This window comes from Enterobacter cloacae complex sp. 372C4, assembly GCF_050030615.1.
In the GTDB taxonomy this organism is placed as follows: Bacteria; Pseudomonadota; Gammaproteobacteria; order Enterobacterales; family Enterobacteriaceae; genus Enterobacter; species Enterobacter intestinihominis.
This window is the reverse complement of the sequence record NZ_JBLGUQ010000001.1, coordinates 2294666-3215356: the sequence shown is the minus strand read 5'-3', so window position 1 is coordinate 3215356 and position 920691 is coordinate 2294666. Positions and strand designations below refer to the sequence as shown.

General features: G+C 54.5%; 902 protein-coding genes, 19 tRNA genes, 6 rRNA genes, 1 other RNA gene, 5 pseudogenes, 1 riboswitch and 2 other annotated features (2 of these 936 only partly in view). Of the genes and pseudogenes, 401 read left to right on the top strand and 532 right to left on the bottom strand.

The features are described from left to right. The 40 genes from ACQG11_RS15690 to ACQG11_RS15495 form a co-directional block, all read right to left on the bottom strand. Positions 1-1353 carry the 5' portion of a tape measure protein gene (locus tag ACQG11_RS15690; protein WP_426728546.1) on the bottom strand. Its footprint begins 219 nt before the window's first position, so the window shows 1353 of its 1572 coding nt (coding positions 1-1353); its start codon is at positions 1351-1353; its stop codon lies beyond the left edge, outside the window. Between the two features lie 161 nt (positions 1354-1514). Further along, positions 1515-1952, bottom strand: coding sequence for a phage tail assembly chaperone (locus ACQG11_RS15685; RefSeq protein WP_426728545.1), 438 nt, complete (start codon positions 1950-1952; stop codon positions 1515-1517). 36 nt (positions 1953-1988) lie between these two features. Further along, a complete protein-coding gene (locus ACQG11_RS15680; protein WP_253541067.1) occupies positions 1989-2435 on the bottom strand; it encodes a phage structural protein in 447 nt (148 codons plus the stop codon). A gap of 2 nt (positions 2436-2437) precedes the next feature. Next, positions 2438-3778 carry a DUF3383 family protein gene (locus ACQG11_RS15675; protein WP_426728544.1) on the bottom strand — a complete coding sequence of 447 codons (1341 nt, stop codon included), beginning with the start codon at positions 3776-3778 and terminating at the stop codon, positions 2438-2440. 19 nt (positions 3779-3797) lie between these two features. Then, a complete protein-coding gene (locus ACQG11_RS15670) occupies positions 3798-4337 on the bottom strand; it encodes a phage neck terminator protein (protein WP_426728543.1) in 540 nt (179 codons plus the stop codon). Then, entirely contained in the window at positions 4330-4677 is a 348-nt protein-coding gene (locus ACQG11_RS15665) for a hypothetical protein (RefSeq protein WP_426728542.1), read from the bottom strand. The genes ACQG11_RS15670 and ACQG11_RS15665 overlap by 8 nt, the downstream gene beginning before the upstream one ends. After that, complete coding sequence (locus tag ACQG11_RS15660; RefSeq protein ID WP_426728541.1) at positions 4674-5141, bottom strand: hypothetical protein; 468 nt, start codon at positions 5139-5141, stop codon at positions 4674-4676. The genes ACQG11_RS15665 and ACQG11_RS15660 overlap by 4 nt, the downstream gene beginning before the upstream one ends. Further along, positions 5126-5533, bottom strand: coding sequence for a DUF4054 domain-containing protein (locus tag ACQG11_RS15655; RefSeq protein WP_058670786.1), 408 nt, complete (start codon positions 5531-5533; stop codon positions 5126-5128). The genes ACQG11_RS15660 and ACQG11_RS15655 overlap by 16 nt, the downstream gene beginning before the upstream one ends. After that, entirely contained in the window at positions 5533-5736 is a 204-nt protein-coding gene (locus ACQG11_RS15650; protein WP_006809758.1) for a hypothetical protein, read from the bottom strand. The genes ACQG11_RS15655 and ACQG11_RS15650 overlap by 1 nt, the downstream gene beginning before the upstream one ends. A gap of 32 nt (positions 5737-5768) precedes the next feature. Continuing rightward, complete coding sequence (locus ACQG11_RS15645) at positions 5769-6707, bottom strand: DUF2184 domain-containing protein (protein ID WP_426728540.1); 939 nt, start codon at positions 6705-6707, stop codon at positions 5769-5771. 9 nt (positions 6708-6716) lie between these two features. Further along, positions 6717-7226: a structural cement protein Gp24 gene (locus ACQG11_RS15640; RefSeq protein ID WP_058670784.1), complete on the bottom strand. Its 510-nt coding sequence runs from the start codon at positions 7224-7226 to the stop codon at positions 6717-6719. After that, on the bottom strand, positions 7226-8326 hold the full coding sequence (locus tag ACQG11_RS15635; protein ID WP_426728539.1) for a DUF2213 domain-containing protein: 1101 nt from the start codon (positions 8324-8326) through the stop codon (positions 7226-7228). The genes ACQG11_RS15640 and ACQG11_RS15635 overlap by 1 nt, the downstream gene beginning before the upstream one ends. A 12-nt stretch (positions 8327-8338) precedes the next feature. Next, positions 8339-9145: a minor capsid protein gene (locus tag ACQG11_RS15630; RefSeq protein WP_426728538.1), complete on the bottom strand. Its 807-nt coding sequence runs from the start codon at positions 9143-9145 to the stop codon at positions 8339-8341. Beyond that, the gene (locus ACQG11_RS15625) at positions 9138-10394 is read right to left on the bottom strand and encodes a DUF1073 domain-containing protein (protein ID WP_426728537.1); all 1257 of its coding nucleotides are present in this window, start codon (positions 10392-10394) and stop codon (positions 9138-9140) included. The genes ACQG11_RS15630 and ACQG11_RS15625 overlap by 8 nt, the downstream gene beginning before the upstream one ends. Before the next feature lie 8 nt (positions 10395-10402). Then, the gene (terL, locus tag ACQG11_RS15620) at positions 10403-11962 is read right to left on the bottom strand and encodes a phage terminase large subunit (protein ID WP_426728536.1); all 1560 of its coding nucleotides are present in this window, start codon (positions 11960-11962) and stop codon (positions 10403-10405) included. Further along, positions 11959-12288 (bottom strand): hypothetical protein, encoded by a 330-nt coding sequence (locus tag ACQG11_RS15615; RefSeq protein ID WP_045259831.1) that lies wholly within the window; start codon positions 12286-12288, stop codon positions 11959-11961. Before ACQG11_RS15615 ends, terL begins: the two co-directional genes overlap by 4 nt. Positions 12289-12352: 64 nt before the next feature. Next, positions 12353-12562, bottom strand: coding sequence for a hypothetical protein (locus ACQG11_RS15610; RefSeq protein ID WP_426728535.1), 210 nt, complete (start codon positions 12560-12562; stop codon positions 12353-12355). Between the two features lie 77 nt (positions 12563-12639). Further along, positions 12640-12816 carry an Rz1-like lysis system protein LysC gene (gene lysC, locus ACQG11_RS15605; RefSeq protein WP_194500527.1) on the bottom strand — a complete coding sequence of 59 codons (177 nt, stop codon included), beginning with the start codon at positions 12814-12816 and terminating at the stop codon, positions 12640-12642. After that, positions 12797-13141, bottom strand: coding sequence for a DUF2570 domain-containing protein (locus tag ACQG11_RS15600; protein WP_426728534.1), 345 nt, complete (start codon positions 13139-13141; stop codon positions 12797-12799). Before ACQG11_RS15600 ends, lysC begins: the two co-directional genes overlap by 20 nt. 38 nt (positions 13142-13179) lie before the next feature. After that, positions 13180-13620, bottom strand: coding sequence for a lysozyme (locus ACQG11_RS15595; RefSeq protein WP_426728533.1), 441 nt, complete (start codon positions 13618-13620; stop codon positions 13180-13182). Continuing rightward, the gene (locus ACQG11_RS15590) at positions 13607-13912 is read right to left on the bottom strand and encodes a phage holin family protein (RefSeq protein WP_122008274.1); all 306 of its coding nucleotides are present in this window, start codon (positions 13910-13912) and stop codon (positions 13607-13609) included. The genes ACQG11_RS15595 and ACQG11_RS15590 overlap by 14 nt, the downstream gene beginning before the upstream one ends. A 193-nt stretch (positions 13913-14105) precedes the next feature. Continuing rightward, positions 14106-14178 (bottom strand) — tRNA-Arg (locus ACQG11_RS15585). 89 nt (positions 14179-14267) lie between these two features. Then, positions 14268-14768: an antiterminator Q family protein gene (locus ACQG11_RS15580; RefSeq protein WP_426728532.1), complete on the bottom strand. Its 501-nt coding sequence runs from the start codon at positions 14766-14768 to the stop codon at positions 14268-14270. Further along, positions 14768-14884, bottom strand: a complete 117-nt coding sequence (locus tag ACQG11_RS15575) for a hypothetical protein (RefSeq protein ID WP_094166857.1) — start codon at positions 14882-14884, stop codon at positions 14768-14770. The genes ACQG11_RS15580 and ACQG11_RS15575 overlap by 1 nt, the downstream gene beginning before the upstream one ends. Further along, positions 14881-15243 carry a crossover junction endodeoxyribonuclease RusA gene (gene rusA / locus ACQG11_RS15570; RefSeq protein WP_058683371.1) on the bottom strand — a complete coding sequence of 121 codons (363 nt, stop codon included), beginning with the start codon at positions 15241-15243 and terminating at the stop codon, positions 14881-14883. The genes ACQG11_RS15575 and rusA overlap by 4 nt, the downstream gene beginning before the upstream one ends. Next, a complete protein-coding gene (locus ACQG11_RS15565) occupies positions 15240-15530 on the bottom strand; it encodes a DUF1364 domain-containing protein (RefSeq protein WP_112793087.1) in 291 nt (96 codons plus the stop codon). The genes rusA and ACQG11_RS15565 overlap by 4 nt, the downstream gene beginning before the upstream one ends. Next, on the bottom strand, positions 15523-15693 hold the full coding sequence (locus tag ACQG11_RS15560; RefSeq protein ID WP_426728531.1) for a NinE family protein: 171 nt from the start codon (positions 15691-15693) through the stop codon (positions 15523-15525). The genes ACQG11_RS15565 and ACQG11_RS15560 overlap by 8 nt, the downstream gene beginning before the upstream one ends. After that, positions 15693-16148: a YbcN family protein gene (locus ACQG11_RS15555; protein ID WP_426728530.1), complete on the bottom strand. Its 456-nt coding sequence runs from the start codon at positions 16146-16148 to the stop codon at positions 15693-15695. Before ACQG11_RS15555 ends, ACQG11_RS15560 begins: the two co-directional genes overlap by 1 nt. 218 nt (positions 16149-16366) lie before the next feature. Continuing rightward, a complete protein-coding gene (locus ACQG11_RS15550) occupies positions 16367-16660 on the bottom strand; it encodes a DUF4752 family protein (protein ID WP_426728529.1) in 294 nt (97 codons plus the stop codon). After that, complete coding sequence (locus ACQG11_RS15545) at positions 16660-16860, bottom strand: hypothetical protein (protein ID WP_199023950.1); 201 nt, start codon at positions 16858-16860, stop codon at positions 16660-16662. Before ACQG11_RS15545 ends, ACQG11_RS15550 begins: the two co-directional genes overlap by 1 nt. After that, on the bottom strand, positions 16853-17335 hold the full coding sequence (locus ACQG11_RS15540; RefSeq protein WP_426728528.1) for a hypothetical protein: 483 nt from the start codon (positions 17333-17335) through the stop codon (positions 16853-16855). The genes ACQG11_RS15545 and ACQG11_RS15540 overlap by 8 nt, the downstream gene beginning before the upstream one ends. Continuing rightward, complete coding sequence (locus ACQG11_RS15535; protein ID WP_426728527.1) at positions 17332-18006, bottom strand: ead/Ea22-like family protein; 675 nt, start codon at positions 18004-18006, stop codon at positions 17332-17334. The genes ACQG11_RS15540 and ACQG11_RS15535 overlap by 4 nt, the downstream gene beginning before the upstream one ends. After that, positions 18003-18188 (bottom strand): hypothetical protein, encoded by a 186-nt coding sequence (locus ACQG11_RS15530; protein ID WP_060460437.1) that lies wholly within the window; start codon positions 18186-18188, stop codon positions 18003-18005. Before ACQG11_RS15530 ends, ACQG11_RS15535 begins: the two co-directional genes overlap by 4 nt. Then, positions 18185-18727, bottom strand: a complete 543-nt coding sequence (locus ACQG11_RS15525; protein WP_063152992.1) for a hypothetical protein — start codon at positions 18725-18727, stop codon at positions 18185-18187. Before ACQG11_RS15525 ends, ACQG11_RS15530 begins: the two co-directional genes overlap by 4 nt. Further along, entirely contained in the window at positions 18724-19023 is a 300-nt protein-coding gene (locus tag ACQG11_RS15520; RefSeq protein WP_058660810.1) for a hypothetical protein, read from the bottom strand. The genes ACQG11_RS15525 and ACQG11_RS15520 overlap by 4 nt, the downstream gene beginning before the upstream one ends. Next, positions 19023-20456 (bottom strand): DnaB-like helicase C-terminal domain-containing protein, encoded by a 1434-nt coding sequence (locus ACQG11_RS15515; protein WP_426728526.1) that lies wholly within the window; start codon positions 20454-20456, stop codon positions 19023-19025. Before ACQG11_RS15515 ends, ACQG11_RS15520 begins: the two co-directional genes overlap by 1 nt. Then, on the bottom strand, positions 20446-21345 hold the full coding sequence (locus tag ACQG11_RS15510; protein WP_045325430.1) for a hypothetical protein: 900 nt from the start codon (positions 21343-21345) through the stop codon (positions 20446-20448). The genes ACQG11_RS15515 and ACQG11_RS15510 overlap by 11 nt, the downstream gene beginning before the upstream one ends. After that, positions 21338-21484 carry a hypothetical protein gene (locus tag ACQG11_RS15505; RefSeq protein ID WP_426728525.1) on the bottom strand — a complete coding sequence of 49 codons (147 nt, stop codon included), beginning with the start codon at positions 21482-21484 and terminating at the stop codon, positions 21338-21340. The genes ACQG11_RS15510 and ACQG11_RS15505 overlap by 8 nt, the downstream gene beginning before the upstream one ends. Positions 21485-21573: 89 nt before the next feature. Then, positions 21574-22116, bottom strand: a complete 543-nt coding sequence (locus ACQG11_RS15500; RefSeq protein ID WP_180239219.1) for a toxin YdaT domain-containing protein — start codon at positions 22114-22116, stop codon at positions 21574-21576. A gap of 29 nt (positions 22117-22145) precedes the next feature. Continuing rightward, positions 22146-22397, bottom strand: coding sequence for a transcriptional regulator (locus tag ACQG11_RS15495; protein WP_001514164.1), 252 nt, complete (start codon positions 22395-22397; stop codon positions 22146-22148). Positions 22398-22524: 127 nt separating this feature from the next. Here ACQG11_RS15495 and ACQG11_RS15490 point away from each other — a divergent pair, with 127 nt between their 5' ends. The 6 genes from ACQG11_RS15490 to ACQG11_RS15465 all read left to right on the top strand — a co-directional run bounded on the left by ACQG11_RS15490 (position 22525) and on the right by ACQG11_RS15465 (position 25485). Then, complete coding sequence (locus ACQG11_RS15490; RefSeq protein ID WP_126680762.1) at positions 22525-23217, top strand: XRE family transcriptional regulator; 693 nt, start codon at positions 22525-22527, stop codon at positions 23215-23217. A 35-nt stretch (positions 23218-23252) separates the two neighbouring features. Beyond that, complete coding sequence (locus ACQG11_RS15485) at positions 23253-23729, top strand: hypothetical protein (protein WP_063407876.1); 477 nt, start codon at positions 23253-23255, stop codon at positions 23727-23729. An 843-nt stretch (positions 23730-24572) separates the two neighbouring features. Then, on the top strand, positions 24573-24803 hold the full coding sequence (locus ACQG11_RS15480; RefSeq protein WP_023330696.1) for a hypothetical protein: 231 nt from the start codon (positions 24573-24575) through the stop codon (positions 24801-24803). Between the two features lie 144 nt (positions 24804-24947). Then, positions 24948-25178 carry a hypothetical protein gene (locus ACQG11_RS15475; RefSeq protein ID WP_042889510.1) on the top strand — a complete coding sequence of 77 codons (231 nt, stop codon included), beginning with the start codon at positions 24948-24950 and terminating at the stop codon, positions 25176-25178. Next, positions 25175-25333, top strand: a complete 159-nt coding sequence (locus ACQG11_RS15470; RefSeq protein WP_042889509.1) for a hypothetical protein — start codon at positions 25175-25177, stop codon at positions 25331-25333. The genes ACQG11_RS15475 and ACQG11_RS15470 overlap by 4 nt, the downstream gene beginning before the upstream one ends. After that, positions 25330-25485, top strand: a complete 156-nt coding sequence (locus ACQG11_RS15465; RefSeq protein WP_063216521.1) for a host cell division inhibitory peptide Kil — start codon at positions 25330-25332, stop codon at positions 25483-25485. Before ACQG11_RS15470 ends, ACQG11_RS15465 begins: the two co-directional genes overlap by 4 nt. Here the strand turns inward: ACQG11_RS15465 and ACQG11_RS15460 are convergent, their stop codons facing one another. Then, a complete protein-coding gene (locus ACQG11_RS15460) occupies positions 25486-25683 on the bottom strand; it encodes a hypothetical protein (protein ID WP_063216523.1) in 198 nt (65 codons plus the stop codon). 123 nt (positions 25684-25806) lie between these two features. On the opposite strand from ACQG11_RS15460, the gene gamL reads away from it, so the two are divergent. From gamL to ACQG11_RS15385, 15 genes are all read left to right on the top strand, one after another. Beyond that, entirely contained in the window at positions 25807-26091 is a 285-nt protein-coding gene (gamL, locus tag ACQG11_RS15455) for a host nuclease inhibitor GamL (protein ID WP_426728524.1), read from the top strand. Positions 26092-26100: 9 nt separating this feature from the next. Further along, positions 26101-27018 carry a recombinase RecT gene (locus tag ACQG11_RS15450; RefSeq protein WP_063845056.1) on the top strand — a complete coding sequence of 306 codons (918 nt, stop codon included), beginning with the start codon at positions 26101-26103 and terminating at the stop codon, positions 27016-27018. Further along, positions 27015-27695: a lambda exonuclease family protein gene (locus ACQG11_RS15445; protein ID WP_426728523.1), complete on the top strand. Its 681-nt coding sequence runs from the start codon at positions 27015-27017 to the stop codon at positions 27693-27695. The genes ACQG11_RS15450 and ACQG11_RS15445 overlap by 4 nt, the downstream gene beginning before the upstream one ends. Beyond that, positions 27692-28120, top strand: coding sequence for a regulator (locus ACQG11_RS15440; RefSeq protein ID WP_148744802.1), 429 nt, complete (start codon positions 27692-27694; stop codon positions 28118-28120). The genes ACQG11_RS15445 and ACQG11_RS15440 overlap by 4 nt, the downstream gene beginning before the upstream one ends. Then, the gene (locus tag ACQG11_RS15435; protein WP_163382735.1) at positions 28117-28284 is read left to right on the top strand and encodes a hypothetical protein; all 168 of its coding nucleotides are present in this window, start codon (positions 28117-28119) and stop codon (positions 28282-28284) included. The genes ACQG11_RS15440 and ACQG11_RS15435 overlap by 4 nt, the downstream gene beginning before the upstream one ends. Continuing rightward, entirely contained in the window at positions 28281-28940 is a 660-nt protein-coding gene (locus tag ACQG11_RS15430; RefSeq protein ID WP_180252285.1) for an MT-A70 family methyltransferase, read from the top strand. The genes ACQG11_RS15435 and ACQG11_RS15430 overlap by 4 nt, the downstream gene beginning before the upstream one ends. Beyond that, positions 28937-29155, top strand: coding sequence for a hypothetical protein (locus ACQG11_RS15425; RefSeq protein ID WP_332964038.1), 219 nt, complete (start codon positions 28937-28939; stop codon positions 29153-29155). Before ACQG11_RS15430 ends, ACQG11_RS15425 begins: the two co-directional genes overlap by 4 nt. Beyond that, a complete protein-coding gene (locus tag ACQG11_RS15420) occupies positions 29152-29448 on the top strand; it encodes a DUF4406 domain-containing protein (protein ID WP_042889503.1) in 297 nt (98 codons plus the stop codon). Before ACQG11_RS15425 ends, ACQG11_RS15420 begins: the two co-directional genes overlap by 4 nt. Beyond that, on the top strand, positions 29445-29636 hold the full coding sequence (locus ACQG11_RS15415; RefSeq protein WP_221696721.1) for a DUF1382 family protein: 192 nt from the start codon (positions 29445-29447) through the stop codon (positions 29634-29636). Before ACQG11_RS15420 ends, ACQG11_RS15415 begins: the two co-directional genes overlap by 4 nt. A gap of 91 nt (positions 29637-29727) precedes the next feature. After that, positions 29728-29922: a hypothetical protein gene (locus ACQG11_RS15410; protein WP_016042163.1), complete on the top strand. Its 195-nt coding sequence runs from the start codon at positions 29728-29730 to the stop codon at positions 29920-29922. A 107-nt stretch (positions 29923-30029) separates the two neighbouring features. Next, positions 30030-30284 carry a hypothetical protein gene (locus tag ACQG11_RS15405; RefSeq protein ID WP_426728522.1) on the top strand — a complete coding sequence of 85 codons (255 nt, stop codon included), beginning with the start codon at positions 30030-30032 and terminating at the stop codon, positions 30282-30284. Beyond that, positions 30247-30486: a DUF4222 domain-containing protein gene (locus ACQG11_RS15400; RefSeq protein WP_045338795.1), complete on the top strand. Its 240-nt coding sequence runs from the start codon at positions 30247-30249 to the stop codon at positions 30484-30486. Before ACQG11_RS15405 ends, ACQG11_RS15400 begins: the two co-directional genes overlap by 38 nt. A 9-nt stretch (positions 30487-30495) precedes the next feature. Beyond that, complete coding sequence (locus ACQG11_RS15395; protein ID WP_103142882.1) at positions 30496-31113, top strand: Eac protein; 618 nt, start codon at positions 30496-30498, stop codon at positions 31111-31113. A gap of 18 nt (positions 31114-31131) precedes the next feature. Then, entirely contained in the window at positions 31132-31554 is a 423-nt protein-coding gene (locus ACQG11_RS15390) for a helix-turn-helix domain-containing protein (protein WP_426728521.1), read from the top strand. Next, complete coding sequence (locus ACQG11_RS15385; RefSeq protein WP_234783191.1) at positions 31437-32594, top strand: tyrosine-type recombinase/integrase; 1158 nt, start codon at positions 31437-31439, stop codon at positions 32592-32594. Before ACQG11_RS15390 ends, ACQG11_RS15385 begins: the two co-directional genes overlap by 118 nt. Before the next feature lie 15 nt (positions 32595-32609). On the opposite strand, the gene ACQG11_RS15380 is transcribed toward ACQG11_RS15385, so the two are convergent. Next, a tRNA-Arg gene (locus tag ACQG11_RS15380) sits at positions 32610-32686 on the bottom strand. Positions 32687-32989: 303 nt separating this feature from the next. Between ACQG11_RS15380 and ACQG11_RS15375 the strand changes: the two genes are divergently transcribed. The 3 genes from ACQG11_RS15375 to fimZ all read left to right on the top strand — a co-directional run bounded on the left by ACQG11_RS15375 (position 32990) and on the right by fimZ (position 35832). Further along, a complete protein-coding gene (locus ACQG11_RS15375; RefSeq protein WP_032670951.1) occupies positions 32990-33652 on the top strand; it encodes an EAL domain-containing protein in 663 nt (220 codons plus the stop codon). A gap of 24 nt (positions 33653-33676) precedes the next feature. Then, a complete protein-coding gene (locus tag ACQG11_RS15370; RefSeq protein ID WP_022647312.1) occupies positions 33677-34393 on the top strand; it encodes a response regulator transcription factor in 717 nt (238 codons plus the stop codon). Between the two features lie 806 nt (positions 34394-35199). Continuing rightward, entirely contained in the window at positions 35200-35832 is a 633-nt protein-coding gene (gene fimZ / locus ACQG11_RS15365; protein ID WP_022647311.1) for a fimbria biosynthesis transcriptional regulator FimZ, read from the top strand. Positions 35833-35882: 50 nt separating this feature from the next. Here fimZ and sfmF read toward each other — a convergent pair whose 3' ends face one another. The 6 genes from sfmF to fimA form a co-directional block, all read right to left on the bottom strand. Further along, positions 35883-36404, bottom strand: coding sequence for a fimbria assembly protein (sfmF, locus tag ACQG11_RS15360; RefSeq protein ID WP_022647310.1), 522 nt, complete (start codon positions 36402-36404; stop codon positions 35883-35885). A gap of 9 nt (positions 36405-36413) precedes the next feature. Next, positions 36414-37421, bottom strand: coding sequence for a type 1 fimbria D-mannose specific adhesin FimH (gene fimH / locus ACQG11_RS15355; protein WP_022647309.1), 1008 nt, complete (start codon positions 37419-37421; stop codon positions 36414-36416). After that, positions 37414-39972 carry a fimbrial biogenesis usher protein gene (locus ACQG11_RS15350; protein ID WP_048965831.1) on the bottom strand — a complete coding sequence of 853 codons (2559 nt, stop codon included), beginning with the start codon at positions 39970-39972 and terminating at the stop codon, positions 37414-37416. Before ACQG11_RS15350 ends, fimH begins: the two co-directional genes overlap by 8 nt. A 14-nt stretch (positions 39973-39986) precedes the next feature. Further along, positions 39987-40679, bottom strand: coding sequence for a type 1 fimbria chaperone FimC (gene fimC / locus ACQG11_RS15345; RefSeq protein ID WP_022647307.1), 693 nt, complete (start codon positions 40677-40679; stop codon positions 39987-39989). Between the two features lie 34 nt (positions 40680-40713). Further along, positions 40714-41256 carry a type 1 fimbrial protein subunit FimI gene (gene fimI / locus ACQG11_RS15340; protein ID WP_023305613.1) on the bottom strand — a complete coding sequence of 181 codons (543 nt, stop codon included), beginning with the start codon at positions 41254-41256 and terminating at the stop codon, positions 40714-40716. A 69-nt stretch (positions 41257-41325) separates the two neighbouring features. Next, entirely contained in the window at positions 41326-41889 is a 564-nt protein-coding gene (gene fimA, locus ACQG11_RS15335; protein WP_022647305.1) for a type 1 fimbrial major subunit FimA, read from the bottom strand. Positions 41890-42199: 310 nt separating this feature from the next. Between fimA and folD the strand changes: the two genes are divergently transcribed. The 5 genes from folD to ACQG11_RS15310 all read left to right on the top strand — a co-directional run bounded on the left by folD (position 42200) and on the right by ACQG11_RS15310 (position 46763). After that, positions 42200-43066, top strand: coding sequence for a bifunctional methylenetetrahydrofolate dehydrogenase/methenyltetrahydrofolate cyclohydrolase FolD (gene folD / locus ACQG11_RS15330; protein ID WP_426728520.1), 867 nt, complete (start codon positions 42200-42202; stop codon positions 43064-43066). A 2-nt stretch (positions 43067-43068) separates the two neighbouring features. Next, positions 43069-43281 (top strand): ribosome-associated protein YbcJ, encoded by a 213-nt coding sequence (gene ybcJ / locus ACQG11_RS15325; RefSeq protein WP_022647303.1) that lies wholly within the window; start codon positions 43069-43071, stop codon positions 43279-43281. A 284-nt stretch (positions 43282-43565) separates the two neighbouring features. Beyond that, a complete protein-coding gene (locus ACQG11_RS15320) occupies positions 43566-45065 on the top strand; it encodes a PTS transporter subunit EIIC (RefSeq protein ID WP_003858916.1) in 1500 nt (499 codons plus the stop codon). Between the two features lie 83 nt (positions 45066-45148). Further along, complete coding sequence (gene malI / locus ACQG11_RS15315; RefSeq protein WP_023299483.1) at positions 45149-46165, top strand: Mal regulon transcriptional regulator MalI; 1017 nt, start codon at positions 45149-45151, stop codon at positions 46163-46165. A gap of 73 nt (positions 46166-46238) precedes the next feature. Beyond that, positions 46239-46763, top strand: coding sequence for a metal-dependent hydrolase (locus ACQG11_RS15310; protein WP_426728519.1), 525 nt, complete (start codon positions 46239-46241; stop codon positions 46761-46763). Between the two features lie 85 nt (positions 46764-46848). On the opposite strand, the gene cysS is transcribed toward ACQG11_RS15310, so the two are convergent. After that, complete coding sequence (gene cysS, locus ACQG11_RS15305) at positions 46849-48234, bottom strand: cysteine--tRNA ligase (RefSeq protein ID WP_058676938.1); 1386 nt, start codon at positions 48232-48234, stop codon at positions 46849-46851. A gap of 175 nt (positions 48235-48409) precedes the next feature. Between cysS and ppiB the strand changes: the two genes are divergently transcribed. The 6 genes from ppiB to ACQG11_RS15275 all read left to right on the top strand — a co-directional run bounded on the left by ppiB (position 48410) and on the right by ACQG11_RS15275 (position 52619). Beyond that, positions 48410-48904 (top strand): peptidylprolyl isomerase B, encoded by a 495-nt coding sequence (gene ppiB, locus ACQG11_RS15300; RefSeq protein ID WP_000256009.1) that lies wholly within the window; start codon positions 48410-48412, stop codon positions 48902-48904. A 3-nt stretch (positions 48905-48907) separates the two neighbouring features. Continuing rightward, complete coding sequence (gene lpxH, locus ACQG11_RS15295; protein ID WP_022647299.1) at positions 48908-49630, top strand: UDP-2,3-diacylglucosamine diphosphatase; 723 nt, start codon at positions 48908-48910, stop codon at positions 49628-49630. Between the two features lie 118 nt (positions 49631-49748). After that, entirely contained in the window at positions 49749-50258 is a 510-nt protein-coding gene (gene purE / locus ACQG11_RS15290) for a 5-(carboxyamino)imidazole ribonucleotide mutase (protein ID WP_023299481.1), read from the top strand. Then, complete coding sequence (gene purK, locus ACQG11_RS15285; RefSeq protein ID WP_023299480.1) at positions 50255-51322, top strand: 5-(carboxyamino)imidazole ribonucleotide synthase; 1068 nt, start codon at positions 50255-50257, stop codon at positions 51320-51322. The genes purE and purK overlap by 4 nt, the downstream gene beginning before the upstream one ends. 84 nt (positions 51323-51406) lie before the next feature. Then, positions 51407-52477, top strand: coding sequence for a tRNA 2-selenouridine(34) synthase MnmH (mnmH, locus tag ACQG11_RS15280; RefSeq protein WP_038415556.1), 1071 nt, complete (start codon positions 51407-51409; stop codon positions 52475-52477). Further along, on the top strand, positions 52467-52619 hold the full coding sequence (locus ACQG11_RS15275; protein WP_154816810.1) for a hypothetical protein: 153 nt from the start codon (positions 52467-52469) through the stop codon (positions 52617-52619). The genes mnmH and ACQG11_RS15275 overlap by 11 nt, the downstream gene beginning before the upstream one ends. A gap of 87 nt (positions 52620-52706) precedes the next feature. Here ACQG11_RS15275 and ACQG11_RS15270 read toward each other — a convergent pair whose 3' ends face one another. The 3 genes from ACQG11_RS15270 to ybbA all read right to left on the bottom strand — a co-directional run bounded on the left by ACQG11_RS15270 (position 52707) and on the right by ybbA (position 57132). Further along, positions 52707-53852, bottom strand: coding sequence for a porin (locus ACQG11_RS15270; RefSeq protein WP_105322513.1), 1146 nt, complete (start codon positions 53850-53852; stop codon positions 52707-52709). Between the two features lie 182 nt (positions 53853-54034). After that, positions 54035-56449 carry a putative ABC transporter permease subunit YbbP gene (gene ybbP, locus ACQG11_RS15265; protein WP_063853714.1) on the bottom strand — a complete coding sequence of 805 codons (2415 nt, stop codon included), beginning with the start codon at positions 56447-56449 and terminating at the stop codon, positions 54035-54037. Continuing rightward, the gene (ybbA, locus tag ACQG11_RS15260) at positions 56446-57132 is read right to left on the bottom strand and encodes a putative ABC transporter ATP-binding protein YbbA (RefSeq protein ID WP_063849500.1); all 687 of its coding nucleotides are present in this window, start codon (positions 57130-57132) and stop codon (positions 56446-56448) included. Before ybbA ends, ybbP begins: the two co-directional genes overlap by 4 nt. On the opposite strand from ybbA, the gene tesA reads away from it, so the two are divergent. Genes tesA through ACQG11_RS15245 form a run of 3 tightly spaced genes read left to right on the top strand, consistent with a single transcriptional unit; the run spans position 57103 to position 59438 of the window. Further along, positions 57103-57735 carry a multifunctional acyl-CoA thioesterase I/protease I/lysophospholipase L1 gene (gene tesA / locus ACQG11_RS15255; RefSeq protein WP_003858933.1) on the top strand — a complete coding sequence of 211 codons (633 nt, stop codon included), beginning with the start codon at positions 57103-57105 and terminating at the stop codon, positions 57733-57735. The genes ybbA and tesA overlap by 30 nt on opposite strands. Continuing rightward, positions 57716-58525, top strand: a complete 810-nt coding sequence (locus ACQG11_RS15250) for an SDR family oxidoreductase (protein ID WP_096216772.1) — start codon at positions 57716-57718, stop codon at positions 58523-58525. The genes tesA and ACQG11_RS15250 overlap by 20 nt, the downstream gene beginning before the upstream one ends. 58 nt (positions 58526-58583) lie before the next feature. Next, the gene (locus tag ACQG11_RS15245) at positions 58584-59438 is read left to right on the top strand and encodes a co-chaperone YbbN (RefSeq protein ID WP_022647291.1); all 855 of its coding nucleotides are present in this window, start codon (positions 58584-58586) and stop codon (positions 59436-59438) included. Between the two features lie 49 nt (positions 59439-59487). Here the strand turns inward: ACQG11_RS15245 and fetB are convergent, their stop codons facing one another. Both fetB and fetA read right to left on the bottom strand, forming a co-directional pair. Next, positions 59488-60270, bottom strand: coding sequence for an iron efflux ABC transporter permease subunit FetB (fetB, locus tag ACQG11_RS15240; protein WP_022647290.1), 783 nt, complete (start codon positions 60268-60270; stop codon positions 59488-59490). Further along, positions 60263-60934 (bottom strand): iron efflux ABC transporter ATP-binding subunit FetA, encoded by a 672-nt coding sequence (fetA, locus tag ACQG11_RS15235; protein ID WP_426728518.1) that lies wholly within the window; start codon positions 60932-60934, stop codon positions 60263-60265. Before fetA ends, fetB begins: the two co-directional genes overlap by 8 nt. Before the next feature lie 142 nt (positions 60935-61076). Here fetA and ACQG11_RS15230 point away from each other — a divergent pair, with 142 nt between their 5' ends. The 3 genes from ACQG11_RS15230 to ACQG11_RS15220 all read left to right on the top strand — a co-directional run bounded on the left by ACQG11_RS15230 (position 61077) and on the right by ACQG11_RS15220 (position 63449). Further along, positions 61077-61931, top strand: a complete 855-nt coding sequence (locus ACQG11_RS15230) for a hypothetical protein (RefSeq protein ID WP_058646023.1) — start codon at positions 61077-61079, stop codon at positions 61929-61931. 154 nt (positions 61932-62085) lie between these two features. Then, the gene (locus ACQG11_RS15225) at positions 62086-63000 is read left to right on the top strand and encodes an SPFH domain-containing protein (RefSeq protein WP_008499312.1); all 915 of its coding nucleotides are present in this window, start codon (positions 62086-62088) and stop codon (positions 62998-63000) included. Beyond that, positions 62997-63449, top strand: coding sequence for an NfeD family protein (locus ACQG11_RS15220; RefSeq protein ID WP_023305604.1), 453 nt, complete (start codon positions 62997-62999; stop codon positions 63447-63449). The genes ACQG11_RS15225 and ACQG11_RS15220 overlap by 4 nt, the downstream gene beginning before the upstream one ends. Here ACQG11_RS15220 and cueR read toward each other — a convergent pair. Continuing rightward, positions 63446-63856 carry a Cu(I)-responsive transcriptional regulator gene (gene cueR, locus ACQG11_RS15215; protein WP_017383222.1) on the bottom strand — a complete coding sequence of 137 codons (411 nt, stop codon included), beginning with the start codon at positions 63854-63856 and terminating at the stop codon, positions 63446-63448. The two genes, ACQG11_RS15220 and cueR, sit on opposite strands and share 4 nt — an antisense overlap. A gap of 108 nt (positions 63857-63964) precedes the next feature. On the opposite strand from cueR, the gene copA reads away from it, so the two are divergent. The 3 genes from copA to ybaK all read left to right on the top strand — a co-directional run bounded on the left by copA (position 63965) and on the right by ybaK (position 68039). After that, a complete protein-coding gene (gene copA / locus ACQG11_RS15210; protein WP_163347389.1) occupies positions 63965-66463 on the top strand; it encodes a copper-exporting P-type ATPase CopA in 2499 nt (832 codons plus the stop codon). A 103-nt stretch (positions 66464-66566) separates the two neighbouring features. Next, positions 66567-67361 (top strand): TraB/GumN family protein, encoded by a 795-nt coding sequence (locus tag ACQG11_RS15205; RefSeq protein ID WP_023299471.1) that lies wholly within the window; start codon positions 66567-66569, stop codon positions 67359-67361. Positions 67362-67559: 198 nt separating this feature from the next. Beyond that, entirely contained in the window at positions 67560-68039 is a 480-nt protein-coding gene (ybaK, locus tag ACQG11_RS15200; RefSeq protein WP_010428207.1) for a Cys-tRNA(Pro)/Cys-tRNA(Cys) deacylase YbaK, read from the top strand. Between the two features lie 92 nt (positions 68040-68131). On the opposite strand, the gene ushA is transcribed toward ybaK, so the two are convergent. Beyond that, a complete protein-coding gene (gene ushA / locus ACQG11_RS15195) occupies positions 68132-69784 on the bottom strand; it encodes a bifunctional UDP-sugar hydrolase/5'-nucleotidase UshA (protein WP_023305601.1) in 1653 nt (550 codons plus the stop codon). A 164-nt stretch (positions 69785-69948) separates the two neighbouring features. Here ushA and ACQG11_RS15190 point away from each other — a divergent pair, with 164 nt between their 5' ends. After that, the gene (locus ACQG11_RS15190; protein ID WP_022647282.1) at positions 69949-71169 is read left to right on the top strand and encodes an MFS transporter; all 1221 of its coding nucleotides are present in this window, start codon (positions 69949-69951) and stop codon (positions 71167-71169) included. A gap of 232 nt (positions 71170-71401) precedes the next feature. Beyond that, complete coding sequence (gene ybaL / locus ACQG11_RS15185) at positions 71402-73078, top strand: YbaL family putative K(+) efflux transporter (RefSeq protein ID WP_022647281.1); 1677 nt, start codon at positions 71402-71404, stop codon at positions 73076-73078. Between the two features lie 106 nt (positions 73079-73184). Here ybaL and ACQG11_RS15180 read toward each other — a convergent pair whose 3' ends face one another. From ACQG11_RS15180 to ACQG11_RS15140, 9 genes are all read right to left on the bottom strand, one after another. Continuing rightward, on the bottom strand, positions 73185-74489 hold the full coding sequence (locus tag ACQG11_RS15180; protein WP_022647280.1) for an inosine/guanosine kinase: 1305 nt from the start codon (positions 74487-74489) through the stop codon (positions 73185-73187). 62 nt (positions 74490-74551) lie between these two features. Continuing rightward, the gene (hemH, locus tag ACQG11_RS15175) at positions 74552-75514 is read right to left on the bottom strand and encodes a ferrochelatase (RefSeq protein ID WP_017383216.1); all 963 of its coding nucleotides are present in this window, start codon (positions 75512-75514) and stop codon (positions 74552-74554) included. A gap of 124 nt (positions 75515-75638) precedes the next feature. After that, positions 75639-76283: an adenylate kinase gene (gene adk / locus ACQG11_RS15170; RefSeq protein WP_022647279.1), complete on the bottom strand. Its 645-nt coding sequence runs from the start codon at positions 76281-76283 to the stop codon at positions 75639-75641. Positions 76284-76512: 229 nt separating this feature from the next. Beyond that, a complete protein-coding gene (htpG, locus tag ACQG11_RS15165) occupies positions 76513-78387 on the bottom strand; it encodes a molecular chaperone HtpG (RefSeq protein WP_015571245.1) in 1875 nt (624 codons plus the stop codon). Between the two features lie 110 nt (positions 78388-78497). After that, on the bottom strand, positions 78498-79103 hold the full coding sequence (recR, locus tag ACQG11_RS15160) for a recombination mediator RecR (protein WP_006809843.1): 606 nt from the start codon (positions 79101-79103) through the stop codon (positions 78498-78500). Then, complete coding sequence (locus tag ACQG11_RS15155; RefSeq protein ID WP_003858972.1) at positions 79103-79435, bottom strand: YbaB/EbfC family nucleoid-associated protein; 333 nt, start codon at positions 79433-79435, stop codon at positions 79103-79105. The genes recR and ACQG11_RS15155 overlap by 1 nt, the downstream gene beginning before the upstream one ends. Before the next feature lie 53 nt (positions 79436-79488). Beyond that, positions 79489-81417 (bottom strand): DNA polymerase III subunit gamma/tau, encoded by a 1929-nt coding sequence (gene dnaX, locus ACQG11_RS15150; RefSeq protein WP_023299467.1) that lies wholly within the window; start codon positions 81415-81417, stop codon positions 79489-79491. Further along, positions 80095-80159 (bottom strand) — a sequence feature (DnaX frameshifting element). Its footprint overlaps the gene before it by 65 nt. Before the next feature lie 88 nt (positions 81418-81505). Further along, a complete protein-coding gene (gene apt / locus ACQG11_RS15145) occupies positions 81506-82057 on the bottom strand; it encodes an adenine phosphoribosyltransferase (RefSeq protein WP_000127359.1) in 552 nt (183 codons plus the stop codon). A 151-nt stretch (positions 82058-82208) separates the two neighbouring features. Beyond that, entirely contained in the window at positions 82209-82586 is a 378-nt protein-coding gene (locus ACQG11_RS15140; protein WP_001189855.1) for a DUF454 family protein, read from the bottom strand. Positions 82587-82636: 50 nt separating this feature from the next. Here ACQG11_RS15140 and priC point away from each other — a divergent pair, with 50 nt between their 5' ends. Both priC and rsmS read left to right on the top strand, forming a co-directional pair. Continuing rightward, positions 82637-83164, top strand: a complete 528-nt coding sequence (priC, locus tag ACQG11_RS15135) for a primosomal replication protein N'' (protein WP_058646028.1) — start codon at positions 82637-82639, stop codon at positions 83162-83164. A 12-nt stretch (positions 83165-83176) separates the two neighbouring features. Next, positions 83177-83371, top strand: coding sequence for a pleiotropic regulatory protein RsmS (gene rsmS, locus ACQG11_RS15130; protein WP_022647275.1), 195 nt, complete (start codon positions 83177-83179; stop codon positions 83369-83371). 33 nt (positions 83372-83404) lie between these two features. Here rsmS and mscK read toward each other — a convergent pair whose 3' ends face one another. Together mscK and acrR are read right to left on the bottom strand one after the other, a co-directional pair. Then, entirely contained in the window at positions 83405-86782 is a 3378-nt protein-coding gene (gene mscK / locus ACQG11_RS15125; RefSeq protein WP_426728517.1) for a mechanosensitive channel MscK, read from the bottom strand. Between the two features lie 113 nt (positions 86783-86895). Further along, a complete protein-coding gene (gene acrR, locus ACQG11_RS15120) occupies positions 86896-87549 on the bottom strand; it encodes a multidrug efflux transporter transcriptional repressor AcrR (protein ID WP_032624732.1) in 654 nt (217 codons plus the stop codon). A 141-nt stretch (positions 87550-87690) separates the two neighbouring features. On the opposite strand from acrR, the gene acrA reads away from it, so the two are divergent. The 6 genes from acrA (at position 87691) to ACQG11_RS15090 (ending at position 94527) form a co-directional block, all read left to right on the top strand. Further along, positions 87691-88884, top strand: a complete 1194-nt coding sequence (gene acrA / locus ACQG11_RS15115; RefSeq protein WP_022647272.1) for a multidrug efflux RND transporter periplasmic adaptor subunit AcrA — start codon at positions 87691-87693, stop codon at positions 88882-88884. Positions 88885-88906: 22 nt separating this feature from the next. Continuing rightward, positions 88907-92053, top strand: a complete 3147-nt coding sequence (gene acrB / locus ACQG11_RS15110) for a multidrug efflux RND transporter permease subunit AcrB (protein WP_023299464.1) — start codon at positions 88907-88909, stop codon at positions 92051-92053. 509 nt (positions 92054-92562) lie between these two features. Beyond that, a complete protein-coding gene (gene tomB / locus ACQG11_RS15105; protein WP_006809850.1) occupies positions 92563-92937 on the top strand; it encodes an Hha toxicity modulator TomB in 375 nt (124 codons plus the stop codon). A 28-nt stretch (positions 92938-92965) separates the two neighbouring features. Beyond that, a complete protein-coding gene (locus tag ACQG11_RS15100; RefSeq protein ID WP_015571250.1) occupies positions 92966-93184 on the top strand; it encodes an HHA domain-containing protein in 219 nt (72 codons plus the stop codon). A gap of 207 nt (positions 93185-93391) precedes the next feature. Further along, complete coding sequence (maa, locus tag ACQG11_RS15095; RefSeq protein ID WP_022647270.1) at positions 93392-93943, top strand: maltose O-acetyltransferase; 552 nt, start codon at positions 93392-93394, stop codon at positions 93941-93943. A gap of 116 nt (positions 93944-94059) precedes the next feature. Next, entirely contained in the window at positions 94060-94527 is a 468-nt protein-coding gene (locus ACQG11_RS15090) for a YlaC family protein (RefSeq protein WP_022647269.1), read from the top strand. Here ACQG11_RS15090 and ACQG11_RS15085 read toward each other — a convergent pair. Continuing rightward, positions 94499-95959 carry a PLP-dependent aminotransferase family protein gene (locus ACQG11_RS15085; protein ID WP_426728516.1) on the bottom strand — a complete coding sequence of 487 codons (1461 nt, stop codon included), beginning with the start codon at positions 95957-95959 and terminating at the stop codon, positions 94499-94501. The genes ACQG11_RS15090 and ACQG11_RS15085 overlap by 29 nt on opposite strands. 102 nt (positions 95960-96061) lie before the next feature. On the opposite strand from ACQG11_RS15085, the gene ACQG11_RS15080 reads away from it, so the two are divergent. After that, on the top strand, positions 96062-96772 hold the full coding sequence (locus tag ACQG11_RS15080) for a GNAT family N-acetyltransferase (protein WP_045307888.1): 711 nt from the start codon (positions 96062-96064) through the stop codon (positions 96770-96772). Here ACQG11_RS15080 and ykgO read toward each other — a convergent pair. Beyond that, a complete protein-coding gene (gene ykgO, locus ACQG11_RS15075; RefSeq protein WP_003859006.1) occupies positions 96769-96909 on the bottom strand; it encodes a type B 50S ribosomal protein L36 in 141 nt (46 codons plus the stop codon). The two genes, ACQG11_RS15080 and ykgO, sit on opposite strands and share 4 nt — an antisense overlap. A 2-nt stretch (positions 96910-96911) precedes the next feature. Further along, on the bottom strand, positions 96912-97172 hold the full coding sequence (locus tag ACQG11_RS15070) for a type B 50S ribosomal protein L31 (RefSeq protein WP_015571255.1): 261 nt from the start codon (positions 97170-97172) through the stop codon (positions 96912-96914). Between the two features lie 213 nt (positions 97173-97385). On the opposite strand from ACQG11_RS15070, the gene ACQG11_RS15065 reads away from it, so the two are divergent. Then, positions 97386-98945 (top strand): EAL domain-containing protein, encoded by a 1560-nt coding sequence (locus tag ACQG11_RS15065; protein WP_426728515.1) that lies wholly within the window; start codon positions 97386-97388, stop codon positions 98943-98945. Between the two features lie 51 nt (positions 98946-98996). On the opposite strand, the gene ACQG11_RS15060 is transcribed toward ACQG11_RS15065, so the two are convergent. The 3 genes from ACQG11_RS15060 to ACQG11_RS15050 all read right to left on the bottom strand — a co-directional run bounded on the left by ACQG11_RS15060 (position 98997) and on the right by ACQG11_RS15050 (position 103947). Continuing rightward, positions 98997-102086, bottom strand: a complete 3090-nt coding sequence (locus ACQG11_RS15060) for a beta-galactosidase (RefSeq protein WP_426728514.1) — start codon at positions 102084-102086, stop codon at positions 98997-98999. 103 nt (positions 102087-102189) lie between these two features. Continuing rightward, the gene (locus ACQG11_RS15055) at positions 102190-103260 is read right to left on the bottom strand and encodes a LacI family DNA-binding transcriptional regulator (protein ID WP_426728513.1); all 1071 of its coding nucleotides are present in this window, start codon (positions 103258-103260) and stop codon (positions 102190-102192) included. A gap of 75 nt (positions 103261-103335) precedes the next feature. Beyond that, a complete protein-coding gene (locus tag ACQG11_RS15050; protein ID WP_022647263.1) occupies positions 103336-103947 on the bottom strand; it encodes a YczE/YyaS/YitT family protein in 612 nt (203 codons plus the stop codon). An 84-nt stretch (positions 103948-104031) separates the two neighbouring features. On the opposite strand from ACQG11_RS15050, the gene ACQG11_RS15045 reads away from it, so the two are divergent. Beyond that, positions 104032-105453 carry a PLP-dependent aminotransferase family protein gene (locus ACQG11_RS15045; protein ID WP_303756487.1) on the top strand — a complete coding sequence of 474 codons (1422 nt, stop codon included), beginning with the start codon at positions 104032-104034 and terminating at the stop codon, positions 105451-105453. Positions 105454-105523: 70 nt separating this feature from the next. Here the strand turns inward: ACQG11_RS15045 and ACQG11_RS15040 are convergent, their stop codons facing one another. The 3 genes from ACQG11_RS15040 to ffs form a co-directional block, all read right to left on the bottom strand. Beyond that, positions 105524-105739, bottom strand: coding sequence for a hypothetical protein (locus tag ACQG11_RS15040; RefSeq protein ID WP_006809861.1), 216 nt, complete (start codon positions 105737-105739; stop codon positions 105524-105526). Further along, positions 105736-105987: a hypothetical protein gene (locus ACQG11_RS15035; protein ID WP_022647261.1), complete on the bottom strand. Its 252-nt coding sequence runs from the start codon at positions 105985-105987 to the stop codon at positions 105736-105738. The genes ACQG11_RS15040 and ACQG11_RS15035 overlap by 4 nt, the downstream gene beginning before the upstream one ends. Before the next feature lie 247 nt (positions 105988-106234). Then, positions 106235-106331, bottom strand: an RNA gene (gene ffs / locus ACQG11_RS15030) — signal recognition particle sRNA small type. Between the two features lie 170 nt (positions 106332-106501). Here ffs and ACQG11_RS15025 point away from each other — a divergent pair. After that, positions 106502-106813, top strand: a complete 312-nt coding sequence (locus tag ACQG11_RS15025) for an MGMT family protein (RefSeq protein ID WP_426728512.1) — start codon at positions 106502-106504, stop codon at positions 106811-106813. Between the two features lie 37 nt (positions 106814-106850). Here ACQG11_RS15025 and ACQG11_RS15020 read toward each other — a convergent pair whose 3' ends face one another. After that, complete coding sequence (locus tag ACQG11_RS15020; protein WP_022647259.1) at positions 106851-107378, bottom strand: YbaY family lipoprotein; 528 nt, start codon at positions 107376-107378, stop codon at positions 106851-106853. A gap of 203 nt (positions 107379-107581) precedes the next feature. On the opposite strand from ACQG11_RS15020, the gene tesB reads away from it, so the two are divergent. Beyond that, positions 107582-108442, top strand: a complete 861-nt coding sequence (tesB, locus tag ACQG11_RS15015; protein WP_045307883.1) for an acyl-CoA thioesterase II — start codon at positions 107582-107584, stop codon at positions 108440-108442. Positions 108443-108535: 93 nt separating this feature from the next. Here the strand turns inward: tesB and amtB are convergent, their stop codons facing one another. The 5 genes from amtB to ACQG11_RS14990 form a co-directional block, all read right to left on the bottom strand. Further along, complete coding sequence (gene amtB, locus ACQG11_RS15010) at positions 108536-109822, bottom strand: ammonium transporter AmtB (protein WP_022647257.1); 1287 nt, start codon at positions 109820-109822, stop codon at positions 108536-108538. A gap of 35 nt (positions 109823-109857) precedes the next feature. Further along, positions 109858-110196, bottom strand: a complete 339-nt coding sequence (gene glnK, locus ACQG11_RS15005) for a P-II family nitrogen regulator (protein ID WP_006809867.1) — start codon at positions 110194-110196, stop codon at positions 109858-109860. Positions 110197-110407: 211 nt separating this feature from the next. Further along, on the bottom strand, positions 110408-112189 hold the full coding sequence (locus ACQG11_RS15000) for a SmdB family multidrug efflux ABC transporter permease/ATP-binding protein (RefSeq protein WP_426728511.1): 1782 nt from the start codon (positions 112187-112189) through the stop codon (positions 110408-110410). Next, complete coding sequence (locus ACQG11_RS14995; RefSeq protein ID WP_426728510.1) at positions 112182-113936, bottom strand: SmdA family multidrug ABC transporter permease/ATP-binding protein; 1755 nt, start codon at positions 113934-113936, stop codon at positions 112182-112184. Before ACQG11_RS14995 ends, ACQG11_RS15000 begins: the two co-directional genes overlap by 8 nt. A gap of 30 nt (positions 113937-113966) precedes the next feature. Further along, the gene (locus ACQG11_RS14990; RefSeq protein WP_022647254.1) at positions 113967-114425 is read right to left on the bottom strand and encodes an Lrp/AsnC family transcriptional regulator; all 459 of its coding nucleotides are present in this window, start codon (positions 114423-114425) and stop codon (positions 113967-113969) included. A gap of 115 nt (positions 114426-114540) precedes the next feature. Here ACQG11_RS14990 and ACQG11_RS14985 point away from each other — a divergent pair, with 115 nt between their 5' ends. Then, the gene (locus tag ACQG11_RS14985; RefSeq protein ID WP_022647253.1) at positions 114541-115587 is read left to right on the top strand and encodes a PLP-dependent cysteine synthase family protein; all 1047 of its coding nucleotides are present in this window, start codon (positions 114541-114543) and stop codon (positions 115585-115587) included. A gap of 41 nt (positions 115588-115628) precedes the next feature. Here the strand turns inward: ACQG11_RS14985 and cof are convergent, their stop codons facing one another. Then, the gene (gene cof / locus ACQG11_RS14980) at positions 115629-116447 is read right to left on the bottom strand and encodes an HMP-PP phosphatase (protein WP_426728509.1); all 819 of its coding nucleotides are present in this window, start codon (positions 116445-116447) and stop codon (positions 115629-115631) included. Between the two features lie 101 nt (positions 116448-116548). On the opposite strand from cof, the gene ACQG11_RS14975 reads away from it, so the two are divergent. Both ACQG11_RS14975 and queC read left to right on the top strand, forming a co-directional pair. Further along, positions 116549-118249 (top strand): SgrR family transcriptional regulator, encoded by a 1701-nt coding sequence (locus ACQG11_RS14975; RefSeq protein ID WP_426728508.1) that lies wholly within the window; start codon positions 116549-116551, stop codon positions 118247-118249. A 66-nt stretch (positions 118250-118315) separates the two neighbouring features. Continuing rightward, the gene (gene queC, locus ACQG11_RS14970; protein WP_022647250.1) at positions 118316-119011 is read left to right on the top strand and encodes a 7-cyano-7-deazaguanine synthase QueC; all 696 of its coding nucleotides are present in this window, start codon (positions 118316-118318) and stop codon (positions 119009-119011) included. A 62-nt stretch (positions 119012-119073) separates the two neighbouring features. Here queC and ACQG11_RS14965 read toward each other — a convergent pair whose 3' ends face one another. The 9 genes from ACQG11_RS14965 to bolA all read right to left on the bottom strand — a co-directional run bounded on the left by ACQG11_RS14965 (position 119074) and on the right by bolA (position 129438). Beyond that, the gene (locus ACQG11_RS14965; protein WP_017694410.1) at positions 119074-119472 is read right to left on the bottom strand and encodes a YbgC/FadM family acyl-CoA thioesterase; all 399 of its coding nucleotides are present in this window, start codon (positions 119470-119472) and stop codon (positions 119074-119076) included. 97 nt (positions 119473-119569) lie between these two features. Further along, on the bottom strand, positions 119570-119950 hold the full coding sequence (locus ACQG11_RS14960; RefSeq protein ID WP_199009008.1) for a helix-hairpin-helix domain-containing protein: 381 nt from the start codon (positions 119948-119950) through the stop codon (positions 119570-119572). Between the two features lie 148 nt (positions 119951-120098). Continuing rightward, positions 120099-121970 (bottom strand): peptidylprolyl isomerase, encoded by a 1872-nt coding sequence (gene ppiD / locus ACQG11_RS14955; RefSeq protein ID WP_426728507.1) that lies wholly within the window; start codon positions 121968-121970, stop codon positions 120099-120101. Positions 121971-122182: 212 nt separating this feature from the next. Continuing rightward, positions 122183-122455, bottom strand: coding sequence for a nucleoid-associated protein HU-beta (gene hupB, locus ACQG11_RS14950; protein ID WP_002444653.1), 273 nt, complete (start codon positions 122453-122455; stop codon positions 122183-122185). A gap of 210 nt (positions 122456-122665) precedes the next feature. Then, positions 122666-125020 (bottom strand): endopeptidase La, encoded by a 2355-nt coding sequence (lon, locus tag ACQG11_RS14945; RefSeq protein ID WP_006809878.1) that lies wholly within the window; start codon positions 125018-125020, stop codon positions 122666-122668. 184 nt (positions 125021-125204) lie between these two features. Further along, a complete protein-coding gene (clpX, locus tag ACQG11_RS14940; protein WP_006809879.1) occupies positions 125205-126479 on the bottom strand; it encodes an ATP-dependent protease ATP-binding subunit ClpX in 1275 nt (424 codons plus the stop codon). Between the two features lie 127 nt (positions 126480-126606). After that, positions 126607-127230, bottom strand: a complete 624-nt coding sequence (gene clpP, locus ACQG11_RS14935; RefSeq protein WP_006809880.1) for an ATP-dependent Clp endopeptidase proteolytic subunit ClpP — start codon at positions 127228-127230, stop codon at positions 126607-126609. 260 nt (positions 127231-127490) lie between these two features. Beyond that, complete coding sequence (gene tig / locus ACQG11_RS14930) at positions 127491-128789, bottom strand: trigger factor (protein WP_006809881.1); 1299 nt, start codon at positions 128787-128789, stop codon at positions 127491-127493. A gap of 331 nt (positions 128790-129120) precedes the next feature. After that, the gene (gene bolA / locus ACQG11_RS14925) at positions 129121-129438 is read right to left on the bottom strand and encodes a transcriptional regulator BolA (RefSeq protein WP_003859051.1); all 318 of its coding nucleotides are present in this window, start codon (positions 129436-129438) and stop codon (positions 129121-129123) included. A gap of 303 nt (positions 129439-129741) precedes the next feature. Between bolA and ACQG11_RS14920 the strand changes: the two genes are divergently transcribed. The 7 genes from ACQG11_RS14920 (at position 129742) to cyoE (ending at position 137104) form a co-directional block, all read left to right on the top strand. After that, entirely contained in the window at positions 129742-130320 is a 579-nt protein-coding gene (locus ACQG11_RS14920) for a lipoprotein (RefSeq protein WP_426728506.1), read from the top strand. Positions 130321-130365: 45 nt separating this feature from the next. Continuing rightward, on the top strand, positions 130366-131841 hold the full coding sequence (ampG, locus tag ACQG11_RS14915; RefSeq protein WP_022647245.1) for a muropeptide MFS transporter AmpG: 1476 nt from the start codon (positions 130366-130368) through the stop codon (positions 131839-131841). 478 nt (positions 131842-132319) lie between these two features. Continuing rightward, the gene (gene cyoA / locus ACQG11_RS14910) at positions 132320-133267 is read left to right on the top strand and encodes a cytochrome o ubiquinol oxidase subunit II (RefSeq protein WP_006809886.1); all 948 of its coding nucleotides are present in this window, start codon (positions 132320-132322) and stop codon (positions 133265-133267) included. 16 nt (positions 133268-133283) lie between these two features. After that, complete coding sequence (gene cyoB, locus ACQG11_RS14905; protein WP_023305582.1) at positions 133284-135275, top strand: cytochrome o ubiquinol oxidase subunit I; 1992 nt, start codon at positions 133284-133286, stop codon at positions 135273-135275. After that, positions 135265-135879 (top strand): cytochrome o ubiquinol oxidase subunit III, encoded by a 615-nt coding sequence (locus ACQG11_RS14900; RefSeq protein WP_022647243.1) that lies wholly within the window; start codon positions 135265-135267, stop codon positions 135877-135879. Before cyoB ends, ACQG11_RS14900 begins: the two co-directional genes overlap by 11 nt. Then, positions 135879-136205, top strand: a complete 327-nt coding sequence (locus tag ACQG11_RS14895) for a cytochrome o ubiquinol oxidase subunit IV (protein WP_006809888.1) — start codon at positions 135879-135881, stop codon at positions 136203-136205. The genes ACQG11_RS14900 and ACQG11_RS14895 overlap by 1 nt, the downstream gene beginning before the upstream one ends. An 11-nt stretch (positions 136206-136216) precedes the next feature. Continuing rightward, a complete protein-coding gene (gene cyoE / locus ACQG11_RS14890) occupies positions 136217-137104 on the top strand; it encodes a heme o synthase (RefSeq protein WP_022647242.1) in 888 nt (295 codons plus the stop codon). 40 nt (positions 137105-137144) lie between these two features. On the opposite strand, the gene fucU is transcribed toward cyoE, so the two are convergent. The 3 genes from fucU to fucI are packed head-to-tail and all read right to left on the bottom strand — an operon-like array spanning position 137145 to position 140797. Then, the gene (gene fucU / locus ACQG11_RS14885) at positions 137145-137573 is read right to left on the bottom strand and encodes an L-fucose mutarotase (protein WP_023299449.1); all 429 of its coding nucleotides are present in this window, start codon (positions 137571-137573) and stop codon (positions 137145-137147) included. After that, positions 137566-138969, bottom strand: a complete 1404-nt coding sequence (gene fucK, locus ACQG11_RS14880; RefSeq protein ID WP_211356605.1) for an L-fuculokinase — start codon at positions 138967-138969, stop codon at positions 137566-137568. Before fucK ends, fucU begins: the two co-directional genes overlap by 8 nt. Positions 138970-139018: 49 nt before the next feature. Beyond that, entirely contained in the window at positions 139019-140797 is a 1779-nt protein-coding gene (gene fucI / locus ACQG11_RS14875; protein WP_426728505.1) for an L-fucose isomerase, read from the bottom strand. Between the two features lie 407 nt (positions 140798-141204). Between fucI and ACQG11_RS14870 the strand changes: the two genes are divergently transcribed. The 7 genes from ACQG11_RS14870 to ACQG11_RS14840 all read left to right on the top strand — a co-directional run bounded on the left by ACQG11_RS14870 (position 141205) and on the right by ACQG11_RS14840 (position 149496). Then, positions 141205-142704: a sugar ABC transporter ATP-binding protein gene (locus ACQG11_RS14870; RefSeq protein ID WP_163346904.1), complete on the top strand. Its 1500-nt coding sequence runs from the start codon at positions 141205-141207 to the stop codon at positions 142702-142704. 2 nt (positions 142705-142706) lie between these two features. Continuing rightward, positions 142707-143690 (top strand): ABC transporter permease, encoded by a 984-nt coding sequence (locus tag ACQG11_RS14865; protein ID WP_022647237.1) that lies wholly within the window; start codon positions 142707-142709, stop codon positions 143688-143690. Between the two features lie 46 nt (positions 143691-143736). Next, positions 143737-144687: an ABC transporter substrate-binding protein gene (locus ACQG11_RS14860; RefSeq protein ID WP_426728504.1), complete on the top strand. Its 951-nt coding sequence runs from the start codon at positions 143737-143739 to the stop codon at positions 144685-144687. 11 nt (positions 144688-144698) lie between these two features. Further along, positions 144699-146288, top strand: a complete 1590-nt coding sequence (locus ACQG11_RS14855) for an FGGY-family carbohydrate kinase (RefSeq protein WP_426728901.1) — start codon at positions 144699-144701, stop codon at positions 146286-146288. Between the two features lie 60 nt (positions 146289-146348). Beyond that, positions 146349-147344, top strand: a complete 996-nt coding sequence (locus ACQG11_RS14850; protein ID WP_426728503.1) for a LacI family DNA-binding transcriptional regulator — start codon at positions 146349-146351, stop codon at positions 147342-147344. Positions 147345-147372: 28 nt separating this feature from the next. After that, the gene (gene fucA, locus ACQG11_RS14845; RefSeq protein WP_017383181.1) at positions 147373-148020 is read left to right on the top strand and encodes an L-fuculose-phosphate aldolase; all 648 of its coding nucleotides are present in this window, start codon (positions 147373-147375) and stop codon (positions 148018-148020) included. A gap of 114 nt (positions 148021-148134) precedes the next feature. Next, positions 148135-149496 carry an MFS transporter gene (locus ACQG11_RS14840; protein ID WP_022647234.1) on the top strand — a complete coding sequence of 454 codons (1362 nt, stop codon included), beginning with the start codon at positions 148135-148137 and terminating at the stop codon, positions 149494-149496. Between the two features lie 32 nt (positions 149497-149528). On the opposite strand, the gene ACQG11_RS14835 is transcribed toward ACQG11_RS14840, so the two are convergent. Continuing rightward, positions 149529-150020: a YajQ family cyclic di-GMP-binding protein gene (locus ACQG11_RS14835; protein ID WP_022647233.1), complete on the bottom strand. Its 492-nt coding sequence runs from the start codon at positions 150018-150020 to the stop codon at positions 149529-149531. Positions 150021-150145: 125 nt separating this feature from the next. Here ACQG11_RS14835 and panE point away from each other — a divergent pair, with 125 nt between their 5' ends. After that, positions 150146-151057 carry a 2-dehydropantoate 2-reductase gene (panE, locus tag ACQG11_RS14830; protein ID WP_426728502.1) on the top strand — a complete coding sequence of 304 codons (912 nt, stop codon included), beginning with the start codon at positions 150146-150148 and terminating at the stop codon, positions 151055-151057. Beyond that, entirely contained in the window at positions 151020-151610 is a 591-nt protein-coding gene (gene yajL, locus ACQG11_RS14825) for a protein deglycase YajL (RefSeq protein WP_022647231.1), read from the top strand. Before panE ends, yajL begins: the two co-directional genes overlap by 38 nt. 87 nt (positions 151611-151697) lie before the next feature. On the opposite strand, the gene thiI is transcribed toward yajL, so the two are convergent. After that, positions 151698-153146: a tRNA uracil 4-sulfurtransferase ThiI gene (gene thiI, locus ACQG11_RS14820; RefSeq protein WP_022647230.1), complete on the bottom strand. Its 1449-nt coding sequence runs from the start codon at positions 153144-153146 to the stop codon at positions 151698-151700. A 178-nt stretch (positions 153147-153324) separates the two neighbouring features. On the opposite strand from thiI, the gene xseB reads away from it, so the two are divergent. The 4 genes from xseB (at position 153325) to ACQG11_RS14800 (ending at position 157391) form a co-directional block, all read left to right on the top strand. Continuing rightward, entirely contained in the window at positions 153325-153567 is a 243-nt protein-coding gene (gene xseB / locus ACQG11_RS14815) for an exodeoxyribonuclease VII small subunit (RefSeq protein WP_003859094.1), read from the top strand. Then, on the top strand, positions 153568-154467 hold the full coding sequence (gene ispA / locus ACQG11_RS14810) for a (2E,6E)-farnesyl diphosphate synthase (protein WP_038415485.1): 900 nt from the start codon (positions 153568-153570) through the stop codon (positions 154465-154467). Positions 154468-154491: 24 nt separating this feature from the next. Next, complete coding sequence (gene dxs, locus ACQG11_RS14805) at positions 154492-156354, top strand: 1-deoxy-D-xylulose-5-phosphate synthase (RefSeq protein WP_063149153.1); 1863 nt, start codon at positions 154492-154494, stop codon at positions 156352-156354. 62 nt (positions 156355-156416) lie between these two features. After that, complete coding sequence (locus ACQG11_RS14800; RefSeq protein ID WP_180243477.1) at positions 156417-157391, top strand: aldo/keto reductase; 975 nt, start codon at positions 156417-156419, stop codon at positions 157389-157391. Positions 157392-157460: 69 nt separating this feature from the next. Here the strand turns inward: ACQG11_RS14800 and thiL are convergent, their stop codons facing one another. The 5 genes from thiL to nrdR form a co-directional block, all read right to left on the bottom strand. Continuing rightward, positions 157461-158432 (bottom strand): thiamine-phosphate kinase, encoded by a 972-nt coding sequence (thiL, locus tag ACQG11_RS14795; protein WP_048966732.1) that lies wholly within the window; start codon positions 158430-158432, stop codon positions 157461-157463. Between the two features lie 77 nt (positions 158433-158509). Further along, entirely contained in the window at positions 158510-158929 is a 420-nt protein-coding gene (nusB, locus tag ACQG11_RS14790; protein WP_006809908.1) for a transcription antitermination factor NusB, read from the bottom strand. Between the two features lie 21 nt (positions 158930-158950). Beyond that, entirely contained in the window at positions 158951-159421 is a 471-nt protein-coding gene (gene ribH / locus ACQG11_RS14785; protein ID WP_003859098.1) for a 6,7-dimethyl-8-ribityllumazine synthase, read from the bottom strand. Positions 159422-159508: 87 nt separating this feature from the next. After that, a complete protein-coding gene (gene ribD / locus ACQG11_RS14780) occupies positions 159509-160612 on the bottom strand; it encodes a bifunctional diaminohydroxyphosphoribosylaminopyrimidine deaminase/5-amino-6-(5-phosphoribosylamino)uracil reductase RibD (protein ID WP_022647225.1) in 1104 nt (367 codons plus the stop codon). Between the two features lie 4 nt (positions 160613-160616). Further along, positions 160617-161066 (bottom strand): transcriptional regulator NrdR, encoded by a 450-nt coding sequence (gene nrdR / locus ACQG11_RS14775; protein ID WP_003859099.1) that lies wholly within the window; start codon positions 161064-161066, stop codon positions 160617-160619. Positions 161067-161218: 152 nt separating this feature from the next. Between nrdR and ACQG11_RS14770 the strand changes: the two genes are divergently transcribed. Together ACQG11_RS14770 and ACQG11_RS14765 are read left to right on the top strand one after the other, a co-directional pair. Continuing rightward, positions 161219-161758, top strand: a complete 540-nt coding sequence (locus ACQG11_RS14770) for a DUF3251 domain-containing protein (protein ID WP_003859100.1) — start codon at positions 161219-161221, stop codon at positions 161756-161758. 268 nt (positions 161759-162026) lie between these two features. Next, positions 162027-162911, top strand: coding sequence for a nucleoside-specific channel-forming protein Tsx (locus ACQG11_RS14765; protein ID WP_032621817.1), 885 nt, complete (start codon positions 162027-162029; stop codon positions 162909-162911). Positions 162912-162999: 88 nt separating this feature from the next. Here ACQG11_RS14765 and ACQG11_RS14760 read toward each other — a convergent pair. The 6 genes and pseudogenes from ACQG11_RS14760 to queA form a co-directional block, all read right to left on the bottom strand. After that, positions 163000-163110 (bottom strand): annotated as a pseudogene (locus tag ACQG11_RS14760) (DNA-binding transcriptional regulator); the annotation flags it as partial. Between the two features lie 70 nt (positions 163111-163180). Beyond that, positions 163181-164152, bottom strand: a complete 972-nt coding sequence (gene secF, locus ACQG11_RS14755) for a protein translocase subunit SecF (RefSeq protein WP_003859105.1) — start codon at positions 164150-164152, stop codon at positions 163181-163183. 10 nt (positions 164153-164162) lie between these two features. Then, positions 164163-166010, bottom strand: coding sequence for a protein translocase subunit SecD (gene secD / locus ACQG11_RS14750; protein WP_032621613.1), 1848 nt, complete (start codon positions 166008-166010; stop codon positions 164163-164165). A gap of 27 nt (positions 166011-166037) precedes the next feature. Then, entirely contained in the window at positions 166038-166370 is a 333-nt protein-coding gene (yajC, locus tag ACQG11_RS14745) for a preprotein translocase subunit YajC (protein ID WP_003859109.1), read from the bottom strand. Positions 166371-166392: 22 nt separating this feature from the next. Continuing rightward, entirely contained in the window at positions 166393-167520 is a 1128-nt protein-coding gene (tgt, locus tag ACQG11_RS14740) for a tRNA guanosine(34) transglycosylase Tgt (protein ID WP_003859110.1), read from the bottom strand. A 53-nt stretch (positions 167521-167573) separates the two neighbouring features. Continuing rightward, a complete protein-coding gene (gene queA / locus ACQG11_RS14735; RefSeq protein WP_022647221.1) occupies positions 167574-168644 on the bottom strand; it encodes a tRNA preQ1(34) S-adenosylmethionine ribosyltransferase-isomerase QueA in 1071 nt (356 codons plus the stop codon). A 92-nt stretch (positions 168645-168736) separates the two neighbouring features. On the opposite strand from queA, the gene acpH reads away from it, so the two are divergent. Together acpH and ACQG11_RS14725 are read left to right on the top strand one after the other, a co-directional pair. Then, positions 168737-169318 carry an ACP phosphodiesterase gene (acpH, locus tag ACQG11_RS14730; protein WP_038415474.1) on the top strand — a complete coding sequence of 194 codons (582 nt, stop codon included), beginning with the start codon at positions 168737-168739 and terminating at the stop codon, positions 169316-169318. Between the two features lie 127 nt (positions 169319-169445). After that, positions 169446-170048: a peroxiredoxin C gene (locus ACQG11_RS14725; RefSeq protein ID WP_003859113.1), complete on the top strand. Its 603-nt coding sequence runs from the start codon at positions 169446-169448 to the stop codon at positions 170046-170048. 48 nt (positions 170049-170096) lie between these two features. Here the strand turns inward: ACQG11_RS14725 and ACQG11_RS14720 are convergent, their stop codons facing one another. The 7 genes from ACQG11_RS14720 to phoB form a co-directional block, all read right to left on the bottom strand. Then, positions 170097-171476 (bottom strand): DUF3999 domain-containing protein, encoded by a 1380-nt coding sequence (locus tag ACQG11_RS14720; protein WP_336196448.1) that lies wholly within the window; start codon positions 171474-171476, stop codon positions 170097-170099. Beyond that, positions 171473-174082, bottom strand: a complete 2610-nt coding sequence (locus ACQG11_RS14715) for a DUF2339 domain-containing protein (protein ID WP_426728501.1) — start codon at positions 174080-174082, stop codon at positions 171473-171475. Before ACQG11_RS14715 ends, ACQG11_RS14720 begins: the two co-directional genes overlap by 4 nt. Positions 174083-174172: 90 nt before the next feature. Beyond that, a complete protein-coding gene (malZ, locus tag ACQG11_RS14710; RefSeq protein ID WP_063137854.1) occupies positions 174173-175990 on the bottom strand; it encodes a maltodextrin glucosidase in 1818 nt (605 codons plus the stop codon). 600 nt (positions 175991-176590) lie between these two features. After that, complete coding sequence (gene proY, locus ACQG11_RS14705) at positions 176591-177964, bottom strand: proline-specific permease ProY (protein ID WP_017383160.1); 1374 nt, start codon at positions 177962-177964, stop codon at positions 176591-176593. 81 nt (positions 177965-178045) lie between these two features. Continuing rightward, complete coding sequence (brnQ, locus tag ACQG11_RS14700; protein ID WP_003859118.1) at positions 178046-179365, bottom strand: branched-chain amino acid transporter carrier protein BrnQ; 1320 nt, start codon at positions 179363-179365, stop codon at positions 178046-178048. Positions 179366-179774: 409 nt separating this feature from the next. After that, positions 179775-181070 carry a phosphate regulon sensor histidine kinase PhoR gene (gene phoR, locus ACQG11_RS14695; RefSeq protein WP_426728500.1) on the bottom strand — a complete coding sequence of 432 codons (1296 nt, stop codon included), beginning with the start codon at positions 181068-181070 and terminating at the stop codon, positions 179775-179777. Between the two features lie 21 nt (positions 181071-181091). Continuing rightward, a complete protein-coding gene (gene phoB, locus ACQG11_RS14690) occupies positions 181092-181781 on the bottom strand; it encodes a phosphate response regulator transcription factor PhoB (protein WP_003859122.1) in 690 nt (229 codons plus the stop codon). A 187-nt stretch (positions 181782-181968) separates the two neighbouring features. Between phoB and sbcD the strand changes: the two genes are divergently transcribed. Further along, a complete protein-coding gene (sbcD, locus tag ACQG11_RS14685; protein ID WP_022647215.1) occupies positions 181969-183174 on the top strand; it encodes an exonuclease subunit SbcD in 1206 nt (401 codons plus the stop codon). Next, positions 183171-186302 carry an exonuclease subunit SbcC gene (sbcC, locus tag ACQG11_RS14680; protein WP_426728499.1) on the top strand — a complete coding sequence of 1044 codons (3132 nt, stop codon included), beginning with the start codon at positions 183171-183173 and terminating at the stop codon, positions 186300-186302. Before sbcD ends, sbcC begins: the two co-directional genes overlap by 4 nt. Before the next feature lie 87 nt (positions 186303-186389). Here the strand turns inward: sbcC and mak are convergent, their stop codons facing one another. After that, a complete protein-coding gene (gene mak / locus ACQG11_RS14675; RefSeq protein WP_426728498.1) occupies positions 186390-187295 on the bottom strand; it encodes a fructokinase in 906 nt (301 codons plus the stop codon). Between the two features lie 123 nt (positions 187296-187418). Between mak and rdgC the strand changes: the two genes are divergently transcribed. Continuing rightward, positions 187419-188333 carry a recombination-associated protein RdgC gene (gene rdgC, locus ACQG11_RS14670; protein WP_006809928.1) on the top strand — a complete coding sequence of 305 codons (915 nt, stop codon included), beginning with the start codon at positions 187419-187421 and terminating at the stop codon, positions 188331-188333. 47 nt (positions 188334-188380) lie between these two features. On the opposite strand, the gene ppnP is transcribed toward rdgC, so the two are convergent. From ppnP to ACQG11_RS14645, 5 genes are all read right to left on the bottom strand, one after another. Then, a complete protein-coding gene (gene ppnP / locus ACQG11_RS14665; RefSeq protein ID WP_003859131.1) occupies positions 188381-188668 on the bottom strand; it encodes a pyrimidine/purine nucleoside phosphorylase in 288 nt (95 codons plus the stop codon). A 71-nt stretch (positions 188669-188739) separates the two neighbouring features. Further along, positions 188740-189417, bottom strand: a complete 678-nt coding sequence (locus tag ACQG11_RS14660) for an AroM family protein (protein WP_003859133.1) — start codon at positions 189415-189417, stop codon at positions 188740-188742. 236 nt (positions 189418-189653) lie between these two features. Continuing rightward, complete coding sequence (gene yaiA, locus ACQG11_RS14655; RefSeq protein ID WP_023305565.1) at positions 189654-189845, bottom strand: protein YaiA; 192 nt, start codon at positions 189843-189845, stop codon at positions 189654-189656. 44 nt (positions 189846-189889) lie between these two features. Beyond that, complete coding sequence (gene aroL / locus ACQG11_RS14650; protein WP_022647212.1) at positions 189890-190414, bottom strand: shikimate kinase AroL; 525 nt, start codon at positions 190412-190414, stop codon at positions 189890-189892. A gap of 144 nt (positions 190415-190558) precedes the next feature. After that, positions 190559-191017 (bottom strand): YaiI/YqxD family protein, encoded by a 459-nt coding sequence (locus ACQG11_RS14645; protein ID WP_192970627.1) that lies wholly within the window; start codon positions 191015-191017, stop codon positions 190559-190561. 97 nt (positions 191018-191114) lie between these two features. On the opposite strand from ACQG11_RS14645, the gene proC reads away from it, so the two are divergent. Continuing rightward, positions 191115-191924, top strand: a complete 810-nt coding sequence (gene proC / locus ACQG11_RS14640) for a pyrroline-5-carboxylate reductase (protein ID WP_023305563.1) — start codon at positions 191115-191117, stop codon at positions 191922-191924. 16 nt (positions 191925-191940) lie between these two features. Here proC and adrA read toward each other — a convergent pair whose 3' ends face one another. The 5 genes from adrA to ACQG11_RS14615 all read right to left on the bottom strand — a co-directional run bounded on the left by adrA (position 191941) and on the right by ACQG11_RS14615 (position 196297). Then, the gene (gene adrA / locus ACQG11_RS14635) at positions 191941-193044 is read right to left on the bottom strand and encodes a diguanylate cyclase AdrA (RefSeq protein WP_192970628.1); all 1104 of its coding nucleotides are present in this window, start codon (positions 193042-193044) and stop codon (positions 191941-191943) included. 102 nt (positions 193045-193146) lie between these two features. Further along, positions 193147-193467 (bottom strand): phosphate starvation-inducible protein PsiF, encoded by a 321-nt coding sequence (gene psiF / locus ACQG11_RS14630; RefSeq protein ID WP_022647208.1) that lies wholly within the window; start codon positions 193465-193467, stop codon positions 193147-193149. 293 nt (positions 193468-193760) lie between these two features. After that, entirely contained in the window at positions 193761-194021 is a 261-nt protein-coding gene (gene iraP / locus ACQG11_RS14625; RefSeq protein WP_003859148.1) for an anti-adapter protein IraP, read from the bottom strand. A gap of 199 nt (positions 194022-194220) precedes the next feature. Continuing rightward, on the bottom strand, positions 194221-195444 hold the full coding sequence (locus ACQG11_RS14620) for a multidrug efflux MFS transporter (protein ID WP_023299423.1): 1224 nt from the start codon (positions 195442-195444) through the stop codon (positions 194221-194223). Positions 195445-195613: 169 nt separating this feature from the next. Beyond that, positions 195614-196297 carry an extensin family protein gene (locus ACQG11_RS14615; RefSeq protein ID WP_192970629.1) on the bottom strand — a complete coding sequence of 228 codons (684 nt, stop codon included), beginning with the start codon at positions 196295-196297 and terminating at the stop codon, positions 195614-195616. A 104-nt stretch (positions 196298-196401) separates the two neighbouring features. Here ACQG11_RS14615 and ddlA point away from each other — a divergent pair, with 104 nt between their 5' ends. Next, positions 196402-197499: a D-alanine--D-alanine ligase gene (ddlA, locus tag ACQG11_RS14610; protein WP_022647205.1), complete on the top strand. Its 1098-nt coding sequence runs from the start codon at positions 196402-196404 to the stop codon at positions 197497-197499. Between the two features lie 3 nt (positions 197500-197502). Here ddlA and ACQG11_RS14605 read toward each other — a convergent pair whose 3' ends face one another. Further along, on the bottom strand, positions 197503-197721 hold the full coding sequence (locus tag ACQG11_RS14605) for a DUF2754 domain-containing protein (protein WP_022647204.1): 219 nt from the start codon (positions 197719-197721) through the stop codon (positions 197503-197505). Positions 197722-197970: 249 nt separating this feature from the next. Here ACQG11_RS14605 and ACQG11_RS14600 point away from each other — a divergent pair, with 249 nt between their 5' ends. Continuing rightward, positions 197971-198273, top strand: coding sequence for a DUF2755 family protein (locus tag ACQG11_RS14600; protein ID WP_003859159.1), 303 nt, complete (start codon positions 197971-197973; stop codon positions 198271-198273). Here ACQG11_RS14600 and ACQG11_RS14595 read toward each other — a convergent pair whose 3' ends face one another. From ACQG11_RS14595 to ACQG11_RS14585, 3 genes are all read right to left on the bottom strand, one after another. Continuing rightward, positions 198274-199371: a DUF1615 domain-containing protein gene (locus ACQG11_RS14595; RefSeq protein ID WP_045308919.1), complete on the bottom strand. Its 1098-nt coding sequence runs from the start codon at positions 199369-199371 to the stop codon at positions 198274-198276. Positions 199372-199383: 12 nt separating this feature from the next. Further along, a complete protein-coding gene (gene sbmA, locus ACQG11_RS14590; RefSeq protein WP_022647202.1) occupies positions 199384-200604 on the bottom strand; it encodes a peptide antibiotic transporter SbmA in 1221 nt (406 codons plus the stop codon). 114 nt (positions 200605-200718) lie between these two features. Next, complete coding sequence (locus ACQG11_RS14585) at positions 200719-201252, bottom strand: isochorismatase family protein (RefSeq protein WP_022647201.1); 534 nt, start codon at positions 201250-201252, stop codon at positions 200719-200721. Between the two features lie 204 nt (positions 201253-201456). Here ACQG11_RS14585 and ampH point away from each other — a divergent pair, with 204 nt between their 5' ends. Continuing rightward, positions 201457-202617 (top strand): D-alanyl-D-alanine-carboxypeptidase/endopeptidase AmpH, encoded by a 1161-nt coding sequence (gene ampH, locus ACQG11_RS14580; protein ID WP_022647200.1) that lies wholly within the window; start codon positions 201457-201459, stop codon positions 202615-202617. 2 nt (positions 202618-202619) lie between these two features. Here the strand turns inward: ampH and ACQG11_RS14575 are convergent, their stop codons facing one another. Together ACQG11_RS14575 and ACQG11_RS14570 are read right to left on the bottom strand one after the other, a co-directional pair. Further along, a complete protein-coding gene (locus ACQG11_RS14575) occupies positions 202620-203246 on the bottom strand; it encodes a helix-turn-helix domain-containing protein (RefSeq protein WP_022647199.1) in 627 nt (208 codons plus the stop codon). An 88-nt stretch (positions 203247-203334) separates the two neighbouring features. Further along, complete coding sequence (locus ACQG11_RS14570) at positions 203335-206109, bottom strand: autotransporter outer membrane beta-barrel domain-containing protein (protein WP_426728497.1); 2775 nt, start codon at positions 206107-206109, stop codon at positions 203335-203337. A gap of 452 nt (positions 206110-206561) precedes the next feature. On the opposite strand from ACQG11_RS14570, the gene hemB reads away from it, so the two are divergent. Together hemB and ACQG11_RS14560 are read left to right on the top strand one after the other, a co-directional pair. Continuing rightward, positions 206562-207536 carry a porphobilinogen synthase gene (gene hemB / locus ACQG11_RS14565; RefSeq protein WP_003859169.1) on the top strand — a complete coding sequence of 325 codons (975 nt, stop codon included), beginning with the start codon at positions 206562-206564 and terminating at the stop codon, positions 207534-207536. A gap of 125 nt (positions 207537-207661) precedes the next feature. Then, a complete protein-coding gene (locus tag ACQG11_RS14560) occupies positions 207662-209386 on the top strand; it encodes a lysophospholipid acyltransferase family protein (RefSeq protein WP_032624780.1) in 1725 nt (574 codons plus the stop codon). Positions 209387-209455: 69 nt separating this feature from the next. Here the strand turns inward: ACQG11_RS14560 and tauD are convergent, their stop codons facing one another. The 6 genes from tauD to mmuP form a co-directional block, all read right to left on the bottom strand. Then, entirely contained in the window at positions 209456-210307 is an 852-nt protein-coding gene (gene tauD, locus ACQG11_RS14555) for a taurine dioxygenase (RefSeq protein WP_023305554.1), read from the bottom strand. Then, positions 210304-211131: a taurine ABC transporter permease TauC gene (gene tauC / locus ACQG11_RS14550; protein WP_046620593.1), complete on the bottom strand. Its 828-nt coding sequence runs from the start codon at positions 211129-211131 to the stop codon at positions 210304-210306. Before tauC ends, tauD begins: the two co-directional genes overlap by 4 nt. Continuing rightward, positions 211128-211895: a taurine ABC transporter ATP-binding subunit gene (gene tauB / locus ACQG11_RS14545; RefSeq protein ID WP_022647194.1), complete on the bottom strand. Its 768-nt coding sequence runs from the start codon at positions 211893-211895 to the stop codon at positions 211128-211130. Before tauB ends, tauC begins: the two co-directional genes overlap by 4 nt. Positions 211896-211904: 9 nt before the next feature. Continuing rightward, positions 211905-212867 (bottom strand): taurine ABC transporter substrate-binding protein, encoded by a 963-nt coding sequence (gene tauA, locus ACQG11_RS14540; RefSeq protein WP_045621056.1) that lies wholly within the window; start codon positions 212865-212867, stop codon positions 211905-211907. 222 nt (positions 212868-213089) lie between these two features. Continuing rightward, positions 213090-214022 (bottom strand): homocysteine S-methyltransferase, encoded by a 933-nt coding sequence (mmuM, locus tag ACQG11_RS14535; protein ID WP_426728496.1) that lies wholly within the window; start codon positions 214020-214022, stop codon positions 213090-213092. After that, positions 214009-215409: an S-methylmethionine permease gene (mmuP, locus tag ACQG11_RS14530; RefSeq protein ID WP_023305550.1), complete on the bottom strand. Its 1401-nt coding sequence runs from the start codon at positions 215407-215409 to the stop codon at positions 214009-214011. Before mmuP ends, mmuM begins: the two co-directional genes overlap by 14 nt. A 158-nt stretch (positions 215410-215567) precedes the next feature. On the opposite strand from mmuP, the gene ACQG11_RS14525 reads away from it, so the two are divergent. Beyond that, entirely contained in the window at positions 215568-216677 is a 1110-nt protein-coding gene (locus ACQG11_RS14525) for an AI-2E family transporter (RefSeq protein ID WP_022647190.1), read from the top strand. A gap of 114 nt (positions 216678-216791) precedes the next feature. Continuing rightward, positions 216792-218576 carry a diguanylate cyclase gene (locus ACQG11_RS14520; RefSeq protein WP_426728495.1) on the top strand — a complete coding sequence of 595 codons (1785 nt, stop codon included), beginning with the start codon at positions 216792-216794 and terminating at the stop codon, positions 218574-218576. A 22-nt stretch (positions 218577-218598) separates the two neighbouring features. Here ACQG11_RS14520 and ACQG11_RS14515 read toward each other — a convergent pair whose 3' ends face one another. Next, positions 218599-219108 carry a hypothetical protein gene (locus ACQG11_RS14515; protein WP_063146701.1) on the bottom strand — a complete coding sequence of 170 codons (510 nt, stop codon included), beginning with the start codon at positions 219106-219108 and terminating at the stop codon, positions 218599-218601. Between the two features lie 182 nt (positions 219109-219290). On the opposite strand from ACQG11_RS14515, the gene ACQG11_RS14510 reads away from it, so the two are divergent. The 4 genes from ACQG11_RS14510 (at position 219291) to ACQG11_RS14495 (ending at position 223014) form a co-directional block, all read left to right on the top strand. Beyond that, positions 219291-219785 carry a molybdopterin-dependent oxidoreductase gene (locus tag ACQG11_RS14510; RefSeq protein WP_426728494.1) on the top strand — a complete coding sequence of 165 codons (495 nt, stop codon included), beginning with the start codon at positions 219291-219293 and terminating at the stop codon, positions 219783-219785. A 17-nt stretch (positions 219786-219802) separates the two neighbouring features. Then, positions 219803-221740, top strand: a complete 1938-nt coding sequence (locus tag ACQG11_RS14505) for a putative bifunctional diguanylate cyclase/phosphodiesterase (protein ID WP_063850154.1) — start codon at positions 219803-219805, stop codon at positions 221738-221740. 259 nt (positions 221741-221999) lie between these two features. Beyond that, positions 222000-222257 carry a YjhX family toxin gene (locus tag ACQG11_RS14500; protein WP_022647185.1) on the top strand — a complete coding sequence of 86 codons (258 nt, stop codon included), beginning with the start codon at positions 222000-222002 and terminating at the stop codon, positions 222255-222257. A gap of 10 nt (positions 222258-222267) precedes the next feature. Then, a complete protein-coding gene (locus ACQG11_RS14495) occupies positions 222268-223014 on the top strand; it encodes an SAM-dependent methyltransferase (RefSeq protein ID WP_022647184.1) in 747 nt (248 codons plus the stop codon). A 340-nt stretch (positions 223015-223354) separates the two neighbouring features. On the opposite strand, the gene ACQG11_RS14490 is transcribed toward ACQG11_RS14495, so the two are convergent. Beyond that, positions 223355-223738, bottom strand: coding sequence for a S24 family peptidase (locus tag ACQG11_RS14490; protein WP_426728493.1), 384 nt, complete (start codon positions 223736-223738; stop codon positions 223355-223357). 113 nt (positions 223739-223851) lie between these two features. Here ACQG11_RS14490 and ACQG11_RS14485 point away from each other — a divergent pair, with 113 nt between their 5' ends. Genes ACQG11_RS14485 through ACQG11_RS14475 form a run of 3 tightly spaced genes read left to right on the top strand, consistent with a single transcriptional unit; the run spans position 223852 to position 226522 of the window. Next, positions 223852-224214 carry a GtrA family protein gene (locus ACQG11_RS14485; RefSeq protein WP_426728492.1) on the top strand — a complete coding sequence of 121 codons (363 nt, stop codon included), beginning with the start codon at positions 223852-223854 and terminating at the stop codon, positions 224212-224214. After that, positions 224211-225128, top strand: coding sequence for a glycosyltransferase family 2 protein (locus tag ACQG11_RS14480; protein WP_426728491.1), 918 nt, complete (start codon positions 224211-224213; stop codon positions 225126-225128). The genes ACQG11_RS14485 and ACQG11_RS14480 overlap by 4 nt, the downstream gene beginning before the upstream one ends. Next, positions 225128-226522 carry a glucosyltransferase domain-containing protein gene (locus tag ACQG11_RS14475; RefSeq protein ID WP_426728900.1) on the top strand — a complete coding sequence of 465 codons (1395 nt, stop codon included), beginning with the start codon at positions 225128-225130 and terminating at the stop codon, positions 226520-226522. Before ACQG11_RS14480 ends, ACQG11_RS14475 begins: the two co-directional genes overlap by 1 nt. 27 nt (positions 226523-226549) lie before the next feature. On the opposite strand, the gene ACQG11_RS14470 is transcribed toward ACQG11_RS14475, so the two are convergent. Both ACQG11_RS14470 and ACQG11_RS14465 read right to left on the bottom strand, forming a co-directional pair. Then, entirely contained in the window at positions 226550-228463 is a 1914-nt protein-coding gene (locus ACQG11_RS14470; RefSeq protein WP_426728490.1) for a phage head-binding domain-containing protein, read from the bottom strand. A gap of 156 nt (positions 228464-228619) precedes the next feature. Next, positions 228620-230209: pseudogene (locus ACQG11_RS14465) on the bottom strand (lytic transglycosylase domain-containing protein); the annotation flags it as partial. A gap of 440 nt (positions 230210-230649) precedes the next feature. Here ACQG11_RS14465 and ACQG11_RS14460 point away from each other — a divergent pair. The 4 genes from ACQG11_RS14460 (at position 230650) to ACQG11_RS14445 (ending at position 233074) form a co-directional block, all read left to right on the top strand. Beyond that, positions 230650-230850, top strand: coding sequence for a hypothetical protein (locus ACQG11_RS14460; protein WP_426728489.1), 201 nt, complete (start codon positions 230650-230652; stop codon positions 230848-230850). A 10-nt stretch (positions 230851-230860) separates the two neighbouring features. Beyond that, a complete protein-coding gene (locus ACQG11_RS14455; protein WP_426728488.1) occupies positions 230861-231421 on the top strand; it encodes a hypothetical protein in 561 nt (186 codons plus the stop codon). Between the two features lie 268 nt (positions 231422-231689). After that, on the top strand, positions 231690-232037 hold the full coding sequence (locus tag ACQG11_RS14450; RefSeq protein WP_260472324.1) for a helix-turn-helix domain-containing protein: 348 nt from the start codon (positions 231690-231692) through the stop codon (positions 232035-232037). After that, a complete protein-coding gene (locus ACQG11_RS14445) occupies positions 231920-233074 on the top strand; it encodes a site-specific integrase (protein ID WP_426728899.1) in 1155 nt (384 codons plus the stop codon). Before ACQG11_RS14450 ends, ACQG11_RS14445 begins: the two co-directional genes overlap by 118 nt. Before the next feature lie 182 nt (positions 233075-233256). Here the strand turns inward: ACQG11_RS14445 and ACQG11_RS14440 are convergent, their stop codons facing one another. Then, positions 233257-233640, bottom strand: coding sequence for a S24 family peptidase (locus tag ACQG11_RS14440; protein ID WP_426728487.1), 384 nt, complete (start codon positions 233638-233640; stop codon positions 233257-233259). Between the two features lie 113 nt (positions 233641-233753). Here ACQG11_RS14440 and ACQG11_RS14435 point away from each other — a divergent pair, with 113 nt between their 5' ends. Genes ACQG11_RS14435 through ACQG11_RS14425 form a run of 3 tightly spaced genes read left to right on the top strand, consistent with a single transcriptional unit; the run spans position 233754 to position 236442 of the window. Then, the gene (locus tag ACQG11_RS14435) at positions 233754-234116 is read left to right on the top strand and encodes a GtrA family protein (RefSeq protein WP_032667364.1); all 363 of its coding nucleotides are present in this window, start codon (positions 233754-233756) and stop codon (positions 234114-234116) included. Continuing rightward, positions 234113-235030, top strand: a complete 918-nt coding sequence (locus ACQG11_RS14430; RefSeq protein ID WP_426728486.1) for a glycosyltransferase family 2 protein — start codon at positions 234113-234115, stop codon at positions 235028-235030. Before ACQG11_RS14435 ends, ACQG11_RS14430 begins: the two co-directional genes overlap by 4 nt. Then, complete coding sequence (locus tag ACQG11_RS14425) at positions 235030-236442, top strand: glucosyltransferase domain-containing protein (protein WP_426728485.1); 1413 nt, start codon at positions 235030-235032, stop codon at positions 236440-236442. The genes ACQG11_RS14430 and ACQG11_RS14425 overlap by 1 nt, the downstream gene beginning before the upstream one ends. A gap of 13 nt (positions 236443-236455) precedes the next feature. Here the strand turns inward: ACQG11_RS14425 and ACQG11_RS14420 are convergent, their stop codons facing one another. The 42 genes from ACQG11_RS14420 to ACQG11_RS14215 all read right to left on the bottom strand — a co-directional run bounded on the left by ACQG11_RS14420 (position 236456) and on the right by ACQG11_RS14215 (position 263353). Further along, positions 236456-238345: a phage head-binding domain-containing protein gene (locus ACQG11_RS14420; RefSeq protein ID WP_426728484.1), complete on the bottom strand. Its 1890-nt coding sequence runs from the start codon at positions 238343-238345 to the stop codon at positions 236456-236458. Between the two features lie 156 nt (positions 238346-238501). Further along, positions 238502-240427, bottom strand: a complete 1926-nt coding sequence (locus ACQG11_RS14415; protein ID WP_426728898.1) for a lytic transglycosylase domain-containing protein — start codon at positions 240425-240427, stop codon at positions 238502-238504. After that, the gene (locus ACQG11_RS14410) at positions 240427-241842 is read right to left on the bottom strand and encodes a phage DNA ejection protein (RefSeq protein WP_426728483.1); all 1416 of its coding nucleotides are present in this window, start codon (positions 241840-241842) and stop codon (positions 240427-240429) included. Before ACQG11_RS14410 ends, ACQG11_RS14415 begins: the two co-directional genes overlap by 1 nt. A 9-nt stretch (positions 241843-241851) precedes the next feature. Further along, positions 241852-242502, bottom strand: a complete 651-nt coding sequence (locus ACQG11_RS14405; RefSeq protein ID WP_426728482.1) for a DNA transfer protein — start codon at positions 242500-242502, stop codon at positions 241852-241854. Continuing rightward, on the bottom strand, positions 242477-242956 hold the full coding sequence (locus ACQG11_RS14400) for a DUF2824 family protein (protein WP_070134167.1): 480 nt from the start codon (positions 242954-242956) through the stop codon (positions 242477-242479). Before ACQG11_RS14400 ends, ACQG11_RS14405 begins: the two co-directional genes overlap by 26 nt. Continuing rightward, a complete protein-coding gene (locus tag ACQG11_RS14395; protein ID WP_426728481.1) occupies positions 242956-243681 on the bottom strand; it encodes a phage tail protein in 726 nt (241 codons plus the stop codon). Before ACQG11_RS14395 ends, ACQG11_RS14400 begins: the two co-directional genes overlap by 1 nt. Next, positions 243681-245102 (bottom strand): packaged DNA stabilization protein, encoded by a 1422-nt coding sequence (locus ACQG11_RS14390; protein ID WP_426728480.1) that lies wholly within the window; start codon positions 245100-245102, stop codon positions 243681-243683. Before ACQG11_RS14390 ends, ACQG11_RS14395 begins: the two co-directional genes overlap by 1 nt. Further along, positions 245102-245605 carry a packaged DNA stabilization gp4 family protein gene (locus ACQG11_RS14385; protein ID WP_426728479.1) on the bottom strand — a complete coding sequence of 168 codons (504 nt, stop codon included), beginning with the start codon at positions 245603-245605 and terminating at the stop codon, positions 245102-245104. Before ACQG11_RS14385 ends, ACQG11_RS14390 begins: the two co-directional genes overlap by 1 nt. Next, positions 245589-245807, bottom strand: coding sequence for a hypothetical protein (locus ACQG11_RS14380; RefSeq protein WP_426728478.1), 219 nt, complete (start codon positions 245805-245807; stop codon positions 245589-245591). Before ACQG11_RS14380 ends, ACQG11_RS14385 begins: the two co-directional genes overlap by 17 nt. A 41-nt stretch (positions 245808-245848) precedes the next feature. Then, positions 245849-247138 (bottom strand): P22 phage major capsid protein family protein, encoded by a 1290-nt coding sequence (locus ACQG11_RS14375; RefSeq protein WP_426728477.1) that lies wholly within the window; start codon positions 247136-247138, stop codon positions 245849-245851. Beyond that, positions 247138-248052, bottom strand: coding sequence for a scaffolding protein (locus ACQG11_RS14370; protein ID WP_426728476.1), 915 nt, complete (start codon positions 248050-248052; stop codon positions 247138-247140). Before ACQG11_RS14370 ends, ACQG11_RS14375 begins: the two co-directional genes overlap by 1 nt. Positions 248053-248063: 11 nt before the next feature. Continuing rightward, complete coding sequence (locus tag ACQG11_RS14365; protein ID WP_426728475.1) at positions 248064-250235, bottom strand: portal protein; 2172 nt, start codon at positions 250233-250235, stop codon at positions 248064-248066. Further along, entirely contained in the window at positions 250235-251683 is a 1449-nt protein-coding gene (locus ACQG11_RS14360) for a terminase large subunit domain-containing protein (protein ID WP_426728474.1), read from the bottom strand. Before ACQG11_RS14360 ends, ACQG11_RS14365 begins: the two co-directional genes overlap by 1 nt. Beyond that, on the bottom strand, positions 251652-252104 hold the full coding sequence (locus ACQG11_RS14355; protein WP_063855107.1) for a hypothetical protein: 453 nt from the start codon (positions 252102-252104) through the stop codon (positions 251652-251654). The genes ACQG11_RS14360 and ACQG11_RS14355 overlap by 32 nt, the downstream gene beginning before the upstream one ends. Positions 252105-252159: 55 nt before the next feature. Beyond that, complete coding sequence (locus tag ACQG11_RS14350; RefSeq protein WP_426728473.1) at positions 252160-252771, bottom strand: hypothetical protein; 612 nt, start codon at positions 252769-252771, stop codon at positions 252160-252162. Then, on the bottom strand, positions 252768-252911 hold the full coding sequence (locus tag ACQG11_RS14345) for a hypothetical protein (protein ID WP_426728472.1): 144 nt from the start codon (positions 252909-252911) through the stop codon (positions 252768-252770). The genes ACQG11_RS14350 and ACQG11_RS14345 overlap by 4 nt, the downstream gene beginning before the upstream one ends. Before the next feature lies 1 nt (position 252912). Further along, positions 252913-253155: a DUF2560 family protein gene (locus tag ACQG11_RS14340; RefSeq protein ID WP_151413762.1), complete on the bottom strand. Its 243-nt coding sequence runs from the start codon at positions 253153-253155 to the stop codon at positions 252913-252915. A 348-nt stretch (positions 253156-253503) separates the two neighbouring features. Further along, positions 253504-253791, bottom strand: a complete 288-nt coding sequence (locus ACQG11_RS14335; protein WP_426728471.1) for a hypothetical protein — start codon at positions 253789-253791, stop codon at positions 253504-253506. After that, a complete protein-coding gene (locus ACQG11_RS14330) occupies positions 253788-254018 on the bottom strand; it encodes a hypothetical protein (protein WP_047741102.1) in 231 nt (76 codons plus the stop codon). The genes ACQG11_RS14335 and ACQG11_RS14330 overlap by 4 nt, the downstream gene beginning before the upstream one ends. Then, complete coding sequence (locus ACQG11_RS14325; protein ID WP_426728470.1) at positions 254015-254482, bottom strand: glycoside hydrolase family protein; 468 nt, start codon at positions 254480-254482, stop codon at positions 254015-254017. Before ACQG11_RS14325 ends, ACQG11_RS14330 begins: the two co-directional genes overlap by 4 nt. After that, a complete protein-coding gene (locus ACQG11_RS14320) occupies positions 254457-254693 on the bottom strand; it encodes a holin (RefSeq protein ID WP_047741100.1) in 237 nt (78 codons plus the stop codon). Before ACQG11_RS14320 ends, ACQG11_RS14325 begins: the two co-directional genes overlap by 26 nt. 284 nt (positions 254694-254977) lie before the next feature. Continuing rightward, a tRNA-Thr gene (locus tag ACQG11_RS14315) sits at positions 254978-255052 on the bottom strand. 5 nt (positions 255053-255057) lie between these two features. Next, a tRNA-Gly gene (locus tag ACQG11_RS14310) sits at positions 255058-255132 on the bottom strand. 5 nt (positions 255133-255137) lie between these two features. Next, positions 255138-255212 (bottom strand) — tRNA-Asn (locus ACQG11_RS14305). A 136-nt stretch (positions 255213-255348) separates the two neighbouring features. Continuing rightward, on the bottom strand, positions 255349-255960 hold the full coding sequence (locus ACQG11_RS14300) for a hypothetical protein (protein ID WP_426728469.1): 612 nt from the start codon (positions 255958-255960) through the stop codon (positions 255349-255351). Next, positions 255957-256148 carry a hypothetical protein gene (locus ACQG11_RS14295; RefSeq protein WP_371357031.1) on the bottom strand — a complete coding sequence of 64 codons (192 nt, stop codon included), beginning with the start codon at positions 256146-256148 and terminating at the stop codon, positions 255957-255959. Before ACQG11_RS14295 ends, ACQG11_RS14300 begins: the two co-directional genes overlap by 4 nt. A 173-nt stretch (positions 256149-256321) precedes the next feature. After that, positions 256322-256588, bottom strand: coding sequence for a hypothetical protein (locus tag ACQG11_RS14290; RefSeq protein WP_426728468.1), 267 nt, complete (start codon positions 256586-256588; stop codon positions 256322-256324). Then, entirely contained in the window at positions 256585-256950 is a 366-nt protein-coding gene (locus tag ACQG11_RS14285; protein ID WP_044158002.1) for a RusA family crossover junction endodeoxyribonuclease, read from the bottom strand. Before ACQG11_RS14285 ends, ACQG11_RS14290 begins: the two co-directional genes overlap by 4 nt. Then, the gene (locus ACQG11_RS14280; RefSeq protein ID WP_227171044.1) at positions 256947-257237 is read right to left on the bottom strand and encodes a DUF1364 domain-containing protein; all 291 of its coding nucleotides are present in this window, start codon (positions 257235-257237) and stop codon (positions 256947-256949) included. The genes ACQG11_RS14285 and ACQG11_RS14280 overlap by 4 nt, the downstream gene beginning before the upstream one ends. After that, positions 257221-257406, bottom strand: coding sequence for a protein NinF (locus ACQG11_RS14275; RefSeq protein WP_426728467.1), 186 nt, complete (start codon positions 257404-257406; stop codon positions 257221-257223). Before ACQG11_RS14275 ends, ACQG11_RS14280 begins: the two co-directional genes overlap by 17 nt. Then, entirely contained in the window at positions 257406-257633 is a 228-nt protein-coding gene (locus ACQG11_RS14270) for a hypothetical protein (RefSeq protein ID WP_426728466.1), read from the bottom strand. The genes ACQG11_RS14275 and ACQG11_RS14270 overlap by 1 nt, the downstream gene beginning before the upstream one ends. 2 nt (positions 257634-257635) lie before the next feature. Beyond that, a complete protein-coding gene (locus tag ACQG11_RS14265) occupies positions 257636-257812 on the bottom strand; it encodes a NinE family protein (protein WP_426728465.1) in 177 nt (58 codons plus the stop codon). Then, positions 257809-258246, bottom strand: coding sequence for a recombination protein NinB (locus ACQG11_RS14260; protein WP_426728464.1), 438 nt, complete (start codon positions 258244-258246; stop codon positions 257809-257811). The genes ACQG11_RS14265 and ACQG11_RS14260 overlap by 4 nt, the downstream gene beginning before the upstream one ends. Then, positions 258227-258466, bottom strand: coding sequence for a hypothetical protein (locus tag ACQG11_RS14255; RefSeq protein ID WP_426728463.1), 240 nt, complete (start codon positions 258464-258466; stop codon positions 258227-258229). The genes ACQG11_RS14260 and ACQG11_RS14255 overlap by 20 nt, the downstream gene beginning before the upstream one ends. Positions 258467-258468: 2 nt before the next feature. Further along, positions 258469-258705: a hypothetical protein gene (locus tag ACQG11_RS14250; RefSeq protein ID WP_426728462.1), complete on the bottom strand. Its 237-nt coding sequence runs from the start codon at positions 258703-258705 to the stop codon at positions 258469-258471. An 11-nt stretch (positions 258706-258716) separates the two neighbouring features. Then, a complete protein-coding gene (locus ACQG11_RS14245; RefSeq protein WP_234115222.1) occupies positions 258717-258914 on the bottom strand; it encodes a hypothetical protein in 198 nt (65 codons plus the stop codon). A 365-nt stretch (positions 258915-259279) separates the two neighbouring features. Beyond that, complete coding sequence (locus tag ACQG11_RS14240) at positions 259280-259744, bottom strand: helix-turn-helix domain-containing protein (RefSeq protein ID WP_426728461.1); 465 nt, start codon at positions 259742-259744, stop codon at positions 259280-259282. Next, on the bottom strand, positions 259745-261625 hold the full coding sequence (locus ACQG11_RS14235; protein ID WP_426728460.1) for a toprim domain-containing protein: 1881 nt from the start codon (positions 261623-261625) through the stop codon (positions 259745-259747). It lies immediately after the preceding gene. 107 nt (positions 261626-261732) lie between these two features. After that, positions 261733-262581, bottom strand: a complete 849-nt coding sequence (locus ACQG11_RS14230) for a replication protein (protein ID WP_426728459.1) — start codon at positions 262579-262581, stop codon at positions 261733-261735. Beyond that, positions 262578-262721 carry a hypothetical protein gene (locus tag ACQG11_RS14225; protein ID WP_021241252.1) on the bottom strand — a complete coding sequence of 48 codons (144 nt, stop codon included), beginning with the start codon at positions 262719-262721 and terminating at the stop codon, positions 262578-262580. Before ACQG11_RS14225 ends, ACQG11_RS14230 begins: the two co-directional genes overlap by 4 nt. A gap of 37 nt (positions 262722-262758) precedes the next feature. Continuing rightward, positions 262759-263049, bottom strand: a complete 291-nt coding sequence (locus ACQG11_RS14220; RefSeq protein ID WP_426728458.1) for a CII family transcriptional regulator — start codon at positions 263047-263049, stop codon at positions 262759-262761. Positions 263050-263152: 103 nt separating this feature from the next. Further along, positions 263153-263353: a Cro/CI family transcriptional regulator gene (locus ACQG11_RS14215; protein ID WP_212480048.1), complete on the bottom strand. Its 201-nt coding sequence runs from the start codon at positions 263351-263353 to the stop codon at positions 263153-263155. A 100-nt stretch (positions 263354-263453) separates the two neighbouring features. Here ACQG11_RS14215 and ACQG11_RS14210 point away from each other — a divergent pair, with 100 nt between their 5' ends. Then, positions 263454-264167 carry a LexA family protein gene (locus ACQG11_RS14210; protein ID WP_426728457.1) on the top strand — a complete coding sequence of 238 codons (714 nt, stop codon included), beginning with the start codon at positions 263454-263456 and terminating at the stop codon, positions 264165-264167. 112 nt (positions 264168-264279) lie between these two features. Further along, positions 264280-264657 (top strand): hypothetical protein, encoded by a 378-nt coding sequence (locus tag ACQG11_RS14205; RefSeq protein ID WP_426728456.1) that lies wholly within the window; start codon positions 264280-264282, stop codon positions 264655-264657. 29 nt (positions 264658-264686) lie between these two features. Here ACQG11_RS14205 and fumD read toward each other — a convergent pair whose 3' ends face one another. Beyond that, complete coding sequence (gene fumD, locus ACQG11_RS14200) at positions 264687-264896, bottom strand: fumarate hydratase FumD (RefSeq protein ID WP_063858599.1); 210 nt, start codon at positions 264894-264896, stop codon at positions 264687-264689. A 365-nt stretch (positions 264897-265261) separates the two neighbouring features. Between fumD and ACQG11_RS14195 the strand changes: the two genes are divergently transcribed. The 10 genes from ACQG11_RS14195 (at position 265262) to ACQG11_RS14150 (ending at position 268849) form a co-directional block, all read left to right on the top strand. Beyond that, positions 265262-265522, top strand: a complete 261-nt coding sequence (locus tag ACQG11_RS14195; protein WP_426728455.1) for a transcriptional regulator — start codon at positions 265262-265264, stop codon at positions 265520-265522. Beyond that, positions 265519-266007 carry an HNH endonuclease gene (locus tag ACQG11_RS14190; RefSeq protein WP_426728454.1) on the top strand — a complete coding sequence of 163 codons (489 nt, stop codon included), beginning with the start codon at positions 265519-265521 and terminating at the stop codon, positions 266005-266007. Before ACQG11_RS14195 ends, ACQG11_RS14190 begins: the two co-directional genes overlap by 4 nt. Positions 266008-266128: 121 nt before the next feature. Beyond that, positions 266129-266473 carry a hypothetical protein gene (locus ACQG11_RS14185; protein WP_426728453.1) on the top strand — a complete coding sequence of 115 codons (345 nt, stop codon included), beginning with the start codon at positions 266129-266131 and terminating at the stop codon, positions 266471-266473. Beyond that, positions 266473-266697 (top strand): DUF551 domain-containing protein, encoded by a 225-nt coding sequence (locus tag ACQG11_RS14180; RefSeq protein ID WP_116484368.1) that lies wholly within the window; start codon positions 266473-266475, stop codon positions 266695-266697. The genes ACQG11_RS14185 and ACQG11_RS14180 overlap by 1 nt, the downstream gene beginning before the upstream one ends. A 206-nt stretch (positions 266698-266903) precedes the next feature. Beyond that, positions 266904-267074 carry a hypothetical protein gene (locus tag ACQG11_RS14175; protein WP_176691851.1) on the top strand — a complete coding sequence of 57 codons (171 nt, stop codon included), beginning with the start codon at positions 266904-266906 and terminating at the stop codon, positions 267072-267074. Next, positions 267071-267232: a hypothetical protein gene (locus ACQG11_RS14170; RefSeq protein ID WP_426728452.1), complete on the top strand. Its 162-nt coding sequence runs from the start codon at positions 267071-267073 to the stop codon at positions 267230-267232. Before ACQG11_RS14175 ends, ACQG11_RS14170 begins: the two co-directional genes overlap by 4 nt. Positions 267233-267324: 92 nt before the next feature. Then, positions 267325-267957, top strand: a complete 633-nt coding sequence (locus tag ACQG11_RS14165; RefSeq protein WP_045347004.1) for an ERF family protein — start codon at positions 267325-267327, stop codon at positions 267955-267957. Then, on the top strand, positions 267957-268334 hold the full coding sequence (locus tag ACQG11_RS14160) for a single-stranded DNA-binding protein (RefSeq protein ID WP_045347002.1): 378 nt from the start codon (positions 267957-267959) through the stop codon (positions 268332-268334). Before ACQG11_RS14165 ends, ACQG11_RS14160 begins: the two co-directional genes overlap by 1 nt. 66 nt (positions 268335-268400) lie before the next feature. After that, complete coding sequence (locus ACQG11_RS14155; protein WP_426728451.1) at positions 268401-268703, top strand: hypothetical protein; 303 nt, start codon at positions 268401-268403, stop codon at positions 268701-268703. Then, positions 268700-268849 carry a DUF2737 family protein gene (locus ACQG11_RS14150; RefSeq protein ID WP_426728450.1) on the top strand — a complete coding sequence of 50 codons (150 nt, stop codon included), beginning with the start codon at positions 268700-268702 and terminating at the stop codon, positions 268847-268849. Before ACQG11_RS14155 ends, ACQG11_RS14150 begins: the two co-directional genes overlap by 4 nt. 96 nt (positions 268850-268945) lie before the next feature. Here the strand turns inward: ACQG11_RS14150 and ACQG11_RS14145 are convergent, their stop codons facing one another. Genes ACQG11_RS14145 through tnpA (ACQG11_RS14135) form a run of 3 tightly spaced genes read right to left on the bottom strand, consistent with a single transcriptional unit; the run spans position 268946 to position 271281 of the window. After that, the gene (locus ACQG11_RS14145; RefSeq protein ID WP_048213845.1) at positions 268946-270484 is read right to left on the bottom strand and encodes an IS66-like element ISKpn24 family transposase; all 1539 of its coding nucleotides are present in this window, start codon (positions 270482-270484) and stop codon (positions 268946-268948) included. Between the two features lie 48 nt (positions 270485-270532). Next, positions 270533-270880, bottom strand: a complete 348-nt coding sequence (gene tnpB, locus ACQG11_RS14140) for an IS66 family insertion sequence element accessory protein TnpB (RefSeq protein WP_001774233.1) — start codon at positions 270878-270880, stop codon at positions 270533-270535. Next, positions 270877-271281: an IS66-like element accessory protein TnpA gene (gene tnpA, locus ACQG11_RS14135; protein ID WP_003031976.1), complete on the bottom strand. Its 405-nt coding sequence runs from the start codon at positions 271279-271281 to the stop codon at positions 270877-270879. The genes tnpB (ACQG11_RS14140) and tnpA (ACQG11_RS14135) overlap by 4 nt, the downstream gene beginning before the upstream one ends. Before the next feature lie 103 nt (positions 271282-271384). Here tnpA (ACQG11_RS14135) and ACQG11_RS14130 point away from each other — a divergent pair, with 103 nt between their 5' ends. The 10 genes from ACQG11_RS14130 (at position 271385) to ACQG11_RS14085 (ending at position 276085) form a co-directional block, all read left to right on the top strand. Continuing rightward, positions 271385-271786, top strand: a complete 402-nt coding sequence (locus ACQG11_RS14130) for a hypothetical protein (RefSeq protein ID WP_426728897.1) — start codon at positions 271385-271387, stop codon at positions 271784-271786. 56 nt (positions 271787-271842) lie between these two features. Further along, positions 271843-272202, top strand: coding sequence for an ead/Ea22-like family protein (locus ACQG11_RS14125; protein WP_426728896.1), 360 nt, complete (start codon positions 271843-271845; stop codon positions 272200-272202). A gap of 2 nt (positions 272203-272204) precedes the next feature. After that, positions 272205-272492 (top strand): hypothetical protein, encoded by a 288-nt coding sequence (locus tag ACQG11_RS14120; RefSeq protein WP_426728449.1) that lies wholly within the window; start codon positions 272205-272207, stop codon positions 272490-272492. A gap of 3 nt (positions 272493-272495) precedes the next feature. Beyond that, positions 272496-273275: a hypothetical protein gene (locus ACQG11_RS14115; RefSeq protein ID WP_426728448.1), complete on the top strand. Its 780-nt coding sequence runs from the start codon at positions 272496-272498 to the stop codon at positions 273273-273275. A gap of 211 nt (positions 273276-273486) precedes the next feature. Further along, positions 273487-273717, top strand: a complete 231-nt coding sequence (locus ACQG11_RS14110; RefSeq protein ID WP_426728447.1) for a hypothetical protein — start codon at positions 273487-273489, stop codon at positions 273715-273717. A gap of 146 nt (positions 273718-273863) precedes the next feature. Further along, positions 273864-273995, top strand: coding sequence for a hypothetical protein (locus ACQG11_RS14105; RefSeq protein WP_426728446.1), 132 nt, complete (start codon positions 273864-273866; stop codon positions 273993-273995). 82 nt (positions 273996-274077) lie between these two features. Continuing rightward, positions 274078-274482, top strand: a complete 405-nt coding sequence (locus tag ACQG11_RS14100; RefSeq protein WP_426728445.1) for a hypothetical protein — start codon at positions 274078-274080, stop codon at positions 274480-274482. A 36-nt stretch (positions 274483-274518) separates the two neighbouring features. Continuing rightward, positions 274519-274692, top strand: a complete 174-nt coding sequence (locus tag ACQG11_RS14095) for a hypothetical protein (protein WP_426728444.1) — start codon at positions 274519-274521, stop codon at positions 274690-274692. A gap of 2 nt (positions 274693-274694) precedes the next feature. Further along, a complete protein-coding gene (locus ACQG11_RS14090; protein ID WP_426728443.1) occupies positions 274695-275045 on the top strand; it encodes a helix-turn-helix domain-containing protein in 351 nt (116 codons plus the stop codon). After that, positions 274967-276085 (top strand): tyrosine-type recombinase/integrase, encoded by a 1119-nt coding sequence (locus ACQG11_RS14085; protein WP_426728895.1) that lies wholly within the window; start codon positions 274967-274969, stop codon positions 276083-276085. Before ACQG11_RS14090 ends, ACQG11_RS14085 begins: the two co-directional genes overlap by 79 nt. Positions 276086-276099: 14 nt before the next feature. Here ACQG11_RS14085 and ACQG11_RS14080 read toward each other — a convergent pair. The 3 genes from ACQG11_RS14080 to proB all read right to left on the bottom strand — a co-directional run bounded on the left by ACQG11_RS14080 (position 276100) and on the right by proB (position 278655). Next, positions 276100-276175 (bottom strand) — tRNA-Thr (locus ACQG11_RS14080). Positions 276176-276286: 111 nt separating this feature from the next. Next, positions 276287-277540: a glutamate-5-semialdehyde dehydrogenase gene (proA, locus tag ACQG11_RS14075; RefSeq protein ID WP_058645997.1), complete on the bottom strand. Its 1254-nt coding sequence runs from the start codon at positions 277538-277540 to the stop codon at positions 276287-276289. Between the two features lie 11 nt (positions 277541-277551). Beyond that, positions 277552-278655, bottom strand: a complete 1104-nt coding sequence (gene proB / locus ACQG11_RS14070) for a glutamate 5-kinase (protein ID WP_015571369.1) — start codon at positions 278653-278655, stop codon at positions 277552-277554. Positions 278656-278960: 305 nt separating this feature from the next. On the opposite strand from proB, the gene phoE reads away from it, so the two are divergent. Continuing rightward, positions 278961-280013 carry a phosphoporin PhoE gene (phoE, locus tag ACQG11_RS14065; protein ID WP_022647150.1) on the top strand — a complete coding sequence of 351 codons (1053 nt, stop codon included), beginning with the start codon at positions 278961-278963 and terminating at the stop codon, positions 280011-280013. Positions 280014-280144: 131 nt separating this feature from the next. On the opposite strand, the gene crl is transcribed toward phoE, so the two are convergent. From crl to gpt, 3 genes are all read right to left on the bottom strand, one after another. After that, on the bottom strand, positions 280145-280546 hold the full coding sequence (gene crl, locus ACQG11_RS14060; protein ID WP_022647149.1) for a sigma factor-binding protein Crl: 402 nt from the start codon (positions 280544-280546) through the stop codon (positions 280145-280147). 56 nt (positions 280547-280602) lie between these two features. Beyond that, positions 280603-281847, bottom strand: coding sequence for an esterase FrsA (frsA, locus tag ACQG11_RS14055; RefSeq protein WP_426728442.1), 1245 nt, complete (start codon positions 281845-281847; stop codon positions 280603-280605). Between the two features lie 104 nt (positions 281848-281951). After that, positions 281952-282410: a xanthine phosphoribosyltransferase gene (gpt, locus tag ACQG11_RS14050; RefSeq protein WP_003863205.1), complete on the bottom strand. Its 459-nt coding sequence runs from the start codon at positions 282408-282410 to the stop codon at positions 281952-281954. A gap of 258 nt (positions 282411-282668) precedes the next feature. Here gpt and pepD point away from each other — a divergent pair, with 258 nt between their 5' ends. After that, a complete protein-coding gene (gene pepD, locus ACQG11_RS14045; RefSeq protein ID WP_426728441.1) occupies positions 282669-284126 on the top strand; it encodes a cytosol nonspecific dipeptidase in 1458 nt (485 codons plus the stop codon). Positions 284127-284181: 55 nt separating this feature from the next. Here pepD and dinB read toward each other — a convergent pair whose 3' ends face one another. From dinB to ACQG11_RS14005, 8 genes are all read right to left on the bottom strand, one after another. Continuing rightward, complete coding sequence (dinB, locus tag ACQG11_RS14040; RefSeq protein ID WP_023299391.1) at positions 284182-285240, bottom strand: DNA polymerase IV; 1059 nt, start codon at positions 285238-285240, stop codon at positions 284182-284184. 107 nt (positions 285241-285347) lie between these two features. Further along, positions 285348-285548 (bottom strand): (Na+)-NQR maturation NqrM, encoded by a 201-nt coding sequence (gene nqrM, locus ACQG11_RS14035; RefSeq protein WP_003863212.1) that lies wholly within the window; start codon positions 285546-285548, stop codon positions 285348-285350. A gap of 2 nt (positions 285549-285550) precedes the next feature. After that, positions 285551-286774: an NADH:ubiquinone reductase (Na(+)-transporting) subunit F gene (gene nqrF, locus ACQG11_RS14030; protein ID WP_006810003.1), complete on the bottom strand. Its 1224-nt coding sequence runs from the start codon at positions 286772-286774 to the stop codon at positions 285551-285553. Positions 286775-286784: 10 nt separating this feature from the next. Then, positions 286785-287381 carry an NADH:ubiquinone reductase (Na(+)-transporting) subunit E gene (gene nqrE / locus ACQG11_RS14025; protein ID WP_003863217.1) on the bottom strand — a complete coding sequence of 199 codons (597 nt, stop codon included), beginning with the start codon at positions 287379-287381 and terminating at the stop codon, positions 286785-286787. 6 nt (positions 287382-287387) lie between these two features. Further along, entirely contained in the window at positions 287388-288026 is a 639-nt protein-coding gene (locus ACQG11_RS14020) for an NADH:ubiquinone reductase (Na(+)-transporting) subunit D (RefSeq protein WP_426728440.1), read from the bottom strand. After that, positions 288019-288813, bottom strand: a complete 795-nt coding sequence (locus ACQG11_RS14015) for a Na(+)-translocating NADH-quinone reductase subunit C (RefSeq protein WP_058645999.1) — start codon at positions 288811-288813, stop codon at positions 288019-288021. Before ACQG11_RS14015 ends, ACQG11_RS14020 begins: the two co-directional genes overlap by 8 nt. Continuing rightward, a complete protein-coding gene (locus tag ACQG11_RS14010; protein ID WP_022647143.1) occupies positions 288806-290041 on the bottom strand; it encodes an NADH:ubiquinone reductase (Na(+)-transporting) subunit B in 1236 nt (411 codons plus the stop codon). Before ACQG11_RS14010 ends, ACQG11_RS14015 begins: the two co-directional genes overlap by 8 nt. A 2-nt stretch (positions 290042-290043) precedes the next feature. Then, positions 290044-291387: a Na(+)-translocating NADH-quinone reductase subunit A gene (locus ACQG11_RS14005; RefSeq protein WP_023295963.1), complete on the bottom strand. Its 1344-nt coding sequence runs from the start codon at positions 291385-291387 to the stop codon at positions 290044-290046. Positions 291388-291687: 300 nt separating this feature from the next. Here ACQG11_RS14005 and dpaA point away from each other — a divergent pair, with 300 nt between their 5' ends. After that, positions 291688-292428: a peptidoglycan meso-diaminopimelic acid protein amidase gene (gene dpaA, locus ACQG11_RS14000; RefSeq protein WP_006810008.1), complete on the top strand. Its 741-nt coding sequence runs from the start codon at positions 291688-291690 to the stop codon at positions 292426-292428. Here dpaA and ACQG11_RS13995 read toward each other — a convergent pair. Together ACQG11_RS13995 and lpcA are read right to left on the bottom strand one after the other, a co-directional pair. Then, positions 292399-293166, bottom strand: a complete 768-nt coding sequence (locus ACQG11_RS13995) for a class II glutamine amidotransferase (RefSeq protein WP_017383120.1) — start codon at positions 293164-293166, stop codon at positions 292399-292401. The two genes, dpaA and ACQG11_RS13995, sit on opposite strands and share 30 nt — an antisense overlap. Before the next feature lie 48 nt (positions 293167-293214). Further along, positions 293215-293793: a D-sedoheptulose 7-phosphate isomerase gene (gene lpcA / locus ACQG11_RS13990; RefSeq protein ID WP_003863232.1), complete on the bottom strand. Its 579-nt coding sequence runs from the start codon at positions 293791-293793 to the stop codon at positions 293215-293217. Between the two features lie 239 nt (positions 293794-294032). Between lpcA and fadE the strand changes: the two genes are divergently transcribed. Together fadE and ACQG11_RS13980 are read left to right on the top strand one after the other, a co-directional pair. Continuing rightward, a complete protein-coding gene (gene fadE, locus ACQG11_RS13985) occupies positions 294033-296477 on the top strand; it encodes an acyl-CoA dehydrogenase FadE (protein ID WP_023299388.1) in 2445 nt (814 codons plus the stop codon). Between the two features lie 107 nt (positions 296478-296584). Next, the gene (locus ACQG11_RS13980; protein ID WP_022647139.1) at positions 296585-297355 is read left to right on the top strand and encodes an amidohydrolase; all 771 of its coding nucleotides are present in this window, start codon (positions 296585-296587) and stop codon (positions 297353-297355) included. 41 nt (positions 297356-297396) lie between these two features. Here ACQG11_RS13980 and ACQG11_RS13975 read toward each other — a convergent pair whose 3' ends face one another. From ACQG11_RS13975 to dnaQ, 9 genes are all read right to left on the bottom strand, one after another. Next, positions 297397-298998, bottom strand: a complete 1602-nt coding sequence (locus ACQG11_RS13975) for a gamma-glutamyltransferase family protein (protein ID WP_032624798.1) — start codon at positions 298996-298998, stop codon at positions 297397-297399. A gap of 9 nt (positions 298999-299007) precedes the next feature. Next, the gene (locus tag ACQG11_RS13970; protein WP_022647137.1) at positions 299008-299883 is read right to left on the bottom strand and encodes an ABC transporter permease; all 876 of its coding nucleotides are present in this window, start codon (positions 299881-299883) and stop codon (positions 299008-299010) included. A gap of 2 nt (positions 299884-299885) precedes the next feature. After that, complete coding sequence (locus ACQG11_RS13965; protein WP_022647136.1) at positions 299886-300827, bottom strand: ABC transporter permease; 942 nt, start codon at positions 300825-300827, stop codon at positions 299886-299888. An 18-nt stretch (positions 300828-300845) separates the two neighbouring features. Then, positions 300846-302360 (bottom strand): ABC transporter substrate-binding protein, encoded by a 1515-nt coding sequence (locus tag ACQG11_RS13960; RefSeq protein WP_022647135.1) that lies wholly within the window; start codon positions 302358-302360, stop codon positions 300846-300848. Between the two features lie 2 nt (positions 302361-302362). Beyond that, positions 302363-303445 (bottom strand): ABC transporter ATP-binding protein, encoded by a 1083-nt coding sequence (locus ACQG11_RS13955; RefSeq protein WP_022647134.1) that lies wholly within the window; start codon positions 303443-303445, stop codon positions 302363-302365. Then, positions 303442-304455 (bottom strand): ABC transporter ATP-binding protein, encoded by a 1014-nt coding sequence (locus ACQG11_RS13950; RefSeq protein ID WP_333028493.1) that lies wholly within the window; start codon positions 304453-304455, stop codon positions 303442-303444. Before ACQG11_RS13950 ends, ACQG11_RS13955 begins: the two co-directional genes overlap by 4 nt. Beyond that, on the bottom strand, positions 304452-305171 hold the full coding sequence (locus ACQG11_RS13945) for a FadR/GntR family transcriptional regulator (RefSeq protein ID WP_022647132.1): 720 nt from the start codon (positions 305169-305171) through the stop codon (positions 304452-304454). Before ACQG11_RS13945 ends, ACQG11_RS13950 begins: the two co-directional genes overlap by 4 nt. A gap of 387 nt (positions 305172-305558) precedes the next feature. Next, a tRNA-Asp gene (locus ACQG11_RS13940) sits at positions 305559-305635 on the bottom strand. Between the two features lie 132 nt (positions 305636-305767). Continuing rightward, a complete protein-coding gene (dnaQ, locus tag ACQG11_RS13935; RefSeq protein WP_072201000.1) occupies positions 305768-306499 on the bottom strand; it encodes a DNA polymerase III subunit epsilon in 732 nt (243 codons plus the stop codon). Between dnaQ and rnhA the strand changes: the two genes are divergently transcribed. Continuing rightward, entirely contained in the window at positions 306453-307031 is a 579-nt protein-coding gene (gene rnhA / locus ACQG11_RS13930) for a ribonuclease HI (RefSeq protein WP_160840538.1), read from the top strand. The genes dnaQ and rnhA overlap by 47 nt on opposite strands. Here rnhA and ACQG11_RS13925 read toward each other — a convergent pair whose 3' ends face one another. Next, positions 307032-307748 (bottom strand): class I SAM-dependent methyltransferase, encoded by a 717-nt coding sequence (locus ACQG11_RS13925; protein WP_023305478.1) that lies wholly within the window; start codon positions 307746-307748, stop codon positions 307032-307034. It lies immediately after the preceding gene. 32 nt (positions 307749-307780) lie between these two features. Between ACQG11_RS13925 and gloB the strand changes: the two genes are divergently transcribed. Both gloB and mltD read left to right on the top strand, forming a co-directional pair. After that, on the top strand, positions 307781-308539 hold the full coding sequence (gene gloB, locus ACQG11_RS13920) for a hydroxyacylglutathione hydrolase (protein ID WP_022647129.1): 759 nt from the start codon (positions 307781-307783) through the stop codon (positions 308537-308539). Positions 308540-308607: 68 nt separating this feature from the next. Continuing rightward, the gene (gene mltD, locus ACQG11_RS13915) at positions 308608-309972 is read left to right on the top strand and encodes a murein transglycosylase D (RefSeq protein WP_022647128.1); all 1365 of its coding nucleotides are present in this window, start codon (positions 308608-308610) and stop codon (positions 309970-309972) included. 52 nt (positions 309973-310024) lie between these two features. Here the strand turns inward: mltD and ACQG11_RS13910 are convergent, their stop codons facing one another. The 3 genes from ACQG11_RS13910 to ACQG11_RS13900 all read right to left on the bottom strand — a co-directional run bounded on the left by ACQG11_RS13910 (position 310025) and on the right by ACQG11_RS13900 (position 312989). Further along, complete coding sequence (locus ACQG11_RS13910; protein ID WP_045308944.1) at positions 310025-310798, bottom strand: class I SAM-dependent methyltransferase; 774 nt, start codon at positions 310796-310798, stop codon at positions 310025-310027. Between the two features lie 77 nt (positions 310799-310875). Beyond that, complete coding sequence (locus ACQG11_RS13905) at positions 310876-311676, bottom strand: endonuclease/exonuclease/phosphatase family protein (protein ID WP_032621812.1); 801 nt, start codon at positions 311674-311676, stop codon at positions 310876-310878. 137 nt (positions 311677-311813) lie between these two features. After that, complete coding sequence (locus tag ACQG11_RS13900) at positions 311814-312989, bottom strand: MFS transporter (protein WP_022647125.1); 1176 nt, start codon at positions 312987-312989, stop codon at positions 311814-311816. 104 nt (positions 312990-313093) lie between these two features. Between ACQG11_RS13900 and yafC the strand changes: the two genes are divergently transcribed. Then, entirely contained in the window at positions 313094-313999 is a 906-nt protein-coding gene (gene yafC / locus ACQG11_RS13895; RefSeq protein ID WP_022647124.1) for a DNA-binding transcriptional regulator YafC, read from the top strand. 30 nt (positions 314000-314029) lie between these two features. Here yafC and dkgB read toward each other — a convergent pair whose 3' ends face one another. The 8 genes from dkgB to gmhB all read right to left on the bottom strand — a co-directional run bounded on the left by dkgB (position 314030) and on the right by gmhB (position 321125). Next, a complete protein-coding gene (gene dkgB, locus ACQG11_RS13890; RefSeq protein ID WP_048966286.1) occupies positions 314030-314833 on the bottom strand; it encodes a 2,5-didehydrogluconate reductase DkgB in 804 nt (267 codons plus the stop codon). A 160-nt stretch (positions 314834-314993) separates the two neighbouring features. Continuing rightward, positions 314994-315070, bottom strand: a tRNA-Asp gene (locus ACQG11_RS13885). 55 nt (positions 315071-315125) lie between these two features. Next, positions 315126-315241, bottom strand: a 5S ribosomal RNA gene (gene rrf, locus ACQG11_RS13880). A 69-nt stretch (positions 315242-315310) separates the two neighbouring features. Next, positions 315311-318215: ribosomal RNA gene (locus ACQG11_RS13875) — 23S ribosomal RNA — on the bottom strand. A 170-nt stretch (positions 318216-318385) separates the two neighbouring features. Next, positions 318386-318461, bottom strand: a tRNA-Ala gene (locus ACQG11_RS13870). 42 nt (positions 318462-318503) lie between these two features. Continuing rightward, positions 318504-318580 (bottom strand) — tRNA-Ile (locus ACQG11_RS13865). 70 nt (positions 318581-318650) lie between these two features. Next, positions 318651-320192: ribosomal RNA gene (locus tag ACQG11_RS13860) — 16S ribosomal RNA — on the bottom strand. Together the 16S, 23S and 5S rRNA genes with 3 tRNA genes alongside form the textbook arrangement of a ribosomal RNA operon. Positions 320193-320558: 366 nt before the next feature. Next, entirely contained in the window at positions 320559-321125 is a 567-nt protein-coding gene (gmhB, locus tag ACQG11_RS13855) for a D-glycero-beta-D-manno-heptose 1,7-bisphosphate 7-phosphatase (protein ID WP_048965728.1), read from the bottom strand. A gap of 188 nt (positions 321126-321313) precedes the next feature. Here gmhB and metN point away from each other — a divergent pair, with 188 nt between their 5' ends. The 6 genes from metN (at position 321314) to proS (ending at position 326893) form a co-directional block, all read left to right on the top strand. Next, a complete protein-coding gene (gene metN / locus ACQG11_RS13850; protein ID WP_006810022.1) occupies positions 321314-322345 on the top strand; it encodes a methionine ABC transporter ATP-binding protein MetN in 1032 nt (343 codons plus the stop codon). Continuing rightward, positions 322338-322991, top strand: coding sequence for a methionine ABC transporter permease MetI (locus tag ACQG11_RS13845; protein ID WP_003856130.1), 654 nt, complete (start codon positions 322338-322340; stop codon positions 322989-322991). Before metN ends, ACQG11_RS13845 begins: the two co-directional genes overlap by 8 nt. A 40-nt stretch (positions 322992-323031) precedes the next feature. Continuing rightward, entirely contained in the window at positions 323032-323847 is an 816-nt protein-coding gene (metQ, locus tag ACQG11_RS13840; protein ID WP_275062409.1) for a methionine ABC transporter substrate-binding lipoprotein MetQ, read from the top strand. A gap of 106 nt (positions 323848-323953) precedes the next feature. Then, complete coding sequence (gene rcsF, locus ACQG11_RS13835) at positions 323954-324358, top strand: Rcs stress response system protein RcsF (protein WP_003856133.1); 405 nt, start codon at positions 323954-323956, stop codon at positions 324356-324358. Next, the gene (gene tsaA, locus ACQG11_RS13830; RefSeq protein WP_023299375.1) at positions 324355-325062 is read left to right on the top strand and encodes a tRNA (N6-threonylcarbamoyladenosine(37)-N6)-methyltransferase TrmO; all 708 of its coding nucleotides are present in this window, start codon (positions 324355-324357) and stop codon (positions 325060-325062) included. Before rcsF ends, tsaA begins: the two co-directional genes overlap by 4 nt. Before the next feature lie 112 nt (positions 325063-325174). Next, entirely contained in the window at positions 325175-326893 is a 1719-nt protein-coding gene (gene proS / locus ACQG11_RS13825; RefSeq protein ID WP_023299374.1) for a proline--tRNA ligase, read from the top strand. 46 nt (positions 326894-326939) lie between these two features. Here proS and nlpE read toward each other — a convergent pair whose 3' ends face one another. The 3 genes from nlpE to ACQG11_RS13810 are packed head-to-tail and all read right to left on the bottom strand — an operon-like array spanning position 326940 to position 328636. Beyond that, complete coding sequence (gene nlpE, locus ACQG11_RS13820) at positions 326940-327638, bottom strand: envelope stress response activation lipoprotein NlpE (protein WP_426728439.1); 699 nt, start codon at positions 327636-327638, stop codon at positions 326940-326942. 39 nt (positions 327639-327677) lie between these two features. Continuing rightward, positions 327678-328094, bottom strand: coding sequence for an alternative ribosome rescue aminoacyl-tRNA hydrolase ArfB (gene arfB, locus ACQG11_RS13815; RefSeq protein ID WP_022647119.1), 417 nt, complete (start codon positions 328092-328094; stop codon positions 327678-327680). Then, the gene (locus tag ACQG11_RS13810; protein ID WP_426728438.1) at positions 328091-328636 is read right to left on the bottom strand and encodes a YaeQ family protein; all 546 of its coding nucleotides are present in this window, start codon (positions 328634-328636) and stop codon (positions 328091-328093) included. Before ACQG11_RS13810 ends, arfB begins: the two co-directional genes overlap by 4 nt. 195 nt (positions 328637-328831) lie before the next feature. Between ACQG11_RS13810 and ACQG11_RS13805 the strand changes: the two genes are divergently transcribed. Both ACQG11_RS13805 and rof read left to right on the top strand, forming a co-directional pair. After that, the gene (locus tag ACQG11_RS13805) at positions 328832-329032 is read left to right on the top strand and encodes a YaeP family protein (RefSeq protein WP_003856146.1); all 201 of its coding nucleotides are present in this window, start codon (positions 328832-328834) and stop codon (positions 329030-329032) included. Beyond that, positions 329019-329279, top strand: a complete 261-nt coding sequence (rof, locus tag ACQG11_RS13800; RefSeq protein ID WP_003856148.1) for a Rho-binding antiterminator — start codon at positions 329019-329021, stop codon at positions 329277-329279. Before ACQG11_RS13805 ends, rof begins: the two co-directional genes overlap by 14 nt. A gap of 26 nt (positions 329280-329305) precedes the next feature. Here the strand turns inward: rof and tilS are convergent, their stop codons facing one another. The 20 genes from tilS to rpsB all read right to left on the bottom strand — a co-directional run bounded on the left by tilS (position 329306) and on the right by rpsB (position 352786). After that, on the bottom strand, positions 329306-330592 hold the full coding sequence (tilS, locus tag ACQG11_RS13795; protein WP_063150265.1) for a tRNA lysidine(34) synthetase TilS: 1287 nt from the start codon (positions 330590-330592) through the stop codon (positions 329306-329308). 58 nt (positions 330593-330650) lie between these two features. Continuing rightward, positions 330651-331040 (bottom strand): VOC family protein, encoded by a 390-nt coding sequence (locus ACQG11_RS13790; protein ID WP_426728437.1) that lies wholly within the window; start codon positions 331038-331040, stop codon positions 330651-330653. A gap of 66 nt (positions 331041-331106) precedes the next feature. After that, positions 331107-333239, bottom strand: coding sequence for a lysine decarboxylase LdcC (locus ACQG11_RS13785; protein WP_058677790.1), 2133 nt, complete (start codon positions 333237-333239; stop codon positions 331107-331109). A gap of 100 nt (positions 333240-333339) precedes the next feature. Beyond that, entirely contained in the window at positions 333340-334299 is a 960-nt protein-coding gene (accA, locus tag ACQG11_RS13780; protein ID WP_003856154.1) for an acetyl-CoA carboxylase carboxyl transferase subunit alpha, read from the bottom strand. 12 nt (positions 334300-334311) lie between these two features. Beyond that, positions 334312-337794, bottom strand: a complete 3483-nt coding sequence (gene dnaE, locus ACQG11_RS13775) for a DNA polymerase III subunit alpha (protein WP_023305469.1) — start codon at positions 337792-337794, stop codon at positions 334312-334314. Between the two features lie 38 nt (positions 337795-337832). Next, on the bottom strand, positions 337833-338429 hold the full coding sequence (rnhB, locus tag ACQG11_RS13770; RefSeq protein ID WP_180243829.1) for a ribonuclease HII: 597 nt from the start codon (positions 338427-338429) through the stop codon (positions 337833-337835). Continuing rightward, positions 338426-339574 carry a lipid-A-disaccharide synthase gene (gene lpxB, locus ACQG11_RS13765; RefSeq protein ID WP_023305467.1) on the bottom strand — a complete coding sequence of 383 codons (1149 nt, stop codon included), beginning with the start codon at positions 339572-339574 and terminating at the stop codon, positions 338426-338428. The genes rnhB and lpxB overlap by 4 nt, the downstream gene beginning before the upstream one ends. Further along, the gene (gene lpxA, locus ACQG11_RS13760) at positions 339574-340362 is read right to left on the bottom strand and encodes an acyl-ACP--UDP-N-acetylglucosamine O-acyltransferase (RefSeq protein WP_003856164.1); all 789 of its coding nucleotides are present in this window, start codon (positions 340360-340362) and stop codon (positions 339574-339576) included. The genes lpxB and lpxA overlap by 1 nt, the downstream gene beginning before the upstream one ends. A gap of 3 nt (positions 340363-340365) precedes the next feature. Continuing rightward, complete coding sequence (fabZ, locus tag ACQG11_RS13755) at positions 340366-340821, bottom strand: 3-hydroxyacyl-ACP dehydratase FabZ (RefSeq protein ID WP_003856165.1); 456 nt, start codon at positions 340819-340821, stop codon at positions 340366-340368. Between the two features lie 104 nt (positions 340822-340925). Continuing rightward, a complete protein-coding gene (gene lpxD, locus ACQG11_RS13750; protein WP_426728436.1) occupies positions 340926-341951 on the bottom strand; it encodes a UDP-3-O-(3-hydroxymyristoyl)glucosamine N-acyltransferase in 1026 nt (341 codons plus the stop codon). A 3-nt stretch (positions 341952-341954) separates the two neighbouring features. After that, a complete protein-coding gene (gene skp / locus ACQG11_RS13745; protein WP_006810039.1) occupies positions 341955-342449 on the bottom strand; it encodes a molecular chaperone Skp in 495 nt (164 codons plus the stop codon). Between the two features lie 123 nt (positions 342450-342572). Further along, positions 342573-344990 (bottom strand): outer membrane protein assembly factor BamA, encoded by a 2418-nt coding sequence (gene bamA / locus ACQG11_RS13740; protein WP_022647109.1) that lies wholly within the window; start codon positions 344988-344990, stop codon positions 342573-342575. A 31-nt stretch (positions 344991-345021) separates the two neighbouring features. Next, on the bottom strand, positions 345022-346374 hold the full coding sequence (gene rseP / locus ACQG11_RS13735; RefSeq protein WP_022647108.1) for a sigma E protease regulator RseP: 1353 nt from the start codon (positions 346372-346374) through the stop codon (positions 345022-345024). Positions 346375-346385: 11 nt separating this feature from the next. Beyond that, on the bottom strand, positions 346386-347243 hold the full coding sequence (cdsA, locus tag ACQG11_RS13730) for a phosphatidate cytidylyltransferase (RefSeq protein WP_003856175.1): 858 nt from the start codon (positions 347241-347243) through the stop codon (positions 346386-346388). 12 nt (positions 347244-347255) lie between these two features. Then, complete coding sequence (ispU, locus tag ACQG11_RS13725; protein ID WP_003856176.1) at positions 347256-348014, bottom strand: (2E,6E)-farnesyl-diphosphate-specific ditrans,polycis-undecaprenyl-diphosphate synthase; 759 nt, start codon at positions 348012-348014, stop codon at positions 347256-347258. 185 nt (positions 348015-348199) lie between these two features. Continuing rightward, positions 348200-349399, bottom strand: a complete 1200-nt coding sequence (gene ispC / locus ACQG11_RS13720) for a 1-deoxy-D-xylulose-5-phosphate reductoisomerase (RefSeq protein ID WP_023299367.1) — start codon at positions 349397-349399, stop codon at positions 348200-348202. Positions 349400-349491: 92 nt separating this feature from the next. After that, positions 349492-350049: a ribosome recycling factor gene (gene frr, locus ACQG11_RS13715; protein WP_003856180.1), complete on the bottom strand. Its 558-nt coding sequence runs from the start codon at positions 350047-350049 to the stop codon at positions 349492-349494. Positions 350050-350216: 167 nt separating this feature from the next. Beyond that, on the bottom strand, positions 350217-350942 hold the full coding sequence (gene pyrH / locus ACQG11_RS13710; RefSeq protein WP_008501910.1) for a UMP kinase: 726 nt from the start codon (positions 350940-350942) through the stop codon (positions 350217-350219). A 149-nt stretch (positions 350943-351091) separates the two neighbouring features. Next, the gene (gene tsf, locus ACQG11_RS13705) at positions 351092-351943 is read right to left on the bottom strand and encodes a translation elongation factor Ts (protein ID WP_015572722.1); all 852 of its coding nucleotides are present in this window, start codon (positions 351941-351943) and stop codon (positions 351092-351094) included. Positions 351944-352060: 117 nt separating this feature from the next. Beyond that, positions 352061-352786: a 30S ribosomal protein S2 gene (gene rpsB, locus ACQG11_RS13700; protein WP_022647105.1), complete on the bottom strand. Its 726-nt coding sequence runs from the start codon at positions 352784-352786 to the stop codon at positions 352061-352063. 321 nt (positions 352787-353107) lie between these two features. Here rpsB and map point away from each other — a divergent pair, with 321 nt between their 5' ends. From map to ACQG11_RS13680, 4 genes are all read left to right on the top strand, one after another. Then, the gene (gene map, locus ACQG11_RS13695; RefSeq protein WP_426728435.1) at positions 353108-353902 is read left to right on the top strand and encodes a type I methionyl aminopeptidase; all 795 of its coding nucleotides are present in this window, start codon (positions 353108-353110) and stop codon (positions 353900-353902) included. Between the two features lie 62 nt (positions 353903-353964). Next, entirely contained in the window at positions 353965-356640 is a 2676-nt protein-coding gene (gene glnD, locus ACQG11_RS13690) for a bifunctional uridylyltransferase/uridylyl-removing protein GlnD (protein WP_032676702.1), read from the top strand. A gap of 32 nt (positions 356641-356672) precedes the next feature. Next, complete coding sequence (gene dapD, locus ACQG11_RS13685; RefSeq protein WP_003856214.1) at positions 356673-357497, top strand: 2,3,4,5-tetrahydropyridine-2,6-dicarboxylate N-succinyltransferase; 825 nt, start codon at positions 356673-356675, stop codon at positions 357495-357497. Positions 357498-357608: 111 nt separating this feature from the next. Next, positions 357609-357998 carry a DUF3461 family protein gene (locus ACQG11_RS13680; protein ID WP_022647102.1) on the top strand — a complete coding sequence of 130 codons (390 nt, stop codon included), beginning with the start codon at positions 357609-357611 and terminating at the stop codon, positions 357996-357998. A gap of 89 nt (positions 357999-358087) precedes the next feature. On the opposite strand, the gene ACQG11_RS13675 is transcribed toward ACQG11_RS13680, so the two are convergent. The 3 genes from ACQG11_RS13675 to dgt form a co-directional block, all read right to left on the bottom strand. Continuing rightward, the gene (locus tag ACQG11_RS13675) at positions 358088-359245 is read right to left on the bottom strand and encodes a CdaR family transcriptional regulator (protein ID WP_003856217.1); all 1158 of its coding nucleotides are present in this window, start codon (positions 359243-359245) and stop codon (positions 358088-358090) included. Between the two features lie 146 nt (positions 359246-359391). Next, positions 359392-360825 (bottom strand): serine endoprotease DegP, encoded by a 1434-nt coding sequence (gene degP / locus ACQG11_RS13670; RefSeq protein WP_022647101.1) that lies wholly within the window; start codon positions 360823-360825, stop codon positions 359392-359394. A gap of 132 nt (positions 360826-360957) precedes the next feature. Next, positions 360958-362472, bottom strand: coding sequence for a dGTPase (gene dgt, locus ACQG11_RS13665; RefSeq protein ID WP_046619965.1), 1515 nt, complete (start codon positions 362470-362472; stop codon positions 360958-360960). 82 nt (positions 362473-362554) lie between these two features. Here dgt and mtnN point away from each other — a divergent pair, with 82 nt between their 5' ends. From mtnN to ACQG11_RS13650, 3 genes are read left to right on the top strand one after another with little or no spacing between them, the layout of a single operon-like run. Beyond that, a complete protein-coding gene (gene mtnN, locus ACQG11_RS13660; protein ID WP_003856223.1) occupies positions 362555-363253 on the top strand; it encodes a 5'-methylthioadenosine/S-adenosylhomocysteine nucleosidase in 699 nt (232 codons plus the stop codon). Next, on the top strand, positions 363246-364055 hold the full coding sequence (btuF, locus tag ACQG11_RS13655) for a vitamin B12 ABC transporter substrate-binding protein BtuF (RefSeq protein ID WP_022647099.1): 810 nt from the start codon (positions 363246-363248) through the stop codon (positions 364053-364055). Before mtnN ends, btuF begins: the two co-directional genes overlap by 8 nt. Positions 364056-364078: 23 nt before the next feature. Beyond that, on the top strand, positions 364079-364702 hold the full coding sequence (locus ACQG11_RS13650) for a TRIC cation channel family protein (RefSeq protein ID WP_003856227.1): 624 nt from the start codon (positions 364079-364081) through the stop codon (positions 364700-364702). A gap of 57 nt (positions 364703-364759) precedes the next feature. Here ACQG11_RS13650 and erpA read toward each other — a convergent pair whose 3' ends face one another. Continuing rightward, positions 364760-365104, bottom strand: a complete 345-nt coding sequence (gene erpA / locus ACQG11_RS13645) for an iron-sulfur cluster insertion protein ErpA (protein ID WP_003856230.1) — start codon at positions 365102-365104, stop codon at positions 364760-364762. 85 nt (positions 365105-365189) lie between these two features. Then, positions 365190-366590 carry a H(+)/Cl(-) exchange transporter ClcA gene (gene clcA / locus ACQG11_RS13640; protein WP_022647097.1) on the bottom strand — a complete coding sequence of 467 codons (1401 nt, stop codon included), beginning with the start codon at positions 366588-366590 and terminating at the stop codon, positions 365190-365192. A 177-nt stretch (positions 366591-366767) separates the two neighbouring features. Between clcA and hemL the strand changes: the two genes are divergently transcribed. Then, positions 366768-368048 carry a glutamate-1-semialdehyde 2,1-aminomutase gene (gene hemL / locus ACQG11_RS13635; protein ID WP_426728434.1) on the top strand — a complete coding sequence of 427 codons (1281 nt, stop codon included), beginning with the start codon at positions 366768-366770 and terminating at the stop codon, positions 368046-368048. 93 nt (positions 368049-368141) lie between these two features. On the opposite strand, the gene fhuB is transcribed toward hemL, so the two are convergent. From fhuB to hrpB, 6 genes are all read right to left on the bottom strand, one after another. Continuing rightward, complete coding sequence (gene fhuB / locus ACQG11_RS13630) at positions 368142-370124, bottom strand: Fe(3+)-hydroxamate ABC transporter permease FhuB (RefSeq protein WP_032625558.1); 1983 nt, start codon at positions 370122-370124, stop codon at positions 368142-368144. After that, positions 370121-371011, bottom strand: a complete 891-nt coding sequence (gene fhuD / locus ACQG11_RS13625) for a Fe(3+)-hydroxamate ABC transporter substrate-binding protein FhuD (RefSeq protein WP_023299359.1) — start codon at positions 371009-371011, stop codon at positions 370121-370123. Before fhuD ends, fhuB begins: the two co-directional genes overlap by 4 nt. Beyond that, positions 371011-371808 carry a Fe3+-hydroxamate ABC transporter ATP-binding protein FhuC gene (gene fhuC, locus ACQG11_RS13620; protein WP_022647093.1) on the bottom strand — a complete coding sequence of 266 codons (798 nt, stop codon included), beginning with the start codon at positions 371806-371808 and terminating at the stop codon, positions 371011-371013. Before fhuC ends, fhuD begins: the two co-directional genes overlap by 1 nt. Positions 371809-371858: 50 nt before the next feature. Beyond that, positions 371859-374069, bottom strand: coding sequence for a ferrichrome porin FhuA (gene fhuA / locus ACQG11_RS13615; protein WP_426728433.1), 2211 nt, complete (start codon positions 374067-374069; stop codon positions 371859-371861). Between the two features lie 237 nt (positions 374070-374306). Beyond that, positions 374307-376832, bottom strand: coding sequence for a bifunctional glycosyl transferase/transpeptidase (gene mrcB / locus ACQG11_RS13610; protein WP_022647091.1), 2526 nt, complete (start codon positions 376830-376832; stop codon positions 374307-374309). 197 nt (positions 376833-377029) lie between these two features. Beyond that, positions 377030-379459 carry an ATP-dependent helicase HrpB gene (gene hrpB / locus ACQG11_RS13605; RefSeq protein ID WP_426728432.1) on the bottom strand — a complete coding sequence of 810 codons (2430 nt, stop codon included), beginning with the start codon at positions 379457-379459 and terminating at the stop codon, positions 377030-377032. Between the two features lie 73 nt (positions 379460-379532). Here hrpB and thpR point away from each other — a divergent pair, with 73 nt between their 5' ends. The 16 genes from thpR to ACQG11_RS13525 all read left to right on the top strand — a co-directional run bounded on the left by thpR (position 379533) and on the right by ACQG11_RS13525 (position 393831). Next, entirely contained in the window at positions 379533-380087 is a 555-nt protein-coding gene (thpR, locus tag ACQG11_RS13600; protein WP_003856249.1) for an RNA 2',3'-cyclic phosphodiesterase, read from the top strand. Then, positions 380077-380781 (top strand): DNA/RNA nuclease SfsA, encoded by a 705-nt coding sequence (gene sfsA / locus ACQG11_RS13595; RefSeq protein WP_032625548.1) that lies wholly within the window; start codon positions 380077-380079, stop codon positions 380779-380781. Before thpR ends, sfsA begins: the two co-directional genes overlap by 11 nt. A gap of 176 nt (positions 380782-380957) precedes the next feature. Then, a complete protein-coding gene (gene dksA / locus ACQG11_RS13590; protein ID WP_001155232.1) occupies positions 380958-381413 on the top strand; it encodes an RNA polymerase-binding protein DksA in 456 nt (151 codons plus the stop codon). A gap of 59 nt (positions 381414-381472) precedes the next feature. Beyond that, entirely contained in the window at positions 381473-382363 is an 891-nt protein-coding gene (gene gluQRS, locus ACQG11_RS13585; protein ID WP_022647088.1) for a tRNA glutamyl-Q(34) synthetase GluQRS, read from the top strand. A gap of 42 nt (positions 382364-382405) precedes the next feature. After that, complete coding sequence (pcnB, locus tag ACQG11_RS13580; RefSeq protein WP_071785222.1) at positions 382406-383803, top strand: polynucleotide adenylyltransferase PcnB; 1398 nt, start codon at positions 382406-382408, stop codon at positions 383801-383803. Beyond that, the gene (gene folK / locus ACQG11_RS13575; protein WP_023305457.1) at positions 383800-384279 is read left to right on the top strand and encodes a 2-amino-4-hydroxy-6-hydroxymethyldihydropteridine diphosphokinase; all 480 of its coding nucleotides are present in this window, start codon (positions 383800-383802) and stop codon (positions 384277-384279) included. Before pcnB ends, folK begins: the two co-directional genes overlap by 4 nt. A 123-nt stretch (positions 384280-384402) precedes the next feature. After that, positions 384403-385194 carry a 3-methyl-2-oxobutanoate hydroxymethyltransferase gene (panB, locus tag ACQG11_RS13570; RefSeq protein WP_022647086.1) on the top strand — a complete coding sequence of 264 codons (792 nt, stop codon included), beginning with the start codon at positions 384403-384405 and terminating at the stop codon, positions 385192-385194. Positions 385195-385205: 11 nt separating this feature from the next. After that, on the top strand, positions 385206-386057 hold the full coding sequence (gene panC / locus ACQG11_RS13565) for a pantoate--beta-alanine ligase (protein WP_022647085.1): 852 nt from the start codon (positions 385206-385208) through the stop codon (positions 386055-386057). A gap of 31 nt (positions 386058-386088) precedes the next feature. Continuing rightward, positions 386089-386469 carry an aspartate 1-decarboxylase gene (panD, locus tag ACQG11_RS13560; protein ID WP_022647084.1) on the top strand — a complete coding sequence of 127 codons (381 nt, stop codon included), beginning with the start codon at positions 386089-386091 and terminating at the stop codon, positions 386467-386469. A gap of 324 nt (positions 386470-386793) precedes the next feature. After that, positions 386794-387405, top strand: a complete 612-nt coding sequence (locus ACQG11_RS13555) for a fimbrial protein (RefSeq protein ID WP_023299349.1) — start codon at positions 386794-386796, stop codon at positions 387403-387405. Between the two features lie 85 nt (positions 387406-387490). Then, complete coding sequence (locus ACQG11_RS13550) at positions 387491-388234, top strand: fimbrial chaperone (protein ID WP_022647082.1); 744 nt, start codon at positions 387491-387493, stop codon at positions 388232-388234. A gap of 81 nt (positions 388235-388315) precedes the next feature. Further along, positions 388316-390910 carry an outer membrane usher protein gene (locus ACQG11_RS13545; RefSeq protein ID WP_192970814.1) on the top strand — a complete coding sequence of 865 codons (2595 nt, stop codon included), beginning with the start codon at positions 388316-388318 and terminating at the stop codon, positions 390908-390910. Between the two features lie 38 nt (positions 390911-390948). Beyond that, positions 390949-391518 carry a fimbrial protein gene (locus ACQG11_RS13540; protein WP_032625598.1) on the top strand — a complete coding sequence of 190 codons (570 nt, stop codon included), beginning with the start codon at positions 390949-390951 and terminating at the stop codon, positions 391516-391518. Between the two features lie 26 nt (positions 391519-391544). Continuing rightward, a complete protein-coding gene (locus ACQG11_RS13535; protein WP_023299346.1) occupies positions 391545-392108 on the top strand; it encodes a hypothetical protein in 564 nt (187 codons plus the stop codon). Positions 392109-392122: 14 nt separating this feature from the next. Continuing rightward, positions 392123-392725, top strand: a complete 603-nt coding sequence (locus ACQG11_RS13530) for a fimbrial-like protein (RefSeq protein ID WP_426728431.1) — start codon at positions 392123-392125, stop codon at positions 392723-392725. 20 nt (positions 392726-392745) lie between these two features. Beyond that, on the top strand, positions 392746-393831 hold the full coding sequence (locus ACQG11_RS13525) for a fimbrial protein (RefSeq protein WP_426728430.1): 1086 nt from the start codon (positions 392746-392748) through the stop codon (positions 393829-393831). Positions 393832-393834: 3 nt separating this feature from the next. On the opposite strand, the gene ACQG11_RS13520 is transcribed toward ACQG11_RS13525, so the two are convergent. The 4 genes from ACQG11_RS13520 to ACQG11_RS13505 form a co-directional block, all read right to left on the bottom strand. After that, positions 393835-395082, bottom strand: a complete 1248-nt coding sequence (locus ACQG11_RS13520) for a polysaccharide deacetylase family protein (protein ID WP_032670914.1) — start codon at positions 395080-395082, stop codon at positions 393835-393837. Positions 395083-395145: 63 nt separating this feature from the next. Further along, complete coding sequence (locus tag ACQG11_RS13515) at positions 395146-395586, bottom strand: PTS sugar transporter subunit IIA (RefSeq protein WP_319854705.1); 441 nt, start codon at positions 395584-395586, stop codon at positions 395146-395148. Between the two features lie 105 nt (positions 395587-395691). Next, entirely contained in the window at positions 395692-396462 is a 771-nt protein-coding gene (locus ACQG11_RS13510; protein WP_022647074.1) for an ABC transporter permease, read from the bottom strand. Continuing rightward, positions 396459-397385 carry an ABC transporter ATP-binding protein gene (locus ACQG11_RS13505; protein ID WP_003856300.1) on the bottom strand — a complete coding sequence of 309 codons (927 nt, stop codon included), beginning with the start codon at positions 397383-397385 and terminating at the stop codon, positions 396459-396461. Before ACQG11_RS13505 ends, ACQG11_RS13510 begins: the two co-directional genes overlap by 4 nt. Before the next feature lie 107 nt (positions 397386-397492). Here ACQG11_RS13505 and can point away from each other — a divergent pair, with 107 nt between their 5' ends. Next, complete coding sequence (gene can / locus ACQG11_RS13500) at positions 397493-398155, top strand: carbonate dehydratase (RefSeq protein WP_003856301.1); 663 nt, start codon at positions 397493-397495, stop codon at positions 398153-398155. Between the two features lie 64 nt (positions 398156-398219). Here can and hpt read toward each other — a convergent pair whose 3' ends face one another. After that, on the bottom strand, positions 398220-398756 hold the full coding sequence (hpt, locus tag ACQG11_RS13495; protein ID WP_003856303.1) for a hypoxanthine phosphoribosyltransferase: 537 nt from the start codon (positions 398754-398756) through the stop codon (positions 398220-398222). A 206-nt stretch (positions 398757-398962) separates the two neighbouring features. On the opposite strand from hpt, the gene ACQG11_RS13490 reads away from it, so the two are divergent. After that, entirely contained in the window at positions 398963-401353 is a 2391-nt protein-coding gene (locus ACQG11_RS13490) for a glucose/quinate/shikimate family membrane-bound PQQ-dependent dehydrogenase (RefSeq protein ID WP_023299340.1), read from the top strand. Positions 401354-401439: 86 nt separating this feature from the next. On the opposite strand, the gene cueO is transcribed toward ACQG11_RS13490, so the two are convergent. Beyond that, positions 401440-402999, bottom strand: a complete 1560-nt coding sequence (cueO, locus tag ACQG11_RS13485) for a multicopper oxidase CueO (RefSeq protein ID WP_032677186.1) — start codon at positions 402997-402999, stop codon at positions 401440-401442. Positions 403000-403144: 145 nt separating this feature from the next. On the opposite strand from cueO, the gene ACQG11_RS13480 reads away from it, so the two are divergent. From ACQG11_RS13480 to speD, 3 genes are all read left to right on the top strand, one after another. Then, positions 403145-403492: a YacC family pilotin-like protein gene (locus ACQG11_RS13480; protein WP_003856306.1), complete on the top strand. Its 348-nt coding sequence runs from the start codon at positions 403145-403147 to the stop codon at positions 403490-403492. Between the two features lie 101 nt (positions 403493-403593). Next, positions 403594-404463: a polyamine aminopropyltransferase gene (gene speE, locus ACQG11_RS13475; protein WP_022647071.1), complete on the top strand. Its 870-nt coding sequence runs from the start codon at positions 403594-403596 to the stop codon at positions 404461-404463. Further along, positions 404464-405258, top strand: coding sequence for an adenosylmethionine decarboxylase (gene speD / locus ACQG11_RS13470; protein ID WP_022647070.1), 795 nt, complete (start codon positions 404464-404466; stop codon positions 405256-405258). It begins immediately after the preceding gene. A 31-nt stretch (positions 405259-405289) separates the two neighbouring features. On the opposite strand, the gene yacL is transcribed toward speD, so the two are convergent. Next, complete coding sequence (gene yacL, locus ACQG11_RS13465) at positions 405290-405652, bottom strand: protein YacL (RefSeq protein WP_022647069.1); 363 nt, start codon at positions 405650-405652, stop codon at positions 405290-405292. 150 nt (positions 405653-405802) lie between these two features. After that, positions 405803-408400: a bifunctional aconitate hydratase 2/2-methylisocitrate dehydratase gene (acnB, locus tag ACQG11_RS13460; RefSeq protein ID WP_063849763.1), complete on the bottom strand. Its 2598-nt coding sequence runs from the start codon at positions 408398-408400 to the stop codon at positions 405803-405805. A 387-nt stretch (positions 408401-408787) separates the two neighbouring features. On the opposite strand from acnB, the gene ACQG11_RS13455 reads away from it, so the two are divergent. Next, complete coding sequence (locus ACQG11_RS13455) at positions 408788-410305, top strand: DUF3300 domain-containing protein (protein WP_058645833.1); 1518 nt, start codon at positions 408788-408790, stop codon at positions 410303-410305. A gap of 10 nt (positions 410306-410315) precedes the next feature. Further along, positions 410316-411107 (top strand): DUF2950 family protein, encoded by a 792-nt coding sequence (locus ACQG11_RS13450; RefSeq protein WP_180256641.1) that lies wholly within the window; start codon positions 410316-410318, stop codon positions 411105-411107. Positions 411108-411159: 52 nt separating this feature from the next. On the opposite strand, the gene lpdA is transcribed toward ACQG11_RS13450, so the two are convergent. The 4 genes from lpdA to pdhR form a co-directional block, all read right to left on the bottom strand. Next, positions 411160-412584: a dihydrolipoyl dehydrogenase gene (gene lpdA, locus ACQG11_RS13445; protein ID WP_003856313.1), complete on the bottom strand. Its 1425-nt coding sequence runs from the start codon at positions 412582-412584 to the stop codon at positions 411160-411162. Between the two features lie 175 nt (positions 412585-412759). Beyond that, positions 412760-414655: a pyruvate dehydrogenase complex dihydrolipoyllysine-residue acetyltransferase gene (gene aceF / locus ACQG11_RS13440; RefSeq protein ID WP_022647065.1), complete on the bottom strand. Its 1896-nt coding sequence runs from the start codon at positions 414653-414655 to the stop codon at positions 412760-412762. Positions 414656-414669: 14 nt separating this feature from the next. Continuing rightward, positions 414670-417333, bottom strand: coding sequence for a pyruvate dehydrogenase (acetyl-transferring), homodimeric type (aceE, locus tag ACQG11_RS13435; RefSeq protein ID WP_022647064.1), 2664 nt, complete (start codon positions 417331-417333; stop codon positions 414670-414672). Between the two features lie 123 nt (positions 417334-417456). Further along, on the bottom strand, positions 417457-418221 hold the full coding sequence (pdhR, locus tag ACQG11_RS13430; RefSeq protein ID WP_006173806.1) for a pyruvate dehydrogenase complex transcriptional repressor PdhR: 765 nt from the start codon (positions 418219-418221) through the stop codon (positions 417457-417459). A gap of 537 nt (positions 418222-418758) precedes the next feature. Between pdhR and aroP the strand changes: the two genes are divergently transcribed. The 3 genes from aroP (at position 418759) to ACQG11_RS13415 (ending at position 422652) form a co-directional block, all read left to right on the top strand. Then, positions 418759-420129: an aromatic amino acid transporter AroP gene (aroP, locus tag ACQG11_RS13425; protein ID WP_022647063.1), complete on the top strand. Its 1371-nt coding sequence runs from the start codon at positions 418759-418761 to the stop codon at positions 420127-420129. Positions 420130-420293: 164 nt separating this feature from the next. After that, positions 420294-421691: a glycoside-pentoside-hexuronide (GPH):cation symporter gene (locus ACQG11_RS13420; protein ID WP_022647062.1), complete on the top strand. Its 1398-nt coding sequence runs from the start codon at positions 420294-420296 to the stop codon at positions 421689-421691. 10 nt (positions 421692-421701) lie between these two features. Continuing rightward, positions 421702-422652: a glycoside hydrolase family 43 protein gene (locus ACQG11_RS13415; protein WP_058677779.1), complete on the top strand. Its 951-nt coding sequence runs from the start codon at positions 421702-421704 to the stop codon at positions 422650-422652. An 18-nt stretch (positions 422653-422670) separates the two neighbouring features. Here the strand turns inward: ACQG11_RS13415 and ampE are convergent, their stop codons facing one another. Continuing rightward, a complete protein-coding gene (gene ampE, locus ACQG11_RS13410) occupies positions 422671-423525 on the bottom strand; it encodes a beta-lactamase regulator AmpE (RefSeq protein WP_023299333.1) in 855 nt (284 codons plus the stop codon). Next, positions 423522-424085, bottom strand: a complete 564-nt coding sequence (ampD, locus tag ACQG11_RS13405; protein ID WP_022647059.1) for a 1,6-anhydro-N-acetylmuramyl-L-alanine amidase AmpD — start codon at positions 424083-424085, stop codon at positions 423522-423524. The genes ampE and ampD overlap by 4 nt, the downstream gene beginning before the upstream one ends. Before the next feature lie 87 nt (positions 424086-424172). On the opposite strand from ampD, the gene nadC reads away from it, so the two are divergent. The 4 genes from nadC (at position 424173) to hofC (ending at position 428244) form a co-directional block, all read left to right on the top strand. Further along, on the top strand, positions 424173-425066 hold the full coding sequence (gene nadC, locus ACQG11_RS13400; protein ID WP_022647058.1) for a carboxylating nicotinate-nucleotide diphosphorylase: 894 nt from the start codon (positions 424173-424175) through the stop codon (positions 425064-425066). A gap of 174 nt (positions 425067-425240) precedes the next feature. After that, the gene (gene ppdD / locus ACQG11_RS13395; protein WP_023299332.1) at positions 425241-425678 is read left to right on the top strand and encodes a prepilin peptidase-dependent pilin; all 438 of its coding nucleotides are present in this window, start codon (positions 425241-425243) and stop codon (positions 425676-425678) included. 12 nt (positions 425679-425690) lie between these two features. After that, positions 425691-427070 carry a type II secretion system protein GspE gene (gene gspE, locus ACQG11_RS13390; RefSeq protein ID WP_022647056.1) on the top strand — a complete coding sequence of 460 codons (1380 nt, stop codon included), beginning with the start codon at positions 425691-425693 and terminating at the stop codon, positions 427068-427070. Then, positions 427060-428244: a protein transport protein HofC gene (gene hofC / locus ACQG11_RS13385; protein WP_126291389.1), complete on the top strand. Its 1185-nt coding sequence runs from the start codon at positions 427060-427062 to the stop codon at positions 428242-428244. The genes gspE and hofC overlap by 11 nt, the downstream gene beginning before the upstream one ends. 33 nt (positions 428245-428277) lie before the next feature. On the opposite strand, the gene ACQG11_RS13380 is transcribed toward hofC, so the two are convergent. Continuing rightward, the gene (locus ACQG11_RS13380; RefSeq protein ID WP_022647054.1) at positions 428278-429321 is read right to left on the bottom strand and encodes a GMP reductase; all 1044 of its coding nucleotides are present in this window, start codon (positions 429319-429321) and stop codon (positions 428278-428280) included. A gap of 228 nt (positions 429322-429549) precedes the next feature. Here ACQG11_RS13380 and coaE point away from each other — a divergent pair, with 228 nt between their 5' ends. Genes coaE through yacG form a run of 3 tightly spaced genes read left to right on the top strand, consistent with a single transcriptional unit; the run spans position 429550 to position 431117 of the window. Then, positions 429550-430170 carry a dephospho-CoA kinase gene (gene coaE, locus ACQG11_RS13375; protein ID WP_023299329.1) on the top strand — a complete coding sequence of 207 codons (621 nt, stop codon included), beginning with the start codon at positions 429550-429552 and terminating at the stop codon, positions 430168-430170. Next, the gene (gene zapD, locus ACQG11_RS13370; RefSeq protein ID WP_022647052.1) at positions 430170-430913 is read left to right on the top strand and encodes a cell division protein ZapD; all 744 of its coding nucleotides are present in this window, start codon (positions 430170-430172) and stop codon (positions 430911-430913) included. Before coaE ends, zapD begins: the two co-directional genes overlap by 1 nt. Positions 430914-430922: 9 nt before the next feature. Then, a complete protein-coding gene (yacG, locus tag ACQG11_RS13365) occupies positions 430923-431117 on the top strand; it encodes a DNA gyrase inhibitor YacG (protein WP_003856332.1) in 195 nt (64 codons plus the stop codon). 34 nt (positions 431118-431151) lie between these two features. Here yacG and mutT read toward each other — a convergent pair whose 3' ends face one another. The 23 genes from mutT to leuO form a co-directional block, all read right to left on the bottom strand. Further along, on the bottom strand, positions 431152-431544 hold the full coding sequence (gene mutT, locus ACQG11_RS13360) for an 8-oxo-dGTP diphosphatase MutT (RefSeq protein ID WP_032625594.1): 393 nt from the start codon (positions 431542-431544) through the stop codon (positions 431152-431154). A 57-nt stretch (positions 431545-431601) separates the two neighbouring features. Beyond that, positions 431602-434307, bottom strand: coding sequence for a preprotein translocase subunit SecA (gene secA / locus ACQG11_RS13355; RefSeq protein WP_022647050.1), 2706 nt, complete (start codon positions 434305-434307; stop codon positions 431602-431604). Positions 434308-434366: 59 nt separating this feature from the next. Then, complete coding sequence (secM, locus tag ACQG11_RS13350; RefSeq protein WP_032677334.1) at positions 434367-434870, bottom strand: secA translation cis-regulator SecM; 504 nt, start codon at positions 434868-434870, stop codon at positions 434367-434369. 281 nt (positions 434871-435151) lie between these two features. Then, positions 435152-436069, bottom strand: coding sequence for a UDP-3-O-acyl-N-acetylglucosamine deacetylase (gene lpxC, locus ACQG11_RS13345; protein ID WP_003856337.1), 918 nt, complete (start codon positions 436067-436069; stop codon positions 435152-435154). 101 nt (positions 436070-436170) lie between these two features. Further along, on the bottom strand, positions 436171-437322 hold the full coding sequence (ftsZ, locus tag ACQG11_RS13340) for a cell division protein FtsZ (RefSeq protein ID WP_022647048.1): 1152 nt from the start codon (positions 437320-437322) through the stop codon (positions 436171-436173). Positions 437323-437384: 62 nt separating this feature from the next. Further along, entirely contained in the window at positions 437385-438641 is a 1257-nt protein-coding gene (ftsA, locus tag ACQG11_RS13335; RefSeq protein ID WP_003856340.1) for a cell division protein FtsA, read from the bottom strand. Next, a complete protein-coding gene (ftsQ, locus tag ACQG11_RS13330; RefSeq protein WP_003856342.1) occupies positions 438638-439480 on the bottom strand; it encodes a cell division protein FtsQ in 843 nt (280 codons plus the stop codon). The genes ftsA and ftsQ overlap by 4 nt, the downstream gene beginning before the upstream one ends. Position 439481: 1 nt before the next feature. Beyond that, the gene (locus ACQG11_RS13325; RefSeq protein ID WP_426728429.1) at positions 439482-440402 is read right to left on the bottom strand and encodes a D-alanine--D-alanine ligase; all 921 of its coding nucleotides are present in this window, start codon (positions 440400-440402) and stop codon (positions 439482-439484) included. Then, positions 440395-441870: a UDP-N-acetylmuramate--L-alanine ligase gene (murC, locus tag ACQG11_RS13320; RefSeq protein ID WP_022647046.1), complete on the bottom strand. Its 1476-nt coding sequence runs from the start codon at positions 441868-441870 to the stop codon at positions 440395-440397. Before murC ends, ACQG11_RS13325 begins: the two co-directional genes overlap by 8 nt. A gap of 59 nt (positions 441871-441929) precedes the next feature. Then, a complete protein-coding gene (gene murG, locus ACQG11_RS13315) occupies positions 441930-442994 on the bottom strand; it encodes an undecaprenyldiphospho-muramoylpentapeptide beta-N-acetylglucosaminyltransferase (RefSeq protein WP_038415340.1) in 1065 nt (354 codons plus the stop codon). Continuing rightward, complete coding sequence (gene ftsW, locus ACQG11_RS13310; protein ID WP_022647044.1) at positions 442991-444235, bottom strand: cell division protein FtsW; 1245 nt, start codon at positions 444233-444235, stop codon at positions 442991-442993. Before ftsW ends, murG begins: the two co-directional genes overlap by 4 nt. Beyond that, complete coding sequence (gene murD / locus ACQG11_RS13305) at positions 444235-445551, bottom strand: UDP-N-acetylmuramoyl-L-alanine--D-glutamate ligase (RefSeq protein ID WP_023299321.1); 1317 nt, start codon at positions 445549-445551, stop codon at positions 444235-444237. Before murD ends, ftsW begins: the two co-directional genes overlap by 1 nt. Before the next feature lie 2 nt (positions 445552-445553). Further along, positions 445554-446636, bottom strand: coding sequence for a phospho-N-acetylmuramoyl-pentapeptide-transferase (mraY, locus tag ACQG11_RS13300; protein WP_003856353.1), 1083 nt, complete (start codon positions 446634-446636; stop codon positions 445554-445556). After that, complete coding sequence (gene murF, locus ACQG11_RS13295) at positions 446630-447988, bottom strand: UDP-N-acetylmuramoyl-tripeptide--D-alanyl-D-alanine ligase (RefSeq protein WP_426728428.1); 1359 nt, start codon at positions 447986-447988, stop codon at positions 446630-446632. Before murF ends, mraY begins: the two co-directional genes overlap by 7 nt. Beyond that, on the bottom strand, positions 447985-449472 hold the full coding sequence (murE, locus tag ACQG11_RS13290) for a UDP-N-acetylmuramoyl-L-alanyl-D-glutamate--2,6-diaminopimelate ligase (protein WP_032625481.1): 1488 nt from the start codon (positions 449470-449472) through the stop codon (positions 447985-447987). Before murE ends, murF begins: the two co-directional genes overlap by 4 nt. Continuing rightward, positions 449459-451225 carry a peptidoglycan glycosyltransferase FtsI gene (gene ftsI, locus ACQG11_RS13285; RefSeq protein WP_426728427.1) on the bottom strand — a complete coding sequence of 589 codons (1767 nt, stop codon included), beginning with the start codon at positions 451223-451225 and terminating at the stop codon, positions 449459-449461. The genes murE and ftsI overlap by 14 nt, the downstream gene beginning before the upstream one ends. 15 nt (positions 451226-451240) lie before the next feature. Beyond that, positions 451241-451606, bottom strand: coding sequence for a cell division protein FtsL (gene ftsL / locus ACQG11_RS13280; RefSeq protein ID WP_003856363.1), 366 nt, complete (start codon positions 451604-451606; stop codon positions 451241-451243). Continuing rightward, the gene (gene rsmH, locus ACQG11_RS13275; RefSeq protein ID WP_003856366.1) at positions 451603-452544 is read right to left on the bottom strand and encodes a 16S rRNA (cytosine(1402)-N(4))-methyltransferase RsmH; all 942 of its coding nucleotides are present in this window, start codon (positions 452542-452544) and stop codon (positions 451603-451605) included. Before rsmH ends, ftsL begins: the two co-directional genes overlap by 4 nt. Positions 452545-452546: 2 nt before the next feature. Then, a complete protein-coding gene (gene mraZ, locus ACQG11_RS13270; RefSeq protein WP_014830641.1) occupies positions 452547-453005 on the bottom strand; it encodes a division/cell wall cluster transcriptional repressor MraZ in 459 nt (152 codons plus the stop codon). A gap of 591 nt (positions 453006-453596) precedes the next feature. Then, positions 453597-454601 carry a catabolite repressor/activator gene (cra, locus tag ACQG11_RS13265; protein ID WP_003856369.1) on the bottom strand — a complete coding sequence of 335 codons (1005 nt, stop codon included), beginning with the start codon at positions 454599-454601 and terminating at the stop codon, positions 453597-453599. Between the two features lie 176 nt (positions 454602-454777). Beyond that, the gene (ilvN, locus tag ACQG11_RS13260) at positions 454778-455272 is read right to left on the bottom strand and encodes an acetolactate synthase small subunit (RefSeq protein WP_001252742.1); all 495 of its coding nucleotides are present in this window, start codon (positions 455270-455272) and stop codon (positions 454778-454780) included. A gap of 1 nt (position 455273) precedes the next feature. Next, on the bottom strand, positions 455274-456998 hold the full coding sequence (gene ilvI, locus ACQG11_RS13255; protein ID WP_023299318.1) for an acetolactate synthase 3 large subunit: 1725 nt from the start codon (positions 456996-456998) through the stop codon (positions 455274-455276). 376 nt (positions 456999-457374) lie between these two features. Next, positions 457375-458319, bottom strand: coding sequence for a transcriptional regulator LeuO (leuO, locus tag ACQG11_RS13250; protein WP_038415328.1), 945 nt, complete (start codon positions 458317-458319; stop codon positions 457375-457377). 627 nt (positions 458320-458946) lie between these two features. On the opposite strand from leuO, the gene leuL reads away from it, so the two are divergent. The 5 genes from leuL to leuD all read left to right on the top strand — a co-directional run bounded on the left by leuL (position 458947) and on the right by leuD (position 463806). Continuing rightward, positions 458947-459033 carry a leu operon leader peptide gene (leuL, locus tag ACQG11_RS13245; RefSeq protein ID WP_057979999.1) on the top strand — a complete coding sequence of 29 codons (87 nt, stop codon included), beginning with the start codon at positions 458947-458949 and terminating at the stop codon, positions 459031-459033. Positions 459034-459124: 91 nt separating this feature from the next. Beyond that, positions 459125-460696 (top strand): 2-isopropylmalate synthase, encoded by a 1572-nt coding sequence (gene leuA, locus ACQG11_RS13240; protein WP_022647035.1) that lies wholly within the window; start codon positions 459125-459127, stop codon positions 460694-460696. Beyond that, positions 460696-461787 (top strand): 3-isopropylmalate dehydrogenase, encoded by a 1092-nt coding sequence (gene leuB, locus ACQG11_RS13235; protein ID WP_022647034.1) that lies wholly within the window; start codon positions 460696-460698, stop codon positions 461785-461787. The genes leuA and leuB overlap by 1 nt, the downstream gene beginning before the upstream one ends. Before the next feature lie 2 nt (positions 461788-461789). Further along, complete coding sequence (gene leuC, locus ACQG11_RS13230) at positions 461790-463190, top strand: 3-isopropylmalate dehydratase large subunit (protein ID WP_426728426.1); 1401 nt, start codon at positions 461790-461792, stop codon at positions 463188-463190. Between the two features lie 10 nt (positions 463191-463200). After that, positions 463201-463806, top strand: a complete 606-nt coding sequence (leuD, locus tag ACQG11_RS13225) for a 3-isopropylmalate dehydratase small subunit (RefSeq protein WP_023299315.1) — start codon at positions 463201-463203, stop codon at positions 463804-463806. Between the two features lie 90 nt (positions 463807-463896). Here leuD and ACQG11_RS13220 read toward each other — a convergent pair whose 3' ends face one another. From ACQG11_RS13220 to sgrT, 3 genes are all read right to left on the bottom strand, one after another. Next, positions 463897-464049, bottom strand: coding sequence for a Hok/Gef family protein (locus ACQG11_RS13220; protein WP_010427008.1), 153 nt, complete (start codon positions 464047-464049; stop codon positions 463897-463899). A 217-nt stretch (positions 464050-464266) separates the two neighbouring features. Next, positions 464267-465445, bottom strand: a complete 1179-nt coding sequence (locus ACQG11_RS13215) for a sugar efflux transporter (RefSeq protein ID WP_022647031.1) — start codon at positions 465443-465445, stop codon at positions 464267-464269. A 120-nt stretch (positions 465446-465565) separates the two neighbouring features. Then, positions 465566-465718, bottom strand: coding sequence for a glucose uptake inhibitor SgrT (gene sgrT / locus ACQG11_RS13210; protein WP_003856388.1), 153 nt, complete (start codon positions 465716-465718; stop codon positions 465566-465568). Positions 465719-465806: 88 nt separating this feature from the next. Here sgrT and sgrR point away from each other — a divergent pair, with 88 nt between their 5' ends. From sgrR to thiQ, 4 genes are all read left to right on the top strand, one after another. Beyond that, positions 465807-467462: an HTH-type transcriptional regulator SgrR gene (gene sgrR, locus ACQG11_RS13205; protein WP_022647030.1), complete on the top strand. Its 1656-nt coding sequence runs from the start codon at positions 465807-465809 to the stop codon at positions 467460-467462. 36 nt (positions 467463-467498) lie between these two features. Continuing rightward, positions 467499-467599: riboswitch (TPP riboswitch) on the top strand. A gap of 31 nt (positions 467600-467630) precedes the next feature. Continuing rightward, the gene (gene thiB, locus ACQG11_RS13200) at positions 467631-468614 is read left to right on the top strand and encodes a thiamine ABC transporter substrate binding subunit (protein ID WP_045308059.1); all 984 of its coding nucleotides are present in this window, start codon (positions 467631-467633) and stop codon (positions 468612-468614) included. Next, positions 468590-470200 carry a thiamine/thiamine pyrophosphate ABC transporter permease ThiP gene (gene thiP / locus ACQG11_RS13195; protein WP_022647028.1) on the top strand — a complete coding sequence of 537 codons (1611 nt, stop codon included), beginning with the start codon at positions 468590-468592 and terminating at the stop codon, positions 470198-470200. The genes thiB and thiP overlap by 25 nt, the downstream gene beginning before the upstream one ends. Then, the gene (thiQ, locus tag ACQG11_RS13190) at positions 470184-470885 is read left to right on the top strand and encodes a thiamine ABC transporter ATP-binding protein ThiQ (RefSeq protein ID WP_045308058.1); all 702 of its coding nucleotides are present in this window, start codon (positions 470184-470186) and stop codon (positions 470883-470885) included. The genes thiP and thiQ overlap by 17 nt, the downstream gene beginning before the upstream one ends. Before the next feature lie 43 nt (positions 470886-470928). Here thiQ and ACQG11_RS13185 read toward each other — a convergent pair whose 3' ends face one another. Both ACQG11_RS13185 and araC read right to left on the bottom strand, forming a co-directional pair. Continuing rightward, entirely contained in the window at positions 470929-471696 is a 768-nt protein-coding gene (locus ACQG11_RS13185) for a DedA family protein (RefSeq protein ID WP_017383796.1), read from the bottom strand. A gap of 118 nt (positions 471697-471814) precedes the next feature. Then, on the bottom strand, positions 471815-472660 hold the full coding sequence (gene araC / locus ACQG11_RS13180; protein WP_022647026.1) for an arabinose operon transcriptional regulator AraC: 846 nt from the start codon (positions 472658-472660) through the stop codon (positions 471815-471817). 335 nt (positions 472661-472995) lie between these two features. Here araC and araB point away from each other — a divergent pair, with 335 nt between their 5' ends. The 6 genes from araB (at position 472996) to rluA (ending at position 483219) form a co-directional block, all read left to right on the top strand. Next, the gene (gene araB, locus ACQG11_RS13175) at positions 472996-474705 is read left to right on the top strand and encodes a ribulokinase (protein WP_426728425.1); all 1710 of its coding nucleotides are present in this window, start codon (positions 472996-472998) and stop codon (positions 474703-474705) included. A gap of 10 nt (positions 474706-474715) precedes the next feature. Next, positions 474716-476218, top strand: a complete 1503-nt coding sequence (gene araA, locus ACQG11_RS13170; protein WP_015572656.1) for an L-arabinose isomerase — start codon at positions 474716-474718, stop codon at positions 476216-476218. A gap of 86 nt (positions 476219-476304) precedes the next feature. After that, positions 476305-477000 carry an L-ribulose-5-phosphate 4-epimerase gene (gene araD, locus ACQG11_RS13165; protein ID WP_022647024.1) on the top strand — a complete coding sequence of 232 codons (696 nt, stop codon included), beginning with the start codon at positions 476305-476307 and terminating at the stop codon, positions 476998-477000. A gap of 155 nt (positions 477001-477155) precedes the next feature. After that, on the top strand, positions 477156-479513 hold the full coding sequence (gene polB, locus ACQG11_RS13160; RefSeq protein ID WP_154051948.1) for a DNA polymerase II: 2358 nt from the start codon (positions 477156-477158) through the stop codon (positions 479511-479513). A 127-nt stretch (positions 479514-479640) separates the two neighbouring features. After that, positions 479641-482547, top strand: a complete 2907-nt coding sequence (gene rapA, locus ACQG11_RS13155; RefSeq protein WP_426728424.1) for an RNA polymerase-associated protein RapA — start codon at positions 479641-479643, stop codon at positions 482545-482547. Between the two features lie 12 nt (positions 482548-482559). Beyond that, complete coding sequence (gene rluA / locus ACQG11_RS13150) at positions 482560-483219, top strand: bifunctional tRNA pseudouridine(32) synthase/23S rRNA pseudouridine(746) synthase RluA (RefSeq protein WP_003856412.1); 660 nt, start codon at positions 482560-482562, stop codon at positions 483217-483219. Positions 483220-483250: 31 nt separating this feature from the next. On the opposite strand, the gene djlA is transcribed toward rluA, so the two are convergent. After that, positions 483251-484066 carry a co-chaperone DjlA gene (gene djlA / locus ACQG11_RS13145; protein WP_023299305.1) on the bottom strand — a complete coding sequence of 272 codons (816 nt, stop codon included), beginning with the start codon at positions 484064-484066 and terminating at the stop codon, positions 483251-483253. 239 nt (positions 484067-484305) lie between these two features. Here djlA and lptD point away from each other — a divergent pair, with 239 nt between their 5' ends. From lptD to apaH, 6 genes are read left to right on the top strand one after another with little or no spacing between them, the layout of a single operon-like run. After that, positions 484306-486657: an LPS assembly protein LptD gene (gene lptD / locus ACQG11_RS13140; protein ID WP_045308053.1), complete on the top strand. Its 2352-nt coding sequence runs from the start codon at positions 484306-484308 to the stop codon at positions 486655-486657. Between the two features lie 53 nt (positions 486658-486710). Beyond that, positions 486711-487997, top strand: a complete 1287-nt coding sequence (surA, locus tag ACQG11_RS13135) for a peptidylprolyl isomerase SurA (protein WP_003856417.1) — start codon at positions 486711-486713, stop codon at positions 487995-487997. After that, entirely contained in the window at positions 487997-488983 is a 987-nt protein-coding gene (gene pdxA / locus ACQG11_RS13130) for a 4-hydroxythreonine-4-phosphate dehydrogenase PdxA (RefSeq protein ID WP_022647019.1), read from the top strand. The genes surA and pdxA overlap by 1 nt, the downstream gene beginning before the upstream one ends. After that, positions 488980-489801 (top strand): 16S rRNA (adenine(1518)-N(6)/adenine(1519)-N(6))-dimethyltransferase RsmA, encoded by an 822-nt coding sequence (gene rsmA, locus ACQG11_RS13125; protein WP_003856423.1) that lies wholly within the window; start codon positions 488980-488982, stop codon positions 489799-489801. Before pdxA ends, rsmA begins: the two co-directional genes overlap by 4 nt. Positions 489802-489804: 3 nt before the next feature. Continuing rightward, positions 489805-490182, top strand: a complete 378-nt coding sequence (apaG, locus tag ACQG11_RS13120; RefSeq protein ID WP_426728423.1) for a Co2+/Mg2+ efflux protein ApaG — start codon at positions 489805-489807, stop codon at positions 490180-490182. A 4-nt stretch (positions 490183-490186) separates the two neighbouring features. Then, the gene (apaH, locus tag ACQG11_RS13115) at positions 490187-491035 is read left to right on the top strand and encodes a bis(5'-nucleosyl)-tetraphosphatase (symmetrical) ApaH (RefSeq protein WP_022647017.1); all 849 of its coding nucleotides are present in this window, start codon (positions 490187-490189) and stop codon (positions 491033-491035) included. Between the two features lie 39 nt (positions 491036-491074). On the opposite strand, the gene folA is transcribed toward apaH, so the two are convergent. The 3 genes from folA to kefF all read right to left on the bottom strand — a co-directional run bounded on the left by folA (position 491075) and on the right by kefF (position 494057). Further along, a complete protein-coding gene (folA, locus tag ACQG11_RS13110; protein WP_003856431.1) occupies positions 491075-491554 on the bottom strand; it encodes a type 3 dihydrofolate reductase in 480 nt (159 codons plus the stop codon). 114 nt (positions 491555-491668) lie between these two features. Continuing rightward, positions 491669-493534 carry a glutathione-regulated potassium-efflux system protein KefC gene (gene kefC / locus ACQG11_RS13105; RefSeq protein WP_022647016.1) on the bottom strand — a complete coding sequence of 622 codons (1866 nt, stop codon included), beginning with the start codon at positions 493532-493534 and terminating at the stop codon, positions 491669-491671. Then, on the bottom strand, positions 493527-494057 hold the full coding sequence (gene kefF / locus ACQG11_RS13100) for a glutathione-regulated potassium-efflux system oxidoreductase KefF (RefSeq protein ID WP_023305423.1): 531 nt from the start codon (positions 494055-494057) through the stop codon (positions 493527-493529). Before kefF ends, kefC begins: the two co-directional genes overlap by 8 nt. Before the next feature lie 363 nt (positions 494058-494420). Here kefF and ACQG11_RS13095 point away from each other — a divergent pair, with 363 nt between their 5' ends. Continuing rightward, positions 494421-497426: an autotransporter outer membrane beta-barrel domain-containing protein gene (locus ACQG11_RS13095; protein WP_426728894.1), complete on the top strand. Its 3006-nt coding sequence runs from the start codon at positions 494421-494423 to the stop codon at positions 497424-497426. A gap of 49 nt (positions 497427-497475) precedes the next feature. Here ACQG11_RS13095 and ACQG11_RS13090 read toward each other — a convergent pair whose 3' ends face one another. The 10 genes and pseudogenes from ACQG11_RS13090 to ACQG11_RS13045 all read right to left on the bottom strand — a co-directional run bounded on the left by ACQG11_RS13090 (position 497476) and on the right by ACQG11_RS13045 (position 509796). Next, positions 497476-497709 (bottom strand): YgdI/YgdR family lipoprotein, encoded by a 234-nt coding sequence (locus ACQG11_RS13090; RefSeq protein ID WP_003856439.1) that lies wholly within the window; start codon positions 497707-497709, stop codon positions 497476-497478. Between the two features lie 182 nt (positions 497710-497891). Further along, complete coding sequence (gene carB, locus ACQG11_RS13085; RefSeq protein ID WP_032625437.1) at positions 497892-501116, bottom strand: carbamoyl-phosphate synthase large subunit; 3225 nt, start codon at positions 501114-501116, stop codon at positions 497892-497894. 18 nt (positions 501117-501134) lie between these two features. Further along, positions 501135-502283, bottom strand: a complete 1149-nt coding sequence (gene carA / locus ACQG11_RS13080; protein ID WP_426728422.1) for a glutamine-hydrolyzing carbamoyl-phosphate synthase small subunit — start codon at positions 502281-502283, stop codon at positions 501135-501137. A gap of 454 nt (positions 502284-502737) precedes the next feature. After that, on the bottom strand, positions 502738-503559 hold the full coding sequence (dapB, locus tag ACQG11_RS13075) for a 4-hydroxy-tetrahydrodipicolinate reductase (protein ID WP_048966493.1): 822 nt from the start codon (positions 503557-503559) through the stop codon (positions 502738-502740). Between the two features lie 205 nt (positions 503560-503764). After that, complete coding sequence (gene ispH / locus ACQG11_RS13070; protein ID WP_426728421.1) at positions 503765-504715, bottom strand: 4-hydroxy-3-methylbut-2-enyl diphosphate reductase; 951 nt, start codon at positions 504713-504715, stop codon at positions 503765-503767. A gap of 1 nt (position 504716) precedes the next feature. After that, on the bottom strand, positions 504717-505166 hold the full coding sequence (gene fkpB, locus ACQG11_RS13065) for an FKBP-type peptidyl-prolyl cis-trans isomerase (RefSeq protein ID WP_022647009.1): 450 nt from the start codon (positions 505164-505166) through the stop codon (positions 504717-504719). Positions 505167-505282: 116 nt separating this feature from the next. Next, entirely contained in the window at positions 505283-505783 is a 501-nt protein-coding gene (lspA, locus tag ACQG11_RS13060) for a signal peptidase II (protein WP_063148247.1), read from the bottom strand. Further along, entirely contained in the window at positions 505783-508599 is a 2817-nt protein-coding gene (ileS, locus tag ACQG11_RS13055; protein WP_038415308.1) for an isoleucine--tRNA ligase, read from the bottom strand. The genes lspA and ileS overlap by 1 nt, the downstream gene beginning before the upstream one ends. A gap of 45 nt (positions 508600-508644) precedes the next feature. Beyond that, the gene (ribF, locus tag ACQG11_RS13050) at positions 508645-509571 is read right to left on the bottom strand and encodes a bifunctional riboflavin kinase/FAD synthetase (protein ID WP_023299293.1); all 927 of its coding nucleotides are present in this window, start codon (positions 509569-509571) and stop codon (positions 508645-508647) included. Between the two features lie 7 nt (positions 509572-509578). Further along, a pseudogene (locus ACQG11_RS13045) lies at positions 509579-509796 on the bottom strand (DUF2575 domain-containing protein). A 101-nt stretch (positions 509797-509897) separates the two neighbouring features. Here ACQG11_RS13045 and rpsT point away from each other — a divergent pair. Next, positions 509898-510161 carry a 30S ribosomal protein S20 gene (rpsT, locus tag ACQG11_RS13040; RefSeq protein ID WP_003856458.1) on the top strand — a complete coding sequence of 88 codons (264 nt, stop codon included), beginning with the start codon at positions 509898-509900 and terminating at the stop codon, positions 510159-510161. Positions 510162-510219: 58 nt separating this feature from the next. On the opposite strand, the gene nhaR is transcribed toward rpsT, so the two are convergent. The 4 genes from nhaR to dnaK all read right to left on the bottom strand — a co-directional run bounded on the left by nhaR (position 510220) and on the right by dnaK (position 515673). Continuing rightward, entirely contained in the window at positions 510220-511119 is a 900-nt protein-coding gene (gene nhaR, locus ACQG11_RS13035) for a transcriptional activator NhaR (protein WP_003856462.1), read from the bottom strand. Positions 511120-511177: 58 nt separating this feature from the next. Beyond that, the gene (nhaA, locus tag ACQG11_RS13030; protein ID WP_032625424.1) at positions 511178-512353 is read right to left on the bottom strand and encodes a Na+/H+ antiporter NhaA; all 1176 of its coding nucleotides are present in this window, start codon (positions 512351-512353) and stop codon (positions 511178-511180) included. A 173-nt stretch (positions 512354-512526) separates the two neighbouring features. Then, positions 512527-513672 (bottom strand): molecular chaperone DnaJ, encoded by a 1146-nt coding sequence (gene dnaJ, locus ACQG11_RS13025; protein WP_008502040.1) that lies wholly within the window; start codon positions 513670-513672, stop codon positions 512527-512529. An 87-nt stretch (positions 513673-513759) separates the two neighbouring features. Beyond that, on the bottom strand, positions 513760-515673 hold the full coding sequence (dnaK, locus tag ACQG11_RS13020) for a molecular chaperone DnaK (RefSeq protein WP_006810169.1): 1914 nt from the start codon (positions 515671-515673) through the stop codon (positions 513760-513762). A 296-nt stretch (positions 515674-515969) separates the two neighbouring features. Between dnaK and satP the strand changes: the two genes are divergently transcribed. Then, on the top strand, positions 515970-516536 hold the full coding sequence (satP, locus tag ACQG11_RS13015; protein ID WP_022647004.1) for an acetate uptake transporter: 567 nt from the start codon (positions 515970-515972) through the stop codon (positions 516534-516536). Here satP and ACQG11_RS13010 read toward each other — a convergent pair. The 3 genes from ACQG11_RS13010 to tal all read right to left on the bottom strand — a co-directional run bounded on the left by ACQG11_RS13010 (position 516513) and on the right by tal (position 519609). Continuing rightward, positions 516513-517835 (bottom strand): MFS transporter, encoded by a 1323-nt coding sequence (locus ACQG11_RS13010; protein ID WP_023305417.1) that lies wholly within the window; start codon positions 517833-517835, stop codon positions 516513-516515. The two genes, satP and ACQG11_RS13010, sit on opposite strands and share 24 nt — an antisense overlap. A 122-nt stretch (positions 517836-517957) precedes the next feature. Then, positions 517958-518545, bottom strand: a complete 588-nt coding sequence (gene mog / locus ACQG11_RS13005) for a molybdopterin adenylyltransferase (protein WP_022647002.1) — start codon at positions 518543-518545, stop codon at positions 517958-517960. A 110-nt stretch (positions 518546-518655) separates the two neighbouring features. Next, positions 518656-519609, bottom strand: a complete 954-nt coding sequence (gene tal / locus ACQG11_RS13000) for a transaldolase (RefSeq protein WP_003856481.1) — start codon at positions 519607-519609, stop codon at positions 518656-518658. 262 nt (positions 519610-519871) lie between these two features. On the opposite strand from tal, the gene ACQG11_RS12995 reads away from it, so the two are divergent. After that, positions 519872-521305, top strand: coding sequence for an alanine/glycine:cation symporter family protein (locus tag ACQG11_RS12995; protein WP_023299289.1), 1434 nt, complete (start codon positions 519872-519874; stop codon positions 521303-521305). Between the two features lie 66 nt (positions 521306-521371). Next, complete coding sequence (gene yaaA, locus ACQG11_RS12990; protein ID WP_045621241.1) at positions 521372-522145, top strand: peroxide stress protein YaaA; 774 nt, start codon at positions 521372-521374, stop codon at positions 522143-522145. 31 nt (positions 522146-522176) lie between these two features. Here yaaA and ACQG11_RS12985 read toward each other — a convergent pair whose 3' ends face one another. The 7 genes from ACQG11_RS12985 to yjjY form a co-directional block, all read right to left on the bottom strand. Further along, positions 522177-522464, bottom strand: a complete 288-nt coding sequence (locus ACQG11_RS12985) for a DUF2502 domain-containing protein (protein ID WP_022646999.1) — start codon at positions 522462-522464, stop codon at positions 522177-522179. Positions 522465-522712: 248 nt separating this feature from the next. After that, on the bottom strand, positions 522713-523999 hold the full coding sequence (thrC, locus tag ACQG11_RS12980; protein WP_003856490.1) for a threonine synthase: 1287 nt from the start codon (positions 523997-523999) through the stop codon (positions 522713-522715). Between the two features lie 3 nt (positions 524000-524002). After that, positions 524003-524932 (bottom strand): homoserine kinase, encoded by a 930-nt coding sequence (thrB, locus tag ACQG11_RS12975; RefSeq protein WP_023299286.1) that lies wholly within the window; start codon positions 524930-524932, stop codon positions 524003-524005. A gap of 1 nt (position 524933) precedes the next feature. After that, the gene (gene thrA, locus ACQG11_RS12970) at positions 524934-527396 is read right to left on the bottom strand and encodes a bifunctional aspartate kinase/homoserine dehydrogenase I (RefSeq protein WP_023305415.1); all 2463 of its coding nucleotides are present in this window, start codon (positions 527394-527396) and stop codon (positions 524934-524936) included. A gap of 24 nt (positions 527397-527420) precedes the next feature. Next, positions 527421-527538, bottom strand: a sequence feature (Thr leader region). Further along, positions 527477-527545, bottom strand: coding sequence for a thr operon leader peptide (thrL, locus tag ACQG11_RS12965; protein ID WP_015572623.1), 69 nt, complete (start codon positions 527543-527545; stop codon positions 527477-527479). It overlaps the preceding feature by 62 nt. A gap of 211 nt (positions 527546-527756) precedes the next feature. Continuing rightward, complete coding sequence (locus ACQG11_RS12960; RefSeq protein WP_426728420.1) at positions 527757-528443, bottom strand: tRNA/rRNA methyltransferase; 687 nt, start codon at positions 528441-528443, stop codon at positions 527757-527759. 399 nt (positions 528444-528842) lie between these two features. Beyond that, complete coding sequence (gene yjjY, locus ACQG11_RS12955; RefSeq protein ID WP_001541509.1) at positions 528843-528983, bottom strand: protein YjjY; 141 nt, start codon at positions 528981-528983, stop codon at positions 528843-528845. A 95-nt stretch (positions 528984-529078) separates the two neighbouring features. On the opposite strand from yjjY, the gene arcA (ACQG11_RS12950) reads away from it, so the two are divergent. Continuing rightward, the gene (gene arcA, locus ACQG11_RS12950; RefSeq protein ID WP_003856501.1) at positions 529079-529795 is read left to right on the top strand and encodes a two-component system response regulator ArcA; all 717 of its coding nucleotides are present in this window, start codon (positions 529079-529081) and stop codon (positions 529793-529795) included. A gap of 48 nt (positions 529796-529843) precedes the next feature. Here the strand turns inward: arcA (ACQG11_RS12950) and creA are convergent, their stop codons facing one another. Next, positions 529844-530314 carry a protein CreA gene (creA, locus tag ACQG11_RS12945; protein WP_003856503.1) on the bottom strand — a complete coding sequence of 157 codons (471 nt, stop codon included), beginning with the start codon at positions 530312-530314 and terminating at the stop codon, positions 529844-529846. Between the two features lie 214 nt (positions 530315-530528). Between creA and robA the strand changes: the two genes are divergently transcribed. Next, positions 530529-531398: an MDR efflux pump AcrAB transcriptional activator RobA gene (gene robA / locus ACQG11_RS12940; RefSeq protein WP_022646995.1), complete on the top strand. Its 870-nt coding sequence runs from the start codon at positions 530529-530531 to the stop codon at positions 531396-531398. Here robA and gpmB read toward each other — a convergent pair. After that, a complete protein-coding gene (gene gpmB / locus ACQG11_RS12935; RefSeq protein WP_063163152.1) occupies positions 531395-532042 on the bottom strand; it encodes a 2,3-diphosphoglycerate-dependent phosphoglycerate mutase GpmB in 648 nt (215 codons plus the stop codon). The genes robA and gpmB overlap by 4 nt on opposite strands. Positions 532043-532090: 48 nt before the next feature. Between gpmB and yjjX the strand changes: the two genes are divergently transcribed. Then, the gene (gene yjjX / locus ACQG11_RS12930) at positions 532091-532606 is read left to right on the top strand and encodes an inosine/xanthosine triphosphatase (RefSeq protein WP_022646994.1); all 516 of its coding nucleotides are present in this window, start codon (positions 532091-532093) and stop codon (positions 532604-532606) included. A 27-nt stretch (positions 532607-532633) separates the two neighbouring features. Here yjjX and trpR read toward each other — a convergent pair whose 3' ends face one another. Next, positions 532634-532963, bottom strand: a complete 330-nt coding sequence (gene trpR / locus ACQG11_RS12925) for a trp operon repressor (RefSeq protein WP_003856511.1) — start codon at positions 532961-532963, stop codon at positions 532634-532636. Between the two features lie 55 nt (positions 532964-533018). Continuing rightward, a complete protein-coding gene (gene sltY / locus ACQG11_RS12920) occupies positions 533019-534956 on the bottom strand; it encodes a murein transglycosylase (RefSeq protein WP_063163153.1) in 1938 nt (645 codons plus the stop codon). 226 nt (positions 534957-535182) lie between these two features. Between sltY and ettA the strand changes: the two genes are divergently transcribed. Continuing rightward, a complete protein-coding gene (gene ettA / locus ACQG11_RS12915; RefSeq protein WP_063163154.1) occupies positions 535183-536850 on the top strand; it encodes an energy-dependent translational throttle protein EttA in 1668 nt (555 codons plus the stop codon). A 93-nt stretch (positions 536851-536943) separates the two neighbouring features. Here the strand turns inward: ettA and ACQG11_RS12910 are convergent, their stop codons facing one another. Further along, positions 536944-537843, bottom strand: coding sequence for a LysR family transcriptional regulator (locus tag ACQG11_RS12910; RefSeq protein ID WP_022646992.1), 900 nt, complete (start codon positions 537841-537843; stop codon positions 536944-536946). Positions 537844-537950: 107 nt separating this feature from the next. On the opposite strand from ACQG11_RS12910, the gene ACQG11_RS12905 reads away from it, so the two are divergent. Further along, entirely contained in the window at positions 537951-538952 is a 1002-nt protein-coding gene (locus tag ACQG11_RS12905; protein ID WP_045308048.1) for a zinc-binding alcohol dehydrogenase family protein, read from the top strand. Positions 538953-539063: 111 nt separating this feature from the next. Here ACQG11_RS12905 and nadR read toward each other — a convergent pair whose 3' ends face one another. From nadR to serB, 3 genes are all read right to left on the bottom strand, one after another. Further along, on the bottom strand, positions 539064-540296 hold the full coding sequence (gene nadR / locus ACQG11_RS12900; protein WP_003856522.1) for a multifunctional transcriptional regulator/nicotinamide-nucleotide adenylyltransferase/ribosylnicotinamide kinase NadR: 1233 nt from the start codon (positions 540294-540296) through the stop codon (positions 539064-539066). Positions 540297-540331: 35 nt separating this feature from the next. Continuing rightward, a complete protein-coding gene (gene radA / locus ACQG11_RS12895) occupies positions 540332-541717 on the bottom strand; it encodes a DNA repair protein RadA (protein WP_003856523.1) in 1386 nt (461 codons plus the stop codon). Positions 541718-541792: 75 nt separating this feature from the next. Further along, positions 541793-542761, bottom strand: a complete 969-nt coding sequence (gene serB, locus ACQG11_RS12890) for a phosphoserine phosphatase (protein WP_003856524.1) — start codon at positions 542759-542761, stop codon at positions 541793-541795. A 117-nt stretch (positions 542762-542878) separates the two neighbouring features. Between serB and ACQG11_RS12885 the strand changes: the two genes are divergently transcribed. Both ACQG11_RS12885 and lplA read left to right on the top strand, forming a co-directional pair. Continuing rightward, positions 542879-543523 carry a YtjB family periplasmic protein gene (locus ACQG11_RS12885; RefSeq protein ID WP_015572615.1) on the top strand — a complete coding sequence of 215 codons (645 nt, stop codon included), beginning with the start codon at positions 542879-542881 and terminating at the stop codon, positions 543521-543523. A gap of 39 nt (positions 543524-543562) precedes the next feature. Then, the gene (lplA, locus tag ACQG11_RS12880; RefSeq protein WP_023305408.1) at positions 543563-544579 is read left to right on the top strand and encodes a lipoate--protein ligase LplA; all 1017 of its coding nucleotides are present in this window, start codon (positions 543563-543565) and stop codon (positions 544577-544579) included. An 85-nt stretch (positions 544580-544664) separates the two neighbouring features. Here the strand turns inward: lplA and deoD are convergent, their stop codons facing one another. The 4 genes from deoD to deoC form a co-directional block, all read right to left on the bottom strand. After that, entirely contained in the window at positions 544665-545384 is a 720-nt protein-coding gene (deoD, locus tag ACQG11_RS12875) for a purine-nucleoside phosphorylase (protein WP_003856538.1), read from the bottom strand. A gap of 125 nt (positions 545385-545509) precedes the next feature. Further along, entirely contained in the window at positions 545510-546733 is a 1224-nt protein-coding gene (gene deoB, locus ACQG11_RS12870) for a phosphopentomutase (RefSeq protein WP_063146396.1), read from the bottom strand. Between the two features lie 53 nt (positions 546734-546786). Further along, entirely contained in the window at positions 546787-548109 is a 1323-nt protein-coding gene (gene deoA, locus ACQG11_RS12865; protein ID WP_426728419.1) for a thymidine phosphorylase, read from the bottom strand. A 100-nt stretch (positions 548110-548209) separates the two neighbouring features. Beyond that, positions 548210-548989, bottom strand: coding sequence for a deoxyribose-phosphate aldolase (gene deoC, locus ACQG11_RS12860; protein ID WP_038415274.1), 780 nt, complete (start codon positions 548987-548989; stop codon positions 548210-548212). A 263-nt stretch (positions 548990-549252) separates the two neighbouring features. On the opposite strand from deoC, the gene ACQG11_RS12855 reads away from it, so the two are divergent. Beyond that, on the top strand, positions 549253-550788 hold the full coding sequence (locus ACQG11_RS12855; RefSeq protein WP_063163157.1) for a YjjI family glycine radical enzyme: 1536 nt from the start codon (positions 549253-549255) through the stop codon (positions 550786-550788). Beyond that, the gene (locus tag ACQG11_RS12850) at positions 550763-551623 is read left to right on the top strand and encodes a YjjW family glycine radical enzyme activase (RefSeq protein WP_022646985.1); all 861 of its coding nucleotides are present in this window, start codon (positions 550763-550765) and stop codon (positions 551621-551623) included. Before ACQG11_RS12855 ends, ACQG11_RS12850 begins: the two co-directional genes overlap by 26 nt. On the opposite strand, the gene ACQG11_RS12845 is transcribed toward ACQG11_RS12850, so the two are convergent. The 8 genes from ACQG11_RS12845 to ACQG11_RS12810 form a co-directional block, all read right to left on the bottom strand. After that, the gene (locus tag ACQG11_RS12845) at positions 551618-552400 is read right to left on the bottom strand and encodes a TatD family hydrolase (protein WP_022646984.1); all 783 of its coding nucleotides are present in this window, start codon (positions 552398-552400) and stop codon (positions 551618-551620) included. The genes ACQG11_RS12850 and ACQG11_RS12845 overlap by 6 nt on opposite strands. Next, positions 552397-553449, bottom strand: a complete 1053-nt coding sequence (locus ACQG11_RS12840) for a patatin-like phospholipase family protein (protein WP_023299272.1) — start codon at positions 553447-553449, stop codon at positions 552397-552399. The genes ACQG11_RS12845 and ACQG11_RS12840 overlap by 4 nt, the downstream gene beginning before the upstream one ends. Before the next feature lie 122 nt (positions 553450-553571). Beyond that, positions 553572-553733 (bottom strand): DUF1328 domain-containing protein, encoded by a 162-nt coding sequence (locus tag ACQG11_RS12835; RefSeq protein ID WP_003856556.1) that lies wholly within the window; start codon positions 553731-553733, stop codon positions 553572-553574. A gap of 125 nt (positions 553734-553858) precedes the next feature. Continuing rightward, on the bottom strand, positions 553859-554476 hold the full coding sequence (gene osmY / locus ACQG11_RS12830) for a molecular chaperone OsmY (protein ID WP_022646982.1): 618 nt from the start codon (positions 554474-554476) through the stop codon (positions 553859-553861). Positions 554477-554780: 304 nt separating this feature from the next. Then, entirely contained in the window at positions 554781-556370 is a 1590-nt protein-coding gene (gene prfC / locus ACQG11_RS12825; RefSeq protein WP_022646981.1) for a peptide chain release factor 3, read from the bottom strand. Positions 556371-556462: 92 nt separating this feature from the next. Continuing rightward, entirely contained in the window at positions 556463-557140 is a 678-nt protein-coding gene (gene yjjG / locus ACQG11_RS12820; RefSeq protein WP_022646980.1) for a pyrimidine 5'-nucleotidase, read from the bottom strand. A gap of 19 nt (positions 557141-557159) precedes the next feature. Beyond that, positions 557160-557603, bottom strand: coding sequence for a ribosomal protein S18-alanine N-acetyltransferase (gene rimI / locus ACQG11_RS12815; protein ID WP_063163158.1), 444 nt, complete (start codon positions 557601-557603; stop codon positions 557160-557162). Then, complete coding sequence (locus tag ACQG11_RS12810; protein ID WP_022646978.1) at positions 557572-557985, bottom strand: DNA polymerase III subunit psi; 414 nt, start codon at positions 557983-557985, stop codon at positions 557572-557574. Before ACQG11_RS12810 ends, rimI begins: the two co-directional genes overlap by 32 nt. Before the next feature lie 102 nt (positions 557986-558087). Between ACQG11_RS12810 and rsmC the strand changes: the two genes are divergently transcribed. The 4 genes from rsmC to ACQG11_RS12790 all read left to right on the top strand — a co-directional run bounded on the left by rsmC (position 558088) and on the right by ACQG11_RS12790 (position 559580). After that, on the top strand, positions 558088-559116 hold the full coding sequence (gene rsmC / locus ACQG11_RS12805) for a 16S rRNA (guanine(1207)-N(2))-methyltransferase RsmC (protein ID WP_032625390.1): 1029 nt from the start codon (positions 558088-558090) through the stop codon (positions 559114-559116). 144 nt (positions 559117-559260) lie between these two features. Next, positions 559261-559347: transfer RNA gene (locus ACQG11_RS12800), tRNA-Leu, on the top strand. Positions 559348-559375: 28 nt separating this feature from the next. Continuing rightward, a tRNA-Leu gene (locus tag ACQG11_RS12795) sits at positions 559376-559461 on the top strand. A 32-nt stretch (positions 559462-559493) separates the two neighbouring features. Beyond that, a tRNA-Leu gene (locus tag ACQG11_RS12790) sits at positions 559494-559580 on the top strand. 42 nt (positions 559581-559622) lie between these two features. Here the strand turns inward: ACQG11_RS12790 and ACQG11_RS12785 are convergent. After that, entirely contained in the window at positions 559623-559892 is a 270-nt protein-coding gene (locus ACQG11_RS12785; RefSeq protein WP_026080652.1) for a DUF1435 domain-containing protein, read from the bottom strand. Between the two features lie 216 nt (positions 559893-560108). Here ACQG11_RS12785 and ACQG11_RS12780 point away from each other — a divergent pair, with 216 nt between their 5' ends. Both ACQG11_RS12780 and fhuF read left to right on the top strand, forming a co-directional pair. Beyond that, positions 560109-561173 carry a GGDEF domain-containing protein gene (locus ACQG11_RS12780; protein ID WP_023305406.1) on the top strand — a complete coding sequence of 355 codons (1065 nt, stop codon included), beginning with the start codon at positions 560109-560111 and terminating at the stop codon, positions 561171-561173. Between the two features lie 95 nt (positions 561174-561268). Continuing rightward, a complete protein-coding gene (gene fhuF / locus ACQG11_RS12775; RefSeq protein WP_022646974.1) occupies positions 561269-562057 on the top strand; it encodes a siderophore-iron reductase FhuF in 789 nt (262 codons plus the stop codon). A 77-nt stretch (positions 562058-562134) separates the two neighbouring features. On the opposite strand, the gene ACQG11_RS12770 is transcribed toward fhuF, so the two are convergent. Then, positions 562135-563481, bottom strand: coding sequence for a PTS sugar transporter subunit IIC (locus ACQG11_RS12770; protein WP_063163159.1), 1347 nt, complete (start codon positions 563479-563481; stop codon positions 562135-562137). 328 nt (positions 563482-563809) lie between these two features. Here ACQG11_RS12770 and ACQG11_RS12765 point away from each other — a divergent pair, with 328 nt between their 5' ends. After that, the gene (locus tag ACQG11_RS12765) at positions 563810-564268 is read left to right on the top strand and encodes a YbaK/EbsC family protein (protein WP_022646971.1); all 459 of its coding nucleotides are present in this window, start codon (positions 563810-563812) and stop codon (positions 564266-564268) included. Between the two features lie 37 nt (positions 564269-564305). On the opposite strand, the gene bglJ is transcribed toward ACQG11_RS12765, so the two are convergent. Together bglJ and ACQG11_RS12755 are read right to left on the bottom strand one after the other, a co-directional pair. Then, a complete protein-coding gene (gene bglJ / locus ACQG11_RS12760) occupies positions 564306-564941 on the bottom strand; it encodes a DNA-binding transcriptional activator BglJ (RefSeq protein WP_063163160.1) in 636 nt (211 codons plus the stop codon). Continuing rightward, complete coding sequence (locus ACQG11_RS12755) at positions 564938-565675, bottom strand: helix-turn-helix transcriptional regulator (RefSeq protein WP_022646969.1); 738 nt, start codon at positions 565673-565675, stop codon at positions 564938-564940. The genes bglJ and ACQG11_RS12755 overlap by 4 nt, the downstream gene beginning before the upstream one ends. Positions 565676-566064: 389 nt before the next feature. Between ACQG11_RS12755 and ACQG11_RS12750 the strand changes: the two genes are divergently transcribed. The 9 genes from ACQG11_RS12750 (at position 566065) to ACQG11_RS12710 (ending at position 573358) form a co-directional block, all read left to right on the top strand. Beyond that, complete coding sequence (locus ACQG11_RS12750) at positions 566065-566841, top strand: threonine/serine ThrE exporter family protein (protein WP_017383842.1); 777 nt, start codon at positions 566065-566067, stop codon at positions 566839-566841. Continuing rightward, complete coding sequence (locus tag ACQG11_RS12745; RefSeq protein ID WP_032621429.1) at positions 566832-567305, top strand: threonine/serine exporter; 474 nt, start codon at positions 566832-566834, stop codon at positions 567303-567305. The genes ACQG11_RS12750 and ACQG11_RS12745 overlap by 10 nt, the downstream gene beginning before the upstream one ends. Before the next feature lie 44 nt (positions 567306-567349). Then, complete coding sequence (locus tag ACQG11_RS12740) at positions 567350-567802, top strand: MarR family winged helix-turn-helix transcriptional regulator (protein ID WP_022646966.1); 453 nt, start codon at positions 567350-567352, stop codon at positions 567800-567802. 84 nt (positions 567803-567886) lie between these two features. Continuing rightward, entirely contained in the window at positions 567887-568315 is a 429-nt protein-coding gene (locus ACQG11_RS12735; RefSeq protein ID WP_003856578.1) for an organic hydroperoxide resistance protein, read from the top strand. A gap of 124 nt (positions 568316-568439) precedes the next feature. After that, positions 568440-568985, top strand: a complete 546-nt coding sequence (dnaT, locus tag ACQG11_RS12730; protein WP_023299265.1) for a primosomal protein DnaT — start codon at positions 568440-568442, stop codon at positions 568983-568985. Beyond that, the gene (gene dnaC, locus ACQG11_RS12725) at positions 568982-569719 is read left to right on the top strand and encodes a DNA replication protein DnaC (RefSeq protein WP_003856580.1); all 738 of its coding nucleotides are present in this window, start codon (positions 568982-568984) and stop codon (positions 569717-569719) included. Before dnaT ends, dnaC begins: the two co-directional genes overlap by 4 nt. A gap of 84 nt (positions 569720-569803) precedes the next feature. After that, complete coding sequence (locus ACQG11_RS12720; protein ID WP_022646964.1) at positions 569804-570286, top strand: DUF2501 domain-containing protein; 483 nt, start codon at positions 569804-569806, stop codon at positions 570284-570286. Between the two features lie 271 nt (positions 570287-570557). After that, positions 570558-572849 (top strand): phosphatidylglycerol--membrane-oligosaccharide glycerophosphotransferase, encoded by a 2292-nt coding sequence (gene opgB / locus ACQG11_RS12715; protein ID WP_426728418.1) that lies wholly within the window; start codon positions 570558-570560, stop codon positions 572847-572849. Further along, complete coding sequence (locus ACQG11_RS12710; RefSeq protein WP_038415255.1) at positions 572849-573358, top strand: GNAT family N-acetyltransferase; 510 nt, start codon at positions 572849-572851, stop codon at positions 573356-573358. Before opgB ends, ACQG11_RS12710 begins: the two co-directional genes overlap by 1 nt. 168 nt (positions 573359-573526) lie before the next feature. On the opposite strand, the gene tsr is transcribed toward ACQG11_RS12710, so the two are convergent. Continuing rightward, entirely contained in the window at positions 573527-575191 is a 1665-nt protein-coding gene (gene tsr, locus ACQG11_RS12705) for a methyl-accepting chemotaxis protein (RefSeq protein ID WP_023305399.1), read from the bottom strand. An 83-nt stretch (positions 575192-575274) separates the two neighbouring features. After that, a complete protein-coding gene (gene hpaR / locus ACQG11_RS12700; protein ID WP_006810239.1) occupies positions 575275-575715 on the bottom strand; it encodes a homoprotocatechuate degradation operon regulator HpaR in 441 nt (146 codons plus the stop codon). A 268-nt stretch (positions 575716-575983) separates the two neighbouring features. On the opposite strand from hpaR, the gene hpaG reads away from it, so the two are divergent. The 15 genes from hpaG to ACQG11_RS12625 all read left to right on the top strand — a co-directional run bounded on the left by hpaG (position 575984) and on the right by ACQG11_RS12625 (position 592249). Beyond that, the gene (gene hpaG, locus ACQG11_RS12695) at positions 575984-577261 is read left to right on the top strand and encodes a 4-hydroxyphenylacetate degradation bifunctional isomerase/decarboxylase (RefSeq protein WP_426728417.1); all 1278 of its coding nucleotides are present in this window, start codon (positions 575984-575986) and stop codon (positions 577259-577261) included. After that, positions 577258-578724, top strand: a complete 1467-nt coding sequence (gene hpaE / locus ACQG11_RS12690) for a 5-carboxymethyl-2-hydroxymuconate semialdehyde dehydrogenase (protein WP_022646959.1) — start codon at positions 577258-577260, stop codon at positions 578722-578724. The genes hpaG and hpaE overlap by 4 nt, the downstream gene beginning before the upstream one ends. Positions 578725-578726: 2 nt before the next feature. Next, entirely contained in the window at positions 578727-579578 is an 852-nt protein-coding gene (hpaD, locus tag ACQG11_RS12685) for a 3,4-dihydroxyphenylacetate 2,3-dioxygenase (protein WP_426728416.1), read from the top strand. Between the two features lie 9 nt (positions 579579-579587). Then, a complete protein-coding gene (locus ACQG11_RS12680; protein WP_045309044.1) occupies positions 579588-579968 on the top strand; it encodes a 5-carboxymethyl-2-hydroxymuconate Delta-isomerase in 381 nt (126 codons plus the stop codon). 106 nt (positions 579969-580074) lie between these two features. Continuing rightward, complete coding sequence (gene hpaH, locus ACQG11_RS12675; protein ID WP_015572593.1) at positions 580075-580878, top strand: 2-oxo-hept-4-ene-1,7-dioate hydratase; 804 nt, start codon at positions 580075-580077, stop codon at positions 580876-580878. Between the two features lie 9 nt (positions 580879-580887). Then, positions 580888-581685 carry a 4-hydroxy-2-oxoheptanedioate aldolase gene (hpaI, locus tag ACQG11_RS12670; RefSeq protein ID WP_426728415.1) on the top strand — a complete coding sequence of 266 codons (798 nt, stop codon included), beginning with the start codon at positions 580888-580890 and terminating at the stop codon, positions 581683-581685. Between the two features lie 21 nt (positions 581686-581706). Then, a complete protein-coding gene (gene hpaX, locus ACQG11_RS12665) occupies positions 581707-583053 on the top strand; it encodes a 4-hydroxyphenylacetate permease (RefSeq protein ID WP_032625355.1) in 1347 nt (448 codons plus the stop codon). Then, positions 583025-583915: a 4-hydroxyphenylacetate catabolism regulatory protein HpaA gene (gene hpaA, locus ACQG11_RS12660; RefSeq protein WP_022646953.1), complete on the top strand. Its 891-nt coding sequence runs from the start codon at positions 583025-583027 to the stop codon at positions 583913-583915. The genes hpaX and hpaA overlap by 29 nt, the downstream gene beginning before the upstream one ends. A gap of 195 nt (positions 583916-584110) precedes the next feature. Beyond that, entirely contained in the window at positions 584111-585673 is a 1563-nt protein-coding gene (gene hpaB, locus ACQG11_RS12655; protein ID WP_063146387.1) for a 4-hydroxyphenylacetate 3-monooxygenase, oxygenase component, read from the top strand. A gap of 17 nt (positions 585674-585690) precedes the next feature. Next, positions 585691-586200, top strand: coding sequence for a 4-hydroxyphenylacetate 3-monooxygenase reductase subunit (locus ACQG11_RS12650; protein ID WP_003856606.1), 510 nt, complete (start codon positions 585691-585693; stop codon positions 586198-586200). Positions 586201-586320: 120 nt separating this feature from the next. Next, positions 586321-586578, top strand: coding sequence for an HTH domain-containing protein (locus ACQG11_RS12645; protein WP_022646951.1), 258 nt, complete (start codon positions 586321-586323; stop codon positions 586576-586578). Positions 586579-586797: 219 nt separating this feature from the next. Continuing rightward, positions 586798-588951, top strand: coding sequence for a carbon starvation CstA family protein (locus tag ACQG11_RS12640; RefSeq protein WP_022646950.1), 2154 nt, complete (start codon positions 586798-586800; stop codon positions 588949-588951). A 96-nt stretch (positions 588952-589047) separates the two neighbouring features. Next, the gene (locus tag ACQG11_RS12635) at positions 589048-589251 is read left to right on the top strand and encodes a YbdD/YjiX family protein (RefSeq protein ID WP_003856610.1); all 204 of its coding nucleotides are present in this window, start codon (positions 589048-589050) and stop codon (positions 589249-589251) included. A 10-nt stretch (positions 589252-589261) separates the two neighbouring features. Further along, positions 589262-590215: a GTPase gene (yjiA, locus tag ACQG11_RS12630; protein ID WP_161177418.1), complete on the top strand. Its 954-nt coding sequence runs from the start codon at positions 589262-589264 to the stop codon at positions 590213-590215. A gap of 186 nt (positions 590216-590401) precedes the next feature. Beyond that, on the top strand, positions 590402-592249 hold the full coding sequence (locus ACQG11_RS12625) for a 3'-5' exonuclease (RefSeq protein ID WP_426728414.1): 1848 nt from the start codon (positions 590402-590404) through the stop codon (positions 592247-592249). Between the two features lie 84 nt (positions 592250-592333). On the opposite strand, the gene ACQG11_RS12620 is transcribed toward ACQG11_RS12625, so the two are convergent. After that, positions 592334-593692, bottom strand: a complete 1359-nt coding sequence (locus ACQG11_RS12620; RefSeq protein WP_426728413.1) for an esterase-like activity of phytase family protein — start codon at positions 593690-593692, stop codon at positions 592334-592336. Between the two features lie 409 nt (positions 593693-594101). On the opposite strand from ACQG11_RS12620, the gene ACQG11_RS12615 reads away from it, so the two are divergent. Then, positions 594102-594647, top strand: coding sequence for a YfaZ family outer membrane protein (locus tag ACQG11_RS12615; RefSeq protein ID WP_426728412.1), 546 nt, complete (start codon positions 594102-594104; stop codon positions 594645-594647). A gap of 178 nt (positions 594648-594825) precedes the next feature. Here ACQG11_RS12615 and ACQG11_RS12610 read toward each other — a convergent pair whose 3' ends face one another. Then, positions 594826-596196 (bottom strand): NAD-dependent succinate-semialdehyde dehydrogenase, encoded by a 1371-nt coding sequence (locus ACQG11_RS12610; protein WP_426728411.1) that lies wholly within the window; start codon positions 596194-596196, stop codon positions 594826-594828. Between the two features lie 150 nt (positions 596197-596346). Here ACQG11_RS12610 and ACQG11_RS12605 point away from each other — a divergent pair, with 150 nt between their 5' ends. The 3 genes from ACQG11_RS12605 to ACQG11_RS12595 are packed head-to-tail and all read left to right on the top strand — an operon-like array spanning position 596347 to position 599067. Then, positions 596347-597090 carry a helix-turn-helix domain-containing protein gene (locus ACQG11_RS12605; protein ID WP_126292154.1) on the top strand — a complete coding sequence of 248 codons (744 nt, stop codon included), beginning with the start codon at positions 596347-596349 and terminating at the stop codon, positions 597088-597090. Between the two features lie 48 nt (positions 597091-597138). Beyond that, positions 597139-597792, top strand: a complete 654-nt coding sequence (locus ACQG11_RS12600) for a LysE family translocator (RefSeq protein ID WP_022646942.1) — start codon at positions 597139-597141, stop codon at positions 597790-597792. Positions 597793-597795: 3 nt separating this feature from the next. Then, positions 597796-599067, top strand: a complete 1272-nt coding sequence (locus ACQG11_RS12595) for a DUF445 domain-containing protein (RefSeq protein ID WP_023299245.1) — start codon at positions 597796-597798, stop codon at positions 599065-599067. Here the strand turns inward: ACQG11_RS12595 and ACQG11_RS12590 are convergent. The 7 genes from ACQG11_RS12590 to ACQG11_RS12560 form a co-directional block, all read right to left on the bottom strand. After that, a complete protein-coding gene (locus tag ACQG11_RS12590; protein WP_022646940.1) occupies positions 599064-600140 on the bottom strand; it encodes a DUF2955 domain-containing protein in 1077 nt (358 codons plus the stop codon). The two genes, ACQG11_RS12595 and ACQG11_RS12590, sit on opposite strands and share 4 nt — an antisense overlap. Continuing rightward, positions 600130-601197, bottom strand: a complete 1068-nt coding sequence (locus ACQG11_RS12585) for an HlyD family secretion protein (protein WP_426728893.1) — start codon at positions 601195-601197, stop codon at positions 600130-600132. Before ACQG11_RS12585 ends, ACQG11_RS12590 begins: the two co-directional genes overlap by 11 nt. Then, positions 601194-601664 (bottom strand): MarR family winged helix-turn-helix transcriptional regulator, encoded by a 471-nt coding sequence (locus ACQG11_RS12580; RefSeq protein ID WP_022646938.1) that lies wholly within the window; start codon positions 601662-601664, stop codon positions 601194-601196. The genes ACQG11_RS12585 and ACQG11_RS12580 overlap by 4 nt, the downstream gene beginning before the upstream one ends. 586 nt (positions 601665-602250) lie before the next feature. Beyond that, a complete protein-coding gene (locus tag ACQG11_RS12575) occupies positions 602251-602946 on the bottom strand; it encodes an ArsR/SmtB family transcription factor (RefSeq protein ID WP_426728410.1) in 696 nt (231 codons plus the stop codon). Then, positions 602921-603316, bottom strand: a complete 396-nt coding sequence (locus ACQG11_RS12570) for an amino acid-binding ACT protein (RefSeq protein WP_022646936.1) — start codon at positions 603314-603316, stop codon at positions 602921-602923. The genes ACQG11_RS12575 and ACQG11_RS12570 overlap by 26 nt, the downstream gene beginning before the upstream one ends. Further along, entirely contained in the window at positions 603309-603632 is a 324-nt protein-coding gene (locus tag ACQG11_RS12565; RefSeq protein ID WP_038415232.1) for an antibiotic biosynthesis monooxygenase family protein, read from the bottom strand. Before ACQG11_RS12565 ends, ACQG11_RS12570 begins: the two co-directional genes overlap by 8 nt. 243 nt (positions 603633-603875) lie before the next feature. After that, positions 603876-604355 carry a carboxymuconolactone decarboxylase family protein gene (locus ACQG11_RS12560; protein WP_022646934.1) on the bottom strand — a complete coding sequence of 160 codons (480 nt, stop codon included), beginning with the start codon at positions 604353-604355 and terminating at the stop codon, positions 603876-603878. 101 nt (positions 604356-604456) lie between these two features. Between ACQG11_RS12560 and ACQG11_RS12555 the strand changes: the two genes are divergently transcribed. Further along, complete coding sequence (locus ACQG11_RS12555) at positions 604457-605845, top strand: PLP-dependent aminotransferase family protein (RefSeq protein WP_426728409.1); 1389 nt, start codon at positions 604457-604459, stop codon at positions 605843-605845. Positions 605846-605930: 85 nt separating this feature from the next. Here ACQG11_RS12555 and ACQG11_RS12550 read toward each other — a convergent pair whose 3' ends face one another. Continuing rightward, complete coding sequence (locus ACQG11_RS12550) at positions 605931-606092, bottom strand: DUF1127 domain-containing protein (protein ID WP_003863073.1); 162 nt, start codon at positions 606090-606092, stop codon at positions 605931-605933. Positions 606093-606268: 176 nt separating this feature from the next. On the opposite strand from ACQG11_RS12550, the gene ACQG11_RS12545 reads away from it, so the two are divergent. Beyond that, on the top strand, positions 606269-607684 hold the full coding sequence (locus ACQG11_RS12545; RefSeq protein ID WP_023305386.1) for a PLP-dependent aminotransferase family protein: 1416 nt from the start codon (positions 606269-606271) through the stop codon (positions 607682-607684). A 102-nt stretch (positions 607685-607786) separates the two neighbouring features. Here ACQG11_RS12545 and foxA read toward each other — a convergent pair whose 3' ends face one another. The 3 genes from foxA to ACQG11_RS12530 all read right to left on the bottom strand — a co-directional run bounded on the left by foxA (position 607787) and on the right by ACQG11_RS12530 (position 611342). After that, on the bottom strand, positions 607787-609895 hold the full coding sequence (gene foxA, locus ACQG11_RS12540) for a ferrioxamine B receptor FoxA (protein ID WP_426728892.1): 2109 nt from the start codon (positions 609893-609895) through the stop codon (positions 607787-607789). 121 nt (positions 609896-610016) lie between these two features. Continuing rightward, positions 610017-610970 (bottom strand): helix-turn-helix domain-containing protein, encoded by a 954-nt coding sequence (locus ACQG11_RS12535; protein ID WP_426728408.1) that lies wholly within the window; start codon positions 610968-610970, stop codon positions 610017-610019. A 138-nt stretch (positions 610971-611108) separates the two neighbouring features. After that, the gene (locus ACQG11_RS12530) at positions 611109-611342 is read right to left on the bottom strand and encodes a DUF2171 domain-containing protein (RefSeq protein WP_003863067.1); all 234 of its coding nucleotides are present in this window, start codon (positions 611340-611342) and stop codon (positions 611109-611111) included. 219 nt (positions 611343-611561) lie between these two features. On the opposite strand from ACQG11_RS12530, the gene ACQG11_RS12525 reads away from it, so the two are divergent. Then, positions 611562-611747 carry a hypothetical protein gene (locus tag ACQG11_RS12525; protein ID WP_010427252.1) on the top strand — a complete coding sequence of 62 codons (186 nt, stop codon included), beginning with the start codon at positions 611562-611564 and terminating at the stop codon, positions 611745-611747. 38 nt (positions 611748-611785) lie between these two features. On the opposite strand, the gene ACQG11_RS12520 is transcribed toward ACQG11_RS12525, so the two are convergent. Continuing rightward, complete coding sequence (locus ACQG11_RS12520) at positions 611786-612907, bottom strand: cupin domain-containing protein (protein ID WP_180243916.1); 1122 nt, start codon at positions 612905-612907, stop codon at positions 611786-611788. 134 nt (positions 612908-613041) lie between these two features. Continuing rightward, positions 613042-613647, bottom strand: a complete 606-nt coding sequence (locus ACQG11_RS12515) for an ATP-dependent Clp protease proteolytic subunit (protein WP_022646928.1) — start codon at positions 613645-613647, stop codon at positions 613042-613044. 318 nt (positions 613648-613965) lie between these two features. On the opposite strand from ACQG11_RS12515, the gene ACQG11_RS12510 reads away from it, so the two are divergent. Continuing rightward, complete coding sequence (locus tag ACQG11_RS12510) at positions 613966-614583, top strand: response regulator transcription factor (protein WP_022646926.1); 618 nt, start codon at positions 613966-613968, stop codon at positions 614581-614583. A 3-nt stretch (positions 614584-614586) separates the two neighbouring features. Here the strand turns inward: ACQG11_RS12510 and ACQG11_RS12505 are convergent, their stop codons facing one another. From ACQG11_RS12505 to ACQG11_RS12485, 5 genes are all read right to left on the bottom strand, one after another. After that, positions 614587-620172, bottom strand: a complete 5586-nt coding sequence (locus ACQG11_RS12505) for a trifunctional serine/threonine-protein kinase/ATP-binding protein/sensor histidine kinase (RefSeq protein ID WP_426728407.1) — start codon at positions 620170-620172, stop codon at positions 614587-614589. Positions 620173-620181: 9 nt separating this feature from the next. Further along, positions 620182-620562: a response regulator transcription factor gene (locus ACQG11_RS12500; protein ID WP_006810275.1), complete on the bottom strand. Its 381-nt coding sequence runs from the start codon at positions 620560-620562 to the stop codon at positions 620182-620184. A 23-nt stretch (positions 620563-620585) separates the two neighbouring features. Next, a complete protein-coding gene (locus ACQG11_RS12495; protein ID WP_045621749.1) occupies positions 620586-620846 on the bottom strand; it encodes a XapX domain-containing protein in 261 nt (86 codons plus the stop codon). Continuing rightward, the gene (locus tag ACQG11_RS12490; RefSeq protein WP_022646923.1) at positions 620843-621064 is read right to left on the bottom strand and encodes a DUF1427 family protein; all 222 of its coding nucleotides are present in this window, start codon (positions 621062-621064) and stop codon (positions 620843-620845) included. Before ACQG11_RS12490 ends, ACQG11_RS12495 begins: the two co-directional genes overlap by 4 nt. Positions 621065-621125: 61 nt before the next feature. After that, positions 621126-621812 carry a hydrolase gene (locus ACQG11_RS12485; RefSeq protein WP_022646922.1) on the bottom strand — a complete coding sequence of 229 codons (687 nt, stop codon included), beginning with the start codon at positions 621810-621812 and terminating at the stop codon, positions 621126-621128. A gap of 220 nt (positions 621813-622032) precedes the next feature. Here ACQG11_RS12485 and ACQG11_RS12480 point away from each other — a divergent pair, with 220 nt between their 5' ends. From ACQG11_RS12480 to ACQG11_RS12465, 4 genes are read left to right on the top strand one after another with little or no spacing between them, the layout of a single operon-like run. Next, entirely contained in the window at positions 622033-623904 is a 1872-nt protein-coding gene (locus ACQG11_RS12480) for an amidohydrolase (RefSeq protein WP_046621099.1), read from the top strand. After that, positions 623904-624311 (top strand): DoxX family protein, encoded by a 408-nt coding sequence (locus ACQG11_RS12475; protein ID WP_063163175.1) that lies wholly within the window; start codon positions 623904-623906, stop codon positions 624309-624311. The genes ACQG11_RS12480 and ACQG11_RS12475 overlap by 1 nt, the downstream gene beginning before the upstream one ends. Then, on the top strand, positions 624308-625927 hold the full coding sequence (locus ACQG11_RS12470; RefSeq protein ID WP_426728406.1) for an MFS transporter: 1620 nt from the start codon (positions 624308-624310) through the stop codon (positions 625925-625927). The genes ACQG11_RS12475 and ACQG11_RS12470 overlap by 4 nt, the downstream gene beginning before the upstream one ends. Before the next feature lie 30 nt (positions 625928-625957). Continuing rightward, positions 625958-626779, top strand: coding sequence for an alpha/beta fold hydrolase (locus ACQG11_RS12465; protein ID WP_023305378.1), 822 nt, complete (start codon positions 625958-625960; stop codon positions 626777-626779). A gap of 39 nt (positions 626780-626818) precedes the next feature. Here the strand turns inward: ACQG11_RS12465 and ACQG11_RS12460 are convergent, their stop codons facing one another. Then, a complete protein-coding gene (locus tag ACQG11_RS12460) occupies positions 626819-628213 on the bottom strand; it encodes an MFS transporter (protein WP_063146611.1) in 1395 nt (464 codons plus the stop codon). Positions 628214-628258: 45 nt separating this feature from the next. Next, the gene (locus ACQG11_RS12455) at positions 628259-629347 is read right to left on the bottom strand and encodes a cellulase family glycosylhydrolase (RefSeq protein ID WP_426728405.1); all 1089 of its coding nucleotides are present in this window, start codon (positions 629345-629347) and stop codon (positions 628259-628261) included. Positions 629348-629532: 185 nt separating this feature from the next. On the opposite strand from ACQG11_RS12455, the gene ACQG11_RS12450 reads away from it, so the two are divergent. Beyond that, entirely contained in the window at positions 629533-630540 is a 1008-nt protein-coding gene (locus tag ACQG11_RS12450) for a LacI family DNA-binding transcriptional regulator (protein WP_426728404.1), read from the top strand. On the opposite strand, the gene fosA is transcribed toward ACQG11_RS12450, so the two are convergent. Next, the gene (gene fosA, locus ACQG11_RS12445; RefSeq protein WP_032625316.1) at positions 630526-630951 is read right to left on the bottom strand and encodes a FosA/FosA2 family fosfomycin resistance glutathione transferase; all 426 of its coding nucleotides are present in this window, start codon (positions 630949-630951) and stop codon (positions 630526-630528) included. The genes ACQG11_RS12450 and fosA overlap by 15 nt on opposite strands. Before the next feature lie 198 nt (positions 630952-631149). Between fosA and trpS the strand changes: the two genes are divergently transcribed. The 5 genes from trpS to ACQG11_RS12420 all read left to right on the top strand — a co-directional run bounded on the left by trpS (position 631150) and on the right by ACQG11_RS12420 (position 635295). Next, positions 631150-632151 (top strand): tryptophan--tRNA ligase, encoded by a 1002-nt coding sequence (trpS, locus tag ACQG11_RS12440; protein ID WP_426728403.1) that lies wholly within the window; start codon positions 631150-631152, stop codon positions 632149-632151. A 250-nt stretch (positions 632152-632401) separates the two neighbouring features. Beyond that, positions 632402-632884, top strand: a complete 483-nt coding sequence (locus tag ACQG11_RS12435; protein ID WP_228339051.1) for a hypothetical protein — start codon at positions 632402-632404, stop codon at positions 632882-632884. 3 nt (positions 632885-632887) lie between these two features. Beyond that, entirely contained in the window at positions 632888-634546 is a 1659-nt protein-coding gene (locus ACQG11_RS12430) for an S-type pyocin domain-containing protein (RefSeq protein WP_426728402.1), read from the top strand. Position 634547: 1 nt separating this feature from the next. Beyond that, positions 634548-634796 (top strand): bacteriocin immunity protein, encoded by a 249-nt coding sequence (locus tag ACQG11_RS12425; protein WP_426728401.1) that lies wholly within the window; start codon positions 634548-634550, stop codon positions 634794-634796. A 127-nt stretch (positions 634797-634923) separates the two neighbouring features. After that, positions 634924-635295 (top strand): hypothetical protein, encoded by a 372-nt coding sequence (locus tag ACQG11_RS12420; RefSeq protein WP_155024512.1) that lies wholly within the window; start codon positions 634924-634926, stop codon positions 635293-635295. Positions 635296-635372: 77 nt separating this feature from the next. Here the strand turns inward: ACQG11_RS12420 and ACQG11_RS12415 are convergent, their stop codons facing one another. After that, positions 635373-635846, bottom strand: a complete 474-nt coding sequence (locus tag ACQG11_RS12415; protein ID WP_080338049.1) for a SymE family type I addiction module toxin — start codon at positions 635844-635846, stop codon at positions 635373-635375. 545 nt (positions 635847-636391) lie between these two features. After that, positions 636392-637333, bottom strand: coding sequence for a hypothetical protein (locus tag ACQG11_RS12410; protein WP_262786210.1), 942 nt, complete (start codon positions 637331-637333; stop codon positions 636392-636394). Positions 637334-637671: 338 nt separating this feature from the next. On the opposite strand from ACQG11_RS12410, the gene ACQG11_RS12405 reads away from it, so the two are divergent. Further along, positions 637672-638622 carry an HNH endonuclease gene (locus ACQG11_RS12405; RefSeq protein WP_426728400.1) on the top strand — a complete coding sequence of 317 codons (951 nt, stop codon included), beginning with the start codon at positions 637672-637674 and terminating at the stop codon, positions 638620-638622. 38 nt (positions 638623-638660) lie between these two features. Here ACQG11_RS12405 and ACQG11_RS12400 read toward each other — a convergent pair whose 3' ends face one another. The 4 genes and pseudogenes from ACQG11_RS12400 to ACQG11_RS12385 form a co-directional block, all read right to left on the bottom strand. Beyond that, on the bottom strand, positions 638661-639068 hold the full coding sequence (locus ACQG11_RS12400) for a DUF4917 family protein (RefSeq protein WP_426728891.1): 408 nt from the start codon (positions 639066-639068) through the stop codon (positions 638661-638663). Positions 639069-639141: 73 nt separating this feature from the next. Then, on the bottom strand, positions 639142-640110 hold the full coding sequence (locus tag ACQG11_RS12395; protein WP_077263733.1) for an IS5 family transposase: 969 nt from the start codon (positions 640108-640110) through the stop codon (positions 639142-639144). A 32-nt stretch (positions 640111-640142) separates the two neighbouring features. After that, positions 640143-640631: pseudogene (locus ACQG11_RS12390) on the bottom strand (type I restriction-modification system subunit M N-terminal domain-containing protein); the annotation flags it as partial. A gap of 5 nt (positions 640632-640636) precedes the next feature. After that, a complete protein-coding gene (locus ACQG11_RS12385; protein WP_426728399.1) occupies positions 640637-642136 on the bottom strand; it encodes a type I restriction-modification system subunit M in 1500 nt (499 codons plus the stop codon). Between the two features lie 761 nt (positions 642137-642897). On the opposite strand from ACQG11_RS12385, the gene ACQG11_RS12380 reads away from it, so the two are divergent. From ACQG11_RS12380 to ACQG11_RS12345, 8 genes are all read left to right on the top strand, one after another. Then, a complete protein-coding gene (locus ACQG11_RS12380) occupies positions 642898-644847 on the top strand; it encodes a site-specific DNA-methyltransferase (RefSeq protein WP_044068041.1) in 1950 nt (649 codons plus the stop codon). A 5-nt stretch (positions 644848-644852) separates the two neighbouring features. Next, the gene (locus ACQG11_RS12375) at positions 644853-647189 is read left to right on the top strand and encodes a DEAD/DEAH box helicase family protein (RefSeq protein WP_139153509.1); all 2337 of its coding nucleotides are present in this window, start codon (positions 644853-644855) and stop codon (positions 647187-647189) included. Between the two features lie 146 nt (positions 647190-647335). Continuing rightward, positions 647336-647935, top strand: a complete 600-nt coding sequence (locus ACQG11_RS12370) for a hypothetical protein (protein WP_049001625.1) — start codon at positions 647336-647338, stop codon at positions 647933-647935. A gap of 71 nt (positions 647936-648006) precedes the next feature. Continuing rightward, positions 648007-648711, top strand: a complete 705-nt coding sequence (locus ACQG11_RS12365) for a hypothetical protein (RefSeq protein WP_426728398.1) — start codon at positions 648007-648009, stop codon at positions 648709-648711. Between the two features lie 184 nt (positions 648712-648895). Further along, entirely contained in the window at positions 648896-649333 is a 438-nt protein-coding gene (locus ACQG11_RS12360; protein ID WP_049012890.1) for a hypothetical protein, read from the top strand. After that, positions 649302-650459, top strand: coding sequence for a relaxase/mobilization nuclease domain-containing protein (locus ACQG11_RS12355; RefSeq protein ID WP_426728397.1), 1158 nt, complete (start codon positions 649302-649304; stop codon positions 650457-650459). The genes ACQG11_RS12360 and ACQG11_RS12355 overlap by 32 nt, the downstream gene beginning before the upstream one ends. Before the next feature lie 530 nt (positions 650460-650989). After that, positions 650990-651376 carry a hypothetical protein gene (locus tag ACQG11_RS12350; protein ID WP_001549551.1) on the top strand — a complete coding sequence of 129 codons (387 nt, stop codon included), beginning with the start codon at positions 650990-650992 and terminating at the stop codon, positions 651374-651376. A gap of 19 nt (positions 651377-651395) precedes the next feature. Then, complete coding sequence (locus tag ACQG11_RS12345) at positions 651396-651713, top strand: hypothetical protein (protein ID WP_001549552.1); 318 nt, start codon at positions 651396-651398, stop codon at positions 651711-651713. Positions 651714-651767: 54 nt separating this feature from the next. Here ACQG11_RS12345 and ACQG11_RS12340 read toward each other — a convergent pair whose 3' ends face one another. From ACQG11_RS12340 to rraB, 15 genes are all read right to left on the bottom strand, one after another. Further along, positions 651768-651998 carry a hypothetical protein gene (locus tag ACQG11_RS12340; protein WP_001549553.1) on the bottom strand — a complete coding sequence of 77 codons (231 nt, stop codon included), beginning with the start codon at positions 651996-651998 and terminating at the stop codon, positions 651768-651770. A 74-nt stretch (positions 651999-652072) separates the two neighbouring features. Then, positions 652073-652774, bottom strand: a complete 702-nt coding sequence (locus ACQG11_RS12335; RefSeq protein ID WP_001549554.1) for an ankyrin repeat domain-containing protein — start codon at positions 652772-652774, stop codon at positions 652073-652075. Between the two features lie 90 nt (positions 652775-652864). Beyond that, the gene (locus ACQG11_RS12330) at positions 652865-653293 is read right to left on the bottom strand and encodes a hypothetical protein (RefSeq protein WP_001549555.1); all 429 of its coding nucleotides are present in this window, start codon (positions 653291-653293) and stop codon (positions 652865-652867) included. A gap of 95 nt (positions 653294-653388) precedes the next feature. Next, on the bottom strand, positions 653389-653775 hold the full coding sequence (locus tag ACQG11_RS12325; RefSeq protein WP_001062149.1) for a hypothetical protein: 387 nt from the start codon (positions 653773-653775) through the stop codon (positions 653389-653391). Between the two features lie 14 nt (positions 653776-653789). Continuing rightward, a complete protein-coding gene (locus ACQG11_RS12320) occupies positions 653790-655664 on the bottom strand; it encodes a DNA-binding protein (RefSeq protein WP_175086026.1) in 1875 nt (624 codons plus the stop codon). Beyond that, positions 655661-656965, bottom strand: coding sequence for a tyrosine-type recombinase/integrase (locus ACQG11_RS12315; protein WP_001549558.1), 1305 nt, complete (start codon positions 656963-656965; stop codon positions 655661-655663). The genes ACQG11_RS12320 and ACQG11_RS12315 overlap by 4 nt, the downstream gene beginning before the upstream one ends. Next, complete coding sequence (locus ACQG11_RS12310) at positions 656958-658160, bottom strand: tyrosine-type recombinase/integrase (RefSeq protein WP_426728396.1); 1203 nt, start codon at positions 658158-658160, stop codon at positions 656958-656960. Before ACQG11_RS12310 ends, ACQG11_RS12315 begins: the two co-directional genes overlap by 8 nt. Before the next feature lie 282 nt (positions 658161-658442). Then, positions 658443-658757 (bottom strand): hypothetical protein, encoded by a 315-nt coding sequence (locus tag ACQG11_RS12305; RefSeq protein WP_045307596.1) that lies wholly within the window; start codon positions 658755-658757, stop codon positions 658443-658445. A 20-nt stretch (positions 658758-658777) separates the two neighbouring features. Beyond that, the gene (locus ACQG11_RS12300; RefSeq protein ID WP_001098294.1) at positions 658778-658993 is read right to left on the bottom strand and encodes a helix-turn-helix transcriptional regulator; all 216 of its coding nucleotides are present in this window, start codon (positions 658991-658993) and stop codon (positions 658778-658780) included. 166 nt (positions 658994-659159) lie between these two features. Then, positions 659160-659969, bottom strand: coding sequence for a DUF6387 family protein (locus ACQG11_RS12295; protein ID WP_045307597.1), 810 nt, complete (start codon positions 659967-659969; stop codon positions 659160-659162). 111 nt (positions 659970-660080) lie between these two features. Beyond that, complete coding sequence (locus tag ACQG11_RS12290; RefSeq protein ID WP_045307598.1) at positions 660081-661331, bottom strand: tyrosine-type recombinase/integrase; 1251 nt, start codon at positions 661329-661331, stop codon at positions 660081-660083. A 189-nt stretch (positions 661332-661520) separates the two neighbouring features. Beyond that, positions 661521-661605: transfer RNA gene (locus tag ACQG11_RS12285), tRNA-Leu, on the bottom strand. A 106-nt stretch (positions 661606-661711) separates the two neighbouring features. Continuing rightward, entirely contained in the window at positions 661712-662434 is a 723-nt protein-coding gene (locus ACQG11_RS12280; protein ID WP_426728395.1) for a topoisomerase II, read from the bottom strand. A 30-nt stretch (positions 662435-662464) separates the two neighbouring features. After that, the gene (gene miaE / locus ACQG11_RS12275) at positions 662465-663223 is read right to left on the bottom strand and encodes a tRNA isopentenyl-2-thiomethyl-A-37 hydroxylase MiaE (RefSeq protein WP_023295833.1); all 759 of its coding nucleotides are present in this window, start codon (positions 663221-663223) and stop codon (positions 662465-662467) included. Between the two features lie 47 nt (positions 663224-663270). Further along, entirely contained in the window at positions 663271-663696 is a 426-nt protein-coding gene (gene rraB, locus ACQG11_RS12270; RefSeq protein WP_032625251.1) for a ribonuclease E inhibitor RraB, read from the bottom strand. A gap of 99 nt (positions 663697-663795) precedes the next feature. Between rraB and argL the strand changes: the two genes are divergently transcribed. From argL to xynR, 3 genes are all read left to right on the top strand, one after another. Continuing rightward, positions 663796-663891 (top strand): putative translational regulatory protein ArgL, encoded by a 96-nt coding sequence (argL, locus tag ACQG11_RS12265; protein WP_213083700.1) that lies wholly within the window; start codon positions 663796-663798, stop codon positions 663889-663891. Continuing rightward, complete coding sequence (gene argF / locus ACQG11_RS12260; RefSeq protein ID WP_032625248.1) at positions 663861-664865, top strand: ornithine carbamoyltransferase; 1005 nt, start codon at positions 663861-663863, stop codon at positions 664863-664865. The genes argL and argF (ACQG11_RS12260) overlap by 31 nt, the downstream gene beginning before the upstream one ends. 345 nt (positions 664866-665210) lie before the next feature. After that, positions 665211-665972, top strand: a complete 762-nt coding sequence (xynR, locus tag ACQG11_RS12255; protein ID WP_426728394.1) for a DNA-binding transcriptional repressor XynR — start codon at positions 665211-665213, stop codon at positions 665970-665972. Here the strand turns inward: xynR and ACQG11_RS12250 are convergent. The 5 genes from ACQG11_RS12250 to ACQG11_RS12230 all read right to left on the bottom strand — a co-directional run bounded on the left by ACQG11_RS12250 (position 665957) and on the right by ACQG11_RS12230 (position 672766). Beyond that, positions 665957-667567, bottom strand: a complete 1611-nt coding sequence (locus ACQG11_RS12250; RefSeq protein WP_426728393.1) for a glycoside hydrolase family 43 protein — start codon at positions 667565-667567, stop codon at positions 665957-665959. The two genes, xynR and ACQG11_RS12250, sit on opposite strands and share 16 nt — an antisense overlap. Before the next feature lie 11 nt (positions 667568-667578). After that, a complete protein-coding gene (locus tag ACQG11_RS12245; protein ID WP_426728392.1) occupies positions 667579-668961 on the bottom strand; it encodes an MFS transporter in 1383 nt (460 codons plus the stop codon). A 226-nt stretch (positions 668962-669187) separates the two neighbouring features. Further along, positions 669188-671155: a xylonate dehydratase YagF gene (yagF, locus tag ACQG11_RS12240; RefSeq protein WP_426728391.1), complete on the bottom strand. Its 1968-nt coding sequence runs from the start codon at positions 671153-671155 to the stop codon at positions 669188-669190. Between the two features lie 14 nt (positions 671156-671169). Continuing rightward, the gene (yagE, locus tag ACQG11_RS12235; RefSeq protein WP_280005318.1) at positions 671170-672078 is read right to left on the bottom strand and encodes a 2-keto-3-deoxygluconate aldolase; all 909 of its coding nucleotides are present in this window, start codon (positions 672076-672078) and stop codon (positions 671170-671172) included. 235 nt (positions 672079-672313) lie between these two features. Beyond that, complete coding sequence (locus ACQG11_RS12230) at positions 672314-672766, bottom strand: YhcH/YjgK/YiaL family protein (protein WP_275062562.1); 453 nt, start codon at positions 672764-672766, stop codon at positions 672314-672316. A 675-nt stretch (positions 672767-673441) separates the two neighbouring features. On the opposite strand from ACQG11_RS12230, the gene arcA (ACQG11_RS12225) reads away from it, so the two are divergent. The 5 genes from arcA (ACQG11_RS12225) to ACQG11_RS12205 all read left to right on the top strand — a co-directional run bounded on the left by arcA (ACQG11_RS12225) (position 673442) and on the right by ACQG11_RS12205 (position 678728). Beyond that, on the top strand, positions 673442-674662 hold the full coding sequence (gene arcA, locus ACQG11_RS12225) for an arginine deiminase (protein WP_275062561.1): 1221 nt from the start codon (positions 673442-673444) through the stop codon (positions 674660-674662). A gap of 10 nt (positions 674663-674672) precedes the next feature. Then, positions 674673-675584, top strand: a complete 912-nt coding sequence (gene arcC, locus ACQG11_RS12220; protein WP_022646884.1) for a carbamate kinase — start codon at positions 674673-674675, stop codon at positions 675582-675584. A 129-nt stretch (positions 675585-675713) separates the two neighbouring features. Then, positions 675714-676718 carry an ornithine carbamoyltransferase gene (argF, locus tag ACQG11_RS12215; protein WP_003863360.1) on the top strand — a complete coding sequence of 335 codons (1005 nt, stop codon included), beginning with the start codon at positions 675714-675716 and terminating at the stop codon, positions 676716-676718. 46 nt (positions 676719-676764) lie between these two features. Beyond that, positions 676765-678168 carry a YfcC family protein gene (locus ACQG11_RS12210; protein ID WP_003863365.1) on the top strand — a complete coding sequence of 468 codons (1404 nt, stop codon included), beginning with the start codon at positions 676765-676767 and terminating at the stop codon, positions 678166-678168. An 80-nt stretch (positions 678169-678248) separates the two neighbouring features. Next, a complete protein-coding gene (locus ACQG11_RS12205; protein ID WP_003863366.1) occupies positions 678249-678728 on the top strand; it encodes an arginine repressor in 480 nt (159 codons plus the stop codon). A gap of 3 nt (positions 678729-678731) precedes the next feature. On the opposite strand, the pseudogene ACQG11_RS12200 reads toward ACQG11_RS12205, so the two are convergent. Next, positions 678732-678849: pseudogene (locus ACQG11_RS12200) on the bottom strand (hypothetical protein). Here ACQG11_RS12200 and ACQG11_RS12195 point away from each other — a divergent pair. The 5 genes from ACQG11_RS12195 to gbpA all read left to right on the top strand — a co-directional run bounded on the left by ACQG11_RS12195 (position 678829) and on the right by gbpA (position 682422). Continuing rightward, the gene (locus tag ACQG11_RS12195; RefSeq protein ID WP_022646880.1) at positions 678829-678933 is read left to right on the top strand and encodes a pyrBI operon leader peptide; all 105 of its coding nucleotides are present in this window, start codon (positions 678829-678831) and stop codon (positions 678931-678933) included. The pseudogene ACQG11_RS12200 and the gene ACQG11_RS12195 overlap by 21 nt on opposite strands. Positions 678934-678967: 34 nt before the next feature. Further along, a complete protein-coding gene (gene pyrB / locus ACQG11_RS12190) occupies positions 678968-679900 on the top strand; it encodes an aspartate carbamoyltransferase (RefSeq protein ID WP_003863368.1) in 933 nt (310 codons plus the stop codon). Between the two features lie 12 nt (positions 679901-679912). Next, complete coding sequence (gene pyrI, locus ACQG11_RS12185) at positions 679913-680374, top strand: aspartate carbamoyltransferase regulatory subunit (RefSeq protein WP_003863370.1); 462 nt, start codon at positions 679913-679915, stop codon at positions 680372-680374. A gap of 73 nt (positions 680375-680447) precedes the next feature. Then, positions 680448-680834, top strand: a complete 387-nt coding sequence (gene ridA, locus ACQG11_RS12180) for a 2-iminobutanoate/2-iminopropanoate deaminase (RefSeq protein WP_003863373.1) — start codon at positions 680448-680450, stop codon at positions 680832-680834. A 136-nt stretch (positions 680835-680970) separates the two neighbouring features. Continuing rightward, positions 680971-682422: an N-acetylglucosamine-binding protein GbpA gene (gbpA, locus tag ACQG11_RS12175; RefSeq protein WP_063841904.1), complete on the top strand. Its 1452-nt coding sequence runs from the start codon at positions 680971-680973 to the stop codon at positions 682420-682422. 108 nt (positions 682423-682530) lie between these two features. On the opposite strand, the gene ACQG11_RS12170 is transcribed toward gbpA, so the two are convergent. Continuing rightward, entirely contained in the window at positions 682531-684915 is a 2385-nt protein-coding gene (locus tag ACQG11_RS12170) for a beta-N-acetylhexosaminidase (protein ID WP_426728390.1), read from the bottom strand. A gap of 200 nt (positions 684916-685115) precedes the next feature. Continuing rightward, positions 685116-687824 (bottom strand): magnesium-translocating P-type ATPase, encoded by a 2709-nt coding sequence (mgtA, locus tag ACQG11_RS12165; protein ID WP_400168926.1) that lies wholly within the window; start codon positions 687822-687824, stop codon positions 685116-685118. 386 nt (positions 687825-688210) lie between these two features. Here mgtA and treR point away from each other — a divergent pair, with 386 nt between their 5' ends. The 5 genes from treR (at position 688211) to nrdG (ending at position 695481) form a co-directional block, all read left to right on the top strand. Then, entirely contained in the window at positions 688211-689158 is a 948-nt protein-coding gene (treR, locus tag ACQG11_RS12160) for a trehalose operon repressor TreR (RefSeq protein WP_022646876.1), read from the top strand. Positions 689159-689285: 127 nt separating this feature from the next. After that, complete coding sequence (gene treB, locus ACQG11_RS12155) at positions 689286-690704, top strand: PTS trehalose transporter subunit IIBC (RefSeq protein WP_192935556.1); 1419 nt, start codon at positions 689286-689288, stop codon at positions 690702-690704. Between the two features lie 51 nt (positions 690705-690755). Then, positions 690756-692399: an alpha,alpha-phosphotrehalase gene (gene treC / locus ACQG11_RS12150; RefSeq protein ID WP_426728389.1), complete on the top strand. Its 1644-nt coding sequence runs from the start codon at positions 690756-690758 to the stop codon at positions 692397-692399. 373 nt (positions 692400-692772) lie between these two features. Further along, positions 692773-694911, top strand: coding sequence for an anaerobic ribonucleoside-triphosphate reductase (nrdD, locus tag ACQG11_RS12145; RefSeq protein WP_022646868.1), 2139 nt, complete (start codon positions 692773-692775; stop codon positions 694909-694911). Between the two features lie 105 nt (positions 694912-695016). Further along, complete coding sequence (gene nrdG / locus ACQG11_RS12140) at positions 695017-695481, top strand: anaerobic ribonucleoside-triphosphate reductase-activating protein (RefSeq protein ID WP_022646867.1); 465 nt, start codon at positions 695017-695019, stop codon at positions 695479-695481. A 32-nt stretch (positions 695482-695513) separates the two neighbouring features. Here the strand turns inward: nrdG and ACQG11_RS12135 are convergent, their stop codons facing one another. The 12 genes from ACQG11_RS12135 to pmbA form a co-directional block, all read right to left on the bottom strand. Beyond that, positions 695514-697424, bottom strand: a complete 1911-nt coding sequence (locus ACQG11_RS12135; RefSeq protein ID WP_023305322.1) for a BglG family transcription antiterminator — start codon at positions 697422-697424, stop codon at positions 695514-695516. A 19-nt stretch (positions 697425-697443) separates the two neighbouring features. Next, a complete protein-coding gene (locus ACQG11_RS12130) occupies positions 697444-698580 on the bottom strand; it encodes a lactonase family protein (RefSeq protein ID WP_426728388.1) in 1137 nt (378 codons plus the stop codon). 119 nt (positions 698581-698699) lie between these two features. Then, on the bottom strand, positions 698700-699440 hold the full coding sequence (gene dagF / locus ACQG11_RS12125; RefSeq protein WP_426728387.1) for a 2-dehydro-3-deoxy-phosphogluconate aldolase: 741 nt from the start codon (positions 699438-699440) through the stop codon (positions 698700-698702). Next, positions 699437-700555 (bottom strand): DgaE family pyridoxal phosphate-dependent ammonia lyase, encoded by a 1119-nt coding sequence (locus tag ACQG11_RS12120; protein WP_426728386.1) that lies wholly within the window; start codon positions 700553-700555, stop codon positions 699437-699439. The genes dagF and ACQG11_RS12120 overlap by 4 nt, the downstream gene beginning before the upstream one ends. Further along, positions 700539-701672, bottom strand: a complete 1134-nt coding sequence (locus tag ACQG11_RS12115; RefSeq protein ID WP_022646862.1) for an amidohydrolase/deacetylase family metallohydrolase — start codon at positions 701670-701672, stop codon at positions 700539-700541. The genes ACQG11_RS12120 and ACQG11_RS12115 overlap by 17 nt, the downstream gene beginning before the upstream one ends. Positions 701673-701714: 42 nt before the next feature. After that, positions 701715-702356, bottom strand: a complete 642-nt coding sequence (locus ACQG11_RS12110; protein ID WP_003856081.1) for a DUF4310 family protein — start codon at positions 702354-702356, stop codon at positions 701715-701717. Between the two features lie 13 nt (positions 702357-702369). Next, positions 702370-703146: a DUF4311 domain-containing protein gene (locus ACQG11_RS12105; protein ID WP_006810337.1), complete on the bottom strand. Its 777-nt coding sequence runs from the start codon at positions 703144-703146 to the stop codon at positions 702370-702372. 22 nt (positions 703147-703168) lie between these two features. Then, positions 703169-703468: a DUF4312 family protein gene (locus ACQG11_RS12100; protein ID WP_006810338.1), complete on the bottom strand. Its 300-nt coding sequence runs from the start codon at positions 703466-703468 to the stop codon at positions 703169-703171. A gap of 2 nt (positions 703469-703470) precedes the next feature. After that, positions 703471-703833, bottom strand: coding sequence for an SFCGS family glycine-rich protein (locus ACQG11_RS12095; RefSeq protein ID WP_006810339.1), 363 nt, complete (start codon positions 703831-703833; stop codon positions 703471-703473). 10 nt (positions 703834-703843) lie between these two features. Beyond that, positions 703844-704182 (bottom strand): PRD domain-containing protein, encoded by a 339-nt coding sequence (locus ACQG11_RS12090; protein ID WP_026080657.1) that lies wholly within the window; start codon positions 704180-704182, stop codon positions 703844-703846. A 310-nt stretch (positions 704183-704492) separates the two neighbouring features. Continuing rightward, complete coding sequence (gene cybC / locus ACQG11_RS12085; RefSeq protein WP_022646861.1) at positions 704493-704879, bottom strand: cytochrome b562; 387 nt, start codon at positions 704877-704879, stop codon at positions 704493-704495. Positions 704880-704921: 42 nt separating this feature from the next. Continuing rightward, complete coding sequence (pmbA, locus tag ACQG11_RS12080; protein ID WP_426728385.1) at positions 704922-706274, bottom strand: metalloprotease PmbA; 1353 nt, start codon at positions 706272-706274, stop codon at positions 704922-704924. Between the two features lie 95 nt (positions 706275-706369). Between pmbA and yjgA the strand changes: the two genes are divergently transcribed. Further along, positions 706370-706921, top strand: a complete 552-nt coding sequence (gene yjgA / locus ACQG11_RS12075; RefSeq protein WP_003856072.1) for a ribosome biogenesis factor YjgA — start codon at positions 706370-706372, stop codon at positions 706919-706921. A 105-nt stretch (positions 706922-707026) separates the two neighbouring features. On the opposite strand, the gene mpl is transcribed toward yjgA, so the two are convergent. Then, positions 707027-708400: a UDP-N-acetylmuramate:L-alanyl-gamma-D-glutamyl-meso-diaminopimelate ligase gene (gene mpl / locus ACQG11_RS12070; protein ID WP_017694649.1), complete on the bottom strand. Its 1374-nt coding sequence runs from the start codon at positions 708398-708400 to the stop codon at positions 707027-707029. A 179-nt stretch (positions 708401-708579) separates the two neighbouring features. On the opposite strand from mpl, the gene fbp reads away from it, so the two are divergent. Next, positions 708580-709578 carry a class 1 fructose-bisphosphatase gene (gene fbp / locus ACQG11_RS12065; protein WP_022646858.1) on the top strand — a complete coding sequence of 333 codons (999 nt, stop codon included), beginning with the start codon at positions 708580-708582 and terminating at the stop codon, positions 709576-709578. 39 nt (positions 709579-709617) lie between these two features. Here fbp and ACQG11_RS12060 read toward each other — a convergent pair whose 3' ends face one another. The 5 genes from ACQG11_RS12060 to ytfQ form a co-directional block, all read right to left on the bottom strand. After that, positions 709618-711186, bottom strand: coding sequence for a methyl-accepting chemotaxis protein (locus ACQG11_RS12060; RefSeq protein WP_063200737.1), 1569 nt, complete (start codon positions 711184-711186; stop codon positions 709618-709620). Positions 711187-711279: 93 nt separating this feature from the next. After that, positions 711280-712281, bottom strand: a complete 1002-nt coding sequence (gene yjfF, locus ACQG11_RS12055) for a galactofuranose ABC transporter, permease protein YjfF (RefSeq protein ID WP_022646856.1) — start codon at positions 712279-712281, stop codon at positions 711280-711282. Further along, entirely contained in the window at positions 712268-713293 is a 1026-nt protein-coding gene (gene ytfT, locus ACQG11_RS12050) for a galactofuranose ABC transporter, ATP-binding protein YtfT (RefSeq protein WP_161177600.1), read from the bottom strand. The genes yjfF and ytfT overlap by 14 nt, the downstream gene beginning before the upstream one ends. Before the next feature lie 10 nt (positions 713294-713303). Then, on the bottom strand, positions 713304-714806 hold the full coding sequence (gene ytfR / locus ACQG11_RS12045; protein WP_022646854.1) for a galactofuranose ABC transporter, ATP-binding protein YtfR: 1503 nt from the start codon (positions 714804-714806) through the stop codon (positions 713304-713306). 102 nt (positions 714807-714908) lie between these two features. After that, positions 714909-715865 carry a galactofuranose ABC transporter substrate-binding protein YtfQ gene (gene ytfQ / locus ACQG11_RS12040; RefSeq protein ID WP_022646853.1) on the bottom strand — a complete coding sequence of 319 codons (957 nt, stop codon included), beginning with the start codon at positions 715863-715865 and terminating at the stop codon, positions 714909-714911. 309 nt (positions 715866-716174) lie between these two features. Here ytfQ and ppa point away from each other — a divergent pair, with 309 nt between their 5' ends. Then, positions 716175-716705: an inorganic diphosphatase gene (gene ppa / locus ACQG11_RS12035; protein ID WP_006810347.1), complete on the top strand. Its 531-nt coding sequence runs from the start codon at positions 716175-716177 to the stop codon at positions 716703-716705. 141 nt (positions 716706-716846) lie between these two features. Here the strand turns inward: ppa and ACQG11_RS12030 are convergent, their stop codons facing one another. The 3 genes from ACQG11_RS12030 to tamA are packed head-to-tail and all read right to left on the bottom strand — an operon-like array spanning position 716847 to position 722700. Then, entirely contained in the window at positions 716847-717191 is a 345-nt protein-coding gene (locus ACQG11_RS12030; protein WP_045307822.1) for a gamma-glutamylcyclotransferase family protein, read from the bottom strand. Positions 717192-717193: 2 nt separating this feature from the next. Next, positions 717194-720970 carry an autotransporter assembly complex protein TamB gene (gene tamB, locus ACQG11_RS12025; RefSeq protein ID WP_045307821.1) on the bottom strand — a complete coding sequence of 1259 codons (3777 nt, stop codon included), beginning with the start codon at positions 720968-720970 and terminating at the stop codon, positions 717194-717196. After that, positions 720967-722700, bottom strand: coding sequence for an autotransporter assembly complex protein TamA (gene tamA / locus ACQG11_RS12020; protein WP_022646850.1), 1734 nt, complete (start codon positions 722698-722700; stop codon positions 720967-720969). The genes tamB and tamA overlap by 4 nt, the downstream gene beginning before the upstream one ends. Before the next feature lie 224 nt (positions 722701-722924). On the opposite strand from tamA, the gene msrA reads away from it, so the two are divergent. After that, a complete protein-coding gene (gene msrA, locus ACQG11_RS12015; protein WP_003856057.1) occupies positions 722925-723566 on the top strand; it encodes a peptide-methionine (S)-S-oxide reductase MsrA in 642 nt (213 codons plus the stop codon). A gap of 250 nt (positions 723567-723816) precedes the next feature. After that, complete coding sequence (locus tag ACQG11_RS12010) at positions 723817-725154, top strand: hemolysin family protein (RefSeq protein WP_022646849.1); 1338 nt, start codon at positions 723817-723819, stop codon at positions 725152-725154. Positions 725155-725213: 59 nt separating this feature from the next. On the opposite strand, the gene ACQG11_RS12005 is transcribed toward ACQG11_RS12010, so the two are convergent. From ACQG11_RS12005 to ACQG11_RS11990, 4 genes are all read right to left on the bottom strand, one after another. Then, a complete protein-coding gene (locus tag ACQG11_RS12005; protein WP_046621024.1) occupies positions 725214-725618 on the bottom strand; it encodes a hypothetical protein in 405 nt (134 codons plus the stop codon). Beyond that, complete coding sequence (locus ACQG11_RS12000) at positions 725596-726012, bottom strand: polymorphic toxin type 44 domain-containing protein (RefSeq protein ID WP_071892806.1); 417 nt, start codon at positions 726010-726012, stop codon at positions 725596-725598. The genes ACQG11_RS12005 and ACQG11_RS12000 overlap by 23 nt, the downstream gene beginning before the upstream one ends. Beyond that, entirely contained in the window at positions 726009-726500 is a 492-nt protein-coding gene (locus tag ACQG11_RS11995) for an Hcp family type VI secretion system effector (RefSeq protein WP_108367491.1), read from the bottom strand. Before ACQG11_RS11995 ends, ACQG11_RS12000 begins: the two co-directional genes overlap by 4 nt. 269 nt (positions 726501-726769) lie before the next feature. Next, on the bottom strand, positions 726770-726976 hold the full coding sequence (locus tag ACQG11_RS11990; protein ID WP_003856054.1) for a DUF1107 domain-containing protein: 207 nt from the start codon (positions 726974-726976) through the stop codon (positions 726770-726772). A gap of 324 nt (positions 726977-727300) precedes the next feature. On the opposite strand from ACQG11_RS11990, the gene ACQG11_RS11985 reads away from it, so the two are divergent. Continuing rightward, positions 727301-727858 (top strand): YtfJ family protein, encoded by a 558-nt coding sequence (locus ACQG11_RS11985; protein ID WP_017383934.1) that lies wholly within the window; start codon positions 727301-727303, stop codon positions 727856-727858. Here the strand turns inward: ACQG11_RS11985 and cysQ are convergent. After that, positions 727852-728592 (bottom strand): 3'(2'),5'-bisphosphate nucleotidase CysQ, encoded by a 741-nt coding sequence (gene cysQ / locus ACQG11_RS11980; RefSeq protein WP_022646848.1) that lies wholly within the window; start codon positions 728590-728592, stop codon positions 727852-727854. The genes ACQG11_RS11985 and cysQ overlap by 7 nt on opposite strands. A gap of 190 nt (positions 728593-728782) precedes the next feature. Here cysQ and ACQG11_RS11975 point away from each other — a divergent pair, with 190 nt between their 5' ends. Continuing rightward, positions 728783-730726, top strand: coding sequence for a bifunctional 2',3'-cyclic-nucleotide 2'-phosphodiesterase/3'-nucleotidase (locus tag ACQG11_RS11975; protein ID WP_426728384.1), 1944 nt, complete (start codon positions 728783-728785; stop codon positions 730724-730726). 93 nt (positions 730727-730819) lie between these two features. Here ACQG11_RS11975 and ACQG11_RS11970 read toward each other — a convergent pair whose 3' ends face one another. Beyond that, positions 730820-731206: a winged helix-turn-helix transcriptional regulator gene (locus tag ACQG11_RS11970; protein ID WP_022646846.1), complete on the bottom strand. Its 387-nt coding sequence runs from the start codon at positions 731204-731206 to the stop codon at positions 730820-730822. Between the two features lie 84 nt (positions 731207-731290). On the opposite strand from ACQG11_RS11970, the gene ACQG11_RS11965 reads away from it, so the two are divergent. From ACQG11_RS11965 to ACQG11_RS11955, 3 genes are all read left to right on the top strand, one after another. Then, positions 731291-732139, top strand: coding sequence for an SDR family oxidoreductase (locus tag ACQG11_RS11965; protein ID WP_426728383.1), 849 nt, complete (start codon positions 731291-731293; stop codon positions 732137-732139). 81 nt (positions 732140-732220) lie between these two features. Next, positions 732221-733045, top strand: coding sequence for an AraC family transcriptional regulator (locus ACQG11_RS11960; RefSeq protein WP_023299151.1), 825 nt, complete (start codon positions 732221-732223; stop codon positions 733043-733045). Between the two features lie 75 nt (positions 733046-733120). Beyond that, entirely contained in the window at positions 733121-734086 is a 966-nt protein-coding gene (locus ACQG11_RS11955) for a DMT family transporter (RefSeq protein WP_063150717.1), read from the top strand. Between the two features lie 80 nt (positions 734087-734166). Here ACQG11_RS11955 and ACQG11_RS11950 read toward each other — a convergent pair whose 3' ends face one another. Beyond that, positions 734167-735813, bottom strand: a complete 1647-nt coding sequence (locus tag ACQG11_RS11950) for a methyl-accepting chemotaxis protein (protein ID WP_023299149.1) — start codon at positions 735811-735813, stop codon at positions 734167-734169. 245 nt (positions 735814-736058) lie between these two features. Between ACQG11_RS11950 and ytfE the strand changes: the two genes are divergently transcribed. Further along, on the top strand, positions 736059-736721 hold the full coding sequence (gene ytfE, locus ACQG11_RS11945) for an iron-sulfur cluster repair protein YtfE (protein ID WP_023299148.1): 663 nt from the start codon (positions 736059-736061) through the stop codon (positions 736719-736721). A gap of 86 nt (positions 736722-736807) precedes the next feature. On the opposite strand, the gene cycA is transcribed toward ytfE, so the two are convergent. Further along, positions 736808-738217, bottom strand: a complete 1410-nt coding sequence (cycA, locus tag ACQG11_RS11940) for a D-serine/D-alanine/glycine transporter (protein WP_426728382.1) — start codon at positions 738215-738217, stop codon at positions 736808-736810. Positions 738218-738531: 314 nt separating this feature from the next. Continuing rightward, complete coding sequence (fklB, locus tag ACQG11_RS11935) at positions 738532-739152, bottom strand: FKBP-type peptidyl-prolyl cis-trans isomerase (RefSeq protein WP_022646839.1); 621 nt, start codon at positions 739150-739152, stop codon at positions 738532-738534. 231 nt (positions 739153-739383) lie between these two features. Here fklB and ACQG11_RS11930 point away from each other — a divergent pair, with 231 nt between their 5' ends. After that, on the top strand, positions 739384-740022 hold the full coding sequence (locus ACQG11_RS11930; protein ID WP_032625204.1) for an OapA family protein: 639 nt from the start codon (positions 739384-739386) through the stop codon (positions 740020-740022). Positions 740023-740068: 46 nt separating this feature from the next. On the opposite strand, the gene ACQG11_RS11925 is transcribed toward ACQG11_RS11930, so the two are convergent. The 5 genes from ACQG11_RS11925 to rpsF all read right to left on the bottom strand — a co-directional run bounded on the left by ACQG11_RS11925 (position 740069) and on the right by rpsF (position 742590). After that, positions 740069-740998, bottom strand: coding sequence for a DMT family transporter (locus tag ACQG11_RS11925; protein WP_426728381.1), 930 nt, complete (start codon positions 740996-740998; stop codon positions 740069-740071). 152 nt (positions 740999-741150) lie between these two features. After that, positions 741151-741600, bottom strand: a complete 450-nt coding sequence (gene rplI / locus ACQG11_RS11920; protein ID WP_006810372.1) for a 50S ribosomal protein L9 — start codon at positions 741598-741600, stop codon at positions 741151-741153. A gap of 41 nt (positions 741601-741641) precedes the next feature. Continuing rightward, positions 741642-741869, bottom strand: a complete 228-nt coding sequence (gene rpsR, locus ACQG11_RS11915; protein ID WP_000135199.1) for a 30S ribosomal protein S18 — start codon at positions 741867-741869, stop codon at positions 741642-741644. A 4-nt stretch (positions 741870-741873) separates the two neighbouring features. After that, positions 741874-742188, bottom strand: coding sequence for a primosomal replication protein N (gene priB / locus ACQG11_RS11910; protein ID WP_022646836.1), 315 nt, complete (start codon positions 742186-742188; stop codon positions 741874-741876). A gap of 6 nt (positions 742189-742194) precedes the next feature. After that, the gene (gene rpsF, locus ACQG11_RS11905; protein ID WP_003856034.1) at positions 742195-742590 is read right to left on the bottom strand and encodes a 30S ribosomal protein S6; all 396 of its coding nucleotides are present in this window, start codon (positions 742588-742590) and stop codon (positions 742195-742197) included. Between the two features lie 340 nt (positions 742591-742930). Between rpsF and yjfY the strand changes: the two genes are divergently transcribed. Next, a complete protein-coding gene (gene yjfY, locus ACQG11_RS11900; protein ID WP_023299144.1) occupies positions 742931-743206 on the top strand; it encodes a DUF1471 family protein YjfY in 276 nt (91 codons plus the stop codon). Between the two features lie 133 nt (positions 743207-743339). On the opposite strand, the gene ACQG11_RS11895 is transcribed toward yjfY, so the two are convergent. From ACQG11_RS11895 to ulaA, 6 genes are read right to left on the bottom strand one after another with little or no spacing between them, the layout of a single operon-like run. Beyond that, positions 743340-744026 (bottom strand): L-ribulose-5-phosphate 4-epimerase, encoded by a 687-nt coding sequence (locus tag ACQG11_RS11895; RefSeq protein WP_045621040.1) that lies wholly within the window; start codon positions 744024-744026, stop codon positions 743340-743342. Then, positions 744019-744879, bottom strand: coding sequence for an L-ribulose-5-phosphate 3-epimerase (locus ACQG11_RS11890; RefSeq protein WP_319854874.1), 861 nt, complete (start codon positions 744877-744879; stop codon positions 744019-744021). The genes ACQG11_RS11895 and ACQG11_RS11890 overlap by 8 nt, the downstream gene beginning before the upstream one ends. A 9-nt stretch (positions 744880-744888) precedes the next feature. Then, complete coding sequence (ulaD, locus tag ACQG11_RS11885) at positions 744889-745539, bottom strand: 3-keto-L-gulonate-6-phosphate decarboxylase UlaD (RefSeq protein WP_022646832.1); 651 nt, start codon at positions 745537-745539, stop codon at positions 744889-744891. A 12-nt stretch (positions 745540-745551) separates the two neighbouring features. Then, positions 745552-746019: a PTS ascorbate transporter subunit IIA gene (gene ulaC / locus ACQG11_RS11880; protein WP_003856024.1), complete on the bottom strand. Its 468-nt coding sequence runs from the start codon at positions 746017-746019 to the stop codon at positions 745552-745554. Positions 746020-746028: 9 nt separating this feature from the next. Beyond that, positions 746029-746334, bottom strand: coding sequence for a PTS ascorbate transporter subunit IIB (gene ulaB / locus ACQG11_RS11875; protein ID WP_003856022.1), 306 nt, complete (start codon positions 746332-746334; stop codon positions 746029-746031). Between the two features lie 12 nt (positions 746335-746346). Beyond that, on the bottom strand, positions 746347-747747 hold the full coding sequence (gene ulaA / locus ACQG11_RS11870; RefSeq protein WP_022646831.1) for a PTS ascorbate transporter subunit IIC: 1401 nt from the start codon (positions 747745-747747) through the stop codon (positions 746347-746349). A gap of 359 nt (positions 747748-748106) precedes the next feature. Here ulaA and ulaG point away from each other — a divergent pair, with 359 nt between their 5' ends. Together ulaG and ulaR are read left to right on the top strand one after the other, a co-directional pair. Further along, a complete protein-coding gene (gene ulaG / locus ACQG11_RS11865; RefSeq protein WP_023299142.1) occupies positions 748107-749171 on the top strand; it encodes an L-ascorbate 6-phosphate lactonase in 1065 nt (354 codons plus the stop codon). A 110-nt stretch (positions 749172-749281) separates the two neighbouring features. Then, positions 749282-750037 (top strand): HTH-type transcriptional regulator UlaR, encoded by a 756-nt coding sequence (gene ulaR, locus ACQG11_RS11860; RefSeq protein ID WP_003856014.1) that lies wholly within the window; start codon positions 749282-749284, stop codon positions 750035-750037. Here ulaR and yjfP read toward each other — a convergent pair. Continuing rightward, complete coding sequence (yjfP, locus tag ACQG11_RS11855; protein ID WP_038415143.1) at positions 750034-750756, bottom strand: esterase; 723 nt, start codon at positions 750754-750756, stop codon at positions 750034-750036. The two genes, ulaR and yjfP, sit on opposite strands and share 4 nt — an antisense overlap. A gap of 137 nt (positions 750757-750893) precedes the next feature. Here yjfP and bsmA point away from each other — a divergent pair, with 137 nt between their 5' ends. The 3 genes from bsmA to ACQG11_RS11840 all read left to right on the top strand — a co-directional run bounded on the left by bsmA (position 750894) and on the right by ACQG11_RS11840 (position 753749). Then, on the top strand, positions 750894-751223 hold the full coding sequence (gene bsmA / locus ACQG11_RS11850; protein ID WP_426728380.1) for a biofilm peroxide resistance protein BsmA: 330 nt from the start codon (positions 750894-750896) through the stop codon (positions 751221-751223). A gap of 148 nt (positions 751224-751371) precedes the next feature. Next, positions 751372-751647 (top strand): DUF1471 family protease activator YjfN, encoded by a 276-nt coding sequence (yjfN, locus tag ACQG11_RS11845; RefSeq protein ID WP_003856009.1) that lies wholly within the window; start codon positions 751372-751374, stop codon positions 751645-751647. Between the two features lie 170 nt (positions 751648-751817). Beyond that, entirely contained in the window at positions 751818-753749 is a 1932-nt protein-coding gene (locus ACQG11_RS11840; RefSeq protein WP_426728379.1) for a methyl-accepting chemotaxis protein, read from the top strand. Here ACQG11_RS11840 and ACQG11_RS11835 read toward each other — a convergent pair. Next, on the bottom strand, positions 753746-755368 hold the full coding sequence (locus ACQG11_RS11835) for an isovaleryl-CoA dehydrogenase (protein WP_426728378.1): 1623 nt from the start codon (positions 755366-755368) through the stop codon (positions 753746-753748). The two genes, ACQG11_RS11840 and ACQG11_RS11835, sit on opposite strands and share 4 nt — an antisense overlap. Before the next feature lie 195 nt (positions 755369-755563). Between ACQG11_RS11835 and ACQG11_RS11830 the strand changes: the two genes are divergently transcribed. After that, complete coding sequence (locus ACQG11_RS11830) at positions 755564-756838, top strand: MFS transporter (protein ID WP_126292051.1); 1275 nt, start codon at positions 755564-755566, stop codon at positions 756836-756838. A gap of 91 nt (positions 756839-756929) precedes the next feature. Here ACQG11_RS11830 and rlmB read toward each other — a convergent pair whose 3' ends face one another. The 14 genes from rlmB to nnr all read right to left on the bottom strand — a co-directional run bounded on the left by rlmB (position 756930) and on the right by nnr (position 772696). Beyond that, a complete protein-coding gene (rlmB, locus tag ACQG11_RS11825) occupies positions 756930-757661 on the bottom strand; it encodes a 23S rRNA (guanosine(2251)-2'-O)-methyltransferase RlmB (protein WP_003856001.1) in 732 nt (243 codons plus the stop codon). 64 nt (positions 757662-757725) lie between these two features. Beyond that, positions 757726-760167 carry a ribonuclease R gene (rnr, locus tag ACQG11_RS11820; RefSeq protein WP_023299135.1) on the bottom strand — a complete coding sequence of 814 codons (2442 nt, stop codon included), beginning with the start codon at positions 760165-760167 and terminating at the stop codon, positions 757726-757728. 38 nt (positions 760168-760205) lie between these two features. Next, positions 760206-760631, bottom strand: a complete 426-nt coding sequence (gene nsrR, locus ACQG11_RS11815) for a nitric oxide-sensing transcriptional repressor NsrR (protein WP_003855998.1) — start codon at positions 760629-760631, stop codon at positions 760206-760208. 192 nt (positions 760632-760823) lie between these two features. Next, positions 760824-762122: an adenylosuccinate synthase gene (locus ACQG11_RS11810; RefSeq protein ID WP_032621775.1), complete on the bottom strand. Its 1299-nt coding sequence runs from the start codon at positions 762120-762122 to the stop codon at positions 760824-760826. A gap of 104 nt (positions 762123-762226) precedes the next feature. Next, on the bottom strand, positions 762227-762424 hold the full coding sequence (locus ACQG11_RS11805) for a DUF2065 domain-containing protein (protein WP_003855996.1): 198 nt from the start codon (positions 762422-762424) through the stop codon (positions 762227-762229). Positions 762425-762495: 71 nt separating this feature from the next. Further along, complete coding sequence (hflC, locus tag ACQG11_RS11800; protein WP_022646821.1) at positions 762496-763500, bottom strand: protease modulator HflC; 1005 nt, start codon at positions 763498-763500, stop codon at positions 762496-762498. A 2-nt stretch (positions 763501-763502) separates the two neighbouring features. After that, positions 763503-764762, bottom strand: a complete 1260-nt coding sequence (hflK, locus tag ACQG11_RS11795; protein ID WP_022646820.1) for an FtsH protease activity modulator HflK — start codon at positions 764760-764762, stop codon at positions 763503-763505. Positions 764763-764818: 56 nt separating this feature from the next. Further along, positions 764819-766099, bottom strand: a complete 1281-nt coding sequence (hflX, locus tag ACQG11_RS11790) for a ribosome rescue GTPase HflX (protein ID WP_003855991.1) — start codon at positions 766097-766099, stop codon at positions 764819-764821. A gap of 74 nt (positions 766100-766173) precedes the next feature. Next, on the bottom strand, positions 766174-766485 hold the full coding sequence (gene hfq / locus ACQG11_RS11785) for an RNA chaperone Hfq (protein ID WP_006810391.1): 312 nt from the start codon (positions 766483-766485) through the stop codon (positions 766174-766176). Positions 766486-766570: 85 nt separating this feature from the next. Then, the gene (gene miaA / locus ACQG11_RS11780) at positions 766571-767521 is read right to left on the bottom strand and encodes a tRNA (adenosine(37)-N6)-dimethylallyltransferase MiaA (protein WP_023299133.1); all 951 of its coding nucleotides are present in this window, start codon (positions 767519-767521) and stop codon (positions 766571-766573) included. After that, positions 767514-769358 carry a DNA mismatch repair endonuclease MutL gene (mutL, locus tag ACQG11_RS11775; RefSeq protein WP_063150714.1) on the bottom strand — a complete coding sequence of 615 codons (1845 nt, stop codon included), beginning with the start codon at positions 769356-769358 and terminating at the stop codon, positions 767514-767516. Before mutL ends, miaA begins: the two co-directional genes overlap by 8 nt. A 9-nt stretch (positions 769359-769367) precedes the next feature. Next, positions 769368-770702, bottom strand: coding sequence for an N-acetylmuramoyl-L-alanine amidase AmiB (amiB, locus tag ACQG11_RS11770; RefSeq protein ID WP_163347289.1), 1335 nt, complete (start codon positions 770700-770702; stop codon positions 769368-769370). 16 nt (positions 770703-770718) lie between these two features. Continuing rightward, positions 770719-771180: a tRNA (adenosine(37)-N6)-threonylcarbamoyltransferase complex ATPase subunit type 1 TsaE gene (tsaE, locus tag ACQG11_RS11765; RefSeq protein ID WP_003855970.1), complete on the bottom strand. Its 462-nt coding sequence runs from the start codon at positions 771178-771180 to the stop codon at positions 770719-770721. Further along, positions 771173-772696, bottom strand: a complete 1524-nt coding sequence (nnr, locus tag ACQG11_RS11760; protein ID WP_320684405.1) for a bifunctional ADP-dependent NAD(P)H-hydrate dehydratase/NAD(P)H-hydrate epimerase — start codon at positions 772694-772696, stop codon at positions 771173-771175. Before nnr ends, tsaE begins: the two co-directional genes overlap by 8 nt. On the opposite strand from nnr, the gene queG reads away from it, so the two are divergent. Then, positions 772695-773834, top strand: coding sequence for a tRNA epoxyqueuosine(34) reductase QueG (gene queG / locus ACQG11_RS11755; RefSeq protein WP_015572463.1), 1140 nt, complete (start codon positions 772695-772697; stop codon positions 773832-773834). The two genes, nnr and queG, sit on opposite strands and share 2 nt — an antisense overlap. A 270-nt stretch (positions 773835-774104) precedes the next feature. Here queG and ACQG11_RS11750 read toward each other — a convergent pair. The 4 genes from ACQG11_RS11750 to orn form a co-directional block, all read right to left on the bottom strand. Next, a tRNA-Gly gene (locus tag ACQG11_RS11750) sits at positions 774105-774180 on the bottom strand. A gap of 45 nt (positions 774181-774225) precedes the next feature. Beyond that, a tRNA-Gly gene (locus ACQG11_RS11745) sits at positions 774226-774301 on the bottom strand. Positions 774302-774346: 45 nt separating this feature from the next. After that, positions 774347-774422 (bottom strand) — tRNA-Gly (locus tag ACQG11_RS11740). Positions 774423-774618: 196 nt separating this feature from the next. Further along, positions 774619-775164: an oligoribonuclease gene (orn, locus tag ACQG11_RS11735; protein ID WP_003855965.1), complete on the bottom strand. Its 546-nt coding sequence runs from the start codon at positions 775162-775164 to the stop codon at positions 774619-774621. 107 nt (positions 775165-775271) lie between these two features. Here orn and rsgA point away from each other — a divergent pair, with 107 nt between their 5' ends. The 3 genes from rsgA to mscM all read left to right on the top strand — a co-directional run bounded on the left by rsgA (position 775272) and on the right by mscM (position 780733). After that, positions 775272-776324 carry a small ribosomal subunit biogenesis GTPase RsgA gene (gene rsgA / locus ACQG11_RS11730; protein WP_072202591.1) on the top strand — a complete coding sequence of 351 codons (1053 nt, stop codon included), beginning with the start codon at positions 775272-775274 and terminating at the stop codon, positions 776322-776324. A 97-nt stretch (positions 776325-776421) separates the two neighbouring features. Continuing rightward, entirely contained in the window at positions 776422-777390 is a 969-nt protein-coding gene (gene asd / locus ACQG11_RS11725) for an archaetidylserine decarboxylase (protein ID WP_022646813.1), read from the top strand. Positions 777391-777409: 19 nt separating this feature from the next. After that, on the top strand, positions 777410-780733 hold the full coding sequence (gene mscM / locus ACQG11_RS11720; RefSeq protein WP_426728377.1) for a miniconductance mechanosensitive channel MscM: 3324 nt from the start codon (positions 777410-777412) through the stop codon (positions 780731-780733). A gap of 40 nt (positions 780734-780773) precedes the next feature. Here the strand turns inward: mscM and yjeM are convergent, their stop codons facing one another. Together yjeM and epmA are read right to left on the bottom strand one after the other, a co-directional pair. Continuing rightward, positions 780774-782273, bottom strand: coding sequence for a glutamate/gamma-aminobutyrate family transporter YjeM (yjeM, locus tag ACQG11_RS11715; protein ID WP_063200716.1), 1500 nt, complete (start codon positions 782271-782273; stop codon positions 780774-780776). Positions 782274-782451: 178 nt separating this feature from the next. Next, complete coding sequence (gene epmA / locus ACQG11_RS11710; RefSeq protein ID WP_003855960.1) at positions 782452-783429, bottom strand: elongation factor P--(R)-beta-lysine ligase; 978 nt, start codon at positions 783427-783429, stop codon at positions 782452-782454. A gap of 310 nt (positions 783430-783739) precedes the next feature. Between epmA and frdA the strand changes: the two genes are divergently transcribed. The 4 genes from frdA to frdD are packed head-to-tail and all read left to right on the top strand — an operon-like array spanning position 783740 to position 787033. Then, complete coding sequence (frdA, locus tag ACQG11_RS11705) at positions 783740-785530, top strand: fumarate reductase (quinol) flavoprotein subunit (RefSeq protein WP_426728376.1); 1791 nt, start codon at positions 783740-783742, stop codon at positions 785528-785530. Then, positions 785523-786257, top strand: coding sequence for a succinate dehydrogenase/fumarate reductase iron-sulfur subunit (locus ACQG11_RS11700; RefSeq protein WP_022646809.1), 735 nt, complete (start codon positions 785523-785525; stop codon positions 786255-786257). The genes frdA and ACQG11_RS11700 overlap by 8 nt, the downstream gene beginning before the upstream one ends. 10 nt (positions 786258-786267) lie before the next feature. Beyond that, positions 786268-786663: a fumarate reductase subunit FrdC gene (gene frdC, locus ACQG11_RS11695; protein WP_003855953.1), complete on the top strand. Its 396-nt coding sequence runs from the start codon at positions 786268-786270 to the stop codon at positions 786661-786663. A gap of 10 nt (positions 786664-786673) precedes the next feature. Then, positions 786674-787033, top strand: coding sequence for a fumarate reductase subunit FrdD (frdD, locus tag ACQG11_RS11690; RefSeq protein ID WP_000609653.1), 360 nt, complete (start codon positions 786674-786676; stop codon positions 787031-787033). Positions 787034-787062: 29 nt separating this feature from the next. On the opposite strand, the gene ampR is transcribed toward frdD, so the two are convergent. Continuing rightward, positions 787063-787938, bottom strand: coding sequence for a LysR family transcriptional regulator AmpR (gene ampR / locus ACQG11_RS11685; protein WP_038415122.1), 876 nt, complete (start codon positions 787936-787938; stop codon positions 787063-787065). A 132-nt stretch (positions 787939-788070) separates the two neighbouring features. Between ampR and blaACT the strand changes: the two genes are divergently transcribed. Both blaACT and ACQG11_RS11675 read left to right on the top strand, forming a co-directional pair. Further along, positions 788071-789216, top strand: coding sequence for an ACT family cephalosporin-hydrolyzing class C beta-lactamase (blaACT, locus tag ACQG11_RS11680; RefSeq protein ID WP_023299125.1), 1146 nt, complete (start codon positions 788071-788073; stop codon positions 789214-789216). Between the two features lie 157 nt (positions 789217-789373). Next, a complete protein-coding gene (locus ACQG11_RS11675; protein ID WP_023299124.1) occupies positions 789374-789904 on the top strand; it encodes a lipocalin family protein in 531 nt (176 codons plus the stop codon). Here the strand turns inward: ACQG11_RS11675 and sugE are convergent. Next, entirely contained in the window at positions 789901-790218 is a 318-nt protein-coding gene (sugE, locus tag ACQG11_RS11670) for a quaternary ammonium compound efflux SMR transporter SugE (RefSeq protein WP_022646805.1), read from the bottom strand. The two genes, ACQG11_RS11675 and sugE, sit on opposite strands and share 4 nt — an antisense overlap. 262 nt (positions 790219-790480) lie before the next feature. Between sugE and ACQG11_RS11665 the strand changes: the two genes are divergently transcribed. Then, complete coding sequence (locus tag ACQG11_RS11665) at positions 790481-791080, top strand: helix-turn-helix transcriptional regulator (RefSeq protein ID WP_023299123.1); 600 nt, start codon at positions 790481-790483, stop codon at positions 791078-791080. Positions 791081-791117: 37 nt separating this feature from the next. On the opposite strand, the gene ecnB is transcribed toward ACQG11_RS11665, so the two are convergent. The 3 genes from ecnB to efp all read right to left on the bottom strand — a co-directional run bounded on the left by ecnB (position 791118) and on the right by efp (position 792128). Continuing rightward, on the bottom strand, positions 791118-791264 hold the full coding sequence (gene ecnB / locus ACQG11_RS11660; protein WP_006178941.1) for a lipoprotein toxin entericidin B: 147 nt from the start codon (positions 791262-791264) through the stop codon (positions 791118-791120). A gap of 108 nt (positions 791265-791372) precedes the next feature. Beyond that, a complete protein-coding gene (locus ACQG11_RS11655) occupies positions 791373-791504 on the bottom strand; it encodes an entericidin A/B family lipoprotein (protein ID WP_006810410.1) in 132 nt (43 codons plus the stop codon). A gap of 57 nt (positions 791505-791561) precedes the next feature. Then, the gene (efp, locus tag ACQG11_RS11650) at positions 791562-792128 is read right to left on the bottom strand and encodes an elongation factor P (protein WP_003855940.1); all 567 of its coding nucleotides are present in this window, start codon (positions 792126-792128) and stop codon (positions 791562-791564) included. Between the two features lie 40 nt (positions 792129-792168). On the opposite strand from efp, the gene epmB reads away from it, so the two are divergent. Continuing rightward, positions 792169-793197 carry an EF-P beta-lysylation protein EpmB gene (epmB, locus tag ACQG11_RS11645; protein ID WP_022646803.1) on the top strand — a complete coding sequence of 343 codons (1029 nt, stop codon included), beginning with the start codon at positions 792169-792171 and terminating at the stop codon, positions 793195-793197. Positions 793198-793262: 65 nt separating this feature from the next. On the opposite strand, the gene ACQG11_RS11640 is transcribed toward epmB, so the two are convergent. Next, positions 793263-793616 carry a DUF4156 domain-containing protein gene (locus ACQG11_RS11640; protein WP_022646802.1) on the bottom strand — a complete coding sequence of 118 codons (354 nt, stop codon included), beginning with the start codon at positions 793614-793616 and terminating at the stop codon, positions 793263-793265. A 233-nt stretch (positions 793617-793849) separates the two neighbouring features. Between ACQG11_RS11640 and ACQG11_RS11635 the strand changes: the two genes are divergently transcribed. Both ACQG11_RS11635 and ACQG11_RS11630 read left to right on the top strand, forming a co-directional pair. Then, positions 793850-794497 carry a nucleoside recognition domain-containing protein gene (locus ACQG11_RS11635; protein ID WP_038415111.1) on the top strand — a complete coding sequence of 216 codons (648 nt, stop codon included), beginning with the start codon at positions 793850-793852 and terminating at the stop codon, positions 794495-794497. Beyond that, a complete protein-coding gene (locus ACQG11_RS11630; RefSeq protein WP_022646800.1) occupies positions 794494-794955 on the top strand; it encodes a YjiG family protein in 462 nt (153 codons plus the stop codon). The genes ACQG11_RS11635 and ACQG11_RS11630 overlap by 4 nt, the downstream gene beginning before the upstream one ends. A gap of 141 nt (positions 794956-795096) precedes the next feature. On the opposite strand, the gene groL is transcribed toward ACQG11_RS11630, so the two are convergent. Next, entirely contained in the window at positions 795097-796743 is a 1647-nt protein-coding gene (gene groL / locus ACQG11_RS11625) for a chaperonin GroEL (RefSeq protein WP_006810416.1), read from the bottom strand. A gap of 39 nt (positions 796744-796782) precedes the next feature. Then, positions 796783-797076: a co-chaperone GroES gene (locus ACQG11_RS11620; RefSeq protein WP_003855929.1), complete on the bottom strand. Its 294-nt coding sequence runs from the start codon at positions 797074-797076 to the stop codon at positions 796783-796785. A 178-nt stretch (positions 797077-797254) separates the two neighbouring features. Between ACQG11_RS11620 and yjeH the strand changes: the two genes are divergently transcribed. Beyond that, on the top strand, positions 797255-798502 hold the full coding sequence (gene yjeH / locus ACQG11_RS11615) for an L-methionine/branched-chain amino acid transporter (RefSeq protein WP_063853118.1): 1248 nt from the start codon (positions 797255-797257) through the stop codon (positions 798500-798502). Positions 798503-798525: 23 nt separating this feature from the next. Here yjeH and ACQG11_RS11610 read toward each other — a convergent pair whose 3' ends face one another. Further along, a complete protein-coding gene (locus ACQG11_RS11610; RefSeq protein ID WP_003855925.1) occupies positions 798526-798990 on the bottom strand; it encodes an FxsA family protein in 465 nt (154 codons plus the stop codon). 335 nt (positions 798991-799325) lie between these two features. Here ACQG11_RS11610 and aspA point away from each other — a divergent pair, with 335 nt between their 5' ends. The 5 genes from aspA to ACQG11_RS11585 all read left to right on the top strand — a co-directional run bounded on the left by aspA (position 799326) and on the right by ACQG11_RS11585 (position 804921). Further along, positions 799326-800762: an aspartate ammonia-lyase gene (gene aspA / locus ACQG11_RS11605; RefSeq protein WP_003855923.1), complete on the top strand. Its 1437-nt coding sequence runs from the start codon at positions 799326-799328 to the stop codon at positions 800760-800762. Between the two features lie 116 nt (positions 800763-800878). After that, a complete protein-coding gene (locus tag ACQG11_RS11600) occupies positions 800879-802180 on the top strand; it encodes an anaerobic C4-dicarboxylate transporter (RefSeq protein WP_008502949.1) in 1302 nt (433 codons plus the stop codon). A gap of 113 nt (positions 802181-802293) precedes the next feature. Then, positions 802294-802617, top strand: coding sequence for a divalent cation tolerance protein CutA (cutA, locus tag ACQG11_RS11595; protein ID WP_003855908.1), 324 nt, complete (start codon positions 802294-802296; stop codon positions 802615-802617). Continuing rightward, the gene (locus tag ACQG11_RS11590; protein ID WP_022646798.1) at positions 802593-804296 is read left to right on the top strand and encodes a protein-disulfide reductase DsbD; all 1704 of its coding nucleotides are present in this window, start codon (positions 802593-802595) and stop codon (positions 804294-804296) included. The genes cutA and ACQG11_RS11590 overlap by 25 nt, the downstream gene beginning before the upstream one ends. A gap of 49 nt (positions 804297-804345) precedes the next feature. Further along, positions 804346-804921 carry a transcriptional regulator gene (locus tag ACQG11_RS11585; RefSeq protein ID WP_017383972.1) on the top strand — a complete coding sequence of 192 codons (576 nt, stop codon included), beginning with the start codon at positions 804346-804348 and terminating at the stop codon, positions 804919-804921. Here ACQG11_RS11585 and ACQG11_RS11580 read toward each other — a convergent pair. Together ACQG11_RS11580 and ACQG11_RS11575 are read right to left on the bottom strand one after the other, a co-directional pair. After that, positions 804918-805508 carry a LysE family translocator gene (locus ACQG11_RS11580; RefSeq protein ID WP_023299118.1) on the bottom strand — a complete coding sequence of 197 codons (591 nt, stop codon included), beginning with the start codon at positions 805506-805508 and terminating at the stop codon, positions 804918-804920. The two genes, ACQG11_RS11585 and ACQG11_RS11580, sit on opposite strands and share 4 nt — an antisense overlap. 35 nt (positions 805509-805543) lie before the next feature. Continuing rightward, entirely contained in the window at positions 805544-806389 is an 846-nt protein-coding gene (locus tag ACQG11_RS11575) for an AraC family ligand binding domain-containing protein (protein WP_426728375.1), read from the bottom strand. Positions 806390-806558: 169 nt separating this feature from the next. Here ACQG11_RS11575 and ACQG11_RS11570 point away from each other — a divergent pair. From ACQG11_RS11570 to ACQG11_RS11540, 7 genes are all read left to right on the top strand, one after another. After that, a tRNA-Phe gene (locus tag ACQG11_RS11570) sits at positions 806559-806634 on the top strand. Between the two features lie 666 nt (positions 806635-807300). Then, positions 807301-807957 carry a hypothetical protein gene (locus tag ACQG11_RS11565; RefSeq protein WP_032165634.1) on the top strand — a complete coding sequence of 219 codons (657 nt, stop codon included), beginning with the start codon at positions 807301-807303 and terminating at the stop codon, positions 807955-807957. A gap of 370 nt (positions 807958-808327) precedes the next feature. Further along, positions 808328-809092: an integrase arm-type DNA-binding domain-containing protein gene (locus tag ACQG11_RS11560; RefSeq protein ID WP_426728374.1), complete on the top strand. Its 765-nt coding sequence runs from the start codon at positions 808328-808330 to the stop codon at positions 809090-809092. 28 nt (positions 809093-809120) lie between these two features. Then, positions 809121-809525 (top strand): IS66-like element accessory protein TnpA, encoded by a 405-nt coding sequence (tnpA, locus tag ACQG11_RS11555; protein ID WP_003031976.1) that lies wholly within the window; start codon positions 809121-809123, stop codon positions 809523-809525. Next, positions 809522-809869, top strand: a complete 348-nt coding sequence (gene tnpB / locus ACQG11_RS11550) for an IS66 family insertion sequence element accessory protein TnpB (protein ID WP_001774233.1) — start codon at positions 809522-809524, stop codon at positions 809867-809869. Before tnpA (ACQG11_RS11555) ends, tnpB (ACQG11_RS11550) begins: the two co-directional genes overlap by 4 nt. Positions 809870-809917: 48 nt before the next feature. Next, positions 809918-811456, top strand: a complete 1539-nt coding sequence (locus ACQG11_RS11545) for an IS66-like element ISKpn24 family transposase (protein ID WP_048213845.1) — start codon at positions 809918-809920, stop codon at positions 811454-811456. After that, entirely contained in the window at positions 811453-811974 is a 522-nt protein-coding gene (locus ACQG11_RS11540; protein WP_426728890.1) for a site-specific integrase, read from the top strand. The genes ACQG11_RS11545 and ACQG11_RS11540 overlap by 4 nt, the downstream gene beginning before the upstream one ends. A gap of 55 nt (positions 811975-812029) precedes the next feature. Here the strand turns inward: ACQG11_RS11540 and ACQG11_RS11535 are convergent, their stop codons facing one another. The 3 genes from ACQG11_RS11535 to ACQG11_RS11525 all read right to left on the bottom strand — a co-directional run bounded on the left by ACQG11_RS11535 (position 812030) and on the right by ACQG11_RS11525 (position 815742). Then, positions 812030-812386, bottom strand: coding sequence for an Arm DNA-binding domain-containing protein (locus tag ACQG11_RS11535; RefSeq protein WP_032165636.1), 357 nt, complete (start codon positions 812384-812386; stop codon positions 812030-812032). 49 nt (positions 812387-812435) lie between these two features. Beyond that, positions 812436-814349: a DUF927 domain-containing protein gene (locus ACQG11_RS11530; protein ID WP_426728373.1), complete on the bottom strand. Its 1914-nt coding sequence runs from the start codon at positions 814347-814349 to the stop codon at positions 812436-812438. An 85-nt stretch (positions 814350-814434) separates the two neighbouring features. Beyond that, on the bottom strand, positions 814435-815742 hold the full coding sequence (locus ACQG11_RS11525; RefSeq protein ID WP_032165638.1) for a tyrosine-type recombinase/integrase: 1308 nt from the start codon (positions 815740-815742) through the stop codon (positions 814435-814437). 599 nt (positions 815743-816341) lie between these two features. Here ACQG11_RS11525 and ACQG11_RS11520 point away from each other — a divergent pair. From ACQG11_RS11520 to ACQG11_RS11480, 9 genes are all read left to right on the top strand, one after another. Continuing rightward, positions 816342-816695 carry a hypothetical protein gene (locus tag ACQG11_RS11520; RefSeq protein ID WP_023337776.1) on the top strand — a complete coding sequence of 118 codons (354 nt, stop codon included), beginning with the start codon at positions 816342-816344 and terminating at the stop codon, positions 816693-816695. Next, positions 816688-817119, top strand: coding sequence for a hypothetical protein (locus tag ACQG11_RS11515; protein ID WP_426728372.1), 432 nt, complete (start codon positions 816688-816690; stop codon positions 817117-817119). The genes ACQG11_RS11520 and ACQG11_RS11515 overlap by 8 nt, the downstream gene beginning before the upstream one ends. Positions 817120-817166: 47 nt before the next feature. Next, positions 817167-817595 (top strand): DUF2787 family protein, encoded by a 429-nt coding sequence (locus ACQG11_RS11510; RefSeq protein WP_026080582.1) that lies wholly within the window; start codon positions 817167-817169, stop codon positions 817593-817595. A gap of 58 nt (positions 817596-817653) precedes the next feature. Continuing rightward, the gene (locus ACQG11_RS11505; RefSeq protein WP_023337779.1) at positions 817654-818118 is read left to right on the top strand and encodes a lecithin retinol acyltransferase family protein; all 465 of its coding nucleotides are present in this window, start codon (positions 817654-817656) and stop codon (positions 818116-818118) included. Next, complete coding sequence (locus ACQG11_RS11500; protein ID WP_165787409.1) at positions 818106-818336, top strand: DeoR family transcriptional regulator; 231 nt, start codon at positions 818106-818108, stop codon at positions 818334-818336. Before ACQG11_RS11505 ends, ACQG11_RS11500 begins: the two co-directional genes overlap by 13 nt. A 77-nt stretch (positions 818337-818413) precedes the next feature. After that, positions 818414-818797 (top strand): hypothetical protein, encoded by a 384-nt coding sequence (locus tag ACQG11_RS11495; RefSeq protein WP_155025207.1) that lies wholly within the window; start codon positions 818414-818416, stop codon positions 818795-818797. A 144-nt stretch (positions 818798-818941) separates the two neighbouring features. Next, the gene (locus ACQG11_RS11490) at positions 818942-819691 is read left to right on the top strand and encodes a DUF3944 domain-containing protein (protein WP_000257250.1); all 750 of its coding nucleotides are present in this window, start codon (positions 818942-818944) and stop codon (positions 819689-819691) included. A 102-nt stretch (positions 819692-819793) separates the two neighbouring features. Then, complete coding sequence (locus ACQG11_RS11485) at positions 819794-820507, top strand: helix-turn-helix transcriptional regulator (RefSeq protein ID WP_155025142.1); 714 nt, start codon at positions 819794-819796, stop codon at positions 820505-820507. Positions 820508-820565: 58 nt separating this feature from the next. Next, positions 820566-820883 carry a hypothetical protein gene (locus ACQG11_RS11480; protein ID WP_155025141.1) on the top strand — a complete coding sequence of 106 codons (318 nt, stop codon included), beginning with the start codon at positions 820566-820568 and terminating at the stop codon, positions 820881-820883. Positions 820884-820998: 115 nt separating this feature from the next. On the opposite strand, the gene ACQG11_RS11475 is transcribed toward ACQG11_RS11480, so the two are convergent. Continuing rightward, the gene (locus tag ACQG11_RS11475; RefSeq protein ID WP_017384199.1) at positions 820999-821319 is read right to left on the bottom strand and encodes a hypothetical protein; all 321 of its coding nucleotides are present in this window, start codon (positions 821317-821319) and stop codon (positions 820999-821001) included. A 588-nt stretch (positions 821320-821907) separates the two neighbouring features. Here ACQG11_RS11475 and ACQG11_RS11470 point away from each other — a divergent pair. The 4 genes from ACQG11_RS11470 (at position 821908) to ACQG11_RS11455 (ending at position 828477) form a co-directional block, all read left to right on the top strand. Then, on the top strand, positions 821908-823464 hold the full coding sequence (locus tag ACQG11_RS11470) for a type I restriction-modification system subunit M (protein WP_048994165.1): 1557 nt from the start codon (positions 821908-821910) through the stop codon (positions 823462-823464). Further along, complete coding sequence (locus ACQG11_RS11465) at positions 823461-824684, top strand: restriction endonuclease subunit S (protein WP_155025140.1); 1224 nt, start codon at positions 823461-823463, stop codon at positions 824682-824684. The genes ACQG11_RS11470 and ACQG11_RS11465 overlap by 4 nt, the downstream gene beginning before the upstream one ends. 116 nt (positions 824685-824800) lie before the next feature. Next, complete coding sequence (locus tag ACQG11_RS11460; protein ID WP_155025139.1) at positions 824801-827917, top strand: HsdR family type I site-specific deoxyribonuclease; 3117 nt, start codon at positions 824801-824803, stop codon at positions 827915-827917. Positions 827918-828138: 221 nt separating this feature from the next. Beyond that, positions 828139-828477, top strand: a complete 339-nt coding sequence (locus ACQG11_RS11455) for a 5-fold beta-flower protein (protein WP_046092746.1) — start codon at positions 828139-828141, stop codon at positions 828475-828477. 184 nt (positions 828478-828661) lie between these two features. Here the strand turns inward: ACQG11_RS11455 and ACQG11_RS11450 are convergent, their stop codons facing one another. From ACQG11_RS11450 to ACQG11_RS11425, 6 genes are all read right to left on the bottom strand, one after another. Next, positions 828662-829639, bottom strand: coding sequence for a 5'-nucleotidase (locus tag ACQG11_RS11450; protein ID WP_021544648.1), 978 nt, complete (start codon positions 829637-829639; stop codon positions 828662-828664). Positions 829640-829695: 56 nt separating this feature from the next. Further along, positions 829696-830673 (bottom strand): hypothetical protein, encoded by a 978-nt coding sequence (locus ACQG11_RS11445; RefSeq protein WP_023892861.1) that lies wholly within the window; start codon positions 830671-830673, stop codon positions 829696-829698. Positions 830674-831497: 824 nt separating this feature from the next. After that, positions 831498-831613: ribosomal RNA gene (gene rrf, locus ACQG11_RS11440) — 5S ribosomal RNA — on the bottom strand. A 69-nt stretch (positions 831614-831682) separates the two neighbouring features. After that, positions 831683-834587: ribosomal RNA gene (locus tag ACQG11_RS11435) — 23S ribosomal RNA — on the bottom strand. Between the two features lie 192 nt (positions 834588-834779). Then, a tRNA-Glu gene (locus ACQG11_RS11430) sits at positions 834780-834855 on the bottom strand. 84 nt (positions 834856-834939) lie between these two features. Then, positions 834940-836481: ribosomal RNA gene (locus tag ACQG11_RS11425) — 16S ribosomal RNA — on the bottom strand. A 482-nt stretch (positions 836482-836963) separates the two neighbouring features. Here ACQG11_RS11425 and ACQG11_RS11420 point away from each other — a divergent pair. Continuing rightward, positions 836964-837917: a nickel/cobalt transporter gene (locus tag ACQG11_RS11420; protein WP_320680351.1), complete on the top strand. Its 954-nt coding sequence runs from the start codon at positions 836964-836966 to the stop codon at positions 837915-837917. Positions 837918-837949: 32 nt separating this feature from the next. On the opposite strand, the gene proP is transcribed toward ACQG11_RS11420, so the two are convergent. Next, positions 837950-839452: a glycine betaine/L-proline transporter ProP gene (gene proP, locus ACQG11_RS11415; protein WP_022646793.1), complete on the bottom strand. Its 1503-nt coding sequence runs from the start codon at positions 839450-839452 to the stop codon at positions 837950-837952. A 646-nt stretch (positions 839453-840098) separates the two neighbouring features. Here proP and kdgT point away from each other — a divergent pair. After that, positions 840099-841091, top strand: coding sequence for a 2-keto-3-deoxygluconate transporter (gene kdgT / locus ACQG11_RS11410; RefSeq protein WP_022646792.1), 993 nt, complete (start codon positions 840099-840101; stop codon positions 841089-841091). A gap of 33 nt (positions 841092-841124) precedes the next feature. On the opposite strand, the gene ACQG11_RS11405 is transcribed toward kdgT, so the two are convergent. Together ACQG11_RS11405 and crfC are read right to left on the bottom strand one after the other, a co-directional pair. Next, positions 841125-842003 (bottom strand): diguanylate cyclase regulator RdcB family protein, encoded by an 879-nt coding sequence (locus ACQG11_RS11405; protein ID WP_022646791.1) that lies wholly within the window; start codon positions 842001-842003, stop codon positions 841125-841127. Next, entirely contained in the window at positions 842000-844354 is a 2355-nt protein-coding gene (gene crfC, locus ACQG11_RS11400) for a clamp-binding protein CrfC (protein ID WP_157506553.1), read from the bottom strand. The genes ACQG11_RS11405 and crfC overlap by 4 nt, the downstream gene beginning before the upstream one ends. 591 nt (positions 844355-844945) lie before the next feature. Here crfC and ACQG11_RS11395 point away from each other — a divergent pair. From ACQG11_RS11395 to phnP, 16 genes are all read left to right on the top strand, one after another. After that, the gene (locus ACQG11_RS11395) at positions 844946-845281 is read left to right on the top strand and encodes a zinc ribbon domain-containing protein YjdM (RefSeq protein ID WP_022646789.1); all 336 of its coding nucleotides are present in this window, start codon (positions 844946-844948) and stop codon (positions 845279-845281) included. 80 nt (positions 845282-845361) lie between these two features. Continuing rightward, positions 845362-845793: a VOC family metalloprotein YjdN gene (yjdN, locus tag ACQG11_RS11390; RefSeq protein ID WP_022646788.1), complete on the top strand. Its 432-nt coding sequence runs from the start codon at positions 845362-845364 to the stop codon at positions 845791-845793. A gap of 173 nt (positions 845794-845966) precedes the next feature. Next, positions 845967-846755 (top strand): phosphonate ABC transporter ATP-binding protein, encoded by a 789-nt coding sequence (gene phnC / locus ACQG11_RS11385; RefSeq protein WP_003860210.1) that lies wholly within the window; start codon positions 845967-845969, stop codon positions 846753-846755. Between the two features lie 23 nt (positions 846756-846778). Continuing rightward, positions 846779-847795, top strand: coding sequence for a phosphonate ABC transporter substrate-binding protein (phnD, locus tag ACQG11_RS11380; RefSeq protein WP_426728371.1), 1017 nt, complete (start codon positions 846779-846781; stop codon positions 847793-847795). 50 nt (positions 847796-847845) lie between these two features. Beyond that, positions 847846-848625 (top strand): phosphonate ABC transporter, permease protein PhnE, encoded by a 780-nt coding sequence (gene phnE / locus ACQG11_RS11375; protein WP_022646785.1) that lies wholly within the window; start codon positions 847846-847848, stop codon positions 848623-848625. A gap of 20 nt (positions 848626-848645) precedes the next feature. Then, on the top strand, positions 848646-849371 hold the full coding sequence (gene phnF, locus ACQG11_RS11370; RefSeq protein ID WP_022646784.1) for a phosphonate metabolism transcriptional regulator PhnF: 726 nt from the start codon (positions 848646-848648) through the stop codon (positions 849369-849371). Beyond that, positions 849372-849824 (top strand): phosphonate C-P lyase system protein PhnG, encoded by a 453-nt coding sequence (gene phnG, locus ACQG11_RS11365; protein ID WP_417648347.1) that lies wholly within the window; start codon positions 849372-849374, stop codon positions 849822-849824. Continuing rightward, complete coding sequence (gene phnH / locus ACQG11_RS11360; protein ID WP_023305278.1) at positions 849821-850405, top strand: phosphonate C-P lyase system protein PhnH; 585 nt, start codon at positions 849821-849823, stop codon at positions 850403-850405. Before phnG ends, phnH begins: the two co-directional genes overlap by 4 nt. Beyond that, positions 850405-851469 (top strand): carbon-phosphorus lyase complex subunit PhnI, encoded by a 1065-nt coding sequence (locus ACQG11_RS11355; RefSeq protein WP_048966818.1) that lies wholly within the window; start codon positions 850405-850407, stop codon positions 851467-851469. The genes phnH and ACQG11_RS11355 overlap by 1 nt, the downstream gene beginning before the upstream one ends. Further along, complete coding sequence (gene phnJ, locus ACQG11_RS11350) at positions 851462-852307, top strand: alpha-D-ribose 1-methylphosphonate 5-phosphate C-P-lyase PhnJ (RefSeq protein WP_023299113.1); 846 nt, start codon at positions 851462-851464, stop codon at positions 852305-852307. Before ACQG11_RS11355 ends, phnJ begins: the two co-directional genes overlap by 8 nt. After that, positions 852304-853059: a phosphonate C-P lyase system protein PhnK gene (gene phnK, locus ACQG11_RS11345; RefSeq protein ID WP_003860225.1), complete on the top strand. Its 756-nt coding sequence runs from the start codon at positions 852304-852306 to the stop codon at positions 853057-853059. Before phnJ ends, phnK begins: the two co-directional genes overlap by 4 nt. A 306-nt stretch (positions 853060-853365) precedes the next feature. Beyond that, positions 853366-854046 (top strand): phosphonate C-P lyase system protein PhnL, encoded by a 681-nt coding sequence (gene phnL / locus ACQG11_RS11340; RefSeq protein ID WP_022646780.1) that lies wholly within the window; start codon positions 853366-853368, stop codon positions 854044-854046. Beyond that, positions 854043-855179, top strand: coding sequence for an alpha-D-ribose 1-methylphosphonate 5-triphosphate diphosphatase (gene phnM, locus ACQG11_RS11335; protein WP_038415093.1), 1137 nt, complete (start codon positions 854043-854045; stop codon positions 855177-855179). The genes phnL and phnM overlap by 4 nt, the downstream gene beginning before the upstream one ends. Next, positions 855176-855727: a ribose 1,5-bisphosphokinase gene (gene phnN / locus ACQG11_RS11330; RefSeq protein ID WP_032621424.1), complete on the top strand. Its 552-nt coding sequence runs from the start codon at positions 855176-855178 to the stop codon at positions 855725-855727. Before phnM ends, phnN begins: the two co-directional genes overlap by 4 nt. After that, positions 855720-856154 (top strand): aminoalkylphosphonate N-acetyltransferase, encoded by a 435-nt coding sequence (gene phnO, locus ACQG11_RS11325; RefSeq protein WP_063147139.1) that lies wholly within the window; start codon positions 855720-855722, stop codon positions 856152-856154. Before phnN ends, phnO begins: the two co-directional genes overlap by 8 nt. A gap of 9 nt (positions 856155-856163) precedes the next feature. Beyond that, on the top strand, positions 856164-856922 hold the full coding sequence (gene phnP, locus ACQG11_RS11320; protein ID WP_023305273.1) for a phosphonate metabolism protein PhnP: 759 nt from the start codon (positions 856164-856166) through the stop codon (positions 856920-856922). A 55-nt stretch (positions 856923-856977) separates the two neighbouring features. On the opposite strand, the gene yjdP is transcribed toward phnP, so the two are convergent. The 7 genes from yjdP to ACQG11_RS11285 all read right to left on the bottom strand — a co-directional run bounded on the left by yjdP (position 856978) and on the right by ACQG11_RS11285 (position 865779). After that, positions 856978-857301 (bottom strand): DDRRRQL repeat protein YjdP, encoded by a 324-nt coding sequence (gene yjdP, locus ACQG11_RS11315; protein WP_017382647.1) that lies wholly within the window; start codon positions 857299-857301, stop codon positions 856978-856980. Positions 857302-857396: 95 nt separating this feature from the next. Further along, the gene (locus ACQG11_RS11310; protein WP_058677493.1) at positions 857397-859181 is read right to left on the bottom strand and encodes a DUF2235 domain-containing protein; all 1785 of its coding nucleotides are present in this window, start codon (positions 859179-859181) and stop codon (positions 857397-857399) included. A gap of 3 nt (positions 859182-859184) precedes the next feature. Beyond that, positions 859185-859703 carry a DUF3304 domain-containing protein gene (locus tag ACQG11_RS11305; RefSeq protein WP_058677492.1) on the bottom strand — a complete coding sequence of 173 codons (519 nt, stop codon included), beginning with the start codon at positions 859701-859703 and terminating at the stop codon, positions 859185-859187. Further along, entirely contained in the window at positions 859703-860215 is a 513-nt protein-coding gene (locus ACQG11_RS11300) for a DUF3304 domain-containing protein (protein WP_426728370.1), read from the bottom strand. Before ACQG11_RS11300 ends, ACQG11_RS11305 begins: the two co-directional genes overlap by 1 nt. A 9-nt stretch (positions 860216-860224) precedes the next feature. Next, complete coding sequence (locus tag ACQG11_RS11295) at positions 860225-861052, bottom strand: DUF4123 domain-containing protein (protein WP_058677490.1); 828 nt, start codon at positions 861050-861052, stop codon at positions 860225-860227. 3 nt (positions 861053-861055) lie between these two features. Beyond that, on the bottom strand, positions 861056-863395 hold the full coding sequence (locus ACQG11_RS11290) for a type VI secretion system tip protein VgrG (protein WP_337258446.1): 2340 nt from the start codon (positions 863393-863395) through the stop codon (positions 861056-861058). A 104-nt stretch (positions 863396-863499) separates the two neighbouring features. Next, positions 863500-865779, bottom strand: coding sequence for an ATP-binding protein (locus tag ACQG11_RS11285; protein ID WP_426728369.1), 2280 nt, complete (start codon positions 865777-865779; stop codon positions 863500-863502). A gap of 181 nt (positions 865780-865960) precedes the next feature. Here ACQG11_RS11285 and ACQG11_RS11280 point away from each other — a divergent pair, with 181 nt between their 5' ends. From ACQG11_RS11280 to ACQG11_RS11255, 6 genes are all read left to right on the top strand, one after another. After that, the gene (locus tag ACQG11_RS11280) at positions 865961-867475 is read left to right on the top strand and encodes a sugar ABC transporter ATP-binding protein (protein ID WP_023299107.1); all 1515 of its coding nucleotides are present in this window, start codon (positions 865961-865963) and stop codon (positions 867473-867475) included. 2 nt (positions 867476-867477) lie between these two features. Next, a complete protein-coding gene (locus ACQG11_RS11275; RefSeq protein WP_108368011.1) occupies positions 867478-868473 on the top strand; it encodes an ABC transporter permease subunit in 996 nt (331 codons plus the stop codon). 28 nt (positions 868474-868501) lie between these two features. Continuing rightward, positions 868502-869443, top strand: coding sequence for an ABC transporter substrate-binding protein (locus tag ACQG11_RS11270; RefSeq protein WP_003860240.1), 942 nt, complete (start codon positions 868502-868504; stop codon positions 869441-869443). A gap of 107 nt (positions 869444-869550) precedes the next feature. Beyond that, positions 869551-870237 carry a D-lyxose/D-mannose family sugar isomerase gene (locus ACQG11_RS11265; RefSeq protein WP_126490756.1) on the top strand — a complete coding sequence of 229 codons (687 nt, stop codon included), beginning with the start codon at positions 869551-869553 and terminating at the stop codon, positions 870235-870237. A gap of 10 nt (positions 870238-870247) precedes the next feature. After that, positions 870248-871108 (top strand): ketose 1,6-bisphosphate aldolase, encoded by an 861-nt coding sequence (locus tag ACQG11_RS11260; protein ID WP_426728889.1) that lies wholly within the window; start codon positions 870248-870250, stop codon positions 871106-871108. After that, positions 871108-872127, top strand: a complete 1020-nt coding sequence (locus ACQG11_RS11255; RefSeq protein ID WP_023299104.1) for a carbohydrate kinase family protein — start codon at positions 871108-871110, stop codon at positions 872125-872127. The genes ACQG11_RS11260 and ACQG11_RS11255 overlap by 1 nt, the downstream gene beginning before the upstream one ends. Here ACQG11_RS11255 and ACQG11_RS11250 read toward each other — a convergent pair. Beyond that, positions 872109-872840, bottom strand: a complete 732-nt coding sequence (locus tag ACQG11_RS11250) for a response regulator (RefSeq protein ID WP_022646769.1) — start codon at positions 872838-872840, stop codon at positions 872109-872111. The genes ACQG11_RS11255 and ACQG11_RS11250 overlap by 19 nt on opposite strands. Positions 872841-873096: 256 nt before the next feature. Here ACQG11_RS11250 and fdhF point away from each other — a divergent pair, with 256 nt between their 5' ends. The 4 genes from fdhF to ACQG11_RS11230 all read left to right on the top strand — a co-directional run bounded on the left by fdhF (position 873097) and on the right by ACQG11_RS11230 (position 877960). Further along, on the top strand, positions 873097-875244 hold the full coding sequence (gene fdhF / locus ACQG11_RS11245; RefSeq protein WP_080298763.1) for a formate dehydrogenase subunit alpha: 2148 nt from the start codon (positions 873097-873099) through the stop codon (positions 875242-875244). A 297-nt stretch (positions 875245-875541) separates the two neighbouring features. Next, positions 875542-876911 (top strand): IS3-like element ISKpn8 family transposase gene (locus ACQG11_RS11240; protein ID WP_085949440.1). Its coding sequence is split into 2 segments (ribosomal slippage): positions 875542-876022 and positions 876022-876911, totalling 1371 coding nucleotides; the frame shifts between segments, so codons are not numbered across the junction. Between the two features lie 100 nt (positions 876912-877011). Beyond that, positions 877012-877164 carry a Hok/Gef family protein gene (locus ACQG11_RS11235; RefSeq protein WP_023295770.1) on the top strand — a complete coding sequence of 51 codons (153 nt, stop codon included), beginning with the start codon at positions 877012-877014 and terminating at the stop codon, positions 877162-877164. Between the two features lie 121 nt (positions 877165-877285). Continuing rightward, positions 877286-877960: a tetratricopeptide repeat protein gene (locus ACQG11_RS11230; protein ID WP_032627046.1), complete on the top strand. Its 675-nt coding sequence runs from the start codon at positions 877286-877288 to the stop codon at positions 877958-877960. Positions 877961-878044: 84 nt separating this feature from the next. On the opposite strand, the gene gltP is transcribed toward ACQG11_RS11230, so the two are convergent. Beyond that, complete coding sequence (gene gltP / locus ACQG11_RS11225; protein WP_022646765.1) at positions 878045-879358, bottom strand: glutamate/aspartate:proton symporter GltP; 1314 nt, start codon at positions 879356-879358, stop codon at positions 878045-878047. Positions 879359-879781: 423 nt separating this feature from the next. Here gltP and acs point away from each other — a divergent pair, with 423 nt between their 5' ends. The 3 genes from acs to actP all read left to right on the top strand — a co-directional run bounded on the left by acs (position 879782) and on the right by actP (position 883834). After that, the gene (acs, locus tag ACQG11_RS11220) at positions 879782-881740 is read left to right on the top strand and encodes an acetate--CoA ligase (protein ID WP_023299100.1); all 1959 of its coding nucleotides are present in this window, start codon (positions 879782-879784) and stop codon (positions 881738-881740) included. Positions 881741-881873: 133 nt separating this feature from the next. Next, positions 881874-882188 carry a DUF485 domain-containing protein gene (locus tag ACQG11_RS11215; RefSeq protein ID WP_022646763.1) on the top strand — a complete coding sequence of 105 codons (315 nt, stop codon included), beginning with the start codon at positions 881874-881876 and terminating at the stop codon, positions 882186-882188. Next, complete coding sequence (gene actP, locus ACQG11_RS11210; RefSeq protein ID WP_023299099.1) at positions 882185-883834, top strand: cation/acetate symporter ActP; 1650 nt, start codon at positions 882185-882187, stop codon at positions 883832-883834. The genes ACQG11_RS11215 and actP overlap by 4 nt, the downstream gene beginning before the upstream one ends. 33 nt (positions 883835-883867) lie before the next feature. Here actP and ACQG11_RS11205 read toward each other — a convergent pair whose 3' ends face one another. Further along, positions 883868-884557, bottom strand: coding sequence for an LrgB family protein (locus tag ACQG11_RS11205; RefSeq protein ID WP_022646761.1), 690 nt, complete (start codon positions 884555-884557; stop codon positions 883868-883870). Beyond that, entirely contained in the window at positions 884550-884960 is a 411-nt protein-coding gene (locus ACQG11_RS11200) for a CidA/LrgA family protein (RefSeq protein WP_022646760.1), read from the bottom strand. The genes ACQG11_RS11205 and ACQG11_RS11200 overlap by 8 nt, the downstream gene beginning before the upstream one ends. Positions 884961-885062: 102 nt before the next feature. On the opposite strand from ACQG11_RS11200, the gene ACQG11_RS11195 reads away from it, so the two are divergent. Beyond that, positions 885063-885950, top strand: a complete 888-nt coding sequence (locus ACQG11_RS11195) for a LysR family transcriptional regulator (protein ID WP_022646759.1) — start codon at positions 885063-885065, stop codon at positions 885948-885950. A gap of 513 nt (positions 885951-886463) precedes the next feature. On the opposite strand, the gene ACQG11_RS11190 is transcribed toward ACQG11_RS11195, so the two are convergent. The 4 genes from ACQG11_RS11190 to soxR form a co-directional block, all read right to left on the bottom strand. Continuing rightward, the gene (locus tag ACQG11_RS11190) at positions 886464-888110 is read right to left on the bottom strand and encodes a Na+/H+ antiporter (RefSeq protein WP_022646758.1); all 1647 of its coding nucleotides are present in this window, start codon (positions 888108-888110) and stop codon (positions 886464-886466) included. 153 nt (positions 888111-888263) lie between these two features. Continuing rightward, a complete protein-coding gene (ghxP, locus tag ACQG11_RS11185; protein WP_022646757.1) occupies positions 888264-889613 on the bottom strand; it encodes a guanine/hypoxanthine transporter GhxP in 1350 nt (449 codons plus the stop codon). A gap of 297 nt (positions 889614-889910) precedes the next feature. After that, positions 889911-890582, bottom strand: a complete 672-nt coding sequence (locus tag ACQG11_RS11180) for a glutathione S-transferase family protein (protein WP_421767890.1) — start codon at positions 890580-890582, stop codon at positions 889911-889913. Between the two features lie 310 nt (positions 890583-890892). After that, complete coding sequence (gene soxR, locus ACQG11_RS11175; protein WP_003860275.1) at positions 890893-891351, bottom strand: redox-sensitive transcriptional activator SoxR; 459 nt, start codon at positions 891349-891351, stop codon at positions 890893-890895. A 98-nt stretch (positions 891352-891449) separates the two neighbouring features. Between soxR and soxS the strand changes: the two genes are divergently transcribed. After that, positions 891450-891776 (top strand): superoxide response transcriptional regulator SoxS, encoded by a 327-nt coding sequence (gene soxS / locus ACQG11_RS11170; protein WP_003860277.1) that lies wholly within the window; start codon positions 891450-891452, stop codon positions 891774-891776. A 6-nt stretch (positions 891777-891782) separates the two neighbouring features. Here soxS and ACQG11_RS11165 read toward each other — a convergent pair whose 3' ends face one another. Further along, positions 891783-893348: an EAL domain-containing protein gene (locus ACQG11_RS11165; protein WP_038415076.1), complete on the bottom strand. Its 1566-nt coding sequence runs from the start codon at positions 893346-893348 to the stop codon at positions 891783-891785. A 265-nt stretch (positions 893349-893613) separates the two neighbouring features. Beyond that, positions 893614-895014 carry a sensor domain-containing diguanylate cyclase gene (locus tag ACQG11_RS11160; protein WP_426728368.1) on the bottom strand — a complete coding sequence of 467 codons (1401 nt, stop codon included), beginning with the start codon at positions 895012-895014 and terminating at the stop codon, positions 893614-893616. A gap of 431 nt (positions 895015-895445) precedes the next feature. On the opposite strand from ACQG11_RS11160, the gene ACQG11_RS11155 reads away from it, so the two are divergent. After that, on the top strand, positions 895446-895727 hold the full coding sequence (locus ACQG11_RS11155) for a YjcB family protein (RefSeq protein ID WP_003860282.1): 282 nt from the start codon (positions 895446-895448) through the stop codon (positions 895725-895727). A gap of 61 nt (positions 895728-895788) precedes the next feature. Here the strand turns inward: ACQG11_RS11155 and ssb1 are convergent, their stop codons facing one another. Beyond that, a complete protein-coding gene (gene ssb1 / locus ACQG11_RS11150) occupies positions 895789-896313 on the bottom strand; it encodes a single-stranded DNA-binding protein SSB1 (protein WP_045620928.1) in 525 nt (174 codons plus the stop codon). Positions 896314-896564: 251 nt separating this feature from the next. On the opposite strand from ssb1, the gene uvrA reads away from it, so the two are divergent. Then, entirely contained in the window at positions 896565-899387 is a 2823-nt protein-coding gene (gene uvrA, locus ACQG11_RS11145; RefSeq protein WP_426728367.1) for an excinuclease ABC subunit UvrA, read from the top strand. Between the two features lie 3 nt (positions 899388-899390). Here the strand turns inward: uvrA and ACQG11_RS11140 are convergent, their stop codons facing one another. From ACQG11_RS11140 to dnaB, 8 genes are all read right to left on the bottom strand, one after another. After that, positions 899391-899744: an MmcQ/YjbR family DNA-binding protein gene (locus tag ACQG11_RS11140; protein WP_006810472.1), complete on the bottom strand. Its 354-nt coding sequence runs from the start codon at positions 899742-899744 to the stop codon at positions 899391-899393. 2 nt (positions 899745-899746) lie between these two features. Beyond that, positions 899747-900163 carry a secondary thiamine-phosphate synthase enzyme YjbQ gene (locus ACQG11_RS11135; RefSeq protein WP_023305263.1) on the bottom strand — a complete coding sequence of 139 codons (417 nt, stop codon included), beginning with the start codon at positions 900161-900163 and terminating at the stop codon, positions 899747-899749. A gap of 112 nt (positions 900164-900275) precedes the next feature. Then, on the bottom strand, positions 900276-900989 hold the full coding sequence (gene aphA / locus ACQG11_RS11130; RefSeq protein ID WP_323634519.1) for an acid phosphatase AphA: 714 nt from the start codon (positions 900987-900989) through the stop codon (positions 900276-900278). A 268-nt stretch (positions 900990-901257) separates the two neighbouring features. Further along, the gene (gene tyrB, locus ACQG11_RS11125; protein WP_023305262.1) at positions 901258-902451 is read right to left on the bottom strand and encodes an aromatic amino acid transaminase; all 1194 of its coding nucleotides are present in this window, start codon (positions 902449-902451) and stop codon (positions 901258-901260) included. 71 nt (positions 902452-902522) lie between these two features. Then, positions 902523-903536 carry an AAA family ATPase gene (locus tag ACQG11_RS11120; RefSeq protein WP_426728366.1) on the bottom strand — a complete coding sequence of 338 codons (1014 nt, stop codon included), beginning with the start codon at positions 903534-903536 and terminating at the stop codon, positions 902523-902525. After that, complete coding sequence (gene pnuC / locus ACQG11_RS11115; RefSeq protein ID WP_038415071.1) at positions 903533-904090, bottom strand: nicotinamide riboside transporter PnuC; 558 nt, start codon at positions 904088-904090, stop codon at positions 903533-903535. The genes ACQG11_RS11120 and pnuC overlap by 4 nt, the downstream gene beginning before the upstream one ends. A 21-nt stretch (positions 904091-904111) precedes the next feature. Beyond that, a complete protein-coding gene (gene alr / locus ACQG11_RS11110; protein ID WP_032627027.1) occupies positions 904112-905191 on the bottom strand; it encodes an alanine racemase in 1080 nt (359 codons plus the stop codon). A 16-nt stretch (positions 905192-905207) separates the two neighbouring features. Next, positions 905208-906620: a replicative DNA helicase gene (gene dnaB / locus ACQG11_RS11105; RefSeq protein ID WP_003860298.1), complete on the bottom strand. Its 1413-nt coding sequence runs from the start codon at positions 906618-906620 to the stop codon at positions 905208-905210. Between the two features lie 66 nt (positions 906621-906686). Here dnaB and ACQG11_RS11100 point away from each other — a divergent pair, with 66 nt between their 5' ends. Further along, positions 906687-907670: a quinone oxidoreductase gene (locus ACQG11_RS11100; protein WP_022646744.1), complete on the top strand. Its 984-nt coding sequence runs from the start codon at positions 906687-906689 to the stop codon at positions 907668-907670. A gap of 184 nt (positions 907671-907854) precedes the next feature. On the opposite strand, the gene pspG is transcribed toward ACQG11_RS11100, so the two are convergent. From pspG to ACQG11_RS11080, 4 genes are all read right to left on the bottom strand, one after another. After that, entirely contained in the window at positions 907855-908097 is a 243-nt protein-coding gene (gene pspG, locus ACQG11_RS11095) for an envelope stress response protein PspG (RefSeq protein ID WP_426728365.1), read from the bottom strand. 136 nt (positions 908098-908233) lie between these two features. Beyond that, positions 908234-909229, bottom strand: coding sequence for a tRNA dihydrouridine(20/20a) synthase DusA (gene dusA / locus ACQG11_RS11090; RefSeq protein ID WP_069596146.1), 996 nt, complete (start codon positions 909227-909229; stop codon positions 908234-908236). A gap of 82 nt (positions 909230-909311) precedes the next feature. Next, a complete protein-coding gene (gene traF / locus ACQG11_RS11085; RefSeq protein WP_421767894.1) occupies positions 909312-910598 on the bottom strand; it encodes a conjugal transfer protein TraF in 1287 nt (428 codons plus the stop codon). Positions 910599-910790: 192 nt separating this feature from the next. Then, positions 910791-911279 (bottom strand): cupin domain-containing protein, encoded by a 489-nt coding sequence (locus ACQG11_RS11080; RefSeq protein WP_003860307.1) that lies wholly within the window; start codon positions 911277-911279, stop codon positions 910791-910793. 117 nt (positions 911280-911396) lie between these two features. Here ACQG11_RS11080 and zur point away from each other — a divergent pair, with 117 nt between their 5' ends. Then, positions 911397-911909, top strand: coding sequence for a zinc uptake transcriptional repressor Zur (zur, locus tag ACQG11_RS11075; RefSeq protein ID WP_006810484.1), 513 nt, complete (start codon positions 911397-911399; stop codon positions 911907-911909). 47 nt (positions 911910-911956) lie between these two features. Here the strand turns inward: zur and ACQG11_RS11070 are convergent, their stop codons facing one another. The 4 genes from ACQG11_RS11070 to ACQG11_RS11055 all read right to left on the bottom strand — a co-directional run bounded on the left by ACQG11_RS11070 (position 911957) and on the right by ACQG11_RS11055 (position 914772). Beyond that, the gene (locus ACQG11_RS11070; RefSeq protein ID WP_003860314.1) at positions 911957-912166 is read right to left on the bottom strand and encodes a CsbD family protein; all 210 of its coding nucleotides are present in this window, start codon (positions 912164-912166) and stop codon (positions 911957-911959) included. 119 nt (positions 912167-912285) lie between these two features. Then, the gene (gene dinF, locus ACQG11_RS11065) at positions 912286-913623 is read right to left on the bottom strand and encodes an MATE family efflux transporter DinF (protein WP_022646740.1); all 1338 of its coding nucleotides are present in this window, start codon (positions 913621-913623) and stop codon (positions 912286-912288) included. A gap of 63 nt (positions 913624-913686) precedes the next feature. Continuing rightward, a complete protein-coding gene (gene lexA, locus ACQG11_RS11060) occupies positions 913687-914295 on the bottom strand; it encodes a transcriptional repressor LexA (protein WP_003860318.1) in 609 nt (202 codons plus the stop codon). 108 nt (positions 914296-914403) lie between these two features. Next, a complete protein-coding gene (locus ACQG11_RS11055) occupies positions 914404-914772 on the bottom strand; it encodes a diacylglycerol kinase (RefSeq protein WP_006810487.1) in 369 nt (122 codons plus the stop codon). 154 nt (positions 914773-914926) lie between these two features. On the opposite strand from ACQG11_RS11055, the gene plsB reads away from it, so the two are divergent. Then, complete coding sequence (plsB, locus tag ACQG11_RS11050) at positions 914927-917347, top strand: glycerol-3-phosphate 1-O-acyltransferase PlsB (protein ID WP_023299088.1); 2421 nt, start codon at positions 914927-914929, stop codon at positions 917345-917347. Positions 917348-917436: 89 nt separating this feature from the next. Here plsB and ubiA read toward each other — a convergent pair whose 3' ends face one another. Next, the gene (gene ubiA / locus ACQG11_RS11045) at positions 917437-918306 is read right to left on the bottom strand and encodes a 4-hydroxybenzoate octaprenyltransferase (protein ID WP_426728364.1); all 870 of its coding nucleotides are present in this window, start codon (positions 918304-918306) and stop codon (positions 917437-917439) included. 12 nt (positions 918307-918318) lie between these two features. After that, entirely contained in the window at positions 918319-918816 is a 498-nt protein-coding gene (ubiC, locus tag ACQG11_RS11040; RefSeq protein ID WP_022646736.1) for a chorismate lyase, read from the bottom strand. Between the two features lie 217 nt (positions 918817-919033). Between ubiC and ACQG11_RS11035 the strand changes: the two genes are divergently transcribed. Both ACQG11_RS11035 and ACQG11_RS11030 read left to right on the top strand, forming a co-directional pair. Further along, entirely contained in the window at positions 919034-920575 is a 1542-nt protein-coding gene (locus ACQG11_RS11035) for a lipase family alpha/beta hydrolase (protein ID WP_426728363.1), read from the top strand. Further along, positions 920572-920691, top strand: the 5' end (the start) of a protein-coding gene (locus ACQG11_RS11030) for a T6SS immunity protein Tli4 family protein (RefSeq protein WP_180250795.1). Its footprint extends 1014 nt past the window's final position; 120 of the gene's 1134 nt are visible here — the first part of the coding sequence; the start codon lies at positions 920572-920574; its stop codon lies beyond the right edge, outside the window. Before ACQG11_RS11035 ends, ACQG11_RS11030 begins: the two co-directional genes overlap by 4 nt.

The following is a 920691-nucleotide window of genomic DNA, read 5'->3' as shown; positions in this document are numbered from 1 at the left end:
TTTTGCGTCCTGGTTGAAGCCTCTCACCCCTGCAAGCGTATCTGACCACATCTTAGGGATATCAAATGCACCGTTGGTTTGTACATTGCCCCATGATGCCCATTTACCTAAGTCTTCAACAAGCCATCCGGCCTTTTCTTTCAACCATGGACCGAACTTAGTAGTCCCTAGCTTATCACCCCACTCCTGCGCCTTATCCTGGCTTGAGTTAAAGAAGTTGGTAAGGCTTTTGAGGACATTCAGCGCCCATACAGCCATATCCTTCATGTCGGTGAGTGCTACTTTCAAAGAGTTGATTGAATCGGTGTACTTAGAAACCGGCCCGATCATGTCTCCAAGAAGCGACTTATTGCCATTTAGCCAAGAATTAATGTCCTCACCAACAAGGAACAGAGCAGCAAGTGCAGCTATCACCAAAAATACAGGACTTGTCAGCGCGGTAAATGCTGCGGATAAGAGATAAACAGAACCTACAAGGCCTGCTGCGCCAAGAGCTACTCCAAGCAGTTTTACGGCATTCTCTGCGCCACCAAGAGCATCGATAACTGAGTCCAGTGCATACTCGATTTTATCAGCCATCCACAGGAACTTATTTGCTACCCATGTGACAGCTCCGCTGCTGCGGTTCATTCTTGCAATAAATTGGTCCCATTTATTACCAGCGATAGTCAACGCCTGCCCTATGGTTAGTGGCATTTGTTGAAATGCTTTATCAAATTCAGGGCCAATGGTTTTTAACGCTCCGATGACCGCTTTTGTCGTTAACTTCCCATCAGCGGCCATTTTCTTTAATTCTTCACGCGGTATCTTTAATGCTTCGCCAATTTTATCGAGGAGCATTGGCGCTGCTTCTGCTAATGACCTGAATTCATCCCCCTGCAAAACTCCAGACCCAAGCGCCTGTGCGAGCTGAAGCAAAGCCGATGATTGCTCTTCTGCTGTTGCTCCGCCAACAACCATAGCTTTTGAAACGGTATCAGTAATCGACAGAAGTTCTTCTTGTGAGGTGACGACGCTTTTTGCGGCATTTCCTACGCGAAGATAAAATGTTGCGTATGAGTCAATGGACTGACGTGAGTCTGCGGCGTGCTTTGCAACTTCATCGAATGCTGTTGCGGAATCTGTAACGGTCTGGCTTAGCATGCCAATACGCGCCTCAAAAGACTGCATGCTGTCGGCTGTTTTTGCGATATTTGATATAGTTACCGCACCAAATACTGTAGCCAGAACACCGCCAAGCGCACTGAATGACTGGATAGTTTTATCAACTTTCCCGTCAACCTTATCCATTCCTCTGCCTACCGTATCAGAACCGGTTAACCCCAAGCGGATCAGCAATTCTCGAATAACCATTTACTTCTCCATTGGCGAGTTCAGATAATCGGTCATCTCTATGAGGGCGTTAAGCTTGAGCAGGTCTTCGCATGTGATAAGGCCTGACTTCACCTCTGCAACCGTACACATATTTCTCATTATCGGACGCCACACCCATAGCTCTGTTTCAACATCTCCCCTTAACTTTCCAGGGTCGCGCTTTTCGCCAGTGACTGGACCCGATTTGCCAGCTCTTCTGGGCTTAACCCAAACAGGGTGAGAACTTTCGTAAAAAAAGGGGTGAAGTTGAGCTTCAGCACTTCCCAACACAGCTCGAAGAAGTCGAACAGAGTGTCTACGGAGAACACGAGGTTCATTGCGTTAGGGCTGTCAATTTTTTTCTCGTCAGTAACGCTGAATGTTGATGAGTCGCGCAGGATAGGAATGATGACATCCTCCAGCGTTTTCTCATCGATGCCGGCCAGTAACTGAATGGCGTTTGCATCACCGCCTGAAGCCAGGCCTTTATCAAGCAGCGTCTTCAGTTTTACTAAGTGCTTTGCCGCAGCGAAGGCGTTCATTTTGGCGGCTTTAAACTCTTTGTCACCGATATGGAAGGTAGCGAATTCCTGAGACATATGGACCTCAAAAAAAACCGCCCGAAGGCGGCATTGTTAAACGTTGTTACCACCGAGGGAGAATTTCAGGTCAGCGCATTCAAAGGTGTAAATGCGTTCACCGACCTCGTTAGTTGAGAAGGCCACGTCGCCAAGCTGATAAAGCCACGCCTGACCTGCTGCAATTACAGTGCGACCAGAAAAGTCAGTTACTGATACCGGATAAACAGCCTTGCCGTCCTGCGTTAATGAATCAAGGTTCATCAGTGCAGATAGTTCATCGTTTGCCGTGGATGTCTGCAAAAGATGCAGCTCGATCTGCCCACGCTTATCCGTTACTCGCGCACGACCTACTGAGCCATCGAGACCAGCACGTGATTCATAGAAGTTGGCGTTCTTACGAGCCGTAATGGAGTCTCCATCACTGAAGCCGGTTAATAGCAGTGGGCCGATAGTGACAAATACTTCTGAGCCGTCATAAGAGCCAGTTAATTCAGCAGCCATAATTAGCCCTCGTAGCTATAGGTAAGTGAGCCGGTGATTTCGACCACCTGGATTGCGCCAGCCAGAAGCGCCACAAACTCGATATAAAGAGTGCGGGTAGCTTTGATATCAGCAGATACGTCGGCTGCATTAGGGTAAGTGATACGGAAGCCAGGGATTGTGTTGCCTTCGCTGTCACGCTCGTCAGGAGCGATTCCACCTGCCTGCTGCCCCTGAATAAGTGAACCGTTCAGGTTGTTGACGATGAGGGCAATGCCGCCATTGGTGTAAGGCACCTTCTTCTGGCGGATCATCAGAGAAGCCATGTTCTTCTGAATGGTGTCTACAAGCCAGTCACGGAATCGCACAATATCAATCCATTCGCCAGATGCAACCTTGCCTTTGTTAATCAGGTAGGTGTTTTCTGCGTACTGTTCGTAGGCGTTGACGTTCTTCTGGAAGATGTAGCTCTGCTCTGTGTCGCTGAACTTGCTCGGCGTGATAGCTGCCAGTGTTTTGAGTGCCCACGTTTCGCCACCGGGCGCGATGGTGAAGCATCGACCCATCCACGCCATTTCAGGATACTCAGTCGCGGCTGCCTTGTGAGCAATTAGTGCTGTACGCAGATATTGCAGGCCCTGCAACTGCGATGCGATATCGTCATCAGCTGACGTCCAGATATCAGCAGTATCGCTGCATGCGAAGAACAGTTTCGTCTGCGTTTCAGCCCATGCCGCTGCATCCTGAATTAGTGCGTCACCACGTTCTACCAGAGCAAATCCGTACCAGCCAGGGTCTTCCTGCTGAATGGCGTTAAGGTCCGCTTCTAATCCGTCCGCTGAGCCTGCGGTTGCGATTGACAGGTTGGTTACTGGCTTAACGATGGTTGCTGTCTCAGGAACCTTCACTACCAGGTGCAGCCCTTCAGCATCAGCGGTGCTGGTAAACAATGCATCAACTACAGATTGTGCCGCCAGCGCTGTTTTCAGGCCGGTATATACGTCTGACACATCATCACCACTCGCTGCGGTATACGTTACGGTGGTGCCATTCACACTGAACGTGAAAATGTTGCCAGTTGTGATCGTCGCGTTGGTTACTGTCAGGTCTACAGAAACGGCGTTTCGTCGACCTACCCATGCCTGATTTGGGCGCGGCGTCTGACTGAATACTGCTGAGAGCGCTTTGAGCGTCTGCGGGTCAAGTCCGTCCTGCTGCGCCGCGCTGTAGCTTGAATATTTACGGATTCGCTCACTGAATGCCGTTGTCGGCGAAACTGCAAGTGGAATGCCGAATGACGCCTTCGCGATACTCGCTGTGTCCAGCGAAATATTCACGTTGGCAATCTGGCTTAGATTTGCCATTGATGAAACTCCGTGTTGATTAGTCGGATGTGACGGCGATAGTGAGGTGTGTTTCCATTCCGCCGATGTCGCCTGTCGCATCAACGGTTTCTATGAGCCCTACGTTATCCGTGTACTTGCCGGTGTAGCGGAATGTAAGGTCTACATTCGCCATCGCTTCGAAGTTTGCTTCATCTCGCAGACCTGTAAGGTCGTTAACCTGGGCGCTGTTTGCGATAACGAATTTTTCTCTGCGCATCAGGTAGCGTGATGTGGTTTTACGGATGTTATTAATCAGATCGTCGCAATGCTCTCGTGCGCTTCCGCCGTACACATTAACCATCACCGTTCCTTCTCTAACGCCGTGTGACGGCATTACACCCTCATCATCTACTTCGCCATGCTCATCCCTGCCTAAGGTCGTGCGCGTTGATACACGAAGCGTGGCATAAGGCAGAGGAAGACGGGAGTTATTCTGATTGGCGTAAGCGAGAGGTACGGATAATAGCTGGGATAAAACACGGTAAGCGGCAGACTCTACAGCATCAGGAACGAAATTTGATACTGAGGTTTCAGCCATCGCGTTTCCTTACCACATAATATTTATAGTGGAGTATGATTCCGTTTTGCCATGGCTCGCGATGCTTAACTTCGTAGTTGAAGCCATCAATAACGACAAGTGCAGGCTGAGCCATGGGGAAATCATCAGTAATCTGAAGCTTAGTGTCGCTGTACAGCCGGCGATAATCAGTTAACCTCCTCCCTTCCTCCAGGCTCTCAATCTCCTGCGTATCTTTTATGCTTTGCACGCTGAAGTAAGCGGTGGACTCTGTCATTAGCCCATCAACAATGACGCCGTTAACCAAAGTCGAAGGCGATGGAGTAAATACCTGATAAGGCCTGCGAAACGGATTGCTCATTGTGACCTTCCGTAATCATGAATGGCGAAGGTGACTGAATTAAGCATTACGCCAGTGTCTATAAGCGGCTTTGATGAACCCTTCAGCGCTATCGTCACTGGAGAGTTTGGAGTCCAGGTGCCACCAGAAATACCCTTCTTGACGCCATCCACCATAAATACGCCAGCCGCATTCAGAAACTGAGAAAAGGTAGCTCTACCGAGGAGAATTTGCGTTACTCCATTTGTAGCGAACTTTTCCAGCCGAGAGACCGATGTGTCGAAGTATGTGCGCATGAATGGGCGTGATGGAATTGTCCTCGTGCCGAATTCGTTCCATGCTGCGTATTCAGCGACAAGCACTCCATCATTAACCTCGCCCTTCTGGATGCCGACAACTACCTCTTTGTTTCCGGTTGCCTTGAGCTCTCGCCTTAAACTTTCCCATTGCCGCTTGTTGTCTGTGATTTTTACGGACACAAGCATCCCCCCACGACTCCGCGAGTCATAATCGAGAATCCTGCCCCCCTCTTCTTGCGGAGCAGTTGCAGCAGGTTTCCGTATGTAGTCCCGCTGAGGTAACTGGAATCACCTGATACGTTGCCGTAAGTAATTGCCAGATCACCTTCCTTGCGTGAGAGGATGCGACCAGATGATGTGGAGCCGTTATCAGAGTAACCGCCAGGCGATGCCATGATATGGGCCGCCATTAGAGCCAGAGCTACGTTATATGCGTCTCCGTACTCGTCTTCGCAGACAAACAGTGATGCAAGGTCGATGTAGCCCTGAACAACCTCATCAGGAACAGCCGCAAATTCAGGCGCTAGCTTGCGGAAGATTTCCAGAGGCGTAAGACCTTCAAATGCGGCAATGTTCATTACTTCTTGTCCTTCTCTTTTTTCTCTACCTGACTGGCGGTTACGGCTTCATCTTTGTCAGCGAGTCGCAACTCACCTTTAGTGATGGATGCCTGCACCGTTTTGTTGTCCTTCCAGGAATCGTCGACTTCGGCAGTCTGACCCGGCGCCAGTTTCTGGCCGGCGATGTAATACAGTCGTGCTGATGCGTTGGTAATCTTCATTGGTGTTCCTTAAGAAAAGAGGCCGAAGCCTCTTAAATGCCTTTGATGAGATGCAGAGTCAGCGGCAGGTAAACCTGTACGCCGGTAGCGCGGCTGTGACATGGAATCTTGAACGCCAGGTTGTTAGCCTGAGGTGGCAGCTGTTCGAACGGCTGCGGGATTTCCATGGATGCGTTATCAGCGTTACGCTCCATTACCAGAGCGGCCTTAGTGCCTGAGCCATCGATGTCTTCCAGCTCGTTAACACGAATCCACTGCATACCAGGATACTGCTGGTTGAAGAAGGTCATGTAAGACGTGTTGGTGTTTGGCATCGGCTTGGAAAGGATTTTAAAGGCGCTTGGCGGCAGTGCGATCACGTTCGCAGAGTGCAGGCCTTTAGTTACCGTTTCGATTGCTGATACTGCATCTTCCAGTTCACCAGAAGCGATATCGCCTGTAGTCCATCCAGCAGAGGTAGTTACTGGAATGTTCGGGTGATCCAGAACACCGACGATCTGATAATCATCATCGCCGTAGAACGCCAGGTCATTAACCTTCACGTCGTGCGCTCGACGGGCAGCGTTAGCCAGACGAGTTGGCAGATTCTTACCGGTTGCCTGAGATGCTCGGATTTCCATCAGGCTGTATTCGTAGAAGTTACCCAGGCTGAACACCTTGCCGGTTTCTTCACGATAGTTAACGCCGACATTTGGCAGGTCGTCAGAGTAGTCAGCGATGATACGCGCCATGCCTACTGCATCCCATACGCCGTAAGTGAACGTTTTGGCGTATGAAGGGATTTCTGATGTGACCGGGAAGAGAGTGGTCGCAGTCAGTGCAGGGTATTCGACTTCGTAAACCTTGGTTTTAACGTAGTCCAGCTCACTAGCCAGGAAGATTGACTCGCCTTCATCCAGTCGAATGCCGTTAGCCGCCGCGCCGTGTTCAATAGCGAACAGGTCCGCTTCGTCGTAATTCATCTGTTCCATTATTGTTCCTTATGCGGTTGGCTGTGTGGTCTGGTTGCGGATTTGAACTTCAGCCAGGTTAACTGTTGCGCCAGCGCTGTTTTTGAAAGTGGTAAACTTACCAGTAAACACCCAGCCCAGAGCCAGAGAGCCACCGGTTGCTGCAACCTTGCCAGCGTCTGCGCCAGAGGTCAGAACGTTAACGCCTGTACCCATGGTTGGTGCTGCTGATAAGGTAGTTACAGCCCAGATTCGGCCCCATGTCATCACGTTGACGGCATCGCCATCTTCATACTGACCGGTTACACAGCCGTAGTGACTGAATCGGCAGATACCCATCAGGTTTGCTGCATCGCCAGCCGCAGATACTTGTTTAACTACGCGCTTGTCGTTAGCTACTGATACTCGAGCTACCACATAGCCAGGCTTGATCGCACCCTGTGCTGCGTTGCAGCCGTCTGTGATTTGATGGGTTGAATCTGAACGCATGCCAGGCATTGCGATCTGCATGTCGTTATCGTAGGAAGTCTGAACAGGCATTATGCTGTCTCCTTTTTGCCGTGCAGGCGGTCGAGGTATTTTTGGCGAGCAGCGGCAGAGCCTTTAGGTTCAGCGGAGTCATCGCGGGTTTGGGCTTTGTCCTGATTGACGATTTTGCGCTGCTGCTCCATAGGTGCTGACTCAATCGCCATGTCGAACGCGACGTTGATATAGGTGTCGTCTTTGCCGTCGAGCTTGATGGATGGCTTCAGCTTGGCTACAACCGCTTTCTTGACGGCAATATCATCCAGTCCATCAAACTTGATGCCGTGCTTCTCTGCTTTTGCTTCGAGTTCGGTGCGAGCTTTAATGGTTTTCTCTGCATCTTCGCGAGCCTGCTTCAGCTTGTTTTCAAACTCTGCTGCGTCAGCTTTCAGAGTGTCGCGCTCTGCTGTGATGGTGGAGATGGTTGTTTGCGCTTCGGACAGCTTGGTATTAGCGTCCTCTGCATCCTGTTTAAGGGCGTTGAACGCCACGACGACTTCAGGAGAAGCATCGTACTCAAGCCCGTTGTCGAGTCGCAATTTCTGCATTGTTTTACCTTTTTGTTGGTTGTCGTCATCGTCTAAGGTGATTTCTTCATCACCGTCGAGATTCAGTGTTGCTACATCACCGGCCCGGGCTTTAGATACGAGCGCGAGATGATTGATGCGGATGTTTCGCTGAACGGCGTCATATGGCTGACCGTTCCATTCGCCTGGAGTCTCATCGAGGTCGAGTCGGTAGCCGAGGGATAGTTGCTTTGTCCTGCCGCTGGTTGCTGAGTTAATGGCGTTCTCGTCATAGACCATGATTGGCACTTTGACGTTTTCACCATCCTGTCTGCCTGGCTCAAGCATGGTTCCGACCATGTGCTTTTTGGCATTACGGGAATTAACCGCCCCCGGGTGACCGATAGTGATCGGCTTGCCCTTGAAGCTAGCCAGTGAGTCAGCGTTGAATACTTCTTCAGGTGGGCGTAGCTCACGCCTCACCGAGCCATCTGGATTTCGGTACAACTGGATGCCAACGCGGCCCACTACCGGCACGTCCTCCAGATAACCATCCTCGTTCACGGACGCACGAAGCTCTCCCACATCGAAGCGAGATACTGTTTTCATGTTTTGCCTTATTTATTCGCCGATATCGAAAACTGAACCAGACCAGTCTGGCTCTGCGTAACATCGACACCGAACAGGTTGCCCGGGATGTCCATCAGGCGGCGGTTTGCTCCACTTGTAGGAATTCCCCTCTCGCGCTCTGTGCTCTGGCCTCTCGCGTTCATCAAGTACGCCTCGCCATTTGTAGCCAGTTACCCCGGCATCGGCCTGACGCTGCTTTGTGAGCGCTGAATTAGCCTTGCCTATCTGGTCAACTGAGATCAGCTTTGCCCGCCTCTCAGTGACACCATAGCGCTCCTGAATCTGCTTCTTGATAGTGTCAGCACTTGAGCCGTTCATTACACCGCGCTGGATGATGCCTTCCATGTCCGACAGTTCGTCAGCAGGAATGGATTTAATCAGCCTGGTGTTCTCTGACACCCATAACTCCTGCATCTCTCTCAGCCATGGCTCTGCGCGATAAGCATCAACACCAAGCGCACCTGATGAGACTGGAGCAGTTGTCTGGCCGGCAATAACAGCCTGCGAAGGTGGAATGTCATAGCCAGTTCCACCCTTCACAACCAGCCGCCATTGCTTGTCGTTAAACTGACTCGTTAGCGCGAAGAAAGACGGAAGTCTGTCAATTACTGGCTGGAAGATGCGGTTGCCAGCATTGCGGAGATAAGCCAGTACAGCCGACATATCGTCTTTCCAGCCATCGAACCTGATATCACCATATGCTGAGTTGATTTCTTTGTTGAACTGCCTGGTAGCCTTTACAAGCGCGTTGGCGTAGTCACGTTCTATGCCGTAGGGATGGAGCCATACTTTAGCCATTGCTCATCTCCGGATAGACGTAGCCTCCACGTTTTTTCAGTGTGGCGATACCTTCATCGTTGCTAACCCATCCAAGCTGCGAATAGCGTTCATCAGCCTGTGACCACTGGTTAGCCGTCTCTGCCTGCTCTTTCTCTGTTGGTACTGAGAGAGGATTGAACTTAATCGTCCAGGTTTTATCGGTGGTGAGGAAGTTGACCACCTTTTCTATTGCGGGTCGCGCCTCATCCTTCTGCTTGCGTCCAATCAGCTGCTTCCATGATTCAGGAACGGTGGTTTTATCCGCGCTCTGACCAGATGGCGTTTTGGTGAACAGGATTTGCTCATCGATGCCGGTCAGCGCTGATATGCGTAACTGCTTGCGGTCCTGTACATCGACTACGCCCTCCAGAGAGCCATTAAGCAGCTCGTACTTCTCAGTGTTTGCGTCTACGCCGATGGTGTTGCCGTTGCTGCGCGTCATATCGACCATGTTGAGACGAGCCTGAACAGCGTCTCTACCCTCACCATCTTTGCACAGGTCAGCCAGGTCAGCAGCAGACCAGACACCCTGCTGTTTACGCTCAAGAAGGCTTGTAGCATGTGCGTGGCTCATGCCGTAATCAGTCAGCGCCTGATAAACACCCTGCAAGCATGAAGCGCCCCACCCCTGATTCTGATGACGAATCTGGTTAGGCAGTCGCTCTCCGTCGAAAACATGGCATCTGCTGGCGTGAACGTAATAAGGCGTTCCTGATATAGGGTTAATCTGGTACTGAGTAATTTCGCCGTATGTTGCGCTTTCAGGATTGGTATCGCGCAGGAAAGGCTGCACCTGATAGCGGTCGTACACACGGACAAACTCAAGTTCACCTTCGCCAATTGGTGACTGAAGGTCTCCGCCATCATTAACCCCGAATAGCATCAACGAGCCGCCATATAAGCGAGCCCATGCCACTGCGTCCGTAAACTGCTGCGTGAGGTTCAGCTCATCCCAGCGAGACATGATCTCCGGCTCATTGTTTGCGCCGTCTACGGTGAAGCCAGCACGAAACATTTCGTCGGCTACTACGTCGATGATGCGACGACCTAACCCGTCACCGAGATAGATGCTGTCAAGAGTCGCTTTGGTTAGCAGGTGCGCTGTACGGATACGGCTATAGGCTGACCTGTCACCGCCTGTTCCGATGTTCATGAACACGTTTTGATAGCTGTCCATGTTCAACTTCTTGTCGATTTTCTTTTGCTGCCTGTTGTTGCGTTTAGCCATGTGAGTTCTCAGCTTGCAAGCGCCTTGAGTCTGCGTAGGGCATCACTGCCAAGGAGTAATTCCTCAGTCACGGCGTCGATAAGGTTATCCACGATGTCGTCGTGGTCGTGAGTGTCGTCGTAGGTGAAAGCACTGTGCTCAGCGATAAACTCTGAGGAGAATGAAGCTTCAGCAGGAAGATAGACACGCTGTGCTTTGACTACCGGCAAAACGTCCATTGCCCGGGTAACTTTGTCTTTGTTTCGCTGAAGAGCGGTTATCTTGATTGGAAGCTTCTTCTCAAGGTTCTGAATAAGAGCTGTGCCACTGGATTTATCTTCAACGTAGATTTTTCTCAGCGTTCCTGCTTCCCGATTCTTACGCCACGCCTGAGAGATAAACGCTTTGAAGTTTGTTTCTAGCTCTGGCGCTTTCCACTTGCCGCGCTCCATGTGGATTAGATAGAGGTCGTCTTTGTAAACGCCCCACTCGCACAGTACCGACCAGTCGTTATGGTTAGCCGTCTTCTGCGCTGTATCTGCGGTAGTGAATCGGTATTCGAAGCGTTCAGGCTCCGGTTTATCTCCGTCAGGTCCGTATGTCTGCCACCATGAACCATCAAACACGTTGCCGCCTAGCTTGATAGGCTTCTGCATGCCCTGAGACATGAAGGTGTATTCGTCCGTGTCCCACTGGCGACAAAGGTCGCCTACATATTCGTTGGCAGGCCAGTATGACCAGTAGCCCCGCATCTTCTCGCTGTCTTTGACGTCATTCCAGCAATGCTCCTGAAGCCATTCTGGTAATGACTCGATATAGGCTTCATCAATAAGCGCAGGGATGATGACGTGCTCAAAGTCGATACCCATTGCACCAGACAGCATGAATGCACTGCTGTCGTCTGTGTGCAGCCGCTGCTGAATGGCGACAATTGGTGTCGGGTTCTCTTTTGACTTATTGGCACGACGAGAGCGGATGGTGTTGGTTAATGTCTGCTGTGCCTTTTTTCGCTTAACCTCTGAGAAAACATCAAGAGGCTTGTCGAAGTCATCAAGGTTTATCCAACCTGAAAAGCCGGGCATCTGATAACCGCCACGCGATCCGGTAATCTGACCACTTGCCGCACGGCTTACTACTTCGGCTTTAACCTTTCCGTCATCGTTCAACAATTGCCATTCGTCAGCCTGATTAACGCCTAGCGAGTGAGGCCATAGCGTCTGAAACTCAGCTGACGTGATGATTTCTCGGCTTCTGCGGCTGTTACGCTTTGTCAGGGTATCGCTGAAGGAAATATTGAGGTTTCTGACCTTCTGGCAGTTCAGCATTGTCCACACTGGCGCATGGATGCTTAACATCTCAGTTTTCCCGCTGCCTGGAGGAACGTTGAAGACAACATTGCGGCGTTTTCCGGCAACGATATCCTCAATCACCTGCGCAATGTATCGGTGATGCCAGTTAACTGACCACTTCTCACCCTGCAACAACTGAAAGAATATGCGGTTAAAGGCCAGAAATGAGCGCTCGGACAGGACTTTGATGGCTTGGCGTTCTGCTTCGCTCAAATCTTCCCATTCGAGTATTTGGCTCATAGTTTGCTCAATATGCTGTTAAGCGCCTTTTCGTCTACAGCTACGTTATGGTTGTGCTCAATTGGCCCGCCACCGCTACCTGAATGTTCCATAGGCTGAGTGGCTTTACCGTAGGCGCGATCCATTATTTCTTTTGCTGCTGACACCTTTGCTGCGGCAGGTGCTTCGTCGTCACGTAGTATCTTGACTAACGCCTTAACCGCTTCCTCGCCGTAGGTCTGGGCAATCAATTTGACGTCTGCGGTCACCTTGTTTGGTGTTCCTTTTTGGCGGCCACCAGTCTTTGGGGTTCCTGCTGGCCTACCTGGTTGCTTCTTAGTAGGCATTTCTATGTCCTTCTAAAATAGAAATTGTCATTATCGAAGCCCCTCGCAAGGAGCTTCTGTAATGTCATTCAGCCTTTACTGCTTCGATGCTGAAGCCGTGAATTCTGCTGAGGGGTACACCGTGGGTGTCCAGGCCATTTTTAATAATCAGCACCCCATCACGAATGTCTGGCTCATTGCTGCTCTGCCAGCCGACCTGCTCAGGTGGCTTTCCAGAATCGTGTCCTTCCTTGGTCAGGAGCATTACTTTCCAGCCCTTGATTAAAGTACCCATTGAGCTATTTCCCTTCGGTCTGCTTATCCCATTCCTCGCGGAACTTGGAAGGGTTATCAAAGCCCTGTGTGCATTGATTATTTTTCATGCTGCCTTTCCTCTTCGATTTTGCGGATTGCCGCCTTATCCAGATTGCACTGCCCCAGCGCCGTATAGAGCTGAGCGTTTAACTCCAGACTTGCCTGCCAGGTGAACGGAACCACCATTCCGGGGATCGGCGTGTCTGCGGTCAGGTCAGCGCTTATCGGTACCACTGGGGCCGGAACGTAAACTGTCTGCGTATTCCCGCAGGCTGTCAGCAGCGGCAGAAGGCACAAGCTGGTTAGCGCACGGATCGCCTTCAAGCACCTGTCTGATGTAGACAATGCGCGTCTCGCCATTTTGAGCCAGTTCGTTCTTTGCATTCTGGGTAGCCTGTGAGATATCACGGATGAGGTTCATCGTGGTGATCACGTTGTTGGTGATCGTCTCTGATGTGTTTGCCCTGACCGTCGCCTTATCGCGCTGGTCTTTGTAGGTGATGGCATTATCGCGGTAGTGGTTCACGAAGAACACCAGCACGCCGATTACCGCCAACACCAGCAACTGCAACCAGTAACGCCTTAGCAGCGCGCCAATCACGACAGGAACAGAGCGCGCTCCGCCTCACGCCGACGGGTCAGACCGTTCAGCACCTTCCCACCAGCTTTATTCCAGCGCAGGAACTCATCGGCAGCGCCAGCGTAATCACCGACGTTGAGTTTTCGCAGCAGGGTCGATGTCGACAGTGACCGGGCGCCGAGGTTATACGTGAACGACACCAGAGCATCGAATTGCCCTTGAGTCAGACCCACTTTAACCAGGCGGGACACGTCGCTTTCGTAGCTGACAAGCCCGGTCTTCAGCAGTCGTTCTGCTGTTTCCTGCTTAATCGTCATCCCGGCGCGAATTGGTTTCCCGTCGACAGGCTGAGTCCAGCCATAACCGATCGTCCAGACGCCAACGCTGTCCTGGTACGCGGTAAGCTTGCAGCCTTCGAACTCTTTGATCAGGGCAATGCCTTTATCACTGGTTTGCATTCTTCATCCCCGTCAGGCGTTCCCAGAAGTACGTTAGCGCCACGGAGCCCATCGCTCCGCTAATGCCAGACGTAACCAGGATCATGTAAAGGCTAAGCCCGCTTTCAACGCTGATCAGGCCACCAATGAGACCGGTAAATCCGGACACTGCGATCTGCGCCAGTGCGTTGATCCAGCTCCAGGTGGCTTTGTTCTGCTTAACGTCAATAAGGTATCGGACCAGACCGCCCCAGCATGACAGAGCAAGGACAATAAGCCATGACACTCCGGCAATGCTTTCTTTATCTTGCATACGTTTAGCCATATCACCTCCGAAAAACGGGGTGCTGTTTGTGTAGTGGGGAAAGGCCGTCAGACACGATAGCTACGTGGCATCTGGAATTGATTGTCTGCGGCCTGAATAAAAAACCCGGCGACAGGCCGGGAAGATGAGGGTAAGGCAATGTCGGCTCTCTGGCCGAAGGGTCCCAGGTAGCGGGATTTAGTTCGCCTGGCTGGATTCGAACCAGCGACCAACCGCTTAGAAGGCGGTTGCTCTTTCCTCTGAGCTACAGGCAAATAAAAAGCCCCGCACGATGGCGAGGCTTAATATTCATTCATGTCACACACAACAACGGCAACATATACGAATTATTCTGCTCATTTGTTCATTGGAAAGCAAGCACGTTATGAGACTTTTTTGCAATTTTCCTCACATTTTCGCGATCGTTAAACGCATTTTGCAGCGGTTGATACAAACAGAACAGCGCCGCATTGATGACATCCTTCACTTCCCGGCGAATGGTTGAGATGCTTGGGCGCTTGTACTGGTTACCGGCTCGCGTCTTCATCAGGCGTGGTTTGCTGACAGCATGCTGCCATGAAGCGATCCGTATCTCGCTGGAGTTGCAGACGTAGTAAGCGAAGATAACCCGCCAGGCATTTTCATCCACATTCTTCAGGTAGTGGCGAATGACAGCATCAATGAGCATTCCGTCATCATCACTACATACCGGCCGTGATGCTTGCTGGGGCTCGACGGTAGCCATGAATCTGGCAATCATGTTGATCATCGCTTTATCAATCTTGCCGGTCTGGCACCATGCGCCCCACAACTGGAGCCACTGGTCTACCCATTGATGCTGGTCGTTGGTTAATTCCAGTTTCATTATGCGGCTTCCTTCTGTGGCTGGTTTGTTTTGGTCTGGCTGTGCTTTGCTACTGGCGGCATGCTGGCGCGCTTAACGCTTTCTGCCTGGTACCGCAGGAAGTCTGTGTGATTCATTCGGCCTCCAGTTCGGTGATGGTCAGTTCAAGCCTGCCGCCTTTGACGATTGGCATCCTCTTCACGCTGTAGTAGTCGACCTGCTGGTCATCGAGCCAGAACCCGGATTTCGTCAGGGCGTCGAACGCGGCCTTTTGCAGATTGTCCAGGTCGCGGCGGCGGCGATCCGGCATATGGCACTCAATGCGTATTTTCACGGGTGTAGCCAGGCCGATATCCAGCATTGAGTCTTTGATGATTCTGGCGACGCTGTCGCGGTACGCCTGCCCTTCTGCGCTGATGTGCGTACGCCCGCGGTTATGCCGGTAGTAGCGGTTGTTGCTCGGCGGCCACGGGAGGCTGATACGGTATTCATTCATGCTTTTACGAGCCCCTCTTTAAGCCAGATGACCTGCGTGCGAGCCATGCCCTCCAGCGCGCACTCCTTTGCGTATTCGGAATCGACCAGGCGGGTGCGGCGATCAATCTCGTCGTGGCAGCTGCTGCATGCGATGGTGGCGATCAGATCAGGCGGCTTTATTCCTGTGCCGCACAGACCCGCCAGGCGGATATGTGCCAGCACTGAGGTTTCAGGATTGCCGTTGCAGACTCCCGGAATGCGTACCTGACATTCGCGGCCGCGTGCGGCCTTGCATAAATTAGCCATGCGCCCTCCGTGCTGCGAGGCGCAGCCATTTCTGATCAACCAGGCGGGCGGTGTAGCCCTTCAGTGTCGGGATGTCTGACGGCTTAACTGCGGGCTTACGCTTGCGGCGTACCGGAACGCGGAAGATTTCGTTTGTGATGACGCGGGAAAGTGGAGTAGACATCAGGCCTCCTGCTTATCGCGCAGATGCTGGTACTCGCAGCTCTGCGGGATGGTCAGGTGGCAGCCGATATTCATCGCCCAGGCTTCGACTTTGCACAGAAAAATGTACATCTCGTCGGTTTCCAGTTCTGAAGTATGGCGGAGTGACTGCACGGTAGTGACCTCTCCGGACACGACGTCTACCCGGTCCTTGCTTTCGTAGCCGAGATAGGTGTGCTTCATCGCGTCTTTGACCCACTCAGGCGTAGCGAAGGTCTTGCCGCGGGCGATGAGGTATTCGCTGATTTCGGTGTACCACATGTGGCTGAGCGCGTTCTGCGACAGACTGCGTTTCTCGCGCCACGGCTTAACCTGAAGGCGGAAGCATTGGCCTGCATCCAGCAATGGCTGAATTTGCTGGCCTATGGCCGCGAAGTTGCCGCGATGGAGTTTGATACCGTCTACTGGCAGAGTCATACGGCCTCCTTAAAGGAAACCGCAGAATGCAGAAAATCGCAGGTGCATTTCTGCATCTGTGACAAGGTGAGGAGTTCAGATTGTGGTCGCATTTAAGTCCCCTTAAATGCGCAGAAGTCACCAATGGGTGTTCAGTCCATCAGCAAAGAAAGTATGGACGGTTGATTCAACAAAATCAACTGAAGAGAAAGGCCCCCGAAGAGGCCTGAATTTTTGCGTCAAAGCGGTTTTACGTCGCACTTAGCCTCGGGCCGATGTATGCGGATCGTCATTCCACTGTGGGTGGTGATCACCATGCTATCCCCAGGATTGATATCAGCCAGATCAAAAGCCTCGTAAAACGAATCCATAGCTAGGGTTTTCTCGTCTTTCCGGTTCCACCAGCGCCAACAACGGCGAAACAGAATACCAATAAACCAGCCATACGCTTTGGCTACCAGGTAAAACCATGCAATCACCATAGTTGCGAAAAATAACCAGTCCGTTGCGCTGAAGTTTTTGAGCTCGTCCATCACTTCACCTCCTGCCGCTTGAATTTTGCTATCGGGTTATTCCATGCGTCGATATCTTCCTGAATGACCTTGCCAGAACCTTTGCATAGCCCACATTTAGCGATCCCGTGAAAGCATTCAGGGCATCTGACAAGCGGGCCAAACTGTCTTTTCCATGAAATCAATCTGGCTCTGGCCGCAATAACGTTGAGACTACTCATTGTCGGCCTCCTGCTGCGGCGCTGCTGCGAGCATGGCGCGGTAGGTTGGGTTGATAGCGTCATGTTCATTCATCGCGGTCCATCCAGCCTTGTTCATTTCCTCTGTCGGCTCAACCGGCACCACCACCCAACCATCCGGAATCACCGGAGAGTTGCCGCTCACAGCCTCCTGAAAGCGTTCAAGCTCCACGTACTCCTGACATGACCACCCGCCATCAATAAAATCGCGAGCTTCAACAGCGTCGAAAGTGAATGATGTTTCGCTGCCGGTTGGCGAGGTTAAGCCGTACAGGTCTGCTACCGGCTTAAACTGCGTGACCAGAATATTTTCCGTAATATTTTGTTGTGAGTTTTGTTGTCGATTGGCAGCTCGCTCAGCCTTCAACGACAGAGCAAGATACTGCTCCATCGACGTTTTGGCTCCGGCAATAATCTCGTCCAGCACATCATCAGTCAGGTCTTTATCTGTCATCATCGCAGTATATCCTCCACGCCAATCAACCCCTTCCTGCTCAAGTAGTCCATTGCATCGCTTTGTAACTTACTATCAGGATTGGCCTTTCTGAGTGAATGGGCTAAACGCTTAACCCACATGACCAACTCGCCCACGCTTTTGGTATCCTCATTAGTGAGGGCACCATCGGCACCCTGAAGAATGGCGGTGACAGCGTTGATAGCCTCAACTTGAGGCATCTCCATCATGCGATGATCGCTCGTTACTATGAATGGCTCAGAGTGCTTAAGCATGGCGGCGCGGCAGGCGTTCCAGCCGAGCGCGTAGTAATCATCAGAGGCTGACTTTTCGCCTTGAGAATGAATAGCATCAGGCACAGATACCGGCGCTGGCGGGGCGGCGCAATCACATGGAACGCTTATTGGCTCGCCCCAGGGTTGCGTACCGCCACTATCAGCCATGCCTGTGTCGTTGCATTTAGGGCATGGTCTGCCCTCAAGCGCATTCAGTAACGTACGGATCTCATGTTGTTGTGCTGCTATCATGGAATCTTTGGCTTCCAACTCATCTAGCAGTGCCAGCACGGTGGACGGGGTTAGAGCCTCATTGAATTCATCGCGATCATAACCCCAACTATCGGATTCTGCTCTCTCCGCCGCTTCACGCAGCCCCTGTTTGTTGATGTTGCTCATTGGAACCTCACATGATTCTTCCAGCGATTCTGTGCTGCGCTCTTTTTGAATTGATGCCCTTCACGGCTAACACCACCTAGCGTGAAGAGAACCATGCGGCGATTGCTTACGTTCAGCCACTGGCGCGGGTAGCAGTTTTTCAGGGCGCGAAGAATGATGATTTTTGCTTTACGGTTTTTCATGACTGCACTCCTTTGCGAAGCTGGGCGGCGAAGTCACCGCAAATAGTTGCCGCTGCATCAAGGCCGACCTGTTCGTCCTGATAGCAATTAACAATTGCATTGCTAATTTTCAGGCAAACTTCATCTACTGCGGCGGCCCGCACTTCAGCCAGGAAAGCGTCGGTCGCCGGGGTTTTGTTCATGATGTAGAAATCATCACCCTCCTCCATGACGCTTGGATCGCCCGACATTTCAGCGTGTTTTTCGGCGCTGTAAGACTCTACTCTCACCAGCCCAATTTCTTTAGCCACTTCCTGAATCTGATAGCCTGTGATGTCACAACCATCGAATGCTGCGTTGATGGCGAAGATGAAAAATCGTTTAAACCCGTGAGCTTCCGCAGCCAGCGCCGCGCATCTGGCTTCACCTTCAGCCACGCCAGCCTGGTACGCTTCGAACATGTGCTGCGTCATCTCGTACACAAAGCTTCTGTCGTCTTCCATCGCTGGCGAGCAGCCGTTGTTGTTCTTGGTAAACCACTCGATAAATTTCTGTTTCATACCCCTACCCTCCCACAAACCATCAATACCCTTCTCATCGCCGGACTGTTGCGGCACTCCTGAAATATTCCGTTGGTGCAACTGCGCGCAGTACCAGCCTGCTCTTCCGGCGTAGCCAGGCGATAAGTCACCGTTCGCCAGACCTTGCTCACCCGGATAATTTTTCGAGACTTTTCCAGATCGAGAGCGTTCTTCGTGATGCAGTTGATGGTCATGCCGCACTCTGTGGCCACATCCTTCGCGGTGAAGGTCCGGTGCGTTTCGAGATAACGCAGAATTGCCTGTTTGCCTTTCATCAGAAGCCCCCTTTCTTTTTCGGCTGCTGCTCGCGCCCGCGGCGTTCTGCGGCGGCGGCCTGCTGGTCTGTGTCGTAAATTGCCCCGTTGATCTGATTGCAATAAACCGTACCGGTACTGCCGTGGCGGTTGAGCCGCAGGATTAACTCGGTTTCTCTAGGCGGCACGCTGTCATCGAAAGCACCTTCCCGGTGGATGCCAACCCAGTAGTCGCAGTCCTGCTCAATCTGTCCTGTGTCGCGGGAATCGCTCGGTAACGGGCGTTTATTCACTCGCTTCTCCAGTTCACGGTTGAGCTGGGTCAGCAGCACGACGACGCAGCGAAGCTCTTTGGCGAGGTTCTTCAATCCTTTGGTGATCATCCCGTAGGCCAGGTCATTACGGTCTGCTTTTTCGGCAGTCATCAGTGTCAGGTAGTCAACCAGAATCATGCCTACGCAGCCTTTCTCGCGCTTAATTCGACGGCATTCGGTAACGATATGCGCCAGTGACAGACCAGGAGTGTCGTCGATGTACAGCATGTCGATTTCACTCAGTCGGCCGGCTGTAGCGATCGCCTTCTTAAAGTCGCCGTCGTAGTCGCCCTGGTACTGGTCATCGGCGTCATCCGTGGCTGGCATGTAAAAAATGCTCGGGTTAATGCCGGACTTCTGTCCAACCAGTTTTTCGAGGATCTGGTCGCCTGGCATTTCCAGGCTGAACATCAGCGCTGGCTTCTTCTCACGAACCGCGCAGTTGATCGCCATCTGCCCGTACAGGGTTGTCTTGCCCATCTTTGGCCTTGCGCCAATCACGAACAGAGAGCCTTTAACCAGACCTTTCGGCGCCAGCAGCCGATCGAGTGACGGGATACCGGTGCTCATGCCGCGCTGTTCGCCTGAAGGGTCAAATCGTTTCTCCAGATCTGCTACCCAGTCATCCATAACCTCGCCGAACGACCGCAATCCACGGCGACTGCCGGTTTTTGAATGGTCTGCGAGCTGGGTGAAAATACCCTGAATGGCCTCGTACTTCTGCGTGGCGCTCATGCCGTTGCGGGAATACAGCAGCTCAGTAGCTTCGGTTAGGCGGTTGATACCGTAGCGCTCCATTGCGGCTTCCCGGACTGATGCTGCGTAAGCAACGATGTTTGCAGCGCTGGGAGTGTTCTTGGCTATCTCCGCCAGGTAAGCAAAGCCACCTACCTGCTCCGCTAGCCCTTTGCCTTCGAGCGCGTCAAACAATGTCAGACCATCGACTGGCTTGTTGTCGCGAAACATCTGGCGCATCTCGGCAAATATCAGCTGGTGAGGTCGGCTGTAAAACGACTCAGGCTTGAGCATCGCCAGAACCTTCTGGACTCGCTCGCTGTTGTCATCGTCCAGCAGCAGGCCACCGATAACGCTCTGCTCTGCTTCGAGGTTTTGTGGTAAAGCCATGAATTCAGCGGTCATCACGATCCCCCTCGCGCACTTCGATGTAGAGCTTTTCGGTCAGGAACTTATCGAATTTCATGCGGCGCCATGTCTTCCCGGATTTCTGGTCTGGTCGGTCTTCAAGCATCCAGCGGCAGTTCTGAGCGATGTAGCGCAGATAGCTTCTGAAACCGTCCATATCCATCGGCTTGCCGTCCAGGTTGCGGGCAATCTTGTTAGCCTTACCCCAGAAGGTGCGGATCAGATTGCGTCGCTCATCAGTGAGGCATCTCCATCCCCTGGCTTCAGGCAGTTCGTCTTTCAGGCATTGCCACACTTCATCGCATGACAAACGAGACTTTTTCTCTTCAGCGGGTTTCTGGTCATTTGCGACATACTTACTACCGTTAGGTAGTAAGTTATTTAATATATTGTTATCTGTGGACACTGGCTGGACATCGGCTGGACACTCCACCTCAACAGGCATTGGTACGACTGCGTTTGCGCTGGACACTGGCTGGACATCGGCTGGACAAAAATTTGACTGATATTCGTCATATTTGACCACTTTTAGAACAGTAAAACGGTTGTTCGATTTGGTGGTGATCATGCCCAGGTTCTGGAATTTACGTAGCAGTGATTTAACGCGATCAGCGGTCAAACCTGTTTCCATTGCCAGCGTGTTTCGCCCGGTAATAAACTCTCCGCGTTCGCAGATCACATCGCCAACATCAGTCGAAACCATTGTCTGTTCGTGATTAGCGCGCAGGAGCAGGTGAACCCATAAATGAGCCGCCTCAGCGTCCTTGTAGAACGGCACATCCATAATTTTACGGTGCAGCAAGGCAAACCCCTTACCGTCATTCGTGCGCGGTTTCTGGAGCCTTCTGGCCTCTCTGGCTTCGGCTAAATTGGATACGTTACCCACGGCCACTCTCCTTACGTTTCAGTTCTTCCAGGATGGCGCGCATCTTCTCTGCCACAATCGGATTAACCGCGCGGATGAAGCGGTCGCGGGTTATGTTTTTATGTACAGCGGTATGGTAATAGCGTGGATTTTTTGCCATTATTCCTCCTGCAATGAGTGCACACGATTTGCATCTGAAGGCCAGTTCTGTTCGCGCAGACTGGCTTTCGCCATTTTTGAAACTTCCCATCACATAACCCCCAGCATCGACGTCACCATCGTCATCAGCGGCCCTACTTGCTCCGGCATGAGGCGGAACAGCGAGGCTATACCTTCGCTTACCTCTTTCAGCTTCTGATGCTCTGGAGCGTCCAGAAGTACTGCCTGCTTAGCTTCGGCACACTCTTTCATCGCAGAGGCGATCAGCGACATCGTGTCGTTCTGCGGCGCTAGGCGGTTGCGAAATTCCAGCGGCAGGACCGCCATGATTGCGGGTGTCAGCTGGCGCACGTTCTCGCGGTACTGATCGGAGTCGAAGCGGTTATCCAGGAAGCGAAACAGCTTCTGACGCGACCGGCTGATGTCGTCCGGGAAGTTGATGGCGGTCCCGCCCTGCTCCCGGTATTCGTTAATGATCAGCGCCGAGACAACGTCCTGATTGTCCAGCGCCGATGACCATGCACGGACCGCATCGCGGATCTTTTCGTGGTCTGGCGCCGCCTTAGGTTGAGCGCGGTTTATCATCGCTCCCGTGTGTATTCCGGTATTGTGTTGATACGCAAGTGAATGCATTGCTTTCCCTTTCGTGGTTAGGGCCGCCGTTAAGCGGCATGGTTGTCAGGGTGTGGAAAGATGGACGGCAGGTCCGGGCGGAATTCATGAGCCTGGATTTCACCACCAACCGCTTTCACCAGTTCAGGAACGTGAACCGGGGAGATGCGTTTCTTTCCGTTAAGCCAGTCGCAGATAGTGGACTGGGCTTTACCGCAACGTTTTGCCAGCTCTTTCTGGCTGCCAGCGATGGCGATCGCTTTCTCTACTGCGGAGTTCTTCTCTACTGTTGGGGTCTTCATAATCACCTCAGCTATCAGTTTAAAGCGATTATGGTTATCACTTTAGCGAATGTCAATCGCATAGGCGATTTTTTGCTAAATAATCGCTTGAGCGATAGAGTTAAAGGAGTCATTAACAGAGGTGAATATGGGATTCTCGGAGCGCCTGGCGCAGGCAATGAAACATGCTGGATATACACAGGGCCGATTAGCCAAGGATGTCGGCATGGCTCAGTCCAGCGTCAATAAGCTACTCAAGGAAGCTAACGGCTCTCGTAAGACTGTTGAGATCGCCTCTGTACTGGGTGTGCGGCCGGAGTGGCTGTCTACTGGTGAAGGGGAAATGGCTTCAAGTAGCGCAAGAGAACCGTCTGCGCTATACCAGGTTAAGCCGTCAATGAATGGGATTTACCGCGTGGATGTACTCGACGTTAAAGCCAGCGCTGGGCCGGGCAGCATTGTCACCAGCGATTTCATTGAAACTATCCGAGCCATTGAATACACGACTGAGCAGGCGCGAGCCTTGTTCGGCAATCGTCCAGCTGCGCATGTCAAAGTGATCACAGTTAATGGTGACAGCATGGACGGCACTATTTCACCTGGTGATCAGATCTTCGTTGATACCGGTGTTACGCACTTTGATGGTGACGGTGTATACGTCTTCGTATTTGGGAAGACACTGCACGTTAAGCGCCTGCAGATGCAGCGAGACAGGCTGGCAGTAATATCCGATAACCCGATTTACGAAAAATGGTACGTCGAGCCTGAAGATGAGGACGTGTTCTACGTCATGGCTAAAGTACTGCTGAGACAGTCAGTCGATTATAAAAGATTCGCATAACAAAATTTACACAGTAATTACTCTGGGATGGGAAGATGAAAAAATTAGCAGCTGTAGTTATCGCCTCTGCATTGCTCAGCGCGTGTGCGCAACCACCTTATGCCCGTATTGCTTCTGATTACGATCAGAAGATGGCTGAGGCTAAAAAACATGATGCCGAGTTTGCCGAGAAGGTGAGAAATATCAATCTTGAAACAGCCGATGTCGGTGAAAAGCCTAAGAACTATAAAGAGCTGGTTCAGGCAACAATCAAGGATGCCTTAAAGGATCCTGATTCCGCGAAATTCAGCGACTTCTCTCCACTCCGCAAAGAGGTTATGGTTGAGAACAGGAACTTTGTTTACGGTTACTCAACGTGTGTTTTCGTGAACGCAAAAAATTCTTATGGCGGATACACAGGTAAGCAACTCTACTGGGCCTTTATCCGTAATGGACAGGTTCTTAGGTTTAAGAATACCAATGACGAGTACGGAGACTTGATCTTCGTAGGCAGGAAAGTTAACTGCAACTGATTAACCAACCGGCGAAAGCCGGTTTTTTTATACCTCCATCTACTACCTTCAATTCACTCCCATCAAACCGCCTTCAACATCACTTTTTTCTACTTCGTTTAAAAAAATATCGCTTTAACATTCAATGAATTATCACTTTATCGATGATAAATATCGTTTTGGCGATTGACTGAAATAATCGCTTTAGCTATTGTTAGCCCATCGAAACGAAACACCGACAGCTGAGCGAAGTTAGCCAGCGGCGGACAGCAAGTCGCCTGCTTTTTAACAACATGCAGATTTACAGCGTCAATGACCTGTTAAGACCCCTACACGTAAACGTGCAGTATCACCGGGTGCGATCCGGTCGGTGAGAGAGTATCCCCGCGCGAGAGCGAGAACGGCGTGAGAACGGGCAACACTGGCAGGGAGTTGGCGCTGACCAATACAGGGAATGTTTTGGGATTGGATGAATGCGCAGGCTGATGCGCGGAAAGAAATGCCCCAGCGGCACACGAGGCTAGTTCACACACTGCAATGCAGTCAGTAGCCGGGGCCGCTATGCCGGAGATCAGCGCCGGCCATCCAATCACCAAAGCATTTCGATTCATCAACCCACGCAACAAAGGAGCTTCTATGCGACGGCAAAGCCACAACGCTCACAAATAATCGGTACCACAAATGCTTTCGGAAACCCCGTCGATGTCGGGGTTTTTGGTGAGTGCTTTGGGCTGGCAGACGGTTATCAGCTAGTTGGTGAGGTAATGGCTCACCAAGGCGACGACGGCCTTCCCTGCTTCATTGTGGGGAGCCAGCACCAAAGCATTTCTCCCGCATCAGCGGGTAACGACAGAGGGTAAGGCGATGGCAATAGATGCGACGTTAAAAGTTAAACAAATTAACTCTATTAACCCATACGGCGACGGATGGAATAGGCATATGGAAATCGATATCGACAGTATCGAATTAGTTGAATGTGTTAAGCCTGAAGAAATTATTTCTGAGTACACGGCGGCATCACTTCTTGATGCAATGGATGAATCGGATGTGGTTCGCTGGCTTGAAAACGAAGGTTACACAGTAACAAATGATTAACCCGCTCCGGCGGGTTTTTTATCAGTCATACATAGGCAGATTTTCGAGTCTGCCCATTTATGACAACCGGCGGCCATCCACCGCCCATTAGCGCAGAAGTCTTGTTTAACGTTCGGCGGCGCGGCCTTAAGCGTGGAGATGAATATGAGCAAAGAAAATCATGGCGGACCAGCTTTTCCTCACATAAGAAAGCCGGTAGCCCCAGGCGTGGAAGAGGTTATTACCAATGGTGGTATGTCGCTGCGAGACTATTTCGCAGCAAAGGCAATGCAGGGCAAATTGTCCAATCCTGAATGGATGGCAAGTGATGCATGCACTGCAACTGAGGCCTACGAAATGGCAGACGCAATGCTACGCGCCCGGGAGGCATCATGACAGTAACCCACAACGGAAAGCAGTACACCGCCAAAAAGCTCAACGATAACGAGTGGCAGCTGACGTCGTTATCGGCACCGCGTGACAAGCTGACGCTTAACCGCTGGCAGATGCATATCGCTGGCCTCCTGGAACAGGTTGAGGTGAAGGTATGACTATCAATCATCAGTTGCTGCGGCTTGCGCAGCAGAAAGCTCGTGACGCCAAAGCGCAGCGCAATGGCGCCAAATGGATGGAAGCCAACGAAGAGATGAAAAGAGCTGCTGGCATGCCGTGGTATCGCGGACGTCAGGTTTCGACGCAGTAATTATTCCTCATGCCTGATTACCCTGACTATCCTTCGCCGCATATCCTTGTAATTCTGAGCAATATAGTCACCAGTCCTCAGGTTATAGATAGTAACGTCAGTATCGGGAGAATCAGGATGGAATTGCTCCACAAGCCATTCATCATCATCACCTGATATAGCAACCACGTCCCCTTCACTGAAAGCAATAAATTCCATGATCGCAACCTCTTTAATGGTGGAGTCATGAATTTAGCCAATCAGCAATAAATCATCAAATTCACGCGCTTTGGTAGCCAATTTGTACCGGGCTTTGCACATCCAAATTTCAGGAGTTCAGCCATGAACGCATTCCTCACTTACGACCGTATCGAAGACCGGCGCTGGGTTGAGCAGCAGCTCACCGACGAGAAAGAGAAGTGGATCGACGACCGGGCGCAGCAAATCATCGACATGATGCCAAAAGAGCCGTCCGGCCTCTTCCACTTCTCCGTACCGATTGACGCCAGTCCATACGAAGGACTTCGCAGCGATAAAGCTGGCGAGGCCTACAACGATTTCATTTCGGCAGTTGCTTACGCCCAGGCGGAATACGACTGGGAACACCGTACCGGCTGCCCGTTCTAAGGAGGGATTATGAGCTTAACCCTTGTTGATTTCGTCAAACAACAGGAGCCGCTTTTCATTAAGGCGGCCACTGACGAGCGGATGGTGTGGGCGAAGGAAAGTCAGTTCGCCATCCAGCTATTTCAGAACAACGACTACCTCGCGAAAGTTGCATTCCAGAACCAGACCAGCACGCAGAACGCAATCATCAACGTTGCGGCTATCGGTATTTCGCTAAACCCAGCTCAGAAGCTGGCTTACCTGGTTCCGCGTAAAGGGGCTATTTGCCTAGACATCAGTTACATGGGCCTGATGCACATCGCGCAGCAGTCTGGCGCCATTAAGTGGTGCCAGTCGGCTATTGTTCGAAGAAACGACCAGTTCCGCCGCGAGGGGCTCGATAAGCCGCCAATCCACATCTACAACGACTTCGATACTGAAGAGCAGCGCGGGGACATCGTAGGCGCGTATGTAACGGTAAAAACTGACGATGGTGATTACCTCACCCATACGATGCGCATCGATGCCATCTACTCCATCCGTGACCGCTCAGAAGCGTGGAAGAAGTACAAATCCGACAATAGCAAGAAGTGTCCATGGGTCACCGATGAAGAGCAGATGATCCTCAAGACGGTCGTGAAGCAGGCAGCAAAATACTGGCCTCGCCGTGAGCGCCTGGACGCCGCCATAGACCACGTTAACACCGAGGGCGAAGAAGGTATCAACTTTACAGCAGAGCGTCAGCCTGAGCGCGATATAACGCCGCTTAGCGAAGCCACGCAGAAAGAGATAAACGACCTCCTTGTCTCTTTGGATAAGACATGGGATGCCGATCTTCTCCCTCTCTGTTCACGCATTTTCAAACGCCCTATCTCGCAGCCAGCCGACCTAACAGAAATGGAAGGTGTTAAGGCTCTCGGGTTCCTCAGGCAAAAGGCGGCAGCATGACACCAGAAATTATCCTGGCCCGGACCGGTATCGACGTAACTACTATCCAGCAAGGCGACGAGGCATGGCACCGGCTGCGCCTCGGCGTTATCACCGCCTCTGAAGTGCACAATGTCATCGCCAAGCCAAGATCGGGAAAGAAGTGGACAGACATGAAAATGTCCTACTTCCACACGCTGCTTGCCGAGGTATGCACAGGCGTCGCGCCAGAGGTTAACGCCAAGGCGCTGGCCTGGGGCAAGCAGTATGAAGAAGACGCCCGTGCTCTCTTCGAGTTCACAACGAACGTAAAAGTCACGGAGTCTCCGATCCTGTTCCGTGACGAGAGCATGCGCACTGCGTGCTCTCCTGACGGCCTTTGTAGTAACGATTTCGGCCTTGAACTGAAATGCCCATTCACCTCCCGAGACTTTATGAAATTCCGCCTTGGCGGTTTTGAAGCCATCAAGTCTGCGTACATGGCCCAGGTGCAGTACAGCATGTGGGTGACCGGAAAAGACGCCTGGTTCTTTGCCAACTACGACCCGCGCATGAAGCGCGAAGGAATTCACCACATCGTCGTTGAGCGGGATCCGCAATACATGTCCGACTTCAACGAAATGGTGCCGGAGTTCATTGAGAAGATGGACGAGGCGCTGGCGGAGATCGGATTCACGTTCGGGGAGCAGTGGAAATGAAACGCACACCCTTTTACCGCAGGCCCGGGAGAACCGGGCAATTCTCCGGCCTCCGTGAGCGCGTTATCTGGATGATCCAGACGCGCGGCCGCCCGGTAACCGGCAGCGAAATTGCCGAGAAGTTTGGCGTAACGCTCATTGAGTTTAACCGGGTGGCCAACGGCATTACCCGCGGCGCCGGACAAATAGCGCAGATTGTCGCGTCGGAAAAATGGCTCAACGAGGACGGCATCTGCGACCGGACTTTCGACTTGGTCACGAAGCCAAAGGTTGTAACGCCGCAGGGCAAATCACGACTATTCACCCGGCGCGCCATAGAGCAGTCGCAGGAAGGTAGACGGCAGGAGTGCATAGCGCGTGCCGCCCGCCGTAGCCGCCTGATTGCTCAGGGCCTCTACATCGACGAAATGGAGTCAGTGCTATGAAAGCGTGGTCACTCGAAGAGCTGGCGCTGCTGTGGCGATACTCAAACGCCGAAGTCGCAGAGATTACCGGCCGCAGCATTGAAGAGGTCGGAGATAAGCGCCTGCAAACGAATATTGAACGTAATGGCTGGGATGTTAACGATCCGGAGCGGGAGGATGTATGACCGAAAAATACTCTCTTATCTACGCTGATCCTCCCTGGTCTTACGGCAACACCATCAGCAACGGCGCTGCCGCCGATCACTACTCCACCATGAAGCTCATCGACATCAAGCGCCTGCCAGTGTGGGAACTTGCCGCCGAAAACTCGGTGCTGGCGATGTGGTACACCGGCACGCATAACCAGGAGGCTATCGAACTGGCCGAGGCCTGGGGATTTACAGTTCGCACGATGAAGGGCTTTACCTGGGTGAAGCTGAATCAGAACGCCGAGTTGCGCATCAACAAGGCGCTGGCCGAGGGTGGAGTCACCGACTTTTACGACTTCCTCTATCTGCTTAACGCCGAGACGCGCATGAACGGCGGCAATCACACCCGGGCCAATACAGAAGACCTGTTGATTGCCACCCGCGGCGCCGGGCTGGAACGAAAGCACGCAGGGATTAAGCAGGTGGTATACAGCCCGCTCGGCGCGCACAGCGAAAAGCCGTGGGAAGTTCGGCACCGGCTGGAGTTGCTTTACGGTGATGTGCCACGCATTGAATTATTCAGTCGCAGCGCAGCGCCAGGCTGGCATCACTGGGGAAATCAGTGCGCCACCGCCGCGGTGGAACTGCTGCCCGGCTGCGCCATCGACGTCGTGAAAACGGAGGCCGCATGACGCCAGCGAATGAAAACGCCGTCCGCGCCGCCTGCCGCCGCTGCACCGAAGAAATCCAGCAGGCCATGCGCAAGAAGCCAAAGCCTAACTGGAACGAAACTGTGCCTCCCATCATCAACAAGCATCACAAGAAAATTGAAGCTCTGGGAATTAGCCTCCTGGAGTTCGTCGTTTACACAGGCAGGCTTAATCGCCGCTTCGGAGTGGAATCGTGAAAGTTTATATTGCCGGGCCCATGAGCGGCCTACCTAATTTTAACCGCGCCGCTTTTAACCATGCGCATTTTCATCTCTGGTCGAAAGGCCATATTGTTCTGAATCCCGCCCGTCTACCAGATGGATTAACCCAGGCCGAGTACATGGACATCTGTCTGTCTATGCTTCGCTGTGCTGATGCTATCTACATGCTTGAAGGCTGGGAGCACTCCGCTGGTGCCCGAGCGGAGAATGCGCTGGCCGAGAAGCTTGAAATGGAAATTATCTTCCAGGAAGAGGAGCGTGCCGCATGAACAGAGCCTCGCCCGTTGATTTGAGGAAGAGCCTCGAAATCGCCAACAACCTGGCGCACATCGGGATTCGCTTTGTGCCGATTCCGGTGGCGACCGAGGAAGAATTCCACACGCTGGCCGCAGAGTTATCGCGACGGCTTGAGCAGATGGCTGTCGAAGCCGAGAAGAATGAAGGCGGTGCAGCATGAAGGCACTAATCACCCGGGAGCTTAAGGCTCCTTTTTTATTGCTGGCGTTCACCTTCAACAGAATTAACAGACAGTTCCGGGAGAACTGATTATGTCGAAAGTACTTAAAGGTGAGCGCTTCCAAGTTGGCGAGATCTGGCAGTCGCCGCGGGGCTTCCTCTACAAAGTTGTCGATGTTGCCGGGAAAGAGGCAGTACTTCGCATGGGGACGCATGGCCTTGGGCGCAAAACAAAGCGATGGGTTGACGCCATCAGTGGTTGGTCGCTGTATGTGGAGGAGGAGTGATGGATTACAGCAAGCTGAGTGATGGGGAAATCAGCGTCAGGCTGGCCTATTTCCTTTAGCCAAAATACAGCGCCACCATTCACCCGCATGAAAGTACCGGCGCCAATTTGTCGTGGAATTGGTTTAACACGGTGCAGAACACTGGTTATTTCCCGCTGCGTCGTGCCGAAGAGCTATTCCCGGCAATGAAGAAGCACCGGATCGGCCTCACACCATCAGGTAAGACCGTCTGGCAGGCATCCCACGAATCGGGCATCAGCGCCACTCACCGGAACCCACTTCGCGCCGCGGCAATCGTCTATCTCCTTTTGCAGGAGTCAGCCAATTTTCAAGCTAATTCAGCGCGGCCAGATATTCGCTGACCAGCATAACTGGCCCGTCATTATCCACAGCAGCACATCAGAAGTTGTCCGCTACTGGCGACAGGGCCGGATCAACACCGCGTCAATCGACAGATTTATTAACGATTTCGAACCGCTCGATCACCGGGAGGCGGAGCAGATCCGCGCCGAACTGGAGACGAGCGAGCACATTAAACGCCTGCGCGCTATGCGTGCGGCATGAGGAGAGAATATGTCAGACCAAAGCAAATTTTATGATTACTACATGGTTGAAGGCGATGAAGTGAAGTCGCTTATTGCAGGTTATGACGATATCAGAGAGCAGCGTAACTCTATTCTCCCTGAAGCGGCCGGCAAGGTCGGCGCTATTGCGTGGACAACGTCCAGTGGATGGGGTGGCGGAGGCGGTTTGCTAAATGGTTTTGTATGGGAGAAGGGATATCAATTCCCCTGCCCTATGACCATTAAGCGTGAAGAGATGTTTGATGGTAAGCGAGTGGTGCTGGGGAGAGGGAAAGGGAATACAAAAGAGGGCCGGGCTTACAACAAAGAGCTCGACTCGGTAATGGAGGAAGCCAACAAAAAGCTGAAATCTCTGCCTGAGTGGAAAGACTACATCGTTAACCACTACGGCATTATGCGAACCGGCATCGGCGGCCAGTCTGGACGTGGCTTCGGTTTCGCGATGCTCTCTACATATGGCGGTAAGCACCCGGGCCGTGATGACTGCCTGGTATTCGCTATCCCGAACAATAAAGAAGAGCGGCATGGCGAAGTAGAGATACCGGGAAACTTCCAGAAAATAACCTACGGGCAGTTTTACGACATCGCTAACCAGCCGAATGACTGACGCAACTGATAGCCAGTTATGAGCTGGCTATTGGGTGCGAAAGCACTGCCACGTTATCCCTTTTGCCCGGCCCCGCGCCGGGTTCTTTTTGCCTGGATGAAATGCATGGTTGAGGCAAAAACACTGACAGCCAGACAGGCGGCCGAGCTACTAATCACCTCACCGAGAACTGTTTACCGTCTTATCGATTCTGGGCAGCTGGCCGGGAAGAAGATCGGGAACAAATACCGCACGACCGACGTTGCCTGTATTGCGTATTTACATGACCCGCGCGATCCTGTTCCTGCGAGCGCGGGTGAACATAAAGGAGAAATTTTATGTCAATCACCCTCAGAGGCGGCGTCTGGCACTGTCATTTCGTTACGCCGTCAGGGAAAAGAATTAGACGATCTCTTGGTACGGGGGACAAGAAACAAGCGCAGGAGCTGCACGACAAGCTGAAGGCTGAAGCGTGGCGGGTGGATAAAATTGGGGAGCTTCCGACGAGGACATTCGAGGAATGTTGCATCAGGTGGATCCGCGAGAAGGAGCATAAGCGGTCACTTGATGACGATAAGACCAAAATCGAATACTTCCTGCGGCATTTCTCCGGCCGGGATATTTCAACCATCACGGCTGAACAGGTTCATGAAGCTGTTTCGAAGATGGTCAACCGTAAGCATATTCAGGTCTGGGAGTCGCGCAGGGACGCGGCTATACGCCGGGGGAAGGAACCGCCTCCTTATGTTGAGAAACCGGTAAGCCAGGCTACAAAGAGTCAGCACCTTTCTTTCATGCGATCTCTGTTCAAGGCTGCGGCTAATGACTGGGGCTGGATTAAAACGGCCCCGGTTATAAAAACCAAAAAGCCGATCAGCAAACGCATCCGATGGCTGACCAGGGACGAGGCAGAACGGTTAATTGCCTGCATGCCGGAGTCGATAAAGCCGGTGGTGATATTTGCACTGGCAACCGGCCTGCGCCGCTCCAACATCATTGATCTGGAGTGGCAGCAGGTCGATATGCAGAGAAAGGTTGCATGGGTAAATCCGGAGAACGCGAAGGCGGGCAAGGCTATCGGCGTGGCTCTGAATGATACCGCATGCAGGGTGTTAAGGGATCAGATCGGGAAAAGTTCCAGGTGGGTATTCGTTCACACGAAGCCATCAACGCGCCCGGATAAAACCGTCACTCCGGCTGTCCGAAAAATGCGAGTGGATGACAATGTCGCCTGGCGCATTGGACTGGAAAGAGCTGGTATAGAGGACTTCCGTTTTCACGACCTCCGGCATACCTGGGCGAGCTGGTTAATTCAGTCCGGCGTTCCGTTGTCTGTTCTGCAAGAAATGGGCGGCTGGGAGTCCATCGAAATGGTGCGTCGATACGCTCACCTGGCACCGAACCACTTAAGCGAACATGCACGGAAAATTGATGCCATTTTTGGCAACCATGACACAAATACGACACAAGGAGAAAATCAGGCTGGCTTGAAACTGGCGTAAGCGCCTGTTTTTAAATGGCACGCCCTGTAGGATTCGAACCTACGACCTACGGCTTAGAAGGCCGTTGCTCTATCCAACTGAGCTAAGGGCGCACGGAGAAGAGTGTACTTCGCGGTGGTGAAACGCCTGGAATTATACGGTCAATGCGTAGTGAGTCAATGCCTTTTCCACCTTCTCTGCCGTTAATGACTAGCTGATTGTAAATACGGCTGTTTTTTCAACATTTATCCCTCTTTTACGGGCTGCGAAAAGGCTTAGCCGCTTTTAAGTAACGCCTGCTGTTTTCCTGTTTACTTCCCCTTCACACTGTCCTGCGGTATCCCGGCCGCCTGGAGGCTGGAAATGAACAGGACGACGGAGTGACAGCGCCAGACCAGACAGGTTTCCCCTCGTGCGTGCAGCACATCTCACACGACATTACAGGCATCAAGCTTGAACCCATTGTCGCCCTCTCCTCTTCGCGCACGGTAGGGGCTGAAGTGCTCAGCGTGCTGTCACCGCATCAGCAAAGCGAAGGCTTTTTTCACGACTGGTCCGCTGCTCGGGCGCTTATGCTGCTGGAAGCACAGATCGCTGCGTTAAAAAAACCCTTTCCCTGCGACAACCTTTTCATAAATTTGCCGATAACCGTTCTGACCATACCGGAAATGTTCCAGCGTTTACTGCAACTTAACAGCCCACCGCTGAACATTGAACTCGTGGAGCCTGCTTCCTTCTTTTCTCTCTCAGACCCGGCACGTCTGAGGGTGAGTTGTGCGCTTCAGCAGTTGACGGCGCAAGGACATCGGATCTGGTTGGATGACATTGATGAAGCGTCAGGGCGCGCGTTTTTGTCCTGCCGCATGCCGTTAAGCGGAATAAAAATCGATAAGATCGCTTTCTGGCGTTTACGTGCAACGCCAGCGCTGGCAAACCTGGTCACGCTTTGTTCAAAAATTGCTGAAAATGTACTCATAGAAGGCATTGAAACAGAAACGGACCGTAAGTTTGCGCTTCAGGCTGGCGCGCGCTTCGGTCAGGGATATTATTGGCCATCCTGGAGATGGCAGGAGGACTGAACGGTCATCGCCAAGAGGGAAGCTATGCGAATGACAGTACGCCGTTACCGGCGTCGTCGGACAGGAAGTGATTCACCGGGTTCAACGCACTCGCCTTTTGCTCTCCCATTTTTTGATCGTCTCGAATATTTGAGCCAGTCAATCAACCAGACCCGCAAAACCGATGCTCCCTTTATCGTCCTGGTCACACAGGATAACTTTTTCCGTTCCGGTTTTCTGAGCGGGCACTCTCCCCTGAGCAATTGCTGTGACTATTCCACCCTGGAAGCCGCCCTCAGCGATCTGAATCAGTGGCCTTCATCACGTCTGGTGGTAGATGTAGAAAGCCGCGCCTCGCCGCTTATTGACCTGCTGGACCGATTACGACGCCACAGCCTGTTCGCCCCCTACCTGACACCCTACCTGCTCATTCGCGCCGATGATTACGATACACGCCTGTTTTGCAAAGCGGCTGGCCCTTTTCATGTGCTTGAACGGCAACTTACGCCGCGGGCTTTGCAACAAACCTTGCTGGAAGCGCCGTCACCCGCCGGCCACCGGAAAGAGTGGTTTTCACGTGATGAATGGCCGATCCTGCAGGCGCTGTCGCAGGGTAGCACCCTGCGACAGATTGCTCAGTTACAGAACCGCCCCTATAGCCGCATTATTTACCGTCTCAGCTGCATCCTGGCGAAACTTGGGCTGAATCATCGTCATGAGTTGCTACATCTTCTCAACAACCTTTCAGATTTCACGTATTAACGTATTCAGTAACCCCTTAATTCCTAAAGACCTTTAAGAAAATACTTAGGACATATGTTAATTTTTTGTGTTTTTTAACAAAACTTTCGATTTTATAACTATTCCTAATTCTTCATCTTAAACCATGCGAAATGCTGCCTGTACGCTAAACGAGAGTCATTTTATCCATGCGTTAAGTTTCTGACGCTTCCGTTAACAGGATGATAATGGTGTAAAAACAAGCGATTTATCTGTGAATAAAAGCGATGAGAGGTGAAGAAAACAGCAGATAGTGCTGTTTTGACGAAGGGATCATCCTCCTGGCCTGAGGCGTTAGAAATGAGGCGATGACGCGCTAAAGAGCGGACATCAGAGGTAGCGGACAGGCGGAAAACACTTTGTCACGACCTGCGTATTGTTAACATTTGATCAACATACAGTAAGATCGTTTATTTTTTGTTATTACATAAAGATGAAACTGTGTGGTAAATGCAATATCAGGACATTTTTGCTAATTTTAAAAAGTTAGCGATTCAGATACAGAAGATAATAATCATCAATATATGGACATTAATTTACAGGCTTTTCGGACAATACTTAAACGGTATAATAAGACGTGTTTGACACGCGAATAAGAAAAATCATTTTGCCATAACAGCCTTATGAGATAACTGCGCTCAGGCATTGATATCACCACTACGTAAACAAGGATGCTTTCGCTCTTCCCAGGGATCTACCGTACAAGGATCTGCGTAATTATCCTTCCGGCTTTTAGAGAGTTTTAACAAAACTCAGCATAACGCTTTTAACAATCTGAGGCATAAAAAATGAAACCGGCATCCGTTATCATTATGGACGAACACCCTATCGTCAGAATGTCGATAGAAGTCCTGCTACAGAAAAATAAAAACATCCAGGTCAAACTGAAGTCAGGCGACAGCCACGAAGTGCTTGACTGTATACGCAACCACCCCATCGACCTGGTCATTCTCGATATCGAAATGACAGGCACGGACGGCTTCGTATTATTGAAAAGAATCAGAAACTTAAATAAAGATATTAAGATTCTCTTCCTCTCTTCGAAATCTGAAGCCTTCTACGCAGGGCGCGCCATCCGCGCCGGGGCAAATGGTTTTGTCAGTAAGCGGAAAGATCTGGGGGAAATTTATAACGCGGTGGAAATGATACTGACGGGCTATTCTTTTTTCCCGTCAGAAACATTGAGTTTTATAAACCATATAGGCTCCCGGACAGGCGCCGCTGTGGATATGCCATTATCGAATCGTGAAGTGACGGTTCTGCGATATCTGGCGAACGGATTATCTAATAAGGAGATTGCGGATCAATTATTACTTAGCAACAAAACAATTAGCGCTCATAAGTCTAATATCTTTTCCAAGCTGGGCGTACAAAGTATCGTTGAATTAATTGATTACGCGAAAGCGCACGAATTACTGTAATCCTTCCCTCTCCCTGCAACATATAACCGTTACAGGGAGAGGGGATACGATTAATTATAATTAATCATGAAAGTTGCATCGGCATCAGCCCGGCCCGGCTGCGGGTTATCCGCCGTGGCGATATAATTGGCATAAAACGACAGTTCGGCATTTCCCTGCGCATCCACCGACACCGTCTGGCTGGCCTGCTGCAACGCGAGGCGCGTTTTATCCCGGTCGAGGATCTCCACGGCCACGTTACTGGCCGCGCTGGCATCATTCAGCGCCAGCAGGCTGTTATCATGCCCGTCCATCTTCCCCGTAAATGTGATCGAAGCCGCCCCCGGCGGGCATCCGGTCAGCTTCAGGGTGAACGGTACAGGCTGCGTCCGGCTTCCCGTTGTGCGGAGCTGTTTCGTGGGCCAGGTGCCGAGCGTGACGGTTTTATTGCTGTCGTCCCCCTCCGCCACGCAGGTAAAATCCACGATATTGCCATAGAGCTGAATGTTAATTTCCCCAAGCGCTGTCTCTGCGTGCGCAGGGGAGCAAAGCGCAAAGAGCGCGACGGCTATATACCGCATTCCGTTTCGCATACCTGCTCCTTAGTCATAGTCGACGCGTAAATAGCCGCGAGAGGTAAAACGCCCCTCGGCAGGTTTTTTACCGGTCACGCTGACGGGCCACGCACGGATCCCCACCTGTGCCTGTGCGCTATCGTCCAGACGGAACGGGATTTTGCTGGTCAGGTTGTTCGGCGTCAGCGGCACACCATTACTGTTGGCAATCACAAAACCCACATCCGCGTTATCAGAGACCAGCGTACTGCCTGAAACCTTCTCCGCTTCAACACGCATTGTGAGCATGGCGTTCGCCTCGACGTTGGTGCATTTTATGCCGATGGTTTTGCTTTGCGCTGAGATCCCTTCCGGCTTATTTCCGATGCCCGCTTTACTGAACAGAGAGGCGCCGATGTCTCCGAAATCGAACTCCACCACATTTCCGGCATTAATCTCACAGCTCTGAGGCACCTGAATGGTCCCGCTGTAACTGATGGTATAAACCGGCGTGGTGAGCGGATCCGTGGAGGTCGTGGTGACGTAAACCCGGAACATGATTGCCCGGGGGATCACCACCATATTGATAAAGCGTCGGGTCACCTTAAGCCGAAAGACGAGGCTGGAATCCTGTACTCCAAACGGTTTGTTTTTAGACACGTTCGGATGGCTCCCCATCTGAATGTACTTTCTGGGTGGATAGAACGTGCCAGCGTAGCTGTCGGTGATTTTCATCGCCCCGTCCAGATAGTCGTTTAGCTTCAGATACTGGTAGCCATCGCTGGTGCCTGTGACCGGGAATTCGGTCACATAGCTACGCTTGGTGGTGTTCCCGGACGTTCCCTTAGGGCAGACGGCGTTGACGCCCACCCACTGGGACTTCTCGCTGAGTGTAACAATCTGCCCCACCTGGTTATTGGAGCTGTTGAATTTATCCGTCAGGTCGTAATACACCTCCGTCGGCACGCCATTTTCATTGACGCAGACGGTGGCGAACGCCTCAGATAGCGGCAAAAATGCCAGAAGGGATAGCCCCAGATAATGGATTTTATTCACAGCGGATCCCCTTAAGTGTGATCGCCTGTTGCAGGCTCTGTTCTGGCAGGCTGTAGGGCGCACGACACTGGGACTGCTTCCCGTCTCCCCACTGAATCAGCAGTTCCCCGCTCAGCGGCAGCCCGCTCAGGTAAATCTGACCGTCATCTCCCACCATGCTGGTTACGCCGCTCTGCGTCTCACGCACCACCGCCCCAAACGGCACAGGCTGGTTATCACGCTTCACGGTGAGCAACGCACGCACGCCGATGCGGGTGTCAAAACTGGCGCGCACCAGCGCACCGTTCGTCGGCACGACGCTGGAAACGTTATTTTCAATGTCGGTGTTGTTGCTCATGGTGTTAGTGTCGAGCGCCACGCGGTTGTAACGGTACACCGTGGCGTACGGCATCACCGCATAGCCACGCCAGTCTGTTTTGACGCCGGTCTGGTTTTCGACGCTCACGCCTGACGCGCCCGGCGCTTTGATCAAGACGTTGGTATCGCCCAGCGGCTGACTGAATGTGATGCCGTCTGAATGCCCTACCACGCCGCCGGAGAGCTGCCAGTTGAGGTCGTGCTGATCCCGCGTGTAGTTGTAGCCCACACCCAGCGTACCGTACGTTGCCTGCCAGTTGGCGCTGGCGCTGCCGCTGGCACCGTTATTGCTGGTGTGACCCTGCGTGACGCTGTAGTTCAGGTTACGATCCTGGAGCAGCGTTCCGCTGATCCCGGTCTGCCAGCTGGTATCACCGTCGCTGTTGCGGCTGGCTGAGGCCGTGGCATAGGCCCGGTCGATCGCGTTATCGCGACGGTAGCCGTGACGGGTGAACAGGCTGAACGGGACGGAGACGTTAAACGAGGCGATCCGGTCAGTTCCTTCAATGCCGACGGCCTTGTTCCATGACCAGGATAAGGCGTAGCTGATCCCGTTCACCCCGCCGGCGTAGCCGAGCTGATACCAGACGTTGGACTCGCTGGTACCCCAGTAACTCTGCTGGCTGCCAGAGACGTACACCGAGCCGTAATCGCCAAGAGACTGGGAGATATTGAGCTGGAAACGTCCTTTTTTATTCAGCGTCAGGTTGTGATAGCTCTGCACGTCCGGCACGCCGTCATCGTCCTGATCGTCGCCATACTGGTAGCCTTCCATTGTGCGCCAGGCCACATCGTCGAGGGTGTAGAAGCCTTTGGTCGAGTAGCGATAGCCCAGCAGCTGGAAGTTGGTGCCGAATCCGTTAAGGGATTTTGCGTACAGGAACCGCAGGGACTGCCCTTCATGGCGGCTGTCATCGGCAAGCTGGCTGCGGGCATGGGTGAGGTCAAGTGACACCGCCCCCCAGTCACCGAGGTTTTTACCCGCGCCAATGGCGATGGCGGTATAGCGCGAGGCCAGCTGCGTTCCGCCGTACAGCGTGTAGCCGTCGGCAAGACCCGCAATCATCGTACCCTGAGTAAAGAACGGCGTGTCCTGCTCGCTGTTGCCGCTGCGATAGTCCCCTGCCACCAGATCGTATTTCCAGCGTCCTTCACGCTGAAGCAACGGAACGGTGGAATACGGGACGGTGTAGCGCTGCTGGCTGCCGTCCTTCTCTTCCACCGTCACCTCCAGGTCACCGCTTGAGGAGGTCGGGTTAAGGTCAGTTATCGCAAAAGCCCCCGGCTGCACATAGCTCTGGTAAATCACGTATCCGTTCTGGCGGATCACCACTTTGGCAGGGGTGCGGGCGATTCCGCGTACGGTAGGCGCGTAGCCTTGCAGGCTGTCCGGATACATGCTGTCGGACGAATAGAGCCGACCACCGCGAAAACCGACGCTGTCGAAGACATCGTTACCGGTGTTGCTGTCGCCGAGCACCAGCTCGCTTTTTAGCGGAATGACCGTACGCTGCGCCCAGGTGCCAATATTTTGCCAGCTGCTGTGCCGCTGGCCGTTGCTTTCGGTATAACGCCACGCGCCGTTATTGCGTAATCGCCAGGCGCCATAGTTCAACCCGCTTTGCAGGTTCAGATAGTAGCTGTCGTCGTCGCTGCCCCGGTTGCCGGTGAAGCTGTAGTTCAGCAGCGCGGCGGGGATGCCTTCATCCCACTGTTCAGGCGGAATATACCCGCGGGCGCTGTTTTGCATCGCCACCTGAGGCAGACTGACGTTAAGGCGCAACGAGGCGAAGTTGAACGCCGTTTCGCTGCCCGGAATAGCCGTGGTGAGCGGAACGCAGGTCTCGCCCTGCACGTTGCTCAGTTCCGGGAAGGCGGCGATATTGACGCCAAAGCGATCGAGCATCGCGCGCGTAATGCACGGCGACAAACCGCCCGCGACCGGCGGCGTGTTGTCGGCTTGCTCAAACCGCACGTCCTGGGTGCCGATAAACTCATCGTTACGCCAGATATCGACGCGATAGACGCCCGGTGCCTGCTGGTGGCCTTTCTCAAAACGCGACAAATCCGCCACGTTCGCCGCGTCATCGGAGAGAAACGCCGGGTTAAAGTAGCTTTCACCCCAGCCAGCGTGTGGCCAGAGCGTTGCCATCAGTGCCAGCGCAACCGGGCAGTAACGCCATTGAGTGTTCATCGCCCTGTCTCTGCTCACAGGCTGACGCTACGCGCCGGCGTAATGGCACCGTAGTCATTCACACTCTGCCAGGAGAGCGTGCCGCTCGCTGCGGCAGGCAGCACCTGCTGCGCCGAGCTTTTCGGAGCAACCATCAGGTTCTCCAGCGTCTGACCGCCGAGCTTCAGATTGACCAGCGTGACGTAATACGGCGAGGCATTGCTCACCTTAAGATGGTTGCCGACGCGCTCAAAACGCAGCTGTGAGAGCGCCTCTTCCGGCGGCATCGCCAGGTTAGCCGGGCGAACAAACAGCTTGATGCGTGACAGAATGGCCAGTTGCAGGACGTTGTTGCCGTCCTGATGTTTTTTGCTGACGGAGGGAATCGCTTTGACGTTCATGTAAAAGAGTGATTCGCGATCGGCAGGCAGCGCCGGGCCTGCGTAGATAATGCGCAGGGTGTTTTCGCTGGCCGGCTCGCTGACAAACAGCGGCGGCGTGACGGCAAAGGTTTTTTCCTTTTGCCCGTTGGCATTTTCTATCCACGCGTTAATTAAATAGCGCTCTTGTTTATTGCTGTTGGTGATCGCCAGCGACGTTTGTTTTGCATCGGCCGGATAAATAACGCGCGTCGCGCCTAGCGCAATTCCGCCGGATGCATTCGCGCTGGCAGAAACCATCATCAAAATAAAAGTTAAAAACAGTCCAGGTTTAATCAGGGTGTTCATCACAACCGTACCTTTAATAATTAGTTCGCAGGCGTCAGGGATAAATCAACGTAAACCAGACATTCGACTGAATAGTGCCTGGTACAAGGTGTTCGGAAATAGCCCGGTAGCGGGCGCTGAAATGAAATACCAGCTCGCGGGTGTTAATGGGTAACCAGCTCACTGCCGTCGCGTTCGGGATGATCTGACGTTGCTGTTCGTCAAAAAGCGCCAGTCCGACACCACTGCTGACCGCATTTTCCCCCGGCCGCGATGTCGCCAGGAAAACCTGCGGGTCTTCTGCCGGTGTCACTCCCTGGAACTGGATCCCCACGGTGCGGGAGACGTCCACGCTGCAATCCAGCAGACGTACGGTGAAAGGCACATTAACCGTGGAAAAGCTGCCGACGCCGGAAAAGGCGTTTGTGCGGTATTGCCCCATATCCACGCGCATATTCTGGCTGTCCGGGGCCACGGCGCAGCCGCCGTTAACCAGCTCTCCCCTGAGGTGTACTTTGCCGCCGTCTATGACAACGGTATGTGCGTTTACCGCTGAGGCAATCGCAAGGGCACACAGCAGTATCCCAGTCCTTGTCATCCTTCGCTCCCGGTATAGGCGATCAAAAGACCTCTTCCCTGAGGCCAGCCACATCCCTGTACTCAGGCATTACTCGTATTTCATTACGAATGTTGCGTCCGCGTTTGCCTGGCCTGGCGCGGTGGTCGCCGCCGTGGCTTTATAGCGCGCGGTGAAGTTCAGGGTGTTAGTCCCTTCAATCAGGTTCTGCGCCGCAGAGAAGGTTGCACCGTCCGGGGTCAGCGTGGAGGATTTGCTGTCGAGGATCTCAATGCCTACGCCCTTCGCGGAGTTGTCGTTGTTACCGGAGCTTACCGCCAGCAGCGTTTTGTCGGTGGCGTCGATCTGGCCGGTAAACGCGACAGCAGCGGTTTTCGCTACCGCAGGATCGCAGTCGTTCAGTTCGATGGTGAAGGGAATATTGGAGGTGGTGTCACCCACTTTAGTGAATTTCGCGGTACGGTACTGGCCGAGATTAACCGTCTGCTCTGAAGAGTCAGTATTCACTGAACACGCGGCATTCACTAATTCACCTTTAAAATGCACCGTACCACCGTTTACAGATACAGGTGCTACCGGATCTTCTGCGTGAGCGGCACCCGCGACCAGGGCCAGAGTTGCAATAACAGTAGAAGCAATGTTGCTGAGTTTCATGTCTATTCCTTTAAAATGTAAATAACCCTTCCCGCGCATATTCGGGAATAAGAAATACGTTCAATTAAAAAATTGAAGGCTTATTTCGGAGAGGACAAAGTAGCTCAGGAATCTATTTTGTAATATGTCAAAACGCTGCCATTTTGCCAGGTCACATCCTAATCGCCCCTAAGAAATTGACCACGCACTGAGAAGGGATTTTGCGGGCCATCGATGAAATCTCGTAAAGGGTGACTGACAGCGGCGCTCGCTTCTGACAAAATACAGGTAATCCCCCCTTTCTAACGTTACAGACGGAATCTTCTCTCTGATGGCAGCAAAGATTATTGACGGTAAAACGATTGCGCAGCAGGTGCGCTCTGAGGTTGCGGAAAAAGTGAAGGCGCGTAAAGCTGCCGGAAAACGCGCTCCAGGGCTGGCCGTAGTGCTGGTTGGCAGCAACCCGGCTTCGCAAATTTATGTCGGCAGCAAACGCAAAGCGTGTGAAGAGGTGGGGTTCGTCTCCCGCTCTTACGATCTGACGGAAACCACCAGCGAAGCGGAACTGCTGGAACTGATTGACACCCTGAATGCCGATAAAGAGATCGACGGCATTCTGGTTCAGCTGCCGCTGCCTGCGGGCATCGACAACGTGAAGGTGCTGGAGCGTATCGCGCCGGACAAAGACGTTGACGGTTTCCATCCGTATAACGTGGGCCGCCTGTGCCAGCGCGCGCCGCGCCTGCGTCCGTGCACCCCGCGCGGCATCGTGACGCTGCTGGAGCGTTATAACATTGACACCTATGGCCTGAACGCTGTGGTGATTGGCGCCTCCAACATCGTGGGCCGCCCGATGAGCATGGAGCTGCTGCTGGCGGGCTGCACCACCACCGTCACCCACCGCTTCACCAAAAACCTGCGTCATCACGTCGAAAACGCCGATCTGCTGATCGTTGCGGTCGGCAAGCCGGGCTTTATTCCGGGCGAGTGGATCAAAGAGGGCGCAATCGTCGTGGACGTGGGTATTAACCGTCTGGAAAACGGCAAAGTGGTCGGCGACGTGGTGTATGAAGATGCCGCAGCGCGCGCCTCCTATATTACTCCGGTCCCGGGCGGCGTAGGCCCGATGACGGTCGCAACACTGATTCAGAATACCTTGCAGGCGTGCGAGGAGTATCACGACGTAGAGGACGCGTAATCATGGCAACTTTTTCTTTAGGTAAACATCCGCACGTTGAGCTGTGCGATCTGCTGAAGCTGGAAGGCTGGAGCGAAAGCGGTGCGCAGGCGAAAATCGTCATCGCCGACGGGCAGGTAAAAGTAGACGGCACGGTGGAAACCCGCAAACGCTGCAAAATTGTCGCGGGCCAGACCGTGAGCTTTGCAGGTCAGAGCGTGACCGTGACGGCCTGAGCTGTCTGATGCCCGGTGGCGCTGCGCTTACCGGGCCTACGTACTGTCTCCGTTTGTAGGCCGGGTAAGGCGAAGCCGCCACCCGGCAATTTCTCTCACAATCCCCTCACACCCATCGCGGTTAATTATCGATCAACTTCAAATAATCACTATTCCCTCTGGCGAAACGTGAAAATTATGTTGCGCGATTTTCAGACTTTCCCCACGATAAGTAGAACGTTCTACTAAAACGTTCTACTTACAATAACAGCGCGAAAAAAGCGCTACTCGGGGGGGAAATCAGCATGAGTCTGATATCAGGGTTTGTTAAATCGCTGTCTAAGTTATCGATGATTGGTCGCGCCTTAATGCTGCCAATTTCACTGCTTCCCGCTGCGGGCCTGCTGCTGGCCTTCGGCGATAAGTTCCACCTGCCGCTGATGATGAACGCCGGCGGGGTTATCTTTGATAACCTGCCGATGCTGTTCGCCATCGGCTCTGCCGTCGGTCTGGCTTCGGAATCCGGCATTGCGGCACTCTCTGCGGCGGTCTCGGTGTTTGTCACCAACATCACCATCAGCACCGTGCTGAGCATTACGCCGGAAATGGCCTCCCAGGGCGGGAAATACGCCATGGTCGTCGGCATTCCGACGTTGCAGATGGGCGTCTTTGGCGGCCTGATCTGCGGTATTCTCGCGGCCTGGTGCTACAACCGCTTCCACACCATGCAGCTGCCGGAATTCCTCGGCTTCTTCTCCGGGAAGCGTTTTGTGGCGATTGCGACGGCATTTCTGTCGTTCCTGCTCGGCCTGCTGCTGCCGTACGTGTGGCAGCATATTCAGTCCGGGATCGACGCCCTGTCCGTGGTGGTGAACGGCGATAACCAGGCGGCCTCGACCTTTATCTTCGGGCTGGTGGAGCGCGCGTTGATCCCGCTCGGTCTGCACCACATCTGGTATCCCTCCTTCTGGTATTCGTTCGGGGATTACACTACCCAGGCGGGTCAGGTGATCCACGGCGACCAGACCATCTGGTTCAAGATGCTCGAAGAGGGGGTGAAATCCTTCAGCAGCGATACCTACCAGAACGCCGGGAAATTCATGCAGGGCGAGTTCCCGCTGATGCTGTTCGCGCTGCCTGCGGCGTGCCTTGCGATGTACCATGAAGCGCACACGAAGAATAAGAAAATTGCGGCCGGTATTCTCTTCTCCGCCGCCCTCACCTGCTTCCTGACGGGCATCACCGAGCCGGTAGAGTTCACCTTTATCTTCGTGGCGCCGATCCTTTACGTCTTCAACGCCATCATGGCGGGCCTGGCGTACATGACCATGTACCTGCTGCATGCGCACATCGCCAAGTCGTTCTCGGCGGGCTTTATCGACTACCTGTCGTTCGGGATCCTGCCGTCGTTTAACGGCTATCAGACCAACTTCCTGAGCGCCATTATCATCGGTATCCCAATGGCCCTGATTTACTATTTCACCTTCCGCTTCGTGATCCGCCGTTTCGACGTGAAAACGCCGGGCCGCACCGAAGTGACCGCCAGCGCGAATGACAAGTCCGATTCCGAACTTGCCACCGAAATCATCGGCCTGCTGGGCGGTGCGCAGAACATTGATTCTGTCGGCTCCTGCATCACGCGTCTGCGTCTGGAAGTGGCGAAGAGCGAAGCGGTGGACCGGGACGGGCTGAACGGGCTGGGCGCGCGCGGCGTGGTGTTTGTTGGCGACAACGGGATACAGGTGATTTTCGGGGCCAGAGCACAGTTTATCGCCCAGACCATGTCCACGATGATTGGCAAATAATAAGATGCCTGAAGGAGGCGTCTCCTGTACGCTGGGGTACGCCTCTTATCTGGCTGATAATCGGTAAATTTCAGGGAGCGGTTTTGAAGAAAGTCAGCATTATTGATGTTGCAAAGCATGCGGGCGTGTCGGTTTCTACCGTGTCGCTGGTGCTGCGCCAGAAAGGGAAAATCTCAGAGGCGACGATCGGGAAGGTCAATGCCGCCATCACAACGCTGGGCTATGTTCATAACGTCGCCGCTGCCAACCTTCGCGCCAACACCTCCAATTTAATCGGCCTGATCCTGCGGGACTTCAGCGACAGCTTTTCCATCAAAGTGATGGCGAGCATCGTTCAGGAGCTGGAGAAACAGGGTTATATGGTTTTTCTCGGTCAGCCGCTGAACGACGACGAACATCTTGAGCGTACCCTGCTCTCATTTAAGCAGCAGGGCGTGGCGGGCGTCATCTATCTGGCGTCGGACACCCGCGCCGCCTCTCTCCCGGAACACATTCGCCAATGCCCGCTGCCGCTTGTGGCGGTTTCGCAGTCGTTGCTGGAAGAGAAATGCAATCTGGTGATGCGCGATAACCGCCAGGCGGCGAACCTGGCCGCGCGTTATCTTATCGAGCGCGGGCACCGCACCATCGCCTACATTGGCGGGCGCGACGGGTGCCGTATTCGCGAGCAGCGCCTGCTCGGTTTTCGCAGCGCGATGACGCAGAACGGCCTGGTCTGGCGTGAGGAATATTCTCCCGCCTGCACCGATGATACGCAGGCGGCGGCCATGGCGACTCGCCAGCTGCTGGAGAAGAACAACACGATTACCGCCCTGCTCTGCCATTCGCCGGACGCGATGATCGGTTCGATCTCCGGCATTCACCAGGTGGGGCGCACGGTGGGCAAAGACGTGTTTTTAACCCAGCAGGTGGCGCTGATTGGTTTTGAAGATATGCTCCACGTTAATCTCACGTCGCCGTCACTGACTTACGTTTCGTCTGCCAGTGAAGAGACCGGCCGCCAGGCGGCAGGGCTGATGATCCGCAGGCTGAAGGAGCCGGATCTGCAAACGCAGCGTATTACCCTCTCCGGCCAGCTTATCGCGCGGGAATCGGCGTAAATTCAGAATTTAGCATGGGTCTTATAGCGCGAGATGACTGCTATATTTCCATGATTTGCCATGGATAAATGTAATGCCTACCGTTATCACCCACGCTGCCGTACCTCTGTGTCTGGGCTTAGGGCTCGGAACCAAAGTCATCCCACCCCGCCTGCTGTTTGCCGGGATCATCCTCGCCATGCTGCCTGACGCTGACGTACTGGCGTTTAAATTCGGTGTCGCCTACGGGAATATTTTCGGCCACCGCGGTTTCACTCATTCGCTGCTGTTTGCCTTTGTAGTGCCCATACTTTGCGTGCTGGCTGGGCGTCGATGGTTCCGGGCCAGCCTGTCGCGCTGCTGGCTGTTTTTAACCGTGTCGCTGCTGTCGCACAGCCTGCTGGATTCGATTACCACCGGCGGGAAAGGCGTCGGCTGGCTGTGGCCCTGGTCAGATGAGCGCTTCTTTGCACCGTGGCAGGTGATTAAGGTCGCGCCGTTTGCACTGTCGCGCTATACCACGCCGTACGGGCATCAGGTGATTATCTCGGAACTGCTGTGGGTGTGGCTGCCGGGAATCGTGCTGATGGGACTATTATGGTGGAAGAAGAGAAGGTAAAAAAAGCCGGGTGGCGGCTACGCCTTACCCGGCCTACTTTCACCTGTAGGCCCGGTAAGCGTAAGCGCCACCGGGCATTACAGACTTACTTACGACGCCAGGTGGTGCCCTGCGGGCCATCTTCCAGAATAATACCCATCTCGGTCAGACGGTTACGCGCCGCATCCGCCGCCGCCCAGTCTTTCGCCTGACGCGCTTCCAGACGCGCTTTAATCAGTGCTTCAATTTCCGCTACTTCACCGTCGTCCGCCTGCGCGCCGCTTTGCAGGAACATGTCCGGCTCCTGCTCCAGCAGGCCGAGCACGGAAGAGAGCTTACGCAGATGAGACGCCAGCGCATTCGCCGCCGCCATATCTTCTGACTTCAGGCGATTCACCTCACGCGCCATGTCGAACAGCACGGAGTAGGCTTCCGGGGTGTTGAAGTCGTCGTTCATGACCTCAACGAAGCGGGCTTCGAACGCCTCGCCGCCAGCGGCCGGAACAGACCTGTCGGTGCCGCGCAGTGCGGTATACAGACGCTCCAGCGCAGCGCGCGCCTGCTTCAGGTTCTCTTCGCTGTAGTTCAGCTGGCTGCGATAGTGGCCGGACATCAGGAAGTAGCGCACGGTTTCCGCGTCGTAATACTTCAGCACGTCGCGCACGGTGAAAAAGTTACCCAGCGATTTCGACATCTTCTCGCGGTCAACCATCACCATCCCGGAGTGCATCCAGTAGTTCACGTACTCGCCGCCGTGAGCACAGGTGGACTGCGCGATTTCGTTTTCGTGGTGCGGGAACATCAGATCCGAACCGCCGCCGTGAATGTCGAAATGGTTGCCCAGCTGTTTGCAGTTCATCGCGGAACATTCAATGTGCCAGCCCGGACGCCCTTCGCCCCACGGGGATGGCCAGCTCGGTTCGCCCGCCTTGGACATCTTCCACAGCACGAAGTCCATCGGATTACGCTTCACGTCAACCACGTCCACGCGTGCACCGGCCTGGAGCTGGTCCAGATCCTGGCGGGAAAGCGCACCGTAGGTTGGGTCCGTCGGCACCGAGAACATCACGTCGCCGTTGTCTGCCACATAGGCGTGACCGCGCTCGATCAGCTTTTGGGTGATCTCAATGATTTCATGAATATGGTGGGTCGCACGCGGCTCGCTATCCGGGCGCAGAATATTCAAGGCATCAAAATCCTTGTGCATTTCGGCGATCATGCGATCCACCAGCGCGACAAAGCTTTCGCCATTTTCATTAGCACGTTTAATGATTTTGTCGTCGATGTCGGTGATGTTGCGCACATACTTCAGGTTATAGCCCAGGAAGCGCAGGTAGCGGGACACCACGTCGAACGCGACAAAGGTACGGCCATGGCCGATATGACAGAGATCGTAAACCGTAATACCACACACGTACATGCCGACTTCCCCGGCATGGATAGGTTTAAATTCCTCTTTTTGGCGCGTCATTGTATTAAAGATTTTTAACATCGAAGATTCCATGTAAACACGTGTGTGGATTGTTTGTTCCTTATAATACCCATAATTCGGAGCACGGTCAGCACACAATGCAAGGTGATCGTGTCCTGTGGTTATGCTATAACAAGCCCCTATATGTGACCCGAGCACGGGTCGACGCACCACAATAACGGAACAGGATGCAAAAATGGTTACTTTCCACACTAATCATGGCGATATCGTAATCAAAACCTTTGATGACAAAGCGCCTGAAACAGTTAAAAACTTCCTGGACTACTGCCGCGAAGGTTTCTACAACAACACTATTTTCCACCGTGTGATCAACGGCTTTATGATCCAGGGCGGCGGTTTCGAGCCTGGCATGCGCCAGAAAGAGACGAAAGAAGCGATCAAAAACGAAGCGAACAACGGCCTGAAAAACACCCGCGGTACGCTGGCAATGGCCCGTACTCAGGCCCCGCACTCTGCTACCGCACAGTTCTTCATTAACGTGGCGGACAACGACTTCCTGAACTTCTCTGGCGAAAGCCTGCAAGGCTGGGGCTACTGCGTATTCGCAGAAGTGGTTGAAGGCATGGACGTGGTCGACAAGATCAAAGCCGTTTCTACTGGCCGCAGCGGTATGCACCAGGACGTTCCTAAAGAAGACGTTGTGATCACAAGCGTGACCGTCAGCGAGTAATTCGTGGCGACACTCTTTATTGCGGATCTGCATCTGCAAACAGAAGAACCGGCGATAACCGCCGGTTTTCTGCGTTTTTTACGCGGTGAAGCGAAAAGCGCCGATGCGCTGTACATTCTGGGTGACCTGTTTGAGGCCTGGATAGGCGACGACGATCCGAACCCGCTGCACCGTGAGATGGCAGCGGCCATTAAAGCGCTGGTGGATTCCGGCGTCCCCTGCTATTTCATTCACGGCAACCGTGATTTCCTGATCGGCCAGCGCTACGCCCGCGAGAGCGGCATGACGCTGCTGCCGGAAGAGCAGGTGCTTGACCTCTATGGCCGCAATATTCTGATCATGCACGGCGACACGCTCTGCACTGACGATACCGGCTACCTGGCGTTTCGCGCCAAAGTTCACACCCCGTGGATCCAGAAAGTGTTCCTCGCCCTGCCGCTGTTTATTCGCAACCGCATCGCCGCCAGAATGCGCGCGGGCAGCAAGGCCGCCAACAGCAGCAAATCGATGACCATCATGGACGTCAACCCGCAGGCGGTGGTGAACGTGATGGAGAAGCATCGCGTTCAGTGGCTGATCCACGGCCATACCCATCGTCCCGATGTGCATTCCCTTATCGCCAACGGCGAGCCCGCCCATCGCGTGGTTTTAGGCGCCTGGCACAGCGAAGGATCGATGGTCAAAGTCACGCCGGAAGGTGTGGAACTGATCGCCTTCCCGTTCTAACCCTCCTCGTTTTTTCGCCCATTTCACGACCACGCAACCGTTTTCCTTGCCGGTATTACATGCTATTCTCTGTGCCCTCGAAAGCAGTGTGTTCCGCACCACAGGAGTTTTAAGACGCATGTCTTCCCGCAATAATCCGGCGCGTGTCGCCATCGTGATGGGGTCCAAAAGCGACTGGGCTACCATGCAGTTCGCCGCCGAAATCTTTGAAATCCTGAATGTTCCGCACCACGTTGAAGTGGTTTCCGCGCACCGTACGCCGGATAAACTGTTCAGCTTCGCCGAAAGCGCCGAAGAGAACGGTTACGAGGTGATCATTGCCGGTGCGGGCGGCGCAGCACATCTGCCGGGCATGATTGCCGCCAAAACCCTGGTGCCGGTACTGGGTGTTCCCGTGCAAAGCGCCGCGTTAAGCGGGGTTGATAGCCTGTACTCTATCGTCCAGATGCCGCGCGGTATCCCTGTCGGTACGCTGGCGATTGGTAAGGCGGGTGCCGCAAATGCCGCCCTGCTGGCCGCGCAGATCCTCGCGACGCATGATAATGACTTACATCAACGCCTGGCGGAGTGGCGTAAAGCCCAGACCGACGAGGTGCTGGATAACCCGGATCCGCGGGGTGCAGCATGAAGCAGGTATGCGTTCTTGGTAATGGTCAGCTTGGCCGGATGCTGCGTCAGGCCGGTGAGCCGCTGGGTATTGCCGTCTGGCCCGTCGGGCTGGACGCCGAGCCGGAAGCCGTGCCGTTCCATCAGAGCGTGATCACCGCCGAAATTGAACGCTGGCCGGAAACCGCCCTGACCCGCGAGCTGGCGCGCCATAACGCCTTTGTGAACCGCGACGTCTTCCCGATCATCGCCGACCGTCTGACGCAAAAGCAGCTGTTCGACAAGCTCGGCCTTGCGACCGCGCCGTGGCAGCTGTTGTCCGACAAAAGCGAGTGGAATGACGTCTTCGCCATGCTGGGCGATCTGGCGATCGTGAAGCGTCGTGTCGGCGGCTACGACGGTCGCGGGCAGTGGCGCCTGCGCGCGAACGACACCGCCGAGCTGCCGGACGACTGCTACGGCGAGTGCATCGTTGAGCAGGGCATAAACTTCAGCGGTGAAGTGTCGCTGGTGGGCGCGCGCGGGCATGACGGGCACACCGTTTTTTACCCGCTAACGCATAACCTGCATCAGGACGGGATTCTGCGCACCAGCGTCGCCTTCCCGCAGGCCAATGCTGACCAGCAGGCGCAGGCGGAAGAGATGCTCTCTGCCATCATGCATGAGCTGGGCTATGTGGGCGTAATGGCGATGGAGTGTTTCGTCACGCCATCGGGTCTGCTGATCAACGAACTTGCGCCGCGCGTGCACAACAGCGGCCACTGGACGCAAAACGGTGCCTCCATCAGCCAGTTCGAGCTGCACCTGCGCGCCATCACTGACCTGCCGCTGCCGCAGCCGGTGGTGACCAGCCCGTCGGTGATGATCAACCTGATCGGCACCGATCTGAACTACGACTGGCTGAAGCTGCCGCTGGTGCACCTGCACTGGTACGACAAAGCGGTGCGCCCGGGTCGTAAGGTCGGCCACCTGAACCTGAACGATACCGACACGGACCGCCTGAGCGCCACGCTGGAAGCGATTGTTCCCCTGCTGCCGCCAGAATACGCGAGCGGGATTGTCTGGGCGCAGTCAAAACTGAAGTAAGTAACCCCCGCCGGGGAGTTGACCTTCCCCTTCCCCGGCGTACAATTCCCGCCCATTGCTGCTTAGCTTTCTTCTGGAACCACCATGAACGATGGAACGGACTATCGCGCGATCCTCGCGTCCGATACCCCTTTAATCGACGTTCGCGCGCCGATCGAATTTGTCCAGGGTGCGATGCCCGCCGCACTCAACCTGCCCTTAATGAACGACGACGAGCGTGCCGCCGTCGGCACCTGCTATAAACGCCAGGGTCCTGACGCCGCACTGACGCTCGGCCATAGCCTGGTCAACGGCGAGACGCGAGAGGCGCGCATCAACGCCTGGCGCGAAGCCAGCCTGGCCCATCCTGAGGGCTACCTTTGCTGCGCGCGCGGTGGCCAGCGCTCACATATCTCCCAGGCCTGGCTTAAAGAGGCGGGAATCGATTATCCGCTGATCCGCGGCGGCTATAAGGCCCTGCGCCAGACGGCAATTCAGGTGACGATTGAGCAGTCACAAAAACCGATGGTGCTTATCGGTGGCTGTACCGGAAACGGCAAAACGCTGCTGGTGAAGCAGCATGCGCAGGGCATCGATCTGGAAGGGCTGGCGCACCATCGCGGCTCGTCATTTGGCCGCACGCTCACCCCGCAACTTTCTCAGGCGAGCTTCGAGAATCACCTTGCCGTCGAGCTGCTAAAAAAAGATGCCGCGCGCTGGGTGCTGGAGGATGAGGGCCGGATGATTGGCTCTAACCACCTGCCGGAGTGCCTGCGCGACCGCATGGCGGAAGCGCCTGTCGTGGTGGTCGAAGATCCGTTTGAGATCCGTCTTGAGCGCCTGCGCGAAGAGTATTTCGACCACATGTGGGCCGACTTTTTTGCCGCCTACGGTGAAGAAGCGGGCTGGAAAGCCTACAGCGAATACCTGCATCACGGCCTGTTCGCCATCCGCCGTCGTCTGGGGCTGCAACGATTCGCGGAATTTACCGCGCTATTAGATTCCGCGCTGCTGGAACAACAGCGCTCTGGAAGCACTGACGCGCACTTCAGCTGGCTTGTGCCGCTGCTGAAGGACTATTACGACCCGATGTACGGCTATCAGCTGGAGAAGAAAGCGGAGAAGATTGTTTTTCGCGGGACGTACGAAGAAATTGCCGAGTGGCTTGATCGCTGAAAAAAGCCGGGTGGCGGCTACGCCTTACCCGGCCTACGCGTGCTATTACGATCCGATGTACGGCTATCAGCTGGAGAAAAAGGCGGAGAAAATTGTATATCGCGGGACGTTTGAAGACATTGCCGAATGGCTTGATCGCTGAAAAAAGCCGGGTGGCGGCTACGCCTTACCCGGCCTACGCGTGCTTTTGTAGCCCCGGTAAGCGCAGCGCCACCGGGGAACAAACCACTTAGAAGTCGTAACGCAGACGCACCAGGTTCATGTCGCCCAGGTTGTCGGTGCTGGAGGTGAACACGTGTTCGTAATCCACGCGGAAACCGTAGTCCAGCTGGAAGCTGATACCCACGCCGTTGTCGATGCGCTGGTAGTTACGGCCGTTCACGTACTCAATGCGGTCGCCCATGAAGTAAGGCTGAATGGATTTCACCGCATACTGACCGACCGGGAATTTGTATCCCGCAAAGTATTCAATACCCCATGCATCACCGGCGAAGTAGTCGTTAACGGACACTTTTTTGGTGGTCATGAAGTTCTGATACCAGCCGCCGCCTGCGGAGAAGGTCCAGTTATCCGGCGTCCAGCTCAGTGCGGTGCCGAGAATGTTCTGGTCGTAGGATTTGCTGTCGCCGTTGTCCGGATTACGCATGTCCGCGCGGGTGTAGTTCCACGCTGCGCCCCAGGTCAGATCGGTGGTCAGGTGGTAATCGATACCCAGTGAACCGCCGCCTTTGCGCTTGTAGCGCAGGCCGTTGCCCGGCAGGTATTCGCTGTCTTCAAACAGGTAAGAGGCGTAGATGTCAGCATCGCCCACGGTTTTCTTGTACTTCAGCATCTGGCGTGAACGGTAAGAGCCGTCGTAGTCGCCGTTGATCCCGTTACCCGACGCCTGACCAATCATGTCGTAGTCCCAGATATCGGTTTTCGCGCCCACCACGTCATAGTACACGCTGTTCTGCTGGCCGAAGGTCAGCGTACCCCAGGTGTCGCTCTTCAGACCGGTGTAGAGCATACGGCGTGAGGTGTCGTGCGCGCCGTCGGCGTAGTGGTTATCCCAGTTAAACTGCGCCGGAATGTTAACACCCAGCTCGTAGTAGGTGATCCAGCTGATGTCATCGAACAGGTAGTAGTCTGCCGCGAAACGGAAACGGGTACCGCCGTCAAAACCGTTACGCTTGTAGCCGTTTTTGCCGTCATCACCGGTCATGTTCTGGAACTGAGGACGGATGCTGCCGCCAACGGTGAAGTTCAGACGGCTCAGCGGGTTACCCGCCTGCGGATCCTGTTTCAGAAGGGTGATTTCCGCCTGAGATGCGAAAGAAGCCAATGCCACTGCTGCGCCGATCGTTGTCGCCAGCGCTGTTTTTCTTATAGTCATTATTTTTCCTTGATAGACACGCTGCTAAATATTTAGCTGGTGAATATTAACCGGAAAAATTCGGGCTGTGTGGGCGGGTTTTTAATGTTTTGTGCTACTAAATGCATGGGTATTAACGATTAGTGCTATTAATCGATGACACACCAGCAGAAATGCCGGTGCGTCATCATCACGCAAGTAAACTAGCTGACAAACTGGCGGAACAGCGCTTTACCTTTCAACAGCCGCGTCCCGAGCCAGCCGCCGCACAGAGACAGCAGCACCGCGCCGCAGACGGGCAGCGTTAGCCACAGCCGCCAGTCAGGCTCCCATGGAAAATCAAAGACTTTCGTCTGAAGCACCGCCAGTGCGGTTTCCGCCCCGATGGCCGCCACCAGGCCCGCCACCAGCCCGAGCAGGGCAAATTCGCTCCACAGCGTGGCGCGCAGCAGCCGTTTACTGGCCCCCAGCGTGCGGTAGACCACCAGCTCCTGATGACGCTGACGCATGCCGACCTGCACCTGCGCCAGCAGCAGCAATAGGCCGCAGACGGTCACCAGCACCACCATCACCTCCAGGGCGCGGCTCACCTGTTCCAGCACCTGCCCGACCTGTTTGAGGATCGCGCCGATATCCAGCAGGCTCACCGTCGGAAATTCCCGGTTCAGTTGCGTCAGCATGCCGTTGCCGTTTTCCCAGCGGAAGCTGGTCAGCCAGCTCTGGGGCTGTCCGTCCAGCGCGCCCGGCGGGAAGATGAAGAAGAAATTTGGCCGCAGGCTTTCCCAGTCCACTTTGCGCAGGCTGGTGACTTTGGCGGTGAAATCCTGGGTATCACCGGTAAAGGTCACGCTATCACCGAGCTTCACGTTCAGGCGTGTCGCCAGCCCCTCCTCCATCGACACTTCCCCCGCTTTCGGCGGCCAGGTGCCGGCCACGATCGGGTTATGGTCCGGACGTTTCGCCTGCCAGGTCAGGTTGAGCTCGCGGTTGAGCGATTCATCCTTATTTCCCTCCGTGGACTGGCCGTTGATCTGAGTCAGGCGGGCGCGCACGATCGGATAGAACGATTCCGGAATAATGTGATGCTCAGACAGGAACCCCTTCAGCGGCGTCACCTGTTCGGGAGCAATGTTGATCAGGAAATAGTTCGGGCTTTCCGGCGGAAGCTGCTGCTGCCAGCGATCCAGCAGATCCCCGCGCAGCACCAGCAGAAGCGCCAGCAGCATAAACGACAGCGAAAATGCCGAGAGCTGGCTGAGCGTGGACCACGGCTGATGCAGCAGTCGGTTAACCGCTAACCGTATGGGGAGTGATTTAACTGTCAGCTTACTCAGCACATTAAGCAGTACCCAGCCCACTACGCCGCACAGCAGCGCCAGCACCACCGCGCCCGCCAGCACCGCCCACAGCAGCGTACTGCCGCCCATCAGCCAGGCCAACAGCCCGACTGCCACCGCAATAATCACCGGCAGATAGAACTTCAGCGGCCAGACGCTGGCCACCACATCCCGGCGCAGCACGCGCAGCGGCTGGGTGGCGAGCAGCAGCCGGTAGGGGCGTAACCCCACCAGCAGGGAGATCGTCGTCATCGCGCCGATGGCCCACAGCCACGGCCAGAGGCTGGCAGGCGGCAGCGCAGCGGGCAGGACCGGTTTGAGCAGCACCATCAGCAGCTTTTCAAACAGCAGCCCTATCGCCCCGCCGGTCAGAGCCGACAGCGCCAGCACCATCAGCCACTGGCCGACAATCAGCTTGCGCAGCTGTGCCCGGCCCGCGCCGAGAGTTTTGAGGATCGCCACCAGATCGTAACGGCTGCGGCAGTAGTGCCCCATTGCCACGGCAACGGCCGCAATGGCCAGCAGCAGGGTTAACAGCGCCGACAGCAACAGAAACTGCTGAGAACGCTCGAGGGATTTGCCGAGCGCCCCGTCATCCTGCTCCAGCCCGTACCAGCGATGTTCCGGCTTGAGCTGAGGCAGGAGCCATTTTTCATACGCCTCCAGTTGAGCAGGCGTCCCGCCAAACTTATAGCGCCATGTGACGCGGCTACCCGGCTGGACGGCGTTGGTTTTCGCCACATCAGCGGTGTTCATCAGCAGGCGCGGCGCGAGCTGGAACGGATTAAATCCGGAGTCGGGTTCCTGCACCACTTCCCCGGCAATTTTGAGGGTCGCGTCGCCGACGTCGATACTGTCGCCGGGTTTCAGGTTCAGCAGCGCCATCAGACGCGATGCCAGCAGTACCGTACCGGCCGTCGGTTTTAGCCCCGGCGGACTGGTTTGTAAATCACCATACATCGGGTAGATGTCATCCACGGCTTTTACGCTGGCAAGCTGTGGCGTGTCGCCCGCAAAGGTCATGGTCTGGAAGGTGATTTGCTCTCCCACCTTCAGCCCCTCTTTGCGCGCTTCCTCAATCCAGCCCGGCGGCACGGGGCGAGAACTTTGCAGAGCCCGGTCCCCCGCCATAAATTCCCGACTCTGCTGGCTAAGCCCTTTCTCCATACGATCGCTGACGCTGCCGAGCGCCAGCACGCAGGCCACCGCCAGGCTCAACGCCAGCCAGACAATCAGCAGCGAGGGCGAGCGCCATTCGCGCCAGAACCAGCGGGCAATCATGCTTCCTCCTGAAGAACACCGTTCACCAGCCGCAGGCGGCGGTCGCAGCGGGCGGCCAGCTGCGGGTCGTGGGTAACCAGAATCAGCGTGGTGCCGTGTTCGTGGTTGAGTGAAAACAGCAGATCGGCAATTTTGTCCCCGGTTTTACGGTCGAGATTGCCCGTGGGCTCATCGGCAAACAGCACTTCCGGGCGCCCGTTAAACGCCCTGGCCAGCGCCACGCGCTGCTGCTCACCGCCGGAAAGCTGTGCCGGAAGGTGGTCGAGACGTTTTCCCAGCCCCAACTGTTCCAGCAACGCTTTGGCGTGATCGCGGCTTTCGCGGGTATTTTCACCGCGCAGCAGACCGGGCAGCTCAACGTTTTCCAGCGCGTTGAGGGTTGGGATCAGCATGAATGACTGAAAGACAAACCCGATATGCCGAGCACGCAGCGCGGCGCGCGCCTCTTCATCAAGCGCGTGGAGGGGCTGGCCGACCAGGTTCACTTCCCCGCTGCTGCCATCGTCCAGCCCGGCGAGAATGGCCAGCAGCGTGGACTTACCGGAACCGGATTCGCCAATCAGGGCGATGGTTTCGGCACGTTTGACAACGAGTTCAACTCCGGTGAGGATGGAAAGCTCGTGTTCTCCCTGACCGACGGACTTCTTAAGACGATGAACTTCAACAATGTTTTCCGCTGGCATTTGCCCTTCCTGTTTTTGATGCTGATGACCTTCCGCGCGGCGGCTGCGGACACGTTATTGATTCTGGGCGACAGCCTGAGCGCGGGCTATCGTATGGCGGCCAGTGCGGCCTGGCCCGCCCTGCTCAATGATAAATGGCAGTCCCGGGCGTCTGTCGTTAACGGCAGCATCAGCGGCGATACGTCGCAGCAAGGCTTATCGCGCCTGCCTGCCCTGCTTAAGCAGCATCAACCGCGTTGGGTGCTGGTCGAACTGGGCGGTAATGATGGTTTGCGCGGCTTCCAGCCACAGCAAACGGAGCAAACGCTGCGGACTATTTTGCAGACCATTAAGGCCGCTAACGCCCAGCCGCTGCTGATGCAAATTCGCCTGCCCGCTAACTACGGCCGTCGGTATAATGAGGCGTTTAGCGCGATCTATCCTAAGCTTGCCAAAGAGTTTGATATTCCGCTGCTGCCATTTTTCATGGAAGAGGTCTATCTGAAACCCCAGTGGATGCAGGATGATGGCATTCACCCCAATCGCGATGCCCAGCCGTTCATTGCCGACTGGATGGCAACCCGGCTGGCTCCTTTAGTAAAACATGACTCGTCAAACAGCTGAGAACCTGACAGGTAAAGTTATGCAAAAATCGGTCTTAATAACAGGATGTTCCAGCGGAATTGGCCTTGAGAGCGCCCTTGAACTGAAACGTCAGGGGTTTTGGGTGCTGGCGGCCTGCCGCAAACCCGAAGATGTCGAACGCATGCGAGGGCTGGGATTTACCGGCATTCTGCTGGATCTCGATTCGCCAGAGAGCGTGGAGCAGGCCGCCGATGAGGTTATCGCCCTGACCAGCAACCGGCTTTACGGCCTGTTCAACAATGCGGGCTATGGCGTATACGGCCCGCTACAGACCCTCTCACGGGAACAGCTGGAGCAGCAGTTCTCCGCAAACTTTTTTGGGGCGCATCAGCTCACCATGCGCCTTCTCCCCGCCATGCTGCCGCACGGCGAAGGGCGGATTGTCATGACCTCCTCGGTGATGGGCCTGATCTCCACGCCGGGACGCGGGGCTTACGCTGCCAGTAAATATGCGCTTGAAGCCTGGTCCGATGCGTTGCGCATGGAGCTGCGCCACAGCGGCATTAAGGTCAGCCTGATTGAACCGGGCCCCATCCGCACCCGCTTTACGGAAAACGTTAACCAGACGCAGGCGGACCAACCGGTCGAAAATCCCGGTATCGCGGCGCGTTTTACGCTTGGGCCAGAAGCCGTGGTTGCCAAAGTGCGCCACGCATTTGAGAGCGATACCCCTAAAATGCGCTATCCGGTCACGCTGGTGACCCATGCCGTCGGCTGGTTGAAACGCCTGCTGCCGGGGCGGATGATGGACAAAATTTTGCAGGGTTGAGTTGAAGCGACGACGCTTACCCCCATGTAAAGAGTAAACCGATAAAAGAGAATGCCGCATGTCCGTACAGAATATCGTCAACATAACTGAAGCTAACCTGCAACAGACACTCGAACAGTCAATGACTACACCGGTGCTGTTCTACTTCTGGTCTGAACGCAGCCAACACTGCCTGCAGCTGACGCCGGTCCTGGAAAGCCTTGCCGCGCAGTACAACGGTCAATTCATTCTGGCGAAGCTGGATTGTGACGCCGAACCGATGGTGGCTTCCCAGTTTGGCCTGCGTGCGATCCCAACCGTCTACCTGTTCCAGAACGGTCAGCCGGTGGATGGCTTCCAGGGGCCGCAGCCGGAAGAGGCGATCCGCGCCCTGCTGGATAAAGTCCTGCCGCGCGAAGAAGAGCTGAAAGCGCAGGAAGCCATGGCGCTGATGCAGGAAGGCAAGTACGACGAGGCGCTGCCGCTGTTAAAAGACGCGTGGCAGCTGTCGAACCAGAACAGCCAGATTGGTCTGCTGCTGGCAGAGACCCAGATTGCGCTGCACCGCCCCGAAGACGCGGAAGCCGTGCTGAAAACGGTGCCGATGCAGGATCAGGACACCCGCTATCAGGGCCTGGTGGCGCAGATTGACCTGCTGAAACAGGCGGCGGATACCCCTGAAATTCAGCAACTTCAGCAGCAGGTTGCGGACAACCCGGCGGATGCCGCGCTGGCAAGCCAGCTGGCGCTTCAGCTTCACCAGGTGGGGCGTAATGAAGAGGCGCTGGAGCTGCTGTTTAGTCACCTTCAGAAGGACCTGGGCGCCGCAGACGGTCAGGCGCGAAAGATGTTCCAGGAGATCCTGGCCGCGCTCGGCACCGGTGACGCGCTAGCGTCTAAGTATCGTCGTCAGCTGTACGCATTGCTTTACTAACAAAAATGCCCGGTGGCGCTAACGCTTGCCGGGCCTACAGAAGCCGATATTACCCCGTCTTTTTCAACTGCGTCACCACCAGCTGGTGGCGCGCGTTGTAAAACTTCCGATAGGTCAGATAGCAGGCAATAATCGTCGACAGGCTCGCCGTAGAGAGCAGCATAAACGTCACCATAATCTGGTATTTAATCGCTTTTACCGGATCGATACCGGCAAAAATTAGCCCCGACATCATGCCCGGCAGGCTCACCAGACCCACGGTTTTGGCGGAATCCACCGTTGGGATCAGCGAAGAACGAATGCTGTCGCGGATCAACCGCGCCGAGGCCACCTTTGGTGTCGCGCCCAGGCTTAGCTTCTCCTGAAGCTGTTGCTGTTCACTGCTGAAGCGTTGCCCCAGATTGTTGTAGCATAACCCGACCGCCACCATCGCATTGCCCGCAATCATCCCGGAAATGGGGATCACCTGCATTGGCGTAAACTCTATCGAGCCGGAGAGCACCAGTACCGCCAGCGTTAACGCGGTCCCGGTAGTGATGGCAATAAACGACGAGAGGAACGCTTTATCGATGTATTTACTGCGTTTCTGCGCGTTCCATGCCGCGTTAAAGCAGATAAACAGCACCATCAACAGGGTCAGCACGGCATGATTGACGTTGAAGATGTATTTCAGCACATAGCCGACGATGATGAGCTGAATGACCGCGCGAACGATACTCCACAGAATATCTTTTTCCAGCCCCAGCTTCTCCCGGTAGCTGACCACAATCGCCACCAGCACCAGGACCATCGACAGCGCCAGCGATTCGTTGGTTATGTTATGTTCACCCACGGTGAGCCTCCTCCATTTTCCCGCCCTGCGGCCTGAGCGTGATGACATCATCCGCATGGCTAATTTCGTTTGAATCGTGCGTCACCCACAGCACGGCAATATCCTGTTCACGGACGTAGCGATGAATAATCTCATTGACGTTGCGCTTGTTAGCGTCATCCAGCGCGCTGGTGATTTCATCCAGCAAAAGCACCTTCGGCAGGAATTGCAGGTTACGGATCAGCGAGACGCGCTGCTTTTCCCCGCCTGACAGTTCGGCAGTCGATTTGGTCAGCGTCTCCGGCGGAAGCCCAAAACGGGTCAGATCGTCCGCTAACTTTTTCGGATCGGGCGTTTGGTTGCGGATGTGCCAGGGGAAAACCAGATTGTCGTACACCGTGTCGCCAAACAGGGACGGCGTTTGCACGCAGTATGACACCTGCTGGCGATAGCTTTCCGGTGTAAGCGTGGCGATATCTTTCCCTTCAAACAGGATGGTTCCCTCCGTTGGACTCAGTAGCGAAGCCACGATTTTCAGGAGGGTGCTTTTGCCGCAGCCGGAGGGGCCGGTTATGAGTTTAAATTCGCCCGGAGAGAGACAAAAATCGACGTGCTGAAGGATGGTGTTATCACCCACACGAAAGCCAACATCCCTGATATCCAGAAGATTTTTTTTATTATTCATTCCGATTCCGTTAACCGCTGTGATAAGAACAGCCTTTAGCATATTCCTTTCCGCTACGCTGCGCGAATAGCCTTAACCTATCGCAAGTGTTAAACTTTTTGTTCGGTAATTGTCACCTCTATAACTACAGGAAGTCAGCAACATGACACATATCTTTTATGAGTTCTCTTCCCTGAAGCCTGGTGTTCCAGATGTGGAAACATTAATGGAAGTCATCAATTCTTCTGAACTCACGCGTTTTGTCATGGGTGCAGAGGTGGTCGATTTTGTTAAGAAGGCGCTCATCGTTAACACCACGATCGGAAGCTTTAAAAACTGCTATTTTGCTTTCGATGATGGGGCTTACTTTCTCGAGTTTGACGGCAAGGGTAAATCCAGACGCTTTACTGAGGTGCCGGACTGGTTCGTTTCCCCCGCGGAATTTGCCCGCTCGCAATGGCTGATTAACCATGACCTGGCCGATGTGAAGGCGACAGCGTTTATTGACGTGCTAATGTCCTACCCGCTTAAAGAGCGCCGGGCGCACTGCAATCTGCTGTTTGGTCTGGATCTGCATAAGGTCAATGTGGTTCCGGCGCCTACAGCCCCTGCCGGAAAAATGGGCAATAAAAACGGAAAAACCACCAAGCCTCGCGTCACGGATCTCGGCTCTTTTGAGCTTTTTACCGCGTTCTTTGCACGCATGAAAACCGCCGTCAATGCAAATGAGTTCCCCACCTTACAGGTGCTGACAGGCCAGAAGGATCTTGCAAAAGCGCCGCACAGCTTAAAGCAAGGGATCAGAACCTGGTTTAAGGGGATTACCGGCGATCTGCCGCCGAACAACAAACGTGTCGGAGCGGGCAATGCAGTACTGTTCTGCGCTCCCGTTCGCGAGCAGATCCAGCAGATAGAGGCCATCGGCCTGGAAAAATACTATCAGGGCTTATCGAAAGCCATCGCTGACGCCGGGGATGGGTTTATCACCGACTTCAGCTATTCCTGGTCTGAAGAGTAACGCTATGCGCCCCGCTCTCCTGGCGGGGCGTTTTAATTTTACCAGTCCGGTTCCCACCTCTTTACAGGGGCGAAATCCCGCCCGTTAACCGATATACTTACGTTCAACAAATACGCAATTTTTCTCGTTACGGCATGCAAAACAGGAGGTTTTTATGCTCATCGTTGTTCCTGTCCTTATTTTCGTTGCGCTGGTTATCGTGGGCGCAGGCGTCAAAATTGTCCCGCAGGGTTACCAGTGGACCGTCGAACGTTTCGGTCGCTACACCAATACCCTTCAGCCGGGTTTAAGCCTGATCGTCCCCTTCATGGACAGAATTGGGCGTAAAATCAACATGATGGAGCAGGTGCTGGATATTCCTTCCCAGGAAGTCATCTCTAAGGATAACGCCAACGTCACCATCGATGCGGTGTGCTTTATTCAGGTGATTGATGCGCCGAAAGCGGCCTATGAGGTGAGCAACCTGGAGCTGGCGATCGTCAACCTGACCATGACCAACATCCGTACTGTGCTTGGCTCGATGGAGCTGGACGAAATGCTCTCCCAGCGCGACAGCATTAATACCCGCCTGCTGCACATTGTTGATGAAGCCACCAATCCGTGGGGGATCAAAGTGACCCGCATTGAGATCCGCGACGTGCGCCCACCGGCAGAGCTGATTGCTTCCATGAATGCGCAGATGAAGGCCGAGCGTACCAAACGCGCCTATATTCTTGAAGCCGAAGGGGTGCGTCAGGCCGAGATCCTGAAAGCGGAAGGGGAAAAACAGTCGCAGATCCTGAAAGCCGAGGGCGACCGTCAGTCTGCCTTCCTCCAGGCAGAAGCGCGTGAACGTTCGGCAGAAGCGGAAGCCCGCGCGACGCAAATGGTTTCCGAGGCGATTGCCGCCGGGGATATCCAGGCTGTGAACTACTTCGTCGCGCAAAAATATACCGATGCGCTGAAGGAGATCGGCTCTGCGAACAACAGCAAAGTGGTGATGATGCCGCTGGATGCCAGCAGTCTGATGGGATCTATCGCCGGAATTGCCGAGTTGATCAAAGACAGCGGAAACGAGCGTAAAAAATGATTGAGCTCATCGTTGCACATCCTCATGCGTTCTGGCTAAGCCTTGGCGGCTTGCTGCTGGCCGCCGAGATGCTTGGCGGCAACGGTTATCTGCTGTGGAGCGGTGTTGCCGCTGTGATTACCGGGCTGGTCGTCTGGCTGCTGCCTGTCGGCTGGGAGTGGCAGGGCGCGCTGTTTGCCGTGCTGACGCTGCTGGCCGCCTGGCTGTGGTGGCGCTGGCTGAACAAACGGGTGAAGGCGCAGAAGCCGGTCGACGCGCATCTCAATCAGCGTGGGCAGCAGATCGTGGGTAAACGTTTTACGCTTGATAACGCGCTGATCAACGGACGCGGTCATATGCGCGTGGGGGACAGTTCATGGCCGGTGGTGGCCGATGATGACCTCAGCGCCGGCACGCGGGTTGAGGTCATTGCGGTAGAAGGCATTACCCTGCGGGTTAAAGCCTGTTAGGCGTGGGTTTTACGGTGGCAGCAGCCGGAAAGATTGTCGATAATCGGGCACTCGGCGCTGTCATCTCCCGGGCAGGATTCTGCCAGCTGTAGCAGTTGCTCACGCATCGCCTGTAATTCGATGATATGGCGTTCGATCTCCGCCACTTTTTCCAGCGTACGTTTTTTCACGTCGGCACTGTGGCGTTTCGGATCGTTAAACAGGTTAACCAGCTCGCCGCACTCTTCAAGGTTAAATCCTACCTGTCTTGCCTGGCGCAGTAACGTCAGTTCATCAAGATGCAGCTGCGTATAGCTGCGGTAGCCGTTCTCACTGCGCAACGGTGGCGTCACCAGCCCTTTTTCCTCATAAAAGCGAATCGCTTTGCTGGTTAAGCCGGTTTTTTTCGCAACATCGCTGATATTCACATTTCCCCCTTGACCTTCCCCTTGATGGAAGGTTTAACCTTCATAACAGTTAGCGAAAAGCAGAGTGAAGGTCAACAATTGACCAGAACATTATACGGGAGTTTTGTTATGTCTCACACTATTGACCTGACACTGGACGGCCTCTCCTGCGGCCACTGTGTCAAACGTGTTAAAGAAAGCCTGGAGCAGCGTCCTGATGTGGAAAGCGCTGAGGTGACTATCGATCATGCCGCCGTGACCGGCAGCGCCAGTGCCGACGCGCTGATTGATACCATTAAACAGGCCGGTTACGGGGCGGAGTTAAGCCACCCAAAGGCTAAACCGCTGGCAGAGTCATCATCCCCGTCGGAAGCACTGACAGCGGCCACTCCTGAGCTTCCGGTAGCTGATGATATTGATGACAGCCAACAGCTGCTGATCAACGGCATGAGCTGCGCCAGCTGTGTCTCCCGGGTACAAAACGCCTTACAGGCGGTACCGGGCGTCGCACAGGCACGGGTAAACCTGGCGGAGCGTACTGCGCTGGTGATGGGCAGTGCCTCCGCCGCAGATTTAGTGCAGGCCGTGGAGAAAGCGGGCTACGGGGCGGAGGCCATCGAAGATGATGCCGAGCGCCGCGAGCGCCAGCAGGAAACGGCTGTCGCCACCATGAAGCGCTTCCGCTGGCAGGCGATCGTCGCCCTGCTGGTCGGTATTCCGGTGATGGTGTGGGGCATGATGGGTGACAACATGATGGTCACCGCAGACAACCGCACCCTGTGGCTGGTGATTGGTCTGATTACCCTTGCGGTGATGGTGTTTGCAGGCGGACATTTCTACACCAGCGCCTGGAAGAGCCTGAAAAACCGCACCGCGACGATGGACACGCTGGTCGCGCTCGGGACGGGCGCGGCGTGGCTGTATTCGATGAGCGTTAACGTCTGGCCGCAGTGGTTCCCGATGGAGGCGCGCCATCTCTATTATGAAGCGAGCGCGATGATTATAGGTCTGATTAACTTAGGCCATATGCTCGAAGCCCGCGCGCGTCAGCGTTCGTCGAAAGCGCTGGAAAGATTGCTTGATTTAACCCCGCCGACGGCCCGCGTGGTCACGGACGACGGGGAAAAAAGCGTTCCGCTCTCAGAGGTACAGCCGGGAATGACGCTGCGCCTGACCACCGGCGACCGCGTGCCCGTCGACGGTGAAATCACCCAGGGCGATGCCTGGCTGGATGAAGCGATGCTGACCGGCGAGCCGATCCCTCAGCAGAAATCTCAGGGCGATGCGGTGCATGCGGGTACGGTGGTACAGGACGGCAGCGTGCTGTTCCGCGCCAGCGCGGTCGGGAGCCATACCACACTGTCACGCATCATTCGGATGGTCCGCCAGGCGCAGAGCAGTAAGCCGGAAATTGGTCAGCTTGCCGATAAAATCTCCGCCATTTTTGTGCCAGTGGTGGTCGGTATTGCCCTGCTGAGCGCGGCAATCTGGTATTTCTTCGGCCCGGCGCCGCAGATTGTCTACACCCTGGTGATCGCCACCACGGTACTGATCATCGCCTGCCCTTGTGCCCTTGGTCTGGCCACGCCGATGTCGATTATCTCTGGCGTCGGACGCGCCGCCGAATTTGGCGTACTGGTCCGTGATGCTGACGCCCTGCAACGGGCAAGCACGCTGGACACCCTCGTCTTTGACAAAACCGGCACGCTCACCGAGGGCAAACCGCAGGTAGTGGCCGTTAATACCATTGGCTGTACGGAGACGGATGCCCTGCGCCTGGCCGCCGCGCTGGAACAAGGCTCCAGTCACCCGCTGGCGCGCGCCATCCTTGAGAAAGCCGGTGATGCCCGCCTGCCGCAGGTAAGCAACTTCCGCACTCTGCGCGGTTTAGGGGTCAGCGGTGAAGCAGAAGGCCATACGCTGCTGCTGGGTAACCAGGCACTGCTAACTGAACACGGTGTTGATACGTCCGTGCTGGACGCTGAGCTGAACGCGCAGGCCTCTCAGGGCGCGACGCCGGTTCTGCTGGCGAGGGATGGTCAGGTGGCGGCGCTGCTGGCCGTACGCGATCCGTTACGCCAGGACAGCGTGGATGCCTTGCAACGCCTGCACCATGCGGGCTATCGCCTGGTGATGTTAACCGGTGATAACCCGACTACCGCTAACGCCATCGCCAGAGAAGCCGGGATTGATGAGGTGATAGCCGGCGTGCTGCCGGATGGCAAAGCGGACGCCATCAGGAAATTGCAACGTGATGGTCGTCAGGTGGCGATGGTCGGCGACGGCATCAACGACGCCCCGGCGCTGGCGCAGGCTGACGTAGGTATTGCGATGGGCGGCGGGAGCGATGTCGCCATTGAAACCGCGGCAATCACCCTGATGCGCCACAGCCTGATGGGCGTGGCGGATGCGCTGGCGATTTCGAAAGCCACGTTGCGCAACATGAAGCAGAACCTGCTGGGGGCCTTCGTCTATAACTCGCTCGGCATTCCGATTGCCGCCGGGATTTTGTGGCCGCTGACCGGCACCCTGCTGAACCCGGTTGTTGCGGGTGCGGCGATGGCGCTCTCGTCAATTACCGTGGTGAGCAACGCTAACCGTCTGCTGCGGTTTAAACCGAAAGCGTAGAATCCCGGAAGCAGGCCGGGTAAGCGCAGCGCCGCCCGGCTTTCGCCTATTGCGCCCCCCTTCCCCACGCGCTAGCATGAACCTTTCCGTTTATGGAGCGCGTATGGGTCTGTTTAATCGTATAAAAACATCGTTTCGCGCCCTTTTTCCCCGCCGTTATGCCTGGCCCGGTATGGATATTTCGCTTCCGGGTGGGCAGCAACTGCACCTGGTGGGAAGCATTCATATGGGCACGCAGGATATGTCCCCCCTGCCCTCCGGCCTGATTAAACTACTGAAGCGCGCCGACGCGCTGATCGTCGAAGCCGACATATCCGGCCATGAATCGCCGTTTGCCGGGCTGGAAAGCGACCGCCCCCTGGCTGAACGTCTTAACGAGACGCAGCTGGCTGAGCTTACCCGTCTTGCGGATGAGTCCGGCGTCTCGCTCTCAATGCTCGACACCCTGCCCCTGTGGCAAATTGCCATGGTGCTACAGGCAACCCAGGCGCAGCGCCTGGGGCTGCGCGGCGATTACGGTATCGATTATCAACTGCTGAATGCGGCACGGGCGTGCAACCTGTCCGTCATTGAACTGGAAGGCACGGACAGCCAGATTGCGCTTCTTCGCCAGCTTCCTGATGACGGTAAGATGCTACTGGATGATACCCTGACCCACTGGCACACCAACGCGCGTCTGCTGCAAACGATGATTGGCTGGTGGCTGGATGCGCCGCCCGCAGACGGTAAGCTGGCGTTACCGTCGACGTTCAGTGAATCGTTGTATGATGTGCTGATGAACGCGCGCAACCAGGCGTGGCGTGAGACGCTGTATGCCCTGCCTGCCGGTCGTTATGTTGTCGCGGTTGGCGCGTTGCATTTGTACGGAGAAGGGAATTTGCCGTCGCTGCTGAAATAAAAAAATGGCCAATATTTCTATTGGCCCGTCAAAGAGGAATTTCATCGTTTTTATTATACCGAAGTGACCTTCGGCTACGCCGATTGTCGCTCAAAGTAACCATCACTGCCAATACTATTGCGCAAGATGGTGCTATTTTTTAGACAAACGTCAGGCGTATGCTGCTGGCATGAACCGTCTGTCGTAAGAAGGATAGCCATGACTCCCGCCGTTAAATTACTCGAAAAAAACAAAATTTCTTTCCGGATCCACACCTACGATCACGATCCGAACGAAACCAACTTTGGTGATGAAGTGGTGCGCAAGCTGGGGCTGAACGCGGACCAGGTTTACAAAACGCTGCTGGTCGCGGTGAATGGCGATATGAAGCACCTCGCCGTGGCAGTGACGCCCGTCGCCGGACAGCTTGATCTGAAGAAAGTGGCCAAAGCGCTGGGAGCGAAAAAGGTCGATATGGCAGATCCGATGGTTGCGCAACGCACTACGGGTTATCTGGTCGGCGGGATCAGCCCGCTCGGCCAGAAAAAGCGTCTGCCGACCCTGATCGATGCGCCTTCGCAGGAATTTGAGACGATCTATATTTCTGGCGGCAAACGCGGGCTGGATATCGAACTGGCCGCAGGCGATCTGGCGAAAATGCTAGACGCGAAATTTGCGGATATTGCGCGCAGGGATTGAGAAAATTGCCCGGTGGCGCTGCGCTTACCGGGCCTACGATTCGAATGTAGGCCGGGTAAGGCGTAGCCGCCACCCGGCACAACACACCCGCTCTACTGCCAGCTCACCTCGCCCTTCGGCTCATACGCGTTCACGTCAATCGGTGAATTTTGCTGGATAAACTGCTTTAACACTTCCGCATCAATAAACCCGGTATTTACATAGCCCGGTTTGTTATCGATATGCGGATAGCCGTCGCCGCCGGTGGCGTTAAAGCTTAACGTTGCCAGGCGGTAGGTTTTCGCCGGATCAACAGGTTCGCCTTTGATTTTGAGATCGTTGAGCTTACCGTCCTTCGCGACGAAGCTGACGTTAGCAAACTGCGGATACGCTCCGGAGTCCGGCTTCATCTGCGCCACGGCGGTCAGGTAGTCAATTACCTCTTTCCCGCTCATGTCCGCATACACCACCACGTTGCCAAACGGCTGCACTTTGAGCACGTCTTTATAGGTGATGTTTCCGCCTTCGATGGAATCACGAATACCGCCGCCGCTCATCACGCCGAAATCCGCATTCGTGCGCGCCATCTGCGCGGCCAGCACCAGACGCCCCATGTTGGTTTGTACGAAGCGGACTTTGCTGCGGTCCCCTTCCAGTCGTCCGTTAAGCGTGCCAATCTTCACGTCCAGCTGCGCTTTCCCTTTGCTCTGGAACGGCGTCAGCAGGGAGAGCATCTGCTGGTTTTCAGCGATCTCTGGCGTGTAGAGTACCCGCTCGCTTTTGCCGTCCGGGTAGGTCACTTTCTTCTTCAGGTTGACCGGGATGAGCTGATAGTGCACCAGCTTCATCTCGCCGTTACGGAATTCGAAATCCGCACGGCCAACGTATTTACCCCACTCGTGGGCCTGTACAATCCAGATCCCGTTCTGACGATCCGGCGCGCACGGCGTGCCGGGCACATAATCTACCTGCTTTTTATTCTCAGAAGCCATGCAGACCGGATCCTGCGAATGACCGCCCACAATCATCGCCAGCGAGCCCGCAGGAAGGCTGCGCGCCATCTCCACGTCGCCCGGCGCGTTAGAGCCGTGCTGACCGTTGTCGTAATGCCCCATGTGGGTGGTAGCGATAATCACATCCGGTTTTTCATTCTGCTGCAACTCCTGGATCACCAGCTTCGCTTCGTCCGCCGGTTTACGGAATTCGATGTCGGTGAAAAATTCAGGGTTGCCAATTTTGGCCGTATCGTCGGTGGTTAAGCCGATGACCGCGATCTTCAGATCCTGACGCTTAAACAGCGCCCACGGTTTAAACAGGCGCTCGCCGGTGCTTTTCTGATAAATATTGGCGGAAAGGAACGGAAATTTGGACCACTTTTCCTGCTGGCGCAATACGCTCAGCGGGTTATCAAACTCGTGGTTTCCGACCGCCATCGCGTCGTAACCAATTAAATTCATGCCGCGGAAATCAGGCTCGGCATCCTGCAAATCAGATTCCGGTACGCCGGTATTAATATCCCCGCCCGACAGCAACAGCACGCTGCCGCCCTGAGCCGAGACCTCTTTACGAATGCCGTCCACCAGCGTTTTTTGCGCCGCCAGGCCATATTCACCGTATTCGCTGCGCCAGAAATGGCCGTGATGATCGTTAGTATGCAGAATGGTAATTTTATAGGTTTTATCTTTTTCATACGCCTGCGCGGGCAGGCTTGTCAGCCCCCATGCGGCGATGAGCGCCAGCGCGACGCCACGCTTTATTAACTTCATCTTCTCTCTCCCTGACCCATAGACAAACGCAAAAATTACAGTGACTCACAAGAATAGACAAATAAGTTTTCAGAATTGCGACTTTCTTCAAATGTCACGGACGAGTATGTTAGTCGGATAATAATTACTCCCTGCATCTCTAATTACAAATTGACGTGGTATTTATGGCAATCAGTGAATCAACCCAGCCTGTTCAGGGCGTTCCGGCGTCGCCGCCGAAATCGCGCACTTCCTTCAAAGTATTAGGCGCAATCAGTCTCTCTCATCTGCTCAACGACATGATCCAGTCGCTGATTCTGGCGATCTACCCGCTGTTGCAGTCTGAGTTCTCATTAACCTTCGTGCAGATCGGGATGATCACCCTGACTTTCCAGCTGGCCTCTTCGCTGCTACAGCCGGTGGTGGGCTACTGGACGGACAAATACCCGATGCCATGGTCGCTGCCCATTGGGATGTGCTTCACCCTGAGCGGGCTGGTGCTGCTGGCCATGGCGGGCAGCTTTGAGGCGGTACTGGTTGCCGCGGCGCTGGTAGGAACCGGTTCATCGGTGTTCCATCCGGAATCGTCCCGCGTGGCGCGTATGGCCTCCGGCGGACGCCACGGGCTGGCGCAGTCTCTGTTCCAGGTGGGGGGGAACTTTGGTAGCTCCCTCGGTCCTCTGCTGGCGGCGGTAATTATCGCGCCTTACGGCAAAGGCAACGTGGCGTGGTTTGTGCTGGCCGCGCTGCTGGCGATTGTCGTCCTGGCGCAAATCAGCCGCTGGTATGCCGCGCAGCATCGCGTAAATAAGGGAAAACCTGTCGCGAAGATAACCAATCCCCTTCCGCGCAATAAGGTGATCCTTGCCGTCAGCGTGCTGCTGGTGCTGATTTTCTCGAAATATTTCTATATGGCGAGCATTAGCAGCTATTACACCTTCTATCTGATGCAAAAATTCGGATTATCGGTACAAAACGCCCAGTTCCATCTCTTTGCCTTCCTGTTTGCGGTGGCGGCAGGCACGGTGATTGGCGGCCCTGTGGGAGATAAAATCGGACGTAAATATGTGATTTGGGGCTCTATCCTCGGCGTTGCGCCGTTTACGCTTGTTTTACCGTACGCAACGCTGGAATGGACCGGAATATTGACAGTGATAATTGGTTTTATTCTCGCGTCGGCGTTTTCAGCCATTCTGGTCTATGCGCAAGAGCTGCTGCCGGGACGTATCGGTATGGTTTCCGGTCTCTTTTTCGGTTTTGCCTTTGGCATGGGCGGCCTTGGCGCCGCCGTGTTAGGGATGGTTGCAGACCACACCAGCATCTTCCTGGTCTATAAAATCTGCGCTTTCCTGCCACTTCTGGGGATGTTGACCATATTCCTGCCTGACAACCGTCATAAAGCGTAACTTCACGGCTGCCAAAGTTAAACTTTGGCAGCCGGATAACCTGATACCATAAGGCTTTCCTCTCCCTCCCCTCAGCAAATTTATCAAAATCTGCCTTTTTTCGTGCTTATTGCCTTTTTATTGTGATTTCAACAATTATTCATAAACATAAGCGTAAAAATTGTCATAAACTATTAATCGGCTTTTTGGTATTTGCACCAAAAATGGATCACCCATCGCGAAAGGAGACGGAATGCACCACGCCACACCGCTTATCACCACCATTGTTGGTGGACTTGTGCTCGCTTTTATCCTCGGTATGATTGCCAACAAACTGCGTATTTCGCCCCTGGTAGGCTATTTGTTAGCGGGCGTGCTGGCAGGACCCTTTACGCCGGGTTTTGTCGCAGATACCAAACTTGCACCGGAGCTGGCGGAACTGGGCGTTATCCTGCTGATGTTTGGCGTCGGACTGCATTTTTCCCTAAAGGATCTGATGGCGGTAAAGTCGATCGCCATACCGGGAGCGATCGCCCAGATAGGGGTGGCGACGCTGCTGGGCATGGCGCTTTCGGCGGTGCTGGGCTGGTCAATCATGACCGGTATCGTATTTGGGCTGTGTCTTTCAACCGCCAGTACCGTGGTGCTGCTGCGCGCGCTTGAAGAGAGGCAGCTGATAGACAGCCAGCGCGGGCAAATCGCGATTGGCTGGCTGATAGTTGAAGATCTGGTGATGGTGTTGACGCTGGTACTGCTGCCCGCCGTCGCCGGGATGATGGAAAAAGAGAATATCGGCTTCGCTTCGCTGGCGCTGGATATGAGCATTACCATCGGTAAGGTTGTGGCGTTTATTGCCATCATGATGCTGGTGGGCCGCCGTCTGGTGCCGTGGATCATGTCCCGCAGCGCCGCCACCGGCTCGCGTGAACTGTTCACGCTTTCGGTCCTTGCGCTGGCGCTGGGCATTGCCTTTGGCGCTGTCGAGCTGTTTGACGTCTCCTTTGCGCTGGGCGCGTTCTTCGCCGGGATGGTGCTGAACGAGTCCGAGCTGAGCCACCGTGCCGCGCACGATACTCTGCCACTACGTGATGCGTTCGCGGTGCTGTTCTTTGTCTCCGTCGGGATGCTGTTCGACCCGATGATCCTCATCCAGCAGCCGCTGGCCGTGCTGGGTACGCTGGCAATCATCATCTTTGGTAAGTCCGTTGCCGCCTTCTTCCTGGTGCGGATGTTCGGTCACTCGCCGCGCACGGCGCTGACCATCGCCGCCAGCCTGGCGCAGATTGGCGAGTTCGCCTTTATTCTGGCTGGTCTGGGGATGGCCCTGAACCTGCTGCCACAGGCTGGGCAAAATCTGGTGCTGGCGGGGGCGATCCTCTCCATCATGTTGAACCCGGTATTGTTTGCCCTGCTGGAGAAATATCTCGAGAAGACCGAAACCCTCGAAGAGCTGACGCTGGAAGAGGCGACAGAAGAAGAGAAACAGATCCCGGTGGATATCTGCAACCACGCACTGCTGGTCGGTTTTGGCCGCGTCGGCAGCCTGCTGGGTGAAAAACTGATGGCTCAGGGCATTCCACTTGTAGTGATTGAAACGTCACGCACTCGCGTCGACGAGCTTCGCGAGCGCGGCATCCGCGCGGTGCTGGGCAACGCGGCTAACGAAGAGATTATGAATCTGGCGCATCTGGACTGCGCTCGCTGGCTGCTGCTCACTATCCCGAACGGTTACGAGGCTGGCGAGATTGTCGCCACAGCCCGTGAAAAATGCCCGCATATCGAAATCATAGCCCGCGCCCATTATGATGACGAAGTGGAGTACATTACCGAGCGCGGCGCGAATCAGGTGGTGATGGGTGAGCGTGAGATTGCGAATACGATGCTGACAATGCTGACGAAGCCGCCGGTTGAAGAGGCGGTGACGGGGTAAATTTTGTGCGGCCTGGTCCCCTCACCCCAGCCCTCTCCCCAAAGGGGAGAGGGTGTTCAAGTGCCCTCTCCCCTTTGGGGAGAGGGCCAGGGTGAGGGGTCTTCTTTTACCTGTCCCAATACGCCTCTTCGAGGCTGTCTTCCCGTTCCGGCAGCCCACGCGTTAAGCGCGGTGAATGCTGGTTCAGCACCTGATAACTCACGCGGTTCGCGTACTTGCACACCTGCGCCAGCGAGGAATAGGTCAGCCAGTTGAAGGTGTGTTTGCTGGAATTCGGCACATTGGTTTTGTGGTAGGCGTTAGCGGTGATGTCGTGCAGCAGCGCGGCCAGCGCGCCGTCGCCCGCGCCGTTGGTGTTCATGATCTTCTCGGGGCCACCCATATACGGTGCAATGTGGGAGAAGATACGCAGCGGGTTGATGCAGTCTTTATGACGCATGGCGCGGCTGAACTCGTACTGGTTAAATTCGGCGATAGCGCCCGGCAGCAGCGGGTGCTGGGTTTTCCGCTTGCTCTCTTCTTCCGTGAAGCCCGCCATGTACAGCCCGACCGGCCCGGCGGTGCAGAGCACCAAATCCACCCAGTCCAGCGCCTTATCAGACGCCAGCAGCGGATCGCTTTCGCCGGTCAGCGCTTCGGCTTCTTCTTCATTCATCGCCAGAATCGAGACGTGTTCTTTCAGGAAGGCCTGCCACCACTCCGGGTTGTCGGCAATGACGAATTTGGTGCCCAGCGTCAGAACCACAGGCACGTTGTATTTCTTCGCATACTCAATTGCCTTCATGGTTGCGTCCGGCATTGGTTCGCCCGGCTTGCAGCGCACCAGATAAGACGTCAACACCAGCGCAGACGCGCCCGCGATCACCTCTTCCGGAATACTTTCAGCGCGTAGCTTGTTCATATGGCCGGGGCTGATGGCAAAGGTACGCTCGCCGGAATCGCTTATCAGCGTAAAGCAACGACCAATCGGCCCGTCAACGCCCTGCAAATAGTTCAGATCGGTGCGGCTGGAGGTATTGCACAGGTAGCGGTAGGCGTAGCCACCGATTTCGATATTGCTGCACATCACGCCAAGCAGCACCGAGCGGTCGTCTGCCAGAACGGAGTAGTTGTGCATGGTGTTACCGATGGTGCCGCCAGCAAACTGGTGGGTGATAAGATTTTCGCGCATCAGTTCCTGATACAGCGCTTCGGCAACGTCATCCTCAATCACCAGCGAGTGCCCGGCGCTCAGACCGTAACGTGCGACAAACGCATCATCCACTTTGGCTTCAATGTCCACCAGCGTCTGATCGATACCGACCACCCAGGCAGCGCTGGTTTCGCTTTCCTGCTGAATTTGCTGTAACAGCGGATCGCGGGCATCGACGGGGAAATAGTGTTTGGACTTACGTTTACCGGGAAATTTCATGGTCTGAACTGTGCAAAGAATACGGGCCGGGAATGGTAGCACAAACCCGGCCCGTAACGCGATCAGCGGCGGGTGGTGACCAGTGACACCATCATATCGATGTGTTCAGGGGAGTCGTTAAGCGCAGGAATGTATTCGTATTTCGTTCCGCCGGCCTCCATGAAGAACTCTTTGTTCTGGACGGCAATCTCTTCCAGCGTTTCCAGACAATCCGCCGAGAAGCCCGGCGACATAACCTGAATGTGCTTCACGCCCTTCTCGCCCAGCATTTTTAGCGTTTCATCAGTATACGGGGTCAACCACGGTTCACGACCGAAGCGCGACTGGAAGGTCATCATCACCTTCTCAGGCGGCAGGCCGAGGGCGGAGACCAGCTCGCGGGTGGTATCGCGGCAACGCTGGGGGTAATCGTCCCCTTCGTTCGCGAAACGCTGCGGAATACCGTGATAGGAGAGCAGCAGCAGATCCGGCTCGCCGTGTTTTTCAAACGACGCGCGCGCGCTGCTGGCAAGCGCCTGAATGTACAGCTCGTTATCGGCGTAGTCGCGGATAAAGGTGATGCCCGGTATACGGCGGCGGGTCGCCAGAATGCGTGCCAGTTCGTCCCAGACGGCAGCCACCGTGGAGCACGAATACTGCGGATAAAGGGCCAGCACCACAATGTGTTCAACGCCCTGCGCCAGCAGAGAGTCGACGGCGCTTTCCAGGGATGGCTTACCGTAGCTCATACCGAGCGCAACGGGCATGTCCGGCAGACGGGCGGCCAGCGCCTTCTCCTGACGACGGCTGTAGACCATCAGCGGCGAGCCTTCTTCCATCCACACGGACTGATAGAGCTTTGCTACACGCGGAGAACGAATCGGCAGAATGACACCACGCAGCAGTGGCCACCACAGCAGTCTTGGGGTATCCACGACGCGCGTGTCGCTTAAAAATTGTCGCAGGTAGCGTTTTACCGCCGCTGGAGTAGGTGCTTCTGGGGTGCCCAGATTGGCAAGCAGGATGCCGGTTTTCGCCTGACTCATTCACGCCTCTTAACCATTTGATAGGCTGTCAATTGTAGCGGAAATGCGTTTAAACGAAACCCATTGCTGTAATAGGTAAGATGAGAATTTTTCTCACCCGGGGCTCCGGGTGAGAGAGGTGCGCTTAGCCGAGGATTTTTTCCAGCTCTGCACGTACGTCAGCCACGGCTTTGGTGCCGTCAACTTTCGCGTATTTGGTGTTACCCGCCTGCGCCTCTTTGGAGTAGTAGCCGATCAGCGGTGCGGTCATCTGATGGTATTCCACCAGGCGTTTACGCACGGTTTCTTCCTGATCGTCTTTACGGGTGGTCAGCTCTTCGCCGGTCACGTCGTCTTTGCCTTCAACCTTAGGCGGGTTGAATTTGATGTGGTAAACGCGGCCAGAGGCAGCGTGCACGCGACGGCCAACGATACGGTCAACGATCAGTTCGTCCGGTACATCGAACTCCAGCACGTAATCCACGTTGATGCCCGCTTCTTTCATGGCGTCAGCCTGAGGAATGGTGCGCGGGAAGCCGTCCAGCAGGAAACCATTGCGGCAGTCTTCCTGAGCAATGCGCTCTTTTACCAGCGCGATAACCAGTTCGTCGGTCACCAGCTTGCCTGCGTCCATGATGTCTTTAGCTTGTTTGCCCAGCTCGGAGCCAGATTTAACAGCGGCACGCAGCATGTCACCAGTAGAGATTTGCGGAATACCGTATTTCTCCATGATGAACTGAGCCTGAGTTCCCTTACCCGCGCCCGGAGCGCCAAGCAGAATAATACGCATTGCGAAAATCCCCTCAAATGTCGATTCAATTTTTCAAAAGCGCTAAACAATACCACCAGAACGGGTATCGCTCAAGGAAGGCGGGGAGGCTGAAACGGTTAACGGGGGGAGATTATTTGGGTTAGTGCGAGAATGCCCCCTCACCCTAACCCTCTCCCCAAAGGGGAGAGGGGACGATTATACCCTCTCCCCTTTGGGGAGAGGGCCAAGGTGAGGGGTAGGTTTTGTATTACGCCAGCAGCAGCGCATTCACACGTTTAATGAACAGGTTAGGATCTTCCAGGGTGCCGCGCTCGGCCAGCAGGGACTGATCCAGCAGCAGTTCAACCCACTCCGCAAAGCGGGCGTCGTCCTGGGTATCCGCCGCGCGTTTCACCAGCGGATGATCCGGATTAAGCTCAAAGATATATTTCACTTCCGGCACGGCCTGGCCCGCCGCAGCGAACAGTTTCGCCATCTGGGTGCTCATTTCGTCCGCATCGGTGGTGACAATGGCTGGCGTATCGGTCAGACGGTGCGTGAAGCGCACCTCTTTCACGCGGTCGCCCAGCAGGGTTTTCACGCGCTCAACGAACGGCTCCAGCGCCTTCTCGGCTTCCTTCGCGCTGTCGTCCACTTCATCCGCCAGCTTATCGATAGACTCGTCGGCTTTAGCAACGGACTGGAAGGATTTACCGTCGAACTCGGTCAGGTAGTTCATCATCCACTCGTCGATGCGGTCAGACAGCAGCAGCACTTCGATGCCTTTCTTACGCAGCAGCTCCAGATGCGGGCTGCTCTTCGCTGCCGCATAGCTGTCGGCGGTGATGTAGTAGATCTTCTCCTGCCCTTCTTTCATGCGGGAGACGTACTCTTCCAGCGATACGGTCTGGGCGGAGGAGTCGTTGTGCGTAGAGGCGAAGCGCAGCAGTTTAGCGATAGCTTCCACGTTCGCGGTGTCTTCCGCCGGGCCTTCTTTCAGCACCAGGCCGAACTGTTTCCAGAAGGTCTGGTATTTTTCCGCATCGTCTTTCGCCAGTTTTTCCAGCATCTGCAACGCTCGCTTGGTCAGGGCGTTACGCAGGTTACGGGTGACGGTGCTGTCCTGGAGAATTTCACGGGAGACGTTCAGCGGCAGATCGTTGGAATCTATCAGGCCACGCACAAAGCGCAGGTAGTTCGGCATGAACTGCTCGGCGTCGTCCATGATGAAGACGCGCTGCACGTACAGCTTCAGGCCGTGCTTGTGATCGCGGTTCCACATGTCCCACGGCGCCTGCGCCGGAATGTACAGCAGGCTGGTGTACTCCTGCTTCCCTTCCACACGGTTGTGGCTCCAGGTCAGCGGGTCGGTAAAGTCGTGGGCGATGTGCTTGTAAAACTCGTTGTACTCGTCGTCTTTAATTTCAGCTTTGTTGCGCGTCCACAGCGCCTGCGCCTTGTTGATTTTCTCCCAGGAAACCACGGTTTCGCCGTCTTTCTCTTCCTGTTTTTCAATCTCAACCGGCAGCGCGATGTGGTCAGAATATTTGCTGATGATGGAGCGTACGCGCCAGTCGTTCAGGAAATCGTCTTCGCCTTCGCGCAGGTGCAGAGTGATTTCGGTGCCGCGATCCGCTTTGGTGATATCATCAACGGTGTATTCGCCTTCCCCTTTGGATTCCCACAGCACGCCGTTTTCGGCGCTGTCGCCCGCGGCGCGGGTGCGCACGGTGACTTTATCCGCCACGATGAATGCCGAGTAGAAGCCTACGCCGAACTGACCGATCAGCTGGCTGTCTTTCGCCTGGTCAGAGCCCATGGACTCGAGGAACGCTTTGGTGCCGGATTTAGCGATGGTGCCGAGATGGTCGATCACCTCGTCGCGGTTCATCCCGATGCCATTATCGGCAATCGTCAGGGTGCGGTTCTCTTTATTAAAAGAGACGCGCACGCGCAGTTCGCCATCGCCTTCGTACAGATCCGGGTTGGACAGCGCGCGGAAGCGCAGCTTGTCCGCCGCATCGGAGGCGTTGGAAATCAGCTCACGCAGGAAGATTTCTTTGTTGGAATACAGGGAATGGATCATCAGGTGCAGAAGCTGTTTTACTTCTGACTGGAAACCACGGGTTTCTTGTCCTTTCATCTAAGTCGACCTCAACAATGCCATTTAATGGGGTTGTAAAACGTTGAGTGAGAGATGGGGATAAGGGGGGGAATTTTCAAGCGGAGGCCGCGCACGCAGCCTCCGTTTGGTCAGAAAATAATCTTGTGTCGTCCGGCCAGCGAGTGCGACAGCGTGGTGCCGTCGACCATCTCCAGCTCACCGCCGACCGGCACGCCGTGGGCGATGCGGCTGGCGTCAACGCCGTACTGCGCGCACAGCTCGGCGATGTAGTTGGCGGTTGCCTCCCCTTCCACCGTCGGGTTGGTGGCGAGGATCACCTCTTTGATCGTCTCGGACTCAAGACGCTGTTCAAGACGATCGAGACCGATATCATCCGGGCCGATGCCGTCCAGCGGGGAGAGATGCCCCATCAGCACGAAATAGCGGCCGGAAAACTGCCCGGTTTGTTCGATGGCGTAGATGTCCGCCGGACTCTCCACCACGCAAATCTGACCGTTTTCCTGACGACGCGGGTTCGTGCAGATGTTACAGACGTCCTGCTCGGTAAAGGTCCGGCAATCCGCACAGTGACCAATTTCTGACATGGCGCGGGTCAGAGCCTGCGCCAGGCGCATCCCGCCGCTGCGGTCGCGCTGCAATAGCGTAAACGCCATACGCTGCGCCGACTTCGGGCCAACGCCCGGCAGGCAGCGCAGTGCTTCCATTAACTGCGTGAGCAGCGGACTGGTTTGCATCAGAATGGCATCTTAAAGCCCGGCGGCAGTTGCATACCGCTGGAAACAGAGGCCATTTTCTCTTTCTGGGTTTCGTCGATACGGCGAGCGGCATCGTTAAACGCGGCTGCAACCAGATCTTCCAGCATCTCTTTGTCGTCTTCGAGCAGGCTCGGGTCGATTTCAACGCGACGGCAGTTGTGCGCACCGTTGATGGTCACCTTGACCAGACCGGCACCCGATTCACCCGTGACTTCCAGCTGAGCGATCTCTTCCTGCATCTTCTGCATTTTTTCCTGCATCTGCTGAGCCTGCTTCATCAGGCCACCCAGACCGCCTTTTCCACCAAACATAGGCTTCTCTCTTCTTTCACGTTAAGGATTACAACCGTAAGTCAGACTCACGATCAAAGGGGGCGAATACTCTCTTCATCCAGATCGGCGTCGAAGAACCGGCGCAGGGTCTGGATGTTGTTATCCGCGATAATCGACTCGCGCGCCTGCGCGAGCTTCTCTTCATAAATCGCCTGTCGCCACTCGAGCGGCGTTTTCACCGCCGGATTATCATCTTCAATGATAGTCAATTCAACCGGCACACCCTGTAAGGCGGTAAGCGCCTCGGCCAGCGCCTTTTGCGCACCAGGGGAATTCAGATGTCGCTGGCCCGGACGCAGATGCAGACGCACCTGATTGCCTTCCTGCTCTTTCCAGGCATTCAGCGCGACCTGCTCCACCAGCTTCGGCAGCTGAAGTTTGCTGACCTCAGCGGCCCAGGCGTCGCGCTCGATGGACTCTTCCGCGAGCTTCGCGGACAGCTCCGGCGTTTTTTCATGCTCAAGCGCCTTTTTCAGCGCTTTTGGCGTGGCGACCACTTCCTTGACCGTTTCAACAACGGTAGTCGCCTTCCAGCGGTATGCCTCTTCTTTCGCCGGGGCTTTTTGCTCGAGCGCGGACGGTGCCGGACGCGACTGCACGCGCTCCGTTACCGAGGCCAGTCGTTCAAGCGCGGCGTTGTTCACCGGCCGCGCTCTTGCAGGCGCTGCCGGTTCACTCTTTTTTGGTTTGGTTGCTCCCTGCGCACGTTGCAACTGGCTTCGTGCGGCAAGCACCGAACTGGTGGCATCCGACAGCGGCACGTTCTGCGGCGGCGGCGATGCCGGTTGCGGTGGCACCTGCTGCGGTGACATTACCGCGGTCGGCGCAACCGGCGCAAAGGACTGCCGGGGCGTTTCCGGCTCCGGCAATGGCTTGCGCGGATGGAAGGCCAGCGCGCGCAGCAGCGTCATTTCAACGCCCATCCGGCGATCCGGTGCAAACGGCAGCTCTTTGCGGCCAATCAGCAGCGTCTGATAATAAAGCTGAACATCAGCCGGCGGCACGGTGCGCGCAAGTTCACGCATCCGCTGTTCAATGGTCGCCATGTCCGCGCCAATGGCCGACGGAGACAATTGCAGCATCGCCACGCGATGCAGCAGGCTGAGCATCTCGACCAGCAGCGCTTCCCATTCAATGCCACGGGCGGCGGCATCGTTGACGAGGGTCATTACCCGCTCACCGTTGGCGGCAATCATCGCTTCGATAAGCGACAGCGCCTGATCGTCATCCAGCGTGCCGAGCATGGTGCTGACCGCGTCAGTGGAAAGCTTACCGTCACCGCTGGCAATTGCCTGGTCAGTCAGGCTCAGCGCATCACGCAGGCTACCGTCCGCCGCGCGGGCCAGCAGCTGCAGGGCGCGCGGCTCGTGAACGATCTTCTCTTCATCAAGAATGTGTTCAAGCTGTGCGCGGATCTGCTCAACGTCCAGCGCCTTCAGATGGAATTGCAGGCAGCGCGACAGGATCGTGACCGGCAGCTTTTGCGGATCGGTGGTCGCCAGCAGGAATTTGACATGCGCAGGCGGCTCTTCCAGCGTTTTCAGCAGGGCGTTGAAGCTGTGGCGCGACAGCATGTGCACTTCATCGATCAGATAGACCTTGAAGCGGCCGCGCGCCGGGGCGTACTGCACGTTGTCGAGCAAATCGCGAGTGTCTTCCACCTTGGTGCGCGAGGCGGCGTCGATCTCGATCAGATCGACAAAACGCCCCTGCTCGATCTCCCGGCAGTTGTCACATACGCCGCACGGGGTGGCGGTGATCCCGGTTTCGCAGTTCAGACCTTTTGCCAGCAGACGGGCAATAGAGGTTTTACCGACGCCGCGGGTGCCGGAGAAAAGATAGGCGTGATGGATGCGACCTAGCGACAAGCCGTTCGCCAGGGCCGTCAGCACATGTTCCTGACCGACAACGTCAGCAAAGGTTTGTGGTCGCCATTTACGGGCTAACACCTGATAACTCATGGGCAGGCTCTGCAACGCTGGAAGGTGAATTAATGGAGGGGAATGCTATCACAACCTCACCCATTGAGCGAGGTTGTGAGATACGGGATTAATGTCCCGGGAAAGGCACCAGGCTGTAGCTGGTAATACCCTGTTTTTCCAGGCGCTGCTCGCCGCCAAGATCGAACAGGTTGATGATGAATGCCGCGTCGGTCACTTCCCCGCCCAGACGGCGGATCAGCTTCACGGTCGCTTCGATGGTGCCGCCGGTTGCCAGCAGATCGTCCACCACCAGCACTTTGTCGCCTGGCTTGATGGCATCAACGTGAATTTCCAGCTGATCGGTGCCGTATTCCAGCTCATAGCTCTCAGCAATGGTTTCACGCGGCAGTTTGCGCGGCTTACGCACCGGCACAAAACCCACGCCCATCGCCAGCGCAACCGGTGCGCCGAACAGGAAGCCACGGGCTTCGGTACCTACTACTTTGGTGATCCCGGCGTTTTTATAACGCTCAACCAGCAGTTCAATGCTGAGGGCGTACGCTTTCGGGTCTTCCAGCAAGCTGGTGACATCACGGAAAAGAATGCCAGGCTTTGGATAATCCTGGATACTTTTGATGCTATTTTTCAGATATTCAAGCTGCTGTGCAGTTGCGGTCATCGGTTTGTGCCTAAATGAAACAGTGTTACTCACGGCGCGCGACGAGTCGGTCAAAGTAACAGTTGTTTAACCTTTGACCAGGCGCACCTGTGCTCGAAAACGGTCGAATTTACTGGCTGTGCGCCATAATTGCAACCGCCATGATGAGGCTTCAGTGCTTTTGTTGCTTTTCATCAACCACGGGGATCCGCCACATAAAGATCAGCAGGCAGGCCAGGATTGCCAGCAGCAGAATGCGCACCCACATCATTTTCACCAGCCATAACGAGACGGCGAAGGTGATCAGGATGAAGGCAATGGCGCGCGGCTTGGCCCCGGGCGGCATGGCCCGGTGTTTTTGCCAGTGCCGCAGGTAGCCGCCAAACCACGAACGGTACAGGAGCCAGTGGTGAAAACGCGGCGACGAGCGGGCGAAGCACCAGGCGGCCAACAGGATGAACGGGGTGGTCGGCAGCAAGGGCAATACGATGCCTAGCGTACCCAGCACTACCGCGAGCCAGCCAATGATGATTAAAATAGTACGCTGCATAATGCGAATCGTTATCAAACTGAACGGCTACTTTACCACTGGAGAGCGCATTGAAAACAGCACTGCTTCTTGAGAGGCTGCAAAATCAGCTGATCGCGCTGCGGGCGCAGGCCACACCGCTGATGGGACATGCTACGCTGAAACCGCGCTTTGATCGGCAGCTCTTCCGCACCCGCAGTACCGTCATTCAGGATTACCTTGCTGAGATGCAGACCAACCTCGACGAGCTTCGCCACGCGGTTGAGAGTGAACAGCAGGAACAGGTGGTGTGGCTTGCGGAGCATCTTACCGAGCAGATCACCGCCCTGCACCGCGAAATCGCCGCCTGGCCGCTACGGGCGTGGGACAGCGCCTCGCCTGGGCTCGGAAAATGGCAGCGCAAGCGGCTGGAGAACCAGGAGTTTGAGCGGCGTCTGTTTGAGATGAAGTGTGAGCGCGAAGCCCGCCTGACCACCAGCGAAACGCTGCAACAGCAGCAGTTATTAATGCGTGAAATCAGCGCGCTGGAAGGCCGCATCGTCCGCTGCCGTCAGGCGCTGGATGAGATTGAACGCGTCATTGAACGCCTGACCCGTTAACAGGAGCCACTAATGTCACTGGAAAATGCCCCCGACGAGGTCAAGCTGGCCGTCGATTTAATTATGCTGCTGGAGAATCACGAGATCCCGGCGGAGACGGTGCTGAAAGCGCTGGAGATTGTGCGGCGGGATTTTGAGGGAAAGGTGAAGGCCGGTTGCCCTCACCCTCACCCTAGCCCTCTCCCTGGAGGGAGAGGGGACCGTTAGGTGCGGTTTGAAAGATCTGCCCTGATTCGCTTTTTACCCTCTCCCCTCTGGGGAGAGGGCAGGGTGAGGGGCGGAGTTTTCGTCACCCTTAATCTCGCGCTTCACTTCCGTATGTTCGTCACCTTTCTCGTTACGCAGGTGAACCTCAAGCTGATTGAAGGCGATATTAATGTTGTTTTCACGGCACAGACGGTCAATGGTGCGGTTCAGCTCATCGACGGTGTAGCTGCGATCGCGTAGTTCGCGTACGTACAGGCGCAGCTCATGATCCAGCGTGCTTGGCCCGAAGGTGGTGAAGAACACGTCAGGCGCAGGATCGTGCATCACTTTAGGATGTGATTTCGCGGCTTCCAGCAGGACCTCTTTCACTTTATCCAGATCTGAACCATAGGCCACCCCGAGTCGGACCACCACGCGCGTCGTAGTATCCGAAAGCGACCAGTTGATCAGTCGCTCGGTCACGAAGGCTTTGTTCGGGATGATCACCTCTTTACGATCGAAGTCAGTGATGGTGGTCGCACGAATACGGATCTTGCTGACGGTCCCGGAGAAGGTGCCGATGGTGACGGTATCGCCGATACGCACCGGACGTTCGAACAGGATTATCAGGCCAGAAACAAAGTTACCGAAGATCTCCTGCAAGCCGAAGCCCAGACCTACCGACAGCGCCGCCGCCAGCCACTGGAGTTTATCCCACGAGACGCCCAGCGAGCCGAATACCGTCATCGCCCCGACAATAATAATGACGTAGTTCAGGATGGTGGTAATGGCATACGACGCCCCCTGACGCAGGTTCAGCCTTGAGAGCACCAGCACTTCCAGCAGACCAGGCAGGTTGCGGCTCAACGCCCAGGCCACCACCGACGACACCAGCGCAAAGAGCAGGCTGCCCATGGTGACGCTTTTCATTACCGCAGCGCCCGCTTCGGTACCGTTGTATTGCCAGAGGGTGATACTGTCGAGGTAGGCGAAGACGGTAATTAAATCAGACCAGATGGCCCAGAACATCACCGCAAACAGCGCAATCATCACCAGCATGGTAATACGCATCGTTTGCTGGTTGACCTGCTCCAGGGCAATGGTCGGCTCTTCCTGCGGCTCAGCCCCTTCAGCCCCCTCTTTAACCTGATGCTGTCGACGGGCAACAGCACGACGATACGCAATGCGGCGCGCCGCCACGCTCAAACCGCGCAGCACGGTCTGGAACAGCAGGTTCCACAGGATCACCAGATACACGGTTTCAATCCAGCGGCCTGACAGACGAAGCGTGGTATAGAAGTAACCCGTTGCCGTCAGCACCATCAGCGCCAGCGGAATGATCGCCAGCACCGTTACGGTAACCAGACGAAGATTGTGGGACTCTTTATCACGCCAGCTGTCGCGGCACATCGGCCACATCAGGACGGCTATCAGCAGCAGGTTCAGCATAATTACCAGCTGTCCCAGCACGTCATCCATCAGATGCAGCGGCGAAAGCTCGGCCACAACGGACCAGAAGTGCAGCGGCAACAGCGCGAGGCTGATACGTACAATCTGGCGACGCCAGTGGCTGGTGAGTTTCTCCGGCATGTTGAAGTGTCGGACCGCGACGCCGTCTTTTTCCAGCACTTTCCAGCACAGACCAAACACCAGCCAGAACAGCGCCAGCTTTTTGCTGAACGCCCACAGCAGGTCGCTGATATTGAGCTGCATGGTCAACAGGATCAGGCCGACGGCGAGGATCAGCAGGCAGACCGGCAGAGCACGGATCAGATCGATCAGGATCGCTTTCGGGGTGTGCAGCTGGCTGTCGTTACGCAGTTGCCCCACTTCCGAGGCCAGCTTCGCCTGGTACTGCTTCAGCCATTTCAAACGCCAGCGTATTACTCCGGCGATGAGCAGCAAAGGCAGACCCGCAAGGAAGGCAATCATCACCGCAGGCCAGGCTTTCTCCCAGTTCACGGTAATTTTCATGCTTTTGATCTGGGATTTCAGCGTTTCAGGGAAAGATTTAAACCAGTCCCAGTCCATGGGTTTGTTGCTGTTCACCCAGAAAATCTGCTGGGTCAGGATCTCCTGGAGGCTTTTAGACACGCTCACCAGCTGCTGCTGGTTGATTTGCAGGTTAATCGCCATCATCAGCTGGTTGCCCAGCTGCTTATTAAGCTGATCGAGCAGTTCGCGGCGCATATCCACAACCTGCAACAGCGCGTCGTGAACTTCACCGTTTACTTCACTTGAATGGCCTTCTTCCACTTTGGCAACAAACGTATCGCTCTGGAACAGGGCATCGCGCTGCTGGTTAACGTCAAACTGTTCAAGACGCAAATCCGCAATGCGGTTGGTCATGTCTTCCAGCTCGTCGGCGGACGGCAGCGTCTGCTGCTGCTGGTAAAGAATGCGCGACAGCAGCAGGCTTCCCTTCAGGACGGCAATCTGCTCTTTGACATTGCGCTCAGCCTGCAAAGCGCGATCCAGCCAGTTTTTGACTTTAATATTCTGCTGCACCAGCGCGCTGCCGTTTTCAGTCGCCTGAATCAGGCGCTCGCTCAGCTGATGGTTAATTTCCAGCTCCTGCTTCACCAGCGGATTGGCCTGGATACGCGCCGTTTCGTCTGGCGAGACCGCTTCCTGCGCCGTTTTTTCGGTCAGCGTCAGGCGCTTGCTGTTCACCGCCTCCTGCAACAGCTGAAGCTGATGCTCGAGCCGGTTGATATTCGCGTTCACGTAGTCACGCTGTTTTTGCAGCGCATCCTGCAACACCGTGTTGCCTTCCAGACTCTTACGCTGCTGTTCAATCTCCGCGTTCAGCAGCGTCTGCTGGATGTTCAGCAGCGTTTGCTGGGTCGGTCGAAGCGCCCCTTCCCCCACGGTAATGCCATTCAGACGGTTACGTATCTGCTGTAGCTGTTGCGATGCAGAATACATGGCGTTCTGCACGCGCTCAGGCTGGGTTTGCAGCGAAACCAGCTGGCTGTTATAGGTCGAGAGATCGGACTGCGCCGTTTGCAGATCGTCCAGCAGCTGCGCCACGCGCGACTCAAGCTGGCGCAACGAAAGCGTGGCAAGCGTTTTTCGGGTTTCATCGTCGTTATCAACGTCGCTAAGCGCGTTCAGGGCCTCCGTTGCTTTACGCATGTTCTCCGGCGCCTGAGCGACCTTCTGCCGCAGCTGGGTCGTTTCGGCTTTGATGCGATCGATCTTATCCAGCGTATCCAGGGTTTCCGTCAGGTCCTGCTGAACGAGCTTTTCCTGGGCGGAGAGATCTTTTTGTTTATTCAGGGTGTCGAGTTGCGACTGAACCTCGGCACGCGTCGGGACGTCACTGCCGTTGTCTGCACGGGCCCAGGAATGCGGTGCGGCTGCAAAGAAAAACAGCAGGATCAAAAAAACGGCCAGAACAGAATGTGTCGAGCGATAGGTGTGCAGCATAGTCGTGAATGTGATCTGAGAAATGACCGAAAATAGTCGGGCGTGAAGAATATCACGCCCGGCTAAAGCAGAATAGCGGGAAGGTAATCCTCTAAGACATTTCCTGGAAAGATTCAGGCAGTAAGCGGCGCTCCCTCGCTGCGGAGGGTCGGGCAAAGCTGGCACATCTCCAGGAAAATCGCGACGTAGCTGCGCGCCTCTGATTTCAGATCGAACGACTGCGGGGCGAAAAGCCAGTTTTCCATCAGGCCGGAAATATAGCTGCGCATCAGGATCGCCGCCCGGCGCGTTAACAGCGTAGCGGGAAGCATGTCGGCCTGCATACATTCCTTAAGAACTTGCTCGATGCGATCGTAGCTTTCCAGACACAGGTCGCGCTGCGCCTGCTGAACCACCGCCATTTCGCCAACAAACTCACATTTATGGAAGATGATTTCCATCATCAGACGTCGGCGTTCTTCCACAACAGTCGCTTCAAGGATATATACTAATATTTCTCTTAATACTGAGAGTGGATCGTGAGGGAATTTTGCCCGATACTCACTCTCAAGATCGCTGATGCTGGACTCTGAAAGCTCCCAGATTTCACCAAACAGATCTGACTTGTCTTTAAAATGCCAGTAAATCGCTCCCCGCGTGACGCCCGCGGCCTGAGCAATCTGCGCCAGCGAGGTTGCCGAAACACCCTGCTGTGAGAACAAACGCATTGCCACATCCAGAATGTGTTGTCGGGTTTCCAGCGCTTGTTGTTTGGTTTTTCGTGCCATACGTTGATGAATTTACAGGAGTCAGATTTACATACATTTATGAATGTATGTACCATAGCATGACGATAATATAAACGCAGCAATGGGTTTTTAGACTCAGGACCCTTGATCAATTTGAAATCGGACACTCGAGGTTTACATATGAACAAAAACAGAGGGTTAACGCCTCTGGCGGTCGTTCTGATGCTCTCAGGCAGCTTAGCGCTTACAGGATGTGACGACAAAGAGGCTCAACAAGGAGCTCAGCAGGTGCCAGAAGTTGGCGTCGTGACGCTCAAATCCGAACCTCTCCAGATGACAACAGAACTACCGGGCCGCACCAGCGCCTATCGCATTGCAGAAGTACGTCCGCAGGTGAGCGGTATCATCCTGAAACGTAACTTCACCGAAGGCGGTGATGTGAAAGCAGGTGAGTCTCTTTATCAGATTGATCCAGCAACCTATCAGGCGTCTTATGAGAGCGCTAAAGGCGATCTGGCGAAAGCAGAAGCGGCAGCCAAAATTTCGCAACTGACGTTGAATCGTTACAAGAAACTGCTCGGCACGCAGTACATCAGTCAACAGGATTACGATTCTGCCCTGGCCGATGCACAGCAAGCCAATGCAGCCGTTGTGGCGGCGAAAGCGGCGGTAGAAACCGCGCGTATTAACCTCGCCTACACCAAAGTGACCTCCCCTATCAGCGGTCGCATTGGTAAATCAGCCGTCACCGAAGGTGCGCTGGTGCAGAACGGTCAAACCAACGCGCTGGCCACCGTGCAGCAGCTTGACCCGATCTACGTTGACGTTACACAGTCCAGCAACGATTTCCTGCGTCTCAAACAGGAGCTTGCCAGCGGACAACTGAAACAGGAAAACGGTAAAGCCAAAGTTGAACTGGTTACCAACGACGGTATCAAGTTCTCACAGACAGGCACACTGGAATTTTCTGATGTGACCGTCGATCAGACCACCGGCTCTATCACCATCCGGGCTATTTTCCCGAATCCGGATAAAACCCTGCTGCCGGGTATGTTCGTACGCGCCCGTCTTGAAGAAGGGACTAACCCAAGCGCCATTCTGGTTCCGCAGCAAGGTGTGACCCGTACGCCACGCGGCGATGCGAGCGCGCTGGTTGTGGGTGCCGATAACAAAGTCGAAACACGCAATATCACTGCAACGCAGGCGATTGGCGACAAGTGGCTGGTAACGGAAGGTCTGAAAGATGGCGATCGCGTGATTATTACTGGTTTGCAAAAAGTTCGTCCTGGCGCGCAGGTCAAAGCTCAGGAAGTGAAATCTGACGACAAACAACAAGCGTCGGCCGCTGGCCAGTCAGAACAAACCAAGTCTTAACTTAAACAGGAGCCGTTAAGACATGCCTAATTTCTTTATCGATCGCCCCATATTTGCGTGGGTGATCGCCATTATCATCATGCTGGCCGGGGGACTTGCGATCCTGAAGCTGCCTGTTGCGCAATATCCAACGATTGCGCCGCCGGCAGTGACGATCTCCGCAACCTACCCGGGCGCTGATGCCAAAACGGTGCAGGACACCGTTACGCAGGTTATCGAACAGAACATGAACGGTATCGATAACCTGATGTACATGTCCTCAAACAGTGACTCAACCGGTACAGTTCAGATTACCCTGACCTTTGAATCCGGTACGGATGCGGACATTGCGCAGGTTCAGGTGCAGAACAAACTGCAGCTGGCGATGCCCCTGCTGCCGCAGGAAGTGCAACAACAGGGTGTGAGCGTCGAGAAATCGTCCAGTAGCTTCCTGATGGTTGTCGGCGTGATTAACACCGATGGCACCATGACGCAGGAAGATATTTCCGACTACGTGGGCGCCAACATGAAGGACGCCATCAGCCGTACGTCTGGTGTGGGTGACGTTCAGCTGTTCGGTTCACAGTACGCGATGCGTATCTGGATGGATCCGAATAAGCTGAACAACTTCCAGCTGACCCCGGTTGACGTGATCAGCGCAATTAAAGCGCAAAACGCCCAGGTTGCAGCCGGTCAGTTAGGCGGCACGCCGCCGGTGAAAGGCCAGCAGCTTAACGCGTCTATCATCGCGCAAACGCGTCTGACCTCGGCGGATGAGTTCAGTAAAATTCTGCTGAAGGTGAATCAGGACGGTTCGCAGGTTCGCCTACGTGACGTGGCGAAAGTGGAGCTGGGTGGCGAGAACTACGACGTTATTGCGAAGTTCAACGGTAAACCGGCTTCCGGTTTAGGTATCAAACTGGCGACTGGGGCGAACGCCCTGGACACCGCGACGGCTATCCGTGCAGAACTGAAGAAGATGGAACCTTTCTTCCCGTCAGGTCTGAAAATTGTTTACCCGTATGACACCACGCCGTTCGTTAAAATTTCGATTCACGAAGTGGTAAAAACCCTGGTTGAGGCGATCATCCTCGTCTTCCTGGTAATGTACCTGTTCCTGCAAAACTTCCGCGCAACGCTGATCCCAACCATCGCCGTGCCGGTTGTACTGCTCGGCACCTTCGCGGTTCTGGCGATATTTGGCTATTCGATAAACACCCTGACGATGTTCGGGATGGTGCTCGCCATCGGCCTGCTGGTGGATGACGCCATCGTAGTGGTCGAAAACGTTGAGCGTGTGATGGCGGAAGAAGGCCTGCCGCCGAAGGAAGCAACCCGTAAATCAATGGGCCAGATCCAGGGCGCGCTGGTCGGTATCGCGATGGTTCTGTCTGCGGTATTTATCCCGATGGCCTTCTTCGGGGGTTCAACCGGTGCGATTTACCGTCAGTTCTCTATTACCATCGTTTCCGCGATGGCGCTGTCGGTGCTGGTAGCCCTGATCCTGACGCCAGCCCTGTGTGCGACCATGCTGAAGCCGATTAAGAAAGGTGGCCACGGCGAGCACAAAGGGTTCTTCGGCTGGTTTAACCGCATGTTTGATAAGAGTACGCATCACTACACCGACAGCGTGGGGAACATCCTGCGCAGCACCGGTCGTTATCTGCTGCTCTATATCATCATCGTGGTGGGCATGGCTTTCCTGTTTGTTCGTCTGCCAAGCTCGTTCCTGCCAGATGAAGACCAGGGCGTGTTCCTGAGCATGGCTCAGCTTCCGGCGGGTGCGACGCAAGAACGTACGCAAAAAGTGCTGGATGAGATGACCGACTACTTCCTGACCAAAGAGAAAGACAACGTCGAATCCGTGTTTGCGGTTAACGGCTTTGGCTTCGCGGGTCGTGGTCAGAACACCGGTATTGCCTTCGTTTCTCTGAAAGACTGGTCCGAACGTCCGGGTGATGAGAACAAAGTTGAAGCCATTACCAACCGGGCCATGGGTACCTTCTCACAGATTAAAGATGCGATGGTCTTCGCCTTTAACCTGCCAGCGATTGTTGAACTGGGTACGGCGACCGGCTTCGACTTCCAGCTGATTGACCAGGGCGGTCTGGGCCACGAAAAACTGACTCAGGCGCGTAACCAGCTATTTGGCGAGGTGGCTAAACACCCTGACCTGCTGGTGGGCGTGCGTCCTAACGGTCTGGAAGATACGCCGCAGTACAAGATCGATATCGACCAGGAAAAAGCACAGGCGCTGGGTGTGTCCATCAGTGACATCAATACCACGCTGGGTGCAGCCTGGGGTGGCAGCTACGTCAACGACTTCATCGACCGTGGTCGCGTGAAGAAAGTGTACGTCATGTCCGAAGCGCAATACCGTATGCTGCCGAACGATATCAACAACTGGTACGTTCGCGGCAGTGATGGCCAGATGGTGCCGTTCTCCGCCTTCTCAACTTCGCGCTGGGAATACGGTTCGCCGCGTCTGGAGCGTTATAACGGCTTGCCATCGATGGAGATCCTCGGTCAGGCGGCGCCGGGCCGAAGCACCGGTGAAGCCATGAACCTGATGGAAGAGTTGGCCAGCAAACTGCCTGCGGGTATTGGCTACGACTGGACCGGTATGTCCTATCAGGAACGTCTGTCCGGTAACCAGGCCCCTGCCCTGTACGCCATTTCACTGATTGTGGTGTTCCTGTGTCTGGCAGCATTGTATGAGAGCTGGTCGATTCCGTTCTCCGTTATGCTCGTGGTTCCGCTGGGGGTTATCGGTGCGCTGCTTGCCGCAACCTTCCGAGGGCTGACTAACGACGTTTACTTCCAGGTGGGCCTGCTGACAACCATTGGCTTGTCGGCGAAGAACGCGATACTTATCGTCGAATTCGCCAAAGATCTGATGGAGAAAGAAGGTAAAGGCCTGATTGAAGCAACGCTTGAAGCCGTTCGTATGCGTCTGCGTCCAATCCTGATGACGTCCCTGGCGTTTATCCTCGGCGTTATGCCGCTGGTTATCAGCTCAGGCGCAGGCTCCGGCGCACAGAACGCGGTAGGTACCGGTGTAATGGGTGGTATGGTCACTGCGACCGTTCTCGCCATCTTCTTTGTACCGGTGTTCTTCGTGGTGGTACGTCGCCGCTTTAGCCGCAAAAATGAAGATGTGGAGCACAATCATTCGGTAGAACATCACTGATACCGGTTTCACATGATAAAAAGGCCGCATTTGCGGCCTTTTTCATTTTCAGAAAAATTCATAAAATAGTCTTATTGTCGTTTTATTTATTTTCACCCGTCCTGATAAGACTTATCATAATAATCCGATAAGCTAATCGTAGAATTCAGCATTCTTTTAATATCAATTCATCGCCTAAAATATTCGGACAAATCCTAAATCATCGTAAATGCCGAAGACATCTGAATCCGGACTTCAAATGAAACATTGCGCTAACTCAATGAATCTTAAGGAACGGATTAAAAAAAGGGTTTCTCTCGATAAAAGTGTTCGCGTCAGAGGTCACATTTGCGTAAGCGCTCGCAAGGAAACGTTTTAATTGTAATTTTTCGTAATAGCGCGGTGAAATCCTGATCAGAGTGGCTTATAGTTAGAGTTATCAGGAACACAGCTCCCGTGTGGCTAAGCAAATTGTATCCATCCCGACATGATGTTCGGTGAGTAAAAAATCACTCAGAAGGGGATGCGCTATGGACGAGTACTCGCCAAAAAGGCATGATATCGCGCAGTTGAAATTTCTCTGCGAATCCTTGTACCATGACTGCCTTGCCAATCTTGAAGAAAGTAACCATGGCTGGGTGAACGATCCAACGTCTGCTATCAATTTACAGCTTAATGAGCTGATCGAGCATATCGCAACCTTCGCACTTAATTATAAAATTAAGTACAATGAAGATAATAAGTTGATAGAGCAAATTGATGAATACCTGGACGACACCTTTATGTTGTTCAGCAGCTACGGCATTAACGCACAGGATTTGCAGAAATGGCGTAAATCAGGAAACCGTCTATTTCGCTGCTTCACGAATGTCAGCAGAGCTAATCCGGTTAGTCTTTCCTGTTAAAATTATTACAAATACTAAGGTGAATTTTATGTCTGATAAACCATTAACTAAAGTCGATTATTTGATGCGCCTGCGACGCTGTCAGTCAATTGACACGCTCGAACGTGTTATTGAGAAAAATAAATACGAGCTGTCTGATAATGAACTGGCGGTATTTTATTCAGCTGCCGACCATCGTCTTGCTGAACTGACTATGAATAAACTCTATGACAAGATCCCCTCTTCGGTATGGAAATTTGTTCGTTAGTCGTTGAAGAGAGACTTTAAGGCACTACGCCCGTTGTTAAGCTGAATTTACCTTTCGTATTACGCTTCAAGTGCAAACGCCAGGTCCCCGTATAAAACGTATTTATACGCAAGAATGTTGTGACTCCCGTCACAGCCACTTTTAGGGAACGTTCCCTTTCTGGCTAATCCTCTTTACGCTACGTAAAACGATTCCAGAGAGGTTCCCATGAGTGAAGAAAAACAGAAGATGATTGCCGGTGAATATTATCGCCCCGGCGATGACACGCTGAGGGCTGACCGTTTACGCGCTCGTCATATTGTTCACCGCTATAACCATACCGCACCCGATGAGAAGGCCGAACGTCGCGCCTTATTAGCTGACCTGCTGGGTCAAAGCGAAGGCGCTTATATTGAGCCGAGCTTCCGCTGCGACTACGGCTATAACATCTATCTGGGCAACAATTTTTACGCCAACTTCGACTGCGTCATGCTGGACGTCTGCCCTATCCGCATTGGCGATAACTGTATGCTCGCACCGGGGGTGCACATTTATACAGCCACGCATCCTCTGGACGCGACCGAACGTAACAGCGGGCTGGAGTACGGTAAATCGGTCACCATAGGCCATAACGTCTGGATCGGCGGACGCGCGGTGATTAATCCGGGCGTGACCATTGGCGATAATGCGGTTATCGCTTCCGGCGCGGTAGTGACCAAAGACGTGCCGGCCAATGCGGTAGTGGGCGGGAATCCGGCGAAAATCATTAAAATGATCTAAGCGCATCCTGAGTAACTGTTATGCTTTTTCCTGGCATAACTGTTACTTTCATCGCATAAACCCCTCTCATAAAATAGGCAGATCACCTGTATTTTTAACAATCATAAAGGCAAAAAATGACAGAGATACAGCGCCTGCTTACCGCCACCATCGACGAGCTCAATACCCGCGAAAAGCGCGACAATCGTCCGCGCTTTAGCATCAGCTTTATTCGCAAACATCCCGGATTGTTCGTCGCCATGTACGCCGCCTGGCTGGCAACGCTTATCGTCATGCTGAAGTCTGAAACGCTGGTCGATTCCGTCTGGCTGCTGGTTGTGCTGTTCGTGGTGTTTAACGCGTTTTTCTTTTTCGACGTCAATCCGCGTTACCGGTATGAAGATATCGACGTACTCGATTTCCGCGTCTGCTACAACGGGGAGTGGTACAACACGCGTTACGTGCCGAAGGAGCTGATCGACAGCATCCTGCACTCGCCGGCTGTCGAAGCCGGGCAAAAAGAGAAGTTGCAGAAAATGGTCATCACCAAGGGCCAGCTCTCTTTTTATGATGTCTTTACCCTTTCCCGCCCCGCTGCTGTGTAATGAGCGCCTGAAGACGTCGAATACCCGGCGCAAACTGCGAAGCAGAGGTATTGCCGTAACCTAAAACCAGACCGGTTTGCCCCTGCGTCGTCTCAAGGTAGTACCCGCTCAGTGCAGCGGGTGCCAGCTGAAACGCTCTTGCCTGCTCCACCAGCCGCTGGTCGTCGATACCGTCAATCGCCAGCGCCAGGTGCATCCCTCCTTCTCCGGCAAGAACACGGTGCGGCGTATGAAGCTCTGCACTTAGCACCTCCCGCAGCTGGCGGTATCGCTTACGATAAAGTCGGCGCATGGCGGCAAGATGTCGCGCATAGTTGCCTTCCTCAATAAATAGCGCCAGGGTGCGCTGTTCAGCGCGATGCCCGCCGCGCAGCAGCGAGCCGATGGCCGGACGCGCTGCCTTCGCCAGCGCTGGCGGTAATACCATGAACCCCATTCTGAGCGACGGAAACAGCGTTTTGCTGAACGTCCCCAGATACACAACGGGCGCATTGTTGACCATTCCCAGCATCGCCGGTACGGGCTCACCGGCATAACGGAATTCGCTGTCGTAATCGTCCTCAATGATCCACGCGCTGTGCTGCCGGGCCAGTTCCAGCAGCGCCAGACGCCGCCGCGCGCTGAGCACGCTTCCGTAAGGGAACTGATGCGATGGCGAGGTAAAAATCAGCGTGGGTGAAGGCGCACACAGCCCTTCCCAGCACATCCCCTCGTCATCAACCGGTATGCCGCTCATCGCCAGGCCGGTTTTGACGAAAGCGCTTTTAGCGCCGCTATAGCCGGGATTTTCAACCCAGGCGACATCCCCCGGCTCGCTTAACAGCATCGTGCACAGATTGACGCCCTCCAGTGCCCCTTCGGTTATCACAATCTGGCTGGCATCGCAGTCAATGCCGCGGGAGAGCGCAAGATGGCGGGCAATGGCGGCCCGTAGCGTCGGCTCGCCGGCCGGGTCACCATACCCTAACAGGGCGCTCCCCTCCTCGCGCAGGACGCGATCGTATAACCGCCGCCACAGCGGCAAGGGGAAATAGTTGATGGCAGGCGTTCCTGGCGTAAATGCCATCACCGGAGTGTCGCGCGGCACAGGCGCGGGCAGCAGGGCAACACGTTTTGTCAGTCTGACGTCCGGGTCCGGTAATGTCCGGGTAATCGTACGATGAGCGAATTGCCCCACCCGCGTACCCTGGCGGCTACGCTGCAAATAACCTTCGAGCGTGAGCTGGTCCAGCGCCGCATTAACGGTGTTTCGGGACACCGAGATCTGCTGCGCCAGCGTTCGCGAGCCGGGCAAATGACTGCCGGACCGAAGCCTTCCGCACAGTATGGCCTCCCGCAAAGCAAGGTAGAGCGCGCGCTGGAGCGTTTCTTCCCCACGTTTTTTCAGCGCAGCATGGAGCAGGGTGTATAGCTCATCACCCGGTATATTCATCTTTACCTCCTCGTGGTACCAGCAAAACATAGCCTGGTGGTTCTTTTTAAGGAACCAGTAATTCACTAATCTGGAGATCTTTTCAACATCGTGGAAATAAAGATGAGTGTATTCAATGAGTTTGGACAACCTGTAGGGGAAAGCCTTGCCGACTGGCAGCCTCGCCCGCCCCCGTCCCGGGTGGTACTTCAGGGTCGCTATTGTCGGCTTGAGCCGCTGCGCGTGGAGCATGCCCACGCGTTGTTCTCTGCGTATTCCCTGGCCGGAGATACTCGAAGCTGGACGTGGCTGCTGCGTGAACCCGATGCCACCGCAGAGGAGTTTGCCGAATGGGTGGCGAGCGTGAGCAAATTATCCGATCCCATCCACTTTAGCGTTATCGATAACCAGACCCAATCTCCTGTCGGGACGCTGTCCCTTATGCGGATCGATCCTAAAAACGGCGTTGTAGAAGTGGGACATGTTCACTTCTCGTCACTGTTAAGCCGCACGCCCATGTCGACAGAAGCGCAGTATCTGCTGATGCGGTACGTGTTCGATACCCTGGGCTACCGACGTTATGAATGGAAGTGCAACAGCCTGAACGAACCCTCCCGCAAAGCGGCCCTGCGTCTTGGGTTTCAGTTTGAAGGGCGTTTTCGCCAGGCGCTGGTCATTAAAGGCCGAAACCGGGACACCGACTGGTTTTCAATTCTCGACAAAGAGTGGTCAGCGCTGGCGAGCGCGTTTGAAAGCTGGCTTGCCACCGACAATTTTACCGTCGATGGCAAACAGAAAAGATCCCTGGAAAGCTGGCGAGAAACGCGCCTCTAGCGTCTTTTTTTACGCCCCTGCACCGCCTTAAAGCGCGGGTTAGATTTGCAAATCACGTATAAGCGTCCCTTGCGTTTGACTATCTGGCAATCCGGGTGACGCTGTTTTGCACTGCGCAATGAGTTAAGCACCTGCATGATTAGCCTCGCTTCGCATCAAGAAAGCCACCAAAACGCTTGCGGAAGCGTGCCGCGCTGCCATCCGTCGAGAAGGTCTTCTGCTTCCCGGTATAAAACGGATGTGATTTAGAGGAGACATCAAGAGTAACGTAGGGATACGTTTTCCCCTCAAGTTCAATTTCACGGTCTGTCTTAATCGTTGAGCCAACTTTAAAATATTCATTAGCCGTGGTGTCGTGAAACACAACGGTGCGATAGGTTGGATGGATATTCGGTTTCATTTCTGGCCTTCATGTGTTGTTATAACATAACAAAATACTATCTGAGCTTTGCTGCAAAAACAACCCCTGTGACGCACAGCCTGTTTTTGAAAGGTTTTCAAATACTGCCAGAGACTGTTACATGCTATAACTATATCATTTAGCGATAAAAAATTTTTCCTCTGGCGCGCAAACTCCATGCCCTGGTCGGGCATATGGAAAGGATACAGCAGCATGCGAACCCGACATCTGGTCAGCCTGGTGACAGGCGTACTGATCTTCTCTGTGCTGGTCCCTGTGTGCCTCAGTATCTGGCTGGCGCATCGTCAGGCAGAGGCGAAATTTGTGGATGCACTGGACAGATATGCCTCGCGCGTCCTGATCCGTACCGACAGAGTCGTTGCGCAGGCAAAACAGGCGCTCACGCACCTACAGTTGTTCAACGCCCCGCCCTGCACTCCTCCGCACTTACGCGAAATGCGTCGTGTCGCGTTCTCATGGCGCTATATTCAGGAAGTGATGTATATCGATAACCTGAAGCCGCTCTGCTCCTCTCTGGAACAATCCAGTAATACGGCGATCTTACCGCCCCCGATGCGGATCACCGCAGACGGGTATAGCGCGTGGCTCACCTCGCAAAACGACCTCGGCATTCACCGTTATATGGCCGTTCTGGGGAAAGGACATTATCTGGTAATGGTCGATCCGGCGTCGCTTGTGGATGTTGTCCCGTTCGGTGACATTTCGATGGATGCCGCCCTGGTGGGCAGCGAAACCCATCGGATATTTGCCAGAAGCAATATTCTCGACCCGTATATTCTTTCTGTCGTTAAGGAGCAGCAGGACGTTAAGCGCGTGCAATACAACGGCTCGATGTACGTGTTGAAACCGGTGCCAGAACTGGGGCTTACGGTTATTGCCTGGGCATCGTTAAAACCGCTCGCGGCATCCTGGCATCAGCAGCTGATCATCTGGCTACCGGCTGGCATATTGATAAGCCTGGTTGCAGCCCTTATTGTGCTTCGCATCCTCCGCCGTTTGCTTTCCCCGCGTAACCGGCTGATCGACGCGATCAACAACCGGGAGATCGAGGTTCACTATCAGCCCATTGTGGCGCTATGCAGTGGAAAACTGGTGGGTGCAGAAGCGCTGATGCGCTGGCCGCAGCCAGATGGCAGTGACCTGTCGCCTAATCTCTTTGTTCCCCTGGCGGAGCAGACGGGGCTTATTTCAACGCTGACACAGCTGGTGGTGAATAAGGTGTTTGAGGATTTAGGTGCCTGGCTGCATCATCACCCGGAACTGCACATTTCTGTCAACCTTGCACCATCCGATTTAACGTCCCCCGAGCTGCCTCGCCTGCTGAGTCAATTGCTCAACAAATGGGGCGTCCACCCGCGCCAGATCGCCCTTGAATTGACCGAGCGCGGCTTTGCCGATCCTGCCGTCAGCGCCCCTGCCATCGCTGCGTTTCGGCGCTCCGGGCATGCCATCTACATTGATGATTTTGGTACGGGTTACTCCAGCCTGAGCTATTTGCAGGATCTTGATGTCGATACCCTGAAGATTGATAAATCCTTTGTGGACGCGCTGGAGTATAAGAACGTGACTCCCCACATCATCGAAATGGCCAAATCGCTTAAGCTGGCGATGGTCGCAGAAGGCATTGAAACTGAAGGGCTGCTAGAATGGTTGCATCGCCACGGCGTGCAGTACGGACAGGGCTGGTATTTCAGCAAGGCGCTGCCTAAAGAAGATTTCATTCGCTGGGCCGAGCACAACCTCAGGAAATAAACCCATTGCGCGGTGTTACGTGCGGCCACGGCAGTGGCCGCACGTATCGGCTCAGCCGTTCTGCTGCCAGCAAAACGTGTAGCGCAGCCGACGGTTTTGCAGAATGAAGGCGGGAGCTACGCTCGGGCTCCATGAGTCGTCCCCCCCCACGCCCATGTGGAAGGCATCAAGATTCAACCAGCAGCCAGCCTCTTCCCGCAGCAAGTGCTGATGCGTTGTCGTATGCAGTTGCTGCTGGCTGTAACGGCTCAGGGAGAAATGGAACTGTCCCTGGAAGTGATGTGAGCCAAACGTCAGCTCACGGGTGTCGCAGCGTAAACCGTTCTCCGTCGGGAAGATATACGGCGTCTGCATGGCGTCCAGCGGTAACGCCCAGCGCCCCTGCTGCGCCGCCAGTTTTCTGTCCGGATAATTCTCCAGCGGGCCCAGCCCCAGCCAGCGCACCGTTTGCGGGATATCCGCCAGCATAACGCTCAGGCCCACGCGAGCGGGCTCAGGAATGTCAGACGCCACCGTCACCTGCACATCACCGTGCAGTAACCCGTGGTCATCAATCCGCCAGACCTTGTAGCTGATAAACAGCGCTTTACCCTGATGCTCCCAGACGTGCTGCGTGGTCACCACCGCCTCACGGGCATGCTGTTCCGCTTCACACTGGATAAGGCGCGAGGATATCTCATACATCCCTGCCGCTTTCCAGCGTTCCACCCACGCGTTCGGATCGATGCGGGTCGCCTCGCTGACGCCAATGTCATTATCCAGCGGCGCCCGGGTAAAGTTATCCGTTAGCGGGGAACGGAGCGTTTCAGCGCCCGCGTTCCACCACTGGGTCAGGTTGCCGGTGAGACGGCTAAACTGCCAGCGCTGCTGCTGATGAGTGATGTCCAGCACCTCTTCCTGCACCGTTAACTGTGGTGGGGTTCCGTCTGCTTTCGGTGGCGTAAGGTACAGCGGAGCCGGGAGCGGCCACTGATCCCAGGCACAACGGTGGCCGGACGGCGACCACGGCGTGGCCTGCGGCTGAACGATCTCCACGTTGAGCCAGACCTCGCCCGGTTCAGCGACAAGTTCAGTCTGCGGGATCTCAACGCGCTGTGTTCCCTGGGGCGCAACAGAAAGGGTTATTTCGCCGGAAGCCAACACCGCACCGTCACGCGCCACCGACCATCGCAGACTCTCGTTGTCAGTATGACGGAACAGATAATCGCTCTGGATATCGACGACCAGCGGAGCGGTGCTCACCAGCGTAAAGGTAAAGAACTGCTGGGCACGCTGTGCCTCGTAAAGGGCGGGATGCGGGGTGCGATCGGGAAACACCAGCCCGTTGAGGCAGAACTGACGATCGTTGGGCTTATCGCCAAAATCGCCGCCGTAGGCCCAGAATGCCGTGCCGTCTTCCGCTTTTTTCGTCAGTGCCTGATCGACCCAGTCCCAGACAAAGCCGCCCTGCAACCGGGGATGGCTGCGGAATGCCTGCCAGTAGCTGGCAAAGCCGCCAAAGCTGTTACCCATCGCGTGGGCATACTCGCACAGGATCAGCGGACGGGTTTCGTCCGGCATACCAATCCACTTTTTAATCGACCACTTTGGCACCGCCGGGAACGGCTGATCCTGATCGACGCGGGCATACATCGGGCAAATAATATCAGTTGCCGCCGTACTGGCCCCCCCGCCTTCGTACTGCACCGGCCGCGTGGAATCGGTGGTTTTCAGCCAGCGGTACAGCGCATCGTGATTCGCCCCATGCCCGGACTCATTCCCCAGGGACCAGATGATGATGGACGGATGATTCCGGTCCCGCTGCACCATACGCGTGACGCGTTCGCTCATGGCAGGCAGCCAGCGCGGATCGTCCGCCAGGCGGCTCATCGGCACCATGCCATGGGTTTCAATATTCGCCTCATCGACCACGTACAGGCCGTAGCGATCGCAAAGCGTGTACCACAGAGGGTGATTCGGATAATGCGAGCAGCGCACGGCATTGAAGTTATGCTGCTTCATCAGTTCGATGTCGCGGCGCATGGTCGCCTCATCCATCACCTGCCCCTTCTCAGGATGATGTTCATGACGGTTCACGCCGCGGATCAGCAGCGGTTTGCCGTTAAGCTTCAGCAGGCCGTTGCTGATTTCGACGCGTCTGAAACCGACATCGCAGGCTTCAGTCTCCAGCATGTTGCCCTGCACATCCCGAAGCGACATGGTCAAACGATAGCGTTCCGGTGTTTCAGCGCTCCACAGCGCGGGATTGTTCACGGGTATCGCCACCGTGAGCCGCTCCGCCCAACTGCCGCGTTCGTCCACGATGGCCGATCCGGGCTGTTGCGTGATTTGCGCGCAGGCTTCGCCGTTACGCCACAGGGTAAACGCCACCTCGCATTCGGCATAGCGTAAGCCTTCCAGCGCAACGTCAACCCGGAGCAGCGCCCGATCGCATTCGGCATTCAGATCGGTCACGATCTGATAATCGGCAATCCGCGTTTCCGGCTTGTGCAGCAGCGAGACGTCACGGAAAATGCCGCTCATCCGCCACATGTCCTGATCTTCCAGGTAGCTTCCGTCGCACCAGCGTAACACCATCACCGCCAGGCGGTTCTGCCCCGGTCGCAGCACCGCGCTGAGGTCGAACTCCGCAGGCAGACGGCTGTCCTGGGAATAGCCTATCCACTGGCCGTTACACCACAGATGAAAAGCTGAATTCACCCCATCAAAGATAATGCGGGTTTGCCCGCTGAGCAGCCAGGCATCATCCATCTCAAATGTGAGCGAGTAACAACCGGTTGGGTTTTCAGCCGGTACATAGGGCGGGTTCACATTTATCGGATAGGTGACGTTGGTGTAGATGGGGGTATCGAATCCCTCCATCTGCCAGTTCGACGGCACGGGCATCTCAACGGCATCAGACAGATCGTCCGTTACCCATGCCTCGGGCACCTGCTCTGGTGCCGGGAAAAAGCTGAATCGCCAGATGCCGTTAAGCAGACGCTTGCTCAGCGAAGGCTTATCCTCCCGGGCGAGGGTTTCATCGCGCCAGCTATGAAAAGGCGCGTGTGCGGCCAGACGATTCCACTGCGTCACGCCCGGGTTTTCCCAGTCACGACGAGCCAGAATTGCGCTGAGGGTCAGCGGCAATGTGGAAGACATATCAACCTCTTTACGAAGCGCTCACAATTTTAGTCAACATGCCCTGGTAAACGGTGGTGGTAAAGACTTTGATCGTCGCCAGGCGAGCACGATCACAAAAGTGCTAGCTGCGCGCCAGTTTCTCCGCCAGCAGCGCCAGCGTTCTTAGCTGTTGCGCCAGCTCTTCACGATCGGCCTGTTGTACGGCGCGCGGCGCGGTGGAATGACGAACGATCAACGTAACGGGAAGTTGTTGTTGCCAGGGTTCGGCGTGACGGGCAGTTGCCAGGAGCCACTCCACGCTGCGTTCACCGGCCTCGCGGAACGCCTGCCGAACGGTGGTCAGCGGAGGGGAAAACCACGCGCTGTCAGCCGTATCATCAAACCCGACAACCGAGATCTGCCCCGGTACCGCAACGCCTCTTTCCGCACAGGCGCGTAAAACGCCAAGCGCCATCTGATCGTTCGCCACAAGGATCGCCTCCGGCAGCTGTGCGCCCGCCAGGAGTTGATGCCCTTTCTCGTAGCCTGAAGCCGCGCTCCAGTCGCCCTGCGCCACCGCAAACGCCTCCACGCCAGCCTGAGCCAGCGTAGTTTTCCATCCCGCCAGGCGAGCCCGGGCAGAGACAGAACTTTCCGGCCCGGCGAGCAGCGCAATTCGCCGGTGCCCCAGCGAAAGCAGATGCTCCGCCCCCAGGCCAGCGCCCTGTTCAGCATTGAAAACGAGGCTGTTAACCCGAGCTGTGGGGGAAACATCAAGAAAAAGAACCGGGGTCGGCGAGGCCATTTCCTGAAGCATTTCTGCCTGAGCATCTTCCAGCGGAACGTTCACCAGCAGCGCCTCCACGCGCTGCGCCAGTAACTCCTGCAAAGCAGCCTGACACTGCGCGGGCTGCTCCACCATAGAGATGAGCACGCCAGCCCCCTGCTCCACTGCCCGGGATTTTACAGCTGAGGCGATTTGCGACGGCGCATGCAGCGCCAGATCGCTGGTCATCAGCCCCAGCGTGCGGGTGCGTTTTCCGGCCAGCTGCTGCGCGCCACGGTTAGGTACATAGTGTAGCGCCGCCATGGCCTGTCGGACCTTTTCCCGCGTACGGGCAGAAACGTGTTCCGCGTCGTTAATCACCCGGGAAACGGTCTGATAAGAAACGCCCGCTACGCGGGCAACGTCATAAAGAGTGATCGCTTTCATAGATTCTGGCGTCGTAAAAGGTAGTCACTATTCTGACACAGTTACGCCATTATAGCCTGTGAGCGCTTCGCAAAATTAAGCAATCCGCTCCGGCTGCGCGGCTTTCTGCATGCGCGGTCTCTGGCGAAACCACGGCAAACAAAGCTGGATCAGCGGGCCGATGGTTAACGCATACAGCACGGTTCCGACGCCAAACGCTCCCCCGAGGAGGTAGCCGACGATCAACACGGTCACCTCGATTGCGGTACGCACGCTGCGGATCGACCAGCCCAGCCGGGCGTGTATGCCGGTCATCAGGCCGTCGCGTGGGCCTGCGCCAAAACCCGCGCCGATATACATTCCGGTGGCAAGGGCGTTAACCACAATGCCGGAAACCAGCAGGGTGATGCGCACGGGCAGCGAGGTGAGTTCCGGGATCAATGCCATTGACGCATCTGCCGCCAGGCCAATACAAATCACGTTACTGACCGTACCCAGCCCCGGAAGCTGACGCAGCGGGATCCATAGCAGCAGCACCGCAGCCCCGGTTAAAATCATCACCGTGCCGATGCTCATTCCGGCCTGGATGGCGACGCCAAGGTGAAAAACATTCCAGGGATCAACACCCAGATCCGAACGAATAAACATCGCGGTTGAAAGTCCGTAAAGGGCTAAACCGACATAAAGTTGTACCAGACGACGCACCATTTTCTCTTCTCCGAAGAACCAGCTTCCATCTTCGCTGAAAATGGCACTATGATTAATGTCCAGTTTTCAAATAGTGGACTGCACATGTCATCACGTCGTTTTGGAAGCCAGTCTCTGGTTCGCCTGTTAGGGCACTGGCAACAAACCTCTTCCCGCACCCCGCGGTGGCGCCAGCTGGCTGACGCGTTACGCCTGTTAATTCTGGATGGCAGGCTGGCGCTAAACACGCGCCTGCCCGGAGAGCGGGAACTGGCCGCCGCACTGGACATCAGCCGCACCACCATCAGCAGCGCGCTGGCGCATCTGCGTGAAGAGGGTTTTCTGGAGAGCCGTCACGGCAGCGGTTCCCGGGCGATCCTGCCAGACAGCCGGGCCGTGCCCACGCTTTCCACTGCCAGCGCGGCGCTGGATCTCTCAACCGCCGCGCTCAACGCAGGGCCAGAGATCCATCAGGCCTACACCCACGCGCTGACGACCATTACGCCGAATCTGGCGCTGACCGGGTACGATCAGCTTGGGCTTCCAGCGCTGCGTGAAGCTATCGCCGCCCGCTACACCGCACGCGGTCTGCCCACCCGGGCAGACGAAGTGATGGTGGTGAACGGTGCCGTCAGCGGCTTCGCCCTGATCTTAAGAATGATGACCGGGCCCGGGGATCGCGTAGTGGTGGATCATCCCACCTACCCGCTGGCGATAGCCGCGATTCAGGGGGCGCAATGTCGGCCCGTGGGCGTCTCGCTGCCAGAAACGGGCTGGGATACCGATGGTTTTGCCGCAACGCTTGCCCAGACAGCCCCGCGTCTGGCCTATCTAATGCCGGATTTTCATAATCCGACCGGGCGCTGCATGGATGCCGCGACGCGTCAGACCATAACCGACATCGCCGCGCAAACCCGCACCACGCTGGTGGTGGATGAAACCATGGTCGATCTCTGGTTCGATGCTCCCCCGCCGCCGCCGCTGGCCGCCTTTAACCCGGAGGCCGCGGTGATTACGCTGGGTTCCGCAGGCAAAAGCTTCTGGGGTGGGCTTCGTCTCGGCTGGATCCGCGCCTCGTCCCGCACTATCGCCACGCTCGCACAGACGCGCGATACGCTGGATCTGGGCTCTCCGGTGCTGGAACAGCTGGCCACGCTGTGGCTTATCGAAAACAGTGAAACCTTCCTGCCTGCCCGGCGGGAAATGCTGGCAGAACGGCGTGACCGCTGTGGCCAGATGTTACGGGAGCATTTCCCCGAATGGCGGTTTCAGGAAGCGGAGGGAGGACTTTCATACTGGATTGAACTACCCGGCATGCTGGCGACTCAACTGGCGGCACGTGCGGAAACGACAGGCATCATTATGGGCACCGGCACGCGCTTTGGGCTTTCAGGCGCGTTTGACCGCTACCTGCGTATGCCCTTCTCACTCAATTCGCCAGAACTTGAAGAGGCATTACTGCGTATCAAACCGCTGTGGCTTGCCTTAAATAAAAGTACACCGCCAGTAAAACGGAGCCTGGTGTAAATTATTCGCCAGAAACAATAAAAACAGCTGACTGTAACGCATGCAGTCAGCTGTTTTCATGAAGAACAACTTAATGTTGAGGAGGAATCGGGAAGCCTTTCAGCGAAATAATGAAATTTTCACCTTCTTTCTTTATTTTCGCACCGGTATCACACCAGTCAGACGCAATTCGAAAGAACTCATCACTTCCTACATTCCAGCCAAGACGAACATGTTTCACATAGCCCGAACGTAACAGATTGCAGGCCTCGTTGTAATCGCTGGCAGTCGATAGTTGTTGTTTCATTTTCTCTTCTTCAGAAGTTTACGTAGTGCTTTGATTTCTTTAGGAGTAAATGGATTTACGCTCTCTTCTTCCGTATGCTGATTATCAACATCCTCTTCCGATACTCCCGCCTCTTCTACTGCTTCAAATGCCAGCAGCAGCAGTTTCTCTGTGGTCACGCTTAAATTCTCATTATTGTCTTCCGCATAGTGGCGGAGTCTTTCTTTTAGCGCTTCATCAATTTTAACGTTTAAAACCGCAGTTACCATGATTGTCACATCCTTTCGGAACACGTGTTTAATTTAATACACGAAGATAAGTTTGTTATCCAGATATATATTTTTTTGCTTATGACAACAAAAAGACGCCCGATAATAAAATGACAGTCTATTATTACAGGTTTATGACATTATTATTTCAGTTCAATGAAGGAGATATTGCACGAACAAAATAGGCACATAATTGAGAAGGTTTATATAGGGGGAAACTTCAGAGAAGAACACAAATGGGTGGGGGCCCTGCCAGCTACATCCCGGCACCCACGTCGTCTGCCCTGGCTGCTTCCTTCCGGACCTGACCTGGTGAACAGAGTAGCGTTGCGGGAGAACCAACAGAGCCCCCATTGAGAGCGTTGATAACCAACGCGCTGGCGCATTATCCCTGTGGAGCACCTCAATTGCAAGCCGCTGGCAACTGGATGCTGGATTATTGCGCAAACTGACCCGACAATCTTCTTTATCTTCGTATAACATTACCTTTCGCTGAATTCCCGCTGGAGAAACAATGGACGAACACGACTCTTTCCCACAGCGAGTGTGGCAAATCGTGGCCTCGATTCCGGAAGGCTGTATCACGACCTATGGGGAAGTCGCCCGACTGGCGGGCTCTCCGCGCGCAGCGCGTCAGGTTGGCGGCGTGCTAAGAAGGCTTCCGGAGGGAAGTACGTTACCATGGCACCGGGTCGTTAATCGCCATGGCGCCATTTCCCTCACCGGGCCAGACTTGCAGCGCCAGCGTCAGGCATTACTCTCAGAAGGGGTACAGGTGTCCGGGACGGGACAGATAGATATGCAGAAGTATCGCTGGGAATACTGACGCCCTCTCCCGTCAAAATGAAGAGGGCGAAAGAAAGTTACAACTGTGTTGGCGGTGTAGGCAAGGTCGGCTGATTGGTCTGCGTTGCCACAGGCACTTCAGTCTGCTGCACCGGGACCAGGGTCAGGTCGATTTTGGTGCCCCCTTTGTTGACCGCTTCCTGCACGGTATCGGTGATAAAGACCAGCTTATCGTTGATCGTTACCGCCGCGCTCAGGAGGATACGCGCGTTAGGCTGAACGTCAGACGGGTTGTACGGCAGCACGAAGCTGAACGGCGCCTGTTTACCCTCTGTACGAACTGCACGCTGTGCAAGGACTTTAGACGGTGCATCCGCCAGTGACGCATCGGATAACGTGACCGTTAAAACCGCGTCCGGCGGCAGAGCGACTTTCTGTTTGATCCAGATGGTACCGGACACGTTAGGCTGTCGAATAGCTTGCTGTGAAAGGGTGTTAATCCCGTTTGGGGTCGCCGTTGGTACCGCTACATCGGCACTCTTATCCGCACAGGCGGACAACGCCACCGCCATTGCAACACCGCTTAACATAGGCACGAGTTTCATTGAAGTCTCCTTATCATCAATGCACCGGCGGGATCGATCCCATCCGATGTCGTTTTATTCACATAACGTAAACAAGTGTGGCACAAATCACGGATTTATGCCTAATTTTGCCCAGGTATTAAGATAATTCTACCCATCGGACCACTATCGTTTCTGCGTTATACTCAGCGTATCTTTCGCCACGGCGTTTATTGAGGACCACTATGAGTCAGGCACTGAACAATCTGCTGACATTGCTGAACCTGGAAAAAATAGAAGAAGGGCTTTTTCGCGGACAAAGCGAAGATTTAGGCTTACGCCAGGTTTTTGGGGGCCAGGTCGTGGGGCAAGCGCTATATGCCGCTAAGGAGACCGTTCCGGCAGACCGTCTGGTGCACTCATTCCACAGCTACTTTTTACGCCCCGGTGACAGCGCTAAACCGATTGTGTACGACGTGGAAGTTCTGCGTGACGGCCAAAGCTTCAGCGCTCGCCGTGTGGCGGCCATCCAGCATGGGAAACCCATCTTCTACATGACCGCCTCCTTCCAGGCGCCAGAGCCGGGCTATGAGCATCAAAAACAGATGCCGTCTGCCCCATCGCCGGACGATCTGAAATCGGAAACCGAAATTGCCCGCACACTCGCACATCTGCTGCCGCCGCAGGTAAAAGAGAAGTTTCTGTGCGATAAACCGCTGGAGATCCGCCCGGTCGAATTTCATAACCCAATGAAGGGGCATACTGCTGAGCCCACCCGCCAGGTGTGGATCCGCGCCAACGGCAGCGTACCGGCAGACTTGCGCGTGCATCAGTATCTGCTGGGTTATGCGTCGGATTTCAACTTCCTGCCGGTTGCGCTACAGCCGCACGGCGTGGGATTCCTGGAAAAAGGGATGCAGGTCGCCACGATTGACCATTCCATGTGGTTCCATCGTCCTTTCGACATGAACGAGTGGCTGCTTTACAGCGTAGAAAGTACCTCTGCGTCCAGCGCACGCGGTTTTGTTCGCGGGGAGTTTTACACCCAGGATGGTGTGCTGGTGGCTTCTACCGTGCAGGAAGGTGTGATGCGTAATCGAGGGTGAGGTAAAAAGCCCGGTCGCTACGCTTACCGGGCCTGCAAATTTCACTTTTTCAGGCCGGGTAAGGCGAAGCCACCCCCCGGCAAGGCACTCAAATTATGCGTTGTACGCATTCTCGCCGTGGCTGTTGACGTCCAGACCTTCGCGCTCCTGCTCTTCCGGTACGCGCAGCCCCACGGTCATATCGGCCAGCTTGTAGCCGATAAAGGCTACAACGCCCGACCAGACAACCGTAATCGCGATACTTTCAAGCTGGACCAGCACCTGATGCATCATGGTCACGCCTTCAGCATAACCCACGCCGCCCAAAGATTGTGCAGCAAAGATACCGGTCATGATACAGCCGATAATGCCGCACACACCGTGTACGCCGAATACATCACACGGATCGTCAACGCGCAGAATACGTTTCAGTGCGGTAACGCCCCACAGCCCCGCCAGTCCTGCGACGATACCGATCAGCAGCGCACCGCCCACGCCCACGTAACCGCACGCTGGCGTAATACCTACCAGACCGGCAATCGCCCCGGAACAGGCACCCAGCAGGGATGGCTTGCCGCGAACGGCCCACTCGCCAAATACCCATGAGAGGATAGCGCCGGCGGTTGCCACAACGGTATTCACGAAGGCCAGCGCGGCGATTTCGTTAGCGGCGCTGGCTGAACCTGCGTTGAAGCCGAACCAGCCAAAATAGAGGATGGCGGTGCCGGTAAAGACCATCGGCAGATTGTGCGGCTTAAATGCTTCCTTCCCGAAGCCCACGCGCTTACCAATCAGGTATGCGCCTACCAGACCTGCTACCGCGGCGTTGATGTGCACAACGGTACCGCCCGCAAAGTCCAGCGCGCCATGGGAAGCCAACAGACCACCGCCCCAGACCATATGCGCAATCGGGACATAGGAGAGCGTCAGCCAGACCACCACGAAAATCAGTACCGCAGAGAAGCGGATACGCTCAGCCAGCGCGCCCACAATCAGCCCCACGGTGATGCACGCGAATGAGCCCTGGAACGCGACATGAATATACTGATAGAAGCTGCCCATTACCGCGGTCAGTTCGATATTTTTCAGCATCGCCCAGTTAACGTTGCCGAAGAAGGCGTTGCCCTCCCCGAAGGCCAGCGAGTAACCGTAAACCACCCACAGCACGCACACCAGCGCGAACGTGACGGCAACCTGCGTCAGCATGGAGAGTACGTTCTTGCCGCGGATCAGGCCGCCGTAAAACAGCGCGATCCCCGGAATCGTCATGAACAGCACCAGCGCGGTGCAAATCATCATAAAGGCATTATCGGCTTTGTCTGCCACAGCAGGTGCAGCCATTGCCAGGCCCGGCAGCAGTGCCAGCGAACCCAGACCTGTTTTCATTGTTGCTTTCATCATTTTCTCGATCCCTATCACTGTGTGCCAGGAGTTACTTACAACGCCGCTTCGTCAGATTCGCCGGTACGGATGCGAATGACGCGCTGTAGTTCGGCAACGAAAATTTTGCCGTCGCCAATTTTTCCGGTGTAGGCCGCTTTGCTGACGACATCAATCACCTCATCAAGCTGATCGTCGGCAATCGCCACATCAATCTTCACTTTTGGCAGGAAGTTAACGCTGTATTCCGCCCCGCGATAAAGCTCGGCATGACCTTTCTGACGCCCAAAGCCTTTCACTTCGGTGACAGTCAGTCCCTGAATACCCATGGAAGACAGCGCTTCACGCACGTCTTCGAGTTTGAATGGTTTGATTACCACCGTAACCAGCTTCATATATCCCCTCCAGTCAGAATTCGGTAATGGCCGCAGCTAACACGAGAGGGATATTGCAAAGGGTGTGCCAGAAGTGAAATGTGAGGAGGAAAGCGCCGCGGCGCGCATGCGCCGCGAAGGGGTGAAAAAAAACGCACCATGGCAGTGCAGGGTGCGTTTCAGTTTTGCACCAACGGTTAAGACTGTTAGCGCATTGCCTTGTTATGGTGCATCAGGCGCTGAGCGACTCCTCCTCGCGCACGCTGGCGGCCAGCTCGTCGCCTGCCAGCTGCAACTGATACATCTGCCAGTAGCGTCCTTTCGCCTCGAGCAGCGCTTTGTGCGTACCCCGTTCAACGGCCTGGCCACGGTGCAGCACCAGAATGGTATCGGCATCGACGATCGTTGAGAGGCGGTGAGCGATAACCACCAGCGTAGTGCGATCCCGCACGGCAGCCAGCGCCAGCTGGATCGCCTGTTCGGTACCGGAGTCGATGCTTGCGGTCGCTTCATCCAGAATCAACACCTGCGGCGTCTCAATCAGCACGCGCGCCAGCGCCAGGAGCTGCTTTTGCCCGACAGAGAGGTTATTGCCTTGCTCGCCCAGCCGGGTATTGATCCCCTCGCTTAACCCGCGCGCCAGATCTGCCAGCTGCACCGTTTCCAGCACCTCCCATACCTGCTCAGGCGTGAAAGGTCGTCCCAGCGTCACGTTGGCATAAAAGGTATCCGCCAGCACTACCGGATCCTGCTGCACCATCGCGACGCCTTTACGCAACGCGTTGTGGCTAAGCGCGGAAAGAGGCCGTCCATCCAGACGGATCTCCCCCTGCGTCAACGGATAGTAGCCCATCAGCAAACTGGCGAGCGTGCTTTTGCCGCTGCCGGTATGCCCAACCAGGGCGACAAAACCGCGCGACGGTACCTCGAGGTTGATATCCTGCAAGACAAGCTGATCGTCGCGGTAGGCAAACGAGACATGATCAAACGCTATGGATCCACTTTCCAGCGGACGTTCATCATCGCCATAGGTCTGACGCGGCCTGTCCATCAGCTCAAACACACGCTCACCCGCGACTACCGCCTGTTGCAGCATCGATTGCTGCGTAGTGAGTTCAATCAGCGGTTCGTTAAGACGGCCAAGGTAACTGATAAACGCGTACAGCACTCCCACCTCAATGGTTCCGCGCGTCGTCAGGCCAAACAGCATCAACAGCCCGCACAGCACCAGCGCAGAGAAGAGGCTCAGCAGCGGGCGTAACAGGAAGCCGTCCAGACGTAACGTCTGCATCCGCGCCATATAGTGCGAACGGCTGGCTTCTCCCATCCGCTCGCCAAAACGCGCCTGCTGGCGAAACTGCTGGATAACGCTCATGCCGTTGATCACTTCGTTGAAGCCATCATTGATGTCTGCAAGGTAAGCGCGCACGCGACGAACAATCGGCGTGCTGTAGCGCTGGTAAATTACCATCACAATCAGCACCGCCGGGAAAATAGCGATCGCCACCAGCGCCATCCGCCAGTCCAGACTGAACATCGCCACCAGCATCGCGCCAATCAATGCGGCACTGCGCAGAACCGTTGCGACAACGGTCACATAAAGGTCGCGGATCACCTCGGTGTCATTGGTGACGCGCGAAATAACCTGCCCGACCGGCTGGGTATCAAACTCGCTCAGCGGCTGGCGCAGCGCGGCATCCATCACATCCGTGCGTAGCTGCTGGACCACGCCCACGGCGGCCCGGTTAAACAGCAGCGACTGCGCATAGTGCAGCCCCGCCGCCGTCAGCTGTAGCCCGACATACGCCACACCCAGCCCCGCCACCAGCCCCAGCGGCAGATAGCTTTTCGCCACCATGTTATCGATAAAATAGCTGATAAGCAGCGGACCGGTCACCTCCGCAATCGCGGCGATCCACAGTAACAGCACGGCGATGGAAAGCGGTTTGCGCCACGGTGAGCCATAGGCGAGCAGCCGTTTTAACGTCGGCCACATCTGTCCAAACTTACGCATCGGTGACCTCCTCATCCAGCGCAGCATCAAGCTGTTGATAGCGGTACATATCCCGATACCAGCCGGCCTGCCCGGCGAGCTGTTCATGCTGACCACGTTGGGCAATATGCCCGTGCTGAAGCACCAGAATTTCACTGGCTTCGGTAAGGGCCGACAGACGGTGCGCGCTGATGATGACCGTGCGCCCCTCCCCCCACTGCCGAAGGTTATGCAGAATTTGATGCTCGGTACGCCCGTCAACCGCGGACAGCGCATCATCCAGAATCAGGATCTCAGCGTCCAGCAGCAGCGCGCGGGCAATAGAGATACGCTGTTTTTGTCCACCGGAGAGCATAACGCCCCGCTCACCCACTTCTGTGTCGTAGCCCTGCGGCAGGCGCAGAATATCCTCATGGACGCTGGCTAAGCGCGCCACATGCTCGATCTGGTCCTGTGTCGCCGTCGGGCACCCGAGCGCGATATTGTTGGCTATGGTGTCTGAAAACAAAAACGGCGTCTGGCTGACGACCGCCAGGCGGCTGCGCCAGTCATCCAGCAGCAGACGTGGCAGGGGGACGTCATGGAAACGGATATCGCCTTCGCTCACGTCAAAATGGCGCTGAATCAGTGACAGAATGGTGCTTTTACCGGAGCCCGTCGGGCCGCAGATGCCCAGCATCTGACCAGGACGCAGCGTGAAACTGACGTTTTCAAGCACCGGATGTTCCGTTTGCGGGTAGATAAAGACGCGGATATCAGCCTTCAGAACACCCGGACCTTCCGGTACCGGCTCGCTGCCATCGTTCACTACCGGCACTTCCGCCAGCATGGCGCGGATACGGCTGTAGGCGGCGCTCCCACGTTCAACGATGTTAAACATCCAGGCCAGCGCCAGCATCGGCCAAATCATCAGCCCGAGGTACATCGCAAAGCTGGTTAACTGCCCGAGGGTCATGGTGCCTCGCACCACCATCCAGCTTCCGCCGCCCACCGCCAGCAGGTTCGCCATGCCAATCGCAATATAAATTGTCGGATCAAAGCGGGCGTCTATACGCGCCACGCGCATGTTTTTCGCACCGGTATCGGCGGCGTCGGCCGCAAACAGCGCGGACTGCCTGTCTTCCAGACCAAACGCTTTGATCATGCGGATGCTGGTCATGCTCTCCTGGGTGCGATCGTTTAACGACGAGAACGCCGCCTGCGCCAGCTTAAAGCGTTCATGGAGCTGCTCGCCGTAGCGGTTAATCGCCAGCGCCATCAGCGGCATCGGCAGCAACGCCAGCAGCGTGAGCTCCCAGCTAATTTGCGTAGACATCACAATCAGTACCGCACAGCCCATCACCAGGGAATCCACCAGCGTTAACACCCCTTCACCGGCGGCAAACACCACACGGTCCACATCGTTAGTGGCGCGGGCGATGAGATCCCCGGTACGGTGACGCAGATAAAACTCAGGGTGCTGGCGGCTCAGCTGGCGGTAAAAGTCCTCGCGCAGCTCAACGGCAAGCTGATAGGACGCGCCGAACAGCAGCACGCGCCAGACATAACGCAGCAGGTAAACCACCACGGCCGTCAACACCAGCGTACCGACCCACATCATCACCCGTGCGGCGGTGTAATGTTGTTCCGTAACACCATCCACGACGTATCCCACCACTTTGGGCGGGATCAGTTGCAAAATGGCAATGATAATAAGCAGGGCCACCGCGCCGAGGTAGCGTTGCCACTCCCGACGAAAGTACCAGCTTAATTGGGCAAATAATCGCACGCGGTCTTTTCCTGAAGATATTTTATGAAGTTATTCAATGGGTAACGCTGTGGTGTATTTAATCTGTTCCATGGCGAAACTGGAGGTGACATCGGACAAGCCCGGTACGCTATTGACCAGCCGCTTGTAAAAATCATCGTAGCGCTTCATGTCTGCCACCTGAACGCGCATCAGATAGTCGTATTCCCCCGCCATGCGCCAGAAGCCGAGCACCTCGGGCATGTCGGAAACCTGGGTGACGAAGCGGCTGTACCATTCGCTGCTGTGATGCTGCGTTTTTATCAGGACGAAGGCGGTCAGTCCAAGCCCCAGTTTTTCGGGGTCCAGCAGCGCCACACGTCCCAGCAGAATGCCATCGTCTTCCAGCTTCTTGAGGCGCTTCCAGCACGGTGTGGTGGTCAGATTAACGGCATCTGCCAGCGCCTGCAAAGAGAGGGTGCAGTCGCTTTGCAGCAAAGAAAGCAGCTTGCGGTCAATTTTATCTAGCATATCCACCTCCCAGAGAAAATTATTCTCCTTACATTCTATTTTAAAGGCCAGATAGCAACAATTTTTTCTGTGCTTTTCGCTATGCTGGGCACAAAATGACAAACGGATAACTACGATGAATAGCACCTGGGTTAAACATGCCATCAGCGAAATAAATGCCGACTATCAGCGCTCGGCAGATACCCATTTGATCCGCCTGCCTTTGCCTGGATTTCCCGGCATTCAGCTTTACCTGAAGGATGAAAGTACCCATCCTACCGGCAGCCTGAAGCATCGCCTGGCGCGTTCACTCTTTTTATACGGTTTATGTAACGGCTGGATTAAAGAAGGCACCACGATTATTGAATCGTCGTCCGGATCAACTGCCGTCTCAGAGGCCTACTTTGCCCGCCTGCTGGGCCTGCCGTTTATCGCTGTGATGCCCTCCTGCACGGCGAAACGTAAAGTTGAACAGATCGAATTTTACGGCGGACGCTGCCACTTTGTGGAAAGCGCCTGCGAAATCTATGCTGCCTCCGAAATGCTGGCCCGCGAACTAAATGGTCACTATATGGACCAGTTCACCTTCGCCGAGCGCGCCACCGACTGGCGCGGCAATAATAACATTGCGGACAGCATTTTCCGCCAGATGACCCACGAGCCACATCCCGTCCCCTCTTACATTGTCATGAGCGCGGGCACGGGCGGAACCTCCGCCACCATCGGACGTTATATCCGCTGTCAGGGTTATGATACGCAGCTGATGGTGGTTGACCCTCAGAACTCGGTGTTCCTTGATTACTGGCAATCTCGCGATGCCAGCCTGCGCAGCCCTGTGGGGAGCAAGATCGAAGGAATTGGTCGCCCGCGCGTCGAACCTTCGTTCATTCCGGACGTTGTGGATGAGATGCTCCGCGTGCCGGACGCCGCCAGCGTCGCGACGGCGCACTGGCTGGAGACACAGCTTGGCCGTAAGGTCGGAGCCTCTACCGGCACCAATATGTGGGGGGCGCTACAACTGGCCGCGAGAATGCGTGAAGAAGGCCTTAGCGGCTCTGTCGTCACGCTGCTGTGCGACAGCGGGGAACGCTACCTGGACACCTATTACAACGCAGAATGGGTACAGGCCAATATTGGCGATGTTGAACCGTGGAAAGCGCAGATTTCGCATCTGGTGAAATAAAAAAAAGCCAGGCTTTAGCCTGGCTTGCTGGAAGGATCTCGTTATTCGGGGGAATATGGGAGGTTATTTTTGTCCAGCCAATGCGTCAAAAAATGGGACACCGCTTCGTTACGACAGTGTCCGATAATCGGTAAATGCGGGAGCGCGGCGATAAGTTGCGGCATCGCGTTCCCCATAATCAGCCCACGACCTACGCTGCTCAGCATCTCGTGGTCGTTCATGGCGTCACCAAAGGCCATACAGTCCTGCATCGTCAGCCCCAGACGATCGCTCAGCACCGCCAGCGCAGATCCTTTGTTACAGCCCACCGGCAGCACTTCAAGACAGTCCACCGCCGAGAAGGTCAGGTGCGCCCGGTCGCCCAGCGCCTCGTTAAGCTGAATACGCAGGCGGCAGAGATCGTCGTGATCGCCGCAGAAGCAGATCTTGGTTACCTTGTGTGCCGGAATGCGGCGCAAATCGATGAGCTGATATTTAAAGCCACTGTAAACGTGAGCGTGCAGCAAGGCCGGGATCTCACGCCCGGTAAACCAGCCTTCATCGTTAAAAACATGCACGCTGGCCTGCGTATCCCAGGTGCTGTGCAGGACGATGTCCGCCACTTCCGGATCCAGATCCTGACGGTGCAGCACATCGCCCTCGACGGAGTGAATGCGCGTCCCGTTGCCGGTGATCAGGAACGCATCGAGGGCAAATGTTCCCAGCAGATGGCGCATCTCCAGCACATGACGACCAGTGGCAAACGTCAGGGTGACTTCACGCTCGCGCAGGCGCTTAAGTGTGTTCAGGGTTTTCTCCCCTAAACGGTGATCCGGCATTAACAGCGTGCCGTCCATATCAAATGCAGCGAGCCGAGCCATAATTACTCCCGAAATGTGATGCGGTTAACTTGTGCATCAGTATTACGTGAGATATACGGAAGTAATAGTGAATAGATGATAATTATTGTTCCGGGTTTTTCATGCGCCAGCTTAACCGTCTTAACCAGTATCAGCGTCTGTGGCACCCCTCCGCCGGCGCAACGCAGCAGGTGACCATCAGTGAACTTGCCAGCCGCTGCTTTTGCAGCGAGCGACATGTACGCACCCTGCTGCGCCAGGCGCAGGAGGCGGGCTGGCTAAGCTGGCACGCCCGCTCCGGACGAGGAAAGCGTGGGGAATTACGCTTTCACGTCACCCCGGATTCGTTGCGTAATACGATGATGGAAGAGGCCCTTAAAAGTGGACAGCAGCACAACGCGCTGGAGCTGGCCCAGCTCGCGCCTGAAGATTTGCGATCGCTGCTGCATCCGTTTATGGGCGGGCAATGGCAGAACGATACGCCGACGCTGCGTATTCCCTACTATCGTTCGCTGGAGCCGCTTCAGCCGGGGTTTCTCCCTGGCCGGGCGGAGCAGCATCTGGCGGGACAGGTATTCTCTGGTTTGACGCGTTTTAATGGTACCAGCAGTGAACCCACGGGCGATCTGGCGCATCACTGGGAAATCTCCGCTGACGGCCTGCGCTGGCATTTCTACATTCGCTCCACCCTGCACTGGCATAACGGCGATAAAATAGAGACGGCACAGCTCAGGCAAAGCCTGACGGCGCTGCTATCGCAGCCCGGCATGGACACGCTTTTCCGCAGCGTCTTACGTATCGAAACCACGCATCCGCAAAGCCTGACGTTTATTCTGCATCAACCTGACTATTGGCTGGCGCACAGGCTGGCAACCTACTGTAGCCGTCTGGCGCATCCTGATTACCCCGTGGTGGGCAGCGGTCCCTTTCGGCTGAGCGTTTTTGAGCCTGAACTGGTGCGTCTGGAAAGCCACGAGCAGTATCACCTTGGTCATCCGTTACTTAAGGCTATCGAGTACTGGATCACGCCCCAGCTTTTTGACTACAGTCTGGGCACCAGCTGTCGCCACCCGGTGCAAATCGCCATTGGCGAGGCCGACGAGCTGGCCAGCCTGCGGCTGGTGAGTAACAGCACCAGTCTGGGCTTCTGCTACCTCACGCTGAAACAAAGTCCGCGTCTGAGCGAACTTCAGGCAAAGCGGCTGATTAATATCATTCATCTCTCAACGCTGCTGCACACGCTTCCCCTGAACGAAGGGCTCATCACTCCTACCGAGGAACTGCTTCCCGGCTGGGCGATCCCCCAGTGGACTGATTTAACCGACGTTGTGCTGCCAGAGGCATTGACGCTTGTCTACCACCTGCCGGTTGAGCTTCACACCATGGCCAGCCAGTTAAAAGCATACCTTGCGCGGCAGGGCTGTGAACTGACCGTCATCTTTCACGACGCCAAGACGTGGGACGGTTGCCAGCAGCTTGCCGATGCAGACATCATGATGGGAGACAGACTGATTGGCGAAGCGCCAGCGTACACCCTTGAGCAATGGCTCCGCTGCGATGCGCTCTGGCCGCATCTGCTGAGCGCACCGGCATACGCCCATTTGCAGGCCACACTGGATGCGGTGCAGACGCAGGCCGACGAACGTGACCGACACGCAGGACTTCAGGCTATCTTCAGCCGATTAATGGAGACAGCCGTCCTGACACCGCTCTTTAACTACCAGTATCAAATCAGCGCTCCTCCGGGCGTCAACGGAATACGCCTTAACACTCGCGGCTGGTTTGACTTCACCGAAGCCTGGCTTCCTCCACCAAACGCGTGAAGAAGCTGGTCGCCGCTTTAGCCAGGCGTTAACATGACGCTTTTACCGTAACTGTCGAGATGATCTATGAAACGTGCCGTCGTCGTGTTCAGCGGAGGACAAGATTCCACAACCTGCCTGATTCAGGCACTTCACCAGTATGATGAAGTGCACTGCGTCACTTTTGATTATGGTCAGCGTCATCGCGCTGAAATCGATGTCGCTCGTGAACTGGCCCTCAAACTGGGCGCCCGCGCTCATAAAGTGCTGGACGTGACGCTGTTAAATGAACTGGCCGTCAGCAGTCTCACTCGCGACAGCATTCCGGTGCCTGATTACGAACCGGATGCCAGCGGCATTCCGAATACCTTCGTACCTGGGCGTAATATTCTCTTCCTGACCCTGACGGCAATCTATGCCTACCAGGTGAAAGCCGAAGCGGTGATCACGGGCGTGTGTGAGACCGACTTCTCTGGCTACCCGGACTGCCGGGATGAATTCGTGAAAGCGCTCAATCACGCCGTGGATCTGGGAATGGCAAAAGAGACCCGCTTCGAAACGCCGCTGATGTGGCTGGATAAAGCCGAAACCTGGGCGCTGGCCGACTACTGGGGCAAGCTGGATATCGTTCGCAACGAGACCCTGACCTGCTACAACGGCATTAAAGGGGACGGCTGCGGGCAGTGTGCCGCCTGTAACCTGCGCGCGAACGGTCTGAATCATTATCTTGCGGATAAAGCGGGCGTGATGGCCGCGATGCAGAAAAAGACCGGTCTGAAATAAGGGCTAACTGTCCGCGCTGTCGTACAACAGGAGTCGACAGCGCGGGCATTCCTGAATATTACTTACGCGATCATCAGCTCCAGCTTTTCACGCAACTCCCCTTCCAGCGGCAACGCTTTCTGGGTTTTGAGATCGATACAGACAAAGGTGATCAGCGCATCGGCCACTACCTGCCCTTCTGGCTCAAGCGTGACGACCTGGCTCAATACACCACTTTTGCCATTCAGTTGTTGGACCTCACTGGTCACGGTGAGCACATCCCCCAGCACAGCCGGGCGGCGGTAGTTAATGTTGATGTTGACGACCACAAACGCGATGTTGTGTGCGGTCAGCCACTGGAAGCTTTCGCTGTTCTCCAGGCCATCCCAGCGCGCCTCTTCAAGAAATTCAAGGTAGCGGGCGTTATTGACGTGCTGGTAAACATCGAGGTGATAACCACGGACTTTGATTTGTGTCTGCATAGCGCAATAGCCTTTCGTTGTTATAGGTTCAGAGGTCATAACTGGTATGACCTCTTTATCCTGGCAAATTTTTGCCGCAGTGCAAGTGATTACGCGATTACAGCGTCAGGTGTGCGAGATTGCGCTCAACCAGCGCGCTGCCCATACCCGGCACCTGCTTGAGATCGTCAAGGGTTTTGAAAGGACCGTACTCCTCGCGGTAGCTAACAATGGCCTGGGCTTTTTTAAGTCCCACACCGTTCATCACGCGCGCGAGCTCTTCTGCCGATGCCGAATTGATGCTGACTCGCGTACCGTCATCCTCTGCACTTTTACCGGCATCAGTCGCTTTTGATTGCGTATAAGCCTGCGCAACTGAGTCTGTTTTGGTCTGTGCAGCCTGCGCTTTAGCCGAGGGCGACGCCGCCAGCGCGCCCGCACTCATCCCGGAAGTGGCAATAGCCAGTGTAATTAACAGTGCTTTGATTCCACATTTCATGCTGTTTTCTCCTTGTTTGTTGACAGCCACGCCACGATAGCCGTACGAGAAAACAGGGACAAACAGCAGATTGCAGAAATGGAAAAGGCCGCGAAAGCGGCCTTTAGTTTTTGCAGAGCGTTACGAAAATCTGCGAGCAGGTACGTAATTATTGCTCCTGGGTCACCACATCACCCAGCTTGATTTTGGCTTCTTTACGCAGGTTGCTCATCATCGCTTCGAAAGCAATCTGGGCATTATTCTGGGTAATTCCCTGAACCATGGCCTTCTTCTGCGCGTCTGGCAGCGTGCCGGCTTTGACTTCATCCAGCGCCAGAATCACCACGTTACCCTGCATATCGGTCGTGGTGCCAAAGACAGGTTTGTCTTTCGCCGGCAGGCTCAGACCAAACGCCGCCTGGCTGACAGGATCCTGACCGGTACGGCTCAGCGTTTTGGCTTCGCCAAAGTTCAGGCCAGCCGCTTTCAGTGCATCGTTCTTACCGGCTTTCAGATCGGCCAGAATTTTCTCTGCATCCAGTTTTGCCTGCTGTGCCGCTTTGTTGTGTTTGACCAGCGCCACCACCTGATCTTTCACTTCCGCCAGGGGCTTCACTGCCTCGGCTTTGTGCTCGCTGACGCGCAGTACGAACGCACGGTCACCGTCAACGGTAATGATGTCTGAGTTGCTGCCCGGCGTACCGTTCTCACCTACCAGACCACCATTGAAAATGGCATCTGAAACCGGTTTGAAGTTCAGTTCTTCCGGCAGATTTTCATGGCTGAACCAGCCCGTCTCAACCGCTTTCACGCCAGCAGCCTGCTCAGCGCCCGCCAGTGATTCGTTGTCGTTGCTTGCGGCATCGCTCACTTTCTGTTGCAGAGCATAGAAGGCGTCCAGCGCTTTCTCCTGCTTCACTTTCGCAGCGATATCATCACGAACGTCAGCCAGCGGCTTGGTTTTCGCCGCTACGACATCGTCCAGACGCGCCACCAGGAAGCCAACGGAGGATTTGATTACACCAGACAGTTGGCCTTTCTCTTTAAGACCCGCATTTTTCAGCTCGTCCGGGGTAGTGGAATCTTCCAGCCAGCCCATATCACCACCGTTTTTGGCAGAAATAATGTCGGTGGATTTTGCTTTCGCCACGGTCGCGAAATCAGCGCCTTTGTTCAGCTCGTCCAGCACGGCTTTTGCTTCTGCTTCCGTTTTGGTCTGGATCACGCTGTAACGGTTACGCTGCGGCTGAGTGAACTGATCCTGATGCTGGTCGTAATAAGACTGGATCTCGGCGTCAGTCGCGTTTTTCTGCATCGCGGCAGCATCCAGCCTGATATAGCTTACGCGGAACTGTTCAGGAGAGATGAAGTTGTTCTTGTTTTGCTCGTAGTAAGCATTAACTTCAGCGTCGCTAACCTGCTGTTTCGCCGCCAGTGCATTGACATCAATCGTCGCTTCACGCACCACGCGTTGCTGCGCTACCAGTGCCGCCAGCGCTTCAGTTTCGCCTTTCAGCATGAAATCGGTGCCCACCACCGCGTTGATCAGCTGTTGCGTGGTCAACTGGTTACGCAGCGCCTGTGCGTACTGGTCAGCCGTCATCCCCATCTGGTTAACAATGCTGTTGTAACGCGCGTTGTCGAACTTCCCATTAGACTGGAAAGCCTGCGTCGAGAAGATGGCTTTTTTAACCTGCTCATCGCTGATGCCCAGACCGAGGCTTTTCGCGTACTGGTCCAGCAGCGCTTCGTCGATAAGGCGGTTCAACGTCTGCTGACGCAGGTTTTTCATATAGCCTTCGTTGGCTGCAAGTTCAGAGTATTGGTCGCCCAGCTGTTGCTGCATGCGGTTACGTTCACCAGCAAAAGCGTTCTCGAACTGCCCACGGCTAATTTCCTGGCCATTCACTTTTGCGGCGTAGTTCGCGCCACCGCCGATGAGGTAACTACTCACACCGGTCAATATGAACGACACGATAATGATACCGAAAATAATCTTGAGCACGAGACTGTTAGCAGCCGTGCGTAAGCTGTCCATCATGGTGTAACAACACTCCGCTGTAGGTGACTGGTTACCTGACGCTGACGGAAAATCCTGACCGTCGCGCGTAAAGGCGTATTGTGACAAGAAAACAGGGCAATTGTCAGCCCACAACTCGCATAAACTCGCACAAATCAGGTCTGGACAAACAAAAAAGGCACATCAAACGATGCGCCCTTGTACTTTTCAGCTTCCCTGGAGCGGGAAAGCAATCAATTTACTGCGTCTTTCAGCGCCTTACCTGCACGGAAACCCGGCACTTTAGCGGCAGCAATGGTGATCTCTTTACCGGTCTGCGGGTTGCGGCCAGTACGGGCAGCACGCTCTTTAACCGCAAAAGTACCGAAGCCTACCAGTGCAACGTCGTCCCCAGCTTGCAGAGATTCAGTAACAGAAGCAATTAAAGCATCTAAAGCACGTCCAGCTGCAGCTTTAGAAATATCAGCACCCGCAGCAATTTTGTCAATCAGTTGAGATTTATTCACTGTTCTCTTCCTCTCTTTATAATTTATATCGCACCTGAATCCTTCACAGCGCGACCGCGCAGCAGTTATATCAGTCCTGCTATGACCTTACAACACCCGTTGTTGATGGCTAACCCAATCAGCAATCTAAATTAGCTATACAAAAAAAGGCTGGCAAGTACGAAATGACTTACCAGCCTTGTTTTTATTAGCGCTCTTTGCGCGAGGTCACTATTTTGCGGTTACAACCTGCATTCCGGACGGTTCATTTTGCAGTGCGAGAGTCAGAACTTCCTCAATGCGTTTCACCGGATGGATCTGCAAATCGGCAATAACGTTGTCCGGAATCTCTTCCAGATCGCGTTTATTCTCGTAAGGAATCAATACGGTTTTGATCCCACCACGGTGTGCCGCCAGCAGTTTTTCTTTTAACCCGCCGATGGGCAGTACCTGACCACGCAGCGTAATTTCACCAGTCATGGCCACATCAGCACGGACCGGGTTACCCGTCAGGCAGGAAACCAGCGCCGTACACATAGCAATACCCGCGCTTGGGCCATCTTTCGGCGTCGCCCCTTCCGGAACGTGAACGTGAATGTCGCGTTTTTCGTAGAAATCCGGGTTGATACCCAGTTTTTCCGCGCGCGCACGCACCACGGTCAACGCTGCCTGGATGGACTCCTGCATCACTTCACCGAGCGAGCCAGTGTAGGTCAGCTTGCCTTTACCCGGTACACAGGCGGTTTCAATGGTCAGCAGATCGCCACCCACTTCCGTCCACGCCAGTCCAGTCACCTGACCAACGCGGTTTTCGTTGTCCGCACGGCCATAGTCGAAGCGCTGAACGCCGAGGTAAGCATGCAGATTGTCGCCGTTAATCACGATGTGCTTCAGGCTCTTATCCAGCAGCAGCTGCTTAACCGCCTTGCGGCACAGTTTAGAGATCTCACGCTCAAGGCTACGCACGCCCGCTTCACGGGTGTAGTAACGAATAATGCCGACAATAGCGCTGTCCTCAACGGTCAGCTCGTTAGCTTTCAGCGCGTTACGTTCAATCTGCTTCGGCAGCAGGTGCTGCTTAGCAATGTTCAGCTTCTCGTCTTCGGTATAACCGGACAGACGGATCACTTCCATACGGTCCAGCAGCGGTGCCGGAATGTTCATGGAGTTGGAGGTCGCCACGAACATCACATCGCTCAGGTCGTAGTCGACTTCCAGGTAGTGATCGCTGAACGCCACGTTCTGCTCTGGATCAAGCACTTCCAGCAGCGCCGACGCCGGATCGCCACGCATGTCCGAAGACATTTTGTCGATCTCGTCGAGGAGGAACAGCGGGTTTTTGACGCCCACTTTCGCCATCTTCTGGATCAGCTTGCCCGGCATAGAACCGATATAGGTACGGCGGTGACCGCGGATTTCCGCTTCATCACGCACGCCGCCCAGCGCCATACGGATGTACTTACGTCCGGTCGCTTTGGCGATGGACTGGCCCAGAGAGGTTTTACCCACCCCTGGAGGCCCTACCAGGCACAAGATTGGACCTTTGATTTTGTTCACACGGCTCTGTACCGCGAGGTACTCAAGAATGCGGTCTTTCACACGTTCCAGGCCATAGTGGTCGGTATCGAGGATTTCCTGTGCCTGACGCAGGTCTTTTTTGACCTTGCTGCGGGCATTCCATGGAACCTGAACCATCCACTCAATGTAGCCGCGTACAACGGTCGCTTCCGCCGACATCGGAGACATCATTTTCAGCTTCTGCAACTCAGCTTCGGCTTTCTCTTTCGCCTCTTTCGGCATCTTCGCCGCGTCGATCTTACGCTTCAGCGCTTCGTTTTCATCCGGCGCATCGTCCATCTCGCCGAGCTCTTTCTGAATGGCTTTCATTTGCTCGTTCAGATAGTACTCACGCTGCGATTTTTCCATCTGCTTTTTGACGCGGTTGCGAATGCGCTTCTCAACCTGAAGCAGATCGATCTCAGACTCCATCATCGCCATCAGGTATTCCAGACGTTCGTTAACGTCGGACATTTCCAGCACGGACTGTTTGTCAGCCAGCTTCAGCGGCATGTGCGCAGCGATGGTATCCGCCAGACGTGCAGGATCGTCGATGCTGTTCAGCGACGTCAGCACTTCAGGTGGGATTTTCTTGTTCAGCTTGATGTAGCCTTCAAACTGGCTGATCGCGGTGCGTACCAGCACTTCCTGCTCGCGCTCATCAAGTTCCGGTGAATCAAGGTACTCTGCCTTCGCAGAGAAGTGCTCGCCATCGTCTGACAGAGTGGTAATACGCGCGCGCTGTAAGCCTTCCACCAGCACCTTCACGGTGCCATCTGGCAGCTTCAGCATCTGCAAAATAGAGGCCACGGTCCCGACGGTGAAAAGATCGTTTACACCCGGCTCATCCGTTGATGCTTCCTTCTGCGCAACCAACATGATTTTTTTATCATGATCCATGGCGGCTTCGAGGCAACGGATAGATTTTTCCCGCCCTACAAATAAGGGTATGACCATGTGCGGATAAACCACCACATCGCGCAACGGCAATACGGGGATTTCAATGCGTTCAGAACGCTCAGGATTCATAGAGCTCTCTCTTAGTTTAGTGTCCGCCAGGTAAACTGGTCATGTAACTGTGCTTCACACAACCATTAACATGTAATCCAGTATATGGGGATGTTTCCCATACATTCAACGCCATGAATACGGAAAAAGTAAAGGGGAGATAAAATCCCCCCTTTTTGATTAACTGATTGTATGAAATGGTGAATTATTCGCCAGATGCCTGCTGCGCTTCCGGTTTACCGTAAATCAGTAACGGCTTGGTCTGGCCACCAATGACGGACTCGTCGATCACGACTTTTTCGACATCTTCCATAGAAGGAAGATCGTACATCGTGTCGAGCAATGCTGCTTCCACGATAGAACGCAGGCCACGGGCACCGGTTTTACGCGCCATCGCTTTCTTGGCAATCGCGTCCAGTGCTTCGTCACGGAATTCCAGCTCAACGCCTTCCAGATTAAACAGCGCCTGATACTGCTTGGTCAGCGCGTTTTTCGGCTCTTTCAGGATCTGAATCAGCGCGTCTTCGCTCAGTTCGTTCAGGGTCGCCACAACCGGCAGACGGCCGATAAATTCCGGAATCAAACCAAATTTGATCAGATCTTCCGGTTCAACCTGCGCCAGCAGCTGGCCTTCGTTTGGTTTTTCAGACGTAGCTTTCACCGTTGCGCCAAAACCAATGCCGGAGCCGGTTTCCACACGGTGAGAGATCACTTTATCCAGGCCTGCAAACGCACCACCACAGATAAACAGGATCTTGGAGGTATCAACCTGCAAGAATTCCTGCTGCGGATGTTTACGCCCACCCTGCGGTGGAACAGCCGCAACCGTACCTTCAATCAGCTTCAGGAGCGCCTGCTGCACACCTTCGCCCGAGACGTCACGGGTGATGGATGGGTTGTCTGATTTACGGGAGATTTTGTCAATCTCATCGATATAGACGATCCCGCGCTGGGCTTTCTGTACGTCGTAATCGCACTTCTGGAGCAGCTTCTGGATAATATTTTCAACGTCTTCGCCCACATAACCGGCTTCGGTCAGGGTGGTGGCATCCGCCATGGTGAACGGAACATCCAGCAGGCGCGCCAGCGTTTCCGCCAGCAACGTTTTACCGGAACCCGTAGGCCCGATCAGCAGAATGTTACTTTTGCCCAGTTCCACGCCATTGCTGGTATCGCCGTTACGCAGACGCTTGTAGTGGTTGTATACCGCCACCGCCAGCACTTTTTTCGCCTGCTCCTGACCAATGACATAGTCGTCCAGGTGGTGGCGAATCTCGTGTGGCGTTGGTAACGCGCTGCGCTCACGGTGCGGCGCGACTTCTTTAATCTCTTCGCGAATGATGTCGTTACATAAATCGACGCATTCGTCGCAGATATACACGGACGGCCCGGCAATCAGTTTACGCACTTCATGCTGGCTTTTGCCGCAAAAAGAGCAGTACAGCAGTTTGCCCGAACCATCTTTGCGTTTATCTGTCATGAGTCCAAACCTCTTTTTAAGTTCTATGTGCCGCACATGACGACGCAAATGCCATACTCAGACGCAAGCTGCTTACAGGCAACGTGCCGCCCTAAATTAGTATAGCGGCACACTCGCGTCGCGGGCATCAATTACGATGGGTCAAAATGGAGTCGACTAAGCCGTACTCAACTGCCTCTGGTGCAGACAGGAAGCGATCGCGCTCGGTATCGCGCTCGATCTGCTCGAGTGGTTGACCCGTATGCTGCGCCATAAGTTCATTCATGCGCGCTTTTACTTTCAGAATTTCTCGGGCGTGGATTTCAATATCCGTCGCCTGGCCCTGGTAACCACCCAGCGGCTGGTGAATCATCACGCGGGAGTTAGGCAGGCAGAAACGCTTACCTTTCGCCCCTGCGGTTAACAGGAAAGCCCCCATGGACGCCGCCTGTCCCATACAGATGGTGCTGACATCCGGCTTGATGAATTGCATGGTGTCATAAATAGACATGCCCGCCGTAATCACACCGCCCGGCGAGTTGATGTACAGGTAAATGTCTTTTTCCGGGTTTTCCGCTTCCAGGAACAGCATCTGCGCCACGATCAGGTTAGCCATATGGTCTTCCACCTGGCCGGTCAGAAAGATAACGCGTTCCTTGAGCAGACGGGAATAGATATCGAAAGATCGCTCACCGCGTGAGGTCTGTTCAATAACCATTGGCACCAGCGCCATATGGGGTGCAAAGTTATCTCGTTCGCCACTGTATGACATTTCCGTCTCCTGGTTCAAAATTGAAAACACCTGCTGTACTGATTGTAACCTTATGGACGGATTATCAGCCAGTCTCAATCATCGTGATTACATACTAATGGGGGTCGCCATGCCCTATTTCAAGCATAACAACGTTTTGTTGTAACGCTAACACTGAAAGGGCGTTTTAGCACCCTTCCAGGACTAAAGCTGTGATAAAAAAAACCCGTCGCCGGAGGGCAACGGGTTTTTTGTTCAAACTTTAAACCGTTGGGGCGAAATTACGCCTGCTGGTTCATCAGTTCGGTGAAAGAGGTCTCTTTTTCGGTTACTTTCGCTTTCGCCAGTACCGCTTCAACAGCCTGCTCTTCCAGTGCAACGTTGCGCATGTTGTCCATCAGCTCTTTGTTCTTACCGTAGAACTCGATCACTTCTGATGGATCTTCGTATGCAGAAGCCATCTCTTCGATCAGGCCTTTCACACGCTCTTCGTCAGCTTTCAGCTCGTGGGTACGAATCACTTCGCCCAGCAGCAGGCCAACAACAACGCGACGTTTCGCTTGCTCTTCGAACAGCTCGCGTGGCAGTTCCATCGCTTGCTGCTGGTTGCCACCGAAGCGCTGTGCAGCCTGACGGCGCAGAACGTCGATTTCGCTGTCGATCAGGGCAGCAGGAACGTCGATGTCGTTCGCTTTCACCAGACCTTCAATCGCCTGAGACTTCACGCGGTTACGTACAGCGCCGTTCAGCTCGCGCTCCATGTTTTTACGCACTTCAGCACGCAGACCCGCAACAGAACCATCTTCCACGCCGAAACGCTTGATGAATTCTTCAGTCAGTTCTGGCAGTTCGCGCTCTTCAACTTTCTTCAGGTTGATGACGAACTTCGCTGCTTTACCTTTCAGGTTTTCAGCGTGGTATTCTTCAGGGAAGGTCACGTCGATGGTGAACTCTTCGCCTGCTTTGTGGCCTTTGATACCGTCTTCGAAGCCTGGGATCATACGACCCTGACCCATCGCCAGTACGAAATCAGACGCTTTACCGCCTTCGAACTCTTCGCCGTCTACTGAACCGGTGAAGTCGATGGTTACGCGGTCTTCCGCGTCAACAGCGCCTTCTTTCTCTTTCCAGTTCGCCTGCTGCTTACGCAGGGTATCCAGCATGCCGTCAACGTCTTCGTCAGTCACGGAAACGATCGGTTTTTCAACTTCGATTGATTCCAGACCTTTCAGCTCAACTTCCGGGTACACTTCGAACTCTACGGAATAGGTGAAGTCTTCGCCCTGCTTGTATTCACCTGGAACGTAGTTTGGCGCGCCGGCTGGATTGATTTTTTCTTTGATGATCGCGTCGATAAAGTTGCGGCTCATCAGTTCACCCAGCACATCCTGACGCACGGAAGCGCCATAACGCTGAGCAACAACATTCATTGGTACTTTGCCCTTGCGGAAGCCGTCAATACGTACTTTTTTTGCTACGTTGACCAGCTCGCTTTTCACAGCAGTTTCGATGCTGTCAGCAGCGATAGTAATCGTTACACGGCGGCCAAGGCCTTGAGTGGTTTCAACTGAAACTTGCATCTTGTTACCTCAAAAAAATCACAGTGCTCGGTCAACTCTGAATCTGTCTGTTATACCGGGATGCTCTCTTATGTGCAGATTCACATTCCCTGTCGCCAGAATCATCCCGAAGACATTCAATAAGACGCGGCATTATAGCGGCATCACTTAGGTGAGTCGAGAACGGTTGGAGCATGTTGCTGCGGCTTTTTTCACACTTTAAGGCTATTTTTAGCCTTAAAAACGCGCCATCCGCTCAAAACTCAGACAAAACAAAACGGCCCGAAGGCCGTTTTGACGAAATCTGTAAGCAACATACTGGAAAAACTCCGGCGGTTGCAAATCCGATTTATCAGGCGATGGTGCCTGCACCCCTACAAGGCGGTGATGCGAATACCGTATCCTGCAGCCCTTCCCATTCCTTAATGGTGTAGGTATGCAGCGCCAGCGCATGTACGGTTGTGGAGAGTTCTTCCGTCAAGGTGCTGTAGATCAAGCGGTGTCGGTTCAGGAAACGTTCTCCCGTGAAGCGATCGCTGACCAGAACCACTTTGAAGTGGCTTTCAGAACCTGCCGGCACGTTATGACGATAGCTTTCGTCGACAACTTCGAGAAACACAGGGTTGAACGCTGCCCTTAATTTTTCTTCTATCTGTTCACGTATCATCATGAAATCACTCCTCCGACAACGCTAAGATGTCACCCATCCCTTTAAATATTAGCCGCTTTTACCGGTTCCATTACACCGTGACAACAAATATTTAGCTTTCGTCTGATTTTCTCATCCAAACGGATGAAGTTCACTATGAGGTTCATACGTTTTGTCACTTACAGGCAGAGAAAAGCGGAAAGGTGGTCAGTTTTCGGACAAGGCGATGAATTTACATGCGTTGACCACTTCCCCTGGCCGTTGGCGATGTTATGATGGCGGCAATTTTTCTCTCTTTGCTTACGATTCGTTGAGAACCCGAAAATGTTAAAAAAAATCTTCTTTCCGTTGGTAGCACTCTTTATGCTCGCCGGTTGCGCAACCCCGCCGACGACCATTGACGTTTCACCAAAAATTACCCTGCCTCAGCAGGATCCAAGCCTGATGGGCGTGACGGTCAGCATTAATGGCGCCGATCAGCGTCAGGACCAGGCGCTGGCGAAAGTGACTCGCGACAACCAGCAGGTTACGCTGACCGCTTCCCGCGACCTGCGCTTCCTGTTGCAGGAAGTACTGGAAAAACAGATGACCTCCCGTGGCTACATGATTGGCCCAAGCGGCGTGGTTGATCTGCAAATCATCGTGAACAACCTGTACGCTGACGTCTCCCAGGGTAACGTTCGCTACAACATTGCGACCAAAGCCGATATCTCCATCATCGCTACCGCGAAGAACGGCAACAAGATGAACAAAAACTACCGTGCAAGCTATTCCGTTGAAGGCGCATTCCAGGCCTCCAACAAAAATATCGCTAACGCGGTTAACAGCGTGCTGACTGACACCATTGCCGACATGGCACAGGACACCAGCATTCACGACTTCATCAAGCAGAACGCACGTTAATCCTGCTGACTGACCCGGTGCTTCACCGGGTCAGTTCATAAGAACATGTCCAGTCACTACTTACGCATTTTCCAGCAACCGAAATCAGCTATTCTGCTGATCCTGGGTTTCGCCTCCGGTTTACCCCTTGCGCTCACCTCCGGCACGTTACAGGCGTGGATGACGGTTGAGAACATCGATCTTAAAACCATTGGTTTCTTCTCGCTCGTCGGCCAGGCTTACGTCTTTAAGTTCCTGTGGTCGCCAGTGATGGATCGCTATACCCCACCGTTCCTCGGGCGCCGTCGCGGCTGGTTAGTGATGACGCAGGTGCTGCTGTTGCTGGCCATTGCCGCAATGGGTTTCCTTGAACCGTCAACGCAGCTGCGCTGGATGGCCGCGCTTGCGGTGGTCATCGCCTTCTGCTCCGCCTCGCAGGACATTGTTTTTGACGCCTGGAAAACGGACGTCCTGCCAGCGGAAGAGCGTGGCGCCGGTGCGGCAATCAGCGTGCTCGGCTACCGCCTGGGTATGCTGGTTTCCGGCGGACTCGCACTGTGGCTTGCTGACCGCTATCTCGGCTGGCAGGGCATGTACTGGCTGATGGCCGCACTGCTGATCCCCTGCATTATTGCCACCCTGTTCGCGCCTGAACCGAGCGATGTGATCCCGGTTCCACGCTCGCTGGAGCAGGCCGTCGCCGCACCGCTGCGCGACTTCTTTGGTCGCAATAATGCCTGGCTGATCCTGCTGCTTATTGTCCTTTATAAGCTTGGCGACGCTTTCGCCATGAGTCTGACCACTACCTTCCTGATCCGCGGCGTCGGGTTTGATGCGGGCGAGGTCGGCGTGGTGAACAAAACCCTGGGGCTGTTTGCCACGATTGTCGGCGCGCTGTACGGCGGCGTATTGATGCAGCGCCTGACGCTGTTCCGCGCTCTGCTGATATTTGGCATACTTCAGGGCGCATCGAATGCCGGTTACTGGCTGCTGTCGATCACCGACAAGAATATGATCAGTATGGGGACGGCGGTATTCTTTGAGAACCTGTGCGGCGGTATGGGCACTGCGGCATTTGTCGCCCTGCTGATGACGCTGTGCAATAAGTCATTTTCCGCTACCCAGTTTGCGCTGCTCTCTGCCCTTTCCGCCGTCGGGCGCGTATACGTTGGCCCCGTCGCGGGCTGGTTTGTTGAAGCCTACGGTTGGCCGACCTTTTATCTCTTCTCGGTGGTGGCGGCCGTGCCGGGGATTTTATTGCTGCTGGTCTGTCGCCAGACGCTGGAATATACCCAGCGGACGGAACACTTCATGCCGCGCACGGAATATCACGCTGCCTATCGGTTTGCCCTGCGTCTGCTAATGGCAGGTTGTCTTGCCCTGGTAGGGTGGCTCACGGTGCTCATCATGAATGCGACTACCGACTTGTCACTTCCTTTTGAAACCCTTCTGCTTGATGCAGGTGTGTTTCTCGCTCTGGCGGGGATCCTGACGGGTGGGATGCTGGATTTCATGTCATTACGAAAAACGCAGATGACATGAAGTAAAAAGCGAAAGGTTATTTCCCGTTGTAATAACAGCCCGAAATTATAACGGTGAAATAACCGCCATCGACAAAAAAAATATTTGTTGTTTTGTGCGGGATAGCATTCGGAAATTATTGGAGCTTATTTCGCTACGCTATTTTTCATTAAACGATTCAGCATTCGAAACATTGAATTTTCGTTTTTTAGTTGTCTTTTTATTGATAATTAATTGTTAACTAATTGTGTGTTTTTCGCAATGGTTATACCAATTGTCCCTTTTGCGGTATGCTGGGGCACCCTTTCGTTATAACGCCCACTCCGTGCGGCTTCCGTCTGGAAACGCGACATAATTTGCAACACTTGTGACATGTGCGGCAGAACCCAGTAACACCTTCCTGACACAGGGCTAATGATGTTTACAGTAATGTAACCTTCCCGTAAAATGCCCCCACACTTTAAACGCCACCAGACTCCCGTGGAATTGAGGTCGTTAAATGAGACTCAGGAAATACAATAAAAGTTTGGGATGGTTGTCATTATTCGCAGGCACTGTATTACTCAGTGGCTGCGATTCTGCACTACTAGACCCCAAAGGACAGATTGGACTGGAACAACGTTCATTGATACTGACGGCTTTTGGCCTGATGTTGATTGTGGTTATTCCTGCCATCTTGATGGCTGTTGGTTTCGCCTGGAAGTATCGTGCGAGCAATAAAGATGCGAAGTATAGCCCTAACTGGTCACACTCCAATAAAGTGGAAGCTGTGGTCTGGACGGTACCTATTCTGATCATCCTGTTCCTTGCTGTACTGACCTGGAAAACCACTCACGCACTTGAGCCGAGCAAACCGCTGGTTCACGATGAAAAACCCATTACCATTGAAGTGGTCTCCATGGACTGGAAATGGTTCTTCATCTATCCAGAACAGGGCATTGCTACCGTGAATGAAATCGCCTTCCCGGCGAACACTCCGGTTCAGTTCAAAGTGACCTCCAACTCCGTAATGAACTCCTTCTTCATCCCACGTCTGGGCAGCCAGATTTACGCGATGGCCGGTATGCAGACTAACCTGCATCTGATTGCGAATGAAGCAGGCACCTACGACGGTATCTCCGCCAGCTATAGTGGCCCGGGCTTCTCGGGTATGAAGTTCAAAGCTATCGCTACGCCAGACCGCGCGACTTTCGACCAGTGGGTTGCAAAAGCGAAGCAGTCTCCAAACACCATGTCTGACATGGCGGCGTTCGAAAAAGTGGCTGCACCTAGCGAATACAACAAGGTGGAGTACTTCTCTAACGTGAAACCGAATCTGTTCAAAGATGTTATTGGCAAATTTATGGATCACGGCATGAGCATGGACATGACCCAGCCTGAAGGCGAGCACAACACGCACCAGGGTATGGAAGGCATGGACATGAGCCACGCGGAAACCGCTCACTAAGGGGCCGAGGAAGAAAATGTTCGGAAAATTGACATTGGATGCGGTGCCGTACCATGAACCCATTATCATGGTTACGATTGCTGCAATTATCATTGGTGGCGCGGCCTTAGTTGGCCTGATCACTTACTTCGGTAAGTGGAGCTACCTGTGGAACGAGTGGCTGACTTCGGTTGACCACAAAAAACTCGGCATCATGTACTGCATCGTCGGTATCGTCATGTTAATTCGTGGCTTTGCGGATGCAATCATGATGCGTAGCCAGCAGGCGCTTGCGTCTGCGGGCGAAGCCGGATTCCTGCCACCGCACCACTACGATCAGATCTTTACCGCTCACGGCGTTATCATGATCTTCTTCGTGGCGATGCCGCTGGTAATCGGTCTGATGAACGTTGTCGTTCCGCTGCAAATCGGCGCGCGCGACGTTGCGTTCCCGTTCCTGAACAACCTGAGCTTCTGGTTCACCGTTGTCGGCGTTATCCTGGTTAACCTGTCACTGGGTGTGGGCGAATTTGCTCAGACCGGCTGGCTGGCCTACCCGCCACTTTCGGGAATTGAGTACAGTCCGGGCGTGGGCGTTGACTACTGGATTTGGGCGCTTCAGCTCTCCGGTGTCGGTACCACCCTGACCGGTATTAACTTCTTCGTGACCATCCTGAAGATGCGTGCACCAGGTATGACGATGTTCAAGATGCCAGTATTTACCTGGGCATCTCTGTGCGCCAACGTCCTGATTATCGCGTCGTTCCCAATTCTGACCGTCACCATCGCGCTGCTGACCCTGGATCGCTATCTGGGTACCCATTTCTTCACGAATGATATGGGTGGCAACATGATGATGTACATCAACCTGATTTGGGCCTGGGGTCACCCGGAAGTGTACATCCTGGTTCTGCCGGTGTTCGGTGTGTTCTCCGAAATCGCGGCAACCTTCTCGCGTAAACGTCTGTTTGGTTACACCTCTCTGGTGTGGGCAACCGTGTGTATTACCGTCCTGTCGTTCATCGTCTGGCTGCACCACTTCTTCACCATGGGTGCGGGCGCCAACGTAAACGCCTTCTTCGGTATTACCACTATGATTATCGCGATCCCGACCGGGGTTAAGATCTTCAACTGGCTGTTCACCATGTACCAGGGCCGTATCCAGTTCCACTCAGCGATGCTGTGGACCATCGGCTTCATCGTGACCTTCTCCGTAGGTGGGATGACCGGCGTGCTGCTGGCGGTTCCGGGCGCTGACTTTGTCCTGCACAACAGTCTGTTCCTGATTGCGCACTTCCATAACGTTATCATCGGCGGCGTCGTCTTCGGCTGCTTCGCAGGTGTGACCTACTGGTGGCCAAAAGCGTTCGGTTTCACCCTGAACGAAAAATGGGGCAAACGCGCATTCTGGTTCTGGATCATCGGCTTCTTCGTGGCGTTTATGCCGCTGTACGTGCTGGGCTTCATGGGGATGACCCGTCGTCTGAGCCAGCAGATCGATCCGCAGTTCCATCCGATGCTGATGATTGCAGCGGGCGGCGCCGCGCTGATTGCCTGCGGTATCCTGTGCCAGCTGATTCAGTACTACGTGTCTATCCGTGACCGTAACCTGAACCGCGACCTGACCGGTGACCCGTGGGGTGGCCGTACGCTGGAGTGGTCTACCTCTTCTCCACCTCCGTTCTATAACTTTGCCGTAGTGCCGCACATTCATGAGCGTGACGCATTCTGGGAAATGAAAGAAAAAGGTGAAGCGTACAAGCAACCTGAACATTACGAAGAGATCCATATGCCGAAAAACAGCGGTGCGGGCATCGTGATTGCCGCCTTCGCAACGGTATTTGGTTTCGCAATGATCTGGCACATCTGGTGGCTGGCGATTGTTGGCTTCGCTGGCATCGTAATCAGCTGGATTGTGAAGAGCTTTGACGAGGACGTGGACTACTACGTACCAGTCCGTGAAGTTGAAAAGCTGGAAAACCAGCATTTTGACGAGATTTCTAAAGCGGGGCTGAAAAATGGCAACTGATACTCTGGCGCACTCGACTGCCCACGCGCATGAACATGCGCACCATGATACAGGACCGACGAAAGTCTTCGGTTTCTGGATCTACCTGATGAGCGACTGCATCTTGTTCTGCTGTCTGTTCGCAACCTATGCCGTTCTGGTGAACGGCACAGCGGGCGGCCCGACCGGTAAGGACATCTTTGAGCTGCCGTTCGTTCTGGTTGAAACCGCACTGCTGTTATTCAGCTCCATCACCTACGGCATGGCAGCTATCGCCATGTACAAAAACAACAAAAGCCAGGTTGTTTCCTGGCTGGCGTTGACCTGGTTGTTTGGTGCTGGCTTTATCGGGATGGAAATCTATGAATTCCATCACCTGATTGCGGAAGGCTTTGGTCCGGATCGCAGTGGCTTCCTGTCAGCGTTCTTCGCGCTGGTCGGCACCCACGGTCTGCACGTGACCTCGGGTCTGATCTGGATGGCAGTGCTGATGTTCCAGATCTCCCGTCGCGGCCTGACCAGTACTAACCGTACCCGTATCATGTGCCTGAGCCTGTTCTGGCACTTCCTGGACGTGGTATGGATCTGTGTGTTCTCTGTTGTCTATCTGATGGGGGCGATGTAATGAGTCATTCTAACGATCATGGCGCTTCCCACGGCAGCGTAAAAACCTACATGACAGGTTTCATCCTGTCGATCATCCTGACGGTGATCCCGTTCTGGATGGTGATGAACGGTTCTGCATCTAAGCCGGTTATCCTGGGCGCAATCCTGGTGACCGCGGTGATTCAGATTCTGGTGCATCTGGTTTGCTTCCTGCACATGAACACCAAGTCCGATGAAGGCTGGAACATGACGGCCTTTATCTTTACCGTGATTATCATCGCTATCCTGGTAGTCGGTTCCATCTGGATTATGTGGAACCTTAACTACAACATGATGGTTCACTAAGAGCGGCGAGTATGTTTAAGCAATACCTGCAAGTCACGAAACCAGGCATCATCTTTGGCAACCTGATCTCCGTAATCGGAGGGTTCCTGCTGGCCTCTAAAGGCAGCATTGATTACACCCTCTTTATTTACACGCTGGTCGGTGTGTCACTGGTGGTTGCGTCCGGTTGTGTATTTAACAACTACATCGACATGGATATCGACAAGAAGATGGAAAGGACCAAAAATCGGGTGCTGGTTAAAGGTCTGATTGCTCCTTCCGTCTCGCTGGTGTACGCCACCTTGCTGGGTATTGCTGGCTTTATGCTGCTGTGGTTTGGTGCTAACCCGCTGGCCTGCTGGCTGGGGGTGATGGGGTTCGTGGTGTATGTAGGCGTCTACAGCCTGTATATGAAACGCCACTCCGTCTACGGCACGCTGATTGGTTCTCTCTCCGGCGCTGCGCCGCCGGTGATTGGCTACTGCGCCGTCACGAACGAGTTCGACAGCGGTGCGCTGATCCTGCTGGCTATCTTTAGCCTGTGGCAGATGCCGCACTCCTACGCCATCGCGATTTTCCGCTTTAAGGATTATCAGGCAGCAAACATTCCGGTTCTGCCGGTCGTGAAAGGCATCTCAGTTGCCAAAAACCACATCACGCTGTACATCATCGCTTTTGCCGTGGCAACGCTGATGCTCTCTCTGGGCGGTTACGCCGGATATAAATATCTGGTGGTAGCAGCTGCGGTGAGCGTCTGGTGGCTCGGCATGGCTCTGCGCGGTTACAAAGTGGAAGATGACAAGGTCTGGGCACGCAAGCTGTTTGTGTTCTCGATTGTCGCCATCACCTCCCTGTCCGTGATGATGTCCGTAGACTTCATGGTGCCAGATTCACAAAGCCTGCTGACGTACGTCTGGTAAGAAGACTGAAGTGAAAACGCCGGGTTTAACCCGGCGTTTTTTATTGGTACGGCGTAACCCCTTTCTTTAACAGTATATTGCCGTATTTCGCTGTCTCGCCTGTCACCACAATGGCGTACGCTTTCTGTGCCCGCGCATAAAACGCATAACGGTCAATACGCATAATCCCCTCCCCTTCCGCCTCACCAAAAAGTGCGTTGCGATAGCGTGCTTCTACCTGTATATCGAGCGTATCCCCGTCGACAGGGGCCATCATCACCAGCGGTGGCGCATAGCTGTCGAGTTCAAACAGCGGTATCACCGCGGCCAGCAAATCGCTGATGAGCAGGCCATCTGCGCGGATCGTCTTTGGCCCCAGGCTGTGCGCGGGAAAGTGAGCGTCTGCAAAAATAATCTCGTCACCATGGCCCATCTCTGCCAGCGTTTTCAGCAGCTCGGGTGAAATCAGTGGGGATATCGTTTTAAGCACGGCTTTGCTCCTCAGGATAGAAATAACGGTAACGATAGTGGACCCGATCGCGAGCAGCCTCAGCGCTGGCCGTTTCTCCGACGCCCCACCATCCGTACAAAGACGCCCCCAGCACGGTCGTATCTGCATCTTCAAGAACCTTCACCGGGATCCCAAGCGCATTGGACTTGAGCTGATTCCACAGCATATTGCGGCTACCTCCCCCCACCAGCAGGAGTTCACGCGCCTTAAATTGCGCGATCGCCTCCAGCGCCTGGAGTTTTTCTTGCAGATGCACCGTGAGTCCTTCCAGGGCTGCGCGGTAAAAATGGGCTGGCGTGGTGGTGAGCGTAACGCCCTGCCAGCCGGCGAGCGGAGAATCGAGCAACTGGGTATTCATCGTGACGCCATCCGCCCCGTACGGAATTGCCGCCGCCTGAGCCAGAATAGTGTCCCAGTTGACATCAGGCGACCAGAACAGCGCGCGGATCCACTCCAGTACGCCAGACGCCAGATATTGCATTCCCGGATTATAGAGCCCCGTCCGGCTATCCAGTTCGCACGTCGCGCCCGGGTATCGCCCCAGTAAAGCGGTATCAACCTGCGAGGTGCGCGCCATTAAAATCTCCCAGGTTCCCGAAGAGAGAACCGGCTCATTAATTCCCGCACCGGCGCCAAAAAGGGCAAACTGCGTATCGTGCCCGGCGGAGATCACCGGCACACCGCAAGGCAATCCGAGTCTGGATGCAGCGTCGGGCTGCAGTTCACCCATCATCTCTCCGGGGGAAACCAGCGGCGGGAAAAGGGAATGAGGCACGCCGATCTTGCTTAAGATCGTTTCGCTGAAGCACCGCTGATGCAGATCGAACATCTGACTGGTACCGGCCATCGTGAGATCAGTCGTCATTTTTCCGGTCAGGCGATGGTTGATTAGCGAGGAGATAAAAAGCCAGGCGTGAGCACGCTGTAACAGATCGGGATGGTTGTCCTGAAGCCAGCCTAGCTTATACAACGTGTTGAAACTAAACTGCCCAACGCCGGTGATCTGCTGTAGTTCAGCCGGGGAGCATAAACGGGCAACCGCTTCCATCACCGGCACGGTCCGTGGACATTTCCAGCTGATGATCGGGTAAAGCAGTTCTCCGCGCTCATCTACCAGCGCGCCATCCACGCCAAAGGTCGTCACACTCATTCCGCACAGTTGATGCATGCTCAGCACTGCGCTGATTTTCTGACAACAGACGGCAAAACGTTGCATGATGGCGTCGAGCGACCACTGGTGCCAGGCCGGATTTTCAGCGGCACTTTCGCTTTCGTTCGCCACCGAGGCTCGCGCCAAAATATTCCCTTCAGGATCCAGCGCAATGGCGCGCACGTTCGTCGCGCCACAATCGAGAACCAGAAAACATTTTTTCATTGCGGTCCCCACAGGCTGCCAGTCCGCCGGAGCAGGCTGGCAAACCGGCTTATTGTTTGTATAACGGTCCGTAATTTTCACAGGCGCGGTAATCCTGCCCTTCCGGATCCATACCGTGAGCGCCCCAGGCCGTCGGCCGATAAATCAGCGCCTCCGGTACGTTATGCATGCACACGGGAATGCGCAGCATGGACGCCATGGTGATGAAATCAGCACCGACGTGCCCGACGGTTAATACTCCGTGGTTAGCCCCCCAGTTCGCCATCACTGAATAGACGTCGCTGAACGGGCCTTTACCGGTCAGACGTGGGGCAAACCAGGTGGTGGGCCAGGTTGAATCGGTGCGCTTATTCAGAATGTCATGTACTTGTTCCGGCAGCTCAACACTCCAGCCTTCCGCTATCTGTAATACCGGGCCCACCCCCTTGATGAGGTTTACGCGGGTCATGGTAAATGGCACGCCACCTCGGGTGAGGAAGTTTGATGAGAAACCGCCCCCGCGAAAGTATTCATGCACCGCCGGACACCAGTGGGTTGCGGCCAGGCACGCGTTGGCTTCCTGCTCAGTAATGTCCCAGTGTGGTTTCAGGGTCGGTTTCCCCTCGGCGTCTTTCTGCTCCGCTGTACCGTCCAGTGCCGCCGAGCCGGAGTTGATCAGATGAATAATGCCGTGCTCAGCCCGTCCAGTGAGTTTCTGACCGGTAACACGCTCAACCGACTCTGGCGACCAGTAGGTGCGCACGTCGGCAAAGATTTGCGCTGTACCGGTCATCAGATGTCCAAACAGCATTGCTACCCCGTTCAGGCTGTCATTTTCCGTCGCCACCACCAACGGCTGGCGAATACCGTTCCAGTCAAAGGAGCTGTTCAGCAGCGCCTCTGCGGTATCGCCATTTGGATACTGATCCGTCCAGTGGCGCTGTCCCTGGAACCCGGACGCGATGGCGTTATAGCCCAGAGATTCCTCCACGCGGCCCATCGAAGCGAGTTTTGGGTTACCCTGCATCATGTCGCGGATGCACATCGCCATCAGCAGACTCTCCCGCAGGATCGCGGCATTCTCCTGTTCATTGCGACGATACTGCTCCGCGTTTTTATCCTCGCCGAAACGGAAATGTGCTTGCGCCCAGTCCAGGGCCAGCTCAAGTTCTTGCTCGTCGTAAATCTTATGATCGATGCGGCGACGCAGTTCGGTCATATCCACCGCCTGCACCTTCATCCCCAGCCAGGATTCAAAGAAGTTGTGATCGACAATCGAGCCCGCAATCCCCATCGAGACGCCGCCCACCGACAAATAACTTTTCCCCTTCATGCTGGCGACCGCCAGGCCCGCCCGGGCGAAGCGCAACAATTTTTCTTCGACGTCTGCCGGGATGGTCTCGTCGCCCGCATCCTGTACATCGTGGCCATATATGGAAAACGCCGGGATCCCTTTCTGGTTATGCGCCGCCAGTGCCGCCGCGAGATATACTGCCCCCGGACGCTCGGTGCCGTTAAAGCCCCAGATCGCTTTCGGACGCAGAGGATCCATATCAATGGTTTCACTCCCGTAACACCAGCAGGGGGTGACGGTGATCGTCAGACCAACGTGGCACGTGCTGAACTTCTCTTCGCAAGCGGCGGCCTCCGCCATTCCGGCAATGCAGCTATCGGCAATTACGCACTCAACGGGCGTACCGCAGGGGTGGCGTAATTTTTCACTGACTAGCGCCGCCGTGGCTTTCGCCATGTTCATGGTCTGCTCTTCCAGAGACTCGCGTACGCCCATTCGGCGGCCATCAATAACAGGTCGAATGCCAATACGGGGTAACGCTTTTATCGTTTTCATAGCCCTTCCTCACGTTGGTTAACCTATCCGTCTCAGGGGCATAGCCGTGAAAAAGCGCCCAGGCAGCGCCGTGAACGGAAAGTGGTGAAATTTGCTAACTCGAATTAGCTTAGGATTCACACTAAAAATGAGACAAGATAAATGTGCAGGATCTGTGAGCAGTTTCACGATGAGAGGTCAAAATTCGATCAGTGTCAGGTATTACGATTCAGCAAAAACTAAACATATCGTTTAAATTCAATAAAATAACAAAATACCTTTGCACGACGTCACAATTTGAATACAAATGATTTGGCTAAATTATAACCCTAAAATAGCTTTTAAGGACGAAAGCTAAGTCGAGTTAGCTTATTAACTAAATCACTGTGGCTTGTGATTCATTGCCTTTCCAACACAGGAATTTTGCAATGTCAGAGACTCTTATTCAGATGACGTGCATTACCAAACGCTTTCCCGGCGTGCTGGCGCTGAATCAGGTTGATTTCGATTTACGCTGCGGCGAAGTTCATGCCCTCTTAGGTGAAAACGGTGCCGGCAAATCGACGCTGATGAAAATTTTATCCGGTGTTTACCAACCTGATGCCGGTGAAATTCGCTTTGAAGGGCAATCCGTATCATTCAGCGATCCGCTAAGTGCTCAGCATGCAGGTATTACGATTATCCATCAGGAATTTAATCTCTTCCCCGATTTAACCGTGGAAGAGAATATCTTTATTGGCCGTGAATTCTGCAAAAATAGTCGCTGGCAGTTAGATAAACGCGCCCAGCGACAGGCGGTTGAGAAAATACTGCACACGCTGAATTTAAAAATCGCCCCGGACGCCCGCGTCAGTGAATTAACCGTAGCCCAGCAGCAGATGGTGGAAATTGCCAAAGCGATTTCGGTCAATGCCAAAGTGCTAATCATGGATGAACCCACCGCCGCGCTGACCGAAAGTGAAATCGAGAGTTTGTTTGACGTCACGCGGATGCTCAAGGCTCAGGGCACGGGGATTGTCTACATCTCGCACCGTCTGGAAGAGCTGGCGCTGATCGCCGATCGCGCGACCGTCATGCGCGACGGACAATACATCGCCACCGTAGATTATGAAACGGTTCAGATCGGCGAGCTTATCGCCATGATGGTTGGCCGCAATCTCGATAACATCTACCCAAAACGCCCGCCGCATCAGCGCAGAGAAAAAGTGCTGGAGGTGAACGGCCTGACGCGTAATGGTGTACTGCATGACATCAACTTTACCCTCTGGCGCGGTGAGATCCTCGGTCTCGCTGGCTTAATGGGCGCAGGCCGAACTGAACTGGGCCGGGCCCTGTTTGGCGCCGATGCGATCGACGCTGGCACCCTGACGCTGAACGGCACCCCCACACGTATTAAAGACGTGGCTGACGCCATTGAGAAAGGCATCAGCTATTTAACAGAAGACCGCAAAAAAGAGGGACTCGCCCTCGGCCTTTCTGTTGAGATGAACATTATGCTCGGCAATTACCCGGACTACGCTGGCGTCGCGGGTAATGTTGATGAAAAACGCTGCCGGGAGTCCAGCCAGAAACTGGTAGATACGCTGCGAATAAAAACGCCACATCTGGAACAGGCGGCACTGAATTTAAGCGGCGGTAATCAACAGAAGATTATTATTGCCCGCTGGGTCTGCAAAGACACCGATATTTTAATTTTTGATGAGCCAACCCGGGGAATTGACGTTGGCGCCAAGCTGGAAATCTACGAATTAATGAATCGCCTTGTCGCTAAAGGTAAATCGATCATCATGATTTCATCCGAACTGCCGGAAGTATTAGGAATGTGCGACCGCATACTCGTGATGCGCAGCGGCCGCATTGCCGGCGAAATAGCGGCTGAGCACGCCACCCAGGAAAAAATCATGCAATACGCCACGCTGGAGGATTAATCATGTCCGTTACCGTTCCATCGCCGCAAAGCGGAAGTCATACGATGAAAATAAATAAAGCGCTCCTGATGCGTCTGGCGCCTCTTTTTAGCCTGGTATTGCTGGTTCTGTTTTTCAGCTTCAGCTCACCGTTCTTCTTTAATACTGAAAATATCATGACTATCGCCCTGCAAACGGCGGTGATTGGCATCATGGCCATTGGCGTGACCTTTGTGATTATTACCGCCGGGATCGACCTGTCGCTTGGATCGGTGGTGGCGTTCTCAGGGGTTGCGGTGGGCATCGCCGCCGGGTTTGGTATGCCGTTGCCGGTCTGTATTCTGGCAGGCGTGCTCGCAGGCGGACTTTGCGGCTATGTGAACGCGTTTCTGGTCACCAAAATGACCATACCACCGTTTATTGCCACCCTCGGCTTAATGATGTCGGTACGCGGCATCAATATGGTGATGACCGATGGCCGCGCGATTTATTTTTCTGACTACCCGCAGTTCAAGCTGCTAGCACAGGGTCGCCTGTTCGACGTTCTGCCTTATCCGGTGTTCTACCTGGTCATCGTGGCACTGATCGCCATGTGGATCCTGAAGAAAACGGTGATGGGCCGCTATATCTACGCTGTCGGCAGCAATGAAACGGCGGCACACCTTTCCGGGATCAAAGTCCAGCGAGTGAAAATTTTCGTTTACGCCTTCTGCGGCCTGTTAACCGGCGTGGCCGGGGTGATCCTCGCCTCTCGTCTCAACTCAGGCCAGCCAACCGTGGGCGTGGGTTATGAGCTGGAAGCCATTGCGGCGGTAGTGATCGGCGGTACCAGTCTGATGGGCGGCGTGGGCACGATTGGCGGCACCATCATAGGCGCGTTCATTATGAGCGTGCTGAAAAACGGCCTCAATCTCATGGGCGTGTCCCAGTTCTGGCAGATGGTGGCGATGGGCGTGGTCGTCGTTGCCGCCGTCTACCTGGACACGTTACGTAAAAGAATGCGTTAGGTTCTCGATACAACAAGCCCTGCCAACCCTACAACGGAGCAAAATAATGAAAACCAGCCATATCCTGAGCGCCCTGTCGCTCGTAGCCATCCTGTCCAGCAGCGCGCTGGCAAAAGATTTAAACCTGCCGGTGGTCAGTAAAGGTTACCAGCACGAATTCTGGCAGACGGTCAAAATGGGAACGGAAGCTGCCGCAAAAGAGTTGGGTGACAAAACCAGCTACGTTGGCCCTGCCGATGAAACGCAAATCGCCGAACAGATCCAGTTAGTCGAAAACACCATGGCACAAAAGCCAAACGGCCTGTTGCTGGCCGCACTTGATGCAAACGCCCTTGCCCCGCTGGTCGAAACCGCCAACAGCCGGGGGATCAAAGTGGTGACCTTCGACTCGGGCGTGAACTCGGATATCCCGGCCAGCTTTGTCGCCACCAATAACCGTAAGGCGGGCGCACAGGCTGCGGATGCGCTGGCGGAGCAGGTAGGCCAGAAGGGGAAAGTGGGTATTATCGCTCACGTAGCCGGGACGACGTCCGCCATTGAGCGCTCTGAAGGGTTCAGCGAGCGGATGAAAGAGAAGTACCCGAATATTCAGGTACTGCCGGTGCAATACAGCGATGGCGACCCGCAAAAAGCGATGGATAAAACCATTGATATGGTTCAGGCCAACCCGGATATCGCCGGTATTTATGCCACCAACGAAGGCTCAACCCTGGGCGTTGCGAACGCTATCGACAGCCAGAATCTGAAGGGCAAAGTAAAAGTCATCGGTTTTGACAGCACCGAAGCCATCATTAACTTCCTTAAAAACGGTGTGATTCAGGGCTTCGTGGTGCAGGACGCCTATCAGATTGGTTATCAGGGCATAAAAGCGCTGAACGCGATGATTTCCGGACAGACGGTGGCCAAAGAAATTGATATTCCAGTGAAATATGTCAATGCGCAGAATATCAACACGCCTGAAATTGATAAACTGCTGCATCCGTTTGGTAAAAAATAAGGAAGTTCATGATGAGTGACGGCTATTTCCTCGGGGTAGATGTAGGTTCAGCCAGCGTTCGTGCAGGGCTTTACTCTGCGCAAGGCGAGCGTTTGAGCTTCGCGACCCGTCCGATTTCGCAGTTTCACGCCAGCAATGCGCGCGTGGAACAATCCTCTGTGGAAATCTGGCAGCAGGTTTGTGCGGTGGTGCGGGAAGCCGTCGACTCCTCTGGGATTTCACCTGACGCCATTCGTTCGATTGGCTTCGACGCCACGTGCTCGCTGGTCGCGCTGGATGCTGACGGTAACGGCCTGAGCGTCTCCCCGGACAGTCCGGCATCGCAGGACATCATTATGTGGATGGATCATCGTGCTCACGAAGAAACCGTTCACATCAATGCCACACGCGATCCGGCCCTGTGCTACGTGGGCGGCGAGGTCAGCATCGAGATGGAGTTGCCAAAACTGCTGTGGTTGCAGCGGCATCATCCTGAAACCTGGAATCAGGCCTGGCGCTTTTACGACCTTGCCGATTTTCTGGTCTGGAAAGCGACGGGCCAGGACGTCGCCAGCCTGTGCACCCTCACCTGCAAATGGAACTACCTTGCGCATGAGGCGCAGTTCAGCGAATCGCTGCTCAGAGCGGTGGGGCTGGAAAACTTACTGACAAAAATTCCCGGCACTATTCTGGACGTCGCTGAATGCGTCGGGAAACTTAGCCCGCAGGCAGCGCAAGCTCTGGGTTTGTCCGAAGAAGTGGTTGTGGCAAGCGGCATGATCGATGCCCACGCGGGTGGCGTGGCGCTGACGGGCTCACACCCGGAAGGCACGCTGGCGCTCATCAGCGGAACCTCGAACTGCCATATGCTTGCCAGTCAGACGGAGATCCATACGCCCGGCGTCTGGGGACCTTACTGGAGCGCCATGCTGCCGGGCTACTGGCTGACGGAAGGCGGGCAAAGTGCTGCCGGGGCGCTGGTCGACTGGACGTTGCGCGAGCACGGAGTCAGCGCAGAGCTGTTTGCAAAAGCAGAAGCGGCGCAATGCCATCCGGTGGCATTACTCAACGACTGGGTAGCCGCGCTTGAACAGGAAGAAAAATATCCCACCCGCAACCTGCACATTCTGGCCGATCACCACGGCAACCGCTCGCCGCGTTCGCGTCCTGATGCCCGGGGCAGCGTTGTCGGTCTGACATTAGAGACCGGTGAGCGCGCGCTGGCGAGGCTCTATCTGGCCACGCTACAGGCCATTGCCTACGGCACACGACACATTATGGATACTCTGAAACATCATGGGCACACCTTGTCGCGCATTGTCATTTGTGGTGGAGCTACTCATAACCGGCTCTGGCTGCGGGAGTATGCCGATGCCACAGGCTGCAATATTCACCTTTTAGCCGAAGAAGATGCGGTCACTCTCGGCGCGGCCATTTGCGGCGCTGTGGCGAGCGGTGCATGGGCAACGCTTACCGACGCCACCCGGGAAATGGTCAAAGCCGGCGCTATCATCACCCGTCGGCCGGAAACCGCGGCCTTCCACCGGCAAAAATATGAGGCGTACCTGATGCTGTGGACCCAGCAACAGGCGCTTAATCTCCTGATGCAGCAGGAAATGTAATGGCAGGATGCGTATGCTTTATCAGCAGTTTTTACGTACGTTAAGGATTGAGGCGTAGCGATGGCCAAAACAGTTGAACAGATAGCGAAGGATCTGAATTTATCCGTCACCACCGTGCGGCTGGTACTGAACGGGAAAGCCGAACAGTATCGGATCAGTGTGAAAACACAGTCCCGAATTAATGAACACGTCGAGCGCTTCGGCTATACCCTCAACCATTCGGCGCGCAGTCTGAAGTTAAACAAAACCGAGACGCTGGGGCTCATCGTGCCCAACATCTCAAACGTGTTCTTTGCAACGCTCGCCGAGAAACTCGAACTGCGCTGCCGCCGTTCGGGCTACCAGCTGATGATCAGCTGTACTTACAACGATGTGGATTACGAAAACAAGCTGGTAAAAGCTCTGATGGCGCGCAACGTGGACGGCTTATTTATCGTTCCCTCGACGCTGGAAAATCAGCAGCATCATTTGCGGCAGATCCAAAAGCCACTGGTGCTCCTTGACCGGGATTTTGGCTTTACTGACAACGCGCTGGTAGAGAGTCATAACGAGGCTGGGGGGGATGAACTGGCCCGCAATATGCTGGAAGAGTGCAAAACGCCGCTCTGGTTCCTTGTGGGCGATACCGCACTGCCAAGCATTACGGACCGTCTGAACGGCTATTTGCAGGCCCTGAAAACAGCCGGTATTCACCATCGCGAGTGGGTCATCGAAGGGCCGGACAATACGCCGGAGGGGGGATATGCCCTGATGGATTCGCTTATCGACAGCCAGGGTGTTCCGCAGGCGTTTATCGCCTCATCGTTACCCGTCCTGGAAGGGGCAATCGAAGCCCTGCGGACGCGTACCGGTACCGTGCCTCAACACATCAATATTGGCACCTTCGATGAGCACCCCATGCTGGGGTTCCTGCCTAACAGCGTCTGGTCCATGCAGCAGGATGAAGATACCTGGGCGGAAAAAGCGTTTGAACTGATGCAGCGAGCCATCGACGGCGAAGCGGTCAACGAGACGGCGAAAGTCGATATGAAGCTGGTCAAACGTTCCCGCCAGTAAAAATAAAACTGTACCCGGAGAAAAAAAAATGGAACGAGCCCGATTAGCCAGAGACATTATCGACACCTGCCTTGAGATGACCCGCATGGGATTAAATCAGGGCACCGCCGGGAATATCAGCGTTCGCTATCGCGACGGTATGCTGATTACGCCGACCGGAATTCCCTACGAGCATCTGACCGAAGAGAGTATCGTCTATGTCGATGCACAGGGGCGACACGAAGAGGATAAACTGCCCTCCAGCGAATGGCGTTTTCATCAGGTTGTGTATCAGACCCGCCCAGATGCTAACGCCGTCGTCCATAACCATGCGGTTAACTGTACCGCCGTCTCGATACTCAACCGCCCCATTCCTGCTATTCACTATATGATTGCCGCCGCCGGGGGAAACTCCATTCCCTGCGCGCCTTACGCGACCTTCGGGACGCGCGCGCTGTCAGAGCATGTCGCGGTCGCGTTACGCGATCGCAAAGCGACGCTATTACAGCACCACGGCCTGATCACCTGCGAAGAAAATCTTGAGAAGGCACTGTGGCTGGCGCAGGAGGTAGAGGTGCTGGCAAAACTCTACCTGGCCACGCTGGCGATCGTGGATCCCGTTCCGGTACTCAGTGACGATGAAATTGCCATTGTTCTTGAGAAATTTAAAAGCTACGGGTTGCGCGTCGAGGCGTAATTTTTTATCCGGGGGTGCTTTTATCACACCCTCGTAATATCTCTTAAACAAACACCTATTTACCGCACTTATCACCCCGCCTAAACTATGGCCTGCTTTTTGGTAGAGGTGGTAATGAACGATTATAAAATGACGCCAGGTGAACTGCGTGCGACCTGGGGTTTAGGGACTGTTTTCTCGCTGCGGATGCTTGGCATGTTTATGGTCCTGCCCGTTCTGACCACATATGGCATGGCGTTACAGGGTGCCAGCGAAGCGCTGATTGGTCTGGCTATCGGTATCTACGGCCTGGCGCAGGCGATATTCCAGATCCCCTTTGGCCTGCTCTCCGACCGCGTGGGTCGCAAACCGCTGATTGTCGGCGGGCTGCTGGTGTTTGTACTTGGCAGCATCATCGCTGCCCTCTCCCACTCCATCTGGGGAATTATTCTTGGCCGCGCCCTGCAAGGTTCCGGGGCGATTGCCGCCGCCGTGATGGCGCTGCTGTCAGACTTAACCCGCGAGCAAAACCGCACCAAAGCCATGGCGTTTATTGGCGTCAGCTTCGGCGTCACGTTTGCCATTGCCATGGTGCTGGGGCCGATTATTACCCATTCACTCGGCCTGCACGCCCTGTTCTGGATGATAGCCGTGCTGGCAACCATCGGGATCGCACTCACGCTGTGGGTTGTGCCGGACAGTAAAAACCATGTCCTGAACCGTGAATCCGGGATGGTCAAAGGCTGCTTCAGCAAAGTCATCGCCGAGCCGCGCTTGCTTAAGCTGAACTTCGGCATTATGTGCCTGCACATTCTGCTGATGTCCACCTTTGTCGCCCTGCCCGGTCAACTTGCCGCAGCAGGTTTCCCGGCGGCAGAGCACTGGAAAATTTATCTGGTCACAATGCTGATCTCGTTTGTCTCCGTTGTGCCCTTCATTATTTACGCCGAAGTGAAGCGCAAAATGAAACGCGTCTTCGTGGGCTGCGTGGCGTTACTGTTGATTGCCGAGATTGTGCTGTGGGGCGCCGGCCCACATTTCTGGGAGCTGATCGCAGGTGTACAGCTGTTCTTCCTGGCGTTTAATCTGATGGAAGCCCTGCTGCCGTCGCTTATCAGCAAAGAGTCTCCGGCAGGATACAAAGGCACCGCGATGGGCATTTACTCCACCAGCCAGTTTCTCGGCGTGGCGATCGGCGGGTCCCTCGGCGGCTGGGTGGACGGCCTTTTTGATTCTCAGACCGTGTTCCTCGCCGGTGCGCTGCTGGCGATGCTCTGGCTGTTTGTTGCCAGCACCATGAAAGAGCCGCGCTATGTGAGTAGCCTGCGGGTAGAAATTCCCGATGACGTGGCAATCGGTGACGCGTTACAACAGCGTCTGGAAGCGACAGAGGGCGTGAGCGAAGTGCTGATTGTCCCGGAAGAGCGCAGTGCGTATGTCAAAATTGACAGCAAAGTGACTAACCGCTTTGAGGTAGAGCAGGCGCTGAAGGCCTGAAAAAATGCCCGGTTTAGCCGGGCATAATTGTCTTAATCGCGGAAGTTTTTAAACTGGAATGGCTGACCGAGATCGCCGCCACGCACCAGCGCCATCACGGATTGCAGGTCATCACGGGATTTTCCGGTCACGCGGATCTCTTCCCCCTGGATCTGCGCCTGCACTTTCAGCTTGCTGTCTTTGATAAGCTTAACGATTTTTTTCTGTACCGCGCTTTCAATCCCCTGCTTCAGCTTCGCTTCTACAAACCAGGTTTTGCCGCTGTGAACAAAATCTTCCGGTACATCAAGTGAGGTCCCTTCAATGCCGCGCTTGAGCAGCTTGGCGCGCAGGATATCCAGCAGTTGGTTGACCTGGAAATCAGACTCACTCAGGACTTTGATTGTCTTGTTCGCGTCGTTCAGTTCAATGGTCGCCTCAACGCCACGAAAATCGAAGCGTGACTCCACTTCACGAATAGCATTATCTACGCCGTTACGCGCTTCCTGCAGATCAACTTCAGAAACAATATCGAAAGATGGCATCTTTTCTTCTCCCTTCATTTTTGTTGCGTTGCATAATACCTGCAACGAGGCATAACGAGAAGCTTAGCTGATGGCGCTATACTTAGCGTCTTAGCACCTGGCGCAGTTGCAGGTGAGGAGGAACAATGAAAGTAACAGTGCTTGGATGCGGCGCCCTTGGTCAACTCTGGCTTAGCGCGCTATGCAAACAGGGACACGACGTTCAGGGCTGGCTGCGAATTCCCCAACCCTATTGCAGTGTGAATGTGATGGGTATAGACGGTTCAATTTTTAACGAGTCTTTGACGGCAAACGATCCGGAATTTCTCGCGAGCAGCGATCTGCTGCTGGTCACGCTGAAGGCCTGGCAGGTCTCCGATGCGGTGAAAAGCCTGGCCGCCCAATTACCTGAAAGCACGCCAGTCCTGCTGATTCACAACGGTATGGGTACCATTGAAGAGCTAAAGTCTGTCCGGCAACCGCTGCTGATGGGAACAACCACCCACGCGGCACGCCGCGACGGTAACGTCATTATTCATGTTGCCAGTGGCATCACCCATATCGGTCCTGCGCGTGAGCAGCCCGGCGATTACAGCTATCTTGCGGATACCCTGCAATGCACGCTGCCTGACGTCGCCTGGCACAATAACATTCGTGCGGAACTGTGGCGCAAGCTGGCGGTCAACTGCGCGATCAATCCGCTGACTGCCCTGCTGGATTGCCCTAACGGTGATCTGCGCCAGCATCCCGATCGGTTAGCGCTGATTTGCCGGGAAGTTGCCGCCGTCATTGAACGCGAAGGCTACCACACCTCAGAGTCTGATTTACGTTATTATGTCGACCAGGTCATTGAGAGTACGGCAGAAAATATCTCCTCAATGCTGCAGGATATCCGGGCTATGCGGCATACCGAAATTGATTACATTACCGGTTATCTGTTAAAACGCGCCCGGGCACACGGCATTACCGTTGCGGAAAACAGCCGTCTGTTTGAGTTAGTAAAACGAAAGGAGAGTGAGTATGAGCGCATCGGCACTGGTATGCCTCGCCCCTGGTAGCGAAGAGACAGAAGCGGTCACCACCATTGATTTGATGGTACGTGGTGGTATTAAGGTTACCACCGCCAGCGTCGCCAGCGACGGAAGTCTGGCGATTACCTGCTCGCGTGGAGTCAAGATCCTGGCAGATGCACCGCTTGTACAGGTGGCGGACGGTGATTACGACATTATCGTGCTGCCGGGCGGTCTGAAGGGCGCGGAGTGTTTCCGCGACAGCCCGCTGCTGGTTGAAACCGTTCGTCAGTTTCATCTTTCCGGGCGTATCGTCGCGGCAATCTGTGCGGCCGCAGGTACGGTACTGGTTCCGCACGACATTTTCCCCATCGGCAATATGACCGGCTTCCCAGGCCTGAAGGATACGATTCCGGAAGACCAGTGGGTGGATAAACGCGTGGTCTGGGATCCGCGCGTTAACCTGCTCACCAGCCAGGGGCCGGGCACCGCCATTGATTTTGGCCTGAAGATTATTGACCTGCTGGTCGGGCGCGAAAAAGCGTACGAAGTGGCGTCATCGCTGGTGATGGCGGCAGGGATTTATAACTACTACGAGTAAAAAAAGCCGGGTGGCGGCTACGCCTTACCCGGCCTACAAGTGTACGGTACCGTAGGCCCGGTAAGCAAAGCGCCACCGGGCAATAGGCTACGGGCGATACACCTTCACGTTCGCGAAGCCCTGCTCGCGCAGGTACAGCGCCTGTAAACGGCTCATGACCCCACGTTCGCACCACAGCAGATACGTTTTGCTCTGGTCGAGATCGCCAAACTGGGTGCTCAGCTTGTAGAACGGCAGCGAAACCACCTCCACGCCTTCCACCTGCAACGGCTTGTCATCCTGCTCATCAACAGAACGTATATCCAGAATCGTATCGTTAGCACCGAAGCCGCTGACCGTCTCCACCTCAACCACGTCCTGCTCGGTCTGCTGGGCGATCTCACGGATATCGATGTTCGACGCTTCCGCCACCACTTTTTCCAGGATGCTGAAATCGAAGTTCTCTTCTTCCGCTTCGATCTTCGCCTTCACCGCTTTAATGGTTGGACTTTTTGAGATCACGCCGCAATATTCCGGCATGGTGCGGGCAAAATCTTCAGTACCGATTTTACGCGCCAGATCGATGATGTGCTCTTTATCGTGAGAGATCAGCGGACGCAGGATCAGCGTATCAGACACGTTGTCGATAAGGCGCAGGTTGGTCAGCGTCTGGCTGGAGACCTGCCCCAGTGCTTCACCGGTGACCAGCGCTTGCACGCCGTAGCGCTCAGCCACTTTGGACGCCGCACGCACCATCATACGTTTCAGGACCACGCCCATCTGGCCGTCATCCACTTTCTCAAGAATTTCGCCAACCACTGGCTCAAAGTTGATCGCCACGAAACGCACGCGGTGAGAGCTGCCGAAGCGGTTCCACAGGTAATGCGCCACCTGACGTACGCCGATTTCGTGCGCCGCGCCGCCCAGGTTAAAGAAGCAGTAGTGCACGCGGCAGCCGCGACGCATCAGCATATAGCTGGAAACGCCGGAGTCGAACCCGCCGGAGATCAGCGACAGCACATCTTCTTGCGTGCCGATCGGGAAGCCGCCAATACCTTCATAACGGCCCTTAACCAGCAGCAGGCGATCGTTTTCGATCTCAAGATTAACGGTAACGTCCGGATTAGTCAGGCGCACGCGCGCCGTCTCAACGTGCTGGTTCAGACCGCCGCCGACATAGCGTTCAACGTCAATGGAGCTAAACTCATGCTTACCACGGCGCTTCACGCGTACGCAGAACGTTTTCCCTTCGATCTGATCGCGGTACTGTACCAGCGCCTTTTCGAAGATATCGTGCATATCGGTGAAGGGAACGTCTTCCACTTCCAGAATATGGTGAATACCCGGGATACGGGTCAGCGCGTCGCGAATATCAAGACGTTTGTTTTCGTCTTTCGCGCGGACTTCAACGTGGTCCCAGTGACGCACCACGGCGAGCGTTTCGTCGTAGTGTTTTAATACGTTACGAATGTTCCCGGTGAGAATTTTAATAAAGCGCAAACGCACGGATTGGCTTTTGATGGTGATTTCAGGGAACAATTTAATGATAAACTTCATGGCGGCAATGTTTCTTAGGCAAGCTTATAAAGGCTTGTAGTGGAAAATGATACAGCAGCCCACACCCGTGGCTGCATCCAGGCGCGCAAGTATACCACCATCGCGCCACTCGCGTTATTTGATAATTGCCCTGAGTCCGTTACCATGTCAGGGCGAAAAATTTAAGAGTCAATTCACTATGCCGAAGAAAAACGACGCACCGGCCAGTTTCGAAACTGCGCTGAGTGAACTGGAGCAGATCGTTACCCGTCTTGAGAGCGGCGATCTCCCGCTGGAAGACGCGCTCAACGAATTTGAACGCGGCGTGCAGCTCGCGCGCCAGGGGCAGGTAAAACTCCAGCAGGCCGAGCAGCGTGTGCAGATCCTGCTTTCCGACAGCGAAGACGCTAAAACCACGCCATTCACACCGGACGCCGAGTAAATGGATTTTTCCAACGCGCTTCAGGCGCGCGTCATCCGCGCCAACGACGCGCTGCGCCGTTTCATTGAGCCGCAGCCTTTTCAGAACACTCCTCTGGTTGAAGCCATGCACTATGGCGCACTCTTGGGGGGTAAACGCCTGCGTCCGTTCCTGGTGTATGCCACGGGCAACATGTTCGGTATCAGCGATAACACGCTGGACGCCCCGGCAGCCGCCGTGGAGTGTATCCACGCCTATTCGCTGATCCACGATGATTTGCCGGCCATGGACGATGACGATCTGCGTCGCGGTCAGCCGACCTGCCACATTAAGTTCGGCGAAGCGAATGCTATTCTGGCAGGTGATGCGCTGCAAACCCTGGCGTTCTCTATTCTGAGCGATGCGCCGATGGTTGAAGTGAGCGATCGCGATCGTCTGGCAATGGTGTCCGAACTGGCAATGGCCAGCGGCGTCGCCGGGATGTGCGGCGGCCAGGCGCTGGATTTAGAGGCTGAAGGTCGTCAGGTAACTCTGGAACAGCTGGAGCGCATCCACCGTCACAAAACGGGCGCCCTGATTCGGGCAGCCGTTCGTCTGGGCGCGCTGAGCGCGGGTGAACGCGGGCGTAAAGCCCTGCCGGTTCTGGACAGATACGCAGAAAGTATCGGTCTGGCATTCCAGGTTCAGGATGACATTCTGGATGTGGTGGGCGATACTGCAACATTGGGAAAACGTCAGGGTGCGGATCAGCAGCTTGGCAAAAGTACCTACCCCGCCCTGTTGGGCCTTGAGCATGCCCAACGTAAAGCCCGGGATCTGATAGACGATGCCCGCCGGTCACTGAATGAGCTGGCCGCGCAATCGCTGGATACCTCGGCACTGGAAGCGCTAGCGGACTACATAATCCAGCGTAATAAATAAACTATATATCTCGATGAGCCTTTGATGAGTTTTGATATTGCCAAATACCCGACACTGGCGTTAGTTGACTCCACTCAGGAGTTACGTCTGTTGCCGAAAGAGAGTCTGCCGAAGCTGTGTGACGAGCTGCGTCGCTACCTGCTCGACAGCGTTAGCCGCTCCAGCGGCCACTTCGCCTCCGGACTTGGCACGGTTGAGCTGACCGTGGCGTTGCATTACGTCTATAACACGCCGTTCGATCAGCTGATCTGGGATGTTGGCCACCAGGCCTATCCGCACAAAATTCTGACCGGACGTCGCGATAAGATTGGCACCATTCGCCAGAAAGGCGGCCTGCATCCGTTCCCGTGGCGCGGCGAGAGCGAGTTTGACGTGTTAAGCGTCGGCCACTCTTCCACCTCCATTTCCGCAGGCATCGGGATTGCCGTTGCCGCTGAAAAAGAGAATAAACAACGCCGTACCGTCTGCGTGATTGGTGACGGGGCGATCACCGCCGGGATGGCTTTTGAGGCCATGAACCACGCGGGCGATATCAAACCGGACATGCTGGTGATCCTCAACGATAACGAAATGTCGATCTCCGAGAACGTCGGCGCGCTGAATAACCATCTGGCGCAGCTGCTGTCCGGTAAGCTTTACTCCTCACTGCGCGAAGGCGGGAAAAAAGTCTTCTCGGGCGTACCGCCGATCAAAGAGCTGCTTAAGCGTACCGAAGAACATATCAAAGGCATGGTCGTGCCGGGTACGCTGTTTGAAGAGCTGGGCTTTAACTATATTGGCCCGGTGGACGGCCACGATGTGTTAGGTCTGGTGACGACGCTTAAAAACATGCGCGACCTGAAAGGCCCGCAGTTCCTGCATATCATGACCAAAAAAGGGCGTGGTTACGAACCGGCGGAAAAAGATCCGATCACCTTCCACGCGGTGCCCAAGTTCGACCATACCAGCGGTTGTCTGCCGAAAAGCAGCGGCGGAATGCCGAGCTACTCAAAAATCTTTGGCGACTGGCTGTGCGAAACGGCGGCGAAAGACAACACGCTGATGGCGGTGACGCCTGCCATGCGTGAAGGCTCCGGCATGGTCGAGTTTTCCAAAAAATACCCGGACCAGTATTTCGACGTCGCCATTGCCGAGCAGCACGCGGTAACCTTCGCAGCGGGCCTGGCGATTGGCGGCTACAAGCCGGTGGTAGCGATTTACTCTACCTTCCTGCAACGCGCCTACGATCAGGTGATCCATGACGTTGCCATCCAGAAGCTGCCGGTGCTGTTTGCTATCGACCGTGCGGGCATCGTGGGGGCTGACGGCCAGACGCACCAGGGCGCATTTGACCTCTCCTTCCTGCGCTGCATCCCGGACATGGTGATCATGACGCCAAGCGACGAAAACGAGTGTCGTCAGATGCTGTATACCGGTTACCACTATCAGGACGGTCCCTGTGCGGTACGTTATCCACGCGGCAATGCCCTTGGCGTTGAATTACGGCCGCTGGAAAAACTGGACATCGGTAAAGGTCTGGTGAAACGTCGCGGTGAAAAAGTGGCGATCCTGAACTTTGGTACGCTGATGCCGGAAGCGGCAAAAGCCGCTGAAAACCTGAATGCGACGCTCGTCGATATGCGATTTGTGAAGCCGCTCGATGAATCTCTGATTCTGAGCATGGCGGAAAGCCATGAGGTGCTGGTCACGCTGGAAGAGAACGCCATCATGGGTGGCGCGGGTAGCGGCGTGAACGAAGTGCTGATGGCGAACCGTAAAGTCGTTCCGGTGCTTAATCTCGGCCTGCCGGACCACTTCATCCCGCAAGGCACTCAGGACGAGGCGCGCGCCGACATTGGCCTGGACGCCGTCGGTATCGAAGCTAAAATCCGCACCTGGCTGGCCTGATCCCTCCCCTTTTCTGCTCCTGCTATGCTTAAACGTATTGTTTAAACAGCAGGAGCGGAACCATGCAATACACAACATTAGGAAAAACAGACCTCAAGGTGTCCCGGCTTTGCCTGGGCTGCATGACGTTTGGCGAGCCTGACCGGGGAAATCACGCCTGGACGCTGCCTGAAGAGAGCAGCCGCCCTATCATTAAGCGCGCCATTGACGGCGGCATCAACTTCTTCGATACCGCCAACAGCTACTCCGACGGCAGCAGCGAAGAGATTGTGGGCCGCGCCCTGCGAGATTTTGCCCGTCGGGATGAGATTGTGGTCGCCACCAAGGTGTATTACCCGTCAGGCGATCTGGCGGAAGGCCTTTCTCGCACGCAGATCCTGCGCTCCATTGATGACAGCCTCAGACGCCTGAACATGGATTACGTCGACCTGCTGCAAATTCACCGCTGGGATTACAACACGCCGATCGAAGAGACGCTTGAAGCGTTGAACGACGTCGTGAAAGCCGGTAAAGCGCGCTACATCGGCGCATCGTCCATGCATGCCTCACAGTTTGCTCAGGCGCTCGATCTCCAGGCGCAGAACGGCTGGGCGCGCTTTGTCACTATGCAGGATCACTACAACCTGATCTACCGGGAAGAAGAACGCGAGATGCTGCCGCTCTGCTACCAGGAAGGCGTGGCGGTGATCCCGTGGAGCCCGCTGGCGCGGGGAAGGTTAACCCGTCCGTGGGGTGAAACTACCGCCCGGCTGGTATCGGATGAAGTAGGTAAAAATCTGTATGACGATACAGAAGCCAGCGATGCGTTAATTGCCGAACGATTAGCCGGGATCGCCGACGATATCGGTGCAACGCGCGCACAGGTTGCGCTGGCGTGGCTGCTGAGCAAGCGCGGTGTCGCCGCGCCGATTGTGGGCACATCGCGGGAAGAACAGCTGGACGAGTTGTTGAGTGCGGTGGACTTATCGTTGACGCCGGAGCAGATTGCCGAGCTGGAGACGCCGTATCAGCAACATCCGGTGGTAGGGTTTAAATAAACAATTCAGGGAACAAAATCCGTAGGCCGGGTAAGCACAGCGCCACCCGGCAATACAGAGCGCACAAAATTACGCGAAGTGATCGTACCCTTTCCAGTCAAGCGTAACCGGGGCGCCGTCGCGGACAAACAGCAGCCCTTCACTTTCCGGCATCACCTGCCCGATGCAGGTAAATTTCGCCCCCAGATGCGCTAACGCCACATCCAGCGTCCCGCGATTCAGCTCGGGAACGGTAAAGCACAGCTCATAATCTTCCCCACCAGATAGTGCCCAGCGCAGCGCCTGTTCAGGCTCGGCATGGCGACGCAACGGCTCTGACAGTGGGAACAGATCCAGATCGATCCGTGCGCCCACGCCACTGGCCTTCAGGATATGGCCGAGATCGGAGATCAGCCCGTCAGAGAGATCGATAGCAGAACTGGCCCGCTCGCGCAGCGCCTGACCGTGCAAAATACGCGGTGTGGGCCGCAGGTGGCGCTTCACCAGGTACGCCGCATCGTCAGCATCTTCAACTGCTAAACGGTTCTGAAGGATCGCCAGCCCGGCCGCGCTATCCCCCGGCGTACCGGTCACGTAGATCCAGTCGCCCGGTTTTGCGCCCGAACGCTTCAGCGCGCGCCCCGCTGGCACATAGCCGTGGATTGCCAGGGTCATCGACAGCGGCCCGGCGGTGGTATCACCGCCAATCAGCTGCATATCGTAATAATTCAGCTGTTCAAACAGGGCATCGCTGAAGGCTTCAAGCCAGGCTTCATCCACCTCCGGCAGGGTCAGAGCCAGCGTCAGCCAGGCCGGGTCGGCGCCCATTGCCGCCAGATCGCTAACGTTTACCGCCAGCGCCTTATACGCCAGGTCGGCAGGATCGATATCGGGCAGGAAGTGACGCCCACATACTAAGGTGTCGGTGCTGATTGCCAGCGTCTGTTTTTCGGGAATATTGAGAAGTGCGCAGTCATCGCCAATGCCGGTTTCAACATCAAGACGAGAGGTTCTGACACGGTCGAAATAACGGGCAATCAGGGAGAATTCGCCGCATGCCATACGTTATGCCTCAGCAAATAAAAGAAAAAACCGGAGCCGCACTGCCAAAAAGGCAATGCAAGACTCCGGTTTGCGGATCACTTTTTGTGGGGACGGATCGCAGGTGCGGCTTTATCCAGCACGCCGTTTACAAACTTGTGGCTGTCTTCAGCGCCGAAGGTTTTTGCCAGTTCGATCGCTTCGTTGATGGCCACTTTGTACGGCACATCATCACGTTTAGACAGCTCAAACAGAGCGATACGCAACACTGCTTTTTCGACCTGGCCCAGCTCTTCGAGCAGACGGGACAGGTATGGCTTCATCAGACCATCGAGATACGCGCTATTAGTCGCCACTCCCGACAGCAGTTCACGGAAGTACAGAACGTCAACGTCTTTCACGTCCTGTTCTGACAGGAACTGGTATTCAACATCAGCGATGTCGTTCTGGGACAACTGCCAGGAGTAAAGTGCCTGGACGGCACATTCACGGGCGCGGCGACGAGCAGCAGGTTTCACGGAATTCCCCTTACAAAAAAATCAGGCCTTGATGGCTTTCAATACATTGATCATTTCAAGCGCGGTCAGTGCAGCTTCTGCACCTTTGTTACCGGCTTTGGTGCCAGCACGTTCGATGGCTTGTTCAATACTTTCGGTAGTCAGTACGCCGAACGCGACAGGAATTTCAGCATCCTGTGCAACGTGCGCCAGACCATTGCTTGCACCGCCCGCAACGTATTCGAAGTGCGCAGTGCCGCCACGAATAACAGTACCCAGTGCAATCACCGCGTCGTATTTACCGGTTTTCGCCAGCGCGCCCGCTGCCAGTGGCAGTTCGTAAGCACCTGGTACCCAAACGACGGTAATGTTGTCATCTTTAACCTGGCCGATACGTTTCAGGGCGTCAACCGCACCTTCCAGCAGGCTGTCGTTGATGAAGTTGTTGAAACGCGCAATGGTGATGGCGACGCGAGCGTCCGGGGTAGCTACAGCAGCTTCAATAATGTTCATACTCTTCCTTTACGGGTTCATTTGGCCCCGCAGGGGGGCGGATTTTATCATAATACTTTGCGCACTGCTTCCCTATTTCAGGAGCAATTACGCTGTCGTTAAATGGAGGCAGACATCCGGGCCTACCGGACGAATCTCGCTGAATGAGAGTTGCGGCGCATCGGCCAGTTTTTCAAGGCCGGGCAGCACAAACAGGCCGCGCGCGTCGTTACCTAACAGTTTAGGCGCAACGTAGACCAGAAGCTCATCCACCAGCCCTGCCTGGAGCAGCGCGCCGGCGAGCGTCGGACCGGCTTCAACCCAGATGCTGTTGACCTGCTGTTTACCCAGCAGCATCATCAGCACCACCAGATCGAGATGCCCGTTGTGTTCCGGCACCATAATGCTGCGCACGCCTTGCGGCCATTCGCGCGTATCTTCTTTGGTGCGGGCAATCCAGGTTTCCCCCGGCTGCTGCACGATGCGGTGCTCCGGCGTCACGCGGTTCTGGCTATCAATAATAATGCGCAGCGGCTGACGCAGGTTCTCCTGCGGATAGAGTGCCTGGGTATCCGCATTCAGCTCATCCCAGCGCACGGTCAGGACCGGATCGTCAGCCAGCACCGTTTCACTGCTGGTGAGAATAGCATGGCTTTGTGCGCGCAGACGTTGCACATCGCGCCTTGCCTGTGGCGAGGTGATCCACTGGCTCTCGCCGTTCGCCATCGCCGTGCGGCCATCCAGTGACGCGCCAAGCTTAAGCTGGATAAACGGGAAACCGGTGCGCATACGCTTCAGGAAGCCTTTGTTGATGGCTTCGGCATCCTGCATCATCAGGCCGTGACTGACGTCGATCCCTTCCTGTTGCAGACGATACAGCCCGCGGCCCGCCACCTGCGGGTTAGGATCCTGCATGGCGGCGACAACGCGCGAGACTCCCGCCGCAATCAGTGCTTCGCAGCACGGAGGCGTGCGCCCGTGATGACTGCATGGCTCCAGCGTCACGTAAGCCGTCGCGCCACGCGCCCTCTCCCCCGCCATGCGCAGGGCATGCACTTCAGCGTGCGGCTCGCCTGCGCGGTAGTGAAAACCTTCCCCCACGATCTCGCCATCTTTAACAATGACGCACCCGACATTAGGGTTAGGGTGAGTGGTAAACCGACCGCGCTGCGCCAGCTTCATGGCTCTCGCCATGTACATCTCGTCCTGCATAGGCTTAATCCTGTAAGCGGGCGATCTCTTCGCCAAACTCTTTAATGTCTTCGAAGCTGCGGTAAACAGAGGCGAAGCGAATATAGGCGACCTTATCGAGCTTTTTCAGCTGTTCCATCACCAGGTTACCGATCATTTTGCTCGGCACTTCGCGCTCACCTAGCCCCCGCAGATAAGATTTAATATGATTTAACGCCATTTCGACGTCATCGGAGCTGACGGGCCGTTTTTCCAGCGCCTTGAGCATCCCGCTACGCAGTTTTTCTTCATTGAACGGTTCGCGCACATCGTTACTTTTTACCACGCGCGGCATTACCAGCTCTGCCACCTCGAAGGTGGTAAAACGCTCGTTGCACACCAGACACTGCCGACGACGACGCACGGAAGACCCTTCGCCTACAAGACGTGAGTCGATGACTTTGGTATCCACAGCGGAGCAAAATGGGCAATGCATACGATGTCCCTGTTATCTGGTTAACTGATTTCTATTTTACCCTGAACTGGCCCGACAACAAAGGAAGAGCTTTTTGAGACAAAGGATCTATGCCTGACGCCACTATCCTGTCTACCATTGCAGCAATGTGTGATTTCAAGGAATTAAACGCAATGACAAGACGTTACCTGAAAATAGTGCTGGTTGGGAGCCTGTTCACGCTCAGCGCCTGCGCACAGCAAAGTGAAGTTCGCGAGATGAAACAAAGCGTGAATACGCTCAATGTGGCGATGGACAAACTTAATAAAGAAACCGTGAAGATCACCCAGCAGAACGCGCTGAATGCCAAATCCAGCAATGGCGTTTATTTATTGCCGGGCGCAAACACGCCCGCGCGTCTGAACAGCCAAATTGGCACGCTAAAGATGTCTCTGGTGAATGTTGCAGCGAATGCCGATGGTACGCGCGCAACATTACGCATTCAGGGTGAATCCAACGATCCGCTTCCCGCCTTCAGCGGCACCGTAGAGTGGGGCCAGATTCAGGGCACCACGGAGAGCTATCAGGAGGTGAATGTGAAGAATCAGCTCTTCACCGCCCCCGCCAGCACGCTGGCACCGAGCGATGTTGATATCCCGCTCCAGCTGAGCGGACTGACGCCAGAACAGTTGGGCTTTATCCGCATTCACGACATTCAACCTGCCGCGCAATAACCCGCCCTTTTAGCGGAGTGAAATGTCACTCCGCTAACATTTACATTTCGTATGGATTGGCAACATAAATGATTGCCGCTACAATCCCGGCCGTTTAAAGTACGCAAACGTGAACGCAATCGATTACGTATGTGAGAGATATGTGAAACAACACATATTTTTGTGAGCAAGGATTCCTATAATAGGCTCCGCAGAGACACGAAATATTTAGAAACGCAATTCGCGCATTTTTCACTCCCGGAAGGGAATTTCAATCAGTGGCATGATTATGAAAAAAACATTACTCGCAGCTGGCGCCGTGCTGGCACTGTCCTCCTCTTTCACTGTTAACGCAGCGGAAAACGACAAACCACAATATCTCTCCGACTGGTGGCACCAGAGCGTTAACGTGGTAGGCAGCTACCACACCCGTTTCGGGCCGCAGATCCGCAACGATACCTACCTGGAATACGAAGCGTTTGCCAAGAAAGACTGGTTTGATTTCTACGGCTACGTCGATCTGCCGGTATTCTTCGGCGGTAACTCCGATGCGAAAGGTATCTGGAACAATGGCTCCCCGCTGTTCATGGAAATCGAACCGCGTTTCTCTATTGACAAACTGACCGGCACCAGCCTGGCGTTTGGTCCGTTCAAAGAGTGGTACTTCGCGAACAACTACATCTATGACATGGGTCGCAACGATTCTCAGGAACAGAGCACCTGGTATATGGGTCTGGGTACTGACATCGAAACCGGCCTGCCAATGAGCCTGTCACTGAACGTGTATGCGAAATACCAGTGGCAGAACTATGGCGCATCAAATGAGAACGAGTGGGATGGCTACCGTTTCAAAGTGAAATACTTTGTGCCAATCACTCAGCTGTGGGGCGGTAACCTGAGCTATATCGGCTTCACTAACTTTGACTGGGGTTCAGACCTGGGCGACGATAACTTCTATGACAACAACGGGAAGCATGCTCGTACCAGTAACTCCATCGCCTCCAGCCACATTCTGGCGCTGAACTACGATCACTGGCACTACTCTGTTGTTGCGCGTTACTGGCACAACGGTGGCCAGTGGAACGACGACGCCAGCCTGAACTTCGGCAACGGCGACTTCAGCGTTCGCTCTACCGGTTGGGGTGGTTACCTGGTCGTGGGTTACAACTTCTAACCTGTGCGGACTTCGCCCGGTGGCGCTGCGCTTGCCGGGCCTACGATCCGAATGTAGGCCGGGAAAGGCGTAGACGCCACCCGGCTTTTTACTGCTTCACCTTCCGCAAAAAATCTGCCAGAGCTCTGTCCGCACTTTCGCTAAAGCGTCTCTCCGTCTGCACAATATTGAGGTACCTGTCGAGCCGGAAGCAGCGATATGCATACTGTCAGGAATAGACAAAAAAAATCCCGGCCAGCAGGCCGGGATTTCGATACCGCATAAGACTCTTACGGCAGAATGGACGGCTGATCCGCCCCTTCTTTCTCGACTTTCTGCTGGATCAGATGCTCGCGCTTCATGCCCAGCTTCAGCGCCAGCGCGGACGCGACGTAGATAGACGAGGCCGTACCGATAGACACACCGATCAGCATGGTCAGCGAGAAGCCTTCCAGCACCGGGCCACCGAACAGGAACAGCATCAGGATCACCATCAGGGTGGTGCCGGAGGTGATCAACGTACGGTGCAGCGTCTGGGTCAACGACACGTTAAAGATTTCGTACGGCGTGCCGCGACGGATCTTACGGAAGTTTTCACGAATACGGTCAGATACCACGATACTGTCGTTCAGTGAGTAACCGATAACGGACATCAGGGATGCCACAATCGTCAGGTCAATCTCAATGTGGAAGAGAGACAGTATGCCCATGGTGATCACCACGTCGTGCGCCAGAGCGATAACCACGCCTGCCGCCAGTCGCCACTCAAAGCGGAAACCGACGTAAATCAGAATCGAGATCAGCGCCACCAGCAGCGCCATCGCACCGGTCTGCGCCAGGTCAGCACCAACGCTCGGGCCGACAAACTCAATACGCTTAACCGTTGCATCCTGGCTGGTCGTTTCGTTAATAACCTGAACGACCTTGCTGCCCAGCTCCTGGCTGCCGTTGGCATCGTGTACCGGCGGCATACGCACCATGATGTCGCGGCTGCTGCCGAAGTTCTGTAGCAGCGGCTCTTCAAAGCCCGCTTTTTGCAGAGACTCACGCATCTGGTCCATATCGACCGGTTTTTCCAGGGTAATTTCGATCACCGTACCACCGGTGAAATCCAGACCCCAGTTAAAGCCTTTCACGCCCATAATGACGATGGACAAGATCAGCAGAAAACCTGAAATGCCGAAGGCCCAGTAGTCCCAGCGCATAAAGTCCCAGACTTTACGGCCGTGGTTCAATTGTTCAACAGTATATTCCTGTGCCACAACGCACTCCTCAGATAGACAGCTTTTTGACGCGCTTGCCGCCGTACAGCAGGTTCACGATGGCACGGGTGCCGACAATAGCGGTAAACATCGACGTTGCGACACCGATACCGGTAGTAATCGCAAAGCCTTTGATCGCGCCAGTACCCACTGCATACAGGATAAGAACCTTAATCAGTGTTGTTACGTTCGCATCGAAGATGGAGCTGAACGCCCCTTTGTAGCCTTCTTCAATCGCCTGCTGTACAGAACGACCGTTGCTCAGCTCTTCTTTAATACGTTCGTTTATCAGTACGTTGGCGTCGACCGCCACCGCAAGGGTTAGAACGATACCCGCGATACCCGGCATGGTTAGCGTCGCCCCCGGCAGCAGGGACATGATACCGATGATCAGCACCAGGTTGGCAATCAGCGCGGAGGTCGCAATCAGGCCGAACTTCTTATAGAAGAAGATCATGAAGATGATGGACACCGCCAGACCGGCCAGACACGCTTCCAGACCCTGCTTGATGTTCTGCATACCCAGGGTTGGACCGATGGTACGCTCTTCAACAATCTGAATTGGCGCAATCAGCGCACCGGCACGCAGCAGCAGAGAGAGCTGACGCGCTTCGTTCGGGTTGCTGATACCGGTAATACGGAAGCTGTTACCCAGACGAGACTGGATGTTGGCGATGTTAATCACCTCTTCCTCTTTCACCAGCACAGCACGGCCATTGGCATCTTTCTTACCGCTGTCTTTGTACTCCACGAACAGGGTCGCCATCGGCTTGCCGATGTTGTCCTTGGTGAAGTTAGACATGATGTTGCCACCTGCGCTGTCCAGCGAGATGTTAACCTGCGGCTGGTTGTACTCATCCTGGCTTGAAGTGGAGTCGGTGATATGGTCACCGGTCAGGATCACGCGTTTGTACAGCACAACCGGCTGGCCTTCGCGGGTCTGTTTCACTTCGGAATCGCCCGGCACACGGCCTGAAGCCGCAGCAGCCTGGTCAACGTTGGCGTTAACCAGACGGAACTCCAGAGTCGCCGTCGCGCCCAGAATCTCTTTCGCACGGGCGGTATCCTGGATACCTGGCAGTTCGACCACGATACGGTCAGCACCCTGACGCTGTACCAGTGGCTCAGCCACGCCCAGCTGGTTTACACGGTTACGCAGAATGTTAATGTTCTGCTGAACGGCGTACTCACGTGCTTCACTCAGACGCGCGTCGGTCATTACCGCACGCAGCTGGTTGCTGCCCTGAGAGGTGATCACCAGATCGCGGTGACGTTGAGACAGATAGGTCACAGCCTGATCGCGTGCCGCGCTGTCGCGGAACGTGATGCTCATGCCGTAGTTATCTTCTTTACGTACGGTGGTGTACGGAATGCCTTTATCGCGCAGATCGCTGCGCAGACTGTCGATATTCTGTTCCTGTAGCTTGCCGAGCGCGGTATCCATATCCACTTCCATCAGGAAGTGAACGCCGCCACGCAGGTCAAGACCCAGTTTCATTGGCTCTGCGTTCAGCGCAGCCAGCCAGCGTGGGGTTGCAGGAGCAAGGTTAAGCGCCACGACATATTTATCACCCAGCACGCCCATCAGCGCTTCACGTGCGCGGAGCTGCGTGTCGGTGGTGTCGAAGCGAGCAAGAATTGCGCCCTCTTCCAGTGCCACAGACTTAGCGGTAATTTTTTCTTCTTGTAACGTTTTCTGGACCTGGATCAGCGTTTGCTCACTGGCGGCGACACCGCGCGCGCCAGTGATTTGAACGGCCGGATCCTCACCATACAGGTTGGGAAGCGCGTACAGCAGGCCGACGATAATCACGACGACCAGCATGATGTACTTCCACAAAGGATAACGGTTTAACACGGCAGTTCCCTTTGGGAAAAGTTGGGATTACAGCGCCTTCATGGTGCCTTTCGGCAGAACGGCAGCTACGAAGTCACGTTTGATAACCACTTCAGTGGTGTCGTTCAGGGCGATAGCAATGTAGCCGTTTTCCGCTACTTTGGTTACGCGACCCACCAGGCCACCATTGGTCAGGACTTCATCGCCCTTCGCGATGGAGTTCATCAGGTTTTTGTGCTCTTTAGTACGCTTCTGCTGTGGACGCAGGATCATGAAGTAGAAGATCAGACCGAACACAACCAGCATCAGAATCAGAGACATCGGGCTGCCCTGCGCTGGTGCACCCGTTGCTGCTACCGCATCAGAAATAAAAAAGCTCATTCAAATTCCCTCATTATTAAAATTAATCAACGTTCAACGGTGGAACATCCCGCCCCTGACGTTGGTAGAAATCGGTCACGAAGCTCTCTAATTTACCCTCTTCGATAGCCTTACGTAAACCAGCCATTAAGCGCTGATAATAACGAAGATTATGAATGGTATTGAGACGCGCCCCCAAAATCTCGTTGCAACGATCGAGATGATGCAGATACGCGCGAGAATAATTGCGACAGGTATAGCAATCGCACTCGGAATCGAGCGGGCTGGTGTCACTCTTATGCTTCGCGTTACGGATTTTCACCACGCCATCGGTAACGAACAGATGACCGTTACGTGCGTTTCGGGTTGGCATAACGCAGTCGAACATATCAATGCCGCGACGTACGCCTTCCACCAGATCTTCTGGTTTACCCACACCCATCAGGTATCGTGGTTTATCCGCCGGGATTTGCGGGCAGACATGCTCCAGAATACGGTGCATATCTTCCTTCGGCTCACCCACAGCCAAACCGCCGACAGCGTAGCCATCAAAGCCTATCTCTACCAGACCTTTAACCGAGATATCGCGTAAATCTTCGTAAACGCTGCCCTGGATAATGCCGAACAGCGCATTTTTGTTTTGCAGGGAGTCAAAACGGTCGCGGCTACGCTTCGCCCAACGCAGGGACATCTCCATGGAACGTTTGGCATAGTCCCAGTCCGCCGGGTATGGCGTACATTCGTCGAAGATCATCACGATATCGGAGCCGAGATCGTACTGAATCTCCATAGACTTTTCCGGATCGAGGAAGATTGGATCGCCGTTGATCGGGTTACGGAAGTGTACGCCCTGCTCGGTGATCTTACGGATATCGCCCAGGCTGAAGACCTGGAAACCGCCGGAGTCGGTGAGGATGGGGCCTTTCCACTGCATGAAATCGTGCAGATCGCCGTGGAGCTTCATGATCTCCTGGCCTGGACGCAGCCACAGGTGGAAGGTGTTGCCGAGAATAATCTGTGCGCCAGTGGCTTCAACTTCTTCCGGCGTCATTCCTTTTACGGTGCCGTACGTGCCCACAGGCATAAACGCGGGGGTTTCTACCACGCCGCGATCAAACACCAGGCGACCGCGACGCGCGCGGCCATCGGTGGTATCGAGTTCAAATTTCATTTTTTCTCCGACGTCAGAAAAACAGTCCAACGTTGTAACACGGTGCCGCGGACTTATTCCCCGACACGCTCATTCAAAGCCTGCGGATTGTACGTGATAAACATCGCGTCACCGTAGCTAAAAAAGCGATATTTTTGTTCTACCGCAGACTTGTAGGCGTTCATCGTATGCTGATACCCCGCAAACGCGGAGACCAGCATAATCAGCGTCGATTCAGGCAGATGGAAGTTGGTCACCAGCGCATCAATGACTTTGTACTGATAGCCCGGGTAGATAAAGATCTGCGTATCGCCAAAGAAGGGCTCAATCAGCTCTTTTTTCGCGGCCTGCGCAGCGCTCTCAAGGGAACGTACCGACGTTGTACCGACGGCCACGACGCGGCTACCGCGCGCTTTCGCCGCCAGCACCGCATCAACCACCTCCTGCGGCACTTCGGCATACTCAGAGTGCATGATGTGGTCTTCGATGCTGTCCACGCGCACCGGCTGGAACGTCCCCGCGCCGACGTGCAGCGTCACGAAGGCCATCTCAATACCCTTGGCGCGCAACTTTTCCAGCAGCGGTTCATCAAAGTGCAGGCCCGCTGTTGGCGCCGCCACTGCGCCAGGCTTCTGGCTGTAGACGGTCTGATACAGCTCGCGGTCGGCTTCTTCATCCGGGCGTTCAATGTACGGCGGCAGCGGCATGTGGCCGATGGCGTTGAGGATATCAAGCACCGTGCGCTCGTCGTTGAACTCCACCTCGAACAGCGCGTCGTGACGCGCGGTCATGGTCGCTTTGATGCTCTCGTCATCACCCAGCAGCAGTTCAGCGCCCGGCTTCGGCGCTTTGGATGCGCGAATATGTGCCAGAATACGTTTATCATCGAGCATACGTTCGACCAGCACCTCAATCTTGCCGCCGCTGGCTTTACGGCCAAACAGACGCGCTGGGATCACGCGGGTATTGTTAAAGACCAGCAGATCGCCAGGGTTGAGCTTGTCGAGTAGATCGGTGAAAGTACCGTGCGTCAGCGCGCCCGTTGGCCCGTCCAGTGACAGCAAGCGACAGCTGCTACGCTCAGGCATGGGGTAGTGAGCAATCAGGGATTCAGGTAGTTCAAAGGAGAAATCGGCGACGCGCATGACGTATACTCGTGACTTAAAAACAGGCGGCATAGTCTAGTGCTCACACCCATTTGCTGCAACAACTAGCCGCCACCGGACAAATAAAACGCATGAATTTTCTCGCTCACCTGCATCTCGCTCACCTCGCGGACAGCTCCCTCTCCGGCAATTTGCTGGCCGATTTCGTACGCGGCAACCCCGCGGAAGATTATTCCCCTGAGGTTATCGACGGGATTTTTATGCACCGCCGCATCGACGTGCTGACCGATAACCTGCCGGAAGTGACGGAAGCCAAAGCCTGGTTCCGCCCCGAAACGCGACGCGTGGCGCCGATCACGCTCGACGTCATGTGGGATCATTTCCTGTCGCGCCACTGGTCCCTGCTGTCGCCTGATATGTCGCTGCCTGAGTTTGTGCGCTACGCCCACGCGCAGGTGTCGATCATTTTGCCGGACTCCCCACCGCGCTTTGTGAATCTGAATAACTATCTGTGGTCTGAACGCTGGCTGGAGCGTTACCGCGAGATGGATTTCATTCAGAACGTGCTCAACGGCATGGCCAGCCGTCGACCGCGTCTGGACGCGCTTCGCGACTCCTGGCACGACCTGGACGAACATTATGACGCGCTGGAAACGCGCTTCTGGCAGTTCTACCCGCGCATGATGGCGCAGGCGAAAAATAAAGAACTGTGATGCCGGTTCGATTGATAGGTAAAAGCTGGTGGAACGATTGTTACCACCTCTTTGTCTTATTCCCGCGCTGCCTCTATACTGGCCCGCGTTGCGTTCCAAATAACCTTAGTATCTACAGGAGAATCATATGGTTCTGGTAACTCGTCCGGCTCCGGATTTTACAGCTGCCGCCGTTCTGGGCAACGGTGAAATCGTTGAAAACTTCAACTTCAAACAGCACACCAACGGTAAAGCGACCGTTCTGTTCTTCTGGCCAATGGACTTCACTTTCGTTTGCCCGTCTGAGCTGATCGCGTTCGACAAACGTTACGAAGAATTCCAGAAGCGTGGCGTGGAAGTGGTTGGCGTCTCCTTCGACTCTGAATTTGTACACAACGCATGGCGTAACACCCCTGTCGAAAACGGCGGCATCGGTGCGGTGAAATACGCGATGGTTGCGGACATCAAACGCGAAATCCAGCAGGCTTACGGTATCGAACATCCGGACGCTGGCGTTGCGCTGCGTGGTTCTTTCCTGATCGACGCGAACGGCATCGTTCGTCACCAGGTTGTGAACGATCTGCCGCTGGGTCGTAACATTGACGAAATGCTGCGCATGGTTGACGCGCTCCAGTTCCACGAAGAGCACGGTGAAGTGTGCCCCGCTCAGTGGGAAAAAGGTAAAGAAGGTATGGCGGCTTCCCCTGACGGCGTAGCTAAATACCTGTCTGAGAACGTATCCAGCCTGTAATCGGCACGGTTTACGAAAAACCCGCGACTACGCGGGTTTTTTTATAGCTTATGCTGCGCCGTCTTTTTTGACCTCGCGCCAGATGCGCCATGCCATACCCGCAAGCACCATCACCCCGACGATCAGTACGCCCCAGACCATCAGCGTTTTCATTCTGCTTTCCTGCTCAGCCGCAGACGTCGCGGTTAAACGCGCCTCGCCGCCCAGCGGGACAGGTTCCAGCGTATCCGCCATCGGCAGGGCTGCCAGAGCGTAGGTTTTACGCAGTTCGGTCGGGATCAGCATATCCGTCTCCACGCTTGCCGGTTTCGCAGCCCCGTTCCCCCACGCAAGCAGATACGGCCCCTTCCCCTGCGCGTTGAACACCAGATCATAGCGCACGCGTTGCCCGATCACGCCCGGCAGGTTCTCTGGCAAACGCGCATTGAAGGTCTTGATTTTTACCGCCTCGACCAGCCCGCCCGGGAGCGGAACAGGTTCAGACGTTTTGCCGCCGAGCTGGTAGATCACCTCTTTTTTCAGCGTATGCCACCGATCCTTGTCCGCCCCCCGCCAGGCTATTTCTGCCGGGAGAACACCGTCGCCATTCAGCATGAAGGCGATCGCACTCAGAGGCTGCGGATGCGTCCAGCGCCACACGGCTTCGCTATCGGATAGCCGCTCCCCCTCTCCCGCCAGGCTAATGTGCTCTGATTCCGGCTGCGCAGGAGCGTTAATCGCGTTGACGCCGGTTAACGTCAGGGCTGAACGCCCCGTGTTCAGCACCAGCAGCAGATAGCGATTCGCCTCAGGAGATAACACCAGATCGGTATCGATGCGGTCGAGCTTCAGGCGATCCTGTCCACTCATCACGTCCAGCAGGGGCATCTCTTCGCGCAGGGTATACCAGTTTTTCAGATCCTCGCTGTAATAGACCGATGCCGTCCCCTGCCACGAGCCCTGCGGCGTGTCCCAGAAAAGCTGGAGCTGAGAGAGCGGAACCTGCGTCGCGTTTTCCGGCAGGGTCAGCAGATAGTGCTGTCCGGCAGCCGCCCCGTGTTGCCCTTCCAGCACAATCTCCACGCCGTTTCTGGCACGTAACATAATTTTATCGCCACTGCCCTCTTCCCCACCCGGCGAGGCGTTAAGCGCAAAGAGGCGCAGCGCCGTGGTGGTCGGTGCCGGCTGCGGACGCGTCGTGGTAACCAGGCTGAACGGTACCGGCTCGCCCGACTGATTAAACACGCGCACGTCGCGCAGATCGGGCGATGTGCTCTGCTGATAAACCGCCAGCGGCAGCATGACCCGATACCACGGCGAAGAGGCAGAGGTATCAAGGGACAGGCCATAGGCATAATCCCGCGGGGATTCCACCGGCGCGCCCTCGCTGAATGCCGGACCGGCCACGGCCAGCAGTGCCGCACAAACAACCGATTTCATCCATTTCATTTTTCTTCTCCTGCTTTAGGCGGTAGCGGCGAGAAATAGCCCACAATCAGGACCAGGATCGCCACGCCAATAAACGCGACAGCACGCGCCAGGCCGCCACCGCCCGCGCTGTCCACCAGCATCAGTTTGAGCATGACCACCCCCAGCAGCGCCGCACCGCCAAGCCACTGCTGACGGGAGGCCTGACGGGTGGCGCGGATCATGACCACCAGCGCGCAGAACATCCAGAACAGGGCAAAGGTGGTCTGGATAAGCCGCGAATGCCACAGCGACTCCATGTTCCAGGCCACCTCGCCGTACCACGCCAGCGCGCGCAGCAGCGCGCCGTTGAGCCACCAGAAGCCAAGCGCCATCAGCACAACGGCGGACCACGGTCGGGACTGCGCAAGCGATGCCGGATAGTGGCGATCCACTGCCCGATAAAACACCACCAGCCCCAGCAGCGCGAACGCCGCCCCTTCCTCAAGCGGGTTCACCAGCGGCAGCCAGGTCTGTCGATAGACTACCCCGTCCTGGAAATTGGTCACGACCAGCAATACCACCAGCGCCACAACCACAGGGATCACGGCAAGGCAAGCGTAGAGCGCAGGCCATACCCGGAACGGCCACCCGCGACGCCGTACGGCCGCGGAGAGCGCCATAATCACCCCACCGCCGACAGCCATCGCAATGCCGCTTCCCCAGGCCGCCATGCCCCATGGCAGGGAGCGGGCAAACCAGTAAAGCTCGGCGGCCATGGCGAGTAAAATCATCCACAACAGCGACAGATGCAGCCCCATTGCGATGCGCGGAAGAAGTTTATCTTCGTCGCGCCGCAACAGCATCAGGGCGGCAGGCAGCGCAATAGCCCAGGCCAGATTTGCCCAGCCGGCTGCCAGGATCTGCTGTTGCCAGACCTGATACAGCACCATCAGCAGCATCACCGGCCACAGCAGCCATTTGCTGGCATCCAGCTCCCGCCATGCCAGACGAGCAGCAGCCTGCCGCCATCCCCAGGCCGACGCCGCCGTCAGCGCCAGCACGCCCGCCAGAACCGATAATTCTGTCTTGAGGATCAGTTGCGACGCACCCAGTTGCGCCACTAACCAGAACAGCAGCCCACCGACCAGCAGCGCCCAACTGCCCGACAGCACGATTTTCTGCCACAGCCAGGCCGCAGCCAGCCAGCAAAGACTGAGCACTGCGAAAATAAGCAGCAGGCTCAGCGAGGTGACGCCGTTCATCTGCGCCCATATCGCGCTGCCGAGCGCCAGCACCAGCAGCGCCGTCCCGCTATAGCTCATACGCCGCTGCTGCTGTTGCACGCCCAGCCAGAGGATACCCAGCCCCTCCAGCGCCCAGGCCATCGCCGTCCAGCGCGCCGAAAGCGCCAGCGGAATGGCAAGCGTGGCAAACCCGCCGCCAATCGCCAGCGCCGCCATAATCAGTGGTCGCCCAATGGAGGGGTAACGTCGCAGCGCGAGGAACGCCAGTGAGAGATAAAACGCACCATAACCCAGCGCGCTGAGTGCCGGGCCGTACGTCCAGTGCGACGTCATGCCGTACTGCATCCCAAAACCAATCAGCGGCGGGGCAAACAGCAGTACACCGTCAATAATCTGTTTGCCTTTTTCCTGCGCCCGCAGCGACAGCGCTACGCTAAACACGCCAAAAATAAGCGTATTGGCAATCAGGAACAGCTGACAGATAACATAGTTTTCAGGCTGGTAGTCGCTCAGCCCCCACACTCCGCCAACGCCAAACGTGAAGAGCAGCCCGAGCAGGTTGAGCTCGCGCCAGTGCTGCCAGATGCTGATGACGAGAATGCCGATGGACAGCAGAAGATAGAAGGAGAACAGCGCCACAAAGCTACCGCCCCCGGTAGACAGGAGCAGCGGCGCAAGATATCCGCCGAGGCTCGCCAGCATGGCAAGGCTCAGCGCCTTTTGCAGCACGGCCAGCCCGACGCTCGCCGCGCAAATCACCACCAGCAGCGCAAACGCCAGCGTCATCGGCAGCATCTGCCACAGCCGGAATGCGCCAAAGACGGTCAGGTAAAGCACGCCGGTCGCCCCGCCCTGGAGGATCAGCGCGTAGATCCGCTGCCTGTGCCGCAGCCGCCATCCAACGGCCAGCAGAACCATGGCAAACAGCGCCGTGGCGGCAAGACGCAGCTCAAGCGGAAACAGTGAATGTTCAACGGTATAGCGCAGCAGGAAAGAGAGGCCGAGGAAGAGCAGTACAATCCCCAGTTTTGCCAGCGGATTGCCCTGCATAAACCAGCGCGTCAGCGAGGACAGGATGCCGCCAAAGGCGGAAGGCCGTTTTGCCGCCGGGACAGGCGCAGGTTCTGCTTCAGTGACGGGCGGTTCGGGACGCCAGGGATCGACAGGTGCGTTACCGGCCTCTGGCACCGGCGCTGGTGTCTCCACTGGCGCGGCGGTCTGCACCGGCTCCGGCGCTTTCTCAGCTACACCGTGCTGCTCAAGCGCCTCAATGCGCTGGCGAAGCCGGGCGATCTCCTGCCGCGCCGCCGTGCTTCGATTAAAGCCTATCACCGCAAGCACGGGGGCCACGACCAGCGCAAAAACCAGGAACAAACAGCCAAGGATGTAAAGCTCGTCCATGTTTCCACCTTCACCGTAAAAGATCCGTTAAGATTGACACAAATAGTTGCATTTGCGCCATCTAAAAGGTGAAAACCATGCTGCCTGCGCTTAGCTGCCGAACCAGACCGTAGCGGAGATCGCCGGCAGCGTGAGCACGCTCTCCTGTAACGTCGCTTTCCCCTCTTTGCTCTTCCACGTTTTACCGGCCAGCAGCGGTGAATCTTCCAGCACCACTTCACACGCCTCGCCCCGGTTGATCGCCACCAGCACACGCTGCTGGTTGTAGACGCGGACAAATACCACCACATTATCTTGGGCGTACATCACCTGACAGCCCCCGTAGCGCAGGGCCTGGCTCTGCTTGCGTAGTGTCGCCATACGCTGGTACAGGCTGAACAGATCCTGATCCTGCTTTTCAGGCTCCCATGGGAAGGTTTTGCGGCAGAACGGATCGTTGTTACCGTCCAGCCCCACTTCATCTCCGTAATAGATGCACGGCACGCCCGGCCAGGTGAAAAGCCAGGTCACCGCCAGCGGCAGACGCGCCACATCTTTACCCAGCAGCGATTTAAAGCGCGCGGTATCGTGGCTGTCGAGCTGGTTAAACATCCGAAGCTGCTGCTGATGAGACAGGCCAGCGCGATAGTTCTCCATCCACGCCATGCAGGTTTCGGCGTCAATATGCTGCGGATCGTAAGAGATATCGGTGTTAGCGAGGAAGCCCCACAGCGGGAAGGTGAAGCCGCGATAATTCATCGACGCGTCTTCTGCATCTGCCTGCAACCACTGACGCGCGTCGCCAAAGTGCTCCCCGAAGACGAATGCTTCCGACCGGGCCGCTTTTGCCGACCGGGTAATGGCGGCGACATGCTGAAGGTTATTCCGCGCCCCGCCTGCTTCACCCAGCATATGCACCACGTCCAGCCGCCAGCCGTCCATATTCCACGGCGCTTTCAGCCAGTGGCGCACGATGCTGTCTTCGCCGCCGTAGATTTCATTCACAAGCGTTGACGACTGGAAATCGAGCTTCGGCAGACTCGGGTAGCCCAGCCAGTCCAGGGCGCGGCCATTCTCGTCAAAACTGTACCAGTCACGCTGGGGGGAATCCGGATTATGGCATGCGCCGCCCATCGACTGATTGTGGCGGTCGAACCACGCATGAGAATCACCGCTGTGATTGAACACGCCATCAAGGATCAGGCGCATACCTTCTTTTTGCGTGTTGTGGCGCAGCCGCAGCAGCGCCTCGTCACCGCCAAACTGCTCGTCAACGTGGCGGTAGTCCTGCGTATCGTATTTGTGAACGCTTGGCGCTTTAAACACCGGGTTCAGGTACAGCGCCGTCACGCCGAGCTTTTTCAGGTACGGCAGTTTTTCGCTGATACCGTCGAGATCGCCGCCGTAAAAGGTCGATCCCCCCGCCTGGGCGGTCAGCGGCTCGTCCCATTTTTTCAGAATGATGTCGTGACCGACCGCATGATGGTAATAAACCTTGTCCTGGTCGGCGGTGCGCTTTTCACTGCGCGCAAAGCGGTCCGGGAAAATCTGGTAAAAGACCTGATCGTTAACCCACTGCGGGCCGTTATCCGGGTGATCCACGGCAAACTGCTCCAGCCTGGCCGGAGGGAAACGGCTGAAGCCCTGCGGGGTAAACCACAGCTGGCGGTTGTTCCACAGCAGCTTGAAGCCGTAGCGGCGACGCGGCTGTCCGCTGCGCAAATCGATATTCGCCCGCCACGCCGTAATACCCGGCTGAGGCTGGCTGCGCACCTTGTGCATTTTCAGCGATGTCTCTTCGTTATCCACTTCGGCGCGCAGGGTCACACGTTCAGGCTGATTTTCCCCTGCCAGCCAGAGCGTAATCACAAGGTTGTCTTTGTTTTGCTTAACAAATGGGGCAACCGGAAGGTGCCAGGCGTTTAACATCACGAATCCCCTTTGATGAAATTGACGTCACCTTGCCACAGGGTTGTTAAGGATAGCTCACCATGATGGGATTTATTGGGGGAGGAGGACGGGGGAGGAGGCATCAGTGCGGCCTGATGTCCTCACCCTAACCCTCTCCCACGGGGCTGAGGGATCCCCAGTAATTTTTTTATGCAGAAGCAATAAAGTTGCTTTCTAAATGACTGAGGGCTGTCAGCGATGCCCTGGTCCGGCTGTAAATCGCTGAGGCGTTTGCCTTCCGGCCGGGGCGAGGCGCAGGGATGCGCCGAGAGGGCGGCTTTACAGGGACGTTGCCTCCGCCCGTACCCGATAAGCCGGAAGGAATAAGCCGAGGGCACCGCGAAGCGGCGATTTACCGCCGGGAGCCCGGGTCGCCAGGGTGGTGGCGACTGAGCCACCCTGGCACGTTCACCGGTCATGTCGTTACAGAGTAGCAAGGAACATAAAGTGAACGGAATGACCACCACCGCCGTATGTTCCCCTCACCCTAACCCTCTCCCCGGAGGGGCGAGGGGATTGCTCAGTGCTCGCATTAATTTGTGGGGAACCCTCAGCCCACGGGGAGAGGGGAAAAGAATGTTACTGTGCTTCCGCCAGCTGACGATCGCGGCGACATTTAAACATCCAGCCCACCAGCAGCAGGACGATCCACGCGAAGCCCACGTACAGGGAAATACGGGTATCCGGGTGATAACCAATCAGGCCAATGATGAAGACCAGGAAGATGAGACCGACAATGGTCGTTGGCACGCCGCCCGGCACTTTAAACTTCAGCGCTTTGGCCTCTTCTGGCGACAGGCGGCGACGGAACGCAATCTGCGACAGCAGGATCATGATCCACACCCACACCGTCGCAAAGGTCGCCAGCGACGCAATCACCAGGAAGACGTTCTCTGGCATAATGTAGTTCAGGTAGACCGAGAACAGCAGCGCCACGGTCATGACCAGCACCGTTACCCACGGGGTACCGCGACGCGACGTTTTGGCAAACACCTTCGGCGCACTGCCCTGCTCCGCCATGCCGTGCAGCATACGGCCCACGCCGAACACGTCACTGTTGATGGCCGACAGCGAGGCGGTCAGCACCACAAAGTTGAGAATGCTGGCGGCAAACGCAATGCCCATATGCTGGAAAGTCAGGACAAACGGGCTGCCGTTGGTGCCCACCTGGTTCCACGGGTAGATGGACATAATCACAAACAGCGTGCCCACGTAGAACACCAGGATGCGCATCGGCACCGAGTTGATGGCGCGCGGAATAGACTTCTCCGGATCTTTCGCTTCCCCGGCGGTGATGCCGATAATCTCGATTCCGCCATAGGCGAACATGACCATCTGCAGCGACATGACCATCCCGAGCCAGCCGTTGCTAAAGAAGCCGCCGTTGCTCCACAGGTTGTGAATGCCGGTTGGCTGTCCACCGTTGCCGATCCCCCAGATGATAATGCCGAAACCGGCGAGGATCATGATGATAATGGTCGCGACCTTGAAGAAGGAGAACCAGAACTCCAGCTCGCCAAACACCTTCACGCTCATCAGGTTAACGGCGCAGATGATCAGCACCACGCTCAGCACCCAGATCCAATGCGGCACGGCGGGGAACCAGACCCCCATATAGATACCAAACGCCGTCACATCGGCAATGGCAACAATCAGGATTTCGAAGCAGTAGGTCCAGCCGGTGATAAACCCGGCCAGCGGGCCTAAATTTTCCTGCGCGTAGCGGGAGAAGGAACTGGCAGAGGGGTTGTGAACCGACATTTCGCCAAGGGCGCGCATGATGATATACGCCGCCACGCCGCCGATGATGTAGGCCAGCAGAACACTTGGACCGGCCATTTTGATGGCATCTGCCGAGCCATAAAAAAGACCGGTACCGATAGCCGAGCCCAGCGCCATAAAGCGGATGTGGCGGGTGCTCAATCCACGTTTAAGTTTGTTAGTGCTTTCCATTAAAATCTTGCCATTCAACACGAAAAAAACAAAAAACCACGGGGCCTTAAGCCCCGTGGTTAAACAATTTGTTGCCGTTGATTAATGGGCGTTGGATGTCACCTGACGCCCTGCCGCACGGTCCCAGATAATCGCCAGAACCAGCGCTACAACGGAAGGCATCAGCCAGGCCAGGCCCTGCTCGGACAGCGGCAGACGCTGTGTCCAGGCTGGCAGGATTTCTGCAAATGCTGATGCTTTGATCCCGTCAAGGATACCAAAAATCAGGCTGATAAACATGGCTGGCGCAATAATTCGCGTGGAGTTATGCCACCACGGACGGGTGAAGCTCAGCACTACCAGCACGATACATGGCGGATAGATCGCCGTCAGCACCGGAATTGAGACCTGAATCAGGTGGCTCAGACCGAGGTTTGACACCGCCATGGAGAAGATGCCGAGGATAAACACCAGCGTGCGGTAAGAAAGCGGCAGATACTGAGCGAAGAACTCCGCGCAGGCGCAGGTCAGACCCACCGCCGTCACCAGACAGGCCAGGAAAATCAGCGCCGCCAGCAGCATGCTGCCTGCACCACCAAAGGTGTGCTGCACGTAAGCATGCAGGATCGCCGCGCCGTTTGCGCTCTGATCGACCAGCGTTGCGCTATCTGAACCCAGACGGAACAGCGCCAGATACAGCAGCGTCAGGCCGACACCGGCCATCAGGCCAGCCCAGATGGTGTAGCGAGTCAGCAGACGCGCTTCGGTCACCCCGCGGGAACGCGCGGCGTTAACGATAACGATACCAAACACCATCGCGCCAAGCGTATCCATCGTCAGATAGCCGTTCACGAAACCGTTTGAGAACGCCGCGTTCTGGTAGGCGTCCATCGCGGAGCTGATGGGCCCCGCAGGCCAGACGATGGCCGCAACCGCCAGCACAATCAGCGCCACAATTTTCAGCGGTGCCAGGAAGTTACCCACAGTATCCAGCAGTTTGCCGGGATAGAGAGAAACCAGAATAACGATGGCGAAGTAAATGAGGCTGTAAATAAACAGCGGCATCGCGCCGTCACCGGTCAGCGGGGCAATACCCACTTCAAAGGAGACGGTCGCCGTACGCGGGGTCGCGAACAGCGGGCCAACGGCCAGATAGCAGACGGTTGCCAGCAGAACGCCAGCCACTTTGCCAATCGGGGTGCTGAGGCTGTCCACACCGCCACCGACTTTCGCCAGCGCGATAACGGTCAGTACCGGCAGGCCCACGGCAGTAAGCAGGAAGCCAAACGCAGCCGTCCAGACGTGTTCACCCGCCTGTAAGCCAACCATTGGAGGAAAAATGATGTTACCTGCGCCAACGAACAGCGCAAATGTCATAAAGCCCAGCGCGATAATGTCACGCGATTTCAAGTGATGGGTCATAAAACCTTACTGCCTGTGGATGTGGTGTTGAATACGTTGAGATTTTCGCCATCCCTGACGGGACGATACAGCGGAAAATTTGCTCAATTTCAGCGGGATATGCTCCCGTCCAGGCGTGGCGAAGAATAGTTTTTCGATTTACCACGCAAATACAGTCGGTCTGACAGTATATGGGGGGCAATTTAAACGCTTATAACGTTTAAAGGCAAGAAGGGATCGTAAAACCAGAACAATATGCCAGCATGAAAATTTAGACCAAAATAATATGCCATGTATAAGAAAAACTCATGGCTAATCATGCGAACAAAAAAGCACCAGCCGTATAATATTCACTCGCGTTTCGCTTGACTGCAAAGCAAACGGGCCAGCAATCGCTGGCCCGTGGAAAGGTAGCCTGACACACACGCTGTCAGGCACTTTTTTTGGCAATTAATCGTTCCGGAATCACGAAGCTAAAGCGCGTGCCCTTACCCAGGGTGCTTTCGATATTGAGCCGGCTTTCGTGGTGGCTGACGGCATGCTTCACAATTGCCAGCCCCAGTCCGCTCCCGCCGGTCTGCCGCGAGCGCGCCTTATCCACCCGGTAGAACCGTTCGGTGAGACGCGGGAGGTGTTCAGGCCCAATCCCCGGCCCGTTGTCCTCGACGCTAAACTCAGCCCCTGCCGGAGTATGCTGCCACCGCACCGCGATATGCGTCCCTGTCGGGGTATGATTCACGGCGTTATAGACCAGGTTTGAGATAGCGCTTCGCAGCTCATCTTCACTGCCGAGCACTTTCAGCGTGTTATCAACATCAAAACTCAGGGTGTGTTGATTATGGCTCAGCGTTTGGGCTTCGCGCTCCACCACCCGCAACATCATCGGCACATCAATGATGTCGTTTAGCGCCAGCGACGGGGCTGCCTCAATTTTTGAAAGCGTTAGTAGCTGTTTGACCAGCCCTTCCATGCGGAACGTCTGTTCCCGCATGGTATGCAGCGCTTTCTCACGCGGCGCCCCCTCAAGCGTTTGCTCCTGCATCATCTCCAGATAGCCCTGAAGCACCGTCAACGGCGTACGCAGCTCGTGGCTGACGTTGGCAAAGAAGTTACGTCTCGCGCCCTCAAGCTGATGCATCTGGGTGACATCCCGCGCCACCATCAGCCACTGCCGATCGCTGTAGGGCATCACGCGAATTTCAAGATGGCGACCGTTATTGAGCTTCAGATTGTGCGGACGACTAAAATCACGCGTTTTCAGATACAGCGTGAACTCGGGATAGCGCAGAAGGTTGAGGATGTTCTGACCGTTATCATCCGGCCAGCGCAGGCCCAACAGCTGCTGTGCGAGGCCATTGCACCAGAAGATGGTCCCTTCTTCCGTCGTCAGGATCACTGCGTCCGGCAGCGACTCCGCGCCGCTGCGAAAGCGTTTTATCAGGCTTCCCAGCTCACGACGGCGCTTTTTATTACGCATCTGCATCTGGTGCAGGCCGTAGAGTAGCGGTTCCCAGCTCCCGCTTCCCGGCGGGGGTGTCATACTTCTGTCGACCCACAGCCACCAGGAAAGACGCAGTAAATTCCAGAAATGCCAGACGAGCAACCCCGTCACGGCCACCAGTAAAAACCACGGCAGATAGCCAAAAATAGCCCCCAGAATGAGGGCCGGAATACAGCATAAGATCAGTTCAAAGACGAGCCTTTTCAATGACAGACGTTCCAGCACGCGTCACACTCCTGTCATTGTTCAGAAACGGGTCGAGAAGCGATAACCCGTGCCGCGGACCGTCTGTACCATGCGATCGTGGCCGCTCAGTTCCAGTGCTTTACGCAGGCGGCGAATATGGACGTCAACCGTTCGGTCTTCGACATAGACGTTAGTTCCCCAGACGTTATTCAGCAACTGTTCGCGGCTGTAAACGCGCTCCGGATGTGTCATAAAGAAGTGCAGGAGTTTAAATTCGGTGGGGCCCATATCGAGGGGATTTTCACCGGTCATGACCCGGTGTGAGGTAGGATCCAGGCTCAGGCCCTGCATCTCAATCACCTCTTCCACCGCCATCGGTGAAATACGGCGCATCACGGCTTTGATACGCGCCACCAGCTCTTTCGGGGAGAACGGTTTGGTGATGTAATCGTCCGCGCCGGTTTCCAGACCGCGCACGCGATCCTCTTCCTCACCGCGCGCCGTCAGCATCACCACCGGGATATCGCGGGTCATCGCCTCGCGTTTGATATGCTTGATAAACTGCAATCCGGAACCGCCAGGCAGCATCCAGTCCAGCAGGATCAGATCGGGCCAGGGTTCATTCAGCTGGTTCACCGCGCTGTCATAATCTTCCGCTTCAACCGGCTGGAAGCCATTTTGTTCAAGCACGAAGCACACCATTTCACGGATCGGAGCTTCATCTTCTACGACCAGAATACGTCTCGCCATACTTTGCCCTGTCTTATCGTATTTAAGTTACAAGTCTGTAATGCGGCGTCATTATGCGTCAGATTTATGACAGATTTATGAAAAACATTACCACGATAAATAGCAAACTGTTGTTTTATTACAGCGGTTATTTTCCGTTCCCCGAACGTTTATAATCCTGCTTTCTTATTATTGCCACGGATCTCTTATGCGCATACTTCACACCTCAGACTGGCACCTGGGTCAAAATTTTTACAGCAAAAGCCGCGCCGCGGAACATGAAGCGTTCCTGAACTGGCTGCTGGAGACGGCTCAGGCTCACGAGGTGGACGCAATTATTGTGGCGGGCGACATTTTTGATACCGGATCGCCGCCGAGCTATGCGCGTGAGCTGTACAACCGTTTTGTGGTCAACCTCCAGCAAACCGGTTGTCACCTGGTGATTGTCGCCGGAAACCATGACTCGGTGGCGACGCTGAATGAATCCCGCGATATTCTGGCGTTCCTCAATACCACCGTGGTGGCCAGCGCCGGACACGCGCCGCAGATCCTGAAAAAACGTGATGGCACGCCGGGCGCGGTGCTATGCCCAATTCCGTTTTTACGCCCGCGCGATATCGTGCAAAGCCAGGCAGGCCTGTCCGGGAGCGAAAAACAGCAGCATCTGTTGCAGGCCATCACCCGCTATTATCACCAGCAGCATACGGAAGCCTGCGCCCTGCGCGGCGAACAGGCCATTCCTATCGTTGCCACCGGGCACCTCACCACCGTCGGGGCCAGTAAGAGTGACGCGGTGCGCGAGATTTATATCGGTACGCTGGACGCGTTTCCAGCGCAAAACTTTCCCCCCGCCGACTACATTGCCCTCGGGCATATTCACCGGGCCCAGATCGTCGGGGGATGCGAGCATATTCGCTATTGCGGCTCGCCCATTTCCCTCAGTTTTGACGAAACGGGCAAAGCCAAATCCGTGCATCTGGTGAGCTTCACCGAAGGCAAACTTAGCGCCGTTGAGACGCTTGAGGTGCCGGTCACCCAGCCGCTGGCGGTGCTGAAAGGCGATCTGGCCGCCATTACCGCTCAGCTTGAGCAGTGGCGCGGCGCAGCGCTTAATCCCCCCGTCTGGCTCGATATCGAAATCACCACCGATGACTACCTGTACGATATGCAGCGTAAAATTCAGACGCTGACGGAAGACCTTCCCGTGGAGGTGCTGCTGGTACGTCGCAGCCGCGAGCAGCGCGAGAAAATTCTGCTGAACGCCCAGCGTGAAACGCTTAGCGAACTTCGGGTTGAAGAGGTGTTCGCGCGGCGGCTTGCGCATGAAGAAGTGGACGAGGCCAGGCGCACCAGGCTTAACGAGCTGTTTGCCCATACCTTGCATTCCCTCAATGACGAGGACGAAAACGCATGAAAATTCTGAGCCTGCGTCTGAAAAATCTGAATTCGCTAAAGGGTGAGTGGAAAATCGATTTCACCGCGGAGCCTTTCGCCAGCAATGGGCTATTTGCCATCACCGGCGCAACCGGCGCGGGTAAAACCACGCTGCTGGATGCCATCTGCCTGGCGCTTTACCACGAAACACCGCGTCTTAATAAGGTCTCTCAGGCACAAAACGACCTGATGACGCGCGATACCGCCGAATGCCTGGCTGAAGTGGAATTTGAGGTCAAAGGCGTTGCTTATCGCGCTTTCTGGAGCCAGAACCGCGCCCGCAACCAGCCAGACGGGAACTTACAGGCACCGCGCGTTGAGCTGGCCCGCTGCGAAGACGGCAAAATTCTGGCCGATAAAGTCACGGATAAGCTGGAACAAACCGCCGCACTCACCGGGCTGGACTATGGTCGCTTTACCCGCTCGATGTTGCTCTCTCAGGGGCAGTTTGCCGCCTTCCTGAATGCTAAACCGAGCGATCGCGCAGAGCTGCTGGAAGAACTGACCGGCACGGAAATTTACGGCCAGATTTCCGCCATGGTTTTTGAAAAACACAAAGCGGCACGCAACGCGCTGGAGATGTGCGAAGCGCAGGCCGCAGGCGTTGTGCTGCTGAGCGAGGAACAGCAGCAGCACTTGCAGCAAAGTTTGCAGGCACTTACTGATGAAGAAAAAATCCTGCTGGCACAGCAGCAGAGCCAACAGAAAGATTTTCAGTGGCTTACGCGTAACGACGAGCTGACACGTGAGCAGCAACGCGCAGCCGCTTCGCAGCAGCAGGCGCAACAGGCTCTGACGGACGCCGCGCCGCAACTGGCGAAGCTCCAGCTGGCACAGCCCGCCGCCCAGCTACGTCCGCTGTGGGAGTATCAGCAGGAGCAGACCACCCGCCTGGCGCAGACAACAGCGCGAATTGTTGAAGTAAACACTCGCTTACTCGACAGAGCGGCGCAGCGCTCGCGTATTCGCAACGGTGCGCTGCGCAACCGTGAACAGTTGCAGAAAGAGCACACGGTACTGACGCAGTGGCTAACCGAACACGATCGTTTCCGTCAGTGGGGGCAGGAAATTGCCGGCTGGCGGGCGCATTTTACGCAACTGAGTCGCGATAAAAATCAGCTTGTGGCCCAGTCAGCGCGTATGGCTGAGCTTCGTCAGAAACTGGCTGAGATGCCGGAGAGTACGCTGACGCTGACGGCTGAGGATCTCGCGACGGCAATGGAGCAACAGGCACAATCGCGGGCGCTCCGCCAGCGCCTGACTGCGCTTCACGCTCGCTATCAGCCGCTGCAAAAACGGCTGCGCCATAATGCGGAAAGCGTTCAGAAAGCGCAGGCTGAGCAGGGTAAGCTCAATGAAACGCTGATCCTGCGGCGTCAGCAGTTCAAAGAGAAAAATCAGCACTATGCCGACCTGAAAGCGCTCTGTGAGCGTGAGGCGACAATCAAGGATCTTGAGAACTATCGTGCACAGCTCGAAGCGGGTAAACCTTGCCCGCTCTGCGGTTCAAGCGAACATCCGGCAGTTGTGCAGTATCAGGCGCTTGAACTGACCGACAATCAGCGCCGCCGCGACGCGCTGGAGAAAGAGGTTGCCGCGCTAAAAGAGGAAGGATTGCTGGTGCTCGGGCAGGTGAATGCGCTCACCCAACAGATCCAGCGCGAGACAGAGGAAGTACAGGCCCTCTCTCAGGAAGAGCAAGCACTCACTAAAGAGTGGCTGGAGATCTGTACCTCCCTGAACATAGCGCTGAATATTCAGGATGATATTGCCCCCTGGATGAGCGAACAGGAGCAGTATGAACGCCAGCTGTATCAGCTTAGCCAGCGTCTGACGCTGCAAAACCAGCTCAATGAACAGGAAGATCAGGCGCGCCAGTACCAGCAGCAGCTGACGGCGACGCGTCAGGCGCTGGCGGCCTCGCTAGAGTCGCTGTCGCTTAGCGTGCCCGATGAAGGGGCCGAAAGCGCCTGGCTGAGCGCACGCGAAGCTGAATATACCCGCTGGCAGGAAAAACAGGCCCAGCACGGTACGATTCAGGAACGTATTAACGCCCTGATGCCCATCCTGGAGACGCTGCCGGATTCTGATGACGCAGAAGCCGACGCGGTTATCCCTGAGAACTGGCGCGGCATCCATGACGAATGCGTGTCGCTACAAAGCCAGTTCACCACCCTACAACAGCAGGAGACGCTTGAGCGTGAACGGCTTCAGCAGTCGCAGGCTCAGTTCAGCGCCGCGCTGACCGCGAGCTGCTTTGCCAGTCAGGAGGCTTTTCTCTCCGCCCTGCTGGATGAAGCGTCGATCCGCCAGCTTGAACAACAAAAGCAGACGCTGGAGAACCAGCTCCAGCAGGCCACGGCGCTCTCCGTACAGGCAAACCAGCAGCTTCAGGCGCATCAGGCACAGCGCCCCGAGGGGCTGGAAACCGACGCCGCAACCCTTCAGGCGCAGTTACACCAGCTGGCGCAACTGCTTCGTGAAAACACCACGCATCAGGGGGAGATCCGCCAGCAGCTCAAGCAGGACGGTGATAACCGTCTGCACCAGCAGGCGCTTATGCAGCAGATTGAGGAGGCGGCGCGTCAGGCTGACGACTGGGGCTATCTCAATGCGCTGATAGGCTCCAGCACCGGCGATAAATTCCGTAAATTCGCCCAGGGGCTGACGCTGGATAATCTGGTGTGGCTTGCCAACCAGCAGCTCAACCGTCTGCATGGCCGCTATCTGCTTCAGCGTAAAGCCAGCGACGCGCTGGAGCTGGAGGTGGTTGATACCTGGCAGGCCGATGCGGTACGCGATACCCGTACCCTGTCCGGCGGGGAAAGTTTCCTCGTCAGTCTGGCGCTGGCTTTAGCGCTTTCCGATCTGGTCAGTCACAAAACGCGCATTGACTCGCTTTTCCTGGATGAAGGGTTCGGCACACTCGACAGCGAAACGCTGGACACCGCGCTGGATGCGCTCGACGCGCTGAACGCCACCGGGAAAACCATCGGCGTGATCAGCCACGTAGAGGCAATGAAAGAACGTATTCCGGTGCAGATCAAGGTGAAGAAGATCAACGGGCTGGGGTATAGCAGGCTGGACAGGGAGTTTGCGGTGCAGTAAATGGGGGATGTTGCCCTCACCCTGGCCCTCTCTCTGTGGGAGAGGGTACAAACATCAAAAACGGCAACGCAAGTTGCCGTTTTGCGTTTATTCCGGCCAGAGCCACGCCGCGCCGCGCACACCGCTGGAATCTCCATGGACGGCTTTGCGGATCGGCGTTTCGCATTCGCCCCCAAATACCCACTGTTTCACCAGCGTTGGCACCGTCGCGTACAGCCGGTCAACGTTGCTCATGCCGCCGCCCAGCACAATCACGTCCGGATCGAGGATATTGATCACATGCGCCAGTGATTTAGCCAACCGCATTTCGTAGCGGCTGAGCGCCAGTTCAGCCACCGGATCCTGCTCCTCAACCAGACGCATAATCTCGTTGCCTTTCAGCGGCTGGCCGCTCAGACGATGATAATCGGTGGCAAACCCCGTGCCGGAAATAAAGGTCTCAATACAGCCCTGCTTGCCACAGTAGCACGGCACCTCGGCACGGTATTTGAGTTCATCTTCGTCCATCCACGGTAACGGGTTGTGCCCCCACTCACCCGCGGTGCCGTTGCCGCCAATATGCGAGCGCCCACCGAAGGCCACGCCCGCCCCGCAGCCGGTACCGATAATGACCGCAAATACGGTCTGCGCGCCAGCCGCTGCGCCATCTACGGCCTCAGAGACCGCCATGCAGTTAGCGTCATTTGCCAGACGCACTTCCCGGTTCAGACGCTGGCTTAAGTCTTTATCAAACGGCTGACCGTTGAGCCAGGTAGAGTTGGCATTTTTCACCACGCCGGTATACGGCGAAATGGAGCCGGGGATCCCCATCCCGACCGTGCCCGTCTCGCCCGTTGCCTGCTCTGCCATATCGACCAGACGGGCAATCGTCTCTATGGTCTGGTGATAATCATCGCGCGGCGTAGGCAGACGGTGGCGAAACAGTTGCTCCCCCTGCTCGCTCAACGCAATAACTTCTGTTTTGGTGCCGCCCAAATCAATCCCAATACGCACAAGACACTCCTCATTATTTTGATTATCAACAGAGTAGAAGCCCACTTCCCGATTAGCAATGCAAGCGATGCGACAATTCGTTATCATGCCCGCTGATTTAACGACAAGGCCGTGGAAATTATCATGCTGTGGTTCAAAAATTTGATGGTTTACCGTCTCAGCCGCGACGTTTCGCTGCGTGCAGAAGAGATGGAAAAACAGTTAGCCGCTTACTCCTTTACCCCTTGCGGTAGCCAGGATATGGCAAAAACCGGCTGGGTTCCGCCAATGGGTTCTCAAAGCGATGCGCTGACCCACGCCAGCAGCACGGGGCAAATCATCGTTTGCGCCCGCAAAGAAGAGAAGATCCTGCCGACGCCTGTGGTGAAGCAGGCGCTCGAAGCGAAGATCTTCAAGCTGGAAGCTGAACAGGGCCGTAAGCTTAAGAAAACCGAAAAAGATTCACTGAAGGATGAAGTGCTGCACTCGCTGCTGCCGCGCGCCTTTAGCCGCTTTAGCCAGACCATGATGTGGATCGACACCGTGAACGGGCTGATCATGGTCGACTGCGCCAGCGCCAAAAAAGCGGAAGATACGCTGGCGCTGCTGCGTAAGAGCCTTGGCTCATTACCGGTGGTACCGCTGGCACTGGAGACGCCGATTGAGCTGACCCTGACTGAGTGGGTGCGCAGCGGGACTGCCGCGCAGGGCTTCCAGATCCTTGATGAAGCAGAGCTGAAAGCGCTGCTGGAAGATGGCGGCGTGATCCGCGCGAAGAAACAGGATCTGGTGAGCGACGAGATCGCCGTGCACATTGAAGCGGGCAAAGTGGTGACTAAACTGGCACTCGACTGGCAGCAGCGCATTCAGTTTGTGATGTGTGATGACGGCTCCGTGAAGCGCCTTAAATTCTGCGATGAACTGCGCGATCAGAACGAAGATATCGACCGCGAAGATTATGCTCAGCGCTTTGACGCAGACTTTATCCTGATGACCGGCGAGCTGGCGGCGCTGATCCAGAACCTGGTGGAAGGTCTCGGCGGCGAAGCGCAGCGTTGACAGGCAAAACGTAGGCCGGGTAAGCGAATGCGCCACCCGGCATGCTTTTATTTCAGATAGCGGCACAGATAAGAGGTTGGCTCTGCAACCTGCAAATGGAACTCGCTGTGGCCCGGCACGTTGAACACCTGCCCGGCACTATAGACTTTCCACTCCGTTTCACCCGGCAGCAGGACGTTCAGCGCACCACTGACCACCGTCATCTCTTCCGCTTCTGCGGTGCCAAAGGTGTATTCCCCTTCCGCCATGACGCCGACACTGGCGCGGCCAGTGCTGCTGCTGGTAAAACCAATGGATTTCACTTTACCGGAAAAGTATTCGTTACTTTGAAGCATGAACTGGCCCTTATATTTATAGAGAAAAATCCACTATAGGGGCCATGCTCATGACCTGTCACGCAAAATCATTACACCAGTAATTCTGACGCCAGGCGCGCCATCAGGACGTTAGAGAGCAGCACCGGAACATCCAGCGCCTTTTGCAGTAAATCACGATGCCGCTGATGGAAGCCCAGGCAGTCGAGCATCAGGACATCCGCCCCTCTGTCGATCAACTCCTGCCCGGCCGCAATCAGCTTCGCTTCGCTGTCCCAGAACGGGTTTGCCAGCGCGTAAAGCGGGGTGTGCTCCAGCGCGGCCCACTTCACCGTCTGGTTATCCAGCAGTTCTTCTACGGGAACGATAACGCCCACCTGATGACCATCAACAATTGACGCCACCAGCGGGGGGATAATCCGCATCGGTTCGAGCAGAATGGCATTACGCGCGCTGAGTCCTTTAACGGGTGCTGTGCTCATCAGCAAAATGACGTCATAGTCCTGATTGTCGAGCACTTCGATCACACCCTGTAGCGCGCGCTCAATTTTCTGGCGTGACACGTGCGCCAGTTTACCGTCACTGAGTAACGTTGCCAGGGGATCTTCCCCCTCTCCGACCGCGTAGTCTTCCATGACCTCTTCCCGACTGAGCTTCCCTAACAGACTGAGATGCGTAATTTGTTGTTCAGAGACATGCTCGGTTAAGAGCGGTAATACTTCGCTTACAGGCACCACACCAATCGTGAGGATCGCCAACGTCGCCTTCATTTTGATCGCCTTCCGTTACTACCACAACTGCCACACAAGTACAGGCTCACTACGCTGCACTGTTCATTTTTTCAACAAAACAGCACCAAGCGTAGCAGGGGATCTCTACACCGTAATGTAAAGATCGACTGGCCTTTCCAAATCTACCTGTAATAACTAAATATTAACTGCTGCTTAACATCAGCGATAAGTTAAAAATGTGATTCAGGCACGGTTGTAACGAATTCGGATTCTTGTCAGGACTTCTCGGGATCCTCATAGCGCCGTTTCGCATCCAGCGCTTCCTGTTCGGTTTCATGTTCGCTGATCAGCGAATCAGGTTTAGGGTGATCGGCACGCAGCTGGTACCAGGTTACGGTCTGATCGCTATTACCTTTTTCAACGGTAACGATGCGGGCTTCACGTGGATAGGGAGGTCTGGTTGGCATAGCTCATCCTTTTTTTATGTCTGAGCTATGAGTATAGACGGCTGTTAGCTGGCGCAAGCCAAACGCAGGGCGGTAATAATCTGAATCGCAACTTTCTCGGGTGACGCTGACGCATCCACAACGTGGTGTGCCGCCTCGCGGTACAGTGCATCGCGTTCGGCGAGGACGTCGCTGACCTCTTCACTCAGCGGTTTCGCGGTCAGCGCCGGGCGCTGTCCCTCTTCCGGAAACGCCTCCAGCCGCCCCACCAGCGTAGAAACCGGGGCACAAAGGTAGATTACGACACCCTTTTCGCGCATAAACTGGCGGTTATACGGCGCCAGAATAATGCCTCCACCGGTCGCAATCACGGTCGACGGTGCGGTCACCGCTTCCAGCGTGGCCGTTTCGCGCGCACGAAAGCTCTCCCACCCCTCATTCTCCACGATATCGGCGATGGTCTTACCGGCATTCTCCTGGAGCCAGTGGTCAGTATCGACAAACTGACTCTGGCACAGACGCGCCAGCTCCAGACCAACGGTGGTTTTCCCACAGCCGCGAGGGCCAACTAAAAAGATGGGTGGGTTCATAACCAGGTGTTCCCCTTGCTGCCGGATAACTGAAGGCTGTAAAGAAATGATTGCAGAAGATGTTGCGCTAACTTTACTGCAAAGCGGTACGGAATGACAAGCCTGTGGAAGTCACACTGTACCACAAAACAGCCCGGAGGTGGGCTACGCCGGGCGGCGCTTCACTTCCAGCAGCCATTTATCCAGCTCGGCGGCAAACTGCTGGCGATCGCGCTGCGACAGGCTGTCCGGCCCACCGGTTTGCACGCCGCTGGAACGCAGGGTATCCATAAAATCACGCATGGTGAGCTTCTCCCGGATCGTTGCCGGAGAGTAGCGCTCGCCGCGCGGGTTAAGCGCCGCGGCCCCCTTCGCCAGCACGTCGGCAGCCAGCGGGATATCCGCCGTGATCACCAGATCTCCTGCGTCACACAGGCGTACTATCTCGTTATCTGCCACGTCGAACCCGGCCGGAACGCGCAGAGATCGGATGTATCTGGAGGGCGGCACGCGGATATTCTGGTTCGCCACCAGCGTCATCGGCATCTGCACCCGCTCGGCGGCGCGGAATAAAATCTCTTTAATCACATTCGGACACGCGTCCGCATCAACCCAAATCGCCATAGTGTCTCCCCATTATGATTCTGGCGACTATTGTCGCCTGCATTTCGTTGTTAAGCTATCAATGAGAGATAACAACGCATAATAACGGAGAGACGTGATGGATAAGAAAATCGGGTTTATCGGCTGCGGAAACATGGGTAAAGCTATCCTCGGTGGACTGATAGCCAGCGGCCAGGTGCTGCCGGGGCAGATTTGGGTCTTCACCCCATCCCCGGATAAAGTCGCGGCGCTGCGTGATGAGTATGGTATCAACGCCGCCGAAAGCGCGCAGGAAGTGGCTCAGGTGGCGGACATTGTCTTTGGCGCCGTTAAGCCGAATATCATGATTAAAGTCCTGAGCGAGATCACCTCCAGCCTGAACAAAGAGAGCCTGGTGGTGTCGATTGCCGCAGGCGTGACCCTCGACCAGCTCGCCCGCGCGCTGGGGCACGACCGTAAGATTGTTCGCGCCATGCCAAACACCCCGTCGCTGGTAAATGCCGGTATGACCTCCGTTACCCCGAACGCGCTGGTTACTTCTGAAGAGGTGGCGGATGTATTGAACATTTTCCGCTGCTTCGGCGAAGCGGAAGTGATTGCCGAACCGATGATCCACCCGGTTGTCGGCGTGAGTGGTTCTGCCCCGGCGTATGTCTTTATGTTTATCGAAGCCATGGCCGATGCCGCCGTACTTGGCGGTATGCCGCGCGCGCAGGCCTACAAATTTGCGGCGCAGGCGGTGATGGGCTCGGCCAAAATGGTGCTGGAAACGGGTAAACATCCGGGCGAACTGAAAGATATGGTGTGCTCGCCGGGTGGCACAACCATTGAAGCCGTGCGCGTGCTGGAAGAGCGCGGGTTCCGCTCCGCCGTGATCGAGGCGATGGAAAAATGCATGGAAAAATCAGAGAAGCTGAGTAAGTCCTGATGCGTAACGCCGGGCGTCAGGCGGCCACTTCGGTGCGACCCCGTCCGGCATTTTTGGCTTTATAGAGGGCCACGTCCGCGGCCTTTAGCCATTCACGATAGTGCGTGAACTGCGCCCCCCAGGGGGCAACCCCAACGCTGATACACAACCTCGCCATAGGTGCTCCGTGCAGCGGCATGTTGACCAGCCTTTCATGGACGCGCGCCATCGCCGCAATCGCATTGTCGGCAGGCGTGCCGGACATGATCACCGCAAATTCATCTCCCCCGAAGCGGCCAATATAATCGCCTGCGCGCAGGGTCAGCTGAAGCTGGCGCGTGATGGCGACAATCGCTTCATCCCCCACGTCATGCCCCCAGGTGTCGTTGATCGTCTTGAAGTGATCGATATCGATGAGCAGTATCGTCGCCTGTCGATGGCTGCGACGGCAGGCCTCAAATTCGTTACGCAGCAACGTTTCCCAGTGACGGCGATTGAACACGCCGGTCATTCCGTCGCGGGTACTCATCAGCTCAAGCCGACGCTTATGCTCTGCCAGCCGGATCGCCGTGCGGTGGCTGAGCCAGGCAAACAGCATGGGGTAGACCACCAGCACGGGGAGCGTCAGCCACAACGCCAGCGGTTCAGAGGTCAATAGCACAGGAGTACCCGTGGATTGCACGGTGAGCAGGGCAGACAGAGCAAGCAGCGCAAGTCCTGTCAGGAATAAGCGGCATCCCCCCGATCCCATCATGTTCATGCCGATCATCACGATCAGCGCCGCCGTTGGCAGCGCATTGAACCCTATTAATCCCACCCAGACGCCAGCAATGATGGCATCGATTTTCAGATTAACGATTTCACCGCTGTGGGGGCAGGTCGAACGAAAAGCCAGCTGCCAGGCCAGATGGGGCCAGACAAAGACCCAGCCCACCAATAGCAACCACCAGACGCCAGAAAGAAGCTGACTCACCAGAACGCTGGCAAGCGGAACAAACAGCGCCGCCAGACCAACGATGCGTGCCAGCCGTATTCGCCGGGCAAATCGCAGACCGGAACGGTATGAGTCATCCTGAGAAAGCTGCTGATACCACGCTTCCCGAATGTTCTCGTGATTGTCATAAAACTCATCATTCATCATTTTTGGGAATATTCTGAAACATTTTCCCAAATTATAGAGAGGGGGATAGCGGGGAAAGTATGAAATTTTGGGTGAGCCACAGCCGTGACTCACCCATTAGCACTACGCCTGTTTTTTCAGGCACGCGCTCATAAACTTGCTGCGATCGTCGCCTTTCAGCATCTGCTGTGTCGCCTGGGCATTGCACTCGCGCATTTTTTGCTGCTGCGGGGTCAGGCTTTTTTCACCCGGTTTGGTCGTACCATTTTTAAGGCAGTCGCTCATATACGTTTTACGGGCATCCCCTTTCAGACTTTGCGAGGTCGCCTGTTGGTTACAGGTCGTCATGCGCTGCTGCTGGGGCGTTAACGTTTTCTCTTCCGCATGTGCTGAGGCGATCAGACACAGGCCAGAGAGCAGGGTAACCAGTATTGTTGTTTTCATTGCACCATCCTTTATGTGAAGTTCCACGTTAAGTCTGGTTCGTTACGGGAAAAAAACCACCCTGCACCATGATTTTCACCGTGATTCAGGGTTATTTCAGTCCCGTCGCAGCGCGATTATTATTAACCGGTTTCGCAGGAACGGAGGAGGTAATTACGAGCGAGTTTAATGCGGTGAAAAGTGTGCTCTGCTTCATTTTAATTTCCCTATGGTAACAGGGTAAAAATAAAAACAGAGCGACGCCAGGCATCCTGCATGACAATTCTGTGACACGTCATTTCACCTCTGGCGGGTTAACTGCGAGGATGCCTTAAAAGCTTCTTTACGTATTGCTGAAGCAGCTCCGCGTCCTCTGCAGGCACCTGTGAATCAGGGCGAGCTTTTTCCAGCGCGCCTTCAACGTTGTCGATCAACGCCTCCTGCTCTGGTTTTGCCATCTGTCGCAACAGCGCCGTCACAACGATCTCCAGCGCCTCGACCTGGGCAACCAGCTCTTTCGACTCTTCTTCCTTTTGGGCAAGCTTAACCAACAACTCAGCAATGAGATTTTTCATGGTGCTATGTCCTTATGTGATTTCCCCTGAAATTAACACCCTCACTGAATAATGAAAAGCATGGATTGGTTTTATCTTATGCAAAAGTGACATTGCTGCCAAAAAAGATATTTCGGAGCGCAAGCGAAACGTTTTTCTAAAAGACAGAAGCCGCATTTCGTTATATAAAAATGCGGCCATCATAAGAATTAATAATATATTATCGTGTTTGCCGGGCTGACTTTGCCTCAGCGATTCGCCGGCGACGGCGCAAGGCAAAGGCCAGTTGAATAATATTAAGAAGCACCACCACCGCCGTCGCGGCAAATACCCAGCGGAAACCCGCCATCGCCGAGACCGAGGCGCCAATAAGCGGGCCCGCTACGTTGCCTAAATACATGAACGACTGGTTGTAGCCAAAAATGCGGCCGGTTACCTGGTCACTGGAATATTTCACCAGCAGCGTCTGTACAGCGGGCAGCATAGCACCATCCGCGAAGCCAAGCAGGAAGCGCAACACCCCGAGCTGAAGCGGTGTTGTGACGAACGACATGGCAAAGAAAAGGATCACCGCAATGATGAGCGTTGCCATCAGAATGCGTGCCGTACCGATCCTGTCGCCCAGTTTCCCCAGACGCGGAGCGGACATCAGCGCCGACACGCCCGGCACGGCGGCAATCATCCCGCTCAGAAAAGCAATGTTGCTGCTGTCCGGTGCCATCGACTTGATAAACAGCGCCAGAATCGGTCCCACCGAGCCGTTACAGAGCTGGATCACCATCGTTGTCACAAAAAGGCTAATCATCAGGCCAGGATAAGGTAGCGAGGCGAAAACCGCCTTTCCGCTCAGGCGTTCTGATTTGCTGACGACAGGCCGACCGCCCTCTTTAATCAGAAAAAGGGTGACCAGAAAGCTGACCGTTAGCAGGATGGCGGTAATGATAAAGACCGCGCGCAGCCCAACATGGTCAGCCAGGAAGCCGCCGAGCAGGGGGCCGCCAATTACACCGCTAATCTGGGCCGTGGAAAGCGTGCTGAGTGCCCAGCCGCTCCGCTCGCGCGGTACCTGTGAGGCCACCAGCGCCATGGCATTCGGAATGTACCCGGAGGTCAGCCCCATTATCGCCCGCAGAATAAACAGCTGCCAGACGTTGGTGGCGAAGGCCTGGAGCAAAATGGCTATCGCCATCCCCAGCGAGGCGCGGAGCAGCATCAACTTGCGCCCCTTGCGATCCGCAAGGCTGCCCCACATCGGTGACACAATGGCGGACACCAGAAACGTCACGCTGAACGTCAGGCCGGACCACATAGAGAGCGCTTCATGGGAAGTGACCCCCAGCTGCGACACGTAAAGCGGCAGGAAGGGCAATATCTGGCTGATAGCCAGTCCGGTGAAGAAGCAGCCGAACCAGACTGAAATGAGGTTAACTTTCCAGGATTCCATAACAGAAATAGTCTTCATTTTTAGGCGAATTCGCCGACAGATTAGCAAGTTACGCGCAATGACATAGCGCCAGAGATGCGGCCTTGCAGACTTTGGTGTTTTATCTTCCCAGTCATCATATTTGTGAGATAAGTCACAATCTATCCAATTTTCGGCGGAAGATTATGCTTCATCGACATAAGCCATAGCCGCGCATTCCCAGATGGAAATGGTTGGCATGGGCGGCATTGTAGTCCGGCCCCAGACCGTTACCGTAATAGCCGCAGCTTGCCGACAACAGCGCCTGTAGCCAGGGCTGCGTCTTTTCCGCTTTCCAGCCGTTGAGGACGGTAACACGCTGTCCGTTTGCCAGCCTGAAAGCGCTGATATCCAGCGCATCCGCCGTGGCATGTTCGCTGCGCCGCGCATCCGGGCGGCTGTAGATATTGCGGCAGGCGAAGCTGCCCAGATGTTCAATACGCGTAAGCTCGCTGCCGGTCCAGGTTTTGGTGAGCGGCCGGGCCTGCTGGCTGACAAACAGCGCCGAGCTTAACGCCAGCGGGCAACTGGCAAGGAAGCTGCCGTTCAGGCTGACCGGGCCAAAATCGCGCACGCGCACCACGTTACTCAGCGGACACTCACCGGCGCTGTCAGCGACCGCCTGGGTACGGATAAGCTGGCGTTGATTCGCCTGCGCTAACAGGTTTGCGCACGCCTGCGGCGTTAAGCGCCGGAGTTTAAACTGGGTTATTTTTCCAGGCGGATCGTCAAGCGTAAGCGGCACGAAAGGGTTGTAATGCGGCGGCAACCAGCGGTAGCCCACCGTGGCGATCCCGGCAATAACAATAAGAATAAGCAGACCTTTTCCTTTCACGCGCCCCCCTTCAACATCCCTCAAAACATTATGGCAGAAGGCCGCGAAACCCGCCGGGCATCGTGGTATGTTATTGGCTTTTCGTCAGACTGGAAGAGAGTGAGATGGCAAAGCAGCGCGTAGGTATTGTCTTTGGGGGAAAATCATCAGAGCACGAGGTGTCATTGCAATCGGCTAAAAATATCGTTGATGCGATTGATAAAAGCCGTTTTGACGTGGTGCTGCTGGGCATTGATAAACAGGGCCAGTGGCATGTTAACGATGCCAGCCAGTATCTGTTACACGCTGATGATCCGGCGCGCATCGCCCTTAATCCTTCTGATATCAGCGTCGCAACGGTTCCAGGCGTGGCACAGGGACAGCTTATCGATGCCGGGAACGCGCAGGCGCTGGCACAGATTGACGTGGTGTTCCCTATCGTTCACGGCACGCTGGGCGAAGACGGGTCCCTGCAAGGCATGTTGCGGATGGCGAACCTGCCGTTTGTCGGCTCCGATGTGCTGGGTTCTGCCGCCTGCATGGATAAAGACGTCACTAAACGTCTGCTGCGCGACGCCGGTCTGAATATTGCACCGTTCGTCACGCTCACTCGCGCCAACCGCGATAAACACAGCTTCGCGCAGATCCAGGCGCAACTCGGCCTGCCGCTGTTCGTGAAACCGGCGAATCAGGGCTCATCCGTCGGCGTCAGCAAAGTCACCAGCGAAGCACAGTTTAACGATGCCGTTCGTCTGGCCTTTGAGTTTGACCACAAGGTGGTGGTTGAGCAGGGAATTAACGGGCGCGAAATTGAGTGCGCCGTACTGGGTAACGACTTCCCGCAGGCGAGTACCTGTGGTGAAGTGGTGCTGAATAGCGACTTCTACTCCTACGACACCAAATATATTGACGACAAAGGTGCCCAGGTTGTGGTTCCCGCCGCGCTCGATCCTGACGTTAACGACAAGATCCGGGCGATCGCCGTTGAAGCCTATCAGGCGCTGGGATGCAGTGGGATGGCGCGCGTCGATGTGTTTCTGACGGCGGATAACGAGGTAGTGATTAACGAAATCAACACCCTGCCGGGCTTTACCAATATCAGCATGTACCCGAAATTGTGGCAGGCCAGCGGAATAAGCTATCCGGAACTGATCACCCGCCTGATTGAACTGGCGCTGGAGCGTCACGCCGCTGACAGCGCCCTGAAAAGCTCTGTTAACTGACGGTTAGTCGGCTTTCTCTGCCGTCGTCTCATCGGGACGACGGCGGATAATGAATCCCGCCAGCCAGAAACTGATTACCCAGGTCACCAGCCCAACCGCATAGGTTTGCCAGCCCTTCGCTTCAAATCCCAGCAGCCCGACAACACCGTTGAGTATAAAGATCAGCCCGATCGCAAAGGCGTAGTAATGCCAGTCACGGCGTAGTTTGGAAGTGAGCTTCATGACAACTCCGGCAGAAAAAAAAACTATCCTCTCACAGTTTGATAAAGCCGTCTGTGGCGGATACGTAAATTCTGAAAAGCAGCGCAGTTTCACTTATGTTATCAATTTGTGACGTGATGCAGAAATCGACAATCCAGGAGAAATCCTGAGCCGAATTTCCCACGATTCTGATATTGACAAATGCTATGACCTGTCACACTCACCCTGTACGACGCGTATTAAAACAGAGTGATATTTTCGGGAGGTCTTATGGCAGACTTTACATTGTCGAAACCGATTTTTGGCGGAAAACAACCAAAAACCTCCACGGCGGGGAATATTGCCTATGCCCTGTTTGTTCTGTTTTGTTTCTGGGCAGGAACCCAACTGCTGAACATGCTGGTGCATGCCCCTGGCGTGTATGAGCATCTGATGCAGGTGCAGGATACCGGCCGCCCGCGCGTTGAAATCGGTTTAGGCGTGAGCACCGTATTCGGGCTCATTCCCTTCCTCGCGGGCAGCATGGTTCTGGGCGTGATTGCGCTCGTGCTGCGCTGGCGCAACCGCCACTGATTACAGTCCCATACAGCGAGCCCGACGATCGTCCACGCGTTTTGCGAACCATGCGGTCGTCAGGTTACGCGTGATCTTCGGGCTTTCAAGCTGAATGCCTGGCAGAATGGCTCTGGGTAGTGCCTTTCCACTTTTCTTCTCTGCAAGCGCGAAAACCTGCTTATACAGATCCGTTTTCTCAAACGCCAGGCTGTCACCCTTCTCCAGCTGTCGGCGAATGTCACTGTTGCTCATCTCCAGTTTCGTCGAAAGTTTTCGCACTGCCCGTTCGGTGGACCCTGCCTCGCTGCTGCCGTATGCAATGAGATCGCCATCCAAAGCGAGCTTCACACCGCTGGCGCGGCTTACTGCATTCTGGAAGGCTGCATTTCGGCTGGCATACCAGCCCGCGTTAAAGTCGGCAAAACGATACAGCGGTTTATCGTAGTTGGCCGGATAATTCAGCAGGTGATACGTCCCAAACCACAGCCCACCGCGCAGGGAGAAGACTTCCTGACGCACCGTACCGTCGATATCCCACGGATAGCCGTCGGTATGCTTTTCCGCAAATGCGATGCTTACCTGCATCGGACCGCCGGTATGTACCGGATTCAGCGAGCCAAACAGCTTCTGCCCCATCGGCACCATATTGATGAAATCATCGAAAATGGCGCTGAGCTGCCTCTCGGTTTTCACCGTATCCAGCCGTTCGCTGTAGCTTTTCCCGTTTGGCGAGGTGATTTTAAGGGCGGTATGTACCAGGAAAACCGGGATATGCATCGATTCGGCCCGGCGGTCGATCTCCTTCCAGGCGATTTTGTTCAGGCCAGGCACAACAGGATCTGACTGATACATCGATTCCTGCTGCGCCACCGCCAGCACCGAGCAGATGTTCTCCTCGGTAGGCGCGATCTTCTGACTTTTGAAGGTCGTTGCCAGCGCATCAGCCCACTCACTGCGATCCTTCACGCTGGCGGGCATTTTTTGCCGCACCACGCTCGCCACATCAACGGGCTTCTCCCCTTCTTTGAGCGGGGTAGCCCCTTTCTCGGCACAGCCCGCCAGCACGACGGCGGCGAGTAACGTCAGCGGTAATGCACGTGGTACGGCAAATGGCATAGCAATTCCTTTTTAACCTAATGTATGGGTGACTTCCTGCAAATCCTTATCGTCCAGCTCACGCTCGAAACTGCGTAAACGTTTGTAGATGGACATCAGCTCCACCAGCGTAGTCCAGGAGCTAATCAGGTACTGGAACGAACCGCGAACCTGACCAAAAACGTTGGTGATCTGGGTCATCAGACCGAGTGTAATCGTACCCGCAACGATGGACGGGAACAGCAGGAACAACCCGAAAACGTTATCAACCTGAAGATAAAGGATGCGCGCGATATTGAAGTACATGTAATGGAAATAGAGGCGGAAGTAATTACGACGTACGGCGCCAAACAGCTCACGCACGGTAGGCGGTGACGCACGGTTAGGATCGTCTTCACCATACACCAGCTCTTTACGGTAGGCCGCTTCCACGCGCTGGTTTTTAAATTCCAGCCCCGGCAGCTTGATCCCCACCACTGCCAGCAGTCCCGTTCCCATCAGCGACCAGACAATCGCGGCAATGACCAGGCCGTACGGCAGATGGCCGACAATCGGCAGTTCCGGAACGTGGGATGAGAGCGTCACCAGCACCGGCAGGAAGGCGATCAGCGTCATGATGGCATTAATAAAGCTCACGCCCATATCTTCGAGTGTAGAGGCAAAACGCATGGTGTCTTCCTGCACACGCTGTGCGGCACCTTCGATATGACGCAGGTGCTGCCAGTGCGCCATATAGTGTTCGTTCATCGCGGTACGCCAGCGGAACACATAGTGACTGACGAAAAAGTTATTCATCACGCCGATCACCACGGCGATGAGGGCGATGCCGAGGAAGATCCCCACCTCATGGTAGAACTGGTTAATGGTCACTTTATGCGGCGAACTCAGCGCCGTCTGGATCAGATCGTAAAACGGCGCATACCAGGCGTTGACCGCCACGCCCACTTCCACCAGGAACCAGGTGACAAAGATGATTAACGACGTGCCGAGAATCGACCAGTATTGCCAGCGGTGAGGCGAATAGATAAACCAGAACATGGCAAAAAGCCCCACGCAGAGCATGTAATAGGCGTAGAAAAGCAGATAGCTCATGGACCAGAAGCGCGCAGCGCTAATGGGAATGTCGCCCGTTGCCCCCGTAAGACGGGTCAGCCACGCGCCGCCACCGGCCTGCCAGAAAATGACAGCCAGCAGTGCCCAAATAAATGCCGACAGGAAAAAGGGCCCCGGCTTTGGGAAAAAAGACTTAAACATTGTGCTTCCTTCTTGTTGTTATGGCTGTTGCTGTGTTTAACATATCGCCACACGAAACCTTGCCTGGGCCAGCCTCCCGGCTCAGGCAAAAAAGTCAGACCTGCGGGTGAATTATTAGTTCGCTTTCCAGTTTTCAAGAATTGTTTCGGTGCGTTTCACCGAAGGCGGGTTGGCAGGGGCGATGAAGTTACGCCAGACATCGTTATAGTGCGCGATCAGAACCTGGGCATCGGCCGCTGGACGATTGGCCGTGGTGTGGGCATCCTCCGCAACCGTGATGTGGTAGCCCCGGCTGACACCGTTTTTAAAGGTGGCATCGACACAATAATCCGTCGCGCAGCCGCAGATAATAAATTCATCGATCCCCTGTTCGCGCAACAGTGCCTCGAGCGAAGTGTTATAGAAGGCATCGCAAGCGGTCTTCGTGACGTAAAACGCCCCTGCCGGCTGGTTGAGATCGGGCAGCAATGCAAACCCTTCGCTCCCCTCCTCTAGCCCGCCAGCTTCAGTATGCTGTATGAAAATAACGGCCTCAGCAGCCTGGGTAAGCTGATTGATCAGTGAGACACATTTCTCACTCTGATGGCGCGGCGTCTTAAACACCCCATTCTGCATATCAACCACCAAAACCACACGCTTTTCAGACATACCGTTCTCCGCAATAATGAATGTAACTGGTGACTATCATAAGCCCGATGTCACAAAATGGGAGTCTGGCCGTAAGTAAATTGTGCAAATTTACCCACGGTTACGTTTTTCTCGCTATCGTTATGCAAATCGGACGATTGCCCGACGCCGATTAGTAGTATAACTACCCGTAACTCTCCTTATTCACTGGATGGATGCTTTTCGTTGAAACGTTGTCTGCTCTCTTTCGCCGCGCTGTGTGCGGTGAGCCTGTCCACCGCCCAGGCAGCACAGCCTCTGACGGCACCGGTTCTGGCCTCTGACATTGCCGATCGCTATGCGAACCTTATTTATTACGGCAGTGGTGCGACGGGAATGGCGCTGGTCGTGATCGACGGTAACCAGCGGGTGTTTCGCAGCTTCGGTGAAACACGACCGGGAAATAACGTTCGCCCGCAGCTGGATTCCGTTATCCGTGTCGCGTCGATAACTAAGCTGATGACCAGCGAAATGCTGGTGAAATTGCTCGATCAGGGCGTGGTAAAACTCGACGATCCGCTCAGCAAATATGCGCCACCCGGCGCTCGCGTTCCGACATATCAGGGAACGCCGATCAGGCTGGTGAACCTGGCGACCCATACCAGCGCCCTGCCGCGAGAACAGCCCGGTGGCGCTGCGCATCGCCCTGTCTTTGTCTGGCCAACTCGCGAACAACGCTGGAACTATCTGAGCACCGCAACGCTGAAATCGGCTCCGGGTTCTCAGGCTGGCTATTCTAACCTGGCGTTTGATCTGCTGGCCGACGCGTTAGCAACGGCATCAGGTAAGCCTTACCCTCAGCTGTTTGAAGAGCAAATCACGCGTCCGCTCGGGATGAAAGATACTACTTACACCCCCTCCCCGGACCAGTGCAAGCGTCTGATGGTGGCGGAAAAAGGGGCCAGCCCGTGTAATAACACGCTGGCAGCCATTGGCAGCGGTGGGGTTTACTCTACGCCTGGCGACATGATGCGCTGGATGCAACAGTTCCTCTCATCGGATTTTTACGCGCGCAGTAATCAGGCCGACCGAATGCAGACGCTCATCTACCAGCGTGCTCAGTTACGTCGCGTCATTGGTATGGATGTTCCCGGTAAAGCCGATGCCCTCGGCATGGGCTGGGTATATATGGCGCCAAAAGATGGTCGCCCGGGTATTATTCAAAAAACCGGTGGGGGTGGCGGATTCATCACCTACATGGCGATGATTCCGCAATCAAACGTGGGCGCTTTTGTGGTGGTCACCCGGTCACCGAACACCCGCTTCGTGAATATGAGTGATGGCGTAAATAACCTTGTAGCCGAGCTGAGCGCCAATAAAGCGCAGGTACTTACGGCCGCTAACTGAGCTTAATAGTCCGTGGGCAAACGGTTGATACTGATCAGTTTGCCCCGGCTCATATTGATGTAGTTCCCCTGACGCAGCGCCGCCAGAACCTCCGCAACCACCGAACGTGATATACGCGTGCTACGCTGAATATGATTCATCACACCAATTTTTGAGCGTAGCGTGTCATCCCACTCGGCCATATTGATTAGCATCGCCCGAATTTGGCTATACGAATTATTTCCGACCAGCTGGATATCACGTTTTCCCAGTAAATGATTTAGCCATGAAAGCCAGCAGAACGCTTCTTGCCAGAGTTGCGCTTCTTGAATAATTTCGCATGCAGTAGAGGCTGGCAAATAAAATCCGGTACAAGGTGTTTGTGCCATCAGGGAATATTCAAGATAGCTGTCATTAATCCATGCACTTAATCCATGAATATAGGGTGCCCGTGCAATACCCACGAGTAATTCATCTGATTTACGGTGAACGACTGTCAGGCCGGATTGTATTACAAATGTCAATGGTTCATCATCATTATTGCCGGTAGTTATAAATTGTTGTGGTTCCGTTTTAAATGGGGTACCGGCGACTTCCAGACACTTTATGAGCCGGCTTAATTCAGAAAGTGGTTTCGCATTAACGTTCATGCATACCTCAAGTCATCTGTATATGTCGGTTCTTTATTATTTTTAAAGCACATAAAAAAGCGGGGGCAAAATCCCCCGCGTTTTTTTCTTACCAGGTATATTTCACACCCAAGTTTGCTCCCCAGTTCTGGTCAACGTCGCCGCCGCCCAGATAAGTCGCATCAGTGTAAGCACTGAAGTTTTTCGTGAAGCTGAACTGAGTGCCCAGTCCCACGCGAACCGCAGAGCCTTCCACGCCGTTGTCAATGCTGTCATTGTTGATATCAGCATTGTTGTCGGCATCGTCATACACGTAAGCCAGCTTGAAGTAAGGGGTTAATGCCTGCTCGCCACCGTAGTTGAAGGTATAACCTGCATCCACGCCAAGCTCATAACGCATACTGTCGTAAGACTGGCCATCGATACGCATGTCGTTGCTTAACTGATAGTCATCACCGGACTGGAACAGGCCAGAGATCGCCGCGTAAGGCGTGACGTAGCCAGACAGGTTTGGTTTCCAGTCATAGCCCAGTTTCATCCCGAAACCAACGGCGTCAGTCGTGGTATTACCGTCAACATACTGACCGTTGCTCATGGTAGCAGAGAGGTCGTTGTTGAAGCGGGTGTAGCTCATGGAGCTGTCGAGGAAGATGTCGTTCATGAACTTCGCCGACGCGTAGATCATCGCAGTCTGGCTGTCCTGATCGACCTGACCAGTACGATCGCTGATATCACCCTTCGCGAAACCAGCCGCACCACCGACAATCCACTTCGCGTTATTACCGTCGATCTGAGCATCCAGACCCACCATAATGCCGCTTACGTCCTGATCGTAGCTAACGGTGCCATTATCCGCGTCAAAGTTGCCGCCAAAATAGCTCACCCATGCGCCGCCGTTATCTGCCTGGCCATGACGGCTGTTGGTCAGACGGGTACCCACGGTATCCTGTTGCAGATTCCAGATGTTGGTATTAGCAGAAGGAATGCTCAGCGCCATGTTGGCATAGTCAGTCAGCTCTTCCTGCTGGAGAACAACGGTGTCACCCTTCTGCTGCGCCTGATAGGTGTATGCACCTAAATCAGCTTTGTTTGCCGCAGTAAAGCTGGCAGCGGTATCCGCGTTATTGTCATAGACGCGAATGATCTCTTTGTTTTTGTAGTCAGCTACGGAGCCTGCACCGGTCGCATCGTCGATGCGCACTTTATAGTTACCGGCAACGTCACCGTTCACCGCCAGATGGCCGTCAGAGTTCAGCGCGACAACACCATAGTCGTAGTCCGCTTTATGGCTATCGTTGGTGATATAGCGTGCGTTGTTCAGGTCGCTGTTCAGCACATAATCGCGGCTGGCAACGTTGAGCACACCGCCATCGGTCAGCACCATATTGTGCGTATCAACCTGACCCAGACCCAGCGCCAGCTCTGCACCGTTGTCTACAGTAATGGTGTTGGCATACAGTTCTGCCGTCTCTTCAGTCAGTGCCGCACGGCTGTAGCTATCCAGATACAGACTGTCGGTTGCCACGGCACCGCTGTCGCCAATATTCAAGGTTGAAGCATTGGTCAGGGTGATGGAATCTGCCAGCAGGCCGGAGTTTTCAACATTGACCTGAGACTGGTTGTTCACCGTCAGTGCATCGATGTTGGAGATCTTGCGGGTATCCCACTCGGAACCGTTATCCAGCGCCACGTTGAACAGGCCGCTCTGATACACCTCTTCACCGGCAACGTGACCGTTGCTGTCAAAGGTAGAATCAGGCCAGATGCTATTCGGGGACAATGCGTGCCAGTCTACGTTGCTGTAGCCCTGGCCATACATCTGCGCAGTGCCGATAGCTTCAACGCTGGACTGCGCTGCACCCACCCACTTACTGCCATTGGTCAGCGTGACATCCAGTTTATCGGTACCATCCCAGCCGTTGGTGGTTGGGTTATAGACGCCATCTTCTGTGGTATCCGTTGCCGGATCGCCATTCTCGTAGAAGTTGTTATCAAAGGTGCTGGAGAAAAGAATGTCACCCGTAACGGTAGAGTGATCGAAGGTAGCGGTGGTCTGCATGGCGTTATCAGACGCACTGGCAGCAACGATCAGCGCCGCATCATCCGCAGCCGTGGCGTTGGTTTCACCGTAGTCGCTTGGCTTCGCCGTTTGACCGTAGAAGCCGCTGGTACCCAGATCGCTGTATGCGCCAGAGGTCAGCACAGAGTCTTTCACCACCAGCGTATCGGTAAAGATATTGCTGCTGTTAGCAACGCCTTCAACACCGTCGTATGGCGTGTTATCAAGCTCCTGATAACCCTGCGTCAGCGTGATGCCCGCGATGTGGGAATTGTTCTGAATAACGATATCAGACTCAACATCCAGGGTGATGGCGTTACCCAGACCATAGGTGTCCAGATAATGCGTTTCAGTGGTATCGCCATTAACGACATCATACGCATAATGCTCGTAGGTATCGTTGATGGTGGAGTTATCAACAGTCAGGCTAAAACGATCGTACTGGGTATGCGTAGTGCCGTCAGTATCCACGCCTTCTGCACACGTCGTGGTCATACATTCTGACGTGATCATGCCGTTAATGGTGCTGTTAGAAATACTCAACGCGTTCGCACGGCCATTGACACCATCATCCAGATAGTATGTCGAAATAACTCCGTTTACGGTTGATTTATTGATGACTGGATAAATGTCACCATCATGTGTGGCATCTGAATAATCCCAGTCAGCATAACCATAATACCAGGGCGTGGACGCAGTATTGTCATATCCAAAAGTATTATATGTCGTGCCGGATATATCTTTCGCATTGGCCTGAGAAGCGATAGCCAGTGTGCAGGCTAATGCAAGTTGTGATACAACCAGTTTCTTTTTCCATGTTTGCATTGGGTCATCCCTCCTCAGGGACGTAAGCAAGTTTGTCCATCAAATCATTTGGCAACGTTTAATTGCGGAAGGAATTATGCAGTTTCACTTCGAAAAGGTTCAATGAATGATTCCATTAAGTCCGTATTCAGACAAATAAGCTTATAAACCCAGGACAATATCAATCATTATGAATAAATATTATAAATTCAACTGATTGCAAACTTCTTTAGTTGCTTCGATACATATAATAAAAAGCAATAAATCATTTATATTTATAATCCCAAACCAATATAGAAGCCTCACCAATATCACATACCACTCTGGACACCATAATAAGATTTATAATATATACAAAATACATGTAGCGTATATTAATCGATTTCGAAAATCTAAAAGACAACTTTAGTAAAACACCACTCTCCGCTTTCAGGTACACTAAGCCTCTTTGTTCCACAAACATCAGGCATACCATGACCGATTTAATTGCTCGTCCCCGTCGCCTGCGCAAGTCACCCGCACTGCGCGCCATGTTTGAAGAGACAACACTGACCTTAAACGATCTGGTGTTGCCGATTTTTGTTGAAGAAGAGATCGATGACTACAAAGCCATCGACGCGATGCCGGGCGTGATGCGCATTCCTGAAAAGCATCTGGCCCGCGAGATCGAACGCATTGCGAATGCGGGCATCCGCTCGGTGATGACGTTCGGTATCTCCCACCACACTGACGCAACCGGCAGTGATGCATGGAAAGAAGACGGCCTCGTGGCACGCATGTCGCGCATCTGCAAAGAGAGTGTGCCGGAGATGATCGTCATGTCCGATACCTGCTTCTGCGAATACACCTCTCATGGCCACTGCGGTGTGCTGTGCGATCACGGCGTGGACAACGATGCGACCCTGCTGAATCTGGGCAAGCAGGCGGTGGTTGCCGCCGCCGCGGGTGCGGATTTCATTGCACCTTCTGCGGCAATGGATGGTCAGGTTCAGGCTATTCGTCATGCGCTGGATGCGGCAGGCTTTACCGACACCGCCATCATGTCCTACTCCACCAAATTCGCCTCCTCCTTCTACGGCCCGTTCCGTGAAGCGGCGGGCACGGCGCTGAAGGGCGATCGTAAAACCTATCAGATGAACCCGCTGAACCGCCGCGAAGCGATTCGTGAATCTCTGCTCGATGAAGCACAGGGCGCAGACTGTCTGATGGTGAAACCGGCCGGCGCGTATCTGGATATCCTGCGCGACATTCGCGAACGCACCGAACTGCCGCTGGGCGCATACCAGGTGAGCGGCGAGTACGCGATGATCAAATTCGCCGCGCAGGCGGGTGCCATCGACGAAGAGAAAGTGATCCTCGAAAGCCTGGGTGCGATCAAACGCGCGGGCGCGGATCTAATCTTCAGCTACTTCGCGTTGGATCTGGCTGAGAAGAAAATTCTGCGTTAATCCGCTTTAGCGCCGGGTGGCTTCGCCATACCCGGCCTACTCTCTGCGCGAATCTTCACTAAACTGCAATACAACCGACATCTCCTCCTTCTACTGTCTGGGCAAGACGGCAGGAGGAGTGATCAATGTTTAGTCTCGACAGCGTTCTTGATGACCTTTGGCCTCAGGCGAGGCCCGCACCCTGGCAAAAAAGTCTGTTAAAAAGACTGCTCCACGAAGACGAATTTCAGCAGTTTGCCGCCAGCCACCGTCACCTGAAAGGGCTGGATATGGTAGAGCAGGTTCTGGAACACCTTGATATTCTCTGCACCATTTCCGCCCGAGACCTCGAACAAATCCCCGAACACGGCCCACTCATTGTGATAGCGAACCACCCGACGGGCACCCTGGATGGGCTGGCGCTACTGTACGCCGTTTCGCGCGTGCGCCGGGACGTCAAGGTTGTCACCAACCGGATGCTGTCTCACCTTGAGCCTCTCAGCTCGTTGTTTATCCCCGTGGACAATATGGGCGGCAGAACCGCAAAAGCATCTCTGGTGCAGATGGAGCAGCACCTGCAAAACGCCGGCGTGCTGATCTTCTTCCCGGCGGGCGAAGTCTCCCGCCCAACGCGTAAAGGCATCCGCGATAAAAAGTGGCATCCGGGCTTTATCAAGCTGGCCAGCAAACTACGGGTACCGCTGCTACCGGTACATATTCAGGCCCACAACAGCCTGCTGTTTTATGCCAGCACCCTGGTATCGCCGACGGTATCCCTGCTGCTGCTGATGCAACAGATGTTTCGCCGCCGTCACAGCCAGCTGCCGATCAAAATTGGCCAGCAGATTGCCTGGAATGATCGGTTTAGCTCTACCCTTTCATCGCGTGAGATGGCCGAGCAGTGCCGTCAGCACGTGATACGACTTGGCAAGGGATTGCCTGGCGTCTTTAAAACCCAGTGCGCCATTGCCCGCCCGGAAGACAGGGCCACGCTGAAGCGGGAGCTGGCGCAGGCCGAATGTCTGGGCAAAACCAGCGATGGTAAAACCATCTATTTGTGGCAGCGCAACGGGCAGGAAGAGGCGCCTCTGCTGCGCGAGCTGGGGCGACTGCGCGAGATTGCCTTTCGCGCCGTGGAGGAAGGCAGCGGAAAACGCCGGGATACCGACAGCTACGATGATGACTATCTGCACCTTATTCTGTGGGATGATGATGACCTCGAGATTGTCGGCGCGTACCGCTTTATGCCAACGGCCATGCAGGTGGAAAAGTGCGGCGTCGAGGGATTGTACAGTTACAGCCTGTTCCACTACGACGAAAAAATGCAGGACATACTGGAGCACGGCATTGAGCTGGGGCGCAGCTTTATACAGCCGCGCTACTGGGGACGTCGCGGTCTGGACTACCTGTGGTCAGGCATTGGCGCCTATCTGGCGCGCTATCCACATTACCGTTACCTGTTTGGTCCGGTGTCCATCTCCGGCGGCTTACCGCCTGCCGCCCGGGATCTGCTGGTCGCGTTTTATCGTCTCTGGTTTCCGGCCAGCCACCCGTTAGCCGCCTCGCGTCAACCCTACCCGGCGTCACTCCCGGACGTGCTGGCGCAATTTAGCGGGGTGGATTACGTGGATGACCTGACAAAGCTCAAATCCCTGCTCGGCAATCTGGGCTGCGGTATTCCGCCGCTTTATAAACAATATTCCGAGCTATGCGAGCCAGGCGGCGTGCAGTTTATCGATTTCGGCAGCGATCCGGCGTTCAATAACTGTATCGACGGGCTGGTGCTGGTGGATCTGTGTTATCTGAAGGCGAACCGCTATCAGCGGTATATAGAGGCGCACTTAATACCCTCACCCCTGCCCTCTCCCTAAAAGGGAGAGGGTGAAAACCGCACCGGTCAGTCCCCTCGCCCCTTTGGGGAGAGGGTTAGGGTGGGGGGCTCAAACCGCACGGTAGAACGGCTTATCCCCCAGGATCGTCGCCCGCTGCATAATCCTTCGCTGCGGCAGGTAATCCGCATTGGCGTAATGCTGCGTGACGCGGTTATCCCAGATCGCCAGATCGTTCTCCTGCCAGCGCCAGCGCACCTGAAACTCCGGCTTCGTGATATGCGCAAACAGGAAACTGAGCAGCGCCTCGCTCTCTTTTTCCGTTACGTCCACAATGCGCGAGGTAAACCCTTCGTTCACAAACAGCGCCTGCTTGCCGGTCACCGGATGGGTACGCACCACCGGGTGCAACAGCGGCGGATGTTTTGCGACCGCATCCAGCCAGCGCTGGTGCTCCTCTTCCGTTTTACGGTACTTATACTCCTGGAACGATTTTTTAAAATCATGCTCCGCCCGCAGGCCACTTAGCAAGGTCTGGAACGGCGCGGAGAGCGCCTCAAACGCCGCAATGCCGCTCGCCCACAGCGTATCGCCGCCGGTCTCTGGCAGTAGTTTTGCTGCCAGAATCGCCCCGGCTGGCGGTGTGTCGATAAAGGTAACATCCGTATGCCAGTTGTCATTATCGGGCGGGTTATCGTTATGAGTGTCCAGCACGATAATTTCCTCCACCCCTTCCGCATGCGGGTAGACCGGGTGGATATGCAGGTCGCCAAAACGCAGGGCCAGCGCGCGCTGCTGTTGCGGGGTGATGGCCTGCTCGCGCAGGAACACCACCTGATGGCGCAGCACCGCGTGGTACAGCTGCTCAAACTGGTTATCGCTCAGCGGACGGGTTACGTCCAGGCCCGACACCTGCGCGCCAATGTACGGCCCCAACGGGATAATCGTCAGACGTTCACTCATTGTATTTCTCCATGCCAGGGCGTCAGGCGACGCTGTAGCGTGCGCAGTCCCAGTTCTAATCCAAAGGCGATCGCGGCGATGACCCCGATCCCTGCCAGTACCACGTCAGTCGCCAGGAACTCTCCCGCCGACTGCACCATAAACCCAAGGCCGCGCGTGGCGGCAATCAGCTCTGCCGCCACCAGCGTTGACCAGCCCACCCCAAGGCCGATGCGCAACCCGGTCAATATCTCCGGCAGCGCACCTGGTAAAATGACGAACAGCAGTACCTGCGCGCGGCTGGCGCCGAGCGACTGCGCCGCACGTATGCGTACCTGCTGCGCACTCTTTACGCCAGCCAGAGCCGACATTGCTACCGGCGCAAAAATAGCCAGATATATCAGTAAGATCTTTGACGTCTCGCCGATGCCAAACCAGATCACCATCAGGGGCAGATAAGCCAGCGGCGGTACGGGACGGTAAAGCTCTATCAGCGGGTCGAGAATGCCGCGCACCGTCGGGCTCAGTCCCATCGCAATCCCCACCGGAACGCCAATAATGACCGCCGCCAGCAGCGCCACCAGAATACGCGTCAGACTGGCGCCTAAATGCTGCCAGAGGGTGGCATCCATAAAGCCCTGCGGTCCGGCGATGGCGATCAGTTTTTCCAGAACCTGGCCTGGCGGGGGCAGAAACAGCGGGCTGATCCACTGCTGCGCGGCAACCGCCCACCATACCGCCAGCAACACCACCAGCGTGCTGACGCTTAAGGTGAGCTGGCGAGAGAACGGCCAGCGTAAGGCACGGCGCGTCCGCCGCGTTTTTTCACTGAAGACAATGCTCATGAGAACGCCTCCCGCTGTTCAAACACACGGCTCAGGATGTATTCCCGTTTTTCGATAAATAGCGGGTCTGATTTAATGCTGCGTACTGGCTCTCCCGCCACATAGCGCCGGGCAAACTCAAGCGGCAGACGCTCCAGCACGCGTCCCGGTCCCGGTGAGAGCAGCACCAGCTCCGTCGCCATAAACACGGCCTCTTCGATATCGTGGGTGATTAACAGCACCTGCTTGCCGGTTTCGTGCCACAGGCGCAGCAGCAGGGTTTGCATCTGCTCACGGGTAAAGGCATCCAGCGCCCCGAAAGGTTCGTCCAGCAACAGCAGCTGAGGGTTAGCCGCCAGCGCACGGGCAATCCCGACGCGCTGACGCTGCCCGCCTGAAAGCTGCCAGATAAAGCGTTTTTCAGCCCCCTCCAGCCCGACCTTTTTCAACATGTCGCGCGCCGTATTCAGACGCTGTTCACGCGCTACGCCGGCCAGTTGCAGACCAAACGCAACGTTTTCCTGCACGTTTCGCCACGGAAGTAGCCCTTCGTTCTGGAAGACCACGCCGCGCTCTGCGCCCGGCCCCGTTACCCGTTTTCCTTCGAGTTGGATCGTGCCGTGCTGATACGGTACAAACCCGGCGATCAGGTTCAGCAGCGTCGTTTTCCCGCAGCCGGACGGCCCCAGTACGACCAGCAGTTCACCGCTGTCCAGCGTCAGGTTGATCTCTTTCAGGGCGGGTTTGCCGCCGTAATCGGCAGACAGGTTTGTAATGTTCAGCATCGCAGCCCCTTATTTCACAAAGCGGTCGGTCACGAACCGGCTGTAATCCGCTGCCACCGCAGGCACTTTGCCCTGCTCTTTCAGGAACGTCGCAGTGTCGACAATCGCTTTGCTCACCGGCCCGTTCAGCTGCTGGACCTGCTGCGCAGGTGTCAGATAGGTGTTGCCTTTCACCAGCCCCGGCACGTCAGCTTCCGGCACACCGCTCAGACGTGAGAGCTTCTCCAGGTTGGCGGGCTGTTTCAGCCATTCATCCGGGTTGCTGATGTAAGGCTGCTGGGCCTCGATGGCGCTTTTGGCGAAGGCTTTCACCACTTCAGGGTGTTTTTCGGCAAAGTCCTTACGAACGACCCAGACATCAAGTGTTGGCGCCCCCCATTGCCCCACTTTTTCGGAGTCGGTCAGCACGGTGCCATCTTTTTCCAGCTCGTTGACGGCGGGCGCCCAGACGTATGCTCCGTCAATGTCGCCACGCTGCCAGGCGGCAATAATCGCTGGAGGTTGCAGGTTGATGATCTGCACCTGGCCCGGCTTAATACCCCAGTGTTTCAGCGCTGCCAGCAGGCTGTAATGCGTGGTGGAGATAAACGGCACCGCGATGCGTTTGCCAATCAAATCTTCGGGTTTCGTGATGCTTTTCTTCACCACCAGCGCTTCGGAATTTCCGAGCTGCGATGCCAGCAGGAAGACTTCAATCGGCACCTGCTGGCTGGCGGCAACGGCCAGCGGGCTGGAACCCAGGTTGCCAATCTGCACGTCGCCCGAGGCTAACGCCCGCACAATTGCCGCGCCGCTGTCGAACTTGCGCCAGTCGACGTTCGCCCCGCTCGCTTTGGCGAAGGTGTTATCCGCCTGCGCGACTTTCGCCGGTTCCGCGGAAGTCTGATACGCCACGGTGACGTCCACCGCCTGCGCCTGAAATACCCACAGCGCCAGTGCACCAAGTAACGTGATTCGCGATGAAATTGCCATACCGTCTGCTCCCCTTGTTGTTATAAGGGCAGTATTTCCGGCGCGAGAATTTTGATAAAGGAATAAAAAAGAATCGCTAATGACGATTCGTTTTTAGAAAAAAAGCGGGAAAGGATAGTGAATTTTGTACGGTTGTTTCGCCGGGTGGCGCTGCGCTTACCCGGCCTACGGTTCGTGCAATTTGTAGGCCGGGTAAGGCGCAGCCGCCACCCGGCAAAGGCCTCAGCGCTGAACCGTCAGCGCAGCAATATCCTGCGGCGTGGTCCGACAGCAGCCGCCAATCAGCTTCGCGCCTGCTTCCAGCCACTGCGGTAAATACCCCGCCAGCGTCTCGCACGTTTCACCGTGGTGATGCCAGGTTTTACTCACCGCATCGTAATGCTCGCCGGAGTTCGGATAGACCACCAGGGGCAGCGACGTCAGGCTGTGCAGATGCGTCAGCGCCGCCGTGGTGTTTTCCAGCGCGATACAGTTAATCCCCAGCGCGACAACCTGCGGGTAGCTTTCCAGCGCAGAAACAACATCCCGCAGCGGCGTTCCGTCGCTCAGGTGCTCACTGTCACGCAGGGTAAATGAGAACCATGCCCGGGCGCGCGGATATGCCGTCAGCAACGCCGCCAGCGCCTTAATCTCAGTGAACGAAGGCAGCGTTTCACAGGCCAGGAGGTCCGCGCCCGCATCCAACAGCGCCTCTACACGCGGGCGGTGGAAGGCGGTAAATTCTTCAGCGCTACGCACATAATCGCCGCGATACTCGGAACCATCGGCCAGATACGCGCCGTAAGGGCCCACAGATCCCGCCACCAGCAAAGTGCCTACATTTGCGTTCTCAGCCAGGTACGCTTCGCGCGCTTTGCGTGCCAGCTCTACGCTTTTGCCGATCAGCGTCCGGGATTGCGACTCGTCCAGCCCGCGAGCGGCAAAGCCTGCGGGTGTCGCCTGATAGCTGGCGGTGATCGCCACCTGTGCCCCCGCGCGGTAGTAGTCGAGGTGTACGTCGCGGATCAGCTCCGGATTTTCCATCAGCACTTTGGCCGACCAGAGACTGTCGGCAAGGTTACAACCGCGCGCTTCCAGCTCCGTTGCCATCGCCCCATCCAGCACGACAAACGGCTGTTTTTCAAGGAGGGCGGTAAGCGGATTATTCTGCGACATGTTCAGGCTCCTGCGTGGTCAGATTTCGGGTCAGGTAGTACGCACCATAACACAGGGCGACAAACGGAAGCCCGCAATAAAGGGCAATACGCTGGCTGGGGTCAAACCACAGGCCGACGCAGGCCACCAGGCAGAGGATAAAGCCAAGCACGGGCACCAGCGGATACCATGGCGCGCGATACTGCAACGCGGATAGCGGCTGGCCGGACTGCACGTGACGGCGACGAAACACGAAGTGCGACGCGCAAATGCTAATCCACACCGCCACCACCGCAAAACCGGAAATGGCTGACAGGGCCACAAACACCGTATCCGGCGCGACCACGCTGGAGAACAACGCCAGCACGCCGCCCAGCATGGAAACAGAAAGCGCCGTCAGCGGCACGCCGTTTTTGTTGACGCGGGCAAAGCAGCGCGGCAGCGTTTTCTCGTTAGACAGAGACCACAGCATACGGCCAGAGGCGTACAGACCCGAGTTCGCCGCCGAGAGGATCGCCGTCAGGATCACGAAGTTAAAGATATCCGCCGCATACGGAATGCCGACCTTTTCAAACACCAGCACGAACGGACTTTTCTCCACGCCAGCCTGCTGCATTGGGATCAACGCCGCCAGCACAAACACGGTGCCAATAAAGAAGATGATGAGCCGGGCGATGGTGGTGCGAATAGCAACCGGAATAACCTTGTGTGGGTTTTCCGTTTCCCCCGCCGCGATGCCGATAAGCTCCGTTCCTGAGAAGGCAAAGTTGACCGCCACCATGGTCATCAGGATCGGCAGGCCACCGTGCGGGAACCAGCCTTCGGCGGTAATGTTGCTTAGTCCCGGCGCGGCAGAGCCGTCCGCCATCGGGATAAAGCCAAAGATGGCCGCGCCGCCGAGAATAATAAAGGCGACGATGGTGATAACCTTGACCAGCGAGAACCAGAATTCCCCTTCCGCGAAAAAGCGCGTGGAAATCACGTTAAGACCAAAAATCACAGCGCAAAAGACAACGCACCACGTCCAGACGGGAACCTGTGGGAACCAGTACTGCATGCAGAACCCGGCCGCGGTAAAGCTCGATCCCAGCGCCACTGTCCACGTAAGCCAGTAGAGCCACGCCACGGTATACCCCGTCGCCGGGCCGAGATAGCGGGCGGCATAGACGTGAAACGCGCCGGTTTCCGGCATCGCCACGGAAAGTTCGCCCAGGCATTGCATGACCAGCCAGACCACCAGCGCACCGATAAGATATGCCAGCAGCGTGCCCGCCGCGCCGGTTGTCGAGATGATATATCCGGTATTGAAGAATAACCCTGTGCCGATAACGCCACCCAGCGAGAGCATAATCAGGTGGCGGGTTTTCATGGTGCGCTTAAGTTGCCCGTTTTCTTGTTGTGTTTGCATGTTACCTTCTAAACGTATGGACATCTAAACATCCAAAGAAGGAGTGTTATACCGCGATTGTTAACAAAAAGCCACCCGGCGCGACTTCAGCGCAATTATTGGTAAATCCTTAAATCAGTTCTATAGTCGACACAGTTTCTTCTTCACCAGGACTCACTATGCGATTTAACGGACTGACCAAAGGTTTCTTTATTCTCATCCTGGCCCTTGTAACCTGGGCCTTCTTTGACGTGCTGTCTCCCTATTTCTCGGCGATTCTGTGGGCCGCGATCCTGACCATCATTTTCAACCCGGTGAAAAACAAACTGCGTACCGCGCTGGGCGATCGCAACGGGCTGGCTTCACTCCTCACACTCGGCATTATCTGCCTGATTGTGTTTATTCCGTTGATGGTGATCCTTTCCTCGCTCGCGGTGGAACTGAACATGGTTTACACCAGGCTGCAACAGAACAACACGCAGTTCCCGGAAGTGATCGCCGGTATCTTCAACCGCCTGCCGGACTGGGCCAGCGGCTTCCTGGCGGATCACAACCTGACCAACGCCGCGCAGATCCAGAAAAAACTCTCCGATGTCGCGTTACAGGGCGGGCAGTATCTGGCGGGCAGCGCGTTCCTGATTGGGAAAGGGACGTTCGGCTTTGCCATCAGCTTTGGCATTATGCTGTATCTGCTGTTTTTCTTGCTGAAAGACGGGCCGTATCTGGTGCGCCAGATCCTCGACTCGCTGCCGCTGTCTGACTTCGTCAAACAGCACCTGTTCGCTAAGTTTGTCGGCGTGTCGCGCGCCACGGTAAAAGGCACGGCGGTCGTGGCGGTGGTTCAGGGCACGCTTGGTGGTATCGCCTTTGCTATTGTCGGTATTGACGGCAGCGTATTGTGGGGCGCACTGATGGCATTTCTCTCCCTGGTGCCTGCCGTTGGGTCGGCCATCGTCTGGGTTCCCGCCGCCATCTTCCTGTTTGCCACTCACCAACTGTGGCAGGGTCTGTTCATTGTGGGCTTCTTCGTCATTATCGTCGGGCTGGTGGACAACCTGTTGCGTCCGCTGCTGGTGGGCAAAGACACCAAAATGCCGGACTACCTGATACTGATCACCACGCTCGGCGGTATGGAGCTGTACGGCATCAACGGCTTTGTGATTGGGCCGCTGATTGCCGCTCTGTTTATCGCCTGCTGGAACCTCTTCTCCGGCCGCGATCACGCAGGCAACGCCGAGGAGCTGGACGCAGACTTTATCGAAGAGGGGAGAAATTCTCCGGATCTATAAAGAAACGCGTTCTGTGAGGCGGCCCTGTGCCGCCTTTTTTTTCGCGATAAATCAGAGGTTTTCTATAATCTGAAATGAACGCTCTTCCACATTTGTCGTAGAAGGATCCAACAGGTGCGAATCGCCACGATCACGAACTGGGCTTATGGTGTCACGGTGTGCCTGACCATTGCCTCCGGCATCGTCATGCTGATGGCTTCCCACGCCGATAACATCGAACGTGAAGCCGTTAAACAACGCCAGGTCTTCGATCAGCTGACGGAGGAGATCGAGACAGACACCTGGATGCTCTCCGATCTGGCGCGGCTTTACGTCATCCAAAAAGAGCCCGAGGTGCTTGAGAAATATCAGGCGAAAGAAGCCGAGCTGAAGAATATCGAACACACGCTGCGACAGCTCAAAAATACGGGGGCATCGGGCGAAGAGCTGGCGCTGCTGTACGACGGACTGAAAATTGTAGACGATCTCCAGGATGAACAGCAGGCAGCCATTGACGGCATCGCCCGTGGCGAGGAACAGCAGGCCGTTTCGCTGCTGTTTGGTAAGAGCTATGAGCTGGAACTCGAACGGGCACACAACACTATCGAACGCTTTCGCATGCTGCTGGACAAGCGCATTATTGCCGACGTGCAGGCCGCAACCAAAACGTCCAAAACGCTTCGAACGGCCTCTGAGGTGATGGTCGGCCTGACCGCCCTGCTCTTCCTGTTTGTGATGGTTTTCATCCTCAAGCGCCGCGTACTCCGTCCGGTGGTGCGTCTGAGTGACGTAGTTCATCGTCTTGCATCGCAGGATTACGCCGTCGAAACGCCGAACTTTACCCAGGTTGATGAAATCGGTGATATGGCGCAGGCCATCCGCATCTTCCGTGAGAACGGGCTGGCAAGGCAGCGGCTGGAAAAAGAGCGCGAGGCTGACTGGGCCATCCGCGAACTGCTGGCGCGAATGACCCAGCGGTTGCAGGGCTGTGAAAACTTTGCCGACGTGATGAATGTGGCGGAGCTGTTTGCACCCAATATTGCGCCGGGGGTTTCAGGGCGCCTGTATATTCTGGAACGCGAGCCGTGGCAGATGCGCTGTACGGCCGAATGGCTATCGCCAGAAGGGGATAAAAAGCCGTTCCATCCTGACGAATGCTGGGCCGTCCGGCGTGGTCAAAGCCATCCGCCAGTGAACGGCGAGCCGGATATCGGCTGTTATCATCTGCCCGAATCACAGGCGCAGCAATCGCTGTGCGTTCCCCTGATTGCTCAGGGCGAGGCGATTGGATTGCTCTCACTCCAGAACATCACGCCTGAAACCGCGCCGTCCCGCGCCTATCTGGAACTGATGGCCGAGGCGCTGGGACTGGCGCTGGCCAACCAGCGGCTGCGCGATGCGCTGCTGGAAAAAGCCCTGTTCGATCCCTTGACGGGGCTGCGTAACCGCCACCATCTGGAAGATACGTTACGTACTCAAATGAAGCAGGCGGTGCGTAACGAGGAGCCGGTAAGCTGCCTGATGATCGATATCGATCACTTCAAGAGCATTAATGACCGCTTTGGTCATGAGGCCGGCGATCTGGTGATTAAAAGCGTGGCAGCCATTATTCAACGGGCGGTACACGATAGCGGGCTGGCCTTCCGCTATGGGGGTGAAGAGTTTTTGGTGCTTCTTACCGGTGCAAATGAGGAAGCAGCGCACGCCGCTGCAACGGAGATCTACAACGGCGTGCATGCGCTTTCGCTGCGCTACGGGCTTTCGGAGATTGGCCCGGTGGATGTGTCGATCGGGATCGCCAGCTATCCGCAGCACGCCCAGAGCGATAATCTGCTGCGCGCGGCGGACGTCGCGTTGTACCGGGCGAAAGAGCTGGGCCGCTCGCGGATTGTCAGCTTTGGGATGCTGGAGGCGGGCTAAAGGGGTTATTCGAGCCTCAGGTTCAGGATCGCGCGATCGCCCAAAGCACCACCATACCCAGCAAATTACTCCGCTTTTCCACGTACAGGGTGCCATCGATTAAATAATATCCCTGAGGATAACAGATGCGGATCTCTCTCTTGAGTTCCGGCTCATAGACTTCCGCCCCCGAACAGCTATTTCTGCTGCCGGATTCATACCGGTAAGGTTGGCTCCAGGCAGAGTATTCTCCGTTCAGTAGCCAGGCCGCGGTAAAGATGACGAAAATGGCAACCGGCAGGCTGAAGATGATGAGGCCGAGGTAAAGTTTGACAACGTCAACAAGGGTTTTGTCTTTAAACGCCCTCTTCGCGGCGAACATCACTATCGCCACCAGCGGCAGCAGCAATGTGACAGCCGCAAGATACTGTTCCCCCAGGGCCGTAAGAAATGTCACGCGATAAATCTCGATTGACCAGACAACAAAGCCAAATATCAACGCTAACCCGCCAACGATGAGTGGAATTAAAAAGGCATAGCTATCTTTTTTCATGATGGACGGTTCCTTGTCATGCGTCTGCGGTAAGAAGGTTAAGCATCGCTCGGGTGGCTGCCAACTGACGGCGTTTTTACATCCTGATTATGATGGATAAACGTGGGGAGAGATAAAATATATAAACTAGTAGGATAACTAAATTATAATTCTTATACTTATGTTAAAACGTGGAGGCTGAAATGCGATTTATCCTAATGCTGTGCTGCTTTTTAGTGCAAAGCGTCCCCCTGGCTGGTGAGTTGCCAAAACCTGCTGGTAAACCCATTTTAACGATTTACGGTAATATCGAGAACACTAATGAAAGTGGAAAAGCCGTGTTTGATATCGCCAGCCTTGAAAAACTCGGTATGGTGAGCTTCCAGACATCATCCCCCTGGTATAATGGCCGCACAAAGTTTGAGGGTGTTCCAATGAGCAAACTCATGGATTATATTGGCGCAAAGGGTAACGTGGTCAATGTTATAGCGCTTAATGATTACGCGACAGCCATCCCGCTGAGCGACTTTAAAAAATATAATGCCATACTCGCTTTGAAGGTTAATGGTGAATATATGCGCATCCGAGATAAAGGTCCGGCATTCATTGTATATCCCTACGACAGTCTTCCTGAATTAAATAATCAGATATATTATTCGCGATCGGCATGGCAGGTCAGCAAAATGAAGATTGAATAGCAGTTCAGGAGAACATAATGAACAGGATACTGGTTGGTATCATTTTTTCTCTTTTTATCACCACTGGATATATTGCTTTTCTTGTTTACGATCGACAGCAGGAGCTCCAAAAACTGACTCATTACACGGAGTCATGGTCTGTCGCCCAACTGGTATCCGAATATTACCGCTTTGAATCATGGCTTGGTCTGTACGCAACCGATTCCGATGACGTTACGATAGACCAGGTCCGGATGCGGCTGGAAATTATGCTAAGCCAGAATGATCTGTTTAAGGAGGGGGATTTAGGACATTACATTAAAAACGTTCAGGCACATCATGACCTCGCGTTAAGCCTTGATAAAATCCTTACGTATCTGGATGCTAACCTCGAAAAAATGAGCCATTCGGATGTAAAAACATACCTTCATACCATGCATTTGCTGGATGCTCCACTCAGTCAGCTTTCATCAAGCGCGTTAACGAAAGACATTAGCACGATTAACAGTAGCAACCATAAAATACAGATCCTGTATTATATTTACTCAGCCCTCTCTTTACTGCTGATCATTCTGAGTATTATCCTGGGTTTTTTAACGATCTATCAAAATAAAAACATCCTTAAAGCGCACAGGCAGGTTGAAAGTCTTGCAGAAGAACTCCAGTTATCCAAGGAGACCCTACAGATTCAGAATTCAAAACTAGAGTATGACGTTTACCATGATTCCCTCACTGGCATGAAAAACCGTCTGTACTTCTGGGATGAGCTCAGCAAACTCAATCTTGAGGCCGAAGAAAATCATGTTCCCGTTACGGTAATGTTATTTGATTTAGACCGATTCAAAGAGGTCAACGATACCTATGGTCATGATGCTGGCGATTTACTGTTACGTCAGGTATCAAGACGATTGACCGCCATGAGCAATATTTCAGACAGATTTTACCGTTTAGGCGGAGACGAGTTTGCTTTTTTAGCCAGTGGGTTAAACGAAAGCGAAGCCGTTTTGCGCGCTAGAGAAATCAGCGAGAATATCAGTAAACCCTATACGATTAATAACCAGCTCATAAAAATTGCCACCTGCGTGGGTATTGTTTTATCAGATAATGAACGACGTGCTGATTATCTTTATAAGTTCGCCGATCTGGCGCTCTATGAAGCCAAAAAGGCAGGCTCACAGCAGATTAAAGTTTTCCGCCAGCGAATGCTTCAGAAGTTACAGGAGAGCAGAACGCTTGAAAATGATATGGCAAGGGCGATAGAAAACAATGAATTTATTGTTTATTACCAGCCTATTGTGAATTCCGTCAGCAAGGAAATTTACGGCTATGAAGCGCTTATTCGCTGGATGCACCCCGTCAAGGGAATGCTTTCCCCGGATAGCTTTATTTTCGCCGCAGAAAAAACAGGCATGATCAACGAGATAGGTAAAACCGTACTTAAACTGGCCTGTAGGGAAGCGGTCTCCTGGGCTGTTCCGGCCAGGATCTCCGTAAACGTCTCGCCTGTTCAATTAGGCAGCAAATCATTTATTAATACGGTGCAGACCGTTCTGGCTGAGACCGGGCTCCCGGCTAACCGTCTTGAGTTAGAGGTCACGGAGTCATCCCTCTTTAGTGACAGAAATAACCCCATTGCGATTCTGAAAAAACTCCGCGCACTGGGCGTAAGAATTTCCATTGATGATTTTGGCACGGGTTATTCGTCGCTCTCCAGACTCAGCGAACTGAATTTTGATAAAATCAAGATCGATAAATCTTTTGTCAATCCGATATCTACACAAGAAGATGCGCTTAATATTGTGAAGCTTATTACCGGTATGGCTAAGAGCCTTAATATGGGCGTTATAGCCGAGGGCGTTGAGACCGAAGAGCAGCTTGAGCGGCTTCAGGCTCTGGGTTGCGAGCTTGTGCAGGGATATCTTTTCAGCAAACCACAGCCTCAGGTCGACAGCAAAATTAAGAGCGGCCAGGAATGATTCCCTCTCCTCAACCCGATGCCAACCGTGATCACGTTTTTCACCCCTGGGTATTCACTTATAAAAATCAGGTGTTATCATTCACCCCGTAAATACCTTTCAACTCAACCCGAGGCTTTGATGCTGGAGAATGTAATCATCCGATAATCAGCTTACCGACCTTTCCAGGCCGGACTGATTATCAATGCGCCGAAATCGAATGCGGACACCGCTGTGTGTTTGCACGTTTTGCACATGATGATTAAACAGGTTTTCCAGTATGAATTTATCCCGTCAGGAACAACGTACCTTACACGTTCTCGCCAAAGGTGGCCGTATTGTGCACGTCCGCAATACCTCCGGCCGCGTCACCGCCGTTGAATGCTATAGCCGCGAAGGGCTACTGCTGGCTGACTGCACGCTCGCCGTTTTCAAAAAGCTCAAAACCAAAAAGCTGATCAAATCCGTCAACGGTCAGCCCTACCGCATTAACACTACGGGGCTGAATAACGTCCGCGCCCAGCCCGATAACCGTTAAGGAGAGGATGATGGATATCCCACGTATTTTTACTGTTAGCGAAAGCGAACACCGCATTCATAACCCCTTTACGCAAGAGAAGTACGCGACGCTGGGCCGCGTGTTACGCATGAAGCGAGGCACACGCATTCTCGATCTTGGCAGCGGCTCGGGAGAGATGCTTTGCACCTGGGCACGTGATTACGGTATCACCGGTACCGGCATCGACATGAGCCCGCTCTTCACCGCGCAGGCCACGCGGCGCGCAGAGGAACTCGGCGTCAGCGAACGCGTCCATTTCATTCATAACGACGCGGCTGGCTATGTCGCGAATGAAAAATGTGACGTGGCGGCCTGCGTTGGCGCAACCTGGATTGCGGGTGGCGTAGCCGGGACGATGGATCTGCTGGCAAAAAGCCTCAAGCCCGGGGGAATAATGCTCATTGGCGAACCGTACTGGCGTCAGGTACCCGCGACGGAGGAGACAGCTCAGGCGTGCGGCGTCTCGTCGATTGCAGACTTTCTCACTCTGCCCGGTCTGGTTGCGTCTTTCGATCAACAGGGCTATGACCTGGTTGAAATGGTGCTGGCAGACCAGGAAGGCTGGGACAGGTACGAAGCCGCAAAATGGATGACCATGCGTCGCTGGCTGGAGGAAAACCCAGAAGATGACTTCGCGCAGGAGGTTCGGGCGGAGCTGACGATAGCGCCTGAACGTCATGTGACGTACTCGCGGGAGTACTTTGGCTGGGGAGTGTTTGCGTTAATGGCGCGATAATATGGCGCTGGCGGTATAGCCTTGGGGGTATGCCGCCGTTCAACTTCTTACAGGTACAAAACTATGGGACGAAAACGTGCAGACATCAGCAACATTTGCTGCCATGATCTAAGAATGAGATTTACTGGAATGCAGGGTAACTATTTGACTTAGATGGTGCCGATAATAGGAGTCGAACCTACGACCTTCGCATTACGAATCAGAAGCACCACATTTAACTAACTGTTTTTACAAGAATTGACCGCATTCACACAGCCAATGCTGATGGAACAAACAGAAAGATGACGGATGATGATTTCTGGTGCATGACACAACCATGGCACAACCGTGGCACAAGAAATCACATCACCGGGCAATCATCAAACTCACCTGTCCGCGCATCGTTGATGATGTACGTGATTACTCCAAACACAGGACTTTCTATCCCGTCGAAGTTACCAGGTAACCTTTCCTTTCGTCCGTTCAGCGCGTTCTCAAGGTGAGGCTGAGGATGGGTACGGTAAATCTTCACCTTGAACTCGCCTTCAATCTCACAGACAAGCAGGGAGCCATCACATGGGTTAAGTGACGAGTCGATGACAAGCAGCGCATCTTTCATGATGCCGCAGCGGTAGATGGTTTCTGACGCTTTCATGTAGTACGTAGCTGATGGTTTGTGGATGAAACGCTCATCAAGCGACAGGCGGTTCTCAACGTAATCAGCAGCCGGGCTCGGGAATCCCATAACTCACCTCCGATAGTTACTGTATATGCATACAGTATTATCGATCGGCGGTATCGATCAATAGTCTTTGTGGTGCTACACTTCAGGCCTTTCAGAATTCACTGATTTTTATCATGTTAAAGTTATTCGCCAAGTACACATCGATAGGTGTTATCAATACGCTCATTCACTGGGTTGTGTTTGCCGTTTTCATCTACGCATTTCATACAGGTCAGGCACTTGGCAACTTTGCCGGATTCGTCGTGGCGGTGTCATTCAGCTTCTTTGCAAACGCAAGATTTACCTTCAAGTCTTCCACAACAACCATGCGTTACATGCTTTACGTAGGTTTCATGGGCTCACTGAGCGCTGCTGTTGGTTGGGCTGCTGATAGGTCCGGCATGGCTCCTATCGTGACTCTTATTCTTTTCTCCGCCATCAGCCTGGTGTGCGGTTTTATTTATTCAAAGTTCATTGTCTTTAGGGATGCGAAATGAAAATTTCTCTGGTCGTTCCGGTATTTAATGAAGAGGAAGCGATTCCTATCTTCTATAAAACCGTTCGTGAATTTGAAGGGCTTCAGCAACACGAAGTTGAGATAGTCTTCATCAATGACGGCAGTAAAGACGCGACAGAATCAATAATTAACTCGATTTCCATTGCTGATCCGCTTGTAGTTCCGCTGTCATTCACAAGAAACTTCGGTAAAGAGCCTGCTCTGTTCGCCGGGCTTGACCACGCAACCGGTGAAGCGATTATCCCGATTGACGTTGACTTGCAGGACCCTATCGAAGTTATTCCTCACCTGATAGAGAAATGGCAGTCCGGCGCAGATATGGTGTTGGCTAAGCGCTCTGACCGATCCACTGACAGCCGTCTGAAACGTAAATCTGCTGAGTGGTTCTATAAACTTCACAACAAAATCAGCAACCCGCAAATCGAAGAAAACGTTGGCGACTTCCGGCTCATGTCTCGCGAAGTAGTGGAAAACATTAAGCTCATGCCAGAGCGCAACCTTTTCATGAAGGGCGTGCTAAGTTGGGTTGGTGGCCGCACAAATGTCGTTGAATATGCCCGCGCAGAACGCGTAGCCGGCAGCACAAAGTTCAACGGTTGGAAACTCTGGAACCTTGCCCTTGAGGGGATCACCAGCTTCTCTACCTTCCCGCTGCGCATGTGGACTTACATCGGTCTCTTTGTTGCCGGTGCTGCCTTCCTTTATGGTGCGTGGATGATATTTGACACGATTGCATTCGGTAACGCCGTGCGTGGTTATCCATCTTTACTGGTTTCTATCCTGTTTCTTGGAGGCATCCAGCTGATCGGTATTGGTGTGCTGGGTGAATACATCGGAAGAATTTATGTCGAGGTTAAGCAGCGTCCTCGTTATATTTTGAGGGGTAAGAAGTGATGAATAATAAAAAATGGCTTATCCCAGCAGGAATAATTTCTTTGGCATGGTTGCCAGTTATTTTTGCAAGCAGATACTATATGGATGACCTTGGAAGAAGTGTCCGTGGATATTACGACTGGTCCCCAAACGGAAGGCCGTTCGCTGAAGCAATATTCAGAGCTATAACTTTTAACAATGGCATGTATGATATCTCTCCGTTGTATCAAATATTGGCATTTTTTATCATGGGGATGTGCTGTGTTTTACTTATAAAAGCACTTCGCTTACAATTTTCTACAAACAACTTAATAATTTCTTCATTATTATTTTTAATGCCATTTTATCTAGAGAACATATCATACAGGTATGATTCTTTGACAATGGCCTTGTCTTGCCTCTTAGCTCTTTATTCATATCATCTAGCAAGAAATAAACCAGGCTATTTATGGATGGCGCTTAGCTTGCTGATTGGTGTGCTTTATCTTAGCACATATCAAACCTTCATCTCTGTCTTTGTAATTGTATCATTGTTATCTGTTGTCAAGAGCGCTGAGTTGTTGGATGGTGCTAAACGTGAGATAAAGCCAGCAATATCTTTTCTTTTATCATATTTAATATATTCTAAATTAATTGCGCCATTATTCATAACCGGACAATACAATATTACCCATAGTCAGGTTTCATTTGACGCCGCTCTTTTTAAGCGGAACTTTATAGGAGCCTTTGATTACTTAACTGGAATCATTGGTTACTACGAGATATTGATTCTGTCTATCAACATTGCATTTATTATTTTTTTATTATTCAAGAATATTAACCAGAAAGCTAAAGCAAAGTCTATTGTTAACTTTGTTATAGTGACCTTTGTTGCATTTATACCAGTTTTGATCTACCTGCCTTTGAAGCACCCTGTATTTTTCCCAAGGGTTTTCGTAGGTTTCGGTTGTGTTATAGCCGCGTGCGCACTGGTTTTAGATGCTGAAAAATATAAATTTTCACGATATATAGTATTAGCAAACTTAGTTGTAGCTTTGGTTTTGTCATTAGCATACAACAGAGCATCCGACTCGATGAACCTTAATGACCAATTATTGGTTAATGAAATTCAACAGAAGACATCTCCAAATGACACAATTATTGTCTTTGGAAGTCAAAGTAGAGATGCGATTACACAGAGGCTCGCAAGCTCCTTCCCTATGATTAATATCATGACACCTCTCTATCTAAACAATGAAAACTGGTGGGGGAAATTGCTACTAAACAAATACAACATTAATAATAAATTCTTAACATCAAAACCAGAAAGAGATACGGCTCTGTTAGAAGCATGCTCTATTTCAGGTGGTGACTACGGTGTATTCAAGGAAGATGGAGTCGTATATGTAATGCTTGAAGGAGCAAAATGTAATTAAAAATAAGGCGGGGTTTCCCGCCTGTAATTATGCTGAGGCATTTAATGTTAGCCACGTCGTTCCATTCCAGACCCACATTACAGCTGGATCTGCCGGATATGATGGTGTAGATGTTCTGTTAGCAACCATTCCATTCACAAAACCACTAGTATTTGTGATAGTTGGTTTTCCTGATGACAAAACCCTTACATGTCTCCAGCCACAAAATGTTGGAAGTAGAGATGCTTGGTAACTACTAAACACAGAGCCACCTAAATATCCAGATTTCCCAGCAGCTACAGTTACAGCTAATCGATACGCCTTAGTCCAGTCGTTTGTAGGCGCTGAAACTCGATACAGCCTCCACCCTCCATGACTCATTCCGTAGTATTTGCTTACCTGGAAGAAAACCTGATTGGTATTATCCTGAGCCTCTAATGCTATTTGCAGTGGAGCGTCACCCCACCAGTAAAAGGCACCGCGGATAAAGTCCGTATTTGCCCTTGTAAGATTTGCTACGATTTTGCATTGAGCACTTGCATTTGTTACTCCAAACGCTCTACCACAACCAGATGGTTCAGTTACGTCAGTTTTTACAATTGCTTCAGATGGAATTAATTGAAGTTGATAGTCAAATGGAGCGCCAAGAACGCCGTCCAATAAAGACCAGTCCCCAGATGGACATAGGTTATTCCCAGAAATACTTATAGTATCTCCACCCTGGTTACCTGATGTTGCATCTGTACCGATGAGGTGAGACATGTGATCGATGGTGGAAACCCAACTACTATACTGGGCCCTTGCCCCAATAATGGTCCAGGGGCCTCTGACAAACCCATTGCCATTCACTTCTCCATAGAGACCAATTACCGTATTTCTTTGTGATGGATTGGCGCTATTGTCAAGCATGTAACCTTGTGTACCAGATACATCAACACCATTGAATGTATTTGAATTACCTTCGTAATTAAAGGACGGTCCAGAACCGGATCCGGTAATCAAAACCCCAGCGGAGACTAATTGCTCTATAGTGTTCTGATTGACAGACGAGTCCGATATATCAATTATGAATCGTCCGCCACCTGAGGTTGTTCCGGCCCTAACCCTGCTAAAGCTGTTCCAGTAAGATCCTCCACCCCAATTAATAAGGCCTGGGAGAGTAAATGACTGTGAACCCATCAAGGTTATATCACCACTAAAATCGATATTTATGAATTTGCAGAACTGGAACCCTCTGATAGTGAGACTCTTTCCTGACAAACCACTCACATTAATTGAGCGAACATGCGCAACAAGGAAATCCCCGTTAGGAATGCGGCCTACACAATCAACGTTACAGCGGATCACAAAGCGACCAGCAGAAGCGTGAATGCCAGTTAAATTAAGGTTATTAACCACATAGTCGCCAGGAGGAATATGGAGTGACTTTCTGTTCTTTCCATATTCAACTAACTGAGAATAATCCCCATTAGCATAATCTAAAGCCGCACATAGTTTTGCAGTAACGTCAGTTCCATCAGGGAATACTCCCCATCCGCGTACGTCTAAATCGTCACGCCAGCGGGAAATCTGTAACTCAGGATATTTAGTTGCGCCGTCAGGGTCTTCAAGCTGCTGCCTTAACTGGTCAGGTGAGTACTTCAGGAGGTCATTGAAGTAGAACTGCTGCGCGCCGTAAGCGTCATAGACTGCCATGCTGTAGTTATCAACGGTAACAAACTTAGCGATTTGTCCATTGTATACTGGATATCCGCCAGCGTTGATAATGAGAGGTTGAGGGACGGGTACATGGTTTCCATCTTCATTCTCAAGATATACCTGTATCTGGTTTGACGGAATAGTTGGGTCAGTATCAGGCTGACCAATATAGATTTTGCCGTTTGCTACTGCTTTGAAAGAGCGCGCCATCGTATACAACTGGCTGGGCATAGATACTACGACATTGGTAGTGATATCTGACATTTATTTTTGCTCCGGGCGCAGCAAAGCCGCACAAGCTAAAACTTGCGCAGCGTTGCGTTAAGGTCGGTTATAATTGGTTAAAAGAGTGGAGGATTTATGGAACGAGACTGGTTGAACTTTGCTTTCTTAATTTTCGGCATCTGTGTTGGTGTCGCCCTATTCACTTAGAGCTTCAGATTTCGCGCCCTGAGCAAATGAGTTAACAATGCGCTCGACGTCAGATAACGCTTTCTCGAAGGCGGTAGAGCCTCTAGGGGTATTTGCCAGGCGAAGCATCGCATTACGTGCTGGCTCGCTCTCATACATCCTTGCAAGCAATCCATACCCGCCACCAACGCCAATCAAAGCTGGATTTGTCACGGTGCCAATGCCCATAATGAATGGGATGGTCTGTTGGCCAGTTGGGGTGGTTACTCCAGCCTGCCCTGCCCTCTTCGTTGACTCCAGGTAGTTCTTCAGCCCTTTCAGATAAGCCGCATCACGACCTTTAAACGCGATTCCAGTCTGATTAGACATCAGGTTAACCTGTCGCAGGAACTGGTCAGGTGAGCCACCAGACTTTTCCATCGCCTTACCGATAATGCCGTTACGCATCTGAGCTCTACCTACTTGGCCTACAGAGTTGTAGAGGTTCTGCACCTCAGATTTGTTCTTACTGAAAAGCATGTTATTGACGACTTCAGGTGTCAGGTCACCTTTCATCAGAACATTCTTCAGGCGGGTATTCTGGAGTTTGCTTGCCTCATCTGCATATACAGCGTTGGCCTGTTTGTAGCGGCGTAGAGTGTCGTTCCCAAGGTTCTGACCAATGGAGCTATCAATGTCTCCAGTCATAGCCCTGTAGACGCGCTGAATAGCCGCATCTGAACGATTAGGCATAACTACGCGCTCACCCTTAACATCCTGTCTGAACTGACTCCGTAAGTTGCTCAATTGCTGCAAATCAACATTACCGCCAGCCAGCTCATCACGATATGCCTGGAGTTTGCTGATAGTGTCCGTGTCTGCGACCTTGCCAAGCTTCTGAAGGCTGGCTATCTCGTCATCAATCTGCTGGAGCGCTCTGGTAGGCTGTATTGTTACTCCAGTCATGGCGTTCTGGACTTGTTCAAGCCGATTGCCGGCTGCCTGTTTGATACCAGCAGTTTTGGATTTGAGGCTGCCAATTACTATGGACGGGTCATATTCACCAAATCGAGATGCATATTCATTCACCAGTTGGCTGCGAGCCTCCTGCTGATTTGCTCGCATGGAGCTTGTGCCGGCGAAAGGGATATTTTCCGCAGTTGTCTGAGCCATTCGTCCAATGCGGGAATTTGGCTGCAATACGTCTGTTGTATGAAGCGGAACATCCGCAGAATTGGCGAATCGGATCGCCTGCTGCGCTTCCGGAGAGATTGCGCCTTTTACTCCACGATATGCAGCGCCAGCAACTCGCCCAAGCTGATTAATAGCGCCACCCAATACAACACCAGTGCCAAGTTCTGTTGCCAGTGCTGAAGGGTTATTCTGTTCGCTATTCGCTGCCATAGAGCCTACTGCGTTCTCTGCCAGTAAGCGTGATGCTCCTTGCGCTACTCGACCGGCAATCGTCGGAGCTTGAGTGGCAATTCTCTCAGCACCTACAGGTGTCAGGTATGGCAATGCTTCGGCGAAGATTTTACCTTCCGTGGTCTGAGGGGTTAGCGCTCCCTGCTGAAGTCCTAAATCCTGTGCCAGCCCTTCCGTGGTTACACGCGGCGCTGGCATGGCATTTCAATGACAGCATTTATGGTTGGATGCTGGCAATAACAGCAATTCAGGATCTGGCTGTAGCGGCTTATATTTTCAGTTCGTGTAGAGCTCGTCATGCCTAACCCATTCGACGCATAACAAACCCGCACCCAGCGGGTTTATCTTTATCCGGAGTCCGTATGGAGATAACACTTCCTAAATGGCTAGGCCTTCTAGTCATGATCATCTTGCGCCCTGGAATTAGCTTCTTCTGTGCCACATACCTGATGGTTTATACCGATTTTAAAATTGACCACTTTGTTGCTGGACTTATCGCTTACAGGGCATGCATTGATGTAAGGGACACATACAGGATGGTGAGAGATGCACGCTAACCCAATTATCTGGCTCATTGTCGGAATTATGGCTCTGAGCGCTATCTCTTCACTCATTCACATGTCAGAGGGTCAACTATGGCTAAATTTTCTGTGGGCGCGTTAGTGCAGCTTAAGTCTGGAGGCATCAGAGGGATGGTTGAGAGCCAGATTGAGCCGGATAGCTACCATCCGAAAGTGTGGGTGCGTTGGGATGACGGCAACTACTCGGTGCATCACGAGCACGAACTTCGCGCGGCTACTGTTGATGAGCCTCGCGTGTATAAGAAATTAGCGTAAGGAGATGGGTGTGAAACTGATTGAGCTTAAACAGTTAATTGCGAAAAAATTGGGGATTGCATTGATCTCTATAGGAGCAGAAGACTTCAAAGCATATGGAGTTAGGTTTCATTATCTAGGTGCGACATACCGTGCAACTACAGACCTTGCCGTGGAGAAAGTTGATGCGGGGTGTTTGGTGGCAGACGAAGGCGCCAGGCATATTGAAAAGCTTATTCGAAATGAGGAGTGGGATGGCGAGGGGTTGCCTCCGGTGGGATGTGAGTGCGAAGGAAAGCAGCCCGCGCAGCTGAATTGGAATAAATTCAGAGTGGTCGCTATTGAAAATGGTCATGTTTTTGGATTCTGGAACGACAATGTTTCAACTGGACTTGATTCTAGGCAATGGGAATTCCGCCCTATCCGCTCAGAAGCAGATAAGAATCGAGATGCTTCCATACAAGAAATGATAGAACTGATCGACTCTCTTGTTGGTGAACGGGCAAATCCTGTACACGGTAAAAAAGCTGTCGCTGAGAAATTTTACGACGCCATAGCAGCCGGTAAGATTCCACACATCCGCATCGACTAGGCCGCCGCAATGGCGGTTTTTTATTGGAGATAGATAATGATAATCGGCATCCATATGGCATATCTCTACCTTAAGCGAGACCTCTATAAAGAGCTCATACCTGTAGGACTGTTTTTCTGGGCAGTCGAGATGTTTGGATGGATTGGGTTTATCTATGTGCTAGCAGGAAATTAACCATGGAATCACACAGCCTCACACTCGATGAGGCCTGTGCATTTCTCAAGATATCCAGACCTACCGACTGACAATTCTATAACCGGAGAATCCTGTGGAAGAAGAAATCTTCACTCGTGAGGAGGCTGCGTCATATCTGAAAGTCGACAAAGGGACCATCACGCAATGGATACGCAGCGGTCGACTTCAGGCAGCAAAAATAAATCCCAACAAACCTAAAAGCCCTTATCGCATTTGCAAGTCAGACTGCATTGCGGCGCTAAAGTCTGTGCGACACAATAGCGCAGTGAATGCGGTTGATGTGCAGGAGGAAAAAGCATGTCAATCAAACTACGCGGTGGCACGTGGCACTGTGACTTCGTCTCGCCAGATGGATCACGAGTTAGACGCTCTCTTGAAACCTCAGACAAGAGAGAAGCGCAGGAACTTCACGATCGTCTGAAGTCGGAAGCGTGGCGGGTAAAACAACTTGGGGAGTCGCCTAAGAAGCTATTCAAGGAGGCCTGCATAAGATGGCTCAGGGAGAAAGAGGATAAGAAGAGCCTGGATGATGACAAAAGCATCATTAAGTTCTGGTTACTGCATTTCAGAGAGACTGTTCTCGCTGACATCACAACAGACAAAATAATGGAGGCGGTAGACGGAATGGAAAACCGCCGCCATCGCCTGAACTGGGAAATGACCAGAGACAGGTGTTTAAGGCTATCGAAACCAGTTCCAGATTATATTCCAAAGCTCGCAACGAAAGGAACAAAGACTAGGCACTTGGCGATACTCAGGGCAATTCTGAATATGGCGGTGCAGTGGGGGTGGCTGGATAAAGCGCCGAAGATATCCACGCCCCGGGTGAAGAATGGCCGCATCCGCTGGCTGACGGAAGAAGAGTCGAAGCGTCTTTTTGCAGAGATAGCCCCTCACTTCTTCCCGGTCGTTATGTTTGCGGTCACCACTGGCCTTCGTCGCTCGAACGTAACCGACCTCGAATGGTCACAGGTCGACCTGGATAAGCGGATGGCATGGATGCACCCTGACGAAACTAAAGCCGGAAACGCCATCGGCGTTCCACTGAACGAAACAGCGGTAGGGATACTCAGGAAGCAGCAAGGTCTGCATAAGCGCTGGGTGTTCGTTCACACGACTCCCGGGTACAGAAGCGACGGAACCAAAACGGCAGCAGTCAGAAAAATGCGGACAGATAGCAATAAGGCATGGAAGGGAGCACTAAAGCGGGCAGGCATTAGCAATTTCCGCTTCCATGACCTCAGGCATACTTGGGCAAGCTGGCTTGTTCAGTCTGGTGTTTCACTTCTGGCGCTGAAGGAAATGGGTGGATGGGAGACGCTGGAAATGGTTCAACGATATGCCCATTTGTCTGCCGGACATCTTACTGAGCACGCGAGCAAAATTGATGCGATTATTGGTCGCAATGTCACAAATACGGCACAAGAGGAGAATGTGGTTTACTTGAATGTAAGGTAAGTAATTGAAATAACTGGTGCCGATAATAGGAGTCGAACCTACGACCTTCGCATTACGAATTATAAGAACTACCTTTTAACTCAATAACATACCCCGCCAACACTGCGCTCACACGTCCCATCTTGATAAAACATGCAAAGCCTTGCAAACCGATGCAAAGCTTTGCGTGTCCCATTTCTGTCTCACATCACCGGGCAGTCATCAAACTCACCCGTCCGAGCATCGTTGATGATGTACGTTATGACTCCAAACACTGGGCTCTCTACTCCTTCAAAGTGACCAGGTAACTTTTCCTTCCTGCCGTTCAGCGCGTTCTCAAGGTGAGGCTGAGGATATGTCCGGTAAATCTTCACCTTAAACTCGCCTTCCACCTCACAAACCAGCAAGGAGCCATCACATGGATTTAGTGACGAGTCGATGACAAGCAGCGCATCTTTCATGATGCCGCAGCGATAGATGGTCTCTGACGCCTTCATGTAATATGTAGCAGACGGCTTATGGATGAAGCGCTCATCAAGCGACAGGCGGTTCTCAACGTAATCAGCAGCCGGGCTCGGGAATCCCATAACTCACCTCCGATAGTTACTGTATATGCATGCAGTATTATCGATCGGCGGTATCGATCAATAGTCTTTGTGGTGCTACACTTCAGACCTTTCAGAATTCACTGATTTATATCATGTTAAAGTTATTCGCCAAGTACACATCAATAGGTGTCATCAACACGCTCATACATTGGGTCGTGTTCGCCGTTTGCATTTACGCATTCCATACAGGTCAGGCACTTGGCAACTTCGCCGGATTCGTCGTGGCAGTGTCTTTCAGCTTCTTTGCAAACGCCAGGTTCACGTTTAAGTCCTCGACTACCACCATGCGCTACATGCTTTACGTAGGATTCATGGGATCACTGAGCGCGATTGTTGGATGGTGCGCTGATAGGTCTGGCATGGCTCCAATCGTGACTCTCATTCTCTTCTCCGCAATCAGTCTGGTGTGCGGGTTTATCTATTCAAAGTTCATTGTCTTTAGGGATGCGAAATGAAAATTTCTCTGGTCGTTCCGGTATTTAATGAAGAAGAAGCAATTCCTATCTTCTATAAAACCGTTCGGGAATTTGAAGGGCTTCAGCAGCATGAAGTTGAGATAGTCTTCATAAATGACGGTAGCAAAGACGCCACAGAATCAATTATTAACGCGCTTGCCATTGCAGATCCGCTTGTTGTGCCGCTGTCGTTCACTCGCAACTTTGGGAAAGAGCCAGCTCTATTCGCCGGGCTTGACCATGCGACCGGTGAAGCGATTATCCCGATTGACGTTGACCTACAAGACCCTATCGAAGTTATTCCTCACCTGATAGAGAAATGGCAGTCCGGCGCAGATATGGTGCTGGCTAAGCGCTCTGACCGCTCCACTGACAGCCGGCTAAAGCGTAAATCAGCTGAGTGGTTCTATAAACTTCATAACAAAATCAGCAACCCGCAGATCGAAGAAAACGTTGGCGACTTCCGCCTTATGTCCCGCGAGGTGGTGGAAAACATTAAGCTCATGCCAGAACGAAACCTGTTCATGAAGGGCGTATTGAGCTGGGTTGGTGGCCGCACAGATGTTGTTGAATATGCGCGCGCAGAACGCGTTGCAGGAAGCACAAAATTCAACGGATGGAAACTCTGGAACCTTGCCCTTGAGGGGATTACCAGCTTCTCTACCTTCCCGCTGCGCATGTGGACTTACATCGGTCTCTTTGTTGCCGGTGCAGCCTTCCTTTATGGTGCATGGATGATATTTGACACGATTGCATTCGGTAACGCCGTGCGTGGTTATCCATCTTTACTGGTTTCTATCCTGTTTCTTGGAGGCATCCAGCTAATCGGTATCGGCGTCCTGGGTGAATACATCGGAAGAATTTATGTCGAGGTTAAGCAGCGTCCTCGTTATATTTTGAAGGGTAATAAGTAATGCATCTTAACAAAAAAGATTTCACTATTTACTTCAGCGCCGCCTTTGTATTTTTCTTACCTTTAATGATGGCTGGTGTTTACTATAGGGATGACCTAGACAGGGCCACAACTGGTTACTTTGGGTGGAGTGCACTCGGCAGGCCTTTTGCTGACCTGATCTTGGTATTGATTTCTTCATCATCCACGCATGCTGTCGATTTATTCCCATTATCAATAGTATACACATCTGTATTTATTGCATTAGCCGCTTACTTCCTTGGTTGCCATCTTAAAAGAAGTGGTGAGGTTAATTATCGCCTGATATCGGCAATGATTATCTTCAATCCATTTTATTTACAAAATGTTGCTTATCGATTTGATAGCATCGGAATGTCACTTGCATTTGCATTAAGTGTTTTTTCATTTTGTTTTTTTAGTAAGAGCATTGCAATAAAGTATACTGTATCAGTTATCTCGTTGATACTGGCGCTAAGCACATATCAAACGTGCACGAATGTGTTCATAGCTTTAATAGGCTTTGAAGTTCTTATTTCATTGAAGAATAGAGCTTATACTGACGTTTTCAAAATTGTAGCAAGCAGGTGCTTGGTGTTTGTAACTGCATATGCAGTGTATCTGATAAGCATTTCAAAGATATTCGCCAGCGGAAATTCAAGAGCAGAAACCATTTCCATTGGTGAAATAGGTTTACTAGGTAACACTCTATCAAGGTTAAATCATTTTGTGTTATCTTATTTTGAAGGTTTAAATCTTATTTACTTCGCAATCGCATTATTGCTCGGGATAGTAGTTTATTTTACCAAGAACATTAAAACTGGTGCATTTAAAATAACGTTATCAATCTTTATTGTGTTCTTGTCTCTGTACGTATCACTTTTAGGTCCAGCGGTTCTTCTTAAAAACGCACCTATCGCACCACGCACCCTTGTTAGCTTTAGCATGATATTTGTTGTAATAACATATATGTTGAGCCACATAAATATTACAAGATTCATTGCTTTCTTGCCCGTGATATCCGTTTTCGCTTTTACCGCAAATGTTGCTAATGCAATGAAACTTCAAAGAGATTACGAGCAAGTTGTTTTTTCTGCCGTTAAAAGTGACCTGCGCAACATTAATGATATCAAAGATGTCCGGTTCGTTGGCACTGTCAACTACAGCCCTATGACATCTAGAATTGTTAGTGGTCGGAAGGTATACGAACCTTTTGTCAGCAGAGCTTCAGAATGGATTGCTGCATTTCAGCTTAATGAAATGGGGGTTAAAAACGTCTATCTTGGTTATGGCAAGGATCGTTACAACAGAGAGTTATTACGATCAATGAAAAGCAAACCGTTCGAAAAGAATGATGATTACTCCATCTTTTTTGATGGAGCGACCGCTGTCATAGTGTTAGGTAATGGCCGCTAACGCGGCCATTTTTTTAAGATGCAACATTTATCGATGAATATGCTCCTGAGCCTTTGTGCACCCATGCGTATGTTGGGTCTGTAGGTGGGTTTACCGGAGAACTTCTGTAGTATATAAAACCAACTGGGGCTCCACTGTACGTTGGAGCAGTATTATGCTTCCCTTTAGATTTATCCCAACCACAAAAAACAGGGAGGTGCGAGGCATTGTAAGGCGAAAATGTGCTTGCTCCGAGAAGGCCTGTTTTACCCAAGCCAACTACTATCCTCAATCTGTACGTTTTTGTCTTATCGTTAGTTGGCGCAGATACTTTATACAGACGCCAGTTATTACTAACAACAAAATACTTTGTTACATCCATGAAGTATGCGTTTGTACCATCGGTGGCCTCAACAGATATCTGTACTGGATCGTCCCCCCTGAAGTAGAAGGCTCCTCGTATGTAACCAGTGGTTGTTTTTGTCAACGTTACAGTCAAACTTGATTGCTGTGTTGCAGATGAGAATCCGTAATATCTCCCACAGCCAGAAGGTTCATTTGTATCATTTCCCAAAAGAGCCACGTCACCAAGAGAAGCATAATCTACAGGATAACCACCGTTTGTTATGGTGCTCCAATCCCCGCTTGGGCAAAGATTATTTATGGATGCCGACAGGAAATCTCCACCCTGCTGGTTGCTGTTGTATTCTGAAAAAATCATGTGATTCATATGGCTCATGGTTGACGCTGCATTACCAAACTGAATCCTATATCCCATGATTTGCCAGTTGCCTGTGATTCTGCCATTCCCAACAACTTCCGAATAAAGACCCATAACTATATTTGACTGATTAGATACAGTTGTGTTTTCCAAAGCAAATGTTGATGACCCTGCCGTATCAAGACCGATAAATATGTTTTGATGGCAATCAATCAGGCCAGTATTACCATTATTTGTTAAAAGTATCCCTCCTCCCGCATACTGCGTAAATGTATTCTGATTCACTGCCCCGTCTGAAACATCGAGAATTAACTTGCCACCACCTGCTGACGTTCCAGCTCGAAGTCTATCAAAATTATTCCAGTACGATCCGCCTCCCCATGCAATTAATCCTGGCAATGAGAAGCTATCTGAACCCATGGTAGTGATATTTCCGCTAAAATCGATGTTTACAAAATTGCAGAACTGGAACCCTCTGATAGTGAGACTCTTTCCTGACAAACCACTCACATTAATTGAGCGAACATGCGCAACAAGGAAATCCCCGTTAGGAATGCGGCCTACACAATCAACGTTACAGCGGATCACAAAGCGACCAGCAGAAGCGTGAATGCCAGTTAAATTAAGGTTATTAACCACATAGTCGCCAGGAGGAATATGGAGTGACTTTCTGTTCTTTCCATATTCAACTAACTGAGAATAATCCCCGTTAGCATAATCTAAAGCTGCACACAGTTTTGCAGTAACGTCAGTTCCATCAGGAAATACTCCCCATCCGCGTACGTCTAAATCGTCACGCCAGCGGGAAATCTGTAACTCAGGATATTTAGTCGCGCCGTCAGGGTCTTCAAGCTGCTGCCTTAACTGGTCAGGTGAGTACTTCAGGAGGTCATTGAAGTAGAACTGCTGCGCGCCGTAAGCGTCATAGACTGCCATGCTGTAGTTATCAACGGTAACAAACTTAGCGATTTGTCCATTGTAGACTGGATATCCGCCAGCGTTGATAATGAGAGGTTGAGGCACGGGTACATGGCTTCCATCTTCATTCTCAAGATATACCTGTATCTGGTTTGACGGAATAGTTGGGTCAGTATCAGGCTGACCAATATAGATTTTGCCGTTTGCTACTGCTTTGAAAGAGCGCGCCATCGTATACAACTGGCTGGGCATAGATACTACGACATTGGTAGTGATATCTGACATTTATTTTTGCTCCGGGCGCAGCAAAGCCGCACAAGCTAAAACTTGCGCAGCGTTGCGTTAAGGTCGGTTATAATTGGTTAAAAGAGTGGAGGGTTTATGGAACGAGACTGGTTGAATTTTGCTTTCTTAATCTTCGGCATCTGTGTAGGAGTCGCCCTATTCACTTAATGCCTCAGATTTCGCACCCTGGGCGAATGAGTTAACTACTCGCTCAACATCAGATAACGCTTTTTCAAAGGCTGTTGAGCCTCTTGGAGTGTTAGCCAGGCGAAGCATTGCATTACGTGCCGGCTCGCTCTCATACATTCTTGCAAGAAGACCATAACCACCACCAACGCCAATCAAAGCCGGATTCGTCACGGTGCCAATGCCCATTATGAATGGGATGGTCTGTTGACCTGTCGGAGTAGTTACCCCAGCCTGACCTGCTCGCTTCGTTGACTCAAGATAGTTCTTAAGCCCTTTCAGATATGCTGCATCACGCCCTTTGAACGCGATTCCCGTCTGGTTAGACATCAGGTTAACCTGTCTCAGGAACTGGTCAGGCGAACCACCAGATTTCTCCATCGCCTTCCCGATAATTCCGTTACGCATCTGAGCTCGACCTACCAGGCCGACAGAGTTGTAGAGATTCTGGACCTCAGACTTGTTCTTACTGAAAAGCATGTTGTTTACGACCTCTGGCGTCAGGTCACCTTTCATCAGAGCGTTCTTCAGACGCGTATTCTGGAGTTTGCTTGCCTCGTCGGCGTACACAGCATTAGCCTGCTTGTAGCGACGCAATGTATCGTTTCCAAGGTTCTGACCAATAGAACTATCAATGTCTCCGGTCATCGCCCTGTAAACGCGCTGAATAGCCGCATCTGAGCGATTAGGCATAACGACGCGCTCACCCTTAACATCCTGTCTGAATTGACTCCGTAAGTTGCTCAATTGCTGCAAATCAACATTACCGCCAGCCAGTTCATCACGATATGCCTGGAGCTTGCTGATGGTATCCGTGTCTGCGACCTTGCCAAGCTTCTGAAGGCTGGCTATCTCGTCATCAATCTGCTGTAGCGCTCTGGTAGGCTGTATTGTTACTCCAGTCATGGCGTTCTGAACTTGTTCAAGCCGATTGCCGGCTGCCTGTTTGATACCAGCAGTTTTGGATTTGAGGCTGCCAATTACTATGGACGGGTCATACTCTCCAAAGCGAGATGCGTATTCATTCACCAGTTGGCTGCGCGCTTCCTGTTGATTGGCTCGCATAGTGCTTGTGCCAGCAAATGGAATATTCTCCGCTGTTGTTTGTGCCATTCGTCCAACGCGGGAATTTGGCTGCAATACGTCTGTTGTATGAAGCGGAACATCGGCAGAATTGGCGAATCGGATCGCCTGCTGTGCTTCTGGAGAGATTGCACCCTTTACACCACGATATGCAGCTCCAGCAACGCGCCCAAGCTGATTAATAGCGCCGCCTAATACGACTCCAGTGCCAAGGTCGGTAGCCAGTGCTGAGGGGTCATTCTGTTCGCTATTCGCAGCCATCGAGCCTACTGCGTTTTCTGCCAGTAAGCGTGATGCTCCTTGCGCTACTCGACCGGCAATCGTCGGAGCTTGAGTGGCAATTCTCTCAGCACCTACAGGTGTCAGGTATGGCAATGCTTCGGCGAAGATTTTACCTTCCGTGGTCTGAGGGGTTAGCGCTCCCTGCTGAAGTCCTAAATCCTGTGCCAGCCCTTCCGTGGTTACACGCGGCGCTGGCTGGTATGTGCCATCACCTAATCCCAGCTTATTGCCAGCCCATGCCCCTGCGCTCGCTACAGCATCAGCCATTGATGCAGGGATGTTGGCCAGGTTCACGCCCGCCTGAAGCAATCCGCGACCTGTTTCTGCTGCCGCATTACCGAGGTCAGACAGGAATCCTCCTTGTTGCTGCTGTTGCGATGAGTCCTGCGGCTGACCTGATGCTTGGGTTTGCTGTTGTGGCTGCGATGCTGTTGATTGACCAGCAAAATACTCATCAATTGCTGCACCGATATCATCCGTGCTCGTCCCGTCAGGGAAAGTGAATGTCTTGCCATTAGCTGTAACTTTCATCATTCCACCGTAAATTGAATTCCTGACTTAGAAGTATGCGTTGCTGCCTGCTTAGGCTGCTGAGATGGTTGCCCTGTTGCTGCTGGCGTAGCCATATCTATTGGGTTATTAGCCATGTAGCGTTTTACAGCAGAGCCAAGCGACTCTCCTTTCTTAACATCCATTCCAAGAATTTGGCCGCCATTGCGCGACTGACCTGGATTGCCGTTAGCGCTCATCCATTCAGATTTAAACTCATTAAACTGGGCATTGCGTCGTTCAAGTCGTGCGTTTGCATCAAGCCAGTTAGCAACTATATCTGGATCGTCCCATGACGAAGGCGCTCCCTCACGGGCAAGGTTCACATCACGGTCAGTTGCAGGACCAGGAGGAAGATACTTAAGCACCTGGGAGTTGATAATTGCATTTTGACGTATGCGCAGGTCTCGCAATGCCGTCTCACTTCCTGTTAGTTTTGCAAACATATTGTTAGCATTACCAAACAGGCCCGTTGTAGGCTTCTCCTGCCTGAACTGCTGAGCTAACGCACTCATGGAATCAGCTGAATTTGATGAGGCGGTGGCATTATTCACAGCTGTTTCAATGCCCTTTTCCATGTTTACTGAAAGCTTTGGCGCTTCGGAAATTAACTGCTGAGCCTTTTCTTGTGCCTGCTGAACTTTAAGACCAAATTCTTGTTGGTCAAGAGCAAGCCTCTGCGCAGCTAGGTTATGCCCAGTCATTGCCGATGAGTAGGACATATTTTGTCCACGTCTAGTGTTTTCCTCCGAAGCTTGGTTGCTCCTGATTTGCTCAGCTAGCTTCCCTCTGTCAATTTCTTGTCCTGCTATTTTGTCCTGCGCGTTGAAGTAATCAACCGGTCCAAGCGCAGCCATTCCCAAGTGATCAGCAAACTCTCCAAACTGTTGCGGGTTTTGCTGGTAAGCCTGAGCCACCTCGGCAGGATCCAAACCTGAGCGCTGTAGGTCTGAGGCATTATTCTTAAGCCATGCATTCATTGCTTCAGGAGATGATGCTGCAAGCCTCGCACCTGCTGCCAAATTTCCCACTGTTGCACGCTGGTCTTCATCGACAAATTTCATGCCGTTACGAACAGCTTCCACCTGGTCTGGGAATTGTGCTGCAAGCTGACGCATAGCATTGCGATCACCTGATGCGTAGGCCTGGCCATAAGCCTGCTGGAATTGCTGCTTTCGCTGGGCCTGTTCCTGATGCTTGTAGATATCCATCACTGAGCCAATGCCCTGCAATGCCTGCAAGCCAATGTTGTTACGGCCTGAGCGTTCGTCTTCATTGTTCTGACGAATGAAGGCGAGAGCGGCGTTTGCATCACTGGCTTGTGGTGCGTTTGTGTTTACCCCGCCAAGACTTGCCAGCAACCCGCCCGGGTTACCTGACTGCTGCCATGTAGCCATGATTTCCCCTTAGAAAAGTGAACCAAGCGCGCCAATACCCGCACCAATTGCCGTGCCCCAGCCAGGCATGATTGATGTTCCGATTGCTGCGCCTGATGCCGCTCCACCAAGTGCTGTTTGCAAACCTGAAGGGCGGTTGGCATTGGCTGCCGCTGCGTTAGCCTGCTGCTGATATAACTGGCTGGCGTTGTTGGCGTAGTTCTGTCCTGCCGTAGCCTGACCGGTAAGCGCACCGAGGCCAATATTTGCTAGGTTCTGGTAGTTATTCATCTGACCTGAAAGCCAGTTCTGACCGAGCGTGGGTGCGATCGTGGCTAGCTGATTGCTTGTTGCGGTAGAACCCAGTCCGCCAGTTGCTTCGGCTGCGTTAAGACTTTGATAGCGAGCCTGGTTAGCGAGGTCTTTATATTGCTGTGAGCCATAGTAACTATTCAAAGCTGACTGCTGGCCTTGCAACGTTGATAGCCCCTGAAGTTGATTAACGTACTGTTCAGCGAGTGGCGTGAACGGCGCGAGGTTCTGCATGTTCGTTTGCCACATTTCACGCTGTAGCTCGATTCCCTTTTTCGTAGCATCGGCCTGTGCGCCAGCGCCGTTATCACCACCTTTCTGATACACCGCTTTATTGAGGTGCTTATTGGCAATTTGATGAATTAGCATTTAATAGCTCCTCATATTTCGAGCGAGGTAATTGATAGAGGGTGATTCCGACAGGTTTCCCATTGCTCATGTACGCATCATCGAGATGACCAATGCGAGTGGCACCAAGCAGGCGTATTAGCGCACGTCCGTATTTTGTAGTGTCTGGAACCATGGTAACGCTGTTCAGGAATGGGGAATTATCGAGAAGCCATTTGCAGAATAACCGGTGACCACTGAGGGCGTATTCACCACGAAAGCCAGGAGAGTAGATGGCGTGACATTCAACAACGCTGTGCCAGAAGTTACGCACTTCATGAACGCCAGCCAGCAGAACGCCTTCGTAGATGCCGAGGTATACTGCATCGGGCTTGATGAAGTACTTTTCCCCACTATCGACGATGTTTCCTGTGTTTTCTGGGTTATTGAGAAATTCTGCAAGCTTCACCGGATTATCGATGAGCTTTATGTGCATTATGCGTTTATCAACCCGTGACCGGATGTTGCTCCTACTGCGGTTTGCATCGCTACAGCCCACTGCCTAATTTGCTGTAGACCAGTTGCTATGGCCTGAATCTCTGACTGCGTGTACGTGGCGCTGACGGTGTACGTCGTGCTTCCATTTATCCCGGCTTTAGATGCGGTGCCTGTTGATGCTGTCCAGCCTGTGTTGCGCGCGCCGACAACCTTAGTTCCGCCGACAGAGTAAGAGGTCGATACGTTCAAAGGGGATGCCAGTGTTTGCGATGCCGCAGTGGTTTTTGAAACGTAGTCGCCTTGCAGGGTGGTTATATTTCCCTCTGCCGTGGTAACTCGTGTGGTTAGCGATGATACGTTTGTTTGCAGGGTAGAAACATCAGCCTGTATGGTGGTAATGTTGCCTTCCGCTGTGCTGACGCGAAGCGTTAAAGATGTGATAGCAGACGTGTTACTTGAAATCCTAATTTCATGATCATCGACTTCTACACGTAACGCTGAAATTCTGCTTTCATGATCCGCCAGAGTCACATCCTGCTGCTCGTTCTTTACCGTTGCCTCATAAGCAAGCTCTCCAGCATTGTTAGCGGCGTTGGCGATGCTGAGCATGTCGGTGTTTTGCTGGATAATGTAGAGGCGATACGGTTGGCTGAATGTGTTGGGAAGGATTGAAGAGTCAACGCGACGCGATTGCACGTTAACCTTTTGCGGTTCATCTGCCATCACTCTATCCTTACCTGGCACCCGCTAAGCGTAACGGGCGATGAGGTTATAATTCGTATCTTGAATCCGATGTTCTTGCGGATGCGACCGAGTCGTTTCCAGATAGCTCGCTGGTCATACTGGAATGGCGCATTCCAGGGAATCATCTGTTCACGGCCGTAGTTAACCCCGTCAGTGGTTGCCGAGATAAACATGCGCTCTGCGAACTGTGATACTCCTGTACTGGATTCAAGTTCGAAGTCGAATACTCTGGCGTTATCTGCCTTGAATAGCGGCGTGTAAAGCAAGTGCTCCTGCTGCTCTGTGTACTGGCTGGAAATTGACTTATCCATCACGCCAAGCTGACCGGCTATCTTGTCGCCACAGGTTATTGTGTTGCCCTCATACACCAGGTCTACAGCACGATAAACGTCGTCGTTGAAACCCGTTTTGAGAATTGCCCACTGCGCCCCACCCTGATTGACTGATCCGTCATAAACCATCACATGCCGTGGCAGGTGAATAAGCAGAAGCTCATGTGCTTCGAATCGCGTTGTTTCCATGTAAGCGGAAGCCAACTCGTCAGCGCTGTAACTCTGGAGAATTTTCTCTACAGTTGATGTAGCTATCTGCTGCACAGCGCCAGAGTTAATCAGATATACCGAGGGCGCTCCGGTTGCTGGGTGGCTGATGATTGCATGGGTGTCGGCGTATTTCGTTTTGCAGTAAGTGCCAGCAATCCCCTTCTGCACCATCATTGACGGTTGAGACTGATAAATAGCTACGCCAACAGCAGATGCATTACCTGTGAGGTTGAAATACTCAATCGTCGACGTACCAAAGCACACAACAAAGTCTCGCCAGTTATCTATGCCGATGATTCCGTCAGGCTGGCTCTCTGCCCGGTATTCAGCAGCGTAACGGTCGGGCTTGGACTCGTCCTCAAGGTCACTCACGAAGAATGAGTCAGTTCCGTCTTTGCTCCAGATGTATCGAGAGCGATTTCGACACATATCCCGCAAACTGCCGAGCTCATACTGGACATATCCGGTGGATGCAGCCCAGTTTGACAGCGTTTTCACCGTGCCATCATAGCGGAATAGCGTCATCGTTCCGTTAGCACCAACCGCCTGGCTGTTATAACTGCATGCCAGACTAACCCTGGCTAAGCCAGTTACACTACCTTCAATCTGTCCGCTTTTGTATAACTTGCCGCCGCATACCCGATACACAGCATTCTCATGCGTGTTATACATTGCGCCGCGGCTAACTCCGGCGACATCCTGAAGCTTCTTAATGCCCGGGAAAGAACGCAGATAACCGTTAGAGTTGAGCACCTCTTTCGGAGTTGCCAGCATGTTCACCGGCAGGAAATCAACATAATCGGCATTGGTGAAGTCTTTGCCGACTCCCTTCATCAATGGAAGCTGCTGAACTGGCATTATTCGCTCCCGTTATCGCATGGGCCCTTGCGCCGGTAGAAGTTCCAGCCGTTATAGGTGGCAAGCCTGTTACCACTACCAACAGGCATTCGGTTTGGATAACCGGACTTACATTTGGCGTTGCTTGCGCGTGACATAGCAGAAAGCTTAATGAGGCGCTCTTTGCCATATCTCGCAGTGGTGATTAATTTTGCTGTTGGCTCTACCGCGTAGTCAGGTGCAATCCTCACTGCAAGGTTGTGAAATACTGCACTGAGATTCCCTGTCGTGAGCCCGTGGGCGTCGCCTGGGTCTGGGGCAACATCATCGGCAGAGAAGATGTAACCTGCGTCGATTCCCGGCGTGTCATCGCTACCTTCAAACCACTCAGCCATCATCATTTCGAGGTCGTTGACACCGTCTTCCATGGACTGAGGTTCGACATCTGTTAGCGTGGCATTTGAGGCGACGCCCAACTTACGTAACGCAGCGAGAACGAGATCGCCTTTAGTCGTGAGATTCATCTGTTGCCGCCTTAGGTTTGCGACCTGGCTTTTTGCGCTCTTTCTTCTCAGGCTCAGCGCTATCTTTCAGAAGGTCGTCAGGATGAGAAACCCAGCCGGCATCGAGATATTCCTGAAGGTCTTCATCACTTACGATTTCGTAGTCGTAACCAACGCCTTTCCATTTCTTGCTGTCACCGTGGCGATAAACCATGTTAGACATTGCTTTTCTCCAAGGAAGAAAGGGGCCGAAGCCCCTTTTGATTACGCTTGGTCTGCCAGACCCACACCGATTGACTCTGGGCGGGTGGCGTTCACGCCATACCACACCGCGATACGGCACAGACCTGAGAGCGTGTTGATATCACCCTGGGTCGCGAAGATGCCATGCAGGCCAACCTCTGGGATTTCAAACGCTTTGGTTTTCATGCCAGCAAACAGTTCGTGATTAGCCGGAATTGGCTGGCTCACGATACGGATTGAGTCATCCGCCCAGAAAACGTTGGTGCGCGTAGTGGTGGTATTGAGCACGTTTACAGCCATGCTGTTTGCCAGAGAGGTGTTTACGTTGGCATATGCGCGCTGCTCTGGTGACAGTGCGGTATCGTCAAGTGCGATCGGCTTCGGAGTGATTTCGACGTGAGTTCCATCGATAACGCGAACCACTGAGAAGGTAGCGTCATGGGTCAGCACGTTCTTAGCCATCTGCGAGAGGAATTTAACGCCAGTGAAGCTAATTTTGTCGCCACGCTTCAGGCCGGTAGTTGCAGAAAGGGTTACAGTCGCCAGTCGGTTGTCAACGTTGCGCTTGTTACCATCAGCATCCAAATCCCACGCTACAGGCTGGAATTTCTGTGCGCCGCTAACAGTCAGACCGGTAGCAGTCGAAGCATTCAGCACTGGAAGCTTAGGGGAGCGCAGAACGTCATCAAAACCTGCAACCTGACGCTGGATAGTGCCGTTTCTGTACGCTTCCTCAGGGATGCGCCCAAACATGTCGCGGTTAGTCAAGTCGTGACCGGCTGCCTTGTAGTCTTTCGGGTTAAAGAAGTAAGACAAGCCAGAGTCGCGATTAAGCTCACGTGAGAACATGATTTCTTCAGCGTCAGCCACGAAGTCCCAGCCACTACCAGCGGCGGTGCCGATTGGGTCATCACTGGTAACAACCAGAGAGCCCATCTCAGCAGCCAGGTTAGCGACTTTTACTTCAGCGTTGCTTGCCAGCTTTTTGGCTGCGGCTCGGATGCGGTGGCGATACGCAGTTTCATCTCGCAGATCGTCCGCACGTAACTGGAAGAAGTCGTTGTCAGGTTCACCCAAGCTAACTGGAACGTTGAGCTCCAGAATGCCAGTGGATTTGCCTGTCAGGTCCCAGCCTTCCTGGGTTGGAGATTCCTGCTCAACAGGCATCCAGATTGTGTTACTGGAGCGCTGCATTTCTCCGGCAGGTGGCGTATATTTCCCAGCCTTCTGCGCCATTGGTGTCATGCTGGTAATGGTGTCGATGATTTCATCAACTGCCAGTGTAACGATTTGACCTTCGTTAAGAGCCATTATCGGATTCCTTGTAATTGTTTCTTAATCTTGCGGTAGGTCTCTACGTCACCCTTGCTTGATGCTTCATCCATCTTCTTCTTGAGTGCAGCTACGTTTGCAGCCACAACTTCACCGGAGATTGGCTCATCTACAGGGGGAGCACTTGAGACCTGCTTACCGCGAGGCTTGAGAGTTAAACGTTCTGAGAGTCGAGTTAGTTCAATCAGCGCTTGCTGCTGGTTCATCTGGAGAATTTGACGCGTTTTCTCTGGGTTAGAGCCCAGGTGGTACATCAGTGCAGCGGATTTCTCCGGGAACAACACCATCAGGTCGGAAACAATTTGCGGTGGTACAAGTTGTGCAAATGCTTCCTCCTTGTCCTGGTAATCAGGAATGTTGAGCTTCTCCGCTGCGTCGTAGTGTCTACGAGCCGCCTCGACATATTGCGCTGATTGCTGGGTGTACTCCTGAGTCTTGCGACCTTGCTCTGCTACCGCATTGCTGCGAGCATCGAGTGACTTCTGATTCCACTCAGCAAGATCACGGTTGAATGCAGCCGTAGCCAGTGCGCTGTCGTAGTTGTATTTAACGAGAGCGTCATCTGACAGGTAATCATTTGGGTCTGGCTGCTTAGGTAACTCAGGATTAACCCGGATGTGCTCCGGCAACTCTCCACGCTTCACCTGCTCCATCTTTTGCTCAAGCTCACGCTGACGCTTACGCTCAAGACGTTTTGCTGCGAAGTGTGCGTTTGTTGCCGGGTCTTGTTTTGGTTTTGCCTCATCGTCTTTCAGGACGATCTCAAAGCCTTCATCATGCCCTGCGTTGTCGTTGGCATTATCGACAACTGAGCTATCAGCAGATGCCGCTGCATGATTGCCGGACGTGTTTAAGCCTTCAGTTTCCTGAATTTCGGTGGTTTCTGGGTACATATAACTCTCTCTTATTGAGGAATCTCGGCTGCTCTGCCGGAAGGTTGATTTTGTCTCTGCGATTGCAGGATGTTGGCGAAGTCCATACGCTGCGAGTGCTGCTGACTGTCGCCTTTCAGAAGTAATTCTGCGTTGGCTCGTGCATCGTCACTGTTTTGCTGCTGGTAACTCTGCATGAGTTTGAGGAACTCCCGGAAAGCAGACTGCTTATCCAGGTCCATGTTGTTGAATATCTCTGCGACCTTAGCCGCGTTGAGCTGGTTCTGGCCTTCAGCTTTCGCTGCATCAACCTGAATCTGCATTTGCTGGTTCTGTGCTTTGAGAAGCTCTGCCTGACCTTGCAACAGAACACCCTGAGCCTGAGTTTGTTCAGGTGAAGGTTCTTTCGGTTGCTGCTGCGCCTGCTCAACCATCTGAATCTCTTCAGGTGTCTCAGGCTTTTTCAGCCCCATCATGACAAGCTGCTTATTGGCGTACTCGCGCATCATCTCAACGCCTTTGCCGTCGAGTAATGTGAAGTATTGCAGCAGCAACATCTGCCACTCAGGAGTGCCAGGAGGAACCTTAGCGAGCAATTCCTGAATCTCTGCCCGGTTCTGTTCCTTCATACTCTGGAATGATGGTCCAGTGTCCGTGTAACACTCATAGCGACCGCGGATGTCGTTAAGTGTTACTACCGTACCGGTCTGGTAGTCGACAGCCTGAGTAAGCAACTGGACCTGTTTCTCAGTGCCATCCTCAAGAGTCATCATCACCTGACGAGGAACGTCATAGATGTCATTCACCATTGACTGGTAAATCTCACCATCACGGCGCATAGCTGTAGCGAGGTTGTCCTGAAACACGTATGTCTCAAGGTCTGCCCGCATGTTCAGCTGGTTGACGGTATCGAAGGCCACCTGACCATTTGCCGCCTCTGCATCAACGCCCATCGTTGCGACCTGGCTAACTGAGTTAGTCGCCGCTTCGAGCATGTATGCGTTGGCCTGAGGAACCTCAGGGTTTTCCATGTACGAAATAGGCTGTACAGGAAGGTCTCCGTTGTTCTCATCGGTACGGTTGAGCAAATAGTACGGGTAGTCATCATTGCCACCGTACATGTACTCGTAGCCTTCAATCTGCTCAGGCCAGAAGATAGGTTTCTTCTTCGGTGTGCGAGCGACGATATCGGCATTGAAAGACATGATCATGTTGCGCAGACGCTGACCATCTTTCGTCAGGCGAACAACACCCTCATAAACCTCTTTGTCGCCAGCAAATGACCACTCACCGTACACAGGCACGATAGGAATGTGCTCTCCGGCAATAGGCTCACGATTTTTGAGTATGGCTGTGCTGGTGATGATTGATTTGTAGACGCGACGGCGCTTAACCTTTTTCTCGGCTACCTTGATCATGCCTTTATCGGCAAGCTCATCAATTACGTCTTTGATGTCGCGCTGGAAGTAACTTACCGGCTCACCTGTCAGTGGGTCCTGATAGATGAATACGGTCTCTTTCTTCTCTTCAACCTCGTAATACTCACCAACATAAACAACGTCGCTGGTCAGCCACGGGAACAACCAGTTCATGTCCGGATTCTGGAATGAAGGAATTCCGTCTTCATCGAATCCGTGCTTTTCAGAAAACGCTTTCCACCCGTCACGACTCATAGCATTGATGACTGTGCAATGCATCGCATCGCTCTTGTCCATCTGCTTGCTGTTGCTATCCCAGACTACGTGGGTGCATGCCTCATGAATCGGAACGCGACGGATAACCTGATTATTGCTGGTTGGGTCCTGGTCTTCGTATTCGGTGATTAAACGCCACGCCCCAACGCCTGCTTCAATCTGTTCACGAACAGCAATGTTCACGGATATCTTTGCGGTGTTGTGACGCATGTCTGTGCGGTACATCCCCATCAGTACATCAGCACTGTTAGTGTCTGCGCCATCCTTTGGCCTGAATAGTACGTCGATAGGGTTGCGGCGCATCTCAGCAACGAGCTTACGCACGACAGGACGCACTACATCGAACTGACCACGATATTGCAGGGTTGTGTAATCTGATAACCAGTCATCCCACTGCGACACCCGGCTAAAGTACAGGTCGTTTGTCGCTTCGGTTCTGGCTTCGTCGCTCGCCATCCAGTCTGCGTCGAATTTACACAGGATGGAATTGAGTCGTTCATTGTCGGCCATTATCTTCTCCGTGCGACTGGTTTAATTGGGGCCGGTACTTTTTTCTCTTTATGCACGCCAATGTCGCCATAGCGTTTTGCAAATCGGCGCATCATGTAGGCGTATCGTGTTGCATCAAGAAGGTCATCGCGAGTCTTTACAATTCGACCGCGATCGTCTCGGTGATAGAAGTTAAACTCTTCGAACCAATCTCTCAGCCCGGCAAATACCTTGAATCGTCCTGTGCTCATGAGGTCGTGAAGTTCGAATAGACCTGGCTCTACTGAGCGTGAACCATCAGGCCACTGTGCAGGCTCAGGAAGCATCAGGAAACCAGCGTCTTTGTAATATTCACGTTGCTGTAGACCGCTTCCCTTTTCTGTCTGAAGTCCATCCTGAGGCCATGCAGTAGGCACTTTATTTGCCCATGCTTTAGTTGCACCCCAGGCCTCTGCCGGAGATGTTTTGCTGGCCTTCCACGCCTTAGTTACGTAGAAGGTTTCGCTATCCATGTCGATTGCCAGTTGAATGCGGCTTTGCGGGTGGTCCCATCCGAAGTCCATTCCATCGATTACCATATAATGCTTAGGTATCGGGAATGGTTCGCAGGTGATCATGTCTTCGCTGAAATCAAATATGCGACCGTGACCAAGCATAGGGATACCTTTTGTACGCATATCTCTCTGGTGCGGAGGGAATGACTCAAGCAGGCTTTTCTTTGTTTCTTCCGTCAGATGAGGCGCGTCATCCCAACCGACATTCATGCAGAACTGAGAATCAGCAGGTGTATCCAGCAACTGGATTACCAGCTCCGTGCGTCCGTTTTCTGGGGTGAATGTCAGGATGCCCCGACCACCATTCCCTCGGTCGCCTGTGGCTGTACGGGTTAATACCTGCGGGTAGATAGTCGGATCTTCTGGCTCTTCATCGATATGGAACCAGTCGATGTCATCACCCATCAGTGCATGTTGTCCCTGTGTGTATGACCAGAACTGTATTTTGCTCAGGTCGCCGCTGCTGTGACGGATATATGCAGAGCGGACGGCGTTTGGTGTGCCGGTCATTGGCTCAGTGGAGACAATCCTGTCCGGAGGAATCAGCCCGCCTGTAAACTCACCATTTACCTTCTTGCCGATGATTGCAGCCTGAAGCAGGTCGCGGCACTTCTCACCCGAGTACCCAAGGCACCACATTAACGGTGCATGGTCGAATCTGTGCCCTGTCCATCCTTCTGGATATTCTCCTAGCAGGTGGACAGCATCGATATAAGTTGCGGTATCGGTCTTGCCAACTCGGTTAGCTGCGATGAGAGCGCACTGACGATATTCGGATGTAGCCGCGATGAATTTGCGCTGCCATTCATATCGAGTGTCATAGTAACCGCGGTAGCGATAGACAAACTCTCTACGCTTCTTTTCTTCCAGGAGCTTTACCAGCTCAATCTTCTGCTCCCGGCTGAGATTGTGCATTGGTGAGCTCCATTAACTTGCGGTCTAACTCTTCATCAGACAGGTCGGTGATAGTGATTTTCTGCTCGTGCTGAATGCGATCACCAAACCGACGGGTTGCAACCTTTGATGCATACCATTTACGCGCATCAACTTGCAGACGCGCCTTTGCAACAGCTGCTGATTCTTCAGATGATGAGTCTGCATACATGATGATGTCTTCAGCCATAATCTCAGCCTGAATCTCTCGTGCGCGTGCGTATTGCTCGTGAAACTCAGGATGCTTATGAAGCCATGACAACACTGTCGCCATGTGAGGTATTTCATCTCTCCGGCAAATTGCTCTCAGGCTCTCACCTTCCATTAACAGGTTGCATATCCGCTCGGCTAATTCAGGTGAGTAGACTGAAGGGCGTCCAATCTTCCTTTCTTCAGTCGCCATAGTTGTTTCCTCGTTAATCATTATCAAGCCCACCCTTAGATGAGCTTTGTAATGGTTACGCTGTTACACCCGATGCTTTCACTGCTGCCAGCAATGCGTTGTACTTCGCAGACAATGTTGCAATGTCATTCTTCAGTGCAGTGATGGATGCGTTGGTAGATGCAAGTGATGCGGCAGAGGTGTCGGTAGTAGCCGCTGTAGCAGCTGGTACCGCTGGTACAGTGTTACCGCCTGAAGTGCCACCGGATGAATCAGTGATGGCTGTGATTGCTGCCTGCTGGAGTACCCCACCGCGCTCTGTAGTCGTTGGCACCTTGTTGCCGGCCATCGCTGTTGTGGCTGTGGTGCCGATGGTTGGCGCGAATGTTGATGGTTTGCCGGTTACTGAACCCCAGGCGATAGGAGTGCTTGTTGCAGTGTACTGAGCTTCGAACGTTGTTTTGCTCATGTACAGCAGTTCGCCGTACTGACTCTGGAATACGTAACCACCAACTACAGGCTTGAAGGTGGACATGAAGAGCGCAGATAAATACTGGTCTGGGTATGGTCCGTCAAATTCTGCTAATGCTGAGCCATCCACAGCCTGTGTCAGGGTCTTAATCGGTAAGCCACGAACAAATGCGCCACTGGCATCTGAGTATGTAGGCCATGGTTGGGTGATCATCATTTAGCTCCTTTCTTGGGTTTCTTTTTGCCAGCCTTGTTCATGGCAATTGCGATAGCCTGGTCTTTAGGCTTGCCGGCTTTAATCTCGGTAGCGATGTTCTCGCCGACAACCTTCTTCGACTTACCTTTCTTCAGTGGCATGTCAGACTCCAGTAGTGAACAGGTCGAGGACTTCTTTGGCCTCACGAATCGCCTTTTCGGTTTTAGCTAGCGCAGTCGGCTCATTGGCTGTCTTGGCATATGCATCTTTGAACAGCTCAAAGTTCAGCTCGTTGCCGGAGATAAACTCAATGGCCTTTTCGGTAGCCGCGGAGTCATTCATCACCAGGCGGTAGACTTCGAGCTTCAGTTTCTGTGCATCTGTCATTTGGGTAATGTCTGCCATTGTTGGCTCCGTTGGTTGTTATCCCGTGGTAGGGATGAACGAAAGAATCAGGATGATTGATGAGGCTGCCAGTGTGATGACAGATGCGAATGCAAACACGTAATGCACGAAGGTGATTAATCTGTCTTTGGCTGAGTGCTTTGGTAGCGGGTGGTTAAGAACGTCATCGCGTATGAGTGACATTCCGTAGAGCAGCGTTATTTCACGCTCTCGTTTTCGCATAATGAATCCCACTTGTCGTTGTGGGCGTTGATCGCCTTCACTGTCCTTGCATCCATCAATCCAGGGTCTTTGCCGTGCGTGATAATCGGTCCGAATGCTGTGCAGGCTGAATCAACGTTGATGTACTTAATCGTCGGAGTGGTATTTTGATCTGCGCATGCGGTCACGAGCAGCGTCATCAGAAAGAGACTGATTCGTTTGATCTGCATCTTTGGCAACCTTAATGATTGAGGCTTGCTTATCACTGGCAGCTTGAGACTGCTTCACAGTTTGGTTAGCAGCTTCAACATCAGCCTTTGCTTTAGCTTCTGTTGTGCCTTTGCTCTTTCCGCTGAACCATGCAGCCAGTACAGCAACGATAATCCCGATAATGCCGAAGATATATTGCCAGCCTGATGCTATAAGGTTGGTCATTTCCCATCTCCCTTATCCTTTGGAGGCTTCTGTAAGGTCATCCTCGACAGAACGCCAACAACCATCAGGACAATCGCACCGACCCGCATCCAGCTTGAAGGTATTTCAGCCTTCCATTCTGGAGGAAGCTCAAACCAGATAGTTGGCAGGGCACCCAGAGCAAGAATCACCTTTGTTGAATTCCATCTCCACCAGTGCCGCCAGTCATCAACGAGTCGAAGTTTCATAGCAGCCCCGCATATGCAGTCATTTCACCGGTGCGCATCACCTCAGCATGACGTTTGGCGCGATTGGGTGTTTGCTTAGCCCACAGGCTTGATAGCATTCCGTTGGCGGCGCCTGCGTAGTTTCCTGCCGCTACCATTGCGAGCGTGTTCTTGAATCCTGCCAGACCATTAACGCCCATCTGGTAAGCCATGCTTATCAGGATGTCTCGACGTGCCGGGTTACAGGATTTCATTGCAGCAACAATGGAAGGATTGGTGTTCATCTTGCCGATGGTGGTTTTGACGAATGACTCAAGCCATACGTCACCAACATCTCGCGGAACGGTGAAGGTGTAATTGCTTAACAAAGCGCCCTTAGGGCCAATCTTGATACCGCAAGCCACTGTCGGATAGCCTTCGGTATCAATGTAAGGTTTCTCACGATAACCCTCTTCGTAATTAAGCAGGGGGATTATTTGACTCATTGCGCCGGTCTCCGTACTGCATCCGTAGAGCGTTTTCTTCTCGGCGATCTCGTTTTCGTTGGTAATGGAGATTTATGGCGAACGTAAAGACTGCCAGAACGAAACCGCCGAGAGCCAGCCATTCATTTAATGACATACTCCCCGCCAGAAAGGTTGCCCCAGATGTGGTGTAAGCAGCGGCAGTGGTTACTTTGTCTGCCATATTTTTCATTCCAACCTCCAGAACATCAGGAGGATTTGTTCAAATTAGGATTAGGGATGATGGTGATCAGAACAAATCCAGGATACATTTTCGGTGTCGTGGTTTGTTCGTGAGTAAACGCACGGGCAAATCAGGCAAGAGGCTGTTAGCGCAGTCTCTTGCCACCCATCTTCACGAAGCCCGCCATTGAGCGGGTTTTCTTTTTTGGCAGCGCCCTACCCCGTCGCCACGAATGTGCAAGGGTATCTGGATGTGTTCTGGTGATTGGTGATAGGACGCTTTCAGAAAGGTCGTGGTGCCGGGCAAAGGAATCGAACCTCTGACGCGCAGCTTACAAGGCTGCCGTTCTGCCACTGAACTAGACCGGCTGATTTGGAGCATCTGGCGGGGATCGAACCCGCATCTTCTGGTTGGAAGCCAGACGTAATTCCCAAACTACGACAGATGCAGAATTGGCGGGACAGGAAGGATTCGAACCTTCGACCATTCGGTTAACAGCCGAACGCACAACCGCTGTGCTTCTGACCCTAAACGCAAAAAGCCCCGAGCTATTAACCCAGGGCTTGTTTGTTTGGTTGCTCTGTTCGCTTTTGCTCCGAGCATACACAAAATGTACTACTTCAATTTTGCGAAATCAAGTTATTTAGGAAAATTTACCTAAATTTTATGCAGCCTGTGGAAATTCCTTCTCAATTTCGCGCCTCATCGCATAAAAGATTTCTGCATCGAGCACATTCTCGCACCAGACGACCCTACGCCTACACGACTGGATATCCAATCCGGTGACTGCACTCATCAGTCTGGCGATATCTTGCGTGCAATTGCGATTGCAATATCGCTTAATAGCTACATCGCGGACGGGGCTTTCACGGTGAAACGTCTTGACCATCACACGTTCAACAAAAGCAGCATCATCGGATTCTTTGGCGAGAGCGATGATGTTGCTGAACGATGATTGAGGGATGACCAGTTCGCGAGCTTTCTGATAGAGCGCATCTCCACGCAGTCCATCCTCTTCGTAGAGGCGCATGACAACAGACTCAATCTGCTTGGCCTTGTCATCACTCCACTGGCTACGAATCATCAGGCGACCGATAACGTTTATTGCACCACCAGGGGAGTCATCACCTGCGTTAACCTTGCCCCATACCTGAAGCATGTAGTGAACCCATGCTTTCTGGCGGGTGTTGATGGTTTTCTTCGGGTGCTTCCATATACGGCGGAAGTGAGCATCGTGGAGGAAATTGACCATGCCGAATATCGGTGTGTGTCTCATGATTTTATCCCCAACACATCTTTCAGCTGACTGACCACCATCCTTGTTGCAAATGATTCGCCATGAAGTTTGCTCTGCATCTCAATTTCCTTCAGCGCAGATTTAAGAAGCCCTCGAGTCACTCTCACTGGAATTAGGTTTTCTTCATTCAGCTTTTTAAGGCGATCAAGCGAGTTTTTAACGTCCATCTACGCTGCCTCCGGGTCATGTTCTGGCTTATTCGTACCTAGCCGATTACGCACTTCCCTCAACTGCTCTCGCACATACTCAAGACTGCGCTCAAGCTCATGCTCTTTTCCAATCAGCACTTGCTCTGTATGCATATCGCGCTGACGTTGCCATTTGACTTGCTGGATGTTTGTTACTGAGCACATACGGGTCCTCCTACTAAGCTGTCTAACTGGCGACGCATCATCTTCAAGGCTCCATCTGGGAAAGGCTGACGGGCTAATCCTGCGAAGATGGCGCGTATTTTCTTGTCGCGGATGCGCTTGAGTAACTCGGTTACTGTTGCGCGGATGGTGGCGTTAATCTTGCGGTCTTCGAGCTGGGCGAATCGCACGGATAGCTCCACTGTGACCAGAGCATCCAGATACTCTTCACATACCTCTCTGCTTATGTCTGTCATGCTGCCTCCGATAGCTCTGTAATCTTGATTTCAACCTGGCCGCCCTTAACTTTTGCTGCACGAATCACGCGAATATCATCAAACTGCTCGTCGTCCTCTGCGAATGAGGCGTGGACAAGTGAGTCGAGGAGACATTTCAAGATGTTGTCGATATCTCTGCGCCGGGAATCTGGCACTGCGGCGATGATTTTGATGCGGAGTCGTGATTTGGTGAGGATGTCTAGGTTGAGGCTTTTGATAATCTGGATAACTTCTTTGCGGTACTGCTGGCCTTTCTTGCTGATGTAATACCTGCTTCCTTGCCGTCGCCAGTATGTGTTCACGCTGGGAGGCCAGGGCAGAATGAAGTTATATTCATTCATGTCTTTATCTTCCCCTCCTTGCGCAGAATATCCTGAGTTCGCATCACGCCCTCCAGGTGGTAAATCTTTGCGAATTCGTGGTCGATGATATGCGTTCTGCGGTCTATCTCGTCGTGGCAGCTGCTACACGCCCATGCTGCGAGAAGGTCGTCAGGCTTCATGCCAGTGCCGCACAATCCTGCCATTCGGTAATGAGCCAGAACTGTGGTTTCAGGGTTGTGGTTGCAGACACCGTAGATACGAACTTGACATTCCCTGCCCCGCGCTTCTTTACGAAGGTTTGCCATCTTCTTCATCCGTCATTGAGTTATTCGGATCACGATAAATCAGCCATTCATCCACGCATTCAGAACATGCGTAGGTTTCATCTGGCGTTAGTTCTTTCGTGCAGCCGGCGCACAACGTTCGACGTATGCTCTGCTGCTCGTATGATTGGGCTTCTGAGGTGGTAAGCATCAATGCAACCTCGCTGCTGTGGTTTCTTCTGGTTCCTGTAACTGAATAATCATGTCGGCATCTTCGAACTGGTACATGTAGGCTTCAGCGCCAGTAACCTCTATCTTTCCCTGAACATATCCAGCAACCCAGTTCATAATCATTCCGACAGAATCAACCCCGTCACCTTCCATATCTTCGAGAAGGTCAGCGAGTCGGTCTGCGTAGTCATCGTCTAAGCTGGTCATAGCTATTTCCTCGCACGTTGACGCAGCCATCTCTTGGACAAGAGAGGCCATACAGGGTCATAGGTTGTTACGTCTGATTCGGTAGGCACTGGCTTGGTTTTGTTTCTGGAGCGTTTGGTGGGGATGAATATCATGTTGTCCATTGCGATTTGGGTTATGCTTCGTCGCTGTTTCTTCATGCCGCATCTCCGAATCTAGCCTTCCATTCAAGTGCTAACCTTGCTTCGTCAGACCACTTAACATCCTTCTCGGCGCCGAATGCCTGGATAAGCTCAAGAAGCTCTCCGAACTCACTCACGCGCATCTTGCTGGTCGACTGGCCTATTACCACGAATCCATTGCCGGAAAGGTTAGGAACAACGTCCTGCTGCTTTAACGCTGCGGTGAAAATGCACTTCCAGCTTTCAGCATCCAGCCATCGACCATGCCATTCGACCTGACGCGAGACATCACCAAGGCAAGCCCAAAGCTTCCGATTTTGGTCAATGCTGCGGTTGCGTTCTTGAATGGTTACGATGATTGGCTTGGTTGGGTCGGGGAAGACTTGCTGTATGGCTCGAATGGCGTTCTGCTGATGAATGGGGCTTCTTAGTTCAAACGTTAGTTTCCTCATGGCGAATCCTCATGATGCCAATTTTCATTGTTACCCACATGATTGTCAGGACAAGCAATGTCGAAGTGCATTTCTTATCGGGAAGTACGTCAGGTACATATCCAAAGTGGATAAAATTAACCACCTTGCTGTCGTTCTTTCTGGTTGTATGCCAAAGCTCTGTCGATACTCCAATCCCAAGAGTAAGCCGGCCAATAAGCCAATATCTATCAAAGGTCATACTCACTCCTTCACATTGATTCCAGCGGCGCGGATGGCTTCAGCACAGTAGTCGATAGCGCAGTTGTGACCTTTGTCGAACTCATCCTCAACCATCACTTTGTCATCGAGCTTTATTTCGATAGCCGAGCGTGAAGAAGACCAGATTTTCTCTCCCCATCCTTCAGCGCAACTTTTCCTAAGATCTTGTTGCTCTGGCTGCCTCCACCACTCTTCAAACTGCTTTCTTGATTCGTCCATATTCCTCTCCATCAATGAACCTGCTCGCCGTCGCTAACTTTCAGACGCATAGTGCCGTCTTCCCACTCATGCAAGTACTCGGTTTTTTTCTCTGCTGCCATAAAACCACGAGCGTAAGCCAGGCAGTAATTGAGTGGGCTCTCTCCGACTTCAGCCAGAGCATCCATAGCGTCACAAAATAATTTCTCAGCTTGTTTCTTTCTCATCATTCCTCTCCATCAGCGTGCTGGGGTGTTATTCACGGTAATACTCTTTTTTTTGGTGTCGCCAGATATAGGTTTTCGCCCTCTCTACAGAGGGGCTCGTGTTTGAGAAACCTATCTGGAACCACATAAACGGAAACCACCAATATTTAACCTGCGCCTCAAAACCTGCGTAATTATCTGCAACAATGCGATATGTATTCTTCATGTCACTGTCTCTTTAATTAAGTCGAGTAAACTTATAATCGTCGTCGTGTAGAACTTCGTCATGCGCATACACAAACCCGCCTTCTTCTGTCATGTAAACCACGCCAAATTCATCGCGTTCTGGCTCAATATGGCGCTGGCAATATGGGCAATAATGCGCGTGTTCAGATGGCTCGCTCACTTCGCACCTCTCTCAATCTCTGGTTGATGAATGCAGTCATCTGATTGGCGCAGCCGAAGGTAAGCGGTGCATTCTTGCGATACATCCAGACCTTCCCCTTGTCTAACCACTCGCGATAAACCTCACCCTGTTTGCTCAGTGATGCCAGAATCTGCGCGGTCATTTGCAGGTCTACTCCGGTTGCTGCTGAGATGGCTCCTGAAGTTCCATCGTTACCGCTCTCCAGCCAGTCCAGAATCGCCTGGCGACGGTTAGCATGAAGCTCAGTAAGTCGATAACGCTTGATGCCGTTATGGACGCTGTGGATTTCAAGCTGACCTGCTTCTGTGAGTTCGCGGAGTAGTTGGGTAATGCGGGATTTTGGTGCGCCGGTAAGCTGGTGAAACTCTCTTGCTGATGTTGGTTTGTTGCTTTCGAGGTGGTTGAGTATTTTGTCTCGTGTGTTCATTTAAAACTCCGATACGTTCTCCTGCCGCCATACCTCGTCATATTCAGACTTCGGCATGTTTGCGACGTAATTGTAAGGTGATGCGCCGTCCAGCTGTAGGAACTGGTGCGATTGGTCATCCAGAAATAGCGGTACGCCACCCTCCCAGCCCTCTCCGTTACGCTGTTTTTCGAGCATGAGAACTGAAGCCGGCGATGCCAGAAGCTGTTCGTCTTTCTCGCTTAATTGCTCTCCCGCCTGAACGCGCTGTAACGCTCTCTCTCGGCCTTTGTTGCGCCAGATGATAAACAGGTTGTCTGTGAGGTCGGTAATGGCTCCAGAGCCTTTTACATCCATCTTCCCGGTAGGCTTTTCCTCGCTGTCACCTTTTCTGGAGTGAGTGACGAGGATAATGTGAGAGTTGGTTTTGTTCTTGAAGTCACACAGCGCATCGACAAACGCCTTTTGACCGTTGTAATCGTCATCGCCAATCCCGCACTTCATTAGGCTGTCGATGATGAATAACTGGATGCCGTAGCGACGACGGGCGTAGGTGAAGATTTCAATCAGGCGTTCAGCCTTTGCGGTTCCGGTAAGGCCGAATATCCATAACCGGTCATCGTAGAAGTTGAATGCTGATTCGATTTCAAGAACGGGCGGTATCTTGCAGCAGGTGGCCTGACGTGTAAGTCGCTTAAGAAGCATTCCCGGCTTAAGCTCAAGCGAAGCAACGCAGGTTTTAACGCCCTGCCTCATCGCTTCCAGTGACATATGCCCTACTACTTCAGTCTTGCCGTGTCCATTCACGCCATTGACCAGAGTTAGCTCAGCCTCGCGGAACTGGAAGTTATGCGCCAGTGTTTCCCATGGTGGGTTGAACAGGTATTGCTGCTTGCCGTAGAAGGCGTTGATGGTGTCCTGATAAAACTCTCTTGCGCTGTACAGCTCCTCAGGGTCGAAGAATGCTGCACCTTCCAGGCATTGCCAGATGACATCTTCTGCAATCCCTTCCATCAGGCACTCGTTGATATCTTTGCGTGGTAGCTTCACCATGCGGCAACGGTGCTCTCCAAGGCGGCTGGCTATCTCTCTGGCGGCCTCCTGTCCAACTTCGTCGTTGTCCATTGAGATCCAGATTTCTTCGAAGCGGTCGAGGTTATGAAATTCAAATTCAATCCATTGCTGCTTCGCACCCTTACCGCCGCCGAACGGTACTGAAAGAGCGTTTACGCCGTACTGTGAGTAGCTCATGCAGTCTATTTCACCCTCACACAGCACAACCGACCGTACCTTGCTGTCCAGTGCCTGCCATCCGAACAGGCATGGTTCACAATCACCCTCCGCCATGATGACCTTCTTCCCGTTAGGTCTTTCAGTGCTGATGCGTTTGACCTGGATTAACTCTCCGTCTCGTTTGTACGGAAATACCAGAGCTTCAAGTTCCCGCTCACCGTTCCAGACCTTACCACTGACAACCTCAAAGACTTTGGCTGTCTCCGCTGAGATACATCTCGACTTCAGGTATTCGATATGGTGCTCAGACTTGTTGCAGTATTTGGCGACTTTCTTGCGATCAGGACGGGAGAATTTCTTTTCGCGCTTTGCATCGAAGTGGTGATCGTCGTCCCTGATTCCGATGAATGCCTTGGCTTCCTGCATTGCCTGATGAAGATTGATACCCCGGCAGGCCATCCACAAATCAAGCATGTCACCGCCATCACCTTCAGCGAAATCAGCCCATTTCTTCTTGCCGTTCAGGTTAACTTTCAGGCTGTTCCCTTTGTCGCCGTGTACGTTGCCGGCAACCCACTCATGCCCGTCTTTCTTGCCGTTCGGCAACAGGTGCGGTGCAACCCTGTCTACCTGCGCCCAAAGCAGGTCACTCAGTTCACTTGGCGTCATGCTGACCTCAGGTTGAGACGATTAAACCAGAATGTGACGAACGCAGCACTAAGCCAGCCATGACTGTAGCCAGCGATAAGTAACGATTTGATTCTTGATTTCATGCATCACCTGTCCCAAAAAACTAAACCGGTTTTCGATACGGTGATGGCTGATGATGACTTGGTTTGTTGTGCTGCGGTTACAGGCTTCTCGTCGTTCCAGCGCTGACCGTTGAGGTATGTTGATGGGTGAAGCTTATCGAAGCCGAACTGAACACCAATGCGAAGCTTGATGTCGTCAGCCAGAAATTTTGCAAACTCTCCAGCCGAGCCTTTGGTTTCTTTCCGCCAAAGAGTGAACTGAGTTCTGAATGCTGACTTCGCGTTTTTCTTCCCGGTCTTATGCATTCCTGCACACCAGAAGATATTCTCAAAAGCCTGGTCCGTTTCTTCGTGCTGGTCAGATGATTTTTTCTGCTTCGCCTGAACCTGTTCAGGCATAGTGTTTTTATCTTGTATTTCTTTCTTTTGAATAGTGTCTTTTGTGTCCCCCTGTTTTGAGGGATATGACTCCCTCAATTTGAGGGATGTTTTATCCCCTGTTTTGAGGGATATTCCCTCGATTTGAGGGATGCACCATTCATTGATGTTTTTATTGGGGCCAAACATACCGCCCTGCTGCTTGATAATCCCCATTCTGACCAGTTCCAGCTTGGCTTCGTTACAACGCTTAACTGGTAATTTTGTGATCTCCGATAACTGAGAATCACTGATTCTGTCCATGGCCTTATTCCAGCCATAGGTCTTTCTCAGAATCGCCAGGAGGACTTTAAACTGACGCTTGGTGAGGTCAGCACCGGAGTAGGCATCAAGAAGCGTGTTGGATAGCTTGGCATAGCCATCTTCCAGCTCTGCCACTTTTCTCTCCACCGGGGCTTTGACCGCCCCGAAATCTGCGTATGCGACGTTGCTCATTCGGGTTTCTCCAGTTTACGTTTGCTCAGTTCAAGCGCCTGCTTCAACTTCTCAGCTGCTTCTCGGCTAAACGTACGGATGAACCTTTCGCGAGCTACATTTTTGTGTATTTCGTCCTGGATAAATCGTTGCTTAACCATTAAAATAACTCCTGTTACTTGGCGTAACACAGTGTCTCTAGAATTCGATGCTGATTTGCTCAGAGCGTCCGGCCACCACCGGGCGCTTTTTGCTTTCTGGCATCACAGCTGCAATAGCCTGTCTTGCCACTTCACGAATCAGGCTTGTCTCCCAGACTTTCTCCAGAAGAACGAACGTCACCGCCATATCGTGGATGTTTAATCGACTCACCTTTGAATCAGCCCATCCCGCCATCTTTGCGAAATTCGTCTGACCCATTGATACGAGTCGGGCACGAAGCTCTGCTTCCACTTCGCGTACCTTTTTGCTGTGATTTGCTAGTTCCATTTCTTAATATATTCCTTAGTTAATAGGTAAATACGCATCGGTTGATGCGTTGGTTTCCCTGGTATTCCGAGGGAGGCTGATTATTAAAGAGCGGTGTTTCTTGTTAGGCGGCTGCTTTTTTGTTGCTAGGGAATGGCTTTACTTCTTCCGCATCAACGCTGCCGTCAGGTTTAACTGTTAAAAAAATCTTTCTACCAGAGCGAATAGCCTTGTTAATTGCGCTTTGGTAAACACCAAGATCTTGTGCGGTCTTGGTTTGACCAAAGCGCAGGGCATAATCTTTCAGGGTTATGCGCTGTTCCATACAACCTCCTTAGTACATGGATTCATTATCACCGCCAGAGGTAAAATAGTCAACACGCACGGTGTTAGATAATTATTCCCTGCGGTGATAAATTTGACGTATGAGCGCAAAAAAGAAACCACTAACCGAAGAGCAGCTTGAGGACGCAAAGCGTTTGAAGGCTATATACGAGAAAAAGAAATCAGAGCTTGGCCTATCTCAAGAAGGCATTGCCTTTTCCATGGGGATTGGGCAATCAGCTGTTGGGGCTATTTTAAATGGTGTAAATGCCCTTAATGCGAACAATGCAGCCATGCTGGCAAACATTCTTCAGGTAGGAATAGAGGAATTCAGTCCGTCAATAGCCAAAGAGATTTCTGACTTGTACCGAGCCATAGGCGCAGATGTGCAGAAACGTAACGAGTATGAATACCCGGTCTTCTCGCATGTGCAAGCTGGTATGTTTTCTCCTGAGTTTAGGACGTTCACCGAGCGTGATGCAGAGGGATGGATAAGTACAACCAAGAAAGCCAGCGATGCAGCGTTCTGGCTTGAGGTAGATGGTCATTCAATGACTGCCCCAGCTGGATCACGCCCAAGCTTCCCAGAGGGAATGCTTATCTTGGTTGACCCTGAGGAACCTGTTGACCCAGGCGACTTCTGCATCGCTCGATTAAATGGCGATGAGTTCACGTTTAAAAAGCTGATCAAGGATAGCGGGCAGGTGTATTTACAGCCTCTTAACCCGCAGTACCCGATGATGCCGTGCAATGAGAACTGCCGGGTTGTAGGCAAGGTAGTAGCTAGTCAGTGGCCTGACGAGACGTTTGGTTAACTAATAACGGTCTCTTAACAACCAAATTTGCACAAGAATGATTGCCAAGCTTGAGCAAGATACAGCAAGGGCAATCCAAGTTATAAGACTGACTTCGTTCATATGGAGCCTCATGACCATTGATAGGATTATTTCAGCTATTGCAATAATAGTATCATTCATTGCAGTACCTGCAAGCGGTTACTTAAGCTACAGGTATGCCATAAGGGGTGAGAGACGTAAGGAGTGGAACGCCATAGCAGAAGTACTTTTAGCCCATTATGAGCAAGTACATAAAGAAGCTGAAGATAATAGCACTTATAGCACTACCACCATTCCTATTGATGAGTTTGTGAGAATCCAAAGAAGAATGACCGCTTCTGAGAAAAAGGAATTCCGTGATCTGGTGGCATTGATAGTGAAGCTCAGGAACTCAAAACCTGATGCCGCAAGAAACAAACAGTTATCAGTTGCCTCATCAAAAATATGCAAGATTCTTAAGTTAAAATAACCCGGCCTCCGAGCCGGGTTTTCTTTGCCCTACTCTTCCAGCAGTTTCACAGCAAGCTCCATGCACTGTAGCTGGTCTTCATCCCACTTCTCCAACCCCTTCACTAACTCAGTTCGTATCACGTCAGCTATAGCCACTCTTTTGGTCTCGTGCCCCTCCGCAACCATAGCAAAAACGACATCGCCCACAATCCTGCACATTTCCTGATAGCGCATCTGCGCCATTTCTTCGTAGTCCATATCCAATCCCTCGCTCACTTTTCATCCAAAGCAGTATCACATAAAGGTTTTACAAAAATAAATAACCAATAAATACATGAACATAACCATTGGCGGTGATAAAATATCTCTCGCGGTGTTGACTGCAATACCACTTGCGGTGATACTAAGTCCATCAGCAGGACGCTGAACACGAACAAGGAACTGAGTTCGGGCTCTTTAAAAATTTAATCCTGTGAATACACAGGCCGAAGTGAGTGCTTCGGGCAAGCGTTCGGTGGAGCTTAGACCCATTCATACATCGGGTCGGACTGAGAAGCCGATTGAAATCCGAAACTTGAAATAGGTTTCGGCGCTTGCACCAAAGCATTCACTGAGGAATACCCATGAACAGAAATCAACGCCGTATGGCTGCATACAACGCCATGAAAGCAGCTCAGAAGTTAGAAGTTAAAGCCTACTGTAAAAAGATTGACCGTGCATTTTCACGGCTGTCGGAAGGCTGTAGTGAGCGTGTGACACGAGCAATTTTGTTTGCAGATAGCCCACGGGCTAAATGTGAAAATACAGGCTCGACATGCCTTCCTGATGTCGCACTTTACTCTGCTGGATATCGTAAATCTAAGGACATTACTGCGAGGGCATGATGGTTACTTTAGAAGAAGTCAATTCACTTCTCGAATATAACCCTGAAACTGGGTTGTTTAAGTGGAAGCCAGGCCTTGGAAAGAGATCAACGCTGGAGCGTGCAGGGACTAGGGATATGACAAGACACGTTGCTATAGAGATAAACGGAGTAAAATATTTCGCCCACAGACTAGCTTGGCTAATAACTTATGGATCCTGGCCACCTGACTTTATTGATCACATAAATGGTAACCGCACAGACAACAGAATTTGCAACCTCAGGCTTGCGACGCTGGCAGAAAACAGCAGAAACAGATTCGCTCAAAAAAATGGCTGCGGGTACAAAGGAGTTTACTACTCAAAACGTCAGCGTAAGTGGGTTGGTCAAATACGTGCCAATGGAATAAAGCATCATCTTGGTGTGTTTGATAACCCAGAGGATGCCCATAAAGCATATTGCATAGCCGCTAAAAAGCTTCACGGAGATTTCTCCAACACAGGATGAGATTTACATTGCAACAGAGACATCACATTTCATGTGCTCGTATCTTAATGAGCGCAAGGTATGGAAATTTGACGAGGCCGCATAGTCGGCCTTCTTTTGGCAGCAAGCCACAGAGGTGAATATGAAAGATATGAAGCCGAATGAAAATATTACGCAAGCAGATATAGCCTTTGGACCCAAAAACCTTGCAGATTTTCTTCCCCCAATGAGCAGTATTCCAAAGGAGTTTTTTGGATCAGGTAATCCATGGAATAAATGGGTTAGCAAATGGTTTTTTGGTGGACTAAAAGAGTATGCGGTAGCTGTTGAAGGCATCAACTTTAAACAGGCGCACGCTCACTTAAAGGTAATTCTTGGCAGCTTCGAGCCAAAGCATGAGCACAAGATTGCCGGTTGTGCATATCTGGCATCTAAATGGTTTGATGAGAGCACGGTTGCCATCAACAAGGCTCTGGGGGAGGAGTGATGGAGTGGATTAAGTGTAGTGAGCGGATGCCGGAACCGAACGAGTATGGGGGACGGGTTTTATGTATCGTCCATGCGTTTGAAACAAACGCCCGCGGTGAAAAAATGCCATACAACAGTTACGACTGGTTCGATGATGATGAAAACGAATGGGATAACCATGCAACGGATGAAGTAACGCACTGGATTTACGCTCAGGACATCCCATTCCCGCCAAGCGAATAAGCACCTAATGCGGATTCAGCGATTCCGCATTGTGAGCCAATCCGCGCTCACATCATCTAAAGGAGACGATAGGTGATGTTCTGATTAATTCCCCCTTGTTGTCATCTTGGCCTCTTCGTGAGGCCATTTTTTTAACCTGCATATCAGTGAGCATTTATTCAAGTGCTCAGTCGCTATGCAATCATACACAACATAAGGAACTACCCATGCAGACATTAAATCTCGCAGGGGCTACCCCGATGGGTAGCTTCAACGCAATCTCGTCCATTCAACACTCACGCCGCAATATCCTGACCGGCGCAGACTTCAAGCAGCCTCGCGTTAAGAGCTTGCTGGAGCGTCTGGTTGAGTTCCTGAACCAAAAGGTGCAGCCGTGAGCATCAGAGGCATGTCAGACGAACAGTTTTACCACTTGATGAAAGATTTAATTGGCAGCGAAGGAGGTTTCCATGCAGCCGACAACAACAGTCGAAGAGAGTCAGAGAGTGCGCCGCGTGACGACGATGCAGGCTCTGTTGTGGCGTTACAGGGGTGACAGAGAGCGCATGCGTATGTATCTCAACCTGTCGCGCTTAGAAGTGCTAAATCAACGTTATTTTCTGGGCGGATGCCCGTTCTGAGGTTCATATGAGCATTCAATTTTATGAGCGTCTTGCTGATATCCAAGCGCACTTAAACGCGCCAAAAAATCAGTATAACTCGTTTGGTAAATACAAATACCGCAGCTGCGAAGATATCTTGGAAGGTGTTAAGCCGCTTCTGAAAGGCCTGTTTCTTTCCATTAGCGATGAAATCGTGCTTATTGGCGATCGCTACTACGTAAAAGCTACAGCAACCATTACGGATGGCGAAAATAGCCACTCAGCAAGCGCTATGGCGCGAGAAGAAGAAAACAAGAAGGGAATGGATGCTGCTCAGGTAACGGGAGCCACAAGCTCATACGCGCGCAAATACTGCCTTAATGGATTGTTCGGTATTGATGATGCCAAGGACGCAGATACTGACGAGCACAAACAGCAGCAAGGCGCACAGCAGCCTTTGAAGCAACAACAACCAACTAATCAGTCAAAGCATCATGATGGCCGCTCTCCTGATAAGTTTCTTGCCGACTTCTCAGCTTATGCTTTGAAAGCAACGCTTCCAGAGCTTGAGGAGGCATGGAAGGCAGCTGATAAACGTTTATCAGGAACTGAGCATCACGATAAAGCCGAGTCAGTTTATTTAGATCGTAAATCAGAAATTGAAGGGGTAGCAGCATAATGAGCATTAACGTAATCGTCGCATCCGGAAACATAGGAAAGGATGCAGAGCAGCGATGGACGCAAAACCAGAAGTGTATCGCATCATTCTCTCTTCCAGTTAAACAGGGATTTGGGGAGAGAGAAAAAACCTCATGGGTAAAGTGCATGCTGTTCGGTGCAAAGGCAGAAAAGCTTCCGCAGTATCTGACTAAGGGGATAAAAGTTACGGTGACTGGTGAGTTTGTCATGGAGGAATGGACAGACCAGAACGGCGGTAAACGATCTCAGCCAGTAATCATCGTCAATGACATTGATTTTGGCTCTTCTGGTAATAAACAAGCCACACAACAGCATTCCGAGCCAGAGCCAGATTACGACCCAAGCATTCCATTCTGATTTAACCACCAACTGAACATTCTATTTCACCTCACGGAGGCGGGTTAAACACACCCGCAATTCACCATGCATCAGAAACGCACAGCAGAAGTAATCATCAGGATGCTCGCGCAGGATGAGCGCAACTACATATCGGAATACTGGGCAGGGAAGATGCCAGGGAAGGAAGGAAGCCATACCGGTGGGATAACGATTAATTGCCGAAACCCATACTGGACAACCGAAGGCCTCTGCTCATGGGATAACTGGTATATCAGCGCCGCAGAGCTGGAAAGCGTAAAGGATGTATGCGAAGCGGAGCCGTGGGGAGGAAATGTTCTTGGTGGGATTGAGTACCGGCTGAAACCTGAATTGAGGAAAGCAGCATGATCGGATTAACGTACGACCCGGGCATCACTCCAAACGAGCTCGTAGCCCGCCACCGCTTCAAACCCATCGACGATATCCCACGCGAAGAAATGCTGAAGCGCAATAGCTTCCAGAGCGTGAACGAGAACAAATTCCTGACAGCTTGACTGAAGCAGAGGGCGAAAAATGAAATTATTTGAGATGGAAGGATTTCTTCGTGGCAAGTGTAAGCGTGCAGCGAGAACCGTATTGACGGGGATGTGTTATTCATTTGGCAATGCTACGCGCCAGGGGAGCAGTTCGCTGACCCGGTTTATCGGCCAGTCAGCTATAACATCAAGCACATGGCGAAGGTAGCTTTCTGGCTCCACTCCGTTCAGTTTGCATGTCCCGATCAGGCTGTACAGCAGCGCTCCCCGCTCTCCTCCATGATCCGAACCGAAGAACAGGTAGTTTTTGCGGCCCAGGCTGACCATCCGTAGCGCATTCTCAGCTATGTTGTTATCTGCCTCGGCCCAGCCGTCGTCAGTATAGTAAGCCAGCGCCGGCCACTGGTTCAGTACGTACGTGAACGCTTTCGCCAGTTCTGAGTGTCGCGACAGCGTTTTCACCTTTTCACGCAGCCAGCTTTCCAGGGATTTCAGCCGCGGTTTAGCTTTTTGCTGACGTTCTGCAAGGCGTCGCTTCGCCGGCATCCCCCTTATTTCCGCCTCGATGGCATATAACTCACCGATCCGTTTCAGGGCTTCCTCCGTCAGCGCTGACGGGGTGCGAACGTGCACATCGTGGATCTTGCGGCGGGCATGAGCCCAGCAGGCAGCTTCCGTTATCTGTCCATTGCGGTACAGTTCGTTGAACCCGGCGTACGCATCCGCCTGCAGAACACCGCTGAAGCCAGCGAGATGGCTCTGCGGGTGGATACCTTTTCTGTCCGGGCTGTAAGCGAACCACACTGCCGGCGCCAGCTCTGACCCGGCGTTACGGTCGTCACGAACGTACGTCCACAACCGCCCGGTCTTCGTTTTCTTATTACCTGGCAACAGCACCGGGACAGGCGTGTCATCAGCATGGAGCTTACCGTCAGTCAGCACATAGTCCTGAAGCGCCCCTTCCAGCGGTGACAGTAGCCGGCAACACGCATCCACCCAGCCCGACAGCAGTGAGCGGCTCAGCTCCACACCCTGGCGGCCGTATATTTCAGACTGGCGGTACAGCGGGGTGTGCTCTGCATACTTTGAACTCAGCACGCGGGCCAGCAGCCCCGGTCCTGCGATACCCCGCTCGATGGGCCGTGAAGGCGCGGGGGCCTGCACGATGGCATCGCACTGAGTACAGGCATGCTTTTCACGTACTGTCCGGATAACCCGGAAGGCGCTGCGCATCAGCTCCAGCTGTTCGGCGGCATCTTCACCCAGGTAACTCAGCGCACCACCACATTCCGGGCAGCATGACGCTGCCGGCAGCAGCCGTTTTTCGTCACGGGGAAGTGATTCAGGGAACGGTTTGCGGGTACGGGTCTGCCGCAGCGGGCGCTGCACGGCCGGGTCATCCACCCGGCCGGTAAGGGTATCGCTTTCTTTCTGCAACTGCTTAAGGTCGGCTTCCATCTTCGCGATACGGCGGGAGACTTTTTCGGAGCGGCTGCCGAAGTTCATCCGGCGCAGCTTATCCAGTTGCGCCTGCAGGTGATCTATTTCGCGTTCACGCTCGTTCAGCTTTTCCAGAAGGGCACGGTTCAGCGCCTCCTGTTCGGCAAGGAGACGTTTCAGTTCATCGATATCGTCAGGAAGTAAGCTGTTCATACCGGGTATATTACCAGGCTCATTCAGCGTCGACCAGGATAAAGAGGCCTACAACATAGTCAGTGACGTAAGCAGTCTTTTAGGCTGCCGCCAGTCGATACCTTCAAGGAGCATCGCCAGCTGTGCCTGTGTGAGGAACACTTTGCCATCCCGGGCTGACGGCCAGGCGAAGCGGCCGCGCTCCAGCCGTTTGGTCAGCAGACACAGTCCATCGCCGGTAGACCAGAGGAGCTTTACCTGACTGCCATTACGCCCACGGAAGATAAAAACGTGACCTGACATCGGATCGTCTTTCAGCGTCGTCTGCACCTTTGCCGCCAGGCCGTTGAAGCCGTTTCTCATATCGGTGATGCCAGCGACCAGCCAGATCTTTGTCCCTGATGGTAATGGGATCAACGTTTGAGCTCCCGTATCAGCAGGTTCAGGATATTTTCGCTGATGGCACCATTCAGACGGAGTGATCCGTGCCGGAACGTCACTTCACAGCTGATATTGAGTGATTCAGGTGCCGCAGCAGCTACAGGTTGTGACCGGGGGGAGGTTGCAGGGACAACATCTTCGGCATCAAGTGTTATCGGGAGCAGCTCAGGCACGTTGTTTTCTGTTGTTGAAGGAGGACGTAGTTTTCCTTCGCGCCAGTACTGGCGCCACTTAAACAGCAAATTATCGTTGATCCCATGCTCACGAGCGAGTTGCGCTACGGAGATCTCTGGTCGATGCGAGAGTTCAACCATTTTGATTTTGAACTCAACGGGATAATTAGGGCTTTTTTTACGCACTGCGGTTAATGATTTCATGGATAGCGTCCACCATATTTGGTGTCCATTATCCTCTCAGGAATTTCAGGATCTGCCAGACGGTGCTGAGACGACGCTTACTGGCAAGTGCTTGCCTGGCGACATGAAGGTTAACGAAACGAACGCTGAATACCTGGTGCGTAAATTTTCTGAAGCGGATGCCAAGTGCTCAGCGCTGGCTGCGGAGAATGCGGGGATTAAAGCTGCGATTGACGCAACTATCGGATGGCAGCAATCAACCGATCCGGAGAATGTCGAAAGTGTCCGAATGCTGGTCGACGTTAAAACCCCAGCGACCGACGCTTTCCTGGCTGAAGTGCGGGCGCAGGGTGTGGAGATGTTGCGCGAACATCCGGCGATAAAACTTTGCTCTTTAACTCACGTATGTGATGAGTTCGCCGCCCAGCTTCGCAAAGGCGGTGCAACAGAAGAGAAGCAATCATTTCTCAGTGATGAAGATTGCCATGCATTCGTCAAAGCATTCACGAAAGGAGCCACCCAGTGAGCAACATCGACAAACGCGCATTACGTAAAGCCGCCGAAAAACATGGAGATGACGACATCCTGGCGCTGCTGGATGAGCTGGAAGCCGCCGAGAAGAGGATTTCTGAGCTTGAGAGCGACAATGCATACATCAGAAACAGGCACAAAGAACTAGACCTGTTAATCGGGAAAAACATTCTGGTAATGCAAGCCGCAATCATCGAATGGCAAGGAACTGGCGACGCCAAAAAGGGTCTGGCTTGGATTTATAACACGCTGTTTGGTCCTGGCGAACTGCCGGACGAATCGGAGAAAGACGCCCAGGCTTATTTTGACCGTAAATATGCTCCTCTCGACGAAGAACTCATGAACCTTCACCGATGGTTCTGGGAGCAGAGCGAAGCTGAGCGCGCCGCCGCAGCCGGTAAAGGAGAGTGAGCATGTCAGTTGAACTCGAAGATAAACGCCGTGGTGGGCAACGTATTACCGGCCTCGGACTAGCTAATGGGACGTGGTTTGCAGTTCTGGATATTCCAGGCATGGGAAAGCTTATCAACAATCAGCATACCAATGACCCGCTTGATGTGACGCCAGCCAAAGCGAAAAAGATGGCAGAGATTGTCGAGGCATGGACACCACCGGATGGTTGGTCTGGCAGCGAGCAAGAAAAAATGAAGAGTTATATCGTCGAATTTCTTCGAGGTTGCAACGGTTTTAGGAGCTACTAACCCATGACATTAACCAAAGAATGGCTCCTCAAGACCATCGCGGAGCTTGAAGAAGAGCGCGATGCAACCCCCGGCGCAGTAAACGTAGATGCGGCGATGGCGCTTGCTGCGATGACACTAGCGCTGGCATCGCTCGAATCGGAGGCTGTGGCATTACGTGACGAGCGTTCAGGTAGTGGAGGTATCAGCAAGAAGCCTGGCTTTAATGACCTACCGCATGGCACACCGTTATACGCCGCACCGCCAGCGCCGGCATCTGCGCCTGATGAGCATAACAGCGTAATTGCAGAACAACTGGCGCACGTCCTTTCTGGCATGGATGTTACCGATCATCAGCGAGCCATAATCAACTGCGCTGTTGATCGTTTGAATAAAAACGCAGAGGTAATTCAGCAAAAACCGGTTTATTCAGAGGTGCCAGAAGCATTGGATTATCAGGGTGCCGAACCTGTAACGACGGCTAACAAGTTGCCTACTGAATCAGCACGTGAAAAAGCTCTGGCTATTCAACTTCTGTCGATAATAAAGGATTTGGGCCTGCCAGAAAACTGTCCATTCGTCGATGTTCTTAATGAAATCTACAGGCTGCAGAGCAACTCTCCTGTGATTCCTGATGGCTACGTACTGGTGCCGGTTGAGCCTACAGAGGAAATGATAGCTGCCGCCATGTGCAGCAATGATGTGTTGTTCGATAAGGAGGACGACACGTTATTTCGCGTGCAGCACGGAGAAATTTGGAGTGCCATGCTTGCAGCAGCACCGCAGCAGGAGGTTAAGCCGTGAAATGGATTAACAATTATGCATGGTTTGGACGAAAAGGAGTTTCTTACATAGCTCCATTCGTACTCGGAATTATCGCTGAGAAGAACGCGCCAGAGTACGCAATCTGGTTAATAATCCCGATTGCAGTTATCTTTGGGTGGGCCAGAAGGACTCGGGCGGCAGGAGAGATTTGGCTCAGAGGGAATCGTGGTTCAATTGAGGGTTTTGAGTAATGCTTAAGCTAAAGAAGTTCGGAACAATATCGCAGAGGGATGATGGTAGGCTGGAATTTGATGGCTTTGAATTTTCTACAAGCGTAAGAAGTGTGTCAGGAGAGGATATTGTTAAATCCATCATCAATTATATAGCTGATGTAAATAATATTCCCTTAGACGATGTTCATTATGATGTTAGATCGGAGGTTTTGGTAATTCGCGCCTTGAAGAAAGCATCTAACTCCTAACTCATTCGACTCACAACAAACCCGCACCCAGCGGGTTTTTCTTTATCCGGAGTCACCATGCACGCCAATCCAATTATCTGGCTCGTAGTCGGAATTATGGCTCTGAGCGCTATCTCTTCACTCATTCACATGTCAGAGGGCTTGTTATGGCTAAATTTGCTGTGGGCGCGTTAGTGCAGCTTAAGACTGGAGGCATCAGAGGGATGGTTGAGAGCCAGATTGAGCCTGATAGCGACCATCCGAAAGCGTGGGTGCGTTGGGATGACGGTAACTACTAGGTGCATCACGAACACGAACTTCGCGCGGCTACTGTTGATGAGCCTCGCGTGTATAAGAAATTAGCGTAAGGAGATGGATGTGATGAGCATTCCAGAAGCTGCAAATGAATACCTGAAGAATAAGGCATATCTAGCCAAATGGGATGGGCAGGGATTGCCTCCGGTGGGAGCAGAGGTGGAGGCTTTTAACTCAGTAACAGGTAGGTGGTATCCAGTGCGCATAGTTTATAGCTCAGGTCGAAACTCTGCATGGATTGAGCTTGATTGCAATGGAAATATTGATAGCTCGTCATCATCTCTTATGAGATTCCGCCCTATCCACTCAGAAGAAGATAAGAAGCGCGATGCCTCCATACAAGAAATGATAGAACTAATCGACTCTCTTGTTGGTGAACGGGCAAATCCTGTACATGGTAAAAAAGCTGTCGCTGAGAAATTTTACGACGCCATAGCAGCCGGTAAGATTTCACACATCCGCATCGACTAGACCGCCGCAATGGCGGTTTTTTATTGGAGATAGATAATGAAAGCCAACCATGACCAGGAAGAAGGCTGCTTATTCATCAGCATGACGGAGGAGGATGCAAGCATGTGTTTCAATGCTATAGAGGCGATGCTTTCAACTGATGACGTAGTCGTTCCTCCAGAGTGTTACGACGCATTGATGGACTTAATGACCGCTCTCAATCTGGAGTAACCATGGAATCACACAGCCTCAAACTCGATGAGGCCTGTGCATTTCTGAAGATATCCAGACCTACCGCCACTAACTGGATTCGCACAGGCCGCCTTCAGGCAACACGCAAAGACCCTTCCAAACCAAAATCCCCATACCTCACTACGCGGCAAGCCTGCATTGCGGCGCTTCAGTCTCCGCTGCATACTGTCGGCGTGAGCGCGGGTGATGGCATAACAGAGGAACTGAAATGTCACTATTCCGCAGAGGTGAAACCTGGTACGCCAGCTTCACATTGCCGGACGGCAAAAGATTTAAGCAGTCTCTTGGGACAAAGGACAAAAGGCAGGCCACGGAGCTTCATGACAAGCTAAAGGCCGAAGCATGGAGGGTGAGTAAATTAGGAGAGACCCCTGACATGACCTTTGAGGAGGCTTGTGTCAGGTGGCTGGAGGAGAAGTCGCACAAGAAGTCACTGGACGACGACAAGAGCCGGATCGGATTCTGGCTACAGCATTTTGCAGGGATGCAGTTGAAGGACATTACAGAAACGAAGATTTACTCTGCGATCCAGAAGATGACAAATCGCCGTCACGGGGAGAACTGGAAGCTCATGGAAGAGGCTTGCCGCAAAAAAGGAAAGCAGCCTCCAGAATACAAGCCAAAGCCAGCAGCTGTGGCCACAAAAGCAACTCACCTGTCATTCATTAAGGCGCTTCTCAGGGCAGCAGAACGTGAATGGAAGATGCTGGATAAGGCTCCGATCGTCAAAGTTCCTCAACCGAAGAACAAGCATATCAGATGGCTTGAACCTCACGAGGCGAGAAGGTTGATTGATGAGTGCCCGGAGCCGCTTAAGTCAGTCGTAGAGTTTGCGCTTTCTACTGGCTTAAGACGTTCGAACATCATCAATCTGGAATGGCAGCAGATAGACATGCAGAGAAAAGTTGCGTGGATTCACCCGGAGCAAAGCAAGTCTAATCAGGCCATTGGCGTGGCGCTGAATGATACTGCTTGTCGGGTGTTGAAAAAGCAAATCGGAAATCACCACAAATGGGTGTTCGTTTACAAGGAAAGCAGCACTAAGCCTGACGGAACCAAATCACCTGTAGTGAGGAAGAGGCGCTACGACGCCAACACTGCATGGAGAGCTGCACTAAAACGAGCGGGAATTGAGGATTTCCGTTTTCATGACCTGAGACATACGTGGGCAAGTTGGCTTGTTCAGGCTGGAGTTCCTATTTCTGTGTTGCAGGAGATGGGAGGCTGGGAGTCGATAGAAATGGTTCGTCGATATGCTCACCTTGCACCGAATCACCTCACCGAGCATGCACGACAAATTGACTCGATTTTCGGCTCTTCTGTCCCAAATATGTCCCATAGTGAAAATAAGGAAGGTACAAATGATGCGTAACTACTTGAAATAACTGGTGCCGATAATAGGAGTCGAACCTACGACCTTCGCATTACGAATGCGCTGCTCTACCAACTGAGCTATATCGGCCCTGAGAGGCCGGTTACGAGCGTAACCACGGGGCAAAAGAGTAGATCTAACCGGGTGATGCGTCAATGCCCTTTTGAATCAAACGGCTATTTTTGCATCACCCTAGATTATTTACGCACGAATGGTATCATCACCGAAGCCGATCCACTTGTAGGTGGTCAGCGCTTCCAGCCCCATCGGACCGCGGGCATGCAGCTTCTGAGTGCTCACAGCCACCTCCGCGCCAAGACCAAACTGGCCGCCGTCGGTGAAGCGCGTCGAGGCATTCACGTAAACCGCAGACGAATCCACTTCATTCACAAAACGATCGGCATTGCGCAGGGTGCGCGTCAGGATCGCATCAGAATGCTGGGTTCCGTGTTCACGAATGTGCGCAATAGCATCATCGAGATCCGCAACTACCTTCACGTTCAGATCCAGCGACAAATACTCATCGTCGTACTGCTCCGCGTTAACCGAAACGACCTTCGCCGGACCGTCTTTCAGCAGGGCGAGAGCCTTCTCGTCCGCATGCAGCGTAACGCCACTTTCCGCCATCTGCTTGCTCAGCGCTGGCAGGAAGGTACTGGCGATGCCCTGATGCACCAGCAGCGTTTCCACCGTATTACAGGTGCTTGGACGCTGAGTTTTAGCGTTGACGATAATCTTCAGTGCAGGTTCGATCTCCGCGGTGTCATCCACCACGATATGGCATACGCCGATACCGCCGGTAATGACCGGAATGGTGGAATGCTCACGGCACAGCTTGTGCAGGCCCGCGCCGCCTCGTGGGATGAGCATGTCGATGTGTTTGTCCATGCGCAGCATCTCGTTGACCAGCGCGCGGTCAGGGCTTTCAATCGCCTGCACGGCAGCCGCCGGTAAGCCGCACTCTTCCAGCGCCTGCTGAATGACGTTCACCGTGGCGGCGTTGGTGCGCCAGGTCTCTTTCCCGCCACGCAGGATAGCGGCGTTACCGGTTTTCAGGCACAGGGAGGCGACATCCACCGTCACGTTTGGACGCGCTTCGTAAATCACACCGATGACGCCGAGTGGCACACGACGACGCTCAAGGCGTAACCCGCTGTCGAGCACCCCACCGTCAATCACCTGCCCTACCGGGTCGGCGAGGTTGCACACCTGACGGACGTCGTCGGCGATACCTTTCAAACGCGCCGGGGTCAATGCCAGACGGTCGAGCATCGCTTCGCTCAAGCCGTTGCGACGCGCTTCCAGCAGATCCTGCTCGTTGGCGAGCAAAATTTCCTGCGACTGGGATTCCAGATAATCAGCGATTTTTTCCAGCACGCGGTTTTTCTCGCGGCTGGAAAGGAGCGCCAGTTTATACGAGGCGGCTTTCGCGGCTGCGCCCATTTGTTCCAGCATGTTCTGGCTCCTTAACGAATAATCATGTCGTCGCGATGCACGGCAACCGGGCCATATTCATAGCCCAGGATGGCGTCGATCTGCTGGGAATGGTGGCCAGCAATCCGACGCAGCGCGTCGCTGTTATAACGACTGACGCCATGAGCGATGTCGCGACCTTCAAGGTTACGGATTCGGATCACTTCACCACGCGAGAAGTTACCTGTCACGCTTTTAATTCCTTTTGGAAGCAATGAGCTTCCTCTTTCCAGAATAGCGGCGGTCGCGCCTTCATCCACGGTCAATTCACCAGCCGGGGGCGCGCCAAAGATCCAGCGTTTGCGGTTTTCCAGCGGGGACGCCTGGGCGTGGAAGCGTGTGCCCACAGAGATGCCTTCCATCACATCACCTATCACGCCCGGACGGCTGCCCGCGGCAATGATGGTGTCGATACCGGCCCGGCACGCCACGTCCGCAGCCTGGAGCTTGGTGCCCATACCGCCTGTCCCAAGACCAGAAACGCTGTCTCCCGCAATGGCACGCAGCGCATCGTCAATGCCGTGAACGTCTTTGATCAGTTCTGCCTGTGGATTGGAACGCGGGTCAGCGGTAAACAGCCCCTGCTGATCGGTCAGAAGCAGCAGCTTATCGGCCCCTGCCAGGATCGCCGCCAGCGCAGAGAGGTTATCGTTGTCGCCTACTTTGATTTCAGCGGTGGCAACAGCGTCGTTTTCGTTGATGACCGGAACGATATGGTTATCCAGCAGCGCGCGCAGCGTATCGCGGGCGTTCAGGAAACGTTCTCTGTCTTCCATATCCGCACGCGTCAGCAGCATCTGCCCGACGTGAATGCCATAAATGGAGAACAGTTGTTCCCAGAGCTGTATGAGTCGGCTTTGTCCTACGGCGGCCAGCAGCTGTTTGGAGGCGATCGTCGCGGGGAGTTCGGGGTAGCCCAGGTGTTCACGCCCGGCGGCAATCGCCCCGGAGGTCACAATCACAATACGATGCCCTGCGGCATGCAACTGAGCGCACTGACGTACAAGCTCAACGATATGGGCACGATTAAGGCGGCGCGATCCGCCTGTTAACACACTGGTACCGAGTTTTACCACCAGCGTCTGGCTGTCACTCATGATTCTCTGCCGTTCAACAATAAGGGAAAATGATGTCAGTCAGACGTTTTAACAGGTGTCAGCCCCGTTGCCAACTGCCTTAGCACATCACCCGTCACTTTGTTGCGCGGGATCAGGAAGCGTAGCGGCAGATTTTGACAATTTTATTACCGAAAAATTAAAACATACTTTTTTAGACATATTCTTACTTTGTCATAAAACGTTCACCCACTAACGATAAAACCCTTCCTGTTTTTCACGGGGTAATAAGTTGAATCTTATTGCTCAGCGAATATTAGCGCGTTTTTAAAAAATCAGGATTGAAAATGAAAAAGAGCACTCTGGCATTAGTGGTAATGGGCGTAGTTGCATCCACATCTGTTCACGCAGCAGAAGTTTATAATAAAAACGGTAATAAACTGGACGTGTACGGCAAAGTAAAAGCAATGCACTACCTCAGTGATGATGACGCGAAGGATGGTGACCAGACTTACGTTCGTTTTGGCTTTAAGGGTGAAACGCAGATTAACGATCAGCTGACGGGCTACGGACGTTGGGAAGCAGAGTTCGCGGGTAACAAAGCAGAAAGCGACTCTTCTCAAAAAACGCGCCTGGCATTTGCGGGTATTAAACTGAAAGATTTTGGTTCTTTTGATTACGGTCGTAACCTGGGTGCGCTGTATGACGTCGCCGCATACACCGATATGTTCCCGGAGTTCGGCGGTGACGGCCTGGCGCAGACCGATAACTTCATGACGAAACGCGCTTCCGGTCTGGCTACATACCGTAATACCGATTTCTTTGGCATGGTTGACGGTCTTAATATGACCCTGCAATACCAGGGTAAAAATGAAAACCGCGACGTGAAGAAGCAAAACGGCGACGGCTTCGGTACCTCCCTGAGCTATGACTTCGGCGGCAGCGATTTCTCTGTGATTGGTGCGTATGCCAGCTCCGATCGCACCAATGAGCAAAACCTTCAGGCACGCGGCGAAGGTAAAAAAGCAGAAGGCTGGGCGACCGGTCTGAAATATGATGCCAACGATATATATCTGGCCACTCTCTATTCTGAAACCCGCAATATGGCCCCTATTTCCGGTGGTTTTGCAAATAAAGCGCAAAACTTCGAAGTGGTTGCGCAATATCAGTTTGACTTTGGTCTGCGCCCATCTCTGGGTTACGTGCAGTCTAAAGGCAAAGATATCGAAGGCATCGGCGATGAAGATATCGTGAAATACATCGATGTAGGTGCAACCTATTATTTCAACAAAAACATGTCTGCGTTTGTTGATTATAAAATCAACCAGATCGATGACGATAATAAACTGGGCGTAAGCAGCGATGATATCGTTGCGCTGGGCATGACCTACCAGTTCTGATGTTGTGGTAATAAAAAAACCGGCGCTGAGCCGGTTTTTTTGTGCCCGGTGACGCTGTGCTTACCGGACCTGGGGAGTAATACGTTTTTAGGCCGGGTAAGGCGTAGCCGCCACCCGGCGCTGTGACATCATCAGGCTCTCAGTTTCACCGCTTCGCTGGAAAAATCGTCCGCAGGCTCCAGCTTCAGATCCAGCGTTGCCAGCAGGTCGCGAGCTCTGCCGTGAAATTCTTTTAGCGTATGCTCCAGGCGATCGATCACTTCCTGATCTTTGATGCTCGTCGCCTGCCAGTGCCCGTCTTTATTAAACAGGCCAAACTGATAGCTATAGGTAAAACGGTTTTCCTGTGCTTCCATTTCCATCCACCAGCCCCAGAACTCACGTTTTTCGGGTGCAGGCTTCACGTTGACGCAAACAGCCAGGCAGTCGAAAAAAAAGCGATTCTCTTCACACTGCTCTTCTCGAATATACGGGCCAAGAGCCATGAACTTCTTAATCAGTCTACTTTTCGGGTGTCCACTCGGTAACGTCATTGCGATCTCCTTTTGTGAAGCACTGTTTTACCAAACCAACGAAATTTAGCAAACTATTAACACAATCTCTGCGTGATCCAGCGTGTGATCTCTTTAAGCGCTTTGTCAAAATTCTGGTACACCGGGCTGAAGGGTACCTCCAGCAATTTGCCATCCGAAGATGACGAGGTGATTAAGCGTGACTCCTCTTCCGGGCTAAATGGATCGTTCTTCCAGAAACCGGACATCATCGGGGTTGGGCAACGGCGGCCCAGCAAGCCCTGCGTTTTTAATGAATACCGATTAAGTTCAATGCGCAACGCTTCATCTGAAGCATCATGCATGCCAAGTCGGCTCGCCAGCACGTCCAGATACATTTCAGGAACGCTACCCTGACGCGCAGGCTCGCTTAGCAGTGCATGCACTACCGGACCAAGACAGGCGACGGCCTTCAGGCGGGAAGATTCAAGGTAGGCCAGCCGTACCGCGACGTTAGCGCCAAAGCGGAAGCCAAACGCACCTACCCGGGTATGGTCAACCCAGGGGATATTCTCCAGCGCTTTTAATGCATGCTGGTGCAGCAGGCTGGAATCTTGCGTAAGTTTCCATTTGGATGAAAAACCAATTGATGGCATATCGAGCGTCAGCATGGCGATCCCGTTTGGGGCAAAGTAGCGCTCATACAGGCTGTAATAATCAATTTGTAACGAATCCAGGCCGCCGCACATCAGAACCGTCGGGAACGGGCCTTCCCCCTCCGGCATATGCAGGAATCCACTCACCGGGCTACCGCCGGGAATGGCGAACTCAATTTCACGCATCCGGCCAGGCAGCCGCTGGGCGGCCTCTTCATAAGCCCGGTTTGCCAGCGCCTGGGCCTGCTCCGCCAGTTCGTCTCCTTTCAGATGCGGGTATGCAGCGATGCTGTAAAGGTTTGCCGCATGCAGCCAGTGTTTGCCGCTGAGAGTGGCATCTTCTTCCTGGCTCGCTTTTTGCTGCCAGAGCATGGCCTGCTTTGACCATTCGTAGATCCAGTTCCCGCCACGGTAGCCCACCACCGTGTCGTAGAGATCGCTGTCGGTGCGCTCAGACTCGCTCATCACGATACGCGCCTGCACGTCGAGGATTTCACGTGAATCGATACCGCGCCAGATCCACATCAGGCGATTAATCATGCGGTACCAGTGGGGCACGTTTTTACCATCTAACGCTGACTGTACAGCAGGCATGGTCCCCGGATTAAACCGACGCACCAGCGTCGAGGTTTCAGGGTGCTTGAAACGGGGTTTGAAAAGAGTTTCGGTGAGATTCGCCTGCGCCATTGCGTTGCCTCCATGGATACATCACTTGGAGACCATTGTAACGCGTGGCAGGGTAAAAAGAACAACGCCCGGCATAACCGGGCGTGTAAAGTTACGTACTGAAATTAACGGCCAGAGATAGGCGGTACGAAGACCACGCCCATATCCCATGGCTGTTCAATCCAGGTATCCTGTGGGATATCAATGACGTAATCATCAACCAGGGGACGACCCGCTGGTTTCGCGAAGATAGTGACGAAGTGCGCTTTTGGATACATTTCGCGGATAGCCACAGCGGTACCGCCGGTGTCCACCAGATCGTCGATAACGATAAAGCCTTCACCGTCGCCTTCCGCGCGCTTCAGCACTTTCAGCTCACGCTGGTTATCGTGGTCATAGCTGGAGATACATACGGTATCGACATGACGAATACCCAGCTCACGTGCCAGCAGCGCCCCCGGTACCAGACCGCCACGGCTGACGGCAATAATGCCTTTCCACTGTTCGGAAGGCATCAGACGCGCAGCCAGTTTGCGTGCGTGAATCTGCAACATGTCCCAGGTGACGACGTATTTTTCGCTCATGTGAAGTGTCCCAGCCTGTTTATATACGGCTTAAAAAAATGAGGGTGAACCAGGTTGCGCGAGATTATAGAGATCTGACGCACTAAAAACCAGTGTTACGCGCCATGAGCCTGAGTTTTTACATGCTTAATGCTACCAGCCACGGGAGAAAGTGGTATTCTCAGATGCATCTCGCAAGCCCGTCTTGTGGTAACGATTAACCTGCTAACCCAGTGACCTGCAACATTGTTTTGCAGCGCAACGACAAGGAGACCTATCGTGTCTGAACTGTCTCAATTATCTCCACAGCCGCTGTGGGATATTTTTGCCAAAATCTGCTCCATTCCGCATCCTTCCTATCACGAAGAACAGCTTGCCGAACATATTATGGGCTGGGCAAAGGAAAAAGGTCTGCACGCTGAGCGCGACCAGGTTGGCAATATTCTCATCCGCAAACCTGCCACCGCAGGTATGGAAAATCGCAAGCCGGTTGTATTGCAGGCGCACCTGGACATGGTTCCGCAGAAAAACAACGACACCGTTCACGACTTCACAAAAGACCCGATTCAGCCGTACATCGACGGTGAGTGGGTGAAGGCGCGCGGCACGACCCTGGGCGCAGATAACGGTATTGGTATGGCTTCCGCGCTGGCCGTGCTGGCTGACGACAGCGTTGAACACGGTCCGCTGGAAGTGCTGCTGACCATGACTGAAGAAGCGGGCATGGATGGCGCGTTCGGTCTCCAGGCAAACTGGCTGCAAGCGGACATTCTGATCAACACCGACTCCGAAGAAGAAGGTGAGATCTACATGGGCTGCGCGGGCGGGATCGATTTCATCTCTACCCTGCCGCTGTCCCGCGAAGCGATTCCTGCCGGATTCGAAACCTTTAAGCTGACGCTGAAAGGGCTGAAAGGCGGTCACTCCGGCGGCGATATCCATCTGGGCCTGGGCAACGCCAACAAACTGCTGGCACGTTTCCTGGCGGGCCATGCAGTTGAACTGGATTTGCGTCTGGTGGACTTCAACGGCGGCACTCTGCGTAACGCGATCCCTCGCGAAGCCTTCGCGACCGTGGCGGTGCCTGCGGCGAAAGCGGAAGAGCTGAAAAACCTCTCCAGCCTGTATCTGGATATCCTGAAAAACGAGCTGTCTGAGAAAGAGAAAAACCTGACGGTGGTACTGGAGTCCGTTACAACGGATAAAGCCGCGCTGACCACTCAGTCTCGTGACACGTTCGTCCAGTTGCTGAACGCAACGCCAAACGGCGTGATCCGCAATTCTGACGTCGCAAAAGGCGTGGTTGAAACCTCCCTGAACGTGGGCGTAGTGACCATGGGCGACGACAGCGCAGAGATCATTTGCCTGATCCGTTCCCTGATCGACAGCGGTAAAGAGTACGTTGTGAGCATGCTGGAATCTCTGGGTACCCTGGCGGGCGCGAAAACGTCTGCAAAAGGCAGCTACCCTGGCTGGCAGCCGGATGCAAGTTCTCCGGTCATGGCACTGGTGCGTGAAACTTATCAGAGACTGTTCAACAGCACCCCAAACATTCAGGTTATTCACGCGGGTCTGGAATGTGGTCTGTTCAAGAAACCGTATCCGGATATGGACATGGTCTCCATCGGGCCGACCATTACGGGGCCACACTCCCCGGATGAGCAGGTTCACATTGAAAGCGTCGGTCACTACTGGACGCTGCTGACTGAGCTGCTGAAAGCAATCCCTGTTAAGTAATAAGCCGTTTGATGCCCGGTGGCGCTTCGCTTACCGGGCATACGATTAGCCTAATCTACAGTCCCAGCACCAGCTGACGCTCCAGCTGCGGATCCAGCAATGTGACGTGCAGCCCCACCAGCCTTACCCCTCGTCCGCCCCGCCGCTCTTCCCATGCCTTTTTTGCCGTCGCAATAAGATCCTCTTTGTTGAGGCGTGGCCAGACGTGCTCCTGCGTCGTCTGTTGAAAATCGTTAAATTTCAGTTTGATGCCCTGCCGGGCAATAAGCAGATCTGGTTTGACCTTCAGTAAGCGTCGTTCAAGCTCAGGATAGAGTTGTTCCGTAATAATGGTTTCACACTCTGTCCAGTCATGGATATCTTCGCTCAGCGTGCGTTCAACGCCGACCGATTTACGCAGCCGTTCGTTGTTCACATCCCGATCATCAATGCCCTGACTGCGTTCCCACAGTACGCGGCCAAACTTACCAAAACGCTTAAGCAGCAGCGCCAGATCGCTGCGCTGAACGTCTTCACAGGTGCGTAGCCCCATACTTTCCAACTTCGCGGCGGAGACTTTGCCCACGCCGGGGATTTTGCTGAGCGGCAGCGTCTTTAAAAACGCCGGAACCTCTTCCGGGGTGATGACGTACTGGCCGTTGGGCTTATTTAAATCGGAGGCGATTTTGGCGAGAAATTTTATCGGCGCGACGCCTGCCGATGCCGTCAGGTTCAGCTCGTTAAAAATAGTCTGGCGGATCTCCTGCGCCATCAGGGTGGCGGAGCCGTGGCAGTGCACGCTGTGGGTGACATCCAGATAGGCTTCATCCAGCGATAACGGTTCAATCAGAGAGGTGTAGCGGGAGAAGATCTCCCGAATGTGGTTCGATGCTTCTTTATAGGCATCAAAACGTCCGGGCAAAAGAGTGAGATGCGGGCACAGTTTTAGCGCCATCGCTGTCGGCATGGCGCTGCGCACACCGTATTTGCGAGCAGGATAGTTGGCGGTGCTGATGACACCGCGCTGAACCCGGCTGCCGCCAATGGCGATGGGAATATCCCGCAGCGCCGGGTTGTCACGCATCTCCACTGCGGCAAAAAAGCAGTCCATATCGACATGGATTATTTTGCGCATAGTAAGCCCTCACTCATTACTGGATAAGTATACAGTAAACAAATGAGGGTTGAGAAGTATGCGTGGGAATTGTCGGGTGGCGGCGTTGCCTTACCCGACATACAAAACTAAATAATGCGTTGCTGCTCGCGAGCCATCCGTTTTTTTCGCGCATCGCACGGTTCCGGACAATCGCACACTTTTTCCATTCCGATGGAAGATATACCTCCACAGCTGCCCTGAATGCTTTTACGCTTGATGATCCAGCCTAAGGACATCCCGAATATCACCAGTACAAACACCGCAAAGGTCGCCAGAAAGGTCAGCATAATCAACCTCCGAAATCATCGAGCATGATGTTCTCATCTTCCACGCCAAGATCTTTTAGCATCTTAATCACGGCAGCGTTCATCATTGGCGGGCCACACATATAAAACTCGCAATCTTCCGGTGCCGGGTGCTGTTTGAGGTAATTTTCATACAGCACGTTGTGGATGAAGCCCGTATAACCTGTCCAGTTATCTTCCGGCTGCGGATCGGATAACGCCACATGGAAGGTAAAGTTAGGGTTATCACGTGCCAGTTGTTCAAACTCATCGTCATAGAACATTTCGCGCAGTGAACGCGCCCCGTACCAGAAGCTGATCTTGCGCTTGCTGCCAAGTCGTTTGAGCTGGTCAAAGATATGCGAACGCATCGGTGCCATACCCGCACCGCCGCCGATAAAGACCATTTCCGCGTCGGTGTCTTTGGCAAAGAATTCGCCGAACGGGCCGGAAATCGTCACTTTGTCGCCAGGCTTGAGGGACCAGATATAGGACGACATGACGCCAGGGGGTGCATCAGGCACATTCGGCGGCGGCGTGGCGATACGCACGTTGAGCATAATAATGCCCTTCTCTTCCGGATAGTTAGCCATGGAATAAGCGCGAAGCGCGGGCTCTTTTACTTCGGAAACAAAGCGGAAGAGGTTAAATTTATCCCAGTCGGCCCGGTACTCCTCGGGCACGTCGAAGTCAGCATACGCCACGGTGTGTGCCGGACAATCAATCTGAATATACCCACCCGCACGGAACGGGACGCTTTCCCCTTCAGGAACGCGCAGCTTGAGCTCTTTAATGAACGTGGCTTTATTATCGTTAGAAATAACTTCGCACTCCCATTTTTTCACGCCGAAGATCTCCTCCGGCAGCTCAATCTTCATGTTCTGGCGCACAGCGACCTGACACGCCAGACGGCAGCCCTCTTTCGCTTCACGCTTCGTGATATGCGACAGTTCTGTTGGCAGAATATCCCCGCCACCCTCTTTCACCTTCACACGGCATTGTCCACAGGAGCCACCGCCGCCACAGGCAGACGAGACAAAAATCCCGTTGCCGGAGAGCGTATTAAGCAGCTTATCCCCTGCCGGGGTACGGATCTGATTCTGCGGATCGTCATTGATATCAATGATCACATCCCCGGAATTCACCAGCTTCGCACGCGCCGCCAGGATCAGCCCTGACAGCACCAGTACTATCAGCGTGAACATCACCACGCCAAGAATAATTTCCATCTTTTAGCCCTTATAGCTGCACACCGGAGAAGGACATAAAGCCCAACGCCATCAGGCCGGTGGTGATAAAGGTGATCCCTAAGCCACGAAGCCCCGCAGGTACGTTGGCATATTTCATTTTTTCACGGATCCCCGCCATGGTGACAATCGCCAGCATCCAGCCGATACCGGAACCGAAACCATACACAACCGATTCACTGAAGTTGTAATCGCGCTGAACCATAAATGAGACGCCGCCGAAAATGGCGCAGTTCACCGCGATTAGCGGCAGGAAGATCCCCAGTGCGTTGTACAGCGACGGGAAGTATTTATCGAGGATCATCTCCAGGATCTGAACAAGCGCCGCAATCACCCCGATAAAGGTGATGAAGTTCAGGAAGCTAAGATCAACGCCCTCCACCAGCGCGCCATCGCGAAGCACGAAGTTGAACACCAGGTTGTTAATCGGAACGGAAAGCCCCAGCACAACAGTGACCGCCACACCCAGACCGAATGCCGTCGATACCTTCTTAGAAACAGCAAGGAACGTACACATGCCCAGGAAGAAAGCGAGCGCCATGTTTTCAACAAACACCGCGCGCACAAATAAACTCAAGTAATGAGCCATCGTCGGTTACTCCTTTTCCTGCTGTTCAGGCTTCAGCGTACGAATCAGCCAGATCAGCAAACCGATAATGAAAAATGCGCTTGGTGCCAGCAGGAACAGGCCGTTCGGCAGATACCAGCCGCCGTTCTGTACCGTATCCAGCACCGGAATGCCAAACAGTTTGCCGCTGCCAATAAGTTCGCGCAGGAAACCAACCGTCAACAGGATCACACCGTAACCCAGCCCGTTGCCTATACCGTCCATAAAGCTCGCCAGTGGCGGCATTTTCATCGCATAGGCTTCAGCGCGCCCCATCACGATACAGTTGGTGATAATCAGGCCGACAAACACCGAAAGCTGCTTCGAGGTTTCATAAGCGAAGGCGCGCAGAAGCTGATCAACCACGATCACCAGCGAGGCGATGATCGCCATCTGGACAATGATCCTCACGCTGTTGGGTATGTGGTGGCGGATCATTGAGATAAACATGCTGGAAAACGCTGTCACCAGCGTTACCGCCAGCGTCATGACCACCGCCGTTTCCAGCTTGGTGGTTACCGCCAGAGCCGAGCATACACCCAGCACCTGAAGCGTTATCGGGTTATTGGCTAAAAGTGGGCCCATCAGCACCTTTTTAACTTCTTTCAGTTCACCCGTATCAGCCATTGTTCAGCGCTCCTTCACGTACATTCTTCAGGAAGGGACCAAAGCCCAGTTCACCCATCCAGAAATCAAAGCTGTGCTGCACCCCATTAGAGGTGAGCGTAGCGCCGGAAAGGCCATCAACGGCAAATTCATCACCGGGACGCGCTCCTCCTTTCACCACCTTCAGCGCAGGCAGGCCGTTGTCATCGAGCACTTTTTTACCGACAAACTGTGCCCGCCAGTTAGGGTTCTCAACTTCGCCCCCCAGCCCTGGTGTTTCGCCCTGATCGTAATATGTAATGCCTTTGACCGTACGGCCATCGGTATCCAGCGCCACAAAGGCGTACATCATTGACCATAAACCGTTGCCATAGATGGGCAACACGATTTCCTGGATGCGCTTTTGCTCGTCGCGGACGAGGTAAATCTCCGCGACATTGCTGCGGCGCTTAATGCCTGCCGGATCCTGCGAGGCGTCAAGCATGGTGCTCATCTGCGGATCTTTTAGCGCCAGCGCCTGGTTATATTTCGCCGGGTCTTTATCCATTAACTCCCCGGTTTTTAAATCCACCAGCCGTGCGGTAATGCGTTCGGCAAACACCGCTGCGACGTCATCCTTCGTCATGCCTTCCTGCATCAGCCCGGCAACGGCAAGGATGTTACGCTGTTTATCCAGCGCACGTTGCTCCTGCTGTAGCGGTTTCAACCCAACGGCAGAACCGGCCACGACAATGGAACAGACCAGACACAGTACCAGCACCACCAGCAGCGTTTTGCTGATACTGTCGTTATTTTTGATCTCAGCCACGCGCCTTCCTCCGCTTAATGTTGGCGCGCACGACCAGGTAGTCGAACAGCGGCGCAAACAGATTGGCAAACAGAATGGCCAACATCATCCCTTCCGGATAGGCCGGGTTGACCACGCGAATCAGTACACACATCACCCCAATGAGCGCGCCGTAGCACCATTTTCCTCTGTCGGTAAACGAAGCCGAGACGGGATCGGTGGCCATGAACATCATGCCAAACGCAAAGCCTCCCAGCACGAGGTGCCAGTACCACGGCATGGAGAACATCGGGTTAGTGTCTGAACCAATGAAATTGAAAAGCGTGGCGGTGAGGACCATCCCAAGCATGACGCCAGCGACAATGCGCCAGGACGCCACGCGGCCAAAGAGGATGATGGCTCCGCCGATCAAAATCATCAGGGTAGACACTTCACCGATGGAGCCTGGAATATTGCCAATAAACGCATCAAACCAGGTGACAGGCTGTCCGGTTGCATTGTTAACCAGCGTTTCGCCGCCGCCAGCCGCCCACTGTGAAAGTGGCGTCGCGCCGGAGAATCCGTCTGCTGCCGTCCACACCAGGTCGCCCGAGATTTGCGCCGGATAAGCAAAGAACAGGAACGCGCGCCCTGCCAGTGCCGGGTTGAGGAAGTTGCGTCCGGTCCCGCCGAAGATCTCCTTGGCAATCACTACGCCAAAGCTGATCCCCATCGCCGCCTGCCAGAGCGGCAGCGTTGGCGGAACAATCAGCGCAAACAGAATAGAGGTAACAAAGAAGCCCTCGTTGATCTCATGTTTGCGAATAATAGCGAACAGAACCTCCCAGAAACCGCCCACAATAAAGACAGTCATATAGATGGGGAGGAAGAAGACAGCGCCCAGCGTCATCATGCTGATCCAGCCTGCATCTGCCGCAAAGCTCACCCCCAGCGACTGCGCCAGACGATAGTGCCAGTCAGACTGAATCACCTGCGCCAGCTGCTCTGCATCGTACATATGGTGCAGCGCCGGAATAGTCTGCAACCCAACGTTATACATCCCCCAGAACATGGCCGGGAAGACCGCAAACCAGACCAGAATCATCATTCGCTTGAGGTCGATGGCGTCGCGAACGTGCGCCGCGCCTTTCGTCACCAGACCCGGCGTGTAGAAAATGGTCGTTGTCGCTTCATACAGCGGGTAGTACTTTTTGAGCTTCCCTTCGGTAAAGTGCGGCTCAATTTTTTCAAAGAGGTGTTTTAAGCCCATGGTTATCCTTCCTGCTCAATGCGGGTTAACACCTCGCGCAATACGGGTCCATATTCGTATTTACCTGGACACACATAGGTACACAGCGCCAGATCTTCCTCGTCCAGCTCCAGACAGCCCAGCGCCTGGGCACCATCGGTATCGCCGGCCAGCAGATCGCGCAGCAGCACAGTGGGCAGAATATCCAGCGGCATCACGCGTTCGTAGTTGCCAATCGGGACCATGGCGCGCTCACCGCCGTTGGTGCTGGTGGAGAAGTTAAACAGCTTACGACGCAAAAAGTGGCCGAGCGTGGTACGGGTTACCGAGTATTTTTCCGCGCCAGGAAGCACCCAGCCGAACAGCTCTTTCTCACGCCCTTCAAGCACCACGCTCACCTGAAGATGGAAACGACCCAGCCAGGCCATCGGGCCTGTCGCGTGTCTGCCGCTCAGCACCGAGCCGGAAATAATGCGGTTTTCACCTTCTTTCGTTTCGCCAGCCAACAGCGCCGTCAGGTCTGCCCCAAGCAGCGTGCGAACCAGACGCGGTTGGGTTGCCTGAGGGCCGCCGATGGCAATAATGCGTTCTGCGCACAGCTCACCCGTGGTGAAGAGCTTACCGATAGCGATCACGTCCTGATAATTAAGATGCCAGACCTGTTTCGTCAGGCTTACCGGCTCCAGGAAATGAATATGCGTTCCCACCAGCCCGGCCGGATGCGGGCCGGCAAATTCATTAAAGGCGACCTGCCCTTGCGGATGCCCGCCCAGCTTACCGCCGCTGGCCTGGCAGACATGCACTTTGCCCGGCGTCAGGCGCGTTAACACGGTGAGGCCGGCATCGAAAGCTTTGCGTTCCGCCAGGATAAGAGGCTGCGGATCCGCGCTGAGCGGGTTAGTGTCGATGGCCGTAACGAAGATAGCGGCTGGCACAGTGCCAGGTACGGGCGTTTTGCTATAGGGACGCGTGCGAAGCGCCGTCCACAGTCCTGACTCCAGCAGTTGCGTCTGCACCGCGTCGTGGCTGAGGGTAGCGAGATCGGCGGCGTCAAAACGCGCAAACTCGCGTTTTTCGTCACCTTCAATTTGAATGACAACCGACTGCAGGACGCGACGCTCACCACGATGGATGGCGACGACGGTACCGCTGGCAGGGGCTGTAAACATAACGCCAGGATTTTTTTTATCCTCGAAGAGTGCCTGGCCTTTTATTACACGATCGCCTTCCTGTACAAGCATCGCGGGGCGCATGCCCACGTAATCATCACCCACAATAGCGACATGATGAATACTGGCGCCGGTCGTTACGTGCTGTTCAGGCACGCCAGAGATTGGCAGATCGAGTCCTTTTCTGATTCTAAACATGTGGTTAGCAGGTATCCATGAACAACAATCCAGAGAGGCCGGAGTGTACCATTTTCGGCCCTGCCAAGGGCAGTAAATCCGCCGTCTGGCGCGCCGAAATGCGAGCTATTGCGCAAAGTTCCTGGAGTCAGGACAATATGAATGGGTTATAAAGTAAAACTAATTTGTAAACGCAAAGGTTGGCTCTTGCGAAAATCTCCATCGGTGCTAATGTGAGCGCTCCTGTCCAGATTAGTCTGATTTCGGGAGTCTTTTGCCGTTCTGGCAAGTTGGTCATTGTTTTATCAAGGAACCAGTAGTATGCGTAAAATCGCATTGTTCATTGCGATGCTTCTGATACCGTGCATGTCGTTTGCCGGGCTGCTTGGCAGTAATAGTTCAACGACGCCGGTCAGCAAAGAGTATAAACAGCAGTTGATGGGTTCCCCGGTTTATATTCAAATCTTCAAGGAAGAGCGCACACTCGATCTGTTTGTCAAAATGGGCGAGACGTATCAACTGCTCGATAGCTACAAAATCTGTAACTATTCTGGCGGACTGGGGCCGAAACAGCGCCAGGGTGACTTCAAAAGTCCGGAAGGGTTTTACAACGTTCAGCGTAACCAGCTAAAACCGGACAGCCGCTTCTATAAAGCGATTAACATCGGTTTCCCCAATGCCTTCGACCGTGCGCACGGTTACGAAGGGAAATACCTGATGATCCACGGCGCCTGCGTGTCTGTCGGCTGTTATGCGATGACGGATTCCGGCATTGATGAAATCTTCCAGTTTGTCACGGGCGCACTGGTCTTCGGCCAGCCGAATGTTCAGGTCAGCATCTATCCGTTCCGTATGACGGATGCCAACATGGCGCGCCATAAGTACTCTGTTTACACAGATTTCTGGAAACAGCTAAAACCGGGTTATGACTACTTCGAGCAGACCCATAAGCCGCCGGTGGTGTCCATCGTCAATGGCCGTTACGTGGTGAGTAAACCGCTCAGCCATGAAGTGGTTCAGCCTCAGCTGGCGTCAAATTACGCGGTCCCCGAGACAAAATAGCGCCCACTCGCCTGGCATGATCTTTTGCCAGGTTTCGTTGCCCGTCAGCGGCTGCGTTGCAATGACAGTGACCACATCGTTCGGTGTGGTCTCCTTCTGAAAATCAATTTCCACATCCTGATCGAGCAGCGTGGCGACGCCAAACGGCGCTCGTCGGGTGATCCAGAACAGATTCGTCGAGCAGAATGCCATCACGTAGCGTCCGTCAGACAGCAGCATATTAAACACGCCCTTCTCGCGTAACTCAGACGCCAGTGACGCTATGTACTTAAATACTGCGGTCATGTTGCCGGGCGTACGGGGGTAGCGCTCGGTCAGCTTGTGCAGCAGCCAGCAAAATGCTTTTTCGCTGTCCGTTTCACCGACAGGACGAAAATTGCCGGTTTCCAGTGATTTATAGCCCGAGAGCTGCCCGTTGTGCGCATAGGTCCAGTTACGTCCCCACAGTTCACGGGTAAACGGATGGGTATTTTCCAGCGCCACTTCGCCGCGATTGGCCTGGCGGATATGGGCGATCACCGAACAGGATTTAATAGGATAGTCCTGCACCAGTCTGGCAATGGGTGAGTTAAAGCTGGGCTGTGGATCTTTAAACGTGCGACATCCTTTGCCTTCGTAGAAGGTAATGCCCCAGCCGTCTTTATGCGGCCCGGTTCCTCCACCGCGCTGAACCAGCCCGGTGAAACTAAAGCAGATATCGGTTGGCACATTGGCGCTCATCCCGAGCAGTTCGCACATAGAACACCTCCACAACAGCGGGGGGCACCGGCGCCCCCCAGCGAAGTCTTACTTAACCATCTCTTTTTCGATCAGTTGGATCAGGATGTGGATCACTTTGATGTGAATTTCCTGAACGCGATCCGCATAACCGAAGTGTGGTACACGGATTTCAATGTCCGCTGTACCGTCCATCTTACCGCCATCTTTCCCGGTCAGGGTAATCACTTTCATGCCCTTCTCACGCGCGGCGGCGATCGCTTTGATCACGTTAGCGGAGTTACCGGATGTGGAGATCCCCAGCAGCACGTCGCCTTCACGGCCTACGGCTTCAACGTAGCGGGAAAAGATATGGTCGTAACCGAAGTCGTTGCCTACACAGGAGATGTGGCTCACGTCGGAAATCGCAATCGCCGGGTAGCCCGGACGGTTTTCGCGATAGCGTCCGGTCAGCTCTTCGGCGAAGTGCATGGCGTCACAGTGGGAACCGCCGTTACCGCAGGAAAGCACTTTACCGCCGGCTTTGAAACTGTCGGCAAGCAGGACCGCCGCGCGCTGAATAGCGTGAATATTGGCATCATCTTTCAGAAAATTCGCCAGCGTTTCCGCCGCTTCGTTCAGTTCGTTACGAATAAGATCCTGGTACATGAGGATAATCCTTCAGTATTGATGAAATAACACAGTGGAGTGTACCGGATAGCAGTAAAAGCGAGAAGCTAAAGCCATGCGAATAGTCCGGCGTTTTGATTTTTTGTGCCGGCTAAAACGCGAACAATGTGAACCAGGTTGTAATTATTTTGTAAACACATTGCTAATGGAAATGACATCAACTACAACCATATCATCACAAGTGGTCAGACCTCCTACAAGCAAGGGAGCTTTTCTTTATGATGATTTTGAGCATTTTCGCAACCGTTGTGCTGCTCGGGGTGTTGTTCTATCACCGTGTCAGTTTATTCCTGAGTAGCCTGATTCTTCTGGCCTGGACAGCTGCACTTGGCGTCGCTGGCCTGTGGAATATCTGGGTACTTGTTCCCCTGGCAATCATTTTGCTGCCGTTTAACCTGACACCGATGCGTAAGTCGATGATCTCCGCGCCGGTGTTCAAGGGATTCCGTAAAGTGATGCCGCCGATGTCGCGCACGGAGAAAGAGGCGATTGATGCGGGCACGACCTGGTGGGAAGGCGATCTGTTCCAGGGCAACCCGGACTGGAAAAAGCTGCACAACTACCCGCAGCCGCGTCTGACCGCCGAAGAACAAGCCTTTATTGACGGCCCGGTGGAAGAAGCCTGCCGCATGGCGAACGATTTTGCCATCACTCACGAAATGGCCGACCTGCCGCCTGAGCTTTGGGCATATCTGAAAGAGCATCGCTTCTTCGCGATGATCATTAAGAAAGAGTACGGCGGTCTGGAATTCTCCGCTTACGCTCAGGCTCGCGTCCTGCAAAAACTGGCGGGTGTTTCCGGGATCCTGGCGATCACCGTTGGCGTGCCAAACTCCTTAGGCCCGGGCGAGCTGTTACAGCATTACGGTACGGAAGAGCAGAAAGATCACTATCTGCCGCGTCTGGCGCGTGGTCAGGAAATTCCGTGCTTCGCGCTGACCAGCCCGGAAGCCGGTTCTGATGCCGGTGCGATCCCGGATACTGGCGTGGTCTGCATGGGCGAATGGCAGGGCGAACAGGTGCTGGGCATGCGCCTGACCTGGAACAAACGTTATATCACCCTGGCGCCTATCGCCACCGTACTCGGTCTGGCGTTCAAACTTTCTGACCCGGAAAAACTGCTGGGTGGTGAAGAAGATCTGGGCATTACCTGTGCGCTGATCCCAACCTCGACCCCGGGGGTTGAAATTGGTCGTCGTCATTTCCCGCTGAACGTACCGTTCCAGAACGGCCCGACTCGCGGTCAGGATATCTTTGTGCCGATTGACTACATCATCGGTGGACCGAAAATGGCCGGTCAGGGCTGGCGTATGCTGGTGGAATGTCTGTCGGTGGGCCGCGGTATTACCCTGCCGTCGAACTCTACCGGCGGTCTGAAATCGGTGGCGATGGGGATTGGGGCTTACGCGCATATCCGCCGTCAGTTCAAAATCTCCATCGGCAAGATGGAAGGTATCGAAGAGCCGCTGGCGCGTATTGCGGGCAATGCCTACGTGATGGACGCCGCAGCCTCGCTGATTACCTACGGTATTATGCTGGGCGAAAAACCTGCCGTGCTGTCGGCGATTGTGAAGTACCACTGTACCCACCGCGCACAGCAGTCAATTATTGATGCAATGGATATCGCAGGCGGTAAAGGCATTATGCTTGGAGAAGGCAACTTCCTGGCGCGCGGCTATCAGGGCGCACCGATTGCCATCACCGTGGAAGGGGCAAACATCCTGACCCGTAGCATGATGATCTTCGGCCAGGGGGCGATTCGCTGCCATCCGTACGTGCTGGAAGAGATGGCCGCCGCGCAGAATAACGACGTGGATGCCTTCGACAAGCTGCTGTTCAAACATATCGGTCACGTTGGCAGCAATGAAGTTCGCAGCTTCTGGCTCGGCCTGACGCGGGGGCTGACCAGCGCGACGCCGACCCGCGATGCAACCAAACGTTACTACCAACACCTGAACCGTCTGAGCGCTAACCTGGCGCTGCTGTCTGACGTCTCCATGGCCGTTCTGGGCGGAAGCCTGAAGCGTCGCGAACGCATCTCCGCCCGTCTGGGTGATGTGCTGAGCCAGATCTTCCTGGCCTCTGCGGTGCTGAAACGCTACGACGATGAAGGCCGTCAGGAAGCGGATCTGCCGCTGGTGCACTGGGGCGTGCAGGATGCGATGTATCAGGCGGAACAGGCGATTGACGACCTGCTGGCAAACTTCCCGAACCGCTTCGTGGCGGGCGCCCTGCGCGCGGTGATCTTCCCGACCGGTCGTCACCATCTGGCACCGTCTGACAAGCTGGATCATAAAGTGGCGAAGATCCTCCAGGTACCAAGCGCAACCCGTTCCCGTATTGGCCGTGGTCAATACCTGGAACCTACCCCGCATAACCCGGTAGGTTTGCTGGAAGAAGCGCTGCTTGACGTGATGGCCGCCGACCCGATTCACCAGAAGATCTGCAAACAGCTGGGCAAAAACCTGCCGTTTACACGACTGGATGAGCTGGCAAAACAGGCGCTGGCGGGTGGCATCATCGACAACAGCGAAGCTGCGATTCTGGTGAAAGCCGAAGAGAGCCGTCTGCGCAGTATTAACGTGGATGATTTCGAACCAGAAGAGCTGGCGACTCAGCCGGTAAAGCTGCCAGAGAAGCACCGCAAACCTGAAGCGGCATAAGGTATTTTGCTCTCACAAACCCCGCCCCGCGCGGGGTTTTTTATTGCCACATTTTCTGGTAATGACGTGCTACAGTGTCAAAAAGTGTTTATTAAGGAGCCTGTATCGTGCCTGGTTTAAAGATTTCTGTTTTGCAGCAACCTTTAGTGTGGATGGACGGCCCCGCCAACCTTCGCCATTTTGATCGCCAGCTGGAAGAGATTACCGGACGCGATGTGATTGTCCTGCCGGAGATGTTCACCACAGGTTTCGCGATGGAGGCAGCAAAACAGTCCATGCCGCAGGACGAGGTGGTGGCCTGGATGCACGCCAGGGCGCAGGAAACAAACGCGCTGATTGCCGGCAGCGTCGCGCTCCAGACCGCGCGCGGCCCGGTCAATCGCTTCCTGCTGGTCGAGCCGGAAGGAAACGTCCATTTCTACGATAAGCGCCATCTGTTCCGCATGGCGGATGAACATCAACATTATGAAGCCGGAAACGAACGCGTGGTATTTGAATGGCGCGGCTGGCGTATTCTGCCGCTGGTCTGCTATGACCTGCGCTTCCCGGTGTGGTCGCGCAACCGCAACGATTATGACCTGGCGTTGTACGTCGCCAACTGGCCCGCCCCACGCTCCCTGCACTGGCAGGCTTTATTGACCGCGCGCGCGATTGAAAATCAGGCTTATGTCGTTGGCTGTAACCGCGTAGGAACGGACGGCAACGGGCATCACTATCGCGGTGACAGCCGGGTGATCAGTCCGCAGGGTGAGATTATTGCCACCGCCGAGCCGCATCAGGCGACACGAATTGACGCTGAGATCTCGTTAACGGCGTTAAAGGAGTATCGGGAGAAGTTTCCGGCCTGGCAGGATGCAGATCCATTTAGCATTGGATAAGAAAAAGCCGGGTGGCGGCTGCGCCTTACCCGGCCTACAAATCAACTCACCAACGCCTGCCCGTCTTTGCGGCTCTCCGTCGCAGCCACGTAGTGCCCTTCCGGCATACGGTAAATCACCTGCGCGCCGCCAAAATTGTAATCCTGAAGCGGATCTTCCACCACGATCTGGTGTCCGCGCTCGCGCAGCGCCGCGATGGTATTGCGATCGAAGGTCGATTCAACAACCACTTCCCTGCCCTGCACCACGCGCCAGCGCGGGGCGTCAATCGCCGCTTGCGGGTTTTGCCCGTGCAGCATAATGCGAAGCGCCATCTGCATGTGCCCCTGCGCCTGCATCGGGCCGCCCATCACGCCGAAGGACATCAGCGGTTTGCCGTTACCGTCCATCGCAAAGCCCGGAATGATGGTGTGGAAAGGACGCTTGCTGCCCGCCAGCGCGTTCGGGTGTTTGGGATCGAGCACAAAGCCGCAGCCGCGGTTTTGCAGGCTGATCCCCGTATCCGGCACCACGATCCCTGAACCGAAGCCCATAAAATTGGACTGGATAAAGGAGATCATCATCCCGCTGGAATCCGCTGCGCTGAGGTAAACCGTCCCACTTTGCGTCGGCGATCCGTACACAAAATCAGAGGCTTTATCGTGGTTGATAAGCGCGGCGCGCGACTTCAGATAATGGTCGCTCAGCAGCGCTTTGGCGGCAAACTCCATATGCTCTTCATCCGCAACGTAGCGATCGAGATCCGCCAGCGCCAGCTTCATTGCCTCTATAGAGAGGTGCAGCCCCTGCACGGAATCCGGGTGATGTTTCTCGATGCCGCACTGCTCCAGAATGCCGAGCGCAATCAGGGTGGCGATCCCCTGACCGTTTGGCGGCAATTCCTGCACCGAACCGCCCGCGAAGTCGCGCGATAGCAGTTCCACCCAGTCCACACGGTGATTCGCCAGGTCTGCTTCGGTCAGGTGTGCACCATGTGCTTTGGCGAAGGCGGCAATTTTCTGCGCCAGTTCGCCACGGTAAAACGCGTCGCCGTTGGTTTTGGCGATCAGCTCCAGTGAGTTCGCCTGCGCCGGGTTACGGAAGATCTCCCCCACGCGCGGCGCGCGGCCTTCCGGCGCAAAGCAGGCACTAAACCCGGGCTGATCTTTCAGCTTGTTGTAGCCGCGCTGCCAGAGATGGCCGATCAGCGGCGAGACCGGGAAACCGTTACGCGCGTAATCAATGGCTGGCTGCGCGAGCGTGGTCAGCGGCAGCGTGCCAAAACGTTCAGCCAGCGCCACCCAGCCCGACACCGCACCCGGCACGGTCACCGCGTCCCAGCCGATTTCCGGTACGGCGGTTTTTCCGGCAAACAGATCCGCATGCCAGCTGGCTGGCGAACGACCGGACGCATTCAGACCGTGAAGTTTTTCACCGTCCCAGACAATGGCAAAAGCATCGCTGCCGATGCCGTTGCCGGTCGGCTCGACAACGGTCAGCGCCATGGCGGTCGCAATCGCCGCATCAACGGCATTTCCGCCCAGCTGTAGCATCTTCATTCCCGCCTGTGCCGCCAGCGGCTGCGAGGTGGCAACGGCGTTATGGCCCATCATCGGCGGGCGTCGTGAATCGTAACCGGTTGTAAAATCGAGCGCTTTGGTCATCATGACTCCTTAGTCGTGGCGCGGATCGAGCGCATCGCGCAGCCCGTCGCCGAGTAAATTAAAGCCCTGAACGGCAAGGAAAATCGCCACGCCGGGGAAAACCGACATCCACGGCGCCTGTTCGAGAAACCCTTTTGCGGTGTTGAGCATGGAGCCCCAGGATGGGTTCGGCGGCTGTTGGCCTAACCCTAAAAACGAAAGGCTGGCTTCGGCGATAATCGCCGAGGCAATGGCCAGCGTGGCCTGCACCAGGATAGGTGACATCACGTTGGGCAGAACGTATTTAATGATGATCCAGCGGTCCGGCAGGCCAATCGCCCGCGCGCCGTCGATGTACTCTTCGTTGCGAATGGCGATCACCTGGCCGCGCGTCAGGCGGGCGAAGATCGGCATTGCCGAGAGTCCAATAGCGATCATGGCATTCGTCAGGCTTGGGCCTAAGAATGCCCCCAGCGCGATCGCCATGATCAGGAATGGACAGGCCAGCAGTGCCTCAATAAAGCGGGAGATCACCCCGTCCCACATCTTCTGGAAATAACCCGCCACCAGCCCCAGCGGCACGCCGATGACAACCGCGATCGCCACCGACATACAGCCCGCCATCAGCGAGGTTCTCGCCCCCCAGATAATGCGGGACAAGATATCGCGCCCCAGCTCGTCGGTGCCGAACCAGTACATCGCCGATGGCGCTTTGCGCACCGCGAGGAAGTTAGCTTTGACCGGGTCAAATGGCGCGATCCACGGCGCCAGCAGCGCCACCAGCACAAAAAAGCCCACCACAATCGCGCCAATCACCGCACTTTTATTAGCGAGGAATTTTTTCAGCACCCGGTTTTGCGCGCGCGGCAGCGCGGGCGCCACGGTTTGCGTCGTCAGTTCCGCCATGATTAACCTCGCATTTTCGGGTTGATAAGGACGTAGAGCACGTCAGCCAGCAGGTTGAGCATCAGGAAACCGATCGCCACGATCAGCACTACGCCCTGCACCACCGCGTAGTCGCGGTTGAACACCGAGTCGACGATCATTTTGCCGAAGCCCGGAATGGTGAACACCTGCTCGGTCAGCACCGCCCCGCCCAGCAGCTCGCCGAACAGCAACGTGGTGAGGGTGATCACCGGCACCAGCGCATTGCGAAAGGCGTGCTTCAGGATCACCGCTTTCGGCAGCAGCCCCTTAGCGCGCGCGGTGCGGATGTAATCCGCTTTCAGCACCGCAATCATCGACGCGCGGGTATGGCGCATCAGCGTCGCCGCCAGGCCGGTTCCGAGCACGGACGCGGGCAGCAGCAATGTCCGCAGGTTCTGGATCGGATCTTCACTGAACGGCACATAACCGGACGCAGGCAACCATTGCAGGTTTACTGAAAAGACCAGAATCAGCAGGATCCCCAGCCAGAAGTGCGGTATTGAGATCCCCGAGATCGCCACAAAGTTCGCCCCGTGATCGACCCAGCTGTTTTTGTTCACCGCCGCGAGGATCCCCATGCTGATACCAAACACCAGCGCGATAATCATCGCCAGCAGCGACAGTTCCAGCGTGACCGGCAGCTTGCTGGCAATCAGTTGCGTGACCGGCTCATGAGTGCGTAAGGAGACACCCAGATCGCCTTGCAGCGCGCGCGTCAGCCAGTTGAAATACTGCACGGGGATCGGCGCGTCCAGATTCAGCTCAGCACGCAGCTGGGCGATCACCGCCGGATCGCGCTCCTCCCCGGCCATGGCAATCAGCGGATCGCCAGGCAGCAGCTTTTGCAGGCCGAACACCATCATGCTCACCAGCAGCAGAGTGGGTATAGCCAGCAGCAGACGTTTGCAAATCAGTTCCAGCATGGGTTCTCCTCAGGAGGTTTATTTCGCCAGCGTTAAGCCAGCCAGACGCACAATGCCGTCCGGGTACGCTTTAAAGCCCTGCACGCGCTTGTTCAGGCCAAAAATGCGCGGTTCGAAGTAAAGGTATGCAATCGGCATATCGGTCTGAAGCTGCTTCACAACCTTGTCATACAGCGGCTGGCGGGCGGCCTGATCGGTGCTCTGACGCGCCTGCGTTAGCCATTCATCCACCTGAGCATTGCTGTAGCGGCCGTCGTTGAGGGTGCCTTTGCTGTTGATAAAGCCGTAGATGCTGCCATCTGGATCCGGGCGACCCGACCAGCCGGAGAAGCTCAACTGGTAGTCACCGCTCTGCTGGCGATCCAGCAGCGTGGCGAACTCGGTCATTTGCAGGTTCAGGTTAAAGCCCGCCTCTGCCACCATCGCCTGCAATACCTGTCCCACCTGCTGCGAGGTTGGGTTGTTCGGCACCAGTAGATTGACGGTCAGCGGCGCGGTGACGCCTGCGGCTTTCAGCAGCGCTTTGGCTTTGTCGACGTCACGCGGGGGAACCGGGAAATTGACGTGATACGGGCTTACCGGCGAAAACGCCTGGTTTGCTGGAGTGTAAAGCCCTTCGAACACTACCTGGTTTAAAGCATCGCGATCGATGGCCTGGGAAAATGCTTCACGCACGCGGGCATCTTTGAAGGGATCGTTTGCCGGGACTTTGCCATTGTTAATATTGAAGGTGATGCCCTGGTATCCGAGGCCCGTCACCTTCGCCAGCGCCAGCTTGCTGTCGGCTTCGACGGTTTTGACGTCGCTGGCGGCAATGCCTTCGGTCAGGTCGAGATCGCCCGCGCGCAGGTTCGCCAGGCGCACGGAGGCATCCGGGATCGGCAGATAGATAATTTTATCGAAGTGGTAGGCGTCTTTGTTCCAGTAGTTGTCGAAGCGGGTCAGCACAATGCGGTCCTGCGACACGCGGCTGTCGAATTTATACGGGCCGGAACAGACCGGATGGGCGGCAAAATCGGCTTTTTTCGCGGCTTCCGGCGCCATCATTGCGCCTGCGCGATCGGTGAGCTGCATCAGAAGTGCGGCATCCGGCGTTTTCAGGTGCAGGGCTATCTGCATCGGGCCGGTGACCTCCACCGACTCAACGGAAGAGAGTTCACTTTTACGCAGAGAGCCTTTTAGCGTCAGGGCCCGGTCGAGGTTGTATTTCGCGGCGGCGGCATCGAATTTTTCACCGTCGTGGAAGGCCACGCCTTCACGGAGATCCAGGGTCAGCGTTTTGCCGTCATCGCTCCACGCCCAGGATTTCGCCAGTCCCGGCACCACCTTGAGGTGCTCGTCCACGTCCACCAGCCGGTCACACAGGGAAGCAAAGACGAAGCGGCCATAATAGGTACGCGCCAGATGCGGGTCCAGCATGTCCGGATCTGCACCCAGGCCGATTCGCAGCACGCTTTCAGAATGGGCGGGCAGCGCCGCACCAAGCAACATAACACTTCCCAGTACGGTCAAAAGAGAATTACGCATTGTCATTATCATGAGTTCCTTGAAGGAAGGGAGGAGTGAGTAGCCGCGTGTTCAAACAGCGCGCGGCGGCGCAAAAATGCGGCGGATGGCGGTGCGATCTGTATAACGCTGCGATCGCGATTAATCTCCTGCCAGCGGTGGCAGGCGACCTGACGTCCGCCGTCGATTACCTGATGAATCGGCTCAACCTGACGACATTCATCGCTAACATAGGGGCAACGGGTGTGGAAACGGCAGCCGGAGGGCGGATTAGCCGGGTTCGGTAAATCACCCTGCAACAGCGGCGCATCCCGCGCTACGCCTGGCTGCATTTGCGGCGCAGAGGCAATTAATGCCTGGGTATAAGGATGCAGCGGCGCGTCGAAGATATCGTCGACGGTGGCCAGCTCGACGATTTGCCCAAGATACATCACCGCCACGCGGTCGCTCATATGACGGATAACCGCCAGACCGTGGGCGACGATCACCATCGTTAGCCCCAACTGGTGCTTCAGGCTTTCCAGTAAATTGACCACCTGTGCCTGGACGGAAACATCCAGTGCGGAAACCGGTTCATCGCCCAGCAGCAGCTTTGGGCCTGACGCCAGCGCGCGCGCAATGCCGATACGCTGACGCTGCCCGCCGGAAAATTCGTGCGGATAACGTCCGGCCCAGGCCGCGGGCAAGCCGACCGTCCTGAGCAGCTCGGCGACGTGGTACTGGCGATCCGCTTTTTTCATGTTCTGGTGCAGCCACAGCGGCTCACCGACAATCTGTTCTACCGTCATGCGCGGGTTCAGCGAGGCGAAGGGATCCTGAAAGATGATCTGTAGCTCACGCCGGAGCTGGTTCAGACGTGCGCCTGAGGCGTGGGTGATCTCCTCACCCTGATAAAATACGCGCCCTTCGCTGGCGCCCAGCAGGCGCAGCAGCAGACGGCCGAGGGTGGATTTCCCGGAACCTGATTCGCCGACAATAGCCAGCGTTTCGCCTGGCAGCACCGACAGTGAGACGCGGTCAACAGCCGTGACAAAGCGGGCCGGCGTAAACAGTTTTTTCGGGCCGGGGAAAAGCTTGCTCAGATCCCGGGCTTCAAGAATGGGCGTGGTCATGCAATTTCTCCCAGGGCAATGTGTTGTTCCAGCGGCACGCGGAAGCAGGCAACCTGATGACCCGTGCCGAGCATAGTGAGCGGTGGTTTTTCAACATGACAGCGCGTCTGCGCGAAGGGACACCGGGTGGCGAAGCGGCAGCCCTGAGGCATAGATTCCGGCAGCGGGACCGATCCGGGAATGGTGGAAAGCTGGCCCTCGCGTACGCCAAGGGAGGGGATCGAGCCCATCAGGCCAATTGTGTACGGGTGCTGCGGGTCGGCAAATATCGCCTCGACGCTTCCCTGCTCTACTACCTGGCCGGCATACATCACCGCCACCTGCTGTGCCACTTCGGCCACCACGCCTAAATCGTGGGTGATCATCAGCACCGCCGTGCCCGTTTCTTCTTTTAAGGTATTGAGCAGAGCGAGAATTTGCGCCTGAATGGTCACGTCCAGAGCGGTAGTGGGTTCGTCAGCGATCAGTAATTTGGGATGGTTTATCAGCGCCATCGCAATCATCACGCGCTGGCGCATACCGCCGGAAAGCTGATGCGGGTAAGCCTTAAGGCGCATCTCTGCGGCCGGGATCTGCACCTTCTCCAGGATCTGTAGCGCAACCGTCATCGCCTCAGCCCGGGAGATCGTTTGATGGCGCATCACCGCTTCACTGAGCTGATCGCCAAGCGTGAAAGCCGGGTTGAGCGAGGTCATGGGCTCCTGGAATATCATCGCCAGCTCGCTGCCGCGCAGATTGGCATACTCGCGCGGCGAGAGCTTGCGCAGATCGTGGCGGCGGAAGTGCATCTCCCCACTGACGATCCTGGCGCTGGCAGGCAATAACCCCATCAGCGCCAGGGAAGTGATGCTTTTACCGCAGCCGGACTCGCCCACCAGCGCCAGCGTTTCGCCCGCCCTTACCATCAGCGAGATATCTTCGAGCACACTCACCGGCGAGCCCGCGAATTTAACGTTGAGGTTTTGCAGCCGCAGTACGGGAGTGGAATCCTTAAAGGGTATCGTCGTCATAGCGTGGAATCGTCCTCAAGGTGGATAGCCTGAATCAGGGCGGTTTGCAGGCTGAGCAGGTGTTCGCGCATGGCGGCCGCAGCTTCATTAGGCTGGCGATGAATAATCGCTGACATGATTTTGTGATGGTGGTCGTTATAGTTGTCGACACGTTCGGGGGTGCGGGCAAGCTCGCGTAAATACTGCCAGCCGGGCTCCCGGCGGACGGCATCTATCGCATCGAAAAGCCCTAGCATCAGGCGGTTGCCGGCTGCTTCCGCAATGGCGCGGTGAAAGGCGCTATCCCACAGTTCGTTAAGATCGCGGTCATCCGGGCTGACCTTGTCAATGCGTTCCAGCATGCGCTGCATGAGCGCGAGGTTTTCCCTGGTGGCACGCAGTGCCGCAAGTCGGGCTAAGCCGGGTTCGAGCTGTAGTCGAGCTTCCATGACTTCCAGCAGGTTGGTTTGCTGAACCAATCCCTGAAGCGCCAACGGCTCAACAGGGGCAGCCGGACCAATGAAGGTACCTTTGCCCTGCTTGCGCCAGATCCGCCCTTCTTCTTCCAGCACGTCCAGCGCGCGACGCACTTCGCGTCGTCCTACGCCGAGTGTTTCCGATAGCTCACGTTCAGTGGGCAGCGGAGTGCCTGGTGTTGACTCGTGCTGGTTGATAAGCCCGCGCAACTGGTCAAGCGCGGTGCTGGAATTTGCTAAAACCCGTGAAGGTTTTTCCATATTGGTTCGCTCGCTTTCATCATGACTTTATTTTTATTAACGATAAGTTATTGATATGACGAACTACTTATCGTGCTAATGATTAAGCAATAAGCGAACCAATAACGTATTGGTTCATGAGTTTTCTGAAGAATGACAGGTAACTGAATGATTTCTTATGAATTATTTTTACATAATTATTACATATCAAAATGAGGGCAGAAGGTGAGATGGAGACATAATGCACAATAACAGTGCAAATTACGCACCAATTATGTGCATTTGTTAATAAATTGCACTTTGTTTATTAAATTTTTGTTAATGAAAATAGAATGAGAATAGGTGAGTTTTTAGGGGGTATAAAACGACGAAAGCCTGAATCATTTCTGATTCAGGCTTTCTGAATAGTGGCGGAACGGACGGGACTCGAACCCGCGACCCCCTGCGTGACAGGCAGGTATTCTAACCGACTGAACTACCGCTCCACTGTTCCCGTTTGGGGAACGAGGCGAATATTACGGTTTGCCTCTGAACTCGTCAACGCTTTTTCTCAGGTTTTGAATCGTTTGCTGCAAAAATCACCCAAACGGCGATTTAACAAACGTTTCCGCCTTTTTTCATCCACGCCACAGACAGCTTCCGCCCTTCTTCTGCACTAAATCGAGGCGAGATTCGTGGTTCATTAGCTCTTCATCACTGGCTAAAACAACCCGCAGGCGATTAGCCTGGCGCACGACACGCTGAATGCCGCCTTCATCCCGCGTCTGCTGGGATTCATTTTCCATACTGAATTTTATCGACGTTTGCCCGCCGGTCATGGTCAGGTAAACATCGGCCAGGATCTGGGCATCGAGCAATGCGCCGTGCAGGGTACGCTTGGTGTTGTCTATCTCATAGCGAGAGCACAGGGCATCAAGGCTGTTACGCTTGCCGGGAAACATCTTCCTTGCCAGCGCCAGGCTATCCGTGACTTTACAGAACGTATTGGTCTTTGGAATATCGCGGTTGAGCTTGCTGAACTCATAGTCCATAAAGCCGATATCGAACGACGCGTTATGAATGACAAGTTCTGCACCTCTGATGTAGTCGAGAAATTCATCCGCGACATCGGCGAAGGTGGGCTTATCCAGCAAAAACTCATCGGCAATCCCGTGAACGCCGAACGCTTCCGGATCCACCAGCCGATCGGGTTTGAGGTAAACGTGGAAGTTGTTGCCCGTAAGACGACGGTTCACCACTTCAACGGCACCAATCTCAATGATTTTGTGCCCTTCGTAGTGGGCGCCAATCTGGTTCATACCGGTGGTTTCGGTATCAAGAACAATCTGGCGAGTAATTGCAGTGCTCATAGCGGTCATTTATGTCAGACTTATCGTTTTACTGAACGTTTCAAATACAGGAAGTCTACCAGAGATGCGTAAACAGGTAGAAATTTTCACCGATGGATCTTGTCTCGGTAACCCAGGGCCCGGCGGCTATGGCGCCATTATGCGCTATCGCCAGCATGAAAAAACATTTAGTGAAGGCTATTTCCTGACCACCAACAACCGCATGGAGTTGATGGCGGCCATCGTGGCGCTGGAAGCCTTAAAAGAACATTGTGACGTGGTGCTGAGTACCGACAGCCAGTATGTTCGCCAGGGCATTACCCAATGGATCCACAACTGGAAAAAGCGCGGCTGGAAAACGGCAGAGAAAAAACCCGTCAAGAATGTCGATCTCTGGAAGCGTCTTGATGCCGCCCTCGGTCAGCACGAAATCAAATGGGAGTGGGTAAAGGGGCACGCCGGTCACCCTGAAAACGAACGCTGTGACGAGCTGGCTCGCGCGGCGGCATCAAACCCAACCCATGAGGATGCAGGTTATCAACCTGAATCCTGATCACGGTTTTTTGTACTGCCGCGTGGCACCCACGGTCTGGCGGATCCGCGTTTTTGATTTGCTTTGCTTCATTGGGTTGAGCGTAAGGGGGATCGTCCTCTTACGCGCGACAATAAATTGCATGCAGCCCAGCGCGGGTAAATGGGTACTTAATAAGACCCCGCCTTTACGCGTCCAGGGGATGACCTGAAAACCCCCGTAGCTCAGCACTTCGAAATTTAACAATGAAAGCCAGTCCAGCTGGCGCATCATGGTAAACATCCGGCTGTTATACGGCGGCGTGCGGCGCAGAACGGGCGTCAGTTTACGTAGCCCGATCAGACTCAGCGGATTAAAACCGCTCAGGATCAGCCAGCCGTCATCAATCAAAACGCGGTCGGCTTCCCGCAGCAGACGATGGGGATCGCTGCACCAGGGCAGCGTGTGAGCGAGCAGACAGGCATCAATGGATTTTTCCGCAAACGGCAAATGCAGCGGATCAGCCTTCACCTGAACCGGGGAGCCATTAAGCGATACGCTAACCTGATGCGAGATAGCGCAGCTTTCGGTATTGATTTCTGCGCTCAGATTGCCAATCTTAAGCAGGTGAAAACCATACATTTTCGCGAGCCAGGGTTTAAGCTGAAGTTCTAAGGCCTCGCGATAATATTCACCCCAGGGCAACTCTGCCCAACGTTCCGGTGGTGCGACAGTCTGAGGTATCCTTGCCGGTTTCATCAAAACACCCGCCACGCTATAAGAGGTAATGCATGAATCTTATCAGTATTTCCGCCTTTCAGGACAATTACATCTGGGTTTTAGTCGATGACGATCGCAGATGCATCATTGTTGATCCCGGCGAATCCGTACCGATCCTGCACGCGATAGAAGAAAACGACTGGCAGCCTGAAGCGATCCTCCTTACCCATCACCATCACGATCATGTCGGTGGTGTTCCCGATCTCCTTGCGCGCTATCCCCATATTCCCGTCTACGGACCAGCAGAGACACAGGATAAGGGTACGACGCAAGTTGTCGAAGAAGGCGAAAGTATCCTCATCCTCGGGTGCGAGTTTTCCGTATTTGCCACGCCAGGTCACACTTCCGGTCATCTCTGTTTCTACAGCAAACCTTATCTTTTTTGTGGCGACACGCTGTTTTCCGGCGGCTGTGGAAGGCTGTTTGAAGGCACGCCAGAACAGATGTATCAATCTTTACAAAAAATTAATGCGCTGCCAGCCGACACCGTAATTTGTTGCGCACATGAGTATACATTAGGGAATATGAAGTTTGCTGCAAGCGTACTACCAGAGGATCGGGCGATTCAGGATTATTACCAGAAAGTGAAGGAGTTACGTGCAAAAAACCAAAAAACACTCCCCGTAATTCTGAAAAATGAGCGACAAATAAATTTATTTTTAAGAACGAATGACGTTGATTTAATTAATAAAATTAATCAAGAAACAAATTTGTTACAACCTGAAGCGCGATTTGCATGGTTAAGGTCAAAGAAAGATAACTTCAGATAATTGCGGGTTGCCTTTTCAAAATTTCGCCGTTATCATCGCTCGTCTTTTAAGCAACTATTGACACACACATGAAGGCAAAAGCGATATTACTCGCCTCTGTCCTGCTTGTAGGTTGCCAGTCACAAAACGGCAGCAACGTACAACAGCACGCACAGAGCCTTTCTGCGGCTGGTCAAGGGGAAGCAGGGAAGTTTACGAGTCAGGCGCGATGGTTGGACGATGGGACATCCTTCGCGCAGGAACAAGACTTGTGGGCCTCTATTGGCGACGAGCTAAAGATGGGAATTCCGGAAAACAGCCGGATTCGCGAACAGAAACAGAAGTATTTGAGAAATAAGAGCTATCTCCACGATGTAACATTACGGGCAGAGCCGTATATGTACTGGATAGCAGGGCAAGTTAAGAAACGTAACATGCCTATGGAACTGGTACTACTACCCATAGTGGAGAGCGCTTTTGACCCGCACGCGACGTCTGGCGCCAATGCAGCAGGCATCTGGCAGATCATTCCGAGCACAGGGCGAAATTATGGTTTAAAGCAGACCCGCAACTACGATGCGCGTCGTGATGTTGTCGCTTCAACGACAGCCGCTCTCGACATGATGCAACGTCTGAACAAGATGTTTGACGGCGACTGGTTATTGACTGTCGCGGCGTATAACAGTGGTGAAGGTCGTGTACTGAAGGCAATGAAAGCGAATAAAGCGCGTGGAAAATCCACAGACTTCTGGTCGCTCTCACTGCCACAGGAAACAAAGATTTACGTACCGAAAATGCTGGCATTGAGTGACATTCTCAAGAACAGCAAACGTTACGGTGTACAACTGCCAACACCAGACGAAAGTCGTGCACTGGCGCGTGTCCGCCTCAGCAGCCCTGTTGATATTCAACAGGTTGCCGATATGACGGGTATGTCGGTAAGTAAGCTTAAAACCTTTAATGCAGGTGTTAAAGGCTCCACGCTGGGTGCAAGCGGCCCGCGCTATGTGATGGTTCCGCAGAAACACGCGGAGCAGTTACGTGAGTCTTTAGCTTCGGGTGAAATTGCAGCCGTTCAGTCTACGCTGATTGCTGATACGTCGCCTGTAAGCAGCCGCAGCTATAAGGTGCGTTCAGGTGATACGCTTTCAGGTATTGCATCACGTCTTGGCGTGAATACGAAAGATCTCCAGCAGTGGAATAATCTGCGCGGATCCGGTCTGAAAGTGGGTCAAACGCTGACCGTAGGTGCAGGTAGCAGCGCACAGCGTCTCGCTAAAAACAGCGATAGCATTACCTATCGCGTACGTAAAGGCGACTCGCTGTCCAGTATTGCTAAGCGTCACGGCGTAAACATCAAAGATGTGATGCGCTGGAACAACGATACTGACAACCTGCAACCTGGCGACCAGCTGACGTTGTTTGTGAAAAACAGCGCTACGCCAGATTCCTGATAGTACGATCGCTTATTAAAAAGGCACCGATTCCCCTCGGTGCCTTTTTTGTTTATCCCGCTTTTTGCGCTTCAGCCATAATGGTGTCGCTGGTAAACGAACCATCGTCATGCAATTCAAAGTACACCTTGACGTCAGCAGAGGCACTCTCCTGATACAATCGGATCGCCTGAGTTAATGCCTCCGGTGTGCGCATCCGTGCAATCCATGACGTGAACTCCAGCGGCAAACGGTCGGTTATCAATGAGCGTGAAATCAAGCCAGCTTCGGTGATAAACGTAAGCCACTCTCCACTGGAGTAGTTTTGCACGTGCGAGGTATCACGCAGCGCTTCAACCGTCTGGAGCCAGATATTCCGTACCGGATGCCCGGGAGACATCACGTCCATGATGATGAATATTCCGCCCGGTTTGAGCACGCGTTTCACTTCCCGTAATGCCTGCCCCACATCATGCCAGTGGTGTGCAGAGTAACGGCTAATCACAGCCTCAAAGGATGCATCCTCAAAGGGCAAAGATTCAGCGTAGCCCTGGCGCGTCGTGACGTTATTCAGCCCTTTCGCTTTCGCCGCTTCAGCAACCACATCCAGCATCTGGCTCGATAAGTCATACGCCGTCACCTGAGCAACCTGCTGTGCGGCGGTAAAACTGGCGTGCCCCGCCCCGCAGCCTAAGTCCAGCACGTGCGCGTCAGGAAACGCGGCGAGCCGTTCGCCGAGACGTACCAGATCGCGGCCAGAGGCGTGCACGGCGCTGCTGAGGTAGGCACTTGCCTGAGAACCAAACTGTTTTTCGACGTTGTCATGATGGGAGTGTGTTGTTGTCATGTTGCTGTCCTTTTATGGGTTAAAAAATAAAGGGCAGCACCCGCACAGGCCTGCCCCACGGCAGACCTGACGCACCATTATTTATCAGGTTTGCCGGGACTGAATTCAACTAGTAGAGGATTATGATCGGAGGCGCGCGTCACCAGAACGGAGGCGTCGTGCACGCTTAAACCCCGATAGAAGACAAAATCGAGAGGACGACCAAACGCTTTCTTGCGCTGGTCATCGTTAAAACGAACTTCACGCAGCGACATTTCACGCGCGAAGCGGTACAACGCGTTCATACGCGGACGGCTCCAGGCATTGAAGTCCCCGGCCATAATGATCGGCCCACTGTGATGAGCAATCTGATCGCCGATGGGAAGTAACTGCTTACTGTACACATCAACACCCAGGCTGAAGTTCACCGCATGAATGTTTACCACCATCAGCAGACGGGTGTCGGGCAACGGATAGACCGTGACCAGCGCTGATTTTGCCAGACGCAGGATCGGCTCACGTTCACGCAGCGGGCAGCAATAGACCGGATGTGCGGCTGAAAGGGTCATCACCCCGGAAGGATGCTGTGGCAGAACAAAGGCAGGCACCTGATCGGCTGCAAGATAGTTCGTCGTTGCAAACCTGACCAGTTCAGGCGTGGTTTGCGCCTCCTGTAACAGAACCAGATGCGCATCTTTACCAAAATTTTGAAGTACGGATAACCACTCCGCACGCTGTTGCTTAAAGATGTTCCACACCAGTACGCGAATTTTTTCGTCACTGCTTAATGGAGTGCCCGCTGGTAATGCCTGGCTAAGGCTCGCAAACGACCCCGGAGGCAAGATCCTCTCCGCAGGCATTCCGGCAACATAACGCATGGCATAGGTATTTTTTCGCACTTTTGGAAACGGCCTCTGTAACATTAACCAGCCCGGAAAACGGACTGGTTCTAATGTTATAGGGATTTTAGGTCACACTTTCAACGCAATTACTGAGAAACCGCTTTCCAGTTTTGTAAGCAAGCACTTACTGATACTTATCCAAGTGCAACGCGAGCGGGTTTATCAAGCCGTCCACTGAGACCAATAAGGAGGAAAGCGATTAGCACAATTACCGCACCAATCCATGGCGTTTGGGTTAATCCAACATGTTCAACCACCTGCCCACCGATAACCGAACCGAGTGCGATACCGATATTAAATGCGGCGATATTCAGCCCAGATGCGACATCCACCGCATTAGGCGTATAACGTTCGGCTTTCTGCACAACATATACCTGCAATCCCGGCACGTTACCAAAAGCGAATATCCCCATAACCAACACCGTTACCAGCGCGGCGTATTGCATCGATGCGGTGAACTGGAAAATCATCAGCAGGGCAACCAGGGCGGCGAAGATGAATTTCAGCGCCGGTACCGCACCATGCTTATCCGCAAGCTTGCCGCCCCAGATATTGCCGATTGCGACGGAGATACCGTAGCCCAGTAAAATCCAGCTCACCGCGCCCGGAGAAAAACCAGCCAGTTCCTGCATCATCGGTGCAAGGAAGGTGAACGCAGTGAACACACCTCCATAACCCAGGGCCGTAACGGCATAGATCAGCAGCAGGCGCGGGTGTGTCAGAACCTTAACCTGATCGCTCAGGCTGGCGCTCGCGCGTCCCGGAATACTGGAGGGCACCAGCAGCAGGCTGGCTACCAGAGCAATCACGCCCAACAGCGATACCGCGAGGAAGGTTTCACGCCAGCCAAAATGTTGTCCGATAAACGTTCCTAACGGCACGCCGGTGACCAGCGCGACGGTTAAGCCACCAAACATAATCGCAATGGCTGACGCCGCTTTCTCTTTTGGCACCAGGCTGGTTGCAATCGTGGAACCGATGGAGAAGAAGACACCGTGCGCGAGGCCTGTCAGCAGGCGGGCAATGACCAGCGTGGAGTAATCCGGTGACTGCCACGCCAGAATATTGCCAGCGGTGAAGAGCACCATCAGGGCAACTAACAGTTGTTTACGTGGAAAGCGTCCAGTCAGTGCGGTTAGCACAGGCGCCCCAACAGCGACGCCTAACGCGTAAATAGATACCAGCAGCCCGGCAGAAGGCAGCGAGATAGCGAGTTGTTCAGCAATGGTAGGAACAAGTCCTACAATAACAAATTCGGTCGTGCCAATTGCGAAGGCACTGATCGTCAGGGCAAGAAGCGCCAGTGGCATAAAATACTCCGTCTCTTCAGGATTAAGATGACAGGCAGTATGCGCCAGTGTTTAAATAACAAAAATGGTTAGAATCTCAATAGAATTTTGCAGGTGATGCAATAATGAAAGCCACATCGGAAGAACTGACTGTCTTCGTTGCCGTTGTTGAAAGCGGCAGCTTCAGCCGTGCTGCCGAACAGCTCGGACAGGCGAACTCCGCCATCAGCCGCTCGGTGAAAAAGCTGGAGATGAAGCTCGGGGTGAGTCTGCTCAACAGAACAACGCGGCAGCTCAGCCTGACGGAAGAAGGTGAACGTTATTTTCGACGCGTGCAGTCCGTTTTGCAGGAGATGGCGGCAGCAGAAACGGAAATCATGGAATCTCGCAGCACGCCGCGTGGGCTGCTGCGCATAGATGCGGCGACGCCGGTCGTGCTGCATTTCCTGATGCCGTTGATTAAACCCTTCCGCGAACGCTACCCGGAGATGACCCTGTCTCTGGTCTCTTCTGAGACGTTTATTAACCTGATTGAGCGTAAAGTTGACGTGGCGATCCGCGCGGGAACCCTGACGGATTCAAGTTTACGCGCTCGCCCTCTGTTCACCAGCTACCGCAAAATTATCGCGTCGCCGCAATATATTGCAGAGCATGGCAAACCTGAGACCGTTGAGGAGCTGAAGCAGCACCTGTGCCTGGGCTTTACGGAGCCTGTCTCGCTGAACACCTGGCCCGTGGCCTGTCATGACGGACAACTTCATGAGATCACCTGCGGACTTTCGTCTAATAGCGGGGAAACGCTGAAACAGCTATGTCTTGAAGGAAATGGGATCGCCTGTTTATCAGACTATATGATTGATAAGGAAATAGCCGCGGGCCAGCTAGTTGAGCTAATGGCTGACAAACGCTTACCTGTAGAGATGCCTTTTAGCGCGGTGTATTACAGTGACAGAGCGGTAAGTACGCGCATACGCGCATTTATCGACTTCCTTAGTGAGCATATAAAAACAGCTCCCGGAGGAGCTGTATGAGGGTTTAAAGGCACAGAGGGAGGGTTGTTATTAATCCCAGTTAGGTGCTAACCCTTCGGGGCTGACCAGACGATCGTTGCATTCCAGTGCAGCGATCGCTTTTTTGTCTTCATCATCGAGCTGGAGATCCCACGCTAACAGGTTACTTGCCAGGTTTTCACGTTTGGTTGAAGACGGGATCACGGCATATCCTTCACCTATCGCCCATGCCAGGATCACCTGTGCAGCTGTTGCATTGTGTTTTTCAGCGATGCGTGCAATCACTTCATCTTTCAGGGCCTTACCATATGCCAGCGTCATGTACGAGGTGATGTGAATGCCATGCTGTTTCGCCCAGTCCACAACTTTGCGGTTTTGCAGGTAAGGAGAGAGTTCAATCTGGTTAGTAGCAATATTCTCTTTACCCACTGCGGCAATGGCTTTTTCCATCAATGGGATAGTGAAATTCGAGATACCAATTTCACGCGTCAAGCCCTGCTCTTTTGCTTCCAGCAGCGCCTGCATGAACTCTTCTACGGAGACGGCATCGCCAGGTGATGGCCAGTGGATCAGCGTCAGATCAACATAATCAGTACGCAGCTTTTTCAGACTTTCCTTCAGGCTTAGGATCAGCTTGTCTTTGCTGAGGTTCTCAATCCAGATTTTGGTGGTGATGAAAAGCTCATGGCGCGGTACGCCGCTCTCCTCGATAGCCTGACCTACGGCAGCTTCGTTGTCATAAATCTGCGCCGTATCAATAGCGCGATAGCCCAACTCGAGTGCGGTTTTAACAGATGCGATAACAACGTCGTCCTTCAGGCGAAAAGTGCCCAGACCCAGTGCAGGGATAGTCATATCATTCCTCAATCGTTATGTTCGTAAACTGAGGAGGATTATCGCCGTGGTTGTTATGTCGAAAAAGATCGTAAAACGCAGAGGATTTTTGCTAATTTCGCAATAGTAAAACGACAGATAAGAAAAAAGCCCTGAGCGTTAGCTCAGGGCTTTTAATAAGTGGCGGAACGGACGGGACTCGAACCCGCGACCCCCTGCGTGACAGGCAGGTATTCTAACCGACTGAACTACCGCTCCACCGAATACTTCTGTAACCACCGGATTAATGCACCGGCTTACTACTTAATTTGATGCCTGGCAGTTCCCTACTCTCACATGGGGAGACCCCACACTACCATCGGCGCTACGGCGTTTCACTTCTGAGTTCGGCATGGGGTCAGGTGGGACCACCGCGCTAAAGCCGCCAGGCAAATTCTGTTAATCTGTATCAGGCTGAAAATCGTGTCTGTCTCTTCGCCGAAACAGCTTCGGCGTTGTAAGGTTAAGCCTCACGGTTCATTAGTATCGGTTAGCTCAACGCATCGCTGCGCTTACACACCCGACCTATCAACGTCGTAGTCTTCAACGTTCCTTCAGGAGACTTAAAGTCTCAGGGAGAACTCATCTCGGGGCAAGTTTCGTGCTTAGATGCTTTCAGCACTTATCTCTTCCGCATTTAGCTACCGGGCAGTGCCATTGGCATGACAACCCGAACACCAGTGATGCGTCCACTCCGGTCCTCTCGTACTAGGAGCAGCCCCCCTCAATTCTCCAGCGCCCACGGCAGATAGGGACCGAACTGTCTCACGACGTTCTAAACCCAGCTCGCGTACCACTTTAAATGGCGAACAGCCATACCCTTGGGACCTACTTCAGCCCCAGGATGTGATGAGCCGACATCGAGGTGCCAAACACCGCCGTCGATATGAACTCTTGGGCGGTATCAGCCTGTTATCCCCGGAGTACCTTTTATCCGTTGAGCGATGGCCCTTCCATTCAGAACCACCGGATCACTATGACCTGCTTTCGCACCTGCTCGCGCCGTCACGCTCGCAGTCAAGCTGGCTTATGCCATTGCACTAACCTCCTGATGTCCGACCAGGATTAGCCAACCTTCGTGCTCCTCCGTTACTCTTTGGGAGGAGACCGCCCCAGTCAAACTACCCACCAGACACTGTCCGCAACCCGGATTACGGGTCTACGTTAGAACACCAGCCATTAAAGGGTGGTATTTCAAGGTTGGCTCCACGCAGACTGGCGTCCACGCTTCAAAGCCTCCCACCTATCCTACACATCAAGGACCAGTGTTCAGTGTCAAGCTATAGTAAAGGTTCACGGGGTCTTTCCGTCTTGCCGCGGGTACACTGCATCTTCACAGCGAGTTCAATTTCACTGAGTCTCGGGTGGAGACAGCCTGGCCATCATTACGCCATTCGTGCAGGTCGGAACTTACCCGACAAGGAATTTCGCTACCTTAGGACCGTTATAGTTACGGCCGCCGTTTACCGGGGCTTCGATCAAGAGCTTCGCGTTGCCGCTAACCCCATCAATTAACCTTCCGGCACCGGGCAGGCGTCACACCGTATACGTCCACTTTCGTGTTTGCACAGTGCTGTGTTTTTAATAAACAGTTGCAGCCAGCTGGTATCTTCGACTGATTTCAGCTCCGTCCGCAGGGACTTCACCTACACATCAGCGTGCCTTCTCCCGAAGTTACGGCACCATTTTGCCTAGTTCCTTCACCCGAGTTCTCTCAAGCGCCTTGGTATTCTCTACCTGACCACCTGTGTCGGTTTGGGGTACGATTTCGTGTTACCTGATGCTTAGAGGCTTTTCCTGGAAGCAGGGCATTTATCACTTCAGCACCGTAGTGCCTCGTCATCACACCTCAGCGTTAACAAGGTACCGGATTTACCTGGAACCTCCGCCTACATGCTTAAACCGGGACAACCGTCGCCCGGCTGACATAGCCTTCTCCGTCCCCCCTTCGCAGTAACACCAAGTACAGGAATATTAACCTGTTTCCCATCGACTACGCCTTTCGGCCTCGCCTTAGGGGTCGACTCACCCTGCCCCGATTAACGTTGGACAGGAACCCTTGGTCTTCCGGCGAGCGGGCTTTTCACCCGCTTTATCGTTACTTATGTCAGCATTCGCACTTCTGATACCTCCAGCACCCCTCACAGGACACCTTCAACGGCTTACAGAACGCTCCCCTACCCAACAACACATAGTGTCGCTGCCGCAGCTTCGGTGCATGGTTTAGCCCCGTTACATCTTCCGCGCAGGCCGACTCGACCAGTGAGCTATTACGCTTTCTTTAAATGATGGCTGCTTCTAAGCCAACATCCTGGCTGTCTGTGCCTTCCCACATCGTTTCCCACTTAACCATGACTTTGGGACCTTAGCTGGCGGTCTGGGTTGTTTCCCTCTTCACGACGGACGTTAGCACCCGCCGTGTGTCTCCCGTGATAACATTCTTCGGTATTCGTAGTTTGCATCGGGTTGGTAAGCCGGGATGGCCCCCTAGCCGAAACAGTGCTCTACCCCCGAAGATGAGTTCACGAGGCGCTACCTAAATAGCTTTCGGGGAGAACCAGCTATCTCCCGGTTTGATTGGCCTTTCACCCCCAGCCACAGGTCATCCGCTAATTTTTCAACATTAGTCGGTTCGGTCCTCCAGTTAGTGTTACCCAACCTTCAACCTGCCCATGGCTAGATCACCGGGTTTCGGGTCTATACCCTGCAACTTAACGCCCAGTTAAGACTCGGTTTCCCTTCGGCTCCCCTATACGGTTAACCTTGCTACAGAATATAAGTCGCTGACCCATTATACAAAAGGTACGCAGTCACCCCATAAAGAGGCTCCCACTGCTTGTACGTACACGGTTTCAGGTTCTTTTTCACTCCCCTCGCCGGGGTTCTTTTCGCCTTTCCCTCACGGTACTGGTTCACTATCGGTCAGTCAGGAGTATTTAGCCTTGGAGGATGGTCCCCCCATATTCAGACAGGATACCACGTGTCCCGCCCTACTCTTCGAGTTCACAGCAAGTGTGCTTTCGTGTACGGGACTATCACCCTGTACCGTCGGACTTTCCAGACCGTTCCACTAACACACAAGCTGATTCAGACTCCGGGCTGCTCCCCGTTCGCTCGCCGCTACTGGGGGAATCTCGGTTGATTTCTTTTCCTCGGGGTACTTAGATGTTTCAGTTCCCCCGGTTCGCCTCGTTAACCTATGTATTCAGTTAACGATAGTGCAACGGATTGCACTGGGTTTCCCCATTCGGACATCGCCGGGTCAAAGGTTCATATCACCTCGCCGGCGCTTTTCGCAGATTAGCACGTCCTTCATCGCCTCTGACTGCCAGGGCATCCACCGTGTACGCTTAGTCGCTTAACCTCACAACCCGAAGATGTTTCACTTCTGATTGCGAAAATTTGAGAGACTCGAACACACATGAGCTGTGTGTCGTTTCAATTTTCAGCTTGATCCAGATTTTTAAAGAGCAAAACTTCGCAGTGCACCTTTTCAGGTTCACTCTGAAGTTTTCTTGTGTTCGCAGTAAAGGATGGTGGAGCTATGCGGGATCGAACCGCAGACCTCCTGCGTGCAAGGCAGGCGCTCTCCCAGCTGAGCTATAGCCCCATCGTTTGTAATCTCTGTACCGCTCATCCTTTAAAAGGAGTTTGGTAGGCCTGAGTGGACTTGAACCACCGACCTCACCCTTATCAGGGGTGCGCTCTAACCACCTGAGCTACAAGCCTGCAGAGATTTTTTACTGCTGTTTTTCATCAGACAATCTGTGTGAGCACTGCAAAGGCAGGTTCTTTAAGGTAAGGAGGTGATCCAACCGCAGGTTCCCCTACGGTTACCTTGTTACGACTTCACCCCAGTCATGAATCACAAAGTGGTAAGCGCCCTCCCGAAGGTTAAGCTACCTACTTCTTTTGCAACCCACTCCCATGGTGTGACGGGCGGTGTGTACAAGGCCCGGGAACGTATTCACCGTGGCATTCTGATCCACGATTACTAGCGATTCCGACTTCATGGAGTCGAGTTGCAGACTCCAATCCGGACTACGACGCACTTTATGAGGTCCGCTTGCTCTCGCGAGGTCGCTTCTCTTTGTATGCGCCATTGTAGCACGTGTGTAGCCCTACTCGTAAGGGCCATGATGACTTGACGTCATCCCCACCTTCCTCCAGTTTATCACTGGCAGTCTCCTTTGAGTTCCCGGCCTAACCGCTGGCAACAAAGGATAAGGGTTGCGCTCGTTGCGGGACTTAACCCAACATTTCACAACACGAGCTGACGACAGCCATGCAGCACCTGTCTCAGAGTTCCCGAAGGCACCAAAGCATCTCTGCTAAGTTCTCTGGATGTCAAGAGTAGGTAAGGTTCTTCGCGTTGCATCGAATTAAACCACATGCTCCACCGCTTGTGCGGGCCCCCGTCAATTCATTTGAGTTTTAACCTTGCGGCCGTACTCCCCAGGCGGTCGACTTAACGCGTTAGCTCCGGAAGCCACGCCTCAAGGGCACAACCTCCAAGTCGACATCGTTTACGGCGTGGACTACCAGGGTATCTAATCCTGTTTGCTCCCCACGCTTTCGCACCTGAGCGTCAGTCTTTGTCCAGGGGGCCGCCTTCGCCACCGGTATTCCTCCAGATCTCTACGCATTTCACCGCTACACCTGGAATTCTACCCCCCTCTACAAGACTCTAGCCTGCCAGTTTCGAATGCAGTTCCCAGGTTGAGCCCGGGGATTTCACATCCGACTTGACAGACCGCCTGCGTGCGCTTTACGCCCAGTAATTCCGATTAACGCTTGCACCCTCCGTATTACCGCGGCTGCTGGCACGGAGTTAGCCGGTGCTTCTTCTGCGGGTAACGTCAATCGACAGGGTTATTAACCCTGTCGCCTTCCTCCCCGCTGAAAGTACTTTACAACCCGAAGGCCTTCTTCATACACGCGGCATGGCTGCATCAGGCTTGCGCCCATTGTGCAATATTCCCCACTGCTGCCTCCCGTAGGAGTCTGGACCGTGTCTCAGTTCCAGTGTGGCTGGTCATCCTCTCAGACCAGCTAGGGATCGTCGCCTAGGTGAGCCGTTACCCCACCTACTAGCTAATCCCATCTGGGCACATCCGATGGCAAGAGGCCCGAAGGTCCCCCTCTTTGGTCTTGCGACGTTATGCGGTATTAGCTACCGTTTCCAGTAGTTATCCCCCTCCATCAGGCAGTTTCCCAGACATTACTCACCCGTCCGCCACTCGTCAGCAAAGCAGCAAGCTGCTTCCTGTTACCGTTCGACTTGCATGTGTTAGGCCTGCCGCCAGCGTTCAATCTGAGCCATGATCAAACTCTTCAATTTAAGTTTGATGCTCGTGAATTAAACTTCGTAATGAATTACGTGTTCACTCAGAGACTTGGTATTCATTTTTCGTCCGAGGACGTTAAGAATCCATGTCACTTTGAGTGCCCACACAGATTGTCTGATAAATTGTTAAAGAGCAGTTGCGACGCGCTTCAGCGCTCTGTCGCGAGGTGGCGTATATTACGCTTTCCTCTTTCAGAGTCAACCCGTTATTTCAGGATTTTTTCTCTTCAACCGACCGGGTTGTCTGTGAAGTGATTCACATCCGCCGTGTCGATGGAGGCGCATTATAGGGAGCCGCCGAGGAATGACAAGCGGAAAAATGCATTTTTATTTCAACCGCTCACCTTTTCACCAAAACGTCTATTTTTGGTGCTTTTTAATCTCTTTTGGCAGATCTGCCAGACTAGTTATCACCCAGTCAGCTGCATTTTCTGCTTCTGGGGTGACTGGTTTACCGGTCCGCACTAATACTTTGGTTCCCACACCTGCCGCCGCCGCTGCCTGCATATCCTCCAGTTTATCGCCCACCATAAAAGACGCGGCCATATCAATGTGCAGGAATTCCTGTGCAGAGATAAACATGCCCGGGTGTGGCTTACGGCAATCACATGTCTGACGATACGCTTCTACTGTTCCCTGTGGATGATGCGGACAATAATAGATGCCATCAAGATCGACGCCACGATCGGCCAGAGACCAGTCCATCCATTCCGTCAGCGTCTCGAACTGCGCTTCGGAGAATTTACCCCGGGCGATACCGGACTGATTAGTTACCACCACCAGCGCATAGCCCATCTCTTTCAGCTGGCGCATGGCATCTATTACGCCCTCGATAAATTCGAACTCATCAATCTCATGGACGTAACCGTGATCCACATTAATTGTGCCGTCACGATCGAGAAAAATTGCGGGTACAGATTTTGCCACCGGTTTGCTCCTGAAAAAGGCTTGTTCAGCTAGTATCTCATGAATCGCAGCGCAATAAAGTGCTCATCGCACAGAGGTGGATTGATTTAGACGTCTGGATGCCTTAACATCCATTTTGTTTACGGTCATTCCCCGTATCTGGCAGAAGAAAATGCCACGGCTAACTTACATACGATAAAAATAATCTAATGATTAAACTTTCCAATATCACCAAAGTGTTCCAGCAGGGGAACCGAACCATTCAGGCGCTGAACAACGTCAGCCTGCATGTGCCTGCTGGTCAGATTTATGGCGTCATTGGCGCATCGGGTGCGGGTAAAAGTACGCTGATCCGGTGTGTTAACCTGCTTGAGCGCCCGACCCAGGGCAGCGTAGAAGTTGGCGGCCAGGAGCTTACCGCTCTCTCAGAAAAAGAACTCACCAAAGCGCGTCGCCAGATTGGCATGATTTTCCAGCACTTTAACCTGCTGGCCTCACGCACGGTTTTTGGAAACGTGGCGTTGCCGCTGGAGCTGGATAACACACCAAAAGAAGAGGTTACCCGACGCGTCACCGAACTGCTGGATCTGGTTGGGCTGGGTGATAAGCATGACAGCTACCCGGCCAACCTCTCAGGCGGGCAAAAGCAGCGTGTAGCAATCGCTCGCGCGCTGGCAAGCAACCCAAAAGTGCTGCTGTGTGATGAAGCCACCAGCGCGTTAGATCCGGCCACCACGCGTTCTATCCTGGAACTGCTGAAAGACATTAACCGTCGTCTGGGCCTGACTATCCTCCTTATCACGCACGAAATGGACGTGGTGAAGCGTATCTGTGACTGCGTCGCCGTCATCAGCAACGGTGAGCTGATTGAGCAGGACACGGTCAGCGAAGTCTTCTCGCACCCGAAAACGCCTCTGGCTCAGCAGTTCATTCAGTCCACACTGCATCTGGATATTCCGGAAGATTATCTGGAACGTTTAAAAACAGACGCAACGCCTGACAGCGTCCCGATGCTGCGCATGGAGTTCACGGGCCAGTCCGTTGACGCACCGCTGCTGTCCGAAACCGCGCGTCGCTTTAACGTGAATAACAACATTATTAGCGCGCAGATGGATTACGCCGGCGGCGTGAAGTTCGGCATCATGCTGACGGAAATGCACGGCACGCAGGAAGAAACCCAGGCGGCAATTGCCTGGCTGCAAGAACATCACGTAAAAGTAGAGGTGCTGGGTTATGTCTGAGCCGATGATGTGGCTACTGGTTCGCGGCGTTTGGGAAACGCTGGCAATGACCTTCGTATCGGGCTTTTTTGGTTTTGTGATTGGGCTGCCGGTCGGCGTACTGCTGTACGTCACGCGCCCGGGTCAAATTATTGAAAACGCGAAGCTGTATCGCACGCTCTCTGCGCTGGTGAACATTTTCCGTTCTATACCGTTTATTATCCTGCTGGTGTGGATGATTCCGTTTACACGCGTTATTGTCGGGACGTCGATTGGTTTGCAGGCGGCAATTGTCCCGCTAACCGTAGGCGCCGCGCCGTTTATCGCCCGTATGGTGGAAAACGCCCTGCTGGAAATCCCAACAGGCCTGATTGAAGCTTCCCGCGCTATGGGTGCGACGCCAATGCAGATCGTTCGCAAAGTTCTGCTGCCTGAGGCGCTGCCTGGGCTGGTGAATGCAGCAACCATCACGCTTATCACCCTGGTCGGTTATTCCGCGATGGGCGGCGCCGTGGGTGCTGGCGGTTTAGGCCAGATTGGATATCAGTACGGCTATATTGGCTATAACGCTACCGTAATGAATACCGTTCTGGTATTGCTGGTTGTGCTGGTTTACTTAATCCAATTCTCTGGCGATCGTATCGTCCGGGCTGTTACGCATAAATAACGTTACAAACAACACAAACTCGACGAGTTAAGGATATAACATGGCGTTTAAATTTAAGACCTTTGCAGCAGTAGGCGCACTGATTGGTTCGCTGGCACTGGTGGGTTGCGGTCAGGACGAAAAAGATCCGAACCACATCAAAGTAGGCGTTATCGTCGGTGCAGAGCAGCAGGTTGCTGAGGCCGCGCAGAAAATCGCGAAAGAAAAATATGGCCTGGACGTTGAGCTGGTGACCTTCAACGATTACGTTCTGCCGAACGAAGCGCTGAGCAAAGGCGACATTGACGCTAACGCCTTCCAGCATAAACCGTACCTGGATCAACAGATCAAAGATCGCGGCTACAAGCTGGTTGCTGTCGGTAACACCTTCGTTTACCCAATTGCCGGTTACTCCAAGAAAATTAAATCTCTGGATGAACTCCAGCCGGGTTCACAGGTTGCCGTCCCTAACGACCCAACCAACCTTGGCCGTTCGCTGCTTCTGCTCCAGAAAGTGGGCCTGATTAAACTGAAAGAAGGTGTTGGCCTGTTGCCGACCGTTCTGGACGTCACCGAAAACCCGAAAAATCTGAAAATTGTTGAACTGGAAGCCCCTCAGCTGCCACGTTCTCTGGACGATGCACAGATCGCGCTGGCCGTTATCAACACCACTTACGCCAGCCAGATCGGCCTGACCCCTGCGAAAGATGGCATCTTCGTTGAAGACAAAGATTCCCCGTACGTCAACCTGATCGTGACTCGCGAAGACAACAAAGACGCGGAAAACGTGAAGAAATTCCTTCAGGCATATCAGTCTGAAGAAGTTTACCACGAAGCCAATAAGGTGTTTAACGGCGGCGCTGTTAAAGGCTGGTAATCTCACCTCAGTGTAATATCATCAAGACGGGCATTTGCCCGTCTTGTCATTTGTGCGGTCAACTGCTTCAATATCTGACGTTTTGATTATCCACTGAGGAACTATTATGCGTGCTTTACCGATCTGTCTTTTAGCACTGATGCTGAGCGGCTGTTCTATGCTAAGCAGATCTCCTGTTGAACCCGTTCAAAGCACTGCAACCCCGCCAAAAGCGGAGCCAGCAAAACCGAAAGCGCCTCGCGCTGCGCCGGTACGTATTATTACTAAAGCCGACGAGCTGGTCGGTAAGCCATTCCGTGAACTGGGCGAAGTGAGCGGCGAATCCTGCCAGGCAACGAATCAGGACTCCCCTCCAAATATCCCAACAGCCCGCAAGCGTATGCAAATCAACGCGTCGAAAATGAAAGCCAACGCGGTGCTGCTGCACAGTTGCGAGGTCACCAGTGGTACGCCGGGCTGCTACCGTCAGGCGGTATGTATCGGTTCTGCGCTTAACATCACGGCGAAATGAGTTCATTTCAGTTCGAGCCGATAGGCGTTATCCGCTCCCCTTATAAAGAAAAGTTCGCCGTGCCGCGTCAGCCGGGACTGGTCCTTAACGGCGGCGGCGAGCTGCATCTTGTCGCGCCGTATAATCAGGCCGATGCAGTGCGCGGGCTTGAGGCATTCAGCCATTTATGGGTGGTGTTTGTGTTTCACCAGACCATGGAAGGCGGCTGGCGTCCTACCGTGCGTCCTCCTCGTCTGGGCGGAAATGCCAGAATGGGAGTTTTTGCCACCCGCTCAACGTTCCGACCGAATCCAGTCGGGATGTCGCTGGTCGAATTGAAAGGGATACGCTGTCAGAAAGATCGGGTGATCCTGGAGTTAGGTAGCCTTGACCTGGTTGATGGTACGCCGGTCATCGATATTAAACCTTACCTGCCCTTCGCCGAAGCGCTGCCGGATGCCCGTGCAAGCTATGCTCAGGACGCCCCACAGGCAGAGATGCCGGTTTACTTCACATCTGAAATAACGACGCAAATCAGCCAGCTGGAAAAGCGCTATCCTCGTCTGCGTGACTTTATCGTCGAAGTCCTGGCGCAGGACCCTCGTCCCGCCTACCGCAAAGAGGAAGACGCAGGAAAAACGTACGCCGTCTGGCTGCTGGACTTTAACGTGCGCTGGCGCGTAACTGATGCAGGTTTTGAAGTGTTTGCCCTGGAACCCAGGTAATTTTGTTCTCCTCTCTTTTGGCATCTTTGCCACACTGGTAAACTAAACCACTTTTTTTGTGTCAGGCTGGTGTTTCAGCCTGTTCCAATCGTCGAAATGGAACCGTAACAACATGCGTACTAGCCAATATCTGCTCTCCACTCTGAAGGAGACACCTGCCGACGCCGAGGTGATCAGCCACCAGCTGATGCTGCGCGCCGGGATGATCCGCAAGCTGGCCTCCGGGTTATACACCTGGCTGCCGACCGGCGTGCGCGTCCTGAAAAAAGTCGAAAACATCGTGCGTGAAGAGATGAACAACGCCGGTGCTATCGAGGTGTTAATGCCGGTCGTTCAGCCCTCTGAACTGTGGCAGGAGAGCGGTCGCTGGGAGCAGTACGGTCCTGAACTGCTGCGTATTGCCGATCGTGGCGATCGTCCATTCGTCCTCGGCCCAACGCATGAAGAAGTGATCACCGATCTGATCCGTAACGAGCTGAGCTCTTACAAACAGCTGCCGCTGAACTTCTTCCAGATCCAAACCAAGTTCCGTGACGAAGTGCGCCCACGCTTTGGCGTGATGCGCTCTCGCGAATTCCTGATGAAAGATGCCTACTCTTTCCATACTTCTCAGGAATCACTGCAAGAGACCTACGACAAAATGTACGTGGCCTACAGCAAAATCTTCTCCCGCATGGGGCTGGATTTCCGTGCTGTACAGGCTGATACCGGTTCAATCGGCGGTAGCGCCTCTCATGAATTCCAGGTTCTGGCGCAGAGCGGCGAAGACGATGTAATTTTCTCTGACTCCTCTGATTACGCCGCCAACATTGAGTTCGCAGAAGCGCTGGCACCAAAAGAACCACGCGGCGCGGCAACGCAAGAGATGACGCTGGTTGATACGCCAAACGCGAAAACCATCGCTGAGCTGGTTGAACAGTTTAATCTGCCGATCGAAAAAACCGTGAAAACCCTGCTGGTGAAATCGGCTGAAGGCAGCGCTTACCCGCTGGTAGCCCTGCTGGTCCGTGGCGATCACGAGCTGAACGAAGTGAAAGCCGAGAAGCTGCCGCAGGTTGCCAGCCCGCTGACCTTCGCAACGGAAGCCGAAATCCGCGCCGTGGTGAATGCAGGTCCTGGTTCTCTGGGTCCGGTGAACATGCCTGTTCCTGTGGTCATTGACCGCACCGTTGCGGCAATGAGCGACTTCGCTGCGGGCGCAAACATCGACGGTAAACACTACTTCGGCATCAACTGGGATCGTGACGTGGCGACGCCGGAAGTGGCTGACATCCGTAACGTGGTCGCAGGCGATCCAAGCCCGGACGGCAAGGGTACCCTGATGATTAAACGCGGTATCGAAGTAGGCCACATCTTCCAGCTGGGCGATAAGTACTCGCGCGCAATGAACGCTGCCGTTCAGGGCGAAGATGGTCGTAACCAGGTTCTGACCATGGGCTGCTACGGCATTGGGGTAACGCGCGTTGTTGCGGCCGCTATCGAGCAGAACTATGACGAACGCGGAATCGTCTGGCCGGATAACATCGCGCCGTTCCAGGTGGCGATCCTGCCAATGAACATGCACAAGTCTTACCGCGTGCAGGAGCTGGCAGAGAAACTCTACGCTGAGCTGAGCGCGAAAGGTATCGACGTGCTGATGGATGACCGTAAAGAGCGTCCTGGCGTGATGTTTGCTGATATGGAACTGATCGGTATTCCACACACCATCGTCATCGGCGACCGTAACCTCGACAGCGATGAGATTGAATACAAGTACCGTCGCAACGGCGAAAAACAGATGATCAAGACGGGCGACATTCTTGATTACCTGGTGAAAGCCATCAAAGGCTAAGAAACAAAAAAACCCCGCCAGTGCGGGGTTTTTTAATGGCTATAACTTATTTGCTTTCGCAGTCTTTACCCGCAGCAAACTTCGCGTCTTTATCTGCCACCAGCGTTTTCACCAGCTCACCGCTATCGGGGTTTGGCTCCAGCGTAAAATGCCCTTCAACCGTCAGCAACACTGGTTTGCTGTCGTTACCGCGCGCGACGGCATAGTCACGCTCCAGCTGGGCATTGTTCGCCACGCTGACTTTCTTCCCGGTTGCACAGTCAGTGAAGATTGCCGCATCCGCCATGTAGAAATACATCCCTCGCATCGCCATTGGGGTTGCAGGCAGGGTCGCTTTTACCGGGGCCAGCGTGTAGTTGAACTGGGATTCAATCGGATTGCCTTCGCGATCGAGCATCTCCATCCCCTCGCCTTTGGCGCGGAAATACGTTTTATCGCCCGTGGTATCAGTCAATACCAGCTTTTCAGCCGTACGCGCCCATGTTCCGTATGTTGCAAAAGAAGACGGCTCTTTCGCCCCCTGATAGCGCTGGTTCATCACCCAGGTGCCATCTTTTTGCAGGAACAGAGAGGTTTCGATGCCTTCACAATCTGCACATGGCAATACGCCGCGCCAGCTCTGCTGCATCGGCTTCAATTCTTCGTTTTGCGTTAGCTGTAGTATCTGTGTTTCTGAACGGTTGTTACAGCCAAAAAGCGCGAACAGGCTTGTCACGGCCAGCGCTGATAATAATGCTTTTTTCACAATACATTCCTTATGAAAAAGTGTGTCCCTTTCGTCACATTACGGATGACGGACTTTGCCACGCAGTGACTTTACGGTGGATTTCTGCGCCTTCGATGACAACCGACGTTCTTTCGATGCCCGCGTTGGACGTGTTGCCCGGCGACTTTTTTGTACAGCCGTCAGCTCTTTTATGACCGCCGCCAGTCTGGAAAGTGCCGCTTCCCGGTTCATTTCCTGGCTGCGATATTCCTGCGCTTTAATCACAATCACACCTTCACTGGTGATCAGATGATGGCTGGCGGCGAGCAGGCTTTCTTTATAATACTCTGGCAGGCTGGAGGCCCGGATGTCAAAGCGCAAATGGATAGCCGTTGAGGCCTTGTTAACGTGCTGCCCCCCTGCGCCCTGAGCACGGATGGCGGTGATCTCCAGCTCGTGATCAGGGATGCTGACGTTTCGGGACAACTCAATCATGATACGGGCTGCCAGGCCGTGAGATGAATTTCCAGATTATTCTGAGAATCGGAAAGCCAGATGGCGCCGTCCTGAATCGTTGCCTGAAGCGCCATTGTCCGGCTGGCGAACGCGCTCAGCTGTGCCAGTTGTTCATCATCCAGATACCAGACGGTAAGATTTTGGAACTGCGCACATTTATTTTTGTTTTGCTGCCACCAGATCTCCGCCGCGCGCTGGTTATAGGCAAACAACGCCACTTCAGCTGACTGGGTGCACGCCTTTTTGATCCGGCGTTCATCCGGCAGGCCAAGCTCAATCCATAAATCGATACCCAGATGATCGTTGCGCAGCCAGGCTTCCGGTTCATCTTCCGCGCTTAAACCCCGGGTAAATTGCAGACGCTCGTCGGCATACTTAATCCACGCCAGCAGGCGCAGCATCATGCGCTCCTGGGTTTCAGAAGGGTGACGCGCCAGCGTCAATGACGCATCCAGAAACTGGTTACGGTCAAGATCCGCCACATTGACCACAGCTTTATAAATTGTCGCTTTCAGCGCCATGAGAGAACTCCTTTCGAATCAGGCGTACATTGTAGCGAAAACCGCAGCAAAAGGCTGTTACGAGGTGGTGGCACCCCGTTATCAAGGCGCTGATATTGCTTAAATGAGTATGGTATAGTCACCTTGCTAAACCGAGTTTAACTTCGTAGGCTTAATGATATCTCACAGTAAGTCAGTACGCTGGCAGGAGGTGATGTGAATAATTATTGTGAGTTGATTCGCAGACGGTATGCGGAAATTGCCAGCGGAGATCTGGGGTACATCCCGGATGCGTTGGGCTGTGTATTGAACGTGCTGAATGAAGTGGCCTCTGATGAGAGCCTTTCTGAATCGGTCAGGGAAAAAGCAGCGTATGCTGCGGCGAATTTACTGGTGAGCGATTATGTCGATGAATGATACCTATCAACCCATCAATTGTGATGACTATGACAACCTCGAACTCGCCTGCCAGCATCATTTAATACTGACGCTGGAGCTAAAAGATGGCGAAGTGCTAAAGGCAAAGGCCAGCGATCTGGTTTCCCGTAAAAATGTGGAATATCTGGTTGTGGAAGATGCAGGTGCAACGCGTGAGTTACGCCTCGACAAAATTGCCAGTTTCAGCCATCCGGAAATCGGCACCGTCGTGGTGAGCGAATCCTGATAACCAACGGGCAGCCAGGCTGCCCGTTACGCTTTCCATTGAAAATTGACACCCGCTTCAGCCCACCCTTCCTGGGTAATAAACACACCTGCCGCCGCGATGAGCGTGTCGCCGTAAAACAGAAGCGGCGTGGTATCACGTCGCCAGGGCGGAACGTTCTGTTCCTGCCAGATTTTCTTCAGTTTACGCCCGCCGTTACGCCCAACGATATGCAGCATGCCGCTGGCCCTGAAGCGTATGGTGACGTTCTCGTCCGGCTCAGGTAGACGCACATTGCCCGAATGGCTTAACGCAACGACACCGGCATTCAACGGTAGCGTTAGTGCTTTTTCCGGCGACGGCCAGTCGAGCACAACGTCAGCCAGCGACGGCACAGATTTCACCCACCAGAGTTGCTCTTTATAGCGCCTGACGTCATAACCATTCAGGTGTATACACGGTGCGGCATCTTCCCGCGCCTGTGCAACTTCTTCCCAGATACGGTTGAGCATCGCCCGGGACGGCATAACCGCACGGTGGGAAGCCAGCCAGCGACGAATCAGAGCAGCCCGACGCACGGGGCTCATCACTTTCAACGGCGCAATGTTCAGGGCACCGTCAGCGGTAGTCAGCGTATTCAGCTCCCCGCTCAGCAACTCATCCAGCAAGCTTTCCTGTTCAGCACAAAGCATGGCACTTCTGGCCACCGCTTCGGAAAAATGGGCCCAGCGCTCACTCAGCAGCGGTAAGACGCGCAGGCGCAGGAAGTTACGGTCGTAACTGTCGTCCTGATTGCTTTCGTCTTCAATCCAGCGCAGATGATGTTGCTGCGCCCAGGCTTCCAGTGATGCGCGCGTCTCACCCAGTAGCGGGCGGATGAGCTCTGTTTCAGCAAAACCAGCACGCTCAGGCATGGCGGATAAACCCGCAGGCCCGCTGCCCCGCTTGAGCGCCAGTAAAAACGTCTCGCACTGGTCGTCCAGATGCTGCGCGGTGACCAACGCTTCTCCAGGCTGTAACGCGCCGGAAAACGCGGCGTAGCGGGCTTTGCGCGCCTGCGCCTCAATACCCAGCCCTTCATCCTCAAGCGTGACGCGTTCAACGATTAGCGGGATCGCCCACCCTGAGCACACCGCTTCGCAGTGCGCCACCCAGTCGTCGGCATGGGGGCTTAAGCCGTGATGGATATGCATCGCCCGCAGCTGGACGTCAGGCTCACGGTCGCGCCAGAGCTTAAGACGGTGCAGCAAAACGGTGGAATCCAGGCCACCGCTGAACCCCACCAGCAGCTGGCGGTAGGGTGAAACGGCGTGCGCGATAGCGGGTAAGGTCATAGGAAATTACACATAAAAAATGCCCGAACTGAACGGGCATTATCACACATGACGGCGATTACTGCTGATAAAGCTCCAGCGGCAGCCCGTCCGGATCGTTGAAAAAAGTGAAACGTTTATCGGTGAAGGGATCGATGCGAATTGCTTCACAGGCCACGCCGTGGGCTTCCAGATGCTTTACCGCGCTGTCCAGGTTATCGACGCTGAAGGCCAGGTGGCGCAGGCCGCAGGCTTCCGGGCGCGAAGGACGCGCTGGCGGGAAAGGAAAAGAGAACAGTTCAATCACATATTGTCCGTTTAACGCCAGATCGCCTTTCCAGGAATCGCGCTCCTCGCGGTAGGTCTCGCTCAACAGCGTAAAGCCGAGAATGTCGCAGTAAAAGGCCTTACTTTTCGCGTAATCGGTGGCAATGATCGCAATATGATGAACAGCTTTTAAACCCAGCATAGTTTCTCCTTTTTATGATGTCCTGAACGTTACAACCGACAACCCGCCCCTGGCAAGCGGCCCCTTTTATTTTAGGACTCTCACCCAGTACACGCCGTTATCATCGCGTTTCGCACCGTGAATATCCGTCTCAAAGCCCGGATAGTGGCGCCCTATCGAACAGAGCATCAGCAGAAAATCGAGCACCGCCCGGCTCTCCTCGGTGATCATCTCGCCCGGCATCAGCAGCGGTACGCCCGGCGGATAAGGCAGGATCATGTTGGCTGATACCCGCCCGACCAGGTTCTCCAGCTCAATGGTTTCAACCTCCCCTTTCACCTGGCGCTGCCACGCCCTGTGCGGCGTCAGCTTCATTTCAGGCAGAACATCAAATGCCTGCAGCATCAGGCGCGGCAGATCGTGCTGGCGGATCAGCCTGTGGATCCCCTGGGCCAGATCCTGAATACGCATATTGCGGTAGAAGTCAGGATCTTCCGCGTAGAGATCCGGCAGCATATTCTTCACCCGCAGGTTAAGATCGTATGCGCGCTTAAACTCCATCAGTCCGCGCAGCAGCCCCATCGCGCGGGTTTTATCGATCCCGATACTGAACAGGAACAGCAAATTATAGGGGCCGGTTTTCTCCACCACCACGCCGCGCTCATCAAGGAACTTCGCCACCAGCGCAGCCGGGATCCCTTCCTCACCCATCACACCCTGCTCATCCATACCCGGCGTCAGGATCGTCACCTTAACCGGATCGAGGAACATGTGGTCTGCATCAGCATCCCGAAAACCGTGCCAGCTCTCCCCCGGCGCGACGGGCCAGCATTCTGCTTCATCAATCTCTTCCGGCTGCCAGATATCAAAGAACCAGCCGTCCGCTTCATCTTTAAGTCGCTGAACCTCTTTTCGGAAATGCAGCGCCCGCTCCACCGAACGATTAATAAGGCGTTTCCCGGGATTACCGCGCAGCATCGCCGCCGCCGTTTCGATGGACGCCACAAGCGGGTAGCTGGGCGACGTGGTCGTGTGCATCATGAAGGCTTCGTTGAAGGTGTCCTCGTCGTACTCACCCTTGATGTGAATGAGAGACGCCTGGGAAAACGCGGCCAGCATTTTGTGCGTCGACTGCGTCTCGAAGAACACCTTGCCCGGCACCCGCTCGCCGCTCATCCCACTTTTACCCGAGTAAATCGGGTGGAAATTGGTGTAAGGCACCCACGCGGAGTCAAAGTGAATCGACGGCACGTCCAGCGTCTGCTTGATCCAGTTCGTGTTGTAAAGCAGCCCGTCATAGGTGGAGTTGGTGATCACCGCATGCACAGGCCAGCTTGCCTCGGGGATCGCCGCGATCTTATTTTCAATGGCTTCATGCGCGAACTCACGGCGAGGAATGCCGCCGAGGATCCCCAGCGCATTACGCGTGGGAGACAGCCAGAGCGGCACGACGTCACTCATCATCAGCAAATGCGCCAGTGATTTATGGCAGTTTCGGTCAATCAGCAACGTGCTACCGGCAGGCGCGGCGTACATGCCGACGATCTTGTTCGACGTTGAGGTTCCGTTGGTCACCATGTAGCTCTGCTCGGCACCAAAGGTCCGGGCGATGTACTCTTCGGCTTCCAGATGCGGGCCGGTATGATCCAGCAGAGAGCCTAACTCGGTGACCGAAATCGACACGTCCGCCTTCAGCGTGTTACCGCCAAAGAAATCATAGAACAGGCATCCCACCGGGCTTTTTTGATAGGCCGTTCCCGCCATGTGGCCTGGCGTACAGAAGGTGTACTTCCCTTCATTCACATAGGTGAACAGCGCACGCGTAAACGGCGGGGTGATGTTATCCAGATATTCGCCGGTGTACTGCTGAATGCGGGTCGCAATGTCCTCGGCAACGCCGAGTGAGTATTCGAAGAACCACAGCGCCATACGCATATCGTGGGCGCTGACGTCCATGGTCGAGTGAGTGTTGATAAAGGCGTACAGCGGAAGATATTCGTTGAGCTTATTGATCTCGCTGCACAACTCCATGTCGTATTCGTCCCAGTCGAATATCACGCCACAGATGCGCGGATTGTGTTCGATGAATTTCAGCAGGTCGGCGCTGTTTTGCGGCCAGATTAGCTGATATCCGCGTGCTTTAAGGGCCTGCTCAAGCTCCTTGATGGGTTCGTCTTTATAAAAGACGCCGTGTGGCCCCATGATGGCAATGATGTTCATGGTTTACCTCCTTGAAAAACATCAGATAAGCATAGTTAAGGTAAACGGCAGGTATAAAAAAAGCCGCAACAATGTGCGGCTTTTAGGATAATTGTGAGGCTTACGCGTAACCGTAGGTCATCAGGCGCTGATAACGACGGTTGAGCAGATCTTCTGTGCTCAGCACGTCCAGATCAGCCAGGTCTGCCAGCAGCTGCGCTTTCAGGGAAGCAGCCATCACTTCCGGCTTACGGTGCGCGCCACCCAGCGGTTCAGGGATAACGGTGTCGATCAGCTTCAGCTCTTTCAGACGTGGGGCAATGATGCCCATCGCTTCCGCAGCCAGCGGCGCTTTATCGGCACTTTTCCACAGAATGGAGGCACAGCCTTCCGGAGAGATAACGGAATAGGTGCTGTACTGCAGCATATTCACTTTATCGCCCACGCCAATTGCCAGCGCACCGCCGGAACCACCTTCACCGATAACGGTACAGATGACCGGCACTTTCAGGCGAGACATCTCACGCAGGTTGCGTGCGATGGCTTCAGACTGACCGCGCTCTTCTGCGCCAACACCCGGGTAAGCACCCGGTGTGTCGATGAAGGTGATGATTGGCATATTGAAACGCTCAGCCATCTCCATCAGACGCAGGGCCTTACGGTAGCCTTCTGGTGCTGGCATACCGAAGTTACGACGGATCTTCTCTTTGGTTTCACGGCCTTTCTGGTGACCAATGATCATCACCGGACGTCCATCAAGACGCGCGATACCGCCGACGATAGCTTTATCGTCGGCGTATGCGCGGTCGCCTGCCAGTTCGTCAAATTCGTCAAACGCCAGGCGGACATAATCCAGGGTGTACGGACGCTGTGGATGACGCGCCAGCTGGGCGATCTGCCATGCGCCGAGATCGGCAAAGATTTTGCGCGTCAGTTCTACGCTTTTTTCACGCAGACGATGCACTTCTTCGTCGATGTTAATATCCAGTTTTTCATCCTGACGGCTTACGGCTGTCAGAGAATCGATTTTCGCTTCCAGCTCTGCAATCGGCTGTTCGAAATCAAGGAAATTCAGACTCATAGTATTCCTGTATTAGTCAAACTCCAGTTCCACCTGCTCCGAACCAATGAGGCCACGGAGATCGTTCAGTAAACGATCGCTCGGAGAGACACGCCACGTTGCACCAAAGCGCAACCGCGCACGTGCATCCGCCCTCTGATAGTAGAGATGTACTGGAATGGTCCCCGAGCGGTGGGGTTCCAGAGACTGACGGAGTCGGTTTAAAAGCTGGTCATCAATTTGCCTGTCCGTCAGCGAGATAGCAAGCCCGCGAGCATATTTTTCCCGGGCTTCGTCAATGTCCATCACTTCGCGGGCGGTCATTTTAAGCCCCCCGCTGAAGTCATCAAAGCTGACCTGTCCGCTGACGATAAGTATGCGGTCTTTTTCCAGCAATTGCTGGTATTTATCCAGCGCGTCGGTGAACAACATCACCTCCAGACGCCCGGAACGGTCATCCAGGGTACAGATGCCGATACGATTGCCGCGCTTGGTGACCATTACCCTTGCAGCAATCACGAGCCCCGCAGCCGTGGTGATTTTACCACGTTCTGTCGGATGCATGTCTTTAAGCCTGTGGCCGCCGACATAGCGCTCAATTTCTTTCAGATACTGGTTGATCGGGTGTCCCGTCAGGTACAGGCCTAACGTCTCACGCTCCCCATCCAGCACCACCTGTTCTGGCCAGGGCTGGCAGTTGGAATACGACTGCTCGATCTGCTCTGGCTCTTCCGCCAGCACGCCGAACATATCCGCCTGGCCAATGGCTTCCGCTTTAGCATGCTGATCGGCCGCTTTCAGCGCATCGCCGAGCGAGTTCATCAGCGCGGCGCGGTGTGGCCCCAGCCGGTCAAACGCACCGGACATGATCAGTTTTTCCAGCACGCGGCGGTTCAGTTTTTTGGTATCGGTGCGGGCGCACAGGTCGAACAGCTCGCGGAAATAGCCGCCGTTGTTACGCGCTTCGATGATCGCCTCGATCGGCCCCTCACCCACGCCCTTGATCGCGCCGATCCCATAGACGATTTCCCCGTCATCGTTGACGTGGAAATGGTACAGGCCAGAGTTAATATCCGGCGGCAGGATCTTCAGCCCCATGCGCCAGCACTCGTCCACCAGGCCAACCACCTTTTCGGTGTTGTCCATATCGGCGGTCATTACCGCCGCCATAAACTCAGCGGGATAGTGGGCCTTGAGCCACAGCGTTTGATACGACACCAAAGCATAAGCGGCGGAGTGGGATTTGTTAAATCCGTACCCGGCGAATTTCTCCACCAGGTCGAAGATTTTCATCGCCAGTTCGCCATCGACGCCGTTTTTCTTCGCCCCATCTTCAAAGATAGAACGCTGCTTGGCCATCTCTTCCGGCTTTTTCTTACCCATCGCACGACGCAACATATCTGCGCCGCCAAGGGTGTAACCAGAAAGCACCTGGGCGATCTGCATGACCTGTTCCTGATACAGGATGATGCCGTAGGTTGGCTCCAGTACCGGCTTCAGGCTTTCATGCTGCCACTGCACATCCGGATAGGAAATCTCTTCGCGCCCGTGCTTACGGTCGATAAAGTTATCTACCATCCCCGACTGCAACGGGCCCGGACGGAACAGAGCCACCAGCGCGATCATATCTTCGAAGCAGTCTGGTTGCAGACGCTTAATCAAATCTTTCATGCCGCGGGATTCAAGCTGGAAGACGGCTGTCGTCTCGGAGCGTTGCAGCATGTCGAAACTTTTCTTGTCATCAAGCGGGATAGCCGCGATATCCAGCGGCGGCTCGCCGTTCTTCTCACGGCGGGCGTTGATCATCTCCAGCGCCCAGTTGATGATGGTCAGCGTACGCAAACCAAGGAAGTCGAACTTCACAAGCCCGGCGTATTCAACGTCGTTCTTGTCGAACTGGGTGACCGGATGCTGGCCCGCTTCATCGCAGTACAGCGGCGCGAAGTCGGTGATTTTGGTCGGGGCAATAACCACGCCCCCCGCATGCTTACCGGCGTTACGCGTGACGCCCTCCAGCTTGCGCGCCATGTCGATCAGCGCTTTCACCTCTTCGTCGGCTTCGTAGATTTCCGGCAGCTGAGGTTCAGCTTCAAAGGCTTTCGCCAGGGTCATGCCCGGATCGGGCGGCACCAGCTTAGAGATTCGATCGACAAAACCGTAGGGGTGGCCCAGAACGCGGCCCACGTCGCGGATAACCGCTTTCGCCGCCATCGTACCGAAGGTAATGATCTGTGAAACCGCATCACGACCGTACATATCGGCCACGTGCTCAATCACCTGGTCGCGTTTTTCCATGCAGAAGTCGACGTCGAAGTCGGGCATGGAGACACGTTCCGGGTTAAGGAAACGTTCGAACAGCAGGTCGAATTCCAGCGGATCGAGGTCGGTGATTTTCAGCGCATACGCCACCAGCGAGCCGGCACCTGAACCACGGCCCGGGCCAACCGGTACGCCGTTATCCTTCGACCACTGGATGAACTCCATTACGATCAGGAAGTAGCCAGGGAACCCCATCTGATTGATTACCTGGAGTTCAATATCCAGACGCTCGTCATATTCAGGACGCTTCTCTTTACGGACCGCTTCATCCGGGAAGAGGAATTCCAGACGCTCTTCAAGGCCCTCTTTCGATTTCATGACCAGGAAATCTTCCGTGGTCATGTCGCCCGTCGGGAACTGCGGCAGGAAATATTCGCCGAGACGCACGGTGACGTTGCAGCGCTTGGCAATCTCTACGCTGTTTTCCAGCGCTTCCGGGATGTCGGAGAAGAGCTCACACATTTCCTCTTCGCTGCGCATGTACTGCTGCGATGAGTAGTTGCGAGGACGTTTCGGATCGTCGAGGGTGAAGCCGTCGTGGATAGCGACGCGAATTTCATGCGCGTCAAAATCGCCCGGCTCAAGAAAGCGCACATCGTTGGTGGCTACCACAGGCAGGCCACGCGCTTCCGCCAGGGCGACGGCCGCATGCAGATAGCTCTCTTCATCCGCACGCCCGGTACGGATTAGCTCCAGGTAATAGCGATCCGGGAAATACTCTTCGTAGAACGAGACGCACTGATCCACCAGCACGTTGTTCCCGCGCAGCAGACATTTGCCGACATCACCCATACGGCCACCGGAGATCAGCAGCAGACCTTCGTTCAGCTCCGCCAGCCAGTCGCGGTCAATCCATGGACCCAGCGCGCCGTAGCCGCGCTGGTAGGCTTTTGAGATCAGCAGAGTGAGGTTCTGATAGCCCGTGTTATTCATGGCTAACACGGAAATTTGCGTCATCTCATCGCCGAGCAGGTCGCTCTGCACGTGGAAATCCGCGCCGACGATGGGCTTTAATCCTGCGCCATGCGCCGTTCCGTAGAACTTCACCAGGCCACACAGGTTGGTAAAATCGGTGATCGCCAGCGCAGGCATGCCAAGCGAGGCCGCCTTCTTTACCAGCGGCCCGGTCTTTGCCAGCCCATCGATCATGGAGTAGTCGCTATGCACCCGCAGGTGTACGAAACGTGGTTCAGCCATCTTCAGATCCCGCGTTACTTAATTGCTTGCGTCTTGATTCAGGACACCAGTCCCAGCGCGCGTTTCACCGGGCCAAAGCTGCGCCGATGATGTTCAGTTGCGCCATGTTCAGCCAGCTTTTCCAGATGGAAAGCCGTTGGATATCCCTTGTGCTGGGCGAAACCATACACGGGATAAGTGAGGTCCAGCGCGGCCATTTCGGCATCGCGCGTCACTTTGGCAATGATTGACGCCGCACTGATTTCCGCGACGCGGCTATCGCCTTTAACAACAGCCATTGAAGGCATCGGCAGCGCCGGGCAACGGTTACCGTCGATCAGCACATACTCAGGCACAATCTTCAGGCCAGCAACGGCACGCTGCATCGCCAGCATGGTGGCGTGCAGAATGTTCAGATCGTCGATCTCATCCGGCTCTGCGCGCCCGAGACTCCAGGCCAGCGCCTTCTCTTTAATTTCATCGAACAGCGCCAGGCGGCGCTTTTCGCTCAGTTTTTTCGAGTCGTTCAGGCCAGGGATTGGGCGGGCTGGATCGAGGATCACCGCCGCGGTCACAACGGCACCCACTAACGGACCACGACCGACTTCATCCACACCGGCAACGAGGTGGGTATGGGGATAAATAAATTCCATCATTGTGCTAACTCCAGCACCGCATCGGCCGCCTGCTCATCAGCATTACAGCGGATCAGTTGATGCAGTTCACGGAAAGTATCATGCATCTGGTGGCTGGTTTTACCGTTGGCCAGCAGCGGCAGTAATGCATCAGCCAGTGCCTGCGGCTGGCATTCATCCTGCAAGAGTTCTTTCACCAGCTCGCGACCTGCAAGCAGGTTTGGCAGGGATACGTAGTCTGTTTTTACCAGACGTTTTGCCAGCCAGAAGGTAAACGGTTTCATGCGATAACCGACCACCATTGGGCATTTTGCCAGCATACACTCCAGCGCAGCCGTGCCGGAAGCCAGCAGTGCGGCATCGCTCGCAAACATAGCTTGCCGCCCTTTCCCGTCCAGCAGGCGGACGTGAAGATCCGGGGCAACCTCGGCTTTGATACGCTCAAACTGCTCGCGGCGTTTGGCATTCACCAGCGGCACGACCACTTCAAGGTCTGGGTACGTCTTGCGGAGAATTTGCGCCGTTTTCAGGAAATCGGCACTTAGCATTTCAACTTCCGCACCCCGGCTCCCTGGCAGCAGCGCCAGACAGTGCACATCATGCGGGATGCCCAGTTCGTCACGCGCCGCATTTTTATCAGGGTCCAGCGGCATGGCATCCGCCATGGTATGACCGATAAAACGGCACGGGACATTAAACCTGTCGTAAAACGCTTTTTCGAAAGGCAGAAAAGCCAGCACCAGATTGGTCGACCGTCCGATTTTGAAAACGCGTTTCTGTCGCCACGCCCACACGGACGGGCTGACGTAATGGATAGTTTTGATCCCCTGCTTTTTCAGGTTCCCTTCAAGGGTAATATTGAAATCAGGTGCATCAATGCCGACAAAGACATCGGGCTTGAGGTCGGTAAAGCGGCGGGTAAGATCGGCGCGAATATGCAGCAGGCGACGCAGGCGGCCCAGCACCTCGACGATGCCCATCACAGCCAGCTCTTCCATTTCATACCAGGCTTCACAGCCTTCGGCCTGCATCAGCGGCCCAGCCACGCCCACAAAGCGGGCATTAGGTACACGGGCTTTAAGCGCGCGGATAAGACCTGCACCTAGAATATCGCCGGAGGTTTCTCCGGCGACCAGGGCGATAGTAAGCGGACGACTGTCGACCATTAACGAATCAGACCACGGGTTGAACGTTCAAAGAATTCCATGAACGTTTTCACTTCAGGGTGCTTATTCGCCAGCTCGGCAATTTCCGGCTTCGCCTCTTCCAGCGTTTTACCGCTACGGTACAGCAATTTGTACGCGTTGCGGATCGCGGTAATCGCTTCGCGGCTAAAGCCACGACGCTTAAGGCCTTCAATGTTCACGCCAAACGGCGTGGCATGGTTGCCCTGCGCAATCACAAACGGTGGGACGTCCTGCGCCACACCGGAGCACCCGCCGACCATCACGTGTGCACCGATGATGCAGAACTGATGGACTGCGGTCATGCCGCCAATAATTGCGAAATCATCGACCGATACGTGCCCCGCCAGCGTTGCGTTGTTGGCGAGAATACAGCGGCTACCCACGGTACAGTCGTGCGCAATATGCGCATTAACCATAAACAGGTTGTCGCTGCCCACCTTCGTCAATCCACCGCCTTGCGTTGTACCACGATGAATGGTGACGCTTTCGCGAATGCGGTTACGATCGCCGATTTCCACGCGGGTCGGTTCGCCAGCATACTTAAGATCCTGGTTAACTTCGCCGATGGAGGCGAACTGATAGATCTCATTGTTGCAGCCAATGGTGGTATGACCATTCACGACAACATGAGATTTCAGTACTGTACCCTCACCAATTTCGACATGGGGTCCAACAATACAAAACGGGCCAATGTGGACGTTTGCGCCAATGATGGCACCCGTTTCCACAATGGCGGTAGGATGAATAAAGGCGGATTTATCAATCACGTATCAGGCCTCCCGGCTACGCGCACACATCATTGTCGCTTCGCAAACAACTTTGCCGTCAACCATAGCTACGCCTTTGAAGCGAGTCAGGCCGCGACGCGTTTTTTCAAAAGTGACTTCCATGATCATTTGATCACCAGGCACGACCGGACGCTTGAAGCGCGCTTCATCGATACCCGCGAAGTAATAGAGTTCACCCGGCTCCAGTTTACCTACGCTTTTAAACGCCAGAATACCGGTAGCCTGTGCCATCGCTTCCAGGATCAACACACCCGGGAAGATAGGTTTACCAGGGAAGTGCCCCTGGAAGAATGGCTCGTTAACGGAGACATTTTTCACTGCGCGCAGAAAACGACCTTCTTCAAAATCCAGCACACGGTCTACCAGTAAAAACGGGTAGCGGTGCGGCAGAAGTTCTAAAATCTCTTCAATATGCAGAGTATGAGTGTCAGTAGTCAAAATACTCTTCCTGTCAAATGTACTAAGTAGCAATAATAACACGGCCTGCCGGTTTATAAACAAAGCCGACAGGCCGGGAAATTTAGCGTTAAACGGATGAACGCTTAGTCTTGTTGATCGATTTTGCGCTCAATCGCTTTGAGTCGCTTGCTCATATCATCAATATTCATCACCAGTGCAGCTGTTTTACGCCATACCTTGTTCGGTTGCAGCGGGATACCGGAGGAATAAACGCCGGGCTCAGTGATAGGACGCATCACCATACCCATCCCCGTCACCGTGACTTTGTCGCATATTTCCATATGGCCATTGATCACGCTGGCACCGCCTATCATGCAGTAACGGCCTATTTTCAGGCTGCCTGCCATGATAACACCACCCGCAACTGCGGTATTGTCGCCAATCACAACGTTATGTGCAATCTGGCACTGGTTGTCTATGATAACACCGTTACCAATAATGGTGTCGTCAAGTGCACCACGGTCAATGGTTGTGCAAGCGCCGATCTCAACGCGATCGCCGATAATCACGCGACCCAGCTGCGGGATCTTAACCCAGTTACCCCGATCGTTGGCGTAACCGAATCCGTCAGAACCAATCACCGTGCTGGACTGTACGAGGCAATTCTCGCCAATCTCAACCTCATGGTAGACAGAAACATTGGCCCACAGACGAGTCCCTGCGCCAATTTTCGTATTTTTTCCAACAAAGCAGCCTGGCCCAATCACCACGTTATCACCCAGCACAACGCCGGATTCGATAACGGCGTTTGCGCCGACTGCCACGTTGTTACCCAGCTGAGCCGTTGGATCAATCGCAGCGCTGGCTGCAATGTTCTGCGCCGGCTGCGGCGTGGTATCAAGAATTTGGGCCATGCGTGCATAGATCAGGTAGGGATTTTTCACTACCAGTGCAGCGTTAGTGGCAAACGGAAGATCGTCCTGCGTCAGAACAACGGCAGACGCCTGGCACTGAGCCAGGTGTTCACGGTACTTAGGGCTTACCATGAAGGTAATAGTGCCTGCTTTAGCAGATTGCATGGACGCAACAGCGGTGATGACGATATCGCCATCACCGTGTAATTCTGCATCCAACTGCTGAGCTAAATCAGCCAGTCGAATTGAAGGCATTACTTATTTAACCTGTTTCAGAACATCAGCGGTGATGTCTTTAACATCGCTGCTGTTGAATGCAACGGCGTTCGCATCAACAACCAGATCGATGCTCTGATCGGCTGCTACTGCTTTAACGGCAGACTGAATACGCGTCACCAGCTTGCCACGCTCTTCGTTAGAACGACGCTGACGATCCTGCTCGAAAGCCTGCGCTTTCTGAGAGAAGGTCTGGCGCTGAGACATGACGTCTTTTTCCAGTTTGCTGCGCTCGCTCGCTTTCATGGTAGAACCATCACGCTGTAAACGCTGCATCTTGGACTGAAGATCACCTTCCATACGTTGCAGTTCGCTCGCACGGCCTTTGAATTCGTTTTCCAGCGTTGCAGAAACGCCCGTTTTCTGTGCAACCTGCTGGAACAAATTACCCATGTTGACGATTGCAATTTTGTCCGCTGCCTGAGCAGAAGTTGCCATCGCTAAACCGAGACCTGCAGCTAATAACCACTTTTTCACAATTAACTCCTTACCATCCCATTGGCACCCGAGGGGTGCCGTTCTTTGCGTGGCAAGGCGACCGTTTTACCGATCGCCGGTTGTCAGCGCTACACTGCCAACGCATTCCATTGCAGCGGATTATTACCAGGTTTTACCAATGTTAAACTGGAACTGCTCCGCTTTGTCTCCATCGTATTTCTTGAACGGCTGGGCGTAGGAGAAGACCAACGGCCCCAGCGGTGACATCCATTGTAATGCGATACCTGCGGACATGCGAATGTTGCCCGGATCGCTGTAGTCCGGAACGCCCGCTGCACGCATCTGGGCGGTATTCTCCCAGTTGGTATCCCACACCGTACCTGCATCCATAAAGAAGGAGGTACGGACAGAGTTCGCGTACTTATCACTGATAAACGGCGTCGGCGTGATGAACTCGAGGCTCGCCACGGCCATGGCGTTACCGCCTACCGCATCATCAGAGCTACAGACTTGTTTTGAATCGCGGCTTGCGCAGTTATCTTCGTCATTACCGCCGTAGTAAACCGCTTTCGGACCAATGTTATTGGACTGGAAGCCACGAACGGTGCTTGAACCACCGGCGTAGAAGTTCTCATAGAACGGCAGCTCTTTGCTTCCGATACCGTCACCATAGCCCCAGCGGGTACGACCCAGTACGACCCACTTGTGGTCGTCATCAATTGGGAAGTAGGACGCCGTATCCAGCGTGACCTTGTAGAACTCGTTATCCGAGCCCGGGATCGTCACCTTACCGTTCAGGTTAACGCGTGAACCTTCCGTCGGGAAGTAGCCACGGTCAAGACGGTTGTAGGTCCAACCGTAGTTGAAGGTGAAGTCATCCGCGGCGAAACCGTTGTCATCGCTGGACGTACTTGCAGACTGACCGATGGAGTCCAGGTAACGCCACATCGCCACCTGCGGTTGCATGTTAGACAGGTCGTTATGCACGTACCCTAAACCTGCACGCAGGGTGTTGTATTCGTTAACCGGGAAGCCGAGCGTACCATCCAGACCGTAACTCTTGTTGGTATACGAGGAGAGGTCCGCGTCGTCCGCTTTAAAGTCGTTATAGAAGATACGACCACCCAGGCTTACACCGTCCACGGTGAAGTATGGGTTGGTAACGGAGAACTCAGAGTAGGTCTGGTAGTCGTTTTTCGTCCCGTTGATACCGACAGAGTAACCCGTACCCAGCCAGTTATCCTGCTGAACGCCGACCTGGAAGCTCACGCCACTTTCAGTACCGTAACCAATACCGAAGTTGAAACTACCGGTATTACGTTCTTTAACTTTATAAACAACATCCACCTGATCCGGACGACCTGGTACACGCTGAGTATCGGTATCGACCGTTTCGAAGTAGCCCAGACGGTTCAGACGCTCTTTACCCTGGTCGACCAGATCGCTTCCCAGCCATGCCCCTTCCATCTGGCGCATTTCACGGCGCAGAACGGAGTCTTTAGAGGTATCGTTACCTTCGAAGCGGATTTTACGCACGTAGAAACGGTTGCCCGCATCAACGTTAACGTGAAGCTTAACAGTCTTATCCGCGTCGTTAATTTCCGGCTGCGTTTGCACACGCGGATACGCATAACCATAACGGCCGAGCAGCTTCTTAATGCTGTCTTCCATTTTGGTGACTTTAGATCCGCTATAAAGATCGCCCGGCTGAATTTTGGTCAGAGATTCAATTTCAGCAGAATGTCCTGCCAGGTTGCCGCTGACTTCAACACCTGAAAGCGTGTATTTATCGCCTTCTGTGATGTTAACGGTAATGTAGATACCTTTCTTGTCCGGAGTCAGACTCACCTGAGTTGAATCGATGTTGAAACGGGCGTAACCGCGATCCAGATAGTAGCTGCGCAGGGTTTCAAGGTCACCCGCCAGTTTCTGTTTCTGGTATTTACGATCGCCTACCACGTTCCACCACGGCACTTCGTCACGCAGTTGGAAGTTGGAGATCAATTCGTCGGTGCTGAACGCGTGGTTACCCACAATGTTGATCTGCTGGATCTTCGCAGAAACACCTTCCTGGAAGACCAGTTTCAGGTCAACACGGTTACGTGGCAGCGGTGTAACAACCGCTTTAACGCTCGCGCTGTATTTACCGACGCTGTAATAGAAATCTTCCAGACCTTTTTCAATGTCTGCAAGGGTTGTGCGGTCCAGAGATTCCCCCACACGAACACCCGATGCCTCAAGGTTCTGCTTGAGCATGTCATCTTTCACCGACTTGTTGCCGGAGAAAGTGATGCTGGCAATCGTTGGACGTTCTTTTACCTGAACCACCAGCGTATCACCATCGCGCAGGACGCGGACGTCCTCAAAGTTGCCAGTGGCAAACAGAGCACGGATGGTGTTACTGATATCTTCATCATTAACCGTATCGCCGGGGCGCACAGGCATACTGAGGAGGGCCGCACCAACGGCGACACGCTGAAGGCCTTCGAAATGAATATCTTTCACTACGAACCCGTCAGCACCGTATACGGTCGCGCTGCTAAACAGCAGCGACGCTATGAGCAACTTTTTCATCGCCATCGTTATTATGCGTTCTTCCTAACTAACTCTCTTACAACCGAGAGAAATCATTGAAAAGTGCAAGCCCCATTAACAGCACCAGCAAAATCGAGCCAATGCGATAACTAAAGTCTTGAACTCGCTCGGATACCGGTCCGCCTTTTAGCTTTTCAATCGCTAAAAACAGCAGATGGCCCCCATCTAATACGGGAAGCGGGAACAGGTTGATTATCCCCAGGTTCACGCTAATCAGCGCAAGGAACATGAGATAGTAAATCACCCCGAACTCCGCTGACATCCCAGCCCCCTGAGCAATCGAAATTGGCCCACTGAGGTTGTTCAGTTTCACATCACCGGTTATCAATTTCCCCAACATGTTGACCGTAAGCTTCATCAGCTGCCATGTTTTATCCGTGGCCTCAACGATGGCGCTAAACGGCCCATACTGGCGTATTGTCTTGTACTCATCTGGCAGTGGGATCACTTTCGGCACAACGCCGGCAAACCCTTCTGCCTTACCGCCGCCCGATTTGGTATCCGGGGTGAGGGTCAGTGAGAGCGAACTCCCCTGCCTTTCCACTTCCAGCGCGAGCGGCTTGCCTGGATTATCGCGCACCAGAGTAACAAAGGTCATCCATTGTGTTAATGGCTGACCATCGACTTTAACGATCCTGTCACCCGCTTGTAAACCTGCTTTACTCGCTGCCGAATTAGACTGTACTTCGGCTAACACCGGCTCGATCTGCGCGCTGCGCGGGCGAATCCCCAATGTAGCGACTGGATCCTCTTTGTCTGGCTCAAAGCGCCAGTGGCGTAAATCCAGCACTTTTTCCTGCCGCTGGTCGGAACCAAAAGGCGATACGCTGACGGTTGTCTGCTCATCACCGATTTTCGCAACCAGTTGTAACCTCACGGCATCCCAATCAGGGGTTTCGATACCATCAATCGCTTTAAGTTCCATTCCCGGTGTAATTTGCGCCGTTGCCGCAATGGAACCCGTGGTGATTTCACCCACAACCGGGCGTACGCCAGGCACGCCGATAATAAACACCAGCCAGTAGGCGAAGATAGCGAAGATGAAATTGGCTACCGGTCCGGCAGCGATGATGGCAGCACGTTGGCCAACAGTTTTATTGTTGAACGCGCTATGTCGAAGTTCCGGGGCGACAGGCTCAACGCGTTCGTCGAGCATTTTGACATAGCCGCCCAGGGGGATCAGAGCAATGACAAACTCGGTGCCATGCTTATCGGTGCGCTTCCAGAGCGATTTGCCAAAGCCAATCGAGAATCGCTCTACCCGCACACCACAGCGCCGGGCAACCCAGAAATGGCCAAATTCATGCACGGTAATCAGTACACCCAATGCAACAATGAACGCCGCCAGATTCCAGAGAATGCTCAGCATAAAACCTTCCGTTATATCGTCCCAAACACCAGTAAAAGCAGGCAAGCAAATACGGGAACAGCCGCGGTAAGGCTGTCAATGCGATCCAGTATTCCGCCATGTCCTGGAATCAGGTGACCACTGTCCTTAATCCCTGCTTCACGCTTAAACATGCTCTCGGTTAAATCACCCAGTACCGATGCCAGCGCCGCGAAAATCGAACATACCAGCAGCGTGGAGGGGGCAACCTCAAGATTCGCCCAGACGCCATAGCCCCAGGAGATAATCGCTGCCGTAAACAGGCCGCCGATGAAGCCTTGCCAGGTTTTGCCCGGAGAAACCTTTGGCGCCAGTTTATGTTTGCCAAACAGTTTACCAAACATATAGGCTCCGGAGTCAGCCCCCCAGACGAGAATCATCACATAAAGCAGCCATATTGCGCCGCTGTAGTGGTTTTCGTCATAGTGCCAGGCGCGCAGCGCAACCATACCCCAGAAGAACGGAACAATCGTGAGCAGACCAAAAATAAGGCGCAACACTTTAGAGTTACGCCAGATCGCCGCAGAGCCCGGGTAGAAAAGCACTAAAACAAGCGCAGCAATCCACCAGGCCAGCGATATCCATAAGGATCCGGCAACCAGCGGCTGGTGAACATCGTGATGATATTCAGGCAAGGTATACAGCATCAGGGCCAGTAAAAAACCACAGAGTACCGCCAGCCATACCCGCTGAGTGCGCGAGGTAAAGCCGCTAAGCTGCCCCCATTCCCACGCGGCGAGCATACACACCACCAACGTAACAATAGCGAATCCCACCGGAGGCAGTAAAAACAGCGCTGCGATAACGACGGGTATTAATACAAAAGCGGAAATCAGGCGATACTTCAGCAAAAGCTACCCCCATCAGGCGTTATCGCCACCAGGCTCGGTGCCGCCGAAACGACGCTCTCGATTGGCAAAGGCATGCAGCGCACCTTCAAAGTCTTGTTCATCAAAATCTGGCCAAAGAACATCCGTAAAGTAAAGTTCAGCGTAGGCAATTTGCCACAGCAAAAAGTTACTTATGCGATGCTCCCCCCCTGTCCTTATAACCAAATCCACGGGAGCCAGTTCATTCATGCAGATTTGCTGACTCAGCGCCTCTTCATCAATCTGGTCGGGTCTTAACAGCCCTTCCTGAACCTGCTCAGCCAAATGCCGAACCCCCTGGATAATATCCCAGCGTCCACCGTAATTCGCCGCGATATTGAGCGTCAGGCCGGTATTATTTTCCGTCAGCGCTTCAGCTTTGCGAATCCGTTCCTGCAAACGTGAGTTAAAACGACTGGTTTCGCCAATAATACGCAAGCGGACGTTGTGGCGGTGCAGGCTTTTTACTTCACTATCGAGCGCCCACACGAACAGTTCCATCAACGCAGTCACTTCTTGCGCAGGTCGATTCCAGTTTTCACTGCTAAAAGCATAGAGCGTTAACGCATCAATGCCGTTATTGGCGGCAAAAGAAACGGCGCGGCGAACAGATTTCGCCCCGGCTTTATGCCCAAAGGCTCGTATCTTCCCTTGTCTTTTCGCCCAGCGGCCATTGCCATCCATGATGATTGCAACATGGCGACAGCCATGTGCTGGCAAGTTTTCGCTTATTGGTTGATTCGCAGACAACATAACGCGTTTTTAGTCCCTGAAAGGATTTAACGGTACACAGGAATACTGAAGCCTATACATAAAAAAGCCGTGTCATACCACGGCTTACCTGACCACTTAAAACCAAATACCTGCGATCAGGTGGCGCAGACTATATCACTGAAGCCCAACGCTAACAAATAGCACGACGACTAGTGCTTGCTTTATCACCAGCTTGCGAGACGTGTCACCTGTTTACGCGCAACAATACGTGCCTGTTCATCCACGGCCAGCACCTCTTCCACACTCTGCGGCTCACGCAAATCCATCATCTCCAGCACGGATAAATTCAACGCGGCGATATCAGTAAAGCGGATCTGCTGATTCAGGAATGCTTCAACGGTCACTTCATTGGCTGCATTAAGCGCCGTTGTCGCCGCCTGCCCCTGATCGAAGGCCGTCATCGCCAGTTTCAGGCAGGGATAACGGTCGTAATCAGGCTCGCTAAACGTCAGTGAACTCAGCTTGCAAAAATCGAGAGGCTTAACGCCCGATTTTACGCGGTTTGGCCACGCCATCGTATGAGCAATAGGCGTACGCATATCCGGCTCGCCCAACTGGGCCAGCACGCTGCCGTCCTGATAGCGCACCATCGAGTGAATCACCGACTGCGGGTGGATCAGCACTTCCATCTGTTTCGCCGACGCATTGAACAGCCAGCGAGCTTCAATGTATTCCAGACCTTTATTCATCATGGTGGCCGAATCGACGGAGATCTTACGCCCCATTGACCAATTCGGATGACGACACGCCTGATCCGGCGTCATTGCGCTCAATTCAGACAGTGGCGTTTCACGGAACGGGCCACCAGACCCGGTAAGCAGAATCGACACAACGCCATTCTGCTCCAGGTCAGCGTACCCCAGGTTTTGTTGAAAAGGTTGGGGTAAACTCTGAAAAATCGCGTTGTGCTCGCTATCGACCGGCAAAAGACGCGCCCCACGCTGTTTTACCGCCTCCATAAAGAGGCGTCCGCAGGTGACCAGCGACTCTTTATTTGCAAGCAGAACATCTTTTCCCGCATCAATAGCGGCAAGCGTCGGCAGAAGACCCGCCGCCCCGACGATTGCCGCCATTACCTGATCAACTTCATCAAGCGAGGCCATATCGCAAGCCGCCTGTTGCCCGCTGAGCACTTCGGTACGACAGCCCTTCTCCTGCAACAGCGCTTTCACCTGGCGGGCGCTCTCTTCATCATCCATCACCGCAAAACGAGGGGTAAACTCCATGCACTGTTCGACCATTCGCTGCACGTTCTTTCCGGCCACAAGTGCGGTCACGGTGTAGCTGTCGGGATTATGACGTACGACGTCGAGAGTGCTGCAACCGATAGAGCCGGTCGAGCCGAGGAGAGTGAGATGCTTCATGAGATGCCCAAAAGTTAGACCAGATAAAAGCAAAACGCCGCCAGCAAGACTCAATGTCCTTCTGAACGGCGTTTATCAGTGTATAGCGAAAATCAGAACTGCATCAGTTCCGCTTCTTTTTCTGCCAGCGCCGCATCAATTTTCTTGATCGCCGCGTCGGTCATTTTCTGAATGTCGTCCTGAGAACGACGATCGTCATCTTCGCTGATCTCTTTTTCTTTCAGCAGGGCTTTCACTTTATCGTTCGCATCGCGACGCACGTTACGCACGGAAACGCGACCCTGCTCTGCTTCACCGCGAACGACTTTGATCAGATCTTTACGACGCTCTTCCGTCAGCGGAGGCAGTGGAACGCGAATATCCGCGCCCGCTGAGCTTGGGTTCAGACCCAGGTCAGATGCCATGATCGCTTTTTCAACGGCCGGGCTCATTGAGCGATCGAACACGTTGATTTTCAGGGTACGGGTATCTTCTACCGTCACGCTCGCCAGCTGACGCAGTGGCGTAGGCGTACCGTAGTATTCTACGATGATGCCATCCAGCAGGCTTGGGGAAGCACGGCCAGTACGGATTTTGCTGATTTGGTTTTTGAACGCTTCTACGCATTTGTCCATGCGTACTTCAGCATCTTTTCTGATGTCGTTAATCACGATACGAATCCTTGAAAACTTGTCTCAGGCAGACTATCCGCCAGCACAGCGCTACAGGTGTGCTAAGTATAGTCGCGTTTAATTCATGACAGCGCCAAAGGCGCGTCCAGGTAAGATACCACTACAAAGTAAAGCGGAATCTTACCTGTATTTATCGCCGACGGAAATTATTCCGTGATCAAAGTGCCTTCTTTTTCGCCCATCACGACGCGACGCAGCGCGCCAGGTTTGTTCATGTTGAAAACACGGATCGGCAGTTTATGGTCGCGAGCCAGCGTGAAGGCGGCAAGATCCATCACTTTCAGCTCTTTATCCAGCACTTCGCTGTAGCTCAGCTGATCGTACATGGTCGCTGAAGGATCTTTTGCCGGGTCGGCAGTAAACACGCCATCTACTTTGGTCGCTTTCAGCACCACATCGGCTTCGATTTCGATACCGCGCAGGCAGGCTGCGGAATCGGTGGTAAAGAACGGGTTACCCGTACCGGCGGAGAGGATCACCACGCGGTTGTTGCGCAGCAGGCTGATAGCCTCTGCCCAGCTGTAGTTATCGCATACGCCATTCAAAGGAATAGCGGACATCAGGCGAGCGTTCACATAGGCGCGATGAAGCGCATCACGCATCGCCAGGCCATTCATCACGGTTGCCAGCATCCCCATGTGGTCGCCCACTACGCGGTTCATCCCCGCTTTCGCCAGACCAGCACCACGGAAAAGGTTGCCACCGCCAATGACCACGCCAACCTGAATACCCAGTTCGACCAGTTCTTTGATTTCCTGTGCCATGCGATCAAGGATGCTTGCGTCAATACCGAAGCCTTCCGATCCTTGCAGCGCTTCGCCACTCAGCTTAAGCAGAATGCGTTTGTACACGGGTTTTGCATTGGTAGCCATGTTTCTTTCCTGAGACTGTCAACGATTAAGATGGGGTTAATTCTGGCGACATGATATGTCGCAAATCAGCACAGCGATACTGGAGCCTGTCTGATTTCGTGAGACGGGTGACAAAAAGAAGCCGCCCTCAGGCGGCTCCTTTTCAATCATTAAGACTGCTTGGACATGGCAGCAACTTCTGCTGCGAAGTCAGTCTCAACTTTCTCGATGCCTTCGCCCACTTCGAAGCGGATGAAGCCAGTCACGTCAGCGTTGTGCTCTTTCAGCAGCTGAGCAACAGACTTGCTTGGATCCATTACGAAAGGCTGGCCAGTCAGAGAAACTTCGCCGGTGAATTTCTTCATGCGGCCTTCAACCATTTTCTCTGCGATTTCTTTTGGCTTACCAGACTGCATCGCGATGTCCAGCTGAACCTGGTACTCTTTCTCTACCACTTCAGCAGACACGTCTTCTGGCTTAACGAATTCTGGTTTGCTTGCAGCGATGTGCATTGCCAGCTGTTTAACCAGCTCTTCGTCAGCGCCTTTAGCCGCAACCAGAACACCGATACGCGCGCCGTGCTGGTAAGAGCCCAGAACATCGCCTTCCAGGGAAGATACGCGACGGATGTTGATGTTCTCACCGATTTTAGCAACCAGCGCAACACGCTCTTCTTCGAACTGTGCTTTCAGCACTTCAACGTCAGTGATTTTGCCTGCAACCGCTGCGTCCAGAACTTTGTTAGCAAATGCCTGGAAACCAGCATCTTTAGCAACGAAGTCAGTCTGGCAGTTAACTTCCAGAATGATGCCGTAGTTGCCGTCGATTTTGGTGATGATCACGCCGTCAGCAGCAACGTTGCCTGCTTTCTTAGCTGCTTTGATCGCACCGGATTTACGCATGTTTTCGATTGCCAGCTCGATGTCGCCGTTCGCTTCGGTCAGCGCTTTTTTGCAATCCATCATGCCTGCGCCAGTACGCTCACGCAGCTCTTTTACCAGGGATGCGGTAATTTCAGCCATTCTTAAATCCTCGGGAGATGTGAACTGCCCGGCCGGGAGCCAAACAGTATAAATTGAAAAAAGGGGCCGATAATGGGCCCCTATTCATACACGGTACTAATAAGGGGTAAAACCTTATTATTCAGCTTCTACGAAGCTTTCTTCCGCCTGAGAAGCCAGATCCTGGGAACGGCCTTCACGAACGGTAGCAGCTACAGCGCTCAGGTACAGGCTAACAGCACGGATTGCGTCGTCGTTACCCGGGATAACGAAGTCAACACCGTCCGGATCGGAGTTGGTATCAACGATAGCGAATACCGGGATACCCAGGTTGTTAGCTTCTTTGATTGCGATGTGCTCGTGGTCTGCATCGATTACGAACAGCGCGTCTGGCAGGCCGCCCATATCTTTGATACCGCCCAGGCTGTTTTCCAGCTTGTCCAGTTCACGAGTGCGCATCAGCGCTTCTTTCTTAGTCAGCTTATCGAAAGTACCGTCCTGAGACTGGGTTTCCAGATCTTTCAGGCGCTTGATGGACTGACGAACAGTTTTCCAGTTGGTCAGCATGCCGCCCAACCAGCGATGGTTCACGAAGAACTGGTCGCAGCTGTTAGCAGCATCTTTCACAGCTTCGCTTGCAGCGCGCTTAGTACCAACGAACAGAATCTTACCTTTACGGGAAGAGATCTTGCTCAGCTCAGCCAGGGCTTCGTTGAACATTGGTACAGTCTTCTCAAGGTTGATGATGTGAACTTTGTTACGTGCGCCGAAGATGAAAGGCTTCATTTTCGGGTTCCAGTAACGGGTCTGGTGACCGAAGTGAACACCAGCCTTGAGCATGTCGCGCATGGAAACAGTTGCCATGTTTAAAACCTCTATATTGAAAGTTGGGGTTATGCCTCCACGTATCCCATATTACCGACCCCGAAGGGCACCCCGGAATATGTGCCGATACGTGTGTGTTGTTACACAAAGTGAGATTTGTCGCTCCCGTCCAGCCTGTGTATCTGAGATGGATCGGAAGTCCGGCGCGCTTTATATCACAAAACACGGCCAGAAACCAATAATTGTTGGCGGAGTGTGCTGTTAATGATTCTCAATTTGGCACGGGGTGCGCCTGACTGATACCATTGACAACACTTACACTAGTATTGTCGAAAAAATCGACACCGATGGACAGATTACATGGCTATCTCTATTAAGACACCTGAAGAAATTGAAAAGATGCGCGTCGCCGGTCGTCTGGCCGCTGACGTGCTGGAAATGATCGAACCGTTTGTGAAACCGGGCGTCAGCACTGGCGAACTGGATCGCATCTGTAACGACTATATCGTCAACGAGCAGCACGCGGTCTCCGCCTGCCTTGGCTATCACGGTTTTCCAAAATCCGTCTGCATCTCTATTAATGAAGTGGTTTGCCACGGCATTCCGGATGACGAGAAGCTGCTGAAAGATGGCGACATCGTCAACATCGACGTGACCGTCATTAAAGACGACTACCACGGTGACACCTCTAAGATGTTCATCGTTGGCAAGCCAACGATTCTGGGCGAGCGCCTGTGTAAAGTCACCCAGGACAGCCTCTACCTGGCGCTGAAAATGGTGAAGCCAGGCATCCGCCTGCGCACCATCGGCGCCGCAATCCAGAAGTTTGTGGAAGCGGAAGGTTTCTCCGTGGTGCGTGAATATTGCGGTCACGGTATTGGTCGTGTGTTCCATGAAGAACCGCAAGTTCTGCACTATGATGCAGACGACGGTGGCATAGTGCTGCAAAAGGGCATGACCTTCACTATTGAGCCAATGGTCAACGCGGGCGATTACCGCATCCGTACCATGAAAGATGGCTGGACGGTAAAAACCAAAGACAGAAGCTTGTCTGCCCAGTACGAGCATACTATTGTGGTTACAGACAACGGCTGCGAAATTATGACGTTGCGCAAGGATGACACCATCCCGGCGATACTGACGAACATTGAGTGATAAGAAGCCGGCGAATGCCGGCTTTTTTAATGGCGATAGCTTTTTCTTATGGGTGGCGCACGATGAGTAATCTCTTACCCGAACAGTATGCTAACACAGCACTTCCCACCCTCCCCGACCAGCCTGATAACCCGGGCGTCTGGCCACCGCATGAGCTGACCTGCGCACATATCAAATCCCATATGGCGGTTTTCCATCGCTGGCTGGGTAGCGCATTTGATGCAGGCGTCTCAGCCGAACAGCTCATTGAAGCGCGCACCGAATTTATCGACCAGCTCCTGCAACGTCTGTGGATCGACTACGGTTTCGGGCAGGTGAGCGACGTCGCGCTGGTTGCTGTCGGCGGATATGGCCGGGGTGAACTGCATCCGCTCTCTGATATCGACCTGCTAATCTTAAGCCGTAAAAAACTGCCGGACGATCGGGCGCAGAAAATCGGTGAGCTGTTGACCCTGCTCTGGGACGTGAAGCTGGAAGTGGGTCACAGCGTGCGCACGCTGGAAGAGTGTCTGCTGGAAGGGTTATCTGACCTGACCGTCGCTACCAATTTAATTGAAACCCGCCTGCTGATTGGCGACGTGGCGCTGTTCCTCGAACTGCAAAAGCACATCTTTAGCGACGGCTTCTGGCCTTCAGAAAAATTCTTCGCCGCGAAAGTCGAAGAACAAAACCAGCGCCACCAGCGCTATCACGGCACCAGCTATAATCTCGAACCGGATATTAAAAGCAGCCCCGGTGGCCTGCGCGATATCCACACGCTGCAATGGGTCGCCCGTCGCCATTTTGGGGCCACCTCGCTGGACGAAATGGTCGGTTTTGGTTTTCTGACCGAAGCCGAACGTAACGAACTCAACGAGTGCCTGCATCTGCTCTGGCGCATCCGTTTTGCGCTGCACCTGGAGGTCACCCGCTACGATAACCGCCTGCTGTTTGACCGGCAGCTTAGCGTGGCGCAGCGCCTGAATTACCAGGGCGAGGGCAACGAGCCGGTCGAGCAAATGATGAAGGATTTCTTCCGCGTCACTCGCCGCGTCTCTGAGCTGAACCAGATGCTGTTACAGCTGTTCGATGAGGCGATCCTCGCGCTGACGGCAGACGAAAAACCGCGTCCGATTGATGACGAATTTCAGCTGCGCGGCACGCTGATCGATCTTCGCGACGAAACGCTGTTCATCCGCGAGCCGGAAGCGATCCTGCGAATGTTCTATACCATGGTGCGCAACAGCACGATCACCGGGATCTACTCCACCACCCTTCGCCATTTACGCCATGCGCGGCGTCATCTGAAGCAGCCGCTGTGTTACATCCCGGAGGCGCGCTCGCTATTCCTGAGCATGCTTCGTCATCCGGGCGCCGTCAGCCGCGGTCTGCTGCCGATGCACCGACACAGCGTATTGTGGGCCTATATGCCACAGTGGTCGCATATTGTCGGGCAGATGCAGTTCGACCTGTTTCACGCCTATACGGTGGATGAGCACACGATCCGCGTCATGCTGAAGCTGGAAAGTTTTGCCAGAGAAGAGACGCGATCCCGCCATCCGCTGTGCGTTGATTTGTGGCCGCGCCTCTCTCACCCCGAACTGATCCTGATCGCCGCCCTGTTCCATGATATCGCCAAAGGTCGCGGCGGCGACCACTCCGTACTCGGTGCCCAGGACGTGCTGAAATTTGCCGAGCTGCACGGCCTGAACTCACGTGAGACGCAGCTTATTGCCTGGCTGGTTCGCCATCATCTGCTGATGTCGGTTACCGCTCAGCGTCGTGATATTCAGGATCCGGAAGTGATCAAGCAGTTCGCCGAGGAAGTGCAAACGGAGAACCGCCTGCGCTACCTGGTCTGCCTGACGGTAGCCGATATCTGCGCTACCAACGAAACCCTGTGGAACAGCTGGAAGCAGAGCCTGCTGCGCGAACTGTATTTCGCCACCGAAAAACAGCTGCGTCGCGGGATGCAGAACACCCCGGATATGCGCGAGCGCGTGCGCCACCACCAGTTGCAGGCGCTTGCCCTGCTGCGCATGGATAACATCAACGAAGAGGCGCTGCATCAGATTTGGGCGCGCTGTCGCGCCAACTACTTTGTACGCCACAGCCCAAACCAGCTTGCCTGGCACGCCCGGCATCTGCTGAAGCACGATCTGACGAAACCGATGATTCTGCTTAGCCCGCAGGCCACGCGCGGCGGGACGGAGATCTTTATCTGGAGCCCGGACCGGCCTTATTTGTTTGCGGCGGTCTGCGCCGAACTGGACAGGCGTAACCTGAGCGTTCACGACGCGCAGATTTTTACCACCCGCGACGGCATGGCGATGGACACCTTTATTGTACTGGAGCCGGATGGCAGCCCGCTGTCGTCGGACAGGCATGAGGGGATACGCTTTGGCCTCGAGCAGGCGATTACGCAGCGCAGCTGGCAACCTCCGCAGCCGCGACGTCAGCCAGCAAAACTGCGCCACTTTACCGTCGATACCGAGGTCAATTTCCTGCCGACCCATACCGACCGTAAATCGTTCCTTGAGTTGATTGCGCTCGACCAGCCAGGGCTGCTCGCCCGCGTCGGCCAGGTATTTGCCGATCTGGGAATTTCGCTTCACGGCGCCCGAATTACAACCATTGGCGAACGAGTAGAAGATTTATTTATAATCGCGACGGCCGACCGGCGTGCCCTTAATAATGACCTGCAACTTGAAGTGCAACAACGGTTGACAGCAGCCCTCAATCCAAACGATAAAGGGTGACGTGTTTTTTAGTGAAATGGAAAGAGTAAACAATGCAGCAGTTACAGAACGTTATTGAGTCCGCTTTTGAGCGTCGCGCCGACATCACTCCGGCAAATGTGGATACCGTGACCCGTGAAGCGGTAAACCAGGTTATTTCCCTGCTGGATTCCGGCGCGCTGCGCGTGGCAGAAAAAATCGACGGTCAGTGGGTTACTCATCAATGGCTGAAGAAAGCTGTGCTGCTCTCTTTCCGTATCAACGATAACCAGGTTATCGACGGAGCAGAAAGCCGCTACTTCGATAAAGTGCCAATGAAATTTGCGGATTACGACGAAGCGCGCTTCCAGAAAGAGGGCTTCCGCGTAGTACCACCGGCAGCCGTTCGTCAGGGGGCATTCATCGCACGCAACACCGTGCTGATGCCATCCTACGTGAATATCGGCGCCTACGTTGACGAAGGCACCATGGTGGACACCTGGGCTACAGTCGGCTCCTGCGCGCAGATCGGTAAAAATGTTCACCTGTCCGGCGGCGTCGGCATTGGTGGCGTTCTGGAGCCACTTCAGGCTAACCCAACCATCATCGAAGACAACTGCTTCATCGGCGCACGTTCCGAAGTGGTTGAAGGCGTGATCGTCGAAGAAGGTTCTGTGATCTCCATGGGCGTGTACATTGGCCAGAGCACCCGTATTTACGATCGCGAAACCGGTGAAATTCACTACGGCCGCGTTCCAGCCGGTTCCGTTGTGGTTTCCGGCAACCTGCCGTCTAAAGATGGCAAATACAGCCTGTACTGCGCGGTCATCGTGAAAAAAGTGGATGCGAAAACGCGCGGTAAAGTGGGCATCAATGAACTGCTGCGCACCATCGATTAATCGGGTATAACAAAAAGCGGGGGCAACCCCGCTTTTTTTATATCCGAAGGTGGCGAAAATAGATTTTTTCGTTAATTATTCATAGGTTATGTTGAGATCAAGGGTACCGCTATGTACGATAATCTGAAAAGTCTGGGCATTACCAATCCTGATGAAATTGATCGTTATAGTCTCCGCCAGGAAGCCAATAACGATATTTTGAAAATCTATTTTCACAAGGACAAAGGAGAGTTCTTCGCCAAAAGCGTGAAATTTAAATACCCACGCCAGCGTAAGACCGTTGTCGCTGACGGTATCGGTCAGGGATATAAAGAAGTACAGGAAATCAGCCCTAACCTGCGCTACGTTATCGACGAACTCGATCAAATCTGCCAGCGCGATCGCAGCGAAGTCGATCTGAAACGTAAGATCCTTGACGACCTGCGTCACCTGGAAAGTGTTGTTACCCATAAGATCAGCGAAATTGAAGCTGATCTTGAGAAATTGACGCGTAACAAATGAGCCGTTTTATTGCCCGGTGGCGCTTCGCTTACCGGGCCTACGAACGCATGTAGGCCGGGTAAGGCGAAGCCGCCAGCCAGCAAAAAGCATCATCTTTGTTCATCCAGCTGCAACGCCACATACAGCAGTAGCCGGTCGTCAAAATTCCCTAAATCCAGCCCCGTCAGTTCCGAGATCCGGTTTAGCCTATACTCCAGCGTATTACGGTGAATAAACAGCGCTTTTGACGTTGCCAGCGGCTGCACGTTATGCCGGAACCACGCCTGCAACGTACGGCGCAGCAGCCCGTTGTTGTCCATCGCTTTCAGACGCACCAGCGGGCGCGCCAGCTCGTTGGCCTGCCAGCCACCGCGCAAACTGTCGAGCAGGACCGGCAGCATCAGATCCTGATAGAAATAACTGCGGCTCTCCGGCATGCGCTGTTTACCCACCATCATGGTAGTGCGCGCCGTTCGCCATGAACGGGCGATACTTCCCGGCCCGGTAAAGTAATTTCCCAGCGCGACGCGAAAACGGAGCTGTCCGTTCTCCTTCATGCGCTCGATGAGCAGCTCAACGCGGCGACGATGATCTTCCGCGTCCCAGCGGCCAAACTGATTAAGCGCAGGCTTGAGCACCACCATTTCCGTCAAAGAGACGATTGCCACCAGGTTGTTACGCTCCGGCGTCGCCAGCATATTTTGCAGCTGCTGTAGCTCCACCATGGCGCTATCCACGCCAAGCTGGCCGCTATCCACCTCAATCACGGCGACCACGCGCGGCTGATTCAGGTCGATACCCAGACGCTGCGCCCACTCGCTCAGGGCAGGCGTGTGCTCCTCCGCCTGGATCAAATTCATCACCAGCTCTTCACGCAGGCGGCTGTCCTGGGCGAGCAGGTGCATCAGACGCGACTGCTCCAGCATCATCTCCGCCGTCATGCAGACCAGCTCGCCGTATTTACGCAGCGATTCAGGATCGCCGGTCAGACCGATAACGCCAACAATCTCTCCTTCCAGACGCAGCGGCAGGTTGATCCCCTGACGGACCCCGTGCAGATGTTTCGCCACGGCGTCATCAATGTCGACCACGCGCCCCTGAGAGAGCACCAGCAACGCCCCTTCGTGCAATTCACCAATACGCTCACGATCGCCGCTGCCGATAATGCGCCCTCGGGCGTCCATTACGTTGATATTGGTATCGATGATTCGCATGGTGCGCGCCACGATATCCTGCGCCATTTTGGTATCAAGATGCCAGCCAGCCATATAACCCTCCCGTGAGCAGAGCTCAAGCATAGGGAAGTTCAGCTAAGGCTGCATTGTGCAGATGCCCAAAGGCAGAGAGAGATGTATGGAGTTGTGGGAAAGGTCACAGAAAAGAGAAAGCCCCTGCGAACAGGGGCTTAAGAAGATTACTGCATCAGGAGATAAATAGAGGTATCACCACGCTGAATATTCAGTGCCAGCACGGACGGCTTGCTGTCGAGAATTTTGCGCAGTTCAGCGATGTTTTTCACCGGCTGCTGGTTAGCGCCCATGATCACATCACCTTTTTTCAGGCCGATACGGGCAGCAGGTGAGTTCGCTTTCACGTTGTTCACCACCACGCCTTTATCTGCCCCTTTGTTGCTCATCTCAGCACCTTCAATACCGCTGAAGATGGTGCTGGAATCCACCTGATTCTGACTGCTCTGTTGCAGTTCCAGGCTCACGTTAACTGGCTTACCTTCACGCAGCAGGCCGAGGGTCACTTTACTGCCGATTGGCATAGAACCCACTTCCGCACGCAGGGCGGCAAAGCTGCTGATCGGTTTACCGTTCAGAGAGGTGATCACGTCACCCGCTTTAATGCCGGCTTTCGCCGCTGAAGAGTTCGGCATGACCTGGCTTACGAATGCGCCGCGCTGAGCGTCCACTTTCATTGCTTTCGCCAGCTCGGAGTTCAGCTCGGTCCCCATGATACCCAGCTCACCACGTTTCACCTGTCCATATTGCACCATCTGCGCAGTCAGGTTTTTCACCATGTTGCTCGGGATAGCAAAGCCGATACCGATGTTGCCACCGTCCGGTGCCAGGATAGCGGTGTTGATACCGATCAGTTCACCGTTCAGGTTAACCAGCGCACCGCCGGAGTTACCGCGGTTAATGGCCGCATCCGTCTGGATGAAGTTTTCATAGTTTTCCGCATTCAGGCCGCTACGTCCCAGCGCGGAGACGATACCCGAGGTCACGGTTTCGCCCAGACCAAACGGGTTACCGATGGCGACAGTGTAGTCACCCACGCGCAGCGCGTCAGAGTCGGCAAGCTTAATCGCCGTCAGGTTCTTCGGATCCTGAATTTGAATCAGTGCGATATCGGAGCGCGGGTCTTTACCGACCACTTTGGCATCGAATTTACGGCCATCGCTCATCTGAACCTTAATGGTGTTAGCATTATCTACCACGTGGTTATTGGTCACCACGTAGCCTTTCGCTGCATCAATAATAACGCCCGAGCCGAGTGCCATGAATTTCTGCTGCTGGCCGCCGCCCTGACCGTCATCCCCTGCGCCGCCGCCCTGACAGAACGGGGAGCTCTGGAATGGCGAACCGTCCTGGCAGAATGGCGAATTGTCGCCGAAGAACTGCTGGAAATTACGCGGCATACGCGGCGTATTGACGGTTGTGCTGCCCTCAACGTTAATACTCACCACCGATGGCATCACTTTTTCGAGCATCGGGGCCAGGCTTGGCATCTGCTGCGCAGTCGCTGCCGAGGAAGCTGTCTCGGCCGCCGTCGCCAGAGGGGACAACGCTAAACCTAAACTCAGAGCCAGTGCACTCATTGCTAATGTGGTTTTTTTCATGTTTCTCAATCTCGATTTACCAGATAACGCAAAATTGCTGTGTAACTCAGATTCGTTTTATACCGCTTAGTTCCGGGATTAAGTTTATGGAAAAAGTAAAAATTTATTGGTCGTCTTTACAAAACTCATGGCTTATTCAACGGCCATAAGCTTGCGGTATTCATCCCAGGCATACAAATCTGTCATCCCGCTGATATAGTCCTGGATAAGACGACAGCGATAATAATATTCCATGACTGGCCATTGGGAAGAATGACGATCTATTTTACTGACGGCCTCAATGTATGCCAGCCGGTGACGGGTTGAAAGCTTCTGATAGAGACGAGATTCAATCGGCAGGCGGCGAACACGTTCATTTTCGACCAGCTCGCAAAACTCATCGACCGTCAGCTGGAGCAGCGGGCCATAAATTTCCAGCAAACCGCTGATAACCCGGTATCCTTGCAGCTCCAGCTGTTCGACATCCGGGTGGCTGAAAACATGGCGAACAGCCACGTTTTTATATAATTCAAGCAGCTGACTAAAACTGCTCTCATCTTCCAGCAGGGCGTGATTAAATTCCCCGCTAAATATCATCGGCAAATTATCAATGAAACGGGCGGCCGCATACGGCACCAGTTTATTCAGCGTATTGACCCGCAAATACATAAAGAACTGATCTTCGGTACTGCGGCTCAGCGAATTTGAACGCGATTTATCCCAGGCATTCTCGACGACCTGTGCAAACAGAGAACCTTTTTCATGCTCTCCCCAGGCATCGTGAAGATGCTGATACAGCTCCTCGACGCTGAATATTCTTTTTTCCACTGCGTCTTCCAGATCGGCCACGCAATAAGAAATGTCATCAGCCGCTTCCATAATCCACGTCAATGGAAAACGGCCATTCGGCGTTAGCGAAAGTTCTTTACGCAACCGTTCAATGTACGCTTCTTCCGACAGGTAATAGCCCGGTTTTTTCATCAGGTAGCTATGGGTGGCAGGCGTTTCCCCCATCCACCACGCGGGACGCGTGTATTTAAGAATACAGCCCACCTGCGCCCAGGTCAGATTCATGCGCATCAGGGAGTGCACCAGACGGATCCCCTGCGCGTTACCTTCGAAATGACACAGATCCTGACGCACCTTGCGGCGCAGATCGTTCAGGCTATCTTCGCCCTCACGCAGGCGTAAATCGCGTACCACACAGCGGTCATCGCTGAGCGGCTGGCTTATGGCGTCAGAGGGAAAAAGCCGCTGTTTAAACCAGTCATTGATGGCGGCCTCGCCGAAATGACCAAAGGGAGGATTGCCGATATCGTGCATCAGGCAGGCCATCTCAACGATGCTTTCGAACGGCCCGGTCAGTTCATCCAGCCCGTAGGTTTCCAGCAGACGTTGCTCTTTGAGACGGCTGAGGATCTCTTTCGCAATGTAGCGCCCCACCTGCTGCACTTCCAAGGAGTGCGTTAACCGCGTACGCACCGCGGCGTTACGCTCCAGCGGGAACACCTGGGTTTTTTGCTGTAACCGGCGGATGGCGGGCGAATTGATGATGCGTCCGCGATCGCTTTCAAAAATGCGCAGGATCTCATGTTCGCTCTTATCGCCCTGTGGCGAACGGAAACGTCGGTGCCAGTTAATTTTGGTGCGAAAATCGATTGGTGCCATGTGCTCCCCCGCGTGAGAATGCGTTTCCCCTTAACCGCATGATAGACTATGCATCTTAACAAGGCACATCGCGAGTAAATCTATGAAAATCGGCATTATTGGTGCAATGGAAGAAGAAGTTACGCTGCTGCGTGACAAAATTGAGAACCGTCAGACCCTCTCCCTTGGTGGCTGTGAGATCTACACCGGCCAGCTGAACGGCGTTGACGTGGCTCTGCTGAAATCAGGCATCGGTAAAGTTGCAGCGGCACTGGGCGCGACCCTGCTGCTTGAGCGCTGCAAGCCTGACGTTATCATTAATACAGGTTCGGCGGGCGGTCTGGCGCCGACGCTGAAAGTGGGCGATATCGTGGTTTCCGACGAAGCGCGTTACCACGATGCAGATGTCACCGCATTCGGCTACGAATATGGTCAGCTTCCGGGCTGCCCGGCCGGGTTTAAAGCGGATGATAAGCTGATTGCCGCCGCTGAAAGCTGCATTAACGAGCTGAACCTCAATGCGGTGCGTGGCCTGATCGTCAGCGGCGATGCCTTTATCAACGGCTCTGTTGGTCTGGCGAAAATCCGTCATAACTTCCCGCAGGCTGTGGCCGTTGAGATGGAAGCCACGGCCATTGCGCACGTTTGCCATAACTTCAGCGTGCCGTTCGTGGTCGTTCGCGCGATCTCTGACGTGGCGGACCAGCAGTCCCACATCAGCTTCGACGAGTTCCTGGCCGTTGCGGCCAAACAGTCCACCGTGATGGTGGAAACCCTGGTGCAGAAACTGGCGCGTGGGTAAGGTGTCATTCAGGGCGCTGGTCGCCCTGCTTCTGCTCGCCCCGGCCTGGCTCATCGCCGCGCCGCGGGTGATCACACTCTCCCCTGCCAATACGGAACTGGCGTTTGCCGCCGGGATTACGCCCGTTGCGGTGAGCAGCTTTTCCGATTATCCACCGCAGGCCGCCCAAATCGAACAGGTTGCCACCTGGCAGGGAATGAACCTGGAACGCATCGTGGCGCTGAAGCCCGATCTGGTTCTTGCCTGGCGCGGTGGTAATGCCGAACGACAGGTGAACCAGCTCTCTTCGCTGGGAATAACGGTAAAATGGGTAGATGCGGTGAGCATCGAACAGGTGGCGCAAACCCTCCGTGACCTCGCGCCCTTCAGCCCTACCCCCCAACGCGCCGAGCACGCTGCACAGCAGATGCTCAACGACTATGCTGCGCTAAAAACCCGATACGGCACGCAACCGAAACAACGCGTTTTTCTGCAATTTGGCAGCCAGCCGCTGTTCACTACCGGGAAAGGTTCGATCCAGAACCAGGTGCTTGAGATCTGTGGAGGTGAAAATATCTTTGCCGAAAGCCGGGTCCCCTGGCCGCAGGTCAGTCGTGAGCAGGTTCTGGCGCGACAACCGCAGGCCATTGTGGTGGTCGGAAATGCGAGCGAGATTCCTAAAATAGAACAATTCTGGCATCGGCAGCTTAAAATTCCGGTCATCGCACTCAACAGCGACTGGTTTGAACGCGCCAGCCCGCGTATTATCCTCGCCGCAAAACAACTCTGCGCCGAACTGGCAGAGAGTCACTCAAACAGATAAATACCCTATTCGAGGATTTAACGATGCTCGTGTATTGGCTGGATATTCTTGGCACAGCCGTTTTTGCTATCTCCGGCGTTTTGCTTGCCGGAAAACTACGCATGGATCCTTTTGGCGTACTGGTGCTCGGCGTCGTTACGGCGGTAGGCGGCGGAACGATTCGCGATATGGCGCTAGCAAACGGCCCGGTATTCTGGGTAAAAGATCCAACGGATCTGGTGGTGGCGATGGTCACCTGCCTGTTAACCATCGTGCTGGTTCGTCAGCCTCGCAGACTACCAAAATGGATATTGCCAGTGCTGGATGCCGTCGGTCTGGCGGTCTTTGTGGGAATAGGCGTGAATAAAGCCTTTATTGCCGGGACTGGCCCGCTGGTGGCGATCTGTATGGGCGTGTTGACCGGCGTGGGCGGAGGGATTATTCGCGACATTCTGGCGCGAGAAGTCCCGATGATCCTGCGAACGGAAATCTACGCGACGGCCTGTATCATCGGGGGGATTGTTCACGCCACGGCGTATTATACCTTTGCTGTCCCGCTGGAAAACGCGGCGATGCTGGGGATGGTGGTAACGCTGGTGATCCGTTTAGCGGCGATACGCTGGCACCTGAAGCTGCCGACGTTTGCACTGGATGAAAATTCAAGATAGGTATCGTTTATAAGCCCGGTGGCGCTTCGCTTACCGGGCCTACAATTTGCATTCAGGTTAAATACTGAATGAAGAACCACACCCGCAGGTGCTGGTCGCATTCGGGTTAGTCACCACAAAGCGCGAACCTTCCAGACCTTCAGTGTAGTCCACTGAACCGCCCACCAGATATTGCAGGCTCATCGGATCAACCACCAGCGCGACGCCCTGTTTTTCGATAGTCATATCACCATCGTTAACCTGGTCGTCAAAGGTAAAACCATACTGGAAGCCACTACAGCCGCCGCCGGTAATATAAACACGCAGTTTCAGATCCGGATTGTCCTCGTCGGCAATCAGGGTTTTCACTTTTTTCGCTGCTGCTTCGGTAAATTCCAGCGGCAACGCTACGTCATCACTCATCTTATGCTCCCATGAATACTGCGACTGCTATTGGGTAAAAATCACCCAATTCTTTTTGTCATTATCTAATACCCTGGTAATTCATTCAAGTATTCTGCTTCAGGGCCTGTTCAGCTTCCTGTTTCGCCAGGGTACGGGCAAGAATGGTGGAGTATAGCGGTTTTCCACCCAGGAATTGGGCTAATAGTGTCGCGCCGAGGCAGGTAATGATCATTGGCAAAATGAGCTGGTAATTGTCGGTCATTTCCAGCACCAGCACGATCCCGGTCAGCGGCGCACGCAGGGAGGCCGCCAGCAGCGCCCCCATTCCCGCAACCGCAAACGTCCCCGCATCCAGATGGTAGGCCGGGAAGCCTGCCGCCGCCGCCATCCCGAACGCCGTACCCAGCAGCGTCCCCAGCGCCAGCATCGGGGCGAAAATGCCGCCCGGGGCACCAGAGGAGAAGCACAATACCGTGGTGATGACGCGTGAAATAAACATAAACAGCAGCAGGCCTACGCTGAAATTCCCCGCCGCGGCAATGGGAATCAGACCGAAACCGCCGCCCGCCGCATTCGGTTCGATAAAACCGAGGATCCCGCACACGCCACCAAGCAGGCCCCCCACCAGCACCCATTTCGTGGTATTTCCGCCATGGATGCGCTGAAACATATCCTGCGCCCGTAAAATCAGGGTGTTAAAAAGCGGGCCAACGACGCCAAAAATCATCCCAAGAATCAGATACAGCCACAAAGTATTGACCGGCGCATTAGTTAGCTTGCCAACTTCAATCACCGCCCCTTCGCCGTTAAAGACGCGAAAGACAATGCTCGACATAATCACGCCGGTAAACACCGCTTTAATGGAGATCAGGTTGTAGCGGAACTGGGCGCGCATCTCTTCAATGATAAACAGGATACCCGCCAGCGGCGCGTTAAACGCGGCAGACAGCCCGGCCGCCGCCCCCGTTGCCAGCAGCGTATGGCGCGCTTCGGCGCTGCGCATACGGAACAGATCGCCGACCATGCGCCCGACGTTACCGCCCAGCTGTACCGTTGGTCCTTCCCGACCGAGCACCATGCCCGCTCCGAGCGTTCCCATCCCGCCGATAAATTTCACAGGAAGCACGCGCCACCAGCGAACCGGGCGTAGCTCTTCCAGCGCCCCCTCAATTTCAGGGATCCCCGAGCCGCCTGCTTCAGGGGCGAATTTACGCACCAGAAAATAGCCCACCATGGCAAACAGGGCCGAAAGGCCAAAGGCCCACACCCAGACCAGCCATTCACGATCCGCAAAGCTGGCGACGGTACCTATGCGCCAGTTGAGCACCGCATTGACGGCTTTCTCAAACGCGACGCCTACCAGCCCGGCCAGCGTGCCCACAACGGCGGCTGCCACCAGAATGGCTAACGGGGTTTTGTCACGGTTGAGCAGCCGCCGGATACTGACCCGGTGCTTCGCGCGCGTAAACTGTTGTTGTTCAAAAGAAGGCGTGTTCTCGTTCATTACCTGTTCTGTTTCGTCATACAAAAGGCCGCAGGGATTCTACCAGAGACAATCCCCTCGTCCCCTGAAAAATACTTAACAATTGTTAAGCCTTCTATGGGGCAAAAATTTTATAACCTCTTCCGAATCACTTAGAATAGTTGCCTTAACTCATTTCTACGAACCAGGAACGACGCCATGAGCAAGTCTGAAAACCTCTACAGCGCAGCCCGCGAGCTAATCCCAGGCGGCGTGAACTCACCCGTGCGCGCCTTTACCGGCGTGGGTGGCACCCCGCTGTTTATCGAACGTGCGGATGGCGCATATCTGTATGATGTGGATGGTAAAGCCTATGTCGATTACGTCGGCTCCTGGGGCCCGATGGTACTGGGCCACAACCACCCGGCGATCCGCAATGCGGTGATTGAAGCCGCTCAGCGCGGCCTGAGCTTCGGCGCGCCAACCGAGATGGAAGTCAAAATGGCGGAGCTGGTCACCGAACTGGTGCCAACGATGGACATGGTGCGTATGGTGAACTCCGGTACCGAAGCGACCATGAGCGCTATCCGTCTGGCGCGCGGTTTTACCGGCCGTGACAAGATCATCAAGTTCGAAGGTTGTTATCACGGCCATGCCGACTGTCTGCTGGTGAAAGCCGGTTCCGGCGCGCTGACCCTCGGCCAGCCGAACTCCCCGGGGGTGCCGGCTGATTTCGCGAAACACACGTTGACCTGCACCTATAACGATCTGAACACCGTTCGCGCCGCGTTCGAGCAGTATCCGCAGGAGATCGCCTGCATCATCGTTGAGCCAGTTGCGGGCAACATGAACTGTATCCCACCGCAGCCTGACTTCCTGCCGGGCCTGCGCGCCCTGTGTTATGAGTTCGGCGCGCTGCTGATCATCGACGAAGTGATGACCGGCTTCCGCGTGGCGCTGGCGGGGGCGCAGTCATACTACGGCGTGGAGCCGGATCTGACCTGCCTCGGCAAAATCATTGGCGGCGGCATGCCTGTCGGCGCGTTTGGCGGCCGTAAGGACGTCATGGACGCGCTGGCGCCAACCGGTCCGGTTTACCAGGCGGGTACGCTCTCCGGTAACCCGATTGCGATGGCGGCGGGCTTTGCCTGTCTGACCGAAGTGGCGCAGCCGGGTATCCACGAAACCTTGACGGACCGGACGACGCAACTGGCAAACGGTTTGCTGGAAGCCGCAGAAGATGCGGGTATTCCACTGGTGGTGAACCACGTGGGCGGGATGTTCGGGATTTTCTTCACCGATGCGAAAACCGTGACCTGCTATCAGGACGTGGTGAAATGCGACGTGGAACGCTTCAAACGCTTCTTCCACCTGATGCTGGAAGAAGGCGTGTATCTTGCCCCGTCAGCGTTTGAAGCGGGCTTTATGTCCGTGGCGCACAGCGAAGAAGATATCAATAACACCATCGACGCAGCGCGTAAGGTATTTGCGAAGCTGTAAAATGTGCGGCTTGATGCCCTCACCCCAACCCTCTCCCACAGGGAGAGGGAGCAAACACTAAAACGGCAATCTAAGGATTGCCGTTTACTTCTATTACCGACTCTGCTTTCTCAACAGATAAATAAAGTAAGGCGCGCCGATAAAGGTCGACAGGAGGCCCGCCGGGATCTGATACGGGAACAGCACCATCCTTCCGCACCAGTCAGCAAAGACCAGGATCGCCCCGCCCGTCAGCGCAGAGATCACGATATGCGGCAAAGTCCTGCGGAAACCCATCATACGGGCGATATGCGGCGCCATTAATCCGACAAAACTGAGCGGGCCGATAGTCATGGTGGCCGTCGCCGTCAGGCACGCGGCCAGCAGCAACAGCGCAATGCGCGTTGGCGTCAGCGCCACCCCGACCGCGCGGGCGGTATCCCCACCCAGCGGCAGAATGGTCATCCAGCGGCGGCACAGCGGCACAATCGCCAGCAGCACGATCATCACAATCCCGGTATGCACCACCTGACTGCCGGTGGCGTTGTATGTTGAACCGGAAATCCATGTCAGGATCTGCGCCATGCGCGGATCGCCGCTCGCCTGCAACATCATCAGCAGCATAGTAAACGCGGTGCTGAGCGCCATCCCGGCCAGCAGCATGCGGTGAGGTGAGAAACCACCTCGCCCGGAGGCGATCAGGATAATCATCAGCGTGACTGCCGCACCGATACTCCCGGCAGGCATCAGCCAGCCGAACGCATTTCCCGGTACGAGGAACAACATCAACACTACGCCAAACGCGGCCCCGGAGCTGATCCCTAATACTTCCGGGCTTGCCATCGGGTTGCCGGTGAGACGCTGGATAATACAGCCCGCCACCGCCAGCATGACGCCCGCAATCAGCGCAGAGAAAATCCGCGGCCAGCGCCACTGCATGAGTTCATGCAGCAAATCCCCCGTTGCCCAGTGCCAGCCCGTGGCGTCGCGTCCCAGCGAGAGTGCGGCAAACGAGGCGATAACCAGCACTGCCAGCCCGGCAAGGCTGAACCACACCACCGACTGACGCTCGGCATGCACTTTATCGCCGGCATCCATCGCCGGAGCGCTAATGCTGCGCAGGCGCGGCAGCAGCCACAGCAGCAGCGGCGCGCCGATCAGGGCCGTCACCGAGCCCGTGGAAACTTCCATCCAGACGCGCGCCAGCCAGAGAATGAGCTGATCGGAAAGCCAGAGGATCAGCGCACCAATCAGCGGCGCCAGCATCAGACGCGCCAGCAGACGGCGCGCGCCGAGCATTTTTGCCAGCAATGGCGCAAACAGGCCGATAAAACCGATGATGCCGACGGCGTTAACCAGTAACGCGCTCAGCACAATCGCCAGGGTCAGGGCCGCCAGACGGGCCAGCGACAGCGCCAGCCCGAGATTGCGCGCCACGCCGTCATCGAGGCCCATCAGCGTGAGCGGACGCAGCAGCAGCAGCGTCAGCACCACGCCGCCAAACAGCTGCGGCCACAGGCGCTGGACGATACTCCAGTCGGTCTGGGTGAGCGTGCCGGTACTCCACATAAACATGCTTTGCAGCTGATCGTGGTGAAACAGCACCAGCAGCTGGTTGATCGCCCCACAGTAGAGGCTGACGACCAGCCCCGCGAGGATCAGCGTGACCGGCGAGAGACGTTTTCCCCAGGCTACGCCAAAGACCAGCGCACCGACCACACATGCGCCTGCCAGCGCGGCAAACTGCGAGGTTAACGCTCCCGGCAGGGTCCAGAGCGTGGTGATGGTGATCCCCAGCTGAGCCCCCGTCGCCACGCCCAGCGTGGTTGGCTCCGCCAGCGGGTTACGTAGCACCTGCTGAAACAGTACGCCCACCAGTCCCAGTCCCGCCCCGACCAGCAGGGAGATAGCCAGACGCGGCAGCAGGCTGTAGTGGAACAGCATTTGCTGAATATTGTCGATATCCGGTGCGGCAAACGCGGCTGCCCACTGATCGCGCGGTAACGCCGTGGTCAGGTTAAAGCCGGTTAATGCCAGGGCAGCCAGAAAAATGAGCGCTAACAGTAACATCGGGAAACGGGCCATACGCGTGCTCATGCCTTGCCTCCCAGTGCATTGTCCAGCACGCGGGCAAAATGCATGGCCGACAGCGTCGCGCCGTAGAACCATACCGCTGGCGCGCGCAGGAAGCGCTGCTCGCGGACGAACGGCATTGCCTGCCAGAGCGGAGTCGCCATCAGGGTTTGCATTTCGCGCTCATTGCCGTGGTCAAAGCACAGCACGTCCACATCACGAAACGCCGCCAGACGGTCAATCCCCACGGCGGTACTGCCCCAGAACGTCATCTCGCCTTCCCAGGCATTGCGAATGCCAAAGCTGTCGAGCACTTCCTGGAACAGACAGTTATTTCCAAAGACCAGCATATGGCGGGCATCCAGCAGGGTCACCATCAGCAAAGGCCGATCGCCACGGTGGGCAAAGCGCGGCTTAAGGGAATCAATCAGCGCATCAAATTCATTGAGATGTTTTTTCGCCTCAGCCTCACGGTTGAGGAACTGCGCCATCTCGTGGATGGAATTTTTTGCCATGGTCAGCGGCTTTTTACCGTCGCTAAAGGAAAAGCCCCGTCCGGGCGCAATCTTCGCCATGGTCTCTTCCGACGGGCCATACCCCGCAGACCAGAATAAATAAGACGGTTTCATCTGGGTGAGAAGCTCAAGGTTCGGCTCCGTACGCAGACCGATGTCGATGACGGAGTCCGGCAGTTTTGGCTCATTCACCCACAGGGTGTAGTTGGGAATATCGGCCACGCCGTAAGGCGTCACGCCCAGCGCCATCATCAGTTCGACGGGCAACCACTCCAGCGCCACGATGCGGTGCGGATCGACTGCGGCAGCGCGGGCCGGGCCCATCTTTAACAGCAGCGGTGAGAGTGCCATGGCCGTCAGCAGGCGACGGCGGCTAATTAATGTTGGATCCAGCATCAGTAGACAAAGCTCACGGGTGCAGCCCCGGCCGGGTGAGGCAGAATGCCCATAGGAATACCGTAGATATGTTCCAGCGTTTCGCTGCGCATCAGTTCGGCAGGCGTACCCTGAGCGATCATTTCACCGCCGCGCAGCGCTACCAGATAGTCGCAGTAGCGTGCCGCCATGTTGATATCATGCAGAACGGCAATCACCGTCAGGCCGCGCTGCTGGCTTAAGCGATGCACCAGCGCCAGGACGTCAACCTGATGAGCAATATCCAGCGCTGAAGTGGGTTCGTCGAGCAGCAGGCAGCGGCTGTCCTGCGCTACCAGCATTGCGATCCATGCGCGCTGACGCTCGCCACCGGACAGGCTATCCACCAGACGGTGCGCCAGCGGTTTTAACCCAACCAGCGCGATCGCCTCTTCCACTTTCTCTCTGTCAGCAACGCCAAAACGCCCGAGCGCACCGTGCCACGGATAACGTCCAATCGCCACCAGCTCGCGCACCGTCATCCCCTCCGCCTGCGGCAACTGCTGCGGCAGATAGGCCACCTTGCGGGCAAAGGCCTTACTGCTCCAGCTCGCCAGCGGCTGGTCATCCAGCAGAATGTCGCCCTCGGACGGCGGCTGATGACGGCCCAGCATCTTCAGCAGCGTCGATTTACCGGAACCATTGTGCCCGATTAAACCGGTCACTTTACCTGCGGGAAACGTCAAAGAGAGCGGATGCAGCAAGGTGCGCCCGGGTACGCGAAAGGAGAGATTGTTGAGCGTGAAGGTGGAGTCGGATTGCGTTTTAGTATCCTGCATGTCAGCCAACTTAAATAAAAAGGGCACGGCGAACCGTGCCCATAAAGAGGTTAGAAGCGGAAGGTCGCCGTGGCAACAACCTGGCGTCCTGCTCCCCAGTAGCATGCATACTCGCTGTAGCAGCTGGAGACGTATTCACGATCAAAGATGTTGTTCACGTTGACGCCGACGGAAGAGCCCGGCAGACCGAAGCGCGCCAGATCGTATTTCACGGTCGCATCCGCCAGGGCATAACCCGCGACGTTAAAGGACTCATAGGCTTTAGGCGACGCTGAGGAGTAGTACGTCACCGTGTTACCGATGTAGCGAGCACCCGCACCAACGGTCAGGCCGCTTAGCGCCGTCTCGTGGAAGGTGTAATCCGCCCACAGTGATGCCATGTTGCGCGGTACTTCTGCCGGACGACGACCTTCATACCAGGTATCGTGGGTGTATTCCGCATCGGTGTAGCTGTAGGCCGCCGTCACGTTCACGTTAGCCGACACCGCCGCTTTCGCTTCCAGCTCAAAGCCTCGGGAGCGAATTTCACCGCCCTGCACGCTAAAGCCGCTGGTCGGGTTCGCCGGATCCGCGGTCAGGTTATTGTTCTTGGTCAGCTGGTATACCGCTGCCGTCACCACAACAGGCAGATCTTTTGGAACATACTTCACGCCCGCTTCATACTGCTTGCCGCGTGCCGGATCGAACGGTTTGCCGCCCTGGGTGGTGCCAGAGAGCGGTTCAAAGGATTCACTGTAGCTGAAGTATGGTGTAATCCCGTTGTCGAACAGGTAGTTAATCCCCCCGCGCCAGGTAAATGCCTGATCGTTAATTTCCGCGCTGGTTCCGTTATTACGGTTAAAGGCAGACGTTTTCGCAAAGTCATAGCGGCCACCCAGGGTGAGTACCCACTTATCCCATTCAGCCTGATCCTGCGCATAGAGCCCGGTCTGCTCCTGACGATTGAGCATGGCATACGGGAAGTTCACATTGACGTTCGCATTGCCGTGCTGAGGATTGTTCATGCTGATCGGATCGGCGGTGCCGTAGTCAGCATCAATGTCATTTCGCATACGAAGGTAATCCACACCCGTCAGCAGGGTATGGTCAACGGCGCCGGTCGCGAATTTCGACTGGAGCTGTGTATCAACCGTGAACGAGTTGAGGTCTTCATCTGAGCGCACGTAGGCACGGCTGATCTGGGCCGGGGCGATATAGCCGTTACCGTAAACTGAACGGTAAAGGGTGTTGATTTTGGTATAACGCAGGTTCTGACGCACGGTGAAGGTGTCGTTGAATTCATGCGCGAAGCTGTAACCCACCATTTTCTGACGACGAGAGATCTTATTGTCTTCATCACCTTCGTTGAAGTCGGTCGGCAGTTTGTGCGCTTTTCCGTTAGCATCATAGTAAGGCACAACGGTACCTTCACGTGGCAGCCAGCCGTAGTAACCCGCATCCGGATCGCTCTGGAAGTTGCTCAGGAAGGTGAAATCGGTTTTATCATCAGGACGCCAGCTGAAAGACGGCGCAATCGCGTAACGAGTAGATTTCACCATTTCCTGCTGCGCGTTCTCACTACGTCCCAGACCGGTCAGACGGTAGGACCACACGCCGTCATCGTCAATCGCGTCGCTGAAATCAAACCCCGTCTGCCAGAGGTTATCAGTCCCCATTTTGAACTGAATTTCTTTCAACGGTTCCGTGGTTGGACGCTTGCTGACCATACTCACTACGCCGCCCGGATGGCTTTTGCCATACAGTACAGACGTCGGGCCACGCAGCAGCTCTACGCGCTCAAGGAAGTACGGGTCCATGGACGCTTCAGAGTAGTTGTCTCCCTGCAACTTCATACCATCCAGATACTGGTTGGTATTCACGGTGCTGGAGGTCGTGAAACCACGAATCGAAACCACATCGTAAGTTGTTGAGGCGCCGCGCGTTGCGAAAACGCTTGGGGTATAGGCCAGGGCCTGTTTAACCGTCCCCGGCTGTTTCATGTCCATCTCTTCACGAGTCACAACAGAAATAGACTGTGGGGTTTTCTCAATGGGTGTATCGGTTTTCGTCGCCGTTGCAGTGCGTTTTGCCGCAATTGTCGGTGCAGGACCCCAGGCACTTTCCTGTGCAGCCGGTGCGGCAGTCACGGTGATGGTTTCTTCTTTCTTGGGGGTTTCAGCGGCTTGTGCATAAGCAGACATGCCGGCAACCGCTGTGGCTACGACGGCTGCGATTTTACGCAGCGACGTGTTAATTGGCTGAGCAGTATTGGAAAGCGCCATGATGGATCTCTGATGAAAAAGGTGAATGATAACGTAAACGAGAATTATTATTATGACCGCAGAATAATATGCGAAACGCTGACGGCATAGCAAGCGATATGCGGCCCTACAAGAATTGAGGGTTTAAGAAATAATCAACGGAAAACGGGTCGTTAATAAGGATTGAAAACAGGGTTAAGGAAATGAGTTGCTGAGGTGAAAAAATACCCCCTTCCAGGGAAGGGGGTGTCATAAGGGCTAGTTGCCGCCGAACATATCCTTGATCCAGCCGGCGACGCCGTCGCTGTCTTTCTTCTCGTTCTGCTGCTGCGGCTGTTGCTGCTGCGGCTGCTGAGGTTGAGAAGACTGATCGAACGGGTTACCTGTCGGTTCTTCTGGCTGGCTTTGCTGGCACAGCGCATCCGGGTTGGTCGTCCAGACCGGCAGCGAACGCACGCCGCCGCCACAGATGAAGTTACCTGAGCTGTCCACGCCCATATCGACGATATCTTCCGGGGCAACGAGGTTCAGCGGCACCGGAGACTGATTGGCCAGATAACGCTGGTAAATCGACATCGCGCCGCTCGCACCATACAGTTTGGTCGGCTGGTTGTTATCGCGGCCCACCCAGGTGATCACCACTTCACGGCCATCAATACCGGCGAACCAGGTATCGACGTTATTGTTGGTAGTCCCGGTTTTACCTGCCAGATGCAGACCAGGATACTTCGCCCCCAGCTGACGCCCGGTACCGCGCTGGACCACCTGCTGCATGGTCCACAGCGTCATATAGGCCGCCTGCGCCGGAACAGCGCGCTCAGCCTGCGGGAAGCTCTGATACAGCACGGAGCCATCTTCGGCAATCACCGAACGCAGGGCGGAGAGCGGAGCACGGTTACCGCCGCTGGCGATGGTCTGGAACGCCTGGGCCACTTCGATTGGCGTCAGGTTAAGCGCCCCCAGGATCATCGCTGGCACAGGGTGCAGCTGATCTTTCGGTACGCCCAGCTTCTGCCAGGTGTCGGTGATGGCGGGGAGGCCCAGCGCCATGCCGAGGTTAACAGTCGGCACGTTCATCGAGCGGGTTAACGCATCCACCAGCATCACCTGGCCGCTGAACTGCTTATCATCGTTCTGCGGAGACCACACCTGGCCGTTAGGCTGGCGCAGGGAGATTGGCGCATCGGCAATCCAGGTGTTCAGTCGATAGAGATTCGGCTGGCTCAGCGCGGTCAGGTAGGTTGCCGGTTTTGCCAGAGAACCAATCGAACGACGCGCCTGCATCGCGCGGTTATAGCCCGCATACTGCGGCTCGGCGCCGCCCACCATGGCGCGAACTTCGCCGGTGTTGCGATCAACTACCACCATCGCGGTTTCCAGATCGCTCAGCTTACGCTGCTTCTTCAGAACCGGAATACCTTCAACCGCCGCTTTTTCTGCCGCATCCTGCGCCACGGAGTCAAAGGTGGTGAAGATCTTCACCCCGGAGAGATCTTTCACTTTATCTCCGAGCTTAGACTGCAACTCCTGACGTACCATCTGCATAAAGGCAGGCTGCGGAGAGATCACCCCACCGCGCGGCTGAACGCCCAGCGGACGCGCGCTCAGCATGTCGTACAGCTCCTGGTCAATCACCTGCTGTTGTTGCAGCAGACGCAGCACCAGGTTACGACGCTCCAGCGCCAGTTTCGGGTTACGCCACGGGTTGTAGATCGACGCGCCTTTTACCATGCCCACCAGCAGCGCCTGCTGGTCAAGGCTCAGCTCTTCTACCGGACGGCCAAAGTAGTACAGGCTCGCCAGCGGGAAGCCGCGGATCTCGTTATCGCCGCTCTGACCGAGGTACACCTCGTTCATGTACAGCTCAAGAATACGATCCTTGCTGTAGCGCGCATCCATCAGCACGGCCATGTACGCTTCGTTGGCTTTACGCCAGTAAGAGCGCTCGCTGGAGAGGAACAGGTTTTTCACCAGCTGCTGGGTCAGGGTACTCGCCCCCTGCACCGTACGCCCCGCGGTCAGGTTAGCCAGTACCGCACGACCAATGGAGTAGAGGCTAATCCCGTCGTGCTCGTAGAAGTGGCGGTCTTCGGTTGCCAGCAGGGTATCCACCAGCAGATCCGGGAAGCCGTTACGCGCCACGAACAGGCGCTGTTCGCCGTTTGCGGACGACAGCATGGTGATGAGACGCGGATCGAGACGGAAGAAACCGAACTGGCGATCGTTATCCATGTTCTCAATGGTTTCCAGGCGATCGCCGTCAAAGGTCAGACGCGCGCGCACCTGCCCCTCTTTACTGTCCGGGAAGTCGAACGGACGGCGGATCATCTCAATGCTTTTCGCCTGGACGGTAAATTCACCCGGACGGGTCATTTTCGTGACCTGACGATACTGCGTGGCTTGCAGCAGCTTCACCATCTCGTTCTTGCTGATGGACATGTCCGGCTCAAGGTTCACCATGCGGCCGTACACTGCCGCAGGCAATTGCCAGACTTTCCCGTCGATACGGCTGCGGATCTTCTGATCCAGATAAACGCCGTAAATCGCGATCAGGACAACAAAAACAATAAACAGCTTCAGCAGCAGCCAGAACCAGCCGCGCTTACCACGAGGCTTACGCCCTTTGCCTTTCCCTTTACGCGGCATCGGTTCTTCATCCTCATAATCGTCTTCATAGTCATCGTCATACTCCTCATCTCTGAGGCGACGACGGCTTACCTTTTCTTTCGCCGGACGCGTCGGCTTTCCCTTACGTCCTATTGGCTCGCGGTCATTCCCCGCCATGCTTTTTCTCCGCAACATTCAGGCGCAAAGGCCAGATTTTCTTATCTTGCACAGGTCAGTGAAAGAAGAAATCTCTCAAAATAAACAGCAAGACTTTCCTGACAGGAAAGTCTTTAGTGTTTCCTCCCTCTCCCTGTGGGAGAGGGCCGGGGTGAGGGCATCAGGCCGCACTTTCCCTTTCAGGCCGCACTCCCCCATTACGAATATTTCTTCGTGCGCCGTGTCGGCGCGGTATTCGCCGGATCGTCCGGCCAGACGTGTTTGGGATATCGCCCCTTCATCTCTTTCTGCACTTCACGATAGCTCCCCGCCCAGAACGCACCCAGATCGCGGGTGATCTGCAAGGGACGATGCGCAGGCGAAAGCAGCTCAAGCACTAACGGCACACGCCCTTCAGCGATTGACGGCGTGGTGGCCTCACCAAACATCTCCTGCATCCGAACCGCCAGCGCTGGCGGATTATCCTCATGATAACGAATGGCAATCCGGCTCCCGGTTGGCACAGTGTAATGCCCAGGCAGTTCACTATCCAGACGTTGACGTAACGACCAGTCCAGTAAATTCTGAAACGCTGCCTTAACATCAAGCGCCTTCAGGGCGCGCAGGGAGTGTACGCCGCTCATCTGCGGCAACAACCACTGTTCAAGCGTCGCGAGCAGCGTCTCATCATCCACCGCTGGCCACCCTTGTTCCGGCAGCCACTTCGCGGCGCAGTGCAGACGTATACGATATTGTTCAGCCTCAGGCGTCCAGTTCAACACGCTCAGCCCTTTTTCCCGAATGCCGTTCAGCATCGCCTGGTGTAACTCTTCCTCCGACGGCTTAGCCAGCGGTTTTGTCCCGAGCGTCAGTTTGCCAATCTGGCTACGACGGAACGCCTTCAGCGTGCCCTGGGCATCATCCCATTCGACGATGTCAGATTGCTGAAGCAGCTGCGGGCAGGCACGCGTCAGGGCGTCAATATCTACGGCAACCGCCTGCAAGATGCGCGCATCCGGGGAGTGACTACCCTGGAGTAAGAGCGGCGCGATCAGCCATTCATGACGCGTCAGAGCATCATCGCTGTCCAGCATCGCGCCCATCCCATTTGCCAGTTGATAACGACCATCCAGCCCGCGACGGCGCGCGATCCTGTCCGGGAAGGCCTGGGCCAGAAGAGGGATAACTTTATCGCTGTCAGGCGATCCTCCCCGGCTCTTCAGGCGGTGACACAACTGCTGCGCGCGCTGTTGCCAGTTTCCCTGATGGCGTGAAAAGGCCTGTCCCAGATCGCTGCTGCCACCGCGCGGCGGCTCCTCAAGAATAGCCGCCAGTTTTGCCGCCGTGGCAATTTCATCGTCGCCCTGTGCTGCCACCAGCATCGTAGCCAGACGCGGATCGTTGCCCAGCGCCGCCATTTTCTGGCCGCGCGCCGTCAGTCGCTCGCCTTCCAGCGCGCCAAGCTGGGTCAGCAGGCTGCGCGCGGCGGAAAGGTTCACAACAGGCGGAGGATTAAGCCAGGTGAGCTGGTCAGGGTCCGGGCAGCCCCACTGCATCAGATCCATTACCAGCCCGGAGAGATCGCTTTGTAAAATCTCAGGCGTACTCTGCAATGCCGCACGCTCCGCCTGCTCGGCGCTGGTTAAATGCAGGCAAATACCCGGCTCAAGACGCCCTGCTCGGCCTGCGCGCTGCACCATTGAGGCCTGGCTGATGCGCTGCGTCAGTAGCCTGGTCAGCCCGGTACGCGGATCAAAACTGGCCACCCTCTCCTGCGTACTGTCCACCACCAGGCGAATGCCTTCGATGGTCAAACTGGTTTCGGCGATATTGGTCGCCATTACCACTTTGCGCTGCCCCGCCGGTGCGGGAAGGATCGCCTTGCGCTGGTCAGCCAAATGCAGCGCGCCGTAGAGCGGGCACAGCATAACGTCACTGCTCACCCTGGATGCCAGTTGCTCCTGTACGCGCTGGATTTCGCCTACGCCGGGTAAAAACAGCAGCAGCGAGCCGGGTTCCTGACGGAGCAATTCGGCGGTGGCGATGGCAACGGCTTCGTCAAAACGCTGATGGGCAGGCAGCGGCTGATAGCGGCGCTCGACCGGGAACGCACGCCCTTCAGAGGAGATCATCGGCGCGTCAGGGAGCGTCTGCCGGAGCCGCTCGTTATCCAGCGTCGCCGACATAATCAGCAGCCGAAGGTCGTCGCGCAGCCCCTGCTGAACGTCGAGCAGCAGCGCAAGGGCCAGATCGGCCTGGAGGCTGCGCTCGTGAAATTCATCAAGGATCACCAGCCCGACGCCGCTCAGCTCCGGATCGTTTTGCAGCATACGGGTAAGAATGCCTTCAGTGACCACCTCCAGCCGCGTAGACGGGCCAATGCAGGTTTCGGCGCGCATCCGGTACCCTACCGTCTCGCCCGGTTTTTCATTCAGCAGTTCCGCCAGGCGCTGCGCCACATTGCGCGCCGCCAGCCTGCGCGGTTCCAGCAGGATAATTTTCCCGCTGATGCTCCCCTCGCGCAGAATTTGCAGGGGCAGCCAGGTGGATTTACCCGCTCCGGTGGGCGCGCTGAGCAAAACCTGTGGCGCATGTTCTAAGGCTGCGAGAAGCTCAGGAAGGACGACGGCGACGGGCAAAGAGGACACTTACGGCTCCAGAGGGTTAACATTAATCGGCGTACATTGTAGCATCGGCGCATATCATTACCGAGTCTTGCGCATGTCTGAGTCAAAACGGCTATTCTTCGCCATTGAATTACCCACCACGCTTCAACGGCAAATTGTTCGCTGGCGCGCCAGCCACTTCCCCGCGGAAGCGGGCCGCCCTGTCGTCGCCGCCAATATGCACCTGACGTTAGCTTTTCTTGGCGAGGTGAGCGCAGAAAAGCAGCGCGCGTTAAGCGCAATGGCCGGACGCATTTCTCAGCCGGGTTTTACGCTGCATCTTGACGATGCCGGGCAATGGCTGCGCTCTCGGGTGGTCTGGCTGGGGACGCGGCAGCCCCCTCGCGGACTGCTCCAGCTCGCCAACATGCTGCGGGCACAGGCCGCGCGCAGCGGCTGTTATCAGAGCCCGCAGCCGTTTCATCCCCACATTACCCTGCTGCGCGATGCGGGTCAGGCTGTTGCCATCCCGCCACCGGGCTTTCACTGGTCTTTTCAGGTGAATGAATTTGCGCTGTACGAATCTGCCTTTGTACAAGGACGCACCCGCTACACTCCGCTCCAGCGCTGGACGCTGGGCGACACGTTAAGGAATCCTGATGAAGTTTAGCCCTGCACTCCAGCCCGCCACGCTGATCCAGCGTTACAAACGCTTTCTCGCTGACGTGATCACGCCTGAGGGCGAAACGCTCACGCTGCATTGTCCTAACACCGGCGCCATGACCGGTTGCGCCACGCCGGGTGACACGGTCTGGTATTCCACATCAGAAAATACTAAACGCAAATATCCTCATACCTGGGAAATGACCGAGACGCAAAGCGGGGCATTTATTTGCGTTAATACCCTGCGCGCAAATCAGCTGGTTAAGGAAGCCCTGACAAATGGAATCCTTCCTGAACTGGTGGGTTACGGCACGCAAAAAAGCGAAGTGAAATATGGCGATGAAGGCAGCAGAATTGATTTTATGTTACAGGCGGAAGACCGCCCTGAGTGCTATATTGAAGTGAAATCAGTGACGTTAGCGGAAGAGGAAAACGGCTTCTTTCCGGATGCGGTAACGCTACGTGGCCAGAAGCATCTGCGGGAGCTAATGAGTGTAGCGGCGGCGGGCAAGCGCGCCGTGTTGCTGTTTGCGGTTCTGCATTCAGCCATTGAACGGTTTTCCCCGGCCCGTCATATTGATCCTAAATACGCGCAATTGTTGAATGAGGCACAAAAGCAGGGGGTAGAGATTTTCGCTTATAAAGCGGAACTTTCTGCCGATAATATGACTCTGAGATCCTCTCTTCCCATTGTCCTATAAGGGATTAGACGATTGACTAATAAGTGTTCTGGCCGCGTGCGCAAATACGCTTTTCCTCACAGGGTTGTCAAGTGTTACGTTTAGATAATTGCCATACGGAAAAGCATCTGCTATTTATAGCGACCTGATTTTTCCCCCAACACGGGGATCGATAGTGCGTGTTAAGGAGAAGCAACATGCAAGAAGGGCAAAACCGTAAAACATCGTCCCTGAGTATTCTCGCCATCGCTGGGGTGGAGCCGTATCAAGAGAAGCCGGGCGAAGAGTATATGAACGAAGCCCAGCTGTCGCACTTCAAGCGTATTCTTGAAGCATGGCGTAATCAACTCAGGGATGAAGTCGATCGCACCGTTACACATATGCAGGATGAAGCTGCTAACTTCCCGGATCCGGTCGACCGTGCCGCTCAGGAGGAAGAGTTCAGCCTCGAACTGCGTAACCGTGACCGCGAGCGCAAACTGATCAAAAAGATCGAGAAAACGCTGAAAAAGGTCGAGGACGAAGATTTTGGCTACTGCGAATCCTGCGGTGTTGAAATCGGTATTCGTCGTCTGGAAGCGCGTCCAACAGCCGATCTGTGCATCGACTGTAAAACGCTGGCAGAAATCCGCGAAAAACAGATGGCTGGCTAACGCCTTCCCTCTCACTACTCTGCTAAGGCGGGAGTTTCTCCCGCCTTGTTACCGTTGATATGTCTGAATCTCACTATATCGGGCGCTTTGCGCCATCTCCCTCCGGTGAATTACACTTCGGCTCATTAATTGCCGCGCTCGGCAGCTACCTACAGGCTCGCGCCCGTCAGGGTAAATGGCTGGTTCGCATTGAAGATATCGATCCTCCGCGTGAAGTTCCCGGTGCGGCAGAAACTATTCTGCGTCAGCTGGAACATTACGGTCTTCACTGGGACGGCGACGTACTCTGGCAGTCTCAACGCCATGATGCCTACCGTGAACGTCTGGCGTGGCTTGCTGAACAGGGCCTTTCCTATAACTGCACCTGCACGCGTGCGCGAATTCAGAGCGTGGGTGGCGTTTACGACGGCCACTGCCGTACGCGGCACAACGGCCCTGAGAATGCCGCCGTACGGCTGATACAGCGCGCTCCGGTGACGCAGTTTACCGATGTCCTCTCAGGAACCATTCAGGCGGATGATCGTCTGGCGCGTGAAGATTTTATTATTCACCGTCGCGATGGCTTGTTTGCCTATAACCTGGCGGTGGTTGTCGATGACCATTTCCAGGGCGTCACGGAAATCGTGCGTGGGGCGGATTTGGTTGAGCCTACCGTGCGGCAAATATCGCTTTACCAGCAGTTTGGCTGGACGGTGCCGGATTACATCCATCTGCCGCTGGCGGTCAATGAACAGGGGAGTAAGCTGTCAAAACAGAATCATGCCCCGGCGCTGCCTGACGGCGATCCGCGCCCGGTATTGATCGACGCGCTGCGATTTCTCAACCAGAATGTAACGCAGGAATGGCAGGATCTGAGTCTGGATGAATTGCTGAAAACGGCCATTGCTGACTGGACGCTTATGGCCGTGCCAAAAATCCAGCATTCTCAAATGCGTTGCGCTGAGCTATGATTAGCCGCTTTTTTGATAACAAAACACACTACGAGGTGTACTATTTTTACCCGAGTCGCTAATTTTTGCCGTAAAGTGCTGAGCCGCGAAGAGAGCATGGCGAATGATGCTATTGCACAGCCACACATGTCGGTCATTCCGCGTGAGCAGCACAATATTTCCCGCAAAGATATCAGTGAAAATGCCCTCAAGGTGCTCTATCGTCTGAATAAAGCAGGCTACGAGGCCTATCTCGTCGGCGGCGGGGTGCGCGATTTACTGCTGGGCAAAAAACCAAAAGATTTCGACGTGACGACCAGCGCCACGCCTGAACAGGTGCGTAAATTATTCCGCAACTGCCGTCTGGTTGGTCGCCGTTTCCGTCTGGCGCACGTGATGTTTGGACCGGAAATTATTGAAGTGGCGACCTTCCGCGGTCACCACGAAGCGGGCGTCAACGATCGCACAACTTCCCAGCGCGGCCAAAACGGCATGCTGCTGCGCGACAACATCTTCGGCTCTATTGAAGAAGATGCTCAGCGTCGCGATTTCACCATCAACAGCCTTTACTACAGCGTGGCGGATTTTACCGTGCGCGATTACGTCGGCGGTATGCAGGATCTGAAAGACGGCCTGATTCGCCTGATCGGCACGCCGGAAACGCGCTATCGCGAAGATCCGGTCCGAATGCTGCGCGCCGTGCGTTTCGCCGCCAAGCTAAACATGCGTATCAGCCCGGAAACCGCAGAGCCGATCCCGCGCCTGGCGACGCTGATTAACGACGTCCCCCCTGCCCGTCTGTTTGAGGAGTCGTTAAAGCTGCTCCAGGCAGGCTACGGGTTTGAAACCTACAATTTGCTGCGTGAATACAACCTGTTCCAGCCGCTGTTCCCGACCATTACCCGCTACTTCACCGAAAACGGTGACAGCGCAATGGAGCGGATGATTGCACAGGTGTTGAAGAACACGGATACCCGTATTCATAACGATATGCGCGTGAATCCGGCGTTCCTGTTCGCGGCCATGTTCTGGTATCCGCTGCTGGAAACGGCGCAGCGCATTACCCAGGAGAGCGGCCTCGCCTATTATGATGCGTTCGCGCTGGCGGCAAACGACGTGCTGGACGAAGGCTGTCGCACGCTGGCGATCCCGAAACGTATTACCACGCTGGTGCGTGATATCTGGCAGCTTCAGCTGCGTATGTCCCGCCGTCAGGGTAAACGTGCCTGGAAACTGATGGAGCATCCTAAGTTCCGCGCCGCGTTCGATTTGCTCTCTCTGCGTGCTGAAGTCGAAAGAAACCAGGAGCTACAGCGCCTGGCGCAGTGGTGGGGAGAATTTCAGGTCTCTGCACCACCGGAGCAAAAAGATATGCTCACGGATCTGGATGACGAGCCGGCACCGCGCCGTCGTCACCGTCGCCCGCGCAAGCGCGCGCCGCGTCGTGAAGGCACAGCATGACCCTGGCGTATATTGCCATCGGCAGCAATCTGGCCTCTCCGCTTGAGCAGGTTAACGCTGCCGTTCAGGCGCTGGGGGAGATCCCGCAAAGCCATATCGTGGCGGTCTCCTCCTTTTACCGTACGCCCCCGCTCGGCCCGCAGGATCAGCCTGATTATCTGAACGCCGCCGTGGTGCTGGAAACAGCCCTTGACGCAGAAACGCTGCTGGATAATACCCAGCGTATTGAGCTACAGCAGGGTCGCGTACGTAAAGCCGAACGCTGGGGACCGCGCACGCTCGACCTCGATATTATGCTTTTCGGCCACAAGGTGATTAACACCGAGCGCCTCACCGTTCCGCACTATGACATGAAAAACCGTGCGTTTATGCTCTGGCCACTGTTTGAAGTCGCCCCCGATCTCACCTTCCCTGACGGCACCTCGCTGAACGCCGTTCTGCAAAGCCTCAACGCGGAAAAACCGGTCCGCTGGTAATCCCGTGTCACCCCCGATTAGCCATGTGTCAAATATGGTTAATCGATTGCCTAAAATCATTGTTCCCTCGAATGTTACTGTTAGAATGCGCAAAGATCCGCTTTTGGGCCATCAGGAAACAGTATGAAACCAACTACCATCTCCTTATTGCAGAAATGCAAACAGGAAAAGAAACGCTTCGCCACTATCACCGCGTATGACTACAGCTTCGCAAAACTGTTTGCCGAAGAAGGGATCAACGTCATGCTGGTCGGAGACTCGTTAGGGATGACGGTACAAGGACATGATTCTACTCTGCCGGTCACGGTCGAGGATATTGCTTACCATACCCGCGCCGTGCGCCGGGGTGCGCCCGCCTGCCTGCTACTTTCCGATCTGCCGTTTATGGCGTATGCCACCCCGGAACAGGCCTTTGAAAATGCGGCAACTGTGATGCGCGCCGGCGCCAATATGGTCAAAATCGAAGGCGGCGACTGGCTGGTCGATACGGTGAAAATGCTCACCGAACGGGCCGTGCCAGTTTGCGGGCACTTAGGGCTGACGCCGCAATCCGTGAATATCTTTGGCGGTTATAAAGTTCAGGGGCGTGGCGATGCGGCGCAGACGCTGTTTGATGATGCCCTGGCGCTGGAAGCCGCTGGTGCACAGCTGCTGGTGCTGGAGTGTGTGCCGGTTGAGCTGGCTAAGCGTATCACTGAGGCGCTGTCGATTCCGGTGATCGGCATCGGCGCGGGCAACGTCACCGATGGCCAGATTCTGGTCATGCACGACGCCTTCGGGATCACCGGCGGTCACATTCCAAAATTTGCTAAAAATTTCCTGACAGAAGCAGGCGACATGCGTGCTGCTGTGCGGCAGTATATTGCCGAGGTTGAGTCCGGCGTGTATCCGGGCGAAGAACACAGTTTCCATTAAGGAGTCCAGGTGTGCTAATCATAGAAACTCTGCCGCTGCTGCGCCAGCATATCCGCCGTGCACGTCAGGAAGGTAAACGTATCGCCCTCGTCCCGACCATGGGCAATCTGCACGACGGCCATATGAAGCTGGTCGATGAAGCGAGAGCCCGTGCAGATATCGTGGTAGTCAGTATCTTCGTTAACCCGATGCAGTTCGATCGCGAAGACGATCTGGCGCGCTATCCACGTACCTTGCAGGAAGATTGCGAGAAGCTCAAAAAACGTCATGCGGATATCGTCTTCGCACCGGCCCCCGCAGATGTTTATCCTCAGGGTACCACTGAAGCGACCTACGTCGACGTACCGGGTATTTCGACCATGCTGGAGGGTGCCAGCCGTCCGGGCCATTTCCGCGGCGTTTCCACCATCGTCAGCAAGCTGTTTAACCTGGTGCAGCCGGACATCGCCTGCTTTGGCGAGAAAGATTTCCAGCAGCTGGCGCTGATCCGCAAAATGGTTGCCGATATGGGCTACGACATAGAGATTGTCGGCGTGCCGATTGTACGTGCGAAAGATGGCCTGGCGCTTAGCTCCCGTAACGGCTATCTGACTGCGGAACAGCGTAAAATTGCGCCAGGCTTAAGCAAAGTCATGAATACCATGGCAGAGCAACTGCTGGCAAAAGAATTAACCGCAGAAGAAATCATCGCTCTGGCTGAACAGGCGCTGAACGAGAAAGGTCTTCGTGCTGACGACGTTCAAATTCGGGATGCCGATACGCTTCTGGAACTCTCAGATACCAGCAAACGTGCGGTAATTCTGGTGGCGGCTTGGCTCGGCCAGGCCCGCCTTATCGACAACAAAGTGGTTGAACTGGCGTAGTTTTACTACCCGGAAGTGAAAGGTAAACGTAATGATTCGCAAAATGCTACAAGGTAAGCTTCACCGTGTGAAAGTCACCCAGGCCGACCTGCACTATGAAGGCTCCTGCGCGATCGACCAGGATTTTCTCGACGCGGCGGGTATTCTCGAAAACGAAGCTATTGATATCTGGAACGTTAATAACGGCAAACGCTTTTCAACGTACGCGATTGCCGCTGAACGCGGGTCTAAAATCATCTCCGTTAATGGGGCAGCGGCGCACTGCGCGGACGTGGGTGATATCGTCATTATTGCCAGCTTTGTGATGATGTCTGACGAAGAGGCACGTCGCTGGCAGCCAAAAGTGGCATACTTTGAAGGCGATAATGAAATGAAACGTATTGCGAAGGCAATTCCGGTTCAGGTTGCCTAAGCCAATAGTACTGTTATAAATTACCCGACAAATAGGTTGGGTAATTTATACATAATTAAAATGAATAGCGTTCTTTTTATATATTTTTATTAATATATTCAAGTCACCCTGCCGAACACCTGCTCATCAAAATGATGAACAATTATTATCATTCACTATTAAATAATCATATTGACTTAAAGATCGTTTAAGTATTTCTAACGCCTAACGGCTTCTCACAACCATTACTCATCACTTAGAATCCTTTTCCCGAAGCATCTGTTCGGAACGAACATAAGCCTTGCTTATGTTCACTTTTCTAGCATTTAAATATGGATATAAAAAATGTCTTTTAATAAATTAGGTCTGGCAACTGTAGTAGCAATGGTTCTGAGTGCGGGTTCTGCAATGGCAGCTGATATTCCTTCAGATACAGGCACTATTACTTTCCACGGTATGGTTTCTAATAACACCTGTAAAGTATCCCTGGATCAGAAGATTGACCAGGATGGTAATGATTTTGACGTTAACCTGGATACCGTGTTTGTAAAAGACTTCGCTAATGCGCTGGGTACCACCAGCACCCTGGGAGAAAAGAAATTCTCCCTCACCCTGACAGGTTGTGATTCTGCTACCGTCAACCAGGCATCTGCTCAGTTTGATTCCTGGGCGGGTTCTTCTTCAACTTCCGGCGGTCTGCTGGTTCCACCATCAAATACTCAAGGCGCCGCTAAAAACGTCAATCTGGTACTGTCAAACGATGGCAACTCCGCTACCGATCAGATCAAACTGGATCAGACCAACAATACCCAGAAAGCAACGATTGATACCACAGGCGCAGGCGCACTTTACTACCGTGTAGCGTATACCCAGGGTCAGAACTGGGATGCGGCCAACAACCCAGTGTCAGCTGGTGTGGTTCAGGCACAAGCTGCATTCACCATGATCTACGAGTAATTTTAAGCGCATAAATAAAATGCTCATATTATCCCCTGACGTACGTCAGGGGACTATTGATATCATTCCAACAGGAAGTGGAAAAATGTTAAGCACATCATTTTATAAAGGATTTAAAGCTGCCTGCTTTACAGCTGCTGCTGTCGCGTCATTCCAGGCAAGCGCAGATATCGTTATTTCGGGAACACGTATTGTTTATCAGCAGTCGCAAAAAGATGTCATCGTTTCTTTAGACAACCGTGGCAAAAAGCCACTATTAGTTCAATCATGGCTCGATGACGGTCGCGATGACACCAACCCACAGGAATTAAAACTACCGTTTATTATTACTCCACCAGTATCCCGAATTGATCCGCAAAAAGGTCAATCCGTTCGGATCTCGTACCTGGGTGGTTCATTGCCGCAAGATCGCGAATCCCTATTCTGGTTCAATGTGCTCGAGATTCCACCGAAGTCAAAAGTGAAAGACGGTGAAAATCCTAACCAGCTCCAGCTGGCATTCCGCACACGTATTAAACTCTTTTTCCGACCTGACGGCCTGAAAGGTACGCCAGGAGATGCAGCAGCCAAAGTAACGTGGTCACAACAAAAACAAGGTAATACGCTAAACCTGATCGCACACAATGATTCCCCTTACAACGTTTCTATTTCAAATGTAAAGCTGAAATCAGCAAATAAAGAGTACCAGGTTGAGCATAAATCTATTTTACCGTTTAGTACTCAAATTATGCAGGTAAAAGGTTTAGGTAGTACTGCCACCGGCACTGTTGCTTACGAAACCATTAATGACAATGGCGGCTCTGATACTTTTGAAAGCAAAGTAAATTAATAACCGCACCACCGCCACATTATAAATATAACACGTATGAATGATTCATAGCATTCATACGACGACTTGTCTGGATGAAGCATGCTATTTCAACGATCAATTTTATGTCTCGCAATCTGTGCAGCATTTCCTCTGCATGCCAGCGAGACTGAAAAAAAAGCTGTAGACACCTCATCCGAAACAGAATCGGCCATTGAATTTAATGACCAGTTCCTTATCGATAATGGTGGAGGTATCAATGTCGATCGTTATGCTTATGGCAACCCAGTTCTGCCAGGTACTTACCGTGTAAAAGTGAATTTGAATGGCAATTCAAAATCCACGGTCGAGATGACATTCATTGATAACAAAACGCCACGTGCCTCAGCATGTCTGACTAAACTCACGCTGACACAGGCAGGCGTTGATACCAGCATATTAGGCGATGATGTCAAAAACGACGAAACGTCTTGCGTAGATATCAAAAAATATTATCCCGGTGCTTCTGAAAATTTTGATAGTAGCAAGCAGGAAATGGATCTTAACTTCCCGCAAATCTACGTGCTTAAGCTTCCAGCAGGGTATGTCGATCCTTCATTATGGGATAATGGTGTTCCGGCCGGATTACTCTCATACGATCTTAATACCTGGCACAGCGAGTCAAACGGCACCAATTCAGATACCGCTTATGCGGGCTTGCATTATGGCCTGAACGTGGGGCCGTGGCGTTTACGTTCTCGCGGCAGTCTGAACTGGGACAGCGATAATGGCACACATTATTCCAGCCAGGATATCTACCTCCAGCGAGACATCACACCACTTAACGCACAGATGGTAATGGGTGATTCCTACACACGCGGTGATGTCTTTGACTCGGTGAGCCTGCGTGGTGCGCGTATGTATAACGATGACCGCATGCTCCCGGAAGGCACCTCTGGCTACGCGCCAGTAATTCGTGGTGTGGCAAACAGTAACGCCAAAGTTAGCGTAACGCAAAGCGGCAATAAAATTTATGAAACCACCGTTCCACCCGGTGCTTTCGAGATCAATGACCTCAGTACAACAGGCTATGGCAATGATTTGATTGTCACTGTAGAGGAAGCCGATGGAAGTAAACGGACGTTTACCGTTCCGTTCTCCTCAGTTACACAAATGCTCCGCCCAGGCTCCAGCCGCTGGGATGTGGGTTTAGGTGAGCTGAATGATGATTCAGTGCATGATAAGCCAAACGTTGGCTACGCAACTTACGCGTATGGTCTGAATAATACCTTTACCGGTTACGTGGGTGCGCAATATACGGATATGGATTTCTACGCCGGCCTGCTTGGTCTGGCTATGAATACCCGTATTGGTGCATTCGCATTAGATGTTACCGGGTCCTATGCCGATATCGACGGGCTGGACACGCTTAAAGGGCAAAGTTATCGGCTGACCTACAGCAAAATGCTTGAAGCCACTAACACATCTCTTAACGTGGCAGCTTATCGCTTCTCTACAGAAGATTATCTCAGCCTTAACGATGCCGCCTCATTGCAGGACAGTATTCATCACGAGGAATATGGCAATCGATCTTATGACAGCAATGCCGAGCTTTATGCTGATTATCAGCGTACCAAAAACCAGATACAGGTCAGCCTGAATCAGCCATTGAATGTTAACGGTGATGAATACGGCTCACTCTATATTAGCGGCACCTGGCAGGATTACTGGAATGACTCTAGCTCCACTTCCGACTACAGCGTGGGTTACAACAATAGTTTTGCTTACGGTAGCTATAGCGTTTCTGTGCAACGCACGTACAACGAAACAGGGGAAAAGGATGACAGCGTTTATTTAAACGTCAGTATTCCATTCAGCATATTCAATAAAGATAGCGCGCAGTCAGGCGGATTCAATAATGTCAACATGAGCCTGCGCACTGATTTAAAAGGCGGTACCAGTTTTAACTCTACGGCAAGCGGCAACTCCAAAAACAGTGAAGTGAGCTATTCCGTTAGCGCCTCATCAAGCGGGGGCAACTACGGCAACCTGAACCAGGTCAGTGGCTATAGCTCATGGAACAGTCCTTACGGGCCGCTCGGTGTCTCAGCGTCCTTTGGCGATGACAATAGTAAACAGTATTCCGCGAGTTATAACGGCGGAATGGTTGTTCACTCGGGTGGCGTTGTATTTACATCCGGCAGTATCGGCGAAACGGATTCACTTGCGCTGGTAAAAGCAAGTGGCGCAACGGGTGCTCGGCTGGGTTACGGCCAAAGCCGCATTAACAGCTCCGGGTACGGGATTATGCCGTATATGTCAGCCTACAGAGAAAACCGAGTATCGCTCGATATCAGCACTCTCGAAGCAGACGTTGAAATCAAAAATACCAGCGCTGTTGCCGTACCTCGCAATGGCTCCGTTGTATTAGTGAATTTTGAAACGGATGAAGGTCGTTCGCTTGTTCTGGAATTACAACGTTCTGATAACGGCTTTATTCCGTTAGGTGCAGACGTTCTGAATGAGAAAAACGAATCTATCGGAACGGTAGGCCAGGCAGGACAAGCTTATGTACGCGGTGTGGAAGACAAAGGCGCTCTCCGGGTGGTATGGGGAAGCGATGGATCCAGCTCTTGCACGGTGCATTATCAGATTCCTGAAAATGCGAAGAAAGCAGGCTTAACCACGATTCTGAGTAATCAACAGTGCCAAATGTAATGATGTTAAAACAGGGAATCACACCCATGGGAAATAATATGAAGAAAAATCATTGCGGTTATTCATTAATCGCATTAGCAATGTTAGCGATGTCAGGTTCTGCTGCGGCAGCCGATCTCAATGTTAACTTCACTGCCAATATCCGCGAAACCACCTGCGATATGAAACTGGTCGGCGGTACGGGTTCAGATACGCAGCAAACGCTGACTATCGGTAATAACGGTCAGGTACGTTTAGATGATGTCAAAGCCGGAACGGCAAATGCCAATTTCAAAATTGTGCTCGTTGAATGCCCGGCGTCGCTGACCTCGTTAAAAACAACCGTAAAAGGAACCAAATCAGGTTATTTAGCTAGCGGCCTTGTTAACCAGATTGCAAAAACTAACGGTGGCGCTGATTACTCTGCGGCTGAAATCGCCAGAGCCGATGCACCAAATACTCCTTTTATCATTAACTCAACCCTGGATTCAGAGCGCCTGGTCTGGAGTCCGACAGAAATCCAGAATAAGGAAGTTGCTCTGGTGGCCACCTTACGTGAAACAAAAGAAAACAGCATGACCATTGGTGATTTTCAGGCCGTGGCGACCTTTGAATTTAGCTACGAGTGATTAGTGCAGGAAAACGGAGCAACATTATGAAATTCAATTCTACTTTTATCGCCCTGTCCGTTTCTGCTCTTCTGTTCTCGGGAATGGCAAGCGCAGCAATTACAGGCACCCCTAGTGTCGAATTAACGATTAAATCAAAAATTGTATCAGGCACATGTACCGCAAAAGTACTTAACGATGCAGGCACAGCCTCCACTGAAATTGCGTTCGGCGACGTATACAAATCCGATCTGGTGAACAAAACCCGTGTCGAGCCGCTCAAGATTAGTTTCACCAACTGTTCTGGAGTAACCAAGGCAACGGTGTCCGCTGCGAAAGGCGCTGGTGGTGAATGCAGTGGCGTCAACAAGACGGGTGATTCTTACTCTGGCGGCTTAGCAACGGGCTTTGAGATCTGGTCGGGTGTTGTCGATACTGGCGAGCTTATGAGCTGTAACACGCCTCCGGCTGCTAAGGATGTCACCATTACTGATGGTACCGGTGAATTCCCGATGAATTCCCGTATCGTTATCGGGCAAGGCCAAACCATTGCTGATGTAGGCGCGGGGGCGGTTACTGCGCCAGTCACGTTTACTATCGCTTATCCATAATACCAGGAACCAGTATGCAACAATCACCGTTTATTTTATACCAGCCCGGTCTTGTGTTGCTTATGGGCTTGGCTGGTGGCATCTTGCCTGGCGTAAGCCAGGCAAGCTCAGGATTAGACGTAAATATTACCGCTAACATTGTTAATAGCACCTGTAAGATGACCGTGGAAAATGATGGCGAAATTTATCTCCCCAATGCGATGCGCAGTTGGTTTTATAACCCGGATGGTAGCGATCGTTTTACTGCAACCGATGATGCAGGCGGTACGCCTTTTAAGATCCATGTAGATGATTGCTATGGAGACAGCGGTACGGCTAAAAAGCTGAGTTTTAGCTTTTCGCCGCAGTCGGGTTTCTGGCCAGGACAAAATCAGGTTTTCAAAAGTGATGATACCGCCGCAGACGCGGCAAAAAATGTCGGCGTCGTCGTTTTCTCTGAAAAATATAAAAAGAATGTTTTAAACAACGACGGCACGTCAAAAATCACTTTTGACGTAAGCGGTCAGGATACTGCATTTTTAACGGATTATCAGTTCTATGCCCGATATCAAAATATTGGCGTAGTGGCTGGTGGTGTCGTTACCAGTAAAGTATTGGTTGACGTCACTTACGAATAATAATCAGAACAGGAAAAAGGATGAGAATGTTCAACTTTATAAGACAGGGTTTCAACGTGAAAGGCACAATGGCGTTTGCCATGGCGAGCGCGTTATTTACCCTCAGCCACTCCTGCTGGGCAGGGGAGTGCCAAATGAATAATGGAAAAGGCGGCACAACCACGCTAATCAATTCTGACTACTCAGGTGGCACCGTACGTCTTCCCCCTCCGGGTAACTACGCCAGTACTCTTTTTAACGTTAACCTGACACCAGGCATTCAGGCCAAATGTGGTCCGGGGGACGATGGTTTTAACCTCGTGTCACAAACAAACCCGACCTTGCTAATGGGGAGTAGTTATGGCAGGGCTATGTTTGAAACAAATATTCCGGGGATTTATTATTCCGTAAGGGTGCACACCGCAGAAAGCACTGGAGGCATGGGTGGTTACTTCGCTATGAATACTACTGGCTGGACTACCGTTGCCTCCTCCGGAAAATCTGACCCGTGGGATGAAAAATGGATAAACACCTCAGTTCAAATTTATATTGATGAAGGTTACAGAGGCAACCCGAACAAAGAAACCTCAATCAGACCCAAACCCGGCACTCTGGGTAAAATGGCTATTGGTAATCCAGATGATAGTGACAACCAACCATGGACATTTATGGTCAACGAGGACTCATTCCAGATCCCGATCGTTCTTCCAACCTGCGACATGGCCATGCTATCGGATGGTACTAATAATGTTAACCTGGGAGAATATTATGTTTCAGACATTAAAAACAATCGGGTTAAGGATATCCCTTTTTCCATTAGCTTAAGCAATTGTACCGGTGTGGCAAATATCACAACCAAACTCACCACCTCAAAGCTAACCGGAAAAAACAATGATCTTCTTGGTAATACGCTTACGTCCGGAGCTGAGGGCGCAGGCGTGAAAATCATGTATAACGGAACCTCTCAACTTCTGCCGAATAATCCTGACTCATCCTATGTCATAACGGACTACCAAACCCCTGAATCCAAGCAAATTAATTATGTTGCTCAACTGGTAGCAAACGGAAACACAGTGAAACCGGGGTCGTTTAAAGCCACCGGCGTATTCACCCTTTCATACGACTAACCGCTATCCCTGCGGCTGATTACTGATCAGCCGCGACATCGTCTCCAGTGAATCCGTTCTTAAGATATACAAACGCTTCAACAGGAACGGATTATCCCCCGGCTTCACCTTCCCTTTCATCGTCGTCACTGCCAGATGAAAACCAGCGTCATTCGCTGCCTTTATCGCTTTATTGTCATAGCCGCCAAACGGATACGACACATACAATACGCGCGGGTTGAACTGAGCCAGTGCACGACGTGAGCGTTCAAAATCAAACAGGATCACGTGATAGCTACGGCTCAACAGGATGGGGTGTTTATAGCCATCCACGCGATGCAGGAAATGAGTGTGAGACTGAATGTCGAACACATCCTGGATGCCCTTAATTTCCTGAACGCTCATAAACTGCAGCGATTTTGGATCCCACTTCTGCGGGTGGCCTTTGATTCGGGATGAAATTATAAACGCCGTCGCGTTGAAGCCATACTCTTTTAGCACCGGATACGCATAGCGGCTCACCGATTTCAGGCCATCATCAAAAGTGATCACCACCGCTTTCGCGGGCAGGTTCATCTTGTTACGCACGTACCCTTCAAGCTGGTACATCGTCAGCGTGGTGTAGCCCTGATCGCGTAACCAGGCCATCTGATTATTAAACGCACGTACGCTGGTCGTCGTGGAGGTATGTCGAAAACGGGTGTTCTCTTCATCACGCAAAATATGATGGTAGGTCAGAACCGGTAGCCCGTTATCTTCCTGCGCATCCAGGCTGCTTACCCATGCCAGACGATTACCGATACGGATCTGGAACCAGGTCTGGTTCAGGCGGTCTTTCAGCTTATTCAGAATCGGATAGCGAAGATTAGCGCTTAAGGTGCCAAAGGGCGCGCTTCCGCTGCTGGGGGCGTTATAAACCGGCGTGTCTTTCCAGGTAATGAGGTTTTGATTACTGAGCGGCTTGTTCAAGTCACCCAGGCTATCCTCAACGCGTTGTTTGCCCTGAACTTTTTCAAGGTGGTCTTTATCAATAAACCCCGTACCGAATCCGAAACGAAATTCATAGTAATCCGCCGCGGCCGGAAAGACAGCGAGGATCTGCCCGGCGCGGACATTCCCCACATTCACAACGGCATTTCCCACCTGCGCCCAGATGGCCGCATCTTCGGTGGTTTGCATATACTGAGCAGGAAGGCCTTGCTGGCTGGTCAGGCTGGCAGACGCACCACCGGAAACCACGAGCAGAAGGATAAAGATAACGCGCTTGAGCATGGAATATAAATCGACACAGAAAATCAGCCGCCATTGTAACAAAAGCGGCATCAATACCAATGTTTAATGCTTATACAGATCGTGAAGCAGAACAAAAGGCGGGTTCTTCTGCTGCTGGTGCCACAAGCTGCTCACGCCCGGCGAGCCCTGCGCCACAATGGCGTGACGAAACTCAGCGCTGCTCAACGTTGCGCGCAGCGGATACATCGTTTCGAGTAAAGGCAGGCTGATACCGGAGATTACTTCACAGTTATCGTGCTTATGGCTCATTAGGGCAGCCGCACGGTATGGCGCCGCGCCGGATCTGTCAGTGAGAAAAATCACGCCATCGCCGGTGTCGGTTTCATGCAGCGCGTCACACATCATCCGGCTGAGCATATTGGTGCTCAGCCCTCGCCAGTAATTTACCGCACGACATTGCGCCAGGGGGCCAAATCGGGCCGCCAGCTTAAGCAGCATTTCCTGTGCCTCTTCATCGTGGCAGGTGATCACCCATCCCAGCATAACGTCTCTCCTTAGCAGGCGAGTAGTTTATCCAGGTGAAGGTTAGTTTACGGTGATAACTGTCAAAGAAAGTGCCCGGCAAACAGAACGTCGCCGGGCAGAAGGTTAGCTACGCAGCCCGCGTCCGCGCTGGATCAGATACCAGCACAGCAGATAGAACGCCACGATAAACACCACCAGCACCACAACGGTGGTGAACAGCGGGACATCGGCAATGCCGAGGAAGCCAAAGCGGAAGCCGCTGATCATGTAGACAATCGGGTTCAGGTGCGACAGCGCCTGCCAGAACGGCGGCAACAGCGTCAGGGAGTAAAACACCCCGCCCAGATAGGTCAGCGGCGTCAGCACGAAGGTCGGGATCAGGCTGATGTCATCAAACGTTTTAGCAAACACCGCGTTCAGCAGCCCGGCGAGGGAGAACAGGATCGCCGTCAGCAATAATGTGAGCGCCACGAACAGCCAAGAATGCACCTGGAACGGGACGAAGAACAACGAAATCGCCGTCACCAGAATCCCCACGCACAGCCCGCGCGCTACGCCGCCGCCCACGTAACCGGCGATGATCACATGCGTTGGCACCGGGGCCACTAGCAGCTCTTCAATGTTGCGCTGGAACTTGGCGCTAAAGAACGACGACGCCACGTTCGCGTAAGCGTTGGTGATCACCGCCATCATGATCAGTCCCGGCACGATAAACTGCATATAGGTAAAACCGTGCATCTCACCAATGCGGGAGCCAATCAGGTTACCGAAAATGATGAAGTAGAGCGTCATGGTGATCACCGGCGGCACCAGGGTTTGCACCCAGATACGCATAAAGCGGTTAATCTCTTTTGCCCAGATGCTTTTCAGCGCGACCCAGTAAAGATGCGTCATGCCTTGTCTCCTTGTTTGTCGTGCACCAGAGAGACAAACAGCTCTTCCAGTCGGTTTGCTTTGTTACGCATGCTTAATACCTGAATGCCCTGCGCACTCAACTGTGAGAACACGCTGTTGATACCCTGCTCGCGCAGCACTTCTACCTCCAGCGTCGAGGTATCGACCAGGCGATAGTTGTAGCCCTCCAGTTTCGGCAGCGCGCTTTTCGCCGCCAGATCGAGGATAAAGGTCTCTGATTTGAGCTTGGAGAGCAGATTCTTCATCGAGGTGTTTTCCACCAGCTCACCGTGCTGAATAATGCCGATATTGCGGCACAGCATTTCCGCCTCTTCCAGGTAGTGCGTGGTCAGAATGATGGTGGTGCCTTTATCGTTCAGATCTTTCAGGAAGCCCCACATGGAACGACGCAGTTCAATATCCACGCCAGCAGTCGGCTCATCAAGGATAAGCAGCTTTGGCTCGTGCATCAGCGCGCGGGCAATCATCAGGCGGCGCTTCATCCCCCCGGACAACATCCGCGCGCGTTCGTTACGCTTCTCCCACAGGTCGAGCTGTTTCAGATACTTTTCGCTGCGCTCAAGCGCCTCTTTGCGCTCAACGCCATAATAACCCGCCTGGTTAACAACAATCTGCTGTACCGTCTCAAACGGGTTGAAGTTGAACTCCTGCGGCACCAGCCCCAGCTGACGCTTGGCGTTGACCACATCTTTTTGCAGATCGTAGCCAAACACGCTGACGCGGCCGGAGGTTTTGTTGACCAGCGAGCTGATGATCCCGATGGTGGTGGATTTCCCCGCCCCGTTCGGTCCCAGAAGCGCGTAGAAATCTCCCGCTTCGACTTTAAGATCTATCCCGCGCAGCGCCTGAACGCCCCCCGGGTAGGTTTTTTTGAGCTGTTCAAGCTCCAGTGCAATCGCCATGAATTCAACTTACCTTAAGTTCTGACACACGTTGTGTGGTTTCATTAAAAGTCGGGTTACCCTATAGTAGCGCAACGCAATCACTTGGTTACAGGTCGCTAACCTCCATGAACGACATAGATACACTCATCAGCAACAATGCACTATGGTCAAAAATGCTGGTGGAGGAAGACCCCGGATTTTTTGGAAAACTCGCGCAAGCGCAGAACCCGCGCTTTCTCTGGATTGGATGTTCTGACAGCCGTGTCCCCGCCGAACGTCTGACGGGTCTTGAACCTGGCGAACTGTTTGTTCACCGCAATGTGGCTAACCTGGTTATTCATACCGATCTCAACTGCCTTTCGGTTGTGCAGTACGCCGTTGACGTTCTTGAGGTTGAGCACATCATTATTTGTGGCCACTACGGCTGCGGCGGCGTGCAGGCGGCGGTCGAAAACACAGAGCTGGGGTTAATCGATAACTGGCTGCTGCACATTCGTGATATCTGGTTCAAACATAGCTCACTGCTGGGCGAAATGCCGCAGGAGCGCCGTCTCGACACCTTGTGTGAGCTGAACGTAATGGAGCAGGTCTATAACCTGGGCCACTCGACGATTATGCAGTCTGCCTGGAAACGCGGGCAGAAGGTCTCCATCCACGGCTGGGCGTACGGTATTCACGACGGTCTGCTGCGCAATCTGGAAGTGACCGCCACCAACCGCGAAACGCTGGAACAGCGTTACCGCTCGGGAATTGCCAACCTCAAGCTTAAGCATGTGAACCATAAATAACAAAGCCGGGGGTTTTCACCCTCTCCCTGTGGGAGAGGGCTGGGGTGAGGGCAACAGCCCGCAATTATTCGTCCAGAATCACTACTTTCCCAACATACGGCAGATGGCGATAACGCTGCGCGTAATCAATGCCGTAACCCACCACGAATTCGTCCGGGATGGAGAAACCAACGAACTCCACCGGCACCTGCACTTCACGGCGTTCAGGCTTATCCAGCAGGGTACAAATCGCCAGTGATTTTGGTTCACGCAGGCTCAGGATCTCACGCACTTTAGAGAGCGTGTTGCCGGAGTCGATGATGTCCTCAACAATCAACACATCTTTGCCACGAATATCTTCATCCAGATCTTTCAGGATTTTCACATCACGGGTTGTGGACATGCCGCTGCCGTAACTGGAGGCGGTCATAAAATCGACCTCGTGCGGCACCTGCACTTCACGGCACAGGTCTGCCATGAACATGAAAGAACCACGCAACAGACCGACCAGCACCATTTCGCTGCCGCTGTCCTTGTAATGTTCGGTGATTTGACGACCCAGTTCGGCGATACGCGCTTTGATCTCGGCTTCCGGGATCATCACTTCAACAGTATGTTTCATATTACTAACCAAATGATTTTAGTGAAAATCTCTCAATGCGGATGACTCTCGCTCCGGCATCGATACGCAAGCCAGCCATTATACCAGTAAATGGATTGCCCTGGCGTATGAGTTATAAAAAGCAATATTTGTGATTCCGATCACAGTTGTTAATACCTATAATTAATTGCTAGCAAATAATTAACAAAACTGACGAGTACTTTTCTATGGCTGAAACAAAAACTAAACAGCCGCGTCTACTGGTGACATTAACAGCCGCGTTTGCCGCATTCTGCGCGCTGTATTTGTTAATCGGTGGCGTATGGCTGGTCGCGATTGGCGGCTCCTGGTACTACCCGATTGCGGGTCTGGTTATGGTTGGCGTAACCGTCCTGCTTTTACGCAGAAAACAATCTGCTCTGTGGCTGTACGCAGCGTTACTGCTCGCAACCATGATCTGGGGCGTCTGGGAGGTCGGGTTCGACTTCTGGGCGTTGACGCCGCGCAGCGACATTCTGGTCTTCTTCGGTATCTGGCTGATCCTGCCGTTTGTCTGGCGTCGTCTGATCGTCCCTTCCAGTGGTGCTGTAGCCGGTCTGGTCGTTGCCCTGCTGATTAGTGGCGGCATCCTGACCTGGGCCGGATTCAACGACCCGCAGGAGATCCACGGTACGCTGAACACTGAATCCACACCGGCTGCGGCTATTTCGCAGGTGGCTGACGGCGACTGGCCAGCCTATGGTCGAAATCAGGAAGGTCAACGTTACTCCCCGCTGAAGCAGATCAATGCGGACAACGTGAAAAACCTGAAGGAAGCCTGGGTATTCCGTACCGGCGACCTGAAAATGCCGAACGATCCGGGTGAGCTGACCAACGAAGTGACCCCGATTAAAGTGGGCAACATGCTCTACCTGTGTACGGCGCACCAGCGTCTGTTCGCGCTCGACGCGGCCACCGGTAAAGAGAAATGGCACTTTGATCCACAGCTGAACTCCAACCCGTCGTTCCAGCACATCACCTGCCGCGGCGTCTCTTACCACGAAGCGCGCGCTGATAATGCCAGCCCGGAAGTCATTGCCGACTGTCCTCGCCGCATTATGCTGCCGGTGAACGATGGCCGCCTGTTTGCCATCAACGCTGAGACCGGTAAGCTGTGCGAAACCTTCGCTAACAAAGGCATTCTGAATCTTCAGACCAACATGCCGGACACTACGCCGGGTCTGTATGAGCCAACCTCCCCGCCAATCATTACCGATAAAACCATCGTGATTGCCGGTTCGGTAACGGATAACTTCTCTACCCGCGAAACCTCCGGCGTTATCCGTGGTTTCGACGTGAACACCGGTAAACTGCTGTGGGCCTTCGACCCGGGCGCGAAAGATCCCAACGCGATCCCATCGGATGAACACACCTTTACCTTTAACTCACCGAACTCCTGGGCACCGGCAGCGTATGACGCGAAGCTGGACCTGGTTTACCTGCCGATGGGCGTGACCACGCCGGATATCTGGGGTGGTAACCGTACGCCGGAGCAGGAACGTTACGCCAGCTCCATCGTGGCGCTGAACGCAACGACCGGTAAACTGGCATGGAGCTACCAGACCGTTCACCACGATCTGTGGGATATGGATATGCCGTCCCAGCCAACGCTGGCGGACATTACCGTTAACGGTAAAACCGTTCCGGTGATTTACGCCCCGGCCAAAACTGGCAACATCTTCGTGCTGGATCGCAGCAACGGTAAGCTGGTTGTTCCTGCGCCGGAAAAACCGGTTCCGCAGGGTGCGGCCAAAGGCGACTACGTCACCAAAACGCAGCCGTTCTCTGATCTGAGTTTCCGTCCGGAGAAAGACCTCAGCGGTGCAGACATGTGGGGTGCCACGATGTTTGACCAGCTGGTATGCCGCGTGATGTTCCACCAGCTGCGCTATGAAGGCATCTTCACGCCGCCGTCAGAGCAGGGCACGCTGGTCTTCCCGGGTAACCTGGGGATGTTCGAGTGGGGTGGGATCTCCGTTGACCCTAACCGTCAGGTCGCCATCGCTAACCCAATGGCGCTGCCGTTCGTTTCCCGTCTGATCCCTCGTGGTCCGGGTAACCCAATGGAGCAGCCGAAAGATGCGAAAGGCAGCGGTACCGAAGCCGGTATCCAGCCGCAGTATGGCGTTCCTTATGGTGTGACCCTGAATCCGTTCCTTTCTCCGTTCGGTCTGCCGTGTAAACAGCCTGCCTGGGGTTACATCTCCGGTCTGGATCTGAAGACCAACAAGATCGTCTGGAAGAAACGTATTGGTACGCCACAGGACAGCATGCCGTTCCCGATGCCTGTTCCAGTTCCGTTCAATATGGGTATGCCAATGCTGGGTGGCCCAATCTCCACCGCCGGTAACGTGCTGTTCATCGCGGCAACCGCAGATAACTACCTGCGCGCCTACAACATGACCAACGGTGAAAAACTGTGGCAAGGCCGTCTGCCAGCCGGTGGACAGGCAACGCCGATGACCTATGAAGTGAATGGCAAACAGTACGTTGTCATCTCCGCAGGTGGTCACGGTTCGTTTGGCACGAAGATGGGCGACTATATTGTCGCGTATGCACTGCCTGACGACGCTAAGTAATGAAAAAGCCCGGTGGCGCTAACGCTTACCGGGCTTTCGGGTGTCCTATGTAGGCCGGGTAAGGCGAAGCCGCCACCCGGCTTTTTTTATACGGTAAAGCCCAGCATCATCCCCGTATCTTCATGCTCCAGCAGATGGCAGTGGGCCATATAGGCAAACTCTTTCGGCGCTTCGTGGTCGAACTTCACCAGCACCTCGCTGACACCGCCTTCCACCCTCACCGTATCTTTCCAGCCCCGGCGATGCGCGTCCGGCGCTTTACCGTTCTCAGAGAGAATACGGAACTGCGTGCCGTGGATATGGAACGGGTGCAGCATCATGTCGCCTTCGCCTGAAATCACCCAGCGTTCAAACTGCCCTTTCGTGGCGGCGAACATGGGCGTGTTCATATCGAACGCTTTGCCGTTGATGCGGTTGGCGTCGTGGAAATCGAAACCATGGCCGCCGTGATCCATGCCGCCCATTTTACCGTGGTCCATATTCATATGGCCCATCATCTGGCCGTGGTGCATTCCCGCCATGGCCTGATTGCCGTACTTCTTCATCAGCGCCTGCATGCCCATCATGTCGAGCATCGGGTCCATGGAGAGCTGAAGTTTACGCTGCGTAAGCCCGTCCAGCGACGGGAGTGCGGGTAGCGTGGTGAGGGCGTCCGGCAGCGTACCGGAAGCGGCGATCTGTAGCGGCTGAATGCGCAGGACCGGATGGGGTTTATCAAACGGCGCAACGGCCATCCCCATCTGGCTGACCGGCAGGGTCACCAGGTCAAACGCTTTGCCATCGCTGATATCCACCAGCACCTCGAAGCGCTCGCCCATCAGCATCGGCAGCTCGCTCACTTTCACCGGCTCCGGCAGCAGGCCGCCGTCGCTTGCCACCACATACAGCGGGCGTTTATCGCTGGTGGCGAAGTTCAGCGAGCGGGCGTTACAGCCATTTAGCAGGCGTAAACGCAGCCAGCCTTTTGGCGCGGCATGCTGCGGGTAGATTGCGCCGTTGGTCAGCAGCGTATCGCCAAACCAGCCTACCGCCGCGCTCATTACGTCCAGCTGATAGTCAATTTGCCCGTCAGCGCTGAATTTTTTGTCCTGCACAATCACCGGGACATCGTCGATACCCCACTGTTTTGGCAGGCGCAGCAGGCGGCTTTCATCGTCTTCAATCAGCACCAGACCGGCCAGCCCCATCGCCACCTGATGGCCCGTTTTGCCATGCTGATGCGGGTGGAACCAGCAGGTCGCCGCACGCTGGTCAGGAGTAAAGGTGACGCTGCGTTTACCACCAGGCCTGATGACGCCCTGAGGCCCCCCATCCACTTCGCCCGGGACTTCCAGCCCATGCCAGTGCAGCGTGGTCTCTTGCGCTAGCGTGTTATGAATGTCAACCGTCACCGCCTTCCCTTTGCGTAACTGCAACGCAGGGCCGAGCAAATTGCCGTTATAACCCCACGTCGTGGCGGCGTGCTGACCGAACGTGGTTTTACCGGCCTGCACCACAAGCTGAATGCGGCTGCGGGCATCTGCGGCGAGTAATTCAGGTATGGGTAAAGCAGGTCTGTCGGCGGCAAAAACGGCGCGGCTCCAGAGCGGTAACGCGCTGGCAACCCCCAGCGCGGCAGAAAATTTTAAAAAATCACGACGTTGCATGTGCATTTCCTTATTTCCAGCAGGCGATCTTTTGAGCATAAACCCTCCCCTTACCGGAAGGTCAAGCACGGCGGCAATAATAAAGATCGTCGGCCTGGCATCAAGTATGCTAACGTTAATTTTCCGTGATGCAGTGGTAAAGGCAATGAAGACGTTTTTCAGAACAATTTTGTTCGCCAGCCTGATGGCGATGTGTGCGAACAGTTACGCGCTAAGTGAAAACGAAGCGGAAGATATGGCCGATCTGACGGCAGTTTTTGTTTTTCTGAAAAACGATTGTGGTTACCAGAATTTACCCAATGGGCAAATTCGTCGCGCACTGGTCTTTTTTGCCCAGCAGAACCAATGGGATCTCAGCAACTACGACAGCTTCGACATGAAGGCGCTCGGTGAAGACAGCTACCGTGATTTAAGCGGTATTGGCATTCCCACTGCTAAAAAATGCAAAGCGCTGGCTCGCGATTCACTCAGCCTGCTCGCCTACGTGAAGTAACCTTCCCGACGCCCCTTGTTGACCCGCTAACCGCTTCACGGCGGTGTTGTGTTGCGCCCATCTGCCGGATGTAATGGATGTTAACGAAGGAGGTGCTCCCCGTGACCGAAAAAACGGTATGGCAAGAAACGCTGCATGACCAGTTTGGTCAGTATTTTGCCGTGGATAACGTGCTCTATCATGAGAAAACCGATCATCAGGATCTGATAATCTTCGAAAACGCCGCCTTTGGCCGCGTAATGGCGCTGGACGGCGTGGTGCAAACCACCGAGCGCGACGAGTTTATCTATCACGAAATGATGACCCACGTCCCGCTGCTGGCCCACGGCCACGCGAAGGACGTGCTGATTATCGGCGGCGGCGACGGCGCGATGCTGCGTGAAGTCTCGCGTCATCAGAATGTCGAAACCATCACCATGGTGGAAATCGACGCCGGTGTGGTGTCGTTCTGCCGCCAGTATCTGCCCAACCACAATGCTGGCAGCTATGACGATCCGCGGTTTAATCTGGTTATCGACGATGGCGTCAATTTTGTTAACCAGACCACGCAAACGTTTGATGTCATTATCTCTGACTGTACCGACCCTATCGGCCCCGGCGCGTCGCTGTTTACCTCGTCGTTTTACGAAGGCTGCAAGCGCTGCCTGAAGCCTGGCGGGATTTTTGTGGCGCAAAACGGCGTTTGCTTCCTGCAACAGGATGAAGCGCTTGATAGCCACCGTAAGCTGAGCACCTATTTTGCTGACGTCAGCTTCTACCAGGCGGCGATCCCCACTTACTACGGCGGGATCATGACCTTTGCCTGGGCGACGGATAACGACGTCCTGCGCCATCTCTCCACCGAAATTATCCAGGCCCGCTTCCACCAGGCCGGACTCAAATGCCGATACTACAACCCGGCGATCCACACCGCAGCCTTTGCGTTGCCTCAATATCTGCAAGACGCGCTGTCCTCAAAGGAGGTGAACTAATTGAAAAAGCTTAAACTGCATGGCTTTAACAATCTGACCAAAAGCCTGAGTTTTTGTATTTACGATATCTGCTACGCCAAAACAGCAGAAGAGCGCGATGGTTATATCGCCTATATCGATGAACTCTACAACGCCAACCGTCTGACCGAGATCCTGACAGAGACCTGCTCGATTATCGGCGCCAACATCCTGAATATCGCGCGCCAGGATTACGAGCCGCAGGGAGCAAGCGTCACCATTCTGGTCAGTGAAGAGCCGGTTGACCCGCAGCTTATCGACAAAACCGAGCACCCCGGCCCACTGCCAGAAGTGGTTGTCGCCCACCTGGATAAAAGCCATATCTGCGTACACACCTACCCGGAAAGCCACCCGGAAGGCGGACTGTGTACCTTCCGCGCGGATATTGAAGTGTCGACCTGCGGCGTGATTTCACCGCTGAATGCGTTGAATTATTTAATCCACCAGCTGGAATCCGATATCGTCACTATTGATTATCGCGTACGCGGTTTTACCCGTGATATCAACGGCATGAAGCACTTCATCGATCATGAGATCAACTCCATTCAGAACTTCATGTCCGACGACATGAAGTCGCTGTACGACATGATGGATGTGAACGTCTATCAAGAGAATATCTTCCACACCAAAATGTTACTTAAGGAATTCGACCTTAAGCACTACATGTTCCACACGAAGCCGGAAGATTTAAGCGAAGAAGAGCGTAAGGTCATTACCGACCTGCTCTGGAAAGAGATGCGCGAAATTTACTACGGCCGTAACATTCCGACCGTGTAATCGTGGCCCGAAGCAGGGACGCTTCGGGGAGTTACTTCTGTTTCATAAAGTCGCGGTAGGCGTTCACCACTTTCAGGAAATCTTCCACACCGCACAGCGACAGGCTCTCTTCGTCGTAGTAGCTCATCCCCTCTTCCATCTCATCACCCGAGAACTCAAGCTGGTTGGCACGCACCATCACCTCTTCGCCATCCATCCACAGGGTGTATTCGTGCCCGGCGCGTTGCCAGGAGCGTTCACTGCCTTTCACCGTTTCCGCTGCCTGTTCGACTTCATCCAGCAGCGCGAGGTTCTCTTTCACCTCTTCGTTAAACCAGTGTCCAACGGCTTCGTGCCCCATCGACATTCGCACTTTCACCACGCCGGTGATGTCGCGCAAAAATTCGTAATCCATAGCGTTTTCCTCTGCAAAGCCATTAGGGTAATTATCGCAGCAGAGAGGAAGAAAAAAAGCGGGAGAGGTGGGAGGAATGAAAATAAAAAAAATACCCCTCACCCTGGCCCTCTCCCAAAGGGAGAGGGGTTAGGGGTGAGGGGTTGGTTTTTATACTGCCGTCTGGAAGATCACCCCGTCAGCCTTCTCGGTGTACTGAGAGAGCTGGTCGAAGTTCAGATAGCGATAGGTATCCACCGCCGTCTTATCTACCTGAGCCACAAAGGTCTGGTACTCTTCCGGCGTTGGCAGTTTGCCAATCAGCGCCGCAACCGCTGCCAGCTCCGCAGAAGCCAGGTAGACGTTCGCCCCGGTACCCAAACGGTTCGGGAAGTTACGGGTGGAGGTGGAAACCACTGTCGCACCGTCGGCCACGCGCGCCTGGTTGCCCATGCACAGGGAGCAGCCCGGAATTTCAATACGCGCCCCGCTCTTACCGAACACGCTGTAGTAGCCCTCTTCGGTCAGCTGCGCCGCATCCATACGGGTTGGCGGCGCCACCCACAGACGGGTCGGCAGCTGGCCTTTGTGAGTATCCAGCAGCTTACCGGCAGCACGGAAGTGGCCGATGTTGGTCATACAGGAGCCGATGAACACTTCGTCGATCTTATCGCCCTGTACGTCAGAGAGCAGACGCGCATCGTCCGGATCGTTTGGCGCACACAGGATTGGCTCTTTGATATCCGCCAGATCGATGTCGATCACCGCCGCGTACTCTGCGTCAGCGTCAGCTTCCAGCAGCTGCGGATCCGCCAGCCATTTTTCCATGCCCTGAATACGACGCTCCAGCGTACGGCGGTCGCCGTAGCCTTCCGCAATCATCCACTTGAGCAGCACGATGTTGGAGGTCAGATACTCAATAATCGGCTCTTTGTTCAGCTTGATGGTACAGCCCGCCGCAGAACGCTCGGCAGAGGCATCGGTCAGCTCGAACGCCTGCTCAACTTTCAGATCCGGCAGACCTTCAATTTCCAGAATGCGGCCAGAGAAGATGTTTTTCTTGCCCTTCTTCTCAACGGTCAGCAGACCCTGTTTGATGGCATACAGCGGGATTGCGTGCACCAGATCGCGCAGAGTGATGCCCGGCTGCATTTTGCCTTTGAAGCGCACCAGCACGGATTCAGGCATGTCGAGAGGCATCACGCCGGTCGCTGCGGCAAACGCCACCAGACCGGAGCCCGCAGGGAAGGAGATACCAATCGGGAAACGGGTATGAGAGTCACCGCCGGTACCCACGGTGTCCGGCAGCAGCATGCGGTTCAGCCAGGAGTGGATAACGCCGTCGCCCGGACGCAGGGAGACACCGCCACGGTTCATAATGAAGTCAGGCAGCGTGTGGTGCGTAGTGACGTCAACCGGCTTCGGATATGCCGCAGTGTGGCAGAAGGACTGCATGACCAGGTCAGACGAGAAGCCCAGGCACGCAAGGTCTTTCAGTTCATCACGGGTCATTGGACCGGTGGTGTCCTGAGAGCCCACGGAGGTCATTTTCGGCTCGCAGTACGCGCCAGGACGGATACCAGCGACGCCGCAGGCGCGACCGACCATTTTCTGTGCCAGCGAGAAGCCGCGATTGCTTTCCGCCACGTCTTTCGCCTGACGGAACACGTCACTGTGCGGCAGACCCAGCGCTTCACGCGCTTTGGTGGTCAGGCCACGGCCAATGATCAGCGGAATACGGCCACCGGCACGCACTTCGTCGATCAGCACGTCGGTTTTCAGCTCGAAGCTTGCCAACAGTTCGTTGGTTTCGTGGTTGCGCACTTCGCCTTTATACGGGTAAACGTCAATCACGTCGCCCATGTTCAGGTTGCTCACGTCCACTTCAATTGGCAGAGCGCCCGCATCTTCCATGGTGTTGAAGAAGATCGGTGCAATTTTGCCGCCGAGGCACAGGCCGCCGCCGCGCTTGTTCGGCACGTGCGGAATATCGTCGCCCATGAACCACAGCACGGAGTTGGTCGCAGATTTACGGGAAGAACCGGTACCCACAACGTCACCGACGTAGGCCAGCGGGAAACCTTTTTGTTGCAGCGCTTCGATCTGTTTGATCGGGCCCACTACGCCCGGCTGATCCGGCTCGATGCCTTCACGGGCGTTTTTCAGCATCGCCAGAGCGTGCAGGGGAATATCAGGACGAGACCACGCGTCCGGAGCCGGAGAGAGGTCATCGGTGTTGGTTTCACCGGTAACCTTAAAGACGGTCACGGTAATTTTTTCAGCAAGCGCAGGGCGGTTCAGGAACCATTCGGCATCGGCCCAGGACTGCATCACCTGCTTCGCGTAAACGTTGCCTGCTTTGGCTTTTTCTTCTACATCGTAGAAGTTATCGAACATCAGCAGCGTTGAAGAGAGCGCTTTGGCAGCAATCGGTGCCAGCTTTTCGTTGTCCAGCGCGTCAATCAGCGGATGAATGTTATAGCCGCCCTGCATGGTGCCGAGCAGTTCAATGGCTTTTTCAGGAGTAACCAGTGGGGAGGTGGCTTCGCCTTTGGCGATAGCAGCAAGGAATCCGGCTTTTACGTAGGCAGCTTCATCTACGCCAGGCGGTACGCGGTTGATCAGCAGATCTAACAGGAATTCTTCTTCGCCCTCAGGCGGGTTCTTCAGCAGCTCGACGAGCGCGGCCATTTGGGTTGCATCTAAAGGTTTGGGTACAATTCCCTCGGCGGCACGTTCTGCTACGTGCTTACGGTATTCTTCTAGCACGACGGTTCTCCTCGCTCTCATTGTCATATGCGGCGGGCGTTCTCTTCACGCTCCTGTGAGACAGCAGTTTGTAGGGTAAATGCCCGATACCGCGTCGGGCAGCATAGCAGGATTTCTGCACAGTGTTAATCTGTTTACAAAAAAGCAACATTAAATTATTTGCTGAATCGTTAAGCATGGTGTAGCGGGGAGACGAGGCGAATCTTGTCCTCTTTCCCGTCGCCTTTTCAGCTATCCGATATAATTGTGTAATAAATACTCACACTCTTTATCCGGACGCTCCGGTTGGTTTCCCAACAATAGTCAAAACTGTAAAACACGAGTGAATGATACTCGCGGCAACAGCAACGCCTCACGGCACTGCACTCGTCTCGTTGGAGTCAATCTATGAAGTTGCCTTTTAAACCACATCTTCTTGTTCTGCTTTGCAGTGCGGGGCTGTTTGCCGCCTCGGGTGTCATGTACGTTAAAAGCCGCGCAACGGAACCTGCTACGCCTGCTCCGGTTACACAACAACCTGGCGCACCGGTAGCCCAGCCTGCGCCCGTCGCTGCCCCGGTCTACACTGCGGCGCAAATCGACCAATGGGTTGCCCCTGTCGCGCTTTACCCGGATGCCCTGCTGTCGCAAATCTTGATGGCGTCGACCTACCCGTCAAATGTTATTCAGGCCGCGCAGTGGTCGAAAGACAATCCTAAAATGCAGGGTGATGCCGCCCTGCAGGCGGTAGCCACCCAGCCGTGGGATCCCAGCGTAAAATCCCTGGTTGCGTTTCCTCAGCTGATGTCGTTGATGGGCGAAAATCCGCCATGGGTACAAAATCTGGGAGACGCCTTCCTTGCACAGCCGAAAGATGTGATGGATTCCGTACAGCGGCTGCGCCTGCTGGCCCAACAAACGGGTGCGCTGCAATCCACACCGCAGCAGACGGTCACCACCGTCACGAAACCTGCATCGACAAAAACCACGACAACCGCAACGCCTACCAGCCCAACGGTGATCAAGATTGAATCCGCCGATCCGCAGGTGGTGTATGTTCCCACGTATAATCCGAATACGGTTTATGGTACCTGGCCTAACACCGCTTACCCGCCGGTCTATCTTCCGCCTTCACCCGGCGAGCAATTCACTGACAGTCTGGTTAAAGGATTAGGTTTTAGCCTCGGGGTCGCTACAACCTACGCCATTTTCAGCAATATTGACTGGGATGACGACGACTGGGATCACCATCATCACGATGATGACTGGGACAATCACGGCGGTTATAACCGCAACGGTGATAACAACATCAATATCAACGTGGATAATTTCAACAGAATCAGCGGGCAGCACCTGAACGGTAATAACCACACCTGGCAGCACAATCCTGCCTATCGTGAAGGCGTGCCTTACCCGAATAACCAGCTGGCTAACCGCTTCCACTCTACACAGACAGCCACCGGGCTAAGCGCGACGCAGCAAAAACCAGTCAATCGCGACAGCCAGCGCCAGGCCGCTCTCAGCCAGATGGAAAAATCAACGGGTAAAACCCTCCCACACTCAGTACATACAGCCACGCGGGACGCACAACGTCTGGCCTCAACGCAACAGTTGAAGCAGATCTCGCAGCGAAATAACTATCGTGGATATGACACCAGGCCGCAGGCCGTAAAACGGACGAGCACGCCGCAGCGTGTACATCATCAGACTGACATGCACAGACAGGAGAAGCGGGTTTTACAGACGGTACAGCAGCCAGCCAGGCTGCATCGGGCCAATGCCCTGAGCGGCAACGACAGCCGCTCCGCGAACTGGCAGGCGCAGCAGCAGCGCGGGGCGCAAAGCCGGCAGCTCGCTACTCGTCAACATCAGCCGCGCCAGCTCACTGGTGAACGCGCTGAACGCCATGAATTCCGTCATCGTTAAGGGAGCCGACATGAAACGTCAATTACTCAGTGGAATGGTGTTGTTCATGGTCTCGGCGGCCGTCATGGCACAGCAATCGTTCAGTTCGCCAGAACAGGCGACCAGTGCGCTGGCAAGCGCCATCAGCGAGCAAAACGAAAGTGCGATGAACAATTTGCTCGGTGAAAACTGGCGCGATTTCCTGCCGCCCGAAGGCGTTGATCCCGAAGCGGTCGATCGCTTCCTGCGCGACTGGAACGTTCATCATAAAACCGTCATCAGTGGCAACGTGGCGCACCTGGTGGTGGGCGATAACGGCTGGCAGCTACCGATCCCGGTGGTCAAAACGGCATCTGGCTGGCAGTTTGATATGCAGGAAGCCGCAGAAGAGATCCTGACCCGCGAAATCGGGCGCAACGAACTCGCAGCCATCGAAGCGCTTCACGCCTATGTTGATGCCCAGCAGAGCTATTTTGCGATGAACCAAAAGTACGCGCAGAAGATAGTCAGTTCTGAAGGTAAAAAGGATGGACTGTACTGGCCCGTCGCTCCCGGTGAAACGCCCAGCCCACTGGGTCCGGCGTTCAGTCCTCCACAGTCGGGGGCGGGTTACCATGGTTACCGATTCCGCATCCTGCCGGATAAAAATGGCTTTGCCATGATCGCCTGGCCGGTGAACTACGGTCAGACGGGGGTAATGAGCTTTGTAATTAACCAGGATGACGCGGTTTATCAGGCAGATCTCGGCAACGATTCGGCGCAGAAAGCGCAGGCTCTTAGTGAATACCAGCCGGATAAGACCTGGCAGCCTGTCACACCCTGAACGCAGCGCATAAAAAAAGCGGCCTGAGGCCGCTTTTTTCATCTGAAGAAACTTATTTCTTCTTCGCTTTCGCGTTTGGCAGGTCGGTAATGCTACCTTCAAACACTTCTGCCGCCAGGCCCACGGACTCATGCAGAGTTGGGTGTGCGTGGATGGTCAGCGCGATGTCTTCTGCGTCGCAGCCCATTTCGATAGCCAGACCGATTTCACCCAGCAGCTCGCCGCCGTTGGTACCGACAATCGCACCACCGATGACGCGGTGAGTCTCTTTGTCGAAGATCAGTTTGGTCATACCGTCTGCGCAGTCGGACGCGATAGCACGGCCAGAAGCAGCCCACGGGAAGGTGGCAGTTTCGTAGCTGATGCCTTTCTCTTTCGCTTCTTTCTCAGTCAGACCAACCCATGCAACTTCTGGCTCGGTATACGCGATAGATGGGATCACTTTCGGATCGAAGTAATGCTTCATGCCGGCGATAACTTCAGCGGCAACATGACCTTCGTGAACACCTTTGTGCGCCAGCATTGGCTGACCGACGATATCGCCGATAGCAAAGATGTGCGGCACGTTGGTACGCAGCTGTTTGTCAACGCGGATGAAGCCACGGTCGTCCACTTCCACGCCAGCTTTGCCCGCGTCGAGGTTTTTACCGTTCGGCACACGGCCAATAGCCACCAGCACGGCGTCGTAACGCTGTGGTTCGGATGGGGCTTTTTTGCCTTCCATTGAAACGTAAATACCGTCTTCTTTCGCTTCAACGGCAGTCACTTTGGTTTCCAGCATCAGGTTGAATTTCTTGCTGATGCGTTTGGTGAAGACTTTAACGATATCTTTGTCGGCTGCCGGGATTACCTGGTCGAACATTTCAACCACGTCGATCTCTGAACCCAGCGCATGGTACACAGTACCCATTTCCAGACCGATGATACCGCCGCCCATAACCAGCAGACGCTTAGGAACGGTTTTCAGCTCCAGCGCATCGGTGGAATCCCACACGCGTGGATCTTCATGTGGAATGAATGGCAGTTCGATTGGGCGAGAGCCTGCCGCGATGATCGCGTTGTCGAAGTTGATCACGGTTTTGCCGTTTTCGCCTTCCACTTCCAGGGTGTTCGCACCGGTGAATTTACCCAGACCGTTTACCACTTTCACTTTACGGCCTTTGGCCATACCCGCCAGACCGCCGGTCAGCTGAGTGATAACTTTCTCTTTCCAGGTACGAATTTTGTCGATATCGGTTTTCGGCTCGCCGAAGACGATACCGTGTTCAGCCAGCGCTTTGGCTTCTTCGATAACTTTCGCTACGTGCAGCAGCGCTTTAGAAGGGATACAGCCGACGTTCAGACAAACACCGCCGAGGGTGCTGTAACGTTCTACGATGACGGTTTCCAGACCTAAATCCGCGGCGCGAAATGCTGCGGAGTAACCTGCCGGGCCTGCCCCAAGTACTACGACCTGAGTTTTGATTTCTGTGCTCATCATGACCTCTTAATGTATACCCGTCGTCCACCGGGTCGTTCTATCCGCCCGTATTTTACAAAATTGTTAACAATTTTGAAACAACAAACGGCTCACGAATTATCGCTTTCACCAATAACCTCAAAAACCCCATGAGATTATCAGAAAAAAGCCGGCCGACTGGCCGGCTTTTCGATTACATCACCAGGCGGCGAATGTCGCTCAGGGTGTTGTTAATGATGGTGATGAAACGCGCACCATCAGCCCCGTCGATTACGCGGTGGTCGAAGGACAGAGAGATTGGCATCATCAGACGCGGCACGAACTCTTTGCCATTCCACACCGGCTCCATCGCGGACTTGGACACACCGAGGATAGCCACTTCCGGCGCGTTTACAATCGGCGCGAAGTGGGTGGTACCCAGGCCGCCGATGCTGGAGATAGTGAAGCAGCCGCCCTGCATTTCGCCGGCAGTCAGCTTACCATCACGCGCTTTTTTGGAGATGGTGGTCAGTTCACGGGACAGCTCGGTAATGCTCTTCTTGTTCACGTCTTTGAAGACCGGAACCACCAGACCATTTGGCGTATCAACCGCAACACCGATGTTGATGTATTTCTTCAGCGTCAGCTTCTGGCCGTCTTCGGACAGGGAGCTGTTGAAGCGTGGCATCTGCTCAAGGGCAGCGGCAACGGCCTTCATGATAAAGACCACTGGGGTGAACTTCACGTCCAGCTTACGCTTCTCAGCTTCGGCGTTCTGCTGTTTACGGAACGCTTCCAGATCGGTGATATCGGTCTTATCGAAGTGCGTAACGTGCGGGATCATCACCCAGTTACGGCTCAGGTTAGCACCAGAGATTTTCTGGATACGGCCCAGCTCCACTTCTTCGATTTCACCGAACTTACTGAAGTCCACTTTCGGCCATGGCAGCATGCCCGGGATACCGCCGCCAGCGGCTGCCGCAGGTGCAGCTTCGGCGCGTTTCACCGCGTCTTTCACGTAAGCCTGAACGTCTTCGCGCAGGATACGACCTTTACGGCCGGTGCCCTTCACTTTCGCCAGGTTCACACCGAATTCGCGCGCCAGGCGACGAATCAGCGGAGTCGCGTGGACGTAAGCGTCGTTTTCAGCGAACTCAGATTTTTCTGCTTTAGCAGCAGGGGCAGCAGCAGGTTTAGCAGCCTGAGCCGGTGCAGCAGCAGGTGCCGGAGCAGCCGCGGCAGCCGGAGCGGCGGCAGGCGCTGCGCCTTCCACTTCGAAGACCATGATCAGAGAGCCGGTAGACACTTTGTCGCCGGTGCTGATTTTGATCTCTTTAACGGTACCGGCGAACGGCGCAGGCACTTCCATGGAAGCTTTGTCGCCTTCAACGGTGATCAGTGACTGTTCAGCGGCAACTTTGTCGCCCACTTTCACCATCACTTCGGTCACTTCAACTTCGTCACCGCCGATATCCGGTACGTTAACGTCTTTCGCGCCGCCAGCAGCCGCTGGCGCAGCGGCCGGAGCCGGAGCAGCAGCCTGAGCAGGCGCAGCGGCAGGTGCAGCACCCGCCACTTCGAAGACCATGATCAGCGAGCCGGTAGACACTTTGTCGCCGGTGTTGATCTTGATCTCTTTAACGGTACCGGCGAACGGTGCTGGCACTTCCATAGAGGCTTTGTCGCCTTCTACGGTGATCAGTGACTGCTCAGCCGCAACGGTGTCGCCCACTTTCACCAGGATTTCGGTAACTTCAACTTCGTCACCGCCGATGTCAGGCACATTTACTTCTTTCGCTGCCGCGGCCGCTGCTGGAGCAGCAGCAGGAGCGGCTTCTTTCTTCTCTTCCTGCGCAGGTGCAGCAGCTGCTGCACCGTCGGCGGAATCGAAAATCATGATCAGTTTGCCAGTCTCGGTTTTATCGCCAACAGAGACTTTGATCTCTTTAACGATGCCAGCCTGAGGAGACGGGACTTCCATAGAGGCTTTGTCGCCTTCTACGGTGATCAGCGACTGTTCAGCTTCAACTTTGTCGCCTACTTTGACCAGGATCTCGGTGATTTCAACTTCATCAGCCCCGATGTCCGGTACATTGATTTCGATAGCCATTATTCTTTTACCTCTTACGCCAGACGCGGGTTAACTTTATCTGCATCGATGTTGAATTTGGTGATTGCGTCCGCAACCACTTTCTTATCGATTTCGCCACGTTTAGCCAGTTCGCCCAGTGCTGCTACAACCACGTAGGAAGCATCAACTTCGAAGTGGTGACGCAGGTTTTCGCGGCTGTCAGAACGACCGAAGCCGTCAGTACCCAGTACGCGATAATCATCAGCTGGAACGTAAGTACGAACCTGCTCAGCGAACAGTTTCATATAGTCAGTAGACGCCACCGCTGGCGCGTCGTTCATCACCTGAGCGATGTACGGAACGCGTGGGGTTTCCATTGGGTGCAGCATGTTCCAGCGCTCACAATCCTGGCCATCACGCGCCAGTTCAGTGAAGGAGGTCACAGAGTACACATCGGAACCCACACCGTAGTCTTTCGCCAGGATCTGCGCTGCTTCACGAACGTGACGCAGGATAGAACCGGAGCCCAGCAGCTGAACTTTACCTTTGCTACCTTCGATGGTTTCGAGTTTGTAGATACCTTTACGGATACCTTCCTCGGCACCTGCTGGCATTGCCGGCATGTGGTAGTTTTCGTTCAGGGTGGTGATGTAGTAGTAAACGTTCTCTTGCGCTTCACCGTACATGCGCTGCAGACCGTCATGCATGATGACTGCCACTTCGTACGCGTAAGACGGGTCGTAAGAGATACAGTTAGGGATAGTCAGGGACTGAATGTGGCTGTGGCCATCTTCGTGCTGCAGACCTTCACCGTTCAGGGTCGTACGACCAGAAGTACCACCAATCAGGAAGCCGCGAGCCTGCTGGTCGCCGGCCTGCCAGCACAGATCACCGATACGCTGGAACCCGAACATGGAGTAGTAGATGTAGAACGGGATCATCGGCAGGTTGTTGGTGCTGTAAGAGGTCGCAGCAGCCAGCCAGGATGCGCCTGCGCCCAGCTCGTTGATACCTTCCTGCAGGATCTGACCTTTCTCGTCTTCTTTGTAGTATGCAACCTGCTCACGGTCCTGCGGGGTGTACTGCTGGCCGTTCGGGCTGTAGATACCGATCTGACGGAACAGACCTTCCATACCGAAAGTACGCGCTTCGTCGGCGATGATTGGAACCAGACGATCTTTGATTGACTTGTTCTTCAGCATCACGTTCAGGGCACGAACGAAAGCGATAGTGGTAGAGATCTCTTTGTTCTGCTCTTCCAGCAGCTGAGAGAAGTCTTCCAGGGCTGGCAGTTCCAGCTTCTCGGTGAAGTTAGGCTGACGAGCAGGCAGGTAGCCTTTCAGTGCCTGACGACGTTCGTGCAGGTATTTATGCTCTTCAGACCCTTCCGGGAAGGTAATGTAAGACAGGTTTTCTACCTGCTCATCGGTCACTGGAACGTTGAAACGGTCGCGGATATAACGCACGCCGTCCATGTTCATTTTCTTAACCTGGTGAGCGATGTTTTTACCTTCTGCGGTATCACCCATGCCGTAACCTTTGATGGTGTGGGCCAGGATCACAGTCGCTTTACCTTTGGTTTCCTGCGCTTTTTTCAGTGCAGCGTAAACTTTCTTCGGATCGTGACCACCGCGGTTCAGCGCCCAGATCTGCTCGTCAGTCCAGTCTGCAACCAGGGCTGCGGTTTCAGGATATTTGCCGAAGAAGTGCTCACGAACGTAGGCACCGTCTTTGGATTTGAAGGTCTGGTAGTCGCCGTCAACGGTTTCGTTCATCAGCTGGATCAGTTTACCGCTGGTGTCTTTACGCAGCAGCTCATCCCAACGACCGCCCCACATGACTTTGATCACGTTCCAGCCTGCACCCGCGAAGATGCCTTCCAGTTCGTTAATGATCTTGCCGTTACCGGTTACCGGACCATCCAGACGTTGCAGGTTACAGTTGATGATGAAGCACAGGTTGTCCAGCTTCTCACGGGTCGCGATGGTGATCGCGCCTTTAGATTCTGGCTCATCCATTTCACCGTCGCCCAGGAAGGCGTAAACGGTCTGCTCAGAGGTGTCTTTCAGACCACGGTGTTCCAGGTACTTCAGGAATTTAGCCTGATAGATTGCACCAATTGGACCCAGACCCATAGATACGGTCGGGAACTGCCAGAACTCAGGCATCAGTTTAGGGTGCGGATAAGAAGACAGACCCTTACCGTGAACTTCCTGACGGAAGTTGTTCATCTGCTCTTCAGTCAGACGACCTTCCAGGAAGGCACGTGCATAGATGCCCGGAGAGATGTGGCCCTGGAAGTACACCAGATCGCCGCCGTCTTTCTCGTTGGCTGCACGGAAGAAGTGGTTGAAGCACACTTCGTAAACGGTCGCAGAGGACTGGAAGGACGCCATGTGGCCACCCAGTTCCAGATCTTTCTTGGATGCGCGCAGAACGGTCATGATAGCGTTCCAGCGGATAGCAGAACGGATACGGCGTTCCAGATCCAGATTGCCCGGGTATTCCGGTTCGTCTTCGACGGCAATCGTGTTTACGTAGTTGCTAGCCCCTGCACCTGAAGCCACTTTCACGCCGCCTTTGCGCGCTTCTGAAAGCAGCTGATCAATCAGATACTGAGCACGCTCAACACCTTCTTCACGGATGACCGATTCGATCGCCTGTAGCCAGTCGCGAGTTTCGATCGGATCCACGTCATTTTGGAGACGTTCTGACATGGGGGTATTCCTTATCTATCTAATACGTTGATTTGTCTGGAACCTGTCCCATTGTGCTCTCGGTTAAGAACACAATAAGACAGGTTCTGCGTTTAGTTGCCGCGCTCTAAAAGTACCTGGCGCTTAATCCTTTCGTTGCTGTATGCGGCGCAATGAACGCTCGCGACGCGATTGTTCACGGCTGCGGTCCAGCAAGATTTCCTCAATGAAAGCCAGATGGCGGTGCGACGCTTCACGCGCCTGCTCCGGTTCCCCGGCCATTATCGCCTCGAATACTCGGGTGCGATGGTTGCTTACCAGCGGGAGCATCTCCCGACGGGCATACAACAATTCAAAATTCTGACGAACGTTCTGGGCCAGCATGGGCTCCATGCAGCGTAGCAGATGGAGGAGCACCACGTTGTGCGCTGCTTCGGTGACGGCAATTTGATACTGGACAACGGCGCTGGATTCGGCGTCTAAGTCGCCGGACTGCTGTGCCCGTTCAATGGCCTGATGCAGCTCGCGAATACGTACGCGGTCTTCATCAGTGCTGCGAAGGGCGGCGTAATAGGCCGCGATACCTTCCAGCGCGTGACGGGTCTCAAGCAGATCAAACTGGGATTCTGGGTGGTCAGAGAGAAGTTCTACCAGCGGGTCGCTGAAGCTCTGCCACAGGCTGTTTTGCACAAAGGTTCCGCCACCCTGACGACGGAGCAACAGGCCCTTTGCTTCGAGACGTTGAATCGCCTCACGCAGAGAGGGGCGTGAAACGTCGAACTGTTTTGCCAGCTCGCGTTCTGGCGGGAGTTTCTCGCCCGGGCGCAGTGTCCCTTCGAGAATCAAAAACTCCAGCTGCTGCTCAATCACATCGGAAAGTTTTGGTTGGCGAATTTTGCTGTAGGCCATATTCCCTGTCTTACGCCTTTTTGCCCGGAGTCAATTGGTCTTACCAATTTCATGTTCGTATCGCTAAAGTAACAAAGTATTCACCTTCTGTCCATATTGGTTTTGATTGAAATCAGGAAACCCGGCACATTTTAACAACCTTACAGAACTAACGTTTCAGGAATGTAACTTTGCACAAATGAAATGGTTACTCCCAAAGGGGCAGTTTTAACCATATTTAAACGAGGGATTTTGCAATCTGAAGCGATTCAACAAGGCAAAATATGAAAATTCGTCCACTTATGACGCATTTCTATTCTATAGGTTGGGGTATGAGGGGTTAACGTACCGATTTACAATTGGTTTCTTTTTATTCAAGTCGTCATCATCCCTTCATAAAGCAGGTGCATTCGCTGGCACTTACCACTATTCTGGCGCTAACGGAAGCCATCTCCGCTTTTTTCGGTATCGTTAACCGTAAAGAAATAAATACAGAATATGGACTTTCATAATTACACACGCACAGCGTGAACATAACAACCACACACGAGGTTTCAAATGGAAGCTCAACAGCATGGCGATCAGCTAAAGCGCGGCCTTAAAAACCGCCATATTCAGCTCATCGCCCTGGGCGGTGCTATTGGTACTGGCCTGTTTCTGGGCAGTGCGTCCGTTATCCAGTCGGCCGGTCCGGGCATTATTCTGGGTTACGCAATTGCAGGTTTCATTGCGTTTTTGATTATGCGCCAGTTAGGGGAAATGGTCGTTGAGGAGCCGGTTGCAGGCTCTTTTAGCCACTTTGCCTATAAATACTGGGGCAGCTTTGCGGGCTTCGCCTCTGGATGGAACTACTGGGTTCTTTACGTGCTGGTTGCTATGGCGGAACTCACCGCCGTCGGTAAATACATTCAATTCTGGTACCCGGAGATCCCCACCTGGGCGTCTGCGGCAGTCTTCTTCGTGCTGATCAACGCCATCAACCTGACCAACGTGAAAGTGTTTGGGGAAATGGAGTTCTGGTTCGCCATTATCAAAGTAATTGCCGTTGTAGCGATGATCATTTTTGGCGGCTGGCTGCTCTTCAGCGGCAACGGTGGCCCGCAGGCAACCGTGCGCAACCTCTGGGAACAGGGCGGGTTCCTGCCGCACGGCATGACCGGCCTGGTAATGATGATGGCGATCATTATGTTCTCCTTCGGCGGTCTGGAGCTGGTGGGCATCACCGCCGCGGAAGCCGACAACCCGGAGCAGAGCATCCCGAAAGCCACAAATCAGGTTATCTACCGTATTCTGATCTTCTACGTGGGCTCCCTGGCGGTCCTGCTCTCCCTGCTGCCATGGACACGCGTCACGGCGGATACCAGCCCGTTTGTGCTGATCTTCCACGAGCTGGGCGACACCTTCGTGGCGAACGCGCTTAACGTCGTAGTGCTGACCGCCGCGCTCTCTGTTTATAACAGCTGCGTTTACTGCAACAGCCGTATGCTGTTCGGCCTGGCGCAACAGGGCAACGCACCGAAAGCGCTGCTTACCGTTGATAAACGTGGCGTACCGGTTAACACCATTATCGTGTCGGCGGTCGTGACGGCGCTTTGCGTTCTGATTAACTACCTGGCACCGGAATCGGCCTTCGGCCTGCTGATGGCGTTGGTGGTTTCCGCGCTGGTGATCAACTGGGCGATGATTAGCCTCGCGCACATCAAGTTCCGCCGCGCCAAGCAGCAGCAGGGCGTAACCACGCGCTTCCCTGCCCTGCTCTATCCGCTGGGGAACTGGGTTTGCCTGCTGTTCATGGCGGCCGTGCTGATCATCATGCTCATCACGCCAGGCATGGCGATTTCCGTCTACCTCATCCCGGTGTGGATTGCGATCCTCGGCGTGGGCTATATGGTGAAACAGAAAAACGCCAAAACGGTGAAAGCGCACTAACTGTTTTCTCGCTGTACCCGCGGTTGCGGGTACAGCGTCTTGTTACCTTCCTCACAAATTCACGCCAACAGCAAAATCCTCCATATCACCGCCCTTATATTGCAACGCATATATCCGTTTGCCAGCGAATAATTCTCTCCATACCGAAACCCGGAGATCTGTCGATGGATAACAACAAACTGTCAGTAAAAGAAAAGATCGGCTATGGCATGGGTGACGCCGGATGCAACATTATCTTTGGCGCCATCATGTTATTTGTTAACTATTTTTATACGGATATTTTTGGTCTGGCGCCTGCGCTGGTTGGGGTACTGCTGCTGTCCGTTCGCGTGATTGACGCCGTAACGGACCCAATCATGGGCGCGATTGCCGACCGTACCCGCAGCAAATATGGCCGATTTCGTCCATGGCTACTGTGGATTGCCTTCCCCTATGCGCTGTTCAGCATCCTGATGTTCACCACCCCAGAGTGGAGCTATAACAGCAAAGTTATCTATGCATTTGTCACCTACTTCCTGCTGTCGCTGACCTATACCGCCATCAACATTCCGTACTGCTCGCTCGGTGGCGTGATCACCAACGACCCGAAAGAGCGCGTTGCCTGCCAGTCCTATCGTTTTGTTATGGTCGGTATCGCCACGCTGCTGCTGTCGCTTACGCTCCTGCCAATGGCCGACTGGTTCGGTGGGGATAACAAAGCCAAAGGCTACCAGATGGCGATGACCGTGCTGGCGCTGATTGGTACCTGCATGTTCCTGTTCTGCTTCGCCACGGTGCGCGAGCGCGTTCGCCCGGCGGTACAAACCCATGACGAACTGAAAAACGACCTGAAGGATGTGTGGAAGAATGACCAGTGGGTGCGCATCCTGCTTCTGACGCTCTGCAACGTCTGCCCGGGCTTTATCCGCATGGCGGCCACCATGTATTACGTCACCTGGGTAATGGGGCAAAGCACCCATTTCGCCACGCTGTTTATCAGCCTGGGCGTTGTCGGCATGATGTTCGGCAGTATGCTGGCGAAAGTGCTGACCGACCGCTGGTGCAAGCTGAAGGTCTTCTTCTGGACCAACATCGCGCTGGCGATTTTCTCCTGCGCCTTCTACTTCTTCGACCCGAAAGCGACGACAACCATTGTTGTGCTTTACGTCCTGCTGAATATCCTGCACCAGATCCCATCCCCTCTGCACTGGTCACTGATGGCCGACGTGGACGACTACGGTGAATGGAAAACCGGGAAACGTATCACCGGGATAAGCTTCTCCGGCAACATCTTCTTCCTGAAGCTGGGTCTGGCGATTGCCGGGGCGATGGTTGGCTTCCTGCTCTCCTGGTACGGTTATGACGCGGGCGCAAAAGCGCAGAGCGCGGATGCCATCAACGGCATTGTGCTGCTCTTTACCGTCATTCCTGGCATTGGATATTTAATTACCGCGGGCGTTGTACGTCTGCTGAAAGTGGACCGTGAGACCATGAAGCAAATCCAGTCCGATCTGGAGAAGCGTCGCACCAACTATCGTGAACTGAGCGACTATCAGGAATTTAAAGCCGCTGAGACTAAATAAGGAAAGCCGAATGCAAACCTGGCCAAACCCGTTTATTGAACAACGCGCCGACCCGTATATCCTGCGCCACGAAGGACAATATTACTTTATCGCCTCCGTGCCGGAGTATGACCGGCTGGCGATCCGCCGCGCGGACTCGCTGGAAGATTTAGGCAATGCCGAAGAGGTAGTTGTCTGGCGCAAGCCCGACACCGGCCCGATGAGCCAGCTGATCTGGGCACCGGAACTGCATCATATCGACGGCAAGTGGTACATCTACTTTGCCGCCACACATACCCAGGCGCTCGACGAACTCGGGATGTTCCAGCATCGCATGTTCGCCATTGAATGCGCAGATCGCGATCCGCTCACCGGTACATGGGTGGAAAAAGGGCAAATCAAAACCCCGTTTGACACCTTCGCGCTGGATGCCACTACCTTTGTGCATCAGGGCAAACGCTGGTATCTGTGGGCGCAAAAAGCCCCGGACATTTCCGGTAACTCCAATCTTTACCTGTGTGAAATGGAAAATCCGTGGACGCTGAAAGGCGAGCCGGTGATGCTCAGTAAACCGGAATATGACTGGGAGTGCCGCGGATTCTGGGTCAACGAAGGCCCGGCGGTGCTGTTCCATGGCGATAAGCTATTTATCAGCTATTCCGCCAGCGCCACCGACGAGAATTACTGCATGGGATTACTGTGGATAGACGTAGATGCCGATCCGCAAAACCCGACTAACTGGCATAAATCCCCGCGCCCGGTGTTCGTCACCAGCTACGAAAACCGTCAGTATGGACCAGGCCATAACAGCTTTACGCAGACGCCGGAAGGCGACGATGTGCTGGTCTACCACGCGCGAAACTACACTGAAATTGAAGGCGATCCGCTTTACGATCCGAATCGCCACACTCGCCTGAAGCTCGTCCGCTGGGACGACAACGGGATGCCTGATTTCGGCATCCCGCCTGCGGATACGCTGTAACGGCTTCGGCGCGCTGGGTCAGACCAGCGTGCCGTAAATCGTCAGCAACGCCACAATCACCACCACCACAAACGACGTTTTTTTCGCCATCGAGACGGCAGCTTTAGGCGTTTCGACTTTGTTCGTGTGCGGCTCGCGAGCCAGCGAGAATTGAGCCAGTCGGGTTAAGACCTGATACTGCGCGGTATGGCGGTCTGCAAGGGAGGCAAACCACGCTGGCAACGCCTTTTCACCGTGACCGATGAGGGCATAGACCACGCCGACCAGTCGCACCGGAAGCCAGTCGAGCACGTGCAGAATGGCATCAATGCCGGACTGGAGACGTTCATGCGGCGTAAGGTAGCGGGCAAGCCAGGTCTGCCAGGCGCGCAGAAAAGCATAGCCCATCAGCAGTACCGGTCCCCATGGACCGCCCACCACAAACCAGAACAGCGGCGCCAGGTAGTAACGGAAGTTAATCCACAGCAGCGCGTTTTGTAGCTCGCGCAGAAATTCGCGTTCATCGCAGTCCGGCGGTACGCCGTGGATCATCGTCAGCTCGCTCGCCATCGCGCCGCGCGCGTGGACATCATCCCGGGAAGCAGCTTTCAGATACGCGTGATAGTGCAAACGCACCTTGCCCGCGCCAATACACAACACGCCCAGCAGTATCCATACCACCAGCAGCGGCACGTTGAAAAAGAGGCCGTAAAGTGAGCGTAGCAACAGGAACGTAATCACCATCACACCTGCCGTCATAAGCAGCGTGCGTAGCATGGAAAAATGCCTGATCCGGCGGAATAACACTTCCAGCCGATGATCCAGATGCCAGTGCTCGCCGAGCTTAAACAGGCGTTCGGCGATCATAACCAGCAGCATGGTAAACAACGTCATGTTATCTCCTTATCTGACGACGTGGTAAGCATGGCGTGAAACCGGGACCAGTCAAACGCCGGGCCGGGGTCGGTTTTTCTTTCGGGGGCGATGTCGCTGTGCCCCGTAATATTGTCTGCAATGGCGGGATAAAGCCCCACTAAAGTTTGCGTCACAGCAACCAGTTTCTGATATTGCGCATCGGTGTAAGGCGTGGTGTCCGTTCCTTCCAGTTCAATTCCAATGGAGAAATCATTGCACCGCTCGCGCCCCTGATACATCGACACGCCGGCATGCCAGGCTCGCTTATCAAAAGGAACATACTGAACCACTTCGCCATCACGGCGGATCAGGCAGTGCGCCGATACACGCAAATGCGCAATCTCAGCAAAGTAAGGATGAGCATCGGGATCTATCGTTCCCGTGAATAACGCGTCGATCCACGGACCGCCAAACTCACCTGGCGGGAGACTTATGTTGTGAACCACCAGCAGTGTGGGCTTTTCATCCTCCGGGCGGCAATCGTGGTGCGGCGACGGTACATGTCGCGCGTCCACCAGCCATCCGTTTTCTAACAACATGCTGGAACTCCTTATCTATGGTGCTGTTACTCGGTTCAGAGTAGCATGTTTCAATATTATGATTCGTTACCAATTTGGAGTTTTATCATGCCGCCTCGCCGCTATAACCCCGACCACCGACGTGACGCGCTTCTGGAACGTATTAATAGTGATATCCCGGCAAGCGTTGCCCATGCCCTGAGAGAAGACCTCGGCGGTGACGTCAGTGCCGATAACGATATTACCGCCCAATTGTTGCCAAAAGAGACACGGTCGCACGCGGTAGTCATCACCCGCGAAGCGGGGGTTTTCTGCGGCAAACGCTGGGTTGAGGAGGTCTTTACCCAGCTGGCGGGCGACGAGGTGCAGGTAACATGGCACGTTGAGGACGGTGATGCGGTCACGGCAAATCAGCCACTGTTCGAGCTGGACGGCCCGTCCCGCGTCTTGCTGACCGGTGAACGCACCGCGCTCAATTTTGTGCAAACGCTCTCTGGCGTTGCCAGTGAAGTACGCCGCTACGTTGACCTGCTGGCAGGCACCCGCACGCAGCTGCTGGATACCCGTAAAACCCTGCCGGGCCTGCGCACCGCGCTGAAATACGCCGTGCTCTGCGGTGGCGGCGCCAACCATCGTCTGGGGCTATCCGATGCCTTCCTGATCAAAGAGAACCACATTATTGCCTCTGGCTCGGTACGTCAGGCCGTGGAAAAAGCCTTCTGGCTGCATCCGGATGTGCCGGTTGAGGTGGAAGTGGAAACGCTGGATGAGCTGGACGAGGCCATTAAAGCGGGGGCTGACATCATCATGCTCGATAACTTCGACACGGAGCAGATGCGTGAAGCGGTCAAACGCACAAACGGCCAGGCGCAGCTTGAGGTGTCCGGCAACGTGACGTTCGACACCCTCCGCGAATTTGCTGAAACCGGCGTCGATTATATCTCCGTGGGAGCCCTGACCAAGCACGTACGTGCCCTGGACCTCTCGATGCGCTTCAAATAACTGATCTTCCCCTCTCCGCCCGGAGAGGGGAAATACGAAACCGCTCGCAATTACGCTGTCCTTCTCTGCAACACTGAATCATTTCCCTGAAAGCCCTTTCACGTTCGCGCTTTTGCCCCTCGTTTCTGCGCGCCGGTACTGCCACAGTAGCGCCACTTAACGTAAGGAGCAGATATGAACAGACAACAAGGATTTACCCTGATTGAGCTAATGGTGGTCATTGGCATTATTGCCATCCTGAGCGCGATTGGCATCCCGGCTTATCAGAACTACCTGCGAAAAGCAGCGCTCACCGATATGCTGCAAACGTTCATTCCCTACCGCACCGCTATTGAGCTTTGCGCCCTGGATCGTGGTGGTGTGGATCGCTGCGACGCAGGAACCAATGGCATCCCCTCCCCGACTACCACGCGTTACGTTTCAGCGATGAGCGTGGCGAAGGGGGTCGTATCGTTAACAGGGCAGGAAAGCCTTAACGGACTTGAAGTGCTCATGACACCGATCTGGAGCGACGGTAACGGTATGACGGGCTGGACGCGCGCCTGCAACATTGCGTCCGACACGGCGCTCAGACAAGCCTGTGAAGATGTTTTCCGCTTCGACAACAACTGACAGGAGTGGACAATGAACACCGAACAGCTTATGACGCTCTGTCAGCGCCATCACGCACTGCTACTCGCAAGCGACACCGAGATGATCAGCATTGCGGTGGTGGGTAATCCTGCCTCTGAGCTGATGGAAGCGTTACGCTTCGCCACGCAGAAACGTATTGATATTGAGTGCTGGACGGCCGAACGGATGGAAAAACGGCTTCAGTCCCTCTCATCATCACACCTGCCGGGAATAGTGCCAAACTCAGCCGCTGACGTGCTCAGTACAACGTTGCAGCAGGCAGTGAACCAGCGGGCTTCTGACATCCATATTGAACCGACGGAGCACGGCTACCAGATCCGTTTGCGAATCGACGGTGTTCTCTACCCGCAACCGCCGGTTTCCGCCGCCCTCGGTACGACGCTTGCCGCACGCCTGAAGGTGCTGGGCCAACTGGATATTGCGGAGCGCCGCCTGCCGCAGGACGGTCAGTTTACGGTGGAGCTGGCAAGCGTCCCCGTCTCTTTTCGTATCGCAACCCTTCCCTGTAGCGGTGGAGAAAAAATCGTGCTTCGTCTGCTTCACCAGGTGCAGCAGGCACTGGAGCTTGAACTGCTGGGGATGAGTGCAGACCAGCAGGCCCGTTTTGCCGGGGCGCTTAACAGCCCTCAGGGGTTGATTCTGGTCACCGGCCCGACCGGTAGCGGGAAAACGGTGACGCTGTACAGCGCGTTACAGGCGCGAAATACCCCTGACGTTAATATTTGCAGCGTGGAAGATCCCGTTGAAATCCCGCTTGCAGGCTTAAACCAGACGCAGATTAATCCGCGCGCGGGGCTGACCTTCCAGAGCGTGCTGCGTGCCCTGCTCAGGCAGGATCCTGACATCATTATGGTGGGTGAAATTCGTGACGGCGAAACGGCAGAAATTGCCATTAAGGCGGCGCAAACCGGGCATCTGGTGCTGTCCACCCTCCATACTAATTCGACGACTGAAACGCTGGTACGGCTGCAACAGATGGGCGTCGCGCGCTGGATGATCTCTTCGGCGCTCTCGATGGTGATTGCCCAGCGGCTGGTGCGTCGTTTATGCCCGTACTGCCGACAGGAAGCCAGCCGCCACACCGAATTACCTCGCACGCTGTGGCCCCGGCCGCTTCCTCGCTGGCAACCCACCGGTTGCGAGCGCTGCTACCACGGTTTTTATGGTCGCGTAGCCATTTTTGAAGTGCTCGTCATCGACGACACGCTGCGGCAGGCCATCGCCAGCGGAGCAAGCACGGAGGTGATTGGGTCAAGCGCTCGTCAGGCGGGAATGACCTCTTTGTTTGAGCACGGCTGCATGGCCGTAGAGCAAGGGCTGACCACGCTCGAAGAGCTGTTGCGCGTCCTGGGAATGCCCGATGGCTGCTAATTCACTCTGGCGCTGGCGTGCCCTGACCACCGAGGGGGAGGTGCAAACCGGCACCCTCTGGGCCATCGACCGTAACGCAGCTTACACGGCTCTGGTGCTTAAACAGCTGCACCCGCTGGCGCTAAAACGCTGCCAGCAGCGACACCGATGGCAGGTGCAACACTGCTACGATATTTTTCGCCAGCTCGCCACGCTGCTACAGGCCGGACTCACGCTGTCCCAAAGCCTGCACATGCTGGCGGAACAGCATCCTTTGAAGCACTGGCAGGCGCTGCTGCACAGTCTTGCTGATGACCTGAGCGAAGGTTGCGCCCTGTCAGAGGCCATGAAGAAATGGCCAGAGGTGTTTAGCCCCCTTTATGTCTCGATGGTGAAGACGGGTGAGCTGACGGGTAAGCTCGAAGCCTGCTGCCGTCAGCTTGCGCAGCAACAAAAATCCCAGCAGCAGCTCAGTGCAAAGGTGAAGAAAGCGCTGCGCTATCCGCTGATCATCCTGACGCTGGCCGTTTTCGTGGTGCTGGCGATGGTCACGCTGGTGTTGCCTGAGTTTGCTGCAATCTACAAAACGTTCAACACCCCGCTCCCTTTGCTCACGCAGGCAGTCATGGGGCTGGCGGCCCTGGTTCAGGCGCATATCCTCACCCTTTTGGCCCTGCTCGTGGCAATGGTTGTCATCGCCTGTAAGCTGCGGCGGCATCCGCGCTGGCAGTACGTCCTGTTACATGTACCGGTGATGGGCACGCTGATGCGTGGGCAAAAACTGGGGCAAATTTTTACCGTGCTGTCATTAACCCAGCAGGCTGGAATTGCTTTTTTACAAGGAGTGGAGAGTGTGGAGGAGACCGTTGAGAGTGGCTACTGGCAGGAGAAACTCCGTGAGATACGCAGCGATATCGAACAGGGGATGCCCGTGTGGTCCTCCTTCCAGAAGGCCTCTGTTTTTACACCACTGTGTATTCAGCTCATTCGCACCGGAGAAGTGTCGGGTTCACTGGATGTGATGCTGATGAATCTGGCCCGCCATCATACGGAACAGACATTCCAGCAGGCAGACAATCTGGCGGCGCTTCTTGAGCCTTTGCTACTGGTCGTGACAGGTCTGATTATTGGCACGCTGGTGGTGGCGATGTATCTGCCAATTTTCCATCTGGGGGATGCAATGAGCGCGGGGTAATGCTGGCGCACGGACGCGCGCCAGCCGTAGCCGTCAGAGGCTATTAAATACGCGGTTTTCCTGCTCCTGAACGCGGATAAACGTCGTGCGTTTCGTCAGCTCTTTCAGGCGGGAAGCCCCAACGTAGGTGCAGGCAGAACGCAGACCGCCGAGGATATCGCGCGCCGTGTTTTCGACCGGGCCACGCAGTGGCAGCTTAACGGTTTTGCCTTCCGCCGCACGGTATTTCGCGACACCACCCACGTGACGGGTCATCGCAGATTCAGAGCTCATTCCGTAGAACAGCATGAATTTCTCACCGTTCTCTTCCACCACGGTACCACCGCTCTCTTCGTGGCCGGCCAGCATGCCACCGAGCATCACGAAGTCCGCGCCGCCGCCGAAGGCTTTCGCCACATCGCCTGGCATGGTGCAGCCACCGTCGCTGATGATCTGGCCGCCCAGACCGTGCGCGGCGTCAGCGCATTCAATTACCGCAGACAGCTGCGGATAACCCACACCGGTTTTCACGCGCGTGGTGCAAACGGAGCCCGGGCCAATGCCCACTTTCACAATGTCGGCCCCGGAGAGGATCAGCTCTTCACACATTTCACCGGTCACCACGTTGCCCGCGATGATGGTTTTGGTTGGCCAGGCTTCACGCGCCTTGCTGACGAACTGGACGAAATGCTCGGAATAACCATTTGCCACGTCAATGCAGACAAAATTCAGCGCCGGATTGGCGTTCAGGATCTGTTTGGTTTTCTCGAAATCTGCATCAGACGTACCGGTCGAGACCATCACATGCTTCACCACGTCAGCCGAGGCGGAGGCGACAAACGCATTCCACTCCTCAGGGCTGTAGTGTTTATGTACCGCAGTAAGGATGTCGAATTGCGCCAGCGCGGTCGCCATCTCGAAGGTCCCGACGGTGTCCATGTTGGCCGCGATAATCGGCACGCCAGACCACGTCTGACCGGAATGCTTAAAGGTGAATTGACGTTCGAGTTCAACGTCTGAGCGACTTTTCAGTGTAGAGCGTTTAGGGCGGATAAGAACGTCTTTGAAACCTAACTTCAGATCTTCTTCGATACGCATGTGCGGATTCCTGGGGTTAGAGGCAAATATATTAAAAGCACAACTCCAGTGACGCTATCATACGCACTAATACCTGCTCCGCAAGACTGCGAAATTCTCTTTTTTTACGCTACAATCCTATAAATTTACCTGGTAAAAAGCGGGTAAAGAGAGCTAAACATTGGCTGTTGTAAGTTTGAATTTTAAGCAACTGATTTTAAAACTGAATAATTCCCAGGATCTGATTTAATGGGGTATATCGTCGCATTAACCGGCGGCATCGGTAGTGGTAAAAGCACCGTTGCGCACGCGTTTGCTCGTCTCGGCATCACGATTATCGACGCCGATATCATTGCCCGTCAGGTGGTAGAACCCAATACACCCGCCTTAAACGCCATCGAAGCGCATTTTGGTCGCCGTGTGATACAGGCTGACGGCACCCTGAATCGTCGGCAGCTGCGTGAGTGCATATTTTCCGATCCGGCGGAAAAAGCCTGGCTTAATGCCCTGCTCCACCCCATTATCCACCATGAAACTCAGCGTCAGATTGCCGCAGCCAGTTCGCCCTATGTGTTGTGGGTGATCCCGTTACTGGTGGAAAATCAGCTTCAAAATAAAGCAGACAGAACGCTGGTGATTGACGTTTCCCGCGAAACGCAAATCCAGAGAACCATGGCGCGTGACCATGTTTCACGCGAGCATGCTGAACAAATTCTTGCCGCACAGGCCACGCGCGAAGCGCGCCTCGCCGTTGCGGATGATGTTATTGATAATAACGGCGCACCAGATGCCATTGCATCGGATGTTGCTCGTCTGCACGCGCAGTATCTGACCTTCGCCGCGCAGGCCGTTGCACAGGAAAAACCATAATGTCGACTCATATCCTTTTTGAGCATCCGCTTAACGAAAAAATGCGTACCTGGCTACGCATAGAATTTCTTATTCAACAACTTTCACAACATCTGCCCGTCAACGATCACGCCACCGCGCTGCATTTTTTCCGCAACGTGGGCGATCTGCTGGATGTGATTGAACGCGGCGATGTCCGCACTGAGCTGTTGAAAGAGCTGGAGCGCCAGCAGCGTAAATTACAGGCCTGGGCCGAAGTACCGGGCGTAGATAAAAGTCGAATTGACGCTTTACGCCAGCAGCTAAAAAACAGCAGCGCGACGCTGATGGCCGCGCCGCGCGTTGGACAATTTTTACGCGAGGACCGTCTGATTGCGCTGGTGCGTCAGCGTCTGAGCATACCGGGCGGTTGCTGTAGCTTTGACCTGCCAACGCTGCATATGTGGCTGCACATGCCGCAGGAACAGCGCGATCGCCAGGTAAACAGCTGGATGGGCAGTCTGGAGCCGATGAATCAAACGTTATCCCTGATCCTCGATCTTGTGCGTAACTCTGCCCCGTTCCGCAAGCAGACCAGTCTCAACGGTTTTTATCAGGATAACGGCGACGACGCCGATCTTCTGCGTTTGAATCTCTCTCTTGGCGAGCAGCTTTACCCGCAAATTTCCGGACATAAAAGCCGTTTCGCGATCCGCTTTATGCCGCTGGACAGTGAGCATGGCACCGTGCCGGAACGCCTCGATTTTGAACTGGCCTGTTGTTAAGGAGTGCCGATGTCTGACGTAACCACCGTAAACTGCCCAACCTGTGGGAAAACTGTCGTCTGGGGAGAAGTGAGTCCATTTCGCCCATTCTGCTGCAAACGCTGTCAACTTATAGACCTGGGCGAATGGGCGGCGGAAGAGAAACGCATTCCGAGCGAAGGCGATCTCTCGGATAGCGATGACTGGAGCGAAAACCAGCAGTAACATTTAAAGCCTGCTGGCGCTTCGCTTAGCAGGCCTACGGTTGTGCGACCAGCCGGAGGATCACAGGCTCATTGGCAGGCGGGAATTTCTCCGCATCGCTGGCCTGAAGCTCAATCCAGTTACCCGGCTGCCCCTCTTTTCCCCATGGCTCACCTTCCCAGTTTTCCACCAGCCAGAACCACAGCGTGATGTGCCTGTCCGGAAACTGGTACTCCAGCTTATCGAACAGCGTTGCGCCATGCGGGGTGATCCCCACCTCTTCCTGAAGCTCACGCACCAACGCCTGCTCCGGCGTTTCACCTGATTCGATTTTTCCGCCGGGGAATTCCCATTTGTTGGCCATATGCGCATCGGCGGCACGTTGGGTAATGAAGATCTGGTTTTGCGGGTTGCGAATGATCCCGACAGCAATTTGCAGTGTTTTCATCATGTCACTTCCATAAAAAAGGCGCAGATATCTGCGCCTTTTCGTTTTGTTATGTTCTTAGCTCAGACGGCCATGGCACGCCTTGTATTTTTTGCCGGAACCACATGGGCACGGATCGTTACGACCGACTTTACGATCGCCCGTCTGCGCTGCGATTGCCGCTGCGGCTTCGCTCTCATCGGTCTGATGACTCAGCTGCTGCATCTGTGCCAGACGCTCAGCTTCTTCACGACGCTGCTGCTCCATCGCTTCCACTTCTTCCGGCATACGCACCTGAACTTTGCTCAGAGTGCTGATGACTTCATACTTCAGCGACTCCAGCATGGCAGCAAACATGGAGAAGGATTCACGCTTGTACTCCTGCTTCGGATCTTTCTGCGCATAACCACGCAGGTGGATACCCTGACGCAGGTAGTCCATTGCCGCCAGGTGCTCTTTCCACAGGGAGTCCAGGGTCTGCAACATTACGCCTTTCTCGAAGTGACGCATCATCTCAGCGCCAACCACTTCTTCCTTACGCTTGTAGACGTCCAGCGCGGTTTCGTAGATACGCTCGCGCAGGGTCTCTTCGTGCAGCTCAGGCTCTTTGTCCAGCCACTCTTTGATTGGCAGTTCGAGGTCGAAGTCGTTTTTCAGACGTTCCTGCAGGCCTTCGATATCCCACATCTCTTCCAGAGACTGCGGTGGAATGTGCGCGTCGATAGTGGCTTTGAACACATCTTCGCGAATGCTGTTAATGGTTTCGCTCACGTCGGACACGTCCAGCAGTTCGTTACGCTGGGTATAGATTGCACGACGCTGGTCGTTGGCAACGTCATCATATTCCAGCAGTTGCTTACGAATGTCGAAGTTGCGGCTTTCTACTTTACGCTGGGCGTTGGCAATCGCTTTGGTAACCCACGGGTGCTCGATCGCTTCGCCTGGTTTCATGCCCAGTTTACGCATCATGCCGGACACACGGTCAGAGGCGAAAATACGCATCAGCGCATCTTCCATGGACAGATAGAAGCGGGAAGAACCGGCATCACCCTGACGGCCCGCACGACCGCGCAGCTGGTTATCGATACGACGAGATTCATGACGCTCGGTACCAATGATGTGCAGACCACCGGATGCCAGCACCGCGTCGTGACGCACCTGCCAGTCGGCTTTGATCTGCGCGATTTGCTCCGGGGTTGGGTTTTCCAGCTCGGCCACTTCGGCCTGCCAGCTACCGCCGAGCATAATATCGGTACCACGACCCGCCATGTTGGTAGCGATGGTTACGGCAGCCGGGTAACCCGCCTGCGCAACGATATCTGCTTCTTTAGCGTGGAACTTGGCGTTCAGCACGTTGTGCTTGATGCCCGCCTTGGTCAGCTCGTTAGACACCACTTCAGATTTCTCGATGGAGATGGTCCCCACCAGAACCGGCTGGCCCTTCGCGGTACGATCGCGAATATCTTCGATGATCGCCTGGATTTTTTCCGCTTCGGTCATGTATACCAGGTCCGGCATATCCTTACGGATCATTGGACGGTTGGTTGGTACTACCACGGTATCCAGCTTATAGATGGAGCTAAACTCAAACGCTTCGGTATCTGCGGTACCGGTCATCCCCGCCAGCTTCTCGTACAGACGGAAGTAGTTCTGGAAGGTGATGGAGGCCAGCGTCTGGTTTTCGTTCTGAATATCCACGCCTTCTTTCGCTTCCACGGCCTGGTGCAGACCATCGGACCAGCGACGTCCCTGCATGGTACGACCGGTGTGTTCATCGACGATGATGACTTCACCGTCTTTAACGATGTAGTCAACGTCGCGGGTGAACAGGGCGTGCGCGCGCAGTGCAGCCGTTACGTGGTGCATCAGCATAATGTTGCTCGGGGAGTACAGAGACTCGCCCTCTTCCATAATGCCTTCAGCCACCAGCAGCTCTTCGATTTTCACCAGGCCGCGTTCGGTCAGGTTGACCTGACGCGCTTTTTCATCCACGGAGAAGTGACCTTCACCCTGGAAAGTATCGGAGTCTTCTTTCTCCTGACGCAGCAGGTGTGGAATGATTTTGTCGACTTTACGGTACATCTCGGAGCTGTCTTCGGCCGGGCCGGAGATGATCAGCGGGGTACGCGCTTCATCGATCAGAATGGAGTCAACCTCATCCACCAGCGCATAGTGCAGTTTACGCTGGACGCGCTCTTCAGGGCTGAACGCCATGTTGTCACGCAGGTAGTCGAAGCCGTATTCGTTGTTGGTGCCGTAGGTGATATCCGCGTTATACGCTTCACGCTTGGCAGGTGCCGGCAGGCCGGACATGTTAATGCCCACGGTCATGCCGAGGAATTCGAACAGTGGACGGTTATTTTCGGCGTCGCGCTGCGCCAGATAGTCGTTGACGGTAACAACGTGAACGCCCTTACCCGTCAGCGCATTCAGGTAAGCCGGCAGCGTTGCAGTCAGGGTTTTACCTTCACCGGTACGCATTTCCGCGATGCAGCGCTCGTTAAGCACCATCCCGCCCAGCAGCTGCACGTCGAAGTGACGCATGCCGAACACGCGTTTACTGGCCTCACGTACTACGGCAAAGGCTTCCGGGATCAGGCTTTCTAAGGTTTCGCCTTTCTCCAGACGCGCACGGAACTCCGCGGTTTTTGCTTTCAGTTCATCATCAGAGAGCTTCTCCATCGCCGGTTCCATACCGTTGATGACGTTCACAGCTTTGCGCATGCGGCGCAGGGTACGATCGTTACGACTACCAAAAACTTTGGTTAACAATTTGATTAGCATAATAAATTCTCAAACGCCCCAGTCGGGCAGATAAATTAAGGTATTGAAAAAGGGTTAATTTAGCTGAGGCGTTGAGGCCCGGCACGGATGCCGTGAACCTGGCTAATCCAGGTCGAAACAGAGAAGGATGCGGGGGAAACAAAAGCAGTTTGCGCCGTCTGACTCACGGTCACAGGCGGCTGGTTGTCCTGCGTCAGAAGCGCATTGAGCGTATCGAGCAGAGCAAGGTGCTGAGCCTGGACCGGCAGCGTTTCTTCAGCAACAGGCATCGTCTGCGGCGCCATCGCGAACGACAGATGGCGAATAACCGTGCGAATCGCGTGTTGCTGCCAGTAATCAACGGAGAAATTGGGACGACGGCTGGCTTCAAGCCATGCGAGATTGGTGAAGTTAACCCGCGTGGTGAGATCGTGCTTGGTCGTCGTGGAACGTGCTGGGGTTGCCGCGTCTGCGCTGTTGCTGAGCACAGGCAAGCCGAGACTCGCCGCGACCATCCCCAATAAGAGATGCGGCCAGAAGTAACGTCTGCCAAATTGTCGCCAGCGCGTTAGTATTCCGCTCACTTGCTCCACCACGTTCGCCCGCCAGTGCAGGCTGAGTTCAGTTATTCTTTTTTAGCGCCCAGATATTACCACTAAAGCCAATACACGACAGCAGGAATGACACCTTGCAGCAGGTAAAAACGGTCATTAATGCAGCGAACACACCGTTATTTGGCACCCAACACAGGCCAGGGGTGAGAGAGACAAAATCCAGAAAGGGCAGAAATAAAAACGACTGGCTTCCCTGGTCGGAGAGAGTACCAGGTGAACCAGTCGCTTTTCTTACGAAACGGCTTTAACCGTTACGCCAGGACCATAGTCGGGGCTTTGAACGCCAGCGGCAGTTCAGCTTCGTCTTCGAAGGTCACATATTCCCAGGCTTCCTGTTTTGCCAGGACGGCCTGCAACAGTTTGTTGTTCAGTGCATGACCGGATTTAAACGCGGTAAAGGCACCAATGATGTTGTGACCACACATGAAGAGGTCGCCGATCGCGTCCAGCATTTTGTGACGAACAAATTCATCTTCAAAACGCAGACCGTCTTCGTTCAGTACGCGATAATCGTCAACAACGATGGCACAATCGAAGCTGCCGCCCAGGCACAGGCCGCGGGATTGCAGATATTCGATATCACGCATAAAGCCGAAGGTACGTGCTCGGCTGATCTGACGCATGAACGCATCCGCAGAGAAGTTCATCGCATAGCGCTGGGTGCTGGAGTCAATCGCCGGATGGTTAAAATCGATGGTGAAGTCCAACGAGAAACCATTGTACGGTTTGAATTCAGCCCATTTGTCGCCATCTTCGACGCGAACGGTCTCTTTAATGCGAACAAATTTCTTCGCGCAGTTCAGTTCTTCGATGCCGGCATCCAGCAACAAATAAACGAACGGAGCAGCACTCCCGTCCATGATCGGGATTTCTGGCGCATCGACTTCAACCATAATGTTGTCGATACCCAGACCCGCCAGGGCGGCGTTCAGGTGCTCTACGGTAGAAATCCGCACGTCATGCTCGTTCACCAGACAAGTACAGAGCATAGTATCACGCACAGATTTGGCATCGGCCGGAAAATCTACCGGTGGATTCAAGTCGGTGCGACGATAGATGACCCCGGTATTGGCCGGCGCAGGGCGTAACGTCAGTGTGACTTTCTTGCCGGTATGTAAACCGACACCCGTCGCCTGAACGATACGTTTAAGTGTCCTTTGTTTGATCATCGTATAATCTCGCCAAATTAACTATCCAACCGAGAGTGTATATCACTAACGGTGGGCCAGTTTAGCACAAAGAGCGCAAATCCCCAAATTCCAGCCAATTCTTAGTCAGCTTGCTTACGCAGGAACGCCGGGATATCCAGATAATCTGGCTCTTTTGCCGTTTGTGGAGTCGGGTCGTTCACCACTTTCGCAGCCGGTTTTTGCTCCTGAGTCAGAGGCGACATACCGTGCTGCTGGTAACGATCCATCACCGGCTGCTGAGTCTGTTTGTTGGTCACGAGGGTGATCTCAGGACGCTTGTCCATACCGATACCGGTGGCCACAACAGTCACACGCAGTTCGTCGTTCATTTCCGGGTCAAGGGACGTACCGATAACAACGGTAGCGTTGTCAGAGGCGAATGCACGGATGGTGTTACCCACGGTTTCGAACTCATCCAGACGCAGGTCAAAGCCAGCGGTAATGTTGACCAGCACGCCGCGCGCGCCAGACAGATCGATATCTTCCAGCAGTGGAGAAGAGATCGCCATTTCAGCGGCTTCTTCCGCACGGTCTTCACCGCTCGCCACGCCAGAGCCCATCATCGCGTAGCCCATCTCGGACATCACTGTGCGAACGTCTGCAAAGTCAACGTTCATCAGGCCAGGACGGGTAATCAGTTCAGCGATACCCTGAACCGCGCCTTTCAGCACGTCGTTTGCCGCGCCAAAGGCGTCCAGCAGAGAGATACCGCGACCCAGCACTTTCAGCAGCTTGTCGTTCGGAATGGTAATCAGAGAGTCCACGTGCTTGGACAGCTCGGTGATACCCTGCTCCGCAAAAGCCATACGCTTCTTACCTTCAAAGTTGAAAGGCTTGGTCACGACAGCAACGGTCAGAATACCTAAATCTTTAGCGACTTCCGCCACAACGGGTGCTGCACCGGTACCTGTACCGCCGCCCATACCCGCTGCGATGAAGACCATGTCTGCACCGTCCAGTGCAGCGCGCAGCGCTTCACGATCTTCTTCAGCCGCGTTGCGGCCCACTTCCGGGTTAGCCCCTGCTCCCAGACCTTTGGTGATGCCACCACCGATCTGAATCGTCTGGCCAACAGCCGTTTTACGCAGCGCCTGCGCATCGGTGTTCACCGCGAAGAATTCAACACCTTCGATGCGCTCGCGCACCATGTGCTCTACGGCGTTACCGCCGCCGCCACCGACGCCGATGACTTTAATCACCGCGTCGTTGGTTAATTCCATAGGTTCAAACATAATCTCTCTCTCCGTTGTGCCTGTCGCCCGAGACCGCTAATTCTCTCCGGTCTCTTAAAAAATTAAAATTCTTTTCGCAACCAGGTGTTAAGTCGTTTGACCCACGACCCCACCGAGACGCGTTTTTCCACCTCTGCCTCACCACTTAAATGGGATTCTTTCCCGTAGTGCAGCAGGCCCACCGCCGTTGAATAGTACGGCTCCTGAGCATAATCCGTTAAACCGGTGATATTCAGCGGCGCACCAATACGCACCTGCGTATGGAACACGCGCTGAGCGCAGGCCGCAAGACCTTCAATTTGCGCTGCCCCGCCGGTTAATACAATCCCCGCTGCGAGATGATGTTTCACACCCTGCTGGCGAAGCTGTTCCTGTAACTGCAAAATCTCTTCGTTGACCAGGTTGAGCAGCTCGGTATAACGCGGCTCAATTACCTCTGCCAGCGTCTGGCGTTGCAGGCTGCGCGGCGGTCGACCGCCTACGCTCGGCACTTCAACGCTCTCGTCTTTGCCGACGATAGAGCCCAGCGCGCAACCGTGGCGCACTTTAATCGCCTCTGCATCGCTCGGTGGCGTACCAAAGGCGTAAGCGATATCGCTGGTCACCACATTCCCGGCGTACGGGATCACTTTGGTGTGGCGCAACGCACCGCCGGTATAGACAGCCATGTCCATTGTACCACCACCAATATCGACCACACAGACGCCCAGTTCACGTTCGTCTTCGGTCAGCACGGAATAGCTCGCGGCAAGTCCGGCGAAAATTAGTTGGTCAACTTTCAGGCCACAACGTTCAACGGCTTTTACAATGTTCTTCGCCATATCGTTGTGACATGTGATCAGGTGCACTTTTGCCTGCATACGTACGCCCGACAGACCGACCGGATTCTTGATACCTTCCTGGTAGTCGATCGCGTATTCTTGCGGGATCACATGCAGCACACGGTGCTCGTCGCGAACACGCACAGATTTCGCCGTGTGGACAACGTTCTCAACGTCTTCCTGCGTCACTTCTTCTTCAGAAATCGGCACCATACCGATTTCATTCTGGCAGCTGATGTGCTTACCAGAAAGAGCCAGATAGACAGACGAAATCTGGCAATCTGCCATCAATTCAGCCTGGTCGATGGCGCGCTGAACGCATTTCACCACCGACTCAAGGTCGTTTACCCCACCTTTATCCATACCACGGGAAGGGCAGCTGCCCACGCCAATGATATTGACCATACCGTCGGGCAGAACTTCCCCTACCAAAGCGGCAACCTTCGCGGTGCCAATCTCCAGTCCTACTACCAATTTTCTGTCCGTCGACTTGATCATTGTTGTTCTGCCTGTACCTGTGCCTGATTTTGTTGCTGATTAGGTTCCTCGACCGGAGCCGGCTCCCAACCGACTGCTGCGCCTGAGTCATAGCGCAAATCAACGTAGCTTATCCGTTTGCCATCCGTCTGCGCCTGCTGCTGTAAAACCGGGTAAAGTTCTACAAAACGCGCCAGACGTTTCATTGTGTCGCCGCGGCCAAGATTGAGCTTAATGCCATTCGTTAAGGTCAGCTGCCAGGAACGGCGCGCCGTCATCGCAGCATCTTTTAACGTAAAGCGATCCTTAGCCAGCACCTGCCCCATCTCACGAAAACCCTGCAATACTTCGTTTTCGCTGCCTTCCGGGCCATACAACATCGGTAAATTCTGCTTGTTGACACGATCGCTCGGGACGCTGAACGAATTTCCGTCTACGTCAACCATATGCTGATCATTCCAACGCGCAATCGGCACATATTCAACCAGATGAATCTTCAATTCATCAGGCCATTGCTTTCTGACACTCGCCTGTTTTATCCACGGCAGACGTTCAATCTGACTCTGGATAATGTTGACGTCCTGCGTCATAAAGGTGCCAGGCGACCCCAGCGCCAGAATTGACTGGCGAATGTCATCGTTACGCGTGTAGTGACGCTCTCCGGTCACTACCAGCTTCGACAGCGGCAACCGCTGTGCGTCTTCCATCCAGCCCAGCACCATCCAGCCGCTGATAAACACGGTGCACAGCACCCCGAGCAGGAAGATAATCCCTGCAAGACGCGTTCCATTACTCCGGCGCGAAGAAGAATATTCTTCTTCGTCATCGCGGTTGCGCGTGTTCAACGCAGCCTGAGACATATCAGCCCGCCTGGTCCAGAATACGTACGACTAATTGCGAGAAACTCATTCCCGCCTGACGCGCCGCCATCGGCACAAGGCTATGGCTGGTCATACCCGGAGACGTGTTTGCTTCCAGCAGATAAAATTGCCCGTCACCGTCAAGCATCACATCAATTCGTCCCCAGCCTCGGCATCCCAAAACATTCCAGGCTTTAAGCACCAGAGACTGTAATTCCGCTTCACGTTGTGCTTCAAGACCAGCTGGGCAGAAATATTGCGTCTCATCAGAGAGATACTTCGCCTCATAATCATAGAAGACTCCGGCGGGTTGGATGCGAATTGACGGTAAAATTTCTTCACCAAGCATCGCGACGGTAAATTCCGGCCCGCTAAGCCATTTTTCAATCAGAACTTCTTCATCATGTTGAAATGCCAGAGCTAAAGCGTCAGCCAAATCTACAGCTTTATCAACTTTGGACATTCCCACGCTCGACCCTTCACGGCTAGGCTTCACAATAACCGGTAAGCCCAGTGACGCAATGCGTGTATTAACGCTGTCCGACAAGCCCAATTCAAATTCACGGCGCGTCAGTGCAACCCATGGCGCAACGGGCAGACCCGCCCCCTGCCACAGCAGTTTGCTGCGCAGTTTATCCATGGAGATGGCGGATGCCATCACGCCACTGCCAGTGTACGGCATACCGATCAGCTCCAGCAGCCCCTGCAGCGTGCCGTCTTCACCGCCGCGGCCATGCAACGCGATAAAGGCTTTATCGAAGCCCATCGCTTTCAGCTGCGTAACGTCCACCTCTTTCGGATCAACCGGATGCGCGTCCAAGCCACCTTCACGCAGGCCCGCCAGCACGGCAGCGCCCGAATTCAGAGAAACCTCGCGTTCGGCGGAAGTGCCGCCAAACAGGACAGCAATCTTATCAGCCATGACGCTCGTCCTCCTGAGTTTGCGGCTTCAGTTTGATTTCAGCTAAGGTACGGGCGATTTTGCCGATATTTCCCGCACCCTGAATCAGGATCAGATCGTTACCCGTCAGGACCGGGGCAAGCATTTCAGCTACCTGCACCGGGTCGGGGACCAGGATAGGGTCCACTTTACCGCGTCCGCGGATGGTACGACATAAAGACCGACTGTCCGCGCCCGGAATCGGCGCTTCACCCGCGGCATAAACATCCAGCATCAGCAGGGTATCGACCTGCGAAAGGACGTTGGCAAAATCGTCATACAGATCGCGGGTACGTGTGTAACGGTGCGGCTGGAAGATCATGACTAGATTCTTTTCCGGCCAACCCGCGCGTGCCGCTTTGATGGTTGCGTCCACCTCCGTCGGATGGTGACCGTAGTCATCGACCAGCATCGCAGAACCTGGCTTACCGTTTACTGGCTCCAGTGGGAACTCACCCAGGAAGTCGAAGCGACGGCCCGTTCCCTGGAAGCTTTCCAGCGCGCGCAGGATCGCCTCATCATCAATGCCTTCTTCCGTTGCAACAGCCACCGCCGCCGCAGCATTCAGGGCATTGTGACGTCCCGGCGCGTTCAGGGTGACATGCAGGAGCTCTTTATCCTGGCGTGCCAGGGTGAAATGTCCCTGCGCACCGATCTGCTTATAATCTTCCACGCGTACATCAGCGTCTTCGCTGAAGCCGTAGGTGGTAATTTGACGCCCGACGCGCGGCAGCAGCTCGCGGATCACCGGGTCGTCCACGCACATCACCGCACGGCCATAGAACGGCAGGTTGTGCAGGAAGTTAATAAAGGTCTGCTTTAAGTTCTCGAAGTCGCCCTGGTAGGTATCCATATGGTCAGCTTCGATATTGGTGACGATAGCCACCATCGGCTGCAAATGCAGGAACGACGCGTCGCTTTCATCCGCTTCCGCAATCAGATAACGGCTGTGGCCCAGACGCGCATGCACGCCAGCGGCTTTCACCAGACCACCGTTAACGAACGTTGGGTCGAGACCCGCTTCCGCATAAATGCTGGAGACCATCGCTGTTGTTGTGGTTTTACCGTGCGTACCGGCCACCGCAATGCCGTGACGGAAACGCATCAGTTCCGCCAGCATTTCCGCGCGACGGATCACCGGAATGCGCGCCTCATGCGCCGCAACGATTTCCGGGTTATCCGCGGAGATCGCGCTGGACACTACAACCACGCTCGCATCGCTCACGTTTTCCGGGCGATGATTGAAATAGATAGTCGCCCCCAGCGACGCCAGCTGCTGCGTAACAGGGTTTGGCGCCAGGTCAGACCCGCTGATCTGATAGCCTTCGTTAGCTAACACTTCGGCAATACCGCCCATGCCAGCACCACCGATGCCGACAAAGTGAATGTGCCGGACGCGACGCATCTCGGGCACGATAGAACGCAGTTTTGCCAGTTGTTGTGTATTCATTCTCTAAACGCCATCGACTACTTCAAAAAAATCGTGCAGCGCAACACGCGCTGCGAGAATTATGCCTGGGCTGCCAGGCTCACTTCTTTTGCCACCCGTTCAGTTGCATCCGGGATAGCGGTCGCGCGTGCGCGTTGCGCCATCTCCAGTAATACATCCCGGTTCCAGCCCGCCAGGGTAGTGGCGACCGCATCAGCGGTAAATTGTGGCTGCTCAAAAATTTTTGCGGCACCCGCTTTCTCAAGCGGCAGCGCATTCCAGTACTGCTGTCGGTCTTTGTGCTGGAACGGCACAAAAAGCGCTGGCAAACCGGCGGCGGCGATTTCGCTCACCGTCAGCGCGCCCGAGCGACAGACCACGACATCGGCCCAGGCATAGGCTGCGGCCATATCATCAATAAATTCAGTCACTTTATGCTGCGGCTGACCTTCCTGCGCGTAAGCCTGCTCAACGCTCTGCTGAGCGCCCTTCCCGCTCTGGTGCCAGATGGTCACCGCATCACCCAGTTTTGCCGCAACCTGTGGCATCGTCTGGTTTAAAATACGTGCGCCCTGGGAACCGCCGACAACCAGCACGCGCACCGGCCCTTCTCGGCCCGCCAGACGTGCATCTGGCAGCGGCAGCGCCAGCACGTCCACACGCACCGGGTTCCCTACGACATCCGCTTTCGGGAATGCCCCGGGGAAGGCCTGCATAACTTTGGTGGCGATTTTTGCCAGCCATTTGTTGGTCAACCCGGCAATACCGTTCTGCTCATGCAGAACAACAGGGATGCCCAGTGACCACGCCGCCAGTCCTCCCGGACCGGAAACGTAGCCGCCCATGCCCAGAACGACGTCAGGCTTAAAGCGCTTCATAATGTCGCGCGCCTGACGCCAGGCATTGAAAATGCGCACCGGCGCCAGCAGCAGCGCCTTGATCCCTTTGCCACGAAGGCCAGAAATACGAATAAAGTCGATCTCGATACCGTGTTTAGGTACAAGGTCGGCTTCCATGCGGTCTGCGGTTCCCAGCCAGCGTACCTGCCAGCCCTGTTCCATTAAATGGTGCGCAACCGCCAGTCCCGGGAACACGTGTCCGCCGGTCCCGCCTGCCATCACCATTAACCGCTTCGGTTGATTCATCGTGAACCTCGTGTAAACGCCTGAGCTTTCTCCAGACGCGTTTCATAATCTATGCGTAACAAAAACATGATGGCCGTCGACATGATCAATAGACTCGAACCACCATAACTGATCAACGGCAACGTCAGACCTTTGGTCGGCAGCATACCCGCTGCGGCCCCAACGTTTACCAGTGCCTGGAAGCTAAACCAGATACCAATTGAGCAGGCCAGGAAACCGGAGAAGCGGTGATCGATCTCCAGCGCTTTACGGCCAATCGACATGGCGCGGAAAGCGACGAAGAATACCATTAATAGCGCCAATACCACACCGATATAACCCAGTTCTTCCCCAATAATGGAGAAGATGAAGTCGGTATGCGCCTCCGGTAAATACTCCAGTTTTTGCACCGAGTTGCCCAGGCCTTGGCCCCAGACTTCGCCGCGGCCAAACGCCATCAGCGACTGTGTCAGCTGATAACCGCTGCCGAACGGATCTTCCCATGGGTTCCAGAACGAGGTCACACGGCGGATACGGTATGGTTCGGCGAGGATCAGCAGCACCACCGCCGAAATCCCCATCCCGATGATGGCAATGAACTGCCACAGTTTTGCTCCCGCCAGGAACAGCATCGCCAGCGTAGTGACAAACAGTACGACTACCGTACCGAGGTCGGGCTGCGCCAGCAGCAGGATCGCAAGCACCAGAATCACGCCCATCGGTTTTAAGAAGCCGCGCAGGTTGTTACGAACTTCGTCGACTTTACGCACCAGGTAGTTTGCCAGGTAGCAGAACAACGAAAGCTTGGTGAACTCTGCAGGCTGAATACGCAGCGGACCAAAGGCGATCCAGCGTGATGCCCCGTTAACGGAGCTCCCGACGACCAGAACGATCAACAGCATGATGATTGAGGCGATAAGCATGGCCGTACTGTGCCGCTGCCAGAACGACATCGGCAGGCGTAAGGTGATCATCGCCAGGCAGAACGCGAGAATGATGTACAGCCCGTCACGCTTGGCAAACAGGAACGGATCGTTTGCCAGACGCTGTCCGACAGGCATCGACGCCGAGGTGACCATAATAAAGCCGGTCGCTGCCAGCCCCAGCGTGAGCCAGAACAGCGTGCGGTCGTACATAATCAGGCTGTCGGAATCTTTATCCCGTGAAGCCATCACCCAGCCTTTCAGCGCCGTAAACAGCCATACCAGGATACCAAACCCTGGCAGACGCGGCATTTTCAGGCGAGGGAGAGATAAACGCATCAGCCTAACTCCTTCGCCAGGCGGGTAAAGACATCGCCCCGCTGTTCGAAATTCTTAAATTGATCGAGGCTGGCACAGGCTGGCGAGAGCAGCACCATATCGCCGGGCTTCACGCGGGGGGCGATAAGGCGCATCGCCTGTTCCATGGTCTCGGTTTGTTCGGCGACCTCAGGACGCAACGCCGCAAGCTCGCTGCCATCGCGGCCAAAGCAATAAAGGCGCACGTTATCACCGTTGAGGTACTGCTTCAGCGAGGAGAAATCGGCTGATTTACCGTCGCCGCCCAGCAGCAGATGCAGTGTGCCTTCAACGTGCAGACCGTTCAATGCCGCCTCGGTGCTACCCACATTGGTTGCTTTGGAATCGTTAATCCAGCGTACGCCGTTGTGTTCCAGCGCCAGCTGAAAACGGTGAGCCAGGCCGGTAAAGGTGGTCAGCGCCTTCAGGCTTGAAGATCGCGGCAGGCCAACGGCATCCGCTAGCGCCAGCGCCGCCAGGGCGTTGGTGTAGTTATGCTGGCCGGAGAGCATCATCTCTTTCACGTTCAGCACCTTCTCACCTTTCACCCGCAGCCAGGTTTCGCCCTGCTGGCGGTTAAGGTGATAGTCACCCATGTTAATACCGAAGCTAATGCAGCGATCGTCTGCGCCACGCACCGGCATGGTGAGTGCATCATCGGCATTCACCACGCAGACTTTGGCATTTTCATAGACACGCAGCTTGGCCGCGCGGTACTGCTGCAAGCCGAACGGGTATCTGTCCATATGATCTTCGGTGACATTAAGGATCGTCGCTGCCGCCGCATGCAGGCTTGAAGTGGTTTCCAGCTGGAAGCTGGAAAGCTCAAGTACAAACAGCTCACACCCTTTATCGAGCAGCATCAACGCGGGCAGACCAATGTTACCGCCCACGCCGACATTTTTGCCCGCCGCTTTCGCCATCTCACCCACCAGGGTGGTGACGGTGCTTTTACCGTTTGAACCGGTAATGGCAACGATCGGGGCCTGCGCCTCCCGGCAGAACAGTTCGATATCGCCAACAATCTCAACGCCTGCATCCGCCGCGGCACTCAGCGAAGGATGCGCCAGCGCCATGCCCGGGCTGGCAACAATCAGATCGGCGACCAGCAGCCACTCATCATTCAGACCACCCAGGTGGCGTTCAACCTGCTCCGGCAGCTTGTCCAGACCCGGCGGAGAGACGCGCGTATCCATCACGCGCGGCGTCACGCCACGCGCAAGGAAAAAGTCCACGCAGGAGAGGCCGGTAAGGCCCAACCCGATGATAACGACTTTTTTGCCCTGGTAATCTGCCATGATTAACGTACCTTCAGCGTTGCCAGGCCAATCAGCACCAGCATCAGCGAAATAATCCAGAAGCGCACAATGACGCGCGGCTCCGGCCAGCCTTTCAGTTCATAGTGGTGGTGAATCGGTGCCATACGGAAGATGCGCTGGCCGCGCAGCTTGAAGGAACCGACCTGCAAAATCACCGACAGGGTCTCAACCACAAACACACCGCCCATAATCACCAGCAGGAACTCCTGACGCAGCAGCACGGCGATAATGCCCAGCGCGCCGCCCAGCGCCAGTGAACCGACGTCGCCCATAAAGACCTGCGCCGGATAGGTGTTGAACCACAGGAAGCCCAGCCCCGCGCCGACAATCGCCGTACAGACGATCACCAGCTCACCAGCGTGTCGCAGGTACGGGATGTGCAGGTAGTTTGCAAAGTTCATGTTACCGGTCGCCCACGCCACCAGCGCGAAACCGCCCGCGACAAACACGGTTGGCATGATGGCCAGGCCGTCCAGACCATCGGTCAGGTTGACGGCGTTGCCGGTGCCGACGATCACAAAGTAAGCCAGCAGAATGTAGAACAGCCCCAGCTGCGGCATCACATCTTTGAAGAACGGCACCACCAGCTCGGTGGCCGGGGTGTCTTTTCCTGCCAGGTAAAGCGCGAAGGCCACACCCAGCGCAATTACCGACATCCAGAAATACTTCCAGCGGGCGATCAAACCTTTGGTGTCTTTGCGCACGACTTTGCGGTAGTCATCAACAAAACCGATGATCCCGTAGCCAACCAGAACGGTCAGCACGCACCAGACGTAAGGGTTAGACGGATAAGCCCACAGCAGAACGGACACCACAATCGCGGTCAGGATCATGATCCCGCCCATGGTCGGCGTACCGCGCTTGCTGAAGTGTGATTCCGGACCATCGTTGCGTACAACCTGGCCGAAAGAGAGTTTTTGCAGACGGGCAATCATGCGCGGGCCCATCCACAACGAGATGAACAGCGCAGTCAGCAGGCTGACGATGGCGCGAAACGTCAGATAGGAAAAGACGTTAAAGCCTGAATAATATTTGACCAAATGTTCGGCCAGCCAAACTAACATGTCCCGTTCTCCTGTAATGCGTGCACAACCTCTTCCATGGCGGCACTACGTGAACCTTTAACTAAAACAGTCACAATCTGTTTTTCTGTAATCAATGCCTTCAGGCGTTCGATCAGTGCAGATTTATCGGCAAAATGTTCGCCAACTTCACTGGCATCGGAAATGGCCTTGCTCAGCGTGCCTGCGCTCAGTACGCGGTCAAGCCCGGCGGCTTTCGCCGCTTCGCCAACCTGTACGTGGCAGGCTTCGCTTTCATCACCCAGCTCGGCCATATCGCCAACAACCATCACGCGATAGCCCGGCATCTCAGACAAGACCTGCACGGCCGCCATCATGGAGCCGACGTTAGCGTTGTAGGAGTCATCCAGCAGGAGTTTGTTTTCAGCCAGCTGGATTGGGAACAGACGCCCCGGCACGGCTTTTAAATTCGCCAGACCAGTTTTTATCGCAGCGTGTGAGGCCCCTACCGCCATTGAGAGCGCTGCCGCAGCAAGCGCATTGGCGATGTTATGACGACCCGGCAGAGGCAGCAGCACGTCGATGTCGCCCGTTGGGGTCGTGAGGGTGAACTCGGTGCCGTGTGACGTCACATGAATGTTGGTCGCCGAAAAATCACTGTTTGCCGCATTCGGGGAGAAGCGCCAGGTTTTGCGTGAACCAATGATGCTCTGCCAGTTCAGCCAGTCATTGTTATCGGCATTCATAATGGCGATGCCGTCATCCGGCAGGCCGGTATAAATTTCACCTTTCGCTTTCGCCACACCGGCCAGCGAACCAAAACCTTCAAGATGTGCCGCCGCCAGGTTATTCACCAGCGCCGCTTCCGGACGCGTCAGGCTCACGGTCCAGGCGATTTCGCCCTGATGGTTAGCCCCTAACTCAATCACCGCATATTCATGCTCGTGGGTCAGGCGCAGCAGCGTCATCGGTACACCGATGTCATTATTAAGGTTGCCCGCCGTATAAAGCGTGTTTCCGCACTGGCTAAGGATCGCCGCCGTCATCTCTTTAACGGAGGTTTTGCCCGACGAGCCCGTCAGCGCCACGACGCGTGTTGGCACCTGCTGGCGAACCCATGCCGCCAGCTCACCAAAGGCCAGGCGCGTATCTTTCACCACAATCTGCGGCAAATCGATATCGAGCTTACGGTTGACCAGCAGCGCACCCGCGCCGTTATCTTTAGCCTGTTGCGCAAAATCGTGGGCGTCAAAACGTTCACCCTTCAGCGCCACAAACAGGCAGCCCGCCGTCACCTTACGGGTGTCGGTGGTCACAGCCTCGATGGTCAGATCCTGACCATGCAGCATCCCCTGCAATACCGCAGCGGCCTGGCTTAACGTAATGCTAATCATGCCACCACTCCCAGCAGACGCGCTGCCGTCACGCGGTCTGAGTAATCCAGACGACGATTGCCGACGATCTGATAATCTTCATGACCTTTACCGGCCAGCAGAACCACATCGTTCTCCTGCGCCTGCATAATGGCGTTAGTCACGGCCTCCGCACGGCCTTCGACCACGCGCGCACGACCCGCATCCAGCATGCCCGCCAGAATGTCGTTGATAATGGCCCTCGGCTCTTCGGTACGCGGGTTGTCATCGGTCACCACGGGAATATCCGCGAACTGCTCAGCGATGGCGCCCATCAGCGGACGTTTGCCCTTGTCGCGATCGCCACCGCAGCCAAACACGCACCAGAGCTTGCCAGCGCAGTGCAGACGCGCCGCTTCCAGCGCTTTTTCCAGCGCATCCGGCGTATGGGCGTAATCCACGACCACCGTCGGCTTGCCCGGTGCGCTGAACACTTCCATGCGGCCACAGACAGGTTGCAAACGCTCAGCCGTTTTCAGCAGATCCGCCATCGGGTAATCCAGCGCCAGCAGCGTCGCCAGCGCCAGCAGCAGGTTACTGACGTTGAAAGCCCCCATCAGGCGGCTTTCAATTTCACCTTCGCCCCAGGTGGAAGCAAAGCGGATCGTCGCCCCGCTATCGTGGTAGTTCACTTCGACTGCCTTCAGCCAGCGGCCACGACAGTTCGGATTAATGCGATCTTCCATCGACACCGCCACCGCATCTGGCAGTTTTTCCAGCCAGCGGCGACCGACTTCGTCGTCGGCGTTAATGATCGCCTGCCCGTGGTGGTGAGTGGAATAAAGCAGCCATTTCGCCGCTTCGTAGTGCTCCATATCACCATGATAATCAAGGTGATCGCGGCTCAGGTTTGTAAAGACAGAGGCGGCAAATTTCAGTGCCGCCACGCGATGTTGTACCAGGCCATGGGAGGAGACCTCCATAGCCGCGAAGGTCGCCCCCTGCTCTGCAAGGCCTGCCAGCACACGCTGCACGTCAACCGCCGAGCCTGTCGTGTTTTCCGTCGGGCTTACTTTGCCCAGAATACCGTTCCCCACCGTGCCCATGACGGCACCGGTTTCACCCAGCAGCTGAGCCCACTGCGCCATCAACTGAGTGGTGGTGGTTTTTCCGTTGGTTCCTGTCACGCCAACAAGCTTTAACTGGTCGGAAGGTTCGTTGTAAAAACGTCCTGCCAGCGCGGAGAGACGCTCATTCAGCTGGCTGAGATAGATGACTGGCACGCCGTGCATTTCACGGATCTCACCGTCTGTTGCCTCATCTTTGGCCTCAGCAATAATGGCAGCAACACCTTGCGCAATCGCCTGCGGGATATAACGACGCCCGTCCGCCTGATGACCTACCACTGCCACAAAAAGATCGCCAGAAGCCGCTACGCGGCTATCCAGTACCATCTCTCGCAGTGCTCGCGCAGGTAGCATAGGCACCCACGGAGCAAGAAGGTCGCGCAAATTACGATCTGCCACCTGTTCCCTCGCCTTGATTAATTACAAATTCACTTTTTTCGCCCGTCGCCAGCGCATCCGGTTCAATGTTCATGGTGCGCAACACGCCGCCCATAATAGCCCCGAACACAGGCGCGGAGACGGCGCCGCCGTAGTATTTACCCGCCTGCGGATCGTTGATGACGACCACCAGCGCAAAACGCGGATTGCTTGCAGGCGCTACGCCTGCGGTATAGGCAATGTATTTGTTGATATAGCGGCCGTCCGGCCCCACTTTTTTCGCTGTACCGGTTTTGATGGCGATACGATAGCCCTTAATCGCAGCCTTCACGCCACCACCACCGGGCAGCGCGACGCTTTCCATCATATGTACGACGGTACGAACGATAGATTCCGGGAAAACACGTTCCCCCGGAACCGGTGGATCAACTTTGGTGATCGACAGCGGGCGATAAATGCCATAGCTGCCAATCGTTGCGTAGACTCGCGCTAACTGTAAGGGAGTTACCATTAGCCCGTAGCCGAAAGAGAAGGTGGCCCTCTCTATGTCAGACCACCGTTGTTTTTGAGGATATAAGCCACTGCGTTCTCCGACCAACCCCAAATTGGTCGCCTTTCCCAGCCCAAAACGTGAGTAAGTATCTACTAACGCTGAGGACGGCATCGCTAACGCCAGTTTTGACACACCGACGTTACTCGACTTCTGTAAGACCCCGGTCAGGGTCAGTTCGCTGTAACGTGCCACGTCTTTTATTTCGTGGCCGTTAATTCGATAAGGGATCGTATTCAGAACGGTATTTTCGTTGACGATGCCCCGCTGTAGAGCCGTCATCACCACCATAGGTTTTACGGTTGAACCGGGTTCAAACACATCGGTGATGGAGCGGTTACGCATCGCATCTTTTGCTGTACCGACAAAATTATTCGGGTTGTATGAGGGACTACTGGCCATCGCCAGCACTTCACCTGTCGCCACATCCACCAGCACGGCACTGCCCGATTCCGCCTTGTTAAACGCGACGGCGTTGTTCAGCTCACGATAGACCAGCGCCTGCAAGCGCTCATCAATACTCAGGGCCAGGTTGTGCGCGGCCTGGCTGTCTGTCGAGGAAATATCTTCAATGACGCGACCATAGCGGTCTTTACGCACGATTCGCTCGCCAGGCTGGCCGGTAAGCCACTTGTCGAAGCTTTTTTCAACGCCTTCAATCCCCTGGCTATCCACGTTGGTGAAGCCAATCAGGTGCGCGGTGACTTCGCCAGAAGGATAATAACGGCGGGATTCTTCCCGCAGATGAATGCCGGGCAGCTTGAGTTTTTTAATGTAGTCAGCCATATCAGGGTTCACCTGACGGGCAAGATAGATGAAGCGCCCTTTCGGGTTGGCGTTAACGCGTGACGCCAGCTGATCCAGCGGCATTTTCAACGCGTCTGAGAGCGCCTTCCAGCGGTTATCAAGGGTGATCCCGCCTGCGTCATGCAGCTCTTTAGGATCGGCCCAGATCGCCTTCACCGGCACGCTCACCGCCAGCGGACGGCCGGAGCGGTCGGTGATCATCCCACGAGAGGTAGAAACTTCCTGCACGCGCAGAGAACGCATATCACCCTGACGTACCAGCATGTCAGGCGCGATGATTTGTAGCCACGCCACGCGTCCCAGCAGGAAACCCAGCGCCAGTAAAATGCAGCCGCAAAGCAACGCAAAACGCCAACTGATAAAGTTGGCCTGTTCTTCCTGGCGTTTTGGTTTTAGCGTTTTTGCCGCTGCTTTCATGCGTCGCGTTTTCCCTTATTTTTGTACTACGATATTTTCCTGCGAAGGATCAACATGCTGTAACTGCAGTTTTTCCGTTGCGATCCGTTCAACCCGGCTGTGATCGCCGAGCGCGTTTTCTTCAAGGATCAGATTTCGCCATTCAATATCCAGCGCATCGCGTTCCAGTACCATCTGTTCGCGCTGCGCAGTTAACAAACGGGTATGGTGAGCGGTGGTTACCACCATGACTGCCGTCACAATGATGCAAATGAACAAGCAGAGTGGCAGCTTCCCAAACCGCAAAAGATCGTCGCCGATCACGCCAGGCAAGGCATGGCGCTCGTTGCTTCCTAACGATCCCTTAACTTTGCTTAGGGTCTCTGTCACTCTGCTGATCATGCGTTCGTCCTCTCTGCAATACGCAGCACTGAACTACGGGCACGTGGATTCTCTGCCACCTCTTCTTCGCCCGGCATCAACTTGCCTAATGCTCGCAACTGACGGCCTCCCAGCTTTCTGAGTTGTTCTTCCGTCATCGGCAGCCCAGCTGGAACCTGCGGACCGCGGCTCTGTTCACGCATAAAGCGCTTAACGATGCGATCTTCCAGCGAATGGAAGCTGATGATGGATAACCGCCCACCCGGGGCCAGCACGTCGAGCGAGCTTTTTAGCGCCAGCTCTATTTCCTCCAGTTCACTGTTTACCCAGATACGAACCGCCTGGAAGGTACGGGTCGCAGGATGTTTGTGCTTGTCCTTCACTGGCGTTGCCGCCGCGATGACTTCTGCCAGCTCTTTGGTACGGGTCATTGGCTCAACGCGGTTGCGCTCCACGATGGCGCGCGCAATACGTTTGCCAAAGCGTTCTTCGCCGAAGGTTTTGATCACCCAGGCAATATCCGCTTCGTCAGCAGTTTGTAACCACTCGGCGGCAGACTGGCCGCGGGTGGGGTCCATACGCATATCCAGCGGACCGTCGCGCATAAAGGAGAAGCCGCGTTCTGCATCATCAAGCTGTGGTGAAGAGACACCAAGATCGAGGAGGATCCCGTCGATTTTGCCGGTCAGACCGCGCTCGGCGACATAATCCGCAAGCGCAGAGAAAGGTCCATGCACGATGGAAAAGCGAGGGTCATCGATGGTTTGCGCAACGGCAATCGCCTGCGGATCGCGGTCAATTGCCAGCAGGCGCCCTTCCGCTCCAAGCTGAGAGAGGATCAAACGCGAGTGGCCACCGCGACCAAAAGTGCCATCAATATAGATGCCATCTGGACGAATATTCAGGCCGTTAACGGCCTCATCCAGCAGCACCGTTGTATGTTTATAATTTTCCATCATATTTATAGAGACAAGTCCTGCAGCCGTTCCGATAATGTTGCGGAATCAGACTGCTCAGCGTCGATATCTTCCTTGACCTGTTGATACCAGGTCGTTTCGTCCCACAGTTCAAACTTGTTGAACTGCCCGACCAGCATCACTTCTTTAGTCAGACCGGCATGTTGCCGCAACACAGGCGCAATCAATAATCGCCCGGCGCTATCCATCTGACATTCACTGGCATGTCCCAATAACAACCGCTGTACGCGGCGTTCCTGCGGGTTCATGCTCGACAGTCGCGACAGCTTTTGCTCAATGATTTCCCATTCAGGCAAAGGATAAAGCAGCAGGCAGGGGGAGTTGATGTCAATGGTGCAAACCAGTTGACCCGAAGCGTTCTCAATCAGCTGGTCACGGTATCGGGTTGGTACCGATAAACGCCCTTTGCTGTCGAGATTGACTAACGTTGCTCCACGGAACATGCCAGCCTCACCCCTCCTCACCACTTTAACCCACAAATTCCCACCTGAAGGAGTTTACGGAGCGAGGGAAAAGCTTGTCAAGCCAGGACTCTCTCTGTACGGACCCGAAAGCATCCTATTTACAGAGCAAGAGTGACCTGGCTAATAACTAAACAACTGGCGAGGCAAAATTAACGTTATGAATATTTGTAAGAAAAAAACCGAATATGCACACGAGCGTTAAGACTCACTCAATATCATCGCAGGGAAATATAAAGTGTCAGTTTGCGACGCGGGCAGCATTTTAAGGCATATCGCCGGGGGATAACAGCACCAGTTTAATCCCGAGGCAATATGGATTCGTTCGTGTGCATTGAGGCCTGGAGGGAGAGTGAAAAATGGCTGAATATTCATCGGCTGGCGCCTGTTTGTAACAAAACAATACAAAGAAATGTCAGTCAAAAATTTATAATTGTGCTTTTTAACACCAAAATGGATTCAGAAAAATAGCAGGCTATGAATCTTAGAGATAAATCCTAATTTTTATCCGGGAATTATTTATCGCAATAAATTCGCCGCAAAAGGGGCAGTTATACCGCCCCTGTGGAAATATTAATGGCGGCTCAAAATTCCTCGCCGATAGAGATTACGTTTGATACGCGTAAGCCCGGGTTTAGGCTTGCGGGGTTCATCCAGGCTTGCCAGAACAATCTCCAGCACGCGCTCGGCGACGTCGCGGTGACGCTGAGCCACGGCCAGCACTGGGCATTGCAGGAAGTCGAGCAGTTCGTTATCACCGAAGGTAGCAATCGCCAGATCGGATGGCAGCTTGCCATCGCGACGTAACGTCACGTCCATCACTCCCTGCAACAGAGCAAACGAGGTGGTAAACAACGCCTGCGGCATCGGGTGCGTTTCCAGCCATTTCTCGAACAGCTGGGCAGCCGCTTCGCGCTCATAACTGTTGGCATAGAGATAATGAACGTCACGCGGATCGTCTTTCCATGCCGTACGGAACCCTTGTTCACGCAGGAAGCTTACCGAAAGTTCAGGCAAAGCGCCAAGATACAGCACCGTTTCAGCCGGGAAGGTACGCAGCTCGGCAGCCAGCATTTCTGCATCGTCCTGATCGGCACCCACGACGCTGGTGAAATGTTCACGATCGAGCGCACGATCCAGCGCCACTATCGGGAACGGATCGTTCGCCCAGCGCTGATAGAACGGATGCTCGGGTGGTAAAGAGGTCGACACGATGATGGCATCAACCTGACGTTGCAGCAGATGCTCAATGCAGCGCATCTCGTTGTCGGGCTGATCCTCGGAGCAGGCAATCAACAGCTGATAGCCCCGCTGACGAGCCTGACGTTCCAGATAGTTGGCGATGCGGGTATAGCTGGTGTTTTCCAGGTCCGGGATCACCAGGCCAATAGAGCGGGTGCGCCCGGCACGTAAACCTGCGGCGACAGCATTCGGATGGTAATTATGCTCACGAACGACTGCCATCACTTTCTCAACGGTCTTATCGCTGACACGATACTGCTTTGCTTTACCGTTAATCACATAGCTGGCCGTGGTTCTCGACACGCCGGCGAGCCGGGCGATTTCATCCAGTTTCACAATTGCCCCTCAAAAAAAGAAAAGAGTCCATGGCCCTGTCAAGGTTATGGTTAAATATTTTAACATCTAAACGCAGAATAGCCTTCACGGCAACCGCTTTTGTCTGCGTTGTCGGCGGATTACGCAAAAAAAAGCCCGGCTTTGGCTACCGGGCTGAAAGAGGCGAACCTATTGCGCTACTCACGCATGATTTTATCGCCGCGCGAGAGGCCAACAACGCCAGAGCGCGCAACTTCAACAATTTTTGCCACATCCCTGACAGAGGCCAGGAAAGCGTCCAGCTTATCGCTCGTTCCGGCAAGCTGGACAGTATATATAGAAGGCGTGACGTCAATAATCTGCCCACGGAAAATATCCGTGTTGCGCTTGACCTCTTCACGGCCGTAACCGCTGGCCTGAATTTTCACCAGCATCACTTCACGTTCGACGTAAGCCCCCTGCCCCAGCTCGCTGACGCGCAGTACGTCCACCAGCTTGTGCAATTGCTTTTCGATCTGCTCAAGCACTTTCGCATCGCCGACAGTCTGGATCGTCATGCGCGAGAGCGTAGGGTCATCGGTCGGTGCCACGGTCAGGCTTTCAATGTTATAGCCGCGCTGGGCAAAGAGCCCAATAACCCGCGACAGTGCGCCCGACTCATTTTCCAGTAATACAGATAATATCCGGCGCATATCAGGTTCTCTCCGTTTTGCTTAACCACATTTCATCCATACCACCGCCACGAATATGCATCGGATAAACGTGCTCTGTGCCATCGACGATAACGTCCATGAAGACGAGGCGATTGTTTTTAACGTGCTCAAGCGCTTCGCCGAGCTTCGCTTCCAGCTCTGACGGATCGGTTACCCGCATGCCAATATGACCATAGGCTTCAGCCAGACGGACAAAGTCCGGAAGTGATTTCATATAGGACTGGGAGTGACGGCCCGAATAAATCATATCCTGCCACTGTTTTACCATGCCGAGGTAACCGTTATTCAGGTTCAGCACCAGCACTGGCAGTTCATATTGCAGCGCAGTGGAAAGTTCCTGAATATTCATCTGTATACTGCCGTCACCCGTTACGCAGATAACCGTTTCGTTTGGCAACGCCAGCTTTACCCCCAGCGCGGCGGGCAAACCAAAGCCCATCGTGCCGAGCCCGCCTGAGTTGATCCAGCGACGCGGTTTATCAAACGGGTAATACAGCGCAGCAAACATCTGATGCTGGCCCACGTCAGAAGTGACATACGCATCGCCATTGGTCAGACGCCAGATCGTCTCGATCACCGCCTGCGGTTTGATGTTCTCACTTTGCGTGTCGTATTTAAGGCACTGACGGCCACGCCATTGCTCGATTTGTTGCCACCAGTCGCGGATCTCGTCCAGCGGTTGAGAGGCGGTCTCCTGCGCCAGCAGATCCAACATTTGGTCCAGCACCTGTCGTGCGTCTCCCACGATCGGCACATCCGCCGGCACCGTTTTAGAGATAGAAGTAGGATCGATATCAATGTGCAGCACCGTCGCATTCGGGCAGTATTTCGCCAGGTTGTTCGTGGTGCGATCGTCAAAACGCACGCCGACGGCAAAAATCACGTCAGAATTGTGCATCGTCATATTGGCTTCGTAGGTGCCGTGCATACCCAGCATGCCCAGCGCCTGCCGATGCGTGGCAGGGAACGCCCCCAGCCCCATCAGTGATGACGCGACAGGAAGATTAAGCTTCTCGATCAGTTCGCGTAGTTGCGTTTCGCAGGCTGCATTGACGGCGCCTCCCCCCACATAGACCACCGGTTTTTTCGCAGCCAGCAGCGTTTGAAGCGCACGTTTAATCTGTCCTTTGTGCCCTTGCGTGGTCGGATTATACGAACGCATGCTCACCGACTCAGGCCAAAGGTAAGGCAGTTTATTCCCCGGATTGAGAATATCTTTTGGCAGATCGACAACCACTGGCCCAGGACGACCGCTGGCGGCCAGCCAGAAGGCTTTTTTCAGTACGCCCGGGATATCTTCAGTTTGTTTAACCAGAAAGCTGTGCTTCACCACGGGGCGTGAGATCCCCACCATGTCGCACTCCTGAAACGCATCATAGCCAATCAGCGACGTCGCCACCTGTCCGGAAAGAATGACCAGTGGAATAGAGTCCATATACGCAGTCGCTATGCCAGTAATGGCATTGGTCGCCCCCGGCCCGGAAGTGACCAGCACAACACCCACTTCGCCCGTGGCGCGGGCCAGGCCGTCAGCCATATGCACAGCAGCCTGTTCATGACGAACCAGAACATGATCAATACCGCCTACCGTGTGCAGCGCGTCATAAATATCGAGAACCGCGCCTCCGGGATAGCCGAACACTTGTTTCACGCCCTGATCGATAAGCGATCGGACGACCATTTCCGCGCCAGACAACATCTCCATGCTTTGCCTCCAGGCTTTTGTTATAGACGGTCTACAGAATTCATTTCCGCGCCGTCTTCTGACAGGGTAAACCCATCTTATAATGTGCAGAGTGATGGATACCTTAACCGCTCGTTATGAGGCAGGCAATTAGCAAACGGGATGCGGGAATGAGCAATAAAAGCAGAAAAAACAGCTGACAGACATGAATATGGTGAATTCGTCTGGTATGAGTGGAGACAATAATAATTCATCTCTTAAAAAGAGGATGGATCAGGAAATCATCTATTTTTGAGCATGCATAAGTAACTGAAAAAATTAACACAGCACAAAATATCGCCAGTTTTAAAAACCGCAGAATAAACCGCATGACGCCATGCGGTTTATTCACCAGAACCTAGCGACGGCAAATATTGATCAGCAGCTCTTCCATCCACTGATGCCCTTTATCCCGACCCGCAGCCTCATGCCAGGAAAGATAACAGGTCCGGCTATTAAGCTTGAGCGGCAGAGGTAAAATTTGCAGATTCAGTGAATCGGAGAACTCTTCAGCAAGCCAGCGCGGCGCAATAGCGACTAACTGCGTCTGAGAAACGACATTTAATACACTGACCATGGCCATTCCCTGATAAGCCACGCAGGCTTGTTTATCGGCGGTGTCATACCACGGCTGACTGAATGAGGCATATCTGTCAAGAGCAACAACGGCGTGTTGCTCACTGTAAACATCGCTTTCACGCAGCGGCGAATTCATACGGGGATGTTTTTTACTGGCGACTAACACCATTTCGTCTTTGAACAACGGAACACAGGCAAACTCTGGACGGCGGAACTCTTCGTATCCCAGAACAAACTCTGTTTCCTGATAACGAAGCTGGTGTTCAGTGTTTTGATTTAATGATGATTTAAAAACGAGATGAATATTTGGGGCGATCTGTTCAACTTTATTATATATAACAGACGTCAAATAATTATCTAACGGACTGCAAACACAGAGATGGAAAACCCGCTCACTGCTTAAGGGTTCAAAGCCCGAACCGGGAAGTTCATTTTGAACTAGCTGTAGCGCCTGACGAATCGAACCGAATAGCTGGAATGCACGCGCTGTGGGCTGAATTCCCCTCCCATAACGAACGAATAACTCGTCGTTAAACATCACCTTAAGTCTGGCTACGGCATTACTCACGGCAGGCTGAGACATTCCCAGAGATTGCGCTGCTCGCGTAATATTCTGCTCCTGCATCACTGCATCGAATACAGTTAACAAGTTAAGATCCACTGTGCGTAACTGAGGCTTAACCCCATCATAAGTCTGTGGTTGGTTAATATTATTTTCTGGCATTTCTGACTCCACCGTCACGCTAAATTCCCTTTGCCCAGGTACAGTAATAACTTCGAAAAATATGATTTACCATGCATATACAACAAGCGAAAGGAAATTATTTAAAATTCGGAATATATAAAGAGCCCCATTCACCGAGCGGCTTTACGCACCCCATAAATGAAGAGTTAAAAATCGTTCAAAAGATATCTCAAACTTTATTGTGAGCATGAAACCATAAACCAGACAAATACACAATCAACGCTCTCATTAATAATGACTTAAGAGTTATTAAACTATTAATAGTATACAACGCATATTCATTAACAAATTGATATCAATTTTGATAACTTACTTACCCGTAAATCATTCATGAAGTTTATAAATCAATGATATGAAACACATTCCATTTCATAGCATGTTGGTGAAAATAGTATGTTCAATTGCTACCAATTATATTCAAATTATTCCAGAGATGAATCCCCAGTCCAATAATAGACAATAAAATCGGTTAGCCACGCAAAAACCAGCACAATTAGCTAATGTATTCTCCCTGCGTTGGGTCCCCGTTTTGTCGGGGAGGGGTTGACATGAGTCGGCGTATCCAGTACCACTAAAAGCCTATCGCATTCACCTGGAGCAGGATTCATGATTCGCACCCTTCGTTTCACCGGTCTACTACTACTAAACGCATCCACTGTGCGCGGTAGACTGGCGGGCGAAATTCAGCGTTGAATCGTCTTCAGTAAAACTAAAAACCCGCGCCACTGCGCGGGTTTTTTTATGCTCGTAGCAAGGCGCCCTAAGACTGACAAGGACCTAACCCATGAGCCAGCAAGTCGTTATTTTCGATACTACTTTACGTGACGGTGAACAGGCATTACAGGCGAGCCTGAGTGTTAAAGAAAAACTGCAAATTGCGCTGGCCCTGGAACGCATGGGTGTAGACGTAATGGAGGTCGGTTTTCCTGTCTCCTCGCCGGGTGATTTTGAGTCAGTGCAGACCATCGCCCGCACCATCAAAAACAGCCGCGTGTGCGCTCTGGCTCGCTGCGTTGAGAAAGATATCGATGTGGCCGCGGAATCCCTGAAAGTTGCAGAAGCTTTCCGTATCCATACTTTTATTGCCACCTCCCCCATGCACATTGCAACCAAGTTGCGCAGCACGCTGGATGAAGTGATCGAACGTGCGGTGTATATGGTTAAACGGGCGCGTAACTACACTGACGACGTGGAATTTTCCTGTGAAGATGCAGGCCGCACGCCGATTGACGATTTGGCCCGTGTTGTGGAAGCCGCTATTAATGCCGGAGCCAGAACCATCAACATCCCGGATACCGTCGGCTACACCATGCCGTTTGAGTTTGCCAACATCATTACCGGTCTGTATGACCGCGTACCAAATATTGATAAAGCCATTATCTCTGTACACACCCACGATGACCTGGGTCTGGCCGTTGGCAATGCTATCGCGGCGGTGCACGCCGGCGCGCGTCAGGTAGAAGGCGCGATGAACGGCATCGGCGAACGCGCAGGCAACTGTTCGCTGGAAGAAGTGATCATGGCGATCAAAGTGCGCAAAGACATCATGGACGTGCACACACGCATCAATCACAACGAAATCTGGCGCACCAGCCAGACCGTCAGCCAGATTTGCAACATGCCGATCCCGGCCAACAAAGCGATTGTCGGTACGGGCGCGTTCGCTCACTCTTCCGGTATCCACCAGGATGGGGTGCTGAAGAACCGTGAAAACTACGAAATCATGACTCCGGAATCCATCGGTCTGAACCAGGTTCAGTTGAACCTGACCTCACGCTCTGGTCGCGCGGCAGTGAAGCACCGTATGGAAGAGATGGGCTACAAGGACAGCGATTACAACATGGATCAGCTGTACGACGCCTTCCTGAAGCTGGCGGACAAGAAGGGCCAGGTGTTCGATTACGATCTGGAAGCGCTGGCATTCATCAACAAACAGCAGGAAGAGCCAGAGCACTTCCGTCTGGACTACTTCAACGTCCAGTCCGGCTCAAGCGACATCGCCACCGCCTCCGTTAAGCTGGCCTGCGGGGATGAAATTAAAGCGGAAGCCGCCAACGGCAACGGCCCTGTGGATGCCATTTACCAGGCGATTAACCGCGTCACTGAGTACGACGTAGAGCTGGTGAAATACGACCTGACGGCTAAAGGGCACGGTAAAGACGCCCTGGGTCAGGTGGATATCGTCGTCAATTATAACGGTCGCCGCTTCCACGGTGTGGGTCTGGCGACAGATATCGTCGAATCCTCCGCGAAAGCGATGGTGCATGTCCTGAACAACATCTGGCGCGCCGCCGAAGTCGAAAAAGAGTTGCAACGCAAAGCTCAGAATAAAGAGAACAACAAGGAAACCGTGTGATGTCGAAGAATTACCATATTGCTGTGTTGCCGGGTGACGGTATTGGCCCGGAAGTGATGGCACAGGCGCTGAAAGTACTGGAAGCCGTTCGTTCGCGTTTTGCGATGAAAATTACCACCAGCCACTACGATGTGGGCGGTATTGCAATTGATAACCACGGTACGCCATTGCCGAAAGCCACTGTGGAAGGCTGTGAAAATGCCGATGCCGTGCTGTTTGGCTCCGTGGGCGGCCCTAAGTGGGAACATTTGCCGCCAGCAGAGCAGCCGGAGCGCGGTGCGCTGCTGCCGCTGCGTAAACATTTCAAACTGTTCAGCAACCTGCGTCCGGCGAAGCTGTACCCGGGGCTGGAAGAGTTCTGCCCGCTGCGCGCGGATATCGCGGCCAACGGTTTCGACATTCTCTGCGTGCGTGAGCTGACCGGCGGCATCTACTTCGGTCAGCCAAAAGGTCGCGAAGGCAGCGGTCAGCATGAGAAAGCGTTTGATACCGAGGTCTATCACCGTTTTGAAATTGAACGTATCGCCCATATCGCGTTTGAGTCAGCGCGCAAACGCCGCCGTAAAGTGACCTCGATTGATAAAGCGAACGTGCTCCAGTCTTCCATTTTGTGGCGCGAAATCGTCAGTGAAGTCGCTAAGCAGTACCCGGACGTTGCGCTGTCGCATATGTATATCGACAACGCAACGATGCAGCTGATCAAAGATCCGTCTCAGTTTGACGTGTTGCTGTGCTCCAACCTGTTCGGCGATATTCTCTCGGATGAATGCGCCATGATCACTGGCTCCATGGGCATGCTGCCCTCGGCCAGCCTGAACGAAGAAGGCTTTGGCCTGTACGAACCGGCGGGGGGCTCCGCGCCGGATATCGCAGGCAAAAACATCGCCAACCCGATTGCGCAGATCCTCTCCCTGGCTCTGCTGCTGCGCTACAGCCTGGATGCAGGCGATGCAGCAACCGCAATTGAAAACGCCATTAACCGGGCGTTAGAAGAAGGCGTCCGTACCGGTGATTTAGCACGCGGCACGGCGGCAGTCAGTACCGATGAAATGGGCGACATCATTGCCCGCTATGTCGCTGAAGGGGTGTAATCATGGCTAAGACGTTATATGAGAAGTTGTTTGATGCGCACGTTGTTTACGAGACGCCAGACGAAACCCCACTGTTGTACATCGACCGTCATCTGGTACACGAAGTGACGTCTCCTCAGGCATTTGACGGCCTGCGTGCGCACAAGCGCCCGGTGCGTCAGCCGGGTAAAACCTTTGCCACGATGGATCACAACGTTTCCACCCAGACCAAAGACATTAATGCATCTGGCGAGATGGCGCGTATCCAGATGCAGGAGCTGATTAAGAACTGTAACGAGTTTGGCGTGGAGCTGTACGATCTGAACCACCCCTATCAGGGCATCGTCCACGTAATGGGGCCTGAACAGGGTATTACTCTGCCGGGCATGACCATTGTCTGCGGCGACTCCCACACCGCGACGCACGGCGCATTTGGCGCCCTGGCGTTCGGGATTGGCACCTCTGAAGTGGAACACGTTCTGGCGACGCAGACCCTGAAGCAGGGCCGCGCCAAAACCATGAAGATTGAAGTGAAGGGGAAAGCCGCGCCGGGTATCACCGCGAAAGATATCGTGCTGGCGATTATCGGCAAAACCGGCAGTGCAGGCGGTACCGGTCACGTCGTTGAGTTCTGCGGCGACGCTATCCAGGCGCTGAGCATGGAAGGTCGTATGACCCTGTGCAACATGGCCATTGAGATGGGTGCCAAAGCAGGCCTGGTGGCCCCAGACGACACCACCTTCAACTATGTGAAGGGGCGTCTTCATGCGCCGAAAGGACAGAATTTTGACGACGCGGTAGCGTACTGGAAAACCCTGAAAACGGACGAGGGGGCAATTTTTGATACCGTTGTGACGTTGCAGGCGGAAGAGATCGCCCCGCAAGTCACCTGGGGCACCAACCCGGGCCAGGTCATTTCCGTCAACGACAGCATTCCTGACCCGGCTTCCTTCACCGATCCGGTCGAGCGCGCGAGTGCGGAAAAGGCGCTGGCTTACATGGGGTTGAAACCCGGCGTACCGCTGACCGACGTGAGCATTGATAAAGTGTTCATCGGCTCCTGCACTAACTCCCGTATCGAAGATTTACGCGCTGCGGCAGAAATTGCAAAAGGCCGCAAAGTGGCACCGGGCGTGCAGGCGCTGGTTGTGCCGGGCTCCGGTCCGGTGAAAGCCCAGGCGGAAGCGGAAGGTCTGGATAAGATCTTTATCGAAGCAGGCTTCGAGTGGCGCCTGCCCGGCTGCTCCATGTGTCTGGCGATGAACAACGACCGCCTGAATCCGGGCGAGCGCTGTGCCTCCACCAGCAACCGTAACTTTGAAGGCCGTCAGGGCCGCGGTGGGCGCACCCACCTGGTCAGCCCGGCAATGGCCGCCGCTGCGGCAGTCACCGGTCATTTCGCCGATATTCGCAGCCTGAAATAAGGAGACAATCATGGCAGAGAAATTTACCCAACATACGGGCCGTGTTGTCCCGCTGGACGCCGCTAATGTCGATACTGACGCGATCATTCCTAAACAGTTTTTGCAGAAAGTGACGCGCACGGGTTTTGGGGCGCATCTGTTCAACGACTGGCGCTTCCTCGACGATAAAGGCGAAGTGCCGAACCCGGAATTCGTCCTGAACTTTCAGGAATACAAAGGCGCCTCCATTTTGCTGGCGCGGGAAAACTTTGGCTGCGGATCGTCGCGTGAACACGCGCCATGGGCATTGACCGACTACGGTTTTAAAGTGGTTATCGCCCCAAGCTTCGCGGATATCTTCTACGGCAACAGCTTCAACAACCAGCTGCTGCCGGTGACGCTGAGTGACGAACAGGTCGATGAATTGTTTGCGCTGGTGCAGGCAAATCCGGGGATGTCGTTTGAAGTGGATCTGGAAGCAGAAGTGGTGAAAGCCGGTGACAAGACCTACAGCTTTAGCATTGATGCGTTCCGTCGCCACTGCATGCTGAACGGTCTGGATAGCATTGGCCTGACGCTGCAGCACGAAGAGGCTATCTCCACCTACGAGAAAAAACAGCCTGCGTTTATGGGCTAAAGGCAATGGCCCGCAGGGCGCGGGCCATTGATAAGGGTGCGTTGAGGCGTAACCACTCTGGAGAGGCGGGGAAAAACCCCGCCAATACCGCTAACGTTTTGCTTCGTAAGCCAACACTGCCGCCAGCTCTGTTTTCTCCTGTCTGAAGTGCAGCTCACACAGCGAGTCACGCACCATCCAGGTGAAGATCAACAACGTCGTACAGATCAGAAACAAACCTAACAGCAGAGTACGTTTTGGCATTCCAGCCTCCTTATTGCTTTTCGGCAATGAAGAGACTAACCTCGCAATGTTGGTTGTGAAGTTGGTCTCCCCATCAGTTTTTTTGATGTGGGACTCTCCACTGTTTGCCTCTTGCGAAAGCCTGAGGCAAACAGCCTCAAGCACCCGTCACGCACTCTATGCGCCTTCTCTGCTCCTGTCAGAAAATCGTTTCATTTCGTGAAGCCGCCTTCCAGAATCAAACGTCTTTAACCCGGCACGTTAATACAAGCGTGATGACCGAAATCGCTGCGATCACCCAGTACACGGATGCATGTCCATAGCTTTGCGACAGCGCCCCCTGAATCACCCCTGCCAGAATCACGCCGGTAGAGATACTGTTAGTAAACAGCGTGGTCGCGGAGCCTGCTCGCCCCGGCATTAAATCCTGGAACCAGAGCATGCCGATCCCGGCAACGATTCCGATAAATACCGCGTTAAATAGCTGTAACGCCAGCAAAGCTTCCCGCGAATGGAAAAGGATTAACCCCGCGTAGAACACCACCCCAGCCGCCACGGCGACGACCATCATCCGACGCTTTCCGAAACGTTTTACGTAGTAACCCGCCAGAATCATCGCCGGGATCTCCAGCCCGGCAGCGGTGCCCATCAGGATCCCCGCGAGCTTGTCGGGCAGTCCCAGATCGCTGCTGATCCACAGCGGCATATCGATAATGTACATGGTGTTGCAGGTCCACATCAGCGTGGAGGCGATAAACAACATGCGGACGTTTTTATCCTGCCAGCCGCTTACCTGGGTGATGGGCTTGTCCGTCACCTGCTCTACGCGCGCCACCGATGGCAGCACAAAGGCTATCAGCGCCAGGCTGATGGCAAAAATTCCCGCGGCGATGGTGAACATGACGGTGAAACCGTAGTTCAGCGCCAGCATGAACGCCAGCGGGGGGCCGATGACCCATGCGAGAGAGAGCTGCGCACGCATCACCGAGCTGAACATCACCACTTCCCGCGCCGAGTTGTCGGCGTACTCCCGGGCCAGGGCGAAGAGCTGCGGCATGGCGGTGTTCGCCAGAGAGGCCAACAGCACGCCACAGGTGATAAGCGTCAGGTAGTGACGATTAAAGGCAAACAGCAACGCGTTGCCCACGGCCATGGCGCAACAAAAGAGGATCAGCTTGCGGCGATCGCCCTGGCTGTCGGATCGTTTCGCCAGCCACAGGCTGACGAGGATCCCGGCAATGGCGTTGACGGTGTAGAACAGGCCTACCCAAAATGGCTGCGCCCCAACCTCACGACTGAGAAACAGGCTCAGCGTCGGCGCCTGTAGCGCACCGGCCACGCCCATCATGAAGGCCACCAGCATAAAAGCGGCGTACACGCCGTTCAGGCGTCGCCCCATCGTCATCAACCAGAGCATGCGCAAGTCCTTATGAAAGCGAATCGAAATTGGGTGAAATAGTAAACGAAAAAAGCCAGCAAAAACATTTTGCTGGCGGGTGATTAGCACCAATACTCAGTCACACATGATCGAGGCGAGTTAGCGAGAAGAGGTCGGTTTCGTAACGTCCCACTGCATCAGATCTTCCAGTATTCTCAGCCGCTGCTCTGCGCACTGGCGGGCCAGCCAGGACACTCCCTTTGTCGCTGAAAAATAGTGCTGATAAAACTGACGTGCGGTAGACCTCTTCATAATTTACCTCCTCGCTTCATCGATAAGGATTATTGGCTTAATATAGGGATTAATAAATTGCTGATTTTTTGTCAGGAGTTCCTCTTTTATGCCTTCTGGTCGTCTGCAACAACAATTTATCCGCCTCTGGCAGTGCTGCGAGGGGCAATCGCAGGAGACCACGCTGAACGAGCTGGCCGAGCTCCTCAACTGCTCCCGGCGTCATATGCGTACCCTCCTCAACACCATGCAGCAGCAGGGCTGGCTAAACTGGGAGGCCGAAGCCGGACGCGGTAAGCGCTCGCGCCTGACTTTCCTCTATACCGGCCTGGCGTTGCAGCAACAGCGGGCGGAGGATCTGCTGGAGCAAGACCGCATCGATCAGCTGGTCCAGCTGGTGGGCGACAAAGCCGCCGTGCGCCAGATGCTGGTCTCGCATCTGGGACGCAGCTTTCGTCAGGGACGCCACATTCTGCGAGTGCTTTACTATCGCCCAATGAAAAATCTGTTGCCCGGTACGGCGTTACGTCGCTCTGAAACCCACATGGCCCGGCAGATTTTTAGCGGCCTGACGCGGATAAATGAGGAAAACGGGGAACTGGAAGCGGATATTGCCCATCACTGGCAACAGGTGTCTCCGTTGCACTGGCGCTTCTTTTTACGTCCCGGCATTCATTTCCACCATGGACGCGAGCTGGAGATGCGCGACGTTATCGACTCCTTAGAGCGCGCCCGCACGCTGCCGCTCTATTCGCATATCGCGCGGATCCACTCCCCCACGGCCTGGACCCTGGATATTGAGCTATCGCAGCCGGACAAATGGCTTCCGTGGCTTCTGGGCTACGTGCCCTCGATGATCCTGCCTGCCGAGTGGCGATCCCTGAACAATTTTTCCAGCCAGCCGATTGGTACGGGCCCCTACTCCGTTTCACGGAACAACAGTAATCAGCTGAAGATCCGCGCCTTTGATGATTACTTTGGCTATAGGGCGCTGATCGACGAAGTCAACGTCTGGGTGCTACCGGATCTCAACGAAGAGCTGAGCGCAGGCCTGACGCTGGAAGGGCCAACAGCCGGTGAAAAGGCGTTCGAAAGCCGCCTGGAGGAGGGCTGCTATTACCTGCTCTTCGATAGCCGCAGCCATCGCGGGGCGAATCACGACGTACGCAGGTGGATCAGCCATGTTCTGGCGCCCGCTAACCTGATTTATCACGCAGAGGAGCAATACCAGACCTGGTGGTTCCCGGCCTATGGCCTGCTTCCGCGCTGGCACCATGCGCAGCCAGTACGCAGTGAAAAACCTGCCGGACTGGAGACCATCACCCTCAGCTACTATCGCGATCACATTGAACACCGGTTTATCGCAAGGATCATGAGTAAGCTGCTGGCAGCCGAGGGCGTGACGCTGGCGATACAGGAAGTGGACTATGATGAATGGCACCGTGGAGATGTTATCAGCGATATCTGGCTCAACAGTGCGAACTTCACGCTGCCGCTTGATTTTTCGCTCTTCTCTCACCTGTATGAAGTGCCCCTGATTCAGCACTGTATCAATCGGGACTGGCAGCGAGACGCCGCACGGTGGCGGGCAGGAGAAATGGATCTGGCCGCCTGGTGTCAGGAGCTGCTGGCCGGGCAGACGATCGTACCGTTGATTCACCACTGGCTGCTGATCCAAGGGCAGCGCAGCATGCGCGGCCTGCGAATGAATACCCTGGGCTGGTTTGATTTTAAATCCGCGTGGTTTGCGCCGCCGGAGCCATAACGCTTTCGTAATATTCACCAAATCATTACAATAGCGCCGTTCTCAACGGGGTGCTGCATCACTGATGTGCGCTGAGATAATACCCGTCGAACCTGATCCGGATAACGCCGGCGAAGGGATTTGAGGCTGTCTCTCAAAATCCTTTGCCACTCAACCCTGAGGTGCAAAGTGTTAAAAAACGTTCTTCCTCTGCTGGCGCTGTTTGCGCTGCCTGTTTTTGCTAAGCCTGTCCTGACGGTCTACACCTACGACTCCTTCTCCGCCGACTGGGGCCCCGGCCCGGCGGTGAAAAAAGCCTTTGAAGCCGACTGCAACTGCGAGCTGAAATTCGTGGCACTGGAAGATGGTGTCTCTCTGCTTAACCGGCTGCGTATGGAAGGCAAAAACAGCAAAGCCGACGTGGTGCTCGGGCTGGATAACAACCTGCTGCAAGCCGCCACTCAAACCAGACTGTTCGCCAAAAGCGGCGTGGCGGCAGATGCCGTCAACGTGCCGGGCGGCTGGAAAAACGACACCTTCGTTCCCTTTGATTACGGTTACTTTGCGTTTGTCTACGATAAAAACAAGCTGAAGAATCCGCCCAAAAGCCTGAAAGAGCTGGTCGAAAGCGATCAGAAGTGGCGCGTGATTTATGAAGATCCGCGCACCAGCACGCCGGGTCTGGGGCTGCTGTTGTGGATGCAGAAAGTCTATGGCGACAAAACGCCTGAGGCGTGGCAGAAACTGGCTGCGAAAACCGTTACCGTCACCAAAGGCTGGAGCGAAGCCTACGGCCTGTTCCTGAAAGGCGAAAGCGACCTTGTGCTGAGCTACACGACTTCTCCGGCCTACCACATTATCGCCGAGAAGAAAGACAACTACGCCGCCGCGAACTTTGCTGAAGGGCATTATTTGCAGGTGGAAGTGGCCGCCCGCACCGCCGCGAGCAAACAGCCGGAGCTCGCCGAGAAATTCCTGAAGTTTATGGTTTCACCGGCATTCCAGAATACTATTCCGACAGGAAACTGGATGTACCCGGTCACTGATGTTGCGCTGCCGGCAGGTTTTGAGCAGCTGAACAAACCGCAAACCTCCCTGGAATTTACGCCGCAGCAGGTTGCCACCCAGCGCGCCGCATGGATAAGTGAATGGCAACGCGCCGTCAGCCGCTGATCCCCGGCTGGTTAGTTCCCGGGCTGCTCGCCGCTATACTGATGGTGGTCGTCAGCCTGGGAGCGTTTCTCGCGCTGTGGTTTAACGCGCCAGAGAGCGATCTGCTCGCGCTCTGGCACGATAGCTATCTCTGGCACGTCATCCGTTTCTCCTTCTGGCAGGCGTTTCTCTCCGCGCTGCTGTCGACGCTCCCGGCCATTTTCCTCGCGCGCGCCCTCTATCGCAGACGTTTCCCCGGCAGGCTTGCCCTGCTGCGGCTGTGCGCGATGACGCTGATCCTGCCCGTGCTGGTGGCGGTGTTCGGCATTCTGAGCGTCTACGGTCGGCAGGGATGGCTGGCATTCCTTTTCAACCTGCTTGGTCTGGAATGGACCTTCTCGCCATACGGCCTGAAAGGCATTCTGCTGGCGCATATTTTTTTCAATATGCCGATGGCCACGCGCCTCTTTTTACAGGCGCTGGAAAACATTCCCGGTGAGCAGCGTCAGATTGCCGCCCAGCTTGGCATGCGCGGCTGGTCGTTCTTCCGCTTTGTCGAATGGCCGTGGCTGCGACGCCAGATTGCCCCGGTTGCCGCGCTAATCTTTATGCTCTGCTTCGCCAGCTTCGCGACCGTACTTTCTCTCGGCGGCGGGCCGCAGGCCACCACCATTGAGCTGGCGATCTATCAGGCTTTAAGTTACGACTACGATCCGGGGCGCGCCGCGCTGCTGGCGATCGTGCAGATGGTATGCTGTCTGGCACTGGTGTTACTCAGCCAGAGGCTAAGCAAAACGATCCCCGCAGGAAGCAATAACATGACAGGCTGGCGCGATCCGCAGGACAGCCTGTATAGCCGCGTCGCGGATTTTATGCTGATCGCACTGGCACTCCTGCTTTTGCTGCCCCCGCTGCTGGCCGTTATCGTTGATGGACTGAATCGCAATGTGTTGTCGGTACTGCAACAACCTGTCCTGTGGCAAGCGACGTGGACCTCCTTGCGCATCGCGCTGGCAGCCGGGCTACTGTGCGTGATCCTGACCATGATGCTGCTCTGGAGCAGCCGCGAGCTGTACGCGCGTCATGCCCGTAAAGCCGGACACGCGCTGGAACTGACGGGTATGCTGATCCTGGCGATGCCGGGCATTGTGCTGGCGACCGGATTCTTTTTACTGTTCAACAGCACCATCGGCCTGCCGGAAAGCGCCGACGGCATCGTCATTTTTACCAACGCACTCATGGCCATCCCTTACGCGCTCAAGGTACTGGAAAACCCGATGCGCGACGTCAACAGCCGCTACAGCTTGCTGTGTCAGTCGCTGGGCATGCAGGGCTGGCAGCGTCTGAAGGTGGTAGAATTGCGCGCACTGAAACGTCCGCTCGCCCAGGCGCTGGCGTTTGCCTGCGTGCTGTCGATTGGCGATTTTGGCGTAGTGGCGCTCTTCGGCAACGAGGATTTCCGCACGCTGCCGTTCTGGCTTTATCAGCAAATCGGCTCTTACCGTAGCCAGGACGGCGCCGTCACGGCGCTGCTCCTGTTGCTGCTGTGCTTTGCGTTATTTACCGTTATCGAAAAACTTCCGGGGCGTGATGTTAAAACTGACTGATGTAACCTGGCTTTATGAGCACCTGCCAATGCGTTTTACCCTCTCCGTTCGTCAGGGAGAGCGAATCGCAGTGCTTGGCCCCAGCGGGGCCGGAAAAAGTACCCTGCTCAATCTGATTGCCGGTTTTTTGCAGCCAGCCAGCGGGTCGATCGTCATTGATAATGGCGAGTATACCTACGCTCCGCCGGCTAAGCGCCCGGTGTCGATGCTGTTCCAGGAAAACAATCTGTTCAATCATCTTACGGTCTGGCAGAACATCGCGCTGGGTATGGATCCGGGGTTAAAGCTCAGTGCTGCGCAGCGGCAGACGCTGGAGGCGATCGCCGAACAAATGGGCCTGTCTGCGTTTATCAACAGACTTCCGGGGGAGCTTTCCGGCGGCCAGCGCCAGCGCGTGGCGCTGGCACGCTGTCTGGTGCGCGAGCAGCCGCTGCTGCTGCTCGACGAACCCTTTTCGGCGCTCGACCCGGCCCTGCGCCAGGAGATGCTCTCGCTGGTTGAGGAAGTGTGCGAGCGCGAGCAACTGACGATGCTGATGGTTTCGCACAGCATTGAAGATGCCGCACGCATCGCGCCGCGATCGGTGGTGATCGCGGAGGGACGTATTTTGTGGGATGGAGAAACAGAAGAACTTCTGAGTGGTAACGCAGGGGCATCTTCATTGTTGGGTATTCGTGCGGTCTGATGCCCTCACCCTGGCCCTCTCCCACGGGGAGAGGGAAAACACCTTAACGGCTCACCACCTTCAACAGGATCTCGCCGTACACCGGCATCAGCGGGTGGCGGATCAGCGCCACCAGCGCTACCACCGCCACGCCGAGCGTAAGTGGGGCCAGCCAGAGCAGGCGCGTGCGCGGGAGATAGCGGGTCAGGCGATCGACGCTCGCTTTCGCGCTGCGCCACAGGCGCCAGCAGAGCCAAACCGCCAGCCACAGCAGCACAGCCGTACCCAGCAGCAGCCATTTAAACTCACCGCTTTGCATACCGTCAGGAATATCAATCGCCGCGCCCGCCAGGATACCCGGCAGAAAGTAGAACGGCGGCCAGAAGACGCAGCCGATGATATTCGGCACCACAAACTTCGCGACGGGCAGATCCAGCATCCCGGCCACCATCGGCACCAGTGGACGCGTTGGCCCAACGAAGCGCCCCACGAGGATGGTGAACATGCTGTGCTGGTGCAACGCGTGCTCGGTTTTATCCAGCAGCGCTTTGTTTTTTTTCATGAACGACCAGCGGTGTAGCGGCTTCTTAAAGCGCCAGCCCAGCCAGAAGGAGATCCAGTCCCCCAGCAAACAGCCGATAATACCGGCCATCCACGCCTGCCAGAAATTGACCTCGCCGCTGCCGATAAGCGCCCCAAGCCCCGCCATCATCACGGTGCCGGGCAGGATCAGCCCGACCAGCGCCAGCGACTCCAGAAACGCCACCAGCGCCACGGCGATGAGCGAATACATAACGGACTGGGTAATAAAATGTTCCAGCAATGCCTGCATAACTATTCCGGTCAGAAAACGAATCAGCGATTCTGCTTAGCGCCCTGCACCGCGTCAAGGCATCAATTGTCTGAATAGTTTACAAGATGCGCCTGAAGTTCACCTGAATGTTTACCGATTATTCACATCCCGCACGGAATTCGCTCGGGCTGGCACCGGTGCACTTCTTAAACACGCGAGAGAAATAGAGCTGATCTTCAAAGCCGACGTTACGCCCGACGGTGGCGATAGGCATTCGGGTGGTGCTGAGCAGCAGTTTCGCCTGGCTGATGCGCTGATCCTCGCGCCAGCTGAGTACGCTCACGCCAAGCTGCTGGCGGAACAGATGCGACAGCCGTGACGGCGACAGGCACACATGCTGGGCGACGCTGGCAATATCAAACTGGCTGTCGGCAAGGTGGTCGCTGATGTACTGGCAGGCGTCGCGGACGCGGTTGTCCAGCGGCGGATTAAGCGACTCGTTGATGGCCTCCATGCGGCGCAGCAGCACCTGTTCAAGCAGGTTGATAGCCAGCAGTTCAGCGTAGCGCCCTCCCGCCTGCCCTGCCTCAATAATTTGTGCGAACAGCTCACGGAACTGCGCCAGATGCGCCTCATCCGGGCGATATAAACCAGTATGGGCGAAAATGGCCGGCCACGAGAGCCACTCCTGCCAGTAGGCGCGCGGACGGAAATAGACCCACTGGTGATACCACTCTTTGGCATCCGGGTGGCGTCCGTAGTGGTGGATCTCCCCCGGCGGGAACAGCAGCATATCACCAGGGCGGCAGATAAACTGCCGATCGCCGTTTTTAATCACCCCTTCCCCGCGAACGGTCAGGTTCAGAATATACCCTTTCATTCCGAGCGGTCGATCGACGTAGAAATCGAGATACCCCTCGGCCTCAATGGGCGTCAGCCCCGCCACCAGATGGGCGTTAAATGAGTATCCCGGCAGCAGGGGATCGTTTTGCGGTTCGGCCATAGATTCAGTTCTCCCAAGGGTCCTGAAGGAAACCAATTGTCCATATCGATAAAAGCAGTATAAAAATGGCCCGCGAAAAGATCCAAAAAGCATCACGCCTCTTTTACGTCCGCCATGTTTCAGCCTTTTCCCCTGATTTCTCCGCCAGCACGGGCGGATAAGCAGTAACAAAAGTGTCTATAAGTACGGCAGAAATGTCCACATTGAATATTTGCACGGCGTCACACTTTCCGCTGCTACAGCAATTTAGTCCATAAGATTAGCGGATCCTGCCTGACGATCTTTGTCCTCAGTCTCTAATGTTCTTCCATACCTGTTTTGGATGGAGCAACACCATGGCAATTGCAATTGGCCTCGATTTTGGCAGCGACTCAGTTCGCGCGCTGGCAGTGGACTGTACGACTGGCCGGGAGATAGCAACCAGCGTTGAGTGGTATCCGCGCTGGCAAGAGGGGCGCTACTGCGATGCGCCGAACAACCAGTTCCGCCACCACCCGCGTGATTACATTGAATCAATGGAAGCGGCGATCAAAACCGTGCTGGCGGAGCTGACGGACGCCCAGCGGGCCGATGTCGTGGGGATTGGCGTCGACAGCACCGGCTCAACGCCTGCCCCTGTCGATGCCGAAGGCCGCGTACTGGCGCTACGACCGGAGTTTGCCGACAACCCGAACGCCATGTTTGTGCTGTGGAAAGACCATACCGCCGTGGAAGAGGCGGAAGCCATCACCCGCTTATGCCACCAGCCGGGCAAAACCGACTACTCGCGCTACATCGGCGGGATCTACTCCAGCGAATGGTTCTGGGCAAAAATCCTGCACGTTACCCGCGCGGACGCGTCGGTCGCACAGGCAGCGGCGTCATGGATTGAGCTGTGCGACTGGGTTCCCGCCCTGCTTTCCGGCACCACTCGCCCGCAGGCTATTCGCCGTGGCCGTTGCAGCGCCGGGCATAAATCGCTGTGGCATGAAAGCTGGGGTGGTCTGCCTCCGGCAGCGTTCTTCGATGAACTCGACCCGATCATCAACAAAAACCTGACATACCCGCTGTTTACCGACACCTTCACCGCCGATATTCCGGTCGGCACGCTCTGCGAAGAGTGGGCGAAACGCCTCGGTCTGCCGCAAAACGTGACCATTTCCGGCGGCGCGTTCGACTGCCATATGGGCGCCGTGGGCGCGGGTGCGCAGCCTAACACGCTGGTGAAAGTGATTGGCACCTCCACCTGCGACATTCTGACGGCGGATAAAACGACCGTTGGCGACCGCGCGGTGAAGGGTATCTGCGGTCAGGTTGACGGCAGCGTGGTGCCCGATTTTATCGGCCTCGAAGCGGGTCAGTCCGCGTTTGGCGATATCTACGCCTGGTTTGGCCGGGTGCTCGGCTGGCCGCTGGATCAGCTGGCGGCCGCGCATCCTGAATTGAAAACCCAGATTACCGCGAGCAAAAAACAGCTCCTGCCGCAGCTCACCGAAGCCTGGGCAAAAAATCCGTCTCTCGATCACCTGCCGGTGGTGCTGGACTGGTTCAATGGCCGTCGTACGCCGTTTGCCAACCAGCGTCTGAAAGGGGTGATTACCGATCTCAACCTGGCGACCGACGCGCCCGCGCTGTTTGGCGGCCTGATCGCCGCCACCGCGTTCGGCGCGCGCGCCATTATGGAGTGCTTCACCGGGCAGGGCATTGACGTGAACAACGTGATGGCTTTGGGCGGTATCGCCCGTAAAAATCCGGTGATCATGCAGGCCTGCTGCGACGTGCTCAACCGTCCGCTGCAAATTGTGGCCTCCGATCAGTGCTGTGCGCTGGGCGCAGCGATTTTCGCTGCCGTGGCCGCAGGCGTCCATGCGGATATCCCGACCGCGCAACAGCATATGGCGAGCGCCGTCGAAAGTACGCTCCAGCCGCAGGCACAGCAGGCACAACGCTTTGAACAGCTTTATCAGCGCTACCAGCAATGGGCAAAAAGCGCCGAACTTCACTATCTCCCTGTCGCCGCCCCGGCCAAAAGCACCGCGGACACTACGGCAACCCTGACACATTAAGGACACGATAATGACCATTTTTAATAATTATGAAGTGTGGTTTGTGATTGGCAGCCAGCATTTATACGGACCGGAAGCGTTGCAGCAGGTGACGAAACACGCGGAGCACGTTGTGAATGCGCTGAACGCGGAAGCCAAACTGCCGTGCAAACTGGTGCTGAAGCCGCTGGGTACTACGCCGGACGAAATCACTAACATCTGCCGCGATGCCAATTACGATGACAAATGCGCTGGCCTGGTGGTGTGGCTGCACACCTTCTCGCCAGCCAAAATGTGGATCAACGGCCTGGCTATCCTCAACAAACCGCTGCTGCAATTCCACACTCAGTTCAACGCCTCCCTGCCGTGGGACAGCATCGACATGGACTTCATGAACCTGAATCAGACCGCGCACGGCGGTCGCGAGTTCGGCTTCATCGGCGCACGTATGCGTCAACAACATGCCGTGGTGACCGGCCACTGGCAGGACGGCCAGGCACAAAAACGCATTGGCTCCTGGATGCGTCAGGCGGTCTCTAAGCAGGATACCCGTCACCTTAAAGTGGTGCGTTTCGGCGACAACATGCGTGAAGTTGCCGTAACCGACGGCGACAAAGTGGCCGCGCAGATCAAGTTCGGCTTCTCCGTGAATACCTGGGCAGTGGGCGACCTGGTGCAGGTGGTGAATGACATCAGCGATGGCGACGTTAACGCGCTGGTGGACGAGTACGAAAGCAGCTACCGCCTGACGCCTGCGGCACAGGTCAACGGCGACAAGCGCCAGAACGTGCTGGATGCCGCACGCATTGAACTGGGCATGAAGCGCTTCCTGGAACAGGGCGGCTTCCATGCCTTCACCACCACCTTTGAAGATCTCCACGGCCTGAAACAGCTCCCGGGTCTGGCGGTACAACGTCTGATGCAGCAGGGCTACGGTTTTGCGGGCGAAGGCGACTGGAAAACTGCCGCTCTGCTTCGCATCATGAAGGTGATGTCAACCGGTCTGCAGGGCGGCACCTCTTTTATGGAAGACTACACCTACCACTTCGAGAACGGCAACGATCTGGTGCTCGGCTCGCACATGCTGGAAGTGTGTCCGTCTATCGCCGTTGAAGAGAAACCGATCCTCGATGTGCAGTACCTCGGCATTGGCGGCAAAGCGGATCCGGCCCGTCTGATCTTCAACACCCGTACCGGCCCGGCCATTAACGCCAGCCTGATCGACCTCGGCGACCGTTTCCGCCTGCTGGTGAACTGCGTCGATGCTGTGGAAACTCCGCATTCTCTGCCGAAACTGCCGGTCGCGAACGCCCTGTGGAAAGCGCAGCCTGACCTGCCAACCGCGTCGGAAGCCTGGATCCTGGCCGGAGGCGCGCACCACACCGTCTTCAGCCACGCGCTTGACCTGAACGATATGCGTCAGTTTGCCGAGCTGCACGACATCGAACTGACCGTGATTGATAACGACACCCGTCTGCCAGCCTTTAAAGACGCGCTGCGCTGGAACGAAGTCTATTACGGTTCAAAACGCTAAGCCCTGAATGCCCGGTGGCACTTCGTTTACCGGGCCTACGGTTCTGTAGGCCGGATAAGCGCAGCGCCATCCGGCAGGAGACGACAATGTTAGAAGATCTCAAACGTCAGGTACTCGAAGCCAACCTGGCGCTGCCAAAACATAACCTGGTGACCCTGACTTGGGGCAACGTCAGCGCCGTTGACCGGGAAAAAGGCGTGTTCGTGATCAAGCCTTCGGGCGTGGATTACACGGTGATGACCGCGGAAGATATGGTGGTGGTCAGCATCGAAACGGGTGAAGTAGTTGAAGGCGATAAAAAGCCCTCCTCCGATACGCCCACTCACCGCCTGCTGTATCAGGCCTTCCCGACCATCGGTGGGATTGTGCATACCCATTCGCGTCACGCGACCATCTGGGCGCAGGCGGGCCAGCCAATTCCGGCCACCGGCACCACCCACGCGGACTACTTTTACGGCACCATTCCCTGCACGCGTCTGATGACCGATGCGGAGATCGGCGGTGAGTACGAATGGGAAACCGGGAACGTGATCGTCGAAACCTTCGAAAAACAGGGTATCGACGCGGCGCAAATGCCCGGCGTGCTGGTGCACTCCCACGGTCCGTTTGCCTGGGGTAAAAACGCGGAGGACGCGGTGCACAACGCGATCGTGCTGGAGGAAGTCGCCTACATGGGGATCTTCTGCCGCCAGCTGGCACCGCAGTTGCCGGATATGCAGCAAACCCTGCTCGATAAGCATTATCTGCGCAAGCACGGCGCGAAGGCGTACTACGGGCAGTAAAACATTGTCCGGTGGCGCTGCGCTTATCGGGCCTACGGATCCTGTTGGCCGGATAAGCGTAGCGCCATCCGGCAAAACAGGCACTGTATAAAACCCCAGCAAACACCCCTCAACCAGGCTATAATCAGGCCTGGTTTGTTTTGTGGGATAGCGGCGTGGCACAGGCGCAAGAAGGCTTTTTACTGACCCGACACTGGCGGGATACCCCTCAGGGCACCGAGGTTGCGTTCTGGCTGGCGACGGATAACGGCCCGCTGCACGTTACCCTACCGCCTCAGGAGTCCGTGGCGTTTATCCCTGAACACCACGTCGAGAAGGTAAAGCAGCTGCTGCGCGGTGAAAACGGCTGGCGCCTTACTCCCCTTGAGCTAAAAGACTTCCACCGCCAGCCGGTTTATGGCCTCTACTGCCGCGCCCATCGCCAGCTGATGCGCTATGAAAAATTGCTCCGCGAAGCGGGCGTGACGCTCTACGAAGCGGACATTCGCCCGCCGGAACGTTTTCTGATGGAGCGGTTTATCACCGCCCCCGTCTGGGTGGACGGCGCTGAGCAGAACGGTTGTCTCGTGAACGCGCGCCTGAAGCCTAACCCGCACTATCGCCCGCCGCTGAAGTGGGTCTCGCTGGATATCGAAACCACCCGTCACGGCGAGCTGTACTGCATCGGCCTTGAAGGCTGCGGGCAGCGGGTTGTCTATATGCTCGGGCCCCCGAACGGCGATGCGTCCGCGCTGGATTTTCATCTGGAATACGTTACCAGCCGACCACAGCTGCTGGAGAAGCTTAACCAGTGGTTTGCCGAGCACGACCCGGATGTATTGATCGGCTGGAACGTGGTGCAGTTTGACCTGCGCGTGTTGCAAAAACATGCCGAGCGGTACCGCATTCCCCTGACGTTAGGGCGCGGAAACACGGAGCTGGAGTGGCGTGAGCACGGTTTTAAGAACGGCGTATTCTTCGCACAGGCTAACGGTCGCCTGATAATCGACGGCATCGAGGCGCTGAAATCCGCCTTCTGGAACTTCTCTTCCTTCTCGCTGGAAGCGGTCGCCCAGGCGCTGCTCGGCGAAGGTAAATCCATCGACAATCCCTGGGACCGAATGGACGAGATCGACCGGCGCTTTAATGAGGATAAGCCAGCGCTCGCTACCTATAACCTGAAAGACTGTGAGCTGGTAACGCAGATTTTCCATAAAACCGAGATCATGCCCTTCCTGCTGGAACGCGCAACGGTAAACGGCCTCGCGGTCGACAGGCACGGCGGCTCGGTAGCGGCCTTCAGCCACCTCTATTTCCCGCGGATGCACCGGGCGGGCTATGTGGCCCCTAACCTCGGTGACGTGCCGCCGCAGGCCAGTCCCGGAGGTTACGTGATGGATTCACGGCCCGGGCTGTATGATTCGGTGCTGGTGCTGGATTATAAAAGTCTGTACCCGTCGATTATCCGCACATTTCTGATTGATCCGGTAGGGCTGGTCGAGGGGATGGCGCAGCCAGACGATGCGCACAGTACTGAAGGTTTTCTCGGGGCACGCTTCTCGCGCGAAAAACACTGCCTGCCTGAGATCGTGGGAAACATCTGGCACGGCCGCGACGAGGCAAAACGCCACGGCAACAAGCCGCTCTCACAGGCGTTGAAAATTATTATGAATGCCTTTTACGGGGTGCTGGGCACCAGCGCCTGCCGCTTCTTTGATCCGCGTCTGGCGTCGTCCATCACCATGCGCGGGCACGACATTATGCGCCAGACCAAAGCGTTGATTGAATCCCGGGGTTATGACGTTATTTATGGCGACACCGATTCCACCTTTGTCTGGCTGAAATCGGCCCATTCAGAAGACGACGCCGCGCAAATCGGCAAAGAACTGGTCGCCTTCGTGAACGCCTGGTGGCGCGAAAATTTGCAAAAAGAGCGGTTAACCAGCGCGTTAGAGCTGGAGTTTGAAACCCATTTTGCCCGCTTCTTAATGCCGACCATTCGCGGAACCGACCAGGGCAGCAAGAAGCGCTACGCCGGACTGATTCAGGAAGGCGACAAGCAGCGGATGGTGTTTAAAGGGCTGGAGACAGTGCGCACCGACTGGACGCCGCTGGCACAGCAGTTTCAGCAAACCCTTTATCTGCGGGTGTTCCGCAATGAGCCGTATCAGGACTACGTGCGCGAGACGATAGCCAGCCTGATGGCAGGCGAACTTGACGCGCAGCTGGTGTATCGCAAGCGCCTGCGCCGCCCGCTGGCGGACTACCAGCGTAATGTTCCTCCGCACGTCCGCGCGGCGCGGCTGGCGGATGAAGAGAACGTTCGCCGGGGCCGCGCGCCGCAGTATCAGAACCGGGGAACGATCAAATACGTCTGGACAACGAACGGACCAGAACCCGTTGATTACCAGCAGTCTCCGCTCGATTACGATCACTACCTGACCCGCCAGCTTCAGCCTGTTGCGGAGGGAATTTTACCTTTCATCAACGACGACTTTGCTACACTAGTGACAGGACAACTTGGGCTATTTTGACGCGTGACGAAACCGTTGCCATCCAGTACCATAGCGCCCTTTCCATTCCCGGACCCATTTTTCGATGACCGTCTTTTTTGACGGGGTCGAACTATTGCCTGCAATTAAAGATTAGAGCCGAACAACTATGCCTTTTACACTTGGTCAACGCTGGATCAGCGATACAGAAAGCGAACTTGGATTAGGAACCGTCGTTGCCGTCGATGCGCGCATGGTTACCCTCCTTTTCCCTGCTACCGGTGAAAACCGCCTGTACGCTCGCAATGACTCCCCTGTTACCCGCGTAATGTTCAATCCGGGTGATACCGTGACCAGCCATGACGGCTGGCAACTGAAGGTTGAAGACGTAAAAGAAGAGAATGGACTGCTCGCCTACATCGGAACGCGTCTTGATACCGACGAGACAAATGTCATCCTGCGTGAAGTGCTGCTCGACAGCAAACTGGTGTTCAGCAAGCCGCAGGACCGTCTGTTTGCCGGGCAAATCGACCGAATGGATCGCTTCTCCCTGCGCTACCGCGCGCGTAAGTTCCAGAGTGAGCAGTACCGCATGCCGTGGAGCGGCCTGCGCGGTCAGCGTACCAGCCTTATTCCCCATCAGCTGAATATCGCCCATGACGTGGGCCGTCGCCATGCGCCTCGCGTGCTGCTGGCTGACGAAGTGGGCCTGGGTAAAACCATCGAAGCAGGCATGATCCTGCACCAGCAGCTGCTCTCTGGCGCTGCCGAGCGCGTGCTGATTGTGGTTCCAGAAACGCTGCAACATCAGTGGCTGGTTGAAATGCTGCGCCGCTTTAACTTGCGCTTCTCCCTGTTCGACGATGAGCGCTATGCCGAAGCCCAGCACGACGCGGACAACCCGTTTGAAACCGAACAGCTGGTCATTTGTTCCCTGGACTTCGTGCGCCGCAGCAAGCAGCGCCTGGAGCATCTGTGCGACGCTGAATGGGATCTGATGGTCGTCGACGAAGCGCACCACCTCGTCTGGAGCGAAGACGCGCCAAGCCGTGAATACATGGCGATTGAGCAGCTTGCCGAGCGCGTACCGGGCGTTCTGCTCCTGACCGCCACGCCGGAGCAGCTGGGTCTTGAGAGCCACTTCGCCCGTCTGCGTCTGCTCGATCCCAACCGTTTCCACGATTTTGAGCAGTTTGTTGAAGAGCAGAAAAACTACCGCCCGGTGGCGGACGCCGTCGCGCTGCTGCTGGCCGGTAATCGTCTCTCTAATGATGAGCTTAACACTCTCAGCGATCTGATTGGCGAGCAGGATATTGAGCCGCTGCTTCAGGCCGCGAACAGCGACAGCGATAATGCGGGATCCGCGCGTAAAGAGCTGATCGACATGCTGATGGATCGCCACGGTACCAGCCGCGTGCTGTTCCGTAACACCCGTAACGGCGTGAAAGGCTTCCCGAAACGCGAGCTGCACACCATCAAACTGCCGCTGCCGACCCAGTACCAGACGGCGATTAAAGTCTCCGGCATTATGGGCACCCGTAAATCTGCGGAAGATCGCGCGCGCGACATGCTCTACCCGGAACAGATTTATCAGGAATTCGAAGGCGACACCGGCACCTGGTGGAATTTCGATCCGCGCGTGGAGTGGTTGATGGGCTACCTCACCGCTCACCGTTCCCAGAAAGTGCTGGTGATCTGCGCCATAGCCGCTACCGCATTGCAGCTGGAGCAGGTTCTGCGTGAGCGCGAAGGCATTCGCGCCGCCGTGTTCCACGAAGGCATGTCCATAGTTGAGCGCGACCGCGCTGCGGCCTGGTTTGGTGAAGAGGACAGCGGCGCGCAGGTTCTGCTGTGCTCTGAAATCGGTTCTGAAGGCCGTAACTTCCAGTTCGCCAGCAATCTGGTGATGTTCGATCTGCCGTTTAACCCGGATCTGCTGGAGCAGCGTATCGGCCGTCTGGATCGTATCGGGCAGGCGCACGATATTCAGATCCACGTGCCGTATCTGGAGAAAACCGCCCAGTCCGTGCTGGTGCGCTGGTACCACGAAGGGCTGGACGCGTTTGAACACACCTGCCCGACCGGCCGCACCATTTACGATCAGGTCCATGGCGATCTGATCGGTTACCTGGCCGCGCCTGAAAATAGTGAGGGCTTTGATGAGCTGATTAAATCCTGCCGTGAGAAGCACGACGCACTGAAAGCGCAGCTGGAGCAGGGTCGCGATCGCCTGCTGGAGATCCACTCCAACGGCGGTGAAAAAGCGCAGCAGCTGGCCGAAAGCATTGAAGAGCAGGACGACGACACCAGCCTGATCAGCTTCTCCATGAATCTGTTCGACATCGTCGGTATAAACCAGGACGATCGCGGCGAGAACATGATCGTGCTGACCCCGTCCGATCATATGCTGGTGCCGGATTTCCCGGGCCTGCCGGAAGACGGCTGCACTATCACCTTTGAGCGTGATGTGGCGCTATCCCGCGAAGACGCACAGTTCATTACCTGGGAGCACCCGCTGATCCGCAACGGTCTGGATCTGATCCTCTCCGGCGATACCGGCAGCAGCACCATTTCCCTGTTGAAGAACAAAGCCTTGCCTGTGGGCACGCTGCTGGTGGAGCTGATCTACGTTGTGGAAGCGCAGGCGCCGAAACAGCTTCAGCTTAACCGCTTCCTCCCGCCAACGCCGGTGCGTCTGCTGCTGGATAAAAACGGTACGAATCTGGCCGGCCAGGTGGAGTTTGAAAGCTTCAACCGTCAGTTGAGCGCGGTGAACCGCCATACCGGCAGCAAGCTGGTGAATGCGGTGCAACAGGACGTGCATGCCATTCTGCAACTGGGTGAAACCCAGGCCGAAAAAGCGGCCAGAGTGCTGATTGATGCGGCGCGCAGCGAAGCCGATGAGAAGCTTTCTGCCGAGCTGTCGCGTCTGGAAGCGTTGAAAGCGGTGAACCCGAACATTCGTGACGATGAGCTGGCCGCAATTGAGAGCAACCGCCAGCAGGTGCTGGAAAGCCTGAATCAGGCGGGATGGCGTCTCGACGCCCTGCGTCTTATCGTTGTGACGCATCAGTAAGCGGAGCGCAAAATGGTAATGGAGCCCTACAATCCCCCGATGGATCCGTGGCTGGTCATTCTGTATCAGGACGAGCACATTATGGTGGTTAACAAGCCGAGCGGCCTGTTGTCCGTGCCGGGGCGTCTGGAAGAGCATAAAGACAGCGTGATGACGCGTATCCAGCGCGATTATCCCCAGGCCGAGTCTGTCCATCGTCTGGATATGGCGACCAGCGGCGTGATTGTGGTGGCTCTTAATAAGGCGGCAGAACGTGAGCTGAAGCGTCAGTTCCGCGAGCGCGAGCCGAAGAAGCAGTATGTCGCCCGCGTGTGGGGCCATCCGGCGCAGGCGGAAGGGCTGGTGGATTTACCGCTGATTTGCGACTGGCCGAACCGGCCAAAGCAGAAGGTGTGTTATGAAACCGGCAAGGCTGCGCAGACCGAGTATGAAGTGCTGGAGTACGCGCCGGATAATACCGCGCGCGTCCTGCTGAAGCCGATTACCGGGCGCTCCCATCAGCTGCGTGTGCATATGCTTGCGATGGGTCACCCGATTCTGGGTGACAGATTCTATGCGCCGCCGGAAGCGCTGGCGTTAGCGCCGCGCCTGCAACTGCATGCGCAGACGCTCACCATCACCCACCCTGCTTTCGGCAACGCCATGACGTTCAAAGCCCCGGTGGACTTCTGAAAAAATGGCCCGACACTGTCGGGCCATTTTTTTATTTAAAACCTTTCTGCTCTTTAATCAGCTCGTAGGCTTTCTGGATTTCCTGCGCTTTCTGTTTCGCCATCTCCATCATCTCAGGCGGCAGGCCTTTCGCCACCAGCTTATCCGGATGGTGCTCGCTCATCAGCTTACGATAGGCGCGTTTGATGGTCGTGACATCGTCAGAGGGCTTCACGCCGAGGACATTACAGGCATCTTCAAGCGTAGGGCCACGCTGCGCCTGCTGCCAGCCGCCACCGGACGATTGCTGTTGATAACCGCCGCCAAAGTGCGCGCCGCCCTGCATCATGCGCAGGAACTGATCGAACTGCATGCGGGAAATGCCCAGCTCTTCAGCAATCACGTACAGGACGTCCCGTTCATTCGGATGCAGAGAGCCATCCGCGAAGGCGGCCTGGATTTGAATTTCCAGAAACATCCGAATTAAATCAAAGCGCCCGAAGCAGATGCTACGGAACTGCCGCATTTTTTCACGCAGCGGGTAGTTATCCGCTTTACCAATCCGGAATGCATTCTGCGCCGCGACGCGGGATTCGCCGTGCAGATTCATACGATCCATAAAGACGCTGGCAACCTGAATATCGGCTTCCGTTACGCGCCCTTTTGATTTGGTTAAGTGCCCCATCACCTCGAAGGTGGTGGAGAAAAAGAGTGACTGGCGCTCGCGCTGGTTGGCAAACCAGGCCATTTTGCGGCTGCGTGCTTTATCAAACATATGGCCGATAATGAGGCCAAGAACAACACCCCAGAATCCGGCACCCATAATAATTGCGAACGCAACGCCGATTATTTTACCCCAATACTGCATATACTCCCCGAATGGTCATGTTCCTGGCCGACGCAACGCCATCATTACAGTGGTCGCGCCACGGTCAATTGAGGGACATCGCCTATAATTTGCATTATCATACTCGTCATTCGATAGCGAGCCTAACACTCTGGCGCGCAAACGGGCAGGATTAACGCTGGTACTGCGCTGATGAGTAAGATAGTCTCTGAGCGTTTGTAAGCCGTAGCCACTGATGACGGAACAATAAAATACAACGTATGAAAAAACGTATCCCCACCCTTCTGGCCACAATGATTGGCACCGCCCTGTATAGCCAACAGGGGCTCGCAGCCGATCTCGCCTCGCAGTGTATGCTTGGCGTCCCAAGTTACAATCGCCCACTGGTGAAAGGCGATACGAATGACTTACCCGTCACCATTAATGCCGACAGCGCAAAAGGTAATTATCCTGACAATGCAACCTTTACGGGCAATGTCGATATTAACCAGGGAAACAGCCGTCTGCTGGCTGACGAAGTGCAATTGCACCAGAAGCAGCCGGAAGGTGCTCAGGCGCCTGTCCGTACGGTGGATGCGCTGGGTAATGTGCACTATGACGACAATCAGGTCATCCTGAAAGGTCCGAAAGCCTGGTCGAATCTGAATACCAAAGACACCAACGTCTGGGAAGGTGATTATCAGATGGTCGGTCGTCAGGGGCGCGGTACCGCAGACCTGATGAAGCAGCGCGGCGAGAACCGCTACACCATTCTCGAAAACGGCTCGTTTACGTCCTGTTTGCCAGGGTCAAATACCTGGAGCGTTGTGGGCAGCGAAGTGATCCACGACCGTGAAGAACAGGTTGCAGAGATCTGGAACGCCCGTTTTAAACTCGGCCCGGTGCCCATTTTCTATAGTCCTTACCTGCAACTGCCTGTGGGTGACAAACGTCGTTCAGGCTTCCTGATCCCGAACGCCAAGTACAGCACGTCGAACTACTTTGAGTTCTACCTGCCGTACTACTGGAACATTGCGCCCAACATGGACGCCACGATCACGCCGCACTACATCCATAAGCGCGGTAACATCATGTGGGAGAACGAATTCCGCTATCTGACCAAAGCGGGCGCGGGTCTGATGGAGTTTGATTATCTGCCATCAGATAAGGTGTTCCAGGACGAACATCCGAGCGAAGGTGATAAGCACCGCTGGATGTACTACTGGAAGCACGCCGGGGTATTGGATCAGGTGTGGCGCTTCAACATCGACTACACCAAAGTCAGCGATCCGTATTACTTCAACGACTTCGACTCTAAATACGGGTCCAGTACCGACGGTTACGCCACGCAGAAATTCAGCGTGGGCTACGCCATTGAGAACTTTGACGCGACGGTGTCGACCAAGCAGTTCCAGGTATTTGATACGCAATCGCGTAGTACCTATGGTGCAGAGCCGCAGCTGGACGTGAACTGGTACCAGAACGATGTGGGCCCTTTCGACACGCACGTTTACGCTCAGGCGGTCCATTTCGTCAACACCAACTCGGATATGCCGGAATCAACGCGTCTGCATATCGAGCCGACGATCAATCTGCCGTGGTCAAACGACTGGGCAAGCCTGAATACCGAAGCCAAGCTGATGGCCACCCACTATCAGCAGAAAAATCTGGACTGGTATAACAAACGCTATGGCACCGATCTTGAAGAGTCGGTAAACCGTACGCTTCCGCAATTCAAAATGGACGGGAAGCTGATTTTCGAACGTGACATGGCTCTTCTCGCGGATGGATACACCCAGACGCTTGAGCCACGTATGCAGTATCTGTACGTGCCTTATCGCGATCAGAGCAAAATTCAAAACTACGACTCGTCCTTCCTGCAATCAGACTACAGCGGCCTGTTCCGCGATCGTACCTACGGCGGCCTTGACCGTATTGCGTCTGCTAACCAGTTAACGACCGGCGTCACAACGCGCGTTTATGATGATGCTGCCGTTGAACGTTTTAACGTTTCTGTTGGTCAAATCTACTATTTCACCGAGTCTCGTACCGGTGATGACGACATTAACTGGGAGAAAGACAACAAAACGGGCTCACTGGTATGGGCGGGCGACACCTACTGGCGTATGACGGATCGTTGGGGTCTGCGCGGTGGTGTTCAGTACGATACACGACTGGACAATATCGCGACGGGCAGCGCTGCCATCGAATATCGTCGTGATGAAGATCGCATGTTGCAGTTGACGTACCGTTACGCCAGCCCGGAGTATATCCAGGCGACACTGCCAAACTATGCGAATACAGACCAATACAAAGACGGTATTTCACAGGTGGGTACCGCCGCGAGCTGGCCGATCGCCGATCGTTGGTCAGTCGTCGGAGCGTACTACTATGACACGAATGCCCAAAAACCTGCTGACCAGATGCTGGGTCTGCAATATAACTCCTGCTGTTACGCAATACGTGTCGGTTACGAACGCAAACTTAACGGCTGGGATACGCAAAACAGTCAGGGCAAATACGATAACGTGATTGGCTTTAATATCGAGTTGCGCGGCCTGAGCTCTAACTACGGTCTGGGCACGCAGCAGATGCTGCGCTCGAACATTCTGCCGTATCGTAGTTCATTGTAATGTGCTTGATTTACAACGTAATCCGCTTTGCGGTTAATTGAAATGGAAAAAGTATGAAGAACTGGAAAACGCTGCTACTCGGTGTCGCTATGGTTGCGAATACCAGCTTCGCGGCCCCACAGGTTGTCGATAAAGTCGCGGCTGTGGTTAACAACGGCGTCGTGCTTGAAAGTGACGTTGACGGTTTGATGAAATCTGTAAAGCTCAACTCGGGCCAGGCAGGTCAACAACTTCCGGATGACGCTACGCTGCGCCACCAGATCCTGGAACGTCTGATCATGGATCAGATTGTCCTGCAAATGGGCCAGAAAATGGGTGTGAAGATCTCTGACGAGCAGCTCGATCAGGCGATCGCCAACATTGCAAAGCAGAACAACATTACCCCGGACCAGATGCGTAGCCGCCTGGCCTATGACGGCATCAGCTATGCCACCTACCGTAATCAGATCCGTAAAGAGATGCTGATTTCAGAAGTGCGTAACAATGAAGTCCGTCGCCGCGTCACCATCCTGCCTCAGGAAGTGGATGCCCTGGCGAAACAGGTGGGTAATCAGAATGATGCCAGCACTGAACTTAACCTGAGCCACATCCTGATCCCACTGCCGGAAAACCCAACCTCCGATCAGGCGGCTGAGGCGGAAAGTCAGGCGCGCGCTATCGTTGAGCAGGCGCGTAATGGCGATGACTTCGGCAAACTGGCGATCACCTACTCTGCTGACCAGCAGGCGCTGAAAGGCGGCCAGATGGGCTGGGGCCGTATTCAGGAGCTGCCATCCCTGTTTGCCCAGGCGCTGAGCACGGCGAAGAAAGGCGACATCGTCGGTCCAATCCGTTCCGGTGTGGGCTTCCACATTCTGAAAGTGAACGACCTGCGCGGTCAGAGCCAGAACATTTCGGTTACCGAAGTGCATGCGCGCCATATCCTGCTCAAACCGTCTCCGATCATGACTGACGATCAGGCCCGTGCGAAGCTGGAACAGATCGCCGCAGACATCAAGAGCGGTAAAACCACCTTCGATAAAGCAGCAAAAGAGTTCTCTCAGGATCCTGGCTCTGCAAACCAGGGCGGTGACCTGGGTTGGGCGGCAGCGGATATTTACGATCCGGCTTTCCGCGATGCGTTAATGAAGCTGAATAAAGGCCAGATGAGCGCGCCGGTACACTCCTCCTTCGGCTGGCATCTGATCCAGCTGATGGACACGCGCAACGTGGATAAAACCGACGCGGCGCAGAAAGACCGCGCGTATCGCATGCTGTTTAACCGTAAGTTCTCTGAAGAAGCCGCAACCTGGATGCAGGAACAACGCGCCAGCGCTTACGTGAAAGTGTTGAGCAACTAATGAAACCGCATCGTGTTGTGATCACTCCCGGCGAACCCGCCGGGATTGGGCCTGACCTTGTGGTTCAGCTCGCCCAGCGTAGCTGGCCGGTAGAGTTGGTTGTTTGCGCAGATGCAACACTGTTACAAGACCGGGCAGCCTTGCTCGGTCTGCCTTTAACGCTCCTCCCTTACGTTGAAGGCCAACAGCCCGCACCGCAGCAGGCTGGTACTCTCACCCTGCTTTCAGTTCCGCTCCGTGCACCTGTTGTCCCCGGTGAGTTACACATCGAAAACGGCCACTACGTTGTCGAGACGCTGGCGCGCGCCTGTGACGGTTGCCTTCAGGGCGAATTTGCAGCCCTGATCACCGGTCCGGTGCATAAAGGCGTAATCAACGACGCGGGCATTCCGTTTACCGGGCATACCGAATTTTTCGAAGAGCGTTCGCACAGCCCGAAAGTGGTGATGATGCTGGCAACCGAAGCAATGCGCGTTGCGCTGGTAACAACGCACCTGCCGATCAAAGCCATTCCGGATGCCATTACGCCTGAACTCCTGCGTGAGATCATTGGCATTTTGCATCACGATCTGCAAACCAAATTCGGTATTCCGCAGCCGCATGTGCTGGTTTGCGGCCTGAATCCGCACGCGGGTGAGGGCGGACATATGGGCACTGAAGAGATCGACACCATCATTCCGGTGCTTGAGGAGATGCGGGCGAAGGGGATGAACCTCAGCGGGCCACTGCCTGCCGACACCCTTTTCCAGCCCAAATACCTGGATAAAGCCGATGCCGTACTCGCGATGTACCACGATCAGGGTCTGCCCGTGCTAAAATACCAGGGATTTGGTCGCGGGGTGAATATCACCCTCGGCTTACCCTTTATTCGAACGTCCGTTGACCACGGTACTGCGCTGGATCTGGCAGGCCAGGGAAAAGCAGATGTCGGCAGTTTTATCACGGCGCTTAATCTCGCCATCAAAATGATTGTTAATACTCAATGACTAATCGAGTCCATCAGGGCCACTTAGCCCGTAAACGCTTCGGGCAAAACTTCCTCAACGATCAGTTTGTGATCGACAGTATCGTTTCTGCCATTAATCCGCAGAAAGGCCAGGCCATGGTCGAAATCGGCCCGGGTCTTGCCGCGCTGACCGAGCCGGTAGGCGAACGCCTTGACGAACTGACCGTTATCGAACTCGACCGCGATCTGGCCGCGCGTCTGCAAACGCACCCTTTCCTCGGGCCGAAGCTGACGATTTATCAGCAGGATGCGATGACCATGAACTTTGGCGAACTGTCAGAAAAAATGGGACAGCCGCTGCGCGTGTTCGGTAACCTGCCGTACAACATCTCCACCCCGCTGATGTTCCATCTGTTTAGCTATACTGATGCCATTGCCGACATGCACTTCATGTTGCAAAAAGAGGTCGTTAACCGTCTGGTTGCAGGGCCGAACAGTAAAGCGTATGGTCGTTTAAGCGTGATGGCGCAATATTACTGTAACGTGATCCCGGTATTAGAAGTGCCGCCTTCCGCGTTCACGCCACCACCAAAAGTGGATTCTGCGGTTGTGCGCCTGGTGCCACATAAAACGATGCCGTATCCGGTCAAAGACCTGCGCGTGCTGAGCCGTATCACGACAGAAGCCTTTAACCAGCGCCGTAAAACGATTCGTAACAGCCTTGGCAATCTGTTTACCGTTGACGTGTTAGCTGAGTTGGGCATCGACCCGGCAATGCGTGCGGAAAATATTTCCGTAGAGCAGTACTGCAAGCTGGCTAATTACATCAGCGACAATGCGCCGCCGAAGGAGAGCTAAGCCATGATTGATTCGCCCCGCGTCTGTGTTCAGGTTCAAAGCGTCTACATTGAGTCCCAATCCACACCGGATGAAGAACGTTTTGTCTTTGCTTATACAGTAACCATTCGCAATCTGGGGCGGATGCCTGTGCAACTGCTCGGGCGCTACTGGCTTATCACCAACGGCAATGGCCGCGAAATTGAAGTCCAGGGTGAAGATGTGGTCGGTGAACAACCCCATATCGCCCCTGGCGAAGAGTATCAGTACACCAGCGGTGCGGTCATTGAAACGCCACTGGGTACCATGCAAGGCCATTACGAAATGGTCGATGCCGACGGTAATGCTTTCCGCATTGCTATTCCTGTGTTCCGTCTCGCCGTACCTACACTTATTCATTAATCTAATGTCTACATATCTGATTGGCGACGTTCACGGTTGCTACGATGAACTGATCGCATTATTAAAACAGGTCGATTTTACTCCCGGGCAGGACACGCTCTGGCTTACAGGCGATTTAGTGGCGCGCGGCCCTGGCTCCCTTGACGTCCTGCGTTACGTCAAATCTCTGGGCGACAGCGTGCGGCTGGTACTGGGCAACCACGATCTGCATCTGCTGGCCGTATACGCCGGGATCAGCCGTAATAAGCCGAAAGATCGCATTACCCCCCTGCTGGAAGCACCGGATGCCGATGAGTTGCTCAACTGGCTGCGTCGCCAGCCACTGCTACAGATTGACGAAGAGAAAAAGCTGGTGATGGCTCATGCCGGCATCACGCCTCAGTGGGATCTTGAGACGGCAAAAACCTGCGCGCGCGACGCCGAAGCGGTGCTGGCGAGCGACTCCTACCCGTTCTTCCTCGATGCGATGTACGGCGACATGCCGAATAACTGGAGTGATGACCTCAGCGGCCTGGCGCGGCTACGTTTTATCACCAATGCTTTTACGCGGATGCGCTACTGCTTCCCGAACGGGCAGCTGGATATGTATTGCAAAGATACGCCGGAAAATGCCCCTGCGCCGCTTAAGCCATGGTTTGCGATTCCGGGCCCCGTGACAAACGAATATAGCGTAGTATTTGGGCACTGGGCATCACTGGAAGGAAAAGGCACCCCGGAAAATATCTATGCGCTGGATACCGGATGCTGCTGGGGCGGGGATTTAACCTGCTTACGCTGGGAAGATAAAACCTACTTTGTCCAGCCATCCAACCGACAGCTGGACTTAGGCGAGGGAGAGGCGGTCGCCTCCTGAAGATGTTTATCCTCTCCCTTTGGGGAGAGGATAAAAACGTTAACGACGTTCCAGAATTTCGAAGCAGTAGCTGTGCGAGTTCTGCGCATCCGCATCGTGAAACTCACTGAATACGGACTCCCACTCGTCCGGATCGTAATCCGGGAAATGGGTATCCCCTTCCACTTCCGCATCAATGTGCGTCAGATACAGTTTCTGCGCTTTTGGCAGGAACTGCTCATACACGCGACCACCACCGATCACCATGATCTCTTCGGCATCGCCGCAGGCGGCAATCGCTTCATCAACGGATTTCACCCACTGCACGCGATCGTCAGTGCCCGGCTGGCTACTGATCACAATATTCTTACGACCCGGCAATGGACGACCAATCGACTCCCAGGTCAGGCGGCCCATCACTACCGGCTTGTTTAACGTAGTACGTTTAAACCATGCGAGATCGGCAGGCAAGTTCCACGGCATGGCGTTTTCCATGCCGATAACGCGGTCTACCGCCAGCGCTGCAATCAGACTGATCATTGAAAATTTCCCGGATGCAAAAAATTGCCGCCACTATACGGAAAGCTTAATCTTTCGTCGACTGGCGGCAGGGTAAAGAATTAGAAATTTTTTAATATTGCTGGCAACTCCACTTCACGCAGAGGGTTTACTCTCCGGTTCATCCGCAGGATCACCGGTATGCTTGCCCTCTTCCGTCCCTTGCCAGCCGTGGCGCTGAACCAGCGACAGGTGATTACGATCCTCGTTGATGATTTCCGTCAGCATGGTGCTGGTGCGTTTAAACACCGCTGCGCGTTCGGTTGCCGTACTGCTCGCCATCGCCACCATCTCTTCCACCATCTCATGGTTAAAGCGGCGGAACAGATCGGCACGTTCACGCGCTTCATACGCACCAAGCCCCAGACTTTCCAGCGCCATGCGGCCAGATTTGAGCGCCCCTTCGAAGGTTTCACGTTCAGGGGCTGCCACCCCCGCCTGACGCAGCTGGATGTAGTGATCCACATCGCGCGCACGTGAGATAATGGTCAGATGCGGAAAATGCTCTTTAACCAGCTCAACCATCTGCATGCTGGTCTCAGGATCGTCGATGGCGTTAATCAGCACCTCGGCTTTCGCCGCCCCGGCGGATTCCAGCAGGTCCGCCCGGGTCGCATCACCGTAAAACACTTTCATATCGAATTTACGCAGCGTATCAACATGGTCAGGATCGTGATCGAGGATAACCATTTTCACACCGCTGGAGAGCAGTAAACGGCCTGCGATCTGCCCGAAGCGGCCAAATCCGGCGATGATCACGCGCGGCTGCTCCTCGTCGATCTCATCGGCTTCTCGCTCCTGTTCGCTTCCCGTTTTTTCCAGACGCGTCAGCAGCACCAGCAGAATTGGCGTTGCGGCCATCGACAGCGCGACCGCCAGCGTCAGCGCTTTTGCCCATTCCGGATCGAGTACATTTGCCATCTGCGCTGCGCCAAAGACCACGAAAGCAAACTCACTCCCCTGCCCCAACAGCACGGCAAACCAGCGGCGTTGCGGTTTTGGCACGTTTAACGGTCGGGCAATCAGCCACAGCATCGCCATTTTAATGACCAGGAAACCCACCAGCAGAATGATAATGCGCAGCGGGTGGGTTACCAGCGTCCCGAAGTCGATAGACATCCCGACGCCGATGAAAAACAGCCCAAGCAGCAATCCTTTAAACGGCTCGATATCGCTTTCCAGCGCGTGACGATATTCGGAGCTTGCCAGTAAGACCCCTGCGAGGAAAGCGCCCATCGCCATCGACAGCCCAGCCTCTTCAAGCAGCAATCCAAAACCAAACACCAGGAATAACGCAACGGCGCTGAATACTTCGCGCAGGCCAGAGCGAGCCACAAAGCGCAGCAACGGACGCGTTACGTAGCGCCCCAGAAGAATTACCAGCGCCAGCGCACCGACAACCTTCAGCGCAGATAAGGCAAATGCCCCCAGCGTCGTTGATGCGCCGCTGGTTGCCAGCAGCGGGATCATCGCTACCAGCGGGATGGCGGCAATATCCTGGAACAGCAGTACGGAGAAGGTGCTGCGCCCCATTTGCGAGACCGTCAGGTTACGTTCGTTCATTGCCTGCATGGCAATCGCCGTCGAGGAGAGCGCCAGCGTCATGCCAATCAGCTCTGCGACTTTCCACTCCATCCCCAGCAAAATGCAGAACCCGCCCAACAGCAGACCGCAGGCCAGCATTTGCAAAGCGCCACCGCCAAACACCGAGGCGCGCAGTTTCCACAGCCGCTGCGGATCCAATTCCAGGCCAATCACAAACAGCATCAGCACCACGCCGATTTCCGCAAAATGCAGGATTGACTCGGCATCCGTCACCAGCCGAAAGCCCCAGGGGCCAATCACACACCCGGCAATCAGATAGCCGAGCACCGAGCCCAGCCCCAGACGGACCGCCACGGGCACAATTAATGCCGCCGCGCCGAGGTAAATCAGCGCCTGTATCATCGTATGGCTATCCATTGTGCCCCTCCTGCCACTCGAGTAAGCGTTGTTTGTAGTGACGAGCCTGCGCCTGCAAGGTTTCATCGTCGCAGACAAAGGTACAGTGCATTGCAAAAGGCGGAAGCCAGTTCAGGCCACAGTAAAGGGCGGTAGCCTGGAGCGGCTGCGCCAGCACGTCAAATCCGGGGAAAGCGCCAATCTCAAAGTGGCTTTCACCCCCACCGGTGGTTACAGCCCACATCAGGCTTTTTCCCTGAAGCGCTTTGCCGTTATGTCCGTATGCCCAACCGTGCGACAAGACTTTGTCGATCCACAATTTCAGCAGCGGAGGTGTGCTGTACCACTGCATCGGATGCTGCCAGACGATCAGATCGGCACGAGAGAGCGCCTCCTGTTCGGCGGCGACATCGATACTGAAATCAGGATAGAGTTGATAGAGGGAACGTATCTCAACGTTTTCGAGCGTCCTTGCCTGCTCAAGCATCCGTTTATTCGCATGCGAATGTTGCGGATAGGGATGCGCATAAATTATCAGAACCATGAATATGCCTGTCTTTTACTTTTCTTGTAGCATTGAGTGTAGACAGTTACCACCCCGACTTAAAGGGGCTATCTAACGGTTAAAAGTAAAACGCAAGTATTGGCAACCCATCCCACCTTATCAGCGACAGTGGCGCTAAACACGAAGAGCGATACGCGAGACAAATTCATCCTACAAAATAGATATGGCCATTCATATTATCAACAGATATTTTTAGCGAAACTTAAGTCATCATTTAATAAATCAACCTGTACATAACCTATTGAAAAAATAATAATTTTATGCTTTTTTTGTTTTAAGCTCACGCTTTAAGACGGACTAAATACGTTTTACGCACGTTATCTAATGTTCCTTCTCACTCAAATGGATGTGTACATGAGCAACAATTTCTTTAGATTAAATCATACAACCAAAACTCTTGGAAAGATATTTCCTGCCTTGTTGATATGCACCCCTGCGGTTGCGTTTTCTGCAACGATTGACCAATCAACTTCTGTTCCTCAAGATTTCTCAGCCGATGCTGAATATATTATTAATGAAAACGTGACAATCTCCTCCGCCGGTAGTGAAGCGGCGGTATCGGTCTCTGGGTTTGCGATCGATAATGTCACTAACAAAGGAAATATTTCCGGTACAGGAACTGGCCTGGATATTAATACTGGCGCGCAACGTGTAGTTATTAACAATGACAGTGGTGCAACCATTTCTTCCACCACAGCGAATGCTGTGAATATTCAGTCATTACTCGGCGATTTCAACAACAATGGAAATATCATCGGTGCGGAAAATGGCATTTATGTCAGTGAAAGCTCCTCAGCAGTAAATATTACCAACACCAGCACTGGAGTGATAAAAGGAAAAACAGGCCTGAGTTCTCAGACTGGCATTGGTATTAATAACAGTGGTGCAATTATTGGTACAAGCGGTGACGCTATCACACTAGGCACTGGCAATACAAAGATATTAAACAGTGGTACCGTACAAGGAACCCAGAACGGCATTAATGTAAAAGATACGGCAAAAGTAGATATTACGAATAGCGGAACGATTAGTGGCGATACTGCGGCTATTATGTTCGCCAGCAATAAAAATAACACCCTGGTACTTGATACGGGTTCCACTCTTATCGGTGACGTTATTTCCACCAATTCCATGGGAAACACTCTCACTCTGATCGGCACCGGTACGGAAGACAGTAACTTCGTGGGTCTGAATGAAGGCGACGGTTTTGCCAGCGTAAAAATGGAGGGTGAAAGCTGGGCACTGTCGGGCGATCTCGACATTATTGGCTCTGGCGACTCCTTGCTGATAGAGACTGGCGCGTTAACCCTGTCGGGTGCGGTATCGAATACCGGTAATACGCGGGTGGCCAAAGACGCCTCGCTGCAACTGGGCGATGGCGAAAAAACTGCGACGCTCAGCGGTGGGCTCACCAACAATGGTACCGTCATTTTTAATCAGGGTAGCGATTTCACTTTCGCCACCGACATGACCGGTAGCGGTAACGTCGAAAAAGTTGATTCCAACACGCTGACCCTGACAGGCAAAAATAGCTATACAGGGAATACGGTTCTGCACGGTGGCACCACGCTGGTCTCCACCGGAGCAACGCTCGGCGTCAAGGGCAGTAACGCCACCGTTACCGTTGAAAACGGCGCGACCTTTGCCACCGCAGGCGAAGTGAACAACAACATCGCGATTCTTAGCGGCGGTACGCTGGCGGCATGGAATGCAGTCCAGGGTAACTCCACGCTCAGCGCTTCCGGTGTTGATACCATCAACGGCAACGTGGCTAATGGCGGCACGCTGTTGCTGAGTGCGGCTGATAATAGCGTTGGCAATAATTTTACGATTAATGGCGACTACACCGGCTCTGACGGTAGCCAGATTGTGATGAACAGCACTCTGGGTGAAGATAACTCACCAACTGACCACCTCACCATTACGGGCAGCAGCTTCGGTCAGTCCGGCGTCAGCATTACCAACATTGGCGGCGCAGGCGCGCAAACCATTAACGGTATGGAAATTGTCAGCATTGGCGGCAGTTCCGAAGCCCAGCTGACGCTGGCAAAACCGGTCGTCGCAGGCGCCTGGGAATATAACCTCTACCAGCACAGTGACGGAAACTGGTATCTGGAATCAAAGGCGACGCCTTCTGATGATCCTTCCGACGACACCGATGACGGTGGCAATAATGATGACGGCGGTAACACCGACGGCGGTGGCAACACCGATAATGGTGGTAACACCGATGACGGTGGTAACACAGATGACGGTGGTAACACCGACAACGGCGGCAACACTGACAACGGCGGCAACACCGATAACGGCGGCAACACCGATAACGGCGGTAACACCGACAACGGCGGCAACACCGATAACGGCGGCAACACCGATAACGGCGGCAACACCGATAACGGCGGTAACAGTGCCCCGGAAGTTATGGCACCTGAAGTGGGTGCTTACTTAGGTAACTACCTTGCCGCGCAGAGCATGTTCCTGCATAAGCGCGACGATCGCGACCAGCTCACTTTCCGCAATGAAGACGATCTGAACACCTGGATGTACGTTAAGGGTCGCTATCATGAGAACGATGCGGGTGGCGATAAAGTCAGCTACGACACCACCACCACCGTTCTGCAAGTCGGCAGCGATTTCATGAGCAAGCCAATGGATAACGGCATCCTGCGTGCCGGTGGTATGTTCGGTGCAGGCCAGGCGAAGACCCACTCTGATGCGAAGCACAACGTGCGTGACGCACAGGGTAAAGTTGATGGCTTCAATGTTGGGCTGTACGCCACCTGGCAGGAAGATCAGAAATTACGTCTGGGCAGCTACGTTGATACCTGGGCCGCTTATAGCTGGTACAACAACAAAGTCACCAGCAATCGTAACGATGAAGATTACGATAGCGAAGGTTTCGCCGCGTCTGTTGAAGTCGGCCACGCGTGGGTTATCCAGTCTGAAAATGAACGTACATGGAAGATCGAGCCACAGGCGCAGGTGATCTACAGCTATCTCGATCAGGAAAATCACACCGATCGCGACGGCGTACGCGTAACCACGCTGGACAATGACAGCGTCTTTGGTCGTCTTGGCGTTAAAGCAAGCTACTTCCAGCAGAAGGACGTCAAGGCCTGGCAGCCATACGTCGCAGTTAACTGGTTGAAAGGTGCTGGTCAAAACGATCTGGCATTCAATGACGAAACCGTCAGCAACGATACGCCAGAAGATCGTGGTCAGTTAGAGCTGGGCGTAACCGGCAACCTGAACGAAACCACAACGATCTCCCTGCGTGCCAGCGGTGAGTGGGGTGAAAACAGCTATGCCGCTTACGGCGGTCATATTTTGTTAAACCATCGCTGGTAATCGATCATTCTGACGCAAAAAAAGCAGTGGCATGTGCCACTGCTTTTTTTTAGTTATCCAGCTCACCCATTGATTTAACCTGGTCACGGTTAATCTGTTCAGTTTGACCGGTTTCGGCGTTTTTGTACGATACCAGACCGGTATCGTCATCCACCTGCGGTTTCCCGTCAGTAACGATAGTTTTACCATCGGTGGTTTTTACGGCCTGATTTGACGAACAGCCCGCCACGGTGAACATTGCAGTGGCAGCCAGAACGGAAGCGATCAGTAGTTTATTTTGCATGGTGTTTTCCCCTGCTCTCAGTTGAATTTTCGTTATCGACCTAACCATTTTAGGCTAACTGACTGAAAGCGGATGAAAAACCAGAAGGTTCTTAAGATGGGTAAAGAAAACCGTAGGGCGGGTAAGCGAAGCGCCACCCGCCACTTGCCCGGCGGCGCTAACGCTTGCCGGGCCTACGCAGATTACTTGCTAATCTGAGCGTGCATTTCCTGCACCGAAATCACCTTCTCGGTGGCATCCGCATTCAGCGCCATGGCCGTCGCGAAACCGCCGTTCAGGGTGGTGTCGTAATGCACTTTATACTGGAGCGCGCTGCGGCGAATCAGCTTGGAGTCTTCAATCGCCTGGCGACCTGCGGTGGTGTTGATAATGTAGGTGTACTCACCATTCTTGATACGGTCCTGAATGTGCGGACGACCTTCATGCACCTTGTTCACCAGACGCGGGTTGATCCCAGCTTCACCCAGCACAATTGCCGTGCCGTGGGTTGCATCCAGCTCGAAGCCCTGTTTAAGCAGCTTGGCGGCCAGATCAACCACGCGCTCTTTATCGCCTTCGCGAACGGAGAGCAGCGCACGGCCCGATTTTCTCATGGTGGAGCTGCTGCCCAGCTGTGCCTTGGCAAACGCTTCTGCGAAGGTGCGGCCCACGCCCATCACTTCCCCTGTAGAGCGCATCTCTGGCCCTAACAGTGGGTCAACGCCCGGGAATTTGTTGAACGGCAGCACCACCTCTTTCACCGAGTAGTACGGCGGGATGATTTCTTTCGTGACGCCCTGCTGAGCCAGCGTCTGGCCAGCCATCACGCGCGCCGCCACTTTCGCCAGCGGAATACCGGTCGCTTTAGAGACGAACGGTACGGTACGTGCCGCACGCGGGTTGACTTCAATCAGATAAACTTCGTTGTCTTTCACTGCGAACTGAACGTTCATCAGGCCGCGAACCTGTAGCTCGAAGGCCAGCTTCTGCACCTGCTGACGCATCACATCCTGAATCTCCTGGCTCAGGGTGTACGCAGGAAGAGAACATGCGGAGTCACCGGAGTGCACGCCAGCCTGCTCGATGTGCTCCATGATGCCGCCAATCAGCACCATTTCGCCGTCGCAGATAGCGTCAACGTCGACTTCAACCGCGTCGTCGAGGAAGCGGTCGAGCAGCACTGGCGCATCGTTGGAAACGCTCACCGCCGTCTGGAAGTAGCGACGCAGGTCGGCTTCGTCATAGACGATTTCCATCGCACGGCCGCCCAGTACGTAGGATGGACGCACCACCAGCGGGTAACCAATCTCTTTCGCTTTCTCAACGGCCATTTCAATCGCGGTCACGGTGGCGTTCGCCGGCTGTTTCAGCTTGAGACGATCAACTGCCTGCTGGAAACGCTCGCGGTCTTCCGCACGGTCAATAGCGTCCGGGCTGGTGCCGATGACCGGCACACCTGCTGCTTCCAGCGCACGCGCCAGCTTCAGCGGAGTCTGGCCGCCATACTGCACGATCACGCCTTTCGGCTTCTCGATGCGCACGATTTCCAGCACGTCTTCCAGCGTAACCGGCTCGAAGTAGAGGCGGTCGGAAGTGTCGTAGTCGGTCGAGACGGTTTCCGGGTTACAGTTGACCATGATGGTCTCGTAACCGTCTTCGCGCAGCGCCAGCGAGGCATGCACGCAGCAGTAGTCGAACTCAATGCCCTGGCCGATACGGTTTGGACCGCCGCCCAGCACCATAATCTTGTCGCGGTCGACGGACGGGTTCGCCTCGCACTCGTCTTCATAGGTGGAGTACATGTACGCGGTATCGGTCGAGAACTCTGCCGCACAGGTATCCACGCGCTTGTAAACCGGGTGCAGGTCATACTGGTCGCGCAGCTTGCGGATCTCCGCTTCACGTACGCCCGCCAGTTTAGCCAGACGCGCATCGGCGAAGCCTTTACGCTTCAGCATGCGCAGGAAGTCTGCGTCAAGGCCGTTGATGCCCAGCTCTGCCACTTTCTCTTCCAGACGCACCAGCTCTTCAATCTGCACCAGGAACCAGCGGTCGATGTTAGTCAGGTTAAATACGCCGTCGACGGAGAGGCCCGCACGGAAGGCATCGGCGATGTACCAGATACGCTCTGCGCCCGCGTCTTTCAGCTCGCGGCGGATTTTGGTCAGTGCTTCCGGGTCGTCCAGGCTGACTTTCGGGTCAAAGCCGGTCGCGCCCACTTCCAGGCCACGCAGCGCTTTTTGCAGGGATTCCTGCTGCGTGCGGCCAATCGCCATGACTTCACCAACGGATTTCATCTGGGTAGTCAGACGGTCGTTCGCGCCGGCGAATTTCTCGAAGTTAAAGCGAGGAATTTTAGTCACAACGTAGTCGATGGACGGTTCGAAGGACGCTGGCGTGCGGCCACCGGTGATGTCGTTCATCAGCTCGTCAAGGGTGTAACCCACCGCCAGTTTCGCCGCCACTTTCGCAATCGGGAAGCCGGTGGCTTTGGAGGCCAGCGCGGAGGAACGGGACACGCGCGGGTTCATTTCGATAACAATCAGACGGCCGGTTTTCGGGTTCACCGAGAACTGCACGTTCGAGCCGCCGGTTTCCACGCCGATTTCACGCAGTACCGCCATCGAGGCGTTACGCATGATTTGGTACTCTTTGTCGGTCAGCGTCTGAGCTGGCGCAACGGTGATGGAGTCGCCGGTGTGGATCCCCATCGCGTCGAAGTTTTCGATGGAGCAGACGATGATGCAGTTGTCGTTTTTATCACGCACCACTTCCATCTCGTACTCTTTCCAGCCAATCAGCGATTCATCAATCAGCAGCTCTTTGGTTGGGGAGAGATCCAGACCGCGTTCGCAAATCTCTTCGAACTCTTCGCGGTTGTAGGCGATACCGCCGCCGGTGCCGCCCATGGTGAATGATGGACGGATGATGCACGGATAGCCCACGTCAGCCGCGACGGCCAGCGCTTCTTCCATGTTGTGTGCGATACCGGAACGCGCGGTGTCGAGGCCAATTTTTTTCATTGCCACGTCGAAGCGACGACGGTCTTCTGCTTTATCAATCGCGTCGGCGGTTGCCCCAATCATGGTCACGCCGAACTCTTCCAGCACACCCTGACGCTCCAGCTCCAGTGCACAGTTCAGCGCCGTCTGGCCACCCATGGTCGGCAGCACCGCATCCGGACGCTCTTTCTCGATAATTTTGCGTACCACTTCCCAGTGAATCGGCTCAATGTAGGTCGCATCTGCCATTTCCGGGTCGGTCATGATAGTGGCCGGGTTTGAGTTTACAAGGATGACGCGGTAACCCTCTTCACGCAGGGCTTTACACGCCTGCGCACCGGAGTAGTCAAATTCGCAGGCCTGGCCGATCACGATCGGGCCAGCGCCAAGGATCAGGATGCTTTTTATGTCTGTACGTTTTGGCATGGTCTTCTTAGCTCCTGATTATTTAGCAGTCTTACGGTATTGCTCGATAAGTTCGATGAAGTGATCGAACAGCGGCGCGGCATCGTGTGGGCCCGGGCTGGCTTCAGGGTGGCCCTGGAAGCTGAACGCAGGCTTATCGGTGCGATGGATACCCTGCAAGGTACCATCGAACAGTGACTTATGCGTCACGCGCAGGTTAGCTGGCATCGTCGCTTCATCCACAGCGAAGCCGTGGTTCTGCGCGGTGATCATTACCGTGTTGTTGTCGATATCTTTCACCGGGTGGTTACCACCATGGTGGCCGAACTTCATCTTGACGGTGTTCGCTCCGCTCGCCAGCGCCAGCAGCTGATGGCCGAGACAGATGCCGAATACCGGGATATCGGTTTCAAGGAAGGACTTAATGGCGTCGATAGCGTAGTCACACGGCGCCGGGTCGCCAGGACCGTTAGAGAGGAAGATGCCGTCCGGGTTCATCTTCAGAACATCTTCCGCAGACGTTTGTGCCGGGACGACCGTCAGGCGGCAGCCACGGTCAACCAGCATACGCAGGATGTTGCGCTTGGCACCAAAATCGTAGGCCACCACGTGGAACGGCAGCTCGCTTTCCGGTTTCGCTTCCGGCAGGTCGCCTTCCAGCGTCCAGCTTCCCTGCGTCCAGCTGTAGGCTTCTGTGGTAGTCACTTCTTTCGCCAGGTCCATCCCGTTCAGGCCCGGGAAGGCTTTCGCTTTTTCCAGCGCCAGCGCCGCATCGAGTTTGTCCCCTGCGATGATGCAGCCATTTTGTGCACCCTTCTCGCGCAGCAGACGCGTCAGCTTACGGGTATCGATATCGGCAATCGCCACAATGTTATGGCGCTTCAGGTAAGAAGAGAGGTCTTCGGTGTTGCGGAAGTTGCTGGCAATCAGCGGCAGGTCGCGAATGACCAGGCCTTGTGCATGTACCTGAGAGGATTCTTCGTCAGCCGCATTGGTGCCGACATTGCCGATATGAGGATAAGTAAGAGTAACGATTTGGCGAGAATAGGAAGGATCAGTGAGGATTTCTTGATAACCGGTCATTGAAGTATTGAAAACGACTTCCCCAACCGCCGAACCCGTTGCCCCTATGGCCCGACCGATAAACTGGGTTCCGTCTTCCAGAACCAATAGCGCTGACTTAATCAAAACACCCTCCAGAGAATATTCACTCACTTTATTTGCATATTAATTCATAACCATGTCATGGATCAATGCAAATGTGTTGCCAGCGGATTTTTGGCAAACGGCGGCATTCTGGGGATTTGCCATGTAAAAGTCAACTTAAAACGGGGATTTTGTTTATTCTTTTGCAGGCCTGATGGCTTGATTTCAAATTAAGCGGCAAAAAGATCAACTAAATCACTGTGGAAACCGCTTGCGCAGGCAGTTTAAAAGAAACAATCGTCTTGCGGGAATAAAAAGTGGACCAGATGGTCAAAATTTACAGTACAGCAACATAAAATAGCATGAAAACACTTACTTTAAATGAGTTAAATGCAATAATCCTTTGAAATAGACAAAATAAAAGGGCAATAAAATATTGCCCTATGCAATCAAACAGTTACGACTGCAATAACCACATCACGATGGGTAATAACGCTTACAAATTGTTGAGTTCGAGCACATCTCGCATATCAAAAAGACCATTTGGCTTATCTTTTAGCCACAGTGCGGAGCGTACCGCCCCGTTTGCAAACGTCATGCGGCTGGATGCTTTATGTGTGATTTCGACCCTTTCACCAATATCGGCGAACATAGCGGTATGTTCGCCGACGATATCACCCGCGCGAACGGTGGCAAAACCAATGGTGCCAGGCACGCGCTCGCCAGTGTGACCTTCGCGAGAATAGACCGCGATGTCTTTCAAATCTTTATCCATTGCATAAGCAATCGCTTCGCCCATCGCCAGCGCCGTGCCAGATGGGGCATCGACTTTATGGCGGTGGTGCGCTTCAATAATCTCAATGTCGGTATAGTCGCCCATCACCTTCGCTGCCTTTTCCAGCAGTTTCAGCATAACGTTAACGCCTACGCTAAAGTTCGCGGCGAAGACAATTGCAATGTCGGCGGCTGCTTCCTGAATGGCCTGTTTACCGGCATCATCGAAACCGGTGGTGCCAATCACCATCCCTTTACCGTGCTGGCGGCAAAACGCCAGGTGAGTCAAAGTGCCTTCCGGACGGGTAAAGTCGATGAACACGTCAAAGTCTTCTTTCACCGCCTCCAGGTTGCTCTGCACGGTAACGCCTGTCTTGCCCGCGCCTGCCAGCTCGCCTGCATCGGAGCCCAGCAGGGATGAACCTTCACGCTCCAGCGCCGCGCCAAGTGCCACGCCATCCATCTGTAGTGCCGCCTGAATCAGCTGGCGACCCATACGTCCACCCGCGCCCGCAATGGCGACACGGATCTGTGCATCATGCATAGTTATTCTCTTACGTTAAAATGATGTAAACCGTTTTCAGATTAACCAGCCTTCGCTAAGGCTGCCAACTGAAAACACCAATAATTAGAATTTAACGTGAAACCGACTCAGATATCAGTAAAAGACATGATTTTGTCGTCACGATAAGATACGAAGCAAAAAAAAGGCCAGCACAGAAGGTGCTGGCCTTTCATCAGAAAAGAAATTATTCCACTTCGCGGGCGTCGATTCGCAGCTCTTTCGGCACTTCAAAGACAATGTTCTCTTCACGGCCTTCCAGCGGCACCGCTTCGCCACCACCCAGCTCTTGCAGGCGGGCAATGACGTTTTGCACCAGAATATCCGGCGCTGAAGCACCTGCGGTAACACCGACGCAGGCCGCGTTTTTCACCCACGCTTCCTGAATGTCCGTTGCGTCGTCGATCAGAAACGCCGCTTTCCCCATACGCTGCGCCAGTTCGGCCAGACGGTTAGAGTTAGAGGAGTTTTTTGAACCGACCACCAGCACCACGTCCGCCTGTTCAGCCAACGCGCGCACGGCTTCCTGACGGTTGGTGGTTGCGTAGCAGATATCATCTTTGCGCGGCCCGACGATTTTTGGGAAGCGCTGGCGCAGGGCGTCAATCACGTCTGAGGTGTCGTCCACGGAAAGCGTCGTCTGGGTCATAAACGACAGACGCGCTTCGTTTTTCACATTCAGCGTATAAACGTCTTCCGGCGACTCAACCAGATACATGCCCCCTTCCGGGTTGCTGTACTGACCCATGGTTCCTTCAACTTCCGGGTGACCGGCATGGCCAATCAGAATCGACTCTTCACCACGACGGCTTGCACGCGCCACTTCCATATGCACCTTGGTCACTAACGGACAGGTGGCATCGAATACGGTCAGATCGCGGCTTTTGGCTTCGTTACGTACGGCCTGGGATACGCCGTGCGCGGAGAAGATGAGGATTGCGCCGTCCGGCACTTCGCTGATCTGCTCGATAAAAATCGCACCGCGCTCGCGCAGGCTGTCGACCACGTAGCGGTTGTGCACCACTTCGTGACGCACGTAAATCGGCGCGCCGTAAATCTCCAGCGCATTTTCAACAATGCTGATAGCGCGGTCTACACCAGCGCAAAAACCGCGCGGGTTAGCCAACAGGATCTGCATTTCAGTCCTCCAGCGCCGGATCGATCTCCAGCACTTCTACATCAAAATGAACGGTACGCCCGGCAAGCGGATGGTTGAAGTCAACGGTGATGGAATCCCCGTTGATTTCGCGGATCACGCCAGGCATTTCGCTGCCGTCCATAGCGGTAAAGAGCATAATCGCCCCGATCTCCGGTTCACCCGCATCCATAAACTCACGGCGCGAGAAGTACTGAATCAGATCCGGGCTTGGCACACCGAATGCCGCATCCGGCTCCAGTGAGAACGCTTTTTTCTCACCCTCTTTCAGCCCGAGAAGCTGTTGTTCTAGGCCTTCAGACAGGGAGGTGTCGCCCAGACGAAACAGCGCCGGTTTGCCATTGTTGCGGGTGGATTCGGCCGTGGAGCCGTCATCCAGCTTCAGCGTGAAATGAACGAGAACCGCGCTGTTGCTCTGTACGGATTTAGACATGCAAATTGCTCGCTTGTTTTGGGTCACCTGTTGCCCGGTGGCGCTACGCTTACCGGGCCTACGGGGGCCACAAATTCTGTAGGCCGGGATCGCTACGCGTCACCCGGCTGGTTTTGTTACGCCTGCTCTTTCGCGGCCGGTTTAGGCAAGAAGCCTTCCAGCACGATTAACGCTGCACCAACGCATATTGCGCTATCGGCGAGGTTAAAGGTCGCAAAGTGCCAGTCGCCGACGTAGAAGTCGATCATATCGACTACAAAGCCGTGCCACAGGCGGTCAAACAGGTTACCCAGTGCGCCACCAATGATCAGCGCGTAGGCGATGTTATTCAGCTTTTGCGTGGCCTTCGAGCGGTACATCAGCACCGCGAGCACGACGCAGATACCCATTGCGATACCTGCGAAGAACCAACGCTGCCAGCCACCGCTGTCGGCAAGGAAACTAAACGCCGCGCCGTAGTTGCGGGCGTAGTGCAGGTTAAGCGACGGGAACAGCGGGACCGTATCCCCCAGAGCGAAATTCTGGAGGATCAGGAACTTGCTGCCCAAATCAATAATCAGCACCACTACCACCAGCCACAGCCAGCGCAGTCCTGTTGAACAGAGAGTTTTACTCATCAGGCAAACTTACGTTTTTCGCCGTCGCCGGCGACGTTGCTTACACAGCGTCCGCAGATGTCTGCGTGTTCCGCCACCTGGCCGACATCGGTAGTGTAATGCCAGCAACGCGGGCATTTTTCACCATCGGCTTTGCTCAGTGCGACCTTCAGTCCTTTGAGCAGTTCGCTCTGCTGAGCATCAGCAGATGCCTCGGCATAATCCGCAACTTTCGCACCGGAGGTCAACAGGACAAATCGTAATTCATCGCCCAGCGCGGTCAGCTTCGCGGCCAGCTCAGGCTCTGCGTACAGGGTCACCGTCGCTTCCAGAGAGCCACCGACTTTCTTGTCAGCGCGCGCCTGCTCGATAACCTTGTTCACTTCGCCACGCACTTTCAGCAGCTCGTCCCAGTAGGCGTCGTTCATTGCTTCAGTGCTGGAGAGGTCGAACAGACCTTCGTACCACTCGCCGGTGAAGACATACTTCTCACGGTCGCCCGGCAGGTAACCCCAGATTTCATCTGCGGTGAAGGACATGATCGGCGCCATCCAGCGTACCAGCGCCTCTGCGATGTGGAACAGCGCGGTCTGGCAGCTACGACGCGCCACGCTGTCCGCTTTCGCGGTGTACTGGCGGTCTTTGATGATGTCGAGATAGAACGACCCCATCTCAATGGAGCAGAAGCGCATCAGGCGCTGCACCACTTCGTGGAAGTCGTAAGACTCATAGGCTTTCAGAATATCTTCCTGTGCCGCTTTCGCGCAGCCTACCGCCCAGCGATCGAGCACCACCATCTCTTCCGGCTTCACCATGTCTTTTACCGGATCAAACCCGTTCAGGTTCGCCAGCAGGAAGCGCGCGGTGTTACGGATACGACGATAGCTGTCAGCAGCACGTTTCAGGATCTCGTCAGACACCGCCATTTCGCCCGTGTAGTCGGTGGATGCCACCCACAGGCGTAGAATATCCGCGCCCAGCTTGTTCATCACGTCCTGCGGAGAAACGGTGTTACCGATGGATTTGGACATCTTACGGCCCTGACCATCCACGGTGAAGCCGTGGGTCAGTACCTGGCGGTAAGGTGCTTTGCCCTTCATGGCGGTGGAGATCATCAGGGATGACATGAACCAGCCGCGGTGTTGGTCGGAGCCTTCCAGATACATGTCGGCAGCGTGACCGGCGAACTCAGGGCGCACGTCAACCACGGAGGAGTGGGTAGACCCGGAGTCGAACCACACGTCCAGGGTATCCGGCACTTTCTCGTAGTTGTCCGCGTCAGCGCCCAGGATGTCACGGGAATCGAGATCCCACCACGCCTGAATGCCGTCAACTTCAACGCGCTTCGCCACCTCTTCCATCAGTTCCAGGGTGTTCGGGTGCAGTTCCTGCGTCTCTTTATGCACGAACAGCGACATCGGCACGCCCCAGGTGCGCTGACGGGAGATACACCAGTCAGGACGGTTAGCCACCATGGATTCGATACGCGCCTGGCCCCAGTCCGGGATCCACTGCACGCCTTTGATCTCTTTCAGAGACTGCTCGCGCAGGCCTTTCTGGTCCATGCTGACGAACCACTGCGGGGTCGCACGGAAGATAATCGGGGTCTTATGGCGCCAGCAGCACGGATAGCTGTGCTGCATTTTCTCAACGTGCAGCAGCGCGCCGCTGGTGCGAAGCATGTCAACGATGATGTCGTTGGCTTTAAAGACGTTGATACCGTCCAGCGCCGGGTAGGTGCCAGGCAGGTAAGAGCCATCCGGACCGACCGGGTTGGCGATTTCCAGACCGTATTTCAGGCTGATGTTGTAGTCGTCAGGACCGTGGCCGCCGGCGGTATGCACCGCACCGGTACCCGCGTCCAGCGTGACGTGGTCGCCCAGGATCGCCGGAACGTCGAAGTCCAGGAACGGGTGTTTGAAGCGCATCAGCTCCAGCGCGTCGCCTTTTACGGTACCCAGCACGCTGTAATCAGTGATGTTCGCGCGTTTAAGCACGCTTTCAACCAGATCTTTTGCCAGGATAACCGCGCGACCATCAATTTGTACCAGCGCGTACTCAAACTCACCGGACAGGGAAATGGCACGGTTGGCTGGTAACGTCCACGGGGTGGTGGTCCAGATAACCAGCGAGACTGGACCGCTTACGCCTGGCAGGCCAAATTTAGCTTTGATCGCATCCTGATCGACCGCTTCGAACGCCACGTCGATAGAAGGCGAGGTTTTGTCATAATACTCTACTTCCGCTTCTGCCAGCGCAGAACGGCAGTCCACGCACCAGTGCACCGGCTTAGCGCCTTTATGCAGGTGACCGTTGCCGATGATTTTACCCAGCGCACGGATAATGTTGGCTTCGGTTTTGAAGTCCATGGTCAGGTACGGGTGCGACCAGTCGCCCAGCACGCCCAGACGGATGAAGTCAGCGCGCTGACCGTCAACCTGGGTGGCAGCGTATTCGCGGCATTTCGCGCGGAACTCTGCGGCGGTGAACTTCTCACCCGGCTTACCGTACTCTTGCTCCACTTTCAGCTCGATTGGCAGACCATGGCAGTCCCAGCCCGGAACATAAGGCGAGTCATATCCCGCGAGTCCTTTGGACTTCACGATAATGTCTTTCAGAATCTTGTTTACAGAGTGACCAATATGAATGCTGCCATTCGCATAGGGAGGGCCATCATGCAGAATGAAGGTTTTTTTGCCTTTTTTGGCTGCACGAATGATGCCGTACAGGTCATCATCAGTCCAACGCGCCAGCATTCCCGGTTCGCGCTTGGCGAGATCGCCGCGCATCGGGAACCCTGTTTCCGGCAAATTCAGGGTTGATTTATAGTCACTCATCAGATTCTCGGTTCCGTATTTATCACGTAGGCAGTTAAGCCGGTTCTAAAGCCCAAAAAACTCGCGGGCCGTTAATTCATCTCGCGCGATTTGCGCCTTAAGTTCATCCAGCGAAGCGAATCGCTGTTCATTGCGTATTTTTTTACGCAGTATCACATCTATATGGCGACCGTAGAGGTCCATTACAACGTCCAGCAGGTGTACTTCTAACTGTTGACGCACACCGGAAACCGTTGGACGTGTGCCAATGTTGGCAACACCGTAGAAAGGCTTCTCACCCAGTCCTGCCACTTCCACCGCATAGACCCCTTTAACCGGGGAGACCTGACGACGCAGCGGTATATTCGCCGTCGGAAAACCTATCGTGCGGCCCAGCGCATCGCCATGGACCACACGACCTGAAATTGTGAACGGATGACCCAGCAGCGTTTCTGCCGTGTCCAGTTCATCGTTCGCCAGAGCCTGACGTACCGCCGTGCTGCTGACGCGCACCCCGCCCTCACAGAAGGTCATCGTACTGGTGACGTCAAACCCGTACTCCAGGCCAGCCTTCTGTAATAACAAGAAATCGCCCTGACGACCAGCGCCAAAGCGGAAATCATCGCCCACGGCGAGAAACTGCACGCCAAGCTGCCTGACCAACAGATCGCTGACAAAGTTTTGTGCGGTCAGCGCGGCAAACCGACGGTCGAAGCGTACGCACAGGACGTAGTCCACGCCGGACTCCGCCAGGTAGCGTAACTTCTCACGCAGACGCGTCAGCCGCGCGGGGGATTTCTCGCCAGCAAACAGCTCCAGCGGCTGCGGTTCGAAAATCATCACCACAACGGGCAGGCCACGCGCCTCCCCTTCTTTACGCAATCCCTGCAACAGCGCCTGATGCCCACGATGCACGCCGTCAAAATTACCAATGGTCAGTACGCACCCGTGCGGGGCTTGACTGAGATTATGTATGCCGCGTATCAGCTTCATGACTGGCTCAAAACAGTGAAAATCGCCAAAGTATACCTTGTACGGCGGTTAAGGTTAACCGGCGATTGTTCACGCGAAACAGAAAGCCGTATGATTTCATCAGGCTGACCTTTCACAGCAAAAAAATCTGCCCGAGAACTGCGATTTTTATGCCGAAAGGCTGTATTCACGAAAGACAAGCTGGTAGAATCCTGCGCCATCACTACGTAACGTAGCGTCGCTCATTAACGGCGCTTATTTGCACAAATCCATTGACAAAAGAAGGCAAAGAGGGCATATTCCTCGGCCTTTGAATTGTCCACATAGAACATATTTGGGAGTTGGACTTGGCTAATATCAAATCAGCTAAGAAACGTGCCGTTCAGTCTGAAAAGGCTCGTAAGCACAACGCAAGCCGTCGCTCTATGATGCGTACTTTCATCAAGAAAGTATACGCAGCAATCGAAGCAGGCGACAAAGCTGCAGCGCAGAACGCATTTAACGAAATGCAACCAATCGTGGATCGTCAGGCTGCTAAAGGTCTGATCCACAAAAACAAAGCAGCGCGTCATAAAGCAAACCTGACCGCGCAGATCAACAAACTGGCTTAATCGCTACTTGTTGTTGCTTGTTTGAAAGAACCCGCTTAACGCGGGTTTTTTTATGTCTTCAGATTGCCGGCGGCGTAAACAGCGCCGAGTAGTCGCGGTTGCAGATTCGCTGCACCGCCGGGTGCTGAATCATCCTTTCGGCGAATATGGCGTGATACTCTTCCATCACGTTATCCACCCTGCCAATCTCGGTAATCTTGTCGTCTGAATAGAGATCGTGCGCGTACAGCGTCGGGGCAACGAAGATAGCGTTGTGCGCCTCGCCAAAAGCCTTCATCAAAGCCGCATCGTCGAACTCACCGAGGATCTCCACGTTCAGCCCCTGCGAGTTAAACCAGTTCAGCAGCTTACGTCCGAGCATAGACCGCCTACCCGGCACCAGCAGGCGGCGCTCTTCCAGGCAGGCAGGAAACGGTTTTTCCGGCGGCGGATTAATGCACCAGAAACTGACGCCGCATTCGCCAATTTTCACCGAGAACAAGCCTTCCTGCTGCGTGGAGTCGATTGGGCAATCCGAAATGATCATATCCAGCTTATGCTGGCTCAGCTGTTCCAGCAGCATCTCGTGAGTGGACTCAAAGCAGCGTAAATGAATCTGTTCATCTTCCACCACCGCCGCATCCAGCACACCGCTTACCAGCCGTTTGGACAACGCATCCGCCACGCCCACGTCAAAGAGCAGGTTCGACTCTTTGCGATAGTTAACGATATCCAGCATCTCCTGGCTCAGGGTGAACATCTTGTCCGCATAGCGGAACACCAGTTCGCCCAGCTCGCTCGGCTCAATGCCACGTCCTTTCCGCTTAAAAAGCTTGCCCTGTAAGCGCTCTTCCAGGGCTTTGATTTGCCCGGTAATAGTTTGTGGTGTCAGGTAGAGCGCCTCTGCCGCTCCCACGACCGAGCCCTGCTTGTAGACATGCCAGAAGTAATAGAGATGGTTATAGTTCAAATGAGACATCACGTTTTCACTCCCTGATAGTTTATCGGGAGAAGGCTTCCCTTCTCCCGGTTTCCTGTTATGCCTGGACAGCCTGTCCGGACAACTTCACCTTCAACAAGGTATAACCAATAACCGCGGCCAGTAACGACCCGATAAGAATGCCGAGTTTCGCCCAGACGATAAGCTCAGGCGCGCTGGTGCCAAACGCCAGCGTCGAGATAAAGATCGACATGGTGAATCCAATACCGCACAGCACGCCGATGGCCATAATCTGACTAAAGGTGGTTCCGTTTGGCAATGACGCCAGCTTCAGCTTCAGCGCCAGCCAGCAGAACAGGCTGATACCCAGCGGCTTACCGATAAACAAACCAGCGATGATACCCAGCGGCAGCACAGAGGTGAGTCCGTCCAGGGTAACACCGGCCAGGGAAACACCCGCGTTGGCAAATGCAAACAGCGGCAGGATCATAAAGCCCACCCACGGATGAAGCACATGCTCCAGCTGTCTGGCAGGCGATTTGCCGTCCTGCTCCTTCAGCGGAATAAAGAAGCCAACGATGACGCCCGCCAGCGTGGCATGCACGCCAGACTTCAGCACCGCCGTCCACAGCACCATCCCCACCAGAATATAAATACCCGTGCGTCGGACGTTGAAGACGTTCAGCAACGCCAGCACCGCAATAGCCACGGCCGCCACGCTCAGCGACAGAACCGACAGATCGCTGGTGTAGAACAGCGCGATAATCACGATAGCGCCCAGGTCATCGATAATCGCCAGCGCCATCAGGAAAATTTTCAGTGCTACCGGGACGCGGCTACCGAGCAAGGCTAAGACCCCGAGCGCAAACGCGATATCCGTTGCGGCCGGGATCGCCCAGCCGTCACGCGCAACCGGATCCTGCCACGCAAACGCGAGAAAGAGCAACGCGGGAACGATCATCCCGCCAATCGCCGCGATCACCGGAAACGCCGCGCGCTGACGGCTGGCAAGAGAACCGATCACCAGCTCACGTTTGACCTCCAGGCCTACCAGCAGGAAGAACACCGCCATCAGCGCATCGTTGATCCACAGCAGCATGTTCTTGTTAATTTCCAGCGCCCCGACCTTCAGCTCGACGGGGGTTTCCAGAAATGCGTGATAGAGATCGCGCGTCATGCCCATATTGGCGAGCAGCATGGCGGCTGCAGCAGCAATAATCAGGATGACGCCGCCGGATGCCTCACTGCTAAAGAAACGGTGTAGTAATTTCACGTTTAAACTCTCTTTTACAACAATACCTCGGTAAAACCATAATATCAGCGCAAACAGATCGGTAAAAACAGATTAATATTGGTTATAGATTCAGTTTAACCGAGGAATAACGCTGTAAAGCAAAAAGCCCGGAATCGCTTCCGGGCTTTAAAGGATAGTAACCAGCTGGCAGGTTAGCGGGTTAAATCGTCGAAGAATTTTTTGACGCCATCGAAGAAGCTTTTGGAGCGCGGGCTGTTTTTCTCACCCGTCGGGCCACCAAAGCTTTCCTGAAGCTCTTTCAGCAGCTGTTTCTGCTTGTCGTTCAGGCCGACCGGCGTTTCAACGACCACGCGGCATAACAGGTCACCCTGCGCGCCACCGCGAACGGATTTAACGCCTTTGCCGCGCATGCGGAACAGCTTCCCGGTCTGGGTTTCGCCAGGGATTTTCAGGTTAACGCGACCGTCCAGCGTCGGCACTTCGATTTCGCCGCCCAGCGCCGCCATCGCAAAGTTGATCGGCACTTCACAGTACAGGTTGTTACCTTCACGCTCGAAGATGGCGTGCTGTTTAACCTGAACCTGAACGTACAGATCCCCTGCCGGTGCGCCGTGCTCGCCAGCTTCACCCTCACCTGCCAGACGGATGCGGTCGCCCGTATCCACGCCTGCCGGGATCTTAACGGACAGCGTTTTGGTTTTCTCCACGCGACCGTGACCGTGGCATTTGGTGCACGGATCTTTAATCAGCGTACCGCGACCATGACAATGCGGACAGGCCTGCTGCACCGCGAAGAAGCCCTGGCGCATCTGCACCTGACCGGAACCGTGACAGGTTGGACAGGTCTGTGGCTGAGTCCCCGCTTTCGCGCCGCTGCCGTGGCAAACGTCACACTCTTCCAGCGTCGGGATACGGATCTCTTTGGTTACGCCACGAACCGCTTCTTCCAGCGTCAGGTCCATGTTATAGCGCAGATCTGCGCCGCGCGCCGCGCGCTGACGACCACGACCGCCGCCGAAGATATCGCCAAATACATCGCCAAAGATGTCGCTGAAATCAGCGCCGCCGCCGAAGCCGCCGCCACCAAATCCACCGCCGCCCATGCCGCCCTGTTCAAAGGCCGCGTGACCATACTGGTCATAAGCCGCACGTTTTTGTGCATCGGTCAGGACTTCGTAGGCTTCTTTAATCTCTTTAAATTTGGCTTCAGCCTCTTTGTCACCCTGGTTACGGTCAGGGTGGAATTTCATGGCCAGGCGCTTATATGCCTTTTTGATTTCACGCTCTTCCGCAGTTTTCGGAACGCCTAAAATCTCGTAATAGTCTTGCTTTGCCATTGGTTTTTTTAAGCCCCTTAACATGCGAGCACGGGCGTGGAGAATACTCCTACGCCCGTGCCGATTAATTACCCTGCATCAGGGCGATTATTTTTTATCTTTCACTTCTTCGAACTCAGCGTCGACAACATCGTCGTCTTTCGCGTTGTTCTGGGAAGCATCAGCGCCCGCCTGCTGCTGTGCGTGCTGCTGCTGAGCGATTTCCATCAGCTTCTGAGAAACCTGTGCCAGCTCCTGCATCTTCGCTTCAATGTCCGCTTTGTCTTCGCCTTTCAGAGACGTTTCCAGTGCGCTCAGTGCAGTTTCGATCGCAGTTTTGTCTTCCGCTGGCAGTTTATCGCCCGCTTCTTCAACCTGCTTACGGGTGCTGTGCAGCAGATGGTCACCCTGGTTACGGGTCTGAACCAGCTCTTCGAACTTACGGTCGGATTCCGCGTTAGCTTCGGCATCACGAACCATTTTTTCGATTTCCGCTTCGTTCAGGCCAGAAGATGCCTTGATGGTGATCTTCTGCTCTTTACCGCTGTTTTTGTCTTTCGCAGACACGTGCAGGATACCGTCAGCATCGATGTCGAAGGTGACTTCGATCTGTGGCATGCCGCGTGGTGCCGGGTTAATACCGTCCAGGTTGAACTGACCCAGAGATTTGTTATCCGCCGCACGCTTACGCTCACCCTGAATCACATGGATGGTTACCGCAGACTGGTTGTCTTCAGCGGTGGAGAACACCTGGCTGTGTTTCGTCGGGATAGTAGTGTTTTTGTTGATGAGCGGAGTCATCACGCCACCCATGGTTTCGATACCCAGTGACAGCGGAGTAACGTCCAGCAGCAGTACGTCTTTCACTTCACCCGTCAGAACACCACCCTGAACCGCAGCACCGATAGCAACCGCTTCGTCCGGGTTCACGTCTTTACGTGGCTCTTTACCAAAGAATTCAGCAACTTTCTTCTGAACCATTGGCATACGGGTCTGACCACCTACCAGGATAACGTCCTGAATATCAGACACGGACAGGCCAGCGTCCTGCAATGCAACTTTCAGTGGCTCGATAGAACGGTTCACCAGGTCTTCTACCAGGCTTTCCAGTTTCGCACGGGTCACTTTGATGTTCATGTGTTTTGGACCGGTCGCGTCTGCGGTGATGTACGGCAGGTTCACGTCGGTCTGCTGAGCGGAAGACAGCTCGATCTTCGCTTTCTCAGCCGCTTCTTTCAGGCGCTGCATGGCCAGCGGGTCGTTACGCAGGTCAATGCCCTGATCTTTCTTAAACTCGTCAACGAGGTAGTTGATCAGACGGGTATCGAAGTCTTCACCACCCAGGTGGGTATCACCATTGGTTGCCAGAACTTCGAAGGTTTTTTCGCCGTCAACGTCGTCGATTTCGATAATAGAGATATCGAAGGTACCACCACCCAGGTCGTAAACCGCGATAGTACGGTTGCCAACTTCTTTATCCAGACCGTAAGCCAGCGCAGCTGCGGTTGGTTCGTTGATGATACGTTTTACTTCCAGACCTGCGATACGGCCAGCATCTTTGGTTGCCTGACGCTGAGCATCGTTGAAGTAAGCAGGTACGGTGATAACAGCTTCAGTTACCGGTTCACCCAGGTAATCTTCCGCGGTTTTCTTCATTTTCTTCAGCACTTCAGCAGAGATCTGCGGAGGTGCAGTTTTGGTGCCTTTCACATCAAGCCATGCATCGCCGTTATCGGCTGCGATGATTTTGTAAGGCATGATGGAAACGTCACGCTGAACTTCTTCGTCCTGGAAGCGGCGGCCAATCAGGCGTTTGATTGCAAACAGGGTGTTTTGCGGGTTTGTCACTGCCTGACGTTTAGCCGGCTGACCAACCAGAGTTTCACCATCCTGGGTATAAGCAATGATAGAAGGCGTGGTGCGATCGCCCTCGGCGTTCTCCAGCACACGTGCAGTAGTGCCATCCATAATCGCTACACAAGAGTTGGTAGTACCCAGGTCGATACCAATAATTTTACCCATCTAAACGTCTCCACTAAAAATTCAGTCAACATGTGGTTGTGTACCTGTAATAAGGGCAGAACGTGCTTTTTCAACTGCCCAGATTTGATTTTTTTCAGGTCCACACACTGCGGTTGCTTACAAGATGGGGTCACAACGGCATCCATCAAGGGGGAAGGATAAAAAATTTTTTAATTTCACCCCGATGAGATCATAGACGGCGCCGATGCCGCCCATTATGATGCCGCGCCCCGTCAGGGAGAACTGGCGCGGGTTTAACCATTTCACCATATTAATGATGATTTTTTTGAGGACTTATGGGCAACACTAAGTTGGCTAATCCGGCTCCGCTGGGCCTGATGGGTTTTGGCATGACCACCATTCTGCTGAACCTGCACAACATCGGGATGTTCCCGATGGACGGCGTAATCCTGGCGATGGGCATTTTTTACGGCGGTATCGCGCAAATTTTCGCGGGCCTGCTGGAATATAAGAAAGGCAATACCTTCGGCTTAACCGCCTTTACCTCTTACGGTTCGTTCTGGCTGACGCTGGTCGCCATTCTGCTGATGCCTAAAATGGGCCTGGCAGATGCTTCAAACGCCCATTTCCTGGGCGTGTACCTGGGACTGTGGGGCGTGTTCACCCTGTTCATGTTCTTCGGCACCCTGAAGGCGAACCGCGCGCTGCAATTCGTCTTCCTGAGCCTGACCGTGCTGTTCGCTCTGCTTGCCGCGGGTCACCTGGCGGATAACGAAGGCATCGTTCACGTTGCCGGCTGGGTCGGTCTGGTGTGCGGCGCAAGCGCTATCTACCTGGCAATGGGTGAAGTGCTGAACGAGCAGTTCGGCCGCACCGTATTACCGATTGGTGAAAAACACTGATCCCTCTGTCGTGCCCGCGTCGCGGGCACGACATCCCTCTGACTGGCGAAGCCACATCCCCAATACCAGCCCCATCAGCGATAACGCCAGCACGTACCATGCAGGTGCAAGGGGTGACAGCCCCATCAACACCGTGACCACAATCGGGGTCAGCCCACCGAAAATGGCATACGAGACGTTATAAGAGAATGAGATGCCGGTGAAGCGTACCTCCGGCGGGAAGGCGCGGACCATTACGTACGGTACGGCGCCAACGACGCCCACGCACAGCCCGACGATGCCGTACAGCAGGAACAACTGTTCAGGATGGCTGCCCGCAAGATGGTAGAATGCCCAGCTCGACGCGGCCAGCAGCAGGCTGCCGACAATAAAGGTCACGCTGGCACCGAAACGATCCGCCGCCAGTCCCGCGGCCAGACAGCCAAAGCAGAGCATAATTGTCGCGATACTGTTCGCCTGTAACGTCACAGCAGGCGCAAAACCGTACTGTTTTTGCAGCCAGACCGGCGACATCAAAATGACCACCACGATACCCGCAGACAGCAGCCAGGTCAGAAGCATCGACACGACTACCGCTTTTTTATGCCGCACTACTACGGTTTTTACCGGCAATTCTTGCGCCAGCGCCTTCCGCTGCTGCATTTCCAGAAATACTGGCGTCTCCTGCAACCAACGTCGCAGGTACATTGCCACCAGCCCAAACGCCCCGCCCAGCAGGAACGGGATACGCCAGCCCCAGTCGTGAACGGCCTGTTGCGTCATGCTGGTATTGATGATGGTTGCAACCACGGAGCCAAGCAGGATCCCGATCGTCAGTCCTGCGGTCAGGGTTCCGCACGCAATGCCGATGCGGCGCACCGGGACGTGCTCAGCGACAAACACCCACGCGCCCGGCACTTCCCCGCCGATGGCCGCGCCCTGAAGAATACGCATCAGCAGCAGCAATAACGGGGCGATAATGCCCATCGACTCATAGGTAGGCAAAAGGCCAATCGCCAGCGTCGGCACGGCCATCAGCAGGATGCTGAGGGTAAACATCTTCTTGCGCCCAACCAGATCGCCAAAGTGCGCCATAACAATGCCGCCCAGCGGACGCGCCAGATACCCGGCAGCGAAAATGCCGAAGGTTTGCACCTGACGCAGCCATTCAGGAATATCAGCCGGGAAAAACAGCGCCCCCACGACGGCGGCGAAGAAGACAAAGATGATGAAGTCGTAAAACTCCAGCGCGCCGCCCAGAGCAGCGAGCGTGAGGGTTTTGTAGTCCTGTCGATTCAGAGGTCGGGTGTTATGTGACATAGCGAACCATTGTGCATGTGTTGTGGATTATTTTTTACAGCAATCGTAAAGAAAAAATTACTATATCGTAAATCCATTTACACGCTACTGCGGCTGGCGCTAATGTCACATTTAAAGCATTTTCAGGAGATTGTTTCGCGGCGAGCGCTTTTAGGGCGAAATGCTGCTACCACATTGCCGTCAGTTTCCACGTACGGACCGTCAAGCAGTTGTATACAATACGGTACACTTGCAAAGATACCGTGGACGATAACGCTCCCGTCTTCGGCTTTTACTCCTTCCAGCGTTTCTTTTATCGACTTCGGCTGCCCCGGCAGGTTCAGGATCAGCGCCTGTTTGCGGATCACCCCGACCTGACGGGAAAGAATGGCCGTCGGGACAAAGTGTAGACTGATCTGGCGCATCTGTTCACCGAAGCCCGGCATTTCACGATCGGCGATAGCCAGCGTCGCGTCCGGCGTTACATCGCGGCGCGCGGGGCCGGTTCCGCCCGTCGTCAGCACAAGGTGGCAGCTCATCTCATCCACCAGCTCACACAGGGTCTGCTCGATGATCGGCTGCTCGTCCGGGATCAGGCGAGTCTGGATCTCAAACGGGGTAGTGAGCGCGCTGCCCAGCCACGCTTCCAGAGCAGGGATGCCTTTATCCTGATAAACACCGCTGGAGGCGCGGTCAGAAATCGACACTAAGCCGATGCGTAAGGTAGTCATATCCATTCCATTCAAAAAGTACTGATTAAAGGGAATGATACACGCAGAGAGAAAATTCAGACAGAGGCGGGGGAAAGAGGCGTGACCGGGAACCCGGTCACGCAGAATGATTACAGCAGGTCGCCGATCATTTTTTCCAGTTTTTCCTGGTCGATAGCAAACTTACGGATACCGTCCGCCAGTTTATCTACGGCCATTGGATCCTGGTTGTGCTGCCACAGGAACTCGGACTCGGTGATGCGCTCTGGGCGCGCTTTCACTTCGCCGGTGTAGGACAGTTTACGCTCGATAGCTCCTTCGCTTTCTGCCAGCTCTTTCAGCAGCGCAGGGGCGATGGTCAGGCGGTCACAGCCAGCCAGCTCAATGATTTCACCGACGTTACGGAAGCTTGCGCCCATAACAACGGTCTCATAGCCGTGCTGTTTGTAGTATTCGTAGATTTCCGTCACGGAAATCACGCCTGGATCTTCAGACGCCGCATACTCTTTCTTGTCGGTGTTGGCTTTGTACCAGTCCAGAATACGGCCCACAAACGGAGAAATCAGGTATACGCCAGCTTCGGCACATGCACGCGCCTGTGCGAAGGAGAACAGCAGAGTCAGGTTACAGTTGATCCCTTCTTTTTCCAGCTGTTCAGCGGCGCGAATGCCCTGCCAGGTAGAGGCCAGTTTGATCAGGATACGGTCGTTGCTGATGCCCGCATCGTTGTACAGTTTGATCAGGCGTTTTGCTTTGGCAATAGACGCTTCGGTGTCGTAGGACAGGCGAGCATCAACTTCAGTAGAGATACGGCCAGGAACGAGCTTCAGGATTTCCAGACCGATGTTTACTGCCAGTTTGTCAGTCGCATCCACAACCTGCTGCGCGCGGTCATTGCTCTGTGCTTTTGCCCAGGTCACCGCCTCGTCGATCAGTTTGCGATACTCAGGGATCTGCGCGGCGTTAAGGATCAGAGAAGGGTTGGTTGTAGCATCCTGCGGCTGGTACAGCTTCATTGCCGCAATATCTCCGGTGTCAGCGACGACAGTAGTGAACTGACGAAGGGAGGTCAATTTATCCGTCATGATAGTGTTTCTCTTTTAACGTTCCCTGGATAATTCACACTACCGACAGCCTGCCAGCAGCGGAAAAATGACAGGTTTACTTGTTAGGGGGATGTAACCGGTCTGCCCTGATGATAACACGAGTGAGAGGCAGCGCAACCGCAGACAGTGCGCTTAGGCAGAGTATGATAAACTCAGAATATTAACAGGCTGCTAAGTAACAGCATGCACAATCAGTGGTAGCGCTTACATATTCACGTTGGCATCAACAAGAGGGACGTTAGTGCCTGATTTCTTTTTCTTTATTAACGAAGTTCTCTGGGGTTCAATCATGATATACCTGCTTTCAGGGGCAGGTATCTGGTTTACGTGGCGCAGCGGACTGATTCAGTTTCGCTATATTCGCAAATTTGGCAGAAGTCTGAAAAACAGCGTCACACCACAGCCGGGCGGCCTGACCTCATTTCAGGCGCTCTGTACCAGCCTGGCCGCGCGCGTCGGCAGCGGTAACCTGGCCGGTGTCGCGCTGGCAATCGGCGCGGGCGGTCCGGGCGCGGTATTCTGGATGTGGGTGACGGCGATTATCGGTATGGCCACCTCCTTTGCTGAATGCTCGCTTGCGCAGCTCTACAAAGAAAAAGACGGCAACGGTCAGTTTCGCGGCGGCCCCGCCTGGTATATGGCTCGCGGACTGGGAATGCGCTGGATGGGCGTCCTGTTCTCTATTTTTTTACTGATGGCCTATGGTCTTATTTTCAATACCGTTCAGGCAAATTCCGTCGCCCACGCGCTGCGCTTCGCCTTTAATTGTCCGGAGTGGCTGACGGGCAGCGCGCTTGCCCTTCTCACCCTGCTGACCATTGTGACCGGGCTCAGAGGGGTTGCCCGCCTGATGCAGTGGCTGGTTCCGCTGATGGCGCTGCTGTGGGTGTCAACCAGCCTGTTGGTATGCGCGATACATATCGACGAAGTGCCGAACGTCATCGTCACCATTTTCCAAAGCGCGTTCGGCTGGCGCGAAGCGGCTTCCGGCGCGCTGGGTTACACCCTTAGCCAGGCGCTCACTGCGGGTTTTCAGCGAGGCATGTTCTCCAACGAGGCGGGAATGGGCTCCACGCCGAATGCCGCCGCAGCGGCCGCATCCTGGCCCCCGCATCCCGCCGCGCAGGGCATTGTACAGATGATTGGCGTCTTCACAGACACCATTGTTATCTGCTCCGCCAGTGCGATGATAATGTTGCTGTCCGGCGCCGTTGAACATCCATCCGGCAGTACGGCAGGCATTCATTGGGTACAACAGGCGCTGGTCTCCCTCGTCGGGGGTTGGGGCGCAGGCCTTGTCGCCCTTGTCGTGGGGCTTTTTGCCTTCAGTTCTATTGTGGTTAACTATATCTATGCCGAGAACAACCTTATTTTCCTGAAAGTTGACTCGCGTCTGGCCCGCAACATCCTTCGCGCGGGTGTGCTGGCGATGGTATTTGTCGGTTGCCTGCTCAGCATGCCGATGATCTGGCAACTGGCGGATGTCATTATGGCGCTGATGGCCATCACCAATTTGACGGCAATTTTGCTTCTTTCACCGGTTGTAGCGCTGATCGCGCGCGATTATCTGCGTCAGCGCAAGCTCGGCGTACAGCCCGTCTTTGACGCCTCACGCTATCCCGAAATCGAATCACAAATTGCTCCTGGCACCTGGGATGATTTGCCGCGGCAATAACAGCTATCGATCAATTCAGGGCGATTTTTTGTTAAAGTCGCTCTAAATTTCCTGCAAGGACTGGATATGCTGATTCTGATTTCACCTGCCAAAACGCTCGACTACCAGAGCCCGCTCGCCACTGAGCGTTATACCCAGCCGGAATTGCTAGACTACTCGCAACAGCTGATCCACGAGGCGCGTAAGCTTTCGGCTCCGCAAATCGCTTCGCTGATGAGCATCAGTGATAAACTCGCCGACCTGAACGCCACCCGTTTTCACGAGTGGCAGCCTGACTTCACGCCCGCTAACGCCCGCCAGGCGCTGTTGGCCTTCAAAGGTGACGTCTACACTGGCCTGCAAGCAGAAACGTTTAGCGAAGCCGATTTCGATTTTGCCCAGCAGCATCTGCGCATGTTATCCGGCCTGTACGGGGTGCTGCGCCCGCTGGATCTGATGCAGCCATATCGTCTGGAGATGGGTATCCGCCTGGAAAACGCCAAAGGCAAAGATTTGTACCAGTTCTGGGGCGATGTCATTACCGATAAGCTTAACGCGGTGCTACAAGCCCAGGGGGACAACGTGGTGATCAACCTGGCCTCCGATGAGTACTTCAAATCGGTGAAGCCGAAAAAGCTGAATGCGGACATTATCAAGCCGGTGTTCCTCGACGAGAAAAACGGCAAATTTAAAGTGATCAGCTTCTACGCCAAAAAAGCGCGCGGTCTGATGAGCCGTTTCATCATTCAAAACCGCCTGACGAAGCCAGAGCAGCTCACTGGCTTTAACAGTGAAGGGTATTTCTTCGACGAGGCATCGTCAGGAAAAAACGAGCTGGTGTTTAAGCGTCACGAGCAATAAAAGACAACCCCGCCAGCTGGCGGGGTTTGTGTTAATGGTGCTTCCGGTCCGGCCCCGGGCGATGATCGTCATGACGGTGATGATCGTGACGATCGCGATGTTCATCGTGCGGACGCCAGTGGTTATCGCGCCAGTCATAGTGCGCTTTCCACCAGTCATGGTCGCGCCAGCGGCCGCCATCCCAGTAGTGTCCGTTATTATCCCGATCGCCAATTTGCAGTTTTACCGCAGGGACGAGGGTGATCTCAGCTGCCTGCACCGCCATGGGAGCGACCAGCATCAGTGAAAGCGCGATAAGTGCAGGTTTCAGTGTAGACATAGGTGACTCCTTATTCTTCTTGCCCAACGTGGGCCGATGTAAGGAGAGTACGTGATGGGAACGGTGGATGTTATTCTCTGCAATCCTAAACCCTAAGTAACCGCATTTATTGGGAATTTCTGCTTTTTTCCTGCTGTTTTTCTCCTTATTTTCTCCATAAAAAAGCCGGGTGGCGGCTTCGCCTTACCCGGCCTACTTTCTGAAATGTTCCAGGCCCGGTAAGGCGTAGCCGCCACCGGGCAATAAACTCACGCTCGGGTCATCATCAGCTTACGCAGTGCGGCAAAGTCTGCGGGCAGCTCATGGGACAGCAACGGCAGGTCGGCGCGCTCGGCCAGCTCTTTTGGCAGCGGCAGCGTTTCACCCAGGATCGCTTCCACGCTCTCTTTGAACTTGGCCGGATGGGCGGTACCGAGGAACAGGCCATACTCACCCGGTTGAAGCTGATCGCGCAGGGCACGATAGGCAATCGCCGCGTGCGGCTCAGAGGTATAGCCCACCGCTTTCAGCTCGCGCATGGTGGCTTTCGTGGTTTCGTCCGTCACCGCTGCGTAGCCCAGGTCGCCCAGACGCCAGACCTTACGGCGGAACAGCTCTTCCACACGCGGCCAGTTGTTAGGCTGTGACACATCCATCGCATTGGAGAGCGTGGCCTGCGTCGCGTTCGGCGCCCATTTTCCGTCCTTCAGGAAACGCGGCACGGTGTCGTTGGCGTTGGTAGCGGCGATAAAGCGCTTCACCGGCAGGCCGAGTGATTTCGCCAGCAGGCCCGCCGTCAGATCGCCGAAGTTCCCGCTTGGCACAGAAACTACCAGCTGATTGCGCGCGTCCTGCGGCAGCTGGGCCACCGCTTCGAAGTAGTAGCAGATCTGCGCCAGCAGACGGCTGATGTTGATGGAGTTGGCAGAGTTCAGCCCCAGCGCCGCCTTCAGCTCTTCGTCATCAAAGGCCTGCTTCACCAGCGCCTGGCAGGCATCGAAATCGCCGTCGATCGCCACGGTTTCAATGTTGCCCCCAAGAGTGCAGAACAGTTTTTCCTGAAGCGGGCTGATTTTGCCTTTCGGATAGAGGATCACCACGCGGACGTTTTTCAGGCCGTAGAACGCATGAGCCACCGCCGCACCGGTATCACCTGAGGTCGCGGTCAGGATGGTCACCGGTTTGTCGCCGCTGATGTGGGTCAGCATCTGCGCCATGAAGCGACCGCCGAAATCTTTGAACGCCAGCGTCGGGCCGTGGAACAGCTCCAGACAGCCAACGTCAGGCTCCACCTGCTTCACCGGGGCCGGGAAAGCAAACGCCGCGCGCACGCGCTCTTCGAGCAGCTCCTGCGGGATTTCGTCACCAATAAACGCAGACAGAATTTTGGTGCTGCGGGTGACAAAGTCCTGCTTAAGCAGTTCATCGATTTCAGTCAGTTGAAATTCCGGCAGGTCGTGGGGGAAGAACAGCCCCTGATTTTTGCCCAAACCCTGCGTTACCGCCTGCGCAAAGCTGACCTGCTCGTTATGATCTTTAAGGTTGTAGAGTTTCATTCGTTATCCCAGTACTCGTGCGCCAGCCGTGTCCAGACGGCAAATATGAACAAAGCCTTCCTGATTTTGCAGGTAGTGTTTAGAGAGCCAGTCCGCCACGCGCTGCGCGGTGTCTGGCTTGTCGCATAAGGCGAACAGCGTTGGGCCGGAGCCGGAGATGCCGCACGCCTGTGCGCCGATATCCATGGATGCCTGTCGCGCTTCGTTAAAGCCCGGCAGCAGCTTCGTGCGATACGGCTCGGCAATAACGTCTTTCATCAGTTTCGCCGCCAGCTGCGGCTGTCGGGTATAGCAGGCATGAATAAAGCCCGCCAGATGACGCCCGTGGGCGATACAGTCCTGACGACGATACTGCGCCGGCAGGATCGCACGCGCTTCGGCGGTAGAAACCTTAATGCCCGGATAGGCAAGCACCCACAGCCACTCATCAAACCCTGGCACCTGCTGGCTGATGATGCCATTTTCTTCAATCATCAGCTGCATGCCGCCAAGGAAGCACGGCGCCACGTTATCATAATGAATGCTGCCGGAGATGCGCCCTTCCAGCTCGCCCATCAGCGCCAGCAAGCGGCTGTTGTTCAGCGGCTTGCCGCAGTGCTCATTCATCGCCACCAGCGCGGCGACCACCGAGCAGGCGCTGGAGCCGAGTCCCGAACCAATCGGCATGCTCTTTTCCAGCGTCATGGCGACCGGCACGTTTTTACCAATCTCCTGACAGAAGCGTTCCCAGCACTGATAAACGATATTCTCACGCGGTTCAGGCGGCAGCTTGCTGGCAAAACGGCCGACGTTATTCAGGCTGAAGCGCTCTGCCGCCTCAACCGTTACCGTATCGCCCAGCAGCGAACCATCCACCGGCGTAACCGCCGCGCCCAGCACGTCAAATCCGACGCTCATATTGGCGCTGGAAGCCGGGGCATATACTTTAACCATCTTAAACTCCTAACTTCCATGACAGGGTACGCAGCAGATCGGCAAACACGCCCGCCGCCGTCACATCATTCCCTGCGCCATAGCCGCGAAGTACCAGCGGCAGTGGCTGATAATAATGGCTGTAGAACGCCAGGGCGTTCTCGCCGTTTTTCACCTTGTACAGCGGATCGTTGCCATCCACTTCGGCAATCTTCACGCGGCAGACGCCGTCTTCTTCAATATTGCCAACATAGCGCAATACCTTACCTTCATCACGGGCTTTCGCAACGCGGGCGGCAAAGGCGTCGTCAAGCTGCGGCAACCTGGCCATAAAAGCGCTGACGTCGCCGCTGTCATCAAATTCTGCTGGCAGCACCGGCTCAATCACGATATCCGAAAGCTCCAGCTCGCGGCCGGTTTCGCGCACCAGGATCAGCAGCTTACGCGCCACATCCATACCGGAGAGGTCGTCGCGCGGATCCGGCTCGGTGTAGCCCAGCTCGCGCGCGGCGCGGGTGGCTTCCGACAGGCTCATCCCTTCGTCCAGCTTGCCGAAGATAAACGACAGGGAGCCGGAGAGGATGCCGGAGAAACGCTGTAGTTCGTCGCCCGCGTTCAGCAGGTTTTGCAGGTTCTCGATGACCGGCAGGCCTGCGCCCACGTTGGTGTCATACAGAAACTTGCGGCGCGACTTGCTCGCCGCCAGACGCAGCTGGTGATAGTAATCCATCGACGAGGTGTTGGCCTTTTTGTTCGGCGTCACCACATGGAAACCTTCGCGCAGGAAATCCGCGTACTGATCGGCCACAGCCTGGCTGGAGGTACAGTCGACGATCACCGGGTTAAGCAGGTGATACTCTTTCACCAGACGGATCAGACGACCCAGGTTGAACGGCTCTTTCGCCTCTTCCAGTTCCGCCTGCCAGTTTTCCAGGTTCAGACCGTGGACGTTAGTCAGCAACGCTTTCGAGTTCGCAATTCCGCAGACGCGCAAATCGATATGTTTCTTCTTAAGCCACTCCTGCTGGCGCTTTACCTGCTCCAGCAGCGCGCCGCCGACGCCGCCGACGCCCACCAGGAACAGCTCAATCACCTGGTCGGTGTTGAACAGCATCTGATGCACCACGCGCACGCCGGTAGTGGCGTCATCGTTATCCACGACAACGGAAATTGAACGCTCTGATGAGCCCTGGGCAATCGCCACGATATTGATATTGGCCCGCGCCAGGGCGGCAAAGAATTTGGCGGAGATTCCGCGCAGGGTGCGCATGCCGTCGCCTACCACGGAGATCACGGCCAGACGCTCCTGAATAGAGAGCGGCTCCAGCAGCTCTTCTTTCAGCTCCAGGTAGAACTCTTCTTCCAGCGCGCGACGGGCGCGTAGGCAATCGCCCTGCGGGACGCAGAAGCTGATGCTGTATTCGGAGGAAGACTGCGTGATCAGCACCACGGAGATCCCGTTACGGGACATGGCCGCAAATACGCGCGCCGCCATGCCAACCATACCTTTCATACCCGGGCCAGAGACGCTGAACATCGCCATGTTATTAAGGTTCGAAATGCCTTTTACCGGCAGGTCATCTTCATCAGCGCTGGCGCCAATCAGCGTACCCGGCGCCTGCGGATTACCGGTGTTTTTAATCAGGCAAGGGATCTGGAACTGGGCAATCGGGGAGATGGTACGTGGGTGAAGCACTTTGGCGCCGAAGTAGGAAAGCTCCATCGCTTCCTGGTACGACATCGACTTCAACAGCCTGGCGTCCGGCACCTGGCGCGGGTCACAGGTATATACACCATCAACGTCAGTCCAGATCTCACAACAGTCTGCACGTAAACAGGCCGCCAGCACGGCAGCGGAGTAGTCAGAGCCGTTACGCCCCAGCACCACCAGTTCGCCCTTCTCGTTACCGGCGGTAAAGCCTGCCATCAGGATCATGTGGTCAGACGGGATTTTGCTCGCCGCAATGCGGCGTGTCGACTCGGCAATGTCGACGGTGGATTCAAGGTAGTGTCCCACAGCCAGCAGTTTTTCAACCGGATCGATGACCGTCACGTGGTGACCGCGCGCTTCCAGCACGCCTGCCATGATGGCGATAGAGAGTTTTTCACCCCGGCAAATCAGCGCCGCGTTGATGCTGTCCGGGCATTGACCCAGCAGGCTGATACCGTGAAGGACGTGTTTAATCTGGGCAAATTCGAGTTCCACGGTGCTTTTCAGCTGCGCCAGCGGGAAGCCAGGCTGGGCGTCTGCCAGCCCCTGAAGCAGTTCAGCGAAGATACGTTCGGCGTCGCTGATGTTCGGAAGTGCATCCTGGCCACCGATGGTTTTTTCAATCATCGCCACCAGGTGGTTCGTGATTTTTGCCGGGGCAGAGAGCACGGTAGCAACCTGCCCCTGCCTGGCGTTACTTTCCAGGATATCGGCAACACGCAGAAAACGCTCTGCATTTGCCACTGATGTACCGCCGAACTTCAACACTCGCATGGTTCTACCTCATTTCCTTTAGCCGAAAAAAAAGCCCGCACTGTTCAGGTGCGGGCTTTTTTCTGTTTTTCCTGTACGCGTCAGCCCGCATCGTTACCTGTGGTAATGATGATGGTTGTAGTAATGGTGGTGATGCTGATGCGTTTCATGGATGTTGTGTACTCTGTCATTATTATCTGTCTGTGCTCTATTCTTTTAGGGTTAAAGGATCGGACACCTTAAGTCAATGAATTTTTAATTTGATCACAATTCGGGACATTCTCACGTCCCGCTGCGTGCAGATTTATTTTCATCGGAATACCCCAGATGCAACCCCAGACATCAGCAGGATCGGCCATAATAAAAACCTATGACACTATTTTACTCGGCTAATTTTTTTTCAATATCATGAAGCAACCGGTGCAGCATTGCCGTGTCGCGCTGTTCAAGACGCCCCAGGCGCTGCTGTAACCAGTCCACCATTTTTTGATCGTCAGCGACGCCCAGTTGCTCGAGAAGCTTATCTGCACGAATATGCAGCGCCGCCAGCTGGTTTTCATCCGTTACTGACGCTGGCGGCTGAGGAATTTGTATTAAGGATGCTAATTGATAGCAGTACACCATCACCGCCTGCCCCAGATTGAGTGACGGATAATCCGCCACCATCGGCGCGCCCGTCAGGACGTCAGCCAGTTCCAGTTCTTCGTTAGTTAGCCCGGAATCTTCTCGCCCAAACACCAGCGCGGCTTTCTCCAGCCACTGGCTTTTTTCTTCCAGTAGTGGCACCAGTTCAGCAGGCGTGGCGTAATAATGAAACTTCGCCCGGCTGCGCGCGGTCGTCGCGACGGTAAACGAAATATCGTGCAGCGCCTCAGCGAGCGTAGCGTAAGTGGTTATATTATCGAGAATATCACCCGAACCGTGCGCCACCCATCGCGCAGCAGGCTCCAGATGCGCCGCGCTGTCTACGATACGCAAATCGGTAAAACCCATGGTCTTCATGGCACGCGCCGCAGCGCCAATATTTTCAGCTCTTGCTGGTGCCACCAGCACAATCGACAGATGCATTTATGCTCTCTTTTTAATCAGTTAGCAGGTAAAAATGTGATTCACTTCAACATATTACGCAGCACGAATTTACAATTTTGCAACACAAATCACCGAAATAGCGTTTCATAACAATTAAAAAAAGCTAAACTATTTTGTGGCTGAACAATCAGTTAGAATGTTAACAGAAGTCCATTATCCTTATGTTTTGTAATGATAATGACCTTATGAATACTCTTTTCCGATTGGATTCGTACCGTTTATCAATCAATGTCCGCAACTAGTTGGTTTATTGAAAAATTGTGACAAAGGCTAGCATTCAGCTACGATGATTTCATCAAACTGTTAACGTGCTACAATTGAACTTGATATATGTCAACGAAGCGTAGTTTTATTGGGTGTCCGGTGTCACTTAGCCTGTTATGTTGCTGTTAAAATGGTTAGGATGACAGCCGTTTTTGACACTGTCGGGTCCAAAGGGAAAGTACCCACGACCAAGCTAATGATGTTGTTGACGTTGATGGAAAGTGCATCAAGAACGCAATTACGTACTTTAGTCACGTTAAGCCGATCATGTTAATTTGCGACATGCATCAGGCAGGTCAGGGACTTTTGTACTTCCTGTTTCGATTTAGTTGGCAATTTAGGTAGCAAACATGCAGACCCCGCACATTCTTATCGTTGAAGACGAGTTGGTAACACGCAACACGTTAAAGAGCATTTTCGAAGCAGAAGGCTACGATGTCTTTGAAGCGACCGATGGCGCAGAGATGCATCAGATCCTTTCTGAAAATGATATCAACCTGGTGATTATGGATATCAATCTGCCGGGCAAAAACGGGCTTCTTCTGGCGCGCGAACTGCGTGAACAGGCGAACGTCGCGTTGATGTTCCTGACAGGCCGTGACAACGAGGTTGATAAAATTCTTGGTCTGGAAATCGGCGCGGATGACTACATCACCAAGCCGTTCAACCCTCGCGAGTTAACCATTCGTGCACGCAACCTGCTGTCCCGCACCATGAATCTGGGTACGGTCAGTGAAGAGCGTCGTAGCGTCGATAGCTACAAATTCAACGGCTGGGAACTTGATATCAATAGCCGTTCGCTGATTAGCCCGAACGGTGAGCAGTACAAACTGCCGCGCAGTGAATTCCGCGCGATGCTGCACTTCTGCGAAAACCCGGGCAAGATCCAGTCCCGTGCAGAACTGCTGAAGAAAATGACCGGTCGTGAGTTGAAGCCACACGATCGTACCGTTGACGTAACCATCCGTCGTATTCGTAAACATTTCGAATCTACGCCTGATACGCCGGAAATCATCGCCACGATCCATGGTGAAGGCTATCGTTTCTGCGGTGACCTCCAGGAGTAATCCTCCCGTCACGCAGTAAAAAACGGCGCTTTTGCGCCGTTTTTTTTATCAATGCCACGGCATAATCGGCACCGCGCTAATCGCGTTTTTCGGTGAGCCTTCCACGACTTTGTCGGAATAAGCCAGATAAGCCAGTGTGTTACGCTTCGCGTCATAAAAACGGACCACCTGTAGCTTTTTGAACACCAGCGAGGTCCGTTTCTGGAATACAACGTCGCCCTGCGCTTTGCCGTTTTTAATTTTGTCACTCAATTCCACCGGACCAACCTGCTGGCAGGAGATGGCCGCGTCAGACGTGTCTTCAGCCAGCCCCAGGCCGCCTTTAATCCCGCCGGTCTTCGCCCGGCTGACATAGCAGGTGACGTTTTTAACGTCCGGATCGTCAAAGGCCTCCACCACAATTTTGTGGTCCGGCCCAAACATTTTAAACACGGTGTCCACGGAGCCAATTTGCTCCGCCTGTGCCACGCGCCCTGCCATCAGCGCCAGTGCTGCAAAGACTAAAACCTTGTATTTCATATTGTTACCATTCATAAAAATTACGCTGAGCGATTATTCAACAGGTTAGATAAAAATGTAGCAAGATCACAGGATTAGAATATATCCGCACTTAAATCACCACAAAAAGCATTTATGCGCAAAAAAAACACTGAATGCTAAAACGTCAAAAAATGCTATTATCCGCTAACCTGTAAACAGGCACCTGCGGCAGTTTTAAGGATGAGGATAGTATATGGATCAGGCTGGAATTATTCGCGACCTGCTCACCTGGCTGGAAGGTCATCTCGACCAGCCTTTGTCACTGGATAATGTGGCGGCAAAAGCAGGCTATTCCAAGTGGCATCTGCAAAGGATGTTCAAGGATGTCACCGGTCATGCTATCGGTGCCTATATTCGCGCACGTCGTTTATCAAAGTCTGCTGTCGCGTTGCGCCTGACCGCGCGACCAATCCTGGATATTGCCCTGCAATATCGCTTCGATTCACAGCAAACCTTCACTCGCGCCTTTAAAAAACAGTTCTCGTTAACGCCAGCGCTTTATCGCCGCTCGCCGGACTGGAGCTCCTTTGGTATGCGTCCGCCGCTGCGTCTGGGCGAGTTTGCGATGCCAAAATATGAAATCATCACCTTGCCGGAAACGCACCTGGTCGGCACCACGCAGAGCTACTCCTGTTCCCTGGAGCAGATCTCCGAGTTCCGCCATCAGATGCGCGTTCAGTTCTGGCGCGAATTTTTAAGCCACGCTCCGGCGATCCCGCCGATTCTGTATGGCCTGAACGAAACGTATCCAAGCCAGGAAAAAGATGACGAGCAGGAAGTGTTCTATACCACGGCGCTGACGCCTGACATGGCAAACGGTTACATTCATGGCTCGAAGCCTGTCGTGCTGGAAGGCGGCGAGTATGTGATGTTCTCATACGAAGGGTTAGGAACGGGCGTTCAGGAGTTCATCCTGACCGTTTACGGGACCTGCATGCCAATGCTGAATCTGAATCGCCGTAAAGGTCAGGACATTGAGCGCTACTATCCGGCGCAAGATGCAAAACCGGAAGAAGGCCCTATCAATCTGCGTATGGAATTCCTGATTCCGGTACGTCGTTAACGCTGCAACTCATCCAGTGCAGGGGCATCAAGATGCGAAATGTCCCCTGCCATCTCAACCACCCACCCCGATGCCAGCCAGGCACTTTCCTGATAGTCGATACGGGAAATGGAACAGTTGCGCAGACGCAAACGGCGCTCGGCGTAAGCCGGCAGCCCCAGAATGGTACTCACCAGGCAACCCAGCGCGATACCGTGGCTCACCAGCAGCGGTCGGCTACCTGCCGGGAGTTTCAGGCACTCGGCCAGCGCGGCATGCATGCGCACGCTCAGCTCCTGCATGGATTCCCCCTCAGGGATGCGACCATCTTCAGTGCCGTTCACCAGCGTGCGACGCCAGTCTTCTTCGGTTTCCGTCAGCGTATCGATAGGGCGTTTTTCCAGCACGCCCATATCCAGCTCGCGCAGGCGCGGTTCAAGGGTCACGTCGCAGCCACAGGCATCGGCGATGATGCGTGCCGTCTGCTGCGTGCGGCCTAAATCACTGGAGATGACGTGAGTGATACCCAGCGTTCTGGCGCGCTCCGCCACCTGCCACGCTTGCTGCACACCTTTGTCGGTGAGAGGACTGTCTGACTGGCCTTGAATACGTCGCTCGGCGTTCCACTGCGTTTCACCGTGGCGAACAAGGTATACCTGTAACATGCTTTTTTTCCGTTATACTGCGATGAATTTTTTAAATCGAGCTTAATTATGCACCATGTTGTCTCTGCTACCACCAATCCTGCCAAAATTCAGGCAATTCTAAGGGCATTTGAAGAGATCTTCGGCGAAGGATCCTGCCATATTGACGCCGTCGGCGTCGAGAGCGGTGTGCCGGAACAGCCGTTTGGCAGCGAGGAAACACGCGCTGGCGCACGAAATCGCGTGGCGAATGCAAAAGCCGCCGCGCCAGATGCTGACTTCTGGGTCGCGATTGAAGCAGGTATCGACGAAGGGGCGACCTTCAGCTGGGTTGTCATCGAAAGCCGCGAGCAGCGCGGCGAAGCGCGTTCAGCCACGCTGCCGCTGCCGGAGGTCATACTGGAGAAAGTCCGCGCGGGTGAGGCGCTGGGGCCGGTAATGTCGCACTACACCGGCATTGATGAGATTGGTCGTAAAGAGGGGGCGATTGGCGTCTTTACCGCGGGCAAGCTCACCCGTTCGAGCGTTTACCACCAGGCCGTTATTCTGGCGTTAAGTCCGTTCCATAACGCGATTTATCGTTAAGTTTGTAGGCCGGATTAGGCGAAGCCGTCATCCGGCGTTTTTAAGCAATACCGCTTCCAGCCACTGACGCAGTTCAACCGGCGCCGACTTCAGGCTGTTTGAACCCCGGGTAATCGTCGCGATGCCCGCGCCCAGCTCGTTTTTCAGTTCACGCTGGCTCATTTCGCCACGCAGCAGTTCCTCAATAATGCGTACCCGTGTACCCAGCGCTTCACGCTCGTCTGGCGTCAGCATCAGCTGTAGCAAGGGTAAATGCAGATCTTTGTCGTAAGACTGGCGGAGCAACTCCACAAAACGAAGCCACTCCTGATGACGCTGTTCGGCCATGGCCGAGGAATACGGGGAATGCTGGGTCATGTTATGCTGCCTCTTGTACTCATTAACGAGTACAGCATAACACAACCCGCGCCGATCAGTAACGTCTCTGCCACTCGGCATCGCTCATCAGGGCATCTTTCTCCCCCATGAAGTGCCGATAGTAGGCGTCATACGCCAGCACGTTCTTCACATATCCGCGCGTTTCCGAGAACGGAATGCTCTCGACGAACGCCACGGCGTCGAGTCGCCCTGCGCTGTTACCAAGCCATGTCCGCACGCGGCCTGGCCCGGCGTTGTACGCCGCTGACGCGAAGATGCGGTTATTACCGAACTGCTGATAGACGTACTGCAAGTAGCTGGTACCGATGTTGATGTTGGTCTCCGGATCCAGCAGCTGGGACGGGCTGCTGTAGCCTGGGATATTAAACATCTTCACCGTGTGCGTCGCGGTGCCCGGCATAATTTGCATCAGGCCGCTGGCCCCCACCGGCGAACGCACTTTCGGGTTCCAGGCGCTTTCCTGACGGGCAATGGCCATCGCGTAGCTTTGCGGAATATCTTTGCCGCTGGTGTAGCGATCGAACAGATCCTTATAAGCCAGCGGGAAACGCTCTTCGAGATGATCCCACAGCTTGCCGGCGATCGTCGCCTGCACGCTCAGATCCCACCAGCGATTATCAAACGCATAGCGGGCGAGCTGCGCCTTCTCGTCGGTGGTACGGCTGGTGACCAGGTTGGCCCATTCGCTGCGCGCGGTATTATCCAGATTCCAGTACATCAGCTCGCGCACGCGCGCCATTTCCGGACCCTGCGTCAGCGCCGGGTTCGCGTTGGCTGGCGCTTTGTCGATCTTCAGGGTGTACTCCTCGCCCAGACGCTGCGCCGCCGCCATCGGGTAGAAGCCGCGCTGCTGCATCAGGGAGTGGAGGATCGCTTTGGCTTCGTCTTCACGACCACGCTCCAGCAGCAGGTCCGCCTGCCAGTAACGCCATTCATCTTTCTCTTTAGCATCCATCGGCAGGCGCGCCAGCCAGGTATTGAGGCCACGACGATCGCCCGTTCCCAGCGCCATGCGCACGCGACGCTCCACCAGCGAGACAGAGTTTGAACGCATTACCGCGTCGTCACGCCAGCGCGCCTGTTCGTCGGTGACATCTGTTCCCATCAGTCGCCATGCCACAATATCGCGCAGTTCCTGGGTTTGATCGTCATTAAGCTGCTGGGCCTGCACCAGCTGCGGGATCATCAGCCGGGCGTTTTCCACATCCTCACGCGCCACGCTGGCAAAGGCCACCGCCGCCATCTGGCGGGTAAAATCGGTCGCGCCGGTGGTACGCGCAAACGTCAGCACGGTATTGGGATCGTTTGCCAGACTGATAACGGCAGAGGCAATGGTCTGATAATCCGCGGGCATCTGGCCCGCCAGCACGGTAACCAGCCGGGTGTTTCCGGCCTTCATCGCCAGGCGAATACGTTCCAGGTAAGAGAGCGGATCCTGCTTGCCCGAGGCGCGCCAGGCGCTGAACAGCGGGTCACAGGCGTTTGACTGGCTTTTGCCCGTCAACCACAGCTCTTTCGCGCCGGTCCAGGCTTCCTCCTGCTGACCGGTCGCCCATTTCGCATAATAGTAATTACACTGCGCTTCCGTCGCGCCCGGTTTATCCGGGCTGAAAGCCAGCAGGCCGCGCCAGTCTTCGCGACGGGCCAGCTCGTTCACAAACCGGGACTTCAAGGTGCGCGCAGGCGGCAGTGTCGGGTTCGCCTGAATGAAGTTATTTACGGTGACGGTCGGTTGATTCATGAGATCATCAGTGATCTGACGATACTCCAGATACGGATACAGCGGATAATCCTTCAGCGTCGGCATCAGCGCCTGCACGGTATCCATCTGCTTGTTGTCCCATGCCTGCTTAATCTGGGCATAGCGGTTACGTTGTTCATCCAGTGAATCGGCATGCACCGCCTGGCTTACCGCCATTACGCATACGCTGGCAGCCAGCAGACGCCAGACCACCCGTTTGGCTTTTTCCACAAGCTCTTCCTCATTGTTTTTCGTCAGTTGCAGCGTCTTGCCACGTGAAAGTTACCTCAACTTATGCTAACCAGGCATCCCACAACGCGCCACGTCATGGACACTTTTTTACCTTTCTTGCGCGTTTTAACACTCCCGACGTTCCTGGCTGGGATTAGGGCGTGAAAAAGGCTACACTTCGAGGCTGAAATTCATTCTCATCACGATAAAAGAGGCGAAGTCCAACGTGGCTCAATTCGTTTATACCATGCATCGTGTCGGCAAAGTTGTCCCGCCGAAACGTCATATTCTTAAAAATATCTCGCTGAGCTTTTTCCCGGGCGCAAAAATCGGTGTTCTGGGTCTCAACGGTGCCGGTAAGTCCACCCTGCTGCGCATCATGGCCGGCATCGATACAGACATCGAAGGTGAAGCCCGTCCGCAGCCTGGCATCAAGATCGGCTACCTGCCGCAGGAACCTCAGCTGAACCCGGAACACACCGTGCGTGAATCCGTTGAAGAAGCGGTATCCGAAGTGGTTAACGCCCTGAAAGGTCTGGATGAAGTGTATGCCAAATACGCCGAGCCGGATGCGGACTTCGACAAACTGGCCGCTCAGCAAGGCAAATTTGAAGAGATTATCCAGGCGCACGACGGTCACAACCTGAACGTGCAGCTGGAGCGCGCGGCAGATGCCCTGCGTCTGCCGGACTGGGATGCGAAAATCGCGAATCTCTCCGGTGGTGAACGCCGCCGCGTGGCGCTGTGCCGCCTGCTGCTGGAAAAACCAGACATGCTGCTGCTCGACGAACCGACCAACCACCTGGATGCGGAATCCGTGGCGTGGCTGGAACGCTTCCTGCACGACTTCGAAGGCACCGTGGTGGCAATTACCCACGACCGCTACTTCCTCGACAACGTGGCGGGCTGGATCCTGGAGCTGGACCGCGGTGAAGGGATTCCGTGGGAAGGCAACTACTCTTCCTGGCTGGAGCAGAAAGATCAGCGTCTGGCGCAGGAAGCGTCTCAGGAAGCGGCGCGCCGTAAGTCTATTGAGAAAGAGCTGGAGTGGGTTCGTCAGGGCGCGAAAGGCCGTCAGTCCAAGGGCAAAGCCCGTCTGGCGCGCTTCGAAGAGCTGAACAACACCGAATACCAGAAACGTAACGAAACCAACGAACTGTTTATTCCACCTGGCGCACGTCTGGGGGATAAAGTGGTTGAAGTGACCAACCTGCGTAAGTCATACGGCGACCGCCTGCTGATCGACGATCTGACCTTCTCCGTACCGAAAGGCGCTATCGTCGGCATTATCGGTCCGAACGGCGCGGGTAAATCCACCCTGTTCCGCATGATGTCCGGTCAGGAACAACCTGACAGCGGCTCTATCACCCTGGGTGAGACCGTGAAGCTGGCCTCCGTTGACCAGTTCCGTGACGCGATGGACAACAGCAAAACCGTGTGGGAAGAAGTCTCCGGCGGTCTGGATATCATGCGTATCGGCAACACCGAGATGCCAAGCCGCGCCTATGTTGGCCGCTTTAACTTCAAGGGCACCGACCAGGGCAAACGCGTGGGCGAGCTGTCTGGCGGTGAGCGTGGTCGTCTGCACCTGGCGAAGCTGCTTCAGGTTGGCGGCAACGTTCTGCTGCTCGATGAACCTACCAACGACCTGGACATCGAAACCCTGCGCGCGCTGGAAAACGCCCTGCTGGAATTCCCGGGCTGCGCCATGGTTATCTCGCACGACCGCTGGTTCCTTGACCGTATCGCAACCCACATTCTGGACTACCAGGACGAAGGTAAAGTGGAGTTCTTCGAAGGTAACTTCACCGAATACGAAGAGTACAAGAAACGCACGCTGGGCGCCGACGCGCTGGAGCCGAAGCGTATTAAGTACAAGCGTATTTCTAAGTAAGTGCCCAAAAAGCCGGGTGGCGCTCACGCTTACCCGGCCTACGGTTCTGCGCTGTTTGTAGGCCGGGTAAGGCGAAGCCGCCACCCGGCTTTTTTATTTGCCCACGTAATACCGCTTCACCTCATCAAACTGCATCGCAAAGTCGATATAGCTCATCAGCGCAGGCGAATTGAGCTTACGGCTCGGATAGGCCAGCCAGAGATCGTTCCCCTCAACGCGCCACTCCGGTAGCACCTTTACCAGCGCGCCCTTTTCGATTTTATCTTCCAGCAGGAATGCGGGTAACAGCGTGATCCCCGCCCCGGCAATGGCGCATTCTCGGGCGTACACCAGGTTATCCGTCATGTGGGCGTTATCCGGCAGGTAGCGGTAATCCTCACTCTCGCTTCGCAGAAGCCACTCCGACCATGCCCGGTGCGTAATGCAGCGGTGATCCACCAGCTGTCGGGGATGGATTAACGGCGCCCGACGCGCCAGATAGTCAGGCGAGGCCAGCATGTAGCGCGGACAGTGCCCAATCATGCGGCCAATCAGGGAAGAATCCTGCGGTTTGCCGGTGCGCAGCGCCACGTCAAAACCCGACTCGACCAGATCTACCACATCGTCTGAAATTGATACATCCAGCGACACGTCAGGGTAGCGAAGCTGGAACTCGGCATTCATATGCGCCAGCAGCGTCGCGCCAATCCCTGCCGGACAGGTGATCCTCAGCCGTCCGCTGGGGTTTTCTCGCAGCCGCTGAATGGCATACTCCGCGCGCTCGCTGGCCGCCAGCATCTCGCGGCAGTGCACCAGATAGTGCTCGCCCGCAAACGTCAGGCTTATTCTGCGCGTCGTGCGGTTAAGCAGGCGGATCCCCACCTGCTGCTCCAGCTGGCTAATGCGCTGGCTGACGCTGGATTTCGGCAGTTCAGCCTTCTGCGCCGCCGCAGTAAAGCTGCCCATCTCAGCCACCAGCGCAAACAGCGCCATATCCTGTAGCTGTTTAAACATGATTGTTCACCCTGTACGAACGCTGAGTTCTTGATTGTCCATCTTATCATGCAACTGACCACTTAATAGACTAGCCTCAACACAACGCATTCATTGAGGAGAACATCATGTCTGTTAAAGCCATTGCCGTTAACCCAGAAAATCCCTCCACCTTCGTTGAAATTACCCCGCCGATGCCGCAGCCCGGCGAGTACGATCTGCTGGTGGAGGTGAAAGCCGTCTCCGTAAACCCGGTGGACACCAAGGTACATGCAGGCATTGCTAAAAGCGGGCTGAAGGAGCCGCGCATTCTCGGGTGGGATGCCAGCGGGATCGTCAAAGCCGTCGGGGCTGGCGTCACCGGATTTAAACCGGGTGACGAAGTATGGTACGCGGGGGATATCACCCGACCGGGCAGCAATACCACGCACCAGCTTATCGATGCGCGCATTGTCGGGCACAAGCCTGCAAACCTTGGCTGGGCCTCTGCGGCAGCACTGCCGCTGACGGCGCTCACCGCGTGGGAAGGCCTGTTTGAACGGCTGAAGATTCAGGATGCCGACGCAGATAAAACGCTGCTGATAATTGGCGGCGCGGGTGGAGTCGGATCGCTGGCGATCCCGTTTGCGAAGCACAACAGCAAGGTGAAGATCGTCGCAACCGCCTCACGAGAAGATTCCGCCCGATGGTGTCGCGATCGCGGGGCTGACGTTGTCGTAGATTACCGCGACCTGAAGGGTGAACTGGCGAAACAGGGGCTCACCTTTGTGGATTACATTTTTATCCTCAACGACACCGACGGGCACTGGGATGCGGTCAGCGATCTGATTGCCCCTCAGGGACACATTTGTTCCATCGTTGAAAATGCGCATCCGCTAAACCAGGACAAGCTGAAGTCCAAATCTGCCGCCCTGCACTGGGAATTTATGTACACCCGCAGCATGTACCAGACCGCGGATATGGCGCGCCAGGGCGAGATTTTAAATGAGGTGGCGAAGCTGGTGGATAACGGCGTGGTGGAAAGCTCGCTCAGCGAAACGCTGCACGGGCTGAGCGTGGAAAGCATTACCGAAGCGCACCGCATGGTGCTGGAGGGGCATATGCGTGGGAAAGTGGTGGTTGAGTATTGAGTGGTTTGTTCCCCCTCACCCTGCCCTCTCCCCACGGGGGAGAGGGTAAAGACAGCTCCGTGCGATCCCCTCTCCCCTTTGGGGAGAGGGTTAGGGTGAGGGGTAAATCTTTTACCCCTGCTCACCCATCATCTCTTTCACCAGCTCGACGCAGCGCAGGAAACGGGTGTCGTAATCCGACTCTTCCACATGCACAAACTCAACGTTGTTCTCGTTAAGCATCTCCACCAGCATGGTCTGGAACTCACGCCTGTCTACCGAGCTGCCCAGGCTGCGCATGCCGTCGGCTACCCATGGGGTGTTGTTTTCCAGCAGGATAACCAGATCAAAGCGGTATTCATCAATCAGCGCCTGCACAAACGGGTGCTCACGTCCTTCGTACTTTTTACAGAACGCCTGCGTGGTGACGAAATCGGTATCAATAAAGGCGACTTTATTGGCGTATTTCACCGCGAAATCAATGTACTGGGCATGACCAAGCGCGATTTTATCGTAGTCGGAATACTGTAATGCCATCTCGTCACCACCGAGGTGTGAGAAGACGTAATCGCGGCCATACTCCCACGCACTGGTGGTATTGAAGATATTCGCCAGCTTATTCACCAGCGTCGATTTCCCGCTCGACTCGCCGCCGAGGATCGCCACCGTACGCACGAAGAATGGCTTCACCTCGGTCGGAATGTAGTCCCAGTAGCGGAACGGGTTCTCGCGGATCTGCGCCCCGCTGATGTTCATAAAGGTGCGTTTAGGATCGATCAGCACGGTTTCGATACCCAGATGCTCGCGGAACTGCGGCGCGTCGGACTCTTCAGAGGTGTAGATCCAGTTAGGCGCAATGCCCTTCTCTTCCATAAACGCTTTGATGCCGTTGCTCCACACGTCCCAGCCGTGCGGGTACGGCTCCATGCCCTCTTCGTTAAAGGCATGAATACGAATATTTTTCTGATACTTAAAGGTCTGAAGCAGCCAGCGCAGGCGATCCGGCACGGTGGGCTGCTGCGACATGGCGCTGTCTTCAAACAGCTGGCGATCGCGGGTTTCATCATAACCCATGATGATATGCAGCTCGTCGACCTGGCTACAGGCGCGCTGGATCAGATAGATATGCCCGGTATGCAGCGGGTAGAACTTACCGAACACCACGCCAATGTTCTTTTGCATCCGCGGAAATTCAAGCCCCAGAAAACGGTGCAGCGCTTCCAGCTTCTGCGCGCTGGGGCTTTTGATTTTGGCGTTCAGCAGTTGGCTCAGGTAGCCCTTGGTCATGCCGCTGGCGTCCGCTACCTGCTGTAACGTGCAGCCCTTCTGGCGGATAGCGGTCTTGATGTAGTCAAATGATGACATAAATTACGGTGCCTCCTGCAAAATCGAATACGTAATTATAAGTCGTCAAAGACATTTAACGCATCTGCGAGTTTTTTAACGCCAAAAACCTGCATCCCTTCCGGGATTTTTTTCGGCACGTTGGCGGCCGGAACAATTGCGCGGCGAAAGCCATGTTTTGCCGCTTCGGAGATACGCTCCTGACCGCTCGGCACCGGGCGAATTTCGCCCGCCAGCCCTACTTCGCCAAATACCACCAGATCCTGCGGCAACGGTCTGTCGCGCAGGCTGGAGACCATCGCCAGCAACAGCGCCAGATCTGCGCTGGTTTCCGTAACCTTCACCCCACCAACCACGTTGACGAACACGTCCTGATCCGCCATTTGCAGGCCGCCGTGACGGTGCAACACCGCCAGCAGGATCGCCAGGCGGTTCTGTTCCAGACCGACCGCCACGCGCCGCGGATTACCCATCATCGAGTGATCCACCAGCGCCTGAATTTCAACCAGCAGCGGACGCGTCCCCTCCCACAGCACCATCACCGAACTACCGGACGTAATTTCGTCGCCACGGCTCAGGAAGATGGCCGACGGGTTGCTGACTTCGCGTAGCCCCTGCTCGGTCATGGCAAACACGCCCAGTTCATTCACCGCGCCGAAGCGGTTTTTATGGCTGCGCAGGGTACGAAAACGGGAATCCGCATCGCCGTCGAGCATCACCGAGCAGTCGATACAGTGCTCAAGCACTTTCGGGCCGGCCAGCGAGCCGTCTTTGGTGACGTGGCCCACCATCACTATCGCTACGCCGCGCGTTTTGGCAAAGCGCGTTAAGTACGCAGCCGTTTCACGCACCTGCGCCACGCTCCCCGGTGACGACTGAATGTCCGCCATGTGCATCACCTGGATGGAGTCGATCACCATGAGCTTCGGCTGCTCTTCTTCGGCGATCATGCAGATCTGCTCGATGCTGGTTTCCGAGAGCATATTCAGATTGCCGGTCGGCAGACCGAGGCGGTGCGCGCGCATCGCCACCTGCTGGAGTGACTCTTCGCCCGTGACGTACAGGGTTTTCATCTGTTCGGCGAGCTTGCAGAGCGTTTGCAGCAGCAGGGTCGATTTACCCGCGCCCGGGTTACCGCCGATCAGAATGGCGCTGCCCGGCACTACGCCACCGCCGAGTACGCGGTCAAATTCTTTGAATCCGGTTGAGAAGCGCGGCAGCGCCTCAAGGCTGATATCCGAAAGTTTTTGTACCTTCGACACGCCTGCATTGCCCGCATAGCCGCTCAGCCGTTCATTGCGGGCCACGCTCGGCGAAGCCGCCACACCACGCACTTCGGTGATGGTGTTCCAGGCATGACAGGCGCTGCATTGCCCCTGCCAGCGCGGATAATCCGCACCACATTCATTACAGACAAATGCGCGTTTTGGAGCTTTCGCCACGGTTTACCTCGTTATTTCTGTGCGGTCTGCGCGCCGGATAGCGCTGACGCTTACCCGGCCTACAAAAGCAGGCCGCTATTTTTGATTAATGCTGCCGGAGAGAATGCAGAACACGCCCATCAGGTCAGCATGACGGATAGTGACTTCCGTCTTTTCATTCACTTTCGGCTTGGCGTGGTAGGCAATACCCAGTCCGGCAACTTTGATCATCGGCAGATCGTTCGCGCCATCGCCGATGGCGACGGTCTGTTCGACCGGAATGGCGTATTTCTCCGCCAGACGCGTCAGCGTATTGGCTTTGTACTGCGCATCCACGATGTCGCCAATCACTTGTCCGGTGAGTTTGCCGTCCATGATCTCCAGCTCGTTTGCCACCACGGTGGTCAGACGCAGCTTGTCACGCAGGTAATCGGCAAAGAAGGTGAACCCACCGGAGGCAATCGCCACTTTCCAGCCGAGCGTCTCCAGCTTGAGCACCAGCTGCGTCAGTCCTGGCATCAGGGGCAGTTCATCGCGCACCTGACGCAAAATGTTAGCATCGGCCCCCTTCAGGGTCGCCACGCGCTGTCTCAGGCTGGCGGTGAAATCCAGCTCGCCGCGCATCGCGCGCTCGGTGACTTCCGCCACCAGCTCGCCGCTGCCCGCCAGTTTAGCGATCTCGTCGATACATTCGATCTGAATGGCGGTAGAGTCCATGTCCATCACCAGCAGGCCAGGCGTTTTCAGGTGTGGAATTTTGCCGAGCGGGGCTACGTCCAGCCCGGCGTCGTGCGCCAGACGCGTGGCGCGCTGCGTCAGGGAACCCGCCAGGCGAATAACCTGATAATCTTCCACGCACCAGGCCGCAACGATGACCATCGCTGCGCCCAGTTTAGTTTGATACTGGGTGAGGCGTTGCTTATCCAGGCCGCGTCCGTACAGCAGCCAGCCGCTACGGCCAGCGTGGTAATCGAGAGGCATCACCTCATCGCCACTTAAAGAGAGCGGCAATCCTGGCCATAAAGAGACATCCGTTGGCAGGTCGCACCAGGTAATGTTCGGCATTGAAGCTCCTGTAATTTCGTTCGCGCCGGAAGGTTCCAGAGGGAAAATAACGCATGAGGCTACCCTGTAACCATCACTTCTGGCAACATTAAGCCGTAAATTTTAAGCAGGTGGAATATGGCTCGCGCAAAACTGAAATTCCGGCTTCATCGCGCCGTGATTGTCCTGATCTGTCTCGCACTATTAGTGGCGCTTATGCAGGGGGCATCCTGGTTTAGCCAGAATCACCAACGACAGCGTAACCCACAGTTTGAAGAACTGGCCCGTACGCTGGCGCGCCAGGTGACGCTCAACGTTGCGCCGTCTATGCGCACCGAAACGCCGGATGACAAGCGGATAGCCCAGGTATTGCGCCAGCTTACGGAAAACAGCCGCATTCTGGATGCGGGCGTGTACGATGAACAGGGCGACCTGATTGCCCGCGCGGGTGAGCATGTCGACGTGCGCGACAGGCTGGCGCTGGACGGCAAAAAAGCTGGCGGTTATTTCAATCAACAAATCGTTGAACCCATTCAGGGCAAGAATGGCCCACTCGGCTATTTACGTCTGACACTCGACACCCACACCCTGCCAACCGAAGCCAAACAGGTGGATAACACCACCAATATTTTGCGCCTGATGCTGCTGCTCTCGCTGGCGATTGGCGTGGTACTGGCGCGCACGCTGCTGCAAGGCAAGCGCACCCGCTGGCAGCAGTCGCCGTTCCTGTTAACCGCCAGCAAGTCAGTTCCCGAAGAGGAAGAGAGCGAGAAGAAAGAATAGTGATAAAGTAGGCGGATGATTCGGAAAAGGAACTCTGCCATGTCGACGTTACGCCTGCTTATCTCTGACTCTTACGATCCCTGGTTTAATCTCGCGGTGGAAGAGTGCATCTTCCGCCAGATGCCCGCCACCCAGCGCGTCCTGTTTCTCTGGCGCAACGCTGATACGGTCGTTATTGGCCGCGCGCAAAATCCGTGGAAAGAGTGTAACACCCGCCGTATGGAAGAGGACAACGTCCGCCTGGCGCGCCGCAGCAGCGGCGGCGGTGCGGTGTTCCACGATCTCGGCAACACCTGCTTTACCTTTATGGCGGGCAAGCCGGAATACGACAAAACCATCTCGACCTCCATTGTGCTCAACGCGCTCAATTCGCTCGGCGTGACGGCTGAAGCCTCGGGTCGTAACGATCTGGTAGTGAAAACACCTGAAGGCGACCGGAAAGTGTCAGGCTCAGCCTACCGCGAAACGATGGATCGCGGATTCCACCACGGCACATTATTGCTGAATGCCGATCTGAGCCGTCTGGCAAACTATCTGAACCCGGACAAGAAAAAGCTCCAGGCGAAAGGCATTACCTCCGTGCGCGGTCGCGTGGCGAATCTGGTGGATCTGCTGCCGGGGATTACTCATGAGCAGATTTGCGACGCGATCCGTGAAGCCTTCTTCGAACATTACGGTGAGCGGGTAGAAGCTGAAGTGATCTCCCCTGACAAAACACCGGACCTGCCCAACTTCGCGGAAACCTTTGCGCGCCAGAGCAGCTGGGAGTGGAACTTCGGTCAGGCACCGGCGTTTTCACACCTGCTGGATGAGCGATTTACATGGGGCGGCGTTGAGCTGCACTTTGACGTGGAGAAGGGCCATATTACCCGCACGCAGGTCTTTACGGATAGTCTCAATCCTGCACCGCTGGAGGCGCTGGCCGCACGTTTACAGGGCTGTCTGTATCGGGCGGATATGCTGCAGCAGGAATGTGATGCATTAATTGGGGATTTTCCTGAGCAGGAAAAAGAGCTGCGGGATGTATCGGCGTGGATTGCTCAGGCCGTGCGCTAGTAAAAAAGCCCGCTGGCGCTGCGCTTAGCGGGCCTACAAAACCGTAGGCCGGGTCAGGCGAGGCCGCCACCCGGCACAACAGCTCTTACTCTTTATCGCCCAGCAGAACGGATTCCAGCGCGATTTTGATCATGTCGTTGAAGGTGGTCTGACGCTCGGCAGCGGTGGTCTGCTCGTGAGTACGGATATGGTCAGACACGGTGCAGATGGTCAGCGCTTTCGCACCGAATTCAGCCGCCACGCCGTAAATACCGGCCGCTTCCATTTCTACGCCCAGAATGCCGTATTTTTCCATCACGTCGAACATATCGCCTTCTGGCGAGTAGAACAGATCGGCAGAGAACAGGTTGCCCACGCGCGCGTCAACGCCCAGCGCTTTTGCTGCGTCAACCGCGTTACGCACCATGTCAAAGTCAGCGATGGCCGCAAAGTCATGATCTTTAAAGCGAATGCGGTTGACTTTAGAGTCGGTGCACGCGCCCATGCCGATCACCACGTCACGCAGCTTAACATCCATGCGCACCGCGCCGCAGGAGCCGACACGGATGATTTTCTTCACGCCGAAATCGGTGATCAGCTCTTTGGTGTAGATGGAGCAGGATGGGATACCCATGCCGTGACCCATCACGGAGATTTTGCGGCCTTTATAGGTACCGGTGAAGCCCAGCATGCCACGCACGTTGTTCACTTCACGCACGTCTTCCAGGAAGGTTTCTGCAATGTGTTTCGCGCGCAGCGGGTCGCCCGGCATCAATACGACGTCAGCGAAATCACCCATTTCTGCATTAATGTGAGGAGTTGCCATCTTCAGTTCCTTTTACATTGTTGTTTTTGCCGGGTGGCGGCTGCGCCTTACCCGGCCTACATTCTCTTCTCCCTCTCCCACAGGGAGAGGGTCGGGGTGAGGGCATCAGGCCTCACCCAATCCGTTTAGAACATAGCCTTGCCATATTCCATGTCAGACGTACCAAAGTATTTCGCAATCGTCTGGCCGATGTCCGCGAAGGTTTCACGATGACCCAGCGAGCCCGGTTTGACTTTCGGGCCGTACACCAGCACCGGAATGTGCTCACGGGTGTGGTCGGTACCGGTCCAGGTCGGGTCACAGCCATGGTCAGCGGTCAGGATCAGAATGTCATCTTCCCCCACCAGCTCCATCAACTCTGGCAGACGGCGGTCAAACAGCTCCAGACCCGCAGCATACCCGGCGACGTCGCGACGGTGACCCCAGGAGGAGTCGAAGTCCACGAAGTTGGTGAAGACAATGGTCTTGTCGCCCGCTTCTTTCATCTCTTTGATGGTGGCGTCGAACAGCGCATCCAGACCGGTCGCTTTAACCTTTTTGGTGATGCCGCAGTTAGCGTAGATGTCCGCGATTTTACCTACGGAAATGACCTGGCCGTCTTTCTCGTCGACGAGTTTTTGCAGCACGGTCGGCGCCGGTGGCTCCACGGCCAGATCGTGACGGTTGCCGGTACGCTGGAAGTTACCCGCTTTGTCGCCGATAAACGGACGCGCGATAACACGGCCAATATTGTAGCCGCCTTCGGTCAGCTCTTCACGGGCGATCTCGCACAGCTCGTACAGTTTATCCAGGCCAAACGTCTCTTCGTGGCAGGCGATCTGGAACACAGAGTCAGCAGAGGTATAGAAAATCGGTTTGCCGGTTTTCATGTGCTCTTCGCCGAGCTGATCCAGAATCACGGTACCGGAAGAGTGGCAGTTGCCGAGGTAGCCCGGCAGGTTGGCGCGCTTCACCAGCTTATCGAGCAGCTCCTGCGGGAAGCTGTTCTCGTGATCGGAGAAGTAACCCCAGTCAAACAGCACCGGCACGCCAGCGATTTCCCAGTGACCGGACGGCGTATCTTTACCGGAAGAGAGCTCGTGCGCCCACGCGTAGGCACCCACCACTTCCGCGTTTCCGTCCATACCGGCTGCGATTTTACCGGTAGAACCTTCATGCGCTTTTACCAGCCCGAGGCGGGTCAGGTTTGGCAGGTTCAGAGGGCCTTTACGACCGTTGTCCGCTTCGCCTTTTGCACAGGCTTCCGCGATGTGACCCAGGGTATCGGAACCCACGTCACCAAAACGTTCTGCATCTTCGGTTGCGCCGATGCCGAATGAGTCCAGCACCATAATAAATGCACGTTTCATAATTGTTCTCCGTACTTAGTGCTTCATAAAAATGCGATCAGATCAGTATACCGCTATTCAGTGATACGACGATAGACCGTCGGTGTGGTTTCCGGTGCTTTATCGTCAAGAGTTATTGCCGCCTTCACCGCTTTCGCCGCGTCCTGCCAGCTGGCTTCGTCTTTCGCGTGGATCACCGCCAGCGGACGTTGGCCGTCAACGCTGTCGCCCAGACGGGCCATATCGGTAAAGCCGACGCTGTAATCAATGGTGTCCGATGCCTGACGACGACCGCCGCCCATAGACACGACCGCCATGCCGAGCGCGCGGGTATCCATAGCCGAGACGAAGCCTTCGCTGTCCGCATAGACCGCTTTGCTGAGCATCGCGGTGGGCAGGTATTTCGCGTAGTTTTCCACGAAGTCGGCCGGGCCTTTCTGCGCCGCCACCATCCGACCAAAGATCTCCGCCGCTTTGCCGTTGTCCAGCACCGCCTGAAGCTTCGCGCGCGCGTCAGCGTCGTCTTTGGCCAGCTTGCCGGAGATGAGCATCTCAACGCACAGCGCCATGGTGACATCGAACAGGCGCGGGTTACGGTATTCGCCTGTGAGGAACTGCACGGCCTCGCGGACTTCAACGGCGTTACCGGCGCTGGACGCCAGCACCTGGTTCATGTCCGTCAGCAGTGCGGTGGTGCGCACGCCCGCGCCGTTGGAAACGCCAACGATCGCTTCAGCCAGCGCCTCAGAGAGTTCATAGGTCGGCATAAACGCGCCGCTGCCCACTTTCACATCCATCACCAGTGCGTCCAGCCCTTCCGCCAGCTTTTTGGCGAGGATAGAGGCGGTGATCAGCGGGATGGAGTCTACGGTCGCGGTAATGTCACGCGTCGCGTAGAAACGCTTGTCTGCTGGCGCAAGAGAGCTGGTCTGGCCGATAATGGCCACGCCAACGTCTTTAATAATGTCGCGGAAGCGGTTGTCATCCGGGAAGATATCGAAGCCCGGAATGGCTTCCAGTTTGTCGAGCGTACCGCCGGTATGACCCAGGCCGCGCCCGGAAATCATCGGGATGTAACCGCCGCAGGCTGCCACCATCGGGCCAAGCATCAGGGAGGTCACGTCGCCCACGCCGCCGGTGGAGTGTTTGTCCACAATCGGGCCGTTGAGGTTGAGGCTTTTCCAGTCCAGAACGGTTCCTGAATCTCGCATCGCCATGGTCAGGGACACGCGCTCAGGCATCGACATATCGTGGAAGAAAATGGTCATCGCCAGAGCCGCAATCTGCCCTTCAGAGATGGTGTTATCACGAATGCCGTTGATAAAGAAGCGGATCTCTTCGTCGCTTAATGCATGACCATCACGTTTTTTACGAATAATTTCTTGTGCGAGAAACACGGTAACCTCCATGCGGAATCGGGTGAATGGCGGCGGGTATGTTGACCCGCCCTACGATCCTGTAGGCCGGGTTAGCGTAGCGCCACCCGGCAATTCAAACTTAGTAGCTGCTTGCGCTCTTACCGTCACCGTGACCCAGCGCTTTCAGCAGGCTGGCCAGCAGGCTGGACGCGCCGAAGCGGTAGTGGCGGGAGTCCGCCCAGTCGGCGCCGAACAGCTCGTCGGCAATCGCCAGGAACTGCTGCGCGTCTTCTGCGGTACGCACGCCGCCTGCCGGTTTGAAGCCAACGGTTTTGGACACGCCCATATCACGGATAACTTCCATCATGATGCGCGCGCTTTCCGGAGTCGCGTTGACCGGCACTTTACCGGTAGAGGTTTTAATGAAATCCGCGCCCGCTTTGATAGCGATTTCAGACGCTTTACGAATCAGCGACTCTTCTTTCAGCTCGCCGGTTTCGATGATCACTTTAAGCAGCACGTTTGCCGCCGCACATGCGTCTTTACAGGCTTTCACCAGGTCAAAACCGACCTGCTCGTTGCCGGCGATCAGCGCGCGGTACGGGAATACCACGTCAACTTCGTCTGCGCCGTACGCAATCGCCGCGCGGGTTTCCGCCAGCGCGATCTCGATGTCGTCATTACCGTGCGGGAAGTTAGTCACGGTCGCAATGCGCACGTCCGGCGTGCCCTGTTCTTTCAGCGTTTTGCGGGCAATCGGGATAAAGCGCGGGTAGATACAGACGGCGGCGGTATTACCCACTGGCGTTTTTGCCTGATGGCACAGGGCGATGACTTTTTCATTGGTGTCGTCATCATTCAGGGTGGTCAGGTCCATCAGTTTCAACGCGCGCAGGCTGCTTGCAGTTAAATCGGTCATAACATTCTCCAACGGCAGTGCCGTATAAATTTTACCTTGCGGGTCTGTGAGTATTCTAACATTCACCCGCATCCACACTTCGACATTCATCACAGTTAATGAAAACTGTGTGCAAATTTGCATTACTGTAATGAGATCTTCTTCAAACTTTCATGCGTCAACCGCCGACAAAAGCAGCGATACCCCCTGTCGGATCAAAAGCCCCGGCAGGCTGGCTTCTTACAATTCGTTCACCATCCGCAGAACCCTCAAGGAAGTTGAACATGCCCGACGCCCTGCAACAACGATGCCAGCACATTGTGACCAGCCCGGTGTTAACCCCGGAACAAAAACGTCATTTTCTGGCGCTGGAAGCGGAGAACAATCTGTTCTATCCCGCTCTGCCAGAGGCGGCCCGCGCCGCGCTGGACGAGGGATACATCTGCGACATGTTCGAAGGTCATGCGCCTTACAAACCGCGCTACGTGCTGCCGGACTACGCTAAATTTCTGGCTAACGGCTCAGAATGGCTGGAGCTGGAAGGGGCGAAAGATCTGGATGATGCCCTCTCACTGCTCACTATCCTTTATCACCATGTTCCGTCCGTCACATCGATGCCAGTCTATCTGGGTCAGCTCGATGAGATACTCAACCCATATGTTAAAATTCTAACACAGGATGAAATCGATAGCCGAATAAAACGTTTCTGGCGTTACCTGGACAGAACCCTGCCCGATGCCTTTATGCATGCCAATATCGGCCCGGCGGATACGCCCGTCACGCGTGCTATTTTGCGAGCGGACGCAGATCTGAAGCAGGTCGCGCCGAACCTGACCTTTATTTACGACCCGGACGTCACCCCTGACGATCTGCTGCTGAGCGTGGCGAAAAACATTTGTGAGTGCAGTAAGCCGCATATTTCCAATGGCCCGGTGAATGATAAAATTTTCACAAAAGGTCGTTATGGCGTGGTGAGCTGTTACAACTCCCTGCCGCTGGCGGGCGGCGGCAGCACGCTGGTGCGCCTTAACCTGAAAGCGATTGCGGAGCACAGCCGCTCACCGGAAGACTTTTTCACCCGTACCCTTCCCCACTACTGCCAGCAACAAATCGCGATCATTAATGCGCGCTGCGATTTTTTATATGAACAATCCGGCTTCTTTGAGAATAGCTTCCTGGTGAAAGAGGGGCTGATTGATGCCGATCGTTTTGTACCGATGTTTGGCATGTACGGTCTGGCCGAAGCGGTAAACGTGCTGTGCGAGAAAGCAGGCATTACGGGACGGTACGGTAAAAACGAGCAGGCCAATGCGCTGGGTTACCGCATCAGTGAACAGCTGGCGGCGTTCGTTGAAAACACGCCGGTGAAACACGGCTGGCAGCACCACGCGATGCTGCACGCGCAGTCAGGGATCAGTTCTGATTCAGGCACCACGCCGGGGGCGCGTCTGCCGTACGGTGACGAGCCAGATCCCATCAGCCACCTGCTGGCCGTAGCCCCGCACCATAAACACTATCATTCGGGGATCAGCGATATTCTCACCCTGGATGAGACGGTTAAACGCAATCCTCAGGCGGTGGTGCAGCTGTGCCTGGGAGCGTTCAACGCCGGTATGCGTGAGTTCACCGCGAATGTGGCCGGAAACGACCTGGTGCGCGTCACCGGGTATATGGTGCGGCTCTCCGACCTGGAGAAATATCGGGAGGCCGGCTCGCGCACCAACACCACCTGGCTCGGCGAGGAGGCCGCGCGCAATACCCGTATTCTGGAACGTCAGCCACGCGTGATAAGCCATGAACAGCAGATGCGCTTTAGTTAGTCAGGTTATTCCCTTCTCCTGCGTGGACGGGCCGGGCAGCCGCCTGGCGCTGTTCCTCCAGGGCTGTAACCTGCGCTGCAAAACCTGCCACAACCCGTGGACCATCGGGCGCTGCAACGACTGCGGCGACTGTGTTCCCCACTGTCCTCATGATGCGCTGACGATTCAGGCCGGGCGCGTCTGGTGGCAGGAGAGTCACTGTCAGCAGTGCGATACCTGCCTGCACCTGTGTCAGCAGCAGGCGACGCCGATGGCGCAGCGATACAGCGTCGAGGAGATCCTCTCACGGATCCGCACGTCCGCGCCGTTTATTGAGGGCGTGACCGTCAGTGGGGGTGAGGCCACCACGCAGCTGCCGTTTGTGGTTGCGCTGTTCACCGCGATCAAAGCCGATCCGTCCCTGCGCCATCTGACGTGCCTGGTGGACAGCAACGGCCTGTTAAACGAAACCGGCTGGCAAAAGCTGTTACCGGTGTTTGACGGCGCGATGGTGGATCTGAAAGCCTGGGGCAATGAACATCACCGTTTTCTGACCGGGCGTGAAAACACGCTGATCAAGCAGAGCATCCGCTGGCTGGCCGATCGTCATCGCCTGACGGAGCTGCGCCTGCTGGTGATCCCCGATCGGTGTGATTATCTGCAACATTTGTCATCGCTGACCGCTTTTATCCACGCGTTGGGGAACGTTCCGGTGCGGATCAACGCGTTTCATGCCCATGGGGTTTACGGGGAGGCGGCGCGATGGCGGAGCGCCGCGCCGGAGGACATCGAGCCGCTGGCGCAGGCCCTGGAACGGCAGCAGATCACGGTGATCCGCCCGGCCCTTTATCTATAGCGTGATGCCGAAGACTGCGCGAGTATTTTCCAGCAGCGCGCTGGCAATCACATCTTCAGGCTCCTGACGCAGCTCACACAGCACATCAAAAACGCGCGCCGCCTGCTCCGGGCGGTTGGGCTGGCCCTGAAAACCATTGAGCGGCATGTCAGGGGCATCCGTTTCCAGCAGGAGCGAAGACAGGGGGAGCTGCGCCATCACATCCCGGGTTTTGCTGGCACGCGGATAGGTGATAGTGCCACCGACACCAATTTTATAGCCCAGCTCGATAAAACGCTGCGCCTGCTGAAGGCTTCCAGCGAAACCATGGACCACGCCCCTGCGCGGCACGTCGATGCGCTTCAGGTGCATCGCCAGTTTGTCATGGGTGCGCCTGGAGTGGAGGATCACCGGCAGATCGTGGCGCTTTGCCAGCCGGAGCTGCGCATCCAGGATCGTCTGCTGGCGTTCAAACTGCGGATCTTCACGATAGAGATCGAGGCCGATCTCACCGATGGCAACCAGCTTCGTATCCGCGTTTTGCAGCGTGGCATCCAGCCTGTCGAGATGGTCATCAAGATGGTGCTCAATCACGATCGGATGCAGACCCAGCGCGGCATACAGCGCATCGTGACCCTGGGCAAGCGCCAGGACTTTCTCGAATCTCGCCGCTTCAATAGCGGGCACAATAATGGCTCTCACACCTGCCTCAGCCGCACGCGCAATACTTGACGTTTCCTCCCCGCTAAACGGCGGGAAATCAAAGTGGCAATGGGTATCGATAAAAGAGTGCGTCACGCCAGGTCCTCGTTATCGAGTATGCCGTCGTTGGCCTGCGGCGCGTCCACCAACGGCATCGCCACCGCGTCATTGGCCACACTAGCGGGTGGCAATATGATGCTTTTATGCCGATGAAGAGGCGGTTGCTCGGCCAGCATTTTCCCGACGGTCGCCAGGAAGTATCGCCCGCATAGCCGCCCCGTTTTGTAATCCATACGCAACGCAGGCAGCCGACTGCCCAGCGCCATGCTCAGCAGCGGCTTCGGCGGGTAAATTTCAAAGATGCGCAGCTTGCCCGGTGGTTTTTCAATAAAACGCTGCATCGCGCCGTAGGTGGTTTCATGCTGCTTCGCGATATTCACCAGCGGTTGCAGGCTGCTGTCGCCCAGCCAGCGTTCCATCCGCTTAAACCACTGTGGGGTGTAATACATCTGAGAAGGCACCGTGCGGATCACCACAATGGTTTTCGCCCCGCGCCGTGCGGCCTCCTGTACCGGCACCGCGTCGCTGATACCGCCGTCAAGATAGTTTATCCCCTCCAGCAGCGCGCCGGTACGGTAGAAACCCGGGATCGCGCTGGAAGCGCGAATGATATCCAGCCAGTTCTCTTTCTGCGGCGAAAAGTAACCCGGTGAATAGTCATCGCCACGGCTGGCGCACATCCAGAACGCTTTGCCGGTATCGAACAGTCGTGACGCGGTATCCATGGCCAGCGGCATCTGGCTGGAGGTGGCATCCAGTAACCAGTCGAGATCGATCAGGTTCCCGCCGCGCACGAAGCGTACCGGATTGAAGAATTCTTTGGAGGTGGTGTAGCGCATAATCACTTTGCGCGCATAGCCGGGCTGGTTGCAGACATAGGCGGAGAGGTTCTGCGCCCCGGCAGAGGTACCGAAGTAGAGATCGAACGGGTTGAATTGCGCGCGCATAAATTCGTCGAGTACGCCGGCGGTGAAAATACCGCGCTGCCCACCCCCTTCACAGACCAGCGCAAGCTGGCCTGCATGAAACGGTTTTAACGTCAGCGGCGCAATATTGCCGAGCGTCACGGGAATTCGTTGCCCCACCTCTGCCTTCCTGTTTTCATTATTTTGATGAGACACAGTAACGCACATTCCCGATGGTTCTCAAACGAGAAAAAGCCAGTCACGAGGACTGGCTTGAGTTTGTTTAATAACTATTGCGTTTGCTACGGGCGACGTCGACCCGTAAACAGGCTGACCAGGAACAGAATAATACCGACGACGAAAACAATTTTCGCTGCCCATGCCGCGGTACCCGCCAGTCCACCAAAGCCCAATGCGGCGGCAATTAACGCGATAACCAGAAATATAATGCCCCAACGAAACATAAGCCTCTCCTTTACCATAGTTAATGTCGGCCGCTAAACGTGAGCGCTCAGGTCACTCACCGGCTTTTCCAGAGTCGTTTTTATTTCGCCCGCGGTTTTCAGCCAGACGGGCGAGTGGTACTGCTTTACTTCGTTTTCAGATCGTTTTTGACGCTTTTCACACCATCAATAGCTTTCGCAATTGACTCGGCACGATCGCTTTGTGCCTGGTTCTCAACCGTACCGGACAGCTGGACCACGCCATCGGTGGTTTCAACTTTCACCATACGGGATGGCACGATGTCGTCAGCTAACAGTTTAGCTTTGATTTCGCTGGTAGTTGCTGCATCTCCGGCATAGCCCTTCACCGACGATTCTTTGCTGTCACGTACGTGCAGTTTGTCGCTTACAGAGCTTACGCCCTCAACGCCTTTCGCTACTTTAACGGCCTCTTCAGCCTGGGTCTGGCTTTCAACGAAACCGCTCAGAGTGACAACCTTGTTGTCGGTTTTAACAGAAATATCGGTGCTCTTAATGGATTCATGATCCACCAGTGCGGCTTTCACTTTTGCTGTGATAGAGCTGTCATCCATGAAATTACCGACTTTATTCATAGAGCTATCGATTTTTTCCCCTGCGGTATTAGCGGTATTTTGCGCTTTATCCATGGTGCTGGATTCCGCCAGAGCAGAACCGCTTACCAGGACACTACCCAACGTTACGGCCAGCAGAGTTTTAGAAATCTTCAGTCTTGTCATATTCATCGATTTATTCCTGTGTTTTGCCCGTTATTTGGGCGACATACTTCCCTAAATCTTGGTTTTATATATTGCGAATTAACACACGGGCGAAATGGAGAACCAGTGGACATGCATTGAACAGTTAATTCATCCACGCCCGGTGCTAAACACTGAGTTAAATATAGATCACAATCAGAGGGGTGCATTCAGAATTGGGGAAAAAACGAACGAATAGCGAAAAATTACGTTGAATTAAGAACATTCCGCAAGGGTTTAATAACACTGGAATTAAAGAAGAGCACGGCGGCTGCCGTGCTCTGTGAGGGAATTAATGCTCGCGCGTTTTGCGGAACTGAACGTCGGGATAACGTTCCTGCGTCAGGTTCAGGTTAACCATAGTCGGGGCGATATAGGTCAGATTATCGCCACCGTCCAGCGCCAGCTGAACTTCGTTCTTACGCTTAAACTCTTCGAATTTCTTCACGTCTGAACATTCAACCCAGCGCGCGGTCGCCACGTTCACCGATTCGTAAATCGCTTCCACGTTGTACTCGCTCTTAAGACGGGCAACTACCACGTCAAACTGGAGCACACCCACCGCGCCCACGATCAGATCGTTGTTGGCGATAGGGCGGAACACCTGTACAGCCCCCTCTTCCGAAAGCTGGACCAGGCCTTTCAGCAGCTGCTTCTGCTTAAGCGGATCGCGCAGGCGAATGCGACGGAACAGTTCCGGCGCGAAGTTCGGGATACCGGTGAACTTCATCATCTCGCCCTGCGTGAAGGTATCGCCGATCTGAATGGTACCGTGGTTGTGTAAACCAATGATGTCACCCGGATAGGCTTCTTCCACGTGGGAACGGTCGCCCGCCATGAAGGTCAGCGCGTCGGAAATCACTACGTCTTTACCAATACGCACCTGACGCAGCTTCATGCCCTTTTCGTACTTACCGGAAACCACGCGCATAAAGGCGACGCGGTCACGGTGTTTCGGGTCCATGTTGGCCTGAATTTTAAAGACGAAGCCGGAGAACTTCTCTTCCTTCGCTTCTACTTCGCGGGTGTCGGTTTTACGCGGCATCGGCTGCGGGGCCCACTCAACCAGACCGTCGAGCATATGGTCAACGCCGAAGTTGCCGAGTGCGGTACCGAAGAAGACCGGGGTAATGTCACCGCTCAGGAACAGTTCTCTGTCGAACTCGTGAGAGGCGCCTTTGACCAGCTCAAGCTCATCGCGCAGTTGCGCGGCCAGCTCTTCACCGACAGCGGCGTCCAGCTCCGGGTTGTCCAGCCCTTTCACGATGCGGACTTCCTGAATAGTGTGGCCCTTACCGGTCTGATACAGGTAGGTTTCGTCTTTATAGAGGTGGTAAACCCCTTTGAACAGCTTGCCGCAGCCAATCGGCCAGGTGATTGGCGCGCAGGCGATTTTCAGCTCGTTTTCCACTTCATCCATCAGCTCCATCGGATCACGGATGTCACGGTCGAGTTTGTTCATAAAGGTAAGGATCGGCGTATCGCGCAGACGAGTGACTTCCATCAGCTTGCGGGTACGATCTTCAACACCTTTCGCGGCGTCGATCACCATCAGGCAGCAGTCCACGGCCGTCAGGGTACGGTAGGTATCTTCGGAGAAGTCTTCGTGCCCCGGGGTGTCCAGCAGGTTCACCAGGCAGTCATGATACGGGAACTGCATCACGGAGGTGGTAATCGAAATACCACGCTGCTTTTCCATCTCCATCCAGTCGGATTTAGCATGCTGGCTGGAGCCACGGCCTTTAACGGTACCCGCGGTCTGGATCGCCTGTCCGAACAGCAGCACCTTCTCGGTGATGGTCGTTTTACCGGCATCCGGGTGCGAGATAATGGCAAAAGTGCGGCGTTTGGCCACCTCTTGCAGATAAGGAGACAACGTCATAATCAATTCTTCTTAGGTAAGCGCGGCAGCAGGCCGCGCATCATGGAATACGAAAAATGCGGCTATTTTACCCATCAACAGGGGGCAGGCAATCATTGTTTACACAGGAGCTGCTCCAGTTCGTTCAATGACGTTACGGTCCAGGTCGGCTCGATGCCTTCCGGCAGCGTGCGGCCATGCGCATTCAGCCAGACGGTCGACAGGCCCGATCTCATACCTCCCAGAATATCAGATTCTGCCGTATCCCCCACCATCAGCACGCGATCGCGGTCAGGATTGCCCGCTTGCGCCAGCGCATAATCGAAAATACGCGGATCCGGCTTCGGCACGCCTACCTCTTCGGAGATCACCAGCGCGTCGAAATGATCGCGCAAGCCAGTGCGTTCAAGGCGGATCTGCTGAAGCGCGGTAAAGCCGTTGGTAATGATCCCAAGCTTCACCTTCCCTTTCAGCGAATCCAGCAGAGAAACGGCGCCGGGCAGCGGCGCGCAGATATCCGCCATCGCATTCAGGAAGGCCTCGTTCAGCACCCCAGGACTGATGTTTAACCGTTCAGCCCAGACGTCAAAACGCTGATGCTGAAGCTGTAACGCGGTGATGGCTCCGTTCTGGTAATCCACCCACAGCGGCTTGTTCACCGCCTGATAGTCCTGAAAATCTTCCGCGGTGAACGTCACGCTATAGTCGAGAAACATCCGCTGTAGGCCGCCGAACGAGTCAAACGTAAACAGCGTTTCGTCGGCATCAAAGAAAATCCAGTCCCATTTCATCGTTACAACCTTATTTTCGTTATCCAATCGGCAGAGCCATGATAATGGCGTCTTCACGTCCCTCTGCGGTGGGGTAGTAGTTACGGCGGATAGTCGCCTCGTTGAAGCCTAAGCTTTCATAGAGCGCGATGGCGGCGACATTGGACGCGCGCACCTCCAGCCACAGGGTGAAAACGTCACGGGTTTCCAGCTCACGAATGAGGTGCTCAAGCAGATCCCTGCCCAGCCCGCGGCGCTGGTAAGCGGGATCGACCGCGATATTAAACAGCGTCGCCTCGTCCAGAACGACCTGCGTGATGGCGAACGCGGCCATCGCACCGTCAACGTCCACGCGGAGATTTAAATAGCGTTCGCCTTGATTGCTGGCAAACGTCTTTTCGCTCCACGGAAAGGCATGGGCGCGTGTTTCAATCGCGAACGCGGTGGCCAGGTCAGCCGTCGTGAGGGAAGAAATCGTGTTCATATTCGCAAATTTGTTGCCATAGCGCGCTACGCGCTTTTGGGTTGGCTTTCAGTTCGTCCAGCGCTGGCGAGCTGATCTGGCTTCCTTCAAGAGGTAGCTCATCCACCGCCCCGATTCGCCAGCTGTTACAGCGGCTGTCAGGGGGAAGCATCGCGACGCTTTCGGGCGCCAGCTGTAATACCTGATCGTTTGTCACCTTCAGGGTGCGAAGGACATCCTCAATCAGGGGTTCGTTCAGGGCAGGCGGCGCTTCTGCCACCATCACCAGGCGGACATGCGCAGGGATGGAGATGGCTATTTCGCCCCGCAACGCCGTCGGGCGACGCAAAGCCCACTGGGTGATGCCCAGCTGCTGCAACTGCCAGTCTCGTCGGGATGTCATAGCGAAAACTCCTGTCTCTCAGGCGCGCAAATATAGCAAATGTGTCGAAACTGCGCCATCTACCTACTATAATCCCCGCCTGAGTTTATTGAGGAACAATTCATGTCTGCATTTACCCCGGCAAGTGAAGTCTTGCTGCGTCACAGTGATGATTTCGAAGAAAGCCGTATTCTGTTTGCCGGAGATATGCAGGATGACCTGCCCGCACGTTTCGACTGTGCTGAAAGCCGTGCCCACACCCAATACTACCACCACTGGCAGGTGCTGAGCCGCCAGATGGGCGAGCGCGCACGCTTTAGCCTGGTGGCGGAGCAGAGCGATATTGCTGACTGCGATACGCTCATTTACTACTGGCCGAAGAACAAACCGGAAGCCCAGTTCCAGCTGATGAACCTGCTTTCTCTGCTGCCGGTCGGCTGCGATATTTTTGTCGTCGGTGAGAACCGCAGCGGGGTGCGAAGCGCAGAGCAGATGCTCGAAGGCTACGCGCCGTTGACGAAAATCGACAGCGCCCGACGCTGCGGCCTGTATCATGGCCGTCTGGAAAAACAGACCACTTTTGATGCCAACACCTTCTGGGACGAGTACCAGCTTGACGGCCTGACCATTAAAACCCTGCCGGGTGTGTTTAGCCGTGACGCGCTCGATACGGGCAGCAAGCTGCTGCTTTCCACCCTGACGCCGCACACCAAGGGCAAGGTGCTGGACGTCGGCTGTGGCGCGGGCGTGCTGTCAACGGTTCTCGCCAGCCACTCACCAAAAGTGCGTTTAACCCTGTGTGACGTGAGCGCCCCGGCGGTAGAAGCCAGCCGCGCCACGCTTGCTGCGAATGGCATTGAAGGCGAAGTGATCGCCAGCAACGTTTTCTCCGACGTGACCGGTCGCTTTGACATGATCATCTCTAACCCGCCGTTCCACGACGGGATGGAGACCAGCCTTGAAGCGGCGCAAACGCTGATCCGTGGCGCAACCCGTCACCTTAACAGCGGCGGTGAGCTACGTATTGTGGCGAATGCCTTCCTGGCGTATCCGAAAGTGCTGGATGAAACCTTCGGCTTCCACGAAGTAATCGCCCAGACAGGCCGCTTTAAGGTGTATCGCACCGTGATGACGCGCCAGGCGAAAAAGTAATTCCCCTGCCCGGCGATGGCTGACGCTGCCATCGCCCATTTTTGCAGCAATCAAAACAACGTGCGCAATTTTCTGTTGACGTAAAGCTGAAAACATCTAGAATGCGCCTCCGTGGTTACGATACTTTTACAGTGTCGATGGTATGCGAAGGTGGCGGAATTGGTAGACGCGCTAGCTTCAGGTGTTAGTGTCCTTACGGACGTGGGGGTTCAAGTCCCCCCCCTCGCACCATAAATCACGTTGATATTGCTCGCACTGGGCGAAGGTGGCGGAATTGGTAGACGCGCTAGCTTCAGGTGTTAGTGTCCTTAGGATGTGGGGGTTCGAGTCCCCCCCCTCGCACCAACGAGGCGATATCAAACCAGTAAGATGACTGTGCGAAGGTGGCGGAATTGGTAGACGCGCTAGCTTCAGGTGTTAGTGTCCTTACGGACGTGGGGGTTCAAGTCCCCCCCCTCGCACCAATTATCTTACATCCCTTCAGCAGTACCTCTTGTTTTTCCCTTTTATTTCAAACTCATCAGAATCACCAGCAGTCCACTGATTAGCGCAACGCATGATGGCAACAGCACGTAATGCCGTAACTGTTTGTGCCAGATCATCGCGGATGTCACCAGCAAGCCCGAAACAATCATTGCTTTCCAGACATCAATGGGAAGATCGGCAAACATCAGCCCACCGATAATGGAACCAGGCAGCAATATTCCCCACCCACTTCCCAGCGCTTTGCTCAACATGGTTTCACCTCTCGCACTGATAATGATAACCAGTATCATATGATAATAATTATCACTTGTCAGCATGCGACGTAAGAAATTGCGCCAGCAATTGCTTTCCCATAATGACAGAGAATGTGTAAGGTGATAAATTGCCCACCTGTTAACTTCCGATAACGTTTTTCTGATAATAAAAATTCAATTTTGTAGCGACCAATAATACATAACAACACCTTGCTCATTGTTTTAATTGAGTTTTAATAAAAACGCACGCATATGACATCACAATCCTGGCTGTCCTTAGTCAACAAGAAATATCAGCTTTCTTTACGTTTATTTTTATTTCTGAACGCTGCATCAGCATTGTTCTCGGTAACAAACCCTCTCTATTCCGTTCGTGTGTTATCAGTCCCCCTGTTTGCCGTATTGACTGCCAGCACTGGCTTACTTATCTGGCACTGGAAAAATAGCACGCGAAAAATAAATATCCCTGCTGTTTCAGCTATTTTTGGGTTTTTATGGGCATGGCAGATCGTCTCAAAATTTCTGTTAATAACGCACGATCACGCAACCTATTTAATGATGGCGCTATTAACAGTGCTTTTTATAGGGTCTCTGGCTTTCGCCAGTAATATTAAAGCCTTTACGTTACATTCATTTCCCGCTTTTATATCCTGCCTGTGGCTTAGCCCGTCCGAAAACTGGTTGAGAATGGCCTATTTTTTCGCGCTGCCGGTGGTCGCCATTGGTATCCATCATGTTCTTCAGCGGCGTAATGACCGTTTCGCCCAGGAGCTGCTTTCCGAACTGCTCGAAGAGCGTGAAACCCTGACCGATCTCAGCATGATGGACCCGCTCACCGGCCTATATAACCGTCGCGGGCTGCAAAGCCGGCTTGAGAACCTCCCCAGGCCTGACGCTGGCGAGCACTTTGTGCTGCTGATGGATATCGACCATTTCAAAGCCTACAACGATCATTACGGCCATATGATGGGCGATCAGGCCTTGATCAGGGTCTCGGCTGCGATCCGCGACGCCGTGCGCTCACGCGATGTTGTCGCCCGGTTTGGCGGGGAAGAATTTATGGTGCTGTTAAGTAACATCCCACTGGAGCAAGCGCGCCAGACAGCTGAACGCATACGTCAGAAGGTTTACGATCTCAAAATTCCCCACATGTTTAACGAAAGCGTCGCCACTAACGTGACCATCAGCATTGGCATAGCCATGTTCGAAGGTGAAGACGTTGATGGCGCACTGGCGAAAGCCGATAAAGCCCTCTATGAAGCCAAGCATATGGGACGCAACAGCATTCTGCTGAGCGACGAGCTTCATATCGCCTGAAACCGCCTTCACAGCGCCAGGATAAAACGCTTGCGCTCGGTTTTATCTATAGTTAGGATTGGCAATCATTATCATTTAGATTTGTAATCCACACTATGGCGACTCGTACCGCACACATCGTTGAGCCACTGCTCTGGCGAGCTCCACTCTCCGCCGGAGAAACGACGCTTGCGGATGCCATTCGGGAAAAAATCGCCGTAACACGCGCCCATCTGCTGGATTTCATCAAACTGGATGAAGCACCGCCGCATCATGCTCTGACGCTGACTCAGTGGCAACGACCTGCCGAGCTGCGGTCACTGCTGGCAACCTATTCCGACCATATTTATCGTAACCAACCGACGCTGGCGCGGGAAAATAAACCGCTGCTTTCCCTCTGGGCACAATGGTATATCGGGCTGATGGTGCCGCCTGTCATGCTGGCCCTGTTGACCCAGGAAACGATGCTCGATCTCTCGTCGGAACATTTCCACGTCGAATTCCATGAGACCGGACGCGCCGCCTGTTTCTGGATTGATGTACACGAAGATCCGAGCGCGAGTCACCTGTCAGCGCAGGCGCGTATGGAACGACTGATTACAAGAGCGCTGGTTCCGGTCATTGATGCGCTGGAAGCGACGGGGGAGATCAACGGCAAACTGATCTGGAGTAATACCGGGTATCTTATCCACTGGTATTTAACGGAGATGAAGCCGCTGCTCGGCGACGAGAAAGTGGATGCGCTGCGTCAGAGCTGTTTCTTTGCCAGACAGCTGTCGGATGGGCGGGATAACCCTCTTTACCGCACCGTGGTTCCGCGTGAGGGACTTCTGGTGCGTCGTACCTGCTGTCAGCGCTACCGTCTGCCGGATGTCCAGCAGTGCGGCGATTGCACGCTTAAGTAGTCTGGCCCTGCCTGAAACTCGCAGAGAGAGGGAGCAAACACTAAAAACGGCAACCTGCGTTGCCGTTTTGCTTTTATCTAGGCTACCTGCTGATTTTCCTCTTCCCCATTACGCTGTGCTTCTTCCGCTTCCTGCTGAAGCAACTGTTTCTCGTACACCTTGAAGAACGGGAAATAGATAATGGCGGAAACGCAGGCCAAAACCAGCACCAGAATGGCTGCACGGAAATCCCAGCCCAGCGCCCAGGCGGCACCAACCGGAGCCGGTGCCGTCCACGGCACAACGGAAATCACGCGGCCAATCAGATCAAACTTCATCGCTGCCCATGCCAGCACGGCATTGACCATCGGCGCCAGCAGGAAAGGAATAAAGAACACCGGGTTCATCACAATCGGCGTACCAAAAATCACCGGTTCATTGATATTGAAAATGCTTGGCACCACGCTCAGGCGTCCAATGGAGCGCAGGTGCGCGGAGCGGCTACGCAGGTAACAGAACACCAGCCCCATCGTCGCTCCTGACCCACCGATCACAATAAAGAACGTCCAGAAGGCTTCCATAAAGATGTGTGGTAAAGGCAGGCTCGCCGCCAGCGCGGTCTGGTTCGCCCCCAGGTTCGTCAGCCAGAACATTTGCAGCATACCCGAGACAATCGCTGCGCCGTGGATCCCGGCAAACCACAGCAGGTGGCCAATCAGCACCGCCAGCAGGATCGCTGGCAGCGAGTCCGCCGCAGAGACCAGCGGTTTGAATATCGACATGATGGCCTGTGGGATCAGCATACCGAACTGCGACTGGATCAACAGACTCAGCGGATAGAGCGTCAGCACCACCACCAGCACCGGGATCAGCAGGTCAAACGAGTTTTTGATCATCGGCGGAACCTGGTCTGGCAGGCGGATCCCGATATTGTGTGCTTTCAGGAAACGCATCATCTCAACGCAGTAAAGCGCCACCAGGATCGCGGTGAAAATCCCGGTCCCTCCAAGGCTATCAACCGGTAAGGCGCCTTTGGTTTTAGGCGCGGCGACCAGCAGGAACGCCATCAGCGACAGCATCGCGCACATGAACGGATCCAGCTGATGGGTTTTAACGTAATGTTTGCCCAGGTTGTAGGCGATAGCCGCACAGATATAGAGGGACATCACCCCCATCGTCATATCAAACGGCGTCAGAATTTGACCTTCAAACTGCTTCGCCATATCCAGCCAGGCGCGAGCAAAGCCCCAGGTGGTATCTGGCGAAAAAGGTGGGTAAGCGAACACTAATAAAAACGACCCGACAATCATAAACGGCATTGCCGAGATGAACCCGTCACGAATCGCCATAACGTGACGCTGGGAAGAGATGCGCCCGGCAATAGGGCTGACATAATTTTCAACGAAGCGGAAAATCAGATTAAATGCAGCATGGTTGGCAGACATAGCAGATCTCCTGTCAGACGTTCGTTTCGGACGTTCTCACGTCACACGTTGTTCCATACATCAGCGTCACAACCTTGCCGGATCGTGTACCTGCGGTACTGCTCAAACGGAATGGTTTCATAATTAGCTCTTATTATTAGATACAGGGGAAGTTACACACTCAGTATTAATCTCTGCATCACGCTCTGCAACCGGTTACTGTAACCGGTTTCTGTGAATGTGAAGGCGATCCAGAAATCGCTCCTGACGGATATTTGTTACTTAAGGGATATTTACAGCGACTAAATTCTTATGACAGATTACGGAAGATATTTGTCAGGAGGAATCAATGAGTTTGCAGTCTGTACAGCAGTTTTTCGCCGAACACGCTCCGGATATAGAAATCATCGAGCTTAACCAAAGCACAGCGACTGTTGCCCTTGCTGCTGCCGCGCACAACGTTGAACCCGGCCAAATTGCCAAAACGCTGTCACTGAAAATTAAAAATGATGTGATTCTGGTGGTTGCAAAAGGCGATGCGCGTCTGGATAACAAAAAGCTCAAAGAGACATTCGGCGCAAAAGCCCGCATGCTCAGCTGCGATGAGGTAGTAACCCTGACGGGTCATCCTGTTGGCGGCGTCTGCCCTTTTGGACTGGAAAATCCGCTCTCTGTTTACTGTGACATCACTTTAAAACAGTACGCCGAAGTGTTACCCGCAGCGGGCGCCATCCACAGTGCGGTGCGTATATCGCCCGACAGAATGGCGGAACTGACCGCAGCGAAATGGGTTGATGTCTGTATTTGAACGTTGCGCCAGAAAAATTCTGGCGCATCACTTAACACTACAAGAAAGAAGGAACGGTGAGAGCGGAACGGCGTATTTCCCTGACCGGGAGATGCGCCAGGATATCTGCCGCATCCAGTAATCCCACATCAGAATTGACGCCCAGTTTTACCATTGCGTTAAACTTATGCGCCCGGATGGTTTTGATATTGCGTTCAAGCTGTGCCGCAATTTCAGGGATCGAAAAACCCGATGACATATATCGCAGAATCGCCCTTTCAGTTGGGCTTAGCATACGATGCTGGCTCACACACCAGTGATTGTACACGTTGTCGTTCACGTGATGCGTTTCGCTGAGTAATGTCTCCAGCCCCTCCATTAACTGCTTCAGCGGAACCGATTTACTGATAATTCCATGTAAGCGAGAAGGCGAAAGATGGCTGACCAGTCTCGCCTCCATTTCATCAGAGGCCAGCACGATACGCTTGACGTCGCTGTGGGTGAAGGTGAGATCCCGCAAACAGGCCAGACAGTTTCGCCGCTCCTCACGCTCATCGGACAATGAATAAATTACGGCAAAGAATGAGATTTCCGAGAGCGCCGCTTTGAAGTTGTCAAATCTGGCAAACAGGTGCACCTGGTAATGGCTCAGGGCGGGCATCGCAAAAAGATGCTTCAGCCCCATAGCGCTCATTGAGCAGCTTTCGATGACGGCGATATGTTTTGTTGCAGTGGTCTTTTCCATTCCTCAAACTCTCCATAAGCCGACATTAAACTGAGTTCTCGCATTCCCTGGGTACTGCTTATCCACGCGTACATATCGGCATTACTGCGAAGTGATAAGCGACGCATTGCACTGTTTTTCTGTGCACTGATCGTTTTATTACTTTTATTAAGTAGCGTGGCTATTTGGTTGATTCCCCAACCTTTACCTAACAAACGCAACACCTTGCGTTCAGAGTGGGTAAGCGCAATCATTTGCTCACTCTCCTCTTCAATATCAGGATTTTCCGGTATCAATAACGTCTGGCTTATTCGCTCGGCACGTTCACTCCCCGCGCGAATAGCGTTAATTACGCCTTCAATGGGTTCCATATCCGAAAGCAGCGTGCTTTCCGGACGCATAAGAAGCTCTACTGCAAGTGGATAAAGGGGGCGCGAAACGAGGAATATCCAGTGAATATCCCGGTACTGATTCATTAACCCATAATATTGCTCAAGCGTGCCGCGTGGATTACGATACTCACCCGAAATATCGGCAATAACGACCCCAGCGCGACGCAATTGTAATAACGTCAACTCCTGCATCGAACGGCAGTACGTTATCTCAAAATCGGGAAAATGACGCGACATGACGCCACCTAACCCATTTTGCATAACCGGTACTCTGCTGATCACCACTCCGTGTTTACCATTCAATGGCAACATAGACCCTCCCTGTCATGAATTCTTTATTTAAGAACGAACTAACCCTGCAAGGTTAAACACGTTTGCATTCCGAAGTACAAACGGGTTAATACTCGCAAAATAGAACAAATATCACATGGGTTAAGAAACGCCCAATACAGGCCTAATATCGCATAAAGACCATTTAAATTTAATTCAAATTGCGTGAAAAGATCGAAAATATGAAATTAGAAATACTTAATATATTGTTTTTATAAATCCTAATTTCATATTCATTAAATAAATAACAATGCTATCTTTCCTCCGCCCCCATCGCGCCACTGATCGCACAAATGTTGATCTGGCCCAGCGCAAAGGGCCCTGCACTTTGTGTTAAAAGTAAGCAATCTCTCTTCTCTACAGGGCGTTTCATGCAGGCAGATCGGTCTACGCAACGTGCTACCACGCGGCTATGTATTCAGTGCGGGCTTTTTCTCTTACAGCACGGCGCAGAAAGCGCCCTCGTCGAAGAGCTCTCCACACGCCTTGGGCTGGCGCTGGGGATGGACAGCGTTGAGAGTTCCATCTCGTCAAATGCCATTGTGCTGACCACCATTAAAGACGGACAGTGCCTGACCTCCACCCGTAAAAATCATGACCGCGGCATTAACATGCACGTCGTGACGGAAGTGCAGCACATCGTGATCCTTGCTGAACACAAGCTGCTCGATCTCCGGGAGATAGAAAAACGTTTCAATCAAATCAAACCCCTCCGGTATCCGCGCTGGCTGGTTGTGCTGATGGTGGGACTGTCCTGCGCCTGCTTCTGCAAGCTCAACGCGGGCGGCTGGGACGGCGCTGTCGTGACCTTCTTTGCCAGCAGCATCGCAATGTATGTCCGCCAGCTGTTGACGCACAGACAGCTACATCCGCAAATTAACTTCTGCATCACGGCATTTGTGGCGACAACCGTATCCGGCCTGCTTTTGCGCCAGCCCTACTTCGCCAGCACGCCTACTGTTGCGATGGCCGCCAGCGTATTGCTGCTGGTGCCAGGTTTTCCCTTAATTAATGCCGTCGCTGATATGTTCAAAGGCCATATCAACACCGGTCTGGCGCGCTGGGCGATAGCCAGCCTGCTGACGCTGGCGACCTGTATCGGGGTGGTAATGGCCATGACACTCTGGGGGTTACGCGGATGGGCGTGATGGATTTTATGCTCGCACTGGCACAGGACATGCTCTTGTCTGCCCTTCCCGCCGTTGGTTTTGCGATGGTGTTTAACGTCCCACAGCGTGCATTACCCTGGTGTGCGCTGCTGGGTGCCATTGGCCACGGCTCTCGTATGATCATGATGACAGCGGGCTTTAATATTGAATGGTCGACGTTTATCGCCTCCATGCTGGTTGGCAGCATCGGTATTCAGTGGTCCCGCTGGTATCTGGCGCACCCGAAGGTATTCACCGTGGCGGCAGTGATTCCTATGTTCCCGGGCATTTCAGCCTATACGGCGATGATCTCCGCCGTCAAAATCAGCCATTTTGGCTACAGCGAACCCCAGATGATCCTGCTCCTGAGCAACTTCCTTAAAGCCTCGTCGATCGTGGGTGCGCTCTCCATCGGCCTGTCGATCCCCGGCTTATGGCTTTACCGCAAACGTCCACGCGTATAATAAAATCGCTTGCAATTGTATCGCGCACTATCTATATTCATTTCATGGATGCAAAAACGAACGACACCACCAACGCGCTTCTGCTGGATAACCAGCTCTGTTTTGCCCTCTATTCGGCAAATCTGGCGCTTAACAAGCTGTACCGGCAACTGCTGGCGCCGCTTAATCTGACCTACCCGCAATACCTGGTGATGCTGGTGCTGTGGGAACAGGATGATATTACGGTGTCAGACATTGGCGAGCGGCTGTTCCTGGATTCCGCCACGCTGACTCCCCTGCTGAAACGCCTGGAAAGCGCAGGATTGATCCTCCGCCAGCGTTCCCGTCAGGATGAGCGTCAGGTCGCCGTCACCCTGAGCGACGCGGGTCGGGCGCTGCAACAGCAGGCCGTGACGATACCCCACGCCGTGGGCTGTGCAGCGCAGTGTGATACCGACACCATGCTGGCGCTCAAGCAACAGCTCGAAAGTTTGCGCCAACAGCTGCATCGCGCGTAAGGCTGTACTTTACGCGTCTAATTTTAACTTAAAACATCGTGCGCTATTTAATAGCGCATATAAACGTAAGATGAGGAACCTGCCATGTCTTTAGAAAAAGTTGTCTACACTGCCAAAGCCAAAGCAACCGGAGGCCGTGATGGCCGCGCCACGTCTTCCGATGGCGTTCTGGATGTCAAACTGGGTGTGCCAAAAGAGATGGGCGGCATGGGGGGTGAAGTAACCAACCCTGAACAGCTGTTCGCTGCGGGCTATTCCGCCTGCTTCCTGGGCGCAATGAAGTTCGTTGCGGCACGCGATAAATTCGCTCTGCCAAAAGACGCCTTTATTGAAGGCGAAGTAGGGATCGGCCCGCTGCCAACCGGTTTTGGTATCGAAGCGAAGCTGAACATCCACGTTGAAGGGATGGACGCAGCGGAAGCCAAAAAACTGGTGGATGCGGCGCACATCGTCTGTCCGTACTCTAACGCGACGCGCGGCAATATCGACGTGACGCTGAACATCATCGCGTAACCAGCCCCTGTGATTTTAGCCCCGGTAAGCGTAACGCCACCGGGGAAATCCTCTCCTTTCCTCCCCTCTCTCTGTGCTACCATAACCCTCAATCACGCCCGTAGTAATCAGTTGAGAAAGTGTTATGTCCTCCAGAATTCTGACCACCAGCATTGCTGGCATTGATGCCTTTATGCGCGATCCTCGCGGTGTGTTGACGCACGCCGAAGGCGGCACGCTCGCGGTATTTGCCGACAACGCCCCGGCGTTTTATGCGGTCACGCCGGAGCGTCTGGCGCAGCTTCTGGAAATTGAAGAGAAGCTGTCGCGCCCGGCGAGCGATGTCATGCTGGATAATCAGTTTTTTGACGAACCCGCCAGCGCCCCGGTGGCCGTTCCAATGGGGAAATTTCCCATGTACGCCGGTTGGCAGCCGGACGCCGATTTTCAGCGGCAGGCGGCCTTATGGGGAATAGCCCTCTCGCAGCCCGCGACACCGGAAGAGCTGGCAGCCTTTACCGCATACTGGCAAGCTGAAGGAAAAGTCTTCCATCATGTTCAGTGGCAGCAAAAATTCGCGCGCAGTCTGCAAATCAACCGCGCCAGCAACAACGGCCAGCCAAAACGTGATATCAATGCTTTTTCAGAACCGGACAAAAAAATCCCTGATGGATTCCGAGGTGCGAAATGAAAAACGTCGGCGACCTGATGAAACGTTTGCAGAAGATGATGCCTGCCAACGTGAAGCCCGCCTTCACCACCGGTGAAGAGCTGCTGGCATGGCAAAAAGAGCAGGGTAAAATTCGCGCGGCTGCCCTCGCCCGCGAAAACCGCGCGATGAAAATGCAGCGCACCTTTAACCGCTCGGGCATTCGCCCTCTGCACCAGAACTGCTCCTTCGAGAATTATAAGGTCGAGTCTCAGGGGCAGATGAATGCCCTTAACCAGGCGCGCCAGTACGTGGATGAATTTGACGGCAACATCGCCAGCTTCATCTTTAGCGGAAAACCCGGCACCGGGAAAAATCACCTCGCCGCCGCTATCTGCAACGAGCTGCTGCTGCGCGGGAAGTCAGTGCTGATTATCACCGTGGCCGATATTATGTCCGCCATGAAAGACACCTTCAGTAATCGCGAAACCAGCGAAGAACAGTTGCTGAATGATTTAAGTAACGTGGATTTGCTGGTCATCGACGAGATCGGTGTCCAGACGGAGTCCCGCTACGAAAAAGTGATCATCAACCAGATTGTCGATCGCCGTTCGTCGTCAAAACGCCCAACCGGTATGTTGACGAACCACAATATCGACGAGATGACCCGACTTCTTGGCGAGCGGGTGATGGATCGCATGAAGCTGGGTAACAGCCTGTACGTCATCTTCGACTGGGACAGCTACCGCAGCCGCGTCACCGGCAAAGAGTATTAAGATATTTCCAGGGAGCGCCGGAAGAGCAGAGGTATATACTGAACCCACTTCTGGCCCAAAACGGACCTTGTTGAGTAAATCATTATGAAAAAACAATTTCTTATCAGCATCCTTACTGGCGCCCTGCTGGTGACTGGCGCAGCGCAGGCCGCATCATGGCAGGAGTCGCTCTCCAGCGCAGCAAGTGAGTTAACCAAAGAGAGCGGCACGTCCCAGGGCGGACTGTCAGCCTCGTCCCTCACCGGCCTGCTGGGCAACAGCTCCCAAAGCCTGAGTGCCGGAACGATGAACAACGCGGCGGGTATTCTGGAATACTGCGCGAAGCAGAAACTGGCTTCCGTCACCGATACCGAAAACATCAAAAACCAGGTGTTGGGTAAACTGGGACTGGACACCCAGGAGCAGAAAGCGGACACCAACTATATGGACGGTATACAGGGCCTGCTGAACGCGCAAAATGGTCAGCAGCTGAACCTCAGCACCCTTGGAAATTCATCTCTGGCGAAACAGGTGAAAACGAAAGCCTGCGATCTGGTGCTGAAACAAGGCGTTAATTTCCTCTCCTGATCGTCCCCCTTTTTCTGCCACAACACGCCGCGTTTATTACATTAGTCTTATACCGCGGCGTGAAGTGCGTTTTTTTACCCCCTGCCACCACCTCAGCCTCCGTATGCCACGATGCGACTGTATTCAAAAATCCGATTTTATAAACCAAATCCTAACAACAGCACACTTTCGTGACACTAAAATTGCAGCTAAGCGACATCGCAATTACATTGTATTACCCAAAAAATAAGCAATTAGCCGGCTAAGCGTCCGGCATGATGAGGATCTGCTGTTGTCAGAGTTAATGTCCCTTGTCCTTTTCCTGGCTTCCATCGGCGTTTATGCCTGGAAAGCCGGTCGTCACACCTGGTGGTTTGTGGCCACCCTGGTGGTGCTCGGTATTTTTATTGTTTTAAACATTACGTTATATGCCAGCGATTACTTTACCGGCGACGGTATTAACGACGCGGTGCTCTACACATTGACCAACAGTCTGACCGGCGCAGGTGTGGGTAAGTACATCCTTCCGGGTCTGGGGCTGGTGGTCGCCCTGGTGGGCATCTTCGCCGCGCTGGCCTGGGTTCTGCGCCGTCGCCGTCACCGTCCGCATCATCATGGCTACAGCCTGCTGGCGCTGTGCCTGGCGCTGGCCTCCGTGGATGCCAGCCCGGCATTCCATCAAATTACCGAGCTGGTAAAATCCCAGTCGCGCGATGGCGATCCGGACTTTGCGGCCTATTACAAAGAACCCTCGAAGAAAATCGACAACCCTAAACTCAACCTGGTCTATATCTACGGCGAAAGTCTGGAACGCACCTGGTTTGACAACGATGCTTTCCCGAACCTGACGCCAGAGCTTGGCGCGCTGAAAAACCAGGGCCTCGACTTCAGCCACACCATGCAGTTGCCTGGCACGGATTACACCATCGCCGGGATGGTGGCCTCCCAGTGCGGCATTCCCCTGTTCGCCCCGTTTGAAGGCAACGCCTCTGCCTCGATGTCGAGCTTCTTCCCGCAGAACATTTGCCTCGGCGATATCCTGAAAAACTCGGGCTATGAAAACTACTTTATGCAGGGCGCTAACCTGCGTTTTGCCGGGAAAGATGTGTTCCTGAGATCCCACGGTTTCGATCACTTATATGGTTCCGAAGAGCTGAAAACCACGGTCGCCGATCCGGCCTACCGCAACGACTGGGGCTTTTACGACGATACCGTTCTGGATGAAACCTGGAAGAAATTCGAGGAGCTTTCCCGCGCCGGTAAACGCTTCTCGCTGTTTGCGTTGACCGTCGACACGCATCATCCGGATGGTTTCGTCTCACGCACCTGTAAACGTCAGGGCTACGACATTGACGGTAAAAACAACAAGTCGTTCAGCGCTGTGACCTGTAGCCAGGAACATATCGCGGCGTTAATCGAGAAAATCAAAGCGTCGCCGTATTTCAAAAATACGGTCATCGTCGTTTCATCTGACCATCTGGCGATGAAAAACAGCGCCTGGGATGAGCTGAATAAGCTGGATCGCAGCAACCTGTTCTTTGTGCTGCGCGGCGATAAACCGCAGCAGGAGATCATTGCCGCTAAACGTAACTCGATGGATAACGGCGCTACCGTGCTGGATATTATGGGTGGCGATAACTTCATTGGCCTGGGCCGCAGTACGTTGTCGGGCCAGTCCCTGTCGGAAATCTTCCTCAACATGAAGGAAAAAATCCTCGCCTGGAAGCCGGATATCATTCGCCTGTGGAACTTCCCGAAAGAGATAAACGACTTCACCATCGATCAGGATAAAAAAATGATCGCGTTCTCCGGCAGCCATTTCCGCCTGCCTCTGCTGCTGCGCGTGTCGGATAACCGCGTCGAGCCGCTACCGGAAAGCGAATATTCCGCGCCACTGCGCTTCCAGCTGGCGGAATTCGCCCCGCGCGATAATTTCGTCTGGGTCGACAAATGCTACAAAATGGGCCAGCTCTGGTCACAAGAGCTGTCACTGTCCACCGACTGGTGCGTCTCACAGGGGCAACTCGGTGGCGAGCAGACCGTGCAACACGTTGATAAACCACAGTGGCAGGGGAAAACCGCGTTTAAAGATACGGTCATTGATACCGCACGCTATCAGCGCAACGTTGACCTGCTGAAAATCGTCGACAACGACATTCGTTATAAAGCTGACAGCTTTATTTTTAACGTTGCCGGCGCGCCTGAAGAGGTGAAGCAGTTCAGCGGTATTTCACGTCCCGAATCGTGGGGGCGCTGGTCTAACGCGCAGTTAGGTGATGAGGTGAAAATTGAGTATACCCATCCGCTGCCGGAGAAATTCGATCTGGTGATCACCGCCAGGGCATTTGGTCCCAACGCAAACCGTCCTGTGCCGGTGCGCGTCGGCGATAAAGAACAGATGCTGACGCTGAGCAATGATGTCACCACCAGCACGCTGCATTTCGATAACCCCACACGCAGCAATACGCTGGTCATTGTGCCGCCCGAGCCGCAGTCCACTAACGAAGGGAATATTCTCGGTCACGCTCCGCGCAAGCTGGGGATCGGCATGGTGGAGATTAAAATTGTGAGCAGCGCTGGCTGATGACGGCGTTCACCCTTCGCCCGACGCGCATCGACGACGTCGCTGCCCTGCCCGCCATTGAACGCGCGGCGGGGCAGCGATTTCGCGACGTTCCTGAGCTGGCCTGGCTGGCAGACAGCGAGGTTATTTCCGTTGAAGATCACCTCGGTTACGCCGGACGCGGATTAAGCTGGCTGGCGCTGGCTGACGACAGGCCCGTGGGCTTTATTCTCGCCGAAGCCGAGCCATCTTCGCTGTTTATTGTGGAACTTTCGGTTCATCTGGACTGGCAGGGACGAGGTCTCGGACGCCGGTTGATTAACCGTGTCGCAGAGCATGCCCGCACGCTGGGGCTAACCTCGCTGACGTTAACGACGTTTCGTGATGTCCCGTGGAACGCGCCCTACTACAGGCGATTAGGGTTTGAAATGATGACGACGCTGACGCCGGAAATGCGCCAGAAACGTGAAGAAGAGACGGCGCACGGTTTAGCGTATGCTTCCCGCTGCGCCATGCGCCTGCCTCTGTAAAATCGCCCGGTGGCGCTGCGCTTACCGGGCCTACAAAACCCAATTCTGCAGCCGCCACCCGGCAAAACCCACAATCCGTAGCCCGGGTAAGGCGCAGCCGCCACCCGGCAAAACGCACATCCCGTAGGCCGGGTAAGGCGTAGCCGCCACCCGGCGAAACGCACAACGTCAGAACGTTTCCCAGTTATCGCCCGCATCTGCGGTCGCCGGTTTACGCGCCACTACCGGTGCGGCAACGCTTTTCGCGGAGGCGAACTCGCGCGCCTTCATCTGTTCCTGCTGAATACGGAACACCGCAACGGCCTGCGTCAGACGGCTCGCCTGCTCTTCCAGTGCCGCCGCGGCCGCCGCAGACTCTTCCACCAGCGAGGCGTTCTGTTGGGTCACGCGATCCATCTCAGCCACCGCCAGCCCCACCTGGTCGATACCGCGGCTCTGCTCATCAGACGCAGACGCGATTTCGCCCATGATGTCCGTCACGCGCGTTACCGCATTCACGATCTCACCCATGGTTTCACCGGCGCTTTCTACCAGCGTTGATCCCAATTCCACGCGCCCCACGGAGTCTTCAATCAGGCTCTTGATCTCGCGAGCCGCCTGGGCGCTGCGCTGCGCCAGGTTTCGTACTTCACCTGCAACCACCGCAAAGCCGCGGCCCTGCTCGCCCGCACGTGCCGCTTCTACCGCCGCGTTCAGCGCCAGAATATTGGTCTGGAAAGCAATCCCGTCGATCACGCTGATAATATCGGCGATTTTCTGCGAACTGCCGGCGATGTCGCGCATGGTCTGCACCACGTTATCCACCACTTTCCCGCCTTTCTGCGCGGTTTCAGACGCGCTCAGGGCCAGGTTGCTCGCCTGACGGGCATTCTCGGCGTTCTGCTTCACGGTGGCGGTAAGCTGTTCCATGCTGGCGGCGGTCTCTTCCAGAGAGGCAGCCTGCTGCTCGGTACGGGATGAGAGATCGTTATTGCCCATCGAGATTTCGCTCGCACCGCTGTAAATGGCGTTTGCGCCGTTACGCACGTCACCCACGGTACGCACCAGCTCGCCCTGCATATGGCGCAGGGAGTCAGCCAGTTCACCCATCTCGTTGGAGCCTTCCACGTCGATGCGCTTCACCAGGTCGCCGCTGGCGATATGACGAATGCTGTCAATCAGACGGTTCAGCGGCGAAATCAGTGCCTGACGAATACCCAGCCAGACGGCAACAATCACCACCAGCACCGCAGCCAGCACGCTAATCAGCACCCAGATAGCCTGGCGGTAAGAGCTGTTGCTGTCTTCAACCGCGGTCTGATAGAGCGCGTCGTTTTGTTGCAGGTAGCTGACGTACTGCTTCTCAAAGCCATCCTGATAGCTCTGGGTCGGCTGGTCGAAGAACTCGTTGATCTTGCCCGCCCCCAGCAGCTGGATCAGCTCGGCCAGCGCGCCGTGGTAGATATCGTAATTACGTTTGATTTCCAGTGCCGCAGCGTCGCTCTGACGCGGGTCACGCGGAAGTGCTTCGTAATCCGCCCAGTTTTTTTCCGCCTGTTTCAGAGACGCAGAGGCTATCTGCATCAGCTCGGCGACGGTTGAGCCGCTGCCGATATTGTTCTGATCCATCATATAGCGGATACCCGCACGGTTCAGGGTGTTACGGGTTTGCAGCAGCGCCACCCAGCTACCGTTCAGGGTGGATTGTTGCTGGCGAATGGTTTGCAGAATGGTGAAATTCTCTTTGTCATGCTTCAGGGCATTGAAGAAAAGACCACCGGATGTGAGTTGTAAAAGGCCAAATATCGCTAAAACCAGCAGTAAGCTGGTGACAATCTTGATACGATTTAACATGTTTTCTCTTTCCTCAGACAGATACAGAATTTTCGGCCTGGAAAGGGAAAACTTTACGAAAATCATCCTGGATTTTAGGGTTTTTACTCTTCGTCCCGCGCGGCAATATGTCGGTTTCCGAGTTCAATAAACTCTTCCAGCAGCGCCGTGAGCTGCTTCATCTTCTCCGGGGTATATTCCGCCTCAATCTGCTGGTACGCCTCTTCCACCTGAGCCTGAGCACGCTGGTACAGCGCGTTGCCTTCTTTCGTCAGCGATACGTACAGCTTGCGCTGGTCATTCACCGGCTTTAAGCGCAGCACCAGACCGTCGCGCTCCATCCGCGTCAGAATGCCGGTCAGGCTTGGGCGCAAAATGCAGGTGCGGAACGCCAGATCGTGAAAATCCATGGAGGGATGCTCGGCCAGTACGCGGACGATACGCCACTGCTGCTCGGTCAGATTATGCCGTTTCACTATCGGGCGGAAGTAGCCCATCGCCGCTTCACGCGCCTGCAACAGCGCGATGGTTAATGAGTCATGCATCACCTTCCCCTTACATCATTAACAAGTAAACAATTTAAAACAGATGCTTTTATAGACAATACGTTGTAACCCAAAAAGTCTAACAGAAACAACGTCATTTTTTTAATGCATTGATTTAAATGATAATTAATCCATTGGTGTAAATTTATTGTTATTCATATCACAAATTATTCACTTCTGATTGCGAAACGAACAGCAAAAGCATAAAACCAGATCATTAACATATTAATGAAATCAAAACCGGACAGCCGGTTTGAGGAGTATGGGAATGAAAGGTACTGTTTTTGCCGTAGCGCTAAACCACCAAAGCCAGCGTGCGGCCTGGGCTGAGGCGTTTGAAAAAGCCCCCTATAACGCGCCGCCAAAAACGGCGGTGTGGTTTATCAAGCCACATAACACCGTTATTCGCGCAGGCGAGCCGATTCCCTTCCCGCAGGGAGAAACCGTGTTAAGCGGCGCAACGGTGGCGCTGGTGGTGGGCAAAACCGCCAGCAAAGTACGCGTTGAAGAGGCGGCGGCGTACATCGCCGGCTACGCGCTGGCCAACGAAATCAGCCTGCCGGAAGAGAACTTCTACCGCCCGGCTATTAAAGCCAAATGCCGGGATGGATTTTGCCCGCTCGGCGAACCTGTCGCCGTTGATAACGTGGACAACCTGACCATCATCACCGAGATCAACGGTCGCGAAGCGGACCACTGGAACACGGCCGATCTGCACCGCAACGCCGCCGAACTGCTGAGCGCCCTGAGCGAATTTGCCACCCTGAACCCCGGCGATGCGATATTGCTCGGTACCCCGCAAAGCCGCGTCGAAATTCGCCCGGGCGATCGGGTACGCATTCTGGCAGAGGGATTTCCGCCGCTGGAAAACCCGGTGGTGGAGGAACGCGACGTTACCATCGCTTCGCGCACGCCGCCGCACGCCACGCTGTTCGCCCTCGGCCTGAACTACGCCGATCACGCCAGCGAGCTGGACTTCAAACCGCCCACCGAGCCGCTGGTGTTTATCAAAGCGCCGAACACCTTTAACGGCGACAACCAGACCTCGGTGCGCCCAAACAACATTGAATACATGCATTACGAAGCCGAGCTGGTGGTGGTCATCGGTAAAACCGCGCGTAAGGTCAGCGAAGCCGAGGCGATGGACTATGTTGCGGGCTACAGGGTGTGCAACGACTACGCCATCCGCGATTATCTCGAAAACTACTATCGCCCGAACCTGCGGGTGAAAAGCCGCGACGGGCTGACCCCCATCAGCCCGAACGTAGTGCCAAAAGAAGCCATCCCTGACCCGCACAACCTTCGTCTTCGCACCTACGTCAACGGTGAACTGCGTCAGGAAGGCACCACCGCCGATCTCATTTTCAGCATCCCATTCCTGATTGCGTATCTGAGCGATTTCATGACCCTGCAACCGGGCGACATGATTGCCACCGGCACGCCGAAGGGGCTGTCCGACGTGGTGCCGGGCGATGAGGTGGTAGTGGAAGTGGAAGGCGTAGGCCGCCTGGTAAACCGAATTGTCAGTGAGGAGACTGCAAAATGAAAAAGATTAACCACTGGATCAACGGGAAAAACGTCGCCGGAAGTGAGTACTTCCAAACCACTAACCCGGCCTCCGGCGAGGTGCTGGCAGAAGTGGCCTCCGGCGGCGAAGCCGAAATCCATCAGGCCGTTGCCGCCGCCAAAGAGGCGTTCCCGAAATGGGCCAACCTGCCGATGAAGGAGCGTGCGCGCCTGATGCGTCGCCTGGGGGATCTGATTGACCAGAACGTGCCGGACATTGCCGCGATGGAGACCGCCGACACCGGCCTGCCGATCCACCAGACCAAAAACGTGCTCATTCCACGCGCCTCGCACAACTTTGAGTTCTTCGCCGAGGTGTGCCAGCAGATGAACGGCAAAACCTACCCGGTCGATGACAAGATGCTCAACTACACCCTCGTGCAGCCGGTAGGCGTTTGTGCGCTGGTGTCGCCGTGGAACGTGCCGTTTATGACCGCCACCTGGAAGGTCGCGCCGTGCCTGGCGCTGGGTAACACCGCGGTGCTGAAGATGTCCGAGCTCTCCCCGCTGACCGCCGACCGTCTGGGCGAGCTGGCGCTGGAGGCGGGCATTCCGGCGGGCGTGCTGAACGTAGTGCAGGGCTATGGCGCCACGGCGGGCGACGCGCTGGTGCGTCATCATGACGTGCGCGCCGTCTCCTTCACCGGCGGCACCGCCACCGGGCGTAACATCATGAAAAACGCCGGGCTGAAGAAGTATTCCATGGAGCTGGGCGGCAAATCTCCGGTGCTGATATTTGAAGACGCCGACATCGAGCGCGCACTGGACGCCGCCCTGTTCACCATCTTCTCCATCAACGGCGAACGCTGCACCGCCGGCTCGCGCATCTTCATCCAGCAGAGCATCTACCCGGAGTTCGTCAAACGCTTTGCCGAGCGCGCCAGCCGCCTGCGCGTGGGCGACCCGACCGATCCGAACACCCAGATTGGCGCGCTGATCAGCAAGCAGCACTGGGAGAAGGTCTCCGGCTACATCCGCCTCGGCATTGAAGAGGGGGCAACCCTGCTGGCGGGCGGCCCGGACAAACCGACCGATCTGCCTGCGCACCTGAAAGGCGGCAATTTCCTGCGCCCGACCGTGCTGGCGGATGTCGATAACCGCATGCGCGTGGCGCAGGAAGAGATCTTCGGGCCGGTGGCCTGCCTGCTGCCGTTTAAGGACGAAGCGGAAGGCCTGCGCCTGGCAAACGACGTGGAGTATGGCCTGGCGTCGTACATCTGGACGCAGGACGTCAGCAAAGTGCTGCGTCTGGCGCGCAACATCGAAGCGGGCATGGTGTTCGTTAACACCCAGAACGTGCGCGACCTGCGCCAGCCGTTTGGCGGCGTGAAGGCCTCCGGCACCGGGCGTGAGGGCGGCGAGTACAGCTTTGAGGTCTTCGCGGAGATGAAAAACGTCTGTATCTCCATGGGCGACCATCCGATTCCAAAATGGGGGATCTGATCATGGGAAAATTAGCGTTAGCGGCAAAAATCACCCACGTGCCGTCAATGTATCTCTCTGAACTGCCGGGCAAAAACTACGGCTGCCGCCAGTCAGCCATCGACGGGCATAAAGAGATCAGCAAGCGCTGCCGCGAGCTGGGCGTCGATACCATTATCGTCTTCGACACCCACTGGCTGGTGAACAGCGCGTATCACATCAACTGTGCGGACCATTTTTCAGGCGTCTACACCAGCAACGAGCTGCCGCATTTTATTCGCGACATGACCTACGACTACGACGGCAACCCGGAACTCGGCCAGCTGATCGCCGACGAAGCGGTGAAGCTTGGCGTGCGCGCCAAGGCGCACAACATCCCGAGCCTGAAGCTGGAGTACGGCACGCTGGTGCCGATGCGCTACATGAACGCAGATAAGCACTTCAAAGTGGTCTCCATCTCGGCGTTCTGCACGGTACACGACTTCGCCGACAGCCGCAGGCTGGGCGAGGCCATCGTCAGCGCCATCGAAAAATACGACGGCACCGTGGCGGTGCTCGCCAGCGGCTCGCTGTCGCACCGCTTTATCGACGACCAGCGCGCGGAGGAAGGGATGAACAGCTACACCCGCGAGTTTGACCGCCAGATGGATGAGCGGGTAGTGAAGCTGTGGCGCGAGGGGCAGTTCAAAGAGTTTTGCAGCATGCTGCCGGAGTACGCCGACTACTGCTACGGCGAGGGCAACATGCACGACACGGTGATGCTGCTGGGGATGCTCGGCTGGGACAACTACGACGGTAAGGTGGAGTTTCTCACCGAGCTGTTCGCCAGCTCCGGCACCGGCCAGGTCAACGCCGTTTTCCCGCTGCCCGCGTAAGGAGCCACCATGCCGCACTTTATTGCTGAATGTACCGACAACATCCGCGAGCAGGCCGACCTGCCGGGGCTGTTTGCCAAAGTGAACGAGGCGCTCGCCGCCACGGGTATTTTCCCGCTCGGCGGTATCCGCAGCCGCGCCCACTGGCTGGACACCTGGCAGATGGCCGACGGCAAGCACGATTACGCCTTTGTGCATATGACGCTCAAAATCGGCGCCGGGCGCAGTCTGGAGAGCCGGGAAGAGGTCGGTGAAATGCTGTTTGCGCTGATCAAAACGCATTTTGCAGAGCTAATGGCGGGCCGTTATCTGGCGCTCTCTTTCGCCATGGAAGAACTCGATCCGACGCTGAACTACAAACAAAACAACGTGCACGCGTTGTTTAAGTAGACATCTTTTTCGCCCGGTGGCGCTTCGCTTACCGGGCCTACAACGGCTCGAACGTAGGCCGGGTAAGCGAAGCGCCACCCGGCAACAGCCGCACAAAGGATACGCCATGCTCGACAAACACACCCATACCCTGATCGCCCACCGCCTGCATCAGGCGGAACAATCCCGGGAGCAGATCCGCGCGATCTCGCTTGAGTATCCGGAGATCACCATTGAAGACGCCTACGCCGTCCAGCGCGAATGGGTGAGCCTGAAAATTGCCGAAGGCCGCGTGCTGAAAGGCCACAAGATCGGCCTCACCTCCAAAGCGATGCAGGCCAGCTCGCAGATCAGCGAGCCAGACTACGGCGCGCTGCTGGACGATATGTTCTTCCACGACGGCAGCGACATTCCCGTGGATCGCTTTATCGTCCCGCGCATCGAAGTGGAGCTGGCCTTTGTGCTGGCAAAACCGCTGCGCGGCCCGAACTGCACGATCTTCGACGTTTACAACGCCACGGATTACGTCATCCCTGCCCTGGAGCTGATCGACGCCCGCTGCCACAACGTTGACCCGGAAACCCAGCGCCCGCGCAAGGTATTCGACACTATCTCCGATAACGCCGCCAACGCGGGCGTGATCCTCGGCGGCCGCCCGATTAAACCCGACGAGCTGGATCTGCGCTGGATCTCCGCCCTGCTTTACCGCAACGGCGTGATCGAAGAGACCGGGGTCGCCGCAGGCGTGCTTAACCACCCGGCGAACGGCGTGGCGTGGCTGGCGAACAAACTCGCGCCATACGACGTGCAGCTTGAGCCAGGCCAGATCATTCTCGGCGGCTCGTTTACCCGCCCGGTTGCCGCCAGCAGAGGCGACACCTTCCACGTCGACTACGGCAACATGGGCTCCATCAGCTGCCGCTTTGTGTAGGAGTGCACCATGGAAAACGCATTTAAGACCGCGCTGAAAGCCGGAAAGCCGCAAATCGGCCTGTGGCTGGGGCTAACCAGCAGCTACAGCGCTGAGCTATTGGCCGGGGCCGGTTTTGACTGGCTTCTGATCGACGGGGAGCACGCGCCGAACAGCGTACAGACCGTTCTGACTCAGCTACAGGCCATCGCCCCTTATCCCAGCCAGCCGGTGGTGCGCCCGTCGTGGAACGATCCGGTGCAGATCAAGCAGCTGCTGGACGTGGGGGTGCAAACCCTGCTGGTGCCGATGGTGCAAAACGCCGACGAAGCGCGGCTGGCGGTCAGCGCCACCCGCTATCCGCCCGCGGGCATTCGCGGCGTCGGCAGCGCGCTGGCGCGGGCGTCGCGCTGGAACCGTATCCCGGACTATCTGCATCAGGCTAACGACGCCATGTGCGTGCTGGTGCAAATCGAAACCCTAAGAGCGTTAAAAAACCTGCCGCAGATCCTGGACGTGGACGGCGTCGACGGCGTGTTTATCGGCCCGGCGGATCTGAGTGCCGACATGGGCTTTGCCGGTAATCCGCAGCACCCGGAGGTGCAGGCCGCCATTGAGCAGGCGATCGCGCAGATACGCGCCGCCGGTAAAGCGCCCGGCATCCTGATGGCGAACGAGCAACTGGCGAAACGTTACCTTGCACTCGGCGCGCTGTTTGTCGCCGTCGGCGTCGACACCACCCTGCTCGCCCGCGGCGCGGAAGCGCTGGCGGCACGTTTTATCGAACAACCGGTTACGTCAGTTAATAACAATAAATCCGTCTACTAAACGTAAGATCTGGAGCGCAGCATGACGACCTCTACCCTGCAAGATAAGAAAGCTATAGAACATCGCGTTATCAACAAGCTGTTCCGTCGTTTGATCGTGTTTCTCTTTATCCTGTTTGTCTTTTCGTTTCTCGATCGCATCAACATCGGCTTTGCCGGGCTAACGATGGGCAAAGATCTGGGCCTCACGTCGACCATGTTTGGCCTGGCCGCGACCCTGTTTTACGTCACCTACGTGCTGTGCGGGATCCCCAGCAACATCATGCTGGCGAAAATCGGCGCGCGGCGCTGGATCGCCGGGATCATGGTGGTGTGGGGCATCGCCTCTACCTGCACCATGTTCGCCACCAGCCCGGAAACGCTCTACGTCCTGCGCATGCTGGTGGGCATTGCCGAAGCCGGTTTCCTGCCGGGGATCCTGGTCTATCTCACCTGGTGGTTCCCGGCGTATCACCGCGCCCGCGCCAACGCGTTGTTTATGATCGCCATGCCGGTGACCATGATGCTCGGCTCGATCCTCTCCGGGTACATTCTGGCGATGGACGGGCTGTGGAACCTGAAGGGCTGGCAGTGGCTGTTCCTGTTGGAGGGGCTGCCGTCGGTGGTGCTCGGCGTGGTGACCTGGTTCTACCTTAACGACACCCCGGATCAGGCCACCTGGCTGGATGATGATGAAAAGCAGGCACTCAAAACGATGATCGCCCGCGAGCAGGAACTGGCCATTGCGCACGTCGCCACGCCGCGATCGACGCTGCGCGAGGTGCTGACGCCCGCCGTACTGCTCTACACGCTGGCCTACTTCTGCCTGACGAATACGCTGAGCGCGATCAACATCTGGACGCCGCAGATCCTGCAAAGCTTCAACACCGGCAGCAGCAATATCGTGATTGGCCTGCTGGCGGCGATCCCGCAGTTTTGCACCATCCTCGGGATGATCTGGTGGAGCCGCCGCTCCGACAGGCTGAAAGAGCGAAAAAAGCACACCATCCTGCCGTATCTGTTTGCCGCGGCGGGATGGATGCTGGCCTCGGCGACCGATCACAGCCTGATCCAGCTGCTTGGCATCATCATGGCCTCAACCGGATCGTTTACCGCCATGGCGATATTCTGGACCACGCCGGACCAGGTGATTAGCCTGCAATCCCGCGCGGTGGCGCTGGCGGTGATCAACGCCATCGGCAACGTCGGGTCTGCCGTCAGCCCATTGCTGATTGGTATTCTGCGCGACGCGACCGGCAGCTTCAGCTCAGGACTGTGGTTCGTGGCAGGTCTGCTGGTGGTGGGCGCACTGGTGCTGACGCGCATTCCGATGACGCAGCGGGTTCAAAAGAGGAACGATCATGTGCCAGAGCCCTATCGCCAACATTGATATCAGCAAGGAGTACGACGAAAGTCTGGGCACCGACGATGTGCACTACCAGTCGTTCGCCCGCATGGCGGCCTTTTTTGGCCGCGACATGCAGGCGCACCGCCACGACCAGTATTTTCAGATGCATTTTCTCGACACCGGGCAGATTGAGCTGCAGCTCGACGATCATCGCTACTCGGTGCAGGCGCCGCTGTTTGTGCTGACGCCGCCGTCGGTGCCGCACGCGTTTATCACTGAATCCGACAGCGACGGCCATGTGCTGACGGTGCGCGAGGATCTTATCTGGCCGTTGTTAGAAGTGCTCTACCCCGGCACGCGGGAGGCGTTCGGCCTGCCGGGGATCTGCCTGTCGCTTGCCGACAGGCCTGACGAGCTGGCGGCGCTGAAGCATTACTGGCAGCTCATTGCCCGGGAATCCACGGAACAGCTGCCGGGCCGTGAGCATACGCTGGTCCTGCTGGCGCAGGCCGTATTTACCCTGCTGCTGCGCAACGCGAAGCTCGACGACCACGCTTCAGGCGGCATGCGCGGCGAGCTGAAGCTGTTTCAGCGCTTTAACCAGCTGACAGATGCGCATTACCATGAGCACTGGACGGTGCCGGAATACGCCAGCGAACTGCATCTTACCGAATCCCGCCTGACCGATATCTGCCGCCGCTTTGCCAACCGCTCGCCGAAACGGTTGATCTTCGACCGCCAGCTGCGGGAAGCCAGGCGCTTGCTGCTGTTTTCCGACAGCACAGTGAGCGAAATTGCCTGGCAACTGGGGTTTAAAGATCCGGCCTATTTCGCCCGTTTTTTTAACCGACTGACGGGGTGCTCACCCAGCGCATACCGGGCGCAGAAAGTACCGGTTTCCTGAACGCATCACGGTTCGTAGGGCGGGTAAGCGCAGTGCCACCCGCCGAAAAGCCGCACAGATCACAAAACAACATCCCACCCGAAAAGTACCTGCCGTTGTCCCAATCGTCCCTTCACGTTCCGCCCCTCTCACGCTTCAATTAAACAACAAAAACAAAACATAAATTTAACAACCATCTTCCGATACGAGGTCCCTATGAAGCCTGAAGATTTCCGCGCTAATGCCAAACGTCCGTTAACCGGTGAAGAGTATTTAAAAAGCCTGCAAGATGGCCGTGAGATTTATATCTACGGCGAGCGCGTTAAGGACGTCACTACCCACCCGGCATTTCGCAATGCGGCGGCGTCCATCGCCCAGATGTACGATGCCCTGCACAAGCCAGACATGCAGGATACCCTCTGCTGGGGCACCGACACCGGCAGCGGCGGCTACACCCATAAATTCTTTCGTGTGGCGAAAAGCGCCGACGATCTGCGCCAGCAGCGCGACGCCATCGCCGAGTGGTCGCGCCTGAGCTACGGCTGGATGGGCCGCACGCCAGACTACAAAGCCGCGTTCGGCTGCGCGCTGGGGGCTAACCCTGCCTTCTACGGTCAGTTCGAGCAGAACGCCCGCAACTGGTACACCCGTATTCAGGAAACCGGCCTGTACTTTAACCACGCCATCGTCAACCCGCCTATCGACCGCCATAAACCGGCGGACGAGGTGAAAGACGTTTACATCAAGCTGGAGAAAGAGACCGATGCCGGGATCATCGTCAGCGGCGCGAAAGTGGTGGCCACCAACTCTGCGCTGACCCACTACAACATGATTGGTTTTGGCTCTGCGCAGGTGATGGGCGAAAACCCGGACTTCGCGCTAATGTTCGTCGCGCCGATGGATGCCGAAGGGGTGAAGCTGATCTCCCGCGCCTCTTACGAGATGGTGGCAGGGGCGACCGGCTCCCCGTACGACTACCCGCTCTCCAGCCGCTTTGACGAGAACGACGCCATTCTGGTGATGGATCATGTGCTGATCCCGTGGGAAAACGTGCTGATCTACCGCGATTTCGACCGCTGCCGTCGGTGGACGATGGAAGGTGGCTTCGCCCGCATGTACCCGCTTCAGGCCTGCGTGCGTCTGGCGGTCAAGCTCGACTTCATCACCGCTCTGCTGAAGAAATCGCTGGAGTGTACCGGCACCCTCGAGTTCCGCGGCGTGCAGGCGGATCTCGGCGAAGTGGTGGCGTGGCGCAACATGTTCTGGGCGCTGAGCGACTCCATGTGCTCCGAAGCCACGCCGTGGGTAAACGGCGCGTACTTGCCTGACCACGCGGCGTTACAGACCTACCGCGTGATGGCGCCGATGGCCTACGCGAAAATCAAGAACATCATCGAACGCAACGTGACCTCCGGGCTGATCTACCTGCCGTCCAGCGCGCGGGACCTGAACAACCCGCAGATCGACCAGTATCTGGCGAAGTATGTGCGCGGCTCCAACGGGATGGATCACGTCGAACGCATCAAGATTCTGAAACTGATGTGGGATGCCATCGGTAGCGAGTTTGGCGGACGTCACGAGCTGTACGAAATCAACTACTCCGGTAGCCAGGATGAGATCCGCCTGCAATGCCTGCGTCAGGCGCAAAGCTCCGGCAACATGGACAAGATGATGGCGATGGTTGACCGCTGCATGTCCGAGTACGATCAGCACGGCTGGACCGTACCGCACCTGCACAACAACACTGATATCAACATGCTGGATAAGCTGCTGAAATAACGCAGCGGGAGGTTTCAATGCAATCTGAAGAACGCCTGCGTTTTCGCGACGCGATGGCCAGCCTGTCGGCGGCGGTGAATGTGGTCACCACCGAGGGCGATGCGGGCCGCTGCGGCATTACCGCCACCGCCGTCTGTTCGGTCACGGATACCCCGCCCTCGGTCATGGTCTGCATCAACGCCAACAGCGCCATGAACCCGGTCTTCCAGGGCAACGGTAAACTGTGCGTCAACGTGCTGAACCACGAGCAGGAGATCATGGCCCGCCACTTTGCCGGGATGACCGGCATGGCCATGGAGGAGCGCTTTGCTCTCTCCTGCTGGCAGAAAGGACCGCTGGCGCAGCCGGTGCTGAAAGGCGCCCTGGCAAGCCTGGAAGGTGAGATAACCCAGGTGCAAACCATCGGTACCCATCTGGTCTACCTTGTGGAGATTAAGAACATCATCCTCAGCAGCGAGGGGCACGGCCTGATCTACTTCAAACGCCGTTTCCACCCGGTGATGATGGAGATGGAAGCCGCGGTTTGATCCCGTTGCACAAAAAAACGCTAAGGTTTCCGCAAAGGTGCGCCGTTAACTATCCATAAGATAAATTTTTCGGGGCGGCTGACGACGTCGTCAGCCGCCCCCTTAACGCTGGAAAGTCTTATGGCCCCTTCACCCCGAAGCCGCTCGGCTGAACGTCTGGTTGACATCATTATTGCTCTGCACCGCAACGGAAGCGTTAATCGCCGCGATCTGATGCAAAAATTTGGCATTACCGAACGTACGGTGTACCGCGATCTACAGGCCCTTTCCCCGATTATCGAACACGACGGCAAAGGACGCTATCAGCTGCTGCCCGCATATCAGCCCTGCCGCTGCACGCAATGCCCTGATGCGAACGACGAAACCCCGCAGGGCTAGATTATTCTCAGTGATCTCAATCACATATTTTCTCCCGCCGGGGGTGAGCCTTAACCACTCACCCTCGCTTTTGACCGCTCACGCATCGCTTTCAACCACTCACCCATTTACCGTGCTTTACACGCGCGAGGATCTGGCACGATCGCTCCAGCATTAATCAATACCTCCTCACAACGAACCCTGACCCTTTTTTCTTTACATAAAAAACCAGGTCTTACTATGGATACTAAAAAACTACTTAAGCACGTGCCCTGGGCCATCCTCGGGATCATCGGCGCTTTCTGTCTGGCGGTTGTCGCATTACGCCGGGGCGAGCACGTCAGCGCCCTGTGGATCGTGGTCGCGTCGGTTTCCGTCTATCTTGTGGCTTATCGCTACTACAGCTTGTACATCGCGCAGAAGGTCATGAAGCTCGACCCGACGCGCGCCACCCCGGCGGTCATTAACAATGACGGCCTGAACTATGTGCCAACCAACCGTTACGTGCTGTTTGGTCACCACTTCGCCGCCATTGCAGGCGCGGGTCCACTGGTCGGTCCGGTGCTGGCTGCGCAGATGGGCTACCTGCCGGGTACGCTCTGGCTGCTGGCGGGCGTAGTGCTGGCGGGAGCGGTGCAGGACTTTATGGTGCTGTTTATCTCCTCGCGCCGTAATGGTTCGTCGCTGGGCGAGATGATCAAAGAGGAGATGGGCCGCGTGCCGGGCACGATCGCCCTCTTCGGCTGCTTCCTGATCATGATCATCATCCTGGCAGTGCTGGCCCTGATCGTGGTGAAAGCGCTGGCCGAAAGTCCGTGGGGCGTCTTCACCGTCTGCTCTACCGTGCCGATTGCGCTGTTTATGGGCATCTACATGCGCTTCCTGCGCCCTGGCCGCGTTGGCGAGGTGTCGGTCATCGGTATCGTGCTGCTGGTCGCCTCCATCTACTTCGGCGGTGTGATTGCGCACGACCCGTACTGGGGCCCGGCACTGACCTTTAAAGACACCACCATCACCTTCGCGCTGATCGGTTACGCGTTCATCTCAGCGCTGCTGCCGGTGTGGCTGATTCTGGCTCCGCGTGACTACCTGGCGACCTTCCTGAAAATCGGCGTGATCGTCGGGCTGGCAATCGGGATTGTGATCATCAACCCGGAGCTGAAAATGCCGGCGGTGACGCAGTACATTGACGGTACCGGTCCGCTGTGGAAAGGCGCCCTGTTCCCGTTCCTGTTTATCACCATTGCCTGCGGTGCCGTGTCTGGCTTCCACGCACTGATCGCCTCCGGCACCACGCCGAAGCTGATGGCCAACGAAACCGACGCACGCTTCATCGGTTACGGCGCAATGCTGATGGAATCCTTCGTGGCGATCATGGCGCTGGTTGCGGCGTCGATTATCGAGCCTGGCCTGTACTTCGCGATGAACACCCCACCAGCGGGTCTTGGCATCACCATGCCAAACCTGCATGAGATGGGCGGCGAAAATACCGCGCTGATCATGGCGCAGCTGAAAGACGCCAGCGCACACGCGGCGGCGACCGTCAGCTCCTGGGGCTTCGTGATTTCGCCTGAGCAGATTATGCAGACCGCGAAAGACATCGGCGAACCATCCGTGCTGAACCGCGCAGGTGGCGCACCGACGCTGGCGGTGGGTATCGCACACGTGTTCCACAAAGTGCTGCCGTGGGCGGACATGGGCTTCTGGTACCACTTCGGTATCCTGTTTGAAGCGCTGTTCATCCTCACCGCGCTGGATGCCGGTACGCGTGCAGGCCGCTTCATGTTGCAGGATCTGCTGGGTAACTTCGTGCCGTTCCTGAAGAAAACCGACTCTCTGGTAGCAGGTGTTCTGGGTACTGCGGGCTGCGTAGGCCTGTGGGGTTACCTGCTGTATCAGGGCGTTGTAGACCCGCTGGGCGGCGTGAAGAGCCTGTGGCCGCTGTTCGGCATCTCTAACCAGATGCTGGCGGCTGTAGCCCTGGTGCTGGGCACCGTTGTCCTGGTGAAGATGAAACGCACCAAATACATCTGGGTAACCGTGGTGCCTGCGCTGTGGCTGCTGCTCTGCACTACCTGGGCGCTGGGTCTGAAACTGTTCAGCACCAACCCGCAGCTGGAAGGCTTCTTCTTCATGGCTAACCAGTACAAAGAGAAGATTGCCGCAGGCGGCGCGGATCTGACTGCGCAGCAGATTGCCAACATGAACCATATCGTGGTGAACAACTACACCAACGCGGGTCTGAGCATTCTGTTCCTGGTGGTGGTGTACAGCATTATCTTCTACGGCATTAAAACCTGGATGAAAGTGCGTAACGCCGATGGCCGTACGGACAAAGAAACCCCGTACGTGCCGGTGCCGGAAGGCGGCGTGAAGACGTCTTCACACCATTAATAAAATGGCGGGTGGCGCTGCGCTGCCCCGCCCTACAACGTTACTGTAGGCCCGGTAAGCGTAGCGCCACCGGGCTTTTTCTTATCAGGACACGTTATGTTTGGTAACTTAGGCGAAGCAAAAAAATACCTCGGTCAGGCGGCGAAAATGCTGATTGGCATTCCGGACTATGACAACTACGTTGAGCATATGAAGACCAACCATCCGGATAAGCCGTACATGACCTACACTGAATTCTTCCGCGAGCGTCAGGAAGCGCGCTACGGCGGAAGTGGAGAAGGCGGCGTCCGCTGCTGCTAAAGGAGAAACCATGACCCCGATTGCCGTTACACTGCTGACCGGTTTTCTCGGCGCCGGTAAAACCACCCTGCTGCGCCACATCCTGAATGAACAGCACGGCTTCAAAATCGCCGTCATTGAAAACGAATTTGGCGAAGTCTCCGTTGACGATCAGCTGATTGGCGACCGCGCCACGCAGATCAAAACCCTGACCAACGGCTGCATCTGCTGCACCCGCTCCAGTGAATTAGAAGACGCCCTGCTGGACCTGCTCGACAGCAGCGATCGCGGTGACATCGTCTTCGACCGTCTGGTGATCGAGTGCACCGGCATGGCCGACCCCGGCCCGATTATTCAGACCTTTTTCTCCCACGATATTCTGTGCCAGCGCTACCTGCTGGACGGCGTCGTCGCGCTGGTGGATGCGGTACACGCCGACGAGCAGATGAACCAGTTCACCATCGCCCAGTCTCAGATTGGCTACGCCGACCGCATTCTGCTGACCAAAACCGACGTGGCGGGTGAAAGCGAAAAACTGCGAGAGCGCCTGACGCGCATCAACTCGCGCGCACCCATTTATACCGTGACGCACGGCGATATCGACCTGTCTCAGCTGTTCAACACCAACGGCTTTATGCTGGAGGAGAACGTCACCGCGAAACCGCGCTTCCACTTTATGGCAGACAAGCAAAATGACGTAGCGTCGATTGTGGTGGAGCTGGACTACCCGGTGGACATCAGCGAGGTCTCGCGCGTGATGGAGAACCTGCTGCTGTCGTTTGCCGACAAGCTGTTGCGCTATAAAGGAATGCTGTGGATCGACGGCGAGCCGAACCGCCTGCTGTTCCAGGGTGTGCAGCGCCTGTACAGCGCCGACTGGGATCGTCCGTGGGGCGATGAACCGCCGCACAGCGTGATGGTGTTTATTGGAATACAGCTGCCGGAAGAGGAAATTCGGGCAGCGTTTGCGGGACTGAAAAAGTAAATCGTCGCTCCCCTTTAAACAGTAAAGGGGGCGTATTTCATTAGGGCAAAATGCGGGTTTCGCCCTTTCTGTTTGCAATATTGTCTGTTAATGTTCTTATCATGAATGAAATCATGCTTTGATTAATATTGGTTACAATATTAATCAATTGGATTTATATAATTTTCATGAATTGGTAGGCGTAATATGGCAATCATTATTCCCACGGTTAGCAGCTGTAGCGAGAAAATTACGGCAGGAGAAAAAAGACTGGCAAGGCTTCTGGAGGGTGGGCTCAGCGAACAATGTACCTGCTGGTATGATACCCGAATGGGAGACAAAGACGATCATCCTGATTTTGTGATTCTGGCCCCCGATAAAGGGCTGCTGTTTATAGAAGTGAAAGACTGGTATATCACAAAAATAAAATCGGCTAATAAAACCCATATTAATTATGAAACCAAAAACGGCATAGAGCCGTTGAAGAACCCACTCGAACAAGTTCGACAATATACCTTTCATATCATCAATAGCCTGAAAAAAGATCCCCTGCTTCGCCAGAAACAGGGAGAGCATGAGGGCGGTTTTATTATGCCGTATGGATACGGTGTTTATTTGAGCAACATCACTCGGGCACAGCTGGAAAAGAGTTTTATACCTGAGGAGTTGAATGAAATATTGCCCGCCAGCCAGGTGATATGCAAAGACGAACTCAACGAGTTTATGACTCGAGAACAAATCTCTGGCCGGCTCGAATCCCTTCTCAAACATCACTTTGTTCATAACACAACACCACAGCAGCTCGACCGCATCCGGTGGCATCTTTATCCCGATGTCCGCATTAACCCATCCGTTACGCGGGTTGACCTGGATAATTTTACTTTCCACACCCCTGATGTGGTATGCATGATGGACAGGAACCAGGAACAACTCGCCAGAAGTATGGGGGCGGGACACAGGGTAATTCATGGCGTGGCAGGTTCGGGCAAAACGCTCATTTTGCACCACCGATGTATTGAGCTTGCCAACAACATTGAAAACACCAAACCGATACTGGTGATTTGCTACAACATTACGCTGGCTAAAAAACTCAAAGCGCAGCTCGAACAGCATAGCCTCAGACTTCCCGTCGAAGTTATCCATTTCCACGCCTGGTGTTATCAGCAATTAAACGCGCATCGGCGTCTTCCCCCCAGGAGCAAAAACTTTATTGAGCTGATGGAGAATGCGCTGACGGTGGCATTTGAAGAGGGAGCAATCAAACCGGAGCAGTACAGCGCCGTTTTGATAGATGAAGGACACGATTTTAAACCGGAATGGCTAAGAATCCTCGCCAAAATGCCGGACAATAAAGATAGCTCCCTGCTGTTTCTGTACGATGACGCTCAGTCAATTTATCAGAAAAAGAAAGCTCTCGATTTTACCCTGTCCAGCGTCGATATAAAGGCTCAGGGCCGTACAACTATTTTGGATACCAATTATCGCAACACCCGGCAAATACTCCATTTTGCCAGCAGCGTAGCATTTAATTATCTCAATAATCACATAGAAGCTTCTCTCAAATACCAGCAGCCTGCCGCAGGTGGCCTGTCCGGGAAGTATCCCGCGCTGGCCAGCTTTGATAATCAGGACGAGGAGATTACGCGCGTCCTCGATTGGGTCACAGAGCAGCGACAGGAAGGTGTTGCGTGGTCAGAAATCGCCATACTGTGCCCCTCAACCTATAGCATTTCAGGCATGCTCGCGCCAAGGCTTGAAGCCCGCAAGATCCCATACCAGATGATTGTCTCCAGCGATGATAAAAAGCACTGGTCCCCGCAGAATGATTACCTCTGCGTCATGCCGCTGCCCAGCAGCAAGGGGCTTGAGTTTAATTCGGTCGCCATTATGGATGCGGCAAAGGAAAGGGACAGTGAAGATCTGAGTGACGATATCAAGCGCCTTTACGTCGGCATTACCCGCGCACGACAGAATCTTCTGGTGACAATGCACGGAACCGGAAGCCTGCGAGATCATCTGGTCGAGACCTGGGAAAAGAGCGTTAAGTCGAACTAACTATTCCGCGTTGAAAAGTATCTGCACCGAACAATCCCCTCTCCCCTGTGGGGAGAGGGCCAGGGTGAGGGGTAAAGCCCAATATTATTTCAACGCCTCCGGCAGCGTCACAATCCACAGCTCGCTGTCGGAATCCGGCTTCTTCAACGGCTTGACGCTGAGGGTAGTTTCAACCACTTTGTCATCCAGCGTCAGCTTGCCTTCCGCGTTCACCCGATAATCCTTGAGCTTCTTGCCCTCGGCCGGGTTGTGCATCGCCACCTTCACGCCAAAGTCATTATCGTTCGCCACCGCCAGCGTTTTGTCGTCAATCAGCGCCAGCCCTTCGGCCTTTTCCTGCTGCCAGCCCAGCGCACGCAGATCGACCACCTGCGTTTTTTCCGCAAGTGAAATGCCGCGCTGCGCCAGCGTTTTCTCATCGTCAAATTCCGGGTATTCGCCCGGCTTGTCGAAGGCGGCCAGATCGCTCGCCTTGCTCAGATCCACCCTGTAGATGAGGTTACGCATTACGTCGTTTTTATCTTCGCCCTGTTCAATCAGCAGGATAGTGTGGTTATCCAGCGCCACGATATCGCCGATTTTGGCGTCGCTGTTTTTGCTGTAGGCCGCGCTGTCGACAGGGTAGCCGTACATCGCGGTTTTTCCGGTCGCCGGATCGAAGCTGACCAGTCGCGTAAACAGCGCCTGCTTTTTGCTCTTCCCGTCGATATCCAACGTACTCTGGACAGCGGCGATAATACGTCCGTCCGGCATGCGGGTCAGGCCTTCAAATCCCCGGTTTGCCTGGCGCCATTTGATAACATTTGGCAGACCGCCGGCGATGGATTTCTCCCCTTCCGCCGCCTGTGGGCCGTGGATCGCGAGGATTTTCCCTTTACTGTCAATATTAATCAGGAACGGACCATACTCATCGCACAGCCAGTAGCCGCCCTTCCCGTCCGGCGTGATGCCTTCCGTATCCAGCCCGCGGTTATCGCCTTTCAGCACTTTTAAGGTGTCGCTTAGCGCGATTTCATTGGTGGAACCAATCACGCCACTTTGCAGCGGCAGACCGTTGATTTCGCCTTTATCGTCATGCAAAGGACGCGCGTCCACGGCCTCCGCTTTACCGTTTTGCACGCGGATCGTCATTAGCAGCGGGGCGAAATCCGGGGTAACAAAGATTTTAGCGTCATTTTTCCCCATTTTTGGCGAATCCGCGTTAGGACCGCGATCGGTCACGGTCGTAAACGTCAAGGCATCGCCCTGCTTGCCCGTAAACAGCAGGCCAGAGCCAGTCCCCACAGGCAGCCCGTTCGGAAACGCGCTGGCAAACGCACCGCTGTATTTGACATGCGCGCCTTCGGGAAAACTGACGACGTAACGCTCCGCGGTTGGCTGTGCCGCCAGGCCAGAGAAAGAGAGCGCACAACCAATTAGCACAGGAATGATTTTTCTTTTCATAGTGTTAGCACCCAGTAAGTGAAGCCAACAACGTAATGAAGAAACGTGTCAGAAAAATGACATGGTGAAAGCGGTTCGGCACAACGGGGCGTATAGCCACCTCCAGAAATGTAAACCTGTGTCTTTATCTGTGACAACTGAAACACTTTTGGAAATTATTAGAAACTCAATTAATTCATCCTGAACTAATTTTTCCGACCCGTTCAGCGTACGTTTAATGAGAATCCTGAACCCTTCCTAAACGCGAATGCATTACGTATTGACTCCTTGCCGGGTCAACATTCGAACAACATTTAAAATTCAAAAACCAAACAAAATCTGCATAAAAACGTGACAAGCATCGCATTTGCAGAGATAAACAGCTCTTGTTAAGGTGCCCTCAGATTAATTTGATGACGAGGAAAAACTCATGAAAAAGCTCAACGTTCTCCTTCTTTCCGCTCTGACTGCCGTATCGGGCTCCGCACTGGCCATGGGCGGCAGCATTGAGCAGGGTAAAAACTTTACCAACCTGCATGTGGAAATGGGGAAATCAACCTCCGGTCTGTACACCGAAGGTAGCTGGCTGAAAAACACCGATGACGGCACCACAACCGGTGGCGTAGGAGCAGGCTACAACTTTGAAGTCGGCCCGGTGATGCTGAACGCAGGCGCTAAGGCCCTCTACGTTGGCCCGAAAAAAGGCGATAACGGCGTGGCGTTCCCGGTCGGCGGCGGTGTGAACGTTGCCCTGACCGACAGCATCAGGGTATTCGGTGAAGGCTACGTTGCGCCAGACGGCCTGAACAACAGCGTGAAAAACTACGTTGAAGCGAATGGTGGCGTAAGCTGGACGCCAGTGAAGCCGGTGACGCTGAAGGTGGGTTATCGTCACGTGAGCGTTGATGGTAAAGACGGTCGTCCTAACCACACGCTGATTGACGGCGCATATGTTGGCGGTGGCGTGTCCTTCTAAGCCTGTTTGCCCGTTTCGCCCGGCGGCGCTACGCTTGCACGGGCCTACAATGAAGGGTGCAATTTATGAATATTATTGCACCTTGTAGGCCGGGTAAGCGCAGCGCCACACGGCAAAAAAGGCGATGAGACTGTTAATAAAAAAACCTGCCGGATGGCAGGTTTTTTTATGTCCGACATTACTTGCGAACGACCACCAGCTTCTGGTTCACAAACTCTTTGATCCCCAGGTCCGACAGCTCGCGTCCGTAACCCGAACGTTTTACGCCGCCGAACGGCAGTTCTGCCGCCGTATCGGTGAGCCAGTTGATGTACACCATCCCGGTCTCAATACGCGATGCCATCTTCTTCGCGCGCTCAATATCCTGGCTGAACACCGCTCCGCCCAGGCCGTAGTGGGAGTCGTTCGCCAGCGCGACCGCCTCGTCGTCGTTTTTCACCACGTAAATCTGCGCTACCGGGCCAAAGAACTCTTCGAAGTACGCCGGGTTGTCGCGTGAGATGTTGGTCAGGATGGTCGGCTCAAAGAAGCTCCCGTCTCGCTGCACAGGTTTGCCGCCATAGTGCAGCGTAGCGCCGTTTTTCACCGCCTCGTTAACCTGTTTGGTCAACGTGTCGAGCGCGTCTTTAGAGGACAGCGGCCCCAGCGTGGTGCTTTCGTCCAGCGGATCGCCAATCTTCACCTGCTTAAATGCCTCGGTGAATTTGCTCAGGAAGGCATCGGCAATCTTTTCATGCAGGATAAAGCGCTTCGCCGCGGTACAGACCTGCCCGGCGTTGTTGAGCCGCGCGTTAACGCCGATCTTCACCGCTTTATCCAGGTCCGCATCGTCGAGCACCACGAATACGTCGTTACCGCCAAGCTCCAGCGTGGATTTCTTAATGTGCTTCGCTGCCTGGGCCGCTACCACGCTGCCCGCTTTTTCTGAACCGGTTAGCGCCGCGCCCTGTACGCGATCGTCAGCGATGATGTTCGCCACCTGATCGGACGAGATAAACAGGTTGGTCCACGCCCCTTCCGGCGCGCCCGCCTCACGCACCAGATGGGCGAAGGTTTCCGCACAGTGCGGCACAATGCTGGCGTGTTTAGCGATGACAGGGTTACCCGCCGCCAGGTTTGGCGCCAGAACGCGCATCAGCTGATAGTATGGGAAGTTCCATGGTTCGACGGCCATCAGCACGCCGATGGGGTGATGTTCAACCCATGCTTCCCCGAGTTCAGAGTCATACTTCACCGAGGCCAGGAACTGCTTCGCGTTGTCCGCATAGTAGCGGGCGATTTGCGCGCACAGCTTCACCTCGCCGCGGCTCTGTTCGATGAGCTTACCCATCTCCTGGCTGGCGATTTTCGCCAGCTCCTCCACGCGTTCGTCGATCAGGTCCGCCAGCTTATGCAGTACCGGCAGGCGCTGGCTTATGTCGCTTTTCGCCCAGTCGGAGTGATAGAGCGCATCGGCTGCCTTCAGCGCCGCTTCAACATCTGCGTCAGTGTGGGAGGGATATTCTTTGATGAGCTGGTTAGTGGCAGGATTTACTGTCTGATAAGCCATATCGAATCTCCATGTTTTACCGCTTAGGGTATTAAGGGTAGTCAACATGACTGGCTATGGACTTAAAGTTGGGTATATCCGGAAGGTTCTGAGTAAAGCGATGCCATACCGTGGCTGGCGTGGTATAAAAAACTTTCAGAAGGAGTTGCTATGACCGATACCCGCCACATCCGTCAGACCTTTCACCGCGCCTCGGGCCTTGAACTACGCAGCACGTGGCAAAGCATGCAGGCGTACAAACGCCATTGCCACCCTCAGCTCTCCATCGGCGCAATTGTGGAAGGCCAGACATGCTGCGTGTGTAATGGCAGAGAATACATCCTCCAGCCCGGGGACCTGATTGTGATCCCGGCTTATGTCCCACACAGCTGCAACCCTGTTGCCGGGCAGCCGCGTAGTTATCATATGCTTTATATCGATACGGACCTTCCCCTTGCGGTTCAGGTGATTCGCAACGCTACGCTGTTTATGTATTACCGGAAAGTTGTTGAGAGGATGTCCCCTGCGTCCGTGGACAGGCTGCTTACTGCCCTTCCCCATTGCATGGATGAGGCAGAAAAGCCTGGATCAACCAGCCAGCAGGTTCAGCAGGCATTTCTTTCCAGTCTTTCCAGCCCGCCTTCCCTCGACGCACTTGCGCAACGATTCTCGCTGCGAAAGGAGACGCTGATCCGTACCTTCAAGAAGGACACGGGCCTGACGCCTGGCAGCTTCCTCAATATCTCCCGCGTTGAGTACGCCAAAGCGCGGCTGCGTGCCGGGGATGATATCGCCGATGTCGGCTACCAGAGCGGGTTTGCCGATCAGAGCCATTTTCATAAGACCTTTGTGCGCTACACCGCCGCCACACCGCGTCAGTACGCTACGGGCCGATCAATATCAGACAATAAATAGGTTCTGTGTTTTCGTAGTCTGGCCCCAGTTTTGCTTTCAGAGGTCGCTATGGAACTGTTCTTCCCTTCCGCTTTTCTCGCCCTGGCGCTGGCGCATTTTGTTGCCCTGTTAAGCCCGGGCCCGGATTTTTTCCTGCTGATGGGCTACGCCGCCCGCTACCGACTGCGCGGCAGCGCCGGATTGTGCATCGGGATAGCGGCAGGAAACGGGCTTTACATTTTGCTGGTCATTATGGGATGGAGCGCGCTGCGTCAGTTCGCGTGGCTGTTCACGTTGATTGAATTATCCGGCGCACTGTATTTGCTCTGGATCGGCTCGCATCTTGTACGCAGCCGACCGCAGACGCTGGCGCTAAATGAAACACATGAGCGCTGCCCCTCGCTGCGTAAGCAGATCCTGCTGGGGCTGGGTTCGGCGCTGTTGAATCCCAAAAACGCGTTGTTCTACCTGGCGCTGATGACGGCGTTACTCGGGCCGGACGTCACGCTGCTTCAGCAGGCGACCTGCGGCGTCTGGATGGTGATGGTAGTACTGGTATGGGATTTTGCGCTGGTGTCGCTGATGGGGTTACCGGCGGTTCAGCGAAAGCTCAGCCGTTCGCTCTGGCTGATAGAGCGCACGGCGGGGGTGGTATTGATGGGGTTTGGTGGGTGGGTGCTGTGGCGGTTTTTGCACTTTTCCCCCGTATCCCTCTATCCTTAACCCATGGAAAAACATACCGAACTCAAACGCGCCAAGCTTCTCGCGCTGTCGCTGCTGCTGATTGCCGCTGCGGCCTTTATCACTACCCTGTTCCTGCCGCAAACCTTCTGGGTACGCGGCGCAAAAGCTATTGCCGAGGCGGCGATGGTCGGCGCGCTGGCGGACTGGTTTGCCGTTGTCGCGCTGTTCCGCCGGGTGCCAATTCCCGTTATCTCGCGCCATACGGCGATTATCCCGCGCAATAAGGACCGCATCGGCGACAATCTTGGCCAGTTCGTGCAGGAAAAGTTTCTGGATACCCAGTCGCTGGTCGCATTAATTCGCCGCTACGAGCCGGCCCAGATGATTGGTGCCTGGTTCAGCAAGCCCGACAACGCCCAGCGCGTCGGGCTGCATTTGATGCAGGTGATGAGCGGTTTTCTTGAGCTGACTGACGACGGGCGCATTCAGCGCCTGCTCAAACGCGCGGTGCATAAGGCTATCGACAAGGTCGATTTAACCGAGACCAGCGCCGTCATGCTGGAAAGCATGACCAAAAACAACCGTCACCAGGTGCTGCTGGACGCCATCATCAACCGTCTGATTACCCTGATTCAGCGCGAGAGCACGCGGGAATTTATCTCTGACCAGATCGTCCACTGGCTGAAGACCGAGCATCCGCGCAAGGCGATGGTGCTGCCCACCGAGTGGCTGGGCGATCAGAGCGCAGAGATGGTGTCGAACGCGGTGAACACGCTGCTGGATGATATCAGCCACGACCGCACGCACCAGATCCGTCGGGCATTTGACCGCGCCACGCTGAAGTTTATCGACAACCTGAAAAACGACCCGGAGATGACGGCCAAAGCCGACAACATCAAGCACTATCTGAAGAATGATGAAGCATTTAACCGCTACCTGGGTGAAATGTGGGCTGACCTGCGCCAGTGGCTGAAAAATGACATGCAGAGCGACGATTCCCGCGTGAAGCAACGTATCGCCAACGCCGGGCTGTGGTTTGGTGAGACGCTGTCGAATGATGCCAGCCTGCGTGCGTCGCTGAACGAGCATCTGGAGCAGGCCGCGCACCGCGTCGCGCCGGATTTTGCGGCATTCCTGACGCGCCATATCAGCGACACGGTGAAAAGCTGGGACGCCAAAGATATGTCACGCCAGATAGAACTCAATATCGGTAAAGATCTTCAGTTCATTCGCGTAAACGGTACCCTGGTAGGCGGAACGATTGGCCTGATTCTGTTTTTACTTTCTCAGTTGCCCGCCGTGCTGGGGCATTAATCCGCTTTTGGCGGCGCGATAACGTAGCGCGTCGCCTCGAAGCGGTTCAGGATCAGGTGCACCAGAAAGACCATCGTCAGCGTGACCACCAGCGCGAAGGTAACGGAGGTGATGCGGTACAGATCGCTGAACACCAGATCGCTGTCCGGATGCATGTTTTGCCCGAACATAATGCCGATGGTGGTAATGCTGGAAAATCCCACCCCGGCCCCGACCTTCTCCATCACGTGCAGGCGCGCGCCAAATGCCAGCCCGAGGCCGATCAGCGGCATCATCAGCAGCATATGGCTGCTGTGATCGTACAGAATAAGCTGAACGACGAGGATATAGAGACAGCCCAGCACCACGCCGACCACGCGCCAGATAGAGCTCATCACCGCGCCGCGATAGTGCATCGGGAACAGGATCAGAATGCCCGCCATCAGCGCCGAGAGCGAATCGCTTAAGTCGCTCATCTGAAATACCACGAAAATCAGCGTCGCCACGGTGCCGGAGAGCAGCGACTCGTGGCGCACGCGGGCATCGTCTTTCTCTATCAGCGGCGGCGGCTTACGTGGCTCCACGTCCGGCAGCAGGTAATTCATCAGCGCGCTCAGACACACCGCCATCACACTCGCTTCAATGTTGGAGAACAAAAGCGTGTGCCAGTTGGTGGTGGGGTAGCTCATAAAGTTGAGCATTACGCTCTGGCACACCACGCCCATCGAACCGAACAGAAACAGCGGCCCCTTGCTCATAAAACGAAAGCGCATCACGTACAGGGCAAAGACCACCAGCGTCATAATGACCGGCCATTGCGACAGAAAGCCGATGATGATCACCATTTCGACGCAGTTGAGCGATGCGCTGAAGATAAACTGCTTCGCCACGTGGCGGTTAAACACCGGCACCAGCGACAGCAGCATGATCGGGTAGACCACAAAAAACACGCCGTAGCTGGTGTTGTAGAAGCTCGAAATACTGAGCGCAATCATCCCGGCAAAGACAATGCGCAGGGTCTGGCGGAAGTCGTTTGCCGTGTAGACGATGTTGCCGTGCGGGGTAAATACCCGCGCCAGGGTGCTAATAGACATAGTGAAGCAGGCTCACCAGATGGATTTGCATCCCGGAGAAGAAGCGCGCAAAGGGCCCTTCGCTGTTGTAGAGCTGCACGGTGGCGCGCGCGCCGGTCGGCAGCGACTTCGGTAAGGCTTCGTCCAGCGCCACGTGAATGCGCATTCGCTGGGCATCGCGCACCCAGCGGTTAGAGGTTTCCGGTTCAGAAAGTTGACCGTTAACGGCTTCCTGACCGGCGAGGATCCCCGCGTCACTGCTGGTCACGTGGGCGCGGAAAACCCGTCCCGGAAAGGCGTCAAACACCACGGCGGCGTCGGTCCCCTGGTGGGTATGACGCAGGCTCTTCTCGCGGAAATCCGCCACAATATCCGTCTGCGTATTCACCAGCGCCAGCGCTGCCGAACCGGACGAGGCGTAAAAACCGGGGCTTAATTGCAGATTACTCACCGTGCCGTCCGCCTCGGCGTAGACCTTCGTCCAGCCAAGATTCAGCTCCGCTTCATCCAGCGCGTTACGGTATTTTTGCAGCGTCACGTTACGGTGTTCATTCCGCTCGCCGCGCTGAATGCGCAGGTTATGAATATTCGCCTGAATCGAGCTGACGGACTGCTCGCTGCTCTGCCAGGTAGTGCGGACCTTATCCAGATCCGCCTGCGACACGTTCTGCAGGGTGCTCAGTTTCTGGTAGCGGTCGAAAGTCACTTTGTCGTTACGCGCGGTCAGCACGGCGGTCTTCAGGCTGGCCTGCGCGGCGGCGATCTGCGCGTCCAGTTGTTCGTTGGAAAGGCGAGCTTGCTCAAGCGCGATCTGCGCTGCTTCCACTTTATTGCGAAACGGGGTGTCGTCGAGCTCAAACAGCAGATCGCCTTTCTTCACCTGGCTATTGTTGTGGACATGGACCGCCGCCACATAGCCGGAGACACGGGCAGACACCGGCGTCACCACGCGCATCACGGTGGAATCCGGCGTCAGCGGGATCCAGATATCCGCGACGATAAAGTAGACAAACATCAGCAGGAAAGAGGCAATACTTACCCTTACCCAGCGGGCAAACTTTTGTTCAGTAGTCATTATTTTTCTGTCTTGTTATCTTCTTCGCGGATTGTCCGCAAATTGCAGGCGATTTGATTCAGGGTGGCGCTGAAAATGTCGAGATGTTCAGGCGCGATGTTTTGCGATACGCGCGTCTGAAGCGTCTCAATTACCTGGGTGAGCCTGTTAAGTACAGCTTTTCCCTCAGGCGTCAGCGTCAGAAGCCGGATGCGCTTGTCATACGGCGAGACGGTGCGCAGCAGGTAACCCTGTTTTTCCAGCTGTGTCAGGGTGCGCATTAGCGGCGGCAGTTCAATGCCCTGCACCTCCGCCAGCTCACTCACCGAGACGTTATCCCCGAGCTGATGCAGCTGCATCATCACCGTCCAGCTCGACTGGGTTAACCCGGTATCGAGAATGGCGTCGTCAATGACGGCACGCCACTGGCGCACGATCATCGCCATCCGCATGCCCATCGGCCTGCGGCTAAACAGTTCTTCTTCACTCATGGGGAAACCTCTCGTCACACGCGGTCACAATAATAGTTATCAGGGTAAGTATCAAGAAACGAGAAGTTAAAGCGCAGGAATTGCGAAATGAGATTCTCCCTCTCCCTGTGGGCTGAGGGTTCCCCACAAATTAATGCGAGCACTGAGCAATCCCCTCGCCCCTCCGGGGAGAGGGTTAGGGTGAGGGGAACATACGGCGGTGGTGGTCATTCCGTTCACTTTATGTTCCTTGCTACTCTGTAACGACATGACCGGTGAACGTGCCAGGGTGGCTCAGTCGCCACCACCCTGGCGACCCGGGCTCCCGGCGGAAAATCGCCGCTTCGCGGTGCCCTCGGCTTATTCCTTCCGGCTTATCGGGTACGGGCGGAGGCAACGTCCCTGTAAAGCCGCCCTCTCGGCGCATCCCTGCGCCTCGCCCCGGCCGGAAGGCAAACGCCTCAGCGATTTACAGCCGGACCAGGGCATCGCTGACAGCCCTCAGTCATTTAGAAAGCAACTTTATTGCTTCTGCATAAAAAAATTACTGGGGATCCCTCAGCCCTGTGGGAGAAGGGCAGAGTGAGGGCACAGCCCGCAGCGGAGTTTAGCGGCTAAAATGTCTGGAGATGGCGCCCTGTCCTGAAGCCGTCACAACCACCTCCCTGTACCCCGCCACCCGCTGGATCCACCCTTTGCTTTCCAGATAAAGAAGCAGCGCTGCGCCGGCTTCGCCTCCGAGATGAAACCGCCGCTCGCTCCAGTCCAGGCAGGCGCAGCACGCTTTTCGGCGCGGATGAGCGCTTAACGAAACGCCGAGCTTCAGAAACTGCTCCCGACCATACGGCGTGAGCGCTGAACCGTCTGCCTCCAGCCAGCCTGCTGCCTGCATGAAATCGTAGATCTGCACCGCCACCGCGCCCGCCAGATGGTCATAGCAGGTCCGCGCCTCCCGCATGGCTTTCGGCGCGGTAGTTTCCGGCGGGGTAATGCGGCTCCACGAAAGCCCCATCATCTGTTCCACCAGCGCCGCCACGTCGTGCCCGGCAAGACGATAATAACGATGCCGCCCTTGCGACAGGCAGGTAATTAACTGCCCTTCAACCAGCCGGGCAAGATGCCCGCTGGCGGTCGACGGCGCAACGTCTGCCACCGCACTCAGTTCGGTGGCCGTCCACGCCCGCCCGTCCATTAGTGCACAGAGCATTTTCACGCGCGACGGATCGGCCATTGCAGCCGCTACAGCGGCAATGGCCTTTTCCAGCATCGCGCTGTTATCAGAGGGTAAGCTCGTCTTTAACATTTGTCGCCCAGGGTGTGGTGATCTCAGCGGCCAGCTTATCATCATCCGTCAGCAGAATAAGGTGATTCGCGTGGTCGCTGTACTGAGTCAGGATAGACACGCCCTTTGCGGCCAGCGCCGCCGCTATCTCGCCCAGCTCGCCAGGACGCTCCTGCTTAAGCTTTCTGATCACCGGCTTTCGCAGCGCCTGCACGGTAAACCCGGCGTCGAGCAGCACACGGCGGGCTTTTTCCCCGTCCTCCACCAGGAAATGGGCATCCGTACCGAAAACGCCGCCCCCCTCCAGCCCCACGCCGTTGCGGCCTAACAGCTGTCCAAAGCGCGCCAGCTCGCCGGGCCTGTCGCTAAAAATCACGTGAACGTCATACATCCGCGTGCCCTCCCGTTTCGGAGCTGTACTCCCGCACCAGCTGCGCCACGCGAATACGGTAGAAAGAAAAAATCGACTCCCGGCCTTCGGCCTGCGCGGCCTGATGGAAGACATTCTGCTTCCAGCGGCGGACGGCCTCTTCATCCCGCCACCAGGAAAGGGACAGGATTTTGCCGTCGATGCTCAGGCTCTGAAAACGTTCTATATCAATAAAGCCGTCGATGTCCGCCAGCAAAGGCTTGAGTTCAGCGGCAAGCTGCAGATAGCGCGCCTGATGATGAGGCTCCGCTTTGGCTTCAAAAAGGACTGCGATCATGGGTGTCTCTCCGTTGTGAGGGTGTGGAGAGAATGCAGGAGGAAAAACCACAATGCTTCGGTATGGAGCGAAGTGTTTGCCGGATGGCGCTGCGCTTATCCGGCCTACGGGCTCATGTAGGCCCGGTAAGCGTAGCGCCACCGGGCAGGGTTTAACCCACCATCGACTTCGACTCCATAAACGCCCCAATCCCCCACTCGCCTGGATTACGGGCGCTGATGGCGATGATCCGCGAGCGCGGAATTATTCCAGGTTAGCCTTGTTCAGACCGTAAGCCGCATCCAGCGCGCCCGGCTCCATGCGGGAGGTAATGCCCAGGCGGTTCCAGGCGTTGATCGCTACGATGGCGAAGTTCAGCTCTGAAATCTCGACATCCGAGAAGTGCTCCGCCACGCTGCGGTACAGCGCATCGCTCACACCATGTACGCCAATCTGGGTCAGCGCTTCGGTGAAGGCCAGCGCCGCTTTTTCACGGGCGCTAAACAGCGGGGACTCGCGCCAGGCCGCCAGATGGTACAGGCGCAGCTCGCGCTCACCGGCGATTTTAGCCTCTTTCGAGTGCATATCCAGACAGAAGGTGCAGCCGTTCAGCTGCGATACGCGAATGTCGATAAGGTGCTTAAGCGCCGGGTCGATGGAGGTTTTCGCCACCTCCATGCTCAGGGCAGAAAGCGCGTTGGCAAGTGCAGGTGTGGCTTTGTGGTGGTTTACGCGGGTGCTCATTGTCTTTCCTCTTTTTGTGCCGTTTTTTTCATGCGATAAGGCAAATCTACGCCGTAAATGACATAGTAAAAAGACACAAAAAGCGTGAAATGAGGTAGGACATGAAGCCGGGCTATCATGAGATTTATTCCCGCTATCGCGACAACATCACGCGCGGCGTGCTGAAGCCGGGCGATAAAGTGCCTGCCATCCGCGTGCTGGCGGAAGAGCTTAAGGTCGCGCGAAAAACCGTCGAGACGGCGTATGCCATTCTGACGGGCGAAGGGTATCTGGTAAGCCAGGGCGCGCGCGGGTCGCGGGTGAACCCGGATCTTCTGCTGCCCACGCAACACGCCCCCACAGAACAAACGACCGGCACGCTGCCGGCGTCGTTGATTAACCAGCGCGAACGGGCCGGTTTTCTGCGCCCCGGCATTCCGGCGCTCGACAGCTTCCCCTATAAAAAATGGCTGCTGCTGGCGGGCCAGGCGACGCGCGCCATGCGTCAGGATGAAATGCTCAACCCGCCGGTGCTGGGCTGGTATCCGCTGCGCGAGGCGATTGCCCGCTATCTCAATATCTCGCGCGGGTTATCCTGCACCGCCGAACAGGTACTGATCACCAGCGGCTACAGCGGCAGCCTGCGCCTGATCCTCGACACGCTTGCCAGCCGCAGCGACAAGGTGGTGTTTGAGGATCCGGGCTATTTTATGGGCCAGCAGTTGCTCAAGCGGATCGTGCCCCGCCTGCACACCGTGCCGGTTGATCGCTGCGGCATCGATACGGACTACCTGCTCCGTCATCATCGCGACGCGCGTTTTGCCATCGTTACCCCGTCGCATCAGAGTCCGCTGGCGGTGACGCTCTCACTGCCGCGCAAGCAGCAGATGCTCGACTGGGCGTCACAAAACGAGGCGTGGATTATCGAAGACGATTACGACGGGGAATTTCACTACACCCGCAAAGTGCTGCCGTCGCTGAAAAGCCTCGATCGGCATGACAGGGTGATCTTTATGGGCACCTTCAGCAAAACCATCATGCCTTCACTGCGCATGGGCTACGTGGTGATGCCCGCCAGCACCGTCGGGGCCTTTACCGACTGCGCGGACATTACCACCAGCGGCCAGCCGGTGCTGACGCAAAAAATCCTCACCGCATTTCTCAACGAAGGGCATTTTTTTCGTCATCTGAAAAAGATGCGCGCCCTGTATCAGATCCGCCGCGACTGGATGATTGCCGCCCTGGGTGAGGTCTATGGTGATCTGTTCTTCACCGAGCAAAACGACGGTGGAATGCATATTGTCGCGTTCCTCGCAAAGGGAAGCGCTGACCGGGAGATCGCCCGCTGCTGGCAGGAACAGCAACTACAGGTTAATGCGCTGTCGGAGTGGTATCGCGGGTCGGGCAAACGCTACGGGCTGGTGATGGGCTATAACAACGTGCGGTCATATCAGGAGGCGGTTGAGCTGCTGGAAAGGCCGAAACGGCAGACGCTTGCGCTGTTGAGTTGAAAACCGCCGGGTGGCGGCTGCGCCTTACCCGGCCTACGGTCTCCTGCAGGCCCGGTAAGCGTAGCGCCACCGGGCAACCCTATGCTTACACATCATATCGCGATAACCCAACGTCCTTGAGCTGCTCGTCGCTCATCTGGCTCAGAATGCGGCGGGTACGGTTGATGCGATACCAGTTACGCAGCGTTTTCGCTACCCAGACAAACGCGATAAACGGACGTTTTGAACGATTCTCGTAGAATTCCATGATGCTCTCCTCGCTGTGCCAGTGGGGTTATCATCATGGAAAACGGCCAGTACAATACAGATTCAAAAACTGCTTTTGTTTACCATACAGATCCGCTAAAACGGTATCTGCATGGCGTTTTATCTACCAATCTGTACTGGTTTATTAATCTGTATGGTGAAAACAAAGGATACAGCATGACGCGCTATCAACATCTGGCCAACCTACTGGCGGAACGTATCGAACAAGGGCTGTATCGCAGCGGCGAACGTCTGCCGTCGGTACGCACGCTGAGCCAGGAACACGGCGTGAGTATCAGCACCATACAGCAGGCCTACCAGATCCTCGAAAATCTCCAGCTGATCACGCCCCAGCCGCGCTCCGGTTATTTTGTCTCGAAACGCAAAGCGCAGCCGCCCGTACCGGCGATGACGCGCCCGGTGCAGCGCCCCGTGGACGTCACCCAGTGGGATGAGGTGATGATGCTGCTGGACGCCCGCGCCGACAAAGAGATGATCTCCTTTGGCGGCGGCTCGCCGGACATCAACCAGCCGAGCCTGAAGCCGCTGTGGCGCGAGATGAGCCGCATTGCGCAGCATAACCCTGGCGAAATGCTGAGCTATGACGTGCTCGATGGTCGTCTGGAGCTGCGCGAGCAGATCGCCCGCCTGATGCTGGACGGCGGCTCCACCGTGGCGGCAAACGAGATTGTGATCACCAACGGCTGCCACGGCGCGCTGTCGATCGCCCTGCTCTCGGTGTGCAAGCCGGGGGATATCGTGGCGGTCGAGTCGCCGTCGTTTCACGGCACCATGCAGATGCTGCGCGGCTTCGACATCAAGGCGATTGAAATACCTACCGATCCCGAGACCGGGATCAGCATCGAAGCGTTAGAGCTGGCGCTGGAGCAGTGGCCGATCAAAGCGGTGATCCTGGTCCCCAACTGCAATAACCCGCTCGGGTTTATCATGCCGGAAGCGCGTAAAAAGCAGGTGCTGGCGCTCGCCCAGCGGCACGATATTGTGATTGTGGAGGATGATATCTACGGCGAGCTGGCCGCAGAGTACCCGCGCCCGCGCACCATTCACTCGATGGACATTGATGGCCGCGTGATCCTCTGCAGCTCCTTTACCAAAACCGTGGCGCCCGGGCTGCGCGTCGGCTGGATTGTGCCGGGGCGCTATTACGACCGGGTGATGCACATGAAATACGCCGCGGGCGGGTTTAACGTGCCGGGCACGCAGATGGCGGTGGCGGCGTTTATTCGCGACGGTCATTACCATCGCCACGTGCGGCGCATGCGCCAGATTTATCAGCAGAATATGGAGACCTACACCTGCTGGGTGCGGCAGTATTTTCCGGCAGAAATATGCGTTACCCGCCCGCAGGGCAGCTTCCTGCTGTGGGTCGAGCTACCGGAGATGGTCGACATGGTGTGCGTCAGCAAGCAGCTGTGCCGTCTGAAGATCCAGGCTGCGGCCGGGTCGCTGTTTTCCGCCTCCGGTAAGTACCGCAACTGTCTGCGGATCAACGTGGCGCTGCCGCCGACGGATAAACATCGCGAGGCGTTGAAAAAGATGGGTGAGGCGATTGTGATTGCGATGGAGGGGTAGTGCGGCCTGTTGCCCTCACCCCGGCCCTCTCCCACAGGGAGAGGGTGAAAACCGATCCCGTAGGCCCGGTAAGCGCAGCGCCACCGGGCATTGGCTAACGACTCAGAACGTCCACGAAACGCTGCCGACAATGCTGCGCTCTGCACCGAAGTAGCAGTAAGAGAGCGAGTTACACGCCGCAACGTAGCTTTTGTCCGTCAGGTTATTGACATTCAACTGCGCGCTCACGCCCGTGAGCCCCACTTTCGACAGGTCATACCCCACGACCATATCCACCAGGGTGTATGACGGTAGCGTATGGGTGTTCTGACGATCGCTGGCGATCCCGTTGACATAGCGCACGCCGGAGCCGACGGTCAGGCCGTCCAGCGGGCCGCTTTTGACGTCGTAGCTCAGCCAGGCGCTGGCCATGTTACGCGGGGCATAGACGGCGCGCTTGCCCTCCTCTTCCGGGCTGCTCTTCTTGTAGCGAATATCCGTGTAGGTGTACGCCGCCTCCATACGCAGGCTGTCGGTCAGCTGACCAATCGCCTCCAGCTCAACGCCTTCGGATTCGATTTCACCAATGGAACGGTACGGATCGGTCGGCTCCTCTTTAGTGGCAATGTTCTTCTGGTTGATGCGGAACACCGAGGCGCTGAACTGGCTGTTCATCCCCTCTGGCTCATACTTTACGCCCGCTTCCCACTGCTTGCCCTTCATCGGATCCAGGATATTCCCCTGCTCGTCGGCAAAGCTGGTCGGCGTAAAGGCGGTGGAGTAACTGACGTACGGCGCGACGCCGTTATCAAACAGATACAGCAGCGCCGCGCGGCTGCTGAAGTTGTTTTTATCCAGATCGCTGCGGGTATGGTTGAAGTTGTCGACGTTCGACACGCTCACCTGGTCGTAACGCCCACCCAGCGTGAGGCGCCAGCGGTCAATGGACATCTGATCCTGCAGGTAGTAGCCGGTCTGGCGCAGCTTATGCTTTTCCCTGCTGTACTGGGTGATATAGTCCGGCTTCGCGCCATAAGCAGGATGGAAAGCGTCAATCGGCGGGAAGCCGCCGTAGTAGCCGGTGACGTTGTTGGTGCGGTCCTGGTAGTCCATGCCGATCAGCACGCGGTGGTTCACCTCGCCGGTATCGAAGCTGCCGTCGACCTGGTTATCCAGGGTGATGGCGTTCATCTTCTCATCGGAGCCGGAATAGCCGCGGTTCAGCTCGGTGTCGTTCAGCCAGCCTGCGGCATACACCTGGTTCAGCTCGACTTTGGTGTGCAGGTAGCGCAGCTTCTGACGCACGGCCCAGCCGCTGTCAAACAAGTGCTCGATGTTATAACCGACCATATTTTCCCGACGATCGTACTTGTCGTAATCGTCTTCACCTTCAAAAAAGGTGTTGGAGATTTTCTTACCGCTGTGCGGCACGACGGTGCCCTCATACGGCAGGCCGGAGTGGCTGCCGCCTTCCGGATCGCGGTGCAGGTAGGCCATCAGATCCAGACGGGTATTATCGGTGATACGCCAGGTCAGGCTCGGCATCAGCGCGTAACGCTCTTCTTTGAGCGGATCGAACTGGGAATCGGCATAGCGGGTCATCCCGCTGAGGCGTACCGCCACGCGGTCGTTATCATCAACCGGGCCGGTGACGTCGAACATCGCCCCACGCTGGTTATTGTTACCGGCGAAGAGCTTGATCTCCCCGCCCGGATCGAACGATGGCTTACGGGAGGTGAGCGCCACGATGCCGCCCGGCGATGAGCGACCGTACAGCACGGAGGCCGGGCCGCGCACGACTTCGATACTGTCCAGGAACCACGGATCAACCACCAGCGAGCTGTGGGAATTGGTGTCGCCCATCATCTTCAGGCCGTCGAGGTAGACGTTGTCCAGGCTGCCGTCCGAGAAGCCGCGCAGCACCATGTAGTCGAAGCGGTTTGATGCCCCAATCTGGTTGCTGTAGACCCCCGGCGTGTAGCTCACGGCCTGACGCACGCTGGTTGCGCCCTGCTCTTCGAACTGCTCGCGGGTGACGATAGAGACCGATTGCGGGGTTTCAATATCCGGCGTTTCAAGCTTGGTGGCCGCAGACTGCATCTGCGAGGTCACCACCACGGTGTCAGTTTTTTGGGCATCCTGCGCCAGTAAAGGAAAAGCGACGCTACCGGTAACCCATCCCACCAGCAGTGCCAGACGCGATTTAGCAAACATAACCCTCTCCAGAGATATTTCTTATTGTTAATAAGAATTATTACCTTTTTGAGGGTGCAAACAGCTATGCGCGCCGCCAGGTTATGTATGCGCGATGCTAAACCGCACGGGATACGTTCGCGCGATGGACAAAATTACGTTAGCGGAGTTTGCGCACGTCACCCGGTGAAATCCCGTAATGACGACGAAACGCGGTGGCGAAGTTGGTGGCATGCTGATACCCGCACATCCAGGCGGCCTGCTGTACGCTATGGCCTTCCAGCAGATAGCGACGCGCCAGCGCAAGGCGACAGTCGCGGAGATAATCGAAGAGTGTGCAGCCGTAGCGTTGACGGAACTTGCTGCGCAGGCTGCTTGGGCTCATGGCAGCAAGGGCTGCCAGCTGCGCGAGTGTATGGTCACGTTCAGGAGACTGTTCCAGCAGGCACCGGACGCGTTCCAGACGCGCATGCTCAGGGCGGCTCGGGCAGGGCAGCTGGCACTGGTTCAGGCCGTGGCCGAGCAGCTGGTACATGAGCCCCTCCAGCAACAGCTTACGCGAGAGCATGCTTCCCCCCTGCCGCTGTGCATGCTGAATGCCTGACATCACAAACTCGGGAACGTGCCAGACAAACGCGGGGGTATTCAGGCTTTGCCATTCCAGCAGTAGCGACTCAAGCAGGGCTTCACGTCCGGCATCGTGCGGGTACACGCCAAACGAGAGCGTTTTCAGCGTGCTGTCAGCATCGTGACGCGCGCTCATCACCTGATCTTCACTCAGACGCGAGCTGAACGCCATGCCCGGGCGGACGGGATAATCGATACCATTGAGCGTGAGCGTCACGCACCCTTCCAGCACCACCAGCATATAAAGCGGGCTGCTGTGGCGAGAGGTGGTTTCATAGGGCTGTAATACACGTACGTCGGAATGGGTCAGTGAAATGCCGGACGAGAGCGTCATCTCTTCAACATTCCCCTGCAACACGGGGCTGCCGCTGACCTGCTCATCTTTTAGCTGCGGGAAACGGTAGTCGATGCCGTAGCGCTCGCCGAATATTTGAAAATCCTCAACAAAAAATATGCGCTTCGCTGATGTATTTTCACTCTGGAGCATAATTCGGAGCCTGCATCGGGGAAAGGACAGGCAAAACAGTACCATTCATTTGCCATGGCAGCAATCACCGGGCGCAGACACTATTACGCTCCGGACAAAGCCGGAGCGAAGGCGTATATTTCTTTACGAGAAATATATTTATGCTTCCTGCCACTCAGCAAAAACCTCTTTATGGTTTTTGGTCAGGACAACTTTATTATCTTCGACCTTATCGACCCAGCCGAGAGGAATAAAGTGGTGCTTGCCGCCTGATTCCGGGTCGCTCTTCGCAAGCTTGATACGCTCACCATCAAGATGGTCTACAACCCCGACATGCGTTCCGCAGCTGGCGACAACCTGAGTGTGATCCTTAATTGCGCTTTTATCTACCATATTCATTCTCCTGTTTCGGTTATTTGCCTGTTGCACGAAATTAACTGTAGCGCATAAATTCGGACCTGAAATGCGTATTAGCATTTTGAAACATCATTGACAGAACCGAATATTATGTCTATTTAGCGCCGAATTGAAAAAATAAGAATAAGATTAATTATTAGCGACTGATTATTTCCCGTTCATAATTAAAGTAGCGCAACCAACGAGGAGGTATTTATGACGATTCGCAACAATCGGACAGAAATTTCGCTGGCTCTTGGTGAAGCGGTCTTAGACATCGTGCAAAAAGGCCATGAGGTATCGCGAGAAAATCTCGCCCAGGCGATGAAAATTAAAGCGGAAAAAGAGCGCGACGATGAGCGGCTTCTGAACTACTGGAAGGCCTGTAATATGCTGGTTTGAACGTAGCGGCGTTTAGTCTGACTAAACGCCGCTGTCTGTTACTCGTCGAAGTACCAGTATCCCTGGTTAATCAATCCGGTCAGCTCTTCCACAAACGCCGGATTATTCAGCGCTACACCCAGTTCGGCCTGGCCGAGCTGGGTGTAGCGGGACAGCGCGTCCGCCCCGTTCACATCCGCCGTCTCCAGCTGTTCGCTGTTGATAAAGAAGCTGCCGTTGATGTTCAGCACGCGCAGCCCGCTCAGGCGTGATAGCGTTTCGCCCCCTTGCAGCGCGTCGAGCACCTCGTCTGCGGAATACGGCGGCTCGGCGGCGGCAATATCCAGCTCGTGACGCGGCGTGGAGACGAAGCTGCCGAACCATTTTGTAAAATCATCCGGCTTGCTAATCATGTCGATCATCATCTGGCGAATGCGATCGAGCTCGTACTGCTCCACGCGGCCCGGGTGTTCGCGGCAGGTCAGATCCGGATCGCTGTAGTGCTCGCCACCCAGATCGTTTTCCAGCGCGTAATCGGCAAAGCTGCTAATCAGATCGCGACCGTTCGGCCCGCGGAAACCGACAGAGTAGTTGAGCGCGGTTTCATGGGTGAAGCCGTCATGCGGGAATCCAGGCGGAATATAGAGGATATCGCCCGGGGCCAGATCTTCGTCAATGATTGGCTCAAACGGATCGACGTGCAGCAGGGCCGGATGCGGACAGAACTGACGCATCGGCAGCTTGTCACCCACGCGCCAGCGACGGCTACCCATCCCCTGAATAATAAACACATCGTACTGATCGATATGCGGCCCAACGCCGCCGCCCGGAACGGAGAAGGAGATCATCAGGTCATCGAGACGCCAGTCCGGCAGGACGCGGAACGGACGCACCAGCTCTGCGGCGGGCATATGCCAGTGGTTCACCGCCTGCGCCAGCAGAGACCAGCCGGTTTCACCGAGGTTATCGAAATGCTCAAACGGGCCATTGCTCGCCTGCCACTTGCCGTTAGCATGGCTTACCAGGCGGCTATCGACTTCCGGCTCCATCGCCAGACCCGCCAGTTCATCAGGGGTAATGGGGTCGACAAAATTCGGGAAGGCATTTTTCAGCACAACGGGTTGTTTTTGCCAGTATTTCTCAAGAAATTCCGGCCAGTCGAGGTTCAGTTGATACGCCATGGTTAGCACCAGTGAGAGGGGAGACAGGCGCGATTATAGAAGAGACAGCCAGGGGGGAACTTGTCATGGGTCAATCGAGCGCGCGTAGGTCGGGTAAGGCGAAGCCGTCACCCGACGCACGCGCGGGCTAAAACTTAATCCAGGTTCAGCTCGTCATAATGGGTGATCAGTTTGCCCACGATGCCGTAGTCCAGCGCTTCCGCCGGTGACATCCAGAAGTTACGGTCGGTGTCCTTCTTCACTTTCTCCAGCGGCTGGCCGGTGGCGTCAGCAATCAGTTTGTTCACGCGTTCCAGCATGCGGATAATCTCGCGCGCTTCGATTTCGATATCCGTTGCCTGACCGCGCACGCCGCCCAGCGGCTGGTGGATCATAAAGCGGGTATTCGGCAGCGAGTAGCGGTGCTCTTTTTTCGCCGCCAGGAAGATGGTGATCCCGGCGCTTGCCACCCAGCCGGTGCCAATGACGTGCACTTCCGGTCGGATAAACTTAATGAAGTCGTGGATGGTGTCGCCCGCTTCCACGTGGCCGCCCTGGCTGTTGATGTACAGCTTGATCGGATCGTTGCTGACGCTTTGCAGCAGGATCATCTGAGTGATGACTTTCTGGGCCAGCTCCTGGTTGATCTCACCGGAGATGACAATCGAACGGGATTCCAGCAGTTTTTGCTGTAGAGCGCCCGCGCCGCTTGTTCCTTCCGCTTTTTCTTTATCGTCACTGCTTTTCAGTGTGTAGTGCATCGTTATGTCCTCAGCTTGTCGCGCTCAAAATCAGAGTGTAGCCTGTTTTACCCGTCGGCGTCCTCACACAAAACATCGTGGCTCAGGATGAATATCGCCTGTGTCACGCACTGGCTTCGCAGCCGGAAAGGTCTCTAAAAACAGCGTTCCGATCCTAACCAATTCGCCACATTTTTATTACACTTTCATATCATCTTCATATTGCCGAATGATAATAATTATTAATGTGTTAGTATGAATGAGGATAGCAAACAGTCGCTTACGTTCAAAAAGGCGCATTTTATTCTCGATGGTTTACTGATCACACCGGGGCGGTGAATGGAACACATTGTTTATGTGGTTGATGACGATGACGCTGTCAGGCAGTCCGTTGTTGGGCTGCTGGAATCAGCGGATATACACGCCCTTGGCTTTTCCTCAGCAGAAGCCTTTCTCAGCCATCCCTTTGAGGATCTGCCCTCCTGCGTGATCCTCGATATGCAGATGCCCACGATCACCGGGTTTGATGTCGCAGATGCGCTGAAAGCCAACGGGCGAGAAATACCGATCATTTTTCTCACCGGTCACGGCACCATCCCTATGTCCGTCCGGGCGATCAAAGGCGGGGCCTACGAATTTCTCACTAAACCCGTTGAATCCAGCGCCCTCATTGGCTCTATCGAATCCGCGCTCAGGCTGGCACAGCACAACGCCGCCCGCGTCAAAGAGCACTACGCCCTGAAACAGCGCCACATGTCCCTCACGCCGCGCGAACATGAAGTGCTTGAGCTTGCCATCAGCGGCAAGCTCAACAAGCAGATCGCCGCCGAGCTGGGCGTCAGTGAGATTACGGTGAAAGTACACCGCCGCCGGGTGATGGAGAAAATGCAGGTCCGCTCCGTGGCCGAGCTGGTCAGGGCCGTCGAGCGCCTGACAAAACATCAGCCAGCGGAATAACCGTTACGCCTCCTGTCCGGCAAGCGGCAACGCGAAGGTAAACACCGTGCCGTACGGCTCTCTGCGGCGCGCGCTCAGTTTTCCCCGGTGCCGTTCAATGATGCTGGCGCTGATGGTCAGCCCCATCCCCATTCCCTGCGCTTTGGTCGAATAGAACGAGTCAAAGATCCGCTCGGTGAGCTCCGGCTCAATGCCGCTGCCGGTATCGGCGATCTCAAAGATCACCTTCCCTTCGGCGCAGTTCGCGGTGGCGATCGTGATGCTGCACGGGCGATCCGTCACTTCCGCCATCGCTTCCATCGCATTCATCACCAGGTTAAGCAGCACCTGCTGGATCTGCACGCTGTCGCCGATGATAAAGCTGTCGTCAGCGTTCAGGAGATAATCAACGCTTATGTGTCGCAGCTCAAGTTCGCTGCGGGAGAGCATAATGATGTGGTGGATCAGGAAGTGCAGATCGATGCGCGTAAACGTGGGGTCCTGTTTGCGCGTCAGAGATTGAATGCTGCGGATGATCTCCCCTGCCCGCTCGCCCTCGGCGGCGATCTCCTCCAGCCCCTCGCGCACTTTGTCCAGCCGCGCCGGATCGCGGTTGAGCCAGCGCAGGCTCGCGCCGGCGTTCGAGACAATCGACATCAGCGGCTGGTTGATCTCGTGCGCGATCGAGGAGGTGAGTTGCCCGACGGTGGTGGCCCGTGAGACTCGCGCCAGATCCGCCTGCGCCACCCGCATCGCATCTTCCGCCGCCCGCTGGCTGGTGATGTCGGTAATGATGCCGTAATACTCATTCACTTCGCTGCCCACGCCCACCGGATCGCCAATCCCGAGAATGTAGCGAACGGAGCCGTCGGTGCGGATAATGCGAAACTCCGCGCGCATCGACAGCCCGTCACGCACGCTCTGATTAACGAGGTTACCGATCCGGCCATAATCATCCTCATGCACGAAGGTCAAAAACTCCGCCATTGAGATCATCTTTTGCTGCTCCGGCAGGCCAAGAATACGGGCGTACTCTTCGGACATAAACATCAGATCCTGCACCAGCTCCCAGCGCCAGCTGCCGGTATGGCTGATTTGCTCACCCAGCATCAGCGAGGTCTGGCTGGCGCGCAGCTCTTTCTCCACCCGTCGGCGGTGGATGTTTTCCGCCAGCAGCTCGGCGTAGAGCCGTGCCGTCTCCAGCGAAACCGCCGCCTGCGCGCCCAGCAGGCTGACCACGCGCGAATGTTCGGCGGTAAACACTTCCGGCATCAGGCGGTTTTCCAGATACAGCACCCCCACCAGTCGCGCCTGTTTGAACATCGGGACACACATCACGGCGGCGCCGGACGTCACCAGATAAGGATCCTGGCTGAACGGGTGAAATTCCTCCGGTTTGCCGGTGCGGATCTCCTGCCCGGTGCGGATCACCGCGGCAAGCACCGACAGCGGCATGTCCGTCGCCATCGGTGTCTCTTTCAGGATGCGAACCCGCACCCCGTCGGTGCTGGTCCAGGCGCTGGCTTCGATCTCCGGGATGTGATTATCGCTGACGCGAAGCAGCAGGCCACGCTGCGCCCCGGCCCGTTCAAGCAGCAGCGTCATCAGGTTTTCAATTAAACGCTCGAGGTTGATTTCTTCGGACAAGGCGCGTGAGGCTTTGATGACGCTCTGTAAATCGCGGATCACCTCGTTCTGGGCAAATGCCACGGTGTCGTACGCGCGGCTCTGCCCGGAGGCCAGCAGATGCGGGAAATCCTGCTCCAGCTGACGCACCTTGGCCTGCGCCCCGGCGCGGCCCCAGGCGGCAATCGAACCGCGGAAATGGGCGTCGGAGGCGGTCGGGTAGCCGCAGGCCAGCGAGAAACGCCCTGCCAGCTCGTGGGCCAGGGCATTGATCGGGTTAAACCCGCCCTCCCGCGAGAGCCGCACCGCCTTTTCATACTGCTCCAGCGCGATGCTGTTCATGCCGTCCAGACGGACGATTTCGGCATAAATCAGCGCCTCTTTATCGGCAAACGTGCCCGGATTGATCCGCGCCCAGAGGGCAATTTTGTCGTAATGGTGATGAATACTGCGGCGATAATCCGCCGAGAAGGTCTCCGGCGTAAGCTGGCGGGAGAGCGCCAGCGCGCTGTAAAAATGGTAATCCAGCAGATGGATATGGCCCGGTGCGGACCACGCATACCAGCCCGCCCTCTCTAAATCCGCCTGCGCGTCGGCGTATTCGCCGCAGGTAAAGTGCGCCATCCCGCGATAGAGCCAGTACCAGAACAGCATGGTCGAGGTCTGCTCGGGCGCCTGCTCCGGCGGTGCGGGCAGCAGATCGTCAGGCAGCGCCTGGGCGGCGCTCCATGTGCCCGTCACCGGCGTGCGTAAAAACTCCACGTAGCGGCGCTGAATGTGCAGAACGGTTTCAATGTCCTGATAATCCGTTTTACGCACAAAGGCCAGACCGCGATCGATGCTGGTCAACACGCCGTCCAGATGATCGCCCCGGGAGAGGAAGTTAATGATCTGGTGACAGGCCGCGAAGCAGGCCATCGTCATGTCGCCGTGGGTCACCGCCGAGGTAAAGCAGGCCTTGGCGCACTCGATAGTGTACGACAGCGGCTGGGTCCAGACGCTGAGCTGGTCGAGCGGCAGCAGAGTTTTAGCTTCATAGGCATCATAGCCGTGGCGGTTCACCAGCTCGCGAGCCAGCGTGCCGTACTCAAACCCGAGACGGTATTCGGCGTAGCGGTGGCCAATCAGCACGCCAAACCAGGCCATCGCCGTGGTGGATGCGCCGGTTATGCCGCGATCGAGCGTGAGGTGCATCATCCGGCACAGGAGTAAAAAGTGCAGGCGCGGGCAGGTAAAGCTGGCGAAAATACTGGCGCTGTAAAGCAGGTTCATTACCGCTTCGGTCTCCGCGCTCTCCATCAGCTTAAGCTGAGTAAATGGGTTCTGCGGCGCGTCGGCGGTGCGTTGACAGAACTGCTGCCAGGCCTCGTCACATTCGGCATTTTCCGGGTAGCGGCTGATCTGGATCCCGAACACGCCCAGCCAGCATAACGACGCCTCCAGCGCCAGGCGGATCTCCGACTGGCGCATATAGACTTCCGCCAGCAGGTTAGCGGCCAGCGCTTTCTCCGTCAGCCCGCCCGGTGAGCCGAGGATCGTATCGCACAGCGCGCGCGTGCGCTCCAGGTGCCCGAGCGCGAACTCACAGCCCGCCTCTTCGATATCCAGCATAAAGTCCGAGACCGGACCCGCGTTCCCCAGCGCTCTGGCGGTCTGGATGTAACTTAAGGCGGAAAGGTAATCGCCGGTACGCTTCGCACGCCGCGCGGCCTGGAGGCTCAGCTCACGGAATCTCTGGCGCTGCGGCGCAGGCTGGATGCAGTCCAGCGCGGCGCTGACGTGGTGAACCGCGCGGAACAGCAGTTCGTTACCCGCCGTCTGCCGCGCGGCATCCGCCAGCAGGCTGGCGGTGGTCAGGTGCAGATGGCTTTTCTCGCCCTCATCCAGCAGGGCAAAGGCGGCTTCCTGCACCCGATCGTGGGTAAAAGCGTACTCTTTCTCCGTCAGCACTATCAGCTGAGCGGTAACCGCCGGATGAAGGGCGTAGCGGATTTCCGCCGCCGACTGCCCCACCACGCGGCACAGCATCTCCAGCTCGCCCGTGCAGCCGAGGCAGGCGATGCTGCCCAGCAGGCGGCGCGTCTCGTCGGGCATCTCCTTGAGCTGTTCAAGCACCAGCGTCACCACGTTCTCGGTGTAATGCCGGGCGCGGATGGCCTGGAGATCGTAATGCCATTTCCCCTGATATTTGTTGTGCACCACCAGTCCGTCATCGACGATGCGGCGGAAAAATTCCTGAACGAACAGCGGGTTGCCGCCGGTTTTTTCATGGATCAGCGTGGCAAGATCGGAGGTGCCGGTACTGCGGGCATGAAAAATCCCCCCGAGCCAGCGTGCCACGGCCTTCACCGACAGCGGCTGCGGCACGATCGTCATGGCATGCTGCGCCGCCTCCGGCAGGCTCGCCAGCGCGGTTTGCAAGCTGGGATCAGAAAGCGAACTGAGATCGCGGTGCGCCACCACCACCAGCAGCGGGATGGCGCCGCAGGCGCGCAGCAGGTGATCGAGCGTTTGCAGGCTGGCGGCGTCGATCCACTGCACATCATCCAGCAGCAGCACCAGCGGCGCGCCCTGGGTGGCGAAGGTTTTCACCAGCGCCAGCACCATATGGCTGAAGCGCGCCCGCGCGTCGATGGAAAATGTATCCGCAGAGAAACGCGGTTTATTCTCAAGAAATAAATTCAGCTCCGGCACCAGGCTGACAGCCAGCTCCTCGAAGCCTTCCAGCGCGCGCGACAGGCGGGTTTTCCACGTCGCCACCTCCCCGGCTGGCAGCCCGAGCAGGTGCAGCGTGAGCGTCCGAAACGCCGAACTCAGCACGCCGTAGGGCTGCGTGGGAGAGTATTGATCGACCTTGCCCACCGCCAGCAGCACCTTGCGCTGTTGCAGCGATTTCAGCGTGGTGGCGATCACGGAAGATTTGCCGATCCCCGACGGACCGCCAATCGTCACCAGTTCCGGCGCACCGCTCTGGCTGACCAGCTCAAACGCGGCGATGACGTCGCTGGCCTGCGGATGCGCAGAGAAAAGCGAATCGGCAAGATGGATCGCCGGAGAGCGATCCTGCTGGCCGGGAATAAAGTCGACGATCTCACCTTCGGCGGTCAGCGTCGCCTGGCAGCGCCTGAGGTCGGCAATCAGCCCGTCGACGGTCTGATAGCGATTCTCCGGATTCTTCTCCAGCAACTTAAGGATAATGGTCGACAGCATGCCGGGTACGTCCGGACGCACCCGGCCCGGCGCAAGCGGCTCGGAGGCAATGTGGTAATGCGCCCAGTTAGTCTGGTCATCAGCGCTCAGTTCAAACGGCAATCGCCCGGTCAGAAGTTCATAAAGCACGATACCCAGACTGTAGAGATCGCTCCGGCTGTCGACGGCGCGCCGGGTACGCGTGGTGTGTTCCGGTGACATGTAGGCGGGCGTGCCGCCAGACGCGGCAAGCCGGGACTGCGAGAATGCGTCGGAGGTGGCGCAGGAAAGACCAAAGCTGCACAGACGGCTGGTGGCGTCGTGATGAACGAAGATCGACCCGGGTTTGATATCGCCGTGGATCAGGTTGTGCAGATGCATCTGGCGCAGGGGACCGCAGATGCGGATCGCCATCTCGATAAAGCGGGCGATCCCGGAAATCGCCTTACCTGCCCGGCACGCCAGCAGTTCAAAGCAGAACGGCGCGTAGACCAGCGCAAAACGTCCGCGGTACTGGGTTGAAGCGACGGGCCGGATAGCCCAGCCGTCATGAAGTCGATCGCGCAGGGCAAACTCGTTTTTAAGCAGCCGCGTTGCCCGCTCCTCTTCTTCATCGCTGACCGCGGTGGCAATAATAAACGAACCGCCGGACTGGGGATGCCGCCCGTTCATCCAGGAGATGCCGCCCTCCTGCGCCAGCACGGTAAAAATAACATCCTCTTTCAGAACAAAAGCCCGCCCTTCATGGAGACTTCCCCGGGCGGGCCAAAATGCAGGCGACGTTTGTTCGTTCATCCGCGATCCTTATTGTCGGCGGGTCAGCTCCCGCTGAATATGATCCAGCAGAATATCGATGTTAATCGGCTTACGCAAAAATGCAGCGGCGCCCAGGCTGAGTGCATACCGCTGCATATTTTCATCCGCATGGCCGGAGATAAACAGTATTGGCGGCGGCGGCGTGGCCAGCAACCGCAGCTTCTCAAACAGCTCGATCCCGTTCATGCCGCGCAGCTTGATGTCGGTGATCACCAGCGACGCGCCGGACAGGGCGAGAGGGTGGCTCAAAAACACCTCTGCCGAATCGAAGGTATCGGTAGCATACCCTTCCGATTGCAGCAGGTTACTGAGCCCGCTGCGAACAGAGCGTTCGTCATCAATGATGGCAATGCGCCACGGCAGCGTCATGCTGTCTTTCCTCAAACAATTCGTTACGCGTCGCGGCTTTCCTTCGCGGGCGTTGGGGGCGCGGTACCGCTGATTTTCGGTACGCATTCATGACGAAACCAGGCCAGGGTCAGCGGTTCGCGGCTCACCAGACGCCGTCCGATGGGGATCAGTTGTTCACCCACCAGCATGCCGAACAGGCCAAGCAGCGCGACGACCGGCGGCGCCGGGGAATGCACGTCGAGCAGGGCGTAAATTACCCCAGCCGCGACCCCGCACACCAGCGAAATAATCCAGGCCTTCATGATGACGCTCCGGTCAGGTGCTGAACGTGGGGAACCGTCACCTGCACGCCAGCGGGATTATCGCGGGATAAAAGATGACGCATCGCCTGTTCCCCTGCCAGCATACCCAGCAGGCCAATCAGCGCCAGCGCGGGCGGCGCGGGGGAACGCACCTTCAGCACGGCATACATCAGGCCAATCAGCACGCCTGCCGCGAGGGATATCAACCCTGTACTCATTGTGAACTCCAGAGAAAAAGGCAGTGACGAGCCGGATGAGGGACCAGCCCGCCGCCGGGATTTAGCGTGCCGGAACCGGCGCTAAGGTACGGTGCTCGCTCTTCTGGCGAGACGGCGCTTTGTGCACCATGGTGTAGGCATAATCCACGCCCATGCCGTACGCGCCGGAGTGCTCGCGCACGATATCCATCACCGCGGTATAGGTCTCTTTATGTGCCCAGTCACGCTGCCACTCCAGCATCACCTGCTGCCAGGTCACCGGGATCACGCCCGCCTGGATCATGCGCTGCATCGCGAAGTCGTGGGCTTCTTTGGAGGTGCCGCCGGACGCGTCCGCCACCATATAAATTTCGTAGTCCCCTTCCAGCATCGCGCACAGGGCAAAGCTGTTGTTGCACACTTCGGTCCACAGGCCCGCGACAACCACCTTCTTCTTGCCGTTAGCCTTCAGCGCGTCACGCACCTTCTGGTCGTCCCAGGAGTTCATGGAGGTACGCTCCAGAATGTCCTGACCCGGGAACACGTCCAGCAGCTCCGGATAGGTGTTACCGGAGAAGCTTTCGGTTTCAACGGTGGTGATGATGGTCGGGATGTTGAACACTTTTGCCGCTTTCGCCAGCGCCACGGTGTTGTTTTTCAGCACCTGGCGGTCAATAGACTGCACGCCAAATGCCATCTGCGGCTGGTGGTCGATGAAGATGATCTGACAGTTGGCTGGGGTTAAGACTTCGAGTTTTGTAGTGGTCATAAGATTATCCAGTGAGGTTAAAGGTTAAAATCGCCGCGAACAGCACGCCGATAAAATCGCATTCATCCTATGACCCACGCCGCTGGCGCGTAATTATCTCTTCGTATAGTTAACCTTAGGTATAGTTATACTTTGGTATACCTATCCTATTGTATAACTGGATCTTTCCCGAAACCGGTTCCCATAATCCTGACCATTCCCCTCTCAGTCTGGAGCAGTTATGGTTACCCTCGGTAAAGCCGATCTCATTCTGGTTAACGGCCAGTTTCACACCGTCGATCGCGAGAACCCTCTCGCGGAAGCCGTTGCCGTGCGCGACGGGAAATTCCTGGAAGTGGGCACCGTCGCCGAGGTGATGCAACACCACTGCGACGGCAGTAAGATGGTCGACTTAAAAGGCCACACCGCCATCCCCGGCCTGAACGACTCGCACCTGCACCTGATCCGCGGCGGGCTGAACTACAACCTCGAGCTGCGCTGGGAGGGCGTGCCGTCGCTGGCCGACGCCCTGCGGATGCTGAAAGAGCAGGCCCTGCGCACGCCGTCGCCCCAGTGGGTGCGCGTGGTGGGCGGCTGGAGCGAGTTCCAGTTTGCCGAGCGCCGTATGCCGACGCTTGATGAGATCAACGACGCCGCGCCGGATACCCCGGTGTTTATCCTTCACCTGTACGACCGCGCCCTGCTCAACCGCGCCGCGCTGAAGGTGGTCGGCTACACCAGGGACACGCCGAACCCGCCGGGCGGCGAGATCCAGCGCGACGCCAACGGCAACCCGACCGGGATGCTGATCGCCCGTCCTAACGCCATGATCCTGTACTCAACCCTCGCCAAAGGGCCGAAGCTGCCGCTGGAGCAGCAGGTCAACTCCACGCGCCAGTTCATGCGCGAGCTGAACCGCCTGGGGCTGACCAGTGCCATCGACGCGGGCGGCGGCTTCCAGAATTACCCGGAAGATTACGAGGTAATTGCCGAGCTGCACGAGAAAAAGCAGATGACCATCCGCATCGCCTACAACCTGTTTACCCAGCGTCCGGGCCACGAGCTGGAAGACTTTGAAAAATGGACCGACATGCTCACGCCGGGCCAGGGCAGCGACTTCTTCCGCCACAACGGCGCGGGCGAGATGCTGGTCTTCTCCGCCGCCGATTTTGAAGACTTCCTCGAGCCGCGCCCGGATCTCGCGCCGGGCATGGAGGACGAGCTGGAGCGCGTGGTGCGCCATCTGGTCGAACACCGCTGGCCGTTCCGCCTGCACGCCACCTATAACGAATCCATCAGCCGCATGCTGGATGTGTTCGAGAAGGTGAACCGCGACATTCCGTTCAACGGGCTGCACTGGTTCTTCGACCACGCCGAAACCGTGTCACAGGCCAACATCGACCGCATCAAAGAACTGGGCGGCGGCATTGCCGTGCAGCACCGCATGGCCTTCCAGGGGGAATACTTCGCCGAGCGCTACGGCATCGAAGCCACCCGCCACACGCCGCCGGTGGCGAAAATGCTGGAGACCGGCGTGCCGGTGGGCTTAGGCACCGACGCCACCCGCGTGGCGAGCTATAACCCGTGGACCGCGCTCTACTGGCTGGTCTCCGGCCGCACCGTTGGCGGGATGCAGATGTACGATCACAGCGCCCGTCTGGATCGCGATACCGCCCTGATGCTCTGGACCCAGGGCAGCGCGTGGTTCTCCAGCGAGCAGAACCAGAAGGGGCAGATCAAAACGGGCCAGCTCGCGGATCTGGCGGTGCTCAGCAAAGATTACTTCCGCGTGCCGGAAGAGGAGATCAAGGGCATCGAGTCCGTCCTCACCGTGGTCAACGGCGATATCGTCTACGCCGCTGGCAGCTTTGGCCCGCTCGCGCCGCCCGCCATTCCGGTCCTGCCCGAGTGGTCCCCGGTGGTGAAGGTGCCGGGCCACTACCGCAGCGCGCCGCCGCAGGCCGCACGCGTCGGCATGAGCGCCGTCCACCACTGCAGCGGCCCGTGCGGGGTTCATAGCCACCAGCATGATTTCGCCCGCACGTCAGAGATGCCGGTGTCCGACGATAACGCTTTCTGGGGGGCGCTGGGCTGCAGCTGCTTTGCATTCTGATGAAACAAAATGACGCTTCGCCCCGGATCGATCCGGGGCTGTTCTTCCTGCGCCTGACCGGCAGCCTGCTGCTGCTTTACGTGCACGGCCTGCCGAAGGTGCTCCACTTCAGCGAAGAGCTGACGCGCATCGAAGATCCGTTTGGTTTCGGACCTTACGCGAGCCTGATCCCGGCGATCGTCGCCGAGGTCATCTGCCCGCTGTTTATCATTGCAGGGGTTTACACCCGCCTGGCGTGCCTGCCGATTATCGCCGTGCTGCTGGTGGCGATGCTGGCGGTGCACCCGGACTGGTCGATTGCCGAAGGGCAGTTTGGCTGGCTGCTGCTGATTATCTTCACCACCCTCGCCCTCACCGGACCGGGACAGTGGCGGCTGCAGCGTAAGACGATGGAGAGGTTCGCATGACCCAGGTTAACGACGTTCGCGACGCACACGCCGAGACGACGCCCGCATCGGCGGCTTCGCCCTGGCAGCCGCTGAGCCAGCCGGTGTTCCGCATGCTGTGGATCGCCACGGTGGTCTCTAACGTCGGCTCATGGATGAGCGACGTCGGTATCAACTGGAGCATGCTGACCCTGAGCGCCGATCCGCTGGATATCGCGCTGGTGCAGGCGGCCAGCAGCCTGCCGATGTTCCTCTTCGCCCTGCCGTCCGGGGTGATGGCGGACATCGTTGACCGACGAAAATACCTGCTCTTCTCCCAGCTATGGGTATTCATCGCCGCTGCCGGGCTGACGCTGCTCTCTTTTACCGGACACGTCACCCCCACCGTTCTGCTGGCGGCAACGTTTCTGCTGAGCGTGGGCGCGGCCATGAGCTCGCCGCCGTTTCAGGCGATTGTGCCTGACCTGGTGAGCAAGCCCGAGCTGGGTTCCGCCGTGGCGCTTAACTCGCTCGGGGTCAACATCAGCCGGGCGATTGGCCCGGCGCTGGGCGGTTTCCTGCTGTCGCTGGCCGGGCCGTGGATGGTGTTTGCGCTTAACGCGCTATCCGTGGTCGGCGTGGCGTGGGTGCTGTGGCGCTGGCGTCCGGCCCCGTCCATACAGCGGCTGCCGCCGGAGCACTTCTTCTCGGCGGTGCGGTCCGGCATTCGCTACGTGCACGCCGCCCCGGTGCTGCGCAACGTGCTGGTGCGTACCGTGGCGTTCTTCGTTTTCGGCAGCGCGGGCTGGGCGTTACTGCCACTGGTGGCGCGCCACGAGCTGGGCTTAGGCCCGGCGGGCTACGGCGTGATGCTGGCGTGTATCGGCCTGGGGGCGATTGCCGGGGCGATCCTGCTGCCGCGCCTGCGCCAGCGGCTGAATGCCGATCGGCTGATGGTGGCCGCCAGCCTGACGTTTGCCCTCACCATGCTGGCGCTGGCGTTCGTGCGCCACGTCTGGCTGCTGAACCTGTTTGAGTTCTTCACCGGCTTCGCGTGGATTGCGGTGCTCTCCACCCTCAACCTTGGCGCACAGCGCAGCGCCGCCCGCTGGGTAAAAGCCCGGGCGCTGGCTGTGTATCTGACGGTGTTCTTCGGCTCGATGACCGCAGGCAGCGCCGTCTGGGGGCAGATCGCCTCGCAGTTCGGCACCCCAACCTCGCTGGTGGTTGCCACGCTGGGGATGGTGCTGGCAAGCGCGACGGCGTTCCGCTGGAAGCTGGAGAAAGATCCGAATTTAAATCTCGACCTGAGCGGGCAGCCGCTGGACGGCGTGGAGATTGAACTCCCGAACGAGCGCGGCCCGGTGCTGGTGTCGCACGAGTACATCATCGACCCACAGGGCGCGAAAGCGTTTTTGCAGGCCGTGCACGAGCTACGCCGGGTGCGCCGCCGCGCCGGAGCGATGAGCTGGGCGGTGTACGAGGATATCGAACGTCCAGGGCTGTTTATCGAGACCTTCCTGATGGGTTCCTGGATTGAGCATTTGCGCCAGCAGGAACGCCACACCATGAATGACCTCCTGTTGCAGAGCCGCGTTCTGGCTTTTCATCAGGGCACAACATCACCGGCAATTCGCTATCTGGTCGCGCCGGTATAACCATAACAATCACCTGCACAGGAACACACTATGGCACTGTTTAAGGCAAAAGACGGCACGCAGATTTACTACAAAGACTGCGGCGCGGGCAAACCGATCCTCTTCAGCCACGGCTGGCCGCTGGACGGCGACATGTGGGACAGCCAGCTGAACTACCTGGCCGAGCGCGGCTTCCGCGCCATCGCCTTTGACCGTCGCGGCTTTGGGCGTTCGGATCAGCCGTGGAACGGCTATGACTACGACACCTTTGCGTCCGACATTAACGACCTGATTACTACCCTGGATCTGCGCGACGTAACGCTGGTGGGCTTCTCCATGGGCGGCGGCGACGTGACCCGCTACATCAACAACTACGGCAGCGCGCGCGTGGCTGGTCTGGCGCTGCTGGGCGCGGTCACTCCAATCTTCGGTAAATCGGATACCTTCCCGCAGGGTGTGGATCAGAGCGTGTTCGACGGCATCCGTGACGGACTGCGTAAAGATCGCGCCCAGTTCATCAGCGACTTCGCCACCCCGTTCTACGGCACCAACGCCGGGCAGACCGTTTCCGCGGGTGCCCTGACGCAGACGCTGAACATCGCCCTGCTGGCGTCCCTGAAGGGCACCATCGATTGCGTGACCGCCTTCGCCGAAACCGACTTCCGTCCGGATATGGCGAAAATCGACGTGCCGACGCTGGTGATCCACGGCAGCAACGACCAGATCGTGCCGTTTGAAAGCACCGGCAAGCTGGCGGCGGAGATGATCAAAAACGCCACGCTGAAGGTGTACGACAACGCGCCGCACGGCTTCGCGCTGACCCACCAGGATCAGCTCAACGAAGATCTGCTGGCGTTTGTGAAGTCGCTGTAAGTCATTACGCGAAGCCTGATGGCGCTTCGCTTATCAGGCCTACAAGGGCTGGTCCTGTAGGCCGGGTAAGGCGCAGCCGCCACCCGGCGCTTTCGCAGACGCATTCCGCTCCGCCAGCAGCCGACAAATCTCCGCATGCTTCTCTTCGGTAAAGGTAAAGCGCGACATAAAGCCCATGCGGATCAGCGAGCCTATCGCCGGTAACAAACAAATGCCGAAGAACAGCCCCGACAGTACGCCTTCGCTCTGGGCCTGCGCCTGCGGCACATAGTTGATCATCGTCAGAAACACGCCGATTAACCCGCCGCCCACCGCCACCGACATCTTGCCGGTAAAGGTCTGCCCGGAGAAGGTGATCGCCGCGCAGCGCTTGTGGGTGTGGTATTCCGCATACTCGATGGTGTCGGCAATCATCGACGAGGTGAGGATGTTGGTCATCATCACGAACAGCGTGCTCAGGCCGAGCAGGATAAACAGCAGCGCCGTGTGCTGATAGCCCGTAAACCACATCACCACGCGCACCGCCACGTCCAGCCCGCAGAGGATCATAAACAGCTTCCGCTTCTGCATCCGGCGCGTCAGCAGCGGGGCGACCAGGCACAGCACCGCCGCCACTATCCCCATCACGCCAATTGCCATTTGCAGGCTGCCGTCGCCCATGTTGTTGATAAAGAAGTAGATATAGAGTCCGCCCGCCACGTTATGGAACACGCAGAAAAAGAACGACAGCAGGACGATAAACAGCGGCTTGTTCTGGCGCAGGTTGTGGAAGGTGTCGCGCATCGTCACCTTTTCCGGGCTGGGCGGGACGCGCTCTTTGATCTGCATAAAGCCGTTGAGCATCAGCGGCAGGCCCACCAGCATCATCACCAGCGCCGCCATAAAGTAGCCTTTATCGTTGCTGTACTGGGCAAAGAACGCCGCCAGCTTCGGGAAGAAGATATTGGCGCAGGCAATCCCGGCGTTCACCCCGAGCATCGCCGCCGTTACCGCGCGGGTGCGCTGGCCGGAGTCGTTGGTCATCACCGACGACATCGACCAGAACGGGATATCGGAGATGGCGTACAGCGTCCCCCACAGGATATACGTCACCCCGGCGTAGAGGATTTTGGTGGTCATGTCCGCTTCGATTTTATAGAACGCCAGCAGGGTGACGCCGGTAATCAGCAGCGGCGCAATCAGTAAAAAGTGGCGAAACTTGCCAAACCGGCTGTTAATGGTGTCCATAATGCTGGCAAACAGCGGATCGTGAACCGCGTCCCACGCGCGGGCAATCAGGAAGATGGTACTTGCCGCCAGCGCCGAGATCCCCAGCACGTCGGTGTAAAAATAGTTTATAAACGAACCCACTAAACCAAAGCTAAAACACTGACCTAAACCATAGCCAAAGTAGGACCATAACTCGCGAGACGGTATTTTCATTGTCATTGCCATAGTGCGTACCTGGTTGCCCGGCGACAGCGCGCCGGGTCGTTATTATTAGCCCTGCGGATCCGGGGCGATATTGCGCAGCTTCTTCATCAGCGCGATTTCAGCGCGTGAAAACGGGATACCGTTCTCCTCGAACACGTCGTGGAACCACAGGCGGCAGTAGTCCGTGGACTCCTTCATCACCACCGGCCACGGCAGCCAGGTCTGGGTTTTACCGCGCACCAGCCCCCACTGATACGGCGCGACCTTTGCCATGTACATCAGCGGGAGCTGCTCTTCGATGGTGCCGCCCACGTGACGCGCCAGCCATTCGGTGCAGAAGATTGGGCGGCCCAGCGCCTGAAGTTGCTGGATAATCGCCGTCATGCGCCCGGTATTGGTGTAGGCGTGATAGCTCACCACGTCCGACAGTTCCAGCGCGGTCTGGTCCAGCGGGTGCTGATAAAACGTCTCGCCCTCCTCTTCCGCCGGCAGACGCCACGCGCAGACGGTGAGCGGCTGGGTCGGATCTTCCTCACGCACCCAGCGGAACGCCAGCTTCATCAACTCGTGCGCGCAGGTCTCCAGCTTCTCGTCGTACAGCACCTCTTCCGTGCCTGTCGCGAAAATGCCGCGGTTGCCCGGCTCGTTATACAGATCCCAGAGCAGCACGCGCCTGTCTTCGCGGAACTGGCGCACAACGTCGCGGATATAGCGCTCAATCTGTGGCCAGCAGTCTCGATCGCACACCTTGTCGCGCCCCGGGCTCGCCGCCGCCTGGCTGTTGTGTTTGCCCGGTACGGGCGGCTTTTGCGGGCCGAGGTACGGCTCGTCGCCGGAGAAGCCGCAGTCGTCCATCAGGGTCAGCATGGTGCTGAACCCTTGGTCGTCGGCAATCGTCAAAAAGCGGTCGATGCGCGCCATCAGCCCGTCGCGGTCGTGCTCCCATACGATAAACGGCAGGTTGATGCGCAGGGTGTTATAGCCCGCGTCCGCCGCCCAGCCCAGCTCGCGGTCGATAGTGGCGGGATCGAAGGTCTCTTCCTGCCAGATATCGGTCCAGTTCACCGCTGTCGACGGCAGATAGTTGAACCCGCACAGCCAGCCTTTTTGCTGATACCACGCCTGTGCCTGTTCTTTACTCCACTGCTCTTTCATTACGCATCCTCTTGCTGATAATGTTTAGCTAATAAATATTAGCTGCGGGATAAATGCGCAAATCGCGGTGCAAAGAAAAGCGACGCCTCTCACAAAGTTCACGCTTCGATGAATGAGAAACGTGATCGGCGGCGCTAAAGCGTGCGGTTAGGGTATGATGCAAATTCGCGAAAGGGAGAGGACGGATGAAGCGAAAAACGAAAGTGACGATGAACGATATTGCGCGGGCGGCGGGCGTGTCGCAGGCGACGGTATCGCTGGTGCTTAACCAGTCCCGCAACATCAAGCTCAGCGACGACACCCGTCAGCGGGTGATCAACGTCGCTACCGAGCTCGGCTACGACCGCCTCCCCGCCATTCACGCTCCGCGCAACCAGGAGGAGATCGCCCTGCTGGTCAGCTCGTTGCAGAGCTTCGACCCGTTTATCGACGCCATCAGCCAGGCGCGGGAAGGGGCGTGGCGCAACGAAACGTTGCTCACCGTCTACGACTACGGCGACGACGTGGAGCTGGCCCTGAACATCATCCGCCAGCTGGACAAGCGCAACTGCATCGGGATTATCCTTGCCTCTCCGGTCACGAACGTCGTCGATATGACGCCATTTCAGGACTGTACCCGCATCCCGCTGGTGCTGCTCAACCAGCGCGACCCCGGCTCCCCGCTGCTGCCGTCGTTTATCCCGGACGACTACGCCAACGCTTTTCAGGTGACTAAACACCTCATCGCCTGCGGCGCCAGCCGTATCGCCCACATCACCGGCGAGAGCTGGATGGAGGCCTCGCGCCAGCGTCTGGCGGGCTACCAGGCGGCATTGAAGCAGGCCGGTTTAACGTGTGACGAAAGCCTGGTGCGCCAGACCAACTGGCAGTTCAGCGAGTCCTTTACCGCCACCACGTCCCTGCTGGAACTGACCGAACGCCCGGACGCCATTTTCTGTGCCAGCGACTGGCTGGCGATTGGCTGCTACCAGGCGCTGGCGGTGAATGGCGTGCGTATCCCGCAGGACATGCTGCTGGCGGGCTACGACGACCAGAAGATTTCCGAACAGCTCACCCCACCGCTGACCAGTATCCAGCTGCCCTACAGCGAGCTGGGACGGCTGGCGGTGGAGTACCTGTGCAATCAGGAAGATGCCGCCACACACGTGACGCTGGCGGGCAGGCTGAAGGTGCGCGCCTCAAGCCCCGTCTGAAGTAAATACCATGCCCGCATAGGGCTTCTCGCGACACGCCGCCAGCCGCGCGGCGAGGCTGCCCACGTGCAGCTCCAGCTTGTGCCCGTCCGGGTCGAGAAAATAGAACGACGCCCCCTCGCTTTTGTTCTGCTTCCAGACGGTGACGCCCGCCTGCTCAAGCCTTTGCGAGAGCGGTTCAAAATCCGCTTCCGCCACGGTAAACGCGTAGTGGGTGTAGTCGCTCTCCTGCGGTGGCACGTACTGGCGCGCCTCGTCGTAGGACAGGCAGACCCATAGATCGCCGCAGGTGAGATAGGCCCCGGTATTCCAGCGGGCGTGCAGCGCAAGCCCCAGCAGCTCGTGCCAGAAGGTGACGCTTTTTTGCAGGTCGCTGACCGCGAGGGTCAGATGATTGAGAGATTGCAGCATGACGTGCCCTTTTGTTTTTCGCGCCGGACGTGGTACGGTAAAGAGATGAACATAAACCACGCCGTGCTCACCGTAAACCGCTGGTGGCTGCCTTCTTAAGGCGGCACGGAGTAGTTTTCCCCATTTTCAGATAGCCGCCGAAAGGCGGCTTTATCACATCTAAGACCCCTTTCGGCATTACAACGTTAAGGAGTCTTTATGAACGCACCCACCATCCTCACCGGCGACCGCCCAACCGGCCCGCTGCACCTCGGTCATTTCGTCGGATCGCTGCGCCAGCGCGTCGCGCTCCAGCAGACGCACAACCAGTTTGTGCTGATTGCCGACCTTCAGGGGCTGACCGACAACGGCAGCAACCCGCAGAAGATCCGCGACAACATCCCCGAAGTGCTGGCCGACTACCTCGCCGCCGGCATCGACCCGAACCTGACCACGATCTGCCTACAATCCGCCCTGCCCGCCCTCGCCGAGCTGACGATGCTGTATATGAACATCGTCACCGTCGCCCGCGTGGAGCGTAACCCGACGGTGAAAAACGAGATTGTGCAGAAGGGCTTCGCCCGCTCGCTGCCGGTCGGGTTTATGGCCTACCCCATCAGCCAGGCGGCGGACATCACCGCGTTCAAGGCCGAGTGCGTGCCCGTCGGCGATGACCAGCTGCCGATGATTGAGCAGACCAACGAGATTGTGCACAAGATGAACAGCCTGCTGCCCGCCCCGGTGCTGCGCCACTGCAAGGCGATGCTGAGCGACACCAGCCGCCTGCCCGGCATCGACGGCAGCGCCAAGATGTCGAAATCGCTGGGCAACACGCTGCACCTTTCGGCCAGCGAAGAGACTATTCACCGTGCGGTCAGCGCCATGTACACCGACCCGAACCACCTGAAGGTGAGCGACCCGGGGCAGATTGAGGGGAACGTGGTGTTTACGTATCTCGACGCGTTTCACCCGGACAAGGAGAAAGTGGCGGCGATGAGGGCGCACTATCAGGCGGGCGGGCTGGGTGACCGGTCGTGCAAGAACGAGCTGGAGGGGTGTTTGCAGGAGCTGATTGCGCCGATGCGGGAGCGGAGGGCGATGTATATGCGGGATAAGGGGGAATTGATGGCGATGCTGAAGCGCGGGACCGAACGGGCGCAGGGGGTGACGCAAGGGACGTTGAGAGAGGTGAAGGTTGGGCTGGGGGTACCGGTGTTTTAAAATAACGTCATGCAGCGTATGTATTCAAATAATACATGCGCTGCATAATATTACTATCGGCAATTCAGCGAATATTAAATTTATAATTAACAGGAACTATTACTAACCCTTCTTTAAAAGATGACCAATATCAACCTGGATATTTATTTCGGAATTTAGCCCGACTTATTAACCACTTTATGTATATTCGCCTTACAGTCTCAAACCTAGCATTGCTGCATTTACTCTTCTGCCCCTACAAGGAATTGTCATGCAGCTTTATACCAATGAATTTACCGCTGAGTTGAAAGCGGAAATAGATCGTTCGCCTTTTTCCGATGAAGAACTGGCCGCCATGCCTGAGGACGCGCGCGCCATTATTGCTGAACAGGAAGCCTTTCATCGACAACATCCCGTTACCGCCATCTGGCGGATCGCCACGGCTGGCAGCCAGACCCGACTGGGCGGCGTGGTTCTTCCCGTCGATCGTGAAGCCACAATGCTCATGGACGATGGGAGTTACACCAGCGTGATTGTCGAAGGGGATTGTGTGGCCTATCTGGATGGTACGCTCGCCACGATTATGACTTCCTCAGGAACCGCTTTTACCTGGAAAGGACACGGCGTTGCCCTGGTAGGTAGCCTACTTGATAACGATGACGAGATTATCAGCACACCGCTCGGCACGACTTATCTGGTCACCCGCGAAGGTATTCCACCTAAAGAGGATTTCTTAACCTGGCCCGGAGAATAGGCCATGGGCTACCGTTCTACGAACTACGGCCGCGGTCAGGCGCTGCACGGCGACAGAAAGACCACCGGCGCAATATGTTGTAGCACCCTGCCCAACTGCACCGAGCACGGGCGCGGCGTTATCCGCGTTGGCGATAAAACTACGGCATGCCCTAAATGCGGCAAACAGGGCGTTGTTGCAGACGGCGAACCTCGCGTTAACTGGATGGGACAAACCTCAGCCGTCGATGGTTCTGTCGTCATTTGTGGCTGCCCGCACGGAACCAACCGCGTGATCGCCCCATCGGGAGAGTGGCTCGGCTCCGGCCCCTCTCCTGAACAGATCGCACAGGAAAAGCATCAGGCCATGCTCGCGGCACGCCGAAAAGAGCAAGAGGCCGAAGCGCAGCGACAAGCAGAAGAACGCGATTGCAACCGGGTCTTTGCGAAATCCTGCCTGCGCGGTGATGGTTGTAACGATGCAGGCACCGGAAGTGAGCCGCACACCAACTTCGCCGAGATGGCATTTTACCAGTCCATACCCAACAATGCCCCGCAACACGCCCAGGCGGCAAAGCGTAAGGTGATCCCAAAACCAAAGCAACGCAGCGCGCTTTATCTCTGGTGGAATGGGCATCACGAGGAGATGGACTATCAGGCTGCCGTTGCGGCCGAAGAAAGGGCCTGGACCGCGCGGAACGCGATAGCCGATGCCAGCGAACTCGTACTGGTTGGCGGGCGTACCATCACTTCCGGCACGTGGGCCGTGCGCGGCGCTGCACTTGGCGAGATAGCCACGGGAGGCCTTGGTGCACCTGTCGCAGGGCTGCTGATAGGGATGTATCCCGGCAAGCTGAACGACGGCGAGCAGGATTTTATCGACAGGATGCGCGCCGAGCAGATGCGGGAAGCCCCTACCCGCGTTCGCTTCACCTGGGAGGACGACGCCAGCGGCAACCCGACACCGCGAGGCTGGCATACGCCGCCCGGCAAGGACAGCGTGCGCGTTCGCAGGATAGAGTGGGATAGCCGACGTCAGGCGTATACCTTTACCACCGAAGAAGACCCCTGCATCACCCTCATCTGGACACCGGACCGCACCGGAGAGAGTAAGCCGTGGGATACGGGTAATCACAACCCGGTACGGATACCGAACCCGGTTGTGGTTGATCCGCTGCCGGAGGATACGGGGATTGGTGCGACAACCAGCCCGACACCGGAAGAGAAGACGTTTGCGGATTATATTCTGATTCTGCCGGTGGGCGGGGTGCCGCCGATTTATGTCTATATCCGCCACAATCCCGGACAGGTCACAGGCAAGGGACAGAAGATTAGCGGCATTTGGTTATCTGATGCGAATACGGGGAATGGGTCTCCTATTCCAAGCCAGATAGCGGATCGATTACGTGGGCAGACTTTTACGGACTTTGACCAGTTTCGTAAGGCATTTTGGCTGGAGGTATCGAGGGATCCGGGACTTCTGGAGCAATTTATCAGCAATAACCGCGCAAGTATGCGTAAAGGAAACGCCCCTTTCACACGCACACCTGACTCGGTTGGAAAAAGAGAACGTTATGAAATTCATCACATACAACCTATCAGTCAGGGCGGTAAGGTGTATGACGTTGATAATATGGGAATAACCACTCCAAAACATCACATCAAAATTCATAAAGGAGAGTGATATGAGACTGTTAAGTGATTACACAGAAGAAGAATTTTTAGAACTGGTACGCAAAATTTGCAATGCGGACGCACCAACTGAAGAAGACGAGAATCGATTGGTTAGAGAATTTAAACGACTTACCGAGCATCCCGCAGGCTCTGACCTGATTTTTTATCCTGAAGAGGGCAAAGATTATAGTCCAGAAGGCATTGTTAGAGAAGTTAAGGAGTGGCGTAGGGCAAATGGTAAACCCGGTTTCAAATCATAGTTTTTATGGGTTAACACAGATAATCATGCATTCTTGACCAGTGCTCAACTTCATCTATTAACGACAGCGGGTAACCGTTAAGTGCCAGATTGCCTAATGAAGTCAACGAATATGGAATATTCTATAAATGAAACCTACTCTCGCACAAGTTATTGAGGTCGTACGTGAGTCCTCTGGGATACATCGTAAAACTATTGATAGCAATACCTGGATTGAGGCCGATTTACATATTTGCGGTATTGATGGTGAAGAACTACTGGAAGACTGCGAAGAAGCTTTTGGCGTTCAACTAGCCACGGAAGAAGATGGCTATATGAAAACGTTCGCTCTTGCTGAGAACGAGTATCTGTTTACGGGTGAAGGCATAGATTTTTTTGGCATCTGTCGATTTATACGCTGGGTACGTGGCATACCCGAACCTGTGATACGCGATTTAACCGTTGGCGAACTGCATGCTGTATTGGTTAAGGCTGTGAAAGAACAGGTAAAGCACGAGTGATTTCTGATTAATACGGGCATGGGATAACATGCCCGTATCGTTATATTGCTCCAGGAATATAAGGTAGGAAGCCAGAACTACTCAGGCATCGCTTGCCCGATTCCCCGCTTCACAACGGGTATATCGCCGGTATCATTCAGCGCCCCCGGAAACGTTTTTAACCACTGCGCAACTTTGTGCTTATTTATATTCACCACGCTCATACCTTCCAGGCATCCCCATAATTCTCTTGTATGCTGTGGCGTAATCACAATGCAGTCTTTCATAGCGCGGATTTTCACCGGCATACCGTTGATAAAGCCCGCGCGGGTTAACCACTCGCCGCCCAGCAGAAGATATTTCATGTCTATGCGCGCATAGAGTTCGCAGCAGGCTGCACTGTCCTGCGGCGTTTCCGCACGGGGATGAACGGGCGCCGCGTTGGGTTGGTTGCCGTGCAAACGGCGGGCGCTGTTTTTGCGTACCAGCTCGCGGTTTTCAATCATGCCGGTGAAAGCGTCTGATTCTGTTTTGCAAACCGTAAACTCTGGCTTAAAATTCGTCGCAGCCATTTTCAACTCCATTCTAGTTGGTTGTGGTTAGCGGTATGGGGGTGTTGCAGCACCTTCATATCGCGAATTCCTCGTTTAAATTTCTTTGATACTTCCTTTTGCCGTTCGGCGTAATTCCTGGTGTTCATTATACAGGGCTGAATATAAAAACAGCAGTTTTAGGTGGGATAAATTTGGAATTTGCGAGGGAGGTTCAGAAATCATCCGGTAGTTGGTTGGCGAATTTCTTTTGCATATAAAATGCAGGATTAGCAATTAAATATTAATCATCAATTCTTTTAAAAAGGCGCCTAAGGCGCCTTTCTGGCTTAATCAAAGGGTATACTCTGTATCATCAACAAAGCCTATTAATTATTCATAGCAGAAATGATTTTATGCCTATGAGGCTAATTGCTGTCATTAATAAACAAAAGGATTGACGGGATGACAGACGGGACAAACACCCCTGACGGGCTAGAGTGCACATTACAAATGCAATGATAAGCACTCCATAAGTGGAAGGAGAGGCATTTTTTAGTTCTGTCAGGACATTTAAATCCATACCGTTAAACCTCCTTACCAAAACTAAATTCAATCCGTTGTCGGGCTGGGTTGATACTCCCTCCCATTGAAAGCAATTCTTCAACTAATTTTTGAATCGGTCCGTCAGTTAATTGATTGCCATTAAGACTGTATCTTTTGTACTGGAAAGACTTATTAGTTACTCCGCTGACGGCTTTTTCAATCAAACCTTCATTATGAACTCTACCGAATGACAAACGACCTGAATAACCGGATAGCTCTAACGTTTGTAAGAGATAGCTAGCAAATCCGATAAAATAAGGCACAAACCACTCTCTACGAAATAACGCATCAATCCGATCAATAGTGGGGAAAAAGTAGCTATCCAATTCCGTACAATCATAATTTAGCTCGGACCCGTTAACCTCTAAGTAACCATACATTCGCAGGCCAAACCACGGGAAATATAGATGTGGATTAATTATTGAGGCCTTGCCTTCTTTTCCTATTGTCTTAGCCAATAAAATTAGACAGCGGTCCGCTCTTCGTAGACCTTTAGACCAGGATACAGGTACGGCTGTTCCCCAATACTCTTCGTCATAAATATAACGGTAAAGCAGGATGAGATCATGCTGATTAAGCTGAGCTATGCGATTGCTCACCACAGCTTCAGTTAATGTACCCGGAATAGCCTTGAGAGTTGAAAGCTCAGCTAACTCCGCCCCAGATATGTTGTTTCTATGTAATTGCAGAGATTCTCGCACTTCTGCTAACTTAATCTCGGCAGTACTGTCTGTCGTTTGGCTATGCCGGGTGGTCAGATCACTCCAACTTTTGACATGGTAAAACCAAGCGACCATTTCCTGTGCATGACCAAGAGGAACGTTACAGTGATTTCTGAGAAAACGAGCATGTCTGCGAAGCTGTTCTTTCTCTGGAGGCGGGAGATCAATGACATCATCATTGAATGCTAATTCTGAAAGCATATCATTTCCTTTATGTAATACCCTGCGGCCTGTAAACACAGAGCTGGAAAAGAATGCTCTGATAAAAATGAATATCTGATATGCGCGATGGCTAGTTTGTCTACAGGCTGACCGGTCTGCGCGAACCTTGCGAACACACTAAAAAAAATGACAATCAGTGTCAATAGAGTGCTTTCATCTTCATAAGATTTATTCGCGTCGAAAGTACTCCATTACAACATGACACTTATTGACCAAACCCCAAGAAAGGGACTGGTAAAGAAAAATAGTGTAATTGGATTGATCGGGTTGGATTTTGCTAGCATTATCGAAAAACTACTGGCTCCTGTAACCGAACTATGACCATCGCACAATCTCTCAGTCAAAAAATTGCCGGGATGAAAACAGCCTGGTACAACAAAGCACCAGCGTTGAATAAACCCTTACTTGTTCTGTACGTTCTTTCCCAGTACAAGAAAGGCCATGAACGACTTTTCCAGTTTCAGGATGAAATACAAGATCAACTACGAGATTTGCTAAAACGCTACGGGCCAAAACGCAGCAACTATGAAGTTCTTATGCCATTCTGGCGGTTAAAGCATGATGGCTTCTGGGCACTGGAAGGAACAGACCCAGCTTTACTCAAAAGCCCTGAGGAACCGAGGCTGCAGAAGGTCTTCAATAACAACGTGCACGGTGGCTTTGATGTTGCTTCCTTTTCCCTATTACAGGCTCAGATACACTTAATTGACTCGTTGGCGAAACAGGTGGTTGAACAATATTTGCCCGTAGAATTTCACTCTGCGTTGTTCCAAGAGCTGGGATTTGAAACACCTGAGCCATTTGAGGTAAATGAAAGCCCGAACGATCGTATCGCTCTCGTTCAACCAGACATTGATATTATCACTCATGACCTCTCGATAGATGAAACAACCCGAACAGCATTGATTCATGCCAGAATCGGACAGGGTATTTTTCGGGCAGAGTGCTTAAAACTTTACCCTGCCTGCCCTGTAACAGGGATTACCTTTCAGCCATTGCTGAGAGCAAGTCATATCAAACCCTGGTCCGCATGCCAAACTGCTAAAGAAAGATTAGATCCGCATAACGGTCTCATGCTGGCGGCTCATATTGATACTTTATTTGACTCTGGCTGGATTTCATTTGCTAACGAAGGTGACGTTCTGATAAGCAATCACCTTGATTTTGTAACATGCGATAAACTGAATTTACCAGAAAGGATAATTGCATTGCCGAAACCTTCATACAACTATTTACAATGGCATAGGGAATATATTTTCAAGGGCTGAGACAGCCCTTTCATACTATATCAATAAACAAAATATTTTTATCCCCCCCAAACACAAGCTGTTTTGGCATCAAATAGAGTAACTTTAGCATGAAATTTTTCTTTTATGCTTAAAATATGTTTAGCATCTGCTTCAGAATAAACACCAATGTATATACTCCACAATTTAGGTTCTCTTTTTGAAGGAGCATGGACTGCTTTATTTATCGCATCAATAATATGTTCATCATATTCACCGAAATTAAAACCAAAAGTTATCAACGAGCCGTTCAAATTTGACAGCTGTTCAAAACAATGTGATAGGTATCTGTTATGTCGGATATGGTTAAGTTTTTCGTCTCCATTACCAGCAGTTACGAATATTGGATAGTCACCAACCTCAAGGCGTTTCTTTACTTTTTCTATTAGAAATCCATCATTACTATACTGTTCTTTTTCAATATTAATCCCTACATCAAAAACATGGCTTTGTTGAATAAATCAGATTTCGGGTAAGTCTCCCCCGTAGCGGGTTGTGTTTTCAGGCAATACGCACGCTTTCAGGCATACCTGCTTTCGTCATTTTGTTCAGCGCTCGTACCAGGGCCATAGCCTCTGCAACCTGACCATCGTAGTCACGCAGTGTCAGTGAACCTCCGAACAGCTGTTTTACCCGGTACATCGCCGTTTCCGCTATCGAGCGACGGTTATAATCTGTTGTCCATTTCCACCGCGCATTACTCCCGGTCAGCCGCTGATTCGCAACAGCACGGTTACGGTCTGCATATTCACCGGGCCAGTAACCCGCGCCTTTTCGGGGCGGGATAAGCGCGCTGATTTTCTTACGCCGCAGTTCATCGTGACAGAGCCGGGTGTCGTAAGCGCCGTCTGCCGATGCTGCCCTGATTTTTCTGTGAGTCTGCCGGATAAGACCCGGGAAGGCTTCTGAGTCCGTCACATTGTTCAGCGACAGGTCTGCACAGATGATTTCATGTGTGTTGCTGTCAACTGCCAGATGCAACTTTCGCCAGATACGACGGCGTTCTTTGCCGTGTTTTTTGACTTTCCATTCGCCTTCACCAAAGACCTTCAGCCCGGTGGAATCAATCACCAGATGCGCGATTTCACCTCGGGTGAACGTTTTGAAACTGACATTAACCGACTTTGCGCGCCTGCTGACACTGGTGTAATCCGGGCAGCGCAACGGAACATTCATCAGTGTAAAAATGGAATCAATAAAACCCTGTGCAGCCCGCAGGGTCAACCTGAACACGCGTTTAATGACCAGAACGGTGGTGATGGCGAGATCAGAATAGCGCTGAGGTCTTCCCCGTGATGAAGGCGTTGCCGACTCATACCAGGCCTGAATAGCTTCATCATCCAGCCAGAAAGTTATGGAGCCACGGTTGATGAGGGCTTTATTGTAGGTGGGCCAGTTGGTGATTTTGAACTTTTGCTTTGCCACGGAACGGTCTGCGTTGTCGGGAAGATGCGTGATCTGATCCTTCAACTCAGCAAAAGTTCGATTTATTCAACAAAGCCACCAGAATCATCAGCGAACTTTTTAATCAGGTATTCGTAGGCTTCACCAAGATCATCCTGAGCGACAGATTTAATACCGAGCGGTATTTTACTGAAATGTTCAATCAGATCAGCCAGCAGATGATCGGGCAACCGCTCTTTATTGGTCCACTGCGCATCACCGAAGACGCCATGTAAACGCGGGTTATTGGCTTCAATTAGTCGAAGCGCATTCTGGATCGCTTCACCAATGTTTTTACTGGTATTTCGGACCTTTTCCCAACTAGCTTCAGCAGGAATGTTGAAACGGTGAAACATCGGCATGGCGGCATATTCGGCATCGCCTTCATGGAGCTCCATCGCCTCGTTATATTCTTCCAGATAGACATCTGACAGGCGTTTGTAAAACAGCAACGGGAAGACATACTGCTTGTAGTCTGATGCGTCAATTTGGCCACGAAGAAATTCGGCGGCTCCCCAGAGCAGCTCTTCCAGCTTTTTATTACTCATAGTACTCATACCTCGAACCCTTCTTTGATAAGCAGGGCTTCCAGCTCCTCTTCTGCTTTTTCCAGCTCAACCAGCTTCCGTTGAAAATCTTTGAGCACCGCTTCCACAGTGATGGTTTCTTCTTCGAGTGGCTTTTGCACATAACGAGCAATATTAAGATTGAAGTCATTTTCTTCAATCTCCTTTAGAGGAACCCAGCGCGCTACACCTTCGATTTCTTTTGCATCTGGTCCCTGTTGCGCCTGGTCATGATAGATTTGGTATATATCATCGGCCTGCTTGTTGGACAGCGTATTCTGCGCACGCCCCTTGGTATAGATTTCTTCAGCATTGATGATCAATACATGATCTTTATGCGTTGCCGGGCGTGATTTGCGCAGCACCAAAATACACGCAGGAATACCAGTGCCGTAGAACAGATTGGAAGCGACACCAATAATCGCCACAATGCGATTCTCTTGCAGCAATTTGGTTCGAATTACCCCCTCAGATCCGCCACGAAACAGCACACCATGAGGTAATACGACAGCCATACGCCCATTGTCGTTAAGTGAAGCAAACATATGCTGCACCCAGGCAAAATCACCATTTGTTTTAGGCGCCAGGCCATATTGCTTACGGCCATAGGGATCGTTCGACCACAGATCGTGTCCCCACTCCTTCAAGCTAAACGGTGGGTTGGCAACAACGCAGTCGAAAGTTTCTAAGCGATCGCTTTTTAAAAACTTAGGTTCGCGTAACGTATCCCCCCGAACAATATCGAAGTCTTCCTGACCATGCAGGAACAGGTTCATTCGTGCAATAGCTTCCGTCGTTAGGTTTTTTTCCTGGCCTTTGATTTTTAGCAAGCGCGGATCGCCACCGTTTTCTTTTACGTGGTGAATCGTCTCGAGCAACATACCGCCTGTGCCACAGGCTGGATCGTATACACTCTCACCCGCTTTGGGATCGAGAATGTTAACCATCAAACGAACGATTGTGCGTGGGGTGTAGAACTCACCAGCTTTTTTGTTAGCTTTGTCTGCAAAACGTTTGATTAGATACTCATATGCGCGGCCCATGACATCATCACGGACACTTGCAACACCCAGGTTCACCTTATTGAAGTGATTAAGTAGCGTGGCCAGTAACTCATCTGAAAGACGTTCTTTATTGGTCCAACTGGCATCCCCAAAAATGCCATGCAGTTTAGGGTTTGCCAGCTCTATACCACGGAAAGAGTCTTTTAGGGCCTGACCAATGTCTTTGGTCTCAGCGAAAACATCGCGCCAGTGGCAATTTTCAGGTATCTGAATACGGTGAAACATCTTCCCTTTGGCAAGCTCTGCATCCCCAACGCTCTCCATCGCATCGGCAAATTCTTCGTCATATACATCACAAATGCGTTTGAAGAACAGGATGGGAAAAATGTACGTTTTGTAATCTGACGCATCAATAGGCCCAGTGATAATATGGGCTGCATGCCAAAGATGGGCCTCGAGATCTTTTAGGTTAATCAGTGTCATTGTCTTCTCTTTTCGATTCTGCGACGCCGGAACCTTGTACAACAGAACATCTATGCCGTAGTTGAAAAGCAATCTTTCACTTCAGTCTTCGTCGTTAGACTTTCGGAAGCATTTTTTGAAAGCATAGTGCTATGGAGTTAACATCTGAGCCGGTAGGTTAGTATCGTAAGAATTATTACGCCCATAAACCAGCCTTTTTAACATCAGGCGTGATTAGTGTCGTTGTGCATGATTATAGTTATAACTTCATCATGACAGCTCCAGCATTGTGAGTGGGAATAGCGAATTTTCACGGATTTCAGATACAAAAAAAGCCGCCCTTAAGCGACTTTGATTTGCATCTTTTGGTGCCGAAGGCCGGACTCGAACATCGCAACTATCCTATTGATCTTAAAAGATTAAAATTTACCACATTAGACATGATACCATCATTCATACCATCAGTCCCGATTGGTGATAATCGAACAATCTATGTAGAAACATTAGACCAGCATTATTAGGTTTATATCTAATGAGAAATTATAAACTACAATTAAAAAAGTACAATAATTAATTGACGACCAATTACCTTGAAAAAAAAAAGATGATGAATAATTGTTTCGGCCAACATAATAGTTTTATTAAAAATAGCCACAAAAAACGCCACATAAAATATTTGTTAACTATTAACCAATAACATTCCTCGATATTGAGAAGATAATTCCAAACCTATAAGATTTATGATATAATAGAATTAGGCAATATATACATTTGGAACTAAAATGCAAAAGAATCTTCCAGAAGAATCACTACTTGAGAAACTAACAAAAGAAGAACTTCTTAAGCTAGTTAAAGAGATGCATGAAGATAAAAAAATGCACGCTATTTTCTCTACGGACGCAGATTTGTATGCTAATGATGCAACTCTAATGTGGCAGGGTCGGAACAGATTCTTGGCTGAAACAGTAACACCAGTCACGATAAAAAGCGATGCGAAAAAGAGTTTCCCTGAAAAGGTCGGGGGAAATCATCGCATCATTGATGGTGATAATTTAGCTGTGATGCGCTCATTAATTAATGAATTCCGTGGCGGTCCGAACACTGGATTCGATGTGGTATACATGGACCCACCATATAACACAGGAAGTGATGCATTTATTTATAATGATAATTATAGGTTTTCAAAGGCAGAAGTAGATAAATTAAAAGATGCTATTGGAAGAGTTGAAAAGGGTGTTTCACTTGATGACCCATCCCGACATACTAAGTGGATAAATCATATTGCTCCTCGTCTTTGGGCAGCAAGAAAATTACTAAAGCATACTGGTGTGTTAATAATTTCTATCGATGAACATGAATTACCAAGACTGTGGATGCTTCTAGAAGAAATGTATGGTGAAAAAAACCGTATTGCCACACTTATTTGGGAAAGATCGAGGAAAAATGACGCAAATTATATTTCTGAAGGTCATGAGTATCTATTAGTTTGGGCCCGTGACAAATCTGCTCTCGATTCAAAAATGAAAGAACTTGCTAAGAATAAGAAATGGGAGAGATACAAAGGTAAATGGAGAAAGCCTAAAGAAGGTGCAGAAGATATACTAACAGCATACTCTGATGCTAAAAAAATATTTTTGGATGATATTCCTAAAATCCAAAAATATATGAATGATTTTTTCAAAAATCTGCCAGAAGACCATCCTGCAAAGAAAATTCGTTATCGGAAAGTAGACAAAAATGGCGTCTATAATGACGACGGTAATCTAAACTGGCCAGGCGGTGGTGGTCCTCGATATGATGTATTACACCCAATTACACATAAACCATGTAAAGTCCCAGCATCTGGCTGGAGGATTGCTAATCCTGAGGTAATGCAAGCTTTAATTGATGCCGATAAGATTGCTTTCAAAAGCGATCATAATGGTATTCCGAGAATGAAAACCTATTTACATGAAATGGAATCAGAAGTCGCAACTTCGGTGATTAGAAGAATGGGTCAAAGAGCGGTAGAAACCGTAACAAATATTCTTGGAAAAAACTCATTCGATAATCCCAAAGATCATGAAATGTTGGCAGAACTCTTCAACCTTGTTACTTGGAGAGATCCCAATGCAATTATTTTCGATCCTTATGCTGGAAGTGGAACTACTGGTCATGCTGTTTTGACTATGAACTCTGAGGATAATGGCCAGAGAAAATTTATTTTAGTAGAAAATGGTGATCCTTCTAATAAAAAAATCAACCGCGATCACTATGTGAATAATATAACGGCTGAACGAATTAGAAGAGTCCTTTCCGGTAATTGGGCTGACAAATCCCAGCATCCAAAAATCAATGAAGGATTCAATTTCTATGAAGCTAAAAAGACTGTCAGCAAAACAGTCATCATGGAATCTAATAGAGAAAATTTGGCTGATATTATTTTACAGGTTGTTGAAGATGATTCTAACCGTTTAGATTGTCGCATGGATGGCTATAAATATCTAATTGGAAAGACAAAACTTGGCTTTGGAATTGCGTTGGTGTGGGAAGCAGGCAAAGCCAATGGACATCAGCCCTTAACAAGAGAAATCCGTTCAGTAATTATGGATGAGGCTAAGAAAGCGAATGTGAACAGACCTGTTTATATTTATGCTGTAGCCAATGTATCTCCGTTGAATGATCAGCTTTACCGCTTCCAGCAGATTCCTGATTCAATTCTGGCGAGATTAAATTTACTGGAAGAAGAGTAATCATTTTGAAACTAACAATAGACACACTCAAACCATTTCAAATTAAAGCAGCAAGTGAAATTGCTGAGATGATTGCAACTTACCCTAACCCTCCTTACAAAAGGAGGTTTGATCCCGAAACCGGTATGTCGCTTCCCTTCCTTTGCAGGCTAAAAGCTATTACGGGGAGTGGTAAAACGCCAATACTTTCACTCGCATGTAACAAAATCGGTGATGGTATTATCCTTTGGACAACAAACAGAGGAGCAGTCATCTCACAAACAAAAAATAATCTTAGTGTCGGAGGAAAATACTCCAATTTACTTCCTGACGATGTAAATATCCTGAATTTAAATGAGATTACGGAAACTGATTGGATCGATATTTGTCGTGCCAAAAAAGGCTTAACAATTATCCTTGCTACTGTTGCTTTATTTAATAGAGATGGAGATGCTTTGAATGTTCATAAAGACAGAGATGGCATTAGTCATTGGGATGTTCTTTCAGGAAAGGGACCAGAAGGTAGAAACCGCCAACTTTATGTAGTCTACGATGAGGCTCATGGTGGTACAAAAGCTCAGTTCTCAAGATTGAAAGAACTCAATCCTCGTGCATTTATTTTAGCATCTTCCTCCGAAATGTCAGGCGATCTAATTGATCTTTTGCCTGGAAACAATGTGGATGAAAAATCTTTATCTTTAAAAACTCAAACAGTAGTAGTTTCGACACCATTAGTTGTAAAAGAAGGGCTATTAAAGACCCGTCTTTATCTAGTCGATTGTAACACTTCTCGATTAGATGCATTAACCGAAGCTAATACTAAATGGCAAGAACTTAGCACTAAAATGAGTAGCTTTAATACTTGGCCTGTAATTTGTTGCATTGTAAATTCAACATTAGCAGGCTTAGAAGTTTGGGAATCATTGGTCACTCAGTTAAAAGTTGATCCAAAAAGAATTGCAGTTCATTTAGCAAATGTAAATTCCAATTTAGCCAATGTTAATCCTAATGCACCGTGGAACTTATTAGTCGATACTCATAAAGCTAAGAAAAGCCCTGAAGATTTACATGATGAAGGTTATTCACATATCATCTGGAACTTATCATTAAGAGAAGGTTGGGATGAACCATGGGCGTATGTAGCTTACCTTGATGGGTTAGGTAAATCTACTACTGATATCTCACAAAAAATTGGTCGTTTTTTGAGACAACCTAATGCTACTCCTTTTGATGATGGAGACTTAAATTCAGCATACTTTTATTTTAATGTTCCTGATAAAGATTTTTCAGAACTTGTTAAAACTACACAAAATGACCTAAGTGATTCAGGCTATGAAATAGTCTCAATAGAAAGTAATAGTCCGAGACCACAAACGTCGAGAGAAGTGCCTGTTAAAAAGGAAGTGTTTGTTTCTAAAGTCGCAGAAACTTTCGGTGAAGACCTTGAAATACTAGACCAAATACTACTTTCAAATGTGCCTCTTTTTTCTGATGAGAGCCTTCGTTCAAAAGGAAAAATGCATACAAGAGTTTTAGATTTAGCTAACAGTTGTGAAGATTTGGATCTTAATAAAGAAGAAACAAAGGATGACAATGCTGATATTTCTGTGTGGGAATATTTAGTCTCACGATTAGGAACTTATGATAACCGTATAGCCCGAAAATCAGGGACATGTTTTACTCCTTTTGTAAAAAATGATCCTAAGATGAAACAGCGAATGCAATTTGGCTCAGATGCAATGTTGCAAATCAACAATAATTTATCAAATATTATTCGTCTGCTTAATAATGAGTTTCATCTCGAATATGAATACGATGACATATATGCGGTAAAATCATTTAATTTAGTTTCACCAGACTATCAATATGAAGACTTAAATAAAAGAAACAGATACAAAGTTAACTCCTTTAAAAATGCCTTGCATTCAGAATATAATGGCCTGAATAAATTTGAGTTAGAAATTGCAGAATCTATTGATTCATTAGGAGTTGATTGGTGCAGAAACCCATCAAAAACAGGTTATAACATTCCTATTCCTGAAATTGGTCAAGGGACTTCTAATTTCTTTCCTGATTTTTTATTATGGGGTAAAAACCAAGTATGGGCTTTAGATCCAAAAGGTTCACATTTAATTAATGATGCGATTTTTCTAAAGCTTATGGCTGTATCAGATATCAATGATAAAAGATTGAGATTAAAGGTTGGATTTGTATTAGAAGGCGAATATATGCTTGGTATCAATAATCGGCCCCAACTTCAGAGTAAAAATGGTTGTACTTTAATTTATAAAAAGAACTCATCTATCAGAGCTAAATCATACCCGACGTCAAAAGAACTAGTTAAAGATTTGCTTGTTTTATAGTGAAATTAAAATTGTGTTAGATGACAAGTTTAGGCAATTCATCTAACACTTTTTTTTCAAAAGTATAAATTTCTGTTATGCCGTGTATTTAAAATTATGAACACATAGCTTTATCATATTTTTTAATAATTATGCTGAGGAAAAAGATGGAATATACATTCAATATTTTTGAAAAAACCGATGAAAAAAATCGTAACCATTATTTTGTTTTCGATTCATTTAATACTTGCCTTGGATATTTCAATAACATCGATTTAGCATATGGTTTGATAAATATCTATTTAAGGTATCTAGAAGAAATTTATGAAGACAGTTCACACTTTAAGCTTGAACAACAAATAGTACAAGTTTCAGATGAAATTAAAAAGCAAAATAATAAAGAACTTGACGAATTAGTATGTATTGAGGAAATAACCACATCTCTGCTTTACATAGAAGAAAATAAGGAAAAAGAATTTCTATTTACTGAAAAATATAAATTATTCTCTACTATGCCTACTTTACTAAATAAAAATTTTACAGTTATATTCGATAATGAAGATATCAAGATATTGCACAAGCAATTTCTTTCTACATTGATTGAAAGGAAATATGCTAAAGGTAGTACTGTTGAAACTTTGAAAAATGCTCTTTCTGATAAATTTGAAGAAAAGGAACTTGCTAATTATTTCCCATTTCTAATTCAAGAAAATGAAGTAGATGATGAATCAATCAAATTGATAAAACCATCAAAACTAAGTTCATAATTTTTATTTATAATTACTATTGACTTCTCCTTTTTTTGTTTTATTAATTTATAAAAAAGGAGATTTCAATAGTGGCCGCACATTACGATTCAATACAATCCGTTTTCTCAGAGTTGATTAGACAATATAGCAACCCAAGTAATAAAAATGAAAAAGGACAAAATCTTATATTTAAAGATTACACATGGAATATGAGTGACTTAGAATCATTAACAAAAAACGGATTCAATATAAATAGCACTGATAACTTTGGTAAAACCCCTATTTTTTATTGTAAGGATAAAATTCAATTCAGATTACTTATACTTTTTGGGGCTAATATTAATCATGTGGATAACGAGGGGAAGAACCTATTGTTTTATGTTAATGTGCCTGAAAATGTTGAGTTGATGTTGAAGTTAGATATAAATAAAAATTTAACTGATATCAAAAATCATTGTTTTTTATCTCATGAGTTGTTTCATACGATACCAGATGTATTTTCATCACAGCTAAAATCTACTGAAAAAACAAATATAGAAATTTTCCAAGTGTTCACCAACACGCATAATTGCTTAAAACTACTTAATGAAAAAGAAATCAAATTTTTTCTTTCCAAGAAAGTTCATATCAATTTTGATCCTCTTTCAAATCCAGTACCATTTCAAAAAACTCTTGGCTTACTGAAAGAAATAGAAGCATCCCCAGATACAAAGTTTACATTCTACTCTGATGAAAATAAAATATGTAATTTATACACACTTCATCAATTAGAGAAGAAGATAAGCAAGAGCTAATTTATAGAAGCGGTTGCACCGTTCTATAAAGCTCTTGCTTTTCTTGCTTCCTTTCAGTCAGACAATAAAAGAAAATCAAAACAATCAAGCCTATAGATTGACAAAAAACTCATTCATTATATAAGTGATATATAAAGCATATGGATTATGCTTACCAATTAATATCATATAAAATGGAGTTTATATGCATAAGATAAATTATACAGATGATATAGATCTATCCAAAATTTCCCGCCGTGGTAGTTTTGATAAAAGTAAATTACCTTCAGAATCAGTAAGAAGCTATTGTGTCAGTGTCCGTTTGAATGTTGAAGAACTGCAACTCCTGAATATTAAGCGAGGCTCTTATAAAAAGGGAGAGTGGCTTCGAATGGCTTCCCTTCAAAGGTTACCTCCGGCTATACCAGCGATTAATACCAAAGCCTGGAAAGCTTTAACTGAAATATCACAAAAACTAAATCGCATTGCGGCCCACATAGATGGTAAGAGTAAAGATAGTCACCTTACTCATACAGAGCTTTTCGCTGTGAAGCGACAACTGGAAGAGCTTCGCACGAATCTTTTAAGTGACAGTATATGGAGCCTCCCGAATGAAGGGTATGCGAAAAATTCGCAGGGGTAAGAACTTTGCTGGTGTGGTCCAATATGCATTGAAGCCAGGTTCACATCATAAAAGTGATCCAATCGTTATTGGCGGGAACATGTTAAGTGGCTTTGCTCTTGAACTGATTTCCGAATTCAATGGCACAAAACAGCTTCGGCCAGATGTTCAGAAACCGGTTTGGCACAACTCGCTTCGCTTACCCAACGGTGAATCACTAACGAATGAACAGTGGTCGAGTATCGCAGATGACTATATGGAACGAATGGGGTTCAGTGATACCCATCTCCGTTGCTATGTCTTACATGACGACGACGGTCAGCACATACACATTATCGCCAGCAGAATCGACATGGCCGATGGGAAGCTTTACTTAGGTAGGAATGAAAACCTCATCAGCACCCGGATTATCAGTGAAATTGAAATCGATCATAACCTGACAGTTACCAAGACTGCTCCTGCGATTGCACCAAAGCAACCGAAGCGAAAAAGAATCTCTCGCAACGAACAAATGCTATCGGCCCGGACTGGTGTTCCCTCCCCTAAGGAAGCTCTCAAGCAGATACTTGATAAAAGTTTATCTGATAAGCCGGACCTTCTAACTTTCACAAAACGACTGGAAGAAGCAGAAGTCGGCTGGACGGCGAATGTCGCTTCAACCGGGAAAATGAACGGGTTCTCATTCTCTTACCGCGATATAGCTTTCAAGGCTTCGCAGTTAGGTAAGGGTTACTCTTGGGCTAATCTTCAAAAGCAACTTAACTACAATCCTGACCACTTAGAAGCTATACGAGCGACCAAGAAGGCTATCCCTGCTCCTGCTCCTGCTCCTGCTCCTGCTCCTGCTCCTGCTCCTGCAATAGTTTTGAAAACCGCTGAGAGAAAGGAAAGTATCGGTAAAAAAATTGCAGAACTGGAACTACGGCTCAGAGAAGACAAACGGAACGAAATCGTAGAAAAGATCCTTCAAAAGAATGCAGCCAAACAGCAAAAGCATCTCAGGCTCACCGGCTGGATTCCCTTTTTACAACGGCTCATAGAGCTTCTCAGAAAATATGGAAAGAGCATCCTCCACAAGGTTCCTACAAACTTCTCAGAAGTCTATTCAACACATCATCTGAAACCTACAAGAAAAATTCGTTTATAGACAGCTAGTTGTAAACACCTTTCGTAACCTAACTCAATTGCTTAGTAATAAATTTGTGTTTAGTCAAGAAAATATTGATCGTTATTACAGATCGATAATCTAGTTATGATAGACAATAACTATCAAGTAACAATCATCGATCGGTACAAGCAATTTTACTAAAGCGAGTCGGTCATCGAGAATCCCTACAAACAGCAGTAAATCTTCCACCCTGGGGTTGCTATGAAAAACGAAACAATTAAGTGCCCGTTCTGCTTTCAGGAGAGTCCGTTTGGTGTCCGTGTCTGCACTGGCTGTCATTCAACTATTAGATATGGAGCCGTTTCAGCCTGGTTAGCTTTACTAATAGGAATTGTGCTGTTAGCGATTGCTTTTCTTATATTCGCTATCAGTCAAAATTTTATATTAACTGTCGTTATCTATTTTGCGTCAGCAATTTCTTTAAGATTTTTTTTACGTAAGAAATTTGCACACAGAGCCGTTTTCACACATAAAAGCTAACCCTGTCCAAATATAATAAGGAAGATAAAATGAATAAATTTATTGTTACATCATTTTTTATTGCAATATTTTCAATTTCTGGCTGTTCTACATCCGGCAACCAAAAAATCAAAAATGAAACGGCACAGAGTCTACAATCAAAAATAATTAAAAACAAAACAACTAAGGCAGAGCTAGTTGCTCAACTTGGTGAGCCTGATACCAGAACGACTCTTGACGATGGCAACGAGCAATGGAGATATTTCATGTATAACAATCAGTTCAATGCCTCGACTTTTATCCCTGTTGTTGGTTTGCTAACTGGCGGTTCCCAGACTCAGTCTAAAACTCTCGAAATCGACTTCAATGGAGAAACCGTAAGCAAATGGACATTCTCTACTGATAATAACAATACAAAATCTGGCATTCTTAATTAATCGTTTCCTGGACAAGAAAATGAAAACATACTCAATTCTCGCAGTTATCCTTTCTACTTTTCTATTAACAGCCTGTAATTCAGAACCTTCTGAAAAAGATATATTTAATGTTTTTAAAAGTGTTGTAGACAGGTCAAATGCAAGTATGAAAGCTCTGAACTCAAGTATTCCCGAAAAAGATCTTTTAAGAATCGATTATGTGAAGAAAGTAAGTTGCACAGAAGAAGCAAACAATGTTTATAACTGCATTGTCGATGCCTCGATTAGCAATATGAAACAGACAAAGCCTGTTAAGCTTGTGAAAGCTGATGGTATCTGGAAAGAAATACAACAATAGAAAGCCATATTGCTTTAAAGCCCCTAATAGTAGGGGCTTTTATTTGAATATTCATTAAATATTTAGCTGTTTATTATAATTGTTACAGAAACCTTGTGCATCTTCAAGTGTAGTGTATTGAGTCGCTTCTGGACCATCATAAACATCATTAGTCCCTTCATAGTAGATAAAAATGACTTTTTTACCTTCGACTTCTTTTATCTCTGCGGTAAGTCTTTTTTGAGAGGTTTTAAAATCACCTGTTGGGAGTGGTGATTTTGAGAAGGGATTTTTTCCATAAGCCATGAGGTTGTTCTCTTATAAACCAAATGAGCTATAAGTATGATGCTATCCGTTGGGAAAATCAAACAAAAATTAGATTACTTAACAATATACAATTCTGGTTTCATTAATCGAAGTCTTTCAATCATTTCCTTAATATCAAAGAGAGTAATGTCCTTGCTATTCGCTCTGACACTAACTAATCTTATAGCTCTTTTTTGTTTGTCCAGATACTCTAAAAATTTGATGTAATCATTTCGTTTTTTCATATAGTATATTTTCATGTTAATATTCTCTTGCTCTGTTCGATACCATGCCTGCTCTTCATCCCAGAGAGTAATGTCCTCAATATTCATATAGCGGGGATAATGCACCTGAAAGCCATTTCCCAGAAGTATTTCAATACCTCGTTTCATTTTATCAATGTGGGATAAATGTATATCCCTGATATGAATGTCAGTAGACTTTATTTTGCCCCTGTGCTTCATAAATATTTCAGGATGTCCAAAATAACCCATTCCCGATAAAACATGCTCACCTTCAAAATTTAAAAGATCTGGATTAATACCTGCTTCAAACAATCGATCTATTATTTCAATTTCATAATCATAATAACCCGATTTCCACAGTGCGGTTTTACCAACGAAATTTCGGTGGTTGATATCAACACCATTTTTAATCAACCAGTTCACTTCATCAACGCTTGTAGCTTCAAATAAAAGAGTCTGGTCAAGCATCCCCCTATGTGTAGAAAGTGGTAAAACCTCTGGCTCTAACTCTAACCATTCTGTTCTTATCATAATTAATCCTGCAAAAATATTATCGTTTTCTTTTATTTAGCGCGAAAAAAGATAATATTCAAATAAATTACAGATTTATATTTATAATAATTAAAGCCGCAAATTTCTAACTTTTACAACTTCGTGAGTAATTTCTTTCTCTATAACTCTCATTTCATACTGAGCTTTAAAAATTGTATAGATTTCTTCTGCTTTTTCTTGATTGTTGTCAATATAGTTCACGAGAGAGTTTAGCTCTCTGATAACAGCCTCCTTATTGTTCAATCGCTGCAACAAAGTACTTGTAAGGCATTTGTATACAGAACTGAACATCGTCATAATGTTGTCTATGTTACGATTAGAGCGAATGTATAGCTGTCTTGGGTAGAAATACTTTAAATGATAGCCAACAAAAAGCAGGTATAGCTGGTATGAGAAACTTTTATCGCCTGGCTGGTATCTTTTTGAGATATACTTATCGACAATAATGATAAGTTGCTCTTCTAGAGTAAACTCTAGATTGATGATGTTTTTGTCCATAAAATGCATCCTTGCATAATGAAATAGTCTTCCTGACCATATGTTTATATTTATCTCATTTATTTAACTTGTCAATAGGTGTAACCTATCAACTATTATTTTTTATTAAATGGTCTATTCAATTGTTCCATAGTGAGACCATGTCTGTAAGCATTATACTGCCAATAGCTAAATTGCTCTTTGTATCTATTGTTCTGTTTTTTCAACATTTCGTTTTCGGCTTTAAGGTTTATTATTTGTTGTGCCGCAATAGTTAAGTTAGCTGGTTTCTTTAGACCAGATTTTTTCAAATTGGACAAACTTTTCTTTATTCTATATGCTTCAACAACTTCATCATGAGCACTTAAAGATTGCCTTGTGATAGTTCTGTTTAGATTCTTATACACTGATTCACATAAATCACTCCATGTGATTTTACCGTCCCAAGTCAGTATAATGTGTTTAATTGCTTTTATTTCACTCCTGTTCAAATGTTTTGCCATAAGTATCTCCTGTTTTAATTATTCAAAAGCTTATTAATTCTTTCCAAATTTTTTTCATGGTGTTGCAACCATTTGTCTGCACCATAATCACCATTTTCATAAGCGATCTGAGTTATTCTCTTTAATTGCATTACTTTCTCTCGGACAGATTGCAGTCTAATTCTATCTACTGAGTTAATGTCCGGTGTTTCATTATCACATTCAATAAGATGATTAATTTTTGTACAAGGCTTGATTAAATAGTTATGTACACAGTAACCAAATTCAGTTAAGTGTATTGCACCTTGATTAAGGTTATCAAAATCAATTGTCAATTCATTTGTGGGTATTGACTCCCTTTGACAGTAATTACTCCTATTCAATTTAATAGCTTTGATTTTATCTAACATATCTTCTTCTGACACATGGTTATAAACTCTGTTCTGATTCGCATTGATACGACCAGACCATTTAGCTATATCCAGTTCAGACATTTCACCATAATGGGCTATTGTGTTTAAAAGGTGCCGTGGCTGGTGTGAGCGAATAAGTAGTGGTTTACCTTCATCATCATAATACCCATATCGGGAAAATATATTTTTATAATTCATCTCATAGCTTTTTTTTCTTTGTATGTCACTGAAAAAGAAACTTTTAGTAGGTTTGTAAAATGTGAAAATTGAAGTCATTCTTGATAAAGAAAATTGATCAGTATTGAGCAAGCATAAAGCATTACTAAATTTTATGGATTTTTCTTTATCATACCATGGAAAATCTCTGCTAAAATTAGAACTAATAATTTCCCACAAATTACTCAATGAATAGTTGTAATCATTGTGGTTTAAGAAACTTTTCCCACCATCCAAACTCGTTCTTTTAATTTTTAAAACACATGATTTATGATCAAATAAATTATACCCCAGTGCATGGCAAACTTGTACAACGGTCAATTTAGCTTTTTCATCAACTGTTGGGCAAAGCTCATGTCGGTAAAATTTATCCGGGTACTTTTCGCACCAGTGAGCAAGTGCTCTTGCATTTTGTGATAAGGAAAGTAATCTTCTAATCGCTTTCTTTGCAACTGGTATCATAACCCGTGGAATCCATTTGATATTAGGGCCATACCCTTTTACCGAATAAAATCTCAAACCATATCTTTCGATACCCTTGCCATCTATTTGTGTAATCTCACAATCAGCAGGTAAGGCTAAAATTTCAGAAATTCTGCTCGGACAACAAAGTAGAAGTGCAAATACTGAACTGGTGAACTTATCCCTTGGACTCAGTAACTCATCATTTTGAGAAAAAATATCAGCAATAGCGAGCAATGCTTCTTCATCTGGTAACTTATCGCTTCGGTGATAATCCTCAATCTCAGGAAGATAATTGTTTTTGACTTTCTGTTTTACATGGTTTTTCCATGAGATATATCCTGACTTCACAAGATTATGTTCACACAGAAACTTTGATATTTTTTCAAGCTGTATTCCACATTTAGCCAAAACGTTACCTTCAAAATATTTACTCCCGATCTGCATTGCCTCATCGAAAACAACGGCTGTAACATTATAAATGAGACCAGTTTTCTGAACCTGCAAAAGGGCCTGTTCGAGACATCGCAAGGCCATCATAATAACCCCATAATTTTTTAATGGTTTCAATGTGTGTTGATATCTGATATATGCTTTCGCAAAATTGATATAATCTTCGTGCATTGCATCAATGGAATCAAAGATTTTATTTCCAATCCCTATTTTTCTAAATGTGACATATCCTTTCCAGGCATACTGCTCCCAATCCTGAGTTTGGGTTAGTCCGGACAGTTGATAGCGACAAAATTTTATGAACTCATTATAATTTTCTTCTACAAGAATATGTTTTTTTGATTTGAACAAAATAATATTATTCATAGTTGATTCACCTCACTGCGATCAATCGGAATAAAAAATATACATTGATTGCAAGGGAATCCTGAATTCTGACTCTGGCATCTACTTGAAGAAAAAAATTTGAAATGACAACTCTTTTTCGATTTGATTCCGTTCATAAAAATATCAGCGACAAATGACAATTGTTCTGAAACAGCGGAATCAATCCTTTCAACACTGTCAGCATGATTTTTAATATAAATACCCGCACTTGAAGTAGAGGAATGATCCAATAACTCAGCTATAGTATTAACATTATGCCCATTCTTAGCCAGCATAGTTGCTATTGTATAACGAAGCCTACGAGGCGTAATATTTAGTATCGAACCGGTACGGTTGGATATTATATTCCCATTATTAACAATACCTTTCAATGCTACATTAGCAATTATAGGCTTCGCATATAATTTATTATATTCCAGAAGAATTGAACCTGTTATGGATAAATCTGAGAGTTTTTCCTCATTTAAGAAAATAGGAACTTCTCGTTTAGAATAATCATCAAGAGTTTTTCCAAGAGCTTGCTCAACGAGTTTCACTGATTGATTAGCTTGCAATTGAACAATTGATGCAACCTCTGATATTATTGCAAGTTCTCGATATCGTAGTTCTTTACCCCGTTGTTTAACTCGTGGCACTGAAATTACATATTCTACTTTGCCATTATCTAAGTTCTTTTGAAGAAGGTCTTTATATTTCAACATAACTAACTGCTGAGGTCTTCTACCTGTAAGGCTGATCAATAGTGATATTGCGTAATGTGGCAGTGACAGTTCACCTTTTCTATATGCATGATTCATAGCCTTAATCAAAGAAGTATGTTCTTCTTTAGTTAGTGGTCCCCCTGTTGGATCATCTTGAAGCACAGACTGACCAGATTTTTTTATCTTTAGGTCCAAATGCTTTAACAGTTCTACCGCACTTTCATCTATTCCTGGATATCCTAACTCAAACCATTTAATCAAAAATGGTCGTAAAACGCGAAGTGATGCTGGGGCTTTTGATAATTTCTTATTTTGATATTCAATTAGAACCTTATCATCAATATGAGTAGGAGATAGTTTACGGATAAGACTCTCCATATTTCTAACAATATTTTTCACATACAAATAGCTGTTGCTATTAAAATAATATTGTACTGTATATACAAACCCACAAACCAAATTTTCGTTCATAGCAAATATTAAGTTTGTAAGATTGATTCCGTTATTTTCAATCGAACTGACGATTTTATGTTCATGCAAAGACATTTTATCCGAGTTGTATTTAATTAAATTATTCATCAAATTCTCCTTTGAATAGTTGCTCTTGTTGCTCAAGTGCAGTTTTTTTCGATAGCTCAAAAATATGCCTGCGATTATAAATTATTGAAGTTTCTGAACCCGGTCGCCATCCCATGAGATAAGAACGGATTTGTTGCTCTTTTTCATCGGATATGTCCTGATTCTTGTCTATTGCTTTCGAAAACTCATAATTCCATGTATGTCTGAGTTTGTGGCCTGTCAATCCCCCTAGAAGTGAGGAGGATTGACGAACAACACTCACCACTTTGTGATATGAAGAAAATGAAATAGGTTGCCCTTGAGTTTTTCCTTCCTTATAAGTAATAAACAGGAAGTCATGTTTGTTAGAATTTTTTATCTTTCTTCGATCATTCATAATATAATCTGAAATTTCAAACATGAGCTTTGTATCAGCAATTAATTTCCTCTCACAAGTTTTAACTAATGGCTGATACACTCGCGGATCTGTTTTATCATTTGCTCTTCTTCTTATTGCAATTGTCGATTCTGCAAAATCTATATCACCAATTCGCAGATTCAAAAGTTCACCTGCTCTCAGGCCAAAGCAGTATAATAGCAAGAATATTAGATTGTTTCTTTTTTGCACTTTTTCTGAAAAAGGATTTAATTTACTACCCGGTGCAAGAGTGCTAAACAAAGAATCCAATTGTTCTTTATCTAAGCTTTTTTCTATATCTATATTATATTTATCATTGTTTCTCGGTTTCTTTCTTTTTATGTTGTTAATGAAATCTAAAATATATTTGAGAGTATCCTTCTGTCCTGTATGAGAAAGATGTATTTTGCACAGCCATTCCAGATAGTTAGCTATGGTTGTAATCCGAAAGTACTTAGTTGGTTTTTTGACATTTGAACTCCTAAAGTTATCATCCTCGCCATCTCGGAAATTGAATGAAGTGAATTCAATCAAATCTTCAATTTCATGAGGAGCCAGAAATATCTTTTTCTGAATTCTTTCATCAATATTGATATTTTTTCTCATAAAGAATCGATATAACAATGAAATGCTCCCAGCGATAACCTTCATTGTTGATATAGACTCTGACCGATTCCTGACTTGTGTTGTTATATACAAGTTTGGATAATACAATGGCTCACCAGTATCTTTATTTACAACATGACAATATCTCTCACCATTTTCGAACATAAAAGAATCCACACAAATACTGCACATATTTTCCTCCTAAACTTTACAAAAAGTATAATTCCAATATATTAATAATAAGCATTTCGTAGATTTACAAATTTATTTGGATCGATTAAGATATTTATTTAAATTAAAACAGTGAGATAGACGATTATTCTTGTCAAATTATCATCTGGTAGATCTAGTTATTATTATGTACACCTAATACTTTGAAAACTATCTCACTGTCTTGCTAATAAACGGCAACCAAAATAATGTAAGTTATTTTGTAAGGTTTTAAGCCAAAATATGGGGCCAAACTTTACATTTTTACAAAAGAGTTTTCAGCCCAATCTGATATCGAATTATCCGTTTCGATAAATTTCTAATTTCATCTGGGCATTTAATTAGCGAGAACCATGTTTCATACACATAAAACTGTTCGAAAATATTAAGCTCAGAGATCGAATCTAACGGTTCTCTTAGATTCCCCACTAAATACTGGCTTAACCAGTAAACAATCTTTCTGTTAAATTCATTATCAGGTAAATCGTAAATCGCTCCGGGTTCGAAGATTTTACAGAAAAGTTCCTGGCCCAGATTACACATATGGTTATCTTCACTCACAAATTCTTCGATATTCATAACATGCCTCCCCAAATTAACTAAGCAACATTATTTCGACTTGTTTCGATAACAGACTGAATCCAGGCATCAATCTCACTTTCGACGAAAGCTACTGCACGAGTTCCAATTTTGACAGGGGCAGGAAACTTACCATCTTTGATCAGACGATAGACCCAGGCTTTGCCGAAACCAGTTCGTTTCAAGACTTCTGGTAAACGAATTAAGCTTTGATTGGTTGTATCGGTTGTATTCATTTGGCTACCTCCTCCGCTTCCGTTACGAAGATATTAGCCACACAGATTCGTATCTATGAAGGGAATGCTGATAACTGAAAAGTTAGATGAGGGAATAATGAAAGGAAATTCCGGGGAAGAAAAATATTTACGCCCTCCCCTTGACAATTAACATGATGATTTACAACTAGAAAGATCCGAGTTCCGAAATCGGTATGTTGCGGAGATGGCTGTTTTTGCTGATAAAATATTCCAGACTACGGGTTGTTTCGCCATTCAATGACTTCTCTGCAACAGGCCTATCTGTATCTTTAATGTGATCTTCTCCTCTGATCTCATTTGTAAAGTCGGGATACAAGACACGAGACAAGACCATATTTGAGATTTTTACTTTTTTAAACTTTGCCCAAATCAATAAATCCATCATTGGGATAATATTGTAATCGACAAGTTTTCTTATTTTTGCAAGTCCAATTTTTTCTGTTTTCACTGGCTCAATTTCATATTCTTTTCTAAGATCTGGTAGCATCGTTTGTAAGGCTGTTATAATTTCTTCATCGCTGGACATTCCTAAATCAAATGAAACATACATCTTGCTGCTATTTTGGTTTAGAAAAAAGTCCCTCATAGTTTTTGTAATTGGTTTCTTTTTCAACTCTTTTTTGAAATCGCCATTTTCTTCAAAAAAATCCATGCTAAACATTATTAACTTGTTCTCTAATTTTTTTATATCACCAAAGCTAACTTGCGCAACATGCCTTTGGCCCTTGCCAAAATGACCATGATTATTATCTTGTCTGCTTAAAATAGGATTACCTTCAAGGATAGACCTTAAATTTTGATTATCATCTTCCCATCCAAAATTTACACTGTCGAAAATCGCTTCTCTAAAGGCAAGCTCAGTATGCAGTTCTTTGATTGTAAGTGATTTTAACTGCTCATAGTTTTCGAGACTAAACCAGCTTTTTAATTCTTCATAAGGGCTTACTACTTTCATTAATCCCTCCACTGTATTCAAAGCTTGAATGAGTTAACACTGCTTATTTGAATTAATTCTCCCTTAACAAGATTGATAAGGGAGAGCGATTGATCATCTACTTATTCATAGTTAACTCTTTTTAAAATCAAATGGTGAAACTTGTCGTATTCTAAGGAGGTCAAGGTAATCGGCCCACCACTGCAACATAAGCTTTCTCTCATCAAGGTGCTCTGCTTTATGTATGTACGCAGCACGAACTGAGTTCCGCTCCTGATGGCTCATTTGCCGTTCAACAGCATCTTTCGACCACAAACCGGATTCAATTAAAGCACTACAAGCCATAGCTCTGAATCCATGTCCACAGACCTCCACGGTTGTGTCATAGCCCATAGACCTCAAAGCCTTGTTTACCGTATTTTCACTCATGGGCTTTCTGAAATCATGGTCGCCAATGAACACGAGTTCATGGTCACCGCTGATCTCTTTAATTTCCGTCAACACAGCCAATGCCTGACAACTCAAAGGAACAAGGTGTGGAGTTCGCATTTTCGAACCACGATGCGAATGTTTCACTCCGGGTAATGGCTCTCGCTCTGCAGGAATAGTCCACATGGCATTGTCGAAATCTATCTCTGACCAACGAGCAAACCTGAGTTCACTCGAACGAATAAAAATGAGCAATGTAAGCTTTACGGCTAACTTCGTGAGCTTTCTACCTTTGAATATTTCAATTCGCTCTAGGAGTTCAGAGAAGCGATCAAACGGTAATGCCGGTCGGTGGGTTCTTTTTGCTACAGCAATAGCCCCAGACATTTCTTGGGCCGGATTATAGTCAATTAAGCCATTCTGGACGGCATATCGCAAAATTGCTGTGGTTCGTTGTTGTAGACGGGCTGCTACTTCTAACCGTCCAGAAGCTTCAACAACCTTGATCGGAACAAGTAGATCCTTGGTTTTAAGCTCGGCTATTTTTCTCTTTCCTATGAAAGAGAAAAGGTTATCTTCAAGGCTCTTTAAAACCCTCTCACTATGGGAATCTGACCATTTCCTTTTACAGGCAGTATGCCAGTCCCTTGCAACAGCTTCGAATGTCAGGGCTTCGCTTTGCTCGATTTTGTCTGCTTTTTTCTTTTCTGAGGGGTCGAGACCAAGCGATACTAATTTTTTGGCTTCATCCCGTTTCTTGCGGGCTTCACTAAGAGAGACCATTGGATAAACACCCAATGCTAAAACTTTCTGTTTGCCATCGAAACGGTATTGGAGTCGCCAGTACTTCGAGCCGTTAGGATTGATCAGCAGGTGCATACCCTGCCCATCGGTGAGTTTGAAGGGTTTGTCGGAGGGCTTGGTAGTCCTAACTTTGATATCGGTGAGAGCCATCAGTTGATACCTCCAGTGTTGGTACCAAAATCAATCGAACCGGGAATACCATCAGTTATACCATCATCAGTTGGTATATGTTCAAGGAATTGAGTAGACGTAGACAGACTAAGAAAAGCCAGAAACCTGCTTAACTTACTGTTTTTATGGACTAAAGTAGACGTTAGTAGACTTGAAAAAAGCTTTGTATGGTGCCGAAGGCCGGACTCGAACCGGCACGTATTTCTACGGTTGATTTTGAATCAACTGCGTCTACCGATTTCGCCACTTCGGCACTGAAGGGGATGCGGAAACGTTGTGGATTATACCTGTCGCGCGCCGCCATGCAAGCGACGACGCGCTAAACCCGCGCTAAGTGCCCAAAAAACCAGCGCCCTTCGTCACTCCAGCTCAGACACCGCCAGCCGAATCACCCTCGCCGCCTTCTGCTCCGGCAGCGCCAGCACCTTGGCCCACATCTCCTGCACCATATCGCAGGAGAGCTTCTCTTTGCCCGCCGCCTTCTCCGGCATCTGCAACAGCTGGATGTCCTCGCCGTACTGATCGGCAAGTTGCTTCATAATCGGTCGGACATCCTCGACGGCCGCCTCACGCTCGGCCTGGGTCACGGTGTGGCGGTTTTTGCCGTAGGCCGCGCGCATCATGTCCGCATCGGCCTGCATGCGCCGCGCCATCAGGTCTTTATCCAGCATGCGCATCGGGTTGATGCCGCCCTTCACCATCGGGTAGAGGAAGCGGAAGCAGGCGTCGTCGCTCACCTTCTGGATGGCGGCGGTCTGCTCCATGTTGATGGTCATGTAGTTCACCACGTTGGCGTCCGGGGCGTTTTGCAGGCGCGTCATCTGCAGATGCAGGATCTGCGGCTGGATGGTGTCGATAATCTGCTGCTCCGGCTCGCCCGCTTTTTGCAGGGCGGCCATCTGGTCGAGGATGCGCTGATGCAGCGCGGGCTCCTGCTCCTTAATCACCTGCCAGGCGGGCATCGCGTTGAGGGCGTTATCCATCTGCCGTTCCGGAGCGCGCTGCCTGTCGAAAAACACCCAGAACGCCACGGAGGCAGCCGCAATGACGATAATCACAATACGGGTCCACTTTTTATTCATCTCGCATCCTTATCCTTGAGTTATGCCGGGTTACACCGGCACGCCGCTGTGGAAGCGAAACTCGTGGTCCGGTGTCGAGATAAGTGTGGCTTCAATTTCGCCAAAAAGCTGTATGCGCGGTGAGATATCGTCGTCGCTCACCTGCTGAGCCAGCGTCAGGTAGTCCTGATAATGGCGCGCTTCCGAGCGCAGCAGCGAGAGATAGAACTTCTGCAGGTCGTCGTCGAGGAACGGGGCCAGCGCGGCGAAGCGTTCGCAGGAGCGGGCTTCGATGTAGGCACCGCAGATGAGCTTGTCGATCAGCGTCAGCGGTTCGTGGGTGCGCACTTCCTTTAGCATCCCTTTGGCGTAGCGGCTGGCGGTGATTTTGACGTACGGAATATCGCGGGCCAGCATCGCCTCTCGCACCTGCCAGAAGTGGTGCAGCTCCTCTTTAATCAGCAGCACCATACTGTCGATGAGCGCCTGGCCCCACGGGTCGTCGGTTTTGGGCATCACGCTTTTGCCAATCTGCTTGTGCAGGGCGATGAAGTCCGGCTCCGGGCCGTCGCGGAAGGTGAACTGTTCGTAGGGCTTGAGCCAGTCGAGCAGCGCATCGGCACCGCTTTCGTCGGCGACGTATTTACGCACGAGTAACAGCGCGGTCTGGGCGGCCTTGAGCTCGCACACCATATGGTCGGTGAGCAGCAGCGGCAGGTTCGCCGGGTCGCGGGCTTTATCAATCCATGCTTGCGGGGTCGGGCACTGGAGGAAGTTGAGTACGGGGGCGAGTATCTGCGGGTAATCCATGGTTCTGCCTTGAAAAAAGCGGTGGCGCGTGCCACCGCCTGAAACGCTTAGTGACGCACGCCGTCGTCGTCTTCGTCGACGTAATCTTCGTCGTCGCCTTCTTCGCCGTCTTCACCGTTCGGATCTTCGAAGTAGGTTCCCCAGCCGTCGTATTCCACGTCAAACTTCTCGGCCAGGTTCATCAGCTGTTCGACCTGCGCGTCGATCAGCTCCGCCTTCAGCGCGCCTTCGCTCAGGATATCGCAGCAGATGACGGTGTCGCCCTCTTCCACTTCCAGCTCTTCCGGCTCGGTCACTTCGTAACCCAGCTTGAAGGCTTCCACGGCCATTTTTTCCAGCGCTTCAAAGTCGTCCGCAGAGAAATGGTGTTCGATGGTGTACAGCGCGTCCGGATCGCTACCGTCTTCCAGCAGTTCTTCAATAATCAGACGCGTCTCTTCGCGTTGCTCTTCCAGTAATTCCGGGTTTGCCATGGGTCAATCCTCTTTAAAGTGCGGCAGATACTTCTATTTTCACACACGGACGGGTTTGCCTCCACCTTTGTTGGAAAGATTTGTGAAACGGGGTTGAAAATGAATAATTACACATATAAAGTGAATTTTAATTCAATAAGTGGCGTTCGCCATGCGAGGATAAAATGTCTGATCTGTACAAGAAACACTTTCTGAAATTGCTCGACTTTACCCCTGCACAGTTCACTTCTCTGCTGACTCTTGCCGCACAGCTCAAAGCCGATAAAAAAAATGGCAAGGAAGTACAAAAGCTTACTGGAAAAAACATCGCACTCATCTTCGAAAAAGACTCAACCCGTACACGTTGCTCTTTCGAAGTTGCCGCATTTGACCAGGGCGCACGCGTTACCTGGTTAGGGCCGAGCGGCAGCCAGATTGGGCATAAAGAGTCAATTAAGGATACCGCACGCGTGCTCGGGCGGATGTACGATGGCATTCAGTATCGCGGCCACGGCCAGGAAGTGGTCGAAACGCTGGCGCAGTACGCGGGCGTGCCGGTGTGGAACGGGCTGACCAACGAGTTCCACCCGACGCAGCTGCTGGCGGATCTGCTGACCATGCAGGAGCACCTGCCGGGCAAGGCGTTTAACGAGATGACGCTGGTCTACGCGGGCGACGCGCGCAACAACATGGGCAACTCGATGCTGGAAGCGGCGGCGCTGACCGGGCTGGATCTACGCCTGGTGGCCCCGAAAGCCTGCTGGCCGGAAGAGAGCCTGGTGGCGGAGTGCAGTGCGCTAGCGGAAAAGCACGGCGGGAAAATCACCCTGACGGAAGACGTGGCGGCGGGCGTGAAAGGCGCGGACTTTATCTATACCGACGTGTGGGTGTCGATGGGCGAAGCCAAAGAGAAGTGGGCGGAGCGGATTGCGCTGCTGAGGGGGTATCAGGTGAACGCGCAAATGATGGCGCTGACCGGCAACCCGAACGTGAAGTTCCTGCACTGTCTGCCGGCGTTCCATGACGACCAGACTACGCTCGGCAAGCAGATGGCGAAGGAGTTCGATCTGCACGGCGGGATGGAAGTGACGGACGAGGTGTTTGAGTCGGCGGCGAGCATCGTCTTCGACCAGGCGGAAAACCGGATGCATACGATTAAGGCGGTGATGGTGGCGACGCTTGGGGAGTGATTGACTCCTCTGCGGTCTGGTGCCCTCACCCCGGCCCTCTCCCACAGGGAGAGGGAGAACACCCAGCCCGTAGGCCCGTGCAAGCGCAGCGCCGCCGGGCGAATCAGGCGACGATGCGGCCTGATGCCCTCACCCCGGCCCTCTCCCACAGGGAGAGGGAGAAAACACAACCCGTAGGCCCGTGCAAGCGTAGCGCCGCCGGGCGAATCAGGCAACGCTGCGGCCTTATGCCCTCACCCCGCCCTCTCCCACGGGGAGAGGGAGCAAACCGGCGCCATTTCATTGATTTTTCACCCCGAAAAAGGTACGTTTTCGCCTTCATTCCAGCGTGGACATGCCAGCATTATGCCGATTATTCAGTCTGTTGAACGTGCGTTGCAGATCCTCGACCTGTTCAACGAGCAGGCCACCGAGCTTAAGATCACCGACATCAGCAAACTGATGGGGCTGAGTAAGAGTACCCTCCACTCGCTGCTGAAAACCCTCCAGCTTCACGGCTATATCGATCAGAACCCGGAGAACGGCAAATATCGCCTCGGCATGAAGCTGGTTGAGCGCGGTCATTTCGTTGTGGGCTCGATCGATATTCGCCAGAAGGCGAAAGGCTGGCTGACGGAGCTGTCCCAGCGGACCGGGCAGACCACCCATCTGGGGATCCTGGACGGTCGTGAAGGGGTCTATATCGAGAAGATTGAAGGCAAGCTGGCCGCCATAGCCTATTCGCGCATCGGCCGCCGCCTGCCGGTTCACGCAACCGCCATCGGCAAAGTGTTGATTGCCTGGCTGGGCGAGGCCGAGCTGAACGCCCTGCTGGAGGGCTATCAGTACACCACCTACACCCCTTCCACCCTCGCCTCTCGCGAAGCATTAATGGCCGCTCTGGCGCAGACCCGCGAGCAGGGCTATGCCCTGGACAGCGAAGAGAACGAGCAGGGCGTGCGCTGCGTGGCGGTGCCGGTGTGGAACCACGAATCCCGCGTGATTGCCGCCCTGAGCCTGTCGACCCTGACCTCGCGCGTGGACGATGCCGAGCTGGCTAATTTCCGCGAGGAGCTTCAGCAGGCCGGGCTCGAGCTCTCACGCGCACTGGGCTATGCCGGCTCGTAGGTGAAGTAGTCGAAGTCCGCGTGGCAGCCGTCGCCGCTGATGTCCTCGCAGTGCAGTCCCACAAACGCACCGGTAAAGAAGCCGCGCCCGCCGATGTAGTCGTCCGACAACTTCCACGCCTCATACGTGGTCGGCACGGTATGCCATGTCTCGCCGTCGAACGAGTAGCTGTAGCGGTAAACCAGTTTATCCACGTCCACCCTTAGCCAGACGCTCTCGGCCTGTTCCGGCACCGGAATCGGCTGCTCGTGCAGCGGCCATGACGGCACGTTGTGGTCGAGTTGGATCACCTTGATGGTTCTCCCCTGCCCCTCATCGTAGTCCACAAAGCAGTAGCTCCAGTTTTTGCTGTTGTAGTAGCAGGTCAGCCCCGCGCTCTGCTGGAAGTGGACCGGCGAGAACTGCATCCGCGTCTCGGCCCGGAAGGTGAAATGCTGCCAGCGGCGCGCCACGGTCGACTGGGTAAAGGTCGAGTTGAGCGAGTCGTTGCCGTAGAGCCGTAAGTAGCCCGGGCGGGCGGTAAGCGAGCCGAGGGTGTTGTCGAACGGAATGCGCAGGGTCTGCAGTTCCGGGTCAAGCGAACTGGCGTCGAAATCGTCCCGCCAGCTGCACTGAACGGATGCAGGCTGTTCCGCTACCTGCGGGCCTTTCACGGTCAGCTGCGCGTGCCTGCCGCCTTCCACGTAAGGCCAGCCGTCGCGCCACTCAATGCGGGCGATGCCGGTCTCGCGCCCCAGCGGGCAGTAGCCGCGCCCGCCGGAGGCCAGCAGCGGCACGCCGGGCAGGCGCAGCGGGCGGCTGGTGAGGTAGGCCATATACCACTCCCCGGTGTGGGTTTGCAGCAGCGAGCCGTGGCCGCTCTTTTGCAGCGGGTTCTCCGGCAGGTGCCAGCTGGTCATCATCGTCACGTCCGGGTGCAGCTCGTACGGCCCGTCGATGGTTTTTGCGCGCAGCACCACGACGGCGTGCTCGTAGCTGGTGCCGCCCTCGGCAACCATCAGGTAGTACCATCCCGCGTGGCGATAAAGATGCGCCCCTTCGGTGTAGCAGAGCGGCGTGCCGGTAAACAGCGTTTTGCGCTCGGGCGAGAGCGTGCCAGTCTGCGAATCAAACTCCTGCATCACGATGGTGTTGTGCGGGTTGCTGTGGTGGCGCGGCCCCCACGGGCGGTAGAGGTAGTATTTGCGGCCATCGTCGTCGTGGAACAGGGACGGGTCAAACCCGCCGTTGCCCATCGGGATCGGCTCGCTCCACGGCCCCTCGATGGACGGCGCGGTGACGAGAAAATTGCGGCCGTTTTTCCACGGCGAGTCGACAATCTTCACGTCGGTATAGAGCAGCCAGAACCTCCCATCGGCGTAGCTCAGGCAAGGCGCCCAGATGCCGCCGGAGTCCGGGTTGCCCTTCATGTCCAGCATCGACACGCGGTCCAGCGGGGTGCTGACCAGCGACCAGTTTTTTAGATCGTGGGAGTGGTAGATGCGCACGCCCGGGAACCACTCGAAGGTCGAGGTGGCGATGTAGTAGTCCTCGCCCTGACGGCAGAGGGACGGGTCCGGGTTGAAGCCGGTCAGGATCGGGTTAGTGATTTCCATAATGCCTCCGGTTAATGGGATGCGGCTGTCGCAGCGTCGGGAATGGCCTCGCCCTGCGCCGCGCGATGCTTGATCAGCTGCTGGCTGATGGCCTCCACGCGGGCGTCGGTGAGCTTGTAGAACGAAAGCATGATGAACATGCCCGCGTAGAGCACCACCGGCACCACGCAGAACAGAATTTTGATGGTGGTCAGCACCTCGACCGGCTGCACGCTGCTGCTGGCGGAGTAGTTGACGTACGCCAGGATCCAGCCCACCACCGCCCCGCCAATTGCCAGGCCAATCTTCAGGCTGAACAGGTAGGTGGAGAACACCAGCCCGTCGAGGCGGCGACCGCTACGGCTCTCCTCGTAATCCACCACGTCAGAGGCCATCAGCCACTGCAGCGGCGTGGTGGTGTTAAAGACGAACAGGAACAGAATGTTGAGGGCAAAAATCAGCGCGATGTGCTCCGCCGGGGTGACGAAAATCAGCAGGCTAATCAGCGAGTAAGCGACGATGATCCACTTGAAGGCGGTAACGCGGTCGAAGCGGCCCAGCAGGCGGGAGGAGCAGAGCGAGCCGAACATGGTGGCGAGGCTGCCGTAGAGTAAAAACTGGGTCGCCATCTCCGGGTGATCCATCACGTATTTCACGAAGTAGAGCGTCGCCCCGCCGCGCACCACGTTGGAGCAGGTCGCCATCATCTTGAAGGCACACATGATGCGCCACTGGCTGTTGCCCAGCAGCAGCTTAAGGTCTTTCGCCACCGACGAACCCGGCTGCACCTCAAAGGTGTAGCGCTCTTTGGTGGTAAAGAAGCAGACGTAGAGCAGCACCACGCCGCTCAGCCCCAGCACGCACATGGCGCCGAAATAACCCACCTGCTCGTTGTCTTTGCCAATGATGCTGACCAGCGGCAGCGCGATGCCGCTGATTGCGAGCGACCCCGCGGCGGCGAGGAAGAAACGCCAGGACTGCAGGGCGTGACGCTCTTTCGGGTCGGCAGTAATGACGCCCGGCATGGCGCAGTACGGCACGTTAACGAAGGTGTAGACCAGAGTCAGCAGAATATAGGTCACGCAGGCGTAGATGATTTTGCCCTGCGCGGAGAAGTCCGGCGTGTAGAAGGTCAGCATGCAGACGATGCCGAACGGGATGGCGCCCCACAGCAGGAACGGGCGAAACTGGCCATGCCGCGTGCGGGTGCGGTCTACCAGCAGCCCCATCAGCGGGTCGGTCACGGCGTCGAGCACGCGGGAGACTAAAAACAGCGTCCCCATAATGCCCGCGGAGAGGCCAAACACGTCGGTGTAGAAATAGGCCAGCAGGAACATCGTGGCCTGCCAGACGAAGCCGCAGGCGGTGTCACCCAGCCCGTAGCCAATTTTGTCTTTCATGGTTAATTGCGTCATCAGAATTACACCCTTATGTAGTGTGCTGAATTACAACATCGTGTTAATGGAGTGTAATGAGCTGTTCAATTAACCAGCAATGCTCATATCTTATTTCTGTATTACGTTATTTCGCTTTTGTGACGTCAACGATATATCGCAACTTATTGTTTAAATTAGTAAATTGCAGACACGCAAAAACCGCCCGCGGACTATTTTCCGCAGACGATTTTCTCTCACAAAATAATTAAATACCGAGCGCTTTTTTACCGGCGTTAATTACCTCAATGATTTTATCGGTGTCATAAATACAGCCTTTCCAGGTGCCGCCGCTCACGGACTGTAATGCCGCCCACAGCCGGGTATCGTCCGGCAAAAAGTCGTGAGCGTGCAGGTCCGGATGCACCTGCCGCCGTGCCAGCTCGCGCGCGCCCTCTTCCGGCGTCAGCGGGTTGTCCGCAGTACCGATAAAGTTTACGCTGCCTGTTAATGTCAGGCGGTCCACCGCAATCTCAATGATGTCGTTATCGCGCAGCTTGCCTATCGGCCCGCCCGCCAGCGCCTCCGGCGACACGTGGCCGAAGCAGGCGCCCGTCGACACGCCCGAGAAGCGCGCATCGGTGATTAACGACACCGTTTTGCCCCACGAGATGTGCTTCAGCGCGGAGGTGAGCTGGTAGGTCTCCTCCATGCCGGTGCCGGACGGTCCACCGCCGATCACCACCATGATATCGCCCTGCTCAATCTCTTCCCGCTTGATGGCCCTGATCGCCTGCGCCTCCGAGACAAACACCCGCACCCGGCCGGTGTGGCGGTAAACGCCATCTTCACCGACGACCGACGGGTCGATCGCCGTGGCCTTGATCACCGATCCTTCCGGCGCAATGTTGCCCGTCGGGAAGCAGACCGTCGAGGTCAGCCCTTTCGCTTTTGCTTTTTCCGGCGGCAGGATCACGTCATCCGGCTCCACGCCGTCCTGCTCGCGCAGGCACTGGCGGAAGCGCGCCCGTCGCTTCGAGCTCTGCCACCAGTCGAGGTTCTCGCCCACCGTCTGGCCGGTGACGGTCATGGCATCCAGGTGCAGCAGGCCGAGATCGCGCAGGTGGAGCATGACTTCCGGCACGCCGCCCGCGAGGAAGGCACGCACGGTCGGGTGATAGTCCGGGCCGTTGGGCAGCACGCTCACCAGGCGCGGCACCCTGCGGTTGACGCGCGTCCAGTGTTCAACGTCCGGGATCGTGCAGCCCGCCGCGTGTGCGATGGCCGGAATGTGCAGCAGTAAATTGGTGGAGCCACCGAACGCCGCGTGGATCACCATCGCGTTTTCGATGGCTTTGTCGGTGAGGATATCGCGCGTGGTGATGCCGCGGTTATCCAGCTCGCTCACCGCCCGCGCCGACTGGCGGGCGATCTCCAGCCACACCGCCTGTCCGGACGGGGCCAGCGCGGAGTGCGGCAACGCCAGACCCAGCGCTTCCGCGACCACCTGCGAGGTGCCCGCCGTGCCGAGGAACTGACACCCGCCGCCCGGCGACGCGCAGGCGCGGCAGCCCAGCTCGGCGGCCTCCTGCAAGGAGAGTTCATGGTTGGCGAAGCGCGCGCCGATGGTCTGCACCTTGCCCGCATCTTCCCCCACGGTCGGCGGCAGCGTCGCTCCGCCTGGCACCAGAATAGTCGGCAGGTCGTGCATCGCGGCCAGCGCAATCATGGTGGCGGGCAGCCCTTTATCGCAGGTTGCCACGCCGATCACCGCCCGCCGCGTCGGAAGAGAGCGGATAAGACGACGAAACACGATCGCCGCGTCGTTACGATACGGCAGGGAATCAAACATGCCGTGCGTGCCCTGAGAACGGCCGTCACACGGATCGCTGACGAAGGCCGCGAACGGGATCCCCCCGTTGCGTGTGATCTCCTTCGCTGCCGCCTGCATCTGCATGCCGATTTCCCAGTGTCCGGTGTGGTAGCCCAGCGCAACCGGGCGTCCGTCTCCGGCGCGGATGCCGCCCTGAGTACCGATAATCAGCACCTCTTTGCCGTTGAGCTTGTTGGCGTCCCAGCCCATCCCGGCGTTCTGCGTCATGCCGAACAGGTTGCCGCTGGGGGATTCCATCAGCATCTGCGGAGTCAGCGGCAGCGCGCCCTGCGGACCCGCCGCGTGGGTGATCACCGCATAAAACGCGTCGTCCTGTGGGGTGAAAATTTTCTCAATAGTCATCGTTATCGTCCGGCTCAGCAGAGCTTGAGCTGTTGTAGCAGGGTTTTCAGCTGCGCCTTACGCGGCTCGTCCAGCGGCGAGGCTGGTGGCAGGACGTGCGTAGAAATTGGACGACCGCAGAGCACGATCGCCTCTTTAATGACGTTCACAAACGGCGTATCCAGCTGATACATCTGCGGGATTTGCAGCAGGGTCTGATGATACTCAGCCGCTTTCGCCACGTCTTTATCCCGCCAGGCTTTCAGAAGATTTACCGACACCTGCGGAGCAAAGTTACCGCTGGCCGAGATCGCCCCGTCACCGCCGAGCAGCAGGGTATTGAACAGATGATCGTCGTAGCCGCAGAGCACGGTGAAGTGTGGATGGGCCGCTTTAACGGTGTGGATCATGCTGCGCAGGTGGGCGACGGAGTCGATGGTGTCTTTGATGCCGACGATGTTACTGCGCGAGTCGGCGAGGGTTTTCACCAGCGCCGGGGTCAGATCCTGCCCGGTCAGCGCCGGGAAGTTATAGAGCATCACCGGCAGCGTGACGCTGTCGGCCACCTGTTCGAAGTAGCGGATCAGGTTAGCTTCCGACACTTTCCAGTAGTAAGGGTTGATCACCACGATGCCGTCCGCGCCCGCCTGCTGGGCGTGCTGGCTCAGTTCAATGGTTTCCCGGGCGTTGGTGCCGCCGGTGCCGATCAGCACCGGCACACGACGATCGACATGATCGATAGCAAAGCGGGCAATGGTTTTACGCTCTTCGGCGCTGAGCTGGGAGAACTCGCCGCCGCTGCCCAGGAAGAACAGGCCGTCGACGCCCGCCGCGATCAGATCGTCGATCAGCGCGGCGGTGCCCGGTTTATCGAGCTGGCCGTCGGCGGTAAAAATGGTGGAGACAGGGGGAATGATACCCGTGAACAACGCGGACTGCGGCATGTGATCTCCTTGCTGAATCATTTTGTTCTACATTATAGAACAGCGTTCATTAATTTAACGATCATACTATGACGGAGAAAAAGCGCAGGTAAATGGGAGATGAGGAGGGAGTGCGGGAAGTTTAAGCTGGATCACATATTAGAGGGTGCGGTCTGGTGCCCTCACCCTAACCCTCTCCCACGGGGAGATGGAACTTTTACACCCTCTCCCCTTGGGAGAGGGCCGGGGTGAGGGGTTACTCTACCTGCATCTTCACCACAACCTTACGCACCTGCGCCGGCGCCCCCACCGCGCACAGCGGCTTATGCACTTCGCCCGGCCAGAACACCACAAAATCCCCTTCGCTCAGCACCACGGTTTTCTCCTGCTCGCCTTCGGGCAGGAACGCGATGTCTTTGTCCGCCAGCCAGTCGGTGTCCGGTGTGCCGTGCGGCAGGGTGCTGAAGGTCATCCCTTCCTGCCCCTTCAGCACAATCTGAATATCCAGGTAGCGTGCATGGTATTCAGCGCGACGCTCAGCGAACGGCTGGGTCATGTCCTCCGATACCAGATAAAACAGGCTGTTGCCGCTGATGTCGTGCTTGCCGGTCGGCGTCGCGTCGGTGACGTGGGCCTTGACGTGCTCAATGGCCTGGCGCAGCTCTTCTGGTAGCCAGGACTGGAGATGATGAATATTGCCAATAATCATGATACAACCCTCAAATTAAAACATTGTTTCATTTTTATCTTTTATACGAGAATCGCCTCTCCCATACCAGCCCTTTTTAGACAAGATTTGCGCCAGCGCATGTTTATCGGAAAATGTGTTAATTCACTGTTAATTACAAAAAGGCATTTATGCAGTCATTATGCATATCCTCATTTCATAAGCTTTACGTAACTTATCTAACTCGCTGAATTTAAAACGTAACTCACAAAACCTGTTGTTGCATCACACTTTATCACTTCGGTTATTTCCTTTAAAATCCCATAATTATTTATCGATTTCTCTTAAGTGAAAAATAGTTAACTGTCATTATTGCATAGCTATTCTCGAGGCAAAATTTTATTCATTAAAATCAACAGCATAACTAAATATTTCAAAGCATGTAATTCTACAAAACAATAACAACCTCAAATATTGCCACCCGTTCCTGCTTAGCTATTCATCCCGTAATAATATGAAATTAATCATTATCTGATACGAATCATGCAATTGAAAATAAACTGCTCAATATCGGTTTTCGCGTGAGCAGCGTCACAATAACCATTATTTAAGCGCCTACTATGAATCACGAAATCAATTGAGCTTAGCCGCCATGAAATTAAACACATCACATGGCGCATGCCCTTTTTATTCTGAAAAAAAGTTAAAGGAATAATTATGGAAAAGCATTACGTCGGTTCTGAAATTGGTCAATTGCGTAGCGTTATGCTACACCGTCCTAATTTAAGTCTTAAACGTTTAACGCCATCGAATTGTCAGGAGCTGTTATTTGATGACGTGCTCTCGGTTGAGCGGGCGGGAGAGGAGCATGATATCTTCGCAAACACGCTGCGCGAGCAGGGTGTGGAAGTCCTGCTATTGACCGACCTTCTTACGCAAACGCTTGATATTGCCGAAGCAAAAGCCTGGCTTCTTGAAACACAAATCTCCGACTACCGCCTCGGCCCAGCCTTTGCCGGCGACGTCCGCGGCTGGCTGGCGGATATGTCGCACCGCGAACTGGCGCGCCGATTAAGCGGTGGATTAACCTACGGTGAAATTCCGGCGGCTATTAAAAATATGGTGGTCGATACCCACACGGCGAATGATTTTATTATGAAACCGCTGCCGAACCACTTATTTACCCGCGATACCTCCTGCTGGATTTATAACGGCGTGTCCATTAATCCGATGGCGAAACCGGCCCGTCAGCGCGAAACCAATAATCTGCGCGCAATATATCGCTGGCACCCCGCATTTGCCGATGGCGAGTTTATTAAGTATTTCGGCGACGAGAATATTAATTACGACCACGCCACCCTGGAAGGCGGCGACGTATTAGTGATTGGCCGCGGGGCGGTATTGATCGGCATGTCAGAGCGCACGACGCCGCAGGGCGTGGAGTTCCTCGCCAACAGCTTGTTTAAACATCGTCAGGCCGAGCGCGTGATCGCCGTTGAGCTGCCGAAACATCGCTCCTGCATGCACCTCGACACCGTGATGACCCACATCGACGTGGACACTTTCTCCGTTTACCCGGAAGTGGTGCGCAAGGACGCCCAGTGCTGGACGCTCACCCCGGACGGACGCGGCGGTCTGCTGCGTACTCAGGAAACCGACCTGCTGCACGCCATCGAAAAAGCCCTCGGCATTAACCAGGTGCGCCTGATCACCACCGGCGGCGATGCCTTTGAAGCCGAACGCGAGCAGTGGAACGACGCTAACAACGTCCTGACCATCCGTCCGGGCGTGGTGATCGGCTACGAGCGCAACGTCTGGACCAACGAGAAATACGACAAGGCGGGCATCACCGTGCTGCCGATCCCGGGCGACGAGCTGGGGCGCGGTCGCGGCGGCGCGCGCTGCATGAGCTGCCCACTGGAACGCGACGGAATTTAAAGGAGCCATCATGGAACGAAAACCCACTCTGGTTGTGGCCCTTGGCGGCAACGCGCTGCTCAAGCGCGGCGAGCCGCTGGAAGCGGACATCCAGCGTCAGAACATCGAGCAGGCCGCCCGCACCATCGCAGGCTTAACGGAGCAATGGCGCGTGGTGCTGGTGCACGGAAACGGCCCGCAGGTCGGGCTGCTGGCGCTGCAAAACAGCGCCTACGACAAAGTCACCCCCTACCCGCTGGACGTTCTTGGTGCAGAAAGCCAGGGAATGATCGGCTACATGCTCCAGCAGGCGCTGAAAAACAATCTGCCCCAGCGCGAGGTGAGCGTCCTGCTCACGCAGGTGGAAGTGGACGCCGCCGACCCGGCGTTCAGCAACCCGACCAAGTACATCGGCCCGGTCTACAGCGAAGCCCAGGCGAAAGCGCTGGCCGCGGAAAAAGGCTGGGTGTTCAAGGTCGACGGGGCCTATTTCCGCCGCGTTGTGCCCTCTCCGCAGCCGAAGCGCATCGTGGAGAGCGACGCCATTACGGCGCTTATTCAGCGCGACCACCTGGTCATCTGCAACGGCGGCGGCGGCGTGCCGGTGGTGGAAAACGCCAACGGTTATCGCGGCATTGAGGCGGTGATCGACAAAGACCTCTCCGCCGCTCTGCTGGCGCGGCAGATCGAGGCCGATGCCCTGCTGATCCTCACCGATGCCGACGCGGTGTACCTCGACTGGGGCAAACCGACCCAGCGCCCGCTGGCGCAGGTCACGCCGGAACTGCTCAGAGGCATGCAGTTCGACGCCGGATCGATGGGGCCAAAAGTGGCCGCCTGCCGCGAGTTTGTTGAAGCCTGCAACGGCATTGCCGGGATCGGCGCGCTGGCCGACGGCGCGGAGATACTGGCGGGCGAGAAAGGCACGTTGATTCGTAACTGAGCACCCATTTCCCCTCACCCTAACCCTCTCCCCAAAGGGGAGAGGGGACGATTACATCCTCTCCCCTTTGGGGAGAGGGCTGGGGTGAGGGGTAAGGTCTTAGACATTAATTTTAAAAAGGATTTACCCATGACCATCAACCTGAAAAACCGCAACTTCCTGAAACTGCTGGACTACACCCCGGCGGAGATCCAGTACCTGATCGATCTCGCCATCGAGCTGAAGGCGGCCAAAAAAGCCGGGCGCGAAAAGCAAACCCTGGTCGGGAAAAACATCGCCCTGATCTTTGAAAAAACCTCCACCCGCACCCGCTGCGCCTTTGAAGTGGGCGCGTTCGACCAGGGCGCGCAGGTCACCTACCTCGGCCCAAGCGGCTCGCAGATTGGCCACAAAGAGTCGATGAAGGACACCGCGCGCGTGCTGGGCCGCATGTATGACGGCATCGAGTACCGCGGCTACGGCCAGGCCATCGTTGAGGAGCTGGGCGAATACGCGGGAGTGCCGGTGTGGAACGGCCTGACCGACGAGTTCCACCCGACGCAAATCCTTGCCGACCTGATGACCATGCTGGAGCACTCTCCGGGCAAAACCCTGCCGGAGCTGAGCTTTGCTTACCTCGGCGACGCGCGCAACAACATGGGTAATTCGCTGATGGTCGGCGCGGCCAAAATGGGGATGGATATCCGCCTTGTGGCGCCGAAATCCTTCTGGCCGGAGGCCGGGCTGGTTGAGCAGTGCCGCGCCATTGCCAAAGAGACCGGCGCGCGCATCACCCTCACCGACGATGTGGAAGAAGGCGTGCAGGGCACCGATTTCCTCTACACCGACGTGTGGGTTTCCATGGGCGAGCCGAAGGAGGCGTGGGCCGAGCGCGTTAGCCTGATGAAGCCGTATCAGATTAATGCGGACGTGATGAAGGCCACCGGTAATCCGAACGTCAAGTTCATGCACTGCCTGCCGGCGTTCCACAACGAACATACCAAAGTGGGCCGCGAAATCGAGATGGCGTACGGCCTGAAGGGGCTGGAGGTGACGGAAGAGGTCTTTGAATCCCCGAACTCCATCGTCTTCGACGAAGCAGAGAACCGCATGCACACCATTAAAGCGGTCATGGTGGCGACACTCGGCGACTAATCACCGCCCGGCGCGCCGCGGGGTGCGCCGGGTTCAGGAGAACATCATGGGCAAGTTCAAATTTCCCTCCGCTTATACCATTCTCTTTTTTCTGATTGCCGTGGTTGCCGTGCTGACGTGGATTGTTCCGGCCGGGCAGTACCATATGGCGATGAACGAGGCGCTCGGCAAAGAAGTGCCGGTTGCTGGCACTTACGCGCACGTGGCAGCGCACCCGCAGGGGCTCGTCTCCGTGCTGATGGCGCCGATTGCCGGGCTGTACGATCCGGAGTCCGGCCAGGCCGGGGCGATCGACGTGGCGCTGTTTATTCTGATCATCGGGGGATTCCTCGGGATCGTCACTAAAACCGGGGCGATAGACGCCGGGATCGAGCGCGTCACCACCCGACTGCGCGGCCGCGAAGAGTGGATGATCCCGATCCTGATGGCGCTGTTTGCCGCAGGCGGCACGATTTACGGCATGGCCGAAGAGTCGCTACCCTTCTATACCTTACTGGTGCCGGTGATGCTGGCAGCGCGGTTCGATCCGGTGGTTGCGGCCTCTACCGTGCTGCTCGGCGCGGGGATCGGCACGCTCGGATCCACCATCAACCCGTTCGCCACGGTGATCGCCGCCAACGCCGCCGGGATCCCCTTCACCAACGGCATCATGCTACGCATCGCGCTGCTGGTGATCGGCTGGATCATCTGCGTGGCGTGGGTAATGCGCTACGCCCGCAAGGTGCGCAAGGATCCGTCGCTGTCGATCGTGGCGGATAAGCAGGAAGAAAATCGCGCCCACTTTCTCGGTAACAAGGGCGAGCAGTCGCTGGAATTTACCCCGGTGCGCAAACTCATCCTGGTGATCTTCGCCCTCGCCTTCGCGGTGATGATCTACGGCGTGGCGGTGCTGGGCTGGTGGATGGCGGAGATTTCGGCGGTGTTCCTCGCCAGTGCCATTATCGTCGGGCTGATCGCCCGCATGAGCGAAGAGGAGCTGACCTCAACCTTTATCAACGGCGCGCGAGATTTGCTGGGCGTCGCGCTGATAATCGGCATCGCGCGCGGTATCGTAGTGATCATGGATAAGGGCATGATTACCCACACCATTTTGCACAGCGCCGAGGGAATGGTCACCGGATTGTCGACGGTGGCGTTCATCAACGTGATGTACTGGCTGGAAGTGGTGCTGTCGTTTCTTGTGCCTTCTTCGTCCGGCCTGGCCGTTCTGACGATGCCGATCATGGCGCCCCTTGCCGATTTCGCTAACGTCAACCGCGACCTGGTGGTTACGGCTTACCAGTCGGCGTCCGGCATCGTCAACCTGATCACTCCCACCTCTGCCGTCGTGATGGGCGGGCTGGCTATCGCCCGCGTGCCCTACGTGCGTTATCTGAAATGGGTCGCGCCGCTGCTGGGGATTTTAACGGTGGTGATTATGGTGGCGTTAAGCCTGGGCGCTTTGTTGTGATTTGCCGGATGGCGCTGCGCTTATCCGGCCTACGGATCGGTGCGGTGCCACCGGTTATTTCGGGAACTGATATGGGAACTATGATGGATTACGAAGAGTACTCTCCCAAAGAGCAACTACAGCTAACGGTCTGCCAGCGTCTGATCGCGGAAAAGAGCTATCTCTCCCAGGAAGAGATCCGCCGTGACTTACAGGAGCGTGGTTTTGAGACCATCAGCCAGTCCACCGTTTCACGTCTGCTCAAGTTGCTTGGTGTCATAAAAATTCGCAATGCCAAAGGGCTAAAGATTTATTCGCTGAATCCCCAGCTGCGCCCGGCCCCCGACGCGGCGCGTACGGTCTCTGAAATGGTGGTGAGCGTGGAGCACAACAGCGAATTTATCCTTATCCATACCGTCGCCGGATATGGCCGCGCGGTGGCGCGTATTCTGGATTATCACCAGTTACCGGAAATTTTAGGTGTAGTGGCCGGGAGCAGTATTGTCTGGGTCGCGCCCCGCGTAGTGAAGCGCACCGCGCTGGTGCATAAGCAAATTAATTATTTACTCAGAACGCATTAATATTCACAAAGAACCGTTTGCATTGAGTAAAGCGTGCATTAAATCGCTTGATCCCAAAAGCGAGCTGCGTATAATGCCCGACAATTTGCCGGGAGGAAGCATGGTCAAGCGTGTACGACATAACGTCTTACCGCGTCTGAAATCAGACGCTGGCCTGCCGTTTTTCTTCCCGTTGCTAAACCTATTCCCAGAGCCCCTCATTTGAGGGGCTTTTTTTTGCCCGGCGTCAGGAGATAAACATGAATCCGCTTTATCAAAAACACATCATTTCCATAAACGACCTCAGCCGCGAAGAGCTGGAACTGGTTCTGGAAACCGCGGCAAAACTGAAGGCCAATCCGCAACCGGAGCTGTTGAAGCACAAGGTGATTGCGAGCTGCTTCTTCGAAGCCTCGACCCGCACCCGCCTCTCCTTCGAAACCTCCATGCACCGTCTGGGCGCGAGCGTGGTGGGCTTCTCGGACAGCAGCAACACGTCGCTGGGCAAAAAAGGCGAAACCCTGGCGGATACCATTTCGGTTATCAGTACCTACGTTGACGCGATTGTGATGCGCCACCCGCAGGAGGGCGCGGCGCGTCTGGCGACCGAGTTTTCCGGCGGCATTCCGGTGCTGAACGCCGGTGACGGTGCTAACCAGCATCCGACGCAGACCCTGCTGGATCTGTTCACCATTCAGGAGACTCAGGGCACGCTTGAGAACCTGAACATCGCCATGGTCGGCGACCTGAAATATGGCCGCACCGTCCACTCCCTGACCCAGGCGCTGGCGAAATTTAACGGCAACCGCTTCTTCTTTATCGCGCCGGACGCGCTGGCGATGCCGCAGTACATTCTCGACATGCTGGACGAGAAAGGCATCGCGTGGAGCCTGCACGCAAGTATCGAAGAGGTGATGGGCAACGTGGATATTCTCTACATGACCCGCGTGCAGAAAGAGCGTCTGGATCCGTCCGAGTACGCCAACGTGAAGGCGCAGTTCGTGCTGCGCGCCAGCGACCTTGAAGGCGCGCGTGACAATATGAAGGTGCTGCACCCGCTGCCGCGCATCGATGAGATCACCACTGACGTGGACAAAACGCCGCACGCCTGGTACTTCCAGCAGGCCGGAAACGGCATCTTCGCTCGCCAGGCGTTACTGGCACTGGTTCTGAATCGCGAATTAGCTCTGTAAGGGGAGACGACCATGACACACGATAACAAACTCCAGGTTGAAGCCATCAAGCGTGGCACCGTGATTGACCACATCCCTGCGCAGGTGGGCTTTAAACTGCTGACGCTGTTCAAACTGACCGAAACGGACCAGCGCATCACCATCGGCCTGAACCTGCCGTCGGGCGAAATGGGCCGTAAAGACCTGATCAAAATCGAGAACACCTTCCTGACCGACGAGCAGGTTAACCAGCTGTCGCTGTACGCGCCGGACGCCACGGTTAACCGCATCGACGATTACGACGTGGTGGGCAAATCCCGCCCAAGCCTGCCGGATCGCATCGAAAGCGTGCTGGTCTGCCCGAACAGCAACTGCATCAGTCATGCTGAGCCGGTTTCCTCCAGTTTCGCAGTGAAAAAACGCGCCAATGACATCGCACTCAAATGCAAATACTGCGAAAAAGAGTTTTCTCATTATGTGGTGCTGGCCAACTAATTGAGGTTGGTAATGAAAACCCGGCTGTTATAATGGCCGGGAACATTCTTAACGCTGTAATTCTGGAGAAAAAATGAGCAAAGTACTCGCGACGGAAAATGCACCAGCGGCTATCGGCCCATACGTTCAGGGCGTTGATCTGGGCAGCATGATCATCACTTCTGGTCAGATCCCGGTGAACCCAAAAACCGGTGAAGTGCCAGCCGACGTAGCGGCGCAGGCGCGTCAGTCGCTGGAAAACGTGCAGGCGATCGTGGAATCTGCCGGTCTGAAAGTGGGCGATATCGTCAAAACCACCGTGTTCGTGAAAGATCTGAATGATTTCGCGACCGTTAATGCCACTTACGAAGCGTTCTTCACCGAGCACAACGCGACCTTCCCGGCTCGCTCTTGCGTGGAAGTGGCGCGTCTGCCAAAAGACGTGAAAATTGAAATTGAAGCGATTGCCGTACGTCGCTAATTCAATTCAATTAAGAAAGGGCAGCTTAGCTGTCCTTTTTATTTCGACTATTTTTACTCTCCATATAAAATGACAAATCGCACCGTCCATTATTAAGCTTCTCCACCCGGTAATATTCTCTAATAATGGATGAGTAATGAAACTTTCAAAAATTGCACTTGCCCTCGCGACAGTGACCGTTGCATCGTCGGCATTTGCTCACGGCTATATTGAATCTCCAGCCAGCCGCGCCTATATGTGTAAGCTTGGCCAAAATATTGATTGCGGCGCTGTACAGTATGAACCGCAGAGCGTGGAAAAAACTTCCGGTTTCCCGACCGGCGCTATGCCGCCGGACGGCCAGCTCGCCAGTGCAGGTATTTCCCAGTATTCTCAGCTGGATAAGCAAAGCCTGAATGCCTGGACCAAAAACCCGATAACAGCAGGCCCGCATGAGTTCGTCTGGCATCATACTGCACCGCATAAAACCACTAACTGGCGCTATTACATCACCAAACAAAATTGGGATCCAAATAAGCCGCTGACTCGCGATCAATTTGAATTAACTCCATTCTGTACGATCAACGGAAATAGTCAGGCACCAGCCGTAACAAAATCTATGACTTGCAATGTTCCTGCGCGTACGGGGTACCAGGTTATTTACGGCGTGTGGGAAATTGCGGACACCTCAAATAGCTTTTATCAGGCCATTGACGTTGATTTCGGGAATGGTGGCAACGTAACCCCGGACGAAACGCCTGCGATCGTTTCCGAATGGAGCAAAACCCTGAGCGGCCAGATTGCCGGTAATAACCTGAACGTGGGCGATAAGGTTATCGCACGTTTCTTCGACGCCAACGGTGAAGTGACCGCCATGCGTACCGAAATGACCATCGGCTCTGCTGAACAAGGCGACGCTAACCAGTGGTCTTACGATCTGGCGCAGAAGATCAACACCGCTCAGAGCGATGTCCGCGTCGGTGTTAAAGATGAAGCCGGTGACATCAGCCCGGTTCACGGCGCCAACAGCGTATTCGTGAAAGAGGGCAGCACGCTGAAATCCGTTGCCATCTCCTATGAAGAGCAAAAAGCGCAGGTGAGCGAGACCATCGCCGTTTCCGATCTGCAATACAGCAAAATCGAACATGGCAACGCGACCATCACCTTCCACGTCAACACGCAGGGTGACGTTAATTTTGAAGCACACGTGATGAACCACCACGGTGCGGAAAAAGGTTACCTGAAGCAGGACATGAACAACGTCAATCAGGACGTGACCATGACGTTGACTGACGTGACGGCGGGACACCATATGCTGAAATACTACGCGACCAATAAAGACGGCACGATGTTCGCCCAGGACGTGCTGAACCTGATGCTGGAAAGCGATGCGGCTGCGGACAGCACCGGCCACCACGACTTTACCTTCCCGGAGAATATCGCCTCGTACAAAGCAGGCACCGTGGTACTACAGCCAAAAGACGGTAAGACCTACGAATGTAAGCCTTTCCCGTACAGCGGCTACTGCGTGCAGTACAGCCCAACCGCAAACCAGTTTGAGCCTGGCGTTGGCGCGCACTGGAAAGAGGCGTGGGTGTTGAAGAACTGAGTGGAAAAACCTTACCCCTCACCCTAACCCTCTCCCCAAAGGGGAGAGGGTACCGATAGTGCCCCTCGCCCCTTTGGGGAGAGGGGTTGGGGTGAGGGGTATTTTTTTCTACTGATTCTGCGTCGCACGCAGCAGCGTTTCCAGCGGGTACACCGCCGCAATCACCACTTCGTCCTGGATTTTCGCCGCGTTATCCAGTTCGCTCTGGATCGACGCGATCTCTTTATCATCCAGCGTTCCCTGACGTGCCACCAGATCCGTCAGCCGCAGGCCAATCGAGGCCAGTTTGTCCACCTCCTGAATCACCGGTTTGATGGCTTTCAACTGATAGCTGTTTTCGCTCAAGGCCAGCACGTCGCTGGTGTTGTTCTGCCAGCGGTTAAAGACGTGGCGCAGCGCGTCGGCGCTCTCCGTGTCTTCCGCGTCGCTCACCAGACGATCAGCCCATTTATTCATCTGACGCACGGTCGCACTTTCCGCGTTTAGCGCGTCAGCGAGCCGGTTGAGCGGCTCAAACTGATGATAGTTTCCGGCCTGGAACTTAAGATGCTGACGGGTGTAATACTGCGCCGGCTCAAGCGCCTGGGCGAGGATTTGCAGCGGCAAGGTATCCGCATTGTTAGCGAGGCGCGTGAACTGTACCTGCTGCTGGGTATGCTGCTGTAGCCCAACCGATACCGTGGACCAGCTGTCCATCGCCTGGAGTCGGGTATACATGTTGTCGATGTCGTTGACGTCCTTCGCCGACCAAAGCCGCTCCGCCACCGCAAAGGCGCGCGGCCACAGACGGATATCCAGCACTGGCGCGACTACGTTTTCCGCCCACAGCGCGGCTTCACCGCCGAGCAGATTGGCCTCGTTCGCCGGGTCCGGCACCACCGGCGGAACGCCTTTCGGCACCTCGTCCAGACGCGTGCCGCTAATCAGGTAGCGGGCGTTACCCACCAGGAAATAGCCGCTGAGCTTATCGTTCTCAACAGAAACGACCGGACGCGTTTCACCCATCCAGGTATCAACGGTAAACGTTACCTGATTGTCGTCCCGCCACTGAATGTTATCCACCGCCCGACGCGATTTCCCGGCAAAATCAATGAATCCGCGCCAGCCAGCATCGCCTTTCACCAGCGTAAAGCTGGCTTCCACCGGCTTGCCTTTCAGACGCGGCATCGAGAAAGCCCAGCTCTGGACGCTGTCGGTGTCTGCTATCACATCCACGCCGTTCAACCCCTGCGGCACAATTTCATTGCGGTAGTGGTAGGCGGTGGATTGCGGCTGATCAAGGTAGAAACCGGTAGAGAGAATGCCCTTATAGCCGTTCTGCGCCACCTGCCCCAGCGCGTCCTGTCCCTGCCAGGACTGGATCAGAATGCTTTTCGGCAGATCGGGATGGTAGATCTCATCCCAGCCAACCATCTGCCGGTGGTGCTTCTCAAGGATCGTCTCCAGCTTGCGGTTGAAATACGCCTGCAACGCATGGCTGTCCGCCAGTTTGTTGTCGCGCATGAATCTCTGGATCGCAGCGTTCGCTTTCCACTGGCTGTCGTCAACCTCATCGCCGCCAATATGCAGATACGGATCCGGGAAGATCGCCGCCAGTTCGCTGACCATCGCGTTGGCAAAGGTATAGGTCGCCTCTTTGGTGGGATCCAGCACTGGCTTAAGCACGCCCCAGTGGCGCTCCATGGCGTACGGCCCCGGCGCGCTCATCAGCTCCGGGTAGGCGACGGCAATCGCCGAGGCGTGGCCCGGCATATCAATTTCCGGCACCACGCGTATGCCGCGCTCGGCAGCGTAACGCACAATCTCGCGCATCTGCTCCGGGGTGTAGAACAGCCCATCGCTGGCAAGCTGGGTTAATTTTGGATAACGCTTCGAGGTAAAGCGCCAGCCCTGATCGTCCGTCAAATGCCAGTGCAGGACGTTGAGCTTAGCCGCGGCCATGCCGTCGATCTGGCGTTTGATATCGGGTAACGGGATGAAATGGCGCGCTGAATCGAGCAGCAGCCCGCGCCACGGGAAGCGCGGCGAATCTTCAATGGTAACCCACGGAATCGAGGTGTTTTCGGCACCGTTCTGCATCAGCTGGAGCAAGGTTTCCATGGCGCGCAGCGCGCCGAAGCGGGTGTTGGCGGAGATATTTACGCCGTTGGCGTCCACCGTGAGTTTATAGCTCTCATCGCTGTCCGGCAGCGGCTGCGGCTTCACCTTTTCAGCGATGGAAATACGGATGGTTGGCTTATCAGGTTTTTCGGCCTGCGGCTGTAGCGTCCAGCCAGTTTGCAGGGCGATGCGCTGGCGCAGGCGGTTGACCGCATCCCCCAGATCGTCGCCGCTGACGCTCACGGTGAGTTGATTGTTAAGCACCAGCGCACCCTGCGTGGTCGGGCGTTCAACCTTCGCAGGCCAGGGCATTAAGGGAAGGTCGCCTGCCGGGGCGGCAAAGGCGGAGGCGCCGAGCATGAGCCCGGCGGTTAAGAGGCTGTACCGTAACATGAATGTTCCTTATCTGACGGGCCAAATAAAGGCAAAACATTCTGTTAACATGCGCTCAAATTGTCGTCAAGCGAATGCGCCGACGGAGATCACAGGTTGTTGAATTTGGGAGGAAAGCCAGCTGCCGGGTGGCGGCTTCGCCTTACCCGGCCTACGTTCGGATCGTAGGCCCGGTAAGCGCAGCGCCACCGGGCTTGCCGTTACTGCCATCCATACCGACGGCTATAGAATCCTTTGACCATCTGCGTCAGCACCATGTAACCCGCGAGGATCGCCACCAGCCACGGGAAGTAGCTCAGCGGCAGCGCCTGAAGTTGCAGGTAACTTGCAAGCGGCGAGAACGGCAGCGCGATCCCGAGCGCCATCACAATGCCCGTCATCACGATCAGCGGCCATGCGGCACGGCTCTGGATAAACGGAATGCGGCGGGTGCGGATCATATGCACAATCAGGGTCTGGGACAGCAGCCCCACCACGAACCAGCCGGACTGGAACAGCGTCTGGTGTTCCGGGGTGTTGGCGTGGAACACAAACCACATCAGGCAGAAGGTCAGAATGTCAAAGATGGAGCTGATCGGCCCAAAGAACAGCATAAAGCGCCCCAGATCGGCGGGGTTCCAGCGCTGCGGCTTCTGGATCTGCTCGTCGTCCACGTTATCAAACGGGATGGCGACCTGAGAGACATCGTACATCAGGTTCTGGATCAGCAGGTGCAGCGGTAGCATCGGCAGGAACGGCAGGAAGGCGCTCGCCACCAGCACGCTGAAGACGTTACCGAAGTTGGAGCTGGCGGTCATTTTGATGTATTTGAGCATATTGGCGAAGGTGCGACGCCCTTCGATGACGCCCTCCTCCAGCACCATCAGGCTCTTTTCCAGCAGAATGATATCTGCCGCCTCACGGGCGATATCCACCGCGCCGTCCACGGAGATACCGATATCCGCCGCACGCAGGGCTGGCGCATCGTTGATGCCGTCGCCCATAAAGCCCACCACGTGCCCTTCACGACGCAGCAGAGTGACGATGCGTTCTTTATGCATCGGCGTGAGGCGGGCAAACAGCGTGGTGCGCAGGGCAAGCTCGGCCAGCTCATCGTCGGACAGGTGCTCAATGTCGCTCCCCACCACGACGTCGCCCGCGTCCAGGCCCACTTCGTGGCACACTTTGGCCGCCACCAGCTCGCTGTCGCCGGTCAGGATTTTGACGGTGATCCCGCTCGCTTTCAGTGCTTTCAGCGCCGGCGCGGTGGTCTCTTTCGGCGGATCGAGGAATGCGATGTAACCCTCGAGGATCAAATCGGATTCATCGATACGCTGGTAGTCCCCTTCCCGCGCGGGCAGGAACTTGCTTGCTACCGCCACCACGCGCAGCCCCTGACGGTTCAGGTTATCGGTGACGCGTTTGATGCGGCGCAGCATGGTCTCATCCAGCGGCACGATCTCGTCGTTATGACGCACCTGCGTGGAAACATTCAGGATCTCCTGCAATGCCCCTTTGCAGATCAGCTGATGTACGTCCGGCTGCTCGCTGACCACCACCGACATGCGGCGCCGTTCAAAGTCGAACGGAATTTCGTCCACCTTCTGCCAGCGGCCGGAGAGCATGCGGGCAGACTCTTCATCCACACCTTCCAGCACCGCCACGTCGAGCAGGTTTTTCAGCCCTGTCTGGTAGTGACTGTTCAGCCACGCGCTGTACAGCACCCGTTCGCTGGTCTTTCCGGCGATATCGGTGTGGTTCTCCAGCACGATTTTGTCCTGGGTCAGGGTGCCGGTTTTATCGGTGCAAAGAATGTCCATCGCGCCAAAGTTCTGGATGGCGTCGAGGTGTTTGACGATCACCTTTTGTTTAGAGAGTTTGACCGCCCCGCGCGCCAGCGTGGAGGTGACAATCATCGGCAGCATTTCCGGCGTTAAGCCGACAGCCACGGAGAGGGCGAACAGCGCCGCTTCCCACCAGTCACCTTTGGTGTAGCCGTTGATCAGCAGGACAATCGGCGTCATGACCATCATAAAGCGGATCAGCAGCATGCTGACGCGGCCAATGCCTTTCTGGAATGCGTTCGGCTCGCTCTCCTGCTCGCTGACGCGTCCGGCAAGCTGTCCAAACCAGGTGTTGCCGCCGGTAGCGGTGACAATGGCCTGCGCCGTGCCGCTGACCACCGTGGTGCCCATAAAGCACAGGGTGTCGCATTCCAGCGGATTCATCTGCTGCGGATCGCGGGTCCTCGCCACCTTCTCTACGGGCAGGGATTCACCGGTGAGTGACGCCTGCGCGACGAACAGATCCCGCGCCTGGATGATGCGTAAATCCGCCGGGATCATGTCACCCGCCGCCAGCTTCACCAGATCGCCCGGCACCAGCTGGTCAATGGGCAGTTCAATCCAGGCGTTTTCGCCGAGGTCGTTAATCACGCGCGACACGGTGGCAGTATTGCTGACCATCGCTTTCAGTGCATCCGCCGCTTTGGTGGAGCGCGCTTCCTGAATAAAGTTAAGCAGCGTGGAGATCCCCACCATCAGGGCAATTACGCCTGCGGCAAACAGATCTTCAGTGGCGTAAGAGATAATCCCGAGCACCGTCAGCAGCAGGTTGAACGGATTGCGGTAGCAGAGCCACAGGTGGACCCACCATGGTGAGGGTTTTTGCGCCGGGATCTGGTTATCGCCATGTTCCTCGCGGATTTTTGACACTTCTTGCGCATTCAGCCCTTCCGGGTGGCCGCCAAAGGCGCGCCAGACTTCGTTTTCATCCATCGCCGCCACGTTCAGGCAGCGCTCGGTCAGGGAAGCGGGGATTTCCGCGCCCGCCAGGGTGTTGGCATTTGGCAGCGGATCGCGCGCAATCAGGCGATGTGGCAGGTGGCGGCTCAGCTGCGCGAACAGCTGCCGGGTGATATTTTTCAGCATAGTCATTCCCCCGCATCCGCAAAGGCGGACGCAGTTTTCCCGCAGGCGTGGCAGAGCCGTACCTGTCAGGCACTTAATTTATCAAGCAGGAACGTATGAACGTTGCTGCCTCACGCCGGTGAGACAGCAAAAGGCTGGCTTACCGGAAAGAAGGTTTTCTCCTGGTCAGGAGAGGTGTGGGATCGGGATCCATGTAGCCTCCGGTAAGTTAAAAATGGGATGTCGTCGCGCAGTATAAGGATTTAACCATACCTTTTGTGACTATTCGGGCGGTATGATACCCCCTCGTAAATAAACCGCACGTAAACCAGACTTTGCCCATAGCGAATTCGCAGGATAGCATTAGGCTCAACTGATTATTTTATCGTTGTTACAGGGAATACAGCATGCAGAACCGCCTTACGATTAAAGACATCGCGCGTTTAAGCGGCGTGGGGAAATCGACCGTCTCACGCGTGCTTAACAACGAAAGCGGTGTCAGCGAGCGCACACGCGAGCGCGTCGAGGCGGTGATGAATCAGCACGGTTTTTCCCCTTCCCGCTCCGCGCGCGCCATGCGCGGGCAGAGCGATAAAGTGGTCGCCATTATTGTCTCGCGTCTGGATTCCCTCTCCGAAAACCTCGCCGTACAGACGATGCTGCCCGCGTTCTACGAGCAGGGCTACGATCCGATCATGATGGAGAGCAAGTTTTCCGCGCAAATGGTGGAGGAGCATCTCGGTATGCTTCAGCGCCGCAACATTGATGGCGTAGTGCTGTTCGGGTTTACCGGTCTTAAAGAGGACATGCTTAAACCCTGGCAGCCGTCTCTGGTGCTGCTGGCGCGCGACGCCAGCGGGTTTGCCTCTGTCTGTTACGATGACGAAGGGGCAATCGTGATCCTGATGCAGCGCCTGTATGAGCAGGGCCATCGGCATATCAGCTATCTCGGCGTGCCGCATGCCGACATCACCACCGGCAAGCGTCGCCATGAAGCGTACCTGGCGTTTTGTAAAAAAAACAATCTCCCCGCCGTGGCCGCGCTGCCTGGACTGGGTATGAAACAGGGATATGAGCAGGTCGCCAGCGTGCTGACTGCACAAACCACCGCCCTGGTGTGCGCCACGGATACCCTTGCATTGGGTGCGAGCAAATATTTGCAGGAACAACGCATCGGGGAGCTGCAGTTAGCGAGCGTGGGAAGCACGCCGCTGATGAAGTTCTTACACCCGGAGATTATCAGCGTTGACCCGGGTTATGCCGAGTCTGGCCGGCAGGCTGCCGCGCAGCTGATCGAGCAAATTACCGGGCGTACCGAGCCCCGTCAGATCGTTATTCCAGCCCGCCTCTCATAATTTTTTTGAATGGATTATTGTGATCTTCGCCCGATTTCGGGAACGTTCCCATTTTCGCCGTCACGTTGAAGGAGTAGGCTTGCGCACAGGTCATAACCCCTTTCACCATCTGTCATGAGGTTTCATGATGAGTAAAGTCAAACAAGCCGATATCGATCAGCTGATCGTCCTGGTCGGCGGACGCGAGAACATCGCCACCGTCAGCCATTGCATTACCCGCCTGCGCTTCGTGCTGAACGATCCGGCCAAAGCCAATCCGAAAGCCATTGAAGAGTTGAAAATGGTTAAAGGCTGCTTCACCAACGCCGGGCAGTTCCAGGTGGTGATTGGTACCGAAGTGGGCGATTACTATCAGGCTCTGCTGGCGACTACCGGGCACTCTTCCGCCGATAAAGAGCAGGCGAAGAAGGCAGCGCGCCAGAATATGAAATGGCATGAGCAGCTGATTTCCCATTTTGCGGAGATCTTCTTCCCACTGCTGCCGGCGCTGATCAGCGGGGGCTTAATTCTGGGCTTCCGTAACGTCATCGGCGATGTGCCAATGAGCGACGGCAAAACCCTGGCGCAGATGTACCCGGCGCTGCAAAGCATCTATGACTTCCTGTGGCTGATTGGCGAAGCCATCTTCTTCTATCTGCCGGTCGGGATCTGCTGGTCAGCGGTGCGCAAGATGGGCGGAACGCCCATTCTCGGAATCGTACTCGGCGTGACGCTGGTCTCTCCGCAGTTAATGAACGCTTACTTACTTGGTCAGCAAACGCCAGAGGTGTGGAACTTCGGCCTGTTTACCATCGCCAAAGTGGGCTACCAGGCGCAGGTTATCCCGGCATTGCTGGCGGGTCTGGCGCTGGGCTTTATTGAGACACGTCTGAAGCGCATCGTGCCGGACTATCTCTATCTGGTGGTGGTCCCGGTCTGCTCGCTGATCCTGGCGGTGTTCCTGGCGCATGCCTTTATCGGTCCGTTTGGCCGCATGATTGGCGACGGCGTGGCCTTCGCGGTCCGTCACCTGATGACCGGCAGCTTCGCACCGATTGGCGCCGCACTGTTCGGCTTCCTGTACGCTCCGCTGGTGATCACCGGCGTGCACCAGACCACGCTGGCGATCGATATGCAGATGATCCAGAGCCTCGGCGGCACGCCGGTCTGGCCGATTATCGCCCTGTCTAACATTGCGCAGGCCTCGGCGGTAACCGGCATTATCATCGTCAGCCGTAAGCACAACGAGCGTGAGATCTCCGTTCCGGCGGCCATCTCCGCTTACCTCGGCGTCACTGAACCGGCGATGTACGGTATCAACCTGAAATATCGCTTCCCGATGCTCTGCGCGATGATCGGCTCCGGTCTGGCGGGCTTGCTGTGCGGCCTGAACGGCGTGATGGCAAACGGGATTGGCGTCGGCGGCCTGCCGGGTATCCTCTCCATTCAGCCCGCTTTCTGGCAGGTATTTGCGCTGGCGATGGCGGTGGCGATTATCATCCCAATGGCGCTGACTACCGTGGTTTATCAGCGTAAGTTCCGTCAGGGCACGTTGCAGATTGTTTAATTCCCTTTTTCGGGGCGCAGTTGCGCCCCTTCGCATTTGCAGGAACGCACTATGAATACCCTTCCTCACTGGTGGCAGAACGGCGTCATCTATCAGATTTACCCAAAGAGTTTCCAGGATACCACCGGCAGCGGCACGGGCGATCTACGCGGCGTAACGCAGCGCCTGGACTACCTGAAAACCCTCGGCATTGACGCCATCTGGCTGACGCCGTTTTATATCTCGCCGCAGGTGGATAACGGTTACGACGTGGCGAACTACACTGCCATCGACCCGACCTACGGCACGCTGGACGACTTTGACGAGCTGGTTGCCCGGGCGCATGAACGTGGCATCCGCATTGTGCTGGATATGGTCTTTAACCACACGTCCACGCAGCACGCCTGGTTCCGTGAGTCGCTGGATAAAGCGAGTCCGTACCGTGAGTTCTATATCTGGCGCGACGGTACGCCGGACGCGCTTCCCAACAACTGGCGCTCCAAGTTTGGCGGCAACGCCTGGCGCTGGCATGCCGAAAGCGAGCAGTATTATCTGCATCTGTTCGCGCCGGAGCAGGCGGATCTCAACTGGGAAAACCCGGCGGTGCGCGCCGAGCTGAAAAAAGTGTGCGAGTTCTGGGCCGATCGCGGCGTGGACGGCTTGCGTCTGGACGTCATTAACCTGATTTCAAAAGATCAGGATTTCCCGGACGACACCATCGGGGATGGCCGACGTTTCTACACTGACGGGCCGCGCATCCACGAATATCTCCAGGAGATGAGCCGGGATGTCTTTACGCCGCGCAACCTGATGACGGTGGGCGAGATGTCCTCCACCTCGCTGGAGAACTGTCAGCAGTATGCGTCGCTCGACGGGCGCGAGCTGTCGATGACCTTTAACTTCCATCATCTGAAGGTCGACTACCCCGGCGGCGAAAAGTGGACGCTTGCGAAGCCGGATTTTGTGGCGCTGAAAACCCTTTTCCGCCACTGGCAGCAGGGGATGCACAACAAAGCCTGGAACGCGCTGTTCTGGTGTAACCATGACCAGCCGCGCATCGTGTCACGCTTTGGTGACGAAGGGGAACACCGCGTGGCGGCGGCGAAAATGCTCGGCATGGTGCTGCACGGGATGCAGGGCACGCCGTATATCTATCAGGGTGAAGAGCTGGGCATGACCAACCCGCATTTCAGCCGTATCACCGACTACCGCGACGTAGAAAGCCTGAACATGTTCGCCGAACAGCGGGCGAACGGCCGCGATACGGATGAACTGCTGGCGATTCTGGCGAGTAAGTCACGTGATAATGGGCGCACGCCGATGCAGTGGGACGCCTCGCACAATGCGGGCTTTACCGGGGGCGAACCGTGGATTGGTGTCTGCGACAACTACGAAACCGTGAACGCCCGCGCGGCGCTGGACGACCCCGACTCGGTGTTTTACACCTATCAGTCGCTGATTCGCCTGCGCAAAACCCTGCCGGTGCTGACGTGGGGGGATTATGAGGATCTCCTGCCTGACCACCCTTCCCTGTGGTGCTATCGCCGTCAGTGGCAGGCACAAACGCTGATGGTGGTGGCGAACCTGAGCCATTTGCCTCAGGAATGGCAAGCGGACGCTCTCAGCGGCGAGTCGCAGGTGGTGATAAGCAACTACCCCGCCCCTCAAACCTCAATGCTTCGTCCGTTTGAAGCCGTGTGGTGGTTAAAGCAGTAATTCCTCCGCCGGGCACGATGCCGTGTCCGGCTTACTTTACTGTTTTTGTTGAATAATTAATCAGATTTTTCCTTCGCGTCTTTACAATTGCCTCAGCGCCCGCCGTTTGTACTCTCGTCTTTTTACTTTGTCCTGCATCAAAAAAATCGCAAACATGTTTGATGCAAATCACTATATGTAGCACTTAAAATGCACGCCGACCCAACATCTTGTATTTATCGTCTACTATTCCAACAACAAGACGGCGCGAACGCTGGCCGGAATTGTGGATAACACGAGCTGGGCACGCGGGAAGTCTTTGCCTCGGCGAGGAATACGCCCGGTGAATACTTCTCCACCTCTGTGGATAACCTGTTTTTAAAATGGAGTGATCATGACACCGCATGTGATGAAACGTGATGGCTGTAAAGTGCCGTTTAAATCAGAGCGCATCAAAGAAGCCATTCTGCGTGCAGCTAAAGCAGCGGGAGTCGATGACGCAGATTACTGCGCCACCGTCGCAGAAGTCGTTAGCAGCCAGATGCACGAACGCAGCCAGGTGGATATCAACGAGATCCAGACCGCGGTTGAAAACCAGCTGATGTCTGGTCCGTACAAGCAGCTGGCGCGCGCCTACATTGAGTATCGTCACGACCGTGACGTCCAGCGTGAGAAACGCGGTCGCCTGAACCAGGAGATCCGCGGCCTGGTAGAGCAAACCAACTCGTCGCTGCTCAATGAAAATGCCAATAAAGACAGCAAAGTGATCCCGACCCAGCGCGACCTGCTGGCTGGTATCGTCGCCAAGCACTATGCCCGCCAGCACCTGCTGCCGCGCGATGTAGTCTCGGCGCACGAGCGCGGTGAGATCCACTACCACGATCTCGACTACTCGCCGTTCTTCCCGATGTTTAACTGCATGCTGATCGACCTGAAAGGCATGCTGACCCAGGGTTTTAAAATGGGTAACGCCGAGATTGAGCCGCCGAAATCCATCTCCACCGCGACGGCGGTCACGGCGCAGATCATCGCCCAGGTGGCGAGCCACATCTATGGCGGCACCACCATTAACCGCATCGATGAAGTATTGGCCCCGTTCGTGACCGAGAGCTTCAACAAACACCGTAAAACGGCGGAAGAATGGCAGATCCCGGACGCCGACGGTTATGCCCGTTCCCGCACCGAGAAAGAGTGCTACGACGCGTTCCAGTCGCTGGAATATGAAGTAAACACGCTGCACACCGCCAACGGCCAGACGCCGTTTGTGACCTTCGGGTTTGGCCTCGGAACCAGCTGGGAATCACGCCTGATCCAGCAGTCTATTCTGCGTAACCGTATCTCCGGCCTCGGTAAAAACCGTAAAACGGCGGTGTTCCCGAAACTGGTGTTCGCCATTCGCGACGGCCTGAACCACAAGTTTGGCGATCCGAACTACGACATCAAACAGCTGGCGCTGGAGTGCGCGAGCAAGCGTATGTACCCGGACATTCTGAACTACGACCAGGTGGTAAAAGTCACCGGTTCGTTTAAAACGCCAATGGGCTGTCGCAGCTTCCTCGGCGTGTACGAAGATGAGAACGGCGAGCAGATCCACGACGGGCGCAACAACCTGGGCGTCATCAGCCTGAACCTGCCGCGCATCGCGCTGGAAGCCAAAGGTAATGAAGCGGCCTTCTGGGCGCTGCTGGATGAACGTTTACAGCTGGCACGTAAGGCGCTGATGACCCGCATCGCCCGCCTTGAAGGGGTGAAAGCCCGCGTCGCGCCAATTCTCTATATGGAAGGGGCCTGCGGCGTGCGCCTGAAGGCGGATGATGATGTGTCGGAGATCTTCAAAAACGGTCGCGCGTCGATCTCTCTCGGCTATATCGGCATTCACGAAACCATTAACGCGCTGTTTGGCGACAAGCACATCTATGACAACGACGCCCTGCGTGAGAAAGGTATCGCGATTGTGCAGCGCCTGCGCGATGCGGTAGACCAGTGGAAAGAGGAAACCGGCTACGGTTTCAGCCTGTACAGCACGCCGAGCGAAAACCTCTGCGATCGCTTCTGCCGTCTGGATACCGCCGAGTTCGGCATCGTGGAAGGGGTGACCGACAAAGGTTACTACACCAACAGCTTCCACCTCGATGTGGAGAAGAAGGTGAACCCGTACGACAAGATCGATTTCGAAGCGGCCTATCCGCCCATCGCGAACGGCGGTTTTATCTGCTACGGCGAGTACCCGAACATTCAGCATAACCTGAAGGCGCTGGAAGACGTGTGGGATTACAGCTATCAGCACGTGCCGTACTACGGAACCAACACGCCAATTGACGAGTGCTACGAGTGCGGCTTTACCGGTGAGTTCGAGTGCACCAGCAAAGGCTTCACCTGCCCTAAATGCGGTAACCACGATGCAGCCCGCGTCTCCGTAACCCGCCGCGTGTGCGGCTACCTCGGCAGCCCGGACGCCCGTCCGTTTAACGCCGGTAAGCAGGAAGAGGTGAAGCGCAGGGTGAAACATCTGGGGAATGGGCAGATCGGGTAATCCACTGCCACGTTAATGCCCGGTGGCGCTGCGCTTACCGGGCCTACGGACCGCTCTCTTTTGTAGGCCGGGTAAGCGCAGCGCCACCCGGCGTGGTTATTCGCGATGAACTATCACCAGTACTACCCCGTCGACATCGTCAACGGCCCCGGCACCCGCTGCACCCTCTTTGTATCAGGCTGCGTTCACGAGTGCCCCGGCTGCTATAACAAAAGCACCTGGCGCCTGAACTCGGGTATGCCGTTTACCGCTGAGATGGAAGACCGCATCATCAACGACCTGAACGACACGCGCATTAAACGTCAGGGGATCTCGCTCTCCGGCGGCGACCCGCTCCATCCGCAAAACGTGCCGGCGATCCTGAAGCTGGTAAAACGCATCCGCCGCGAGTGCGCGGGAAAAGACATCTGGGTCTGGACGGGTTATAAGCTGGATGAACTGAATGCGCAGCAGAAGGAAGTGGTGGATCTGATTAACGTCCTGGTCGACGGCAAGTTCGTGCAGGATCTAAAAGATCCTATGCTTATCTGGCGCGGCAGCAGCAACCAGGTTGTGCATCATCTGCGTTGAATGAAGGCGGATATCCGCTGTCCGCCTGAACGTCAAAACCGACTCACACTCTCCATTGCCTCAGCCTTAAATGCCGCAAAGTCTTCGCACTGGCACAGGCGCGCCATCGCGCGTTCACGCAGGAAAGTGACAAAAATATCGTAAATCGCCATTGCCTCTTCGTACTCGCTTTTGCTGATGGCGAGCAGAAAAATGACATGGGCGGTTTCATCTCCCCACTGAATGCCCTGCGGCGCCAGCACGGTGTAGACCACCGTTTTTTGCGCCAGCAGGCCGAGGGAGTGCGGCAGCGCGATGCCGTCGCCGAGCATAGTGCTGACGATAGCTTCACGCTCGATAACCGATTCCAGAAATTCCGCACCGACAAAGCCTTCGCTTTCAAGCTGCCCACACAGTTCGCGGAACAGCGTTTGCTGGTCGACAGGCTTGTCGAGAATGCGGAAATGGGCCGCGTCGAAGTATTTCTCCAGCATCCACGGACGGGTACGGTCCACCAGCACCAGCTTGCCGATCTGCTCTAACTGATAATCGGTCGGGAACGGGGCGATTATCACCACCGGTTTGGATTTTTCGCTCACGCGAGCGGTGGAGATCACGAAGTCTTCGCCAATGGCATCGGCAAGTTCGTACTCGCGCAGGGTGAGCGTGCGCGTCACCTCAATCTGCGGGTATTTGCGCTGAAGCACCGCCTCGATCATGCGCACCATCGCGTTACCGGCGTCACATACCAGCAGCACGCGCGGCTGACGCTGGTAGCCGATGTTGTAGTGGCGCTCCAGACCGACACCGATATGCAGCACCAGAAAACCAATTTCGTTTTCGCTGATCACATACGGCGTGTATTTGCCCCAGCTCGACACCGCCGCGAGGGTCATATCCCACGCCATCGGGTAGTGCTGCTTGATGTTATCCAGCAGCGGATTGGGGATCATGATTTGATACCGCACGCGGGTAATCATGGTTTTGATGTGCGTGAGCAGATCTGCATGCAGTTGCTCGTCGCTCAACAGGTTGTAGTTATAGTGGGTGTTGATGTAGCGCAGGATATAGTTGACCAGGGCTTCGTCGTCGTCAGCATTAATGGCGCTGGGGGCGATCTCCTGGATCTGCCGCGCCGCAATGTGCACGCACAGCCAGCTCTCTTCCGATGGTGAAAGCGCTTTGCCCGCCAGCTCCTGGATAGCCACGGCGATATCTTTCGCCGCCTCGCGTACGTTCTCTTCCACGTCTTCAGCGTGGAATTCCGGCAGCGGATACCCCTCGCTGATGCGCCGTACCGACACCGCGCAGTACAAGCGCAGGAACAGCTCGCCTTCATCGGTCAGGCGAATGTGATGGCGCGTCAGCGCGTCGTGCAGGACAGGGACCATCTTTTCCGCCACGCCCGCGTTGAGCGCCACGTCGGTCACCAGCGGGTTAAGGCTATCCTGCTGCGCCAGCTCCCACAGGAGGTCGGTCAGGCAGGCGCGGATCGCCATCTCGCTGCCAAACAGCTTCATGCCGTGGCGCGGGCGGGTTTCCAGCGTCAGGTTGTAACGGTGAAACCACTCGCGCACTTCCACCATGTCGCTCTGCAATGTGGCCCGGCTGACGAACCACTCATCGGCCAGATCCTCCAGCTTGAGGGAAAAGGCTGACGTCAGAAAACGCACCACCAGATAGTGCACACGCTCCGGTCCGGTTCGCGGAATACGCAGCGCGCGCGGGTGGGACGACTGCAATTGTTGATAGCGCACCACATCATTGATTTTGAGCTGATAGCCGTTGCCCCGGCTCAAAATGAACTGCGCGCCGTGGCTGGCCAGCAGCGCGTTCAGGGCGGTGATATCCGCCCGGACGGTTCGCGTGGAGACCGACAGCCGCTGCGCCAGCTCGTCCTGCGGCAGCGTCTCGTTTTGCAACAGATCGAAAAGTTGTGCTAAACGTTGGTTCGGAAATCGCACGTCGTTGTCCTCTTACTGCTCAGGGTGAAATGACCATCTGGGATGGGCTGCCGACCGGGGTATAGTCTGACTCGGCGCTCAGCTTGCCGTCCGGCGCCACGCGGAAACGGGTAATGTTGTCGCTGCGCTGGTTCATGACGTACAGCCAGCGCCCCTGCTTATCAAGCGTCAGGGTGCGCGGATAGTCGCCCCGCGTCCAGACATCGTCCTGATGTGTCAGTGTGCCCTCCGCCGTTACGGTAAAGTGCCCGATGCTGTTATGCAAACGGTTAGCGACATACAGCTGTTTCCCGTCGGCGCTTAGCGCCAGCCCGGCAGCAAAACTGGTGCCTTTATAACCGTCCGGCAAGGCTGAAACCGTTTTACCCTCTTGCAGCCTGCCGTTGCTGTCCAGCGCATAATGGGTGAGCGTAGAGGCTTCTTCGTTAATCAGCCACAGGGCATCCCCCTTCGGCGTAAAGACGAAATGGCGCGGCCCGGCCCCTTTTGAGGAGGCGCTTATAAACGGCGGATCGTTCGGGGTCAGCTTTCCGGTTCGATCGTCAAAACGGTACTGATAGATGCGATCCAGCCCCAGATCGGTGGAAAAAACGTATTTCCCGCTCGGATCGGCGGCGATCATGTGCGCGTGAGGGCCGTTATGATCGCTGATGGCGAAACTGCCCTCGACGGCAGCTTCCGGCTTTGCCGCGCCCGGTTCGCCTTTGTCCTGATGGGTGTCCGTAGCATCGCCCAGGCTGCCGTCTGCGTTAACGGGCAGCACCGCGATCGATCCGCTGACGTAGTTCGCCACCAGCAAATTTTTGCCGTTCGGCGTCAGGGAAAGATACACCGGCCCCGCGCCGCCGGAGGCCACCTGATTCAGCTCGCTCAGCGCGCCGTTATCGCCTATTCGCAACGCCTGCACCACGCCCTGCTCCACCTCGCTTGCCAGGTAGAGCGTTTTGCCGTCGTGCGAGACGGTAAGCTGCGCAGCGTTCGGGAGTTGGCTCACCAGCGTTTTGTTATCGAGCGCGCCGGTTTGCGGGTCGACGGTAAAACGGTACAGCCCTTCGCCGTTGGGATTATAGGTACCCACCCAGGCGTATTGCGTCTGGGCGACAGCGGCGGTGGCGAGCATTGAGAGTGAAGCGACAAGCAGGGTACGGGTGTGCATGGTGGCTCCTTCGGGTGTGTGCGGTGTGTTTCCCCTCACCCTAACCCTCTCCCCAAAGGGGAGAGGGGACGATTACACCCTCTCCCCTTTGGGGAGAGGGCTGGGGTGAGGGGCAGGTTCTACTTCACCAGCTTCTTCGTCATCGCCAGCAGCGTACGCACATCTTCCGGACGCGTATCACCGCTGGCTTTATCGATAATCGAGCTGTAGATATGCGGGATGATTTTGCTCACGCCCGCATCCAGGGCGATCTGCAAGATCGCCTCGAAGTTATCCAGATCGATACCTCCGGTCGGCTCCAGCCAGAAGTCGTGACGGGCGCAGGCTTCCGCCACCGCCTGGTATTCGTCACGGCATTTCAGGCCGCCCATCGGGAAGTACTTGATTGAGCTGCCGCCGAAATCTTTCAGCAGGGCGATAGCGGTTTCAACCGGCACAATGCCGTCCGGCGCGTTACTGCTCAGCGGGCCGGTGGAAATTTTCACCATGCCGACGGTGCCGGTCGGGGAGACCAGACCGTTGACCACGGACTCATTCTGCCCCAGCAGCGCGCGGCTGGTGGCCACGCCGGTAAAGACCTGGTTAACGTGCTGCGGCTGCACCTGGCTGGAGATTTCACTTACCATCGCCGACTGGTTCGGGTCGCCCGCGCCCAGCCCCACGGAGAGCGCATTATCAATCAGGGCTGCGTACTCACGCATATCTGCAACGGCGCTCGCCACGTCGGGGTAATTTTTGGAGAGCACGCCCACCAGCACATGACCTTCCGCCGCCTCGTAAATGGCGCTGGCGTTGGCTTTCGATCCTGCCAGCACGTTCAGGCAGACGCGGTCACGGTAAAAGTTGGGGGTCAGTTTCATGCTTTTTTCTCCTGTCCTAATACTTCGCTAATACGGCGGTACACGATGTTCAGCTGATCAGCATTCACGCTGCGCACATCCGCTTCGATAATCCCTTCGTTAGCTTTATAGCCACGGAAGTAAATGGCGTATTCGCCCTGCTTGAGCGCGTTCACCAGGTCACCGGTGCCGACGCCGGTGGTCGCTTCGTCAAACTTAATCTCGGTGCGCGCGATATCGCGACCCGCGCTGTCCCAGACCACGCGGGCGGTGACGCCGTTCAGGGTGTTGAGCGCGTCAATAAACGGCGTCATCTTCGCCACCATCTCGGCCCCGCTCTCCCTGGTGGCCGTCAGGTAGTGTTCGATGGCGCAGGTCAGGCCGAGGATCCCCTCTTTGCCCACCTTCATCGCGCGGCCAATGCCCGCCGTCTGGCGCTTCACCCACTCAACGTACTGGGTTTTGCCGATCACCAGGCCGCTGGTTGGGCCTTCAATCGCCTTCGCGCCGCTGTAGATCACCAGGTCCGCGCCGGAGCGGTAATAGGTATGCAGATCTTCTTCCGCTGCGGCATCAACGATCAGCGGCAGGTCGTGTTTACGCGCCACCACCGCCGCCTGCTCGACGCTGAGCATGCTTTTCTGTACGCAGTGGTGCGATTTAATGTAGAGGATAGCCGCTGTACGCGGGGTGATCGCTGCCGCCAGCTGTTCGGCAGAGCATTCGTTGGCGTAGCCCGCTTCCACCAGCCTGCCGCCGCCCAGCGCTACCATGGTGCCTACCGGCGCGCCAAAGTTAACGTTGTGGCCTTTCGGCAGGACGATTTCGTTGTTCTCAATCGGTGTGACGTGCAGGTTTTCCAGCAGCCAGTCGCTGTCTTTCACCAGTACCGCCGCCACGGACTGGGCAATGCCCGCCGACGCGCAGGAGACCACCGTTGCGCCTTCCACCTCCAGCAGCTTCGCGATGTATTCGCCGGTTTTATTGACCAGATCCTTTATCTCAAAGTAGTGATTCATGCCGTCCATCGCCGCCTGCACCACTTCCGGGCGCGGCGTGGAGACACCCAGCGCCGTCATGCGGCCAGAGGTGTTGATAACCTGCTTTAAGTTGTACTTCTCATAAATCGAAGGCATGTTCCGTGCTCCCTTGTTCGGTCATGTAGCCCTTGCCCGCGCGGATCGCGGCAAGCGGCACCAGAATGTGTTCAGCCTGTAGGCTGTCGTTTTCAGCATCCGTCAGCACCGTCGGCTGGCGTTTGAGGGTGAACAGCGTCAGATCAGCGTCGAGACCAGGCTGAATGCGGCCTTTGCGCGTCAGGCGCAGGCCGTCTGCGGCGTTGGCGGTGACGCAGTCAATCACCTGCGGCAATGACATGCCGATGGCGAGGAATTTCGACATCACGCTTGCCAGCGAGCCGACCGGGCCGTTGATGCGGTTGCGGCAGTAGATATCCGAGCTGATGGTGTGCGGCAGAATGCCCATCGCGATGGCGCGTTTCGCCACCTCAAAGCTGAAGCTCGCCGTGCCGTGGCCGACGTCCAGACGCACGCCGCGCTTCAGCGCAGACGTAATGGAGGCGCGCAGCTCGCCGGAGGGCGTCAGGATGCGGTTAGGCTTGCCGTTGTAGCAGTGGGTGATGATGTCGCCGGAGCTTAACAGCTCGGCAATCTCATCAAGGTTCGGCGGGTTGTTGCCGATGTGCACCATCAGCGGCAGGTCGCCATTCTCTTTTTGAATCGCTTTCGCGCGCTCCAGCGGGGTAATGCCGTTTTCACCGACCACGCTGCTGCTCATGCGCGCCTTCAGGCCGACGATAAAATCCGGGTAGCGCGTCACCGCCTGCTTCACCGCATCAGCATCAATATTGGCCATATTGGCCAGCTCGTTCTGGGCAATCAGCCCCACGCGGGAGATGTTCAGCAGGGCAAACACCTCGGTGGATGCTTTGCGGGTGATGGCGTAAAAATCATCCACGTCGTCGGCCCCGGTACTGCCCGCGTCCACCACGGTGGTGACGCCGGTGGCAATGCCCACGCTGTCCGGCTCGTCGTGGTAAATTGGGGAGTTCGGGTAGCAGTGGACGTGGGAGTCAATCCAGCCCGCGCTGACGAACACGACACCGTTAAGCTCAACCGTTTTACGAGCGGGAGCGTCAATTTGGCCTGTCGCGGCGATCTTCCCGTCCTGAATGGCGATATCGGTCAGGGTATCGTCGGCGAGGCGCGCACGGCGCAGGAGTAGATCAAACATGGGGTTCTCCTGATAAGGCGGGCACCGAAGCGCCCGCAGGTCTCAAAGGGCGACCGGGAACAGCCAGCCCAAAATCATTGCGCCGAGGATGGCGCCACCGGTAATCGGCTTCTGCCAGATGTAGAACAGCAGCGCGCCCACCAGGGAACCGACGCCGATTGGAATGGAGGCGGTCATGGCGCTGAGGATAATCAACGGCCCGAGGAAGCGGCCGGAGGCGTTACCCGCGCCCATCATCACGTCTGCACCGTAGGTGGAGTTACTCTGGTTGATGGTGAACTTACGCGCCAGGATGATGACGTAGCCAATCGCCAGACCAATCACCAGGCCGGTAATCAGCGAGGCAATAAAGTTGGTCACCGGGAACATGATCCCCGCGCCCAGCAGCAGCGCCGGTACGCCGAGGCCCACGCCGGTCTGGATCGCCCCGCCGATGTCGAGAATCCCGACCAGCGACCCTTCGATGATACGGGCGAACAGGAAGCTCGCGCCGAACGCCGCCACCGCGCCGTAAACGCCGGTATCGATTCCCGCTTTCAGCATCGCCACGAAGGCCACTTCGTTAAACGCGCCGATGCCGTAGAGGTAGTACATGTGCGTCCCGGCAAAGACGCCGGAGGAGAGCAGGCCAACGAAGATCGGGAACGACCAGTCGGCATACCAAAAACCTTTATTCTGTTCCATTTAGAGGCTCCTGTTATTTACCGCTGAGCGAGTTGTGGATCATGTCGAGCCAGTTCGGCACGGTCAGATGGAAGGATTCGATCATCTTCATGTCGAAGCCGCGGAAGAAGCCGCTCAGCACAAACAGCAGGACGATCGCCGCCATCATCACTTTGGTGACGTGGTTCCAGCCGCTCTCTTCCACGCCTTTACCGATCAGGATCCCCAGCACCAGACCCGGCACGGCGTTACCCATGATCAGCTGCGCTGCGCCGCCAAAGATGGTGGCCCAGAAGCCCGATTTTTTACCCGCGTCGATGGCTGCCAGCCAGAAGATCACCGGCATCACGGTGTTGACCAGCAGGTTCGCGGCAGGCACCAGCACCTTCACGGCGGTGACCTGAAGCGCAGCCGGAACGGAGGAGGCGGTCAGGTTAAGGAAGGTCACGACAATCATGCCGATAATGCCGCAGGCAATCGCCATTTTGCGCGGGTCATGCAGCGTTTCACCGACGTTACGGTTTTTGATCATCAGTGCAGCAGCACCCCAGTTCGGGATGATGCGGTGGTCAACGTCCTGTGTGAAGGCACCTGCGGCCACGGAAGAGGCCCAGGCGTTAAAGAAGAAACCTAACCCAAAGGAGAAGTGGGACGCCGGATCCCCTTCACAGGAGTTCAGTTCCCCCAATGTACGAAACGCGCCCATACCCTGAGTGGTAGGCGCATGAAACATGCGTGCAGCCCCGGCTCCAACACCGACGCCAACCAGGCCGCCAATGATGAGCGATTTTATTAATATAATTAAGAACATCAGTCTGCCCTATTATGAATAATCAGCGTTGCGTGACGAAATCCACCTGGTCGAGATTGATGGCGGTCACGTTGACGGTCACATCCAGCTCCACGCTGTAGGTGCGTCTTTCCCGACGCAGAAAGAAGAACAAAAACGCTTCTTTTCGCACCGCTTCTTGCGCCTGAACAACCTGCACATCCTGTGGCTCAATACGCAGTAAGATATGCGGTGAGGCTTTCATCACCGCGGCCTGTACATGGTTGAGGGCGTCGGCAAAGGCGCGCGCTTTGGCATCGCCCTTCCCCTTCACTCTCACCGTGGTCGTGAACTGTTCTTTCATGCTTACGCGCCGTATTTCTTCTGCCACGCCTGTACCAGACGCTCGCCCAGCTCTTCTTTATCCATAAAGCCAAAGCCCAGCACGTTGCAGCCTTCGTTGATAGCGGTCACCCCCTCATCCACGGAGCGCATGCCGTATTTGGCCTTGTAGCCGTATTTGGTCTGGGCGGTGATGGCACCCGCGCCGCCGCTGCCGCAGAACGAGATCCCGAAGGTGGCGTTTTCTGCTTTCATCACGTCACCGAGTTTCATATCCGCTGCCATGCCCGGTACGACAACCGCGCGTCCGCCGGCTTTTTCCACACCCGCAGCCACTTTCTGACCTTTACCCAGGCGATCGCCAATCACGACTGTAATCTGTTCCATGTGTTGCTCCTTAAAGGTTGTCTTTCGCGACTTCGAAGTGAACGGAGAGCAGCCAGGCTTCTTCATCAGGAAGATTGCCAAACTGCGCTACCACTTCACGGGCAAGTTGCATTGAATCTGGTGAAATTTCGTCGAACAGCTCTGCTTCAACCTCCGGCAGCGGCTCGCCGGTCACAGACCGGTGCGCCATTGCGCGAACGTGGGAGGTCAGCATCTGCTCCTGTACCGCGTTGGGGATGATGTTGTGCCGGGCCAGCAGGGCGTAGACCTGCTGAAGCATGGTGTTCGCGAGCTGTTCTGTTTGCACCGCCTGTTCCCCAACGTCGTTCATTACCGCTCCGTTAATCACTCGTCTTACCCCGTTAATGGCTCTGGAATAAAACTAACGTCGAGGGGGCGTTGTTTGTAGCGAGTTGTTTTCCACTTCGAAGTGGAAAGGCGAGCCGCGGCAGTGATCTGTGCCACATAAATGCGGTGAATCTGGATTAATCGCTGGATTTACGTGATGAATATCACGCTATTACGCGGCACTAAACAGGTAAGCGGAGTGGAAAAGATTACGAGCAGGCTCGTAGAAATGTGATGTGGATAAGGTTTTCTTATGGGGAGGGAGAAGAGTGTGAGCGGGGATGCTTAACGCGCCCCGCTCATCCAGACTATCAACGATACTTTTTGTGATACGCGTTGCGGGTCGCCGCAAACTGGTCGGCTGCCGCCTGGGCTTCCTTCACTTTGCCTTCGTTAGCCAGCTTCAGCGCGCCGTCGATCTGGCCGACCAGCACGTCAAAACCGTGGCGGTAGTCTTTCATCTCGGCGCTGTCCGCCGCTTTGCTTTCCAGCTTCGGCGGCGTCGCTTTTTGCGCATCCAGCGCCGCTTCACGCATTTTGGTCAGTGCGTCTTTCATCTCCGCCGCATCGTCGGTTTTCTGCACCACCTTCAGGTTTTGACTGAGGATGTCCATGTTGTCTTCAAGATCGGCAGCAAACGCAGATGAGCCAAGAACCAGCGTTGAAGCCGCGACGATCGCTAACAGGTGTTTACGCATTGCTCACTTCCTTTTTTATTATAAATCAAGCTTTTACGGGGATTATTGCCCGGCGATTTTCATCTTCGGCAGTAATACAGAACCACACTGAATATTGCTGCGTGTTTCAATATCGTTACCGACCGTAACAATATTGCGCCACATGTCCTTGAGGTTGCCGGCGATGGTGATTTCGCTCACCGGATACTGAATTTCACCGTTTTCCACCCAGAAGCCCGCTGCGCCGCGAGAGTAGTCGCCGGTGATACCGCTCACGCCCTGCCCCATCAGCTCGGTGACCACCAGACCGGTGCCCATCTCTTTCAGCATCTGTTCAAAATTCAGGCCCTGCCCGGCAATGCGCCAGTTATGAATGCCGCCCGCGTGCCCGGTGCTTTTCAGCCCCAGCTTACGCGCGGAGTAGTTGGTCAGCAGCCACTGGGTCAGAATGCCGTCTTTAACGATATCCCGGCGCTCCGTGCGCACGCCTTCGCTGTCGAACGGCGTGGAGGCCAGCCCTTTCAGCAGGTGTGGGTGCTCTTCGATGGTCAGCCATTCCGGCAGGATCTGCTTGCCCAGCGAGTCGAGCAGGAAGGTCGATTTACGGTACACCGAACCACCCGCAATCGCCCCCACCAGATGACCAAACAGACCGGTTGCCACTTCGTTGGCAAAAATGACCGGGGCTTTCATGGTGGAGAGTTTACGCGGCGAGAGGCGTGACAGCGTGCGTTCGGCGCACTCTTTTCCCACCCACTCCGGAGACTGCAAATCCCCCAGCGCGCGGCCAATGGTATACGCGTAATCACGCTCCATATCGCCGTTCTCTTCGGCGATCACGCAGCTGGAAAGCGAGTGGCGGGTTGAGCAGTACCCCTGCAACATGCCATGGGAGTTACCAAACACTTTGATGCCGTAGTGGCTGTTAAAGCTGCCGCCTTCGGTATTGGTGATGCGTTTGTCAGCCTGCAAAGACGCCTGCTCGGCGCGCGAGGCCAGCTCAATGGCTTCATCCGGGGTCACTTCCGCCGGATGGAACAGATCGAGATCCGGCGCGTCAAACGCCAGCAGCTCTTTATCAGCCACGCCAGCGTAAGGATCCGGGGAGGTGTACCGCGCGATATCCAGCGCCGCCTGTACTGTACGGGCGATAGCATCCGGGCTGAGATCGGTAGACGACGCGCTGCCTTTACGATTCTGGTGATACACCGTGATCCCCAGCGCGCCATCGCTGTTAAATTCTACATTCTCCACTTCGCCATAGCGGGTGCTCACGCTAATACCGGTGGTTTTGCTGACCGCCACTTCGGCGCCATCTGATTTACCTGAAGCGAGCATCAGCGCGGTGGAGACGGCTTCTTCCAGGATCTTACGCTGCGCTTCAACTTGTGAGGTTACTTTCATCGCAAATGCCATACTGTAAGAGAGAGTTAAGTGAAGTCTAACAGAGAACCGTTTTTCAGTGCGCGTCTTAACTGGTAACATTAGCCTCTTTTTTTAAGGAGCCTGACATGACTAAGCAGCCCGAAGACTGGCTCGACGACGTTCCCGGTGATGACATCGAAGACGAAGATGATGAGATCATCTGGGTCAGTAAAAGTGAAATTAAACGTGACGCCGAAGAGTTAAAACAGCTTGGCGCAGAAATGGTAGAACTGGGTAAGAACGCGCTGGATAAGATCCCGCTCGACCAGGATCTGCGTGATGCCATTGAACTGGCACAGAAAATCAAGAAAGAAGGGCGTCGCCGCCAGCTTCAGCTTATCGGGAAACTGCTGCGTCAGCGCGATGTTGAGCCGATCCGTCAGGCGCTGGATAAACTGAAGAACCGCCACAACCAGCAGGTTGCGCTGTTCCATAAGCTGGAGCAGATCCGCGACCGTCTGATCGAGCAAGGTGATGACGCGGTACCTGAAGTGCTGAACCTGTGGCCGAATGCCGACCGCCAGCAGCTGCGTTCTTTGATCCGTAACGCGAAGAAAGAGAAAGAAGGGAATAAGCCGCCGAAGTCTGCGCGTCTGATTTTCCAGTATCTGCGCGAGCTGTCTGAGAACGAAGAGTAAACTGTGCGGGTTTGCGCCGGATGGCGGCGTAAACGCCTTATCCGGCCTACAAGGTCGTGCGAAGAAATGTAGGCCCGGTAAGCGCTAGCGCCACCGGGCCTTTTTTTACTCTGCGGCCGCGGCTTTCTTCGCCAGACCGTCCAGCAGCTTCTGATGGATCCCACCAAACCCGCCGTTGCTCATCACCAGAATGTGATCGCCAGGCTGTGCGGCTTTCACCACCATATCCGCTAAGACATCCACGTCCGCACTCCAGTGCGCTGGCTGAATGCAGGCGTCGGCCACTTCGGCCACCTGCCACGGAATATGCTGCGGTTGCAGGAGGAAGACCTCGTCGGCACGCCCTAAGGACGGTGCGAGATCGTCTTTGCAGATGCCCATTTTCATGGTGTTCGAACGCGGTTCCAGCACGGCCAGAATGCGCGCGGTGCCGCCAACTTTGCCACGCAATGCGGCAAGCGTCGCCAGAATGGCCGTTGGGTGGTGCGCGAAATCGTCATACACCGTCACGCCGTGGGCTTCACCGCGCAGCTCCAGACGGCGACGGGCGTTGATAAACGAGCCCAGCGCATTGGCGGCATCCGCAGGCAGTACGCCCACGTGACGCGCCGCGGCGATCGCCATCAGGCCGTTGTGCATGTTGTGCTCGCCCACCAGGCCCCACTTCACCTCGCCCACTTTCTCACCGTCGAGCAGCACTTCCCATTCGGAAGCATCCGCGTTGAGCTTTTTCGCCTGCCAGTGCCCCTGCTCGCCAACCAGCTCCTGCTCGCTCCAGCACCCCATCGCCATAGTCTGCTTCAGGTTGATGTCGTTCTCCGGCAGGATAATGCGGCCCTGACCCGGAACAATGCGCACCAGATGGTGGAACTGTTTCTGAATCGCTTTCAGGTCGTCAAAGATATCCGCGTGATCGAACTCAAGGTTGTTGAGGATCAGCGTGCGTGGGCAGTAATGCACGAACTTGGAGCGCTTGTCGAAGAACGCGCAGTCGTATTCATCCGCTTCAATCACAAAGAACGGGCTGTCGCCCAGACGCGCGGAGACGTCGAAATTCCCCGGCACGCCGCCGATCACGAACCCCGGCTTGTAGCCGCAGGCTTCGAGGATCCAGGTCGCCATACCGGCGGTGGTGGTTTTGCCGTGCGTCCCGGCAACGGCGACAACCCAGCGGTCGCGCAGGACAAAGTCATGCAGCCACTGCGGGCCAGACATGTACGGGATATTACGTTCCAGCACCGCTTCAACGCATGGATTCCCACGGGTCATGGCGTTACCAACGATCACCAGATCCGGCTGCGGCTCGAGCTGGCTGGCGTCATATCCCTGAATCAGAGAAATCCCCTGCTTCTCCAGCAGCGTGCTCATCGGCGGATACACATTGGCGTCCGAACCTGTCACTTCATGGCCCAGCGAGCGCGCCAGCATTGCCAGTCCGCCCATGAAAGTGCCACAAATCCCCAATATATGAATGCGCATACGTCACTATCCTTCTTCAATGTGGCGCACATTTTACTCACATGTCAGCGGCTGTGAAACGCATTTCAGGTAAATCCGTATTTTGCTGGCGCGATTCACCTCTGCGCTAATATTTGAATGTTTGTTAAGATTGTTGGACATCAACCGCTTTACTCAACATAAGATGCAGGGAAAGTGTTATGAAAACGTTAGGTGAATTTATTGTCGAAAAGCAGCACGAGTTCTCTCATGCTACGGGTGAGCTCACTGCTTTGCTGTCGGCAATAAAGCTGGGCGCTAAGATCATCCACCGCGATATCAACAAGGCCGGTCTGGTCGATATCCTGGGTGCCAGCGGTGCCGAGAACGTTCAGGGTGAGGTTCAGCAGAAACTCGACCTGTTCGCCAATGAAAAACTGAAAGCAGCACTGCGCGCGCGCGACATCGTTGCGGGTATCGCCTCTGAAGAAGAAGATGAGATCGTCGTATTCGAAGGGTGTGAACACGCAAAATACGTTGTTCTGATGGATCCGCTGGACGGCTCCTCCAACATCGACGTTAACGTTTCTGTCGGTACCATTTTCTCCATCTACCGTCGCGTCACCCCGGTTGGCACACCGGTGACGGAAGAAGACTTCCTGCAGCCGGGCAGCAAGCAGGTTGCTGCCGGTTACGTGGTGTATGGCTCATCCACCATGCTGGTGTACACCACCGGCTGCGGCGTGCACGCCTTTACCTACGATCCGTCGCTGGGCGTTTTCTGTCTGAGCCAGGAGCGCATGCGCTTCCCGGAGAAGGGCAATACCTACTCCATCAACGAAGGCAACTACATCCGATTCCCGAATGGCGTGAAGAAGTACATCAAATTCTGCCAGGAAGAGGATAAAGCCACCCAGCGCCCGTACACCTCGCGCTATATCGGCTCGCTGGTGGCGGATTTCCACCGTAACCTGCTGAAGGGTGGTATTTACCTCTACCCAAGCACCGCCAGCCACCCGGACGGAAAACTGCGTCTGCTGTACGAGTGCAACCCGATGGCATTCCTGGCCGAACAGGCAGGCGGCAAAGCGAGTGACGGTAAAGAGCGTATTCTGGATATCGTGCCGGAAAGCCTGCACCAGCGCCGTTCGTTCTTTGTCGGCAACGACCACATGGTGGAAGACGTTGAACGCATGATCCGCGAATTCCCGGACGCGTAACACGTAAATAGGGGAGCCCGACAGGCTCCCCTATTTTTATCATGCCGTTTGCGCCGTCAGTTTGAAGGATGCCATCGCCTCCATCAGCTCGCGCGATTGTTCCTCCAGGGAACGCGTTGCCGCAGAGGACTGCTGAACCAGCGCCGCATTTTGTTGCGCCGTTTCATCCATCTGATTGACGGCAATGTTAACCTGCTCAATACCGCGGCTCTGCTCCTGAGACGCCGTCGCAATTTCTCGCATCAGTTTGGTCATACGCAGCACTTCGGTGGCGATCTCGTCCATCGTCTCACCGGCCTGTTGCGCCAGCTCGCTGCCCTCGTTCACGTGGGTTTGCGAATCGCTGATAAGCGAGCGGATCTCTTTCGCCGCATCAGCACTGCGGCTGGCGAGATTGCGCACTTCACCCGCCACGACCGCAAAACCCCGTCCCTGCTCGCCCGCGCGCGCCGCTTCCACGGAGGCGTTCAGCGCCAGAATATTGGTCTGGAAGGCAATGCCGTCGATGACGCTCAGGATATCGGCGATGCGCGCCGAGCTGCCGGCGATGTCGCGCATCTTCTCAATGACGTAGCAGACCATTTCGCTGCCATGATCGGCGGTATCGGAGACCGACTGCGCCAGCTGGTGCGCCTGCCCGGCGTTATCGGCGTTAAGTTTCACCGTGGCGGTGATCTCTTCCATGCTGGCGGCCGTCTGCTCCAGCGAGGTGGCGGTGGATTCCGTGCGCTGGGCCAGGTTCAGGTTCCCTGCCGTCAGCTCGCGGCTGCCGGTATCAATCTGCGAGCTGGCGTCACGCACCCGCAGAACGGAATTCATCAGCGACTGGCGCATCTCTTCGATGACCGCGTTGAGGCGATTAAATTCCTGGCTCGCCGGCGCGTTCAGGGTGTGGGTTAAATCCCCGGCCGCTACGTGCTCCAGCTGGGCAATTGAGGCTGAAAGCGGCTTGAGCAGCATATGGCGCAGCACCAGCCAGGCCAGCACGATAATGCCTGCCGTCAGCAGCGCCGCGACGATAATCAGGATCAGCACACGGGTTTTACTCGCCTGCACGGCGCTCACCTCCGCTTTGCCGCGCGCCTCGCTCCACGTCTGGAACGCCTGCATATCGTTATCAAACTGCTTCGCCACCGGGACCAGCTTGCTTTCCAGCAGATCGTAATAGCCGTCCGCACTTTGCTCGTTCAGGGCTTTCAGCATCGGGCTGATACCCTGCTGGTTGTACACCGCCAGGCTCGCGGCGACGTTATCCAGCAGCTTTTGCCCCTGCTCATCCGCCACGCCGCCGCCGATCACGCCCTTGAGCGTTTTCTGTGCCAGCGCCACTTCCTGGTTAATGGTTTTGACCGCCCTGGCCGCATCGTCCAGCAGGCCGACCTCCATCATGCGGACGGCCTGTCCCGCTTCATTACGTGCGCGCAGGATCAGCGTATAGCCGGCATTCAGCTGCACCATCTGTTCACCCTGAAGATGATTGATGCGCTGGAGAGAAGCAGAACTTTGCGTAAGGGCATAAATGCCAATGCCGCTGACAATCAGCAGCAGAAGGGTCATAACGGCCAGTAAAGAGAGCAAGCCGGTACGAATCGATAGCGTTTTAAGCATGATGTTATTTCCGGTAGCGAGATATTTCTGGGCATAAAAAAAGAGTATCGACCGCTACCGGAAAATGTTTAGAGTTTAAGCAATTTCAGCATGTTATCGCCCTGTTAAAGATGTATTCACACGGGTAACAGGCGAGCTCTGGCGGTTCTCCCACAGCACCGTCAGGCCGCGCTGGAGCGCGATAAAAATAAACAGCAGAATACCGATGGCGATTTTGGTCCACCAGGAGCTGAGCGTGCCGTCGAAGTTGATATAGGTCTGAATCAGCCCCTGGATCGCCACGCCAAACAGCGTACCGAGCACCGTCCCTACCCCGCCGCTGAGCAGCGTACCGCCAATCACCACCGAGGCAATGGCGTCAAGCTCAACGCCCACCCCCGCCAGGGCATAGCCTGCCTGGGTGTATACCGAAAACACAATCCCCGCGAGGGTGGCCAGCCCGGTCGAAAGCATATAGATGCGGATGGTGGTGCTGCGCGTGGAAATCCCCATCAGGTTCGCGGACGTGGCGCTGCCGCCAATGGCATAAACCTGGTTACCAAACCGGGTACGGTGAGCGAGGAAGATGCCGATCACCACCACGCCCAGCATCAGCAGCCCCATTGCGCTCAGGCGCCCTCCGCCGGGAATTTTCCACGCCAGGCTGGAGAGCGTGTCGTAGATCGGGTGGTTAATCGGAATTGACTCCTCCGACACCAGATAGCTCACGCCGCGCAGGAAGAACATCCCGGCGAGGGTGATGATAAACGCCGGGATTTTCAGCGCGTCGATCAAAAGCCCCATAAAGGCGCCGAACGCGCAGCCCATGACCAGCACCAGCGGAAACGCCAGCAGCGGCGAAATACCCCAAAAGCCAATCGCCTTGGCAAGGAACACGCCGGTAAAGGCGATCACCGACCCAACGGAGAGATCGATCCCGCCGGAGAGGATCACAAACGTCATGCCGACGGCGATAATGCCTAAAAAGGCGTTGTCGGTCAGGATGTTGCAAATCACCCGCGTGGAGGCGAAGCCCGGGAACTGGGTCAGGCAGTAAAGGTATCCCAGCACGAACACGCCCAGCGTGATCATTAACGGCAAATTACGTTTTATCATGACCGCGGAACCCCTTAATGAGAGTGATAAAGCGCGGCGACTGCACGATAAGCACGATAAGCACCACGACCGCTTTGACGACCTGATTAAGCTCCGGCTGGAACCCGGAGAGCAAAATACCGGTATTCATACCCTGAATAATTAACGCCCCCACCACCGAGAGCAGCAGATTAAAACGTCCGCCCATCAGCGACCCACCGCCGATAACCACCGCGAGGATCGCATCAAGCTCCAGCCAGAGTCCGGCGTTGTTGGCATCCGCCCCGCGAATGTCGGCCGCCACAATCACCCCGGCAATCGCAGCACAGACGCCGCTCAGCACATAGGTCAGCATCACCATCAGCCGTGTATTTACCCCGGCGTTTTTCGCGGCCCGAATGTTAATTCCCACCGCTTCGATGAACATCCCGAGCGCCGTTTTGCGGGTGAAAAGCCAGAACACCACCAGCGTCACCAGCGCGACGATTACCGGCGTCGGGAAGAACAGAAAATTACCGCTGCCGATCCACGCAAGATTCGGGGAGGTAAAGGTGACGATTTGACCGGAGGTGATAAGCTGCGCCACACCGCGCCCGGCCACCATCAAAATCAACGTCGCGACAAACGGCTGGATCTTGAGCACCGCGACCAGAATGCCGTTCCACAGCCCGGCTAATACACCGGAGCCCAGCGCGGCCAGCAGAACCACCGGCAGGCTGTGCCCGGCAACGGTCATCGAGGCGGCGGTGGCGCCCGCAATTGCCATTACCGCACCGACGGAGAGGTCAATCCCGCCGGTGGCAATCACCAGCGTCATGCCCATCGCCAGCAGTGCCACGGGCGCGGCACGGTTTAAGATGTCGATCGGGCTACCAAACAGGCGGCCATCCTGCACGACGATCTGGAAGAAATGCGGAGCTACCAGGCTATCCACCAGCAGCACCAGCAGCAGCGCCACGATTTGCGGCGTGCCGGTCGGCCAGCTGAAGCGGCGCTTCGCTTCGCCAGTTTGCGAAAGAGAACGGGACATCACATATGACTCCTTACGCCGCGATGGCATTCATGATCGCCGGAACCGACAGTTTATCCAGCGGGATCTCTGCCACCTGCCTGCGATCGCGCATGATTATGACGCGATCGGCATAGCCAACCAGCTCCTCCAGCTCAGACGAGATCACCAGCAGCGCCAGACCGTCGGCGCACAGCGTTTCGATAAGCCGGATGATTTCGGCATGCGCGCCCACGTCGATACCGCGCGTGGGCTCGTCGAGGATCAGGAACTGCGGTTTGGTCAGCAGCCAGCGCGAGAGCAACACCTTCTGCTGATTACCGCCCGAAAGGAACTCGATGGGCTGTTCCGCGCTCGGGGTACGGATACCGAGCTGGCGGATGAAGCGCTCGGCAATCGCGTTCTGCTCGCGCTTAGGGATCGGACGCAGCCAGCCGCGCTGGGCCTGTAGCGCCAGAATGATGTTTTCCCGCACCGAGGCGGCGGCAATAATCCCGTCCGTTTTTCTGTCCTCCGGGCAGAAGCCCACGCCGAGGCACGACGCCTGATGCGGTGAACGTAGCGTTTGCGGTTTGCCTTTGATCAGCGCCGTTCCGCTGTCGGCAGGTTTGATCCCGAAGATCACTTCGGCGGTTTCGGTGCGCCCGGAGCCTAACAGCCCTGCCAGACCCACAATTTCACCGGGGCGTACCTCGAGGTTAAACGGCGCGATGGTCCCTTTTTTGCCGTAATCGTGAAACGCGGCGATCGGTTTTTCGCTCAGCAGCGTGCGGCCCGCACGCTGGAGTGCGTTGGTCTCCAGCTCGCGGCCCAGCATCATTTTGACCAGCTCAATCTGCGGCAGCTCGCGGGTTTCCCGGCAGCCGACAAAGCCGCCGTTGCGCAGCACCGTAATACGGTCGCTTACCTCGTAAACCTGATCGAGGAAGTGCGTAACAAAGATCAGGCTCACGCCCTGATCGCGCAGCTGACGCATCAGGGTAAAAAGCATCTCCACTTCCTGGGTATCGAGGCTGGCGGTGGGTTCATCAAGGATCAGCACTTTCGCCGAGAGATCGATAGCGCGACAGATCGCCACGATCTGCTGCATCGCCACGGAAAAACGGTTCAGCGGTTCGCGCACGTCGAGAGAGAAGCCATACGATTCCATCAGCTTCGCGGCGCGCGCTTCCATCTCTTTGCGGCGCAGCAGGCCAAAACGTCTGGGCTCGCGGCCAATAAACAGGTTATCCGCTACCGACATGTTTGGTAGCAGGTTCACTTCCTGGTAGACCGTGCCGATCCCCAGTTGCTGCGCATGCGCGGTGTTTTTGGGCGAAATAGCATTACCTTCCAGCCAGATAGCGCCGCGATCGGCGTGATAGACCCCGGTCAGGGTTTTAATCAGCGTCGACTTCCCCGCCCCGTTTTCGCCGAGCAACGCCATGATCTCCCCACGCCGCAGGCTGAAATCAACGTTATCCAGCGCCTTAACGCCAGGGAAAAATTTACTCAGGCCCTCTGTGCGGAGGATTTCCTGGTGTTGTTCGGTGGTCATGGTTTCCCCCTGCATTAAGCCGGATGACGCTACGCTTATCCGGCCTACAAATGAGCGTATCGTAGGCCGGGTAAGCGCAGCGCCACCCGGCAATGTCACTGATCAGTAGCCCATATTTTTCTTCTTCTCTAACTCTTCTTTCGCCGTGTCCGGCAGGTAGAGCGTGGATTTGGTGATGGTCAACTTCTCAGGCTGGGTGCCGTCTTTCTTGAATTTCTCCAGCGCATCGAATGCCGGGCCCGCCATGTTCGGCGTCAGCTCCACGCTGGCGTTCGCTTCGCCGTCAATCATCGCTTTGTAGATGTCCGGTACGCCGTCGATCGAGCCGGTGAGAATATCTTTGCCCGGCTTCAGGCCCGCTTCTTTGATGGCCTGGATGGCGCCGATCACCATGTCGTCGTTGTGGGCGTAAACCATGCAGATATTTTTGCCGTTATTTTCTGCCTTGATGAAGCTTTCCATGACCTCTTTACCTTTGCTGCGGGTGAAGTCGCCGGACTGAGAACGGATGATCTTGATGTTTGGTGCTTTGGCGATGGCCTCCGCGAAACCTTTCTTACGGTCGATAGCCACGCTCGCCCCGACGGTGCCCTGCAACTCAACCACGTTACACGGCTTGCCATCCACCTGCTTCACCAGCCAGTCACCAATCAGTTTGCCTTCCAGCACGTTATCGGCGGTGACGGTGGTCATATAGAGAGATTTGTCTTTTACGTCGATGGAACGGTCGAGCAGGAACACAGGAATTTCAGCCTCTTTAGCTTCCTTCAGCACCGGCTCCCAGCCCGTGGCAACAACCGGGGCGATAAAGATGGCATCCACGCCCTGAGCGATAAAAGAGCGCACCGCTTTAATCTGATTCTCTTGCTTTTGCTGACCATCGGCGATTTTTAGGGTAATACCGCGCTTTTCGGCCTCACTTTTCGCCACGTTCGTTTCAGCGGCGCGCCAGCCGGATTCAGATCCGACCTGCGAAAATCCAACGGTTAACGGTGCGGCCATCGCCATAGACGACATGGCTGCCGAAACTGCTGTAACAAGAAGTAAGCGCTTCCACATATGAACGTCCTCGTAGGGTAGGTTATTGTTGGTTAAAAGATGTTCTGCGGATGAACTATAGCCAATGGAATATGTTACGGATTGCGTTACATCACACTTCAGAAAAGTGAATAAAACGTTAATCACAAGTTTGTAATCGCTTTCATTTCCACATTTAAAATGCGGCTGAGTTTATGGATTATCCTGTCATAGAAACGGTCTGAAAAGTGAAAGTGCGAGGGAGATAAGTCGAAAACAGGCGAAGACTTTCAGCGCCAGTTGGCTATAATACCTGCCACTTGTTTACCATCCATTTTAAAGGACACCGACATGAGCTTACTCAACGTCCCTGCGGGTAAAGAACTGCCAGAAGACATCTACGTTGTGATCGAAATCCCGGCCAACGCAGATCCAATCAAATACGAAATCGACAAAGACACCGGTGCGCTGTTCGTTGACCGTTTCATGTCTACCGCCATGTTCTATCCGTGCAACTACGGCTACATCAACCACACTCTGTCTCTGGACGGTGATCCGGTTGACGTACTGGTCCCAACGCCATACCCATTGCAGCCAGGCTCCGTCATTCGCTGCCGCCCTGTTGGCGTGCTGAAAATGACTGACGAAGCGGGTGAAGATGCGAAACTGGTTGCCGTACCGCACACCAAGCTGAGCAAAGAGTACGATCACATTAAAGATGTGAACGACCTGCCAGAGCTGCTGAAAGCGCAGATCGCCCACTTCTTCGAGCACTACAAAGATCTCGAAAAAGGCAAATGGGTTAAAGTTGAAGGCTGGGATAACGCAGAAGCGGCGAAAGCAGAAATCATCGCCTCTTTCGAGCGTGCTGCTAAGAAGTAATTCTTACTGCTGATACTAAGCCCCGCGCGTCGGGGCTTTTTTGTGCCTTTCGATGCGCCCGGCGGCGCTACGCTTGCACGGGCCTACAATCAGCAAGAGGCGCAAAACGATAACGCCACCTTACGGTGGCGCTGTCGTTTTTCAGAACTGGTCTCTGTCTAACCAGTTACCGCTTTCAATCAGCGTTAACCCGTCGACCGAACGTTGGTACACATACATCCATGCACTGCCGTAAGGCGTCTGGATCAACTGGCGAGCGTATTCACCGCCCCTGGTGCGCAAGGCATCAAGTTCGGCCAGCGTAGCATTATCAATACGATAAACCTCACCCTGTACCGTTCCGTTCCCCGGAACCGCGCCTGGATAGTGGCCCAGACTGTACAACTGGTAGTTTTCGATTGTGTAATTTCCCAGCAACTGGGCGTTGGTCATCCAGTGGCTGTTGCCTTGCTTGGTTCGTAAACTGCCGTAAACAAATATTCGCATTGCTAAAACTCAAACTGATAGAGCAGATCAAGTGCCTGGTCTACGCCGGACACTGCTTCCAGATATAGCTTAGGCATCAGGCGATAACGTAACGTGAGTGTAGCCAGTGAGTCAAAGATCCCCACGCCATATTTTACCTGTAGACCCGGCAGTACATAGCCGCTGACCACTACCTGCGAGGAGTCACCCACGCCCTGAGTGTCCAGCGCCAGATTGCTTACGCCAAACGTCTCGCCGATTTTACCCACAACCTGACCACTTTGTGCAACCCCCAGACCGACTAACATCGATGTCATTGCCGCACCATCGCCCTGTTGGCTATCCAGACCCTGGCCGCGCAGCAGGTAGGAGAGCGCTTCCTGCTGCGACATGGCCGGGTCAGAGAAGATCTCTGCCTTAGGTTCATCGGCGGAGCCCGTCACGCGCACGCCCGCAATCACATCATCTTCGGTGGCTTCCGGGTTACGGATCGCTTCGATATTGAGTACCGGCTGATCCGGTGGGCCGGAGAACAGCAGCTCACCTTTACGCACAATCAAATCCTGACCGTAGGCATGGAAGCGCCCTTCAGGAATATTGATTTGTCCATTGAGGCCAAGCCCCTGTTGATCCTGCGCCACCTTCAGGTCGCCCGTGAGTCTCGCCTTCAGCCCAAACGCGTCCAAACGCACGTTATTCCCCACGTGCACAATAAGATTACTATTGATCGGTATGCCAGCGCTCTTCTGTTCAACAGGTTTCAGATTTTCATTGAGCATAACTTCATCACTGGAGACGCCAACCGCGCTTTCCGGCACTTCGTGAACCACGATGCGCGCCCAGGGCACGTCGACGCGGCCGTCCAGGGTGAAGAGACTCGGCGTTGCCTCAAAGACCACGTCTGGCGACACGTCCAGGCGCACCATCGGCGGTACCGTGATACGCACCCTGCTGCCCTTGGCCGCAATACGGGCGCGCCAGTTGTCGAGCTGGCTCCAGTCTGCGTCACCAGTCAGGTTGATTTGTCCCTGCTGTGTCAGCACTGAGCCACTGAGGGTTGAGCTTTGGCCGTTAAAGTTCATCGTCAGCTGGCTTGGCTGCATATCGAACGGCATAAAGTTACCGTCAATGTCCACGCCGTTTAACCGCATTTGGCCAAACAGCTGCGGGCTTTGCGCATCCCCCGCCAGACGCAGGTTGGCGCTGAGCATCCCCGCCGCCTTTTCTCCCCGCGAGAAAATCGGATTCACCATCGCCAGGTTGAAGTTGCGAATATTGACGTTGCCGCCGAGATTGCGCCGCCCTTGCGGATCGGTAATTTGCACTTGTCCGTCAAGCTGACCGTTGTTGGTCAGACGAATAAGCCATCCCAGTTCCGCACGATTGTTACGCAGGTCAGCGTTCACATTCAGGGTGTCGAACGCCACCGGCAGCGGCGCGTCATTGACCTCCTGCGTCACCTTCACGTTACGCCCGGAGAGGGTAACGCTGCCCTGCGGCAGTCCCTCTTTGGTGGTGTCCCACGCGACGTCCGCTTTACCGCTGAAGACCCCGCTGGCCTGGGTGGTTTCCGGCATAAACGGTTTCAGCATCGCCAGGTCAAAACGGTTGAGGTTGATCTGCGCGCGTCCTTCCGCGCCCGCATCAATGGTCTGCGGCACGCACAGCTCAGCATTCGGGTTGGTCCAGCAGTGTGGCCCAATGCTGATCTTTTGCTCCGCATTGCGGTAGTCCAGCGCGATGGATCGGGACAGCACCAGCGGGCCGACCGGCGTGCTGAAGCGGGTGTTATCCAGCACGCCCTTCCAGCGCGTTGCCTGGCGGTCAAAACTGCCCGTCAGGTGCAGCTGCCCGGAGACCGGCTCGCCCTGCACGCGCAGCTGGAGATCGTGCTGCTTTTCGTTACCTTTTGCCGCCAGCGTGACCAGACTGATGTTCACGTCCGGCTGGGAGATACGCTCCACGCGCAGGTCCAGGTTTCCGCCGATCTGATCGGTGGATTTCACGTCCCCTTCGACGCGCACGCGGGCAATGGAAAGTTCCTGCCAGCGCAGGTTATTGGCGGTGATGTCCGCCAGCAGCTGCGGCGCCTCCACTGTACCGCGAACCTTCACTAACCCCTTCGCCGTCCCGCCAAGACCCGGCAGGGCGTTATCGAGATTTGGCGCGTCGATGGTGGCATCCAGATCGAGATCTTTCACCCCCAGCTCGCCTTTGATATCTGCCGTGTTGCGGCCCAGCGCCACGTGCAGGCCCGGGATCACCCACTGGAGATAGCTGTTGCCCTTAAGCGAGCCCTCTACGTTGACTTTGTTCTGCTTCACATTACCGGTGAGCTTGAGTTCCGGCACGTCCATCTGCCAGGTGCCGCCGTACAGGCTACCGCGGGTTTTGATCAGACCATTCAGTTTTGACGGCCAGTCCGGGACTTCTTTAGCGGTGTTGATCCCGGTCAGCTTCAGCTCGCCGCGCCAGCTGATCGCCTGCTGCCAGTCGAGCAGCGCGGTCAGCTCGGTTTTCCCTTCCAGCGCCGCCACGGTCAGCTTGTCGAGGTTAACCTGCAACTCGTTACCCTTCGCATCCAGAGTAATATCGGCGGGCGGTACTCCCTGCCCCTTCACTGCCGTACGGAACGACAGCGTGTAGTCGGTCATTTTGCCACTCAGCTTCAGCTTTAGATCGTCTGCCTGGAACTGCTTTTCACCGGTGAACGGCCAGTAAAGCTGCTTGCTGACAATCTCAAGGTTGAGCGGTAGACCGGCCTCTGCCAGCTGGGTTTGCCCGCGCAGTACCATATCCACAGGGCCGGAGAGGTTCACGCCGAACTCCAGCTTCTCGCGCAGCGCGCCGCCGACTTTCACCTTCACCTTCTCGCCTTTCAGCGGATCGATGTTCAGGGCGCTGTTAAGGGTAATATCTACCGGCCAGTTATCGCGCAGCAGCGCATTGCCTGAGGCATTTACCGACCCCTGGTTGGTATCGATATCCAGCGCGTCGAGCTTCATGTTGCCGTCGATACTGCTGACTTTAAGCAGCATGTTGAAGACCGTCAGATCGGTATCGCCGGTCAGACGCAGCTGCTCGCCCTTAAACTCTTCGATATTGAGGTTCAGCGGCAGATGCACGTCGGTCATCTCCGGCAGAACCGGTTTCGAGAAGAGATCTTTCAGCGTTTCACCCAGCGGTTTTTCTTCCGGCTGCGGGTTCTGGATCTTCGGCTCGACGATCTCTTCCTGCGCCACGTCGGCCACCTTCGGCAGCGCAATCAGCAGCCCTTGCAGGGAGGTTGGGGTCAGGGTGAGGTTTTTCTCCTGCCAGCGCAGACCGGAGGTGAAATCCATCACGGATACCGTCGTGTCGTCGATTTTGATATTGACGTTATCCAGCGCGACCCGGTAGAGCGCAATCGGGTACGGCGTGGAGAGATTCAGCGGGCCGCTGTCCTCTTCTTCGACAGGCTCAGACTTCGGCATTTTTTTGGAGTCTATCGCCACGTTCACATCTTTTAGCGACAGATCGTTTACGCAAAGCTGGCTGTCCCGCAGGCAGCCGAGCTTTACCGCCAGATGAAATTCGCCCGCGTTCACCGCCACGCCGGGCTGTTCATAACGAATATTCTTCAGGCGCAGATCGCGCCAGCCGCCCGTCACCTGGCCGATTTCCAGCCCTGGCACCCAGCGGTTCGCGGCGTTAAACAGTAGATGCAGACCAGTGGTGGTACCCACCAGAAATGCCACCGTACCGAGCAGTAATACGATAAAAATCAGCACCCCGAGGCTTATCTTCTTCCATAAACTCATAATTCAGGCCCCAGACCGATGTAAAACTGTAAACCGTGTTCTTCTTTGTCGCCCACCGGAACGGCGAAATCGAGCTTGATCGGCCCGACCGGTGACTGCCAGCGCACGCCCACACCCGCGCCGGTTTTGAAATCGCTGCGGCGGATGTCGTTCACGGCCTCGCCGCTGTCGACAAACATGGCGCCCCACCATTTGCCGCTGACGTTGTACTGATACTCCAGCGAGCCGGTCGCCAGTTTAGAGGCCCCGGTCAATTGGCCTTTCTCGTTTTCAGGTGAGATCGATTTGTACTTATATCCGCGAATGCTGCGGTCGCCCCCGGCGAAGAAACGCAGATCTGGCGGAACGCGTTCGAAGTCACCGGTTTCGATCCAGCCCAGGTTGCCGCGAACCACAAAGCGGTGCTTGTCGTAGAGGGTACGGATCCAGACGTTTTGCGCCTGCACGACGGAGAAATCCACGTCTGAGCCCCAGGCGGAGTTGGAATAATCGATGGAGTAGCGCTGAGAATCGCCCCAGGTCGGCATCAGGCCACCGCGCGAGCGGGTACGGCTGATCATCACGCCCGGATAAAGCAGCATGGTGGTGTTGGTGACGTTTGCCTGAGTAAAGTGGTCAAGGCTCCAGCGCAGGTTAATGGCGCGCTGCCAGCCGCTGGAGAGATCCCAGAAGCGTGATACCGCAAGCGTCGTCGAATCCTGTTCGGTATCGTTCAAATCGGTACGCTTAAAGCCGCCCTGCACGAGGTAGTATTGCTCAAGCGGATTTTTCAGCAGCGGCATTTTATAGCTGAAGTCCAGCTGCTGTTCAGGCGCAGACAGGCTGAGGCTGGTGGTCAGGCTGTGACCGTAGGAGTTCATCCACGGTTTTTTCCACGAGGCTTTCACACGCGGGCCGACGTCCGTGGAGTAGCCGACACCGGTCTCAATGGTGTTCTCGGTGCGCGGTGAGACCACGCCATGCAGCGGTAACACTTTCGTTTTACGGGATTTATCAAATTGCGGTGCCACCACCACGGAGTTAAACCAGCCGGTGGCAGATAAACGACGGTTCAGCTCGCCCAGGTCGCTAGACTGGTAGTAGTCGCCCTTTTTGAACGGCACCAGGTTTTGCAGATACTCATCACGGATTTGCGATCCTTCAAAGGTTACATCGCCAAACCGATAGCGCTCGCCGCTGTCGTAATCGATATCCCAGAATGCCTGACGTCGTTCAAGCGCAACGCCCAGCTGGCTTTTGTTGAACTGGCTGTCAAAGTAGCCCTTGCGCAGCGAAACGCTGGTTAAGGATTTTTTAAAGCGATCGTAATCCCCGTGATTAAGCACGGTGCCCACTTTCGGGCGGTTGCTGAGCAGATCCAGGTAGTCACGATCCGTGCGTGCACCGCCGCGCAGCACCACGTTCGTGCCGCCAATCAGGACGGGTTCTCCCGGCGAGACGCGGGCAATCAATACCTGACGTCCTTTAGCCGGCGGCGGCCGTAAATCGAAATCAATGGTGGGTTCGTAGTACCCCAACGCCTTTAAGCCTTCGCGAATGGCGTCATCCACGCGCGCGCGAAAACGCCGATCCGGCGTGACTTCATCGCTCTGGATAGTGGAAAGCTGCGCACGCACGTTTTTTTCCAGCGCCCCGGATAACCCCTCAACCTGCAAACGGACATTCGCCGCGCTGGCAATCCCGCTTGTCAGCATTAAACTGACTAAACATAACTGGCGGATCTTTGTCACGTTTTCTCCTGAATATCCCTGTTTCCACCCTGGAAGCAAATGCAGTGCCGCTCCGCGGCAAAATACGGCCTGAAAGCCAAAAACCCAAATTACGGGTTGAAAAAGGGCCTAACACCCAAATATTTCTTATGATTAAATCTAGACTCATTCATCGCATTTATTGTGTTCAATTAAACGCTTCGTGACAACCTTAACCGAAACAACGCTACCCCGGAGGCCCCACCGTGAGTTTATTTGATAAAAAGCATCTGGTATCACAAGCCGATGCGTTACCGGGACGCAACACCCCTATGCCAGTGGCGACATTACACGCCGTAAACAACCATTCAATGACAAACGTTCCTGATGGAATGGAGATCGCCCTGTTTGCCATGGGCTGCTTCTGGGGCGTAGAACGCCTGTTCTGGCAACTGCCGGGCGTGTACAGCACCGCTGCGGGCTACACCGGAGGATATACGCCTAACCCAACCTACCGCGAAGTCTGTTCCGGTGAGACCGGTCATGCTGAAGCGGTGCGTGTGGTGTATGACCCGAGCGTCATTAGCTATGAACAGCTGCTCCAGGTGTTCTGGGAAAATCATGACCCGGCGCAGGGCATGCGTCAGGGTAACGATCACGGCACCCAATACCGCTCGGCCATCTATCCGCTCACCCCTGAGCAGGAGGCTGCGGCCCACGCCAGCCTGACGCGTTTCCAGGAAGCGATGCAGGCAGCCGGTGATAAACGTCAGGTCACGACGGAAATCGCTACTGCGAAACCGTTCTACTATGCCGAAGACGACCACCAGCAGTATCTGCATAAAAATCCGTACGGCTACTGCGGCATTGGCGGCATCGGCGTCTGTCTGCCTCCACAGCAGGACTGATTACAACATTAGCGCCACGCGAGCCGCGTGGCGCGCCTGTAAGCAAAAGTGTCAGTTCATTACTTAACCACTCTCTGCCCTTTCATCCGGCCACTTTTTGCCGAAAACGTGACCTCTGGCAGATTTACACGCCTTTACGCTATACTACCGCTGAAATAATCGGCTCAACGCTACGAGCTGAGTTCAATGTGTCTTCACACGAATGGTATCAACTCCCCTTCTGAGGATCTGGCGAGAAGCCGGATAAACTATGTTAAACAGTATTTTAGTAATACTTTGTCTTATTGCCGTCAGTGCATTTTTCTCGATATCGGAGATCTCGCTGGCTGCCTCCCGTAAAATCAAACTGAAGCTGCTTGCCGACGAGGGCAACATCAACGCATCACGCATTCTGAAAATGCAGGAAAACCCAGGCATGTTCTTTACCGTGGTGCAGATTGGCCTGAACGCGGTCGCCATTCTTGGCGGTATCGTGGGCGATGCAGCATTTTCTCCGGCGTTTTATAGCCTCTTTGTAAAGTACATGTCCGCAGAGCTGGCCGAGCAGTTGAGCTTCATCCTCTCCTTCTCGCTGGTCACCGGTTTGTTCATTCTATTCGCGGACCTGACCCCGAAACGCATCGGTATGATTGCGCCAGAAGCTGTGGCTTTGCGTATCATCAACCCGATGCGCTTCTGCCTGTATGTCTTCCGTCCGCTGGTGTGGTTCTTCAACGGCCTGGCGAACGTCATTTTCCGCATCTTCAAGCTGCCGATGGTGCGTAAAGACGACATCACCTCCGACGATATTTATGCGGTGGTGGAAGCCGGGGCGCTGGCAGGCGTGCTGCGCAAGCAGGAGCACGAGCTGATCGAGAACGTTTTCGAACTGGAATCCCGTACCGTGCCGTCCTCCATGACCGGCCGTGAGAACATCATCTGGTTCGATCTGCATGAAGACGAGCAGAGCCTGAAGACCAAAGTGGCGCAGCATCCGCACTCCAAGTTCCTGGTCTGTAACGAAGATATCGACCATATCATCGGCTATGTGGACTCCAAAGACCTGCTGAACCGCGTACTGGCAAACCAGAGCCTGGCGCTGAACAGCGGCGTGCAGATCCGCAACACCCTGATTGTGCCGGACACCCTAACGCTCTCCGAAGCGCTGGAAAGTTTCAAAACCGCCGGTGAAGACTTCGCGGTGATCATGAACGAATATGCGCTGGTGGTGGGCATTATCACCCTCAACGACGTCATGACGACGCTGATGGGCGACCTGGTCGGCCAGGGGCTGGAAGAGCAAATTGTGCAGCGTGATGAGAACTCATGGCTGATCGATGGTGGTACGCCGATTGAAGACGTCATGCGCGTGCTCGACATCGACGAGTTCCCGCAGTCCGGAAACTACGAGACCATCGGCGGCTTTATGATGTTTATGCTGCGTAAGATTCCGAAACGTACCGACTCGGTGAAATTCTCTGGCTTCAAGTTTGAAGTGGTGGATATTGATAACTACCGCATCGACCAGCTGCTGGTAACGCGCATTGATAGTAAACCGACCGTGCTGGTACCGAAGCTGCCAGATGCGGAAGATAAGGTGTCGGCGTAATTTATGAAGGGCAGCGGTGAGCTGCCCTTTCTTTTACCCTCCGAGATTCACTCTAAATTTTAAAAAGGTGATGAATTCAAATAGATAAGCGTTGAGTAAGATATATTGCTAAATTGATAAATTTTACCACTGACTGTGATATATATAGTGTTTTCTTCACTCTCTACTTTTGCTTCAGGATCCGTAGTTATCAGAAATGGAGCATACCCGTTCCTGACATCGCCTAAAAAAGCTTCTTCCGATTTTTTTGACGACGCCAAATAATATTTATATACATTCGAAGTCGTAGCTCCCGCATTGCTTTCTGTAATATACAGTACGGAAACCTTCCCGATATTTTCTTTGCGAATAATGTCTTGCTCAATATAGAGAAACTCATCAACAGCACGCCATATGCCATAAGAAGAGATCAGGATTGCGAGTAATATATAAATTTTCTTCCTAGAAACCAGCACGCTGAGCATAGTCTATCCCCGCTCTAATCCATGTTTGATCTGTAGGATCATCGCCATGAGGATCTGGTCCTTTATTGTTCTCAAAATCAGGAGAACTCGTTCCCGCCAGAATCTGAGCGATACCTGCACCTCGTAGCAATATCTCAGGTTTTATACCAGCAGCAATACCCACCGCTCCATAATGAAAGTTGCCGAAATTTTCGTATTGCCTGCCTAATTGATTTTTATAATCCCAGGGGCCATGCCCTCGAACCTGCTTGTAAAACCAAAGATATGTTAACGCTGATGGACCACGGTGAAAACGAGCTATCATCATGTTACTTACAACTGATACACCTAAGGGGGAGAAGGAAGATATATCATAGGGAGGATGAGGATTAACTGTACTTACCGGATATCTCATTGTTTACCCCTTTCATTCCAGCTATCTGAAAAAAGCAGGTTTCCGTCACAATGTTTCCATGTAATTTTTTCATAACGTATTTCTACACATTCAAGATGATTATGCTTCTCCTTTAATACATCTTTTGTATCATGCATTATTGGTGAAACCCCAACAATAGTGACGTTCTCTAAAAGCATGTTATTATATTCAACTTCTTGCCCCGCATCATTAATACGATACCATTTAAACTCTGCGCTTATTAATTTCTGGCCTGTACAAACGGCCTTAAATAGATAGGGAGAAGAGGAATCAAACTCTTTCAAAAAAATGATGCTGGAATGCTTCCTTGTTCCTGTAATTTTCCCTGTCAATGGATCAGTAGGAATTGATACGTTATGTGAAAAACCATTAACCTCTATACTTGACTCTCTTCCTTGAACATCTACTGCCCCCTTAATTAACGCACCACCATCATCTTTCAGCCATAAATAAGCAGGAATAGCCATCATCTAACTCCTTTTCAAAGTGAGATGACCATTGTTCCTGCGTAACGAGATAAGTCCAATAAACAGTTAATGCTTTAATGTCCTATATCAACGGTTACAGGCTGAAAAGTAATTTTAGATTAACTTAATAAAACAGTGTGAAATATATTCACATCCCAGAAAGGCTGTGTGAAATATCCAGAACATGAATATATGTAAAACTACGGCTACAAACATCAACGGCTCCCATTGGGAGCCGTCTTTTTAACTACTACTGCATAGCACGTTGGTTAAGCCATCTCAGTTTGCAGACGCATAACCTGACGGTTGACTTCGGACATCACAGACAAGTGCTGTTTGTCCTTCACTTTCGGGATAAGGATTTTGCCCTTATCGAACTCAAAAGCGCCAACATCCTTGATATACAACCGTCCACGGAACAGGATCTTCACGTACTTCGCCACCTGAAGCGGGTTGTAGCGTTGGAAAATTTTCATTCTTGTATCTCCTGCGAATCATACGCCCTTGCGGTGCCACAATCGGCCCGACTGTCCTGAGCGCAAATTTTGATGCCCAATGACTATAGACCAGAACCTCGTACTTACCCAGTGTGCATAAGTTTATTTACCGTTTGATTACAATTATTCAGAATAATCTTTGCAAAGCGTGATACAGAGCAGTATATGCCGTCGTTTTTGCGTGGATATGTGCGTTCGCCCGCAAACTGGCATCGGGATTGCGGGAAAAGCCCATTGATCGCACTTATGATTAAAAGCGCATGACCAAGTGGTCGGATCACCTGCTCACAATAAGGAAACACCATGACCCTACGTAACCTCCTGGCAGCAGCTTGCCTGTTGCTGCCGCTGATGGCTTCCGCACACAACATTGAAAAAGGACAACGTGTCCCGCCGGTCGGCATTGCTGACCGGGGAGAATTGATTCTCGACAATGATAAGTTTAGCTATAAAGCCTGGAATAGCGCGCAGCTTGCGGGCAAAGTGAGAGTTGTACAGCATATTGCCGGACGTACATCCGCTAAAGAGAAAAACGCCACCCTCGTGGAAGCGATCAAGGCCGCAAAACTCCCGCACGATCGCTACCAGACCACCACCATCGTGAATACCGACGACGCGATTCCCGGCTCCGGGATGTTTGTGCGCTCAAGCCTTGAGAGCAATAAGAAGCTCTATCCCTGGTCGCAGTTTATTGTCGACAGCAACGGCGTGACGCGTAAGGCGTGGCAGCTGGAAGAAGAGAGTTCAGCGATTGTTGTGCTGGACAAAAACGGTCGCGTACAGTGGGTTAAGGACGGCGCGCTGACGCAGGATGAGGTGCAGCAGGTGGTTGCCCTGCTGCATAAGCTGCTGACTCAGTAAAGTGACACCCTGAAGCCAGGATTGAGGAATGACTCGCGCGGGGTGTAGTCCAGTGGCTTACCCTGCCAGTCATGCACATGCGCGCCAGCGGCCGCAGCCACCGCATGCCCTGCCGCCGTATCCCAGACGTTCGTCGGCCCGAAACGGGGGTACAACTGCGCCTGCCCTTCCGCCACCAGACAGAACTTCAGCGACGAGCCGATCGACGTCGTCTGGTGTTCCCCCAGCTGTTGCAGGTACTCCTCCAGCTCGCTGTCGCTGTGCGAGCGGCTGATCACCACCAGCGGAGGACGGGCATCTCGCACCTGGATCTGCTTACGCACGCCGCACTCTTCCTTCCAGGCTTTACCTTCCGCCGCGCTGTACATCACCTTCATCACCGGGGCATAAACCACGCCAAGCACCGCCTTTCCTTTTTCAATCAGGGCGATATTCACGGTAAATTCACCGTTACGCTTGATGAACTCTTTCGTGCCGTCCAGCGGGTCCACCAGCCAGTAACGCTGCCAGTGCTGACGTTCGTCCCAGCCCTGGGGCGCTTCTTCAGAAAGGACCGGAATATCCGGCGTCAGGGTCTGCAAACCTTTCAGGATCACCGTATGCGCCGCGATATCCGCCGCCGTCACCGGGGAGTCGTCCGCTTTGCTGACAACATCCATCGGTTTCGCACCGTCGTACACCTGCATAATGGCATCACCCGCATCCCGTGCGAGCTGACAAATTTGATCTAACATTCTCCACCTCTTCGTTAACGCAGTGGGCATAACTTATTGTTTTAGTTATATCGTAATGTGAACAATTCCGCTATCTGTGAAGCAATTCTGGTTTCAGCGTTCTTTTTTCTGGCAGCATTCACACTTCTGTAAGCAACAAATACTACATACATACTCTTTTGTGGCTTGGATCGAAAAAAGGACTCCTCAGATGATTAAGTTTAGCGCAACGCTCCTGGCAACGCTGATTGCGGCAAGCGTTCAGGCAGCGACGGTGGATCTCCGCATTCTGGAAACCACCGATCTGCACGGCAACATGATGGACTTCGATTACTACAAAGATACGCCTGTCGAAAAATTCGGACTGGTACGTACGGCAAGTTTGATCAACGCCGCCCGCGGTGAAGTGAAAAACAGCGTGCTGGTCGATAACGGGGACTTAATTCAGGGCAGCCCGCTCAGCGACTACATGGCGGCGAAGGGGCTGAAGAAAGGCGAGATCCATCCTGTTTATAAGGCAATGAATACGCTGGACTATGCCGTCGGCAACCTGGGCAACCACGAATTTAACTACGGCCTGAAATACCTGCACGATGCGCTGGCAGGGGCAAAATTCCCGTACGTTAATGCCAATATCATCGACGTTAAGACGAAAAAGCCGCTCTTTACCCCTTACCTGATTAAAGAGACCGAGGTTGTCGACCAGGACGGTAAAAAACAGATGCTGAAAATCGGCTATATCGGCTTTGTGCCGCCGCAGATCATGACGTGGGATAAAGCCAACCTCGACGGGAAAGTAACCGTCAACGACATTACCGAAACGGCGCGCAAATACGTGCCGGAGATGCGGGCGAAAGGTGCAGATGTGGTGGTCGTTGTGGCCCACTCTGGCCTCTCGGCCGACCCGTATCAGGCGATGGCTGAGAACTCCGTGTATTACCTCAGCCAGGTACCGGGCGTGGATGCGATCCTGTTTGGTCACGCCCACGCCGTCTTCCCGGGCAAAGATTTCGCCAGTATCAAAGGCGCGGACATCGAAAAAGGGACGCTCAACGGTGTGCCATCGGTGATGCCGGGCATGTGGGGCGACCACCTTGGCGTGGTAGATCTGGTGCTGAATAACGACAGCGGGAGCTGGAAAGTCACGCAGTCGAAAGCGGAAGCGCGTCCGATTTATGATGCCGCTGCAAAAAAATCCCTGGCCGAAGAAGATAAAAAGCTGGTCGACGTCCTGAAGCATGACCACGACGCAACGCGTGAATTTGTCAGCAAGCCGATCGGTAAATCGGCTGATAACATGTACAGCTTCCTCGCGCTGGTACAGGATGACCCGACCGTGCAGGTAGTCAACATGGCGCAGAAAGCCTATGCCGAGCACTATATTCAGGGCGATCCGGATCTGGCCAATCTGCCGGTTCTGTCTGCCGCGGCGCCATTCAAAGTGGGCGGGCGTAAGAACGATCCGGCCAGCTACGTTGAGGTGGAAAAAGGCCAGTTGACCTTCCGTAATGCCGCCGATCTCTACCTCTATCCCAACACCCTCGTGGTGGTGAAAGCCACCGGGAAAGAGGTGAAGGAGTGGCTGGAGTGCTCTGCCGGACAGTTCAACCAGATCGATCCGCACAGCAGCAAACCGCAGTCGCTGATAAACTGGGACGGTTTCCGCACCTACAACTTCGACGTGATCGACGGCGTGGAATATCAGATTGATGTAACCCAGCCCGCGAAATATGACGGCGAATGTCAGGCCATTAATCCGCAGGCAGAACGCATCAAACACCTGACCTTCAACGGCAAAGCGATTGATCCGAATGCCTCTTTCCTGGTGGTGACCAACAACTACCGCGCCTATGGCGGTAAGTTTGCCGGTACGGGTGACAGCCACATCGCCTTTGCCTCGCCGGATGAGAACCGTTCGGTGCTGGCGGCGTGGATTAGCGCGGAGTCGAAAAAAGCGGGTGAAATTCATCCGGCGGTGGATAACAACTGGCGTCTGGCGCCGATCCACAGCGACACGACGCTGGATATTCGCTTTGAGACATCACCGTCCGATAAAGCAGCCGCGTTTATCAAGGATAAGGCGCAGTATCCGATGAAACAGGTCGCGACGGATGATATTGGGTTCGCGATTTATCAGGTGGATTTGAGCAGGTAGCGATGATTGTGCCGGGTGGCGCTTGCGCTTACCCGGCCTACGGGATCGAGGATTGCGGGTAGGCCGGGTAAGGCGAAGCCGCCACCCGGCATTTCATGCCGCACGATCGTCCCGATTCGCCATCACCTTCGGCGTATTCACCTCAATCCAGTCAGCCAGCGCGGCCACCTTCTCGCTCACCTCCAGCCCCATCGGCGTCAGGCTATATTCCACGTGCGGCGGCACAACCGGATAAGAAACGCGATCGACAAACCCGTCCTGCTCCAGCGCCTGAAGCGATTGGGCCAGCATCTTCTCGCTCACACCGCCCAGCTTGCGGCGCAGATCGCTAAAACGATGCGTCCCCTGACGTAACGCCACCAGGATCAGCACGCCCCAGCGGCTGGTAACATGTTTGAGCACTTCCCGTGACGGGCACTGTTCTGCGAAGAGATTGCCATCGCGCATTTGCTCGCTGAGCGTCGGTATCGGTGTTTTCATACTTACCTTTTTGTGCGTACTTACTAAAAGTTAGTTATGGTGATAGTGTGCCACAACACCAGACAAACACGAAGGAGATTCATCATGATCGCGATTACCGGCGCAACCGGCCAGCTTGGCCAACACGTTATTGAAGAACTGCTGAAAACCGTTCCGGCCAGCCAGATCGTGGCTATTGTGCGTAACCCGGCAAAAGCCGACGCCTTAAGCCAGCGGGGAATTGTGGTACGTCAGGCGGACTATACCGACCAGGCCGCGTTCACCACCGCCCTGAACGGCGTGGATAAGCTGCTGCTTATCTCCTCCAGCGAAGTGGGCCAGCGCGCCGTACAGCACCAGAACGTGATAAACGCCGCCAAAGCCGCCGGGGTGAAATTCATCGCCTATACCAGCCTGCTGCATGCGGACAGATCCCCGCTGGGTCTGCACGTTGATCACGTCGAAACCGAAAATGCACTGGCGGCTTCAGGCGTGCCTTACGCCCTGCTGCGCAACGGCTGGTACACCGAAAACTACCTGGCAAGCGCGCCGCCAGCGCTGGAACACGGCGTATTTATAGGTGCCGCAGGCGAAGGCAAAATTGCCTCTGCGACCCGTGCGGATTACGCGGCGGCTGCGGCAAAAGTGATTTCTGAAGAGGGTCACGCCGGCAAGGTGTATGAACTGGCAGGTGACAATGCCTGGACGCTGAGCGAACTGGCTGCGGAGCTTAGCAAGCAGAGCGGTAAGCCGGTAACGTATCAGAACCTCAGCGAAGCCGATTATGCCGCTGCACTGAAAGGCGTTGGTCTGCCTGCCGGGCTGGCGGAGATGCTGGCGGATTCCGATACCGGTGCGTCCAAAGGCGGCCTGTTTGACGACAGCCGTACCCTGAGCAAACTGATTGGCCGTCCGACCACGCCGCTGGCGGAGAGCATCAAAGCCATTCTGTAATTGTTAAGAATTGGTTATTTTTTGTGGCATCCCTTCGGGTCATCTCGGATAATGAAGCGATGACCCACAAGGAGGCTCACCGTGCAAGGCGTACCGGAACAGTTTACTGATGAGAGAGACAGCGCGCGCTTTCGCCATCTGGCGCAGTTGCCGGGTCTGGAGCTATATCACGCGCATATTGCTGACTACGCCTTTGAGCCTCACACGCATGAAGCCTTCGGTATCGGCACCATTGAAACCGGTGCCGAACGCTTCCGTTACCGCGGAACCCAACACTTAGCCGCTGAAAAATCGGTCGTGACCATGAACCCGGACGAGATCCACACGGGCGAATCCGCCACCGAAGGCGGCTGGCGCTACCGGATGGTCTATATCGAACCCGACCTGCTGGAAGAAGTCACCGGCCTGCGCCACTGGTGGTTTAGCGACGTGACCCGCCACGACCCGCTGCGCTCGCAGCAAATTGGCCAGCTGATTTACGGCCTTTGGCATACGAACGATGCGCTGGCACAAAAAGGGTTGCTGCTGGATCTGATTGAGACGTTCCAGCCGCTGGCCCGTCACGCGCCGGTAGCCCGGGAGGGCGCGCACCGCTTCGAGCGCGTTCGCGACTATCTGCACGACAACTATATGCGCGCGCTCACCCTGGACGAACTGGCGAGCGTCGTGTCGCTCAGCCCGTACCATTTCCAGCGCCAGTTTAAGGCCCATTTTCACGTCACCCCACACCAGATGCTGATGGCCATCCGGCTGTGGCGCGCCAAAGCATTCCTCACCCACGGCATGCCTGCCGCCGAGGTGGCCGCCGCAACGGGGCTGACCGATCAGTCTCACCTGACCCGCGCCTTTACCCGCCGCTACGGCATTACGCCCGTGCGTTACCAGAAGCAGGTTTCGCCGCGCTAATGCGCAACCTCATACAATACGCGTGCATCTGTGCCTCCTACACTGGCTACAACATGTATTACTGTGGACGAAAAGATGATTAGCGGCGTGTTGTATGCCCTGCTTGCAGGGTTGATGTGGGGGCTGATTTTCGTCGGCCCGCTGATTGTGCCGGAGTACCCGGCAATATTGCAGTCGACCGGACGCTATCTGGCGCTGGGGCTTATTGCCGTGCCGCTGGCATGGCTGGGGCGTGCGCGTCTGCGCCAGCTGAGTTGCCAGGACTGGCTCACCGCGCTGTGGCTGACCATGATGGGTAATCTTATCTACTACGTCTGCCTGGCCAGCGCCATTCAGCGTACCGGTGCGCCGGTGTCGACCATGATTATCGGCACGCTGCCGGTGGTCATTCCGGTTTTCGCAAACCTGCTTTATAGCCAGCGTGACGGCAAACTGGCGTGGTCAAAAATGGTGCCTGCGCTGGTATGCATCGCCGTGGGGCTGGCTTGCGTGAATATTGCCGAGCTACGCCACGGCCTCGAAAACTTCAGCTTGTGGCGTTACGGTTCTGGGATCTTTCTGGCGGTTATTTCGGTTGTCTGCTGGGCCTGGTATGCCCTGCGCAACGCACGCTGGCTGCGGGAAAACCCGGATAAGCATCCGATGATGTGGGCGACGGCGCAGGCGCTGGTCACGCTTCCTGTCTCGTTGCTGGGCTATGTGGGTGCATGTATCTGGCTGGGTAGCCAGCATCCGGATTTCGCCCTGCCCTTCGGACCGCGCCCGTGGGTATTCGTCGGGCTAATGGTCGCCATTGCCGTGCTCTGTTCGTGGGTTGGCGCGCTGTGCTGGAACATTGCCAGCCAGAAGCTGCCGACGGTGATACTGGGGCCACTGATTGTCTTTGAAACGCTGGCCGGGCTGCTCTATACCTTCCTGATGCGCCAGAGCGTGCCGCCGCTGCTAACGGCCTGCGGGATCGCGCTGCTGGTCGTTGGGGTGGTGATTGCGGTGAGAGCGAAGCCGGAAAAACCGATGGTCGTTCCGGCGTCGGAGGGGTGAGCTTTTCGACCAGCGGCGCTTAGCTTGCAGGGCCTACAAAACCGTAGGCCGGGTAAGCGTCAGCGCCACCCGGCACAGTATCAGAACGTTTCCCAGTTCGCTTCAGACGCCGCTACGGGCTGCGCTTTAGGTGCATAGGTCTTTACCGGCGCGGCTTTCACCGCCTGGTTACGGGTGATCTTAAACACCGCCACCGCGTCGTTCAGGCGCGCGGCCTGATCTTCCAGCGCCGCCGCCGCCGCCGCAGACTCCTCCACCAGCGAGGCGTTCTGCTGGGTAACGCGATCCATCTCCGCCACCGCCTGGCCCACCTGGTCGATACCGCGGCTCTGTTCGTCGGAGGCCGACGCAATCTCACCCATGATGTCAGTCACGCGCGTAACTGCATTGACGATCTCTGCCATCGTCGCGCCCGCTTCATTTACCAGCTGAGAGCCCGCGTTAACGCGCTCGCCGGAATCATCGATCAGGGCTTTGATCTCTTTCGCCGCCTGAGCGCTGCGCTGGGCAAGGGTACGCACCTCACCCGCGACAACCGCGAAGCCACGCCCCTGCTCGCCCGCACGCGCCGCTTCTACCGCCGCGTTCAGCGCCAGAATATTGGTCTGGAAGGCAATGCCATCGATTACGTTGGTAATTTGCGCAATTTTGCTGGAACTGGTGGCGATTTCGTCCATGGTGCGCACCACGCCTTCTACCACATTTCCGCCCTTCTTCGCGGTGGAGGAGGCGTCCAGCGCCAGACGCGACGCCTGACGCGCGTTATCGGCGTTTTGCTTCACGGTGGCGGTCAGCTGTTCCATGCTGGCTGCCGTCTCTTCCAGAGAAGCGGCCTGCTGCTCTGTGCGGGAAGAGAGATCGTTGCTGCCCGCCGAGATTTCACCCGCGCCGGTGTAGATGGTATCTGCGCCTTCACGCACTACGCCCACCGTGTTGGCCAGCGCAGTCTGCATCTCCTGAACGTTGCGCGCCAGGATCGCCATTTCATTTTTACCCTCAGCCTGAATCGGCTGGGTTAAATCCCCTGCCGCAATGGCGCGGATATGGCTGATCACCTCTTCCAGCGGCAGCAGCAGCACGCGGCGCATCGCAATCCAGCTGGAAATAATCACCGCGATCACCAGCAGCATCACCGCAGAGAGGATCCACAGAATGCGTTTGTAGTCGCTTTCATTGTCCTTGATGCCTTTGTCGGTGAGCGCGGCCTGCGCCTCCCGCCACTCGCGATAGACCTTTTGCATCGCGGTCTGCTTCTGTTCGGCATTTTGTTTGAACATATCTTCCAGATTGCCCTGCCCCAGCAGAACGTTCATTTGCGTCAGCGTGGCGGAGTAGATGCGGTAGTGCTCTTCCAGCCTGTCGGCCAGGTGCTCGTCCATACCTGGCGTTTCCGGCAGCGCGTAATATTTATCGTAATGTGTCTGGGCATCAGCCAGCAGGTTTTTCGCGGTATTGACCAGCTCGTTCAGCTGCCCGCCGTTAATCTGCGACGCCATGCTGCTTTGCAGACGCAGCATGCCGCGGTTAAGGGTAACACGCGCCTGATTCAGGCTGATCCAGGCGTCGGTAAACTCCGCGACGTTCTGGCTGGAAAGCTGAGAAACGGTGAAGTTCTCTTTGTCGTTATTGAGCGCATTAATGAAAATGCCGGCGGAGATCAGTTGCATGATGCCGAGCACAAGCAGCACCGAAATCAAAAGAGTAATGACTTTTATACGTTTAAACATGCGTTGCCTTTTTTATATACAGGTATTGTCTGACCTGTATCTATCGGCACGCGCGGCAGGTTGTTTACTGTTTCTCCACCTTTAAAAACTTTCGAAAGCCCTTTTCTGCATTCAATCAGCAAGTTAAAAGCACGATTTTTTTGTGATCCCCTTCTCATTTTTACCCTTGCCTCTAAAGGGTTATAGTATCCACATAAAGATGCATTTAAAATGCATCTTATATTCCTGATGATGAGGTAACTGCTATGGCCTTCCGCGACCAACCCTTAGGCGAGCTGGCGCTCTCCATCCCTCGCGCTTCAGCGCTGTTCCGTAAATACGATATGGATTACTGCTGCGGCGGTAAGCAAACGCTGGCGCGCGCAGCGTCGCGTAAAGAGCTGGATGTAGAAGCTATCGAAGCGGAGCTGGCTAAGCTGGCAGAACAGCCTGTCGACAAAGACTGGCGCACCGCGCCGCTGGCTGAAATCATCGACCATATCATTGTGCGTTACCACGACCGTCACCGCGAACAGCTGCCGGAGCTGATTTTACAGGCCACCAAAGTTGAGCGCGTTCACGCCGATAAACCTTCCGTACCGCGCGGCCTGGCGAAATACCTGACCATGCTGCACGAAGAACTATCCAGCCACATGATGAAAGAGGAGCAGATCCTCTTCCCGATGATCAAACAGGGCATGGGCAGCCAGGCAATGGGGCCAATCAGCGTGATGGAAAGCGAACATGATGACGCCGGCGAACTGCTGGAAGTGATCAAACACACCACCCACAATGTCACACCGCCGCCAGAGGCGTGCACCACCTGGAAAGCGATGTACAACGGCATCAACGAGATGATCGACGATCTGATGGAACACATCAGTCTTGAGAATAACGTTCTGTTCCCGCGTGCATTATCGGGTAAATAAAAAAGCCCGGTGGCGCTAGCGCTTACCGGGCCTACAACGTCCTCGAACGTAGGCCGGGTAAGCGTCAGCGCCACCCGGCAACATGCTTAACGCATGCCTGCCATCCGTTTCTTACCGATAAACAGCCAGCCCAGCCCCAGCGCGATAAACCACAGCGGCGTGACGATCAGCGCCTGACGGGTATCTTCTTCCAGCGTCAGTAGCACCAGCACGAAGACGAAGAACGCCATACACACCCAGCACATCAGCTTGCCCAGTGGCATCTTGTAGATCGACTTCTCATGCAGATGTGGACGCTGTTTGCGGTACACCAGGTATGAGCAGAGGATGATGGTCCAGACGAACATAAACAGGATCGCCGACACCGTGGTGATCATCGTGAACGCGCCGATTACGCTCGGGTTAACGTAGAGCATCACCACACCGCCCAGCAGACAGATGCAGGAGAAGGTCAGCCCTTTCGCCGGTACCGCACGTTTAGACAGTTTGGCGAACGCGCTCGGGGCAACGCCCTCCTGCGCCAGACCAAACAGCATACGGCTGGTGGAGAAGACGCCGCTGTTCGCGGAAGAGGCCGCAGAGGTCAGCACCACGAAGTTAATCAGGCTCGCGGCAGCGGGCAGCCCCACCAGCACGAACAGCTCGACGAACGGGCTCTTGGTTGGCACTACCGAGCTCCATGGCGTCACGGACATAATGATGATCAGCGCGAACACGTAGAACATGATGATACGCAGCGGAATGGAGTTGATCGCGCGCGGCAGGGATTTCTCCGGATCTTTAGTTTCCGCCGCCGTGGTTCCCACCAGCTCAATCCCGACAAACGCGAACACCGCAATCTGGAAACCGGCGAAGAAGCCGCTGATGCCTTTCGGGAACCAGCCGCCATCATTCCACAGATGGGCAAACGAGGCCTGAACGCCAGTTGGCGACTGGAAGTGCGTCAGCACCATTACCAGCCCGACGACAATCAGCGCGATGATGGCGACGATTTTGATCATCGCGAACCAGAACTCCATCTCACCGAACATTTTAACGGTCGCGAGGTTGAGGCTCAGCAGCAGGACAATCACCGCCAGCGAGGCCACCCAGTCCGACAGGCCGGGGAACCAGAATTGGGCGTAGGCCGTAATAGCGACAACATCCGCCATGCCGGTAACCACCCAGCAGAACCAGTAGGTCCAGCCGGTAAAATAGCCAGCCCACGGGCCGAACAGGTCTGACGCGAAGTCGCTGAAGGATTTGTATTCGAGGTTCGAGAGCAGCAATTCACCCATTGCACGCATCACGAAAAAGAGCATAAAACCGATGATCATATAAACGAAGATGATCGACGGGCCTGCAAGACTGATGGTTTTGCCCGAGCCCATAAACAGCCCTGTGCCGATGGCGCCGCCAATGGCAATGAGCTGAATGTGACGGTTCGTGAGATTTCGCCGTAGCGACTGTTCAGACGTCGCCTCTTCTGCGGCGGCGACTTTGACCTGATCTACCATGTGATATTTTCCTGTTTATGCCTGTCTGTGTTGTTAAGGCTCTTCTGGCCTTTAAATACGCCAAATAAATGACGGTCCCTTTGTAAGGGCTTATCGATAGTAGGTAAGAATCGGCGGGATGAATACTATGATTTGAATATTATGTTAATAATATGTTGAAAGTGAGTGTCATATCACTCATACAGCGCGAAACAGCTCACAAAAATACACGTAACAGTTTCGTTTGCAATACAAAATGTTGATTCCGTCGTAACTCCAGGTTTTATCGCTATTTTCCTCTCCCCGATCGGAGAGAGGAAAATAAGAAAAACCGATTACAGGATTTCCAGCAGCTCGACTTCAAACACCAGGGTGCTGAATGGCGGAATGGACGCGCCAGCGCCACGCTCGCCGTATGCCAGGTTGTGCGGGATAGTCAGTTCCCATTTTGAACCTACTGGCATCAGGGTCAGGGCTTCGATCCAGCCTGCAATCACGCCGTTGACCGGGAATTCAGCCGGTTCGCCACGCGCGACGGAGCTGTCGAACACGGTGCCGTCGATCAGCTTACCGGTGTAGTGTACGCGAACGTGGTCGGTACGCGCCGGGATTGCGCCATCACCCTGATTGATTACGCGGAACTGCAAGCCGGACTCGGTGCTGTTCACGCCTTCACGCTCACGGTTCTCTTCCAGATATTTCACGCCTTCTGCCGCCATCTCTTCGAAACGCGCGCGACGTACAGTGTCAGCACGTTCGTGGATTTCACGCAGCGCACGGTGCACAACGTCAACCGGCACAGCGGGCTGCTTGCCTTCCAGCGCGTCAGCGATACCCGCCACCAGCGCTTCCGGTAACAGACCTTCCAGGCCGGATTCGCTCAGCTGCTGTCCTACCTGCAAGCCGATGCCGTAGCTTGCCTGCGCTTCGATAGTGTCAAAAGTCGGGGTGGTCATGGGTTTTCCTTCCATCACATTTAAAGTAGCGGGCAGCATATCAGCCATGCCCTTATGGGTAAAACTTTGTCTTAAGTAAAGGTGACAAACTGCGACGAAACGGAAACAATAGTAGCCGTCAGGATTTTCCCTAATATATGTCACGAAAGCTGGCTTTGTTACGCCCATCAGGCAGTTAGCAAACTACACTTCTCAGGACAGGATAAAAAGACGCGGAGCAGGAGGAGAGCCATGCCCGGGCGATTTGAACTGAAACCTACCCTGGCGAAAATCTGGCATGCGCCGGATAACTTTCGCATCATGGACCCGCTGCCGCCTTTGCACCGCAGAGGCATTATCATCGGCGCGTTGCTGATGGTCATCGGTTTCCTGCTTCCTTCCGGCAGTGACAACGTTGATACCGGGCCGGTAAGCCGCAATGCTGAGCTGGATATCCAGTCGCAAAGCCAGCCGCAGCCTGATTCACAGCCGATGCAGACGCAACTGGTCACACCGTCTAACGATCCGGGCCAGGTTGCGCCGGTTGAGCCTGAACCTGTTCAGGAAGATCAGGAGCAGGCCGCCGCCCCTTCAGAGCCACAGGCGCAACAGCCCACCGGCATTGAGCAGCAGTGGCGTTCGTATCGCGTAGAGCCAGGGAAAACCCTTGCTCAGCTGTTCCGCGACCACAATCTGCCGGCAACGGATGTGTATGCCATGGCGCAAGTCGAGGGGGCTGGCAAGCCGCTCAGCAACCTGCAAAATGGTCAGATGGTGCAGATCCGCCAGAATGCCAGTGGGGTGGTGACCGGGTTAACGATCGATACCGGAAACGGGCAGCAGGTACTGTTTACCCGCCAGCCGGACGGCAGTTTTATCAGAGCACGTTAATAGCCCAGGCCGGGTAAGGCGAAGCCGCCCCCCGGCACTTTTGTTCTCAGGCACGACGTTTATTCACCCACCAGATCCCCGAGCAGACCAGCACCAGCGCAATCGCGTATTTGATGTCCAGAATGTCTTCGCCGAGGAATATGGCGGAGAGCACCGTTCCTGCTACAGGTATGACAAAGTTGAACGGGGCAATCATACTCACGCGGTTCACTTTCAGCAGCGCGCTCCACAGGGCGAACGCCACGGATGAGAGCAGCGTCAGATACCCCAGCACGGCGACGGCCTTCATGCTGTGCACCTCCAGCGCCCCGCCCGTGGCATAGCCTCCCGCAACCAGTGCCGCCCCGCCTATCGCCAGCTGCCATCCCGTCATCACCGTCGGGTCAACGGTCTGGGAAATGCGTTTCCCGTAAAGCGTGGCCGCAGAGAGAATAAAGGCCGCCAGCACCACAAATCCGTCACCTTGCCAGACAAACTGGAAATCACTTAACCCGCCGTGGAAGTTCACCAGCATCACGCCGGTAAAGCCCAGAACACAGCCCAGCGTTTTGTTATAGCTGAGTTTGTCGTTGTGGTAGATAAAGTGCGCCAGCAGCACGCTGAAGAAGGTCCCGGTGGCATTCATGATCGAACCGTTCACCCCGGTGGTGTAAGCAAGGCCGATATAAAAGAAGGTGTACTGGATGGAGGTCTGGGTCAGCCCGAGGATCGTGAGCTGACCAAACTGCGTGGGTGTGAGCCTGCCAATCGGTTTACGTTGGGCCAGGGCAAAGAGCAGCAGCAACGCACCGGCAAACAGAAAACGGTATCCAGCAAAGACGACTTTGGACGGAATATCATCGGTCGCGATCTGGAAGAGTTCGTAGCCGCTTTTAATGGCCGGGTATGAGCTTCCCCAAAGCAGACAGCAGAGCGTGGCGCAGGCATAGGCCACATTTCGACGGGCAAAGACGGGCGTGGGCAGAGCGGTATCCATGACAAATCTCATAAATAAAATTGCGTTTCAATTTATTATCAGAGAATGCATCAGGAATAGCGACCTTACAATCGCAAAACATGACGTAGGGTCACGCTAAAAAGCAAAACGCCGGCACAAGGCCGGCGCTTCGACGTGAGCAGAGTAAAAAATTACTCAGCTACTACGTTAACAACCAGTTTAGCGAACACTTCGCTGTGAACCTGGAAGTCAACTTCGTGCTCACCAGTGGTACGCAGAACGCCGTTCGGCATGCGAACTTCGCTCTTAGCCACTTTAACGCCTGCTGCAGTGACTGCATCAGCGATATCGCGGGTACCGATGGAACCGAACAGTTTACCTTCATCGCCAGCTTTAGACGCGATGGTAACGGTGCCCAGTGCGTTGATTGCTTCAGCGCGAGCGTTAGCAGCCGCCAGAACGTCAGCCAGTTTGGCTTCCAGTTCAGCACGACGTGCTTCGAAAAACTCTACGTTTTTCTTAGTAGCTGGAACAGCTTTACCCTGTGGTACCAGGAAGTTACGAGCGTAACCCGCTTTAACGTTTACCTGATCACCCAGGCTGCCCAGGTTTGCTACTTTATCAAGCAGAATAACTTGCATTACCTTATCCTCTTAAAGTCGTATTAATGGACCGTGCCCGATTACTGATGACGATCAGTGTACGGCAGCAGAGACAGGTAGCGAGCGCGTTTGATAGCGCGAGCCAGCTGACGCTGATATTTTGCACGAGTACCGGTGATACGGCTTGGGACAATCTTACCGCTTTCGGTGATGTAGTTTTTCAGCGTTGCGATATCTTTATAGTCGATCTCTTGAACGCCTTCCGCGGTGAAACGGCAGAACTTGCGACGACGGAAATAACGTGCCATTTGGCTAGTCTCCAGTATCTATCAAATCAATCTGCTCGGCATGCAGAACCATTTTGCTCAGGCCGTTCTTTGCCTTGTGGCAAGAGATGAACCCCTGAACGATTACTGCACTACCGACCGTTAAACTGTGAGTAATGGCCTGGTTTTCGTGTCCGCTAATGATAACGGGCATTTGGCACCACGCCTGCCGGTGAAACCCGGCTTCCTCTTGCACAGAACGATGCTCAAGCACGAACTGGCAATGCGGAATTCCTGATGGGCTGACCTTTCGAAGGGGGGTCCTGCACACGGTGCCGGACAACACCAGACGGTTGGTCATCAGAAATTACTCTTCAGAATCCCCAGCATCAGAATCATCTGCGGTTTCGTTTGCGAAATCATCGCGACGCTCACGGCGCTCGTCTTTCGCTTTAACCATCGGAGATGCTTCGGTCACTGCGTGTTTGGTACGCATAACCATGCTGCGGATAACGGCATCGTTGAAGCGGAAGGTAGTTTCCAGCTCATCAATCACTTCCTGCGGCGCTTCAACGTTCATCAGAACGTAGTGAGCTTTGTGCAGTTTGTTGATTGGGTAAGCCAGCTGACGGCGGCCCCAGTCTTCCAGACGGTGGATCGTGCCTTCTGCACCAGTGATGGCAGCAGAGTAACGCTCGATCATACCCGGAACCTGTTCGCTCTGGTCAGGATGGACCATAAAAACGATTTCGTAATGACGCATCGAATTGCTCCTTACGGATTATTCAGCCTCCTGTCTGGGTCAGCCGAGGCCCGGGGAGGCAAGGAACGTGTTAAAGGTCGGCTGAAAAATTGACGCGTCATAATACTTGCGCGCCCCGCTAAACACAAGGTGATTGCACAAATAATTCGCACAAAGGGTAAAGCTGTTCTAAGTGGGTGATTTAAAATCTCACTTATCAGAAACGCTGTTTTTTTGAACAACACCATCAGAAATGGTCACCCATCGCAACCCGAGTAGCGATTACACTTTAATCAGAAGCCTTAAGCAGAGAAGGAGAGCATTACCCCATATCACAGCACGCAGTCGTGGAGCGCATATCATGAAAAGAATCGCATTCGCCATTTTGGCTGCGCTTTTGCTCAGTGCAAACGCGATGGCAGCCATCAAGATAGACAGCCGACAGGCCAGAAACATGGATGATGTGCAGAGCTTAGGCGTTATTTACATCAATCATAACTTCGCCACTGAAAGTGAAGCAGATCAGGCGCTTAATGAAGAAACCGATGCGCAGGGCGCAAAATACTATCACGTCATACTGACACGTGAGCCCGGCAGCAACGGCAATATGCGCGCCAGTGCAGATATTTACCAGTAACGCTTTATCGCCAGCACCAGGAAAGCCAACGAAAATCATAGCTATATATGATTGCCCCCTGCCGGGGGCTTTTTTTATGAATGGCTCCGGAATACCACCGGTTACAACTGTTTCGGTATTCCAGAGCACTTATTCACTTCTGCCCGTAATAAGCATTCGGGCCGTGCTTACGCATGAAATGCTTGTTCATCAGATAATCATCAATGCCCTGAAGCTGTGGGTTAATGCCGCGCGCAATCCACGCCATCCGAGCCACCTCTTCCATCACCACCGCGTTATGCACGGCGTCATGCGCATCTTTACCCCAGGAGAATGGACCATGCTGGAACACCACAATACCCGGCGTATGCAGTGGTTCCGTCTCACCCAGCGTTTCGATAATGACCCTGCCGGTGTTAAGTTCGTACTCGCCTTCGACCTCAGCCTGCGTTAACGCCCGCGTGCAGGGAATATCGCCGAAGAAGTAGTCCGCGTGCGTCGTACCCAAAGCAGGGATCGCCAGCCCGGCCTGTGCCCAGGCGGTGGCGTGCGTGGAATGGGTATGCACAACACCACCCAGGGACGGGTAACGCTGGTACAGCGCCAGATGGGTTGCCGTATCTGAAGAAGGACGCCATTTGCCTTCAACAACGTGTCCTTCCAGGTCAACCACCACCATATCGTCCACTTTCATGGCGTCATAGGCCACGCCGCTCGGCTTAATCACCACCAGCCCCCGATCGCGATCGATGGCGCTTACGTTGCCCCAGGTAAACGTCACCAGTCCATAGCACGGGAGATCCATATTGGCCTCAAAGACCTGCTGTTTCAGCTTAAGCATGTTCCGCCTCCAGTAAGCCTGCCCGCGCCATGCGCTCGCGCACCCAGTCCCGGGCTTTCGCCACTTCTGCCGCCGGGTCGTCCGCGGTTTCGCTCCACATCTCAATCAGGTAAGGTCCGCAATAACCTGTCTGTTTGAGCGTCTGGAAGCACCGTTCGAAATCCACCACCCCGGTGCCGAACGGTACGTTTTTAAACACGCCGGGACGGGTATCTTTTACGTGCACCGCCACGATATGCCCGATGCCCGCCTGAAGCTCCATCTGTACGTCGTTATCCCATGCCGACAGGTTGCCGATATCCGGATAAAGCTGGAACCACGGATTGTTCAGATAGTGCGCGTAGCCCAGCGCCTTGCTGATGGAGTTCATCAATGGATAATCCATGATCTCCATCGCCAGCGTCACCTGCGCACGGCTTGCCATCTCAACGCTCTCTTTCAGGCCGTCACGGAAACGACGGCGCGTCTCATTGTTGGCTTCCTGATAGTAAACATCGTAACCCGCCAGTTGGATCACGCGGATGCCAACATCCTGTGCAAAGCGAATGGCTTTACGCATGATCTCCAGCCCTTCGGCGCGTACGGCATCATCTTCGCTGCCAAGCGGAAAACGACGGTGAGCGCTCAGGCACATGGACGGCACGCGCACGCCGGTTTCGGCAATGGCGCTCACCAGCGCCAGACGCTGGTCGCGGCGCCAGTCCAGGCGAGAAAGACGCTCGTCCGTCTCATCCACCGACATTTCGACAAAATCGAAACCCAGCTGCTTCGCCAGCTGTAACCGCTCCAGCCAGCACTCCCCCGCAGGGAGTGCCTTTTCATAGATGCCAAGCGGGACCTGTTTTGACAACATACCCGCTCCTTAACCCCAAAGCTGAGCGATTGAGCGTTTAAACTGACGCGCAGCTTCCACCGGAGATTCCGCATCGCGAATGCTACGACCGGCAATAAAGACGTGGATTGGAATACCCTTGAACAGCGGCAGATCTTCCAGCGCCAGACCACCGGTCACGGTCACTTTGAAGCCCATATCGGCCAGGCGTTTGATCGCGTTGATATCAGCTTCGCCCCACGCCACACCTGCGGCCTGCGCATCACGGCTGCGGTGATAAACCACCTGCTGGATACCCGCTTCGCGCCACTCCTGTGCCTGCTCCCAGGTCCAGAAGCCGGTCAGTTCAATCTGCACGTCGCCGTTGAACTCTTTCGCCACGTCCAGCGCGCCTTTCGCAGTGTTGATATCCGCACAGCAGATCACGGTGACCCAGTCGGCGTTGGCTTCAAAGCACATGCGAGAGAGAATTTTGCCCGCATCGGCAATTTTGGCATCCGCCAGCACGATTTTATGCGGATAGAGCGCCTTCAGGTCACGAACCGCACGAACGCCTTCGCCCACGCACAGAATGGTGCCGACTTCGATGATGTCCACCTCTTCCGCAATCAGACGGGTGGTTTCGTAAGCGTGAGACAGCGTCTGGTTATCCAGCGCGACCTGCAACATTGGTAATGACATTTTCAATTCCTCTTAAACGGCCGCCGCAGTGGCGTTATCAATTAAATCCAGCACGTCCTGCGCGGTACGGCAGGCACGTAAACGGTCAAAATTAGCTTCGTCATCAAACAGGTTAACGATCTGCATGATGCCCACCTCCTGGTGGGTGTTGGCATCGACAGCTGCCATGGTGATCAGAATGTCGACCGGGTCGTTATCTTCGTGGTTGAACACCAGCGGGGTTTTCAGCGTCACCAGCGCAAAACCGGTTTTCTTGACACCCTCTTCCGGGCGGCCATGCGGCATTGCCAGCCCCGGGGCAATCACAAAATAGGGGCCGTGCTGCGCCACGCCATCCAGGATGGCCTGGTAATAACGCGGCTCGACAACGTCCGCCTTAACCAGCAGGTCCACGCTCAGCTTCACCGCTTCCTGCCAGGTACTGGCTTCGGCCTGTAAAAGGATGGAGTTATTCTCAGCCAGCGAATCACGTAGTTTCATGTGGCATCCTTACTTCACGTCTTGTGGGAAGTGCTCTTTGATCACTTCCAGCAGTTTTGGCCCAAAATCCGCAGGCGACAGCATGTTGCGCACGCCTACCACGTATTTGTTGCCCGACACGCTAATCTCGCCGGCAATGTGCGTTGAAGCGATGATGATGTCCGCGCCGTTCAGTTCACTTTTGTATTCACCCACTGCGCAGCTGTTCACCGTGTGGTCAATGTTTGACTGGGTTAAAAACTGGTCCACTTTCATTTTCATGATCATGGAGCTTCCTTGCCCATTGCCACACACAGCCAGGATACGTACGGTCATAATCGAAACTCCTTAGTGAGCAGAAACTTCTGCTGTTTGTTTTTCCGCATCTTCTTCAGCTCGCAGCGAACGGCCAGCGAAGAACATATAAGTCAGTGCAATCAGGATGATGACGGCCATAAAGACCAGCCCGACGGACGCAAAGCCCTGCATCATCGGCGGCGCCAGAATTGACCAGTCCGCCATGCCCATCCAGGCGCTCATGCCGGTGAGCTTGACCGCCCACACGCACCCGAAGATTTCAACCATGCCCATCACCAGGCAGATCTTGAGCGCGGCGCGCCATCCGCCGAAGTGGTTAGCAAACACGCCGATAGTGGCGTTGGAGAAGAACATCGGGATAAAGCCAGGAATAATCAGGATTGAGGAGCCACAGCCCACCAGGATGCCGACCGCAATCAGCTGGCCGATGGTGCCCCACATAAAGCCCCAGACGACGGCGTTTGGCGCAAAGCTATAGATAGCCGCACAGTCAATCGCCAGCACCGCGCCAGGGATCAGGCGCTGAGAGATACCGTTGAACGCTTCCGACAGCTCGGCGACGAACATACGCACGCCCTGAGTGATGATGAAAATGGCCACGGCAAAGGAGAAACCGGTTTGCAGGATATAGACCGTCCAGTGGGTTTTACCCGCCATCGCCTGCACCACGTCAATGCCAAAGGAAAGCAGGATGGCACCGAAGAAAAGGGTCATCACAATCGCCGTGGAGACGATGTTGTCGTGGAAGATATTCAACCAGCCAGGCAATTTGAGGTCTTCAACACTCTCCTCTTTTTTACCCAGGTACGGTGCAACTTTGTACGCAATCCAGGAGGCGAACTGCTGTTGGTGACCGATGGAGAAGCCGCAGCCGTCAGTAACGTCCTGCGTTGGCTTATACATCATGTTGGAGGTGATGCCCCAGTAAAGCGAGACCAGCACTGCCGTGCAGATGACCGTGGTCCACATTGGGTAGCCGAAGATATAGAGAGAAACGGCAATCAGCCCCGCCTGCTGGAACATGATGTGCCCGGTGAGCATGATGGTGCGAATACCGGTGATGCGGCGCAGGAGCACGTAAATGATGTTCAGCGCCAGCGCGAGCAGTACCGCATACCCAACCCAGCTGTACGCATCCCCCATGCGATCGATGGTGGCCATCATGGACGCGTAAGTGTCAGAGATGGCGCCGTTAATGCCATATACCTCAGACATTTTGGCAACGACCGGCTTAAACGTGCTGGTCAGAATGCCAGACCCCGCCTGCAACAGCATAAAACCAATGATGGTTTTGATGGTGCCTTTGATAATCACGCTGACGCTTTTGCGCAGCAGGATGTACCCCAGGCACGTCACGATACCCAGCAACAGCGGGGCGTTGGTCATTACCTGATTAAAGAAAACGGTAAAGACGTTGTAGAGGATCTCCATAACTCTCTCCAGAAAATGAGAACACGAGGGGCAATCCCTGTGTGGTTGGTGTCATCACTCTATTAATCACAAATAATCACCACAAGATTGCATTTGATTATTTGTGACGGATCACGCAATTTATTTCCATGGAGTTAGTAATGATTTTCACTACCGATCCAGAGAGATAAATAAATTCTTAATTTTCAATATATTAATTATATGTAGCGGTTATCTTAACAACGACGAGGTGTATTTTCTGTGATGTGGCGAGGGGAATTTTCCGCAAATCAGCCATTGCAAATCGATTCAAGCAGTGCCAGCATTAATCACAACAAGTCACAGTATGATTACTTTTGATTAAAACCAGGAGTCAAACGATGAGTAAAGTGAAAACCATCACCCGTGAATCATGGATTTTGAGTACCTTTCCGGAGTGGGGTAGCTGGCTGAACGAAGAGATCGAGCAGGAACAGGTTGCTCCTGGCACATTTGCGATGTGGTGGCTTGGATGCACCGGGATCTGGCTGAAATCAGAAGGCGGCGCCAACATTTGTGTCGATTTCTGGTGCGGCACCGGCAAACAGAGCCACGGCAATCCACTGATGAAAAAAGGTCACCAGATGCAGCGTATGGCCGGCGTTGAAAAGCTCCAGCCGAACCTGCGCACCACGCCTTTTGTGCTTGATCCTTTCGCCATTCGCCAGATCGACGCCGTTCTCTCTACCCACGATCACAACGATCATATCGACGTGAACGTGGCGGCAGCGGTAATGCAAAACTGCGCGGACGACGTACCCTTTATCGGGCCGCAGACCTGCGTGGATTTGTGGATTGGCTGGGGCGTGCCAAAAGAGCGCTGCATTGTGATGAAGCCGGGCGACGTGGTGAAAATCAAAGACGTTGAAATTCACGCGCTGGATGCCTTTGATCGCACCGCGCTGATCACCCTGCCTGCCGACCAGAAAGCCGCAGGCGTACTGCCAGACGGGATGGACGAGCGCGCAGTGAACTACCTGTTCAAAACGCCTGGCGGTTCCCTGTATCACAGCGGTGACTCTCACTACTCCAACTACTACGCGAAGCACGGTAACGAGCACCAGATTGACGTGGCGCTTGGCTCTTACGGTGAAAACCCGCGAGGGATTACCGACAAAATGACCAGCGCGGACATGCTGCGCATGGCCGAAGCGCTGAACACCAAAGTGGTGATCCCCTTCCACCACGATATCTGGTCAAACTTCCAGGCCGATCCGCAAGAGATCCGCGTCCTGTGGGAGATGAAAAAAGACCGACTCAAGTATGGTTTCAAGCCGTTCATCTGGCAGGTTGGCGGCAAGTTCACCTGGCCGCTGGATAAAGACAATCTCGAGTACCACTACCCGCGTGGTTTTGATGATTGCTTCACCATTGAGCCAGACCTGCCGTTCAAGTCCTTCCTCTGATTGTGCAGCCCAATCGCCAGACACTGTGTCTGGCGATGTCATATTTAATTTAGTAATTTCATGCTATTTCAAATATCATCTTTTCAAATCAATTCTTTTCGGAATAGCTCATGACGGAAGCGCAACGGCATCAAATTTTACTGGAACTCCTGGCGCAAACAGGGTTTATCACCGTCGAGAAAGTGATCGAACGTTTAGGGATCTCCCCTGCTACCGCGCGGCGGGACATTAACAAGCTGGATGAAAGCGGCAAGCTGAAAAAAGTCCGCAACGGCGCAGAGGCCATCAGCCAGCAGCGTCCACGCTGGACGCCGATGAATATTCACCAGGCGCAGAATCACGATGAAAAGGTGCGGATTGCCAGAGCGGCATCACAGCTGGTGAATCCCGGGGAAAGCGTGGTGATTAACTGCGGCTCGACAGCGTTTTTACTGGGCCGAGAGATGTGCGGCAAGCCGGTGCAAATCATTACCAACTATCTGCCGCTGGCCAACTATCTCATTGACCAGGAACATGAAAGCGTGGTGATCATGGGCGGCCAGTATAACAAGAGCCAGTCCATAACCCTGAGCCCGCAGGACAGTGAAAACAGCCTCTACGCCGGGCACTGGATGTTTACCAGCGGCAAAGGCCTGACGGCGGATGGCCTGTATAAAACCGATATGCTCACCGCAATGGCAGAGCAGAACATGCTCAACGTGGTGGGTAAACTGGTGGTGCTGGTCGACAGCAGCAAGGTCGGTGAACGCGCCGGCATGCTTTTCAGCCGCGCCGAGCAAATCAGCATGGTGATCACCGGCAAAAACGCCAACCCCGAGATCCTCAGCAAGCTCGAGGATCAGGGTGTCACGGTGCTGCGCGTTTAAAGGTGCTGACGGAAAAACTCCACGGTGGCTTCCAGCGCAGCCGGAGTAATACGGTGCCGGACACCGGCACCCCACAGGCAGGTCAGATTGCTGTCCAGCCCTTCACGCTGTAGCGCCTGTTGCAGACGGAACGTTTCACCGGGCGGTACGACGTCGTCGGCATCCCCATGCCACAGCAGCAGGGGACGATCGGCCAGCTGCGAAAGCGCATGGCTGACGTCCCATTCAGACAACAGGGCTTCAATCTCCTGAGGTGCCTGCGGCGGGAACAGCGTCTTTGCCAGTGACATAAAGTAGCCCGATCCCATCAGGCAAGCCACGGACGTCACCTCCGGATGCCTGGCCATGAGCCCCAGCGCCGTCATTCCGCCCATTGATGCGCCTGCGACCGCCAGCCGTTTCCCCTCCACCAGCCCGGCCTGTAAAAGCGCGTCACGCAGCCCGGCGAACTCGGTCAGATTGCCGTGCAGCGTTTGCCAGAACAGCCCCAGCCGCGCCTGTTCATCGCCCGTAAAGCGTGCCCCATGATTCGGCGCATCAGGCATGACCACCCGGAAACCGGCCTGCGCCAGCGCGACGGCAAAATAGCTGTAGACCAGCTTTGAGGAGAGAAAACCATGATAGAAAACTACCGTCGGCAGCGGCTGTTCACCTTTACCAGCCGGAAAAGCATGGATGATTTCATGCTCACTAAGCAGGCGAGTTTCAATTTCAATCATTGTCGATCCTGTGCTGATGAATGATTCATAATGTTGAGAGCTGGATTACGGTTTCACGATATTTTCATTCGAAATCTACGTCCCAGATAACACTTCGGGAACATTCCCCCAAAACTAAATTCGCAGACCACTACACTATGGCTATCAGGAAAAGAGACAGGTTTATGCGCAGGCTTACCGCTTTATTGCTGGTCTCACTGCTCAGCGGATGTTCCGTATTGCAGGGTACTCCAGAACCGGCACCGCCGGTTACCGATCATCCTCAGGAGATTCGTCGTAATCAGACGGAAGGATTACAACGCCTGGGAACCGTATCCGCGATGGTTCGCGGTTCACCGGATGATGCAGAAGACGCAATTGAAGCACAGGCCGTTGCCGCAAAAGCAGATTATTACGTCATCACGATGATTGATGAAACCATTATTACGGGACAGTGGTATGCACAAAGCATTTTGTACCGTAAGTGAGCATCATCATTTGAACGACCTTTACACTGCTTTGCGTCCGTAGACATTTTCCTGTCCACAATAAACTCCATGCCAGCAACAATGGAAATGAGTTTATTCGCGAAGGATTGCCCGGCGGATACCGGAGACACGTGAAAAGGAGCTGACGATGAAACGAACCCTTGCTTTAACGACGCTATTGCTTTCAGCGGGCCTGCTGAGCACCACGGCGCAGTCGGCTGAATTTGCCAGCGCGGATTGCGTCACGGGCCTGAATGAGATTGGTCAGATCTCCGTCAATAATATCACGGGGAGTCCGCAAGACGTTGAACGTGTCGTCGCCCTGAAGGCCGATGAACAGGGCGCATCCTGGTATCGCATCGTCCAGATGCAGGAAGATCACCATGTTAATCACTGGCGCGTGCAGGCCATTCTTTATGCATAATCCCCTCCGATAAAAGCCACTTAATTTTAGTGGCTTTTCACTTTTGCAAATTTTTTATCTCTCCCGAAACTCAATAAAAACAAATGTGTAACATTCAGTTACATTAAACAGATAAACGTTCTCTCCGCTCTGCCGTTGAACAGCCATCACTTTTCAATAATGAGCAATATATGATCACCTTTTTCCGCCGGGCAGGACTGGGCACGAAGCTATCGCTGCTAACAGGTGTAAGTGTCGCTACGCTTTTTTTGCTGTTCACTTTCCTGTTGAGCCACAACGCCAGCCAGCAGCTTGAAGATCTTGCGGTTGAAGACCTGCATAACCAGTCCACCGGCATGGTGGATATGGTAGAGATGTTCAACACCAGCCTGAGCGAAGAGGTTGAAAGCTATACCCGTCTGTTCACCACCTTTTTGCCACAGCCATTGAACAGCGACAGCAGCCATAGCCGGACCATAAACGGGCTTACCGTTCCTTTGCTGAAAGGCGGCGAAACGGAGCTGCATGAAAACAATACGCTTTCTGATGACTTCCTGAGCCGAACGGGAGCCATCTCGACGCTGTTTGTCCGCAACGGTAACGATTTTGTCCGCGTGGCGACGTCGCTGCGCAAAGAGAATGGCGACCGCGCGATCGGAACCGTTCTTGATACCACCAGCCCGGCATTTGCCGCCGTCACTAAAGGGGAGGTCTATCGTGGCCTCGCGCTGCTGTTCGGCAAGCGCTATATCACGCAGTACCAGCCTGTTAAGAATGCGGAAGGCCAGGTTATCGGGATTATCTTTGTCGGCGTGGACATCACCCATTCGTGGAACGTCATGCGCGAGAAAATCCTTAACCGTCGTCTGGGCGAGAGCGGCCACTTCTTTGTACTGGATCGCAGCAGCGGCAAAACGCGCGGACAGTATCTGTTCCATGCCAGCGAAGAGGGCAAACTGCCTAACTGGGACACGGCGACACAGCAGCAGCTTCTGAGTGATAAAGCCGGCACGCTGGAACGCGTGAGCGCGGATGGCCGTACGCTCAAAGTTGCCTACACGCCGCTACCGGGCTGGAACTGGACCTTCGTGGGTGAAGTGGATAAAGCCGTACTGCTTTCAAGCGTCACCACACTGCGCGATCGCTTCCTGATGGCGGGCGTGGTGCTATCCGCTCTCTTCGCGGGCCTGTTCGTTATCCTCATTCGCCGGATGCTAACCCGCCCACTGCGCGAGGTGATCGCGCTTGCCCGGCAGTATGCCGCAGGCGATCTGCGCGCCAGCCTGCCGGTTACCCGCCAGGATGAAGTCGGCCAGCTGATTGACGCCATCAACGGGATCGGGGAAGGCCTGCAAAAAATTGTGTTGCAGGTCCGCGAGGCCGCAAGCGAGATCCATCTGGGGACTAACGCGCTGGCTTCAGACACCGGCGAGATATCTGAACAGATCAACAAGCAGGCCAGCAGCGTTGAGGAGACCTCCGCCAGCATGGAGCAATTAGCCGCCACCGTGCAGCAAAATGCCGCCAACATGGAGCAAACGCAGCAGCTGGTGGGTGAAACCTCGCGTGCGGTGCATCAGGGTGGAGAGACGGTGACCCACGCAGTCTCCACCATGGATGATATTCGCGATGCATCGAAACGCATTGAAGACATCACCCGCGTGATTGAGTCCATCGCTTTCCAGACCAATATCCTGGCGCTCAATGCGGCGGTTGAAGCGGCGCGGGCGGGCGAGCACGGGAAAGGTTTCGCAGTGGTGGCGCAAGAGGTACGCGCCCTGGCCGCACGCAGCGCCAACGCGGTAAAAGAGATTGAACAGCTGATTGGGGATACGCTGAACAAGGTGAGCGAAGGCCATGCGCTGTCTGAGCAGACACGTCTGGCGATGGATGCCATCATTGTTCATATCGATAACATCAGCCAGCTTGTCACTGAGATCAACCACGCCTCCCGCGAGCAGTCGGCGGGAATTGGCCAGGTGAATCTGGCGATGACGCACATCGGTGAGGCATCGCACATCAATGCCGATCGCATCTCACGCAGCGAGCAGACAGCACAGACGCTGCGCGAGAAGGGTTCACATCTCACCCGGCTGGTGAGCCTGTTCCAGCTGAAGGCTTAACCGACCCGGCCCGTGGCGCGCAGCAGCAGGTCGTTTTGCACCTGCTCGCTCATCAGCGTGCCGCCCCGGGTATCCAGCATCATGCGGCACCACGCCTGCGCCACGGACGGCGATGCGTGCCGCAGTATTTGACTTCCGGCCCCGAGTAAAAAGAGCTGCTGCGCGATCTCCCTGCCCTGCGCTTCCTGCGGTTTCCGCAGCTTCTGCTGTAGCTGACGCCAGCTGCGAGCGAAGTGCCTGTCCTGGCCTTTTACCTGCGCGAAATCATCGGCGAGCAGGTCGAGAATGCCCGACTGCTTCGCCAGCACGCGCAGTACGTCCAGGCACATAATATTGCCAGAGCCTTCCCAGATGCTGTTGACGGGCATTTCACGGTACAACCGCGGAAGCTCACTCTCTTCGCAATAGCCTGCACCGCCCAGCACCTCCATTGCCTCTGCCACAAACGGTATACCCGCTTTGCAGACGCTGTATTTTGCCGCCGGAGTGAAAAGCCGCGCCCATGCGGCTTCCTGCGGGTCGTTGCGGTTGTCCCACGCCCGGGCGAGTCGGAACAGCAGTGCCGTGTGTCCCTCCAGCACCAGCGCCATACGGCTTAGCACGTCGCGCATTAACGGCTGGTCGATCAGATTTTTGCCGAAGGTCTGCCGCTGATGGGCATGATAAAGCGCCACAGAGAGCGCACGGCGCATCAGTCCGTGGCTGCCCAGCGCGCAGTCAAAGCGCGTCAGCCCGCCCATCTTCAGAATTTGCCGGACGCCTTCCCCCTCTTCGCCCAGCAGCCAGCCGGAAGCATCAAGAAATTCAGCCTCACTGCTGGCATTTGAGCGGTTGCCGAGCTTGTCCTTCAGACGCTCAAGGCGCACGGCATTACGTTGCCCGTCGGGTAAGAAACGCGGGACAAAAAAGCAGGACAACCCGCCCTTCGCCTGCGCCAGCACCAGATGCGCATCGCTCTGCGGCACGGAGAAAAACCATTTGTGCCCCACCAGCCGGTAACTGCCATCGCTGCATTTCTCTGCTTTGGTAGTATTACTGAGTACGTCCGAACCGCCCTGCTTTTCCGTCATCCCCATGCCGATCAGCAGGCCGCGCTTTTGCGCCCCCGGCGCGAGATGGGGGTCGTAGCGATCGCTCATCAGCGGCGTTAACCACTCATGAAACGGTTTGGGCAGCGACCGTTGCAACAGCGGCGTGGCCGCAAAGGTCATGGTCACCGGGCAAAGCGTTCCCGCCTCCACCTGAGCATGAAGTACGAAACGCGCGGCCCTGGCGACGAACGATCCTTTCCGCGCCTCCTCCTCCCACGCCAGGTTGTGCACCCGGTTGGCGCAAAGCCCCTGCATCAGAAGATGCCATGCCGGATGAAAGCGGACGTCATCCAGCCTCGCTCCCGTGGCGTCATAACGCAGCAGCTCCGGCGGATTAACGTTCGCCAGTCTGCCCAGCTCCAGCGACTCTGCCGTACCCAACTGCTGGCCGATGCTGGCAAGAAGATCCACATCCCACTCAGCCCCTTCGCGCGCTACCGCATCGCGCAGGGCGCAATCAGAGAGAAAAAGGTTGCTGTTCGATAGCGGTGCAGGTTGATTAAAAACGGTATGTGTCTGCCAGTGCATGTTGTCTCCCTCCTTTCATTGGCAATAAAGGTAAGTATGGACAGAGGGTATGAACGCTGCATGGGAGGGGGGTCACACGATGACGATCGTGTTGATATCATTCGTGAAATAGCTCACAGAACATAAGAATAAACTATTTCCTTACTTAACTAATGCTGAATAATTTATTCTTACCCCGTTTTTGTGAGGATCGTTATGCAACAGGCTGCGCACAAGCATGCATTAATTGCAGGCTCCATCGGTAATTTCATCGAGTGGTATGAATTTGCGGTCTATGGTTTTCTGGCAACGGTGATTGCCAGAAACTTCTTCCAGCTTGAGGGGGAAGCGGAGCTCACCAGCCTGATCCTCACCTGGGCCTCATTCGCCATCGCTTTCTTCTTCCGCCCGCTGGGTGCGGTGGTCTTTGGCCGCATTGGCGACAGGATTGGCCGTAAACCGACGCTGATTATTGTGCTGGTATTGATGACGCTCGCCACCGCTGCCATCGGTATTGTGCCGGTCTACGCCAGTATCGGGATTGCCGCGCCGCTGATCGTTACACTCCTGCGTATTCTGCAAGGACTGTTCGCGGGCGGTGAGTATGGCGGCGCGGTCTCGTTGATGACGGAGTTCGCCCCGCGCGGCAAGCGCGGTCTTTACGGGGCATGGCAGTCCTTCACCGTGGCGCTCGGACTGTTAGCAGGCGCAGGCATTGTCGCGTTGCTCTCTGCCCTTCTCTCCCCTGAAGCCTTGCACGACTGGGGCTGGCGCATTCCGTTCTTCCTGGCGTTGCCGATGGGTGCGGTCGCGCTATGGCTGCGGGTAAGCATGGAAGAGACACCGAGCTTTGTGCAGCAACGGGAAAAACCGGTTGTTACTCAGGCCAGCACCGCCGCCACGTTCAAAACCATTCTGATGGGCATTGGTCGCGTGATGGTCTGGTCTGCGGCGGGTTATACCTATCTGGTGATTATGCCGACCTATCTGCAATCTGCGCTGCACACCGGTTTTAACCAGGCGCTGCTGATTGCGGTGATTTCTAACATTGGGTTTGCGCTCACGATCATTCCGTCGGGCATACTGAGCGACAGGATCGGGCGGCGGACGGTGATGATTATCGCCACCGTGCTCCTGCTGATCCTCGCCCTGCCGCTGCTGAAAATTTTGCAGGCGGAGTCCAGCACGTTGGCTGTCAAAGCGATTGTGGTGTTGATTGCGGGGGGTTTGGTTGGGATGCTGGCAGGGCCGGGGCCGGCAATGCTGTCTGAGATGTTCCCGACGCGCGTGCGTTATACCGGGCTGGGGCTGGCCTATTCTCTGTCGAATGCGATCTTCTCGGGCTGTGCGGGGCTGATCATTACCGGGCTGATTAAAGAGACGGGCAATCTGGATATTCCGGCGTACTACGTGATGGCAACGGCGGTGGTGAGTATTTTCGCGCTGATGACGTTGAGGAAGGATGACCATTTACGGTCGTTAGAGGAGTGAGATTGTTGCCCGGTGGCGCTGCGCTTACCGGGCCTACGGTACCATGCTTTTGTAGGCCGGGTAAGGCGAAGCCGCCACCCGGCACAACAGGCTACCCGCGCTGACGCACCGCTTCAAACAGGCAGATACCCGTCGCAACAGAAACGTTCAGGGACGATACGCTGCCCGCCATCGGGATGCTGATCAGCTCATCGCAGTGCTCGCGGGTCAGACGACGCATACCTTCGCCTTCCGCTCCCATCACCAGCGCCATACGGCCAGTCATTTTGCTCTGGTACAGGGTGTGATCCGCTTCACCGGCTGTTCCTACGATCCAGATATTTTCTTCCTGCAACAGACGCATGGTGCGCGCCAGGTTAGTCACGCGGATCAACGGGACGTTTTCCGCCGCGCCGCAGGCGACTTTTTTAGCGGTAGCGTTAAGCTGCGCGGAGCGATCTCTTGGCACAATTACCGCATGCACGCCTGCTGCATCGGCGCTACGCAGGCACGCGCCCAGGTTGTGCGGGTCGGTTACGCCATCGAGGATCAGGAAGAACGGGTTATCCAGCTCAGCGATCAGATCCGGCAGATCGTTCTCCTGATACTGACGGCCCGGCTTCACGCGCGCGATAATGCCCTGGTGTACAGCACCTTCGCTTTTCTCATCCAGATACTGGCGGTTCGCCAGCTGGATCACGACGCCCTGCGCTTCCAGCGCGTGGATCAGCGGCATCAGACGTTTGTCTTCACGCCCTTTCAGAATAAAAACTTCCTGAAAACGCTCCGGCGCGCGCTCCAGCAGGGCCTGCACCGCGTGGATGCCGTAAATCATTTCACTCATTGATGGTTCTCGTAATAAATATTGTCCCTCTCCCCGTTGGGGAGAGGGTCAGGGTGAGGGGAAATTACTCCGCCTGCTGTTTCTTCGCCGCGCGCTTCGCTTTGGTTGCGGCCGCTATTTTTTGGGTCTTGGTCGACGGTTTTTTCGCTTTACGAGCGTCTTTTTTCGCCGCCTTGGGCTTCTGCTGCTTCTCGCCACGGAAGGCGCTGTCTGGCTCAAAGTTTACTCTTTTACCTGCCTGACGTCGCTTGCCGCCCGCTTTACCGTTGCCGCCTTTTTTCGCTTTCTCACGCTCGGTTTTCCCGACGTTACGCGGAGCCCGTTCGCTGGAGATGAGGCTGAAGTCGATTTTACGGTCATCCATATTCACGGCTTCTACCTTCACTTCCACCCGATCGCCCAGACGGTAGGTCTGACCGCCGGATTCACCGATCAGACGTTGTCCGACCTGGTCGAAGCGGTAGTAATCGTTATCAAGGCTGGAAACGTGCACCAGACCGTCGATAAACAGCTCATCCAGACGTACGAAGAAGCCAAAGCCGGTGACGCTGGCAATCACACCTTTAAAGACGTTACCCACCTGATCCAGCATAAAGTCACACTTCAGCCAGTCCGCCACGTCGCGCGTTGCTTCATCCGCACGACGCTCGGTCATGGAACAGTGCTGGCCCAGTTGCAGCATCTCTTCCATGGAGTAGTGATACCCACCGGTTTCGGTCGTATTGCCTTTGTGACCTTGCTCGTGCGCCAGCAGATACTTGATCGCACGGTGCAGGGACAGATCCGGATAACGGCGAATCGGCGAGGTAAAGTGCGCATACGACTGTAACGCCAGACCAAAGTGGCCCCGGTTTTCCGGATCGTAAATCGCCTGCTTCATGGAACGCAGCAGCATGGTTTGCAGCATTTCCGCGTCAGGACGATCGCTGATGGATTCCAGCAGCTCGGCATAATCGCGTGGCTCAGGCTTATTGCCGCCAGGCAGCTCCAGGCCGAGTTCGGCCAGCACGGAACGGAACGAGGTTACGGCTTCCGTGGTTGGCTTATCGTGAATACGGAACAGCGCAGGCTCTTTGGCTTTCTCAACGAAACGTGCCGCCGAGATGTTCGCCAGGATCATACACTCTTCAATCAGCTTGTGCGCATCGTTACGCTGAGTCTGCTCGATTCGCTCGATACGACGCTCAGCGTTAAAGATGAATTTCGCCTCTTCACTCTCAAACGAGATCCCACCGCGCTCTTCGCGCGCCTGATCCAGCGTTTTGTAGAGGTTGTGCAGCTCTTCGATGTGTTTGACCAGCGGCGCGTACTGTTCGCGAAGATCCTGATCGCCCTGCAACATATGCCAGACCTTGGTATAGGTCAGGCGCGCATGAGAACTCATCACCGCTTCGTAGAACTTATAGCCCGTCAGACGTCCCTTGCTGGAGATGGTCATTTCGCAGACCATACACAGGCGGTCCACCTGCGGGTTGAGGGAACACAGGCCGTTAGAGAGCACTTCTGGCAGCATCGGTACAACCTGCGACGGGAAGTAGACTGACGTACCGCGGCTGCGCGCTTCGTTATCCAGCGGCGTGTGTGGACGTACGTAATAACTCACATCCGCGATAGCCACCCACAGACGCCAGCCGCCACCGCGTTTTTTCTCACAGTACACGGCATCATCGAAGTCACGGGCGTCTTCACCATCAATGGTGACCAGCGGCAGATCGCGCAGATCCACGCGGCCTGCTTTGGACTCTTCCGGCACTTCTTCACGCAGGTTTTCGATCTGGTCTTCAACCGCTTTCGGCCAGACGTAAGGAATTTCATGGGTGCGCAGCGCCATATCAACGGCCATGCCGGTGCCCATGTTATCGCCCAGCACTTCGACGATTTTACCTACCGCTTTGGTACGGCGGGTCGGGCGCTGGGTAAGTTCAACCACTACCACAAAGCCCATGCGTGCGCCCATCACCTCTTCAGGCGGGATGAGAATGTCGAAGCTCAGACGGCTATCGTCCGGCACCACAAAGCCTACGCCCGCATCGGTAAAGTAACGGCCTACAATCTGGCTGGTTTTCGGCACCAGCACGCGGACCACGCGCGCTTCGCGGCGGCCTTTACGATCTGCACCCAGCGGCTGCGCCAGGATCTGGTCGCCGTGAATACACATCTTCATCTGTTCGGATGAGAGGTACAGGTCGTCTTTACGGCCTTCCACGCGCAGGAAGCCGAAGCCATCGCGATGACCAATAACGGTGCCTTTCAGCAGATCGAGGCGTTCTGGCAGCGCGTAGCACTGGCGACGAGTAAAGACCAGCTGGCCGTCGCGCTCCATGGCGCGCAGGCGGCGGCGAAGGGCTTCAATTTGCTCTTCACCCTCAATGTTTAATTCAACGGCAAGTTCTTCACGATTGGCGGGTTTTTCGCGTTTTGTTAAGTGTTCAATGATGAACTCGCGGCTGGGGATAGGATTCGCGTATTTTTCGGCTTCGCGTTCCTGGAAAGGATCTTGTGACATGTCGGTTCCTCCGTTGTCAGCTCCGGTGGAAATTTTCTTCATTCCACCAGCAATAATTTATAAAGCGGTTGATTCTCTTCAACCAAATCGGCCAGCGTGTAGTTATCCAGTTCCTTGAGAAAACTTTGCACGGCCTTTGAAAGCGCCTGTTTCAGGCGGCAAGCGGGCGTAATGTGGCAAAACGCGCTGCTACAGTTCACCAGAGATAGCGGCTCCAGTTCACGTACCACATCGCCGATACGGATACTCTGTGCCGGTTTACCGAGACGGATCCCTCCATTCTTCCCGCGGACGGCAGCAACGTATCCGGCACGACTAAGTTGATTGATTATTTTGACCATATGATTACGGGACACACCGTACACCTCTGTGACTTCAGAGATGCTGGTCATCTTCCCATCGGGTAACGACGCCATGTAAATCAGCGCGCGTAAGCCGTAATCGGTGAAACTTGTTAACTGCACATCAACCTCAGGAAAAAGGGAAAACGCGGTCAAACCGCAGAGATATTCATTAATGATGATAAACCAGCCAGATAGTTAGCGGCTAATTTATTTGACAGACGGGGCGAAAAAGCGGAGATCCAGGAGCGGTCGCCGGATGGCGCTGCGCTTATCCGGCCTACGGGTTTCCCCGCAGGCCAGCAGTCACGAAGATTATGCGTCGAACGGGTCGCGCAGGATCATCGTTTCAGTACGATCCGGGCCGGTAGAAATAATATCGATCGGCACTTCGGTCAGTTCTTCAATACGCTTAATGTAGTCCAGCGCAGCTTTTGGCAGGCCACTACGTTCTTTCACACCGAAGGTGGTCTCAGACCAGCCCGGCATGGTTTCGTAGATTGGCTCAATGCCTTCCCAGTCGTCAGCGGCCAGCGGAGTGGTAGTCACTTCGCGACCATCTGGCAGACGATAGCCCACGCAGATTTTCACTTCTTTCAGGCCGTCCAGTACGTCCAGCTTGGTCAGGCAGAAGCCAGACAGGGAGTTGATCTGCACAGCACGACGCACGGCAACGGCGTCCAGCCAGCCGGTACGACGACGACGACCGGTGGTTGCGCCAAACTCGTTACCCTGCTTGCAGAGGAACTCGCCGGTTTCATCAAACAGCTCGGTCGGGAATGGACCCGCACCCACGCGAGTGGAGTACGCTTTGATGATGCCCAGAACGTAATCCACATAACGTGGGCCCAGGCCGGAGCCGGTTGCCACGCCACCCGCGGTGGTGTTAGAGGACGTTACGTACGGATAGGTACCGTGGTCGATGTCCAGCAGGGTACCCTGCGCACCTTCAAACATGACGAAATCGCCACGCTTGCGCGCCTGGTCCAGCAGATCGGACACATCAACAACCATGCCGGTCAGAATGTCAGCAATCGCCATGACGTCATCCAGCACTTTCTGGTAGTCAACGGCTTCGGCTTTATAGAAATTCACCAGCTGGAAGTTGTGATATTCCATCACTTCTTTCAGTTTTTCAGCGAAGGTCGCTTTGTCGAAGAGGTCGCCCACGCGCAGACCGCGACGAGCCACTTTATCTTCGTATGCCGGGCCGATGCCACGACCGGTAGTGCCGATCGCTTTCGCGCCACGCGCTTTTTCACGCGCCACGTCCAGCGCCACATGATAGTCCAGGATCAGCGGGCAGGCTTCGGAGAGCAGCAGACGCTCACGAACAGGGATACCACGGTCTTCCAGACCTTTCATCTCTTTCATCAGCGCAGCTGGAGACAGCACAACGCCGTTACCGATGATGCTAGTGACGTTTTCGCGAAGAATGCCTGATGGAATAAGATGGAGGACGGTTTTTTCACCGTTGATTACGAGAGTATGGCCTGCGTTGTGACCGCCCTGGTAGCGTACAACATATTTAGCCCGTTCAGTCAGAAGATCGACAATCTTCCCTTTACCTTCGTCACCCCATTGGGTGCCCAGTACGACGACGTTGTTACCCATTTTTTTCAAAATCACCGTTTGCTTAAAAATGGATTCTACCATCGCTTTTTCAGATATACAGCACTTTTTGACCCTAAAATATGCCGATTGCGGTTAGTTTTTGATCAGCCAATCGTTTTCCTCAACATGTAGTAGATAACGATACCGGCAACCACAAGTCCACCACCAAAACGACGCAAAATATTGTCCGGAAGTTGGCTCATTGTCGCGATCATCCGTCGCCATGCGCGTGGATAGAGCATCGGGCCGAGGCCTTCCAGCACCAAAACTAAAGCCAGTGCGAGCCAGATCGTTGAATTCATTTTTCATCCTTATAAAAGAAAACCACCGCTCCGTGAAGAGCGGTGGTTTGAATACTCAAACGAGCCTGAGTTTATCGCGTTGCGTTAGTCGGCGTCTTCATATAACGGAAGAAATCGCTGTCCGGGCTGAGTACCATCACATCCTGGTTGCTCTGGAAGCTATTCTCGTAAGCACGCAGGCTACGGATAAAGGCGTAGAAGTCGGGATCCTGGCTGAAGGCATCGGCAAACAGCTTCGCGGCTTCGGCATCGCCTTCACCACGCAGGATACGGCCCTGACGCTCAGATTCCGCCAGCGTCTTGGTCACTTCGTAGTCCGCTGCGGCACGCAGTTTCTCGGCCTCTTCCTGACCCTGTGAACGGTGACGACGGGCTACCGCTTCACGCTCGGCGCGCATACGGTTGTAGATCGCCTCGGACACCTCCGCTGGCAGGTTGATCTGCTTGATACGCACGTCAACCACTTCGATACCCAGTGCAGCCATACTGTTCGGGTTGATCACCGGTACTTTACCGTTGGTTTCAGCCTGAACGCGTTCAGCAGCTTTGGCAATCGCGTCATCCGCTGCCGGTGTTTCCACTTCGTCTTCGGTACCCGCTGTACCTGAGTTCAATGCATCACGCACTTCCAGGGTCAGACGACCTCGGGAGTCGGTCACGATGTCTTTTACATCCAGACGACCAATTTCAGAACGCAGACGGTCAGAGAACTTACGTTTCAGCAGCACTTCTGCCTGAGAAACGTCACCACCGCCGGTTGCCAGGAAGTAGCGGCTGAAGTCGCTGATGCGCCATTTGATGTAGGAATCAACGATCAGGTCTTTCTTCTCTTTAGTCACGAAACGGTCGGCCTGGTTATCCATGGTCTGGATACGTGCGTCGAGCGTTTTGACTGACTGAATGAAAGGCACCTTGAAGTGCAGACCCGGCTCGTAGATCACCGGACGCTTGTCGCCGTCACGCACGACGCTGCTAAACTGGAACTTGATCCCACGTTCGCCCTCTTTCACCACAAAGATGGAGGTGTAGAGCACGACCAGTGCGATGATGATGATCGCAATAACTGACTTACGCATCCTTATTCCCCCTGACGCTGGTAGTCGTTACGCTGCGCGTTAGCACGGCGTTGGTCCATAATGTCACCATCGTTCGAAGAAGGCGTTGTGTTCGCGCTGGAGCTGCCAGACGAGGCTGGCGGCAGACGCAGCAGGTTGTTGGCTCCGCTGTTGTCTTTTGCTGCCGGTGCAGAACCGCCTTTAAGCATCTGATCCAGCGGCAGGACCATCAGGTTTCCGCCTTTGTTATCGTTAACCAGCACTTTACGCGTATGGCTCAGCACTTTTTCCATGGTCTCGATATAGAGACGCTCACGGGTAATTTCCGGCGCGGCTTTATATTCCGGCAGGATCTTCGCGAAGCGAGCCACTTCACCCTGTGCTTCCAGGATGGTCTGAGTCTTATACGCGCGCGCTTCTTCCAGAATACGCTGCGCCTGACCGTTTGCACGCGGCTGAACTTCGTTGGTGTACGCTTCCGCTTCACGGATGTACTGCTGTTCGTTTTCACGCGCGGCAATCGCATCGTCAAACGCCGCTTTCACCTCTTCCGGCGGACGTGCAGCCTGGAAGTTGACGTCCAGCAGGGTGATACCCATGTTGTACGGACGGATGGTCTCTTCCAGCTCGCGCTGGGTATCGCTACGAATAACGGTACGACCTTCGGTCAGGATACGGTCCATGGTGTATTTACCGATCACGCCACGCAGGGCGCTGTCGGTCGCCTGACGCAGGCTGTCATCCGCGCTGGTCACGCTAAACAGATAACGCTCAGGATCGGTCACGCGGTACTGGACGTTCATCTCAACGCGCACCACGTTTTCGTCAGAGGTCAACATCACGCCAGACGCCGCCAGTTCACGGACGGACTCCACGTTCACTGCGGTCACGTTATCAATGAAGGTCGGTTTCCAGTTCAGGCCCGGCTCAACCAGATGGCTGAACTTACCGAAACGGGTTACCACGCCGCGCTCTGCTTCTTTAATGGTGTAGAACCCGCTGGCTGCCCAGATGATGACTACCGCCGCGGCCACAATGCTTACTACGCGGCCACCCATAGGCGGGCGCGGACTCTGAGTGGAGTTGCCACCCGAGCCAGAACCTTTTCCTCCGCCAAGGCCACCAAGCTTTTTGCTCAGTTTGCGGAAGATATCATCCAGATCCGGCGGCCCCTGCTCGCGACCACCTTTGTTGCCATTTCCCCCAGAGTTGCCGCCTTGATTATTGCTGCTTCCCCACGGGTCGCGGTCTTGTCCGTTATTACCGGGCTGATTCCACGCCATGTATATGCTCCATATTTGTTATGCAAGGGCGAATTTTTCAGGCTTCCCCTTTCTGATCAGACGATATAGTCCGCCAGCGCAGGTTCTTGTTTACAGAGGCGACGCCAGTCAACGATCGGCATACGCACCTGCATCCCCACGCTGCCGTCATCCTCCATCCACTCTTTTTCTATCGCCTGAAGCTGATAAAACCGGCTACGCAGCCTGCCTTCCTGTGGCGGCAGTCGCAGCGTGTGCTGAGCTACCTCACCGGAAAGACGTTCTGTCAAAGCCTGGAAAAGCAGTGGCACACCAATCCCGGCCTGAGCAGATAGCCAGACCCGAATTGGTTTGTTCTCTTCGTCTCGGTCGATACGCGGTTCGAAATCGTCCAGCATATCGATCTTGTTCATCACCAACAGGGTGGGAATTTCGTGGGCGTCAATCTCTTCGAGCACCACATTCACCGCGTCGATGTTTTCCTGCACGCGTACGTCAGCCGCATCAATCACGTGCAGCAGCAGGGTCGCCTGACGCGTCTCCTGCAACGTCGCTTTAAACGCTGCCACCAGATCGTGCGGCAGATGGCGGATAAACCCTACGGTATCCGCCAGTACCGTTTCACCGACGTCTGCGACGTCAATACGGCGCAGCGTAGGGTCCAGGGTCGCAAACAGCTGGTCTGCGGCATACACCTGGGCCTCGGTTATCTGGTTAAACAGGGTGGATTTACCGGCGTTGGTATAGCCCACCAGCGACACCGTTGGGATGTCGGCTTTGGTTCGCGCCCGACGCCCCTGTTCGCGCTGTTTCTCGACACGCTCCAGACGAGAAAGGATCTGGGTTATACGGCCACGCAGCAAACGACGGTCGGTTTCGAGCTGGGTTTCTCCCGGGCCACGTAAACCAATCCCGCCTTTTTGTCTTTCAAGGTGTGTCCAGCCACGCACCAGACGCGTCGCCAGATGGCGCAACTGCGCCAGCTCAACCTGCAACTTACCCTCGTGGGTACGCGCACGCTGAGCAAAAATATCTAAGATCAACCCCGTGCGATCGATAACACGACATTCGCAGAGAGCTTCCAGGTTACGTTCCTGAGCCGGAGACAGCGCATGATCAAACAGCACGACTGATGCGCCGGTTGCTTTTACGGCATCCGCAATTTCAACTGCTTTACCTTCACCAACAAAGTACTTCGGGTGCGGCGCTTTACGGCTACCGGTAATCACCTGCATTGCTTCGACACCGGCGGAAGAGACCAGAGATTCAAACTCCTGGAGGTCTTCCATATCTTTGTCTTGCGAAAAATAGATGTGTACCAGCACCGCCTGCTCACCGGCGTCATAACGGTCAAACAAGCGTAAACCTCTCTAAAAAGATCAGCGGGGAACGCAGGATCCCTGGCTCCCCGTGTGGAAAACAGCCCAAAACCTTATTCGGTTTCTTCGCTGTCCTGCGCAGGAGCAGATGAACCCTGCGCGTTGCTGCCATGATGGTAGTTACTGCCAGTGCCGCCGCCAGCGTTATTGCTGTGATGAGATACCGGACGGGACGGAACAACAGTAGAAATCGCGTGCTTATAGACCATCTGGCTGACCGTGTTTTTCAACAGGATCACGAACTGATCGAAAGACTCAATCTGACCTTGCAGCTTAATACCATTCACCAAATAAATAGAAACTGGAACACGCTCCCGACGCAATGCGTTCAGGAACGGATCTTGTAAAGATTGCCCCTTAGCCATTCTATCTTTTCCTTATATGCTTGTTTTGTACTTAGAACCTTGCGATTCTGAAAAATTGCGCACGATACGGCTTAATTGTACACATTCAGTCAGCGATATCACCAATAACCTCAATCACTTCGTTTAACGCCTGTTGTGGTTTTTCACTGTCTAACCAGTGAACCCCCTCCCAACCGCGCAACCAGGTGATCTGGCGCTTCGCTAACTGTCTCGTGGCGCAAACACCTCGGTAAACCATTTCATCGTATGAAATCTCGCCTTCAAGATACGACCACATCTGGCGGTATCCCACACAACGAATGGAAGGCATGTCCGTATGCAAATCTCCACGGGCAAAAAGCGCCCGCACTTCTGCTTCAAAATCTGAAGCCAACATCTGATGAAAACGCTGCTCAATTCGTTGATGGAGCAGTTCACGGCTCGCCGGGGCGATGGCGAACTGATGCACCTGATACGGCAGAGCGTCTCCTGACGTTTGCGTCAGTTCCGTTAAAGTTTTACCCGAAATGAAAAAAACTTCCAGTGCCCGGGAAAGCCTTTGCGGATCGTTTGGGTGGATCCGCGCTGCGGCAACCGGGTCAATCTCTTCCAGTTGCCTGTGCAAAACGTCCCACCCCTGCTCTGCCGCCTGCCGCTCAATCTTCGCTCTCACTTCCGGATCGGCCGATGGCAGAGGCGATAACCCCTCCAGCAGCGCCTTAAAGTAGAGCATCGTGCCGCCAACTAACAGCGGTATGCGTCCCGCGGCGGTAATCTCGGCCATCTCAGCTAAGGCGTCGCGGCGAAAATCTGCTGCGGAGTAAGCCTGTGCCGGGTCGAGAATATCCAGTAAACGGTGCGGTGCCGCACGCAGTTCGTCTGCGTTGGGCTTCGCCGTGCCGATGTCCATTCCTCGGTAAATGAGGGCTGAATCAACGCTAATCAACTCTACTGGCAAAACTTTACGTAACTCAATGGCTAACGCCGTTTTACCGGAGGCCGTTGGCCCCATTAAAAAAATCGCCTTTGGCAGGCTCGCCTTACTTACATCAGTCATGTTTCAGGGCGGTCATCGCCGTTTTTAAATCAACAGGTTGTAACAAACCACCTGGCGGCGCTTTCACCAGCTGTGGACAGAGGCGTTCCACCTCTGCCAGAACGGTAATCGCCTGCGCCATACTCCACGGCGAATGTTCGCTGGCCAGATGGCGGGCGATCCACTGCGCGGTATCGGCGGCATCAAACGTCGTTTGTTGCGCCAGGTAGCCTATCAGTTCAGGAATCAAGTTTTGTAAATTTTGTTGGCGTAAGGGTAAAGGCACTGCGCGAATTGTCACATGCTGCGCGTCCAGTACGATTTCAATCCCCATTTCGGCAAGAAGCGCCTGGGCACGCTGCAAAACCCCTGTTTCCTCATGGTTTATTTTCAACCGAACCGGGATCAGTAACGGCTGAGCGCAGGCGGCGTTTTCCCCTGGCGTCAGTTGCGCCTGTTTAAGCCAGCGTTCCGCTACCGGCAACGCCAGCAGCATCAATTTCCCCTCGCGTTCAAGCAGTGCCATGTCCGGGGCGACAATCGTCAATACCCGGCCAAAACTCTGGCTATGTCCGTCAAGGGAAGACGGGGATACCTCAATATGTTCTTTCCGTTCCACGGCTGGGGTGTCCAGCAATTTACGGTATAACGCCCCTTGCTGCTTTTGATACCCCGGCTGGGCATTTGGGTAGTTGGCGCCCGTCGGGCGCGGTGCGCTTCCCGCTGACGAAAAACGCGGAGCCACTGGTTCGCGCGCGGCTGCGGGTTCAGCGAAATGGTTACGTCCGGCCGCCACGCGATTTTCTGGCAGCGATCGCGGTGCAGGAACGTCGTTTTCCAGCGGCAGCGTTGGCTCAGCCTGCTTCTGCAAAACGCTAACGACGCCCTGATAGATAAAATCATGCACCAGACGCGACTGGTGGAAACGCACCTCGTGCTTGGCGGGGTGCACGTTAACGTCAACCTGATGCGGGTCGATCTCCAGATAAAGCACAAAGGCGGGCTGTTGATCGGTGCCGAGCTTATCTTCACAGGCCTGGCGAATGGCGTGGTTAATCAGACGGTCGCGCATCATTCGACCGTTGACGTAGCAGTACTGAATCTCAGCAAACGCGGCGCTACTGGCGTTCGGATCGGCAACCCAGCCGCGCAGGGCCAAATCGCCATGCTGCCACTCAATGGCCAGCGCTTTTTCCAGGAACGGCGTGCCGCAGATGGCGCCCAGCCGACGCTCCTTTTGCCCGCCTTCCGCCACTGCCCGGTACTGACGCATCACCTTACCGTTATGACTGAGGTTAAGAGTGACATCAAAGCGTGCCAGCGCGATGCGGCGGATGATCTCGTCGATATGTCCGAATTCGGTCTTCTCGGTTCGCATAAACTTGCGCCGGGCGGGCGTGTTATAGAAAAGATCCAGCACTTCAAGCGTGGTGCCTACCGGGTGCGCCGCTGGTTTAACCGTGACGTCCATATCGCGCCCTTCGGCGTAGGCCTGCCAGGCTTCCTGCTGGTCGGCCGTGCGGGAGGTCAACGTTAAGCGGGAAACGGAGCTGATACTGGCCAGCGCTTCGCCGCGAAAACCCAGGCTAATAATCGCTTCCAGATCGTCAAGTGACGCAATTTTACTGGTGGCATGACGCGCCAGCGCCAGCGCCAGCTCGTCCTTTTTGATGCCACAGCCGTTATCACGAATGCGGATAAGCTTTGCGCCCCCGCGTTCAATATCGATATCAATGCGGGTCGCCCCTGCATCGAGGCTGTTTTCCACCAGCTCTTTCACCACCGATGCAGGGCGTTCCACCACCTCACCGGCGGCGATTTGGTTCGCGAGCTGCGGCGGTAGAACCTGAATCGGCATGAACTCTCCTTAATTAGTCGCGGTCATCTCACCCGGCAGCGCGGCGCTTGCCGTCTGGGCTGCCCCGCCCTGCGGCGCAGACTGAAGCGGATGCGCGTCAAAGTATTTACGCAGACCGTTATAAATCGCTTCAGCAATTTGCTGCTGATAGCTGTCGCTTCCCAGTAAACGCTCTTCACCGTGATTACTGATAAAACCCGTCTCTACCAGAATCGACGGAATATCCGGTGAACGCAGGACACCGAGGCTCGCATGTTCCGGACGACGCTTATGCAGCGATCCGACGCTTTGCAGCTGGTTGAGTACGTTAGTGGCGACATCATACCCGACGCGCTGAGAATGACCGAACTGTAAATCCAGCACCGCCTGGCTGAGATACGGATCGGCCTGGCTGTTTGCCAGCACATCGCCTGCCCCGCCTAACAGTTCAGACTGCTTCTCGTGCTCTTCAAGCCAGTTCGCCATTTCACTGTTGGCACGACGGTTCGACAGTACCCATACCGACGCGCCGGTGGCGTTACGGTTCGGCGCAGCATCCGCGTGAATCGACACCAGGAAGTTGGCGTTTTGCTTACGCGCCACATCCGAGCGTCCCATCACTGAAATAAAATAATCTCCGTCGCGGGTCATGACCCCTTTAAACATCGGATCGTCATTCAGAAGCGCACGCAGCTTACGGGCAATGGCGATAGTGACGTTTTTCTCCCGCGTGCCGCCCGGGCCAATCGCGCCAGGATCTTGCCCGCCGTGTCCGGCGTCGATGGCGATAATCACTTTGTCGCCACTGACCGGCGTTCGCCGCGCGCTGACCGCCGGACGCGTCACCGTGTTGCTGCTGGTCACGGCGGTAAGTCGGTCATTTTGTGATTTAAACGGATTACGGGCTGGCTCAGACGGCCTTGGGGTATAAACCGGCGCTTCTACGCGTTTTGCTACCACAGGTGCAGGCGGCGGCGGAACATCAGCATTAATGGTAAAGACCACCGTATAACTGGCGCCGTTTTGCTGCTTAACCGCCTTCGTTTTGCCCTTTTCGGTGAGATCGACCACCAGACGCAGAGACTGCGCATCCTTCGGCGTCCCCGAACGGATGCTTTTCACCAGATTGTTGCCGCTGAACTGGAGCGGCAGCCCCTGGATCACCCCGGACTGTTTAATATCGAGCGCCACGCTGCGGCTGTCGATTTGTGAGAAAGCATATTCAGGATCGCCCATAAAGCTGAAGGTAATGCGGGCCTGGCTATCGCCATTCGACACCTGAATATCCGAGAGGCTGGCCGCACCGGCCTGCGCGCACAGCAGAACCGTGGCTGCCAAAATCCAACCTTTAACGCGATTAATCATCCCGTTATCCCTACGCTCAACCGGCTAAACGCGCCAGTAAGGAACAGCCTGATGAGGAAACCGCACTGATGCGCGCCTCACGCCCTTGTGCCTGATAATCCAAGTGAATTTCGACATCCGGGTCAGGCAGCACACCCGCACCTTGTTGCGGCCACTCCACCAGGCAAATGGCGTCGTTGGCAAAGTAATCGCGGATCCCCATAAATTCCAGCTCCTCAGGATCCGCAAGACGATATAAATCAAAGTGGTACACCATGATATTTTCAAGCGTGTACGGTTCTACTAGCGTATAAGTCGGGCTTTTTACGTTCCCGTTATGGCCTAACGCCTGCAAAAAACCACGGCTGAAGGTTGTTTTACCCGCGCCTAAATCACCATACAGATAAATGACGGTCGCCCCCTGACAGGCCTGCGCCACGCGCTTGCCGAGATCTAAAGTGGCTTGTTCATCAGGTAAAGGAATCGCTCGATTAGTCATTTTCTACGTCAATCACATCCGGGTTAACAACACGCCGCAGCGTGCAAAAAAGATCGGTGGCCAGCATACCGCGCGTTCCGTAACGAGCAGCCAGCCTGTCAGCCGTCGCACCGTGGGCCACGCAGCCAGCACAGGCTGCATCATAAAGGGGAAGTTTCTGTCCGAGCAATGCGCCAATGATGCCAGAGAGCACATCACCCATGCCGCCGCTCGCCATGCCTGCATTACCGGCATCAACGATGCCCATCGCATCATCGCTGGCAATAACGGTCCCCGCCCCTTTCAAAACGACAACACCTCCGTAACGTTTTACCAGACGTTGGGCTGAAAGTAAGCGATCGCTTTCAATTTCTGCCACGCTACAGTTAAGCAGCCGTGCGGCTTCGCCGGGGTGTGGCGTCAGAATGCGATTGTGACGCGTATCCGGGTTTATTGCCAGAAGGTTAAGCGCGTCGGCATCCCAGAGCATCGGCTTACGAAAATTCTCGGCCTTTTGCAGGGCCTGTTTACCCCACTCCTGCTGACCCAGGCCCGGACCAATGACTACCACGTCCGCCCACTCAAGACCCTCTTCAATCGCCTGTGGGGCAAGCTCGTGGACCATCAGCTCCGGCCGCGCGGTAATAATCGGCGGAATGTTTTCGCTGCGGGTCAGCACGCGTACTAATCCGGCACCGCTGCGCAACGCGGCCTCTCCTGTCATGCGAATCGCACCTGCCGTGCCATGATCGCCACCGATAATCAGCAGCCGGCCATGATCACCCTTATGGGATGTGGGGCGGCGCGGAGGCAGCCACTGAGCTAGCAGGGAGGCATCAAAGCGGGTGATGTGGGTATCCTGTCCAGCCAGCCAGTTTTCCAGCCCCAGTGCGTTGTGATGTAACGTCCCCACGACATCTCGCGCTTTACCGGTAAGCAAACCCGGCTTCAGGGCGATAAAGGTCACGGTGTGCGCAGCCTCAATCGACACGCCCGGCGTCGCGCCGGTTTGCGCCATCAGGCCGGAGGGAATATCCAGCGCCACCACCGGGGCGGGGTGCGCATTAGCGTGGGTAATCAGCGCGGCGACGTCATCGCGAGGCGCGCGCATCAGCCCCGTCCCCAGCAGACCATCAACAATCACGTCGACATCCTCGGGCCAGATAATATCAGGCGCATGAATAATGCCCCCCGCATTCAGCCAGGCCTCTCTCGCCATGCCAGCCTCTTCCGGTAGCGGCTTGTCGCTCTCCAGCGCCAGCAGGGTAACGCGCAGCCCCGCCGCCACCGCAAGACGAGCCACCACATAGCCATCGCCACCGTTATTGCCGTGCCCGCACAGAATCAGGTAGTGCGAGGCATCCGGATAAGCCGTGCGCGCTACGTTAAACGCCGCCTCGCCCGCGCGCTGCATCAGTTCATAAAGGGTAACGCCCAGGCTATCTGCGGCCTCTTTTTCGGCCCGACGGATGTCATCCGCATGCCAGATGGAATGTGGTATACTTGCGGGGTTTTTCTTCACAGTATGGTCCGTCATGTCACAGCCCCTCGATCTCAATGAATTAGCGCAAAAAATAAAACAGTGGGGTGCTGAACTGGGCTTCCAGAAGGTCGGTATTACCGATACCGACCTCTCTGCCAGCGAGCCTAAGCTACAGGCATGGCTGGATAAACAATACCACGGCGAGATGGAGTGGATGGCGCGTCACGGTATGATGCGTGCCCGCCCCCACGAGCTGTTGCCGGGTACGCTGCGCGTCATTAGCGTACGCATGAACTATCTGCCCGCTAACGCGGCCTTTGCGCGCACGCTAAAAAATCCTTCGCTGGGTTACGTCAGCCGATACGCGCTGGGACGTGATTACCATAAACTTCTGCGCAACCGTCTAAAAAAGCTCGGGGAAACCATTCAGCAGCACTGTGTTTCGCTGAATTTTAGACCCTTTGTCGATTCTGCGCCTATTCTTGAGCGCCCGATCGCCGAAAAAGCCGGGCTTGGCTGGACAGGTAAGCACTCACTTATCTTAAGCCGCGACGCGGGCTCATTCTTTTTCCTGGGTGAACTGTTGATTGATTTACCCCTGCCGGTAGACGGTCCGGTGGAAGAAGGGTGTGGCCGCTGCGTGGCCTGTATGACCATCTGCCCAACGGGCGCTATCGTTGAACCCTATACCGTTGATGCGCGCCGCTGTATCTCTTATCTCACCATCGAGCTGGAAGGTGCTATTCCAGAGGAATTTCGTCCGCTTATTGGCAACCGCATCTACGGCTGTGATGACTGCCAGCTGATTTGTCCGTGGAACCGCTATTCACAGTTGACGGACGAAGAAGACTTCAGTCCCCGCAAGGCGTTACATGCCCCGCAGTTGATCGAACTGTTCGCCTGGAGCGAAGCCTGGTTCCTGAAGGTGACGGAAGGTTCCGCCATACGTCGTATCGGCCACCTGCGCTGGCTGCGTAATGTGGCCGTTGCGCTGGGTAATGCCCCATGGGATGAAGCCAATCTTCAGGCGCTCGAAAGCCGCAGAGGTGAGCACCCACTTCTTGATGAGCACATAGAATGGGCGATTGCGCAGCAAATTGAGAAGCGAAATGCCGGCGTGGTTGAAGTGCAGTTACCGAAGAAACAGCGCCTGGTCAGGGTGATTGAAAAAGGGCTGCCACGGGATGTGTGATATATTCACAGGCTGTGAATAAAAATAAGAATTCAGGCGCAATAAGGTTTAGCAAACAGGTCAAGTGATCTCAATAACATTTTGAAATCAAATTTTCTTCATAGATTACAGTTAATTACGAAGATATTATTCACCCTGCTAACATTTTGCACAACTGGGATTTATCACAGTTTCTGTGGATAACTCTGTTTACAAGAGTGTTTCAGATACAATAGAAAACGTCCCCAACGAAGCATTTCGCTGTGGATAATTTAGGAAAGAAGAAGAATTTGGAGCGGGAAACGAGACTCGAACTCGCGACCCCGACCTTGGCAAGGTCGTGCTCTACCAACTGAGCTATTCCCGCTTGGGTATTCTGGTGCTGTGCGTATCTTGCGATACTTTCAAATTTTGGAGCGGGAAACGAGACTCGAACTCGCGACCCCGACCTTGGCAAGGTCGTGCTCTACCAACTGAGCTATTCCCGCTTGGGTGTTCTGGTGCTGGCGTATCTTGCGATACTTTTCAAATTTTGGAGCGGGAAACGAGACTCGAACTCGCGACCCCGACCTTGGCAAGGTCGTGCTCTACCAACTGAGCTATTCCCGCAAATCTGTACTGCTTTTGTTGCTGTCGTAACGTGTAATTCTCTGTCGTTACGGGAGGCGCATTATACGAGAAATCCGTTTAGCTGCAACCCCCCTCAAAGCGATTTTTTTGAAATTCAGTTCAAGTGCTTATTTAATCGGCAAGCTGAACAATTTAGCGACAAAAACCCGGCCACGCAAGGCGCCGGATCGCAAAATTAAAGCTTAATAAAGTTTTCGCGATAGTACGCCAGCTCCGCAACAGACTCACGGATGTCGTCCATTGCCTGGTGCGTCCCCTGCTTTGTGAAGCCGTCGAGAATTTCCGGTTTCCAGCGGCGAGCCAGCTCTTTTAAGGTGCTCACATCCAGATAGCGGTAGTGGAAGTAGGACTCCAGCTCCGGCATGTACTTAAACAGGAAACGACGATCCTGCCCAATGCTGTTGCCACAGATAGGCGATTTTCCTGCCGGCACCCACTGCTTCAGAAACTCAAGCGTCGCCAGTTCCGCTTCGCGGTCGCCCAGAGTGCTGGCCTTCACGCGTTCCACCAGCCCGCTGCCAGTATGGGTACGCACGTTCCACTCATCCATCAGCGCAAGCTGGTCATCGGACTGGTGCACGGCAATCGTTGGGCCTTCCGCCAGAATATTGAGGTTGGCATCGGTGACCAGTGTGGCGATCTCAATAATGCGATCGCGCTCGGGATCCAGGCCGGTCATCTCCAGATCGATCCAAATCAGGTTGTTTTCGTCCGCGCTCATGTTATTTTCCACCCTTCTCGCTTAACCGGCAGTAGCAGGTTAACTAGTATTAATTAGAGTGTATCATAGAGGTTTTGCCCGCTATGGGCGACCAGGAGCCAGCGCGATTGAGTAAAAATAAACTCTCCAAAGGGCAGCAGCGCCGCGTGAATGCAAATCACCAGCGCCGTCTTAAAACCACTACGGAGAAGCCCGATTACGACGACAACCTGTTTGGCGAAGCGACGGAAGGCGTGGTGATTAGCCGCTTCGGTATGCATGCCGATGTCGAGTCTGCCGACGGGGACATCCACCGTTGCAATATCCGTCGCACCATCCGTTCCCTGGTGACCGGTGACCGCGTGGTCTGGCGTCCAGGCAAAGCGGCTGCGGAAGGGGTAACGGTTAAAGGTATCGTTGAAGCCGTGCATGAACGCACGTCGGTTCTGACCCGTCCTGATTTCTACGACGGCGTAAAGCCCATTGCCGCCAATATCAACCAGATCGTGATCGTTTCGGCGATTTTACCCGAACTTTCGCTCAACATTATTGACCGTTACCTGGTGGCCTGCGAAACGCTACAGGTTGAGCCGCTCATCGTGCTGAATAAAATCGATCTGCTGGATGACGAGGCCATGGCCTTTGTGAATGAGCAGATGGATATCTATCGCAATATTGGTTATCGCGTTTTGATGGTTTCCAGCCGCACCAAAGATGGCCTGAAGCCGTTAGAAGATGCGCTGACCGACCGCATCAGTATCTTTGCAGGGCAGTCTGGCGTGGGTAAATCGAGCCTGCTTAACAACCTGCTCGGCCTTCAGCAAGAAATCCTGACCAACGATGTGTCGGACGTCTCCGGGCTGGGCCAGCACACCACCACCGCCTCACGTCTCTATCACTTCCCGCACGGCGGCGATGTGATTGACTCCCCGGGTGTGCGTGAATTTGGTCTCTGGCATCTTGAGCCGGAACAAATCTTCAACGGATTTGTCGAATTCCATGACTATATAGGCGCTTGCAAATACCGCGACTGTAAACATGACAACGATCCGGGCTGCGCCATCCGCGAAGCGGTGGAGAACGGTGAAATAGCGGAAACCCGTTTCGAAAATTACCATCGTATTCTCGAAAGCATGGACCAGGTAAAAACGCGTAAAAACTTTTCTGATTCTGATAACTGACAACTAAGCTAAGCGTCGCTAAAATCGTCCCCTTTTTTCAGGTTCCGGCAGCGTACTGCCGGATCAGGAACGACAAAACAATGGCCTGGAGGCTACCTTGTTAAACTCATTTAAACTTTCGCTTCAATACATTCTGCCTAAACTGTGGCTCACTCGCCTGGCGGGCTGGGGCGCGAGCAAACGAGCGGGCTGGCTGACCAAACTGGTCATCGACCTGTTCGTGAAATACTACAAGGTCGACATGAAAGAAGCGCAGAAACCGGATACGGCAAGCTACCGCACCTTCAACGAATTTTTTGTGCGTCCGCTGCGCGACGAAGTGCGCCCGCTGAATACCGACCCGAACGTGCTGGTGATGCCTGCTGACGGCGTGATCAGCCAGCTGGGTAAAATTGAAGACGACAAAATTTTGCAGGCGAAAGGCCATAACTACAGCCTGGAAGCGCTGCTGGCCGGTAACTACATAATGGCGGATCTGTTCCGCAACGGGACTTTCGCGACCACCTATCTCTCCCCACGCGACTACCACCGCGTTCATATGCCGTGTAACGGCATCCTGCGCGAGATGATCTACGTGCCGGGGGATCTGTTCTCTGTAAACCACCTGACGGCGCAAAACGTCCCTAACCTGTTTGCCCGTAACGAGCGCGTCATCTGCCTGTTTGATACTGAATTTGGCCCAATGGCGCAGATTCTGGTAGGTGCTACCATTGTGGGCAGCATCGAAACCGTCTGGGCGGGCACCATTACGCCGCCACGCGAAGGCGTGATCAAGCGCTGGACCTGGCCTGCCGGGGAAGAAGAAGGTTCTGTGGCCCTGCTGAAAGGTCAGGAGATGGGCCGCTTCAAGCTGGGCTCAACGGTAATCAACCTGTTCGCACCGGGCAAAGTTAACCTTGTCGACGAGCTGGAAAGCCTGTCCGTGACCAAACTCGGCCAGCCTCTGGCAGTATCGACGGAGGTCTTTGCAACGCCAGACGTTGCGCCAGCCCCGTTGCCGGAAGAAGAGATCAAAGCCGAGCACGATGCCAGCCCGCTGGTTGACGACAAAAAAGACGAAGGTTAACAACAGAAGGATCGCTGACGTGCGCCCGATTATCGTATTACTGATGGCCTGGTGCCTCAGCATGGGGGCGTACGCAGCGACGGCCCCCGACGCCAAACAGATAACCCAGGAGCTGGAGCAGGCAAAAGCGGCGAAACCCGCTCAGCCGGAGGCCGTTGAGTCGCTCCAGTCTGCACTGAACGCACTTGAGGAACGAAAGGGTTCTCTTGAGCGCGCCCAGCAATATCAGCAGGTTATCGACAACTTCCCCAAACTCTCTCAAACCCTGCGCTCGCAGTTAAACAGCCTGCGTGATGAACCACGCCAGGTACCCGCAGGGATGACGTCCGAGGCGCTGAATCAGGAGATCCTGCAAGTCAGCAGCCAGCTGCTGGAAAAAAGCCGTCTGGCACAGCAGGAGCAGGAACGGGCGCGTGAAATTGCCGACTCTCTCAGTCAGCTTCCACAGCAGCAAACCGATGCCCGCCGTCAGTTAAATGAGGTGGAACGCCGCATTGGGACGCAGACCGGCAACACCCCGCAGAATCAGGCCCAAAATCTTGGGCTACAGGCGGAATCCGCCAGACTAAAAGCACTGGTTGATGAACTGGAGCTGGCACAGCTTTCTGCTAACAACCGCCAGGAGCTGTCGCGGATGCGTTCGGAACTGGCGCAGAAGCAGAGCGAACAGCTGGATGCGTATCTCCAGGCGCTGAGAAATCAACTCAACAGCCAGCGTCAGCGTGAAGCTGAACGTGCGCTGGAAAGCACCGAGTTGTTGGCCGAAAACAGCGCTAACCTGCCCGACAGCATCGTCGCCCAGTTTAAGGTTAACCGCGAGCTTTCTGCCGCGCTGAATCAGCAGGCGCAGCGCATGGATTTGGTGGCCTCGCAGCAGCGTCAGGCCACTAATCAAACCCTCCAGGTTCGTCAGGCTCTCAACACGCTGCGTGAACAGTCCCAGTGGCTTGGCTCGTCTAACCTGTTGGGCGAAGCGTTACGCGCGCAGGTGGCTCGTCTGCCAGAGATGCCAAAACCGCAGCAGCTTGATACGGAGATGGCGCAGCTGCGCGTTCAGCGTCTTCATTATGAAGACCTTCTTAATAAGCAGCCGCAAATCCGCCAGATCCGTCAGGCTGACGGACAGCCGCTCACCGGCGAGCAAAGCCGTATTCTGGAAGCGCAGCTGCACACCCAACGCGAACTGCTCAATTCCCTGTTGCAGGGGGGCGATACGCTGATCCTCGAACTCACCAAGCTGAAAGTCTCAAACAGCCAGCTGGAGGACGCGCTGAAAGAGGTCAACGAAGCCACGCACCGTTACCTGTTCTGGACATCCGACGTGCGGCCGATGACCTTCGCCTGGCCGATTGAGATCGTGCAGGATCTGCGCCGCCTCATTTCGCTGGACACCTTCAGCCAGCTGGGTCTCGCCAGCGTGATGATGCTCACCAGTAAGGAGACCATCTTCCCGCTGCTGGGGGCACTGATTCTGGTGGGTTTCAGTATTTATTCCCGTCGCCACTTCACCCGTTTCCTTGAGCGCTCCAGCGCCCGGGTGGGGAAAGTGACACAGGATCACTTCTGGCTGACGCTGCGTACAGTGTTCTGGTCAATTCTGGTCGCGTCTCCGCTGCCGGTGCTGTGGATGACGCTCGGATACGGCCTGCGTGAAGCCTGGCCCTATCCGCTTGCCGTCGCAATTGGCGATGGCGTGACCGCCACCGTTCCGCTGCTGTGGGTGGTGATGATTTGCGCCACGTTTGCGCGGCCAAATGGTCTGTTCATCGCTCACTTTGGCTGGCCGCGTAATCGCGTGGCGCGGGCGATGCGCTATTACCTGATGAGCATCGGGCTGATTGTGCCGCTGATTATGGCGCTGATCATGTTCGATAATCTCAATGACCGGGAGTTCTCCGGCTCGCTGGGACGTCTGTGCTTTATGCTGATCTGCGGGGCATTAGCGGTAGTGACGCTCAGCCTGAAGCGCGCCGGGATCCCGCTCTATCTCGACAAGTCCGGCAGTGGCGATAACATGTTTAACCGTCTGCTGTGGAACCTGCTGCTTAGCGCGCCGCTGGCGGCGATGCTGGCGGCGGCTGTCGGTTATCTCGCCACATCGCAGGCGCTGCTCGCACGGCTGGAAACGTCAGTAGCTATCTGGTTCCTGCTGCTGGTGGTCTACCATGTTATTCGCCGCGGCATGCTGATCCAGCGTCGTCGTCTGGCGTTTGACCGTGCCAAACATCGTCGCGCAGAAATACTGGCCCAGCGCGCGCGGGGTGAGGAAGAGCCGAACCACGTCAACAGCACCGAAGGGACTTCAGACGCCGATGACGTCGAACTGGATCTCGATGCGATCAGTACCCAGTCCCTGCGGCTGGTACGCTCAATTCTGATGCTGGTTGCCCTGCTGTCGGTGATCTTCCTGTGGTCGGAAATCCACTCTGCGTTTGGCTTCCTGGAGAACATCTCTTTGTGGGATGTGACGTCGACGGTGCAGGGGGTCGAAAGCCTGGAGCCCATCACCTTAGGGGCCGTGCTGATTGCGATTCTGGTACTCATTATCACCACGCAGCTGATCCGTAACTTCCCTGCCCTGCTGGAGCTGGCGCTGTTGCAGCATCTGGATTTAACCCCCGGCACAGGCTATGCGATCACCACCATTACCAAGTATTTAATCATGCTGTTTGGTGGGCTGGTTGGCTTCTCGATGATTGGTATCGAATGGTCAAAACTGCAATGGCTGGTTGCCGCCCTGACCGTAGGCCTGGGCTTTGGTTTACAGGAGATCTTTGCCAACTTCGTCTCGGGTCTGATCATTCTGTTTGAAAAGCCGATTCGAATTGGCGATACGGTGACCATCCGCGATCTGACCGGCAGCGTCACCAGGATCAACACCCGCGCCACCACCATCAGCGACTGGGACCGTAAAGAGATCATCGTCCCGAACAAAGCGTTTATCACCGAGCAGTTTATCAACTGGTCGCTGTCTGACTCCGTCACGCGTGTGGTGCTGACCGTACCCGCTCCGTCGGATGCCAACAGCGAAGAGGTGACGCAGATCCTGTATACGGCTGCTGAACGCTGTTCGCTGGTAATCGACAACCCGCCGCCGGAAGTCTTCCTGGTTGATTTGCAGCAGGGGATCCAGATTTTCGAGCTGCGTATCTACGCCGCCGAGATGGGACACCGTATGCCGCTGCGCCATGAGATCCACCAGCTGATCCTGGCTGGCTTCCGCGAGCACGGAATTGATATGCCGTTCCCACCTTTCCAGATGCGTCTGGAAACGCTGGACGGACGTAAGACAGGAAGAACGTTGACATCTGCGGCGCGTTCGCGCCCGGCGGGAAGTTTATAATCCATTTCCCCCTCCCTTCCGGGAGGGGTTTTTTCATCCGCTATGCCACTTCTGCCACGCAGGTCATCATGCGGCGGCGGTAGTTCTCATAAATCCCCATTGCCAGCAGCGAGAAGAAGATCGGTCCGCCAACCATCCACAGCGTGCTGCTCCAGTCATTTGCCTCAACCACGGGCTGAATGACGGTAAAGATGTTGGCGAACGCGACGACCAGCACCACAACAGTGGTCGCCAGCAGCGTCGCCACGCGGGTTTTGAAGATCACAAACGGTCGCTCCAGATCCCGCTTCGCCTTAAAGAACGGGAACGCCAGCGCCAGGAATAGGTACGGAAGCGTCATCGATACGTTTGCCATCAGGGTCAGCTTGTTATAGAACGCCGACGCGGTATCGCCGCCGAAGGACACCAGCAGAATGAACACGCACACCAGCATGCACTGCATCCACATTGCGTTGGCAGGCATACCGGCAGCGTTCAGCTGCGTCATACGTGCAGGCCACAGCGCCTTTGGCGTCCCCTGAATAATCGCTTTCAGCGGCGAGTAGATCAGCGTGAAGAACGCGCCAGTATAGGCGAGGAACATCGACAAACCGGTAATCCGCGCAAACCAGATCCCCAGGGTGGCCGACGTTTCCGGCGCGAGATCCATGGCGTTGCCCAGCGTCACCCCCAGGCTTTTCATCAACACGTAGGTAATGTTGCCGAGGTTGGTGGTGTTATTGCTCAGTACCTGCTGCCAGTTGGTGCTGACGCCCCAGAGGAAAATCGCCAGCGAGTAGCCAATGGAAATGACGATGGCGGCAAAGATAATGCCTTTGGCGAAGTTCTTTTCCGGGTTTTCGGTTTTATCGACCAGCCCGCCCACGGCTTCAATTCCACCGTAAGCAAAGATGGCAAACACCACGAAGGAGAGCATGGCCAGCCCGGACTGGTAACCCGGATTAGGCGATGAAACGAAGTTGACTTCCTGTGCGAAATGCCCGCCGTTCAGGCACAGAATAGCGATACTGACCAGCAGCAGCACCAGGTTCAGGCACATCACGGAAATTCCGCCAACGGCAGTGATACGGGCAATTTTGTTGATGCCTTTCGAGGCCACCCGCGTGACAACCACCATCCAGCACACCGCCAGAATACCGACCACCTGTGTGGAACTCAGCCCCGCCAGAGACCAGACCTGCGTTTTATCCGCACCGAAGAGAAACGTTGAGAACGGCACCCAGACCTTGGCCGCCGTGCTGACCATCCAGACGACATAGGATGAAAACCACATGAACGTACCGATAAACGCATAACGCGGACCGACGCTGTTGTTCATCCACGAATAGATGCCGCCTTCTTCTTTCCTGTACGCCGACCCCATCTCCGCCATCATTAGCGCAAACGGAATAAAGAAGAACAGCGCGGAAACGATATAAAACGGCGTCGCGCTGTAGCCCATCAGATAAAACGCGGACGGGCTATTGGCAAAGCCAAAAACTGACGTAAAAATCATCAGGATGAGCCCGGTAAGGGTCATTTTTTTGAGTGAGTGAGACATATAACCATCCGAAACGGAATTAAACTGCGCGGATGGTAGCAGATGACCAGACAAATATTGTGGCTATCCGAGTCAAATTAAGAAAAAGACCCGTGCATAGAGAAGATAGTAGTTTTTAATGTGGCAGAGTTAAATGACCGAGTAGACCGGGTAAGCGACAGCCCCACCCGGCAATTCTTTATGCGCGATCGACCGTAAAGGCAATCACATCGCCCAGTTGTTCTGCGCCCAGCGCCAGCATGACCAGGCGATCCACACCCAGCGCCACGCCGGAGCAGTCCGGCAGACCGGCTTTAAGCGCTTCCAGCAGGTTGGTGTCAATCGGCTGCTGCGGCAGACCGCGCGCGTTGCGCTTGCGGTTATCCTGCTCGAAACGCTGTTGCTGTTCGCGCGCGTCGGTCAGCTCATGGAAACCGTTCGCCAGCTCGATGCCTTTAAAGTACACCTCAAAGCGCTCCGCCACGCGGTGATCTTCGGTGCTGATCTGCGCCAGTGAAGCCTGGCTGGCCGGGAAGTGATAGACAAACGTCGGACGATCTTTGCCAATCTGCGGTTCAACACCAAAGGTGAACAGCAGTTGCAGCAGCGTGTCGCGATCCTCTTCGTTATCCGCCACGTTGCTCAGATCCAGTTTTGCCGCCACTTCACGCAGCTGTGTTTTATCAGCCGACAGCGGATCAATTTCCAGATGACGCTGGAAGGCCTGCTGATAGGAGAGCGTTTCAGCTTCCGCGCAATCCAGCACCTGTTGGAGCAGATCGTCGACTTCGTTCATCAGACGATACATGTCGTAGTGCGGGCGGTACCACTCCAGCATAGTGAATTCCGGATTATGGTGTCGGCCCATCTCTTCATTACGGAAGCTACGGCACAGCTGATAGACCGGACCACACCCGGCCGCCAGCAGACGCTTCATATGGTATTCCGGGCTGGTCATCAGATACAGATTCATGCCCTGAGAGTGGCCTGGGCCAACAAAACGGGTTTCAAACGGGACCAGATGAATATCCGTGACCGTCGCCTGACTCATGCACGGCGTTTCCACCTCCAGGACGCCGCGATCCGCAAAGAAGCGGCGGATCTCCGCCATAATTGCTGCGCGCTTTAGCAGGTTTGGAATGGATGCGCTCGGCTGCCAGGTGGCCGTTTCGCTCATGAGTTATTTCTCCGTTTTCAGACAAGGGCACGAAGTCTACTCGCAAGCCGGGGCAGAGACAAATTTTGCACAGTAAAAGCCCCTTTTCATTGCACAGAGAAATACTGTGACGCCATTCATTAATCACGATGATAAATCACCGCACAGAACAGCAAAAAAATCGAACACGTCAAATTTCCCTCACTTCTACGCGGTTATACTGTTTTACCCATAAAGGAGCAGTGGAATCGCTTCCGCAATCGTCCGTTTGGGCAGGTGAACGTCCTTTAGCTCATCACGTTGCGGGAAAACCAAAATCTGGAGGAATGTCGTGCAAACTTTTCAAGCCGATCTTGCCGTAATAGGCGCTGGCGGGGCTGGATTACGCGCTGCAATTGCTGCGGCACAAGCCAATCCGAACGCCAAAATCGCATTGATTTCAAAAGTCTATCCGATGCGCAGCCACACGGTAGCCGCAGAAGGAGGATCCGCCGCCGTCGCGCAGGATCATGACAGCTTCGAATACCATTTCCACGACACGGTTGCAGGGGGCGACTGGCTTTGCGAACAGGATGTCGTTGATTACTTCGTACACCATTGCCCAACGGAAATGACCCAGCTGGAACAGTGGGGATGTCCTTGGAGCCGCCGTCCGGACGGGAGCGTCAACGTCCGCCGCTTCGGTGGCATGAAGATCGAACGCACCTGGTTTGCCGCCGATAAGACCGGCTTCCACATGCTGCACACCCTGTTCCAGACCTCCCTCCAGTTCCCACAAATCCAGCGCTTTGACGAACATTTCGTTCTCGACATTCTGGTCGACGACGGTCATGCGCACGGACTGGTAGCAATGAACATGATGGAAGGCACGCTCGTCCAGATCCGCGCTAAGGCGGTGGTGATGGCAACGGGCGGTGCGGGCCGCGTATACCGCTACAACACCAACGGCGGCATCGTCACCGGTGACGGTATGGGCATGGCGCACAGCCACGGCGTCCCGCTGCGTGATATGGAGTTCGTCCAGTATCACCCAACCGGCCTGCCGGGCTCCGGTATTCTGATGACGGAAGGCTGCCGCGGCGAAGGCGGTATTCTGGTCAACAAAAACGGCTATCGCTATTTGCAGGATTACGGCATGGGTCCGGAAACCCCGCTTGGCGAGCCGAAAAACAAATACATGGAACTCGGCCCACGCGACAAAGTCTCTCAGGCTTTCTGGCACGAATGGCGCAAAGGCAACACCATCTCAACGCCGCGCGGCGACGTGGTACATCTCGACCTGCGTCATCTCGGCGAGAAGAAACTGCTGGAGCGTCTGCCGTTTATCTGCGAGCTGGCGAAAGCCTATGTGGGCGTCGACCCGGTGAAAGAGCCGATCCCGGTGCGTCCAACCGCGCACTACACCATGGGCGGTATCGAAACCGACCAGCAGTGCGAAACCCGCATCAAAGGGCTGTTTGCGGTGGGTGAGTGTTCCTCCGTCGGTCTGCACGGCGCAAACCGTCTGGGCTCGAACTCGCTGGCTGAGCTGGTGGTCTTTGGTCGCATGGCGGGCGAACGCGCGATGGAGCGTGCCGCAACGGCAGGTGAAGCTAACAGCGCGGCGCTGGATGCGCAGGTTGCAGACATCGAAAAACGCCTGAAAGGCCTGGTGAACCAGGAAGGTAACGAAAACTGGTCGAAGATCCGCGACGAAATGGGGCTGTCGATGGAAGAAGGCTGCGGGATCTACCGTACGCCAGAGCTGATGCAGAAAACCGTCGACAAGCTGGCGGAACTCCAGGAACGCTTCAAGCGCGTGCGCATCACCGACACCTCCAGCGTCTTCAATACCGACCTGCTCTATACCATTGAACTGGGCCACGGCCTGAACGTCGCAGAGTGTATGGCCCATTCCGCCCTGGCGCGTAAAGAGTCCCGCGGCGCACACCAGCGCCTGGATGAGGGCTGCACCGAACGTGACGACGTCAATTTCCTTAAACATACTCTCGCCTGGCGCGATGCGGATGGTACCACCCGTCTGGACTACAGCGACGTGAAAATCACTACGCTGCCACCGGCGAAACGCGTGTACGGTGCAGAAGCAGAAGCCGCCGATAAGAAGGAGAAGGCGAATGGCTGAGATGCAAAAACTGAAAGTTGAAGTGGTGCGCTACAACCCGGAAGTGGACGCCGCGCCGCACAGCGCTTTCTATGAAGTCCCTTACGACGAGCAAACCTCCCTGCTGGATGCGCTCGGCTATATCAAAGATAACCTGGCCCCGGACCTGAGCTACCGCTGGTCCTGCCGCATGGCAATCTGCGGCTCCTGCGGCATGATGGTCAACAAAGTGCCGAAGCTGGCGTGTAAAACTTTCCTGCGTGATTACACCAAAGGCATCAAGGTTGAAGCGCTGGGCAACTTCCCGATTGAGCGCGATCTGGTGGTCGACATGACCCACTTTATCGAAAGCCTCGAAGCGATTAAGCCGTACATCATCGGCAACCCGCGCACGCCGGATCAGGGGCCAAACACCCAAACGCCCGCGCAGATGGCGAAATACCATCAGTTTTCCGGCTGCATCAACTGCGGCCTGTGCTACGCCGCCTGTCCACAGTTTGGCCTGAACCCTGAGTTTATCGGCCCGGCCGCCATTACTCTGGCGCACCGCTATAACGAGGACAGCCGCGACCACGGCAAAAAAGAACGTATGGCACAGCTTAACGGCCAGAACGGGGTCTGGACCTGCACGTTTGTCGGTTACTGCTCCGAAGTCTGTCCGAAGCATGTCGACCCGGCCGCCGCTATTCAGCAGGGAAAAGTGGAAAGTTCGAAAGACTTTCTTATCGCTACCCTGAAACCACGCTAAGGAGTGCATGATGACGACTAAACGCAAAGCCTACGTGCGACCAATGCCGTCCACCTGGTGGAAAAAACTGCCGTTTTATCGCTTCTATATGCTGCGTGAAGGCACGGCTGTTCCCGCGGTCTGGTTCAGCCTCGAACTGATGTACGGGGTGTATGCCCTCAAGCACGGCCCGGAAGCCTGGGCCAGTTTTGTGGGTTTCCTGCAAAACCCAATCATCGTGGTTCTGAATCTGATTGTGCTCGCAGCCGCGCTACTGCATACCAAAACCTGGTTTGAACTGGCGCCAAAAGCAGCGAACATCATTGTAAAAGGCGAAAAAATGGGGCCAGAGCCGGTTATTAAAGGGCTCTGGGCAGTGACGGCAGTTGTCTCTGTGGTCATTCTGTTTGTCGCACTGTTCTGGTAAGGAGACTACTGTGATCAATCCAAATCCAAAACGTTCAGATGAGCCGGTCTTCTGGGGGCTGTTTGGCGCAGGCGGCATGTGGAGCGCCATTATTGCCCCGGTCATTATCCTGCTGGTCGGTATTATGCTGCCGCTGGGGCTGTTTCCGGGCGATGCGCTGAGCTATGAGCGCGTACTGGCCTTTGCGAGCAGCTTTATTGGCCGGGTGTTCATCTTCCTGATGATCGTCCTGCCGCTGTGGTGTGGTCTGCACCGTATCCACCATGCGATGCACGATCTGAAAATCCATGTGCCAAGCGGTAAATGGGTCTTCTACGGTCTGGCAACCATTCTGACGGTCGTCACGTTGATTGCCGTGGTCACCATCTGACTGAACAGGCCCGCCATCCGGCGGGCTTTTTACTTTTTCATCTTCTCCACCAGCCACCGGGAAAATTCGCGCATGGCAGGCGTTTCTGCCCGGGACTGCAATCGGGTCAGCCAGTAACTGCCGAGTTCAATCTGCGTTGCAAAGGGCTGCACAATGCGCTCGCTGGCTAACAGATGGGTAAACATATCGACAGGCGCAATGGCAATACCTACCCCTGCCTGAGCGGCCTCCAGCATGGTCACGGACGAATCAAATACCATCACACGGTGCGTTGGCGAAGGGGGATGTTCGCCGGCCGCCTGCATCCACGCGGTCCACTCGTCGCGTCGGTAGGAGCGCAGCAGCGTAAACCTGAGGATGTCGGCCGGACTGTGCAGACTGGCGGCGATATCGGGCGTACACAGCGGCGCGAGCGGCGCATGACAAAGAAATTCAGCCTCGGTGCCATGCCACGCCCCGCCACCGTAGCGGATCGTATAGTCAAGCCCTTCGGCAGCCGGATCAACGCGGTTGTTATGGGTGGAAAGCTGAAGATCGATGTGCGGATAGCCACGGCGAAAATCGTCCAGCTGTGAGAATAAAACCCCGATGGCAAACGTACCCACCACGCCGATTTTCAGCTTCTCCTGCGCACGATGGTTAGCGAAGCGATCCAGCATTCCGGCTATACGATCGAACGAATCATTCAGTACCGGCAGTAAGTTTTCTCCCTCGGTAGTCAACATCAGCCCGCGCGACACGCGAACGAACAGCTGACAGTTCAGGTGCTGCTCCAGCGTTTTCACATGCTGGCTAATGGCTGAATGGGTCACGTTCAGCTCAATGGCCGCATGCGTAAAGCTGAGATGTCTCGCGGCGGCTTCAAAGGCTCGAAGCGAATTGAGGGGGAGATAGCTTCGCGTCATGGTCTCTTCCGTTAGAAAAATTAACAGCTAATGCTAAATTTAACCGTTTGTCAGGCACAGTCAAATCCAACAGACTACGCCTGTCTGACGGGCCCGGACATCCCCTTGACTCGCTATTACGGAAGATTACTGATGATGAAAAAATCTCTTTGCTGCGCCCTGCTGCTCGGCATCTCTTGCTCTGCTCTCGCCGCGCCAGTGTCAGAAAAACAGCTGGCGGAGGTGGTCGCGAATACGGTTACCCCGCTGATGAAAGCCCAGTCGATTCCAGGCATGGCGGTGGCCGTTATTTATCAGGGTAAACCGCACTATTACACGTTTGGCAAAGCCGATATCGCGGCCAGCAAACCCGTTACGCCTCAGACTCTGTTCGAGCTGGGTTCTATAAGTAAAACCTTCACCGGGGTTTTAGGAGGGGATGCCATTGCTCGCGGTGAAATTTCGCTGGACGATCCGGTGACCAGATACTGGCCACAGCTAACGGGCAAGCAGTGGCAGGGGATTCGTATGCTGGATCTCGCAACCTACACCGCTGGCGGCCTGCCGCTACAGGTACCGGATGAGGTCACGGATAATGCCGCCCTGCTGCGCTTTTATCAAAACTGGCAGCCGCAGTGGAAGCCTGGCACAACGCGTCTTTACGCCAACGCCAGTATCGGTCTTTTTGGCGCGCTGGCGGTCAAACCTTCCGGCATGGGCTATGAGCAGGCCATGACGACGCGGGTCCTTAAGCCGCTCAAGTTGGACCATACCTGGATTAACGTTCCGAAAGCGGAAGAGGCGCATTACGCCTGGGGCTATCGTGACGGTAAAGCGGTGCGCGTTTCGCCGGGAATGCTGGATGCACAAGCCTATGGCGTGAAAACCAACGTGCAGGATATGGCGAACTGGGTCATGGCAAACATGGCGCCGGAGAACGTTGCTGATGCCTCACTTAAGCAGGGCATCTCGCTGGCGCAGTCGCGCTACTGGCGTATCGGGTCAATGTATCAGGGTCTGGGCTGGGAGATGCTCAACTGGCCCGTGGAGGCCAACACGGTGATCGAGGGCAGCGACAGTAAGGTGGCGCTGGCACCGCTGCCCGTGGCAGAAGTGAATCCACCGGCTCCCCCGGTCAAAGCGTCCTGGGTCCATAAAACGGGCTCTACTGGCGGGTTTGGCAGCTACGTGGCCTTTATTCCTGAAAAGCAGATCGGTATTGTGATGCTCGCGAATAAAAGCTATCCGAACCCGGCACGCGTTGAGGCGGCATACCATATCCTCGACGCGCTACAGTAAAACATTGCGGGTGGCGCTGCGCTTACCCGGTCTACACAACGCATGAACTTTGTAGGCCGGGTAAGGCGAAGCCGCCACCCGGCAAAACACCCTGCACAATCTCCCGCATTTTCCCTGCTGTCATCTACACTTAACAAAAAACAGTAAGGAAACTCCTATGCGCATTCTGCCTGTTATTGCCGCAGTAACAGCCGCGTTTTTAGTGGTTGCTTGCAGTTCTCCTACTCCTCCGCCTGGCGTCACGGTAGTCAGTAATTTCGACGCACAGCGCTTCCTCGGCACCTGGTATGAAATCGCCCGACTGGACCATCAGTTCGAACGGGGCTTAGAAAAAGTCACGATCAGCTACAGCGCGATGGATAACGGCGGGATCCGGGTCATTAACCGCGGCTATAACCCGGATCGCCAGATGTGGCAGCAGTCAGTTGGTCAGGCCTATTTCACCGGCGCATCTAACCGCGCGGCCATGAAAGCCTCTTTCATCGGCCCATACTACGGCGGGTATAACGTCATTGCGCTGGACAGAGAGTACCGCCACGCGCTGGTCTGTGGGCCGGATCGCAACTATCTGTGGCTCCTCTCCCGCACGCCAACGATCTCGGCGGAAATGAAACAGCAGATGCTGGACATAGCGACCCGGCAAGGGTTTGATGTGACGAAGTTAATCTGGGTAAAACAGCCGCATTAGTGCGTACTGAGTTTTAACCCGACGATACCCGCGACAATCAACGCGAGGCTGGCGATGCGCGCCAGACTCGCAGACTCCCCCAGCAGCAGAATGCCGGTAATGGCAGCCCCTACCGCGCCAATTCCCGTCCAGACAGCGTAAGCTGTGCCGACCGGTAAGGTTCGCATCGCCCATGACAGCATGACGATACTGACAATCATTGCGGCGATAGTGATGACGCTGGGCGTCAGGCGGGTAAAACCGTGTGTGTATTTCAGACCAATTGCCCATACCACTTCGAGCAAACCAGCAATAACAAGAACGATCCAGGACATTTCAGGCTCCTTAACTTAAAGACAAGTTGGGGCCGTCCCCGATGAGTGAAGCGCTTACGGGTCGTCCCGCAAGGCAGAAGTTGCGCCTTATATTTTGGTTAGCGTGGAATTTTTTTTCAAACTTTTTCTGCTGAACACCTTAAAGCAAGAAATAGCCTCAGTAAGGCACGTAGTTCAGGCATTTATGACTCATCCGACTTCTCTATGATGATAGGCTTTCTGATGGCAGGAAGCCAAACCACTAGCCGACTGCGAAAATTTTATGTTCAAAATTCTTTTGATTGACCGTTGTCACTTCACCCGCGCGGGATTTGAAGCCTGGGTCAATCATTCAGACCTGTTTTCGGGTCATTTCGTCGTAACCGGGGTAAATAATCTTTTCCTCGCCAGAGAGCATATCCTGCAATGGAAACCTGCGCTGGTCATCGCTGATTTATCTGGCTTCCGGCAGGATTTACACCATTTTCAGCAGCTTTCCTCCCTGCTAATTGCCAGCGAAACACTGCCTTTTATTATGCTTCAATCAGGGCAGGAGCAGGAGATGACTGATTATCTGGCGCAGTTCCCGATATGGTCTTCGCTCTCCAAAAATACCGATCTGGAAGCACTGGCGGCGGTGATAAACGATGCGCTAACGTCATGCGCGAGCGCGGAGCTACCGAAAATGGCGGCACCGTTGCTGACGCGTCAGGAAGAAAGAGTTCTGACCTTGTGGATGGATGGTGCGAGCAACCAGAAAATTGCCAGCAATCTTCGCATTAACGGAAAAACGGTATATACGTACAAACGCAATATCCGCATGAAGCTGCATATGGATACGCGCTACTCGCCGTTTTTATCGCTACAGGAAGTGGAGAATTGACGGTACGGTGTAATAACTTGCCGTACCGTCGCTTACATTAGTTCTGAGCTTTAGTTGCTGCGCCAGAAATCGCGCTACCACCGTCGGAGATATCTTCCCCTACGCCACGGGTGGTGTTACATGCAGTCAGTACCGAAGAAAGCACCAGAACAGAAAAGATCGCTGCAATTGTTTTCTTAACCATAATATCTTCCTTTTATAGCCAAAGTTATTTTGTGTATAGCAACTTAAGAATAGACAAAATCTTGCCGTTTGACGGAAAAGGAAGAATTTTTAGGAAAATTAGACGGAATTAGCTGGCCGCATGGGAAATGATATGGCCGAGATCCTGGATATCTTCACCCACGCCACGCGCGGTGTTGCAGCCGGAGAGAATTGCGCTGGAGAGCGCTAACAGAAGCAGAATTTTAACGGTACGTTTCATCTTCCCTGCCTGCAAAATCAGGCGCAGCGGGCGCTGCGCCTTTAATCATGACGTAAATTACTTCACGCGGGATACGTATTCGCCGGAGCGGGTATCCACTTTGATCACTTCACCGATCTGTACGAACAGTGGCACTTTCACCACAGCGCCGGTAGACAGGGTGGCAGGCTTGCCGCCAGTACCTGCGGTATCACCTTTCAGACCTGGATCGGTTTCAACGATTTCCAGCTCAACGAAGTTCGGCGGCGTAACCGCGATAGGCTGACCGTTCCACAGGGTCACGATGCACTCAGCCTGATCCAGCAGCCACTTGGCGTTGTCGCCAATCGCTTTCGCGTCCGCAGACAGCTGCTCGAAGGTTTCGTTGTTCATGAAGTGCCAGAACTCACCGTCGTTGTACAGGTAAGTCAGGTTCATATCGACAACATCAGCGCCTTCAGCGGAGTCAGTAGATTTGAAGGTTTTCTCAACACGGGTACCGGTCAGCAGGCGGCGCAGCTTAACGCGCGCAAATGCCTGGCCTTTACCTGGTTTAACGAATTCGCTGGCTTCAACCGCGTACGGTTCGCCGTCCATCATGATTTTAAGACCAGCACGAAAATCGTTGCTATAGTACGTTGCCATAAGGCCCTCTAAATTTGTTAACTGGTAGCTAAGCCACAAAATGGCGCATATTGTAACCCTAAACACCCCGTCCAGAGAAGATTGGTTATCGCAACTTGCCGATGTAATCACCAGTCCTGATGAATTGCTGCGTCTTTTAGACCTCGAACAGCACGAAGCGTTGCGTGCAGGCCGTGAGGCGAAGCGCCTTTTCGCCCTGCGCGTTCCCCGCGCGTTTGTTGCCCGAATGGAAAAGGGTAACCCTGATGATCCATTATTAAAACAAACGCTGACCTCTCAGGATGAGTTTATTACCGCCCCCGGATACAGCACCGATCCGCTGGAAGAGCAGAACAGTGTTGTACCGGGTTTACTGCATAAATACCGCAATCGTGCCCTGCTGCTGGTTAAGGGCGGGTGCGCGGTAAATTGCCGCTATTGCTTCCGTCGCCACTTCCCGTACGCCGAAAACCAGGGCAATAAGCGCAACTGGCAGGTGGCGCTGGACTACATCGCAGCGCATCCGGAACTGGATGAAATCATCTTTTCCGGCGGCGACCCGCTGATGGCAAAAGATCATGAGCTGGACTGGCTGCTGACTCAACTTGAGACCATCCCGCACATTAAGCGTCTGCGCATTCACAGCCGTTTACCGATCGTCATCCCGGCGCGTATCACCGACGCCCTGGTCACGCGCCTGGAGCAGTCCCGTTTACAGGTGCTGCTGGTAAACCATATCAACCATGCAAATGAAATTGACGCGGACTTTCGTGCGGCGATGACGCGTATGCGAATGGCAGGCGTGACGCTGCTCAACCAGAGCGTATTACTGCGCGGCGTGAACGACAGCGCCCACGTGTTGGCCGATCTCAGCAATGCCTTATTTGATGCGGGCGTAATGCCCTATTACCTGCATGTTCTGGATCGCGTCCAGGGCGCGGCGCACTTCATGGTGACGGATGAAGAGGCCCGGAAGATTATGCGCGAGCTGTTAACGCTGGTTTCAGGTTATATGGTGCCGAAGCTGGCACGTGAGATTGGCGGAGAGCCGAGTAAGACGCCGCTGGATTTGCAGCTGCGGCAGCAGTAAAAAAAGCAGGTGGCGCTACGCTTACCTGCCTACAGGTAAAGCGGCAGCGCCATCAAAATGTTATATCAGTTCGGGCACTTATAGACCTGGCCGTTCATCTGGCTGGCGGTTGGCACAAAGCTGGACAGCATACCCTGCGTCGGGCTGCTCACCCCGTAAATCACGTTGCCGCCCATTGCCGCAGCCTGATTACGCAGGGCATTGGCCGCACCGCGCATAGAGCCGCCCTCCTCGCCGTGCTGCCCTGACATCCAGTTGCTTTGCTCGCCAGAGGCGGTGCCTAACAGCTGGCATTCGCTGCCCGGCTTATCTTCCACAAAGCGAACGCTCTGGCCCGCTGCCGTCAGCTCATTGCTGGTGCTACAACCCGCCAGCAGCAATGCTGCACCTACAATCCCTGCACAGACTTTTATGCGCATGTTATTCCTCGTTTTCAATAAGCTGGACAGTAGTTGTCCGCGTGTAAACCTTATACTAAAAAGATGACCAAAAGAAAAATGCTGAGCATTTCTGCGAGCCAGATTCCGCTGGCACTCCTCCGACATCTTAAATGAATTCTGATAATAACCTTTGGGATATCGTGTTTTAGCCCCCGATCGTTTTTAGTGATGCGACGTACAACTTTTGTACGGGACTAAAAAAAGGGGGTTTCATGAGTGCATCATCCTCAGGAGAGGAAAAAGTAACCTGGGTGGGCTATCTGGCGTTCGTGCTCACCATCGTATTTTTCTCAGGTTTTTTCGCCAAAAGTACTGAATGGTGGCGCGTGCTGGATTTTACCGTCCTGAACGGCAGCTTTGGACCGGTGAACGGCGCCCTAACGTTTCGCGGCGAGGGTGGCACAGGAGCGAAAGACGGTTTTTTGTTTGCCCTTGAACTGGCGCCCTCGGTCATTTTATCGCTCGGGATCATTGCCGTTACCGAGGGGCTGGGCGGGCTGCGCGCCGCACAACAGCTCATGACGCCCATTCTGCGCCCGCTGCTCGGGGTGCCGGGCATCTGCTCTCTGGCGCTTATCGCCAACCTGCAAAATACCGATGCAGCCGCAGGGATGACCAAAGAGTTGACCGACGAAGGGGCGATTACTGACCATGAACGCGCCATTTTCGCCACCTTCCAGACCAGCGGTAGCGCCATTATTACCAACTATTTTTCTTCCGGTGCCGCACTTTTTACCTTTATTACCGTCCCGGTGATCGCGCCGCTTGCCGTCATTCTGGTGTTCAAATTCGTTGGCGCGAACTTCCTGCGACTGTGGATCGCCCACATGGAAGTTCGTCGCGTTCAGGAGGAAAAATGATCGCCCAGACGCGTAAAAATATCATGGACTTGTTTATCGATGGCGCCCGCCGCGGCTTTACCATCGCCACCACCAGCCTGCTGCCGAACGTGGTCATGGCGTTTGTCATCATTCAGGCGCTTAAGGTGACCGGCCTGCTGGATATTGTCGGCAGGGTATGCGAGCCCATCATGGCCCTGTGGGGGCTTCCGGGTGCGGCGGCAACGGTACTTCTGGCCTCGGTGATGAGCATGGGCGGCGGCGTGGGGGTTTGCGCCAGCCTGGTCGTCGCCGGCACGCTCAGCGGCCATGATGCCACCATCCTGCTGCCCGCCATCTACCTGATGGGCAATCCGGTGCAAAACACGGGCCGCTGCCTCGGCACCGCGGGCGTGAACCCGAAATATTACCCGCACATCATCGCTGTCTGCGTCATCAACGCCCTGCTCTCGATGTGGGTGATGCAGCTACTCTTCTGAGGAGATAAAAATGGATTTTTCAGTGCTGGAACCGCATCTCTTCCGCCATGCACATCTTGTTCGAGTAACGGCTCGACGGGCAATAAAAAACCCCGGGCATCGCTGCCCGGGGTTCATTCTGAGAGGTTCAGAACAACATGATTACATCATGCCGCCCATGCCACCCATGCCGCCCATACCACCAGCAGCACCTAAGTCAGGCGCGTCGCCTTTAGGCATGTCGGTTACCATGCATTCGGTCGTGATCATCAGGCCAGCTACAGATGCCGCGTACTGCAGAGCAGAACGGGTAACTTTAGTTGGGTCCAGGATACCGAAGTCGATCATGTTGCCGTATTCTTCAGTTGCTGCGTTGTAACCGTAGTTACCTTCGCCCGCTTTCACGTTGTTCGCAACTACTGATGGCTCTTCACCGGCGTTGGACACGATCTGACGCAGAGGGGCTTCCATTGCGCGAAGCGCAACTTTGATACCTACGTTCTGGTCTTCGTTCTGAGCGGTCAGGCCAGCCAGTTTAGCGGCTACACGCACCAGCGCGACACCACCACCAGCAACTACGCCTTCTTCTACCGCAGCACGGGTCGCATGCAGGGCATCGTCAACGCGTGCTTTCTTCTCTTTCATTTCAACTTCGGTCGCAGCACCAACTTTGATTACCGCAACGCCGCCTGCCAGTTTCGCTACGCGCTCCTGCAGTTTTTCACGGTCGTAATCGGAAGTTGCTTCTTCGATCTGCTTACGGATCTGACCAACACGGCCCTGAATAGCGGCTTCTTCACCCACACCGTCGATGATGGTGGTAGTGTCTTTGTTGATCACAACGCGTTTCGCCTGGCCCAGGTCTTCCAGGGTCGCTTTTTCCAGCTCCATACCAATCTCTTCGGAGATCACGGTACCGCCGGTCAGGGTAGCGATATCCTGCAGCATCGCCTTACGACGATCGCCGAAGCCAGGTGCTTTAACCGCTGCCACTTTCACGATGCCACGCATGGTGTTAACCACCAGAGTCGCCAGCGCTTCGCCTTCAACGTCTTCAGCAATGATTACCAGCGGCTTGCCTGCTTTCGCAACGGCTTCCAGCACTGGCAGCATTTCGCGGATGTTGGAGATTTTCTTGTCAGCCAGCAGGATGAACGGGCTTTCCAGCTCAACAGCGCCAGTTTCTGGCTTGTTGATGAAGTATGGGGACAGGTAACCGCGGTCGAACTGCATACCTTCAACCACATCCAGTTCGTCTTCCAGACCAGTACCGTCTTCAACGGTGATCACGCCTTCTTTACCGACTTTATCCATCGCTTCAGCGATCAGTTTACCTACGGTTTCGTCGGAGTTAGCGGAGATAGTACCAACCTGAGCAATGGCTTTAGAGTCAGAGCACGGTACGGACAGCGCTTTCAGCTCTTCAACAGCAGAGGCGACAGCTTTGTCGATACCACGTTTCAGATCCATTGGGTTCATGCCCGCAGCAACGGCTTTCAGGCCTTCGGTGATGATCGCCTGCGCCAGTACGGTCGCGGTGGTGGTACCGTCACCAGCAGCGTCGTTCGCTTTAGAGGCAACTTCTTTCACCATCTGTGCGCCCATGTTTTCGAACTTGTCTTCCAGCTCGATTTCACGTGCAACAGAAACACCATCTTTGGTGATGGTTGGCGCGCCGAAGGATTTGTCCAGCACGACGTTACGGCCTTTCGGGCCCAGAGTGACTTTCACTGCGTCTGCCAGTACGTTTACGCCGCGGAGCATTTTTACACGAGCGTCGTTACCGAATTTTACGTCTTTAGCTGCCATGTTCTTATTTCCTCAAATTCGTACAGTTTCGTGCGTTAATTACGCTTCAACAATTGCCAGAATGTCGCTCTCGGACATGATCAACACTTCTTCATTGTCGATCTTCTCGGATTTCACGCCGTAGCCATCGTTGAAAATGACGATGTCACCAACTTTAACGTCCAGTGGCTGCACAGTTCCGTTTTCCAGGATGCGGCCCTTACCGACAGCGATGATTTCGCCACGCGTTGATTTTGCTGCTGCTGAACCGGTCAGAACGATGCCGCCAGCAGACTTGGTTTCAACTTCTTTACGTTTGACGATCACACGATCATGTAACGGACGAATACTCATTGATAGCTCTCCTTTGAGAAAGTCATTATCAGTTATGGATGACGCCGGTCCGCATGCGGTTTTCCGGCTAGTGCCCTGAGAGATGGGGATAGCTTTTTACCCCTTCAAGGGGTAATCGAAAAAAAATTTGCGAAAGTGTTACCATCCACTCTCTTTTGATGGTGGCGGGACGAGGTAAATGAGTGGACTCAGGCAGGAGTTGGGGCTGGCGCAGGGCATTGGCTTACTCTCAACGTCTTTGTTAGGCACGGGCGTTTTTGCGGTTCCCGCGCTGGCGGCGTTGGTTGCCGGCAATAACAGTCTTTGGGCATGGCCGGTGCTGATCGTGCTGGTGTTTCCGGTGGCGATTGTCTTTGCCATACTCGGGCGGCACTTCCCGAGCGCAGGCGGCGTAGCGCATTTTGTCGGCATGGCGTTTGGGCCGCGAATGGAGCGCGTCACCGGCTGGCTATTTTTGTCGGTAATACCCGTTGGCCTTCCGGCAGCCCTGCATATCGCAACCGGCTTCGGACAGGCGCTGTTTGGCTGGCACGATGAACAGCTGCTGCTGGCTGAACTCGGTACGCTGGCGATTATCTGGTGGGTTGGCTCACGCGGGGCCAGTTCCAGCGCCAACCTGCAAACGCTGGTCGCCGTGTTAATCGTCGCGCTGATCATCGCCATCTGGTTTGCAGGCGACATTACGGTGGCGGATATTCCTTTCCCCGCGATTAATGACATCGACCACACACAGCTTTTCGCTGCACTATCCGTCATGTTCTGGTGTTTCGTCGGTCTGGAGGCGTTCGCTCATCTGGCATCCGAGTTTAAACAGCCCGAGCGTGATTTTCCCCGCGCCCTGATGATTGGCCTGCTGCTGGCGGGCACCGTGTACTGGGCCTGTACCGTACTGGTGCTGCACTTCAACGCGTTCGGTGAAGAGAAAGCCGCCGCCGCGTCGCTGCCGGGCATCGTGGTGCAGCTGTTTGGCGTTAAAGCCCTGTGGGTAGCCTGCGTGATTGGCTATCTCGCCTGCTTTGCCAGCCTCAACATCTATATTCAGAGCTTCGCCCGGCTGGTGTGGTCTCAGGCACTTTATAAACCGGATAGCCCCCTCTCACGCCTGTCAAAGCGTCAGCTTCCGGTGAATGCGCTGAATACCGTACTGGGCTGCTGCGTGGTGAGTTCCCTGGCCATTTATCTCCTCGACATCAACCTTGACGCGCTGATTATCTACGCCAACGGTATTTTCATCATGATCTATCTGTTGTGCATGCTAGCGGGCTGTCGGCTACTGAAAGGACGCTTTAAGGCGCTGGCGGCTGTCGGGTGTGTCCTGTGCCTGCTGCTGCTGGCGATGGTGGGATGGAAGAGTGTGTACGCCATCGTCATGCTGGCGGGGCTGTGGGTATTTTTACCGAAGCGGCAAAATCCGCAGGCCCGGTGAGCGAGCGCCACCGGGCAAGAAACTTACCGATCGTCTTTATGATCTAACCGGTCGCGCTGCTCATCCTTACGCTGATATTCCCCTTCAAAGGTATCCCCCGGGCCGGTGCTGAAACCACCGCCTGGCATACGGCTGAAACGCAGATGCGGCAGCAGCTTCATGGTCAGATGCTTCTGCACCGGCGGCAACAGCAACAGCAGGCCGAGGAAGTCTGTAAAGAAGCCCGGCAGGATCAGCAGCAGGCCAGCAATAATCAGCGACACGCTTTTGATCATCTCGGCGGCCGGGCTTTCGCCTGCGGCCATCTTCTGCTGCATTAACAGGAAATTTTTGAAACCCTGATTGCGCACCAGCGACATGCCGATGACGGAGGTGAAGATCACCAGAATCAGCGTCAGCAGGACGCCCAGCACATGGGCAACCTGGATGAAAATCGAAATCTCAATGTAAACATAAAGAAAGAAAGCAATAAATGGTATCCAGCGCACTGGCATCTCCTGTGTGGCAGGTGCCTTCTGGCCCCTGACTGAATGTGTTCGCGAAGCGCGTAGATAAGAAATGGTGACGGTTAGCCAAAATTCAATCGGTTTGCACGGATATTTTTTCTGGAAATATTAAAGCGGTGACATATTTCACAGATTAATAATTATCATGAAATCGGGTCGATAATAAGTGATCCAGCTTACGGCAATTCGCTATCATCAGCATATGATCTCGAACATCTGGCCGATTGAGGGAATAATCGTCGGTCATAAAATATTCAAAACCACATATCTACTGTGTGTTTAGTACAATCCATCGGCAGCTTGAAAAGAAGGTTCACATGTTAAACAACATTCGTATCGAAGAAGATTTGTTGGGTACCAGGGAAGTTCCAGCGGATGCCTACTATGGTGTTCACACTCTGAGAGCGATTGAAAACTTCTACATCAGCAACAGCAAAATCAGCGACATCCCTGAATTTGTGCGTGGCATGGTGATGGTAAAAAAAGCCGCGGCTCTGGCAAACAAAGAGCTGCAAACTATTCCTAAAAGCGCTGCAAATGCGATTATCGCCGCGTGCGATGAAGTGCTGAACAACGGCAAATGCATGGATCAGTTCCCGGTTGACGTCTATCAGGGCGGCGCAGGCACCTCCGTCAACATGAACACCAACGAAGTGCTGGCAAACATCGGCCTGGAGCTGATGGGTCATCAGAAAGGTGAATACCAGTACCTGAACCCGAACGACCACGTTAACAAATGTCAGTCCACCAACGACGCCTACCCAACCGGCTTCCGCATCGCGGTGTATGCCTCTGTCGTCAAACTGGTCGACGCGATTAATCAGCTGGGTGATGGCTTCCAGCGTAAAGCCGTTGAGTTCCAGGACATCCTGAAAATGGGTCGTACCCAGCTGCAGGACGCGGTGCCAATGACCCTCGGCCAGGAGTTCCACGCGTTTAACGTGCTGTTGAACGAAGAGACCAAAAACCTGCTGCGCACGTCCGAACTGCTGCTGGAAGTGAACCTGGGCGCTACCGCCATCGGTACACGCCTGAACACCCCGGATGGCTATCAGCAGCTGGCGGTACAGAAGCTGGCTGAAGTGTCCAACCTGCCGGTTGTGCCTGCAGAAGACCTGATTGAAGCCACCTCAGACTGCGGCGCCTACGTGATGGTGCACAGCGCATTGAAACGTCTGGCGGTGAAACTGTCCAAAATCTGTAACGACCTGCGCCTGCTCTCCTCCGGTCCGCGCGCTGGCCTGAATGAAATCAACCTGCCAGAGTTGCAGGCGGGTTCATCCATCATGCCAGCTAAAGTGAACCCGGTGGTGCCAGAAGTGGTGAACCAGGTTTGCTTCAAGGTTATTGGTAACGATACGACCGTCACCATGGCCTCCGAAGCCGGTCAACTCCAGCTGAACGTAATGGAGCCGGTGATTGGCCAGGCGATGTTTGAATCTATCCACATTCTGACCAACGCCTGCTACAACCTGCTGGAAAAATGCATTAACGGCATCACCGCGAATAAAGAAGTGTGTGAAGGCTACGTCTATAACTCCATCGGCATCGTCACCTACCTCAACCCGTTCATCGGCCACCACAACGGCGATATCGTCGGGAAGATTTGTGCCGAAACCGGTAAGAGCGTGCGTGAGGTGGTTCTCGAGCGAGGATTGTTGACCGAAGCCGAACTGGACGATATCTTCTCCGCCCAGAACCTGATGCACCCGGCATATAAAGCGAAACGATATACCGATGAAAGCGAACAGTAACCGTTCAGGCTAAGCTTCCGAAAGGCACGTCACTTGTGACGTGCCTTTTTTCTTTATGGCCGTTACCAAAACACAACAATTCAATATCAACTTGTTAATAAGCAAGGCAGGTCTTTATGTTTGGAGCAGAACTCGTCATCGTCCTGTTGGCGATTTATTTGGGCGCACGACTCGGGGGTATCGGCATCGGCTTTGCCGGCGGTCTCGGCGTGCTCGTACTTACCCTGATCTTTCAGATTAAACCCGGCGCAATCCCTTTTGACGTTATCGAAATTATCATGGCGGTTATCGCTGCCATTGCGGCCATGCAGGTCGCTGGCGGTATGGACTACCTGGTGAGCCTGGCGGAGCGTATGCTGCGTCGTCATCCAAAATACATCACCTTCCTTGCCCCACTGGTGACCTGGTTTATGACCATTCTCGCCGGTACTGGCCATACCGCTTTCTCCACGCTGCCGGTCATCACCGAAGTGGCGAAAGAGCAGGGTATTCGCCCGTCTCGCCCTCTTTCTATTGCTGTAGTCGCCTCCCAGATTGCGATCACCGCCTCGCCCATTTCCGCGGCGGTGGTCTTTTTCGCGGGTATTCTCGAGCCGATGGGCGTAAGTTATCTGACGCTGCTGGCGATCTGTATTCCGGTCACGCTGATTGCGGTAATGATCACTGCCGTGCTGTGTAACTTCCTCGGCGCTGAACTGAAAGACGATCCGGTTTACCAGGAGCGCCTGGCAAAAGGTGAAGTGAGCCTGCGCGGTAGCCAGGTCTTTGAGCTGAAGCCGCATGCAAAACGCTCCGTGCTGCTGTTCCTGATTGGTATCGTCGCCGTGATGTTCTACGCGACCGCCATCAGCGATACGGTAGGTCTGATCCAGAACCCGGTTCTGCCGCGTAACGAAGCGATTGTGGTATTTATGCTGACCATCGCGACGCTGATCAGTATCACCTGTAAAATCGACACCAGCGAAGTGCTGAACGCCAGCACCTTCAAATCCGGTATGAGCGCCTGCGTGTGCGTGCTGGGTGTGGCGTGGCTCGGTGACACCTTCGTGAAAGCGCACATCAGCGATATCCAGACAGTTGCAGGCGACCTGCTGCACAACTATCCGTGGCTACTGGCGGTGGTGCTGTTCTTTGCCGCAACGCTGCTGTACTCCCAGGCTGCGACCACCAAAGCGCTAATGCCTGCGGCACTGATGCTGGGCGTGACGCCGCTGACGGCGATTGCCTCTTTCGCGGCGGTTTCCGCCCTGTTCGTGCTGCCAACCTACCCAACCCTGCTGGCCGCGGTTGAGATGGATGACACCGGCTCGACCCGTATCGGTAAATACGTGTTTAACCACGCGTTCCTCATCCCGGGCGTGGTGGCGATTACGCTCTGCGTGGTCCTCGGCTTTATCATCGGCGGCATTGTGCTGTAAACGGTTAGCCGTTGTAAAAATAGTTAAAAACGGGCCGCGCTGCGGCCCGTTTCATTAATGACCAATCACATGGCGTGATATAGTGAAGACTTTCGTGATGAGGAGGTCGACTTGTGAACACGCCTGATGCTGTTGTTGTACTGTGTACCGCCCCTGATGAAGCTTCCGCCCAGGATCTCGCCGCCAAAGTGCTGGCCGAAAAACTGGCTGCCTGCGTCACGCTACTTCCCGGCGCCACCTCCCTTTATTACTGGGAAGGCAAGCTGGAGCAAGAGTACGAAGTCCAGATGTTGCTCAAAACCAATTTGACCAACCAGCAGGCGCTCCTCGACTGCCTCAAGTCTCATCATCCTTACCAAACCCCGGAGCTGCTGGTGCTGCCAGTGGTCCACGGCGATAACGATTATCTCTCATGGCTCAACGCTTCTTTACGCTGATCCTGCTGCTGTGCAGCACGTCAGTTTTTGCCGGGTTGTTTGACGCGCCCGGCCGTTCGAACTTTATTCCTGCCGACCAGGCATTCGTTTTCGACTTTCAGCAAAACCAGCACGATCTCAGTCTCACCTGGCAGGTGAAAGAGGGTTATTACCTCTATCGCAAGCAGGTCAGCATCACGCCGGCAAAGGCTGACGTCGGCGCATTGCAGATGCCCGCTGGCGAATGGCACGAGGACGAGTTCTACGGTAAAAGTGAAATTTATCGCCAGCGCTTAAGCGTGCCCGTCACGGTGAATCAGGCGGATAAAGGCGCTACCCTGACGGTGACGTATCAGGGCTGCGCCGATGCGGGCTTCTGCTATCCCCCTGAAACAAAGGTCGTTCCGCTTAGCGAAGTGAAAGCGGCGGCCTCCCCTCTCCCCTCAGGGGAAATGGCCAGTGTGAGGGGTGAAGGCGAAGCCGCTTCAGACCTTCCGTTCTCAGCGCTTTGGGCGTTATTGATTGGTATCGGCATCGCCTTTACGCCCTGCGTACTGCCTATGTACCCGCTTATCTCTGGCATCGTGCTGGGTGGTAAGCAACGCCTTTCCACCGCCCGCGCGCTGTTGCTGGCCTTTATCTATGTGCAGGGCATGGCGTTAACCTATACGGCGCTCGGCCTCGTGGTCGCCGCTGCCGGGTTGCAGTTCCAGGCCGCCCTTCAGCATCCTTATGTGCTTATCGGACTGTCAGCAGTGTTTATTCTGCTGGCGCTGTCGATGTTTGGCCTGTTCACTCTGCAACTGCCCTCTTCCCTGCAAACCCGTCTGACGTTAATGAGCAACCGTCAGCAGGGGGGCTCTGCGGGCGGCGTGTTCGCCATGGGTGCCATCGCCGGGCTGATTTGCTCCCCTTGCACCACCGCGCCGCTGAGCGCCATCCTGTTATACATTGCCCAGAGCGGCAACCTTTGGCTCGGCGGCGGCACGCTGTACCTTTACGCGCTCGGCATGGGTCTGCCGCTGATCCTTGTGACGGTATTTGGCAATCGTCTGCTGCCGAAGAGCGGCCCGTGGATGGAGACAGTGAAAACCGCGTTTGGTTTTGTCATTCTGGCGCTACCGGTATTCCTGCTGGAACGCATCATCGGTGATGTGTGGGGTACGCGTCTGTGGGCTATGCTCGGCGTGGCCTTCTTCAGCTGGGCATTTATCGTGAGTCTGGGTGCGAAGAAACCGTGGATGCGCCTGCTACAGATCCTTCTGCTGGCGGCCGCGCTGGTGAGCGTCCGTCCGTTACAGGACTGGGCGTTTGGCACCCCGACAGGTCAAACGCAGGCTCATCTGAATTTTATACAGATTAAAAACGTGGATGACCTTAACCGCGCCCTGGTGCAGGCGAAAGGCAAACCGGTCATGCTCGATCTCTATGCCGACTGGTGCGTGGCCTGCAAAGAGTTTGAAAAATACACCTTCAGCGATCCGCAGGTACAACATGCGCTGAGCGATACCGTTCTGCTCCAGGCGAACGTTACCGCCAACAGCGCGCAGGATAAGGCTCTGCTGAAGCAACTTAACGTGCTCGGGCTGCCTACCATCCTGTTCTTCAATGAACAGGGGGAAGAACAGCTGACGCAGCGTGTAACCGGGTTTATGGACGCGACGGCATTCAACGCGCATTTGCGCAATCGCCAACCGTAAACAACACTTTAGACGGGACAAACCGTTGGGAATAGCGGAGGAGATAACCGTGCAACGCGAAGACGTACTGGGACAAGCCCTGCAATTACTTGAGATTCAAGGGATCGCCAGCACCACGCTTGAGATGGTAGCCGACCGTATCGATTACCCTCTGGATGAACTTAAGCGCTTCTGGCCGGATAAAGAGGCGCTGCTGTATGATGCCCTGCGCTATCTCAGCCAGCAGGTGGATATCTGGCGCAGGCAACTGATGCTGAATGAAGAGCTGACCACCGAGCAAAAGCTGCTGGCACGCTATACCGCACTGACGGAGTGTGTCACCAACAACCGTTACCCAGGCTGTCTGTTTATCGCCGCCTGCACCTACTATCCGGATCCCGGACATCCCATCCATCAGCTGGCAGATCAGCAAAAACGAGCCGCGCACGAGTTCACACACGAGCTGCTGACCACACTTGAAGTGGATGATCCGGCAATGGTCGCGAAGCAGATGGAGCTGGTGCTGGAAGGTTGCCTGAGCCGCATGCTGGTGAACCGTAGCCAGGCGGATGTGGATACGGCGCACCGTCTGGCGGAAGATATTTTGCGGTTTGCGCAGTGCCGTATGGGTGGTGCACTGACCTAAGCCAGCATTCCCGTCCAGGCGGAAATAAACAAACACAGCGCCATTGCACGTTGAAATCGCACCATCGCCACGGTGGTGCGGAAAATCCGGTTCACCGCCTTCCCCAGCCACGCCCAGCACAACAAACAGACCACTGAGATCGCCAGAAACCATAGCGCCATCAGCGAAATATCCCGTAATGCATGGTCGCTTGCCGGAGCAAACAGGCTGACGACGGCCAGCGCCATCATCCAGGTTTTTGGGTTTACAACCTGTAATAACGCCGCTGCCCGCGCGGTAAATCGGACATGACGCCTGGAGGAGAGATTCGCGGCCGGGGCGCTAAACAGCTGCCAGCTCATCCAGGAAAGCCACAGCACACCCGCCCAGCTCATCACCTGACGTATCAGCGGATACTGGCGTAACACTTCTCCTGCCCCAGCGCCTGAAACCAGAACAATAGCGCTGGCGGCAATACACCCACCCAGGATCGCAGGAATCGTATTTTTTACGCCAAAGTGCTGACTGTTAGCCAGTACCAAAATATTGGTTGGCCCCGGCGTAATCGAGGCGACAAATGCAAACAGCAGGAAGGGTATTAAATTCACAGGTGGCTCCTTTTAGTAGAGCCATGAATGTGCCGTTATTTTCTGGAAACGTCTGGAAGGTTTGTGCACAACCGACGGTAGTGTGCCGGAGAAATACGGTACGCCCGCTGGAACCAGCGACCAAGATGGCTTTGATCGGCAAAACCTACTGCCGTCGCCACATCAACAGGCAGTTCCCCATACGCCAGCATCTGTCGGGCCTTTGCCAGGCGCAGCTGGATAAGCCAGGCGTGCGGCGCAAGGTGAAATTCGCGCTTAAAGCAGCGGGTGAGCATAAAGCGATCCGTCCCCGTCTCCCGCGCAAGGTCTGACAGCCCCACGTTCTCGCCGATATGCGCATAGAGATAGTCGCGGGCACGCTGCGCCACAGCGGAGCTTTGTAACAGCGACGGGAGTTTCTTCCGCCAGTGGCAGTGGGCTGTAATCTTAGTGAGCAGGTTATCCATTGTGCTCTGTTGTACGATCTTCATCTCATCGTTATGCAGCGAGGCAAATGTATCACCGATAGCGCGCACCAGCTGAGGCTCTCGCGTCAGCGTTTGGGCAAAGTGGAGGGTGTAACTCCCGGGAGTAGAGTCATACAGCCCTTGAAGCGTACGGGTGAGCCAGTGTTCATCCAGATAAAAGGTCAGATAAGTAAAGCCACCCTCTACCGGTGCATCACCGTCATGAATTTCACCAGGCTCAAGTAAAAAAGCATCGCCCGGCTGGCTACGGTGGCGTTCACGGCGACAGTGGAACTGCTGCGTACCGGAAACGGTTATTCCGACCAGATAGCTATCATGCCAGTGGGGATCAAAGGCGTGTCCTTCGAAATGCGCCTTAATTGTCTCAATACCTGTTTCTGCATGCTGACGCAGCTCAAGCCAGTCGTTTGCCATACTGCCCTCCTCTTACCGTCAGCATTGTCACATCTTGCCTGAACTGTCTGGAAGATTTGTGCACTTTCAGCGCACAAACGGACAGATTGCCGCAAACTTAAGCAGTTGAACAGCTTTTCCCGAAATAATGTTGACGATCGCGCGCGATTGCGGTTTAATGCGCTCCGTTGCCCGGATAGCTCAGTCGGTAGAGCAGGGGATTGAAAATCCCCGTGTCCTTGGTTCGATTCCGAGTCCGGGCACCAATATTCATAAGGCCTCGCTGAAAAGCGGGGCTTTTTCCTTTCTTAGCTACGGTAGATTTCTGGTCGTTGCAACACGTTATTTGTTTGCTGAATTTCTCGCCATTTTCGCAGATGTTCGTTACTTTTAGACACCTCCACACCCTCTGATGTGCCTCTTCCTTACCCCACTGCTACGGTCTTTCTACGGTCAGTTAAGGTTTCTCTCATTTCTAGTTGTTCATGATGATGCAAAAGCGTGGGGGAAGCGGGGGAATTGGCATTTTGCCTTATTCTTCGGGTCTTAAAGGGGTTCTGACTCGGGGAAAATGCTGGGGAAACTCCCTTCTTTCGGTGGGAAAAACCTGACAATATGCATCCTCCACTAGTAACATGGGGGTCTTCACCTGCCAGTCCACCTGCAACATACCCTTCTTTCCCTTTCACTTCTTACCATTACCAGAATCCCCCGTCTTCCACGCCATCATAAAAAATAGTTATATAATATTGAGCATATTGCACCGTTGAACTCACTGTGAGAAGCGAACATTAATTCTTTACCGTACAGGAATGCCCCCAGAACGTCTGTTAGTATTCAATGCTTAATTTGCGCCCATGCTTATAAAATACTTGTTCTGTCATCCTGCTTAACGTACGCTATAAAAATTGTCATCCGTTCAGGTTGTTGAAATGCATATCAAAAAAGTTGGTGATTCAATTCCAGATATAAACCTTCAGCAAATCAGCCTAACTGAGGCTCTGAATATGAATGTTTTTATCGAAAAGATGGAAGTAGATTCATCGCTCTACAACAAAATCCTCAATCATATTTTCGATAGTGATTCATTTATAAAGCAAAATTTTACCGGGCCTATAGATACAAATAACCGCGTGGTTTCAACCCATAAATACCGATTATGGGACTGTGGTAATGGTCCTGCCATGGAACATAGTTATTTTCTTACTTCAAATCGTATAAATATAGTGAACAATCGCAGAATCGCTTTCGAGGGTTTCTTAAGCTATTGCGAAATGGATGAAGAGTTTTCCACACGCTATCTCAAAACATTGGCAGCGATTCAGCTAGCTCTTGGCTGTATCCGAAAATATCCTCAGCATATCAAAACAGTACATTACAGCATCGACAGCAAACATTATGAAAATATTAGTCAACTTGAGTCACAGCTCAGGCTGGTTCAAGGCAACCTTGACAAGCAGGTCGACAACTGTGCTCAATCCCCCTATATAGACCTCTATCGTACAATGTCAGACAATGCTCAACAAAATGGAAAAATCTATCTTAGTGACGGATTATGGCTCGATAAAGACGGTAATATAAGCGATTAAATCCACCCAGTACGTTGTTCTATCCCTGCTTGAAGTACTTTGTCTGTAATACTAGCCCATGGTGCATAACCGACAGTCAGATCCATTCCATAGGGCATATTAAATATCAAACACTTTTAGCGCTTATGGCATGTAATTGCACCCAACTGAAACACATATTATTTCTGTGAACGCCCTCCCCAGCAGCATCTTTCAACCTAAGACCAGAATCAGACCGTAAAGCCTGCTCTTTCTGCATTTCCCGTCTTCATTCATACCATGTGGCACCAGCATTCCCTTCTCCACGCCAGAAAATCAACTTAGCCATTAACAACGCCGTGCCGGGGATGGGTCAACCCTGACGTTCTTTACACCAGTCACAGGAGGTTATATGTCCACCCCCAAACGCTTCCGTTTTACTAATCAGCTCATTAAATCCCTGCCCCCTAACACATCCGATGCACGCAGTACCGATGCCGAATACAGCGACACCGAGATTTCCGGCCTCAAGTGTCTGGTCAGCAGAAGAGAAGGTCGTAAAAAGTTTTTGCTACGCTACCTTTATCATGGACGAAAACGCGCCATCGCCATTGGTCACTGGCCTGAAGTGGACGTCAATCTTGCTCGTCAGATTGCCATAGAACATAAACGTTCCCTTGCCACCGGCACTGACCCTAAGCAGGAGCGTGAAAACAAGAGAAAGGAGCTGACGTTCGATGAACTCTTTAATCAGCATTATCTGCCATGGGCTAAATCTGCTAAACGCAGCTGGGGGAAGGATGTACAGCGCTACCGCGATCATATCCACCCCGCCATTGGTCAGAGGCTGCTGAGCGATATCACACCAGCCAGCATTCTGCGCCTTCAGCAGACGTTAAGTACTTCCCTGTCAGCGGCTACCTGTAACCGTGTCATCGTACTCATTAAAGCCGTCTTTACATGGGCCGGAAGGCAAAGCATGACCTCTGTTCATCCGGCAAGGGTGGTACAGCTTCTCAGGGAGAACAACGCCCGACAGCGTTATTTTACCGAGGACGAAATTCGTCGTATTTTTCTCTCCGCCGATAACGATACCAGCCCCGTAGCTGCCCGCTATGTCAAACGTAAGCGTCGTCTCAGCACCGTCTGGCAGATCCTGAAATTCCTGAGAGGATAATGGACACCAAATATGGTGGACGCTATCCATGAAATCATTAACCGCAGTGCGTAAAAAAAGCCCTAATTATCCCGTTGAGTTCAAAATCAAAATGGTTGAACTCTCGCATCGACCAGAGATCTCCGTAGCGCAACTCGCTCGTGAGCATGGGATCAACGATAATTTGCTGTTTAAGTGGCGCCAGTACTGGCGCGAAGGAAAACTACGTCCTCCTTCAACAACAGAAAACAACGTGCCTGAGCTGCTCCCGATAACACTTGATGCCGAAGATGTTGTCCCTGCAACCTCCCCCCGGTCACAACCTGTAGCTGCTGCGGCACCTGAATCACTCAATATCAGCTGTGAAGTGACGTTCCGGCACGGATCACTCCGTCTGAATGGTGCCATCAGCGAAAATATCCTGAACCTGCTGATACGGGAGCTCAAACGTTGATCCCATTACCATCAGGGACAAAGATCTGGCTGGTCGCTGGCATCACCGATATGAGAAACGGCTTCAACGGCCTGGCGGCAAAGGTGCAGACGACGCTGAAAGACGATCCGATGTCAGGTCACGTTTTTATCTTCCGTGGGCGTAATGGCAGTCAGGTAAAGCTCCTCTGGTCTACCGGCGATGGACTGTGTCTGCTGACCAAACGGCTGGAGCGCGGCCGCTTCGCCTGGCCGTCAGCCCGGGATGGCAAAGTGTTCCTCACACAGGCACAGCTGGCGATGCTCCTTGAAGGTATCGACTGGCGGCAGCCTAAAAGACTGCTTACGTCACTGACTATGTTGTAGGCCTCTTTATCCTGGTCGACGCTGAATGAGCCTGGTAATATACCCGGTATGAACAGCTTACTTCCTGACGATATCGATGAACTGAAACGTCTCCTTGCCGAACAGGAGGCGCTGAACCGTGCCCTTCTGGAAAAGCTGAACGAGCGTGAACGCGAAATAGATCACCTGCAGGCGCAACTGGATAAGCTGCGCCGGATGAACTTCGGCAGCCGCTCCGAAAAAGTCTCCCGCCGTATCGCGAAGATGGAAGCCGACCTTAAGCAGTTGCAGAAAGAAAGCGATACCCTTACCGGCCGGGTGGATGACCCGGCCGTGCAGCGCCCGCTGCGGCAGACCCGTACCCGCAAACCGTTCCCTGAATCACTTCCCCGTGACGAAAAACGGCTGCTGCCGGCAGCGTCATGCTGCCCGGAATGTGGTGGTGCGCTGAGTTACCTGGGTGAAGATGCCGCCGAACAGCTGGAGCTGATGCGCAGCGCCTTCCGGGTTATCCGGACAGTACGTGAAAAGCATGCCTGTACTCAGTGCGATGCCATCGTGCAGGCCCCCGCGCCTTCACGGCCCATCGAGCGGGGTATCGCAGGACCGGGGCTGCTGGCCCGCGTGCTGAGTTCAAAGTATGCAGAGCACACCCCGCTGTACCGCCAGTCTGAAATATACGGCCGCCAGGGTGTGGAGCTGAGCCGCTCACTGCTGTCGGGCTGGGTGGATGCGTGTTGCCGGCTACTGTCACCGCTGGAAGGGGCGCTTCAGGACTATGTGCTGACTGACGGTAAGCTCCATGCTGATGACACGCCTGTCCCGGTGCTGTTGCCAGGTAATAAGAAAACGAAGACCGGGCGGTTGTGGACGTACGTTCGTGACGACCGTAACGCCGGGTCAGAGCTGGCGCCGGCAGTGTGGTTCGCTTACAGCCCGGACAGAAAAGGTATCCACCCGCAGAGCCATCTCGCTGGCTTCAGCGGTGTTCTGCAGGCGGATGCGTACGCCGGGTTCAACGAACTGTACCGCAATGGACAGATAACGGAAGCTGCCTGCTGGGCTCATGCCCGCCGCAAGATCCACGATGTGCACGTTCGCACCCCGTCAGCGCTGACGGAGGAAGCCCTGAAACGGATCGGTGAGTTATATGCCATCGAGGCGGAAATAAGGGGGATGCCGGCGAAGCGACGCCTTGCAGAACGTCAGCAAAAAGCTAAACCGCGGCTGAAATCCCTGGAAAGCTGGCTGCGTGAAAAGGTGAAAACGCTGTCGCGACACTCAGAACTGGCGAAAGCGTTCACGTACGTACTGAACCAGTGGCCGGCGCTGGCTTACTATACTGACGACGGCTGGGCCGAGGCAGATAACAACATAGCTGAGAATGCGCTACGGATGGTCAGCCTGGGCCGCAAAAACTACCTGTTCTTCGGTTCGGATCATGGAGGAGAGCGGGGAGCGCTGCTGTACAGCCTGATCGGGACATGCAAACTGAACGGAGTGGAGCCAGAAAGCTACCTTCGCCATGTGCTTGATGTTATAGCTGACTGGCCGATAAACCGGGTCAGCGAACTGCTCCCCTGGCGCGTAGCATTGCCAAATGAATAACACATCCCCGTCAATACGGTTCTCGCTGCACGCTTACTGTCAAACTGCTGTTACTGACCGGCCTTCGTCGTGATGAGCTGCGTCTGGCTAAGTGGGAGCATGTTGACCCGGTTAAACGCACCCTATGGCTTCCTGAAACCAAGAATGGCTATGGACGGATTGTTCATCTTAATTCACTGGCGATGGACGTAATCAGAACACTGCCAACACAGCGGGGAAATCCGTGGTTGTTTATAGGTAAAAAACAAGGAATGCCGCTGAGTAACCCGGTTAAAGCCTTTCAGCGTATCGTGCGTCGGGCGGGAATTTTCGACCAGGAAGTGTGTATTCATACCTGCCGCCATTCGGTTGCCGCCCTCATCGTGTCCTACGGCGGAACACTGTATGACGTTCAGGCTCAACTGGGGCACCGCAGCAGTCAGTCTTCACAACGGTATGCGCATCTTCATCCTCAGCGCTTACAGAACACCAGTCAGTTACTGGCGGAAAGGATAACGGCTCAGCTACCGTCCTTGTGATAACAGAAAAGCAGAGGCAAGTGCCCCTGCTTTTTTTTTACTGTTCAGCCATCAGTCAGAACGGGATGGCCCCATATTCTTCATCCGGCACCCGGTTATCATCATATCTGTTATAGAGTTCACGAGCACACTCGCGCGCGTCTTTAATAGACATACGAGGGAACCTGCCGAGGGGTTCATAATAGCAGGCCCCTCTAAGCGTATAACGAGCCAGGAATTTAATCTGACCGTTGGCAATGACGGCCCGGAGCGCCGGCTCACTGCCATCGAAGATTTCACGAGAAATGTCGTGATACAGGCACTCCGCCAGTGTGTTAACCAGAGCGTAATCATTGAATGAGGTTTTTTCTTCATTTTCGCTGCTGATAGCGTGAGGAAAACCGTCATAGTACTGGTCTGATTCAAAAATCATACATCACCTTCTATTCGTTGTTATTCAGTCAAAATGGTTTTATTCAGGGTTAAAATTCGGTCATCACATTGCATTTCAGAAACGCTTTTTTGACCTGGTAGTAAGACTGCGCCATCGTCTTCAGCGCTCTTTTTTTATAGTGTCCGGCACTTTCGCCAAGCAGATAACCGGAACGCTCTAACGGTCTGGCCACATCAACGGTCTTAAGTCCCTTTTCAGAACAGAGCTTTTCAAACACCGATTCATAAATCAGGAAGTCGCCGGTTTTGTAATGGACGAATCCCCACATATCTCCCGGGCATCGGGCATGTTCGTCACGCAGGGTGATAAAGTGCCTGCTGCTTTTTGTCACCAGCGTCAGCTGAAGCTCCTCCAGCATGTTACGCACCGGGTTATACTGATTCTGGTTATCATCCAGCCAGCGTCGTGCAGCGGACATAACGGATTCAGCCACCGCATCGCTTTCGAAAGGTAAAAGGCCATATTTCAGCGCCTTCTCTCCTGCCAGCCATACCAGCGCAAATCTTTTCAGTCCGCGCCGCTGAACGCGGGTAATATCACGCCCCTCATCCCTCAGGGCCTCTTCCAGTGCGTTACAGCAATCATCTGTCTGTTCCTGGAGCCAGGATGAAAACTCTGCGTAGGTGCGAAGACCGCCAGCCGTATTTTTCCCGGATAACAGTTTGCCGATAAATGCAGGCCCGGCATGACCATAAGCCTCTGCCAGCCCCGTCTTCAGTGCATCTGCACGGGCACGTGTTTCTGATACCGGTTCATCCGGTTTTTGAGCATCCTCAGGCAACAGTTCCATACTGATGGCCCTGTGCTCCTGCCCTCCCTGTAACACGGCTTTCTGTTCAGCCAGCTTTTCGGAGATTGACATCTCACCGGTGGAGAGAATAAACATGCGCCATTTAAACGGCTCATCTGCCGTCAGGCCACGGTTCAGGCGCTCTTTTGCCGTACCTGACGTAATGTTGTAAAGCAGTGAGGAAAGTTGCTTATGATTACTCGCACCCAGTTCATCGACGCAGGCGACCAGACCGGAATAGTCAGCGAGAAGGCGCTCCATCGCGTTAGGCGTGGTATTCCAGCGAATAATATTTACATTCCCCCCACTACCCGGCTCGCTGCCATCACCATGGACCGATGCAGCCAGCATCAGGAGAAGCGTTTTACCGGTGGTGGATACGCCGTGAAAATGAAACATGCCCACATCCATACCGGCAGGAACCAGAAGCATCGAAGCAAAGGACGCACTCAGCGCAAAGGTCTGCGCCCAGCCATGGACATTTTCCCGGATGAGGTTAATCCACTCCTCCAGAGCCCCACCTTTGTGCAGTCCGGGACGCACGCGGAATCCCGGCAGCAGATAATCAAACCCGCTCAGAGAGGTCACAACGGGCTCATGACCATGTAAAAAGGCCATATCCTCCGAAACGAATCCCATCGCATCTGCCATCAGATAGACAGGCAGCGGTAAACTCCGGCAGCGCTGAAGAAAACGGTCAAAAAGGGCAAACTGCTGTGGAGAGGAGCCAACACAAAATCCACGATCTGCCAGTTTGCCTACTACCTGAGCACCGCTCTGAACAATATCCTCAAAGCGCACCAGGGCCTTAACATACTTACCCAGCCCGTTACCGGTCATCAGGCGAATCCCAAGACTGGACTCCTTATCTTTCCCGCAAAACAGGGCGACAGGCACAACTGGCGTACCGCAAACCAGCACTGGTTTCTGTCCACCGATGTAGAAAAGGCCATCAGCTGTATTCACATAATGCCGTGGCAGCCCATCACTAATACCGAGTGAAGCGATATCATCTTCACCGACTTCAGTGTTTTCAGCACGCCTGATAATTGCCTCCGACATTTTGGTGAAATTTTTATCGCGATCAGCAAAAGCGCGAATACGCTTAATCCCGGAAACCTTAGGAACATTAGTTGTCACTTTTTTATTCATGTGTATTACCATCAAATTACGCCACCGTCAGAAAACGGATAGCATCAGAACCATAGTTAAAAACCATCCCGTTGAGTGAAGGTTGTTACCCCATCGCCCGGTTAACAACTTCGTGATAACGTGCCGGGGAGGCGTGCAAGTAAAGTTCTGTTACTTTGATTGTGCTGTGACCCAGTAAGTCTTTGACGGTATGAATGTCTGCCCCGCTCTCGATGAGCTTTGTCGCAAAGGTATGACGCATCTCATGGATGGTGAACGGTGGAATACCCGCAGCCTCACAAAGTCGTTTTTGCAGGCGACGCGGCTCAGCAACCGGATTGTCGGTCCCCTTGCCCGGAAATACCCAGCCTTCATCACCCAGATGCTGACGCTGTTCTGTCAGAAGAACGAACGCCTTATCACATACCGGTACACGGCGGAGTTTGCCGTTTTTGGTGTGGCGAAGAGTGATAACTTTGCGGCTCCAGTCCACATCCTCAAGGCGAAGATGACGGGTTTCCCCCAGACGCAGTCCCGTCAGGGCAAGGAACATGAGCAGAGCAAGGGCTTCATGATCAGGTTTACCATTACGCCAGCACTCACACACTTCCATCCAGCACTGAAGCTGGGAATCATCCATGGCGCGGCGATCTGACGTCACTTCAGGCAGCGCTTTGATATAAAGCGCCGGAGAGCGGTTGGTGTATCCCATGCGTATAGCCCAGGTAAACACCGCTTTAATGAGCGCCAGATGGCGGTTGCGGGTGGCTGGCTTGAGATCGAGAGCATACAGATAGCTCAGAATATCCGCCTCCGTCATACCTGCCAGCTTTTTGTCACCGAGAAGAGGGCGCAGGTATTTACGGATCTTAGAAAGGTCGGTGTTAGCTGAACGCTTAACGCCCGTGCTGAGTACGCTTTTCTCATACTCATCCACAAGCTCATTAAACGTCATTTTACTGTGAGTAAGAAAACGCTCACCGTAAGCCTCAACGGCGGTCTTGAGCTCCTGAATTATTTTAAAGGCATGCTCCCTTGCATCTTTAATTGAAATTTCCGGGTAGCCTCCTACGGCAACGTAGATATTCTTTCCGCGAATACTTTTGCGGACAATAAATTTAATGCGACCTGATGGATAGAATATTGCCTTAAGTCCGGTTAACTTCTTATCGCTGGTCTCGATTGTTTGTGCAGCTTGTACTGCACGGATTTTATATTCATCAAAAAGGGCTTTAGTAAAAACACCTCCAGTATTTTTAGGTGCAACCCCTGGATATTCTACAACATCAGATACTCCAGAGTCGGAATACCCCTGAGCTTCCACATCTACATTGAAGGAATTTTTATGAGCAGCTGTGATGCTCTTTTCATCCAGCACTTGCGTTATTTTATTTAAAGGGTAATTAACATTCATAATATGTACATGGTCCTCTGAAAATTCAGATGATAATGAGTAATTTAATATGTCGGCCAACAATGGGATAAGCTTATTTATTCGTGGCATCACTTTCAAGCCCATGAAAAATCAGCTCTTACATGCCCATTGACATTTAATACTCAAGTCAGAAAGACCATGATGATTCATCAGGAGTACTCCTGCTCAGGGAAAAGGGAAAATAGCGTTAAACCCTATAAAAAAATTGTGTTCCGGATGCATCGCCCAAAGTAAGTCAACTTTTGAGGCCCTGAAATAAGAAAATGGTAATAGACCCCACCGATTTTCGACTAAAAAACAACCCAATAAGGCATTTAAAATTAATGCTATTTAAATCAATAGATTAAAGTGATGATTTTGACAATATGCAGCCCAACTTAAGGGTAAATCAACCTTTCAACAATCAAAACCACACTCCATTAATTTTTATTATTGTGACAATCATCACATTTTACACCTGCGGGTGCTTTGATTTTGTACATTCACAAAGCTCACCAACCCCAACGACTATGAACGTAAAAAACCTCTTTTTATGCACATATTATTTCCATGTAAATCAATTCATTATGGAGATAATCATGTTCAAGCTCACGACACCCACCAGTCTTCCCCTTCTCAACCTGCCCGCCTCCGCACTGGCGGCCCTCAGCAATGAAATTCTTGGCCCCGTAGATGATATCGACCTGTTTACTGCTTTCTGGAACGAAACAAGAACCCTGCTCTGGCATCTCAACCACGACGACACTCTCCCCGAAGACCCGCTGCTGGCAGTGGCACTGGCTAACCCGGAATACGTCACCGCACTTGATGATGGCTGGTATCTCCTGCTCGGTATCGTCTGCGATAACGGACAGGGTATCTATCTGGTGTTCCCGGACACGACCGTTATCACTCAACTCCAGAACCTGATTGAGGCGCTGAACCATGAGTAAGAAAAAAGTCGCTACCGAAGCCGCCGTCACCGAAAGCTATACCGTGTTCTACAGTGGGGACGCCGAGAAAATCAGCCCCCACAGTAAAGGTCTGCTGACGTATGAGCTGGGTAAGGAGGATGAAACCGGAAGCCTTGCCCTGCGTTTAACCGCCAATGGCGAAGGGGGCCTGTTCTCCCGTGAATGGGTAGCGCTTGATGCGATTCACGCCATTCTGGAACAGCAGCCAGACAGCTTTCCGTCCCGTGTATTTCGCCCACTGTTTGGTCAGGGCAGCACCAATAACGCAGGGTTTCTTGCCGCTGTGCTCAGAAGTCCGGATATCTGCCTTATCGAAGCGGACAGCAGCAGACTCTTTATGCACCGCTGCTACGCCGACTGGCAGCACCGTCTGACGCAGCTTGCCGCAATCAGCCAGGACTAATCCCCCGCTTTTTCTGTGTTCCATACCCCTTAAAAAGGAAATTCACTATGTCATCACCCGCTATATTGCAGGGCGGCTATGTGCTGCCGCTCTCCCGGTCGTTCACTCAACTGCTTCTGGGTATCGTTGCGCAAAAACCGCCTCATCGTCACCCCATCACCGGATTAACCATTAACTTCCGTGACCCTGAATACTCACCGGAAAAGGGCGGCTGGCATCCGGTCGAAATACGCCTCATCCCTGCCGGAGAAGACTGGCAGCTCGATTACGTCACCGATTTTCACTATGCAGGGCATCCATGGCCTGAGCTTGAAAAAGATGTCGATGTGAGCTGGACGCAACAATACACGTGGCTTTCCCGTTGTGGCGATATCTCTCATGTCGACGCCCGTGAGTTCTGGTCGCTATGGGAAAGTAACTTTATGGCTTACCACGATATGGGGGTTTTCACGGTCCGTACGTTGTGGGAAAGCTGAGTGTTCACTACGTTTCCCCCGCATCCCCCCTCTCCCCCGTAGTAAGGAATTGATTGTTATGTACCGGCTTCTGCTGCTGAACTTCGTGGATTCATTTATCGATAACTGCATTCTGTCCTGCGTCGATGAACCGGCTTACGGTGGTATCGTGCAGTGCGAACTGCTTTTTGGCCTTGCCGCACACAGCGGTATCTATGTGGGTAACGGCGATATTGTTCATCTTGATGGCGATGGAACCGTTATCAAAAGTAAGGCTAAAGGGTTTCTTGACCGGCTCGATGGCTGGAACTCCGCTATCTCGGTGTATACCGACTGTATGGATTTGACGCCTCAGGGTTGTGCGCGGGCCGCTGAACGGGCAAAGGCGGCAGTGGGTCAGCGCTATCCTTATAGCCTGCTCGACTTTAACTGCCACCGGTTTACTGCCCGCTGCGTTACCGGCGATTCGTGCCCTGATATCTGGCTTGCCAGACACCTCGATTCTTTTCAGAAAGGGGACCGATGGCGCGTATGGCAACGATGAAAGCCAGCCGTTGCAGGCAACGTGTCACCGGACAGGGAGAACGGCTTATCCGGCTGACCATGGTGCTGTTTTACGGTCAGACAATATCTGTTCGCTACATCATCCGGCAGTTTGACGTGTCTCCCCGCACAGCAAGACGGGACCTCGCTCAACTGGCCTTTGTGCTGGAATCCGCTGGCCCTCACCGCTGGCGACTGGCTCCCTCGCTGAAACCCTGACTTTTTTCTCTGCCGGACATCTCCTGACCACCCCGTATGGCAGGCTGTCTCCGCTTTTCAATCCATAAGGGAACATGATGAAAACTTTAAAACTGTTAACCGCCGCAATTCTGCTTTCCGCCTTCAGCCACAGCGCGTTCGCCGACGAGCAGGCTGACGCTCAGATGATTACCAATTCGACCTTCTGCGCGATGTACTCCACCCGCCTGACCCAGACCAGCGACAGCGGCCTTCAGTTAAAAGGCGTCAATCTCAATGCCCGCATCAACGGACCGGTATTCAACAGGGTACTTCAGGTGATGAACAAGACCTATGGCAGAACCTGGCTCGAATCAAATGCCCGTAACGGCAGCATGACCGCCATGCAACTTTCGCAGTCGGAGCTGCTCTATAACCCGGAATATGCCCGGCAGTGCGATGCTTTTGCGGATAAAGTGGAAAAGGAATGGCGCGGAAAGTAATCCCGACACGTTATACCTCCATCCGGTGAACAGAAACCTGCTTTCGGGCAGGTTTTTTTTTTACTTTTTCTTGATCAGCCGGACACATCCTGTCCGGGGGGAGTAATTAAACTGTCAGGTCCAATATCTGCAATGAGGTGAAATATGGCTACCTACCGACACGACCCCGACCTTGAGTTTCTGCGCCACTGCCATCGTGACGATCTGGATTTACTGGTTTCTGTGCTTATCTGCGATCCGAAAGACGGACTGGCACGCATCACGGAAACGCTGACTTACGATCCTCAGTATAAAAAACACAAGCCCAACCACCCGCGCTACTGGGATGCCATTGCCGCCGAGGTTCAGACGTTTGGGGCAAACAGCTTTGCCACGCTGCTCCGCTGGGGTAAAGGGGTGCTGTACCGGGAAATTCTCACCGATGCCTGCGATAAAATGAAGGTGAACTACAACAACAAATCCAGTGTTGAAACCATTGAAATGAATCTGCTGATGAAGATCCTGGAGAAAAGTCTTGAGAAGATGACGCCTGACCAGCTAAAGACCGTGGCGGAAGAATTGCAGACAGGCTACAGCAACCCCACGCCGGAGTTGCTGACCATGGCAATCCAGGCGGGGATTAAAACATCCGGGTTTGCGGCCTATCAGATGGCACTTGTTGTCACAAATGGTGTGGCGAAAGCCCTGTTAGGCAGAGGGCTGACCGTTGCAGGAAATGCCATGCTGACGCGTACCATGGGCGCTTTTGCCGGTCCCGTGGGCTGGGTGCTCAGTTCTCTCTGGCTGCTGATTGATTTAGCCGGTCCCGCATACCGGGTGACGCTACCATCCTGCATTTTTATTGCCTACATGCGCCAGAAGCATCTTTATTCACCTGAGAATACTGACGTTTAGCACTTACATTTAAGGTATTCAGACTTTAAAAAACTTCAGAGGGCGGACAAATCCTGTCCGCTACTGCTGGCATCATTTCCCGGCTAAATTCGGAAATGATGTATGACGCTGATAACACAAGAAAACGAACATGACAGACTGGCAACCCGCCTTTCCATCATCCTGAGCCGTTTGTTTCAGGGTGAAAAGCTGCATATCGGGACGCTGGCAGAAGAATTTGGAGTGACGACGCGAACGCTGCGACGGGATTTCAACGTCCGTCTGACGTACCTTGATATTGAACAGAGCAACGGCGTGTATCAGCTTGCCTCACATTACTTTCGTCGCCGCACGGAACGGGATATGAAGATACTGGCGAGGTTGCTGCATCTTGACCGTCTGTTACCCGCGATGGACGCCAAACTGCTGAGCCTTCTGCTTGACGGGGAACGTCCCTCGCCATACAGGATTATGCTTCCGGAGCCGCGCCAGAAACCCACCCTTTTCGGTGATTTCAGCAGACTGACGCTCGCCATACTTAACCAGACCCAGGTGCGTATCAGAACCGACGAAAACGTCAGCCATACCGTTCATCCCTACCGTCTGCTTTGCAGCCATGCGGAGTGGTTTCTTGCCGGATGTACGTCATCGGGCGTGTTCGTTATTTCCCTGTCCCGAATCAGGCTGGTTGAGGTATTACCGGATACAACGTTTGAGATCGATAACACACTCATTTCGCTGATTGAACAGTCTGACTTTATGGAAGCCTTACCCCACATGAACATTATTCATAAGATAATGCATTACGGGAGTAAACAGACGAATAATCGTAATTAAAATCATAACATATTATTAGTGATGATTAAATCACATTAACATGATAAGTGAGAAAGTTATGATTATCGATAAAGAATACGCACTTGTAGATGCAACAGCAAGACTTAACACTGACCTGATGAATTATGAACATGAAATAAACAACGCTGCCAGTATAACATTTGGCAATGACCTCATTGAGGTAATCGTATATCAGTTCAGCTTTGTCATCAAAGTCAGAACGAATAGTGAAAAGATCAAGCATGGTCTTCTTGTTAACTTTGGTAAAAATATAGCAAGGCAGGTTTCACCTCTCTGTGCAGCTGCGATGAGAATCTATCCGAACATAAAACATAAACAAAGCCGTCAGCTTTTTAGATGCATAACAGCAGTATAACACCGCAAAAGAATCACATTTAAATCTAACCATCAAAAATAGAACTAACACATTGATTGAATATTCAGGTTCCTCAGCCAGAACAGAACCTGAAAATGTGTTGGTTCTTATCCAACTAACCTTTGTTTTCCATAATAAACTTACAAACATCAACCCCCGCTGCTGTGAGTTCTCTAAAATCATCGGTCAATAGTGATTTATAGCTTGATACAAAATAGGTTTCAGGCAGGCCCGTGATTTTCTCTATGATACCTTCCAGCTCTCTAAAAAGATAATTCTGGACTTCCAGTTCATGCGCATACAAATCAGCTACCCTCCAGCGCAAAATCAACATCACTTCATCATCCTTACATTTTGGATAACAAACTGCAAGCAACTGAAATTTGGTTCTGTTATCCACACAACTTCCAATTATAAAATCCAATAGCTGTTTCATTTAACTAACCTTAAAAACATCAAACTCACGCATTGATTACAAACATATAAATTCATCTGTAAAAACACTGTATATATCATCAAGGTAGGTAACAGGCATTTTCACTTGATAATAATATCACCCAAGTCTGTTTGAATAAATAAAATTCATTCGGAGACAGTAAGAATTGTACATCTTAAGACCGCCGGCGTCGGTCACGCTAACCAGAAATGATTTAGCGTAGATAATTACACAGTTTTGGCGTTACCAGATTCAACATTGTAACTCACCCGTTGACGCAATAAGTCAGGCTCTCTGCGTATTTAATGAATGACGCCTTTGTTGCACACCGATCAGATGATGGCTGTGAACGTTTATTTCATCACGACATATCTATACAAGGTCAGAAATGTAATGAACTGCCCCTAAACACCGCTAATGATGCTCCAGAAATCGAAACAGCATATCCGATTGATTCTCTGTACATTTCATTAACCATTTTAACCTTCATTGGGGAGGCTATCAGGCATCACTCAAACCTGTCAAAGAAGTAAAATTGCGATAAAATCGCAGCAATAGCCGAAACCAAGAATCGATAACAGGATAAAAATGACCAGTCTTCAACAACGTGCAGAACTACACCGTCAAATCTGGGCCATTGCCAATGATGTCAGGGGCTCAGTAGATGGATGGGATTTTAAACAGTATGTACTCGGTGCCCTTTTCTACCGCTTCATCAGTGAGAATTTTTCCAGCTACATGGAAGCAGGGGATGAGAGCATACATTATGCAGCACTTGATGACAGCATCATTACCGATGACATCAAAGACGATGCCATCAGGACTAAAGGCTATTTCATCTACCCGAGCCAGCTGTTCTGCAACGTTGCCGCTAAAGCGAACACCAACGACAGGCTGAATGCTGATTTAAACAGTATCTTCGTCGCTATAGAAAGCTCTGCCTACGGCTACCCGTCGGAGGCCGACATCAAAGGCCTGTTCGCCGATTTCGATACGACCAGCAATCGACTGGGGAACACTGTCAAAGACAAAAACAGCCGTCTTTCCGCCGTTCTTAAAGGCGTTGAGGGGCTGAAGTTGGGGAATTTTAACGAGCACCAGATTGATCTGTTTGGTGATGCCTATGAGTTCCTGATTTCTAACTATGCGGCGAATGCCGGTAAATCTGGCGGGGAGTTCTTCACTCCTCAGCACGTCTCTAAGCTGATTGCTCAGCTTGCGATGCACGGTCAGACTCACGTCAACAAAATCTATGACCCTGCCGCAGGTTCTGGCTCACTGCTGCTTCAGGCGAAGAAGCACTTTGATAACCATATCATTGAAGAAGGTTTTTATGGTCAGGAGATAAATCATACAACCTTTAACCTGGCGCGTATGAACATGTTCCTGCACAACATCAACTACGACAAATTTGATATCAGACTGGGAAATACTCTGACTGAGCCTCACTTTGGCGATGAAAAACCGTTCGATGCGATTGTCTCTAACCCGCCGTACTCGGTTAAGTGGATTGGCAGTGACGACCCGACCCTGATTAACGATGAGCGCTTTGCTCCGGCTGGCGTACTGGCCCCGAAATCAAAAGCGGACTTTGCATTTGTCCTACATGCGCTGAACTACCTGTCTGCTAAAGGGCGTGCAGCAATAGTTTGCTTCCCCGGTATTTTCTACCGTGGCGGTGCAGAGCAGAAAATCCGCCAGTACCTGGTCGACAATAACTATGTTGAAACGGTGATTTCTCTGGCACCGAATCTGTTCTTCGGCACCACCATTGCCGTTAACATTCTGGTGATGTCAAAGCACAAAACAGATACCCGCGTTCAGTTTATTGATGCCAGCGGGTTGTTTAAGAAAGAAACCAATAACAATATCCTGACTGATGGTCATATCGAAAAGATTATGCAGGTCTTTGCCAGCAAAGCAGATATTGACCACCTCGCGAAAACAATCCCTTATGAAACAGTATCCGCCAATGACTATAACCTGTCAGTCAGCAGCTACGTCGAAGCCATGGATACCCGCGAAATTGTAGATATTGCAGTGCTGAATGCCGAGCTAAAAACTACCGTCAGCAAAATCGATCAGTTGCGCAAAGACATTGATACGATTGTGGCCCAAATTGAAGACAATGAGGCACGGGCATGAGCGAGTTAAGTTATCTGGAAAAACTGCTGGATGGCGCTGAGGTTGAGTGGCTGCCACTCGGTGTTTTAGGTGAGCTTGTTCGTGGAAATGGCTTACCAAAAACTGATTTTACTGAGGCAGGTATTCCTGCTATTCACTATGGTCAGATTTATACCTTTTATGGCCTTTCAACAGAAACCACAAAGTCCTTTGTTTCACAAGATACAGCTAAAAAGCTGAAAAAAGTAAATACTGGCGATGTAGTGATCACTAATACAAGTGAAAATCTTGATGATGTCGGTAAAGCCCTGGTTTATCTTGGTAAAGAGCAAGCTGTCACCGGCGGCCATGCGACAATATTTAAGCCCAGGGAAGGTATTATTGGAAAATACTTTGCTTATTTCACCCAGACAAATTCATTTTACAATGAAAAAAGAAAGTACTCAAAAGGGACAAAAGTAATTGATGTTTCCGCATCAGATATGGCAAAAATAATCATCCCCATACCTTGCCCCAACAATCCAGAAAAATCCCTTGCCATCCAGTCTGAAATCGTCCGAATTCTGGACAAATTTACTGCACTTACCGCTGAGCTTACCGCTGAGCTTACCGCTGAGCTTAACATGCGTAAAAAACAGTACAACTACTATCGAGACCAGTTGCTGAGTTTTGAAGAGGGTGAAGTTGAGTGGAAGACGCTTGGGGATCTAGGGGAAAATCTGGATTCGAAAAGGAAACCAATTACCAGCAGTCTGAGGGAAGCAGGAAGTATTCCTTATTACGGTGCTTCTGGAATTGTCGATTATGTTAAAGATTACATTTTTGATGGTGATTTTTTACTGATTTCTGAAGATGGCGCAAATTTGTTAGCCCGCAATACGCCTATAGCATTTAGTATCAGTGGTAAATCTTGGGTAAACAATCATGCACATGTGATTAAATTCGATTCCTATGCAGAACGAAGGTACGTGGAGTACTATCTGAATAGCATTGATTTAGCCCCCTATATTTCCGGAGCAGCGCAACCAAAACTAAATAAGAAAAATTTAGAGAGCATACGTATTCCAAATCCTTCACCTGAAGATAAAGAGCGAATAGTTTCTATTCTGGACAAATTTGATGCGCTAACAAACTCCATCAACGAAGGCCTTCCTCGTGAAATCGAGCTGCGCCAGAAACAGTACGAATACTATCGTGACTTGCTGTTCAGCTTCCCGAGACCAGAAACAGCCAGCAACTGACGGACCATTGATACCGGCAGGGTTTGTTCTCACCCGCCCGGTATCAGGCTTTACGAATGCCGGAAGATTCTTCTGATACCCTTCCGGGCTTTGCCAGATGACGCACAGGATGCACCATGACACAACAGACACACACCATCGCTGAATCCAATAACTTCATCGTTCTCGACAAGTACACGAAAGCCTGGGAAGCCGGTGACAGCTACCAGAGCGAATCAGATTTAGAACGCGAACTGATTCAGGATCTGCGCAATCAGGGCTATGAATTTATTTCCGTTAAATCACAGACCGCAATGCTGGCTAACATCCGGACGCAGTTGCAGGCTCTCAATGGTGTTGTGTTCAATGAAAGTGAATGGCGGCGTTTCGCAGAGCAGTATCTGGACAGCCCCAGTGACAGCAGCCTGGACAAAACCCGTAAAATCCATATCGACTATATCTGTGATTTTACTTTTGATGATGGTCGTCTGGAAAACATCTATCTGATAGATAAAAAGAACCTGCTGCGCAATAAGGTGCAGGTCATTCAGCAGTTTGAGCAGACAGGTTCACACGCTAACCGTTATGACGTCACCATTCTGGTCAACGGCCTGCCACTGGTGCAAATCGAACTCAAAAAGCGCGGCGTGGCGATTCGTGAAGCCTTTAACCAGATACACCGTTACAGCAAGGAAAGCTTTAACAGCGATAACTCCCTGTTTAAATACCTGCAACTCTTCGTAATTTCCAACGGGACTGATACCCGGTACTTTGCCAGTACCACTAAGCGGGATAAAAACAGCTTTGATTTCACCATGAACTGGGCGAAATCGGATAACACCCTGATAAAGGACCTGAAGGACTTTACCGCCACTTTCTTCCAGAAGCATACCCTGCTGAATGTTCTGTTTAATTACAGCGTGTTTGACAGCAGCCAGACGCTGCTCGTCATGCGCCCCTATCAGATTGCTGCCACTGAGCGAATCCTCTGGAAAATTAACAGCTCATTTAAAGCCAAGAACTGGTCAAAACCCGAAAGCGGTGGATTTATCTGGCATACCACAGGATCAGGAAAAACCCTGACCAGCTTTAAGGCCGCACGACTGGCTACTGAGCTGGACTTTATCGATAAAGTCTTCTTCGTGGTCGACAGGAAAGACCTCGATTACCAGACCATGAAGGAGTATCAGCGCTTCTCTCCGGACAGTGTCAATGGTTCGGATAATACAGCAGGCCTCAGAAGAAACCTGGATAAAGACGATAACAAAATCATCGTCACAACCATTCAGAAACTCAATAACCTGATGAAATCTGAAGCTGACCTGCCCGTCTACCAACAGCAGGTGGTGTTTATCTTTGATGAGTGTCACCGCAGCCAGTTTGGTGAGGCCCAGAAAAACCTCAAAAAGAAATTCAGACGCTTTTATCAGTTTGGTTTTACCGGTACGCCTATTTTCCCGGAAAATGCACTGGGGGCAGAAACCACCGCAAGCGTCTTCGGGCGTGAATTACATTCTTACGTAATTACTGATGCGATTCGTGATGAAAAAGTGCTGAAGTTTAAGGTGGACTATAACGATGTCCGCCCACAGTTTAAGTCTCTTGAAACGGAAACAGACGAGAAAAAACTCAGCGCGGCTGAAAACCAACAGGCATTTTTGCACCCCCTGCGTATCCAGGAAATAACGCAATACATTCTCAATAACTTCCGGCAGAAAACGCACCGAACCTTCCCGGGAGCTAAGGGCTTTAACGCCATGTTAGCAGTTAGCAGCGTGGACGCGGCGAAAGCTTATTACACGACGTTTAAAATGCTACAGGAAGAAGCAGAGAAGAAATCTGGCAGCTATAAACGCCTTCGGGTTGCAACCATCTTCTCCTTTGCTGCAAATGAAGAGCAAAGCGCCATTGGTGATATTACTGACGAAAGCTTTGATACCAGCGCGATGAACAGTAGTGCGAAGGAATTCCTGGATTCAGCCATTGATGACTATAACAACCACTTTAAAACCAATTTCAGTACCGACAGTAACGGCTTCCAGAACTACTACCGCGATTTAGCTCAACGAGTGAAAAATCAGGATATCGACCTTCTCATCGTGGTGGGAATGTTCTTAACCGGCTTTGATGCCCCGACGCTCAATACTCTGTTCGTTGACAAAAACCTGCGTTATCACGGTCTGATGCAGGCATTCTCACGCACCAACCGTATCTATGATGCAACCAAAACCTTCGGCAATATCGTGACTTTCAGGGACCTGGAGCGTCCGACCATTGATGCCATCACACTTTTTGGCGACAAAAACACCAAGAATGTGGTGCTGGAAAAAAGCTACGAAGAGTACATGCAGGGCTTTACCGATGCGGCAACCGGTGAGGCTAAACGAGGTTTTATGGCTGTTGTTTCGGAGCTGGAGCAGCGCTTCCCTGACCCTGCCAGTATCGACAGTGAAAAAGAGAAAAAAGCCTTCGTCAAACTGTTTGGTGAATATCTGCGGGCAGAAAACATCCTGCAAAACTATGATGAATTTGCCACGCTGAAAGCCCTGCAGAAGGTTGATATTAGTGACCCGGAAGCGGTAGAAACCTTTAAAGCAGAGCACTATGTGGATGATGAAAAATTTGCTGAATTACAAACCATTCGTCTCCCGGCAGAACGTAAAGTTCAGGACTATCGCTCAGCATACAATGATATCCGGGACTGGCAGCGACGCGAAAAAGCAGCAAACGACAGGGATAAATCAACCACAGACTGGGATGACGTGGTGTTTGAAATTGACCTGCTCAAGTCGCAGGAAATTAACCTGGACTACATTCTTGGCCTGATTTTCGACCACAACAGAGAGAAAAAAGGTAAAGAAGCCCTGACTGAAGAGGTCAGACGCTTAATCCGCTCAAGTCTGGGCAACCGTGCCAAAGAAGGTCTGATTGTTGACTTTATTCAGCAAACTAACCTTGATGACATGCCCGACAAAGCCAGTATCATTGATGCATTCTTTACCTATGCTCAGCGTGAACAGCAGAGGGAAGCGGAAGCGTTGATTAAGGAAGAAAACCTCAATGAAGAAGCTGCAAGGCGCTACATCCGCACATCACTCAAACGGGAGTATGCTACCGAAAATGGCACTGAGCTAAATGAGACGCTACCAAAGCTCAGTCCGCTGAATCCTCAGTACAAAACGAAAAAGCAGAACGTATTCCAGAAAATTGGTGCCTTTATCGAAAAATTTAAAGGGGTTGGAGGGCACCTCTAGATGCCAGATAACAGAGCAATGCGCTACCGCAATTTATAGGTAAGATTGTATCTTTTAACCTGCATCAGACCTGTTATGATCGATGAAGCGCTGGTTAATGTTAATGCTAACTGGATGAATTTTTACCGCACATTCAAAGGATTAGCATCCAGAACTTAAAGAAACCAGTGCTTGATTTTGGATGGTAAAGTACTGAATGGATGTATCACAGGAGAATACTTATGAGCGTAACTATAAAAGACGATCGACTCAGGACTATCGCGACCTTTGATGGCAAGACCTTGAAAGATGATCGACTGAGGACCATCGCGACGTTTGATGGTAAAGCCCTAAAAGACGACCGACTCCGCACCATCGCTACCTTTGACGGTAAAAGCCTGAAAGACGACCGACTCCGCACCATCGCAACATTTGATGGGAAGACCCTGAAAGACGATCGACTCCGCACCATCGCAACATTTGATGGTAAAACACTTAAAGACGACCGACTCAGAACCATCGCGACAGTTAATGGTAATGTCAGTATTGTTGTTTTGGCGTTTGCTGCTAGGCTATTTTGAGGTTTAACATTTATGATATTGTCTTTTTATTTTTACATCAAAAAAAATACCGAAGCCCATAGTTTATTTAAACGATAGATTTTATTGCAAGACTATCTTCGGCAGATAACTGTCATCTGAGAAAAATTCGTGACCATGATGATAGTTCCGCCCCGACTCATCGGGGCAATGACATTGACATAAATTAAGCTGGCTTGATTGACAATATTTGCTGATATAATGGTGAGCGAGAAGCATAAGGTACTCGGCCTGAAGGGACATATACTGATGCTGGCTCAAGGTGGACATCTTGATCATCAAAAAATATATGAGGATTGAAAGCTTTAAGTATTTTTGTTTTCTCGACCCCACCTAGAAAGAATGCCTCATCAACATTTATCCCCCAAGCTCTTAATGTTTTTATAACTCGTAGCTCGGATGGGCTATTTCTTGCTGTAACAAGAGCAATTCTTATCGGTGAATAATCAACTCTTGCAGGTAATCGGTCTTGTAATCTCGCTATTTTTTTTAGCAGCATTGCATAAGGACCTTCCGCCAAAGGTTCATTTTGCTTGGCATTTTCTTGTGCATGGAAACTGTTAATTCCTTTCGTTTTATAGACAATCTCACTCGACTCATCGAATAAGACAGCATCACCATCAAAGGCAATTCTTACCTGATCTTGCGGATATTTTATAGATTCTTTTGGCGGTTCCTTTAAAATAGCAACTGCACAGGCATTAGAGTCGATAACGCGCTGTGCATCATCAATACTGGTTGTAAGAAAGAGATCCACATTGAAAGCCTCGAGATAGTCAACCACCGTTTCACCACCTGTGAATACTGACCTTGTTATATCTACTCCTTTTTTTCTTATATTGTTCAGTATCATAAGTCCTGTATCAGGACTATTTCTTGACATAACCACTACTTCAACAAGAGGAGATTTATCAGCTTCTTTTTTATACTTATTTAGCCCCAGCAAAGCCTCTACCAAGGGAAATCCAGTTCCAGGAAGCAACTCATCATTCTCATGCAAAAGCATGTAGTCTCTGTATTGCTCAATTGCTTTTTCTGGATTGCTGGAACAGAATTCCTTAAAAAGATTATCTGATTCCTGCATATTGAAAAGTGCTGTTGAGCTAATACCAATGACCAGAGTATTAGTCAAATCATAAGCCATAACTATCTCCTAAGACCTTTATTAGTTAACGTTTACAATTGATTAAGAGAAAAAACCTATTCATATTCAATACCCCATTCATTTATTTTAAGTTTTTTATTTAACGAGAATTGGTTTATCAAATCAATATATTCTTTAAAGTCTGGATTCAATTCAATAAGACGATTAATAGTTTGCCAATCTAAACTTATTTTTTCTTTTGCTTGAAGAAGAATCTGACTTTCAGACGGATTATGTACATCGAGGAGGATAACGCCAATACCATGTGCCGCATTCAGAACAGTTAACTCATCAATACAGTTATTCTCAATGCTTGCAGCTACAAGATAACCATAGTGAGACCATGATGAGTTAGAAACGGTCTGAAAGTATGCCTCTCTAACGTTCGAAATAACTAAAGATTTTTTTACTTCAAAAGACCAAAGAAAAGCACGTTTACCACCAAGAATTGAAACCGCATCCTTAGTCAAGGACGACCAATTATGACCAATATCCTGGACCCCTATAACATCTGGATGTACCCACTTATTACTCTTGAAGGCTCCCTTTTTGGATTTCTTTTCATCTACACGACGAACAAGCACGTTTAATGAACTCGAAGCATACTCGCTTAGAAGAGGATATAATTCATGCTCAGAATAAAATTCGCCATGGGGATCAGAAACGTCAGCATCATCCGTGACAAAGATATCTTTATTTAATTGTATGCCCTTTGCCTCATCATCTGACCAAAGATACTTTCTAGGTTTTCCTGCCGTCACATTAATATGAGCATTTCTCTTAACCAGCGAAGGTCTTTGGGCGCCTATCTCTGCCGCTACCTGGGAGATTAGGTCTTCAACACTCGAAAGATGTTCTGATGAAGCAAGTTTCTTTTCTGCGTATTCAGGAAAGCTTTCGCAAACTTTGATTGCCAACTGCCTGGCGGTAAACGGAACATTAGGGCTTGCCTTAAGTACGAACAAAGTCATACCAATCAATGTTTTAATTTTATGACTAACAAGAAAATCTGAGTCAGCTTTTATTTTGTTCACACCCTATCCTTTTGTGCTTCAACGAGACCAAGAGCCTGGAACAACAGAACTCTTCTTTATTCTCTCCAACTATATCAAAATTGCTCCACGTAGTAGTAACCTTAGTTACTGTAATTGCTTTAAGTGAGGTTTACCGTGACTATCTCGAACTTTCAATATGTTCACGATCTAGCCCATGTCATGAAACATCAAGAGCTTTCGAAGAAAACAAACTTATCTTAGTAAACCTTAACCTGAGGACGTCAGATGTTGCAGCTCATAACAACCAGAATCAGCCCAGATATCTCTGAAGAGCTAATTGCTTTAGCTTGCTCATTATGAAGTACTCTCACCTAATGCAATATAGTTGTTAGAACTGGGATACGAAGATGGGCCATCTTAAACCAAGGCAATTTGATGGTAGGATTATGGTAGTTTCGAAACACCGTATTTAAGCATTGCTTACATCATATTGCAGCAAACTTAAACATTTTCTCAAGGCAAACCAGTAAAAAACTGTTAGTGCTGATAGAGCATTTGGTCTTTTTTGAAGGGATTGAAAATCCCCGTGTCCTTGGTTCGATTCCGAGTCCGGGCACCACTATTTAAAGAACCCAGCCTATGGCTGGGTTTTTGCTTTTCTGCGCTTATTAAAACCTTACCTTAAATTTATTCCTGTATCTCTTCCCGATGAGGTCGCGCAGCCAGCATTGCCCGGGGGCGCTGCGCTTACCGGGCCTACAAAACCCGCAGGCCAGATAAGGCGAAGCCGCCATCCGGCATGTTTTTCCGCGCACAAAGCAAAAAACCCCGCACCTTCCGGTACGGGGTTCTTTCTGATTGATGCCTGGCAGTTCCCTACTCTCACATGGGGAGACCCCACACTACCATCGGCGCTACGGCGTTTCACTTCTGAGTTCGGCATGGGGTCAGGTGGGACCACCGCGCTAAAGCCGCCAGGCAAATTCTGTTAATCTGTATCAGGCTGAAAATCGTGTCTGTCTCTTCGCCGAAACAGCTTCGGCGTTGTAAGGTTAAGCCTCACGGTTCATTAGTATCGGTTAGCTCAACGCATCGCTGCGCTTACACACCCGACCTATCAACGTCGTAGTCTTCAACGTTCCTTCAGGAGACTTAAAGTCTCAGGGAGAACTCATCTCGGGGCAAGTTTCGTGCTTAGATGCTTTCAGCACTTATCTCTTCCGCATTTAGCTACCGGGCAGTGCCATTGGCATGACAACCCGAACACCAGTGATGCGTCCACTCCGGTCCTCTCGTACTAGGAGCAGCCCCCCTCAATTCTCCAGCGCCCACGGCAGATAGGGACCGAACTGTCTCACGACGTTCTAAACCCAGCTCGCGTACCACTTTAAATGGCGAACAGCCATACCCTTGGGACCTACTTCAGCCCCAGGATGTGATGAGCCGACATCGAGGTGCCAAACACCGCCGTCGATATGAACTCTTGGGCGGTATCAGCCTGTTATCCCCGGAGTACCTTTTATCCGTTGAGCGATGGCCCTTCCATTCAGAACCACCGGATCACTATGACCTGCTTTCGCACCTGCTCGCGCCGTCACGCTCGCAGTCAAGCTGGCTTATGCCATTGCACTAACCTCCTGATGTCCGACCAGGATTAGCCAACCTTCGTGCTCCTCCGTTACTCTTTGGGAGGAGACCGCCCCAGTCAAACTACCCACCAGACACTGTCCGCAACCCGGATTACGGGTCTACGTTAGAACACCAGCCATTAAAGGGTGGTATTTCAAGGTTGGCTCCACGCAGACTGGCGTCCACGCTTCAAAGCCTCCCACCTATCCTACACATCAAGGACCAGTGTTCAGTGTCAAGCTATAGTAAAGGTTCACGGGGTCTTTCCGTCTTGCCGCGGGTACACTGCATCTTCACAGCGAGTTCAATTTCACTGAGTCTCGGGTGGAGACAGCCTGGCCATCATTACGCCATTCGTGCAGGTCGGAACTTACCCGACAAGGAATTTCGCTACCTTAGGACCGTTATAGTTACGGCCGCCGTTTACCGGGGCTTCGATCAAGAGCTTCGCGTTGCCGCTAACCCCATCAATTAACCTTCCGGCACCGGGCAGGCGTCACACCGTATACGTCCACTTTCGTGTTTGCACAGTGCTGTGTTTTTAATAAACAGTTGCAGCCAGCTGGTATCTTCGACTGATTTCAGCTCCGTCCGCAGGGACTTCACCTACATATCAGCGTGCCTTCTCCCGAAGTTACGGCACCATTTTGCCTAGTTCCTTCACCCGAGTTCTCTCAAGCGCCTTGGTATTCTCTACCTGACCACCTGTGTCGGTTTGGGGTACGATTTCGTGTTACCTGATGCTTAGAGGCTTTTCCTGGAAGCAGGGCATTTATCACTTCAGCACCGTAGTGCCTCGTCATCACACCTCAGCGTTAACAAGGTACCGGATTTACCTGGAACCTCCGCCTACATGCTTAAACCGGGACAACCGTCGCCCGGCTGACATAGCCTTCTCCGTCCCCCCTTCGCAGTAACACCAAGTACAGGAATATTAACCTGTTTCCCATCGACTACGCCTTTCGGCCTCGCCTTAGGGGTCGACTCACCCTGCCCCGATTAACGTTGGACAGGAACCCTTGGTCTTCCGGCGAGCGGGCTTTTCACCCGCTTTATCGTTACTTATGTCAGCATTCGCACTTCTGATACCTCCAGCACCCCTCACAGGACACCTTCAACGGCTTACAGAACGCTCCCCTACCCAACAACACATAGTGTCGCTGCCGCAGCTTCGGTGCATGGTTTAGCCCCGTTACATCTTCCGCGCAGGCCGACTCGACCAGTGAGCTATTACGCTTTCTTTAAATGATGGCTGCTTCTAAGCCAACATCCTGGCTGTCTGTGCCTTCCCACATCGTTTCCCACTTAACCATGACTTTGGGACCTTAGCTGGCGGTCTGGGTTGTTTCCCTCTTCACGACGGACGTTAGCACCCGCCGTGTGTCTCCCGTGATAACATTCTTCGGTATTCGTAGTTTGCATCGGGTTGGTAAGCCGGGATGGCCCCCTAGCCGAAACAGTGCTCTACCCCCGAAGATGAGTTCACGAGGCGCTACCTAAATAGCTTTCGGGGAGAACCAGCTATCTCCCGGTTTGATTGGCCTTTCACCCCCAGCCACAGGTCATCCGCTAATTTTTCAACATTAGTCGGTTCGGTCCTCCAGTTAGTGTTACCCAACCTTCAACCTGCCCATGGCTAGATCACCGGGTTTCGGGTCTATACCCTGCAACTTAACGCCCAGTTAAGACTCGGTTTCCCTTCGGCTCCCCTATACGGTTAACCTTGCTACAGAATATAAGTCGCTGACCCATTATACAAAAGGTACGCAGTCACCCCATAAAGAGGCTCCCACTGCTTGTACGTACACGGTTTCAGGTTCTTTTTCACTCCCCTCGCCGGGGTTCTTTTCGCCTTTCCCTCACGGTACTGGTTCACTATCGGTCAGTCAGGAGTATTTAGCCTTGGAGGATGGTCCCCCCATATTCAGACAGGATACCACGTGTCCCGCCCTACTCTTCGAGTTCACAGCAAGTGTGCTTTCGTGTACGGGACTATCACCCTGTACCGTCGGACTTTCCAGACCGTTCCACTAACACACAAGCTGATTCAGACTCCGGGCTGCTCCCCGTTCGCTCGCCGCTACTGGGGGAATCTCGGTTGATTTCTTTTCCTCGGGGTACTTAGATGTTTCAGTTCCCCCGGTTCGCCTCGTTAACCTATGTATTCAGTTAACGATAGTGCAACGGATTGCACTGGGTTTCCCCATTCGGACATCGCCGGGTCAAAGGTTCATATCACCTCGCCGGCGCTTTTCGCAGATTAGCACGTCCTTCATCGCCTCTGACTGCCAGGGCATCCACCGTGTACGCTTAGTCGCTTAACCTCACAACCCGAAGATGTTTCTTTCGATTCACCATCGACTTGCGAAAATTTGAGAGACTCGAACACACATGAGCTGTGTGTCGTTTCAATTTTCAGCTTGATCCAGATTTTTAAAGAGCAAATATCTCAAACATGACTCGCAAGTCAGTTTTGAGATATGACGGCAGGTGACTTTCACTCACGAACCAGCAAGTGGCGTCCCCTAGGGGATTCGAACCCCTGTTACCGCCGTGAAAGGGCGGTGTCCTGGGCCTCTAGACGAAGGGGACGTACAGTCTCAATCGCAAGACGCCTTGCTATTTACTTTTCATCAGACAATCTGTGTGGACACTACAAAGGCAGGTTCTTTAAGGTAAGGAGGTGATCCAACCGCAGGTTCCCCTACGGTTACCTTGTTACGACTTCACCCCAGTCATGAATCACAAAGTGGTAAGCGCCCTCCCGAAGGTTAAGCTACCTACTTCTTTTGCAACCCACTCCCATGGTGTGACGGGCGGTGTGTACAAGGCCCGGGAACGTATTCACCGTGGCATTCTGATCCACGATTACTAGCGATTCCGACTTCATGGAGTCGAGTTGCAGACTCCAATCCGGACTACGACGCACTTTATGAGGTCCGCTTGCTCTCGCGAGGTCGCTTCTCTTTGTATGCGCCATTGTAGCACGTGTGTAGCCCTACTCGTAAGGGCCATGATGACTTGACGTCATCCCCACCTTCCTCCAGTTTATCACTGGCAGTCTCCTTTGAGTTCCCGGCCTAACCGCTGGCAACAAAGGATAAGGGTTGCGCTCGTTGCGGGACTTAACCCAACATTTCACAACACGAGCTGACGACAGCCATGCAGCACCTGTCTCAGAGTTCCCGAAGGCACCAAAGCATCTCTGCTAAGTTCTCTGGATGTCAAGAGTAGGTAAGGTTCTTCGCGTTGCATCGAATTAAACCACATGCTCCACCGCTTGTGCGGGCCCCCGTCAATTCATTTGAGTTTTAACCTTGCGGCCGTACTCCCCAGGCGGTCGACTTAACGCGTTAGCTCCGGAAGCCACGCCTCAAGGGCACAACCTCCAAGTCGACATCGTTTACGGCGTGGACTACCAGGGTATCTAATCCTGTTTGCTCCCCACGCTTTCGCACCTGAGCGTCAGTCTTTGTCCAGGGGGCCGCCTTCGCCACCGGTATTCCTCCAGATCTCTACGCATTTCACCGCTACACCTGGAATTCTACCCCCCTCTACAAGACTCTAGCCTGCCAGTTTCGAATGCAGTTCCCAGGTTGAGCCCGGGGATTTCACATCCGACTTGACAGACCGCCTGCGTGCGCTTTACGCCCAGTAATTCCGATTAACGCTTGCACCCTCCGTATTACCGCGGCTGCTGGCACGGAGTTAGCCGGTGCTTCTTCTGCGGGTAACGTCAATCGACAGGGTTATTAACCCTGTCGCCTTCCTCCCCGCTGAAAGTACTTTACAACCCGAAGGCCTTCTTCATACACGCGGCATGGCTGCATCAGGCTTGCGCCCATTGTGCAATATTCCCCACTGCTGCCTCCCGTAGGAGTCTGGACCGTGTCTCAGTTCCAGTGTGGCTGGTCATCCTCTCAGACCAGCTAGGGATCGTCGCCTAGGTGAGCCGTTACCCCACCTACTAGCTAATCCCATCTGGGCACATCCGATGGCAAGAGGCCCGAAGGTCCCCCTCTTTGGTCTTGCGACGTTATGCGGTATTAGCTACCGTTTCCAGTAGTTATCCCCCTCCATCAGGCAGTTTCCCAGACATTACTCACCCGTCCGCCACTCGTCAGCGAAGCAGCAAGCTGCTTCCTGTTACCGTTCGACTTGCATGTGTTAGGCCTGCCGCCAGCGTTCAATCTGAGCCATGATCAAACTCTTCAATTTAAGTTTGATGCTCGTGAATTAAACTTCGTAATGAATTACGTATGTTCACTCAGAGACTTGGTATTCATTTTTCGTCCGAGGACGTTAAGAATCCATGTCACTTTGAGTGCCCACACAGATTGTCTGATAAATTGTTAAAGAGCAGTTGCGACGCGCTTCAGCGCTCTGTCGCGAGGTGGCGTATATTACGCTTTCCTCTTTCAGAGTCAACCCGTTATTTCAGGGTTTTTTCTCTTCAACCGACCGGGTTGTCTGTGAAGTGATTCACATCCGCCGTGTCGATGGAGGCGCATTATAGGGAGTTCCCGAGCGACCGCAACAGAAAAGTTGCAAAAAAATGACTGACTGCTGTATTCCCCAGCAAAACCCCGCCTTATACCCTTTTACGCACAGAGTTATCCACAATCCATTGACGATCCCGGTGCGATCCCGCTAATTGAACACTATACTAGCGGCAAATATTCCTCTCGCAGACCAACCTGATGACGACACAACGACTTCAACGTGACTGGCGTATCCCAACCGCCGGGCTCGCCGTGCTGGTGTTACTTATGGCAGGTTTCGCACTGCATACGCACTGGAATGCTTTTATTCAGTGGTGCCTCGCCGCTCAGATCACCCTGCACCGTTATCTGGTGATGTATTTACTGCAACTTAATAATCATCAGTACAGCGGTGGGCTGTGGTTGTTAACCGGTGCGTTTCTTTATGGTGTACTCCATGCCGTTGGACCAGGACACGGCAAATTTATCGTCGCCACGTATCTCAGCACCAATAAAGAGAGCCAGCTCGCGGCGCGCGTCGTACCGTTTATCGGTAGCCTGATGCAGGGCGTCAGCGCGATCCTCTTTGTCTTTATCCTGGCGATTGGATTGAACCTCGCGGCAGGGGATATCAGTACCAGCCGTTGGTACGTCGAGAAAATCAGCGCCTTACTGATTGCCGCCTTCGGTGCGTTTATCATTTATCAGGCGCTCAGCAGCCTGCGTCCGCGCAAAATGGCGATTAGCGCCATCAAGCCGCATCATCAGCATAATGAACACTGTGGCTGCGGCCATCACGGCGTAGGGGTGGATCTGGCTAAAAGCGACTGGAAAACCCGTCTGGGCGTGGTGCTGGCCATTGGCGCACGCCCGTGCAGCGGAGCAATTATGATCCTGATGTTCTCGAATGCGCTCGGCATTATTAGCTGGGGAATTGCTGCTGTGATGACAATGTCGCTGGGCACGGCGCTGTCGATTATGGGGCTGTCGCTGGCAGTACGTTACGCGCGTGAACGCACAGTAGCCTGGTTTAGTGGCGGCACTTCCCTGAACTGGGTAATGCCGATGGTCAAAATAGCCGGAGGAGTTGTTCTGATACTGTTCGCAACTATCCTCTTCCTGACGGTGATCCCCGTCAGCGCCAGCGGCGACTATATCGCCGCAGGATGCTAATAAAAGAAAACCCGCCAGCGGCGGGTTTTTTATCACTCGTTAATTCGCGGATGCTGGTCAACCAGGCGAGAACGTTTTTTCTGAAGCTCTTCAATCTCTGCGTCAATATCTTCAATCTTCTGCTCTACGTTATCGTAGTGCTCGCGCAGGATCTCCTTCGCTTCCTGAATATCGGACGCCGCAGGCGTTGCCCCTTTCAGTGGACGGTTCGCCGTCTCCTTCATAGTAATACCGGTAATCAGGCCAATCACCGCAATAACCATCAGATAGTAAGCAGGCATCATCAGGTTCTGCGTGCTCTCCACCAGTGAAGCAGCAAGCGTCGGCGTCAGGCCCGCAATCAGAACGGAGATATTAAAGGCTGCCGCCAGCGCACTGTAGCGAATATGCGTCGGGAACATTGCCGGTAGCGTAGAAGCCATCACCCCGATAAAGCAGTTGAGGATCACCGCCAGCATCAGCAGACCGGCGAAAATCAGCCCCAGCACATTGCTGTTAATCAGAATAAAGGCCGGGATTGCCAGCGCGAACAGTGCGACGCTACCGAGAATAATGAATGGCTTACGGCCAAAGCGGTCGCTCAGCAGACCCATAATCGGCTGCACAAACAGCATGCCTACCATGATGGCGATAATAATCAGCACACCGTGGTCTTCCGAGTAGTGCAGGTTATGCGACAGATAGCTCGGCATGTATGTCAGCAGCATGTAATAGGTCACGTTGGTGGAAATCACCAGACCGATACAGGTCAGCAGGCTGCGCCAGTGTTTGGTCGCAATCTCCTTGAACGACACTTTCGGGCCATCCTGCAACCCTTCACGGTCGCCCTGCTCCAGCTTTTCAACGTGCTGCTGGAACGCAGGCGTCTCTTCCAGGGCGTGACGCAGGTAAAGACCGATGATGCCAAGCGGCAGCGCCAGGAAGAACGGAATACGCCAGCCCCAGTCGAGGAAGTTCTCTTCACCCACTACGGTTGAAATCAGAACCACAACTCCCGCGCCCATGACAAACCCGGCAATCGAACCAAAGTCGAGCCAGCTGCCCATAAAGCCGCGTTTTCGATCCGGAGAATACTCGGCGACAAAAATCGATGCACCGGTATATTCGCCGCCAACGGAGAAGCCCTGCGCCATCTTACAGATCAACAGCAGGATCGGTGCCCATATACCAATGGTCGCATAGGACGGAATAAGGCCGATACAGAATGTACTTATCGACATGATGACAATAGTAATAGCCAGGATCTTCTGGCGACCATATTTATCACCCAGCATGCCGAAGAACAGGCCACCGAGAGGGCGAATAAGGAAGGGAACAGAGAACGTACCCAGCGCGGCAATCATCTGCAAGCTGGGATCGGCACCGGGGAAGAACACTTTACCAAGCGCATAGGCAACAAAGCCGTAGACACCAAAATCGAACCACTCCATCGCATTACCGAGCGAGGCCGCCGTAATCGCTTTGCGCAGTTTCGCATCATCAATAATGGTGACATCGCGCAGCGTGATGGGTTTTACTTTTTTCCTTCTAAGCATAGCTTTCCTCGTAGACTCAGCCCCGTCCGTTTCACAGCGCATTTGCAAGCTGTGAACCAGAGATCCGCTCCATGCGAATCTCCTTATTCAAGCGTAGCAGGTTTACTTACATTGACGTTTTACCTCAATACAACCGAACCTGTTGACGCCTGTCTGGGCAGTTAAAGACCTTTTTACCCTACCAGCGTTTATATATGTGATCAACTTCACATATATTTTTCCGGTTCGTAAGTTGGCTTCAGGTTTTGTCAATTCACGATAAATAAGGTCATTCTCACCCCCTTTATCAAGCACATCTTAACACCCGTTATTATTCCTCTTAAAACAAAAAACAATCACATTTCTTCACATCGAATTTACACAAAATTTAATTATTAACAGCGGGCATTCCTGTTTACATTCAATATGTGACGCAGATAACTAAAACAGTGTTTTATTTTCATTGAATCGCAATTCCAAAGATCGCATGATAAACCCGAACACAATATCCCAGCGGCTTTCAAATGAAGGAATGCTAAGCACCTGAATTTCGCTTTACAGCATAAGTAACGAATCGATTGGTCTTCAAAAAAGGCAATCATTTGAATTTGTTGATCTATTTTTTGAGATTTCCGCCAGCCACGCGGGCGAGATGTGAGGGTTAATGATGAAGATTAAAGCAACAATAGAACGCATCCCGGGCGGGATGATGCTGGTCCCGCTGGTACTTGGCGCGATATTAAATACGCTGGCCCCGAATACCGGTGCTTATTTTGGCGGTTTTACAAAAGGTATGATCACCGGAACGGTGCCGATTCTGGCAGTCTGGTTCTTTTGCATCGGCGCATCTATTAATTTACGTGCAACTGGTACGGTATTACGTAAATCAGGGACGCTGGTCATTACTAAAATTGCGGTCGCCTGGGTCGTTGCCATGATCTGCGCGATGTTCATTCCGGAGAATGGCATACAGACCGGATTCTTCGCCGGATTATCCGTTCTGGCCATTGTTTCAGCAATGGATATGACCAACGGCGGTCTCTATGCCAGCCTGATGAATCAATATGGCACCAAAGAAGAATCAGGCGCGTTCGTGCTGATGTCCCTGGAGTCGGGTCCGCTAATGACCATGCTGATTCTGGGTTCCGCCGGCCTTGCCTCCTTTGAACCCCACCATTTTGTCGGGGCGATCCTGCCGTTCCTGATTGGTTTTGCGCTAGGCAACCTCGATCACGATCTGCGCGATTTCTTCAGCAAAGCCACCCCGGTACTGATCCCGTTCTTCGGCTTCGCGTTGGGCAATACCATCAATCTGAACGTGATTCTGGAAACCGGCCTGCTGGGTATTGTGCTGGGTGTTGCCGTCATCGTCATCACGGGTATTCCGCTAATTATTGCAGACCGCGTCATCGGGGGCGGTAACGGAACCGCAGGTGTGGCCGCCTCGTCGGCCGCAGGCGCTGCGGTAGCTAACCCGGTGATTATCGCCCAGATTAACCCGGCCTTTGAACCGGTGGCGGCTTCCGCCACGGCCCTGGTTGCCGCCAGCGTGATTGTGACGGCGATTCTGGTCCCGATCATCACGGCGCTGTACGCCAGACGTTTTGGACAGGTTCCGGAGACCCAGGCAGAGCCGAAAGCGGTAGAAATGCACCACTAAGCTGTTCGCCCCCTCCTTAAAAAGAGGGGGCAATCACGCACTAAATATCTCTTCCACCATGCCATCCACCAGCCGTTTTGCCGAACAGAGTCTCGGCATACCCAGCGCGACCGTTTGCCAGCTCTGCGTCACTGACCAGCTCACCGGATGTTTATCCGCCTGACACCAGTCCCCCAGCCAGCCAAGCATATCTTTATAATCCATCAGACCAGGAGAAGCGGGCGTCGTCAGCCACTGATGGTAAAAATGCCGGGTGGTGGGAGAAGCGTTAATCCCCTGTGCCAGATAGTTTGCGGCCATGCTGCGCAGGTTATCTTTCAGCATGGCCGCCACATCACTATTCGCCAGACGACAGGCATCGCCAAACGCGCCCCAGCGCAACTCTTCCAGCACGATAAAGCAGCGGCCAGCCAGCGACCAGCCGTCATACTGCCCGGCTCGCCAGCGGGTAAAAATTTGCTCGCTGTGCTCACCCGCCTGAACCGTAAGGCCGCGCTGCGCGAGTGCTTTCTCTTTATAGGCGGCACGCTGGTTGAAATGTGCGGAGAGCGCCTCGTACTGTTGCAACAATCCGGAAGGTTGAGGGAGGCGTGGATTAACCTGCTGGCGCAGGGCTACCAGCTTGTCGGACATGCGGGTCAGCGCCAGGTGTCCGGGGTCGAGCATACCGGCCAGTTTCTCCGCCAGACCCAGCCGCAGTGCTGCATTTTCGTTGAGCATTCCCGCCATTGCCCATGGCCGCAACCGGGTCTGCGTAACGATCTCCTGCGTCAAACGCTCACGAAATTGCAGTTGCTGTGGCCCCAGGAGGGTGTGACGAGCAGCATCCGCCCCCTGGACCAAATCGACCATAAATTTTGGATGAATACACTCCAGCGTCCGCCCGGGACCGTCCAGTAGCTGTGTTGTCATGGTTGCTCTGCCGCGAATAAGGTTTGAATATCATCGCGTAACAGTCGGGTATCTTCCTGAATCCACGCCGCTGTGGTCATACTTTGCTTCAACAACTGGCTAAGCGCCCGGGTTGAATGCTCATTCTGCTGCCGCACGGCAAGGCTATCACGCAAGCTTTCCTGTAACCCGGTCAGGCACAACGAAAACTCTGCAAAGAACGTTGCCATACCTGCCGTAACAGAGACATCGACCTGCGCGGCCAAAGCTTTACGTATTTGATCGCAAAACTGATCGGTATGCTGCGTAAATTTGCCATGAAGCTGAGCGATATCGATGACATATCGGGTGCGCGTCTCCACATACGCTTCCCAGCCCCAGCCGGGATGATTGAGCCAGCGCGAGACGGTATTACGTACGCTGCCCGCCCCTGCAGGCTGACTGGCGGGAGGGGTGTCCTGCACAATGGCATCATTAAATAAGCCGCGCGTATTGAAGTTAAGCTGGTTTGCCTGAAACGCCGGAAAGCTAATCCGCGCCCGAAAGCCGGCATGACTGAGCTGTTCCTTAATTTGCATCTCGATGGGGCGCATCGCCTCATTCAACGATCGGGCGAGCGTAGACTCCAGCTGATCGAAGCGTAACGCCAGCTCCCGGCTAATTCTGCTCTGCGCATTCAGCAAAATCTGCTCGCATGACGATCGGATCTTGCTCAGGACAATCTGTGCCTGCCCTTCATCGTCAAGCACCAGCTGCTGGTTCTCATCCGTGTCGTCTGTACGCATGCTGGATGGCTCGCGCCCGGCTAAATCAAGAATTAACGGGCGGCTAAACATGTCGTCCAGCGCCTGGTGAAGTTCGCCTTTCTGACTAAGCAGAAATGCATCCGCTGCGTTGAGCGCCTCTTCAACTTCATGCTGGACCTCATCGCTCACTACGCTCTGCCGCTGACGCAGCATCGCCATGTCCTCTTCCAGGCGCTTAATATTCCGCTCCAGCTCATCAAAGGCGACCGTCAGTCCCTGATGGCGAAAATCCAGGTATTCTCTGGCATTTTGCGCATAGTTCAGCAGCTTATGCGATGCCGACCGCAGGGCGAACAGCGAGGCGTTGGCGTAAGCCGCGTAAATCAGCTTGCGGATGGGCTGTTCGAACAGCGAATCCTCCCACAGCAGATCCGCCGCATGGCGAATATGGTCACTATCGTCGAGATCGGCCGTACGCCAGCGGCGGCCCAGCGCGGCCTCGGCAAAATCCTGCACCCAACGCTGATCCTGATGATCGGGAAGCCGCCCATGGGTGTTCATCTCATAGCGGGCGCGGTTTGCCAGGTAGGCCCACATGGAAGAGACCGGATAAATTTGTCCCGGAGAAATATTCCCTTTCATCAGCGTGCCGGAAATCATCGCCCGTACCTGCTCTTCATCGTCGCTGTTACGATCTTTCTGATCGAATTTATTGACCAGGGCGTAAAGCGGCACGGATTTCCCCGCCGCCGAAATTGCCTGACGAACCTCGGCGTCGGAAATGGATTTAAGCTGGGTATAGTCCATCACCGCCAGCACGGCGGAGGCGCGCGCCAGCTGCTCGCTGAGCATTTTTTGCAGGTGCGGCTGACCGGCCTCGTTCGGCCCCGGCGTGTCGAGCAGCGTCAGTTGACCAAGATGCGCATCCAGACCGGCGAGGTGCACAAATTCCACCTCAATCACCGGAATATGTTCAATCGCGGCATACTCAGAAAAAGGAAACTCCACACCCAGCGCCTGCGAAAGCCGCACCAGATCGTTCAGGCTTTTCAGACAATGAAAGATGGGCTCCGCGCCCAGGTGATGTTTTCCGAACGCCTCACCTCTTTCGATGCGCTCCAGCAGCGTATTCATGTCCTTGTCGATTTCCAGACGCCGCGCCAGCTTGCCGCGATCTTTATCGCACAATTTCGTCTGCAACTGGGAAATCAGGGTATCAATGGGCGCAACGTGCAAAAAATGCAGCACCGGCTCCTTCTGGCCCGGCGTATGGCGGATCAGCGTGGGCAGCGCCGTCATCGGACGATTGCGGTTCGGCAGCACTTCCGTGCCCACAATCGCATTAATGGTGGTCGATTTTCCCGCTTTCATGGTACCCACAATCGCCAGCACCATTTCGAGGCGGGTTATTTTGCGTAATTCGTTATTCAGCAACGCCTGCTGAGCGTCGACACCCCGCGCGCTAAAATGTAATGGCAAAACGTTGTTATTAACGCCGCTCATGGCAGCGGCTGTGCTATCCAGCTTTGCAATCGGCATTGATTTTAATGAATCAAGATTGTTCAGAGCCAGCTGTAACAAACGTTCGGCTTCCTGGCTTAATTCAAATATGGTCTGTGTGTGCATGATAAAAGCCTTCCCTTAACGCAAATTTATTACTTTTATTAAGCCACGTTTTTTTAATTATACTGTTCAGGCTTATATGATCACGTATGGAAAACATGTTCATTTAATACAAGTAACTGAAGATAATGAGAATTTAAATCTCACCCTTCTAATACGTGTAAAACATCCCTCTGGTCAGAAGACCAAAAGTAAATAGACAAAACGCATTTTCAGGAAACATCAGGAGATATCATCGTTATTTACCCACCAAAAAAGAGAGGTATTCCCTGACACCAAAAGATGTATAGCATCAGAAAGGATAGATAAATAACGGCTTGTTCCTTCACCTTATCCGAAATGGCACAGCGTAGCAATTTGCTGTAATAAAATATTCGATATATTTATCATCATAACGATCACTGCCGTGCAGGGCATAAGCTTCCCTTAATTCACTGACAGTTCGTGTCATCTTTTACGCATTTTTGCGCTATTTTTCTAAAACAATATCACCGACAAAAGTGGGGATTTGCGTTATACTCGCTGCCTTTTTCGGCACACTGCCGTCATTTAGCTGGCGTTTTCCAGCGTGTTAACACTTTTGAGGATACCAACATGCAACTTCCACACTGCCCGAAATGCAATTCTGAATACACCTATGAAGACAATGGCATGTTCGTTTGCCCGGAATGCGCCCATGAATGGAACGATGCGGAGCCTGCGCAGGACAGCGATACGCTGATTGTGAAAGACGCGAACGGCAACCTGCTGTCAGACGGCGACAGCGTTACCGTTGTGAAAGATCTGAAGGTAAAAGGCAGTTCTTCCATGCTGAAGATTGGTACCAAAGTGAAAAACATCCGTCTTGTTGAAGGCGATCATAATATCGATTGCAAAATTGACGGCTTCGGTCCGATGAAACTGAAATCTGAGTTCGTGAAAAAGAACTGATTGACCCGCCCGGTGACGCTTCGCTTACCGGGCGTCCGGGAACTACACTTAACGGGCTTTTCTTACGTGAGGTAAAGATTATGCCGTTAAGTCCCTACATCTCTTTCGCCGGCAACTGTGCGGAGGCCACCGCCTTCTATCAGCAGGCCGTCGGCGCAGAACTCCTCTACAAAATCACCTTCGGCGAAATGCCTAAAGACGAAAACAGCGAAGAAGGCTGTCCGTCCGGCATGAACTTCCCGGATACCGCCATCGCCCACTCTAACGTCCGCATCGCGGGCAGCGACATTATGATGAGCGACGGGATACCGCCTGGCAGCAGCGCGCAATACGCGGGTTTCACACTGGTGCTCGACACCCAGGATGTGTCGGAAGGCAAGCGCTGGTTCGACAACCTCGCCGATGGCGGCAATATTGAAATGGCCTGGCAGGAGACCTTCTGGGCGCACGGATTTGGCACTGTGACCGACAAATACGGCGTGCCGTGGATGATTAATGTCGTTAAATCGTAGGCTGGATAAGCGCAGCGCATCCGGCAACAGCGTCCGGTGGCGCTGCGCTGGCCGGGCCTACGGTGATTGTCATCAAATCCCCCTCAACTCTTCAAACTCCCGCAACCAACACTTAACCTGAATGTCATATTGATACGCCAGCATGAGGCCACATTTATCGTGAGGCCCAGCACATGCAAACTGTCATTCGCGTCGAGAAACTGAGCAAAACCTTCCATCACAACAAGGCGCTGCATGCCGTTGATCTGACCGTCCAGCAGGGCGAAATGGTGGCGCTGCTGGGGCCATCCGGTTCAGGAAAATCCACCCTTCTTCGTCACTTAAGCGGCCTCATTACCTGTGACAAAACGCCGGAAAGCCGCGTCGAGCTGCTGGGTAACACCGTGCAACATGCGGGGCGTCTGGCGAGCGATATTCGCAAAAGCCGCGCGCAGACGGGCTATATCTTTCAGCAGTTCAACCTTGTGAACCGCCTGACGGTGCTCGAGAACGTGCTGATTGGCGCGCTCGGCAGCACCCCGTTCTGGCGCACCTGCCTGCGCTGGTTCTCCCCTTCCCAGAAACAAGAAGCCTTACAGGCGCTGACCCGCGTCGGCATGGCGCATTTTGCCCACCAGCGCGTCTCAACGCTCTCCGGCGGACAGCAGCAGCGCGTCGCCATCGCCCGCGCTCTGATGCAGAAAGCCAAAATCATTCTGGCCGATGAGCCTATCGCCTCGCTGGATCCGGAATCGGCCCGCATCGTGATGGAAACCCTGCGCGACATCAACCAGAACGACGGCATCACCGTGGTGGTGACGCTGCATCAGGTGGATTACGCCCTGCGCTACTGCGAGCGCATCGTCGCCCTGCGTCAGGGCCACGTGTTCTTCGATGGCGCCAGCCATCAGTTTGATAACGAACGTTTTGATCATCTCTACCGCAGCGTAAACCGCGTCGAAGAACGCGCGCAGGCTGCTTAACGCCCCGATAACGAGGAATGGAAATGAACTACAAAGCCGTTGCCGCGCTGGCCTTCACCAGCATGTTCAGCATCAGCACCCTGTTAAGCCCGGCCTGGGCAGAGGAACAGGAAAAAGCGTTGAACTTTGGCATCATTTCAACGGAATCACAGCAAAACCTGAAGCCGCAGTGGGAACCGTTCCTGAAAGATATGGAAACCAAACTGGGGATCAAAGTGAACGCCTTCTTCGCCCCGGACTACGCGGGCATTATCCAGGGAATGCGCTTCAACAAAGTCGACATCGCGTGGTACGGCAACCTCTCTGCCATGGAAGCGGTAGATCGCGCCAACGGCCAGGTCTTTGCCCAGACCGTTGCAGCAAACGGCTCCCCGGGCTACTGGAGCGTGCTGATCGTTAACAAAGACAGCCCGATCAACAACCTCAACGATATGCTCGCCAAACGCAAAGAGCTGACCTTTGGTAACGGCGACCCGAATTCTACGTCCGGCTTCCTCGTCCCGGGTTACTACGTCTTCGCGAAAAACAACATCTCCGCCAGCGACTTCAAGCGCACGGTTAACGCCAGCCACGAAACCAACGCCCTGGCCGTAGCGAACAAGCAGGTAGACGTTGCCACCAACAACACTGAAAACCTCGACAAGCTGAAGACCTCCGCGCCGGACAAGCTGAAAGCGCTGAAGGTGATCTGGAAATCGCCATTGATCCCGGGCGACCCGATTGTGTGGCGTAAAAACCTCTCCGAAAGCACCAAGGACAAGGTCTACGACTTCTTTATGAACTACGGCAAAACGCCGGAAGAGAAAGCAGTGCTGGCGCACCTGGGCTGGGCACCGTTCCGCGCGTCCAGCGATTTGCAGCTGGTGCCGATTCGCCAGCTGGCGCTGTTTAAACAGATGCAGGGCGTGAAGGACAACAAAGGTCTGAAGGAAGAAGAGAAGACCAGCAAAGTGTCGGAAATTCAGGCGCAGCTGGACGATCTCGACCGCCTGACCGCCGCGCTCGGGGCGATGACCAGCGTGAATAAAGCGGTGCAGTAACTCAAGTCCCCTCTCCCACAGGGAGAGGGAGAACAGATTAAGGAGCCAACATGCAAACCATCACCCTCCCGCCGCCAAAGCGCAGCTGGTTCTCGCTCATAAGCTGGGCCGTTCTGCTGGCGGTGCTCGTTATCTCCTGGAAGGGCGCGGAAATGGATCCGCTGCTGCTCTTCAGGGACTCGGGCAACATGGCGACCTTCGCCGCCGACTTCTTCCCGCCGGACTTCAGCCAGTGGCAGGACTACCTCAGTGAAATGGCCACCACCCTGCAAATCGCCGTCTGGGGCACCGCCCTCGCCGTGATCCTCTCCATTCCGTTTGGCCTGATGAGCGCCGAAAACATCGTGCCGTGGTGGATCTACCAGCCGATGCGTCGCCTGATGGACGCCTGTCGCGCCATCAACGAAATGGTCTTTGCGATGCTGTTCGTGGTCGCCGTCGGCCTGGGTCCGTTCGCTGGCGTGATGGCGCTGTTCATCCACACCACCGGCGTACTCTCCAAGCTGCTCTCCGAAGCGGTTGAAGCCATCGAGCCCGGCCCGGTGGAAGGCATCCGCGCAACCGGCGCGAACAAAATCGAAGAGATCCTCTACGGCGTCCTGCCGCAGGTCATGCCGCTGCTCATCTCCTATTCGCTATACCGCTTCGAGTCCAACGTTCGCTCCGCCACCGTGGTCGGCATGGTGGGCGCAGGCGGTATTGGCGTCACCCTGTGGGAAGCGATTCGCGGTTTCCAGTTCCAGCAAACCTGCGCATTGATGGTGCTCATCATCGTCACCGTCAGTCTGCTGGATTTCCTCTCTCAACGCTTGCGTAAGCACTTCATCTGAGAAGCGAGGCTTTGATTGGTATGCACTTATCCAGACATCCGACCAGTTACCCTACCCGCTGGCAAGAGATTGCGGCAAAGCTCGAAGTGGAGCTGCGCACGCACTATCGGTGCGGCGACTACCTGCCTGCCGAGCAGCAGCTTGCCGACCGCTACGAAGTGAATCGCCACACCCTGCGTCGCGCCATCGATCAGCTGGTGGAACGCGGCTGGGTCCAGCGTCGTCAGGGCGTCGGCGTGCTGGTGCTGATGCGTCCGTTTGACTACCCGCTCAATGCTCAGGCGCGTTTTAGCCAGAACCTGCTCGATCAGGGCAGCCACCCCACCAGCGAAAAGCTGCTGTCTGTCCTGCGCCCGGCCTCCCGCCACGTAGCGGACGCGCTGGGGATTCAGGAGGGCGACAACGTCGTTCACCTGCGCACGTTGCGCCGGGTGAACGGCGTGGCGGTCTGTCAGATCGACCACTACTTCGCGGACCTCTCCCTCTGGCCCGTGCTGCAACATTTCGCCAGCGGTTCCCTGCATGATTTTCTTCAGGAGGCGACGGGTATCGCGCTCAAACGCACCCAGACGCGCATCAGCGCCCGCCGCGCGCAGGCTAAAGAGAGCAAGGTGCTGGAGATCCCCAACATGGCCCCGCTGCTCTGCGTGCGCACCCTCAACCACCGTGACGGCGACGTCAACGCAACGGAATACTCCGTCAGCCTGACCCGCGCCGACATGATTGAATTTACCATGGAGCACTGAATGCACTTCGACACCTCCACTCGTCAGCGCTGGATGCGCGTGCTGGCCCACAGCCAGCCTGCTGCGCTGGCTGCCAGCATGAACGCGCTCGGCCTGACGCCGGACTACGACACGATCCGCGCGCCGGAGATCGGCCTGGTGCAGATCCAGGCACGCATGGGCGGCACCGGCGAGCGCTTCTTCGCCGGCGATGCCACCCTCACCCGCGCGGTGATCCGCCTGAGCAGCGGCACGCTGGGCTACGGCTACGTACTTGGACGCGACAAAACGCACGCCGAGCGCTGCGCGGTTATCGACGCGCTTTTACAGGAACAGCCGCATTTTCAGACCTTAATGGAAACCCTTATTGCCCCGCTGGAAGCTGACCGCGCCGCACGCCTTGCCGCGCGTCAGGCCGAAGTGAATACCAGCCGGGTCGACTTCTTTACGCTCGTTCGCGGAGACAACGCATGACGCTTCAACCTGCCTTTACCCTGGCCGTCCAGGATGCCCAACAGAGTTTCCGTCGCCTGCTGAAAGCCATGAGCGAGCCCGGCGTGATCGTCTCGCTGCACCAGCTTTCGCAGGGCTGGCTGCCGCTGAATCTCGCCTCTACCAGCGTGCTGCTGACGCTGGCGGACAACGACACGCCGGTATGGCTGTCAGGGGCATTGCTGAACGATATCGCCAGCCAGAACCTGCGCTTTCATACCAACGCGCCGCTGGTCGAGCAGCCCCAGCAGGCGGTCTTCGCCGTGGCAGACGAGCAAATCAGCCACGAGCAGCTTAACGCCCTGAGCGAAGGCAGCGCCGTCGCCCCGGAAACCAGCGCCACGCTGATTTTGCAGGTCTCCAGCCTGAGCGGTGGTCGCATGCTTCGCCTGACGGGTGCAGGCATCGCCGACGAGCGGATGGTCGCCCCCCAGCTGCCGGAGTGCATCATCCATGAGCTGACCGAGCGTCCGCATCCGTTCCCGCTCGGCATTGACCTGCTCCTGACCTGCGGCGAGCGCCTGCTGGCGATCCCGCGAACTACCCACGTGGAGGTGTGCTGATGTACGTTGCCGTCAAAGGGGGCGAGAAGGCGATCGCCGCCGCCCATGCCTTGCAGGCGCACAGACGCCGGGGGGATGACGCTCTTCCCGAGCTGAGCGTCGCCCAGATTGAACAGCAGTTAAATTTGGCCGTCGACCGCGTGATGACCGAAGGCGGCATCGCGGACCGTGAGCTGGCGGCGCTGGCGCTGAAACAGGCCAGCGGCGATAACGTGGAAGCCATCTTCCTGCTGCGCGCTTACCGCACAACGCTTGCGAAGCTGGCGGTGAGCGAGCCGGTAAATACGGCGGAAATGCGTTTAGAGCGCCGTATTTCTGCGGTGTATAAAGATATTCCTGGCGGCCAGCTGCTTGGCCCCACCTACGACTACACCCATCGTCTGATGGACTTCGCTCTGCTGGCAAACGGTGAAACACCGCAGCTCAGCGCCTCTGATGCTGAACAAGACGCCTCCCCGCACGTCTTTAGCCTGCTGGCAAACCAGGGGCTGGCGAAGGCGGAAGAAGACACCGGCAGCACACCGGATGACATCACCCGCACGCCGCCGGTCTATCCCTGTTCGCGCTCGTCCCGTCTGCAACAGCTGATGCGCGGCGACGAAGGCTATCTGCTGGCGCTGGCCTACTCCACGCAGCGCGGCTACGGGCGCAACCACCCGTTCGCGGCAGAGATCCGCAGCGGCTATCTCGATGTCGAAATTGTGCCAGAAGAGCTGGGGTTTGCGGTGAACATCGGCGAACTGCTGATGACCGAGTGCGAAATGGTCAACGGTTTTGTCGCGCCAGAAAATGAAGATCCACACTTTACCCGCGGCTACGGGCTGGTGTATGGCCTGAGCGAGCGCAAGGCGATGGCGATGGCGCTGGTTGACCGTGCGCTCCAGGCGCCGAACTACGGCGAGCATATTGCAGGCCCGGCACAGGACGAAGAGTTCGTGCTGGCCCACGCGGATAACGTTGAGGCCGCGGGCTTTGTCTCGCACCTCAAGCTGCCGCACTACGTCGATTTCCAGGCCGAACTGGAACTGCTGAAACGCCTGCAACGGGAGCGCGCCAATGGCTAACTTAAGCGGCTACAACTTTGCCTATCTGGACGAGCAAACTAAACGCATGATCCGCCGCGCCATCCTTAAGGCTGTGGCGATCCCCGGCTACCAGGTGCCGTTCGGCGGCCGCGAAATGCCGATGCCCTACGGCTGGGGCACCGGCGGTATTCAAATCACCGCCAGCGTGATTGGCGAAGCGGACGTGCTGAAGGTCATCGACCAGGGGGCAGACGACACCACCAACGCCGTGTCGATCCGCAACTTCTTCAGGCGCGTAACGGGCGTCAACACCACTGAAAAAACCGAAGACGCGACGCTGATCCAGACCCGTCACCGCATTCCGGAAACCCCGCTGACTGAAGATCAGATTTTGATTTTCCAGGTGCCGATCCCGGAGCCGCTGCGCTTTATCGAGCCGCGGGAAACCGAAACCCGCACCATGCACGCCCTGGAAGAGTACGGGATCATGCAGGTCAAACTGTATGAGGACATCGCCCGCTTCGGCCATATCGCCACCACCTACGCCTACCCGGTGAAGGTGAATGGCCGCTACGTGATGGACCCGTCGCCGATCCCGAAATTCGATAACCCGAAGATGGACATGATGCCCGCCCTGCAACTTTTTGGTGCCGGACGTGAAAAACGCATCTACGCCGTACCGCCGTTTACCCGCGTAGAGAGCCTGGATTTCGACGATCACCCGTTTACGGTGCAGGAGTGGGACGAGCCGTGCGCCATCTGCGGATCCAAACACAGCTATCTGGATGAAGTGGTGCTGGACGACACGGGCAAACGGATGTTTGTCTGCTCCGACACCGATTACTGCCGCCAACAGAGCGAGGCGAACAGCCAATGAAACCGCTGCTTTCGGTTAACAACCTGACTCACCTTTATGCGCCGGGCAAAGGCTTTAGCGACGTGTCGTTTGAGCTGTGGCCGGGCGAAGTGCTGGGCATCGTCGGCGAGTCCGGCTCCGGTAAAACCACCCTGCTGAAGTCCATCTCCGCGCGCCTGACGCCGCAGAATGGCGACATTTTGTATGAGGGCGTATCGCTGTACGGCATGAGCGAAGCCGAGCGCCGCCGCCTGCTGCGCACCGAGTGGGGCGTGGTGCATCAGCACCCGATGGACGGCCTGCGCCGTCAGGTGTCAGCGGGGGGCAACATCGGCGAACGGCTGATGGCCACCGGCGCACGCCACTACGGCAATATCCGCGCCACGGCGCAGCACTGGCTGGAGGAAGTTGAAATCCCCGCCTCGCGCATCGACGACCTGCCGACCACCTTCTCCGGCGGCATGCAGCAGCGTTTACAGATTGCCCGCAATCTCGTCACCCATCCGAAGCTGGTGTTTATGGACGAACCGACCGGCGGGCTGGACGTATCCGTGCAGGCTCGCCTGCTCGACCTGCTGCGCGGCCTGGTGGTGGAGCTGAACCTGGCGGTGGTGATTGTCACCCATGATTTAGGCGTCGCGCGCCTGCTGGCGGACCGTCTTCTGGTGATGAAGCAGGGTCAGGTGGTGGAAAGTGGGTTAACCGACCGGGTGCTCGACGATCCGCATCATCCGTACACCCAGCTGCTGGTGTCGTCGGTGTTGCAGAACTGAGGGCGCTGTTGCCGGGTGGCGCTGCGCTTACCCGGCCTACGAACAGCGCACCCGTAGGCCGGGTAAGGCGAAGCCGCCACCCGGCAAAACGAACACCGCACCCGTAGGCCGGGTAAGGCGAAGCCGCCACCCGGCAAAACGAACACCGCACCCGTAGGCCGGGTAAGGCGAAGCCGCCACCCGGCAAAACGAACACCGCACCCGTAGGCCGGGTAAGGCGAAGCCGCCACCCGGCAAAACGAACACCGCACCCGTAGGCCGGGTAAGGCGAAGCCGCCACCCGGCAAAACGAATCGCGAGGCAAAAATGATCCACGTTGAAAATGTCAGTAAAACCTTTGTACTCCACCAGCAAAACGGTGTCCGCCTGCCGGTACTGCAAAATGCCTCATTAGAGGTCAGCAACGGCGAATGCGTGGTGCTGCATGGCCATTCCGGCAGTGGAAAATCCACCCTGCTGCGCTCCCTGTATGCCAACTACCTGCCGGACGAAGGCCATATCCATATCCGCCATAACAATGAATGGGTCGATCTGGTCCAGGCTCCCGCGCGCAAGGTGCTGGAAGTACGCCGCTCGACGATCGGCTGGGTCAGCCAGTTCCTGCGAGTGATCCCGCGGATCTCTGCCCTGGACGTGGTCATGCAGCCCCTGCTGGATCTCGGCGTGCCGCGCGAAACCTGCGCCGCTAAAGCCGCCAGCCTGCTGACGCGTCTCAACGTACCGGAGCGTCTGTGGCACCTCGCCCCGTCGACCTTTTCCGGCGGCGAGCAGCAGCGCGTGAACATCGCCCGCGGCTTTATCGTCGATTACCCGATTTTACTCCTGGATGAACCCACCGCCTCGCTCGACAGTAAAAACAGCGCAGCGGTGATGGAACTGATCGAACAGGCCAAAGCGCGCGGCGCGGCGATCGTCGGGATCTTCCACGACGACGCCGTACGCCATCGCGTGGCGGACAGACTGCACCCGATGGGGACAAACGTATGATTATCAATAACGTCAGGCTGGTACTGGAAAATGAAGTCGTGAACGGCTCGGTTGAGGTCCGGGACGGTGTCATCCGCGCCTTTGCTGAAACCCAGAGCCGCTCACCGGACGCGATGGATGGCGAAGGCGGTTGGCTGCTGCCGGGGCTGATTGAGCTGCATACCGATAATCTTGATAAATTTTTCACGCCCCGCCCGAAGGTCGACTGGCCTGCTCATTCAGCGATGAGCAGCCACGACGCGCTGATGGTCGCCAGCGGCATCACCACGGTGCTGGACGCGGTGGCGATCGGCGACGTGCGCGACGGCGGCGATCGGCTGGAGAACCTGGAGAAGATGATCAACGCCGTGGAGGAGACGCAAAAGCGCGGCCTCAACCGCGCCGAGCACCGCCTGCACCTGCGCTGCGAGCTGCCGCACCACACCACCCTGCCGCTGTTTGAAAAGCTGGTGGGCCGCGAGCCGGTCTCGCTGGTTTCCCTGATGGATCACTCGCCGGGGCAGCGCCAGTTCGCCAACATTGAAAAGTATCGCGAATACTATCAGGGCAAATACGCGCTCAATGATGCCGAGATGGCGCGCTATGAAGAAGAGCAGCTCCAGCTTGCGGCGCGGTGGTCGCAGCCGAATCGTCTCTCCATTGCCGCGATGTGCCGTGACCGTAATATTGCCCTGGCCAGCCATGATGATGCCACGCACGACCATGTTCGCGAATCCCACCAGCTTGGGAGCGTGATCGCCGAATTTCCCACCACGTTCGAGGCGGCAGAGGCATCGCGTAAGCATGGCATGAACGTGCTAATGGGTGCGCCGAACATCGTGCGCGGCGGGTCACACTCCGGCAACGTGGCGGCAAGCAAGCTCGCCTCCCTCGGCCTGCTGGATATCCTCTCATCTGACTATTACCCCGCCAGCCTGCTGGACGCGGCCTTCCGCGTCGCGGACGACGAAGGCAATAGCTTCACGCTGCCGCAGGCGATTCGCCTGGTGACGAAAAACCCGGCCTCGGCGCTTAATCTTCACGATCGCGGGGAAATTGCCGAGGGGAAACGGGCCGATCTGGTGCTGGCGCACCGTAAGGGCGAGCACATTCATATCGACCACGTCTGGCGTCAGGGAAAAAGGGTGTTCTGATGGGAAGACTCATCTGGTTAATGGGCCCGTCCGGCTCCGGGAAGGACAGCCTGCTGTCGGCGTTACGGCAGCGGGAACACTCACAGCTGCTGGTGGCGCACCGCTATATCACGCGCGATGCCAACGCCGGAAGCGAAAACCATATCGCCCTGAGCGAGCAGGAGTTTTTTACCCGCGCCGGACAAAACCTGCTGGCGCTAAGCTGGCATGCCAACGGTTACTACTATGGCGTCGGCATTGAGATCGACCTCTGGCTGCACGCGGGGTTCGACGTGCTGGTTAACGGCTCACGGGCGCATCTCCCGCAGGCTCGCGCCCGGTACGAAGCGGCGCTGCTCCCGGTCTGTTTGCAGGTTTCCCCGGAGGTTCTGCGTAGCCGGCTGCAAAAGCGGGGGCGCGAAAACGCACGCGAGATCGACCAGCGGCTGGAACGGGCGGCGCGCTACACCCCGTCGGGTTGCCATCTCCTCAATAACGACGGAAGTTTGCTACAGTCAGTCGAGACCTTTCTATCGCTTATTCGCCAGAAGGAGAAACAGCATGCCTGACTGCCAGCTTCGCCCCGCCACCGCCGACGATGCGCCGATCGTTTACGCTCTGATCTGCGAACTTAAGCAGGCCGAGTTCGATCATCAGGCGTTTCACGCCGGGTATCTGGCCAACTTGCAGGATCACAATATGCGCTACCAGCTGGCCGAGCTGGACGGGAAGATCATCGGGATGATCGGCCTGCACATGCAGTTTCACCTGCACCACGCCCGCTGGATCGGCGAGATCCAGGAGCTGGTGGTGATGCCGCAGGCGCGCGGATTAAAAGTGGGCAGCCAGCTGCTGGCCTGGGCAGAGGACGTCGCGCGACAGGCAGGCGCCGAGCTGACCGAGCTTTCCACCAGCGTGAAGCGCGTGGACGCGCACCGTTTTTATGTTCGTGAAGGGTATACGCAAAGCCATTTCCGCTTCACCAAACCGCTGTAGAGGTGCGTTATGAGTCTGACGATCACGCTAACAGGAACGGGAGGGGCGCAGCTGGTGCCGGTGTTTGGCTGCGACTGCGCGGCGTGCCGACGGGCGCGTTTACAGGAAAATTATCGCCGTCGCCCCTGCAGCGCGGCGGTGAAATTCAACGATGCGGTCACCTTGCTGGACGCGGGTATTCCACACCTGATGGACGACTGGCCCGCAGGGAGTTTCAGGCAGTTTTTGCTTACCCATTATCATATGGATCACGTTCAGGGGCTGTTTCCTCTGCGCTGGGGCGTGGGGGCGACCATTCCGGTTTACGGTCCGCCGGACGACGCAGGCTGTGACGACCTGTTCAAACATCCGGGCCTTCTGGATTTCAGCCACACGGTGGAGCCGTTTGTGACGTTTGAACTTCAGGGCTTGCGGGTCACGCCGCTGCCGCTCAACCATTCAAAACTCACGTTTGGCTATCTGCTGGAGTCTGCCCACAGCCGCGTGGCGTGGCTTTCTGATACCGCCGGGCTACCGGATAAAACGGTGACATTTCTGCTAAATAATCAGCCGCAGGCGATGATTATCGACTGTAGCCATGAACCGCGCCAGGAGACGCCGCGCAACCACTGTGATTTGAATACGGTGATTGCGCTGAACGAGGTGATTGGCTGTCCGCAGGTGATCCTGACGCATATCAGTCATCAGTTTGACGTCTGGATGATGGATAACCCGCTGCCGTCCGGCATTGAAGCGGGGTATGACGGGATGGTACTGGTGCTGGATTAGGTTTTGCCGGGTGGCGGCTGCGCCTTACCCGGCCTACGCGTTGCGATACCGGGGTTTACCACCGATCGTAATCATCCTCTAACCGGCGCTCATCCTCCTCTAACCGACGCCGGTCGTCATCCAGCTGCCGCTGACGCTCGTCTAAGCGCTGGCGTCGGTCTTCTAACTGCCGGCGACGATCGTCGTACTGGCGGCTGTCGGTTTGACGGCTGCGATCGTAACGATCGTCGTCATCGTCATTACGGCTGCTGCCGGGGTTATAGGCGTCGTTGATCGCCTGCTGAATATTGCCAATAGCATCATCAATCACATCGGCATGCGCCAGTTGGCTGGTTAAAGTCAGCAGACCCAATAACAGAGCGGTAGAGTAACGTTTCATAAGGCCAGACTCGCAGGTGAACTGGCCTTAAGGTAATGACTGGCTACTGGCTGGTGTAGCGGAGGAATCTCAAATTCTGTTGTTAACAGTACTCATCAGGCCTCAGGCATCTCCATTGAGCGGATCACAAAAAAGTCCTGCGAAATACCTGCGCCTTTGTCTACCGTTTGCAGGTCGTGTACAAACCATGCGTACATTTCTGACGGTGCCGTATCTATGGGAAACGGCTGGGGTTTACCGAGGTTCGCCGCATGGAAATAGTCCAGAAATCGCTTCGCACGCCACAGCGCGGGTCCATACACGTTCGGAACGATATCCCGGCGTCTGTCCATAGGGTTCTGTTCCATACTGTTTCGCATTCTTATAGCCGCATTCTTTACGTCATCAAGCCATCCCCAGTTTTGCTGTAGTACAGCAAGTTCATTCGCGTACTGCCCGGCGGTCTCTTTCGCCTCCTGCGTAATGCCTGCAAACCCTGCCGATGCGCCAGCAGAGGCCAGCGTCTCGCCGCGCTGTTTTTCATATTTCATACATTCCGTGCGGTACTGATAATACTGACGCCCCAGCCAGTCGATAAAGCTGTCCAGATGCCGGTTCTGGCATGCGGTGCTTAATGAGGAAAAGGGCAGTGCACTCCGGTACGCTTCTGCCCACTGAAGGACGGACTGGTTTTTAACGTTGTCCTGGACGATGAAATAAGCAGCCACATCCGTATCTGTTTTATCGAGCGACTGAAAATCAGGGAAAGGTACGCCCGCCATGGTTGCCTCACGGTACATCCTGTGGAGCGCCACGCGGCAGAGTTCCGCGCTGGGCTTCTGTTCGTCAGGTTTCAGGCCCCCGCCGATATCCTCCGCGCAACCGGGATAGAGCTCTTCCTTGTGCGCCGGGTTATTGCCGGTGCGGTACAGGGAGCGCCAGACACGGGTTTCATGGGCGGCAACCAGATGCAGGCTTTTCTTCACCACCTCTGGCAGGGGGGTGTCCTGGTCGATGGACTTGTCCCCCAGCAACACGCTAATCCCTTTTATCGGCCCGCCAAACGCAGAGATAAAGTAATCCACGCCGTTGTTGTTGCTGGCCGATGTGCGCCTTGAGCAGTCAAACAGGCCGGTAAAGACGATATCGACGGGTATACCCTGGTAGGTGTATTTATCCCCCTCTTTCTTACAGATATCTTTCAGCAGGTTGTCGAGGAATTTACGAGCCAGGGTAGCACCGAGGTCAAAACCGAAAAGGGAGACAGAAATGAGTTTAATGGGCACCGGGCTTTTTTTAACGGCTTCCTTGTATCCCTCTTCAAACGATATTTTGGTCGATGCAATACGGGTATCAGCACCCGTTACCAGCATATCTGCGACAACGGGGTTATCACGAAGCCAGGGGGTTGCTTCGATACTGACTTTTTTAGCCGCTTTCCTTGCCGTATCGGAGGCCAGTTTTTTCCATTCTGTAGGGTTAATAAGTTTCTTTCCCTGATTTTTTAAAATCTCGTACCAGTTGTTGCCTTTTATGGAATCCCAGGCCGCTTCTTTAGCCATTTCACCGGGCTGTTCTTTTAAATTATCCTTTATACTGCCCAGACCGCTGTCCATGACGGTGTGAAGCTTTTCAACGACGGTTTCATTAAAAGGAGTGCCCAGGCCTGAGATGTAAAAAGCATTATAAGTAATACTTGGTATGTTTTCTCTTTCATCAGGAAATGCCCGGAACAATCTGGCAATATTGCTGAGACGATGTTCCGGGGCATCCTGTTCGATATTGCGATGAATCCCGTCAAAAAAGAATCCCAAATGCCATATCCGTGAACAGTTCCCTAAACCAGCATCTTCCGCCTGCTGGGCCCGGTTTGCCGCGGCAATAAGGCTTTCAATATCCATATGTTATTTTCCTTTTTTTAATTCTGTAGTTTGATATTTAATATCGTGGGAGTCAGGATGATTGAATCCGGTGCTCCACCATAACCGGACATTATCTTCAGGCAGGAAATAAACATGGAGATAGTTTTCACCCCACTGGCGTTTTGGCAAAGGTAGTGTTAACTTGCGGGTCTCTCTACGTAGCCCTGCATCGTATTGGGCTCTTGTGGTACTGAGCGTCCAGACCACTTCAGCCTTATCCCCGCTGATGCTGCCGCAGCAGGTGGCCTTTCCCCCGCCATAAGCAAATGCATTTGCCCCCGCTACGCCATTTACGCTAAACCCCAGAACAGGCCTGTCAATTTCACTGTGAATAATCAGCGTCACCGGCCCCGACGGCGGTCCCCAGACCGCAGCCCACACCGACCAGCCAAAATAAATCACTAGTGGCAGTATCAGTGCACCCCAGAGCCATTTGCCCCAGCGGGCATAACCTCGATTCACGACGCTGTCTATTTTTTGATATTTACCGAACCATCCCATTATTCTGTTTCCCTGTCATTATCATTCTCCTGATGCGTTTCATAAGGCGACCATGCGTTATCACTCCATCCCAAAAGGACTTTATCGCCCGGGAGGAAATGAACGTGTAAATCATTTTCGCCTTGCTTTCGTACTGGCATAGGCATTTTGATGCGACGAGTTTCGAGACGCATACCTTTAAGATACTGAGCATGGGTTATATCAAGCGTCCAGATTACTTCAGCTATGTCACCTTCAATAGTCCCGCAGCAGGTGGTTCCGCCCCCGCCATGCGCAAAGGCATTCGCACCCGCCACACCGTTTACGCTAAACCCTAAAACAGGTCTGTCTAGTTCATTGTGAATAATCAGCGTCACCGGCCCCGACGGCGGTCCCCAGACCGCAGCCCACACCGACCAGCCAAAATAAATTACCACCGGCAGTAACAGTGCACCCCAGAGCCATTTTCCCCAGCGGGCATAACCCCGGGTAACTGCACTGTCTATTCTTTTATACGCACTGAAAAATCCCATGGTTTATTTTCATCCCTGATGTTGAATGTTATTTTTTAAGACTTGCTCCAGCGAGACTTTTCCCTGAGCCACATCTTCTAATGCAGATTGTATAACTCCAGACTCCACGAGCTTTTTACCACCAGTAAGATAAAAAAGGGCATACAGTTTTTGTTCTGTGCCCGCTTTCATTTTCGCTTCGCAGGCTTTGCTCAGTGCTTTTTTGACCATATCGCGTTGTGCGCAAGGAGAAAAATGCTTGCTGGAGGGCAACTTTTGCCATGCGGTTAACACACTAGTCACAACCGGTTCATCCGCGATATATAGCCATTCTTCTTTATTCAGTCGTATGGTGCTGTCTCTCGCATTTATTACCCGTGAAGGGGGAATATCTACTGGATGCAATCCATTTTCTCCAGATGTCCACCAATGTGAAACCCCTCTGAATAACATACTGTGCCATTCCCGATCGTTACAGCTCGTCAGCAGATTCATGGCATCACGGGTATAAAAACGCACTAAAGCCGCTGATCCATCAGGCGAAATAATTGTGCATGCCGCGGAAAGCTGAACGGCTAAAGCGCATCCTGAACGTGAAGAGGCGATAACAGCCACTAAACCTGGCATAGAATAAATATAACGCTGTAGCGCCTCCTTATTTTCTAAAGCAAATAACCAGGGGCCATAGTTTCTGAATTCTGCAAGTTGCGGATGGAGATAAAGTGAATACAGAGAGGACGCATGTTCGTTATAAAAAGCCTGAAAAGCGTCCGATGTTTGCGCACCGCCTTCCAGCAACAGAAAGAGATGGGTGTGAGTTGATTCAGGTAGCATATGCATCATTTTTGTGACATCCATTGACTACGCTCCCTGCACGATAGTGTCGTTGGCTTTAATGGCATTGAGGAGACACTCAATACATATCTTGCCATTAAGTGGTGGATACTGACCCGGGAGAAGCGGTATGGATAGCGGCATTGTGGCTGGGGTTGCCGCCATTGTCCGTTTAACCTTCCGTATATACATCGCCGTCGTGCCGTACTCAATTCTCCCCGCCTCCAGCCGCAGGTAGCTCCCGCCCCCGATGAGCGTGATGCGCTTCTTGCCCGCAAACGTGATGTCACTCGCGGACGACAGGGTGAGCTTCTTCTCCGCGAACAGCTGCATTCTCCCGTTCTGCGCCTGCATCTCCACCGGGCCTTCACTGGCTTTCAGGCTCAGCTGGCCCGTTCTGGCAAACAGTCCCAGCTTTTCCCCAGCCAGCGCCGTCATGTTGCCCATGACACCGGCACTGATATCCCCTCCGGCGTTAACAGCGACGTTTTTTGTGGCCGTTATCTGCATATGCTCCCCGCTGGTGAATACCATTCCTTCCGGCGCGGAGAGCAGCAGGGTTTCATTCAGCGGCTTCAGGCGCTTTTCAAACATCCATATCTGGCTGTCAATGTCGGCCTTCAGCGCCTGCGCCTGCTCCGCCGCCTTCTCCAGTTGCCGGAGCTGCTGCAGGCAGACGTCAATTTCTTTCAGGGCGGTCTCCATATCCAGCACCTCACCCGCAGCCTTCTGCTGCCCGTCCGCGGTGATAAACAGCCCTTTTGCGACGCGAATTACGCCGTACTCATCGGTTCTGAGTTCAAACCCCTTGCCACGGGGCTGCTCCTGCGCGTCCACCAGATGCCCGCTGTTCAGCTGCGTTTTGCCGTATTCCGTGGCGAGCTTGACATGCTCCTCCCCGCGCTTATCCTCCATCCGCAGCTTGTTATTGGCGGGCGTGCGCAGCACGTTGCGGGTATGGTTGTCCCTGTTCACGGTGTCAGGATGTTCCGAGTCGTGCAGCGCATACGCGATGTACGGCAGGTCAATATCACCGTTGCTGTACGCAACCGCCACTTCGGTCCCGTCGGTCAGTGGCGTATGCCAGCCATACGTCTCGCCGGCATACGGTTTCGCCATCCGCAGCCACAGGTATGCGAATCCCTGTTCAGCATCGTCCCGGTCAAAGTCCAGCCTGACGCGGTAGCGGCCCTGGTCGTCCAGGTGGGCGTAGATATCGTTCTTTTCCCGGCTCTCAATCCGCGCCGGAAGCGTGCCGTGAATTTCCGGGCGCGAAACTTCCGTCGGGCGGAAACAGTAATGCTCGGTGTAGGGCATGCCCCATACCGACACGTGCAGGCGGGAATCCCGCGCTCCCCGGAAGGTCACAAGCGTGAGGACAACACCCTCTTTCAGGGCCGTAATGACATCGCCCTGCGGCTCCAGCACCTGCCCGGGCGTGAGGTGGGCAGCATTGCTGAACAGGTGGATGCGGGCTGATTTATTCAGTTCCCGCTCGTGGTGGATGCGGGCATAAAAGGCGCCGGATTCGGTTTCCGGCTCCGGGCTGGTGTCGTCACCTGCGTCACGGTAAGGCGCTGCGTAGCGGTAATACTCCCCGGTGGTGACCGCATCGTTACGTACACTGACCGTCGCATCCATCGGCGTGGAGGCAGTCCGGTAGTTGTAATCCCGCGTGGCGACAGAGCCGGTGGCAACCCTGTGCCAGGTCCGCACATCCCAGACCGATTCTGCTGCGCCCTCAAACAGGCCTGATGGCTCGCGGTACGGCAGGCGCACGTCAAACCGGTAGTTAAGCTGGCTGTCGGCAAAAATGTACGTATCCAGACCGCGCACGTCGTCCATCTCCGTACGCCAGTAAATGCCCACCTCGGACAGAATACGCCGGATAAACTCAAGGTCCGTTTCCCGCCACTGGGTGATAATTTCACGCGGCGGGTAGGTGCGCGCCAGCCTGAATTCAAAATCAGGTCCCTCCAGTCCGTGCTTGCGCAGCACCTGCTCCACCACTTCCGGAACGGACTGGTTCTGAAACACGGCGCACTGCCGGGTGTATCCCAGGAGCGCCAGACGGGAACTGAGCGTAAGCCGGTAGTGAGACTGGTCTTTTGATGTGGACAGCCATTCCAGGCGGGTGACGATGCCGTGGACATTTTTGCCGCTTCGCATCCGGAAGGTGGCATATTTCATCAGCACCTGTTCCGGAGGAATGCTCGCCTGTGGGGTGGTGAACTCGATGTCCCACCGGAACGGCTCGCTCAGGGCTTCCCTGCCACGAAAACGCAAAACATCCGGCTTCACTGGACTGTCAAAAATATCCAGAAAGTAACGGGTCTGTCCGTCAAAAAGCGCCAGCCAGTTATCCATAACAAAAACCTGATAATAAATAGGGTTAAATCAGGATAGTTACATGCCGAGACGGGACTGTAAATGACTGAAACAGGAGTTAAATTCTGAAAATGAAGGGCAAATCAAATTACCATCACCTTGCGCAGCGCCTGCGCCAGCTGTGCGCGGGTGAACGGTTTTCGCAGTAACGGAACGTCCGGCAGCTGCGGGTTATGCGCCGGGCGCAAATCCTGCCCGCTGATCAGCAGAACCGGCAACTGCGGATAGTGGCTGCGTACATGGCCGATCACCTCCGCACCGCTCAGGCCGCCCGGCAACATCAGGTCGCTGATAAACATGCCGATATCCGGTGATGCGTCCAGCATGTTCAACGCCTGCTCGCCGTTTTCGGCTTCAAGTGTCAGGTAGCCAAGCTGGTGCAGTTGCTCGCACAGGGTCTGCCGCACGCCCGCCTCATCTTCCAGGACCAGCACAAGCAGCTCACTTTCTGCCGGGGCCGTGGTCGCCAGCACGACATCATCGGAGAACGCGGGCAGCGTCGAGCGCGGCAGCTGGAGCCGCACGGTGGTTCCCTGCCCCGGCGCGCTTTCGATCTCAACGCGACCACCCGACTGGCGCACAAAGCCGTACACCATCGACAGCCCTAACCCGCTGCCGCTGCCGGTCTGTTTGGTGGTGAAGAACGGTTCAAAGACCTGCGATTTCACCTCCTGCAACATCCCGCAGCCGTGGTCAATCACCTCCAGCGCGACCATATCCTGCCTGCGCCCGTCGCTGCGGGTCACACGCTGGTTCCAGGTGCGGATTTTGATCACACCGTATTGCCCCTCCATTGCATCACGGGCGTTCATCACCAGGTTGATAATGGCGTTTTCCAGCTGGCTGACGTCAATCCATGCGGGCCACGCCGGGGTTTGCGCTTCAATATCCAGCGTCAGCGTGGCGGGAAGCGAGTGCCGCATCAGCTCGCTCAGGTTCTCCAGCAGCGGCTTCATCTCTACCGCATGTGGATGCAGGGATTGCTTGCGCGAGAAGGCCAGCAGACGCTGGGTGAGCATGGCTCCGCGTTCCGCGGCTTTAAGCGCACGGGTGATGCGCGGCGCGTCCGGTGATGCCGAATCGGTCAGCTCCAGACTGCCGATAATCACCGCCAGCAGGTTATTAAAATCATGCGCCAGGCCACCCGTCAGTTGCCCGACCGCCTTCATTTTCTGGCTGTGCAGCAGCGCCTCCTCCAGCCCCTGACGTTCGATGCGGTCAACCTCCATCTGTGAGGTCTTCTCCTTCAGCAGCCGCGTGGTGTGCTCCAGCGAAGCGGTATTGCGGGCGAAAACGTTAAACGCGCGCGCCAGTTCCCCCAGCTCATCACGCCGCTGTAGCGCGGGCACCGACACATCCTGCTCCCCGTGAGCGAGACGCGACATCGCCCTTGAGATAGCCGTCAGGTTGGAGCCCAGATTGCGGTAAATATACCAGCAGGCACAGCCGGTGATGATCAGCGCCAGCACCGCGAAGATGCTGATAAACACGCTGATGGATTGCAGCTCGTGATGGCTCTGGGCCGTGCGAAGCCGGGAAGCCTGCGCCACCTGTTCAACGTACTGATTAATGTCGCTGTTTAATATCGCCACCAGCGCCTTGATGTGGAACATGTACCAGCTGATGGACAGATCGCTCTCCTCCAGCTGCGTCGACAGTGGTGCGAGCTTGCGCAGCTCATCATTAAAATCCGGGAGCACCAGGTTGGCCACCGGTTGCAGGGCGCTCGCGGGTAACCCCGCGGTTACTGCATCCAGCTGCTGCACCGTGGCGCGCGGTGAAGGGGTATCAATGGCGGCAACGATCAGCCTGTCCATCTCTGCAAGCTGTCGGGCGTCTGGCACATTGCTCGCGTAACGGCGGTTGATATCCTGCAAATGACGCAGGTAGCTTTGGCTTTGATAGAGCGAGCTGAGCAGCGCGTTACGCTCCAGATGCCGCTTTTGCCCGCGCTCCAGCATTCCCGTCACGCTCTGCTGTAATTCATTACTCCTGCGAATAATTCGCGCCACCAGCGCCGGCTCCTGCTGCGCCAGCGGCGCATCGGCAAGTTGATCCAGCGAGTGGCGCAGCGCCATCTGCGTCTGTTTCAGCCGCTCGGCTTCGCCTTTGTACTCCAGCGCACCGACCACCTGCGACAGCCGCACCGCCGCCGTTGCCACATTTGCGGTATCACGGGCGAGGTTCATGCTGCCGGTCATGTCATCCAGCGTTTGCTGTTGGACCTGCTCCTGGATCTGGCTGGCGTGACGAAAGCCGAGCACCGCCACACCGCTGACCATCAGCGTGACGGCGACCACCAGCAGATTAAAAATCAGCAGGCGTCCGCGGGCGCTGGTGAAGAACGGGGGGCGTGAAGACATGGGTTTGGGCTCCTCTGCGGATTGGTGCCTTCACCCTGGCCCTCTCCCACAGGGAGAGGGAAAAGGAAAATGTGATGGCGATTAGCTATTCATAACTATGACAAATATGAACAGCTTCTGACATTTTGCATTTACGCGCCTGTGATGAAGTGCAGATATCGACATTCACAGGAGATCCGCCATGAGCAGAACCCCGGTTTTAGAGATGCGCCACATTGCCAAAACCTTTGGCAATTTCCACGCGCTCAAGGGCGTGGATTTGACGGTTTTCCCCGGTGAGATCCACGCGCTGATGGGGGAAAACGGCGCCGGAAAAAGCACGCTGATGAAGATCCTCGCAGGAGCCTATACCGCCAGCAGCGGCGACATCCTCATCGACGGCAAGCCATTTCACATCAAAGGTCCGAAGGATGCGCTGGCCGCAGGCATTACCCTGATTTATCAGGAGATGCAGCTTGCTCCTAACCTGACCGTGGCAGAAAACATTTTTCTCGGCAGCGAGCTGTCGCGCGGCGGGCTGGTCCAGCGCAAAGAGATGGCTGCCCAGGCGCAGGCGGTCATTGACCGCCTCGGTGCGCAGTTCAGCGCCACCGACCTGGTCATGAAGCTGACGATCGCCGAGCAGCAGCAGGTGGAGATCGCCCGCGCCCTGCACCGCAACAGCCGCATTCTGGTGATGGACGAACCTACCGCCGCCCTCTCCTCACGCGAAACCCACCGTCTGTTCGAACTGATTTTGCGCCTGCGCGATGAAGGCATGGCGATTATTTACATCAGCCACCGGATGGCGGAAGTGTATGAACTCTCGGACCGCGTCAGCGTGCTGCGCGACGGGCAATACGTCGGCAGCCTGACGCGCGACAGGCTCAACGCCTCCGAGCTGGTGCGCATGATGGTGGGCCGTCCGCTCAGCGATCTGTTTAACAAAGAGCGCGATATTCCCCTCGGCAGCCCGCGTCTTAACGTCCACCACCTCACCGACGGCAAAAAAGTGCAGCCCTGTAGTTTGCAGGTGCGCTCCGGTGAAATCGTCGGACTGGCGGGTCTGGTCGGGGCCGGGCGTTCCGAGCTGGCGCAGCTGATCTTCGGCGTGCGCAAAGCCACCGGCGGCATGATTGAGGTGGACGGCGAACCGGTGGTGATCCACTCCCCGCGCGCGGCCATTGAGAACGGCATCGGTTTTCTTACCGAGAACCGCAAGGAGCAAGGTCTGTTTCTGGAGCTGGCGGCGCAGGAGAACATCACTATGGCGACGCTGGAGCGCGACGCCACCTTCGGCTGGCTGAACCGCAAAAAAGCGCAGTCGATTTCCGATGACGCCATCGCCCTGCTCAATATCCGCGTGCCCCATTCACAGGTGCGCGCGGGCGGGCTCTCCGGCGGCAACCAGCAAAAACTGCTGATCTCCCGCTGGGTGGCGATAGGCCCGCGCATTCTGATTCTGGACGAGCCCACGCGCGGCGTGGACGTCGGCGCAAAAAGCGAGATCTACCGCATCATGAACCAGATGGCGCGCAAAGGCGTTGCGATACTGATGATCTCCAGCGAGCTGCCGGAAGTAGTAGGGATGAGCGACCGGGTGTACGTGATGCGGGAAGGCAGCATTGCGGGTGAACTGCACGGGCGCGACATCTCTCAGGAAAACATCATGACGCTGGCAACCGGCGTGAACGACACACATCATCAGGCGGTGTAATTATGGCAACTCCAACCCATCCGCAGCAGGTGGCGAAATCCGCCTCTGCCAAAAAAATGCTGATGAGCGATCTGATGCAAACGATCGGCATTTTGCCGATTTTAATCCTGATTGTGGCGGTATTTGGCTTTATCGCTCCGAACTTTTTCACCGAGAGTAATCTGCTCAACATTACCCGGCAGGCGTCGATCAACATTGTGCTGGCGGCCGGGATGACCTTCATCATCCTGACCGGCGGGATTGACCTCTCCGTGGGCTCGATTCTGGGCACCACGGCAGTGGCGGCGATGGTGGTCTCGCTTATCCCTGAATTTGCGATGCTCTCCATTCCGGCGGCGCTGATGCTCGGTATGGTGCTGGGGCTGTTCAACGGTGCGCTGGTGGCCTTCGCCGGACTTCCGCCGTTTATCGTTACGCTCGGCACCTATACGGCGCTGCGCGGCGCGGCCTATCTGCTGGCGGACGGCACGACGGTTATTAACTCCAACATTAACTTCGAGTGGATCGGCAATAACTACCTCGGCCCGATTCCGTGGCTGGTGGTGATCGCCCTGGCGGTGATTGTGGTGTGCTGGTTCATCCTGCGCCGCACCACCCTCGGCGTTCACATCTATGCGGTTGGTGGCAACATGCAGGCGGCACGCTTAACCGGCATTAAGGTCTGGCTGGTGCTGCTGTTTGTCTACGGCATGAGTGGCCTGCTCTCGGGCTTAGGCGGCGTGATGAGTGCTTCACGTCTCTACAGCGCCAACGGCAACCTCGGTACGGGGTACGAGCTGGATGCGATTGCGGCGGTGATCCTCGGCGGCACCAGCTTCGTCGGCGGGATCGGCACGATCACCGGCACCCTGGTGGGCGCGCTGATCATCGCCACCCTCAACAACGGCATGACGCTGATGGGCGTCTCCTATTTCTGGCAGCTGGTGATCAAAGGGGCGGTGATCATCATAGCGGTGCTGATCGACAAATACCGTACCCGACACCATCAAAGTGCATAACAACAATACCCTACGTGAGGAATACAGCATGAGATTGAAGCCCTTAGTGACCGCGCTCTGTGCTGGCGCGCTGCTGGCCGCAACCCCGTTTGCGCAGGCAAAAGATCTGAAATCCATCGGCGTGACGGTGGGTGACCTGGCTAACCCGTTCTTCGTGCAGATCACCAAAGGTGCCGAGCTGGAAGCGCGCAAGCTGGCGGGGGACAACGTCAAGGTGACGCTGGTCTCCAGCGGGTACGATCTGGGCCAGCAGGTGTCGCAGATCGATAACTTCATTGCGGCGAAAGTAGACATGATCATCCTCAATGCCGCGGATTCCAAAGGGATCGGCCCCGCGGTAAAACGCGCTAAAGAGGCGGGGATCGTGGTCGTGGCGGTGGACGTGGCGGCGGAAGGGGCCGATGCGACCATCACCTCCGATAACACTCAGGCGGGAGAAATGGCCTGTAAGTACATTACCGACCGCCTGAAAGGTAAAGGCAACGTGGTGATCATCAACGGACCGCCGGTTTCTGCGGTACAAAACCGCGTGGAGGGCTGCCAGACCGAGTTCAGGCGCCACCCGGATATCAAAGTGCTCTCGGATAATCAGAACGCCAAAGGCAGCCGCGAAGGCGGCCTGGAGGTCATGACCTCCCTGCTGGCGGCCAATCCGAAGATCGACGGCGTATTCGCGATTAACGATCCGACCGCGATCGGCGCCGATCTGGCGGCTAAACAGGCGCAACGCAATGAATTCTTTATCGTTGGCGTGGATGGCAGCCCGGATGGTGAAGAAGCCCTGAAGCGCGAAAACTCGCTGTTTGTTGCTACCCCGGCGCAGGATCCGCAGGTGATGGCGGCGAAGGCGGTGGAGATTGGCTATGACATTCTTCAGGGCAAACCTGCGCCGAAAGAGCCCGTGCTGATCCCGGTGACGATGATCGATAAAAAGAACGTCGGCACGTATAAGGGGTGGACGGTTAAGTAAGCCCCTCACCCCGGCCCTCTTCCCAAAGGGGAGAGGGTGTTCAAGTTCCCTCTCCCCTTTGGGGAGAGGGTTAGGGTGAGGGGGCGGCAAAAACGCAAGGAGTCCCCATGAAACGCTCCGACATCAATGAAATCCTCGGCCACACGCGGCAGTTCTTCTCCATGCACGACGTGCATCTCCCGCCTTTTGCCAGCTTTCCGCCGACAAAATGGCAGCAGCTTGACCAGGCAGCATGGCAGGAGGTGTTTGACCTCAGGCTCGGCTGGGACGTGACGGCATTTGGTGGCAACAACTTCGCTGCACAGGGGTTAACGCTTTACACCCTGCGCAACGGCTCCCCCAACGGCGTGCCCTATGAAAAGTGCTATGCCGAAAAAATCATGCACGTCCGCGACGGCCAGGTGACGCCGATGCATTTTCACTGGCGCAAGCGGGAGGACATTATTAACCGCGGCGGCGGGAATCTGATTATTGAGTTATGGAATGCGGGCGCGCATGAAGAGACCGAAAACACCGACGTGACCGTCACGATAGACGGCTGTCGGCAGACGCACGCGCCCGGCAGCCAGCTGCGCCTCACGCCTGGGGAGAGCATCTGCCTGACGCCCGGCCTGTACCACAGTTTCTGGGGTGAACGCGGCTTTGGTGACGTGCTGGTGGGCGAAGTGTCGTCGGTCAATGACGATGAACACGACAACCACTTTTTACAGCCCATTGACCGCTACAACACCATTGAAGAAGACGAACCGGCGGTGCTGGTGCTGTGCAACGAGTACACCCTCTTTCGGATATAAGGAGTGAATGATGCCATTGATTTCTCTTGCCGACGGTCTGGCCCACGCCAGGGAACACCGCTACGCCCTGGGCGCGTTCAACGTGCTCGACTCCCATTTCCTGCGCGCGCTGTTTGCCGCCGCGAAGCAGGAACGCTCGCCGTTTATCATCAACATCGCCGAAGTGCATTTTAAGTACGTGTCTCTGGAGTCGCTGGTGGAAGCGGTGAAATTCGAAGCTGCCCGCCACGATATTCCCGTGGTGCTGAACCTCGACCACGGCCTGCATTTTGAGGCGGTGGTGCGCGCCCTGCGTTTAGGGTTCAGCTCGGTGATGTTCGACGGCTCCACGCTGAGCTATGAGGAAAATATCCGCCAGACCCGGGAAGTGGTGAAGATGTGCCACGCGGTGGGCGTCTCGGTAGAGGCGGAGCTGGGCGCGGTAGGCGGGGATGAAGGTGGCGCGCTGTACGGTCATGCGGATGAAACCTTCTTTACCGACCCGCAACTGGCGCGCGAATTTGTTGATTCAACCGGCATCGATGCGCTGGCGGTTGCCATTGGCAACGCGCACGGCAAATACAAGGGCGAGCCGAAGCTTGATTTTCCGCGTCTGGACGCCATTCGCCAGCAGACGGGCCTGCCGCTGGTTTTACACGGTGGCTCTGGCATAAGCGACACTGATTTCCGCCGCGCCAATGAACTCGGTATTCATAAAATCAATTTCTATACCGGCATGTCGCAGGCCGCACTTGCCGCCGTTGAGCAACGCATGGCGAACCGCCAACCGCTTTACGATGAGTTTGCCGAGCTGCTGCTGGGCATTGAAGAGGCCATTACCGATACGGTTGCGGAACAGATGCGCATCTTCGGCAGTGCGGGGCAGGCCTAATGGAACGCAAAGGGATCGTCGCCGCAGGCAATATGCTGGTGGATCACGTCCACCAGATCGTACAGTGGCCGGAGCGCGGCTGGCTGGCAGAAATCACCCACAGCGAACGCTCAACCGGCGGTGCGCCGCTCAACGTTCTGCTGACGCTGGCAAAAATGCACGTCGGCCTGCCGTTACAGGCGGTGGGGCTGATTGGGGAAGACAGCGACGGAGACTATATTCTGGCGATGCTCGACCAGTATCACGTCAATCGCCAGCGCGTGCAGCGCACGACGTTCTCCCCAACGTCGATGTCGCAGGTGATGACCGACCCCAGCGGACAGCGCACCTTTTTCCACTCGCCGGGCGCCAACCGCCTGCTGGATCTTCCCGCCTTCGATCGTTTAGACGGATCGCTGAAGATCTTCCATCTCGGCTATCTGCTGCTGCTCGACAGCCTGGATATGCCGGACGAGGAATTTGGCACCCGCAGCGCGCGGTTACTGGCACAGATGCACGATCAGGGGTATGAAACCTCGCTCGATCTGGTGTCCCGCAAGGGCGACCCGCGCTATCAGCCGCTGGTGCTCCCTGCCCTGCGCCATCTTGATTATCTGGTGATTAACGAGCTGGAAGCCGGTGAGTTTAGCGGGCTTGAGATCCGCGACGGCCATGATGCGCTGAACATGGCCCATATCGCCGACGCTGCCGCACAGCTGCTGGCGGCAGGCGTGCGACAGCGGGTGGTGATCCACTGTCCGGAAGGGGCATGGGGTGAAGCGCCGGGTGAAAAAGGGCAATGGGTTCCGTCGTGGAAGCTGACGCAGGACGAGATTATCGGCAGCGTCGGCGCGGGCGACGCGTTTTGCGCGGGCTTTTTATACGGCTGCCATGAATCCCTGCCGCTGACGGAGAGTATTTATCTGGCGCACGCCTGCGCGCGGGCCAGCCTGCTGGCGGCTAATGCAATTGACGGCGCGAAAACGCTGGCCGAGCTTCAGACGTTTATTCAGGAGAACGGTCAGGCGGCTTTCTCATGATGGGAAACGTCCGTGGCAAAAACATAGCCCAGACCGCGAATGGTTTTGATCAGCAGAGGCTGGTGCGGATTAACCTCAATTTTTCGCCGTAACCGCATGATCAACACGTCGATAGTGCGGTCAAAGACCTCGGCGCTTTCGCTGTGGGTCAGTTCAAGCAGTTGTTCACGGCTCAGTACCCGGCGGGCGTTTTGCGTTAATGCCAGCAGCAGGCCATATTCGCCCTGGGTTAACGGCACGGTATTACGCTGCGGATCGCTCAGCTCGCAGCGGGTGGTGTCCAGCGTCCAGCCGTTAAAGGCAATACCTTCAACGCGCGGCGCGGCAGGCTCCGCGGCCAGCGCACCGGTACGACGCAGCACCGCCTTAACGCGGGCGACCACCACGCGCGGATTGAACGGTTTTCCGATGTAATCATCAGCGCCCATTTCCAGCCCAACGACCACATCTGATTCACTTCCCAGCCCCGTCAGCATCACCACCGGTAGCGACGGTCGCCGCTTTTGCATCTGCAGCAAAACCTGTAATCCGTTGATATCCGGCAGCATCATGTCCAGCAGAACCAGCGCAATGCCGGAGTCCTGCTGGACACGGTTCACCGCTTCCTGACCGGTGTGACACGTCAGCACGGTAAAGACGTGCTCGCTGAGCACATCCTGTAGCAGTTCGCAGACTGCGACATCATCATCAACCACCAGAATCGCCGGTTTCATCGCATGCTTCCGTCAGGGAATTATGTTAAGTCTGAACCATTCTGCCGCCGGCTCCAGCCGAATTGTTTTTTACGTGACGGAAATTCAATCCATGTCACATCCCCTGCCCTTTCGACACGTCAATTTTGACGATTGGCTGTTTTTCGTCAGGGTATTGCCCCGCAAAGGGTCGTAAAGTCAGGAAATACCCATAGTAAAAACATGGCATAGAAGCTGCATATTGGGCAGGTAAGAACTGTTTAACTGGAGCAAAGTGATGAAAAAAGTCGTCACGGTTTGCCCTTATTGTGCCTCAGGTTGCAAGATCCACCTGGTGGTCGATAACGGCAAAATCGTCCGGGCGGAAGCGGCGCAGGGTAAAACCAATCAGGGCACGCTGTGCCTGAAAGGGTACTACGGCTGGGATTTTATTAACGATACCCAAATCCTCACCCCGCGCCTGAAAACCCCTATGATCCGCCGCGAGCGCGGCGGCAAGCTGGAAGCCGTCTCCTGGAATGAAGCGCTGGATTATGTTGCCACGCGCCTTAGCGCCATCAAGGCCAAGTATGGCCCGGATGCGATTCAGACCACCGGCTCCTCACGCGGAACCGGGAATGAAACCAACTATGTGATGCAAAAATTCGCGCGCGCCGTTATTGGTACCAATAACGTCGACTGCTGCGCTCGCGTCTGACACGGCCCATCGGTTGCAGGTCTGCACCAGTCGGTCGGTAACGGCGCAATGAGTAATGCCATCAATGAGATAGATAACACCGATCTGGTGTTCATCTTCGGCTATAACCCGGCGGATTCTCACCCTATCGTCGCGAATCACGTGATTCGCGCCAAACAGAACGGGGCGAAAATCATCGTCTGCGATCCGCGCAAAATTGAAACCGCGCGCATTGCCGATATGCACATCGCACTGAAAAACGGCTCGAACATCGCGCTGTTAAATGCAATGGGGCACGTCATTATTGAGGAGAACCTCTACGACCAGGCGTTTGTCGCAAGCCGTACGGAAGGGTTTGAAGAGTATCGCAAGATTGTCGAAGGCTATACGCCGGAGTCCGTAGAGGCGATAACCGGCGTCAGCGCACAGGAGATCCGCCAGGCGGCGCGGATGTACGCCGGAGCGAAAACCGCCGCCATTCTGTGGGGTATGGGCGTGACCCAGTTCTACCAGGGCGTGGAAACCGTGCGCTCGCTCACCAGCCTCGCCATGTTGACCGGCAATCTGGGTAAAGCGCATGTGGGCGTGAACCCGGTACGTGGTCAGAATAACGTGCAGGGCGCGTGCGACATGGGCGCGCTGCCGGACACCTATCCGGGCTACCAGTACGTCAAATTCCCGGAAAATCGCGAGAAATTCGCGAAGGCCTGGGGCGTGGAGAGCCTGCCTGAGCACACGGGGTATCGCATCAGCGAGCTGCCGCACCGCGCGGCGCACGGTGAAGTGCGTGCGGCCTACATCATGGGTGAAGATCCGCTCCAGACCGACGCCGAGTTGTCTGCGGTGCGTAAGGGCTTTGAGGATCTGGAGCTGGTGATTGTTCAGGATATCTTTATGACCAAAACCGCGGCGGCGGCGGATGTGATTTTACCGTCGACCTCCTGGGGAGAGCATGAAGGTGTCTATACGGCGGCAGACCGCGGGTTCCAGCGCTTCTTCAAGGCTGTCGAGCCGAAGTGGGATCTGAAAACGGACTGGCAGATCATCAGCGAAATCGCCACCCGCATGGGCTACCCGATGCACTACAACAACACCCAGGAGATCTGGGACGAGTTGCGGCATCTGTGCCCGGACTTTTATGGGGCAACCTATGAAAAAATGGGTGAGCTAGGCTACATCCAGTGGCCGTGCCGGGATGAGTCAGAGGCGGATCAGGGAACGTCGTACCTCTTTAAAGAAAAATTCGACACCCCGAACGGGCTGGCGCAATTCTTCACCTGCGACTGGGTCGCGCCGATCGATAAACTCACCGACGAGTATCCGATGGTGCTCTCCACCGTGCGTGAAGTGGGCCATTACTCCTGCCGTTCCATGACCGGCAACTGCGCCGCGCTGGCGGCGCTGGCGGATGAACCGGGCTACGCGCAGATCAACACCGCCGATGCCGAACGGCTCGGTATTGAAGATGAAGCGCTGGTGTGGGTGAACTCGCGTAAAGGCCGCATCATTACCCGCGCGCAGGTCAGCGACCGTCCGAACAAAGGCGCGGTCTATATGACCTACCAGTGGTGGATTGGCGCCTGTAACGAGCTGGTGACGGAGAACTTAAGCCCGATAACCAAAACGCCGGAGTATAAATACTGCGCCGTAAACGTGGAGCCCATAGCGGATCAGCGCGCAGCGGAACAGTACGTGATCGACGAATATAACAAGCTGAAAGCCCGCCTGCGTGAAAGCGCAATGGGATGAAGCTGTTAATTTATCGTTGAATAAAGGGAGTGATATATTCACTCCCTTTTTATTTTCGATTAATTCATAAGAAATAGAAATTATTATTCTGGAAAGCGGCTCGCAGAAATAATGTAATTTACGCAGAATAGATTTACATCTTTGCATTTTAATTCAGAGGGATAAGATATGCGGCGGGTGCTTAAGACTTTCTGTCTTGAGCATTGTTGAGGGACAGAAAGTGGAAAGCCCCGGGAAATTTGCATTTACCTGTACTGCACCCATTTTGTTGGACGATGAAATGGAATAGTCCCTGATATGTCAAAGCCAAAATACCCCTTCGAAAAGCGCCTTGAAGTCGTGAATCACTACTTCACAACTGATGATGGTTACAGGATCATCTCTGCACGTTTTGGTGTGCCTCGAACCCAGGTCAGGACGTGGGTTGCCCTCTATGAAAAACATGGAGAAAAAGGTTTAATTCCCAAACCTAAAGGCGTTAGTGCTGATCCAGAGTTGCGCATTAAGGTCGTGAAAGCCGTGACCGAGCAGCAGATGTCCCTCAATCAGGCTGCTGCTCACTTTATGCTTGCTGGTAGTGGTTCTGTAGCCAAGTGGCTGAAAGTCTATGAGGAGCACGGAGAAGCTGGTTTACGCGCACTCAAGATCGGCACCAAAAGAAACATTACAATGTCAGTTGATCCAGAAAAAGCGGCGTTAGCATTGGAGCTGTCGAAAGACCGACGTATTGAGGATCTTGAAAGACAAGTTCGATTCCTTGAAATGCGGCTTACGTATCTAAAAAAGCTGAAAGCCTTAGCTCATCCCGCGAAAAAGTGAAAGTACTCAACGAGCTAAGGCAGTTTTACCCTCTTGATGAGCTTCTCAAGGCAGCGGAGATACCGCGCAGTACGTTTTATTACCATCTAAAGGCTCTCAGCAAGCCTGATAAGTATGCGGATGTTAAAAAGCGTATTGGTGAGATTTATCACGAGAATAAAGGTCGTTACGGATACCGTAGGGTAACGTTGTCTCTCCATCGAGACGGGGAACGGATTAACCATAAAGCCGTTCAGCGCCTGATGGGAACCCTCTCGCTTAAGGCAGCGATTAAGGTCAAGCGATACAGCTCCTACAGAGGAGAGGTAGGGCAAACCGCCCCCAATGTTCTCCAAAGGGATTTCAAGGCTACACGGCCAAACGAGAAGTGGGTTACCGACGTTACTGAATTTGCAGTCAATGGGCGAAAGCTGTATTTGTCTCCAGTAATAGATCTCTTCAACAACGAAGTTATTTCTTACAGCCTGTCGGAAAGACCTGTGATGAACATGGTCGAGAATATGCTCGATCAGGCATTCAAAAAGCTTAAGCCTCACGAGCATCCTATTCTGCACTCTGACCAGGGATGGCAGTATCGTATGAGAAGGTATCAAAACATCCTTAAAGAACAAGGCATTACACAGAGCATGTCCAGAAAAGGCAATTGTCTGGATAATGCAGTCGTGGAATGTTTCTTTGGAACCTTAAAGTCGGAGTGTTTTTATCTTGACGAGTTCAGTAATATAAGCGAACTGAAGGATGCTGTTACGGAATATATTGACTACTACAACAGCAGAAGAATTAGCCTGAAATTAAAAGGTCTGAGTCCAATTGAATATCGAACCCAGACCTATGTGCCTCGTGTTTAACTGTCCAACTTTTTGGGGTCAGTACAACCCGAGGCTACCCCTCAACTACCAACAGGTTGAGAGTAGCCTCTTATTCTATTTTTCACAAGGAGTAAAAGGCATGACGCCATTAAAAACTACATTAGGCATCGTCTTTATTATTTGCCTGACGATAGTGATCTTTACCTTTATTACTCGCGATAAGCTCTGCGAGTTTTCAATAAAGAGTGAACATCAGGAGGTGGCGGCGAAATTAGCCTGTAACGCAGGCTAACCTCTTCGGGTGGAACGCGTGTTCCGCCCGGCTTGTGGGATGCTGAGGTCTTAACGCACCCGTTTTTTTCTTCTGTCACCGCGATTATACTGCGCGGCATGTACCCCGATGATAAGAATCCATGAAAGCCATTTTTCTGTTGTTGTTATTTTTAACCGCCTTTGCCCGTGCCGATGAGATAGGCAGCCAGTATCGAAAACAGGCGGAAGCCGGTGATGCGCGCGCCCAGTATTATCTTGCCGATACGTACTTCAGCTCCGGCGACAGCAAGCAGGCCGCGCTGTGGGCCGAGAAAGCGGCGAAAGGCGGCAATGTCGACGCCATGGCGCTGCTGTCGCAAATCCTCTTTACGCAGGGCGACTACGCACAGGCCAAAGCTCTGGCCCAACAGGCAAACATTGCGGGCAGCAAACGCGGCGCGATCATGCTGGCACGGGTGTTGGTGAACACGCAAGCAGGCAAGACCGACTACCCGCAGGCCATTAAACTGCTGCAAACGGTGACCGAAGACATCGATAGCGACTCGGCGGTAGACGCGCAACAGCTGCTGGGGCTGATCTATGCCAACGGCGTTGAAGTCCCTCAGGATGACGTGCAGGCTGCGGCGTGGTTCAAGCGGAGTTCGGCTCTGTCCCGGACGGGCTATGCGGAGTACTGGGCAGGCATGCTGTTCAGGCAGGGTGAGAAAGGCTTTATCACACCGAATAAACAGAAAGCGCTTTACTGGTTAAACCTGAGCTGTACGGAAGGGTTTGATACCGGGTGTGAAGAGTTTGATGCGTTGAGCGGAGAGTAAATTATTGCCCGGTGGCGCTGCGCTTACCGGGCCTACGGCTTATGTAGGCCCGGTAAGGCGAAGCCGCCACCCGGCATTTTTACATCACTGGTCAGCCGTTTTATCAAAACGACCCAGCACCTCGCGTTCATACGCCAGCGCTTTTTTACGGTCGAACTTGTGTTCCCACTTGGAGATTACCAGCACCGCCAGCGCATTACCCACCACGTTCAGCGCGGTACGCGCCATGTCGAGGATACGGTCCACACCGGCGATAAACGCCAGGCCTTCCAGCGGAATACCGACGCTGCCCAGCGTCGCCAGCAGCACCACGAAGGAGACGCCCGGCACGCCTGCGATACCCTTTGAGGTCACCATCAGGGTCAACACCAGCACGATTTCCTGCCACAGCGACAGGTCAATGCCGTACAGCTGAGCGATAAAGATTGCCGCAATACTCTGATACAGCGTTGAACCATCCAGGTTGAAGGAGTAACCGGTCGGTACAACGAAGCTGGTAATGGACGCCGGTGCACCGTAGGCCTCCATCTTCTCAATGATACGCGGCAGCACGCTCTCGGAGCTTGCCGTGGAGTACGCCAGAATCAGCTCATCTTTCAGAATGCGGATTAGGATCCAGATGCTCAGCCCGCACAGGCGCGCCACAATCCCCAGCACTACCAGCGCAAAGAACAGGATCGCGAAGTGCACCAGAATCACCAGCTTCGCCAACGGCCACAGGGAAGCAAAGCCGAAGTTCGCCACGGTTACGGCGATCAGCGCAAAAACACCCACCGGCGCATAGCGCATCACCATGTGGGTAACTTTGAACATGGTTTCAGAGATAGAGCGGAACACCGTTACCAACGGTTCACGGTGCGTCGCGGGCAGGGAAGAAAGCCCCAGACCAAAGAGCACCGAGAAGAAGATGATCGGCAGCATCTCGCCCTTCGCCATTGACGCGATAATGTTGGTCGGCACCAGTGACAGAATTGTGCCCATCAGACCGTGCGAATGGCTCTGCACGTCGGCGGTGGTGCTTTGATATTTCGAAATATCCACCGTCGCCAGCTGCGACATATCAATCCCGGAACCTGGCTGGAACACGTTCGCCAGGGTGATACCAAGAATGATGGCAACCGTGGTGATCACTTCGAAATAGAGAATGGTTTTAACGCCGATGCGGCCTAACTGTTTCGCATCACCTACCCCGGCAATACCGACCACCAGCGTCGAGATCACAATCGGCACAACAATCATCTTGATCAGATGAATAAAGATATCGCCCGCTGGCGAGAGAAGGTTCGCAATCAGCCACTCGCGGCTGTCGCTATGGTAATGGAGGTAACTGCCCAGCAAGATGCCCAGCACAAGGGCCAGCAGGATCTGCCAGGCCAGGCTGACTTTCAAATTTTTCATAGAAACTGACTTCCTCAATGAAATCTCCGCACCAGCAAAACTGCATGAATATGGAGACATACTGAAAGGGTATGAATTGTGTTGCGTTGGTTTATGGGATTTTTTAACGCGCCGTATGAGTATCATTTGCACGGCATGCTGCGCAAGCCTTAAAGAACAAGGCATTTCACTGCAAAAAGCGCCATTGACGGTAATTAATAGCAATCCACATCAATAACCGATTGTTATGAAAAAACTTTTACAAACAAAAAAGTGAATAATTCTTCAGATGAATTATTTCCCTTCAAAGTTTCATTCGCTCAATTTTCATACTCTTCAGACATTGCGTGATCTGTCGCCCAAATACTAAACAAAGCTTGTAAAGCCCCTACTATTAACGTTTTTGCGACATATTATTAACATCTTACAAGGAGAAAAAAAGCCATGAGCCAAATACACAAACACGACATTCCCGCAAACATTGCGGACCGTTGCCTGATAAGCCCGGAGCAGTACCAGGAGAAATACCAGCAGTCCATTTCCAGCCCTGACGCATTCTGGGGTGAACAGGGCCACATCCTCGACTGGATCAAACCTTATCAGAAGGTAAAGAACACCTCTTTCGCGCCGGGCAACGTCTCCATTAAATGGTATGAAGACGGCACGCTGAACCTGGCGGCGAACTGCCTGGACCGCCATCTTGCCGAACGCGGCAACGAAACGGCCATTATCTGGGAAGGCGACGATGCCTCTCAGAGCAAACACATCTCATATAAAGAGCTTCATCGCGACGTCTGCCGCTTCGCCAACGTGCTGCTGGCCCAGGGCATTAAAAAAGGCGATGTGGTGGCGATCTATATGCCGATGGTGCCGGAAGCCGCGGTGGCTATGCTGGCCTGCGCGCGCATCGGCGCGATCCACTCCGTTATTTTTGGTGGCTTCTCGCCGGAGGCGGTTGCCGGACGTATCGTCGACTCGAATTCAAAGCTGGTGATCACCGCTGACGAGGGCGTGCGTGCCGGGCGCGGCATTCCGCTGAAGAAAAACGTCGATGAAGCGCTGAAAAACCCGAACGTGAAATCCATCCATAACGTCATTGTCTTCAAACGCACGGGCGGCAACATTGACTGGCACGAGGGCCGAGACCTGTGGTGGAGCGATCTGATTGAAAACGCGAGCGACCAGCATCAGCCGGAAGAGATGAACGCGGAAGATCCGCTGTTTATCCTTTATACATCCGGATCCACTGGTAAGCCGAAAGGCGTGCTGCATACCACCGGCGGCTATCTGGTTTACGCGGCCACCACCTTTAAATACGTTTTCGACTACCATCCGGGCGACATCTACTGGTGTACCGCCGACGTGGGCTGGGTCACCGGTCACAGCTACCTGCTGTACGGCCCGCTGGCCTGCGGCGCAACGACGCTGATGTTTGAAGGCGTACCTAACTGGCCAACGCCGGCGCGTATGTGCCAGGTGGTCGATAAGCATCAGGTCAACATTCTCTACACCGCGCCAACGGCGATCCGTGCACTGATGGCGGAAGGCGATAAAGCCATCGAAGGGACCGACCGCTCTTCCCTGCGCATCCTCGGTTCCGTGGGCGAGCCGATCAACCCGGAAGCCTGGGAGTGGTACTGGAAGAAGATCGGCAACGAGAAGTGCCCGGTGATGGACACCTGGTGGCAGACCGAAACCGGCGGCTTCATGATCACCCCGATGCCGGGCGCCACGCAGTTGAAAGCCGGTTCGGCCACCCGTCCGTTCTTCGGCGTGCAGCCCGCGCTGGTGGACAACGAAGGCAATCCGCAGGAAGGGGCCACCGAAGGCAACCTGGTAATCGTCGATTCCTGGCCTGGCCAGGCGCGTACCCTGTTCGGCGACCATGAGCGCTTCGAACAGACCTACTTCTCAACCTTTAAAAACATGTACTTCAGCGGCGACGGCGCGCGCCGGGACGAAGACGGTTATTACTGGATCACCGGACGCGTGGACGATGTGCTGAATGTTTCCGGCCACCGTCTGGGCACGGCGGAGATTGAGTCTGCGCTGGTGTCGCATCCGAAGATTGCCGAAGCGGCAGTTGTCGGCATTCCTCACAACATCAAAGGCCAGGCGATCTACGCCTACGTCACCCTGAACCACGGCGAAGAGCCGTCGCCAGAGCTGTATACCGAGGTGCGCAACTGGGTGCGTAAAGAGATCGGCCCGCTGGCCACGCCGGACGTGCTGCACTGGACCGACTCACTGCCGAAAACCCGTTCCGGCAAGATTATGCGTCGTATTCTGCGCAAAATCGCAGCAGGCGACACCAGCAACCTCGGTGATACCTCAACGCTTGCCGATCCTGGCGTGGTGGACAAACTGCTCGAAGAGAAGCAGGCCATCGCAATGCCTTCCTAGTGTTTCTCCCTCTCCCCGTGGGAGAGGGCCGGGGTGAGGGCATCAGACCGCACCTTCCTTCCATCACCCTAACCCTCTCCCCATAGGGGAGAGGGGATAAAAACAAACCAACCTTACCTTTGGAGACTCTGTGATGAATAACGATATTTGTCAGCAGATAGAGAATAGTGCGCACTACAGGGAGCTCGTCGAAAAACGGCAACGGTTTGCCTTTATCCTTTCCATCATCATGCTGGTTATTTACGTCGGCTTTATTCTGCTGATCGCCTTTGCGCCGCAGTGGCTCGGTACGCCGCTGCACGCCGGAACCAGCGTTACGCGCGGCATCCCAATTGGCATTGGCGTTATCGTTATTTCGTTTGTGCTGACAGGTGTGTATGTCTGGCGTGCGAACGGTGAATTCGATCGTCTTAACAGAGAAGTTCTGCGCGAGGTAAAAGCATCATGAAGCGAGTCCTGACGGCGCTTGCCGCCACACTTCCCTTTGCTGCCCATGCGGCAGATGCCCTTACCGGCGAGGTCCAGCGCCAGCCAACCAACTGGCAGGCGATTATCATGTTCCTGATTTTCGTGGTGCTAACGCTTTACATCACCTACTGGGCGTCGAAACGCGTGCGCTCCCGTAACGATTACTACACCGCGGGCGGCAACATTACCGGCTTCCAGAACGGGCTGGCGATTGCGGGAGACTTTATGTCTGCCGCCTCGTTCCTCGGGATCTCCGCGCTGGTTTATACCTCGGGGTATGACGGCCTGATCTACTCCCTCGGCTTCCTCGTCGGCTGGCCGATCATTCTGTTCCTGATTGCCGAGCGCCTGCGTAACCTTGGCCGCTACACCTTTGCAGACGTAGCTTCATACCGCCTCAAACAAGGCCCCATCCGCATGCTCTCCGCCTGCGGTTCGCTGGTGGTGGTGGCGCTGTACCTGATTGCGCAGATGGTCGGCGCGGGCAAACTGATCGAGCTGCTGTTCGGTCTGAACTACCACGTCGCGGTGGTGCTGGTAGGCGTGCTGATGGTGATGTACGTCCTGTTCGGCGGCATGCTGGCCACCACCTGGGTACAGATCATCAAAGCGGTACTGCTGCTGTTCGGCGCCAGCTTTATGGCCTTTATGGTGATGAAACACGTCGGGTTCAGCTTCAATAATCTGTTTACCGAAGCCATGTCAGTGCACCCGAAAGGGGAAGCGATCATGAGCCCGGGCGGGCTGGTGAAAGATCCGATATCCGCGCTCTCGCTCGGTCTCGGCCTGATGTTCGGTACCGCTGGCCTGCCGCATATCCTGATGCGTTTCTTCACGGTGTCTGATGCACGTGAAGCGCGTAAAAGCGTGTTCTACGCCACCGGGTTTATGGGCTACTTCTACATACTGACCTTTATCATCGGCTTTGGCGCGATCATGCTGGTGGGGGCAAACCCGGCGTTTAAAGACGCGGCGGGCGCGCTTATCGGCGGTAACAACATGGCGGCGGTGCATCTGGCCGACGCGGTAGGCGGTAACCTGTTCCTCGGCTTTATCTCTGCCGTGGCCTTCGCCACCATCCTCGCGGTGGTTGCCGGGCTGACGTTGGCTGGTGCGTCTGCGGTATCGCACGATCTCTACGCCAACGTTTTCCGCAAAGGCGCAAGCGAGCGCGATGAGCTGAAAGTCTCCAAAATCACCGTACTGGTGCTGGGCGTCGTCGCCATCCTGCTGGGGATTTTGTTCGAGAAGCAGAACATCGCCTTTATGGTGGGGCTGGCCTTCTCGATTGCGGCAAGCTGTAACTTCCCGATCATTCTGCTCTCCATGTACTGGTCAAAACTGACCACCCGTGGGGCGATGATTGGCGGCTGGCTGGGGCTGCTGACGGCGGTGATTCTGATGATCCTCGGCCCGACCATCTGGGTGCAGATCCTCGGTCACGAAAGCGCTATCTTCCCGTATGAATACCCGGCGCTGTTCTCCATTGCCGTGGCGTTTATCGGGATCTGGTTCTTCTCAGCGACCGACAACTCGCCGGAGGGTAACCTGGAGCGTGAGAAATTCCGCGCCCAGTTTATCCGCTCGCAAACCGGCCTGGGTGTTGAGCAGGGCCGCGCGCACTAAACCTTTTCTCCCCGGTCGCTCTGGCCGGGGAACTTAAAACATCACCCACGCTACCAGCGGCGCGATTAATACCATTGTCACGCCCGAGAGCATCATCACCAGGCTTGCAACAACGCCTTCCTGCTGTCCCAGCTCATACGAACGTGCCGTCCCCGCCCCGTGCGACGCCGCGCCAAACCCTGCCCCTTTCGCCATCCCTTCGCGAATGGAAAGGCGCAGAAACAGCACATCCCCCACTGCCATGCCGAACACGCCGGTCACCACCACAAACAGCGCCACCAGATCCGGCTGTCCGCCGAGCGGTTTAGCCGCCGCCAGCGCGAACGGTGTGGTCACCGAGCGTACCGCCAGGCTGCGCTGGATTTCATCAGACAGGGTAAACAGCCGCGCCAGCCAGACCGAGCTGCACACCGCCACTACCGTCGCGGTGACGACTCCCGCGCTGAGCGACATCCAGTGGCGTTTAATAATTGCCAGGTTGTCATACACCGGCACCGCAAAGGCGATAGTCGCCGGGCCGAGCAGCCACAGCAGCCAGTGGGATTCACCAATGTAGTTCTGCCAGGAGATATGGCCGAAGACCAGCATCAGCACCAGCAGGATCGGCGTAAAGACCAGCGGCATCAGCGGCAGCGTGCGAAAGCGGCGATACAGGCGCTTGTTGGCAAAGTAAATGACGACTGTCGCAATCAGGCATAGCACGCTTATCTGAAAGTTAGTCATGCTTCTGCCTGCTGATTTCAAAGCGATACACTTTATCCACCACCCAGGCGGTGGCGCCCAGCACCATCAGCGTGCTCAGGGCGATAACCGCAAAGATGCGCCAGCCGTCGACCATCAGCAGTTGCGCATAATTCACCACCGCCACCACGGCCGGAACGAAGAACAGCAGCATCTCCGCCAGCAGCCAGCGCGCACCGGCCCGCACCCAGCTAAGGGGCAACGCGCGACAGAGGATCAGCGTCAGCATCAGCACCATTCCCACCAGGTTGGCGGGTAAAGGCAGGTTCAGCCAGTCGACAAGATATTCAGCAAAAACAAACAGTCCCGCGTAGAGCAGTACCTGAACCGGTACCTGGAGTCGTTGAACAACGGCAGGCGTAACACGGCTTAACGCCACGGCCATGGGGGTTTTCCTCAGAAATGAGACGAGGCGCCAGTATAGTGAGCGTACGGTATCGACTGAAATGAATTAAAATCATCGAAGGTATAGTTTCGAGGAATAATCATGGACATAAGAACGCTGCGCTATTTTGTCGAGGTGGTTCGCCAGCAAAGTTTTACCCGCGCAGCGGAGAAGTTATTCGTAACCCAGCCTACCATCAGTAAGATGCTGAAAAACCTCGAAGATGAGCTGAACTGTACCCTCCTGATCCGCGACGGGCGCAAGCTGCTGCTGACCGATACCGGTCGCGTGGTGTTCGAGCGCGGGCTGGCAATTCTGGCGGAGTTCCGCCAGCTGGAGGCCGAGCTTGGGGACATCAACCACCTGACAAAAGGGCTGCTGCGGCTCGGCATTCCGCCGATGGTCGGCATGATGATGGCCGGGCCGATTAGCCTGTTTCGCCAGCGCTATCCCGGCGTTGAGCTAAAAATTTCTGAATTTGGCGGCCTGACCGTGCAGCAGGCGGTGATGAACGGTGAACTGGACGTGGCCATGACGGCCCTTCCCGTAGAGGAGGAAAGCGGCCTGGCGACGCTGCCGCTGTTCAGCCACCCGCTGTGCGTGCTGGTGCCGCGCTCCGGCGACTGGCTGAAGATTGAATCAGTAAAACCCGAGCTGCTCGGCGAACACCCGCTGCTGATTTACAACGAAGATTTCGCCTTAAGCCGCCAGCTGATGGCGCTGTTTAACCAGCACAACGTAAAGCCGCGCATTGCGGTGCGCAGCGGCCAGTGGGATTTTCTGGCAGCGATGGTACAGGCGGGCGTGGGGATAGCCATTCTGCCGCAGCCGATCTGCGAGCGGCTGGATAAAAACACGCTGCGCTGGATCCCGCTGGAGAGCGATCTGCACTGGCAGTTAGGGATGATCTGGCGTGAAGGGGTGTATCTGTCGCACAGCGCACAGGCGTGGTTGCAATGCTGTGAGGGGTTTTGGGTACCCTCACCCTAACCCTCTCCCTGTGGGCTGAGGGTTCCCCAGTAATTTTTTTATGCAGAAGCAATAAAGTTGCTTTCTAAATGACTGAGGGCTGTCAGCGATGCCCTGGTCCGGCTGTAAATCGCTGAGGCGTTTGCCTTCCGGCCGGGGCGAGGCGCAGGGATGCGCCGAGAGGGCGGCTTTACAGGGACGTTGCCTCCGCCCGTACCCGATAAGCCGGAAGGAATAAGCCGAGGGCACCGCGAAGCGGCGATTTACCGCCGGGAGCCCGGGTCGCCAGGGTGGTGGCGACTGAGCCACCCTGGCACGTTCACCGGTCATGTCGTTACAGAGTAGCAAGGAACATAAAGTGAACGGAATGACCACCACCGCCGTATGTTCCCCTCACCCTAACCCTCTCCCCGGAGGGGCGAGGGGATTGCTCAGTGCTCGCATTAATTTGTGGGGAACCCTCAGCCCATAGGGAGAGGGAACCGATCGAGCACGTAGGCCCGGTAAGCGCAGCGCCACCGGGCAATTACAGCGCTACTGATTCTCTATCAACAACGCTTCCAGCAGATCCAGATCGTGCAGCAGCTTTTGCAGCGTCTCGTTGCTGATCTGCCGCGTCGCGCGCAGGTGATACAGCTCGGCACGCTCGGAGCGCAGCGCCGCCAGGCGGAAACGGCGCTCGAGGTTCTCTTCCTGCAACGAACTTTCCACGTCGTTACGTCCGTCAGCACGGCGACGCAAATTACCAATCACGCGTGAACTGACTTCCTTCAGCAGCTGGTTATCAATGTTCTCTTCGGCATCGGCGGCCAGACGCTCCTCCATCTTCTCGATGGCGACAATCGCCACTTCCGCCGTCGCCGCACGGGCAATCCGCTCTTCCTTATGCTGCTGCGAGGTGTCACCCGCATCAATATGCTGCAGCAGAATCGGCAGCATAATTACGCCGACAAACAGGGAGAAGAGGATCACGCCCGCCGCCAGGAACACCAGCTCGTAGCGCGCCGGGAAGACGTCGCCCGTCGGCAGAAGCAGAGGAATGGAGAGCACACCAGCAAGGGTGATCGCCCCGCGAACGCCCGCGAAAGAGGCAATCAGCAGCTCGCGCGTGGTCCAGGAGCCGAACTCCATCGGCTTTTTGGTCAGGAAGCGAACGCTGAACTTCTTCATCGTCCACAGCCAGCCGAAACGCACCAGCATCAGCGAAAGGTAGATGAGTACGATATCGGTAAACAGCATCCAGACTTCAACGTTTGGATCCGCTTCGGCCGCGATCAGCGAAGATTCCATAATGCCCGGCAGTTGCAGGCCCAACAGCAGGAACACCATGCCGTTAAAGACAAACTCGAGCATCGCCCAGGTACTGTTCGCGCGCAGACGCATCGCCAGCGGCGCCCGGCGCATCACGCCGGAACGGGTGATGGTCATCCCCGCAGCTACCGCCGCCAGAATGCCCGACACGCCGATATGTTCGGCAATCAGGTAAGAGGCGAACGGCAGCAGGAACAGCAGGACGATCTGCGTCGCCGGTTCATCGCCGCCCCAGCGGCTGAGGAAGCGCAGCGAACGACCGTACAGCCAGCTTACAACAAAGCCTGCGAGGATACCGCCAATCGCCACCTTGAAGAATTCGAGGGTTGCACCGCCGACGGTAAAGACCATGGTGCCCATGGCTACCGCCACGGCAAACTTCAGGGCGACCAGGCCGGAAGCGTCGTTCATCAGCGCCTCGCCCTGCAAAATGCCCATGATTTTCTTAGGAATGCGCCCTTCGCCCACAATGCCGGACAGCGCCACGGCGTCGGTCGGCGACAGCACGGCAGCCAGCGCAAAGGCGGGTATAAGCGGGATCCCCGGTACGGCCCAGTAGATCAGGAAACCAATCCCGACCACGGTAACGACCACCAGCGCCAGCGCCAGACCGAAGATCTCTCGCCCGTGCTCAAGAAATTCGCGCGTCGGCGTTTTCCAGCCATCGGCAAACAGCAGCGGCGGGATAAACAGCACGAGGAACAGTTCCGGATCGAACTCCACGTGCAGACCGAACGTCGGCCACGCCAGCAGCGCGCCGATAGCTATTTGCATTAAAGGCAGGGGGACCTGGAAGGGCAGTACGCGTGTAACCACCCCGGATAATGAGACCACAAGGGTCATGATGAGTATTGTGAAGAAAATTTCCATGCGTTCCCTGTTTGCTGTGTTTCTTTTTAAGCCAAACCTGAGGCGTCGTGCCTCTTATTCTATCCTCTCCAGAGTAACGTAAAAGACAACGGGATGAGTCCTGAAAATAAAAACGGGCGGCCTGAGCCACCCGTTTTCGCATCAATGGATAACTTAAATTGCCCAGCCGCCCGCGTAGAACGCCACCAGCGCAACGGCGATGACAACGGTACCGATGTTCAGCTTGCGCCACTCACCGGAGACCAGACGCCCAATCACCAGCGAGGCGAAACCGATCATAATGCCGGTCACGATGTTACAGGTCAGCACGATAAAGACCGCGGTGATCAGACCGGACATGGCATCAACAAAGTCAGCAAAGTCGATTTTCGCCACGTTGCTCAGCATCAGCAGGCCGACGTACATCAGCGCAGGTGCGGTCGCGTAAGCTGGCACCAGATAAGAGAGCGGAGAGAGGAACAGGATCAGCAGGAACAGTACGCCAACGGTAATAGCCGTCAGGCCGGTTTTGCCGCCTGCCGCCGTACCCGCTGCGGACTCAATGTACACTGCCGCTGGCGCTGCACCCACCAGGCCAGAGAAAACGCTGCTCAGGGAGTCGGTGGTCAGCGCTTTGCCGCCGTCAATGATCTGGCCGTCTTTGTCCAGCAGGTTAGCCTGCCCCGCCACCGCGCGGATGGTCCCGGTGGCATCAAACACCGCGGTCATTACCAGCGCCAGCACGCTTGGCAGGATCACCGGATTCAGCGCGCCCACAATATCCAGGCTGCCAATCAGGGAGTTACCGTTGTCATCGCTCAGCGACGGCATGGCGAAAATCCCGGAGAAATGAACGGACGGGTCGAAGATCAGACCGACGATGGACACGCCGATAATGGTCAGCAGAATGCCGCCCGGCACTTTCAATTTTTCCAGGCCAATGATCACCGCCAGCCCCACCAACGACATGATCACCGGGAAGCTCGCGAAGTTACCCAGCGCAACCGGCAGGCCGTCCAGCGGGTTCTTGATGACCAGACCCACGCCGTTGGCGGCAATCAGCAGCAGGAACAGGCCGATGCCGATACCGGTGCCGTGCGCCACGCCCTGCGGCAGGTTGCGCAAAATCCAGCTACGGATGCCGGTAGCAGAGATCACGGTGAACAGTACACCCATCAGGAACACCGCGCCGAGCGCTACCGGGACGCTGATATGCTGGCCCAGCACCAGGCTGAAGGCGGTAAACGCGGTCAGGGAGATGGCGCACCCGATCGCCAGCGGCAGGTTCGCCCACAGGCCCATCACAATCGAACCCACACCCGCAACCAGGCAGGTGGCAACGAAGACCGCCGCTGGCGGGAAACCGGCTTTGCCGAGCATGCCCGGCACCACGATGACGGAGTACACCATCGCCAGAAACGTCGTCAGACCGGCAACAACTTCCTGGCGCACGGTGCTGCCGCGAGCAGAAATTTTAAACATGGCGTCAAGTGAACCGCCGGTACGCGCAGATGGCGTAGACATAGAAAACATCCCCTGAAAATTTTTATTGAAAGTCCGTAAGCGTGGTGGAGACTCCACTGCCAGCGAAACGTCAAATCCTTGTGCTGCGTTTGCGACGAAAGGGGCGTCACAAAAAAAGCAAACGTTTAGCTCCGCGCTTACAAAACGGGTGGTCAAATGTAGGCAAACGATTATCTAGCCTAATACCCGCCCTTTTCAACTGAACTTTCTCGTTTTTCGCTAAAATTGCCTCATGACGATGAAGAATTAAGCAGAGGATGCGCAAACGTTATCGTCCATGCGCAATTTCGTTACATTTCATCCCCCGCCGGGTATCGTCAGCGGGCCGCCTTTCGCAAGCGTTGTCTGCCAGCCCGGACGTGCCTCCACTCTCTGTTTCCACGCCGCTATGTGGTCGAGATTGTCGATGCCGCCTCTCGCCAGCAGGGCGAAGAGGGGAAAACTCATCTGGATGTCCGCCATGGTCAGCGTGTCGCCGGCAAACCAGCTGTTTTCGGCAAGATGGTCGTTAATAAAGCGCGCATGCGTTTCCAGCTGGCGGTTGAGATACGCTTTTTGCACCCCCTGCCCCAGCGCCTTACCCAGCGTGCGCAGGCCAAACGGGACGGGGGGGTTGCCGAGGCTGTTAAATACCAGCTTCATTAACAGCAGCGGCATCAAAGATCCTTCGGCGTAATGCAGCCAGAAGCGATACTGCACTTTATGGGCGGGATCTAACGGTTTGAATCGTGACGCCGAATCGTACGTTTCCTGAAGATATTCCAGAATCGCGCCTGATTCAGCCAGAACCAGTCCGTTATCTTCCAGTACCGGGGATTTTCCCAGCGGATGCACTTTTTTGAGCGCGTCTGGTGCGAGCATGGTTTTTTCGCGCTGGTAGCGCACAATCTCATATGTCAGACCCAGTTCTTCCAGCGCCCAGAGGACGCGATGGGAACGAGACTGGTTAAGGTGGTGGACCGTTAGCATGATGTTCTCCGGTGATTCATACTTTTTAACTATAGAAAACTGAACAACTTCACGAAAAAAATTCGGCTAAAATCTCATCATCTCCGTTGGCAAAAACGGCGGCCGGGCATAGAATTAAAGTGTCAGTACAAACCGGAACCTCCTCCACAAGCTCGACACGAGGAGTACTGATGTCGGGGGAAACCCTCCCGTGAGCCAGCGGGATAGAGAGAAAGACAAAGACCGGAAAAAACTAAAGCGCCCTTAGTGGCGCTTTAGTTCTTTATGCTTGTTGCCGGGTGGCGGCTGCGCCTTACCCGGCACACACCTCTCAATCCTCCTCCAGCAACCGCGCCCCTGTTCCCTGCTCGCCCAGCCTGTCACCCGGGTTACGCAGCGGACAATCGCTACGTGATAAACACCCGCAACCAATGCAGCCATCCAGTTCATCGCGCAGGGCCACCAGCGTGTGAATACGACGATCCAGTTCTTCTCGCCACTGGGACGACAGCTGCTTCCACTCTTTCGCGCTCAGCGAGTGTCCTTCCGGCAATACGCCGAACGCGTCGCCGATGGTAGCCAGGGGGATGCCGATACGTTGCGCAATTTTGATAATCGCCACGTAGCGGAGCACATCGCGGGTATAGCGCCGCTGGTTTCCGGCGTTACGGATACTTTTTATTAACCCTTTGCTTTCATAGAAGTGGAGCGCCGACACCGCCACGCCGCTTCGTTTCGCCACTTCACCGGGGGTTAACAGCGCTTTGATGCGCGGTAATCTCTTTTCCATAAAACCTCTTTACCTCAAGTTAACTTGAGGAATTATACTCCCCCGCAGAGAAAACGACGAATCAACCAGGACAGATGTCTCCACAGAGGGGTAACCTTATGTCGCATCAGCAAATTATTCAGACGCTTATTGAATGGATTGATGAACATATCGACCAGCCGTTGAACATTGATGTGGTCGCTAAGAAGTCGGGCTATTCGAAATGGTATTTACAGAGAATGTTCCGCACCGTAATGCATCAAACGCTGGGTGACTACATTCGCCAGCGCAGGCTCCTGCTGGCGGCGCAGGCGTTACGCTCAACGCAGCGGCCCATTTTTGATATCGCAATGGATCTGGGCTATGTGTCGCAGCAGACCTTTTCCCGCGTCTTCCGCCGCGAGTTTGACCGTACGCCGAGCGACTACCGCCATCAGCTCAATTAATGCGTGTTAACGCAAGGGTTGCTGCTGCCAGGCCATAAATGCCTGGGGCGGCATCGCTTTCGCGAAGTGCCATCCCTGACAATACTGCACGCCACGCTTCAGCAGCCAGCTCACCTGCTCCCCCGTCTCGACCCCTTCCGCAATGGTTTTCAGCCGCAGGCTTTGCGCCATCTCAATGATGTGCTCGGCAATCAGGTGGCTGGTGCTGTTGGTGGTTAAGGTATCGATAAAAGATTTGTCGATTTTCAGGATATCGACGTTCAGCGAATAGAGGTTATGCAGGTTAGAGTAGCCGGTTCCGAAATCATCAATCGCCACTTCATACCCCGCCTGGCGAAACGCCTGAATGACCGGCGTGGTTTTCGGCACGTCAATAAACCCCCGCTCCGTCACCTCAATTTTTATTTGCTGCGCGCGAACCGAGTAAAAGCGGGCTTTGTCGGAGATCAGGGCGATAAGACGCGAAGAGTGAAAATCTGACGCCGACAGGTTAATCGAGACATACAGATCGGGGTGAGCGGCAAGAAAATGGCCCAGATCGGTGAACACCTCCTCCACGACGTAATCCGTAATGCGCGCAATCATCCCCTCTTTTTCGGCCAGGGGAATAAATTCCGCCGGGCTCATAACCTGACCGTTGAATCCTGGCCAGCGCAACAACGCCTCTGCTCCCACGCACTGGTTATTTTTTATATCAATAATGGGCTGATAATGGACGCACAGCTGGCGTTTATTCAGCGCCCGGTGCAGAAGTCGGCCAGGCGAATTGAATTCACGGTGTGTTCGCGACCACACCAGCAAAATAATAATGCTGCAAATCATCCCCAGCGGTAGCGTCAGAGTAGCCTGATGATAAAGCGTTTTATAAAAACGGGCATTGGAGGTTGAAACGATGGCCGCAATGGGCCTCTGCTCTGATTTTACGATCGTATAAAAACGGTCATCTTTCTGAAAAGTCGTTTCCTGATGTCGGAGCATCGAATGCAATAAAGAAATATTGGCTTTCTGACTCACAGAAAAGAATGCATTGCTGACGGTGTCATACACTCCCCACGACAGGGAACGATCGTCTGACATCACCTCACTGTACGAAAGCGGGTTGACCACTGCGACATAATTTCCGCGCTGCATATATATCATTTTATAACCATTAAAAAATGGCGTATCGCGAAAATAATAGATAGCAACGTCGGGTTTACGTGTGTAATTGGCAGCGGGGATGATGTAAGGATGATCCGGCGTAAAAAGGGTCGAGCAGAGAAAGTCCTGGCCTTCAGCATAAATTAAATCGGCAACAAAAAGGCGACCGCGGGAAACGTTCAACATATATTGACGATGCTCCGGCGTACACACTTTACCCTGATATTTTTCCGCGTCTTCCCGGGCCATATCAACCTGTTGAATAACCCGTTCAGTTTTGTTTAAAGCAAGTTCAGCAAACGTGCGCAGCTGAGCGCTGATTTCCGACACGGCTCTAAGCTGGGCAAACCATAGCGCAAGCATCACCGGCAGCATAACTACCATGATAATCCCGACCGCTTTGAGCATTTTGCGCCGCGCGCTACGATTCATTTCCCGCTCTGTATCCCTGCATGTTGTACGCCTGTAGCAATGAAGACCGGCTGCTTTGATAAACAGGTGATTACGTTGCATGAATCATGGGAAGTTAGCAACTGACTTTTGGTATTAAAAATCCTAAAATTCGTGATGCCGATAATATTTTCCCGTAAGCCAAACTAAAAGTATTCATTTCGTTTCTGATAAGGATAATAATTACCCGCGACAGGTGTGGAAAATTTGTTGGCTGAAATAGCCTGCTCTTTGTTCTTATGCTGATTTATAAATAATCAGACGCCAGAACCGTTTTTCCTCTTCCCGTACGCTTGGCGTCATATAATGCCTGATCGGCACGCATCAGTATGGCAGAAGTATCCCGTTGCCCGTGACAGACTTCAACCACCCCGGCGCTGAAAGAGAGTACCAGCGTTTTATCGCCCACACGCAGCGGTTTTGAGATCAGCGCGGCACGCAGCCGGGAAGAGAGCAACGTAGCGGCCATACCATCCGTACGCGCCAGCAGAAGAACAAACTCTTCGCCCCCTACCCGTCCCAGTGCCGACCCGGCCGGGCTCACTTCGCGAATACGGTCGCAAAAGTGAATCAATGCCGCATCGCCAACCTGATGTCCCCACCGATCGTTGATCTGCTTGAAATAATCGAGATCGAACATCAGGAGACAGAAATGGCTACTGACATCCTGCGGCGAACTGGCTGCCAGCGCCATTTTGAGCCGCTGTAAAATTGTCGAGCGATTCAGACAGCCCGTCAGATCGTCCGTGGTGGCTTTGACGGTCAGCTGCTGTTCTGCTTTTTTACGTTCGGTGATATCGAGGCCAATATTGAGAATGGAGTTATCCGGTAAAAGGATGTTTGACCAGAGGATGGTTAACGGCGTCCCGTCTTTACGCACCGGGTGCCATTCGTACATATCCTTAAGTGGTGCGAAACGAACCGACTCCTGCACGCGCTGTCGCTCCTCGGGATCCGGGTAAAACAGGGCCAGCGGATCGGGGTGCTCGCCGATTTCAGTCATACTCCAGCCAAAGACTTTTTCGCATTCGGCGTTCCACAATACACACCGGTTATGCCTGTCAAAGGCGTTCATCAATACCGGAGCACGTTCAAATAAAGTTTTATATTGCGTGACGACGCGCTGCATCTCTTGCGCTGTTTTTTCCCGCACGATGATGTCATCAAAATAATCTTTTAGCTTCTCGACCAATACCACCACGATATTTTTCAATATCGGCAGCGAGGTCAGTTTTTCATTAAAAGCCAAAAAGAAATAACCACTGCACTGTCTGCCATGCGCTGAGAGTTTACACAGCACGCCGCTTTGCAGCCGCGCATAGCCCGGGTGCTGAGGGGAAAATACCGCCCGGCCAATATGCTCTTTCCAGTAGATAACGCGCCAGGCGCGGTGATGCCGCTGCAACAGGGTGCTGGCAAGAAAACCCGCCACGTTGAAGGCGTGACACGTCACGTCGCCGGCACAAACCACGCGCGGCCCGTCTGCGGATTCGACACTGACCCACGAGAGATTTGCCCCCAGTGCGCTGTTGATGATTTCCAGCATTTCAACCGGCGAACACTGCGCGTTGAGTTGTGGCATCAGCTTCGCCAGGGCGTGCAGAGCCTGCATGCTGTCGTTAATAATCTCGCGTCTTTTTTCTTTCATTATCTTTTCGCAGGTCATTAATCGAGAGAGCAACCGCAATAACTCATATCTGAATAAAAGAATAAGACCACGAAATCAAAGAGTATGCTGAGTGTTAAAAAAGAATAAAAATCCAAATAATTCAATGTGATGAATTATTTTTGCGGGTACATTTATTGTTCCACACAAGCATAATCCATAGACATACTGCTGTAAACGCTATACAGCCGAGGGTGTTTTGCAAAGGTTTTGCTATCTGAATGAATTAAAAATAAAAATTCCGGCTAAGCGCCGATCTGAGCGAGTACGATATATTTTCCCCGGTTATAAACCCACTTTTACCTCATACGATACTGGCGAATAAAACAGCAAATGTGATATAGTTCACACATCTTATGTAACGAGAAACATTGTTTCATTCCAGTTCGTCTGTTTTGTCGAGGATGGGTTTTATGGCAACCATTACCACCAGCATGGTGCTCCTGCGCTGGCCGTTGTTGAGCGCGGTTTTGATGTTCCTGGCCAGCACGTTAAACATTCAGTTCCGAAAGTCCGACTACGCAGGTCTTGCTGTGATTAGCACCCTGTTAGGGTTGGGTGCCGCATGCTGGTTCGCGACAGGTTTGCTCGGCATTACGCTGGTGGATATAGCCGCCGTCTGGGAAAACATTAAAGTGGTGATGGTTGAAGCCATGAGCCACACTCCGCCAGACTGGCCGATGGTGATTACCTGATAGCCTGTTATAAAAAAACCCAGACATTGTCTGGGTTTTTTGTGTTTCACGCGTCTGGATATCAGAACGGGATATCGTCGTCGAAGTCCATTGGCGGTTCGTTAGACGGTGCCGGAGCAGACTGCTGCTGCGGACGAGACTGCGCGCCGCCGCTGAACTGATTGCCGCCCTGAGGCTGCTGAGGCTGACCCCAACCGCCCTGCTGCTGGCCGCCACCTGCCGGTGCGCCACTGCCCTGACGACCACCCAGCATCTGCATGGTGCCGCCTACGTTGACCACCACTTCCGTGGTGTATTTTTCCTGACCGGATTGATCGGTCCATTTGCGGGTACGCAGCTGGCCTTCGATATAGACCTGAGAACCCTTACGCAGATACTCACCGGCCACTTCAGCCAGTTTGCCAAACAGCACAACGCGGTGCCATTCGGTCTGCTCTTTCATTTCACCGGTCGCTTTATCACGCCAGGATTCGGAAGTAGCCAGCGTAATGTTGGCAACTGCGCCACCACTCGGCATGTAGCGTACTTCCGGGTCCTGGCCCAGATTACCGACGAGAATCACCTTGTTTACGCCTCTGCTGGCCATGTTCGTGTCTCCTGAATACGTTTCTTAATAGTGTAAACGCGCGAGTGTACCATTTCCATGCGACACTTTGATAGTTGCGTAGCATGTTCCAGAGTTCTCTCGCGGACTCGACATTGTTACACAGTGAATCAGAAAATGCATTCCAATACTGTATATTCAAACAGGTCATTTTGTGTCATAATTAGCCGTTTCTGACAGCCGTTTGTCCTTCAAACAAATCAGGCAATCCGTGTTCCAACCGGGAAAGGTGAATGGATAAGATCGAAGTTCGGGGCGCCCGCACCCACAATCTCAAGAATATCAACCTCATAATCCCTCGCGACAAACTCATCGTCGTGACCGGGCTTTCGGGGTCTGGCAAATCCTCACTGGCTTTCGACACTTTGTATGCCGAAGGACAGCGTCGTTACGTTGAATCGCTCTCGGCGTACGCGCGTCAGTTCCTGTCGCTGATGGAAAAACCGGATGTCGACCACATTGAAGGGTTGTCTCCTGCTATCTCCATTGAGCAGAAATCCACATCGCATAACCCGCGTTCTACGGTCGGTACCATTACCGAAATCCATGACTACCTGCGTCTGCTGTATGCGCGCGTGGGCGAGCCGCGTTGTCCGGATCATGACGTTCCGCTGGCGGCCCAGACCGTCAGCCAGATGGTGGATAACGTGCTGTCTCAGCCGGAAGGCAAACGCCTGATGCTGCTGGCGCCAATCATTAAAGAGCGTAAGGGTGAACACACCAAAACGCTGGAAAACCTGGCAAGCCAGGGCTATATCCGCGCCCGTATCGATGGCGAAGTGTGTGACCTGTCCGATCCGCCAAAGCTGGAGCTGCAAAAGAAACACACCATCGAAGTGGTGATTGACCGCTTTAAGGTACGTGAAGATCTGGCGACGCGTCTGGCGGAATCCTTTGAAACGGCGCTGGAACTGTCGGGCGGCACGGCGGTGGTGTCAGACATGGACGATGCGAAAGCGGAAGAGCTGCTCTTCTCCGCCAACTTCGCCTGCCCGATTTGCGGCTACAGCATGCGCGAGCTGGAACCGCGCCTGTTCTCGTTCAACAACCCAGCGGGCGCGTGCCCGACCTGTGACGGCCTCGGCGTTCAGCAATATTTCGACCCGGACCGCGTGATCCAGAACCCGGAGCTGTCGTTGGCGGGTGGCGCCATTCGCGGCTGGGATAAGCGTAATTTTTACTACTTCCAGATGCTGAAATCGCTGGCAGAGCACTATAAGTTCGACGTTGAAGCCCCGTGGGCCAGCCTGAGCGCGAACGTACATAAAGTGATCCTGTTCGGTTCCGGCAAAGAGAACATCGAGTTCAAGTACATGAACGATCGCGGTGACACTTCCGTGCGTCGCCACCCGTTCGAAGGGGTGCTGCACAACATGGAGCGCCGCTACAAAGAGACCGAATCCAGCGCGGTGCGCGAGGAGCTGGCGAAGTTCATCAGCAACCGCTCCTGCGCCACCTGCGAGGGTACACGTCTGCGTCGCGAAGCGCGTCACGTGTTTGTCGAAAACACGGCGCTGCCGACCATCTCAGACATGAGCATCGGCCACGCGATGGACTTCTTCAACAACCTGAAGCTCTCCGGCCAGCGCGCGAAAATCGCCGAAAAAGTGCTGAAAGAGATCGGCGATCGCCTCAAGTTCCTCGTGAACGTCGGCCTGAACTACCTGACGCTTTCCCGATCGGCTGAAACGCTCTCCGGCGGTGAAGCCCAGCGTATCCGTCTGGCGAGCCAGATTGGCGCGGGCTTAGTCGGCGTGATGTACGTACTGGATGAGCCGTCTATCGGCCTGCACCAGCGCGACAACGAACGCCTGCTCGGCACGCTGGTTCACCTGCGTAACCTTGGCAACACGGTGATTGTGGTTGAGCACGACGAAGACGCCATTCGCGCCGCAGACCACGTGATCGACATCGGCCCGGGCGCTGGCGTGCACGGCGGACAGGTGGTGGCAGAAGGGACGCTGAAAGACATTATGGCGGTGCCCGAGTCGCTGACCGGCCAGTACATGAGCGGCAAGCGCAAAATTGAAGTGCCAAAACAGCGCGTGCCGGCGAACCCGGAAAAAGTGCTGAAGCTAACCGGGGCGCGCGGCAACAACCTGAAAGACGTGACCCTGACGCTGCCTGTCGGGCTGTTTACCTGCATCACCGGCGTGTCCGGTTCCGGTAAATCGACGCTGATCAACGATACGCTGTTCCCGATTGCGCAGACGGCGCTGAACGGCGCGACGCTGGCCGAGCCTGCACCGTACCGCGACATTCAGGGGCTGGAGCATTTCGACAAGGTTATCGATATCGATCAGAGCCCGATTGGCCGCACCCCACGTTCCAACCCGGCGACCTATACTGGCGTCTTTACGCCCGTCCGTGAACTCTTCGCGGGTGTACCGGAAGCGCGTTCGCGCGGCTACACGCCAGGCCGATTTAGCTTTAACGTGCGCGGCGGCCGCTGTGAAGCGTGCCAGGGCGACGGCGTAATCAAGGTTGAGATGCACTTCCTGCCGGATATCTACGTGCCGTGCGACCAGTGTAAAGGCAAGCGCTATAACCGCGAAACGCTGGAGATTAAGTACAAAGGCAAGACCATCCACGAAGTGCTGGATATGACCATCGAAGAGGCGCGCGAGTTCTTTGACGCCGTCCCTGCGCTGGCGCGTAAGCTGCAAACCCTGATGGATGTGGGTCTGACCTATATTCGTCTGGGGCAGTCAGCGACAACGCTGTCCGGCGGTGAAGCGCAGCGCGTGAAGCTGGCGCGTGAGCTGTCCAAACGCGGTACCGGTCAGACGCTGTACATTCTGGACGAGCCGACCACCGGCCTGCATTTTGCGGATATCCAGCAGCTGCTGGACGTGCTGCACCAGCTGCGCGATCAGGGCAACACCATCGTGGTGATTGAGCACAACCTGGACGTGATTAAAACCGCGGACTGGATTGTCGATCTCGGCCCGGAAGGCGGCAGCGGCGGCGGTGAAATCCTCGTCTCCGGTACGCCAGAGACCGTTGCAGAGTGCGAAGCCTCGCACACCGCGCGCTTCCTCAAACCGTTGCTGTAATCGTTACACGGAGAGCTGCTGTCGGATCGTTTCCGGCAGCAGTTCTACCGCCTGTTGATACGACGCATCTACCAGGTAGTAAATTTGCGAATCTGGCAGCGAGCCGTCGAGAAACACCGTACTCCAGTGTGCTTTATTCAGATGCTTGCTTGGCCTGACATCATCGTGCTGCTGGCGCAGTAAGTCGGCCAGTTCAGGACTGGTTTTCAGCGATGCCGCAGGACGTCCCTCAACCTCTTTTACCATCGCGAACAACACATCACCCACTTTGATCTGCGTGGCTTTCCAGTCGCTGTGAACGCTCTGTTCTGCGCCCGGCTTGCTCATGCAGTACTGAAGTATCTCCGAAATTGTCATCTTTATTCCCCTTGTAGCGTTGCGATAATTTTACGCGAACCACCGTGAATGCGATGTTCTCCCAGCCAGATCCCCTGCCACGTTCCCAGCAGTAGCCGTCCGTTGTGGACCGGCAGCATCAACGAGACCCCCAGCAAAGAGGATTTGATGTGCGAAGGCATATCATCCGCCCCCTCGTAATCATGGTCATACGGGGCGTTATCCGGGACGGTTTTCAGAAAATGCCGCTCCATGTCAGACCGGACGGTGGGATCGCAATTTTCATTGAGCGTGAGAGAAGCAGACGTGTGCTGAAGCAGCAGATGCAGCAAACCCGTTTTGACGCGCGACAGGTCGCGGATTTGCCCGATGACTTCGTCCGTCACCAGGTGAAATCCGCGTGGTTTTGCGCTTAAGGTCAGGGTCTGTTGATACCACATGTGCTGCTCCGTGTTGAAAGATGAATCTTTCTAAGTGTTCAGCAAGAAAGCGAAAGGTAAAACCCGCGCGGAGAGATTTGCTTAAAAAAGCATTCACCCCGCCGTTAATGCATCAGTATTCGGAGTTAACGATCACCTCTTCGCCAAATTTACCGGCCATTGGCAGCGGTCGGTAGGTGGAGTTCGAGGCGCGTAACACCCGGATGCCTCTTGCTCCCACGTCGTGCGCCGCGGTGATGTCGTTATCTGAATCACCGTAGAACACCTTGATATTTTTCTTTTCCAGCCATTGGGTTTTGGTGTTTTGCCCTTCCTGGTCCCCGGCAAAAATGACCGGATTCATGCTGGCCTCCGGGATCAGAAAATCATCCTGTAGCGTTTTCGAGACGGTTTCGGTTTTGGTCTGGCTACGTCCTGTCACGAAGTAAATGCTGTCGCCGCGCTTTACGTGCATGGCGATCAGCGCGCGGGCAACCTCTTTCGGGATACTGAACTCATCCCAGCCGTTGTTCATCTTTTCCCAGAATTCCGGGTTTTTCAGATAGGCTTCGCTGTCCGGGGAGTACGTTTTTTTGCCGCGCCAGAAACCGGGACTGGAGAAGAGAACGGTATCGTCAATATCGAAGCCCACGGCCATCGGCGGGCGACCCGTCAGGCTGTTTTCGATTTGTGCCACTGAAACCCAGTGAATGGGGGCCTGTTCGGCAAGAATGGCGGCGGTGGTTCCGGTGTAAAGCGGCGTGGGTGCAGAAGCCCGCGCAACAACGGTACTATTAAGCGAGAACAATAAGCAGGCGGCGCTGAGCGCCAGTGTGATCTTGCGCATGTTTTCCCCTGAATATTCAGTTTGTTATCTTTTTATTTTGAGCGGATGGTCAAAAACTATCCGACCATAACCCCAGCGGGAGGGGAAGAAAAGGAGTTTTTGCTTATGAAGCTGAATAAAAAGAAGACGATCACAAAGCGCAGAAGAAACGTGTAGACCCGGTAAGCGAAGCGCCGCCGGACAATGACTGGCACCGGCGCGAACAAAAAAAGCCGGGTGGCGGCTGCGCCTTACCCGGCCTACATATAGCATGCAAGTAAGTGAATACTTACATTACGGATGCAAACGCCTGCGCCACGCGCTGGACGTTGCCAGCATTCAGCCCCGCCACGCACATACGGCCGCTGGCGATCAGGTAGACGCCGAACTCTTCGCGCAGGCGATCGACCTGCGCCGCGCTCAGTCCGGTATAACTGAACATCCCGCGCTGCTTGAGAAGATAATCAAAGTTATGTCCAGGCACGGCTTCTTTCAGAACGTTAACCAGCTCCTGACGCATCGACAGGATGCGCTTACGCATGCCTTCCACTTCCGCAAGCCAGGTGGCTTTCAGCTGATCATCGCCCAGTACGGTCGCGACCACCTGCGCACCAAAGTTCGGCGGGCTGGAGTAAATACGGCGGACCGTCGCTTTCAGCTGACCGAGTACGCGTCCCGCGGCTTCGGCGTCTTCACACACCACGGACAGACCGCCGACGCGCTCGCCGTAGAGGGAGAAGATTTTTGAGAAAGAGTTGCTGACCAGCGCAGGCAGACCCGCGCTGGCAATCGCACGAATGGCGTAGGCGTCCTCCTCCATGCCCGCCCCAAAGCCCTGATAGGCGATGTCGAGGAACGGGATCAGGTTACGCGCCTTCAGTACCTCGATCACCGCATCCCACTGGGCATTGGTGAGGTCCGCACCGGTCGGGTTGTGGCAGCACGGATGCAGCAATACGATACTGCGCTCCGGCAGGGTGTTCAGTTTTTCCAGCAGCGCATCAACGCGTACGCCGTTGGTTTCGCTGTCGAACCATGGATAGGTCGCAACCTTAAAGCCCGCGCCTTCAAAGATGGCCACGTGGTTTTCCCACGTCGGGTCGCTGACCCACACGCCGGAATCCGGGAAGTACTTTTTCAGGAAATCTGCGCCTACCTTCAGCGCACCCGAGCCACCCAGCGTCTGGATAGTCGCCACGCGCTTTTGCGCGAGCACCGCGTGATCCGCACCAAACAGCAGCGGCGCAATGGTATTACGGTAGGTATTTAACCCTTCCATCGGCAGATAAAGCGAAGCCCCGTGCGGGGTTGCGTTAAGACGCGCTTCGGCTTCGGCAACGGCTTTCAGTTGAGGAATGATGCCGTCCTCGTTGTAATAAAGACCGATGCTGAGGTTCACTTTGTCGCTGCGAGGATCTTCTTTGAAACGCTCCATCAAGGAGAGGATAGGGTCGCCGGCGTAGGCGTCTACTTTCTGAAACACGCGATGTTCTCCGGATTGTTATGAGGCAGGATTTTCAACAATAAACCGGAAGCAGGAGAAGGTCGAGAAGGTTATGAAAACCGTTTCTGGATATGCCCACGAATTTGTTCGATACGTTCAGACGTCGACCCTGTGACGCGTAAATACGGGATGTTTCGGCGCGCCAGTTCAGCGATATACCTCGACTGCTGCCTGCGGCGAAACGCCGCGCCTTGCCTGGTACCGTCCTGTACGAAGGGAAATTCATCGCCGCACAGTACAACCAGCGAATAGTCCCGCCCGGCTAAGTCGTGCAGCGCCTGAGGCGCCGAGCCATACTGGTCGAGGGTATAAAACAGCGTGGTTAAGGGCGACGTATCACAAATCAGATAAGGCGCCGTGCTGGCTGCGTCCTCACGCCGCACCTGCTCGCGCGCAATATGCAGGAGATCGTCGCATTCCAGTACTCCGTTCTTTTCTTCCCAGTATTCGCGCCCGAACTCAGCGACATAGGGCGCGTTAAGCGCTGCTGCCAACGCCTGGGAAAGCGTGCTTTTGCCCGTCGACTCGCCGCCCAATAAGCAAATTCGAAAGACAAAACTCCGGTAAACCTCCGCCGAGAGCATCTCGCGGTAGCGATGAACATCAGAGCGAATAAGCGTGCCTGAGGGCGCATCAGGGCCCTCCGGGCGCTGAAGCCGCACGTGCGTGACCGGTTTGCCAAAACGCTGGCTTAATACGCGGGCAAAGCCATCGCCGTAATCCTCCGCAGTGAATACGGCGTCCGGTCGGCAGTGAAAGAAGCGTTCGCACAGGGTAGCCACGTAGTGTCGGTGGCGATCGGCATCTGCGTCGTTGGGCGGCGGCGGTTCAATATCATGGCCCGCCGCGATCTCTGGCGAAAACACCAGGTGACGACACCGCGGGAAACGCGTCTGTAGCCACTGAAGGCGCTTTTCGGGTTCGCACCCCGGCATTTCCGGTAGCGAATAGCTGATGATAAACACCGTCTCGCACCGGGCAAGCGCAGCGTTGATAAGCAATTCATGTCCTGCGTGTAAGGGCGCGAACTTGCCGACAATCAGACCCTCTGCGTAAGGTTTCATCGCGCGCGGATCTCCTTACGCCATTGATATAAACCGTGCCAGGCGTTAAACCAGAACACCAGATACAGAACCGCGGTCAAATGCAGGCCCCTCATCGCATACAGCGGCACGGCAAGGGTATTGACGGCAAGCCAGACGTACCAGTTCTCCAGGCGTCGGCCCATTAGCATGAACTGCGCCAGGATGCTGAAGGTTAAAATAATGGAGTCCAGCCAGGGCGCCCAGGCGTTGGTATACCGATGCAATAAAAGCCCGTACAGCGCCGCTACTGCCACGGCACAGGCCAGCAGAAGGAGAAAATGTCTGGGGCGGGTTCGCCGCACCGGCAATACCTCTCCGCGGTTTCCTTTCAGCCAGTGCACCCAACCCGTTATGCTCGTGATAATGAAAAAGAGCTGTAGGGTAACATCGGCATAGAGCTGCACTGAATAGAAGACCCAGGCGTATAGCCCGCTGCCGAGAATACCGATCCACCACGTGTTGATATTGTTTCTGGCCGCCAGCCAGACAGAGAGCGCATAGGCCAGACAAGCAGCCATTTCAGATGGTGACATATCCCTTCCCGGATACTGTGATTAGTCGACGTATTTCATCGCTACCCTTGAGGTAAGGCGCGTAATAAGTTCGTAAGCACTCACTTTTGTTATTTCAGCAATACGCTCTACCGGCAGGCCTTCGCCCCACATCACCGCATCGTCCCCCGCTTTATCCTGCGCGTCGGGTCCAAGATCGACACAAATCATGTCCATCGCCACACGGCCGACAATCTTCACTTCGCGACCATTGACCAGTACCGGCGTGCCCGTTGGCGCGGCGCGCGGATAGCCGTCGCCGTAGCCCATCGCTACCACGCCAAGCCGCGTGTCGCGCTCACTCGTCCAGGTGCCGCCATAACCTACCGGCTCGCCTGCTTTGTGCTCACGCACGGCAATCAGCTTTGAAACCAGCGACATCACCGGCTTAAAGCCGAAGTCCGGTCCCCAGGGTTTGTTCTCAAGCGGGGAAACGCCATACAGGATAATCCCCGGACGCGCCCAGTCGAAGTGCGACTGCGGCCACAGCAGAAGGCCGCCGGACGCCGCAATGGAGCGCATCCCCGGTTTGCCTTCGCAGAAGGTGGTGAAGATATCAAGCTGCTGTTCCGTTGCGCCGCATTCAGGCTCATCGGCGCGGGCAAAGTGGCTGACGATATTCACCGGCTGACGCACGTTCTTGCACTGGCACAGCCGCTGATAAAACGCTTCGGCATTCTCCGGGCGCACGCCCAGGCGGTGCATGCCCGTGTCGAGCTTCATCCACACGGTGACCGGCTCGCTCAGTTCGGCCGTTTCCAGCGCGGCCAGCTGTTCTTCGTTATGCACCGCCGTGTGCAGGTGCTGATCGGCAATGGTCGGCAGGTCCGAGGCTTCAAAAAAGCCTTCGAGGAGCAGAATCGGTTGCGTAATTCCACCTGCGCGCAGGCGGAGAGCTTCTTCGAGACGGGCGACGCCAAAAGCGTCGGCATCGGGGAGCGTTCGCGCGGTCTCAAGAAGACCGTGTCCGTAAGCGTTCGCTTTCACGACTGCAACGAGCTTACTGGCGGGCGCCAGTTCTCGCAGACGTTGCAGGTTGTGTCGCAGAGCGCGGCGGTTAATCACAACAGTTGCCGCTTGCATTTGAATTCCTTAGAAATTACTCATCATCATATTGAGGACCGGCATAGTTGTCGAAACGCGACCACTGGCCGTTAAAGGTCAGACGTACCGTACCGATGGGGCCGTTACGTTGCTTACCAATAATAATTTCGGCGATCCCTTTCAGATCGCTGTTCTCGTGATAAACCTCATCACGGTAGATGAACATGATTAAGTCGGCATCCTGCTCGATGGAGCCGGATTCACGCAGGTCGGAGTTGACCGGGCGCTTGTCTGCACGTTGTTCCAGAGAACGGTTTAGCTGCGACAGCGCCACCACCGGCACGTGCAGCTCTTTGGCTAACGCTTTGAGTGAGCGGGAAATTTCGGCAATCTCCAGCGTACGGTTGTCGGAAAGCGACGGAACACGCATCAGCTGGAGGTAGTCAATCATGATAAGGCCGATGCCACCGTGTTCACGGGCGATACGGCGCGCGCGGGAGCGCACTTCCGTCGGCGTCAGGCCGGAGGAGTCATCAATATAGATGTTCCGTTTTTCCAGCAAAATCCCCATGGTGCCGGAGATCCGCGCCCAGTCCTCATCGTCGAGCTGACCGGTACGGATGCGGGTCTGATCCACACGCGACAGGGATGCCAGAGAACGCATCATGATCTGTTCTGAGGGCATCTCAAGACTGAAGATAAGAACCGGTTTATCCTGCAACATCGCCGCGTTTTCGACGAGGTTCATCGCAAATGTCGTTTTACCCATCGACGGACGCGCCGCGACGATAATCAAATCCGATGGCTGAAGACCTGCCGTTTTCTTGTTGAGATCGTCATAACCGGTGTTCACCCCCGTCACGCCATCGTGCGGCTGCTGGAAAAGCTGCTCAATACGCGCAACGGTGGCGTCGAGCACATCGGCGATGTTTTTCGGGCCTTCGTCTTTGTTCGCACGGCTTTCGGCGATTTTAAAGACGCGGGACTCGGCAAGATCAAGTAGATCTTCGCTGGTGCGCCCCTGGGGATCGAAACCGGCCTCGGCGATTTCATTCGCCACCGAGATCATCTCGCGGACAACGGCACGTTCACGGACGATATCAGCATAAGCACTGATGTTCGCGGCACTTGGCGTGTTTTTTGACAGTTCTGCCAGATAGGCAAACCCGCCGACGCTGTCGAGCTGTCCCAGACGCTCCAGCGATTCTGCGAGCGTAATCAGGTCGATCGGGCTGCCCGACTCCTGCAAACGCGCCATTTCAGTAAAGATATGGCGGTGCGGGCGGGTATAGAAGTCTTCCGCAACAACGCGCTCGGCGACGTCGTCCCAGCGTTCGTTATCCAGCATTAAACCGCCCAACACCGACTGTTCCGCTTCAATCGAGTGCGGCGGGACTTTTAACCCGGCGACCTGATAATCACGTTCACGGGGTTCAGTCTGTTTGTTGAAGGGTTTGTTTCCTGCCATAGTGAATGGAGTTACCGAGATAAAGAGTGGGTCGAAAGATTACCATAATTTTCTAACGGAGGGAGCATGGCAACACGCATTGAGTTCCAGAAACATGGCGGGCCAGACGTACTGCAAGCCGTGGAGTTTACCCCCACGGCACCTGGCGAGAACGAAATCCAGGTTGAAAACAAAGCAATCGGCATTAACTACATCGACACCTATATTCGCGGCGGTCTCTATCCGCCTCCGTCGATGCCGAGCGGACTGGGCACCGAGGCGGCCGGTATCGTCAGCAAAGTGGGCAGCGCGGTTAAGCACATTAAGGAAGGCGATCGCGTGGTGTACGCGCAGTCGGCGCTGGGCGCTTACAGCTCCATCCATAACGTTCCGGCCGAGAAAGCGGCGCTTCTGCCAAATGCGATCGGCTTCGAGCAGGCTGCCGCCTCATTCCTGAAAGGGCTGACGGTCTATTATCTGCTGCGCAAAACCTATGAAATTAAGCCTGACGAGCAATTCCTGTTTCACGCAGCCGCAGGTGGCGTAGGGCTGATTGCCTGCCAGTGGGCGAAAGCCCTGGGGGCGAAGCTGATCGGCACCACAGGCAGCGCGCAAAAAGCGCAGCGCGCGCTGGACGCGGGCGCATGGCAGGTGATCAACTACCGGGAAGAGAGCATCGTTGAGCGGCTGAAAGAGATCACTGGCGGCAAAAAGGTACGCGTGGTGTATGACTCGGTGGGGAAAGACACCTGGGAATCTTCGCTGGACTGCCTGCAACGTCGCGGGCTAATGGTGAGCTTCGGTAACGCCTCCGGGGCTGTCACCGGCGTGAACCTGGGCATTCTGAATCAGAAAGGGTCACTGTATGTCACCCGCCCTTCCCTGCAAGGTTACATCACCAACCGGGAAGAACTTGAGGAAGCCAGCAACGAGCTGTTCTCGCTGATCGCCAGCGGGGTGATCAAAGTGGATGTGGCAGAAGCGCAGAAATATCCGCTGACCGATGCGCAACGTGCGCATGAGGTGCTGGAGAGCCGGGCAACCCAGGGCTCAAGTCTGTTAATTCCCTGAGCCATAAAAAGAAATTGGGCTTCCCATGGGAAGCCCTTTCTTTTTTTAGTTCGGCTGTATGTAGGGTACAGCTCGATGAATTCTTTAGCGGCAGCCATAGTGACAGATTCGATAAGTAAATCCTATTCTGTTATAAAGATTGCTGCCGGAAAAGTTGCAGGTATGTGACGTACCCCTCAATACCTTAGTAACGGAAGCGGTTATTACGCTGATAAGTGGGCAGTTTTGGCGATTTAATCGCCAGTATGGCCCATACCACCGCAATCGCCAGAAGTAACCACGGCAAGAGTTTAATCGTCAGGGCAAATAAACCGCCGACAAACATCACCACCGTGGCCACAACGAGCGCGGCCAGAATACCGAGCAGCGACACGCCCGTGACCATCAGCATGATAAAGAAGCCAATCACAAAAAGTAGTTCCAGCATGGTGCTCTCCCACGAGTTCCCGAATGATGCTGCGATCATTACAAGAATCATGCCAAAAATAAGTTGTTGTTCTGAAAGCAAAACGCCCCGCAATGTGTTGCAGGGCGTGGCGTATTTGACCATCTTTTAGCGAAATTTAACGTTTATCCGCAACCAGACGCAGCGCGTGTTCCAGTACCTCAATATCCGCACCGGCTTTATGCGCGTTCTCGCTGAGATAACGACGCCACTGGCGCGCACCAGGAATGCCCTGGAACAGGCCAAGCATATGGCGGGTAATGTGGCCCAGATACGTACCATGACTCAGCTCGCGCTCAATGTACGGATACATGGCGCGCACTACGGCCACGGGATCGGTGTCAGCACCCTCAACGCCAAAGATTTCCCGGTCAACCGTCGCCAGAATGCCCGGATTCTGATACGCCTCGCGTCCGACCATCACGCCATCCATATGTTCGAGGTGCGCTTTGGCCTCGTCCAGCGACTTAATACCGCCATTGATCGACATGGTCAGGTGTGGGAAGTCGCGTTTCAGCTGGTACACGCGCGGGTAGTCCAGCGGCGGGATCTCGCGGTTTTCTTTCGGGCTGAGGCCTGAGAGCCAGGCTTTACGGGCGTGGATGATAAACATCTCGCATTCACCCTTCCCTGATACCGTGTTGATGAAATCACACAGAAACTCATAGCTGTCCTGGTCGTCTATGCCGATACGGGTTTTGACCGTGACCGGGATAGAGACGACGTCGCGCATCGCTTTGATGCAGTCCGCCACCAGGTGCGCATTTCCCATCAGACACGCGCCGAACATGCCGTTTTGCACACGGTCGGACGGACAACCGACGTTGAGGTTAATCTCGTCATAGCCGCGTTCTTCGGCCAGCTTCGCGCACTGCGCCAGCGCAGCCGGATCGCTGCCACCGAGTTGCAGCGCAACCGGATGCTCCTCTTCGCTGTACGCCAGATAGTCGCCTTTGCCGTGAATAATTGCGCCGGTAGTGACCATTTCGGTGTATAGCAGCGTATGGCGGGAGAGCTGACGCAGGAAATAGCGGCAATGTCTGTCCGTCCAGTCGAGCATTGGCGCAATGGAGAAACGGTGTGCAGAGAAAGCGGTCTGAAATTCTGACGACATGGCGAACTTTTAAGCATCTGGTGGAAAAGGGGCGCTACTATAGCACAAAGAAAAGCCGGAGGCGCAGCGCCTCCGGTGTACTTTAGAACGTCATGCTCAACTGCGCCCCTGCGCCCCAGGTCTCGTCTTCGCCATAAAGCCCCATCAGGTCAACATGGACGGAGTTGAACGGCGCAAAACCGACACCGCCGGTAAAGACGTTGCTGTCGTTCCCCTTCATATCCGCACGATAACCGGCGCGCACAGCCAGCCAGCTCAGCGGCGTGACTTCAGCACCAATGCCGGCGTATTGGGAGGTATCTTCGCTTTTAAAGCCCTTGGTTTCGGTCAGATCGCCATCCGCGGTCAGCGTGACCAGATCGTTGTGCCAGGCGGCCCCGGCAGTGACCAGCGGACGGATCTGATAGGTGTCTTTATAACTCACCACCTCTCCTGTGCGCCCGTTGCGAATGCGGATATCTTTGGTATCGATATCGCGCGACATCAGGTTTTGCCCGCTCACGCCGACCGTCCAGTTTTCACCGAAATCAGCAGCAATACCGGCATCGACGTTGAAGCCAGTGTCGTCGGTACGGTAGCGGCTGTCGTTCCACTTATTACTGTCGTAATCGTAGATTGAGGTGGTGTAGTTATAGAGCCAGGTTTTTTGCAGCTTCGGCGTGACGCCAACGGAAACCGGAACGCCGCCAAGATCGAACTGACGGGCCACCGCAATACCGTAGTCGGATACAATCGCCGCCCGACCAGACGCCGTAGAGTTAAGGTTTTTGGTGATCTGATCGGTACCGTTTAGCGCGGCATCCAGCGCCACACCGGCAGCCACCGCATCGCTTCGTTGTATACCGCGCAGATAATCAATGTCCTGCTGATCGATTGAAGAGCTGACGCGGCCATGTGCATAGCCTTTTGCCATAAAGGCCACGGAAAGAATATCGTTAGGGATACTGACGGCAATCCCCGCCCCTGCGGTGGCGTGTGCGGTCTTGCCTTTCAGGTAGTCCAGTTCATCAGCGAGATCTTTCGCTGCGCCCTGGAACTGATTGATCGAACCTAATGGATTGGTGATAACTTCAATGGGGGTCAGACTATCAACCACATCCTTGTAATGATTGATTTTGTCGTTAATGGTATCAATCTCGTCCTGAAGATTGTCTTCATCGGTCACCTGCACGCCAACGGACGGCAAAATGACCGTCACATCATCATCTGGCTTAGATTTTGCCAGTAACGCGGGGTTGATTAACGCCCCGCTGCCATAGCTCCCTGCCGCGACACCCGTTCCGCCCATTGCGTCGCTACGCGCTTCCGTCCAGGTATTGGCTGCTCCCGCCTGATTTGCCATAAAAAAGGAGACAGCGATGCTAACCATCGAAAATTTAAAATGTTTTTTCACAGTGTGCTCGTAAATAGTTTGTTATTAGTTAACCCTGTCTGTTATCACCCAAACAGGAACGAACTATTGCTGTGAATAAGTGCAAAAAGACCCGCTATTTCCTTAAGTTAAATTCCATCCCGGCCTGTTGTAATATGTGACGACCATCAATATTTATAGAAGAGGAAATTATTTTCGCCCAGGTTTTCCATCGTGCGGCCCAAAAAACTGAGGCGGATGGTCGACCCAGCGGTCTTCGCGCGTCGCGGCATACACCGGATTGAGGGGATAGTAGATGCGGTTATGTTTTTTATTAGCCTCACCCACCACCAGTAAGCGCACCTCTTCATCGGTGTTGTTGATAAAGGTATGGCACACGCCCGTGCCGGCAGGAAATCCCACGCTGTCTCCGGGTTCAAGCTTCCACAGATAACCATTGATCCAGGCCTCAGGGTAACCCTCCAGAACGTAAACAAACTCCTCTTCGTCGCTTTCCGCATGCGGATAAGAAGTACGGCGTCCGGGCGGCAGCCGTTCATGGTGAATACCAATGCGGCCGAGACCCAGCTTGCGGGCCAGCGGCGCGCCAATAGAAAACCGTTCATTGCTGTCCGGATACGTTGCGTCATCGGCGCCTTCCACGTCCCGCCAGTGCCGAATACAGTCAGGTCTTTTCATCATGCGATCTCCCGATTTGCGATGCGTCAGGTATAGCACAGCCCGGCGGATCTCGGTGTTTTTAACAGAACATGATAAAGTGAGGGTTTTCACCCCTTACCACATCCGAGGTGCCCGATGGACAAGTCCACAAAAGAGCTGTTAGCGCAAGCTGAAAAGCTCTGTGCGCAACGCAATGTGCGCCTGACCCCGCAGCGCCTTGAGGTACTGCGTCTGATGAGCCTGCAACAGGGTGCCATCAGCGCTTACGATCTGCTCGACCTGCTGCGTGAAAGCGAGCCGCAGGCAAAACCGCCGACCGTCTATCGGGCGCTGGATTTTCTGCTGGAGCAAGGGTTTGTGCATAAAGTGGAATCAACAAACAGCTATGTGCTGTGCCATCTTTTTGACCAGCCTACTCACACGTCCGCCATGTTTATCTGCGATCGCTGTGGCGTGGTGAAGGAAGAGTGTGCGGAAGGTGTGGAAGATATTATGCATACGCTGGCAGCCAGAATGGGCTTTGCGCTGCGCCATAACGTGATCGAAGCCCACGGCTTATGTTCTGCCTGCGTGGAGGTGGAGTCATGCCGTCATCAGGATGCCTGTCAGCACGATCACTCTATCCTGGTGAAGAAAAAGCCGCGTTAAGGCCAAAGAAAAAGGCGGCTCAGAGCCGCCCTTGGGGATAGTGCCGGTTACCAGCGGTAGTCGTTACGGGTTTCCCAGTCTTTGACTTCATTTTCCGCCTGATCTTTTTCGTAACCGTAGCGCTCCTGGATTTTACCTACCAGCTGATCGCGCTTACCTTCAATAACGGTCATATCGTCATCTGTCAGCTTACCCCACTGTTCTTTCGCTTTACCTTTGAATTGCTTCCAGTTGCCGCCGATTTCGTCTTTATTCATAATCGTGTCCTCGTGTTAAGCGTCTATGAGTATCGTCCGCTTCGTTCTTTTCTGCTGGACGTGATTATTATTGTAGTTAAGGATTCGGCATTTATTTTTATATTCGGAATCTTTAACCGTTACGATATATCGTGCGGGGCTGGAAACCAGGTATTGTTTCGCCAGTGACGACGCCAGATAACGGCCAGCGAAAGGCCACGCAGTGAGAGAAACACCGCCAGCGCGAGCCACAGACCATGATTGCCGAGATACGGCAAGGTCAGCAGCGTCAGGCCGAACCCCGCCGCAGCGACGGCCATACTGTTGCGCATCTCCGCCCCTCGCGTCGCACCAATAAACATGCCGTCCAGCAAATAGCACCACACGCCCACCACCGGTAATACTACCTGCCAGAGGATGTAGCGATCGGCCAGCTCACGTAGCGCGGGCAACGAGGTGAGAAGCGCGACAATATGCCCACCAAAACAGGCGTAAACCAGAGCAAAGACCAGCGCCACCAGACCCGCCTGACGACAGGCTGCACGCCAGACTTCGCGTAACTGGCCGCTTTCACGCGCGCCATAAGCCTGCCCTGAATGCGCCTCGACGGCGTAAGCAAAACCATCCAGCGCGTAAGCGGTAAAGGTCAGTAACGTCATGAGCACTGCGTTGACGGCGACGATCTCAGGCCCAAGACGCGCACCAAAAACGGTTAATGCGCCGAAGCAGAGTTGCAGCAGGAGCGAACGGAGCATGATGTCGCGATTAAGCGCCAGCAGCTTACGCATATTGCCGCGCCAGGCCGATTTCAGCAGATCCAGGGTGATACCGCGCATCGCCAGCACGCGCCAGACCATCCCCAAACCGATCAGCAACGTCCCGTACTCGGCAATTGCCGTAGCCAGCGCCGCGCCCCGGACGTTCATGTGCAGCCCCATTACCAGCCAGAGATCGAGGACAATATTGAGAAGGTTACCCACCACCAGCAGGATCACCGGCGCGCGGGCATACTGCACGCCCAGCAGCCAGCCCAGAAGGACCAGGTTTGCCAGTGAAGCGGGCGCGCTGAGCCAGCGAATTTCGAGGAACCGCCGGGCTTGTTCCAGTACGGCATCGCTGCCGCCTACAATATGGAGCGCAAGATCAATCAGCGGCGTACGCAACAGAACGATTAACGCGCCAGCACCGAACGCCAGAATGAGCGGCTGAACCAGCGCACGCGCCAGACGCAGGGGATCTTTTGCACCATACGCCTGGGCCGTAAGGCCTGTCGTACTCATGCGCAGAAAAAGTAGCAGCATAAAGAGGAAGCTGGTCGCCGTTGCGCCGATCGCGACGCCGCCGAGATAAATCGGCGAATCCAGATGCCCGATTACCGCCGTATCAACCAGCCCCAGCAGAGGAACGGTAATATTGGAAAAAATCATCGGTAGCGCAAGACGCCACAACGCCTTATCGGCAGAAGTTAGCAATGCCATGGAAATTACCGGAATCAGAAAACAGGCCAGGCTGTAGAGGAACTACAGCCTGTCAGGAAGAGATTACAGCCATTCACCGTTGCGGATAACGCCGACCGCCAGCCCTTCAATAGAGAAGCTCTGCTCGCGGAGATCCACCACAATCGGGGAGAATTCATTGTTTTCAGGCAGAAGCTGCACGGTATTGCCTTGTTTTTTCAGGCGCTTAACCGTCACTTCATCATCAATGCGCGCCACGACCACTTGTCCGTTACGCACGTCCTGGGTTTTGTGTACCGCCAGCAGATCGCCATCAAGAATACCGATATCTTTCATGGACATTCCGCTAACGCGCAGCAGGAAATCGGCGCTCGGCTTGAACATGCCTGGGTCAACCTGATAGTGCCCTTCGATGTGCTGTTGCGCCAGCAGAGGTTCACCTGCGGCTACGCGGCCCACCAGCGGAATACCGCTCTCTTCTTCCACCAGCAGACGGATGCCGCGTGAGGCGCCGGAAACAATCTCAATCACGCCCTTACGCGCAAGCGCCTTAAGGTGCTCTTCGGCAGCATTAGGAGAACGGAAGCCCAGACGCTGCGCAATTTCTGCACGCGTGGGTGGCATACCCGTCTGGCCGATATGATCCCGAATGAGATCAAACACCTCTTGCTGCCTGGTCGTTAACGCTTTCATACCGCCCCCTGGGTGTATATACAGTTATGCTGTGAGTATATACAGTCAAAGGCGATTTTGGAACCAAAAACTGCACAAAAAACCAGGGACTTAATTATTCCTCGAGGCTCATCGGAAATGCGACCAAAGTAGCGTGACCCAGGTGATCGCCGCCGTGATAATCGACAGCAGTACGGCAGCGGAACCCATGTCTTTCGCCCGGCCAGACAGTTCATGGAATTCCGACCCGATTCGGTCAACAACGGCCTCAATAGCGCTATTCAGAATTTCCACTATCATCACCAGAAGGACAGATCCGATGAGCAGTACGCGGGTGATAGCATCAACATCAAGGAAGCAGGCGATGACAACGGCAACGATTGCGGCAACCGCTTCCTGGCGGAAAGCGGCTTCATTAACCCATGCGGCGCGGAAACCTTTCCATGAATAACCGGCAGCTTTAATGATTCGAGTTAACCCAGTGGTATTATTGGCCATTAAAAGAACCTTTTATGATAAATAGCGTCAGTAACTAAAGCCGCAGCGCGTTTTGCTGCGACCAGAAGTATGACGGGTAACAACAGAAATTTTGCGCGCTTTCTGTTATCCTTGCGCCGCAATTGCATTATTAACCAGAGGCTTTACATCGTTTATGTCCGGCTGGCCACGAATTTACTACAAATTACTTAATTTACCATTAAGCGTACTGGTAAAAAGTAAGTCTATCCCAGCAGAACCTGCGCTGGAATTAGGGCTCGATACGTCGCGCCCTATTATGTACGTTTTGCCTTATAACTCGAAGGCAGACCTGCTAACGCTTCGCGCTCAATGTCTGGCGCACGATTTACCTGACCCGCTTGAACCGCTGGAAGTCGACGGTACGCTGTTGCCGCGCTACGTGTTCATCCATGGCGGACCGCGCGTGTTCACCTATTACACGCCGAAAGAAGAGTCCATTAAGCTGTTCCATGATTACCTCGATCTGCACCGCAGCAACCCCGATCTGGACGTGCAGATGGTGCCGGTGTCGGTGATGTTTGGCCGTCGTCCGGGGCGTGAAAAAGGGGAAGAGAACCCGCCGCTGCGTATGCTCAACGGCATTCAGAAATTCTTCGCCGTCTCATGGCTGGGACGCGACAGCTTTGTTCGCTTCTCGCCTTCCGTTTCACTGCGCCGCATGGCGGATGAACACGGTACTGACAAAATCATTGCGCAAAAGCTGGCGCGCGTTGCGCGTATGCACTTTGCACGTCAGCGTCTGGCGGCCGTTGGGCCACGTCTCCCGGCGCGTCAGGATCTGTTTAACAAGCTGCTGGCTTCCAAAGCGATTGCCCGTGCCGTAGAAGACGAAGCGCGCAGCAAGAAGATTTCGCACGAGAAAGCGCAGCAGAACGCAATCGCGCTGATGGAAGAGATCGCCGCGAACTTCTCCTACGAGATGATTCGTCTCTCTGACCGTATTCTCGGTTTCACATGGAACCGCCTCTATCAGGGGATTAACGTCCACAACGCCGAGCGCGTGCGTCAGTTAGCGCATGACGGCCACGAGATTGTCTATGTGCCCTGCCACCGCAGCCACATGGACTACCTGCTGCTCTCTTACGTGCTCTATCACCAGGGCCTGGTGCCGCCGCATATTGCTGCCGGTATCAACCTGAACTTCTGGCCAGCAGGTCCGATTTTCCGCCGTCTGGGTGCGTTCTTCATTCGTCGTACCTTCAAGGGTAACAAGCTCTACTCCACCGTTTTCAGGGAGTATCTGGGCGAGCTGTTCAGCCGCGGTTATTCCGTGGAGTACTTTGTTGAAGGCGGTCGCTCCCGTACCGGTCGTCTGCTCGATCCGAAGACCGGCACGCTGTCGATGACCATTCAGGCCATGCTGCGTGGCGGTACGCGTCCTATCACTCTGGTGCCTATTTACATCGGTTATGAACACGTGATGGAAGTGGGCACCTACGCGAAAGAGCTGCGCGGTGCGACCAAAGAGAAAGAGAGTCTGCCGCAGATGCTGCGTGGTCTGAGTAAATTGCGCAACCTCGGTCAGGGCTACGTGAACTTTGGCGAGCCCCTGCCCCTGATGACATATCTGAACCATCATGTTCCGGAGTGGCGCGAGTCTATTGATCCTATCGAAGCGGTACGTCCGGCCTGGCTGACGCCAACGGTCAACGGCATTGCATCCGAGCTGATGGTACGCATCAACAATGCTGGTGCGGCAAACGCCATGAACCTGTGTTGTACCGCGCTTCTGGCCTCTCGCCAGCGTTCACTGACCCGTGAACAGCTGACCGAGCAGATTGATTGCTATCTGGATATCATGCGCAACGTGCCGTATTCCGTGGATTCGACCGTGCCGTCTGCCACCGCCAGCGAACTGATCGATCACGCGTTGCAGATGAACAAGTTCGAAGTCGAGAAAGATACGATTGGTGACATCATCATTCTGCCGCGCGAGCAGGCCGTGCTGATGACCTACTACCGTAATAACATCACGCACATGCTGATGCTGCCGTCACTGATGGCAGCCATTATTACCCAGCACCGCCGTATTTCGCGTCAGGAGCTGCTGCGCCATATTCAGGCCATCTATCCGATGCTGAAAGCGGAGCTGTTCCTGCGCTGGAGTAAGGATGAGCTGGCGGCAGAGCTCGATAAAATGTCCGCAGAGATGCGTCGTCAGGGGCTGATTACCATCAGTGATGACGAACTGCATATCAATCCGTCACGTTCCCGAACCTTGCAGCTCCTGGCTTCCGGTGCGCGTGAGACGTTGCAGCGCTACGCCATTACCTTCTGGTTATTGAGTGCTAACCCGTCAATCAACCGCGGTACGCTGGAAAAAGAGAGTCGGACGCTGGCCCAGCGCCTGTCCGTTCTGCATGGCATTAACGCCCCGGAATTCTTCGACAAAGCGGTATTCAGCTCCCTGGTGCTGACGCTGCGCGACGAAGGTTACATTAGCGATACGGGCGATGCTGAGCCGGAAGAGACGATGAAGGTTTACCAGATGCTGGCAGAGCTGATTACCGCGGATGTGCGTTTAACGATTGAGAGTTCGACGCAGGGCGAGTGATGTTAAAGCCGGGTGGCGCTAACGCTTACCCGGCCTACATATTCTGCTAAATCGTAGGCCGGGTAAGGCGAAGCCGCCACCCGGTTTTTTTATGACCAGTAACTCATCGCCAGCCCCATAAACAGCACCAGCCCGACGTAGTTATTATTCAGAAACGCTTTAAAGCAGGCTTCACGCTCGCGCTTCACGATCAGCTTCTGCTGATACGCAAACAGCAGACCCGCCACCAGCACGGACCAGTAAAACTTCCAGTTCAGCCCGTTCAGGCCACCAATCGCCACCATCAGCGCCAGCACCGCCACCTGCAATATGCCGATGATCAGTTTGTCGTGACGGCCAAACAAGATCGCCGTCGATTTGATGCCAATCTTGAGATCGTCATCGCGATCGACCATCGCGTATTGGGTATCGTACGCAACGGCCCAGAGAATATTCGCCAGGAACATCAGCCAGCAGCTGAGCGGAACGGACTCGCTGACCGCGGCAAACGCCATGGGAATCGACCAGCCAAATGCCGCACCCAATACCACCTGCGGCAGATGGGTGTATCGCTTCATAAATGGGTAGACCCAGGCCAGCGCCAGAGCAGCGACGGACAGCAGAATGGTCATGGTGTTAAGGGTTAACACCAGCATGAAAGAGAGAAGCACCAGCACCACAAACAGGATGCGCGCCTCTTTCCCGGTCACCTGACCGCTCGGCAAAGGACGATTCGCGGTGCGCTTAACATGTCCATCAAATTTCCGGTCAGCATAGTCGTTGACCACACAGCCCGCAGCGCGCATCAGCCAGACACCCGCCACAAACACCGCCAGGATCCACAGCGGCGGTACGCCCGGCGTGGCAACCCACAGCGCCCATAAGGTCGGCCACAGCAGCAGCAGCGCGCCAATGGGTTTATCAGTACGCATCAGGCGGTGATAGGCCAGCAGCTTATTCTGCGTCAGACTCCACTCCATTTTTTCTCCCTCTTAGTACAACGGCGATGCAGGCAAAAAGAGTTCCGTCAGTATTAACGGCTTGCCACTCAAACGAAGGCGGGAACGGCGCCCCCACAAATCGGCATCGCAACCAATTTCAATAAAATCACGGGTCAGTTCAGACGAGGTGAACAGATAGCGCCCCAGCGGCGTTTTGCCGAGGCGTTGCAGTGCAAGCTCCGGCCCGGAAAGTGTAGACTCAGGAACCACCGTTCGCCCGGCAAGCCACGGCTCGCCATCCGCACAGAGTAAAATTTCACGCAGCCAGTAGCGTTCTTCCTGCGGCAGCAGCGGCAGCTCGCTGGCAATCTCCGCAGGCGAGACAAACCCTTCCTGAATCATCGTCACCGTGACCGTTTTACCCTGTTGCTCAAAACGTTTTGTCATGGAATCTTCCAGCAGCAGCCAGTCCAGCTGTTCCGGGTCAAGCGCAGGGATGTGGTCGAAATAGCGTAGCGCACGCAGCTGCGTTAGCGCGGGGTGTGACATGCCAGACTCTCCGATACATAACGTAAAAGCATTGTATCGCAGATTGGCAAAATGAGGACGGACAAACAGAATTTAACGATCACTATCGCAACAGGGGCGCAACAAGGCGGGAGAAATGTTCGTGGCAGCAACAGCAGAAATTGATTTTGGTTAAGTATCGCGCGGATAAATTGTGAGCTAATGCAGCTCTTGGGAAGGAATATCAGGAACTTAATACATGGATGACAATAAAAATAGCCCCCCTAATCGGTCTTATCATCGCCCTATCTGGGATGACGATGGCACGTTTCATTATAAGCTTGTTCCTCAGCCAAAGGACAAAAACCACACGTCGGTTTGCCTTGTGCCGCCTACAAAAGTCATCCCGGTGATTTTTATTCCTGGAGTGATGGGGTCAAACTTAAAGAGTGGGGATAAGAAAGTCTGGCAGTTCAGCTTGTCATCGCTTAAAAAATGGCCACTTGCTGGCCCCCAAAAAAGAAAGCAACTGCTTGATCCGACGACCACCGTCGTCGATGACTCTGGGGAAATTTTAAACGACGGTGCGGATGGGAAAAAATTCCCGTCCCGTCACGCCCGCGGATGGGGAAGTGCGTTTTACATGAGCTACGGTGAGGCGCTTGACCGGCTGCAATACCTGCTCAGCGACGACGAGATCCTGATGGATAATTACTTTCGGGAGACACAGTTGCAAACGGCACGTCAGCGTTTTATCGGCGTCAGAATCGGTAACGAGCCTCAGGAGCAGGTGCTGAGCGAAGAAGAAGTGGCTCACGGGCACAAGTTCTTATTCCCGCTGCACGTTTTTGGTTACAACTGGCTGCAATCGAATGCGGACTCTGCGGCGTTGCTGGGCGAATATATCCGTAAGGTGCTGAGTGCGTATCACGGACGCCTGGCAGTCAACAAGGTCGTCCTGATCACCCATTCGATGGGCGGACTGGTCGCCCGCCATTACTCGGAAAATATGGGCGGACAAGACTCAATCCTGGGTATCGTACACGGCGTCATGCCGGATCTCGGCTCACCGGCAGCTTATCGCCGCATGAAGATCGGTGAGCGTGGCATTACTGGAATGATTATCGGGGAAAGTGCTGAAAAGCTGATGCCGGTGCTGGCACAGTCTCCCGGTCCGTTACAGCTTCTGCCGGGTATGGCTTATGGTCCGGGATGGCTGAAAATCAACAGTAAAGAGACTCAACTTTCCCTCCCGGTGGCCGATCCGTATGAGGAAATTTATCTCAACAAAACAGCGTGGTGGCGGCTATGTGAGCAGGATTTGCTGCTGGATGATACTAGGGTCGAATGGAATAAATATGAGAAAACAATAAGTAATATCGTTAAAAAATTTATTGAGAAGTTAAACGGCAAATACCACCCCCAGACCTGGCTATTTTACGGAGCCAGCAAAAGCAACCCGTCAGATGGATTCCTGACATGGGAAGAGCGGATCCCCCTGAGCGTTAAGGAAGCGCAGAGGAGCAGGGAAAATGCAGCTAACCCTTTTGAACTGTCCCCGTTAAGGTCCCATCAACTAATTTCATCCGCAAGACCCGGCGATGGGACCGTGCCGATCACCTCCGTCTGCACCAGCTCTTCACGTATTCAGGGCGTCCTGGCGACAGATGTCGATCATGAAGGAGCTTATGCTGTCGATCCTGTCGATCTCTCCCGCTCGGTATACAGCGATCTCTCCGACGCACTGGTGTTCACGGTTCGCTCGGTGGTGAAGATTGTGCAGCAGGTTCCCGCCCCATGAAAAAAGACACATCCCCCCTGATTGTTACGCTGACGCTCCTGCTGCTGGCGGCAGGATATTACATCCATAACTATGTGACATTTGTGCATGCGCCCCCGGCGTTAACGGACAAGGAA

Coding starts and splice junctions, on each gene's coding strand:
- ACQG11_RS12620 (WP_426728413.1), bottom strand. CDS start 593,692: ATGAAAAGAAAAATCATTCCTGTGCTAATTGGTTGTGCGCTCTCTTTC.
- ACQG11_RS13220 (WP_010427008.1), bottom strand. CDS start 464,049: ATGCCAAAACGTACTCTGCTGTTAGGTTTGTTTCTGATCTGTACGACG.
- dagF (WP_426728387.1), bottom strand. CDS start 699,440: ATGAAACTGACCCCCAACTTTTACCGTGACCGCGTCTGCCTGAACGTG.
- ACQG11_RS14390 (WP_426728480.1), bottom strand. CDS start 245,102: ATGCCAGTTCAGCAGCTTCCATTGATGAAGGGAGTCGGCAAAGACTTC.
- ACQG11_RS14375 (WP_426728477.1), bottom strand. CDS start 247,138: ATGGCTCTTAACGAAGGTCAAATCGTTACACTGGCAGTTGATGAAATC.
- araC (WP_022647026.1), bottom strand. CDS start 472,660: ATGGCCGAACCGCAAAACGATCCCCTGCTGCCGGGATACTCATTTAAC.
- ybaK (WP_010428207.1), top strand. CDS start 67,560: ATGACTCCCGCCGTTAAATTACTCGAAAAAAACAAAATTTCTTTCCGG.
- yjiA (WP_161177418.1), top strand. CDS start 589,262: ATGACCCCGATTGCCGTTACACTGCTGACCGGTTTTCTCGGCGCCGGT.
- ACQG11_RS13970 (WP_022647137.1), bottom strand. CDS start 299,883: ATGGCGGAACTGACGACGCAAACCGTGGCGCCCGCGCTGCCGCGCGCG.
- ACQG11_RS11100 (WP_022646744.1), top strand. CDS start 906,687: ATGGCAACACGCATTGAGTTCCAGAAACATGGCGGGCCAGACGTACTG.
- mnmH (WP_038415556.1), top strand. CDS start 51,407: ATGAACGATGGAACGGACTATCGCGCGATCCTCGCGTCCGATACCCCT.
- thrA (WP_023305415.1), bottom strand. CDS start 527,396: ATGCGAGTGTTGAAGTTCGGCGGTACATCAGTGGCAAATGCAGAGCGT.
- metN (WP_006810022.1), top strand. CDS start 321,314: ATGATTAAACTTTCCAATATCACCAAAGTGTTCCAGCAGGGGAACCGA.
- ybaL (WP_022647281.1), top strand. CDS start 71,402: ATGCACCACGCCACACCGCTTATCACCACCATTGTTGGTGGACTTGTG.
- ACQG11_RS14160 (WP_045347002.1), top strand. CDS start 267,957: ATGAGCATTAACGTAATCGTCGCATCCGGAAACATAGGAAAGGATGCA.
- tauD (WP_023305554.1), bottom strand. CDS start 210,307: ATGAGTGAACGTCTGACGATTATCCCGTTGGGGCCGTACATTGGCGCG.
- ACQG11_RS14645 (WP_192970627.1), bottom strand. CDS start 191,017: ATGGCGATTTGGGTTGATGCGGACGCGTGTCCGAATGTGATTAAAGAG.
- ACQG11_RS15520 (WP_058660810.1), bottom strand. CDS start 19,023: ATGAAAGGCAAACAGGCAATTCTGCGTTATCTCGAAACGCACCGGACC.
- sgrT (WP_003856388.1), bottom strand. CDS start 465,718: ATGAAGAGGTCTACCGCACGTCAGTTTTATCAGCACTATTTTTCAGCG.
- ACQG11_RS14020 (WP_426728440.1), bottom strand. CDS start 288,026: ATGGCTGATACGGGTGAACTGAAAGAAGTTAAAAAGGTGCTGATGGGC.
- ampD (WP_022647059.1), bottom strand. CDS start 424,085: ATGTTGTTAGAAAACGGATGGCTGGTGGACGCGCGACATGTACCGTCG.
- ACQG11_RS14605 (WP_022647204.1), bottom strand. CDS start 197,721: ATGAAGCTCACTTCCAAACTACGCCGTGACTGGCATTACTACGCCTTT.
- ulaD (WP_022646832.1), bottom strand. CDS start 745,539: ATGTCATTACCAATGTTGCAGGTCGCGCTGGATAACCAGACGCTGTCT.
- ACQG11_RS15490 (WP_126680762.1), top strand. CDS start 22,525: ATGGGATTCTCGGAGCGCCTGGCGCAGGCAATGAAACATGCTGGATAT.
- ACQG11_RS13545 (WP_192970814.1), top strand. CDS start 388,316: ATGCTATTTCAACGATCAATTTTATGTCTCGCAATCTGTGCAGCATTT.
- rusA (WP_058683371.1), bottom strand. CDS start 15,243: ATGAATGAATACCGTATCAGCCTCCCGTGGCCGCCGAGCAACAACCGC.
- hpaA (WP_022646953.1), top strand. CDS start 583,025: ATGTGCCAGAGCCCTATCGCCAACATTGATATCAGCAAGGAGTACGAC.
- ppiB (WP_000256009.1), top strand. CDS start 48,410: ATGGTTACTTTCCACACTAATCATGGCGATATCGTAATCAAAACCTTT.
- dnaE (WP_023305469.1), bottom strand. CDS start 337,794: ATGGCTGAACCACGTTTCGTACACCTGCGGGTGCATAGCGACTACTCC.
- ACQG11_RS11975 (WP_426728384.1), top strand. CDS start 728,783: ATGATTAAGTTTAGCGCAACGCTCCTGGCAACGCTGATTGCGGCAAGC.
- fhuC (WP_022647093.1), bottom strand. CDS start 371,808: ATGCAGGATACTAAAACGCAATCCGACTCCACCTTCACGCTCAACAAT.
- ACQG11_RS15635 (WP_426728539.1), bottom strand. CDS start 8,326: ATGAAAACAGTATCTCGCTTCGATGTGGGAGAGCTTCGTGCGTCCGTG.
- nnr (WP_320684405.1), bottom strand. CDS start 772,696: ATGACGGACCATACTGTGAAGAAAAACCCCGCAAGTATACCACATTCC.
- ACQG11_RS14090 (WP_426728443.1), top strand. CDS start 274,695: ATGGAATCACACAGCCTCAAACTCGATGAGGCCTGTGCATTTCTGAAG.
- tesB (WP_045307883.1), top strand. CDS start 107,582: ATGAGTCAGGCACTGAACAATCTGCTGACATTGCTGAACCTGGAAAAA.
- ACQG11_RS11965 (WP_426728383.1), top strand. CDS start 731,291: ATGATCGCGATTACCGGCGCAACCGGCCAGCTTGGCCAACACGTTATT.
- ACQG11_RS15475 (WP_042889510.1), top strand. CDS start 24,948: ATGAGCAAAGAAAATCATGGCGGACCAGCTTTTCCTCACATAAGAAAG.
- aceE (WP_022647064.1), bottom strand. CDS start 417,333: ATGTCAGAACGTCTCCAAAATGACGTGGATCCGATCGAAACTCGCGAC.
- ACQG11_RS15310 (WP_426728519.1), top strand. CDS start 46,239: ATGCCTACCGTTATCACCCACGCTGCCGTACCTCTGTGTCTGGGCTTA.
- ACQG11_RS11485 (WP_155025142.1), top strand. CDS start 819,794: ATGACGCTGATAACACAAGAAAACGAACATGACAGACTGGCAACCCGC.
- ACQG11_RS12985 (WP_022646999.1), bottom strand. CDS start 522,464: ATGTCTACACTGAAACCTGCACTTATCGCGCTTTCACTGATGCTGGTC.
- ACQG11_RS11250 (WP_022646769.1), bottom strand. CDS start 872,840: ATGAAACCGGCGATTCTGGTGGTTGATGATGATGTCGCAGTCTGCGAA.
- ACQG11_RS12580 (WP_022646938.1), bottom strand. CDS start 601,664: ATGAGTGAAGAAGAACTGTTTAGCCGCAGGCCGATGGGCATGCGGATG.
- leuO (WP_038415328.1), bottom strand. CDS start 458,319: ATGCCAGAAAATAATATTAACCAACCACAGACTTATGATGGGGTTAAG.
- ACQG11_RS12680 (WP_045309044.1), top strand. CDS start 579,588: ATGCCGCACTTTATTGCTGAATGTACCGACAACATCCGCGAGCAGGCC.
- alr (WP_032627027.1), bottom strand. CDS start 905,191: ATGCAAGCGGCAACTGTTGTGATTAACCGCCGCGCTCTGCGACACAAC.
- ACQG11_RS14405 (WP_426728482.1), bottom strand. CDS start 242,502: ATGCTAATTCATCAAATTGCCAATAAGCACCTCAATAAAGCGGTGTAT.
- ulaR (WP_003856014.1), top strand. CDS start 749,282: ATGACGGAAGCGCAACGGCATCAAATTTTACTGGAACTCCTGGCGCAA.
- yjeH (WP_063853118.1), top strand. CDS start 797,255: ATGAGTGGACTCAGGCAGGAGTTGGGGCTGGCGCAGGGCATTGGCTTA.
- hpaH (WP_015572593.1), top strand. CDS start 580,075: ATGCTCGACAAACACACCCATACCCTGATCGCCCACCGCCTGCATCAG.
- rplI (WP_006810372.1), bottom strand. CDS start 741,600: ATGCAAGTTATTCTGCTTGATAAAGTAGCAAACCTGGGCAGCCTGGGT.
- kdgT (WP_022646792.1), top strand. CDS start 840,099: ATGAAGATTAAAGCAACAATAGAACGCATCCCGGGCGGGATGATGCTG.
- ACQG11_RS14420 (WP_426728484.1), bottom strand. CDS start 238,345: ATGTCAGATATCACTACCAATGTCGTAGTATCTATGCCCAGCCAGTTG.
- ACQG11_RS15625 (WP_426728537.1), bottom strand. CDS start 10,394: ATGGCTAAACGCAACAACAGGCAGCAAAAGAAAATCGACAAGAAGTTG.
- hpt (WP_003856303.1), bottom strand. CDS start 398,756: ATGAAACATACTGTTGAAGTGATGATCCCGGAAGCCGAGATCAAAGCG.
- ACQG11_RS13010 (WP_023305417.1), bottom strand. CDS start 517,835: ATGTCACATAACACCCGACCTCTGAATCGACAGGACTACAAAACCCTC.
- ACQG11_RS11475 (WP_017384199.1), bottom strand. CDS start 821,319: ATGAAACAGCTATTGGATTTTATAATTGGAAGTTGTGTGGATAACAGA.
- tgt (WP_003859110.1), bottom strand. CDS start 167,520: ATGAAATTTGAACTCGATACCACCGATGGCCGCGCGCGTCGCGGTCGC.
- lpxD (WP_426728436.1), bottom strand. CDS start 341,951: ATGCCTTCAATTCGACTGGCTGATTTAGCTCAGCAGTTGGATGCAGAA.
- ACQG11_RS15055 (WP_426728513.1), bottom strand. CDS start 103,260: ATGAAAGCGATCACTCTTTATGACGTTGCCCGCGTAGCGGGCGTTTCT.
- ACQG11_RS13945 (WP_022647132.1), bottom strand. CDS start 305,171: ATGGAAAAACCTTCACGGGTTTTAGCAAATTCCAGCACCGCGCTTGAC.
- ribF (WP_023299293.1), bottom strand. CDS start 509,571: ATGAAGCTGATACGCGGCATACATAATCTCAGTCAAGCCCCGCACGGG.
- ACQG11_RS15040 (WP_006809861.1), bottom strand. CDS start 105,739: ATGAAACAACAACTATCGACTGCCAGCGATTACAACGAGGCCTGCAAT.
- ACQG11_RS15460 (WP_063216523.1), bottom strand. CDS start 25,683: ATGGAATTTATTGCTTTCAGTGAAGGGGACGTGGTTGCTATATCAGGT.
- rsmH (WP_003856366.1), bottom strand. CDS start 452,544: ATGATGGAAAATTATAAACATACAACGGTGCTGCTGGATGAGGCCGTT.
- ACQG11_RS14470 (WP_426728490.1), bottom strand. CDS start 228,463: ATGTCAGATATCACTACCAATGTCGTAGTATCTATGCCCAGCCAGTTG.
- ACQG11_RS13680 (WP_022647102.1), top strand. CDS start 357,609: ATGTACGATAATCTGAAAAGTCTGGGCATTACCAATCCTGATGAAATT.
- tnpA (WP_003031976.1), top strand. CDS start 809,121: ATGAAATCATTAACCGCAGTGCGTAAAAAAAGCCCTAATTATCCCGTT.
- priB (WP_022646836.1), bottom strand. CDS start 742,188: ATGACCAACCGTCTGGTGTTGTCCGGCACCGTGTGCAGGACCCCCCTT.
- yaaA (WP_045621241.1), top strand. CDS start 521,372: ATGCTGATTCTGATTTCACCTGCCAAAACGCTCGACTACCAGAGCCCG.
- ACQG11_RS15495 (WP_001514164.1), bottom strand. CDS start 22,397: ATGAAGACCCCAACAGTAGAGAAGAACTCCGCAGTAGAGAAAGCGATC.
- fklB (WP_022646839.1), bottom strand. CDS start 739,152: ATGACCACCCCGACTTTTGACACTATCGAAGCGCAGGCAAGCTACGGC.
- ACQG11_RS11155 (WP_003860282.1), top strand. CDS start 895,446: ATGGCAACCATTACCACCAGCATGGTGCTCCTGCGCTGGCCGTTGTTG.
- ACQG11_RS14380 (WP_426728478.1), bottom strand. CDS start 245,807: ATGTCTAACATGGTTTATCGCCACGGTGACAGCAAGAAATGGAAAGGC.
- yagE (WP_280005318.1), bottom strand. CDS start 672,078: ATGCCGCAGTCCGCGTTGTTCACGGGTATCATTCCCCCTGTCTCCACC.
- ACQG11_RS12555 (WP_426728409.1), top strand. CDS start 604,457: ATGAAGCCGGGCTATCATGAGATTTATTCCCGCTATCGCGACAACATC.
- ACQG11_RS15470 (WP_042889509.1), top strand. CDS start 25,175: ATGACAGTAACCCACAACGGAAAGCAGTACACCGCCAAAAAGCTCAAC.
- ACQG11_RS15665 (WP_426728542.1), bottom strand. CDS start 4,677: ATGAGCAATCCGTTTCGCAGGCCTTATCAGGTATTTACTCCATCGCCT.
- ACQG11_RS12335 (WP_001549554.1), bottom strand. CDS start 652,774: ATGATAAGAACAGAATGGTTAGAGTTAGAGCCAGAGGTTTTACCACTT.
- mmuP (WP_023305550.1), bottom strand. CDS start 215,409: ATGCAAACACAACAAGAAAACGGGCAACTTAAGCGCACCATGAAAACC.
- ACQG11_RS14235 (WP_426728460.1), bottom strand. CDS start 261,625: ATGACGCCAAGTGAACTGAGTGACCTGCTTTGGGCGCAGGTAGACAGG.
- efp (WP_003855940.1), bottom strand. CDS start 792,128: ATGGCAACGTACTATAGCAACGATTTTCGTGCTGGTCTTAAAATCATG.
- traF (WP_421767894.1), bottom strand. CDS start 910,598: ATGGTTAGCATCGCTGTCTCCTTTTTTATGGCAAATCAGGCGGGAGCA.
- amtB (WP_022647257.1), bottom strand. CDS start 109,822: ATGATGAAAGCAACAATGAAAACAGGTCTGGGTTCGCTGGCACTGCTG.
- lexA (WP_003860318.1), bottom strand. CDS start 914,295: ATGAAAGCGTTAACGACCAGGCAGCAAGAGGTGTTTGATCTCATTCGG.
- ACQG11_RS11470 (WP_048994165.1), top strand. CDS start 821,908: ATGACCAGTCTTCAACAACGTGCAGAACTACACCGTCAAATCTGGGCC.
- dnaJ (WP_008502040.1), bottom strand. CDS start 513,672: ATGGCAAAGCAAGACTATTACGAGATTTTAGGCGTTCCGAAAACTGCG.
- yjfP (WP_038415143.1), bottom strand. CDS start 750,756: ATGATTGAAATTGAAACTCGCCTGCTTAGTGAGCATGAAATCATCCAT.
- ACQG11_RS11890 (WP_319854874.1), bottom strand. CDS start 744,879: ATGTTGTCAAAACAGGTCCCGCTTGGCATCTATGAAAAGGCACTCCCT.
- ACQG11_RS15445 (WP_426728523.1), top strand. CDS start 27,015: ATGACACCAGAAATTATCCTGGCCCGGACCGGTATCGACGTAACTACT.
- ACQG11_RS15060 (WP_426728514.1), bottom strand. CDS start 102,086: ATGTCTTCCACATTGCCGCTGACCCTCAGCGCAATTCTGGCTCGTCGT.
- blaACT (WP_023299125.1), top strand. CDS start 788,071: ATGATGAAAAAATCTCTTTGCTGCGCCCTGCTGCTCGGCATCTCTTGC.
- thpR (WP_003856249.1), top strand. CDS start 379,533: ATGTCTGAGTCAAAACGGCTATTCTTCGCCATTGAATTACCCACCACG.
- ACQG11_RS12465 (WP_023305378.1), top strand. CDS start 625,958: ATGGCACTGTTTAAGGCAAAAGACGGCACGCAGATTTACTACAAAGAC.
- ACQG11_RS15560 (WP_426728531.1), bottom strand. CDS start 15,693: ATGTCTACTCCACTTTCCCGCGTCATCACAAACGAAATCTTCCGCGTT.
- yjjX (WP_022646994.1), top strand. CDS start 532,091: ATGCACCATGTTGTCTCTGCTACCACCAATCCTGCCAAAATTCAGGCA.
- ispA (WP_038415485.1), top strand. CDS start 153,568: ATGGATTTTTCCAACGCGCTTCAGGCGCGCGTCATCCGCGCCAACGAC.
- murC (WP_022647046.1), bottom strand. CDS start 441,870: ATGAATACACAACAACTGGCAAAACTGCGTTCTATCGTGCCCGAGATG.
- ACQG11_RS15395 (WP_103142882.1), top strand. CDS start 30,496: ATGTCAGACCAAAGCAAATTTTATGATTACTACATGGTTGAAGGCGAT.
- ACQG11_RS14340 (WP_151413762.1), bottom strand. CDS start 253,155: ATGGCAGACATTACCCAAATGACAGATGCACAGAAACTGAAGCTCGAA.
- ACQG11_RS15500 (WP_180239219.1), bottom strand. CDS start 22,116: ATGCATTCACTTGCGTATCAACACAATACCGGAATACACACGGGAGCG.
- map (WP_426728435.1), top strand. CDS start 353,108: ATGGCTATCTCTATTAAGACACCTGAAGAAATTGAAAAGATGCGCGTC.
- hemH (WP_017383216.1), bottom strand. CDS start 75,514: ATGAGTCAGGCGAAAACCGGCATCCTGCTTGCCAATCTGGGCACCCCA.
- leuA (WP_022647035.1), top strand. CDS start 459,125: ATGAGCCAGCAAGTCGTTATTTTCGATACTACTTTACGTGACGGTGAA.
- phnP (WP_023305273.1), top strand. CDS start 856,164: ATGAGTCTGACGATCACGCTAACAGGAACGGGAGGGGCGCAGCTGGTG.
- copA (WP_163347389.1), top strand. CDS start 63,965: ATGTCTCACACTATTGACCTGACACTGGACGGCCTCTCCTGCGGCCAC.
- ACQG11_RS15590 (WP_122008274.1), bottom strand. CDS start 13,912: ATGCAAGATAAAGAAAGCATTGCCGGAGTGTCATGGCTTATTGTCCTT.
- ACQG11_RS13845 (WP_003856130.1), top strand. CDS start 322,338: ATGTCTGAGCCGATGATGTGGCTACTGGTTCGCGGCGTTTGGGAAACG.
- queC (WP_022647250.1), top strand. CDS start 118,316: ATGAAACGTGCCGTCGTCGTGTTCAGCGGAGGACAAGATTCCACAACC.
- proS (WP_023299374.1), top strand. CDS start 325,175: ATGCGTACTAGCCAATATCTGCTCTCCACTCTGAAGGAGACACCTGCC.
- leuD (WP_023299315.1), top strand. CDS start 463,201: ATGGCAGAGAAATTTACCCAACATACGGGCCGTGTTGTCCCGCTGGAC.
- ACQG11_RS14005 (WP_023295963.1), bottom strand. CDS start 291,387: ATGTTTAGAATCAGAAAAGGACTCGATCTGCCAATCTCTGGCGTGCCT.
- ACQG11_RS14215 (WP_212480048.1), bottom strand. CDS start 263,353: ATGGAACAGCGCATAACCCTGAAAGATTATGCCCTGCGCTTTGGTCAA.
- dpaA (WP_006810008.1), top strand. CDS start 291,688: ATGCGTAAAATCGCATTGTTCATTGCGATGCTTCTGATACCGTGCATG.
- mutL (WP_063150714.1), bottom strand. CDS start 769,358: ATGCCGATTCAGGTTCTACCGCCGCAGCTCGCGAACCAAATCGCCGCC.
- ACQG11_RS11055 (WP_006810487.1), bottom strand. CDS start 914,772: ATGGCCAATAATACCACTGGGTTAACTCGAATCATTAAAGCTGCCGGT.
- ACQG11_RS14920 (WP_426728506.1), top strand. CDS start 129,742: ATGTTAAAAAAAATCTTCTTTCCGTTGGTAGCACTCTTTATGCTCGCC.
- acrB (WP_023299464.1), top strand. CDS start 88,907: ATGCCTAATTTCTTTATCGATCGCCCCATATTTGCGTGGGTGATCGCC.
- ACQG11_RS14320 (WP_047741100.1), bottom strand. CDS start 254,693: ATGAAAAATATGGCAGACAAAGTAACCACTGCCGCTGCTTACACCACA.
- ACQG11_RS13455 (WP_058645833.1), top strand. CDS start 408,788: ATGAAGTTGCCTTTTAAACCACATCTTCTTGTTCTGCTTTGCAGTGCG.
- tauC (WP_046620593.1), bottom strand. CDS start 211,131: ATGAGCATTGTCTTCAGTGAAAAAACGCGGCGGACGCGCCGTGCCTTA.
- ACQG11_RS11180 (WP_421767890.1), bottom strand. CDS start 890,582: ATGCTAACGGTCCACCACCTTAACCAGTCTCGTTCCCATCGCGTCCTC.
- phnD (WP_426728371.1), top strand. CDS start 846,779: ATGAACTACAAAGCCGTTGCCGCGCTGGCCTTCACCAGCATGTTCAGC.
- ACQG11_RS11990 (WP_003856054.1), bottom strand. CDS start 726,976: ATGAAAATTTTCCAACGCTACAACCCGCTTCAGGTGGCGAAGTACGTG.
- ACQG11_RS11140 (WP_006810472.1), bottom strand. CDS start 899,744: ATGACAATTTCGGAGATACTTCAGTACTGCATGAGCAAGCCGGGCGCA.
- ACQG11_RS14715 (WP_426728501.1), bottom strand. CDS start 174,082: ATGGACGAGCTTTACATCCTTGGCTGTTTGTTCCTGGTTTTTGCGCTG.
- ACQG11_RS14260 (WP_426728464.1), bottom strand. CDS start 258,246: ATGAGGAAACTAACGTTTGAACTAAGAAGCCCCATTCATCAGCAGAAC.
- pyrI (WP_003863370.1), top strand. CDS start 679,913: ATGACACACGATAACAAACTCCAGGTTGAAGCCATCAAGCGTGGCACC.
- ACQG11_RS14385 (WP_426728479.1), bottom strand. CDS start 245,605: ATGAATCTCACGACTAAAGGCGATCTCGTTCTCGCTGCGTTACGTAAG.
- gloB (WP_022647129.1), top strand. CDS start 307,781: ATGAATCTTATCAGTATTTCCGCCTTTCAGGACAATTACATCTGGGTT.
- ACQG11_RS12115 (WP_022646862.1), bottom strand. CDS start 701,672: ATGTTTGATCTACTCCTGCGCCGTGCGCGCCTCGCCGACGATACCCTG.
- ACQG11_RS11190 (WP_022646758.1), bottom strand. CDS start 888,110: ATGGAAATTTTCTTCACAATACTCATCATGACCCTTGTGGTCTCATTA.
- dnaK (WP_006810169.1), bottom strand. CDS start 515,673: ATGGGTAAAATTATTGGTATCGACCTGGGTACTACCAACTCTTGTGTA.
- yacL (WP_022647069.1), bottom strand. CDS start 405,652: ATGGATTACGAATTTTTGCGCGACATCACCGGCGTGGTGAAAGTGCGA.
- ACQG11_RS14965 (WP_017694410.1), bottom strand. CDS start 119,472: ATGCAGACACAAATCAAAGTCCGTGGTTATCACCTCGATGTTTACCAG.
- cybC (WP_022646861.1), bottom strand. CDS start 704,879: ATGCGTAAACACCTGTTAGCGATCGTCGCGGCTTCAACGCTGGTTCTT.
- ACQG11_RS15180 (WP_022647280.1), bottom strand. CDS start 74,489: ATGAAATTTCCCGGTAAACGTAAGTCCAAACACTATTTCCCCGTCGAT.
- ykgO (WP_003859006.1), bottom strand. CDS start 96,909: ATGCAGGTGCTTAACTCATTGCGCAGTGCAAAACAGCGTCACCCGGAT.
- ACQG11_RS12960 (WP_426728420.1), bottom strand. CDS start 528,443: ATGCATCTGTCGATTGTGCTGGTGGCACCAGCAAGAGCTGAAAATATT.
- ACQG11_RS12245 (WP_426728392.1), bottom strand. CDS start 668,961: ATGACGCAATTAACCATGAAAGACAAAATTGGCTACGGGCTGGGTGAC.
- terL (WP_426728536.1), bottom strand. CDS start 11,962: ATGAGCCAAATACTCGAATGGGAAGATTTGAGCGAAGCAGAACGCCAA.
- ACQG11_RS14295 (WP_371357031.1), bottom strand. CDS start 256,148: ATGGACGTTAAAAACTCGCTTGATCGCCTTAAAAAGCTGAATGAAGAA.
- hpaI (WP_426728415.1), top strand. CDS start 580,888: ATGGAAAACGCATTTAAGACCGCGCTGAAAGCCGGAAAGCCGCAAATC.
- ACQG11_RS11465 (WP_155025140.1), top strand. CDS start 823,461: ATGAGCGAGTTAAGTTATCTGGAAAAACTGCTGGATGGCGCTGAGGTT.
- proP (WP_022646793.1), bottom strand. CDS start 839,452: ATGCTTAGAAGGAAAAAAGTAAAACCCATCACGCTGCGCGATGTCACC.
- dksA (WP_001155232.1), top strand. CDS start 380,958: ATGCAAGAAGGGCAAAACCGTAAAACATCGTCCCTGAGTATTCTCGCC.
- ACQG11_RS14415 (WP_426728898.1), bottom strand. CDS start 240,427: ATGAAAGTTACAGCTAATGGCAAGACATTCACTTTCCCTGACGGGACG.
- ACQG11_RS15390 (WP_426728521.1), top strand. CDS start 31,132: ATGAGCTGGCTATTGGGTGCGAAAGCACTGCCACGTTATCCCTTTTGC.
- frdC (WP_003855953.1), top strand. CDS start 786,268: ATGACGACTAAACGCAAAGCCTACGTGCGACCAATGCCGTCCACCTGG.
- dnaT (WP_023299265.1), top strand. CDS start 568,440: ATGTCCTCCAGAATTCTGACCACCAGCATTGCTGGCATTGATGCCTTT.
- lpcA (WP_003863232.1), bottom strand. CDS start 293,793: ATGTACCAGGATCTTATTCGTAACGAACTGAACGAAGCGGCGGAAACG.
- ACQG11_RS15485 (WP_063407876.1), top strand. CDS start 23,253: ATGAAAAAATTAGCAGCTGTAGTTATCGCCTCTGCATTGCTCAGCGCG.
- phnM (WP_038415093.1), top strand. CDS start 854,043: ATGATTATCAATAACGTCAGGCTGGTACTGGAAAATGAAGTCGTGAAC.
- cycA (WP_426728382.1), bottom strand. CDS start 738,217: ATGGTAGATCAGGTCAAAGTCGCCGCCGCAGAAGAGGCGACGTCTGAA.
- gluQRS (WP_022647088.1), top strand. CDS start 381,473: ATGTCTGAATCTCACTATATCGGGCGCTTTGCGCCATCTCCCTCCGGT.
- ACQG11_RS14515 (WP_063146701.1), bottom strand. CDS start 219,108: ATGAAAAAAGATAGCTATGCCTTTTTAATTCCACTCATCGTTGGCGGG.
- ACQG11_RS11895 (WP_045621040.1), bottom strand. CDS start 744,026: ATGCTTAAGCTGAAACAGCAGGTCTTTGAGGCCAATATGGATCTCCCG.
- ACQG11_RS12710 (WP_038415255.1), top strand. CDS start 572,849: ATGACGGCGTTCACCCTTCGCCCGACGCGCATCGACGACGTCGCTGCC.
- thiI (WP_022647230.1), bottom strand. CDS start 153,146: ATGAAGTTTATCATTAAATTGTTCCCTGAAATCACCATCAAAAGCCAA.
- ACQG11_RS15575 (WP_094166857.1), bottom strand. CDS start 14,884: ATGAATCACACAGACTTCCTGCGGTACCAGGCAGAAAGCGTTAAGCGC.
- ACQG11_RS13095 (WP_426728894.1), top strand. CDS start 494,421: ATGGATGTGTACATGAGCAACAATTTCTTTAGATTAAATCATACAACC.
- ACQG11_RS12780 (WP_023305406.1), top strand. CDS start 560,109: ATGACATCACAATCCTGGCTGTCCTTAGTCAACAAGAAATATCAGCTT.
- ACQG11_RS11995 (WP_108367491.1), bottom strand. CDS start 726,500: ATGGCTATTCCTGCTTATTTATGGCTGAAAGATGATGGTGGTGCGTTA.
- cyoE (WP_022647242.1), top strand. CDS start 136,217: ATGTTTAAGCAATACCTGCAAGTCACGAAACCAGGCATCATCTTTGGC.
- ACQG11_RS15505 (WP_426728525.1), bottom strand. CDS start 21,484: ATGGCAAAAAATCCACGCTATTACCATACCGCTGTACATAAAAACATA.
- mog (WP_022647002.1), bottom strand. CDS start 518,545: ATGACTACCTTACGCATCGGCTTAGTGTCGATTTCTGACCGCGCCTCC.
- serB (WP_003856524.1), bottom strand. CDS start 542,761: ATGCCGAACATTACCTGGTGCGACCTGCCAACGGATGTCTCTTTATGG.
- ACQG11_RS11590 (WP_022646798.1), top strand. CDS start 802,593: ATGGCTCAACGCTTCTTTACGCTGATCCTGCTGCTGTGCAGCACGTCA.
- hemL (WP_426728434.1), top strand. CDS start 366,768: ATGAGCAAGTCTGAAAACCTCTACAGCGCAGCCCGCGAGCTAATCCCA.
- ACQG11_RS12745 (WP_032621429.1), top strand. CDS start 566,832: ATGGGCGTGATGGATTTTATGCTCGCACTGGCACAGGACATGCTCTTG.
- trpS (WP_426728403.1), top strand. CDS start 631,150: ATGAACGCACCCACCATCCTCACCGGCGACCGCCCAACCGGCCCGCTG.
- nqrM (WP_003863212.1), bottom strand. CDS start 285,548: ATGCTGACCTTTCTGGCGACCTTTGCGGTGTTTGTACTGGTGATATTC.
- murF (WP_426728428.1), bottom strand. CDS start 447,988: ATGATTAGCATTACGTTAAGCCAGGCCGCTGCGGTATTGCAGGGGATG.
- aspA (WP_003855923.1), top strand. CDS start 799,326: ATGTTAAACAACATTCGTATCGAAGAAGATTTGTTGGGTACCAGGGAA.
- yafC (WP_022647124.1), top strand. CDS start 313,094: ATGAAAGCCACATCGGAAGAACTGACTGTCTTCGTTGCCGTTGTTGAA.
- ACQG11_RS14155 (WP_426728451.1), top strand. CDS start 268,401: ATGCATCAGAAACGCACAGCAGAAGTAATCATCAGGATGCTCGCGCAG.
- robA (WP_022646995.1), top strand. CDS start 530,529: ATGGATCAGGCTGGAATTATTCGCGACCTGCTCACCTGGCTGGAAGGT.
- araB (WP_426728425.1), top strand. CDS start 472,996: ATGGCAATTGCAATTGGCCTCGATTTTGGCAGCGACTCAGTTCGCGCG.
- ACQG11_RS11455 (WP_046092746.1), top strand. CDS start 828,139: ATGAGCGTAACTATAAAAGACGATCGACTCAGGACTATCGCGACCTTT.
- ACQG11_RS14990 (WP_022647254.1), bottom strand. CDS start 114,425: ATGCTAGATAAAATTGACCGCAAGCTGCTTTCTTTGCTGCAAAGCGAC.
- tsaE (WP_003855970.1), bottom strand. CDS start 771,180: ATGACTAATCGAGCGATTCCTTTACCTGATGAACAAGCCACTTTAGAT.
- ACQG11_RS15645 (WP_426728540.1), bottom strand. CDS start 6,707: ATGGAACAGATGAATTACGACGAAGCGGACCTGTTCGCTATTGAACAC.
- ACQG11_RS12170 (WP_426728390.1), bottom strand. CDS start 684,915: ATGTTACGGTACAGCCTCTTAACCGCCGGGCTCATGCTCGGCGCCTCC.
- ACQG11_RS11195 (WP_022646759.1), top strand. CDS start 885,063: ATGGACATAAGAACGCTGCGCTATTTTGTCGAGGTGGTTCGCCAGCAA.
- yacG (WP_003856332.1), top strand. CDS start 430,923: ATGTCTGACGTAACCACCGTAAACTGCCCAACCTGTGGGAAAACTGTC.
- ACQG11_RS11205 (WP_022646761.1), bottom strand. CDS start 884,557: ATGACTAACTTTCAGATAAGCGTGCTATGCCTGATTGCGACAGTCGTC.
- tsr (WP_023305399.1), bottom strand. CDS start 575,191: ATGTTAAATCGTATCAAGATTGTCACCAGCTTACTGCTGGTTTTAGCG.
- ACQG11_RS11490 (WP_000257250.1), top strand. CDS start 818,942: ATGGCTACCTACCGACACGACCCCGACCTTGAGTTTCTGCGCCACTGC.
- deoB (WP_063146396.1), bottom strand. CDS start 546,733: ATGAAACGTGCATTTATTATGGTGCTGGACTCATTCGGCATCGGCGCA.
- ACQG11_RS15565 (WP_112793087.1), bottom strand. CDS start 15,530: ATGGCTAATTTATGCAAGGCCGCACGCGGCCGCGAATGTCAGGTACGC.
- ACQG11_RS15435 (WP_163382735.1), top strand. CDS start 28,117: ATGAAAGCGTGGTCACTCGAAGAGCTGGCGCTGCTGTGGCGATACTCA.
- fhuF (WP_022646974.1), top strand. CDS start 561,269: ATGGCGACTCGTACCGCACACATCGTTGAGCCACTGCTCTGGCGAGCT.
- lpxC (WP_003856337.1), bottom strand. CDS start 436,069: ATGATCAAACAAAGGACACTTAAACGTATCGTTCAGGCGACGGGTGTC.
- rof (WP_003856148.1), top strand. CDS start 329,019: ATGTCGATGAATGATACCTATCAACCCATCAATTGTGATGACTATGAC.
- ACQG11_RS11270 (WP_003860240.1), top strand. CDS start 868,502: ATGAGATTGAAGCCCTTAGTGACCGCGCTCTGTGCTGGCGCGCTGCTG.
- ACQG11_RS14510 (WP_426728494.1), top strand. CDS start 219,291: ATGCGATTTATCCTAATGCTGTGCTGCTTTTTAGTGCAAAGCGTCCCC.
- lon (WP_006809878.1), bottom strand. CDS start 125,020: ATGAATCCTGAGCGTTCTGAACGCATTGAAATCCCCGTATTGCCGTTG.
- hemB (WP_003859169.1), top strand. CDS start 206,562: ATGACCGATTTAATTGCTCGTCCCCGTCGCCTGCGCAAGTCACCCGCA.
- ACQG11_RS14870 (WP_163346904.1), top strand. CDS start 141,205: ATGTCAGAGACTCTTATTCAGATGACGTGCATTACCAAACGCTTTCCC.
- lptD (WP_045308053.1), top strand. CDS start 484,306: ATGAAAAAACGTATCCCCACCCTTCTGGCCACAATGATTGGCACCGCC.
- cyoA (WP_006809886.1), top strand. CDS start 132,320: ATGAGACTCAGGAAATACAATAAAAGTTTGGGATGGTTGTCATTATTC.
- ACQG11_RS15205 (WP_023299471.1), top strand. CDS start 66,567: ATGGGTCTGTTTAATCGTATAAAAACATCGTTTCGCGCCCTTTTTCCC.
- araA (WP_015572656.1), top strand. CDS start 474,716: ATGACCATTTTTAATAATTATGAAGTGTGGTTTGTGATTGGCAGCCAG.
- sfmF (WP_022647310.1), bottom strand. CDS start 36,404: ATGCGAAACGGAATGCGGTATATAGCCGTCGCGCTCTTTGCGCTTTGC.
- ACQG11_RS12295 (WP_045307597.1), bottom strand. CDS start 659,969: ATGAAAGTAGTAAGCCCTTATGAAGAATTAAAAAGCTGGTTTAGTCTC.
- ACQG11_RS12740 (WP_022646966.1), top strand. CDS start 567,350: ATGGATGCAAAAACGAACGACACCACCAACGCGCTTCTGCTGGATAAC.
- arcC (WP_022646884.1), top strand. CDS start 674,673: ATGGAACGAAAACCCACTCTGGTTGTGGCCCTTGGCGGCAACGCGCTG.
- ybbA (WP_063849500.1), bottom strand. CDS start 57,132: ATGCCAGCGGAAAACATTGTTGAAGTTCATCGTCTTAAGAAGTCCGTC.
- ACQG11_RS15250 (WP_096216772.1), top strand. CDS start 57,716: ATGACTCGTCAAACAGCTGAGAACCTGACAGGTAAAGTTATGCAAAAA.
- ACQG11_RS12250 (WP_426728393.1), bottom strand. CDS start 667,567: ATGGAAATCACTAACCCGATCCTGACCGGCTTCAACCCGGACCCGTCC.
- ACQG11_RS12645 (WP_022646951.1), top strand. CDS start 586,321: ATGGCCCCTTCACCCCGAAGCCGCTCGGCTGAACGTCTGGTTGACATC.
- tesA (WP_003858933.1), top strand. CDS start 57,103: ATGAACTTCAACAATGTTTTCCGCTGGCATTTGCCCTTCCTGTTTTTG.
- gpmB (WP_063163152.1), bottom strand. CDS start 532,042: ATGTTACAGGTATACCTTGTTCGCCACGGTGAAACGCAGTGGAACGCC.
- ACQG11_RS14265 (WP_426728465.1), bottom strand. CDS start 257,812: ATGAAGAAACAGCGACGAAGCATAACCCAAATCGCAATGGACAACATG.
- ACQG11_RS11260 (WP_426728889.1), top strand. CDS start 870,248: ATGCCATTGATTTCTCTTGCCGACGGTCTGGCCCACGCCAGGGAACAC.
- ACQG11_RS15480 (WP_023330696.1), top strand. CDS start 24,573: ATGGCAATAGATGCGACGTTAAAAGTTAAACAAATTAACTCTATTAAC.
- ACQG11_RS12420 (WP_155024512.1), top strand. CDS start 634,924: ATGAAACCTACTCTCGCACAAGTTATTGAGGTCGTACGTGAGTCCTCT.
- folK (WP_023305457.1), top strand. CDS start 383,800: ATGACCCTGGCGTATATTGCCATCGGCAGCAATCTGGCCTCTCCGCTT.
- ACQG11_RS11355 (WP_048966818.1), top strand. CDS start 850,405: ATGTACGTTGCCGTCAAAGGGGGCGAGAAGGCGATCGCCGCCGCCCAT.
- ACQG11_RS11925 (WP_426728381.1), bottom strand. CDS start 740,998: ATGGATACCGCTCTGCCCACGCCCGTCTTTGCCCGTCGAAATGTGGCC.
- ACQG11_RS14100 (WP_426728445.1), top strand. CDS start 274,078: ATGAGCATTCCAGAAGCTGCAAATGAATACCTGAAGAATAAGGCATAT.
- ACQG11_RS12205 (WP_003863366.1), top strand. CDS start 678,249: ATGATGGATTACGAAGAGTACTCTCCCAAAGAGCAACTACAGCTAACG.
- purK (WP_023299480.1), top strand. CDS start 50,255: ATGAAGCAGGTATGCGTTCTTGGTAATGGTCAGCTTGGCCGGATGCTG.
- psiF (WP_022647208.1), bottom strand. CDS start 193,467: ATGAAAACAACAATACTGGTTACCCTGCTCTCTGGCCTGTGTCTGATC.
- ACQG11_RS14205 (WP_426728456.1), top strand. CDS start 264,280: ATGACCATTGATAGGATTATTTCAGCTATTGCAATAATAGTATCATTC.
- ACQG11_RS14570 (WP_426728497.1), bottom strand. CDS start 206,109: ATGCAAACATGGAAAAAGAAACTGGTTGTATCACAACTTGCATTAGCC.
- sbmA (WP_022647202.1), bottom strand. CDS start 200,604: ATGTTTAAGTCTTTTTTCCCAAAGCCGGGGCCCTTTTTCCTGTCGGCA.
- ACQG11_RS12600 (WP_022646942.1), top strand. CDS start 597,139: ATGGAACTGTTCTTCCCTTCCGCTTTTCTCGCCCTGGCGCTGGCGCAT.
- ytfR (WP_022646854.1), bottom strand. CDS start 714,806: ATGACCACCGAACAACACCAGGAAATCCTCCGCACAGAGGGCCTGAGT.
- fimI (WP_023305613.1), bottom strand. CDS start 41,256: ATGACAAGGACTGGGATACTGCTGTGTGCCCTTGCGATTGCCTCAGCG.
- nrdG (WP_022646867.1), top strand. CDS start 695,017: ATGAACTATCACCAGTACTACCCCGTCGACATCGTCAACGGCCCCGGC.
- dnaB (WP_003860298.1), bottom strand. CDS start 906,620: ATGGCAGGAAACAAACCCTTCAACAAACAGACTGAACCCCGTGAACGT.
- ACQG11_RS15090 (WP_022647269.1), top strand. CDS start 94,060: ATGACAGAGATACAGCGCCTGCTTACCGCCACCATCGACGAGCTCAAT.
- rsmS (WP_022647275.1), top strand. CDS start 83,177: ATGTCACTGGAAAATGCCCCCGACGAGGTCAAGCTGGCCGTCGATTTA.
- nrdR (WP_003859099.1), bottom strand. CDS start 161,066: ATGCATTGCCCATTTTGCTCCGCTGTGGATACCAAAGTCATCGACTCA.
- ACQG11_RS13550 (WP_022647082.1), top strand. CDS start 387,491: ATGTTAAGCACATCATTTTATAAAGGATTTAAAGCTGCCTGCTTTACA.
- phnH (WP_023305278.1), top strand. CDS start 849,821: ATGACGCTTCAACCTGCCTTTACCCTGGCCGTCCAGGATGCCCAACAG.
- miaA (WP_023299133.1), bottom strand. CDS start 767,521: ATGACTGATGTAAGTAAGGCGAGCCTGCCAAAGGCGATTTTTTTAATG.
- ACQG11_RS14010 (WP_022647143.1), bottom strand. CDS start 290,041: ATGGGCTTAAAACACCTCTTTGAAAAAATTGAGCCGCACTTTACCGAA.
- ACQG11_RS14230 (WP_426728459.1), bottom strand. CDS start 262,581: ATGAGCAACGTCGCATACGCAGATTTCGGGGCGGTCAAAGCCCCGGTG.
- ACQG11_RS13555 (WP_023299349.1), top strand. CDS start 386,794: ATGTCTTTTAATAAATTAGGTCTGGCAACTGTAGTAGCAATGGTTCTG.
- ecnB (WP_006178941.1), bottom strand. CDS start 791,264: ATGGTTAAGAAAACAATTGCAGCGATCTTTTCTGTTCTGGTGCTTTCT.
- fkpB (WP_022647009.1), bottom strand. CDS start 505,166: ATGTCTAAATCCGTACAGAGCAACAGCGCGGTTCTCGTTCATTTCACG.
- ACQG11_RS13540 (WP_032625598.1), top strand. CDS start 390,949: ATGAAGAAAAATCATTGCGGTTATTCATTAATCGCATTAGCAATGTTA.
- ribD (WP_022647225.1), bottom strand. CDS start 160,612: ATGCAGGACGAGATGTACATGGCGAGAGCCATGAAGCTGGCGCAGCGC.
- ACQG11_RS12590 (WP_022646940.1), bottom strand. CDS start 600,140: ATGTCTATTAGCACCCTGGCGCGGGTATTTACCCCGCACGGCAACATC.
- fimA (WP_022647305.1), bottom strand. CDS start 41,889: ATGAAACTCAGCAACATTGCTTCTACTGTTATTGCAACTCTGGCCCTG.
- ACQG11_RS12385 (WP_426728399.1), bottom strand. CDS start 642,136: ATGACACTGATTAACCTAAAAGATCTCGAGGCCCATCTTTGGCATGCA.
- ACQG11_RS14500 (WP_022647185.1), top strand. CDS start 222,000: ATGAATTTATCCCGTCAGGAACAACGTACCTTACACGTTCTCGCCAAA.
- hpaD (WP_426728416.1), top strand. CDS start 578,727: ATGGGAAAATTAGCGTTAGCGGCAAAAATCACCCACGTGCCGTCAATG.
- ACQG11_RS11520 (WP_023337776.1), top strand. CDS start 816,342: ATGTTCAAGCTCACGACACCCACCAGTCTTCCCCTTCTCAACCTGCCC.
- mutT (WP_032625594.1), bottom strand. CDS start 431,544: ATGAAAACACTGCAAATTGCTGTCGGGATCATTCGCAACCCGCAAAAC.
- ACQG11_RS15035 (WP_022647261.1), bottom strand. CDS start 105,987: ATGGTAACTGCGGTTTTAAACGTTAAAATTGATGAAGCGCTAAAAGAA.
- hpaB (WP_063146387.1), top strand. CDS start 584,111: ATGAAGCCTGAAGATTTCCGCGCTAATGCCAAACGTCCGTTAACCGGT.
- ACQG11_RS13090 (WP_003856439.1), bottom strand. CDS start 497,709: ATGCAAAATAAACTACTGATCGCTTCCGTTCTGGCTGCCACTGCAATG.
- ACQG11_RS14620 (WP_023299423.1), bottom strand. CDS start 195,444: ATGGAATCCTGGAAAGTTAACCTCATTTCAGTCTGGTTCGGCTGCTTC.
- ACQG11_RS12575 (WP_426728410.1), bottom strand. CDS start 602,946: ATGTTAAAGACGAGCTTACCCTCTGATAACAGCGCGATGCTGGAAAAG.
- ispC (WP_023299367.1), bottom strand. CDS start 349,399: ATGAAGCATCTCACTCTCCTCGGCTCGACCGGCTCTATCGGTTGCAGC.
- ACQG11_RS14460 (WP_426728489.1), top strand. CDS start 230,650: ATGGCTAAATTTTCTGTGGGCGCGTTAGTGCAGCTTAAGTCTGGAGGC.
- proC (WP_023305563.1), top strand. CDS start 191,115: ATGGATAAGAAAATCGGGTTTATCGGCTGCGGAAACATGGGTAAAGCT.
- ACQG11_RS13215 (WP_022647031.1), bottom strand. CDS start 465,445: ATGCTCTGGTTGATGACGATGGGGCGACGCCTGAACGGCGTGTACGCC.
- ACQG11_RS11300 (WP_426728370.1), bottom strand. CDS start 860,215: ATGGGATTTTTCAGTGCGTATAAAAGAATAGACAGTGCAGTTACCCGG.
- tomB (WP_006809850.1), top strand. CDS start 92,563: ATGGACGAGTACTCGCCAAAAAGGCATGATATCGCGCAGTTGAAATTT.
- ACQG11_RS13185 (WP_017383796.1), bottom strand. CDS start 471,696: ATGCAGGCATTGCTGGAACATTTTATTACCCAGTCCGTTATGTATTCG.
- acs (WP_023299100.1), top strand. CDS start 879,782: ATGAGCCAAATACACAAACACGACATTCCCGCAAACATTGCGGACCGT.
- ACQG11_RS15085 (WP_426728516.1), bottom strand. CDS start 95,959: ATGAATATACCGGGTGATGAGCTATACACCCTGCTCCATGCTGCGCTG.
- pdhR (WP_006173806.1), bottom strand. CDS start 418,221: ATGGCCTACAGCAAAATTCGCCAACCAAAACTTTCCGATGTGATTGAG.
- can (WP_003856301.1), top strand. CDS start 397,493: ATGAACGACATAGATACACTCATCAGCAACAATGCACTATGGTCAAAA.
- ACQG11_RS14335 (WP_426728471.1), bottom strand. CDS start 253,791: ATGACCAACCTTATAGCATCAGGCTGGCAATATATCTTCGGCATTATC.
- ACQG11_RS13505 (WP_003856300.1), bottom strand. CDS start 397,385: ATGGCGATTGCACTGGAGCTTGAACAGCTCAAAAAAACCTACCCGGGG.
- creA (WP_003856503.1), bottom strand. CDS start 530,314: ATGAAATACAAGGTTTTAGTCTTTGCAGCACTGGCGCTGATGGCAGGG.
- ACQG11_RS13515 (WP_319854705.1), bottom strand. CDS start 395,586: ATGCTGGGATGGGTGATCACCTGCCACGATGAAGAGGCACAGGAAATG.
- ACQG11_RS14165 (WP_045347004.1), top strand. CDS start 267,325: ATGAGCATTCAATTTTATGAGCGTCTTGCTGATATCCAAGCGCACTTA.
- bglJ (WP_063163160.1), bottom strand. CDS start 564,941: ATGAGCGCTATGGGGCTGAAGCATCTTTTTGCGATGCCCGCCCTGAGC.
- ACQG11_RS15190 (WP_022647282.1), top strand. CDS start 69,949: ATGGCAATCAGTGAATCAACCCAGCCTGTTCAGGGCGTTCCGGCGTCG.
- ACQG11_RS11200 (WP_022646760.1), bottom strand. CDS start 884,960: ATGGCCGTGGCGTTAAGCCGTGTTACGCCTGCCGTTGTTCAACGACTC.
- carB (WP_032625437.1), bottom strand. CDS start 501,116: ATGCCAAAACGTACAGACATAAAAAGCATCCTGATCCTTGGCGCTGGC.
- ACQG11_RS13380 (WP_022647054.1), bottom strand. CDS start 429,321: ATGCGTATCGAAGAAGATCTGAAGTTAGGTTTCAAAGACGTTCTTATC.
- ACQG11_RS13960 (WP_022647135.1), bottom strand. CDS start 302,360: ATGACAATGCGTAATTCTCTTTTGACCGTACTGGGAAGTGTTATGTTG.
- arcA (WP_003856501.1), top strand. CDS start 529,079: ATGCAGACCCCGCACATTCTTATCGTTGAAGACGAGTTGGTAACACGC.
- ACQG11_RS11135 (WP_023305263.1), bottom strand. CDS start 900,163: ATGTGGTATCAACAGACCCTGACCTTAAGCGCAAAACCACGCGGATTT.
- ACQG11_RS11835 (WP_426728378.1), bottom strand. CDS start 755,368: ATGCACTGGCAGACACATACCGTTTTTAATCAACCTGCACCGCTATCG.
- gltP (WP_022646765.1), bottom strand. CDS start 879,358: ATGAAAAATTTGAAAGTCAGCCTGGCCTGGCAGATCCTGCTGGCCCTT.
- fosA (WP_032625316.1), bottom strand. CDS start 630,951: ATGCTGCAATCTCTCAATCATCTGACCCTCGCGGTCAGCGACCTGCAA.
- ACQG11_RS14345 (WP_426728472.1), bottom strand. CDS start 252,911: ATGCCACTGAAGAAAGGTAAGTCGAAGAAGGTTGTCGGCGAGAACATC.
- recR (WP_006809843.1), bottom strand. CDS start 79,103: ATGCAAACCAGTCCGCTGCTCACGCAGTTAATGGAAGCACTGCGCTGC.
- dinF (WP_022646740.1), bottom strand. CDS start 913,623: ATGGCATTGCTAACTTCTGCCGATAAGGCGTTGTGGCGTCTTGCGCTA.
- ACQG11_RS14195 (WP_426728455.1), top strand. CDS start 265,262: ATGAACAGAAATCAACGCCGTATGGCTGCATACAACGCCATGAAAGCA.
- ampE (WP_023299333.1), bottom strand. CDS start 423,525: ATGACGTTGTTTACCATGCTGCTGGTTATGATCGCCGAACGCCTGTTT.
- ACQG11_RS12835 (WP_003856556.1), bottom strand. CDS start 553,733: ATGTTTCGTTGGGGCATTATATTTCTGGTTATCGCGTTAATTGCCGCC.
- ACQG11_RS12500 (WP_006810275.1), bottom strand. CDS start 620,562: ATGACGCTGCCGTGGCGCATTGCCATCATTGATGACGAACGCTCTGTT.
- yjdP (WP_017382647.1), bottom strand. CDS start 857,301: ATGAAACGTTACTCTACCGCTCTGTTATTGGGTCTGCTGACTTTAACC.
- lpdA (WP_003856313.1), bottom strand. CDS start 412,584: ATGAGCACAGAAATCAAAACTCAGGTCGTAGTACTTGGGGCAGGCCCG.
- zapD (WP_022647052.1), top strand. CDS start 430,170: ATGTCGACTCATATCCTTTTTGAGCATCCGCTTAACGAAAAAATGCGT.
- iraP (WP_003859148.1), bottom strand. CDS start 194,021: ATGAAAAATCTCATTGCTGAGTTGTTGGTTAAGCTTGCCCAAAAGGAA.
- uvrA (WP_426728367.1), top strand. CDS start 896,565: ATGGATAAGATCGAAGTTCGGGGCGCCCGCACCCACAATCTCAAGAAT.
- ACQG11_RS14225 (WP_021241252.1), bottom strand. CDS start 262,721: ATGGTTAAGCAACGATTTATCCAGGACGAAATACACAAAAATGTAGCT.
- ACQG11_RS15080 (WP_045307888.1), top strand. CDS start 96,062: ATGAGTGTATTCAATGAGTTTGGACAACCTGTAGGGGAAAGCCTTGCC.
- ACQG11_RS14765 (WP_032621817.1), top strand. CDS start 162,027: ATGAAAAAAACATTACTCGCAGCTGGCGCCGTGCTGGCACTGTCCTCC.
- crfC (WP_157506553.1), bottom strand. CDS start 844,354: ATGCACACACAGACCATATTTGAATTAAGCCAGGAAGCCGAACGTTTG.
- ACQG11_RS12470 (WP_426728406.1), top strand. CDS start 624,308: ATGACCCAGGTTAACGACGTTCGCGACGCACACGCCGAGACGACGCCC.
- rcsF (WP_003856133.1), top strand. CDS start 323,954: ATGCGTGCTTTACCGATCTGTCTTTTAGCACTGATGCTGAGCGGCTGT.
- proY (WP_017383160.1), bottom strand. CDS start 177,964: ATGGAAAGCACTAACAAACTTAAACGTGGATTGAGCACCCGCCACATC.
- ulaG (WP_023299142.1), top strand. CDS start 748,107: ATGAGTAAAGTGAAAACCATCACCCGTGAATCATGGATTTTGAGTACC.
- dnaC (WP_003856580.1), top strand. CDS start 568,982: ATGAAAAACGTCGGCGACCTGATGAAACGTTTGCAGAAGATGATGCCT.
- ACQG11_RS15425 (WP_332964038.1), top strand. CDS start 28,937: ATGACGCCAGCGAATGAAAACGCCGTCCGCGCCGCCTGCCGCCGCTGC.
- soxS (WP_003860277.1), top strand. CDS start 891,450: ATGTCGCATCAGCAAATTATTCAGACGCTTATTGAATGGATTGATGAA.
- ACQG11_RS14410 (WP_426728483.1), bottom strand. CDS start 241,842: ATGGCTACATGGCAGCAGTCAGGTAACCCGGGCGGGTTGCTGGCAAGT.
- fhuD (WP_023299359.1), bottom strand. CDS start 371,011: ATGCTGGATCCAACATTAATTAGCCGCCGTCGCCTGCTGACGGCCATG.
- ACQG11_RS12360 (WP_049012890.1), top strand. CDS start 648,896: ATGCATAAGATAAATTATACAGATGATATAGATCTATCCAAAATTTCC.
- ACQG11_RS14505 (WP_063850154.1), top strand. CDS start 219,803: ATGAACAGGATACTGGTTGGTATCATTTTTTCTCTTTTTATCACCACT.
- thiQ (WP_045308058.1), top strand. CDS start 470,184: ATGTTAAAACTGACTGATGTAACCTGGCTTTATGAGCACCTGCCAATG.
- ACQG11_RS14370 (WP_426728476.1), bottom strand. CDS start 248,052: ATGTACCCAGAAACCACCGAAATTCAGGAAACTGAAGGCTTAAACACG.
- pyrB (WP_003863368.1), top strand. CDS start 678,968: ATGAATCCGCTTTATCAAAAACACATCATTTCCATAAACGACCTCAGC.
- ACQG11_RS15320 (WP_003858916.1), top strand. CDS start 43,566: ATGAGTCTGATATCAGGGTTTGTTAAATCGCTGTCTAAGTTATCGATG.
- ACQG11_RS12625 (WP_426728414.1), top strand. CDS start 590,402: ATGGCAATCATTATTCCCACGGTTAGCAGCTGTAGCGAGAAAATTACG.
- ACQG11_RS14600 (WP_003859159.1), top strand. CDS start 197,971: ATGGCAGACTTTACATTGTCGAAACCGATTTTTGGCGGAAAACAACCA.
- ACQG11_RS14365 (WP_426728475.1), bottom strand. CDS start 250,235: ATGGCCGACAATGAACGACTCAATTCCATCCTGTGTAAATTCGACGCA.
- rnr (WP_023299135.1), bottom strand. CDS start 760,167: ATGTCACAAGATCCTTTCCAGGAACGCGAAGCCGAAAAATACGCGAAT.
- soxR (WP_003860275.1), bottom strand. CDS start 891,351: ATGGAAAAGAGATTACCGCGCATCAAAGCGCTGTTAACCCCCGGTGAA.
- ACQG11_RS13535 (WP_023299346.1), top strand. CDS start 391,545: ATGAAATTCAATTCTACTTTTATCGCCCTGTCCGTTTCTGCTCTTCTG.
- ACQG11_RS12640 (WP_022646950.1), top strand. CDS start 586,798: ATGGATACTAAAAAACTACTTAAGCACGTGCCCTGGGCCATCCTCGGG.
- ACQG11_RS12280 (WP_426728395.1), bottom strand. CDS start 662,434: ATGAATAAAAAGTGGACCCGTATTGTGATTATCGTCATTGCGGCTGCC.
- ACQG11_RS14495 (WP_022647184.1), top strand. CDS start 222,268: ATGGATATCCCACGTATTTTTACTGTTAGCGAAAGCGAACACCGCATT.
- ACQG11_RS11535 (WP_032165636.1), bottom strand. CDS start 812,386: ATGATTTTTGAATCAGACCAGTACTATGACGGTTTTCCTCACGCTATC.
- sugE (WP_022646805.1), bottom strand. CDS start 790,218: ATGTCCTGGATCGTTCTTGTTATTGCTGGTTTGCTCGAAGTGGTATGG.
- ACQG11_RS14900 (WP_022647243.1), top strand. CDS start 135,265: ATGGCAACTGATACTCTGGCGCACTCGACTGCCCACGCGCATGAACAT.
- tsaA (WP_023299375.1), top strand. CDS start 324,355: ATGAGTTCATTTCAGTTCGAGCCGATAGGCGTTATCCGCTCCCCTTAT.
- ppdD (WP_023299332.1), top strand. CDS start 425,241: ATGAACAGACAACAAGGATTTACCCTGATTGAGCTAATGGTGGTCATT.
- ACQG11_RS11630 (WP_022646800.1), top strand. CDS start 794,494: ATGATCGCCCAGACGCGTAAAAATATCATGGACTTGTTTATCGATGGC.
- rimI (WP_063163158.1), bottom strand. CDS start 557,603: ATGAACACGATTTCTTCCCTCACGACGGCTGACCTGGCCACCGCGTTC.
- ACQG11_RS12505 (WP_426728407.1), bottom strand. CDS start 620,172: ATGAACGAACAAACGTCGCCTGCATTTTGGCCCGCCCGGGGAAGTCTC.
- ACQG11_RS15640 (WP_058670784.1), bottom strand. CDS start 7,226: ATGCCTGTTCAGACTTCCTACGATAACGACATGCAGATCGCAATGCCT.
- mtnN (WP_003856223.1), top strand. CDS start 362,555: ATGAAAATCGGCATTATTGGTGCAATGGAAGAAGAAGTTACGCTGCTG.
- ACQG11_RS14185 (WP_426728453.1), top strand. CDS start 266,129: ATGAAAGATATGAAGCCGAATGAAAATATTACGCAAGCAGATATAGCC.
- ACQG11_RS14960 (WP_199009008.1), bottom strand. CDS start 119,950: ATGAAATGTGGAATCAAAGCACTGTTAATTACACTGGCTATTGCCACT.
- rpsR (WP_000135199.1), bottom strand. CDS start 741,869: ATGGCACGTTATTTCCGTCGTCGCAAGTTCTGCCGTTTCACCGCGGAA.
- ACQG11_RS14105 (WP_426728446.1), top strand. CDS start 273,864: ATGGCTAAATTTGCTGTGGGCGCGTTAGTGCAGCTTAAGACTGGAGGC.
- ACQG11_RS12130 (WP_426728388.1), bottom strand. CDS start 698,580: ATGCACACCCGTACCCTGCTTGTCGCTTCACTCTCAATGCTCGCCACC.
- crl (WP_022647149.1), bottom strand. CDS start 280,546: ATGACGTTACCGAGTGGACACCCGAAAAGTAGACTGATTAAGAAGTTC.
- rnhB (WP_180243829.1), bottom strand. CDS start 338,429: ATGATGGAATTTATTTATCCCCATACCCACCTCGTTGCCGGTGTGGAT.
- hpaX (WP_032625355.1), top strand. CDS start 581,707: ATGACGACCTCTACCCTGCAAGATAAGAAAGCTATAGAACATCGCGTT.
- ispH (WP_426728421.1), bottom strand. CDS start 504,715: ATGCAGATCCTGTTGGCTAACCCGCGCGGTTTTTGCGCTGGTGTAGAC.
- ytfE (WP_023299148.1), top strand. CDS start 736,059: ATGGCCTTCCGCGACCAACCCTTAGGCGAGCTGGCGCTCTCCATCCCT.
- ACQG11_RS14850 (WP_426728503.1), top strand. CDS start 146,349: ATGGCCAAAACAGTTGAACAGATAGCGAAGGATCTGAATTTATCCGTC.
- rsmC (WP_032625390.1), top strand. CDS start 558,088: ATGTCTGCATTTACCCCGGCAAGTGAAGTCTTGCTGCGTCACAGTGAT.
- hfq (WP_006810391.1), bottom strand. CDS start 766,485: ATGGCTAAGGGGCAATCTTTACAAGATCCGTTCCTGAACGCATTGCGT.
- nadR (WP_003856522.1), bottom strand. CDS start 540,296: ATGTCATCATTTGACTACATCAAGACCGCTATCCGCCAGAAGGGCTGC.
- phnF (WP_022646784.1), top strand. CDS start 848,646: ATGCACTTATCCAGACATCCGACCAGTTACCCTACCCGCTGGCAAGAG.
- ACQG11_RS13675 (WP_003856217.1), bottom strand. CDS start 359,245: ATGGCTGGCTGGCATCTTGATACCAAAATGGCGCAGGATATCGTGGCG.
- ACQG11_RS12210 (WP_003863365.1), top strand. CDS start 676,765: ATGGGCAAGTTCAAATTTCCCTCCGCTTATACCATTCTCTTTTTTCTG.
- ytfQ (WP_022646853.1), bottom strand. CDS start 715,865: ATGTGGAAGCGCTTACTTCTTGTTACAGCAGTTTCGGCAGCCATGTCG.
- cof (WP_426728509.1), bottom strand. CDS start 116,447: ATGGCTCGGCTCGCTGCATTTGATATGGACGGCACGCTGTTAATGCCG.
- folD (WP_426728520.1), top strand. CDS start 42,200: ATGGCAGCAAAGATTATTGACGGTAAAACGATTGCGCAGCAGGTGCGC.
- arfB (WP_022647119.1), bottom strand. CDS start 328,094: ATGATTGAGTTGTCCCGAAACGTCAGCATCCCTGATCACGAGCTGGAG.
- ACQG11_RS13900 (WP_022647125.1), bottom strand. CDS start 312,989: ATGCCACTGGCGCTTCTTGCCCTGACGATCAGTGCCTTCGCAATTGGC.
- hpaG (WP_426728417.1), top strand. CDS start 575,984: ATGAAAGGTACTGTTTTTGCCGTAGCGCTAAACCACCAAAGCCAGCGT.
- sbcD (WP_022647215.1), top strand. CDS start 181,969: ATGCGCATACTTCACACCTCAGACTGGCACCTGGGTCAAAATTTTTAC.
- cysS (WP_058676938.1), bottom strand. CDS start 48,234: ATGTTAAAAATCTTTAATACAATGACGCGCCAAAAAGAGGAATTTAAA.
- ACQG11_RS11575 (WP_426728375.1), bottom strand. CDS start 806,389: ATGGCAAACGACTGGCTTGAGCTGCGTCAGCATGCAGAAACAGGTATT.
- ACQG11_RS15350 (WP_048965831.1), bottom strand. CDS start 39,972: ATGAACACTCAATGGCGTTACTGCCCGGTTGCGCTGGCACTGATGGCA.
- bamA (WP_022647109.1), bottom strand. CDS start 344,990: ATGGCGATGAAAAAGTTGCTCATAGCGTCGCTGCTGTTTAGCAGCGCG.
- tamB (WP_045307821.1), bottom strand. CDS start 720,970: ATGAGTTTATGGAAGAAGATAAGCCTCGGGGTGCTGATTTTTATCGTA.
- dinB (WP_023299391.1), bottom strand. CDS start 285,240: ATGCGCAAAATAATCCATGTCGATATGGACTGCTTTTTTGCCGCAGTG.
- ACQG11_RS15660 (WP_426728541.1), bottom strand. CDS start 5,141: ATGCTTGTGTCCGTAAAAATCACAGACAACAAGCGGCAATGGGAAAGT.
- frsA (WP_426728442.1), bottom strand. CDS start 281,847: ATGGCGCAGGCGAATCTCACCGAAACTCTTTTCAAACCCCGTTTCAAG.
- ACQG11_RS14400 (WP_070134167.1), bottom strand. CDS start 242,956: ATGCACATAAAGCTCATCGATAATCCGGTGAAGCTTGCAGAATTTCTC.
- ACQG11_RS12605 (WP_126292154.1), top strand. CDS start 596,347: ATGACCGATACCCGCCACATCCGTCAGACCTTTCACCGCGCCTCGGGC.
- ACQG11_RS12560 (WP_022646934.1), bottom strand. CDS start 604,355: ATGAGCACCCGCGTAAACCACCACAAAGCCACACCTGCACTTGCCAAC.
- ACQG11_RS12030 (WP_045307822.1), bottom strand. CDS start 717,191: ATGCGAATATTTGTTTACGGCAGTTTACGAACCAAGCAAGGCAACAGC.
- argL (WP_213083700.1), top strand. CDS start 663,796: ATGAATAATTACACATATAAAGTGAATTTTAATTCAATAAGTGGCGTT.
- dxs (WP_063149153.1), top strand. CDS start 154,492: ATGAGTTTTGATATTGCCAAATACCCGACACTGGCGTTAGTTGACTCC.
- fhuB (WP_032625558.1), bottom strand. CDS start 370,124: ATGAGCACGCGTATGGCCCGTTTCCCGATGTTACTGTTAGCGCTCATT.
- cueO (WP_032677186.1), bottom strand. CDS start 402,999: ATGCAACGTCGTGATTTTTTAAAATTTTCTGCCGCGCTGGGGGTTGCC.
- pnuC (WP_038415071.1), bottom strand. CDS start 904,090: ATGTCACCATCTGAAATGGCTGCTTGTCTGGCCTATGCGCTCTCTGTC.
- acrR (WP_032624732.1), bottom strand. CDS start 87,549: ATGGCACGAAAAACCAAACAACAAGCGCTGGAAACCCGACAACACATT.
- ACQG11_RS15465 (WP_063216521.1), top strand. CDS start 25,330: ATGACTATCAATCATCAGTTGCTGCGGCTTGCGCAGCAGAAAGCTCGT.
- mgtA (WP_400168926.1), bottom strand. CDS start 687,824: ATGCTGAAAAATATCACCCGGCAGCTGTTCGCGCAGCTGAGCCGCCAC.
- leuC (WP_426728426.1), top strand. CDS start 461,790: ATGGCTAAGACGTTATATGAGAAGTTGTTTGATGCGCACGTTGTTTAC.
- accA (WP_003856154.1), bottom strand. CDS start 334,299: ATGAGTCTGAATTTCCTTGATTTCGAACAGCCGATTGCAGAGCTGGAA.
- dnaX (WP_023299467.1), bottom strand. CDS start 81,417: ATGAGTTATCAGGTGTTAGCCCGTAAATGGCGACCACAAACCTTTGCT.
- murD (WP_023299321.1), bottom strand. CDS start 445,551: ATGGCAGATTACCAGGGCAAAAAAGTCGTTATCATCGGGTTGGGCCTT.
- phnG (WP_417648347.1), top strand. CDS start 849,372: ATGCACTTCGACACCTCCACTCGTCAGCGCTGGATGCGCGTGCTGGCC.
- ACQG11_RS13790 (WP_426728437.1), bottom strand. CDS start 331,040: ATGCTGGGTTTAAAAGCTGTTCATCATATTGCGATCATTGCCACCGAT.
- ACQG11_RS14280 (WP_227171044.1), bottom strand. CDS start 257,237: ATGGCAAACCTTCGTAAAGAAGCGCGGGGCAGGGAATGTCAAGTTCGT.
- ACQG11_RS14275 (WP_426728467.1), bottom strand. CDS start 257,406: ATGCTTACCACCTCAGAAGCCCAATCATACGAGCAGCAGAGCATACGT.
- ACQG11_RS12195 (WP_022646880.1), top strand. CDS start 678,829: ATGGTCAAGCGTGTACGACATAACGTCTTACCGCGTCTGAAATCAGAC.
- ACQG11_RS12650 (WP_003856606.1), top strand. CDS start 585,691: ATGCAATCTGAAGAACGCCTGCGTTTTCGCGACGCGATGGCCAGCCTG.
- ACQG11_RS11285 (WP_426728369.1), bottom strand. CDS start 865,779: ATGTCTTCACGCCCCCCGTTCTTCACCAGCGCCCGCGGACGCCTGCTG.
- hflC (WP_022646821.1), bottom strand. CDS start 763,500: ATGCGTAAGTCAGTTATTGCGATCATCATCATCGCACTGGTCGTGCTC.
- gspE (WP_022647056.1), top strand. CDS start 425,691: ATGAACACCGAACAGCTTATGACGCTCTGTCAGCGCCATCACGCACTG.
- araD (WP_022647024.1), top strand. CDS start 476,305: ATGTTAGAAGATCTCAAACGTCAGGTACTCGAAGCCAACCTGGCGCTG.
- amiB (WP_163347289.1), bottom strand. CDS start 770,702: ATGATTAATCGCGTTAAAGGTTGGATTTTGGCAGCCACGGTTCTGCTG.
- ACQG11_RS12345 (WP_001549552.1), top strand. CDS start 651,396: ATGAAAACATACTCAATTCTCGCAGTTATCCTTTCTACTTTTCTATTA.
- arcA (WP_275062561.1), top strand. CDS start 673,442: ATGGAAAAGCATTACGTCGGTTCTGAAATTGGTCAATTGCGTAGCGTT.
- ACQG11_RS15025 (WP_426728512.1), top strand. CDS start 106,502: ATGGACGAACACGACTCTTTCCCACAGCGAGTGTGGCAAATCGTGGCC.
- ACQG11_RS13530 (WP_426728431.1), top strand. CDS start 392,123: ATGCAACAATCACCGTTTATTTTATACCAGCCCGGTCTTGTGTTGCTT.
- ACQG11_RS15535 (WP_426728527.1), bottom strand. CDS start 18,006: ATGAGCAACATCAACAAACAGGGGCTGCGTGAAGCGGCGGAGAGAGCA.
- ssb1 (WP_045620928.1), bottom strand. CDS start 896,313: ATGGCCAGCAGAGGCGTAAACAAGGTGATTCTCGTCGGTAATCTGGGC.
- ACQG11_RS14835 (WP_022647233.1), bottom strand. CDS start 150,020: ATGCCATCTTTCGATATTGTTTCTGAAGTTGATCTGCAGGAAGCGCGT.
- gamL (WP_426728524.1), top strand. CDS start 25,807: ATGAACGCATTCCTCACTTACGACCGTATCGAAGACCGGCGCTGGGTT.
- ACQG11_RS12110 (WP_003856081.1), bottom strand. CDS start 702,356: ATGGAACAGAATAAAGGTTTTTGGTATGCCGACTGGTCGTTCCCGATC.
- maa (WP_022647270.1), top strand. CDS start 93,392: ATGAGTGAAGAAAAACAGAAGATGATTGCCGGTGAATATTATCGCCCC.
- ACQG11_RS11165 (WP_038415076.1), bottom strand. CDS start 893,348: ATGAATCGTAGCGCGCGGCGCAAAATGCTCAAAGCGGTCGGGATTATC.
- ACQG11_RS14490 (WP_426728493.1), bottom strand. CDS start 223,738: ATGGGATTCCCGAGCCCGGCTGCTGATTACGTTGAGAACCGCCTGTCG.
- ispU (WP_003856176.1), bottom strand. CDS start 348,014: ATGTTGTCTGCGAATCAACCAATAAGCGAAAACTTGCCAGCACATGGC.
- ACQG11_RS12290 (WP_045307598.1), bottom strand. CDS start 661,331: ATGGCTCTCACCGATATCAAAGTTAGGACTACCAAGCCCTCCGACAAA.
- sgrR (WP_022647030.1), top strand. CDS start 465,807: ATGCCTTCTGGTCGTCTGCAACAACAATTTATCCGCCTCTGGCAGTGC.
- ACQG11_RS12635 (WP_003856610.1), top strand. CDS start 589,048: ATGTTTGGTAACTTAGGCGAAGCAAAAAAATACCTCGGTCAGGCGGCG.
- ACQG11_RS12355 (WP_426728397.1), top strand. CDS start 649,302: ATGAAGGGTATGCGAAAAATTCGCAGGGGTAAGAACTTTGCTGGTGTG.
- ACQG11_RS14855 (WP_426728901.1), top strand. CDS start 144,699: ATGAGTGACGGCTATTTCCTCGGGGTAGATGTAGGTTCAGCCAGCGTT.
- ACQG11_RS12755 (WP_022646969.1), bottom strand. CDS start 565,675: ATGTTGCCATTGAATGGTAAACACGGAGTGGTGATCAGCAGAGTACCG.
- ACQG11_RS11530 (WP_426728373.1), bottom strand. CDS start 814,349: ATGAATAAAAAAGTGACAACTAATGTTCCTAAGGTTTCCGGGATTAAG.
- ACQG11_RS14395 (WP_426728481.1), bottom strand. CDS start 243,681: ATGGCAGATGAACCGCAAAAGGTTAACGTGCAATCGCGTCGCGTTGAC.
- ACQG11_RS11515 (WP_426728372.1), top strand. CDS start 816,688: ATGAGTAAGAAAAAAGTCGCTACCGAAGCCGCCGTCACCGAAAGCTAT.
- ACQG11_RS11805 (WP_003855996.1), bottom strand. CDS start 762,424: ATGAATTCAACGATCTGGCTCGCACTGGCTTTAGTTTTGGTGCTGGAA.
- ampG (WP_022647245.1), top strand. CDS start 130,366: ATGTCCAGTCACTACTTACGCATTTTCCAGCAACCGAAATCAGCTATT.
- ACQG11_RS15685 (WP_426728545.1), bottom strand. CDS start 1,952: ATGTCTCAGGAATTCGCTACCTTCCATATCGGTGACAAAGAGTTTAAA.
- ACQG11_RS14210 (WP_426728457.1), top strand. CDS start 263,454: ATGAGCGCAAAAAAGAAACCACTAACCGAAGAGCAGCTTGAGGACGCA.
- ACQG11_RS12450 (WP_426728404.1), top strand. CDS start 629,533: ATGAAGCGAAAAACGAAAGTGACGATGAACGATATTGCGCGGGCGGCG.
- ACQG11_RS13415 (WP_058677779.1), top strand. CDS start 421,702: ATGCAAACCTGGCCAAACCCGTTTATTGAACAACGCGCCGACCCGTAT.
- ACQG11_RS11655 (WP_006810410.1), bottom strand. CDS start 791,504: ATGAAACGTACCGTTAAAATTCTGCTTCTGTTAGCGCTCTCCAGCGCA.
- fhuA (WP_426728433.1), bottom strand. CDS start 374,069: ATGGCGCTTTCCAATACTGCTCAGCCAATTAACACGTCGCTGCGTAAA.
- ampR (WP_038415122.1), bottom strand. CDS start 787,938: ATGACGCGAAGCTATCTCCCCCTCAATTCGCTTCGAGCCTTTGAAGCC.
- ACQG11_RS14585 (WP_022647201.1), bottom strand. CDS start 201,252: ATGTCTGAAAAGCGTGTGGTTTTGGTGGTTGATATGCAGAATGGGGTG.
- leuB (WP_022647034.1), top strand. CDS start 460,696: ATGTCGAAGAATTACCATATTGCTGTGTTGCCGGGTGACGGTATTGGC.
- ACQG11_RS15595 (WP_426728533.1), bottom strand. CDS start 13,620: ATGCAAACCAGTGATAAAGGCATTGCCCTGATCAAAGAGTTCGAAGGC.
- xseB (WP_003859094.1), top strand. CDS start 153,325: ATGCCGAAGAAAAACGACGCACCGGCCAGTTTCGAAACTGCGCTGAGT.
- ACQG11_RS13785 (WP_058677790.1), bottom strand. CDS start 333,239: ATGAACATCATTGCCATCATGGGGCCACACGGCGTCTTTTATAAAGAC.
- fadE (WP_023299388.1), top strand. CDS start 294,033: ATGATGATTTTGAGCATTTTCGCAACCGTTGTGCTGCTCGGGGTGTTG.
- ACQG11_RS13520 (WP_032670914.1), bottom strand. CDS start 395,082: ATGCTCAAGCGCGTTATCTTTATCCTTCTGCTCGTGGTTTCCGGTGGT.
- aphA (WP_323634519.1), bottom strand. CDS start 900,989: ATGCGCAAGATCACACTGGCGCTCAGCGCCGCCTGCTTATTGTTCTCG.
- ACQG11_RS11525 (WP_032165638.1), bottom strand. CDS start 815,742: ATGAATGTTAATTACCCTTTAAATAAAATAACGCAAGTGCTGGATGAA.
- folA (WP_003856431.1), bottom strand. CDS start 491,554: ATGATCAGTCTGATTGCAGCGCTGGCGGTAGACCGCGTTATCGGCATG.
- ACQG11_RS12565 (WP_038415232.1), bottom strand. CDS start 603,632: ATGATCGCAGTCCTTTTTGAAGCCAAAGCGGAGCCTCATCATCAGGCG.
- aroL (WP_022647212.1), bottom strand. CDS start 190,414: ATGAACCCACCCATCTTTTTAGTTGGCCCTCGCGGCTGTGGGAAAACC.
- ACQG11_RS12905 (WP_045308048.1), top strand. CDS start 537,951: ATGTCTGTTAAAGCCATTGCCGTTAACCCAGAAAATCCCTCCACCTTC.
- ACQG11_RS12350 (WP_001549551.1), top strand. CDS start 650,990: ATGAATAAATTTATTGTTACATCATTTTTTATTGCAATATTTTCAATT.
- ACQG11_RS11395 (WP_022646789.1), top strand. CDS start 844,946: ATGCAACTTCCACACTGCCCGAAATGCAATTCTGAATACACCTATGAA.
- dnaQ (WP_072201000.1), bottom strand. CDS start 306,499: ATGAGCACTGCAATTACTCGCCAGATTGTTCTTGATACCGAAACCACC.
- clcA (WP_022647097.1), bottom strand. CDS start 366,590: ATGAACGAGAACACGCCTTCTTTTGAACAACAACAGTTTACGCGCGCG.
- treB (WP_192935556.1), top strand. CDS start 689,286: ATGAGTAAAGTCAAACAAGCCGATATCGATCAGCTGATCGTCCTGGTC.
- ACQG11_RS13955 (WP_022647134.1), bottom strand. CDS start 303,445: ATGACCACGCCCATTCTTGAAGCCCGGGATCTGAGCAAGCTTTTCCCC.
- ACQG11_RS15220 (WP_023305604.1), top strand. CDS start 62,997: ATGATTGAGCTCATCGTTGCACATCCTCATGCGTTCTGGCTAAGCCTT.
- ACQG11_RS14290 (WP_426728468.1), bottom strand. CDS start 256,588: ATGACAGACATAAGCAGAGAGGTATGTGAAGAGTATCTGGATGCTCTG.
- thrB (WP_023299286.1), bottom strand. CDS start 524,932: ATGGTTAAAGTATATGCCCCGGCTTCCAGCGCCAATATGAGCGTCGGA.
- ACQG11_RS12305 (WP_045307596.1), bottom strand. CDS start 658,757: ATGAATATCGAAGAATTTGTGAGTGAAGATAACCATATGTGTAATCTG.
- ACQG11_RS14095 (WP_426728444.1), top strand. CDS start 274,519: ATGAAAGCCAACCATGACCAGGAAGAAGGCTGCTTATTCATCAGCATG.
- ACQG11_RS15225 (WP_008499312.1), top strand. CDS start 62,086: ATGCTCATCGTTGTTCCTGTCCTTATTTTCGTTGCGCTGGTTATCGTG.
- ACQG11_RS11840 (WP_426728379.1), top strand. CDS start 751,818: ATGATCACCTTTTTCCGCCGGGCAGGACTGGGCACGAAGCTATCGCTG.
- proB (WP_015571369.1), bottom strand. CDS start 278,655: ATGAGTGACAGCCAGACGCTGGTGGTAAAACTCGGTACCAGTGTGTTA.
- ACQG11_RS11970 (WP_022646846.1), bottom strand. CDS start 731,206: ATGAAAACACCGATACCGACGCTCAGCGAGCAAATGCGCGATGGCAAT.
- ACQG11_RS13965 (WP_022647136.1), bottom strand. CDS start 300,827: ATGCTGGAACTGATTTGCAAACGTCTGCTGCTGGCTATACCCACTCTG.
- tsf (WP_015572722.1), bottom strand. CDS start 351,943: ATGGCTGAAATTACCGCATCCCTGGTAAAAGAGCTGCGTGAGCGTACT.
- hofC (WP_126291389.1), top strand. CDS start 427,060: ATGGCTGCTAATTCACTCTGGCGCTGGCGTGCCCTGACCACCGAGGGG.
- nhaR (WP_003856462.1), bottom strand. CDS start 511,119: ATGTCTCATTTGAACTATAACCATCTCTATTACTTCTGGCATGTCTAC.
- ACQG11_RS11295 (WP_058677490.1), bottom strand. CDS start 861,052: ATGGATGTCACAAAAATGATGCATATGCTACCTGAATCAACTCACACC.
- treC (WP_426728389.1), top strand. CDS start 690,756: ATGAATACCCTTCCTCACTGGTGGCAGAACGGCGTCATCTATCAGATT.
- ACQG11_RS13925 (WP_023305478.1), bottom strand. CDS start 307,748: ATGAAACCGGCAAGGATACCTCAGACTGTCGCACCACCGGAACGTTGG.
- ACQG11_RS14430 (WP_426728486.1), top strand. CDS start 234,113: ATGAAAATTTCTCTGGTCGTTCCGGTATTTAATGAAGAAGAAGCAATT.
- ACQG11_RS15045 (WP_303756487.1), top strand. CDS start 104,032: ATGTCATCACGTCGTTTTGGAAGCCAGTCTCTGGTTCGCCTGTTAGGG.
- ACQG11_RS12310 (WP_426728396.1), bottom strand. CDS start 658,160: ATGTGCAGTATTTGTGTGGATTCTTTTATGTTCGAAAATGGTGAGAGA.
- tnpA (WP_003031976.1), bottom strand. CDS start 271,281: ATGAAATCATTAACCGCAGTGCGTAAAAAAAGCCCTAATTATCCCGTT.
- yjfY (WP_023299144.1), top strand. CDS start 742,931: ATGAAAAGAATCGCATTCGCCATTTTGGCTGCGCTTTTGCTCAGTGCA.
- ACQG11_RS12405 (WP_426728400.1), top strand. CDS start 637,672: ATGACCATCGCACAATCTCTCAGTCAAAAAATTGCCGGGATGAAAACA.
- ulaB (WP_003856022.1), bottom strand. CDS start 746,334: ATGACCGTACGTATCCTGGCTGTGTGTGGCAATGGGCAAGGAAGCTCC.
- ACQG11_RS11510 (WP_026080582.1), top strand. CDS start 817,167: ATGTCATCACCCGCTATATTGCAGGGCGGCTATGTGCTGCCGCTCTCC.
- ACQG11_RS12100 (WP_006810338.1), bottom strand. CDS start 703,468: ATGAAAGAACAGTTCACGACCACGGTGAGAGTGAAGGGGAAGGGCGAT.
- ftsI (WP_426728427.1), bottom strand. CDS start 451,225: ATGAAAGCAGCGGCAAAAACGCTAAAACCAAAACGCCAGGAAGAACAG.
- ACQG11_RS12770 (WP_063163159.1), bottom strand. CDS start 563,481: ATGTCTGCCAACCATGCTGCATTTAATCTGATTTTCCGCTTCGTTGAA.
- ACQG11_RS12060 (WP_063200737.1), bottom strand. CDS start 711,186: ATGCTTAAAACGCTATCGATTCGTACCGGCTTGCTCTCTTTACTGGCC.
- ACQG11_RS13325 (WP_426728429.1), bottom strand. CDS start 440,402: ATGGCTGATAAGATTGCTGTCCTGTTTGGCGGCACTTCCGCCGAACGC.
- ACQG11_RS12545 (WP_023305386.1), top strand. CDS start 606,269: ATGACGCGCTATCAACATCTGGCCAACCTACTGGCGGAACGTATCGAA.
- ACQG11_RS15070 (WP_015571255.1), bottom strand. CDS start 97,172: ATGAAACCGAATATCCATCCAACCTATCGCACCGTTGTGTTTCACGAC.
- yjfF (WP_022646856.1), bottom strand. CDS start 712,281: ATGATAAAACGTAATTTGCCGTTAATGATCACGCTGGGCGTGTTCGTG.
- kefF (WP_023305423.1), bottom strand. CDS start 494,057: ATGGTTCTGATAATTTATGCGCATCCCTATCCGCAACATTCGCATGCG.
- xynR (WP_426728394.1), top strand. CDS start 665,211: ATGCCGATTATTCAGTCTGTTGAACGTGCGTTGCAGATCCTCGACCTG.
- osmY (WP_022646982.1), bottom strand. CDS start 554,476: ATGAATATGACAAGACTGAAGATTTCTAAAACTCTGCTGGCCGTAACG.
- epmB (WP_022646803.1), top strand. CDS start 792,169: ATGGCGCATATTGTAACCCTAAACACCCCGTCCAGAGAAGATTGGTTA.
- ybbP (WP_063853714.1), bottom strand. CDS start 56,449: ATGATTGCCCGCTGGTTCTGGCGCGAATGGCGCTCGCCCTCGCTGCTG.
- phnC (WP_003860210.1), top strand. CDS start 845,967: ATGCAAACTGTCATTCGCGTCGAGAAACTGAGCAAAACCTTCCATCAC.
- ACQG11_RS15555 (WP_426728530.1), bottom strand. CDS start 16,148: ATGACTCTGCCAGTAGACGGTATCAAACTCCATCGCGGCAACTTCGCG.
- ACQG11_RS11565 (WP_032165634.1), top strand. CDS start 807,301: ATGCATATCAAAAAAGTTGGTGATTCAATTCCAGATATAAACCTTCAG.
- rpsB (WP_022647105.1), bottom strand. CDS start 352,786: ATGGCAACTGTTTCCATGCGCGACATGCTCAAGGCTGGTGTTCACTTC.
- ACQG11_RS14660 (WP_003859133.1), bottom strand. CDS start 189,417: ATGAAGGCGACGTTGGCGATCCTCACGATTGGTGTGGTGCCTGTAAGC.
- ACQG11_RS11955 (WP_063150717.1), top strand. CDS start 733,121: ATGATTAGCGGCGTGTTGTATGCCCTGCTTGCAGGGTTGATGTGGGGG.
- mraY (WP_003856353.1), bottom strand. CDS start 446,636: ATGTTAGTTTGGCTGGCCGAACATTTGGTCAAATATTATTCAGGCTTT.
- ACQG11_RS14560 (WP_032624780.1), top strand. CDS start 207,662: ATGTTTAGTCTCGACAGCGTTCTTGATGACCTTTGGCCTCAGGCGAGG.
- thiP (WP_022647028.1), top strand. CDS start 468,590: ATGGCAACGCGCCGTCAGCCGCTGATCCCCGGCTGGTTAGTTCCCGGG.
- ACQG11_RS12415 (WP_080338049.1), bottom strand. CDS start 635,846: ATGGCTGCGACGAATTTTAAGCCAGAGTTTACGGTTTGCAAAACAGAA.
- ACQG11_RS11035 (WP_426728363.1), top strand. CDS start 919,034: ATGGATGACAATAAAAATAGCCCCCCTAATCGGTCTTATCATCGCCCT.
- ACQG11_RS12410 (WP_262786210.1), bottom strand. CDS start 637,333: ATGCTTTCAGAATTAGCATTCAATGATGATGTCATTGATCTCCCGCCT.
- rlmB (WP_003856001.1), bottom strand. CDS start 757,661: ATGAGTGAAATGATTTACGGCATCCACGCGGTGCAGGCCCTGCTGGAG.
- ubiA (WP_426728364.1), bottom strand. CDS start 918,306: ATGGAGTGGAGTCTGACGCAGAATAAGCTGCTGGCCTATCACCGCCTG.
- ACQG11_RS12120 (WP_426728386.1), bottom strand. CDS start 700,555: ATGCCTTCGATTTATGAGAAGTACAACTTAAAGCAGGTTATCAACACC.
- ACQG11_RS14115 (WP_426728448.1), top strand. CDS start 272,496: ATGACATTAACCAAAGAATGGCTCCTCAAGACCATCGCGGAGCTTGAA.
- dgt (WP_046619965.1), bottom strand. CDS start 362,472: ATGGCACCAATCGATTTTCGCACCAAAATTAACTGGCACCGACGTTTC.
- kefC (WP_022647016.1), bottom strand. CDS start 493,534: ATGGATAGCCATACGATGATACAGGCGCTGATTTACCTCGGCGCGGCG.
- thrC (WP_003856490.1), bottom strand. CDS start 523,999: ATGAAACTCTACAACCTTAAAGATCATAACGAGCAGGTCAGCTTTGCG.
- yajL (WP_022647231.1), top strand. CDS start 151,020: ATGAGCGCATCGGCACTGGTATGCCTCGCCCCTGGTAGCGAAGAGACA.
- ACQG11_RS15650 (WP_006809758.1), bottom strand. CDS start 5,736: ATGAAGATTACCAACGCATCAGCACGACTGTATTACATCGCCGGCCAG.
- ACQG11_RS11080 (WP_003860307.1), bottom strand. CDS start 911,279: ATGAAAAGACCTGACTGTATTCGGCACTGGCGGGACGTGGAAGGCGCC.
- fucI (WP_426728505.1), bottom strand. CDS start 140,797: ATGAAAACGATAAAAGCGTTACCCCGTATTGGCATTCGACCTGTTATT.
- ACQG11_RS11830 (WP_126292051.1), top strand. CDS start 755,564: ATGCAACAGGCTGCGCACAAGCATGCATTAATTGCAGGCTCCATCGGT.
- acpH (WP_038415474.1), top strand. CDS start 168,737: ATGAATTTTCTCGCTCACCTGCATCTCGCTCACCTCGCGGACAGCTCC.
- ACQG11_RS11480 (WP_155025141.1), top strand. CDS start 820,566: ATGATTATCGATAAAGAATACGCACTTGTAGATGCAACAGCAAGACTT.
- ACQG11_RS12425 (WP_426728401.1), top strand. CDS start 634,548: ATGAGACTGTTAAGTGATTACACAGAAGAAGAATTTTTAGAACTGGTA.
- ACQG11_RS12325 (WP_001062149.1), bottom strand. CDS start 653,775: ATGGCAAAACATTTGAACAGGAGTGAAATAAAAGCAATTAAACACATT.
- coaE (WP_023299329.1), top strand. CDS start 429,550: ATGGGGTATATCGTCGCATTAACCGGCGGCATCGGTAGTGGTAAAAGC.
- ACQG11_RS14250 (WP_426728462.1), bottom strand. CDS start 258,705: ATGGACGAATCAAGAAAGCAGTTTGAAGAGTGGTGGAGGCAGCCAGAG.
- cysQ (WP_022646848.1), bottom strand. CDS start 728,592: ATGTTAGATCAAATTTGTCAGCTCGCACGGGATGCGGGTGATGCCATT.
- ACQG11_RS14355 (WP_063855107.1), bottom strand. CDS start 252,104: ATGGCGACTGAAGAAAGGAAGATTGGACGCCCTTCAGTCTACTCACCT.
- ACQG11_RS15610 (WP_426728535.1), bottom strand. CDS start 12,562: ATGGGTACTTTAATCAAGGGCTGGAAAGTAATGCTCCTGACCAAGGAA.
- htpG (WP_015571245.1), bottom strand. CDS start 78,387: ATGAAAGGACAAGAAACCCGTGGTTTCCAGTCAGAAGTAAAACAGCTT.
- ACQG11_RS11600 (WP_008502949.1), top strand. CDS start 800,879: ATGTTTGGAGCAGAACTCGTCATCGTCCTGTTGGCGATTTATTTGGGC.
- ACQG11_RS11560 (WP_426728374.1), top strand. CDS start 808,328: ATGTCCACCCCCAAACGCTTCCGTTTTACTAATCAGCTCATTAAATCC.
- tauB (WP_022647194.1), bottom strand. CDS start 211,895: ATGCTGAACATTACAAACCTGTCTGCCGATTACGGCGGCAAACCCGCC.
- erpA (WP_003856230.1), bottom strand. CDS start 365,104: ATGAGTGATGACGTAGCGTTGCCGCTGGAATTTACCGAAGCAGCAGCG.
- ACQG11_RS15050 (WP_022647263.1), bottom strand. CDS start 103,947: ATGGTGCGTCGTCTGGTACAACTTTATGTCGGTTTAGCCCTTTACGGA.
- ACQG11_RS12230 (WP_275062562.1), bottom strand. CDS start 672,766: ATGATTATTGGCAATATTCATCATCTCCAGTCCTGGCTACCAGAAGAG.
- mmuM (WP_426728496.1), bottom strand. CDS start 214,022: ATGTCGCAGAATAATCCGCTTACCGCCCTCCTTGAAAAACAGCCGTTT.
- ACQG11_RS12105 (WP_006810337.1), bottom strand. CDS start 703,146: ATGTTCTTAATTATATTAATAAAATCGCTCATCATTGGCGGCCTGGTT.
- tilS (WP_063150265.1), bottom strand. CDS start 330,592: ATGACCTTACCCGCTATCGCGCACGCCGTTTCACCCTACCGCCAGCTG.
- ACQG11_RS11070 (WP_003860314.1), bottom strand. CDS start 912,166: ATGAATAAAGACGAAATCGGCGGCAACTGGAAGCAATTCAAAGGTAAA.
- ACQG11_RS11930 (WP_032625204.1), top strand. CDS start 739,384: ATGCCCGGGCGATTTGAACTGAAACCTACCCTGGCGAAAATCTGGCAT.
- phnL (WP_022646780.1), top strand. CDS start 853,366: ATGATCCACGTTGAAAATGTCAGTAAAACCTTTGTACTCCACCAGCAA.
- ACQG11_RS15670 (WP_426728543.1), bottom strand. CDS start 4,337: ATGGCTGAAACCTCAGTATCAAATTTCGTTCCTGATGCTGTAGAGTCT.
- fumD (WP_063858599.1), bottom strand. CDS start 264,896: ATGGACTACGAAGAAATGGCGCAGATGCGCTATCAGGAAATGTGCAGG.
- ACQG11_RS14485 (WP_426728492.1), top strand. CDS start 223,852: ATGTTAAAGTTATTCGCCAAGTACACATCGATAGGTGTTATCAATACG.
- ACQG11_RS11290 (WP_337258446.1), bottom strand. CDS start 863,395: ATGGATAACTGGCTGGCGCTTTTTGACGGACAGACCCGTTACTTTCTG.
- rraB (WP_032625251.1), bottom strand. CDS start 663,696: ATGGCAAACCCGGAATTACTGGAAGAGCAACGCGAAGAGACGCGTCTG.
- sfsA (WP_032625548.1), top strand. CDS start 380,077: ATGAAGTTTAGCCCTGCACTCCAGCCCGCCACGCTGATCCAGCGTTAC.
- ACQG11_RS12010 (WP_022646849.1), top strand. CDS start 723,817: ATGTTAAACAGTATTTTAGTAATACTTTGTCTTATTGCCGTCAGTGCA.
- glnD (WP_032676702.1), top strand. CDS start 353,965: ATGAGTAATCTCTTACCCGAACAGTATGCTAACACAGCACTTCCCACC.
- fbp (WP_022646858.1), top strand. CDS start 708,580: ATGAAAACGTTAGGTGAATTTATTGTCGAAAAGCAGCACGAGTTCTCT.
- purE (WP_023299481.1), top strand. CDS start 49,749: ATGTCTTCCCGCAATAATCCGGCGCGTGTCGCCATCGTGATGGGGTCC.
- ACQG11_RS12910 (WP_022646992.1), bottom strand. CDS start 537,843: ATGTTTAAACAGCTACAGGATATGGCGCTGTTTGCGCTGGTGGCTGAG.
- ACQG11_RS11620 (WP_003855929.1), bottom strand. CDS start 797,076: ATGAGTATTCGTCCGTTACATGATCGTGTGATCGTCAAACGTAAAGAA.
- groL (WP_006810416.1), bottom strand. CDS start 796,743: ATGGCAGCTAAAGACGTAAAATTCGGTAACGACGCTCGTGTAAAAATG.
- nqrE (WP_003863217.1), bottom strand. CDS start 287,381: ATGGCTCATTACTTGAGTTTATTTGTGCGCGCGGTGTTTGTTGAAAAC.
- ulaC (WP_003856024.1), bottom strand. CDS start 746,019: ATGAAACTACGTGATTCGCTGGCTGAGAATAACTCCATCCTTTTACAG.
- apaH (WP_022647017.1), top strand. CDS start 490,187: ATGTCTACATATCTGATTGGCGACGTTCACGGTTGCTACGATGAACTG.
- ACQG11_RS12550 (WP_003863073.1), bottom strand. CDS start 606,092: ATGGAATTCTACGAGAATCGTTCAAAACGTCCGTTTATCGCGTTTGTC.
- ACQG11_RS11635 (WP_038415111.1), top strand. CDS start 793,850: ATGAGTGCATCATCCTCAGGAGAGGAAAAAGTAACCTGGGTGGGCTAT.
- dapD (WP_003856214.1), top strand. CDS start 356,673: ATGCAGCAGTTACAGAACGTTATTGAGTCCGCTTTTGAGCGTCGCGCC.
- ACQG11_RS12530 (WP_003863067.1), bottom strand. CDS start 611,342: ATGGTAGATAAAAGCGCAATTAAGGATCACACTCAGGTTGTCGCCAGC.
- ACQG11_RS12855 (WP_063163157.1), top strand. CDS start 549,253: ATGCCCGACGCCCTGCAACAACGATGCCAGCACATTGTGACCAGCCCG.
- ACQG11_RS12460 (WP_063146611.1), bottom strand. CDS start 628,213: ATGGCAATGACAATGAAAATACCGTCTCGCGAGTTATGGTCCTACTTT.
- proA (WP_058645997.1), bottom strand. CDS start 277,540: ATGCTGGAACAAATGGGCGCAGCCGCGAAAGCCGCCTCGTATAAACTG.
- mpl (WP_017694649.1), bottom strand. CDS start 708,400: ATGCGCATTCATATATTGGGGATTTGTGGCACTTTCATGGGCGGACTG.
- ACQG11_RS14975 (WP_426728508.1), top strand. CDS start 116,549: ATGCGCCAGCTTAACCGTCTTAACCAGTATCAGCGTCTGTGGCACCCC.
- ACQG11_RS12330 (WP_001549555.1), bottom strand. CDS start 653,293: ATGGACAAAAACATCATCAATCTAGAGTTTACTCTAGAAGAGCAACTT.
- phoB (WP_003859122.1), bottom strand. CDS start 181,781: ATGGCGAGACGTATTCTGGTCGTAGAAGATGAAGCTCCGATCCGTGAA.
- ACQG11_RS12520 (WP_180243916.1), bottom strand. CDS start 612,907: ATGGCGTATCAACTGAACCTCGACTGGCCGGAATTTCTTGAGAAATAC.
- ACQG11_RS14245 (WP_234115222.1), bottom strand. CDS start 258,914: ATGATGAGAAAGAAACAAGCTGAGAAATTATTTTGTGACGCTATGGAT.
- ACQG11_RS11460 (WP_155025139.1), top strand. CDS start 824,801: ATGACACAACAGACACACACCATCGCTGAATCCAATAACTTCATCGTT.
- aceF (WP_022647065.1), bottom strand. CDS start 414,655: ATGGCTATCGAAATCAATGTACCGGACATCGGGGCTGATGAAGTTGAA.
- yaiA (WP_023305565.1), bottom strand. CDS start 189,845: ATGCCAACCAGACCTCCCTATCCACGTGAAGCCCGCATCGTTACCGTT.
- ddlA (WP_022647205.1), top strand. CDS start 196,402: ATGGCAAAGCAGCGCGTAGGTATTGTCTTTGGGGGAAAATCATCAGAG.
- ACQG11_RS15675 (WP_426728544.1), bottom strand. CDS start 3,778: ATGGCAAATCTAAGCCAGATTGCCAACGTGAATATTTCGCTGGACACA.
- ACQG11_RS14255 (WP_426728463.1), bottom strand. CDS start 258,466: ATGACCTTTGATAGATATTGGCTTATTGGCCGGCTTACTCTTGGGATT.
- ilvI (WP_023299318.1), bottom strand. CDS start 456,998: ATGGAGATGTTGTCTGGCGCGGAAATGGTCGTCCGATCGCTTATCGAT.
- yjdN (WP_022646788.1), top strand. CDS start 845,362: ATGCCGTTAAGTCCCTACATCTCTTTCGCCGGCAACTGTGCGGAGGCC.
- queG (WP_015572463.1), top strand. CDS start 772,695: ATGTCACAGCCCCTCGATCTCAATGAATTAGCGCAAAAAATAAAACAG.
- pspG (WP_426728365.1), bottom strand. CDS start 908,097: ATGCTGGAACTACTTTTTGTGATTGGCTTCTTTATCATGCTGATGGTC.
- ACQG11_RS15580 (WP_426728532.1), bottom strand. CDS start 14,768: ATGAAACTGGAATTAACCAACGACCAGCATCAATGGGTAGACCAGTGG.
- ileS (WP_038415308.1), bottom strand. CDS start 508,599: ATGAGTGACTATAAATCAACCCTGAATTTGCCGGAAACAGGGTTCCCG.
- ACQG11_RS14425 (WP_426728485.1), top strand. CDS start 235,030: ATGCATCTTAACAAAAAAGATTTCACTATTTACTTCAGCGCCGCCTTT.
- fucK (WP_211356605.1), bottom strand. CDS start 138,969: ATGAAAAAATGTTTTCTGGTTCTCGATTGTGGCGCGACGAACGTGCGC.
- brnQ (WP_003859118.1), bottom strand. CDS start 179,365: ATGACCCATCACTTGAAATCGCGTGACATTATCGCGCTGGGCTTTATG.
- ACQG11_RS12510 (WP_022646926.1), top strand. CDS start 613,966: ATGGAACACATTGTTTATGTGGTTGATGACGATGACGCTGTCAGGCAG.
- ACQG11_RS15000 (WP_426728511.1), bottom strand. CDS start 112,189: ATGCGTAAGTTTGGACAGATGTGGCCGACGTTAAAACGGCTGCTCGCC.
- ACQG11_RS11950 (WP_023299149.1), bottom strand. CDS start 735,813: ATGTTTAAACGTATAAAAGTCATTACTCTTTTGATTTCGGTGCTGCTT.
- ushA (WP_023305601.1), bottom strand. CDS start 69,784: ATGAAGTTAATAAAGCGTGGCGTCGCGCTGGCGCTCATCGCCGCATGG.
- glnK (WP_006809867.1), bottom strand. CDS start 110,196: ATGAAGCTGGTTACGGTGGTAATCAAACCATTCAAACTCGAAGACGTG.
- fetA (WP_426728518.1), bottom strand. CDS start 60,934: ATGAATAATAAAAAAAATCTTCTGGATATCAGGGATGTTGGCTTTCGT.
- zur (WP_006810484.1), top strand. CDS start 911,397: ATGGACAAGTCCACAAAAGAGCTGTTAGCGCAAGCTGAAAAGCTCTGT.
- panE (WP_426728502.1), top strand. CDS start 150,146: ATGAAAGTAACAGTGCTTGGATGCGGCGCCCTTGGTCAACTCTGGCTT.
- nrdD (WP_022646868.1), top strand. CDS start 692,773: ATGACACCGCATGTGATGAAACGTGATGGCTGTAAAGTGCCGTTTAAA.
- actP (WP_023299099.1), top strand. CDS start 882,185: ATGAAGCGAGTCCTGACGGCGCTTGCCGCCACACTTCCCTTTGCTGCC.
- ACQG11_RS14865 (WP_022647237.1), top strand. CDS start 142,707: ATGTCCGTTACCGTTCCATCGCCGCAAAGCGGAAGTCATACGATGAAA.
- satP (WP_022647004.1), top strand. CDS start 515,970: ATGGGCAACACTAAGTTGGCTAATCCGGCTCCGCTGGGCCTGATGGGT.
- ACQG11_RS11675 (WP_023299124.1), top strand. CDS start 789,374: ATGCGCATTCTGCCTGTTATTGCCGCAGTAACAGCCGCGTTTTTAGTG.
- ACQG11_RS15550 (WP_426728529.1), bottom strand. CDS start 16,660: ATGGACGAGCTCAAAAACTTCAGCGCAACGGACTGGTTATTTTTCGCA.
- ACQG11_RS14360 (WP_426728474.1), bottom strand. CDS start 251,683: ATGCACAATCTCAGCCGGGAGCAGAAGATTGAGCTGGTAAAGCTCCTG.
- ACQG11_RS13810 (WP_426728438.1), bottom strand. CDS start 328,636: ATGGCGCTGAAAGCGACAATTTATAAAGCTGTGGTCAATGTGGCGGAT.
- ACQG11_RS15680 (WP_253541067.1), bottom strand. CDS start 2,435: ATGGCTGCTGAATTAACTGGCTCTTATGACGGCTCAGAAGTATTTGTC.
- ACQG11_RS12340 (WP_001549553.1), bottom strand. CDS start 651,998: ATGGCTTATGGAAAAAATCCCTTCTCAAAATCACCACTCCCAACAGGT.
- ribH (WP_003859098.1), bottom strand. CDS start 159,421: ATGAACATTATTGAAGCTGCTGTAGCTACCCCGGACGCTCGCGTCGCC.
- gpt (WP_003863205.1), bottom strand. CDS start 282,410: ATGAGCGAAAAATACGTCGTCACCTGGGACATGTTGCAGATTCACGCA.
- ftsQ (WP_003856342.1), bottom strand. CDS start 439,480: ATGTCTCAGGCTGCGTTGAACACGCGCAACCGCGATGACGAAGAAGAA.
- hpaR (WP_006810239.1), bottom strand. CDS start 575,715: ATGCATGACTCATTAACCATCGCGCTGTTGCAGGCGCGTGAAGCGGCG.
- ACQG11_RS11160 (WP_426728368.1), bottom strand. CDS start 895,014: ATGAAAGAAAAAAGACGCGAGATTATTAACGACAGCATGCAGGCTCTG.
- ACQG11_RS11665 (WP_023299123.1), top strand. CDS start 790,481: ATGTTCAAAATTCTTTTGATTGACCGTTGTCACTTCACCCGCGCGGGA.
- ulaA (WP_022646831.1), bottom strand. CDS start 747,747: ATGGAGATCCTCTACAACGTCTTTACCGTTTTCTTTAATCAGGTAATG.
- phnE (WP_022646785.1), top strand. CDS start 847,846: ATGCAAACCATCACCCTCCCGCCGCCAAAGCGCAGCTGGTTCTCGCTC.
- ybcJ (WP_022647303.1), top strand. CDS start 43,069: ATGGCAACTTTTTCTTTAGGTAAACATCCGCACGTTGAGCTGTGCGAT.
- rluA (WP_003856412.1), top strand. CDS start 482,560: ATGGTAATGGAGCCCTACAATCCCCCGATGGATCCGTGGCTGGTCATT.
- ftsL (WP_003856363.1), bottom strand. CDS start 451,606: ATGATCAGCAGAGTGACAGAGACCCTAAGCAAAGTTAAGGGATCGTTA.
- yjjG (WP_022646980.1), bottom strand. CDS start 557,140: ATGAAATGGGACTGGATTTTCTTTGATGCCGACGAAACGCTGTTTACG.
- ilvN (WP_001252742.1), bottom strand. CDS start 455,272: ATGCGCCGGATATTATCTGTATTACTGGAAAATGAGTCGGGCGCACTG.
- ACQG11_RS12475 (WP_063163175.1), top strand. CDS start 623,904: ATGAAACAAAATGACGCTTCGCCCCGGATCGATCCGGGGCTGTTCTTC.
- panD (WP_022647084.1), top strand. CDS start 386,089: ATGATTCGCAAAATGCTACAAGGTAAGCTTCACCGTGTGAAAGTCACC.
- phnK (WP_003860225.1), top strand. CDS start 852,304: ATGAAACCGCTGCTTTCGGTTAACAACCTGACTCACCTTTATGCGCCG.
- murG (WP_038415340.1), bottom strand. CDS start 442,994: ATGAATCAACCGAAGCGGTTAATGGTGATGGCAGGCGGGACCGGCGGA.
- ACQG11_RS14575 (WP_022647199.1), bottom strand. CDS start 203,246: ATGAACGTTAATGCGAAACCACTTTCTGAATTAAGCCGGCTCATAAAG.
- yagF (WP_426728391.1), bottom strand. CDS start 671,155: ATGACTATTGAGAAAATTTTCACCCCACAGGACGACGCGTTTTATGCG.
- dkgB (WP_048966286.1), bottom strand. CDS start 314,833: ATGACTATCCCTGCACTGGGTCTGGGCACTTTTCGCCTGAAGGACGAC.
- ACQG11_RS12480 (WP_046621099.1), top strand. CDS start 622,033: ATGGTTACCCTCGGTAAAGCCGATCTCATTCTGGTTAACGGCCAGTTT.
- secA (WP_022647050.1), bottom strand. CDS start 434,307: ATGCTAATCAAATTGTTAACCAAAGTTTTTGGTAGTCGTAACGATCGT.
- ACQG11_RS12515 (WP_022646928.1), bottom strand. CDS start 613,647: ATGCACTACACACTGAAAAGCAGTGACGATAAAGAAAAAGCGGAAGGA.
- apaG (WP_426728423.1), top strand. CDS start 489,805: ATGATTGATTCGCCCCGCGTCTGTGTTCAGGTTCAAAGCGTCTACATT.
- ACQG11_RS12315 (WP_001549558.1), bottom strand. CDS start 656,965: ATGAATAATTTAATTAAATACAACTCGGATAAAATGTCTTTGCATGAA.
- plsB (WP_023299088.1), top strand. CDS start 914,927: ATGTCCGGCTGGCCACGAATTTACTACAAATTACTTAATTTACCATTA.
- yjeM (WP_063200716.1), bottom strand. CDS start 782,273: ATGTCTCACTCACTCAAAAAAATGACCCTTACCGGGCTCATCCTGATG.
- ACQG11_RS15525 (WP_063152992.1), bottom strand. CDS start 18,727: ATGAAACAGAAATTTATCGAGTGGTTTACCAAGAACAACAACGGCTGC.
- ACQG11_RS12595 (WP_023299245.1), top strand. CDS start 597,796: ATGGAAAAACATACCGAACTCAAACGCGCCAAGCTTCTCGCGCTGTCG.
- ACQG11_RS15515 (WP_426728526.1), bottom strand. CDS start 20,456: ATGACCGCTGAATTCATGGCTTTACCACAAAACCTCGAAGCAGAGCAG.
- phoE (WP_022647150.1), top strand. CDS start 278,961: ATGAAAAAGAGCACTCTGGCATTAGTGGTAATGGGCGTAGTTGCATCC.
- ACQG11_RS14190 (WP_426728454.1), top strand. CDS start 265,519: ATGATGGTTACTTTAGAAGAAGTCAATTCACTTCTCGAATATAACCCT.
- ACQG11_RS14220 (WP_426728458.1), bottom strand. CDS start 263,049: ATGGAACTAGCAAATCACAGCAAAAAGGTACGCGAAGTGGAAGCAGAG.
- ghxP (WP_022646757.1), bottom strand. CDS start 889,613: ATGTCTACGCCATCTGCGCGTACCGGCGGTTCACTTGACGCCATGTTT.
- ACQG11_RS11405 (WP_022646791.1), bottom strand. CDS start 842,003: ATGACAACACAGCTACTGGACGGTCCCGGGCGGACGCTGGAGTGTATT.
- ridA (WP_003863373.1), top strand. CDS start 680,448: ATGAGCAAAGTACTCGCGACGGAAAATGCACCAGCGGCTATCGGCCCA.
- ubiC (WP_022646736.1), bottom strand. CDS start 918,816: ATGTCACACCCCGCGCTAACGCAGCTGCGTGCGCTACGCTATTTCGAC.
- ACQG11_RS11275 (WP_108368011.1), top strand. CDS start 867,478: ATGGCAACTCCAACCCATCCGCAGCAGGTGGCGAAATCCGCCTCTGCC.
- ACQG11_RS12320 (WP_175086026.1), bottom strand. CDS start 655,664: ATGAATAATATTATTTTGTTCAAATCAAAAAAACATATTCTTGTAGAA.
- ACQG11_RS12765 (WP_022646971.1), top strand. CDS start 563,810: ATGAGTTTGCAGTCTGTACAGCAGTTTTTCGCCGAACACGCTCCGGAT.
- metQ (WP_275062409.1), top strand. CDS start 323,032: ATGGCGTTTAAATTTAAGACCTTTGCAGCAGTAGGCGCACTGATTGGT.
- rdgC (WP_006809928.1), top strand. CDS start 187,419: ATGCTGTGGTTCAAAAATTTGATGGTTTACCGTCTCAGCCGCGACGTT.
- ACQG11_RS14475 (WP_426728900.1), top strand. CDS start 225,128: ATGAATAATAAAAAATGGCTTATCCCAGCAGGAATAATTTCTTTGGCA.
- pdxA (WP_022647019.1), top strand. CDS start 487,997: ATGAAACCGCATCGTGTTGTGATCACTCCCGGCGAACCCGCCGGGATT.
- ACQG11_RS14440 (WP_426728487.1), bottom strand. CDS start 233,640: ATGGGATTCCCGAGCCCGGCTGCTGATTACGTTGAGAACCGCCTGTCG.
- bsmA (WP_426728380.1), top strand. CDS start 750,894: ATGGCTATCAGGAAAAGAGACAGGTTTATGCGCAGGCTTACCGCTTTA.
- ACQG11_RS11215 (WP_022646763.1), top strand. CDS start 881,874: ATGAATAACGATATTTGTCAGCAGATAGAGAATAGTGCGCACTACAGG.
- ACQG11_RS15140 (WP_001189855.1), bottom strand. CDS start 82,586: ATGCAGCGTACTATTTTAATCATCATTGGCTGGCTCGCGGTAGTGCTG.
- mscK (WP_426728517.1), bottom strand. CDS start 86,782: ATGCTGCACACCTATCGCTCGACACATTCTGTTCTGGCCGTTTTTTTG.
- ACQG11_RS15410 (WP_016042163.1), top strand. CDS start 29,728: ATGTCGAAAGTACTTAAAGGTGAGCGCTTCCAAGTTGGCGAGATCTGG.
- ACQG11_RS11230 (WP_032627046.1), top strand. CDS start 877,286: ATGAAAGCCATTTTTCTGTTGTTGTTATTTTTAACCGCCTTTGCCCGT.
- ftsZ (WP_022647048.1), bottom strand. CDS start 437,322: ATGTTTGAACCTATGGAATTAACCAACGACGCGGTGATTAAAGTCATC.
- ACQG11_RS11235 (WP_023295770.1), top strand. CDS start 877,012: ATGACGCCATTAAAAACTACATTAGGCATCGTCTTTATTATTTGCCTG.
- clpX (WP_006809879.1), bottom strand. CDS start 126,479: ATGACAGATAAACGCAAAGATGGTTCGGGCAAACTGCTGTACTGCTCT.
- ACQG11_RS14285 (WP_044158002.1), bottom strand. CDS start 256,950: ATGAATGAATATAACTTCATTCTGCCCTGGCCTCCCAGCGTGAACACA.
- ACQG11_RS11255 (WP_023299104.1), top strand. CDS start 871,108: ATGGAACGCAAAGGGATCGTCGCCGCAGGCAATATGCTGGTGGATCAC.
- ACQG11_RS12430 (WP_426728402.1), top strand. CDS start 632,888: ATGGGCTACCGTTCTACGAACTACGGCCGCGGTCAGGCGCTGCACGGC.
- mraZ (WP_014830641.1), bottom strand. CDS start 453,005: ATGTTCCGTGGAGCAACGTTAGTCAATCTCGACAGCAAAGGGCGTTTA.
- nadC (WP_022647058.1), top strand. CDS start 424,173: ATGCCGCCTCGCCGCTATAACCCCGACCACCGACGTGACGCGCTTCTG.
- ACQG11_RS13450 (WP_180256641.1), top strand. CDS start 410,316: ATGAAACGTCAATTACTCAGTGGAATGGTGTTGTTCATGGTCTCGGCG.
- ACQG11_RS15440 (WP_148744802.1), top strand. CDS start 27,692: ATGAAACGCACACCCTTTTACCGCAGGCCCGGGAGAACCGGGCAATTC.
- ACQG11_RS12370 (WP_049001625.1), top strand. CDS start 647,336: ATGGAATATACATTCAATATTTTTGAAAAAACCGATGAAAAAAATCGT.
- ACQG11_RS12490 (WP_022646923.1), bottom strand. CDS start 621,064: ATGAGTACAGGGTTGATATCCCTCGCGGCAGGCGTGCTGATTGGCCTG.
- ACQG11_RS14895 (WP_006809888.1), top strand. CDS start 135,879: ATGAGTCATTCTAACGATCATGGCGCTTCCCACGGCAGCGTAAAAACC.
- ACQG11_RS13510 (WP_022647074.1), bottom strand. CDS start 396,462: ATGACGCATCTTTACTGGGTCGCGCTGAAAAGCATCTGGGCAAAAGAG.
- ACQG11_RS14480 (WP_426728491.1), top strand. CDS start 224,211: ATGAAAATTTCTCTGGTCGTTCCGGTATTTAATGAAGAGGAAGCGATT.
- ACQG11_RS15270 (WP_105322513.1), bottom strand. CDS start 53,852: ATGACTATAAGAAAAACAGCGCTGGCGACAACGATCGGCGCAGCAGTG.
- ACQG11_RS14985 (WP_022647253.1), top strand. CDS start 114,541: ATGAATAGCACCTGGGTTAAACATGCCATCAGCGAAATAAATGCCGAC.
- ppiD (WP_426728507.1), bottom strand. CDS start 121,970: ATGATGGACAGCTTACGCACGGCTGCTAACAGTCTCGTGCTCAAGATT.
- ACQG11_RS15370 (WP_022647312.1), top strand. CDS start 33,677: ATGCGAATGACAGTACGCCGTTACCGGCGTCGTCGGACAGGAAGTGAT.
- thiL (WP_048966732.1), bottom strand. CDS start 158,432: ATGGCATGCGGCGAATTCTCCCTGATTGCCCGTTATTTCGACCGTGTC.
- epmA (WP_003855960.1), bottom strand. CDS start 783,429: ATGAGCGAAACGGCCACCTGGCAGCCGAGCGCATCCATTCCAAACCTG.
- ACQG11_RS11305 (WP_058677492.1), bottom strand. CDS start 859,703: ATGGGATGGTTCGGTAAATATCAAAAAATAGACAGCGTCGTGAATCGA.
- ACQG11_RS12455 (WP_426728405.1), bottom strand. CDS start 629,347: ATGAAAGAGCAGTGGAGTAAAGAACAGGCACAGGCGTGGTATCAGCAA.
- ACQG11_RS15450 (WP_063845056.1), top strand. CDS start 26,101: ATGAGCTTAACCCTTGTTGATTTCGTCAAACAACAGGAGCCGCTTTTC.
- ACQG11_RS15630 (WP_426728538.1), bottom strand. CDS start 9,145: ATGGCTAAAGTATGGCTCCATCCCTACGGCATAGAACGTGACTACGCC.
- ACQG11_RS14120 (WP_426728449.1), top strand. CDS start 272,205: ATGTCAGTTGAACTCGAAGATAAACGCCGTGGTGGGCAACGTATTACC.
- ACQG11_RS15615 (WP_045259831.1), bottom strand. CDS start 12,288: ATGCCTACTAAGAAGCAACCAGGTAGGCCAGCAGGAACCCCAAAGACT.
- ppa (WP_006810347.1), top strand. CDS start 716,175: ATGAGCTTACTCAACGTCCCTGCGGGTAAAGAACTGCCAGAAGACATC.
- ACQG11_RS11265 (WP_126490756.1), top strand. CDS start 869,551: ATGAAACGCTCCGACATCAATGAAATCCTCGGCCACACGCGGCAGTTC.
- tig (WP_006809881.1), bottom strand. CDS start 128,789: ATGCAAGTTTCAGTTGAAACCACTCAAGGCCTTGGCCGCCGTGTAACG.
- ACQG11_RS14300 (WP_426728469.1), bottom strand. CDS start 255,960: ATGAGACACACACCGATATTCGGCATGGTCAATTTCCTCCACGATGCT.
- ACQG11_RS12380 (WP_044068041.1), top strand. CDS start 642,898: ATGCAAAAGAATCTTCCAGAAGAATCACTACTTGAGAAACTAACAAAA.
- adrA (WP_192970628.1), bottom strand. CDS start 193,044: ATGATGAATGATGAGTTTTATGACAATCACGAGAACATTCGGGAAGCG.
- mltD (WP_022647128.1), top strand. CDS start 308,608: ATGAAGGCAAAAGCGATATTACTCGCCTCTGTCCTGCTTGTAGGTTGC.
- ACQG11_RS12000 (WP_071892806.1), bottom strand. CDS start 726,012: ATGAGATATCCGGTAAGTACAGTTAATCCTCATCCTCCCTATGATATA.
- panB (WP_022647086.1), top strand. CDS start 384,403: ATGAAACCAACTACCATCTCCTTATTGCAGAAATGCAAACAGGAAAAG.
- ACQG11_RS11985 (WP_017383934.1), top strand. CDS start 727,301: ATGACCCTACGTAACCTCCTGGCAGCAGCTTGCCTGTTGCTGCCGCTG.
- ACQG11_RS14175 (WP_176691851.1), top strand. CDS start 266,904: ATGCAGACATTAAATCTCGCAGGGGCTACCCCGATGGGTAGCTTCAAC.
- degP (WP_022647101.1), bottom strand. CDS start 360,825: ATGAAAAAAACCACATTAGCAATGAGTGCACTGGCTCTGAGTTTAGGT.
- ACQG11_RS12610 (WP_426728411.1), bottom strand. CDS start 596,196: ATGGCTTATCAGACAGTAAATCCTGCCACTAACCAGCTCATCAAAGAA.
- acrA (WP_022647272.1), top strand. CDS start 87,691: ATGAACAAAAACAGAGGGTTAACGCCTCTGGCGGTCGTTCTGATGCTC.
- ACQG11_RS13975 (WP_032624798.1), bottom strand. CDS start 298,998: ATGACCAAAGCGCTCGATTTTACAACCGGTTACGATTCACGACGCCCG.
- ACQG11_RS13525 (WP_426728430.1), top strand. CDS start 392,746: ATGAGAATGTTCAACTTTATAAGACAGGGTTTCAACGTGAAAGGCACA.
- fimC (WP_022647307.1), bottom strand. CDS start 40,679: ATGAACACCCTGATTAAACCTGGACTGTTTTTAACTTTTATTTTGATG.
- ACQG11_RS14435 (WP_032667364.1), top strand. CDS start 233,754: ATGTTAAAGTTATTCGCCAAGTACACATCAATAGGTGTCATCAACACG.
- bolA (WP_003859051.1), bottom strand. CDS start 129,438: ATGATGATACGTGAACAGATAGAAGAAAAATTAAGGGCAGCGTTCAAC.
- argF (WP_032625248.1), top strand. CDS start 663,861: ATGTCTGATCTGTACAAGAAACACTTTCTGAAATTGCTCGACTTTACC.
- ACQG11_RS12885 (WP_015572615.1), top strand. CDS start 542,879: ATGGCTCGCGCAAAACTGAAATTCCGGCTTCATCGCGCCGTGATTGTC.
- ACQG11_RS14860 (WP_426728504.1), top strand. CDS start 143,737: ATGAAAACCAGCCATATCCTGAGCGCCCTGTCGCTCGTAGCCATCCTG.
- ACQG11_RS12720 (WP_022646964.1), top strand. CDS start 569,804: ATGAAAAAACAATTTCTTATCAGCATCCTTACTGGCGCCCTGCTGGTG.
- ACQG11_RS14525 (WP_022647190.1), top strand. CDS start 215,568: ATGCGATTTAACGGACTGACCAAAGGTTTCTTTATTCTCATCCTGGCC.
- rseP (WP_022647108.1), bottom strand. CDS start 346,374: ATGCTGAGCATTCTCTGGAATCTGGCGGCGTTCATTGTTGCATTGGGT.
- ACQG11_RS14150 (WP_426728450.1), top strand. CDS start 268,700: ATGATCGGATTAACGTACGACCCGGGCATCACTCCAAACGAGCTCGTA.
- ACQG11_RS15655 (WP_058670786.1), bottom strand. CDS start 5,533: ATGAACATTGCCGCATTTGAAGGTCTTACGCCTCTGGAAATCTTCCGC.
- pyrH (WP_008501910.1), bottom strand. CDS start 350,942: ATGGCTACCAATGCAAAACCCGTGTACAAACGCATTCTGCTTAAGCTG.
- ACQG11_RS12850 (WP_022646985.1), top strand. CDS start 550,763: ATGAACAGCAGATGCGCTTTAGTTAGTCAGGTTATTCCCTTCTCCTGC.
- ACQG11_RS15100 (WP_015571250.1), top strand. CDS start 92,966: ATGTCTGATAAACCATTAACTAAAGTCGATTATTTGATGCGCCTGCGA.
- gbpA (WP_063841904.1), top strand. CDS start 680,971: ATGAAACTTTCAAAAATTGCACTTGCCCTCGCGACAGTGACCGTTGCA.
- ACQG11_RS14180 (WP_116484368.1), top strand. CDS start 266,473: ATGGAGTGGATTAAGTGTAGTGAGCGGATGCCGGAACCGAACGAGTAT.
- lpxB (WP_023305467.1), bottom strand. CDS start 339,574: ATGGTCGACAGTCGTCCGCTTACTATCGCCCTGGTCGCCGGAGAAACC.
- lspA (WP_063148247.1), bottom strand. CDS start 505,783: ATGAGTAAAACTCTCTGTTCAACAGGACTGCGCTGGCTGTGGCTGGTG.
- hpaE (WP_022646959.1), top strand. CDS start 577,258: ATGAAAAAGATTAACCACTGGATCAACGGGAAAAACGTCGCCGGAAGT.
- surA (WP_003856417.1), top strand. CDS start 486,711: ATGAAGAACTGGAAAACGCTGCTACTCGGTGTCGCTATGGTTGCGAAT.
- phnO (WP_063147139.1), top strand. CDS start 855,720: ATGCCTGACTGCCAGCTTCGCCCCGCCACCGCCGACGATGCGCCGATC.
- ACQG11_RS14110 (WP_426728447.1), top strand. CDS start 273,487: ATGCTTAAGCTAAAGAAGTTCGGAACAATATCGCAGAGGGATGATGGT.
- ACQG11_RS15415 (WP_221696721.1), top strand. CDS start 29,445: ATGAACAGAGCCTCGCCCGTTGATTTGAGGAAGAGCCTCGAAATCGCC.
- ACQG11_RS15230 (WP_058646023.1), top strand. CDS start 61,077: ATGACACATATCTTTTATGAGTTCTCTTCCCTGAAGCCTGGTGTTCCA.
- queA (WP_022647221.1), bottom strand. CDS start 168,644: ATGCGCGTCGCCGATTTCTCCTTTGAACTACCTGAATCCCTGATTGCT.
- fimZ (WP_022647311.1), top strand. CDS start 35,200: ATGAAACCGGCATCCGTTATCATTATGGACGAACACCCTATCGTCAGA.
- ACQG11_RS14145 (WP_048213845.1), bottom strand. CDS start 270,484: ATGAACAGCTTACTTCCTGACGATATCGATGAACTGAAACGTCTCCTT.
- ACQG11_RS14720 (WP_336196448.1), bottom strand. CDS start 171,476: ATGAAATGGATGAAATCGGTTGTTTGTGCGGCACTGCTGGCCGTGGCC.
- rsmA (WP_003856423.1), top strand. CDS start 488,980: ATGACTAATCGAGTCCATCAGGGCCACTTAGCCCGTAAACGCTTCGGG.
- ACQG11_RS13950 (WP_333028493.1), bottom strand. CDS start 304,455: ATGACGACGATACCCTTTAAGGATTCCACTCCCGTACTGCGGCTGCAA.
- ACQG11_RS12535 (WP_426728408.1), bottom strand. CDS start 610,970: ATGCTCCAGAGTGAAAATACATCAGCGAAGCGCATATTTTTTGTTGAG.
- ACQG11_RS13420 (WP_022647062.1), top strand. CDS start 420,294: ATGGATAACAACAAACTGTCAGTAAAAGAAAAGATCGGCTATGGCATG.
- deoC (WP_038415274.1), bottom strand. CDS start 548,989: ATGACCGATTTAACTGCAAGCAGCCTGCGCGCGTTGAAACTGATGGAC.
- ACQG11_RS14130 (WP_426728897.1), top strand. CDS start 271,385: ATGAAGGTTAACGAAACGAACGCTGAATACCTGGTGCGTAAATTTTCT.
- trpR (WP_003856511.1), bottom strand. CDS start 532,963: ATGACCCAGCATTCCCCGTATTCCTCGGCCATGGCCGAACAGCGTCAT.
- ACQG11_RS14240 (WP_426728461.1), bottom strand. CDS start 259,744: ATGAACACACGAGACAAAATACTCAACCACCTCGAAAGCAACAAACCA.
- yjgA (WP_003856072.1), top strand. CDS start 706,370: ATGACTAAGCAGCCCGAAGACTGGCTCGACGACGTTCCCGGTGATGAC.
- ACQG11_RS15430 (WP_180252285.1), top strand. CDS start 28,281: ATGACCGAAAAATACTCTCTTATCTACGCTGATCCTCCCTGGTCTTAC.
- ACQG11_RS15245 (WP_022647291.1), top strand. CDS start 58,584: ATGTCCGTACAGAATATCGTCAACATAACTGAAGCTAACCTGCAACAG.
- djlA (WP_023299305.1), bottom strand. CDS start 484,066: ATGCAGTATTGGGGTAAAATAATCGGCGTTGCGTTCGCAATTATTATG.
- ACQG11_RS14840 (WP_022647234.1), top strand. CDS start 148,135: ATGAACGATTATAAAATGACGCCAGGTGAACTGCGTGCGACCTGGGGT.
- ACQG11_RS14725 (WP_003859113.1), top strand. CDS start 169,446: ATGGTTCTGGTAACTCGTCCGGCTCCGGATTTTACAGCTGCCGCCGTT.
- ACQG11_RS11310 (WP_058677493.1), bottom strand. CDS start 859,181: ATGGATATTGAAAGCCTTATTGCCGCGGCAAACCGGGCCCAGCAGGCG.
- ACQG11_RS12525 (WP_010427252.1), top strand. CDS start 611,562: ATGACGATTCGCAACAATCGGACAGAAATTTCGCTGGCTCTTGGTGAA.
- ACQG11_RS12570 (WP_022646936.1), bottom strand. CDS start 603,316: ATGTATGACGTTCACGTGATTTTTAGCGACAGGCCCGGCGAGCTGGCG.
- fucA (WP_017383181.1), top strand. CDS start 147,373: ATGGAACGAGCCCGATTAGCCAGAGACATTATCGACACCTGCCTTGAG.
- yajC (WP_003859109.1), bottom strand. CDS start 166,370: ATGAGCTTTTTTATTTCTGATGCGGTAGCAGCAACGGGTGCACCAGCG.
- ACQG11_RS12435 (WP_228339051.1), top strand. CDS start 632,402: ATGCAGCTTTATACCAATGAATTTACCGCTGAGTTGAAAGCGGAAATA.
- ppnP (WP_003859131.1), bottom strand. CDS start 188,668: ATGCTTCAAAGTAACGAATACTTTTCCGGTAAAGTGAAATCCATTGGT.
- aroP (WP_022647063.1), top strand. CDS start 418,759: ATGGAAGCTCAACAGCATGGCGATCAGCTAAAGCGCGGCCTTAAAAAC.
- ACQG11_RS12300 (WP_001098294.1), bottom strand. CDS start 658,993: ATGAATACAACCGATACAACCAATCAAAGCTTAATTCGTTTACCAGAA.
- dusA (WP_069596146.1), bottom strand. CDS start 909,229: ATGTCGTCAGAATTTCAGACCGCTTTCTCTGCACACCGTTTCTCCATT.
- ACQG11_RS15540 (WP_426728528.1), bottom strand. CDS start 17,335: ATGATGACAGATAAAGACCTGACTGATGATGTGCTGGACGAGATTATT.
- ACQG11_RS13910 (WP_045308944.1), bottom strand. CDS start 310,798: ATGACAACAACACACTCCCATCATGACAACGTCGAAAAACAGTTTGGT.
- ACQG11_RS13995 (WP_017383120.1), bottom strand. CDS start 293,166: ATGTGCGAACTGCTCGGGATGAGCGCCAATGTGCCAACCGATATCTGC.
- malZ (WP_063137854.1), bottom strand. CDS start 175,990: ATGTTAAACGCCTGGCACCTTCCGGTTGCCCCATTTGTTAAGCAAAAC.
- ACQG11_RS11545 (WP_048213845.1), top strand. CDS start 809,918: ATGAACAGCTTACTTCCTGACGATATCGATGAACTGAAACGTCTCCTT.
- ACQG11_RS12495 (WP_045621749.1), bottom strand. CDS start 620,846: ATGAAGGCCTGGATTATTTCGCTGGTGTGCGGGGTCGCGGCTGGGGTA.
- adk (WP_022647279.1), bottom strand. CDS start 76,283: ATGCGTATTATTCTGCTTGGCGCTCCGGGCGCGGGTAAGGGAACTCAG.
- ACQG11_RS14350 (WP_426728473.1), bottom strand. CDS start 252,771: ATGATGATCACCCAACCATGGCCTACATACTCAGATGCCAGTGGCGCA.
- deoD (WP_003856538.1), bottom strand. CDS start 545,384: ATGGCAACTCCTCACATTAATGCAGAAATGGGTGATTTCGCTGACGTC.
- ACQG11_RS14770 (WP_003859100.1), top strand. CDS start 161,219: ATGACAAGACGTTACCTGAAAATAGTGCTGGTTGGGAGCCTGTTCACG.
- ACQG11_RS14595 (WP_045308919.1), bottom strand. CDS start 199,371: ATGCCATTTGCCGTACCACGTGCATTACCGCTGACGTTACTCGCCGCC.
- rpsF (WP_003856034.1), bottom strand. CDS start 742,590: ATGCGTCATTACGAAATCGTTTTTATGGTCCATCCTGACCAGAGCGAA.
- ACQG11_RS13490 (WP_023299340.1), top strand. CDS start 398,963: ATGGCTGAAACAAAAACTAAACAGCCGCGTCTACTGGTGACATTAACA.
- ACQG11_RS14325 (WP_426728470.1), bottom strand. CDS start 254,482: ATGAGTCAAATAATCCCCCTGCTTAATTACGAAGAGGGTTATCGTGAG.
- ACQG11_RS11810 (WP_032621775.1), bottom strand. CDS start 762,122: ATGGGTAACAACGTCGTCGTACTGGGCACCCAATGGGGTGACGAAGGT.
- yjfN (WP_003856009.1), top strand. CDS start 751,372: ATGAAACGAACCCTTGCTTTAACGACGCTATTGCTTTCAGCGGGCCTG.
- pmbA (WP_426728385.1), bottom strand. CDS start 706,274: ATGGCATTTGCGATGAAAGTAACCTCACAAGTTGAAGCGCAGCGTAAG.
- lplA (WP_023305408.1), top strand. CDS start 543,563: ATGTCGACGTTACGCCTGCTTATCTCTGACTCTTACGATCCCTGGTTT.
- tal (WP_003856481.1), bottom strand. CDS start 519,609: ATGACGGATAAATTGACCTCCCTTCGTCAGTTCACTACTGTCGTCGCT.
- cyoB (WP_023305582.1), top strand. CDS start 133,284: ATGTTCGGAAAATTGACATTGGATGCGGTGCCGTACCATGAACCCATT.
- phnJ (WP_023299113.1), top strand. CDS start 851,462: ATGGCTAACTTAAGCGGCTACAACTTTGCCTATCTGGACGAGCAAACT.
- ACQG11_RS11495 (WP_155025207.1), top strand. CDS start 818,414: ATGAAAACTTTAAAACTGTTAACCGCCGCAATTCTGCTTTCCGCCTTC.
- ACQG11_RS11500 (WP_165787409.1), top strand. CDS start 818,106: ATGGCAACGATGAAAGCCAGCCGTTGCAGGCAACGTGTCACCGGACAG.
- ftsA (WP_003856340.1), bottom strand. CDS start 438,641: ATGATCAAGTCGACGGACAGAAAATTGGTAGTAGGACTGGAGATTGGC.
- ftsW (WP_022647044.1), bottom strand. CDS start 444,235: ATGCGTTTATCTCTCCCTCGCCTGAAAATGCCGCGTCTGCCAGGGTTT.
- dapB (WP_048966493.1), bottom strand. CDS start 503,559: ATGCATGATGCACAGATCCGTGTCGCCATTGCGGGCGCGGGTGGACGT.
- leuL (WP_057979999.1), top strand. CDS start 458,947: ATGATTCGCACCCTTCGTTTCACCGGTCTACTACTACTAAACGCATCC.
- ACQG11_RS12735 (WP_003856578.1), top strand. CDS start 567,887: ATGTCTTTAGAAAAAGTTGTCTACACTGCCAAAGCCAAAGCAACCGGA.
- ACQG11_RS12485 (WP_022646922.1), bottom strand. CDS start 621,812: ATGACCACTACAAAACTCGAAGTCTTAACCCCAGCCAACTGTCAGATC.
- ACQG11_RS14330 (WP_047741102.1), bottom strand. CDS start 254,018: ATGAAACTTCGACTCGTTGATGACTGGCGGCACTGGTGGAGATGGAAT.
- ACQG11_RS15530 (WP_060460437.1), bottom strand. CDS start 18,188: ATGAAAAACCGTAAAGCAAAAATCATCATTCTTCGCGCCCTGAAAAAC.
- nqrF (WP_006810003.1), bottom strand. CDS start 286,774: ATGGAAATTATTCTTGGCGTGGTGATGTTCACGCTGATAGTACTGGTG.
- ACQG11_RS15155 (WP_003858972.1), bottom strand. CDS start 79,435: ATGTTTGGTGGAAAAGGCGGTCTGGGTGGCCTGATGAAGCAGGCTCAG.
- ACQG11_RS12615 (WP_426728412.1), top strand. CDS start 594,102: ATGAAAAAGCTCAACGTTCTCCTTCTTTCCGCTCTGACTGCCGTATCG.
- ACQG11_RS13480 (WP_003856306.1), top strand. CDS start 403,145: ATGAAGACGTTTTTCAGAACAATTTTGTTCGCCAGCCTGATGGCGATG.
- mrcB (WP_022647091.1), bottom strand. CDS start 376,832: ATGGCGGGGAATGACCGCGAGCCAATAGGACGTAAGGGAAAGCCGACG.
- ACQG11_RS11450 (WP_021544648.1), bottom strand. CDS start 829,639: ATGGCTTATGATTTGACTAATACTCTGGTCATTGGTATTAGCTCAACA.
- ACQG11_RS12785 (WP_026080652.1), bottom strand. CDS start 559,892: ATGATACTGGTTATCATTATCAGTGCGAGAGGTGAAACCATGTTGAGC.
- treR (WP_022646876.1), top strand. CDS start 688,211: ATGCAGAACCGCCTTACGATTAAAGACATCGCGCGTTTAAGCGGCGTG.
- rapA (WP_426728424.1), top strand. CDS start 479,641: ATGCCTTTTACACTTGGTCAACGCTGGATCAGCGATACAGAAAGCGAA.
- ACQG11_RS12095 (WP_006810339.1), bottom strand. CDS start 703,833: ATGGAACAGATTACAGTCGTGATTGGCGATCGCCTGGGTAAAGGTCAG.
- ACQG11_RS11700 (WP_022646809.1), top strand. CDS start 785,523: ATGGCTGAGATGCAAAAACTGAAAGTTGAAGTGGTGCGCTACAACCCG.
- ACQG11_RS12005 (WP_046621024.1), bottom strand. CDS start 725,618: ATGCTCAGCGTGCTGGTTTCTAGGAAGAAAATTTATATATTACTCGCA.
- clpP (WP_006809880.1), bottom strand. CDS start 127,230: ATGTCATACAGTGGCGAACGAGATAACTTTGCACCCCATATGGCGCTG.
- ACQG11_RS15020 (WP_022647259.1), bottom strand. CDS start 107,378: ATGAAACTCGTGCCTATGTTAAGCGGTGTTGCAATGGCGGTGGCGTTG.
- ACQG11_RS11505 (WP_023337779.1), top strand. CDS start 817,654: ATGTACCGGCTTCTGCTGCTGAACTTCGTGGATTCATTTATCGATAAC.
- ACQG11_RS11280 (WP_023299107.1), top strand. CDS start 865,961: ATGAGCAGAACCCCGGTTTTAGAGATGCGCCACATTGCCAAAACCTTT.
- tauA (WP_045621056.1), bottom strand. CDS start 212,867: ATGGCAATTTCATCGCGAATCACGTTACTTGGTGCACTGGCGCTGTGG.
- prfC (WP_022646981.1), bottom strand. CDS start 556,370: ATGACGTTGTCTCCTTATCTGCAAGAGGTGGCCAAACGCCGCACTTTT.
- ACQG11_RS11420 (WP_320680351.1), top strand. CDS start 836,964: ATGACGACACAACGACTTCAACGTGACTGGCGTATCCCAACCGCCGGG.
- orn (WP_003855965.1), bottom strand. CDS start 775,164: ATGAGCGCGGACGAAAACAACCTGATTTGGATCGATCTGGAGATGACC.
- miaE (WP_023295833.1), bottom strand. CDS start 663,223: ATGGATTACCCGCAGATACTCGCCCCCGTACTCAACTTCCTCCAGTGC.
- sbcC (WP_426728499.1), top strand. CDS start 183,171: ATGAAAATTCTGAGCCTGCGTCTGAAAAATCTGAATTCGCTAAAGGGT.
- ACQG11_RS15545 (WP_199023950.1), bottom strand. CDS start 16,860: ATGAGTAGTCTCAACGTTATTGCGGCCAGAGCCAGATTGATTTCATGG.
- ACQG11_RS15065 (WP_426728515.1), top strand. CDS start 97,386: ATGCGAACCCGACATCTGGTCAGCCTGGTGACAGGCGTACTGATCTTC.
- ACQG11_RS12810 (WP_022646978.1), bottom strand. CDS start 557,985: ATGACATCCCGACGAGACTGGCAGTTGCAGCAGCTGGGCATCACCCAG.
- ACQG11_RS12750 (WP_017383842.1), top strand. CDS start 566,065: ATGCAGGCAGATCGGTCTACGCAACGTGCTACCACGCGGCTATGTATT.
- ACQG11_RS13650 (WP_003856227.1), top strand. CDS start 364,079: ATGCTCGTGTATTGGCTGGATATTCTTGGCACAGCCGTTTTTGCTATC.
- hflK (WP_022646820.1), bottom strand. CDS start 764,762: ATGGCGTGGAATCAGCCCGGTAATAACGGACAAGACCGCGACCCGTGG.
- ACQG11_RS14800 (WP_180243477.1), top strand. CDS start 156,417: ATGCAATACACAACATTAGGAAAAACAGACCTCAAGGTGTCCCGGCTT.
- ACQG11_RS11640 (WP_022646802.1), bottom strand. CDS start 793,616: ATGCGCATAAAAGTCTGTGCAGGGATTGTAGGTGCAGCATTGCTGCTG.
- ACQG11_RS11120 (WP_426728366.1), bottom strand. CDS start 903,536: ATGAAACCTTACGCAGAGGGTCTGATTGTCGGCAAGTTCGCGCCCTTA.
- ACQG11_RS14270 (WP_426728466.1), bottom strand. CDS start 257,633: ATGACCAGCTTAGACGATGACTACGCAGACCGACTCGCTGACCTTCTC.
- apt (WP_000127359.1), bottom strand. CDS start 82,057: ATGACCGCAACTGCACAGCAGCTTGAATATCTGAAAAATAGCATCAAA.
- argF (WP_003863360.1), top strand. CDS start 675,714: ATGACCATCAACCTGAAAAACCGCAACTTCCTGAAACTGCTGGACTAC.